We start from the raw sequence: 911,924 nt of genomic DNA, 5'->3' as shown, positions 1-911,924 counted from the left end.
CGGCCAGGCGGCCGGTCAAGGTCGCGCTGCAGCGCGCGCTGATGATCAACAACACCACCCACCGTCCGGCCACGATCCAGCGCATCCGCATCGGCGCCACGCGCGAAGGCCGCATCAACGCGATCGCCCACGAAAGCTGGTCGGGCGACCTGCCGGGCGGCCAGCCGGAAACCGCGGTCCAGCAAACCCGCCTGCTGTACGCGGGCGGCAACCGCCTGACCCGCCTGCAACTGGCCACGCTCGACCTGCCCGAGGGGAATGCGATGCGCGCGCCGGGCGAGGCGCCGGGCCTGATGGCGCTCGAGGTAGCGATGGACGAGATGGCCGAGAAGCTCAGGATGGACCCGGTCACCTTCCGCATCGTCAACGACACCACGGTCGACCCCGAAAAAGCCGGCCGCAAGTTCTCGCAGCGCCGCTACGTGCAGTGCCTGCGCCAGGGCGCCGAACGCTTCGGTTGGGACAAGCGCAAGGCCCAGCCAGGCCAGGTGCGCGAGGGCCAGTGGCTGGTTGGCATGGGCATGGCCTCGGCCTTCCGCAACAATATGAACATGAAGTCCGCCGCGCGCGTGCGCCTGGAGAGCGACGGCAAGGTGACGGTCGAAACCGACATGACCGACATCGGCACCGGCAGCTACACCATCATCGCCCAGACCGCGGCCGAGATGCTGGGACTGCCGGTCGAGCGCGTCAACGTGCGCCTGGGCGACTCGGACTATCCGGTGTCGGCCGGTTCGGGCGGCCAGTGGGGCGCCAACAGTTCCACCGCCGGCGTCTACGCGGCCTGCGTCAAGCTGCGCGAGCAGATCGCGCAGAAGGCGGGGCTGGATGCGGCCAAGGCCGAATTTCTCGATGGCGCGGTGCGCGTCGGCACGCGCTCGGTACCGCTGACCGAGGTGGCCAGGGGCGGCGCCATCGTGGCCGAGGACACGATGGAATACGGCGACCTGGAAAAGAAGATGCAGCAGTCGACCTTCGGCGCCCACTTCGTCGAAGTCGCGGTGGACGTCGCCACGGCAGAGGTGCGCGTGCGGCGCATGCTGTCGGTGTGCGCGGCGGGCCGCATCCTCAACCCGAAATCGGCGCGCAGCCAGGTGATCGGCGCGATGACGATGGGCGTGGGCGGCGCGCTGATGGAGCACCTGGCGGTCGACAAGCGCCACGGCTTCTTCGTCAACCACGACCTGGCCGGCTACGAGGTGCCGGTGCACGCCGACATCCCGCACCAGGAGGTGATCTTCATCGACGAGACCGACCCTGCTACGTCGCCGATGAAGGCCAAGGGCGTCGGTGAACTGGGCCTGTGCGGCGTCGGCGCGGCGGTGGCGAACGCGATCTACAACGCCACCGGCGTGCGCGTGCGCGACTATCCGGTCACGCTCGACAAGATGCTGGCGAAGATGCCGGCGCTGGCGTAACCACGGGCGCCGTCCGCTTCACTCCTTGAAGCGGATGGCGTCGATCACCAGCATCAGCGCGCGCGAGGAATGGCGGCGGCTGGGGTAGAAGGCGTGCAGGGGTTCGAAGGGGAAGCACCAGTCTTCCATCACGCTGACCAGCCGCCCGGCCTGCAGATGCGGGCCGACCAGGCTCTCGGGCAGGAAGGCCAGTCCGACGCCGTGCAATGCGGCGTCCAGCATGTGGTAGACGTTGGTAAACACCGACTGCCCGCGCACGCGCGCCTCCAGCGGCTGGCCTTCGTGCGCCAGCTCCCACGCATACAGCCCGCCGCTGCTGGGCAGGCGCAGGGTGATGCAGTTGTGCTTCATGAGCTCCTGCAGCGAGGTCGGCCTTGGCCGCCGCGCGAAATAGGCGGGTGCGCCGACGATCCGCATCGGCACCTCGTTCGTCAGGCGCACGCCGATCATGTCCTTCTCGAGCTGGTCGCCATGGCGCACGCCGATGTCGTAGCGCTCGGCGGCGATGTCGATCAGGCGGTAGTCGGAGCTGATCTCGACGTGCAGGTCGGGGTATTGCGGCAGCAGCGGCGCGATGCGCGGCCACAGGATCGTGTCGATCACGTGGTCGATCGCGGTGATGCGGATGGTGCCGGCCGGCTTGTCGCCCAGGTCGCTGACGGCCGTGATCTCGGCTTCGATCTCTTCCAGCCGCGGGCCCACGTTCTGCATCAGGCGCTCGCCGGCCTCGGTCGGCGAGACGCTGCGGGTGGTGCGCGTGAGCAGGCGCACGCCCAGGCGCGCTTCCAGCGAACGCACGATGTGGCTGAGCGCCGACTGGGTCATGCCGAGTTTCGCCGCAGCGCGCGTGAAGCTGCGCTCGCGGGCGACGGCGAGAAAGACGAGGATATCGTTGATGTTGTCACGGGCCATTGATTGATGATACAGGAACATCAAACAGGCCGTGCATCAATGATTATTTTTCATGGATTCGTACTTTTGAGCCAGTCGCGGCCCTTTGCGTCCAGCGCCGCGTCGATGACGTCCTGCGGCAGGCTGTAGACCGTGGCCCAGGTGGCGCGGCCGTCGGCGGCATTGGACGGGAAGCTCGTGGTCTCGATCGGCCAGTGGTACTTGCGTTTGAGGGCGCGGACGATGGCGGCCAGGGTCACGCGGCCGCGCAGCGGCTCGGCGCCGGCCTGGTCGGCGCCCGACAGCAGGACGGCCAGCACGGCGCCGCGTGCGGTGCGTGGGCCTGGGAAGATGGGAGTTTTGCGCGGCATGCGCGGATTCTACCCGGCGGCGGCGAATTTCGCGCCGCGCACGTGCGTTTCGCGCTGCGGCGGCGGCGCTTCGTCGCATGATGGCGCGCCCCGGGCGGCGGGCCGACATACTGGCGTCACTTCCAACCACCTGCCGGAGCCCGCCATGCCGATCCAGATCCTGAGCCACACACCTGTCTACGTCTGGGCCATCCTCGCCTTCCTCGTCTGGCGCGGCGTCTCCGAACTGCGCGAGCGCGAGATCGCCATGCCCCGCATGTTCGTGCTGCCGCTGGTGATGCTCATCCTGTCCCTGCACGATATCGCGCGCAAGTTCGGCTTGGACGCGACCGCGCTGTCGGCATGGATGACGGCGTTCGCGGCGGCGGCGCTGCTGGCCTGGCGCTTCGGCCGCGTGCGCGTCTCGGCCGGCAGCGCACCTGGCCGGGTGCGCGTGGCCGGTAGCGTGATGCCACTGGTGCTGATGCTGTCGATCTTCGCGGTCAAGTACGCGACCTCGGTACTGCTGGCCGTGCGTCCGGACCTGGCGGGCCAGGTGGCTGCAAGTGTCTGCGCCATGTTCGGCGTCTTCAATGGCTACTTCCTGGGCCGCCTGCTGCGCGACGTGGGGTCCGACGCTCGCGGCCTGCTTCAATCGTAGCGCGGCAGGTTCCTGGCGCAGCCTTCCAGCTCGTCGCGCGTCAGGAACACGCTCGGGCTCCCCTGGGCGTAGCTGCCCACTTCATATGGGTCCCAATGGAATTCGATGCCGGCGGGCGTCGGGATGAATTTCGGTTCCTTGAACAGGTGCAGCGCGCCTTGCTCGGCCCACGACAGGCCTTGCGCGGCCAGCTTGCCGACGAGCGTGGCGGAGACCTTCTCGCGGCAAGCCGTACCGGCGTCGACGAAACCCGTGAAGCGGGTATGCACGGCCTTGCCTCCGCCAAGCGCATAGTGGCGCATCGAAGAGCGGTAGTTGCCGTGGGCGGCGCCGAAACCGTATGTCCAGGTGCTGGCGTCGAGCGACAGCTGGCCCTTCGAATGCCAGCGCACCAGGATCTCGTTCATGCATTCGAGGTCGGCGTCGCAGCGGCCGGCCATCTCGCGCACCCAGGCGTCCAGCGCCTCGTCCCCGAACACCGGGAACAGCGCCGAAAACACGAATGGCTTGTCCGATCCCTCGACCTGCGCTTCCGGCGACGGCCGGGTGAGGGCGACCGCGCGGTACGTCACGATGCGCTTCAAGGAGAACGACCGGGCTTGCGTGTCCTCAGCCTGGCGCCAGCTGCCCTTGCCGCCGCGCCGGTCGGCGTCGAGATTGACCGCGAACCGCTCCGGCCCCTGGGCCCCGGAGTCGAGCAGGGGCGCCAGTTCCAGTGCGCCCGGCGGCGCCTCCAGCACCGACAGGGTACGGGCCTTGCCGGTGTAGTCGCGCGGAAACCAGTAGGCGCTGTCCATGATCTTCGCCGCCTCGCCCGGCAGTCCATCAGGCGCCGGGTAGGCCAGCGCCACCTGGAACGGTGTGCCGTCCGGGAGGCGGCCCTCGTACAAGCCGCCGGCCTCCCAGTCGATCCGCTCGGGCGCCTGCAGCAGGTCGCCATGGTCTTGCGCCGTGGCGGGGCAGGCGAGCGCCAGCAGCGCGGGGACGAGGCAGGCGGCCGCTCTCAACTTAGAGCCTATCCCGGTAGTGGGAGTCGCTCCTGAGGCGCCTGGCAGGCGTGTGCTGCGTTGCTCGTCGTTGCATGGCTCGCCATGCGGCCTCCTCGCGCCTTGCCCACACCAGCCATGCATCCTCATGAGCTTCCCCCACCTACCGGTATAGGCTCTAGTCGAAGGCCCAGGAATACAGCACGTCGAGCGCGCTATTGGTCCCGGTCTGGAACTGCAGCGCGATGCGCGGCGTGAGCTTGTAGCGCAGGCGCACGAGACTCGAGGCGGTGCTGGTGCCCTGCTCGAAGCTCAGGTAGGCGCGCGACGAGATGCGCTTGCCGACCGTGACCACGGTGCTTTCCAAGCCCGACGAATCGCCGCCGCCGGCGCCCTGCTTGAGTCCCAGTTCATCCACGCCCAGCGAGTTGGCGATCTTGGACTGGATGCCGCCGGTGCCGCCGCTGCCGCCCAGGAGTGCGCTGGCGGCGGCCGTCAGCACGCCTTTCTGGTCGCCGCTGGCCGCTTCCATGCTGTGGCCCAGCACCAGCCAGGACAGCTTGTCGCTGTCCGACACGTTCGGCGTCGACACCAGGCGCGCCGTGGGCGACTGCGCGGTGCCGCGCACCTGCACGCCGGCTTCGACGTTGGTTTCCGACAGCTGTTCGCCTTCCGGGCGCTTCCTCACCGCCAGGATGTCGAGCGATGGATTGTCGTAGGGGCCGCTGAAGGTCAGCACCGCGCGCTCGATCGACAGGTTCTGGCCATAGGCGGCGTAGGTGCCGTTCACCGCACGAATCGTTCCGTTGATGCGCGGCTGGCCGGCGCCCGTCATGCGCACCCGCGCATTGCCGGCCAGGTAGGCGTCGATGCCCATGGCGCGCACGTGGAAATCGTCGCCCAGGTCGGCCGCGAGGTCGACCGTGAGCGGTACTTCCTTTTCCCTGGCGGTCGGCGTCTTTTTCTCGGCGCCACGGCCCAGCACGATGACGTCGTCCGAGATCGTCGGCCTGCCTTGCGGCGCGAACTCGATCAGCGCGCGGTCGGCGCGGAACTTACCCTCCAGCGCGAAGCGGCTGGCGTCGCGCACCAGCGAAGCCTGGCCGCTGAGGATCAGGGTGCGGTCCGGACGGGATAGGGCTTCAAGCTTCTGCATGTTCAGACGCAGGTCCATTGTCGGGGCGCCGTCGGCGAAGCGCACGAAGCCGCTGGCGGCGGCGCTGCCCTGACGGCCCTGGAAGGTCAGGCGTCCCACCCGCAACTGGTCGCCGCCGAGCTGGGCGCGCAACTCGCCGTTCTGCAGGCGCACGCCCTGTTCGGCCCAGCGCACGGCCAGCTTGTCGCCATCGAGGTTGCCGTTCAGGATGGGGGAGCCGATGGTGCCGCCGCCCGTCATGGCCAGGCGCAGCGCGCCATCGAGTTCCAGTCCCGGCTGGCCGGCCAGCGACGCCAGCCAGGCGATCGACGGGATGTCGGCGTTGGCCGTCATGCGCAGCGGGCTGTCGCGCTCGAGGCGGCCGTTCAGCATCTGGGCATTGGCCTCCAGCCTGGCGACGCCGGTGCGGGCGCCGTCGAAATCGAGGTTCACGCGCAGGCCGCTGCCGACCACTTCGGCCGACGCTTCCAGCTTGCGCAGGCCGAGCGGCACCGGCGTGTCGCCGCCGACGATGGCGTCGCCGGCCTCCCTGAACACGCGGACGTTGCCGGCCAGCGAAGGCGCCGCGCCGTTCGCCTGCGGCGCGCGCATGTCCACCGACCAGGCCGCGCCCAGGGTCAGGTCGCCGCGCGCGTTGTCGGCCAGGGCCGGCGAGAACTGCGCGAGATAGGTGAGCGGCACCTTGTCGGCGTGGCCGCGGCTGCTCCAGCGCGGGCCATCCTTGGTGAGCGTGTCAACCGTGATGCTGCCGTTCGGCAGGGCGATCACGGCGCCGTTGAAGGCGATGCGTTCCGGGCTGGCCAGGCCTTTCATGCCGGAACCGGGCGCACCGGCGATCGTCACCGGCACCGGGTTCTGCAGGCGCATGGCGTAGCGGCCGCGGTTCTGCAGCGCGGCCAGCGTGCCGCTCCAGGTATCGCGGTTGAAGCCGCCGCGGATTTCGGCATTCGCATCGAAGCTTTCCGCAAGGGCGGACAGCTTGACGACGTGCGCGCCGCGCGTGCCCTCGGTTTGCAGGCGCACCGACGCCACGCGCGTCTCGCCGCTGGCGTAGTCGAGCACCTCCACGTTGCTGACCAGCGGATCGGCCGCGCCGCGGCCGGAACCCAGGTTGGCGCTGGCGCGCAGCGAGCGCACATTGTGCGTGCCCAGGGCCTTGAGATTCTGGCCCTCGATCGTGGCGGTCAGCGAGGGCGTGTCCATGGTGCCGGACAGCACGCCCGAGCCGCGCAGCGCGCCGCCGAACTCGGGGCCCAGCGCTGCCAGCTGCGGCGCGTCGATCTTCCAGTTGAGCGCATCGCGCGCGAGGCCGAAGGCGCCGCTGGCGGCGATGACGTTCGGGCCGATGCGCAGGTCGACGTCGGCGTTGGACACGTGGCGGCGGTCGGCCGTCAGGCGCGCATGGCCGCGCAGCGGCGAATTGGCCAGGGTCGAATCGTCGGTCAGCTTGAAGTCGAGCGCGCCGCGCCAGTCGGCGCCGGCGCGGCCGCTGCCGCTGAAGGTCGAATTGATATTGCCGGCCAGCGGAGAGCCGAAGGCCGCGGGGTTGAAGCGCTGGGTGCTGCCGCTGGCCTTGACTTCCACGGCGCGCGCGTTTTCCGGCCCGGCGAGCCAGGCTTCGCCGCTGGCGCGCAGCACGCCGCTGCCGTTCTTGCGCTGGGCCGCGACCCAGCCCAGGTCTCGCGCGTTGACCTCGAAGGTGGTGCGCGGCGCCTGCATGGTGCCGCTGACGACGCCGTTGGCGGTGAGCGCGCCATACAGGTCGCTGCGCACCGCCGCCAGCTGGCGGCCATCCAGGCGCCAGTCGAGGCGGTCGCCGGCGCCGCCGAAGGCGCCCTTCAGATCGACCTTGTTCTGGCCCAGCGCCAGGGTGGCGTCGATGCCGCTGATGCGCTTCGCGTCCGCGCTCAGCTTGCCGCTGCCGGACAGCGCCTGGTTCATCAGGCGGCTCTGGCGCACGGCGAAGTCGGCGTCGACCTTCCACTCGGGGCTCAAGGCGCCGGCGGCATTGATCGTGGCGTTGATGTCGGCCACCGGCAGGTCGCCGAAGGCCGACGGGTCGAAGCGGTTTGCGCTGGCGGTGGCCTTGAAGGCCTTGTCGCCCTCGAGATTCATGCTGCCGCTGGCGGTGACGCTGCCGCGGCCCGCGTTCAGGCGCGCTTCGTTCAGCGTCGCCACATTGTTTTCCAGCGTGGCCAGGGCCGACAGGCGCAGGCCGGCGTCCGCCAGGTTCGCTTCCAGGGTCTGGCGCGTGGCTTCGTTGGTCACGGCGATCGAACCCTTGATCGCGGTCGGCTTCATCGCCGAGTGCACCTCGCGCAGATTGAAGCGCTCGGTCTGCAGCGCGAAGCGCGCGGTGCCGATGCCTTCCTCGTCCTTCTCGCGCTGGAGGCCTCCGGTGCCGGTGAACTTGCCGGCGGCGCCGAAGTCCAGCAGCACGTCGGAGATCCGCACCGCATCCAGGCTGCCGCCCAGCTGGCCGCGCGCGGCGCGCAGCGGCAGGCGTTGCTGGTCGATCGTCCCTTCCGGCCCGGTATTGACGATGTCGACGCTGCCGCTGATATTGCGGTTGGCGTCCAGCTTGCCGGCCACGGCCAGGGTCAGGTCGGCGGTCGGCAGGGCGGGGTTGAAGAAGCCCGGATCGAGGTTGCGCCCATTGATGCGCAGCGCGCGCAGCGGAATCTCGGCATAGGGCGAGATGGTGAAATGGGCGTCGCCGATGGCGCGCCCGGCCTGGCCGGTGGCGTCGATCTGGGTCGCGTTCTCGATGTCGCCGCTCACCTTCAGTTGCAGCTGGGCGGCGCGCGCGCCGGCGCTGGCCTTCGATTGCGTGAGGCTGCCCGAGGCGTCGATCTTGAACGGACGCTGGGCGCCGAGCGTGGCGTTGGCCGCCACCTGGCCCCAGGGCGTGCTGGCCGCGGCATCCTGCACCACCCAGCTGCGCTTGTCGCCCTTGGCGCGCACGCGGATATTGTCGATCGTCGTTTCGGCGCCGGCGATGTTCACCATCGTCAGGCGGTTCAGCCGTGCGTCGTCGGCTTCGATCCGGAACGGGGGAGCGAGGCTCGTTGGCAGCACCGAGGGTTCGTCGGTTTCCTTCAGCGTCTGCATGCGCACGCTGGCGGCCCACAGCTTGTCGACCAGGATGCCGCCCGACAGGATCTGCGATGGCGACCAGTCGACGTCGATCTTGACCGCCGTGACGATCTGTTCGTCGGTGCGCCACACGAGTCGCTCGATGTGCATGGCGCCGTAGATCGAGCCGGTAACGCCGGTGACGGTGAGCTTGCCGCCGGTGGCGTCGGCGACGCGCTGGACGATCATTTGCAGGGTGGTCTCGCGGCCGAGGTACCACAGCGCGCCGCCGACGATGACGCCGGTGGCGACGACGCCGATCGCCACGCGGCGCGGCCAGCGGCGGGTTTTATGCGCCTGAGGCTGGTCGGGCGCTGGCGCCGCGTCGCTTACAGGCTTATCTTCAGGGGTATCCATCAGAAAGTGAATCCAAGTGAGAAGTGCAGGCGCGCCTTGCGCACCGCGTGGCCATAGGCCAGGTCGACATTGATCGGGCCGACCGGGCTGCGCCAGCGCGCGCCGACGCCGTAGCCCGACTTGGGATTGAGGTCGCCGAACTTGTCGGCGGCGTTGCCGACGTCATAGAACACGGCTACGCCCCAGGGCGGCTTGAACCAGTACTGGTATTCGGCGCTGGCGGTGGCGAGATAACGCCCGCCGACGGTGGCGCCGTTTTCCTGCACGCCGAGTTCCTGGTAGCCGTAGCCGCGCACCGACTGGTCGCCGCCGGCGCGGAACAGGAAGGTGCTCGGCACGCCCAGCTTCTCTTTCGAGGCCACGGCGCCGGTCTCGCCGCGCAGGATCAGGGAACCGGCGGCGCCGACCGGCTTGTAATAGATGCCGCGCAGGTACAGGCGCAGGAATTTTTCGTCGGTCAGGATCGGCAGCACGGCGCCGCCGAACTGGGCGTTCCACACATAGCCGGTGGTCGGCTGGATGAGACTATCCAGCTTGCGCCGGGTGATGCTGTAGGTGAGCGGCAGGCTCTTGGTGCGGGTCGCTTCCAGGCCCTCGACTTCGCGTTTCTCGGTCAGCACTTCGAGGGTCAGGCTGCGCTCGAGCAGCGGAGAACCCCAGGTGCGGCGCGCGGCCACGCTGGCCAGGGTGGTGATCTCGCCGCGCAGGTCCTCGCGCTCGATGCCGGCGCTGACGCTGTCGTTGTAACCCTTGGCCGTGGTCGGCCAGAAGAATTCGCCCTTCGCGGTCTGGCGCTTCTGTTCGTAGATCAGGTCGCTCTTGAAGCGCTTGCCGAACACGTTCAGGTCGTCGTAGCCCAGCGAGGCGCGCGCGCCCGTGTCGGTCGAGAAGCCGACGCCGGCCTCCACGAACTTCTGCTTGTTTTCGGTCACCCGTATCACGACCGGCAGGGTCGTGGGGCCGGTGGGACGCTCCGGCGTCGCCGGGTTGGCGTCGTCGTCGTCATCGTCCTTGATGTCGGCGATCTCGGCATTGAGCACGGCGCGCATGTCGGTGCTGACCTCGACGCTGCTGAAGTAGCCGGTGTCCTGCACCCGCGACTGCAGGGCCTGCAGGGCGGCTTCGCTGTACTCGTCGCCCGGATTGATCTTGTTGAGGTTGGTGATGACTTCGCGCGGATAGCGCTTGAGGCCGCGGATGCGCAGCTCGCCGAAGCGCATCTCGGGGCCGGAGTCGATCACCACCCGCAGCAGGGCGCGGCGCGTGTCGGGATCGACCGTGGCGCTGGTCTCGACCAGGCGCGCGCGCGGGAAGCGCGTCTGGGCGACGTCGCGCAGCAGGCCGCGCTTGGCCCCTTCCCAGTCGCCCTGGCGGAACTGGCTGCCGACCGGCAGAGTCCAGCGGTTGCGCAGGGCATTGGCGTCGAACGGCGCGCCGCCTTCTTCGAACGGAACAAAGCCCTGCAGCACCAGGTCGACGTCGCCCACCAGCACCGGCTGGCCGGGGTCGACGATGACGCGCGCCACCGGCCGCGCGCCGCTGGTATCCAGGCCGGCCGAGACCTTGGGCGAGTAATAGCCCTCGGTGGCGATCAGGGTGCGCGCCTGCTCGGGCGCTTCCTTGACCAGGCGCTGCAACTGTTCGAGGTCGACCCGCGCATTGCCGCGCCAGCGCATCAGTTCGAGGTTATCTTCGAGCAATTCTTCGAGCGCGCGCGGGGCGTCAATGCGCACCGTGTAGTCGACCCCTTTTGCGTCTTGCGCATGGACGGCGGTGGCAAACAGCAATGCGCCCAATCCCATCAGCGCATCGCGCACGGGCTGGGGCAGGGGACGCAGGCGGGCAATCGATCGAGGTGACAACATGGTGCTCCACTGAGAAAACTCGTTGGCATCTTAACTGATTGGCAAAGTCGATGCCGCCACGGAACGTTGTACGTGCGCCTCGGACCGCCTCGCACACGGTGCCGGCAATCTGTGACAGAATGCCCCGCTTACGATCACAGTTCTTGCTTTTCACACCATGACCACTCCATCTTCCGACACCGCGCTCGTCCTGTTCAGCGGCGGCCAAGACTCCACCACCTGCCTCGCCTGGGCGCTGCAGCGCTATGCGCGGGTCGAGACGATCGGTTTCGATTATGGCCAGCGCCACGCGATCGAACTGGAGGTGCGCCCAAGCCTGCTGTCGAAGCTTCGCGCGCTCAATCCCGATTGGGATGCGCGCCTGGGCGAAGACCACATGATCGACCTGTCCCTGATCGCGAAGATCTCTGACACGGCTTTGACCAGCAATGTTGCGATCGCCATGCAGGAAAACGGCTTGCCGAATACTTTCGTGCCTGGACGCAACCTGATGTTCATGACGGTGGCGGCCACGGTGGCCTACCGCCGCGGCCTGAACGTGCTGGTGGGCGGCATGTGCGAGACCGACTTCTCGGGCTATCCGGACTGCCGCGACGACACCATGAAGGCGCTGCAGGTAGCGCTCAACCTGGGCATGGCGACGCGCCTGAAGGTCGAGACCCCGCTGATGTGGATCGACAAGGCGCAGACCTGGGAACTGGCGCAGCAGGAGGGTGGCGACGCGCTGGTGGACCTGATCCGCTTCGACACCCACACCTGCTACCTGGGCGAACGCGGCGACGCGCATCCCTGGGGCCACGGCTGCGGCGCCTGCCCGGCCTGCGCCCTGCGCGCGCGCGGCTACGAGCAGTACGTGGCGCGCAAGCAGGCGTAAAAAAGGCCGGGGAGACCCCCGGCCAACAGAGGAAATCGTGACGGTGTTCAGGCGCTGGCGGTCTTGTCGAGATTGACCTTGCGCGAGCGGCTCATGAAGTACCAGACGATGGCCACCGGGATCACCAGCGGCAGCAGCAGCGGCGAGATGGCCAGCGCCACGACGATGGCGCCGATGCCCAGCGAGCCCAGCAGCATCACACCGACGCCGGCGAACACCACCGCCAGCAGCACGCCCACCATGATGGTGATGAACAGCGCCAGCAAGGCGCCGCCGCCCGCGAACAGGGTGGCCAGCATCCAGCCCAGCGGGCCGTCGATCTCGTCGCCGTCGAAGTGCACCGTCATGTCATTGCCCCAGCTGTTGAACAGCAGCGCGGCGAACAGGAACAGGATGATGTAGGGGGCGTATTTTTTCATGGTGGTCCTCGCAGTTGGGGTAGTAGTCGGGTGAACGTTTTGTTCTTGCATGTTCGAACTGTATGCCTCCATGCGCGGCGCGGCCACCGGCGTGCGACAGGCGGCACGTTTTGCGGGACGAAACGTGCATAGGCGGGGCCGGACAGGGCTATAGGCAATTTTTTTGCTTGTAATGGCTGCTCGGTTTCCTATACTGATCCTCTCTGTCACAGGGGGATCCTATGCACGCTGTCATTCATGGAATCCGGAACCGCCTGGCCGTCGTCATTGGCAGTCCCAAAGATCCGCCATCGGCGCCGCCCGCGATACCGCCGATCATCATCAACCCGCATCATCCGGCCGGCCGGCATATGCCGGCGCCAAACGGCGACCCGCGGCCGATTCCCGTGGGCCCGCCGATCGTGCCGCCGCCAGGCCCCGATTGGCGCTGTCCGCGCATCGTCGACGACTGCCCGGCCTGATATTGTCGAGTCACTCGCAAAAAGCCCGTACTGCCTGCGCGTACGGGCTTTTTCATGGGTCTGGTTTCCTCTATGATCGTGGTTTTGGCGCAAGCGATACAGAAGGAAGCAGATGAACGACCAGACCCACGATCACGACGAAGAAGAGCAGGACACCGGTCCGGTGCAGGAACCCCGCCTGTGGCAGGGCAATGGCTGGACCGCGCGCGTGATCAAGAACGACGACGACGAAGGCTGGGCGGTGGCCATGTACAAGGACGGCGAGCCGGAACCGGCGCTGGTCGGTCCGTGGACCATGGGCCGCGACAAGAAGAACCCGAAGCCGCTCGACGTGAATGCCTTCAATACGCTGATCAAGACCGCGTCCGAGGTGATCCGCCGCCACGAGCAGCACATGCACGCGATCCTGCACAAGAACCTGTTCGTGTCGACCGGCGAGGGCGAGCTGAAAGTAACGCTCGACATCGTGCCGGACGACGACGACCCGTATGCCGTGCTGGCCGCGACGGACGAGATGGGCGAACAGGTGGCGAAGGTGCGGGTGGCCCCGACCTTCAAGCTGACCCAGGCCTCGGCCCTGGCCTGGATCGAGAACGATTTCCGCGCCCCGCGCTGAAACATCACAGATAAACCACATTCACTCGCCGTAGGACTGCTGCGGTGGGTGGCAAGCTGCTACTATTTCCTCTACGCATTTTCTGATTACGTGGGGGAAGCATGGAACGTCTTGACCGGCTGGAAGCGGTCCAGTCGATGCTGCTCGAGATCGGGCAATTATCGACCAGCTGCAGCGACATCACCGCATTCATCGAGGCCGTGCACCGGGCGCTGGGCCGCATCATGTATGCGGCTAATTTCTACGTTGCGCTGGCCGACCGCGAAGACGGTACGGTGCGCTTCCCCTATTTCGTCGACGAGGCCGACGGTACCCGCGATCCCAACGAACGGATCACCCTGGCCTCGCCCGAGCAGTCGCCGACCGCCTGGGTGCTGCTCAACCGCCAGACGCTGGTGCTGACGGCGTCCGACTTCCACGAACGCCTGAAGAACAGCGGGCGCTGGGGCGATGGCAGCGTGCCGGAGCACTTCGTCGCCTGCCCGCTGCTGGACCAGAATCACCAGGCGCTGGGAGCGATCGTCATCCAGAGCTATTCTCCCGACGAGACCTATAGCGCGGAAGACCAGGCGCTGTTCGCCCTGATCGCCAATCACGTGTCGAACGCGCTGCAAGGCTTGCAGAGCGTGGAGCGGCTGGAGCGCGCGGTCTCGGCGCGCACCGCGGCTCTCGCGCACGAGGTGGCCGAGCGCGGCCGCGCCGAGAAGGTGCAGCACGCGCTGTACCAGATCGCCGACCTGTCGGCCCAGGCGCTCGACGCCGACGCCCTGAGCGCCAGCCTGCACGGGATCATCGGCGAGCTGATGGTGGCCGACAACTTCCTGATCGCGCTCTACCACCCGGATACGGAAGAGATCAGCATCCCGTATTTTGTCGACCAGAAGGACAGCACGCCGCCGCTGCAGCGATTCCCGTTCGGTAAGGCCATGTGTTCCTATGTCTTGTCGAGCAAGCAGGCGCAGTTGCACGACCTGGGGAGCTTCCGCCAGCTGGTGGCCAACGGCATCGTCGCCGAGCCTCTCGGCAGTACGGAAATCGCGAGCTGGATGGGGGCGCCGATGCTGGTCCACGAAAAGCCGTATGGCGTGCTCGTGGTGCAGAGCTACGACCCGGCGATCGTCTATAGCAAGGCCGACCTGGACTTGCTGGCCTTCATGGCCAGCCACGTGGCGGTGGCGATCGCACGCATGCAGGCCGACCGCAAGATCCGCAAGGCCAAGCAGGAACTCGAGCAGCAGAATGCGGCGCTGAACGACGCCCTGCACGCGCTGCAGGAAGCGCAGTCGGAACTGGTGCGCCAGGAGAAGCTGGCCTCGCTGGGACGGCTGGTGGCGGGCGTGGCGCACGAGATCAATACCCCGCTGGGCATTTGCGTGACCGCGACCAGCCATCTGGTGCAGGAACTCAAGCTCACGCGAGAGGAACTGGCGGCGGGCGAGATGACGGAAGAGAGCCTGGCCACCTTCTTCGACGTGGTCGACCAGTCGCTGCGCATCATGACCACCAATACCCAGCGCGCGGCGGCGCTCGTGCGCAGCTTCAAGCAGGTGGCGGTGGATCAGTCGTCGGGCGATATTCGCAGCTTCAATCTCGAGGCGTATCTGAAGGAAGTGTTGTTGTCATTGCAGCCGAAGCTGAAAGGGCGGCCGGTGAAGGTGGACGTCGATTGTCCGAAGGATCTGGTGCTGGACAGTTATCCGGGGGCGGTGTCGCAGATCGTGACCAATATGGTGGTCAACTCGCTGGTGCATGGATTCGAGCGCGATCAGCCGGGCAAGATCACGGTGCGGGCTGCGGTCGAAGGGGATGGCTGGGTGGTGCTCGATTATGCCGACGATGGGGCGGGGATGGACAAGGACACGCTCGACAAGCTGTTCGATCCGTTCTTTACGACCAAGCGCGGGACGGGGGGGAGCGGGTTGGGGGCGCATATCCTGTACAACCTCGTGACGGGGGCGCTGGGCGGCACGGTGCGGGTGGAGAGTGCGCCTGGCGAGGGGTTGCGGTATCACCTGCGGTTTCCGCAGTCGCTGCGTCCCGAAAAAGCTGCGGCGTGATGCTTTGCCCGCGATTTACGTCCACCGTTCCCGCGAAGGCGGGAACCCAAGAACGCCTAACAAAACCTGCTAGTTGCTCCGTAGGCAACGGCCGGGCACACTGAGCCGTGCCGACCGTCAGCAAGCGGCCAGAAGCAGACCTCGCTAACGAGCCGCAAAATATGGAAATACTCTCGACTTCACCAACTGGGCGCTTTGAGGTACGGGCCGACGTGTGAGAGGCTAGAAACTCACTCTGGGTGCGTAGCCCAAGCATTTGGGATACCGAGCGGAGTCTGCATATACTGTCGTTCGAAGAAGAATCTTGGTCAGTGGACATGAGCACTTGGCTTAGCGAGACAAAGGTTCTGCTGCTCCTTAGGAAGTTTCCCGGAAATCACCGACCAGAACAACTGAATGTGGAAATCGACTGCGTAGCCCGTACCGCAATGGTCTCTCCCGCAATGCCAATATCGCTTGTAGACCTTGAGTCTGTTCTTGACCATGCTCTCACTTGGATCTGACGAGGGATCGACCGCTCGCTCGATCAAAGGTCCGGTATGGGGCGTTAGCCGACGCTACAATAGGTCTTCAAACGGCCAGAAGCGGACGCTGGTTCCTTAGGCACATAATGAAAATTTCTCTGCACCACCATGTCAAATTTCGTAAGCGAAATTAGTTCGTGCAAATGGCTTTTCCTGAACAGCATTGGTGAGCCTGAAGAAAATTCTTTGCGCTTCGAAATATTGGAAGCCGCGACACTGCATGATCCTGAGGCCGAAGCACGTCCACTTAACGAATCCCTAGAGCGCGGTCTACCTCTGGGGAGCCCAATCAGGCATGTTGCTGGTTGCAGGATTTTCACGGTGGAGTGGCCAAATTATGTAGCCTACTCAGTACGAAACGAAAGCTATGTGACCACGGATGAGTATGAGATTTTTGAGGGACGTAACTTCGTCAGGTACAAGAAATCGCGTTACTTGGATTTTGTCGAGCAGGCCACGTTTGCGAGTGACAGTTACCCTGGTCCAATGACTCATTGGGGCATTTTTTGTTTGAATCACATCGTTGATGTGGTGTCCTGTAGCGAGCCTACTTGGCAAGTTTCTGTCGCCAAGTAAGTGGCCTGAAGTGTCCGCTTCGGGTCGATAGCATACGTACTCAGGCTCAGTCAAGGCACTAACATGGCGTCCGTGTTTGTAGACGGACTGATGCCATGGCCCGCAAACTCCTTCCCGAAGACCCGTAGTCTCTTATAGCAGCTCATCGTTCGACCTATCGCCCATCGTCGAAATGCGGACGCCCGCGCATCGATGATCGCGCGGCCCTGACTGAAATCCTGTTTGTTCTCAAGACTGGAATACCGTGAGTACCTGCCGCGCGAACTCGACTGCGGCAGTGGCCTGACATGCTGGCGTCGCCTTCACGAATGGATGCTGGCCGGCGGTTCGCAGCGTATCCACGAATCGATTCTTCGACGGCTTCGACAGCACGACCAGATCATGCGGGATCGAGCTTGCGTTGACGTTCGAAGCGTACCGGCACCTGCCAGGCGCGAGCACATAGGTCGAAACCCAACCGATCGCGGCAAACTCGGCTGCAAACACCATGTGCTGGTGGATGAACGTGGGCATCCCCTCGTAGCCCAGATCTCGGGTGCAGGTACACGACTCGCGTTTCCTCATCCCGTTGGTAGAGTCAATCCCAGCAGTTGAGGTTCTGGCAGGCCGTGCTCGCAAAGGTCCAGGTAAGCTGCATGCCGATCGAGCGTACGCTTCGAGAGCCCATCGGGCTTGGCTGCGCAGTCGGAGCATCGCAGCTCGTATCGCGCGCTACGGCGTGGAGTCACGCGAAAGGCTTGGTTGGTGGCGTTGGGTGGTCGAGCGAACCTTGGGTTGGCTACACCGCTTCCGCAGATTGCGCATCCGGGATGAGCGGCGAGTAGAAGTGCACCAAGCGTTCCTGTCGCTTGCCTGTTCGCTCATCTGTTGGCGGTATGTCGAACGGTTTTATCAGGCGCTGTAAGTCGCTTGAATAGCCACAACGGCGATATCTGTCCGCAACTTACTTGGGTTCCCGCCAAGGCGCCCGGCGAGGGCGGGAACGACAAGGGCGTGCGTGGGTCAGCCTAGTCCGGCCACTTCTCATTGATCGCCAGCGCCTTATCCATATTCTTGATCAGCAGATCGACATACTTCGGATCCAGATGGTGCCCCGCCACCTCGCGCAGGTGCTCGGTCACTTTCGCCGGCGGCCAAGCGTCCTTGTAGCAGCGCTTGTGGCTCAGCGCATCGAACACGTCGGCCACCGCCACGATGCGCGCATACGGGTGGATGTCCTCGCCGCGCAGCCCCTGCGGATAGCCGCTGCCGTCGAACTTCTCGTGGTGCTGGTGGGCAATCACCGCCGCCGCCTTCAGGATCGGGCGTTGCGAGCCGTCCAGGATCTGCAGCCCGATGGTCGGGTGCTGCTTCATGATTTCCCACTCTTCTTCGGTCAGTCGGCCCGGCTTGAGCAGCACCGCGTCGGGCGTCGCGATCTTGCCCACGTCGTGCATGGGCGCGGCGTGCATCAGGACCGCCGTCTCGTCTTCCGGCATGCCCGAGGCTTGCGCCAGCATGTGGCAGACCTGGGACATGCGGCGCACGTGGTTGCCGGCCTCGTGCGAGCGCGATTCGACCACGTCGCCCAGGCGTAGGATCAGCTCGGCCTGGGTATCGGTGATTTCCTGATTGAGAAGGATGTTGTCGAAGGCGATCGCCACGCCCGAGCAGAACACTTCCAGCAGCTGGGCGTCGATGTCCGAGATTTCGTCCACGCCCTTAAGCACCAGGAGCGAAGCCTTGCCGCTATTGTTCGGGAAGTAGCCGACATAGGTGTCGCCATGCAGGCGCGAGATGCGGTTGTGGCGCGCGTCGTCGAGCTGGCTGAGTAATTCCGGGCCGATCTCTTCCTCGCCCATGTCGCCGATCTGGGCCAGCACCTCGTACTGGCTGGTGCCGGTGATCACGCTGGCCGCCTTCAGGCGCAGCAGCATGCTCTGTTCCAGGCGCAGCAGGGCCACCACCTGCTGCAGCAGGCCGTTGGCGAAGTCCTTCAGGTTGCGTTGCTGGAAGATGTGGGCGGAGGCGGCGATCACCCGTTCCAGGCCTTCGCGGTAGGTCTGCTGCACGCGGCGCGCTTCCTCGACCTTCATGATGTCGCGGTAGGCGCGCAGGGCGGCGAACGTGGTGGTGAACAGCTTAGTGCGGTCGAGCTCGGTCTTTTCCTTGTAGTCGTTGATGTCGTAGTCGACGATCACGCGTTCCTCGGGCGCCTGGCCCGGCTGGCCGGTGCGCAGCACGATGCGGGTAAATTGATTGTCGAGCTCCTGGCGCATCCAGCGCGCCACTTCGAGGCCGCTGTCCTCACGCTCCATCACCACGTCCAGGAAGACCAGCGCGATGTCCTGTTCGCGCGCCAGCACTTCCTTCGCCTCGGCGCCGCTGTAGGCATGCACGAAGGAGAGCGCGCGGCCGTCGAGGCGGAAGCGGGACAGGGTCAGCTTGGTGATGTCATGGATGTCGGGTTCGTCATCGACCAGCAATACTTTCCAGGGTGCGAGCTTGGGCGCAGCGGAAGACAGGAAGGACATAGACGAATCCGATATCGTTGGAGAAGTTGTCTGGACATGCAATTTCTGAACGAAAACGTAGCCCAGAGTCAAGTCGATTGTAGTACGACATATGACCCTTAACAACAGGCAATATTGAAATTGTGCTGTGACAATGTCACAGCTGGTCTCCCCAAGGAGGGAGGGTGTTGCGGGCAGAAGACAGCAAGCTTCAGGAATAAAGTTTTTGACAACGCTCGCAATAAAAGGCGCGTCGTCGCGTGTTGCCGAGATTGGCTTTTTTGAACGGAATGTCGCAGCGGGGGCAGATTTTCTTCGCATGGGCCAGCCAGTGCTGCTTGAGCACGAACGCTTTTTTCCAGCCGAGGAAATCGAAGCTGTACTGGCGCGCCTCGTCGACGAGGGCGCGCAGCTTGGGCGCCGGTAGCGCGCCCATGGTCGATAGCGGATGGACGCGGATGCGAAACAGCACCTCGTTCTTGATGATGTTGCCGACGCCCGAAAAAATGTCCTGGTCGAGCAGGGCGTCGCAGGCGAGCAGCCCGGGCTGCGCGCGCAGCTTCTTGCGCGCCCGTTTCGGATCCCAGCTGTCCGACATGACGTCGGCGCTGAAATCATAGGCCTCGAAGGTCGCGCGGTCGATCTCGCGGATTGCGCAGGCGTAGAAATGCATTTCGCCGCCGTCTTGCGTTTCGATCGACAGTCTCGGCTCCTTGTCGCGCCGCTCGTCGATGCGGTAGGTGCCGAACAGTAAAAAATGGATGCGCAGAACGAGTTCCGGCAGCTCGATCAGGAAATGCTTGCCCCAGGTGTGCAGGCCGATGATGCGCTGGCCCACCAGCCGCTTCGGGTCGACGGCGCGGACGTTGCCGCCGGCGCGCACGATATCCTGGCCCACGAAGCGGGCCGATTGTTCTTTCAGGATGACGAGCGATGGACCTTCTGGCATGGCATTCTCCCTTGTGCCATTCTCAGCCGTCACCATCTATTGGTCATGTGCGGGGCCTAACATTTGGATACAAAGTACGACGATTCGAGACGAGCACGGCTGCACGAAGCGGCGTATATTTCAATGGCATACGTAAGAAAAAGTAATCCGAGGAGCTAGCGATGAAATCATTACTGATGAAAACAGCCTTCGCGGGCCTGTGCGCGCTGACAGCCAGCGCCGCCTCGGCCGGCGTCACCGTGAATTACATTGAATCCGACAAGTTTGCGGACCTGCCTTTCGCGCCATGGGAGCGCGAGCAGGTGCTCAAGGATTTGAGCGACTATTTCACCAAGCTGGGCGCCCAGCTGCCGGAAGGCCAGGAACTGACGATCGACGTCACCGACATCGACCTGGCGGGCCGCGAATACCCGAATTTCCGCGGCGGCCGCGAGCTGCGCATCCTGAAAGGCATGGCGGACTGGCCGATCATCAATTTGCGTTATTCGCTGACCCAGAACGGGCAGGTGCTCAAGGGCGGCGATGCGCGACTGGCCGACATGAATTATATGCAGCGCATCAACCGCATGTCGGACAGCGACAGCCTGCGCGCAGAGAAGCGCATGATCGATGATTGGTTCAACGAGACCATCCTGGCCAAGAAACGGGGTAGTTGAACGTTCGCATCCAATGGGTGCGATGGCGCATCCCACGTTTCGTCGGCGCCCGCAGGGCGCCGTTTTACGCTAGTCGTCCTTCCCCACCGTCCTGGTACTGCTCACCTTGAGCGGATCGCGCACCGTATAGTCCGATGGAACGCTGAACAGCGCCGCGGGCGGCTCGCCGCGCTTGAGCTTGTCGAGCCGGTACACCACCTCGCCGCTGCGCGGATCGCTGCGCTTGTGGTACACCGTCACCTGCAGCTCGGGCGAGTACCAGGTCTCGCTGCTGACCTCGATCGGCGCGCGGTTGCCGATCTCGCCGGCCGGGATCGTGTAGCTGCGCTGGTTGCCTTCGGCGCGCACGCCCGAGAAATCGCGCCCGCCCAGTTCGCGCGTGACCGCCTTGGCCGACCACTTGCCGTCGTTGACGGCGCCGATGATCATCGGCGCGATCTGGGCCGACATCGCCCGCGCCGCCGGCATGGCCATGGGCGCCGGCTGGGCGACGCGCACGCGCACCTCGGTCGCGTCGACGCCGCGCTGGACGTCCTTGACGATGATGTGCGTCCCCTCCTGCAGCTTGCCTTCCCGGCGTAATTGATCGATGCGCTCGCGCGCCTGGTCGGCCGCGCGCCGTTGCTGGTCGGCGAGGTGCCGCGCGCCTTCCGCCTGGGCGCGGGCCTGGGACGCGGCGATCCGGGCCTGCGTCGCCGCGGCGCGCGCCGCATCCGCTTCTGCCCGGGCGAGCTCGGACTTCATGTCCAGGCGCGTGGCGCTCTTGCGGCCCGGGTTCAGGATCCAGCGCGCGCCTTCGACCGGGTCGCTGATGGTGATGGTGCGCAGCTCGCCGTCCTCGCCGTGCACCTCGGTGCGGGTGCGGCCGGCGCCGTCGCGATACTGCATCGAGCGCGAGGTATTGACGATCTGGTTGCCGTCCGCCAGCCGCTGCATGCTCTCCGAGACCGCTTCGGCGCTGTAGGGCGCGTTCTTGACGATGCCGGAACTCGAGATCCTGAGCATGGACGCGGTCAGGGTGGTGGTATCGCCGGCGCGCTGCGCGGCCTGCTGGCCGGGCGGCAGGGTCACCGTGCCCTGGCGGATCACGATGCGGCGTTCGCCGTCGCTGCCCTGGTCGATCGTATAGTCCTCGGCCAGGGCCGGAGCAAAGGCGCTTGCCAGCAGGGTGGCGATCAGGATGTTCGTGGTATTCATACAGTCCTCACAGTCAATCGTGTCAGTTGACGGCGCTCAGGCGCACCGCCAGGGGATGGCCGTCCTGCGCCACCAGCATTTCGGCGCGTACCGTCTCGCCCGCGGTTTGCGGATTGAGCGGCATGCCCAGCGGCGCCAGCGCGCTCTGCGGCAGCTCGGCCTCGACCACCCGGGTATAGGGTTCGCTTTCGATCCGTTCCAGCGATTCGAGGGCGATGAAGGCGGCGCCGTCGTCGACGCCGATCACCGGCGGGCCGACCGTGATCGCCTGGTGCGGCGCCAGCGCCAGCAACAGCGCTGTGACGAACCCCGCGCCGCACAGCGAGGCGAGGGCGCCGGCTGTGCCCCATTGAGGCAGCGACAGCTTGCGGTACCAGCGCTGCTTCTTCGGGAACTGGCGGGCGAAGGCCTGCATCAACTCCTTTTCCACGCAGCGTGGGGCGTCGTGTCCGGCCAGCTCGCCGCGCAGCGCGGCGAAGCCGGTGGCGAGTAACGGGTCGGGATTGTCGTGTTGGTCGTTCATCATTCTTCCTTCCAGCGTCTTTGGCTTGTCGCCCGTCCTATGCGAGGCGCGCACCGTTCGACGGTGCGCCCTGCAGCCCATGCAAGCGCTTGGCCAGCGCCGCCCGGCCACGCGCCAGGCGCGAGCGCACGGTGCCGATGTCGACCTGGCAGACGGTGGCGATTTCCTGGTACGACAGGTCGTGCAGCTCGTACAGGATCACCGGATCGCGGTAGTGCGGCGGCAGCAGCGACAGCGCGCGCCGCACCTCTTCCGCCGTTTCGTTGCCGAGCAGCCGTGCCAGCGGGCCGGCGGCGTCGCTGACCGCGTCCAGGTCCGGGTCGCCGTCATCGTCCAACGGTTCGGGCAACTGCGGATGGCGTTGGCGCGCTTCGTCCAGCTTGAGCGCCAGGTTGCGCGCCACGCCGAACAGGAAGTGCTGCAACTGGCCGCGCAGCGGGTCGTAGCCGAGCCGTCCCGTCAGCAGGCCCATGAAGGCTTCCTGCACGATGTCGGCCGCCGCATCGCCCGAACCGCAGCGCAGCAGCGCGTAGCGGTACAAGGGCCCCTGGTGCCGCCGGTACAGCGCCGTGAATGCCTCGGCTTGTCCGGCGTGAACCTGGCGCAGCAGTTCAGTGTCAAGTTGTTCTGTCGTCAAGGTCATGGCAGTCTTCTTTTCTTGTATTCCGCCGGGAGCCCAAAAAAGTTCCAACTATTTTTAGAAAACAAAACGCCCCGTGCCGGAAACCGGGACGGGGCGTGCTCATGAGGCTAGGCCGACTCAGTCGATCCAGTTCACGCGTTCGAACTTGTTGCGGAAGTCCTCCGGCATGTAGCAAACCTGGCTGGTCTTGTAGTTATAAAAAACGAAGCCGGATTTGGCCATGGCGATGAGGGTCTTGTCGCGCGGGCGGGTGATGCGGAAGATCAGGTCGCCGCCGTATTTATTGAAATCCATGACGCCGACTTCGAACAGCAACTGGTCGCGTCCATACGCTTCGGCGCGGTAGGTCGCGGCCAGGTCGGTGACGATGATGCCGTTGCCGTCGCGCTCGGTCTCGGCGACACCAAATTCGAACAGGAAGCGCGCCCTGGCCTCGGAGATCATCGCGATCATCGATTCATTGCCCAGGTGGTTGGCGGCGTTGATGTCCGTGACCCTTACCGTCAGCTGCGTCGAATAGTAAAACTGGTCTTCGGGGAGATTGAGTTGTAGGCGTGCCATCTCTTTATTCTAAACTCATTGTGTGGCGCCGCGTCCAATTTTATGGATGGCTCCGCCACTCGTGAGTAAGTACAGCTCGCCTTCGGCGTCCCGGCCGAAAGACACGATGCCGCCGATGTCGGCGATCTCCCAGTCGCGCTGTTCGACGACGCTGTTGCCCGCACCAGCGCCGGTGACGAGGAAACTCTTCAGGTAGCCGCCGCAGAAATCGGAATAGAAATAGCGGCCGGCCAGCTCGGGCAGGGCGCGCCCGCGGTACACGAAGCCGCCGGTGATCGAGCAGCCGTTGACGTCGTTCGCGCCGTGGTCGTATTCGAACACGGGCAGGGTCAGCCCGGTGCGGTCGCAGGTCTCGGCGCCATAACACAGAGTGCCTTCCAGGACGTTCCAGCCATAATCCAGGCCGGCCTGGCCCGTACCGGCGATATTGATTTCTTCGCGCCGCTCCTGGCCGACGTCGGTCAGGTAGAGCTGGCTGGCATCGAAGCTGAAGCGCCACGGGTTGCGCAGGCCGGAAGCCCAGATCTCGGGGCGGCGCCCGGCCGCGTCGCGATACGGATTGCCGGCCGGGATCGCATAGGGCTGGGCCGTGGTGGCGCTTGTCACGTCGATGCGCAGCAGCTTGCCGAGCAGGCTGGCCAGGTTGCGCGCATTGCCTTGCGGGTCGCCGGCGCCGCCGCCGTCGCCGGTGCCCAGGTACAGGTAGCCATCGGGGCCGAAGGCGAGCTGGCCGCCGAAATGGTTGAGGTAAGTCGGATGCGGAATGCGCAGGATGACCAGGCCGGACGTCGGATTGGCGGCGGTCGCCGTGGCGCCGGCACTGAAGCGCTCGACCACGATATTGCGTTGCAAGTCGGTGTAGTAGACGTAGAAATAACCGTTGCGCTCGAACTGCGGATCGAAGGCGAGAGACAGCAGGCCGCCTTCGCCGTCGGTGGACACGCGCGCGCCGATGTCGAGGTAGGGCGGGTCGCGCGTGTTGCCGTTGTCGACGATGCGCACCCGGCCCGGCCGCTCGGTGACGAACAGGCGGCGGTCGCCGGGCGGGGCGGTCAGCCAGGTGGGGCTGTCGAGCCCGGCGACCACCTGGGTTGCGACGAGCGTCAGCGGGCCGCCGCCATAAGTTACCGTAACGCTCGCGGTGGCGCCGGCGCTGACGATCGCCGCTTGCGAGGCCGGCGCCGGCTGATAGGTGACGCCGCCGCTCGTGACCGGCGAGGCCGACACGTTGTAGCTGCCGGGCGCCAGGCTGGCGAGAGTTTGCGACTGGGCCAGGTCTTGCAGATAGTTGTTGGGACCGGTGATGCGCAGGGCGGGGTTGACGCCGGCCGGCAGGCCGCCGGCGCTGACGGCCAGCGATCCGGTGCTGGCCGGTGGCGCGACCGCTCCGGTGACGCCCGGGCTGACGCCACCGCCGCCGCAGGCGAGCAGGGCCATGCCAACCAGCATGGCGCCGAACAGCAACAGCAGGTACCGCAGATGCTCGATGCGCATGGCTGCCTCCGTGACGGTAGGATCGCTTGCGTTATTGTGCCAGCGAATACCGACGCTGCCGTGGCGCGGCGGCTACAAGATGGCTAGTCCCTGATTTCTGGCTCGACCAGTTTCGCCAGTTGCTCGAGCGACTCTTGCCAGCCCAGATAGCAAAGTTCGGTCGGGATCTGCGATGGAATGCCTTCCTGCTTGATATGCACTTCGACCCCGCAGAACACTTCGCGCATCACGACCGTGGTCTGCATCTGGCCGGGCAGTTGCGGATCGTCGAACTCGGCCGTGTAGCGCACGCGCTTGCCGGGCTCCAGCTCCAGGTATTCGCCGCCGAAGAACTCGTTGCGGCCGGTCGTGAGGTTGGTGAAGGACATCCGGTAGCGGCCGCCGACCCGGCCACCCATCTCGTGGACGGTGCCGAAGAAGCCATGCGGCGGCAACCATTTCGCATAGGCGCCCGGGGTGGTGAAGGCGCGGTACAGGCGGTCTGGGGTCGATTTGAAAACGCGGTGCAGCGCGACGGTATTGGTGGACATGATTGATCTCCCTATGTGGCAGTAACAGAGGACACTCCTCTGCATACTACGACGAAGCAACCGTCCCGGATTCGACACCCGCGCCAGCATGTTGATGCGCCAGACCAAAAATGGAGGGGAGCAGCGCAAACCGCGCCATTCCCAACCATTGCCCCTGCCTAATAGATGGGCAGATTCAAGTCGATGCGATGACTTCTTCGCTTCGACGCCCGGCGTGGCCGAACGCGCCAGGACAGCCCGGGTGATCTGCGGCAGGTGGTCCAGCAGTCAGGCAGCCATCGCCTTTTCCTGTTGATGAATCCGCCGCACCGGCGGTTCACCGTGTCGACGGCGCGCGCGTGCGCGTCTTGCTGACCACGCCGGCAGGGTCGATCAGCACGACGAACTCGCTGAACCGCCCACCACCGGCGGGCGACTGGTAGACCCAGGCCTCGTAGCCGCTGTCGAAGCGCACGCTTTTCGTCGGGCCGAAGGCGGCCAGCAGTTCGGCCTTCGTGGTGCGTCCCGCCACCACCGCTGCCGACAGCCGCTCGGCCGCGACGACGGAACCCGGTGGCGCCGCTTGCGTCGCGCAGCCCGCCAGCAATGCCGCACACAGGAGCAGACGCAGCTTCATGGCGCTACCTCCGCAGGCGCATCGACCATGTATTCGAACTTGACCAGCGTATCGTCGGGCCAGCTTGTATCCCATAGCGGCACATAATACGTGCGGTCGAGCAGCGCCTGGCAATCGCAGAACGGCAGCATGTCGGGCGTCTGTTCGCCGCCGGCGTACAGCATATTGAAGGGCAATGTTTCGACCCGCTCGCCTGCGCGCAGCGTGACCGCGAAGATCGGCCGTTCGGCAAAGAACAGGTAATTGCCGTCGGGGCTGGTGCACACGCCTTCGGGCGTGTTCAGCGCATCCGAGATCCAGCCGAACAGCGGCGAGCTGTTCGAGACCAGGCCGGCTTCCTTGCCGACCCGGCACTCCAGGCGCAGGTCGCCCAGGCGCCGTGTGCCGTCAGGCAAGCCGGGAGTCTCGATCCGCGCCCGCCAGGTCATGCTGGCGGTCTTTCGGCTGGCGAGCACCGCGGCGTCTTCCTGCAGGGCCTGGGCGTGACGTGGCAGGACGAAAAAATTGTTCTCGTCGATGTCGACCGGCACCGACACGGTGTCGCCGGCAATGCGCAACGTGATGCCGCGCATGTCCGTCGACGGCAGGCGCGGCAGCAGCTGGAAGCGCAGGATGGCGTTGGGCGCGAAGGCGCGTTCGCGTTCGAAGCGCTCCATGCCGCGGATCATCTTGCGATAGGACTTGTCGACCGGGTCACGGGTGGACTTGACGGTGACGGTGTTCTGGCCGGCGGCCGAGGCCGGCATGCAGAAGGAAGCGGCCATGAGCACGGCGCCCATGGCAAGCGAGGAAGCAACGCGGACGAGCCGCCGCGTCATGGCCTTACCAATACCGGACGCGGCCGGTGTCCATGTGGACGAACTGCGAGCTGGCGTAATAGCCGACGCCGCCGCCCTTGAGCGACATCGCCGCCTTCTGCAGGGTGCGCAGGTCGGTGCCCGGCAGGCGGATGTCGATCGCCTTGCCGTCCATGTGCAGGCTGCGCTTGGCGACGCCGCCGCTGCCGTGGCTGCGCAGGAAGGCGTTCGACTCCGGCGCGCGGTAGCCCGAGATGATGTGCAGTTCCTTGCTGTTGTCGAGCTTGCCATTGAGCTGGCCGAGCAGCAGCAGCAGTTGCGGATCGATGTCCGCGATCTTGTTGCTGCGGTGGTCGCGCAGCACTTTATTGATGTCTTTCAGGGCATCGGGGACGAACTCGCCTTCGGCCCAGAACGTGCTCTTCAACTTCTCGCCGGTGTGCGTGTTGTAGAAACGCAGGCAGCATTCGCCGGACAGGATACTGCTGTCAGGTGATGTATTCTTGGCAAGGGTTGGAAGGGCGAGGGAGGAAGATGCGAGGAGGAGAGAGCTCTTGAGGAAGGAGCGTCGTTGAATCATGAAGGAAGTCCTTACGCTGGTTCGCTGAACCGTCAATGATACGCCGATTGCGTCGATCGTGCAGATAAAATGATGGAAAATGCGGCGAATCGGCTACGATGTCAAGTGTTCAATGTTTTTTGAGAGGGGATGTTATGCCGAGTATTGTCAGTAAAATCTTGAGCAAAAAACTGGTTCTGGCCGCCGCGCTGGCAACGGCCGGCGCTGCCGCCGTGGCGCAAGAAGTGACGCCGGTCGACAAGCCGCCGCTCGCCAAGGGCTGGAAGCTGGAAACGGTCGCCACCGGCGCGCCGCAGCCCTGGGGCATGGCCTGGCTGCCGGATGGCCGCATGCTGGTCACCGGCAAGCAGGGTACGCTGCATGTGTTGAACGGCAAGAGCTTCCAAGAAATTCCTCTCGACGATTTGCCGAAGCTGTACGCCAGCGGCCAGGGCGGCCTGCTCGACATCGCGGTCCATCCGGCCGACAAGACCAACCCTCGCATCTACATGACGATGTCGAGCGGCACCGACGACGAGAACCGGACCGTGCTGGTGCAGGGCGTGTTCGACGGCAAGCGCGTGACCGGCATCAAGCAACTGTTCGCGGTCAACCTTGGCAAGAGCGGCGGCCAGCACTTCGGCTCGCGCATCCTGTTTCTGCCCGATAACACCCTCCTGATGAGCATTGGCGACGGCGGCAATACGCCTCAGCGCATCGGCAATATGCTGGCGCGCGACCATGCCCAGAGCCTGGCTTCGCACACGGGCAAGATCCTGCACCTGACCGACGCCGGCCAGCCGGTCGGCAAGGGGGCATTCGCCGGCAAGGACAATGCCCGCCCCGAGATCTACAGCGTTGGCCACCGCAACGTGCAGGGCCTGGCGCGCGATCCGAAGAGCGGCCGCGTCTACGCCAACGAGCACGGCTCGCGCGGCGGCGACGAGATCAACGTGATCGAGGCCGGCAACAACTACGGCTGGCCGCTGCAAAGCTATACGCTCGACTACGGCACGCGCGAACCGATCGGCATGAAGGTGGTGCCGGGCACGGTACAGCCGATCGTCGTGTGGACGCCGTCGCCGGCGCCGTCGGGCCTGGCCTTCTATACGGGCAAAGCCTTCCCACAATGGCAGGGCAGCCTGTTCAGCGGCAGCCTGGCCGGCCAGGACGTGCGCCGCGTGCAGCTCGACGCCCAGGGCAAGGTGACGGCCCAGGAACTGCTGCCGGTCGGCAAGCGCGTGCGCGACGTGCGCCAGGGGCCGGACGGCGAGCTGTACGTACTGACCGATGAAGCCAAGGGCAGCCTGCTGCGAATCGTGCCGCGCTGAGGTCCCCACACGATGCGCGCTGCATGATGTTGCGTCAAGCTTGCGTATGCATCATGTTTTCGTTTGTTGACAGCGTGAAACCTGCCTAGAATGAATGTTTGCAAGGCGCGTCCCTGAGGCGCGCCTTGTGCGTTTGGTTCCCGTCCCGACCCTTTCAGGAGGAGCAGCATGGCAGTTTCCGTTCGTCGCACCATCGGCCTGGCCGCAGCGCTGGCGCTCGCGTTTGGCACGTCTTCCCTCCAGGCCGCGCCAGGCAAGCCGGCCGCCGTGCCGGACATCCCGATTCCGGACATCAAGTACACCAAGTTCACGCTCAAGAACGGGCTGACGGTGCTGGTCCACGAAGACCGCAAGACGCCGGTGGTGGCGATCAATACCTGGTACCACGTCGGCTCCAAGAACGAGAAAGTGGGCAAGACCGGTTTCGCCCACCTGTTCGAACACCTGATGTTCAGCGGCAGCGACAACTTCAACCACACCTACCTGAACGCGATGGAGCGCATCGGCGCGACCGACCTCAACGGCACGACGAACCAGGACCGCACCAATTACTTCCAGAACGTGCCGACCTCGATGCTCGACTATGCGCTGTTCGCCGAGAGCGACCGCATGGGCCACCTGCTGGGCACGGTCGACCAGAAGAAGCTCGACATCCAGCGCGGCGTGGTGCAGAACGAGAAACGCCAGTATGAGAACCAGCCCTATGGCATCGCCTGGGAACTCCTGACCACCAATACCTACCCGGCCGGCCACCCGTATTCCTGGACCGTGATTGGCAGGATGGAAGACCTCGACGCGGCCTCGATGACCGACGTGCAGGACTGGTTCAAGCAGAACTACGGCCCGAACAACACGGTGCTGGTGCTGTCGGGCGATATCTCGCCGGAAGAAGCGCGCGAGAAGGTCGAGCGCTTCTACGGCGCGATCCCGCCCGGCCCGCCGCTGGCCAAGCATGACGCCTGGATCGCCAAGCGCAGCGGCACCCACCGTACGGTGGCGCAGGACCGCGTGCCGCAGTCGCGCATCTACCGCACCTGGAACGTGCCGGGCGCGCACACGCAAGAGGAGGCGCTGCTCGACCTGGCCGCGCGCGTGCTGGGCGGCGGCAAGACTTCGCGCCTGTATAAACGCCTGGTGTACCAGGATCAATTGGCCACCAGTGCGACCGCAAGCGACAGCTCGTCCGAGATCGGCGGCCAGTTCAGCATGACCCTGACCGCGCGTCCGGGCGGCGACGTGGCGAAGATGGAGAAGATCGCCGACGAAGAATTGCGCGCGTTGATGAAGAGCGGCCCCACGGAGGCGGAACTGCGCCTGGCCAAGACCGCGACCCTGGCCCAGTACACGCGCATGATCGAGCGCGTCGGCGGCTTCGGCGGCAAGAGCGACCTGCTGGCTTCGTGCGAGACCTATACCGGCAATCCGGACTGCTACAAAGTCTACCTGCAGCGCATCAAGGACGCCACGCCGGCCATGGTGAAGAAGGCGATGAACGACTGGCTCAGCGACGGCGACTTCGTGCTGCAGATCGACCCGTTCCCGACCGGCCTGGCCGCCACGCAAACCGGCCTGGACCGCAGCAAGGCGCCGGACACCGGCAAGGCGATGTCGCTCAAGCTGCCGCCGATGCAGCGCATGACCTTGTCGAACGGCCTGAAGGTGGTGCTGGCCGAGCGCCATGAAGCGCCGATCGTCAACCTGCAGATGCTGGTCGACAGCGGCTACGCGTCCGATAGCGCCGACATGCCGGGCGTGGCCAGCCTGGCCCTGCGCATGCTCGAAGAAGGCACGAGCAGCCGCAAGTCGCTGCAGATCGGCGAAGAGCTGGAAAGCCTGGGCGCGAGCTTCGGCGCCGGCACCAACCTCGACGGCGCCTTCGTCTCCATGAACGCGCTCAAGGCCACCTTGCCGCAGGCACTGAACCTGTATGCGGACCTGGTGCTCAACCCCGCCTTCCCGCAGAACGAGTTCGCGCGCCTGCAGCAGGACCGCCTGGCCGCGATCGCGCGCGAGAAGTCGGATCCGCAATCGATCGCGATGCGCCTCGCGCCGGCGCTGCTGTACGGACAGGACCACGTGTACGCGAAGCCGGGCACCGGCACCGGCACCGAGGACGCCGTCAAGCGCATGACCCGCGCCGACCTGGTGCGCTACCACGCCACCTGGTTCAAGCCGAACAACGCCACACTGCTGGTGGTGGGCGATACCACGCTGGCCGAGATCAAGCCGATGCTCGAGAAGGCCTTCGCTGGTTGGCGTGCGGGCGAGGTGCCCAGGAAGGTGATTGCCGAAGTGGCGCCGCGCGCCGCGCCCGTGGTCTACCTGGTCGACCGTCCCGGCGCGCTGCAGAGCGTGATCCTGGGCGGGCAGCTGGCGCCGCCGCGCAACAGCCCCGAGGCGCTGCCGCTCGAGATCGTCAACGACGTGTTCGGCGGTACCTTCAGCTCGCGCATCAACATGAACCTGCGCGAGGACAAGCACTGGTCGTACGGCGTGCGCAGCCAGGTGTCGCCGGCGATCGGCCAGCGCCAGTTCGTGAGCATCTCGCCGGTACAGACCGACAAGACCGGCGACGCGCTGAAGGAACTGGTGGGCGAGTACCGCAACATCGCCGGCGCCAGGCCGATCGCGAACGAGGAACTCAAGTTCGCGCAGGACAATAAAACCCTGCGCCTGCCGGGCAGCTTCGAAACCGCGGGCCAGCTCGCCGGCGCCTACTCCACGATCCTGCAGTACGGTCTGCCCGAGGACTACTTCAACACCTATACCGAAAAGGCGCTGGCGCTGACGCCGCAGCAGGCCAATGCCCTGGCCGCGCGCAGCTTCGTGGCCGACCGGCTGGTGTGGGTGGTGGTGGGCGACATGGCCAAGGTCGAGAAGGACATCCGCGCCCTGAACCTGGGCGAGGTGCGCCGCATCGACGTGGACGGCAAGCCCTTGCCTTAAGCGTCGTCATCGAAGCATGCCCGGCCTGTGCGCCGGGCATGCCGGGTTTCGGGGACACTATGGGCAGGAGGAATGCTCATGGACCAACAACTCATCCTGGACCCGGCGCATACCGCGCTGGTCCTGATCGATCTTCAGAACAGCAACGTCAAGCACGAGCTCGCGCCGCACAGTGCGGAAAACGTGGTCGGCAACTGCGTGCTGCTGGCGCAGGAGATGCGCGAACGCGGCGGCCTGGTCATCTACGTGCACGTGCTGCTGAACGAATTGCCGCAAGTGCCGGCCGACGCTCCGCTGCGTCCGCAGGGCGCACCGGCGGCGCCGCCGGATGCGTCGTGGCTGGCGCCGGAAGCCGGCGTCGAGGCGCAAGACCTCGTCATCGTCAAGCGCCAGTGGGGCGCCTTCTATGGCACCGAACTCGAGCAGCAGCTGCGGCGGCGCGGCATCGACACGCTGGTCATGGGCGGCATCGCCACCAATTTCGGCGTCGAATCGACGGCGCGCGCGGCCTACGATTTCGGCTTCAAGCTGGTGTTTGCCGAGGATGCGATGAGCAGTTTCGATGCGGACGCCCACCTTTTCGCGTGCGACAACATCTTCCCGAAAATGGGACGGGTGCGCTCGACGCGCACGCTGATCGACGTGTTGCAGGCAGGGACCGGCGCCGCGTGACGCCGGCCGATGGGATCAACCCGCGCGCTGGATGTCCGCCGTGATCTCGTAGGCGCGCAGGCGCGCCGCGTGGTCGTAGATCTGCGAGGTGATCATCAGCTCGTCGGGCTTGGTCTTCTCGATGAAGGCGCGCAGCTGGTGGGCCACCGTCACGCGCGAGCCGATTGCCGAGCACGACAGCACGCTGTCGAGCATCATGCGTTCCGGCAGGTCGAGCGCTTCCAGGTAGCCGCTCACCGGCGGCTTGAGCTTGGACGGGCGGCCGGTGCGCAGGTTCACGAAGGCTTGCTGCATCGACGTCGCCAGGAAGTGCGCCTCTTCGTCGGTGTCCGCGGCGAACACATTAAAGCCCAGCATGATGTAGGGCTTGTCGAGCTGTTCCGACGGGCGGAAGTTGCTGCGGTACATATCGATCGCCTGCATCATCATCTGCGGCGCGAAGTGCGAGGCGAAGGCATACGGCAGGCCGAGGTGGGCCGCCAGCTGGGCGCCGAACAGGCTGGAGCCGAGGATCCACACCGGCACGTTCAGGCCAGCGCCGGGCACGGCCTGCACCGGGCGGCGGGTGGAGCCGGCGAAATAATCCATCAGCTCCACGACGTCTTGCGGGAATTCGTCGGCATCCGACGCCAGGTTGCGGCGCAGGGCGCGCGCCGTGGTGTGGTCCGAGCCGGGCGCGCGGCCCAGGCCGAGGTCGATCCGGCCCGGATGCAGCGCCTCGAGCGTGCCGAATTGTTCGGCGATCACCAGCGGCGAATGGTTCGGCAGCATGATGCCGCCGGCGCCCACGCGGATGCGCGAGGTGCCGGCCGCCACGTGGCCGATCAGCACCGCGGTGGCGGCGCTGGCGATGCCCGGCATGCCGTGGTGTTCGGCCAGCCAGAAGCGGTTGTAACCCCAGCGCTCGCCATGTTGTGCGAGGTCGAGCGAGCGCTGGAACGAGGTGGCCGCATCGCTGCCTTCAGCGATCGGCGAGAGGTCGAGTATCGAGAAAGGAATCATGGATTCATGATACGCCGATGCGAAAAATCGCGTGCGCGGCCACCCAAAAACGCCGGGTCCGCCGCTTGGGTTAGTATTTCTCCATGATGCCAAAACACTTTTTTCGCCTGCGTTCCGCCACCTTCGCTGCCGTTATGCTGCTCGTCGGCTGTGTCCACCAGCCGATTGCCATGACCGCCGCCCCCCAATTCAATCCTGAACCCGTGGCCGCGGTCGACCACGCCGTCGAGGCCGCGATTGCCGACCGCAGGCTGCCTGGCGCGGTGTACCACCTCGAACGCGGCGGCGCCATTTATGAACGCGGCTACGGCCGGCTCAGCTATGACGAGGACGCTGCCGCCGTTGCACGGGACACCGTGTTCGACGTCGCCTCGCTGAGCAAGGTGCTGGTGACGGCGCCTGCCGTGCTGATGCTGGCAGAGGAGGGCAAGATCGACCTCGAGGCGCCCCTCGTCCGGTATTTCGCGGAATGCGGCGGTGACGGCAAGGAAGCGATCACGATCCGGCACCTGCTGACGCATGTGTCGGGCCTGAAATCGGGCCTGCCGGCGAAACCGGCGTGGCAGGGCCAGACGGCGGCGTTGTCACTGGCCTGCGGGCAATCGGTGACCCATCCGCCGGGCAGTTTCTTCCGCTACTCGGACATCAATTACATCCTGCTGGGCCTGCTGGTCGAGCGCACGGCGGGCATGCCGCTCGACCGCTTCGCCCAGGAGCGCATCTTCGCTCCGCTGGGCATGCGCCATACCGGCTACCGCCCCCTGGAACGCATGCCGGCGGCGGTGATCGCGCCGACCCAGCGCGGGGCCAGCGAGGCGGCGCAGTTGCCGACGGCCCACGGCGACCTGGCGCCGGGTGCGCCGCTACAGGGCGTGGTGCACGATCCGACCGTGCGCCGCATGGGTGGCGTGGCTGGTTCGGCCGGCGTGTTCTCGACCGTGGGCGACGTCGCCCGCTTCGGTCGCATGCTGCTGGGCAATGGAAAACTGGACGGCGTGCGGATACTGAAGCCGGAAAGCGTGCGCCTGCTGACGACGGTGCAATCTCCGTCCGGCATCGTCGCGTTGCGGGGCATGGGCATGGACATCGACTCGCCGTATGCCAAGCGTCCACGCGGCGATAGGTATCCGATCGGCAGCTATGGCCATACCGGGTTCACCGGCTGCATCCTGTGGGTCGATCCGCAGTCGCAAAGCTTTTATGTCTTCCTGTCGAACCGGGTCTATCCGGACGACCGCAGCGTGGTGCTGCCCCTGTATGCACAGCTCGGCACGCTCTCGGCGCAGGCGGCATTGGAAGCTCAGCAATAAATGAAAGATGGGCGCAAGATCGATGAAATTAAAAGACGATGATGTATTTCCGGGTGGCTACCGTGCGCTCCCATCCGTAGCATGCCCGTAAGCTGGACTCCTCACCCGACGCGACACGCCAACCCTGGCATGGGCGCCGGGCACTGCCCCCGACATATAGTCGTTATTGAGGAGAACATTATGAAAATGAATACGCTACTCAAAGGAATGCTCGGCGCTTCGGTCGCCGCCGCCATGTTCGGCGCCACTGCGGTCCATGCCCAGACCAGCACCACCGGCACCACCACCGGCACCTCGACGACCGGCCAAGTCGGCACCGTCCAGACCGACCCCATGCGTGACCGTACCGGCACCATGAGCGACCAGACCAGCGGCAGCTCGTCGACCAGCGCGACCGGCAGCATGCAGAGCACCGATCCGCAAACCCAGCGTGAACGCGATCGCCGCAGCAAAACCGGGACCAGCAGCGGCACCTCGGGCATGACGGGTACTACCGGGACCACGGGTACGACTGGTACGACTGGCGCCACGGGTACGACCGGCACCACCGGCACGACCAGCGGTTCGAGCGGTTCGATGGGCACTGGTTCGAGCGGTTCGATGGGCACCGGCACCAGCGGTTCTACCGGCACCATGGATGACACCGGCCGTACCGGCACCTCGACCGGCACCACCGGTACGACCGGCGCCACCGGTACGACCGGCGCCACTGGCGCCACTGGCACCACCGGCACCACCGGCCGCGGCTACTGATCCAGCCCTGGCGCTTCATGCAGTAACGGCGGCGTCCCCGGCCGCCATCCCGAACACCGGCTCGCGCCGGTGTTCGCGTTTACGCGTCCGACCTGCCAAGGCATGCCGCGCCGCGCGCCGCCGCGCAGCCAGTCGCCGTAGCGAAGCGGGCAGCACGATGTGGCGTGGTTGCCGCATCACTGGGGATTTCTAATGGTGGGCGTACGCATCGCGTCTTTTATGGCTTAGTATCCACTCTTATTGCATACCAGAATTAAAATGAAGCCGCTCGCCGCGCCGTCGGAAACCTTGATGCCAAGCGCCATGAAACTCTCCGAACTGATCGGGGCGCTGAGCTACGCGCTCGACATCACCGAGGGCCAGCCGGCGGGACATTGCGTGCGTTGTTGCTGGATTGGCATGCACGTCGGCCGCGCCGCCGGCCTCTCCGAACAACAGTTGTGGGAGCTGTACTACGCGCTGCTGCTGAAGGATCTCGGCTGCAGCAGCAACGCGGCCCGCATCTGCGAGCTGTATCTCACCGACGACCTGGACTTCAAGCGCGATTTCAAGACCGTGGGCGACAGCCTGCCGCAGGTGCTGGGCTTCGTGCTCAAGCACACGGGGCTGAAGGCCGGGCTGGCGGAACGCTTTCGCAGCGTGATGACGATCCTGCGTGACGGGCCCGAGATCGCGCAGGGCCTGATCGCCACGCGTTGCCAGCGCGGCGCCGACATCGCGCGCCTGCTGCGCTTTCCCGAAGGCGTGGCGCAAGGCATCTATTCGCTCGACGAACATTTCAACGGCAAGGGCAAGCCGGCCCAGCTCGCTGGCGAAGCCATCCCGGTCATTGCGCGCATCGCCCTGCTGGCCCAGGTGATCGACGTGTTCCATACCGCCGGCGGGCGCACGGCGGCGCTGCGCGAAGCCGGCGCGCGGGCCGGCACCTGGTTCGATCCGGACCTGGTGGCCGCATTCGAAGCCTGTGCGCAAGACGATGCGTTCTGGCAAATCCTGGCCAGCCCCGGGATCGACCGCGCCATCCAGGCACTGGAGCCGGCCGGCCACGAGGTTGTGCTCGACGAGGACTACCTGGACGATATCGCCGCCGCCTTCGGCCAGGTGGTCGATGCCAAGAGTCCTTATACCAGCGGCCACAGCACCAGGGTGGCGCTGTACACCGACTTGATCGGGGAAGCGCTCGGGCTGTCGCCGCAGCGCCGCCGCTGGCTCAAGCGCGGTGCACTGCTGCACGACGTCGGCAAGCTCGGCGTCAGCAACAGCGTGCTCGACAAGGCGGGTTCGCTCGACCGCACCGAGTGGGACGCGGTGCGCCAACATGCCGAATTCACCGAGACCATCCTCGGCCGCATCGCGGCGTTCTCCGAGCTGGCCGCGATCGCCGGCGCCCACCATGAGCGGCTCGATGGCGGCGGCTATCCGCGCGGCCTGGCGGCCGATGAGATTCGTCTGGAAACCCGCATCATCACCACCGCGGACATCTTCGACGCCATCACCGCCGAGCGTCCCTATCGCGGCGCCATCCCGATTCCCCAGGCGCTGGAGATGATGGAAAAGACGGTCGGGACCGCGCTCGACCCGGCCTGCTTCGACGCGCTCAAGCGCGCCATGGCCAAGGCGCCGTTTTCCCCGGCCTGATCTTCCTTCGCGCCATATTTCCTTCGTGCTTGCCCGCCTGCCTGGCCGGGCAGGCAGGGGTGTGCGCGCCTCCAGCTTGCCACGTGCAGATGTCATCCCGATGAAAAATTGCAGATTGGATAGCAAGATTTGACAAACATGGCGTCCACGATGCCTCCAGAATGCGATGCATAAACAGAGACGCCCGAACGTCCGGGAACATCGCGACCGCAAGGGTGTGTAGAACGACCAACCTGGTTTTGGAGAGGCACATGAACGATTTTGTGGCACGGCAGTATCAGCGCACCGCGATCGCGGCGGCGGTGGCGGGGGTGGCGATGTCGATGGGACAGGCGCAGGCGCAAGAGGCGCCCATCGCCGGACCGCAGACGGTGGTGGTGACCGGCGTGCGCGCCGCCCTCGAGCAGTCGCTGCGCCAGAAGCGCAACGCCGACGCCGTGGTCGAGGTCGTGACCGCCGAGGACATCGGCAAGATGCCCGACAAAAACGTGGCCGACGCCATCCAGCGCCTGCCGGGCGTGAACACGCAATCGTCCGCCGGCGGCGAGGGCGGCTTCGGCGAGAACGACCGCGTCAGCCTGCGCGGCACCAGCCCCAGCCTGCAGCAGACGCTGTTCAACGGCCACGCGATCAGCACCGGCGACTGGTTCGTGCTGAACCAGATCGGCGGCAACGTCGGCCGCTCCAGCAGTTTCTCGCTGCTGCCATCCGAGCTGGTGGGCTCGATCGTGGTCCAGAAAAGCCCCACCGCCGACCTGGTCGAAGGCGGTGTCTCGGGCGCCATCAACGTCATCACGCGCCGTCCGCTCGACTTCAAGCAGCAGCTGACGGTCGAGGGTTCGGTGCAGGCCAACTACAACGACCTGTCGGGCAAGACCGAGCCGCACCTGTCGGGCCTGGTGAGCTGGAAGAACGCCAGCAATACCGCCGGCATCCTGATCCAGGGCTTCTCCGAAAAAGCCAGCGTGCGCCGCGACGGCCAGGAAATCCTGGGCTATACCCCGATCAGCGCGACCAGCGCCGCCGCCATCGCCAACCCCGCGCTGGCTGGCGTCGTGGTGCCGACCTTCATCGGCGCCGCCCTGTTCGAGCAGACCAAGAAACGCGAAGGCGGCGCCTTCGACATCGAGGTGCGTCCGAACCGCGACCTCACCCTGGACCTGAACGGCTTCTATTCGAAACTGGAAGCGCCGCACCAGAACACCAACTCGCTGGCGGCGCCGGCCAACTCGATCAACAGCCTGGGCCTCATCCCGATCAATCCGGTGGTGCGCAACGGCACCCTGGTGGGGGCCGAATTCACCCGCAATGCGGGCGAGGTCGACAATATCTACCGTCCGGATGCGGGCGGCGAATCGTGGTATCTCGACTTCAACGGCAAATGGCGCGTCAGCGAGCGCTTCAGCCTGTCGGGCAAGGTCGGCAAGACCCACGGGGTGGGCTGGGACCGCGACGACGTCTACTACCAGAACAACGTCGATGGCGGCATGGCCTACGCCCTGAACGGGCTGTCGCCGGCTTCGGTCAGCTACCCTGGCGGCAACACCGCCGTGCCCGGCTCGACCGCCTGGGCCGGCGGCGGCGAATCGCAGTCGGTGGACAAGGAAGAATACGCCCAGCTCGACGGCGAGCTGCGCCTGGACAATCCGACCTTCCAGTCGCTGCGCTTCGGCGCGCGCTGGACCGACCACCAGCGCACCGCCGAGCATCCGCTCGAAACACGTCCCGGCCCGGTGGGCTTCACCAATCCGCAGCCGGCCTGGAGCGGGCAGATGTACCCGAGCGACTTCGGCAGCGATATCGGCGGCTACAGCGGCATCCCTCACTTCAAGTATGACGGCGCGGCGCTCGGCGCCTGGGGCGCGATCCCCGGCAATCGCCTGCTCGACTACGTGCTGCGCCATAACTGGATGAACGAATTCGAGGTGGCCGAGAAGACGACGGCGCTGTACGGCATGGTCGACTTCGGCGGCGATGGCTGGAGCGGCAATATCGGCCTGCGCGCGATCGAGACGCGCCAGCGCACGATCGTCAACCTGCCGGGCGGTCCGACGCCGATCCTTGGGTCGGCCTTCGGTCCCTACACCCCGACCACCTTCGAGCGCACCTACCGCGATTACCTGCCGAGCGCCAACCTGAAGTACAACGTGTCGCCCGACCTGACCCTGCGCACCGCGCTGGCCAAGACCATCGCGCGGCCCGACTACAGCGCGCTGGGCGGCTCGGTCTCGCTCAACGACGACGCGCTCAGCGGCAGCGGCGGCAACGTGAATCTCGATCCGGTGCGCTCGACCAATTTCGACATCGGCGCCGAGTGGTACTACGCGCCGAAGGCGCTGCTGTCGGCCGGCCTGTTCTACATGGACCTGCGCTCGATCGTGGCCCAGGGCACGGCCACCGGCAGCTATTACAACAACAAGCGCGAAACCTTCACCGACTACCTGATCACGTCGCCCTACAACACCAGCGGCCGCAACCGCGGCGTGGAGCTGAGCTGGCAGCAGCCGTTCCTGGACAACTTCGGCATGCTGGTCAACTACACCTATGCCGACGGTGAACTCGACGATGGCGGCGAGCTGCTCAACTCGTCGAAGAACACCTATAACGTGACCGGCTACTTCGAGAACGAACGCTTCTCGGCGCGCCTGGCCTACAACTGGCGCTCGAAGTACAAGGCGGGGGTGGACCGCGGCGCCAGCCAGCACGTGGACGACATGCCGTCGCTGGCGGCCTCGGTCAACGTCAAGCTGACGGACAAGCTGACGCTGACCTTCGATGCGCTGAACCTCACCAACGAGACCATCAAGATGTACGCCGAAAACGAGGACCGGCCGCGCGCCTTCTACTCGAACGGCCGCACCTTCTACCTCGGCCTGCGCGGCAAGCTGTAAGTCACCAAGGGGAGGCGCCGCATGCGCCTCCCCAACCTGGAATACATCCCATGACGTACCGACCAGACGGCGGCCCGGCGATCGCGATCGCCTGGGAATGCCTCTCCAACTTCACGCGCGACGACGCGTTCACCGCGCGTCTCACGCTGCGCAACGACGGTCCCGAGGCGATTGCGCCCGGCTGGACCCTGTGCTTCAACACCTGCCGCAAGATCCTGCCCGAGACCGTCAGCGCCGGCTTCCAGGCCGCGCACCTGAACGGAGATCTGTTCAGCCTGCGCATGCCGTGCGGCGACGCCTGGCTGCCGGGACAAACGCACACGATCGTCTACGAATCGCTGCACTGGGCGATCAGCATCACCGATGCGCCTTTGGGCTTCTATCTGCTGGATGCGGCGGGGAGGGCGTTCGACCTGGGCGACCCGGAGATCGCGCCTTTCGTTCTGCCCGAGCAGCGCCACCGCATGCGCGGCGACCTGCTGCCGACGGCCGATGCCAAGTGGCGGCATGCGCAGAATGCGCGCCTGTCGCTGTTGAGCGAGGACCAGGTCGGCCGCATCACGCCGCGTCCGCGCATGGCGTGCTTCGATGCGCGCAGCTGTGTGCTCCAACGCTCGACCCCTATCCACAGCGGCGCCGACCTCGACAACGAGTCGGCATTCCTGCGCGCGCTCCTGGCCACGCTGCCCGAGGCAGGAGGCGGCGCGCGCGTCCTGCTGGAGACCGATCCCGCCATGGCGCCCGAAGCCTACGACCTGGAGATCGCGCCGGAGCGCGTGCTGGTGCGTGGCGCCGACGCGCACGGCGTGTTCAACGGGCTGCAAAGCCTGGCCCAGCTCCTGGCGCAAGACGGCACGCTGCCATGCGGGAAGGTCCTGGATGCGCCGCGCTTCGCCTACCGCGGCATGATGCTCGACGTGGCGCGCCACTTTTCCAGCGTCGACACGGTGCTGCGCCTGCTCGACTGCATGGCGAGCTATAAACTCAATCGCTTCCACTTCCACCTGACCGACGACGAGGGCTGGCGCCTGGCGATCGCCGCGCTGCCCGAGCTGACCGAGGTCGGCGCCCGGCGCGGCGTTCCCGCGCCGGGCGAACCGCCCTGCCTGCCGCCGTCGTTCGGGTCCGGCGCCGACACGCATTCGTCCGCCGGCAGCGGCTTCTATACCGCCGACGAATTCGTGGCCATCCTGCGCCACGCGCAGCGCCTGCACATCGAGGTGATCCCCGAATTCAATATGCCGGGCCACGCGCGCGCGGCGGTCGAGGCGATGCGGGTGCGCCATGCGTGCCTGATCGCGGCGGGCGATGTCGCCGGCGCCGAAGAATACCTGCTCAGCGATCCGGTCGACGCATCAAGCTACGAGTCGGTGCAGCTCTGGCACGACAACGTGATGTGCATCGCGCTGCCCTCGGTCGACCGCTTCATCGACACCGTGGTCGCCGAAGTCGCAACGCTGTACCGGCAAGCCGGCGCGCCCTTGCGCGTGCTGCACACCGGCGGCGACGAGGTGCCGGTCGGCGCCTGGCTCGGCTCACCGGCCTGCCAGGCGCGCATGCGCGAACACGGCTGGCTGGAAGCGCGCCAGTTGCGCGACGACTTCCAGGCGCGCTGCCGCGCGATCCTGGCGCGCCACGGCATCGCCTTCAGCGGCTGGGAAGAGACCGCGCTGGCCTCGAACGGCGCTGGGCAGGCAGAAGACGTCTATGTCTGGAACAACGGCTGGGGGTCGGGCCAGGAAGACTGCGCCAACCGCCTGGCCAATGCCGGCCATGTGGTGGTGCTGTCCAGCGCCGCCAGCCTGTACTTCGATTTCGCCTACGCCAAGCATCCGCAGGAACCGGGCTATTACTGGGCCGGCTTCGTCGATACGCGCGAGCCGTTCGGCATGGTTCCCCTCGATGCGCCGCTGCTGCCTCAGCATGACGCAATGGGCCGTGCGCCCGCGCCGGAACGGTTGGCGGCCCTGGCGCCGCTCGACCCGGCCGGCCGCGGGCGCATCAAGGGCTTGCAGGGGCAGCTGTGGGGAGAAAATGCGCGTTCGCGCGAGCGGGTCGAGTACCTGGCGCTGCCGCGCCTGATCGGCCTGGCCGAGCGGGCCTGGAGCGCGGATCCGGGCTGGAAGCATCCCGATGAACTGGCCGCCGACTGGAACGAGTTCGCCAACCGTCTCGGCCAGCGCGAGCTGCCGCGCCTGGACCGCCAGCCTCAGCCCTGGGCCTACCGCCTGCCGCCGCCCGGCGCGGTGGTCAAGGAGGGGCGGCTGCATGCGAATATCGCCCTGCCGGGCCTGGCCGTGCATTACACTCTGGATGGCAGCGATCCCGGCGCCCACAGCCCGCGCTACACGGCGCAGGTAGCGCTGGCCGGCACCCGCATCGTGAAGCTGGCCAGCGTCGACACCCGTGGACGCGCCAGCCGCATCGTCACCCTGAACCTGGAATTGCCATGACCGCGATGAACGACGCTCCTGTCGCCAAGATCGAACGCCGCCATCCGCTGTCCTGGGTACCGACCCTGTACCTGGCCCAGGGCCTGCCGTTCTATGCGGTGGCGCTGGTGGCGGGCCAGATGCTCAAGAGCATGGGCGTGCCGAACGACCAGATCGCGCGCTGGACCGGTTTATTGGGCCTGGCCTGGGCCTTCAAGGCGCTGTGGAGTCCGTTCATGGAGCTCGCCCCCAGCCGGCGCCTGGCGGTGGTCGCCTGCCAGCTGATCGGCGGCGCCTGCCTGGCGCTGGTGGCGCTGGCGCTGCAGCTGCCGATGTGGTTTGTCCTGTCCATCGCACTGCTGGCGATCGTCTCGCTGGCCTCCAGCACCCACGACATCGTGGCCGACGGCATCTATATCGCCAGCCTCGATGCGCGCGAGCAGGCCGCGTATGCCGGCTGGCAGGGCGCCTTCTTCAATGCGGCCAAGTTCATCTCGCTCGGTGGACTGCTGATCCTGGCCGGGGCGCTGGAACAGCGCTTCGGCATCGAGGCCGCCTGGACCACGGTGTTCCTGTTGCTGGGCGGGCTGATGGCGCTGCTTGGGCTGTACCACGTGCGCGCGCTGCCGGCCACGCCGAAGGTGGGGGGCGCGGCGCGGAATCTCGGCGCCATCAGGGATACGCTGGTAGACGTGATCAAGACCTTCTTCGCCAAGCCGGGGATTCTGGCGGCGATCCTCTTCATCATCCTGTTCCGCGCCGGCGAAGGGCAGATCCAGTCGATCGGCCCGCTGTTCCTGCGCGATGCGCGCGAGGTCGGCGGCCTCGGGCTCACCACCGCCGAAGTGGGCTGGGCCTACGGCACGGTCGGCACCGCCGCCTTCCTGGTGGGCAGCATCGCCGGCGGCTATTTCACGGCCTGGCTGAGCCTCAAGCGCGCGCTGCCGATCCTGATCCTGGCGATGAACCTGCCCAACGCCGCCTTCTGGTACCTGAGCCATGCCCAGCCCGAATCGATGGCGCTGATCGTCGGCCTGCTGGGCATCGAGATGTTCGGCTACGGCTTCGGCTTTGTCGGCGTGATCCTGTTCATCATGCAGGTGGTGGCCAGCGGCCGCTACCAGGCGGCCCACTACGCGCTGGGCACCGGCTTCATGCAGCTGGGCTTCGTGCTGTTCCGCACGATCAGCGGCGACATCCAGCAGGCGCTGGGTTACCGCGACTTCTTCCTGTGGGTGCTGCTGGCCAGCGTGCCGGTGCTGGTGCTGAGCCGCTTCATGCGGATCGCGCCGGAATAGGTTCTAACGCTTCTTGACCGGCAGGGCCAGCCAGCCGCGCCAGCGCCCGGCGCCGTCGCGTTCGACCTTCTGGATGTGCGGGCGGGTGGCGTCCAGCCGCCATACGGCCTGGCGCTCGAGCCAGTCCTCGTACATCGCCCGAAAGCGCGGCCATTCGCCATCGAAGTCGAGGCAGGCGTAGCTACCGGCCGGCAGCACCCGCATTCCAAGCGCCGGGTCGTCGTCCGGCGCATGGGCGGCGAAGCCGAAGTCGTAACAGTATTCGCGCTCGCCCGTGAATCCGGGATCCTCGTCGAATACCCCATACCAGGACGCGCCGCTCGCCAGGCTGGAGCGTTCGCGTTCGCAGATGAAGGCGTTGCACGCCAGCGACAGCGCGGCGCCCGACTGGCCGAAGAAGCGCTGGTAGCGCAGCTTGATGCCGGGGAGGCTGCGCACCGTGACGCGGGCGGCGACGCTGCCGGGTTCGGGCGGGCAGTAGGGCGCCTGCAGCGCCGCCAGGTTGTCCGGTTCAGCCACGAAGAAACTGACGTCGCTCTCGCGCCCCACCTGGGCGTCCATGTAGGCGCGCCAGCCGCCTTCGCGCCATTCCTTGGCCGACATCGCGAACTGCTGGCGGAAGGCCTTGGCAAAGGCCGCGTTGGACGGAAAGCCGCAATCCTGGGCGATGCGCCCGACCGGCACGTCCGGCTCGTGGCGCAACAGGTGGGCGGCGCGGCGCAGGCGGCGCTTGCGCTGGTACTCCACCGCCGAAAAGCCGGTGAGTTCGCGGAAGATGCGGTCGAAGTGGTAGCTCGAATAGCTGGCCGAGGCGGCCAGGCTGCCCAGGGCCAGCGGGTCGCCGACCGAATCGAGCATCAGGTCCATTACCTCGTACAGGCGCGAGTCACGCGCGGCCGCCCGACCGGCGAGCGGCGAATCCACGCGCGCGCGTGGCGTGGGAGATGCGGTGGAAAGAGCGGGAGCGGGCATCGCATGACGTCATTACAAGACCGGATCAATTATGCGGCCAAACCGTCCTTCATGGCGAACTGTGTGTACTCATGACAACAGTCTGAGCTCGCGCAAGGGTACATGCGTTTTCATATAAAAAGTATAAGATTCGTGGGGACGCGAGAAGTCCTGCAGCGACGTACATGTGATTAAATCACTTACAATGATAAATTATTTAAAACATAAGACTCCGACGCAGGTTGGTGTCCATGGGAGAAAACATGCAGACAGCACTTTCGGCGGGTTTTATCCTTGCCATCGTTTTATGGGGCGTGATCGCTCCTGACAGCATGGGGGCGGTGTTCGACACCGTCCTCGCATCCGTGACCCGCAACTTCGGCTGGTTCTACCTCTGGGTGGTGCTGGGCCTGGTGGCATTCGCCCTATTCATGGCCTTCAGCCGCTACGGCAACCTCAAGCTGGGCGACGAGGACGACGAGCCCGAGTTCTCGATCGGCAGCTGGTTCTCGATGCTGTTCGCCGCCGGCATGGGCATCGGCCTGGTGTTCTTCGGCGTGGCCGAGCCGATCTCGCACTACATCGACGCGCCGCCGGGCACCGTGTCCGCCACGCCGGAAGCGGCGGGGGTGGCGATGCGCTACACCTTCTTCCACTGGGGCATCCACCCGTGGGCCGTCTACAGCGCGGTGGCGCTGGCGATCGCCTTCTTCCAGTACCGGCGCGGCGGCGACGCCCTGGTCAGCACCGCGACCGGAGCCCTGCCGTGGCCGATCGTCAAGCGCCTGGGCGGCCTGTTCAACGGGCTGGCGGTGGTGGCCACCGCCTTCGGCGTGGCCGCATCGCTCGGTCTTGGCGCCATGCAGATCAACAGCGGCATGAACACCGTGTTCGGCCTCGTCATCAGCGAGTACGCGCAGATCGGCATCATCCTGGTCGCCACCGCCCTGTTCCTGACGTCGGCGGTCACTGGCGTGACGCGCGGCGTCAAGATCCTGTCCAACATCAACATGACCGTGGCGGGCCTGCTGGCCCTGGTGGTGTTCCTGGTCGGCCCGACGGTGGCGATCATCGACACCTTCACCAGCACCCTGGGCAGCTACGTGACCGAATTCGTGCGCATGAGCCTGCGCGCTACGCCGTTCCGCGACAGCAACTGGGTCGGCAGCTGGACCATCTTCTACTGGGCCTGGTGGATCTCGTGGTCGCCGTTCGTTGGCCTGTTCATCGCGCGCGTCTCGCGTGGCCGCACGATCCGCGAGTTCATCATCGGCACCATGCTGGCGCCGACCCTGGCCGCCTTCCTGTGGTTCTCGATCTTCGGCGGCACCGCGCTGCACATGGAGATCTGGCAGCAGATCCCGATCTCGAACGCGGTGCGCGCCGACACCTCGACCGCGCTGTTCGCCATGTTCGACGCGCTGCCGCTGGGCTTGATCATGTCGGCCGTGGCCACGGTGCTGGTGCTGGTGTTCTTCGTCACCTCGGGCGACTCGGCGGTGCTGGTGCTGGGCATGATGAGCAGCGGCGGCAATCCGAACCCGTCCACGAAGACCAAGCTGCTGTGGGGCGGCCTGATCGCCGGCATGGCGATCAGCCTGCTGCTGGCGGGCGGCCTGAAGGCGCTGCAGACGGCCACCATCGTGTTCGCGGTGCCGTTCTCGCTGGTGATCATCCTGATGCTGGTCTCGCTCTACCGCGCCGTGTGCGAGGACTGGACGGCGCACGAGAAGCGCGAGCGCGAATTGCGCCGGCGCATGCGCCAGATGGTCGAAAAATAAGGGAAGGAAAGCGCGCCCCTGGACGGGGCGCGCGACAGTCTTACGTGGCCAGCGCGCGTAGCAGCAAGCCAGTGATGTAGGCGCAGTAGGTGCCCAGCGCGTAGCCCAGCACCGCCAGCAGCACCCCGACCGGGGCCAGCGCCGGGTGGAAGGCGCTGGCGATCACCGGCGCCGAGGCGGCGCCGCCGATATTGGCCTGCGAGCCGACCGCCATGAAGAACAGCGGCGCCCGGATCAGCTTGGCCACCAGCAGCATCAGGCCGCCGTGCACCGCGATCCAGATCAGGCCCAGCAGGAACAGCCATGGGCGGTCGAGCAGGGCGTTCAGGTCCATGTGCATGCCGATGGTCGCCACCAGGATGTACAGCATGGCCGAGCCGATGGTCGAGGCGCCGGCGCCTTCCAGCTTGCGCGCCCGCGTAAAGCTCAGCAGCAGGCCGAAGGTGGTGGCATACACCACGAGCCAGAAGAAGCTCGAGGTCAGGCTGTAGTCCTGCAGGCGCCATTCGGCCGGCAGGCTCGCGATCCAGGCGACGGTGGGGCCGGTCAGCGCATGCGACAGGCCGGTCGCGCCCAGGCCCACGGCCAGCACCACCATCACGTCGGTCAGCGTTGGGATGCGCGCGTGCTCGGCCTGGTAATGCTCGATCTTTTCCTTGAGCGCGTTGATGGCCGAGAGGTCGGCGCCGGTCCAGCGGTCGAAGGCCTGGGCGCGGCTGGCCAGGAACAGCAGCACGGCCATCCAGACGTTGGCGACCAGCACGTCGACCGCCACGAACTGGCCGAACTGGGTGGCTTCGACCTCGAACACTTCCTTCATCGCGGCCTGGTTGGCGCCGCCGCCGATCCAGGAACCGGCCACCGTGGTCATGCCGCGCCAGGTCTCGCCGCTCACGGTCTCGGGATGGATGAAGCCCATTGCCGTGAAGGACACGATCGCGCCAAGCATCACGCCAACGGTGCCGGTCAGAAACATGATGACGGCCTTGGGGCCGAGCCGCAGCACGGCGCCGAAGTCGATCGCCACGCACAGCAGGATCAGCGCGGTCGGCAGCAGGTAGTCGCGCGCCATCGGGTACAGGCCCGAGGCATTGCCGTCGATGATGCCGGCGGTGTTGAGCAGCGCCGGGATCAGGTAGCACAGCAGCAGGGCCGGCACGTAGGTATAGAACTTGTGCCAGAAACCGGATTTGCGCGACGCGCTCCAGAAGACGGCGCCGAGGATGACGGCCAGCATGCCGAGGACGACGGCATCGTTGGTGACCAGCGGGGTAGCATTCTGCATTCGTGGGTCCAGGTGAAGGAGGAAGATGGCCGTCCCGTCTCGACGGGGGCCGGACGGCGCATTCTACATTTTTTGCCTTAAGAATCATGTCTTTACGGAATTAAAATATCTTGCCCGTTCGGCGGCCTGTCGCCGGTTTGTCCCGCTGGCGTCGCGTGCGGGTTTCGGATGTATGGTGAAATGCCGCTTCATCCAGTCACTTCGGAGGTGGGGCATGACGCAGGCATTCAAGGCGGGCGACAAGGTGCAATGGAAGTCGTCGCAAGGCACGGTCACGGGCAAGGTCAAGAAAAAGCTGACCGCGCCGACCGACATCAAGAGTCATCACGTGGCGGCATCGAAGGACAACCCCGAATACCTCGTGGAAAGCGACAAGACCGGCGCCGAGGCGGCGCACAAGCCGGGATCGCTGAAGAAGGCTTAAGATACGCTTCATCTCCGCGCGGCATGCTCGGCGGCGAGCTGTTTACGCCATACTGGCGTTTCCTCGTTGCCGAAAATCTCGCATGCGCATCCTGTTGGTCGAAGACGATATCTCCCTTGGCGAAACCATCCAGGCCTGGCTGCGCCTGGACCAGCACGCGGTGGACTGGGTCCAGCGCGGCGATTCCGCCGACACCGCCCTCAAGACCCACCGTTACGACTGCATGCTGCTCGACCGCGGCTTGCCGGGACTGTCCGGCGACGACCTGCTGGCCCGGTTGCGCAAGGCCGGCAACGGCGTGCCGGTCATCCTGATCACCGCCTTCAATGCGCTGGCCGACCGGGTCGAGGGGCTGGACCTGGGCGCCGACGACTACCTGGTCAAGCCCTTCGAGCTCGAAGAGATGTCGGCCCGCATCCGCGCCGCGGTGCGGCGTGGCGCCAACCAGGTCAGCAACGCGCTGCGCCACGCCGATATCGCCCTGAATCTCGACACCAAGGTGGCGACCCTGGCCGGCCAGCCGGTCGCGCTGACTGCGCGCGAATACAATGTGCTGTATGCGCTGCTGCTGCGGAAGAATTCCATCGTCACCCGCGCCCAGATCGAGGAAGCCCTGTACGGCTGGGGCGACGAGGTGGAAAGCAATGCGATCGAGGTCTACATCCACAACCTGCGCAAGAAGCTCGGCGGCGACAGCATCGTCACCGTGCGCGGCCTGGGCTACCGGTTGAAGAACGATGGCGAGTAAGGCCATCGGCCCGCAGGCGCCGTGGTCGCTGCGACGGCGCCTGCTGGCCGTCATCGTCGCCGCCAGCACCGTGCTATGGCTCGCGAGCCTGGGCATCGTCACCGTGATCGCCTGGCAGGAAACCAATGAGGTGTTCGACGACGCGCTGGAAGAGTCGGGCTACATGATCATGGCGGCGACGACCGACTGGAACGAGCGCGGCCTGCTGCCGCAGGGCGGCGCCGACGGCGAGCATGGCCGCAAGGTCGACATGCAGTACCAGATCGTGGTCGATGGACGCGTGATCCAGCGCACCGGCGATGCGCCGCTGCGGCCCTTCGTCTCCAACTTCGACGACGACCACGGCTTCGCCGAGGCGCAGGCGAACGGCGAACGCTGGCGGGTGTTCGTGGTGCGCGACGAGGAGCGCAACTTCGAGGTGCAGGTCGGCCAGCAGGTGGATAAACGGTATGACATCCTGGAAGAACTGGCCGATTCGCTGTGGCTTCCGGTGCTGGGCTTTTTGCTGCTGCTGGCGCTGGTGTGCTGGGTCCTGACCGGGCGCGTCCTCAAACCCTTGCGCCGCACCGCCGCCAGCATCGCCGCCAAGACGCCCGACGACCTGGCCCAGGTGCCGACCGCCGGCCAGGCGCGCGAGGTGCTGCCGATCGTCCAGGCCTTGAATGGCGTGCTGGGACGGCTGGACGCGGCCTTGCAGGCCGAGCGCCGCTTCACCGCCGACGCCGCCCACGAGCTGCGCACGCCGCTGGCGGGCCTGCACATGCACGTGCAGCTGCTGCAGCGCCAGCATCCCGCGCTGGCGGCGCCATTCCAGAAGCTGCGCCAGGACATCGCGCGCCTGACGGCGCTGGTCGACAGCCTGCTCGCGCTGGCGCGCCTGGATCCGCTGGCGCGCGAACAGCTGGTGCGCCAGCCGGTGGCGTTGGCGCCGCTGTTCGACCGCCTGGCCGCCATGCATGCGCAGGAGGTGGCCGCGCGTGGCATCCTGCTGTCGCTGCGCTGCGAGGTGCACGAGGTGCAGGCCGATCCGCAGATGCTCGAGATCGTGCTGCGCAACCTGGTCGATAACGCGCTGCGCTACTGCCCCGACGGTAGCCGGATCGAGATCGCGGCAGTGCTGCACGCGGGCCATGCGCGCATCGCGGTGCGCGACGACGGCCCTGGCGTCGATGGGGAGAGCCGCCAGCGCCTGACCGAGCGGTTCTTCCGCGTGCTGGGGCAGGGACAGCAGGGCAGCGGCCTCGGGCTGTCGATCGTCCAGCGTATCGCCGACCTGCATGGCATCGCGCTGGCGTTCGGTCCCGGGATCGATGGCCGGGGCCTGGGAGTGTCGCTGGATCTGCCCCCCCTGAAAACTCCTTAAGATCGGTTTAATGTCCGGCCGTTGTAATGCGCCTGTGCCTGCTGCTACAGCGCAGGCGAGGACAACCAACCCGAATAAAGGACCGATCATGAAACGTATTTTCCACCTCTCCTGCATCGCCGCGCTGCTCGCCGCTTCGGGTACTGCCGCCGCGCAGAATATCGCCGATGCGCCGCCCGGCGCGGCCACCGACGTCAAGCCGGTCTCGGGCTACTCCGGCCCGTCCGGCGCCCCGCTGATGACGGCGAAAGACTTGCTGGCCAAGGGCAAGGACGACCAGTACGTGCGCCTGAAAGGCAAGCTCACCAGCCACAAGGGCGACGAGGACTACGAGTTCACCGACGCCAGCGGCAAGATCACGGTCGAGATCGATTCCGACCGCTTCCCGCAGGGCGTGAAGGTCGACCACAACACCACGGTCGAGCTGGCCGGCGAGTTCGACAAGGAGATGTTCGGCGAATCGAAGCTGGACGTCGAGCAGATCAAGGTCGTGAGCAATTAAGAAGCGCGGCATGGGCGATAATGGCGTTTTGACCGCCATGTCACGCCGCCCATGCACTACGACCACGCCGACCTGAAACACGGCTTCGATGCCGGCACCCTGCAGCGCGGGCAAGACTACGCGCGCAAAGGCATGGTGCGGGCGGCGCGCCGCGACGGCGACCGGCTTGTCGGCGAAGTCAGCGGCAGTGGCAACGAGCTGTACCGCCAGACCATCCGTTTCCGCGCCGAGCGGGGCGGCATCGGCTTCCAGGGCAGTTGCAGCTGTCCCATGAGCTATAACTGCAAGCATGTGGTTGCCGTGCTGCTGGCGGACCTGGATGCGGTGGCGGCTGCCAGGTCGCCGCAAGCGGTTGCCGCGCTGTCCGAGCGCTGGTTGCAGCAGCTGGCGAGCTTGCCGGCCACCGTGGACGCATCTTCCGGCGGCGCCTCTGATTCGGACCTGGCCTGGGTGCTGGCGCCCGACCCGGCCACGGGCGCCCCGCGCCTGCACGTGCGCCTCGCGCGCCGGCGCAGGAACGGCGATATTGCCACCACCCTCCCGATCAACGATATTCATGCAATGATCGGCTCCCCGGCATTGCCTGGCGAAGAGGAATGCCTGCGGCTGTTCGTGGCATTGAAGGCGGGCCGGGTGGTCGCCAGCGGCGCCGCACCATCGGGGCCGATCGGCGCGCAGCTGCTTGGGCGCTTGTGTAGCGCGGGAAGGCTGCTGTTTGGCTGGTCGGACGACGACATGCGGCGGGGAAAGGTCCATCTCATGCGGCCCGGGCCGCGGCGCCAGGCGAGCCTGTGCTGGCGATCCGCCGGACAAACCGGCGATGCCGTGACACTGGGCTGGCAGTTCGACGATGCCGGCGCGCCAGATGCGGTGCTGCCGACCGACCCGCCGTACTATCTCGAGAATGACATGCTCGGCGAGCTGGCCTTGCCGCCATCGCTCGCGGCATTGCCTCCGGCCTTGCTGGTGAGCGTGGCGGCCGAGTCGCCCGCGCTGAACCCCGAGCAGCGCGCCGGCATGGCATTGCGCCTCGCCGATCTCGGCCTGGACCGTTTCGTGCCGCTGCCACAGGCAATCGAGACGCGGCGCCGCAGCGACATCGTCCCCACCCCCTGCCTGCGCCTCGACAGCGTTTATACCGACTGGGGCCGGGAGCTGATCTGGCATGACTACGCGATTCCTCGCTTCGAGTACGATGGCCACAGCACGGACGGTGTGCACGAGCCGGTCCTGCGCACGGTGGAGGATGGGGTCGTCCAGCTCATCGAGCGCGATGTCGCCGCCGAAGCGGCGGCCGCCGCCGTGCTGGCCGATCTCGGCTTCCGCGCGCCGCCTGCTGACTCCCCGCTCGGAGACCTGCCCGATGCCCTGCAACTGAACGACGAGGCTGCCTGGGTCGCCTTCGCGCGTCGTGATCTCCCACGCCTGCGTGCGTCCGGATGGGAGATCGATGTCGATGGTAACTACCGCTACGATCTGGCCGAGGTCGACGACTGGTACGCCGAACTGGATGAGGAAGGCGAGGGCGGCAACGGCTGGTTTTCGCTCGAGCTGGGCATTGTCGTTGGCGGCGAGCGCCATGCACTCCTGCCCCTGCTGGTGCAGATGGTGCGCGCCGCGCCCGGCAATTTTGCCGCGCCGGCCCTGGCCGCGCGCGGCGACGAAGAACACCTGCTGGTCGAGTTGACGAATTTCGAGCGCGTCGCCTTGCCGTGGGGCCGCGTCAAGCCGATCCTGGCCACCTTGGGCGAGTTGTATTTCCACGAGCGCCTGGGCAATGGGGTGCGCCTGCCGGCCATGGACGCCGCGCGCCTCGCCGAACTGGAGCGCGCCGCGCGGCTGCGCTGGATCGGCGGCGAGCGCCTGCGCGAACTGGGCCGCAAGCTCGACAGCTTCGGCGGCATCCAGGCCGTCGCGCCCCCGGCGGGCTTGCAGGCCGCCTTGCGTCCCTACCAGCTGGGCGGCCTGGCCTGGCTGCAGTTCCTGCGTGAATACGGCTTCGGCGGCATCCTGGCCGACGACATGGGGCTGGGTAAAACCATCCAGACCCTGGCCCACGTCCTGCTCGAGAAAGAAGCCGGCCGCCTCGATGCGCCGGCCCTGGTCGTGGCGCCGACCAGCCTGATGCCGAACTGGCAGGCCGAGGCCGCGCGCTTCGCGCCCGGCCTGCGGGTGCTGCTCCTGCACGGCAAGGAGCGCGCCGCGCAGTTCGACGCCATCGGCGAGCACGACCTGGTGCTGACCACCTATGCCTTGCTGGGCCGCGACGAGGACGCGCTGCGCCGGCACCGCTACCACCTGCTGATCCTGGACGAAGCGCAGTACATCAAGAACAGCCGCACCAAGGCGGCGCAGACCGCGCGCCTGCTCGATGCCCGCCATCGCCTGTGCCTGACCGGCACGCCGGTGCAGAACCACCTTGGCGAACTGTGGTCGCAGTTCAACTTCCTGATGCCGGGCCTGCTGGGCGACGAGAAATCCTTCAGGGCCCATTACCGCAAGCCCATCGAGCAGGGCGGCGACGTGCAGCGCAAGGATTTCCTGGCGCGCCGCGTCAAACCCTTCATGCTGCGCCGGACCAAGGACAAGGTGGCGACCGAGCTTCCTCCCAAGACCGAGATCGTGCTGCCGGTCGAGCTGGGCAGTGCGCAGCGCGACCTGTACGAGACGGTGCGGGTGGCGATGGACCGCAAGGTGCGCGCCGAGATCGACCGCAAGGGCCTGGCGCGCAGCCACATCGTGATCCTCGAGGCGCTGCTCAAGCTGCGCCAGGTGTGCTGCGATCCGCGCCTGGTCGAACCAATGAGCGCGACCGGCTCGGCCAAGCTCGATACGCTGATGGACCTGCTCGATACCTTGAGCAGCGAAGGCCGCAAGGTGCTGGTGTTCTCGCAGTTCACCAGCATGCTGGCCCTGGTCGGCGCGGCACTGCGCGAGCGCGGCGCCGATTTCGTCGAACTCACCGGCAGCACGCTCGACCGCGCCGCTCCGGTCGCCGCCTTCCAGCAGGGGCAGGTCGGGGTGTTCCTGATCAGCCTGAAGGCCGGCGGGGTGGGGCTGAACCTGACGGCGGCCGACACCGTCATTCATTACGACCCTTGGTGGAACCCGGCCACCGAAAACCAGGCCACCGACCGCGCCTGGCGCATCGGCCAGCAGCAGCCGGTCTTCGTCTACAAGCTGATCGCGCGCGGCACGCTGGAAGAGAAAATCCAGGAACTGCAGCGGCGCAAGGGCGAGCTGGCGGATGCGGTGCTGAGCAATGAGGGAGAGACGGAACTTGCGCCGGGTCTGCAGGCGGACGACCTGCGCGCCATCTTCTCGCTCGATGCTAGTCCTGCACCACGCTGACGCGCGCGAAGCGCAGGTTCTCGAACACCTTGATGCGCCCCGTCAGCGGCCACCAGTCGTACAGGAAGATCTGGGCCGGCCGCCACATCGCCACCCAGCCGATGATGGTCAGGCTTTCGCGCGCGATCCTGGCGAAGTGGCCGCTGGAAAAGGTCTCGATGGCTGCCGCCAGCAACAGGCAGCTGACGACGAAGGCCACGCCGATCGCCAGGCTGATGCGGCCCTGGCGCAGCAGTTGCTTCAGCTCGCCGCGCACCAGTTCCACCTTGTAGCCATAGTAGTTGTGGATCGCATCCGCGACCATGTCGCCGGCCTGTCCCACCGGCGGCAACTGCGCGACGTGGATATTCAGGTGCAGCAGGCTGGCCGGCGGCAGCGACAGCGCCCAATTCTCGATATAGGCCTCGCAGGCATGGTCGAGGTCCTTGTTCAGGAAGGGCGCCGGGTCGAGCGAGTTGAACAGCTGCTGCAGCTCGCGCACGCGCAGGTCCAGCGTATGGGTTGGTTGTTCACTGATGTGCATGCGGCAAGCGTACCGCAGGGCTTCATGACCGGCAACCGCAGCCGCTCATCGGCTGACACGCTGCGGCAAGCGCTCCGTCAGCCAGTCGATGAACACGCGCAGGCGCCGCGTCAGGTGGCGGTTCTGCGGATACACGACATGCAAGGGAAAGCCGTCCGGGCGCCAGTCGGCGAGAGTCTCGACCAGCGATCCTTCCCGCAGGTGCTTGCTGCGCAATACGCAGTCGACGCGAGCCGCCAGGGCCTGTTCGACCACCTCGCCGCGCGAGTGCCGATGGGACGCCCGGGCGAGCCGGAAGACATCAGCAAGGCCGTGACCTTCCTGGCATCAAACGTCGCCAGCCGCATCAACCGCATCGAGCTGTTCGCTGATGGCGGCATGGTCCAGGTCTGAGGCGCCATGCAAAAGGCCCGCCACCGGGGCGGGCCTTTCATCCAGTGCGGCGCTGTCTACGCCGACTTGTCCTGGTGCGCGTCCAGCTGGGCGCGCAACTCCTGGCCGTTCGAGTGCGTGTAGTCCTTGTTGACTTCACGCTTGATCAGCGATTTGAGTTGCGGGTCGATGGTCGAACGGAGCACGCCCAGGAACTCGGGCGACGCCGACACCACCAGCTGCTGGAAGCGGCCGGCCTGGTGTGCCTGCCGCAGGTAGTTCGACACATCCTTGGCAAATTTCTGCGTCTCGTGCTCGGTCGGCGTGACGGCCGGCTGGTAATCGCTGCCCGGCGCGCCTGCCGCAGCCGCGTGTTCGAAGCCGCCGCCTTGCCCGCCACCGATACTGTGGCCGCTATTCTGTGCGGCGCGCGGGCTCATCTTGTCAGTGACGATGTCCATCTCGCGCTGTTGCGCGGACGGATTGACCATGTCTTCGACCTCCTTCAAGGATGCCGCGTTATCGGCGTCGGAAAAGATGCGTGCACGGCCGGCATTGGCTGCGATCGTCCAGGTTGTTGGCATAGTACCCCCTGTAAAAATGGTGTGATGGCAATCGCCTGCGGCATCGTCCCGATAATGTTGAGCCAGGACTTCTGCATGGCGACAAGTGATGATTCAGTATAGCCCTGCGTGGAAATACCCGGCGCACCGCCTTCTCTGGCGTGCGCATCTTGCGTTATCGAAACAAGCGTGAGGTCAATTTCCTTGGATGTGCAGTACCTAACTGACCATGCTGCTCGTGCCCGGCATCATGAATCCATCGACAACAAGCATCTGAGAGGAGTTCATCATGGGTAAGTATTTCATTGGCTGGCTGCTGGGTATTCCTGCTGTCGTGCTCGTCATTCTGTATTTCATCTTCGGCTGACACATGCCGGTCGCGCAAAACGAAACGCCACCGTCCAGGTGGCGTTTTCTTTTGCGGCCCGATTTCCCGCGTCAGGGCAGGGCCGGTTCCAGGACTTTTTCAGAGGCCAGCTGTTCCGCAGCAATGCCCTGCAGGGCGGCCGCGCTACGCGCGTCGATGCCGATCTCGCGTGCGATCGCGTCGCCCGCGCCGAGCGAGCGCGGATCGCGTCCGGTCACGCTGCCGAAGATGGTCAGCGCCTCCAGATAATAGCCGTGCGCGCTGCCGTGATAGGCGTCGTCCGCCCATAGATTCACCTGGCCGGCCGGTATGGCGCGATAGGGATTGGCGGCCGCCACGCCGCTGGCGAAGGCGCGATTCCATGCTTCGCCAACCGGGATCACGCCGCTGATGAAGCGCGATGCCGCATGGGCCGCGTCATGGCCGCGGCGAACGTCCAGCGCCATCTGCCCGATCGGCTTGCCGTACCAGGCGCCGTTCGCCAGCCAGGTCTGGTCGGCGCGCGACCAGGTCGCATTCAGGCGTACGTCGACCTGCGGATTCTGCTGATGGAATGCCCGGGCCAGCAGGCCGCTGTAATGGATCAGTTTTGCGGGATCGCCGGGCGCGTCCTGGTCCAGCGTGCTGTACCCTTGCAGCAGCACGATATCCCACGGCTTCACGATGACGCCGTGGCGGTGCTTGTAATGAAAATCGAGGCCGGCGCCGCCTTTCGTCTCCAGGCTCACCGCGTAGTCCAGTCCCGCCTGCTCCGTCATCGCCTTGAACAGCGCCGGTACGCCGCCGATCTTCGTGCCGTTGAGGTCGGTTACCGTGTGCGGGCGAAAGCCGTTCACCGGCGGCGCACCGGCGCCGTAGGTGAAGCTGTTGCCGACGAAGAGGATGGTGGTGGCGCAGGCCAGCGGCGAAAGACTCATTGCGGAGATGGCGAGGAGCAGGGCGCCGGTGCGGCGCACGGTAGGGGAAACGGACATCGTGATCCTGTCTTGCATATTGGAGATGGCAGTGTGCAAGGAATATCAGCGAGGAAGCAAGCAGGATTTTTGCAAGGTCTACCGTGTTACTCTTGCTATTCGTTTAATAACAACCGGAATCCAATGAAAGCCATGCTCCCCGTCATTGCGGCCGCCACCCTGATCGCCGGCTGCGCCTCCACCCCGGTCCCGGGCGACTCGCGCGATCAGTTCATGGCCACCTTGCAGGGCATGTGCGGCCAGCGCTTCGAAGGTGCGCAATCGTATGCGGTCGACCCGAACAACGAGTTCGCCGGCAAGAAGATCTCGACCCGGGTCGATTGCAGCCCGACCCTGATCCGCATGCCGGTGCAGGTCGGGGAGGACCGTTCGCGCACCTGGATCTTCACCCGGCCGCAGGCCGGGCTGGAGCTGCGCCACGATCACCGCCACGCGGACGGCACGCCGGACAAGGTCACGATGTACGGCGGCATGGCGAAGGAGGGCGGCACGGCGCGTTCCCAGGCCTTCCTGGCCGACAAGTACACCGCCGACCTCGTGCCGGGCGCGGAAACGAATGTCTGGGCCGTCACCCTCAGCGAGGATGGCAAGACTTTGACCTATCGCCTGGAGCGCCACGCCAGGCCGCGCGCTGAATTCGTCCTGCACCGCATACCTGGATGACAGACAGGGATAAACTTCCAGGGTGCCAGTGTCGCCCGGAACCACCGGTTGATCCAGCCATATGTTGCGGTGCGCAACGTTGCGACGTGAAAATTTGCAAATAGCTATACTCAAATGGTCGGCGACGTCGTCCCATCTTGAAGGAGCTTCATGCGGTTCAGATCGGTACAACTATCCATGCGCTTCATCGTCCCGCTGGCCCTGGTGCTGGCGCTGTTCGGTTATTTCGCGATTCCATGGATGGAAAATCTCACCGTACGCTGGTTCGTACGGGACCTCGATACGCGTTCTCAACTGGTATCGAGCACGTTGCAACAGCCGCTGCTCAACTACCTCGAGGACAATGATGCCCCGCGCATCAACGACGCGTTCAGCCGTGCGATCCAGGACGAGCGCCTGTATGCGCTCGCCTTCTGCGATCCCGGCGGAACCCTGCGCTACAAGACCGACACTTACCCGGAGTCCCTTGGCTGCCGCCAGGGCGCGGGCGGCGAGGACGCCAATCCCGTGGTGCGCCTGCCGCAGGGGCCGGTGCACGTCTCGAGCCGCGAACTGACCCAGGACGGCGCCACCGCCGGCCGCCTGATCCTGGTGCAGGACATGAGCTTCATCGAGCGGCGCAGCGAAGACACCAAAAAATACATCCTCGCCCTGTTCGTCGTGCTGGCCGGCGCCATCTCCCTGATCACGGTGCTGATCGCGCACCTGAGCTGGCACGGCTGGCTCAACGGCGTGCGCGAGATGCTGCGCGGCGAACTGTCGCCCCGGCGCCCGGGGCCCATGCCGCCGGAGATCGCGCCCCTGGCCAGCGAACTGCGCGCACTGCTCAACGAATACAACCGCGACCTGCAGGGCAGCGGCGTCGAATCCCAGACCTGGGGCGCGGACACGCTCAAGACCTTGCTGAACCAGGACCTGGCGGGCGACGAGATCCTGGTGGTATCGAACCGCGAACCCTACATCCACGTCAACACGCCGAATGGGGTCAAGGTGCAGCGCCCGGCCAGCGGCCTGGTGACGGCGGTGGAAGCCGTGATGCGCGCCTGCTCCGGCACCTGGATCGCGCACGGCGCCGGCTCGGCCGACCGCGACACGGTCGACGCCAACGACCATGTGCGCGTGCCGCCCGAAGACCCGAGCTACACGCTGCGCCGGGTCTGGCTGTCGAAGGAAGAAGAGCAGGGCTATTACTACGGTTTCGCCAACGAGGGCCTGTGGCCGCTATGCCATATCGCCCACGTGCGGCCGGTGTTCCGCTCGACCGACTGGGCCGAATACGTCCGGGTCAACCAGCGCTTCGCCGACGCCGTGATCGCGGAAGCGCGTTCCGACAACCCGGTGGTGCTGGTGCAGGATTACCACTTCGCCCTGCTGCCGCGCATGGTGCGCGCGGTGCTGCCGAAGGCCACCATCATCACCTTCTGGCACATCCCCTGGCCGAATCCGGAATCGTTCGGTATCTGCCCGTGGCGCGAGGAGATCCTCGACGGCATGCTTGGGAGCACGATCCTCGGCTTCCACACGCCGTTCCACCGCAAGAACTTCCTCGACACCGTGGACCGCTACCTTGAGACCCGCATCGAGAACGAGGCTTCGACCGTCAGCTACGGCAACGAGCTGACCCAGGTGAAACCATACCCGATCTCGATCGCCTGGCCGCAGCCGGCCCCGGACGAGTGCGACGTCGCGGCCTGCCGCGCCGAGATCCGCCAGGCGCTGTCACTGCCGGCCGACCAGCTGCTGGGCATTGGCGTCGACCGTCTCGACTACACCAAGGGCATCGTCGAGCGCTTCCAGGCGGTCGAGCGCATGCTCGAGCTGCATCCGGACATGGTCGGCAAGTTCACCTTCGTGCAGATCGCGGCGCCGACCCGGTCCTCGCTCGACGAATACCAGAACTTCGAAGCAAGGGTGCGGGCCCTGGCCCAGCGCATCAACCAGCGCTTTTCCAGCGGCAGCTACCTGCCCATCATCCTCAAGACCGAACACCATGAACAGGCACAATTGCGCACTTATTTCCGCGCGTCCGAGGTGTGCAGCGTGACCAGCCTGCACGATGGCATGAACCTGGTGGCCAAGGAATTCATCGCCTCACGCGACGACGAGCAGGGCGTGCTGATCCTGAGCCAGTTCACCGGCGCCGCACGCGAGCTGCACGAGGCGCTGATCGTCAATCCGTATCACATCGAAGAGGGCGCCGAAGCGCTGTACCGTGCACTGCGCATGCCGCAGGACGAGCAGCGCGAACGCATGCGCACCATGCGCGTGCGGGTGCGCGACTTCAACGTTTACCGCTGGGCCGGCCGCATGCTGCAGGACGCGGCCCGCCTGCGCCAGCGCGAGCGCGTGCGCTCCAGGATCAATTCGCTGAGCCAGAACCGGGTACGAAAGGGGGACGCATGAGCATGACGATCGAGACCAACGAACAGGCAGCGCTGGACCTGCTGGCCGCGCCCGATTGCGCGCTGTTCCTCGATTTCGACGGCACGCTGGTGGACATCGCGCCGCGGCCCGACCAGGTGGTCGTGACGCCCGAGCTGCTGGCCTCGCTGGCGGCGCTGCAAGCGCGGCTGGACGGCCGGCTGGCCATCGTCTCGGGCCGCCCCGTGGCCGAGCTCGACCGGCTGCTGGCGCCCCTGGTCCTGCCGGCCGCGGGCGTGCACGGCATGGAGCGGCGCGGTGTCGACGGGGTACTGCGCCAGTTGCCGGCGCCGGACTTCACGGCGGTGCGCACGCAGGCGCACGCGCTGGCGGCGCGCCACCCCGGCCTGTGGGTCGAGGAAAAGCACGGCGCATTGGCGCTGCATTATCGCCAGGCGCCGGAACTGCAGGCGCTGTGCGTCGAGACCATGGCGGATGCGGTGCGCAGCAGCCCGGGCCTGCTGCTCATGGAAGGCAAGATGATCGTCGAGATCAAGGCCGCCGGCGTCAGCAAGGGCACGGCGGTACGCGACTTCCTGGCCGAGGCGCCATTCGCCGGCTCGCCTGCGCTGTTCATCGGCGACGACACCACCGATGAAGCCGGCTTCGATCACGTCCAGCGCGTCGGCGGCATCGGCCTCAAGGTCGGGCCAGGACCGACCGTGGCCAGCTGCCGCATCGCCACGAGCCAGGCCGTGCGCGAGGCGCTGGCGCACGCGGCCGCCATGCCAACCATTGGAAAGGACTCAGCATGAACGAAGTTAACCAACAGTCGGGTTCGACCGCAGTGAACGACGCACCGGGCTCCCTCGATTGCGGCGTGGTCGGCAATTGCGCCTTCAGCGCCATGATCGACCGCATGGGCCGCGTGGTGTGGTCCTGCCTGCCGCGCTTCGACGGCGATCCGGTGTTCAACGCCCTGCTCGACCCGAGCGAGAACGGCAGCCTGTGGAACATCGAGCTCGAGGACGTCGTGCGCAGCGAGCAAGCCTATGAGCCGAACACGGCGGTGCTGCGCACGCGCCTGTACGACGGGGCCGGCAACGGCATCGAGATCACCGATTTCGCGCCGCGCTTCATGAGCCGCGACCGCATGTTCCGTCCGCTGATGCTGATCCGGCGCGTGAAGCCCCTCGGCGCCGGCGTGCGCGTGCGCATCAAGCTGCGGCCGCGTTTCGAGTATGGCGCGAAACAGCCCGAGATTACCCAGGGCAGCCACCACATCCGCTATGTGGGCCCGAGCCAGACGCTGCGCCTGAACACCGACGCCTCGCTCAGCTACGTGCTGTCCGAATCGTTCTTCCTGCTCGACCGGCCGATGAATTTCATGCTGGGACCGGACGAGACCCTGGCCGACGGCATCAGGGACACCGCCCACCGCTTCGAGAAAGAGACGATCGGCTACTGGCGCACCTGGACGCGCCGCCTGGCGGTGCCGCTCGAATGGCAGGACGTCGTGATCCGCGCCGCGATCACCTTGAAACTGTCGCTGTTCGAGGACACCGGCGCCATCATCGCCGCCATGACCACCAGCATCCCGGAAGCCCCGGGCAGCGAACGCAACTGGGATTACCGCTTCTGCTGGCTGCGCGACGCCTTCTTCGTGATCCGGGCCCTGAACAGCCTGTCCGAGGTCGGCACCATGGAAGACTACCTGCGCTGGCTGGGCAATGTGGTGGCGCGCGCCAAGGGCGGGCACATCCAGCCGCTGTACGGCATCGGTCTCGAGGAGCAGCTGCCCGAATCGATCGTCGAGCACCTGCCCGGCTACCGCAACCACCGTCCGGTACGCGTCGGCAACCAGGCGCAAGAGCACTTCCAGCACGATGTGTATGGCAATATCGTGCTCGGCGCAGCCCAGGCCTTCTTCGACCAGCGCCTGTTCCGCCGTGCCGGCCACCCCGAATTCCGCCTGTTGGAAGCGGTGGGCGAGCAAGCCTTCCGCGTGTGGGCAGAGCCGGACGCCGGCATGTGGGAGCTGCGCACCCGGGCCCGCGTGCATACGTCGTCGGTACTGATGAACTGGGCGGCCTGCGATCGCCTGGCCAAGATCGCCGACGTGCTGGAGCTGCCGGACCGCGCCGCTTTCTGGGCCGAGCGCGCCGAACTGATCCGCAACCGCCTGCTGGCGGAAGCCTGGAGCGAGGAGCGCCAGGCCTTCGCCGAAAGCCTGGGCGGACGCGACCTGGACGCCAGCGTGCTGCTGATGGCCGAGATCAATTTCATCGACCCGAAAGATCCGCGCTTCGTCGCCACCGTCGACGCGCTGGAAAAATCGCTGTGCGACGGCCCTTACATGCGCCGCTACGAAGCGCCAGACGATTTCGGCGTGCCCGAGACCGCCTTCAACATCTGCACCTTCTGGCGCATCGACGCGCTGGCGCGGATCGGGCGGACGAAGGAAGCGCGCGAGGTGTTCGAGGCCATGCTGGCGGCGCGCAACCACCTGGGGCTGCTGTCCGAAGACACGCACCCGGTTACCGGTGAGATGTGGGGCAACTTCCCGCAGACCTATTCGATGGTTGGCCTGATCAATTGCGCCATGCGCCTGTCGAAATCGTGGAATAGTGTCGTCTAGCGGTTCATGGTCAAGTTGCCAATAACGCAGCCGCTATAAAGTTGCGTTATTGGCCACGAAAATCGCTTATTTTATTTCTCATGGATGCGGTAGTATCGCAGGTGTCTTTACGCCTGGAAGCCGCATCCGGTGGGGCTCGAAGGGATTGTTGGGCTTTCCGATAGGAACGCACGATTGAAATTCGCATCAGATTGCTTGATGTATAATTTCCTGGTCAAAAAATTATCCATCAGGAAACATAACGCCGGTGACATCCACTCGGAATGCGCACTGGCGTTTGCCGCCACCGATCGTCTCACGACAGCAATCAATTAGATGACTATTAAAGTTCTCACCGTTTTCGGGACGCGACCGGAAGCAATCAAAATGGCTTCCGTGGTGCGCGTACTGTCCGAGTCGCCCGACGTCGACGTCAAGGTCTGCGTGACCGCGCAGCACCGGCAAATGCTGGACCAGGTGTTGAGCCTGTTTTCGCTCACGCCCGATTTCGACCTGAACCTGATGACCCCGGGCCAGGATCTCTCCGATATCACCTCGAAGGTGCTCACGGGCATGCGCGGCGTGCTGCGCGAGTGGCGTCCGGATGTCGTTTTTGTTCACGGCGATACTACCACGACTTTTGCGACCAGCCTCGCCGCGTATTACGAGCGGATACCGGTCGGCCATGTGGAAGCGGGTCTGCGTACCGGAAACATCTACTCGCCATGGCCGGAAGAAGTCAATCGCTGCCTGACCGGCGTGATCGCCAGCCTGCATTTCGCCCCGACCGAGCACGCCCGGCAGAATCTGCTGAACGAAGGCGTGCCGGCGGCGAATATCTGCGTCACGGGCAATACCGTGGTGGACGCCTTGCTGGACGTGGTCAAGCGTCTTGAAACCGACACCCAGCTAAAGCGCGAGATGGAAGCCCAGTTCGACTTCCTCGACAGCAAGAAGAAGCTGATCCTGGTGACCGGTCACCGGCGCGAGAATTTCGGGGGCGGCTTCGAGAACATCTGCCGCGCCCTGGATGAAGTCAGCCGCATGCCGGACGTCGAGGTGCTGTATCCGGTGCACCTGAATCCGAACGTGCAGGAACCGGTGCAACGTATCCTGAAGGGCAATCCGAACGTGCACCTGATCGATCCGGTCAGCTACCTGCCATTCGTCTACCTGATGAACCGCGCGGCGATCCTGCTGACCGATTCCGGCGGCATCCAGGAAGAAGCGCCATCGCTCGGTAAACCAGTGCTCGTCATGCGCGACACCACCGAGCGGCCCGAAGCCGTCGCCGCCGGCACCGTGCGCCTGGTCGGCACCGGCATCGATTCCATCGTCGGCGGCATCCGCACGCTGCTGCAAGACCCGGCCGAATACGAACGCATGAGTTCGGCCACCAATCCCTACGGCGACGGCACCGCCGCGACCCGCATCCTCAACTTTTTAAGAGAAAAACATGAGCAGCACCTTTGATACTATCTCGATGATCGGTCTGGGCTACATTGGTCTCCCAACCGCTGCAATGTTTGCATCCCGCAAGAAGAACGTCATCGGCGTCGATATCAACCAGGATGCGGTCGACACCATCAACAGCGGCCAGACCCACATCGTCGAACCCGACCTGGACATGATCGTCGCCGCGGCCGTCAACCAGGGCTACCTGAAGGCGTCCACCACGGTGCAGCCGGCCGACGCCTTCCTGATCGCCGTGCCGACGCCGTTCCGCGGCGACCACGAACCCGACGTCAGCTACGTCGAAGCGGCGGCGCGCTCGATCGCGCCGGTGCTGAAAAAAGGCGACCTGGTCATCCTCGAATCGACCTCGCCGGTGGGCACCACCGAAAGCCTGGCCAAGTGGCTGGCCGAAGAGCGCCCTGACCTGAAAATTCCGCTGGGCCCGGACGACGAAGCCGACATCAATCTGGCCTACTGCCCGAGCGCGTGTTGCCGGGCAAGGTGATCCACGAGCTGGTGTCGAACGACCGCATCATCGGCGGCATCACCAAGGCCTGCTCCGAGCGCGCCATCGCGCTGTACCAGACCTTCGTGCAGGGCGAGTGCATCGAGACCAACTCGCGCACGGCCGAGATGTGCAAGCTTACCGAGAATTCCTTCCGCGACGTGAACATCGCGTTCGCCAACGAACTGTCCGTCATCTGCGGCAAGCTCGGCATCGACGTGTGGGAACTGATCGCGCTGGCCAACCGCCATCCGCGCGTGAACGTGCTGCGTCCGGGGCCGGGCGTGGGCGGCCACTGCATCGCGGTCGACCCGTGGTTCATCGTGCACAGCGCGCCGGAACAGTCGAAGCTGATCAGGGCGGCGCGCGAAGTCAACGACTACAAGCCGCACTGGGTGCTGGACAAGGTGCGCGAAGAAGTCGAGAAATACCTGGCCGCGAACCCGGAGCGCAAGGAATCGGACGTCACGATCGCCTGCTTCGGCCTGGCCTTCAAACCGGACATCGACGACCTGCGCGAAAGCCCGGCGCTCGACATCGCCGCCGAGATCGCGAAGACGCACAACAGCCGCGTGATCGTGGTCGAACCGAACATCTCGGCCCTGCCGGCCAGCCTCGACAAAGGCGAGCTGCGCACACCGCAGGATGCACTGGCGCGTTCGCAGATCGTCGTCATGCTGGTCAATCACAAGCCGTTCCTGTCGCTCAAGGAATCGCTGTTCGCCGACAAGGTGATCATCGACACCTGCGGCTACCTCAGCGCCACCGGCCGCTAACGCTCGTCAAAGGATTCCGTCATGCGTGTTCTCCACGTCCTGGATCATTCGATTCCGCTGCACAGCGGCTACACCTTCCGCACCCGATCGATCCTGCGCGAACAGCGCGCGCTGGGCTGGGAGACCTTCCACGTGACGGGCTCCAAGCAGAACTCGGGCGATATGCGCGAGGAAACGGTGGACGGCCTGCATTTCTACCGCACCCCGGTCGTCGCCAGCGCATTGGCCAGGCTGCCGGTGCTGAACCAGAAGCAGGTGATCGACGGCCTGGTGCGCCGCCTGTCCGAGATCATTCCGCAGATCAAGCCGGACGTGCTGCATGCCCACTCGCCGTCGCTCAATGCGATCGCGGCGCTCAGGGCCGGCAAGAAGTTCGGCATTCCCGTCGTGTATGAAGTACGCGCCTTCTGGGAGGACGCCGCAGTCGACCACGGCACGTCGACCGAGGGCGGCCTGCGCTACCGCCTGACCCGCGCGCTGGAAACCCATGCGCTCAAGCAGGCCGATGCCGTCACCACCATCTGCGAAGGCCTGCGCCGCGACATCGTGGCGCGCGGCATCCCGGCCGACAAGATCACGGTGATCCCGAACGCCGTCGACATCGACAAGTTCGCCGTCGGCGGCGTGGCCGACCAGGACCTCAAGACCAGGCTCGGCCTGCAAGGCGCGCGCCTGATCGGCTTCATCGGCTCGTTCTATGCCTACGAGGGCCTGGACATCCTGCTGCGCGCGGTGCCGGCCTTGACCGCCGAGCGGCCCGACCTGCGCGTGCTGCTGGTCGGCGGCGGCCCCGAGGATGCGCGCCTGCGCCAGCTGGCCAAGGACCTGGACATCGTCGACAAGGTGGTGTTCACGGGCCGCGTGCCGCACGAGCAGGTGCAGATGTATTACGACCTGCTGGACGTGCTGGTCTATCCGCGCCTGTCGATGCGCCTAACCGACCTGGTCACGCCGCTCAAGCCGCTCGAGGCGATGGCCCAGGGCCGGGTGCTGGCGGCGTCCGACGTGGGCGGCCACAAGGAGCTGATCGTCGACGGCAAGACCGGCGTGCTGTTCAAGGCCGACGATCCGCAGGCGCTGGCCGTCAAGGTCGGCGCCCTGATCGACGCCCAGGCCGACTGGCCGGCGCTGCGCGCGGCCGGCCGCCAGTTCGTGGAGAGCGAGCGCAACTGGAAAGCCAGCGTGGGCCGCTACAAGAGCATCTACGGCCGCCTGACCGGAGCCGCGGCCTGATGAAGATCCTGACGTTCAGCACGCTGTTCCCCAACAGCGAAAAGCCGGGCCACGGCATCTTTGTGGAAACCCGGCTGCGTCACCTGGTCGCCAGCGGCCAGGTCGAGGCGCGCGTGGTGGCGCCTGCGCCGTGGTTCCCCTCGCAGAATCCGCGCTTCGGCCAGTATGCGCGCCAGGCCAGGGTGCCGCGCCGCGAAGTACGCCACGGCATCCAGGTCGAGCATCCGCCCTACCTGGTGGTGCCGAAGATCGGCATGAACGTGGCGCCGGCGCTGCTGTTCCAGTCGGCCAAGGGCACGATCGCGCGCATGATCGACGAAGGCTACGATTTCGACCTGATCGATGCCCATTATTTTTATCCGGACGGCGTGGCGGCGGCCATGCTGGCGCGCTACTTCAACAAGCCCTTCGTGATCACGGCGCGCGGTTCGGACATCACGCTGTTCCCGAAATTCCCGCTGCCGCGCAAGATGATCCACTGGGCCGCCAGCCGCGCCGACGGCATCATCACGGTCGCCAATGCGCTGCGCGACGAGGTGATCAAGCTGGGCATCGATCCGGCGCGCGTCGTTTCTCTGCGCAATGGCGTCGACCTGCAGCTGTTCCGCCCGCCGGAGCGGCGCGAAGAAACACCGTTCACCCTGATCACGGTCGGCCACCTGGTGCCGGTCAAGGCCCAGGAATTGAGCATCGGCGCCTTGCCCATGTTGCCGGGCGTGCGCCTGGTGATCGCCGGCGAAGGCCCGAACCGGGGCATGCTCGAGCATCTCGTGCGCGAGCTGAAACTGGAAGACCGCGTCACCTTCCTGGGCGCCGTCTCGCAGCAGGAGTTGCGCGTCCAGTACGGCAAGGCCGATGCGATGGTGCTGTCGTCCAGCCGCGAAGGCTGGGCCAATGTGCTGCTCGAATCGATGGCCTGCGGCACCCCCGTGGTGGCCAGCCGCGTGTATGGCACGCCCGAAGTGGTGGCGGCGCCGGAGGCGGGTGTGCTGATGAACGAGCGTACCTCCGAGGGCGTGGCCGAAGGCGTCAAGCGCCTGCGCGCCAACTACCCCGACCGCGCCGCCGTGCGCCGTTATGCCGAAGGCTTCAGCTGGGACGACACCACCGCCGGCCAGCTGCGCCTGTTCCGCTCCATCCTCAAGCAGGGCGAATCGCTGGCCCTGGCGTAATCGTGCACCCCGCCGTCATGGGCGGGTCATATTTCGCGATTACATTCGCCTGCATACCGTGACCCGGGAGGGCGTGTGCATGAGGCAGGGCGATTTTCAACAAGGCATTGCTGGGAAAAAAATCCTCTTGCTCAGCGTGCCCGCCGGCGCCGGCCATACCCGGGTCGCCGAGGCCATCCGTTCTCGCGCAGTCGCCGACTACGGCGACGTCAAGGTGATCCACCTGGACGCGATGGCCTTCGCCGCGCCGCGCCTGCGCAAGGTCTATACCGACTTCTATCTGCTCCTGATCGGCCGCATGCCGGGGCTGTGGCGCCACGTGTACCGGCTGACCGACGAGGCCAATCCGAATGGCTGGTTCAACCGCCTGCGGCGCTGGGTCGAGCGGCGCGATTGCCGCCTGCTGGCCGACGAGATCGCCGCGCTGGCGCCGGACGCCATCGTTTGCACGCACTTCCAGCCGGCCGAGATCGTGTCGCAGCACATCGCGGCCGGCAAGCTGGCCTGTCCGGTCTGGGTGCAGGTGACCGACTTCGACCTGCACCGCATGTGGCTCCATCCGCACGTCGCCGGCTACTTCGCCGCCAACGACGAGGTGGCGTTCCGCATGCGCGAGCAGGGTGTCCCGGCGCATGCGGTCCACGTGGCCGGCATTCCGACCATGCCGGCGTTTTCGACGCGGCTCGAGCGTGAAGAGTGCGCCCGCGAGCTCGGCCTTGATCCCGCGCTGACGACCTTGTTGCTAATGGGCGGCGGCGCCGGGCTGGGCGGCTTGAGCCGGGTGGCGGAAAAACTCCTGAGCATCCCCGGCGACTTCCAGCTGATCGCCCTGGCCGGCAGGAACGCCGCCGAGCTGGCGGCCCTGCAGCGCCTGGCGGTGCGCTATCCGGGCCGGCTGGCGCCGCAAGGTTTCACCGACCGGGTCGAGCGCCTGATGGCCTGCGCCGACCTGGTGGTGACCAAGCCGGGCGGCGCCACCAGCGCCGAATGCCTGGCGATGGGGCTGCCGATGATCGTGAATGCGCCGATCCCGGGGCAGGAAGAACACAACGCGAACTACCTGCTCGAGCAGGGGCGGCGCTCAAGGCTTCCGACCTGTCCACCCTCGAATACCGGGTGCGCCACCTGCTGGCGCATCCCGAACAGCTGCAGGCCATGGCCGCCCGTGCGCGGGCGCTGGGCCGGCCGCACGCCGCCATGCAGGTGCTGGAAACCGTGCTGGGGCAGTCGGCACCGCAGCGCGAACCGCAGTGTGAGCCGCAGTGTAAACCGCAGTGTAATCGTCTATGTGAAGAGGCTTATGGTTGAATTGTCGGATGGAGGCAGGGTCGTATCGATGGTGGGTGCGGTACTGGTGGCGGCCTACCTGTTCGCGCGGGTGGAGGTGGAAATCGAAGGCGAGGCCGGGTGGGCGGCGAACCTGCCGACCTGGCGCATCGAGCAGCATCCGCTGCTGGACATCTTCATGGGCGGGCGCGCGCTGACCGGCTACCACCTGTGGATGTTCGCCTTCATCGGCCTGATCTTCCACTTCCCGCTGTTCTTCATGGGGCAGTGGTCGTGGCAGCTCGAAGCGAGCGTGGCGGCCTCGATCATGCTGTTCTGGATCGTCGAGGACTACCTGTGGTTCGTCATCAATCCGGCCTTCGGCTGGCGCCGCTTCAAGCAGGAACTCGTGCCCTGGCATAAGCACTGGGCCTTCGGCGCGCCGGTCGACTATTGGATATTCGGCGCCATCAGCCTGCTGCTGTTCTGGTACGGCGCCTGAGCCAGCACGCCCAGGTCGAGCGCGTGCCGGATCCGGCAGCACAGCTCGGCCGAGCTGCGCGAGATCAGCTCGTGCGGGATCTCGAATTTGGTTGTCAGCCGGTCGTGGCATTCGAAGCCGTAGGAGACCATGAACGGGTGCATGCCGGTGCTGACCGCCGCCATGAAGTCCTTGTGCTCGTCGCCGCAGATGAAGGCCCGCGCCGGGTTGACGCCGAACTGTTCGCGCGTGGCGCGAAACTGCGCGGTCTTGGTGTCCTTGAGGGGATGTGGACCAGGAAGTCGAGTTCGGCGATGTCGATGTCGTGGCGCAGGAACAGCTGGCGCAGGGTTTCCAGCGGTTCGATCGTGACGTTGCGCGTGACGATGCCGACCGTGATGTCGGGCGCGGCGATCAGCTCGCGGATCAGGTCGGCGATGCCGTCGTAGAGCCGGGCTTCCTGCCGGTAGATGCCGGTGAGGGTGTCGATCAGCTGGGCGCGGCTGTTCTTGCGCAGGTTCTTGCGGATGATCGACGGGAATTCCTTCAGCCCGCCCATGTACTTGAGCAGCTTGTGCCGCTTCTGGAACCGGGTCTCGTCGCCGATCACCAGGCCGTGGTGGGCGAATGCCGCTTCGATGGCGGAGAAGGCATCGATGGTGGTGCCGTCCGCATCGAGGATCAAGAGCTTCTTGTCGCTTTTGTACATGATGTCCGCGCACCCGGGTAGCGTTGGCCGGTCCGGCGTGAACACATGCCGGAGCTCACTTTTGGCCATCATCCGCCTGCGTCATGACAGGCGTGTGACAAAACGGCGGATGTCCGCCGTTTGCGATGCGCGACGTGCGGATGCAGGCTTGCATGAGGTTTTCAGGATACAGCCTCATGCAAGCCTGCTCGCGGCTAGGCTTTGGCGGCCGGCTTCAGGCGGAAGCTCACGCCCATGCGATTGAAGGCGTTCATGGCGGCGATGGCGATCGTCAGGTCGACCAGGTCCCTGGAATCGAACGCTTTCGAGGCCGCTGCATAGGCTTCGTCGGAGGCATGGGTTTCGCTGACCCGGGTGACTTCCTCGGCCCAGGCCAGCGCCGCCCGCTCCTGGTCCGAGAACAGGTAGGCCGCTTCGTGCCAGACCGGGACCAGCACCAGCTTGTCGACCGACATGCCTTCCTTGATCAGGTCGCGCGAGTGCAGGTCGATGCAGTGCGCGCAGCCGTTGATCTGCGAGACGCGCAGGAAGACGAGGTGGATCAGTTGGGAAGGAAGATTGGTGTTCTTCGTGACGTAGTGATGGACGCCGCCCAGGGCTTTGGCGCCTTCGGGCGAGGCCTGGAACCAGTTTTCGCGATTCATATGTCTTGTTTCCTCAGGTTGAACGAGTCGATGCCGGCGAACGGGCCGGCTGCCTGGTAGACGAGCGAGCTGGCGGTCGTGTGACATCGCGGGCAAAAAATCAATCGGCCGAGGCGTATCTTCTTGAACCGGTACACTGTCTTGTATCGATGACAATTGCCAGGGCCAGGATGCGCTATATGGATTTCAGTTCATGGCAAGGCGCGATGACGACAATCATCGGGCTTGCCGTCTTTACCTTGCTGGGCGTGGGCATCCGCATCCTCATGATGCAGACCATCCAGCAGCGGCGCGAGCGCATGAACCGCCAGATCAACGAGCGCCTGAAAACCCTGATCGCCGCTTATCGCACCCTGGGCGGCTCGTTCACCGGGCAGCTGACGGTCGATCCGACGCATTTGCGCGACCTGCGCGAGCGAACCCAGTCGGGCGACGAGGGTCTGGGCGAAGGAATGGCGAGCTCGGACCGCTCGCGCCGCATCCGCGACGCGGTCGAAGCCGCGCTGGCGGACATCTTGCTGCTCGGCACTGAAGCGCATTGCCGGCTGGCGGCGCAGGCGGCGGCCGACCTGGCGGCGGGGCGGCCCATTCATACCGCGGAGCTGGTCGTCAGCCTGCGCACTTTCATCCGCGCGGCGCTCGATCTCGATCCGATGCCGGGCGAGGTGATGATTCCATTACAGGGGCCGACGCGCACGCAGGGCGGCGGCGGTCGTGCGAAAGGCGAGGGCGGCGGCGGTGGAAACCGGGGCGGCGCCGGCATGGACGGCGGCGGCGGGGGCATGCCCATCCCGTCAGGGCTTGGGCACAAGGACGCCTCTTAGAGCAAGGGCAACGGCGTCACCGTCACCTGGACGTCGAGCTCCTGCTTGCCGCCCCGAGCACGATGCCGCGCAGCGGGGTCACGTCGCTGAAGTCGCGCCCCCAGCCCAGCGTGATGTGTTCATGCTGCACCAGGCAGCGGTTGGTCGGATCGAAGTCGACCCAGCCCAATGCCGGGCAGAACACCGACACCCAGGCGTGCGAAGCGTCGGCGCCGACCAGGCGCGGCTTGCCTGCGGGCGGGTGGGTCAGGATGTAGCCGCTCACGTAGCGCGCCGGCAGGCCGATGCTGCGCAGGCAGCCGATCATCAGCTGGGCGAAGTCCTGGCACACGCCGCGCCGGCCGCGCAGCACCTGGTCGAGCGGGGTCGAGATATCGGTCGCCTTGGCATCGAATTCGAAGTCGTCGAAGATCCTGTACGTCAGGTCCAGCGCCGCATCGAGCTGCGGCCGGCCCGGGGTGTAGCTGGCGCGGGCATAGGCTTCGAGCTCGGGGAAGCTGGCGACGTGCGGCGAGGCGTACAGATAGCGGCAGGCTTCCAGGGTGGCGGCGCTTTTCTCCTTGCCCATCATGTCGCGCACGCATTCCCACGGCAGGGTCCCGGCGATCTGGGCCAGCGTGTGGCGCGCGCGCAGCGAGACCGTCGATTCGGCGTGCACCAGCAGGCTGTCATGCGGCACGGTCAGCGCCACGTGGCGGGTCAGGTTGCCAAAGTAGTCGACACCGTCCCTGCCGTCGTTGACGACCGGATCGAGCCAGATCAGGTGCGACTCGGTCTGCTGGCAGGGGAAGGAGCGCGGTGTCAGGTGCAGGTATTGCTGCGACAGGGTGACCGGGCTGCTGTAGGTGTAGCGCGTTTCGTGCACCACGCGATAGCGCGCGCAGGCTGCGGCGCCTGCCGGTGGATTGGTGATGGACTGCGCGAACATGGACTGCGCGATCATGTGCTGCGGTTCCTTTGGCGGCCGTTGTCGGTATAGCTGAAAAATTGCACGCTGATCTGCTCGGACAGGGCCGCACTGGTGCGCCCGATCCGGTCCAGCAGGCCGCCGAGCAAGGGATTGCCCTGCTTCAGGTCGGTGTCCGGGGCGAGCGCGAGCAGTTCCTTTTTCAAGGGCGCCAGCATATGCGTGCCGCAGGGACCATGGGTTTGCTCGATCTTGCCCAGCGTGCCCAGGATGCCGTTGAGCTGGAAGACGATCGAGCGCGGATTGGTCTCGTCGAGCAGCAGCAGGTCGAGCACCGGCAGCCATTCGGGCTGGGCCCGGTAGCGGGCCCGGTAGGTGATGATACTGTCGGAGAGTTCCAGCAGCCATTCGAGGTTGCCGCCCCCGTTCATGGCGAGCGCGCGCTGCAGCACCACGCTCTGGAATTGCAGGCGCTCCAGGCGGCGTCCGATCGACATGAAACGCCAGCCGAGATCGCGCGTCATGCCATCGAAGGCGAAGCCGGCCAGCGTCATCAGCGCGGCGGCGGCATCGTCGAGGATCGTCATGACCCCGACTGCGACGGCCGCGCGCCGGTGGCGGCGGGCTGCACCATCCGGTTCAGTGCCCGCCAGTTGTCGACCGAGAAGCGTTCGTGCAGCTGCCCGGCAAGCCGGTGCAACTGCTGCTGCTGCCGCGCCAGGCCAGGGACCGCGGGCGAGACGACCGCCGTCAGCAGGGCCGACTCGATCTCGGCATCGGTAAAGATGGGGCCGGTCTGACTCGCGCCTGGCGTGGCCGGTCTTTTCCCTTCGTCGAGCAAGCCGAACCAGATGCACAAGGCCTCGACGGTCGGCCATTCCGCGCCGCGCTGGTCGAAACGGACGTTGAACAGGAAGTCGAGCGCGACCCGCAGCAGGCGGCAGATATTGTCGGTGCGTTCCGCATGGCGTCCGAACCACAGCAGGTTTTCCGCCACACGGCTCGACAGGTTGGTGTCTTCGCGCACCAGGTCGCGGCCCGAGATGCTGCGCTGCTGCAGGCGGTGCACTTCGGCCCTGGCGCGCGCCTGGACCCAGGTGTCCTTGCTGGCCCCGCCCATCTGCATCGTCAGCACCCGCGCATCGGGCCCGGTGGCCACCCGGGTCAGGCCGCCCGGCATCACCACATAGCCGTTCGGCGTGGCGCAGGCAAACACCCGCAGGCCGATGGCGCGCGCCTGCAGGCCGGGGGCCGCGCCGTCCTTCCACACCGGCGCCTGCGACAGCCGCACCAGTTCCTGGGCGATGTAATGACTGGGATTGGCGCGCAGCCGGGCGATGAAGGCCGCGCGCGCGGCGCCGTCCAGGTCCTGGCCGAACACGGCCGCCTGGGGCAGTTGCGAGAAACTGGGCTTGATCACCAGCCGGTCGAGCCTGGCGATCACGGTTTCCAGCGCCGCCTCTTCGCCGCACCACCAGGTGGCCACCGACGGCATCTTGAGGGGCTCGCCCAGCAGGCGCTTGGACAGCGCCGGCAAGTAGCCGAGCAGCGCGCCCGATTCGAGCAGGCTCGAGCCGAGGCTGTTGGCGACCAGCACGTTGCCGCGCATGGCGGCCTGGGTCAGGCCGGCCACGCCCAGCAATGAGCTTTGCAGTTCGAGCGGGTCGCACGATTCGTCGTCGACCCGGCGCATGATCACGTGCACCCGGTGCAGGCCGGCCAGGGTCTTCAGGTAGACCACGCCGTCGCGTACCGTCAGGTCGCCGCCTTCGACGAGCGGCAGGCCGAGATAGCGGGCCAGGTAGGCCTGCTCGTAGTAGCTGGCGGTGCGCGGGCCCGGCGTCAGGAGCACGATCAGCGGCGCTTCGCCCTCGCGCAGCGCCGCCGGCGCGTCGCCGCCGGCGGCGCACAGGCGGCCCCAGTGCGCCAGGCTCTCGTGCATGGTGCGGAAGAACCGGGACAGGGGCTGCACCTTGAGCTCGCGCAGCAGGTCGGGGAAGGTGGGGGCGATGATGGCGCGGTTTTCGAGCGCATAGCCGGCGCCGAACGGCGCCTGGGTGCGGTCGGCCACGACCCACCAGCGGCCGTCGGGGGCGCGCGCCAGGTCGACCGCGTAGAAGTGCAGGGCGACGTCGTCGTGATGGCGCATCCCGTGGCAGGGCCGCAGGAAGCCGGCATGGCCATGGATCAGCGCAGGCGGCAGCAGGCCTTCGCTCAGCATCTCCTCCTTGCCGTAGACGTCGCCCAGGATCTTGTTGAGCAGGGTGGCGCGCTGGATCACGGCCGCCTCGATGCCGCTCCATTCCTCGTGCGGCAGGATCAGCGGCAGCACGTTCAGGTCCCACTGCCGTTGCTGGCCATGGGCGTCGGCGGCCACGTTGTAGCTCACGCCGTTTTCGCGCACCTGGCGCTGCACCATCTCCTGGCGCTGGCGCATCATGGCGGGCGCCTCGTGCGCCAGGTTGTCCAGCAGCGCACGCCAGTGCGCGCGCGGCGCCTTGGCCGCGTCGAGCATTTCGTCGAAACTGTCCGGCGCGGCCAGGTAATGGGCAAGTAGTTGATTCGGCATCGAAGCTGCTGATTACGGGTGGTACAAAGACGCTAGGTTAGCTTGCCTGCCAGCGTAAATCCAGTGTCATGGGGAAGCCAGGATTGCGTGGCTCCTGGCGCACCGTCATCGGGCCCGGGGTATGGCCATGCGGCCAGAAGCGCGCGAAACGGCGCGCCTCGGCGGCATTGGCATTGACCGGCGCCCCCGTTTCGTTGCGCCCGCCCGGATGCACCACGTGGTAGGTGCAGCCGCCGATCGCGCGCCCGCTCCAGGTGTCGACCAGGTCGAACACGAGCGGCGCCTGGACCCGGATGCTCGGATGCAGGGCCGACCACGGACTCCAGGCGCGAAAACGCACGCCGGCCACATATTCTCCCGGCACGCCGGTCGGGTGCAGCGGCAGCATGCGGCCGTTGCAGGCCACCACGTGGCGGCCATCGGTCAGTCCGCGCACCAGCAACTGCATGCGTTCGACCGACGAATCGACGTAGCGCGCGGTGCCGCCGGCCGCGACTTCCTCGCCCAGCACGTTCCACGGCTCGATCGCCTGGCGCAGCTCCATCTCGACACCCTCGTAGACGACGGCGCCGAAGCGCGGGAAGCGGAATTCGACGAACGGCTCGAACCAGTGGTCTTCGAAGGCATAGCCGGCCGCGCGCAGGTCGCGCGCGACGTCGCGGATATCCTGGGCGACGAAATGCGGCAGCATCCAGCGGTCGTGCAGCGCGGTGCCCCAGTGCACCAGCCGGGCCTGGCAGGGCTCGCGCCAGAAGCGCGCCACCAGGGCCCGCAGCAGCAGCATTTGCAGCAGGCTCATGCGCTCGTGCGGCGGCATCTCGAAGGCGCGCAATTCCACCAGGCCCAGGCGGCCGGTGGGGCCGTCCGGCGAATACAGCTTGTCGATCGAAAATTCGGCGCGGTGCGTATTGCCGGTCAGGTCGACCAGCAGGTTGCGCAGCAGGCGGTCGACCATCCACGGCTTGTCGCCCGGCTGCAGCGTCGGCAGGACCTTGTCCATTTGCTGGAAGGCGATCGCCAGCTCGTACAGGTTGTCGTCGCGCGCCTCGTCCACGCGCGGCGCCTGGCTGGTCGGTCCGATGAAGGTGCCCGAAAACAGGTAAGAGAGCGCCGGGTGGATCTGCCAGTAGGTGACCAGGCTCTTGAGCAGGTCGGGACGGCGCAGCATCGGGCTGTCCTCGGCGCTGGCGCCGCCCAGCGTGGCGTGGTTGCCGCCGCCGGTGCCGGTGTGGCGGCCGTCGTGCATGAATTTCTCGGTGCCCAGGCGCGTGAGGCGCGCTTCCTGGTACAGGGTCGTCACATTGTGCACCAGCTCGTTCCACGAGGCGGCCGGATGGATATTGACTTCGATGACGCCAGGGTCTGGCGTGACGCTGAGCAGCTTGATGCGCGGGTCGCGCGGCGGCGCATAGCCTTCGATCCGCAGCTTCATCCCGAGCCTGGCGGCGGTGGCCTCGACCGCGCCGGCCAGCGCCAGGTAATCCTCGAGGCGCTGTTGCGGCGGCATGAAGACGTGCAGGCGGCCGGCGCGCACTTCGAGGCACAGCGCGGTGTGGATTACCTCGCGTGCGTCCGGCGCGGCCGGCTCGAAGGGAGCGGCAGGCTGGCCGGCACCACGGTCCGGCGCCGGCTGCACGGCATGGTGCGTGGCCACCAGGGCGCCGCGCGGGGCGAACGGGTCGACCTCGAAGCCGGGATCGCGCTCCCGCGGCGGCACCCATGGCAGCGTGGCCAGCGGCAGGCGCAGGCCGATCAGGGAGTCGCCCTCGAGCAGGTACAGGTGTTCGCGCCGCACCGGCCAGGCGGAGGTGCGCCAGCCGGCGCCGGGCGCGGCCTGCAGCGGCAGCACATGGCCGGCCACCTGGCCCAGGCCGCGTTCGAGCAGGCGCGCCAGCCGGCGCCGTTCCTCCGGCGCGTCGAGGTCTGCCCGCAGGGGATCGACGTTGGGCGGCAGCGCCTGCTCGCGCCGGGCCTGCAGCAGCACGTCTTCATAGGCGGGGATGGCGCTGCCGGCGGGCAGGCCGAGCGCATCGACCAGCGCGGCGGCGAAGCGGGCGGCGTGTTCGGGCCATAGCCGTCGTCGACGTGTTCTTCCGAGAACAGCCCGGGGTCGCGCCACAGCGGCTCGCCGTCGACGCGCCAGAAGATGTTCAGCGCCCAGCGCGGCAGCGGTTCGCCCGGATACCATTTGCCCTGGCCGTAGTGCAGCAGGCCGCCGGGTGCGAAATGATTCTTGAGCCGCTGCGCCAGCGTGCCGGCCAGCGCGCGTTTCCGGTCGCCGTGCGCCTGGGTATTCCACTCCGGCGCGTCCATGTCGTCGATCGAGACGAAGGTGGGCTCTCCGCCCTGGGTCAGGCGCACGTCCTGGGCCAGCAGGTCGGCGTCGACCTGCCGGCCCAGGCGGTCGATGGCCTGCCAGTCGGCGTCCGAATACGGCTTGGTCACGCGCGGGTCTTCATGGATGCGGGTGATCGTCATCTCGTGGACGAAGGTGAACTCGGCCTTGTCGCTGAAGCCCGTCACCGGCGCCGCCGACGAGGGCAGGGCCGTGCAGGCGAGCGGGATATGGCCTTCGCCGGCCAGCATGCCCGATGTCGGATCGAGCCCGATCCAGCCGGCGCCGGGGATGTACACCTCGGTCCACGCGTGCAGGTCGGTGAAGTCCTCGACAGGGCCGCTCGGACCGTCGAGCGCCTCCTGGTCGGCGCGCAGCTGGATCAGGTAGCCGGAGACGAAACGCGCCGCCAGCCCCATCGTGCGCAGGATCTGCACCAGCAGCCAGCCGCTGTCGCGGCAGGAGCCGGAGCGCTTTTCCAGCGTGTCTTCCGGCGTCTGCACGCCCGGTTCCATGCGCAGCAGATAGGCGATGTCGCGCTGCAGGCGTTGGTTGATCGCCACCAGGAAGTCGGTGGTATTCATCGGCTGCGCCAGCAGCTCGCGCCGGGCCGCCGCCACCCATGCCAGCAGCAGCGGACCGGCCGGCTCGGGCTGTGCATAGGCGCTCAGCTCCCCCTGCAACTGCTCCGGATAGGCAAAGGGAAAATGCTCCGCATATTGCTCGATGAAGAAATCGAAGGGATTGATGACGGTCATGTCGGCGACCAGGTCGACCGTGAACGCGAGCGTATCCGTTTTTTCCGGGAACACGAAACGGCCGATGTAATTCCCGTACGGATCTTGTTGCCAGTTGATGAAATGCTCTTGCGGCAAGACTGACAGCGAATACGACAGGATCGGCGTGCGCGCATGCGGCGCCGGTCGCAGGCGCACCTCATGCGGCGAGAGGGCGACTTGCCGGTCATAGCGGTAGCTTGTCTTGTGGTGCAGCGCGATCCGGATAGCCATGCGGGAATGCCTTTATAGGGGTGGTCACGAACGATACCAGCACATCGACATATATCTGTTTCAACTGTGCACAAGCATGATTCATACCCGCAATATAATTCTCTCGTGCGGCGCCGCCGAGCTGGCACGTTTCTTGATTGCACCTATGCCACTGGAGGATCCGATGCCGAACTTTTACGATGAAATGTATTCCGCTGCGGCAACAGCAAGGCCTCATTACGACGCGTTCGCGCGCTGGCTTGCGCTGCAGTCGCCGCAACTGATCGCGCAAAAGCGGGCCGAAGCCGAGCTGACCTTCCAGCGGGTAGGAATCACCTTCGCCGTCTACGGCGACAACGCCGGCAAGGAGCGGCTGATCCCATTCGACATCATCCCGCGCGTGATCGACGCCGCGGAATGGGCCAGGCTGCAGGCCGGCCTGGTGCAGCGGGTGACCGCGCTGAACCGCTTCCTGCACGATGTTTATCACGACCAGGATATCCTGAAGGCGGGCATCATCCCGCCCGAACAGATCCTGAACAATGCGCAATACCGGCCCGCCATGCAGGGCGTCAAGGTACCCTCGAATATCTATGCCCATATCGCCGGGGTCGACATCGTGCGCGCGGGCGAGGGCGAGTTCTACGTCCTGGAAGACAATCTGCGGGTGCCTTCCGGCGTGTCCTACATGCTGGAAAACCGCAAGATGATGATGCGGCTGTTCCCTGCGCTGTTCGCGAGCAACCGCGTGGCGCCGGTCGAGCATTATCCCGACCTGCTGCTCGACAACCTGCGCACCGTGGCGCCGGACGGGCCGCTCGACCCGACCGTGGTCGTGCTCACGCCCGGCATGCACAACTCGGCCTATTTCGAACACGCCTTCCTGGCCCAGCAGATGGGGGTGGCGCTGGTGCAGGGGCAAGACCTGTACGTCAGCGACGACACCGTCTATATGCGCACCACGCGCGGGCCGAAGCAGGTCGACGTCATCTATCGCCGCATCGACGACGACTACCTCGATCCACGCGCCTTCCGCCCCGAGTCCACCCTGGGCGTGCCGGGCCTGCTCGACGCGGTGCGAGCCGGGCGGGTCGGCCTGGCCAATGCCATCGGCACCGGGGTGGCCGACGACAAGTCGATCTATCCCTATGTGCCGGACATGATCGAATTCTACCTGGGCGAGAAGCCGATCCTGAACAACGTGCCGACCTACCAGTGCAGGAAGAAAGAAGATCTCGCGTACACCCTGTCCCGGCTGCCCGAGCTGGTGGTGAAGGAGGTGCACGGCGCCGGCGGCTACGGCATGCTGGTCGGGCCGGCCTCGACCCACGCCGAGATCGAGGCCTTCCGGGAGCGCCTGGTGGCGAACCCGGACGGCTATATCGCCCAGCCCACGCTGGCCTTGTCGGCTTGCCCGACCTATGTCGAATCGGGCATCGCGCCGCGCCACATCGACCTGCGTCCCTTCGTCCTGTCGGGCAAGACCGTCTCGATGGTGCCGGGCGGCCTGACCCGGGTGGCGCTGCAGGAAGGTTCGCTGGTGGTCAATTCGTCGCAGGGCGGCGGCACCAAGGACACCTGGATTTTGGAGAACTAGCATGTTGAGCCGCACCGCAGACCATTTGTTCTGGATGGCCCGCTACACCGAGCGGGCCGAAAACACGGCCCGCATGCTCGATGTCCGGGTCCAGTATTCGCTGATGCCGCAGTCGGCGCAGGCCGAGCAGCAGGGCTGGCGCAGCATGCTGGGCGTGTCCGAGCTGGAGGCGCAGTTCGAGGCCAAGTACCCCGCGCTCACGCAAACGAACGTGATCGACTTCATGGTCCGCGATCCGGACAACCCGTCATCGATCACCAGCTGCCTGCGCGCGTCACGCGAGAACGCGCGCGCCGTGCGCGGCTCCCTGACCACCGAGGTATGGGAAACCGAGAACACGACCTGGCTGATGCTGCAGCAGCATCTCAACAAGCGCACTTTCGAGCACGATCCCGCCCAGTTCCTGGAATGGGTCAAGTACCGCTCGCACCTGTCGCGCGGCGTCACGCTCGGCACCATGCTCCAGGACGAGGCGTTCAACTTCATCCGCCTCGGCACCTTCCTGGAACGGGCCGACAACACGGCGCGCATCCTCGACGTCAAGTTCAGGTTCGGGGCCCATGACGCGGTCCAGGCCGGGACCCAGGCGGAGTTCTACCAGCTTGCGGCGCTGCTGCGCTCGGTGTCCGCCTTCGAGACCTACCGCAAGGTCTACCGGGACGCCATCACCTCGAAGCGGGTGGCCGAACTATTGATCCTGCAAGAGAAAATGCCGCGCTCGCTGGTGGCGTGCATCGGCGCGGTGGTGGACAACCTGAAGGACGTGCGTAACGCGCATTCGCAAGACACCGAGCGCCTGGCCATGGAACTGTACGCCATGCTGCAGTCGGCCCCGATCGGCGACATTCTCGAAGAAGGCTTGCACGCCTTCCTGACCCGCTTCCTGGCGTCGGTCGACGCGCTGGGCAATGGCATCAGCCGCGATTTCCTGATCCCGATCGAGCCGGCGCCTTCCGAACAGCGACAGACGCTCTCCCAGACGCAGACCCTGGGCGGGATGACGCAGACCCAGACGGCATGACGGGGCGCACCGGCGTGGCGCGCGCCGCACCGTTTTGAGGAAAGCGGCGGCGCGGGCTTCATGACGGTGCGTCGGCTCAGGCGCCCGGCGTGGCAGGCGCCGGCGTCGCGGCCGGCCTGACTGGCGCCTTCGCTTGCTTGATCTGGGCGCGCACGACCCGGTGCACGAAGTGCAGCTTTTCCAGTACCGGTGGGCTGAGCGTGAACGGATAGGAGTCCGGCATCCCGATGCTGCGATTCAGGCTGTTGAGCACATAAGTCAGCGCGAACCAGTCGCTCAGGGTATCGTCGAACGCGTCCGTCCTGGTCGGCAAGGTGATGCCGTCGAGCGCAGGCTCGTCGGCCTTGCGCGGCTTGAGCTGCAGGCCGCAGGCGTGCGCCGTTTCCAGCGTATCGATCATGTGGAGGTAGTGGGCCCAGGTCTCGGCCCAGTCTTCCCACGGATGCGAGCTGGCATAGCTGCTCACGAAACGCTCCGCCCAGTCTTGCACCGGCCCGTTCTCATAGTGACGCTTCAGGCTCTCGCCGTAATCCTGGCGCTCGTCGCCGAACAGGGCGCGGTACTCGTCGATCCACGGGCTGCCGGCCACCAGGCGGTCGAAATAGTAATGGCCGCTTTCGTGGCGAAAATGACCCAGCAGCGTGCGATAGCGCTCGTGCATCTGCTCGCGCGTGCGTTCGCGCTCGGCCGGATCGGCTTCGGCAATGTTCAGGGTGATCACGCCGTTGGCATGGCCGGTCATCACGCACTGGTCAGTCATGCCGTCTTCCAGGAACTGGAATGCGAGGCCGGTCTCCGGCTCGGCTTCCTTCGACGCCGGGGTCAGGTTCAGCGTCGCCAGCGAAAACAGCAGGCGGCGCTTGGCCGCTTCGAGTCGCGCCCACAGGATGCGGTTTTTCTCGGACGTCAGCGCCGGGATGACCACGGTCAGCTGGCACGAGGCGCACAAATCGTGCGGGTCATCCGCAGGCAGCATCCAGTTGCAGACATCGTGCTGAACATAATTGCTGCATTGTTTGTAGACCTTGCCGGCGTCGGTGCGGTTCAGGCTGCGCCACAGGCCGTCCTCGGTCTGCTCGAAGCTGTTGACGCTGCGCGTGGCCGGCTGGTAGCCGAGCGTGCTGTTGCAGTTGAAGCAGAGGGTGTTTTCAAAAAATATCTGTTGTGAGCACTTGTCGCAGTGAAAGGTTTTCATGGCAGAAAGAAGAGTGGGCTGACGGTCGTATTCGGTATGAATAATCTAACAGCAAAACCGAATCCGGCAGGCACGTGTCGGACGACGCCGTATATCGCGGTCATACCGTCCGACGCGCTTGCGTGATTCGCGCGCGTCGACGTGAGTCTACGAAATGGAAGTAACGTGGAGGAATAGGGCTGGAGAATCGAGAACATTTGGCGGCGGTCGAGACTGTTGTTCCAGCACAAACGGCGGCGCAACTGCGAACTGCGACATACCGTGCGCCTTGCGTGCAGCGCATGATTGAGCGCGCTCCCCAACGCCGACCATGGCGACGGGCCCGACGTTCCACTTTTAACGGAGACATGCATGCGTATCGCTCGAAGAAACGATGTGTCGACCGGCAGCCCGATATCGGGGCTGTCCCGCCTGGTCTTGCTGGTGGCCGCGATGTGGACATCCGCCGCGACGCTTGCGCAGCCGGCGTCTGGCGAAGCGGATGGAAAACACGGCGCGCAGCGCACCAGCTACCGTGTGATCAATCTCGGCCCCGGCACGATCGCGACCTACCCCGACATCAACGCCGCCGGCCAGGTGGCTTTCTCGATGGTGAACGGTGGACGCACGACGGGTTTCTTCTTCGATGGAGCAACTGCAAAAGACATCGGCTCGCTGGGCGGCGGCATCACGTATGCGAACGACCTGAACGAGGCCGGCCAGATCGCCGGCACGTCGGTCAACGAACGGGGCGTCGAGAACGCCTTCGTCTGGAGCGCGGGTGGCGGCATGCTCGACATCCGCGCCGAGCCGGGGCGGGGCCGTTCGTATGGCTGGGCCATCAACAACCGCGGCGTCGTCACCGGCTCGTTCGGCGACCCGGCGCGTCCGTTCCGCTGGAGCCATGCGGGCGGGGTGGAAGACCTGGGCGTCACGCCGGCCTTCCAGCAACCTTCCGGCCGCGTCCTCAATGACGCCGGCCTGATCGCCGGCGTGACCACGATCGACGACGAATTCACGCGCGTGTTCGCCTGGACGCGCGCGAGCGGCCTGGTCGACATCGACACGCTGGGCAGCGTCGAGTCGTCGCCCGTGGCCGTCGGCGCCGGGGGCGAGGTGGCGGGCAACCGTCTGGCCTCCTGGGACGATGGCGGCGATCGTCCCTTCCTGTGGACGCGCGCCACCGGCATGGTCGACCTCGGGATCGGCCCCGGCACCGCGGCCTGGGTCAATGCGATGACGCCAGGCCTGCACATCGCGGGCGGCATCGGTTTTGCCGACGGACGCCAGCGCGCGATGTCGTGGACGCGGCGCGGCGGGATGCGCGAACTCGGCACCTTGGGAGGGAGGACCTCGGTCGCGCGCGGCGTCAATGCCAAGGGGCAGATCGTCGGCTTTGCCGAGGACACGGCCGGCGCCATGCGCGCCTTTGTCTGGAGCGCCGGAGGCGGCATGCTGGACCTGAACCGGCTGCTGCGCCGCGCGCCGCCGACGCTGGTGCTCGAACATGCGATGGCGATCAACGAGCGGGGCGAGATCGTGGCCAGCTCGAATGCCGGACTGGTATTACTCAGGCCGGATCAGGGACGCCATGGTGAACGCAAAAGCGGACACACGGTCGGCCCGATCGTCGCGCCACGCACGATCGGGGTCGGCGCGCCGCTGCAGGCGTCGGTGTCCTTCGTGCATGGCGACCGGGTCGGCACGCGCGGTGTGGATTGGTCGTGGGGAGATGGCAGCGGCGGGGCGGCGCGCCGGATCGACGAGCGCGGCGGCGTCGGTACTGCTCGCGCCAGCCACGGTTTCTCGGCGCCGGGGAACTATACGGTGACGGCCACGGTGGTCGGCCGGGATGGCCGTCGCACCGTGGTCAGCCAGGAGGTGGAAGTGACTGCGCCGTAGGCGGGAGTCAGCCCTTCTTCTGGGCCGCGATCCAGCGGTCGGTCGCCGCCTCGAGCACGTCGAGCGGCACCGCGCCGTGCGACAGCACCTCGTTATGGAAGGCGCGCAGGTCGAAGTCCTTGCCCAGGGTCTTCTCGGCGCGCGTACGCAGTTCGCGCAGCTTCAGTTCGCCGATCTTGTAGCTGAGTGCCTGGCCCGGAATCGCGATATAGCGTTCCACCTCCTGCACCGCCGTCACCTCGTTCTGCGGCACGTTGTCCATGAAGTAGGCGATCGCCTGCTCACGCGTCCAGCCTTTCGCGTGGATGCCGGTATCGACCACCAGGCGCACGCCGCGCCAGATCTCGGCGGTCAGGCGGCCCACCCACTGCCATGGATCGTCGTACATGCCGATCTCCTGGCCCAGCATTTCGCTGTACAGGCCCCAGCCTTCCGAGAAGGCGGTGCTGCCGCCGAAGCGGCGGAAGGCCGGCAGGCCGGTCGTTTCCTGCGCCAGGCTGCGCTCGAAGTGGTGGCCGGGAATGGCTTCGTGCAGGAAGAAGGCGGTGGTCGTGAAGTTGGTGCGGGTCTCGGGCTTGTAGGCGTTGAAGTAGAACACGCCGGGACGCTTGCCGTCGACCGAGCCGCGCTGGTAGGAGGCCGGGGCCGCGCTCACTTCGCGGAAGGCTTCCACCGGACGGATCTCGAACGGCGCCTTCGGCACGCGCGCGAACAGCTGGTCGACCTTGGCCTCGACGCGCGGACGCATCGCCTCGTAGGCCGCCTGGATGTCTTCGCGCGACTTGAAGCGCAGCTCGGGCGCGGTGTTGAGGTGAGCGAAGAATTCCTTCAGCGTGCCCTTGAAGCCGACCTTGGTCTTGGCTTCCTCGAACTGCGCGCGGATGCGCGCGACTTCGCTCAGGCCGATCTCGTGGATCTGTTCCGGCGTGAGGTCGGTCGTGGTCGAACGGCGCGCCAGGAAGGCATACCACTCCTTGCCGCCGGGAAGAGCGCCGATGCCGGCCGTGTCGCGGCCCGCCGGCAGGTAAGTATCGCGCATGAAGGCCAGCAGCTTGCGGTTGGCCGGCGCCAGCTGTTCGCGCACCATCTTGCCGTAGGCCTCAGTCAGGCGCGCCTTGTCGGCAGCGCTGAAGGATTCCGGGAATTTCCTGGTCGGCCCCATATAGGTGCTGGTGTCGAGATTGTCGCTGCCGACGTTCTCGAGCTGCGGCAGCACGCGCTGGATCAGCGCCTTCGGCATCACGATGCCCTGCTTGATGCCGGTGCGCATATTGGCGATGCTGTCGTCGACAGCCGGCGCGTAGCCGGCGGCGCGCTTGAGCCAGTTCTCGTAGTCCTGCACGGTCTGGAATGGCTGCGTCGAGGCCCCGGAACCCAGTTGGGCCATCAGCAGATGCAGGCCGGAGAACTGATCGACCGGCACCAGGTCGGACGGGAAGCGCAGGCCGTCCAGGTCTTGCTGCAGGCGGTAGCGCAGCAGGTCATAGCTGATGCGGTCTTCCGACTGCAGCGGCGCCGGATCGAACTTGTCGCTGCTGGCGAGGTATTTTTCGGCCAGCGCGCGGGTCTGCTTGCGGCTCTCGGCCGACGAGGTCGGACCGAAGCGGTCGTTGTAGCGATGGTCGCCATTGAAGGTGGCGGCGATCGGGTTTTCGCGCAGGTAGTCTTCCCAGTAGTCGCTATATAACTGGTTCATCTTTTCCGGCGTGGCCGGCGTCTTGACTTGGGCGACGGCGGGGAGGGCGGCGAACAGCGCGGTGCACAGCACGGTGCGCAGCGCAGTGCGCAGGGTAGGGGGGAGCGAGCGGGTCATGTCTTCTCTGGGTGGTCAGGGCAATGCAAGAATAGCATGATGGCCCAGGTGCAATACAACAGGGAGATGGCTCGCCGCAGAAACCCTTGCAGCCCGATTGTCCGGTGGTAAGCTATTGATGTTGTCATACCAACCCAGAGGGATTCCATGAAACCGCTGTTCTCCTCCGAAGACGAAGCGAAGGCCGCATCGACGACCCCCGTGACGCCTGCCGCCGGTCTGCCGCCCCTGCTGGATCCGGCCCTGACGCCGGACGCGCTGCCGGCGTTGCGGCCAGAGGCGGGAGCAAAGCCGGCGATCCCCGTCGATCTCACCGGCATCGACGACAAGGCCATCGAGACCCTGGGCAGCGCGGCCGGGCCGGGTGTGGCGAAGGTGTCGGCCAAGCTGCTGGGCACCGTGCGCGCCTCGGACGCCGACGTGTTCGGCACGCAGCTGAACGAACTGATCGCCACCTCGAAGGGACTGGATCCGGCCAAGCTCAAATCGGGCGGCCTGCTGTCGCGCGTGTCGAACATGTTCGGCTCGGTCAAGGAAAAGATGCTGTCGCAATACCAGGTGGTCGAATCGCGCATGGACACCCTGGTGTCCGAGATGACGCGCCATGCGAACGTGCACCGGGCGCGCATCCACGATTTCGACGAGATGTACAAGGGGCTCGAGGTCTACTATCAGGGCCTGGACGCCGACGTGAAGAAGGGCGAAGCCTGGGCCGACCGGCTGCGCCAGGCGGTCGCCCAGCAAGCCGCGGCGGCCAATGCCTTCGAGGCGCAGCAGGCGACCGAACTGCGGCGCCGTCTCGAGCGTCTCGAAAAACGCATCGACGACCTGCGCCGCGCGATGCTGATGGCCACGCAGATGGTGCCGCAGATCCGCCTGTCGCAAGACAATGCGCGCGCCTTGACGGACACCTTCACGGACATCGTCAATGTGTCGATCCCGGCCTGGCGCAATGTGTTCTCGCTCTACCTGCTGCAGCTGGAAGCCAAGCAGAGCGCGGCGGTCGCCAATGCCGCCTACGACGCCACCGACGCGGCCTTCCGCGCCCAGGCCGATATGCTGCTGGAAAATACCGAGACGGTCGCGCGCGCCAAGCAGCGCTCGATCGTCAGTCTTGAAACCGCGCAGCACGTGCAGACGCAGCTGGTGACCGCGTTCGACAAGCTCGAGCAGATCTCGAACGAAGGCCAGCAGCGCCGCCGCGACGAGCTGCCGAAACTGCAGGCGCTGGAACAGGAGCTGATCGCCAGGTTCTCGCCAGGCGCGGCGTAATTTCAACTCACACTACAAGGAAAGCTCATGTCGACGACGCTCCAGACTGGCCACCGCATCAACCTCGAAAAATCCGCACCGGGTTTGAAGCGCGTGCGGATCGGCCTCGGATGGAAGGTCAATGCGGCCGAGGGCCATGCCTTCGATCTCGACTCGTCGGTGTTCCTGTGCCGGAAGGACGCGGACGACCATCCGGTCATGATCAGCAACGCCCACTTCGTCTACTACAACCACACGACCTCGCCCGATGGCGCGGTGGTGCACTCGGGCGACAACCGCACCGGCGACAAGGATGGCGACGATGAGGTGATCACCGTCGACCTGGCCAAGGTCGACGCGGCGGTGATGGAAATGCCGATCGTGGTCACCATCCACGAGGCCGAGGCGCGCAAGCAGAACTTCGGCGCCGTCTCCGGCGCCTATGTGAAGGTGTACAACGACGAGACCGGCGAGACCATCGCGGAATACAACCTGAACGAAGACTATTCGGACAAGACCGCGCTGCAATTCGGTTCGCTGTACCGCAGGGATGGCGAGTGGCGTTTCCAGGCCGTTGGCGCGGGGTTCAAGCTGAACCTGGCGACGTTCATTCGCAAGCTCGGCGGTACAGTCTGAGCAGCGGGTCCGAGCACTGCCACACGCATCTTTATCAGGCGCTGAAGGCTGGCGCCGACAGGTAGACCGATGACACACCAGACGCCCAAGGCTTTCGACTTCGGCGACGAGCACGAGGCCGAGGCTGCGCCCGAACGCAATGGTTTGCCCAGGGCGCTGTCTTTCGACGACCCGCCACAGGCGCCGGCGTCCACCGCCGCGACGAGGAAAACCGTGGCCAGGCCGCTGTTCGACAGCGAGGATCATCCGGCGGTGCGCGATGCGCTCGCCACCGTCCACGCCGAGTATCCGAATGTGTTCGCGCATTCCGAGCAGCGCCTGGCCATCCTGTTTCGCCGCATTCTGCCGGTGAGGCTGGCGCTGGTGACCGAATGGGCCGAAGCGCCGCTGACGGAGCAGGCGGCGCTGCTCCAGCCCATTACCGAACTCGTACTCGAATTTGCGCAGATGGGCGTGCCGGCGCTGTTGGAAGCCGCGCTCGAGACCACCAAGGGTCCGCCAGGCATGTTCGGCCGGCTCTTTCGTCGGCCGACGTCGCCGGCCGAGTATCGTCCGGCGTTGACGTCGTCCCGCACGCAGCTCATGCAGCTGATGGCCGACAGCGAGATCGCCGTGCGCAATCTGGAAGCGTCGGCGAAGGGGCTGGGCCTGCACCTGCTCGTGCTGGCCGTCGTCTCGACACTCGTCGAGGATGCGCCGGACGCCGCCTTGCGCGATGCGCTCGTGCAGCGCCGCACCTTGATCCAGCAGGCGGTGCGCCAGGCCGAGCTGTCGGTGCTGCAAATGCAGCAGGTGCGACAGCAGGCGGCGGATTTGATCGGGCAGGTGTCGTCGTTCTTGACTGTGACCTTGCCTGCGGTGGAAATGGCACAGGCGCAGGGCGGGGCGCGATAGGCTTCAGGCGCCCTGAAACAGGTGCGGCTGTTAGAATTTGCCCTGGCCTCAGGACCCATTTTCAGGAGTACACAAATCCTACGTTTCCTCATTACTGCGGCAATCGGCAGGCCGAAGCTGACGGCCGCCGTTGCGCTATTCATGTTGGCCGTCCTGGCCGGTACGATGACCTACACCGGTTTTCTCGTGATCGGGGTGGTGGCCGATGTTCTCGGCACGGGCCGAATGGCGGCGGGACTGCTGCTCGGCGTTCTTTTCGCCAGATTTCCCTGGATAAAGGAGGGCAGGTTGCGCATTGTCGGCCTCTTGCCCAAACCTGTCCGTCGACCGCTCATCGTGAGCTTACTTGCACTGAGCCTGTTCACCTTCGTGGCGCGAGGCGACTACGTGCCCGCACTGTTTGCAGGTGTCGCGACGGCTTTTGTCCTCGCTTACCCATGGCTGCGGCGAACGATTGTCGATCGCATGTCTTCGTCTGTTTTCAGATTCGCCGGCCAAAACCGCTCCGAGACCGCCGACGACACGGTCATCGAAGGTGAGTTCAGGGAACGAAAAGAATGAGCCCGATTGTTTCAGGCCAAATGGGGAGGTCGCGTCGTAATCCTTCCTCAGGACGTTTGCTCATCAAGAAGCTTTTCGAGAGCCCGGCTTCTGCGTACTATGTGGCTTGATGTGTCTTGGAGATAACAGCTTGCAGGCGATGCCCAGTATTGACGGGCGTGCTGCTACGCGTATCGACCATTTCAAAGTCCCCTTTAAGCAAAGGCTACGATGACTGCACAAGCAACTGGCGCCAAACCGCGTGGATTGAACCGTGTCCTGAACTGGATCGAAGTGGCAGGCAACAAGCTGCCCGATCCGGCCATCCTTTTCGCACTGCTGCTGGCCGTGGTCTGGGCCACGTCCTGGGCCATGTCCAGCCTGGTCTTCAACGACATCGACCCGCGCACCGGCGCGCCGATCGAGATCAGGAATCTGCTGGCCCCGGCCGCCCTGACGGATTTCATGGCGAAGATGGTCAATACCTTCGTCACCTTCCCGCCGCTTGGCGTGGTGCTGGTGGCGATGCTGGGGCTGGGCGTGGCGGAATACACGGGGTTCATCAACGCCGGGCTGCGCAAGATCCTGGCGGTGACGCCGAAGTTCCTGCTGACGCCGGTGCTGATCGGCGTAGGCATCCTGAGCCACGTGGCCGTCGATGCCGGCTATGTGCTGGTCATTCCGCTGGGCGCCGTCATTTTCTACGCCGCCGGGCGCCATCCGCTGGCGGGCATCGCGGCAGCCTTCGCCGGCGTATCGGGCGGCTTTTCCGCGACCTTCTTCGTTCCCTCCAGCCTCGATCCGCTGCTGGCCGGCCTGACCCAGGTCGCCGCGCGGCTGTCGTCCGACCCGGCCGCCGCATCGATCGTGATCAATCCGCTCAATAACTACTATTTCACGACGGCCTCGACCTTTCTCGTGATCCTGGTCGGCTGGTTCCTGACCGACAAGGTGATCGAGCCGCGGCTGAACAAGAGTTCGCCGGTCGACGGCGATCCTGCCGGCCTGCCCACGATGGACGCCCTGCAGCCGAACGAGATCAAGGGCCTGCGCTGGGCCGGCATCGCGATGGTCGCCAGCCTGGCCCTGTTGCTGCTTTCGCTGATGCCGGAAGGTTCGGCCTGGCGCTCGCCGAGTACGGGCGAGCTGACGCACTCTTCGGCGCCGCTGATGCAGTCGATCGTCGCGCTGATCTTCATCTTCTTCCTGATTCCCGGCGTGGTCTACGGCTATGTCGCCGGCACCGCGAAGAACCACCGCGACATCGTCAAGGGCATGAGCCATGCCATGAGCGGCATGGGTTACTACGTGGTCATGGCATTCTTCTGCGCGCAGTTCATCTTCGCGTTCGGGCAATCCAACCTCGGCGCCCTGATCGCCCTCAAGGGGGCATTGTGGCTCCGGGAGATGGCGTTCCCGCTCGGAATCACGCTGGCGGGCATCGTGCTGCTGTCCGCCATGGTCAACCTGTTCATCGGTTCGGCCTCGGCCAAGTGGGCCCTGATCGCGGCAGTCATGGTGCCGATGCTGATGGAACTCGGGGTGTCGCCGGACATGACTCAGGCGGCCTACCGGGTGGGCGACTCCTCCACCAATATCATCACGCCCCTGCTGCCTTACTTCCCCTTGATCATCGTCTTTTGCCGGAAATACGTGCAATCGACCGGCATCGGCACCCTGATCGCGCTGATGTTGCCGTATTCGCTCAGCCTGCTCGTCATCTGGACCGCGTTCCTGCTCGGATTCTGGGCGCTGGAAATGCCGCTCGGGATCGGCTCGTCGTACACCTATCCGGCCGAGCGTTGAAAACGCTTGTTCAATGACCAGGTACTTCCCCGGGGCCCGATGGCCCAGGGGAGAAGCCGGTCCACGCGGCACGGGGAAGGCGTTCCGGCTACGCCAGCAGCTTGAGCAGGGCCTTTGCGCTTTCCTCCGACGAGGCAGGATTTTGTCCGGTGATCAGGCGGCCATCGGTGAGTACATGGGACTGCCAGTCTGCGCCTTTCGAATACAGGCCGCCGTGTTGCTTGAGCATGTCCTCGACCAGGAAGGGCACCACCGCCGTGAGACCGACTGCCTCTTCCTCGGTGTTGGCAAATCCGGTCACTTGCTTGCCCTTGACGAGCGGACTCCGGTCCGCGGCCTTCACATGGCGCAGCACGCCCGGTGCGTGGCATACGACGGCGACCGGCTTGCCGGCAGCGGCCATCGCTTCGATCAGGGCGATCGAGGCCTTGTCTTCGGCCAGGTCCCATAGCGGACCATGTCCGCCGGGATAGAATACGGCGTCGAAATCGGCGGCGCTCACTTCGGCCAGCTTGCCGGTATTGGCAAGCACGGCCTGGGCAGCGTCGTCCGCCTTGAACCGGCGCGTGGCGTCGGTCTGCGCATCCTCTTCGTCGCTCTTGGGGTCGAGGGGCGGCTGCCCGCCCAGCGGCGAGACCACCGTGACGTCGGCGCCGGCATCCTTCAGCGCGTAATACGGCGCAGCGAATTCCTCGAGCCAGAAACCGGTTTTCTTTCCGGTATCGCCGAGTCGGTCGTGCGAGGTCACTACCATCAAAACGTTCATGTGCTTTCTCCTGTCGTGTGTTAGTCGGGCGCGACGCGCACCATGAGCTTGCCGAAATTCTTCCCCTCGAGCAGGCCGATGAAGGCTTGAGGCGCATTCTCGAGGCCATCGACGACGTCCTCGCGGAACTTGATCTTGCCTTCGTCGAGCCATCGGCTCATCTGCGCAAAAAACTCGCCATAGCGCGCGCCGTAATCGTCAAAAATAATAAAGCCTTGCATCCTGATGCGCTTGGTCAGGATCGTGCGTGCCAGCAGGCCAAGCCGGTCCGGGCCCGGCGGCAGCGTGGTGGCGTTGTAGTCGGCGATCAAGCCGCAGACCGGCACGCGCGCCTTGGTATTCAGCAAGGGCAGGACGGCGTCGAACACGGCGCCGCCGACGTTCTCGAAATAGACGTCGATGCCGGAAGAGCAGGCCGCGGCCAGCTGCTGCGCGAAATCCGGCGCGCGGTGGTCGACGCAGGCGTCGAAGCCGAGTTCGTCGACCACATAGCGGCATTTGTCGGCGCCGCCAGCGATACCGACCGCGCGCGCGCCCTGGAGCCTGGCGATCTGTCCGACCAGCGAGCCGACCGCGCCGCTGGCCGCCGCGACCACGACGGTCTCGCCCGCCCGCGGCTGGCCGATGTCCAGCAGGCCCATGTAGGCGGTGAAGCCCGGCATGCCGAGCACCCCGAGTGCGCGCGAGGCCAGTTGCGCGTCATCGCCAAGCTTGTTCAAGCCGGCGCCGTCGGACAGTGCGTAGTCCTGCCAACCGCTGTAGCACAGCACCAGCTGGCCAGGCTGGAAGTCGGGATGGCGCGAGGCTTGCACGCGCGATACCGTGCCGCCCACCATGACGGCGCCGACCGCGACCGGCTCGGCGTACGATTTGGCGTCGCTGATGCGCCCGCGCATATAGGGGTCGAGGGACAGCATGAGCGTGCGCAGCAGCACCTGCCCTTCTTGCGGAACGGGGACCGGCGACTCGTCCAGGCGGAAGGTGTCGGCGTCGGGCGCCCCCTGGGGACGCTGTTGCAGCACGATGCTGCGGTTGACATTGGCGCTTTGCGGCATGGTGGTCTTCTTTCGCTCAAAAAGCGTTGAGAGTAATCGCGCGGCGGCTGCGCCAGGGTCATTGGCCAGCGCGCCGGGCGAGCCTGTCATATTGGAGCAAGTTCGCGCGTTGTCTGTCGCGCCGTATGACAGAAACGCGTGCGGCGTTCGAGGCCGGCGCCCTGGTCCCGGGCCGCGCACGATTAAAGATGAGCAAGCGCGTCAAAAGTATTATCATTCCAACTACAATATCCATCTGGCGTATTGGATCAAGCGACCGGACCGTCTGCGCCGCGGACGGCGGGCTGACGATCGGACACCGGGAGCAGGACATGGGGGGGCGGGTTCTTTTGTCTGGCGCCATGGCCGTGCTGTTGGCGCTTGCCGACGCGGCGCGCGCCGATACCGGCGTCGACTACGCCGACGCGCTGCGCCTGGCGCGATCCAGCGCCGGGACGGTGAATGGGGCCAGGCTCGATTTACAGGCGAAGCAATTGCAAGCCGAAGCGCTGCGCCGCATCGACGGGCCGGACGTGCGCCTGTCGGGCTTCATGGGACGGGTCTCGACCACGCTCAGCGTCGACACCGGCGCCATCGCCCAGCTGGCCAATCCGGTGCTCGACTCCCTGCCGCCCCTGCCGGCGCTGAACCTGCCGGACATCCCCCCGGCCATCAGCGTCGATCGTGTGTTCGACGTTCGTTCACTCGGGCTGAGCTCGGTCTGGCCCCTCTATACGGGCGGGCGTCTCGACGCGGTCAAGCAGATCGCCGCGGGACGGGCAGACGAAGCCGGCGCAAGCGTCAAGTCGGCGCAGGACGCGCTCGCGACCCAGCTGGCGGAACGCTATTTCGCGGTGCAGCTGGCCAGGGAGGCCAGTCGATTGCGGCGCGATGCGGCAGACGTGGCCAGGGAGCACCAGCGAATGGCGCGCAGGATGGAGGATAGCGGACTGATCGCCAAGGTCGAGCGCCTGAAAGCCGATGTTGCCGTCGACAATGCGCTGAGAGAAGCGGCCAAGGCGGACAGCGATCTGGAGATCGCGCAGCTCGCGCTGCGCCGCCTGCTCGACACGCCCGAGGCCGTGATGCCGACCACACCGTTGTTCGTCCACGAGCAAACGCCCGGCTCGCTCGCCTCGTTCATCGACGCGGCCATGGCCTTGAACGCTTCCTGGAAACAAATCGCCAGTAAGAAAAAACAGGCCGACGGGGCGCTGCAACTGCAAGGCCGCGCATTCAGCCCCAGCGTCATCGGCATCGCCAACTACAACCTCAATCGCGGCAGCTCGAGCCGCGCCAACTGGCTGGTCGGCGTGTCGGTGAGCGTGCCGCTGGTCGAACGCATCGACCGCGCGAAAATGATTTCCGCCGCCAGGATCGAACAACAGCGTGTCGACACCGCTGCCGAGCAAGCCGGACGCGATATCCCGACCCTGGCGGAAAGCCAGTGGCGATCCATGGAGGACGCGCGGCTGCGTTATCTGTCGATGGCGTCCGCGATCGCGTTGGCGGAGGAAACGCTGCGCCTGGCGCAGGTGGCTTTTCGCCATGGCCAGGCCACCTCGGCCGACGTGGCCGACGCCTCGCTCAATCACACCAAATCCGCGCTCGAGCGCGCACAGGCGGCATACGACTACGTGATCGCGCTGGCGAAGCTGCTCGGCACCGCTGGCGAGCCGGACCGCCTGGTCGTGCTGTCCCGGACGGCAACGCACACCGTCGATTTCAAGAAGGAATGATCATCATGGCAAACGCTCGCGCCCGGCGCCTGGCCATCATCGCCGCCGCCGTCGTCCTCGCTCTGCTGGGGTGGGGCGTCTATCAGGCCTTCAAGCCGGTGCGTGATCCCGTCCAGGGCCAGATAGAAGCGCAGGAAACCAATGTGTCGTCGAAGGTTCCGGGGCGGGTAAGCCGGGTCCACGTCCAGCTCGGCCAGACCGTCGCACGTGGCGACCTGCTGTTCGAGCTGGATAGCCCGGAAGTGCGGGCCAAGGTGGCGCAGGCCGAGGCCGCGCGCGATGCCGCCCGCGCGGCCAGCCTGAAGGTGCAAGCCGGCGCCCGACCACAGGAAATCGTCGCCGCGCGCGCCAACTGGGAGCGCGCGGAAGCCGGCGCCAGGCTCGCGGAACTGACGTACCAGCGTATCGCGGCGATGGTTGCAGAAGGAGTGCTTGCGCGCCAGAAACGCGACGACGCCGAGGCACAGGCGCGTTCGGCCACCGAGCTGGCAACGGCCGCCAGGGCCCAGTACGACATGGCGCGCCAGGGCGCCCGTCCGGAAGACAAGCTCGCCGCTGAAGCGCAAGTGCGCCAGGTGACCGGCGTGCTGGCCGAGACCGGCGCGGCGCTCGACGAAACGCGCATCATGGCGCCAACGCAGGGTGAAGTGACGAAGCTCGCGATCCAGGCCGGCGAGCTTGCGCCGCAGGGCTTTCCTGTCCTCACCCTGGTCGATCTCGCCGACGTCTGGGCCGTGGTGGCCGTGCGCGAAGACGAATTCAAGCCGTTTGCGCAGGGCTCGCTGCATCAGGCCGCCATTCCCGCGCTCAAGGTCAAGGCGCAGTTCAAGGTCAGTGCCGTATCCGCGTTGCCGGCGTTCGCCACCTGGCGCGCTGCGCGGCCGGGCGGCACCGACCTGCGAACGTTCGAAATCAGGCTCAGGCCGACCGCGCCGGTGCCGGGACTGCGCCCGGGCATGACGGTGGTGTTCGATCGCTGAGTATCGCCAATGACGCGCGCCGGCCAAGCCATCCAGTCATCCTTGCTGCGCGAATGGCGACGCCTGCGCGCCGATCCTTGGGACATGGCGATGCTGACGTCGATTCCGCTGACGCTTTATCTGCTGACATGGTGGATCTTTTCTGCCGGCGTGGCCCGCGACCTGCCGCTCGTGGTGCACGACCGCGACCAGTCGGCAATGTCGCGCGGCCTGATTCGCATGCTCGACGCGGCGCCCGGTTTGCGGGTGGCGCGGGCAGTGGACAGCGAAGCCGAAGCCTTGGTGATGATCCGCGCGCGTACGGCATATGGCATCGTGTCGATCCCCTCCGGCTTGCAGGAATCGGTGCGCGCCGGGAGAGGGGACAAGGTGCAGTGGGCCTACAATGCCCAGTTCGCGGCGCACGCCGGCACCATGACGCGCGACGTTCGCGCGGTGGTGGCGACACTGTCGGCCGGCATCGAGCAGCAGGGCCGCGTCGGTCGTGGCGCCGCCCCGGGCCAGGCCATGGAGCAGGTCGATCCGGTGCGCATCCGTGCGTCGACGCTGTTCAATGAACAGGGCAGCTACATTCCATCGCTGGCAATCCCCGTGGCATTCAGTCTGCTGCATATTTTCGTGACGCTCGCGGCGGTGACGGCGCTGGGCCGTGAGTTTCGCGCTTCCTCGGTGGCCGACTGGCTGGCCACCGCGGGCGGTCGGCTGGGACCGGCCCTGCTCGGCAAGATGCTGATTCCGTTCGCGGCGTTCGTCGTGCATGCGCTGCTGCTGTTCGTCCTGTTCGGCGCGGTGCTGGACTGGCCGGTGCTCGGGAGCGCGGCGGCAATCCTGTCCGGCACGGTCCTGTTCGTTACGGCCTATCTCGCGATGGCGGCCTTCCTGGTCGCTTTCACCTCGTCGCTGCGCGCAGCTTTGTCGGCCTGCGCGTTCGTGACGGCGCCCGCATTCGCATTCGCAGGCCAGGGATTTCCACTCCTGGCAATGCCCGTCAGCGCACGGGTCTGGGCCGATGCCCTGCCGCTGACGCATTACCTGAAGTTGCTGAACAATACATGGATGGCGGGGGCGCCGTTGCATGCCGGCCTCGGCACGCTCGCGATACTGCTGGCATTCACGCTCCTGCTGGGCGCCGCCGCGCACCTGCGCCTGGCCCGGCGCGTCACCCAGCCAGCCAGCTGGGGCAAGTCATGAACGCGCTCGGCGCGGCGTCGCGCGCTTTCCTGTTGACGTGGCAATCGATCTTCCGCGACAAGGCCGCGCTGCTGCTGTTCTTTATCTCCGGCATCCTGTATTCCTTTTTTTATCCGCTTCCCTACAGTACGGAAACAGTGCGCCGGGTGCCGGTCGTGATCGTCGACCAGGATCATTCAGCGCTGTCGCGCCAGCTGATCCGCTATGCCGGGGCGCACCCTTCCATCCTGGTGGCGGGCGTCACTTCGCGGCCGGACGAGGCGCAGGCACTGATCTGGGAGGGGCAGGCAGCTGGCGTGATGCGCATTCCCGCCGACTTCAGCCGCAAGTTATTGGCAGGTCTGCAGCCCGAAATCGAAGTCGGCGGCAATGGCGCCTATCCGCTGCTGAACAAGGCGGTGCTCAATGGTCTGGCGGAGGTTGCCGCCACTGCTTCGGCCGGCATCGAATCGAAACGCTTGGGCGTCGCGGTACCGTTTCCGCTACAGGCGGAGGCCTCGCGCCAGCCGTTGAGCGTCGAAGCAGTTCCCTTGTTTAACGTACGCGAGGGTTATGGCTCGTACGTGGTGCCGGGCGTCGTGGTGCTGATCATGCAGCAGACCTTCCTGCTCGGCATTGGGCTGCTGTTCGGCAGCTGGTCGAGCGGGAAATCCTTTCCCTACCCGCAGGACGTGGCGTCCTACTTCGGCGCGCTGACCGCATTTGCGCTGGTCGTCGCCCTCAACGCGATGTACTTCTTCGGCTTCGTCTTCTGGTGGCAGGATTATCCAAGGGGCGGCAACCTGGCAGGCAGCGCCTTGTTGACCTTGTTGTTCGCCTACAGCGTCGCGGCGATGGGGATGTTGATCGGGATGTTCTTTCGCACGCGCGAGCGCAGCATGCAGCTGCTGGTCGCCACCTCGTTACCGATCATGTTTCTCTCGTGCCTGACCTGGCCCGCCAGCGCCTTGCCATCACCGCTGCAGCTCCTGGCATGGCTGTTGCCATCGACCGCGGCCATCCAGGGATTCGTCGCCACCAACCAGATGGGCGCGTCGCTGGGCGAGGTACGCGCCGAGTTCGCCGGGCTGCTTGGCCTGGCGACCGTTTTCGTCGCTTTAGGCTTGCGCAAATGGACGCGCTTCGTTCCGCCGCGTTAGGATTCGTTCGTTGGCTGTTGCGTTTCTGTCGGCGTGCAGATGCGGCGGCAGCGCTCCGAGCAATACTTGACCTGTTCCCAGTCACGCTTCCATTTTTTGCGCCAGGTAAAAGGAAGTGAGCAGTGCGCGCAAATCTTGGACGGAAGATCGGATTTTTTACGCATTTTCATGGCAGTGATTGTACAGCCGTGAAGCGCGCGACACGTCAGGCCTGGGCGCCATCATCGTGAGATGGGCCCTGGACGCGCATTAGCGGCACCAGCCGATTGGCCGGTTGGCGCTCCGCGCATCGACGATCAGGCGGCAGCGCGGGAGTGCGCCAGGTGCCACGCGACTCCGGTGATGTGCCCGATGTGCCCGCGCTGCCAGAGTGGTTCTGGAAAGGGCCGACGAAGATGGACTGATTGCACCAGGCGATACGAAATCGCATCGGGGGGAGTCGCGCCCCGACGTTGGCCGGCTGCGCGCCTTCGGATGTCAGAAGCAAGAACGCCCACTTGCATGAGTGGGCGTTTAGCGGGCGGTATTCTTGGTGGCCCGGGGCGGAATCGAACCACCGACACAAGGATTTTCAATCCTCTGCTCTACCAACTGAGCTACCAGGCCAAGAGGCCGCAATTATAGCAGCGTTTGCGGCGGATAAACAATCCCGCGCCTGCCTCACCCTTTGGACGAAATCCGCTGCGCGTGATCCCGCTCCAGCGCCAGGCGCGACTCGCGCCGGCCCTTGGCTTCCTCGAAGCGGCGCAATTCATCCGGCGTCGACGGTTCCAGCGGCGGAATCGCCGCCGGCTTCTTGTCGTCGCCCACGGCCACCATGGTGAAGAAGCAGCTGTTCACATGGCGCACCACCTTGCTGCGGATGTCCTCGGCGATCACCTTGATGCCGATTTCCATCGAGCTGCGGCCCGTATAGTTCACTGCGGCCAGGAAGGTGACCAGCTCGCCCACATGGATCGGCTGGCGGAAAGTCACCTGGTCGACGCTCATCGTCACCACATAGCGGCCGGCGTAGCGGCTGGCGCAGGCGTAGGCGACCTGGTCGAGCAGCTTCAGGATGGTGCCGCCGTGTACGTTGCCGGAAAAATTGGCCGTGTCGGGCGTCATCAGCACCGTCATGCTGAGCTGGTGGGAGGGCAGGTTCATGGTCGTGTCATTACAAAAGGTATTCGGTGCTTGATGTTGCCTTAGAAACTGCTGCGCGGCAAGTTCGACCATTGGCGGAGTCCGTTTTTGAACCCGTCAAAGCACGCATATCGACATGCCAATACAATCGTAGGCATCGAATCAAGAATCGTATAGGCTCGGCAAATGAACAGCGAATTTCCCCATCACGGTGGATCGGTGCAGTGGCACCTCGGTCCCGTCATCGATGCATTGCGCACCTCGCGCGAATCCACCCACAATATCCGGCACCAGGGCAGGGTGCGCGAGCTGCCTTCACGCGATGTCGTGCGCCAGATCGTGGACGGCGTTTCCGCCGCTCTCTTCCCCACGCATTATGGCCGCCCCGACCTGAACGACGAAAGCATCGACTACTTCGTCGCCGATACGCTCAACGTGGCGCTCGACCGCTTGGCCGAGCAGGTGCGGCGCGCGCTGCGCTTTTCTCCCGAGTTCTCTTCGGAGCATGACCAGACCGCGGACGCCGTGCTGACCGAGCGCGCCCGCGCCATCACGCGCGATTTCGCGGCCAGCCTGCCCGCCGTCCGCGCGCTGCTGGTGTCCGACGTGCAGGCCGCACTGGCCGGCGACCCGGCCGCCACCTCGGTGGCCGAGATCATGCTGTGCTATCCCGGCACCATCGCCATCCTCTACCACCGCATCGCGCATTGCCTGACTCGCCTCGGCGTGCCGTTCCTGGCGCGGGTGGCGGCCGACATCGGCCACTCGCTGACCGGCATCGACATCCACCCCGGCGCGCAGATCGGCGGCAGCTTCTTCATCGACCACGGCACCGGCGTCGTCATCGGCGAAACCGCGATCCTGGGCGAGCGCGTGCGCCTGTACCAGGCCGTCACGCTCGGCGCCAAGCGCTTCCCGGTCGACGAGAGCGGCGCTCTGGTCAAAGGCACGCCGCGCCATCCGATCGTCGAGGACGACGTCGTCATCTATGCCGGCGCCACCATCCTGGGCCGCATCACGATCGGCGCCGGTTCGACCATCGGCGGCAACGTCTGGCTGACCCAGAGCGTTCCGCCGGGCAGCAATGTGTCGCAGGCGCAGATGCGTAATACCTGAATCGCCGGACCGCCGCATCGCCGGACCGCCGGATCGCCGGATCGCTGGATCGCCGGACCGCCGGACCGCCGGATCGCCTGCGCCGCTCACGCCCTTCATCGGGACCACTCCGTCGCCATCACGCTTTGCTATCATGGCGTGATGACTATCCTGCTGGTTCCCGGCTATATGCTTGATGCGACGCTGTGGGACGGCATGCGCGACCGGCTGGCCCCCTTCGGCCCGCTGGCGCATGCCGACCTGCGTCACGATTCCACCCTCGAGGACCTGGCGCGCCGCGCATTGGCCGAGGCGCCGCCGTCCTTCATCCTGATCGGCTTCTCGATGGGCGGCTACGTCGCGCGCGAGATGGTGCGCCAGGCGCCCGGGCGCGTGCGCGCGCTGGTGTTGATCGCCACGTCCACCCGGCCCGATTCCGACGCCGTCCGCCAGGGCAAGCGCACGGTGGCGCGGGCGGCGCCGTCGGTCTCGTTCGCGGGGCTGAGCCGTACCGCGATCGCCGGTTCGCTGCATCCGCGCGAGGTGGACAACGAGGCGCTGATCGAGCGCGTGCGCATGATGGGTGTGCGGCTGGGTGGCGTGGCCTTCCGCAACCAGTCGATGGTCGAGCGGCCGGGCGACCTGCACCTGCTGGGCGAGATCCGTTGTCCGACCCTGGTGGTCGCGGCCGGGCATGACCGCCTGCGCAGCCTGGAGGAAGCGCAGGAGCTGCATGCAGGGATCGCAGGGGCGCAGTTCGCGCTGGTCGAGGACAGCGGGCACATGATTCCGCTCGAAGCGCCGCAAGCATTGTGCGACGTGATCGTGCCGTGGTTGGCGCAATTGCGGGACAGCTGAATCAGGCCGGCGTGAACCTCGCGCACCAGCCGTCCAGGCCGCGGATCGCTTCTTCCTTGAGCTTGGCCTCGATCTCGATATACGGCGCGGAGAGGTAGGACGAGGGCATCGTCGCGATCAGGTCGGAATGCTGGCGGTCGTTGAAGCCTTCGCGGCCGTTCGAGATGTGCACCAGCTGGTGGGCCGGGTCGGGCCAGGTGGCGCGCGCCCTGGCCACCATCTCGGCCACGCTCGGATGCTCGTAGCTGTCCAGCTTTTCGTGGACGATGTGGTGGTGGGCGTCGAACACCATCGGCACGCCGGCGCGCACGCAGACGGCGTGGATCTCGTCGGCGCTGTAGGCATATTCGTCATTCTCCAGGCCGATGCGGCAGCGGATCGCATCCGGCAGGTCGGCAATGCGCGCGACCAGCTTGTCTTCGCGGTCGGCCTTGCCGCCGTGGATTTCCAGCAGCGCCCAGGGCGAACGCGGCTGGTCCAGCAAATCCATGATGTCGGCGTGCATCTGCAAGATCTTGACGCTGTTGGCCACCACGTCGTCCGAGTCCGAACTGAGCACCACGAACTGGTCGGGATGCATCACCAGGCGGATGCCGCGCTCGATCGCGCGCCGGCCAGAGCGGCCCAGGGTGTCCTTGAACTGCTGCAGGACGTCCAGCCCGAACGGCGTATCGGAAAACGGGAAGATCGACGAGGGCATGCGGTAGAGCGCGATGCCTTCGCGCTCGCAGTAACGCAGCGCATTGTCCAGGGTCTGGATATTGTCGCGATAAATGTCTTCCAGTAAGCGGCGCTGGCCATCTTCCGAATGCTCGAGCAGGCGCTTGCGCGTGAGCGCGCGGTAGCGCACGTCCTTCGAGACAGTGATGCAGACGAGGCCGAGTCGTGGTTGCGGGGCGGACTGGGTCATGTGTTCTGGGCCGGCGCAGCAAGACGCGGACGGGGAGGTTGATATTGAGAAGCAGTCTATCCGAAGCAGCTTCCAGGGGCGGCGCGGCGCGGCCCGCAATCCGGGTCGAAGGCGGGGCAGGCATGGCGCTCGCCCTGCGGCGACGGTGCTTGTCTCTGGCTAACGCGGCGCGCCGAACACCTGGGTCCAGTAGATGACGCCGGCCTGCCGCTCCGGCGTGACGCCATAGGCGGCGCCCATCTCGGTGTAATTGCGGTTCATGATGTTGGCGCAATGTCCGGGGCTATCGAGCCAGCCTTCGACGGCTTCGCGCGGCGAGCGCTGGCCGAAGGCAATGTTTTCGCCCACCCGACGCCAGGCATAGCCGGCGCGCAGGGCGCGGTCGGCGGCCTGGCTGCCATCCTTGCCGCGGTGGCTGAAGTAGCGCCCCGTGGCCATGTCGCGGCTATGGGCCAGTGCGGCGTCGCCCAGTGCGGGGTTCCAGCTCAGGGGCGGCGCTGCCGGGAACGCCTGCTTGCCGCAGGAGCGGGCGCTGGCGCGCGCGGCATTGACTTCATCCAGGATCGTGCGGCCTGCCTCGCGCCAGTCGGGATAGGTGACCGAGGGCAGCGGCGGCGCCGGACGCGCCAGCACCACGGTCCAGGTCGCGCCCTCGCGGTAGCTGCCGATCGCAGAGAAACGATCGCTCAGCAATACCTTGCAGTATTTCTGCGCTAGCACGTTCATGGCGGCCTGGGCATCCTCGGGACCGGTGACGTAGACCGCCTGTGCCTGCTCGGCAGCGTAGCCGGCGCGTTCCAGCGCGGATTCGATGAAGGTGCCGGCGCCGATGCGCAGTTGGGCCAGTGCCGGTTGTGGATCGAGCGCGGCGGCCGGCGCGGCGGGACGGCCGTCGCAGGCGCCAGGATTGGCGCGGTAGGCATTGACCAGTGTTGCCAACGAATCGCTGCCGCTGGCCTGGGTGGGCAGGGCATGCGCGGCAGGCAGCGCCAGCAGGGTGGCCGCCACCGTCAGCAGCGCCTGGTGCAGGGCAGGGGATTGTGGACCTGGCATCGAACTCTTCAAGGACGGCACGCCGGCAGGCGCAGCCGGCGCACGATATGGCTGGTACGTAAGATTTAGAAAGCAAGCGCGCCAGTGACGTCGGCGCGGTTTGCTGTGCTGATGCGGAAGATGGGGACGGCTACCAGGATTTCCAGATGCATTGCCGCCTTGAGCTGGTGCGGCGGCATTGACCGTGGCAAGCGGCGCGGCATCGGTTGCCGCGCTTTGTCCGGTTACTGTGCAGGTTGTTGCAATTGCGTGTGCGGCGTGCGCTCCAGCCTGGACACATCCAGTCCCTGTGCCGTCAGGCGCGTGAGCAGTGCATCGTATGCGGCCGGTTCGACCTGGGGCGTGCGCGACAGGATCCACAGGTACTCGCGCTTGGGTTCGCTGACCGCGGACAACTGGTATTTGTCGTCGAGGTCGATGACCCAGTAATCCCCCCACACCATCGGGATAAAGGACAGGATCGCCGGCGCGAAACGCACCTTGAGCTTGGGTGAGGTAGCGCCGCCGAGCTGGCGCGCCACGCCGTCGGCAACGTCAAACTTGCCCTCGGCGGTGCGGCAGCGATTGACGACTTGCACCCGTCCATCCTCGCCCAGGTTGTAGGTGGCGGTAGTGTCACCGACACATTTTTTCTGGAAATCGTTGGGGAGTTTTGCGATCTCGTACCAGACGCCCATATAGCGCGGCACCACGAGCGATTCGATCGGCTGCAACGGTCGGGCGCTATCCGCTGCCAGCGCCGGAACGGCGCACAGGGCGGACAGGACCAGGACGGCGCACGACGCGAAGAACGAAGGCTTGGCGTTCATTGGAACCTCTTGTAAATATTCGGGCTCCTAGCATAAGTGACAATGGGATTGCTGTGTCGCATGATTTGCATGCTGGCCGCATAAGAACGGCAAGCCCTGAGCAAGTTACCACCACGGCGCGCAAGCGGGTACATCCAACGTCTAGAGCGCGGACAGTGCCGGCCCATCCGGCTTGCCAAGCCAGGTGGTCGCGAACTGCTTTTGCACGGCCGCGAGCGCGGCTTCGTCACCACGCTTGCGGTACACCTCCATCAAGCCGCGCAATGCCCAGCCATTGCTTGGCGTACGCGCCAGCGAATCGCGGAATACTTTTTCGGCCGCGTCCGGCTGTCCGCTGCGCAGGAGCGCCACGCCGAGCGACTGGCGCACCGGGTAGTACCAGTAGGGCGGCTCCATATAGGGCAGCGCGTCCTGCACCGCGATCGCCTGGCGGTAGGCGTTGACTGCACGCGGCAAGTCGCCCCGCGCATCGGCGATCCGGGCCTGGGCCACCGAGCGGGCGGTCTGGACGATCTCGCGGCCGGGGATATTCCAGTCGTTCACCGGCTTGAAGTCGCCGTTCTTCTCGATCTTGCCGAGCGCGGCGACTTGTCGTGCGGCCGCATCGAAGTCGCCCTTGCGCGCATGGCCGACGGCGCGTGCGTAATGCCACATCGCCTGCACGAGCACGAATCGGGGGCCCGGGTCGGGCAGCGCGAGCAGGGTGTCCGCATCGCTGAACTGGACGTGGGCGAAGTAGGGCGCGGACTTGACCGGCTGCAGCGCGCCGATGGCGGTCAGGAGGTCGGGCGTGATCACCTTGTCGAGCTTGCCTGCGGCCTCGAGCGCCGTGCGACCGTCGCCACCCATCAGGGCCGACACCATCACGAAGTGGATATTGTGCGGGTAATAGGCGCCCCGGTAGACGGGATCGCTGGCCGCGTCGGCAAAGTAGCGTTCGTCGGTGGCGACCGCCATGACGTTCGAGCGCAGCGCTTCGCGGTACATGCCCAGCCGGTAATAGATGTGCGAGGGCATGTGCACGATGTGGCCGGCGCCCGGGATCTGGCTTGCCAGCACGCGCGCGGCGGGCAGGGCTTTCTCGGGCCGGGTCGAGGCTTCCATCGTGTGGATGTAGTAGTGGGCGGCCCCGGCATGGGTCGGGTTGCGCGCCAATACTTTTTCCAGTGTGGCGACCAGCTCGGCCGTGCGGTTCCTGGGCCGGGCGCCGCCTGCCTCCCAATAATTCCAGGGCGACAGGTCCATCAGCGATTCGGCGAACAGCACCTGGATGGTGTCGTGGGTGGGAAAGTCGCGCGCGGCCTCGGCCATGGCATCGGCATAGGCCTTGTCGAGCGCGGCGCGGTCGGCGCCGGGGGCAAGGCTGTAGCGGCGCGCCACGGCGCGGATCACGGCCTGCTCTTCGGGCCGCGTGCGCGGCGCCAGGCGGCTCGCCTCGGCCGCGGCCGCCACCGCCGGTGCGACGGCCTCGGGGAACATCGGGGCGTTGATGTTCGGGCCCAGCACCAGCGCTTCGCCCCAGTAGCACATCGCGCAGTTGGGGTCGGCGTCTTGCGCGGCGCGGAAGGCGCGCGCCGCCTCGGCATGGTTGAAGGCGAAGGTCAGGCGGATGCCCTGGTCGAAATAGGCCTGGGCGCGCTTGCTGGCGGTGGTGATCGGCACGTGCAGCTTGCCCAGGTTGTCGTACAGGGGCGGCGGCGCGGCCTTGCCCGGCTTGCCGGCGGGATTGGCGCCCGGCGTGGCCGGCGCCCGCCGGCCGGGCGTGAAGGGGCGTGTCTCGGTCTGGGCCTGCACCAGATGGGCCAGCAGGGGCGGCGCGGCGGGGCGCGCCGGCGCGCAGGTGGCGCCGGCGGCCCCGGCGAACAGCGGGTCGAAACCGGCATTGCCCGTGCCGCGCCCGGACCAGAGCGATGGCATGGCGGCGAGCGCCACTGCGCCGATCACGGCGATGGCAAGGATGATGGCTGCGGCGGCAATGCTACGCGGAACAAGGCGCGGTTTCATGATGGGCTCCTCCCGGACGGCGCCGTGTCTGCGGTGCCTGCCTTGTCCTTGGAGTCCCATTGGCCAGCCGATTTCCCCCTTCCGGATTGAGGAGGCACAAGCCGTAGCGTCGAACCATGGGTGGCGCGGCCAGTCATATCGACAACCTGCCTGTTCAAGGAGACGGATCATGACCCAGCCAGCCCAACCCTCGCCGTCGCCCCAGGCGGGTCCCGCCACTGCCGTTCCCGACCTGGCCGCGATCAAGCAGCGCCAGCAGGCCACCTGGGCCAGCGGCGACTTCGCCGTCGTCGGCGTCACCCTGCAGATCGTCGGCGAACTGCTGGCCGAGGCCGTTGACGTGCGCGCTGGCGAGCGCGTGCTTGACGTCGCCGCCGGCAACGGCAACGCCACGCTGGCCGCGGCGCGCCGCTTCGCCCGCGTCACGTCCACCGACTACGTGCCGGCGCTGCTCGAGAAGGGGCGGGCGCGCGCCGCCGCCGAGGGCCTGGCGGTCGACTTCCGCGTAGCGGACGCCGAGGCGCTGCCGTTCCCGGACGCCAGCTTCGACGTGGCGCTGTCCACCTTCGGCGTGATGTTCGCGCCCGACCAGGCGCGCGCCGCCGCCGAGATGCGGCGCGTGGTGCGGCCCGGCGGACGCATCGGCATGGCGAACTGGACGGCCGATGGCTTCATCGGCCAGCTGTTCAAGGTGGTCGGCAAGCACGTCCCGCCGCCGACCGGGCTGGCGTCGCCGCTACTGTGGGGAAACGAAGACCATCTGCGGCAGCTGTTCGGCGCCGATGCGCTCCAGGCGCGCATCACGCGCAGGATGTTCAACTTCCGCTACGCTTCGCCCACGCACTGGGTGCACGTGTTCCGCGATTACTACGGACCGCTCAACCGGGCCTTCTCCGCCCTTGCGCCATCTGCCGCCGATGCGCTCGAACAAGACCTGCTGGCCCTGATCGACCGCTTCAACACGGCCGGGCCGGATTCGATGGTGGCGCCGGCCGAATACCTCGAGATCGTGCTGACCCGCGAGGCGGAGGGCGCGCTGCACTAGGCGCCGGGCGTGCTTATACCTTGCGCACGAATTCCGTCTTGAGGCTCATGGCGCCGAAGCCGTCGATCTTGCAGTCGATGTCGTGGTCGGCATCGACCAGGCGGATATTCTTGACCTTGGTGCCTTGCTTGATCACGCCGCCCGAACCCTTTGGTTTCAGGTCCTTGATCACGGTGACGGTGTCGCCATCCTGGAGGATATTGCCTGAAGCATCTTTGTAGACCCGCACGCTGTCGGCCGCCGCGGTAGCCGCCTGGACCGGCCACTCATGGGCGCAGTCCGGGCAGACGTATTGGCCGCTGCCGTCTTCATAGGTATAGGCGGATTGGCATTGGGGGCAGGGAGGAAGGGTGTGCATGTAAACCTTGAAATATCAACGCTGGCCCAGGAGGGCTGCAATAGGGAGGGTAGTGATCGGGCGCCGCATCGCCGACACGGATGCGCGTCATCGGAAAGAAGTTGCATCATCAGGATGGCTCGGATCTTCAGACAGGCGCCGACTACCATCAGTCAGTGCGTATGATACCAGAAGGAAACATGCCGACTGCCGCCGTGGCGCGTTCAGCCGCCAGCGTCGCGGCCCCGGCATGCCGGTCCGGCACGATCATCTCCACCTCAGCTACCACGCATCTGCCGCAGCCACGCACCGGGCGACAGTCCGACCGCTCCCTTGAAGCGCCGGGTGAAATGGCTCTGGTCGGCAAACCCCGCGCTCACCGCGACCGTCGCCAGCGACATGCCGCTCAATAAGAGCTGGCGTGCATTAGCCAGCCGAACCGCGTTCAGGTAGACATGGGGTGGCACGCCGAACTGCCGTTCGAACGCACGGCTCAGGTAGACACGCGACACGCCGGCTTCGCGCGCGAGTTCGGCAATCGAGATATCGTTTCCCGCATGGGCGCGAATATAGTCGCGCACCCGGTTCAGCCGGGCCAGGCCGGCAAGCGCAGGCGCCCGCGCCGCCGCCGGGGTCTCGCCGAAGCGCAGGAGCAAGCCCATGAAGGCCTTGAGCAGTAGCGACTCCGCGCGCAGCGCTTCCTGCGCTTGTCCGGTTGCCTCTATGGCGTTGTGCAATTGTCTCGCTGCTTCCGGCGCGTGCACGACGGCATCGCGAAAATAGCTGGCAGATGGAACACCTGCCGCCCGCTCGCGCAGCACCGTCATCACGGCGGGATCGACATACAGCATGCTGTAGTCGTAGCTGTCGGTCTTGCCGCGCAAGCCATCATGCGCCTGGTCCGGGTTCAGGAAGATCACGTTGCCCGGCGCGCTGACCTGCCTGCTGCCCTGGCAATTGAAAGTCTGGACGCCGCGATAGGTCAGGCCGATCCCGAATTCAGGATGGCTGTGCCGCTCGAAAGTGTAGTCGGTGAAATGGGCTCGCATCAGTGTCACGCCCTGCACACCGGTGGGGCGGTAGCGCACCCAGTCGGTCTTCGATGCCGGTTCCGGTCCGGCTTGGTCGTGGTTCTCTGTGTCCATCGTCTGTCTGCAAGAAATGCCAGGAGTGAAACGAAAGGCGGCGCGCGACGGCGGTTGCCCTGGCGTCGCGTCAGCCGCAACGCATGATGGCAGGCTTTTTCACAGCATGCTTGTACAGCTGTAAACACGCCGACCGGAGGGCGGGCGAGGTTACATCCATCCAAGACCTGCTCGCCGGCCCCGCGCACACTGGGCGCTTTCCACTCTCCGGCAAAACCATGTACATCCATCGCGCACGCACTGCGGACATACCGAAAATCAAGGACTTGTATGAGGAAGCGATCGCCTTCCAGCGCAGTCGGGGACTGCCCTACTGGAATGCGCTGGACCTGACGGTGGTCGAGGCCGACATCGCCGCGGGAGCCCAATATCTGCTGTCGGTCGATATGCATGCCGTCGGCATCTTCAGTTTCTGTCCGCCATCGCCCATGGACGAGGATCTGTGGCAGGGTCTGCTGCCGCATGCGGCGCGTTATATCAACCGCATCATCGTCGGGCGTCTCTGGCAGGGGAGGTCTTTGTTCGGGCTGATGCTGGCCTGGAGCGAACGCGAGACGCTGCGCCTGGGATTCGACCGGCTGCGCCTGGATACCTGGGCGGATAACCAGCGCTTGGGCGACTACTATTCCCGCTTCGGCTTCGTCCACATGGGCGAGCGCACGGCGTCGAGCGGTCCGGAGCTGTCGCCACAGTACCGCGGCGTGCGCCTGGCGATCATGGAGAAACTGCTGGCGCCGCCGAGGAACGCCGATCCGCGGGCGATATGATCGCAGGTGCAGAAACAAAAAAAACGCCAACCGGTGAGGGTTGGCGCTTTTTCGATATTCTTGGTGGCCCGGGGCGGAATCGAACCACCGACACAAGGATTTTCAATCCTCTGCTCTACCAACTGAGCTACCAGGCCAAGAGAGGCATGATTATAGCCAGCGATTTTCAGTTGCGCAAGTGCTCTTGAATGCTTTGTTTGTGCCGGGCGGCATGTCGACCCTGGCTCAGCCTTCAATCCATGATGTCGCCGGCAAGGTGTGGGGTAGCATATCGCTATAATGAGCACCATGACCACGCCCACGACCTCCACCACCCGGACCGATGTTTGCATCGTCGGCAATGGCGCCATCGCCAAGACCACCGCCCTCGGCTTTGCCCAGGCCGGGCATAGCGTGACCCTGCTGGCGCCGCCCGCGCGTCCCGCGGCCGAGGCGCCATCGTCATCCTCGGCCGCGGAACGTCCCTGGGACGTGCGTGTCTACGCGCTCAACCATACGGCCCACGACCTGCTGGCCTCGCTCAAGGTCTGGGGCGCACTCGACCTGGCGCGCGTCGCCGCGGTCGATGCGATGGACGTGCATGGCGACGGCGAGGGGGGCGGCAACCTCGGTTTCGACGCCTTCGGCGCCCGGGTCGGCACCCTGGCCTGGATCGTCGAAGACCATAACCTGAACGGGGCGCTGGATGCCGCGCTCAAGTTTGCCCACAACGTGCAGCGGGTCGAGGGCCGGGCCTGCGAGCTCACCTGCAGCGACGAGGGCGCCGCGCTGCGCCTGGAAGACGGCCGCCGCCTCGAATGCGCGCTGCTGGTCGGGGCCGACGGCCGCGAATCCTGGGTCCGCGGGCAGTGCGACATCGGCGTCGACTACCGCATGTACCACCAGCGCGCCATCGTCACCAACTTCGCCTGCGAGAAGCCGCACCATGGCGTGGCCCACCAGTGGTTCACCTGCGCCGACGGCATCGTCGCCCTGCTGCCGCTGCCGGGCAACCGCGTCTCGCTGGTGTGGTCGGCGCCCGAGACCCTGGCCGACACCCTGATGGACGAGTCGCTGGGCGAACTGGCGATCCGGCTCGGCGAATACGCCGACGACAAGCTGGGCGCCCTGCGCCCCCTGCAGCCCGAGGCCGTGGCGGCGGTGCCGCTGGCGCTGGTCAAGCCGCATGCGATCGTGGCGCCGCGCGTGGCGCTGGTGGGAGACGCCGCCCACGCCGTGCACCCGCTGGCCGGGCATGGCATGAACCTGGGCTTCGGCGACGTGGTCGACCTGCTCGCCGCCGTGCGCGAGCGCGAGGAGCGGCGCGCGATCGGCGACGAACGGGTGCTGGCGCGCTATGCCCGCAAGCGCAAGGAAGACGTGGTCATGATGCAGCTGGCCACCGATGGCCTGGAGCGCCTGTTCGGGGCGAATCTGGAGCCGGTACGCGTCATGCGCAATCTTGGACTCAACTTGCTTGATAAAATGCCTGCTTTGAAGCGGCGCCTGATGGCGCATGCGATGGGCAAGTCATCAATCTGAGGAACCAAGCATGATCAAAATGAAGCTCGCCGTCCTGCTGGCGACGGCGCTGCTCGCATCGTGCGTCGATGCGCAGAACACGGTCGAGGCAAACATCAAGAAGGCGCTCGAACCGCACCTGGGCGGCGCCAAGATCGAGTCGGTCAAGGAAACGCCATACGGAGGCCTGTACGAAGTGCGGGTCGCGGGCGACATCCTGTACACCGACAAGAAGGGCGAGTTCCTCGTGATCGGCCAGGTGTATGACGTCAAGAGTTCGCGCAACCTGACGCGCGAACGCATCGACGACATCAACAAGATCAAGTTCAGCGACCTGCCGCTCGAGATGGCGCTCAAGCAGGTCAAGGGCAACGGCAAGCGCGTGATCGCGGTGTTCGAGGACCCGAACTGCGGCTACTGCAAGCGCCTGCGCCAGACGACGCTCAACGAGATCGACAACGTCACCATCTATACCTTCATGTACAACATCCTGTCCCAGGATTCGTTCACGAAGTCGAAGAACATCTGGTGCGCGCCGAACCGCAACAAGGCCTGGGATGACTGGATGATCAACGGCAAGGTGCCGCCGGCGGCGCCGGCCGCCTGCGAATCGCCGAACGACAAGGTGCTGGCGCTTGGCCAGAAGCTGCGCATTACCGGCACGCCGGCCATCTTCTTCAGCGACGGCACCCGCATCCCGGGCGCGATCGACCTGAAGTCGCTGGAAGCCAAGCTCGATTCGCTGGAAGCGAAGCCGGCAAAATAAGCCAGCCGCCGGTCATGGTTGTCGTCCAGGAGCGTTCATGCTGACCTTGAACATCAACGGAAGAGACCTGCAAGTCGACGCCGATCCCGCCACGCCCGTGCTGTGGGCGCTGCGCGACAACCTCAACCTCACCGGCACCAAGTTCGGCTGCGGCGCGGCCCTGTGCGGCGCCTGCACCGTGCACCTGGACGGCGCCCCGATCCGCGCCTGCGTCACCCCGATCGCGGCGGTCGCGGGCCAGGCGATCACGACCATCGAGGCGATGCAGGACGACCCGGTCGGCAAGGCGGTCCAGGATGCCTGGGTGCGCCACGACGTGCCGCAGTGCGGCTACTGCCAGAGCGGCCAGGTGATGAGCGCCGTCGCGCTGCTGCGCGCCAACCGGCGCCCGCTGGATGCCGACATCGACAACGCCATGAGCGGCAATCTGTGCCGCTGCGGCACCTATCAGCGGATCCGCGCGGCCATCAAGGATGCCGCCGCGGCATTGGAGGCATGACGCCATGGCGCTGACCGGCATCCTGCTGGCCGCGGGGCGGGGCCGCCGCTTCGACCCGGCCGGCATCCACAACAAGCTGTTGCAGCGCCTGCCCGGCGGCGAACTGGTGGTCGCCGCCAGCGCGCGCACGCTGCTGGCGGTGTTCGCGCGCGTGGTGGCCGTGGTGCCGCCAGATGACGGCGGGGTGGGCGACGTGCTGCGCCAGCTCGGCTGCGAAGTGACGGTGTGCCCGGACGCCGACGGCGGCATGGGCCTGTCGCTGGCGCACGCGATCCGTCATTCCCTGAATGGCCAACTTGACGGCCAGGGCTGGCTGGTGGCGCTGGGCGACATGCCCTTCGTTGCCCCATCCACCCTGCATGCGCTGGACGCTGCGATCGGGGAGGGCGCAGCCATCGCCGCGCCCCTGTTCGAGGGCCGGCGCGGCAATCCGGTCGCCTTCGGCGCCCGGCGCCGCGACGACCTGCTGGCGCTGGACGGCGACCAGGGCGCGCGGCGCCTGCTTGCCAGCAGCCCGGTGACCACGATCGACGTGCTGGACACCGGCATCCTGCGCGACATCGATTCCCCTTCCGACCTGCCGGGCTAGGCGTTTTGCTTCGCCCGATGGATTACACTATGTCCATTCGGCGCGTCCCGAGAGACCATTCAAGAAGATCATGAAAAAGCCATCGCAGAAAAAGCAGAACGCTATCCACTACACCATCGTTCCCAAGGACCTGGCCGGTCACCTGTTCAACGTCACCGTCACGGTGGCCAATCCCGATCCCGACGGCCAGGCGTTCGCGCTGCCGGCCTGGATCCCGGGCAGCTACATGATCCGCGAGTTCGCGCGCAATATCGTGCGCATCCGCGCCGAGAGCGGCGGCAATGCGGTCGTCCTCACCAAGCTCGATAAGCATTCGTGGCGCGCCGCCCCTTGCGCCGGTCCCCTGACCCTGCACTACGAGGTGTATGCCTGGGACCTGTCGGTGCGCGCCGCCCACCTCGACCAGACCCACGGTTTCTTCAACGGCACCAGCGTGTTCCTGCGCGTCGTGGGGCAGGAGTCGCTCGTCCACCAGGTCGACATCCAGCGCCCCGCCGACCCGGCCGCCAAAACCTGGCGCGTGGCCACCGCGATGCCAGAGGCGGGCGCGAAGCGCTACGGCTTCGGCATCTACGCCTGCGCCAACTACGACGAACTGATCGACCATCCGGTCGAGATGGGCGACTTCGAGCTGGCGACCTTCAAGGCCCATGGCATCCCGCACGACATCGTGATCACCGGCCGCGTGCCCAACCTCGACATGGCGCGCCTGCAGGCCGACCTGAAAGCGATCTGCGAGACCCAGATCGCCTTCTTCGAGCCGAAGACGAAGCGCGCGCCGCTCGAGCGCTACGTGTTCATGACCATGGCCGTGGGCGATGGCTATGGCGGCCTCGAACACCGCGCCTCGACCGCCCTGATCTGCGCGCGCGCCGATCTTCCGAGCCTGGCCACGCCGAAGGCGGCCGAGCCAGGCGAAGGCTATCTGCGCTTCCTGGGCCTGTGCAGCCACGAGTATTTCCACACCTGGAACGTCAAGCGCATCAAGCCGGCCGCCTTTGCCCCCTACGACCTGCAGGCCGAAAACTACACGCCGCTCCTGTGGCTGTTCGAAGGCTTCACCAGCTATTACGACGACCTGATGCTGGTGCGCGCCGGGATCATCGGCGAATCCACCTATTTCAAGCTGCAGGCCAAGACGGTCGGCGGCGTGCTGCGCGGCAGCGGGCGCCTCAAGCAGAGCGTGGCCGATTCGAGCTTCGATGCCTGGAGCAAGTACTACAGACAGGACGAGAACTCGCCGAACGCGATCATCAGCTACTACACCAAGGGTTCGCTGATCGCGCTGGCCTTCGACCTGACCATCCGCGCCAGGACCGGTGGCGCGAAATCGCTGGACGACATCATGCTGGCGTTGTGGGAGCGCTACGGACGCGACTTCTACAACGGCGCCGGCCGCGGCGTGACGGAACAGGAAGTCGAAGCGCTGTTCGACGAAGTCAGCGGACTCAAACTCAAGAACATGTTCGAGCGCTATGTGCGCGGCCTCGATGACCTGCCACTGGCCAAGCTGTACGCGCCGCTGGGCGTGAAGCTGGTCGACGAGCGCAAGGGCGGCAAGGCCTCGCTGGATGCCGGCATCGGCCGCGACCCGCTGGGCGCCAAGCTCACCCAGGTGCACGAGGGCGGCGCCGCCCACCAGGCCGGCCTGTCGGCGCTGGACGTCGTGATCGCGATCGACGGCCTGCGCGTGAACGGCAATCCGCCGAACGTCGATGCGCTGCTGGCGCGCTACCGCGTCGGCGACCGCGTCACCGTGCACGCCTTCCGCCGCGACGAGCTGATGGCCTTCGACGTCACCCTGCAGGGCGACCGCGTGCCGGGCATCAGCCTGACGCAGGCCGTGGCCGGGCGCAAGTCGGCGGCGATCAAGCGGCCGAGCGCGGTGTAATCGGCAAGCATTCCCATAACGACAAGCATACCCATGACACTGACCCGTATCGCCGCAGCCATCGCCGTTTCCACCTCGCTGGCACTGTCCGCAAGCGTCGCCCAGGCCCAGCAGGCCGCTCCACTCAAGAACGACGTCGTCGCCAAGGTCGACGCCATGTACCCGTGGCTCGACGCGGTCTATAAAGACCTGCACGCCCATCCCGAGATCGCCTTCCAGGAAGTGCGCACCGCCGGCAAGCTGGCGGCCGAAATGCGCAAGCTCGGCTTCACCGTCACCGAGAAGGTCGGCAAGACCGGCATCGTCGCGGTGCTCAAGAATGGCGCCGGCCCGACGGTCCTGGTGCGCACCGACATGGACGGCCTGCCGATGGAAGAGCGCACCGGCCTGCCGTACGCCAGCCGCGCCCGCGCCACCAGCGATGGTCGCGACACCTTCGTGATGCACAGCTGCGGCCACGACATTCACATGACCAGCTGGCTCGCCACCGCGCGCACCCTGGTCGAACTGAAATCGCAGTGGAAGGGCACCCTGGTCTTCATCGGCCAGCCGGCAGAGGAAATCGTGGCCGGCGCCAAGGCCATGCTGGACGACGGCCTGTTCAAGCGCTTCCCGAAACCGGACTACGCTTTCGCCCTGCATTCGTGGCCGCTGGCCCACGGCACCGTGGGCTTCAACGACGGCCCGGTATCGTCCAACTCGGACTGGCTCGAGATCACGTTCAAAGGCCGTGGCGGCCATGGCTCGGCGCCTGATAAAACCATCGACCCGGTGGCGATCGCGGCGCGCTTCGTGGTCGACGTCCAGACCGTGGTCAGCCGCGAGAAGGATCCCAAGGAATTCGGCGTGGTGACGGTCGGTTCGATCCAGGGCGGCACGGTCGGCAACATCATCCCCGACAGCGTACAGGTGCGCGGCACCATCCGTTCGTACAGCCCACAAGTGCGCGCCAAGCTGCTCGAAGGCGTGCGCCGCGTGGCCGAGGGTTCGGCCGCGATGGCCGGCGCGCCGAAGCCGGACATGCTGATCGGCGGCGGCGGCCAGGCCATCGTCAACAGCACCGAGCTGGTGAACAAGACCGAGGTGGTGTTCAAGGAGGCCTTCGGCGCCGACAAGGCCAAGCGCATGCCGGCCATGACCGCCAGCGAAGACTTCTCGCTGTACGCCAATGAAGGCGTGCCGTCGATGTTCTTCTTCACCGGCGTCTACGATCCGAAGGTGGTGGCGGAAGCGGAACGCGAGGACGGCAAGCCGATCGCCTTCAACCACTCGCCGTTCTATGCGCCGGTGCCGGAACCGTCGATCAAGACCGGCGCCCAGGCGATGACCCTGGCCGTGCTGAACGTGCTCGGTAAATAATCAGCCAGGCCAGTTGAAAACGGCCGGTCGCTTGCGCGCCGGCCGTTTTTATTTCTGGTTCAAGACTTGAGGCAGTCGGCGCAGCGGCCGTACAGGGTCAGCTCGTGGCTTTCGACGCTGAAGCCTTTCGGCGCCATGTGCTCGATGTCGCCGGGGCAGGCGTGCACGTCGAACACGCGCTGGCAGACGGTGCACTGGAAATGGTGGTGGTGATGTTCGGCGGCGCTGGTCGATTCGTAGCGCGCGCCTTCGCCCGGCAGGGTGACAATCTTGAGCGCGCCGTCGTCCACCAGCGACTTCAGGTTGCGATAGACGGTCGCCATGCCCAGCTGGCTGACCTGGCGGCTGGCTTCGTCCAGGATCTCCTGCGGCGAAAGCGGGCGCTGCGCATGCTCGATCGCATGCAGGATGGCGGATTTTTGACGTGTATTGCGTTGCATGGGGCCAAGGATACCTCAAAGCGTGCGACAGGACCAAAAAGGGTTGAATGCTTAATGATAATGCCTTATCATTTCAATGTTAATGATAACGGATTATCGTTATCGCAAGTCTTTGTCTCGCTGTTCAATCTTTCTCGAGGAATCACCATGTCCGACTTTTCCTGCAAGCGCACACCGCTGACCCTGGCGCTGATGCTGGCCTTCGGCGCGCCCATGGCCGTCCATGCCCAGACGACGAGCCGTGCGGCTTCGGATCCGGACAGCGTGCCGACCGTGGTCGTCTCCGCCAGCGCCCTGGGCGTGGTGGACGACGACATGATCACCCCGGTGACCTCGCTGGGCGGCAGTGAACTGGTGCGCGCCCGCGAATCGACCCTGGGCGAAACCCTGGCCCACCAGCCCGGCATCACTTCGAGCCACTTCGGCGCCGGCGCCAGCCGTCCGGTGATCCGCGGCATGGACGGCCCGCGCGTGAAGATCCTGTCCGATGGCGCCGAGATCCAGGACGCTTCGACCATCAGCCCCGATCACGCCGTCGCTTTCGAGCCGGTCCTGGCCGAGCGCATCGAAGTGCTGCGCGGCCCGTCGGCCCTGGCCTATGGCGGCGGCGCGGTGGGCGGCGTGGTCAACATCCTCGACCGCAAGATTCCGACCGCGATGCCCGAGAAGGGCCTGGAAGGCAGCGCGGAAGTACGCGCCAATTCCGCGGCGCGCGAAAAGACCGGCGCCTTCGAATTCACCACGGCCGCCGGCAGCAACCTGGCCCTGCACCTGGAAGGCGTCAAGCGCGATGCGGACGACTACCGCGTCGGCAAGGACTGGAGCGAAGGCCGCCACGTCCTGGGAAGCTACAAGGAAACCGAGACCGGCACCGTCGGCCTGTCGTGGATCGGCAAGAACGGCTATATCGGCGCCGCCTTCACCAAGGAGCGCACCGAATACGGCATCCCGGGTCACGGCCACGAGTTCGAGAGCTGCCACCCGCATGGCTCGCACCTGCACTGCGGCGGCCACGAAGAGGAAGAGGGCCATGACCATGACGAGCACGGCGAGGAAGGCCACGATCACGATCATGAGCACGAGCACGATCACGAGCACGGCGTGCCAGTGGTGAAGCTCGACAGCGAACGCTGGGACATCCGCGGCGAATACCGCAATCCGGTGGCCGGCATCGAGCGCGTACGCATGCGCGCCTCGTTCACCGATTACGTCCACGACGAGCTGGAAGAGAACGTCGTCTCGACCTCGTTCCGCAACAAGGGCCACGACGCCCGCCTGGAGGCGGTGCACGCGCCGCTGGCCGGCTGGCGCGGCGTGTTCGGCCTGCAGACCACGCGCCGCGACTTCTCGGCGATCGGAGAGGAAGCCTATGTGCCGGCGACCCTCACCAAGAAGCACGCCGCCTTCCTGACCGAGGAATACAAGCTCGATAACTGGCGCTTCGAGGCCGGCCTGCGCCACGAATGGCAGGACATCGAGGTTGATGCCCCGGGCCTGGTTGATACCGATGCGCGCGGCACTTCGGCCTCGGTCGGCGCCGTGTGGAAGTTCGCCCCGCAATACTCGCTGCGCGCCTCGCTGTCGCGCAGCCACCGCCTGCCGACCGCCGAAGAACTGTACGCCGACGGCGTGCACCTGGCCACCGCCACCTATGAAGTCGGCAACCAGAACCTGGACAAGGAAACCTCGAACAACGTCGATCTCACCCTGCGCAAGTTCGAAGGCGACACCACCTTCTCGGTCAGCGCCTTCCACAACCGCGTCGACAACTACATCTACGCGCACACGCTGGACAATCACGAAGGCTTCCAGCTGGTGGAATACGCCCAGCGCGACGCCACCTTCACCGGCCTGGAAGGAGAAATTCGCCAGAAGCTGACCCCAACGATCAGCGCGACCGTGTTCGGCGACTACGTGCGCGCCCGTTTCGACGAGGGCCAGGGCAGCCGCAACCTGCCGCGCATCCCGGCCGCGCGCCTCGGCGTCAAGCTGGACGGCGATTGGAATCAGTGGCACGGCATGGTCGAGTTCTACCGCGTGGGCAAGCAGGACAAGCTGGCCGAGTACGAGACCGAGACCGCCGGCTACAATATGCTCAACGTCGGCGCCCATTACTCGACCCGCATTGGCGGGGTGCCGACCCAGTTCTATGCGCGCCTGAACAACCTGACCGACGAACTGGCCTACAGCCACACCTCGTTCATCAAGAACGCAGCGCCGCTCACCGGGCGTAATCTGACGGCGGGCATTCGCGTCATTTTCTAAGTTTCGTTAGCCGTAGAATCGTCGTCCCCGCCTGCGCGGGGACGACGTGTTTGTTGCGGTGGATAGAACGGCGCAGGTGGTGCGCATGCAAGATGGCACCGCGCGCAATTGCTGCGCTGCGTTGAATCCTTAACGATAATCGGTTATCATTAGATTTCGCTTATGGTGCATCATTGCCACCACGGCGCATTCGACGACCAGGGATTCCCATGACTGACTTCACCGGCAAGCGCACGCCGCTCGCATTGGCATGCATGCTGGCGCTTGGCGCTCCGTTGACCGCCCACGCGCAATCGACCACCGCCCCGGCGACCGTCGTCGTGTCCGCCAGCGGGCTCGGCGTGGCCAGCGACGACATGGTCACGCCGGTGACGTCGATCGGCGGCAATGAGCTGGTGCGTACCCGCCAGTCGACCCTGGGCGAAACCCTGTCGAGCATGCCGGGCATTACCTCGAGCCACTTTGGCGCCGGCGCCAGCCGTCCGATCATCCGCGGCATGGATGGCCCGCGAGTGAAGATCCTGTCCGACGGTTCCGAGATCCAGGATGCGTCCACCATCAGCCCCGACCACGCCGTCGCCTTCGAGCCTGTCCTGGCCGAGCGCATCGAAGTGCTGCGCGGCCCGTCGGCACTGGCCTATGGCGGCGGCGCGGTCGGCGGCGTGGTGAACATCATCGACCGCAAGGTGCCGACCGCGATGCCCGCGAACGGCCTGGAAGGCAGCGCGGAAGTGCGCGCCAATTCGGCGGCGCGCGAAAAGACCGGCGCCTTCGAGTTGACCACGGCCGCGGGCGGCAACGTCGCCCTGCACGTGGAAGGCGTCAAGCGCGATGCCGACGACTACCGCGTCGGGAAGGACTGGGAAGGCGGCCGCCGCGTCCCGGGCAGCTACAAGGAAACCGAGACCGGCACCGTCGGCCTGTCCTGGGTCGGCAAGGACGGCTACCTGGGCGCGGCCTTCACCAAGGAGCGCGGCAAGTACGGCTTGCCCGGCCACGGCTTCGAGAACGAGGCGGGCGAGATCGAGGCGCCGGTCGTGGACCTGGACAGCGAACGCTGGGACGTACGCGGCGAAGTCCGCAATCCGGCGGCCGGCATCGAGCGCGTGCGCCTGCGCGCCTCGTTCACCGACTACATCCACGACGAGGTCGAGGGCAGCGCGGTCGCCACCACCTTCAAGAACAAGGGCCACGACGGCCGCCTGGAATTCGTGCATGCGCCGCTTGCGGGCTGGCACGGCGTGTTCGGCCTGCAGACCACCCGCCGCGATTTCTCGGCCATCGGCGCCGAGGCCTATGTACCGCCGACCCTGACCAAGAAGCATGCGGCCTTCCTGACCGAGGAATACAAGCTGGGCCATGTGCGCTTCGAGGCCGCCGTGCGCCACGAATGGCAGGATGTCGAAGCCGAGGTGGACAAGCCCGACAGCCACACGCGCGGCACCTCGCTGTCGGTCGGCGCGGTGTGGAAGGTTGCGCCGGAATATTCGCTGGGCACCTCGCTGTCGCACACGCACCGCCTGCCGACCGCCGAGGAATTGTTCGCGGACGGTCCGCACCTGGCCACCAACACCTATGAGATCGGCAACCCGAACCTGGTCAAGGAAACGTCGAACAACCTCGACCTGACCCTGCGCAAGTTCGCCGGCCGTACTACCTTTTCGCTCAGCGCCTTCCACAACCGCATCGGCGACTACATCTATTCGCAGACGCGCGGTGAGTTCGAGGGCCTGCAGCTGATCAATTATGCCCAACGCGACGCCACCTTCACCGGCCTGGAAGGCGAGGTTGCGCATAACCTGTCGTCGGTGTGGAAGACGACCCTGTTTGGCGACTACGTGCGTGCGCGCTTCGACGAAGGCCCGGGCAGCCGAGATATCCCGCGCACGCCGGCGCACCGCATCGGCGTCAAGCTCGAAGGCGACTGGGGCGCCTGGAATGGCCTGGCCGAACTGGTCCGCGTGGGCAAGCAGGACAGGATCGCCGATTTCGAGACCAGAACGCCCGGCTACACTACGCTGAACCTCAGCACGCACTATTCGACCCGCATCGGCGACTTGCCGGCGCAGCTGTACCTGCGCCTGAACAATGTGACCAATCGCCTGGCCTACAGCCACACCTCGTTCATCAAGGACTATGCACCGCTGACTGGCCGTAACCTGACGGCCGGCTTGCGCGTGCTGTTCTGACCGGACCCAATCCACCGGCGCCGCGGACGCTTCTCGCGGCGCCGGATCTAAAGAAAGGAACAGGGTTCATGAAATCCCTGATCAAATACGGCGATGTCGCCGGCATGGCGGCATCGATCCTGTGCCTGCTGCATTGCATGGCGATGCCGCTGGTGATCCTGGCGTTTCCGATGCTCGGGCTGGCCCACGTGCACGACACCTTCCACGACACGCTGATCGCGGCGATCACCTTGCCGGTCTTGCTGGCGCTGGTGCCCGGCTACCTGAAGCATCGCGACAAGACCACCTTGCTGGTCGGCTGCGCCGGCCTGGCGATCTTCTTGGGCGCCGTGTTCGTCGTCAGCCCGCTGTTCGGCGAAGTGGCCGAAGCGGTATGCGCCGTCATCAGCGGCTTCATGCTGCTGTATGCGCACCTGCGCAACCGCCGTCATTGCAAGCGTTGCGGCGCTCGCGCGCAGGACGCCGCCCATCCCGCGCCGGCATCCTGCCACCCTCACTGATTCAAGCTACAAGCCTGCGCGCTGCGGCCCCGCCAGCGTGCGCAGCTGGAAGCGGTAACGCTCGCCAAACAGGAAGGTCTCGGAGAACGTCATCAGGCTGGCATGTTCCGGCCCCAGGCCATCGGGTGGGGGCAGCGGACCGCTGCGGCGCAGCGACGCCAGCGCGACTTCGGAAGCGCCCTGGTCGCGCGAGCGCTGCACCTGGACGTCGGCGAGCTGGCCCGCTCGGTCGACCGTGATGTTCAGCACCACCACCGCCGGCAGCATGGGCGGCAACTCTCCCTCGAACACTCTTTCTGGATTGCGCTGCATGACGTGGCGCGCGACGTCGGCCTTGTAGGCGTCGAGCGTGCGCATTGGGGGAAGGGCGGGAATGGGTGTCAGCGGAATGGTCGCCGCCAGGGCCGGAGGCGCGGGCGCCGGTTCCCGGGTCGCCGTGCCGCATGCGGCCAGGGCCGCGAGCACGACCAGTGAGAAAAAGACGAAGATGCTGCGATGAGCGTTCTTCATGGCGGATGCAGGACTGTCGCAGGTCGCGCCGGTATTGGCGTACCTGTTCGACCCATCCGTGCATCCGGAGTTCCTCTACTGTTTCTTTACTTCAGGCGAACAGGCGCTGCAGTTCGCGGCCAGGGTTTTCCGCGCGCATGAAGGCTTCGCCGACCAGGAAGGCGTGGACATCGGCCTCGCGCATGCGCTGCACGTCGCCGGTGCCGAGGATGCCCGATTCGGTCACCACCAGGCGGTCCTTCGGGATGCGCGGCAGCAGGCCGAGCGTGGTGTCCAGGGTGACGTCGAAGGTACGCAGGTTGCGGTTGTTGATGCCCAGCAGCGGCGTCTTGAGCTTGAGCGCGGCATCGAGTTCCTCGCCGTCGTGCACTTCGACCAGTACGTCCATGCCGAGGTCCATGGCGCAGGCTTCCAGTTCCGCCATCAGGCCGTGGTCGAGCGCCGCCACGATCAACAGGATCGCATCGGCGCCCATCGCGCGCGCTTCATACACTTGATACGGGTCGACCATGAAATCCTTGCGCAGCACCGGCAGCGCACAGGCGGCGCGGGCCTGCTTCAGGTAGTCGGTCTGGCCCTGGAAGAACTGGATGTCGGTCAGCACCGACAGGCAGGCCGCGCCGTGTTCGGCATAGCTTTGCGCGATCGCGGCCGGCTGGAAGTCGGGACGCAGCACGCCTTTCGACGGCGAGGCTTTCTTGACTTCGGCGATCACGCCGGCCTGGCCCTCGGCGATTTTCGCGCGCAGGCCGGCCTCGAAACCGCGCAGGGCGGCGCGCGCTTCGTGGTCGCTTTCGACTTCGCTGCGCAGGCTGTACAGGTCGCGGTGCTTGCGCGCCGCGGCCACTTCATCGGCCTTGACGGCCAGGATCTTGTTGAGGATGTCGGACATCGATGCTCTCGCAATACGTTTAATTGACGGCGCCGAGCTGGCGCGTGACCTGGACGAACTGCTCCAGCTTGGCGATGGCGGCGCCGGAGGCGATCGCTTCGCGCGCCTTCCGCAGGCCGGCTTCGATCGAATCGGTCACGCCGGCCGCGTACAGCGCGGTGCCGGCATTCAGGGCCACGATGTCGTGCGCCGGACCCGGCTCGCCGCGCAACGCTTCCAGCACGCGCGCCTTCGACTCGTCGGCATTGCTCACCTTGAGGTTGCGGCTCGAGATCATCGACAGGCCGAAGTCTTCCGGATGGATCTCGTACTCGCGGATCTCGCCGTTTACCAGCTCACCGACCAGGGTGCCGGCACCGAGCGAGACTTCGTCCATATTGTCGCGGCCCCACACCACCACCGCATGCTCGGCGCCGAGGCGCTGCAGCACGCGCACCTGGATGCCGACCAGGTCGGGGTGGAACACGCCCATCAGGATGTTGGGCGCGCCGGCCGGATTGGTCAGCGGCCCGAGGATGTTGAAGATGCTGCGCACGCCCAGCTCGCGCCGCACCGGCGCCACGTGCTTCATCGCCGCGTGGTGATTGGGCGCGAACATGAAGCCGATGCCGGTCTGGGCGATCGACTGGGCGATCTGCTCGGGCTTCAGGTCGATGTGGGCGCCGAAGGCTTCGATCACGTCGGCGCTGCCGGACGAGGACGAGACGCTGCGCCCGCCATGCTTGGCCACGCGCGCGCCGGCGGCGGCGGCCACGAACATCGAGGCGCTCGAGATATTGAAAGTGTTGGCGCCGTCGCCGCCGGTGCCGACGATGTCGAGCAGGTGGGTGGTGTCGGCCATCGGCACCTTGGTCGAGAACTCGCGCATCACCTGGGCGGCGGCGGTGATCTCGCCGATGGTTTCCTTCTTGACGCGCAGGCCCATGGTCAGGGCCGCGACCATGGTCGGCGACATCTCGCACGCCATGATCTGGCGGAACAGATGCAGCATCTCGTCGTGGAAGATCTCGCGGTGTTCGATGCAGCGCAACAGCGCTTCTTGTGGGGTGATCGGCATGATGGTTCCAGTCGTTTAGGCGTAATAAGGGCACGGCGCCGCGAAAGTGGCGCTCACGCATGGACGCATCAGCGCGTCAGGAAGTTCTTGAACAGGGCGTGGCCGTGCTCGGACAGGATCGATTCGGGGTGGAACTGCACGCCTTCGATGTCGTAGTCCTTGTGGCGCACGCCCATGATCTCGCCGTCGTCGGTCCATGCCGTCACTTCGAGGCAGGACGGCAGCGAGGAGCGTTCGATGGCGAGTGAGTGGTAGCGGATGACAGTGAAAGGGCTGGGCAGGTCGGTGAACACGCCTTCGCCAATGTGGGCGATGCTCGAGGTCTTGCCGTGCATGACCTGCTTGGCGCGGATCACCTTGCCGCCAAACGCTTCGCCGATCGCCTGGTGGCCCAGGCACACGCCCAGGATCGGCAGCTTGCCCTTGAATTCGCGCAGGATGTCGAGCGAGATGCCGGCATCCTTCGGCGCCTTCGGGCCCGGCGAGATGCAGATGCGGTCGGGCCTCAATGCGGCGATCTGTTCGATGGTGATCTCGTCGTTGCGCACGGTGCGCACGTCTTCGCCCAGTTCGCCGAAGTACTGCACGATGTTGTAGGTGAACGAGTCGTAGTTGTCGATCATTAGCAGCATGTCAGAACTCCCCATCCAGGCCATCTTGCACTTGCTCGGCCGCGCGCAGCACGGCGCGCGCTTTCTTTTCAGTCTCTTGCCATTCCATCTCGGGGATCGAATCGGCCACGATGCCGGCCGCGGCCTGCACATACAGGTTGCCATCCTTGATCACGCCGGTGCGGATCGCGATGGCGACGTCCATCTCGCCGCCGAAGCTCAGGTAGCCGCAGGCGCCGCCGTAGATGCCGCGCTTCACGGGCTCGAGTTCGTCGATGACTTCCATCGCCCGCACCTTCGGCGCGCCCGTGAGCGTGCCGGCCGGGAAGGTCGCGCGCAGCACGTCGAGGTTCGACATGCCGTCTTTCAGCTTGCCCTCGACGTTGGAAACGATGTGCTGCACGTGCGAGTATTTTTCGATGACCATGCGGTCGGTGACTTTTACCGAGCCGGTGTCGGCGATGCGCCCGATGTCGTTGCGCGCCAGGTCGATCAGCATCACGTGCTCGGCGACTTCCTTCGGATCGTTCAGCAGCTCTTCGGCCAGCGCCGCATCCTGCTCGGGCGTCGCGCCGCGGCCGCGCGTGCCGGCGATCGGACGCAGCGTGACCTTGCGGCCGCCTTCCGGCGAGAGCTCGTTGCGCACCAGGATCTCGGGCGAGGCGCCGACGATCTGCATGTCGCCGAAGTTGTAGTAGTACATATACGGCGACGGGTTCAGCGAGCGCAGCGAGCGGTACAGCGACAGCGGCGAATCGACGTAGGGCTTGCGGATGCGCTGGCCGATCTGCACCTGCATCAGGTCGCCGGCCATCACGTATTCGTGGGCTTTCGCGACGGCCTTCAGGTAGTCTTCCTTGCCGAAGTCGCGCACTTCGGTGGTCCGCACCGAGCTCGAGGTGACCGGCGCGTCGACGCTCCGGCGCAGCATCATGCGCAAGTCTTTCAGGCGCTGGCGGCCGCGCGAATAACTTTCTGGCTGGCCCGGGTCGGCGTACACGATCAGGTACAGCTTGCCCGACAGGTTGTCGATCACGGCCAGTTCTTCGGTCACCATCAGCTGGATGTCCGGCAGGCCGAGTTCGTCGCGTGGGCAGGTATCGAGCAGCTTGCGCTCGATGTGGCGCACGGTGTCGTAGCCGAAGTAGCCGGCCAGGCCGCCGCAGAAGCGCGGCAGGCCGGGACGCAGGGCCACCTTGAAGCGCGCCTGGAATTGCTCGATGAAGTCGAGCGGGTTGCCCTCGTGCGTCTCGATCACTTCGCCGTTCTTGACGATCTCGGTGAGATTGCCGGTGGTGCGCAGCAGCGTGTGGGCCGGCAGGCCGATGAAGGAATAGCGGCCGAAGCGCTCGCCGCCCACCACCGACTCCAGCAGGAAGGTGTTCTTGCCGGTGTGCTGGGACTGGGCCAGCTTGAGGTAGAGCGTGAGCGGGGTTTCGAGGTCGGCGAAAGCTTCCGCGATCAACGGGATGCGGTTGTAGCCCTGGTTGGCCAGCGACTTGAATTCGAGTTCGGTCATGTTTTCTCCGTGCCGCCGTGTGGAAGGAGGGCGGTGGTGTGCTTCAAAAAACCTGCCGGGTTGGTATCGTGGACACTATCGCGGATACAAGCGCCGGCAGCAATCGGTACGGCTTAGTCAGCCCAGGATTGCCAGCGTCGCCAAAGCCAGGCCTCAAGGGCGCCGGTTTGGTTGACGGTGTGTTTTTTGGTGAAAAACATGTATAGATAAGTAGGTGTCTGATTAGAGAGCCGCCGAATTATGGGCGCCGATGAGGCGCGCCGCATCCAGTAGCGAATCAACTATACCATCGGATTGAATTTCTTGTACAGGGCGTCCGTGGTTATAACCATAGGGGACGGTCAACACGAAGCAGCCCGCGCCACGGGCGCTTTCGGCATCGTTGGACGAGTCGCCGATCGCCACGACCTGGCTCGGCGGCAGGTCGAGCGCGGCGCAGGCGCCAAGCATCGGCATGGCGTCGGGTTTCTTCTTCGCGAACGAGTCGCCGCCGAACACCCGCTCGAAGTAGGGCGCCAGGCCTTTCTGCTCGAGCAGGGGCAGGGTGAAGGCAACAGGCTTGTTGGTCACGCATACCAGGCGCAGGCCGAGGTCGCGCATGGCCTGCAGGCCCTCGAGCACACCGTCGAACAGCGTGCTGCGCTCGCCGTTGATGGCGAGGTAATGACGCTGGTAGCCGGCGATCGCTTCTTCATACGCGGCTTCCACGCGCGCCGCATCCCAGTCGAGCAGGAGCGCATCGCGCACCAGCTTCTCGGAACCCTTGCCGACCAGCGGCTTGATGGTGGCCTGGGTGATGGGGCCCAGGCCCAGCTCTTGGCGCATGCCGTTCAGGGCCGCCTCGAAATCGGGCACCGTGTCGAGCATGGTGCCATCGAGGTCGACGATGGCGGCCCGGATGGCTGCTGCGCCGGGCCGCATTACTTGCCCACCGTCGACACGGTTGTCAACTCAGCGCGCATGGCGTCGATCACGGCCTTGTAGTCCGGCTTGCCGAAGATGGCGGAGCCGGCGACGAAGGTGTCGGCGCCGGCGGCAGCGGCGGCGGCGATGTTCTCGGCCTTGATGCCGCCATCGACCTCCAGCATGATGTCGCGGCCCGACTCGTCGATCATGCGGCGCGCGATGGCGATCTTCTTGAGCGCTTCAGGGATGAAGGACTGGCCGCCGAAGCCCGGGTTGACCGACATGATCAGGATCATGTCGATCTTGTCCATCACGTGTTCCAGGTAGTGCATCGGCGTGGCCGGGTTGAACACCAGGCCGGCCTTGCAGCCATGGTCGCGGATCAGTTGCAGGGTGCGGTCGATGTGTTCCGACGCCTCGGGGTGGAAGGTGATGATGTTGGCGCCGGCCTTGGCGAAATCGGGGATGATGCGGTCCACCGGCTTGACCATCAGGTGCACGTCGATCGGCACGTCCACGTGGGGCGGATCGCCTGGCACACCAGCGGGCCGATGGTCAGGTTCGGGACGTAGTGGTTGTCCATCACGTCGAAGTGGATGATGTCGGCGCCGGCGGCGACGACGTTGCGCACTTCTTCGCCCAGGCGGGCGAAATCGGCGGACAGGATGCTGGGAGCGATGCGGTAGGTGGTCATGGGACGATGGGGCGGGTTTGAACAAGAAGCCGCTATTCTACGCCGGTCAAGCGCCGGGTTGGCGTCTTGCGGCCCGTTCTTCCCGCTTGCAGCGCCGGGATCGGGCCGCAGGCGGTATCATTGTTGTTGTTTGCGCCACACGGCGCGCCGGCCGCCGCTCGACGCGCAGCGGCCTTGTTAATGATCATCCAAGGAAACCCGATGCCCGCCTACGATTTCACTGTCACCGTCAGAACGCAATACCTGCCGGAGCAGTCCGACCCTGACCGGAGCCAGTTCGTGTTCAGCTACGCCATCACGATCAAGAACACCGGCAGCATTGCGGCCCAGCTCATCTCACGCCATTGGGTGATCCTTGATGCCAACAACCAGATGCAGGAAGTTCGCGGGCTGGGCGTGGTCGGCCACCAGCCGCTGCTGCAGCCGGGCGAACAGTTCGAGTACACCAGCGGCACCCAGCTCGGCACCGCCCAGGGCTCGATGCGCGGCGAATACTTCTGCGTGGCCGAGGATGGCCACCGCTTCGAGACCCCGATCCCCGAATTCGTGCTGTCGCCACCGCGTTCGCTGCACTGATCAGGGTCGGGTGTCGTCGCGTTCGTCGACCCTGCGGTCGACGTCCTTGCGGTCGACGTCCTTGCGGTCGACGTCCTTGCGGCCGGCGAACATGGTCCACCAGACGATAAATACGAGCAGGAACAGCGCCACGCCGGCTTCCACCATCAGGATCCACATTTTCGTCTCCATGCCTTTTATGTATACGACACGCCGCAGTGTACCTGCCCTGATCGCCCTCGTCTGCCTGCTGAGCGCCTGCTCGACCACGCCGCAGCCGGAGCAGCCGCCCGTCACGATGCCGCCGCCGGTGGGGCCGGTAGTAGTGCCGCCGACGCCGCCTGCCGAACAGCCGGCGCCGGCGCCCGAGCCGCCTCCACCGACGCCGCCCCTGACGCCGGTGGGTTTCGCGGCGCTGCCTGGCTGGCAGCAGGACGACGTGCGCCAGGCATGGCCGGCTTTCCAGCAGTCGTGCAGCGTGCTTGCCACGCGCGCGGCCGAATGGAAGACGCCATGCGCGGCGGCGCGCTCGGTCGACGCCGCCGATGCGGCGGCGGTGCGCCGCTTCTTCGAGACGTATTTCGTGCCCAACCAGGTGCGCAATGCCGACGGCACCGACACCGGCATGATCACCGGCTACTACGAAGCGATGCTGTACGGCTCGCGCAAGCGCGGTGGCGCTTACCAGACCCCGCTGTACCGGGTGCCGGACGACCTGATCACGGTCGACCTCGGCGGCATTTACCCCGATTTGCAGAACCGGCGACTGCGCGGGCGGCTGTCCGGCAAGACGCTGGTGCCTTATTACAGCCGCGCCGAGATCGACCGCGCGCCACTGAAGGGCAGGGAACTGCTGTGGGTGAACGATCCGGTGGAGGCCTTCTTCCTCGAGGTGCAGGGCTCGGGCCGCGTGCAGCTCGATGGCGGCGAAACGGTGCGCGTCGGCTATGCCGACCAGAATGGCCATCCATACAAGGCGATCGGGCGCTGGTTCGTGGAGCAGGGCATATTGAGCCCCGACCAGGTGTCGGCCCAGTCGATCCGCGCCTGGCTGGCGGCCAATCCGGCGCGCCGCCAGGAAGTGCTGAACGTAAACGCCAGTTATATCTTCTTCACCGAGCAGAAGGTGACGGATCCGAACGCCGGCCCGCGCGGCGCGCTGAACGTGCCGCTCACGCCGGGCCGCTCGATCGCGATCGACCGCAGCATCCTGCCGCTGGGCGCACCGGTCTGGCTGTCGACCACCATGCCCAGGGATGGCGCGCCGCTGCAGCGCCTGGTGATGGGGCAGGATGTCGGCGGCGCCATCCGCGGCGCGGTGCGGGCCGATTTCTTCTTCGGCTTCGGGCCCGAGGCAACCGAGAATGCAGGGCTGATGAAGCAGCAGGGCTCATTGTGGGTGCTGCTGCCCAGGACCGCGGCGCCGGACACGGCCCGCTAGACGTGCGTCCGGCGGATCATCTGCAGCGTATCTACCCTGACTCGACAACCCGCTCGACTTGACGTGCGCGTAAAGCGCTAGAATCGTGGAGTCGTGATTAACCAAATAAGGGTGTGAAATGGAATATGCTGACCTGTTGATCGAGAACCACGGCAAGGTCGCCGTGGTCCGCCTGAACCGTCCGAAGGCGATGAATGCGCTGAACGACAATATGATGAACGAGCTGGGCGAGGCCTTGCGCAAGTTCGACAAGGATCCGGCGATCAATGTGATCGTGCTGACGGGCAGCGAGAAGGCCTTCGCGGCGGGCGCCGACATCGCCGCCATGGCCAATTACGATTACCAGGAAACCTACGGCAATAACTATATCGGCCGTAACTGGGAGCACATCCTCGACATTCGCAAGCCGGTTATCGGCGTGGTGTCGGGCTATTGCCTGGGTGGCGGCTGCGAACTGGCGATGATGTGCGATTTCCTGATCGCCGCCGACAGCGCCAAATTCGGCCAGCCAGAGATCAAGGTCGGCGTCACCCCGGGCGCCGGCGGCACCCAGCGTCTGCCGCGCGCGATTTCCAAGTCGAAGGCGATGGACATGCTGCTCACCACGCGCATGATCGACGCGCTTGAAGCCGAGCGCACCGGTCTGGTGTCGCGCGTGTATCCGGCGGCCGAGGTGATGGAAGAGGCGATCAAGATCGCCCAGGGCATTGCCGAGATGCCGGTGTCGGTGGCGATGCAGATCAAGGATTGCGTCAACCAGGCCTACGAGACGACCCTGAGCCAGGGCGTGGCCTATGAGCGCCGTTATTTCCACGCCGGTTTCGGCACGCCTGCCCAGAAAGAAGGCATGTCGGCCTTCCTTGAAAAGCGCAAGCCGGACTTCGAAGGGCTGTAGTCGATGCGCGCGCGCAGGGTGTGGCTGGCATTGCCGGGGGCGCTGCTGGCGCTGTCCCTGGCGCTGACGAGTTGCTCGGCGCTGCCGCCGCTGGAGGGCAGAGTGGCGAGCAAGGCGTTCGCCCAGACCGACGATACCCGGCTTGGCAGGGCGCTCATGCCCCTGACGATGGCCCACCCCGGCCTGGCCGGCATCCACGCCCTCGCGGACGGGCGCGACGCCTTTATCGCGCGCGCCGTGCTGGCGCAGGCTGCCGACCGCAGCCTGGACGTCCAGTACTATATCTGGCGCGACGACACCACCGGCCGGTTGATGTTCGACGCGCTCAAGAGCGCGGCCGGGCGCGGGGTACGTGTCCGGCTTCTGCTCGACGACAACAACACTGCTGGACTCGACGGTGCGCTGGCTGCGCTCGACGCGCATCCGATGATCGAGGTGCGTCTGTTCAATCCGAACGGCATTCGGTCGATGCGGATGGCCGGCATGGTTGCCGATTTCATGCGCCTGAACCGGCGCATGCACAATAAATCGTTCACCGCGGATAACCAGGTCACGATCATTGGTGGGCGCAATGTGGGCGACGAGTATTTCGGCGCGGAGGGCGAAATCTTGTTTGCCGATCTCGACGTCATTGCCGCAGGTCCGGTCGTGCGCGCCGTGTCGGACGATTTCGACTTGTACTGGAACAGCCCGTCGGCCTACCCGCTAGCCCTGCTGGTCCCGAACGCCGTCGCGGCGCCGGCCGTGAAACCCGGTGCCGAGGCGCAAGCCTATATAGAAGCGGTCAAGCGTTCCGCCTTCCTCGAGCAATTGGTGGAGGGGCGCCTGCCGCTGGAGTGGGCGCGCACCAGGTTCGTCAGCGACGATCCGGCCAAGGTCATGGGGACGGCGGCGCCGGAAGCGAACATCGCTTTCAAACTGAGGGATATCCTGGGAGAGCCGCAGCGCAGCCTGGATCTCGTTTCGCCGTATTTCGTTCCCGGCAAGGAGGGAACCGCCGCTTTCGTCGACCTGGCCCAAAAAGGCGTCCGGACCAGGATATTGACCAATTCGCTGGAAGCGACCGACGTCTCGGCGGTGCACGCGGGCTATGCCAAATGGCGCAAGCCGCTGCTGGAGTCGGGCGTGACACTGCATGAACTGCGCAGGGAAGCGACCGACGAGCCTGCGCGCGAAAAACGCGGCAGCGGCAGCGGGATCGGCAGTTCGGACGCGAGTCTGCATGCCAAGACCTTCGGGGTGGACGGCAATCGTGTCTTCGTCGGCTCGTTCAACTTCGACCAACGCTCCATTCACCTGAATACCGAAATGGGGATGGTGATCGACAGCCCGGCCCTGGCCACGCGCCTGACCGAGACGCTGGACCGGGCCCTGCCGACACGCGCCTACGAAGTGAAGCTCGATGATCGTGGTTCGGTGATCTGGCTGGAACGGCGTGGCGATCAGGTGATCCGGCACGATAAAGAGCCCGGCACGGGCTGGTTCAAGCGGGCTGCCGTAAAGGCATTGTCCTGGCTGCCGATCGACTGGCTGTTGTAGCCGCCACACTTTCATTCGCGCCCTCTTGCGGACTCGGCAGTTGGTTTGCTATAGTTCGCCTCCGCTTCGGCACTGACCGAAAAACGCAAGCCAAATCAAACGGTTAGCGCAAATGAAGTCAACAGTGAAAACTGCGACGAAGCGAAACGAAGGGGTTGACGAGGTTTTAGGAATACAGCATAATCTCTCTCCTCTGCTGCTGACGAACAAAACGATTCGCAAATGCAGCAAGGCAGTACCGAATTCTGATCTTTAAAAATTAACAGTCGATAAGTGTGGGCGTTTGATGAAGGTGCCAGCTGACTTGTTCAGCTGATTACTTAAATTATCAAATGTTCACAAAAAGTATTAACGTTGCTTCAGCAATGAAGTGACGGTCAGTATTTTGAGTGAGCGACCTCGCTAGCAATAGCGAGTGACTCGAAAGAGTCAACAAACAGAGATTGAACTGAAGAGTTTGATCCTGGCTCAGATTGAACGCTGGCGGCATGCTTTACACATGCAAGTCGAACGGTAACAGGGAGCTTGCTCCGCTGACGAGTGGCGAACGGGTGAGTAATATATCGGAACGTACCCAGAAGTGGGGGATAACGTAGCGAAAGTTACGCTAATACCGCATACGATCCACGGATGAAAGTAGGGGACCTTCGGGCCTTATGCTTTTGGAGCGGCCGATATCTGATTAGCTAGTTGGTAGGGTAAAGGCCTACCAAGGCGACGATCAGTAGCTGGTCTGAGAGGACGACCAGCCACACTGGAACTGAGACACGGTCCAGACTCCTACGGGAGGCAGCAGTGGGGAATTTTGGACAATGGGCGCAAGCCTGATCCAGCAATGCCGCGTGAGTGAAGAAGGCCTTCGGGTTGTAAAGCTCTTTTGTCAGGGAAGAAACGGTAGAGGCTAATATCCTTTGCTAATGACGGTACCTGAAGAATAAGCACCGGCTAACTACGTGCCAGCAGCCGCGGTAATACGTAGGGTGCAAGCGTTAATCGGAATTACTGGGCGTAAAGCGTGCGCAGGCGGTTTTGTAAGTCTGACGTGAAATCCCCGGGCTCAACCTGGGAATTGCGTTGGAGACTGCAAGGCTAGAATCTGGCAGAGGGGGGTAGAATTCCACGTGTAGCAGTGAAATGCGTAGAGATGTGGAGGAACACCGATGGCGAAGGCAGCCCCCTGGGTCAAGATTGACGCTCATGCACGAAAGCGTGGGGAGCAAACAGGATTAGATACCCTGGTAGTCCACGCCCTAAACGATGTCTACTAGTTGTCGGGTTTTAATTAACTTGGTAACGCAGCTAACGCGTGAAGTAGACCGCCTGGGGAGTACGGTCGCAAGATTAAAACTCAAAGGAATTGACGGGGACCCGCACAAGCGGTGGATGATGTGGATTAATTCGATGCAACGCGAAAAACCTTACCTACCCTTGACATGTACGGAATGCCGAAGAGATTTGGCAGTGCTCGAAAGAGAACCGTAACACAGGTGCTGCATGGCTGTCGTCAGCTCGTGTCGTGAGATGTTGGGTTAAGTCCCGCAACGAGCGCAACCCTTGTCATTAGTTGCTACATTCAGTTGAGCACTCTAATGAGACTGCCGGTGACAAACCGGAGGAAGGTGGGGATGACGTCAAGTCCTCATGGCCCTTATGGGTAGGGCTTCACACGTCATACAATGGTACATACAGAGGGCCGCCAACCCGCGAGGGGGAGCTAATCCCAGAAAGTGTATCGTAGTCCGGATCGTAGTCTGCAACTCGACTACGTGAAGTTGGAATCGCTAGTAATCGCGGATCAGCATGCCGCGGTGAATACGTTCCCGGGTCTTGTACACACCGCCCGTCACACCATGGGAGCGGGTTTTACCAGAAGTAGGTAGCTTAACCGCAAGGAGGGCGCTTACCACGGTAGGATTCGTGACTGGGGTGAAGTCGTAACAAGGTAGCCGTATCGGAAGGTGCGGCTGGATCACCTCCTTTCTAGAGTAGCACCGGCAGCGAAAGCTGCATCATCAAGCGTCCACGCTTATCGACTGTTGAACAAGTAAAGAACAGTTTTATCGGGGCTGTAGCTCAGCTGGTTAGAGCACCGTGTTGATAACGCGGGGGTCGTTGGTTCGAGTCCAACCAGCCCTACCAAGTTTCAGCATGACCTCAAATGGGGGATTAGCTCAGCTGGGAGAGCACCTGCTTTGCAAGCAGGGGGTCGTCGGTTCGATCCCGTCATCCTCCACCAAAAAAGTTCAAACGTAAGTCGTCAGTAAATGACTGATGAGATTTAGGTTTGATCTTTTCGAGATCACTGTTTTTTCGTTCTTTAACAATCTGGAAGAAGTAAAGTTTTTTTAAGCGTGTGCGAAAGCACACACTTAGGGTAGTAGTAATTTGTATCAAGCAAACATAGTTGTACTCTTGATCTATGACGATCTCTGTAACTCATGCAGAGGCCAACGTTATAGGGACAAGTGAATAAGTGCACATGGTGGATGCCTTGGCGATTACAGGCGATGAAGGACGTAGTAGCTTGCGATAAGCTGCGGGGAGCTAGCAAACGAGCTTTGATCCGCAGATTTCCGAATGGGGAAACCCGGCCTTTTAGGTCATTGCATGCTGAATACATAGGCATGCAAAGCGAACGCGGCGAACTGAAACATCTAAGTAGCTGCAGGAAAAGAAATCAACCGAGATTCCCAAAGTAGTGGCGAGCGAAATGGGATGAGCCTGTATGTGATAGTCGGACTGATAGTGGAAGCCTCTGGAAAGCGGCGCCATAGTGGGTGATAGCCCCGTACACGAAATCAGATCGGTGGTACTAAGCATACGACAAGTAGGGCGGGACACGAGAAATCCTGTCTGAACATGGGGGGACCATCCTCCAAGGCTAAATACTCGTAATCGACCGATAGTGAACCAGTACCGTGAGGGAAAGGCGAAAAGAACCCCGGGAGGGGAGTGAAATAGATCCTGAAACCGTGTGCATACAAACAGTCGGAGCCTCTTCGTGGGGTGACGGCGTACCTTTTGTATAATGGGTCAGCGACTTACATTCAGTGGCGAGGTTAACCGAATAGGGGAGCCGTAGAGAAATCGAGTCCGAACAGGGCGACAGTCGCTGGGTGTAGACCCGAAACCAAGTGATCTACCCATGGCCAGGATGAAGGTGCGGTAACACGCCCTGGAGGTCCGAACCCACTAATGTTGAAAAATTAGGGGATGAGCTGTGGGTAGGGGTGAAAGGCTAAACAAACTTGGAAATAGCTGGTTCTCTCCGAAAACTATTTAGGTAGTGCCTCAAGTATCACCATCGGGGGTAGAGCACTGTTATGGCTAGGGGGTCATTGCGACTTACCAAACCATTGCAAACTCCGAATACCGATGAGTGCGAGCTTGGGAGACAGACATCGGGTGCTAACGTCCGGTGTCAAGAGGGAAACAACCCAGACCGCCAGCTAAGGTCCCAAAGATTGGCTAAGTGGAAAACGAAGTGGGAAGGCTAAAACAGTCAGGATGTTGGCTTAGAAGCAGCCACCATTTAAAGAAAGCGTAATAGCTCACTGATCGAGTCGTCCTGCGCGGAAGATGTAACGGGGCTAAGCCAGTCACCGAAGCTGCGGATATTTTTCTCTTTGCTTGCATCGAGATCAATATGGTAGGAGAGCGTTCTGTAAGCCTGCGAAGGTGTCTTGTAAAGGATGCTGGAGGTATCAGAAGTGCGAATGCTGACATGAGTAGCGATAATGCGGGTGAAAAGCCCGCACGCCGTAAGCCCAAGGTTTCCTGTTCAACGTTCATCGGAGCAGGGTGAGTCGGCCCCTAAGGCGAGGCAGAGATGCGTAGCTGATGGGAAGCAGGTTAATATTCCTGCACCGTCGTATGATGCGATGGGGGGACGGATCGCGGAAGGTTGTCTGACTGTTGGAATAGTCAGTTTTTGACTCATAGAAGGTGCTTAGGCAAATCCGGGCACGTAATTCAAGGGGTCGAGACGAGTCGCCATGTGCGACGAAGCAATCGGAAGTGGTTCCAAGAAAAGCCTCTAAGCTTCAGTCATACGAGACCGTACCGCAAACCGACACAGGTGGGCGAGATGAGTATTCTAAGGCGCTTGAGAGAACTCGGGAGAAGGAACTCGGCAAATTGGTACCGTAACTTCGGGATAAGGTACGCCCTAGTAGCTTGATTGGTTTACTCCATGAGGGCCAAAGGGTTGCAATAAAATGGTGGCTGCGACTGTTTAATAAAAACACAGCACTCTGCAAACACGAAAGTGGACGTATAGGGTGTGACGCCTGCCCGGTGCTGGAAGATTAAATGATGGGGTGCAAGCTCTTGATTGAAGTCCCAGTAAACGGCGGCCGTAACTATAACGGTCCTAAGGTAGCGAAATTCCTTGTCGGGTAAGTTCCGACCTGCACGAATGGCGTAACGATGGCCACACTGTCTCCTCCCGAGACTCAGCGAAGTTGAAATGTTTGTGATGATGCAATCTACCCGCGGCTAGACGGAAAGACCCCATGAACCTTTACTGTAGCTTTGCATTGGACTTTGAATCAATCTGTGTAGGATAGGTGGGAGGCTTTGAAGCGGGGACGCCAGTTCTCGTGGAGCCATCCTTGAAATACCACCCTGGTTCATTTGAGGTTCTAACCTTGGTCCGTTATCCGGATCGGGGACAGTGCATGGTAGGCAGTTTGACTGGGGCGGTCTCCTCCTAAAGTGTAACGGAGGAGTTCGAAGGTACGCTAGGTACGGTCGGACATCGTGCTAATAGTGCAATGGCATAAGCGTGCTTAACTGCGAGACCGACAAGTCGAGCAGGTACGAAAGTAGGACATAGTGATCCGGTGGTTCTGTATGGAAGGGCCATCGCTCAACGGATAAAAGGTACTCTGGGGATAACAGGCTGATTCCTCCCAAGAGTTCATATCGACGGGGGAGTTTGGCACCTCGATGTCGGCTCATCACATCCTGGGGCTGTAGCCGGTCCCAAGGGTATGGCTGTTCGCCATTTAAAGTGGTACGTGAGCTGGGTTTAAAACGTCGTGAGACAGTTTGGTCCCTATCTGCCGTGGGCGTTGGAAATTTGAAGGGGGCTGCTCCTAGTACGAGAGGACCGGAGTGGACGAACCTCTGGTGTACCGGTTGTCACGCCAGTGGCATTGCCGGGTAGCTAAGTTCGGAAGAGATAACCGCTGAAAGCATCTAAGCGGGAAACTTGCCTTGAGATGAGATTTCCCGGAGCCTTGAGCTCCTTGAAGGGTCGTTCGAGACCAGGACGTTGATAGGCTGGGTGTGGAAGTGCAGTAATGCATTAAGCTAACCAGTACTAATTGCCCGTACGGCTTGTCCCTATAACCTTGGTAGTCCAAGGTCGAGTACAACTGCTCGATACAAAGCTACAACCCAACAATACTTCTTCCAGATTCAGAGCAGGCGCGAATTGTCGCGACTGCTCGTACAAGTCATGCCTGATGACCATAGCAAGTCGGTCCCACCCCTTCCCATCCCGAACAGGACCGTGAAACGACTTTGCGCCGATGATAGTGCTGCAACCAGTGTGAAAGTAGGTTATCGTCAGGCTAGTTATATGAAAAACCCCACCGAGTGATCTCGGTGGGGTTTTTTGCTTTTGGGATGAAGAATCACACTCCGTTGTTTAAGCCCCAAATTTCGCTGCCATAACAGCTCATTGCGCATAAAAAACTATGCTTTCCGTCTGGAATCAATCGTGCGCGGCAGATAGTTTTCTATAATTCTTTGTTACCTGATTAATTGTTCTTGTCGGCATGACAAGCCGGCAGGGGCTTCTTTTGCCTCATCATTTTAAAAAGAATTTTATGCGATCACTTTCGGCACTTAGCACGCGGGTCAAGCTCGGTCTCGGGTTTGGCCTTGTTGGGATCTTGATCATTGTCCTGGCCATTTTTGCGTGGCGTGAATTAGGAAATGTTGGCAATGAACTTACCGCGCAGAACACGATGCGTACAAACCAGCTCGAGCGTTTATACGAGCTGCGCGAATCGCTCGCCCAGACTGGCCTTGCCGCACGCAATGCCTACATCTTCCCGGACGCCACTGACGCTATGCGTGAACTCGACCTCCTGGACAAACATAAAGCCAGGTATCTTGAAGAATTACACGCCTTGGAACCACTGTTTGTAGGAAATGCCGACTTTGCGAAGATGCGCGATGGACTGCGGCAGATGGCGCAAGAGCTGAACCGCCCGCGGCGTTATCGCGCTGCCGGGGAAATGGCCGAGTACGGTACCTTCCTGGTCAACGAATGCAGCCCACTGCGTCGCCAAAACGTACTCGATATCGATCGGGTCATCACCGCGGTGCAGCAACATGTCGCAGACGGTTCGGCCCAGGCGCAGGAATCCATCGCTTCGGCAAAAACCACGATCATCGCGGTCACGCTCGCCGCGGTCGTCCTGAGCGTGCTGGTCGGTAGCGCGATCACGGCACATCTGTTGCGCCAGCTGGGCGGCGAGCCGATTGAAGTCAACCGTATCGCGTCGGCTATCGCTTCGGGGGACCTGACCGTTGACGTCGCCGTCCGTCCCGACGACGACGCCAGCGTCATGCATGCCATCCGTGAAATGCAGACCAGCTTGCAAAACATTGTGGCTCAGGTCCGCGGCGGTACGGACATGATCGCGACCGCTTCCAGCGAGATCAGCGCCGGCAACGACGATCTGTCGATGCGAACTGAAGAGCAGGCAAATTCGCTAGGCCGTACCGCGGATTCGATGAAAGAGCTCACCGCTGTCGTCGAACAGAATACCGCCTACGCCCGCCATGCCAACACGCTTGCCGCATCGGCCAGTGTTGTCGCGAGCAAGGGAGGGACCGTCGTTTCGGCCGTGGTCAACACCATGCAGGATATCAATGCATCGGCACGCCAGATCAAGGACATCATCAGTGTGATCGACGCAATCGCTTTCCAGACCAATATCCTGGCATTGAATGCCGCTGTCGAAGCGGCGCGTGCTGGCGAGCAAGGGCGTGGGTTTGCCGTGGTGGCAAGCGAAGTACGTAATCTGGCGCAGCGTTCGGCCACTGCTGCCAAGGAGATCTCGGCACTGATCGGCGAATCCGTTGCCAAGGTGGATGCGGGTTCCAAGCTGGTGGAGCAGGCTGGCGCCACCATGGACGATATCGTGACCAGTGTGAAGGAAGTCACCGGCATCATCGCTGAGATCACTGCCGCAAGCGAAGCCCAGCATGCCGGCATCCAGCAAGTGAACCATGCGGTCGGACAAATGGATGAGGCAACGCAGCAGAATGCTGCGCTGGTCGAACAGGCCGCCGCCTCCGCCGCGGCGCTCAAGGAGCAGGCCGCGAAACTGCTGCGCACCGTGCGCGTGTTCCGCATCGGCACCGAGGGCAACCAGTTGCGGATCGCGGGCTGACCTGTTGATCCAACAGGCGCCGCTCAGGCGGCGCTGTCGTTCAGGCTCTTGCGCAGGTCCACCAACTGGTCGCGCAAGGCCGACGCTTCGTCGACCGAGCACTGGGTCGCACACAATACCGCCGGCATCACGCTGGCGGCTTCCTTCCTCAAAGCATTGCCCTCTTCGGTCAGGCTGATGATCACCTGGCGTTCGTCGCTGCGCGCGCGATTACGCTGTACCAATCCCTGGGCTTCCATACGCTTGAGCAAGGGGGTCAAGGTCGCGGAATCCAGGAACAGGCGCTCGCCGATGTCGGATACGGTCAGCTGATCTTGTTCCCACAAAACCATCATCACGAGATATTGCGGGTAGGTGAGCCCAAGCTTGGGCAGCAAGCCGCGGTAGACCCGCATCATTGCCAGTGAGGTCGAGTACAGGGCGAAGCACAGTTGCTCGTCGAGCATGGGCGTCGCAGGGGAGGTGGGAATCTTGGGGTTCATGCTTCCAATATAGGTCGCGCACTAGATAATTGCAAGCGATTATCTGAAAAAATGGGCGCCGTGCCGATGCATCAATGATGCCGTATGTGTGGGCGCACACATATCGCCATCTCTGCAATACGTTGCATTGTCGGATCCTCGCCTGAATGACAGTATCAGGCAAGAGGATGCGAGGAACCGTCTACCTCTGGATTCGCCCGGACTTCTATGATGAGTGACATTGTACTGAATGGAGCACCCATGAAATCGATCGACAGTATTTATATCAAGGGACAATTCGTCACCCCGCATGGCACCGAGCGATTCACCCTGATTGACCCTGTCACCGAGCAGGAAGCGGCGCAAGTCACCCTGGCCGATGAGGTCGACGCGGAAAACGCGATCGCCGCGGCAACAGCCACTTATCACGAGCTTGCTGGGTCGTCGCGCGAACAGCGCATGGGCTGGCTCGCCCGCCTGCATGAGGTAGTGGCCGCCGCCGAAGAGGAATTGATTGCGATGATGATCGAGGAATATGGCGGGCCGCACGGTATCTCCGTCGCCACCTCCAAGCGGGCTGCAGCCTCGTTCGACCAGGCGCGCACGCTGCTGGCTGATTACCCGTTCGAACGCCAGGTCGCCAGCGCACGGGTGCGTATGGAGCCGCTCGGTGTCGTTGGCCTGATCACGCCCTGGAATGCGAACTACGGCATGATCTGCAGCAAACTCGCGATGGCGATCGCCGCCGGCAGTACGGCCGTGATCAAGCCGAGCGAACTGAGCGCGCGCCAGACTGAAGTGCTGACCCGCGTCCTACACCGGGCTGAAGTGCCGGCCGGCCTGTTCAACGTCCTGACCGGACGTGGCGACGTCGTCGGCGCCGCCTTCGTGCGCCACCCGGGTATCGCAAAGATCTCGTTCACCGGTTCCACCGCGGTCGGCAAGTCGATCGCGCGCGGCTCCGCCGACACGCTCAAGCGCGTCACGTTGGAACTGGGCGGCAAGTCGCCCACGATCCTGCTCGACGATGCCGACTTCGACAAGGCGATGCCTTTCATTGCGGCGGCCGCAACCATGAACAGCGGCCAGGCCTGCCTGGCGGGCACGCGCCTACTGGTGCCGCGCGCACGATTGGCGGAAGTCGAGCAGGCCATTGTTGCTGCATTCCTGGCGTTGAAAGTGGGCGATCCGCGCGATCCGTCGACCCGGATCGGACCGATGGTCAGTTCCACCCAGTATCAACGGGTGCAAGCTTATATCCGCAAGGGAATCGAGGAGGGCGCCACCTTGCTGTTGGGCGGCACGGGCTTGCCCGATGGCCTGGAGCGCGGCTATTTCGTGCGGCCTACGGTTTTCAGTAATGTCCGCAACGACATGACCATCGCAAAGGAAGAGATCTTCGGACCGGTGCTGTCCGTGATTGCCTATGACGATGAGGAAGACGCCATCGCGATCGCCAACGACACGATCTATGGCTTGCATGCCTATGTGTTCTCCGGAGACTTGGCGCGTGCGAACCGTGTTGCGCGTCGCATCGAGGCGGGCCGGGTCTTCATCAATGGCCTGTACGATGAGCCGATGGCGCCGTTCGGTGGGTTCAAGCAGTCGGGGCTGGGGCGTGAATTCGGCATCTTCGGTCTGGAGGAATATCTCGAGCCAAAGACCCTGCTCGGCTATGAGCAGTCGCTCTGAGCGCGCGCTGCTTGGGCAGTTGCTGGAGACGGTCATCCGCCGCTTCGCCGGGGCGGACGACATCGATGACCTGTCGACGGCGCTGCCCTGGCTGGGGCTGATCCGGCGCCGGGGACCGACGGCGATCGGTCGCGGGATGCTGGAACCGTCGATGTGCCTGATGCTGCAGGGCGAGAAGCAGATGCTGGTCGGTGAGCGCGTACTGCGCTACGGCGCAGGCTGCTACGTGCAGGCGGGCATGACGATTCCCGTCTCTGGCCAGGTCTTGCGTGCCAGCGAAGCGGAACCGTATTACGGCATCCGGGTCGATCTCGATCCCAAAGAGCTTGCCTCCTTCCTGCTCGAAATGCAGGTCCCGATGCCGTCCCAGCGGAATGACCCGCCGCTCGTCAGCGTCGAGATCGCGGGCGCAGCCTTGCTGGAAGCGTTCGAGCGCTTGTTGAGGCTCCTCGACCGGCCGACGGATCTGCCCGTGCTCGCGCGTTTGCTCAAGCAGGAAATCATGTATCACCTGGTGACTGGGCCGGGCGGGCCCACGCTGACCCAGGGATTGATGGGAAGCCACCGTGAGTTTGCCGTGAACAAGGCGATCAGCTGGATCCGCGAGCATTACGACGCACCCTTGAAAATCGCGGAGCTGGCCGAGGCCGTGCACTTGAGTCCGTCGGTTCTTCATCGCCGCTTCAAGGCGGCGACGATCATGAGTCCGCTCCAATACCAGAAGCAGATAAGGCTGTTGGAGGCGCGCAAGCTCTTGATGAGCGGCGGCGTCGAGGCCGCCAATGTCGCCTTCCAGGTGGGGTATGAAAGTCCATCGCAGTTCAGCCGCGAGTACCGCCGCCTGTTCGGCGCGTCGCCGCTGCAGGACGCGGAACAACTGCGCGGCGTGGCGCCGTCGCCATGATTTCTCGCTGCAGAACAATATTATTGCTGAGCACTTGCGCAACCGGGTAGGGCTTTGCTATAGTTCGCGTCCGCTTCGGCGCCGACCGAAAAATGTTAACGTAATCAAGTGGTTACGGTGGCAAGGTCGACAGAGAAATCTGAGACGAAGCGAAATGAGGGGTTGACGAAAAACGAAAAACACTTCATACTCTCTTTCCTCTGCTGCTGACGAACAAAACGATTCGAAGCGACAGCAGATGAAGCAGTAACCGAATTCTGATCTTTAAAAATTAACAGTCGATAAGTGTGGGCGTTTGATGAAGGTGCCAGCTGACTTGTTCAGCTGATTACTTAAATTATCAAATGTTCACAAAAAGTATTAACGTTGTCTCAGCAATGGGATGACGGTCAGTATTTTGAGTGAGCGACTCCGCAGCAATGCGGATGACTCGAAAGAGTCAACAAACAGAGATTGAACTGAAGAGTTTGATCCTGGCTCAGATTGAACGCTGGCGGCATGCTTTACACATGCAAGTCGAACGGTAACAGGGAGCTTGCTCCGCTGACGAGTGGCGAACGGGTGAGTAATATATCGGAACGTACCCAGAAGTGGGGGATAACGTAGCGAAAGTTACGCTAATACCGCATACGATCCACGGATGAAAGTAGGGGACCTTCGGGCCTTATGCTTTTGGAGCGGCCGATATCTGATTAGCTAGTTGGTAGGGTAAAGGCCTACCAAGGCGACGATCAGTAGCTGGTCTGAGAGGACGACCAGCCACACTGGAACTGAGACACGGTCCAGACTCCTACGGGAGGCAGCAGTGGGGAATTTTGGACAATGGGCGCAAGCCTGATCCAGCAATGCCGCGTGAGTGAAGAAGGCCTTCGGGTTGTAAAGCTCTTTTGTCAGGGAAGAAACGGTAGAGGCTAATATCCTTTGCTAATGACGGTACCTGAAGAATAAGCACCGGCTAACTACGTGCCAGCAGCCGCGGTAATACGTAGGGTGCAAGCGTTAATCGGAATTACTGGGCGTAAAGCGTGCGCAGGCGGTTTTGTAAGTCTGACGTGAAATCCCCGGGCTCAACCTGGGAATTGCGTTGGAGACTGCAAGGCTAGAATCTGGCAGAGGGGGGTAGAATTCCACGTGTAGCAGTGAAATGCGTAGAGATGTGGAGGAACACCGATGGCGAAGGCAGCCCCCTGGGTCAAGATTGACGCTCATGCACGAAAGCGTGGGGAGCAAACAGGATTAGATACCCTGGTAGTCCACGCCCTAAACGATGTCTACTAGTTGTCGGGTTTTAATTAACTTGGTAACGCAGCTAACGCGTGAAGTAGACCGCCTGGGGAGTACGGTCGCAAGATTAAAACTCAAAGGAATTGACGGGGACCCGCACAAGCGGTGGATGATGTGGATTAATTCGATGCAACGCGAAAAACCTTACCTACCCTTGACATGTACGGAATGCCGAAGAGATTTGGCAGTGCTCGAAAGAGAACCGTAACACAGGTGCTGCATGGCTGTCGTCAGCTCGTGTCGTGAGATGTTGGGTTAAGTCCCGCAACGAGCGCAACCCTTGTCATTAGTTGCTACATTCAGTTGAGCACTCTAATGAGACTGCCGGTGACAAACCGGAGGAAGGTGGGGATGACGTCAAGTCCTCATGGCCCTTATGGGTAGGGCTTCACACGTCATACAATGGTACATACAGAGGGCCGCCAACCCGCGAGGGGGAGCTAATCCCAGAAAGTGTATCGTAGTCCGGATCGTAGTCTGCAACTCGACTACGTGAAGTTGGAATCGCTAGTAATCGCGGATCAGCATGCCGCGGTGAATACGTTCCCGGGTCTTGTACACACCGCCCGTCACACCATGGGAGCGGGTTTTACCAGAAGTAGGTAGCTTAACCGCAAGGAGGGCGCTTACCACGGTAGGATTCGTGACTGGGGTGAAGTCGTAACAAGGTAGCCGTATCGGAAGGTGCGGCTGGATCACCTCCTTTCTAGAGTAGCACCGGCAGCGAAAGCTGCATCATCAAGCGTCCACGCTTATCGACTGTTGAACAAGTAAAGAACAGTTTTATCGGGGCTGTAGCTCAGCTGGTTAGAGCACCGTGTTGATAACGCGGGGGTCGTTGGTTCGAGTCCAACCAGCCCTACCAAGTTTCAGCATGACCTCAAATGGGGGATTAGCTCAGCTGGGAGAGCACCTGCTTTGCAAGCAGGGGGTCGTCGGTTCGATCCCGTCATCCTCCACCAAAAAAGTTCAAACGTAAGTCGTCAGTAAATGACTGATGAGATTTAGGTTTGATCTTTTCGAGATCACTGTTTTTTCGTTCTTTAACAATCTGGAAGAAGTAAAGTTTTTTTAAGCGTGTGCGAAAGCACACACTTAGGGTAGTAGTAATTTGTATCAAGCAAACATAGTTGTACTCTTGATCTATGACGATCTCTGTAACTCATGCAGAGGCCAACGTTATAGGGACAAGTGAATAAGTGCACATGGTGGATGCCTTGGCGATTACAGGCGATGAAGGACGTAGTAGCTTGCGATAAGCTGCGGGGAGCTAGCAAACGAGCTTTGATCCGCAGATTTCCGAATGGGGAAACCCGGCCTTTTAGGTCATTGCATGCTGAATACATAGGCATGCAAAGCGAACGCGGCGAACTGAAACATCTAAGTAGCTGCAGGAAAAGAAATCAACCGAGATTCCCAAAGTAGTGGCGAGCGAAATGGGATGAGCCTGTATGTGATAGTCGGACTGATAGTGGAAGCCTCTGGAAAGCGGCGCCATAGTGGGTGATAGCCCCGTACACGAAATCAGATCGGTGGTACTAAGCATACGACAAGTAGGGCGGGACACGAGAAATCCTGTCTGAACATGGGGGGACCATCCTCCAAGGCTAAATACTCGTAATCGACCGATAGTGAACCAGTACCGTGAGGGAAAGGCGAAAAGAACCCCGGGAGGGGAGTGAAATAGATCCTGAAACCGTGTGCATACAAACAGTCGGAGCCTCTTCGTGGGGTGACGGCGTACCTTTTGTATAATGGGTCAGCGACTTACATTCAGTGGCGAGGTTAACCGAATAGGGGAGCCGTAGAGAAATCGAGTCCGAACAGGGCGACAGTCGCTGGGTGTAGACCCGAAACCAAGTGATCTACCCATGGCCAGGATGAAGGTGCGGTAACACGCCCTGGAGGTCCGAACCCACTAATGTTGAAAAATTAGGGGATGAGCTGTGGGTAGGGGTGAAAGGCTAAACAAACTTGGAAATAGCTGGTTCTCTCCGAAAACTATTTAGGTAGTGCCTCAAGTATCACCATCGGGGGTAGAGCACTGTTATGGCTAGGGGGTCATTGCGACTTACCAAACCATTGCAAACTCCGAATACCGATGAGTGCGAGCTTGGGAGACAGACATCGGGTGCTAACGTCCGGTGTCAAGAGGGAAACAACCCAGACCGCCAGCTAAGGTCCCAAAGATTGGCTAAGTGGAAAACGAAGTGGGAAGGCTAAAACAGTCAGGATGTTGGCTTAGAAGCAGCCACCATTTAAAGAAAGCGTAATAGCTCACTGATCGAGTCGTCCTGCGCGGAAGATGTAACGGGGCTAAGCCAGTCACCGAAGCTGCGGATATCCGTAAGGATATGGTAGGAGAGCGTTCTGTAAGCCTGCGAAGGTGTCTTGTAAAGGATGCTGGAGGTATCAGAAGTGCGAATGCTGACATGAGTAGCGATAATGCGGGTGAAAAGCCCGCACGCCGTAAGCCCAAGGTTTCCTGTTCAACGTTCATCGGAGCAGGGTGAGTCGGCCCCTAAGGCGAGGCAGAGATGCGTAGCTGATGGGAAGCAGGTTAATATTCCTGCACCGTCGTATGATGCGATGGGGGGACGGATCGCGGAAGGTTGTCTGACTGTTGGAATAGTCAGTTTTTGACTCATAGAAGGTGCTTAGGCAAATCCGGGCACGTAATTCAAGGGGTCGAGACGAGTTGCCATGTGCGACGAAGCAATCGGAAGTGGTTCCAAGAAAAGCCTCTAAGCTTCAGTCATACGAGACCGTACCGCAAACCGACACAGGTGGGCGAGATGAGTATTCTAAGGCGCTTGAGAGAACTCGGGAGAAGGAACTCGGCAAATTGGTACCGTAACTTCGGGATAAGGTACGCCCTAGTAGCTTGATTGGTTTACTCCATGAGGGCCAAAGGGTTGCAATAAAATGGTGGCTGCGACTGTTTAATAAAAACACAGCACTCTGCAAACACGAAAGTGGACGTATAGGGTGTGACGCCTGCCCGGTGCTGGAAGATTAAATGATGGGGTGCAAGCTCTTGATTGAAGTCCCAGTAAACGGCGGCCGTAACTATAACGGTCCTAAGGTAGCGAAATTCCTTGTCGGGTAAGTTCCGACCTGCACGAATGGCGTAACGATGGCCACACTGTCTCCTCCCGAGACTCAGCGAAGTTGAAATGTTTGTGATGATGCAATCTACCCGCGGCTAGACGGAAAGACCCCATGAACCTTTACTGTAGCTTTGCATTGGACTTTGAATCAATCTGTGTAGGATAGGTGGGAGGCTTTGAAGCGGGGACGCCAGTTCTCGTGGAGCCATCCTTGAAATACCACCCTGGTTCATTTGAGGTTCTAACCTTGGTCCGTTATCCGGATCGGGGACAGTGCATGGTAGGCAGTTTGACTGGGGCGGTCTCCTCCTAAAGTGTAACGGAGGAGTTCGAAGGTACGCTAGGTACGGTCGGACATCGTGCTAATAGTGCAATGGCATAAGCGTGCTTAACTGCGAGACCGACAAGTCGAGCAGGTACGAAAGTAGGACATAGTGATCCGGTGGTTCTGTATGGAAGGGCCATCGCTCAACGGATAAAAGGTACTCTGGGGATAACAGGCTGATTCCTCCCAAGAGTTCATATCGACGGGGGAGTTTGGCACCTCGATGTCGGCTCATCACATCCTGGGGCTGTAGCCGGTCCCAAGGGTATGGCTGTTCGCCATTTAAAGTGGTACGTGAGCTGGGTTTAAAACGTCGTGAGACAGTTTGGTCCCTATCTGCCGTGGGCGTTGGAAATTTGAAGGGGGCTGCTCCTAGTACGAGAGGACCGGAGTGGACGAACCTCTGGTGTACCGGTTGTCACGCCAGTGGCATTGCCGGGTAGCTAAGTTCGGAAGAGATAACCGCTGAAAGCATCTAAGCGGGAAACTTGCCTTGAGATGAGATTTCCCGGAGCCTTGAGCTCCTTGAAGGGTCGTTCGAGACCAGGACGTTGATAGGCTGGGTGTGGAAGTGCAGTAATGCATTAAGCTAACCAGTACTAATTGCCCGTACGGCTTGTCCCTATAACCTTGGTAGTCCGAGGTTGGAGTACAACTGCTCGATACAAAGCTACAACCCAACAATACTTCTTCCAGATTCAGAGCAGGCGCGAACTGTCGCGACTGCTCGTACAAGTCATGCCTGATGACCATAGCAAGTCGGTCCCACCCCTTCCCATCCCGAACAGGACCGTGAAACGACTTTGCGCCGATGATAGTGCTGCAACCAGTGTGAAAGTAGGTTATCGTCAGGCTAGTTATAGAGAAAAAGCCCGCTCAGTTGAACTGAGCGGGCTTTTTTGCTTTCAGTTTCCTAGGTCGATCAGTTTCTCCAGCAACCCTTCCACTGAATTAGCAATCCGCTCCAGACTCGCATCACGCAGTTGCGCCGTGTCGACGACATGCTCGGTACGCGAACCAGCCCATTGTAGCAGCGCGCTGCAAGCTTCCGGATGATCGAAGAGTCCGTGCAGATAGGTCCCCAGGATTTGGCCATCCCAAGATACGGCGCCTTCATTCCTGCCTTCGATGATAAAGGCTGGCAGCTCCAGGCCCGCACCATGCGACACACCCATATGAATCTCATATCCACTGACTCGCTGGGCGGCTTGGTGCGAAGCAAACGCACACACGCCCTCCACCCTGGTCAGCCTCTTTTCGCGCGTCAGCTCGGTCTCGATATCCAGCATGCCTAGGCCCGACGATACCCCGGGCGCCCCTTCGACCCCATGCGGATCATTCACCGTCCTCCCAAGCATCTGGAACCCGCCACACACGCCGATCACCTTGCCGCCATAGCGCAAATGACGCGCAATCTGCGCACGCCAGCCCTCCGCTTCCAGCCAGGCCAGGTCGCCGCGCGTGTTCTTGCTCCCTGGAAGAACGATCAGATCCGCGCCAGGAATCGTCTCTCCCTGCCGCACGAAGCGCAGGTCGACGTCCGGATGCGCGCGCAGCGCATCGAAATCCGTGTGATTGCTCATGCGCGGCAGGCTGGGAACGACGACGCGAAATGCGCCCTTGTTCGTCTGCGTCGCCTGCACCGCATCCTCGGCATCGAGGAACAGCCCGTGCAGATAGGGCAGCACCGCCAGCACCGGCTTGCCGGTCTGGCTTTCGAGCCATTCCAGGCCCGGCTCGAGCAGCTTGATGTCGCCGCGGAAGCGGTTGATGACGAAGCCGATGACACGATCGCGTTCCGACTGCGACAAGCAGGAGAGTGTGCCTACCAGGTGCGCGAACACGCCGCCGCGATCGATGTCGGCCACCAGGATCACCGGGCAATCGACCGCCTCGGCAAACCCCATGTTCGCGATGTCGCGATCGCGCAGGTTGATCTCGGCCGGGCTGCCGGCGCCTTCGACGATCACCGTCTCGTACTGGGCCAGCAGCCGTGCATGCGACTCAAGTACCGCACCCATCGCCACCGGCTTGTACTGATGATAGTCGCGCGCATTCATGTCGGCCCGCACCTGGCCATGGATGATGACCTGGGCGCCGACGTCGCTCGAGGGCTTGAGCAGCACCGGGTTCATGTCGGTGTGCGGCTCGATGCCGGCGGCGATCGCCTGCAGCGCCTGCGCGCGGCCGATCTCGCCGCCATCGCGCGTCACCGCGCTGTTGAGCGCCATGTTCTGCGGCTTGAATGGCGCGACCCGGACGCCGCGCCGCTTGAGCAGGCGGCACAGCGCCGCGACCACCGTGCTCTTGCCGGCGTCTGACGTCGTGCCCTGCACCATCAGGGTCCGGTAGGGAAAGCCGCTCATTTCGAACGACGCTGGCGCGCCTGCTCGAGCACCTCGCACAGCGCGGCCGTGCCCTGGACCATGCGCGGCCCCGCGCGATTGAGCAGGTGGCCGTCCAGCGTGAACAGATTATTGCTGCGCACCGCGGCCAGTGTGCCATACGGCTTCCAGAGCTCGACACCACCATAGTTCTTTTCGGCGGTGGCGATGATCGCTTCCGGATTGGCCTGCAATACGCTCTCGATCGAGACGATCGGCGCCGTCACTGTCAGTTTGTCGAAGATGTTCTCGCCGCCGCACAGCTTCATCGCATCGGTGAGGATGTGCTTTCCGCTGAGCGTATACAGCGGACGGTCCCACACCTGGTAGAAGGTGCGCACAGGAGAACGGTTCGCATACTTCGTGCGCAGCCCGGCCAGCTGCTCGCGCAACTGTGTCGCGGTCGCCTTGGCCGCCGCATCGGTGCCCAGCAACTGGCCCAGACGCAGCACGGCGTCGGGAATGCCGTCCAGGGTTTGCGGGTCGCTCTGGAATACCGGGATGCCCAGCCGGCGCACCATCTCGATCTGCCGCTCCGAACTGTTGTGGCGCCAGGCCACGATCAGGTCGGGCTTCAGCGAGATCAGGAGCTCCATGTCGATCTCGCGATTCGAGCCGATGCGCGGGATGCGCCTGGCCGCTTCGGGATAGTCGCTGTAGTTCACCGCGCCGACGATCTGGCCGCCGCCGCCGGCCGCGAACAGCAGCTCGGTGACGCTGGGCGCCATCGACACCACCCGCAGCGCCGGCTTGGCGACGGTGACCGCCAATCCCGCATCGTCCTTGACCGTGATCGCGGCATGGGCCTGGGCCTGGGCCGCCAGGCCAGCGGCGGCCAGGCCGGCCAGCAGCATCGTTTTCTTCATTGCTTGCTCCATTCTTGAAGTGCTTGTTCGAGGCGCCGCCATTCATTCTCGCTGGCGGGCAGGCCGACCCGGATGCCGCGCGCCGCATCGCGGAACAGCCGGCACCAGATGCCGCGCGCGGCCATGTGTTCATGAAAGGCTTCGGGTCGCGCCTCGGGCCACCAGCGAAACAGCGGCGTGCCGCTGCTCGCGATGTCGTGCTCCCGCAGCAGGCGCTCCATTCGTGCACCGGCCTGCGCCAGGCGCTCTTGCGTATCCTGCTGCCAGCCCGTGTCGGCCAGCGCCTGCAGCGCGATTTCCTGCGCGGGACCGCTGACGGCCCACGGCCCGAGCAGGTCGGCCAGGTCCGCCAGCACGCGCTCGTGCGCCGCGACGAATCCCAGCCGCAGTCCCGCCAACCCGAAGAACTTGCCGATCGAGCGCAGCACGATCAATCCCGGCCGCGCTGCGTGCGGCGTCACGCTCAGCGCGGGCGCCGTATCGCCGAAGGCTTCGTCGACCACCAGCCAGCCATCGCGCGCATGCAGCCGCGCCGCCCAGTCGAGCAGGAGTTCGGGTTCAATGGTCTCGCCGGTCGGATTGTTGGGATTGACGACAACGACGACATCGCTGGTGTCGACCGCCGCGTCCAGTTCCGCATAAGACACCAGCCGCCGCGCGTGGCCGTGCAGGTTCCAGTGATATGCGTGTTCCGCATACGACGGCGCCGACACCGCGACGCGCGAAGGTGGACGCAGGCGCGGCAGCGCCTGGATCGCCGCCTGCGTGCCGGCCACCGGCAGCAGTTGCGGCGCGCCGTAATAGGCGCAGGCTGCCGCAAGGAATGCAGGATCTGGCTCCGGCAGGCGTTGCCAGGCCGCGCTCGACGGCGCCGGCGCCGGATAGCCATGCGGGTTGATACCGGTCGACAGGTCGACCCAGTCGTCGCGGCCATAGTGACGCGCCGCGTCGCGCAGATTGCCGCCGTGTTCAAGCATATGACGCTCCGACAGCCATCAGGCAGACCACCCCGGCCCACAACAATGTCGTGCGCAGCACCAACCGCCAGGCGCGCAGGATGTCGCTCGCGCAGGCCGCAGGCCCAAGACCCAGTGGCGGCCGCTGTTCGACTTCGCCATCGTAGACGGCGGCGCCACCCAGCGACACGCCCAGGGCGCCGGCGCCGCTGGCCATCACCGGCCCGGCGTTCGGGCTGCTCCAGGCCGGGGCCTGGGTGCGCCAGCATTGCCAGGCGCGCGCGCGGCCGCTGCCCGCCAGCAGTACGTACGACAGCGCGGTCAGGCGCGCCGGTACATAGTTCAATGCATCGTCGATGCGCGCCGCGCAGCGGCCGAACAGGTTGAAGCGTTCGCTGCGATATCCCCACATCGCATCGAGCGTGTTCGCCAGGCGGAACAGCACCGCGCCCGGCCCGCCCAGCAGGATGAACCAGAACAGCGTGCCGAACACGGCGTCGTTGCCGTTCTCGAGCAGCGATTCGGCGCTGGCCTTGGCCAGGTCGGATTCGTCGGCGTGCGCCGTGTCGCGGCTGACGATGCGCGCCGTGAGCGCACGCGCCTGCGCCAGGTCGCCGGCGCACAGCGCCGAATGGATCGGCAGCGTATGGTCGCGCAAGCTGCGCAGGCCGATACAGACATAGAGCAGCACCGCATGCAGCCACAGGCCGGCGAGGTCGGTCAGCGCCAGGAACAGCAGGCTCAGTGGCAGGACGGCAAGCGTCCATGCCAGGCATCCGCGCACCAGGCGCGACTGCCCACGATTGAGACTGCGTTCGACCAAGTTGACCAGCTTGCCGAAGCCGACCAGCGGATGCCAGCGCCGGGTCTCGCCCAGCAGCAGGTCGAGCGCGATGCCGACGACGAGCAACATCGCGATGGTGGAGAGCGACAGGCCAGTCAGCACTGGGGACCTTTCAGGACAAGCGGCAGGCCGGCCGCCACCAGCACGGCGCGATCGGCGCGCGCCGCCACCGCCTGGTTCAGGCGGCCGGCTTCATCGGCGAAGCTGCGCGAGATCGCGCCCCAGGGCACGATGCCCATGCCGACTTCGTTCGACACCAGGATCAGGTCGCCGGGCAGCCCCTCGTTCAGCTGGTCGAGCAGCGCCGTGCGCTCATGGTGGAAGCATGCCGGCAAATCGACCGCGCCCACCTCGGGATAGTCGCGGCCGTCGCAGAACATCAGGTTGCTGAGCCAGAGCGTCAGGCAGTCGACCATCACCAGGCGCTGCGGCGCGCACCAGTCGCATAGCGCCTGCGCCAGCGCCAGTTCTTCTTCGACCGTTCGCCACTCGGCCGGGCGCCGCTCGCGGTGATGGGCGATGCGCGCGGCCATCTCGCCGTCGCCGGCGCGCGAGGTGGCGATATAGACGACCTCCTTGCCCGATTCGCGCGCGATGCGTTCGGCGTAGGCGCTCTTGCCCGAGCGCGCCCCGCCAAAGACCAGGGTCACGCTCACGGCTGCGCTCCGAACAGGACCGCCACCGCGCGCGGATTGGACGGGAAGTAGCCGTGGAAGTAGGACGCGAACAGCGAGCCGACCCGGTAGGCGGCTTCGCCTCGCGTGCCGGTCCTTTGCTTCACTGTGTAGTCCTGTGGCGTCACCGGAGAATCCAGCAATGAATAGTGGAAGGTATGGCCGCGGATATCGCCCTGCGGCGTCGGCATCGCATGCATGCCCAGTCCCCCCAGGCGCTTCTGCATCCTGACTTCGCCGGCGAGCAGCCCGGCCATCTCGAAGCGGCGCCCTTCGCCGTCGGTCAAACCATCGGCAAGCGCCATCATGCCGCCGCATTCGGCGACGATCGGCACGCCACGCGCGTGCACATCACGGATCGAGTCGCGCCAGCGCCGGGCGGCCTGCAGCTGGGCGCCGTGCAGCTCGGGATAACCGCCCGGCAGATACACTGCGTCGGCGTCCTCCGGCACCGCCTCGTCGGACAGCGGCGCGAAATACCTGATGTGCGCACCGAGCTGCTCGAGCAGGTCGATATTCGCCGGGTAGACGAAGACGAATGCCGGATCGCGTGCGATGGCGATCGTGCGTCCCGCCAGTAATGGCGCCACCGGCGCCGGTACGGTAGAACCAGGACTCATGACAGGCAGCGCATCCCACGCCGCCTCATCGAAATCGATGCTGTCGGCCAGCGCATCCAGGATGCGGTCCAGCTCCTCGACCTCGCCCGGCACGACCAGGCCCAGGTGACGCTCGGGCAGCGGCTCGTCCTGGCGCGCCAGGGTGCCGATCAGCGGGATGTCGCGCAGCGATTCCTTCACCATCGCCGCATGGCCGCTGCTGGCGACGCGGTTGGCGATCACGCCGGCCATCTCGACGGGGCCGTAGTCGCGCAGGCCCTGCGCCACCGCGCCGGCAGTCTGCGCCATCGCCGAGGCGTCCAGCACCGCCAGCACCGGAATCCCGAACTCGCGCGACAGGTCCGCCGCCGAGGGAGATCCGTCGTACAGGCCCATCACGCCCTCGACCAGGATCGCGTCCGCCTCATGCGCGGCAGCGGTCAGGCGCTGGCGGCAGGCATCGACGCCCACCATCCACAGGTCGAGGTTGTGGACCGGCGCGCCGCAGGCGCGTTCGAGCAGCATCGGGTCGATGAAATCGGGGCCGCACTTGAACACCCGCACGCGCTTGCCCATGCGGACCAGCCGCCGCGCCAGCGCGGCCGTTACCGTCGTCTTGCCCTGGCCGGACGACATCGCGGCCACCAGGACGATGCGGGCGCCCGTCACCATTCGGTCCCCGCCTGGGCCGCGATGCCGGCCTTGAACGCGTGCTTGACCACGTTCATCTCGGTGACGGTATCGGCCACCGCGATCAGTTCCGGCGGCGCGCCGCGGCCGGTGATCACCACGTGCTGCATCACCGGCCGGTCGAGCAGGTCGGCGATCACGGTGTGCACGTCGAGGTATTTGTATTTCAGGGCGATGTTCAGTTCATCCAGCACCACCATGCCGATCGCGGGATCGGACAGGAACTGCCGGGCCAGCACCCAGGCCTCCTCGGCCTTGGCGATGTCGCGCTCGCGGTTCTGCGTTTCCCAGGTATAGCCTTCGCCCATCGCATGGAAGCTCACTTCGTCGGGGAAGCGGCGCAGGAAGGTTTCTTCGCCGGTCGACAGGGCGCCCTTGATGAACTGGACCACGCCCACCTTCATGCCGTGGCCGAGCGCGCGCGCCACCATCCCGAAGGCGCTCGAGCTCTTGCCCTTGCCGTTGCCGGTATTGACGATGACGATGCCGATTTCCTTGTCGGCCGAGGCGATTTTTGCGTCGATGACCGCCTTTTTGCGCTCCATGCGGGCGCGGTGGCGTTCGTTCAGGGCGGCGGTCTGTTCTGGAGTCATGTCGGTCATGCGGGGCCCTCCTTGGGGATGAAGATGCGGCGGCCTTCGTGTTCGATCATGTCGATCGGATGGCCGAGGTAGTCGCCCAGCAGCGCCGGGCGCATGATCTGGTCGTTGGCGCCGGCCGTCCAGCGGCCGTCGCCCATCAGTAGCAGCGCGTGGGTAGAAATGCGACTGGCCAGGTTGAGGTCGTGGCCGATCATGACCACGGTCCGGCCCTGCTCGCGGCACAGGCGGGCCAGCAGGCCCATCACGCTCACCTGGTGCGCCAGGTCGAGCGCATTGGCCGGCTCGTCGAGCAGCAGCAGCGGCGTCTGCTGCGCCAGCAGGGCGGCGATCGCCACGCGCTGGCGCTCGCCGCCGGACAGGGTGCGCACGTCGCGCGCGGCCAGGTCGTCCACTTCCATCGACGCCAGGGCCATCAGAGCAGCCTGATGGTCGTCGCTGCCCTCCCAGTAGCGGTTGGCGTGGTAAGGGTGGCGCGCCGACAGCACGCTTTCCAGCACGGTATAGGCAAACGCGTCGTGGCGCGACTGGGCCAGGAAGGCGCGCTCGCGCGCCAGTTCGGTCAGCGGCCAGGCCGCCATGGCGCGGCCGTTGACGTGTACCGATCCGCCGTTCGGCTGCTGCAGCCCGGCCAGCGTGCGCAGCAAGGTGCTCTTGCCGGCGCCGTTGCGGCCGATGATGCTCCAGCATTCGCCGGCGCGCGCGGTCCAGTCGAGGTCCCGCACCAGGGTGCGCTGGCCGATGGACAGCAGCAGGTCGTGGGTGGAGATCGAGTTCATTTGCGCAGGCGGTGCAACTGGTAGAGGAAGACCGGCGCGCCGATCATCGCCGTGATGGCGCCGACCGGCAGCTGCTGCGGCGCGATGATGGTGCGTGCCAGCGTATCGCACAGCACCAGGAAGGCGCCGCCTGCCAGCACCACGGCCGGGATCAGCACCCGGTGGTCGGGCCCGAAGGCGAAGCGGCAGGCATGCGGCACGATCAGCCCGACGAAGCCGATCGAGCCGGCGCTGGTGACCGCGCTCGCGGTGAGCAGGGCCGAGACGAAGAACAGGCCTTTGCGCAGCGCGCCGACGCGCACGCCCAGCGTCACCGCATTCTCTGCGTGCAGCGCGACCATGTTCATGGCGCGCGCATTGCGCATGGCGAACAGCAGGCAGCCGGCCAGCACCAGCCAGGGCGCCAGGCGCAGCGGCGCGCCGGCCAGGTCGCCGATCAGCCAGAAGATCATGCTGCGCAAGCGCCCCTCGGGCGCGATCGACAGCATCAGCGTGACCACCGAGCCGCACAGGGCCGAGACGATCACGCCGGTCAGCAACAGCATCGAGGCACCGCCCTCGGCCGCCTGGCCACTGCGAAGGTCGCGCCGGGCCAGCAGATACAGCAGCATGGCGACGCCGATGGCGCCGGCCAGCGCGGCGGCATCAACCATCAGTGTCGAGGCCATCAGCAGCAGCGCCAGCAGGGCGCCGACCGAGGCGCCGGACGAGACGCCCAGCACATACGGATCGGCCAGGGGATTGCGCAGCAGCGCCTGCATCATGAGGCCGGCCAGGGCCAGCGCGCCGCCGGTCGCGAACGCCACCAGCGCGCGGCTGGCGCGCAGCTCGAGCAGGGAAGCGGAGAGCGAATCGGGCTGGCCGCTCGCGAGCTGGCGCAGGGCGTCGGGAATCTCGTCGAGCGGCACCCGGATCGAACCGGTCATGCCCGCGAACAGCAGGGTGGCAATGGAAAACGCCAGCATGGCGCCAACGATGAGCGTGGCGCGCTGATGTAGCGGCGGGACGGATGCTTGCATGCTGGCCCTGTCGATTGATCGGTTGCCCGCGGCCTGGTTGCCGCGGGCAGGGGGTTATAGCTTAATGGATGCCGTAGCGCAGGGCAGCAAACCAGGTGCGGCCGCTGGTGCCGTAGTTACGCGCGATCTCGTACTGCTTGTCGGCGACGTTGTCCAGTCGCATCAGCAGCGACCAGTCGGGCGTGAACTGCCAGGTCGTGTACAGGTTGAGCAGCCCGTAGCCGCCGAGGCGACGGTTGTTGGCGGCGTCGTCGAAGCGCTCGCCCGATACCGTCAGCTCGGCGCCGGCCTTGAGCGTGCCCATCGTGTAGTCGGCGCCGAAGCTGGCGTGCTTCTTCGCACGGCGCTGCAGCTGCTTGCCGGTGGTCTCGTCGCGCGGATCCTGCCAGTCGAGGCTGGCGCGCAGGTCGACGCCCATCAGGCGGGTGCTGCCGGCCAGCGAGAAGCCTTCGAGCAGGCCTTCGTTGACGTTGTAGGCGCAGCTGCGGTTGATGCCGTCCGGGCACGGGGTGCTCGACACGATCATGTCGGTCAGGCGGTTGTGGAAGTAGGTCGCATCCAGCTGGTAGCCGTTGCCGTCGTAGCGCAGGCCCACTTCGCGGTTGCGGCCTTTCTCGGGCTTGTTGGTTTCCAGGCCGTAGCCGGGGAAGTACAGCTCGTTGAAGGTCGGGGCGCGGAAACTCGTGCCGACGCTGGCGGTGGCGCGCAGGCCGTTGCCGAAGTCGTAGCCATAGCCGGCGGCGCCAGTGTTCTTGCTGCCGTAGACCGAGCGGTCGTGGCGCGCGCTGACGTCGATCAGGTGCTGGCCGCGCTTGGCCGAGTAGGCGGCCGCATACGAATTGGTGATGCGCGAGCGGCGCATCGACGGCACTTCTTCCTTGCGGTGCGTGTACAGCAGTTGCAGCGTGTCGCGGCCGATGGCGATGTCGTTCTGCCAGCTGAACTCGTCCTGCTGGGTGTCGATCTGGCTGGCGCCGGACGGCGTCGCGTTGGTGAAGTTGCCCGACTTGTCCTCCGAGCGCGCGTACTGCAGCGTGCTGTGCCAGTTTGGCAGGATCTGGTTGCGCATGAAGACCGCGGCGGTATTCAGGTCGTTGTCGCTGTGGACGTCGTAGTTGGCGGTGCCGCTGTCGTACTGGCTGAACAGGCGGCTGACCAGGAACTGGGCGCCGATCTCGTGGCCTGGCGCGAGCGCCATCGTCACGCGGCCGTTGGCGTTGCGGCGGCGGTAGCCGTCTTCGTCAGGATTGTAGCCCGAGGCGCCCGGGCGGGTGGACGAGAAGCCGTCCGAATCCTCGTAGCCGGCGCCGAACGCATAGCTGACGGCGTTCGGGCCGCCGCTGCTGCCGTAGATGCCGGCGTCCGCCTGGCGGGTGGCGTTGCTGCCCACGCCGAGCGAACCGGTGACGACCGGGGCGCCTTCGCCCTCGCGGGTGAAGATCTGGATCACGCCGGCGATGGCGTCGGCGCCATACAGGGTGCTGAGCGGACCGTAGACGATCTCGATGCGGTCGATGGCGCCCAGCGGGATGGCGTTCCAGCTGGCCGTGCCGGTGGTCGCCGAACCGAAGCGCACGCCGTCGACCAGGACCACGGACTGGTTGGCGTTGGCGCCGCGAATGAAGACACTGGTAGTGGTGCCGGCCGCGCCGTTGCGCGAGATCTCGATGCCGCGCTGGCGGCGCAGGATGTCGGCCACCGAGCCGGCGCCCGAGCGCGCGATTTCCCCGGCATCGATGACGGTGGTGTCGGCGATGACGTCGGCGGCGCGCTGGGCGGTGCGGGTAGCGGTGACGACGACGGTGTCGGCTGCCGGAATGGCGTCCGGCGAAGGAGCAGGTGAAGGTGCGTCAGCGAAAGCGGCGGACGAGATGACGGCGAGGGCGAGCGAGACCGCGGCGGCTTGCCGGGTTACTGGAAAATTCATGAACTGTTTCTTATAAAGGACAACCAGCCGACGTCCCCGTAGGCCAGATTGAACGGCATCGCACGAGGCGACGCCACCTTTTGGCCGGTATCCGGGCTGACAAGTATGGCCGTCCGACCTTCCCATGCATGCGCACAGTGGTATGAGGGGACGGTTTGCCGCATGGCTCGGGGAGAGCATGCGGCACTTGCTTACCGTTGCGGGGGCAGCACACGTTGGCCCTTGAATAGAGCTTCGTGTTTCCCGTTTAACTGCGACTGCGAACGCAGGCGCGAGCACCAAAACGCCCTCATTATAAGGTGTCGTCGGAGGTGTTGTCAGGTTTCCAGCATCATCACTTCACCGTAGTCGATCCGGTGTGGCGCCTGGGCGGCGCGCAGCGCGGCCTCGACCAGGGTGCCGCCGAGGTGCAACGAATGCAGCAGTCGCATGGTGCCGGCGTGGCAGATGATCAGGGCCTGCGCATGTCCTTCGCGTCGCATGTCGGCATCGAAACCGGCCACGCGCGCAGCCACGTCCATCACGCTTTCGCCGCCGCCGGGATGGTAGTGCAGCAGGTCGGCGCTCCAGTCGTCGATCTCGCTGCGGGGGATGTCGTCCCAGCTGCGCATTTCCCAGGCGCCGAAGTCCATCTCGGCCAGGCGCACGTCGAAGGCTGGCGCTGGCGAGAGCCGCTGCGCCAGGACGGCGCTGCGGGCGAGTGGACTGGCGTAGACCGGCATCGCGCCGGGCAGTCCCTGGTTCGCCAATGCTGTCAGCACCCGTTCGACGTCGGCTTCGCTCGCCGTGAGGTCGCTGCGGCCGTAGCAGTGCCCGGCCGGCACCTCGGGCCGTGGATGGCGCACCAGGTAAATACGCATCAGGCCAGCGCGCCGCGGCCGAGCGTGGCGAGTACCGCGATATAGATGGCTACCTCGGCCAGCTGCTGCACGGCGCCGAGGCAGTCGCCCGTATAGCCGCCGAGCCGGCGCGTGAACTTGCGCGCCAGCCAGCGCGTGGCCAGCATGGCCGCCAGCACCGAGGCGACGATTGCGGCCAGGTCGAGCAAGCCGAAGGCCAGCAGGACAAGCGCGGGCAGCATCACGGTGAGCGTGGCGATGCCGAATTCCCGGTCGCTCATGCGTACCGCCAGCGGCTTGGCCTTGCCCTCGGCGCGGGCGTATTCCATCTGCCAGATCAGGGACGTGGCGGCCAGTCGCGAGAGCGGGTGGGCCAGCAGCAGGGCGGCGATGGCGCTGGCCGGCGGCAGGCTGGCAACTGCGGCCAGCTTCGCGCCGAGCATGCACACGATGCCGATCGCGCCGTAGGCGCCGACGCGCGAATCCTTCATGATCTCGAGCGCGCGTTCCTTGGTCATGCCGCCGCCCAGGCCATCGCAGGTATCGGCGAAGCCGTCTTCATGGAATGCGCCGGTAACGTAGATCGTCGCGGCGGTGGACAGCACGGCCGCCACCGCCGCCGGCAACCACTGCGCGGCCACTAGATAGACCGCCGCACCGATGGCGCCCACCACCACGCCCACCAGCGGGAAGTAGCGCGACGCGTGGTTCAGCCAGGCCGGTTCGAAGCCCACCCAGCGCGGAATCGGCAGCCGCGTGAAGAATTGCAGCGCGATGAAGAACAGGCGCAGCTGGTGCGTCATGCCGAGCGTTCGCTGACTTGCGCCGAGGCGAAGGTGGCCATCTCGTTCAGGAAGTTGGCGCTGGCGTGCAGCAGGGGTAGGGCGAGCGCGCTGCCGGTGCCTTCGCCCAGGCGCAGGCCGAGGTCGAGCAGCGGGCGGGCGCCGAGCTCCTCGAGCAGCAGGGCGTGGCCATGCTCACCCGAGCAGTGCGAGAACACGCAGTAGTCGAGGATGTCCGGCTGCAGGCGCGCCGCCACCAGCAGCGCGCTGCTGACGATGAAGCCGTCGATCAGCAGCACCTTGCGCAGCTCGGCCGCCTTGAGCATGGCGCCGGTCATCATCGCGATCTCGAAGCCGCCGAAGGTGGCCAGCACCTCGAGCGGCTGGACGGCGTGGGCGTGAAGGGCCACGCTCGCCGCAACGACGTCGGCCTTGTGGCGGACGCCGTCCGGCGTGAGGCCGGTGCCGGCGCCGACGCAGCGCGCCAGCGGCCGCCCTGTCAGCTTGTGCATGAGGGCCGCGGCGGAGGTCGTGTTACCAATGCCCATCTCGCCGAAGCCGACCACGGTGCCGGGCAGGTCGCGCACCAGCGCCATGCCGTGTTCGAGCGCCGTTGCGCACTCTTGCGCCGTCATGGCGGGTTCGAGCGCGAAGTTGCGGGTGCCGTTGGCGACCTTGCGATGCACGAGGCCCGCGCGGTCACCGAAATCGTGGTTCACGCCGGCGTCGACCACGTGCAGCGCGCAGCCATTCTGGCGCGCGAACACATTGATGGCGGCGCCGTTGCCCAGGAAGTTCTCGACCATTTGCCAGGTGACGTCTTGGGGGAAGGCGGAGATGCCTTCGGCCACGACGCCGTGGTCGGCGGCGAATACCAGGATCGCGGGCTGGGCGATGGTGATCCTGGTTGAGCGTTGTATCAGGCCCAGCTGGCCGGCAAGCGATTCCAGTCGCCCCAGGCTTCCGAGCGGCTTGGTCTTGTTATTGATGGCGTCCGCCAGGGACTGGGAGAGGGCGGCGTCGGCGATAGGGGCGATCTTAGGAATCATATAGGGGTCTGTAAGAGAAGGTCGCTGAATGCGGCGGCTAAGATATCACAATCGTAAACCTTGCAAGCCGGCCTTCGGCTTGCTATAGTCTCGCTCCTCGACGCAGACGCCACCTCACGGTAGCGAAAGCGAAGAGAAAAAAGGGGTTGACGAAAAATGAGAAACACTTCATACTCTCGCCTCTCTGCTGCTGACGAACACAACGCTTCGAAGCAAAATGCAGAAAGCAGCACCGAATTCTGATCTTTAAAAATTAACAGTCGATAAGTGTGGGCGTTTGATGAGGGTGCCAAGAGCTTCGGTTCTTGATTACTTAAATTATCAAATGTTCACAAAAAGTATTAACGTTGCTTCAGCAATGAAGTAACGGTCAGTATTTTGAGTGAGCGACCTCGCTAGCAATAGCGAGTGACTCGAAAGAGTCAACAAACAGAGATTGAACTGAAGAGTTTGATCCTGGCTCAGATTGAACGCTGGCGGCATGCTTTACACATGCAAGTCGAACGGTAACAGGGAGCTTGCTCCGCTGACGAGTGGCGAACGGGTGAGTAATATATCGGAACGTACCCAGAAGTGGGGGATAACGTAGCGAAAGTTACGCTAATACCGCATACGATCCACGGATGAAAGTAGGGGACCTTCGGGCCTTATGCTTTTGGAGCGGCCGATATCTGATTAGCTAGTTGGTAGGGTAAAGGCCTACCAAGGCGACGATCAGTAGCTGGTCTGAGAGGACGACCAGCCACACTGGAACTGAGACACGGTCCAGACTCCTACGGGAGGCAGCAGTGGGGAATTTTGGACAATGGGCGCAAGCCTGATCCAGCAATGCCGCGTGAGTGAAGAAGGCCTTCGGGTTGTAAAGCTCTTTTGTCAGGGAAGAAACGGTAGAGGCTAATATCCTTTGCTAATGACGGTACCTGAAGAATAAGCACCGGCTAACTACGTGCCAGCAGCCGCGGTAATACGTAGGGTGCAAGCGTTAATCGGAATTACTGGGCGTAAAGCGTGCGCAGGCGGTTTTGTAAGTCTGACGTGAAATCCCCGGGCTCAACCTGGGAATTGCGTTGGAGACTGCAAGGCTAGAATCTGGCAGAGGGGGGTAGAATTCCACGTGTAGCAGTGAAATGCGTAGAGATGTGGAGGAACACCGATGGCGAAGGCAGCCCCCTGGGTCAAGATTGACGCTCATGCACGAAAGCGTGGGGAGCAAACAGGATTAGATACCCTGGTAGTCCACGCCCTAAACGATGTCTACTAGTTGTCGGGTTTTAATTAACTTGGTAACGCAGCTAACGCGTGAAGTAGACCGCCTGGGGAGTACGGTCGCAAGATTAAAACTCAAAGGAATTGACGGGGACCCGCACAAGCGGTGGATGATGTGGATTAATTCGATGCAACGCGAAAAACCTTACCTACCCTTGACATGTACGGAAGACCGAAGAGATTTGGTTGTGCTCGAAAGAGAACCGTAACACAGGTGCTGCATGGCTGTCGTCAGCTCGTGTCGTGAGATGTTGGGTTAAGTCCCGCAACGAGCGCAACCCTTGTCATTAGTTGCTACATTCAGTTGAGCACTCTAATGAGACTGCCGGTGACAAACCGGAGGAAGGTGGGGATGACGTCAAGTCCTCATGGCCCTTATGGGTAGGGCTTCACACGTCATACAATGGTACATACAGAGGGCCGCCAACCCGCGAGGGGGAGCTAATCCCAGAAAGTGTATCGTAGTCCGGATCGTAGTCTGCAACTCGACTACGTGAAGTTGGAATCGCTAGTAATCGCGGATCAGCATGCCGCGGTGAATACGTTCCCGGGTCTTGTACACACCGCCCGTCACACCATGGGAGCGGGTTTTACCAGAAGTAGGTAGCTTAACCGCAAGGAGGGCGCTTACCACGGTAGGATTCGTGACTGGGGTGAAGTCGTAACAAGGTAGCCGTATCGGAAGGTGCGGCTGGATCACCTCCTTTCTAGAGTAGCACCGGCGGCGAAAGCTGCATCATCAAGCGTCCACGCTTATCGACTGTTGAACAAGTAAAGAACAGTTTTATCGGGGCTGTAGCTCAGCTGGTTAGAGCACCGTGTTGATAACGCGGGGGTCGTTGGTTCGAGTCCAACCAGCCCTACCACGTTTCTCGGGGGATTAGCTCAGCTGGGAGAGCACCTGCTTTGCAAGCAGGGGGTCGTCGGTTCGATCCCGTCATCCTCCACCATTGACCTGGTTTGAAAGTTCAAACGTAAGCTCAGTAGCTTAGGTTTGATCTTTTAGCGATCACTGTTTTTTCGTTCTTTAACAATCTGGAAGAAGTAAAGTTTTTTTAAGCGTGTGCGAAAGCACACACTTAGGGTAGTAGTAATTTGTATCAAGCAAACATAGTTGTACTCTTGAATCCTGTGACGATCTCTGTAACTCATGCAGAGGCCAACGTTATAGGGACAAGTGAATAAGTGCACATGGTGGATGCCTTGGCGATTACAGGCGATGAAGGACGTAGTAGCTTGCGATAAGCTGCGGGGAGCTAGCAAACGAGCTTTGATCCGCAGATTTCCGAATGGGGAAACCCGGCCTTTTAGGTCATTGCATACTGAATACATAGGTATGCAAAGCGAACGCGGCGAACTGAAACATCTAAGTAGCTGCAGGAAAAGAAATCAACCGAGATTCCCAAAGTAGTGGCGAGCGAAATGGGATGAGCCTGTATGTGATAGTCGGACTGATAGTGGAAGCCTCTGGAAAGTGGCGCCATAGTGGGTGATAGCCCCGTACACGAAATCAGACCGGTGGTACTAAGCATACGACAAGTAGGGCGGGACACGAGAAATCCTGTCTGAACATGGGGGGACCATCCTCCAAGGCTAAATACTCGTAATCGACCGATAGTGAACCAGTACCGTGAGGGAAAGGCGAAAAGAACCCCGGGAGGGGAGTGAAATAGATCCTGAAACCGTGTGCATACAAACAGTCGGAGCCTCTTCGTGGGGTGACGGCGTACCTTTTGTATAATGGGTCAGCGACTTACATTCAGTGGCGAGGTTAACCGGATAGGGGAGCCGTAGAGAAATCGAGTCCGAACAGGGCGACAGTCGCTGGGTGTAGACCCGAAACCAAGTGATCTACCCATGGCCAGGATGAAGGTGCGGTAACACGCCCTGGAGGTCCGAACCCACTAATGTTGAAAAATTAGGGGATGAGCTGTGGGTAGGGGTGAAAGGCTAAACAAACTTGGAAATAGCTGGTTCTCTCCGAAAACTATTTAGGTAGTGCCTCAAGTATCACCATCGGGGGTAGAGCACTGTTATGGCTAGGGGGTCATTGCGACTTACCAAACCATTGCAAACTCCGAATACCGATGAGTGCGAGCTTGGGAGACAGACATCGGGTGCTAACGTCCGGTGTCAAGAGGGAAACAACCCAGACCGCCAGCTAAGGTCCCAAAGATTGGCTAAGTGGAAAACGAAGTGGGAAGGCTAAAACAGTCAGGATGTTGGCTTAGAAGCAGCCACCATTTAAAGAAAGCGTAATAGCTCACTGATCGAGTCGTCCTGCGCGGAAGATGTAACGGGGCTAAGCCAGTCACCGAAGCTGCGGATATCCGTAAGGATATGGTAGGAGAGCGTTCTGTAAGCCTGCGAAGGTGTCTTGTAAAGGATGCTGGAGGTATCAGAAGTGCGAATGCTGACATGAGTAGCGATAATGCGGGTGAAAAGCCCGCACGCCGTAAGCCCAAGGTTTCCTGTTCAACGTTCATCGGAGCAGGGTGAGTCGGCCCCTAAGGCGAGGCAGAGATGCGTAGCTGATGGGAAGCAGGTTAATATTCCTGCACCGTCGTATGATGCGATGGGGGGACGGATCGCGGAAGGTTGTCTGACTGTTGGAATAGTCAGTTTTTGACTCATAGAAGGTGCTTAGGCAAATCCGGGCACGTAATTCAAGGGGTCGAGACGAGTTGCCATGTGCGACGAAGCAATCGGAAGTGGTTCCAAGAAAAGCCTCTAAGCTTCAGTCATACGAGACCGTACCGCAAACCGACACAGGTGGGCGAGATGAGTATTCTAAGGCGCTTGAGAGAACTCGGGAGAAGGAACTCGGCAAATTGGTACCGTAACTTCGGGATAAGGTACGCCCTAGTAGCTTGATTGGTTTACTCCATGAGGGCCAAAGGGTTGCAATAAAATGGTGGCTGCGACTGTTTAATAAAAACACAGCACTCTGCAAACACGAAAGTGGACGTATAGGGTGTGACGCCTGCCCGGTGCTGGAAGATTAAATGATGGGGTGCAAGCTCTTGATTGAAGTCCCAGTAAACGGCGGCCGTAACTATAACGGTCCTAAGGTAGCGAAATTCCTTGTCGGGTAAGTTCCGACCTGCACGAATGGCGTAACGATGGCCACACTGTCTCCTCCCGAGACTCAGCGAAGTTGAAATGTTTGTGATGATGCAATCTACCCGCGGCTAGACGGAAAGACCCCATGAACCTTTACTGTAGCTTTGCATTGGACTTTGAATCAATCTGTGTAGGATAGGTGGGAGGCTTTGAAGCGGGGACGCCAGTTCTCGTGGAGCCATCCTTGAAATACCACCCTGGTTCATTTGAGGTTCTAACCTTGGTCCGTTATCCGGATCGGGGACAGTGCATGGTAGGCAGTTTGACTGGGGCGGTCTCCTCCTAAAGTGTAACGGAGGAGTTCGAAGGTACGCTAGGTACGGTCGGACATCGTGCTAATAGTGCAATGGCATAAGCGTGCTTAACTGCGAGACCGACAAGTCGAGCAGGTACGAAAGTAGGACATAGTGATCCGGTGGTTCTGTATGGAAGGGCCATCGCTCAACGGATAAAAGGTACTCTGGGGATAACAGGCTGATTCCTCCCAAGAGTTCATATCGACGGGGGAGTTTGGCACCTCGATGTCGGCTCATCACATCCTGGGGCTGTAGCCGGTCCCAAGGGTATGGCTGTTCGCCATTTAAAGTGGTACGTGAGCTGGGTTTAAAACGTCGTGAGACAGTTTGGTCCCTATCTGCCGTGGGCGTTGGAAATTTGAAGGGGGCTGCTCCTAGTACGAGAGGACCGGAGTGGACGAACCTCTGGTGTACCGGTTGTCACGCCAGTGGCATTGCCGGGTAGCTAAGTTCGGAAGAGATAACCGCTGAAAGCATCTAAGCGGGAAACTTGCCTTGAGATGAGATTTCCCGGAGCCTTGAGCTCCTTGAAGGGTCGTTCGAGACCAGGACGTTGATAGGCTGGGTGTGGAAGTGCAGTAATGCATTAAGCTAACCAGTACTAATTGCCCGTACGGCTTGTCCCTATAACCTTGGTAGTCCGAGGTTGGAGTACAACTGCTCGATACAAAGCTACAACCCAACAATACTTCTTCCAGATTCAGAGCAGGCGCGAACTGTCGCGACTGCTCGTACAAGTCATGCCTGATGACCATAGCAAGTCGGTCCCACCCCTTCCCATCCCGAACAGGACCGTGAAACGACTTTGCGCCGATGATAGTGCTGCAACCAGTGTGAAAGTAGGTTATCGTCAGGCTAGTTATATAGAAAAACCCCGCTCAGAAATGCTCTGAGCGGGGTTTTTTGCATTCTGGCTTGCAGTCCAGATCGCGCTTTCGCCAATCTGTCGGGCCAATACGCGGTTCATCGCTTACCCGACAAGACAGATCGGGTGTCGTGAAAGAATGGAGCTATCCAAACTCGAGCGATTCCAATCCCATGTCCCCACAATCGAAATCCGCTCGCAACAACGTCCTTTCTATCTTCTTTCTACTAGGCTGCCTGTCGACGTCGGGATGGGTATCTGCCGCACCCGCCGCAGCCAGCATCGACACGATCGCGGGCCGACAGATCGAATCGCTGACCATCAAGAACCCGGATGCGCACGTCAGCATCGTCTTCGAAAACGGCTTGCGGGCAACAGTGAGTGGATGGGACAAGGTCATCGAGTCGCTGGCACCGGATGCGTCGATCTTCGCCTATAACCGCCCTGGCTACGGAAACAGCCAGGAAACCGGAACGGCGCGCGATGGCGGAACGATCGTCGAGGAACTCAGGCAAACCCTGAAGCAAAAAGGCCTGGCGCCTCCATACATCCTCGTCGGTCACTCGCTCGGTGGCTTGTACATGCAGCTGTTCGCCAAGCGCTATCCCCAGGAAGTCAGCGGCCTCGTGCTGGTCGATCCACTCCAGCCCGGTGTCGTCAAGAAATCCGATGAATTCCCATTCTGGACTCGCGGTGCCAAGCAGCTGTTCTTCTCGAGCACCGTCAACAAGGAAATCGACGCCATTCACCAGACCAGCGAGCAGGTGCTGTCGCTGGACCCCATCGACGACAAGCCGATCGTCATACTCATCAACAAGCCGAAGGGCGCCACCGCGGTCGGCGTGGATTTCGGCGCCTTCAACAAAGACCAGAAGACCAGGGCGTCCGTGAACGGCATGTATCCGAAAGCGAAAAGGATCATCCTCGATTCCGATCACCAGGTGCAGCGCCAGAACCCCGCCGAAGTGGTGGGCGCGATCAGGGACATCATCGCGAAACAGACCCCAGGCATATAAGGCAGCAAGATAGTTGCATCCAGGGCGTAGGGCGAATCCCACAGCCCACCGAAACGTTCTCTGATACTTCCCCCGTCCTTGCACGCGCATTATCGAAGTTCTTGTTCAGCAAAGCGGAGGATCGCGATGAAGTCGAAAGAGAAGGTCAAGGGCGGAGACAACCGTGCACGCGGTAGCGCAAAACCAAAAACCTTGATGGTTGCCGAGGGCAGCCTGCAGTCCCGGGCGCCCGGTTACGTGATGCCGGGTGGGCTCGACACGCCGTTCCCGAAAGGGAACACGGGATCCATGCAATCGGATTCGACCGGACGCGGCCAACGCGCCGGTGCCGGTTCGCAGACCGGCGGATGGAGCGCCCGGCAGCAGGCCCAGCGCATGCAGGCGCGCGGCGAGCAGGACCGCCTCGGCGAGTCGCGGCAATCCGGTGGCGGCATGGAGCAAAACCAATTGTCTTCGGTTTCCGACAGCAAACGCAAAGGCTGACACATCAGGACCTTGAACGTCCACGAACACCACCGACCCGGGCCTTGCCCGGGTTTTTTGTTATCGCCTTCAAGGACATGGTGCGCCAGGCCACTGCCAACCCACGCGAATCTGGTGCACAATGCCTCTTACGACATTGTCATTTCATCCATAGGAGAAGCATGAACGAACAGGTCGCACGCAACGTCGTGCTGGTGCGCTCGATCGAGTATGCCGATGTTGCGCACACGGTCCTGAGCGACGACGACCGCATGTACGCCACCCGCAGCGCGCGCGAGCTCGCTGCCTGGCAGGCGGCCGACAGCCATATGGCGGTCAACCAGCATCACTTCCTGCAGCAGCGCGCGGAACAGATCCTCAAGCGCCTCGGCGAACGCACGCCGGCCTTCGGCGCCTTTGCCCGGCGCGCTCCCGGCATGGGCGGCATCTGGATCGCGTTGCCATTCCTCGCCTTCGTGCTCGGCGCCGCGCTCGACCGCATCGCCGACCCGCACCGCATCGACCTTCTGTCGGCGCCGCTGCTGGCGATCGTCGGCTGGAACCTGCTCGTCTATCTCGGCCTGCTGGTCTGGGCCATCGTGCCCGCCGCGCGCCGGCGCAAGAGCGGCACGCCGTTGCTGCGCCGCCTGAGCGTCGGCAAGGCGGTCGCGCCGCGCAAGCTGCCCACCGCACTGGCTGAAGGCGTCGCCCACTACCTGGCCGATTGGGCCGTGCTGAGCGAGCCGCTCACGCGCGCGCGCCTGGCCCGCACCTTCCACCTGGCGGCGGCCGGCTTCGCGCTCGGCGCCGTCGCCTCGCTGTATGCGCGCGGCCTGCTCACCGAATACGTCACCGGATGGGAGAGCACCTTCCTCGATGCGCAGCAGGTGCACACGCTGCTGTCATGGCTGTTCACGCCGGCGCTGACCGTATTCCCATTCCTGCAGGGATTCACGCTGGCCGAGATCGAGCAGCTGCGCTTCGGCGGCGCCGCCGGCTTGCCGGTAGGGGATCGCTGGGTCCACCTGTACGGCGCGACCTTGCTGCTGCTGGTGATCCTGCCGCGCCTGGTGCTGGCACTGGTCGCGGGCATGCGTGCGCGCTACCTGAAGCGCAACTTCCCGATCGATCTCGACCAGCCTTATTACCGCAAGCTCGCCGACACCATCGGCGCCGGCAGCCCGGCCGTGTTGCGCGTGATCCCCTACAGCTACACGCTCGACGAACCGCGTGACCGTGGCCTGTGGGCGATCGCCGCCGCGGCCCTGGGCGGCCAGACGCGGGTGCAGTTGCTGCCGCCGGTCGGCTATGGCGTCGAACTCAAGGACGCCTTGCGCGACACGACCCTGAAGGAGGCCGGCATCACCGTGACCACGGTGCTGTTCAGCCTTGCCGCCACGCCCGAGCAGGAAAACCACGGCGCGCTGCTCGACTATCTGGTCAAGCGGGTGCCGCGCGGCGTGGCCGTGCTGCTCGACGAGTCGCCGCTGCTCGAGCGCATCGGCGAACAGGTGGGCAGCGAGCGCGTCGCCGAACGCCACGCCCTGTGGCGCCAGTTCTGCAGCTTCCACGGCACATCGGCCCATGTGGTCAATCTGCTCCAGCCCGACAAGCACCCGCTTGAACTGGGCGCGGGCCTCGCTTTGCCGGAGCTGCGATGATCACGCCCGCAAAAATCCAGTTCGCGCTGGTCTCGCACACCAATAACGGCAAGACCACGCTGGCGCGCACCCTGGTCGGGATGGACGTCGGCGAGATCCGCGACGCCGCCCACGTGACCCAGATCTCGGAGGGCTATCCGCTCCTGAGCACCGAAGAGGGCGACTCGCTCGTGCTGTGGGATACGCCGGGCTTCGGCGACTCGGTGCGCCTGCACAAGCGTCTCGCGCTGGCCGGCAATCCGATCGGCTGGTTCCTGCGCGAGGTATTCGACCGCTACCGCGACCGCCCGTTCTGGCTCAGCCAGCAGGCGCTGCGCGCGGCCAGGGAAGAGGCGGACGTCGTGCTCTATCTGGTCAACTCGTCTGAATCGCCACAGGATGCCGGCTACTTGCCGTCCGAGATGAAGATCCTCGAGTGGCTCGGCAAGCCCGTGGTCGTGCTGCTCAACCAGGTCGGCCCACCGCGTCCGGCACACGAGGAACAGGCCGAACCCAAGCGCTGGAAGCAGCACCTCGCGCAGTATCAGGTGGTGAAGGAAGTGCTGCCGCTGGACGCCTTCGCCCGCTGCTGGGTGCATGAGCACGTGTTCTATGAATCGGTGGCGGGCCTGATCGAAGAAGAGAAGCGCCCCGCCTATGCGCGCCTGCTGGCCGCGTGGGCCGAGCGTAACCGCGTGCGCTATGCGAGCGCGCTGAACATGAGCGCCGAGCAGATCGCGGCGGCGGCGCGCGACAGCGAACCGCTGGGCGAAGAACGCACCGGCATGCTGCGCACCGCATTGAAAGCGGTCGGCATCGGCAAGGACGAGCAGCGGCGCCAGGATCTCGCGATGGCCGCGCTGGTGCAGCGCCTGAACGACGGCATCAACCATGCGACCGCACGCATGCTGTCGCTGTACCGCATCGATCCCGGACAAGCGGTGAACGTGAACGCACGCGTGCGCGAGAACTTCGCGGTGCGCGCGCCGGTGGACAAGGCGCAGGCCGGGCTGCTCGGCGCGGTGGTGTCAGGCGCGGCCACCGGTTTGTCGGCCGATGCGATGGCGGGCGGCCTGACCCTGGGCGCCGGCGCGCTGATCGGCGCGATCGCCGGCGGCATCACGGCGGCCGGCGCGGCCTGGGGTTTCAACCAGGGCACGGACCGCAACCAGGCCAACGTCAAGTTCGCCAATCCTTTCCTGCAGACGCTGCTGACGGGCGCCGTGCTGCGCTACCTGGCGGTGGCGCACTTCGGACGAGGACGAGGCAATTATGTGGAGAGCGAGGCGCCGCCGTTCTGGCAGGCCGAGGCCGAGCAGGCGCTGAACGGCGTCGGCATCCATGGCGATCGCCTGTGGCAGGCGGTGCGCGAAGCGCCGGACCTGGGCGCCGCCACCAGGCTGGTCGAGGCGGTACTGGTGCCGGCGGTGACGGCGACGCTCGAGCGCCTGTATCCCGACGTCGCGTTCCCGGGCGCGCCGGCGCAGGCAGCGCCGGCGGCGCCGACATTGGACAAGGACGCAATTACTGGAACTGGTACTGCGCGCTGACGCCCAGGATCCAGTTGCGGCCGGGGGCCGCTTCGTAATAGCGCCGGTTGGTGTCGCCCACGATGACGGAGCCGACGTAGTCGCGGTCGAACAGGTTGTTCAGGCGCGCGAACTGGCGCAGTTTCCAACCGCCCAGCTGCTGGCTCGCCTGCACGCGGGCGTTGACGATCGCATAGCCAGGCGCCGGCGTGGCGCTATTGGTGTCTTCCGCGTACACGCGGCTGTTGGCGACGGTTTCGAGCGCCGCGCCGTAGCGGCCAGCCGCTTCCTTCCAGCCGAATTCACCGTAGAAGCTGGTCTTCGGCAGGCCGGGCAGGCGGCTGCCTGTCGGCACCGCGCCAAAGGCCTCGTCGTACACCGCGTGCAGCATGCTCAGGGCCAGGCGTGCATTCCAGCCGGCGCCGAGTTCGGCGTCCACCGACAGCTCGCCGCCCTGGCGCAGGGTGGCGCTGGCGTTGCGGTAGCTGGTGCGTCCGCCGGACGAGGCGTCGACGACCAGCTCGTCCTTCGTCTTCACCTGGAACACCGCGGCGTTGACGCGCACGCCGCTGGCGACCATGGCTTTCACGCCCGCTTCCAGGTGCGTGCCGATGGCCGGTTCGAGCGCGAAGTTGAAGCCGCCGCCGGTGCCCGAATAAAACGATTCGTTCATGGTCGGCGTCTCGAAGCCGCGCGCCGCGCTGGCATACACGTTCAGGGTCGGCGAGACTTTATACAGCACGCCCACCAGCGGCGTCGTGTGGCGGAAGTCGGTGCCGCCACTGTCGTCGCCGTTGGACAGATAGCGGTCCTTGACGTCGAAGTCCACGCGGCTATGGCGCACGCCGCCGCTCAGCACCCAGCGGTCGCGCTCCCATTCCAGCTGCACGTAAGGGTCGACGCTGGTCACTTCGTTCTGTTCGTCGCGGCGCAGGTTGCCCTTCACGCCGAAGGTATTGCCGACGAAGTTCTCGAAGCCCTGCCGCGCGTCCTTCGAACGCGCCAGTTCCAGGCCGGCCGTGGCGCGCATCGTGCCGCCGGCGACCTGGCGCACCGCGCGCCAGTTGGCGTCGATGCCGTAGAAGTCGCGGTCGAAGTCGATCACGCCGCCCGAGTGGCTGCTCGGCGCCTGGAAGCCGCGCGAGAACGACTGGTACTGGATGACGCGGCGGTTGCCGCCGTAGGCGGTCACCTGCAGGCGGTCGGCGCCAAACGTCTGTTCATAGGTCGCGCCGAACTGCTGGTGGTCGATGCTCTTGCGCGTGTCGTAGCGATCGGCCAGCGTGCGCTGGGGCGTCTGCGTATCGGTGGTGTCGATCTCGCCCGCGCGCGGGTCGCGCTGATAGGTGGCCCAGGTGACGCCGAGCGGATCTTGCGTGTCGTCCTGCCGCAGGCCGCTGGCGGTCAGCACCAGGCGGCTGGTCGACGAGGGTTCGACGACCAGCTTGGCGTAGGCCTGCTTGCGCGTTGCGGCGCTGTGGTCGCGGTAGCCGTCGGTCTCGAAGCGCGAGGCATCGAGCAGGTAGCCGATGCCGCCGCTGCGGCCGGAGGCATTGGTGTCGAACTTGCGCTGGCCATAGCTGCCGCCGGTGAAGCTGGCTTCGACCGTGGGCGTATCGGTCGGTTCGCGTGTAAAGAGCTGGACCACGCCGCCGGAGTGGTTGCCATACAAGGCGGACATCGGGCCGCGCAATACTTCGATGCGCTCGGCGAGATCCAGGTTGAAGGTCGCGGCCTGGCCCTGGCCATCGGGCATGGTGGCCGGGATGCCGTCCGCCACCAGGCGCACGCCGCGCACGCCGAAGGCGGAGCGGGTGCCGAAGCCGCGCGACGAGATCTGCAAGTCTTGCGCATAGTTCTCGCGATTGCGCACCACGATGCCCGGTACGGCGACCAGGGCTTCGGACGCGTTGACGCGTAGCTGGGTGTCGCCGATCTGCGCCGCGTCGACCACGTCGACCGCGGCCGGCAGGTCGAAGCTCGTGTGCTCGGCGCGGGTGCCGCTGACCACGACCACGTTCATCGGGTCGCGAATCTCTTCGGCGAGGACCGCCAGGGGCCAGCAGGCGCAGACGGCGGCGATCGCCGTACGGCGCAAGACGGTGGGCTTCATTATTTCTCCATGAGTGCGTAGCAAGCGCGAGACGGTAGGGGTCTTGCCAATCAGCCAAGGAATATACCTTGCGAGGGCGTATTACGTGCGCACGCAAACACTTCAGCAAACTGAGGGCTGACTGAAATGCCTGAAAACATGTTTCCAGCGGGTCTTGCGGAACCCCTTCAAGGTTTGCTATAGTTCGCCTCCGCTTCGGCATGGCCGAAAAATGTTAACGTAATCAAGTGGTTACGGTAGCAATATCGGCAGAGAAATCTGAGACGAAGCGAAATGAGGGGTTGACGGAAAACGAAAAACACTTCATACTCTCTTTCCTCTGCTGCTGACGAACACAACGATTCGAAGCAAACAGCAGAGATGCAGTACCGAATAAAGTTCTTTAAAAATTAACAGTCGATAAGTGTGGGCGTTTGATGAAGGTGCCAAGAACTTCGGTTCTTGATTACTTAAATTATCAAATGTTCACAAAAAGTATTAACGTTGTCTCAGCAATGGGATGACGGTCAGTATTTTGAGTGAGCGACTCCGCAGCAATGCGGATGACTCGAAAGAGTCAACAAACAGAGATTGAACTGAAGAGTTTGATCCTGGCTCAGATTGAACGCTGGCGGCATGCTTTACACATGCAAGTCGAACGGTAACAGGGAGCTTGCTCCGCTGACGAGTGGCGAACGGGTGAGTAATATATCGGAACGTACCCAGAAGTGGGGGATAACGTAGCGAAAGTTACGCTAATACCGCATACGATCCACGGATGAAAGTAGGGGACCTTCGGGCCTTATGCTTTTGGAGCGGCCGATATCTGATTAGCTAGTTGGTAGGGTAAAGGCCTACCAAGGCGACGATCAGTAGCTGGTCTGAGAGGACGACCAGCCACACTGGAACTGAGACACGGTCCAGACTCCTACGGGAGGCAGCAGTGGGGAATTTTGGACAATGGGCGCAAGCCTGATCCAGCAATGCCGCGTGAGTGAAGAAGGCCTTCGGGTTGTAAAGCTCTTTTGTCAGGGAAGAAACGGTAGAGGCTAATATCCTTTGCTAATGACGGTACCTGAAGAATAAGCACCGGCTAACTACGTGCCAGCAGCCGCGGTAATACGTAGGGTGCAAGCGTTAATCGGAATTACTGGGCGTAAAGCGTGCGCAGGCGGTTTTGTAAGTCTGACGTGAAATCCCCGGGCTCAACCTGGGAATTGCGTTGGAGACTGCAAGGCTAGAATCTGGCAGAGGGGGGGTAGAATTCCACGTGTAGCAGTGAAATGCGTAGAGATGTGGAGGAACACCGATGGCGAAGGCAGCCCCCTGGGTCAAGATTGACGCTCATGCACGAAAGCGTGGGGAGCAAACAGGATTAGATACCCTGGTAGTCCACGCCCTAAACGATGTCTACTAGTTGTCGGGTTTTAATTAACTTGGTAACGCAGCTAACGCGTGAAGTAGACCGCCTGGGGAGTACGGTCGCAAGATTAAAACTCAAAGGAATTGACGGGGACCCGCACAAGCGGTGGATGATGTGGATTAATTCGATGCAACGCGAAAAACCTTACCTACCCTTGACATGTACGGAATGCCGAAGAGATTTGGCAGTGCTCGAAAGAGAACCGTAACACAGGTGCTGCATGGCTGTCGTCAGCTCGTGTCGTGAGATGTTGGGTTAAGTCCCGCAACGAGCGCAACCCTTGTCATTAGTTGCTACATTCAGTTGAGCACTCTAATGAGACTGCCGGTGACAAACCGGAGGAAGGTGGGGATGACGTCAAGTCCTCATGGCCCTTATGGGTAGGGCTTCACACGTCATACAATGGTACATACAGAGGGCCGCCAACCCGCGAGGGGGAGCTAATCCCAGAAAGTGTATCGTAGTCCGGATCGTAGTCTGCAACTCGACTACGTGAAGTTGGAATCGCTAGTAATCGCGGATCAGCATGCCGCGGTGAATACGTTCCCGGGTCTTGTACACACCGCCCGTCACACCATGGGAGCGGGTTTTACCAGAAGTAGGTAGCTTAACCGCAAGGAGGGCGCTTACCACGGTAGGATTCGTGACTGGGGTGAAGTCGTAACAAGGTAGCCGTATCGGAAGGTGCGGCTGGATCACCTCCTTTCTAGAGTAGCACCGGCAGCGAAAGCTGCATCATCAAGCGTCCACGCTTATCGACTGTTGAACAAGTAAAGAACAGTTTTATCGGGGCTGTAGCTCAGCTGGTTAGAGCACCGTGTTGATAACGCGGGGGTCGTTGGTTCGAGTCCAACCAGCCCTACCAAGTTTCAGCATGACCTCAAATGGGGGATTAGCTCAGCTGGGAGAGCACCTGCTTTGCAAGCAGGGGGTCGTCGGTTCGATCCCGTCATCCTCCACCAAAAAAGTTCAAACGTAAGTCGTCAGTAAATGACTGATGAGATTTAGGTTTGATCTTTTCGAGATCACTGTTTTTTCGTTCTTTAACAATCTGGAAGAAGTAAAGTTTTTTTAAGCGTGTGCGAAAGCACACACTTAGGGTAGTAGTAATTTGTATCAAGCAAACATAGTTGTACTCTTGATCTATGACGATCTCTGTAACTCATGCAGAGGCCAACGTTATAGGGACAAGTGAATAAGTGCACATGGTGGATGCCTTGGCGATTACAGGCGATGAAGGACGTAGTAGCTTGCGATAAGCTGCGGGGAGCTAGCAAACGAGCTTTGATCCGCAGATTTCCGAATGGGGAAACCCGGCCTTTTAGGTCATTGCATGCTGAATACATAGGCATGCAAAGCGAACGCGGCGAACTGAAACATCTAAGTAGCTGCAGGAAAAGAAATCAACCGAGATTCCCAAAGTAGTGGCGAGCGAAATGGGATGAGCCTGTATGTGATAGTCGGACTGATAGTGGAAGCCTCTGGAAAGCGGCGCCATAGTGGGTGATAGCCCCGTACACGAAATCAGATCGGTGGTACTAAGCATACGACAAGTAGGGCGGGACACGAGAAATCCTGTCTGAACATGGGGGGACCATCCTCCAAGGCTAAATACTCGTAATCGACCGATAGTGAACCAGTACCGTGAGGGAAAGGCGAAAAGAACCCCGGGAGGGGAGTGAAATAGATCCTGAAACCGTGTGCATACAAACAGTCGGAGCCTCTTCGTGGGGTGACGGCGTACCTTTTGTATAATGGGTCAGCGACTTACATTCAGTGGCGAGGTTAACCGAATAGGGGAGCCGTAGAGAAATCGAGTCCGAACAGGGCGACAGTCGCTGGGTGTAGACCCGAAACCAAGTGATCTACCCATGGCCAGGATGAAGGTGCGGTAACACGCCCTGGAGGTCCGAACCCACTAATGTTGAAAAATTAGGGGATGAGCTGTGGGTAGGGGTGAAAGGCTAAACAAACTTGGAAATAGCTGGTTCTCTCCGAAAACTATTTAGGTAGTGCCTCAAGTATCACCATCGGGGGTAGAGCACTGTTATGGCTAGGGGGTCATTGCGACTTACCAAACCATTGCAAACTCCGAATACCGATGAGTGCGAGCTTGGGAGACAGACATCGGGTGCTAACGTCCGGTGTCAAGAGGGAAACAACCCAGACCGCCAGCTAAGGTCCCAAAGATTGGCTAAGTGGAAAACGAAGTGGGAAGGCTAAAACAGTCAGGATGTTGGCTTAGAAGCAGCCACCATTTAAAGAAAGCGTAATAGCTCACTGATCGAGTCGTCCTGCGCGGAAGATGTAACGGGGCTAAGCCAGTCACCGAAGCTGCGGATATCCGTAAGGATATGGTAGGAGAGCGTTCTGTAAGCCTGCGAAGGTGTCTTGTAAAGGATGCTGGAGGTATCAGAAGTGCGAATGCTGACATGAGTAGCGATAATGCGGGTGAAAAGCCCGCACGCCGTAAGCCCAAGGTTTCCTGTTCAACGTTCATCGGAGCAGGGTGAGTCGGCCCCTAAGGCGAGGCAGAGATGCGTAGCTGATGGGAAGCAGGTTAATATTCCTGCACCGTCGTATGATGCGATGGGGGGACGGATCGCGGAAGGTTGTCTGACTGTTGGAATAGTCAGTTTTTGACTCATAGAAGGTGCTTAGGCAAATCCGGGCACGTAATTCAAGGGGTCGAGACGAGTTGCCATGTGCGACGAAGCAATCGGAAGTGGTTCCAAGAAAAGCCTCTAAGCTTCAGTCATACGAGACCGTACCGCAAACCGACACAGGTGGGCGAGATGAGTATTCTAAGGCGCTTGAGAGAACTCGGGAGAAGGAACTCGGCAAATTGGTACCGTAACTTCGGGATAAGGTACGCCCTAGTAGCTTGATTGGTTTACTCCATGAGGGCCAAAGGGTTGCAATAAAATGGTGGCTGCGACTGTTTAATAAAAACACAGCACTCTGCAAACACGAAAGTGGACGTATAGGGTGTGACGCCTGCCCGGTGCTGGAAGATTAAATGATGGGGTGCAAGCTCTTGATTGAAGTCCCAGTAAACGGCGGCCGTAACTATAACGGTCCTAAGGTAGCGAAATTCCTTGTCGGGTAAGTTCCGACCTGCACGAATGGCGTAACGATGGCCACACTGTCTCCTCCCGAGACTCAGCGAAGTTGAAATGTTTGTGATGATGCAATCTACCCGCGGCTAGACGGAAAGACCCCATGAACCTTTACTGTAGCTTTGCATTGGACTTTGAATCAATCTGTGTAGGATAGGTGGGAGGCTTTGAAGCGGGGACGCCAGTTCTCGTGGAGCCATCCTTGAAATACCACCCTGGTTCATTTGAGGTTCTAACCTTGGTCCGTTATCCGGATCGGGGACAGTGCATGGTAGGCAGTTTGACTGGGGCGGTCTCCTCCTAAAGTGTAACGGAGGAGTTCGAAGGTACGCTAGGTACGGTCGGACATCGTGCTAATAGTGCAATGGCATAAGCGTGCTTAACTGCGAGACCGACAAGTCGAGCAGGTACGAAAGTAGGACATAGTGATCCGGTGGTTCTGTATGGAAGGGCCATCGCTCAACGGATAAAAGGTACTCTGGGGATAACAGGCTGATTCCTCCCAAGAGTTCATATCGACGGGGGAGTTTGGCACCTCGATGTCGGCTCATCACATCCTGGGGCTGTAGCCGGTCCCAAGGGTATGGCTGTTCGCCATTTAAAGTGGTACGTGAGCTGGGTTTAAAACGTCGTGAGACAGTTTGGTCCCTATCTGCCGTGGGCGTTGGAAATTTGAAGGGGGCTGCTCCTAGTACGAGAGGACCGGAGTGGACGAACCTCTGGTGTACCGGTTGTCACGCCAGTGGCATTGCCGGGTAGCTAAGTTCGGAAGAGATAACCGCTGAAAGCATCTAAGCGGGAAACTTGCCTTGAGATGAGATTTCCCGGAGCCTTGAGCTCCTTGAAGGGTCGTTCGAGACCAGGACGTTGATAGGCTGGGTGTGGAAGTGCAGTAATGCATTAAGCTAACCAGTACTAATTGCCCGTACGGCTTGTCCCTATAACCTTGGTAGTCCAAGGTCGAGTACAACTGCTCGATACAAAGCTACAACCCAACAATACTTCTTCCAGATTCAGAGCAGGCGCGAATTGTCGCGACTGCTCGTACAAGTCATGCCTGATGACCATAGCAAGTCGGTCCCACCCCTTCCCATCCCGAACAGGACCGTGAAACGACTTTGCGCCGATGATAGTGCTGCAACCAGTGTGAAAGTAGGTTATCGTCAGGCTAGTTATATGAAAAACCCCGCTCAGAAATGTTCTGAGCGGGGTTTTTTGCTTTCTGTCGCGGAAAAACGTCGTGAATCCACGGAGATGGATTACTCATAGGATAGCTGGGCGCGCGGATGACAGAGCCATCCACGCTATGGCGCGATCAGGTATCGGATCGGCCTCGGCCAGCCTCAGACCGCGAGAATGTCAAACACCCCACAAGATATCGGTCTTGTTATCCCGCGCCGAGCGCATCATTTCCAGCAGCGGATACATCCGTGCCGAGAAGGTGACCACCTCGATCGGTTGATGTTCGTGGTCATCTTCATCGCGATGGTGCGCGTGGACATCTTGCGCCACCTGCTCGGTCACCTGGTGCTTGCGGCTCTCTTCGATCTCGGCCTCAAGGCGCGGGATCACTTGTTCTGCTTCTGCCGCGGTGATGACACCGCGTTCCGGTTCCTTGTGCAACAGGTCGAGGATGCGCTTGGCATGCTCCTGGTACATCAAGACCTCTGGGTAGGATCTGCATTTAAAAGTAATCAACATGGCTATCTCTTGGTTTTGTTAGTGTCTGAACGATAGCACGACTGACGCAAGCTCACAGTGCGCGCGCTCGCACAACTCAGGCATGTTTTGCCCTCAGGATCCAGGCGACCCCAAGCACGACGACAGCCAGCGCACCGCTCCCCATCACTGCCAGCATGCTCGCATCCGACAAAGGCGTGCGCGTCGCCCCGGCCAGGAACCAGCCCAGCGCTCCCCAGGCCAGGTTGTTCAATAGCTCGAGCATATTCATCACGAACCCACCCTTGCCGCGGCCCTTGAAATTGCTGCGCACCCCAGGCCGGCCGCACCAGAACACGATCAACCCGGCGCCCAGCACGGCGCCGCACACCACGAAACAGACGATCAGCCCCGCAGCCGGCGTACGAACGGTCAGCCACAGCAGCGGGGCCGCCACCAGTGCGAGCACCGGCATGACGGCGGCCGCCAGTTTGGCGCGCCGGACCGTGCGCATCGACGCGGGCGAGACCAGCAGCAGGTCCGGCGCATCCTCGGCGGACAGCGCGATCCAGGCCAGCGCGCCGGTCAGCGAGCCGCACAGCAGCGTCAGCCCGGCGCCCAGCGCCTGCACCTGCACGTCGGTGCGCTGAAAAATGAGGAAGAACAGCGGCAGCAGGAACAGCAGCTGCAGCAGCACCTGCGACAGCAGATGCGGATCGCGCACGATCAGGCGCCACTCTTTGACGACGACGGTATGGAACAGGCTGCGGCCGAAGTGGTGACGCTGGAGCGTGGTGGGCGCCGTTCCCGCACGCGTCTCGGACGCCGCCAGTTGCAGGCCATGCGTAAAGAAACGATGCGTAAGCCGCGCCGTCAGCACGAATACCACGGTAGCCAGCGCCGCCAGCAGCAGTATCGGCAGCGGTTCACCCAGCATGGCGCGTGCCGGCAGCAGCAACAGGTGATCTTCCACGCCGTCCTGGCGCAACAGGCTGTCCAGCATCCCGCGCACGCGGCCCTGGACATCCCTGGACGACAGCGCATGCAGCTGGGATACGATGACGAACAGGGCTCCGGCCAGCGCCCCGATCACCTGGGCCACCACGCGGGTGCGGCGCGCACCGAGCACCCGCACCAGGCCGAGCGTGAGCAGCATCGCAAGGCAGCTGCACAGCACCGCGACCGAGACCACGCCCGGATAGATGCCGAGCCAGCGCCACTGCCCCTGCAGCAGGCCGGCATGGGCGAACGGCGCCAGGAAGAACAGGTACACGGCGGCGGTGCTGGCCGCCACGCCGGCCAGGCGCACGGTAAAAATGCTGTGCGAGGGCAGGGGCGACGACAGCAGCAGATCGAGGTCGCTGCGCTCGAACAGCACCAGCACGCTCGACTTGATCGCCGACGACAGCATGAAGGCCGCGCCGCCCGCCAGCACGGCCGAGATGGCGAACAGGATGCGCGGATCGTCGCCCTGGCTGCCGGCCAGGGCGCGCACGGTCACCCATGCCAGCAGGTGCAGGGCGGCCCAGCCGACCAGCGCCAGGCCGATCGCCGCATTGGCGGGCCGCCGCTTGCCGGCGCCTTCCTTGCCGCCCGAGGCATTGAACCAGGCCAGCCGCAGCTCGTGCCGCAGCAGCCAGCCGACGCTGCCCGGCGCCGCCCTCATGGCGCGGCCGTCAGCTGCAGGAATACGTCTTCCAGGCTGCCGCCCTGGGTGCGGACACGCAGCTCGTCCAGCGTGCCCTCGGCGATCAGGCGGCCCTGGCGGATGATCCCGATGCGCTGCGCCAGCCGCTCCGCCACTTCGAGGATGTGCGTGGTCAGGATCACCGTGCCGCCCTTGGCGACGTGGGCCAGGAGCAGGTCCTTCACCTGGCGCGCCGCGACCGCGTCCAGGCCGGTCAGCGGTTCGTCGAGGATCAACAGCTCCGGTTCGTGGATCAGGGCTCCGGCCAGGGCCAGCTTCTGCTTCATCCCGCGCGAGAATCCTTCAGTCAGCTCGTGCGCATGCCGGCTCAGGTCGAGCCAGTCGAGCAGCTCGCGTGCGCGCGCCTCGGCTTCCCTGGCGCGCACGCCCCATAGCCCGGCCACGAATTCCAGGTACTCGAAGGGCTTGAGCTTCCCGTACAACATCGGCTCGTCCGGCAGGTAGGCCATCCTGGCCTTGGCCGCCGCCGGTGCGCCGGCCAGGTCGATGCCGAGAACCTCGATGCTGCCGGCGTCCGGCGCCAGCAGGCCGGTCACCAGCCTCAGCGTGGTGGTCTTGCCGGCGCCGTTGGGGCCGAGCAGGGCATAGAACTCGCCGCGCCGCACCACCAGGTCGAGTCCATCGACGGCGGGACGGTCGAAATCCTTGCGCAGGCCGGCCAGGCGCAAGGCGGCAGGATGGGCGTCCATGGCTGGCCTCACTGGGCTGAAAACGACGACAGGAACTGCTCGACCTGCTCCGTCGGCGCGGCATCGGCGGGGCCGAGCACGATGACCTGGTAGAAGCGCTCGCCGCGCGCCTCGAAGCGGCCATGCAGGCGCATCGGCTTGCCGTTGGCGGCGCCCGTCGCCTCCACGCGCAAGCCTTCCTGCGGCGCCGGCGCCGCATCCTCGCCGGCGCCGATATTGCGCAGCAGGGCCTGGCGCATCGCCGGAAGTGCAGCGCGGGCGTGTGCGGCATCGGGCGCCGTGGCGGCGCCGACGGCGAAGGTGGCGCCGTCGACTTCGGCCGCCGTCATGGTCATCTCCACCCGCAAGCCGTCGAGGTCCACCGCGCGCGTAAAGGTGGCAGGCTTGGCCGGGAACAGGATCTTGTAGCGGCCTTCCTGGCTCGCGTGTTCGCGCCAGTTATAGGTGGGATTGCAGCCGGCCAGCAGGCTTGCCGCCAGCAGGGCCGGGACGAGGATGCGCAAGCGCATTCGGAGAGGATTGGTTGGTCGCATGGCACGATAGTAGCAGCAGCGCCTCCCTCCTTTGCCGTTTTTTGGGGAGAGGCGGGAGCGGTATTCTTTGGACCTGGCGGCATGGCCGGATGTCCTGAATCGGGGGATTTACGTCCGCTCCCGAGGGGAAACTTCTGAGACCATTCGCCGAACAAACCAAGTCCAGGGGAATGGCCATCCGCGCCCAGCTCGAGAGCGGCATCAACTTCGGCATCTCGGCCGCTTTGTGGGGCAAGGCGACGGTGGCGGAAGGACTCATCCAGCAGTCGAACTTCCACGACGTGCGGGTCATGCGCATCAACGAGGCGCCCGCCGCCGAGAGCCATATCGTGGCCAGCCGCGGAGCGCCGGGCGGGCCGGTCTGCATCGAAAGATGGAGGACGTCGGGCCGCCCGGCGCGTCTTGGCGTATTATTTTCTCTGTCGCGCATTCTAGGATCATCATGAAACGCAGAATCGGATTCCTGCTGTCGCCCGGCTTCCAGGCGCTCGACCTGATGGCCACCACCGTATTCGAGATCGCCAACGGTCTCGACGGGGGGCCGTTCTATGACATGACCATGCTGTCGGAGCACGGCGGCGTGCTCGCCAGCTCGTCCGGCGTCGGCGTGTTCACCGAAGCCTTCGACCGGCGCGACTACGACACCCTGATCGTGGCAGGCATCATGACCCCGGTCGGCTTCAGGTCGAGCGCGCCCTTCCTGAACTTCCTGCGCGAAGCCAGCGCGGCCTCGCGCCGCACCGCCAGCATCTGCACCGGCGCCTTCATCCTGGCCGAGGCCGGGCTGATCGACGGCCGCCGCGCGACCACCCACTGGGCGCTGGCGCGCGACCTGCAGCGCGCCTGTCCAAAGTCGCGCATCGAGGAAGACCGCATCTACATCAACGACGGCCGCGTGTGGACCTCGGCCGGCATGACCGCCTGCATCGACCTGTGCCTGGCGATGGTGGAGGAAGACCTGGGCAAGGACGCGTCGAAGCACATCGCGCGCCACATGGTGGTCTACCACCGCCGCAGCGGCGGCCAGTCGCAATTCTCGGCCCTGCTCGAGCTGGAGCCGAAATCGGACCGCATCCAGCAGGCGCTCACCTATGCCAAGAGCCACCTGCGGCGGCCGCTGTCGGTCGACGAGCTGGCCGAGGCGGCCAACCTGAGCACGCGCCAGTTCAGCCGCACCTTCCGCCTTGAGACCGGGCAATCGCCGGCGCGCGCGATCGAAGTGCTGCGGGTCGAGGCGGCGCGCGCCATGATCGAGACCAGCAACCACTCAATCGACGTGGTCGCGCGCGAGACCGGCTTCGCCGACCCCGAGCGCATGCGGCGCGCCTTCCTGCGCGCCTTCGGCCAGCCGCCGCAGGCGATCAAGCGCGCGGCGCGCGAGCAGGCGCTGGCCTAGCGGTCTACCCGGCCGGCACGGGCAGTACGCGGGCTTCGCGCTGGGCGCCATGCTTGGCGGCCTGGCCGTGACGCGCTGGTCGGCCGGACAGGTGGGCTGGGTTGGCAGCGGCTTCGAGGTGCTCGCCGTGATGCTGACGTTGGCCGCCGGCGGCCGCGCCGCCGCGCCCAAGTGACTTCAGTCGTCGCGCAGCGCGCGCCGATACCCGATCGCCTCGGCCACGTGCTTCGACCTCACCTCATCCACGTCCGCCAGGTCGGCGATCGTGCGCGCCACCTTGAGCACGCGGTGGTAGGCCCGCGCCGACCAGTGCAGGTGCCGGGCCGCGTCGTGCAGCAGCCGGCGCCCGGCCTCATCGGGCGCGCAATGGCGATCGATCTCGCCCGGCCCCAGCCCGCTGTTGGTCCGTCCCTGGCGCGCGAGCTGGCGCGCATGGGCTTGCGCCACGCGTTGCGCGATGCTCGCACTCGATTCGCCATCGGCCTGCGCGCCCATGCCTTCCAGCGCCATGGCCATCACCGGCAGCTGGATGTCGATGCGGTCGAGCAGAGGCCCCGATATGCGCCCCTGGTAGCGCAGCACGGCGTCCGGCGTGCAGCGGCACTTGCCGCTGGCATGGCCCAGCCAGCCACAGGGGCAGGGATTCATCGCCGCGATCAGCTGGAAGCGCGCCGGGAAGTCGGCCTGGTGGGCCGCGCGCGAGATCGTGATCGATCCCGATTCCAGCGGTTCGCGCAGCACTTCCAGTACGCGCCGCTCGAACTCGGGCAGCTCGTCGAGGAACAGCACCCCATGATGGGCCAGCGACACCTCGCCCGGCCGCGGCAGGTTGCCGCCGCCGACCAGGGCCACGCCGGACGTCGTGTGATGCGGACTGCGAAACGGCCGCTGGCGCCAGCGTTCGGGCGCGAAGCCGCCGGCCAGCGACTGTACGGCGGCCGATTCGAGCGCCTCGGCTTCGCTCATCGGCGGCAGCAGGCCGGGCAGGCGCGCCGCCAGCATGCTCTTGCCGGCGCCTGGCGGGCCGACCAGCAGGACGGAGTGCGCTCCGGCCGCCGCCACCTCGAGCGCGCGCTTGGCGTGCTGCTGGCCCTTGACCTCGGCGAAGTCGGGATAGGAAGGCAGCCGCGCCATGCCGGGGCCATGATGGCGCGCCAGCTTCGGCGCGTCGGGCGCGTTGGCGAAGTGGGCGCAGACCTCGAGCAAGGTGCGCGCCGGAAGGATTGCGGCCGCCTCGACCAGCGCCGCTTCGTCGGCGTTGGCCAGCGGCAGGATGAAGGCGCGCATGTCATCATCACCGTCACGCGCCATCGCGAACGCCATCGCCAGCGCGCCGCGCACCGGGCGTAATTCACCCGACAGCGACAGTTCGCCGGCGAATTCGTAGCGGTGCAGCGCATCGTGGCGGATCTGGCGCGAGGCGGCAAGGATGCCCAGCGCGATGGGCAGGTCGAAACGGCCGGACTCTTTCGGCAGGTCGGCCGGCGCCAGGTTGATCGTGATGCGGCGCGCCGGGAGGTCGAAGCCGGAATTCTGCAGCGCGGCGCGTACACGGTCCTTGGCTTCGCGCACCTCGGTATCGGGCAGGCCGACGATCGCGATGCCAGGCAGGCCGTTGGCAAGGTGGACTTCGACATTGACTGCGGGCGCTTCCATGCCGGCCAGGGCGCGGCTTCTCAGGACGGCCAGGCTCATCGATTTTCCTTTTCTCGTGCTCCGGGACGCTTTATCGTAAAGCGTTCGGCACGCGAGCTGTTGAGAGCGAACATGGCGCGGCGCCGCCGCCGGGGGCGAGCACCGCGCATGGCGCCTGGGTCAGCGCGCGTCGACCAGCACGGCGCGCGCGCGCGATGGGGCCGTGGCGCCCTCCATCACCAGGATGCCCCGGCCCGCCGGCGTATCCGTGCCCTCGGACATGCCATAGGCCTTGACGGGGCCGATGACGGCGCCGCCCGCCGCGCCGTTCGCATCGGTCATGAAGTTGGCGGCAGGTTTGTCCATCCCGGCAAGATAGACGCTGTACCCCGTCGTTGGCTTGAGCTTGAACAGCGACACTTCCAGCGAGTCGACGATCCCGAGGTTGCGGACCACGGCAAAGCCACGGCCGCTGCCTTGCATCGCCTGCAGCGACACGTTGACGGGATCGTCGTTGAGTCGCGGCGAGAGGTTGGGAGCCGAGTTCGGCAGGCCGACCCCGGCGAGGTAGACCAGGGCCTGGGGCGCCTGGCCGCCGGCCATGCGGGCGATCACCTTGTTGCTTGCCGTATCGATGACATCGACCCCGTCGCCGTTTTCCAGCCCCACGTACAGCCGGCTGGAGTCGGTGGACGTCCAGATGCCGTGTGGCAGGGCGCCGGTCGGTATGGTGGCGAGCAGCTTCGCCTGGCGCCCGGTACTGAACACCTTGACGGCGTTCTCGCCGCCGACCGTCACGTAGGCCAGCACGTCGCGGCCGACGGTCGCGAAGGCGAGGTGATTGGTGATGAAGCCGGTGTCGACCGTTCCCGTCACCTCGAGCGTGCGGGTATCGATACGGGTGACCTTGCCGACGTCCTTGTGCGTCATCCAGATTTCCCGGTGGTCGGGCGTGAACTGCAGGAACGGCGAGAACGGGCTGGCCACCGGGATGCGCTTCACGACCCGGCGCGACTTGACGTCGATCACGTCGACTTGCGGCGTGAAGCTCGAGACCACGAACGCCAGCTTGCCATCCGGATGAAACTGCACCATGCCCGGCCCGGGCGCGGTCTGGATGCGTCCGGTCTCCCTGAAGGTTCCGGGGTCGATGACCGATATATAGTCTTCGCCGCGCACCACTACCCAGGCTTCCTTGCCGTCGGCAGTAAAGAAGCCTTCATGGGGCGAGCGGCCGAGATAGGTCTTGCCCTTGACCTGGTTGGTCGCGGTGTCGATGAAGATGGCGGAGTTGGAGCCGTTGGAGACGACCAGCAGTGTCTTGTGGTCCGGCGAGAAACCCAGCCCATGTACGTTGATTTCGCCCTTGTACAAAGGCGAAAGGACATCGGGCCGGCGATTGCCGAGGCGTATCTGGCCGAGCAGGCGGTTGCTCGAAGGATCGAACACCGAGACCGTGTTGGTGTTCTGGTCCGCGGTATAGACGCGGTCCGTCGCTGCAGGCGCGGCATGGCACGCCGCGGCCGCGCTCATGGCGATCGCGGTCGCGGCGAGAAAATGGCATCGAATCATGGTTGTCCTTCCTTGTTCTGGTTGTGCAGCAGCCAGGCGCGCATCAGGTTGATCTCGTTCTGCTGCTCCGCGATGATCCCGAGCGCCAGGTTGCGCAAGGCCGGGTCGTGCGTGTGCAGGAGGACTGCCTTGGCCATGTCGACGGCGCCCTGGTGATGGGGAATCATCATCGTGATGAAGTCGTGCTCCGCCCGGCCATTCATCGGCGCCCGGCGCATGCCATCGTCCATCACCGCCATCGCATCTGCCATCAGCTGGTCGAAAGACCGGGTGCCGGCCGCCTGGAAGGCCGGTGCGCCGGCGGTGGCCGGTACGCCATGGCCATGGTGCGCGTCCTGGGCGGCGACGTTCGTGCAGCTGGCTGCAAGCAAGATTGCAAGGGTGCGCATCGTGTTCAGCCCTGGTAGATGGGGTTGGGAAGAACCCAGATGCGCACCTTCCCGACGGCCGTGCCTGCGGGGGCGATCGTCTCGAGATCGAGCACGGCTTCCCGGGTGCGGGTGTTGAAGTTCCAACCGATGCGTTGATCGTCCAGCACGAAATGCACGGTCTCGCCGTCATATACGTTGATGTTACGGGTATCGGCTTTTACCTTGACGAGGCGGCCGGGTGATTCAGGGGTCGCAGGGCTGCCGTAGTCCGACGCCGATGGCGCGGCGGCGCAGACCTGGGCGGCAAAACCGAGGGAAACAAGCAGGGCGATGGTTTTCATGGCGGTTCCTTTTCGTGGTGGGCAGCTTGCAGCTGCGATGGAAACCAGCTTAATGGCCTGGTCCTGACACCGGCATGACGCCATCATTACAATTAAGTAATCCACGACCCGGCGAAGAGCGCGCACAATATCGCCAAGGAGAACAGTTCGGATGCGCATACTGATTGTGGAAGACGAGCCCAAGACCGGGGACTACCTGCACAAGGGGCTGCAGGAGTCCGGCTTCACGGTCGACGTGGCGCGCAACGGCGTGGACGGCCTCAACCTGGCGCTCGAGCTCGATTACGAGCTGGTCGTCCTCGACGTGATGCTGCCGCGAATGGATGGCTGGACCGTGCTGCGTCGCCTGCGCGAGCGCAAGGATATCCCCGTCCTGTTCCTGACCGCCCGCGACGATGTTCCCGACCGTGTCCACGGACTCGAACTTGGCGCCGACGACTATCTCGTCAAGCCGTTCGACTTCACCGAGCTGCTCGCGCGGATACGCACCCTGCTGCGGCGCGGCCCGGTGCGTGAGGCGACATTCATCCGGCTGGCCGACCTGGAGATCGACGTGGTGCGCCATCGCGTCGCGCGCGCCGGCCAGCGCATCGACCTCACGCCCAAGGAATTCGCGCTGCTGCATCTGCTGGCCAGGCGACAGGGCGAGGTCATGTCGCGCTCCCAGATCGCGTCCCAGGTGTGGGACATGAATTTCGACTCCGACACCAATGTCGTCGACGTCGCGATCCGCCGCTTGCGCGCCAAGATCGACGACATGTGGCCGGACAAGCTGGTGCATACCGTGCGTGGCATGGGGTATGTCATGGAGCTGCGCGCGTGAGGCGGCAACGGCTATCGATCGCGCTGCGTCTGGCATTGCTGTTTTCCGCGATCGCCGTCATCATCCTGGTCGTGATCGGGGCCTACTTGTACCGCACCCTGGCTACCCAGATGCTGCTGCGCGACGACACCGACCTGCTGAACAAGGCCGCGGTGCTGCGGCACCTGCTCTCGGGCGAGCCATCGGCGGCCACGCTGCGGGCGGCGCCGGGAAGGGTGCTGAGCACGGTGTACGGCGAAGGCGTTTCCTTGCGTATCGAGGATGCGCGGGGCCGCCCGCTGGCGTACAGCGGGCATTCGCCGCACGCACGCGGAACGCCGCCGGCGGTTCCGCTCGGGCAGGCGCCGCGCGTGATGGACATCCGCGAACTGACGACCGCCACGGGACGGGCGCGCAGCCTCACGCTGATGGCGGCCACCGCCGATGGCGCGCCGCTGCGGGTGTCGATCGCGCGCGAGCGCTCCGAGCGTCTGCTGGTGCTCAGGCGCTACGCGGGCGATCTGGTCGGCGCGCTGGTGGCCGGGGCCGCGATCATGACCCTGTTCGCATTCGCCATCGTGCGCCACGGACTGCGTCCGCTCCAGCAGGTCACGGCGCAAACCGACGAGATCAGTGCGCATCGCCTGAACCAGCGCCTGCCGGTCGACACCGTGCCGGTCGAGTTGCAGGGCCTGAGCATCGCCTTCAATGCGATGCTCGACCGTATCGAAGAGGGCATGCAGCGCCTCGCCGTGTTCGGCGCGGATCTCGCGCACGATATGCGCACCCCCGTCAACACGCTGATGGTGGAAACCCAGGTCGCCCTGTCGCGCTCGAGATCGGCCGAGGAATACCAGGCGCTGATGGCGTCGAACCTCGAAGAGTACGAGCGCCTCGCCCGCATGATCGAAAACACGCTGTTCCTGGCGCGCGCCGAAAATGCCCAGCTGAAGCTGGAGCAGCGCAGCCTGGATACCCGTGCCGAGCTGTCGCGGATACGTGACTATTTCGAGGGACTGGCCGACGAGTCGGGTGTGGCGCTGACGCTGGACGCGCGCGGCGCGACGACCGCGGTGCGGGCCGAGCCGATCCTGTTCCAGCGTGCCGTCGGCAATCTGCTGTCCAATGCGATCGCTCACACCGCCAGGGGCGGCGCCGTGAGCATCCTGGCAACGTCGCAGGACACCTGCACCGTGATTTCGGTCAGCAATACGGGGGCGGGCATCCCTGCCGACCAGATCGACAGGATATTCGACCGCTACTATCGCGGCGACCAGGCGCGCTCGGTGGAAGGCGCGTCCGCCGGCCTGGGCCTGGCGATCGTGCGTGCGATCATGCTGTTGCATGATGGAAAAGCGGTTGTTGACTGTACCCAGGCGGGATGGACGACTTTCACCCTGCACTTCCCCAACACGCCCGTGCAACACACATGAGGGATGGTTTGCCCGCATGGTCGCCACGGCCATGACGGCGCCGTCTCCCGGTCCGGTGCATTCGCCGTCACGCGCATGTCCATGGAATCGTCGTCCATTCCCGTATTTCGACAGCTTGTCACAAAATCCTGACATTGCATTTCATTAACGTTACATTATCCGGAAGGGATTACCTGCCACATCAACCGCCTCCTGGAGTGACCGCCGATGTTATCGATCAAGCAGCTCAACAAGACCTATGCCAATGGCGTCAAAGCCATCAACGATGTCAGCCTCGAGATCCCGAACGGCATGTTCGGCCTGCTCGGGCCGAATGGCGCCGGCAAGTCCTCCTTGATGCGCACCATCGCCACCTTGCAGGATCCCGACAGCGGGAGCATCCACTTCCACGGCCTCGACGTCCTGGCCGATAAAGAGGGGCTGCGCCGCCAGCTAGGCTATCTGCCGCAGGACTTCGGCGTCTATCCGAAGGTCAGCGCCGAAAAGCTGCTGAACCACTTCGCCGTCCTGAAAGGCCTGACCGCGAAGGGCGAGCGCAAGGAGATCGTCGAAGCCCTGCTGCACCAGACCAATCTGTGGGAGGCGAGGAAGCGCGGCCTGGGCACCTATTCGGGCGGCATGCGCCAGCGCTTCGGCATCGCCCAGGCGCTGCTCGGCGCACCGCGCCTGGTGATCGTCGACGAGCCGACCGCCGGCCTCGATCCCGACGAGCGCAATCGCTTCCTGAACCTGCTGGCCAAGATCGGCGAGGAGGTGGTGGTCATCCTGTCGACCCACATCGTCGAGGACGTGACCGACCTGTGCCCGCGCATGGCCATGATCGCCAAAGGCACGGTGCTGCTGCAGGGCGAGCCCCAGGCCGCGATCGACACCCTGAAAAGCCGCGTGTGGCGCCGCACCGTCAGCCAGGAAGCCCTGCCCGAATACCAGCAACGCTTCAACGTGCTGTCCACCCGCCTGGTGGCGGGCCGGCCGCAGATCAACGTGTATGCCGAGTCGCAGCCGGACGATGGTTTCGTCAGCGTCGAGCCGGACCTGGAAGACGTCTACTTCCTGCAGATCCGCAATGCCGGCCGCGCGGCCGGCCAGGCTGCGCCGGTGACGGCGTGAGGAGGGCGGCATGCTGAAAGAATTCTTCAAGTTCGAGCTGGACTTCCAGCTGCGCCAGCCCCTGCTGTGGGTATGCGCGCTGGTCTTCGGCGCGCTGGCCTTCGGCGCCACCACCAGCGACGCGATCCAGGTCGGCGGCAGCATCGGCAACGTCAACCGCAATGCGCCGGTCGTAGTCGCACAACTGCTGGGCTTCTTCAGCCTGATGTCGATGTTCGTCGTCACCATCTTCATCGCCGGCGGGGTGCTGCGCGACGGCGAGATCGGCATTTCCGACATGCTGTTTGCCACGCCGATGAAAAAGCACGACTACCTGGTCGGCCGCTTTGCCGCCGGCCTGGTGGCGTGCCTCCTCATCTTCGCCATGATCGTGCTCGGTTCGATGCTCGGTCCCATGATGCCCTGGATCGACGCCCAGCGCGTCGGCCCGTTCCCCGGCGCGGCCTACCTGTGGGCGCTGGGCGTGCTGGTCGTGCCCAATCTGTTCTTCATCGGCGCCCTGCTGATGCTGCTGGCCGCCACCACCCGTTCGATCATGATGGTGTACGTCGGCGTGATGGCTTTCTTCGTGCTCTGGATCGTCGCAGGCAGCTTCACCTCGGACATCGACAACGAGTGGATCGCCGTGCTGGCCGATCCCTTCGGCATGCGCGCGCTCGCCCGCGCCACGCGCTACTTCTCGAGCGCCGAATCGAATGCCGGCCTGCCTGATATTGGCGGCTACATGCTGGCCAACCGCCTGCTGTGGAGCGCCGTCGCCCTGGTGCTGGTCGGCCTGACCCTGGCCCTGTTCAAGCCGCAGCGCGCCGGGACCGGCAAGCGCCTGTTCGGCAAGGCCAAGGCGCAGGCCCTGCCTTCCGTCGTGCAGGTAGCGGTCGCCCTCCCGCGCGTCGCGCCACGCTTCACCCGCGCCACGCGCTGGGCCCAGTGCTGGCACATCTTCGCCTTCGATGCCATCGCGGTGTTCAAGAGCGTGCCCTTTCTCGTCCTGCTGCTGTTCGGCGTGCTGAACATGGTAGGCAGCTCGAGCCAGCTCGACGCGCTGTTCGGCACCGACGTCTACCCGCGCACGCACCTGATGATCGAGCTGCTGAACGGGTCGTTCAACTTCCTCCTGATTATCATCCTGACCTTCTATGCGGGCGAGCTGATCTTCAAGGAACGCCAGGCCAGGATCGCCGACGTGAGCGACGCCATGCCGATGCCAGACTGGGCGCCGCTGGTTGCCAAGAGCCTGGCGCTGGTGGGCGTGGTGCTGGTCTTCCTGTTCGCCGGGATCCTGACCGCGATCGCCATCCAGCTGTTCCGGGGCGGGGCTCCGGTGGAATTCGGGGTGTACGTCAAGGGCGTGTTCATGGCCGGCCTGCCGTTCGTGCTGATGGCGCTGATCGCCATCGTGCTGCAGGTCGTGACCAACAACAAATTTCTTGGCTACCTGCTGGTGATCGTCCTCCTGATCGCGCAGATCGTCCTGTCCGTGATGCACCTCGATCACAACCTGTACAACATCGCGCTGCTGCCGGACACGCCGTATTCGGACATGAACGGCTTCGGCCATTTCGTCACCGGCTGGGCCTGGTTCGCGCTGTACTGGACGCTGTTCTGCCTGGCGGCGCTGATCGTGGCCCAGGCCTTCTGGGTGCGCGGCCTGTCGGTCGAGTGGCGTGCGCGCGTGCGCCAGGCGGGCCGCCGCCTGAAAGGCGGCGCGGGCGTGACGCTGGCGCTGTGCACGATCGCCTTCGCCCTGGTCGGCGGCTGGATCTTCCACAACACCGTGACCCTGGGCCGCTATGAAGCGAAGAACGTGAGCATGGACAAGCAGGCCCGGTACGAGAAGAACTACCGCCAGTACAAGGACCTGCCGCATCCGAAGATCATCGACGTGCGCGCCGCGGTCGACATCTATCCCGAGCAGCGCCGCGTGACGGTCAAGGGCAGCTACGTCCTGGAGAACAAGACCGACCAGCCGCTCGATACCCTGCGCCTGCAGTTCAACCCCGACGTCGTCACCACCCTGGGCAAGCTGCCGCCGCACCAGGTGGTGCTGGACGATGCGGAATCGGGCTTCAGGATCCTGAAGCTGGCCGAACCACTGGCGCCGGGCGCGCGCCTGCCGCTCCACTTCACGGTCGATGCGCATCGGCAGGGTTTCTCGAACTCGGGTGAGGCCGACACCTTCAACCTGAACGGCACCTTCTTCAACAACCACGAGTTCTTCCCGATGCTCGGCTACCAGTCCGACTACGAGCTGAAGGACCGCAACGAGCGCCGCAAACGCGGGCTGGGCGAGCCGCAGCGCATGCCCAAGCTCGAGGACGAGGCCGCGCGCGCCGATTCCCTGTTCGGGGGCGGCGCGGACTGGATCGGCTTCGAGACCACGGTGTCGACCAGCGGCGACCAGATCGCGCTGGCGCCGGGCTACCTGCAAAGGTCGTGGAAGGAGAACGGCCGCAACTACTATCACTACAAGATGGACCAGAAGATGATGCCGTTCTTCGCCTACCTGTCGGCGCGCTGGCAAGTGAAGAAGGGCGAGTGGAACGGCATCCCGATCGAGATCTACCACGACGCCAAGCACGGCTACAACGTGGACCGGATGATCGAGGCCACCCGCAAGTCGCTGGACTACTTCACGACCGAGTTCACGCCTTACCAGCACAAGCAGGTGCGCATCCTGGAGTTCCCCAACTACCAGACCTTCGCCCAGTCGTTCGCCAATACCATCCCGTTCTCGGAGTCGATCGGCTTCATCGCCGACCTGCGCGACAAGGAAGACATCGACTACGTGTTTTACGTGACGGCCCACGAGATGGCGCACCAGTGGTGGGGCCACCAGGTCACGGCTGCCAACGTGCAGGGTTCGAGCATGCTGATCGAATCGCTGTCGCAGTACTCGGCGCTGATGGTGATGGAAAAGGAGTACGGACGCCACCAGATGCGCCGCTTCCTGCGCTATGAACTGGATCGCTACCTGCGTTCGCGCGGCGGTGAGGTGATCGAAGAGCTGCCGCTCATGCGCGTGGAAAACCAGGACTACATCCACTACCGCAAGGGCAGCCTGATCTTCTACCGCCTGCGCGACGAGATCGGCGAACAGGCGTTGAACCGCGCGCTCAAGCGCTTCCTCGAAGACAAGGGTTATCAAGAGTCGCCGTTCACCACCTCGAAGGAGCTGCTCGACTATATCCGCGCGGAGGCGCCCGCCGACAAGCACGCCCTGATCTCGGACATGTTCGAAAAAATCGTGTTCTACGATAACCGCGTGATGGAAGCGTCAGCGAAGAAGCGCCCGGACGGCCAGTGGGACGTGACGATGAAGCTGCACCTGGCCAAGATGGAAGCCGACGGCAAGGGCAAGGAAACCGCGCGCGCCTACGACGAGCCGGTGGAGATCGGCGTGTTCGCCCGCGCCAAGGGAGCCAGGGAAGCCGACGAAAAAGCGCTGCTGCTGGAAAAGCGGGTGCTGTCCGGCGACAATCCGGTGGTGACGGTCACGGTGAAGGAGCAGCCGTTCGAGGTGGGCGTCGATCCCTACAACAAGATGATCGACCGCGTGTCGCGCGACAACCGCAAGGAGGTCAGCGTCGAATGACGCCGGGCGCCCAGGCCACCGCAGCGGCCTGGGCGCTGATTGACTCACTCACTCACCCACTCATTCATTCAGTCACGTTTGACTTTATAGCGCGCGAAGTGCTTCCACGTTCCATCCGGCTGGCCGGATTCGAGCGAGAACTGCCAGGACCCGGCGGCCGGATCGTAGCGCCAGGTATTGCGGAACGGTCCGGTCGCGTAGGGTATGACGAACTGGATGGTATCGCCGTCGATCTGCCCCGTCCCGTGCGGGATCGAGTACTTTGGTCCGAAGCTGTCCATCCAGTGCGCGATGACGGTCTTGCTGGCGGCATCGTAGCCGATATAGACGACGGCCTCGTACTGGGCCGGCACCTGCACATCCTTCATCCGCAGCGCGGTGAACGTGCCTTGCAGCGCGGGTTCCGCCGTCATCCGGTAGGTCACCGGCTTGCCGCGCACGTCGCCGGACATGCGCCAGTCGCCATCGAGCTGGCGCAACAGCGGAACGGGCGAAGCGGCGGCGCTGGCTGCTGGCGCCTGTGCCCAGGCCAGTGCAGGAAGGCCAAGCGCCGCGCAAACGGCGGCGCGCGTGAAGAGGTGCAGAGGTGTCGTCATGATGGGCGCGGTGGTGGGAACGGCATCCAGTATAAACAGCAGTGACGCGCCAGAGTTCGTCGGCCAGCCAGGACGATGTCCGGACCCCGATTTTATCCGTACCGCATGCACCGTTCGATTGGCGGGGACGTCGCATGAAAGCGGCGATGGCGGCATACTGGCGCTTGTTCATCTCCATTCCTCTGCCTCACGATGAAACGCTTCACGGCCATCCTGTTGATCATCGCACCGCTGTTCGCGCATGCCGAACCGGCCCCCGCCGCGCGCCAGGAAATCGCCCACCTGATCGGCTACCTGACCGCATCGGGCTGCAGCTTCCAGCGCAATGGCAACTGGCACGACGCCGCGCAAGCGGCAAAACACCTCCAGCGCAAATACGACTATCTGCTCAAGCGCGACCTGGTCGCTTCAAGCGAGGATTTCATCGCGCGCGCCGCCAGCGAAAGCAGCCTCAGCGGCAAGCCCTACCAGGTTCGCTGCGGCGGCAATGCGCCGGTCGCCAGCGCCGCCTGGCTCGGGGCCGCGCTGGCGAAGTACCGCGCTGCGCGTCCATCCCGCTGAGTTGCGCGTCCGGTGAATTCGTCCCGACCGCCACGCTTGCCATGCAGGCTATCTTCGCTATCCCCGCTGCATTGACGCATGGACGCCTTTCGTGTAAGGATTTGTTCTATATTAAATAACAAAAAATACTTGAGCGCGCAAGCGGGACCGGCCGCCACGGAAAGGGCCGGATCCCGACGAGAGGGAATGCAATGCTGGCTAAGAGCTTGGCACGTTGGGTGCCGGTGTTGCTATTGGGGGTGTGCGGTGGCGCCGCACAGGCTGTCCACACCGACCCGATTGCACTGCTGGTGCACCAGAAGCGCTATGCAGAGGCGAGCAGTGCGATCAAGGCCAGGCTGGCGCGCGATGACACCGACGCGACGGCACTGGCGGCGTCGGTCGACCTGAGCATCGCCCGGGGCGAGACGGACGACTTGCCTCGGGCGCGTATTGATGCCGAACGCTGCGTCGAGGCCAATCCGGACAGCAGCGTCTGCGCCGAAGCGCTGGGGAACGTCATGCTGGCGCAGTCGCGCGCCGGCGGCCTGGTCGCGTTCGTGCGCAATGCGCATGCGACGCGCGACACCCTGGAGCGCGCGATCCGCTTCGATCCGATGAATTACCGCGCCCGCGTGACGCTGATGGTCTTTTATCTCGATGCGCCATTCTTCCTGGGAGGCAGCGAGGTGCGCGCGCGCGAACTGGCCACCGAAACGTGGCGCCTCGACCCCGACCTGACCCGCCTGATGCGCGCCATGTGCGCATTCGACGAGGGAAAGCTGGACGAGGCCGAGCAACACATCCTGGCGGCCGACCCGACGCGCTATGAGCTGGTGCAGGGCAGCCAGCGCGAGCTGCTGCTGACCCTGGCCAGCGCCCACCTCGACGCCGGCCGCTATGCGCAGAGCGGCCGGCTGTTCGAGGAACTGAGCCGCCGCCTGCCGTCCAGCGAGCATGGGCCCTACGGACTGGCGCAGGTGGCGCGCGCCCAGGGACGGCTGGCCGAAGCGGCGCTGCAGCTGGAGAGGGCGGCGGCGATCGCCCCCAGGCCCTATGTCTACAAGACGCTGGGCGAAGTCTACGAAGCGCGCCACGACCGGCCGCGCGCGATCGCGGCCTACCGGGCGGCGCTGGCGGGCGTCCCACCGCTCGCGCGGCGCGAGCGGAAGCAGGTGACGGCGCACCTGGCGCAGCTGAAGCGGCGCTGATGCCTACCCGGCAGACCGCATTTCACCCGGCGATCAGCGGATTCTTGGTGACCGCCACCGCCAGGATGTAGGCGAAGCAGGCCAGCGCGCCGACGAAGGCCAGGGCGCGCACCTGGCGCGTGCGGCCGCGCCTGAGCGCCACCGTGCCCAGGCCGATGTAGACGACCAGCGCCACCAGCTTGGCGGTCAGCCACGGCGCCTGGCCCGGGTACTGGCTGCTCCATACCGCCAGGCCGATGGCGCTGCCCAGCAGCAGCGTGTCGATCACGTGCGGCGCGATCCTGACCCAGCGCCGCTGCAGGTGGCGCGATTCGGCCAGCATCCACAGGCCGCGGACAAGAAACAGCGCGCCGCTCAGGACGGCGAAGGTCATGTGGACGTGCTTGAGGGCGTAGTAACTCATCATGAGGCCGGGACTGGTTGCGACCCCGGCAGTATGCCTGAGCCGGCCCCGCGAACGCCTCTTTTCAAAGGCCCGGTCAGCCGCACTCGCCGACGTAGTGGCACGACTCGCAGCGCGAGCAGCCATCGACCTTGCGCAGCGCCAGCGCGCCGCATTCCGGACATTTGGCGCCGTTCAGGACGGGCAGTGGCTCGGGCGGCGTCTCGGCCTGCAAGCGCGGCCCCAGCTCTGGCATGGCGTCGTGCATGCGCCGTTCGAAGCTGCGCGCGAGCGCCTCCACCGGCACCTGGTTGCCCTGCTCGTCGAGGAAGCCGCGCCGGATCAGCATGCGCTGCAGCATGAAGGCGATCGCCGCGACTTCGGAGTCGTGGTACACCGGCACCTGCACGCCATCGTCGCGCACGATATGGCCACAGCGTACCGGGCCTTTTTCCCACACCACCTCGCGCATGTCGGCCAGCGCCCGCGCGATCGGGCCGCCGGCGCGCGCCACCATCGACAGCAGCCGCATCGAGGCCGTGATCCACTGGTGGCCGCCGGTGCGCTGGTTGGCCGGCATGAAGAATTCAAAGGGACGCTCGACCGTCACCCGGCGGCCTTCCCATGCTCCTTCGGCGCGCAGGAAGCTCACCGTCAGGTAGGCGGTCTTGCGGCCTTCCTGGGTCGAGTACTCGATCTTCGAGGTCACCGATTCCAGCTCGCCCAGCGGGCGATGCTCGAAGCGCTTGCGCAGCGGGTCGTCGTCCGATGGGGGCTGCGTTGCAGCTGGCGCGACTGATAAAACACTCCCCAGCACCGCGTTCGGGCGATAGGTCGCCAGTCCCTTCAGGCCGCCGCGCCAGGCTTCCAGGTACAGGTCGCGGAAATCCTCGTAGGGATAATCCTCGGGCACGTTGACGGTCTTCGAGATCGCGGTGTCGATGAAGGGCTGGACCGCCTCCACCATGCGCAGGTGGTCCAGCGCGCGCATCTCGAGCGCGCTGACGAAGCTCGGGGCAAGGGGGCGTCGCCATGCAGCTGGCGGTACCGGCGCCAGGCGTGGTCGCATACCTCGTAGCTGCGCGTGCCGCCGTCCGCCGTGCGCTTCCTGCGCCGGTAGGTCCAGGAATAGGGCGGCTCGATGCCGTTCGAGGCATTGTCGGCGAAGGCCAGCGAGATGGTGCCGGTCGGCGCGATCGACAGCAGGTGCGAGTTGCGGATGCCGTGGGCGCGGATGCCGTCGAGGAGGGCTTGCGGCAGGCGTGCGACGAATTGTCCGCGCAGGTATTTGTCGGCGTCGAACAGCGGAAAGGCGCCTTTTTCACGCGCCAGTTCGATCGAGGCCGCGTAGGCCGCGTCGCGCAGTTCGGTCGCAATGCGCGCCGCCATGGCCCGGCCTTCGTCGGCGTCGTAGCGCAGGCCCAGCATCGCCAGCGCGCTGCCCAGGCCCAGGAAGCCCAGCCCGATGCGGCGCTTGGCGCGCGCCTCTTCGGCCTGCTGCGGCAGCGGCCATCGGGTGGCGTCGAGCACCAGGTCGAGCATGCGCACCGCGGTGGCGGCTACCTCGCGCAGGCGTTCGAGGTCCAGCCGCGCCTCCGGCGTGAACGGCGCATCGACGAAGGCGGTGAGATTGAGCGAGCCGAGATCGCAGCAGCCATACGCCGGCAGCGGCTGCTCGCCGCAGGGATTGGTGGCGCGCAGCTCTTCGGCGTACCAGAGGTTGTTCTCGGCATTCATGCGGTCGATGAACAGCACGCCCGGCTCGGCATGGTCGTAGGTCGAGACCATGATGCGTTCCCAGAGCTCGCGCGCGCGCAGGCTGCGGTAGACCCACAGGCCGTCGTCCCTGCGGTGGCCGCCGGCGGCCACGTCCTCGTCGCCCGGCTCGGCCGGGTGCACCAGCGCGAACGCCTCGTCCGCCTCGACGGCGCGCATGAAGGCGTCGGTCACGCCGACCGAGATATTGAAATTGGTGAGACGGCCCGTGTCCTTGGCCGCGATGAAGCGTTCGATGTCGGGATGGTCGATCCGCAGCACGCCCATCTGGGCGCCGCGCCGCGCGCCGGCCGATTCCACCGTGCGGCAGGAGGCGTCGAATACTTCCATGTACGACACCGGACCGGAAGCGCGCGAGGCGGTGCCGGCCACCTTGCTGCCCAGCGGGCGGATCGCGGAAAAGTCGTAGCCGACCCCGCCGCCGCGGCGCATGGTCTCGGCGGCTTCGCTGAGCGCGGTATAGATGCCGGGCAGGCCGTCGCTGGTGCCGGAGATCGCGTCGCCGACCGGCTGGACGAAACAGTTGATGAGGGTGGCCGAGAGGCCAAGGCCGGCGGCGGACGCGATCCGGCCGGCGGGAACGAAGCCCTGCTGCTGGGCCTCCAGGAAACGGCGCTCCCATTCGGCGCGTTGCGGTTCGAGGGCGGCCAGGGCGCGTGCGATGCGCCGCTGCACGTCCCCGATCGTGCGTTCGTCGCCGCGCGCGTATTTTTCGCGCAGCACGTCGAGCGACACTTCCTGCGCGGGCAGGGTGCCGGTCCGTGATTCTGGTGCATTCATGCCGGTTGCCCTATCCATGAATGCACCCGCCGTCAGGGTTTGTTGATCGGCGTATCGCCCGATTTGTCGAGACTCGGCGGCAGCACGATGGTCGGATCTTCGGGCTGGGCCGGGAATGGGGCCGTGGCCGACGGCGCCGCGCCCGCTGGCGGGGGGCCGATGCCGACGAGGTGGACGATGCGCCGGACCCCAGGCGGGCTTCGAGTTCGATCACGCGCAGCTCAAGCGCTTCCAGCTTGGCGCGGGTCTTGGCCAGCACCTGGGCCTGGATGTCGAATTCCTCGCGCGTAACCAGGTCGAGCTTGGCGAAGCCCGAGGTCATCGCCGCCTTGACGTTGCGCTCGATGTCCTTGGCCGGGCCACTTTCCAGTGCCTGGTTGATCTTGCCCTGCAAATCGCTGAAGAAGTTGCTGTTGTTCATGTCCCTATCCCTTTCTGCCGAGGTTGTATGCACCACGGCGGTGCAAACGAGCCTGATTTGGTGCGTCACGCAACACGGCGGACGCCGTTCGCGCTCGATTGTATTGAAGCAAATCGTAAGTGGGGCGTGTTTACAAAAAAAACAAGGCTATTTTCACTGTTTTTATGAGCTGGCACACATCCTGCTAAACGAAGAAGGAGATAACGCACCAATAAAGGAATTCCAAACGCAGTAACTGTCCAAGGGGGTTTGTCATGAAGTGCAATGCAAAAATCAACGCGATCAGTCTGGCGATTCTGGCTTTTACCAGTTTCCCGGCCATGGCACAGGAACAACCCGCTGAACATCAGGTGAGCTACAACGTGGCCCTCACCAGCGACTACCGTTACCGCGGCCTGTCGCAAACCGATTCCGACCCCGCCCTGTCCGGCGGCGTCGACTACGTACATGGCCCAACAGGCTTCTACGTAGGCACCTGGCTCTCCACTATCAAGTGGACGAAGGACCTGGGTGGCGACGGCAATCTTGAATGGGATGTGTATGCCGGCAAGCGTGGCCAGTTGACCGATGAGGTCAGCTACGACGTCGGCGGCCTGTATTACTGGTATCCAGATAACAGCCTGGATCCGAACGCAAATACTTTTGAAATTTACGGCAAGCTCGGCTTCGGCCCTGCGTATATCAAGTATTCGCACTCGACGACCAATCTGTTCGGCACCGCCGACAGCAAGCGCAGCGGTTATCTGGACGTGGGCGCCGACATCGACGTCAGCAACGGCTTCCTGCTGAACCTGCAGATCGGCCGCCAGCGCGTGAAGAACAACAGCCCGGCGTCCTACACGCACTACAAGATCGGCGTGACAAAGGACTTTGGGGTCGCCACCGTGGCCCTGGCCTGGCACAAGGCGAATACCGACGCCTACCTGAGTCCGGAAGGCAAGAACCTGGGCAAGTCAGCCGCCGTGCTGTCCGTGTCAAAAACTTTTTGATAGCAAAAGAGGCAATACCATGAAAATGATTACCGCCATCATCAAGCCCTTCAAGCTCGACGAAGTGCGTGAAGCGCTGTCGGAAATCAACGTGCAAGGCATGACGGTGACCGAAGTGAAGGGTTTCGGTCGCCAGAAGGGTCACACCGAGCTGTACCGTGGCGCCGAGTACGTTGTCGATTTCCTGCCCAAGATCAAGATCGAAGCCGCCGTCGACGATGCCATCGTCGACCAGGTGATCGATGCGATCCAGGGCGCCGCCCGCACCGGCAAGATCGGTGACGGCAAGATCTTCGTGGCCGACCTGACCCAGGTCATCCGTATCCGTACCGGCGAGACCGGCAACGACGCACTGTAAGAAGGAACGTGTTCATGAAGCATATAACGACAAAAATCCTGACCGCCATGCTGGGCCTGGGCCTGGCCCTCCCGGCCATGGCGGCGCCGTCCATCAACAAGGGGGATACCGCCTGGATGTTCGTTGCCACCCTGCTGGTCATCATGATGGTGATCCCGGGCCTGGCGCTGTTCTACGGCGGCATGGTGCGCGCCAAGAACATGTTGTCGGTCCTGATGCAGGTCATGATGGTGTTTTCGCTGATCATCGTGCTGTGGTGCCTGTACGGTTACTCACTCGCCTTTACCTCCGGTAACGCCTTCATCGGCGGCTTCGACCGCGCCTTCCTGCAAGGCATCTGGGACCCGGTCGCCGGCACCTTCTCGATGGGCGCCACCTTCACCAAGGAGGTGATGATCCCCGAGTTCATCTTCGTCGCCTTCCAGGGCACCTTCGCCGCCATCACCTGCGCGCTGATCGTCGGCTCGTTCGCCGAGCGCGCGCGCTTCGCGGCGGTGCTGGCCTTCGTGGTGATCTGGTTCACCTTCGCCTACCTGCCGATGGCGCACATGGTCTGGTTCTGGGCCGGTCCTGACGCGATCACCGATGCCGCCTCGCTGGCCACCGTCAGCGCCGGCGCCGGCTACCTGTGGCAGCAGGGCGCGCTCGACTTCGCGGGCGGCACCGTGGTGCACATCAATTCCGCGGTCGCCGGCCTGGTTGGCGCCTACGTGATCGGCAAGCGTGTCGGCTACGGCAAGGAATCGATGGCCCCGCACTCGCTGCCGATGACCATGGTCGGCGCCTCGCTGCTGTGGGTCGGCTGGTTCGGCTTCAACGCCGGTTCGGCGCTCGAAGCGGGCGACATCGCGGCGCTGGCCTTCATCAACACCCTGCTGGCAACCGCCGCCGCCACCGTGTCGTGGGCGGCCGGCGAGTGGCTCTTCAAGCGCAAGCCATCGATGCTGGGCGCCGCCTCGGGCGCCATCTCGGGCCTGGTGGCGATCACCCCGGGCGCCGGTTTCGTCGGTCCGATGGGCGCCTTGGTCATGGGCCTGCTGGCTGGTATCATCTGCCTGTGGGGCGTGACCGGCCTGAAGCGCATGCTGCGCGCCGACGATTCGCTCGACGTGTTCGGCGTGCACGGCGTGGGCGGCATCCTGGGGGCGCTGCTGACCGGCGTGTTCGCGGCGCCGTCGCTGGGCGGCCAGGGCGTGTGGGACTACACCACCAATGCCATGGCCACCGGCTACTCGATCGGCAGCCAGGTGCTGGTGCAGGCGCACGGCGTGGTCGTGACCGTCGTCTGGTCGGGCATCGTCGCCTTCATCGCCTTCAAGCTGGTCGACATCGTGATCGGCCTGCGCGTGCCTGAAGACGAAGAGCGCGAAGGCCTGGACATCACCAGCCACGGCGAATCGGCGTACCGTTACTGATATAGCCGAGCAGCACTAGCACGTTAGCAGCAAGCACGTCGTCCCCGCGCAGGCGGGGACCCAAGTTGCCAGCATGGCGGCTACGTTATAACGTAGTGCCAGTGCAAATAACCTTGGGTCCCCGCCTTCGCGGGGAGTCTTTTTGGCAGTGGCAAAAAAGACGTTTTTGCTTCTTTGGTAACACCTCTTTAAAAAGGCCAGGTGCACCCCATATGACAGATCCAACTTAACAAATAACAAACGGCGCAAGAAGTCGCGCATAACAGGGAAGTCCACATACATGGTTCCGCACCTCGCCACCGCCCAGACCGGTCCTCTGCTCGACCTGGAAAAGAAAATCCTCGAAGCCACCCCCGCCATCGAGCGCTGGTTCCGGCTCGAGTGGCAGGAGCATACGCCGCCGTTCTATTGCTCGGTCGACCTGCGCAATGCGGGTTACAAGCTGGCGCCGGTCGACACCAACCTGTTCCCGGGCGGCTTCAACAACCTGCCGACCGAAATGCTGCCGCTGACGGTGCAGGCCGCCATGGCCGCGATCGACAAGTATTGCCCGGACGCGCGCAATCTGATCCTGGTGCCCGAGACGCATACGCGCAACCCGATGTACCTGCAGAACGTGGCGCGCCTGATGCAGATCTTCCGCCAGACCGGCCTGCACGTGCGCCTGGGATCGTTCTCGCCGGAGGTCACCGAACCGACGCCGTTGGCGCTGCCTGACGGCAATATGTTGGTGGTCGAGCCGCTGGTGCGCTCGGCGAACGGGCGCCGCGTCGGCCTGGCCGATTTCGACCCCTGCACCATCCTGCTCAACAACGATCTGTCGGCCGGAATCCCGGCCATCCTCGAGAACGTGCACGAGCAGTCGCTGCTGCCGCCGCTGCACGCCGGCTGGGCGCTGCGCCGCAAGAGCAACCACCTGAAGGCGTTCGACGAGGTGGCCAAGAAGTTCGGCAAGCTGATCGACATCGATCCGTGGCTGGTCAATCCGCTGCACAGCAAGTGCGGCGAAGTCGACCTGCGCGAGAACGTCGGCACCGAGGAGCTGGCCGACAACGTCTCGGCGCTGTTCTCGAAGATCAAGAAGAAATACAAGGAATACGGCATGAAGGAGCGCAAGCCCTTCGTGATCCTGAAGCCCGACGCCGGCACCTATGGCATGGGCGTGATGACGATCAAGGATGCGAGCGAAGTGCGCGACCTGACCCCGGCCCAGCGCGCGCGCATGTCGGTGATCAAGGATGGCGTGGCGGTGACCGACCTGATCATCCAGGAAGGCGTGCCGACCTTCGAATCGATCGACGACGCCGTGGCCGAGCCGGTGGTGTTCATGATCGACCGCTACGTGGTGGGCGGCTTCTACCGTGTACACGCCGAGCGCGGCATCGACCAGAACCTGAATTCGCCGGGCTCGCAATACGTGCCGCTGGCCTTCGCCCAGCAGCATGCGGTGCCGGACCTGAAGGCCAAGCCGGGCACGGCGGCGCCAAACCGCTTCTATGTGTATGGCGTGGTGGCGCGGCTGGGCATGCTGGCGGCGTCGCTGGAGATGGAACGCACGGATCCGAATCCGGAAGTCTATTGATCGTGACGGGGAGGGCGGCGGCTGCCGTCCTTGCCGGCCAGCCCTTATTCCTCCTTGCGCACCACATACATGAAGTGAGAGCGCAGCGCCGGCGCCAGCGCCGTCAGCAATTCGGACACCATATACGGCGCCGCGGCCAGCAGGCGGTGGATCGGCGGCGCCAGCACCAGGCTGCGATAGCGCTGCCCGCCCCCCGGCCACCATTCCTGCAGCTCGCCCCGGGTGACCTTGCGCACGTTGCGGTTGCGCGGGTTGTCGTAGCGAAAATCGAACACCAGGCACCAGCCTCCCGGGCGCAACGCGCGCCACATCTGGGCGGCCAGCTCGCGCCGCAGGGCCGGATCGAGCACCGAGGAAAATACCGTCAGCGCCGTGACCAGGTCGTAGCTCGCCTGCGACACCGCGTCCAGCGTGCCCAGGTGCCAGCGCACGCCGTGCGCCGTACATCGGCGCGCATGGTCGAGCCGGTCTTTTTGCAATTCGGTGCCGGTGAGATTGGCCGGGGAGGCGCCCCAGTCGATCATCTGGCGCAGGAAGCCGCCGGTGCCGCAGCCGACGTCCAGTATCTGCACGCGCGACAGATCCGGGCCGACCGTGCAGGACAGCAGGTCGGCAAAGCCGCGTGAACGCGCCGCCACCTGCTGCAGGATCTCGGGCCGGTGCCAGGCATAGCGCGCCAGCGCCGTGCCGCCATGCCAGTTGCGGTAGACGTCTTCAATGCGCTCCTGCTCGGCCTGTTGGCTTGGTTGGGTATCCATGCCTTCATGTTCTCGCGCAATCGGTTTGACACGATTGAGCTGCCTCAGTCGCGTTGCGTGATACCTGACAAATTGCTGCAGCGTATTTCTGGGGGTGAGCGGATGAGGGGTCGGTCCGCGAGTTTCCACGATTCGGGCTAAAATCAGGCATTACTTCGAATGGACGCCCCATGAAAATCGCCTTTCTCGCCGACCCTCTGTCCGGATTCAAGATCTACAAGGATTCGACCTTCGCCATGATGCGCGAGGCGGCGCGGCGCGGCCATGCCATCTACCACTTCGAGCAGCGCGACATGGTGCTCGAAGAAGGCGTCGTCAGCGCGCGTGTGGCGCAGATCCACCTTACCGGCGACGCCGACGCATGGTACCGTCTTGACCCGGCCGTCGACGTGAACCTTGGCGAATTCGACGCCATCCTCGAGCGCAAGGATCCGCCGTTCGACATGGAATATGTGTACGGCACTTATCTGCTGGAACTGGCCGAGCGCCAGGGCGCGTGTGTGATCAACAGCCCGCGCGCGATCCGCGATCACAACGAGAAGATGGCCATCGGCCAATTCAGCGAACACACCTCGCCGACCCTGGTCACGTCCGACGCGGCGCGCCTGCGCGCCTTCCACGCGAAGCACACCGACGTCATCTTCAAGCCGCTGGACGGCATGGGCGGCGCCGGCATCTTCCGCGTGAAAAGCGATGCCCTGAACCTGGGGGCGATCATCGAGACCCTCACCGACAACGGCCGCAACACCATCATGGCCCAGAAGTTCATTCCGGCCATCGAAAAGGGCGACAAGCGGGTGCTGGTCATCGGCGGCAAGCCGGTGCCCTTCGTGCTGGCGCGCATCCCGCAAGGCGGCGAAGTGCGCGGCAACCTGGCTGCCGGCGGCCTGGGCGTGGCCCAGCCGATCAGCCCGCGCGAGCGCGAGATCGCCGAGGCCCTGGGCCCGGTGCTGGCCGAGCGCGGCCTGTTGCTGGTAGGATTAGATGTGATCGGCGACTTCCTCACCGAAGTCAATGTGACCAGCCCGACCTGTTTCCAGGAAATCCAGGACCAGACCGGCTTCGACGTGGCCGCGATGTTCATCGACGCGGTCGAACAAAAGGTGAACAAATAACATCATGGTAGGCATCCTGCTCCTGACCCACGCGCCGCTGGGCCAGGCATTCATCGCGGCAGTGGCGCACGTATTCCGCGGCCCGACCGAGCGCTTCGAGGCGATCGACGTGGCCGCCGACCAGGATATCGGCGAGGTCAACGGTCTCGCGCGGGAGGCGATCGCGCGCCTCGACGAAGGCGACGGTGTGCTGGTGATCACCGACGTCAAGGGCGGCACGCCGTCCAACTGCTGCAACTCGCTGGCCGACGCCGGCCATGTGGAAGTCATCGCCGGCATCAGCCTGCCGATGCTGCTGCGGGCGATCACGTATCGGCGCGACACGCTCGACGTCGTGGTCGAGATGGCGCTGGCGGGCGCCCAGAACGGCGCGGTGCGGGTGGATAACCGGATTCGGGTGGGGTAGGAATAACCATAGCGGTGCGCGCGCCGAGGGGCGCGATTCGACAAGTACAACGATAAAGCGAATATGATTCAACAAGAACTCGAGATCATCAACAAGCTGGGCCTGCATGCCCGCGCATCCGCCAAATTCACGCAGCTGGCCGCCAAGTACCAGAGCGACGTCTGGCTCACCCGTAACGGCCGCCGCATCAACGCCAAGTCGATCATGGGCGTCATGATGCTGGCCGCCGGCAAGGGCGCCAAGGTGACCCTGGAAGCCGACGGCAAGGACGAGGAAGCCGCGGTCGCGGCCCTGTCCGCCCTGGTCAACGACAAGTTCGGCGAAGGCGAGTAATGCCGCGTGAAGCGGCATCTCGTTCAGGAGACGTCAGCATGGCCTCCTTCCTTCTCCATGGCATACCGGTCTCGCGCGGGATCGCGATCGGCCGCGCCCATCTGCTCACCCCGGCGGCGCTCGACGTCAAGCACTACCTGGTCGCCGACGACCAGGTGGAAAACGAAGTGCGCCGCCTGCAGGACGCGATCGCCGCCGTGCACCGCAACCTGCAGGAACTGTGGACCGACCTGCCCAAGGACGCCCCCACCGAGCTGGGCGCCTTCATCGACGTCCACGCCCTGATCCTGTCCGATCCGATGGTGTCGGAGGCGCCGCTCGACATCATCCGTGCGCGCCACTACAACGCCGAATGGGCGCTGGTGACCCAGATCGACGACCTGTCGGCCCAGTTCGACGAGATCGAAGACGAATACCTGCGCGAGCGCAAGCACGACATCCAGCAGGTGGCCGAACGGGTATTGAAAGTCCTGACCGGCACCGCGCTGAACGTGCCGCCGATCGTGGTCGACGAAGACCAGCCACCGCCGCAGATGATCGTGGTGGCCCACGACATCTCGCCGGCCGACATGCTGGCCTTCCGCGACCGCGACGGCGGACCGCGCTCCTTCATCGGCTTCGTCACCGATGTCGGCGGCCAGAACTCGCACACCGCGATCGTCGCGCGCAGCCTCGACATCCCGGCCGTGGTGGGCATGGACCAGGCCTCGCGCCTGGTCGAGCAGGACGACTGGGTGATCGTCGACGGCGACGCCGGCGTGGTGATCTGCAATCCGAGCCAGCTGGTGCTGGAGCAGTACCGCGAGCGCCAGGCGGCGCTGGCCAAAGCGAGGAAGCGCCTGCTCAAGCTCAAGAAGACCCCGGCCGTTACCCAGGACGGCACCGCCATCACGCTGCTGGCCAATATCGAGCTGCCCGACGATTGCCCGGCCGCGCTCGAGGCGGGCGCCAGCGGCGTCGGCCTGTTCCGCTCAGAATTCCTGTTCATGGGCCGCGGCGCCCAGGCCCTCAGGATTCCCGGCGAAGACGAGCAGTTCGAGCAGTACCGCAAGGCGGTGCTGGCGATGAAGGGCCGCCCGGTGACGATCCGCACGCTCGACGTCGGCGCCGACAAGCCGCTCGACCAGACCGACCAGACCGCGCTCAATCCGGCCTTGGGCCTGCGCGCGATCCGCTACTGCCTGGCCGAGCCGCAGATGTTCCTGACCCAGTTGCGGGCCATCCTGAGAGCGTCGGCTTTCGGCAAGGTGAGGATCCTGATCCCGATGCTGGCCCATGCCTTCGAGATCGACCAGACCCTGAACATGATCGAGCAGGCCAAGGCCCAGCTGCGCGCCGAGAACATCAAGTTCGACGAGGGCATCGAGGTCGGCGCGATGATCGAGATCCCGGCCGCCGCGCTGGCGCTGCCGCTGTTCGTGCGGCGCATGGATTTCCTGTCGATCGGCACCAACGACCTCATTCAGTATCTGCTGGCCATCGACCGGGTCGATTACGAGGTGGCGCACCTGTATAATCCGCTGCACCCGGCCGTATTGCAGCTGATCGCCTCGACCATCGCCACCGGCCACAAGGCCGGCCTGGACGTGGCGGTGTGCGGCGAGATGGCGGGCGACGTCAAGCTCACCCGCCTGTTGCTGGGCATGGGCTTGCGCGAATTCTCGATGCATCCGGCGCAGCTGCTGGCGGTGAAACAAGAAATCTTGAACACCGACCTGGGCGCGGTCACCACCCGTACCCGGCGCATCCTGCGCGCGATGGAGCCGGGCGAGATCGCCAGCGCGGTCGAGCAGCTGCAAGCCCTCTGACGTTGTGGCGACGGCCCGGCCCCGGCCGTCGCAAGCACCACCAGCGCACTACCCAACACTTTTGAATACCTCCATGGGATCTCTTGGAATAGTCACACCGCAGGCGATGCATTTCGCCGAGCCCTTGCTGTTGCAAAGCGGCGCCCAGCTCGGCGACTACACGCTGATGTATGAAACCTATGGCACGCTCAACGCCGACAAGTCGAACGCGGTGCTGATCTGCCACGCGCTGAACGCTTCGCACCACGTGGCCGGCCACTACGCCACGCCGAAGAGCGCAGGCTGGTGGGACAATATGGTGGGGCCGGGCAAGCCGGTCGACACCGACCGCTTCTTCGTCATCGGCATCAACAACCTCGGCTCCTGCTTCGGCTCGACCGGCCCGATGCACGTCAATCCCGCCACCGGCAAGCCGTATGGCGCCGCCTTCCCCCTGGTGACGGTGGAAGACTGGGTGGCGGCCCAGGCACGCCTGGCCGACCGCCTCGGCATCGAGCAGTTCGCGGCCGTGATGGGCGGCTCGCTGGGCGGCATGCAGGCCCTGTCGTGGAGCATCATGTTCCCCGAGCGCCTGCGCCACTGCATCGTGATCGCCTCGACACCCAAGCTGTCGGCCCAGAACATCGCCTTCAACGACGTCGCGCGCCAGGCGATCCTGACCGACCCGGACTACCGCGGCGGCGACTTCTACGAACATGACGTGGTGCCGAAGAACGGCCTCAAGGTGGCGCGCATGATCGGCCACATCACCTACCTGTCGAACGACGACATGGCGGAAAAATTCGGGCGCAAGCTGCGCAACGCGGCCGAGACCAACGACTACAACTTCGACTTCGGCATCGACTTCGAGATCGAGTCGTATCTGCGCTACCAGGGCGACAAGTTTTCGGAATACTTCGACGCCAACACCTATCTCTTGATTACCAAGGCGCTCGACTACTTCGACCCGGCGCGCGAGCATGGCGGCGACCTGACGAAGGCGCTGGCCGGAACCAGGGCCCAGTTCCTGGTCGCCTCGTTCACCACCGACTGGCGCTTCTCGCCCGAGCGCAGCCGCGAGATCGTCGAAGCGTTGATATCCAACCGGCGTCGCGTGAGCTATGCCGAGATCGACGCGCCGCACGGCCACGACGCCTTCCTGCTCGAAGACGCGCGCTATATGAACGTGGTGCGCGCCTATTACAACCGCATTGCGCAGGAGGTCGCATGAACTTCGACGACCTGAATACCTTGCGGCCCGACCTGGCCTTCATCGCCCACTGGGTGGGCGAGGGCGCGCACGTGCTGGACGTCGGCTGCGGCGACGGCGCCATGCTGCGCTACCTGGAGTCGGGCAAGCGCTGCAGCGGCTACGGCATCGAGATCGCCGACGACAAGGTGCTGGAAAGCACCGCGCGCGGCGTCAACGTGATCCAGCACGACATGGAGAAAGGATTGGGGCTGTTCGGCGACAATACCTTCGACACCGTGCTGTGCCTGAATTCGCTGCAGATGATGCAGCACGTCGAGGCGCTGCTGCGCGACATCGTACGGGTGGGCAGCGAGGCGATCGTCTCCTTCCCCAACTTCGCGCACTGGCCGCACCGCCTGGCGCTGCTCAAGGGCCGCATGCCGATGTCGCGTTCGCTGCCCTATAAATGGTATGACACGCCCAATGTGCGGTATGCCACGATCTACGATTTCCAGGAACTGGCGGTGTCGTGCGGCCTCGAAGTGCTGGAATGCGTGGCGCTGGCCGATGGCGAGGTGATCAAGTTCTTGCCGAACCTGCGCGGCAGCCTGGCGGTGTTCCGTCTACGCAAGAAAGCGGCGCCAGCACTGTAATGACGCTTATGTGCGTTCGCGGCTTGAGCGGGCGCGGCAAATGGGCCATGATCCTCGGCAATCCTGCGCGGGCATGTTGCCCATTTTGAATAATTTCTAAGAGGATAGCGCTGCTAACAACAGCCTGTCGGTGACGAGATGATAAAACTGAAACGCCTTGCACTTTGCCTCACCTTGATGAGCGCCACCAGCCTTGGCCTTGCCCAGGACAATAGCCCAGTGGTCCAGGACGGCATCGCGGTCAAGCCGCTGTCGCGCATGCGCGTGCTGGCGCCGGAAGAACAGGTCAACGAGGCCGCACGCCAGCAGTACACCGAAATGGTGGGCGAGGCCAAGCAGAAAGGCGTACTGGCGTCGGAGGGCGACCCCCAGCTCAAGCGCCTGCGCGTGATCGCCCAGCGCATCATCCCGCAGACCACGCGCTGGAATCCGGCCGCGAGCAAGTGGGAATGGCAGGTCAACCTGTTCAAGTCCGACCAGGTGAACGCCTTCTGCATGCCGGGCGGCCGGATCGGCTTCTACACCGGCATCATCGATCAGCTGAACCTGACCGACGACGAAGTGGCGGCCGTGATGGGCCACGAGATCGCGCACGCGCTGCGTGAACACGGGCGCGAGCGCCTGGCCAAGACCAATGTCACCGCGCTCGGCGCCCGCGTCGGCGGCGCGCTGCTGTCGGGGATCTTCGGCGTCGACCCCAACCTGACGGGCACCGCCGCCAACTATGCCGGCCAGTTCCTGGTATTGAAATTCTCGCGCGACGAAGAGCGCGAGGCCGATCTGGTGGGCCTGGACATCTCGTCGCGCGCCGGCTACGACCCGCGCGCCGGCATCGCGCTGTGGCGCAAGATGGCGGCGCTGAACCAGAGCGCGCCGCTCGAGATATTCTCGACCCACCCGGGCGGCGAGACCCGCATCAAGGACATGGAAGCGCACATGAACGTGCTGCTGCCGCTGTATGCGCGCGCCAAGAATACCAGCGTCGCCAGGCTGCCGGCCTACCAGAGCACCGCGCTGAAGTGATGGCTCGATGGGTCGTGTAGTCGTCAAGGGCCGGCAGGCCGAAGCCAACGCTTACGTGCCGCTGCCGATCCGCGACGGCGTCTCGCCCAGCTACCTGTGGCTGACCGAGACCCGCGCCGGGGGCATGCTGCGTTTTCTGTGCGAGCGCTTCCCGGACGTGAGTCGCGAGGCGTGGGCCGCGCGGCTGGCGCGCGGCGAGATCGTCGACGCCACGGGAGCTGCATTGGCCGCCGACAGCCACGTGCGCCAGGGCATGCGCATCTGGTATTACCGCGAGCTGGAACAGGCCGAGACGCCGATCCCGTTCCACGAAAAAGTGCTGTTCCAGGACGCGCACATCCTGGTGGCCGACAAGCCGCACTTCCTGCCGACCATCCCGACCGGGCGCTTTCTGAAAGAGACGCTGCTGGTGCGCCTGAAGCGCGCCCAGGATCTGCCCCACCTGGTGCCGATCCACCGGCTCGACCGCGAGACGGCGGGCGTGGTGATCTTCTCGCACAATCCCGCATCGCGCGGGGCGTATCAATCGATGTTCCAGAAGCGGGTGGTGAACAAGACCTACGAGGCGCTGGCGCCGGCGATGCCGGGACGAGAGTTTCCCTTCACCTACCGCAGCCGCATGCAGGATGCGGAGCAGTTCTTCGTCAGCGAAGAAGTGGAGGGCGAGCCGAATTCGGAGACGCTGATCGAAGTGATCGAGCAGCGAGGGATGCTCGCGCGTTATCGCCTGCATCCGCACACGGGCCGCAAGCACCAGCTGCGGCTGCACCTGTCGCGGCTCGGCGCGCCGATCGTGAACGACACTTTTTATCCGGTGGCGCTGCTGTGCACGGGCGACGATTTTCGATCGCCGCTGCAGCTGCTGGCGCGCTCGATCGCCTTCGACGATCCGCTCACCGGCCAGCGGCGCAGCTTCAGCAGCGAATTCAGCCTGGATTGGCCTTGAATCAGCGCTCGTAGTCGATGATCAAGGGAGCGTGGTCGGAGAACTTGACGTCCTTGTAGACCGAGACCGTCCTGGCGCATTTGGCGATGCCCGGGGTGGCGACGTGGTAGTCGATGCGCCAGCCCACGTTCTTGGCATAGGCCTGGCCGCGGTTGCTCCACCAGGTGTACTGCTCGGGGCGCGGGTCCAGCCCGCGGTGCACGTCGACCAGGCCCAGTTCGTCGAAGATGCGCGTCATCCAGGCGCGCTCCTCGGGCAGGAAGCCGGAGTTCTTCAGGTTGCCTTTCCAGTTCTTGAGGTCGATCTCCTTGTGGGCGATGTTCCAGTCGCCGCAGATCACGATTTCGCGGCCCTCGGCCTGCAGTTCCTGCAGATGCGGCAGGAATACTTCCATGAAGCGGAACTTGGCCAGCTGGCGCTCGGGCGACGAAGAGCCCGACGGCGCATACAGCGAGATCACGGTCAGGTCGCCGAAGTCGCAGCGGGTGTAGCGGCCTTCGGCATCGAATTCGACGCAGCCGAAGCCGATGCGGTGCTTGTCCGGGGCGGTGCGGCTGTAGATGCCGGTGCCCGAATAGCCCTTTTTCTCGGCATAGTGGAAGTGGCCGTGGTAGTCGTGCGGGCGCAGGAAATCCTCGGTCATGTCGGCTTCCTGGGCCTTGAGCTCCTGGACGCAGATGTAGTCGGCATCTTGCGTGGCGAGCCACTCGAAGAAGCCCTTCTTGTGGGCGGAACGGATACCGTTCAGGTTCGCGGAGATAATTCTTGGCATGGTGATGTGAAACTGGTCATGGACGGGCCGGGTTCAATAGACTCCCGGCAACAATCGGCACAGTGTAGCGTGTTTTTGACCCGTTCGTGAGGCTGGCCAGCGCGGGGGGCGACGGCCGGGCGGCCGATGACCGGTAGTCGCCTGCACGCCGCCAAGGGATTAAAATAGCCGCTTTCGACATTCAGGGAGAGAGTACATGAGCGATCTGCGCCAGCAATTCATCGGGTTTTCGGTCGAGGCCGAGGTATTGAAGTTCGGCCAGTTCACGACCAAGGCCGGCCGCCTGTCGCCGTACTTCTTCAACGCCGGCCTGTTCCACGACGGCGCCACGCTGGGCAAGCTCGCCCAGTTCTACGCCCAGACCCTGCTCGATTCGGGCGTCGAATTCGACATGCTGTTCGGCCCGGCCTACAAGGGCATCACCCTGGCCAGCGCCACGGCCGTGGCCCTGGCCGCGAAGGGCCGCGACACCTCGTTCGCCTACAACCGCAAGGAAGCGAAGGACCATGGCGAGGGCGGCACCATCGTCGGCGCGAAGCTGCAGGGTAAAGTGGTGATCATCGACGACGTGATCTCGGCCGGCACCTCGGTGCGCGAATCGGTGACGATGATCCGCGCCGCCGGCGCCGAACCGGCCGCGGTCCTGATTGCGCTGGACCGCATGGAGCGTTCGGGCAAGGACGACGCCCTGTCCGAGCTGTCCGCAGTCCAGGAAGTGTCGCGCGAATTCAACATCCCGGTGATCTCGATCGCCAACCTGAGCGACCTGTTCACCTACCTCGACACCCACACCCAGGACGCGCGCCTGTCCCAGCACAAAGACGCCGTCGCCGCCTACCGCACCCGCTACGGCATCTAAAACAATAACCCATCAATTAGGGTCAGAGTAGATTTATTGGGCAATTCCTCAAAGTTGTCAAACAATTCGACTCCGACCCTAATTTAGATTTGCAGAAAGTCGTGCAAATTAATTAGGGTCAGAGTAGATTTATTGGACAATTCCTCAAAGTTGTCAAACAATTCGACGTTGACCCTGTTTAATTAGTTGTTCTGCGGACTCGATTCAATTGCCATCTGAAATAAGAGGTGAAAGTGTCGTGAGTGCTTGAGGATTACGCCTGGCAATTGCTGACTCGAGGGAATCCTGAGCCGTCTTAATAATGAGGGTCAGTGTAGAATTATTGAGCAATTTCTCGCATAAGCTCATTAAGTGGGGACAGGGTGCCCGACCTGAATAATTTCTTGGGTATGAAAGCCATGAGGGTCAGCGTCGAATTGCCGGCAATCTTAAGAAATTGCTCAGTAATTCTACTCTGACCCTCATTGTCGATGGGCTGAAAGGGATTTAGCCGGCGAGTTTTTGCTTCAGCAGTTCGGTGACCTGGGCTGGATTGGCCTTGCCTTTCGAGGCTTTCATCGTCTGGCCGATCAGGGCGTTGATGGCTGCTTCCTTGCCGGCGCGATATTGTTCAACCGACTTGGCGTTGGCCGCCAGGACTTCGTCGACGATCGCTTCCAGCGCACCCGTGTCCGAGATCTGCTTCAGGCCCTTCTGCTCGATCACGGTGTCGGCCAGGTTCTCGTCGTCCGACCCGGCTTCCCACATCGCGGCGAAGACTTCCTTGCCGGCCTTGTTCGAGATCGTGCCGTCGGCGATGCGCTTGAGCAGCAGCGCCAGTTGGGCGGCGCTTACCGGCGAGTCGGCCAGGTCGACACCTTCACGGTTCAGGGTCGACGAGACGTCGCCCATCATCCAGTTGGCGGCGGCCTTGGCGTTTTCCTTACCGGCCTTCGCCACCACGGCTTCGTAGTAGTTCGCCATCGCCTTCGACGAAGTCAACACCAGGGCGTCGTACTCCGGCAGGCCGTATTCTCCCGTGAAGCGCGCGCGCAGGGCGCCCGGCAGTTCGGGCATCTCGGCCTTCACGCGGTCGATCCAGTCCTGGCCGATCACCAAAGGCGGCAGGTCCGGGTCGGGGAAGTAGCGATAATCCTGGGCGTCTTCCTTGGTGCGCATCGAGCGCGTCTCCTTGCGGTCAGGGTCCCACAGGCGCGTCGCCTGAATCACCTTGCCGCCGTCCTCGATCAGCTCGATCTGGCGCCGCACCTCGTAGTGGATCGCTTCTTCCATGAAGCGGAACGAGTTCAGGTTCTTGATCTCGCAGCGGGTGCCGAATTCCTTCTGGCCGACCGGGCGCACCGAGACGTTGACGTCGCAGCGAAACGAACCCTCCTGCATATTGCCGTCACAGACGCCCAGCCACATCACCAGCGAGTGCAGGGCCTTGGCATACGCGACGGCCTCGTTCGCGCTGCGCATCTCGGGCTCGGACACGATCTCGAGCAGCGGCGTGCCGGCGCGATTCAGGTCGATGCCGCTCATGCCGGCATAGTCTTCGTGCAGCGATTTGCCCGCATCCTCTTCGAGGTGGGCGCGGGTCAGGTTGACGGTCTTCGTCTCCAGCTTGCCGTCTTTTTCATAGGCGAAGCTGATGGTGCCGCCCTGGACCACCGGATCTTCGAACTGGCTGATCTGGTAACCCTTCGGCAGGTCGGGATAAAAGTAGTTCTTGCGCGCGAAAACCGACTGCGGCGCGATTTTTGCGCCGACCGCCAGGCCGAAACGGATCGCGCGCTCGACCGCGCCGCGGTTCAGCACCGGCAGCACGCCCGGCAGCGCCAGGTCGACCGGGCTGGCCTGCGTGTTCGGCTCGGCGCCGAAGCGGATCGAGCTGCCGCTGAAGATTTTCGATTGGGTCGTGAGCTGGACGTGGTTCTCAAGACCGATGACGACTTCCCATTGCATAGTGTTCTCTCTTTGTTCAGTAGCGTCGGGGATTACACGCCTACGGGCGTACGCTTGTGCCAGTCGGTCGCCTGCTGGTACTGGTGCGCGATGTTCAGCAGCTTCGCCTCGGCGAAGTAGTTGCCGATGATTTGCAGGCCCACCGGGCGCTTGCCGTTCGCTTCACCGCCATCCTTGCCGGAGCCGAAACCGCAGGGGATCGACATGCCGGGAAGGCCGGCCAGGCTGGTCGACAGCGTGAAGATGTCGGCAAGGTAGTTCGCCACCGGGTCATTGGTCTTCGAACCCAGGTCCCAGGCCACCGTCGGCGCCACCGGTCCCATGATCACGTCGCACTTGTCGGCGAACGCCGCCTGGAAGTCGTCGGCGATCAGGCGCCGGATCTTTTGCGCCTGCACGTAATAGGCGTCGTAGTAGCCGTGGCACAGCACATAGGTGCCGACCATGATGCGGCGCTTCACCTCGCTGCCGAAGCCTTCGGCGCGGGTTTTGCGGTACATGTCCTGCAAATCCTTGTACTCCGCCGCGCGGTGGCCGTAGCGCACGCCGTCGAAGCGCGACAGGTTCGACGAGGCTTCCGCCGGCGCGATGATGTAGTAGGTCGGGATCGACAGCGCCGTTTTCGGCAGCGAAACATCGACCAATACAGCGCCCAGCGCCACGAATTGATCGAGCGCCGCGCGCACCGCGCTTTCGACGTCGCTAGCCAGGCCTTCGCCGAAGTATTCCGATGGCACGCCGATGCGCAGGCCGTCCAAAGGCTTGTTCAGGTCGCGCGTATAGTCTTCGCGCACATTGCCTTGCTCGACAGTGAGGCTGGTCGAATCGCGCTCGTCGAAGCCGATCATTTCGTTGAGCAGCAGCGCGCAATCCTCGGCGGTCTGGGCGATCGGGCCGCCCTGGTCCAGCGACGAGGCGAAGGCGATCATGCCGAAGCGCGACACGCGGCCATAGGTCGGCTTGATGCCGGTGACGCCGCAGAAGGCGGCCGGCTGGCGGATCGAGCCGCCGGTGTCGGTCGCGGTGGCGGCCGGGGCCAGGCGCGCGGCGATCGCCGCGGCCGAGCCGCCCGACGAACCGCCCGGCACGGCGTTCGCGTCCCACGGGTTCTTCACCGCGCCATAGGCCGAGTTCTCGTTGGCCGAACCCATCGCGAATTCGTCCAGGTTGACCTTGCCCAGGGTGACCATGCCGGCCGCCTTGAAGCGGTCGACGACGGTCGCGTCGAACGGGCTGACGTAACCGTCCAGCATCTTCGAGCCGGCCGTGGTGCGCCAGCCGCGGGTGACGAAGATGTCCTTGTGCGCGATCGGCACGCCGGTCAGCGGGCCGGCCGTGCCCTGCGCCAGGCGTTCGTCGGCGGCCGCGGCCTGGGCCAGCGTCAGCTCGTGGTCAACGTGCAGGAAGGCGTTGTGCCCGCTCGCGTCGATGCGGCCGAGGTAGTGGCGCGCCAGCTCGGTCGCGGACACCTGTTTCGAGTGCAGGAGCGTGGACAGCTCCTTGATGGTCTTGTTATGCATGTGCGTGTCGATTCTTTAGCGATTTTCTGAGGCAGACTTACTCGATGACCTTCGGCACCAGGTACAGGCCATCCTGCGCCTTCGGCGCCGGCGCCTGGTAGTCGTCGCGGCGATTCTCTTCGGTGACCACGTCGTCGCGCAGGCGCAACGGCAGGGCCAGGATCGCCGACAGCGGCTGGGCCAGCGGCGCCACGCCGGTGGTGTCGACCGCCTGCATCTGCTCGGCCAGCGCGAAGATGCCGTTCAACTCGGCCAGCGCGGTCTCGGCATGGGCGTCGTCCATGTCGAGCTGGGCCAGGTTGGCGATGCGTTTTACGTCGGAAAGGGTCAGGGACATGGCTATATGGCACGCCATCAGCGCGCAAAAAGTGATTCGGCGAATAATGAATGTTAGCAAGTTGTCAGCGAACGGCTTCTTAAAGGCGATAAAACCCTGCAAACACCGTCCAAATCGCTTGCAATTCGGTGGGCAAAACCACCTGTATTCAGCATGTAAACGACAAATTATAAGGTAGAATGGCGGGCTAATGCGTTGTCGTGCCGAAAGCCCGGCGCCCGCGCATGCGAAGTCCGCGGTGCCCAAGCTTGGCAGGTGCGGCACAGAATCCCCGATCAATGTTTAGGCGCACATTGATGCGCATCAGGACACCCATGTTTGGTTTTTTACGCAGCTACTTCTCGAATGACCTGGCGATCGACCTTGGCACCGCCAACACGCTGATCTACGTCCGCGGCCTGGGCATCGTCCTGGACGAGCCGTCGGTGGTCGCGATCCGCCAGGAAGGTGGCCCGAACGGCAAGAAGACCATCCAGGCAGTCGGCAAGGAAGCCAAGCAGATGCTCGGCAAGGTTCCCGGCAATATCGAAGCGATCCGCCCGATGAAGGATGGCGTGATCGCCGACTTCACCGTCACCGAGCAGATGCTCAAGCAGTTCATCCGCATGGTGCACGACTCGAAATTCTTCCGTCCGTCGCCGCGCATCATCATCTGCGTGCCCTGCGGCTCGACCCAGGTCGAGCGCCGCGCGATCCGCGAATCGGCGCTCGGCGCCGGTGCCTCGCAGGTGTACCTGATCGAAGAGCCGATGGCGGCCGCGATCGGCGCCGGCCTGCCGGTCTCGGAAGCGACCGGCTCGATGGTGGTCGACATCGGCGGCGGCACCACCGAAGTGGGCATCATCTCGCTGGGCGGCATGGTCTACAAGGGCTCGGTGCGCGTGGGCGGCGACAAGTTCGACGAAGCCATCGTCAACTACATCCGCCGCAACTACGGCATGCTGATCGGCGAACAGACCGCCGAAGCGATCAAGAAGGCGATCGGCTCGGCGTTCCCGGGTTCCGAAGTCAAGGAAATGGAAGTCAAGGGCCGCAACCTGTCGGAAGGCATCCCGCGCTCGTTCACCATTTCGAGCAACGAGATCCTGGAAGCCCTCACCGATCCGCTGAACCAGATCGTGTCGGCCGTGAAGAACGCGCTGGAGCAGGCGCCGCCGGAACTGGGCGCCGACATCGCCGAGAAGGGCATGATGCTGACCGGTGGCGGCGCGCTGCTGCGCGACCTGGACCGCCTCTTGATGGAAGAAACCGGCCTGCCGGTGCTGGCCGCCGAAGATCCACTCACCTGCGTGGTGCGCGGCTCGGGCATGGCCCTCGAGCGCATGGACAAGCTTGGTTCGATCTTCTCGTACGAATAAGACGCACGTGATCGACCGGGGCGGGCAGGGCGTGCGGTCACAAGCTGCGCGCATCTGCCCGCCTTGGTATTGATCGCCCGCGTTACCACCAACGGACGTCATGGAATACAGTCCTCCGCCGCTGTTCAAACAAGGCGCCCCAGCACGAGTCAAGGCGACGGTCTGCGCACTGATCGCCATCGTATTGCTGTTCGTCGACGCCCGCATGGGATTGCTGTCCGGCGTGCGCCAGGTGGCGGCCACCGTGCTCTATCCGATGCAGATGGCGGCCCTGATGCCGCGCGAGGCGCTGGCCAATATGGGCGATTATTTCTCGTCGCTGTCGACCTTGCAGAAGGAAGTGCAGGCGCTCAAGCACCAGGAGCTGGCGCGCGCCCAGTTGCTGCAGCAGGCCCAGTTCCAGATGGCCGAGAACGCGCACCTGCGGCGCCTGATGGAAGGCAAGCAGCAGTTGCCGGTGCAGTCGCAGATGGCCGAGATCCTGTACGACGCGCGCGACCCGTCCACCCGCCGCATCGTGATCAACCGCGGTTCGCGCGACGACGTGTCGCTCGGGCTGCCGGTGATCGACCACGCCGGCGTGGTCGGCCAGGTCACCCGCGTGTTTCCGTTCACCTCCGAAGTCACGCTGCTGACCGACAAGGACCAGGCCATTCCGGTGCAGGTGCTGCGCAGTGGTTTGCGCAGCATCGTCTATGGCCGCGGCAATACCGGCCTGCTCGACCTGCGCTTCGTGGCCCAGGACGCCGACATCCAGGTCGGCGACGTGCTGGTGACCTCGGGCCTGGACGGAATGTACCCGGCCGGCCTGGCGGTGGCGCGCGTGACCCAGGTCGAGAAGGCGGCCGGCTCGTTCGGCCGCGTGGTCGGCCAGCCGCTGGCCGGCATCGACCGCAATCGCCAGGTGCTGGTGATCATGTCGCACAACCCCTTGCCGCCGCGCCCGGCGCCCGAGGCGCCGTACAGCGGCAGCCGGCGCAATATGCCGAAGATGCCGGCGGTGCCGACGCCGCCGCTGCCTGCCGCGCCGCTGCCGGCGGCCGGCGCGCCCGCCGCCGCCAACGGCGCGCCTACGCCGACGCCAGCCAACCAGCCTGCGGCGACGCCGCCCGCGGCCCAGCCCACGCCACGTCCGGCGGCGCCGGCCGCCACGCCACCTGCAACGACCGCGACCGCGCCCACGCCGGCCGCCCGAACGGAGTAAGCCGCCATGCCCGGTCGCCGTCCGCATTACATCCTGCTGCCCGTCAGCCCGCTGTTCATCGCCTTCAGCCTGGTGTGCGCCTTCATGCTCAACCTGATGCCCTGGGGGCGCTGGGTCGGGGCGCCCGACTTCGTCGCGCTGGTGCTGGTGTTCTGGGGCATCCACCAGCCGCGCAAGGTCGGCATCGGCGTCGCCTTCTGCATGGGCCTGTTGATGGACGTGCACGACGCCAGCCTGCTGGGCGAGAACGCGCTCGCCTACACCGTGCTGTCCTACCTGGCCATCATGATCCACCGCCGCGTGCTATGGTTCCCGCTGCTGACCCAGGCCATGCATGTGTTCCCGCTGCTGCTGCTGGCCCAGGCCATCCAGCTGGTCGTGCACATGGTGGTGTCAGGCCGCTTCCCCGGCCTGCTGCCGTTCGTCGAGAGCGTGGTGGCGGTGGCCCTGTGGCCGGTGATCACCTGGCTGCTGCTGGCGCCCCAGCGGCGCGCCGTCGACCGCGACCATACCCGCCCGATCTGACCGGGCGTTTCCACCAGGTTTATCCAGAATGACCGAGTTCAAGGACAGCGACCGCGAGATCCACCAGTTCCGGATGCGCCTCACGGCGCTGGTGGCGCTCGTCTTCATCTGCTTCGGCCTGCTGGTCGCGCGCGTGGTCTGGCTGCAGGTGCTGCACCACGACCAGTACGCGGCGCAGGCCGAGGACAACCGCATCGCGCTGGTGCCGATCGTGCCCAACCGGGGCCTGATCGTGGACCGCAACGGCGTGGTCCTGGCGCGCAACTATTCCGCCTATACGCTCGAGATCACGCCGTCCAAGCTGCAGGCCGACCTGGAATCGGTGATCGACGAACTGGCCAAGCTGGTCGAGATCGATGCGCGCGACCGGCGCCGCTTCAAGCGCCTGCGCGAAGAGTCGCGCAGCTTTGCCAGCGTGCCGCTGCGCACCCGCCTGACCGACGACGAGGTGGCGCGCTTCACCGCCCAGCGCTTCCGCTTTCCCGGGGTCGAGGTGCAGGCGCGCCTGTTCCGCCAGTATCCGATGGGCGAGGTGGCCTCGCACGTGATCGGCTACATCGGCCGGATCAACGCCAAGGAAGCCGCCGCGATCGAGGAGGGCGACGACGCCGCCAACTACAACGGCACCGACCATATCGGCAAGGAAGGCGTCGAGAAGCGCTACGAGCGCCAGCTGCACGGCGTGACTGGTTACGAGCAGGTCGAGCGCTCGGCCGGCGGCCGCGCGATCCGCACGCTCAAGCGCACGCCGCCGGTCCCGGGCAGCAACCTGATCCTGTCGATCGACATCGAGCTGCAGAAGATCGCCGAGGAAGCCTTCGGCGACCAGCGCGGCGCGCTGGTGGCGATCGAACCGTCGACCGGCGACGTGCTGGCCTATGTCTCGCGGCCCGGCTTCGATCCGAACCTGTTCGTCGACGGCATCGACTACCAGAGCTGGAACGAGTTGAACACCTCGCTCGACCGGCCGCTGATGAACCGTCCGCTGTCGGGCACCTATCCGCCCGGTTCGACCTTCAAGCCCTTCATGTCGCTGGCGGCGCTCGAGCTGGGCTACCGCCGTCCGCACGACGCGATCCGCGACCCCGGCTTCTTCATGCTGGGCGGGCACCGCTTCAATGACGACAAGCCGGGCGGTCATGGCATCGTCAATATGTACCACTCGATCGCTCACTCCTGCGACACCTATTACTACCAGCTGGGCAACGAGATGGGGATCGACAACATCTCGAAGTTCATGCGCGAGTTCGGCTTCGGCCAGCCGACCGGGATCGACCTCGATCATGAGAAAGTCGGCGTGCTGCCGTCGAAGGAATGGAAGGCAGAACGCTTCAAGCGCAACCGCGCGGCCCAGAAATGGGTGGGCGGCGACACCATCTCGATCTCGATCGGCCAGGGCTTCAACCACTACACGATGCTGCAGCTGGCGCATGCGACCGCGATCCTGGCCAATGACGGCGTGGTGATGAAGCCGCACCTGGTCAAGATGGTGGAAGATGGCGTGACCCGCGAGCGCACCCTGACCGTGCCCAAGGAAACCCGGCGCCTGTCCATGAAGCAGGAGCACCTCGATTTCATCAAGGATGCGATGGCCGGCGTGATGCGCGAAGGCACCGGGCAACGCGCCTTCTCCACCGCCACGTATACCTCGGCCGGCAAGACCGGCACCGCGCAGGTGATCGGCCTGCGCGGCAAGAAGTACGATGCCAACGCGATCGACGAACGCCATCGCGACAATGCGCTGTTCACCGCCTTCGCGCCAGTCGAGCAGCCGCGCATCGCGCTGGCGATGATCGTCGAGAATGCCGGTTTCGGCGGCGTCGTGGCGGCGCCGATCGCGCGCAAGGTGCTCGACTACGCGATCCTCGGCAAGCGTCCGGCGCCGCCGCCGGAACCGGCGTCGGGATCACAGCGCGGCGCCCGTCCCGTCACCGTCAGGAAGGCGGCGCCTGCTCCTGCCCCTGCTTCTGCGCCGGCCCCGGTCGCCGTTGCCGCGTCTTCCGCCGCGGCCCCCGTTACCGCAACCAGGACCGAATAAGCCATGGCCCATATTCCAGAACGGCGCTCGCTGCGCCGCCGCCTGCGCCCCTACTTCATGGTGTTCGACCTGCCGCTGACCCTGATTTTGGCCATGCTGGTGACGATCAGCATGGTCACCATGATGTCGGCCGGCGCCGACTTCCCGGACCGGGTCGAGCACCAGATCCGCAACTTCCTGCTGTCCTTCGCGGTGATGTGGATTGCCGCGAACATCGCCCCGCAGACCCTGATGCGGCTCGCGGTGCCGGTCTACGCGGTCGGCGTGGCCTTGCTGGTCGCGGTCGCGATGTTCGGCCTGATCAAGAAGGGCGCGCAGCGCTGGCTGCACATCGGCGTCATCGACATCCAGCCTTCCGAGATCATGAAGATCGGCCTGCCGCTGATGCTGGCCTGGTACTTCCAGACCCGGGCCCAGGTCGCCGGCTGGAGGCATTACCTCGTGGCCGCCGTGATCCTGATGATCCCGGTCGCCCTCATCATGGAGCAGCCCGACCTCGGCACCTCGCTGCTGGTGGCGTCGTCGGGCCTGTACGTGATCTTCCTGGCCGGCCTGTCGTGGAAGGCGATCGTGGCGGTGGCGGTGAGCCTGCTGGCCTTCCTGCCGATCGGCTGGTCGATGATGCACGACTACCAGCGCCAGCGGGTGATGACCCTGATCGATCCGACCTCCGACCCGCTGGGCAAGGGCTTCCACATCATCCAGTCGATCATCGCGATCGGTTCGGGTGGCGTGTCCGGCAAGGGCTATATGCAGGGCACCCAGGGCTACCTGGAGTTCGTGCCGGAACGCACCACCGACTTCGTGTTCTCGGTCTATTCCGAAGAATTCGGCCTGATCGGCAACCTGTTCCTGCTGTTCGTCTACCTCCTCCTGATCGGACGCGGCCTGATGATCGCGGCCAATGCCCCGAATACTTTCGGGCGCCTGCTGGCCGGTTCGATCGCGATGATTTTCTTCACCTATGCCTTCGTCAATATGGGCATGGTCTCAGGGATATTGCCCGTCGTGGGGGTGCCGCTGCCCTTCATGAGTTATGGCGGCACGGCCTTCATCACGCTCGGCCTTGGCGCCGGCATATTGATGAGTATCCAAAGACATCGTAAACTCGTGCAGACCTAAACCCTCATAAAGGACAGCCAATGGGCGTTCGTACAAGCTTCCTGGCGGTCATACCGGTTGCCATTCTCGTATCGGCCTGCAGCAGCACTGGGGAACACAAGCGCCTCAATCCTTTCCCCTGGCCACATAAACCGACCGCCAAGCATGGCAAGGCGCCCCAGCTGCCGCCCGCCAAGTCGGGCCGCGGCGGCTACTACAAGGACGACGGCCCGGGCGACGACATCCCCGACGGCCTGCTCGACGTGCCGGACGCCGTGGTCAAGGCCGAGCCCTTCAACAAGTGGACCAGCCGTCCCTACACGGTGCTGGGCAAGACCTATACACCGCTGGGGAATGACCAGCCGTACAGCGCGCGTGGCGTCAGCACCTGGTATGGCGTGAAGTTCCACGGCCAGCGCACGGCGTCCGGCGAACTGTACGATATGTACAAGATGACGGCCGCGCATCCGACCCTGCCGATTCCATCCTACGTGCGCGTCACCAGCCTCGATACCGGCAATTCGGTGGTGGTGCGCATCAACGATCGCGGTCCCTTCCATTCCAGCCGCATCATCGACGTGTCGTATACGGCGGCGCTCAAGCTCGGGCTGCTGGGTAAAGGTAGCCACGAAGTCGAGATCGAGCGCCTGTTCCCGGGCGATCCGATCGTCCCGCCGGCGCAGGTCGCGGCCGCGCGCCGCGAAGTCGCATCGATCGCGCAGTCGGCGCCGCCCGAGATCGAGGCGCTGATGCTCGAAGATCGCATCCATTCCGACAGCGCGGCGCTGGTGAATCAGGTCGAGCCCGAGTCGGCGCCGGCGCCGGCGCCGGCGCCGGCGAGCGCCGGCCGCTATTTCATCCAGTTCGGGGCCTATGGCAGGGCCGGCACCGCCGAGGCGATGGGCGAAAAGATTACCAATGCCGGCGTCGAGCTGGGCAAGCTCGAAGTGGTCAAGGTGGGTTCGCTGAACCGCCTGTACGGCGGCCCCTACGCCAGCCGCGCCGAAGCGATGGAGGCGATGCGCGCGCTGCCGGCCAGCCTCGGCTTCAAGCCGATCGTGGTCCAGCGCTGATCGGCCCACCGGTCGAACGCGGGCGCCGGTGCAGCGCCCATGAAAAATGGCCGGCGAACCGGCCATTTCTTCGAGCGGAAAGAAACCGCTTATGCCTGTGCGGCGCTGCGGCGGCGGCGCAGGAAGCCGATGGCGGCCAGGCCGGCGCCTGCGAGCAGCACGCTCGACGGCTCAGGGACTTCGGCCGGGATCTCGATCTGCGTGTAGTCGAGCGAGACCTTGCTGCCGGTCAGCATCAGGTCGCCGCCGATCGCGAGGTTCAGCGACAGTGCGCCATGTTCGAGCATCTGCTGGATGAGCGACTTTTCGGTGATCGTGCCGGTCAGCTCGAAGCCGCCCTTGTAGTCGTTCTTGATCAGGACATCGGTATTGGTAACGACCGATTTGTAGTAAGTGCACTTCTGCTTGTGTTTCTGGTTCCTGCACTCCGCCCCGTCGTAGTGGAGGGAGGAGTACGAACCGGTCGTTTCCTGCGTCGTGTGCAGCGTCGTCGCGCCGCTGCCGAGCACCAGATCGCCGAACGTCAGCGTAGCGCGCTCCTGCTCGGACGTCTTGGTGGTCGTATTGGTCACGCCGACTTCGCGGTACATCCAGTTGGTCCACGGGTGCGGCTGGTAATTGCCATAGGTGGTCGTGGTCCTGGTCGATTTGCTCCAGGTATCCGTACCATCGTCCAGGAAGGTGAAGGAGAACGAGAGGCTGTTGACCTCATAGTTTCCGGTCAGGTTGGACAGTCCGCCGTAGACGGGATTGTAGCTACCGGTCGACAGCTTTCCAGGGCTAAACGTGCTGTCCATTTCCAGGACCGCGGCAGAGGCCGAGGTCGAGATTGCGCAAGCAACAGCCAGCAGTGCAGTACCAAACATCTTTTTCATGATTTCCCCAAGATAATTTATATGTTACCAGAACAACTTATTTTGAATATATGCAACTACCGTGCCAGCGTGCTAAGCCGTTGTTTTGATTAACTTGAGCTTTATTGCGTATAACTTGATGTAAAGATTTTCGACACCCGCGGAGGCTCTACGGCGCCGCAGCGCAACGTCAGCTGGAAGACGTGCGGCTAGGCGATACCTTGTGGCTGACCCATGGCGTGGCGGGCGCCCACTCGGTACTCGGGAAACAGTGGTTCGACGAGTGTGCGTGGGACCGCGCGTCGCCGGTCGAGCGGCGCCCGCTGGGCCAGCGGTTTGTTCCCGCCACCGGACAGCAGGCGCGCGCTCGCGTCGTTGGCCAACCGGTTCCGCAGCCAGGGCGCGCCCTCGGCGCAGGCCGTCGCCGCCCTGCAATGGGTGCGGGACGAGATCCGCTATGTCCGCGTCGCGATCGGCGAGAACTCGCACTGCTACCAGCGTGCGGCGGCGCGCGGCGTTTTCGATGCCGCTTATGCACGCCCAGCGCGATCCGGGTGATATGTAAGAAAATGGGGAGGGGCTGACCAAGGACATGAAGCAGGCCGTAGCCTGGTATCGCAAGCCGGCCCAGGGCATGGCGCAAGCCGTGCGCTGGATGACGGCGGCGGCTGACGGCGATGAGTTCCTTGGTACTTCGCGGCTCGGGGTCATGTATTTCAAGGGCGACGGCGTGCCGCGTGACCATGACCGGTCAACCGGCCGCCAAATATTGGCTTGGCCTGATCCACGAGGGCGGGCTGGGCCGCGCAAGCGATGATGCGAAGGCACGCGCGCTGTACGCGCTGGCGCCGGACCCTGTCGAAGCCAATGTCCGTCTTCCCGTCATGCAGGCCGAGGGCGAGGGCGGCCTGCGCGACATGGCGTATTTCAGGGACCTGCTGGAAAAATGGACGCGCGAGGGCGAGATCGAATGGCTGGAACAGCTGGCAAGCGCTTTCGATGATGCCACGCTGGCGCAACTGGTGCGTGCACGCCTGCGCCAGTTGGGTAACGGGGGCTAACGGCAATCGCCCAGTGTCGCGCCTGGATAATTGCTGGCGAAACTGGCCAGCCGCGTACGCAGCGCTGGCTCGATCGTGCGGTACTGGAACGCCGTACGCGTACCCTGCGGACCGCGCGGCAACACCTGCACGCCGCGCACGCCCTGGCGCTGTAATTGGGCCACCAGCTTCTGGGCCGCGCTGTCGGTCTTGAACACGCCCAGCGAGATGGCCCAGCGCAGCGGCGAGTCGCCCTGCATGATGTAAAAATTCTCGACACCGCTTTCCTTGAGCTCGGCCGCGCGGCGCTGGGCGCCTTCGCGGCCCCCGTTCGGCGGCAGGTAAACAAGGCGGCTGGTCACTTCCTGGAAGGGGACCTCGACCCGCGACTGGCGCGCCGCGAGGCCCAGGCTTGCCACCCGCGCTTCGAAACGGCGTGCATCCGCCGCGCTGAAAGGTCCGGTCTGGACGCAGGCGACCAGGTTGGCCGCGACGGTTACCGGCGCCGTGGGCGCAGGCGCAGGCGCAGGCGGGGCGGCCTCCGGCGGCGCGGCCTCTCCGGCTTCTTCCTGCTCGGCTTTGTCGAGCGCGCGCTTGGCCTCGACCGCCGTCAGCTGCGTGATGCGTTCGGGCGCCAGCTGGTTCTTCAGCCGCGCCGGCTCGCGCTCGCCGGCCCCTGGCTGGCCGAGGACGCCCTGGCCATAGGCCAGCAGCGCCGCGTTCGCGGCCAGCAGCGCCCAGAATAGGAATTTCAGCAAGCCGTTTCCCCTTTCGTCGATGCGGCCGCGGCCTGCAGGCCGACCAGCACGATATTATCGGCCACCTGGTGCGCGACCTTGAGCGCCGGCGCGATATATGGCGCGGCGCCACCCGAGACGATGCAGGCCGACGCGCGGTGTCCGGCCACGGCGCGTTCGATCGCGCCGGCCTGGGCCGACAGCACGCCGGAGAGAATCGCGTCATGCGTGTTGTCGCCGAACAGCGCGGGCAGGGCGCCCGGCGCCACCTGCGGCAGCTGCGCCGTATTGCTGGCCAGGCTGGACGCCATCAGCGCCAGCCCGGGCAGGATCATGCCGCCTACGAACAAGCCATCCGCCGTGACCGCGTCGACCGTGGTGGCGGTGCCGCAAGTGGCGACGATCAGGTCCTGGCCGGGCGCCAGCGCGCGGGCGCCGATGGCGGCGGCGAAGCGGTCGCAGCCCAGCCGGCCCGGCTCGCGGTAGCCGTTGCGCAGGCCGGCGCGCTCACAAGTTGAGGCGAACCATTCGACCTCGACCCCGGACGGCAGCAGGTGCGCGATGCGCGCGGCCAGCTGCGGACCGGCCACGTTCGACACCAGCGCGCGGGTGGCGCCGGCGGCCGCCCATTCGGCCGCCGCCTCGCCGAGCTGCGCATGCAGGACGGCGCCGTGGGAGCGCCACTGACCGGGAGTGGCGGCGGCATCGGCCAGCGCCCACTTGACGCGGGTATTGCCCGCGTCGATCAGCAGCATCATGTCTTCACCCGCAGCGAGACGTCGCCGGCCATCACCGTGATCCGGCCCTCCGCCGTGTCGAGCAGCAGGCGGCCGCTGTCGTCGACGCCGGCCGCGCGGCCCTCGTGGCGCACCACGCCGTTATCCAGCAAGACCACGGTCTCTCCCTGCCAGGCGTGGCGCAGGTTCCAGCGCGCGGCGAAGGCCGCGAAGCCGCGCGCGGAAAACTCCGTCAGCGCCGCGGCCAGGCCGTCGAGCAGGGCCGCCATCAGGACGTCGCGCTTCATGCGCGCCAGCCAGGGCACGCCGGCGGCGCTGCGCCCCAGCTGCGCTTCCATCTCGTCCGGCATCAGGAGGTTCAGGCCGATGCCGATCACGGTCCAGGTGCCGCCGCCGGGCGCGGACTGGGTCTCGACAAGGATGCCGGCCAGCTTGTCGCCATCCTTGAGCAGGTCGTTCGGCCATTTCAGCTGGACTTGCTGGCCCAGCGCGCCGAGCGTCTCGGCCAGCGCCACGCCGATCGCCAGCGGCAGGCCGGTAAGAAGCTGCGGACCGCCGTCGAATTTCCAGGCCAGCGAAAAGGTCAGCGACCCTGCGGGCGAAGAGAGCCAGCTGCGGCCGGCGCGGCCGCGGCCGGCGGTCTGGTGTTCGGCGACCAGCAGCAGCGGCGCGGACAGTTGCGCGACGCGCGCCAGCAGGTCGGCATTGGTGGAGCCGGTCTGCGCCACGACGTCGACCGCCACGCCGGCCTTCGACAGCGCGCGGATGCCATCGGCGTTCATGCTTCCCCCTGGCGCTGCTTGGTCGGCGCGCGCGCGAACAGGCGGTCGAACACGAAGTTGGGCAGCAGGCGCAGCAGCTTGGCGACAGCGCCCATCTGCCACGGCAACACGCGGTAGCTGTCGCCGCGCGCGATCACGGCGGCGGCTTGCGCCGCGAAGCGGTCGGCGGGCATCAGGAAGGGCATCGGAAAACGGTTCTTGCTGGTCATGGGGGTGTCGATATAACCGGGGGCGATCGTCACCACCCGGATGTTGGTCGCGCGCAGCTCGAGCCGCAGCGCTTCGCAGTAGCTGTGCACGGCAGCCTTGCTGGCGCAGTAGGCGCCGGCGCCGCGCATGCCGCGCACGCCCGCCACGCTGCCGATGCCCACCAGGCGGGAGGGCGTCGCCTGCTGCCGCATGGCGGGGATGAACGGGGCGAAGGTGGCGACCGTGGCGTTCACATTCGTGGCGAACACCGCGTCGAACACGGCCAGGTCGGCCGCGCGGTCGGTGAGCGTGCCGTGCGAGATGCCGGCGCTGGCGACGACGACGTCGGCGCCGCCGTTGGCGGCGATGAAGTCATGCGCGGCGGCGGACAAGGCGTCGCGGTCGAGCACGTCGACCGCGTAGATGTGATGCCTTTCGGGGGAGGGCAGCGAGGCGGCCAGCGCGACCAGGTGGTCGCGCCGCCGCGCCAGCAGGCCGAGCGTGGCGCCGCGCGCGGCGTATTCGCGCGCCAGGGCGGCGCCGATGCCGCTTGAGGCGCCGGTGATGAAGACGCGCTCCGTCCGCGTCATCGTGGGGTCAGCGCTGGTTGCGCACGATGGCGACGTCGATGCCGCTGTCGAGCAGCTTGGCGCGCGCCTTGTTGACGGCTTCGACTTGCGTGTAAGGGCCCACGCGCACCCGGTGCAGCACGCCGCTGTCGGTGCTGCGGTCGCTGATCGCGGCCTCGAAGCCGAGCAGGGCCAGCTTGGCGCGGGTGTTCTCGGCATCCGACATCTCGCGGAAGGCGCCGGCCTGCAGGTAATAGATGTAGCCGTCGGTCACGGCCGCGGCGCCGGAGGCGGGAGCGGCGGTGTTGACCGGACCCGGCGGCGGTGGCGGCGTGCTTGGGCGCGGCTCCTGCATGCCGGCGATGGCGGCGCCCAGCGGGTCGGAATCGGGTTGCTGCTGCGGCGCCTTCGGCACGCTCGCCGGCGCGCTCGGCTGGCTTGGCGCCTGCGGCACCGGCACCGGCGCCCGGTTGCCGTACATCGGCTTGTTGGGGTCGGACGCCTGGCTCGGCTCGAGGTCGGCCGGGCGGCCCAACTTGTTGGAGCGGTCGGTGAACGGCGAGGCGCCCTTGGTGATCACGAGCGCGACCGCCACCGCGATACCCAGCCCGATGATCAGGCCGATGATGATGCCGGTCAGGGTGCTGCCGCGTTGGTAGCGTTGGCTGAGCTTCGATACGGTACGGATGACGGTCATGACGCTTTCTGGTGACGATACGTTGGGCTTCGGTTCCGGTACTGCCTGCGCTTTAGGGCACTTCGAAAAACCTGCTGCGCGTTGCAGTTTCGGTCTGCGGTGCTCACCGTACGGCCGTACGGTTGCGCTTCTCGACCGAAACTGCTGCCGCTCGCGACGGTTTTTCGAGGCGCCCTTCACATCTTGTCCGGCGCCGAGACGCCGATCAGGGCCAGGCCGTTGCGCAGCACCTGGCGGGTGGCGGCGGCCAGCGCCAGGCGGGCCAGCTTGAGCGACTCGTCGTCGTCGAGCAGCCACTTGTGCGCGAAGTAGTAGCTGTGCAGCTCGCCGGCCAGTTCGCGCAGGTAGAACGCGACCTGGTGCGGGCCGAGTTCTGCCTGGGCGCGCTGCAGCATCTCGGGGTAGGCCGCCAGCTTGGCCAGCAGCTGCGACTCGTGCGATTCGGTCAGCGGCGACAGGTCGACCCTGGCCAGGCTGGCGACGTCGCCGCCCCAGTTGGCCAGCGCCGAGCAGATGCGCGCGTGGGCGTACTGGACGTAGTAGACCGGATTCTCGTCGTTGGTCGCGAGGGCGACGTCAACGTCGAACACGAACTCGGTGTCGGCCTTGCGCGAAATCAGGAAGAAACGCACCGCGTCGCGGCCGCGCGTGACGTCGCCATTGCCCGACCATTCGATCAGGTCGCGCACGGTGACGTAGGAGCCGGCGCGCTTGGAGATCTTGACCTCTTCGCCGTTCTTCATCACGGTGACCATCTTGTGCAGCACGTAGTCGGGATAGCCCTGCGGGATGCCGATGTTCACCGCCTGCAGGCCGGCGCGCACGCGCGCGATGGTGCCGTGGTGGTCGCTGCCCTGGATGTTGATCGCCTGGTCGAAGCCGCGGCGGAATTTCTGGATGTGATAGGCGACGTCGGGCACGAAATAGGTATAGGTGCCGTCGGACTTGCGCATCACGCGGTCCTTGTCGTCGCCGTAGTCGGTGGTCTTGAGCCACAGGGCGCCGCCGTCTTCATAGGTCTTGCCGGCATCCACCAGGGCCTGCACCGCCGCCTCGACCTTGCCGTCGGCGTACAGCGACGATTCGAGATAATAATTGTCGAACTTGACGCCAAACGCCTGCAGGTCCTGGTCCTGCTCGTTGCGCAGGTAGGTGACGGCGAAGCGGCGGATCGATTCGATGTCGTTCACGTCGCCGCTGGCGGTGGCCGGTGCGCCGTCGCTGGCCGACACGGTCTTCCTGGCCAGGAAGTCGGCCGCGATATCGGCGATGTAGTCGCCGTTATAGGCCGACTCAGGCCATTCGGCGTCGCCCGGCTTGAAGCCGCGCGCGCGCGCCTGCACCGAGGTGGCCAGGGTGGCGATCTGCACGCCGGCGTCGTTGTAGTAGAACTCGCGGGTCACTTCGATGCCCTGCGATTCGAACAGCGACGACAGCGCATCGCCCAGCGCGGCCTGGCGGCCGTGGCCGACGTGCAGCGGACCGGTCGGGTTGGCCGAGACGAATTCGATGATCGCATGGTGGCCGCTGGCTTCGCTGGCGCGGCCGAACGCTTCACCCTGCTCGAGCACATTGCGCACCACCGACTGCTTGGCGGCGGCGGCCACGCGCAGGTTGATGAAGCCGGGGCCGGCAATATCAAGCGATTCGATCAGGCCCTGCGCGCCCGGTTCGGCCTGCAGCGCGGCGACCAGGCGGGTGGCCAGTTCACGCGGATTGGTCTTGAGCGGCTTGGCCAGCTGCATGGCGATATTGCAGGCGATGTCGCCGTGCGAGGGATCGCGCGGGCGCTCCAGCACCACATTGGGGGCCAGGTCGGTGCCGGCGACGATCGGGGCGAGGGCTGCCTGGAACAGGGCAACGATTTGTTGTTTTTGTTGGGCGAGCATGGGAATGGTCGGAAATAAGGTGCTACTAATATGGACGGCGCCCGAAAAGCAGGCAAACAGCGCACATTATACTAGTTTGACGCCACGCTTTGGCTGGCCACGGCGTTCGCGATTGGCGGTTCAACAACCATATTAAGCGTCGCCAAAGGCATAACCGTTACAATAAGAGCCCATTTTCGCAACATTTTATTCGCCATGACTGACAAGCGTCCAACGCTCACCCTGAAACCCAAGGCCAGGCCCGCCGCCGACCGGCGCGCCCGTGGCGCGGTCGGCCGCAATCCGGGGCAGGGCGGCCAGGGCGCCGCGGGTCGTGGCAGCGGCAAACCAGGACCGGCGGCATCTGGCCAGCCGCGTCCGGCCAACCCCGACAGCCGTCCGGTCGGCAAGCCGCCGCGGGTGCAGGGCGGCGACTTCCCGGGCCAGTCGCGCCCGGCGCGCGAGGAACCCCGGCTGCGCCAGAGCCACGAAGTGAAAGTCGCGCCACAGCGCGACTACCGTCCCGACCTCAAGTCCGATTCGCTGGCCCTGGCGCTGCTGGGCGCCGCCAGCGCCGTGGCGCGCGTGCGCGGCGGCAGTGCGCTGCCGCAGGCCCTGGCTGTCGTCTTCGCCGCCTACGACGCCACCCCGCAGGCGCGCGGCGCGATCCAGGACATCGCCTACCGCACCATGCGCCAGCTGGGGCGCAGCGAGACCCTGCTGGGCCTGATGACGAGCAAGGCGCCCGAGCCGCCGATGCTGGGCGGCCTGCTGTGCGCGGCCCTGAGCCTGCTCGATCCGCCCGAGGGCCAGGCCGCCCCCTATGAAGCCTTCACCGTGGTCGACCAGGCCGTCAGCGCGGCCGCCGCCCATCCCGATTTCGCCCATGCCAAGGCCATGGTCAATGCCGTGCTGCGGCGCTTCCTGCGCGAGCGCGAAGCGCTGGTCGCGCAGGCCCTGCGCGAGCCGCTGGCGCGTTTCAATTATCCGCAGTGGTGGATCGACACCATGCGCGCGGCCTATCCGCGCGACTGGGAAGCCGTGCTCGAGGCCGGCAACGTCCATCCGCCGCTGACCTTGCGCGTCAACCGCCGCAAGCTTGACGTCGCCGCCTATCTGCGCACCCTGCACGACGCCGGCCTGCAGGCCGAACAGGTGGGGCCGGATGCGGTGCGCCTGGCCCAGGCCATCAACGTGGCCCAGATCCCGGGCTTCGCCGATGGCGTGGTGTCGGTGCAGGACGCCGGCGCCCAGCTGGCCGCGCCGCTGCTCGACCTGAAGGACGGCATGCGCGTGCTGGACGCCTGCGCCGCCCCCGGCGGCAAGAGCGGCCACATCCTCGAGACGGCCGACGTGCAGCTGACTTCGGTCGACGCCGACCCGGCGCGCCTGGCGCGCGTGGGCGACAACCTGGGCCGCCTGGGCCTGGACGCGACCCTGCTGGCGGCCGACGCCGGCAGCCGCGATTGGTGGGATGGCCGTCAATACGATCGTATCCTGGCCGACGTGCCGTGCACCGCCTCGGGCATCGTGCGCCGCCACCCGGATATCCGCTGGCTGCGCCGCAAGTCGGATACATCCCAACTTGCAACACTTTCTTCCAAAATACTCGACAATCTTTGGCAGATGTTGCTGCCCGATGGTAAATTGCTGTTCGTGACATGTTCGCTCTGGCCCCAGGAATCGGAGGCGCAGGCAGCCGCTTTCGCGGCTCGCCACGACGCAGTCCGCCTCGATGCGCCGGGCCAACTCCTGCCGCTCGGCGGCGCCGGACAGGATCATGACGGTTTGTTCTACGCCCTGTTCCAGAAGAAAGCGGCGTAAGTTCTTTTACACTACGCGCATTTTTTAAGGCCCCGGCTCACCCGTGACGTTACGACTTTTACGCCTCCTCGCCTGCCAGCTGCTGCTGGCGCTTGCGTGCGTTGGTGCGTGGGTACCGGCGCAGGCGGCCGACGGGATCGAGATCAGCCGCGCCGCGATCGAAGCGAGCGACGACGGCTACCGGCTCAACACGGTCTACGATTTCGAGCTCAATAGCGGCCTGCGGGATGCGCTCCAGCACGGCGTGCAGCTGCATTTCACCACCGAGATCGAGCTGGTGCGGCCGCGCTGGTGGTGGCGCGACGAGCGGGCGGTGTCCGCCAAGCGCACCATCCGCATTTCCTATGACGTGCTGACGCGCCAGTATTACGTGACGGTGGTCGGCTCCTTCCAGGAGCGCTTCCAGACCTTCGAGGATGCGATGTTCATGGTGCGCCGGCCGACCCGCTGGCTGATCGCGCCCAAGGGCAAGCTCAAGCCGGGCGAAGAGTATGAAGTCTCGCTGCGCATGTACATGGACCGCGAATACCTGCAAAAACCCCTGCAGGTCAACGCCTTCAACGACTCCGACTGGCGCCTGACGTCCAGCCGGAAGACCTTTGTCTATCGTGCAGAGTAGACCGGTCAACCAGGTCTTGCGCTACGCCCTCGTCGTGGGCGCAGCCGTGGTGTCCATCCTGCTGTTCCTGCTCGCCTCGGCCTCGGCCAATTCGGAATTCCTCGGCCGCTACTACGCCTGGCTGATCGGCCTGAACGGCACGGTGGCCTTCCTGCTGCTGATCTTCGTCGCGGTCGCCCTCGGCCGCCTGTATTCGCGCTACAAGGCCGGCAAGTTCGGCTCGCGCCTGATGGCGAGACTGGTGCTGCTGTTCGCCGGCATCGGCATCCTGCCCGGTCTGGTGATCTTCATCGTGTCGGTGCAGTTCGTCTCGCATTCGATCGATTCCTGGTTCGACGTCAAGATCGAGTCCGCGATCGAGTCGGGCCTGAACCTGGGCCGCGCCGCGCTCGACGAATCGCTGGCCGAACTGGGCGCGACCGCGCAGACCGCCGCCGCGACCCTGGCCGGGCAGGGCGACATGAGCGCGCAGCCGGTGCTGGCGCGCCTGCTGGCCGACACCACCGGCCTGCAGAGCGCGATGCTGGTCGACGAGAAGGGCGCGGTGCTGGCCGCGGCGCTGGAAGACCGTGGCGCCAACCTCGCGGCCGACGTACCCAACGAACGCATGCTGAAGAGCGCGGCCATGCCGGGCGGGTATGCGCTGGCCGAGGGCGGCGTCGACCGCGACCTGAGCGAGGAGGGGCTCGATGGCGTCTCGAGCGCGCTCGACGCCGTCACCGGCCTGCGCCTGCGCGTGGTGCTGGCCGTGCCCGAGCCGCCCGGCGCGCCGCAGCGCTACCTGCAGCTGCTGCAGTCGGTGCCGGTCAACCTGGCCTCGAACGCCGAGGTGCTGCGCTCGGCCTACAGCGAATACCGGCTGCGCCTGGAGGCGCGCACCGGCCTGCGCAAGATGTATATCGGGATGCTGTCGCTGACCCTGCTGCTGGCGATCTTCGGCGCCGTCGGCAGCGCCTTCCTCATCGCCAGCAACCTGGCGCAGCCGCTCCTGGTGCTGGCCGAGGGCACGCAGGCGGTGGCCGAAGGCGACCTGTCGCCCAGGCCGATCGTCCAGACGAAGGACGAACTGGGCACGCTGACGCAATCGTTCAATGCCATGACCGGCCAGCTGTTCGAGGCCAGGAGCGCGGTCGAACGCAACCGCGCCGCGCTGCAAAGCGCCAAGGCCCACCTGGAGTCGGTGCTGGCCAATATGTCGGCCGGTGTGATCGTGCTCGACGCCGAGGGACTGGTGGTGAACTCGAACGATGCCGCCTACCGCATCCTGCAGGTGGAACCCGGCGCGATGGCCGGACCGCTGGCCCGGATCCCCGGCCTGGAACACTTCTCGAACTGCATCACGCGCGCCTTCTCGGCCCAGAGCGCGCACTCGGCGGCCGAGCGGCGCAAGCGCGCCCACTGGCAGCAGCAGATCGAGATCCCGCGCCGCGGCACCGGCGAAGAACACGACCACGACCTGGTGCTGCTGGCGCGCGGCTCGCGCCTGCCGGTGGGCGCCGACAGCGGCTTCATCGTCGTGTTCGACGATATCTCGGACGTGATCACGGCCCAGCGCTCGGTGGCCTGGGGCGAGGTGGCGCGGCGCCTGGCGCACGAGATCAAGAACCCGCTCACGCCGATCCAGCTGGCGGCCGAGCGCATGCAGATGAAGCTCGAGGACAGCCTGCCGCCGAAAGAGGCCGAGCTGCTCAAGCGCGGCACCACCACCATCGTCAACCAGGTCGACGCCATGAAGCGCATGGTCGACGACTTCCGCGACTATGCGCGCACGCCGCCGGCGATGCTCGAGCCGCTCGACCTGAATGGCCTGATCGAGGAAATCCTGAACCTCTACCTGGCCGAGGACGGCCACGACGTGATCCATGCCAGCCTGGCGCCGAACCTGCCGCGCGTGATGGGCGACGCCACCCAGCTGCGCCAGGTGATCCACAACCTGGTGCAGAACGCCCAGGATGCGCTGGTCGACCGCGGCCCGGACGCGCCTTCGCCGCGCGTGGACGTGAGCACCGAGGCGATCCACTACACCGGCGCCGACGGACTCGCGGGCACCGCGGTGCGCCTGGCGATCGTCGACAACGGCCCCGGTTTCGCGCCGCGCATCCTGGCGCGCGCCTTCGAACCGTATGTCACCACCAAGGCCCGCGGCACCGGCCTCGGCCTGCCCATGGTCAAGAAAATCGTGGACGAGCACGGGGGGCGGATCGACGTCGGCAACCGTACAGATGGAGCTGGCGCGGCAGTCTCCATTTTGCTGCTAAAGTTATCTCAAAACTCGGCCCCATCAGCAAACTTGGCTTAAGTGCAAAAAAACTTATAAAATTGCACACGTGACGGGTAGAAGATCAGGAAGGTAGAAACGATGGCGAACATACTCGTAGTTGACGATGAAATGGGCATCCGGGAACTCCTGTCGGAGATTCTCGGTGACGAAGGCCATGCCATCACCCTGGCCGAGAACGCGCAGCAGGCGCGCGAGGCGCGTGCGGCCGCGACGCCAGACCTGGTGTTGCTCGACATCTGGATGCCGGATACCGACGGCGTGACGCTGCTCAAGGAATGGCAGCGCGACGGCATGTTGACCATGCCGGTCATCATGATGTCGGGCCATGCGACCATCGACACGGCGGTCGAGGCGACCCGCATCGGCGCTCTGAATTTCCTCGAAAAGCCGATTGCCCTGCAAAAGCTGCTCAAGGCGGTCCAGCAGGGCCTGACGCGCGCGCAAGAGGTGGCGCGCGCACCGATGGCGCCACCGCGTCCGATCGCGCCGAGCGCGCCGCCGGTGACGAGCGACGCCGCCATCGCCGCCCCCAGCGCGCCGATGTTCGCGCCGCCGGGCGTGCAGCCCGGCCCCGGCGTCGGCATGACCAACGGTTCACGCATGGTCCATGCCGTGTCGCAGGGCGAGGGCACCGGCTATACGCTGTCGTTCGACCTGCCGCTGCGCGAGGCGCGCGACGCCTTCGAGCGCATGTACTTCGAGCACCACCTGGGCCGCGAAGGCGGCAGCATGACGCGCGTGGCCGAGAAGACCGGCCTTGAGCGCACCCACCTGTACCGCAAGCTCAAGCAGCTCGGCGTCGAACCGGGCAAGCTCGCCAAGAAAGGGGGCTGATGGCCCGCGCGGCCACCTTCCTCGTCGTTGGGGCCAGCGCCGCCGCACGCGAACAGGCGATCGCGGCGCTGCTTGCCAATCCTTCCGCTGTCGTTTCCTCTGCTGCTCCCGGCCCCGGCGACACCGCGTCTCCAGAGTTCAGCGCCGTCATCCTCGAAGGCCTGGGCGTGGCCGCCACGCCGCTGGAAACGGGACCCGGCCTGCAGGTGGTGCGCATCGCGCCGGGTTGCTTGTGCTGCGACGGCAATCTCGTTTTGCGTGTAACATTGAATCGCCTGCTGCGCCAACGCCCGGGACGCCTGTTCCTCGGCCTGGCGAGCAGCGAACACCTTGATCAGTTGCGATCGTGGCTTGCAGCGCCGCCATACGATCAGCTGTTGGCACTGAACCCCACCGTCCACGCCTGACGGCACTTGACGGACTTGAAATCGGTTCGGACAGCCCCACCTCTGAAGCGAAGTGAACAGCCTGCCGTACGCCGCCATGCGGCAGGGTTGCACTAATTTCTGATCGAAGGAGTCATCATGAACATGATCTATAACAGCGAACAGTACAGCGTCGTCGAGTTCGGCGTCGACCGTGAACTCGAAGCGCTGCGATTTGGCGGCTTCGAGATCGTCGACAAGGCCGGCCGTCGCGAGGCCTTCATCGGCGGCCGCCTCGCGCAATCGTTCCGGCGCGACGTCAACAACCTGATTGCCAGCGAACCCACCATGGAAGAAATCGACGACTTCCTGGGCTCGTATGACACCCTGATGAGCCAGCCAGTCGTTCTTCATTGAGCGCCTGCCTTGAACCGTCGTACCGGTCTGCTGCGCTGAAGTCCCCGAGCGCCATTGCCACCAGCGGGCGATGGCGCTTCTTTTATCCGGCGTGGTAAGCTGCGCCCATGTGCCAGCTCCTCGGAATGAACTGCAATGTCCCTACCGACATTGTCTTCTCTTTTACCGGCTTCGCCCACCGCGGCGGCCGCACCGACACCCACCATGACGGCTGGGGAATCGCTTTCTTCGAAGGCAGCGGCGTACGCCATTTCGTCGATCACCAGGCCGCCATCGCCTCGCCGATCGCCGAACTGATCAAGCGTTATCCGATCAAATCGACCAACGTCATCGCCCACATCCGCAAGGCCACCGTCGGCCACGTGGCGCTGGAAAACTGCCATCCCTTCGTGCGCGAGCTGTGGGGCCGCTACTGGGTGTTCGCCCATAACGGCGACCTCAAGGATTTCGCGCCGGTGCTCGACGGGCCCTATCGTCCGGTCGGCACCACCGACAGCGAACTGGCTTTCTGCTATCTGCTGCAAAGCATGCGCCGCGAATTCGGCGACACGGCGCCCAGCCGCGAGGCCTTGCGCGGCCTGCTCGAACGCGTCATTCCCGGCATCGCCGCGCACGGCACCTTCAACATGATGCTGTCCGACGGCACCGCGCTGTTCACCCATTGTTCGACCAAGCTGTGCTACGTGGTGCGCAAGTATCCGTTCGTGACGGCCTGCCTGTCCGACGAAGACCTGTCGGTCGATTTTTCGCAGGTGACCACGCCCGACGACCGGGTCGCGATCATCGTCACCGAACCGCTGACCACGAACGAGGAGTGGACCCATTTCGCCCCCGGAGAACTGAAGGTGTTCGTCGATGGACTGCCGGGGTAGCGCAACCTGGCCCCCCGCCTCCGCAGGGGGGGCGTGTTTGTGGGGCGATTATTTCGATGTGTCGCGAATAAGGTTTCTTTAATAAATTAGTGCCAAGAAGACACATGTCGAAGCAGATGGGGTAAAGTAGTCCGATCGACGCGAGAATGAGAACGAGATGACCGATACCGCCAGCCTCGACGAGGCCTCCCAGCCGCTCCGCATGCGCCATTTCTACCTCGCGCGCCAGCCGGTGCTGGACCGCAACCAGGCGCTGTTCGGCTATGAACTGCTGTTCCGCGGCAGCGCCCAGGGTCCGGCCCATTTCGATTCGGGCCTGTCGGCCAGCGCCAGCGTCATCCACCATGCATCCCAGCTCGGCCTGCCGCGCGCGATCGGCGACGCCAACGCCTTCATCAACGTCGACAAGAACGTCCTGATGAGCGATATGTTCGCCTTCCTGCCGCGCGAGCGCACGGTGCTGGAGATCGTCGCTTCGGTCGAGCCGGACGACGCCGTCATCGAACGCATGCGGACCCTGGGCGCGCATGGCTTCCGCTTCGCGGCCGAGGCGGCGGCCCACGGTCCGGCGCTGTCGCGCCTGCTGCCGGTGATCGACTTCGTCAAGATGGACTTGCGCGCGCTGCCGGTCGTGACCCTGCTGTCGCTGGCGCCGCGCCTGCGCACCACGGGCAAGCGCCTGGTGGCCGAAAAAGTCGAGAACCACGGCGAATACCGCACCTGCCTGGACATCGGCTTCGACTACTTCCAGGGCTATTATTTCGCCAAGCCGTCGGTGCTCTCGAGCCGCAAGCTGTCGCCGTCGCAGACGACGGTGCTCGACCTGGTGAACCTGGTGGCGTCCGATGCCGACAATGCCGAGATCGAAGGCGTGGTCAAGCGCGAGGTGACGATCGGCCTGAACCTGCTGCGCCTGGTGAACACGCCGGCGGTGGGGGCCGGCCGGCGCATCGAATCGATCAGCCAGGCCTTGAGCCTGCTGGGCCGGCGCCAGCTGCAGCGCTGGCTGCAGATCCTGCTGTACGCCGAGCCGGACGTGCGCGGCCACAGCCAGAGCCCGCTCCTGCAGCTGGCCACCACGCGCGCGCGCCTGATGGAGCTGCTGGCCCAGCGCCTGCGACCCGGCCAGAAGAACGTCGCCGACGTCGCCTTCACGGTCGGCATGATGTCGCTGATGGACACGCTGTTCTGCATCCCGATGATGGACATCGTGGAGCAGATCCCCGTGATCGACGAAGTGCGCGCCGCGCTCCTGCAGCGCAGCGGTTTCTTTGGCGAGCTGCTGAAGCTGGCCGAATCGATCGAGCGCATGGACGACGAGGGCGACGATATGCTGGCGGGGCTCAAGAGCCTGTCGATGGACGGCGACGACCTGGCCGAGCTCGAGGTGTCGGCGTTCGAGTGGAGCGACAAGGTGGTGCGCTACGCGATCTGATCGCCGCGCTGAGCGAAATAAAAACGCCGCGAATCTCGCGGCGTTTTGTTTTACAGATTCGGCGCCAGGTGGCGTTCCAGCTCCGCCTTGTCCATTCCGCGCCGCTGCGCCATGTCCTCGACCTGGTCGTTGCCGATCTTCCCGACCACGAAATACTTCGATGCCGGGTGCGCGAAGTAGAAGCCAGACACCGCCGCGCCCGGATACATCGCGAACGATTCGGTCAGCTCCATGCCGACTTCCTCGGCCTGCAGCGTGCGGAACATATCGGCCTTGACCGTGTGCTCGGGGCAGGCCGGATAGCCCGGCGCCGGGCGGATGCCCTGGTACTCCTCTGCGATCAGCGCCTCGTTCGACAGGTCTTCGTTCGCCACGTAGCCCCACAGGTCGGTGCGCACGCGCTCGTGCAGGTACTCGGCGAAGGCTTCGGCCAGGCGGTCGGCCAGCGACTTGAGCATGATCGACGAGTAGTCGTCATGCGCCGCCTCGAAGCGCTGCTCGTGCTTCTCGATGCCGAGGCCCGCGGTCACGGCGAACATGCCGATATAGTCCGGGATGCCGCTGTCCTTCGGCGCGATGAAGTCGGCCAGGCACTGGTTGGGGCGCTGCACGCCATCGACGACCGGCCGGACGCCCTGCTGGCGCAGGCCATAGTAAGTGAAGGCCACCTGCTCGCGCGATTCGTCGGTGTACACCTCGATGTCGTCGTCGTTCACCGTGTTGGCCGGCAGCAGGGCGATCGCGCCGTTGGCGGTGAGCCAGCGGCCTTCGATGATCTTCTTGAGCATGGCCTGGCCTTCGGCGTACACCCTGGTGGCGGCCTCGCCCACTACCTCGTCGCTGAGGATGGCGGGGAAGGGGCCGGCCAGGTCCCAGGTCTGGAAGAACGGGCCCCAGTCGATGTAGCGCGCGATCAGTCCGAGGTCGACATTTTTAAAGACGCGGCGCCCGATGAACTTCGGCTTGACCGGGTTGAATGCCAGCTGCGCCTTGTTGGCGCGCGCCTGCTCGAGCGTCACCATCGGCAGCGCCTTCTTGCCGGCGTGCTGGATGCGGATGCGTTCGTAGTCCTGGGCCAGTTCGATGATGTAGGCGTCGCGCGTGTCGTCGGTGACGAGCGCCTGGCCGACCGAGACCGAGCGCGAGGCGTCCGGCACGTAGACCACCGGGCCGTCGTAGTGCGGCGCGATCTTGACCGCGGTGTGGGCGCGGCTGGTGGTGGCGCCGCCGATCAAGAGCGGCACCTGGCGTTCGCGGAACCACGGGTCGCGCTGCATCTCGCGCGCGACGTGGGCCATCTCTTCGAGCGACGGCGTGATCAGGCCCGACAGGCCGACCATGTCGGCGTTCTCTTCCTTGGCCTTGGCCAGGATGTCGGCGCAAGGGACCATCACGCCCATGTTCACGATCTCGAAGTTATTGCACTGCAGGACCACCGAAACGATGTTCTTGCCGATGTCGTGCACGTCGCCCTTGACGGTGGCGATCACCATCTTGCCCTTCGGCTTGGCGACGATGCCGGTACGCGCTTCTTCCGCCGCCTTTTCTTCTTCGATGAACGGCACCAGGTGCGCCACGGCCTGCTTCATCACGCGCGCCGACTTGACCACCTGCGGCAGGAACATCTTGCCCTGGCCGAACAGGTCGCCGACGATGTTCATGCCGTCCATCAGCGGGCCTTCGATCACGTGGATCGGGCGGCCGTTGGCCGCCAGTACCTGCTGGCGCATCTCTTCGGTGTCCTCGACGATCCACTGGGTGATGCCGTGCACCAGCGCGTGCGCCAGGCGCTTCTCGACCGGGGCGTTCCTCCACTCGAGGTTCTGTTCCTGTCTGGCGCCTCCGGCCTTGAGCGTGCCGGCGAATTCGATCATGCGCTCGGTCGCGTCCTTGCGGCGATTGAGCACCACGTCTTCCACGCGTTCGCGCAGCTCGGGATCGAGGTCGTCGTAGACGCCGACCATGCCGGCGTTGACGATGCCCATGGTCAGGCCGGCCTTGATCGCGTGGTACAGGAACACGGTGTGGATCGCCTCGCGCGCCGGGTCGTTGCCGCGGAAGCTGAACGAGACGTTCGACACGCCGCCCGAGATCTTCGCGTGCGGCAGGTTGTCGCGGATCCAGGCGCACGCCTCGATGAAGTCGTTGGCGTAGTTGTCGTGCTCTTCGATGCCGGTGGCGATGGCGAAGATGTTCGGGTCGAAGATGATGTCTTCGGGCGGGAAGCCCACCTGTTCGGTCAGCACCTTGTAGGCGCGCTCGCAGATCTCGATCTTGCGCGCGAAGGTGTCGGCCTGGCCCTGTTCGTCGAACGCCATCACGATCACGGCGGCGCCGTAGCGGCGGCACAGGCGCGCCTGGCGGATGAATTCCTCCAGGCCTTCCTTCATCGAGATCGAGTTGACGATGGCCTTGCCCTGCACGCATTTCAGGCCCGCCTCGATCACCGACCACTTGGACGAGTCGATCATCACCGGCACGCGCGAGATGTCGGGTTCCGACGCGATCAGGTTCAGGAAGCGCGTCATGGCCGCCTGCGAGTCGAGCATCGCCTCGTCCATATTGATGTCGATGACCTGGGCGCCATTTTCGACCTGCTGGCGCGCCACCGACAGCGCCTCGTCGAACTGCTCGTTCAGGATCATGCGGGCAAATGCCTTCGAGCCGGTGACGTTGGTACGCTCGCCGACGTTCACGAACAGCGACGATTCGTCGATGGTGAAGGGCTCGAGGCCCGACAGGCGCATCGCGACCGGCACGTCGGGCACCTGGCGCACAGGACGGGACTCGAGCATCCGCGCGATCGCCGCGATATGCTCGGGCGTGGTGCCGCAGCAGCCGCCGGCGATGTTGATGAAGCCGGCGTCGGCGAATTCGCGCAGCAGGGCCGACGTATCGGCCGGCAGCTCGTCGAAGCCGGTGTCGCTCATCGGGTTGGGCAGGCCGGCGTTCGGGTAGATGCACACGAAGGTATCGGCGATTTGCGACAGCTCTTGCGCATAGGGGCGCATCAGCGCCGCGCCGAGCGCGCAATTGAGGCCGATCGTCAGCGGCTTGGCATGGCGTACCGAATTCCAGAAGGCGGGCACGGTCTGGCCCGACAGGATGCGGCCCGAGGCATCGGTGACGGTGCCCGAGATCATCAGGGGCAGGCGCGGCGTTTCGGGATGCTCGTCAAAATACTGGTCGATCGCGAACAGCGCCGCCTTGCAGTTCAGGGTGTCGAAGATGGTCTCGACCAGCAGCAGGTCGGCGCCGCCGTCGACCAGGCCGCGCACCTGCTCATGGTAGGAGGCGACCAGCTGGTCGAAGGTGATGTTGCGCGCCGCCGGGTCGTTGACGTCGGGCGAGATCGAGGCGGTCTTCGGGGTCGGTCCCAGGGCGCCGGCGACGAAGCGCGGCTTGTCCGGCGTGGAGTATTTGTCGCAGGCGGCGCGCGCGAGCTTCGCCGCCTCGACGTTCATCTCATAGGCCAGGTGCGCCATGTGGTAATCCTCCTGCGCCACGCCGGTGGCGCCGAAGGTATTGGTCTCGAGCAGGTCGGCGCCGGCGGCGAGATAGCGTTCGTGGATCTCCTGGATCACCTGCGGCTGGGTGAGGGTCAGCAGCTCGTTATTCCCTTTTACGAACAGCTCGCGCTGGCCGCTTCCCTCGGGCGCCGCGAAGTTCGCGAAACGCTCGCCGCGGTAGGCCGCTTCATCGAGCTTGTACTGCTGGATGATGGTGCCCATTGCGCCATCCAGGATCATGATGCGGCGCGCGAGGATCTCGCGCAGCTGGGTTTCGATCGGGGAGATGGCGGGCGTAACGGCGTTCATGATGGTGGTTTTCCAGGCTGCGGCTTGACAGGCCGATTGACATTGGGCGGTCTACGATTATACGTCATGCGGCCTGTTTGGCCCGGCGGCAGGGGCGTGTATGTATCGTTATGTATTCAAACCGCCATGCGTTACATGGCGTTACATTTGTTGGGGTGCCTGCAATCTTTACGATACATGGCGAGACGACAATCAAGGTCCGCCTCCGCGAGTGGCGCACGTATAGATGGGATAACCGCATGAACAAAGAATACCAACCGGATTGGGATCAAGCCATGGACCGCAACCCGGAGCCAGCAATGTCGTCGAAGCCACAAGTCGCCAGCAATGGTGTGAAACAGATCGTCACGATCCGCCTGGATGTGGATATGCTTGAATGGTTCAAGGGTGCAGGTCCCGGCTACCAGACCCGTATCAACCAGGTCCTGCGTGAACACATGGATGCCCAGCGTACGTCGCAGGCGGAATAAAGAGGCTGCGGCGTCTTCGTGACGCCGTTCTTCGTTAGCGCTGATACGTTGTCCCCGCCAAGACGCCCGGCGAGGGCGGGGACGGTTCTTGAAAACGGTTTCTGGGGGCGGCCGGCGCTAACCGAATGTCAACCCCGCCAGCGAAAACCCTTTCAGGAATTCCGCCGCCTTGAGGCGCTTGCCGCCAGGCTTCTGCAATTCGCTCAGGCGCAGCGCGCCTTCGCCGCAGGCGACCACGATGCCGCCGGCGTCGGCCTGCAGGACCGCGCCCGGTGCGCCGCTACCGTCAACCGCTTCGGCCGACCAGAACTTCACCGCCACGCCATCGATCACGCCGTTGGCGCCGGGGAAGGGATTGAAGGCCCGCACCTTGCGCGCCAACACTTCGGCCGGCAAGCTGAAATCGAGCTTCGCTTCTTCCTTGCCGATCTTGGCCGCGTAGGTCACCCCTTCGTCCGGCTGCGCCACGGCCTGCAGGCCGCCGGCCTCCATCTTGCGCAGCGCGTCGACGATCATGCGTCCGCCCAGCGCCGCCAGCTTGTCGTGCAGGCTGCCGGTGGTGTCGGATGCTTCGATCGGCAAGCGCTCCATGGTCAGCATCGGTCCCGTATCGAGACCTTCTTCCATCTCCATGATGGTTACGCCGGTGTCAAGGTCGCCCGATTCGATCGCGCGGTGGATCGGCGCGGCGCCGCGCCAGCGCGGCAGCAGCGAACCGTGGATATTGATGCAGGGGCGAATGTCGAGCGTGCTGCGCGGCAGGATCAGGCCATAGGCCGCGACCACCATCACGTCGTAGTCGATCGACTGCAATTGTTCGTGCGCGGCGCGGGCTTGCGCGGCGCGCTCCGGGTCCTTGGCATCCATGCGCAGCGACAGCGGCTGCGCCACCGGCATGCCATGCGCCAGCGCGTACTGCTTGACCGCGGAGGCCTGCAGCTGCATGCCGCGCCCGGCGGGGCGGTCGGGTTGGGTCAGGACCAGTGGGATCTCGAAGCCGGCCTCGTGCAGGGCACGCAGGGCGACGGCGGCGAACTCAGGCGTGCCGGCGAAGACGACCTTCATCGCGGTCAACGGCGACCGGCGCGCTGGGCGGCGTCGCGCTGCATGCCGCGCTCTTCCTTCTGCAGCTTGGCCTTGATGCGGTTGCGCTTGAGCGGCGACAGGTATTCGACGAAGACCTTGCCCATCAGGTGGTCCATCTCGTGCTGGATGCACACGGCCAGCAGGCCGTCGGCCTCGACCTCGAACGGCTTGCCGTCGACGTCGAATGCGCTCACCTTGATCCGGGCCGGGCGCTCGACGCCGTCGTAGACGCCGGGCACCGACAGGCAGCCTTCGTCATAGACCTGCTTTTCTTCGCTGGCCCAGGTGATGTCGGGGTTGATGAAGACCATCAGCTTTTCTTGCGCTTCGGTCACGTCGATGGTGACCACGCGTTCGTGCACGTCCACCTGGGTGGCGGCCAGGCCGACGCCGGGCGCGTCGTACATGGTTTCCGCCATGTCGGCCACCAGCTTGCGCAGGCGCTCGGTACCGAATTCGGTGACCGGCTTGGCGACCTTGTGCAGGCGCGGGTCGGGATAGCGGAGGATGTCGAGAAGTGCCATATCGGATCGAATGTCGGTGGAGTTGTCTAGGTTGAACGGGTACTTGGCTGGCAGGCAAGACAGGACGCAAACCCGCCACACGCCCTGGCGCGCAGACCTCGGTTTGCTTGCTAGTTCAGGGATTTGTGTGCAGAATTTGATTCTATACAGCAACCCTTCCGTGAGCGGGGAGCGGTACGTCGTGCTATCTCTGGCTGCGGCCGGGCCAGATGACGGCGCGGCCTGTTCAGCATCATGACCTGCATTGGATGCAGCTGCAATCTGGCGGCATCATTTAATCTTACGCCGCATTAAACGGACGTCTTCAATGAAAAATTTTAGCACAGTCGTGGCCCGTGCTGCTGCCGTGGCGTTACTTGCATGCGCCGCCGGCGCCTCGGCCCAGACCCTGGTGCCCGCCACGACTGCGACTGCCGCCTGCAGCTTCCGCCCGGACGCACCCGACAAGCACGTCGTGGTCAAGGGCGATACCCTATGGGATATTTCTGGCGCCTTCTTGCGCAACCCATGGTGCTGGCCCCAGGTCTGGGGCATGAACCGTGACGAAATCCGCAACCCGCACTGGATCTATCCGGGCCAGACCATCTGGTTCGACCGCGCGCGGGGCCGCCTGAGCCTGCAGCAGCCCGGCAGCGGCCTGGACGCCGGCGACGGCCGCGATGCTCCTCCGCTGACCCGGCTGTCGCCGCAGGTGCGCAGCGAAGGCCTGGCGCGCGACGCCGTGCCGGCAATTCCCGCCGGCGCCATCGAACCCTATCTGACCCAGCCGCTGGTGGTCGAGGCCGGCGAGCTGGCGGGCGCGCCGCGCATCGCCGCCTCGCAGGAAGGCCGTGTCTACCTGGGAGAGGGCGACCGTGTCTACGTGCACGGCGACATCGGGGGCGAGCGCGTGTTCCAGGTGTTCCGTCCGGGCACCGCGCTGCGCGACCCGCAGACCGGCCAGGTGCTGGCGCACGAAGCCGCCTTCCTGGGCACCGTCAAGCTGCTCAAGCCGGCCGCGCCCGGCGTCGACGTGCACACCTTTCAGGTGACCCATACCCTGCAAGAGATGGGCGTGGGCGACCTGCTGGTGCCGGCGCCGCCGACGCCGGTGCGCAACTACGTGCCGCATGCGCCGCTGCAACCCCTCGACGGCCGCATCATGTCGATCTACGCGGGCGTGACCTACGCCGGACAGAGCCAGGTCGTCACTGTCAATCGGGGCGCGGTTGACGGACTCGATGTCGGCGCCGTGCTGCAGCTCTATCATCTTGGGAAGACTGTGGCCGATCCAGCGAGCCGGGGTTTCCTCGGCCTGGGCCGGCAGCAGTTGAAGCTGCCCGACGAGCAATACGGCAACCTGTTCATCTTCCGCGTGTTCAAGAACGTCTCGTACGGCTTGGTCATGCAGGTGACGGCGCCGGTGCAGGTGGGCGACGTCGCCAAATCACCCGAGTAACCAATACCGTGCAAGCCACGGAAACCCATCTCATTGCCGAGCGCACCACCACGATCGCCAACTGGCTGCGCCTGGAGCAGGCGGACGGGGTGGGTTGCCGCAGCGCGCATGCGCTGTTGTCGGCCTTCGGCTCGCCCGGCGCCATCTTCAGGGCGGGGCCGGCCGCGCTGGCGGCCCACGTGTCGGCCAGCCAGGCACGCGCCTTGTGCGCGCCAATCACGCCCGCCCTGGCGGCCCTGGTCGAGGCCACCCTGGCCTGGCTGGCGCAACCCGGTCACCACCTGCTCACCTTCGGCGATCCCCGCTACCCGGCCTCATTGGCCGAGATCCCCGATCCGCCGCTGCTGCTGTACGCCGCCGGCCGCATCGAGATGCTGGCGCGGCCCCTGGTCGCCGTGGTCGGCAGCCGCAACGCCAGCGTGCAGGGCAAGCTCGACGCCGAATCCTTCGCCGCGGCCCTGTCCGGCGCCGGCCTGTGCGTGGTCTCGGGGCTGGCGCTGGGCATCGACACTGCCGCCCACGAAGGCGCGCTGCGCGGGCCGGGCGCCACCATCGCCGTGGTCGGCACCGGCCTCGACCGCGTCTATCCGGCGCGCAACCGGCAGCTCGCCCACCGCATCGCCAAACACGGTTGCCTGCTCAGCGAATACGCGCTGGGCACGCCGCCGCTGGCCGCCAATTTCCCGCGCCGCAACCGCGTGATCAGCGGCCTGGCGGCCGGCGTGCTGGTGATCGAGGCCGCCGCACAGTCCGGCTCGCTGATCACGGCCCAGATGGCGGCGGAGCAGGGCAGGGAAGTGTTCGCCTTGCCCGGCTCCATTCACTCCGCGCTGGCCAAGGGGTGTCATCGCCTGATCCGCGACGGCGCGCAGCTGGTCGAGACGGTGGACGAGGTGTTGCTGGCGATGCAGGTGTCGCCGCTGGCGGCCATCCCACAAGAATGCAACCAGAAGCCGGATGCGGGGCCCGGCGACACGACGGAAGAAGACGCCGAACTATTGGCCGCGCTGGGCCACGAACCGGTGGCGCTCGACGATTTGCTGGCGCGTCTTGGGGCCGATGCGGGCGAGCTCGGCGGACGACTGCTGGGCCTGGAGCTGGCCGGTCTGGTGGCGCAACTGCCGGGTGGAAGGGTGCAGCGCATCTGGCCTTAGTGCTACGTCAAACCAGGCCATTCGGATGGACATTTGATAGATTGACTGTGCTTCTGCTAACGCAGTTTGCGAATTGTACGTTCTTGTTTTTAATCGTTTTTGGTAAGCTGGCTGATCGAACAAGGCTTTGATACAACGTTTTTTCCACGAGGCAGCACGGCAGGCGCGCTCTACTTGTGCCGCACGAAGTTTAGCTGCTACAGTAGCGTCACTATGTTCGACATCCTGGTCTATCTCTACGAGACGTACTACCGTCCCGACGCCTGCCCCGAGCCGGCAGCCCTGGCTCGCAAGCTGTCCGCCGTCGGCTTCGACGACATCGAAATCTCGGAAGCGCTGGACTGGCTGACCGGGCTGACTGATGCGCCCTTGCCCGACACGATCGACGCCTCCACCGGCACGCGTTACTACGTGGACGAGGAATACATCGAGCTGGGCAGCGCCGCGATCGGCTTCATCGCCTTCCTCGAAAGCGCCAGGGTGCTCGGCCCGATCCAGCGCGAGATCGTCATCGAGCGGGCGCTGGCCTGCGACGAGTCTCCCATCGCCTTGAGCAAGCTCAAGATCATCGTGCTGATGGTGCTCTGGAGCCAGGGCAAGGAGCCGGACGCGCTGATGTTCGACGACTTGTTCAGCGACGACGACGAGCAGGAACCGCGTCTGCTGCACTGAATTACGTATCACACCGCAACATCCATCGAACGGGGCTGACGCCCCGTTTTGCTTTTCTTGTGCCCCATTTCTGGGCAGCGAAGAGGCGGCGTGCGGTGCGCATCGCACCGTCCTGTAGCGCAAGGTGTACTTGCAGGGAGCGCGATAACGCGCTTATCATTGGCCGCTTCATCTTGACAGTTACCAATCAGACACTATGGCCGGAATTTCACCGGCCCGGCTGCGAGCATGTATGATGCGCAAGCCCACACTATATAGATAGCACGACGAGAATCACTATGACCAAATCCCTCATCATCGCCGAGAAACCGTCGGTCGCGAACGATATCGCGAAGACGCTGGGCGGCTTCACCAAGCACGATGAGTACTTCGAGTCCGACGACTACGTCCTCTCGTCCGCCGTCGGCCACCTGCTCGAGATCGCGGTGCCCGAAGAACACGACGTCAAGCGCGGCAAGTGGAGCTTTACCCACCTGCCGATGATCCCGCCTTATTTCGCGCTGAACCCGATCGCCAAGACCGAATCGCGTCTCAAGGTGCTCAATAAGCTGATCAAGCGCAAGGACGTCACCACCCTGATCAACGCATGTGACGCGGGCCGCGAAGGAGAACTCATCTTCCGCCTGATCGCCCAGAACGCGAAAGCCAAGCAGCCGGTCAAGCGCCTGTGGTTGCAGTCGATGACGGCCAACGCGATCCGCGAAGGCTTCAACAACCTGCGCAGCGACGAAGAAATGCTGCCGCTGGCCGACGCCGCGCGCTGCCGCTCCGAAGCCGACTGGTTGATCGGCATCAACGGTACCCGCGCCATGACCGCCTTCAACTCGAAAGAGGGTGGCTTCTACCTGACGACGGTGGGCCGGGTGCAGACGCCGACCCTGTCGATCGTGGTCGAGCGCGAAGAGAAGATCAAGAAGTTCGTGCCGCGCGATTACTGGGAAGTGCGCGCCGAGTTCGTGTGCGCCGCCGGCGTCTACGAAGGGCGCTGGCTCGACCAGAAATTCAAGAAGGACGAGAACGATCCCGAGAAGCGCGCCGAGCGCCTGTGGAGCCGCGCCGCCGCCGATTCGATCGCGGCCGCCTGCCGCGGCAAGCAGGGCAATGTCACGGAGGAGAGCAAGCCGACCACCTCGATGGCGCCGGGCCTGTTCGACCTGACGTCGCTGCAGCGCGAGGCCAACGGCCGCTTCGGCTTCTCGGCCAAGAACACGCTGGGCCTGGCCCAGGCGCTGTACGAAAAGCACAAGGTGCTGACCTACCCGCGTACCGATTCGCGCCACCTGCCGGAAGACTATATCGGCACTGTGAAGTCGACCCTGGAAGCGCTGGCCGAGACCAATAACTACAACGCGTTCGCCAAGCAGATTTCCAAGAACGGCTGGGTCAAGCCGAACAAGCGCATCTTCGACAACGCCAAGATCTCGGACCACTTCGCCATCATCCCGACCGGCGTGGTGCCCAAGAACCTGAGCGAACCGGAACAGAAGCTGTACGACCTGGTCACGCGCCGCTTCCTGGCCGTGTTCTTCCCGGCCGCCGAGTTCCTGGTCACGACCCGCTATACCGAAGTCTCGGGCCACCAGTTCAAGACCGAAGGCAAGGTCATGACCAACCCCGGCTGGATGGCCGTGTATGGCAAGGACCTGGGCGACGACAAGGACGGCGCCAATCTGGTGCCGGTGGCCAAGGGCGAGAAGGTCCTGACCGACAAGGTCACGGCCAACGGACTGGTCACCAAGCCGCCGGCGCGCTACAACGAAGCGACCTTGCTGTCGGCAATGGAAGGCGCGGGCAAGCTGGTCGACTCCGACGAGCTGCGCGATGCGATGGCCGGCAAGGGCCTGGGCACGCCGGCGACGCGCGCGGCCATCATCGAGGGCTTGCTGACCGAGAAATACCTGCTGCGCGAGGGGCGCGAGCTGATGCCGACCGCGAAAGCGTTCCAGCTGATGACCTTGCTGCGCGGCCTGGGCGTGAACGAACTCACGGCGCCCGAGCTGACCGGCGAATGGGAATTCAAGCTGTCGCAAATGGAGAAGGGCAAGATCTCGCGCGAAGAATTCATGCGTGAAATCCAGCAGATGACCCAGATCATCGTCAAGCGCGCCAAGGAATACGACAACGACACGATTCCCGGCGAGTACGCGACCCTGGTCAACCCCTGCCCGAACTGCGGCGGCGTGGTCAAGGAAAACTACCGCCGTTTCGCCTGCACCAAGTGCGACTTCTCGATGAGCAAGACGCCGGGCAGCCGCCAGTTCGAGATCGAGGAAGTCGAGGAACTGCTGAAGAACCGCACCATCGGTCCGCTGCAGGGCTTCCGCTCGAAGATGGGGCGCCCGTTCGCCGCCATCCTGCGTATCGTGCGCGATGAAGAGATCAAGAACTTCAAGCTCGAGTTCGACTTTGGCCAGGACGAGGAAGGCGAAGAGGGCGAAGGCGTCGATTTCAGCGGCCAGACCCCGGTCGGCCCTTGCCCGAAGTGCAACGGCGGTGTGTACGAAATGCCGCTCGCCTATGTTTGCGAGCACAGCGTGGCCAAGCCGAAGACTTGCGACTTCCGCAGCGGACGCATCATCCTGCAACAGGAAATCGTGCCGGAACAGATGGCCAAGCTGCTCAACGACGGCAAGACCGACTTGCTGCCGGGCTTCGTGTCCCAGCGTACCCGTCGTGCATTCAAGGCCTTCCTGGTGCGCGGCAAGGACAACAAGATCAGCTTCGAGTTCGAGGAGCGCAAGGCCAAGCCGGGCGCCGCCGCCAAGGGCAAGGCAGCCGATGCCGAGGCCGCGACGGGCGCCGATGGCGCCGATGGCGCGGCAGCGCCGGTGAAGGCGGCGCGCAAGACGGCTGCAAAAACGGCCGCCAAGCCGGCGGCGAAGAAGGCCGTGGCCAAGAAGGCGCCAGCCAAGAAGGCGACCGCGGTCGCCGCGAAGAAGTAAGCGGATCGGTGGCGGGCCTGGCCCGCCTCGTCCGGACGTAAAAAAACCGCGGCTCGCCGCGGTTTTTTCATTCCAGCATCAGCTATGCGCGATGCTTATTCTTGCCATTCCTTCAGCGCGAGGATTGCCGCCTCGCCATTGCGGATCGCTTTCACGCGCCGCACCACTTCGTTGCGCCACGCTTCATCGGCGTCCTGGTCGGGGCCGTCGATATCCTGTAGCAGCAGTTGCATGACTTCCTGTTTCTCGGCCGGGCTCAGCAGCTTGAGTCGATCGGCGATTTCCGCGACGGCAGTAGACATGGCGCTCTCTCCTATAATTTTGATTCGATCATAGCGCGAGAATTATTGATTGTCGACTGGCAGCATATTGTCATTCGGTTTGCGATCGATCAATTTGTTGTCAGGATCGATGCCGGCGCGGCCCGGTACGCCATCGACCACCAGGGTCAGTTGCTGCGCGGCCTGGGTCACCAGCCGCCGTTCGCGCACCAGAGGGTTGCCATTGCGATCATCCACGCCGAATTCGATGTAGTCGTTCAGCGGCATCGGCTGTTCCTCGCCCCCGTCCGTCATCTTCAGCTTGCCGGCGTGGGCATCGATCGTGACCTCGACCTTGCCGTCCGGGCGCCGGCGTGCGACGGCGCCGGCGGCGCGGTTCTCGTAGAACACGATCGACTCGAACAGGTCGTCGATCAGGTAGGCCTTGTCCTTCGGCGTCACCGCGCGCAAGCCATCGACCAGGCTGGAGGCGGTAGGATAGGGCGCGCCGCGATAGGCGTACTGCCGCAGCAGGCCGCGCAGCACGCCATCGACCACGTCCGCGCCCAGCATGTCCTGCAACAGGTACAGCGCCAGGCCGCCCTTGCGCTGGTGGATGTAGCGCTGGTTCTCGTTGTGCGCCAGCGGCAGTTCCTTTTCCTGTTCCTGGGCGCGGCCCACCAGGTAGGCTTCCTGCTCATAACGCAGGAAGCGCCGCATCTTGTCCGCACCGTAGGTGCGCTTCATGACCATCAGCGCCGTGTACTCGGCCAGGCTCTCGGTCAGCACGGTGGCGCCACGCGTGTCGGCGCCGACCAGTTGCTGGCCCCACCACTGGCGCGCGGTCTCGCGGGCGCTGACGTAGAACGGGTAGTCGAGGTCCTTGGGCGAGCCGGGATCGACACGCGCGATGAAGGCGGCGCTTTCCGACAAGGGAATCAGGCCCGGGAAGGCTTGCGTGGCGCGGACGGTGCGCGGGAATTCGGCGATGCGCAGCTCGCGCAGCGGATAGCGGCCGAAATGGCGGGCGCCGTAGTCCAGGCCGGCCTGGGCGCCGCGGATCAGGCGCTCGACGTTGACGTCGTGCCCCGGCTGGTAATAGACGTCGATCGTCACGTCCTGCCAACGGTCGTGGCGCACCTCGTAGCGTGCCGACTGGAAGGCATAGGCGTTCAGCATCGGGCGGTCCATCTTGTAGCGGAAGTGGCGCCGTCCGCCTTCGTTCCATTCTCGCACCAGGGTGCCGGGCGCGATCGCTACCTGGTCCGCGCTCGTGCTGACGGTGGCGTCGAAGCCGATCCAGTCCGCGTCCACGCCGATGCGGTGCCTGGCGCGGCCGGCCGGGTCGTCGCGCGCCGGCATGGGCGCGCGCGCGGCCAGGCCGTGGCGGCGCCGGTCGCGTGCGTCGCTCAGTTCGACCGAGGGTTGATAGCCGATGCGCGGCATGACTTCGTTGGTGAAGAAGGTGCCGTTGGCAGCCACCGGGGTGTCGCTGCCCAGCCCCAGCGGGCCGCGTGGAGCGTAGTCGAGCTCGAAATCGAAGTCCAGTCGCGCGCCCGGCGCCAGCGGGGTGGCCAGGCGATAGTGGTAGAAACCGTGGTCCGGGTCGAGCGCGACCGTTGTCGCCGGCTGGCCGAAGCTCGGCGTCAGGCGCGCGCCGCGCTGCTGGTACAGCACCAGGTCGCGGATCGGCGCGCCGCTGCGGTTCTCGAGCTGGTAGCTGCCCTTGACGTGCAGGGCGCGTTGCTCCGGATGGATGGCGGCATCGAGCCTGACGTCGACGATACGCGGCTGCGGCAGCCGGGCGAAGCCGTGGTAGCGCTTCTCGTATTCGGCGCGCAGCAGCTCGCTGCGCCAGGGCGTCAGGTAGCCGCCGCTCGAGAGTTCCCAGGCCAGGAAGCCGCCGACGCCCGCAAACACGGCCAGCCCGACGCCGAAGCAGGTCAGCACCTTTGGCGTCAGGTTGCGGCGCGCCAGGCGCAGGCGCTCGCGCCAGGCGTCGTCGACGCCGCGCGGCCACAGCGCGCGCGCCAGCGCCAGCAGCATCAGCGCCGCGCCGCTCCAGTACAGCAGGTACAGGCGGTCGCGCAACAGGTGGTGGCCGAAGCCGCTCATCGGCGAATACGTCATGTCGGGAGGGACTCCGTACAGCAGCAGCGGATGGTTCTGGCCGGCGCCGCTCAGCAGGATCTCGGCCACGACCCAGGCGACCATCAGGAAGTTGGCCCAGTATTTCTGGTTGACGACGACTTGCGCCACGATCGCCAGCACCGCGACCAGCGCGTAGCTGGGCAGCAGCATGGTGAACAGCGCATGCAGGTACAGTCCCGGCTCGAGCTGGAAGTAGCCCTTGAACAGCTGGATCAGCATGCCGGTGACCATGGCCAGCAGCAGCAGCAACGCCTGCAGGCCGACCAGGGCCAGGGTCTTGCCGGCCAGCGGCAGCCAGCTCGGCACCGGCAGCGCGTCGAACATCTGGGCCACGCGCGCCTCGCGTTCGCGCCAGACCAGTTCACCGGCGTAGTAGATCGTGGTGGTCAGCACGAACAGGCCGAACACCGCGCGGATCAGCTCCAGCACCATATACGTCGCCGGATAGGTGGCGGTGCCGTAGATGGCGTCGAGGTCGATCCCGCCGGCGATCAGGGCCAGCACGCCGGCGGTGGCCAGCGCCGCGAAGTAGACGTTGCGCGTGATCTCGCGCAGCTCGCCGCGCGCCGACTTGAGCAGCAACAGCGCCAGGCTGCGCGCCGCGAAATCGGGTTGCGCGGTGGTGTCGCGCGCGGCTTGCGACAAGTCGATCGGCAGGTCGGACTGGGCCTGGCCGCGGCCGCGCGCGCGCGCCTGCGCGTCGACCTCGCCGATGAAGTGGAAGCGCCAGTAGCCGAGCAGCAGCGCCAGCAGCGCGAAGCCGCACCACAGCAGGCGGTTGACCAGGTAGACGTCCTGCAGGTCGATCGGATTGAGGTTGCGCTCGGCCAGCGGCCAGTACTCGGTCAGCAGGAACAGGGCGGTGGTGCCGAACGGGTCGATCAGGGCGGCCAGGGTCTTGAAGTCGAGGTCGCGCGCCAGCGACGGCGCGACGGTATAGCCGATGGTCATGACCACGGCGGCCACGTAGACCGGCAGCATGCGCCGGGTCAGCGCGGCGAGCACGAAAAAGATCGCGCCGAAGATGAACAGGTTGGGCAGCAGCGTGAACAGGTAGGGCTTGATCCACGCCGAAGGCGTCGATCCGCCCAGGCGGTCGGGCGCGATGCCGGGAATGAAGGTGCCGAGCCACAGCCCGACCAGGATGCCGGAAAAGATCACCGCCAGGGTCGCGAACGCGCCGAGGAAGCGGCCGAACACGTAGTCGGCCTTGCTGAGCGGCGCGCTGAAGAAGAAGTGGTGCATCTCGTGCTCGAAGTCCTGCTGCACCGCGCGCCCCATCAGCGCCGCGGTGACCACCGTGCCCAGGCTGCCCAGCAGCGCCGCCGCGATCGCGATCTGGCGCGGCGCGTCGATCAGGGTCCGGCTGCCGAAGGTGACGATCAGGTCGCGGAACGCGCCGCCCGAGGCGGCCATCCAGGTCATGGCGAGCGCCACGAAGACGGCAAAATAGACCCAGGTCGAGAGCCGCCGCAGGCGCTGGCCCGCTTCGAAGCGGGCGATGACGAACAGGGCGCGCACGGTCAGCAGTTCCCCGCGGCCGGGTTGTGGCGGCCGGCGATGGTGGCGAAATACACGTCTTCCAGGCTGGCGCGCGCCGGCTCGAAGCCGTCGCCCGGGTCGTCCTCGGAATACACATGGATCAGGGTGCGGCCGCTGAGCAGGCGGGTCGAGATCACGCTGTAGCGCGCTTGGTAAGCCGGCAGATCGGCCTTGGTGACGAAACGGGCCCAGATGAAGTCCTCGATCCCGTAGATCAGGTCTTGCGGCTCGCCGCACAGCAGCACCTGGCCCTTGTTGATGATCGCCATATTGGCGCACAGGTCGGCCACGTCGGACACGATGTGGGTCGACAGCAGCACGGTGCGCTCTTCGCCGATGTCGGACAGCAGGTTGTGGAAGCGCACCCGCTCCTGCGGATCGAGGCCGGCGGTGGGTTCGTCGACGATGATCAGGCGCGGGTCGCCCAGCAGGGCCTGGGCGATGCCGAAGCGCTGGCGCATGCCGCCCGAGAAGGTGCCCAGGCGCTGGTCGCGCACTTCCCACAGATTCGTCTGCTGCAACAGGCCATCGACCACCTCGCGCCGGCGCGCCTTGTGCGACAGGCCTTTGAGCTGGGCGAAGTGGTCCAGAAGTTCGTAAGCGGTCACTTTCGGATAGACGCCGAAATCCTGCGGCAGGTAGCCCAGCATGCGGCGTACCGCGTCCTTTTCGTCGAGCACGTCGATATCGTCCAGGAATACCGAACCGGAATCGCATTCCTGCAGGGTCGCCAGGATCCGCATCAGGGTCGACTTGCCCGCGCCGTTGGGGCCGAGCAGCCCGAACATCCCGGCCGGGATATTGAGCGTGACACGGTCCAGCGCGACCACGCCATTGGCGTAGGTCTTGGACAAATTGCGGATTTTCAGTTGCATGACGACTCCTGGCTGCAGCCCTGCGCGTCTTTACGCAGGGTCAAACACTTTTTCACACTGGCATTGTATTCAATCGGCACCGCTGCGGCGGACCCGGTGCGACACACGGTCCAAACAGGCACCCAGACCGCATTATCCGGTGACAGAACGCATGATGGTTTTCTGTTGATAAATTTCTTGCAATGGAGGGCGGGCATGCGGCGCAAGCCGGGTCAAAGCGTGGATAATGGACGCATGGACTCCATCACCCAAGAAAAGCTCTTGATCCTGATGCGCGAAGCGCGCAGCCGGGCCGAATCCACCGACTGGTTCCGCGTCGCGCTGGGCCTAGTCTACCTGGCCGGCCTGATGACCAAGGAGGCGATCGACTTCAAGACGGTCGACCGCGAGTTCAACCGCTTCATCTACCATACGCTGGGCAAGGGCCACACCATCACCAGCGTACTGCAGTTCATGAGCGGCGCGAAGGTGATGCCGACGGTGGAGTCGGCGCGCTTCCTGGACGCCTTCAAGCGCCATTGCCCGGGCGTGCCGCTGGTGTCGGTGCCGTTCCTGCTGGAGCTGAACCTGGGCGTGGCCAAGAACATTTCGGGACTGGAGCCGGAAGGTCCGCTGGCGGCCTGGATCGCGCGCAAGAAACATGAACAGGGTGAAGAACAAGCGGCGCCGAAGGCAGAGGCGGGCTCTGGGCCGCATGCCGAAGGCATATAATGGGCGCTTCAGCGACCAGAACATCGAGCACACCATGATTGCGAACCGTTTCATCAGCCCCCTGGACCAACTGATCGTCGGCGTCGACAAGGCCTTGCGCGTCGTCGGCGGCGTGGCGGCGATGTCGCGCCCGAACCCGGGCGCGCACGCCATCGACGGCGAATTGAGCGACGCCGAGCGCCGCCATAGCGCGGGCCTGATGCGGGTGAACCACGTGGGCGAGGTCTGCGCGCAGGCGCTCTACGATTCGCAGGCCAACTTCGCCCATACGCAAGAGGTGCGGACGCAGTTCGAGCACGCCGCGCGCGAGGAAGAAGACCATCTGGCCTGGTGCGCGCAGCGCCTGACCGAGCTCGGATCGCAACCGAGCGTATTGAATCCCCTGTGGTATGCGGGCGCCTACGTGATGGGCAGCGTGGCGGCCCGGATCGGCGATCCGGTGAGCCTGGGCTTCGTGGTCGAGACCGAGCGCCAGGTCGAGGCGCACCTGAACAGCCACCTCGAGCTGCTGCCGGCGCAGGACGCCAAGTCGCGCGCCATCGTCGACCAGATGCGCATCGACGAGATCGCGCACGCCGATGCGGCGCAGGCCGCGGGCGCGGCCTCGCTGCCCGTGCCGGTCAAGATGGCGATGCGGGCGATGGCGAAGGTGATGACCACCACTGCTTACCGGATCTGATCCGCCGCTATACGACACGCAACTTGTCAACGTCATTCCCGCCTTCGCGGGAGTGAGGTGCAGACGCCAACGATGTCGGTTGCGCCGACAATCGCGCGAGCCGTATCAGACCTCGACGATCTCGAACGAATGCGTGATCTCGGCCGTCTTGGCCAGCATGATCGACGCCGAGCAGTATTTTTCGTGCGACAGCTTGACCGCACGTTCCACCGCCGCCGGCTTGAGCGCGTGGCCGGTCACCGTGAAGTGGAAGTTGATCTTGGTGAACACCTTGGGGTCGGTGTCGGCGCGTTCGGCCTGCAGCGTCACGTCGCAGCCGCGCACGTCCTCGCGGCTGCGCTTGAGGATCAGGACCACGTCGTAGGCGGTGCAGCCGCCGGTGCCCACCAGGACCATCTCCATCGGGCGCGGCGCCAGGTTATGGCCGCCGCCGTCCGGCGCGCCGTCCATGGTCACCATGTGGCCGCTGCCGGTCTCGGCCCGGAAACTCATGCCCGACGGGCCGTTCCAGCTGACTTTCACTTCCATGCGATTCTCCGTGTTGCTGATGCGTCGATAAGGGAGTCGATTGTACGGCAGCCGCCGCCCTTGCGTGCAAGGCGGCCGCCGTTTCCCATACGCCCCGCATCAGACACCCCGCATCAGACACCCCGCATCAGACCCCCAACACGTACTTCTCGCTCTTCATGCGCCAGCTGGCGAAGGCGACGATCAGGAGCGCCGGGACCAGCGAACAGAGGAAGGTCAGCGCGAACGGCGCGAAGCCGATGTCGCCGCTCTTGGCCAATTCCTTGATCAGGGTCTGGTTCGACAGCATCGGCATCAGGTACATCCACTGCGCCGTCTTGAGTTCCATGAACGAGACCACGAAGCCGGGCAGCAGCGGCAGGATCATCACCAGGCTGACCGTGGTCTGGGCTTCCTTGAACGTCCTGGCGTTCATCGCCATGGCGACGTACAGGGCCGAGGACAATAGCGCCAGCGGCATCGTCGCCAGGCAGACCAGCAGCAGCTCGCCCCAGCCGAGATTCCACGACATGCCGATTTCTTCCAGCGGCAGCCAGCGCAGGATCGCGTGGCCCAGCATCAGCACCACGGTCACGCCCAGCAGGGCCAGCACGCTGGAGGCAAGCCACTTGCCGCCCACCAGCTCCCAGCTGTGCGCCGGTTGCGCCATCAGCACTTCCAGCGAGCGCCGTTCGCGTTCGCCGGCGGTGCTGTCGACTGCCGACGACATGTTCAGGAGGAAGGCCGGGAAGAACAGGAAGCCGATCAAGCCGCCGATGACCATGGCCGAGCGCGAGGCATTGGTGCCGGTGTCGTAGCGTTGCAGCTGGATCGGCGCCAGCGTGGCCGGCGACACGCCGTGCGCCAGCAGGCGCGCGCTGGCGATGTTGCTGCCGTAGGCCTGCAGGATCTCTTCGAGCTCGCGCCGCTGCTGGCCGCTCTCGGCCGACGAGTCGAACCACAGCTCGATGCGCGCCGGGCGCATCGACTGGTAGTTGTCGACGAAGTCGTCCGACAGGCGCAGCACGGCCGCGATCTTCTTGCCATGCAGGAGCTCGCCGATCGCTTCCTCGCTCATGGGCCCGGATTCGTTGATCGTCACGCTGCGCTCGCGCAGCTGGGCGATCAGGGTCGGGGCCTTGGCCCCGCCGATCACGGTCAGGTGGATGCCTTCGCGTTCGGTGCGGGTGCTCTTGTCGATCAATTGGTGCAGCGTGACGCCGAGGATCGCCGGATAGAACAGCACCGCCAGCAGCAGGAAGCCGAAGGTGCGCCGGTCGCGCAGCGTCTCGCGCAGCTCTTTCAGGAATACGACCTTGAGTTTGGACTTCATGCGATACCTTCCTCGGTGCCCACCAGGCTGACGAACGCGTCTTCCAGGTCGGCGATGCCGGTGCGCCGGCACAGTTCTTGTGGCGAGCCCTGGGCCACGGTATGGCCCTTGGCGATGACGATCACGTCCTCGCACAGGTGGATCACTTCCTGCATCACGTGGGTGGCCATGATCACGCAGCAGCCATCCTCGCGCAGTGCGTTCAGCGCGGTGCGCAGCGCGCGCGTGCTCATCACGTCCAGGCCGCGGCTCGGCTCGTCGAGCAGCAGGTGACGCGGGCGGTGCAGCAGGGTGCGCGCCAGCGCCACCTTGATGCGCTGGCCCTGCGAGAAGCCCTTGGTCTGGCGCTCGAGGATGTCGTCCATCCCGAGCAGGTCCGACACCTCGGCGACGCGGGTGCGCAGCGCGGCGCCGTCCATGCCGTTCAATTCGCCGAAGTAGTTCAGGTATTCGCGCGTGGTGAGGCGCTCGTACAGCCCGAACTGGTCGGTCAGGAAGCCGATATTGCGGCGCACCGCCATCGGATCCTTCTCGGGGTCGATGCCGCCGATCGAGATGGCGCCGTGGTCGCGCCTGAGCAGCCCGACCAGGGTGCGCAGCAGGGTGGTCTTGCCGGCCCCATTGGGACCCAGCAGCGCGGTGATCTGGCCGTCGCGCGCGGTGAAGGAAACGCCGCCCAGCGCCTGGACGGCGCCGAACTGCTTGCGTACATCGTGGACTTCGATCATGGAGTTTCCGACATTCAGGGTTGCGGCCCGGCACTGCCGAGCTGGAAGGTGGGGGCCGGCACCTCGGCCATGCAGGCGGCGTCGAGCTTGTCCTGCGGCCGGTCGAGGAAGGCGCGCAGCAGGCGTGGCGCGCAGCCGAGCTGCGACACGCCGTGGCCGGCATTGGCCACTACGACGTGCTGGGCCCGGGCCATCGACTTCGCGGCCGCCGCGGCGCGGTGCGGCGGCGTGACCGGATCGAGGGCGCCCGACAGCAGCAGGGCCGGCGCCTCGATGCGCGATGGCGCGACGTACGGCACTGCGGGCACCTTGACGTCCTGGCACAGTGTCGGGATCATCTCGGCCAGCGGGCGCGCCAGCACGGCGGCGTCGGATTTCATCAGCTCGGGCGTGAAGCGCGGCACGTCTTCGGCGCACACCACGGCGAAGTGCAGCAGCATCGACATGCTGGCGTCGTTGCCGAAGTCGCCGGCCAGGTTCTGGCGCGCGACGAAAGGCTCCCAGCGCCCGCGGCTGGCGCTGTGGATCAGGAAGGGCAGGCGGCGCGCATCGGCCGGCGCATACAGGACGTTGTGCACGGTGCCGAGGAAGCGCTGCGAACTCATGGTGAATTCGGTCGGCTCGGCGGTGCGCGGATTCGGCAGCGACAGGTGAACGTCGCCCGCCTCGACTTTCGCGACCAGTGCATCGAATTCGGCGCGGAGGTTCGGGTAGGCCTTGTTGCAGGCAGCGTCTTTGGCGCAGGCGGCGAACAGGCCGTCGAGGGCGGCCTGGCCGTCCCGCCCGCCGGCCGGGATCACCTGGTCGGGCGCGGCCACGCCGTCCAGCACCAGGCTGCGCACGCTGTCCGGATAGGCGCGCGCGTAGGCCTGGCCCAGGCGGGTGCCGTAGGAGCCGCCCCACAGGTTCACCTGGCGGTAGCCCAGCGCGCGCCGCACCTGCTCCAGGTCGCGCGCCGCCGCCGCCGTGGTGTAGGCGGCCAGCGGCTGCCTGTTGTTGGCGATGCAGGCGCGCAGTTCGGCCATCAGCTCGTCGTCCGTCATGCGCTCGTGTTCCGGCTTGCTCTCGCAATCGAGCTTGCCGGAGCGGCCTGTGCCGCGCTGGTCGATGAAGACGATGTCGCGGGTGGCGCGCACCCGGTCGAAGGCGAGCTTGAGCAGGGGCAGCACGTCGCTGCCGGCCTGGCCGGGGCCGCCGGCCAGCACGAACAGCGGGTCGCTGCGCGTGCCCTGGCGATAAGCCGGAGCGACCGTCACGTGCAGTTTCAGCGGCGCGCCTTGCGGCTTGGCATAATCGAGCGGGACATCGACGCTGACGCAGCGCAGCGCTTCGACCACGCCGGGCAGGTGGCAGCTGCGTTCGCTCATCGATGGCGCCGGCATGCCGGCGGCGGGCTGGGCGCCGGCAAGGCTCGTCGCCGCCAGGAGTGGCAGGAATAATATGGCGCGCAGAATCTTGAATCTCTTCACAGCATCTCCTCAGGTTGCAACGATGATAAGTTCGTGCTGTTTCCCCGGTCAACCGATTGTTTCAACGATGCATCAAGGCATGCATCTTGGGTAGTGGTCTTGAGGCAAGCGCGCGGGATGCGCTCGTCCGCCGTGGATGGGGATTGACGGCATGGAGGTAATAGGGGTATGATTGCCGGCTTTCCGTTTGCTCAGGAAAGACAATAAGGACGAGTCCGCTGAAGGTTTGTGCGGAACCACCATTTGAGCAATTTTTTCTTTTGGATTAAACATGAAAACTTTTTCCGCTAAGGGCCACGAAGTCCAGCGCGACTGGTTTGTCATCGACGCGACGGACCTGGTCCTCGGACGTGTTGCCAGCGAAGTGGCACTCCGACTGCGCGGCAAGCACAAGCCAGAGTTCACCCCGCACGTCGACACCGGCGACTTCATCGTCGTGATCAACGCCGGCAAACTGCGCGTGACCGGCACCAAGGCCACCGCAAAAACGTACTACCGTCACTCGGGCTACCCGGGCGGTATCTACGAAACCAACTTCCTGAAAATGCAGCAGCGTTTCCCAGGTCGCGCACTCGAGAAGGCTGTCAAGGGCATGCTGCCCAAGGGCCCACTCGGCTACGCCATGATCAAGAAGCTGAAAGTGTATGCGGAAGGTACCCACCCGCACGCTGCTCAGCAACCACAAGCACTGACCCTCTAAGGAACTGACATGATCGGTAACTACAACTACGGCACCGGCCGTCGCAAGAGTGCAGTCGCTCGCGTGTTCATCAAAGCTGGCACCGGCCAGATCATCGTGAACGGTAAACCGGCATCGGAATACTTCTCGCGTGAAACCGGCCTGATGGTGATCCGTCAGCCGCTGGAACTGACCGGCAACGTCGAGCGTTTCGACATCAAGGTCAACGTGCACGGCGGTGGCGAATCGGGCCAGGCTGGCGCCGTCCGTCACGGCATCACCCGCGCACTGATCGACTACGACGCAGGCCTCAAGGGCGACCTGGCACGTGCCGGTTTCGTCACCCGTGACGCCCGTGAAGTCGAGCGTAAGAAAGTTGGTCTGCGCAAAGCACGTCGCGCAAAGCAATTCTCGAAGCGTTAATCGTCTTCCTCGGTGCCTTCGGGCACTGGTTCAGAAAAGCCGTCCGCCGCAAGGTTGGGCGGCTTTTTTGCATGAGCCTGTCTCGGGACAGGTACAACCCCGGAATTCGCAGGCTGTTAAAATGCAGCCTCGTCCTGATAGGGGCTTTCTCACCATTATTGAAGGAAAAGACATGATTAAAGTTGGCATCGTCGGCGGAACCGGATACACGGGCGTGGAATTGCTGCGGCTGTTGGCCGTTCATCCGGATGTGCAACTGACCGCGATCACCTCGCGCAAGGAAGACGGCTTGCCGGTGGCCGATATGTTCCCTTCGCTGCGCGGTCGCGTCGACATCGCCTTCTCGAGCCCGGACAAGGCCGACCTGAAGGGGTGTGACGTGGTGTTCTTCGCCACCCCGCACGGCGTGGCGATGGCCCAGGCGCCCGAGCTGCTGGCGGCCGGCGTCAAGGTGATCGACCTGGCTGCGGACTTCCGCATCAAGGACCGCGCCGTCTTCGAAAAATGGTACAAGATCGAGCACACCGCACCCGAGCTGCTGGATGAAGCCGTCTATGGCCTGCCGGAACTGAACCGCGACGACATCAAGGGCGCACGCCTGATCGCCAACCCTGGCTGCTACCCGACCACGATGCAGCTGGGCTTCTATCCGCTGCTGAAAGCCGGCCTGATCGATGCCGGCAGCCTGATCGCCGACTGCAAGTCGGGCGTTTCCGGCGCTGGCCGCAAGGCCGAGATCGGCACGCTGTTCTCGGAGTCGAGCGACAACTTCAAGGCTTACGGTGTCCACGGCCATCGCCACACCCCGGAAACCTCGGCCCAGCTGGCGCGCTATACCGACCAGAAGGTCGGCCTGATCTTTACCCCGCACCTGGTGCCGATGATCCGCGGCATGCACGCGACCCTGTACGCGCGCCTGACGCAAGAAATCGACAATGCCGCCCTGCAGGCGCTGTTCGAAGAACAATATAAGGACAGCGAATTCGTCGACGTCATGCCGTTCGGCTCGCATCCAGAGACGCGCTCGACCCGCGGCTCGAACATGCTGCGCCTGGCGCTGCACCGTCCGGAAGGGACGGACACCGTCGTGATCCTGGTGGTGCAGGACAACCTGGTCAAGGGCGCTTCGGGCCAGGCCGTGCAGTGCATGAACCTGATGTTCGGCCTGGAAGAGTCGAAGGGCCTGCAGCACATCGCGCTGTTGCCATAATCTAAGGTGGTTGCGGTCGCGCTCGCTGCGCGACCCGACGCAGATCAAAGCAAGCACCTTTGAGCCGGGTAAATTGACTGTTGGACACGTCCCACGGTCACTACCTCAGAGGTGAGTCATGTTTGGTCGACAAGTGAAAAGCGAGATAGACAGCCTGGTCGGGATCTCGGCCCGCATCGAGGGTGACCTGTGTTTCACCGGCGGGCTGCGCATCGACGGGGAAGTCCATGGCAATGTGGTGGCGGTGGACGGCGCCGACAGCATGCTGATCGTGTCGGAGCACGCGCGCATCGAAGGCGAGGTGCGCTGCGCCAGCCTGGTGGTCAATGGTTACATCGCCGGGGCTGTTTATTCGTCGGAACTCCTTGAATTGCAGCCGAAAGGCCGCATCAATGGGGATGTGCATTACCGTTTGCTCGAGATGCATGGCGGGGCGTTGGTAACAGGTAAATTAACGCACCAACCCGCCAGCGAGCCGGTGTTTCATCTAGCCGACGCCATGGAAGGGTCGGCAGCATGACTTCCGCCAACCGTCTATAATGGACGGTGTTTGATTTATTCAGGAGTGTTCCCATGACCGCAGTCGCCGAAGTAGTAGATTTCGACACGATTCCCGTACCAATCAACTTCACCGACAGCGCGGCTCAGAAAGTTGCTCAGCTGATCGAAGAAGAAGGCAACCCCGACCTCAAGCTGCGCGTCTTCGTGCAGGGCGGTGGCTGCTCGGGCTTCCAATATGGTTTCACCTTCGACGAGATCGTCAATGAAGACGATACGACGATGGAAAAGGCAGGCGTCCAGCTGCTGATCGACTCGATGAGCTACCAGTACCTGGTCGGCGCCGAGATCGACTACAAGGACGACCTCGAAGGCGCCCAGTTCGTGATCAAGAACCCGAACGCCACCTCGACCTGCGGCTGCGGTTCGTCGTTCTCGGCGTAATCGTTGCCCGCCCATCCAGGCCACGGTCTGGAGCATCGACGGCCCGCTTGTGCGGGCCGTTTGTATTAGAGTCTATCCCGGTAGGTGGGAGTCGCTCCTAGCGCGCCTGGCAAGCGTGCGCTGCGTTGCTCGTCGTTGCATGGCTAGCCATGCGGCCTCCTCGCGCCTTGCTCGCGCCCGCCATGCATCACCATGAGCTTCCCCCCACCTACCGGGATAGACTCTTGGCATCCGCAGTCGGCCCGCGGTGGTAGCATGACGCCTTTTTGAGACAGAGGTAGCCATGACCGTATTCGCCATGCCCGTATTCGACGCCACCGTCATCTATGAGGGCAAGGAATTGGTCAAGGGGCAGGGAGCCGCCAAAGGCTGGGCCGAGAAGCTGGCCCGGGAAATCGAGACGACCGTCACGGTGGAAAAAATCGGCACCGGCTGGGCGCTGTGCGGCACGGTCGATGGCGTGCCGTGCCAGTGGGGCATCCTCGGCCAGCGGCTCAAGCGCTTCGACTGACGCCGCAAGATATCAATTCAACATCAAGGTAAGCAATGAACAAGAACGAACTCGCGAAATTCGACGCGAAAAAGCTGATGAACAAGATGGGCCCCAAGGGCGCCGCCATCGGCAAGCCCGGGGATGCTCCGGCTGCGGACCGCCGCGAACAACGCGAGCGCGAGCGCGCGCTGGGTCTGGTGCCGTTCGCGGTCAAGCTCAATGGCGACCTGGTCAAGCAGTTGCAGGCGCAGAGCAAGGAGCAGGGCGTCGACCTGAACGAGCTGGTGACGCAGCTGCTGCAAAAAGGCCTGGCCGCCTGAGCATCAGGCCGGGTACAGCGCCCCCAGGATGCGCGGACCGCGCGCGCCGGTGACCGCCGGCAGGTTGCCCGGTTCGCGGTTCGCGAAACGCCAGCCCAGCCAGGCAAAGGCGAGCGCCTCGACCCGGTTCGGCGCCACGCCCAGCTCCGCCGTCGACGCCACGTTCACTCCGCCGAGTTCGGCGCCGATGGCGCGCAGCAGGGCGCCGTTGTAGGCGCCCCCGCCGCAGACATAGACCGCGTCCGGCGTCACGCCTTCATCGCGGATCGCGCGCGCGATCGTCACCGCCGTCAATTGCACCAGGGTCGCCTGCACGTCGGCCGGCGCGAGCTTGCCGAAGGACGAAAGCTTGGCGTCGAGCCATGGCGCGTGAAACAGGTCGCGTCCCGTGCTCTTGGGCGCGGGCTGGCGGAAATACGGTTCATCGAGCAGGGCGTCCAGCAGCGGCTGGTGGGCAGTGCCGGTCGCACCCCAGGCCCCATCCTCGTCATAGGCGCGGCCCTGGTGGCGCGCGATCCACAGGTCGAGCAAGACATTGCCTGGGCCGGTATCGAAACCGGTCACGCGTCCGTCGCCGTGCAGCACGCTGATATTGCCGATGCCGCCGATGTTCACCACGACGCGCGCCGTGCCCGGCTTGCCGAAGGCGGCCTCGTGGAAGGCCGGCACCAGCGGCGCGCCCTGGCCGCCCGCGGCGACGTCACGGCTGCGGAAGTCGGCGATCACGTTGATGCCGATCAGTTCGGCCAGCAGGGCCGGGTTATTGGTCTGGCGCGTAAAACCCAGCTCGGGGCGGTGGCGGATGGTCTGGCCGTGGACGGCGACCGCCGTCACCGGCGCCGGGCAGGATGGCAGCAGTGAGCGCACGCAATCGGCATAGGCCAGGGCCAGGCCGTTGGCGGCCAGCGCTTCGCGTTCGAGTTCGTTGTGGCTGGCGGCCTGCAGCGCCATCAGTTCCTCGCGCAATTGCGCGGGGAAGGGCGTGAAGGCAGCCGACAGGGTCTGGATGGCGCCGTTGGAGAAATCGGCCAGCACGCCGTCGACGCCGTCGAGGCTGGTGCCGGACATCAGGCCGATGAAAAGGGAATGTGTCGCGCTCATGGTGTTATAAGTTTTTGTTGGCGTACAAAACAAAACGCCCTCCGGCATCGCGATGCAGCGGAGGGCGTTTCAAGTTTCAGTGCTGGCTTAGCGGGCTGCCATCGACGAGCCGCTTGGCGCCATCAGCGAGAAGCGGTGGTTCATCTCGGCGGCCGCCATGCGGAAGCGAGCCAGTTCGGCCTGGTTCAGCGGTTGCTGGGCCAGTGACTTGAACTTGTTCGGATCCTTGGCCACGCCTGCGACGCGGAATTCATAGTGCAGGTGCGGGCCGGTCGACCAGCCGGTCGAGCCGACGTAGCCGATCACCTGGCCCTGGCTGATCTTGGCGCCCTTGCGCATGCCTGGAGCGATGCGGCTCATGTGGGCATAGGCGGTGCTGTAGTTCGACCAGTGCTTCAGGACGACCATATTGCCGTAGCCATTGCCGTTGCCCGCGAAATCGACGGTGGCGTCGGCCACGGCGCGGATCGGGGTGCCGGTGGCGGCGGCAAAGTCGACGCCTTTATGCGCCTTGAACTTGCCCGAGATCGGGTGCACCCGCATCGAGAAGCCCGACGAGACGCGCGAGTATTGCAGCGGCGACTTGAGGAAGGCTTTCTTGAGCGACTTGCCGTCCAGCGAATAGTAACCGCCCTGCTTGGAGACTGGATCTTCGTACCAGACCGACTGGTAGCTGGTGCCGCGGTTGACGAATTCGCCGGCCAGGATGCGGCCGGTCTTGATCAGTTCGCCGTCGAGCCAGAAGGTCTCGTACACCACATTGAAACGGTCGCCACGCTTGACGTCGCTGCGGAAGTCGATATTGGTCGAGAACATCTCGATGATCTGGCCAACGACCGAATCCGGGATGCTGCCGCCGTCGACGTTGGCGTCGGTGGCCGCGTACAGCGAGCTGACGATCTCGCGCGAACGCATTTCGACGCGGCGTTCGAGCTTGGCCGGCGCCTCGAGGGCGACGAACTCCTCGCCCTTGCGCTCGACGCTGATCGTGCGGGCTTCGCCGCTCTTGCCGTCGGTGACGGTGGCGCGCATCGACAGCAGCAGGCCGTTCTCGTCGGTCTCGGCCTGGATGCGCTTGCCGGTCTGGAGCGACAGCAGGCGCTTGGCGAGCTTGTCGGAGCGAACGAATTTTTGCGCTTGCGCGTCCTCGATGCCGAGGCGGGTGAAGAGCGAGCCGAGCGAATCGCCGCGGCGGATGCGTTCTTCGTGGATGAATTGCTGCTCGTTCTGCTGGAGCGCGGCGATCTGGTCGGCCAGGTTCGGCAGTTCCAGGTCTTGCGCAACGGAAGTAACGGGCAGGTCGGAGGGATCGGGAGCGATCGGTGCAACGCCTACGGCGCCAAAGGCGCACACGCTCAGGAAGACGGCGCCGGCGCTCAGGACGCGGGCTTTACGGGTCTTCGGCAGCAGCGCTAGCAGGCTTTTACCAGTGATTTTCTGTATAGGGTTCATGCAATCAGTTAAAATTTGCGGCTGAACTTTCAAGGGCCATGAATTGTCATTTCCGAAAAGTTTTCTTTGGGAAATGAAAACAGGATCGTGAATTATACCAAAAGAAGTGGTCCTACAACCGTTTTAGCTAATTTCCTACACGAATTATATGACCTCAACTGCAGCTGGTGCTAGCAATCCGGCAACTTCCATTAATGCTTTGCCACTGACTGACAAGGTCCTGGAGTCCCTGGCGATCGCCAAGCGCGGCGCCGACGAACTGCTGGTCGAGAGCGATTTTGCGCAAAAACTGGCGCGCTCGGAACAGACCGGCAAGCCGCTGCGCATCAAGCTGGGCCTGGACCCTACGGCGCCCGACTTGCATCTCGGCCACACCGTCGTACTGAACAAGTTGCGGCAATTGCAAGACCTGGGTCACCAGGTGATCTTCCTGATCGGCGACTTCACTTCCATGATTGGCGACCCGTCGGGCCGCAACGCGACCCGTCCGCCGCTGACCCGCGAGCAGGTCGAGGAAAACGCGATGACGTATTTCCGCCAGGCGTCGCTGGTACTGGACGCCAGCCGCACGGAAATCCGCTACAACTCCGAATGGTGCGATCCTTTGGGTGCGCGCGGCATGATCCAGCTCGCCTCGCGCTATACCGTGGCACGCATGATGGAGCGCGACGATTTTACCAAGCGCTACAAGAGTGGGACTCCGATCGCCGTGCATGAGTTCCTGTATCCGCTGATGCAGGGCTACGATTCGGTGGCTTTGCAGTCTGATCTTGAGCTGGGTGGAACGGACCAGAAATTCAACTTGCTGGTTGGCCGCGAGCTGCAGAAGGACTACGGCCAGGAGCCGCAGTGCATCCTAACCATGCCGCTGCTGGAAGGCCTGGACGGTGTCGAGAAAATGTCCAAGTCCAAGAACAACTATATCGGCATCACCGAGGCCCCGAACAGCATGTTCGGCAAGCTGATGAGCATCTCGGACGAGATGATGTGGAAGTATTTCAACTTGCTGTCCTTCCGCTCGCTGGACGACATCGCCCAATTGAAGGCGACGATCGATGGCGGCGCCAATCCGCGCGATGCGAAAGTGGCGCTGGGTAAAGAGATCGTCACGCGCTTCCACTCGGCCGCGGCGGCCGACGAGGCGCTGGCCGACTTCGTCAACCGCGCCAAGGGCGGCATTCCGGACGATGTGCCCGAAGTGTCGCTGTCCGGCGCGCCACTGGGCCTGCCGCAACTGTTGAAGGCCGCCGGCCTGTGCGCGTCGACCTCGGAAGCCATGCGCATGGTCGACCAGGGCGGCGTGCGCATCGACGGCGCCGTGGTCAGCGACAAGGGGCTGCAAGTGGCCGCCGGTACCGTCGTGGTGCAAGTCGGCAAGCGCAAGTTCGCCCGCGTCACCCTGGCGGCCGGGACGCCGGAACGATGATCGGCCTGCTGCAACGCGTGAGCGAAGCGGCGGTGCGCGTCGACGGCCAGACCGTCGGCGCCATCGGCCCCGGCCTGATGGTGCTGGTGTGCGCCGAAAAGGGCGACACCGAACGCGAGGCCGACCTGCTTTTAACCAAGTTGCTGGGTTACCGCGTGTTTTCCGACGAGGCCGGCAAGATGAACCGCAGCGTGACGGATACCAGCGGCGGCCTGCTGCTGGTGCCGCAGTTCACCCTGGCGGCCGATACCAAATCGGGCACGCGTCCCTCGTTCTCGCCGGCCGCCGCGCCGGAAGACGGACGGCGCCTGTTCGAGCATGTCGTGCGCCAGGCGCGGGAGCGCCATGGCATTGTCGAGACCGGCGTATTTGGTGCCGACATGAAAGTGTCGCTCATCAACGATGGCCCGGTCACATTCTGGCTGCGTATTGATCCCGTCGGGGCGGCGCGCTGAAACCCGCGCCTGGCGCCAAGGTCAAATCTAGTAGCCAGGGAGGTCACATGCGAATCTGGAGCGACTCATTCACCGACGGGGCCGACATCCCCGCCGCCTGCGCGTTCGCGGTCAGCGATCCCGACGTCCACGTCAAGCTGTCAAGCAACCGCAATCCCCATATCGCCTGGGACGACGTGCCGGCCGGCACGCAGTCGCTGGTGCTGATCTGCCACGATCCCGACGTGCCGTCCGAAGGCGGCGACGTCAACAAGGAAGGCCGCACCGTGCCGGCGGCCTTGCCGCGCGTCGATTTCTTCCATTGGACGCTGGCCGACATCCCGGTCTGCCTCAAGTCGCTGGCCGAAGGCATGTTTTCCGACATGGTCACGCCGCATGGCAAGCCCGGTCCCGAAGTCGCCTTCACCATCAAGAATGGCACCGAACACGCGCTGCGCCACGGCGTCAACGACTATACCGGCTGGTTCGCGGGCGACCCCGACATGGCGGGGGAGTTCTACGGCTATGACGGCCCGTGCCCACCGTGGAACGACGAGCGCGTGCACCATTATGTGTTCACGCTGTATGCGCTCGACATCCCGCGCCTGCCGCTGGAGGGGCGCTTCACGGGCGCCGCGGCGCGCATGGCGATCCAGGGGCATATCCTCGACGAGGCGCGCATCTTCGGCACGTATTCGCTCAATCCCCAGGTCGCAGCCGACCTCTCAAGATAATCGATCATCTGATTTTTTCACCGCCCCGAGGTTCGGGTGCAAGGACCTCATGACATTGAACGACGCGCCTGCGGGCACGACCACGATCCTCCTGATCCGCCACGGCGAAACCGCCTGGAATGCCGAGCGCCGGCTGCAGGGCTATCTCGATATCGCGCTCAACGCCGAAGGCGAGCGCCAGGCCGCGGCACTCGGCGCGGCGCTGGCTGGCGAGCAGATAGACCTGGTCATTTCCAGCGACCTGGCGCGCGCCCGGCAGACGGCCGAGGCGATCCTGCGCGCCCGCGGCGCATCCGACGCCAGCCGTGTCCAACTCGATCCCCAGTTGCGCGAACGCTGCTACGGTGGCTTCGAAGGCTTGCTGTACAGCGAGATCGCAACCCGCTTTCCGCTCGAATTCGCCGCCTGGCAGGCGCGCAACGTCGATGCGGTCCTACCTTCAGGCAAGAACCAGGGCGAGACCTTCCGCAGTTTCTTCGAACGGGCCACCAAGGCGATCCTGGGGCATGCGGCGCGCCATCCCGGGCAGACCCTGGCGCTGGTGGCGCACGGCGGCGTGCTCGAGTGCGCCTATCGGGCCGCCCTCGGCCTGCCGCTGGAAACACCGCGCGACTTCAAGGTACACAATGCCAGCATCAACCGTTTCGTGGTCGAGCAGGGCGTGCTGAAGCTGGTCAGCTGGGGTGAAATCGCGCACCTGCGCCAGGTGGCGCTGGACGACTTGCCCTGACAGCCATGCACGTGGAACAGGCGCGACAACGCCTGTTTCGTTGGCCTGCCAATAACGCACGCGCAACAATCGAAATAATTTTGCTGATAATTTGAGCAGCGCTTGGGGTAAAATAGCAGGTTCCCAACAAACTTCTGAGTTTTTCTGCTGTGCAAATCGGTCCATATCACCTGCGTAATAACGTCTTTGTCGCCCCCATGGCAGGAGTGACGGACCGTCCGTTCCGGCAGCTATGCAAGCAGCTGGGCGCGGGCTATGCGGTGTCCGAGATGGCGGCGTCGAACCCGCGCCTGTGGGCCAGCGAGAAGACGTCGCGCCGCATCGACCACGCGGGCGAGATGGAGCCGAAGGCGGTGCAGATCGCGGGCGCCGATCCTAAAGACCTCGCCGATTGCGCGAAGTTCAACGTCGAGCGCGGCGCCCAGATCATCGACATCAATATGGGATGCCCGGTCAAGAAGGTGTGCAATAGCTGGTGCGGTTCGGCCCTGCTGCAGCACGAAGACCTGGTCGAGCGCATCCTGCACGCCGTGGTCGAGGCGGTCGACGTGCCGGTCACCCTGAAGTTCCGCACCGGCTGGGATCGCCAAAACAAGAACGCGCTGCGCATCGCGCGCCTGGCCGAGCAGGCCGGCATCCAGATGCTGACCCTGCATGGCCGCACCCGCGCCGACGGCTACAAGGGCGAGGCCGAGTACGACACCATCCGCGCCGTGAAGCAGGCGGTGAGCATCCCGCTGGTGGCCAATGGCGACATCACGACGCCCGAGAAGGCGAAGTTCGTGCTCGACCATACCGGCGCCGATGCGGTGATGATCGGCCGCGCAGCCCAGGGCCGTCCCTGGATCTGCCGCGAGATCGACCACTACCTGCGCACCGGCGAACACCTGCCGGCGCCGCTGGTGGATGAGGTGCGCGAGCTGATGAACGAGCACCTGCCGGCCCATTACGCCTTCTATGGCGAATACGTCGGCGTGCGCACCGCGCGCAAGCACATCGGCTGGTATGTGCAAGACCTGCCGGGCGGCGAGGAATTCCGGCAGCGCATGAACTTGCTGGAATCGACGGCCGAGCAACTGGCGGCGGTCGATGACTTTTTCAAATCGCAGCACCGGCATGGCGAGCGGTTACAATACCGCCCCTCGCATCCGGATGTCGATGCGATCGCGGCATAAGCACCAGCAACAAGCACCACACCACAAGAAGAACACGGGGACGCGCTGTGCGTGAGCGCAGCAATCATTAAACCAGGATGAAGCAGCAGAAGACATGAGCAAAGAAAGTATCCAGGAAGTCGTCCAGAAGAGTCTTGAAGACTATTTCAACGATCTGGGCGAACAAAAGCCGACCAACATCTACGACATGATGGTGTTGACCGTCGAAAAGCCCGTCCTCGAAGTGGTCATGTCGCGCGCCGACGGCAACCAGTCGCATGCCGCGCAGATGCTGGGCATTAACCGGAACACTTTGCGCAAGAAACTGCAGGAGCACGGGCTGCTCTGAGCGTGACCCACGTGGCCGCGCACCGGGCGCGCGGCCATGACCGGATCCCCGATCCGCCTGCCCGCCGCCAGGAATTCTCAACCACAGGCCACACCATGATCAAACAAGCTCTCATTTCCGTATCCGACAAGACCGGCGTGCTCGATTTCGCGCGCGCGCTCTCGGCGCTCGGCGTCAACATCCTGTCTACCGGCGGCACCGCCAAGCTGCTGCAGGATAACGGCGTGCCGGTGACCGAAGTCGCCGACTACACCGGTTTCCCGGAAATGCTGGATGGCCGCGTCAAGACCCTGCACCCGAAAGTGCACGGCGGCATCCTGGCGCGCCGCGATTTCCCCGAGCACGTCGCCAAGCTGGAAGAGCACGGCATTCCGCAGATCGACATGGTCGTGGTCAACCTGTATCCGTTCCAGCAGACCGTCGCGAAAGAAGAGTGCTCGCTGGAAGACGCGATCGAGAACATCGACATCGGCGGCCCGACCATGCTGCGTTCGGCGGCCAAGAACCACCGCGACGTGGTCGTGATCGTCGACCCGCTGGACTACGGCGTGGTGCTGGCCGAGATGAAAGGCCAGGGCGAAGCCACCGGCCCGGTCAGCTATGAAACCAAGTTCCGCCTGGCCAAGAAAGTGTTCGCGCACACCGCGCAATACGACGGTGCGATCACCAATTACCTGACCAGCCTCGGCGAAGACCGCGCGCACGCGACCCGCTCGAGCTTCCCGCAGACCCTGAACATGGGCTTTGAAAAAGTCCAGGACATGCGCTACGGCGAGAACCCGCACCAGGGCGCCGCCTTCTATCGCGACCTGATGACCGTCGACGGCGCGCTGGCCAACTACACCCAGCTGCAGGGCAAGGAACTGTCGTACAACAATATCGCCGACGCCGATGCGGCCTGGGAATGCGTCAAGTCGCTGGGCGGCATGCAACAGCCGGCCGGCTGCGTGATCGTCAAGCACGCCAACCCGTGCGGCGTGGCGATCGGCTTGGACGCCCTGGACGCTTATTCGCGCGCGCTGCAGACCGATCCGACCTCGGCCTTCGGCGGCATCATCGCCTTCAACGTCGAAGTCGACGGCAAGGCGGCCGAAGCCCTGTCGAAGCTGTTCGTCGAAGTGTTGATCGCACCATCGTTCACCGCCGAGGCGCGCCAGATCATGGCGGCCAAGCAGAACGTGCGCCTGCTGGAAATCGCCCTGGGCGCCGGCCAGAACGCGTATGACGTCAAGCGCGTCGGCGGCGGCCTGCTGGTGCAGTCGCCGGACGCCAAGAACGTCGGCCTGGGCGACCTGCGCGTGGTCACCAGGAAGCAGCCGACCCAGCAGCAGCTGCAAGACATGATGTTCGCTTGGCGCGTGGCCAAGTTCGTGAAATCGAACGCGATCGTGTTCTGCGCCAACGGCATGACCCTGGGCGTCGGCGCCGGCCAGATGAGCCGCATCGACTCGGCCCGCATCGCTTCGATCAAGGCGCAGAATGCCGGCCTGTCGCTCACCGGTTCGGCCGTGGCGTCGGATGCCTTCTTCCCGTTCCGCGACGGCCTGGACGTGGTGGTCGATGCGGGCGCGACCTGCGTGATCCATCCGGGCGGCTCGATGCGCGACCAGGAAGTGATCGACGCGGCCGACGAGCGCGGCGTGGTGATGCTGTACACCGGTACCCGTCACTTCCGTCACTGATCCGGCGGCACCATCGGGCCGGCGGAATTTGCCGGTCCGATGCGATCAAAGCGTGGTGAACTGTGTTTTTACACAGTATTTTTCCCACGAACACCCCCAGCCGGGGTAACATTCCATCATGATTATTCTCGGCATCGACCCGGGCCTGCGCACGACGGGGTTCGGCGTCATTGAAAAACACGGCGCCAGGCTGCGCTACATCGCCTCGGGCACCATCAAGACCGGGCTGGAGGGCGCTTTGCCGCCGCGGCTCAAGGTCATCCTGCACGGCGTCAGCGAAATCATCGCCACCTACCGCCCGGCCTGTTCCGCCATCGAAAAAGTCTTCGTCAACGTAAACCCGCAATCGACATTGCTGCTGGGCCAGGCGCGCGGCGCGGCGATCACGGCCCTGGTCAGCGCCGATCTCGACGTGGCCGAATATACGGCGGTGCAAGTGAAGCAGGCCGTGGTCGGCACCGGCAAGGCGGCCAAGCCGCAGGTGCAGGACATGGTTGCGCGCCTGCTCAAGCTGCCGGGCCTGCCGGGCACCGATGCCGCCGACGCCCTGGGCGTCGCCATCTGCCATGCCCACAGCATCGACACCTTGTCGCTACTGGGCACGCTGTCGCCCGATATGCAGGCGCTGCGCATGAAGAACAGCCGTCTCGTCTCTTAATTAGGAACCTTACCGATGATCGGTCGCCTCTCTGGAATCCTGCTCGAAAAAGCGCCGCCGCACGTGCTGGTCGATTGCAATGGCGTCGGCTACGAAGTCGACGTGCCGATGAGCACCTTTTATAACTTGCCGCATACCGGCGAAAAAGTCGTCCTGTTTACCCACCTGGTGGTGCGCGAGGATGCGCACCTGCTGTTCGGCTTCGGCTCGGCATCCGAACGCGCGCTGTTTCGCCAGCTGATCAAGATCACCGGCATCGGCGCGCGCATGGCGCTGGCGATCCTGTCCGGCATGTCGGTGGCCGAGCTGTCGCAGGCCGTCACCCTGCAGGAAACCGGCCGCCTGGTGAAGGTGCCGGGCATCGGCAAGAAGACGGCCGAACGCCTGCTGCTGGAACTGAAAGGCAAGCTTGGCGCCGACATCGGCATGGTCGCCGGCGCGGCCCGTGACGACGCGCAGGTGGACGTGCTCAACGCGCTGGCCGCGCTGGGGTATTCTGACAAGGAAGCGCTCCTCGCGATCAAGAACATGCCGGCCGGCGCGAGCGTCTCGGACGGCATCAAGTTCGCGCTGAAGGCGCTGTCCAAAGGCTAATCCAGAAAACACCCCATGAGCATCCAGACCGACAGTTTTAATGGCAACTTCGCCGAACACCGCGTGATCGACGCCGCGCCGGCCTCGCCCAACGAAGAGGCGATCGAACGCGCCTTGCGTCCAAAGCAGCTGGACGAATACGTCGGCCAGGAAAAGATCCGCGACCAGCTCGAGATCTTCATCAGCGCCGCGCGCAAGCGGCGCGAGGCGCTCGATCACACCCTGCTGTTCGGTCCGCCGGGCCTGGGCAAGACCACGCTGGCCCACATCATCGCGCGCGAGATGGGCGTCAACCTGCGCCAGACCTCGGGCCCGGTGCTCGAGCGTCCCGGCGACCTGGCGGCGCTGCTCACCAACCTCGAGCCCAACGACGTGCTGTTCATCGACGAGATCCACCGCCTGTCGCCGGTGGTCGAAGAGATCCTGTATCCGGCGCTCGAGGACTACCAGATCGACATCATGATCGGCGAGGGCCCGGCCGCGCGCTCGGTCAAGCTCGACCTGCAGCCGTTCACCCTGGTCGGCGCCACCACCCGCGCCGGCATGCTGACCAATCCGCTGCGCGACCGCTTCGGCATCGTGGCGCGCCTTGAGTTCTACAACGTCGAGGAGCTGACCAAGATCGTGGCGCGCAGCGCCGCATTGCTGGAAGCGCCGATCGACGAGGACGGCGCGCGCGAAGTGGCCAAGCGCGCGCGCGGCACGCCGCGTATCGCCAACCGCCTGCTGCGCCGCGTGCGCGACTACGCCGAGGTGAAGGGCAATGGCGAGATCACGCGCGAGATGGCCGATCGCGCGCTCAAGATGCTCGACGTCGACACCGTCGGCTTCGACGTGATGGACCGCAAGCTGCTGGAGGCGGTGCTGTTCAAGTTCGCCGGCGGCCCGGTCGGCATCGGCAACCTGGCGGCGGCGATCGGCGAGGCGGCCGACACCATCGAGGACGTGCTCGAACCGTATCTGATCCAGCAGGGCTATCTGCAGCGCACCCCGCGCGGACGCATCGCCACGCCGCTGGCCTACCAGCACTTCGGCGTCACCGCGCCGCGCATCAGCCCGACGGGCGATTTGTGGGACAGCTTGCCGCCGGCGTGAGCGGCGACGCGCGTCAGGAACCTGGCGCGGAAGGGCGGCGCCGCAACGCGAACAGCGCCATGGCGGGTGCGCTGCGATACACGACCGTCAGGCACAGCAGCACGCTCAAGGCGATGACGGCGCCGGCCAGCCACAGCACATCGGCCGAACCGCCGCGCCACAGCAGCGCGGCGCTGGCCAGCGTCGGCACGCCCAGCAGCACCGCCGCCAGCGCGCGCAGCAGCGTCGAGCGGCGCAGGCGCTGGCCGGCCATCCCGACCAGGAAAAAGCCGCTTGCCGCCAGCACCACGCAGGCCAGCGTCGCCCCGGCCCGGCCGGCATCCGGGGGCATGCCGCCGACACGGATCAGGATCGCCGGTGCGATCAGCACCAGCACGCCGGCCACCAGACTGGCGAGTCGAAGCAAGATCATGGCAAATCCTTGTAGGGTGAAGAGACAGCAAAGGCCGGATTCATGGATAGCCATACGAAAAACGTCCTGCCGGTCCGGCAGTGAAACCAAGATAGCACACAGGAAAAGAAACTTGTTGTAACTATTTCTTCGTGCGAGACGGTTTCGTCATGTCCGCCGGGCTTGATCCCATGCTGTGGCCTGGGTCAATGCCCAGTCGATCGGGGGCGGCGGCTTGCCTGGATGGCCGCTCATGAAGGCTGCGTATAGCGGCGTTCGCGCTGGCCGCCGCGGCGCGCCGGGATCCACTGGATCGGCTTGTGAGCGCGCCGCGAAGGCGTCTTGGGCACGATCGGCTGCTGCGGCACATGGGTGAGCGGATAGATGAAGCTGAGGTACAGCAGGATGGTCAGCATCAGCAGGAAGGTGCACAGGAAGACCATCAGCATATTGCTTGCATGCCAGATCACAATGCCACTGGCGCCGAAGGGCATCATCAGGAGCAGTGCGGCGAACGAGCGCAGCATGGGATCGCGGTTCATGCGGTGGCCGGCCATCGCCACCAGGAAGAAGCCGCCCGAGCCGAGCGCCACGCCGACCAGCACGATATACGGCTCGATCCAGTCCGGAATGCCGTGCGCGGTCGAGGCCAGCAGGGCGGCCGGCAACAGGATGCCGAACACGCCGCCAGCCAGGCTGAGAAGGCGAATCACGCGCATGGCCCGTCCGCGGAAGACGGGGCGTGCGGCACGCGCTACGGAAGTCGGTTTCATTGCGCCAATGGTCGAAGGTGGGCTGGAAGTAACGTCCGGCAACACGTCGCGGTTGACGCGCCGTTGACTTGATCCTGGCGACAGCATAGCCGACATTGCCCGGCGCGTGAACCAGGCGTGCGCTAGTGGCCGACGCTCTTCGAAAACAGGTTGATGACCAGCACGCCGGCAACGATCAGGGCCAGGCCGGCGATGGCCGCCAGGTCCAGGCTTTGCCGGAAATACAACCAGCTGACCAGGGAGATGAGCACGATGCCGACACCGGACCAGATCGCATAGGCGATGCCGGTGGGCAGCACGCGCAGGCTGAAGGTAAGCAGGTAGAACGACAGGGCGTAGCAGCCGACCGTGACCAGGCTCGGAATGGGACGGGTAAAACTGTCGGAGGCCTTGAGGGCGGTGGTGCCGATCACTTCGGCGACGATGGCGAAGCCAAGGAAGAGATAGGCTTGATTCAGGGTCATCAGGAAGAAAAACGGCCCGTCGCCGGGCCGCGGTAAGGTTTATTGGTCGCGCTGCCAGGTCTGGGTGCGGCCGAACATCGGGGCGCCGACATAGCCGCGCACTTCGAGCTTGCTGCCGTTGTCGGCCAGGCTGGCCTTGCTCTTGTAGGTCTTGCCGTTGGACGGATCGAGGATCTGGCCGCCGGTGTATTCGTTGCCTTCCTTCTTGAGGCCCGAGAGGATCGTCATGCCGATGATCGGCTGGTCCTTGCGCGCGTCGCTGCACTTGACGCACTTGGGATTCTGGTCCTGGTCCGCCGGGCGGAACAGTTTCTCGATCTTGCCGGTCAGGACGCCGCCTTCCTCGGTGATGCGCACCAGCGCCTTCGGCTTGCCGGTCTCGTCATCGATGGTTTTCCAGGTGCCGACCGGCGAGGCGTTCTGCGCGATGGCGGCGGTGGGCAGGGCGAGCATGGCGGCGGCGATCAGGCTGGCGTGCATCAGGTGGCGCATGGTAGGTCTCCAGTATTGTTGTTGGTACGGCAGAGTGTAGCAAAGTCGCCTGGAGACAGGACGGCCTGAAATCAGAGGATTCCCTCCAACCTACGGCGCGTTGCGCACGTCTTCCGGCGTGACCTGGTGGCGCCGCTCGGCCGGGCGGGTGAGCACGCGCATCGTCACTTCCAGCGGTACGCCGAGCTCGGCGAGCTGGCGCGCGGCGCTGGTGCGCTGGTCGGGGGACGCCTCGTGAATCACGGCGTCGATGCGCAGGGAGGTCTTGTAGTCGCTTCGTCGGTCCATGGGCAGATCGTATCATGTATTTATTAGATGCCATTTCTCATGAAACCACGGTCGATTGCGAGGCCAATCTATTTTTTTTCGATGCAAATTTCCCTCTAATTAATGTATCTTGTGGCATCTTTACCAAAGGTAAATCTTCAACCTCTGCCACGCGACAAGGACTTTGCATGAACGATCTGGTAACCGCCATCAATGGCATCATCTGGAGCCCCGCGCTGATCGCGCTGTGCCTAGGCGTGGGGCTGTATTTCTCGCTTCGGTCACGATTCCTGCAGGTACGGCACGTGCGGGAGATGACCCGCCTGATGCTTGAAGGTAAAAGCTCGGAGCAGGGCGTGTCCTCCTTCCAGGCACTGACGATGACGCTCGCCGGCCGGGTCGGCACCGGCAACATCGCCGGCGTGGCCACCGCCATCACCTTCGGCGGCCCCGGCGCGGTGTTCTGGATGTGGGCGGTAGCTTTCCTGGGCGCCAGCTCGGCCTTCGTCGAGTCGACGCTGGGCCAGGTCTACAAGGAGCAGATCGGCAAGCAGTACCGCGGCGGTCCCGCCTTCTATATCGAAAAAGGCCTGGGCATCAAATGGTATGCCTGGACCTTCGCGATCGCGACGGTATTCGCCACCGGCCTGCTGCTGCCCGGCGTACAGGCCAACTCGATCGCCGAGGGCCTGAAGACGGCCGTCGGCATCGATCCGAACGTCACCGCCGCTGTCCTGGCCATCGCGCTGGCCTTCATCATCTTCGGCGGCGTCAAGCGCATCGCGACCTTCGCCGAACTGGTGGTGCCTTTCATGGCGCTGGGCTATATCGTGGTGGCCTGCGTCATCGTGTTCCTGCACATCGAACAGTTGCCGGCGGTAATCTCGCTGATCGTCAGCTCTGCCTTCGGCCTTGACGCCGGCTTTGGCGCCATCATCGGCATGGCCATCATGTGGGGCGTCAAGCGTGGCGTGTACTCGAACGAGGCAGGCCAGGGCACCGGCCCGCACGCCTCGTCCGCCGCCGAAGTCAGCCACCCGGCCAAGCAGGGCTTGGTGCAGGGCTTCTCGGTCTACATCGACACCCTGTTCGTGTGCTCGGCCACCGCCTTCATGCTCCTGATTACCGGCCAGTACAACGTCGAGGCGCCGGACGGCACCCAGATGTTCGTCGGCGTGCAGGGCGTGGCGGCCGGCCCCGGCTACGTGCAGACCGCGCTCGAGAACGTGATGCCGGGCTTTGGCGCGCTGTTCGTGGCGATCGCGCTGCTGTTCTTCGCCTTCACCACGATCGTCGCCTACTACTACATCGCCGAGACCAACATCGCCTACATGGACCGCCACGCGCGCCATCCGTGGCTCAATTTCGCGCTCAAGATCGCGATCGTGGCCGCCACCGTCTACGGCGCGGTCAAGACCGCCGACGTCGCCTGGGCGCTGGGCGACATGGGCGTCGGGCTGATGGCCTGGCTGAACATCGTGGCGATCATCCTGCTGCGCAACGTCGCCTTCAAGTGCCTGCGCGACTACGAAGCGCAGAAGAAGGCAGGCAAGGATCCGGTCTTCGATCCGGTGGCGCTCGGCATCAAGAACGCCGACTACTGGGAGCAGCGCAACGCCGCGTCGCGCGCGCAGCCCGCCAGCGCGCCCCTCGACACGCCGGTCAAGTAAGGCGCTATTCGCGCAGCGCCTGCGCCGGCCGCAGGCGCATCGCCGCCAGCGCGTGGCGCAGGGTAGCCGCCAACGTCACCCCGCAGGCCAGCAGCAGGCCCAGCGCGAGCGTCCAGCCGCCGATCGGCGCCCGGGTGGCGAAGCCGCCCAGGTACTGCTGGATCGCCAGCCAGGCCAGCGGCAGGCCAAGCAGGGCGCCGGCGCCGACCAGGAGACCGGTCTCGCGCGCCACCAGGCGGCCGATCGCGCCGCTGCTGGCGCCATACAGCTTGCGCAGCACGATCTCCTTTTCGCGCCGCTGCACGCTGTACGCGGCCAGCACATAAATGCCGAAGGCCGCGATGGCGCCGGCGATCGCGCTCGACGCGCCCAGCAGGCGGGCCAGGCGCAGGTCGTCGGCATAGAACATGTCCGAGGTCAGCTGCTGCATGCGCACCACGCCCAGGGTCTCGTTCGGGAAGTGGCGCGGCCACAGCGCCTCGATCTCGCGCGCCACCGCCTCGGGTCGGGCGCGCGCCCGCACCGTGAACACGCGGGTGTTCTCGCGCAGGTAGTAGGCGGCCGGCGGCTGGTGGTCGCGCGCCGAGCGGTGCCGCAAGTCGGGCGCGACGCCGACGATGCGCTGCGGCGCCAGTTCTCCATCGGTGCGCAGCAGGGGCGTGCCGACCGCGTCCTCGGGACTGGCGTAGCCGAGCAGGCGCGCCGCGCTGCGGTTGATCACCACGCGGTCGATCTGCTTCGGCCCGTCCAGCCTGGGGTCGAACAGCCGGCCCGCCACCGCGCGCACGCCCAGCACCTCGAAGAATTCCGGGCTGAGCACGTACAGGCTAAGGTCGGCGGCTTGACCGCCTTCGCGCCGCATGCTGATGATGTTGTGGCCGACGCTGAACGGCATCTGCGACGTGGCGACGCCGGCCACGTCCGGCAGGCGCGCGATCTCGTCGCGCAGCGCGCGCGTGCGGGCGTCGCGCATGTCGTTGTTGGCGCCGAACAGCAGCAGCGGCGCCGGATCGAAGCCGGGATCGATGGTGCTCGCATGGCGCGTCTGCCAGGCCACCGCCAGCGTGATGGCGGTGAGGCTCATGGCAGTGGCGATCTGCAACACCGTCAGCAGGCGTCGCAGCGACAGGCCGTGCGCGCTTTCGCTGCCGTTGCGGCCCGCCAGCGCCGCTCCCGGGCGCACCTTGAGGGCCGACCAGGCCGGCCAGGCGCCGGCCACCAGGCCGAGCAGCAATCCGAGCGCCAGCGTGGCCAGCACGGCGCCGGGCGTGAACATGGCGTCGAATTCGCGCTGCACCAGGTCGGCAAACGCCGGCAGCAGCAGCCAGGCCAGCAGCAGGCCGGCCAGGGTCGCCACCATGCAGACCAGCACCGACTCGGCCAGGAACTGGCGCGCCACCGCCGGCGCCGAGGCACCCAGCACCTTGCGCATCGCGATCTCGCGCTGGCGCGCCAGGGTGCGCACCGTGGCCAGGTTGACGTAGTTGGTGGCGGCCAGCAGCAGGATCAGCAGCGCCACCACGCCCAGGCCGAGCATGCCCTGGCGGTTGCCGTGCACGGCCATCGCACCATCCAGCTCGGGGTCGAGGTAGGCCTCGGGCAGGGGCGCGAGGCGGTAGTCGATCAGGTCGCGCCCGTCCAGGGCCGCGACTTGCTCGGCGTATTCGCGCTGCACCAACGGCGACTGGCGCAGGCCGCGCCGCACGTTCTCGAGCACCGCTTCGGGATCGGCGCCCGGCAGCAGCTTGATGTAGACGCTCCCTCCGACGAAGCCCCATGAACGCCGCATGTCGCGCCGCAGGCTGTCGGCCATGACGGGGCCATCGAGTCCGGACAGCGCTTCGTAGGGCATGGTGGTGGCCGCCGGCTGGTCGGCCAGCACCGCCGCCACGGTGTAGCTCGCGCCATCGCCCTGCATGGTGGCGCCGACCACGTCCTCCCGCCCGAACAGGGTCACGGCGGTCTTGCGCGTCAGCGCCAGCGCGCCGGGGCGGGTGAGGGCGGCCTGCAGGTCGCCGGCCAGCACCTCGGGCGCGAAGATCTGCACGAAGGCGGGATCGACCAGGGTCACGCCGAAGGCGCGCACCTGGTTGTCGACGCGCACGTCGAGTCCGCGCGCCAGGAAGGCGGTGGCCAGCAGCGGCTGGCCGCTGGCCAGGGCCGCGTCGCGCGCCGGCAGGCTGGCCATGGCCGTCCACTTGCGCCCCATCAGGTCGATGTTCCAGCGCTCCAGCAACAGGTGCACGCGCTCGGCCTGCGGCACGTGGCGGTCGTAGGAGAAGGCATGGCGCACCAGCCCCAGCAGCAGGAAGCAGGCGGCGATGCCGACCGCCAGCCCCAGGATCACGACCGCGGAATACGTGTGGTCCTTGGCCAGCAAGCGCCAGCCGATACGAAAGTCGCGCAACAGCATGTTCGCTCTCCTCACGCGGCCTGCAGCGCATCGACCACGATGCGCCCGTCCAGCAGGCGCACGGTGCGCGAGGCCTGGGCCGCGTGCGCGGGCGAGTGGGTGACCATCACCACGGTCGTGCCTTCGGCATTGATGGTGCGCAGCAGGCGCATTACCTCGTCGCCGTGGGCGGAATCGAGATTGCCGGTAGGCTCGTCGGCCAGCAGGACGGCCGGCCCGGCCACCAGGGCGCGCGCGATCGCCACCCGCTGTTGCTGGCCGCCCGAGAGCTGCGACGGCCGGTGCTTGCTGCGATGCGCCACGCCCAGGCGTTCGAGCATGGCCTGCACGCGGCGGCGCCGTTCGCTCCCCGACACGCCGGTGTACTCGAGCGCCAGTTCGACGTTCTCGAACACGCTCAGTTCCTCGATCAGGTTGAAGCTCTGGAAGATGAAGCCGACCATGCCGCGCCGCAGGCCGTTCAGGCGCGCCTCGCTCCAGCCAGTGACGTCGTGGCCGTCGAACAGGAAGCTGCCGGAACTGGGCACGTCGAGCAGGCCAAGAACCCCCAGCAGGGTCGACTTGCCGCAGCCGGAAGGCCCGGTGATGGCGACGTATTCGCCGGCGCCGATCTCGAGGTCGATGCGGTCGAGGGCGCGGGTCTGGACTTCGCCCGCCGTGTGGATCTTGCTGACGTTTGACAGCTTGAGCATGGTGGATTCCTGTGTGATGTGTGAATGTTACTCGGTCAGGCGCAGCCGCTCGGCCTTTCCGAAGCCGGCATAGCCGGACACGACGACCTGGTCGCCCGGCGCCAGGCCGGACAGCACTTCCACCTGTGTCGTGCTGCGCCGGCCTAGTTCGATGTCGCGCTTTTCGGCATGGCTGCCGTCTTCCGTCACGACGAAGGCCCAGGCGCCGCCGCCGTCGTTGGCGAAAGCGCCGTTTGGCAGCAGCAGGGCGCGCGCGCTCTGGCCGAGGGTGAGTTGCACGTCCATCCCCTGGCCGGGACTGATTACCGCCGGCTGGGCATCCGTGAATACCAGTTCGGCGTTGAAGCGGCCTTCCTTGATCTGCGGGTAGACGGTGCTGACCCGCAGCGCGTAAGTCTTGCTGTCCTGGGTGATGCGGCCTCCACGGCCGGGCGTGACGCGGCTCAGGTAGAACTCGTCGACCTGGGCGCTGAGCTTGAAACGGTTCGGGTCGTCAATGCGACCGATGGCCTGGTCCTGGCGCACGGCCTGGCCGACCAGCAGGCGAAAGTCGGTCAGCACGCCGTCGCTTGGCGCGCGCACCGCCAGCGCATCGACCGTCGCGGCCACCAGCTCCAGGCCCGAGGCCAGGCCGCGTATGGCCTGGTCCATCTGGTTCAGGGCGCGCTCGCGCACCTCCTGCTCGAGTCGCATGCCGCGGCTTTCCTCGTCGAGCGCGCGCCGCGCCTGCGCCAGCTTGTCGCCCGATTCTTCCAGCGCCACGGCGGAGATGAAGCCATCCCGCGCCAGCCGGGCGTTGCGGGCGTGCTGCTTCCCGACTTGCCTGAATGCGAATTCGAGATCGTCCAGGCGGCGCCGGTGGTCGGTCCGCACCGCCTCTTGCGCCACCTGCAGGTTGGCCAGGTTCGAGATCTGCTGCGCGTGTTCGGCCTGGCGCGCCAGCAGTTCCAGGTTGCGCTGCGGGTTCGACAGGCGAAACAGCAGGTCGCCTTTCCTGACCACCTGGCCGTCGCGGGCGAACACTTCCTCGACGCGTCCCGATTCGACCGCATCGAGCATGATCGAATTGAGCGGCTCGGCCAGCGCGCGCACCACGATCTCGTCGCGGAACACGCCGGCTTCGACGCTGGCGATGCGCACGTCGCGCAGCTCGACTTCCAGGCCGCGCGGCAGCATCTTCCACAGCAGCGCGCCGGCAGCGGCGACGGCGGCAAAGGCCAGCGCAAGTCGCGCGGCGCGCCGGCCGCGCCGTCGCGGCAACGTCACGTCCATGGCGGCGCCGGTGACGGCGGTTGGTGGTATCTGGTCCATGCCGGAACTCTTTGCAAGCGGCGTGCCAGGCGGTTTTCGGGCTTGTGGACGGTTTTTTGGTCCTTACGTGTCCGATTCCGGACAGGTCGGGTGTGCGGAGTCGGTCAGGTGTCCGGAGGATGCCGCACGACGCAGTTTTGCGCTGCTAGAATGCCTGCTCGCCCGACCATCCCGATCTCCATGTCCCAATCCTCCGCGCGCATCCTGATCCTCGACGACGACCCCGACGTCGCCTGCGCCGCGCAGATGCTGCTCCGGCGGCGCCATGGCGAGGTGGCCACGCTGGACGATCCCGCGCGCCTCGACGCTTTCCTGGCGGCCGGCGTGCCCGACGTGGTCCTGCTCGACCTGAATTTCACGCCGGGCCGCATCGACGGCGCCGAGGGACTGGCGCTGCTCGACCGCTTGCGCGCCATGGCCTCGGCGCCGGCCGTGATCGTGCTGACCGCCTACGCCGACGTGCCGCTGGCGGTGGAGGCGCTCAAGCGCGGTGCCGGCGACTTCATCACCAAGCCTTGGGACAATGCTCGCCTGCTGGCAGCGGTCGATGCCGCGCTGGCGCGCCGCGGTGCGAGGGGCACGAGCGTCGATGCCGCCCTGATGGGCGACTCGCCGGCCATGCAGGGCGTCAAGGCGATGATCGCCAGCGTGGCGCCGACCATGGCCAACGTGATGGTGCTGGGCGAGAACGGCGTGGGCAAGGAACTGGTGGCGAGCGCCATCCACGCGGCCTCCAGCCGCGCGCATGCCGCCTTCCTGGCGGTCGACATGGGCGCATTGCCCGAAGCGACCTTCGAGAGCGAGATGTTCGGCCACCGGCGCGGCGCCTTCACAGACGCCAGGTCCGACCGCGCCGGGCGCTTCCAGGCCGCTCAGGGCGGCACGCTGTTCCTCGACGAGGTCGGCAATATGCCGCTGGGTGCCCAGGCCAAGTTGCTGACGGCGCTGGAGCGGCGCCAGGTGACGCCGGTCGGCGCCGACCGCGCCGAGCCGGTCGACGTGCGCATCGTCAGCGCCACCAACCTGGATGAAACAAGGCTGTTCGATGCCTCGGTGTTCCGCACCGACCTGCTGTTTCGCCTGAACACGATCGTGATCCGCGTGCCGCCGCTGCGCGAGCGGCGGGGCGATATCCCGGCCCTGCTGCATCACTACCTGTCATTGTATGAAAGCCAGTACGGCCGGCCGGTGCGTGAACTGGCGCCGGGTGCGCTCGATCGCCTGTGCGCCTGGGATTGGCCGGGCAATGTCCGCGCACTGCGCCATGCCTGCGAACGCGCCGTCATTCTCGGTAATCGTCCCGAGTACCATGTCGAGGACTTCGGCCTGGTGGCGCCGCCGGCAGCCATGCCGGCGACGACAGGAGAAGAATTCAAGCTCGGCGCACTGGAACGCGACACCATCGCCGCCGCCATGGAGCAGGCCAAGGGGAACGTCAGCCTGGCCGCGCGCCTGCTGGGCCTGAGCCGCGCGGCCCTGTACCGCAAGCTGGGCAAGCATGGGATCTAGGGCCGGCATCTGGCTGGCATTGGCCGGCATGCTGGCGCTGGCGTTCGGCGCCGGTATGCTGCACGAGTCGCCGCGCCTGCAGGTGACGTGCGCGCTGGCGGCTTTGCCGCTGCTGGCGCTGCTGTGGTGGTGCGTGGAGCGGCTGGCCCGGGCGCGCCAGGCGCCAATCGTCGTGCCGGACGCCGGCATCGAGCAGCGCGCGCTGCTCGATAACGCGCTGGCCTTCGAGGCGCGGCTCGAACATGCGCCGATCGCCTTGTTCTCCATCGACGCCGCCGACGGCGTGGCGCCGTTCAATGCCAGCGCGCGCAAGCTGGTCGCGCCGGGCCGCGCGCTCGACACCGGCGCGCTGTATCGGCAGCTAGTCGCACAGGCGGGGCAGCGGCGGCTGATCGAATTCGACACCGAGCGCGGCGTCGAGCGTGCGTTGGTCGCGGTGTCGATGCTGACGCTGCAGGGGGCGCCGCAGCGCCTCGTCGCGCTGATGCCGGTCGAGAGCGAGCTCGAAGCAGAAGCCCTGAAATCCTGGCGCCAGCTGGTGCACGTGCTGACCCACGAGATCATGAATTCGCTGACGCCGGTCGCCTCGCTGTCACGCACCGCACGCGACCTGCTGGACGAATTCGAGGCGAGCCAGCCGCCGGACGTCGGCGCAGACCTGAAGACGGCGCTGGAGGCGATCAACCGCCGCGCCGACAGCCTGGTCGATTTCGTCGCCAGTTACCGCAGCCTGTCGAACGTGCCTCCCGCGCGGCCCGAGCGCGTGGTGCTGGCCGACCTGTTCGAGCGTGTCGATGCGCTGGTGGGGCCATGCTGGCGCGCGCGCGGCGGGGAGGTGAGGTGCGCGGTCGAACCGGCTTCGCTGGAGTTGATGGTGGATCCAGGCCAGCTGGAGCAGGCGCTGATCAACCTGCTCAAGAATGCCTTTGAGGCCACGCAGCCCGGCGGCCGGGCCCGGGTCGACGCGCGCCTGGTGCGCGGCAGCCGGCTGCGTATCGAGGTCGTCGACGACGGCATGGGCATTCCGGACGCCTCGGTGCCGCACGTCTTCACGCCGTTCTACACGAAGAAGAAGCAGGGCGGGGGCATCGGGCTGGCGATGGTGCGCCACCTGGTCCATGAAAACGGCGGCACGGTGCGCTATGCCAGGTCGGTGGGCAAGGGCGCCCGGTTCGTGATCAGCTTCTAGTCGACCGCGAAATACGACAGGAACATCGACACCGCGGCGTCGATGACCCGCTCCTGTTCCGCCGGCGCGAGGGGCGCGGCGCCCATCGCGATTTGCGGCCAGAAGGCGAAGGTCTTGATCTGGCCCTGCAGCAGGGTCGCCGCGAACGAGGGATCACCGGGTTTCAGCTTGCCGTCGGCCTGCGCCGCGCGGATCCAGGCCGTCACGCCTTCCTCGCGCTCGCCGAGGCGCGCGATGATCGGCAGGGCGCGCTCCGGCGCGTGGATCGCCTCGCCGATCGCCACCCGCGCCAGGGCGATGAACGCGGGATCGGCCAGGCTTTGCATCTTGAGCGTCATCAACTCGACGAGCTGCTCGCGCAGGCCGCGCTCGCTCCGGTAGCCGAGCTCGAGCTGGCCGGCGCTGCTCTCGAACATCTGCATCAGTGTTTCACCGAACAGCTCTTCCTTGCTGCCGAAATGGTTGTACACGGTGCGCTTGGACACCCCGGCGAGCGCGGCGATGTCGTCCATGCTGGCGGTCTCGTAACCGTGGACGCGAAACTGCTCGGCAGCGGCGGCCAGGATGGCGCTGCGTTTTCGGTCGGTCAGGCGGGTCGGCGTGTGCATGCGCGAATTCTACACTCAGTAGTTTACTTCCTCAAATTTCGATACTACACTGTGTAGTGTACTTCACGACTATTCATCCCTACCATGCGCCTACTGTTCGGCACTATCCTACTTGGAGCACTCGCTATCATGGCTGTCTGCACCTCCTTCGCCAGCACCACTACCGCCCCCGTTTCGCCGCAATTCCACGACGGGAAATACCGCAACCCGGTCGAGATGCACAAGATGAGTTTTGGCGAAATGGCCAAGCTCTGGTGGGTTGTCATGTTCGACAAGCCCAAGGGCACGATTCCCGAGCAGGCGGTGCCGGTCCGCGCGCTGAGCCAGGCCACGCTGCTGGCGGCGCCCGACCATACGCTGTACCGTCTCGGCCACTCGACCATGCTGATCAAGCTTGGCGGCGAGTTCTATCTCACCGATCCGGTGTTTTCCGAACGCGCCTCGCCCGTGCAATGGGCCGGCCCGGCGCGCTTCCATGCGCCGCCGATCTCGATCGACGAACTGCCGCCGATCAAGGCCGTGATCCTGTCGCACGACCACTACGACCACCTCGACTACGCCGCCATCAAGGCGCTGGCCGCCAAGACCACGCTGTTCCTGACGCCGCTGGGCGTGGGCGACCGCCTGGTCGGCTGGGGCGTGGACCAGGCCAAGGTGCGCCAGTTCGACTGGTGGCAGGGCTTGGAGCTGGGCGGCGTGCGCTTCACCGCGACCCCGGCCCAGCACTTTTCGGGCCGTACCCCGACCGATGCGAACACGACCCTGTGGGCCTCGTGGGTGATCCAGCACGACGAGCTGCGCCTGTTCTTCAGCGGCGACACCGGCTACTTCAAGGGCTTCAAGGAGATCGGCGCCAGGTTCGGCCCGTTCGACGTGGCGCTGCTGGAAACCGGCGCCTACGACAAGCGCTGGCCCGACGTCCACATGCAGCCCGAGGAAACCATGCAGGCCTTCCACGACCTGAACGCCGGTTGGCTGTTCCCGGTGCATAACGGCACCTTCGACCTGGGCCTGCATCGCTGGCAGGATCCGTTCGACCGCATCGCGCAGCTGGCCGACGACAAGGGCGTCAAGCTGACCACGCCGGAGATGGGCGAGGCGCTGGACTTGAAACAGCCGCATGCCGGCGGGCGCTGGTGGCAGAACATGAAATAAAAAAACGCGGCCGAGGCCGCGTTTTTTGTCTGGACGTGCGCCGGATCAGGCGGCCGGCAGCTTCGCCAGCTGCTCCTGCATCTTGGCCAAGGTGGCCGAGAAGTTCGCCACGCGTTCCTTCTCCTGCGCCACCACGGCGGCCGGCGCGCGGGCGACGAAACTCTCGTTCGACAGCTTGCCTTCGGCCTTGGCGATCTCGCCGGAAACGCGCGCGATTTCCTTCGACAGGCGCTCGCGCTCGGCCGCGACGTCGATCTCGACCTTCAGCATCAGCTTGGTGGTGCCGACGATCGACACCGCGGCCGGCGATTCCGGCAGCGCGTCGACGATCTGCACCTCGGCGAGTTTGCCCAGCAGCTGGATGTAGGGCGCGAACACCGCCATCTTCGCGCGGTCTTCCTCGTTGGCCGGCTCGACGATCAGCGGCACGCGCACCGACGGCGACAGCGACATCTCGCCGCGCAGGTTGCGGGTGGCGTCGGTCAGCGCCTTGAACTGCTCCATCCACGCTTCGGCTTCCTCGTCCACCAGCGACGTATCTGCCAGCGGGTAGGGCTGCAGCATGATGGTCTCGCCCGTTTTGCCGGCCAGCGGTGCGATGCTCTGCCACAGCGCTTCGGTCACGAACGGGATGATCGGATGCGCCAGGCGCAGGATCACTTCCAGCACGCGCAGCAGCGTGTGGCGGGTGGCGCGCTGCTGCGCTTCCGTGCCCTGCTGGACGCGCACCTTGGCCACTTCCAGGTACCAGTCGCAGTATTCGTCCCACACGAATTTATAGATGCTGCTGGCGATATTGTCGAAGCGGTAGTCGGCGAAGCCTTTCGCCACGTCCAGTTCGACGCGGTTCATCAGCGAGATGATCCAGCGGTCGGCCGGCGACAGGTCTTCGGCAGCCGGTGCGCCGCAGTCCTTGCCTTCGGTGTTCATCATCACGAAGCGGGTCGCGTTCCACAGCTTGTTGCAGAAGTTGCGATAACCCTCGGCGCGGCCCAGGTCGAAGTTGATGTTGCGGCCCAGCGAAGCGTAGCTCGCCATGGTGAAGCGCACGGCGTCGGTGCCGAAGGCCGGAATCCCTTCCGGGAATTCCTTGCGGGTCGCCTTGGCGATCTTTTCCGCGGCGCGCGGGTCCATCAGACCCGTGGTGCGCTTGGCCACCAGGCTATCGAGATCTATCCCATCGATCAGGTCGATCGGGTCGAGCGTATTGCCCTTCGACTTCGACATCTTCTGGCCCTGCGAGTCGCGCACCAGGCCGTGCACGTACACGGTCTCGAACGGCACCTTGCCGGTGAAGTGGGCGGTCATCATGACCATGCGCGCCACCCAGAAGAAGATGATGTCGAAGCCGGTGACCAGCACCGACGATGGCAGGAACATCTTCATGTCCGGCGTTTCTTCCGGCCAGCCCATGGTCGAGAAGGGCACCAGGGCCGACGAGAACCAGGTATCGAGCACGTCGTCGTCACGGCGCAGCGCGCCGGTGATGCCTTGCGCGGCCGCCTTGGCCTGGGCTTCTTCTTCATTGCGGGCGACGACGATGGAGCCGTCCTCGGCGAACCAGGCCGGGATGCGGTGTCCCCACCACAGCTGGCGCGAGATGCACCAGTCCTGGATATTGCCCAGCCACTGGTTGTAGGTGGTGCTCCAGTTCTCGGGCACGAACTTGATCTCGCCGCTGGCGACTTTTTCCAGCGCCACTTCGGTGATCGACTTGCCCGGATTGAACGTGCCTTCCGGCGCCGGCTTGGTCATGGCGACGAACCACTGGTCGGTCAGCATCGGCTCGATCACGACATTGGTGCGGTCGCCACGCGGAACCATCAGCTTGTGCGGCTTGATCTGTTCCATCAGGCCGAGCGCCTCCAGGTCGGCGACGATCTGCTTGCGCGCCGCGAAACGGTCGAGGCCACGATATTGCTCCGGCGCGTTCTCGTTGATCTTCGCATCCAGCGTGAAGATATTGATTGGCTCCAGGCCGGCGCGCTGGCCGACGGCGTAATCGTTGAAATCGTGGGCCGGCGTGATCTTGACGCAGCCGGTGCCGAATTCCTTGTCGACGTAGCTGTCGGCGATGATCGGGATTTCGCGCCCCGTCAACGGCAGCTTGATCGTCTTTCCATGCAAATGCGTATAACGCTCATCGGTCGGATCGACCGCGACCGCGACGTCGCCCAGCATGGTTTCGGGACGGGTGGTGGCGACCGTCAGGTGGCCGCTGCCGTCGCTAAGGGGGTACTGGATGTACCACATCGAGCCGTCTTCTTCCTGCGAATCGACTTCGAGGTCGGAGACCGCCGTGCCCAGCACCGGATCCCAGTTGACCAGGCGCTTGCCGCGGTAGATCAGGCCCTGCTCGTACAGGCGCACGAAGACTTCGACCACCGACTTCGAGCGGGTCTCGTCCATCGTGAAATATTCGCGCTGCCAGTCGGCCGAGGCGCCCAGGCGGCGCATCTGGCCGGTGATGGTGTTGCCCGACTTTTCCTTCCACTCCCAGACTTTTTCCAGGAACGCGTCGCGGCCGAGGTCGTGGCGCGAGATCTTCTGGGCGTCGAGCTGGCGCTCGACCACGATCTGGGTCGCGATGCCGGCGTGGTCGGTGCCCGGGACCCAGGCGGTGTTGTAGCCGCGCATGCGGTAGTAGCGGGTCAGGCCGTCCATGATGGTCTGGTTGAACGCGTGGCCCATGTGCAGGGTGCCGGTCACGTTCGGCGGCGGCAGCTGGATACTGAACGACGGCTTGCCCTCGTCCATGGTGGCGGTGAAGTAACCGCGTTTTTCCCACTCGGCGCGCCAGAACTGTTCAATATCGGCTGGCTCGAAAGACTTGGCTAATTCCATGATGTGGTTGGAGTGATATTTTCGAAAACAACCATTATAAATTACAAGCGCGTATAATTTACTGCGCTGGACCGGGGAAACTCGGTCCGGCAAACGCTAGGGGTCCTGCGCGCCATATCAGTGGAGCGTGGGTGAGAAATACCCTCCGAACCTGATCTGGATAATGCCAGCGAAGGGAAGCAGCCGAATCGATGGGAGCGTGCGCACATCCGCGTCCGCCTCGCACCCCGGCACCTCCTTTGCTGGCTCCGCAAGCAAGGGAGCCACATGAACGCACCTCTGAAATCATCCCGGGTATTCGATGCCGCCACCGCCACGGTGGACCACGCGGCCATCAATCCGCTACCCAATTCGCGCAAGGTCTATATCGAAGGCAGCCGGCCCGACATCCGCGTGCCGATGCGCGAAATCAGCCAGTCGCCCACGCCGGACAGCTTCGGCGGCGAGCCGAATCCGCCGCTGTTCGTCTACGACACCTCCGGCCCGTACACCGAGCCGGGCACGGCGATCGACATCCGCAGCGGCCTGGCGCCGATGCGCCAGGCATGGATCGCCGAACGCGGCGACACCGGGCAGCTGGACGGCCCGACCTCGCGCTACGGCCAGGCGCGGCTGAACGATCCGCAGCTCGCCGCGCTGCGCTTCAACCTGCAGCGGGCGCCGCGCCGCGCCCATGGCGGGCGCAACGTCACCCAGATGCACTACGCGCGCGCCGGGATCATCACGCCCGAGATGGAATTCATCGCCCTGCGCGAAAACATGCAGCGCAAGGAGTACATCGCCTCGCTGGAATCCTCCGGCCCGATGGGCCAGCGGGTGGCGGCGCTGCTGGGCCGCCAGCATCCGGGCCAGTCCTTCGGCGCCAGCATCCCGTTTGAAATCACCCCCGAATTCGTGCGCTCGGAAGTGGCGCGCGGCCGCGCCGTCATCCCCGCCAACATCAACCACCCGGAACTGGAGCCGATGATCATCGGCCGTAACTTCCTGGTGAAGGTCAACGCCAATATCGGCAACTCGGCCGTCACCTCGTCGATCGGCGAGGAAGTGGAAAAGATGACCTGGGCCATCCGCTGGGGCGCCGACACGGTGATGGACCTGTCGACCGGCAAGCACATCCATGAGACGCGCGAATGGATCCTGCGTAACAGCCCGGTGCCGATCGGCACGGTGCCGATCTACCAGGCGCTGGAAAAGGTCAACGGTAAGGCCGAAGACCTGAGCTGGGAGATCTTCCGCGACACCCTGATCGAACAGGCCGAGCAGGGCGTCGACTATTTCACCATCCACGCCGGCGTGCTGCTGCGGTATGTGCCGATGACGGCGAACCGCCTGACGGGCATCGTCTCGCGCGGCGGCTCGATCATGGCCAAGTGGTGCCTGGCCCATCACCGCGAATCCTTCCTGTACACGCACTTCGAGGACATCTGCGACATCATGAAGGCCTACGACGTCTCGTTCAGCCTGGGCGACGGCCTGCGTCCCGGCTCGATCTACGACGCCAACGACGAAGCCCAGCTGGCCGAGCTGAAGACCCTGGGCGAGCTGACCCAGATCGCCTGGAAGCACGACGTGCAGACCATCATCGAGGGCCCCGGCCACGTGCCGCTGCACCTGATCAAGGAAAACATGGACCTGCAGCTGGAGCAGTGCCACGAGGCGCCGTTCTACACGCTGGGACCGCTCACCACCGACATCGCGCCGGGCTACGACCACATCACCTCGGGCATCGGCGCCGCCAATATCGGCTGGTACGGCACCGCCATGCTGTGCTACGTGACGCCCAAGGAGCACCTGGGCCTGCCCGACAAGAACGACGTCAAGGACGGCATCATCACCTACAAGATCGCCGCGCACGCGGCCGACCTGGCCAAGGGCCATCCGGGCGCCCAGCTGCGCGACAACGCCCTGTCGAAGGCGCGCTTCGAGTTCCGCTGGGAAGACCAGTTCAACCTGGGGCTCGACCCCGACAAGGCGCGCGAATTCCACGACGAGACCCTGCCGAAGGATTCGGCCAAGGTCGCGCACTTCTGCTCGATGTGCGGCCCGCATTTCTGCTCGATGAAGATCACCCAGGAGGTGCGCGAATATGCCGCCGCCAGGGGCGTGCAGGGAGAGACCGCGCTGGCCCACGGCATGCAGGAAAAGGCGATCGAGTTCGTCAGGAACGGCGCCCAGCTGTACCGGGAGGTGTGAATGACGCCAATCGAAGTCAACGGGGCGCCGTGCACGGTGCCGCAGGGGCAAACCCTGTTCGGCCTGCTCGAACAGCTGGGCCTGAGCGGACAGGGGATGGCGCTGGCGGTCAACCGCGAGGTGGTGCCGCGCCAGCAGTGGCTGCACCGGCGCCTGCAGGAGCAGGACCGGGTCGATATCGTGCGCGCCATCGGTGGCGGCTGACAGGAGACGAGACATGAATGCATTGAACGACATCAAACAGGACGTGCTGACCATCGCCGGCCGGTCTTATCAATCGCGCCTGCTGGTCGGCAGCGGCAAGTACCGCGACCTGGAGCAGACCCGCGAAGCCACGCTGGCGGCCGGCGCCGAGATCATCACGGTGGCGATCCGCCGCGTGAACATCGGCCAGGACCCGAACGCGCCGAGCCTGCTGGACGTGCTGCCGCCGAGCGAGTTCACCATCCTGCCGAATACGGCCGGGTGCTATACCGCCAAGGACTCGATCTACACCTTGCAGATGGCGCGCGAGCTGCTGGGCGGGCACAAGCTGGTCAAGCTCGAGGTGCTGGGCGACCAGAAGACGCTGTTCCCGCACATGCCCGAGACCCTGGTCGCGGCCGAGGCGCTGGTGAAGGACGGCTTCGACGTCATGGTCTACTGCAGCGACGACCCGATCCAGGCCCGCATCCTGCAGGAGATCGGCTGCGTGGCCGTGATGCCGCTGGCGTCCCTGATCGGATCGGGCATGGGCATCCTCAATCCGTGGAACCTGTCCCTGATCATCGAGCAGGCCACGGTGCCGGTGCTGGTCGACGCCGGCGTCGGCACGGCGTCGGACGCCGCGATCGCGATGGAGCTGGGCTGCGACGGCGTGTTGATGAACACCGCGATCGCCGCCGCGGGCGATCCGGTGCGTATGGCGCGCGCCATGAAGCATGCGGTAATGGCCGGGCGCGATGCCTATCTTGCCGGCCGCATGCCGAAGCGCTTCGCAGCCTCGCCCTCGTCGCCCGTTGAAGGAAAGATCACGGGATGACGCCCTGCGTGCTGGTGTTCGCCGGGCTCGATCCCGGCGGCGGCGCCGGCCTTGCCGCCGACATCCTGGCGATCGCGGCGCAGGGCGCACACCCGCTGCCGGTGGCCACCGCCCTGACGGCGCAGGACAATAACCGCGTCCATGCGGCGAGCCCGGTGGATGCCGAATGGGTCGCGCGCCAGGCGGCGCCGCTGCTGGCGGCCTTCGAGATCGGGGCGGTCAAGCTCGGCATTCCCGGCAACGCCGCCAACGCGGCGGCGATCGCGGACGTCATCCGGACCTTGCGTGCGCGCCGGCCCGCCTTGCCGGTGGTGCTCGATCCGGTGCTGGCCAGCGGCCATGGCGATGCGCTGGGGCAGGGCGACGCCATCAGGGCGCTGCGCGAACTGCTGGCGCTGGCGACGATCGTGCTGCCCAACCTGCCCGAACACCAGGCGCTGGGCGAAGTCCACGGCGCGCAGGTGCTGGTGACCGGCGGCCATGCTGCGGGCGACATGGTCGTCAACCGCTGGCTGGTCGACGGCGTCGAGGCGCGCGCCTGGCACTGGCCGCGCCTGCCGCACGGCTACCACGGCAGCGGCTGCACGCTGGCCGCGGCGCTGGCGGCGCGGCTGGCGCTGGGCGAGCGCATGGAAGCAGCGCTGGGCGCCGCCCAGGCCTATACCCACCACACGCTGGCGCAGTCGTACGCGCTGGCGCCAGGGCAGCGCATCCCGCGCCGCCTGCTTCAATTGACAACCAGCTGACAACCTGAAAGGAGTCCGCCATGCGCGGCTTGTACCTCGTTACCCCGAACTGGGACGATACGGAAAAACTGATCCTTGCTACCGACGCCGCCCTTGGCGCCGGCGCGGCGCTGGTCCAGTACCGTCACAAGGAAGCCGGTCCCGACCTGCGCCGCGAGCAGGCAACGGCACTGCTCGCGCTGTGCCGCCGCCATGGCCGGCCGCTGGTCATCAACGATCACGTCGACCTGTGCCAGGCGATCGACGCCGACGGCGTGCACCTGGGCCATACCGACGCCGGCATCCGTGAGGCGCGCGCGCTGCTGGGCCAGGACAAGATCGTCGGCGCCTCGTGCTACGGCGAGCTGGCCCTGGCGCGCACGGCGGTCGACGCAGGCGCCAGCTACGTCGCCTTCGGCGGCTTCTATCCGTCGCCGGTCAAGAAATACACCTTCGTCACGCCGCCGGAGATGCTGGACCAGGCGCGCGCCGAATTTTCGGTGCCGATCGTCGTCATCGGCGGCATGACCCCAAGCAATGCGGCGCCGCTGGTGTCGCGCGGGATCGACCTGGTTGCCGCCATCACGAGCGTCTATGGTTCGCGCGATCCGGCCGAGGCGGCGCGCGCATTCGGCGCGCTGTTTCCACCCGCCTGAACCTACAATGGGCGCATCGTGATCACCGTCGTCCATCCATGCGCCCATTGCTGCTGTTCGCCCACACCCGCCGCCACCCGTCCGCCATCCTGCTGCTGGTCCAGCTGGTCGGCATGCTGGCCTATCCCTTCATCGAGGGCACACCGGCCGGCCAGGTGGTCTTCAATGTGTTCGGCATCGTGGTGCTGGCCTTCACGATTCGCATGGTGCGGCGCACGCCGGGCGAGGTGCGGGTCAGCTGGGCGCTGGCGGTGCCGATCATCGCGCTGCTGCTGGCGCAGATCCTGTTCGGGATGCGCGATCTGCTGGCCTGGTCGTCGGGACTCGAGGCGCTGTTCTATTTCTATGCGGCGGGCAGCCTGATCGCCTACATGATGGACGACGAGCTGGCCACCACCGACGAGCTGTTCGCGGCCGGCGCCACGTTCACCCTGATCGCATGGGGCTTCACCCACCTGTACGTGCTGCTCCAGGAAGTCCATCCCGGCACCTTTGCCGCCGCCATCAATGCGGCCGCGCCGCGCACCTGGACCGAACTGAACTACCTGAGCTTCGCGCTGCTGTCGAGCACCGGCATCGGCGACGTGATTCCGCTGACCGTGCACGCGCGGGCGCTGGCCAGCGTCGAGATGCTGATCGGGCTGATGTACCTGGCGGTGGTGGTGGCGCGGCTGATCGCGTTCACCACGCGTAACCGGATAGCGGTCGGGCGGGCGCGCAAGCGTGGCATGGAGGATTGGGAGAAGGACTAGTTGGCTGGCACCACGAAGGCGCGCAGCTCGGCCATCTTGCCGTCGCGGAAGCGCCAGACGTCGCTGTAGGCGTTCTGCACCGTATGGCCTTGCTCGTCCTTCGATGCGATCTCGCCGATGGCGACCACGAGATCGCCTTCCGCGACCAGCTCGCGCACGGTGAACCTGGGCGGCTCGGCATAGCCATCCACCATCCAGGCCCGCACCGCCTCCTTGCCGCGCAGGGTCTCGCCGCCAACCGTCGACCAGACGAGGTCGTCGGTGCAGCACGCCAGGAATCCTTCGTTGTCGCCGCGGGTCACCGCGGCATTCGCCTTCAGCAAAACATCCTTGTTCGATGAGGACATGGCCATCTCCGTGGTTAAAGATAAAAATGTACCGATTGTCGGCAATTCGCGGCGCTCGGCAGTGGGCCGATTCCTCCCTGCTAGAATTGTTTTCCGAAAGTAACCGAGAGTCTTCCATGACGCATGCAGCTGCCGCATTCTCGATCAGACCGTTCAAGGCCGAGGAATGGCCGGCCTACCGCGCAATCCGCCTGCGCGCCCTGGCCGACGCCCCGGACGCCTTCGGCAGCACCCTCGCCGCTGAGGAAGCGCTGGCGCCCGAGACCTGGGCCGCACGCCTGGCGCGCTCGACCACGTCAGGCATCGACCGCGCGCTGGCCGCCGAGATGAACGGCGCGCTGGTCGGCCTGGCCTGGGCCAAGGAGAACGGCGACGACGCAACCATCGTCAACCTGTTCCAGATGTGGGTGGCGCCCGAGGCGCGCGGGCTGGGCGTGGCCGGTGCGCTGCTCGACGAGGCGCTGCGCTGGGCCAGGGAGCGCGGCGCGCAGGCGATGCAACTGGGCGTGACCTGCACCAATGCCGACGCGCTACGCCTCTACGAGCGCGCCGGTTTCGTCGAGGCCGGCGTGCGCGAGCCCTTGCGGCCGGGCTCGGACCTGATGGAGCAGCGAATGCGGCTCACGCTCGCACCGCCTGCGCCGTGATCCGCGGTCCGGCCACATTCCATGAATCTGACATTGTGTCTTTCTTGACTAGCGCGTTCACAATCTTGCGTGCTATATTTTTCATGCTCCAGCACGTCAGCGGCGCTGACCTCCATGTATAGACAGGAAAAAGCATGAACCCACAACCACCAGCGCGCCGCCTGGTACTGATCGTCGACGACGATGCGCTGCTGCGCGAATACCTGGCCGAGGTGCTGCAGCACGCCGGCCACGACACCCTCGGCGCCGGCACCGCGGCCGAGGCCCTGCGCACGATCGAGGAACGCGGGGACGGAATCGCCCTGGTCCTGCTCGACATCGAGATGCCCGGCATGTCCGGCCTGGCGCTGGCGCGCCTGCTGCGCGAAGAGACCACCATCCCCTTCATGTTCCTGTCCGCCAGCGACGATGCGGAGACGGCGCGCGCCGCCGCCGACGCCGGCGCGGTCGGCTACCTTGTCAAGCCGGTCGATGGCGCGCAGCTGCTGCCGGCCTTCGAGGCGGCGCTGGCGCGCGGCGACGATATCCGGCGCCTGCGCCGCAGCGAGGAAAGCCTGACCTCGGCGCTGGCCGCCGGACGCGAGACCAGCATCGCGGTCGGCGTGCTGATGGTGCGCTTCCACATCGACCGCCACCAGGCTTTCGACGTCCTGCGCGACGAGGCGCGCTCGCAGCGGCGCAAGATGGGTGAGGTGGCCGAGGAGGTCCTCGCCGCCGAGGAGAAGCTGGGCGGCCTGCATGGGGCGATCGGCGAACGATTGCGCGGGCGGGGCCGGACGTGATCGAGCAAGCTTGTTATCATGTCACCTTTGCGGCGCGCTCATGGACGCGCGGTTTTTCTTCAAGCAACAGGAATACGACATGAAAACGAAGGCAGCAATCGCATGGAAGGCGGGCCATCCGCTCACGATCGAAGAGGTCGAACTCGAAGGTCCGAAGGCCGGCGAGGTGCTGGTCGAGGTCAAGGCCACCGGCATCTGCCACACCGACTACTACACGCTGTCGGGCGCCGACCCCGAAGGCATCTTCCCGGCCATCCTGGGCCATGAAGGCGCCGGCGTGGTGGTCGACGTCGGTCCCGGCGTGACCAGCCTGCGCCGCGACGATCACGTGATCCCGCTGTACACGCCGGAATGCCGCCAGTGCAAGTTCTGCCTGTCGCAAAAGACCAATCTGTGCCAGGCGATCCGCTCGACCCAGGGCCGCGGCCTGATGCCCGATGCGACGTCCCGTTTTTCGCTGGACGGCCAGCCGATCTATCACTATATGGGTACCTCGACCTTCTCGAACTACATCGTGGTTCCCGAGATCGCCCTGGCCAAGGTGCGCAATGACGCGCCGTTCGACAAGATCTGCTACATCGGTTGCGGCGTCACCACCGGCATCGGCGCCGTGATCTTCACCGCCAAGGTCGAAGCGGGCGCCAACGTGGTCGTGTTCGGCCTGGGCGGCATCGGCCTGAACGTGATCCAGGCGGCCAGGATGGTGGGCGCCGACAAGATCATCGGCGTCGACCTGAACCCGGAACGCGAAGCCATGGCGCGCAAGTTCGGCATGACCCATTTCATCAATCCGACCAAGGTCGAGAACGTGGTCGACAGCATCATCGGGCTGACCGACGGCGGCGCCGACTACAGCTTCGAGTGCGTGGGCAACGTCAACACCATGCGCCAGGCGCTGGAGTGCTGCCACAAGGGTTGGGGCCAGTCGATCATCATCGGCGTGGCGGCGGCCGGCCAGGAGATTTCCACCCGTCCGTTCCAGCTGGTGACCGGCCGCGAATGGAAGGGTTCGGCCTTCGGCGGCGCCCGCGGCCGCACCGACGTGCCGAAGATCGTCGACTGGTACATGGAAAACAAAATCAATATCGACGACCTGATCACCCACCACCTGCCGCTGGACCGCATCAACGAAGGCTTCGATTTGATGAAGTCGGGCGAGTCGATCCGCTCGGTCGTGGTGTACTAAGTCATCCCGGCGGACCGCCCGGTCCGCCGCATAGGCATGCTTTCAGCGCGGCCTTCGGGCCGCGTTGTTTTTCCGGCGGCGTTTTAGCCGACTGTTCCGCGATTTCGACCGTCTGTCGCAGCGCTCTGGGCGACGCATGCGGGATTGTCTACAGTGTTTCCATCGCCGGCTGCGTCCGGCCCATCACTGGAGACCGACCCATGTCACGCACCGCATCGTCCCACTGGAAACTGGCGCTTCCGCTTCTCGGCCTGGCCATCATGGCCGCTTTCGCCGTTCCGACCCAGGCCGCGGCCGACGGCAAGGCGGGCGTGGTGCGCGTGGCGGCCGCGGACGAGCCGTATGCCCTGGTGCGCGACACTTCCGGCAGCTTCGACATCAGCGGCAGCAGCGACGACTGGGACGATGTGCGCGCCGCCCAGCGCGCCATCAATGGCGAATTCATCTGGTTCCGCGAAGGCGGGCGCAGCTACGTGATCCAGGATCCGGAGACCCTCAAACGGGCGCGCGCCGCCTGGGCGCCGCTCGACCGGCTGGGCGAGCTGATGAAGGTCCACGGCAAGGACATGGAAAAGCACGGCAAGAAGATGGAAGCGCTGGGCCGCGACATGGAGCGCGCGGCGGCCAGGCCCGCCAACATGCCGAGCGAGCGCGACATGCGCGAAGTCGACGACGGCATGCAGGCGCTGAGCAAGCATATGGACCTGCTGAGCCGGCAGATGGCCGCGGCGCGCGACGATGCCGAACGCCGGATCATCCAGCAGAAAATGGCCGAGACCGGCAAGCGCATGTCCGACGCCGGCGAGCGTATCGGCGACGCCTACAACGGCCCGCAGGCGCGCCAGCAGCGCGCTTCGATGGAAGACATCGGCCGCCAGATGGAAATCGCCAACCAGCCGATGGAAAAGCTGGGCAAGCGCATGGGCGAACTGGGCAAGGAAATGGAGCGCGAGAGCAAGGCTGCCGACAAGACGGTGCGCGCCCTGATCAAGGATGCGCGCACGAAGGGGCTGGCCAAGCCCGTCCCGACGGCGAGCTGAACGCGCGGTTAATCCGGAACCGGCAGCATCGATCCCGTCTCGCGGTAGCGCACGTGCCACGAATACGCCTTCTCCAGCACGTGCGGCGTGTGGCCGCCGCGCCCGTTCGCTTCCTCGACGTAGTCGCGCAGGATCTGCCGGTACGGTTCGACCACGCAGTGATCGATGATGCGCTGGGCGCGTTCGCGCGGGGCCAGGCCGCGCAGGTCGGCCAGGCCGACTTCGGTCACCACGATGTCGACGTCATGCTCGGTGTGGTCGACGTGCGAGACCATCGGCACGATGCTCGAGATCTTGCCGCCCTTGGCGGTCGACTTGGTCGCGAACACCGATAGATAGGCGTTGCGCGCGAAGTCGCCCGAGCCGCCGATGCCGTTCATCATGTGGGTGCCGCCCACATGGGTCGAGTTGATGTTGCCGTAGATGTCGAACTCGAGCGCCGTGTTGATGGCGATGAGCCCCAGGCGGCGGATGACTTCCGGATGGTTGCTCACCTCCTGCGGACGCAGGACCAGGCGGTCCCTGTACTTTTCCAGCTCGGCGAACACCTGCCGCCCTTTGTGGTCCGACAGGGTGATCGACGAACCCGAGGCGAAATCGAGCTTGCCGGCGTCGAACAGGTCGAAGGTCGAATCCTGCAGCACCTCGGAGTACATGGTCAGGCCCTTGAACGGACCGTCGATCAGGCCGGCCAGCACGGCGTTGGCGATGGTGCCGATGCCGGCCTGGATCGGCATCAGCCGCTCGGTCAGGCGACCGGCGGCGATTTCGGCGTTGAAGAAATCGGTCAGGTGGCCGGCGATGGCGGCGGTGTCGTCGTCAGGCGGCTGGATGGTGGAAGCGCTGTCGTGCTTCTCGGTCATGACGATGGCCACGATCTTCTCGGGCGGGATGGCGATCGCGGTGGCGCCGATGCGGTCGCTGACGTTCATGAGCGGCATCGGCTCGCGCTGCGGGCGGTGTTTTGGGATGAAGATGTCGTGCAGGCCTTCGAGCGCCGGCGACTGGGAGAGGTTGATCTCGACGATCACCTTGTCGGCCAGGATTGCGAAGCTGGCGCTGTTGCCGACCGAGGTGGTCGGGATGATGGCGCCCGTCTCAGTGATCGCGATCGCCTCGATGATGGCGACGTCCACCGGCGCGAGCTGCCGCGTGCGCAGCAGTTCGACGGTCTCGGACAGGTGCTGGTCGGTGAACATGACCTCGCCGCGGTTGATCGCGGCGCGCAAGGTGGGATCGGTCTGGAACGGCATGCGGCGCGCCAGCGCGCCGGCCTGGGTCAGCGCCGCGTCGGTCTCGCCGCCCAGCGAGGCGCCGGTGATCAGGGTGATCGCCAGCGGCGCGCTGCGCGCGCGTTCGGCCAGCGCCAGCGGCACCGCCTTGGCGTCGCCGGCGCGGGTGAAGCCGCTGGTGCCGACGGTCATGCCGTCCTGGATCCATTCGGCGGCGCGTTCAGCGCTGGTGATGCGCTCGCGCAGCTGCGGCAGGCGGACGCGGTCGTGGGCAAGGTGGTGATCGTGATGCATGACTTCTCCTCAGGTTCGGACTTGGTGTGGCTTTGCTTTTCTTTATGCGGTATCAGGTGAGGCAGTAGTCGACCGGCTGCAGCGGCGGCGGCACGTGTTCGTCGCGCAGCGCATTGCGCAGGTCGATCTCGATGGCGCGGCACATGGCGTCCAGCGGCAGGTCGTTGGGTTCGATGCCGAACGGCTCTTCGAGCTCGTCGCCCAGCGCGTCCAGCCCGAAGAAGGTGTAGGCCACGATGGCGACCACGAATGGCGTCATGAAGCCGATCGAGTCGACCAGGCCGAAGGGCAGCAGGAAGCAGTAGATGTAGGCGGTGCGGTGCAGCAGCAGCGTGTACGAAAAGGGGATGGGCGTGTTCTTGATGCGCTCGCAGGATGCGGCGGCGGCGGTCAGGCTTGAGAGGGTGTTGTCGATATTGGCCGCCAGGCAGCCTTCGATGCGTCCCTCCTTGATGCAGCGCTGCAGGTCGGCGCCCATGTGGCGCATCAGGCTGTCCGGCTTGTTGTGGGCGCGCGCCATGTCGTCGTATTCGTCCGGCAGCAGGAAGGTGGCGAGGTAGGGCGAGCCGGGCTGGTCGCGCAGGTGGTCGCGCAGCGCGTGGACGAAGGCAATCGCGCGGTAGATGAGCCGAACCCGTGTATCCTGCAAGCCATTACTTACAAGTGCAGGCCGTGGATCGTCGATCAGGCTGGTCGTCTGGCGCGCCAGGTTACGGCAGCGCAGCACCAGTTCGCCCCACAGCTTGCGGCCTTCCCAGAAGCGGTCATAGGCCGAGTTGTTGCGAAAGCCAAGGAAGATCGCGATCGGCAGCCCGATCAGCGTGAACGGGATCGTGGTGAGGGTGATCTTGAGGTCCCACAGGTCGCCGTGCGACCAGGTGACCAGGGTGGCCACCGCAATATTGACCAGCAGGGTGGGCAGGATGCGGGGCAGGACCGAACCGCGCAACAGGAGGAACAGCTTGAGCCCGGAAGGGCGCTCTCGGATAATCACGGTACCGACCGCATTCGCAAAAAATAGACGGAGTCAAGGAAACTCACTAATATATTCGCAGTTAATCACTAATATCTTAGTAGGTCAAGTGCTTGTTCTCACGCTATCTTTTTGATGTAGACCATTTAATAACTCGGAGCACGCATTGGCCCGCCGTATCACTCACCGCAACCTGCCCCAGCTTTTCCTGAAAGCGCGCGAATCGTTGATGTCGCATTTTCGTCCCATCCTCAACCACTTCGGCGTGACCGAACAGCAATGGCGGATTCTGCGCGTGCTGGACGAGCACGAACAGCTGGAGCCGCGCGAGATGTGCGACCTGTGCCAGATCCTGAGTCCGAGCATGACCGGCGTGCTGTCGCGCATGGAAGAACTGGGTCTGGTCGAGCGCCAGCGCGTGGCGGCCGACCAGCGCCGCATCTGGGTGCGGCTGGCGCCGAAGGGGGACAAGCTGATCGACGAGATCGCGCCGCTGATCGAGCAGCAGTACGCATTGATCGAGGCGGCGTATGGCAGCGGGGTGGTCGACGACCTGTCGCGGGCGCTGGAGGGGTTCATTGCGGCGCAGGCGACGCCGGTGCAGAGGGTGGAGTTGCCGGCGACGACGAAGGCGGTCAATAGCCGTCGGCCGTGATGAGGCAGGGGCGGCGGCCAGGCCGCCGCCCCTGCCTCATTGGTCGATCAATGCTGCTCGATCTTCCCGCGCCAGCCACCGGTCTCGCTGCCGCGTTTTTCCAGCAATTCCTTGAAGTTGGACAGGTTCGAGCGCGCTTCCATGCGCACCGCGCCCAGGGCGTCGCCCAGGGTTTCCAGCGGGCCTTCCGGCTCGTAGTCCATCTGCAGCGCAATGCGGGTGACGGTGTCCGAGATCTTGTGGAAGGTGACCACGCCGCCGTTCTTGACGCCGGTGACGCTGCGCCAGGCGATGCGGTTGTCCGGGATTTGCTCGGTGATCTCGGCATCCCATTCCTTGTCTTCGCCGGCCACGTTGGCCTTCCAGTGCAGGTGCTTGTCGTCCAGCTGGCGAATCTCCTTCACGCTCTTCATGAATTGCGGGAAGTCTTCGAACTGGGTGAACTGATTGTAGGCGGTACGGACAGGCACGTTGACTTCGATCGTTTCGACGATCGACGAGCTGGCGCCAAAGCCACGGTTCTGCTTGAGTTTCTTCGACAGCATTGCGCCGCCGACGGCCAGTGCGGCCACGGTAACTACACGACCCAACATAGTGTTCTCCTTAGGTTTCGCCCTGGCGCGTCGCGCCGGGGCTCGAATGAATGCACATGCGAACGGGGCTCGCGACCTTGTCGCGAATCTGTCATTAAAATAAGCGAAAAGACAAGGGAGGGGCGCGCGGCTGGCATGTCGCTTCAAAGAAGTTGCGCGATGTTAATGTGGTTTCCTGTGTGAAATCGACGATGTTGCATCGAGGAGAGAATCGGATGAGCTTGCAAGGTGGATGCTTCTGCGGGGCGGTGCGCTATGAGGCGCGCGGCGAACCTTTCAACAGCACGCTGTGCCACTGCACGGATTGCCGCAAGGCTTCCGGCGCCCCGGCCTTCGCCTGGTTCAGCGTCAGGATAACGAGCCTGCACTGGACCGCCAGCGCACCGCAACGCTTCCGCTCCAGCGAATATGCGCTGCGCAGTTTCTGTCCTTCCTGCGGCACCACGCTCACCTGGCACGACGAGCGCTGGCCCGACGAGATCGACCTCGCCACCGCCAGCCTGGACGACCCGGAACAGGTGCCGCCGGCCGACCACACCTACGTGCGCAGCCGGCTGGGCTGGCTGAAATTGCAGGACGGCTTGCCGCAGTACCAGAAAACGCGGTCGGAAGGCTGATTTCATGCGGACCGCATTGTCATCCGTGCAGGAAGGTGCGAGCATGGAATCATCGTGACTTCCCGGAAAGTACCCGCCATGAGCGTCCCATCGTCCAACCGCAAGCGCCGCCAGCTTTGCCTCGCCCTGCCTGTTGCCGCATTCGCAGGAATGGTCAGCTCCGCCGCGCAAGCGCGTCCCTGGCCGCCGGCCGGGATCGGTCACACCAATCACCATACGGGATTCGAGGTGGCGCTCAAGCTGGACATGTTCGGCGAGGTCAGCAAGCCGGTCGTGGTCGCGCAGAATGCCGAGCGCATCAAGCTGAGCGGCGTGCATGGCGAAACGCCATGGAACCTGGAATTCACCATCGTTCGTGTGGGCCACGACGACAACCTGCGTGTACTGGCCAGGCTGACCAGTGGCGACGATGTCCTGGCCGCACCGATACGCACTGCCGTGGTCGGCCAGCGCGTCGTGGTGCGCGCCGACGACGAGTTCAATGTGGCCATGCTGATCAGGCGGGTTTGACCGAGCGGCGTCGGGATGAGGCCGATGCAATGAAACTGGATGGGCATACAGTAAATCGCGGCGGTATAATGGCCGGATGCAGACCCTTCTTCACAACCTTAATCCCGAACAATTGGCCGCCGTCACTCTGCCATCGCAGAGCGCGCTGATCCTTGCTGGCGCCGGTTCCGGCAAGACGCGCGTGCTGACCACGCGCATCGCCTGGCTGATCCAGACCAACCAGGTGTCGCCCGCCGGCATCATGGCGGTGACGTTCACGAACAAGGCGGCGAAGGAGATGCTGACCCGTCTGTCGGCGATGTTGCCAATCAATACACGCGGCATGTGGATCGGCACCTTCCACGGCCTGTGCAACCGCCTGCTGCGCACGCACTACCGCGACGCCGCGCTGCCGCAGACTTTCCAGATCCTCGACTCGCAAGACCAGCTGTCGCTCATCAAGCGCATGCTCAAGGCGCACAACGTCGACGACGAGAAGTACCCGGCCAAGAACCTGATGTACTTCATCAACAATGCCAAGGACCAGGGCCTGCGCGCCTCGCAAGTCGAGGCCTACGATCCGATCGAGCGCCGCATGGTCGAGTTGTACGAGTTGTACGATCAACAGTGCCAGCGCGAGGGCGTGGTCGATTTCGCCGAGCTGCTGCTGCGTTCTTACGAGCTGCTGGCGCGCAATGGCCCGCTGCGCCATCACTACCAGATGCGTTTCCGCCACATCCTGGTCGATGAGTTCCAGGATACCAATGATCTGCAATACAACTTGCTGAAATTGCTGGCGGGGCAGGGAGAGACCGGCGGCGGCGCCATCTTCGCCGTGGGCGACGACGACCAGAGCATCTATGCCTTCCGCGGCGCCAACGTCGGTAATATGTCGGCCTTCGAGCGCGACTATCAGGTGAAAAACCTGATCAAGCTGGAGCAGAACTACCGCTCGCATGGTCACATCCTCGACAGCGCCAACTACCTGATCGCCAACAACACCAAGCGCCTGGGCAAGAACCTGCGCACGGATGCGGGCCAGGGCGAGCCGGTGCGCGTGTACGAGGCCTCGTCCGACCTCGAAGAAGCGCAGTGGATCATCGAAGAGGCGAAAAGCCTCATGAACGAGGGCATGCCGCGCAACGAGATCGCGATCCTGTACCGCAGCAATGCGCAAAGCCGCGTGATCGAGCACGCGCTGTTCGCGGCCGGCCTGCCTTACACCGTGTATGGCGGCCTGCGTTACTTCCAGCGCGCCGAGGTCAAGCACGCCATCGCCTACCTGCAGCTGATGGACAATCCGCACAACGATTCGGCTTTCCTGCGCGTGGTGAACTTCCCCACCCGCGGCATCGGCGCGCGCTCGATCGAGCAACTGCAGATGGCGGCCGACAGCCATGGCATTTCGCTGTACGCCGCCGTGCCCTACATGACCGGCAAGGCCGGCACGTCGCTGGGCGCGTTCGTGAAACTGATCGAAGGCGCGCGTTTCGAGACCCAGCAATTGCCGCTGCCCGAGCTGGTGCGCGTGGTGCTCGAGCGCAGCACCTTGCTCACGCATTACGCCAACGAGAAGGAAGGGGCGGACCGCATCGAGAACCTGGAGCAGATGGTCAACGCGGCCACCCAGTTCGTGCAAGAAGAAGGCTTCGGCATCGGCGCGCCCGCTCACCTCGGCCCGCCATCCCAGGCCCAGGCCGGCGAGGCGGTGGTGTACCAGGACGGCATCGAGGTCATCGACGGCGGCGCGCCGCTGCCGACCGTGATGTCGCCCTTGTCCGCCTTCCTGTCGCATGCCTCGCTCGAGGCGGGCGACGCCCAGGCCCAGGCCGGGCAAGAGGCCTTGCAGCTGATGACGGTGCACTCGGCCAAGGGCCTCGAATTCGATGCGGTATTCATCACCGGCCTCGAAGAAGGCCTGTTCCCGCACGAGAGCAGCGCGCGCGAGGCAGAAGGCGTGGACGAAGAACGGCGCCTGATGTACGTGGCGATCACGCGCGCGCGCCGCCGACTGTACATGAGCTTTACCCAGCAGCGCATGCTGCACGGCCAGACGCGCTTCAACATGAAGTCGCGCTTCTTCGACGAGCTGCCGGAAGAAGCGCTCAAGTGGCTGTCGCCGCGCGTGCAGACCGCCTGGTTCGGCGGGCGCAAGCAGACGACGGCCTGGGACGACGCCAAGTTCCGCGACGGCGGCAGCGACAACAAGATCGCGCAGCAGATCACGCAAAAGTCGAAGTCGGATAACGGCCGCGGCACCGGCTGGCGCGTGGGCGAGTCGGTCTCGCACGCCAAGTTCGGCGAAGGCGTGATCGTCAATATCGAAGGCGGCGCCGGCGCGGCGCGGGCCCAGATCAATTTCGGCTCGGCCGGGATGAAGGTGCTGGACCTGTCGATCGCGAAGCTCGAGAAGATCGGCCGCTGAACCACGCGGGTTGGCGGCATAGGCGCCAACCCCGCATCAATCCATCATTTCTCGAGGCTGACCTTGTCGGCCGGCGCCGCCTCGGGCTTGCCGAAAATCTCCCGATACCCCGCATACATCGCGCACTGCAGCAGCAGGATGAACAGGAAGATCACCCACATGATCACCACCCGCGCGAGATTGTTCCCGCCCAGCAGCATGGCGATCACCATGCACACCGCGAAGAAGATCGCGAACCAGGCCAGCAGCAGCACCAGGAACACGCCGGCGCTGCGTTTCACGGCAAAGAAGCTGTAGAACACGGCCTTGAACGGCGGCATCTTTTGCCAGTAGGTGAGCGGGGCGGCGAAGCACAGCGAGATCAGCGCCGCGACGTCGACCGCGAAGATCAGGAACATCGCCATCACGTCCGATCCGGCCAGCACGGCCGGGGTGCCGGTCGTGCCCTGGGCCCGGACCTGCTCCCAGAACGTCGCATCGACGGCGAAACGCGTGATCAGCGCCAGCACCAGCGACACGCCCAGATAGACCACGCCGACCTTGCACAACTCGCGGAATACCGGCTTGCGGAATCCCGTCAGCAGCACCGCGGGCGTGACGCGCTGGCCGCTCTCGATCATCGAGCAACCCATCATGAAGGCCATCGAGAACGAGGGAATCAGCACGACCGCCACCATCGGCCCCAGCAGCGGCACGGCGCTGATCAGGATGCTGATGAGGATGTTGGCGAACAGCAGCGTGGTGAGGGCCGCGGGTTGTTGACGGAACAGGCTGGCGCCGCGTTTGAGCCAGATCCAGCCGGTGATAGCAGGCAAATTGTTCATTTAGGGCAAATTCGGCGCCGGGCAAGCGATGCGCTCGCGCAGGATGCGTTCGAAATGGGTCGGATCGTGCGGCGTCAACAGCTCGGCCGCACGGGGAAGATGCAGATCATACAGGCGCGACAGCCAGAAGCGAAGCGCGCCGGCGCGCAGCATCGGCTGCCAGGCGGCCCGTTCGTCGTCGGTGAATGGCCGCACCTCGTGGTAGGCGTCCAGCAGCGCACGCACCCGGGGTGCGTCAAGAACGCCAGTTGCCAGGTCGACGCACCAGTCGTTGACGGTCACGGCGATGTCGTACAGCCAGGTGTCGACGCCGGCAAAATAGAAGTCGAAGCAGCCGCTCAGGCGCTCGCCCTCGAACATCACGTTATTACGGAACAGGTCGGCGTGCACCGGCCCGCGCGCCAGCCGCGCATAGGTGGCGCCGGCGGCGAATTCGCTCTGGTAGACCACTTCGCTGCGCAGCAGCGCGGCTTCGGCTTCACTCAAGTAGGGTAGGACGACCGGCGCGGTTTCCACCCACCAGTCCAGGCCACGCAGATTGGGCTGATGCAGGGCGAAATCCTGGGCCGCCAGGTGCATGCGCGCCAGCATGCGGCCCACTTCGGCGCAGTGCACCGGTTGCGGGTCGAGCTGGGAACTGCCCTGCAGGCGGCTGACGATGATCGCCGGCTTGCCGTGCAATGGCACCACAAGTTCGCCGTCCGTGTTCGGCACCGGCGCCGGCACCGGAATGCCGCGCTCGGCCAGGTGGGCCATCAGCTTGACATAGAAGGGGAGCTGGTCGAAGCGCAGGTTCTCGAAGATCGTCAGCACATACTGGCCAGACCGTGGACCATGCGCGGTATTCAAGAAAAAATTGCTGTTATCAATGCCGGAGGAAATGCCTTCGAGCCCGACGGCCTGGCCGAGCGGGTACTGCTTAATCCACTGGTGAAGGTCATCCAGCGAGACCGCGGTAAATACTGCCATGTGCTAACAAAAGAGAAGGTGAGAATCCGCCGCCGCGACACGGGCGCCGCGGCTGACGGGATCATTGTTTGGTGGTCGGCTCCAGCGCGGGCGGCGGCGGCACGTCGGCGCGGGCGGGCACGCCCGGACGCGCGGGTGCCGGCGCGACCGGCTGATCGGCTGTGTCCTGCTTCTTGGGATTGCCAAAGTCGAATTCCATCACCGTCCATTGTGGGGCACGGATGTTGTTGGCAGTGGCATCGCCGGGTTGGGCGTTACCTGGTGCAACGTTAGGCTTCATGGTGTAGCGGCTCGGGCCGCTTTCTACCTCGACCTGGGTGACCGTGCCGTCGTTGCTGCGGCGCTCGGTGATCTTGGTGCGCTGGCGCGGCGGAATCGTGGTCGCCGGCGTGTCGCTGCCCGGCTCGATGCGTTCGAGCTGGGGCGGCGCATCGCTGGGGCGCTGCTGGTTCTGCGGTGGGGTCGGCGTCGATTGCGTCGGGGGCAACGCCGACTGCTGGGCCGCTACCGAGCCGGCGAGCAGGCAAAGCGTCAGGAGGGCAAAGCGGGGAGTCGAGCGCAGCATGATGGTCACCTAATGTCGTTTAGTCCATTGTAGCAAAGGGCGCCGCTTCCCTGTGAAAAGTGTGCCAAAACCCCTTGTTTGCAGCCGGGAAATGGCATCAAGGCACAGACGCGGCTGGCCATGCGGATTCTGCGATAATGAGGGTTACCCTGGCGCCACCGACGGCGCTGCCTGCCGAATGCTGAATTACACCCCCTATGGACAATACCCTGCTGCTCGTTGACGGTTCCAGTTATCTTTATCGCGCCTACCACGCGCTGCCCGACCTGCGCAGCCCGGACGGCTTCCCGACCGGCGCCATGCACGGCATGGTCAATATGTTGCGCCGCCTGCGCGCCGACTTCCCGGCCGCCTACATCGCCTGCGTGTTCGACGCCAAGGGCAAGACCTTCCGCGACGACCTGTATCCGGAATACAAGGCCACGCGCGCCTCGATGCCGGAAGACCTGGGCAAGCAGATCGAACCGATCCACGAAGTGGTACGCTACATGGGCTGGCCGATCCTGATGGTCGATGGGGTCGAAGCCGATGACGTGATCGGCACCCTGGCGGTGCAGGCGACGGCGCGCGGCATGAAGACCGTGGTCTCGACCGGCGACAAGGACCTGGCTCAATTGGTCAACGACAAGGTCATGCTGATCAATACCATGACCAACGAGCGCATGGACGAAGCGGGCGTGCTGGCCAAGTTCGGCGTGCCGCCAAACCGCATCATCGACTACCTGACCCTGGTCGGCGACACCGTCGACAACGTGCCGGGCGTGGCCAAGTGCGGCCCCAAGACGGCCGTCAAATGGCTGACCCTGCACGGCTCGCTCGATGGCGTGATCGAGAACGCGGCCAGCATCGGGGGCGCCGTCGGCGCCAACCTGCAGGCGGCGCTGGAGTGGCTGCCGAAGGGGCGCGAACTGATCACCGTCAAGACCGACTGCGACCTGGTCAAGCACGTGATTTCGTTCGAGGAAACGCTGGTCGGCCGTCCGGAAGACGCCGAGGCGTTGCGCGACTTTTTCCAGCGTTATGGTTTCAAGACCATGCTGCGCGACCTGGGCGGCGCCAAGGCGACCGATGGCAGCGTGCGTCCGGCCGCCGGCAGCGCGCCGGGCGGCGGGCCGCTCAATTCGCCGGAAGGCGCGGCGACCCTGGCCGGCATGCCGGTCATCAAGGGCGAGTACGAAACCATCCTCACCGACGAGCAGCTGGATAAATGGCTGGCGCTGGTCGACGCTGCGGAGCTGACCTCGGTGGACACCGAAACCACCTCGCTCGACCCGATGACGGCCGAGATGGTCGGCATCTCGTTGTCGGTCGAGGTGGGCAAGGGCGCCTACATCCCCGTAGCGCACCGCTACGCCGGCGCGCCGGACCAGCTGTCGCGCGAGCACGTGCTGGAAAAGATGCGCGGCTGGCTGGAAAATCCGGCCAAGCCGAAGGTGGGCCAGAACCTCAAGTACGATATGCACATCTTCGCCAACCATGGCGTGACCCTGAAAGGCATCGCGCACGACACGCTGCTGCAATCGTACGTGTTCGAGTCGCACAAGCCGCACGATATGGACACGATGGCGATGCGCCACCTGGGCTACACCACGATTCCCTACGTGGACGTGTGCGGCAAGGGCGCCAAGCAGATCTGCTTCGACCAGGTCGAGCTGGCGCGCGCCACCGAGTATGCCGGCGAGGATTCGGACATCACCCTGCGCCTGCATCAGAGCATGCTGCCGGAAGTGCAGAAGGACAAGGGTCTCGCCTATATCTACCGCGAGATCGAGATGCCGACCATGGAAGTGCTGCACAAGATCGAGCGCAACGGCGTGCTGATCGACAGCGCGCTGCTCGATGTGCAGTCGGGCGAACTGGGCAAGCGCATGATGGAGCTGGAACAGCAGGCCTATGAGGCGGCGGGCGGCCCGTTCAACCTGGGTTCGCCGAAACAGATCGGCGAGATCTTCTTCGGCAAGCTCGGCCTGCCGGTGATCAAGAAGACCGCCACCGGCGCGCCGTCGACCGACGAAGAGGTGCTGCAGAAGCTGGCCGAGGATTATCCGCTGCCGAAGATCCTGCTCGAGCACCGCGGCATGTCCAAGCTCAAGTCGACCTATACCGACAAGCTGCCGAAGATGGTCAACCCGAACACTGGCCGCGTGCACACGAATTACGCGCAGGCGGTGGCGATTACCGGCCGCCTGTCGTCGAACGAGCCGAACCTGCAGAACATCCCGGTGCGTAATGCCGAAGGCCGCCGCATCCGCGAAGCCTTCATCGCCGCCCCCGGCCACGTGATCGTCTCGGCCGACTATTCGCAGATCGAGCTGCGCATCATGGCCCACATCTCGGGCGACGCGGCGATGCTCAAGGCTTTCGCCGACGGCGAGGACATCCACCGCGCCACCGCCGCCGAGATCTTCGGCATCCCGCCGGCCGACGTGCAAAGTGAGCAGCGCCGCTACGCCAAGGTGATCAACTTCGGCCTGATCTATGGCATGAGCGCTTTCGGCCTGGCCGGCAACCTGGGCATCGAACGCGCCGCGGCCGCCAACTATATCGAGCGCTATTTCGCGCGCTTCTCGGGCGTGAAGCAGTATATGGACAACACGCGCCTGGAAGCGAAGGCGCGCGGCTACGTCGAGACCGTGTTCGGCCGCCGCCTGTGGCTGCCCGAGATCAATTCGCCGAACGGCCCGCGCCGCGCCGGCGCCGAACGCGCGGCGATCAATGCGCCGATGCAGGGCACGGCGGCCGACCTGATCAAAATGGCGATGATCGCGGTGCAAAACTGGATTGAAAGCGATGGGCTGGGCACGCGCATGATCATGCAGGTGCATGATGAACTGGTGCTCGAAGTGCCGGAAGGCGAGCTGGAACTGGTGCGGGTCAAGCTGCCGGAGCTGATGGCGGGCGTGGCCAAGTTGAATGTGCCGCTGTTGGCCGAGACTGGCGTGGGCAAGAACTGGGAAGAAGCGCACTAAGCGGTGATGGGAAGGGTGGACCGGGACGCGCAGTCGGCTATGCCGTCCACGCGTCCCGCCCACCCTACTGTCGTGTTACCCGAACGGCGTCGCGTGCCAAGTTCGCCTTCAATCCAGGGCAGCGGCTACGATTCTTTCGATATCGGACTGCGCCGCCTCGCAATTCGCCAACTGGATGACCGACATGCGGCGCGCCGGAATCCTCATGATCAACGTGTCGAACCCCCACAGGCCGCCGCTGTGGAACACGATGTCATGTCCTGCGTGCTGGATCACTTCCAGCCCGAAGCGGTAACTGGGCGCCGATCCATTCAGTAGCGGCGATGGCTGCAGCATGGCGTGCAGCAGGCTCGATGGATCGTCCCACTGGCGATGCCACTCCCTCTCCCAGCGCAGCAGGCTGGGGATGCTGGCGTAGACGCCGCCATCGCCGACGGTGTTGGTATTGCCCAGGTGTTGCCTGACACCGAAAGGACGCGTGACATCCGCCACGCAGCTGAATACCCGATGCTCGATGATGCTGAAGCGGTCTTCGTCGAACGCAATGCCTTGCATGCCGAGCGGATCGAACCGCTTCTCTCTTGCGTAGCGGCCGAGCGACATGCCGCCCAGGCGTTCGACCAGGGCGGCGAGCAGGATCTAGTTGCTGTTGCTGTAGCGGTAGCTAGTCGAGGTGGGAAAGACGACCGTGTCGAGGCGCGCGATCAGTGCCAGGATCATCCGGTTGTTGAAATAGTCCGCCTCGTGCCGCGACAGCTGGCATTCGAGGAACTGGAAATAGTCCGGTATACCGCTGCCGTGATTGAGCAGGCTGCGCAGCGGGAAAGGCTGTTCGAACTTCGCCAGCTCCGGCAGGTGAGCGCAGACGTCGTCATCGAGCCCGATGACGCCTGCGCGCACCAGCGACATCACGCAGGCGGCGGTGAACTGCTTGAACTCCGAGGCCAGGTAATAGGCCGATTCGGCCGACAAGGGCACTTTCAGTGCGAGCGACGCCATGCCGTGGTGAAGCTCGAACACGCTTTCCCCTTCCAGCAGCAGCGCAGCGCTGAAGCCGGGGCCGTCTGTGGGCAGGGGCGATTGCAGTTGCTTCAAATGGTCGGCTAAGCTGTGCATGTCGATCCTGATCGGTTTTGATGGACTGTGAGTCTATGGCCGTGCCGGCGCCAAGCCCGGTAAAAGTTTTTGTAAAAAATATGCGTATTTATATAAGTGATTATATAATTGCCTCGACGGTTCATTTCGATTAACCACTGGAGCCAATATGCGCAGCGCCACGATAAAAGCCATCTCGACACCGTCGGAAGCTCCCGACCGCGCCGGACTAAGCCGTTTCGCCTTCGTACGCACCTTGCTGGCGTCGCTCGCCGTATGCGTCCCGGTCGCACTGGTGTTGGTACCGGCTGCCCAGATCGCCGACAAGAGTCTGCGCATGCACTGGCCGCCGCTGCTGGCGGCGCTGCTGGGGCTGTCTGGCTACTTCCTCTACGTGCGGCGGATCGAGCGCCGTTTCCCTGCCGAACTGGCCGGCGCCGGGTGGCCGCGCGAGGCGCTGGCCGGCGCTCTGATCGGTACCTTGCTGTTCCTGGCCGCGCTTGGACTGGCGGCAGCGATCGGCGACTATCATTTCCTGGGTACCGGGGGCTGGGACCGGCTGGCCAAGACCGTGACCGAGATGATCTTCGTCGCCACGATTGAGGAAGTGCTGTTCCGTGGGGTGCTGTTCCGGATACCGGAGCGGTCCCTTGGCACTTGGTGGGCAATGCTGTTGTCAGCGGTTTTTTTCGCACTGGCCCATGTTCCGAACCATGACGTCACCGTACTGGCGGTGATCAATACCGCGCTGGCCGGTGTGCTGTTCACTGCCGCCTACCTGGCGACGCGTCGCCTGTGGTTGCCGATCGGGATGCATTTCGCCTGGAATCTGATCCCGGCCGGCATTCTGTCGCTGCCGAACTCGGGCAATCCAGGGCGCGGCTTGCTACAGGGCGAACTGAGCGGCCCGCAGTGGATCACGGGCGGCGCCTACGGCATCGAGGGATCGGTCATCACCCTGGTCTTGTTTGGCGTGGCGAGCCTGTGGCTGCTGCGGCGCGCGATGCGCGCCGGCCATCTGGTGGCGCGTCCAGGCGCCGTGAAAGCGCCAGCATGAAGCGCGGGCTGGGCACACAGTTGCGCCACCTTCTCGAACTGCTCGATGGCGCGGTTGAGCAGTCATACCTCGATGCGGGGCTGGATTACCGGCCGCGCTTCACGCCGGTGATGCGCGCGCTGATCGAGCGCGAGCCGATGACGATTGGCGAGATCGCCGCCAGCGCCGGGATCACCCAGCCGGCAGCCACCCAGACCGTGGGCCTGATGGTCAAGCAGGGTTTGCTCAGTGCCTGCGTGGGTGAGCACGATGGCCGCCAGAAAATGGTCCGGTTGTCCGACGCCGGCCGCGCCATGGCGCCGCGCATCCGGCACTGCTGGCAAGCGACGGCGGCCGCGGCGGATAGCCTCGATGCGCAACTACCTTACTCCCTGTCGCAGGCGCTGGACGACGCCATCTCCGCCCTCGAACAACGTTCATTCGGCGAGCGCATCCGTGCCGCCGAAGGTGGGCCTGACGATCAGGCATGAACCGGCCGCTGCCGGCGCAGAAGATGGCGCGCAGCGTGGCCGATGCGGTGCGCGGTTCTGCGTCGCGCCATATCCGGCGGGCACCGCGCCGAGCGTGATGCGCGGCAAAATGGTTTCGCGGTCGGCCTGGCCCCAGCCGAATACCAGCTCGTGGCGGCGCCCGAGCAGCGTGAATTTACCGTCGATGTTCAACTCGAGCACGTCCATGGTCTCGTCGGCCGGGAAGCGGCCGTATGCAACGGTACGTTGTCGCCATTGGCCTTGAGCGAGCTGCCTGCACAAATGCTCATCCGTGCGGCGCGTGCAAGCCCCATCAGCGATGCTAAACTGGCAAGCCTGTCCAACACTGTTCAGAAAGGGATGTCCATGAAAGATCTCGTCAACGATGCCCACAGCCTGCTGGGCGCCAGCGCCTATGACGACGGCGTGAAGCGGCGCGACTTCTTGAAGGCGGCGGTCGGCACCGGTTTCGCCGCGGCCGCGCTGCCGGTGGTCGCGCAAACCCAGATCCAGACCGATGCCGAAGGCCTCGACGCGGCCGACAGCATCCTCGTCATCGAGGGCCAGGATGTGCCCGTTTACCGCGCCCAGCCGCGCGGCAAGACCAACGTCCCGGTGATTCTGGTGGTGTCCGAGATCTTCGGCGTGCATGAACACATCAAGGACGTGGCGCGTCGCTTCGCCAAACAGGGTTATATGGCGATCGCGCCCGACCTGTTCGTGCGCCAGGGCGATGCGACCAAGGCGCCCAATACCGCAGAACTGATCAAGAACATCGTTTCGAAGACGCCGGACGCGCAGGTCATGTCCGACCTCGACACCGTGGTGGCCTGGGCCAAGCAGCGCGGCGGCGACACCACCAAGCTGGGGATCACCGGTTTCTGCTGGGGCGGCCGCATCACCTGGCTGTATGCGGCGCACAACCTCGACGTCAAGGCCGGCGTGGCCTGGTATGGCCGGCTGGTGGGCGAGGCGACGCCGATGACCCCGAAGCACCCGATCGACGTCGCCCAGAACCTCAAGGTGCCGGTGCTGGGCCTGTACGGCGGCAAGGACAACGGCATCCCGCTCGATACGGTCAAGCGCATGCAGGCCGCCCTCGACAAGGGCAACAGCCGCTCGACGATCCACGTGTATCCGGACGCCGACCACGCCTTCCACGCCGACTACCGCCCGAACTACAACGAGGCCGACGCCAAGGACGGCTGGAACCGCGCGCTGGCCTGGTTCCGCAAGCACGGCGTGGCCTGACGCCTGTCGCTTTGGACGGGCTCTTGGACGACCGCGGGCCGGGAGCGGTACAATGTCCGGTTTGCGGATCGTCGCAAGAACAGAACAAGAGGCTTTCAAATCGACCCGCTTTTCGACCCGACCCTGAGTTCCATCCTGCTGGCGACCGTGATCGCCGGCGTCGTCAGCATTTCCGGGGCTGCGCTTTTCTCGTTCGCCCTGCTGTCGAAAGTGGTCGAAAAGATGGTCAGCCTGTCGGTCGGCATCATGCTGGCGACGTCGCTGCTGCACGCGCTGCCCGAAGCCTTCGAATCGGGCGCCGACATCAAGAGCCTGTTCGCCACCCTGCTGGCGGGCCTGCTGGCCTTCTTCTTGCTGGAAAAGGTGGCGTTGCTGCGCCATTCGCACCTCCACGAGGGTGACGGACACCACCACGCCCACGGCCATGACGCGCGCGAAGCCGGCAAGTCGGGCTGGATGATCCTGCTCGGCGACGGCATGCACAACTTCACCGACGGCATCCTGATCGCGGCGGCCTTCCTGGCCGACCCGGAAGTGGGCATCGTGACCGCGCTGGCCATCGTCGCCCACGAGATCCCGCAGGAGATCGGCGACTTCATCGTCCTGCTCAACGCCGGCTTCTCGCGCCTGCGCGCCTATGTGTTCAACCTGCTGTGCAGCCTGCTGGCGGTGGCGGGCGGCCTGCTGGGCTACTTCACGCTGGACCAGGCCAGCGGCCTGATTCCCTACGTGCTGGTGTTCGCGTCGTCGGGCTTCATCTATATCGCGGTGAGCGACCTGATGCCGCAGATGCAGCGCCGGGCGACGCTGAAGGAGACGGTGCCGCAGGTGTTCCTGATCGGGCTGGGCGTGGCGATCGTGGTGGCGCTGCACGCGTTCTAAGCCAAAAGAAAAGGGCTTCGTGACGAAGCCCTTTGTTTTCAATCCGCGCCTTTCGCGACCGGCCGCGCCGGATCGCCTACCCACTCGCTCCACGAGCCCGGATACAGGCTGGCGCCCGGCATGCCCGCCACTTCCAGCGCCAGCAGGTTGTGGCAGGCGGTCACGCCCGAACCGCACTGCATGATGGCGCGCTCTGGATCGTCGACCAGGGCGCCGAACTCCGCGCGCAGCTGACCAGCATCCTTGAAGCGGCCATCGGCCTGCAGGTTGTCCTTGAAGAAGCGGTTCTTCGCGCCCGGGATGTGGCCACCCACCGGGTCGATGGTTTCGTTTTCGCCGCGGAAGCGGTCGGCCGCGCGGGCGTCGATCACGATGCGCTGGCCGCTCTCCAGGTTGTCCATCACCTCGCGCACCGTCACCGTGGGCACGAAAGGCGCGCGCACGGTCAGGCTGCCGCCCGGTCTGGTGGGCGTCTCGGTCGACAGGGGCTGGCCCAGCGCCTGCCAGGCCGCCATGCCGCCATCGAGCACCGCGACCGCCTCGTGACCCAGCCAGCGCAGCAGCCACCACAGGCGCGCCGCGAACATGCCGCCGTGGGCGTCGTAGGCGACCACTTGCGTGTCGTCGTCGATGCCGAATTCGCGCAGGGCTTGCGCCAGCGCTTCCTTCCCCGGTAGGGGATGGCGGCCGAGGAACACGCCGTCAGGCCCGCGCTTGGCGCCCGACAGCACGGTCTCGATGTCGGCGAACGCCGCGTTCGGCAGGTGGCCGGCGGCATAGCCGTCACGGCCGGCGGCGAGGTTCACCAGGTCGTGGCGGCAGTCCACCACGACCCACTTCGGGTCGTCGATATGGGCGGCCAGCTGGCTGGCCGAAATCAGGGTCTTGAACATGGCGTTAAGTCTCCTTCTACGATTCGCTGACCACGGGGTCCTGGTCCTTGACGACGGCGCCGCGCGCCGTCTTGCGGGTATTGTAGAACGTCGCGGCCAGTCCCGAGAGCAGGATCACGCCGATGCCCAGCCACACATGCCAGTCGAAGGCGTCGCCCCACAGGATCAGGCCCCACAGGGTGGAGAAGACGATGCCGGTGTACTGCAGGTTGGCCACCACCAGCACCTTGCCCACGCGGTAGGCGCGGGTCATGCACATCTGGGCGATCAGGGCGGCGCCGCCGATCCCCAGCAGCAGCAGGGCGCCGTACATCGTATGCGCATGGAATAGCGCGCCCTGAGGCCCGTCGCCGGCCACGGTGGCGGCCAGGCCGACCAGGGTCGTGGTCAGCGAGAAGTAGAACACCACGCGGTACTCGGGCTCGCCCAGCTGGCCGAGCTTACGCACCTGCATATAGGCCATCGCCGAGATCATCGACGAGCACACGCCGGCCAGGCCGCCCAGCCACTGCTCGCTCTCGACCGCCGGCTGCAGCACCATGGTCACGCCGAAGAAGCTGGAGGCGATCGCCACCACCAGCGGCCATTCGGCATGCTTGGTCCTGGTCCACCAGCCCATGGCGAACATCCCGGCCGCGATCCAGATCGGGGCCATGTAGTTGAGCGTCATCGCGGTGGCCAGCGGCAGGCGGCCGATCGCGAAGAACCACAGCCACAGCGAGGTCACGCCAACCAGGCTGCGCCACAGGTGGGCCTTGCCAAAATCCGTTTTAAAAGTGCCGCCCTGGCGGCGCACCATGAGCAGCAGGATGACGCTGCCGATCAGGCCCCGGTACATCAGGAGTTCTGACGTGGAATAGAACTCGGAAGCCAGCTTCACGCCCGCGCCCATGGCGGCGAACGCGAAGCTGGCGTACAACATCCAGAGGGAAGCCATCGGATTTCCAGTGAAAGACCGTGCGGCGAGGAGACCGCGCGGTCCGTGGCGCCAGGGTGCGGCGCCGGTTTGACGATGTGAGAGTTACAAGGCGATCCTGCTGCGATACCACTCATGGAAGTGCTGCATGCCGTCTTCCATCGGCGACTGGTAGGGACCGACCTCGTTGACGCCACGCGCCAGCAGGATCTTGCGGCCGGCGTCCATGCGCAGGCCGATCTCGTCGTCCTCGACCGCCGTCTCCATGTAGGCGGCGCGCTCGGCCTCGACGAATTCGCGCTCGAACAGCACGATCTCTTCGGGGTAGTAGAACTCGACCACGTTGCGGGTCTTCTGCGGGCCGTCCGGCCACAGGGTCGACACCACCAGCACGTTCGGGTACCACTCGACCATGATGTTCGGGTACAGCGTCAGCCAGATCGCGCCGTACTTGGGCGGCTGGCCGTTGTTGAACTTCAGCACCTGCTCCTGCCAGCGTTTATAGGCCGGCGAGCCGGCCTTCTGCAGCGCGCGGTTCACGCCCACGGTCTGGACGCTGTAGTCGCTGCCGAACTCCCATTTCAGGTCGTCGCACGAGACGAAGTTGCCCAGGCCCGGGTGGAACGGTTCGACGTGGTAATCCTCCAGGTAGACCTCGATGAAGGTCTTCCAGTTGTAGTCGCACTCGTGGATCTCGACGTGGTCGAACATATAGCCCGAGAAGTCGAGGTCCTTCGTCACCGACAGCTTGCCGAGCTTGTCCATCACGTTGTAGCCGTTTTGTTCGAACAGCAGGCCGTTCCAGTTCTGCAGCGGCGTCTTCGACAGGTTCAGGCACGGGGTGTCCGCGAAATGCGGTGCGCCGATCAATTCGCCCTTCAGGTCATAGGTCCAGCGGTGCAGCGGGCACACGATGTTCTTCGCATTGCCGCGGCCATTGAACATCAGCGCCTGGCGGTGGCGGCAGACGTTGGAAAGCACTTCGATGCCGCCGGCGTTACGCACCAGCATGCGGCCTTCGTGTTCCGAGGCGAGCGTTGCGAAGTCCCCGGTCTCCGGCACCATCAATTCATGGCCGATGTAGCGCGGGCCATTGTGGAACAGTTGCTGCATCTCGCGCTTGAGGAGCGCGTCGTCAAAATAAACATTTACCGGAAGCTGTGCGTTCGAGCGCGCCAGCTTGGCGTGGGTAGCCAGATCGGACATCCCAACCCCCTTTAAGGTAGCTTCCAAAGAAGAGAAAGAATCCAAAGACCAGTATTTAAGTAGAGGAATACGGTATTTCGGACAGAACCGGAGATTATACTGCGTAACAGGCTCTACCGTCTTGGGCCGGCGCGAGTTTGTGGTGCGCGGCGCTTGATGTGTTGCCGATGAGGCATGGTTTTCATATGGGGAAGAAGGGCGAGTGGGGGCGTCGGCCGGATTGTTGACGCACTTGCTAGTTGTGAATGCTGCAATGTGCGCCCCCCGTGGGGTGGGATTGATCTAAAATACGCGATTGGACTGACCCATGGCGCACAACTCGGCGCCTTCACGATAGCGACTTATGGCAAAGAATATGACAGCGGACAGCGCGCCGGCAACGCCGGCGCCTCCGCAATCCTTCGAGCAGGCGATGGCCGAACTGGCCCAGCTCGTGACACAGATGGAATCCGGGGCCTTGCCGCTGGAAGCCTCGGTCGCGGCCTATGCGCGCGGCTCCGAACTGGTCAAGTACTGCGCGGCCCAGCTCGAAAAAGTCGAGTCCCAGGTCAAGATGCTCGAAGGCGACATGCTCAAGCCATTCAGCGACGACGAGGCAACGCAATGACGGTCCAGGACTTCAGCGCCTGGACCCGCGATGTCCAGGCCACGGTGGAAGAGGCGCTCGACGCCTTCCTGCCCCCAAGCGACCGCGTGCCGCACAAGCTGCACGAGGCGATGCGCTACACGACGCTCGGCGGCGGCAAGCGCGTGCGCCCGCTGCTGGCGTATGCCGCCGGCGCGCTGTTCGACGCCGCCCCGCAGGCAGTAGCCCGGGTCGCGAGCGCGGTCGAGATGATCCATGTGTATTCGCTGGTGCACGACGACATGCCGTGCATGGACGACGACGCCCTGCGCCGCGGCAAGCCGACGGTGCACGTGGCCTATGACGAAGCGACCGCGCTGCTGGTCGGCGACACCCTGCAGGCGCAAGCCTTCGAGGTGGTGGCCGGCCTTGATGCCGCGGCGGTGCCCCCGGCGCGCCAGCTGACGATGGTGCGCCTGCTGGCGCAGGCGGCCGGCTCGAACGGCATGTGCGGCGGCCAGGCGATCGACCTCGATAGCGTCGGCCTGTCGCTCACCCGCGAACAGCTCGAGCGCATGCACCAGCTCAAGACCGGCGCCATGCTGCGCGTGTCGGTGCTGCTCGGCGCGCTCGCCGGCCGCGACCTGGAGCCGCGCGAACTCGAAGCGCTGGATGCCTATTCCGCCGCGGTGGGACTGGCGTTCCAGGTGGTCGATGACGTGCTCGACGCCACCGCCGATTCGGCCACGCTGGGCAAGACCGCCGGCAAGGACGCGGCCGACAACAAACCGACCTATGTGTCGATCCTCGGGCTGGAGCCATCGCGCGCGCTGGCCGAGCAACTGCGGCGTGACGCGCACGAAGCGCTGGCGCCATTTGGAGACAAAGCACAGCGTCTGCGCGAACTGGCAGACCTGATCGTGCAGCGGAAGGCCTAAATGAACCTGCTAGAAAAAATCAACGACCCATCCGACCTGCGCAAGCTGCCGCGCACCCAGCTCACCCCGCTGGCGCACGAGCTGCGCCAGTTCCTGCTCGAGTCGGTGTCGAAAACCGGCGGCCACCTGTCGTCCAACCTGGGCACGGTGGAGCTGACGATCGCACTGCACTACGTATACGACACGCCGCGCGACCGCATCGTGTGGGACGTCGGCCACCAGACCTATTCGCACAAGATCCTCACCGGCCGCCGCGGCCGCATGCCCACCTTGCGCCAGCTGAACGGCCTGTCGGGCTTCCCCAAGCGCGACGAGAGCGAGTACGACACCTTCGGCACCGCCCACTCGTCGACCTCGATCTCGGCGGCGCTGGGCATGGCCACCGCGGCGAAGATCAAGGGCGAGGACCGTCATGCGATCGCCGTCATCGGCGACGGCTCCATGACCGCCGGAATGGCGTTCGAGGCGCTCAACAACGCGGGTGTGGAAGAAGACGTCAACCTGCTGGTCATCCTGAACGACAACGACATGTCGATCTCGCCGCCGGTCGGCGCGCTGAACCGCTACCTGGCGCGCCTGCTGTCGGGCCAGTTCTACGCCGCCGCCAAGAACGTGGGCAAGAGCGTGCTGCCGGCGCCGGTGCTGGATCTGGCGCGCAAGCTGGAAGAGCATGCCAAGGGCATGGTGGTCCCGGCCACGATGTTCGAGGAATTCGGCTTCAATTACATCGGCCCGATCGACGGCCACGACCTCGATTCCCTGATCCCGACGCTGGAAAACATCAAGAAGCTCAAGGGCCCGCAATTCCTGCACGTGGTGACCAAGAAGGGCCAGGGCTACAAGCTGGCCGAGGCCGAGCCTATCCTGTACCACGGCACCGGCAAGTTCAACCACCTCGAGGGCATCAAGCCGTCCACCGCGCCGGGCAAGATCACCTACACCGAGGTATTCGGCAACTGGCTGTGCGACATGGCGGCCGCGGACAAGCGCCTGGTCGGCATCACGCCCGCGATGCGCGAAGGCTCGGGCATGGTGCGCTTCCACCAGGAGTACCCGCAGCGCTACTTCGACGTCGGCATCGCCGAGCAGCACTCGGTGACCTTCGCGGCCGGCATGGCCACCGAAGGCGTCAAGCCCGTCGTGGCGATCTATTCTACTTTTCTCCAGCGCGCCTACGACCAGCTGATCCACGACGTGGCGCTGCAGAACCTGGACGTGACCTTCGCGCTGGACCGCGCGGGCCTGGTCGGCGCCGACGGCGCCACCCACGCCGGCAACTACGACCTGGCCTACCTGCGCTGCATCCCGAACATGGTGGTGATGGCCGCCTCGGATGAAAACGAGTGCCGCCAGATGCTGACCACCGCCTACCACTATCCCGGCCCGGCCGCGGTGCGCTACCCGCGCGGCGCCGGCGTCGGCGCTCCATTGGTGGAGGCCCTGACCTCGATCGAGATCGGCAAGGGCGAGGTGCGCCGCACCGGCAAGGGCGTCGCGATCCTGGCCTTCGGCTCGATGGTGGCGCCAAGCCTGAAGGCGGGCGACGAACTCGATGCGACCGTGGCGAACATGCGCTTCGTGAAGCCGCTCGACATCGAACTGGTCAAGCGCCTGGCGCAGGAACATGACTTTTTGGTGACGGTGGAAGAGGGCTGCATCATGGGCGGCGCCGGCGCCGCCGTGATGGAAGCGCTGGCCGCGGCCGGCATCGCCAAGCCGGTGCTGAACCTGGGCCTGCCCGACAACTTCATCGACCAGGGCGATCCGCAAGCGCTGCTGGCGTCGGTCGGCCTGGATGCCAAGGGCATCGCGGCATCGATCCGCGCGCGCCTGGGGGCGCAGGGCGAGCCGCGGCTGGTGGTGAACAACGGCTGATCGCCTCCGGACGCACCATGAACAAAGCCCCGCTTTCGCGAGAAAGCGGGGCTTTTTGCTTCGTCAGGCTGCCTGTTTGAACAGTGGGTCGGGCCGCCGTCGTGGCATCACGTCGTTGTCACGCCGGCTGACCGAACAAGGCCTCGGCGCGCTGGTACAGGATCCAGGAAGTAGCGATGTACTTGTCGCCGCTCCGGGCCACGTTGCCGCGGTGGGTATGGGTGAAGCCGGCCGGCGCGATCACCAGCCGCCCCTTTTTTGGCGCGATCTTGCGGCCCTGGTACAGGAACTCGGTCTCGCCGCCATCTTCCACGTCGTTGAGGTAGAACATCCACAGCAGCACCCGGTGCAGCGAATCGCAACTGGCGTTCTGCGGATAGATCTCGGAATGCCAGTGGTGGTAGCCGCCGCTGGCCTGCCGGTACTTTTGCAGGTTGATGGTGCCGGGCCGGTACAGCACGCGCACCAGGTCTTCGATGTACGGACGGCCTACTTCCTCGAAGTTGTCCATCGATAGCACCGTCGGCGCGCCGGTGGCCGGATGCGCCAGCGTCGGCGACAGGGACCCCATCAGCAGCATGCGGTAGCGGTCGACGTACTGCACCAGGTGACGCGTCATCGATTCGAGCAGCAGCTGGGTGACGTCGTCCCATTCGCGGTGCAGGTTGATGGTGATGTCGTAGCTGTCCTTCTTGGCGACGTCGACGCCGTTGCCGGTGCGCCCGCGTACGACCTTGTCGCTGGCCTCGAAGCGCGCCAGCAGCGCGTCGCATTGCTGCGCACTGAGCGCGTCGTCATAGACGCCGATGAAGTCGTCCATCACCTTGTCATCCATGGATCAGCCCCGCTTGCGTTCGTGCTGCCACAGCACGTCGCTGCCGCCGGCATGGCGGTTCAGCACGCGCGCCAGCACGAACATCAGGTCGGACAGGCGGTTGACGTACTGGCGCGGGTGGGCGTGGATCTGCTCTGCCTTCGACAGGGCCACGATGGCGCGTTCGGCGCGCCGGCACACGGTACGGCAGACGTGGGCGGTGGAGGCCGCGCGCGAGCCGGCCGGCAGGATGAATTCCTTCAGGACCGGCAGGTCGGCGTTGTATTTCTCGAGCAGGCCGTCCAGGCGCGCCACGTGCTCTTCCTTGATCATCTGGTAGCCGGGGATGCACAGCTCGCCGCCCAGGTCGAACAGGTCGTGCTGGATCGAGACCAGCTCTTCGCGCAATGGCGTCGGCATGTCTTCGCACAGCAGCAGGCCGACGAAGGAATTGAGTTCGTCGACTTCGCCCAGCGCGTGGATGCGCGCGCTGTCCTTGCCGGTGCGGCTGCCGTCGCCCAGGCCGGTGCTGCCGTCGTCGCCGGTGCGGGTCGCGATTTTCGAGAGGCGGTTGCCCATGATGTTGCCTTATGCGTTGGTGTGAAAAAACGATGGGATGAGCATACGACAAAACGTGGCGAATGTGCATGCTTGTGCTTACAATCGAAGCATGCCCGATCATGCCATCCATTCCGACCCGGCGGCGCGGCGCGCTCAGGTGGCGGCTGCCCTGCGCGCGCGCCTGCCCGCCTCCTGCGTCCTGTCCGACCCAGAAGACACCCGGCCCTACGAATGCGACGGCCTGGCCGCCTACCGCCAGCTGCCGCTGGTCGTTACCTTGCCGACCGACGAGGCGCAGGTGCTCGCCATCCTCGACATCTGCCGCGAATTGCAGGTGCCGATCGTGCCGCGCGGCGCCGGCACGGGCCTGTCGGGCGGCGCGCTGCCGATCCGCGACGGCGTCGTGCTGTCCACCGCGCGCATGAGCCAGATCAGGCGCGTCGACCCGCTGGCGCGCACCGCCGTCGTCCAGCCGGGCGTGCGCAACCTGGCGATCTCCGAAGCCGCTGCGCCGTTCGGCCTGTACTACGCCCCCGATCCTTCGTCGCAAATCGCCTGCACCATCGGCGGCAACGTGGCCGAGAACGCGGGCGGCGTGCACTGCCTCAAATACGGCCTGACGGTGCACAATGTGCTGCGGGTGCGGGTGGCCACCATCGAGGGCGACGTGGTCGAACTGGGCGGCGCGGCGCTCGATGCGCCGGGGCTCGACCTGCTGGCCGTGTTCATCGGTTCCGAAGGCATGCTCGGCATCGTCACCGAGGTGACGGTGAAGCTGGTGCCCAAGCCGGCGCTGGCCCAGGTGATCATGGCCTCGTTCACCGACGTGGTCACGGCCGGCAATGCGGTGGCCGACGTGATCGCGGCCGGCATCATCCCGGCGGGCCTCGAGATGATGGACCGCACCTCGGTGCGCATGGTCGAGCCCTTCGTGCGGGCCGGCTACGACCTCGACGCCGCCGCCATCCTGCTGTGCGAGGCCGACGGCACGGCGCTCGAGGTGGCCGAGGAGATCGCGCGCATGAGCGCGGTGCTCGAGCGCGCCGGCGCGACCGCCATTGCCGTGTCGCAGAGCGAGGCGGAGCGGGTGCGCTTCTGGTCCGGCCGCAAGAACGCCTTTCCGGCCGCGGGCCGCATCTCGCCCGACTATTACTGCATGGATGGCACCATCCCGCGCAAGCAGCTGGCGCGGGTGCTGGCCGGCATCGCCGCGATGGAACAGACCTACGGCCTGCGCTGCTCCAACGTGTTCCACGCCGGCGACGGCAATATGCATCCGCTGATCCTGTTCGACGCCAGCGCGCCCGGCGAATTCGAGCGCGCCGAAGCCTTCGGCGCCGCGATCCTGGCGCTGTGCGTCGACGTGGGCGGCACCATCACCGGCGAGCACGGCGTGGGCAAGGAAAAGATCGATTCGATGTGCGTGCAGTTCAGCCGCAAGGAACTCGACGCTTTCTTCGCGGTCAAGCATGCCTTCGACCCGTTCGCGCTGCTCAATCCGGACAAGGCGATCCCGACCCCGCACCGCTGCGCCGAATTCGGCAAGCTGCACGTGCACCACGGCGAGGTCCCGTTCCCGGACCTGCCGCGTTTTTGAACGAGAGCCGATATGGGAACGATCGAACGATTCCAGGAGCGGGTGCTGACCGCGGCTCGTGAGCGTGAACCGCTGTGCATCCGCGGCGGCGGCAGCAAGGACTGGTATGGCGGCTCGCCGCGCGGCACAGTGCTCGACACCCGCGATTACGCCGGCATCGTCGACTACGAGCCGACCGAGCTCGTGATCACCGCGCGCTGCGGCACGCCGCTGGCCGAGATCGAGGCGCTGCTCGCCCGCCACAACCAGATGCTGGCCTTCGAGCCGCCGCATTTCGGCGCCAATGCCACCGTGGGCGGCACGGTCGCGGCGGGCCTGTGCGGCCCACGGCGCGCCAGCAGCGGCGCCACGCGCGACTTCGTGCTCGGCGCCAGGCTGCTGGACGGGAAGGGCGACGTGCTGTCCTTCGGCGGCAAGGTGATGAAGAATGTGGCCGGCTACGACGTCTCGCGCATGCTGGCCGGTTCGATGGGCACGCTCGGCCTGCTGCTGGAAGTGTCCTTGAAGGTGCTGCCGCGGCCCTTCGCCGAAGCCACGCTGCGCTTCGAGATGGGCGAGATCGACGCCATCCGACGCCTGAACGAATGGGGCGGCCAGCCCTTGCCGCTGTCGGGCAGCGCCTGGTGCGGCGGCCAGCTGGCGCTGCGCCTGTCCGGCGCCGAGGCGGCGGTCGACGCCGCGATGCGGCTGCTGGGCGGCGAAGCGGTGCCGCATCCGGATGCGGCTGCGTTCTGGGCCGACGTACGCGAACAGCGGCATGCCTTCTTCTCGGGGGGCGAACCCCTGTGGCGGCTGTCGGTGCCGTCGACAACCGGCGCGCTGGTGCTCGGCGGCGACCAGCTGATCGAGTGGGGCGGCGCCCAGCGCTGGCTGCGCGCCGGGGGCGACGCCGCGACGGCCCGGGCGATCCGGCGCACGGTGGAGGCGTGCGGCGGCCACGCGACCCTGTTCCGGGGCGGCGACAAGGCTAGCGTCGTGTTCCAGCCGCTGGCGCCTGCGCTGGCGCGCATCCATGCGCGCATGAAGGATGCCTTCGATCCCGCCCACATCTTCAACCCGGGCCGACTATATCCCGAAAGCGCCTGACCCATGCAAACCCTACTGGCCGACTTCATCAAGGGCACGCGCGAAGGCGCGGAAGCCGAAGCGATCCTGCGCGCCTGCGTGCACTGCGGCTTCTGCACCGCCACCTGTCCGACCTATCAACTGCTGGGCGACGAACTCGATGGCCCGCGCGGCCGCATCTACCTGATCAAGCAGGTGCTCGAGGGCTCGCAACCGACCCGCAAGACCCAGCTGCACCTGGACCGCTGCCTCACCTGCCGCAATTGCGAAACCACCTGTCCGTCCGGCGTCAAGTATGGGCGCCTGGTCGACATCGGCCGCAAGCTGGTCGACGAGCGCGTGCCGCGCCCGTTGAAGGAAAGGATCACGCGCACCACGCTCAAGGAATGCCTGCCGCGCGCCGGCGTCTTCAGGCCGGCCTTCAGGGCGGGGCAGGCGCTGCGGCCGCTGTTGCCTGCAGGGCTGCAGGACAAGCTGCAGCCGGCGCGCGCCGCCGGCCGCTGGCCGACCCGGACCCACGCGCGCAAGATGCTGCTGCTGGACGGCTGCGTGCAGCCGGCGATGGCGCCGAACATCAACGCGGCCACGGCGCGCGTGCTCGATTCTCTCGGCGTGCAGCTGCTCGTGGCGCCGAAGGCCGGCTGCTGCGGCGCGCTGCGCTACCACATGAACGACCAGGAAGGCGGCCTGGACGACATGCGCCGCAACGTCGACGCCTGGTGGCCCTACGTGGAGCACGGGCAGGTCGAGGCGATCGTGATGACCGCCTCCGGCTGCGGCGTCACGGTCAAGGAATACGGCCACCTGCTGGCGCACGATCCGGCCTACGCCGACAAGGCCCGCCGCATCAGCGAGATCACACGCGACCTGTCCGAGATCCTGCCGCAGTTCGAGGAGCAGATCAGGGCGCGGGCGCGGGGGAAGAACGCGCCGCGCGTCGCCTATCACCCGCCGTGCACCTTGCAGCATGGCCAGCAAATCCGCGGCAAGGTCGAAAGCGTGCTGCACGCGGCCGGCGTGGACGTGGTGCTATGCGCCGACAACCACCTGTGCTGCGGCTCGGCCGGCGCCTATTCGGTGCTGCAGCCAGAGATCGCGCAGGCGCTGCGCGACCGCAAGCTGGCCAGCCTGGATGCGACCGGCGCCGATCAGATCGTGTCGGCGAACATCGGCTGCCTGACCCACCTGCAGTCGGGCACGGACAAGCCGGTGACGCACTGGATCGAACTACTCGAGCGGGCAGTGCGCTGATTACCCGCGCGGGCGTAACATCGATTTCCCGGCCGTGTTAGGATCGCGCCGAACCCGGCGAGCGGCGGGAATCCAGTGGCAACCAACAGGAACGATCTTGAGCTTTACCTTTCAACTCGTGCGTGATGACGAGGGCGGCCCGGCCGCCGTGGTCTTCGAAGACAGCAGCAGCCCCGGCCTCGTCCCGGTCTGGGAAGCCGCCGGCGTCTACGACGCGCTGTACAACAGCGACGGCCGCATGGCGCGCGACGTGTCGCGCGCCATCGCCTACGGCCTCGACCAGTTGAACGAGAACGCCGCGCTGGGCGGCCTGCTGCCGCCCGGCGTCTCGATGACCGAGGCGATCCGCTTCCTCGACAACGTCAGCCGTGGCTGCACCATCCACGGCGTCGCGCGCATACAGACGCGCTGACGACGAATCCGTGCGCTTGTCACAAGCGGTTACGACGGCGGTATGGTGTTCAAGTGCAAGGGCTTGTACCATGTGAGCGTTTTGCTCGACAACGAAAGCCTCTTATGACCTTGCCAATCTTTTCACGTTCCCTGTGCTGCGGCCTGCTCGCGATCGCCTGCGCCATCCCGGCCCACGCCGAAAGCTTCGCCTCCTCGGCCTCCAGCGCCGGCTCGGCATCGTCGGCCAGCATCTCGGATTCGATCAGCGATTCCAGCACCAGCTCGAGCGGCGACAACAAGGTGGCGGCGGGCGACTACCGTGTAATCGACATCGCGCAGGCGCCGAACAAGCCCGACACCACCCGCCTGACCCTGCGCGCCGAAGCCGGCCAGGCCCGCACCTTCTTCCTCGACGTGCCCAACCGCGCCATGGCCCAGCGCCAGGTCAATGCCGGCGACGTGGTGCGCGTGAACGAGCGCGTCTACGGCTACGAATTCGCCCACGCCGACACCCAGCGTCCATTCTTCCTGGCGCTGCAGGACGACTGGCAGCGCGACCTGGCGTCGCGCAAAGTCGTCATCTGATGCGGCAGCTGCGCAGGACGATCGCCGCGTTGGCGCTCGGCCTGTGCGCCACCTTCAGCGGCGCGGCCTGGGCCGGCCTGCCGACCTTCTGCGAGCGCGAGAACGACATCACCGCGCTCGAGCAGGACCGCGTGCTGCGCTTTGCCGGCGTGGTCCGGCAAGAGCTGGAACGCTCGGGCGGCAGGGTCGCCCTGATCTCCCGCGCCGGCGTGGACCTGAGCCGCTTCGGCCTGCTGTATTCCCACGCCGGCGTCGCCCTGCGCGACGACGCGGACGGCGCCTGGGTCGTGCGCCAGCTGTACTACGCCTGCGAGGATGCGCGTCCGCACCTGTTCGACCAGGGCATCTCCGGCTTCGCGCTCGGGGCCGACGCGCCATCCAGCGGCCATGTGTCGCTGCTGTTCTTGCCAGCCGACGACGGCGCCCGGCTCGAAGGCGCCGCGCGCGACAAGCGGCTGGCGCTGGCCCTGCTGGCCGGGAAATACAGCGCCAACGCCTATGCCTTCGGCACCGATTACCAGAACTGCAACCAGTGGGTGGCCGAGCTGCTGGCGGGCGCCTGGGGCGGAATATCGGGACACGGCGCAGGGCAGGGAGGGCAAGTGCGCGAACGGGCGCAGGACTGGCTGCGCGCCCAGGGCTACGTCGCCGGGCCGGTCAGGGTGCCGGGTCACTTGCTGATGTTCGCCGGGCAGTTCGTGCCGCTGGTGCACGTGAACGACCATCCGGTCGACGACCTGCACGCGCTCGCGCTGCAGGTGAGCGTGCCGGCCTCGATCGAAGCCTTCGTGCGCCAGCGCGCGCCGCAGGCGCAGCGCGTGGAGATCTGCCACGACGAGGGCCGCATCGTCGTGCGGCGCGGCTGGGAGCCGCTTGGCGCGGCGTGCGAGCCCGGGCTTGACGACGAAGTGATGATGCTCACGCCGTGAGCGCGCAAGTCGACAAGGAGAGAGGATGGAACGTCATTCCAGACGCCCGCCCGCGCCGGGCAAGCGCATTGCGCTGCTGGCCTGCATGCTTGCGTGGCATGCGGCGGTCGCTGCGTCCGACGTCCTGCCGGTCCATCTGACGGGCACCTGGGGCACGGCCGCATCGCTGCATGAAGGCGATGCCGGGCAGTCGCAGCTGCATCTCGACGCCGATGGCTACGGCGTCATGGCCGGCTCCACGCCACGTCCCACACGTATCGACGGCAAGGATCACGAAGGGCCGCAGGTGCGCGCGGTCATCGGTTTTCCGCTGCGTGCGACGCTGGACGGCACGACACTGACGGCCCGCGTGGTCGCACTCGATCCGAAGGATGCGGAAAAGGCCCGGCGCATCGAGATCACCTGCCGTCATGAAGCGACAAGCCCGACCCTGACCTGCAGGGGGCCGGGGCGCGAGCCCGTGGTCATGCGGCGATTCAGCGAGACGGTACCGGCGGAGGTCGCCCGAACGCTCGAGCAGGTGCGCTCGGTGGCGCGCTAAGAAAGGCGCTCCTGGACGTCAGGCCAGCAGCTTCTCGATATCGCCCTTCAGCTCTTCCGGCTTGGTGGCCGGCGCATAGCGCTTGACCACCGCGCCGTCCCGGTCGACCAGGAACTTGGTGAAGTTCCACTTGATGGCCTCGGTGCCCAGCACGCCCGGCTTTTCGCCCTTGAGGAAACCGAACAGCGGGTGGGCGTCGTCGCCGTTGACGTCGATCTTGGCGAACATCGGGAAGGTGACGCCATAGTTCTTTTCGCAGAAGGCGCCGATCTCGGCCTCGCTGCCCGGTTCCTGGCGGCCGAACTGGTTGCATGGGAAGCCGAGCACCACCAGGCCCTGGTCCGCATAGCGGCGCTGCAGCTCTTCCAGGCCCTGGTATTGCGGGGTGAAGCCGCAGGCGCTGGCGGTATTGACGATCAGGAGCGCCTTGCCGCGATAGCGTGCCAGGTCGACCGGCTGGCCGTCGAGGGCGGTGGCGTTGAAATCGTAGGCGGTCATGGCGTTCTCCTCGTGGTTGATTCGCCAAGTTTACGCGAAGGCGGCACGACGCGCACGCGTATTGACGCGACGTCGAGGCATGCATCATCGCGCTGACATTTATTTCGTCTTAGCATTTCTTAACGAATTTTGGGCGCATCGCGTGCGACAATTACGCTCGTTCAATTGTCCAGCATCCCGGGTTGTCATGCCACGTCATCGTTCTTCCGTTTTCCTGCTCGCGCCGATCGTGGCGGGCACGCTGCTCGCTCCTGCCCGCGCCCAGCAGCCGCCCGCGGCCCCCACGCCGGTCGCCACGGCGCCCGCGACGCCAGCGCCGGAAGCTCCCCCGGTGCAGGCCGAAGTCCCGGTCGAATCGACGGTCTCGGTCAGCGCGGTGCGCTCGTCGAACCGCATCGACCGCCAGGCCTACGACGTCAAGAGCGATGCGGCCGCCACCAACGACACCATCGCCGACACCTTGAACAAGGTGCCGTCGGTCGCCGTCGACCCGGACGGCAACGTGACCCTGCGCGGGCGCAGCAATGTGCAGATCCTTATCGACGGCAAGCCATCCGCCATGATGCAGGGCGAGAACCGCGCCGCGGCCCTGGGCGCGCTGCCGGCCGCCGACCTCGAGTCGGTGGAGGTGATCAACAATCCCGGCGCGCAGTTCGGCAACGAAGGCGGCGGCGGGCCGATCATCAACCTGGTGATGCGGCGCGAGCGCACGGCGGGCAGCTTCGGCGTGGTCAACGCCAACAAGGGCACGGAGGGCCGCTTCAATGCCTCCACCTTTGGCAGCTATACGGGCGGACGCCTGAGCGTGCAGGGCGCGCTGTTCGGCCGCCGCGACAGCCGCGGCTCGACCGGCGAGACGACGCGCGACCGCATCGACCCGGCCACCGGCGCCGTGGCCAGCAGCGTGCAGAGCTCCTACAGCGAGAACGACACCGAGTCGGCCGGCTTCAACGGCTCGCTCAGCTACAACCTGGGCGAGAAGGACGTGGTGTCGGTCAAGGCAGGCTTCAACGCCACCCAGCAGGACGGCCTTTCGTCCGAGCGCTACCGCGGCACCGACGCGTCCGGGGCGGTCGAGAGCGATTACCGGCGCTCGACCGTGCGCGACACCAGCAACCGCAGCGCCAACCTGAGCGTGAGCCTCGACCACAAGGGAGAGATGCCGGGCGAGATCTTCAAGACCGACCTGCGCCTGTCGGGCACCCGTGGCAAGGGCGACACCCGCTTCACCAGCGACTACACGGTGCGTCCGATTAATTCGTCCGATCCACTGACCCGCCAGGAAAACCTGAACGAGACCCGCATCATCGATTTCACCGGCGACTACGAGCGTCCGGGCGAGGCGGGCGTGCTCAAGCTGGGCTACAAGGTGGCGCGCAACAGCAGCGTGATCGATACCCGCTTCCTCAACATCGATCCGGGCACGCTGTTCGAAAGCGTCAACGCATCCCGCACCAACCGCTTCGAGCTGGTCGACACCACGCTGGCGCTGTACGGTACCTGGCAGATGCGCCTGGGGGAGAAGTGGGGCGTGCTGGGCGGCCTGCGCACCGAGTACACCGATCTCGACATGGACCAGGTCACGACCGGGATCCAGGCCGGCAACCACTACCTGGAAGCGATCCCCAGCGCCTTCCTCACCTATGACCTGTCGGATCGTACCGCGCTGCGCCTGAGCTATGCGCACCGCATCCGCCGTCCCGGCGCGTCGGACCTGAATCCCTTCGTGATCTACCTCGACGAAACGAACGTCTCGTCGGGCAATCCCGCGCTGATGCCGACCGAATCCGACTCGCTCGAACTGGGCGTCGAGACCAGGCTTGGCAACGTCGAGACCAATGTGCGCCTGTATGCGCGCCGCGACACCGACCTGATCTCGGAGCGCCGCTACTTCATCTCGGACACCGTGCTCCTGACCACGCGCGAGAACGCGGGCACCAGCCGCTCGAGCGGCCTGGAATTCACCTTCAGCGGACGCGCCACGCCCAAGCTGACGATCAATGCCAGCGGCAATATCGGCTATTCGGAGCAGTCGGTGCTCGGCAACGTGGACGACGACAAGCGCAGCGCGACCTCGATCGCCGGCCGCGCGCGCTTCAACTACCAGTTCAACCCGGCCAACAGCCTGCAGCTCGTGCTCAATGCCCAGGGCAAGACGCTGTTCGGCGAGGGCTATCGCCAGCCGACCCGCACCGCGGACCTGAATTACCGGCACAACCTGAGCCAGGCCCTGAGCCTGGTCGTCAACGTCAACGACGTGTTCGACTCGCAGAAGTCGGAGTCGATCACCGAGACCGACCGCCTGCGCGAATACAGCATCCGCCGCCAGGACGGGCGTCTGGTCTACGTCGGCCTGTCGTACCGTTTCGGCACCTTCGGCGCAGGTCGCGGGCCGCGCGGAGCGGGCGGGCCGGGCTTCGGTCCGCCGGGCGGCGGCATGGGGCCGCGCTAAACATCGCCCGTCAATACAGGCTCCTTGCCGGGCGAATAATTGCGGCAAGGCGGTTCGCGGGCGGCGAGCTGTGACAGAATACCGGGACCTTTTCACTTCGCTCCCCGATTCGATGCTCCGACCAACGCTCATCGCGCTTTCCCTCTCGTCGCTGTTCTCAGTGCCCGCCGTCGCCCAGGTCGGCCCGCCATCCGACCCGCCGCCGGTCAGCGTCGACACCATGCAGAAGGTCGAGGTCAAGGCCGATGCCAACAGCTACGATCCGCGCCACGACGACACCGCCAGCCGCATCGTGGTCTCGACCGAAGAGATCAAGCGCTATGGCGACACCTCGGTGCTTGACGTTTTCAAGCGCCTGCCCGGCATCACCGTCGGCGGTGGCGGCGGCCGTGGGGCGGGCGAGATCCGCATGCGCGGCCTGGGCAGCGGCTACACGCAGATCCTGATCAACGGCGAGCGCGCGCCGGCCGGCTTCGACATCGACCAGCTGTCGCCCGACGTCATCGAACGGATCGAGATCCTGCGCGCGGCCAGCGCAGAATTTTCCACCCAGTCGATCGCCGGCACCATCAACATCGTGCTCAAGCGGGTAGTGCGCAAGGCGCAGCGCGAACTGCGGGTTGGCTATGGCAAGAGCGAGGACGCCAGCAACCCGAGCGCGAGCCTGAACATGTCGGACCGTCTCGATGGGCTGTCGTACTCGCTCGGCGCCAGCGTCTGGCGCTACAACTTCGACCGCCCGCAGCCGTTCGAGGAGACCCGGACCGATCCGGAGGGCCGCCTGACGCAACTGCGCCGCACCGAGCAGATCGACAGCGGCAGCCCGCAAGGCTTCAACCTCACGCCGCGACTGAACTGGACGCTCGAGAACGGCGACACGGTCAGCTGGCAGACGATGGCTTCCTATAATCGCAACGACTATCACGGCGACGCCGTGACCACGACCGAGCTTGGCCCGGCGCCCATGTACGACGTGCGCGACATGAATAGCGGCGGCAGTTTCGTCATGCTGCGTTCCGATGTGAACTGGGTGCACAACCTGGAAGAGGGCGCGAAACTCGACCTCAAGCTGGGCGTGAACGGCACGCGCAATCGCGGCGACTGGCGCGAGTTCGATTACCGGCTGGAAGAGCTGGCGCGCGATTCGACCGTCTTGAGCGCGACCGATGAACGCGGCCTGACCTCGGTCGGCAAGTACACGACGCCGTGGAGGAAGGACCACGCGCTGGCAATGGGCTGGGATGCCGGCTATACGCGGCGCGAAGATGCACGCGACGAGAGCGAGGTATTCCCGCTGTTCGAGCGCGAGCAGGTAACGAACGAAAATTACGATGCCACCATCAAGCGCCTGGCGCTGTACATCCAGGACGAGTGGAACGTGAGCAAGCAGTGGTCGATGTATGCCGGCTTGCGCTGGGAAGGACTGGAGACGACCAGCGAGGGCAATACTTTTGAAACCAGCACCAACCGCGCCAGCGTGTTCTCGCCGCTGGCCCAGACCCTGTACAAGATCCCGGACAGCCGCGACCAGGTGCGCCTGGCGCTGACCCGCACCTTCAAGGCGCCGTCCGCGAGCAACCTGATCCCGCGCCGCTTCACGACGCCCAACAACAGCCAGACCGATCCCGACTACCGCGGCAATCCCGACCTGCAGCCGGAACTGGCGACCGGGATCGACGCCGCCTACGAGCACTGGTGGGCCGACAAGGCGCTGCTGAGCGCCAGCGTGTCGGTGCGCCGCATCGAGGACTACACGCGCCAGGGCCTGATCCTGGAAGACGGCCGCTGGATCCAGACCCCGGTCAACGACGGCGACGCGCTCACGCGCAGCCTGGAACTGGAAGCGAAGTTCCCGCTGTCGGCGGTGCTGGCCGACGTGCCCGAGATCGACCTGCGCGCGAGCGTGTCGCGCAACTGGTCCGAGGTGGACGCGGTGCCGGGGCCGGACAACCGCCTGGACCAGCAGGTGCCGCTGTCGGCGACGCTCGGCATCGACTACAAGACCCGCGACGGCAAGCTGAGTACCGGCGCCAGCTTCGCGTTCAAGGACGGCGGCCCGGTGCGGGTCAATGTGGAGCAGTCGCGCTACCAGAGCGTGCGGCGCGACCTGGATGTGTATGCGCTGTGGAAGTTCAACCCGAAGTACCAGCTGCGGCTGGCGGCGTCGAACCTGCTGCGCCAGGATGGGGTATCGGATTCGCGCTATACCGATGAATTCGGAACGCTGCGCAGGACCAGCTTCAGTGAGGGGCAGACCATGGCGCGGGTGACGCTGGAGTCGCGGTTCTAAGCTGGCCGATCACTCGTAACATCATTCTTTCGTTGGCCCCAAAACATCGTTCCCGCGAAGGCGGGAACGACGCGCGTGTGATGATGGTAGAGGGGGCGATCGTGGTATGCCGACCGTCAGATCAACCCCAGCTTCTCCGTCCCACTCAAAAAATCCCGATTCTTCGCGTGCTTGCTATTGAGCTTGATGTTCAAGCGCAGGTCATTCACCGAGTCCGCATTGCGCAGCGCATCCTCATACGTGATCTTGTCCGCCTCATACAGGTCGAACAAGGCCTGATCGAAAGTCTGCATCCCCAGCTCGCGCGACTTCTTCATGATCTCCTTGATCTCGTGCACCTCGCCCTTGAAGATCAGGTCCGAGATCAAGGGAGAGTTCAGCAGGATCTCGATCGCCACCACGCGCCCCTTGGCCTCCTTCTTCGGAATCAGGCGCTGCGAGATCAGTCCCTTGAGGTTCAGCGACAAGTCCATCAGCAATTGCTGCCTGCGCTCTTCGGGGAAGAAGTTGATGATGCGGTCCAGCGCCTGGTTGGCGCTGTTGGCGTGCAGGGTGGCCAGGCACAGGTGGCCGGTTTCTGCGAAGGCGATCGCGTGCTCCATCGTCTCGCGGTCGCGGATTTCGCCGATCTGGATCACGTCGGGCGCCTGGCGCAGCGAATTCTTCAGCGCCGCCTCGAAGCTGTCGGTGTCGACGCCCACTTCGCGCTGCGTGACCACGCAGTTGCGGTGCGGGTGGACGAATTCGACCGGATCCTCGACCGTGATGATGTGGCCATAACTGTTCTCGTTGCGGTAGCCGACCATCGCCGCCAGCGTGGTCGATTTGCCCGAGCCGGTAGCGCCGACCATGATCACCAGGCCGCGCTTGGTCATCACGACGTCCTTGAGCGTGTCGGGCAGGTCGAGGTCTTCGAATTTCGGGATCGCGGTGGTGATCACGCGCAGCACCATGCCCACGCAACCCATCTGCATGAAGGCCGAGACACGGAAGCGTCCCAGGTCGCCCGGCGTGATCGCGAAGTTCGCTTCGCGCGTGAGCTCGAAGCCGGCCGCCTGCTTGTCGTTCATGATCGCGCGCGCCAGGTCGGCCGTGTGGCCGGCGGTAAGCGGCTGGTTTGAAACCGGCGTCATGCGGCCGTCGATCTTGATCGCCGGCGGGAAGCCCGCCGTGATGAACAGGTCCGAACCGCCCTTGCTGACCATCAGGCGCAGCAGGTCGAACATGAACTTGGATGCCTGGTCGCGTTCCATGATGCGTCCTTAGCCGAGGAAGTTTTCCGGGATCTTGGCCGCGGCGCGCGCGGCGCCGGTCGAGATCACGTTGCGGCGCACCAGCTCCGTCAGGTTCTGGTCCAGCGTCTGCATGCCGGCATTGCTGCCGGTCTGGATGGCCGAATACATCTGGGCGATCTTGGCCTCGCGGATCAGGTTGCGGATCGCCGGGGTGCCGATCATGATCTCGTGCGCGGCCACGCGGCCCGAGCCGTCCTTGGTCTTGAGCAGCGTCTGCGAGATCACGGCCTGCAGCGATTCGGACAGCATCGCGCGCACCATCTCCTTCTCTTCGGCCGGGAACACGTCGACGATACGGTCGATGGTCTTGGCGGCCGACGAGGTGTGCAGGGTGCCGAACACCAGGTGGCCGGTCTCGGCCGCCGACAGCGCCAGGCGGATGGTTTCCAGGTCGCGCAGTTCGCCGACCAGGATCGCATCCGGATCTTCGCGCAGCGCCGAACGCAGCGCGTTGTTGAACGATAGCGTGTGCGGGCCCACTTCGCGCTGGTTGATCAGGCACTTCTTGGACTCGTGGACGAATTCGATCGGGTCTTCGATAGTGAGGATGTGGCCGTACTCGTTCTCGTTCAGGTGGTTCACCATCGCCGCCAGCGTGGTCGATTTACCGGAGCCGGTCGGGCCGGTCACCAGCACCAGGCCGCGCGGCTTCATGGCCAGGTCGGCAAAGATCCTGGGCGCGTTCAGTTCTTCCAGGGTCAGGATCTTGGAGGGAATCGTGCGCAGCACGGCCGACGCGCCGCGTTCCTGGTTGAAGGCGTTGACGCGGAAGCGCGCGAGGCCAGGGATCGCGAACGAAAAGTCGCACTCGAGCACTTCTTCGTACTGCTTGCGCTGGCCGTCGTTCATGATGTCATAGATCATGCCGTGCACGTCCTTGTGCTCGAGCGGCGGCAGGTTAATGCGGCGCACGTCGCCATGCACGCGGATCATCGGCGGCAGGCCGGCCGACAGGTGCAGGTCCGACGCCTTGTTCTTGACCGAGAAGGCGAGTAATTCCGAAATGTCCATTTATAATCCCTGTGGATAGTGTCCCGAATTGAAAATTCGTTGAATTAATGCAGCGAGAATCGGCCCGATACTGCGTCGCAAATGCGCGCAAGGCCACCGGCCTTGCTGTGCTTTGCTCCTTGCCTCGAACCGATTTCGCCACATTAATTGTTCAACGAACTTCCAATTCAGGACACCAGAGGTGCGCCTTTGTCATCGTCGCTGCGCGAAAAATATTTCCTATAGAAAATCATTATGTCCACAATCGCCGCCAACTTGCAAGCTGTCGAAGCGACAATCGGGGAGGCTGTCCAGGCTGCCGGACGCGCCCGGGGCGAGGTGCAATTGCTCGCTGTTTCCAAGACGTTTCCTGCGCAAGCCGTGCTGGATGCGATGGCGGCCGGACAACGTGCGTTCGGCGAAAATTATCTGCAAGAAGCGCTCGACAAGATCGCGAACGTCGCGCAGGCGCAACCCGATGCGCCGGTCGAATGGCATTTCATCGGCCCCATCCAGAGCAACAAGACACGCCCGATCGCGTCCCATTTTCATTGGGTGCACACGGTCGAGCGCCTCAAGATCGCCCAGCGCCTGTCCGAACAGCGTCCGCCCGAACTCGGCCCCTTGAATATCTGCCTGCAGGTGAACATCAGCGGCGAGGCCAGCAAGAGCGGTGCGACCGAGGCCGAGTTGCCCGAACTGGCGCGCGCGGTGGCGCAGCTGCCTAACCTGCGCCTGCGCGGCCTGATGGCCATTCCCGAACGCGCGACCGAACCCGGGCAGCAGCGCGCCGCCTTTGCCCGCCTGCGCATGCTGCATGACGCGCTGCGCGCCGACGGCCTCGCGCTCGATACGCTGTCGATGGGCATGTCGGGCGACATGGCGGCGGCGATCGCGGAAGGCGCGACCATCGTGCGCATCGGCAGCGCCATCTTCGGCGCACGCAATTACGATTAACAGGAAAAACACATGAAGATCACGTTCATCGGCGGCGGCAATATGGCCGCGGCGCTCATTTCGGGCATCGTCCGGCAGGCGGGTTCGGGCGCGAACATCCACGTCGTCGACCGCAACCCGGAAGCGCTGGAGCGCCTGTCGCAGCAGTACGGCGTGGGCACCGCGACGGCGATCGACGAACAGGTCGGGGAGAGCGAAGTGGTGGTGCTCGCGGTCAAGCCGCAGCAGATGCGCGAGGTCGCGGCCGAACTGGCGCCGCTATTGAAACGGCAGCTGGTGCTGTCGATCGCCGCCGGCATCCGCAGCAGCGATTTGTCGCGCTGGCTCGGCGGCTACGACGCGCTCGTGCGCACGATGCCGAACACGCCGGCGCTGATCGGCATGGGCGTGACCGGCCTGGCGGCGCAGCCGGGCGTGAGCGAGGCCCAGCGCGCGCAGGCCGATACGGTGATGCGCGCGGTCGGCAAGACCGTGTGGCTGGATGACGAGGCGCAGATCGATCCGGTGACGGCGGTGTCGGGCAGCGGTCCGGCCTATGTGTTCTTCTTCCTGGAAGCGATGCAGGAGGCGGCGTTGCAAATGGGCTTGAACGCGCAGCAGGGCAGGGAGCTGGCGCTGGCGACCTTTACCGGCGCGGCGCAGCTGGCGGCGCAGTCGGATGAGCCGGTCGAGGTGCTGCGTCAGCGCGTGACCTCGAAGGGCGGCACCACGCATGCGGCGATTACCAGCATGGAGGCGGCGGGAGTGAAACAAGCCATCGTCGCGGCGATGCAGGCGGCGGCCGCGCGCGGCAGGGAGCTCGGCGAGGAACTGGGCAGGGACTGAGCGCCACGGATGCGGCGCCCAGGCGAATGCCTAGTGGACTTCGAACTTCCGCCAGCCCAGCACCGGCAAGACCTTCTGCGCCAGCTTGTAGGCGGACAGGGCGCCGGTCGCCACGCCGACGACCCACTTCGGCTTGGTGACCAGGAAGCCCAGCCCCAGGCCGGCAGCGGCCAGCAGAGAGGTCTTGTGCTGGGCCACGAAGGCGGGGGCGCCGCCCATGTCGGCCGGATGGCGCAGCAGCGCCACGTCATGCGCCATCATCGCGCGCTGTTCGGCGCACTGGGCGGCCAGCAGGCGGCGGCGCGCCGCCAGGGTGTCATTGCTGCTCATCGATCGGCTCTCCTTTGACGGCTTGCGCATCCTTGCGCAGTTCGGCCAGCGTGGCGGCCATGAGCGGCGGACGGGTGACCAGGTCGCCGCGCACCTTGAAGAAGGCCAGTAGGCCGAGCAGCGCAAACAGGCCCGTCATGACGCCGATCGCCAGCAGGCGATGGGTATCCCAGAACAGCACCAGCACGAACAGGATCGCCAGCAACACCGCGACCACCGCGAAAAAGGCGGCCGCGACGCCCCAGGCCAGATAGCCGATCAGCCGGTGCGTCTCTTCCTGCAGCTCGAGGGCTGCCAGTTCGAGCCTGGTCCGCACCATGGCGAGCAGGTTGGATCCTATCCTTCCGACGGTCGCGGAGATTGTCATCGTCGTCCTTAGTCTTATTTACGCGCGATCAGCATGCCGATCACGACGCCGACGGCGGCGCCCAGGCCGACCGACTTCCATGGATTGTCCTTGACGTACTCGTCGGTGGCCTTGGCGGCGACCTTGGTGCGCTCGACCACGGTCTCTTCGGCGTGGATCAGGCTGGTCTTGGCGGATGCCAGGGTCTGCTCGAACTTGACCTTGGCGGCCTTCAGTTCCTCGCCGGTCAGCTGGCCGCCGTTGCGCAGCCAGGATTCGGCGTCGTGGATCACGGTCTTCAGGTCGTTGACCAGTTGGTCGCGGGTGCCGGTCTGGGTCGGGATTTTTTCGATCATGGTGGGCCTCTATGTGTTGTGGGGTGAATGCCTTTTGGACAATATTAACCTAATGCATAGTCGAGCGCGACACCAATGAACAGTGCGGCCCCCAGCCAGTTGTTGTGGCGGAACGCCTTGAAGCACTTCATGCGGTCCCGATCGCGGATCAGGGTGTAGTGGTAGAGCGCGATGCAGCCCGCCACCGCCACCCCGCCCACGAACCACCAGCGCAGGCCCAGCGACCAGCCGCACAGCAGCAGGATCGCCAGCGAGGCGCCATAGCACAGCATGATCGCGGCCACGTCGAAGCGCCCGAAGGTGATGGCCGAGGTGCGCATGCCGAGCTTGAGGTCGTCGTCGCGGTCGACCATGGCGTAGGCGGTGTCGTAGGCCACGGCCCAGAACACATTGGCCACCAGCAGCCACCAGGCCACGGCCGGCACCCCGTCCTGCACGGCGGCGAAGGCCATCGGGATGCCGAAGCCGAAGGCGATGCCGAGATAGGCCTGGGGAATCGCGAAGAAGCGCTTGAAATAGGGATAGGTGCCGGCCACGATCACCGCCACCACCGACAGCTGCTTGGTCAGCGCGTTCAGCGGCAGGATCAGGAGGAACGACACGATGGCCAGCACCGCCGCCACCATCACCGCTTCCTTGCCGCTGATCTTGCCGCTGGTGAGCGGGCGGTCGACGGTGCGCTTGACGTGGCGGTCGAAGTCGCGGTCGGCGTAGTCGTTGATGGCGCAGCCGGCGGAGCGCATCAGTGCCGTGCCGATGACGAAGATCGCCAGCACCTGCAGGTCCGGCACGCCGCCGGACGCCATCCACAGCGCCCACAGGGTAGGCCACAGCAGGAGAAGAATGCCGATCGGCTTGTCGGCCCGGACCAGGCGGAAATAGAGCGCCAGCTTGTTCATGGTGAATCGCGTCTTGACGGGCAAGAACTGTTGAGCGGAAGACAGCGATTCTAGCCGGTTTATCCGTGTGCGCCCAATCCGGCCCGTCCATGTGGGCGCCATCTCCCATGCATGACAACGGCGTGTATTTCTCAGATGGCGAATACATGATTGTTGTCTTTTTGTCGTCATCGAGTTGACATTTTTGTTTGTTTTAATGCATCAGTCCTACCGGGGGTGGTAGGGACGGAACGGACCTGATGCACGGGCGCCGCCAACGACACCAGACGCCGGACCACCGGCTCGATTCCTATTCTTTGGAGCATCTCGATGAACGAACACGATATGTCGCCTTCGCGGCGCAACCTGCTCAAGGGCATGGCCGGCGCCTCCGCGCTGCCTTTCGTCGGCGCCTTCGCCGCGCTGCACGCCCGCGAAGCGCTGGCGGCCAATGGCGCGACCGCCCTGGTCGACAGCCCCTACGGCCCGATCGCCCCGGTCAACGACCTGAGTACCGGACTGCCGCTGCTGCAATTGCCGCCGGGTTTCAGCTACAAGAGCTATGGCTGGCGCGGCGACACCATGAGCGACGGCCGTCCCTGCCCGGGCGGCCACGACGGCATGGGCGTGATCGTCACGCGCAAGGTCGGCCGCGTCACCGAGCAGGTGTTGGTGCGCAATCATGAAATCAGCGGCAGCGCCGCTGTCAATTTCATCAATGCCTATGGCCTGTATGACACCGGTAACGTCAGCGGCAGTTCGAGCAACCGTTCCTGCGGCGGCACGACCAACCTGGTGTTCCGCGACGGCGACTGGGTCAGCATGACCCCGAGCCTGGGCGGCACACAACAGAACTGCGCCGGCGGCATCACGCCCTGGGGCACCTGGCTGACCTGCGAAGAGATCGGTTCGGACACGGTCAGCGCCGGCGGCAAGAAGCACGGCTACGTGTTCGAGGTGACGGCCGACCCGCAGCAGGTGAGCGGCCAGCCGATCGTCAATATGGGCCGCTTCGCGCACGAAGCCGCCGCCGTCGACCCGACCAACTCCAACGTCTACCTGACCGAGGATTCGTCGGGCAAGTCGGGCTTCTACCGCTACGTCCCCGACGTCAAGACCGGCGCGCCCGGCTCGCTGGCCATGGGCGGCGTGCTCGAGATGGCCAAGGTCAAGGGCCGCAACAACGTCAACCTGGCGGTGGCCTCGGTCGACGACACCTATGAGCTGGAATGGGTGCCGATCGCCAATCCGGACGCCAACCGCGGCAATGGCGTGGGGCTGAACGGCGAGACGATCAACAGCGCCGCCGGCCCCTTCGTGCAGGGCTGGATGAAAGGCGCGCTGCGCATGAACCGCGGCGAAGGCATCTGGTATGCCCAGGGCAAAATGTACGTGATGGACACCTCGGGCGGCCACGTCAACCGCGGCGCGATCTGGGAACTCGATCTGGCGCGCCAGACCCTCAAGTGTATCTATTCGAGCCCGAGCCAGCTGGTGGGCAATATGGGCGACAACCTGACGGTCAGCCCGCGCAACGCGATCCTGATCTGCGAAGACGCGTCGAGCGCCATCACCGACCATTTCGGCTACGGCCAGCGCCTGATGGGCCTGACGGGCGCCGGCGACGCCTACATCTTCGCCAAGAACAATATCAACCTGACGGCTGAACAATTGCAGGGCGCTGGCAAGCTGACCTCGCTGGCCGGCGATCGTCGCGGCAACGAATTCGCGGGCGCCTGCTTCGACCCCACTGGCCGCTACCTGTTCGTGAACATCCAGACCCCTGGCGTGACCTTCGCGATCTCGGGCCCGTGGGCCAAGGGCCCGCTGTAACCGTCACCTTCAATCACAAGGAACCCGAACATGACCATGAACAAACTCGTCGCCGCCACCGCCGTTGCCCTCAGCGCGCTGACCTTTTCGCACTCCGCCAGCGCCGTCGTCCTGACGAGCAGCAGCGGCGCCAATATCGTGACCAACTACAGCGAAGCCGGCGTCGTGTCCTTCGACCTCGACCTGGTCGACTTCAGCACCACCACGTTGAACTTCGTGCTGGAAGAAGCCGACCTGGCCGGCCCGCTCAGCTTCAACGCCATCATCCGCAACCTGGTGGGCCTGTCGATGTACCAGTTCAACTTCGGCCTGCAGGGGATCGGCTACGCAACGGCGGGCAGCGTGTCCTCGTTCTCCGGCGCCGCGGCCAGCTACTCGGGTAACTACGCCGTCATCAAGTTCGCCAATGGCGAGACGGCCGACACCCTGTTCGGCAACCCGACCATGCTCGACGGCCGCAGCGACTGGCTGCTCGACACCAGCGGCCTGTCGGCGGGCGACACCTTCTCGATCGTGGCGCAGGTGCCGGAACCGTCGACCGTGGCGATGATGCTGCCGCTGCTGGCGGGCCTGCTGCTGGCACGCCGCCGCAAACGCGATTGAACTGTCAGGCAAGGCGTTTGACATGCCTGTCACTTGGTGACATAGTAAACGTCACTAAGTGACAGGCATGGAGCATCATGGGAGTGCAGGACGAAGCGAAGCTGGCGGTATCGCGCCATGCGGCAAGGCTGTTCGTGGAACGGGGCGTGGCCGCCACCAGCGGCGACGACATCGCCGCCGCGGTCGGCCTGTCGAAGCGCACGGTCTGGCGCTACTTTCGCAACAAGGAAAGCTGCGTCGAGCCGCTGTTCGATGCAACCTCGCTGCGCTTCATCGCCATGCTGCGCGACTGGCCGCGCACTGCAGCGATCGAGTCCTGGCTGCAGGACTGCCTGGGGCGTGAGCGCGCCCCCGCCGACCTGGCCGACGACGTGCTGGCCGTACGCCTGCTGGCCATGCTGCCGGACGAGCCGGACCTGCGCGCTTCCTGGCTGATGGCGACCCAGCGCGCCGAGGACGCGCTGGCCGGGATCGTCGCCGACCGCCTGGAGCGTTCGCCCAGGGACCTCGAGGTGCGGCTGTGCGCCGCGACCGTCATGGCCGCCATCCGCGTGGTCGACGAAAACATCAGCATCGCCGCCGTGAAGCACCGGCAAACCTTCACCAACCAGGACGTGATCGACCGCCTGGCGCATGCCATCCGCGTGGCCAGCACCCTGCCGATCTGCGATCCCGTCCTTGCCTGACAAGGAGAACCGCCATGCACCCAACCGCCTATCCCGCCACCCGCCGCACCGATACCGTCGACGTCCTGCACGGACAGCGGATCGACGACCCTTACCGCTGGCTGGAAGGCGATGCGCGCAGCGACGGCGAGGTCGCGGCCTGGATCGCGGCGCAGAACGCCTTGACGAACGCCTGCCTGGCCGAGCTGCCGGGCCGCGCGGTCTTTCGCGCGCGGCTCGAGGCGTTGCAGAATCACGAGAAATTCACGGTCCCGCGCGAGCGGGGCGGGCGTTATTTCTACACCCGCAATCCCGGCCTCGAGAACCAGGCGACCCTGCTCGTGCGCGAGGGCGTCGACGGCTTGGTGCGCGTGCTGATCGACCCCAATACCTGGTCCGAACACGGCACGCGAGCGCTGGCCGAATGGGCGCCATCGAGAGACGGCGCGCTGCTCGCCTACGCCGTGCAGGAAGACGGCGCCGACTGGCGCACCATCAAGGTCATGGAGGTCGCCACCGGAAAAATCCTCGACGATGCATTGGCCTGGGCCCGCTTCACGACCATTGCATGGATGCCCGATGGCGCGGGCTTTTTCTACACGCGCTATCCCGAAGCGACGGCGGGCGACGCCGCCCTGGCCAACCACGCGGTCTATTTCCATGCGCTGGGCACGCCGCAGTCGAGCGACCGGCTGCTGTATGCGACACCTGAGCGGCCCGAGCTGCTGCACTTCGTCGAGGTGACCGACAGCGGACGCCATGCGGTGATCACGTCCACGCCCGGCACCCAGACCAACAACCTGGTCGTCATCGACCTGCACGACGAACGCTGGCAGCCGCGCACCGTGGTCAAAGGCTTCGACGCCGAATGGTCGCCGGTGGGCGACGCCGGTAATACCTTGTACCTGCTGACCAGCGAGCGCGCCGAACGGCGCCGCATCGCGACCCTCGATCTGGCCGACCCCGGCGCCCTGCCGCAAGACCTGATTGCGCAGGACAGCGCGGTGCTGGGCGACGCGCGCCTGGTTGGCGGCCGCCTGATCGGGACGTACCTGGTCGACGTGAAAACCCAGCTGCGGCGCTTCACGCTCGAGGGCCGGCCGGATGGCGTGGTGCCGCTGCCCGGCATCGGCAGCGCGGGCGGCTTCCAGGGCCATCCCGATGACAACGAAGCCTTCTTCGTGTTCACCAGTTTCAATGCGCCGACGACGATCTACGGCTACGACGTGGCCGCGAACACGGCAAGCGTGTGGGCGGCGCCGACGGTCGACGCCGATCTGAAGAACATCGTGGTCGAGCAGCGCTTCCATGCGGGGCGCGACGGCGCCCGGGTGCCGATGTTCCTCATCCGGCGCAGCGACGTCGCGGGGCCGGCGCCGACCCTGCTGCACGGTTACGGCGCTTTCGGCATCAGCATGATCTCGTACTACGAGCCGAGCCTGCTGGCCTGGATCGAGCAGGGAGGGATCGTGGCGATCGCCAATATCCGCGGCGGCGGAGAATACGGCAAGGCCTGGCACGAGGCGGCCCGTCTCGACCGAAAGCAGACCAGCTACGACGATCTTCTGGCCGCCGCGGAGTACCTGCACACCCAGCGCATCGTGACGCCGGACGGCCTGGCCGTGCATGGCGAATCCGGCGGCGGCCTGCTGGTGGGCGCGGTCGTCAACCAGAGACCGGAGCTGTTCGCGGCCGCCTTGCCCGGCGTCGGCGTGATGGACATGCTGCGCTTCCACCGTTTTACGGGCGGACGCCTGTGGATGGGCGAGTTCGGTGATCCCGCCAACGAGGCGCAGTTCCGCAACCTGCTGGCCTATTCGCCCTACCACAACGTGGCGGCCGGCAAACCCTATCCGGCCATCCTCGCCACGACGGCCGATACCGACGACCGTGTCGTCCCTGCTCATACCTTCAAGTACGTCGCGGCGCTCCAGCACATCGATGCCGGGCCGCGCCCGCACCTGGTGCGCATCGAGACGCAGGCTGGCCATGGCGCCGGCAAGCCGACCGCCAAGGCCATCGCCGAGATGGCCGACAAATGGGCGTTCGCCGCGCATTGGACGGGATTGCAAGTGAAATGAGCGTAGAAGCCCGGCAATAGTGTGGGGGCGGGCGCGGCCGGATGCTAGACTTTGCTGGCGGACATCAGTGTCCGTTTGCATTTTCTGGATATACATTTTGTACCGCATCGGCCAGATGCCCAGTCAAAGGAGTCGACTTGCTTATGCGTTTTCATTTCCGTTTCTTGCTGCTGCTCCTGATCGCCCTGGCGGCGCCCCTGTCACCGACCGCCTTCGCCGCCGGCCAGGCGGAGGAAGCGGCGCCCGCCGAGGAAGTCATTCCCGATCCGCTCAAGCGCGAGACGCCGCGCTCGATGGTGTCGGGCCTGATTTCCGCCCTGGCCGAGCCCGATTACGATCGCGCTGCCCAGTACCTCGACATGCCGGCCGGGAGCAACCGCCAGCGCACCAACGCCATCACCCAGGCGCGTAATTTCCATTCGCTGCTGGACAACGGCGGATCGCTGTCGCCGTTCGTCGCGTTGTCGAACGAGGCCATCGGCAAGATCGACGACGAGCTGGCGGCCGAGCAGGAAAACGTCGGCGTCCTGACCATCCAGGACAAGAAGGTGCCGATCCTGCTGACCCGCGGCCAGGACGGCGACCACCAGGTGTGGCGCGTGTCGCGCGAGACGATCGACCAGGTCGCGCAGGCGGCGCGCAAGGAGCCGGTGGCGCAGGAGCCGGACAAGAATGAATTCACCATTGCCGGCGCGCCGCTGAAGGACTGGGCGATGCTGATCGGGCTCGGTGTCCTGATCTTCGGCGGCCTGTGGACGGTGGCGGCCCTGATCGTCGCCGCCATGCGCAAGCTGGTGCCCGACGCCGGCGCCAACGGCCTCGTGCGATTCATGGAGGCGGCGCTTCCGCCGGCCAGCTTATTGATCGCGGTCGGACTGTTCTACAGCTGGGCCGAACGGCTGCCGGTGTCGATCGTTGCGCGCACGACCCTGCTGCGCTATACCGGCATCGTTTCGGTCATCGCCCTGGTGTGGTTCGGCCTGCGGCTGATCGACGCGGTCGCCGAGCTGGCCACCGCGCGCATGCAGCGCAGCCAGCGGCGCCAGGTGGTGGCCGTCATCACGCTGGCGCGCCGCGCCGCCAAGATCCTGCTGCTGGCGTTCTCGGGCGTCGCCATCCTCGGCACCTTCGGCATCGACGTCACGACCGGTATCGCGGCGCTGGGTATCGGCGGTATCGCGCTGGCGCTGGGCGCCCAGAAGACGGTGGAGAACCTGGTCGGCAGCGTCACCGTGATCGCCGACAAGCCGCTGCAGGTGGGCGACTTCGTCAAGGTGGGCGACGTGGTCGGCACCGTGGAAGACGTGGGCATCCGCTCGACCCGCATCCGCACCGGCGAGCGCACCATCGTCACGATCCCCAACGGCGACCTGTCGGCGCGCCAGATCGAGAACTTCGCGGCGCGCGACCGCTTCCTGTTCAACCCGACCATCGCGGTGCCGCTCGGCACCCCGTCGGCCAGGCTGAAGGAGGCGATCACCATCGTCCAGCAGGTGCTGACGGAAGAGAAGAACATGGCCGAGGGCCATCGCGCGCGGCTGGGCAGCATCAACGATCGCGCCTTCAACATCGATGTCTGGTCGTACATCAACGTGAGCGAGTTCGACACCCAGGTCATCATCCGCGAGACGCTGCTGCTGAAGATCCACGAGCGGCTGGAAGCGGCCGGCATCCCCTTCGCCTTCCCGACCCAGAAGATCGTGTTGTCGCGCGAGCAGACAGGCGCCCGAAACCAGCCGGGTGGTCCTGGCGAGGAAGGAGAGGATGCAGGCCTGGTGACGCTGGATAAGACTATGCCGCCGCCTCGAGCGTGACCATTTGCACGCCCGGCAGGTGGCATTCGCTCACCGCGCGCACCACCGCGTCGATCGCGGCGCGGCGGGTGAAGCTCTTGCGCCAGGCGATCACCACGCGGCGCGACGGCGCCGGCGGCAGGAAGGGCACGTAGGTGAGCAGGCCGTTCGGATCGTGCAGGTCGGCCACCGAGGCGCGCGGCAACACGGTCAGGCCGATGCCGCTGGCGACCATGTGGCGGATCGTCTCGAGCGACGAGCCTTCGAAGGTGCGTTGCATGCCGTTGCCGGGCGCCGAGAAGCGCGCCATTTCCGGGCACACTTCGAGCACCTGGTCGCGGAAGCAGTGGCCGGCGCCCAGCAGCAGCATGGTCTCGTTTTTGAGGTCTTCGGCCGAGATTTCCTTGCGGCCCGCCCACGGATGGCTCTTCGGCATGGCCACGATGAAGGGTTCGTCGTACAGCGGCTGCACCGACATGCCATGGTCGGGCAGCGGCAGCGCCATGATGGCGGCATCCAGCTCGCCCTGGCGCAGCAGCTCCAGCAGCTTGTGCGTGTAATTCTCTTGCAGCACCAGCGGCATCTGCGGCACGGTGTCGATCAGGTTCTTCACGAGCGGCGGCAGCAGGTAGGGGCCGATGGTATAGATCACGCCCAGGCGCAGCGGGCCGGCCAGCGGATCCTTGTTCTGCTTGGCCAGCTCCTTGATGGCGGCGGTCTGTTCCAGCACGCGCTCGGCCTGGGCCACGATCTGGGCGCCCAGCGGCGTCACGGAGACTTCGGAGCCGCCGCGTTCGAACAGGGTCACGCCCAGCTCGTCCTCGAGCTTCTTGATGGCGACGGACAGGGTGGGCTGGGCCACGAAACAGGCTTCGGCGGCATGGCCGAAGTGTTTGGCGCGCGCGACGGCGACAATGTATTTCAGCTCGGTCAGTGTCATGTTTTATGTGTTTCGGGTAGCGCACCCTGGCCGGCGCCGGGACGGCGGACCGGGGCGGTACACCCGTTTTAGCCATGAAATATTAGTTTAACGAGAATCATAGTCGATATAATTGCCCGGCGACCTACACCACTGCAATTTTTGAAAGGCCCGCATGTCCTCGACATTCGGCCCGGCGGAAGCCCAGGCCTATATCCACAAGCTCCTCACGGTGATGCACCACCAGGGCGGCTCCGACCTCTTCATCTCGGCTGACTTTCCTCCAAGCATTAAACACCAGGGGGCGATGAAGGCGCTCAGCCAGCAGCGCCTGACGGGCGAAGTCACGCGCGCACTGGCGCTGTCGATCATGAACGAGCGCCAGCGCGCCGAGTTCGAGGCCGAGATGGAGTGCAATTTCGCGATTTCTCTGCCGGGCGTCTGCCGCTTCCGCGTCAACGTCTACGTGCAGCAGCAGAGCGTGGGCATGGTGGTGCGCACGATCGCTTCCGAGATCCCCAATTTCGAAAAGCTCGACCTGCCCGAAGTGCTCAAGGACGTGGTGATGACCAAGCGCGGCCTGGTGCTGGTCGTGGGCGGCACCGGTTCCGGCAAGTCGACCACGCTGGCGGCGATGATCGACTACCGCAACAGCAACTCGGCCGGCCACATCATCACGGTGGAAGACCCGGTGGAGTACGTCCACAAGAACAAGCAATGTCTGGTGACGCACCGCGAAGTGGGTGTCGACACCCTGTCGTGGCATCACGCGCTCAAGAACACGCTGCGCCAGGCGCCGGACGTGATCCTGATCGGCGAGATCCGCGACACCGAGACCATGGAACATGCGATCGCCTTCGCCGAGACCGGCCACCTGTGCCTGGGCACGCTGCACGCCAATAACGCCAACCAGACGATGGACCGCATCATCAACTTCTTCCCGGAGGAGCGGCGCAATCAGCTGTTGATGGACTTGTCGTCGAACCTGCGCGCCATCGTCTCGCAACGCTTGGTGCGTACCGAGGATGGAAAAGGACGCAAGGCGGCCATCGAAATCCTGCTGAACACGCCGACCATCGGCGAGATGATCCTCAAAGGGAACTTCCAGAACATCAAGGAGATCATGCACAAGTCGCGCGAACTGGGCATGTGCACCTTCGACCAGGCCTTGTTCGAGCTGTACAACAAGGGCTTGATCGGCTACGACGAGGCGATCCGCAATGCCGACTCGGCCAATGGCCTGCGCCTGCAGGTCAAGCTGTCGGGCGAGCGGGAGCCGGGCGCCGCTGCCGCGCGGCCGGCCGAGCTGTCGATGGCGATCGAGGAAGAACCCGACGAAGACTCGCCGAAACACTGACATTCGCTTTATTTTTTTGCCTTATGCCTTCATTCGAAAACAAGATATGCACGCGCGCCGAGCTGGCTGCGCGTATCGCCGCATTGCCGAAACCGGTCGTGCTGACCAACGGCGTGTTCGACATCCTGCACCGCGGCCACGTGACCTATCTGGCGCAGGCGCGCGAACTGGGAGGTTCGCTGGTGGTGGCGGCGAACACCGATGCCTCGGTCAAGCGCCTGGGCAAGGGCGACGACCGCCCTCACAACACCCTGGCCGACCGCATGGCGGTGCTGGCGGCGCTGGAATCGGTCAGTCTGGTGGTCGAATTCGACGAGGACACGGCCCTGGAGGTGGTGCAGGAAGGCCGGCCTGACATCTACGCCAAGGGCGGCGACTACGTGATGCACCAGATCCCCGAAGGCAAGGCCGTGCTGGCCTATGGCGGCCGGGCGGTGGCGATCGACTTCGAGCACGACCGCTCGACCACCAAGCTGGTCGCGCGGATCCGCGGCTGACTGATTCTTCAGCCTGCCGTGGCGGGTGTGCGGTCGTATTGCACCACGCCGCCCGCCGACTGCGTGAACACCAGGTCGCAAGCTGCGAAGACTTCCGCGCTCACGCCATCGTGGACCGAGTCGTAGAGCCATGCGGCCATCGCGGCGTTCGTCGCCTGCATCTCGATTTCCTGGCCCGGTTTGCCCGCTTGCAGCGCATCGACGAGTTCCTGGACAAAGAAGGGGATGGCGCCCGCGGTCCATTCGGCGCCACGTTCGCGCGCCTCGGCTGCGCGCGGTTGCGCCATCGCCATCAGCGTGCCGGCATCGACCTGGGTTTCCATGGCCAGGGTGGGTTCGGAGTGGTCATCGGTCGTGAAGACACGTATCAGCATGGTATCGGCTTTCGTTTCATTGGCTGGATCAACCCCTATGGTACGCGTCCCACAGCTTGTAGCGGAACCTGTACGCCGGGTCGACCCTGCGCTTGAGCGCGAAGAAGCGCTCGGCCTCGGGATAGGCGGCGTGGAATTGCGCCACGGTCGCGTGGATCTGGTAGGGCAGGTAGTAGGAGCCACCCAGCGCCGTCGCGGCGTCGACCAGCGCGCGGGTCCAGGCGCGCACCGCGTTCCGCTCGCGCGGCGCGGTGTACTGGCGGTAGTACAGCACGAAGGCGAACACGTCGCTGCGGGCCCAGGCCAGCAGGGTGCCGGGATCCTTGCGCGCATGGCGGATCGAAACGTTGATGACGTTCACACGGTGCTGGCGCAGGATGGCGCGCAGCCGCCCGGCGAAGCGCTCCAGCGCAGCGACCGGCACGAAATACTCCTGCAGCGCATAGGTCGTCCCGGCGCCGGCCAGCGGCGCGAGCGAATGGATGTCGAGGCCGGCCTGGTGGTTGCGCCACTCGACCGCGTCGGTCGAATAGAGCAGCGGCTCGAGGATGCGCCGGCGCAGCTCCTTGCCCCAGGGCGAAGCCGAGATCACTTCCTGCAGCCGGCGTTCGACGCGGTAGTCGCCGCCCGTGGCGGTGAGGCGGTTGGGCAGCGTCACCGCGCGGAGGGTGCGCGAATAGGTCACCGCGCGCACCAGCGTGTAGTCGTCGGGATACAAGGTCGCGTTGTGCATCACCGCGTCTGGATCGGCGCCGATGCGCGCTGCGAAGAAGCGGCGGTAGCTCGACAGCGACATGACTTGCGAACGTCGCTCGAGTGGGGCATTGTCGGCCAGGCGCAAGGTCGCTTCCACGATCACGCCGATGCCGCCATAGCCGCCGATCGTGCCGTAAAAGAGGTCGCTGTTGCGGGTGGGGCTGGCGGTGACCAGCGCGCCGTCGGCCAGCACCAGCCGGATCGCCTCCACGCTCGAGACCAGCGGCCCTTGCCCGACGTAGCGGCCGTGGGCATTGACGCCGAGCGAGCCGCCCACGGTGAAATCGGCATACGACTGCATCACCTGCAGCGCCAGGTCGTGCGGGTCGATGACGGCCTGGATGCGGCGCCAGGTGATGCCCGGCTGGACCGTGATGCGGCGCTCGGCGGGCACGAAGCGTACTACCTGGTCGAAGCCGCGCATGTCGAGATGCAGCGAGCGGTCGGCGGCGATCTGGCCGCCCATGCTGTAGCGGGCGCCGCCGATCGAGACCGGGCCGGCGTGGGCGCGCAGCGCGGCCACGATCTCGTCCACCGTGCGCGGAACCAGGATGCGCTCGACGGTCACCGGGTTCAGCTGCGTCGCGTCGTTCACCACCGGCTGGCGGGCCAGGGCGGGCAGGCCGAACGCGGCGAGGGCGAGCGCCAGGCGGCGGCGGGTGGGCAGCGGCGATCCGGGCAAGCGACGATCTCCAGGGCAGGCAATGGATGAGCAAAGGATCAGCAAAGGATGAGAAAACTACGCATCGGCGACGCCGGTGTCAACGGCTGGGGTCCTTATAATGAGCGCTGCATAAATCCACCAAGGAATACCGCGATGACGTTGTCCTTCCATTCACCGATCACGCCGGACCTGGTCCATGGCGCCGTCGAACTCGAGCGCACGGAAGCGGGCCTGCTGCCGCACCGCCTGCCGGCCTGGGCGCGCGCCCAGTGCCACGATCCGCAACTGGCGATGGTGGAGGCGCAGCCTTCCGGCGTGCGCCTGGCGCTGCGCACGGCGGCGACGGTCGTGGAACTGGTCGTGTTGCCGACCAAGCGCCGCTACGGCGCCATGGCGCCGCGCCCGGACGGCCTCTATGACCTCGTCGTCGACGGCCATCTGGCGCAGCAGGCCAGCGCGCCCGGCGGCAAGATCATGGACATTGACATGCTGTCCGGCGCGGCGACGATGCGGCCGGGCGAACCGCAGCGGCTGCGCTTTGCCGGCCTGCCGCCGGGCGACAAGACCGTCGAGATCTGGCTGCCGCATGACGAGACGACCGAGCTGGTGGCGCTGGATGCCGATGCGCCGCTCGCTCCGATTCTGGCGCCGGGCAAGCGCCGCTGGCTGCACCATGGCAGTTCCATCAGCCAGGGATCGAACGCGACCAACCCGACCGGCATCTGGCCGGCCGTGGCAGCGCGGCTGGCCGGCGTCGACCTCTTCAACCTGGGCCTGGGGGCAGCGCATTGCTGGATCCGTTCACGGCGCGTACGATCCGCGATTTGCCGGCCGACGTGATCAGCCTCAAGCTGGGGATCAACCTCGTCAACACGGATGCGATGCGGCTGCGCGCCTTCGGGCCGGCCGTGCACGGTTTTCTCGATACGATCAGGGAAGGGCATCCGACGACGCCGCTGCTCGTGGTCTCGCCAACCTGGTGCCCGATCCATGAAACCACGCCAGGCCCGACCATGTTCGATGGCAAGGCGCTGGAAAAGGGGAAGTTGCTGTTCCGGGCGATGGGCAACGACGCCGAGCGCCGGCAGGGCAAGCTGACCCTTGGCGTGATCCGCGAGCAGTTGCAGAAGATCGTCCAGCAGCGGGCGCCGGCCGATGCGCATATCCATTACCTCGACGGCAGGGAGCTCTACGGCCCGGAGGACAATGCGCGGTATCCTCTACCCGACGAGCTGCATCCCGAGGCGGAGGCGCATCGCCTGATCGGCGAACGCTTTTGCGCGCTGGCGTTTGGTGCCGGCGCCTTTGGCGAAGGCGTGGCTTGAGTTCGGATCGATCCTTCGTCGGACGATGACCTTCCTGAAAACAATGACCCTTTGACCTGAGACACGCCATGACTCCTGACACCAATTCGGACCATCTGATCTCTCTGCTGTCGCTCATGCCGCATCCGGAAGGCGGTCACTTCAAGGAGACCTACCGAAGTCGACACCGCGTGAACAGGGAGGGAGACGGAGCCAGCCGTTCTGCCTCGACTGCGATTTATTACCTGCTGCGCGCAAGGGAGAGGTCAACCTGGCATCGGATTCGGTCGGACGAGATGTGGCATTTCTATGATGGGGTGCCAGTTCGGATCCACGTCCTGGAGCCGGATGGGGAGCTCAGCGTGCTCAGGCTGGGCAACCCATTGCGGCATGAGGGCGCGCAGTTCCAGGCGCTGGTCCCTGCCGGGCGCTGGTTCGCTGCAGAATGCGAGGAGTCCGAGGGCCACAGCCTGGTCGGTTGTACGGTAGCCCCTGGCTTCGAGTTCGAAGAATTCGAGATCGGGGATGAGCGCTTCCTCAAGAAGGACTGGCCCCGGCATTCGGCATTGATCGCACGTTTGGCGTAATGATCCGGTTGCGAAGGGGCGCCTGGGGCGAACGCCGTCGCGCCAAGAATGGCTGACACCGGGCCAAATGCGCTTGCCGTGGTGCTTTTCAGCGCCTGTGCGCGCGTCCGGCATGCCAGCACCACCGATGATGTCTCTGGCGTCAGGGCCGTTCGGCTAATCGACGGCGCTGGCGGCCGGGACCAGCGCAGCGACGATCAGGGACTCGAGATCGGCCGCCGCCAGCCGTTCGCTCACGCGTCCGCGCACCATCGCGGCCGACAGCGCCTCGGCCGCGCCGATGATGCCGATGCAGCGCCTGCGCAGTGGCGCACTCGCCAGTGGTGACACGGGCGCGAGTGCGTCGTGGAAGAAGTCGACGTAGCCGTCGATGATGCGCTCATGGCACGCGTGCATCGCGGCGTCGCCCTGCATCGCCGCGCCGATCGCGTGCCACTCGGGTCCCAGCGCCGCATGGCAGCTCATGTACGCGGCCGCCAACATGCGCGCGATGGTCGGCAGGTTCGCGGGCGTATCGGTCAATTCGGCCGCCACCGCAGCGAGCCGGCGTTCGTTGATTTCCTGGTACAGCGCGGTCAACAAACCCGAGCGGGTCTCAAAATGGCTGTAGGCGATCGGCTTGCTCACGCCGGCTTCTTTTGCCAGTGCACCGAGCGTGAGGGCATCGGTGCCGTGTTCGCGCACGATGGCATACGCGGTGTCCAGCAATTGGGCCCTGCGATCGGCCCGGGGTAATTTGTTCGTCAATGCTCGTCCTTACGCGTGGCGCACACGATTCGCCTGTGGATTCATATTACCTATGGTAACCTACTAAACGTAATATGAATCACACAGGCGGCACGTGCTGGTCTTGTCAGCCACATTGTGACAGAAAGCGCCGTCACCGATCGACACCCACCAGGAGGTTCCTTGCATGATTCCGATCTCGATTTCGTTCCCCACTCCGGCCGCGCACTCTCTGCAGGACCCACACGCCGACGCAGGTGCGCCGCTACTGGCGGGCAGGCGCAACGTGCTGCGCGCCGCATCGCTTGCAGGTCTCGGCCTGATCGCGCCTGGCGCGGTGGCTGCGTCGGCGACGGGGGCCTTGCCGGTGCGCCAGAGCCTGATTCAAATTGACGGTGAACCGTTCCGCGTCATCGAACAGGGCGCCGGCCCCGCGGTGCTGTTCTGTCACGGCTTTCCCGATACCGCCGACACCTGGCGCAGCCAGATGCGGGCGGTCGCCGCCGCAGGTTACCGGGCGGTGGCGCTCGACATGCGCGGCTTCGGCCAGAGCTTCGCGCCGCGCGACCCCGCTCTGTACACATCGATGTACACGGTGGGCGACCTGGTGGGCGTGCTCGACGCCCTCAAGATCGACACGGCGGTCGTCGTCGGCCACGACTGGGGCGCGGACCACGCCCAGCGCGCTGCGCTGATGCGGCCCGACCGCTTCCGCGCGCTGGTCAGCATCAGCATTCCGTTCGCGCCGCGTGGTGAGACGAGCCTGTACCAGGATCTTCGCAAGCGCGGACTGGGCGATCGCTACTATGCGCTGGAGTGGATCAAGCCTGGCGCCGAAGCGCTGTTCGCGCCGCCCGCGCAGTCGATCCCTTCCATCCTGTACTGGCCCTCCGCCAGCCCGCCGGCGGATCAGCGCTGGGACCCGATCGACCCACGTCGCAGCCTGTTGCGTCCTGCGCCAGCCAAGTTGCCGGCGTGGGCCGACCCCGCCTATGTGCGGCACACCATCGCGGCCTTCGAAAAAACGGGATTTCGCGGTGGTCTGAACCATTACCGGGCCACCCAGGGCTCGTTCGACCTGCTCTCCGCGTTCAAGGGCGCCGTCATCCGGCAGCCATCCCTCTACATCTGGGGCGCGGAAGACGGCCTGTGCCAGTTCTTCCACAAGACGACGCCCACGTTGGCCGAACTGCGGCGCGGACAACCGGGCCTCGTCGGCCAGGTGCGGCTCGAGGGTGTGGGCCACTGGGTCCAGCACGAGGCGGCCGACCGTCTGAATGCCGAATTGCTCAAGTTTCTCGGCGCGCTGGGGGCGCCATGAATATCTGCACCGCGATTCGCAGCGGCAGCATCGATTCGGTGCGCGTGCTGGTCGGCCGGGGCGCCGATGTGAGCCGGCGCGGGCCCGACGGTTTCACACCGCTGATGATCGCGGCCGGCCTGGGCCAGTCGCAGATCGTCGAACTTCTGCTCACGGCAGGCGCCGATGTCCACACGCTCGATCCGCGCATGGGCGCCACGGCCCTGCACAAGGCGGCGCAGTCGGGCAATCCCGATGTGGCGGCGCTGCTGCTGGCGCACGGTGCGTTCATCGATCTGCAGTCGCCCAGCATCGGTCACACGGCGCTGATGGATGCGGTCCTGCACAAGCACGCGGGAGTCGTTGGCCTGTTGCTCGATTGCGGCGCACGCACGACGCCGCGCGGTCATGCCGGCCGGAATGCGCTCGAACTGGCGCGCGAGGATGGCCTCGACACGATCGCCGGCTTGATCGAGGCACGCGAAGCGCGCGATGCGGCGCGGACCCGCGACCAGGCGTTGATGACAGCAGTCACGCAGGGCGACCTCGCAGCCGTGGAGCGCCTGATCGCCCTGGGGCATCCGCTGGACCAACGCGCGCCCGCCATCGGCGGTCCTGACGAGGATTGCACGCCGCTCGGCATGGCCGCGCGCATGGGCCACGCGCAGATCGCCCGCAGGCTGCTCGATGCAGGCGCCGACGCGCGAGTGACCTGCGGTCCGATGAAGGCCACGGTCGTGCATGAAGCGGCGTACTTCGGGCACGCCGATGTGGTGCGCGTCCTGACAAGGCCATGCGCCGGAGGTCATGTGGCCGCGATCGACGCGCAGGGTGACTACAATGGCCTGAGCGCCTTGCACGACGCGGTCTGGCATGGCCATGCCGATGCGGCGCGTGCACTGGTCGAGGCCGGGGCGAGGCGCGATCTTGTCTCGCATGCGGGCTTGACGCCACATGCGCTGGCGCTTCTGTATGGCTACCATGCGATCGCGGACCTGCTTGCGGCAGACGGGCCGTACGACTCATCGCATGGATAGCCGCCGTATCTGGCGACGGCCCTGTTCCATGGCACTAACCCGAAGCCAACACTAAGCCCCGCCCTGGTAACCGTTCTGCCGCCAGGCCTCGTACACCACGATCGCCACCGTGTTCGACAGGTTCAGGCTGCGGTTATCGGGCCGCATCGGCAGCCGGATGCGCCGCCCAGGCGGGAAGGTCTCGCGAAACGCCGGCGCCAGGCCGCGCGACTCCGGCCCGAACACGAACACGTCGCCCGGCCGGACCAGCGGAAAACCGAGCGGTTCGATCAGGTGCAGCTGGGCGCCGGCCGATGCGCATATCCACTACCTCGACGGCAGGGAGCTCTACGGCTCGCAGGACAATGCGCGGTATCCTCTACCCGACGAGCTGCATCCCGAGGCGGAGGCGCACCGCCTGATCGGCGAACGCTTTTGCGCGCGGGCGTTTCGTGCCGGCGCCTTTCGCGAAGGCGTGGCCTGAGTTCGGATCGATCCTTTGTCGGACGATGACCTTCCTGAAAACAATGACGCTTTGACCTGAGACAGGCCATGACTCCTGACACCAATCCGGACCATCTGATCTCTCTGCTGTCGCTCATGCCGCATCCGGAAGGCGGTCACTTCAAGGAGACATACCGAAGTCGACACCGCGTGAACAGGGAGGGGGACGGAGCCTGCCGTTCTGACTCGACTGCGATTTATTACCTGCTGCCCGCCTGGCGTGACGATGAAATTGCGCAGCACGCTCGCACATTCAGCTCGTGCTGCTGAACGACTGCTTGGCCAAGGCCGTGAAGGCGATCGACGCGGCAGAGCGATATACGTCGCGACGATACAGTAACGTTGCAGTGCGCGGCTGCGGTTCGGGCGTAATGGCTATGTTGCGAAGATCAGCATGCTGTAGACCGATGGCTTGAGGTAGTATCGTGATCATGTCGCTGCGGCGCACTACCTCGATCAAGGCGCTGATCGTATTCGTTTCCATCGCAATGTACGGAGCAATGCCGAGCGAGCGAAGATAATCGTCGATGTGGCGACGCGTCGCAAAATCAAGGCTGAGCACTCCCAGTCGTTCGGTCGCTAACATCTCTGGGGTAATCGGTCGCGTACGCGCAGCGAACTTGTGCTGCGTACCGACGACTACATGCAGACGTTCAAACAGCAAGGGCTCGCATTCGATGTCGTCAGCGGGACGCGAGACCGCAAATGCAATGCCCAGGTCGACCTCATCGGCAGCCACGGCGGCTGCAATGGTATCGAGGGACATCTCTTTCAAGCGGACCATGATCCCTGGATAACGGGCGTGAAACGCCGCCAGTAATGGACCGACCAGATAGGCAGTAAAAGTTGGCGTGGTTGCCAGACGCAGCTCGCCGCGCACCAGGTCCTGCACATCGTGAATTGCACGCCGACCTGTTTCCAGCTCGCGCAAAGCGCGTTCCGCGTACTGAATATAGACCCTGCCGGCATCGGTGACCTTCACCGTTCGCCCACCACGGTCGAGCAACGCAACCCCAAGCATGTCCTCGAGCTGGATGATCTGCTGCGATAGCGTGGGCTGCGAGACGTGAAGAGACTCAGCGGCACGCGTGAAATTGCCGTGTTCAGCCACGGCCAACAGATAACGGATCAGGCGAAGTTGCACGGCACTTTGTTACTGGTTTCTCCTATGACGGCTATTTTAGACCACTCGTGGCCGTGGGATACCCGAAACATCCGCAGGCGGCGCATTCATGCACCACGCTCACAGCTGGGCAACATCACATAACTATTGGTTCTGCCTATGGCAATCATTCGAAACAGGTCTTGGACGCAATAGTAGAAACGCCCGAAGATGTACTCACACCGACACCAGGGAGTGAGATCAAATGAAACGGTTTATTCAAGGCGCAATCAAGTTCCAGGCAGATGTCTTCCCTGGTATGTCCAGCCTGTTCAAGCAACTGGCTACGAGCCAGAGCCCAGGTACGCTCTTCATTACCTGCTCGGACAGCCGCGTGGTGCCCGAGTTGCTGACCCAGCAGCAACCAGGCGACGTCTTCGTCATCCGCAACGCCGGCAACATCGTGCCTTCCTACACTTCCGAGCCGGGCGGCGTTACCGCCACTGTGGAATACGCCGTCGGTGTGCTGGGCGTGACCGACATCGTGGTCTGCGGCCACAGCGATTGTGGCGCCATGACCGCCATCGCCAAATGCACATGCCTGGATCACCTGCCTGCCGTGGCCGGCTGGCTGCGCCACGCCGATGCGGCGAAGGCCGTCAACGAAGCGCGCACCCACATCACGCCAGAGGCGAAAGTGAGCGCCATGGTGTACGCCAACGTCGTGGCGCAGCTGACGAACATCCGTACCCATCCTACGGTCGCCCTGGCCCTCGAACAGGGCAAGGTCGCCCTGCATGGCTGGGTGTACGACATCGAGACCGGCGATATCAATGCCCTCGACGGCGCGAAAAATGAATTCGTCAACCTGGCCCGTCATCCCGGCACGGTGGCCTATCAATCCACACGGCAGCTCAAGGCCGCCTGACCGCATTACCTACTGACCTGAAAGGACTTCATTATGCTGCAATCGAACGTGACCCAAGACACCCGGGTTGACCTGACTTCCCGCGTGCTCGCCGCCAAGGCCATCAAGGACCTGAGTTTTGCCCAGTTGGCCGAGGGCACCGGCCACCGCGTGGCCTATGTCACGGCGGCGCTGCTGGGGCAGCATGCACTGTCGAAAGAAGCCGCGGAGCTGGTGGCCGACCGCCTCGGTCTGGACGCCGCCGACGCCAGGCAGCTGCAGGCCGTGCCGCTGCGTGGCAGCATCCCGGGCGGTGTGCCGACCGATCCGACCATCTACCGCTTCTACGAGATGGTGCAGATCTACGGCACCACATTGAAGGCCCTGGTCCACGAGCAGTTCGGCGACGGCATTATCAGCGCCATCAACTTCAAGCTCGACATCCAGAAGGTCGCGGATCCGGACGGCGGCGAGCGCGCCGTGATCACGCTGGACGGCAAATTCCTGCCGAACAAGCCGTACTGATACTTCACGAAGGCGCTGCGATGAACACGACTGAACAAGCCTCTGCACAGACCTGGTTCGATCAGCTGATGAAGGTGCAGCGCCTGGGCTTCCAGCGCACAGCAGAAGGCTGGCTGGTGACGCTAGATGGCTTCCTGATGTCTCATGGAGAAACGCAGGAAGTCGCCATCGGCTGGGCTTACGTGATGAGCCATAAATCTGCGTACGAATAAGAAAGCAGCACCGCTTACCAATCTTTGCATACCAATCAAGGAGTAATACCATGTCTATCCGTCCTCCACTGCCACCATTCACCCGTGAAACCGCCATCGAAAAAGTCCGGCTCGCCGAAAACGGCTGGAATACCCGCGATCCGGAAAAAGTCGCGCTCGCTTATACCGAAGACAGCTGGTGGCGTAATCGCGCCGAGTTCGCCCAGGGTCGCGAAGCCATCGTCGCTCTGCTGCAACGCAAGTGGAGCCGCGAGCTGGATTACCGCCTGGTGAAGGAGTTGTGGGCCTTTGACGGCGCGCGCATTGCGGTGCGTTTTGCGTACGAGTATCGTGACGATTCCGGCCAGTGGCATCGTGCCTACGGCAATGAAAACTGGGAGTTCGATGAGAATGGCTTGATGCATCACCGTCACGCCTGCATCAACGAGCATCCGATCGACGCTGACGAACGTAAGCTGCTGTGGGACGCCAGCGGCCCCCGTCCGGCCGATCATCCAGGACTGAGCAGTCTCGGTTTCTGAGGCAGCTGAAAGGCTGGAGTAATCGAAGAGTGGGAAGCTGTGATACCGATGCTGGCGCAAGTATGTCGAGCCTATGATGCCGAGCGAGCTTGGCTCGTATCGGCGAAGGCGTCAAGCCAGGCAAGGGCAGCATCTACCACTCTTCCGCTATAACCCCAGATGGCAAGGCGGAAGCAACGACCATGACCAACAAGCCCACTGTGCCGGTGATGCCGGACAAAAAACCTGCCAGCGCCGAGCCGCCGCTCGCAGGCCAGGACCACGACGACAGCGCGCTCGACGAAGCGCTAAGGGAGACCTTCCCGTCCAGCGATCCGATTGCCATCAGCATCGAACCGCCCCCGAACGAGTCGAACTGCACCCGAACCTAAGCCCCGCCCTGGTAACCGTTCTGCCGCCAGGCCTCGTATACCACGATCGCCACCGTGTTCGACAGGTTCAGGCTGCGGTTGTCGGGGCGCATCGGCAGCCGGATGCGCTGGCCAGGCGGGAAGGTCTCGCGAAACGCCGGCGCCAGGCCGCGCGACTCCGGCCCGAACACGAACACGTCGCCCGGCCGGAAACTGGCCTCGGCGAACGGCGACGAACCATGCGTGGTGAGCGCGAACATTCTCGACTGGTCCGGCTTGACCTCCTCGAGGAAGGCGTCCCAATCCTTGTGCACCTTCATATCGGCGTACTCGTGGTAATCCAGACCGGCGCGGCGCATCTTGGCGTCGTCCAGCGGAAAACCGAGCGGTTCGATCAGGTGCAGCTGGGCGCCGGCGTTGGCGCACAGGCGGATCACATTGCCGGTATTCGGCGGGATTTCTGGTTCGACCAGGACGACGTGAAACAAGGTACTTCTCCTCAGTGATGTCGGTGATCTCGGTGATCTCAGTGATAGTTCATGCATGCGGCGGCGTGCGCGCGAACACGAAGTTCGTGACGCGCGCGGCGCCAGCCCGTTTCAGGACGGTCGCGACTTCGTCGAGCGTATGTCCGCTCGACATGACGTCGTCGACCACGCCCACATGGCGTCCGCGCACGTCGCACGCGGCGTCCACGCCGAACGCCCCGCGCACATTCTTCTTGCGCTCTCCCGGCGCCGCATTCGATTGCGCCTGTGTTTCCCGCACCCGCTGCAAGAGCCGTGGCGCTAGCGCCACGCGCAGGGCGCGGGCCAGCGGCCGCGCCACCTCGAGCGCCTGGTTGTAGCCGCGCTCGACCAGGCGGGCGGGGCCCAATGGCACGGGACACAGCACATCCGGCAACGCCAGGCACGCCTGTGCGACGGCATCGTGCAGCACCCGCGCCATCCACGGCGCCAGCGCCAGCTGGGCGCCGAATTTCAGCTGCATCACCAGGCTGTCGAGCGGCGCCGCGTAATCGCAGGCGGCCACGGTGGCGTCGAAGGCGGGCCGGTCCGCCAGGCAGGCGCCGCATTGCCGGCCGAGATCAAGCGCGCCGACCGGATTGGCGCAGCACGGGCAGCGCGTCACGGGCAGGACGTAGGCCTGCTCGCAAGCCGCGCACACGGCGTGACCCGAGTAGCCTGCGCACAAGGCGCAGGCCGATGGCAGCATGGCGCCCAGCAGGCGGCCGGGCAGTGCGCGAAGGTCCAGCATCGGCTCGACTTCCCACAACCGGTTAAACTGCCAACATTATCTCATCTCGACTTGCATCCCATGGCTTCTCCTCAATCCTCGTCCAGGCTGAGCGCCCCGATCGACCTGTCCCGCGTGCGCGCGCTGTTCGCGCGTCCCGAGCGCATCGCGCCATCGGACTTCCTGCGCCGCGAGATCGCCGAACGCATGCACGAGCGCCTGGGCCTCGTGAAACTCGTTCCGAAGCAGGTGCTGGACGCGGGGTGCGGCGCCGGCGCCGACCTGGTCCTGTTGCAGAAAACCTATCCGGCCGCCCAGATCCTGGGTCTCGACGGAGCAGGTGCCATGGCGCGGGCGGCCAGGGGGCCGGTAGCCCAGGTCGGCGCGCTGAACCAGTTGCTGACCCGCCTGATGCCGGCCAAGGCCGGTGTCGACGTGCTGTGCGGCGACTATGGCAACCTGCCGTTCGGGGCGAACTCGCTCGACCTGCTGTGGTCGAACCTGGCGCTGCACTGGCACCCGCTGCCCGACCGCGTGTTCGCCGAATGGCGCCGTGTGCTGCGGGTGGAAGGGCTGCTGATGTTTTCCTGCTTCGGCCCGGACACCTTCACCGAGCTGCGCACCGCCTTCGCCGCGCTCGACGCCTACCCGCACACCTTGCCCTTCGTCGACATGCACGACTTCGGCGACCAGCTGGTCGCAGCCGGTTTCTCGACGCCCGTGATGGACATGGAACGCATCACCGTCACCTACGACACGCCGCAGGCCCTGTTGGCGGACGTGCGGGCGCTGGGCGGCAATCCGCTCGAATCGCGCCGCCGTGGCCTGATCGGCCGCGCGGCCTGGCAGCGCATGCTCGACGCCCTCGAGGCGCAGCGCCGCCCGGACGGCAAGCTTGCCCTGACATTCGAAGTCATCTATGGGCACGCCTTCCGCCCGGCGCCGCGCACCACCACCTCCGGGGAATCGATCGTGCGCTTCCAGCCGCGCAAGCCCTGATATTCCGCTTGCATGGCATAGTTGCTAACAAGGCCGATTTTCCTTGAATAAAAATTAGTGCTTTAGATATAATCAATTGCTATTTTTTTCGTCCGGCCAATAGAATCGCTTAAAAAAGCGGCAGATTCGGACGAAAAGTAGAAAAAAGAATTGCAGCAGTCGTAGAGTCGCCCGGTCCTGGCAGCAACGTATTGCCAGGTGGGCGAGATGGTTTCCCACCATTCCGCAGCGCAATTTCGCGGGACGACCCGGCAAGCCCTCTGCGATCAGTAGGAGCGGGCACGGTTCGTTCACGAAATTGCTGGGCCCGTTTAAAAATATTCTTATTTTTAGGGTGGTTGGGGACATACATGACATATGCAACGCGACTTCAGGCCGTGCTCTACGGCCTTGCCGTACTCGCAGCAGGCAGCGCCACGCCAGCCTTGGCGCAGCAGCAACAGCCGATCACGGGCCGGCCTCTCGAGCACCAGCTCAATATGCAGGCCCCCGTCACACAAGTTGGCGCCGACATCTATTCCCTGCACAACTGGATGATGATCGTTTGCCTGGTGATCTTCGTCGGCGTGTTCGGCGTCATGTTCTATTCGGTGTTCAAGCACCGTAAATCCCTGGGCCACAAGCCCGCGACCTTCCACGAATCCACCGCCGTCGAGATCGCCTGGACCGTGGTGCCGTTTCTGATCGTCATCGGCATGGCGCTGCCCGCGACCAAGACCGTTGTCGCCCTGAAGGACACCTCGAACGCCGATCTGACCATCAAGGCCACCGGCATGCAGTGGAAGTGGGGCTACGATTACCTGAAAGGCGAGGGCGAAGGCATCTCCTTCCTCTCGAACCTGGCCACCCCGCGCTCCCAGATCGGCGAGCCGGGCGTCAAGCCCACCGAGGCGCGCACCGACAACTACCTGCTCGAAGTCGACAACGAGATGGTGGTCCCGGTGAACAAGAAAATCCGCATGGTGTTCACCGCCAACGACGTGATCCACGCCTGGACGATTCCGGCGTTCGCGATCAAGCAGGACGCCATCCCCGGATTCGTGCGCGACGGCTGGTTCCGCGCCGAGAAGACCGGCGTCTACCGCGGCAACTGCGTCGAGCTGTGCGGCAAGGACCACGCCTTCATGCCGATCGTCGTGCGCGTGGTGACCGACGCCGAGTACACCGCCTGGGTCGAGGGCAAGAAGAAGGAAATGGCGGCCCTGGCCGACGATCCGACCAAGACCTGGACCATCGACGAGTTGAAAACCCGCGGCGAGCAGGTCTACGCCGCCAACTGCGTGGCCTGCCACCAGGCCAACGGCAAGGGCGTGCCGGCCGCCTTCGCGGCGCTGGACGGTTCGCCGAACGTGCTGGGCGACAAGAAGCACCAGATCGACATCCTGCTCAACGGTCAGAAGTCCGGCAAATTCCCGACCGAGATGCCGGCCTGGAAACAGTTGTCCGATACCGAGATCGCCGCGGTGATCACCTATACCCGCAACACCTGGTCGAACAAGGCTGCGGAAAATATCGTTCAACCGGCCGAAGTCCTGGCCGCACGCAAATAATGCAGGGGTAACGACATGAGCACCACGACGATCGACCACGACCACGCGCACGGCCACGACCACGCCCACGACGAACACCACGAGCATCCACACGGCTGGCGCCGCTGGCTGTTCGCCACCAACCACAAGGACATCGGCACCCTTTATCTATGGTTCTCGTTCGTCATGCTGCTCTCGGGCGGCGTGCTGGCGCTGATGATCCGCGCCGAACTGTTCCAGCCCGGCCTGCAATTCGTGCGTCCCGAATTCTTCAACCAGCTCACCACCATGCACGGCCTGGTGATGGTGTTCGGCGCGATCATGCCGGCCTTCGTCGGCTTCGCCAACTGGATGCTGCCGCTGCAGGTGGGCGCCTCGGACATGGCGTTCGCGCGCATGAACAACTTCTCGTTCTGGCTGCTGCCGCCGGCCGCGCTGCTGCTGGCCGGTTCCTTCCTGGTGCCGGGCGGCGCCACCGCCGCCGGCTGGACCCTGTATGCCCCGCTGTCGACCCAGATGGGCGTCGGCATGGACATGGCGATCTTTGCCATGCACATCATGGGCGCCTCGTCGATCATGGGCTCCATTAACATCATCGTCACCATCCTGAACATGCGCGCACCGGGCATGACCCTGATGAAGATGCCGATGTTCTGCTGGACCTGGCTGATCACCGCCTACCTGCTCATCGCCGTGATGCCGGTGCTCGCAGGCGCCATCACGATGACGCTGACCGACCGCCACTTCGGCACCTCGTTCTTCAACGCGGCCGGCGGCGGCGACCCGGTGATGTACCAGCACATCTTCTGGTTCTTCGGCCACCCCGAGGTCTACATCATGATCCTGCCGGCCTTCGGCATCGTTTCGCAGATCATTCCGGCCTTTGCGCGCAAGCCCCTGTTCGGCTATGCCTCGATGGTGTACGCCACCGCCTCGATCGCCATCCTGTCGTTCGTCGTCTGGGCTCACCACATGTTCACCACCGGCATGCCGGTGACCTCGCAGCTGTTCTTCATGTACGCCACCATGCTGATCTCGGTGCCGACCGGCGTGAAGGTGTTCAACTGGGTCGCCACCATGTGGAAGGGCTCGATGACCTTCGAGACCCCGATGCTGTTCGCGGTCGGCTTCATCTTCGTGTTCACGATGGGCGGCTTCACCGGCCTGATCCTGGCCGTGACCCCGATCGACATCCAGGTGCACGACACCTATTACGTGGTGGCCCACTTCCACTACGTGCTGGTGGCCGGTTCGCTGTTCGCGCTGTTCGCCGGCTTCTACTACTGGGCGCCGAAATGGACCGGCCATATGTATCCTGAAGGCCGCGGCAAGATCCACTTCTGGCTGTCGCTCATCACGTTCAACATCACCTTCTTCCCGATGCACTTCCTGGGACTGGCCGGCATGCCGCGCCGCTATGCCGATTATGCGGTGCAGTTCACCGATTTCAATATGATCGTGTCGATCGGCGCCTTCGGCTTCGGTTTCAGCCAGGTGTACTTCCTGTTCGCGGTGGTGCTGCCGACCATCCGCGGCGGCGCCAAGGCGCCCGCGAAACCGTGGGAAGGCGCCGAGGGCCTGGAGTGGACCGTGCCGAGCCCGGCGCCCTTCCACACCTTCGAGCATCCGCCGCTGGTGAAATGATGAGCCCGCGCAAGCCCAATAATCTGCGGACCGCCCTGTGGGTGGGCGGCCTGGCGCTGTTCTTCTTCGCCAGCGTGTTCGTCAAGTTCACCTTGCTGAGCTGAGGCCGGCCATGAGCAGCAAGTTGCTACGCTTGAATCGCACGATGCTCGGCAAGCTGGTGGTGGTGGCGATCGGGATGTTCGGCTTCGGCTACGCGCTGATACCGGTGTACCGCCAGGTCTGCGAGGTGCTCGGCATCAACGTGCTGACCCAGAAGGGCGAGTTCGTGGCGGCGCCGACCAACACCCAGGTGGATACATCGCGCACGATCACGATCGAGCTGGACGGCAATTCGCAGGGGCCATGGCGCTTCCGCCCGACCACGCGCAGCATCGACGTGCACCCGGGCGAGCTGGCCACCGTGATGTACGAGGTGGTCAATACCCAGGGCAGGGCGGTCAAGGCCCAGGCGATCCCGAGCTATGCGCCGCAATCGGCCACGCCGCACTTCATGAAGGTGGAGTGCTTCTGCTTCCAGGAGCAGACGCTGGCGGCGAACGAGGCGCGCCAGATGCCGGTGGTGTTCTTCATCGATCCCAAATTGCCGCGCGAAGTGAAGAACATCACGCTGTCGTACACCTTCTTCGAGATCGGCGGCGCGTTCAAGGCGGCGGCAGCGCCGCCTGGATCGGCGAAGAATGGATAAGCCACACCAGCGCAAGGCGAATTTTCTCGCCACCATGAAGGCCGTGTTCTGGTCCTTCTTCGGCGTGCGCAAGAGCAGGGATTACGAGAGCGATGCCGCCAACCTGAACCCGGTGCACGTGATCATCGCCGGGCTGATCGGGGTAGCGATCTTCATCGGACTGATCATGCTGGCGGTGCGGTTCGCAGTGTCGGCAACATAGACGCAACAATCATAGAATCACAGAGGAGATAGACATGAGTTCGTCACCAGTGACTTCCCCAGGCGCCGCGCCTTACTACTACGTCCCCGGCCCATCGCGCTGGCCGCTGCTGGCCGGCCTCTCGATGCTGGTGACGATGACCGGCGCGTCCGGCTGGGTCAACAGCATGTCGTGGGCGCCGGCCGTGTGCCTGGCCGGCATCGCCGCCATGCTGGTGGTGCTGTACTTCTGGTTCGGCGACGCGATCCGCGAATCCGAATCGGGCCTGTACGGCAAGCGCATCGACCTGTCCTACCGCTGGTCGATGAGCTGGTTCATTTTTTCGGAGGTGATGTTCTTCGGCGCCTTCTTCGGCGCGCTGTTCTATGCGCGCGTGATCTCGATGCCCTGGCTGGCCGACCTCGACCACCAGATCCTGTGGCCCGACTTCTCGGCGCAGTGGGGCAATACCGGTCCGGCCAATATCGTCGACGGCTTCCGCACCATGGGACCGTTCCCGATCCCGACCATCAATACCGCGCTGCTGCTGACCTCGGGCGTGACGCTGACCATCGCCCACCACGCGCTGCGCGCCGGCCATCGCGCCAGGACCGCGTTCTGGCTGGCCGCCACCATCCTGCTGGGCGCGGTGTTCATGGGCTTCCAGGTCTACGAATACATGCACGCCTACCGGGACCTGAACCTGAAGCTGACCTCGGGCATCTACGGCTCGACCTTCTTCATGCTGACCGGCTTCCACGGCTTCCACGTGACGATGGGGGCGATCATGCTGGCGGTGATCCTGTACCGCGTGATGAAAGGGCATTTCACGGCCGATAACCACTTCGGCTTCGAAGGCGCCGCGTGGTACTGGCACTTCGTCGACGTGGTGTGGCTGGGGCTGTACGTGGTCGTGTATTGGTTGTAAGGTTCAGCGCAAGCCGGTCGGTGCGATCCACCCCAGCTGGTGCGCCGCCAGCAAGCAAAGAAACAGCACGATCGACAAACCGACCCGCAGCGCCAGCGCATTGACGGTGCGGTTGCTGCGCCCCTTGTCGCGCATCAGGAAGAACAGGGCCGACCCAAGGCTGGCCAGGATCAGGACGAAGGCGATGGCGACGAAGATTTTCATGGTGGACCTGCGAAAGGTTGAGGCTTCATTGTAATGCGGTTCGGCTTCCGTTTTCGCCCCGTGGCCTTCGCCGCGGCCCTGGTCGTGGCCATCATTGGCATTCTGCTCGGCAACTGGCAACAGGGCCGGGCCGCCCATAAAACCGAACTGCAGGCGCGCCAGCTGGCGCGCGCCGCCGAACCTCCGCTCGACCTTACCCCTTCTGCACAGCCCGGCCCGGAAGATGAATTCCGCAGCGTGCGCCTGCAGGGAGAATTCGTCACCGGCTGGCCGGTCTTCCTCGCCAATCGGCCGATGGGAAGCCAGTCCGGGTTTTATCTCGCAATGCCGTTTAAAATAGCGGGTTCGGACATGCACGTGCTGGTGCTGCGTGGGTGGCTGCCGCGGCCCGCCGGGGCCGAATATGGCAAGCTGCCCGCGTTCGCCACGCCCGCCGGCCCGCTCCTGCTCAAGGGCAGGATCGTCGCGGGCGCCGGCAAGGTGATGGAGCTGGGCGAGGGGCCGCCGCTGGCGCCCGGGGCCATGGTCCAGAACCTGACCCCCGAGGCGCTCGCCGCGGCCAGTGGGCTGAAGATGCAGCCTTTCCTGGTGCAGCAGACCCGGGCCGCCGGCCGGCGCGATGCGCTCGCCCGCGACTGGCCTGCGCCCGATGCGGGCATCGACAAACACCGCGGCTACGCCTTCCAGTGGTATGCACTGGCGGCGCTGGCCCTACTTTTTTATGTGATAACGGGATTCCGACGTGGCTCAAGAACAACTCGCTGACCCCCAAGCCCCCGAGACGGCGCGCCGCCGCGGCCGCATGAAACTGCTGTTGGTACTGCTGGTCTGCGCGCTGCCGATCATCGTGTCCTACATCACGTTCTATATCGTCAAGCCGGATGGCCGCACCAATTACGGCACCATCCTCGACGCGCGTACCTTGCCGATTCCCGAGATGGCCACCACCACGCTCGACGGCAAGCCACGCACCCTGGCCGACCTGAAGGGCAAGTGGGTGATGCTGCGCGTCGGCGGCGGCGCCTGCGACGAGGAATGCCAGCGCCAGCTGTACGCGATGCGCCAGTGGCGCACCATGCAGGGCAAGAACATGGACCGCATGGAGCGCGTCTGGCTGATCACCGATAACGAGCCGCTCGATACCGTGCTGATGCGCGAGTACGACGGCATGGAATTGCTGCGCGCGCCCGCCGCAACGGTGGCGCAATGGCTGCCGGTCGAGTCCGGCCAGAAGATGGGCGACCACATCTACCTGATCGACCCGCTCGGCAACCTCATGATGCGCTTCCCTTATCAGCCGGAACCGGGCCGCGTCTACAAGGACATCGCCAAGCTGCTCAAAGCCTCGTCCATCGGCTGAGCCTTCAAGGTTGCGCTTTACAGTCACAGTTAAAGAAACACATGGACCTGTCTTCACTGCTTCACCTGCTCCTGATGGGCCTGCTCGTCGCCAGCCTGCCGCTGGCGATCGTCTGGATGTCGGCCGACCCCAATAAATACCGCAAGCTGGTGTGGGTGATGGTCTTTCTCACCTTCGACCTGATCGTGTTCGGCGGCTTCACCCGCCTGACCGACTCGGGCCTCGGTTGCCCGGACTGGCCGGGCTGCTACGGCGAAGCCAATCCCTTCCTGGCCCATGAACACATCGCCGCCGCCGAAGCGGCGATGCCGACCGGCCCGGTGACCGTCGCCAAGGCGTGGATCGAGATGATCCACCGCTACCTGGCGATGGGCATCGGCGCGCTGATCCTGGCGCTGCTGTTCACGTCGGTCAAGCAATGGCGCCGCACCCATAACGAGGTGTTCAAGCCGGGCATGCCGCTGGCGCTGCTGGCCTCGGTGTTGGTGCAGGGCGCCTTCGGCGCCTGGACCGTCACGCTCAAGCTGCAGCCGGTGATCGTCACCATCCACCTGTTGCTGGGCATGATGCTGCTGGCGATGCTGGTCTGGATGGGCTGCCGCGAAGACTATCTGCTGAAACCGCCGCCGCTGGCGCGTGGGGAAAACCTGGTGCGCCGCCTGCGCGGCTTGCGGCGCCTGGCGCTGCTGGCGGCGGTGGTGCTGGTCACCCAGATCGCGCTCGGCGGGTGGGTGAGTACCAACTACGCCACCATGGCTTGCGACACCTTCCCGCTGTGCCAGGGCGCGCTGGTGCCGGACCTCGACTTCGAGCACGGCTTCCACCTGTGGCGCGAGCTGGGCATGACCAGGGAAGGCCACTATTTACCGTTCTCGGCCCTGGTGGCGATCCACTGGGTGCACCGGGCGTTCGCGCTGGCGGTGGTGCTGGTGCTGGGCCTGGCGGCCTGGCGCGCCTGGCGTCTGCCGGAAGTCGGCACGACCGCGCGCCGCCTGCTGCTGGTGATGGTCGTGCAGCTGTTCACCGGCATCGCCACCGTGTATTTCGACTTCCCGCTGGCGATCGCCGTCATGCATAACGCCGGGGCCGCCCTGCTTGTCATTCTGGTGACCATGTTAAACTACCGGGTGAAGTTCCAACTCGACGCGGCCCGCGCCACTCCGGCGCCCGAATTTGCCGATCCATTGCTGCGCCAGCAAGCACCCTAAATGACGACCCAGACCGCCATCCACAAGCCTCCGAGCCGGTTCTCGCAATACTGGACCCTGACCAAGCCGCGCGTGACGCAGCTGGCGGTGTTCTGCGCCGTGATCGGGATGTTCCTCGCCACCGACGGCTTCCCGCGGTGGCAGACGCTGGTTGCCGGTACCGTTGGCATCTGGCTGCTGGCGGCGGCCGCCTTCGCGGTGAACTGCCTGGTCGAGGCCGAGGTCGACGCGCGCATGGCGCGCACCGCGCGCCGCGCCACCGCCTCGGGCGAGCTGAGCCAGTCGCAGACGATCACCTTCTCGCTGCTGCTGGGCGGCCTGGGCATGGTCATCCTGTACGCCTTCGTCAATCCGCTGACCATGTGGCTGACCTTCGTCACCTTCGTCGGCTATGCCTTCATCTATACCTTATTGCTCAAGCCGAACACCTCGCAGAACATCGTGATCGGCGGCCTGTCGGGGGCGATGCCGCCGGCGCTGGGCTGGGCCGCGGTGGCCAATGAGGTGCCGATGGAAGCCTGGCTGCTGGTCCTGATCATCTTCATGTGGACCCCGCCGCATTTCTGGGTGCTGGCCATGGTCCGCCGCGACGACTACGCCCGTTCGGGCCTGCCGATGCTGCCGATCACCCACGGCATGAAATTCACCGGCCTGCAGGTATGGCTGTACACGATCGGCCTGGCCGCGACCACCTTGCTGCCGTTCGCGGTCGGCATGAGCGGCCTGATCTACCTGGCGGCCGCGGTGCCGCTCAACGCCATCTTCCTGCGCCACGCATGGCGCGTGCACCGTAACTACAGCGACATGGCGGCGCGCAAGACCTTTACCTGGTCGATCGTCTACCTGTCGCTGCTGTTCGCGGCATTGTTGGTCGACCATTACTTCAAGTTCTGACATAGCGGGTCAAAAAATGAAGAAACTCCTGGGCGTATTGGGATTCACGGCCGTCGCGTTGCTGGCAAGCGGTTGCGACAAACTGGGCGCGAAGCTGGGAAGTGCGCCACCGGCCTTCCATAACACCGACGTCACGGGCGTCGACTACGCCAGGGGTTTCGCGCTCACCGACCATACCGGCAAGCCGCGCACCCTGGAGGATTTCAAGGGCAAGGTGGTGGTGATCTTCTTCGGCTACACCCAGTGCCCCGACGTCTGCCCGACCACGATGGCCGAGATGGCCACCGTGATGAAGGAACTGGGCCCCGCGAGCGACGACGTGCAGGTGCTGTTCATCACCGTCGACCCCGAGCGCGACACCCAGGAGCTGCTGTCGCACTACGTGCCGGCCTTCGACAAGCGCTTCATCGGCCTGGTCGGCGACGCCGCCGCGACGGCCAGGGTGGCCAAGGAATTCAAGGTGTTCTACGCCAAGGTGCCGGGGGCCGACCCGGGCAGCTACACGGTGGACCACACGGCCGGCAGCTTCGTGTTCGACAAGCAGGGCCGCCTGCGCCTGTTCGTGCGCCACGGCCAGGGCCCCGCGCTGATCGCCCACGACCTGCGCCAACTGCTATGATGATGTAAACATCATTCATTCAGGACGGCATGCAAGCGCGACCCGGAAGAAACTACACCCGCATCGCCATCGTCATCCTGCTGACGCTGGGCTGCCTCTACGTCCTGCGTCCCTTCCTGCCGGCCATCCTGTTCGCCGCCGCGGTCGCCATCTCGACCTGGCCCCTGTACCTGCGCCTGCTGCGCGAGCTGCGCGGGCAGCGTACCGTCGCGGCGCTGACGATGACGCTCACCCTGACCCTGCTGTTCATCATCCCGCTGTCGATGGTGGCCTACAACCTGGCCGACGACGTGGCGCGCGGCTTTGGCGAAGTGCGGCAGCTGATCGAGCACCGCGAGCTGGCGCCGCCCGCCTGGCTGGCCGACATTCCCCTGGTCGGCCCCACGCTGGTCGACTACCTGCACGAGCTGATCGCCAGCCGCGAGCAGATGCTGTCCCTGGCCCAGCGCATGCTGGAACCGGCGCGCCACTGGCTGGTGGCGGGCGGCATCATGCTCGGCACCGGCGTCGTGCAGATGAGCCTGGCGGCCTTCGTCAGCTTCTTCCTGTACCGCGACGGGAATGCGCTGCTGGCTGTGATCGCGGTGACGATGCGCAAGGTGATGGGCGAGGGCGCCGAGTCGATCCAGCACACGGTCAGCCAGACCGTGCGCGGCGTGATGTACGGCCTGCTGGGCACCGCGCTGGCCCAGGCGCTGGTGGCGGCGGTCGGGTTTGCGATTGCCGGCGTGCCGGCGGTGCCGCTGTTGTCGGTGCTGGTGTTCCTGACGTCCCTGATCCCGCTCGGTCCGCCGCTGGTGTGGGGCGGCGCCACCGTGTGGCTGTTCGCCCATGGCGAGACCGGCTGGGCGATCTTCATGGCGATCTGGGGCACGGTCCTGATCAGCGGCGTCGACAACGTCGTGCGGCCAATGCTGATCAGCCGCGGCAGCAGCCTGCCGTTCCTGCTGACCCTGCTCGGGGTGCTGGGCGGCGTGATCGCCTTCGGCTTCGTCGGCATGTTCATCGGGCCGGTGCTGCTGGCGGTCGGCTACTCGCTGATGAGCGAATGGACCGGGACCGAGGATCCCATCGTCAAGCATGACGAGGACGTCGCTCAGGGCTAGCAGCTCAGCAGCTGCCCAGCTTCCATACCAGCTTGTCCCTGCCTTTTTCCAGCAGCTGCACCTCGACGCCGTCCTTGACCGAGCGCGTGATCGTCACCGTGCGCCCGAAGTAGCCATATTCCGTCTTGCGCGCGTCCTTGCTCTCGGTCTGCTTGACCTCGGCGCGGTCGATCTGCAGCCGCAGGTTCTGCAGGATCTGTGCGTCGGTCCAGCGCGCCGACAGGGCGACGTGGCGGGTGCGGTCATCGCCGTTGGCGTCGGGATAGCGCCGTTCGCAGGCGGCCGCCGTGTCCAGGTGCATCGACGCGGCCAGGCACAGCAGGCCGGCCGCCAGCCGGGCCGGCACTGAAAACGGGAAGGTCATGGTTCGTGTTCGAGGTGGATGTGTGCTTATCGTAGCAGCAGGCGCAGCTGCTCGAAATCGATCGGTTTGGTCAGATGATGGTCGAATCCCGCGTCCAGCGCCAGCGTCCGGTCCTTGTCCTGGCCCCAGCCGGTGGCGGCGATCAGTGTCGTGGAAAGGCCGCTGGGCAGGGCGCGCAGGCGCCGTGCGAGCTCGTAACCGTTGTAGTCGGGCAGGCCGATGTCGAGCAGAGCGACGTCGGGCGTGAATTCGGCCGCCAGTTCCAGCGCCGCGGTCGCAGTGTGGGCCATGCGTGTCTCGCAGCCGAACAGTTCCAGCGCCAGCGACATGGTCTCGGCGGTATCGAAATTGTCGTCCACCACCAGCACCCGCTTGGGCGAGACCAGCGCGGCCGGCACCTTCGTTTCTTCTTGCTCCGCGCAGCCGGCCACCAGCGGCAGGCGCAGCGTAAACACGCTGCCCAGGCCGGTCCCGGCGCTGTCGACCCGGATCTCGCCGCCATGCAGGTCGACGATGCCGCGCGCCAGCGCCAGCCCGATGCCCAGCCCGCCTCTCGCACGATCGAGGGCCGGTTCGAGCTGGGCGAACATGCTGAAGACCGCGCCCAGCGCGTCGGACGGGATGCCGATGCCGTTGTCGCGCACGCGCAGTTCGGCGTGGCCGTCCGCGCAAGTGAGCTCGACTTCGATCAGGCCACCGTCAGGGGTGTACTTGGCGGCATTGGTCAGCAGGTTGATGACGACTTGCGCCAGGCGCGTGGCGTCGCCGTCGACCACCAGCGGCGCATCGTCGACCGACAGCCGCAACGTGTGGCGCGCCGCCGCCATGGCCGGCGCCATGTCCTGGGCCGCGCCGCGCACCAGCGGCGTCAGGTCGACCGGCGCGCGCCGCAGCTGCATCCGGTTCTGGGTGATGCGCGAAACGTCCATCAGGTCGTCCACCAGCCGCGTCAGATGACGCAACTGGCGATCGAAGGCCTGCAGCAGCCGCTCGTCACCAATGTTTCCATACTTGAGCTTGAAGACGTCGACCGCGCTGCGCATCGGCGCCAGCGGGTTGCGCAGCTCGTGCGACAGGGTGGCCAGGAACTCGTCCTTGCGGTGGTCGGCCGCGGTCAGCTGCAGGTTCAGCGCCTTCAGCTGCAGGTCGGCCGCGCGCTGCGCCTCGAGCGCTTCCTCGGCCACCTTGCGCGCGCCGAGCAGGGCGTGCTCATAGGCGTGGCGCCCGCTCGACCTGAACACGGCCCAGTGGTCCAGGTGGCCGCCATCGGGCCCGGATCGGCGCACGATGTTGAGCAGCACCGGCAGGTGCCGGCCGTCGGTGGAGATCAGGTCGACCTGGACCTCGTTCACTGCGCCCTCGCGCTCCAGCAGCGGCACGCAGCGGGTATGGTGGAACAGGCGGGCGCCGACCGACAGCAGGTCGCAAAAGCGCAGCTTGCTGACCAGCGCATCGTCCTGCATGCCGAGCCAGGCGTGGATAGTCGCGTTGGCGCGCACGATCATGCCGTCGGCATCGGTCGCCAGCAGAGCGCACGCGGCCTGCTCGTAAAAGGAGTCGACAGCGGGCAGGGCGGCGTTCATCAAAGGCTAGCGCAAGGTCTGCGCAAGAAAGACGTCGATCGCGCGTGTACTGGCGGTCGGCGCGCTCATGTGAGGGCAGTGGCCGACGTTGTCGATCACGGCCAGGCTGCTGTTGGGCAGGTTCCGGTGCAGCCATTCGCCGACCGTGCGCGGTGCGATCAGGTCGTCGCTGCACTGCAGGACCAGGGCCGGGACCGTCGACCTGGCCACGTCCGGCCGGTGGTCGGACAGGAAGGTGACGCAGGCGAAGTGGCGCGCGATCTCGGGATCGTTGCGGCAGAAGCTGTTGGTCAGTTCCTCGCGCAGGTCGGGACGGTTGGGAGCGCCCATGATGGCCGGGGCCAGGCTCTGCGTCCAGCCCAGGTAGTTCGCTTCCATGGTGTCGAGCAGCTCGCCGATGTCTTCGCGGCTGAAGCCGCCGACATAGTCGCCATCGTTGATGTAGCAGGGCGATGGGCCGATCATCGCCTGGGCCGCGAAGCGCCCGGGCGCCGCGATGGTGGCCAGCATGCCGATCATGGCGCTGACCGAGTGGCCGACCACCACGACCGGCCCGGTGGCGAACTCCTCGACGATCTCGAGCAGGTCGTCGGCATGGCCGTGCAGCGAGGCATACCGCGCGCGGTCGTAGGCCGCCAGGTCGGAGCCGCCGCAGCCCGTCAGGTGATAGGTGATGACGCGGAAGCGGTCCTGGTAGGCGGGCGCGAGAAAGCGCCACATGGTCTGGTCGCAACCGAAACCGTGGACAAACACCATCGTGGCCGCGCCCTGGCCGGTCACGTGGACATTGTTGCGAGTCTTGACGGACATTTATGCCTTCTCATTGGTATACGGCAGACCATGAACTGAAAATAACATTTTTCAGCTACAAAGTCAGCAAAAGCGGTCATGCAATGAGGCTATAAACACATCAATCGCGTTCGTCGTGCTCATTTGCGCGGGTCAGTTGTGGTATGACTTTGACCAGCAAGATGCGCGGCCCATTCATCTTTTTCACCACGACGTCGAACTGCGGGAATTCGATGCGCTGGCCCTGCTTCGGGATATCGCCCAGTTTTTCCATCAGCAGGCCGCCGACCGATTCCACGTCTTCCAGCCCCATCTGCTCGTTGTCGATGTCGATGCCGAGCAGGCGCTCGAGCGAGAAGATCGGCAGGCTGGCCTTGCCGATATAGGTGCCGTCCGTCTGTTTGAGCCAGTCGTTTTCGTTCATCCGGAACTCGTCGCGGATCTCGCCCACCATCGCTCCCAGCAGATTGTCCAGGGTGACGAAACCGACCGGGCGCTTGCCCTTCTCTCCGATCAGGGCGAAGTGCGGCGCGCCGCCGCGGAAGCGCCGGAAGATGTCCTGGGCCGGGGTGCGCGCCGAGATCGACTCGACCGGGCGCAGGAACTGCGTCAGGTCGGTGACCGGGCGGCCCGCCTGCAGGGCGAAATACAGGTCCTTCAGGTGGATGATGCCCAGCACCTCTTCGCCTTCCTCGTCGAAATACGGGTAGCGCGAAAAGCGGTTGCGGCGCACGGTTTCCAGGTTCTCTTCCAGCGAGCGGCTGGCGTACAGGGCGCTGACCTCGTTGATCGGCCGCATCAGCTCGGAGATCTGCAGCGTGCTGAAGTCGAGCGACTGGGCCAGGATGTTGCGGTCGTCCTGGGTGATCTTCTCGCCCGGCGTGGTGGTGTTGGTATTGGTGCGCAGGATGAGCTTGAGCTCGTCGAGCGAGTAATGGGTGTCGTGGCCGCCGGCGCCGGCCAGGCCGGCCATGCGCAGCACCGTGTTGGCGCTGGCGTTGAGGACGTAGATCGCCGGGTACATCGCCCAGTAGAAGCCGTACAGCGGCATGGCGCACCACAGGGCCACCGATTCCGGCAGCCGGATCGCCAGCGACTTGGGCGCCAGTTCGCCGACCACGATGTGCAGGAAGGAGATCACCGAGAAGGCGACGACGAACGATACGCCGTGGATCAGTTCTTCGGAGGTGACGCCAACGAAGGCGAACACCGGCTCGAGCAGGCTGGCGAAGGCCGGTTCGCCGACCCAGCCCAGGCCCAGCGAGGCCAGGGTGATGCCGAGCTGGCACGCCGACAGGTAGGCGTCGAGCTGGCCGTGGACCTTGGCCAGGATGCGTCCGCGCAGGCCCGTGGTCTTGGCGATCGCGCGCACGCGGGTCTTGCGCAGCGTGACGATACTGAATTCGGCCGCCACGAAGAAGCCGTTCAGCGCCACCAGGAAGAAAGCGAGAACGACGAATAGGATGTTTTCCATACCGGTTTTGTATTAACGAAAGGCAAAGCCAAGGGGCATTGTACAACCTGGCCCGTCTCTACTCCGCGCTGAGGGATTCCTTGTGCACGGCGGCCAGGATGGCCTCGACCGCCGGATGCTTGATCTTGCGTTCGTTCGAGATCGCATAGAAGTGCTCGCGCACCTCGGGCACCCGGCCCACCAGCTCGGCCCCGAGCTGGATCTTGATGTCGGCCACCGGCGCCGCCGGGGTGAAGAACAGGCCGAGCCCGCGCCGGCCGAAGGTGTTGAGCAGGGCGTTGTCCTCGAACTCCCCGACCACGTCGGGCCGGATCGCGTGGCGCTCGAACCAGTCGTCGATCTTGCCGCGCAGGGCATTGTTGCGGGTCGGGAGCAGGATCGGAGCGCCATGCAGCGAGGCCGGGAAATCCTTGCGGTAGGTTTTGGCCAGGGCCGGGGCGCCGACCACGTACATCTCGTTCTCGGACAGCAGGTGGCTGAACACGCGCAGGGTGGTCCCGGTCGGCACCGCGCGGTCGGTCAGCACCACGTCCAGCTTGTGCAGGGCCAGATCGCCCAGCAGGGCTTCGTACTCGTCTTCATGGCAGACCAGGCGCACCGGCGTGGCGAGCTGGGTCGTCACCTCGAGCAGGCGGTAGGCGGTGAACTTGGGCAGCGAATCCGAGATGCCCACCGCAAGCCGGATGCGGGCGCTGTCCGAAGCGTCCAGTGCTTCCTGCATCTGCTCTCCCAGCAGGAAGATCTGATCGGCATAGGACAGCGCCAGGCGTCCGGCCTCGGTCAGGTTCAGGCGCCGGCCCTGCTGGTTAAACAATGCCTTGCCGAAAGCCTGCTCGAGCAGGGTAAGCTGTGTGCTGACAGTCTGGATCGCCAGGCCAAGGCGCTCGGCGGCGCGCGTGATGCTGCCTTCCTTGGCAACCACCCAGAAGTAATACAGGTGACGAAAATTGGGTGGCGCGTGGTTCATGGCTTCTGTTTTTTGGAAGTAATGTTTCGATTATCTTCGCTTTTTCAATAAATTGCCAAGCGCTACAATGAAAGCCGCCGACACCGTTGGCTTACAACTTATAAGAGGGAAAAACTTATGAAGTACTTTACCTGGTCATTCATCGTGACCGCAGTCTGCCTGGCGCTCTCGGCCTGGTGGGGCTTCGAGCATGGCGGCATGAGCGCCGCGTTCACCGCGCTGGGCGTGGCGGCCATCCTCGCGGTGATGGAAGTCTCGCTGTCCTTCGACAACGCGGTGGTCAACGCCTCGGTGCTCAAGGGCTGGGACGAGTTCTGGATCAAGCTGTTCCTGGGCGTCGGCATCATCATCGCCGTGTTCGGCATGCGCCTGGTGTTCCCGCTGGTGATCGTGGCCGTGGCCGCGGACCTGGGCGCCATGGAAGTGTGGAACCTGGCGCTGACCGATCCGAAGGCGTTCTCGACCCACCTGACCAACCACCACGCCGAAGTGGCGGCCTTCGGCGGCATGTTCCTGCTGCTGGTGTTCCTGAACTTCATGCTGGACCACGAGAAGGAAACCCACTGGCTGGGCAACTTCGAAGCCAAGATCGGCTCGCTGGGCAAGGTGTCCTCGATCGCCGTGATGATTGCAATCGCCGCGCTGCTGTTCAGCATGACCTATGTTGACGAAGCGCAGAAGATGGTCGTCCTGATCGCAGGTATGTGGGGCATCCTGGTCTATGTCGGTGTCGACATGCTCAGCAGCATGCTGGAAAAGAGCGAGTCCGAAGCCGGCGCCGTCGGCGACGCGGTCAAGAAGGGCGGTATCGGCGGCTTCCTGTACCTCGAAGTACTGGATGCCTCGTTCTCGTTCGACGGCGTGATCGGCGCCTTCGCGATCACCAGCGACGTCGTGATCATCATGCTGGGCCTGGCGATCGGCGCGATGTTCGTGCGTTCGATGACCGTCTTCCTGGTGCGCAAGGGCACGCTGGACGAATACGTCTACCTGGAGCATGGCGCGCACTACGCGATCGGCATCCTGGCCGTGATCATGCTGGCGAGCATGAAGTGGCACGTGCCCGAGCTGATCACCGGCGGCGTCGGCGTGGCCTTCATCCTGGCTTCGCTGTGGAGTTCGCTGCAGTACAAGAAGAAGCACGCGGCGCTGGAAGGCGGCGCGTAACGAAGTAACAGAATCCGCGGCGAGCGGCTGAACACCAGCTCGCTGCGTTTGCAACCCGGTGTTCATTAACTAGGAGAGTCTCATCATGGCAATCAGTCTGCAAAAAGGCGGCAACGTCAATCTGTCGAAAGAAGCTCCAGGCCTGACCTCGCTGAAAGTCGGCCTCGGCTGGGACATTCGCGCCACCGACGGCGCAGCCTTCGACCTCGACGGCGCCGTGTTCCTGCTCAATTCGTCCGGCAAGGTGCGGTCGGACAGCGACTTCATCTTCTACAACAACCTGAAATCGGCCGACGGCTCGATCGTCCACTCGGGCGACAACACCACCGGCGCCGGCGAAGGCGACGACGAATTCGTCACCATCGACCTGAGCAAGGTGCCGGCCGACGTCGACAAGGTCGTGCTGGGCGTGACCATCCACGACGCCGAAGCGCGCCGCCAGAACTTCGGCATGGTCGGCAAGGCCTTCATCCGCTGCGTCAACAACGCCAACAACCAGGAAGTCGCGCGCTACGACCTGTCCGAAGACAGCTCGACCGAAGCGGCGATGATCTTCGGCGAGGTGTACCGCAACGGCGCCGACTGGAAGTTCCGCGCGATCGGCCAGGGCTTCAACGGCGGCCTGGGCCCACTCGCCCGCAACTACGGCGTGAACGTTTAAGGTAATGTAGTGGCGGTCGATAACGACCGCCTCATGAAAGGGAGCCAAATGCCAGTATTTACCGTGACCGGGGACGTCGATCCCTTCCTGCACGTGTCGATGAAACAGGGCGAGACCATCTATTGCGAATCCGACGCGATGGTGATGATGGAATCGACCCTCGATCTCAAGGGCAAGATGAAGGGTGGCCTCGGCAGCGCGCTGATGCGCACCTTCGCCAACGGCGAGTCGTTCTTCCAGCAGCACATCGAAGCGACCCGCGGCGAGGGCGATTGCCTGCTGTCGCCGACCCTGCCGGGCGCGATGCAGGTGGTCGACGTCGGTCCGAACAACTACATCATCAGCGATGGCGCCTTTGTCGCGGCCACGTCCGGCGTGGACCTGCGGGTGCGCACGCAAAGCCTGGGCAACGCCCTGTTCGCGCAGAGCGGCGGCTTCTTCGTCACCGAGACGGGCGGCCAGGGCCAGGTGGTGGTGTCGGGCTTCGGTTCCATGTCGGTGCTCGACGTGGAACCGGGCAAGGACGCGATCATCGACAACTCGCACGTGGTGTGCTGGGACAGCACCCTGCGCTACGAGATCTCGATCACGACCGGCACCAGCGGCGGCTTCCTGGGTAACCTGATCAACAGCCAGACCAGCGGCGAGGGCATGGTCCTGCGCTTCTCCGGTCGTGGCAAGGTCTATGTCTGTTCGCGCAACCGCACCGCATTCAAGGCCTGGATGCAGGCGCCTGCGAAATAAGGAGGAAAGATATGTCAGTCAATCTGCAAAAGGGACAGAAGATCTCCCTGGACAAGGAAGGCGGTGGTGGTCTCTCCCGCGTGACCATGGGTCTGGGCTGGGACGCGATCAAGTCGAAAGGCTTCTTCGGCTTCGGCGGCGGCAAGTCCGAAGCCGTCGACCTCGACGCCTCGGTAGTGATGTTCGACGAATCGAACCGTCCGATGGACGTGGTCTGGTTCCGCCAGCTCAAGAGCCGCGACGGCAGCATCGTCCACACGGGCGACAACCGCACCGGCGCGGGCGATGGCGACGACGAGCAGATCACGGTCGACCTGAGCGCCGTGCCGGCGGGCGTCAAGGCGCTGGTATTCACGGTGAACAGCTTCACCGGCCAGAATTTCTCGACCGTCGAGAACGCCTACTGTCGCCTGATCAACGCCGCTAATCAGCAAGAGGTGGCGCGCTTCAACCTGTCGGTGACCGGTTCGCACTCGGCCCAGATCATGGCCAAGCTGTACCGCCACAACGGCGAGTGGAAGATGCATGCGATCGGAGAAAATGGCAATGGCCGTACTTTCGACGATCTGATGCCGCAGATTACGGTGCATCTGTAAACCGCATCGTCGACTGAACAAAGACCGGAGCCGAGGCTCCGGTTTTTTTCGTCCCTGTGTCTTGTTGACGGCAGTACGCACCCATGGTGCATGAAATTTCCGTCCAGGTTGACACGATCGTCATCGCGTATTGGTGTATTCACCGATTGATACACGAATACGCGATGACAAGCCGCACTCCCCAACCGTTCTCGATCGCCCCAGGATCGGCTGGGGCCGGCTGGCGCCGGGCGATGCGCTGCCATCGGTGCGCGAGACCGCGTTGCAGCTCGCGGTCAATCCGATGACCGTCGCGAAAGCCTACGGACTGCTCGAGCTGGAGGGCGTGCTCGAGCGTCGGCGTGGTGTGGGCATGGTGGTCGCGGATCGCCCACGCAGTGTGGGCGACGCCGGCGCGCGCCTGGCGCTGCGGCGGCCGGCCCTGGAGCGCGCCGCGCGCAAGGCGCGAGGCGCGAGCTCGACCCCGACGCCATCCTTGGCCTGTTCACGAAAATCCTGAATGAACCAGCATGACATCATCCCCGATCCTGATGCGCTGCGTCCCCAAGCGCTTTGACAGCAAGCCCGTCCTTGATGGCCTCGACTGGGAAGTCGGGCCGGGCCAGGTGATCGGCCTGCCGGGGCGCAACGGCGCCGGCAAGTCGACTTTGATCGAATGCCTGCTGGGCCTGCGCGAAATCGACGGTGGCAGTGTCCGGTTGTTCGGTGAGCCGCTCGACGCGCCGGCGATGCCCGCCCAAGCGCCGCGATGCAACCGCATGCTGGCGCGTGGGCTGTTACGCCAGGGCTTGACGATCTGGGCTCTCGTCAGCGCCACCGCCGTCCTGATGGCGCTGGTCGCCGGCGCGCGCGGCAATGCGCTGGCGGCGTCTGCCTGCATGTGCTGCATGACCGTGCCGGCCATGGCACTGGCGTTGCGCGACCATGCACGCGCGCTCTCGTGGAGCGCTGTTTTCTACTGGTTGTTCGCGGTCGGCCTGAGCCTTATTGGTCCACTGGCGGGAGCCATTCTGTTCATGGCGTTCGGCCTGCCGTTCTGGGCATCGGCGACCCTTGCCTCGATCGTCGTGGCCGGCTTGCTGGTGTACCGGCGCCTGCGTCTGATGGAAGGCGCGCCGTTTGCTTTTCCGGCAGGAAGGATGGACTAAGGGATGCTCGTCCGGTCCGACGGCGCGTATTCGGGAGGGCTATCCTGGCATTGCCGTTTTTCCGATTGCTTCCGGATTTTCGTTGGTGTCGGCCACTGTCCTGATGGCGCGAACTACCGCTCCATGCTCCTGGCCCGATTGGATTTCGCGGCGGAATGGCTGGATTGACGGGGCAAGTCAGGTTGCCCGATGTGATCTGTTCATTAACCAAGTTGCCGAGAAAGATAGATCAGTCGTTCTTTTTGTTGCTGAGCAACAACCTATATCCTGCAATTTTGATACCGAAGTTGGGTTTTTGCTGAAAAATTGCCTTACTGGAGCTAAGGTTTCGTTGTTGTGCTTTCTTACGAAAAAAACCTCCATCCTCAGGGCAACCATGCTTTTCAAACTGACACTGCGACTCCGGCTGATCGCCACGATGGCCATGCTCGGCTTCCTCATCACCGCCGTCGGCGTGCTCGGCATCTACGGCATGCGTGAAGACCATGCCGCGCTCGAGCAGGTGTATTCGAACCAGCTGGCGTCGAGCATCGCGATCAATAATTCCAAGAACTTTCTGAACCGCGCCCGCTTTGGCCTGGACCGCGCCGTGTTTCATCCGGACGCGGCCGACGTCGGCAAGATCCTGAGCCGCGCCAAGGGCTTCATCGACGACTCGAACAAGGAGTGGCAGCGCTACCTGGCCCTGCCGCGCGACGCCGACGAAGCGGAACTGGCCAAGAACCTTGAAGCCGAACGCAACCGCTACATCAACGACGGCATGCTGGCGCTGGCCACCGCAGTCGAGCAGATGAACGTCGAGCGCATCGAAGCGCTGTCGATGACGGAAATGACGGCCTTGTACGGCACCTTCGACAAGGCATCGGTCGCGCTGGACGATTACCAGCTGAGCGCCGCCAAAGAGGGTTACGACCAGAGCGGCCGCCTGTTCGACATGCTGCTGTGGGTGTCGAGCGCCAGCGTGGTGCTGGGCGTGCTGCTGGCGGCGGTGTCGTCCTGGCTGCTGCTGCGCGCCATCATGCGGCCGCTCGACCACGCGCTCGGCCACTTCGACGCGATGGCGCATGGCGACCTGTCCACCCGCGTCGAGGTCGACCGTGACGACGAAATGGGCGCACTGCTCAAGGGCCTGGCCACCATGCAGCAGCAGCTCGCTACCACCGTGCGCAGCGTGCGCGACAGCAGCATGTCGATCGCCAGCGCCAGCAGCGAGATCGCGGCCGGCAATATGAATCTGTCGGCGCGGACCGAGCAGCAGGCCAGCGGCCTGGAAGAAACCGCTTCCTCGCTCGAGGAACTGACCACCACCGTCCAGCACAATGCCGACAACGTGCGCCAGGCCAATAACGTGGCGCGCTCGGCGTCCGAAGTCGCGGTGCGCGGCGGCCGGCTGGTGTCGGAAGTGGTGCAGACCATGGGCGCGATCGACGCCTCGTCCAAGCGCATCGTCGACATCATCTCGACCATCGACGGCATCGCCTTCCAGACCAATATCCTGGCGCTGAACGCGGCCGTCGAAGCGGCCCGCGCGGGTGAGCAGGGCCGCGGTTTCGCGGTCGTGGCCGGCGAAGTGCGCAACCTGGCGCAGCGCTCGGCGGCGGCGGCCAAGGAAATCAAGGAACTGATCAACACCTCCGTCAGCAACGTCGAGGCGGGCACCGCCCTGGTCGACAGCGCCGGCACCACCATGGACGAGATCGTGACCAGCGTCACCCGCGTCAGCGACATCATGGCCGAGATCCTGGCCGCCGGCGAAGAGCAGACCGCCGGCATCCAGCAGATCAATGAAGCGGTGAGCCATATGGACCAGGCGACCCAGCAGAACGCCGCCCTGGTCGAGGAAGCGGCGGCCGCCACCGGCGCGCTGCAGGACCAGGCGCATGCGCTGCAGCAGATGGTGAGCGTGTTCAAGGTGGATGCACAGGCAGCGCCTAGGGCGCAGGCCCCGGTGCGCTCGCGGGCCGGCCACGAACGCATGGCCCTGGCAGCTTGAGCAACCCCGGCGTTCCCGGCGGGCGAGGGCGGGAACGACGTCCCTGCCTTGCGTATAAATAGGCCGGACGCGATTGCGCCTTCGCGGGGCCGACGTGCTTGAGCTGACGATACGATCATCAGCTCAGCTCAGCCCGACGCCGCCACCGTCCCCCAACCGGTCCCTGCAGCCTTGCCACTGTAGTCGGGCGCGCGGCAAACATCGCGCCGTTGTCGCAGCGCGGCGGCGGTACGGAACATGCAATAATGCCGCATGAATGCGCGCAACCACGTCCTGGGACCCCATCAGGCAAATAATCGATTCCATGGGTAGTCCTGCAGTGTTTCCCGCTTCCGGCGCCGCGATGGCGGCAGCAATCCGCGGCCACGGCTGGACCGCCTCGCCGCTGGGCCCGATCGCTTCCTGGCCCGCCACGCTGCGCACCAGCGTCAATATCGTGCTCGACTCGGCCTTTCCGAGCTTTATCGTCTGGGGACCGGAGCAGATCCTGCTCTACAACGACGCCTACGCCGAGATCCTGTGCAACAAGCACCCGGCCGCGCTGGGGCAGCCGTTCCAGGCCGTCTGGCACGAGATCTGGGACGTGCTCGGGCCGCTGGTCGAACGCACCCTGGTGGACGGCGAATCGCACAAGATGAACGACATCGCGCTCGTCATGCAGCGCAAGGGCTATGCCGAGCATGCCTGGTTCACCTATTCCTACGGTCCCGTGCGCGACGACGCCGGCCGCATCCACGGCCTGCTGTGCACCTGCATCGAAACCACCGAGACGGTGCTGAGCCAGCGGCGCCAGGCGGCCGACGAAGCCGTGTTGCGGGAGCACGAATCGGCGTCGCGCGTCGATGCCGAGCGGGTCCAGTTGGCGCTGGAGGCCGGCGCCATCATCGGCACCTGGTTCTGGCACCTGCCGACCGACCGCTTCACCGTCGACGAAGCCTTTGCGCGCGCCTTCGGCCTCGACCCCGCCATCGGGCGCACCGGCCTGTCCCTGTCCCAGATCGTGGCCACGGTGCACCCGGACGACCAAGCCGGCCTGGCCCAGGCCATCAACTCGGTGATCGCGCGCGGCGGCCATTACGCCCACCAGTACCGGGTGCGGCGCGCCGACGGCAATTATTACTGGATCGAAGCCAACGGCCGGGTCGACCTGGCGCCGGATGGCACCGGGCTGCGCTTCCCCGGCGTGCTGATCGACGTCGAGGGCAGGCGCGCGGTCGAGGCCGAGCGCGACCTGGCCATCCTCAAGCTGCGGGCATTGAACGAGGAGCTGGAGCAAAAGGTCGTGGCCCAGGCGCGGGCGCGCGGACGAACCTGGCAGCTCAGCCCCGACGTCCTGGGCGTGCTCAATGCCGACGGCTTCATGGAGACCTCGAACCCGGCCTGGCAGGCCACGCTGGGCTGGACCGAGGAAGAGGTCGCGGGCACGCCTTTCCTCGACTTCATCCATCCGGACGACCGCGACGGCACCGAGGACATCTGGCGCAATGCGCTGGAGCACGGCACCCCCGCCTTGCGCTTCGAGAACCGCTACCGGCACCGGGGCGGGGGCTGGCGCTGGCTGTCGTGGGCGGCGGTGCCGGACGACGGCAAGGTGTACTGCGCGGCGCGCGACATCAGCGTCGAGCGCGAACGCCAGGCCGAGCTGGAGCGTGCGCACGAACAGCTGCGTCATTCGCAAAAGATGGAGGCGGTCGGCCAGCTCACCGGCGGGCTGGCGCACGACTTCAACAACCTGCTGGCCGGCATCTCGGGCAGCCTGGACCTGGTCAAGCTGCGCCTCAGGCAGGGTCGCGTGGACGAGATCGAGCGCTACGTCGCGGTGGCGCAAGGCGCGACCAGGCGGGCCGCCGCGCTCACCCACCGGCTGCTGGCGTTCTCGCGGCGCCAGACGCTGGCGCCGCGCGCCATCTGCGTCAACACGATGGTCGACGGCCTGCTGGACATGATCCGGCGCACGGTGGGCCCCGGCGTGCGGGTGGAGCCGGACTACAGCGGCGAGCCGTGGACGGCGCTGGTCGACCAGTCGCAGCTCGAGAATGCGCTGCTGAACCTGTGCATCAATGCGCGCGACGCGATGCCGGAAGGCGGCCGCATCGCGATCGCCACCACCAACCGCGTGCTCGACGCCGACGCCGCGCGCGGCCATGAGCTGCCGCCAGGCGACTATCTCGTGCTGTCGGTTGCCGACAGCGGCACCGGCATGGCCCCGGACGTGCTGGCCAAGGCCTTCGAACCCTTCTTCACTACCAAGCCGCTGGGCCAGGGCACGGGACTGGGCCTGTCGATGATCTACGGCTTCGCCAAGCAATCGGGCGGGCAGGTGGCGATCGATTCGCAGCTGGGCCAGGGCACCACGGTCAGCATCTTCCTGCCGCGCCACCGCGGTGAGGCCGATGAGCGCGATGCGGCGCCGGCCGCCGACGCCGCGCCGCCGGCCGGCCGGGGCGAGACGATCCTGTTGGTGGACGACGAGCCGAGCGTGCGCATGCTGGTGGTCGACGTGCTCGAGGAGCTGGGCTACACGGTGCTCCAGGCCGAGGATGGCGCCGGCGGCCTGGCGCTGCTGCAATCGGACGCGCGCATCGACCTCGTGATCTCGGACGTCGGCCTGCCGGGCATGATGAATGGACGCCAGATGGCGGATGCGGCGCGCATCAAGCGTCCCCTGCTGAAGGTCTTGTTCATCACCGGCTACGCCGAAACCGCCTTGCTCGACCACGGGCAGCTCGCGCCCGGCATGTCGGTGCTGACCAAGCCGTTCTCGATCGACGCGATGGCGCAGCGGGTGCGCGAACTGGTCGCGCGCTAGAATCGGCCTGGAATCGGACCGGAAGCGGCTCAGGCGCCGGGCCAGTTCGACAGCGCCTGCTCCACCACCGCATCGAGCATCTCGCGCTCGAAGCCGGCCTTGGCCTGGATGGCCATGCCGTGCAGCAGCGCCATCACATAGGCCGCCAGGGCGGCGGGACGGGCCGAGGCAGGCAGGTCGCCTTCGGCCTGTGCCCGTTCGAAGCGTTCGCGCAGTTGTGCTTCTCCGAGCGCGCGGAAACCGATCAGGGCCTGGCGCACCGGCTCCGACTCGTCCGCGCCGGCTACCGCGCCGTTGATGCCGAGGCAACCGGTGCGGTCGGGATAGCGCGTATTCAGCTCCACCGAGCTGTACAAGATGTGGGCGGCCACTTCGCGCGAGGTCGGCTTGGCCAGCCCTTCGGGGATGTGGGTCATGAAGCGTTCGTGGTAGCGCTCCAGCACGCGCTTGAACAGCGCTTCCTTGTTGCCGAAGGCCGAGTACAGCGCCGGCCGCTCGACGCCGGCCGCCTCGGTCAGGTCGGCATACGAGGCGCCCTCGTAGCCCTTGCGCCAGAACACGCACAGCGCGGCATCCAGCACCTTGTCGGCGTCGTATTCGCGATGGCGACCCATCAGCATACCTCCGCTTTTTCAATAACGGTCATTACAAAAAATGCTTGACAGTCCATTCGCGAATTATATACTCATCGTTATCGTAACGGTCGTTACGAAATAAACGCTGATCTGGAGAGACTGTATGTCGAATGGTTTGAAAGGCAAGGTTGCGCTGGTGACCGGGGGCTCGCGCGGGCTGGGTGCGGCGATCGCCGAGGCGCTCGCCGCGGAGGGCGCCGACGTGGCGATCACCTATGTGGCCTCGAGCGCCAAGGCCGAGGCGGTGGTGCAAAAACTGAAGGCGAAGGGTGTGCGCGCGCTGGCCATCCGGAGCGACCAGGCCGACCTGGCGGCGGCCAGGCCGCTGGTCGACGCGGTGGTGGCGCATTTCGGCCGCCTCGACATCCTCGTCAATAATGCGGCGGTCGTGGCCAAGGGCCAGCAGGTCGACAATCCCGCGCTCGACACCGCCAAACTGGACCATCAATGGCAGGTCAACGTCATGGGAACGATCGCGACCACGCGCGCGGCGGCGCCGGCCCTGTCCGATGGCGGCCGGATCATCTTCATCGGCTCGCTCAACGGCACGCTGGCCCTGATCCCGGGCGTGGCCGACTACGCCGGCACCAAGGCCGCCCTGATCGGCTATGCCAAGGGCGTGGCGCGCGATCTGGGTCCGCGCAACATCACCGTCAACGTGGTCCAGCCCGGCGCCATGCCGACCGACATGATGGTCGAGGCCCTGGGCAGCACGACGGCGCCCGACGCCTTCCTCGACATGCACCCGATCCGCCGCATCGCGACGCTCGAGGAGGTGGCGGCGCTGGTCAACTTCCTGGCCGGCCAGAACGGCGGCTACATCACCGGCGGCGTCATCGACGTGGCGGGCGGGCTCGGCATCTGACATTCGACAGGAAAAGACATGAGCACACGATTCGGAGCACAAACGACGCCGATGAGGCAGTGGCCGGGGGCGACCTGAAGGGCAAGCGTTTCCTGGTCACCGGCGCGGCGTCGGGCATCGGACTGGAGACGGCGCGTGCGCTGCAGAGCGTGCGCGCCACGGCAGTCATGCCGGGCAACAGCATGACCGACTTGGCGCGCCACCTGGCGCCCGAACTGCTGCGAGGCTTGTTCGAGACCGCCGGCAAGGCGCAGCGACGCCGGCCTGCCGCCGGTCAACGATCTGCCGGACCCGTTCGCCGATGGCGTGCGTTCGTATGCGCTCGGCCTCGACTGGGCCGGCGCACTGCGGGCCAGGAGCGAGGAGTGGCTCGCCGCCGCGGTGCAAGCTAGTGCCCGCGGCGCTGGACCAGCGCCGTGCCGACGCCGTGGCGCTTGCCCTCGCTGACGGCGGTGACGGTGCCGTCCGGATTGAACACCAGGGCGTTGGCCGCGCCGATTTCCTCGGCCGGGCTTTCCCAGCGCTGGCCGAAACCCTCCAGGGCGCGCGCCTGCGCACTGCCCGCGAAACCCGGCTCGACCGACGTTTCTGCCGCATTGCGCTGGCTGATGCGCGGCGCATCGAGCGCCTGGTCCATCGGCATGCCGAAGTCGACGTGGTTGACGATGGTCTGCAGCACGGTGGTGATGATGGTCGAGCCGCCGGGGCTGCCGATGCTGAAGGCCGGCTTGCCGTCCTTGAGCGCGATGGTGGGCGCCATGCTCGAGCGCGGGCGCTTGCCGGCTTCGGGCACGTTCGGGTGCGGGCCGGTGGCGTCGAAATCGAAGTCGGTGAGTTCGTTATTGAGCAGGAAGCCGTAGCCCGGCACGACGATTCCGCTGCCGCCCCAGGATTCGATGGTGAAGGTGTACGCCACCACGTTGCCGTCCTTGTCCGACACCGTCAGGTGGGTGGTATGCGCGCTCTCGGGCGCCAGCTTGATGGCGGCGGCCGGCTGGGTGCGCAGGGGAATGCTCGGGTCGTCCTGGTAGCGGTAGGGGTCGCCCGCCGCCACCGCGCCTGGCGCGGATTTTCGCGGATCGATCAGCGCGCGGCGCTCGGCCGCATATTTTTTCGAGAGCAGTCCGGCGAGCGGCGCATCGACGTATTCCGGATCGGCCAGGTAGGCGTTGCGGTCGGCGAATGCCAGGCGGCTGGCTTCGATATAGAGATGCTCGGCCCGCGCGCGCGGCAGCGATGCCAGGTCATAGCCTTCGAGGATGTTGAGCGCATGCGCCACCGTCGGGCCGCCGCTGCTGGGCAGGGGCATGCCATGGAGCTCGTAGCCACGATAGCTGCTGCGCAGGGCGGGACGGATGCGCGCCTCGTAGTTGGCGAGATCCGCCATCGTCATCGCGCCTGGTCGTACGGCATACCCTTTCGCGACCGGCGGCCGGTTGACGCTGTCGACGATGGCGCGCGCGATCGGCCCTTCATAGAACGCTTTCACGCCGCCTTGCGCGATCTCGCGGTAGGCGCGCGCCATGCCGGGATTGCGCAGCAGCGTGCCGGCGGGGAGGGCCTTGCCCTTGTGCAGATACAGCTCGCGCGTCGGCGCGAACTGAAGGAATTTCTTTTCGTTCTGTCCCACCAGCTGGCTGAAGTTGGCGTTGATGCGGAAACCCTTGTCGGCCACCGCGATCGCCGGCGCCAGCACCTGGGAAAAGCGCATGCTGCCGTAGCGCTCGAGCGCCTCGTGCCAGCCGCGCACGGTGCCCGGCACGCCGACCGCCGCGCCGCTGGCCACCGCGGTCTCGACGTCGAGCGGCTTGCCGTCGTGCTGGAACAGTTGCGGGCCCACGCTGCCAGGGGCCGTTTCGCGGTGGTCGATGGTGATCACGCGCTTGTCCCTGGCCAGATAAATCACCATGAAGCCGCCGCCGCCGATGCCGCAGCTGAAGGGATCGGTGACGCCCAGCGTGGCGGCCGCGGCCACTGCGGCGTCGACCGCATTGCCGCCTGCGTTCAGGATGGCCAGCGCCGACTGCGAGGCATGCAGGCTGATCGTGGCGACGGCGCCGCCGGTGCCGGTCGCGACCGGCGCAGCCGCGACGCCATGGAGTGAAACAGCAAGGACCAGGCCGCACGCCAGTGCGGTCGGCGGCAGTCGTCCAGGTGCCATCAGGTGCCGTACATATTGAAGACCACCGGATACGACGCCGGTTTTTCTTGCGCCATGCCGCGCGGCGGCGGCACGAACGAGGGATCGAGTTCGATGCGCGCGCCGCGCAGCCCGGGCGAGGTAAAGCCGGGTTTGCCCTGCACCAGCCAGAAGCCCTGCGCCATATTGTTGGTGCGCAGGGTGAAGCGGTAGGCCAGCTGGCCGGCCCACATGCAGCGCGCATTGTCGGGGCAGCGGCTGTCGTCGGCGCCCTCGTAGGTGAGGGTCAGGCGCGCATCCCTTGGCACCGGCGGCAGGGTCAGGGTCTGGCGCTCGCTCAGCGTGTACTGGGCGTCGGGCAGGTGGTCGGGCGTGGCGCAGGCCGACAGCAGGCCGGCGGCGGCGATGGAGAGGACGCAGGGCAGGGTGCGCATCGGTGTCATCCAGGGTTTGACGGGAAACCCATGATAGCAAAACCGCAAGCAGTCGGTCGCGTGACAGCGAAAAGACAAGGAATGGTCAAGTCATAAACAGGTCATATTCGGCAGCTATTCTTTTTCCTGTAGTCCAAAACATACCCCTTAACCAGAGTTAGGAATAACAATGTTCAAGAAGATCCTCGCCGGCGCTGCCGCCACGCTCGTGATGACGACCTCGTTCGCCGCCGACATTACCGGCGCGGGCGCTACGTTCCCGTACCCGATCTACGCCAAGTGGGCTGAGAGCTACAAGGCCGCCACCGGCACCGGCCTGAACTACCAGTCGGTCGGCTCGGGCGCCGGCATCAAGCAGATCAAGGCGAAGACCGTGGACTTCGGCGCGTCGGACATGCCGCTGAAAGCGGAAGAGCTGGACAAGGAAGGCCTGATGCAGTTCCCGGCCATCATGGGCGGCGTGGTCGCCGTGGTCAACGTCGACGGCGTGACCCCAGGCCAGCTGAAGATGACCGGTCCGCTGCTGGCCGACATCTACATGGGCAAGATCACCAAGTGGAACGCTCCGGAGATCGCCGCTGTCAACCCAGGCGTGAAACTGCCGGCCGCCGACATCACCGTCGTGCACCGCGCCGACAGCTCGGGCACCTCGTTCCTGTTCACCGACTTCCTGGCCAAGACCAGCCCGGCATGGAAAGAGTCGATCGGCTCGGGCACCACCGTGAAGTGGGCCGTTGGCGTGGGCGGCAAGGGCAACGAAGGCGTTGCCGCCAACGTGCAGCGCATCAAAGGCGCGATCGGCTACGTCGAGTGGGCCTACGCCAAGAAGAACAAGCTGTCGCACACCCAGCTGCGCAACAAGGAAGGCGTCGACCTGCAACCGTCGGACGACGTGTTCAAGGCCGCTGCCGCCAGCGCGGAATGGACCAAGGCCCCAGGCTTCGGCGTGGTGCTGACCGACGGCGCCGGCAAGCAGAGCTGGCCGATCACCGGCGTGTCGTACATCCTGATGCACAAGACCCAGGCCGACGCCAAGAAAGGCCAGGAAGTCGTGAAATTCTTCGACTGGTCGTTCAAGAACGGTGCCCCGGCAGCCGCCGAACTGGACTACGTGCCGATGCCGGCCAGCGTCGTCAAGCAGGTGCAGGACGCCTGGAAAGCCAACCTGAAGGACGCTTCGGGCAAGGCCATCATGTAATACGCCTCCGTGGCGACCAATCCGGCAGCCAGGCTGCCGGATTTTCGTTGGTGCGCTCGCATCGCCGGGCGCACCGATGCAGTTCCTCTCTTTTTGGGCATCCCATGACAACGGCGAACACGATCGTCCTGGTGATCGACGACAAGCCGGCCATTGCCGAGCTGCTCAAGTTCTCGCTGCACGAGGACGAGTGGGTCTGGCATGACGTGCCGAGCCTGGCGCAAGCCTGGGACTTCATCGGGCGCGAGCGCCCGGAACTGTTGCTGCAGGAATCGATGCTGCGCAACGAAGGCGGCATGCGCCTGCTGGCGCGCCTGCGCGGCGACCGCCGCCTGCGCGAGCAGCCGGTGATCCTGCTGGCGGCGCAATGCGCGGAAGGCGAGCGTCCCGCCAGCCTCCCGGCGCCCGTCCCCCATCCCGAATTCATTCCCCAGGCCCCGGCCGACCAGGTGCGCGAACTGTCGCCCGAATCGCGTCTGTTGCGCTCGGGCCGCCTGGTGCTCGATCCGCTCAGCTGCAGCGTACGGGTCGGCAACCACAAGGTCGAGGTCAGGCACGCCGAATACCGGCTGCTGCGCTTCCTGCTATGCCATCCAGGCCAGGTGTTTACCCGTACCCAGCTGCTGGAGCAGCTGTGGGAAGCCCACGCGTCGCTCGACCAGCGCACGGTGGACGTGCACGTGCTGCGCCTGCGCAAGGCGCTGGGGCGGGCCAAGTCGCTGATCAAGACCGTGCGCGGCGCTGGCTACATGCTGTCGCCCACCTGAGGGGCGCCGGGGCCCGCTGTAGCGGGCTTCAGAAAAATTTCGCATGTCACAACGCTGACATGTTTGCTATCTAGACTTGCGGCAACTAGTCCTGATCGTCCGCAATGAGCAAACACCCCGGCCTCGCCCCCTACCTGGCGCCCTATCTGGATCCGGCGCGCAGCAACCGTTTCCTGGTCCTGCTGTGGCCGCTGCTGGCCGTGCTGGTGTGCTGCGCGCTGTGGGCGGCGACCCTGCTGCGGGTCGAGGCCGAGCAGGAGCGCGTGGCCAGCCAGGCGCGCAAGGAGGTGGCGGCCTACGCCGAAGCCTACGAGCAGTACATCACGCGCTCGGTGGCGCAGATGGACCAGATCACGATGCAGCTGAAGTTCAGCTGGGAGAATTCGCGCCAGCCTGGCCTGCTCGACGAGATGCGGCGCGACGGCATGTTCACCGACAGCGCCTTCCACCTGGTGGCGGTGCTCGACCGCGCCGGCACCGTGCGCTCCAGCACGCGCGCCGGCCTGATCGGCGCCGACCTGGCCTCGGGCGCTTATTTCAACCATCACCGCGACAACAACTCGACCGCCCTGCGGGTCGGCACCGCGCCGACGCAGTTCGGCAGCGCCGACGACGTGGTGCTGTTCACGCGCCGCCTGGAAACACGCGAGGAGGAATTCGACGGCGTGGTGCTGATGGCGATCGACGCCCGCTACTTCACGTCCTTCGTCAGCCCGGCCACCATCGGCGCCGGCGGCATCGTGGCGCTGGCCGGCAGCGAAGGGCGGTTGCGGGTCGAGCAGCGCAGCAATGGCGCATCGTTCACGGATGCGGTCGCGCTGCCGCGCCGCGGCGCCGCCTGGTCGGGCGAGCAGGGCGTGCGCCTGGTCGAGGGCGAGGGCGGCTTCGCCGACGGGCAGTCGCGCGTGCTGGGCTGGCGCCAGTCGCCCGTCTATCCACTGGTGGCCCTGGTCGGCCTGCCGCAGCACGATGCGCTGGCGGCCAGCAACGGCTACTGGATCGAGAGCCGCGACCGCGCGATCGTCGCCACCCTGTGCCTGCTGCTGCTGGGCGCGGTGGGCGCGGTGCTGGCACGCCGCGCGGTGGCGCGCGCCAGGGAACAGGACGAAGTGCGGCGCGCCTACCGCACCGCCACCGAGAGCGGCAACGACGGCTTCTACATGGCCTCGGCGGTGCGCGCACGCGACGGGCAGATCATGGATTTCCGCATCGTCGACTGCAACGAGCGCGGCGCCTTCTTCTACGGCGTGACGCGCGACGAGCTGGTCGGAAAAAGCCTGACCGGGATCGACAGCGGCCTGTTCGGCGAAGACCTGCTGGACACCTACCGCAAGGCCATGGACAGCGGCTTTCATGAAGACGACCGCAGGATGCCGAGCGATAACCGTCTGAACATCAGCTGGGGCCGCCGGCGCCTCGTAAGGGTCGGCAATGGCCTGGCGGTGACCCTGCAGGACATCAGCGAGCGCAAGGCCCACGAGGACCAGCTCGAGCGCCTGGCCAATGAAGATTCGCTGACCGGCCTGGCCACCCGCCACGCCTTCCTGGAACGCATGCCGGCCATGCTGGTCCAGGCCCAGGAAGCAAACACCAGCGCCGCGCTGCTGTTCATCGACCTCGATGAATTCAAGTATGTGAACGACACCCACGGCCACGCCACCGGCGACCAGCTGCTGAAGGCCGCCGCCGGCCGCCTGCTGTCGCTGCTGCGTCCGAGCGACGGGGTGGCGCGCTTCGGCGGCGACGAATTCGTGGTCCTGCTATCGCCCTGCGACGGCGAGCGCCAGGCCGCCTCGGTGGCCTCGCGCATCGTGGAAGCCTTCGGGGTGCCGTTCCTGATCGGCGACGAGCTGCACGCCGTGGGTTCCTCGATCGGCATCAGCATGTACCCGCGCGACGGGCTGGATGCCGAGACCCTGGTCAAGCACAGCGACATCGCCATGTACGTCGGCAAGAACGAAGGCAAGGGGCAATACCGCTTCTTCGATCCGTCCCTGTCGTCGACCCTCAATTCGCGGGCGCGCCTGAAGCAGAACATGCTCGAAGCGTTGGAGGCCGACCAGTTCGTGCTGCACTACCAGCCGCGCGTGGATGCGCGCAGCGGAGAATTGCTGAGCATGGAAGCGCTGGTGCGCTGGCGGCATCCGACCCTGGGCATGGTGGCGCCGGGCGAATTCATCCCGCTGGCCGAAGCCACCGGGCTGATCGTGCGCATCGGTGAGACCGTGATCGACAAGGCCTGCGCGCAGCTGGCCGCCTGGCGTGAGGCCGGCGCGGCGCTGGTGCCGGTATCGATCAACGTCTCGCCCAAGCAGTTCCTGCGCGGCGGCGTGCAGCGCCAGCTGAGCGCGGCGTTGGTGAAGCACCGGGTGCCGGCCAGCCTGATCGAGGTCGAGATCACCGAGTCGGCGATGATGGGCGACCAGGACGACATCCTGGCCGAACTGGCGGCCCTGCGCGCGCTTGGCGTGAAACTGCATGTGGACGATTTCGGCACCGGCTACTCGTCGCTGTCGCAGCTGCAGCGCTTGAAGATGGACGTGCTGAAGGTCGACCGCGCGTTCACCACCGAGCTGGCCAATTCGAAGGAGGGCAAGGTGTTCTTCCAGGCCATCGTGTCGATGGCGCATGCGCTGGGCATGTCGGTGGTGGCCGAGGGTGTCGAGACCGAGGAGCAGCTGGCGATATTGCGCCACCTCGATTGCAACGAGGTGCAGGGTTACTACATCGCGCGTCCGGTGCCGGCCGAGGAGATGGCGGCGATGATGGAACGGCGTTATCTGCTCGATGCCGCGGTGGCGTAGCGCGCCGTTTACTAAAGCACCTAAACTGCGCCGCTTTTCGGCCTGTCGGCGCGATGCCGCAGGCGGATTATGGTTAACTTGTTACGGTATCCACTTTCGCTAACCTGGACCATGAAGATCGTCTTGTCACTTGTCACCGCGCTCGCCATCCTGTCCGGCATCACGAGCAACGCCGCTGCCGCGCCGATGAACGTCGCCAGCTTCAACCTGCGCTACAACAATCCCCAGGATGGCCCCAATGCCTGGCCGGCGCGCAAGGAGCTGGTCAAGGCGCTGATCCGCCATCATGCATTCGACATCGTCGGCACGCAGGAGGGACTCGCCGGCCAGGTCGCGGATCTGGCGCAGATGGAAGAATTCGACCACGTCGGCGTCGGCCGCGACGATGGCAGGCAGGCCGGCGAGCATTCGGCCATCTTCTATCGCAAGGGCCGCTTCGCGCTGCTGGACAAGGGCGACTTCTGGCTCAGCGAAACGCCGGACCGCCCATCGCTGGGCTGGGACGCCACCTGCTGCAACCGCATCGTGTCATGGGCGAAGCTGCGCGAGCGCGACAATGGCCGCGTGTTCTACGTCTTTTCGGCGCACTTCGACCACGAGGGCGTCGTCGCCCGCCGTGCATCAAGCGACCTGCTGCTGCGCAAGATCGCGGAAATCAGCCGCGGCGAACCGGCCATCTGTGTGGGCGACTTCAATTCGACGCCCGAGACGCCCCAGATGCAGGCGATGGCGAAAGCCATGCGCGACGCTTTCCAGGTAAGCCGGACGCCGCCATACGGCCCGGTCGGCACCTACCACGGCTTTCGCTTCGACGCGCCCATGCGGGACCGCATCGACTACGTCTATGTCGACCGGCATTTCGACGTGCTTGGCTATGCGGCCCTGAGCGATTCGCTCCACGGACGCTTCCCGTCGGACCACCATCCGGTGGTCGCGCGCGTCGAATTCCGGTAAGGCGGTCAGTCGAGATCGGCCGCGGCGTGCCGCTCGTGTACCTGGTCCTGCTCGGGGCCGAACGAGCGGTTGACCTTGCGTCCGCGGATGACGGCCGGCCGTGCGGCGATCTCGTCGGCCCAGCGTTTCACGTGCCTGTATTCGTGCACCGACAGGAATTGCGCGGCCTCATACAGCTGGCCCAGCACCAGGCCGCCATACCATGGCCAGATCGCCATGTCGGCGATCGTGTATTCCTCGCCCGCGACGAAGCGCTTGTCCGCCAGGTGGCGGTCGAGCACGTCGAGCTGGCGTTTGGTCTCCATCGCATAACGGTCGATCGGGTACTGCAGCTTTTCCGGCGCATAAGCATAGAAGTGGCCGAAACCGCCGCCCACGAAGGGAGCCGAACCCATCTGCCAGAACAGCCAGTTCATGGTTTCGGTGCGCGCCACGCCGTCCTTCGGCAGGAAGGCGCCGAATTTTTCCGCCAGGTAGACCAGGATCGCGCCGGATTCGAACACGCGCACCGGTGCGGCGCCACTGCGGTCGACCAGGGCAGGGATCTTCGAATTGGGATTGGCCCCGACGAAACCGCTCGAGAACTGCATGCCTTCGTTGATCTTGATGAGCCAGGCATCGTACTCGGCTCCGGTGTGGCCGGCGGCCAGCAATTCTTCCAGCAGGATCGTCACCTTCACGCCATTCGGCGTGGCCAGCGAATACAGCTGCAGCGGATGCTTGCCGACCGGGAGTTCCTTGTCGTGGGTCGGGCCCGCGACCGGGCGGTTGATGCTGGCGAAGGCGCCGCCCGACGAGGCGGGCGGGGTCCAGACTGTCGGTGGGACGTAGGATGCTTGGTCGGCCATGGGTTCTCCTTTGACTTGCGGTGACAAAGGATCATTCTAGCCAAAGGCGGGCAAACGCGTCCGCGCCGCCCTTGAAGTACACCGGGTGGACTGGCCAGGAGCAGGTTGAGCCGGATGCCGGTGCATCAGAAAAGGAAAAACCCGCCGAAGCGGGTTTTTTTGGAGCAGCGCGAGGACCGGCTTACACGAACGCCGCCAGCGCGCCTTTCATCTTCTTGAGCGCGGCCGATTCGATCTGGCGGATGCGCTCGGCCGATACGCTGAACTCTTCGGCCAGCGTATGCAGCGTGGCGCCCGAGCCGTCGTCGTTGGCCAGCCAGCGCGCCTCGATGATGCGGCGCGAACGCGGATCGAGCTTGCCCAGCGCCGTTTCCAGGCCCTCGGACTGCAGGCGGGTGACCTGCTCGGCCTCGAGCACCTTGGTCGGCTCCTGCTGGTCCGACGACAGGTAGGCGATCGGCGAGAACTTGTCGTCTTCGTCGTCGGTCGGCGATTCCAGTGCGATGTCGCGGCCCGACAGACGGGTTTCCATCTCGATCACTTCTTCGCGCTTGACGCCCAGCAGCTTGGCAAGGTCGTCGACCTGGCCCGGCGACATCGCGTCCAGGCCGGTCTTGTTGCTGCGCAGGTTGAAGAACAGCTTGCGCTGGGCCTTGGTCGTGGCAACCTTTACCAAGCGCCAGTTCTTGAGAATGTATTCATGCATCTCGGCCTTGATCCAGTGCATGGCGTACGACACCAGGCGCACGCCCTGGTTCGGGTCGAAGCGCTTGACTGCCTTCATCAGGCCGATATTGCCTTCCTGGATCAGGTCAGCGTGCGGCAGGCCATAGCCCAGATAGCCGCGCGCGATCGATACCACCAGGCGCAGGTGCGACAGCACCAGCTTTTGCGCCGCGTCGAGATCGTGGTCGTCGCGCAGCCGCTTTGCCAGCGATACCTCTTCTTCGTGCGTGAGCATCGGCAGGCGGTTGACGGCCGAGATATAGGCGTCGATATTGCCCAGATTGCCGGTGAAACCCAGTCCCAGAGCACGACTGCCGGTCGGAACCAATGCGGATTGTGCGGACATATTCATTTCCCTCGTAGTAATCTTGCTGCATCCTCACTGTGCCATAACTTATTGCCTTGCGGCACGTCTGTTGCGGCTTGTTACCTGGATGCGTGACTTGAATTTCGATTGCCTTGGACCATATATTAGCACTCCCCCGAGGTGAGTGCTAGAAGTGGTCCCGGCGCTTAAGATTGTTCAAAGTATTGCTCTTGGGAATCAAATTGCCGACGGTTCCACTGTAGAGCAGGCATTGCGTGCCCAGTTGATCCGGCTCAAAAGTGAGCAGAGAAAGACTGGAATATCGTTAGACACAGCTTACGGGCGGCGTGGCTCGTATTCTGTTGGATGGCGCACGTAGCTACCGCGCAGCGTGTAGGACATTTGCGCGTGGAAGCGTAGGGGGTGGCAGCTAGGCCGTAGGATTCATTGCGATAGCAGGCGACGTGGTGTTTCCAGTAATGAGCAGGCAGCCGCAGGGAGGGCCGCCTCGCCCTGTCAGCAGAGATGGTGATGCTTATTGCGTTTTCAATACCATCTCGACTATTTTTTTCACTGCAACTCTGTAGGAGCGCCGTTCAACGCTGGCGTGCAAGGTGACGCCGCACCGACAGGAGGGCGCCGACCAGCCCCAGCCCGGCACTGACCGCCAGCAGGCCGGCGATTTCCAGTCCCCCCAGCGCTGTCAGCTGGAAATTCGAACCGTACAGCCGCGCGAATTCCCCGATCGCGCCGTTCAGCGGGCGCAGGGCCAGGGTTACCGCGCCCAGTGCCACCGCGCCGGCGCACAGGCCGAGCAGGGCGCCGGTGTAGAAGAACGGGCGGTGGATGAAATCGTTGGTCGCGCCCAGCAGTTGCGACACGGAGATTTCTTCTTTCTGGGTCAGCACCTGCAGGCGGATCGTATTGAACACGACCGCGATCACGACGATGCCCAGGGTAGCCGCCAGCAGCAGCAGCGCCAGGCGCAGGATGGCCAGCATCGCGGCCAGGCGCTTTACCCAGGCCGAATCGACCTGCACCGTCTCCACGCCCGGCAGTTCGCCCAGGCGCTCGGTGATCAGGTCCACCTGGCCGGCGGCGCCGGCGCTGGCGAAGCCTTCCAGCTTCATCACATAGCTGTCAGGCAAGGGGTTGTCGCCCAGGGTGTCCAGCACGTCGCCCAGGCCGCTGCGTTCCTTGAGCGCAGCAAGCGCCTGCTCGCGCGGCACGAAGGCGATTTCGGCCCCTTGCCCACCCTGCGGCGCGACGATCTGGCGGATCCGCGGCGCCAGCGCTTCGGCATCGGCGCGGCTGGCGTCGTCGCGCATGAACAGGCTGATTTCGGGATCGACCGACAACTGCTCGGACAGCGGACGCACATTGTCGAGCAGGGTGATGCCCGCGAACGGCAGGGTCAGCGCAAGCGCGACCACCAGTACGTTGAACAGGAAGCTGCCGGGCGACTTGCGCACCGTCGACAGCGCGGCCCCGAGGGCGAAGCGGTGCTGGCGCAGCCACGGGCTCATGCCGCACCTCCGACCAGCTGGCCCTGCTCGAGGCGGATCACCCGCGCGGCGCTGTCCAGCACCTGTTCGTCGTGGGTGGAGATGACGCAGGTGACGCCGGCGGCGTGGAAGGCGCGCAGCGCGTCCAGCACCTTGTCGGCCGCCACGCGGTCGAGATTGGCGGTCGGTTCGTCGGCCAGGATGATCTGCGGCCGGTTGACGATCGCGCGCGCGACCGCCACCCGCTGCTGTTCGCCTCCCGACAGTTCGAGCGGCATCGCCCTGGCGCGGTCGAGCAGGCCCACCCGGTCGAGCGCGGCGCGGGCGCGCTGCGCGGCGTCCGCGGTGCGGGCACCCGTCACCAGCAGGGGCAGCATGGTGTTGGCCAGGATGTTGCGGTCGTTGAGCAGGCGCTGCTGCTGGAAAATGATGCCGATGTTCCGGCGCAGGAAGGGAATCCCGGCCGGCTTGATGCGGCCGATGTCCTGGCCGTTGACGATCACCTTGCCGCTGCTGGGACGCTCGACCGCCGCCACCATCTTCATGAGGGTCGACTTGCCGGCGCCCGACGGGCCGGCCAGGTAGACCAGCTCGCCCTTGGCGATGTCGAGCGAGACGTCGTGCAGCGCATACGCGCCGCGCGCATCGCCGTGGGTGTACTGTTTGGATACCGACTGGAATGCGATCATGGGTCCCCGTTCCGTCAGCCGAGCAGCGCTTCGACGAATTCTTCGGCGTTGAACGGCTGCAGGTCTTCCAGCTTCTCGCCGACGCCGATGAAGTAGACGGGGATCGGACGGGTACGCGCGATCGCCGCCAGCACGCCGCCCTTGGCGGTGCCGTCCAGCTTGGTCACGACGAGGCCGGTCAGCTGCAGGGCGTCGTCGAAGGCCTTCACCTGGGCCAGCGCGTTCTGGCCGGTATTGCCGTCGATGACGAGCAGGGTCTCGTGCGGCGCGCCGTCCATGCCCTTGCCGATCACGCGCTTGATCTTCTTGAGCTCTTCCATCAGGTGCAGCTGGGTCGGCAGGCGGCCGGCGGTGTCGACCATCACGACGTCGGTGCCGCGCGCCTTGCCCGACTGTACCGCGTCGAAGGCGACGGCGGCCGGATCGCCCGACTGCTGCGAGATCACGGTGACGTTGTTGCGCTGGCCCCAGACCATCAATTGCTCGCGCGCGGCGGCGCGGAAGGTGTCGCCGGCGGCCAGCAGCACCGACTGGTCGAAGCTTTGCATATGCTTGGCCAGCTTGCCGATGGTGGTGGTCTTGCCGGCGCCGTTGACGCCCGAGATCATCATCACCAGCGGTTCGTGGCGGCCCAGTTCCAGCGGCTTCTGCAGGGGCAGCAGCAGGTCGATCATCAGCTCCTTGAGCGCGGCCTTGACGGCGGCGGCGTCTAGCAGCTTGTCTTCCTTGACCTTGCGCCGCAGCTCGCCCAGCAGGTGCTCGGTGGCGTCCATGCCGGCGTCCGACATCAGCAGCGCCGCCTCGAGTTCCTCGTACAGGTCTTCGTCGATGCGGGCGCCGACGAACAGCAGGGACAGGTTGCTCGAGGTCTTGGACAGGCCGGCCTTCAGGCGCGCCATCCACGAGGTCTTCTTCTCAAGCTCGGTGGTCGGGCGTTCGGCGGTTTCGGGGAACAGGTTGGCGCCTTCGTGCAGGACGCTGGGGACGGCGGCGTCGGCGATGACCGGGGCGGGCGCCGGTGCAGGGACGGGCGCCGGGGCAGGCGTCGCGGCCGGCATGACCGGTTCCGGCGCCGGCGTTTCGGGCGCTTTTTTTCTCTTGAAGAAGCTAAACATAGTGTCTGGTGGCGGGACTGCGTGCGGACGCCGGCATGGCCGGCGACGAAAAAACTAGCGAATATTTTACCAGAGCAGCAATACGCAACCCGATTGCACACAAGCGTTCAGCTGCCGGCCCTCGCGCTTTCCGCCTGCTTGCGGATCGTCTCCAGCGTGGCATTCGGCGTGATCAGGTTGCCGTCGTAGCGCAGCTCGATCACGGCCGGCAGTTTCTTTTGCTCGGCGTGGTCGAGCGCGCGGCGCAGGGCCGGCGCGAAATCGGCGGTCCGGTCGACGACTTCCCCATGGCCGCCGTAGGCGCGGGCGAGGGCGGCGAAGTCCGGATTGTGCAGGCCGGTGCCCGACACGCGGCCCGGGTAGCTGCGCTCCTGGTGCATGCGGATGGTGCCGAACATATTGTTGTTGAAGACCAGGATCACGACGCCGGCGCCGTACTGGACGGCGGTGGCCAGTTCCTGGCCCGTCATCATGAATTCGCCGTCGCCGGCGAAGGTGACCACGGCGCGCTCCGGCCACACGATCTTGGCGGCCACGCCGGCCGGCACGGAGTATCCCATCGCGCCATTGGTCGGCGCCAGCTGGGTGCGCATGCCGCCGTAGCGATAGAAGCGGTGGGCCCACGAGGCGTAGTTGCCGGCGCCGTTGGTGATGATGGCGTCGTGCGGGAGCTGGTCCATCAAGTCCTGCACCACCTGCCACAGGTCGAGCGGCACGCCTTCCTTGAGCAGCGCCGGCTGCGCCTGCCAGGCGGCCAGTTCCGCCTTGGCCCCGGCCACGCTGTCTTGCCAGGCGGTGGCGTCGACCGGCGCCATCGCGGCCAGCATGGCGCAGGCTTGCGGCATGCCGCTGGCGATCATCAGTTCGGCCTGGTAGACGCTGCCCAGCTCTTCCGGGTCCGGGTGGATGTGGACCAGGCGCTGGCGCGGCACCGGCGAGTCGAGCAGCGTGTAGCCGCCGGTCGTCATCTCGCCCAGGCGCGGGCCGATGGCGATCACCAGGTCGGCCTCTTTGACGCGCGCCGCCAGTTTGGGGTTGATGCCGATGCCGACGTCGCCGACGTAGTTCGGATGCGCGTTGTCGAGCAGGTCCTGGAAGCGGAAGGTGCAGCCCACCGGCAAGCGGTTGGCTTCGGCGAAGCGGGCCAGGTCGGCGCAGGCCTGCGCGTTCCAGGTGCCGCCGCCCAGCAGCACGATCGGCCGTTGGGCTTCCTGCAGCATGGCGCGCAGGCGGGCGATCTGTTCGCCCATCGGTGCGCCGTGCGACGGCTGGTAGGGGCGGGTGTCAAGCACTTCCGCCGTCGAGACCAGCATGTCTTCCGGCAGCGCCAGCACCACCGGACCGGGGCGGCCGCTGGTGGCCACCTGGAACGCGCGCGCCATGTATTCGGGAATGCGGTCGGCGCGATCGATCTGGGCCACCCATTTCGCCATCTGGCCATACATGCGACGGTAGTCGATTTCCTGGAAGGCCTCGCGGTCGACGAAGTCGTTGCCGACCTGGCCGATGAACAGGATCATCGGCGTGGAGTCCTGGAATGCGGTGTGCACCCCGATCGAGGCATTGGTGGCGCCGGGGCCGCGGGTGACGAAGCAGATGCCGGGCTTGCCCGTCATCTTGCCGTAGGCCTCGGCCATGAATGCCGCGCCCCCTTCCTGGCGGTTGATCACGAAGCGGATGTTCGAGTCGTGCAGCGCATCGAGCACGTCCAGGTAGCTTTCTCCGGGCACACCGAAGGCGGTGTCGACGCCGTGGACGTGGAGCGCATCGACCAGGAGCTGGCCGCCGGTGCGGGAAGGGTGCGGGGAAGTGGAGGGCATGGGGTGTGTCATCCTTGTCAAAGAGGCTTTCCGGGCATTCTAGGTGAGCTGCCCGGGAACGGCTTTTGAAATGGCGACATCAAATTACAGAAACGGCAAGGCCATGGCAGCGCGACGCCCGGTGCGATCACGCATCGGGTACAATACCGCCCGTGAAGCAGGCCAGACAGTCGCTGGTCCACGCCGCAAGGTCGTGGACGGGAGGAAGGTCCGGACTCCACAGAGCGGGGTGACGGTTAACGGCCGTCCGCTGAAAGCCGTCTGGCGCAAGCCAGCGGTATAAGGCGAGGAATAGGGCCACAGAGACGAGCGTATTCAGTTACGGTGAAACGCGGTAACCTCCACCTGGAGCAATTCCAAATAGGCACGCGTTGATGTTGCTCGCGGAGCGTGCGGGTAGGAAGCTTGAGCGCTGGAGTAATCCAGCGCCTAGAGGAATGGCTGTCCATGCGCCGCCGCAAGGTGGCGCTATACAGAATCCGGCCTATCGGCCTGCTTTACTTATAATTCCCGAGGCGCGTGATCCACGACGCCTTGTCGACGGTCGTCCCGGACCGCTGTGCCCTGGCGTGCCGCGCCGGTCGCCGCGCAGAGACCGGAGACGCCATTGACCCACTACATCCTCGCCCTCGACCAGGGCACGACCAGCTCGCGCGCCATCCTGTTCGACCGCGCCGGCCTGCCGGTGTCCAGCTGCCAGCGAGAGTACCCCCAATATTTTCCCCAGCCCGGCTGGGTCGAGCACGACCCGCTCGACATCTGGCACAGCCAGCTCGCCTGCGCGCGCGAAGCGCTGGCGCAAGGCGGCGTCCAGGCCGCCCAGGTCGCCGCGATCGGCATCGCCAACCAGCGCGAGACCACGCTCGTGTGGGACCGCGCCACCGGCGAACCGGTGGCCAGGGCCATCGTGTGGCAGGACCGGCGCACCGCCGGCGTGTGCGACCGTTTGCGCGAAGCGGGCAAGGCCGCCTTCATCCAGGAACGCTCCGGCCCCGAGCTCGACGCCTATTTCGCCGCCACCAAATTGCAATGGCTTCTCGACCACGTCCCCGGCGCGCGCAGCCGGGCCGACAAGGGCGAGCTGGCCTTCGGCACCGTCGATAGCTGGCTGGTGTATCGCCTGTGCGGCCGCCACGTCACCGACACCAGCAATGCCGCGCGCACGATGCTGTTCAACATCCATACGCTGGCCTGGGACGACGACTTGCTGGCGCTGTTCGACATCCCGCGCGCGCTGCTGCCCGAGGTCGTGCCCAGCGCCGGCGCCGTCGGACTGGCGGCCGAGGAGTGGTTCGGCCATCCGATCCCGATCGCCGGCATCGCCGGCGACCAGCAGGCCGCCACCTTCGGGCAGGCCTGCCACCGCAAGGGACTGGTCAAGAATACCTACGGCACCGGCTGCTTCATGCTGATGCATGCCGGCGACAGTCCACCCATCTCGCGCAACCGCCTGCTGGCGACGGTCGGCTGGACGGTAGGGGGCCGCACCGATTACCTGCTCGAGGGCAGCGTGTTCATGGGCGGCGCCACCGTGCAATGGCTGCGCGACGGCCTGGGCATCATCCGCCACTCGCATGAAGTGGAGGCCCTCGCCACCAGCGTGCCTGACAGTGGCGGCGTGATGCTGGTGCCGGCCTTCACCGGTCTCGGCGCGCCGCACTGGGACCCGTATGCGCGCGGCGCCATTCTCGGCATGACGCGCGGCACGAGCGCCGCCCATGTCGCGCGCGCCGCGGTCGAGGCCATCGCCTACCAGAGCGCCGAGCTGCTGGCGGCGATGCAGAAGGACGCCGCCTGCGCCGTCACCGAACTGCGCGCCGACGGCGGCGCCGCCCGCAACGACCTGCTGATGCAGTTCCAGGCCGACCTGCTCGGCGTCGAGGTGGTGCGCCCGCGCGTCACCGAGACCACGGCCCTGGGCGCCGCCTACCTGGCCGGCCTGGCTTGCGGCTACTGGGAATCGCTGGAGGCGATCGAGGCGCAATGGCGGGTCGAACGCCGCTACGAACCGACGATGGACGCCGGCCGCCGCGCGGATCTGCTGGCGCGCTGGGGGCGGGCGGTCGCACACGCGCGTTCCTGGGCCGCGCCAGAATGAGGTGGTTTGTCGCAATTTCACGACATTGTTGCGTAAAACCAGCAAAATTGAAATAGTCAGCAAAATTGATGAAAAGCATTTGATTCCACACGGAAACGAGGTATCATATTTTCCGAGTTGAGCAATTTCGTGTGCGTCATGGTGATCGCGCCCTCAACGACTGGAGAATGGAAAATGATGTCGACCTCGAACCGTAACCGCTCAGTGACCCGTGTCATGGCTGCTGTCCTGGCTGCCGTCATGCCTTTCACTAGCGTGCATGCCGCCAGCCCGGCCACCGCCAAATTCGACGTGACGATGAGCGTCGTTGCCGACTGCACCGTCACCGCGACCAGCCTCGATTTCGGTCAGACCGGCCTGATCACCACGGCAAGGAACGGTCAATCGAACTTGACTGTGACATGCACCAACACTACACCTTACAATGTGGGCCTGGATGCCGGCACCGGCGCCGGCTCGAGCGGCACGACGCGTTACCTGTCGGGCAGCAGCGGCGCCAACACCGACACCGTGAAGTTCAACCTGTACCGTGCGCCGGGCGCGGGCCTGTGGGGCAATACCCAGGGCACCGACACGCTCGCCGGAACTGGAAACGGCGACAAGCAGACCCTCACCGTGTATGGCGAGATCCCGGTGCAGAACGCGCCGACGCCGGACAACTACAAATCGTCGATCACGGCATCCGTGTATTTCTAAACTGGAGTGTGCATGCGGAGTCTTCGCTGCGCCGCAATCGCTGCGGCCCGCTTTACAGCCTTGTCCATGGTCCTGGCGGCCGGCCCGCTGGCGCACGGCGCCAACCTGCAGATTTCGCCGGTCTCGATCAGTTTCCAGCCGGGCCAGAACGCGGCCGGCATCCAGCTCCAGAACAATGGCGATACGCCCCTGTACGGCCAGGTGAGGGTGTACGCATGGGACCAGCGTAACGGCGTCGACGACCTGACCCCGACCACCCAGCTGGTGGCCAGCCCGCCGGTGATCGAAGTCGCCCCCAACAGCACCCAGACCATCCGCCTGGTGCGCCGCCCCGGCGCGCAAGGGGTGGCCGCCACGGGCGCCGCCGAACAAACCTACCGCATCCTCATCGACGAACTCCCGCGTGGCGACAGCCAGCAGGGCAACGTCGCCATCCGCCTCCAGTATTCGGTGCCGGCCTTCGTGCTGCCGGCCGACGGCCAGGCCGCGCCCAGGCTCGAATGGAGCACCTTCCAGCGCGGCGGCGCCTGGCACCTGCGGGCCTTCAACGCCGGCACCCTGCACGCCCAGATCGGCGCCACCAGCGTGCGCATCGGCGCGCGCGACGTCGAGCTCTCCAAGGGCCTGCTGGGTTATGCGCTGCCGGGCCGCGCCCGCGAGTGGGCGTTGCCGCCCGACGTCGCGGCCGCCATGCCGGCATCCCTGGCGATCCAGGCCACGGTGAATACCCGGCCCCAGTCCGCCAGCGCCGCCGTCGCCAGGGACTGAGTTCCCGTGCAGCCACTGACCGGCCGCCGGCCATGGCGGGCGCTGCGCTCGTCGTGCCTGCTGGTCCTGAGCCTGACGCCGATCGCCGCCGCGACGGCGCAAGTGGCCGGGGTGGCCCAGGCCGCGTCCGCATCCGCAGTGGCCGACCAAGCGGTCGAACTCTTCCTCGACACCAGCATCGACGGCCAGCCGACCGGCCAGATCGTGTCCGTCATCCAGATCGGCGCCACCTTGCGCATGACGGTCGAGACCCTGCGCGAACTGGGCCTGGACCCGGCCCGCTTCGGCGTGGCCGCGCGCAGCGATTTTTCGCTGGACGAGGTGAGCGGCATGCGCTGGGCCTACGACACCGCGAAGCAGGCATTGTCCCTGACCCTGACCGACGCCCTGCGCGAGCAGCGTGTGCTGAGCGCGCGCACGGTGCGCCAGGCCGGACCGGCCCAGGCCAGCCGCGGCATGCTGCTCAACTACAACCTGTTCGGCCAGACCAGCTCGCGCTCGATGGCCGGCACCCTCGACCTGCGCTATTTCGACCGCCATGGAACGCTGAACAGCACCGGCGCAGCCATCCTGCGTGGGCCGGGGCAGGGCTACACCCGCTACGACACCAGCTGGGTGCGCTCGTCGCAGGACAATCTCTCGACCTGGCAGGTGGGGGACACCGTCGCCCCGGCGCTGAGCTGGACACGCGCCATGCGCCTGGGCGGCGTCGAATGGCGCCGCAATTTCGAACTGCGGCCCGACCTCGTGACCTATCCGGTGGCCTCGGTCGCAGGTTCCGCCGTGGTGCCCAGCAGCGTCGACCTGTACGTGAACGGGGTGCGCCAGTTCAGCGCCGCCGTGCCCACCGGCCCTTTCGTGGTCGACCAGGTGACGGGCCTGAACGGCGCCGGCCAGGCCACCGTCGTCACCCGCGACGCCCTCGGACGCGAAGTGGCCACCACCTTGCCGCTGTACGTCGATACCCGCCTGCTGGCGCGCGGGCTGAGCGATTTCGCGGTCTCGGTTGGCGCGCTGCGGCGCGACTACGGCCTGCATTCCTTCCGCTACGGCAGCGCGTCGGCGCTCGCATCCTGGCGCCACGGATGGAGCGACACCATGACGCTTGAGGGGCATGCCGAGGCCGGCAGCGGCCTGGTGCTGGCCGGCGCCGGGGTGTTGAAACGCATCCCGGGCGCGGGCGTGTTCAGCGCCGCGCTGGCCGCGAGCGGCGGCCGCCATCGCGGCGGCCAGGCCAGCCTCGGCTATCAATACGTGTCGCCGCGCTTCGCCTTCGACGTGCAGTCGGTGCGCGCCAGCCGCAACTACGGCGACCTGGGCGTGCTCGAAGGCGTGCCGGTATCGCGTGCGCTCGATCGCGCGACGCTGAGCACCTCGTACCGCGGCAATGGCTTGAGCGTCAGCCTGATCGGGTTGCGCCTGCCGTCCGGGAACGGCCTGGGGCTGGCGCCCGACCCGCTCGGCCCCGGCGCCGGCGGCGGCGCCCCGGTCGGCCCGGTCGAAGAGACGCCGGGCGTCACGCGCAACCTGTCGCTGGCCTGGTCGCGCAGCGTCGGGCGGCGCGGCAACCTGAGCGTCAGCGCCTTCCAGGACCTGAAGCGGCGCGCCGACCGCGGCATCACCTTCGCCTTCAGCATGGCCTTCGATTCGCGCCTCTCGTTCAACAGCAACGCCGGTCGCCAGCGCGGCGACACGGCGGCCACGGTGTCGCTGGGCCGGGCGCCGGACTTCGAGGGCGGCCTGGGCTGGGCGCTGCAGTCCGGCATGGCCGGCGCCCAGCGCTACCACCAGGCGCAGGTCCAGTACCTCGGCTCCCACGGCCGCGCCGCCATCGCCACGCAACACGTGAATGGCGTCAGCAATACCAGCATGGACTTCAGCGGCGCGCTGGTGGCCATGGATGGCGCGCTGGTCGCCGCGCGCCAAGTCGGCAACGGTTTCGCGCTGGTCTCGGCCGGCGCGCCGGACCTGCCGGTATTGCAGGACAACCGCGTGATCGGCCGCACCGACAGCAAGGGCCGCCTCTTGGTGCCGGACCTGCAGCCGTATGCCGCCAACCGGATCGCGATCGATCCATCGTCGCTGCCGCCCGACACCCGCATCGCCGGCAGCAGCCAGGACGTGGTGCCGCGCGAGTATGCCGGCGTGGTGGCGCGCTTCGAGATCGAGCGCTATGCGGCGGCGACGCTGATGGTGCTCAGGCCCGACGGCCGGCCGCCGGAAGCCGGCACTCCCGCACGGCTCGAAGGTGCTGCAACCGGCGCGGTCGTCGGTTACGATGGCGTGCTGTTCGTGGAAGGCCTGCGCGCCCGGAACCGGGTGACGGTCGGGACCGGCGCGGATGCCTGCGAGGTGCGCTTCGACTACAAACCGGTGGATGGCGAGCTGCCGACCATCGGACCGCTGGCATGCCAGCCCGTGCAAGGAAAACGACCATGATGAAGATGACGACGATGAATGTCCGGCTGCTGCGGGCGTTGCTTGCGGCGGCGCTGCTGTGGCTGCTGGCCATTCCCGGCGCGCGCGCCGACAACTGCACCGTCACCATGACCGACGTCGACTTCGGTGTGGTCAGTCCGATCGCCAACACCGATTACACGGCGCGCGGCACCCTGAACGTGACCTGCTACTGGACCCTGCTGCTGGGCCAGTCGCCGCTGCTGCTGCCGGCCGCCAATGTCTGCGTCAACCTGGGCCCGGGCAGCGGCGGCGGCACCGGCGATCCGCGCTACATGACCAGCGGTGCGCGGCGCCTCGGCTTCAACCTGTATGCCGATCCTTCCTATTCGGCGGCATCGCTGTGGGGCAGCAATACCAGCACCATCGGCGCCAAGCCGATCACCGGCACCATGGTCGGCCTGCTGTCGCTGGGCGGGGTGACCCAGAGCGTCACGATTTATGGACGCATCCCCGCGTCCAGCCTGTCCGGAGTCGGTACCTCGGGCAATACCGACACCTTGTATACGGCCGGTTTCGCCGGCCACGGCACGCTGCAGTATTCGTTCGGGGCCGGCAAGTCGTGCACCGCCGGCGCCACCGAATCCTTCGCCTTCCAGGCGCGCGCCACCGTGACCAACAACTGCCTGATCAGCGCCAGCAACCTGACGTTCGGCGCGGGCAGCCCCTTGAGCGAGCGGCGCGCCAGCGCGCCGCTGAGCGTGACCTGCACCGCCAACAGCAGCTACCAGATTTCGATGAACGGCGGCCTGTCCGGCAATCCGGCGGCGCGCACCATGAAGAACAGCCTGACCGGCGAAACCGTGGGCTACCGGATCTCGTCGACGCCGGACGGCGCGATCTGGGGCGACGGCACCGGCGGCACCGTGATGTACACCGGCACCGGGAACGGCGCGACGCAGAACGTCATGATGCACGGCCTGGTGCCGCGCCAGCGCGCGCCGACGCCGGGCAATTACCGCGATACGATCACGGTGCAGCTGACGTTTTGATGCGATGGAAAACTCCCCGCGAGGCGGGGAGCAGAGGCGATCAGCGCAGCGGATCGGAAGGCACCGAGTGCAGCCAGCGCGCGTGCACGCAGCGCGCCGCATAGTCGAGCGCATAACCGAGCAGGCCGATCAGGATGATGGCGGCCGTCAGTTCCGAATACGCCAGGCGGTCGCGCGTGTCGAGGATGAAGTAACCGAGGCCGGCGGACACGCCCAGCATCTCGGCCGGCACCAGCACGATCCAGATGATGCCGATCGCGAGGCGCACGCCGGTCAGGATTTGCGCCGTGATCCCCGGCAGCACCAGGCGCCAGATCACTTCCCATCTGGTGGCCGACAGCGAGCGCGCCAGCAGCATCCAGTTCGGGTCGAGCTGGGCCACGCCGGCGGCGGTGCTGAGCATCAGCGGCCACACGGCGGCGAAGGCCAGCAGGAAGTAGACTGGCGCATCGCCGACGCCCAGCACCATCACCGCCAGCGGCATCCACGACAGCGGCGAGACCATGCGCAGCAGCTGGAACAGCGGCGTGCTGGCCTGGCTGAAGGCTTTCGACATGCCCACCAGGATCCCGAGCGGCACGCCGAACAGGATCGCGAAGCCCAGGCCCACGGCCACGCGCTTGAGGCTGGTGGCCACGTGCACCCAGATGTCCGGCCCCAGCACCATCACGCGCAAGGCCTCGAAGGTCTCCATCGGCGCGAACATCGCCGCGATCGGCGTGCTCTCTTCGAGTCCCTTGGCGCCCCAGGCCCACAGCAGCAGCGCGATCGCAAAGCCGGCGACCGGCCACAAGAAACGTCCCAGCATGATCAGACCGCGATCGTCTCGGTGCGCAGCAGGTTGGCCGGCAATCCGAACTTGGCGGGGCCGCCCACGGCCTGGATCGACTTGCGCACGAAGCGGTCGTCGACCAGGTCTTTCGCGACGAACTTCGGATCGAGCTTGGCCAGGAAGCCGGTGTCGCCCTCGACCCTGGTCTGGCCGATGGCGCGCACCAGCTCCTCGGTGTACGAGGCGAACGGGAACGGCTGGAAGTCGATGCGGCGCTGCTGCCAGGCCGGATGGGCCACGATGCCGCGCTTTTCGTAGTCCGAGTAATCGGTGGTGGCCAGCACCTTGGTCAGCGCCTGCAGATTGTGCGGGGTGTACTTGTTGGGGCCGGTCGCGGCCAGCAGCTTGGCCGTTTCGACCTGGTTCGAACGCGACCACAGCTGGGCGTTGACGATGGCATTGGTCACGCGCTGCGACCATTCCGGCTTGTCGTTCAGGTCGCGCTCGGCCAGGAAGGTCACGCAGCAGGCATGGTTCTTCCAGACGTCGCCCGAGAAGCGCAGCACCTTGCCGATCTTCGCATTCTCGGCCACCGCATTGAACGGCTCGGCCACGATGTAGCCGGCGATCGACTTGGTCGCCAGCGCCGATACCATTTCGGACGGCGCCAGCACGATCAGGTTGACCTCGTTGGGCTTGAGCGCGGCGCCGCGTGCGCGGGTGACCACGCTCAGCTTGTTGGCGGTCAGGATCTTCTGCAGCAGGATATTGTGGATCGAGTACCAGAACGGGATCGCGATCGTCTTGCCGCCCAGCTCGAGCACCGAGTTGATCTCGTTCTGCACCGTGAGGGCGGAACCGTTGATGTGGTTCCAGGCCACCACCTTGGCCGGGAATTTCGAACCGTAGCGCACCCACAGGGTCGCCGGCGACAGCATGTGGATCACGTTGACCTGGCCGGCCACGAAAGCCTCGATGATCTGGGCCCAGCTGCGGAACAGGCGCGGCGTCTCGACCTTCAGGCCCTGCTGCTCGAACAGCTTGCGGCCATGCGCCACCAGCAACGGCGCGGCGTCGGTGATCGGCAGGTAGCCGATTCTCACCGGCTGGTCGTCACCCCTGAAATTCTGCGCCATCGCGTCGCCCGCGAACAGCAGCGGCGACGCGGCCGCGGCGCCGGTCAGCGCCGACATGCGCAGGAAGTCGCGCCGGGTCATGCCGCAATCGCAGTCGGAAGAAGCGCAGATGTGGATCGGGTCGTTCATGGGTTTTCCTTGTTGTTCGTATTCGTGGTTCTGGAAGCGGCGTTCAGGCGCCTTCGCGCAGGGCCTTGATGATGTCCAGGCGCAGCCCGACCACGCCCTCGGCGTGCTCGTGGCGCGGCCGCGGCAGGTCGACCCTCCATTCGCGCACGAGTTTGCCTGGCTGGCCCGGCTGGCCGGCCATCAGCAGGATGCGGTCGGCGACCAGGATCGCTTCGTCGATGTCATGGGTCACCAGCAGCGCCGCCGTATGCCAGCGGTGCACCAGGTCGACCAGCAGGGTCTGCATCTCGGCGCGCGTGATCGCGTCCAGCGCCGAGAACGGCTCGTCGGCGAACAATAGCTCGGGCTGGCGGGCGAGAGCGCGCGCCAGCGCCACGCGCTGCGCCTGGCCACCGGACAGCTGGGCCGGATAGGCATGCGCGCGCGCCGCCAGGCCGACCGCCTCGATGGCCTCGACCACCCGCTGCTTGCGGGCGTCGCGGGCGATCGCCGGCTGGCGCGCGAAGTCCAGGCCGAAGCCGACATTGCCTTCGACGTTCAGCCACGGCAGCAGGCTCGGTTGCTGGAAAACCAGCGCCGCGCGCGGGTGTGGTTCGAGCAGCGGCTCGCCCAGGAAGCTGACCTGGCCGGCCTGGGCCGGGCTGAGGCCGGCCAGGCCGCGCAGCAGGGTCGACTTGCCGCAGCCGCTGCCGCCCAGCAGGCAGACGATCTCGCGCCTGTCGATGGTGAGGGAGATGTCGTCGACCACGGTCTTGCCGCCGTAGCCGATGCGCAGGCTGGACGCCGACAGCGCGGTCGCGCCTCGTTCGATCGCCTGCGCCGTCATGCCGCGGCGTGCTTCGCGAGTTCGACCTGCAGCTGGGTCAGGCTCGGGGTGACGATCGGGATGAAGGCCGATTCGCGCCAGCGGCGCGCGAAGCTGCGGTCGCGGTCGACCAGGTAGGCGCGGCCGCCGCTGGCCTGCAGCTCGAGCATGACGGCTTGCTGGACGCTTTCGGCCAGCGCGATGCGCAGGCGGAACATCGGGGCCGCGGCGGTCTTGAAGCGGCCATCGTGCACGCCATCCTTCAGCTGCGTCACCAGGTCTTCGAGCGCCAGCTGCTGGGCCGCGATGCGTTCGAGCAGCGGGCCGCGCATGGCGGTCGACAGCGCATGCGCCGCGCGCAGGCTGGCGCGCGCCAGGCCGATCGACAGGCCGCACTGCAGGCCCAGGAAGGACGGACGCACGCCCGGCAGCCAGGCGCGCGCGTTCGGATGCAGCACTTCGCCTTCGCCGATCTGCACGCCCTCGATCCTGACGGCGGCGGTATTGCTGCCGCGCAGGGCCATCAGTTCGAGGTCGGGGCTGCGCGTGACGCCGGCGCTGTCGCTGATGAAGGCGACCACCGCGGGCGGCAGGTCGCCGGCCGAATTGACGGCGGCGGCGGCGATGAAGCCTTGCTTGCGCAGGTTGGTGATCCAGGCCAGCGAACCGTCGAGCTGCCAGCCGGCGTCGTTCGGGGTGGCCGTGATCTGCAGCGACTCGATCCCGGACAGGAATTTCATCGCGTTCGACAGGCCGGTGGCGCCGGCGAATTCGCCGCGCACGAGCGGCCCGAGCCAGCGCGCGCGCATGGCCTCGTTCGGGCTTTGCAGCAGGTATTCGATGAAGGTGCGCTGGCCCCAGAACACGAAGGCGGCGGTGACCGAATGCTCGGCCACGGCCGCGATGGCGTCGATCGCATCGATCGTGGCGCCGCCGCTGCCGCCCAGTTCCTGCGGCACGCCGACGGCGAACAGGCCGGCGCCGGCCAGGCGCGGCACGACCTCGGACGCCAGCGCGGGCGTGCTGTCGAGCTGGTCGGCGTTAGCCTGCAGCCACTCGGCCAGGGCCGGCGGCAGCGTCGTTTGTTCGCCGTTCGACATCAGATGGCTCCGCTGGCGTAGGGTTGCAGCTGCGGGTTGATCGCGCTGCCGGCCAGGGTGTTGGCGAAGTTGCACAGGGTGGCCAGGCTGATGCCCAGCACGACTTCCAGCGCCTGCTGGTCGTTGTAGCCGGCGGCCTTGAAGGCGGCCAGGGCGTCGTCGCTCACGCCGCCGCGGGTGGCGATGACGGCTTCCGAGAACCGGCGCACGGCGTCGAGCCTGGCGTCGCCGGTGTCCTGGCCTTGCTGCATGGCGCGGACGGTCTCGACCGGCAGCTGAGCCTTCTTGAGGGCGATGGCGGTGTGGCCGGCGATGCAGAAGTCGCAGCCGTGGATGCGGGCCGCGGTGATCTGCACGACTTCGCGTTCCGGCAGGGGGAGGCTGGTCTCGGCATTGATGCCCGACACCGTCATATAGGTCTGCAGCGCCTGCGGCGAATTGGCCAGCACGCCGATCAGGTTCGGCAGGAAGCCGTTGTTGGCGACGGCCTTGTCCACGAAGGGACGGCTGCCTTCAGGGGCGGTTTCTTGGGTATGCAGGGTCAGGCGGGACATGGCGGCTCTCTCTATTGAAGCGTTGGGTTCGTCATTTTAGCGGCGAATGAAAAACACGTTCGGACACAGCCGTCCTTGTTTTCTGCTCGATCGTCCGAATCGGCCCACTCGCAGGCGTCTTGACGTGGACGTGCCGGCCGCGCCGGAAGGTGCCCGGATGCTCGCCCATCACCTTGTGGAAGGCGCGCGAAAAGGCGGCATACGAGTTGTAGCCGACGTGGCCGGCGGTGCGCTCGACCGTCTCGCCGCCGTGCAGGCGCTGGGCCGCGATCTTCATGCGCAGCAGCAGCAGGAACTGCGCCGGCGCCTGGCCGCTGGCCTCGCTGAAGTGCTTGTAGAAGCTCGAGCGCGACATATGGGCGGCGCGCGCCATGTTCCCGGTCGACCAGTCCTGGCCGGGCTCCTGCATCATGCGGTCGAGCAGGGGCGAGAACTCGGGGCGGCTGGCCACGGCCAAGAGGCCGGTGGCGATGTCCTGCTGGCGCGCCACGTGGCGGATGACATAGAAGAACATCAGCTCGGCCAGGCGCGCCACCAGCGGCGACGGAGCATCGGGGTCGCGCGGTGGCTCCAGCAGGATCAGTTCGAACAGCGCATTCAGGGCCTGCAGCGACGGGTCGTCGGCGCGCAGCACCAGGCTGTCCGGGAAGGAGTCGGCGATCAGCGTACTGAGCGCGCTGCGAAAGTGGAAGAAGCCGCAGGCCAGGGCGGTGGCGTCGGGCGCGGCCTGGCCGAGCTGCTGCATCGGCAGGCCGGGACGGGCGCTGGCCGGGTCGGGGTCGGGACTGAGGAAGTGCGGCGTGTCGCGCAGCATGAACACGCCGTCGCGCGCGCGCAAATGGACCGGCGCGCGGCCCTCGGCGTGCAGATAGCACGCGCCATGCAGCACCAGGTGGAAGCTGCCCAGGCCACGGCCGGCGGTGGACGCCTGCCAGCGGCCGCAGTACTGGCCGAGGTGGAACACGGTCGCTTCCAGCTGCACGCTGTCGATCAGCCAGTGCACCAGGCGGTCGGCATTGTCCGCGCTTGCCTGGGCGTCGGGAGGTTGGGCGGAATGATTCACTCGGCCATTATCGACGGCGCCTGCCGGGGCGCCTACGAAGAAATGCTGATATGCAAATAAGGAAAACGTCTTAGAAGCAGGCGCTGTACCCGTTGGATATGGATGAGTGTTGAACTGCTGAGCTGACCCGCGGTCCAACCCCGGTCGTCATCGATCGGGAGCGCGCAATGAAAGCGCCGGAGTTTGCGAAGCTGTTCACCCGGTTGCCGCTGCTGAACCAGCCGCGGCGCCAGCAGGTGCTCGCCGCCCTGCATCCGGCAGCCGGGCTCGACCGAGTGATCGCCCTCCGCGCAAACGCGGTGGCAGGGCCGCCCTGCGCGGCAGCTCACGTCACCTCGACTGCATCCTGGCAGCGCGCGACCGCAGCGGACAGACCATCGATGCCGTCACCGGCCGCGGCGCCTTGACGGTGACCCAACTGATCAAACACTTGCTGCCGAAACCCGATTCGCAAGCGCTGCTGGTCACCGACGCCAACGCCGCCTGTCGCGCCTTCGCTGCATATCGCATTCAAGGTCATCAACAGATAACGATGACAGCGCCTAGAAGTAGACGGTGACGCGGCGTGCGTCCACGTCGGTGCTGCGCTGGGAAGGTGCGGCGCTGGCATCGAGCAGGTAGGGCGTGGCCGGGCTGGCGCAGGCGACGTCCACCGAGCGGGCGACGCTGACCGAGCAGGTGGCGACGATCTCGAAGCGCGCCTCGAAGCTGGCCGACACGACGCGCGCGTCCGCCACGGCCGGCAGGGCCAGGGTGGCGGCGGCCAGGCTGGCCGAGAGGAGACGGGATGCGCGCAACATGATGGTCGAAGCCGAAGATTGCCGGGTAAATATACGATGAACCCATCATAACGGCTTTGTCGGCGGCTTGCGCGCGGCTGCGCCGGCGCCGGCGCGACCGGTATCGACCTTGTGATTTTGCTTTTGCGGGATTGTTCGACAGATCGGCGCTGCCGGAAGAAGCCGGTGGCGCGGACACGCGCTTTTCGTTGTTGTACGATTACGATACTGTCCGGATTTACGGAATTGGCGCGAGAATTAGAGAAGTGTCTCTAAGAGAAATATTTGTTTCTTAAGTACAACAATTTAGCCCAGCAGTCCGTGGACCGCATCGAGCAGTTCCAGCGGGCTGAATGGTTTGACGACGTAGAGGTCGGCGCCGGCCGCCATGCCGGCCGCGATATCGCTTTGCTGGCCGCAGGCCGACAGCAGGATGACCTTGGTCGCCGCATGGCGCGGATCGCGCCGCAGTTCGGCGCACACGTCGAGGCCGCTTGGGCCGGGGCCGAGCCAGATGTCGAGCACGACCAGGTCGGGATGATCGTCGGCAAGCCGGGCGAGGGCCTGCTCGGCATTGGCGGCTTCGACGATGCGTCCCAGCGATTGCAGGGTGAGCGAGATCAGCAGGCGCAGTTCATCCTGGTCATCGACGACGAGGATCGTCCTGGTCATGGCGTCGTCCGCGACGCGCATGGCGGCAGGCCTGCTTGCTGTGATGGGAATGCGGACATGACAGCTCCCTGATGGGCCGGACGCGCGTTGCGCCGGTGGGTAAGCATAGCAGCTTACGCGCGCACCAGGCCGTTCTCGACGGCGCCGCGCAGTTCGCCGAAAGGCACCGGCTTGGGGAAGACCGGAATGTCGGTGGGCAGGCCCATGGCCTTGATCGTCGCACGGTCCAGGCCGCTGACGACGATCATGTTCATGCCGGCCGTGCCGCTGTCTTCGCGCAGGGTGCGGATCATGCGGAAACCGTCCATCCCCGGCATGTTCAAGTCGCTCACCAGGAGGTCGGGGCGTTGTTCGCCGATGCGGATCAGGGCTTCGAAGCCGTTGTTTGCCTTGACCACCTCGAGGTCCAGGCCCCAGCCCGCCATCTCGAGTTCGTACAGGCGCAGCATCAGGGGATCGTCGTCCACCACCAGCACCCGCGGCTTGCCCGGTGCCGGCGCGCTGGCTTGCGCAGGGGGCGCGCCGATGGCGATGCGGCGGCCGTCGACCAGGCGGTTCACCGACTCCACCGTGATGCGGCGATGGCCGCCGGCAGTGCGCCAGGCCTGCAGCGTGCCGTTCTCCACCCACAGCTGCACCGTGCGGTGCGAGACGCCCAGACTGGCCGCGGCCTCCTTGGTCGAGCAATAGTCCGCGGCATTGTAAGCGGATGCCGGCTGCAGGTCTGTTGGGGTGTTCATATTTTCCGATATTACGTTTTTAGTTTCCTAAAGTCAAAATAGATAACTGAGGGTAGTGCGTGGTGCGCCACAGTTGTAAGCATCTTGCATAAGCAAGTGGCGCGCCGCGGTGGGGCGTCCCGCCAGCGCTTCTGCTGACACAGGCGGGCATGAACTGAACCGCGCTGGGTTCATCGAAGGGGCTGGATGCCTGTACAGTAGTCTGGTAGACACAATAGTTGTTTCTTTACGTCAATATTTTGCGTCCGATTGACGTTGCTCAAACGTAAACATCGTCTGTACAACTCATGGCTTTCTTTCACTCCTACAGCTAAGTCCCTAATTTTAAGGAACATTTTGTTGGGCCGGGTGCCGCGCACCTGCGCCTAAGTCCTTGGTTTCATTGGAAAAAGTCGATTTCGTCAATCGTGAATTCGCTTGACCGTCAACATTGCTTCCACTAAAGTGGGAAACGGTGTGAAAAAGTGTCGATTTGTGGGAGGGTTGTGGGGTAATTCCTTCGGCTCCCGGCGTCCGGCAAACAACGACAAACAACTCTCCAAAGCTAGGTAAATACGTGTTCCAGGGCGCGTCCGCGATCAATCTCGATGCAAAAGGCCGAATGTCGATTCCGGCCAAGCACCGTGACGCCCTTACGCTTCAGTGCGAGGGCCGCATGACCCTGACCAAACACCCCCATGGCTGCCTCCTGTTCTTCCCGCGCCCGGTATGGGAACAGCACCGCCAGCAAATTGCTGCCTGGCCCATGTCGGCCCGTGCGTGGCAGCGCATTTTCCTCGGCAACGCCGTCGATGTCGAGCTCGACAGCGCCGGCCGCGTGCTGATCTCGCCCGAACTGCGCGCCGCGGTCGGGCTCGAGAAGGAAGTGATGATGCTCGGCATGGGCACCCACTTCGAAATCTGGAATGCCGCCAAGCTGGCCGAGGACGAGGCCGAGGCCGTCGCCGGTGGCATGCCCGATGTTCTTTCCAATTTCTCTTTCTGAGGCGCCGATGACGGATTCCTTGACGGTGCCTATGTACCAGCATCGAACGGTGCTGCTTGACGAAGCGGTCGATGCGCTCAACCTCGGGGGCGCACGCGCTGACGGTATCTATATAGATGGCACTTTCGGACGGGGCGGCCACAGCCGCCTGTTGTTGTCGCGCCTGGGCCCGCAAGGCCGCCTGATCGCGTTCGACAAAGATCCGCAAGCGATTGCCACTGCAGAACAGATCGACGATCCACGCTTCACGATCGTCCACGACAGCTTTGCAACGATGCACGACGCGCTGGCCGCGCGCGGCATCCCCCGGGTCGACGGCATCCTGCTCGACCTGGGTATCTCGTCGCCCCAGGTGGACGACGCCAGCCGCGGCTTCAGCTTCCGCAACGATGGCCCGCTCGACATGCGCATGGACACCACGCGCGGCATGTCGGCTGCCGAGTGGATTGCGACCGCGGAGCAACTTCAATTGGAAAAGGTGATACGCGATTATGGAGAAGAGCGGTATGCTTTTCAGATTGCAAAGGCGATTGTTGCTCGCCGCGCAGTCGAACCGATTTCAGGCACACGACAGCTTGCCGCAATCGTGGCAAGCGCGGTCAAGGGCCGCGAAAAAGGCAAGGATCCGGCAACCAGGACCTTTCAGGCTATCCGGATTTTCATCAATAAGGAGCTTGAGGACCTCGAGGCAGGACTGACGGCGGCCTACCGCATGCTGGCGCCGGGCGCGCGCATGTCCGTGATTTCCTTCCATTCGCTGGAAGATCGCATGGTCAAGCAGTTCCTCGCCTCCAAGGCCAAGGTCGAACAACCCGACCGCCGCCTGCCGATCCGCGCCGTCGACCTGCCGCAGCCCGAGATGCGGCTGATCGACAAGATCAAGCCGAGCGAATCCGAGGTGCAGGAGAACCCGCGCGCCCGCTCGGCGGTGCTGCGCGTGGCCGAACGCCTGGGGACGGCTGCATGAGCGTCAAGCTGAACGTCCTGCTCACCGCCCTGCTGGTGGGGTGCGCGCTATCGGTCGTCAACGCCCGCTACCAGGCGCGCCACCTGCTCATCGAGCTCGAGCGCCTGCAGCAGCACGCGCGCCAGCTCGACGTCGACTGGGACCAGCTCCAGCTCGACCAGTCGCGCCTGGCCAAGAACGAGCGCATCGAGCAGATCGCGCGTTCTCAGCTGGACATGGCGCCCCTGAGCCCGGCCCGAACCCAATACCTGACGGAGGGCGCCCCATGACGCGCGGCGCCGTTCGTAATAGTAACGCGCGGGTCGCCGCGTCCAAGGGCGTGGCTTTCTCGAAGAGCCCGGTCCTGGCGGTGCGCCTGCCCGACTGGCGTTCGCGCCTCGTGCTGTTCGTCCTGTTCGCGGCCTTCGCCGCGCTGGCCGTGCGCGCGGTCTGGCTCCAGGGCGTGTCGAACCAGTTCCTGCAAAAGCAGGGCAAGAGCCGCTACGAGCGCACGCTCGAGTTGCCGGCCACGCGCGGCCGCATCCTCGACCGCAACGGCGCCGTGCTGGCCACCTCGCTGCCGGTGCGCGCGATCTGGGGCATCCCCGAAGACGTGCTGCAGGCGCCGCCGGAAAAGCTGCACGCGCTGGCGAACCTGCTCGAGATGCCGGAAGCCGAGCTGCGCAAGAAGCTCGATTCCGACCGTACCTTTGTCTACCTGAAGCGCCAGGTCGAGATGCCGATCGTCGACCAGATCCTGGCGCTCAAGATCGACGGCATCGACACGCGCAAGGAATACAAGCGCTTCTATCCGCAGGGCGAAGTGATGACCCACGTGGTGGGCTTCACCAACGTCGAGGACAAGGGCCAGGAAGGGATGGAGCTGCAGCACCAGAAGACCCTGATGGGCGTGCCGGGCAGCCGCCGCGTGATCAAGGACCGCCTCGGCCACATCGCCGAAGACCTGGGCATGTTCCGCGAGCCGCACCAGGGCCGCGACCTGACCCTGTCGGTCGACAGCAAGCTGCAATACATCGCTTTCACCAGCATCAAGAACGCGGTCGAGAAGTTCAATGCCAAGGCCGGCGCCGCGGTGGTGCTGGACGTTCAAACGGGGGAAGTCCTTGCTCTGGCCAACTACCCGACCTATAACCCGAACGACCGCTCCAAGCTGACCGGCGAGCAGCTGCGCAACCGCGTCATCACCGACACCTTCGAGCCGGGTTCGACGATCAAGCCGCTCACCGTGGCGCTCGGCCTGGAGACCGGCCGCATCACGCCCGACACCGTGTTCGACAACAATCCGGGCTACATGATGGTGACCGGCCGCCGCATCCGCGACTTCCATAACTATGGCGTGCAGACCGTCAGCGGCATCATCCAGAAATCGTCGAACCTCGGCGTGGTCAAGATCGCCCAGATGATCCCGCAGCAGGAAATGTGGGAGCTGTACACCAAGGTCGGCTACGGCCAGGCGCCGCGCTTCGGCTTTCCCGGCGCCGCCGCCGGCCGCGTGCGTCCCTACAAGACCTGGAAGCCGGTGGAATACGCCAACATGGCCTTCGGCCACGGCCTGTCGGTGTCGCTGCTGCAGATGGCGCGCTCCTACATGATCTTCGCCCGCAACGGCGACATCATCCCGCTGTCGTTCGTGAAGGTGGACGAGCAGCCGGTGGGTCAGCAGGTGATCTCGGCCAAGACCGCGGCCCAGGTGCGCACCATGCTCGAATCGGTGGTGGGTCCGGGCGGCACCGCCTCGCGCGCCCAGGTCGCCGGCTACCGCATCGGCGGCAAGACCGGCACCGCCGAGAAGATCGTCAACGGCCGCTACTCGCGCACCAACAATATCGGTTACTTCGCCGGCATCGGGCCGATGTCCAAGCCGCGCTTCATCATCGCGGTGATGGTCGACGATCCGAGCGGTCCCCTGCGCACCGGCGGCTTCGTCGCCGCGCCGACCGCGGCCGACCTGTTTGCCAATGCGCTGCGGGCCGCCAACGTGCCGCCCGATTCATCGATCACGGACATCATCATTCCGGAAGTTCCTCTAGAGGAGAGCATGTGATGGCCCCGAGCCTGCACGACACCATCGAATGGATTCGCGCCGCCGCCCCAGGCGGCCGTCTCGTTTCCGACTCGCGCCGCGTCAAGCCCGGCGACGTGTTCTTCGCCTATCCGGGCGAGGCCGCTGACGGTCGTCGCTACATCGAAGCCGCCATCGAAGCCGGCGCCGCCGCCGTGGTGCACGAAGCCGAAGGTTTCACCTGGGACGCCGCATTCACCGTGCCGCACCTGGCCGTGGGCGACCTGAAAAGGAACGCCGGCCCGATCGCGCACGCGGTGCTGGACTATCCGGACCGCGCCATGTTCACCGTGGCCGTCACAGGCACCAACGGCAAGACCTCGTGCGCGCTGTGGACCGCGCAAACCCTGGCGCGCCTGGGCGAAGCGGCCGCCATGATCGGCACGCTGGGCGTGGGCCTGATCAAGGGCAAGTCTTCCAGCGAGCCGCAATTCGACGTCACCGGCTACACCACGCCGGACGCGGTGCTGCTGGCCCAGAAGCTGGCCGAGCTGAAGAAAGCGGGCGCCAGCGCGCTCGCCATCGAAGCCTCGTCGATCGGGCTGGTGCAGGAGCGCACGGCCGGCATGCACGTCGACGTCGCGATCTTCACCAACCTAACGCGCGACCACCTCGACTTCCACGGCGACATGGAAAGCTACGAGGCGGCCAAGATCAAGCTGTTCGAGTGGGATGGCCTGAAGCAGGCCGTGGTCAACCTCGACGATCCGGCCGGACAGCGGCTGGTGGCGCACTTGCGCACGAAGTTCCCTGACCTGGCCGTCACCGGCTACACGATCGCCGCCGCCGAGGCGCCCGATGGCGTGGCCGTGCTGCGCGCCGGCGGCATGCGCAGCAAGAACGCCGGCACCGAATTCCAGGTCGAGACGCCGCAGGGCAACGCGACCGTGCGCACCCAGCTGGTGGGCAACTACAACGTCAGCAATACGCTGGCGGTGCTGGGCGCGCTGCTGGCGAAAGGCGTGGTTCTCAAGGCGGCGGTCGATGCGATCGAGACCCTGGTCCCGGCGCCGGGCCGCATGCAGCAGATGGGCGGCTCGGATGCGCCGATGGTCGTGATCGATTATGCGCACACGCCGGACGCGCTGGAAAAAACCCTCGACGCCCTGCGCCAGGTGGCGACGGATCGCGGTGGCCAACTGTGGTGCGTGTTCGGCTGCGGCGGCGACCGCGATCCGGGCAAGCGCCCGCAGATGGGCCGCATCGCGCAAGGCGCCGACCAGGTGCTGGTCACGAGCGACAACCCGCGCAGCGAGGAACCGGCAAGCATCATCGCCCAGATCGTGGCCGGCATGGACACGTCGCAGGCTGCGCGCGTGCAGACGGTCGAAGACCGCGCGGCCGCCATCCTGCTGGCCGTCAAGCAGGCCGCCAAGCAGGACGTGATCCTGCTGGCAGGGAAGGGCCATGAGCCCTATCAGGAAATCAAGGGTCGCAAGATGCCGTTCTCGGATGCGGACCACGCCTCGCTGGCATTGACGGCGCGGCTCACCATGTTGAGGACGCATTGATGCGAGGATCGTTGCAACAACTGGTCGAGGCGATTCCGGGTGCGCGCCTGGTCGGCACGGACGCGTCCTTCGAGGGCATATCGCTTGATTCCCGCAAGGTGGAAGCGGGCGCGCTGTTCGTCGCGTTGGTCGGCGAGACCTTCGACGCCCATGATTTCCTGGACCAGGTCGTTGCGCGCAATGTCGCCGCGGTCGTCGTGTCGCGCCTGCCGGAAGGCTGGACCCTGCCGGCGATCATCGTGCCGGACACGCTGGTGGCGCTGGGCCGCATCGCCCACGCCTGGCGTGCGCAGTTCCAGATTCCCGTGATCGGCGTCACCGGCAGCAATGGCAAGACGACGGTCAAGGAAATGATCGCGGCCATCCTGGCGGCCGCCGTCGGCGAAGATGCGCGGCTGGCGACCCAGGGCAACCTGAACAACGAGATCGGCGTGCCGTTGACCCTGTTCCGTCTCGACGCTTCTCACCGCGCCGCGGTGGTGGAGCTGGGCATGAACCATCCGGGCGAGATCGGCCGGCTGAGCGCGATCGCGACGCCGACCGTCGGCCTGGTGAACAACGCCCAGCGCGAGCACCAGGAATTCATGCACACCGTGGAAGCGGTGGCGCGCGAGAACGGCGCGGTGCTGCAGGCGCTGTCGAACGACGGCGTGGCGGTGTTCCCGGGCGACGATACCTACACCGACCTGTGGCGCGGCCTGGCCGCCTGCGAGGTCATCACCTTCGGCCTGTCGGACGCCTGCGATGTGCGCGCCAGCTACACCAGCAATGGTTTCGGCAGCGACCTGCAGGTGACGGCGCGCGGTGCGCAATTTAGCATCAAGCTGGCAGCCGCCGGCGAACACAATGTACGCAACGCGTTGGCGGCGATCGCCTGCGCGCTCGGCGCCGGCATCGACCAGGCCGCCATCGTGCGCGGCCTGGAGAGCTTCGCACCGGTCGGCGGCCGCTTGCAGCGCAAGACCGCTGCAAACGGCGCGACCGTCATCGACGACACCTATAACGCGAACCCCGATTCGATGCGGGCCGCGATCGACGTGCTGGCTGCCTGCCCGGCGCCGCGCATCCTGGTGGTGGGCGATATGGGCGAAGTCGGCGCGCAAGGAAAAGAGTTTCACGAAGAAATCGGTGCTTACGCAGCTACGCGTGGCATCGAGACCGTGCTCGCGACGGGCGAGCTGGCGCGCCACCTGGTCGTGTCGGGAGCGCGGCATTACGAGCAGTTCGACGAATTATTGGCAGCACTGGATGAAAAACTGGGCGGCAATACCAATTCGACTGTGCTGGTGAAGGGCTCGCGCTTCATGAAGATGGAGCGCGTAGTCCAGCACCTGACCGGATCAACCACCATTGGCAAGGGCGCCCACTAATATGCTTCTCTGGCTCGCACAATACTTCCAGGACTATATCGGTCCTCTGCGCGTGTTCAACTACATCACGTTCCGCGCGGTGTTCGCCACCATCACCGCCATCACGATCGGCCTGGTCGCCGGCCCTGTCGTCATCCGCAAGCTGACCGAACTGAAGGTCGGCCAGGCGGTGCGCACCTATGGTCCGCAAAGCCACCTGACCAAGCACGGCACCCCGACCATGGGCGGCGTGCTGGTGCTGATCGCGATCGGCATCTCGACCCTGCTGTGGTGCGACCTGTCGAACCGCCTGATCTGGCCGGTGCTGGTGGTGACCTTCGGCTTCGGCGCCGTGGGCTGGGTCGACGACTACCGCAAGGTCGTCTATAAAGACCCGGAAGGCATGCGCTCGGGCGAGAAATACTTCTGGATGTCGCTGGTCGGCATCACGTCGGCGCTGTACCTGGCGTTCGCGCTGTCGGCCGCTTCGCCATGGGAAGCGATGGGGCTGTTCTATGCATGGGTGCAGTCGGGCTTCTCGATGGACCTACCGCCCAAGGCCGACCTGATCGTCCCGTTCTTCAAGAGCATCAGCTACCCGCTGGGCGTGTGGGGCTTCATCGCCTTGACGTATTGCGTGATCGTCGGCTCGTCCAACGCCGTGAACTTCACCGACGGCCTCGATGGCCTGGCCATCATGCCGACCGTGATGGTGGGCGGCGCCCTGGGCCTGTTCGCCTACCTGACCGGCAGCGTGACGTTCTCCAAATACCTGCTGATCCCGTACATCCCGGGCGCGGGCGAACTGTTGATCTTCTGCGGCGCGATGGCCGGCGCAGGCCTGGCCTTCCTGTGGTTTAACGCGCACCCGGCCCAGATGTTCATGGGCGACGTCGGCGCGCTGGCGCTGGGCGGCGCGCTCGGCACCATCGCCGTCATCGTGCGCCAGGAAATCGTGCTGTTCATCATGGGCGGCATCTTCGTGGCCGAGACCCTGTCGGTGATCATCCAGGTCAGCTATTTCAAATATACGAAGAAACGCTACGGCACCGGACGCCGCGTCTTCCTGATGGCGCCGCTGCACCACCATTTCGAACAAAAGGGCTGGAAGGAGACCAAGGTCGTGGTCCGCTTCTGGATCGTGACCATGGTGCTGATCCTGGTCGGCCTCTCGACGCTGAAACTGCGCTGATGAACTACGACGGCAAACACGCATTGGTACTGGGCCTGGGCGAATCCGGGCTGGCGATGGCGCAATGGCTGGCGCGGGCCGGCGCACGCGTGCGCGTGGCCGATACACGCGATGCACCCCAGCGCCTGGCGGCGCTGCGCGCGGCCGTGCCTGACGCCGAATTCGTCGCGGGCGACGCAGTTCAAGGCGTATTCAATGCCGCGCTGCTCGACGGCGTCGACTTCGTCGCCGTCAGCCCGGGCCTGGCGCCCAATCGCGAGCTGGCCGAGATCGTGCCCGCCGCCGCCGAGCGCCGCATTCCGGTGTGGGGCGAGATCGAGCTGTTCGCCCAGGCGCTGGCGCACCTGCGCGAGACGAGCGGCTACACGCCCAAGGTCATCGCGATCACCGGCACCAACGGCAAGACCACGGTGACCAGCCTGACCGGCCTGCTGTGCCGCCGCGCGGGCCTTGCCACGCGCGTGGCCGGCAACATCAGCCCGGCCGCGCTGGACGTGCTGCGTGAAACGATCGATGCGAATGACTTGCCGCAGGCCTGGGTGCTGGAACTGTCCAGCTTCCAGCTGCACACCACCTTCAGCCTGCAGGCCGACGCCGCCACGGTGCTGAACCTGAGCCAGGACCACCTGGACTGGCACGGCAGCATGGACGCCTATGCGGCGGACAAGGCACGCATCTTCGGCGCCGGCACCGTCCGCGTGCTCAACCGCGACGATGCGCGCGTGATGCGCATGACGGCGGTCGATACCCCTGCTTATACCTTCGGCACCGATGAACCGCTCGAGGCCGACAGCTTCGGCCTGCTCGAAGAGCGCGGCGTGCTGTGGCTGGCCAATGCCGTGCCGGGCGAAGAGATCGAGAAGAAACGCAAGAAAGGTGAAGTGCCCGAGCCGGTCGACGCCATCGTCAACCGCCTGATGCCGGCCGACGCCCTGAAAATCCGTGGCCTGCACAATGCCTCGAACGCGCTGGCGGCGCTGGCCCTGTGCCGCGCCTGCGGCCTGCCGCTGGCGCCGCTGCTGCATGGCCTGCGCGAATACGCGGGCGAGCCGCATCGCGTTGAACTGGTCGCCACCATCGACGGCGTCGACTACTACGACGACAGCAAGGGCACCAATGTGGGCGCCACCGTGGCCGCCTTGACCGGCCTGGGCAAGGCTTTCACCGGCGCGGACCAGCAGATCCTGCTCATCGCCGGCGGCGACGGCAAGGGCCAGGACTTCGCTCCACTGGCGCAGCCGGTCGCGGATCATGTGCGCGCCGTGCTGCTGATCGGCCGCGACGCACCAGGCGTGCGGGCCGCCATCGAGCCGACCGGCGTGCCGGCCTTCGACCTGGACGACTTGCCGCAGGCGGTGCGCCGCGCCGCCGGCCTGGCGCGCGCCGGCGATGCCGTGCTGCTGTCGCCGGCCTGCGCCAGCCTCGACATGTTCACCAATTACGCGCACCGCGCGCAGGTGTTCGTCGACACGGTGCGCGAGATCGCACTGGACAAGGGACAGGAGATCTGATGGCCTTCCAGATTCCGTTCAAGTTCTCCGGCCTTGCCTCCGACGCCACCGTCGACGGCCGCAGCAAGCCGTCGAAGATGATGGACTACGACCAGCCGCTGGTCTGGGTCACCCTGCTCCTGATGCTGCTCGGGATGGTGATGGTGTATTCGGCCTCGATCGCGCTGCCCGACTCGCCCAAGTTCCGCTACTTGGAAGACCGCAACGAATACTTCCTGTACCGCCAGGCGATGTACATCATCGTCTCGATGGTCGCGGCCGCGGTGGTGTTCCGGATCCCGATCGCGGTGTGGCAGAAGTACGCGCCGATGCTGTTCATCGGCACCCTGGTCATGCTGGTGCTGGTGCTGATCCCGGGCCTGGGCGTGTCGGTCAACGGCGCGCGGCGCTGGCTGTCGCTGAAAGTGATGAACCTGCAGCCGTCCGAGATCATGAAGATCGCGGTGGTGCTGTACGCGGCCGACTTCACGGTGCGCAAGCAGGAATACATGCACAAGCTCACGAAAGGCTTCTTGCCGATGATGGTCGCGATCGGCCTGGTCGGCGCCTTGCTGCTGCTCGAGCCCGACCTCGGCGCCTTCGGCGTGATCGTCTGCATCGCCATGGGCATCCTGTTCCTGGGCGGGATCAATATCGTCTGGTTCGGCGGCATCGGCGCGCTGCTGGTGCTGATCTTCAGCACGATCATCGCGCTGTCGCCATTCCGCCGCGCGCGCATGTTCGCCTACCTCGACCCATGGGAAGAGGGCAATGCGCTGGACAAGGCATATCAGTTGACGCACTCCCTGATCGCCTTCGGACGCGGCGAATTCTTCGGCGTGGGCCTGGGCGCCTCGGTCGAGAAGCTGCACTACCTGCCGGAAGCGCACACCGACTTCATCATGGCCGTGATCGGCGAAGAGCTGGGCCTGGTCGGCGTGCTGGTGGTGGTGGCCATGTTCTACTGGCTGGTCAAGCGCGCCTTCGACATCGGCCGCCAGGCGATCGCCCTGGACCAGACCTTCGCCGGCCTGGCCGCGAAGGGCATCGGCATCTGGATCGGCGTGCAGACCTTCATCAATATGGGCGTGAACCTGGGCCTGTTGCCGACCAAGGGCCTGACCTTGCCCCTGATGAGCTTTGGCGGCTCGGGCGTCATGTTCAACTGCATCGGCCTGGCGATCCTGCTGCGGATCGACTACGAAAACCGGGTGCGCATGCGCGGAGGCCGCACATGAAGATCAGCAACACCAAGCGTTTGATGATCATGGCTGCAGGAACGGGCGGCCACATCTTCCCCGGCATCGCGATCGCGCAGACCATGCGCGCGCGCGGCTGGGAAGTGAGCTGGCTGGGCACGGCCCACGGCATGGAAACGGAGCTGGTGCCCAAGGCCGGCATCCCGATGGACACCATCGACTTCGCCGGCCTGCGCGGCAAGGGCCTGGGCCACACCGTCAAGGGCGCCTTCAAGATGGCGGCCAGTTTCATCACCTGCCGCCGCCATCTCGGCAACCGTCGTCCCGACGTGGTGCTGGGCATGGGCGGCTACGTCACGGTTCCGGGCGGATTGATGGCGCGTGCGCGCGGCATCCCGCTGGCGCTGGTGAACGCCGACGCCGCGCTGCTGTTGTCGAACAAGACGCTGGCGCCGGTCGCGCAGCGTGTGCTGTTCGGCTTCCCGGCGGACTTCGGCAAGGCGGCCGGCAAGGCGGTGGTCACCGGCAACCCGGTGCGCCAGCAAATCCTCGACCTGCCCGTGCCGGGCGAACGCTTCGCCGGCCGCAGCGGTCCGCTGCGCGTGCTGGTCGTGGGCGGCAGCCTGGGCGCGAAAGTCCTGAACGACAGCGTGCCGGCGGCCCTGGCCCTGATCGACCCGGCCCTGCGCCCGATCGTGACCCACCAGTCGGGCAAGAAGAATATCGATGCGCTGCGCGCGTCTTATTTGCAGGCAGGTGTCAACGCAAACGTGGTCGACTTCATTGATGACATGGCCGCCGCTTACGCGAACGCCGACCTGGTGATCTGCCGCGCCGGCGCGATCACGGTGTCGGAACTGACGGCGGCCGGCGTGGCCAGCGTGCTGGTGCCGTTCGTCGCCAGCACCACCAGCCACCAGCGCGACAACGCGGAGTGGATGGACAAGCAGGGCGCGGCGGTGCACCTGGCGCAGGGGATACTGGATCCGCAGCGGCTGGCGAGCCTGCTGCAAGACACGACGCGCGAACGTTGCCTGGCGATGGCGCAGGCGGCGCGTGGCGTGGGCAAGCGCGACGCCAACGAGGCGATCGCGCGCGAACTGGAACAATTGGCAGAAGCGGGCAGGGCATAGGGCATGAAACACAAGATCAAGAACATACACTTCGTGGGCATCGGCGGCAGCGGCATGAGCGGCATCGCCGAGGTGCTGCACAATCTCGGCTATAAAGTGTCCGGCTCGGACCTCGGCAGCAATGCCGCCACCCAGCGCCTGGCCGGCCTGGGCGTCACCGTCCACCTCGGCCACCAGGCCGAGAACGTCAGTGGCGCCGACGTGGTCGTCACCTCGACCGCCGTCAACGAAGCCAACCCGGAAGTGGTCGCCGCCCGCGCCAACAAGACGCCGATCGTGCCGCGCGCGATCATGCTGGGCGAGTTGATGCGCCTGAAGCGCGGCATCGCGATCGCCGGCACCCATGGCAAGACCACCACCACCAGCCTGGTGGCGTCGGTGCTGGCCGCCGGCGGCCTGGACCCGACTTTCGTGATCGGCGGACGCCTGACGGCGGCCGGCGCCAACGCGGCCCTGGGCAGCGGCGAATACATCGTGGCCGAAGCCGACGAGTCGGATGCCTCGTTCCTGAACCTGTCGCCGATGATCGAAGTCATCACGAACATCGACGCCGACCACATGGACACCTACGAGCACGACTTCGAGAAACTGAAGGCCGCGTTCGTGAACTTCACCCACCGCATGCCGTTCTACGGCCGCGCGATGCTGTGCATCGACGACCAGCACGTGCGCTCGATCCTGCCGCAGGTGACCAAGCCGGTTACCACCTACGGCTTCTGCGAGGAAGCCGAAGTGCGCGCGCTGGACGCCTATGCCGAAGGCACGCAGATGCACTTCACGGTGCGCCAGGAAGGTTATCCGGACACGAAATTCGTGCTGAACCAGCCCGGCATGCACAATGTATTGAACGCCTGCTCGGCGATCGCGATCGCGCGCGAGATCGGCATCGAGGACGCCGCCACCGCGCGCGGCCTGCTGGAATTCCGCGGCGTCGGCCGCCGCTTCACTCGCTATGGCGAAGTGCCGCTGGCGGCCGGCGGCAGCTTCACCCTGGTCGACGATTTCGGTCACCACCCGGTCGAGACCGAGGTCACGCTGGCCGCCGCGCGCGCCGCCTACCCGGGCCGGCGCCTGGTGCTGGCCTTCCAGCCGCACCGCTACAGCCGCACGCGCGACCTGTTCGAAGACTTCGTCAAAGTGCTGGTCACGCCCGACGTGCTGCTGCTGGCCGAGGTCTATCCGGCCGGCGAGGCGCCGATCGTGGCCGCCGACGGCCGCGCGCTGGCGCGCGCGCTGCGTACCTCGGGCAAGCTCGAGCCGATTTTCGTGGAAGCGATCGCCGATATGCCGGCCGCCATCCTCAATGTGGCGCGCGACGGCGACGTCGTGCTGACCATGGGCGCCGGCTCGATCAGCGGCGTGCCGAACCAACTGACCAATGCAAAAGGCTAACATCGTGACCACCACTCCTACCCTTGATGCAGTTGCTTTCGGCAAGGTCGGCGTGCTGTTCGGCGGACGTTCCGCCGAGCGCGAGATCTCGCTCATTTCCGGCAACGGCGTGCTGCAGGCCCTGAAAAGCCGCGGTATCGACGCCCATGCCTTCGACCCGGGCACGCAAAGCCTGGCCGAACTGGCCGCGCAAGCATTCGACCGCGTGTTCATCGCGCTGCACGGCCGCTACGGCGAAGACGGCAGCCTGCAGGGCGCCCTCGAACTGCTCGGCATTCCCTACACCGGCAGCGGCGTGATGGCGTCCAGCGTCGGCATGGACAAGATCACCACCAAGAAGATCTGGCTGCAAGAGAATGTGCCGACCCCGCGCTACGTGACGATCGGGCTCGATACCGACCTGGATGCGGTGGTGGCCGAACTGGGCCTGCCGCTGATCGTCAAGCCGCCGCTCGAAGGCTCGAGCATCGGCATCACCAAGGTCACGCAAGCCGGCCAGCTGAAGGAAGCGGTCGCGCTGGTGACCAGCATGGACGAGTCGGTGCTGGCCGAGGAATTCGTCACCGGCCGCGAGTTCACCGTCGCCGTGCTGGGACATGGCGCAGCGGCCCGTGCGCTGCCGATCGTCGAGATCGTGGCCCCGGAAGGCAAGTACGACTACCAGAACAAGTACTTCACCGACGACACCCAGTACCACTGCCCGGCGCCGCTCCCGGAGCAGCTGACCCACGAGATCCAGCGCCATGCGGTGAACGCCTACCGCGCCCTGGGCTGCGAAGGCTGGGGCCGGGTCGACGTGCTGGTGCGCGAGAGCGATATGCGCCCCTTCCTGCTGGAGGTGAATACCTCGCCCGGCATGACGACCCATTCGCTGGTGCCGATGGCGGCGCGCGCGGTCGGCATCGACTATGAAGACCTGTGCATCGAGATCCTGCGTTCGGCGCGGCTCAAGATGGGCCGGAAGGCCAAAGGATAACGCGCGATGTGGCATGACGTCCGGGCCCTCAACGCGACCGCCAGTTTCCTGACGGCGGTGACGGTGCTCGCCGCCCTGATCTCGGGCGTGTGGTGGCTGTCGCAGCGCCCGATGTTCTCGCTCGGGTCGGTGACGGTGGAGAGCATGTACGGGATCGAGCTGAAGCACGTGAACGAACTCACCGTCCGCAACGGCGTGCTCGGCAAGATCCGCGGCAACTTCTTCACCGCCGACCTGGAACAGGTGCGCGCGACCTTCGAGACCGTGCCCTGGGTGCGCCGCGCCACCGTGCGCCGCGAGTGGCCCAATGCGCTGGTGGTCGAGGTCGAGGAACACGAGGCCCTCGGCACCTGGGGCGAGGACGGCCGCCTGCTGTCGGTGAAGGGCGACGTCTTCACCGCCAACGTGGCCGAGACCGAGGATGAACAGGCGCTGCCGGCTTTCGACGGTCCGGTCGGCAGCGAGAAGGAAGTGCTGGCCCGCTTCAACGAATTGCGCACGGCATTCGCGCAGGTGGAGCTGGTGCCGCAGGAGCTGTCGCTGTCCAACCGGTATGCCTGGACCGTGAAGCTGGACAACGGCATGAGCGTCGCACTGGGACGCGAGCAGGACCGCAACACGCTACGAAAACGCGTGCAGCGCCTGGTCGGCGTCTATCCGCAGCTGGTGGCCCGGCTGCAGGAGGGCCGTATCGACACCATCGATATGCGCTATCCGAACGGACTGGCCCTGTCGTCGGCGGCACTGACCGTGCCGCTCGATGCGACCAAGCCGGTCAAGGCGGCGAAGAAGCCAAAAGAATCAACAAAACCCGCAACACCCAATAAAACAACCAAGCAAATCTGAGCAGGCGAACAGCAATGACAAAAGACGCGAAAAACCTGATCGTCGGCCTCGACATCGGCACCTCCAAGGTGGTGGCCGTGGTCGCCGAGGTGATGTCCGACGGACGCCACGAGGTGATCGGGCTGGGTCAGCACGAGTCGAAAGGATTGAAGAAGGGCGTGGTCGTCAACATCGAGGCCACGGTCGAATCGATCCAGCGCGCGCTCGAAGAGGCCGAGCTGATGGCGGACTGCAAGATCCGCAACGTCTACGCTGGCATCGCCGGCAGCCATATCCGCTCGTTCAACTCGAGCGGGATGGTGGCGATCAAGGACAAGGAAGTGACGGCCACCGACGTGGCGCGCGTGATCGAAACCGCCAAGGCGGTCAACATCCCGACCGACCAGCAACTGCTGCACACGGTGCCGCAGGAATTCATCGTCGACAACCAGGAAGACGTGCGCGAGCCGATCGGCATGAGCGGCATCCGACTGGAAGTACGGGTGCACATCGTCACCGGTGCGGTGTCCGCGGTACAAAATATTGTAAAGTGCGTGCGCCGTTGCGGGCTCGAGGTCTCGGACCTGATCCTGCAGCCGATGGCCTCCGCCGACGCGGTGCTGACCGTCGACGAAAAAGAACTGGGCGTGGTCCTGATCGACATCGGCGGCGGCACCACCGACATCGCGGTGTTTTCGGACGGCGCGATTCGCCATACGGCGGTCATCCCGATCGCCGGCGACCAGATCACCAGTGACATCGCAATGGCCTTGCGCACGCCGACCGGCGAGGCGGAGGACATCAAGATCCGCTACGGCGTGGCCAAGCAGGTATTGGCCGACCCGGGCGAGACACTCGAAGTGCCAGGTCTCGGCGACCGCGGCCCACGCGCATTGTCGCGCCAGGCCCTCGCAGCCGTGATCGAGCCTCGGGTGGAAGAACTGTTCGCCATGGTCCACCAGGCCGTGCGCGAATCCGGCTACGAAGGCGTGCTGTCCTCGGGCATCGTGCTGACGGGCGGCAGCTCGATCATGCCGGGCATGATCGAGATGGCGGAAGACATCTTCCTCAAGCCCGCGCGCCTCGGCACGCCGGACTACCGCGGCCAGCTGGCCGACGTGGTGCGCAGCCCGCGCTATGCGACGGTGCTCGGTCTGTTGCTCGAAGCGAAGAAGCAGTACCTGCGCGGACACATCGTCACGCGCCAGGACGGGTCGGTGAAGGCAGTCTGGCAACGAATGAAGGAATGGATCGCCGGGAACTTCTGATTCATGCGCAAATAAAGCACTTGGTAACAATTTAGGTAGCGAAAATTCATCACGGGTTACAGGTTTTTACATACAATCGCAGTTACCGGTTTGAGGCAGCGAACCAGCAACGCCAAGGCCTCTTCCCTGGAACCGCATTCTGAGAATAGGGAGTTCATCATGGAGTTCGATATGGTCGATAACGCAGCACTGGGAACCGTGATCAAGGTCGTAGGCGTCGGTGGCGCCGGCGGCAACGCGGTTCAGCACATGATCAATAAAGGTGTGTCCGGTGTCGAGTTCATCGCCGCAAACACGGACGCGCAGGCCCTGGCGGTTTCCAGCGCCAACAACATCATCCAGATCGGCGATTCCGGCCTGGGCGCGGGGATGCGTCCGGAAGTCGGCCGCCAGCTGGCCGAGCAGTCGCGCTCGCGCATCGAGGATGCCCTGCGCGGCGCCCACATGGTCTTCATCGCCGCCGGCATGGGCGGCGGCACCGGCACCGGCGCCGCGCCGATCGTGGCCGAAGTGGCCAAGACCATGGGCGCCCTGACCGTGGCCGTGGTCTCCAAACCGTTCTCGTACGAAGGCCAGAAGTGCATGGACGTGGCCGAGGAAGGCCTCGAAGAACTGACCAAGCACGTCGACTCCCTGATCGTCATCCTGAATGAAAAACTGGAAGACATCTACGAAGACGAATCGATGCTTGACTGGATGAAGCACGCCGACGACGTGCTCAACAACGCGGTGGCCGGCATCGCCGAGATCATCAACGTGCCGGGCCACATCAACGTCGACTTCAACGACGTCAAGACCATCATGGGCGAGCAGGGCAAGGCCATGATGGGCACCGCGACCGCCGCCGGCGTCGACCGCGCGCGCATCGCCGCCGAACAGGCAGTCGCTTCGCCGCTGCTGGACGGCATCGACCTGTCGGGCGCCAAGGGCGTGCTGGTCAACGTGACCGCCAGCCGTGGCCTGAAGGGTAAGGAGATCAAGGAAGTCATGGCCGCCGTGCGCGCCTTCGCGGCGCCTGACGCTTCGATCGCACAAGGCATCGCCTACGACGACGCGATGGGCGACGAGATCCGCGTGACCGTGGTCGCGACGGGCCTGGGCAAGAACAAGAAGTCGATCCAGCTGGTGCAGCCGCAGCAGCAGCTGCGCACCGGCACCTACGATGCGCCGGTGATGCAGGGCGCCGCGGCAGTTGCCGGCGGCCTGACCGCGGGCAAGGCCAGCGCCGACGCCCTGGGCGGCATGAAGCAGCCGGCCGTGTGGCGCCGCGAGCAGGCATCGGAACAGGTGCAGGCGATGCAGCGCAACGGCGTCGAGACCTACGACATTCCGGCGTTCCTGCGCAAGCAGGCCGATTGAACCCGGCTCCGTCGTTGCAATGAAGAGGCCAGCGCGAGCTGGCCTTTTTGTTTTGACCTCCGCAGCCAGCACGCCCGATCCGGATCGGCGATAATGGCAGGATTCACAAAACATCAACAGGAGAACAGCATGACCATCCAGATCGGCGACCGCCTGCCGGAAGGCACCCTCGCGGAATTCATCGAGACCGAAACCGCGGGCTGCAGCCTGGGCCCGAACACCTTCCAGGTGGCCGACCTCGTCAAAGGCAAGAAGATCGTGATCTTCGGCCTGCCGGGCGCGTTCACGCCAGGCTGCTCGGTGCAGCACGTGCCGGGCTTCGTCAAGCACGCCGACGAGATCCGCGCCAAGGGCGTCGACGAGATCTGGTGCATCTCGGTCAACGACGCCTTCGTGATGGGCGCCTGGGGCCGCGACCAGAAAGCCACCGGCATCGTGCGCATGATGGCCGACGGTTACGCCACCTTCACCAAGGCCCTTGGCCTGGACAACGACTTCTCGGCCCACGGCATGGGCACGCGCTCGAAGCGCTACTCGATGCTGGTCGAGGATGGCGTGGTCAAGACCCTGGACATCGACGCCAAGGGCGTCGACGCCTCGAGCGCCGAATCGATGCTGAAGAAACTCGGCTGATCCTGCGCCAGGCAGGCCAACGGCAAACGGCGCTGCGGCGCCGTTTTCGTTCTCAATCACTCATCAGGAAGCAAGTCGTGAAGCGCTCATCCGGAAACCTGTACAGCATCTACGCGATGCTGCTCGCCGTCTTCATGTTCGCCCTGATGGACACGGCGATGAAGCTGCTGGCGGCGCGCTACCCGGCGCTGCAGGTGGCGGCGCTGCGCGCCATCTGCTCGCTGCCGCTGATCGCCGCCTACGTGGCCTGGCGCGGCGCGTTCGCGGGCATCTTCCGGGTGCGCTGGCCGATGCACGTCCTGCGCGGCGTGCTCGGGATCCTGATGCTGGCCCTGTTCGCCTTCGGCCTCAAGAGCCTGTCGCTGGCCGAGGCCTATTCGATCTTCTTCATCGCGCCGGCCCTGATCACGGCGCTGTCGGTGTTCATGCTCAAGGAGCAGGTCGACCTGGCGCGCTGGCTGGCGATCGCGGTGGGCCTGGGCGGCGTGCTGGTGGTGCTGCGCCCGAGTGGCGCCGGTTTTTTCACGGTCGGCGGCCTGGCGGTGCTGGGCGCGGCAAGCTGCTACGCGGTGTCGGCGATCACGGTGCGGGTGCTGGCGCGCAGCGACCGTAGCGAGCATACGGTGTTCTGGCTGATCGTCATGATCGCCGTCGGCGCCGGCCTGCTGGCGGCGCCGGGCTGGGTCCCGATTCCCGCCAGCGAGATTCCGCTGCTGTGCGGCCTGGCGGTGTCGGGTTTCATCGGCCAGCTGGCGATCACCGAGGCGTTTTCGCGCGGCGAGGCCTCGAGCGTGGCGCCGTTCGAGTATTCGGCCTTGGCCTGGGGCGTGGGCCTGGACTGGCTGCTGTGGCGCGCGCTGCCCGACGGCTGGACCATGGTGGGCGCGGCCATCATCATCGGCAGCGGCCTGTATCTGATCCGCCACGAAAAAGACCACGCCGAAGCCGAGCATCCATGATGTGTCGCCCGCGCGCCACCGCGCCCGGGCCAATCGGGGGAGGCGGCAGCAAGCGTGTAAACGCTGGGCTATAATCGGCCCATGCTGAAACAACGAACCATCAAGGAACTGGTCCGCACCACGGGTGTCGGCCTGCACTCCGGGCGCAAGGTCGAACTGACCCTGCGCCCGGCCGCGCCCGACACCGGCATCGTGTTCCGCCGCGTCGACATGGACCCGATCGTGGCCATCCCGAGCTCGGCCCACGTGGTGGGCGACACCCGCATGGCCTCGGTGCTGATCAAGGACGACGCCCGCGTCTCGACCGTCGAGCACGTGATGTCGGCCTGCGCCGGCTTGGGGCTGGACAACCTGTTCATCGACGTCACGGCCGAGGAAATCCCGATCATGGACGGTTCGGCATCGTCCTTCGTGTTCCTGCTGCAGCAGGCCGGCGTCGAAGAGCAGGCGCCGCTGCGCAAGTTCATCCGCGTGCTCAAGGACGTCGAAGTGCGCCAGGGCAGCGGCGCCAACGAGAAATGGGCGCGCCTGTCGCCCCATAATGGCTACAAGCTCGATTTCTTCATCGAATTCAACCATCCGGCGGTGGACGGCACCATGCAGCGCGCCAGCGTCGATTTCGGCGACATCACCTATGTGCGCGACGTGGCGCGCGCCCGCACCTTCGGTTTCATGCAGGACGTCGAAAGCCTGCGCGGCATGGGCCTGGCGCGCGGCGGCTCGTTCGAGAACGCGATCGTGATGGACGAATACCGCATCCTGAACACCGACGGCCTGCGCTACGAGGACGAGTTCGTGCGCCACAAGATCCTGGACGCGATCGGCGACCTGTACCTGGTCGGCCATCCGCTGCTGGCCAGCTATACCGCGCACAAATCGGGCCACGCGCTCAACAACGACCTGCTGCGCGCGCTGCTGTCTCAGCCGGATTCGTATGAAATCGTCACCTTCGACGACCTGGGCACGGCGCCGCCGTCCTATGTGCGGCAGATGACGCGGGAGTGGGCGCAGAGCTGAGCCTGCGACCCTGCACGGATGACGACGATGGCTGCGGGTCCCGTAAAGGACCGCAGCCGTTGTTTTTATTTCCTCTTCGCCGCCAGCGCCCTGAGCGCCGCGACCAGGTCGCGGTTCTGCTGCGTTTCCGGCAGCGATTCCGCCAGTTCCTCGAAGGCCTGCACCGCGCGCGGCGGCAGTTCGAGCGTGCGCATCTCGGGCCGGTCGGGCAGGGCGCGCGTCACCTGCAGCTTGATCCGCGTCGATTCCACCTGCCAGCCCTTCTGCAGCAGGGTCGCTTGCAGCTTCGGCAGCAGCTGCTTGAGGCGGGCCGCCAGCGCCGAGCTGGGCACGGCCAGGGTCAGCACGCCCTCCTGGAACGACAGCACGTCGCAGTGATGAAAGATCGCCGGCAGCGCCGCCGCGCAGTCGGCCTGCAGGCGCGCCATGCGGCTCGCGGCCGGCATCAGGCTGGCCATGCGGTCGTTGGCGCGCAGGAAGTCGGTGGCGGCGTGCGAGGTTTGCCGGGTGCTGGTCCCGAAAATATGGAAAGGACGCTTGGAAGGAGATTGCTGCATGCTTGGAACATACCACAGCGCCCGCGCTTTGGGCGGAACGGGTGGCGGATCTGCCGCCTTGGCAGCGCCATCGAGCCAGTTTGATAACGTTTCTGGCTCGGCAGGACTTGTTATCCTACCTACGATCCCCAAGTGTGGCCGGATCGCATGATAAAATCGGTGGTTATTTGCCTAACTCTGTCGACGGTGCTTATCGCTTTGATATCATCTTGGCTTCTTTTTGCGGCGTATTTTTCTAGAACACAGCATGTCATTCCTGACCCAGATTTTCGGCAGCCGTAACTCGCGTCTGCTCAAGCAGTACCAAAAGACCGTGCGTCAGATCAACGCGCTCGAGCCACAAATGGAGCAGCTTTCGGATGCCGAGCTGCAAGCCAAGACGCCTGAATTCAAGGATCGCCTGGCCAAGGGCCAGACCCTGGACGACATCCTGCCAGAGGCCTTCGCCGTCTGCCGCGAAGCGGCCAAGCGCGTCCTCAAGATGCGCCACTTCGACGTGCAGCTGATCGGCGGCATGGTCCTGCACCAGGGCAAGATCGCCGAGATGGGCACCGGTGAGGGTAAAACCCTGATGGCGACCCTGCCGGTCTACCTGAACGGCCTGTCGGGCAAGGGCGTGCACGTCATTACCGTCAACGATTACCTGGCCCAGCGCGATGCGGACCAGATGGGCCAGCTGTACGGCTGGCTGGGCCTGTCCACCGGCGTCAACCTGTCGCAGCTCGACCACGACAGCAAGCAGAAGGCCTACGGTTCCGACATCACCTACGGCACCAACAACGAATTCGGCTTCGACTACCTGCGCGACAATATGGTCTACGACGCGCGCGAACGCGTCCAGCGCAGCCTGAACTTCTCGGTGGTCGACGAGGTCGACTCGATTCTGATCGATGAGGCGCGCACCCCGCTGATCATTTCGGGCCAGGCCGAGAACCACACCGACCTGTACCACCGCCTGAACGAAGTGCCGCCAAAGCTGGTCCAGCAGATCGGCGAGGAAACCCCGGACGGCAAGGGCAAGATCGAAGTCCCGGGCGACTACCTGAAGGACGAGAAAGCGCATACCGTGCTGCTGACCGAATCGGGTCACGAGCACGCCGAAGCGATCCTGACCGAGATGGGCCTGCTGCCCGAAGGCGCGTCGCTGTACGACGCCGCCAACATCACCCTGATCCATCACCTGTATGCGGCGCTGCGCGCCCACGTCCTGTACCACAAGGACCAGCACTACGTGGTGCAGAACAACGAAGTCGTGATCGTCGACGAATTCACCGGCCGCCTGATGACGGGCCGCCGCTGGTCGGACGGCCTGCACCAGGCGGTCGAGGCGAAAGAGGGCGTGCGCATCCAGAACGAGAACCAGACCCTGGCCTCGATCACCTTCCAGAACTACTTCCGCATGTACGCCAAGCTGGCGGGCATGACCGGCACCGCCGACACCGAAGCCTTCGAATTCCAGGACATCTACAGCCTGGAAACCGTGGTCGTGCCGCCGAACCGCCCGTCGCAGCGCAAGGACCGCCAGGACCAGGTCTACAAGACGTCCGAAGAAAAGTACAACGCGATGTTGAACGACATCCGCGACTGCTACGAGCGCGGCCAGCCGGTACTGGTCGGCACCACCTCGATCGAGAATTCCGAACTGCTGTCCGGGATCCTCACCAAGGCCAAGCTGCAGCACAACGTCCTGAACGCGAAGCAGCACGCCCGCGAAGCCGAGATCATCGCCCAGGCCGGCCGTCCGAAGATGATCACCATCGCCACCAATATGGCTGGCCGCGGTACCGACATCGTCCTGGGCGGCAACGTCAACAAGCAGATCCAGATCATCGAAGCCGACGCCAGCCTGTCGGCGGAGCAGAAGGCCGCCAAGGCGCAGCAGCTGCGCGACGAATGGCAGTCGCTGCACGACCACGTGGTCAATGCCGGCGGCCTGCACATCATCGGCACCGAGCGCCACGAATCGCGCCGGGTCGACAACCAGCTGCGCGGCCGTTCGGGCCGCCAGGGCGATCCGGGTTCCTCGCGCTTCTACCTGTGCCTGGACGACGCGCTGCTGCGCATCTTCGCCGGCGACCGCGTGCGCGCCATCATGGACCGCCTCAAGATGCCGGAAGGCGAACCGATCGAGGCGGGCATCGTGTCGCGCTCGATCGAGTCGGCCCAGCGCAAGGTCGAGGCCCGCAACTTCGACATCCGCAAGCAGCTGCTCGAGTACGACGACGTCGCCAACGACCAGCGCAAGGTGATCTACACCCAGCGTAACGAACTGCTGGAGTCGGCCGACATCAGCGAGATGATCAACTCGCTGCGCGTGGGCGTGTTCACCGACCTTGTGCGCGACTACGTGCCGGCCGAATCGGTCGAGGAACAGTGGGACGTCAAGGGCCTGGAAACGGCGCTCTCGTCCGAGTGGAGCCTGGACGTGCCGCTGCAGCAGATGCTGCAGGACGAGCCGAACCTGAACGACGACGACATCCTCGAGCGCGTGCTGGCCGCGGCCGATGCATCCTACGGCGCCAAGGTCGGCGTGGTGGGCAAGGAATCGTTCGGCGGCTTCGAGCGCAACGTCATGCTGCAGAGCGTGGACACCCACTGGCGCGAACACCTCGCGGCGCTGGACCACCTGCGCCAGGGCATCCACCTGCGCGGCTACGCGCAGAAGAACCCGAAGCAGGAATACAAGCGCGAAGCCTTCCAGCTGTTCAGCAGTATGCTGGACCTGATCAAGAACGAAGTGATCCGCACCGTGATGACCGTGCGTATCCAGTCGCGCGAAGAAGTCGAGGCGGCCGAGGCGGCGATGGCGGCCCAGGCCGCACAGCTGGAGAACGTCAACTACCAGCACGCCGACTTCAACCCGTCGGCCGCGCCGGAAGAGCTGCTCAATCCGAACCCGAACCGCAGCGGCGAGGGCGAGGCCGTGTCGGCCGAAGACCACAGCAGCTATATGGGCGTGAAGGTCGGCCGCAACGATCCATGCCCTTGCGGCAGCGGCAAGAAATTCAAGCAGTGCCACGGCAAGCTGGCGTGAGCGAGCAAACCGCAGCATGAACAACGGCCGGGGCGACCCGGCCGTTCTGCTTCCTGGATGGCGTGATCCGACGCATGGCGACGGCGGAATTTTCGGTTATGGGCTGTCCCAGTAATCGGCGTGACGCCGCCGCAAGCGCTCGAGGTCGGGCCCGAACGTGAGTGCCTGCACGCTGCGCGCGAGCGCCAGGTCGGCATGTCGGCGCGCCAGGATGCGCATTTGCGGGTCGCCGCAGGCCCCCAGTTCTCCCAGTACGCGTTGCAGCCGCTCGGCCACTTCGAGCGTGCCGGCGCCGTCGCGCGCGATGGCGGGCAGGACATCGTCGAACATCTCTTCCAGCGACAGGGCCGGCGCTTCGATCCGGTCGCATTCGATCTCATCGGGCTCGACCGGGCTGGACCATTGGACAAACAGGCGTTGCAGGGAGCCAAGCACCCCGATACCGGTGCCGGGATCGTTGATCCCTGTCGATAGCGCGCGTCCGCCGATCTCGGCCAGCACGACCAGTCCGAAACGGGGATCGTCGTCGAAGTGACGGTGCGGACCGATCATGAAGGCCTTGAGCAATTCCTGCCGGTCGATCGGTTCAGCGGAAGGTGCGTCCGCACGCAGGTAGCCGAGGGCGCGCGACGGCGTGATCAGCGCCCCCGGCAGCACTGCCAGGGTGATGCGCCACCCGCCCTGGGTGGCCAGGCGCTGTAACGCGGCCATGTCGATGCGCTGCAGGTAGCCGCTTTCAGTGGCGCGAAACGCCTGGCCGCACGGCGGTCCGTCGGCGGCCATGCCGCCCAGATGCGGATGCCGCCGGCGCCGCTGTATGGACTGGCGGGTGGCTTCTTCGACGGTGGCCATCACGGCCCCGAGGCGCCCGAGGCGGGCAATGCTGTCGACCCATCGTACGAACACCAGCACCACCGTGGCCAGCACCAGCAGCGTCAGCACGAACAGGGTGAAGCGGCCGGCCTTGCCGAAATAATCGTTGGTCGACGCGCTCAGCGCCACGATGCTGAAAATGAAGGCGCCGATAAAGATCGACAGCGCGTTCTGCGACACGTCGTCCGCCACCACGAGCGGAAACGCGCGGGCGGTGGCCGATTGTCCGGTCGACACATAGGCCGCGACCATCGAAGCGACTGCGAAGGTCGCCACCCCGAGCATGCTGGAAGCGATGATCTTGAGCAGGTCGATGACCGAGCCCTGGGCGATTTCCGGCACTTTCCAATCGAACGGCATGGTGTCGACGACGTGCGCCAGCAGCACGCCCAGCACGGACAGCAAGCAGGCCAGCAGCGGCTTGACCCATAGCCTCTCGCGCAGGCGGGCGAGGAAAAATTGTAATTGACTCGGCATGGATCCTGGATGGTGGATATGGGCGCCCGCAACATGCCTCACCCGACATCGCAAGCCTAGCGTGCGGGGGAGGACGAGTCGGTTCGATGACAAACACTGGCGCCGCGGGCGTCACCGCCACCCCCGGGATTCCACCATCTCCTTGTATCGCGCCCAATCCCACCCCGCACCCGGATCGGTATGCGTCTGCCCGGCGTGATTGACATGCCCCTTCACGTTGTAGTCGGCATCCGGCAGCACCGCGTTCCATCCCCGGCTGCCGTCATACACGCGCGGCGCGATGCCGCGCGCCGCCAGGATGGCCCGCGCCAGCGCACTCGAGGCCAGCAGCATCGGCTCCGAATACCAGGCCTCCGGCTGCTCGACGAAGCCTTCGTGCTCGATCCCGACCGTATGGCCGTTGGCGCTGCCCGCATGCCAGGCCTTGTCGCTTTCCCTCACCATCTGCGTGATCTGCCCATCCGACGAGCGCACCAGGTAGTGGGCGCTCACGCCGGCGCTGCAGTTGCGGAACCAGGAGATGGCACCCGCATACGAACCCTGGGTCGTGTGCACGGTCACGTGGCTGACCGCCAGCGTGCGGACCGAATAATTGCAGCTGGCCGCCGGCAGCCATAGCGCGTCCGGATGGTCGGCCAAGGTCAGCACCCGCGCCGACAGGACGTCGAGCCGCGCCTGGCCATAGATGCGCGCCAGGTCGACCGGATGCCGGGTCACAGCGAAATCCGGGCCCTGGCGTCCTTCGCGGATCGCCTTGTAGATGTCATAGGTATGGATCTGCGCGATGTCGCGTCCGGCGATGCCGGACAGGCGCGCCAGCGCGGCTTCCCAGGCTTCCAGCGGCGACTGGCGGGTCAGTCCCGAACCATACAGCGCGAGCAGGGCGGCCGCGCCGCGGATATTGCCGGGCGTATCGAGCGCCAGCCGGCGCGACGGCATGCCGAGCAGGGCCGCGGCCAGGCGCAGCGAGCGGCCGAAATGGGGATCGTCGCGCAATCCCATGATGCCGTGGGACAGCGGCATGCCATGGTGCGATCCGAACTGCGGCGACTCCGGACGCCAGCGCGTTTCGGCCCAGGCGAGCGCCTCGAGGAGCGCGCGCGGCACGTCGAATTCGCGCGCGGCGGCGTCGAACATCTGGTGGTGGCGCAGGGCGGTGGGATTCAGTTCGGTCGGCATCGCGGTCTTTCCTGTCAGTGCCCGCCCATGTTTTTCCTAAAGGCATACGCGCGGGTTGATGTGTAGCAGAAACCTCGCAGCATGGCCAGGTCGCTGGCGTTACAATAACGAATTCGACAATTTTTCCAACGAGATCACCATGGCCGTCAATTCCCCCCTGCCAGTCGCCGCCGACCTGAAGCCCGTCAACGGTGTCGAGATCGGCTTTGCCGAAGCCGGCATCAAGAAGCCGAACCGCAAGGACATCCTGATCATGAAGCTGGCCGAAGGCGCGACCGTCTCCGGCGTGTTCACCCTGAACCGCTTCTGCGCCGCGCCGGTGCAGGTGAGCAAGGCCAACCTGGCGGCCGTCAAGAACGGCGGCGCGCCGATCCGCGCGCTGGTGGTCAACACCGGTAACGCCAATGCCGGCACCGGCGAGCAGGGCCTGGCCAACGCCAACGCCACCTGCGCCGAAGTGGCCAGGTTACTGGGCATCGAGGCCGGCCAGGTGCTGCCGTTCTCGACCGGCGTGATCCTGGAACAGCTGCCGATGCCCAAGCTGCTGGCCGGCCTGCCTGCCGCCGCCACGAGCCTGAAGGCGGACAACTGGTTCAACGCCGCCGAGGCGATCATGACCACCGATACCCAGCCGAAGGCTGCCTCGCGCACCGTCACCATCGGCGGCCACCAGGTCACGATGACCGGCATCAGCAAGGGCGCCGGCATGATCAAGCCGAATATGGCGACCATGCTCGGCTACCTGGCGATCGACGCCAGGGTCGCCCAGCCGGTGCTGGACGAACTGGTCAAGCACGCGGCCGACCACTCGTTCAACGCCATCACCATCGACGGCGACACCTCGACCAACGATTCCTTCATCGTGATCGCGACCGGTACCGGCGGCTTGAACGTCGACAGCGCCAGCGGCCTTGAGTACGAAGCATTGAAGGATGCCGTGACCGACATCTCGCGCAACCTGGCGCAGCAGATCATCCGCGACGGCGAAGGCGCGACCAAGTTCATGACCATCACGGTCGACGAAGGCCGCGACGTGGCGGAGTGCCGCAAGATCGCCTATGCGATCGCCCACTCGCCGCTGGTCAAGACCGCCTTCTTCGCGTCCGACCCGAACCTGGGCCGCATCCTGGCCGCGGTCGGCTACGCCGGCGTCGACGACCTCGACGTGACCAGGCTTGACCTCTACCTGGACGACGTCTGGGTGGCCAAGGCGGGCGGCCGCAATCCGGACTACAAGGAGGAAGACGGCCAGCGTGTGATGAAGCAGTCCGAGATCACGGTGCGCGTCAAGCTGGCCCGCGGCGACGCCACGGCGACCGTCTGGACCTGCGACCTGTCGCACGACTACGTCTCGATCAACGCCGACTACCGTTCCTGATCGATGACGCCGCTCGATCAGTTTCTGCGCCGGGCGGAGGGCTTGCTCGAGCGCCTGGAAGCGGTGCTGCCGCCGGCCACCGCGCGCGAGCCGGACTGGAAGCGCAGTTTCGCCTTCCGCTGGCGCCGGCGCCCGGCCGGCGCCTTACAGGGAAGCAGCAACTACCTGCAGCCGGTGCTGCACGCCTCCAGCATCAAGCTCGAAGACCTGCACCACGTCGCGGCCCAGAAGCGCCAGATCGAGCAGAACACGCGCCAGTTCGTGGCGCGCCGCCCGGCCAACAACGTGCTGCTCACCGGCGCGCGCGGCACCGGCAAGTCTTCCCTGATCAAGGCCTGCCTCAACGCCTTCGCCGACCAGGGCCTGCGCCTGATCGAGGTCGACAAGGCGGATCTTGCCGACCTGCCCGACATCATCGACCTGGTCGCCGGCCGGCCGGAGCGCTTCGTGGTCTTTTGCGACGACCTGTCGTTCGAAGAAGGCGAGGCCGGCTACAAGGCGCTGAAGGTGGCGCTCGACGGCAGCATCACGGCGCAGTCGGACAATGTGCTGATCTACGCCACCTCGAACCGGCGCCACCTGATGCCCGAGAAAATGTCGGACAACGCCAGCTACCGCCACGGCGAGGATGGCGACCTGCACCCCGGTGAGACGGTCGAAGAGAAGATCTCGCTGTCCGAGCGGTTCGGCCTGTGGCTGTCGTTCTACCCGTTCCGCCAGGACGACTACCTGGACATCGTCGGCCACTGGTTGACGGACTTCGGCTGCACGCCACGACAGATCGAGGACGCGCGGCCGGAAGCCCTGCAATGGGCCCTGCAGCGCGGCTCGCGCTCGGGCCGCGTGGCCTGGCAATTCGCGAAGGACTATGCCGGCAAGCTGCCGGATCAAGCATCGAATGACTCAAGCAAGCAATAAAGCGCCGGTCGACGTCGCCGTCGGCATCCTGATGCGGCCCGACGGCGACGTCCTGCTCGGCCAGCGTCCGGACGGCAAGCCGTATGCCGGCTACTGGGAATTCCCGGGCGGGAAAGTCGAGGCCGGCGAAGACATCTTCGCCGCGCTGCAACGCGAGTTCATGGAAGAGCTCGGGGTGGAGGTGGTGAGCGGCGAGGCCTGGTGCTGCGTCGAGCACGTGTACGAGCACGCCCATGTGCGCCTGTATTTCTACATCTGCCGCGAGTGGCTGGGGGAGCCGCAAAGCCTGGAAGGCCAGGCCTTCGCCTGGCAGGGCGCCTTGGGCGTGAGCCCGCTGCTGCCGGCCACCATCCCGCTGCTCGAGTGGCTCGACCGGGTCCGCTATCCGGACCGTCTATCTTAAGGAGCACGTGTGAAGGTCATCATCCTCGGCAGTGGCGTCATCGGAACCGCATCGGCGTATTTCCTGGCCAAGGCCGGGCATGACGTCACCGTGATCGAGCGCCAGCCCGGCGCGGGGATGGAGACCAGTTTCGGCAATGCCGGCGAGATCTCGCCTGGCTATGCGACGCCCTGGGCCGGCCCCGGCGTGCCGATGAAGGCGATCCGGTGGCTGGCGATGCGGCACAGCCCCCTGGTGATCCGGCCGCGGATGGATCCGCAGCAGTGGCGCTGGATCCTGCAGATGCTGGCCAACTGCAATACCCGCAGCTATCAGGTCAACAAGGGCCGCATGGTGCGCCTGGCCGAGTACAGCCGTGACGTGCTGGTCCAGCTGCGGCGTGACACGGGCATCGCCTACGACGAGCGCAGCAAGGGCACCCTGCAGCTGTTCCGCACCCAGAAGCAGCTCGATGGCGCGCACACCGACACCGAGGTGCTGGAGCGTTCCGGCGTGCCATACGAACTGCTCGACCGGCAAGGCTGCACGCGGTACGAACCGGCGCTGGCGCGCGTGCCCGGCAACTACGTGGGCGGCCTGCTGCTGCCGAACGACGAGACCGGCGACTGCTTCAAGTTCACCCAGGCGCTGGCCGAACTGGCCAAGGGCCTGGGCGTCAAGTTCCGGCACGAGGTCAGGATCGAGCGCCTGAACGTCGAGGGCGACCGCGTGACCGGCGTCGTCACGAACAAGGGCGAACTGAAATCCGAGGCCTTCGTGCTGGCGCTGGGCAGCTACTCTCCGCTGATGCTCAGGCAGATCGGGATCCACATCCCGGTCTATCCGGTGAAGGGCTATTCGATCACGGTGCCGATCACCGACGCGTCGGGCGCGCCCGAATCGACCGTGATGGACGAGACCTACAAGGTGGCGATCACGCGCCTTGGCGACCGCATCCGCGTCGGCGGCACGGCGGAGCTGTGCGGCTACGACCTGCGCCTGCACCAGGCGCGGCGCGACACGCTCGAGCATTCGGTGACGAACCTGTTCCCCGACGGCGGCGACGTGCGCCAGGCCTCGTTCTGGTGCGGCCTGCGGCCGATGACGCCGGACGGCACGCCGGTGATCGGGCCGACGCCGTATCGCAACCTGTTCCTGAACACGGGGCATGGCACGCTGGGCTGGACCATGTCGTGCGGCTCGGGCCGGGTGCTGGCCGATATCCTGTCGGGGCGCCAGCCCGAGATCGGGCTGGAAGGGCTGTTCATGGACCGCTATGGGCGGCGCAACAAGCCGGTGGCGTTGCCGGCGGGGATTGCCGTCTAGCGTTCGGTCGGCGGTTCGTCGAGCGGGTCGCTCGGCGCGCTGCCCGGAATCGTGTACTTCTCTTCGGCCCAGGCGCCCAGGTCGATCATCTTGCAACGCTCGGAACAGAACGGGCGAAACTTGTTCGCTTCGATCCATTCGACTTGTTTGCCGCAGGTGGGGCAGGCGACTACGGTCATCGGTACTACCAATCAGGAATCAGAAATTGCAGAGGGTCAGGTCGAACGGCACGTCTTCTTCCAGCGGTTTCGGCTTGCAATCGCCGTCCTGGGTGGTGAAGCGTACCCACAGCATGTACTTGTTGGCCGAGATCTCGGGGATCGCACCCGTCGACTCGTCCAGGGTCAAGCGCAGCATCTGGTAGATTTTACCCTGTAACATCTGTTGATAGCTGCCCGCCGAGGCGAACATCTTGACCGGCGCGCCAGAATTGCGCAGCAGGCGCAGCACCAGGGCCAGCGCGTCGAGCAGCGGGGCGAGCGGCCCGAACCAGCCCATGATGTCGGCATGGCGCTGCCCGGCCGGGCGTTTTTGCCAGGCGTAGTAGGAGGGCAGGTCGAATTCGCAGGCGCCGCCGGGGATGATGGTGCGGCCGCGGATGCTCATCAGCCACTCGTTGTCGCGCACGTTCTGGCCGGTCTTGCCCTGGCTGGTCACCAGCGCGCTGCTGGCCGTGTCGAGTTCGGCCAGGACGGCGTCGAGCGTGTCGGCCGCGACCGCGGGATTGCTGCGGTAGGCCAGCAGCGACTGCTTCTGCCGTTCGAGTTCCTGCAGCAGGTCCGATTTCAGGTCGGCGCGGCCGGCCACTTCCAGCATGTCGAAGATCGTCGCGAGGGCGACATGGTGCTGCATCGGGTGTTCCTGCTGCACGAAGAACTTGAACTTCTCGTACAGGTCCTCCAGCCGCAACAACGTGCGAATCCTCTCGTTGAAAGGGTATTCGTAGACGATCAAAATGACATTCCTCTGAATGTAGGCTGGAAAGCAACTTGGTGATTCTGAACCATACGAAGCAAAATTACAAACACTGCATCATACTTGTTACATACTCAATGACAGATACCGCTCGTGCAAGCGTGTTACCTGGGGTAACAGGGCCTCCAGGCCGTCGTCGTTGTCGATCACGTCGTCGGCCGCCGCCAGGCGCTGGGCCCGCGTGACCTGGGTCGCCATGATGGCGCGCACCTGGTCGGCGGACAGGCCGCTACGCTGCATGACACGCGCGACCTGGGTGTCTTCCGAGCAGTCCACGGCCAGCACGCGCGACACCCGCCCGGCCCACGTTCCCGATTCGATCAGCAGCGGCACCGCGAAGATCACGTAGGGACCGGTGGCGATCGCCGCCGCGGCTGCGGTGGCGTCGCGGATGCGCGGATGCAGGATCGCTTCCAGCCGGCCGCGCGCCCCGGCATCCGTAAACACCAGGCTGCGCATGCGCGTGCGGTCCAGGGCGCCATCCGGCGTGGCGAAGTCGGGCCCGAATTCGGCCAGGATGGCCGGCATCGCCGCGCCGTGCGGGGCAGTCAGGGAATGGGCGATGGCGTCGGTGTCGACGATCGTCGCGCCCAGGCCGGCAAACAGCTCGGCCACGGTGCTCTTGCCGCAGCCGATGCCGCCGGTGAGACCGACCGAGAACGCCGCGCCGCGCGCCGTGTTCATGCGCCGCCCAGCATGCCGGCGCCGAGACGGCCCAGCTGCTCGCCATACAGCATGGCGATCAGGCCGGCCGCCGCCAGGTAGGGGCCGAAGGGGATCGGCTTGTCGCGGCCGCGTTTGGCGAACACGATCAGGCTGATGCCCACCAGCGCTCCCACCACCGACGACAGCAGGATGATGGTCGGCAGGGCGGTCCATCCCAGCCAGGCGCCGAGCGCCGCCAGCAGCTTGAAGTCGCCATATCCCATGCCTTCCTTGCCGGTGGCGAGCTTGAACAGCCAATACACGGCCCACAGTACCAGGTAGCCGGCAGCGGCGCCGATCACGGCGTCCTGCAGCGGCACGAAGGTGGCGTTGATGTTCATCAGCAGGCCGGCCCACAGCAGCGGATAGGTCAGGTCGTCCGGCAGCAGCTGGGTATCGAAGTCGATGAAAGTCATCGCGATCAACAGCCAGGCGAACAGCAGGCTGCTCATGCCGGCCGCGCCGCTGCCGAAGGTCCACACCAAGAGGCCCGAGACGACGGCCGTCAACAGTTCGATCGCCGGATAGCGCGCCGAGATCCGCGTCTTGCACTTGCGGCACTTGCCGCCGAGGGCGAGCCAGCTGACGACCGGGATGTTCTCGATGGCCGTGATCCGGTGGCCGCAGCAGGGGCAGGCCGAGCGCGGCACCATCAGGTTGAAACGGTCGGTATGCGGCGGCTCCTTGCCGCTTTCCTGCGCCACGTAGTTGTCGGACTCGCGCTGCATCATCTTCGGGATGCGGTAGATGACCACGTTCAGGAAGCTGCCGACCAGGAGGCCCAGCAGCGCGGCCACGAGGGTGGGGCCCAGCAGGGCGGGGGGCGCAAACAACAACGATTCCAGGGGCATGTCGATCCGGTCCGAGACGAAAAGGCGGCGCCGTCCGGGTACCGACGGCCTGCCGCAGAGTAATTCCTTACATCAAGCTCATTGTAGGGGTTTTCCCCGCATTTGGCGAAGGCCCTGGCCTGGCGCTGTCCTGCGGCAAAAACCACGCATTTTCGAACCGTATCGAAAGACTTCGAAAGTTATTTGATATTTCGAATTCCTTCCATTACTATTTGGTCAGAACGAAGAAACCTGAAGGAGACGTGCCAATGCGCAGTAGATTCGAAAAGGGACTCCGCCGGACCTTGATCGCCACCGCCGTGAACGCCGCGCTCTGCGGCCTGGCGCTGGCCCAGGTCCAGTCCGGCAACGCCGCGGAGACCGGCGACAGCAACACCAGCACACCGGCCGTCGCCGCCGAGCCCTCGCAAGCTTCGGTCGTGGTCGTCACCGGCGCCCGCGCCGCCCTGGCGCGCGCGCTCGACCTGAAACGCAATGCCGACGTGATCCAGGACTCGATCTCGGCCACTGAGCTGGGCCGCTTCCCCGACGATAACGTGGCCGACTCGCTGACCCACATCGCCGGCATCTCGGTCTCGCGCACCCGCGGCGGCGAAGGCCAGTACATCAATGTGCGTGGTCTCGGCTCGGGCTACAACATCGTCACCCTGAACCGCCGCATCCTGGCCACCGACGGCGACGGCCGCGACTTCGCCTTCGACGTGCTGCCGTCCGAGATGATCAGCGGCGCCGACGTGATGAAATCGGCCAGCGCCGCGCAGATGGAAGGCAGCATCGGCGGCTCGGTCAACCTGCGCTCGGCCCGTCCCTTCGACAATCCCGGCTACCACGCCTCGGCCCGCATCGAGGGCGACCGCAACGACCTGTCGCGCAAGAACGGCGTCAAGCTCTCGGGCGTCGTCAGCAATACCTTCAATGACAACAAGATGGGGTTCATCCTCGGCGCCGTGCTGTCCGACCGCGAGGTGCGCACCGATTCGCTGGGCTACCAGACCTTCAACGCCGACTCGCCGGGCAGCTTCGACGTCGACGGCAACGGCACCCTGGGCCCGGACGAGCGGAACCTGCTCGGCTCCTGCTGCATCTCCTTCGGCTCGATCTTCGAGAAGAAAAAGCGTGCGGCGCTCACCGGCGCCTTCGAATGGAAGGTCACGCCGGACTTTCGCATGACCTTCGACGCGCTCGCCACGCGCCTCGATTCGCCGCAAGTCGGCTACCAGCAATCGTATTACGTCGAACACGCGGCCGACCGCTGGTCCGACGTGGTCGCCAAGGATGGCCTGATCACCAGCATGACGATCAAGGATCTGATCCCCGAGATGTCGAACGTGACCACCGACCGCGTGGTCGACACCATGCAGTTCGGCTGGAAGGGCGAGTGGAAGGTCAACCGCGACCTGCGCCTGGTCGGCGACGTCTACCGCTCGACCTCGAAGCGCGATTCGGGCGGCAAGGACAACTTCGTGGTGGCCGGCATCGCCGGCGCCAACACCGGCTACTACCGGGCCAACAATAATGCCTTCCCCGACATCCGCGTGCAGCTCGAGGATGGCCGCGACCTGGCGACTGAATTGAATGCCGGGCGCCTGGGCGACAAGGATTTCGGCGTCCACTTCGCCGGCCTGACCGGGGTTGACATCAAGGACACCGTCGACGGCGGCTCGCTCGAAGGGCGCCTGAGCCTGGACGGCAAGTGGAATGTCGATGCCTTCGAGTTCGGCGTGTCGGGCACCTCGCGCGAAAAGACCCGTACCTCGATCGGCAACGAAAAGAGCGGCGGCGCCTGCCAGTACTGCGGCATGTACTCGACCACCTTCGCCAACCTCGGCGCCAACGTGCTGCGGCCGATGACCCTGCCGAACTACATGCGCGGGGCCGGCGGCAGCTTCCCGACGGGCTTCGTGGCCTTCGACGTGCCAGCCTATTTCAAGGCGCTGGAGTCGCTCAACGGCCAGCCCGTGATCGGCGAAGACGGCCAGCCGACCGGCGACGTGTACGACACCGGCAAGTCGCAGCCGGTGTTCGTGCCGACCGACTCCTATGACGTGCGCGAGCGCACCGCCACCCTGTTCGGGCAGTTCGAGCTGTCGGGCGAGCGCTGGAACGGCAATCTCGGCGTGCGGGTGGTGCATACCAAAACGCGATCGCGCAGCGCGATCGACGAAATCGTCGCCATCGATGACAAGACCCCCGACATCCCGACCAGCAGCCCGGTCGTGACCTACAGCCCTGCCACCCCGGTCGAGGACGAGGGTTCCTATACCAAGGTGCTGCCGTCGGCGAACTTCAGCTACTGGTGGCAGCCCGACCTGGTGCTGCGCGCCGCGGTGGCCAAGGTGATGGCGCGGCCGTCGCTGGACAAGCTGGCCCCGACCCGTACCGACAACACGCTCGACCGCAGCTACATCCTGAGCATCGTCGGCGACTCCGGCCTGAAGCCCACCGAGGCGACCCAGCAAGACCTGTCGCTGGAATGGTATTACGCGCCGAAGTCGGCGCTCAACGCCGCGCTGTTCGCGAAGCAGATCAAGAACTTCGTCACTTACCAGACCGACGAGCGGGTCGACATCGGCGTGCCGGGCTACCTGTACACCGTGATCCACCCGGTCAATGGCGACAAGGCGCGCGTGCGCGGCATGGAACTGGGCGTGCAGCACCTGTGGGACAACGGCTTCGGCATCGCCGCCAAGTTCGCCAAGACCTGGACCCGCGCCTATTCCGGCGGACAATACGTGGGCCAACTGGAGGGCGTGGCGCCGACCGCGTCGTCGCTCGGCTTCCTGTACGAAAAGGGCAAGCTCAATGCCGCGCTGACCTTCGACTACACCGGCAAGTACACGCAGGCCACCAACGCCATCGCCGGCCTGCCGAACAAGGTCGACGCCATCACCTGGGTCACCGCCTCGGCCTCGTATGACGTGAACGAGAACGTGAGCCTGTTCGTCGAAGGCAAGAACCTGGGCGACGAGGTGATGCGCTCGAACCTGGGCCGCAGCGACGCGATCTACGGCTTCGAAGCCTGGGGCCGTACCTACGCCGCCGGCATGAGTGTGAGGTTCTGATGAATACCATGACGACGACGAAAAACCACTGGCTGGGCTACGCGCTGGCCACCACCCTGCTGTGGGGCGTATGGGGCGCCTTCGCCGGGCGTCCGGTGCAGAACGGCTTCCCCGAGACCCTGGTGTATGCGGTGTGGGCGCTGACCATGATTCCGCCGGCGCTGTTCGCGCTGGCGCGCATCGACTGGCGCGTGCGGCGCGACGGCCCGGCTGTTCGCCATGGCCTGGCGATCGGCCTGCTGGGCGCGGGCGGACAGATGATCCTGTTCCACGCGGTCAAGGAAGGACCCACTTACCTGATCTTCCCCCTGATCTCGCTGTCGCCGGTGATCACGATCGCCCTGTCGTATGCCTTCCTGCGCGAACGCACCGGCGCCATGGGCGTGACCGGCATCGTGCTGGCGCTGTGCGCGCTGCCGCTGTTCGACTACGCGCCGGAGCAGGGCGGCGTGGCCTATGGCTGGTGGTTCGTGCTGGCGCTGGGCGTGCTGGTGGCCTGGGGCCTGCAGGCCTACTTCATCAAGCGCGCCAACGCCATCATGGATGCCGAGAGCATCTTCTTCTACATGACCCTCAGCGCACTCGCTTTCATTCCGGTGGCGCTGGCGATGACCGACTTCTCGCAGCCGATCAACTACGGCCTGGATGGCCCGTGGCTGGCCGCGATCACGCAGGTGCTCAATGCGGTCGGCGCGCTGACCCTGGTGTATGCCTTCCGGCATGGCAAGGCGCTGGTGGTGTCTCCCCTGGTCAATGCCGGCGCGCCGCTCTTGACCACCATCATCTCGGTGGCGATGGCGGCGACCCTGCCGAACGGTTTCAAGCTGGCCGGCATCGGCCTCTCGCTGGCGGCGGCGCTGTTCCTGGCGCTGCAGCCCGACGAGCCCAACGCCGCCTGAAGCCCCTCTTTCTGGAGTCAACGACAATGCAAGTGCTTCTCGACCTCGTCCAACGCCATCACGCGGGCCAGCCCGTCGGCATCCATTCAGTGTGTTCGGCGCACCCGCTGGTGATCGAGGCCGCCTTCGAGGCCGGCCTCGAATCCAACGGCCCGGTGCTGGTCGAGGCCACCTCGAACCAGGTCAACCAGGATGGCGGCTATACCGGCATGACGCCGGCCGCCTTCCGCGAATTCGTGTTCGGCATCGCCGGCAAGGTGGGCTTTCTGCGCGAGCGCATCCTGCTCGGTGGCGACCACCTGGGCCCGAACTGCTGGCAGGGCGAGCCTGCCGCCAGCGCGATGGCCAAGTCCGAGGTGCTGATCGACCAATATGTGGCTGCGGGTTTCCGCAAGATCCACCTCGATTGCTCGATGTCGTGCGCGGGCGATCCGGTGCCGCTGCCGGACGAAGTCGTGGCCGAACGCGCCGCACGCCTGGCCGTGGTGGCCGAGCGCGCCTGGCAGCGCGCGGGCGGCGAGGCGCCGGTGTATATCGTCGGCACCGAGGTGCCGGTGCCGGGAGGCGCCCACGAAGACCTGGCGGAGCTGGCCGTGACCACGCCGGAGGCGGCGGCGCTGACCATTGCCGCGCATCGTACTGCATTCAACGCGGCCGGCCTCGAGTCCACGTGGCCGCGCGTGATCGGCCTGGTGGTGCAGCCGGGCGTAGAATTCGACCACCACAAGGTGATCGACTACCGCCCGCAAAAGGCGCAGGCGCTGAGCCGCTTCATCGAGGGCGAGCCGACCATGGTGTTCGAGGCCCACTCGACCGACTACCAGGTACCCGGCCTGCTGCAGGCGCTGGTGCGCGACCACTTCGCCATCCTGAAGGTCGGCCCCGGCCTGACGTTCGCGCTGCGCGAGACCTTGTGGGCGCTGGCCGACATCGAGGCGGAGATGGGCATGCAAGGAGAGCGCGGCTTCAAGGAAGTCGTGCTGGACGTGATGCGCGCCGAGCCGGACTACTGGCGCAAGTACTACCACGACGCCGGCAAGCTGCTGTTCGACCAGCAGTACAGCCTCTCCGACCGGATCCGCTACTACTGGCCGCATCCGCGCATCCAGGCCGCGCAGGCGGCGCTGGTCGCGAACCTGGAGCGCCAGCCGGCGCCGCTCACTTTGCTGAGCCAGTACCTGCCATTCCATTACGAAGCGGTGCGCGAGGGCCGGGTGAGCAACACGCCGCTCGCGTTATTGAAAGAAGGGGTAGCCCGCGTGCTGCGCCAGTACATGCGCGCCTGCCAGCCGGGCGCCGAACCTAGGGAGCAGTAAACATGCAAGCAGTACAGGATGCCGTGCAAGGCGGCAGTGAGTTGTTTGGACAGGATGTGGCCCGCCTCGATGCGCTGGGCGGCGGCGTGACGGCGCGCGAGATCGCGCAGCAGCCGGGCGTGTGGCCGCAGATCGATGCGCTGGTGGCCGTGCAGCGCGCGCAGATCGACGCCTTCCTGGCGCCCTTGCTGGCGCGTCCGGAACTGCGCATCGTGATGGCCGGCGCCGGCACCTCGGCCTTCATCGGCGAATGCCTGGCTCCGGGTCTGCTGCGCCAGGGCCGGCGCGCCGAAGCGGTGCCGACCACCGACCTGGTGTCGGGCCCGGACCGCTATTTCCAGCGCGGCGCGCCGACCCTGGTGGTGTCGTTCGGCCGTTCCGGCAGCAGCCCGGAAAGCGTTGCGGCGGTGCAGCTGGCCGACCAGCTGGTGGACGACGTCTACCACCTGGTGATCACCTGCAACGAAGAGGGCCAGCTGTACCGCATGACCCAGGACCGCGCCAATGCGCTGGCGATCCTGCTGCCCGACGCCACCCACGACCGCGGCTTCGCGATGACGACCAGCTTCACCTCGATGCTGCTGGCCGCGGCGCTGGCGTTCCGCGTGCTGTCGCCCGGCGTCGCCGCCCGCGTGGCGTCGGCGGCGACGCAGGTGGGCGAGCGCGCCCTGCCGCTCCTGGCACAGCTGGTGGCGCAGGACTTCAAGCGCGTGGTCTACCTCGGCAGCAACGAGCTGCGCGGCCTGGCGCGCGAAGCCGCGCTGAAACTGCTGGAGCTGACCGACGGCCAGGTGGTGGCGATCCACGATTCGCCGCTGGGCTTCCGCCACGGCCCCAAGACCATCGTCGACGACCGCACCCTGGTGGTGGTGCTGCTGTCGAACGATCCGCAGGCGCGCCGCTACGATCTCGACCTGCTGCGCGAGCTGCGCGGCGACCGCCGCGCCGGCCGCGTGCTGGCCCTGAGCGCGCGCCACGACGGCATGGCCGGCGAGGACGACTTCGTGTTCTCCGGCGCGGACGATGCGCACGACCTGGAGCTGGCGCTTCCCTTTATCGTATTCTGCCAGGGCTTCGCCTTCCTGCGCTCGCTGTCGCTGGGCGTGCGCCCGGATACGCCGAGCATGTCCGGCACCGTCAACCGGGTGGTGCGCGGCGTGACCATCTATCCCTTCGCTTCTCCCGTCGATAACGAGGCCGCCCATGTTCCTCGGCGTTGACGGCGGCGGCACCAAGACGGCGTTCGCACTGATCGACGCGCACGGCAGCGTGCTGGCGCGCCATGAAGAAGGCAGCACCTACCACGTCGACCACGGCATGCCCGCCGTGGCGGCGACCCTGCAGCGCGGCGTGCATGCGCTGCTGTCCACGGCAGGCGTCGATGGCGGCGCGGTCACCTACGCCTTCTTCGGCCTGCCGGCCTATGGCGAGGACCGCGCGGCCCAGCGCGAGCTCGATGCGGCGGCCGGCGCCATCCTGGGGCCCGCACGCACGCGGTGCGGCAACGACATGGTGTGCAGCTGGGCCGGCTCGCTGGCCTGCATGGACGGCATCAGCGTGATCGCCGGCACCGGCTCGATGGCCTATGGCGAAGTCGCCGGCCGCCAGGCGCGCGCCGGGGGCTGGGGAGAACTGTTCAGCGACGAGGGTTCGGCCCACTGGATCGCGCGCGCCGGCCTGACCCTGTTCTCGCGCATGAGCGACGGCCGCGCGCCGAAGGGAGCCCTGTACGGCCTGATGCGCGAGCGGCTGGCGCTGGAGGACGATCTCGACCTGTGCGCCGTGGTGTACGGCGAGCTTGGCGGCGACCGCAGCCGCATCGCCCAGCTGGCGCGGCTGGTGTCCGAGGCGGTGGCCCTGGGCGACGAACAGGCGCGCGCCATCTTCGTCGATGCCGCGCGCGAACTGGCGGCGATGGTCGACGCGGTGCGCGACCGGCTCGAGGTCGATTCCGACCTGGCGCTGCCCGTGTCGTACACGGGCGGGCTGTTCGGCGACGGCAGCTTGCTGCGCGCGCCGTTCGAGCAGGCGCTGGCCGCCTGCGCCAGGCCCTACCGCCTGCAGGCGCCGCGGCTGGCGCCGGTGCTCGGCGCCGCCCTGTACGCCGCCCGCAGCGCCAGGCAGCCATTGAGCGAGGCCGCGCTGGACCGCCTCGCCGCCACCATTCGATAGCCGACAGACGTAAGACAGGAGAACGACATGCGCAACCGCCTTCTTTGCACCATCCTCCTCGCCGCAATGGCAGCGCCGATCGGCGCGCTGGCCGCCGACAGCTACACCATGCAGGATTACGAGAGCGTGCCCAAGATCGACGCCCACCTGCACTTGCACGGCCTCGAGCAGGGCCCGTTCCTGGCGCTGGCGCGCAAGGCCAATTTCCGCGCGCTGACGATCAACGTCGATTATCCGGTGTTCCCGGCGCTGGAGCAGCAGCAGCGCGTGGCGAGCAAGCTGCACCACGAGCATCCGGCCACGGTCGGCTGGATCGCCAGCTTCAGCGCCGACAACCTGTTGCAGCCGGCCTGGATCCCGGCGACGCTGCACCGGCTGGATGCGGCGCTGGAGGATGGCGCGGTGGGCGTCAAGGTATGGAAGAACATCGGCATGTCGGAGCGCGATGCGCAGGGCAAGCTGGTGATGGTCGACGACGAGCGCATCAAGCCGCTGTTCGACGCGTTTCAAGAGCGCGACGTGCTGCTGGTCGGACACCAGGGCGAGCCGCACAACTGCTGGCTGCCGCTCGAGAAGATGACGACCAAGAACGACCGCGAATACTTCAGGAACCACCCGCAATACCACATGTACAAGCAGCCGAAGATGCCGAGCTACGAAGACCAGATGGGCGCGCGCGACCGCCTGCTGGCCAGCCATCCGCGCCTGCGCTTCGTCGGCGTGCACATGGCCTCGCTGGAGTGGAACGTGGACGAGCTGGCGCGCTTCCTGGACCGCAATCCGACGGCCAATGTGGACATCGCGGCGCGCATCGGCCAGATCCAGTACCAGTCGCAGCGCGACCGCGAGCGGGTGCGGCAGTTCTTCATCACCTATCAGGACCGCCTGATGTACGGCTCCGACCTGGCCCAGTCGGCCCAGCAGACCCAGGCCGACTTCGTGTCCGACCTGGACGGCGTATGGCGGCGCGACTGGCGCTACTTCAATACCGACGACGAGCTCACCACGCCGGACCTCGACGGCGTGGTGCGCGGCCTCGCGCTGCCGAAGGCGGTGGCCGACAAGCTGTTCCGCCTGAACGCGGAACGCGTGTTCGCCGGCGCCTGGAAAGCATGAGCATGCGGGCTACATACCGGGCTTCCTACGTAAGTGAGAAGGGGATCAAAAAATAGTCTGAACTTTCGTTTCTCGCATTCTCATCCTGTATCATCAATCCGTTAATGAAGCACCGATGACGTATATAACGGAGCCGCGGCGGCGAACCGCGCGGGATGGATGAAAATGAAGCAGGCAAAAAAAACAGAAGCGAAAGTTTCGAACGGTAACGAAGGCAAGCCCCCGGAAGCGACGCCCGACCAGGATCTGCTGGTGGCGGAGCGGCGCCGCAAGATCCGCGAAATGGTGGCCGAGCGCGGTCGGGTGACGGTGGCCGAGCTGTCGGAGATGTTCGGCATCTCGCTGGTGACGGTGCGCGCCGACCTGAACGTGCTGGCCGAGATCGGCGCGGTGGTGCGCACCCGAGGCGGGGCCCTGGCCCAGCGCGCCGACGAGGACTTGCCGATCGGCGTCAAGCAGTCGCTGCACCGCGCCGAGAAGGTCCGCATCGCGGAAGAGGCGGTCAAGCTGATCGGGGAAGGGCAGACCATCGTGCTCGACTCGGGCACGACGACCGCCGAAATCGCCAAGCAGATCCGCGGCCTGAAGCTGCAGTCGGTGAACGTGATCACCAATGCGCTGAACATCGCCGTGCTGCTGGCCGGCGCGCCGCACGTGACCCTGATCATGCTCGGCGGCGTACTGCGTCCCAGCTCGTATTCGCTGGGCGGCCCGCAGGCCGAGCAGGGGCTGGAAGGCCTGCATGCCGACATCCTGTTCCTGGGCTTCGACGGCCTGGATCCGGAGATCGGCGTGATGACGCCGCACCTGCTCGAAGCGCGCCTGAATTCGCGCATGCTGGGCATCGCGCGCCGCGTGGTGGCGGTGGGCGACTCGTCGAAGATCGGACGGCGCAGTCTGTCCATGATCGCGACGATCGAACAGATCGACCAGATCATCACCGATGCCGGGGTGCCGGCGGAGATGGTCGAGGCGCTGCGCTCGCGCGGCGCGCAAGTGGTGCTGGTGTAGGGCGGCTCGGCCGGCCGGCGCCGGCTGTGTAGTCCTACCAAGCAAGGAGACAAGATGACCGAAGTGCATAGCGAGCGTCGCCGCACCCTGTTGCAGTGGCTGGCCGGATCGGCCGTGGCGACCGGCATGGGCGCCGGCGCCGGCGTGGCGGTGGCCGCACCTCAGGGCAAAGAAGCGGGTAAAAACGTGGCGCGCATCGGCGACGCCGCCCTGGGACTCGAATTCGACGGCCAGATGAAGAGCCGCCTGCTGGCGCGCAAGGGCGGGGCGACGGTCGCGGTCACGGGCTTTCACGCCAGCGAACGGCTGCGCGTGACGGGCGGGCGCTGGATCGACAGCTTCGCGCTCGGCGCGCAGGCGGTCGACCGCGTCGATGGGCCGCACGGCGCGGGCGTGCGCCATCGCCTGACGGGCGTGTCGAAGGAGGGCGTCGAAAAGACCGTGCTGGTCACCTTCTACGAACGCCATCCGGGCATGGCCGTGCTGCGGGTGAGCTACCGTAACAATGGCCAGACCGCGCTGCCGGTCGAGGCCTGGTCGAACAGCGGCTACACGCTGCTGCCGGCCAGGCGCGCCCCCGGCCGCGGCTTCTGGACCTTCTCCGGTTCGTCGCACGCGGACCGGCGCGACTGGGTGCAGCCGCTCAAGGACGGCTTCGAGCAGCGCAACTTCATGGGCATGAACTCGTCCGACTACGGCGGCGGCACGCCGGTGGCCGACGTCTGGCAGCCCGAGCACGGCATCGCCGTGGGCCATCTCGACACCGTGCCGCGCCTGGTGGCGCTGCCGGTGCAGCAGGTGAAAGCCGGCGCCGCGCTGGCGATCGAGTTCGAACAAGCCGTGGTGCTGCAACCGGGCCAGGAGCTGACGACCCTGGACACCTTCGGCACCGTCCACACGGGCGACTACTTCGCGGCCCTGGACCGCTACCGCCTGGTGATGGCCGAGCGTGGCCTGGCGGCGCCGCAGGCGGGCGAGGAATCGTACGAGCCGATCTGGTGCGCCTGGGGCTATGAGCGCGACTTCACGATCCCCCTGATGACCGGCACCCTGGCCAAGGCCAAGGAACTGGGCCTGGAATGGGCGGTGCTGGACGATGGCTGGCAAACCAACGAAGGCGACTGGAAGATCGACCGCAAGAAGTTCGCGCGCGGCGAAGAGGACATGAAGAAGCTGGTGGACGACATCCGCGGCGCCGGCCTGAAGGCGCGGCTGTGGCTGGCGCCGCTGGCGGCCGATCCGGGCACCGACCTGCTGCACCAGCACACCGACCAGCTGCTGCTGGACGAGAACGGCGCGCCGCAATTCGTCACCTGGTGGAACGCCCTGACCCTGTGCCCGGCCTATGAACCGGTGATCGAACAGACCCGCGCGCTGGTGCGCAAGATCATCGGCGAGTGGGGCTACGAGGGCCTGAAGCTCGACGGCCAGCACCTGAACGGCGTGGCGCCATGCCACAACCCGGCGCACAATCACGCGCGTCCGGAAGAGTCCTTCGAAAAGCTGCAGGACTTCTGGAAGATGGTGTACGACACCGCGCGCGAGATCAATCCGAAGGCGGTGGTCGAGTTCTGCCCCTGCGGCACCTCGTATGCCTTCCATACGCTGCCTTATACGAACCAGGCGCCGTCGTCCGACCCGCTGTCCTCGTGGCAGGTGCGGCACAAGGGCAAGACCCTGAAGGCCCTGATGGGGCCGACCGCGGCCTACGCCGGCGACCACGTCGAGCTCAGCGACGGCGGCGACGATTTCGCCTCGTCGGTGGGTATCGGCGCGGTGGTCTCGACCAAGTTCACCTGGCCCGAAGACCCGAAGCCGAAGGATAGCTACCTGCTCACGGCGGTCAAGGAAGCGAAGTGGCGCAAGTGGATCGGCATCTACAAGGACAAGATGCTGCCCAAGGGCCAGTATCGCGGGGAACTCTATGACATCGGCTTCGACAAGCCGGAAACCCATGCGGTCGAAAAGGATGGGAGGTTGTACTTCGCCTTCTATGCGAAGGAGTGGTCGGGCCAGGTCGAACTGCGCGGCTTGAAGGAAGGCCGCTACCGCGTGCGCGATTACGTCGAAGACCGTGACCTGGGTGAAGTGAGCGCGGCCAGCAACAAGCTCAAGATCGGGTTTGAGCAGGCGCTCTTGCTCGAGGCAATTCCGGTCTGATCCTGCCTGGATGGCATCGCAGCACGATTGCGGTGCCTCATGGATGGCGCATGGCAGGGGACTAGGCTGACGCCGAGCCTACCTCCGCCATGCCGCCATGCCAAGCCCGACCCTCACTTTCCTGAACCATGCCGGCTTCCTGCTGCGCACCGACCATGCGCTGCTGCTGGCCGACCCCTGGCTGGACGGCACGGTGCTGAACGATGCCTGGAGCCTGCTCGATCGTTCCACCAATACCACAAAGCTGATCGCCGAGCTGAATGCAAGCGGCTTGCCGGTGTTTGTCTGGTGTTCGCGCGCCCAGCCCGACCGCCTGTCGGCGCCTTTCCTGCGCCGCTTTCGCGCCGAGTTCCGCGGCATCGCCACCTTCCTGTACCGTCAAGGCCGCGACTGGCGCCTGCACGCCGAACTGCGGCGCAACCGCTTCGCCATGGCCGAGTGCGCCGAGGGGCAGCCGCGCACTTTGGCGCGCGACCTGCGCCTGACGGCGTTTGCCAACGGCGAGGGCGACTCCTGGTGCCTGGTCCGCTGCGGCCGGCGCACGCTGCTGCACCTGGGCGAGCGCGCGCTCGCCGCCCCCGCCGCCTGCCACGCCGCCGCCGGGCGCCTGCGCAAGTCCAATGTGCGTGTCGATGTGTTGTTGACGGGCTTCGCGGACATGGCCTGGTGCGGCAATCCCGACGACTTCGCCCGGCGCGAAGCGGCGGCCGAGCAGGGCATCGAGAGGCTTGCCCTGCAGGCCGAGACCTTCAAGCCGCGGCTGATCGTGCCGGTCGCATCCTTTGCCCGCTTCAGCCGGGTCGACAATGCCTGGCTCAACCACGGCCGCCGCACACCGCTGGGCGTGCTGGAGGCGCCGCGGCTGGAGGCGCAGCGCGGCATCATCCGCTTCCTGCAGCCGGGCGCGCGCGTCGACCTCGAATTCGACAGCCCGGCCAGCCTCGCGGCCCGGCACGAGCAGGCGCTGGCGCACTGGATGCGCTGCTGGCGCGACCGGCCCGAGCCGCTGCAGCGTCCGGCGCCGGCGACGGTGGCGGAGTTGAAAGAGGCTTTTCTCAGGTATCGCGAGCGGGCGGGGGAGCGCTTGCACGGCTTGCCGCGGCTGCTCGAACGCTTGCGCCTGCTGCGGCCGCTGGTGCTCGCGCTGCCCGATCTGCGCCAGACACTCGAGTTGTCTTATCTGCGCGGCCTGCGCCTGCTGGCGCGCGATGCGCAGGCCGACGTGGCGATGTGTTCGGGGACGGCGCTGTATCTGCTGCGGGCGGAGGATGGGTTCGATACGACGTATGCGGGAGCGTGTTTCTGGGTCATGCGGGGGAGTGGGTTGTCGGCGTTCGGGCGGTTCTTCCTGCCACAGCGGATGGGACGGCGCGGGCTGGATCGGCAGCGGCCGTGGGCGTCCGGCAGCATGCTGCTGCGCGCGATGCTGGTGTGGGCGGCCCGAGGCATTCGAACTACATTGAGATAAACCGTCGATGCCATCAAAACGTCGGGACCTTCGCGTTACCGGCCACGAACATCGTCATGGCCCCGCCCCGATCTGCGCTTACACCACCGAGCCCAGCTTGAAGATCGGCAAATACATCGCGACCACCAGCCCGCCAATCAACACCCCAAGAATGACCATGATGAGCGGCTCCATCAGCGACGACAGCGCCGCCACCGCCTCATCGACCTCATCCTCGAAGAAATCCGCCACCTTGCCCAGCATCGCATCGAGCGACCCCGACTCTTCGCCGATCTGCACCATCTGGATCACAAGGTTCGGGAACACGTCCGCATTCTGCATCGAGGCGGTCAGGCTGGTGCCGGTGCTCACCTCGTTCTGGATCTTGCGCGTGGCTTCCAGGTAGACCGCATTGCCCGACGCCCCGCCGACCGAGTCGAGCGCTTCCACCAGCGGCACGCCGGCCGCGAACATGGTCGACAGGGTGCGCGTCCAGCGCGCGATGGTGGCCTTGCGGATCACGCTGCCGAAGATCGGCAGGCGCAGCAGCAGGCGGTCCATCACCTGCTGCATCCTGAGCGAGCGGCGCCAGGCCTGGAAGAACAGGTACAGCCCGGCGAACAGCGAGCCGAAGATGATGTACCACCACTCCACCACGAAGTCCGAGATCGCCATCACCACCACGGTCGGGGTCGGCAGGTCGGCGCCAAAGCTCGAGAACACCTGCTTGAACGCCGGCACCACCCAGATCATGATCACGGCGGTGACGATCAGGGCCACCGCCAGGATCGCGATCGGATAGGTCAGGGCCGACTTGATCTTGCCCTTGAGCGCCAGCGTCTTTTCCTTGTAGATCGCCAGGCGCGTCAGCAGGTCTTCCAGGATGCCGGCCTGTTCGCCGGCGCCGACCAGGTTGCAGAACAGCGGATCGAAGTACAGCGGGAACTTGCGGAAGGCGCGGTTCAGGCTGGTGCCGGTCTCGACGTCGTTGCGCAGGTCCTGGATCAGCTTGGCCATCGACGGGTTGCTGTGGCCCTTGCCGACGATGTCGAACGATTGCAGCAGCGGCACGCCGGCCTTCATCATGGTCGCGAGCTGGCGCGTGAACATGGTCAGGTCCTTGTCGGTGATTTTCTTGCCGCTGCGGTAGACCTTCTTCTTGACCTTGGTCACCATGATGCCCTGGCGGCGCAGGGTCACGTTGACGATCGCTTCTCCGCCGGCGCGCACTTCGCCGCGCACGACGCGGCCGGTCTTGTCCTTGCCTTCCCAGGCGTAAACGTTCTCCTTGACCTGCACGCCACGGCTCTTGGGTTGGGGGGATGTTGCCATTGTTCGTGTTCCTGTCCGGTCTTATTCGTTGGTGCAGCCAAGCACTTCTTCCAGGCTGGTCAGCCCCTGTTTCACTTTCAGCAGGCCCGAGCGGCGCAAGGAGTTGACGCCTTCCTTCTCGGCCTGTGCCGCGATCTCCATGGAATTGCCGTTGGCCAGGATCAGCGCCTCGATACTGGGGGAGATCGGCATGATCTGGTAGATGCCGACGCGCCCCTTGTAGCCCGAACCCAGGCAGCGGTCGCAGCCGATCGGGCCATAGGGCCGCCAGTCGCCGTCCAGGTCGCTGTCGCGGTAGCCGGCGGCCAGCAGGGCCTCGCGGCTGATCTCGAGCGGCTGCTTGCAGCCGCACAGGCGGCGCGCCAGGCGCTGGGCCGTGATCAGGATCACCGACGAGGCGATATTGAAGGGCGCCACGCCCATGTTCATCAGGCGCGTCAGGGTCGACGGCGCATCGTTGGTGTGCAGGGTCGAGAACACCATGTGGCCGGTCTGGGCGGCCTTGATCGCGATGTCGGCCGTTTCCAGGTCGCGGATCTCGCCCACCATGATGATGTCGGGATCCTGGCGCAGGAAGGATTTCAGCGCCACCGGGAAGGTCAGGCCGGCCTTTTCGTTGACGTTGACCTGGTTCACGCCCGGCAGGTTGATCTCGGCAGGGTCTTCCGCGGTCGAAATATTGATCCCTGGCTTGTTCAGCAGATTCAGGCAGCTGTACAGCGACACCGTCTTGCCCGAACCGGTCGGGCCCGTCACCAGCACCATGCCGTAGGGACGGGTGATCGCGTCCAGCAGCAGCGCCTTCTGGTCCGGGTCGTAGCCGAGCGCGTCGATGCCCATTTGCGCCTGGGTCGCGTCCAGGATACGCATCACCGTTTTTTCGCCGAACAGCGTGGGCAGGGTGCTGACACGGAAATCGATGGTGCGCGTGGCCGACAGGATCAGCCGCATGCGGCCGTCCTGCGGCACGCGCTTTTCGGCGATGTCCAGCCGCGCCAGCACCTTGATGCGCGAGACCAGTTTTTCGCGGATCGAGAGCGGCGGCATCGCATGGTCGCGCAGCACGCCGTCGACCCGCAGGCGGATCCGGTAATACTTTTCGTAGGGCTCGAAGTGGATGTCCGACGCGCCCATCTGTACCGCGTCCATCAGGATCTTGTTCAGGAAGCGCACGATGGGCGCGTCCTCGACGTCGCTGGCGGCTTCCGGGTTCGTGGCCGACTGCTGGTCTTCCTCGGCGAATTCGATCTCGGCGTCGTCGCCGGCCAGCTCGCTCAGATCCTGTTCGGCGCCCTTGGCGATCGCGGCCAGCAGGGTCAGCAGCGCATCGTGCGGCACGATCACCGGCTCGACCGTCGCCTCGCTCTGGAACTTGATCTGGTCCAGGGCCTGGGTATTGGTCGGGTCGGACAGCGCGACCGACAGCTTGTTGCCGCGCTTGGCCAGCGCGATCACGCGCTGGGCCTGCATCAGCCTGGCGTCGATGGCGCTGGTGGGCAGGAATTCCGGCGCGAAGGCCGACAGGTCGAGCAGCGGATAGCCGAAGGTCTCGGCGCAGAAGGCGGCCAGCGCGCGCGGCTCGATCGCGCCGCTGGCGAGCACGGCGTCGATGAAGGCGGTCTTCTCCTGGACCGCCTTCTTGTGCAGCATGTCCGCCTGCGCGGCGCTCAGGCGATTGGCCTGTACCAGCGCGCGCGCCAGGCCCGACAGTTGCGTACCGGTGGTCGTGTTGGGGAGGACTGCTGCCATATGCGCCGTGTGTGGGAACCTCAAGGGAAGCGACAAGGGCGCCGGGCGGGCCGGCGGATCATCGGATCATGCCTACAGGCACTAAATTTGTAAAGGATTTGGTGCTGCTCAGATGCGTCCATACCACGTGGACGAATTGGCATTCCGGGCAGGATCGCCCGGAATGGATGGGACGGTATTGCGGTGCTTCGAGTGCGGTGCGTTAAGCGCGATGAAACAGTCTTGGCAAAGCTTTCACGGTCGTGGTCGGTTCGGAAACCTGCAGCCGGAACACCGCCAGCGCCTCGGTCAGCTGTCCGGTCTGGCCCGTCAGCGATTCCGCCGCCGCCGATGCCTCCTCGACCAGGGCCGCATTCTGCTGGGTCATCTCGTCGATGCTGCCGATCGCGCGGCCGATGTCCTCGATGCCCGCATGCTGGCGCGCGCCGGCGTCGGCGATCTCGCGCATGATGAGCTGCACCTTGCGCACCGAGTCGACGATCTGTTCCATCGTGGCCCCGGCTTCGCCCACCAGCGCGCTGCCGGCCCCGACCTTCGCGACCGAGTCGCCGATCAATTCCTTGATTTCCTTCGCCGCCGCCGCCGAGCGCTGGGCCAGATTGCGCACTTCGCTCGCCACGACCGCGAAGCCGCGGCCCTGCTCGCCGGCCCTGGCCGCTTCCACCGCCGCGTTCAGGGCCAGGATATTGGTCTGGAAGGCGATGCCGTCGATGGTTGCGATGATGTCGACGATCTTCTTTGACGAAGCATCGATGTCGCCCATCGTCGCCACCACATTGCCCACGACCTCGCCGCCGCGGGTGGCGATGCTGGTGGCGCTGGCCACCAGCGCGTTGGCCTGGCCGGCGCTGGCGGCATTCTCCCGTACCGCGCCGGTCAGCGCTTCCATCGCGCGCGTGGTGCGGTCCAGGTTGGCGGCCTGCGATTCAGTGCGCTGCGCGAGGTCGGCATTGCCGCTCGCGATCTCGGTGCTGGCGCTGGCGATCGTGTCGGCCGAGTTCTTGATGCCTGCCACCAGCGTCGCCAGGCGCAGGCGCATTTCGTTCAGCGCGACCAGCAGGCTGTCGTTGTCGCCGGACTCGATCCGGATGTCCATCGACAGGTCGCCGGCGGCCACCGCCTGCGCGATCTCGCGCGCATAGGCAGGCTCGCCGCCCAGCTGGCGCCAGATGGTGCGCACCACGAACCACGAGGTGATCGCCAGCGCGGACAGCACCGCCAGGGCGCTGGCGACCATCGCCACCAGCGTGTTGCGGACACTAGCCTGGCTGGCGGCAATGCCGGCCGCGAACTGGCGCTGGGCGCCATCGACGGTCTTGGCCAGGTCGGCGTTCAGGGACGCCAGCGCCGCCTGCATCTTGCCGACCGTCGCTTGCGGGTCGCCTTGCTCCATCTCGAGCATGATGCGGGCCGACGACAGGGCGGGCGCATAATAGGCGTCGAATTCTTGTTTGAGGCGTGCGCCGGTGACCGCATGGCCGGGGATCTGGCCGAGCTTGTCGAGGTCGGCGCGCACCTTGGCCGCCTGCGCGCCGACCTGCTCGATGCGCGCCTTGTCGCCTTCGGTGACGGCATCGGTCAGCCCTTCGGTGACGGCGGCGATGTCGAGGGTGACTGCCTTGACGGCATCCATCAGTGGATAGTCGACCGTCCCCGTGGTGGTGATCGATGCCAGCGCGCCATTCGCGATCGTCACGCTGGCGCCGGCCCCGAGGCCGAAGATGATGGCGGAATCGACGGGCAGTGCCCAGATCCTGCGCTTGATGCTCATGTTGTCTCCGGATATGCGAGACCCGCCGGACGGCGCTTGCCGCGGCGGGTCGACCGGGCAGCCGCGGCGATGCCGGCTGCCTGTATTGGCTTTACTGCGCGGTGTGGACGACCTTGACCGTCGCGTCGACCGCGCCCTTGTCGATATAGCCGATCGCTTTCGGGTTGGCGGCGACCGCGGCCTTGACGGCGGCGCTGTCGGCGACTTCCTTCGGCATCGTGGCCTTGCCGGTGAACACCAGCTTGGACCACAGGGCCTTGGCCTGGGCCGCATCCTTGTCAGCCACTTTCTTGTAGAAGTCCGCGCGGATCGGCGCGCCGTCCGGCTGGTCGATCGGCGTCATGGCCGTCGATTTGCCGAGGAAAAACTGGGCGACTTGTTCCTTGGTCATGGTGCTCTCGGCCGCCTTGGGGTTGACGACCACGACCACCTGGGCCAGTGCCGGGACGGCGGTGAAGCTTGCTGCCGCGCATGCGGCGAGTATCCATTTATTCATGCTCGCTCCCTCAGAACACGAAATCGAGGGCCACCGCGCCCACGGTCACGGGACCGGAGAAGCCCGGCTGTGCGTTGATGAACAGGCCGTTTCCGCGTGGCTTGATGCGGTCGACCTGTACCTTCAGCGCCACCGAGCTGGCGACATCCCAGCGCACGCCGATGGTGTCGGTGGTCTGCTCGCCCTGGCCCACGCCCGATACCGCGATGCGGCGCACGGCGCCGCCCAGCTGCTGGAGCGTCGGGGTGCAGGCCGCGGGATAGCCGGCCGGGCAGGCCGCAGGCACGGTGTTGTTAATGGCGCCGTCGATCTTCAGTTCAGACCGCGTGTAGTACGGCAGGAATTTGCCGATGCGGTAGCCGCCCATCACGTACCACGAGGTGGTGTCGTTGATATAGGTCTCGGTCTTGCGCTTGGCGAACTCGGTCTGCAGCACGAAGTTGTTCCAGTCGGCGGTCAGGCCGATCGAATTGAAGGTGCCCTTGGCGTCCTTGGCTTCGATCTGGCCGGCCAGGTCGGTCAACTGAGGCAGGCGATAGCCGGCGCCGGCGGCGCGCAGCGAACCGACCAGGGTGTTGAGCGAGGCCAGGTCGTCCACCGTGATCTTGGTGCGGGCGTGGCCGACGCGCAGGGTGAATGGGCCGTTCTCGGCCACGATGTTCAGCGCCAGGATGTCCTTGCCGCGCACGTGGAAATTGCCGACCGGCGACTTGATCTGGCCGGCTGCCAGTTGCGAGGTGATGCTGGTGTTGCCGTAGTCGTGGCGCCAGGTGATGTCGGCGCCGTCCACGCTGTTGAACGGCACTTGCGAGTACACCTCGGATGGCGGACGCAGCATGGTGTTGGCATAGCCGACGTTGCGGTAGTCCGAGATCATGAAGATCGGCAGGCCGACGCGGCCGACGCGCACGCTCAGCTCGTCCGAGATGCGGAACTTTGCGAACGCCCAGCTCAGTTCGGCGCCATAGTGTTCCTCGGCGTCCTGGCGCACCAGGCCCTGAGCGGTCAGGGACAGCCAGTTGTTGACGGTGTAATCGGCCTGCAGGCCGAGGTTGGAATCGACGCCGGTGCGGAAGTTGTCGGCGGCGCCGCTGGCCTGGTTCGGGCGGGCGAACTGTGCACGGTCATCGTCCGACCAGGTGAGGGCGGCGGTGCCGAAGCCGCTGATCTTGACGGCGTTTTCCTGCGCCTGGGCCATCGCAGGGACGACCAGGGGGAGCGCCAGCAGGCTGGCGAGAATCTTGTTGTTCATGACGGAGGGTGTGACTGAATCTGTTACGTGAGCTGCTAGGAAAGAGACGCTTGCACGGGCAGCAGGCATGAGCGCTGGAAATTATTCTATCCACACGGGAATTTTCACAGCAACAAATTTATGACAATTGGAGACAATTCGAGATGTAAAGACATGTTTTGTGGCTTAATGGACACATTGCGTTGTCATCATCAGTTCCACCAATGGCAAGTCGGCCCCGCGGCTGGCAATCTGGCCTGCACGGCTTGGTGGATGATGCCGGCGCCAACCGCCTCGTCGGCGGTATAGATGCGGGCCTGGCCGGTCAGGTGCGGCCGGATGTCGGTTTCGTGGCCTGCCTCGCGGGTGGCCTCGCGGAAAATGCTGGCATAGCGTTCGGCATCGAAATCCAGGCACTCGCGCCACTCCGACACGCGCGCATGGTCGGCCGCCACCAGGTTGCCGAAACCCCAGTGCAGCGGGTGGATCAGGAAGCGCGTGCCGGGGCAGGCATAGCGCTTCTGGCCGGCCAAAAAGATCACCACGCCGACCGATTCGACGCTGCCGATATTGTGGGTGGTGAGCGGGATCGGCAAGGACTTCAGGAAGAAATAGAGCGCGAAGCCGGCCGTCATATTGCCGCCCTCGGTCGAGATGTGCAGCGCGATCTCGGTCGCGCCTTTTTGCAGCGCTTCCAGGCAGCAGTTGCGCACCGTACAGGCGGAATTGTGGTTGATCGGGCCAATGAAATGAACGATGTGCAATGCCATGGTGCTCGCACTCCAGCGCAATGTATTACGGACATTCAAGCATAGCGATTATCCTCAGCGCGGCGCGTCCTCTTCGATCGGCGCGGGTTCGCCCACGCACTTGAATGGCGTGTGGCGAGGAGCGATGTCAATTCGCCTGCCATCGATCTCGAGATCGGCCACCGCCGGCGCGACTGCCCGCAGCTTGCCGGCGCGCATGGCATCGAGCAGCGGCGCGCAGTCGGCGAGGCCGTGCGGCAGGGCGCCGGCGAATTCCCATGCGCCGTCATCTCCCTGGCGCAGGACGGCATTGCCGTGGTTGGCGGCGCCAAGCAGGATGACTTCCGGCCGGGCATCGCCGCCGAGGTCGATCACGAAAACGTCGCAGATGGCGCCCTGGCGCTGCAGGCAATAAGGCAGGTACAGGTGTTGTTTGAACTTCCCCCAATCGAACCCGGCGAAACCGGCGGGCAGCGGCGTACCCGCCGGCCAGACGCGCAGGTTGTCCGCCACCTTCAGGTCAGGGACGGGTGCGCCGGGTTCCCGCGACTGGCGCAGGCGTGCCAGCTCCGTCCGCAGCCAGCCGGCGTCGTCTCCTTTGGCACCCTGTTCCAGCTGCGCGATCGCTTCGCGGCCATAGCGCGCGCCATGGTGGTACAGGTAGGCGACGTCCAGTTGCGACAGCTTGATCTGGCCGGACGCCAGGCGCGCCATCTGGCTGTTGACCGCGATGCGGGCCGGATCGAGGACGGGCGACAGCAGCAGCGCCAGCACCGCCAGCACCACGAAGGCGGCGGCGATATTGACGCCAGCCAGGGTGCGCAGCCAGCCGCGGCGCAGCGCCGCGGCCGCATAGCCGCCGGCATAGCAGGCCGCGACCAGCAGGCTGGCGGCGGCGATGACGCGGTCGGCCGACCAGCCGTGGTCGGCGACACGCAGCGCGAGGGCGTAGGCGGCGAGCAGGGTCAGCGGCACCAGCAGCAGGCAGGCGATGCGCGCGGCGACGGCCAGCACGCGCGCCGGCGGACTGGCGCCGTCCTGGTAGGCCGCATTGATCAATATGACGAAGGCGGCCGCCGCGCCGAGCAGGATGCCGCCGGCGCTGCGGGTGGCCCACAGCGGATCGAGGCCGGTGAACGGCAGGCTGGCCAGGAAGCCTCCCACCAGCAGCGTGAGCACCGGCAGAATCCAGGACAGCAGCACGTGCAGCAGGTTGCGGATGCCGCGCACGATGGCGGGCTTGACGTCGGTCAGGTGCATCGCCACCGAAAACGCGAAGGCGGTGACTGGAATGAAGAACCAGGGCTTGCCGATGGCCCAGCTCAGGAAATTCAGCTTGACCAGGTCGAACAGCGCGGCGCCCAGTTGCAGTACTGCCCAGGTGGCGCCCACGAACACGAGGCAGAACAGGATCTGCAGGTTGAGCTTCCAGGCGACCTCGAAGTAGCTGGCGTAGGCCGCGATACGGCGCCCCTCGCGGCTGGCCGCCAGCACCAGCGCATGGGCGATGAAGAAGCCGACCGCCAGGCAGAAAACGAGCATGCCGGACGGCCTGCCGCCCTCCCACTCAGTCACGCCGAGCCGGCGCCACATATCGTAGGCGGCCAGCAGGGCGATGACGGCGGCCGCCGACACGGCCCACGACGTCAGCTGGCGGCGCGACAGGTGGCCCAGGCCGCTGATCAGGATCACCGGCAGCAGCAGGCCGAGCATGACGAGCGGCCCGAACAGCTGCGGGACGGTGGCGGGCCAGGACTTGTCCTGCACCGCCATGTACATCAGGTAGAGCAGCAGGCCCTGGGCCAGGCCGTTGCCGATGCGCGTGGGGCCGAGCCAGGCCGGGACGAGGTCGTCGTCGCCGGACGAAGGGGAAAAAGAAGCGGTGGGCGCGGGCTGCTGCATGGCGTCAATCCTTGATCGTGGTCTCGATAGGTATCTTACTTCCGATCAATGTCGAATGACGCCCGCAAGTCTGCTAGCTGCCGCGGTAGGTCGAATACGACCACGGCGTCATCACCAGCGGCACGTGGTAGTTCTGGGTGGGGTCGGCGATGCCGAAGCCGAGTGTGATGCGGTCCAGGAATCGCGGCGAGGGAAGGTCGACGCCGCGCGCCGCGTAGTAGTCGCCGGCGTGGAATACCAGTTCGTACTGGCCGGCCCGCAGTGCGGCCCCTTCCAGCAGGGGCGCATCGCAGCGGCCGTCGGCGTTCGTCAGCGCATTGTCGAGCAGCGTGCGGCCGTCGGCGCCGATCGCGTACAGCTCGACCCGGATGCCGGCGCCGGGGCAGCCGTGGGCGGTGTCGAGTACGTGGGTGGTGAGTTTTCCCATCGTGGTCCTTGTCAGCAGGTGTGGACGCCCATCATAACGCCAGTACGGACAGATATAAGCGCCAGCCGGTTCTGGATATCACCCGCGCGATTTCGTGATGCGGCGACCCGCTTCATACTCACGAAATATTGCATCTTTAGGCTGTCGGCTTGCCAACTTCCGCACCAGCAGGCCGGAACGCGGCAGCTCTCTCATCCAACCTGAAGAACGCAATGAAGATCAAACGACATCAGATCGCCAGCGCCGCCGCGCTGTGCGTGACCCATGCACTGGTTGGCGTGCATGCCCAGAACACTTCCACCGCAGCGGCGCCGCTGCTGGCCGCCGCCGAACCGCAGGCCGTCATCGTCACCGGCACCCGCGCCAGCAACCGCACCCAGTTCGACACCCTGGCGCCGGTCGACGTCTTCAGCCGCGAAGAGATCGCGGCCGTCGAATCAAGCGACCTGAACGACGTGCTGGCGCAGCTGGTGCCGTCCTATGTGGTGCAGCGCCTGCCGATGGCCGACGGCCAGGTCTTCGTGCGGCCCGCCACCCTGCGCGGGCTGTCGCCGGACCAGACCCTGGTGCTGGTCAACGGCAAGCGCTTCCACCGCAGCGCCTTCCTCGGCGCGCGCGGCTCGCAGGCGGCCGACATGGCGCAGATCCCGACCAGCGCCATCAAGCGCATCGAGGTGCTGCGCGACGGCGCCTCGGCCCAGTATGGTTCCGATGCGATCGCCGGCGTCATCAACATCATCCTCGACGACACGGCCGGCGGAGACATCAACGCCCAGCATGCGCAATACGGCGAAAACGACGGCAAGACGAATACCGTGCGCGCCAAATACGGCTTCGCGTTCGGCGAATCCGGCCGGATCAACCTGTTCGCCGAAGCGGCGGACGCCGACCCCACCTCGCGCACCCGCCAGCGCCAGGATGCGATCGCCTTCCAGGCGGCCCACCCCGAGCTGAAGGTGCCGAACCCGGTGCAGCGCTGGGGCCAGCCGGAACTGGAAAGCCAGCGCATCGGCTACAACGCCAGCGTGGCATTGAAAGGCGAGCTCGAAGCCTACAGCTATGGCCTGTTCGGTCGCAGCGAAGGCGTCTCCGACTTCAACTGGCGCAATCCCGACACCAGCGGGAGTGTGTACAACAAAACCGCAGCATTCCCCGGCTGGGACGTGCGCAGCATCTACCCGACCGGCTTCAGCCCTCAGTACAGCAACGAGCAGGACGACCTGCAGGTGCTGGCCGGCGTGCGCGGCCGCTTCACCGAGGCGCTGGCATGGGACCTGAGCGCATCGTATGGCCGCAACCGCATCGACTACGGCCTGCACAACTCGATCAACGCCTCGCTCGGTCCAAACAGCCCGACCGCCTTCGACCTGGGCCGCCTGACCCAGGAAGAAAAGCTGGTCAACGCCAACTTCAATTACGAATGGGACGTGGCCGCGCTGGCGCGGCCGGTCAACGTCGGCTTCGGCCTCGAGTACCGCAACGAACGCTATGGCGTGCGCGCGGGCGAGGCGGCCTCGTATGCGGTCGGCCCCGGCGCCGCCTACGGGCTCGACCCGAGCGCCAACGGCGCCCCGGGCTTTTCCGAGCGCCAGGCCGGCCGCTGGGACCAGGACAGCTACGCGGCCTACGTCGACGTCGAAGTGCCGCTCAGCCAGCGCTTCTCGGTCGGCGCCGCGCTGCGCTACGAGGACTTCTCGGAATTCGGCGACAGCGTCAACGGCAAGCTGTCGGCGCGCTACGAGTTCACCCCCGACGTCGCGGTGCGCGGCTCCTTCTCGACGGGCTTCCGCGCCCCCACCCCCGGCCAATTGAATACCAGCAGTACCAGCCAGGGCCTCGACACCCGCACCCTGCTGGTGTTCACCAGTGGCCGCCTGTCGACGAGCGATCCGATCGCCGTGGCGCTCGGCGCCAGGCCCCTCACGCCCGAGGAATCGGACAACCTGTCGCTGGGTCTGACCTGGAAGGGCGCCATGGGCCTGTCGGGATCGGTCGACCTGTACCAGATCAAGCTGCGCGACCGCTTCAGCACATCAAGCTCGTTCCCGGTGCCGGCCGGGATGGCCAATCCGCTGCGCTACACCTCGGTCAACTACTTCACCAACGACTTCGATACCACCACCCAGGGCATCGACATCGTCGCCAACCACCTGAGCCGCGTCGCCGACGGCCGGCTGAACCTGACCCTGGCCTACAACTACAACAAGACGCAGGTCGACGACGGCAGCACCGCGGTCGCCTCCAACCTGACCCAGCGCACGATTTTCGAAGACCGCCTGCCGCGCCAGAAGGCCACCGTCAGCGCGGCGTACGAGCGCGGCGCCTGGAGTGCGCTGGGACGGATGCGCCACTACGGCGCCTGGACCGACAGCACCGGCAATGCGACCGGCGACATCTTCCAGCGCTTCGGCGCGATGCGCTTCTTCGACGCGGCGCTGAGCTACAAGCTCACGCCGAAACAGACCCTGCGCTTCGGCGTCGACAATGTGTTCGACAAGTATCCCGATGAAGCGGTATTCCAGGCCAGCCGCGGCCTGATCTACTCGCGCAATGCGCCGTACGACACCGATGGGCGCAATCTGTATGTCGACTATACGGTGAAGTTTTGAGCCGGCCCGACCCGCAGCGGCGGGCCTGGCTGCGGGCCGGCCTGGCGGTGCCGCTGGCGCCGGCAAGCGCGCTGGCGGCCGCGGCGCCGGCGCTGCCCGAGTTGCCCGAGCTGGCGCCGCCCGCGCTGACATCGGCCGAGCTGGCGCGCGACAACGCCTATTGGGGCCGGGTGGCCGCGTACTACGACGTCACCGACGACGTGGCGATGCTCGACAACGGTTACTGGGGTTCGATGGCGCGTCCCGTGGTCGCGGCCTACGGGCGTCACGTGGCCGAGGTCAATCACGGCAACGCCTTCTACGGCCGTCTGCGCTTTCCGCCCGAGTACGAGGCGGCGCGCGCCGCGGTCGCCCGTGCGCTGGGCGTGGAGCGCGACGAGATCGTGCTGACGCGCGGCGCTACCGAGGCGTTGCAGGCGCTGATCGGCGGCTACAACCGGCTGCGCCCGGGTGACACCGTCCTGTGCGCCGACATCGACTACGACAATATGATCACGACCATGGGCTGGCTCAAGGAGCGGCGCGGCGTCGAGGTGGTCAAGATTGCGGCGCCGGACGCCGCTACGGCGACCGTCCAGTCGCTGATCGACTGCTATGCGCAGGCGATGGAGCGCCATCCGAAGCTCAGGATGATGCTGCTCACCCACGTCAATCACCGCAACGGCATGGTCATGCCGGTGGCCGAGATCACGCGCATGGCGCGAGCGCGCGGCATCGGCGTCATCGTCGACACGGCCCACGGCTTCGGCCAGCTCGACATGCGCATCCCCGACCTCGGCTGCGACTACGCCGGCATCAACCTGCATAAATGGATCGGCGCGCCGGTGGGCGTGGGCGCGATCTACATCCGGCGCGGCAGGGTGGCCGACATCGATCCGTACATGGGCGAGAAGGACGGCGGCGACATCCGCACCCGGGTGCATACCGGCACCGTCAACTTCGCCGCCTACCTGGCCTTGCCGCTGGCGCTGGAACTCCACGCGCGGATCGGCGTGGCCAACAAGCAGGCGCGCCTGCACCACCTGCGCAACCGCTGGGTGGAGGCCGCGCGGGGGATCGCCGGCATCGAGGTGCTGGCCTCACCCGACCAGCGCCTGACCAGCGCGATCGCCTCGTTCCGCCTGCGCGGCAAGACCTCGGTGGCCGACAATGTCGCGCTGTCCAGGCGCCTGCTGCAGGAGCACGGCGTATTCGCCGTCATGCGCGACGGGTTGGCGTCGGGCGCCTGCGTGCGGGTGACGCCGGCGATCTTCACGCAAGAGGCGCAGGTCGATCGCCTGGTGTCGGCCTTGCGTGCCTGAGACCTATATCGGCGTCAAGAGCCCGCGTATGCGTCCGGTCATATACTGTTGTGGTCGTTGCAATATATGATCGGACGTATTCTTCCTTGTCGAGGGACGCCATGGCAGCTTCCTATCCGCGCGACCTGGCCGGCTACGGCCGCAATCCGCCGCATGCGCGCTGGCCCGGCGGCGCGCGCATCGCCCTGCAGTTCGTCCTGAACTACGAAGAGGGCGCCGAGAACTGCGTGCTGCACGGCGACCCGGCCTCCGAAACCTTCCTGTCCGAGATCGTCGGCGCCAGCGCCTTCCCGGCGCGCCACATGAGCATGGAGTCGCTCTACGAGTATGGCTCGCGCGCCGGCCTGTGGCGCCTGCTGCGGCTGTTCGAGGAGCGCCGGCTGCCCCTGACCGTGTTCGGTGTGGCGCAGGCGCTCGCGCGTCATCCCGAGGCCGTCGCCGCGTTTCGCGCACTGGGGCACGAGATCGCCTGCCACGGACTGCGCTGGATTTCCTACCAAAACGTCGACGAGGCGACCGAGCGCACCCACATGCAGGAAGCCGTCGAGATCATGCGTTCCCTGCTGGGTGCCGCGCCGCAGGGCTGGTACACGGGACGCGACTCGCCCAATACGCGCCGGCTGGTGGTCGAGCATGGCGGCTTTACCTATGACGCCGATCACTACGGCGACGACCTGCCGTTCTGGCAGCGGGTCGAGGCGCGCGATGCCGACGGTTTCATCCGCAGCACGCCGCACCTGGTGGTGCCGTACACGCTCGACACCAACGACATGCGCTTCGCCACGGCCCAGGGCTTCAATTCCGGCGCCCAGTTCTTCGACTACCTGAAGGACGCCTTCGACGTGCTCTACACCGAAGGCGACCCCGCCGGCCTGGACCGGCCCAAGATGCTGTCGGTCGGCCTGCATTGCCGCCTGGCGGGGCGGCCCGGGCGGACGGCGGCGCTGGCGCGCTTCCTCGACTACGTGATGCGGCATGACCGCGTCTGGGTGACACGCCGCATCGATATCGCCAATCACTGGAAAACGGTGCATCCTTATGTGGAATGAAGTATGACCGCGCGCCCGAGATATGCGAGTTACGTGATAATCAATATCAGAATGTGATGATATTGAGGCGGCTGCTGGATGGTAGCCTTCCGCCCTTGGCGAACAGTAAAGTGTCAATCCGAGACAGGCATGTCAGAACCGATCCGATTCCTCTTCCGTGGCGAAGTGCGCGAACTGCGCGATGCGCCGCCGACGCATACCATCCTGCAACACCTGCGGGAGGACTTGCGCTGCACGGGCACCAAGGAAGGCTGCGCCGAAGGCGACTGCGGCGCCTGCACCGTGGTGGTCGGTTCGCTGGAAGACGGGGAGGTGACCCTCAAGGCGGTCAACGCCTGCATCCAGTTCACCCCGACACTGGACGGCAAGGCCTTGTTCACGGTCGAAGACCTGGCCCAGGCCGACGGCGCGCTGCATCCGGTGCAGCAGGCGCTGGTCGAGTGCCACGGTTCACAATGCGGCTTCTGCACGCCGGGCTTTGCCATGTCGCTGTGGGGCATGTACCTCAAGCAGGAGGGCCGCGCGCCCGCGCGTCGTGACATCGATGATGCGCTGTCCGGCAATCTGTGCCGCTGCACCGGCTACCGTCCCATCATCGACGCCGCGCGCCGGATGGTTGAACTCCCGCCGGTCGCCTTCGACAAGGCCGCCCTGGCCGAGCGCCTGCGCGGCCTGCAGCGCAGCCAGGGTTTCAGCTACACGGCCCATGGCCAGCGTTTCCACGTACCGCGCACGCTGGACGAGCTGGTCGCCTTGCGCGCCGCGCATCCGACGGCCGTGCTGCTGGCCGGTTCGACCGACGTCGGCCTGTGGGTTACCAAGCAGCTGCGCGCATTGGACGACGTCATCTACCTGGGCCAGGTCGAGGCGCTCAAGATCGTGAGCGAGGATGCCGGCATGCTGGAGATCGGCGCCGGCGTGTCGCTGCAGGATGCCTACGCGGCGCTGTGCGAGCGCTATCCGGCCGAACTGTCCGAACTGTGGCAGCGCTTCGCTTCGCTCCCGATCCGCAACGCCGGTACCCTGGGCGGCAACGTCGCCAACGGTTCGCCGATCGGCGATTCGATGCCCTGGCTGATCGCGCTGGGCAGCCAGGTGGTCTTGCGCAGCAGCGAGGGCGCCCGCGTGCTGGCGCTGGAAGATTTTTATCTGGGCTATCAGCAGAAAGACCTGCGCGCGGGCGAGTTCGTGCAAGCCGTGCGCGTGCCGTTGCCGGCCGACGGGCTGCGCTTCCGGACCTATAAACTCGCCAAGCGTTTCGACCAGGACATCTCGGCGGTGTGCGCCGCCTTCGCCGTGACGCTCGACCAAGGCACCATCCTCGATGCGCGCATCGCCTTCGGCGGCATGGCGGCCACGCCGAAGCGCGCGCAAGAAACCGAAGCCGTGCTGCGCGGCCAGGCCTGGAGCGAAGCCACGCTGAGCGCGGCCATGGCGGCGCTCGCGCGCGACTACGCGCCGCTGAGCGACGCGCGCGCCTCGAGCAGCTACCGGATGCGCACCGCGCAGAACCTGCTTCGCCGGTTCTGGCTGGAGACGCGGCCGGAGAATCCGCTGCCGGCCAGCGCCGTCAACGCCTTTGCGCGCCTGTGAGGGATCGATCATGAACGATGCAGGCTTGAACCGCGTGGACGCCTGGGCCGAAGTCGGCCGCGCCCGCAAGCACGAATCCGCCGAGCTGCACGTGCGCGGCCAGGCCACCTATACCGACGACATCGCCGAACTCGCCGGCACCCTGCACGCGGCCCTCGGCCTGTCGGCGCGCGCGCATGCGCGCGTCAAGGGAATCGACCTGGCCCCGGTCCGCGCCAGCCGCGGCGTGGTCGCGGTGCTGACGGCGCGCGACATCCCCGGCCTGAACGATTGCGGACCGATCGTCCACGACGACCCGATCCTGGCCGATGGCCTGGTCCAGTACGTGGGCCAGCCGATCTTCATCGTCGTCGCCGACAGCCATGACAATGCGCGCCGCGCGGCGCGCCTGGCCGTGGTCGACTACGACGACCTGCCGGCCATCCTGACGCCGCAGGCGGCGCGCGCCGCGGCATCGTACGTGCTGCCGCCGATGCGCCTGGCGCGCGGCGATGCGGCGCAGGCGTTCGCGCGCGCGCCGCACGTCGTCAAGGGCGAGCTGCACGTGGGCGGCCAGGAACAGTTCTACCTCGAAGGACAGGTCGCCTACGCGATCCCCGGCGAAGACCGCGGCATGCACGTGTACTGCTCGACCCAGCACCCGAGCGAGATGCAGCACGTGGTGGCGCATGCGCTGGGCCTGCACTCGCATCACGTGACGGTCGAGTGCCGCCGCATGGGCGGCGGCTTCGGCGGCAAGGAATCGCAGTCGGCGCTGTGGGCGGCGGCGGCGTCGATCGCGGCCGTGCGCACGGGGCGCCCGGTCAAGCTGCGCGCCGACCGTGACGACGACATGCTGGTCACGGGCAAGCGCCACTGCTTCCACTACGAGTACGAGGTCGGCTACGACGACGAGGGCCGCATCCTGGCGGCGAAGGTCGACATGGTCAGCCGCGCCGGCTATTCGGCCGACCTCTCGGGCCCCGTCGCCACGCGCGCGGTCTGCCACTTCGACAACGCCTATTACCTGTCCGACGTCGAGATCCGCGCCGCCTGCGGCAAGACCAATACCCAGTCGAACACCGCTTTTCGCGGCTTCGGCGGACCGCAGGGCGCGATCGCCATTGAGTACGTGATCGACGAGATCGCGCGCAAGCTCGGGCGCGATGCGCTCGACGTGCGGCGCCTGAACCTGTATGGCAAGACGGAGCGCAACGTCACGCCCTTCGGCCAGGAGATCGTCGACAACGTGCTCCCCGAGCTGCTGGCCGAGCTCGAAGCCGACAGCGATTACCGCGCCCGGCGCGCCGCCATCCTTGAGTACAACCGCGCCAGCCCGGTGCTCAGGAAGGGCCTGGCGCTCACGCCGCTCAAGTTCGGCATCGCCTTCAACGTCACCCACCTGAACCAGGCCGGCGCGCTGGTGCACGTGTATGTCGACGGCTCCATCCTGGTCAACCATGGCGGTACCGAGATGGGGCAGGGCATCAACACCAAGGTGATGCAGGTGGTGGCGCACGAGCTGGGCGTGGAACTCGCACGCGTGCGCGCCACCGCCACCAATACGTCCAAGGTGGCCAACACCTCGGCCACGGCGGCGTCCACCGGCGCGGACCTGAACGGCAAGGCGGCCCAGGATGCGGCGCGAAAGATCCGCGCGCGCCTGGCCGATTTCGCGGCGGCGCAATACGGTGGCCTTGCAAGCGAAGTGCGCTTCGCCGCCGGGACCGTGTTCGTCGCCGGCCTCACCCTGCCGTTCGGGGAACTGGTGGCGAAAGCCTACCTGGCGCGGGTGCAGCTGTGGTCCGACGGCTTCTATGCGACACCCGGCCTGCATTGGGACGCGAAGACGATGACCGGCCGGCCGTTCTCCTACTTCGCCTATGGCGCGGCGGTGTCCGAAGTCGTGGTCGACACGCTCACCGGCGAATGGAAACTGCTGCGCGTGGACGCGCTGTACGACGCCGGCCGCTCGCTCAATCCGTCGATCGACATCGGCCAGGTCGAAGGCGCCTTCATCCAGGGCATGGGCTGGCTGACGACGGAAGAGCTGTGGTGGAACCCGGCCGGCAAATTGATGACGCATGCGCCGTCCACCTACAAGATCCCGGCCGTCTCGGATTGTCCCGAAGACTTGCGCGTGCGCCTGTTCGACAACGCCAACGTCGAGGACAGCATCCACCGCTCGAAGGCGGTCGGCGAGCCGCCGCTGCTGCTGCCGTTCTCGGTCTTCTTCGCGATCCGCGACGCCATCTCGAGCGTGGGCGATCACAAGATCAATCCGCCTTTGAGCGCACCGGCGACGTCGGAAGAGATCCTGAAAGCGGTCGAATTCGTCGAGGCAGCGCGCGGATGACGAACGACTGGCTTCAGCCACGGGCATGCACTGCCGCCGTGCTGGTCACGGTCGCGGCCGTGAAAGGCTCCGTGCCGCGTGAACCGGGGGCGAAGATGCTGGTGCGGGCCGGGGATTTCGCCGGCACCATCGGTGGCGGCCACCTCGAGCATCGCGCCCTCGACATCGCCCGAACCATGCTGCAACTGGGCGAAGCGCGCCGTTTCGAGCGCTTCCCACTTGGCCCGAGCCTGGGCCAGTGCTGCGGCGGCGTGGCCTGGCTCGCATTCGAGCGCATGGAAGCCGAACAGGTGGACATCCTGCGCACGCGCCGCCAGCAGGACACGTGGCGCCTGGTCGCCCTCGACGGCGCCGGCGAATGGACGCTGCTCGACGAAGCGGGCCGTCACCTCGCCGGCGCGGTCACGACGCCAGCCCTTGCAGCGCAAGGCGGTACGCGGGTGGTGGAAGACGAGGGCGGCCGCCGCTGGCTGCTCGACGCCATCCCCGCACCGCGCGACCATTTGATGCTGTTCGGCGCCGGCCACGTCGGCGCCGCCATCGTGCGTGCGCTGGCGCCCTTGCCCTGCCGCGTCACCTGGGTCGACGAGCGAGACGACCTGTTCCCGTCCGACGTCCCCGCCAATGTGACGGTGGAAGCGACCGACATCCCGGAAGCGCTGGTTGAAAAAGCCGCCCCCGGCTCCAGCTTCCTGGTCATGACCCATAGCCACGCGCTCGACCTGCGCCTGTGCCACGCGATTCTGTCCCGCTCACGCGGCGATTCCTGCACGGAATGGTTCGGCCTGATAGGATCGAGTACCAAACGCAGCCAGTTCGAGGCGCGCCTGCGCGAACGCGGCATCGATGCCGCGCGCATCGACGATATGGTGTGCCCGGTCGGCATGCCCGGCATCGCCGGCAAGGCCCCGGCCGTGATCGCCGCCTCCGTCGCGGCTCAGCTGCTGTCCGTGTGGGAAGCCGCCCGCCACCCTGAAGAACAACCGGAACTCTCGTAATGTCCACCGCATCACCCAATCTGCAAGCCTACCGTGCGAGCTTGCTGCACTTTCGCGCCGACCCGGCTTTCGACGACCAGGCCGCGCTGTGGCATGAGGACGGCCTGCTGGTCGTCGAGGATGGCCGCATCAAGGCCGCCGGCGACTACGCCGCGCTGGCGCCGACCTTGCCACCCGGCCTGGAGCAGGTCGACTACCGCGGCAAGGTGATCGCCCCCGGCTTCATCGACACCCACCTGCATTACCCGCAGACCGACATGATCGCCTCGCCGTCGCCCGGCCTGCTGCCATGGCTGGAGACCTACACATTCCCGAGCGAGCGCCGCTTCGAGGACCCGGCGCATGCGCGCGCCACTGCCGAATTCTTCCTGGACGAGCTGCTGCGCTGCGGCACCACCACCGCCGTGGTGTACTGCACCGTGCACCCGCAATCGGTCGATGCCTTCTTCGAGGCCAGCGAGGCGCGCAAGCTGCGCATGGTGGCCGGCAAGGTGCTGATGGACCGCAACTGCCCGGACTTCCTGCGCGACCTCGAGGGCGACCTGGGCCAGAGCGAAGACCTGATCAATAAATGGCACAAGCGCGGACGGTCGCTGTATGCGATCACGCCGCGCTTCGCCCCGACCTCGACCGACGTCCAGCTGCGCCTGACCGGCGAGCTGGCGGCGCGCCATCCGGACACCTTCATCCAGACACACGTCTCGGAAAACAAGGACGAGTGCACCTGGGTGAACGAGTTGTTTCCGCAGGCGCGCAGCTATCTCGACGTGTACGAACGCTTTGGTTTGATGCGTCCGCGCGCGCTGTTCGGCCACTGCATCTGGCTCGACGACGAAGACTTCGCGCGCATGGCGGCCACCGGGTCGGCGGCCGCCGTGTGCCCGACCTCGAACCTGTTCCTGGGCAGCGGCCTGTTCGACTTCGAACGCGCCGACAGCGCGCGGGCGCTGCTGTCGCTGGGCACCGACGTCGGCGCCGGCACCTCGTTTTCGATGCTGCAGACCATGAACGAAGCCTACAAGGTGGCGCGCCTGAAAGGCAGTTACCTGCCGGCGCTGCGCATGTTCTACCTCGCCACCCTGGGCGCGGCGCGCAGCATGCGCCTGGAAGACACGATCGGCAGCTTCCAGCCCGGCCTGGAAGCCGACTTCGTGGTGCTCGACCGCGAGGCGACGCCGCTGCTGGCGCGCAGGACGGGTCACTGCGACTCGCTGGAGGAACTGCTGTTCGCGCTGGCGCTGCTGGGAGACGACCGCACGATCGCCGCGACGTACTCGGGCGGACGCAAGGTGCACCAACGTTGATTTGGCAATATTGCCAATGGTGAACGAAGCAGTTAGAGTGGCGCGATTCAATATTCACCCAGAAAGCACATCATGCACAAGCTATTCCCCGGCGGCGCGCTGCTGGCGCTGGCCGTGGCCAGCGCCCCGGCCTGGGCCAAGGAGCCCGCCGCCAACGCCAATGAAGCGGCCACCGCCCGCCACTACGCGAGCCTGATCGCGGGCGAGCAGCCGAAGCTGTCCGAGCTGACGATGTTCTTCACGCAGATGCCGAAGGGCGGCGATCTGCACCACCATTATTCGGGTTCGGTGTATGCCGAGACCTATACCGAATTCGTCGACAAGCAGGGCTTCTGCATCAACACGCAGACCTGGCGCATCGAGACCGACAAGGCCGTGGTGGCGCGTGAACTCGCGCGGCCGGCCGCCCAGCGCACTTGCAAGTCGGGCGCCGAGGTGCGGGCCGACGAAGATACCTGGCGCGAAGTGGCCAAGCGCTGGTCGAACAAGGATTTCTACAACCACACCAATCTGCAGCCGGCGCCCGACCAGCGCTTCTTCCAGACCTTCGGCTACTTCGGCCCGGTGGCCAACGACAACCTGCGTGAAGGCCTGCAAGAGATCAAGCAACGCGCGATCGCGGAAAACGTGGGTTACATCGAAACGATGTTCCTGCTGTCGCCCTTCATCGCGAACCCGGACTTCGATAGCCAGGCCTGGTCCAATGTGAACGACGACAAGGCGCTCGACAGCGCCTTGCGCGCGAAACTGGCTGCACTCGACAAGGATGCCGCTTTCAATGAATCGATCGACGACTTCGTCCGGCAGATCCATGCCGCCTCCGAAGGCATCGACGACGAGCACTTCACCATGCGCTACCAGAACTACACGCTGCGCCTGTTGAATCCGTCGCAGGTGTTCTCGGCGATGGTGTCGAGCTTCAAGGCGGCAGCCAAGGGCGGACGCATCGTCGGCCTGAACATCGTGGGCCAGGAAAGCACCCACGTCTCGATGCGCGACTACCTTCTCCACATGAAGATGTTCCGTTTCCTGAAGTCGGTCTACCCGAACGTGAAGGTGGCGATGCATGCGGGCGAACTGGCGCTGGGCGACGTGCCGCCGGAAGGCCTGAAGTTCCACATCGACCAGGCGCTGGCGGTGGCGGGCGCCGACCGCATCGGCCACGGCCTGGACCTGGCGCACGAGGCGAATGCCCCGGGCATCATGAAGACCATGCGCGAAAAGGACATCCCGGTCGAGATCAACCTGACCTCGAATGCCTTCATCAGCGGCGTGTCGACCACGAACCACCCGCTCAATCTGTACCGCAAATATGGCGTGCCCTACGTGATCTCGACCGACGATGCCGGCGTGACCCGCCACACGCTGTCGCATGAGTACGTGCAGTTCGCCAGCCAGTTCAAGCCGAGCTATGCGGAAGTGAAGAAGGCTTCCTACAACAGCATCCGCTATGCCTTCCTGCCCGTGGCGGAAAAGCAACGACTGACCCGCCAGCTGGACCAACGTTACACGGAATTCGAAGCGAAGATCGCGGCGCTGGACGCCGCGGCCATCCGCGCCAAATAAAGTGTGACATCCGCGGTCCGGCGCCTGCCGGACCGCCTGCGTGTCACATTTCTCCGGTAACTTTTTGGTGATAAGTTAATGCAAAATTAACTTATGTCGCCTTCTCGCTACAAAAATCTTCGTTCCCCGCGCACTTCCACGGAATTTTTATCAAAAAGATTCCGCGGGAGAATGCCGCACATATAATCCCGCCTTGTCACATTTCGGTCGGAAGCACGCCGATTATGTCGTGTACAGACAACACTTGCCCGGTGATTTATACGCAAAAGCTCTAAATAGCCAAGCCAAAACGAATTTGTCGGCTTGTTCAAAGCTCATGCATATTGGCGGAATTCCGCTGTATGACATCACTTCACCGCGTCACGTTGTTGAAACATTGTAACGATACAATCGCAGCCGCTTGCCGGCTGAAGCGCTGCCGCACCAAGCAAAAAATTCAAGCAGTAAATCGTAGGGGAGGGCGTCCGCCCGGGCGTCCAACAATAAATTGAAGTTCTTTTTGGGGTAATCAATGATCACTCAACAACAGATCCGGCTCACCAAATTGGCGCTGGCTTTGTCGGTTGCACTGGCGGCGTCGCCGTCGTTTGCACAGAACACCACGTCCGCCATCGGTGGCCGTATCTCGAACGCTGCCGGCGCACCAGCTGCCGGCGCACAAGTGCAGATCCTGCACGTCGAGTCGGGTTCTGTCAGCAATGTCGTCACTGACGCGGAAGGCCGCTACACCGCGCGCGGCCTGCGCGTGGGTGGTCCTTACACCATTACCATCACCAAGGATGGCGTCACCCAGACGCGCAACGACGTCTACGTCGAGCTGGCGCAGACCGCGACCGTCGACGCGACCGTCGGCATCCAGACCGTGACCGTGGCCGGCTCGGCTGTTCGCTCGGAGATTTTCTCGAGCAACAACATGGGTTCGGGCACTTCGATCAGCAACACCGAACTGCAAACCCAGGCATCGATCCAGCGTAACCTGCAAGATTACGCCCGTGCCGACCCGCGCGTGTCGCAGACCGACAAGGACCGCGGCGAACTGTCCGTGGCCGGCCAGAACTCGCGCTACAACTCGATGACCATCGACGGCGTCGCGATCAACGACACCTTCGGCCTGGAAGCGAACGGCAGCCCGACCGCACGCCAGCCGATCTCGATCGAGGCGATCCAGTCGGTGCAGGTCAACGTCGCCAACTACGACGTCACCCAGAAGGGCTACACCGGCGCCAACATCAACGCCGTGACCAAGTCGGGTACCAACACCTACAAGGGCGGCGTGTACTACGTGTTCCGCAACGACACGATGGCGGGCGATCGTTACAACCCGATCACCGACGTCTACAGCGATCCTCCGAAGTCGAAGGAAACCACCAAGGGTATCTGGGCTTCCGGTCCCCTGATCCAGGACAAGCTGTTCATCTTCGCCCTGGCCGAAAACTTCGAGAGCTCGCGTTCGAGCCCGGACTTCGGACCGATCGGCAGCGGGGCCGGCACTACCGTCGCCATCACCCCGGCGGCCATCTCCCAGGCACAGAGCATTGCCCAAAGCGTCTACGGCGTTGACATCGGCAGCCCGACCGTTCCTAGCGGCTCGATGCTGACCTCGAAGGAGCGCATGGTGAAGTTCGACTGGAACATCACCGACGAACACCGCGCCAACCTGCGCTATGCAAAGACCACCCAGGGCGAGCCGTTCTACCCGGGCTTCTCGGCCACCGGCGTCGGCCTCTCGTCGAGCTTCTACAACCAGGGCAAGGAAATCGAGACCGTCGTCGGCCAGATCTTCTCGGACTGGACCCCGACCTTCTCGACCGAGTTCAAGTTTTCGACCCGCGACTACGATTCGGTCCCGACCAACGCGACCCGTACCCCATCGATCGGCCTGCAATTCTCCGGCGCGCTGCCTGCCGGCGCACCGGCCGGCCTGTCGACCGCCAACCGCTTCCTGAACTTCGGTACCGAATTCAGCCGCCACAACAACGTCCTGCGCAACAAGACCAAGGACATGTATGCCGGCGCCAACTGGATCGTGGGCGACCATGAGCTGAAGTTCGGCGTCGACCAGACCAAGAACGAAGTCTATAACGCGTTCCTGCAAGGTATCAACGGTTCGTATACCTTCGCCTGCCTGGATTCGACCGACCCGAACTTCTACTCGTTCGGCGCGCTGACCTGCTCCGGCGCCTCGGCCGACCGCATCCAGCAAGCCGTGCTCGAGAACTTCCAGCGCGGCCGTCCGCTGAGCTTCAGCCAGCAGCGCGCGCTGCCGGGTGCTACGCTCAACGACGCGATCGCCATGTTCGAAACCAAGAACACCGGCCTGTTCCTGCAAGACACCTGGGCAGTCAACGACCAGCTGACCCTGACCTACGGCGTGCGTTACGACCGTAACGATGTCGGCGGCGTCCCGTTGTATAACGCTGCTGCCGCCGCACCGATGGTTGCCGGCAACCCGGCCACCGGCGCCCGCCAGAGCGGCGGCTTCGGTCTGGACAACCGCCAGACCATCGACGGCACCGACCTGGTCCAGCCACGCCTGGGCTTCAACTACCGCTTCGACAAGTCGGAGCGTCCGACCCAGCTGCGCGGCGGCGTCGGCCTGTTCCAGGGCGCGGCAGCGACCGTCTGGATGTCGAACCCGTTCTCGGGCACCGGCGTGGCAACCGCCACCATCAGCTGCTCGGGCACCGGCGCGACCCGCTGCCCGACCACGGGCGGCCTGGCCAGCCTGGATCCGGACGCCCAGCCGGCGATTTCCGGCGCGATTCCGGCTGCTGACGTGAACTTCCTGGATCCGAACTTCCGCCAGCCGTCGATCTGGAAAGCCAACCTGGCGTTCGATACCGAATTGCCATGGTATGGCATCGTGTTCGGCGCCGAAGCGCTGTACACCAAGAACAAGAACGGCATCTACTACGAGCACCTGAACCTGGGCGCGTCGACCCGTACCGGCTCGGACGGTCGTGAGCTGTACTGGAACGCGGCCGGCTTGAACCGGAATAGCTGGGGCGTGTCGAACAACACCGCCAACGTGATCACCAGCGCTGGCGCACAGACGCGCTCGCTGAACAACCGCAGCTTCGGCAACGTGCTGGTGGCGCGCGATACTGACAAGGGCGATGCAAAAGTCCTGACCGCCTCGCTGTCGCGTCCGATGACCAAGGGCATCGGCTGGTCGGTGGCTTACACCTACACCGACGCGACCGAAGTCTCGCCGCTGACCTCGTCGGTGGCCAACTCGAACTGGCGCGGTCGTTCGGTGTTCAACCCGAACGAAGAAGTCGCTGCAGCGTCGAGCTACGCCATCAAGAACCGCGTCAATGCGCTGGTCAACTTCCAGAAGAAGTTCTTCTCGAACTACAACACCCGCCTGGGTATCTTCTACGAAGGTCGTGAAGGACGTCCATACAGCTGGACCATCAACAATGACCTGAATGGTGATGGCGAGTCGGGCAATGACCTGATGTACATCCCGACCGCATTCGGTTCCGGTGAAGTCGTGTTCTACGGCGATACCGCAACCAACCGCTCGAACGAGCAGCGCTTCTGGGACGTCGTCAACGCCAACAAGGGCCTGCACAGCGCGGCTGGTGGTGTCGTGAAGCGTAACAACAGTACCGCTGAGTGGGTCAATACCTTCGACGTGCGTATCAGCCAGGAAATCCCTGGCCTGTTCAAGCGCAACAAGGCGACCTTCACCCTGGACTTCATGAACTTCGGCAACCTGCTGAACAAGAAATGGGGTCGTACCGAAGAGATCAGCTTCCAGTCGTCGGGCGGCATGGCACGTAGCTTCGTGGACTACGCAGGTCTGGATGCACAAGGTCGTTACATCTACGTCGTGCGCAACGACGTCGAGCGTCAAGACCTGAAGCAAGCCAAGGGCGAGTCGCAGTGGGCGATCCAGGCGACCCTCAAGTACGAATTCTAAGCAGCCCGCATTCGTAGCATGAGCTAGTCAAGAACGGCCGGTGGAAACACCGGCCGTTTTTCTTTAAAAAATGCGCAGCCCAGCAATCGTAAGGATTTCCTGCACACAAGGCGCATGGGATAATGTTGGCTGTCGAGTTTGCTCGAACTCCGTTTTTCCGGACCCGCCGTTCGCGCCGGTCCGCATCCAGTAAAGGTGTTTCCATGATCGTTACGCGCCGCGCATGCGCCAGTCTTTCCACCCTCACCATGGCGCTGCTGCTGGCCGGCTGCGTCAGCGCGCCCCAGGGCCCGGTGACCCTCAATCTCATATCGCTGAACGACTTCCACGGCAACCTCGAACCGAGCCGTTACGTCCTCAAGCATGCGGATGGCAAGGAAGAAGTCATGCGCGCCGGCGGCGCCGAAGCGGTGGCGGCGGCCCTGCAGGCCTGGCGCAAGGAAGACAAGGATTTGCTCCTGGTCTCGACCGGCGACATCGTCGGCGCCAGCCCGGCGCTGTCGTCGCTGTGGGCCGACGAGCCGACCATCGAAGTGATGAATATGCTGAACCTGCGCGCCAGCGCGGTGGGCAACCATGAATTCGACGGCGGCCGCAAGGAATTGCTGCGCCAGCAGAACGGCGGCTGCGATTCGCCGCATCCCACCAAAGCGTGCAAGTTCACCCCGGACTTCGGCGGCGCCAAGTTCACCTACCTCGGCGCCAACGTGATCGACTCGGCCACCGGCAAGCCGGTCATCCCGGGCTTCCGGATCGAGGACGTCAAGGGCATCAAGGTGGGCCTGGTCGGCGTGGTGCTGAAGGACACGCCGAACATGGTGGTGGCTTCCGGCGTGGCCGGTCTGCAGTTCGGCGACGAAGCCGAGGCGATCAACCGCGCGCTGCCGGCCATGCGCGCCGCCGGTGCGCAAGTCATCGTGGCGCTGGTGCACCAGGGCGGCCGCACGGTGGAGTCGCCGCTGCAGGCCGGCTGCTCGCAGCTCAAGGGCGACATCGTCGACGTGGTCCAAAAGATCGACCCGTCGGTCAAGCTGGTGCTGACCGGCCACTCGCACCAGGGCTACCTGTGCGACGTCGATGGCCGCACCGTGACCCAGGCCGACACCGCCGGCCACCTGCTCACCCGCGTGTCGATGCAGGTCGAGCCGAAGACCGGTGCGGTCAGCAACCTGGTCGTGAAGAACGTCGTGATGAAGCCGGGCGAGTATCCGGCGGATCCGAAGATGACGGCCTTCGTGGCGCAGGTGAAGGAGCGCAGCAAGGAAGCGTTGAACCGCCCGATCGCCAGGGTGGCCGGCGCGCCCGTGCTGCGCAAGACCAATGACGCCGGCGAGTCGGTGCTGGGCAATATGATCGCCGATGCGGCGCTCGATTCGGTCCGTGACCTGGGCGCGCAACTGGCCTTCATGAACAATGGCGGCATCCGCCGCGACCTCGAGGCCGGCCCGGACGGCACGGTCGCCTTCGGCCAGGCTCAGGTGGTACTCCCGTTCGGCAACACGACGGTCGTGATGGACCTGACCGGCGCCCAGATCCGCGCGCTGCTGGAACGCCAGTGGGCCGACGGCGTCGATTCGAATTCGTCGGTGCTGCAGGTTTCCGAAGGCTTCAGCTATGCCTGGGACCCGAAGCGTCCGGCGGGCAGCCGCCTGGTGCCGGGCAGCCTGAAGCTGAACGGCAAACAGATGCAGGACGGCGCCACCTACCGCATCGCCACCAATAACTTCCTGGCCGAAGGCAGCGACGGTTATCCGGAGTTCGGCAAGGGCACGGCGCGCGTCGACACCGGCCTGCGCGACCTGGACGGCTTCATCGCTTACCTGAAGAAGATCGAGGGGCGGGGCGCGATGGCGCCGGCTGCACCCCGCATCCAGAAGATCAGGTAATCCCGCAGCACTGTATTGAACAAGGAATCACCATGAAAAAACTCGCATGCGCGCTGGCGCTGACCGGCGTCTTCGCATCGGTGGCCGCGCCCGACGCCGCCGCCTGGGGCCGCGACGGCCACCGCGCCATCGGCGCCATCGCCGACCGGCTGCTCAAGGGCAGCAACGCGCAGAAGGAGATCGCACAGCTCTTGCAGCCGGGCGAATCGCTCGCGTCGGTGGCCAACTGGGCCGACTGCGTGAAGGGCACCTTCTGCGGCCCGCAAACGCCCGAGATGGTCGAGTACGTGGCCGGCAACCCGCGCCACAGCGAATACCACTATACCAATGTGCCGTTCCAGCTGGACCACTACCATGAACACGGCGTGGGCACGAGCGAGGTCGACATCGTGCAGACGCTGGAGCAGTGCATCGCCGTCCTGCAAGGCAAGACCGACCCGGCGCTGAACCCGCACAAGTTCACCAAGCGCCAGGCCCTGATCCTGCTGGCCCACTTCGCCGGCGACATCCACCAGCCGCTGCACGTGGGTTCGGCCTTCGTTTCCAGGGACGGCAAGTTCGTGGTGCCGAAAGACCGCGCCGAGATCGACGAGACCCTGGTCTTCGATTCGCGCGGCGGCAATAATCTGCTGCTGGATAACGAGCGCCTGGCTGTCCTGACCGCCGGCGTGATCCCTCCGGGGGAGCCAATCGTCGTCAAGGAAGGCGTGCCGGCGGCGCTGACCAAGCCGTTCCACTCCTACTGGGACAGCACCACGGTCGACTATGCCTTCCGCCGCATCAAGACCCGCACGCCGGAGCAGTTCGCCGACGTGGCGGTCGCCAGCCAACCGCAGCTGAAGAAAGCGCAGGGCGACGTGTCGACCTGGCCGGTGCAGTGGGTCGAGGATGGCCTGGTGTCGGCCAAGCTGGCGTACAAGGACGTGGCGCCGGGCAAGCTGACCCCGCAGACCAGCAAGAAGGGCGAGACCTATTACACCTTCGCGCTGGAAGTGCCGCAGAACTATCCGGTGCCGAGCTCGGAGATCGCCAAGACCCAGCTGATCAAGGGTGGCTACAACCTGGCGGCGATGTTGCAGGCGATCTGGCCGTAACGTTCTTCCTTGCGCCGTGCCGGCCCCCGGTCGCGTGCAGCGCATGTTTTCCGTGGCCTCGGATAGAATCGCGTCAATCCCCGACACCGATTCCGAGGCCACATGCATTCCACCATCAAAGCCGCTATCGCGGCCGCATGCCTGATTCCCTCCCTCCACGCCAGTGCGCAGTCGCCTGAACCGGCCAGCTTGCCGCTCTGGGAATTCGGCGTGGGCGCCTTCGGCCTCACCGCGCCGGCCTATCCCGGCGCCGACGACCGCAACAACCGCGTCCTGCCGCTGCCCTACCTGCTGTACCGCGGCGAAGTGCTGCGCGCCGACCAGTCGGGCATCGGGGCGCGCCTGTTCCGTTCCGACCGGCTCGAGTTCGACGTCGGCCTGGCGGGCGCCTTGCCGTCCGATTCGGACGACGTCGACATCCGCGCCGGCATGCCCGACCTGGGCGCCCTGTTCGAGTTCGGCCCTAGGCTGAAGATCCGGTTGGCCGATATCGACCGCACTAGCCGCCTGCGCGCCGAACTGCCGCTGCGCGCCGTGATCGAGGCCAGGGGAGGGCTGCGGCGCCAGGGCTGGACCTTCGAGCCCAAGCTGGCCTATGAGACGCGCGGCGAGCGCGGGCTGTGGAGCGTCGAGGGGAATGTCTCGGTCGTGTTCGGCGACAAGCGCATCAACCGTTACTTCTACGAAGTGCAGCCGCAGTATGCCAATGCGTCGCGCGCGGCCTATGGCGCCGATGCGGGCCTGATGCTCACCCGCGTCGGCCTGTTCGCCACGCGCCAACTGAATCCTGACCTGCGCCTGTTCGGCTTCGTGCGCTTCGAGTCGTATGCCGGCAGCGCCAACCGCGACAGCCCGCTGCACCTCAAGGACACCGGCACGTCGGCCGGCATCGGCTTCGCCTGGACCCTGGCGCGCTCCAGCCGCCGCGCGGCGGCTTACGAGCCGGTCGATCCCGTCACACCATAAAAAACGCCGGGACATGCCCGGCGTGAAGAGGAGACAACCAGTGCGCGTCAGGCCGCCTGACGCATCTCCAGCGCCGGACGACCGGCGCTCTTGAGGGATGGACGGCCTGCCGCGGCCTGCGGCTCGAAGCGGAAGGTCGACACCAACTGCGCCAGCAACTGCGCCTGTTCGCGCATCGAGGTCGAGGCGGCCGCCGCTTCTTCGACCAGCGCCGCGTTCTGCTGCGTCACCTGGTCCATCTGGGCGATCGCCTGGTTCACCTGCTCGATGCCGGCCGACTGCTCCTGGCTGGCCATGGCGATGCCCGACATGATCGCGGTGACGCGGCCGATGCTGTCCACGATTTCCTGCATGGTGCTTCCGGCGTCCGACACCAGGCGGCTGCCTTCCTCGACCTTGGCGCTCGAGTCGCCGATCAGGGTCTTGATTTCCTTGGCCGCCGCCGCCGAGCGCTGGGCCAGGTTGCGCACCTCGCTCGCCACGACCGCGAAGCCGCGGCCCTGTTCGCCGGCGCGCGCCGCTTCCACCGCCGCATTCAGCGCCAGGATATTGGTCTGGAAGGCGATGCCGTCGATGACGCCGATGATGTCCGAGATCTTCTTGGACGAATCGGTGATCGCGTCCATGGTCTGCACCACGCGGCCGACGGTCTCGCCGCCGCGGCCGGCCACTTGCGAAGCGGTCTGCGCCAGCGCATTGGCTTCGCGCGCATTGTCGGCGTTCTGCTTCACGGTCGAGGTCAGTTCTTCCATCGACGAGGCGGTTTCTTCCAGCGCGCCGGCCTGCTGCTCGGTGCGCGACGACAGTTCGAGGTTGCCGGCCGAGATCTGGTCGGCCGCTTCGACGATGGTCTCGGTGCCGCTGCGCACCTGGCCGACGATGCCCACCAGGTTGTCGTTCATGTCCTTCAGGGCGCCCATCAGCACGCCAGTCTCGTTGCTGCCCTGGGCGACGATGCGGCTGCTCAGGTCGCCAAGGGCGACGGTCTGGGCGACCATCACGGCTTCTTCCAGCGGCGCGGTGATGCGGCGGCCAATCCACCAGGCGAAGGCGGCGCCGGCCACCAGGGCGATCGCGGCCAGGGACAGCTGCAGGTTCAGGCTGGTCTTGAAGCCATCGTCGATCGACTGCGCATCGGCTTCGACCACCGTCTGCTGGTATTGCACGATCGCGCGCAGGCTTTCGACATAAGCCTTCACGCGCGGCAGCATGTCGGTGGCCAGGAACTGGCGCACCGCCTCGTCGTCGCCTGCCGCTTTTTTCGCCAGCACGCTCTTGCGCGCAGCGCGGTAGCCTTCGCGCTGCTCGTCGACCTTGCCGAACAAGGCCATCGCCGCGGCGTCGTCCTTCAGGCTGTCGATCAGGCCCTTGTGCAGGACGTCGGAGCGCTTCGACGACGAGGCGATATCGTCGAGGAAGTACTTCTCGTCCTCGGAATTGGTCATCTTGATGGCGGCAATCGTGCGCGCGGCATTCGTTTCGATGATGGCCTGCCACTCCTGCAGCATGGCCAGGCGTTCCATGCTCTGGGTGGTCAGCTTGTCGGTCAGGTTTTCCGCCTTCTTGGTCTGGATCAGGCCGATGCCGACCAGGAGCAGCATGGCGGCCAGCAGAGTGGCGAAGCCACCGAACAGAAGGCTGCGCAGCTTGATGTTATCGATTGCCATAAATGTCCTATAGAAAAATTTGGACGGCAACGATCGCGATCTTTTCGTTGCCGTACGGAAAGTCGCTATTTTCTCAGACTACGCGGCTATTGAGGATGAAGATTGCATTTTGTATGCCAAATTCATTGATATGTGTGGCATCGTGGTGACGATCACTTGTCATCACAACAAGTGATAGCTGATTCCAGGAATGAGGCGAGTGGAGGGCGGAAGGAAAAACGACCTGCCCGCGAACGCGGGCAGGTGTGGGGATGGTTCAGCGCGACTTGACGAAGGGCTTGCCCAGCGCCTTCGGCGCCACCGACTTGGCCATCAGGCCGGCCAGCACGACCACGGTGACGATGTACGGGATCATCTGGATCAGCGAACCCGGGATGCGGCCCACGACCGGCAGGTCGACGCCTTCGATCTGGATCTGCACCGCGGCGAAGAAACCGAACATCATGCAGCCGAGCACCGTGTGCAGCGGACGCCAGTTGCCGAACACCAGGGCGGTCAGCGCCAGGTAGCCGGCACCGGCCGACATATCGCGCAGGAAGAAGCCGCTCTGGACGATCGACAGGTAGGCGCCCGAGAACGAGCACAGTACGCCGGCGATGATCATCGCCATGTAGCGCGTGCGCTGGACCGGGATGCCGGCGGCGTCGGCCGCGTGCGGGTTCTCTCCGCAGGCGCGCAGGCGCAGGCCGAAGCGGCTGTGGAACAGCACCCAGTGCACGATCGGCAGCAGGGCGAAGGCGAAGTACACCAGCGGCGAGTGGCCGCCGATCAGGCGCGTCCAGACCCAGCCCAGGCCGGGGATGTCGGCCACCAGTTCCGAACCGGGCAGCACCACGGTCGACAGGCGCGCCTCGCCCAGGTCCGGCGTGCGGCCGCCCTGCTGGAAGAAGTACTGGGCCACCACGAACGTCAGGCCGCTCATCGCGATATTGATGGCGATGCCCGCCACCAGCTGGTTGCCCTTCTGCGTGATCGAGACGAAGGCCTGGACCAGGGCCAGCGCGACCGATGCGAGGATCCCGGCCGCGATGCCGATCCACGGGTCCTGGTAGGTGTAGGCGACGCCGGCCGAGACGAAGGCCGAGGCCAGGATCTTGCCCTCGAGGCCGATGTCGACCACGCCGCTGCGCTCGGCGAACAGGCCGGCCATGGCCGCGAAGATCAGCACCGGCGCGTTGCGGATGGTCGAGACGACGATGCTGGCGAACTGGAAGTCTTCCATGGCTTATCCCTTGCGTGCGCTGTTGCCGCGCGTTGCGTTGATCAGTTTCAGCACTGCCGGCGCATACATGTTTTCCATGGCGCCGCAGAACAGGATGATCAGGCCCTGGATGAAAATGAAGGTCTCTTGCGGGATGTTCGGCTTTTCCAGCGACAGGTCGAAGCCGCCCTGGATCAGCGCGCCGAACAGCACCGACGACAGCAGGATGCCGACCGGATGCTGGCGGCCCATCAGCGCGATCGCGATGCCGATGAAGCCGGCGCCGGCCGGGAAGTTCAGGCTCAGGTAGTGGGTCGAACCGAGGATCGAGTTCACCGCCGCCAGGCCCGCCAGGGCGCCCGAGATCAGCATCGCGACGATGATGGTGCGGCTGATGCGCACGCCGGCGTAGTGGGCGGCGTGGGCGTTCAGGCCGGTCGCCTGCAGTTTATAACCCCAGCTCGAGCGCGACACCGCCACCCAGTAGACCACCAGTGCGATCAGGGCCAGGATGAAGGCGAGGTTGAGCGGCGTGTTTTCGCCGAAGAACGGCAGCCAGGTCGACAGCTGCGGGATCGCCGCGGCGTCCGAGAACACGCGGCTGGCCGGGTTCTGGTCGCCCTCGGGGATCATGTACTTGACGATGATGAAGTTCATCAGGCCGGCGGCGATGAAGTTGAACATGATCGTCGTGACCACCACGTGGCTGCCGCGCCTGGCCTGCAGATAGCCCGGCAGGAAGGCCCAGGCCGCGCCGAACAGGGCGCTGGCGACGATCGCCAGCGGGATCAGGAGCCAGGCGGAGAGACTCGCGTCGAACGCCAGCATGGCCAGGGTCAGGCCCAGGCCGCCCAGGTACATCTGGCCTTCGGCGCCGATGTTGAACAGGCCCGCCTTCATCGCGATCGACACGGCCAGGCCGGTGAACACGAACGTGGAGGCATAGAACAGCGTATAGCTCAGGCCTTCCGGATTGATGACGGCGCTGTTGACGAGGATCTGCAGCGATTCCACCGGGCTCTCGCCCAGCAGATGGATGACCAGCGCGGCGACCAGCAGCGCGGACAGCAGGTTCAGGACCGGCAGGACGAAGCCTGATGCCCAGCGTGGGAGTTCAGTGGTTTTCATGATTTGTGCATCCCGCCCATCAAGAGGCCGATGCGGGTGGTGTCGAATTCGTCAATATGGAGTTCGCCGGTGACGCGGCCGCCCGACATCACGACGATGCGGTCGGCCAGGGCGCGCACTTCTTCCAGCTCGGTCGACACCAGCAGGATGGCCACGCCTTCGTCGCGCAGGCGCAGCAGCTGGGTGTGGATGCTTTCGATGGTGCCGATGTCGACGCCGCGGGTCGGCTGGCCGACCAGCATCAGCTTTGGCGCGGCCGACACTTCGCGCGCGATCACGACCTTCTGCTGGTTGCCGCCCGAGAGCAGGCCGATGCGCACATTCGGGTCTTTCGGACGCACGTCGAACTGCTCGAGCAAACCGGCGCAGCGCTGGGCGATGGCGTCGAAGTCGAACAGGCCGCGCTTCGTGACGCGGTCCTGGTAGCCGAACACGGTGTTCTGCATGACCGAGAAATCCTTGATCACGCCATCGCGCAGGCGGTCTTCGGGCACGTGGCCGATGCCGAGGTCGCGGAAGGTGGCGGGCAGGCCGTCGGCGTTCGAGCGGCCGGCGAAGGGCAGCGGCGCGCCTTCCATCGTCACCTTGCCGGACGTGGGCAGGCGCATGCCGGACAGGATTTCCATCAGCTCGCTCTGGCCATTTCCCGAGACGCCGGCGATGGCGACGATCTCGCCGGCGCGCACGTTCAGGGCAATGTCGGCCAGCAGCTGGACGCCGTTGGCGTCCTTCAGTTGCAGGCCCTCGACCTGCAGCACCGGCGCGCCGGGCGCGTGCGGTTTGCGCGGCAGGTTGCCCTCGATCGGGCGGCCCACCATCATGTTCGCCAGCTGCTCCTTCGAGGTGTCGCAGGTGGCGACGGCGCCGGCCACGCGGCCCGCGCGCATCACGGTCACCTGGTCGGTGATCTCCATGATCTCGCCCAGCTTGTGGGTGATCAGGATGATGGTCTTGCCCTGTTCCTTGAACAGCCGCAGGATGTCGAACAGCGAGGCGATTTCTTGCGTGGTGAGCACGGCGGTCGGCTCGTCCAGGATCAGGATCTCGGCGCTGCGGTAGATCTGCTTGAGGATCTCGACGCGCTGCTGGGCCCCGACCGACAGGGTCGAGATGACCGCCAGCGGATCGACGTCGAGGTGGTAGCGGGCGCAGATCTCGCGCAGCTTGGCCTCGGTCTCAAGCCGCTTCTTCGACAGCTTGAAGCCGCCCTCGGCGCCGAGCATCACGTTGTCGAGCACGGTCATGTTCTCGACCAGCATGAAGTGCTGGTGGACCATGCCGATGCCCAGGTCGATCGCTTCCTGGCTGGAGCGGATCTTCTGCTCGGCGCCATTGATGACGAGCTGCCCACTGTCGGCGTGATAGTAGCCGTACAGGATGCTCATCAGGGTGGATTTGCCCGCGCCATTTTCGCCGATCACGCCATGGATCGAGCCCTTGGCAATCGAGAAGCTGACGTCGGCGTTCGCCTGCACCGGCCCGAAGGCCTTGCTGATATTGCGAAATTCTACGGCTGGCTGCATTGCGATCTGTCGTAAATATGAAGTGTCTTTATCATTCAAAAGCGCGCCGGGCCGGTTTTAGCCGGCGCGGCGCGCTTCGAATGGAGATAGGTAAATCAGACCGGGCAGCTGCTGCCTGCGCGGTAATCGATGACCTTGATCTTGCCGTTGATGATGTCCTGGCGCACGGCGTTGACGCGCTTTTCGATCTCCGGCGTGACGACCTTGCGGTTGTCCTTGTCCAGCACCCAGTCCACGCCGCCTTCCTTCAGGCCCTTGTAGTGCACGCCCGCTTTCCAGCTGCCGTTCTTGACCGCCATGAAGGAGTCGTACACGGCCACGTCGACGCGCTTGACCATCGAGGTCAGCATCGTGCCCGGGTGCATGTAGTTCTGGTTCGAATCGACGCCGATCGCCAGCTTGCCGCGTTCCTTGGCCGCCTGCAGCGTGCCCATGCCGCTGCCGCCGGCCACCGCGAACACGACGTCGACGCCGCGCGCGAATTGCGCGCGCGCCAGCTCGCCGCCCTTGGCCGGGTCGTTCCAGGCGGCGGCGGTGGTGCCGACCATGTTCTGGACGATCTCGATCTTCGGCGCCTGGGCCTTGGCGCCCTGGCCGTAGCCGCAGGCGAAGGCGCGGATCAGCGGGATGTCCATGCCGCCAACGAAGCCGAGCTTCTGGGACTTGGAGGCCATCGCGGCGGCCACGCCGACCAGGTAGGAGCCTTCCTGTTCCTTGAACATCACCGATTCGATGTTCGGGCCTTGCGCCACGCTGTCGATCAGCACGAAGCGCACGTTCGGGAATTCACGGGCGACCTTTTGCACGGCCTGGGTTTGCGAGAAACCGATGGCGGCGATCATGTCGACCTTCTTGCGCGCCAGGCCGCGCATCACCTGCTCGGCCTGGGTATCGCTATTGGCCTGGACTTCGAACACCTTGACGCCGGTCTCTTTGGTGAAGCGCTGCAGGCCTTCGAAAGCCGACTGGTTGAACGATTTGTCGAATTTGCCGCCCGCATCGTAGACCATGCCGAGCTTCGGCTGCGCGATCGGGCCTGCGGCCGGCGCTGCCAATGCACTGCCGGCGACGCACAGCGCCGCGATGGTCATGCTGAGTTGCTTAAATTTCATCAATGGGCTCCTGGAGTAGCGATATTGTACCCGCGGCATGGTGGCCGATGGTAAAGGCTGCGCAATTGCGACCTCGAGCGGCATGGCGGCACGTCGCGCTGTGCGATTGTGTCAGTCCGGCGATCCGCAGGAAGTTACGGTTTGTATCTGGCGACTATTTTCTCAGCAGAAGGGCACACGTGTAGCACGGCCACAACAGGCTGGGAGCGTCGATCTGGCTGAAGTGAGCAAAACACGAGCGAACTCACGCCATCCCAGCGCAAGCTGTCAAATATGCATCAACCTGCAAGTTGATGACAAATACGATTTTACTTGCCAATTTATTCGTTGGAAATATAACTGCTGACAACTTTCAGCAATTATTTTGCGGCGAGGGCGAAATCGGCGGGGGTCGGGACCGCTTCGGCGGGTGGTTCCGCGCTGGCGACCGCGTCGGCGACGGCCGCCGCGGCGGCCGGCGTCACGGGCTGGCTGAACTGGCGGGTGAGGAAGCCGGCGATCATGTCCTGCGTCGCTTCGAGGTAGGGGATGTTCATGTGGTCGGAGTCGGGCACGACGTCGTCCGCCACCAGCTGGCCCAGCTTGGCCACCAGCAGGTCGGTGTGCGTGTGCGGCACCACGTCGTCGCTGGCCGCGCGCAGCACATAGGTGGGCGCCTTGAGCGAGGGCGCGTACTTGATCGACTCGAAGCGGTGCTGCAGCATGTACTCGATGGGCATCACGCGGAAGCGCCGCTTGGCGATCGCCAGGATCGAATCGTAGGGCGTGATCAGGACCACGGATTGCGCGGGACGTTCCTTGGCCACCTGCACCGCGACGCCGGAGCCCAGGCTGCGGCCGACCACGGCGATGCGATGGGGATCGACCTGGCCGCGTGTGGCGAGCCAGTCGTACAGCAGGCAGCCGTCTTCGATCATGTGGATCTCGGCCGGCACGCCCTGCGACTCGCCATAGCCGCGGTAGTTCATCGCCAGCACGGTCATGTTGGGGAACAGCTTGCCGGCATCGCGCACGACCCAGGACACTTCTTCGGAACGACCGCCGAAATACAGCACCGCAGGGCGCGGGCCGGGAATGGTCGGGGTCATCAGCCAGCCAGAGAGGCGGGTGCCGTCGTTGGCGCGCAAGACCACCGGACGGGTGCGGTGGCCGCTGCTGCGCGGGCTTTTGACTTCGCGCTCGAGCGTCGGATTGAAAACCAGGCGGCGCTGGTTGGCGGCGACGGCCGCCGTCAGCCCCAGCCACAGCATGCTGGCAAAGCCCGTGATCCCCGCCGCCATTTTCTTCGACATATCCATGACTGACAGTCTACGCCAGCCGCTGAGTTTTGTTCTGTGTGATGCCTCTCACTGTTGGGCAGCCCATGCGAAACGGGTTAAAAAGTTGTTTTAAACCAACATCGAGCGCTGCCGTTGTGCTGGTGTTCCGATCACGTGATTGCGGTTACGATGTGGATCCACCTTCATCCACCCCCTCCTGGAGACGCCGTGCATTACCTGCTCACCTATGACCTCGCCCCCGACTACCTCGAACGCCGCGGCGAGTTCCGCGATGAACACCTCAAATTGGCATGGGACGCGCAGGAACGCGGTGAGCTGGTCCTGGCCGGCGCGCTGACCGAGCCGGCCGATCATGCGGTGCTGGTTTTCGATTGCGGGACGCCCGAACCGGTCCAGCTGTTCGCGGCCATGGACCCTTACGTCACGAACGGCCTGGTGCGCGCCTTCCACGTGCGCCAGTGGAATACGGTCGTCGGCGACCTGGCCAGTAATCCGGTACGGCCTGCCTGAAGGCTTGCCCAAGTTCTTGCCGGATTAACACACCACATGGAGTAACATTCCTCGCTTGTCGAATATTGCCGGGGAATCCATGCAATCTGCTGTCAATCTGTGGCCACTGCTCGGCGTGGTCGTCGTCGTTGCCGGCTTCCTGCTGCGCGCCAATCCGGTGCTGGTCGCCGTCGCCGCCTGCGGCGTGACCGGTGTCGCGGCCGCCATGCCCGTCATGGTCCTGCTCGAGTCGCTCGGCACCGCCTTCGTCAAGACGCGCAACCTGCCATTGATCCTGCTGCTGCCGTTGGCCGCGATCGGTCTGCTGGAGCGCTTCGGCCTGCGCGAGCAGGCGCAATCCGTGATCGCGAAGGTGCGCTCGGCCACCGCCGGTCGCCTGTTGATCGTCTACCTGTTCGCGCGCGAGAGCACCGCCGCGATGGGGCTGACCAGCCTGGGCGGCCATCCGACGATGGTGCGGCCGCTGGTCGCGCCGATGGCCGAGGCGGCCGCGGAAAGCCGGCATGGCACCTTGCCCCAACGCGTGCGCCACCGTATCCGCGCCATGTCGGCCGCCACCGACAATATCGGCCTGTTCTTCGGCGAAGACATCTTCGTGGCCTTCGGCGCCATCGTCCTGATGCACACGATCCTGCAGGCCGAGGGCATCGAGGTCAATCCGCTGCATATCGCGCTGTGGGGCATCCCGACCGCGATCACCGCCTTCGTGATCCATGCCTGGAACCTGCGCCGGCTCGATGCCGAGATCAGGCGCGAGATCCAGCGTGAAGTGACGGCGGCGAAGGAGGCGGCATGACGCTCACCATCGATCACTTCTATATCCTGGTCGGGCTGCTGCTCTCGAGCGTGGCCATCATGAACCTGGTGGACCGCAGCAATCCGCGCCGTGTCACCACCGCGCTGTTCTGGGGACTGTATGCCTTGCTGTACCTGGCCGGCGAGCGCATGCCGCCGGCGGCGGTCGGCGCCCTGATGATCGGCATGGCCTTGCTGGCCGGCTTTGGCGGCGTCCGGGCCGGCGCGCCGAAGGCGCTGGGGCCGGAGGAGCGCCGCGCGCCTGGGCAACCGCATCTTCATCCCGGCGCTGTTGCTGCCGCTGGTGACCGTGATCGGCGCCACCGTGGTCAAGGACGTCCAGTTTCAGGGGCTGCCGCTGCTCGACCCGGCCCACCTGACCCTGGTCAGCATGGGTTGCGGCGCCGTCGTGGCCCTGGTCGCCGCGTGCTGGCTGACGCGCGCCACGCCGCTGCAGGGCGTGCGCGAGGCGCGGCGCCTGGTCGACGCGATGAGCTGGGCGGTGGTGCTGCCGCACATCCTGGCGGTGCTGGGACTGCTGTTCTCGGAAGCCGGCGTCGGCAAGGCGGTGGCGCACCTGGCGACCACCTATATCGGCCTGGATTCGGCATTCGTCGCGGTGGCGGTGTACTGTATCGGCATGGCGCTGTTCACCATCGTGATGGGCAACGGCTTCGCCGCCTTCCCGGTGATGGCGGGCGGCGTCGGCATCCCGGTGCTGATCGGCGTCTATGGCGCCAATCCGGCCGTGATGGCGGCGATCGGCATGTTCAGCGCCTATTGCGGTACCCTGATGACGCCGATGGCGGCCAACTTCAACATCGTGCCGGCGGCGCTGCTCGACCTGCCCGACAAGAACGCGGTGATCCGCGCCCAGATACCGAGCGCGCTGCCGATCCTGATAGCGAATATCTTCCTGCTGTATTTTTTGATGAACCTGTGAGGCCGCGATGTTCAAGACCGTACTGCTTACCGGCTTCGAGCCGTTCAATGGCGCCAGCATCAACCCCGCCTGGGAAGCGGTGCGCGCGCTCGAGGGCTGGCGCGGCGAACATTTCCGGGTCGAGGTGCGCCAGCTGCCCTGCGTGTTCGGGCAGGCGATCGAAGACCTGGTGGCGATGGTCGACGAGCTGCATCCGGACGTGGTGATCGCCGTCGGCCAGGCCGGCGGCCGGCCCGATATCTCGGTCGAGCGCGTGGCGATCAACGTCGACGATGCGTCGATCCTCGACAATGGCGGCCAGCAGCCGGTGGACGCGCCCATCGCGGCGGACGGTCCCGCCGCCTACTTCTCGACCTTGCCGATCAAGGCCATCGTGCGCGCCCTGCGCGAACGGGGGCTGGTGGCCGGCGTGTCGCAGACCGCCGGCACCTTCGTGTGCAACCACGTGTTCTATGGGTTGATGCACCATGCGGCAGGGCAGCCGCAGCCGATCAAGGCCGGCTTCATCCACGTGCCTTTCCTGCCGGAGCAGGCCGCGGCGCGGACAGACGCGCCGCCGTCGATGGCGCTGGACGACATCATTGCCGGCATCAAGCTGGCGGTGGAGGTCACCGTGAGCGTCGACGCCGACGTGCGCGAAACGGGCGGCGCCACGCACTGATCCAGCCTCCGCCGGCCAATATGCTCGAGTCGCCCGCACTGACCGCGCCCGCCGTATTGACGGCCTGGCTGCCCGTAACGGTCTTCGTCCGGCCGCCGCCGAGCACCTGACGACAGTCGTGCTGTGGGTACGAGAAATCCGACAAGCGAACAGTCTTCCCGCTGGCACTATTGTCGAGCACTCGGCGAATAAAATGAGTTCACCGTGTGCTCAGGCGAGGGATAATGTCGTTTCAGAAAATACACCCATCAAGAAGGCGAAGCGAAGGCTGTTACTGCGGGCGATGCAGCGCCGCCAGCGGCCGGCGAAAGCATGTGCACAGCAAGACCTGCACCGGTCATCCTCCCGGGGCGGGAAGCGCCGAGCTGGAGGTGGCCTGCCGGCGCATCCGTCGCGAGCAGGCCGGCTGATGCAGCCGGCCGACAGTCGGAATATCAAGGACGTGGCTGGGCGAGCAGGAACAGCAGCGGGATGTCCAGCCTGGCCGACCAGGCCTTCTCGCTGTGATCGGTGCCCGGGAAGACCCGCTCCATGTAATTCGCATCGGTATAGCCACGTTCACGGATGACGTCACCGCCAAACTCGAAGCTCGGGCCATACAGCGCATCCAGTGTCTCGGTGCCGCGGTCCAGATACAGGCGGTGTCCGGCTGGATCCGGCAGGTGCGCGCTCAGGTAGGCGAAGGTGGCCATCGGGATCGCGGCATTGCGCTCGAAGGTCCCGATCCAGTGTACCGACAGCCCGGCCGCACCGCCGAACACCTGCGGATACTCGCTCATGGCATAGACCGACAGGACGGCGCCCCGGCTCGAGCCCATGATGAACGTCGATTCCCGCTCGGGCCGGGTGGCATAGCGGCTGTCGATCATCGGCTTGAGCTCGTCCACGAGATAGCGCAGATAGTCGTCCGACCGCGCCCCTTGTTTCATATGGCTTTCGAGCGTGGACTTGTGCTTCCCCGGAGCCAGGCGCTCCAGCACTTTCCGTGGAAAGTATTCTGCGTCCCGGAACTCGCCCCGGTTCCAGATGGCGACGACGATCGTCGGCGGGATCCGGCCGCTGCGCGCGAGGCGGTCGAGCGCCACGTCGACGCGCCAGGATTGCCGGTTCATGGTGATCGTGGGGTCGAACAGCATCTGGCCATCATGCATGTACAGCACCTGGAAACGCTGGCCCTGGCCGACACGCTCGGCATAATCGGCGGGCAGCCACACGTCCACCGGTCGCTGTTCGATATGGCGCGACGGCAGGTCGATGCGCTCGAGCCGGCCAGTCGAAGGCTTGGGCTGCTGGCCTTGGGCGCGCGCAGCCGGCAGCGTCAGAACAGTGAATAAGCAGGCAATCGTGGCGAAGAGGCAGAAATGACGGGGCAGCATGCTCGAAGGCGTTTCAAGAGGAAGACCGGCGATGTTATCAGCAGCGCAAGCGCGGAGCGCTCCTGAGCGATTCACCGGCTTACGCTGGAAAATGTATCAACGCAACTTGATATGGCTGACCGCCTTCTCGTCACGCAGCACGAAGGCAGCATCCTCGAAACTCGGCGGCCCGAAGCGGCCGCGCGCATCGCGGCTGAAGGCATACCGCTCCTTCGGGATGCCCAGCACGTTGCGATCGAGTTTTCTATTGTCGTTCTCGTCCTGGAACGACAGCACGGCCCAGGTGCCGGGCGGCAGGTCGTCGACGGTGACCACGGTTTCGCCCACGCGCGCCGCGGCCGAGGCCGAATAGGGGCAATCCTTCAGAAAGGTCGCCTTGTCGCAGATCGCGACCCGCACCGTGCCCTTGGCAATGGTGACGCCCTGGACCCTCACCTCGATCGACGCGGCAGAGGCAAGGCCGGCGGCGCCCACGCCCGACGCCAGCAGAAGGGAAAGACCCAGGGTGCGGAAGATCGACTGCATGAAAACTCCATATGGTTAGGTTGTGAATCGTGATTGACCGCTTTTGACCGGTCCGGGCAGTCCGCGCAACCGTGCGCACGGCCGCCATGGTAGGCTGTTGGCATCCCGTAAACTTGCTCTTGCAGCCCTCAATATGCTTTTCAACGCGCTCATCGTCCTTGCCACCATCGCGTTCATGGAAGTGTTTTCCATCGTCGCGCACAAGTACGTGATGCACGGCTTCGGGTGGGGCTGGCACCGCTCCCACCACGAGCCGCGCACCGGCTGGTTCGAAAAGAACGACCTGTACGCCGTGGTGTTCGCCGCGATCGCCATCGCCCTGATCTGGTTCGGCACGCGCGGTTACCATCCGCTCGAATGGATCGGCGCCGGCATGACCGCCTACGGCGCCTTGTACTTCATCGCCCACGATGGCCTGGTGCACCAGCGCTGGCCGTTCCGCTACGTCCCCAGGAGCGGCTACCTCAAGCGCCTGTACCAGGCCCACCGCATGCACCATGCGGTCGAGGGCAAGGAGGGCGCCGTGTCCTTCGGTTTCCTGTACGCGCCGCCGGTCGCCCGCCTCAAGCGCCAGTTGCAAGCGCAGCAGGGCCAGGTCCGTCGCCCGCGCGGCCAGGACGCAGCCACAGATCGCGCCGCCGCGGCTGCGCCGACGCTACCCGGGCAGGGCTGAGGCGCGAGGCCAGCGCCTGGGCTCCGCCCAGGGCCAGCAGGCGCAGCTTGGCCGCCTTCGAGGTGCCCACCCGTTCGTCCCAGGCGCGCGGCCCACGCCGTTTCACTTCGATCCCGATCTGCCGATACACATTGCGCGCGGTGGCGATCGCCCAGGCCGAGCGCAGAGGCAGGGCGGCGAGGCCCAGCGTGGCCGATTCATAATACGGCTCGGCATGGTCGACCAGGCGCGCCGCGACGCTCGCCAGCGCCGCGCGGTGGCGCGGCAGGGCCACGTGGTCGGGCGGGATGCCGGCCTCCAGCAGCCATTCGGACGGCACGTAGCAGCGGCCGATCTTCGCATCGTCGATGATGTCGCGCGCGATATTCGTCAGCTGGAAGGCCAGGCCCAGGTCGCAGGCGCGGTCCAGCACCAGCTCGTCGCGGGCGCCCATGATCGAGGCCATCATCAGGCCGACCACGCCGGCCACGTGGTAGCAGTAGCGCATGGTGTCGTCGATGGTGCGGTAGCGCGCCTCGTTGACGTCCATCGCGAAGCCGGCCAGGTGGTCGAAGGCGTAGCGCGGGGCGATCGCATGGCCCAGCGCCACTTCCTGGAAGGCGGCAAAGGCCGGATCGCGCATCTGCTCGCCGGAATAGGCGCGCCGGGTGTCGTCGTACAGGCGATCGAGCTCGAAACTGGCGCCGTAGGCGCTCGGCGTGGCTGCGGCGAAGCCCAGTTCCTGGCCGTCGACCACGTCGTCGCAATGGCGGCACCAGGCGTACAGCATCAGCACGCTGCGCCGGGTGGCGGGCGGGAACAGCCTGGCAGCCGCCGCGAAGCTCTTGGACCCGACCTCGATGGTCTGGGTCGCGTGTTCCATCAGCTTGGTGCCGGCGTACGCGTTCATGAATGCACCCCTGCATGCACGCCCTCCAGCATCAGGCCGGCGGTCGCCTTGGCCGAGCCGATCACGCCCGGCACGCCGGCGCCGGGATGGGTGCCGGCGCCGACCAGGTACAGGTTGGGCAGCTCGGGGTCGCGGTTGTGCGGACGGAACCAGGCGCTCTGGGTCAGGATCGGCTCCAGCGAGAAGGCCGACCCCAGGTGGGCATTGAGCTGGTCGCGGAAGTCGTGCGGCGTGAAGATGCGGCTGGTTACCAGCTGGCTGCGCAGGCCCGGCATGTAGCGCCGTTCGAGGTAGTCGAAGATGCGGTCGCGGTAGCGCGGGCCTTCGGTCTCCCAGTCGATCGGCGCATTGCCCAGGTGCGGCACCGGCGCCAGCACGTAGTGGCTGCCGCAGCCGGGCGGCGCCAGCGAGGGATCGGTGACGCAGGGCGCGTGCAGGTAGAGCGAGAAATCGTCGGCCAGCGTCTTGCCGTTGAAGATGTCCTTGATCAGCTCGCGGTAGCGCGGGCCGAAGCACACCGTGTGGTGCTGCAGCTGCTCGTGGTGTTTATCCAGGCCGAAGTACAGCACGAACAGCGAATTGCTGAAGCGTTTCTTCTTGAGCGCCTCGCCGTTGCTGCTGCCGCGCCCGTGGTTTTTCAGCAGGTCGCAATAAGTGTGGACCACGTCGGCATTCGACGCCACCGCATCGGCCGTGAACCAGCGGCCGTCTTCCAGCCGCACGCCGCTGACGAGATTGCCGGTGGTCTCGATGCGCGCCACCGATGCGTTCAGTTCCAGCTTGCCGCCCATGTCCTCGAACAGCCGCACCAGGCCTTTCACCAGGGCGCCGGTGCCGCCGCGCGGGAACCAGACGCCCCAGCGCCGTTCCAGCGCGTGAATGAGGGTGTAGATCGACGAGGTGGCGAAGGGGTTGCCGCCCACCAGCAGCGAGTGGAAGGAGAAGGCCTGGCGCAGCTGCTCGTCCTTGACGAAGCGCGACACCATGCCGTACACGCTCTTCCACGCCTCCAGCCGCGCCAGTTGCGGGCCGGCCTGGATCATGTCGCGGAAGGAGAGAAACGGTACGGCGCCCAGCTTCAGGTAGCCTTCGTCGAACACCGCCTTCGAATACGCCAGGAAGCGCCGGTAGCCGGCGACATCCGCCGGGTTGCGCGCATGGATCTGGCGGTCCAGCGCATCCTGGTCGTTGGCGTAGTCGAAGTGGCTGCCGTCTTCCCAGCACAGGCGGTAGAAGGGCGCGACCGGCAGCATCTCGACGTAGTCGCCCATCTTCTTGCCGCACAGGGTGAACAGCTCCTCGATCGCCGACGGATCGGTGATCACGGTGGGGCCGGCGTCGAACACGAAGCCCTGGTCTTCATAGACGTAAGCGCGGCCGCCCGGCTTGTCGCGCTTTTCGAGCAGGGTCGTTTGCATGCCGGCGGCCTGCAGGCGGATGGCCAGCGCCAGGCCGCCGAATCCGGCGCCGATCACGACGGCGCGCTTTGGTTCGAGTCTCGGCTTGAAATTCATCTGGTTCATTCTGCGATCCTGATCTGATAGGGGTGGGTCTTGCGTACCGCGTCAAAGGCTTCCATGACGGGTACCGGCGGCTTGCCGGTCAACAGGCGCGCCTTGTCGACCAGGGTCGGACGACCGGCGTAGAAGCGAGCGATCAAGGGCGCGGGCAGGCGATAGAACCGCTGCATCACGCGCCAGCGGTGGTCGGGGCTGCCGGCCAGGAACAGCATGCGGTTGAGCATGCGGAAGAAGCGTTGTTCGTCCCAGGCTTGCCGCGCCTGTGCGCGGATGGCGGCGAACAGCCTGGGGGCCGACAGCTCGGGCAGGGCGGCAATGCGCTCGGCCAGGCGCACCGCGTGCGGCAGCGAGTAGCCGGTGGTCGGATGGAACAGGCCGGCGCGCAGGCCGACGCTGGGCTGACCGTGAAGCTCGTCCCAGAAGCGGTCGAAGTCGCCGGCCAGCACGATCGGCAGCGAGCCTTGCTCTTCGCGCAGCATGTCGCGCACGCGCCAGCCGCGCGCGTCCACGTAGGCGGCGATGTTGGCGCGCAGGCGCTCCGGATACCAGGCGGCGCTGTCGACGTAATGGGTGTCCTCGACCAGCACGCGGTCGGGCCCGAAGGGCAGCAGGTAGACGAAGCGGTAGCCGCCCTGCTGGGCCACGCTGGCGTCCATGATCACCGGCGCGGTCAGGCCGTGGGCGGCGTCGAGCCGCAGTTCCTGGCCGAGGAAGGTCTGGTAGCCGAGCGCGAGGTGGCTGCTGGCGCGCATGCCGCGGCCGTCGATGACGGCGCGCGCGCGCAGGGTTTCGCCATCGGCCAGCCGCACGCTGGTGGGGGTCACATCGTCGATCCAGACGCCGGTGCGCAGCGAAGCGCCGAGGGCCGGCTCGACGACGTGGGCCAGGTCGAGCGCGGCGATGCTGGCGTAGCCGCCCGCCAAAGTGCGGGCCAGGTCGGGAAACACCACGTCGTAGCGCGGCCAGCGGTGCGTGACCAGCGGCGCGATCCAGCGCAGCTGCGCGGCGTCGAGATCGCTGTCGTGGAACGACCAGGTATGGTTGCCGCCCAGGCGCTTGCCCTGTTCGAGCACCAGGATGCGCAGCTCGGGACGCTCGCTGCGCAGGCGCCACGCGATCAGGCTGTTGGCCAGGCCGCCGCCGGCCAGGATCAGGTCGTAGGCGACCGTGCTGTGCGCATTGCGATGTTCATCCATGGCTGGCCAGGCCTCGGGTCGCGGGTTGAAGGCCGAGCGCGGCCTCGATGACGTCGGCCGCGCGTGGCGCGCCGCCGGCCTGGCGGATCTGGTCGGCCAGCGGCGCCATGCGCTGCCGGAAGCCCGGCTCGTCCAGCAGGCGGCGCAGCTTGCCCGAGAGCTCGCCGACGCTGGCGAAGCGCGGCGAGGCGCGCAGGCCGACGCCGGCATATTCGACACGGGCGGCGGCGCCCGGATGGTCGAAGGCGATCGGCAGCGCCAGGATCGGCGTACTGGTGGCGATGGCTTCCATCACGGTGTTGGCGCCGGCATGCGAGATGACGGCGTCGGCACGCGCCAGCACGGCAAGCTGGGGCACGAAGGCGTGCACACGGGTGTCGCCGATGCGTTCGAGCGCGCGCACCTGGGCGTCATCCAGGCCGCCGCAATGGGCGACCAGCAGTTGCGCGTCCTGGCGCGCGCAGGCTTGCGCGATGCGCTTGAACAGGCCGAAGCGCTGGCTGACCAGGGTGCCGAGCGAGGCGTAGACGAAGGGGCGCGTGCTCGATGCGGGCGGCAGCAGCGCGGCCAGTTCGGCAGGCGACTGCGCCGGCGTTTGCGCTGGCGCCGCGGCTGGGCTGTGCAGCGGGCCGACGTGATGAAAATGCGGCGGCAACGAGCGCCGAGGGAAATCGAAGCCCGGCACGATCTGGCCGACCTGGGCGAGCGGCGACAGGCATTCGTGCAGTTTGGCGCGCGGGCTCAATCCGAGCTGCCGGGCTGCGGCGGAGATCGCGCGCTCGTGCGGGCGCATCATCCAGTCGTAGACCATGGTGCTGCCTTCGACGATCTTGAAGGCGCGCTCGCTGTCTTCATACATGAACGGCATGACGGGCAGCGGGATGCCCGGCTCGCGGTTGACCGGCAGCGCGCAGGCGACCGAGACGAAGGGCATGCCGATGCCCTCGGCCACCAGGCCGCCGGCCGCTTCCATCTGGTCGGCGACAATAAAATCGGCCTGCAGCCGGCGCAGCGCGTACGGCAGTTCGCGGCACAGCATCGTGGTGCTGGCCGCCATGTCGAGGATCACGCGGCGCAGGCCCAGCGGCGAGCCGGGATGCGCCACCCTGGCGAGCATTGCGGGCAGGGAGCCTGCCGGATGGGTATCGCTGCCGATCGCGTGGAAGCCGATCCGTGCATCCTTGACATAGTCGATGGCGTCGGGACGATGCACGAAGGTCACCCGGTGCCCGCGCGCGATGAGTTCGAGCGCCAGCTTCGACAAGGTATTGAAATGGCTGTAGAGCGCCGGAGCCACGACCGCGAAATGCGCCATGCGGAACCGCGCCGGTCAGGTGAGAGGCAGTTCGGCCAGCTGGGCGTTCGGACGCGCGTCGCGGGCCTTGGCCGGCTCGGGCGCGAAACGCTTGGCCTTGGCCTCCTTGGCGAACAGTTGCGCCACGAACTGGCGCGTACGGCCCTTGGCGCCGACGGCGGCGACCAGGCAGCGGTCGGCCTCCAGCAGGCACGCAGCGAGGCGGCGCAAGGCTTCGTCCCGGCCCAGCGTGTTGATCAGGGTTGCCTTGCCAACGTCCTTGTCCGTGTCCTTGCCGGTCACGGCGCTGTCCTTGCCGTCCAGGAAGTCGTCCTTGATCTGGAAGGCCTGACCGGCCGCGAGCGCGAAGGCGCGCAGTTGCTGGGCGACATCGTCGCCGGCATGACAGATGATGGACGCCATGTCGACCGCCACGCCCAGCAGCAGGCCGGTCTTGAGTTCATTGGTGGTGGCGATGGCTTCCGGTGAGCGGGCGCCGCCGTGCAGGTCTTCGAACTGGCCGCGCACCAGGCCCTGTTCGCCCACGGTTTGCGCCAAGGTCGCGACCAGGCGCGCGCGCGTGGCCGGCTGGATGTCCTGGGCCTGCGACAACACGCCGAAGGCGCGGCTCAGCAAGGCGACCGAGGCAAGGATGGCCACGTCTTCGCCGAACTGGATGTGGATGGCAGGTTTGCCACGCCGCAGGCTGGCGTCATCCATGCATGGAAGGTCGTCGAGGATTAGCGACGCGGCGTGCACCAGTTCGACCGCGCAGGCAACGTCGATCAACGCCTTCGATGCGCAACCGAGGTCGCGTGCGACCAGCATCAGCAGCAGGGGGCGCATGCGCTTGCCGGCGCTGAGCGCGGAGGCGCGCATGGCGTTGGTCAACTGGTCGAGCGGACCACTGACGGCCAGCAACTCGTCGATGCGGCGATCGATGGCGAACCGCATTTCGGCCATCTCGTCGACCGGTGCGCGATCGAACTGTTCCAGGCGGAGCCCGTCGTAGCGCGGTGTTGCTGTCTTCATGCGAGCCCCCTGGGAAAGTTATTGAACTTGATAACCATCATACCGGAGGAGATATTAAAAGATCGTCAATCACGCTCAATCGTGCGGCGGATTTTTGCCTGAAAACGATGCAATAAGATGCGATAGAGAAATTGTTTGCGGGACAAATGCGGTTCGGCTCGTCCGACTCCGTCAGACAGGACCCAGGTTCGCGGTTCAGGCAGGCTGTTCTTCGGGGAACAGGATCTTCAGGAAGGCGCGCACCACCGGCGCGTCGTCCTGCGCGGGATAGCTGATGTACAGGTTGGCCGATGGCGCGTGGGCGTGGATCGGCAGGAAGCGCACGCCCGGCCAGCCGATGCGGCTGGTGGTGTCCGGCATCAGGGCCACGCCCAGGCCGGCGCCGACCATGGCCAGCAGGGTCTGCGGCTCGGCCGCTTCCTGGAAGATGGTCGGCTGGAAGCCGGCGTTGACGCAGCACTGGATCAGGTAGCGCGGCTCGGCCGACTGGTCCAGGTGCAGGGTCAGCATGGGCTCGCCCGCGATCTCGGGCAGGTCGATGAAATCGCGTTCGGCCAGCGGATGGCGGGCATTGACCGCCACGCAGAACTGCTCCCTGAAACAGAGTTCCTGGCGCAGGTTGGCCTGCTTGAGCACGTCCTGTTCGATGCGCGGTTCGCGCCAGAAGCCGACATCGATCTGCTTGCTGCGCAGCGCTTCCCACTGGTCGTTCGGACCCAGCTCGTGGATGGTCCAGGTCACGCGCGGAAACTGGCTCTGGAACTGCTCCAGCAGCCCGGGGATCGGGCCCCACATCGCCGAGCCGACGATGCCGACCCGCAGCCGCCCGACTTCGCCGCGGTCGATCTGGCGGATCGTGTCGATGGTCATGCGCATCTTGCCCAGCAGCTCGGCCGCCTCGACCATCAGCGCGCGCCCGGCCACGGTCAGCTCGAAGCTGCGCGTGGTGCGGGTGAACAGCTTCACCCCCAGTTCGCTCTCGAGCTTCATGATCTGCTGCGACAGCGGCGGCTGCGAGATGTGCAGGCGCTCGGCGGCGCGGCTGAAGCTCTTTTCCTCGGCCACCGCCAGGAAGTACTTGAGCTGTTTGAGGTCGATCGACATGGCGGTCCGCGCTTTTTCGTTGCCGTCAGGCGGCCTTGTGCTGCAGCGCCACGGCCAGGCGCGCGCCGACCAGGGCGTTGTGCTTGACCAGCGCGATATTGGTGGCCAGGCTTCGGCCCCCGTCAGCTCCTTGATGCGGGCCAGCAGGAAGGGCGTGACCCGCTTGCCGGTCACGGCCTGCTGCTGCGCCTCTTGCAGCGCCTGGTGGATGATGGCGTCGATCTCGTCCGGCGCCAGCGCCGCGTCAGGAGGCACCGGGTTGCTGACCACCACCCCGCCTTTCAGGCCGAGCTGCCACTTGGTGCGGATGAAGGCGGCTTGGCTCTCGGGCGTGTCGAGCTGGAAGTCGGCCTTGAAGCCGCTGTCGCGCGTGAAGAAGGCGGGAAAGCCTGGCTGGCCGACGGCCAGCACCGGCACGCCGTGGGTCTCGAGGTATTCGAGCGTCAGGCCGATGTCGAGGATCGACTTCACGCCGGCGCACACCACGGCCACGCTGGTCTGCGCGAGTTCCTGCAGGTCGGCCGAGATGTCGAAGCTGGTTTCGGCGCCGCGGTGCACGCCGCCGATGCCGCCGGTGACGAAGACCTCGATGCCGGCCAGTTCGGCGCAGATCATGGTGGCGGCGACGGTGGTCGCGCCCAGGTGGCCCTGGGCCAGCACATAGGGCAGGTCGCGGCGGCTGACCTTGATGGCGTCGGGCGAGGAACCCAGCGTTTCGAGCTGGTCGTCAAGCAGGCCGACGCAGATCTTGCCGCCAATGATGGCGATGGTGGCCGGCACGGCGCCGGCGTCGCGGATGACCTGCTCGACTTCGCGCGCGGTGCGCACGTTCTGCGGGTAGGGCATGCCGTGCGAGATGATGGTCGATTCGAGGGCGACGATCGGCTTGCCGGCGGTGCGGGCGGCCGCCACTTCGGGCGAAAACAGGAGGAAGGAATGCATGGTCGAATCTCTATTCAGTCGGTGACGATGTCCTGGACCGGGGCGTCGAACAGCCCCGGCGCCAGTTGCGGGCAGACGGTCTGCGCGCAGGCGATGGTCATGGCGGCGAGGGTCTGGCCGCGGCGGCAGGCCAGCTCCAGGTCCAGTTCGGGCTGGCCGCTGTACAGGCTCCAGCAGACGGCGGCGGCGAAGGCGTCGCCGGCGCCGGTGACGTCGATCATGTCGGCCGCGTCGACGGCCTGGCCTTCGAGCAGCCCGATGCCGGTGGCGGTCGTGAACACGACGCCCAGCGAGCCGCGCGTGACGATCACGTCCTGGACGCCATCGCGCCGCAATTCGGCGCAGGCCGCGGCGATGTCGGCATCGGTCGCCAGCGGCCGGCCGACGCGCGCCGCCAGCTCGCCCAGGTTCAGGATCAGCAGGCGCAGGCCGGTGAGGTCGCGCGGCAGGCGGTCGATCTTCGGTTCCGAGACGGCGACGATTACCATCGGCACGCCGTCGCGCCGGCTGCCTTCCAGCAGGGTGGCGACGGCCTCGCGCGGCAGGTTCAGGTCGGCGACGATCAGGGAGGCGCCGGCGCGCTGCTGTTCGCGGGTCGCCAGGAAATCGGGCGTGAGCGACTCGTTGATCTCCATGTCGGCCAGGGCCACGCGCATGTCGCCGTCCTCGTCGAGCACCGCGGTGTAGGTGCCGCTGGCGGCGCCGTCCACGCGCAGCGCGCCGCGCGTATCGATGCCGGTTTCGTCGGCGTAGGAGAGCAGGGCGCGGCCGGACGAATCGCCGCCGACCGCCGTGACCAGCGCCGTGGGGACGCCCAGGCGCGCCAGGTTCTCGGCGATGTTGCGCGCGACGCCGCCGAAGGATTCGGTCTGGCGCGCGGGGTTCGAGGTGTTCAGGGCCAGCCTGCCGAGCGTGCGCAACTTGCGGTCGAGGTTGGCCGCGCCGACGCACAGGATCGGCCGGTGGTCGGGCAGCACATAGGCGCGGCCGAGGATGCGGCGCTCGCGCACCAGGGTGGCGATGTAGTTGGCGACCGCGGAGCGTGACAGGCCGAGATGGCCTGCCAGGTCTTGCTGCGAGATGAAGGGATTGGAACGGATCAGCTCGTATAACTGTTCTTTTTTCGGCATCGCGTTCATGTGCGCCGCCAGGCGCATGAGACAATTGTTTTATTATGCTAGACAATTGTTTGAGGCATGTCAACGAATCTTTCTTTCAGTGTAAGCATGCTCCGTGGCACGTCACACAATTTATCTTTAAAAAATATAAATCGAGAAGAAAAAGTGTATTTGCCATACATATCGCCAATCATGCATAGTTATAATATCTAGTTGTCCAAATGCGCTGCACTCGCGCGCGCTGGACATCTGCCTCTCTCATCCGCGATCCCACATCACCCGTTTTTATCAAGGAATATCATGTCCAGCAATACCCCATTCGAAGCCGCCGACATCATTCGCGCCCGCAAGCCGGGTTTCGCACCGCGTGTGGCGCTGATCCTCGGTTCCGGACTGGGCGTGCTGGCGGAACAACTGGTCGACGCGGTGTCGATCAGCTATGCCGACCTGCCGGGCTTTCCGATCTCCACCGTGCACGGCCACGCCGGCGAACTGGTGCTGGGCCTTCTCGCCGGCGTGCCGGTCGCGTGCATGAAGGGCCGCGGCCACTTCTATGAAGGCTATGGCCCGGGCGTGATGACCTCGGCCATCCGCACCCTCAAGGAAATCGGCTGCGAGCTGCTGTTCGTCACCAATGCGGCAGGTTCGCTGCGCGTCGAAGCCGACGCCGGCAGCCTGGTCGCGATCACCGACCACATCAATTTCCTGCCGGGCAGCCCGATGGCCGGCCCGAACGACGAGCGCTTCGGCCCGCGCTTCTTCAGCATGTCAAACGCGTATGACGCGGAAATCCGCGAGCAGGTCAAGGCCGTGGCCGCGGAGAAGGGCATCGTCCTGCACGAAGGCGTGTACCTGGCCGCAGCCGGCCCGCATTTCGAGACCGTCGCCGAAATCCGCGCCTTCAAAACGCTGGGCGCCGACGTGGTGGGCATGTCGCTGATCCCGGAAGTGATCGCCGCGCGCCACTGTGGCCTGAAGGTCGCCGCCGTCTCGGCGATCACCAACCTGGCCGAGGGCCTGTCGCCGTTCGCGCTGTCGCACGAGCAGACGCTGAAATACGCGGCGGTTGCGGCCAAGGACATGGTCACCCTGATCCACGCTTACATTGAACGCCTGGGCTCGACCCCGCGCACCGACGCATAAATCATTTGAATAGGAAGAGCGAAGACCATGTCACGCGCATTCATCCTCCTGCTTGATTCCTTCGGCCTCGGCGCACTGCCGGACGCCGATCAATACGGCGACACTGGCGCCAACACCTTCGGCCACATCGCCGAGTGGGCTGCCAAAGAGGGCAAGCCGATGTCGCTGCCGAACCTCGAGAAACTGGGCCTGGCCGCTGCCGCGCACAAGGCGAGCGGCGAATGGGCGCCCGGCTTCGACCTGCGCGACGGTTTCACCGGCGCCTGGGGCGTCGCCCGCGAACAGTCGACCGGCAAGGACACGCAGAGCGGCCACTGGGAAATCGCCGGCGTGCCGGTGCTGTTCGACTGGGGTTACTTCCCCAAGACCGTGCCGTCGTTCCCGAAAGAGCTGACCGACAAGCTGCAGCAATTGACCGGCGTGCCGGGCTGGCTGGGCAACTGCCACGCCTCGGGCACCACCGTCATCAACGAACTGGGCGACGAGCACGTCGCCACCGGCAAGCCGATCCTGTACACCTCGGCCGACTCGGTGCTGCAGATCGCGGCGCACGAAGAACACTTCGGCCTCGAGCGCCTGTATCAGGTGTGCGAAGCGGCCTATGAGCTGGTCAAGCCCTACAATATCGGCCGCGTCATCGCGCGTCCTTTCGTGGGCGCCAACGGCGACTACAAGCGCACGTCGAACCGCCACGACTACGCCGTGCCGCCGATCGCGCCGACCCTGCTCGACCACGTCAAGGACGCGGGCGGCGAGATGATCGCCCTCGGCAAGATCAGCGACATCTTCGCGGCGCAAGGTGTGACGCGCCTGGTCAAGGGGCCGGACAATATGGCCTTGTTCGACCGCCTGCTGGAAGTGGCCGATGAGGCGGGCGACAAGTCGCTCACTTTTGTGAACTTCGTCGACTTCGATATGCACTTCGGCCACCGTCGCGACGTCGCCGGCTATGCGAACGCGCTGCATGAGCTGGATGCGCGCCTGCCGGAATTCATGGCCAAGCTGAAGGATGGCGACCTGGTCGTGATCACCGCCGACCACGGTTGCGACCCGACCGCGCCCGGCTCGGACCACACCCGCGAGCACATCCCGATGATCTTCTTCGGCCCGAACGTCAAGGCGCAGGAACTGCCGACCGCCGACACCTTCTCGAGCATCGGCGCCACCCTGGCCAAACACCTCGGCGTCAAACCACTTTCGAACGGAACCGCACTGCTATGACCCAGCCCCTGGATTTCAAACGTAATGCCGGCATGGCGCTGGACCTGGGCCTGGTCAATGGCGTCAAGGTCAACCGCAATGCGGCCGACCGCCGCGCCGCCAGCCTGGCGAACCGCCGCACGGTCAAGAAGGAATACCAGGCCGCCTGGCTGGTGCGCGCCATCGAGTGCATCGACCTGACCACCCTCGGCGGCGACGACACCCCGGGCCGCGTCGAGCGCCTGTGCATGAAGGCGATGCGCCCGCTGCGCGCCGACCTGATGCAAGCCCTGGGCCTCGAGACCTTGAGCACCGGCGCGGTTTGCGTGTACCACGAGATGATCGCCCCGGCCGTCAGGGTGCTGAACGGCCGCCTGCCGATCGCCGCCGTGTCGACCGCGTTCCCGGCCGGCCTGTCGAGCATGGAAACCAAGGTGCGCGAGATCGCGCTGTCGGTGGCCGCGGGCGCGACCGAGATCGATATCGTGATCACCCGCCAGCACGTGTTGACCGGTAACTGGCAAGCGCTGTACGACGAGATGGTGGCCTACCGCCAGGCTTGCGGCGAAGCGCACGTCAAGGCCATCCTGGCCACCGGCGACCTGATCACCCTGGAAAACGTGGCCAAGGCATCGATGGTGTGCATGATGGCCGGCGCCGACTTCATCAAGACCTCGACCGGCAAGGAGGGCGTCAACGCCACCATCCCGGTATCGCTGGTGATGGTGCGCGCGATCCGCGACTACCACGAACTGACCGGCTTCCAGGTCGGCTACAAGCCTGCCGGCGGCGTGTCGAGCGCCAAGGCGGCGCTGCAATACCTGACCGTGATGAAGGAAGAACTGGGCAACGACTGGCTGCAGCCGCACCTGTTCCGCATCGGCGCTTCCAGCCTGCTGACCGACATCGAGCGCCAGCTGGAGCACTATGTGACCGGGAACTACTCGGCCGCCCATCGCCACGCGCAACCTTAATTCCGGACTTCGTCATGCCAACAATCAAAGAGATTCTTAACACCATGGATTACGGTCCCGCACCAGAGAGTACCAAGGAAGCGCTCGCGTGGCTGGACCAGCATGGCCGCCGTTTCGGGCTGTTCATCGACAACGCCTGGAGCGAGGCCGCCGAGACCTTCGCCACCAACAACCCGGCCGACGGCAGCGAGCTGGCGCAGGTGACGCAAGCGACGCAAGACGACGTCGAACGCGCCGTCGCCGCCGCGCGCCGCGCCCAGCCGGGCTGGGTGGCCCTTGGCGGCCATGGCCGCGCAAAAATCATGTACGCGCTGTCGCGCCTTCTGCAAAAGCACGCGCGCCTGTTCGCGGTGCTCGAGACGCTCGACAACGGCAAGACCATCCGCGAAACCCGCGATGCCGACCTGCCGCTGGCCGCGCGCCACTTCTACCATCACGCGGGCTGGGCCCAGCTGCAGTCGGAAGAATTCGCCGACTATCGCGCCGTCGGCGTGGTGGGCCAGATCGTGCCGTGGAACTTCCCGCTCCTGATGCTGGCGTGGAAGATCGCGCCGGCGCTGGCCGCCGGTAATACCGTCGTGTTCAAGCCGGCCGAGTACACGCCGCTGACCGCGCTGCTGTTCGCCGAGCTCTGCCAGCGCGCGGGCGTGCCGGCCGGCGTCGTCAACATCGTGACCGGCGACGGCCGCGTGGGCGAAGCCATCGTGAATCACCCCGGCATCGACAAGATCGCCTTCACCGGCTCGACCGAAGTCGGTCGCCTGATCCGCAAGGCGACCGCCGGCAGCGGCAAGAAGCTGTCGCTGGAGTTGGGCGGCAAATCCCCCTTCATCGTGTTCGACGACGCCGACCTCGATGCGGCGGTCGAAGGCCTGGTCGATTCGATCTGGTTCAACCAGGGCCAGGTCTGCTGCGCCGGTTCGCGCCTGCTGGTGCAGGAATCGGTATACGAACGCTTCATCGGCAAGGTCAAGGCGCGCATGCAGAACCTGCGCGTCGGTTCGCCGCTGGATAAATCGAACGACATCGGCGCGCTGGTCGACCCGGTGCAGCAGCAGCGCATCCACGGCCTGGTCGAATCGGCGCGCGCCGAAGGGTGCGAGGTGTGGCAGCCGAGCGTCGAGCTGGCGACCACCGGTTCGTGGTATCTGCCGACCCTGATCACGGGCGCGTCGACGTCGGCCGCCGTGGCCCAGGCCGAGATCTTCGGCCCGGTGCTGGTGGCGATGAGCTTCCGCACCCCGCTTGAAGCGGTTCAATTGGCGAACAACACCGTGTACGGCCTGGCGGCCTGCGTGTGGAGCGAGTCGATCAGCCTGGCGCTGGACGTGGTCCCGCAGATCAAGGCCGGCGTGGTGTGGATCAACACCGCGAACCAGTTCGATGCGGCCTGCGGCTTTGGCGGCTACAAGGAATCGGGCTACGGCCGCGAAGGCGGCAAGGAGGGGATGTATGAATACCTGACGCCGCTGGCGGAAGATGCGCGTCCAGCGGCGCCGCTCGTGGCCGAGAAGGCCAAGGCCAAACCGGCGCAGGAAGACAGCCCGTTCGCGGTCGACCGCACCGCCAAGCTGTACATCGGCGGCAAGCAGGCCCGCCCTGACGGCGCCTACAGCCGCGCCATCCATGGCGCCAACGGCGACTTCCTGGCGGATGTCGGCGAAGGCAGCCGCAAGGACATCCGCAACGCCGTCGAGGCGGCGCACAAGGCCGCCGGCTGGACCAGGGCGACCGCGCACAACCGCGCGCAGGTGCTGTACTACATCGCCGAGAACCTGGCGATCCGCGCCGACGAATTCGCCCAGCGCATCGCGCAGCAGACCGGGTCGAAGGATGCGGCGCGCGAAGTGGCCGCCTCGATCGAGCGCCTGTTCTATTGGGCGGCGTGGGCCGACAAATACGACGGCGCGGCGCACCAGCCGCCGATGCACGGCATCACCGTGGCGCTGAACGAACCGGTCGGCGTGATCGGCATCGTCTGCCCGAACGAGAATCCGCTGCTGGGCTTCATCTCGCTGGTGGCGCCGGCGCTGGCCCTGGGCAACCGCGTGGTGGCGGTGCCGTCGGAGCAGCATCCGTTATCGAGCATCGACCTGTACCAGGTGCTGGATACCTCGGACCTGCCGGGCGGCGCGCTGAACATCGTCACTGGCTCGGCCGACGAGCTGGCGCGCACGCTGGCGACCCATGGCGACATCGATGCGGTGTGGCGCCATGACGGGTCACAGGAAGGCTGCGCGGAAGTGGAGCGCCTGTCGGCGGAATCGCTCAAGCGCACCTGGACCGGCGGCGCCAGGGGCCGCGACTGGTTCGATCCGAAGCAGGCCTGCGGCCGCACTGTGCTGCAGCATGCAAGCCAGGTCAAGAATGTCTGGATTCCGTACGGCGTGTAATCGTCCCGGAACCTCGAACCCCGTCATTCCCGCGCAGGCGGGAATCCAGGTAAGCCAGCATATCGCGAACAGACTTGGATTCCCGCCTCCGCGGGAATGACGTTTTCAAGCTATTAGTGAGAACGGACACAATCATGTTCCTCCCCCAAGAAATCGTCCGCAAGAAGCGCGACGGTGGAGTCCTCTCCGCCGAAGAGATCCAGTTCTTCGTGCGCGGCATCCCTGATGGCAGCGTCACCGAAGGCCAGATCGCGGCGTTCGCGATGGCGGTCTACTTCAACGACATGACGATGGACGAGCGCGTCGCCTTTACGCTGGCGATGCGCGATTCGGGCCAGGTCATGGAATGGAAATCCCTGGACCTGCCCGGTCCGGTGGTCGACAAGCACTCGACCGGCGGTGTCGGCGACGTGGTGTCGCTGATGCTGGGACCAATGATCGCGGCCTGCGGCGGCTTCGTGCCGATGATCTCGGGCCGCGGCCTGGGCCACACCGGCGGCACGCTCGACAAGTTCGATTCGATCCCGGGCTACAGCACGGTGCCGGAACCGGAGAAGTTCCGCCAGGTGGTGCAGGACGTGGGCGTGGCCATCATCGGCCAGACCGCCCAGCTGGCGCCGGCCGACAAGCGTTTCTACAGCATCCGCGACACCACGGCGACCGTGGAATCGGTGGCCATGATCACCGGCTCGATCCTGTCCAAGAAGCTGTCGGCGGGCCTGGACGCGCTGGTGATGGACGTCAAGGTCGGCAGCGGCGCCTTCATGCCGACGCCGGCGAAATCGCTGGAGCTGGCCGAATCGATCGTCAACGTCGGCAACGGCGCCGGCACCCGCACCTCGGCCATCCTCACCGGCATGAACGAATCGCTGTGCCACGCCGCCGGCAATGCCGTCGAAGTGCGCGTCGCGATCGACTACCTGACAGGCAAGTCGCGTCCCGCGCGCCTGCACGAGGTGACGATGGCGCTGTGCGCCGAGATGCTCGTCATTTCCGGCCTGGCGTCGAGCGAGCAGGAAGCGCGCGCCCGGCTGCAGGCGGCCCTCGATTCGGGCGAAGCCGCCGAGCGTTTCGCGCGCATGGTGACCGCCCTGGGCGGCCCGGCCGACCTGATGGACAAGCCCGACGCATACCTGGAAACGGCGCCGGTCATCGTGCCCGTGCCTGCGCCGCAGGCCGGCTATGCGAGCGCGGTCGATACCCGCGAACTGGGCCTGGCCGTGGTGGCGCTGGGCGGTGGCCGCGTGCGTCCGCAGGATGCGATCGACTTCGCGGTCGGCCTGACCGGGCTGGTGGAACTGGGCGACACGATCGCCGTCGGCCAGCCGCTGGCGATGGTGCATGCGCGTTCGCAAGAAGCCGCCGAACAGGCCATTCGCCAGGTGCAGGCCGCCTACCACGTCGCTATCGACAAGCCGGCCGTCGAGCCGATGATCCACCGCACCGTTCGTCCCTGAGCCACACATGAAATACGCGAAACTGATCGATGAAGCGCGCGCAGCGCGCGAGCTGGCCTATGCCCCTTACTCGAAGTTCAAGGTGGGCGCCGCGCTGGAATGCAAGGATGGCCGCATCTTCCGCGGCTGTAATGTGGAGAATGCGTCCTATGGCCTGTGCAACTGCGCCGAGCGCACCGCCCTGTTCAGCGCCATCGCCAGCGGTTACCGGCCGGGCGATTTCGCGGCCCTGGCCGTGATCGGCCAGACCGACGGTCCGATCGCGCCCTGCGGCGCCTGCCGCCAGGTGATCCTGGAGCTGGGTGGCAACGAGCTGCCGGTGGTGCTGACCAACCTGAGCGGCGACGTGTTCGAGACCACCGCGGCGGCGCAGCTGCCGAATGCCTTTGGCGGCCGTGACCTGGGAAATTGAACAGGCCTTGTGATCCCGCATTCGGGCACCACTGTGATGACATCCTTACATGACCAACCTTGATTCGGAGGAAACCATGAAGAACGTCATCGTGCTGTTGAGTGGTGTCATTATCGCGGCAAGCGCCGCGGCCCAGGCCGACAAGACCGGTGCGAGCACTACCCAGGCCGAAAGGAAGGGAACCGTCGACCGGCAACTGCCCGCCAACACCGGGCGCGACAAGCAGGCGAACCCGGCGGCCGAGGGCCCGGAAAGCGCGAATGTCGTCGATCCCGGTTTCCAGGGCGGCAGCAAGCAAGAGACGACCGCATCCGGTCTTGGGCAGTCGAAAAACAAGGACGAGCGGTCACCGGACAAGACCCGTGCGGACGTGCAGGACATCGAAAACAAGACGAAGCAGTAAGCGTTCGTCCAGTCGGCCTCCGATTGGAACGTCATCGGGGCCGTTTCTGATTACCACATCAGGTCGTCAGGAATCTTGTAATCCGCGTACGGATCGTCTTCTTCCACCTCCTGCGCCTTCTTCTTGATCTGGACCACGATCGAGGCATCGCGCTGGGCGATCTTTTCGCCGATCACGCGCGGCACCAGCTCGAAGCTGCCATGCATGTGGACGATCACCAGGCGTCCCGCCACCAGGTGCTCCACGATCTGCGCCGTCACGTGGATGCGTTCGATCTTGGTGCCGAAGGTAAAATTATAGGGCACGTCGCCCTTGCCCTTCGACTGCTTGTTCTGCTGCACCAGCTGGGCGATCTGGGCCAGGATGGCTTTCTGGGCGGCATCGGCGTCGCGCTGGGCGTTCAGCTCGCGCGCGCGCTCGGCGTTCTTGCGCTGCATCTCGAGCGCCGCTTCACGCGACTGGTTGACCTTTTCCACGCCGGTGCGCAACACTTCCTTGTGTTGCTTGCTCTTGTCCTGGTTGACCTGCTTGACCTTCTTCTTGTCGACCAGGCCGGCTTTCAATAACTGCTCTTGCAGCGAGACCATGTTGTGCTTCCTTGAAATGATGAATGCCGCTCGCGGCGCCAGCCGACAGCATAGCAACAAGCGGGGCGGAAAGCGATCAGGGCATGTCGCATGGGACGATGAGGTCGCCATTGGACAACTTGAATTCCGATGACTTATCCACAACATGGTGGAATACGTCCATCAGACAGGAGCTCGACAATGAACCCATCCGACGAAAAGATGTTGCAGGATTTTTTGGGCCAGCTGGTGCAGGCCCGTGGCGTGGCCAAGGATCCGGAGGCCGATGCGCTGATCGCGCGCGCCGTGGCCCAGCAGCCGGACGCCGCCTACCTGCTGGTGCAGCGCGCCTTGCTGGTGGAGCAGGCGCTGGGCAATGCCAAGGCGCGCATCGCCGAACTGGAGAACCAGGGCGGCAAGGGCGGCGGGGGCTTCCTCGACGCCAATCAATGGGGCAACTCCGCGCAAGGCCAGCCATCGAATCCGGTCCCGGGCATCCAGCAGGGGGCATACCAGCAAAACGGACCGACCGGCTCCGCACCGCAGGCCCAGACGGCGAAAAGCGGCGGCTTCCTGGGCGGCGCCGGCGGCGGTCTGCTGGGCACGGTGGCAGCCACGGCGGCCGGTGTGGCGGCGGGCAGCTTCCTGTTCCACGGCATCGGCAACCTGCTGGGCAATGACGGGCAGGGCGCCTCGAACCACTTGTTGGCGGACAATGCGGCCGACGGTGGCGCCGCCGAGGCGGCAGGGGGCGGGGCGCTGGCGGACCAGGCCGGCATCGGCGCGATCGACGAGCCGGGCGGCGACAGCCTGGCCGACAACAACAACGACGACAGCCTGGGCGGCTTCTTCGACGGCGACGGTTCCGACGAAGGATTATTCGGCTAAGCGCCTGCCAGCATGACCCCTGCCGCCGCCGACAGGATCACGACGATCCATGGCGGCGCTTTCCAGACCACCAGCAGCAGGAAGCCGGCCAGCGCGATGCCGGCGTCGCGCACGTCGAACACGGCGCCCGTCCACACCGGATCGGCCAGCGCGGCGGCGAGGATGCCGACCACGGCGGCGTTTGCGCCCATCATCGCGTGGCGCGCGGCGGCATGACGGCGCAGGCGGTCCCAGAACGGCAGCGTCCCGTAGACGAGCAACAGGCCGGGCAAGAACAGCGCCAGCAGGGCGATCGCGGCGCCAGCAAGCGCGCTCGCCGTCATGCTTGCCTGGGCGCCGAGGAAAGCCGCAAACGCGAACAGCGGTCCGGGCAGCGCCTGGGCGAGACCATAACCGGCCAGGAAGGTCTCATTCGGGATCGAGCCGCTGGCCACCGTCTCGGCCTGCAGCAGCGGCAGCACGACGTGGCCGCCGCCAAAGACCAGGGCGCCGGAGCGGTAGAAGGCATCGAACAGCGCCAGCGGGCGATATGCCGTCAGGGCGGCCAATAGCGCAAGCCCGAGCAGCAGGACGGCGAACAGCACGAGCGCCGCGCTGCCGGCACGGCGGCCAATCGGTACGGACAGCTCCGCACCGGGCTGCGCGACAGGACCCCGGCACAGCCAGTAGCCGGCGCCGGCGCCCGCGGCGATGGCGGCCAGTTGCCCGGCCGGCCCGCTGGCCAGGATCACGATTGCAATGGCGGCGAGCGCGATCGCGATGCGCCTGCGGTCCGGCGTGAGGGTGCGCGCCATGCCCCACACCGCCTGCGCCACCACGGCCACCGCCACCAGCTTGAGGCCGTGCACGACACCGTTCGCCGCCGCTCCGGAAAGGCCCGCCGCGCCCAGCGCGAACGCGAACATCAGCAGCGCCGAAGGCAGCGTGAAGCCGACCCAGGCCGCGAGGCCACCAGGCAGTCCGCCGCCGCGCAGGACGCCGAGCGCAAAGCCGACCTGGCTCGACGCCGGCCCGGGCAGGAACTGGCACAGCGCCACCAGGTCGCCATAGCGCGCATCGTCGAGCCACTGGCGGCGCAGGACGAACTCGTTGCGAAAGTAGCCCAGATGGGCGATCGGGCCGCCGAACGAGGTCAGGCCGAGTTTCAGGAAGATCCAGAAGATGGACCATGCAGAGGAGGGCGGGGCGGCGGGGCGTTGAATCATGGGCGGATCGTGTGCAGGAACGGCCCAGCATAGCAGCAAACGATGTCGCATCCATGACGCGGCGAGAGTAAGATGGCGGCCATCATGCCTATCGCTCCCTATCTCGACGCCCTCCCGCAACTCGCCGGCGGCGTCTATCTCCACGCATCGGCCCAGGTCATCGGCAACGTGCGCATCGGCGCCGATTCCTCGGTCTGGTGCAACGCCGTGCTGCGCGGCGACGTCAACGACATCGTCATCGGCCGCTGCACCAATATCCAGGACCTGACGATGGGCCACGTCGCCCACCGCACACCCCACAAGCCGCAGGGCTCGCCCCTGGTCATCGGCGACTACGTCACGGTCGGCCATTCGGTCATCCTGCACGGCTGCCGCATCGGCAACGACTGCCTGGTCGGCATGGGCAGCATCGTGATGGACGACGCCGTGATCGAAGACCTGGTGATGCTCGGCGCCGGCAGCCTGGTCACGCCGGGCAAGCGGCTGGAAAGCGGATTCCTGTACATGGGCCGGCCGGCCGAGAAGGTGCGTCCGCTGACGGACGCCGAGAAGAGCTGGCTGCGCTACTCGGCCGAGCACTACGTGCGGGTCAAGGACAATTACCAGAATACGCCGGCGCAGCCCTGACGCGCTTTACATCTGCTGGAACAGCGCGCCGTGGTTGCGGCTCACTTCCAGTTCTTCCGGGTAGCCGCGCAGGCTGAGCATCTGGCGCCCGCGCAGGTCGCGCCGCACCTCCGCGATCGCATCCACGCGCACCAGGGTCGAGCGGTGGATGCGCCAGAACTCGTCCGGGTCCAGCTCTTCTTCCAGTTCCTTCAGCGTCTTGCGGATCAGGTGCTGGGCGGTGGCGGTCTGCACCCGCGTGTACTTGTCGTCCGACTGGAAGAACAGCACTTCGCGCGTGCTCACCATGCGCAGGCTGTTGCCGGACTGGGCCTGGATCCAGCGCAGATACGCCGGCTTGGCGGCGGCGGCCCCGTTCTGGACCAGAAGCTGCTCACTCAATTGCGCCAGCTGCGCCAGCCGGGCCAGTTGCGCGCCGATGTCCTGCGGCGTGTGCTCCAGCCGGCGGCGCAGGCGCGCCACCGTCGTTTCCAGCCGCGCCAGGGTGACGGGCTTGAGGAGGTAGTCGATGGCGCCCTGCTCGAAGGCCTCGACCGCATACTGGTCGTAGGCGGTGGCGAACACGATGTGGCAGCGCTCGTACATCTGGCGCGCGGCATCGATGCCGCCCATGCCCGGCATGCGAATGTCGAGGAAGGCGATGTCGGGCTTGTGCTCGAGCGCCAGCGCCACCGCTTCGGCGCCGTTGGCCGCTTCGGCCACGATGCGCAGCTCCGGCCACGCCTCGTGCAGGCGCGCGCGCAGCTGGTCGCGCATGGGCGCTTCGTCGTCGGCGATCAGGGCCGTCGGGTGCGGGTGGGCCATCAGCCGTCTTCCGTCATGCGATAGGGCAGGCGGATCGACACGCAGGCGCCGCCGCCCGGCAGGGCTTCGATCACGAGTTCGGCATCCTTGCCATACAACAGCGCCAGCCGCTCGCGGATGTTGGCCAGGCCGACGCCGCTGCCGGCATGCAGGTTGAAGCCGACGCCGTCGTCGCACACGTCGACGCACAGGGTGGCGCCTTCGACCCGCGCGCGCACCGTGATCGTGCCGCCCGCGACCTTCGGCTCCAGGCCATGCTTGATCGCGTTCTCGATCAGGGTCTGCAGCATCATCGGCGGGAACGGCGAGCTGCCGAGGAAGTCGGGCACCTCGAAGCGCACCGCCAGCCTTTCCTTCATGCGCGCCTGCATGATGGACAGGTAGGCGCGCGACAGTTCGACCTGCTTGCCCAATGTGCCGCCCGCGCCCCTGGTATTGCGCATCTGCGGCAGCGAGGCGCGCAGGTATTCGATCAGGTGGCCGTGCACGCGCGCCGCTTCCCTGGGGTCGGTCTCGATCAGCTGGCCGATCAGGGCCAGCGTGTTGAACAGGAAGTGCGGTTCGACCTGGGCCTGGAGCGTGGCCATCTGCGCCTCGGTCAGGCGCCGCTCGAGATTGGCGACGTCGGCCTTGGTCGAGGCGTCGCGCGCCAGCAGCTCGGCGCGGCGCTTGCCGCCGGCCAGCACCTTGACCCCGAACGAGATCAGGATGAACCAGATCGCCGGCTCCGTCAGCTTGACGAACATGCCGGTCACGAACACCAGGAACCAGACCAGATAGAGCTGGCGCCACTCGATCAGGGCGAGCCAGTCGAAGAAGCGCCACCACAGCACGCCCGCCTCGCGGAAAGCGTCGCGGACGAAGTCGAGTGCGCGGTTGATCTGGGTGGCGGCCATGGTATTTACTCTTGCGTGTAATGCTCGATGCGGCGCGGCTCGCGGCCGAAGATGGCGATGGCGAGGAATTTCAGCAGCAGCAGGCCGACGAACAGCGCCAGCACGATCGGCACGATGGTGATCAGCGCCGCCAGCACGATCGCGATCACCAGCAACACCGGCCACGGCATGCGGCGCAGCGAACGGGCGCTGGACTTCGCCAGGCGCCAGGTTGTGCGGCCAGCAACTTCCATATTGCGCAGGATCGATTGGAAGCGACTGGTGGGCGTATGAATGGTTTTCATGCGTGCAAGTCCTTTCTAACAATGATGACCCTACTGTAGGGATGCACCCATGTTACGCCAAGAGCGATCCGATAAACGGTGCGAATCCGGGGACGGGCGGTCGTGAGGGCGGATGAACGGGGACGCTGTCGACCCCGTCCTCGCTGGTAAATACGCGCTATTGCCCGATCAGCTTGAGCGCCTCTTGCCGCATCACGTCCAGCATGCCGGCCTCGGGCGTGCGCGCGCAGGCCGCCACCGTGGCGTTCAGGACCGGTTCCAGGGCCGGGAAGGATTGGCGCGCCGAGCCTTCGCGGTGCATGCTGTAGATCAGCGTGCCGATGCTTTCATAGGTCACCGGCAACTCGCGCAGGCTGCGTTCCGGGAAGGTGGCGGCCTGCCAGGCGGCATCGACGTTGAAATCGGCGCAGCTCTTGGTGGCGATGGTGGTGCCGTGGTCTTTCTTGAACTTGAAGATCACCAGGCCGCTGCGGTGCTCGCCAGTAGCAGGGATGTCCAGCCGCCTGGCCATGGCCAGCGCCAGCGCATCGAGTTCGGCCGAGCGCGAGGAGTCGCGCACCGAAACGACCCCTTTGCGGCCCTTGTCGTCGAGGGCCAGTTCGACCGTCACATTGCCCTGCACGCCGCGCCGCGCGAGCGCCGCCGGATAGCCGGCATCGGTCGCGAAGATGGTGATCTCGCGCCAGGTCGGCAGCGTGGCCTGGGCCGCGGCCGATTGCGGCGCCATGGCCAGCAGGGACAGCGCCAGGCTCGAACCTGCCGCCAGGGCCTTCATCGTGCGATTCCGTCTTGCCATCAAGGGGCCGTCCTGTCGTTCCAGTAGTCGCGCAGCAGGCCGTAGAAGACGGTGTCGGCGTACTCTCCGTGCACCAGCCAGCGCTGCGGCATGAAGCCTTCCTTGCGAAAGCCCAGTTTTTCCAGCACGCGGCCGGAGGCGACGTTGCGCGGGTCGATGTCGGCCTCGACCCGGTTCAGGCCGACCTCGCGGAAGCCATGGTCCAGCGCGGCCGATACCGCTTCGAAGGCGTAGCCATGGCCCCAGTGCGCGCTGCCGAGCGCGTAGCCGAGTTCGCAGCGCCTGTTCTGGTTGAAGAAGTGGTGCAGGGCCACGGTGCCGATCAGCTCGCGGTTCGATGCCAGTTCGATCGCGAAGCGCAGCTCGGTCTCGTCGCGGTAGGCTTCCAGCGCGCGGGCGATGGCGGCTTCGGCGAAGGAGATGTCGGTCCACGGTTCGGCGCTCCAGTAGCGCACCACGGCCGGGTCGGAAAAGATGGTGTGCAGGGCCGGCGCATCGCTCGCGGCCAGCGGGCGCAGCACCAGGCGTTCGGTGGTCAGGACAGGGGTGATATAAGTCGACATGGTTTGCATTGCCAGTGTGATCAGCGCTAGCATACCACTGCCGTGACGCCTGCAGGCAGGGCGACGACCCATGGCTTTTCCTGGGGCTAACACGATGCGTGTCGCATGTTTTTGCGCTCGCGCATGCCGCCAACCGCGTGCCTGTTGCAAGTCTCGCCATTCTTGTTCAAACTTCATTGCTTCAGAGCGCCATTGAACGGGGAGCGCATCATGTATGAGTCCAGGCCTTCCGCGATGTCATCTTTCTGGATGCCATTCACCAATAACCGCGACTTCAAGCGCGATCCGCGCCTGCTGGTCTCCGCCAAAGGCATGTATTACCGCGACGTCGATGGCCGCCAGGTGCTCGACGGCGCCGCCGGCCTGTGGTGCGTGCCCTGCGGCCACGGCCAGCCGAAGATCGCCGAAGCCATCGCCGCGATGGCCGGCCAGCTCGACTACGCACCCACTTTCCAGATGGGCCACCCGGCCGCCTTCGAACTGGCCGAACGCCTGATGGCGTTCAGCGGCCACCGCTTCGGCCACGTGTTCTATACGGGGTCGGGATCGGAAGCGGTCGACACCGCGCTCAAGATCGCGCTGGCCTACCACCGCGCGCGCGGGGAGGGTGGACGCACGCGCCTGATCGGCCGCGAGCGCGGCTACCATGGCGTGGGCTTCGGCGGCATCTCGGTCGGCGGCATCGGCGCCAACCGCAAGCACTTCGGGCCCCTGCTGCCGGGCGTCGACCACCTGCGCCACACGCATGACCTGGAGCGCAACGCCTATGCACGCGGCGAACCCGAACACGGCGTCGAACTGGCCGAAGACCTCGAACGCATGGTGGCGCTGCACGACCCGTCGACCATCGCGGCCGTGATCGTGGAGCCGGTATCCGGCTCGACCGGCGTACTGATTCCTCCCAAGGGTTATCTCAAGCGCCTGCGCGAGATCTGCGACCGCCACGGCATCCTGTTGATCTTTGACGAGGTCATCACCGGCTTCGGACGCCTGGGCACGCCCTTCGCCAGCGACTGGTTCGGCGTCGAGCCCGACCTGATGGCCACGGCCAAGGGCATCACCAATGGCGCGGTGCCGATGGGCGCGGTGTTCAGCAAGTCCTTCATCCACGACGCCTTCATGGAGGGGCCGGCCGGGATCGAGCTGTTTCACGGCTATACCTATTCCGGTCACCCGCTGGCCTGCGCCGCCGCGCTGGCCACGCTGGACGTGTTCCGCGAACAGGCGGTGCTGGACAACGCGGCGCGCATGCAGCCGTATTTCGAGGAGGCGCTGCAATCGCTGCGCGGCCTGCCGCACGTGATCGACCTGCGCTCGATCGGCATCATCGCCGCCATCGAGCTGGCGCCGATCCCGGGCCAGCCCGGCGCGCGCGGCTATGCGGCGCTCAAGCAGGCCTTCGCCGAGGGCCTCCTCATCCGCATTACGGGCGACATCATCGCGCTGTCGCCGCCGCTGGTACTGGAAAAACAACACGTCGACGAATTGTTCGGCAAGCTGGCCAGGGTCCTGACGCAACTGGCTTGAGCGCATGGACTGACAACACAGAGGGCGCGCCACGCCCCGCCTGAGAAGAAAGAGAGACCGATGACCGCCACCACCGACGTCCTGGACCTGTCCGCATCCAAAGCATCTTCCCTCGCCGGCGAACCGGCGCCGCCGACCGGCAAGCAGGTGGCCGTGGTCGGCGCCGGCATGGCCGGCATGGCTTGCGCCATCCGGCTGGCGCTGCTCGGCAATGGCGTCGTGCTATACGAAGCGCGCTCGCGCGAGCGCATGAGTGAGACTGCGCCGGCGTGCGCATCCGAACAGGCGCTGTTCGAGCGCCTGCAGGCCCAGGGCCGCATCCGTTGCGAATATAAGCGCAAGCTGGGCGTCGACCTCGAGCTGGCCGACCTGCACCTGTGGCATGACGCGATCTTCCTGGGCGTCGGCCTGGCGTCCAGCCGCGTGCTGGCGCTGTCCGGCAGCGATCCGGCCGGCCTGGTCGACGCCGGCCGCCGGCTGGCCGCCGTGTATGCGCTGGACGACCTGCTGGCGCTGCCGGTGCCGCAGCGCGCGATCGTGATCGGCGCCAGCCGCGGCGCGGTCGGCATGGCGGCGCGCCTCAAGCAATTGGGCGCCCAGGACGTCACGCTGGCGCTGCGCCACGCCCTGACGCCCGACGGCCGCGAAGAAGAAGTCGCGCGCGCCTGCTTCGTGCGGGTGCGCGGCTGGGTCGCGCCGCTCGAGGTGCTGCGCGACGAACGCGGTGCGGTCGGGGCGGTGCGCTTCGAGCAGACCCGCCTGCTGGGCGACCGCATGGTCGACACCGGCGGCTTCACCGAGATCGCCGCCCACGCCGTGTTCAAGGCAGTGGGCCGCGCGCCCGGGGCCGAATACGACCCGCTGGTGCGCCAGCAGTCGCGCGAGGGCGACCGGATCGAGGTCGACGGGTGCTTCCGCACCGCGCTGCCGGGCATCTATGCCGGCGGCGACTGCGTGGCGGCGCACCTGGAGCGGATGCAGGCCCGCCGCCATGGCCTGCAGGCGGCGCAGGCGATCCATGCCGACCTGCAGGCCTGAGGTTTTCGCGTCGTATTGACGTTTGCGTTACACTCGCGCGCATCGATTCCACAGTTTGACTTCGCATGCGCGCCGTGACTCATCCGACCTATACCGACAACGACCTCTGGAACGACGACCTCGCTCCAACCACCGCAGCCCAGCGCACCTGGCGCTGGTACCACTTCGCCGCCCTGTGGGTGGGCATGGTGATGTGCATCCCCGCCTACACGCTGTCGGCCAGCCTGGTGGAGGCCGGCATGTCGGGCTGGCAGGCGGTGCTGACCGTGTTCCTGGCGAACGCCATCGTGCTGGTGCCGATGCTGCTGATCGGCCATGCCGGGGCCAAGTACGGCATTCCCTACGCGGTGCTGGCGCGCACCTCGTTCGGTACTGGCGGCGCCAGGCTGCCGGCGCTGATGCGCGCCATCGTCGCCTGCGGCTGGTACGGCATCCAGACCTGGTTCGGCGGCAGCATGATCTATACCCTGCTGGGCGTGATGAACGGCGCCCCGATCGGTGGCGAAGCGCTCGGCTGGCTCGGCATCAACCTGGCGCAGCTGGCCTGTTTCCTCGCGTTCTGGGCGATCCAGCTGTACTTCGTGGTGCACGGCATGGAGTCGATCCGCCAGCTCGAGACCTGGACCGCTCCCCTGAAAATCGCGATCTGCTTCGTGCTGCTGTGGTGGGTGCACAGGCAGGTCGGCGGGGAGGGTTTCGGTCCGCTGCTCGAGCAGCGTTCGCAATTCGTGCCCGGTGGGGCCAAAGAGGGGCAGTTCTGGTCCACCTTCTGGCCGTCGCTGACCGCCATGATCGGCTTCTGGGCGACCCTCGCGCTGAACATCCCCGACTTCACCCGCTTCGCCAGGTCGCAGCGCGACCAGGTGATCGGCCAGACCGTCGGCCTGCCGCTGCCCATGGGCCTGCTGGCTGCGCTGGCGGTGATCGTCACCTCGGCCACCGTGGTCCTGTACGGCAAGGCGCTGTGGGACCCGGTCGACCTGGCCAGCCGCATGACCGGCATCGCGTTGCTGGTCGCCCTGATCGTGCTGCTGGTCGATACGGTCAGCGTGAACCTCGCGGCCAACCTGGTCGGCCCTGCCTACGATTTCTCGGCGCTGGCGCCGCGCCGCATCAGCTATCGCACCGGCGGCTACATCACGGCCGGGCTGGCGCTGCTCATGATGCCCTGGAAGATCCTGGAGTCGACCCAGAACTACATCATGACCTGGCTGGTCGGCTACTCGGCCTTGCTGGGACCGATCGCCGGCGTGCTGGTGGTCGACTACTACCTGGTGCGCAAGACCACGCTCGACGTCGACCAGCTGTATCGCCACGATGGCATCTACGGCTATGGCAATGGCTGGAACAAGGCGGCGCTGGTGGCCTTCGCGCTGGGCGTGCTGCCCAATATCCCCGGCTTCCTGAACGCGGCCTTCCCGGCCAGCTTCCCCGACGTCGGCGACGCCTTCAAGACGATCTATACCTATGCGTGGTTCGTCGGCGTCGCGATCGCCGCCGTGGTCTACGGCCTCATGATGAAAGGGATGGAAGGGCGGGGCGCGCGATGACGGTGCGCTTGCGCCCTGGACAATTCCATGGCCGGGGCACGACGTCCACCTGCACTGAGAAGCTACTCACGACGCCGATCCTGCCGGCGCTGCCGCCGGAGTAAAGGCGCGCAGAAAGTCGAGCATCACCATGCCGGCGATTTCGGCGTCGTCGGCGCTCATGGTCTCGAGCGGATTGTGGCTGATGCCGCCGTTGCCGCAGCGGACGAACAGCATCGCGACCTCGCTCAGCCGGGCCATGCGCATCGCGTCGTGACCGGCGCCGGAAGGTAATGCAAAGAACGGCAGGCCGGCGCGTTCGACCGCGGACGCCAGCTGGTTCATCAGCCGCGGCGCGCAGGGCGCGGCGTCGATCTCGAGCAGCTTGTGCAGTTTTTCCTGGATGCCGCGCCGCGCGCAGATTTGCCTGACTCCGGCCAGGATGTCGTCCACGGCCGCCAGGCGAGTCTCGTCGTCCGCGGCGCGGATGTCGAGCGACAGGCGGCAGGCGCCGGGCACCACGTTGACCGAGCCGGCCGGCACCTCCAGCTGGCCGACCGTGCCGACCAGTGAAGCCGGGCCGCTGCAGCGGCTTTCCACCAGCAGCACGATTTCAGCGGCGGCGGCGGCGGCGTCGCGCCGCATGCCCATCGGCGTGGTGCCGGCATGGCTGGCCACGCCCTTCAGTTCGACCAGGTAGCGCGAGCTGCCCGCGATCGCGCTCACCACGCCCAGCGGAAGGCCGCGCCCGAGCAGCACCGGTCCCTGCTCGATATGCACCTCGACGAAGCCGAGCACCATGGCGGGATCGCGCGCGATGGCGGGGATGGCGGCCGGATCGTGGCCGGCGGCCGCCAGCGCGTCGCGCAGCGCAATGCCGTCGGCGTCGCGCGCATCGAGCAGGGCCAGGTCGAAGCCGCCGGCCACGGCGCTGCTGCCGAGGAAGGTGCTGCGATAGCGCACGCCTTCTTCTTCGGCGAAGGCGATCACTTCGAGGTCGTAGCGCAGGCGCTCGCCGCGTGCATGCAGCCGGCCAACCAGCGCGATGGGCAGCAGGATGCCGAGCCGGCCGTCGTACTTGCCGCCGTTGCGCACCGTGTCGTAGTGCGAGCCGGTGATCAAGGTCCTGGCGCCGGGCCGGGTTGCGGCGTAGCGGCCGACCACGTTGCCGACGGCGTCGACCCGGACCGTCATGCCGGCGTCGCGCATCCACCCGGCGATGGTGTCGGCGGTGCGCTGGTGGGCCGGCGTCATGTAGGCGCAGGTCAGGCCGGCGTCGCTGTCGCTGATGGCGCCGAGGGTCTCGCACCAGTCCATCACGGTGACCCCGATGGAGGGCTCGACACCAAGCAGGGCATTGAGACGGATCTCGGCGATGCGGTGCACCTGGCGCAGCGCTTCGCGCAGCTCGTCGCCGGGGGCGTTGTCGAGGCGGCGCACGAAGGTGTCGATGATGGCTTGCCGCGCCAGGCCGCGTCCCGTCGGGCCTTTCACGGCCAGGATGAAGGGAAAGCCGAAACGCTCGTTGTATTGCGCATTGAGCGCGTGCAGCCGAACGTATTCGTCGGGTGTGCAGCGATCCAGGCCTGAGCTGGCCTGTTCGCCGGTCGATTCACGCGTCAACTCGCCGGCGATGGCGGCCTTGCCGGCCAGCTCCGGGTGGGCGCGCAGAAGCGACAGCTGCTCCGCATCGCTCGCGCCGTCGACCGCCGCCTGCAAGGCCAGCTTGAGCGCCGCCAGTGTAGAGAAGGGACGGGCCGCGGCGGCGCGCGCCGCGATCCAGGGCGAATGTTCGTAGATGCCATGCAGCGCCTTGGCGAAAGCGTCGGCGTCGAGTTCGTTCAGCTCCCGGATCGTCGGCATGTCTATTCCTTTATCAAGGCCTTTGCCGCGCTGCTCACCTGGTCGCGCAGCCATTTGTGTTCGGTCGACTGGTGCACGCGCTGGTGCCACAGCTGGTAGAAGCGCATCGGCGGAAACTTGAGCGGCACCGTGAAGCTTTTCAGCGGCAGCGTCTTCTCGAAGGCGCGGATGAACTGGCGGCCGGTCGTCAGCACCAGGTCGCTCTGGGTCAGCATATACGGAATCACGCCGAAATAGGGCGACTCGACCGCCACCCTGCGCTGCAGGCCATGGCGCTCCAGCCAGGCGTCGATCACGCCGTGGTAGCCTGGCAGCATCTGGGTCGGGGCCACATGGGGCAGGTCGAGGTAGTCCTCGAGCGTCATCGCGTCCGGCGCCGTGCGCCTGGCGTACGGGCTGTCGGCGCGCATGGTGCAGATGATCGGGTCCTCGAACAGCTTGGACATGTGCAGGTGGGCGGGCGGCTCGTCCCAGTTGGCGATCACCAGGTCCATCTCGCCGTCGGACAGCATGCGCAGGTAGTCCAGGCCGGGGCCGAGGGCGTGGATGACGACCTTGCTGCCGGGCGAGCCGCGCCGCAGCAGCGCCACCACGTTCGGCAGGAAGCGCGCGTCGAGATAGTCGGGGGCGGCGATGTGGAAGGTGCGCGTCGCCTGCTCGGGCACGAACGGCGCCTTGCGCACGAACAGGCTCTCGGCTTCGTCGAGGATGCGCTTGGCAGGCTTGAGCAGGCTCTCGCCGTGCTGGGTCGGCACCATGCCGCGCGCGCCGCGCACCAGCAGCGGGTCGCCGGTCAGCTCGCGGAGTTTACGGAGCGAAGCCGAGATCGAGGGCTGCGGCTGGTTCAGCTTGAGCGCCACCCGCGAGACGTTCTTCTCCACCAGCAGCAGGTAGAGGATGCGGATCAGGTGCAGGTCGAGGTTGCGGGGCAGGCTGGACATCGCAAAGGCGAAACGTATATCAAGGTGGATATGTTGAATATACGCTAAATTTCATGTCGCAGAAATTGGAATCGGCGTATCTTCGATCCATCTCAGCCGCACCACGTTCACGAGGGAAGCCCATGTTCGAGACCGGATACCTGGCGCCATATGCTTTGGAGTGGTTCAACCTGCTGCTGCGCTGGCTGCACATCATTACCGGTATCGCCTGGATCGGCGCTTCCTTCTATTTCGTCTGGCTCGACAACACCATCAAGCCGCCGGCGCCCGGATCAAGCCTGGAGCGCAAGGGCGTGTCCGGCGAACTATGGGCGGTGCATGGCGGCGGCTTCTACAACCCGCAAAAATACCTGGTGGCGCCCGCCGAGCTGCCGCCGGAGCTGCACTGGTTCAAGTGGGAAGCCTATTCCACCTGGCTCTCGGGCTTCGCGCTGCTGGTGGTGGTCTACTACCTGAACGCCAGGGCGATGATGGTCGACCGCAGCGTGGCCGACCTCACGAGCTGGCAGGCGGTCGGCATCGGCATCGGCAGCCTGGTGGCGGGCTGGGTCGTGTACGACCTGCTGTGCCGTTCGAAGCTGGTGCAGCACCAGCTGGCGTTCGGCGCCACCATCTGGCTGCTGCTGGTCGGCAGCAGCTGGGTGCTCACCCACCTCCTCAGCGGACGCGCCGCCTACCTGCACGTGGGCGCGATGATCGGCACCATCATGGTGGCCAACGTGGCGATGCTGATCATTCCCGGCCAGCGCAAGATGGTAGGCGCCATGCTGGCGGGCGAGAAGCCCGATCCGAGCCACGGCATCAAGGCCAAGCAGCGCAGTGTGCACAACAATTATTTCACCCTGCCGGTGCTGTTCATCATGATCAGCAACCACTATGCGATGACCTACAACCACCCGCATGCCTGGGCCGTGCTGGGCGCGATCATGCTGGCAGGGGTGCTGATCCGCCACTTCTTCAACCTGCGCCACAAGGGCCGCATCGAGTGGCGGTATCCGGCCGCGGGCGTGGCGCTGCTGCTGGCATTGGCGGTCGTGCTGGCCCCAGGGCCGCGCGCCAGTGCCGATCCGGCAGTGGCGGCCGGCGTGGATGCCGCCGCGCGCTTCGCCACGGTGCGCACGATCATGGAGCAGCGCTGCGTGTCCTGCCACGCGCAGCAGCCGACGCAAGCCGGCTTCGCGGCGGCGCCGGGCGGGGTGATACTCGACACGCCGGAGCTGGTGAGCCAGCATGCGGCCCGCATCTACCAGCAGACGGTGCAACTGAAAGCCATGCCGCTGGCCAATCTCACCCATATGACCGATGCCGAACGCGCCCAGGTGGGGGCCTGGTTCGAAGCCGGCGCCGGCACAGGAAAAGCGCCATGAACAATCCCTTGCACCAGCGTCTTACCGACTGGATCGACGCGCACTTCGACGAGCAGGTCGCCTTCTTGCAGGAGGTGGTGCGGATCCCGACCGATACGCCGCCGGGGAACAACGCGCCGCATGCCGAGGCGGTGGCGGACATGCTTGAACGTGCCGGCTGGCCGGTCGAGCGTCATGCGGTGCCGGCGCAGGACGTGCGGGACCACGGCCTGGAGAGCATCACCAACCTGATCGTGCGCCGCCGGTATGGAGGGGACGGCCCCACGCTGGCGCTGAATGCCCACGGCGACGTGGTGCCGCCCGGTGAGGGCTGGACCAAACCGCCCTACGGCGCCGTGATCGAGGACGGCTACCTGTATGGGCGCGCGGCGGCAGTCTCGAAAAGCGACTTCGCCACCTATGTGTTCGCGACCCGCGCGCTGGAGGCGCTGGGCCTACCGTTATCGGGCGCGGTCGAGCTGCACTTCACCTACGACGAGGAAGTCGGCGGCCTGCTGGGGCCGGGCTGGCTGCTGAACCAGGGCCTGACGCGACCCGACTACGTGATCGCGGCCGGCTTCGGCTACGGCATCGTCACCGCCCACAACGCGTGCCTGCAGCTGGAAGTAACCGTGCACGGCAGGGCGGGCCATGGCGCGATGCCCGAGACCGCGGTCGACGCCCTGCAGGCCGCCACGAAAGTGCTGAGCGCGATCTATGGCGAGCTGCCGGCGTTGAAGAAGATCCGCAGCGCCGTGGCAGGCATCGGCTCGCCGACCATGATCGTCGGCCGCATCGATGGCGGGACCAATACCAATGTGGTGCCGGGGAGGGTGGTGTTAAGGATGGACCGGCGCATGATCCCCGAAGAAGATCCGGCGGCGGTGGAGGCGCAGGTGCGCGCTCTGGTCGGGGAAGCGGTGCGCGGCTTGCCCGGCATCCGCCTCGAGATCCGGCGCCTGCTGCTGTCGCAGGCGCTGCGGCCCTTGCCGGGCGTGGCGCCGCTGGTGGAGAGTTTGCAGCGCCATGGCCGCACCATCATGGGCGAGGAGATTCCCGCGCATGGCACGCCGCTGTATGCCGATGCGCGGCTGTACGGCGAACATGGCATCCCGGCCGTGCTGTATGGCGCCGGGCCGCGCACGGTGGAGGAGTCGAACGCCAAGAAGGCGGACGAGCGGTTGCTGCTGGAAGACTTGCGCAAGGCGACCAAGGTGGTGGCGCTGACCCTGCTCGATTTTCTCGGTCCGCGGTCCTGAAATACCGCCACCCCCGATTCAATCGTCGGCTTGAAAACGTCGTTCCCGCGGAGGCGGGAACCTCAGTGTTCAGCGTTGCCACTTCGCTTGACTATGTGGCGCGCTAAATGACTTGGGTTCCCGCCTGCGCGGGAACGACGTGTCAGCGGTGCGGATTACTTCTGCTTGAGCGACCGCTCGAACAGCTCATGAATCCGGCGATACTGGTCATACCACGCCTCCGGCTGCACATAGCCGTGACGCTCCAGCGGATAGCTCGCCATTTCCCACTTGTCCTTCTTCATCTCGATCAGACGCTGCGCCATGCGCACCGAGTCCTGGTAGAACACGTTATCGTCGATCATGCCGTGCGAGATCAAGAGGTGGCCCTTCAGGTTCTGCGCGTATTCGATCGGCGACGACTTCTTGTACGCCTCCGGATCGATGTCCGGGGTGTTCAGGATGTTGGCGGTGTACTCGTGGTTGTAGGTGGTCCAGTCGGTCACCGGGCGCAGCGCGGCGCCGGCCTTGAAGGTGTCCGGTGCGCGCATCAGGGCCATGAAGGTCATGAAGCCGCCGTAGCTGCCGCCATAGATGCCGACGTTGGCGGCGTCGCCCTGGTGCTGGTTCACCATGTACTTGACGCCGTCGATGTAGTCTTCCAGTTCCGGATGGCCCATCTGGCGATAGATCGCGGTGCGCCACTTGCTGCCGTAGCCTTTCGAGGCGCGGTAGTCCATGTCCAGCACCACGTAGCCGTTCTGCACCAGCAGGTTGTGGAACATCTGCTCGCGGAAGTAGTTCGGATAACGCTTGCTGACGTTCTGCAGGTAGCCGGCGCCGTGCACGAACATCACGACCGGATACTTCCTGCCCGGCTCGAGCTGGGCCGGACGATACAGCTTTGCCCACACCGGATCGCCGCCGGCGCTGGAAGGCACGGCCACGTACTGCGGCTGGATCCACTCGCGCGCCTTGAATTCCGGCGTACGGGTGTCGGTCAGCTTGCTCGCTTCGCCGCCCGAGACTGGCACGGTCGCGATCTGGATCGGGGTGTAGCTGGACGACCAGTGCACCAGCAGCTTCTTCTCGTCCGGCGACAGGGCGAACTTCTCGACGCCATCGAGCCTGGTCACTTCGCGGACCTCGGTTGCACCATTCGCGCCATTCGCTTTCACGGCGCAGACTTCGTAGTCGCCCGGCGTCTCGCGGTTGCACAGCATGTAGGCGGTGCTGCCGTCATAGGTCCAGCGCACGTCGCTGGCTTCCCACTTGCCGGTGGTGAGGGCGCGCGGCGCGGCGGCGCTGGCGCTGTCCTTGGTGTACAGGTGCGAGTAGCCGCTTTCCTCCGACAGGTACCACAGCGTGCGGTTGTCCGGCAGCCAGCCGAATTCGGCGTTGTCGTAGTTGACCCAGGCGCCGTCGCTCAGGCGGTGCAGGGGCTTCAGTTTCGCGGCGCCCAGGTCGACGCTGGCGATCCAGCGGTCCTTGTTGTCGACTGCGCGCAGCATGACGGCGACGTTGGCGCCGTTGGCGCTCCAGTCGATCGCGTTGCGCCCGCCCGAGACGACCACCGGGCGGTTGCCCTTCAGCGGATCTTTTTTAGCGGCGGCGCGCAGCTCGGCCAGCGGATCGACATTGACGCCCGGGAGCGCGTCGAAGGCGATGTCCTGCACCTTGTTGGTGCGCAGGTCGACCAGCTTCAGTGCATGCGGCACCGGCATGTTGCGGCCGACGCGGGTGCGCACGTCTTCGGTCTCCTCGTAGCCCGACTCGTTCACGTAGCGCGGCATCTTGCCGGCGCGGCCCTTGTCGGCGCCCTTGGCGGCGGTGACCACCAGCAGCCAGCGGCCGTCGGGCGACAGCGAACTGCCTTCGATGGTGACCTTGTCGCCCAGGTAGACCGGGTTCGGCGCCATCGAGGCGTCGGCGCGGCGCAGTTCGTCGGTGCGCGCGCGCAGGGCGTCGCGGTCATCCTTCTGGCGCTTGAGGTGCTCGATCAGGCGCAGCTCGGTCGAACGGTAGGGATCGTCCTCGGGCGCGTTCGGGTCCTTGGCGGCGCGCGGCAGGGCGGCCGGGCCGGTGACACGGCTGGCACGGTCCCACACATACCAGTCGTTGCCGACGCGGTACTGGACCGCGCGCTCGTCCGCCGTGTACTGGGCGGCGGTGATGCGGCTGGCGCCGCGGGTGACCTGGACCAGCTGGCCCGACTTGAGGTCGCGCTCGAACAGGTCGTTGTTGCGCAGGACCAGCATGCGGCTGTTGTTGCGGTTGTAGACGACGTCGGCGCTGTCGATCTTCGGCAGATCGGCGTCCTTGACCAGCTGGGCCTTGCCCGCCGCGACCTGGAACACGTCACGCACCGGCGAGCCGGTGCGTTTCTGCTTGTAGTACACCTGCTTGCCGTCCCAGCTGAACCAGGCGTCTTCCACCGGGGTGCCGATCCAGTCTGGATGGCTCATCGCCTGGTCGAGGGTGATTGGAGTGGAAGCCGCCGCCGGCAGCGCGATCAGTGCGGCGAAGGAGGCCGCAAACAGGGTAAGTGCAGGTGTTCGCATGGTGGGTCTGATGAGTGAAGAAATGGCGTACTTGCCAGCAATGCTTGCCAGAAATGCGCATGCATTCTAGCGCAGGCATTCATCAGGACCGCGAGATGTGACAGGTTTTTTTTGCTGTAAAGACAAGCGCCGGCGGTACGTAAGTATGGCCGGCGCCCGATGCGGAGCGGATATCGCGGCAGTGACGCACCGCAATGCGTCCCTGTATTACATGGCCTTGAACGGACCTTTTGGCGGACGCGGCAGGAACATCGCGACGCGGGCTGCCACGGCGACGACGGCCAGGGCGATGGTGACGTATTCGAGCGGGTGCATGATCAACCCCGCACTGCCGGAGCGTAGCCGCCGTGGGCGACGTACAGATCTTGCGAGAAGCTGCGGATGGCCGAGATGGCTGCCGCGAAGAAGCTGGTGCGTTGGATGGCTGCAGTCATGATTGTTCCCCTGAGATAAATACTTCGATGTTGCGTTGCAGTATAGGGGCGTCCTCATCATAAACAAACTTTAGATTTGTGATTCCCGCGATTCATTCTGTGAATGATTATTAAGTTGCTCTCATGCAAGACATTCGATATGCGAATATCTCGGGCAAGGCGTTCCGCATAAGAAGGGCATGGGCCATTGGCGATGCTCGCGCCTGGTGCGAATCTTGCATATCGTAAGCATATGAAATCGCGAGACAGTGCTTCACCACATCTGCGGATCGTCGTCGTGCTTTCCGCAACAGCGCCCGGCACCGATCCGGACGCCGCCCAGGCCGCGCAGACGCGGCGCAGCACGGCGCTGCGCATCGGCCTGCTCGAATCGGGCTACGACCTGATCGCATCGCTGCCGGCCGACGTCTTCCTGCCCGAGCGCATCGCCCAGCTGCAGCCCGACCTGATCATCGCCGACAGCGAGTCCGACGCACGCGACGTGCTCGAGCACATCGTGATCGCCACCCGCGACGCGCGGCGTCCGATCGTCCTGTTCACCGAGGACGATGCGCCGGCCAGCATGGACGCGGCGATGGACGCCGGCGTCTCGGCCTATATCGTGGCCGGCCTGCAGGCCGAGCGCGTCAAGCCGGTGCTGGATGTGGCGCTGGCGCGCTTCCGGCGCGAGCAGAAGCTGCTCGATGAGCTGAGCGACACGCGCCAGAAGCTGGCGGAGCGCAAGACCGTCGACCGCGCCAAGGGCCTGCTCATGAACCGCTACAGCCTGACCGAAGAGCAGGCCTACCAGCGCCTGCGCACCCTGGCGATGAACAAGAACCTGAAGCTGGCGGAAGTCGCGCAGCGCCTGATCGACGTGGAAGACCTGCTCGGCTAGGCCACGCTTCACTACAGACAAGGACAAGGAGACGTATGACATTGGCAGGCAGAGGCGCCTGGATCGCCGGCACCGACCGGCCCGAGATCGAGACCGTCCGCATCGGCTTCATGCCGCTGGCCGATTGCGCGCCGCTGGTGATGGCGTCGGTGCTCGGCTTCGACGAACGGTACGGGGTGCGCTTCGCGCTCACACGCGAACTGTCCTGGACCGCGATGCGCGACCGCCTGATCGGCCAGCAGCTCGATGCGGCCCATGCGCTGTACGGGATGGTCTACGGCATCCAGAACGGCATCGGCACCCAGCAGTGCGATATGGCGGTGTTGATGAACCTGCACCAGAACGGCCAGAACATCACGCTGTCGCGCGCGCTCGCCAACGCCGCCCTCGATCCGGGCCTGCTCAAGCGCGAGATCGACGCGAAAGGGCGCAAGCTCACCCTGGCCCATACCTTCCCGACCGGGAACCACGCGATGTTCCTGTATTACTGGCTGGCCGCGCATGGCGTCGACCCGCTGGTGGATTGCCAGGCGGTGACGGTGCCCCCAGGGCAGATGGCGGCCAGCCTGGCCGCCGGCCATATGGATGGCTTTTGCGCCGGCGAGCCGTGGGGTCAGCGCGCGCAGCGCGACGGCGCCGGGGTGCAAGCCGCGTCCAGCGAACAGGTATGGCCGAACCATCCGGGCAAGGCGCTCGGCACGCGCGCCGGCTTCGCGGCCAGCCACCCGAATACCTGCCGCGCCATGATCGCCGCGCTGCTGGAGGCGGCGCGCTGGCTCGATGCCTCGCGCACCAACCGCGAAGCCGCGGCCGAGGTGCTGGCCAGTCCCGCCTACGTCAACGCCAGCCGCGAGACGCTGCAGTTCTGCCTGGCCGGCAGCCATATCGACGAGCATCGGGAAGGCGCCTGGCGCGGCCACAACGGCCTGCGCTTCCATGCCGACGGCGAGGTCAACTTCCCCTGGCTGTCGGATGGCATGTGGTTCATGACCCAGCACCGGCGCTGGGGCCTGCTGCGCGAAGCCCCTCCTTATCTGGCGCTGGCGGCCCAGGTCAACCGCATCGACCTGTACCGCGAGGCGGCCGAACGCACCGGCACGATGCTGCCCGCTACCCCGATGCGCAGCTCGACCCTGCTCGACGGCCGGGTATGGGACGGCAGCGATCCGCATGCCTGGGCCGGCGCACCATCCGGATCTTGAACGCGGTGCATGCGGGTGCATCATCGTGGGGAGCGATGCACCGCAATGCAGCATCCGAACGCATTTCATCAGCGTCCGCTCCCTGAAGCACCGGTGGCACGCCTCTTGCTCATACCTCTGACAGGATCAATGGCGATTCTCTTCACGATTTTCACTTAGCGCCGGCCCAACGCGGGGACGGCAACAGGACAACGGCGTCCGCAGCTACTGCCCATGGCAGCCAGCGCGGACGCCTTTTCGTTTTTAAAGGAAGAACAATGGCCAGCAAAGCGGACAGCATCAAGCTCTTTTCCTTCCAGGGGGCGCCGATGCGCGCCTTCCACCTCACCTGGGTCGCCTTCTTCGTCTGCTTCTTCGCCTGGTTCGCCTGCGCGCCGCTGATGCCGGTCATCAAGGGCGAATTCGGACTCTCGATGGAGCAGATCGCCAACATCAATATTGCGGCGGTTGCGATCACCATCTTCGTGCGTCTGCTGGTCGGTCCGCTGTGCGACCGCTACGGCCCGCGCAAGACGTACACGGGCTTGCTCCTGCTGGGCGCGATTCCCGTGCTGGGCGTGGCGCTGGCGCAGAGCTACGAGGCCTTCCTGCTGGCGCGCCTGGGCATCGGCGCGGTCGGCGCCAGCTTCGTCATCACCCAGTACCACACCTCCGTCATGTTCGGACCGAAGGTGGTCGGCACCGCCAACGCGGCGGCGGCGGGCTGGGGCAATGCCGGCGGCGGCGCGGCGCAGGCGGTGATGCCGCTGATGCTCACCGCCATCGTGATGCTGGGCGTGAGCCAGTCGCTGAGCTGGCGCCTGGCGCTGGTGGTGCCGGGCGTGATGATGATCGTGATGGCCTTCTTCTACTGGCGCTATACGCAGGACTGCCCGGCCGGCAATTACGACGACCTGCGCAAGACCGGCCGCATGCCTGATGCCGGCGGCAAGGGCGGATGGGCGAGCTTCGTCGCCGGTTGCCGCAACCACCGCGCCTGGCTGCTGTTCGTCACCTATGGCGCCTGTTTCGGCATCGAGATCTTCATCCATAACATCGCCGCCGTGTATTACGTCGAGCACTTCGACCTGTCGCTGGCCCAGGCCGGCATGGCGGCGGGCAGCTTCGGCCTGCTGGCGCTGTTCGCCCGCGCGCTGGGCGGCTGGCTGTCGGACAAGGCGGCGCTGTCGGGTGACCTGAACCGCCGCGTGACCGTGCTGTTCGTGCTGATGATCGGCGAAGGACTCGGCTTGCTGTGGTTCGCCCAGGCCGAGGGCGTCGTGTTCGCCGTGGTCGCGATGCTGGTGTTCGGCCTGTTCACCCACATGGCCTGCGGCGCCACCTATGCGCTGGTGCCGTTCATCGCGCCGAAGGCGCTGGGCGGCGTGGCCGGCATCGTCGGCGCCGGCGGCAACGTCGGCGCGGTGGCGGCCGGCTTCCTGATGAAGGGTACGGGCGACATCAAGCAGACGCTCACCATCCTCGGCGGCCTGGTGCTGGTCGCCAGCGTCTGCGCCATCGCAGCCCGATTCACCGCGACGGGCGCCGACACGGCGCCGGCAGCCGCAGCAGCTTGATCAGGGAGCAGCAAATGCATATCGTCGTCATCGGCCACGGCATGGTGGGCCACAAATTCCTCGAAACCCTGGCCGCCAGCGGGCGGCAAGACTTGCGCATCACGGTGCTGGGCGAAGAACCGCGGCCGGCTTACGACCGCGTGCACCTGTCCGAATTCTTCGCCGGGAAGCGTGCGGACGACCTGTCGCTGGTCGCGCCGGGCTTCTTCGAGCGTGAAGACATGGTGCTGCGCCTGAATGCGAAAGTAGTCGGGATCGACCGGGCGGCGCAGAAGGTGACGCTGGCCGACGGTACCTCCGTCGCCTATGATCGCCTGGTGCTGGCGACCGGTTCCTATCCCTTCGTGCCGCCGGTGCCCGGCGCCGACCGCAAGGACTGCTTCGTCTATCGCACCATCGAAGACCTGGAAGCAATGCAAGAGGCGGGAACGCGTTCCAAGTCCGGGGTCGTGATCGGCGGCGGCCTGCTGGGCCTCGAATGCGCCAAGGCGCTGCGCGACCTGGGCCTGAACGCCCACGTGGTCGAATTCGCGCCGCGCCTGATGGCGGTGCAGGTCGACGATCCCGGCGCGCGCGTGCTGCGCACCCGCATCGAGGAGCTGGGCGTCGGCGTCCACACGGGCAAGAACACGCTGGCCATCGTCGATGGCGACGACACCAACCACCGCATGCAGTTCGCGGACGGTACGCACCTGGACACCGACATGATCGTGTTCTCGGCCGGCATCCGCCCGCGCGACGAGCTGGCGCGCGCGTCCGGGCTCGGGATCGGCCCGCGCGGCGGCATCGTCATCGACGACCGCTGCCAGACCTCGGACCCGCACGTCTACGCCATCGGCGAATGCGCATGTTGGCGTGGCCAGCTGTTCGGCCTGGTCGCGCCGGGCTACGACATGGCGCGCACCGCGGCGCGGCATCTGCTGGGAACGGAATGCGGTTTCGTCGGCGCCGACATGAGCACCAAGCTGAAACTGATGGGCGTGGACGTGGCCAGCATCGGCGACGCCCACGGCGCCACGCCGGGCAGCCGCAGCTATCAATTCCTCGATGAACGGCGCCAGACTTACCGCAAGATCGTCGTGTCGAGCTGCGGCAAATACCTGCTGGGCGGGGTGCTGGTGGGCGAGGCGTCAGCCTATGGCGCGCTGCTGCAGACGATGCTGAACAGGATCGAACTGCCGGAGGCGCCGGAATACCTGATCCTGCCGGAGAGCGGCGGGGCGCGTCCGGCGATCGGCGTCGACAAGCTGCCGGCCACGGCCCAGGTCTGCTCGTGCAACGACGTCAGCAAGGGCGCCCTGTGCGAGGCGGTGGCCGGCGGCGCCACCACCATCGGCGCCCTCAAGAGCTGCACCTCGGCCGGCACCGCCTGCGGCGGCTGCGTGCCATTGGTGACGCAGGTGCTCAACGCCGAGCTGAAGAAACTGGGCGTGGCCGTCAACAACCACCTGTGCGAACACTTCCCGTACTCGCGCCAGGAGCTGTACCACCTGGTGCGCGTGGAAGGCATCAAGGACTTCGGCGAGCTGCTGGCGCGCCACGGCAAGGGCCTCGGTTGCGACGTCTGCAAGCCGACCGCCGCGAATATCCTGGCCTCGGTGTGGAACGATTTCGTCTTGACCCCGAAGCACGCCAGCCTGCAGGATTCGAACGACTACTTCCTCGGCAACATCCAGAAGGACGGGACGTATTCCGTCGTGCCGCGCATGCCGGGCGGCGAAGTCACGGCCGATGGCCTGATCGCGGTGGGGATGGTGGCCAAGAAGTATGGCCTGTACACCAAGATCACCGGCGGCCAGCGGGTCGACCTGTTCGGCGCCCGCGTCGACCAGCTGCCCGCGATCTGGGAAGAGCTGATCGCGGCCGGCTTCGAGTCGGGCCACGCCTACGGCAAGTCGCTGCGCACGGTGAAATCCTGCGTCGGCTCGACCTGGTGCCGCTACGGCGTCGGCGACAGCGTCGGCTTCGCCATCGCGCTGGAGAACCGCTATAAAGGCTTGCGCGCGCCGCACAAGATCAAGTTCGGCGTCTCGGGCTGCACCCGCGAATGCGCCGAGGCCCAGGGCAAGGACGTCGGCCTGATCGCCACCGACAAGGGCTGGAACCTGTATGTGTGCGGTAATGGCGGCATGAAGCCGCGCCACGCAGAGCTGATCGCCTCGAACCTGTCCGAAGAAGAGGTGGTGCGCCTGACCGACCGTTTCCTGATGTTCTACGTGCGCACCGCCGAGCGCCTGCAGCGCACCAGCACCTGGCGCGAGAACCTGGAAGGCGGCCTCGATTACCTGAAGGCGGTGGTGGTCGACGACAGCCTCGGCATCGCACAGGAACTGGAAGCGCAGATGCAGCACGTGGTCGACACCTATGCCTGCGAATGGAAGGAAGCCGTGACCGATCCGGCCGTGCGCCGCCGCTTCCGCCACTTCGTCAACAGCACGCAGGTCGACGAGAACGTCGTGTTCGTGCCAGAGCGCGGCCAGGTCCGTCCGGCCACCTTCGACGAACGCCGCCGCGTCATCCCCATCGCCACCGCCGCATAAAGGAGAGCATCATGCACCGTGATCTTCAACTCGAACACTGGACCGCCGTCTGCAACCTGGACGAGATCGTGCCCGATACCGGCGTGTGCGCCTTGCTGAACGGCCGCCAGGTGGCGGTATTCCGCGTCGGCGGCGATGCGCCGAGGGTGTTCGCCATCGATAACTACGATCCGAACTCGCAGGCCGCCGTGCTGTCGCGTGGGCTGGTGGGCAGCATCGGCGAGCGCATCGTGGTCGCTTCGCCGATCTACAAGCAGCATTTCGACCTGCGGAGCGGCGAGTGCCTGGAGGCGCCGGCGCAATCGGTCGCCAGCTATCCGGCGCGGATCGACGGCGGACAGGTGTGGGTCGCCGCATGAGGTCTTCTCTTGTCGTGGTCGGCAACGGCATGGCCGGCATGCGCACCGTCGAGGAGCTGCTGGCGCTGGCACCCGAGCTGTACGACATCACCGTGTTCGGCGCCGAGCCGCGCGTCAACTACAACCGCATCATGCTGTCGCCGGTCCTGGCGGGCGAGAAGACGGCGGACGAGATCGTGCTGCATCCGCGCAGCTGGTACGAGGAGCACGGCATCACCCTGCATGCGGGCGACCCCGTTGTGGCGATCGACCGCAAGCGGCGCATCGTGCGCGCGCAGTCGGGCAGGGAGGTTGCCTACGACCGCCTGCTGCTGGCGACCGGCTCGCAACCGTTCATCGTGCCGGTGCCGGGCGCCGAGCTGCCAGGCGTGGTGGGCTTTCGCGACCTGGACGACGTCGACACCATGCTGCAGGCGGCGCGCGACGGCAAGCACGCGGTCGTGATCGGCGGCGGCCTGCTGGGACTGGAAGCGGCCAACGGCCTGCTGCGCCGCGGCATGGACGTCACCGTGGTCCATCTCACCCATAGCCTGTTGAACCAGCAGCTCGACGTCGACGCCTCGTTGCTGCTCAAGATCGCGCTGGAGGGCCGCGGCCTGCGCATCCTGCTCGGTGCCGAGACCGAGGCCATTCTCGGCAATGGCAGAGTGGAGGGCGTGCGCTTCAAGGATGGCACAGAGGCGCCGGCCGACCTGGTGGTGATGGCGGCCGGCGTGCGTCCGAATGTGGCGCTGGCGCGCGCCGCGGGCCTGCACGTCGAGCGCGCCATCGTGGTCGACGACACCTTGCAGAGCTACGATCCGCGCGTGTACGCGGTGGGCGAATGCGTCCAGCACCGCAAGGCGACCTTCGGCCTGGTGGCGCCGATCTGGGACCAGGCGCGCGTGTGCGCCGCCCACCTGGCCGGCCTGGGTCATCGCCGCTACGTGCAGCAGGCCACCGCCACCAAGCTGAAAGTCACCGGCATCGATTTGTACTCTGCCGGCGACATCGTCGGCGGACCGGGCACGCAAGATCTGGTGCTGCGCGACCGCCGCGCCGGCATCTATAAACGCCTGGTGCTCGAGGGGAACCGCATCACGGGCGCCGTACTGTATGGCGACGTGCTCGACGGTCCCTGGTATTTCGACCTGATCCAGCGCGGGGCCGACGTGTCGGCGCTGCGCGATCGATTGTTGTTCGGGCCTGCAATGTGTGAAGCGCAGGCCGCGTAGAAGAGAGTCACTTATGTCGCACATGCCGATCCCGCTGCAAGAAGTCCGCACCACCTGTCCTTATTGCGGCGTCGGCTGCGGCGTGAAAGCCACGCCGCTGGGCGATGGTGGCGCGCTGATCGAGGGCGACGCCGATCATGTGGCCAGCCGCGGCCGCCTGTGCGTCAAGGGCTCGGCCCTGGGCGAGACGCTGGGCCTCGATGGCCGCCTGCTGACGCCAGCCATCAGGCGCGACGGCGCGATGGCGCGCGCGAGCTGGGACGAGGCGCTGGACACCGTCGCCGACGGCTTCAGGCGCATCGTCGCCGAGCACGGGCCGGATGCGGTGGCGCTGTACGTCTCGGGCCAGATCCTCACCGAGGATTACTACGTCGCCAACAAGTTCATGAAGGGCTACGTCGGCAGCGCCAATATCGACACCAACTCGCGCCTGTGCATGTCGTCCGCGGTGGCCGGCCACAAGCGCGCCTTCGGTGAAGACGTGGTGCCGGGCTGCTACGAGGATGTCGAGCTGGCCGACGCGATCGTGCTGGTCGGCTCGAACGCCGCCTGGTGCCATCCGACGCTGTTCCAGCGCATCGTCAAGGCGAAGGAAGCGCGTCCCGCATTGCAGATCGTCGTGCTCGACCCGCGCCGCACGGCCACCTGCGAACTGGCCGACCTGCACCTGCCGCTCAAGCCGGGCAGCGACGTGCGGCTGTTCAACGGCCTGCTGGCCTATCTGGCGCGAGAGGGCGCGGTCGACCATGACTTCGTTGCGGCGCACACCCATGGGCTGGAGGCGGCGCTGGAAGTCGCCACGGTGGATGACGAGGTGGATGACGTGGCGCGCGACTGCGGCGTCGATCCGGCCCAGCTGCGCGCTTTCTATGAACTGTTCGCCCGCACCGAAAAAGTGGTGACGGCGTTCTCGATGGGCGTGAACCAGTCCTCGAGCGGCACCGATAAAGTCAACAGCATCATCAACTGCCACCTGCTCACCGGCCGCATCGGCCGTCCCGGCATGGGCCCGTTCTCGCTGACCGGGCAGCCGAACGCAATGGGCGGACGCGAAGTGGGCGGCCTGGCGAACATGCTCGCCGCCCATCTCGACCTGGACAATGCCGGCCATCGCGAGGCGGTGCGCGGCTTCTGGGACGCACCGCGCATCGCCGACAAGCCGGGCCTGAAGGCGGTCGACCTGTTCCGCGCGGTGGAGGCGGGCAAGGTCAAGGCGGTATGGATCATGGCCACCAATCCGGTGGTCAGCATGCCGGATGCCGACCAGGTGAGGCGCGCGCTGGCTGCCTGCGAACTGGTGGTGGTGTCGGACGTGGTGGCCAACACCGACGTCGGACAATATGCGCACGTGCTGCTGCCGGCGCTGGCCTGGGGCGAGAAGGATGGCACGGTGACCAATTCCGAGCGCTGCATCTCGCGCCAGCGCGCCTTCCTGCCGGCCCCGGGCGAGGCGCGCGCCGACTGGCAGGCGCTGTGCGAGGTGGCCAAACGCATGGGCTTTGCCGGCTTCGACTACGACGGCGCGCACGCGATCTTCGACGAGCACGCACGGCTGTCGACCTGGAAGAACGATGACGAAGGCCATCGCCGCGCCTTCCGCCTCGATCCGCTGGTCGGCATGGACCTCGCGGCCTACGATGCGCTGCAGCCGGTGCAATGGCCGCTGAACGCCTCGGCCGAGGGCACAGCACGGCTGTTCGGCGACGGCCGTTTCTCTCACCCCGACGGCAAGGCGCGTTTCGTCGCGACCACGCCGCGCGCGCCTGTGCATGCGCCGGGCGGCGAGTTCCCGCTGGCGCTCAACACCGGCCGTCTGCGCGACCAATGGCACACGATGACCCGCACCGGCAAGTCGCCGCGCCTGGCCGGCCATGCGGCGGAACCGTTCGTCGACCTGCATCCGCACGACGCGCTGCTGGCCGGCGTGCGAGAAGGAGAACTCGCCCGCGTCAGCTCGCGGTGGGGCGCGATGGTGGCGCGCGTGGCGCATGGCGGCGGCATCGCGCGCGGCGCGGTGTTCGTGCCGATCCACTGGAATGGGCAAACCGCGTCCGACGCGCGCGTCGGCGCGCTGGTCAATCCCGAAGTCGATCCGGTGTCGGGCGAACCCGAGTTCAAGCACACGCCGGTGCGGGTGGAGCCGTTCGGCGTGGCCTGGTATGGCTTCATCCTGAGCCGCATGGAACTGAACCTGGAGCGGGTGGCGCACTGGACGCGCGTGCGCGGCAGCGGCTTCCTGCGCTATGAGCTGGGCGGCCGCGAGCCGGTGTCGCCCGCGATGGCGCGCGCGCTGCTCGGTGCGGATGAAGACGCGGACTGGATCGAATACGAAGACAAGTCGGAAGGCATGCTGCGGGCGGCGCTCGTGGTCGATGGCCGCCTGGAAGCCTGCCTGTTCGTGTCGCGCCGGCCCGACCTGCCGGCGCGCGCCTGGCTCGGTGAACTGTTCGCGCAAACCGGGCTGAGCGCACGCGAACGCGCGACCTTGCTGGCCGGCCGCGCGCCGACGCCGGGGCCGGACCCCGGGCCGACCGTCTGCTCCTGCTTCGGCGTCGGCCGCAACACGATCTGCGCGGCCATCGCGAAGCAGGACCTGAAGACATCGGCCGAGGTGACCGCCTGCCTGCGGGCCGGCGGTAATTGCGGATCGTGCCTGCCCGAGATCAGGTCGCTGTTGCAGGAGGTGCGCTCAGCCGTGGCATGACGGGATCACGACGCTCCGTCGCGGCACTCCGGATGCAGGCCACGCGAGCGCACCACCGGCGCCTCGTTGCCGAATAGCGGCAGCTCGATGTATGGCCGCTCGGTGGCCGACACCGCCAGCACATAGGCCTGGCGCTCGAGCCGGTGCTGCAGCACGACCTGCGCCACGTAGGCCGGGGCCAGCACGCGCTGGGCCTTGCGCTTGCCCAGGTCGAGATAGCCGAAGCGCATCGTGGCCGACTGCACGACGTCGCCCGGCGGCCGGTCCTTGGACTTGCCCAGCACGCTGGCCAGGCGCTCGGCCAGCTGGCGCGCCGCCAGTTCGGCCTCGAGGACGGGCGCGCTGTCGAGCACCTCGGCATCGCTGTGCCGGATGTTCAGCGCGAGCGCGTCGACCGTGCCGTCGCCGGCCAGGCGCAGCGCCACCGAGGCGGCCCCCAGCACCGGGATTTCTCCCACCGCATGGCGCCAGGCGCCGGTGGCGCGCACCAGCAGCGTGTCCGAGAGCTTCTGGTCGCGGTCGCTGCCGCGCGCCTTGGTCTGCCACAGGCGCTCGAAGGCGAGGCTGCCGCGCTCGCCGACCCAGGCGCCGATGTCGATGCGCTGCGCGGCCTGTTCCAGCTGGCGCACCAGCGCCGGCGTTTCTTCCGGCCGCTGCCAGGGCGCCTGGAACGGCGCCAGGCCGGACACGTAGCGCAGCGCGCTGGATGCGTGGTAGACCACGGCGCGCGCGCCATCGGCCAGGTACACCACGCTGCGCTCGCCGCGGTCGGCCAGGTTGGCGCGGTCGTGGCGGCAGATGTCGGCCTCGTGCAGCGCGGTCAGGAAGCGGTTCATGCTGGCGCGCGCATCGTCGCGGGTGAGCGGGGTGAGCGCGATCACGTCGGCGCGGCCGGGCACGGCATGCGCGCCGGTCTTCATCAGCTTATCGATCAGGGTTTGCTTATTCATTGTTCAGCCCTCCGTCCACTTCCACAACAGACATGCCTGCTGCGCCGGCGCCAGGTCGGAACTCACGCTGCCGTGGCCCCACAGGTGGTCGCGGTTCAGGGCGGACAGATCCCAGCGGATGGCGCCGCCGTTCCAGGTGGCGGCGTCGCCCACGCAGACGGTGACCGGATGGTTGTCGACCCACCAGTCGGACACGCCGTCGTGCCAGGCGCCCGAGACGGTGTCGCCGTCGACCAGGTTGTCGGCCACGTCCTCGCCGCATTCGTCGGTGGTGATGCCGTCGACCATATCGCCCCAGGCGCCGCAATAGATGTGCAGGCGCGCGAAGATGTTCCACAAGCCGGTGACGGCGTCCAGGTTGACCGTGTGGCAGGAGTAGGCCATCACCCATTCGCTGTTCCAGTCCTCGCCCAGCTGCCACCCGTCGGACCAGGTGCGCCATTCGCCATGCGCGATGTCGTACAGCATGCGCGCCCGCCCGTCGGCCTCGGAATTGCCGTGCGTTTCGATCCAGAACAGGTCGACGTCGTCGACCCAGTTGCGGTCGCTGCCGCCCTGGTCGACGTCGCGGAGATCGGTTTCCCAGACGTCGGTATTGGCCCAGTAGAAGGCGCGCGTGTGGCCGGTCGAGCGCAGCGCGCTGTCGAATCCATTGCTTCTGTTAAAGGTGTACGTCAGGTCTCCCGCCGTGCTCACGCCGGCGGCGCGCGCATGGTTGAAATACCGGATTGCTTCGACTCCGAACCTCGCCATGAGATTCTCCTTTCGTGTCAGGAAGCCATGCGCCACACCCTGATGGGTACGGCGGGGGGCTCGGGATACAGTAGTCGGAGCGAACGCGGCGGCTCTGGCGAAGATCAGGCTTCGGCAGGGTTGGCGTTCCAGCCGGACAGAAGCGCCGCGCGGGCTTGCGCGGCGTCGACTCTCAGGGGGCCGGTGGCGGGGTCTTCTGCGGCCTGGTCGTGACCAGGCTGGCGATGACGGAGATGACCAGGATGGCGCCGACGGCGCCGAGCGCAATACCGGTGGGAATCTTGTAGATGTCGAGCAACAGCATCTTGATACCGATAAAGATCAGGATCGCCGCCAGGCCGTATTTGAGCAGGTGGAAGCGGTCGGCCATGTCGGCCAGCAGGAAGTACATGGCGCGCAGGCCCAGGATGGCGAACACGTTCGACGTAAACACGATGAAGGGGTCATTGGTGACGGCGAAGATGGCCGGGATCGAGTCGACCGCGAAGATGAGGTCGGTGATCTCGACCATGATCAGCACAATGAACATCGGCGTGGCATGGCGCAGTCCGTTCCGCATCACGAAGAAGCGCTCGCCATGGTAGTCGTCGGTGATGCGCATATGGCCGCGCAGCCACTTCAGCACCTTGTTGTCGGCCAGGTCGGGTTGGCTGCCGGCCGACATCAGCATCTGGATGCCGGTATACAGCAGGAACAGGCCGAATACGTACAGGATCCAGTGAAACCGGGCCAGCAGCAGGGCCCCCAGGAAGATCAGGATCGCGCGCATCACGATGGCGCCGAGCACGCCATACATCAGCACGCGCTTCTGGTATTGGGGCGGCACGCTGAAGAAGCTGAACAGGGTGATCCAGACGAACACGTTGTCGACCGCGAGGGATTTTTCGATCAGGTAGCCCGTGAGATATTCGAGCGCCTTGTCGCGCGCGACGACGGGCCCGGCGATACCCTCCACGTACCAGTAGAACCAGCCGCCGAAGGCGAGGGCGACCGTGATCCACACGAGCGACCACAGGGCCGCCTCCCGGGTGCCTACCTTGTGGTCGCCGGCGGTCTTGAGGCCGAAGAAGTCGATCGCCAGCATGACGACCACGAGGGCGGAAAAAGAGAGATACAGAGTGGGGGTACCGGCCGATTCGAGCATGATTTCTCCAAAGGCAAGGTAGACCGGATGGTTCCGGGACTGGCAGCGTTGGTATTAGATCATGCCTCCCAGGCGAATGTCACGTGCATCACAGCTTGCCTGCGTGCAGACCGGCGCAGGGACGCGCAGCGCGCGGTGGCGCCCGCCGGGATGGCGCCCGGCGGGCGATCGCGTGCCTAGCGCAAGGTGCGGGCGAAGAACTCGTCGGTGCGGCTGTTGGCCAGGGTCGCATCGTCGTGATCGTAGTGGCTGCCGCCGGGACGGGCGAAGGCGTGCTGGCGGCCGGGGTACACATGCACTTCGGCATCGGCCTTGCCTTCCAGCGCGGCCTTGATCTTTTCCTGCGCTTCCGGCCCGATGTATTCGTCGGCCCCGGCCAGGTGGTAGAGCAGGGGAGCGCCGATGTGCTTGGCTTCGTGCAGGTACTGGTCGGTGCCGCCGCCGTAATAGGCCGCGAAGGCGTCGCCATCGGTGCGGGCCGCGGCCAGGTAGGTCATCAGGCCGCCCAGGCAATAGCCGGTGACGCCGACCTTGCCGGTGCTGCCTTCCATCGTGCGCGCGGCGCTGATGGTGGCGGCGATGTCCTGCACGCCGTGGTCGAAGTCATAGGCCTGGTACATCGAGAAGGCCTTGGCGACGTCGGCTTCGTTCGCCTCCGACAGCTGGATGCCCGGGTCGGTGCGCCAGAACAGGTCGGGGGCGACGGCGATATAGCCCTTGGCGGCGTAGTTGTCCGCGATGCTGCGGATGCCGCCGTTCACGCCGAAGATTTCCTGGAGCACGACGATGACAGGGTAGGTGCCCACGACATTGGGACGCGCGACGTAGCAGTCGAAGCCGCGGTCGGCGGTGGTGACGGTGAGGGTTTCGGACATGGGATTCCTCTTGGTTGAAAGGTGGATGCCAGCCGGTGGGATGCATGCGACCGGCCGTTGCGAGACATATCATAAGGCCGATGGCGGGATCGGAACAGGTTCGCGTTCTTGACACCGCACCACGCTCCTCGCACAATGGGTTCTGTATACAGAATACTGTATATGAATCCCATGGGTCCCCGCATCGGCATGCCTTTGCCGGAACCAAAAAAACCAGGAGACGACAATGAAAACGATGCAGACGAGGCGCCGATGCCTGGCCGCGGCATTGCTGGCGGCCACCGGCGCGCCGGCGCCGGCCCAGGATGCGGTGACCGTGTACGGGGTGGTCGATGTGGCCATGGTCCAGGAAGCCGGAGGCAGCGCCGGAAAGCTCACCAAGCTCAGCAGCGGGGTCGGCGCCGGCTCGCGCATCGGCATCCGTGGATCGGAAGATCTTGGCGGCGGCACGTCGGCCATCTTCCTGATGGAGAGCGGCTTCCAGGCCGATACCGGCGCCATGGGCCAGGGCGGCCTGCTGTTCGGGCGCCAGATCTACGTTGGTCTGCAGGGCCGGCTCGGCACGGTGACGGTCGGCCGCCAGTACACGCCGCACTACATGACGACGGTGATGGCCGATCCCTTCGGTTCCGGCTACGTGGGCGACTCGAAGAACATGCTGGCGGTGACCGGCAACTCCTTCAGCCGCATGGACAACACGGTCAAGTACGTGTCGCCGACGCGGCACGGCGTGGTCCTCGAACTGGTCGCCGCCGCCGGCGAAACCGCCGCCGACCGCGAAAGCGGGCGCCAGCTGGGCATGGCGCTCGACTATACGTCCGGTCCGCTGCGCCTGCGCTTCGGCTACCACGACCGCAACAACGACACCGCCGCCTTGCGCAATACGGAGAACGCCAGGAACGCCATCGTGGCCGCGGTCTACGACTTCGGCATCCTGAAGGCCCACGCCAGCTATGGCCGCAACCGTGGCCTGAACAGCTCGGTGTGGCGCAACAATGACAATCCCTATGGCTACGCCGACGCGCCGCTCGCATCGACCGACAGCAAGGATGCGCTGCTCGGGCTGACGGTGCCGTTCGGCCAGCATGCGCTGATGGCGTCGTGGATCCACAAGGACGACCGCGGCGCGCGCAACCAGGACGCCAGCCAGTTCGCGCTCGGCTACCGCTACGCGCTGTCGAAGCGCACCGAGCTGCACGCGGCGTGGTCGCGCATCGACAACCGCAACGGCGCCAGCTATACGGTCGGCAGCGCCATCGAATCCGGCACGGGCGACCGGGCCACCAGCGTCGGCATCCGCCACAGCTTCTGACAGGCGAGCAAAAAAGGCCCCGCTGCGTCGCCGCAGCGGGGCCTTTCGATCGTGCCTGCGCCAGTCTACTTCTTGCGCGACACCAGGTGCGCCGGGATCGTGAACACCAGCAGTCCGCCGATCACCAGGCAGGCCGCGATCACCAGCAGGCCGTTGCCGGTGCTGTCGGTCGCCGTCTTCACGTAACCCAGCATCGACGGCGCGATCAGGCCCGAGAAGCTGCCGACCGAGTTGGCGAAGGCGATCCCGGTGGCGGCCGCCGCGCCAGTGAGGATCGTCGGCGGCAGGGTCCAGAACTGGCAGATCGTGGTCATGATCCCCATCGTCGCCAGCGTCAGGCCCATCAGGGCGATCGTCGTGTTGCCGGCGTACAGCACGCTCCACACCAGGCCGATGGCGCCGGCGAAGCCGGCCAGGGCCAGGTGCCAGCGCCGCTCGCCATGGCGGTCCGAGCTGCGTCCGGTCATCACCATCGCGACGGTCGCCGCCGCGTACGGGATGGTGGTCAGCAGGCCGATGTGCCAGGGGTCGACCACGCCGCTGTCCTTGACGATCGACGGCAGCCAGAAGCTGATCGCGTACAGGCCCATGGTGAAGAACAGGTAGATCATGGCCAGCAGCCAGACGCGCGGATTGGTCAGGCCGTCGCGCAGCTTGTGCAGGTGCTTGCCCTGGGCGTCCTGGGCCAGATTGTGTTCAAGCAGCGCCTTCTCGCGGGCATCGAGCCACTTGGCGTCCTTGATGCGGTCGTCCAGGAAGAAGAAGGCGACCACCCCCAGCAGCACGGTCGGGATCGCCTCCAGCAGGAACAGCCACTGCCAGTTGGACAGGCTGCCCACGCCCACCATCGAGGCCATGATGAAGCCCGACAGCGGTCCGCCGATCACGCCCGACATCGGGATGCCGGTCATGAACAGCGCCGTCACCTTGCCGCGGCGCGAGGACGGGAACCAGTAGGTGAGGTACAGCAGCACGGCCGGGAAGAAGCCGGCTTCGGCCATCCCGAGCAGGAAGCGCAGCACTTAGAACTGGGTTGGCGTGTTGACGAACATGGTGCAGGCCGAGATGATCCCCCAGGTGACCATGATGCGGGTGATCCAGAAGCGCGCGCCGACCTTCAGCATCACGATATTGCTGGGCACCTCGAACAGCACATAGCCGACGAAGAACACGCCGGCCCCGAGGCCGTAGACCGCCTCGCTGAAACCGAGGTCGTTCATCATCGACAGCTTGGCGAAGCCGACGTTCACCCGGTCGAGATAGGCGAACACATAGCAGAGGAACAGGAAGGGAAGCAGCCGCCACATCACCTTGGCATAGACGGCGCCTTCTTCGTCACGGGTAGCCGCGACCCCCGCCGCGGAAGTAGAACTCAACATTGTCTTGTCTCCTGCTGTTGTATGAAATACGCGCCAGGGCACCGTCATGTGCCTTCGGGTTGTCCCGGCGCGGCGTGCAACAATGGTGAAAACGATTCCTCTTCAGTCGAACATATCAGGTTGGGTGCGCTTCAACTGGTCCCAGATTGGCTGGAAGTGCAGCCAGCCGATGTAGTCGCTGCCGACGTGCTCGCGGCTGTAGCGCGAGCGGTCCGGCGGCACCATGACCGGCGCGATCCCGGTCGCCTCGACCAGCAACTGCTGCTGGCAGCAGCGTTCCAGCGCGATGAACCAGAACGCGGCCGACTCGATGCTGTGGCGGCTGGCGGTGAGCAGGCCATGGTTCTGGTGGATCGCGGCCTTGACGTCCTTGAACCAGTCGCATACCGCCAGGCCCGCCTTTTCTTCCACCGCCACCTGGCCGGCCTCGTCGCGGATCACGATGTGGTCCTCGAAGAAGGCGGCGGCGTCCTGGCTGATCGGGTCGAGCGGGCGGCCCAGCGCCGCGAAGGCGGTGCCGTACACGGTGTGGGCGTGGCACATGGCCATGATATCGGGATGCGCTTCGTGCACCGCCGCGTGCAGCACGAAGCCGGCGCGGTTGATCGCGTAGTCGCCCTCGACCACGGTGCCCTTGTGGTCGGCCAGGATCAGGTTCGAGATCCTGACCTGGTCGAAGTGCACGCACATCGGGTTGGTCCAGTACAGTTCCGGAAATTCGGGGTCGCGCACCGTCAGGTGACCGGCGAAGCCATAGTCGAACTTGTGCTGGGCGAAGGCGCGGCAGGCCGCGACCAGGCGCTCCTTGCGGTGCTGGCGCTCGTCGGCGACGTTGTCGAATACGGGGATCTCCGGATAAATCAGTCCGCTCTGCTTGGGCTGGTAGATCGAGATCGGGGCCGCCTGGGCGGTCGTGGGTTTCACTTTGTCCAGCATGCTGTCTCCTTCGGTAGGGTAATGCGCAAGGCCTGCCGCCGCCATGCGGGCGCTGCGGCGTGGCCGTCGGATGGAATGGAATCAGAGGTCGAGCACGAGCACCGGGCTGGTGGCGCGCGAAACGCACGCCGTCAGCCACTGCTCCTGCTCGTCGGCGCCGAGGATGTAGTCGCGGTGGTCGACCGAGCCTTCCAGGTAGCGGATCCTGCAGGTGCCGCACAGGCCGGCCTGGCAGGAGGTCTCGACCCGCACGCCGGCCTGTTCGAGGGCCTCGGCGATGCTGCGTTCGGGCGGCACCTCGATTTCGGCGCCGGTGCTGGCGATCCTGAGCAGGAAGGCGCCGGCCGTCGCCGGCGCGCAGGCGTCGGCCGCCGGCTCCGGTGCCTTGAAGTGCTCGAAGTGGACGGCGCCGGCCGGCCAGTGGCGGCTGGCGTCGGCGCAGGCCTGCATGAAGCCGGCCGGGCCGCAGTAGAACAGGTGGGTGTCGTCGCCCGGGTCCTTCAGCAGGGCCGCGATGTCCAGGCCCTCGCCAGGCTTGCCGTGGTCGAAATGGAACTGCACGCTGCCATGCTCCCAGTGCGCGTCGAACTGTTCGCCGAAGGCCACGCAGTCGCGGTTGCGCGCGCAGTAGTGCAGCTCGAAGGGAATGCCCTGGGCTTCCAGTGCGTGCGCCATCGACTTGACCGGCGTGACGCCGATGCCGCCGGCCAGCAGGATGACCTTGCGGGCGCCCGGCGCCAGGCCGAAGTTGTTGCGCGGCGCGCCGACGCTGGCGATGTCCTGCACCTTCAGCATATCGTGCAGGGCTTTCGAGCCGCCGCGGCCCTTCTCGTCGCGCAGCACCGCGATCACGTAGCGGTGCCGTTCGCACGGCGCATTGCACAGCGAGTACTGGCGCGTCATCCCGTTCGGCAGGTGGATGTCGATGTGAGCGCCGGCCTCGAACGGCGGCAGGTCTTCGCCCTGCGGGTGCACCAGCTCGTATGAGTTGATGCCCCGGCCTTCGAAGCGGATCTGGCGCACCAGCAGCGACAGGCGGGTGTCGGGCGGGGTGTCGGCCGGATTGATGTGGGTCTGTGTCATTTCCATGCTTGTCTCCTGAGCGGCCCGGACGCATCCCGGGCCCATGGTGCCCGCCCGCCTTACTTGCGGGTCGAGCCTTCCAGTTCGTCGAAGCGCTGGCGCACGAAGGCGGCGCGTTCGTCGCCCTTGAGTTTTTCGCTCTCGGTGATGATGGCCACGATCTGGCGCGTCACGTGGCGGCGTTGCGCCACTTCTTCCTCGACCGTCGCCCCTTCCTTCACCTCCAGCACATTGCCCGAGCAGTAGCTGTTGGGCATGCCGCCCGACTCGCGCAGCCACTCGGCGAACTGCTGCGGACCGGCGGCCGGATTGCTGCCGCGGACGGCATCGCGCAGGAGCTTGCGGAACATGAACACGCCGGCGTCGAACTTGGTCGGATTCTCGAGGGCGTGCACGGCGATCGGACGCTGGCTGATGATGGCCTCATAGTCGCCCGGCGCGTACTGGCATTCCTTGTAGTTCGCGCGCGCGCGGTGGTCCGATGGAATCGGCGGCAGGTCTTCCAGCTTGTACTTGCCGAAGCGTTCGGGGCGGCGCATGGCCACCTGGCCTTCGAGGAAGTCGATGGTTTCGTAGCCGACCATCTCCTTGTTGCCGACGCCGCGGGTATCGATCCCGGGACCCATCACGCGCCAGCCGATCATCTTGGCATTGGTGTCGTCGACCGGCACGGTCCAGCGCACGATGTGGAAGCGCGAGAACAGCTTCTTGTTCGAGCCGTCTTCGGAGGTGTAGGCGTGCAGGCTCAGGTTGGGCAGCACCTGGTGCTGGACCCGCACGAACAGCTTGTCGCCGTTGACGCGGCGCGCGCCGGCGCAGGCCAGGCCGCGCCCGCCGTGCACCGGAATGAACTGCATGTCCGGCGCTACTTCCATCGAGGCCGCGCCGACCTCGTCGAAGGTCGTGCCCTGGTACTGGCCCTTGACGACGTTCTTGGCCGCGTGCAGGGCGGTCGGGTGGAAGTTGTCGGCCGCGTTGTCCTGCACCTGCAGCCAGTTACAGTGCTGGAAGTTCGAATACGGAACCAGTTCGTCGCCCTCGGCCACGGTGAAGTCGCCCTCCCACTCGGGGAAGGGCGGCTCTTCCTCCGGCGGCCCCATATAGGCGAACACCAGGCCATGGCGCTCGAAGGCTTTATAGGCGCCCTGCTTGATCGAGCATGCGTACTTCTCGGCCTCCTTCTCCTCGCCCTTGGGGAAGGGCACGTGCAGGCAGGTGCCGTCGATGTCGAACACCATGCCGTGGTAGCAGCACATGATGCCTTTCTCCTGGATCGCGCCGTATTCGAGCGAGGCGCCGCGGTGCACGCAGTGGGCGTGCAGCAGGCCGATCCGGCCCGAGCCGTCGCGGAAGGCGACCAGTTCTTCGCCCAGGATCTTGAGGAAGTGCGGGGTGTCGGTGAGCTCCAGCGACATGCAGACCGGATGCCAGAAACGGCGCATGTATTCGCCCATCGGGGTGCCGGGGCCGACCTCGGTCAGTTCAGGGTCGTGGCCCGGCACCTTGCTGGTGTGGTAGCCGCCGAACGGGATCAGCTTCTTGACGGTTGGCTGGGCGCCGGCTTCGGCGACTTTGTCTCGGGTATTCATGGGTGGGTCTCCTCCGGGTTCACGGGTGCAGGGTATTCAGTACTCTGTATACAAAATGCGATGGCAAAATTTTTTGGACGATCAGTTATCGCTTCAGTCCGGCGCGGGCGCACCGGTACGAGATCACCAGCCTGATCGTATGGAGCCTTCATGGGTTTTATCCATGACTCTGTGTGTTCCGTGTTCTGTATACAGAATCCATTCTTGCGGATTCAAAGTCAAGCGTTTTGATGCCGCGTGGGCGCATATTTTGCTGACGCGGCGCAGCAATTGACTTCATTCCGTTTGCACGTATACTGAATACAAAGGTGCCGACATGCTAAGTAAACTTACCAAGATTCAAGCTCGTCCCGACCTGGTCGACGAGGTCTACCAGAACCTGCTGGACGCGATCAGCGCCGGGACGCTGCCGCCCGGCTCCCGCATCACGCAAGAAGAGATCGCGGAACAGATGAACGTGTCGCGTTCGCCGGTGCTGCAGGCGCTGCGCCTGCTCAAGAAGGATGGGCTGATCCAGGATGCGCCCGGGCGCGGCGTGCTCATCGCCGGCATGGATCCGCAGTGGATCGGCAACCTGTACCAGGTTCGGGGCGCCCTCGATGCGCTGGCGGCGCGGCTGGCGGCGGCGCAGAAGATCGACCTCGGCCCCGGAATCATCGCCGCCGGCCGGCGCGCGGCCAGGAGCGGCGACGTCAAGGTCATGATCGATGCGGATATCGCTTTCCATACCGCGATCTACCGCGCTTCCGGCAATCCGCTGATCTTCGAGACCACCCAGCTGCACTGGGTCCACCTGCGCCGCGTGATGGGCGCGGCGCTGCAGTCGGCCGGGCAGCGCGAGTCGATCTGGGACGAACACGAAGGCATTGCTCGTGCGATCGCCGCTGGCCAGGTGGAACTGGCTGGTCAGCTGTCCGAGCAGCATGCCGAATTCGCGCGCCGCAATCTGCTCGAGCGTCTGGGGGAAGTGCTGAACGCGCCGCAGGCCGCCGGCGGCAATCGCGCCGGGGGGCGCGCGCGCTGAACGTGCGCGCGATCGCGCTGTCGGCAAGCGAGGCGCAAAAAGCCGGACCGGCGCACCGTACCTGGCTTTTCCAGTCCTGTGGATGGGGCGAGACTAAGCCATCCGCACCAGGATCCGTGTTCCTGACGTCATCGCTCGGGCTGCCTGGACCGCCCGTTTTCCTCGCTCGACTGCGTGGAGGAGATTTGCGATGATCCCACCATGTGCATGCCCGTGTCCCCGGTGATGACCTCGGCGCGCCGGTTTTCCATGCGCCCGATCCGGCTGGCGTTGCTCGATGCCGGATTCTCTTGGCCGAGAGACCGGACCGCGATGCGGCTGGAAGCAATCCCGCGCTGGAGCAGGGAGTCACGTACCGCCTCAGCCCGTCTCAAGGCCAGGGCCTGGTTGTAACGGGGGCTGCCGACATTGTCGGTATGCCCTTCGATCACGATCTCGCGCTCGGGATTGCTTTTCAATGTGGCGGCCAATTCGTCGAGCGCGCGCTTGGCGCTGGCCGGGATTGTCGCTTTACCGGGGGCGAAACCGATCAGGTCCTTGCGCGCCAGCTCCGCGATGACGCTCGGTTGGCTGCGTCGCTGTGTCATTGCAACCGACAACGTCTGGTTGAGTTCTGCCGCTGCGACCCTCACGGTATTTTCCGCAGCACGCTCGTTGGCAAATTCTTGCGCCGTAGCCGCGCGCTGCTGTGCAAGACAAGCGAAATGCTGCGTGGCCGTCAGGTCGTGCTTGTCGTTCCACGCCGTCTTCGCCTTTTGCAGTGAAGCGGTTGCGCGTTCGAGTTCGCTGGGAGCGTAGTTGACCACGCGGGGATCGGCTGACGCCTGGTCGATGGCCTGCCCGGCATTGTCGATTGCAGCACGTGCGGCAGCCACCTCGGATGACGGCGGGGAGGTCGCGCACCCCGTTGCGATGATACCGGCCAGCTTGTCGGCCGCGGCGCCGAAGTCCGCAGGAGCGTTTTCCTGTGCACCCGCCATCTGCGCCTGATCGACCGCCTCCCGGCTGGTGGCAAGCTGGTGGTTCAACTCCTGGCTGGAACACGCGGACAGGGCAAGCAGACAGCATCCCGCCACCGCGCGTGACGGATGATGAAATAGGTGAGCGAGGATCATGGGGCGCCTCCCGGGAAACCTGGGTTTGCGAATTTCATCCTAAGGGAGAGATATTCATCGTTCAATCAGACCAAAGGACAATCGTCCAGAGTTCTCGGGCTTGAGCTTGCCGTACTTAGCCATGGAGCTACATCGGAGGAGAACGCCAGCGGAAATGGCTTACAGAAGGCGCCCCCTGTTCTTGACGCCGCGTCGCGGAAAAATGGGACGGTGCTCGGCAAGAAACTTCGGGGTCGGGCATCATGGCGCATTATTCACTCACATAGAAGGGAATGTTGCATGTCCGACCTCCTGCAAACATTGCAATGGCGTTATGCCACCAAAAAAATGGATCCCACTAAAAAGGTGGCCAAAGAGAAGCTCGACCGCATTCTTGAAGCGGTGCGCCTGACGGCCAGTTCCAGTGGGTTGCAACAGTACGAGCTGTTTGTGGTGAAGAACGAGGCTTTGCGCGAACAGATCAGGGCGCATGCCTGGAACCAGGCCCAGGTGACGGAGGCTTCGCATCTGCTCGTGTTTGCCGCTTGGGATAACTATACGGCTGAGCGCATCAACGCGATGTTCGATCTGGTGAACGCCGAGCGCGGCTTCAGGAACGAAGGTTGGGAAGCCTACCGCCAGCAGTTGCTGTCGACGTATCCGCAACGCGACGCCCAGACCAATTTCGAGCACGCCGCGCGCCAGGCTTATATTGGCCTCGGCAGTGCGCTGATCGCCGCGGCCGAGGAGAAAGTGGACGCCACGCCGATGGAAGGGTTCGATCCTGCCAAGGTCGACGAGATCCTGAAGCTGCGTGAGCGGGGACTGCGTTCGGTGATCCTCCTGCCTATCGGCTACCGTGCGGATGAAGGAGACTGGCTGGTCGACCTGAAAAAGGTGCGTCGCCCGTTCTCGGAGTTCGTCACCGAGCTGGCGTAGGTAAGCTGACGTCCTGGCCAACACGCCAGGCATGGGAAATGAAAAAAGCCAGACCGGCAACGCCAGGTCTGGCTTTTTGAATTCTGTGGTCGGGGTGAGAGGATTCGAACCTCCGGCCTCTACGTCCCGAACGTAGCGCTCTACCGGGCTAAGCTACACCCCGACGGTTCGGGGTGTCTTTACAGGTCACCCCGGGAAGGCATTACTATAAAATTACTCAATGGTTCCTGTCAACAGCGAAACGGCTGAGCTGGAGCAGGCTGTCCTTGAAGACGCTGTCGGGCAAATCCGCGATCGCGTTCGACGCGCGGCGGGCCGCTTCTTCGGCCTGGGTGCGGGTGTAATCCAGCGCTCCGCTCGAGGTCACCGCCGCCAGCACCGCATCGAATTGCTGCTCGTCGCCTTGCTCGATGCAATTGCGCACCATCTCGCGCTGCTCCGGCGTGCCATGTTCCATCAGCCAGATCAGCGGCAGGGTAGGCTTGCCCTCGCGCAGGTCGTCGCCCAGGTTCTTGCCGATCTCGGCGGCGTCGCCCGCGTAGTCGAGCACGTCGTCGATCAGCTGGAAGGCGGTGCCCAGCGAGCGGCCATACTCTCCGGCCGCGGCGATCTGCGCGTCGTTGGCGCCCGCCACCAGTGCGCCGAGCTCGGCCGCCGCTTCGAACAGCTTGGCGGTCTTGGAGCGGATCACCAGCAGATAGGCCGCTTCCGTCACGTCCGGGTCGTGCATGTTCAGCAGCTGCAGCACTTCGCCTTCGGCGATCACGTTCGTCGCGTCGGACAGGATCTGCATCACGCGCATATTGTTCAGGCCAACCATCATCTGGAACGAGCGCGAGTACAGGAAGTCGCCCACCAGCACCGAGGCGGCATTGCCGAACAGGGCGTTGGCGGTCTGGCGGCCGCGGCGCATCGAGGATTCGTCGACCACGTCGTCGTGCAGCAGGGTCGCGGTGTGGATGAACTCGACCACGGCGGCCAGTTCATGGTGGGACGTGCCGCGGTAGCCGTAGGCATTGGCCAGCAACAGCACCAGCACTGGACGGATGCGCTTGCCGCCCGCGCTGATGATGTACTCGGCGATCTGGTTCACCAGGGTGACGTCGGAATGCAGCCGCTGGCGGATCACCGTGTTGACGGCCTCCATGTCTGGAGCGATCGACTGGACGATGGAGTTCTGTTGGGCGTGTTGAGTGGCGGCTGACAAGGCTGACCTGCGAAACGTGGGTTAACTATAAGAGTGCCGCGATTATACGGTATGCAAGGGGTATCCGTCCTGCCAGCAGGGTAGAGCTCGCCCTTGGGAGGACCTCGGGCGACTGTGCGCCGTTGGCAGGCTGCCACGTACGGAAGAGATCGTCAGTCGCTTTTGACGCATCACGGCGATTTATGTATAATCCCCTGTTCCCCGGCTTACGAACAGTCCAGCGCGCTTGCGCGGGGCGCTGTTGCTGGCGGATTCTTTTAACATTTGATGAGGTTTCAAATCATGTACGCGGTCATAAAAACCGGTGGCAAGCAATACAAAGTTGTCGCTGGTGAAAAACTTAAAGTAGAACAGATACCGGCTGACATTGGTTCCGAACTCACGATCGATCAGGTCCTCGCCGTTGGCGCGGGCGACAGCATCAAGTTTGGTGCTCCGCTGGTCGAAGGTGCAACGGTGCTGGTGAAAGTGGTTTCGCATGGTCGTCACGACAAGGTCCGTATCTTCAAGATGCGCCGTCGTAAGCACTACCAGAAGCGTCAGGGCCATCGCCAGAACTTCACCGAAATCCAGATCGTTTCGATCAACGGCTAATCGCCGTCCGGTTCCCAGCATTAGTCATCAAGGAGTAATACAATGGCACACAAAAAAGGCGGCGGTACTACCCGCAACGGCCGTGACTCAGAAAGCAAACGCCTTGGCGTGAAAGTCTACGGCGGCCAGGCAATCAACGCCGGCGGCATCATCATCCGTCAACGCGGCACCCCAGTGCGCGCTGGCGCCAACGTCGGCACCGGCAAGGATCACACCCTGTTCGCGCTGGTCGACGGTACCGTCAAGTTCGTCAAGCAAGGCGTGGGCTCGAAGCAGTTCGTGACCGTCGTTGCCAACGAAGCAGTCGCAGCGTAATCACGCATCTGCGCCGCATCAGCGGCGCTTCTTTGCAAGGCGCAAGCCTTCCATCGAAAGGCTCTGCCCACGGTAGGGCCTTTTTAGTTTTTTAGCGGTCACAATCATGAAGTTTATTGACGAAGCAAGAATTGAAGTCATCGCTGGCGACGGCGGCAACGGGTGCGCCTCGTTCCGTCGCGAGAAGTTCCGCCCATTCGGCGGTCCGGACGGCGGCGACGGCGGCAAGGGCAGCTCGATCTATGTGGTTGCCGACCGCAATGTGAATACCCTGGTCGACTTCCGTTACTCGAAAGTCCATACCGGCAAGAATGGCGAACCGGGCCGCGGCTCTGATTGCTATGGCAAGGGCGCCGAAGACATTACCATCCGCATGCCGGTTGGCACGCTGATCATCGACGACAACAATGGCGAGATCATCGCCGACCTGACCGAGCACGGCCAGACCGAATTGCTGGCCAAGGGCGGCGAGGGCGGCTGGGGCAATATCCACTTTAAAACTTCGACCAACCGCGCGCCGCGCCAGAAGACCGAAGGTAAAGATGGCGAGCGTCGCACCCTGCGCCTCGAGCTGAAGGTGCTGGCCGACGTGGGCCTCCTGGGCATGCCGAATGCCGGCAAGTCCACCTTCATCACGGCCGTGTCGAACGCCAAGCCGAAGATCGCCGACTACCCGTTCACCACCCTGCACCCGAACCTGGGCGTGGTGCGCGTGTCGCACGAAAAGAGCTTCGTGATCGCCGACATTCCGGGCCTGATCGAAGGCGCCTCCGAAGGCGCCGGCCTGGGCCACCAGTTTCTGCGCCACCTGGCCCGTACCGGCCTGCTGCTGCACATCGTCGACCTGTCGTCGTTCGACGAGAAGGTCGATCCGGTCAAGGAAGCCAAGGCCCTGATCAAGGAACTCGAAAAATACGACGAAGAGCTGCTCAACAAGCCGCGCTGGCTGGTGCTGAACAAGCTGGACGTGCTCGACGACGCCGAGCGCAAGAAGCGCGTCAAGGACGTCATCAAGCGCCTGGCCTGGAAGGGCCCCGTGTTCGAGATATCGGCCCTGAACCGCGAAGGCTGCCAGGACCTGATCAATGCGATCTACCTGCACCTCGAAGAAAAGCGCCATTCCGAGCAGCGCGCCGAAGAAACCTCGATGACCGAGGAAGCGCGTGGCATCTCGTCGATCGATCCTGACGATCCACGCTTCAAGATCATCGAAGACTGAACTTGAGCGCGAGCGTTCCACAGACGGCTACCTGGTCGCGCGCCTGGCTGCGCGGCCAGCTGCTGCAATTGGTCGCCACCGCAAGTTCACTGGCCGCGCTCGCGGCCATGCTCGATCCCGACCGCATCGCGGCCGCGATGGGCCTGTTTCTCGTCGGCGTGAACGGCTACAGCCAGTTCTACGCCATCTACGTCGGCATCCGCCTCGCTACCGCGGGGTTGGCGCTGTTGGCGGCCAGGCAGGGCGACCAGCCCATCCTAGGCGACCTTACTGCCCTGTTCCTCCTGGCCCAGCCGGCCGGCCGCCTCGTCGCGGCATTCGCGATCGGCTTGCCCACGGGGGTATTATTCGTCGTCTGCGCGGTTGAACTGCTGGCAGGACTTTCCCTGCTCGCGTTGCGACCGCGGGGGAAGATCCTGTCGCCATGAACTCAGCACTCCAACAAGCCTCCCGCATCATCGTCAAGGTCGGCTCCTCCCTCGTCACCGACGAGGGGAGGGGTCTCGACCATACCGCCATCGCCCGCTGGGCCAGCCAGATCGCCGCGCTGCGCGCGCTCGGCAAGGACGTCGTCCTGGTCAGCTCGGGCGCCATCGCCGAGGGCATGCTGCGCCTCGGTTTCGGCAAGCGTCCGACCGACATCCATGAATTGCAGGCCTGCGCCGCCTGCGGCCAGATGGGTCTGGCCCAGATCTACGAATCGAGCTTCAGCGCCCACGGCGTCAAGACCGCGCAGGTGCTGCTGACCCACGCCGACCTGGCCGACCGCGAACGCTACCTCAATGCGCGCTCGACGCTGACCACCTTGCTGCGCCTGAACGTGGTCCCGATCATCAACGAGAACGACACCGTCGTCACCGACGAGATCAAGTTCGGCGACAACGATACGCTCGGCGCCCTGGTCGCCAACCTGATCGAGGCCGACGCGCTGGTCATCCTGACCGACCAGCCCGGTCTGTACTCGGCCGACCCGCGCAAGGATCCGAACGCCCGGCTGATCGAGCAGGCCCAGGCCGGCGACGTGGCCCTGGAGGCGATGGCCGGCGGCGCCGGCAGCAGCATCGGCCGCGGCGGCATGCTGACCAAGGTGCTGGCCGCCAAGCGCGCGGCGCGCTCCGGCGCCCATACCGTGATCGCCTGGGGCCGCGAGCCGGACGTGCTCACGCGCCTGGCCGGCGGCGAATCGATCGGCACGCAATTGCTGGCCGCCACCGGCCGCCTGACGGCGCGCCGCCAGTGGATGGTCGACCACCTGCACACCACGGGCGAAGTCGTGATCGACGCCGGCGCCGCGGCCAAGCTGACCAAGGAGGGCAAGTCGCTGCTGCCGATCGGCGTACTGGCCGTCAACGGCGAATTCGGCCGTGGCCAGGTGATCACCTGCGTCGACGAAGCCGGCAAGCCGCTCGCGCGCGGGCTGACCAACTACGCCAGCAGCGAGGTGCGGCGCATCATGCGCCACTCCTCGACCGAGATCGAGCGCATCCTGGGGTTCGTCGAAGGTCCGGAGCTGGTTCATCGCGATAATATGGTGCTTCTGTAATCAGTAAGCGCTTGCTTACTTCGGCGATGTGTTGCGCCGACAGGACATAAAGACTGTTTCGCATCGCTTTCCGCCTGGAATGCAAAGTTGGCGGTGGTAAACCACGCACCAGCCTATACACTGTGCATGTCCGGTCACCCGGGCCTTCCATGTTTCCGGGCGTCGCCGGCGTTACCGCCGCGCGGCGCCCACGCATCCGAGGATCACCCCATGAAACTAAGCCGCAAACTCCCGCTGGGTTTTGCCGCCGTCACCCTGCTCGTCGCCTGCGCCGGTTTCTCCGGCATGAGCCAGATGAACCGTTCCGTCGACACTTACCGCCAGGCCGTCGCCATGCAGGGGCAGTCGACGCAAGTCGAGGCCATGCTGGCCCACTTCCGCAAGCAGCTGCAGGAGTGGAAGAACACGCTCCTGCGCGGCAAGGACGACGGAGAACGCGCCAAGTACTGGGCCGCGTTCCAGCAGAACGAAACCGAGGTCGCGGCCCAGGTTGCGGCCCTGCTGGCGAGCCTTCCGGAGGGGGAGGTGCGGGCGCTGGTGGCGCAGTTTGGCGCCGCGCACGCGCAGATGGGTCTCGATTACCGGCGCGGTTACCAGGACTTCGTCGCCGCCGGTTTCGATCCGGCCGCCGGCGACGTGGCGGTCAAGGGCAAGGACCGGGCGCCGGCCGAACTGCTGGCGCAGGCGACAGAAAAGATATCCGCGCTCAGCGCCACCAGCGTGCGCCAGGCCGACGCGGTCGGGGCGCGCGCGACGACGCTCAGCTACAGCCTGATGCTGCTCGGCGCGCTGGCGGCGGTGGCCGCCGGCGTGCTGGTGTCGCGTTCGATCACCCGGCCGCTCGACGCGGCGGTGGAGGCTGCACGCAGCGTGGCAGCCGGCGACCTGCGCACCGCGATCACGGTCAGGAGCGACGACGAGACCGGCCAGCTGCTGCTGGCCCTGAAGGAGATGTCGGCCAGCCTGCAGCGCATCGTGCTGCAGGTGCGCGGCGGTGCGGAGACCATCGCCGTGGCGTCGCACGAGATCGCGCAGGGCAACCTGGACCTCTCCGCGCGCACCGAGCGCCAGGCCGGCGCGCTCGAGGAAACCGCGTCGTCGATGGAAGAACTGACCTCGACCGTGCGCCAGAACGCCGACAACGCGCGCCAGGCCAGCCAGCTCGCGGTGTCGGCCTGCGACGTGGCGGTCAAGGGCGGCGCGGTGGTCGAGCAGGTGGTGGGCACCATGGCGTCGATCAGCACCTCGTCGCGCCGGATCACCGACATCATCGGGGTCATCGACGGCATTGCCTTCCAGACCAATATCCTGGCGCTCAACGCCGCGGTCGAGGCGGCGCGCGCGGGCGAGCAGGGCCGTGGCTTCGCGGTCGTCGCCGGCGAGGTGCGGACCCTGGCCCAGCGTTCGGCTGTCGCGGCGAAGGAGATCAAGGCGCTGATCGCCGAATCGGCCGCCTGTGTCGACGACGGCAACCGCCTGGTCGGCGAGGCCGGGGCGACGATGGGCGACATCGTCGCCAGCGTGCGTCAGGTGATGGACATCATCGGCGAGATCAGCGCCGCCAGCAGCGAACAGAGCCAGGGCATCGCCCAGGTCAACGATGCGGTGACCGAGATGGACAGCGCGACCCAGCAGAATGCGGCCCTGGTCGAAGAAGCCGCCGCCGCGGCGCAGTCGCTGCGCGACCAGACCGTTGCCCTGACCCAGGTGGTGAGCGTGTTCAAGGTCGAAGAGCAGCCGGGCGCGACACGGGCGCTGCCCGGACGGCGCGGCGCGCTGGCACTTAACGATGGCGCGCAAGCGGCGTAAGATGCACACGCGCCCGTGTTGCCTGGATTGGCGAGGCAAGCGGGCGGCGCCGTTCATCGATCGATCGCCAATGACGTCAACTTCCCCGCTCGCCGTGGGTCAGGCCCCACTGGATGCCTGTAGCGCCAGGGATCTCGACGCCCTGATGGCCACCGGATCTAAGTCGCCGCGTTGGCCGCGGCCACCGCTGGATCGAGCACGCCGGCCGGCGCCGGCGTCTTGTCCCTGAACTCGCACAGGTCGGCGATCAGGCAGTTCCAGCACTTGGGCTTGCGCGCCACGCAGGTGTAGCGGCCGTGCAGGATCAGCCAGTGGTGGGCGTCGTGCAAGAAGTCCTTGGGCACGAATTTCAGCAGCTTCTGTTCGACGATGTCGACGTTCTTGCCGGGCGCAATCTTCGTCCGGTTCGCCACGCGGAAGATGTGGGTGTCGACCGCCATGGTCGGCTCGCCGAAGGCCGTATTGAGCACCACGTTGGCGGTCTTGCGGCCGACGCCGGGCAGCGATTCCAGCGCTTCACGCACGGGCGGCACTTCGCCGCCGTACTGCTCGACCAGGATCCGGCAGGTCGCCATCACGTTCTTCGCCTTGGTGTTGTACAGGCCGATGGTCGAGATATAGGTCTTGAGCTCGTCGATGCCGAGGTCGAGGATCGCCTGCGGCGTGTTCGCCACCGGGAACAGGCGGCGCATGGCCTTGTTGACGCCGACGTCGGTCGACTGGGCCGACAGCAGCACCGCGATCAGCAGTTCGAACGGCGTCGTGAACTCGAGTTCGGTGGTCGGTGTCGGATTGGCGGCGCGAAAGCGGGTGAAGATTTCCAGGCGTTTGGCGGGATTCATCTGGGTCAGTTCTTGTCCTGGTTGCCGGCCGCCTTCAGGCGGGCGCGTTCCATGGCGGCGGCGATGATGGCGCGCTTGCGCTCCTTCTCCGCCAGTTCTTCCGGGGTGTTCGTCACTTCGGCGGTGACCGCGCGCATTTTTTCCACGGCCTTGGCGGCCAGGCGCGCATCGTTCTCTTCGCGCTCGCGGCGCAGGCGCGCGGCGCGCAAGTCGTGGCGCTCGCGCGCGGCGTCGGCGTCCTGCTGGGTCCAGGCGTCCCAGCCGGTGCGCTCGCCGGTGACGGGGATCATCGCGATGCAGTCGACCGGACACGGCGCGACGCACAGGTCGCAGCCGGTGCACAGGCTAGGCAGGATGGTGTGCATCTGCTTGGCCGCGCCCAGGATCGCATCGACCGGGCAGGCCTGGATGCACAGCGTACAGCCGATACACAGCGACTCGTCGATGAAGGCGACCGGACGCGCCCGCTCGACGCCGTTGGCCGGATTGATCGGGATGACCTTGCGTCCGGTCGCGGCGGCCAGGCGGCGCACGCCTTCCATGCCGCCCGGCGGGCACTGGTTGATCTCGGCCTCGCCGCGCGCCATCGCCTCGGCATACGGGCGGCAGGCGGGATAGCCGCACTTGGTGCACTGGGTCTGCGGCAGCAGGTCTTCGAGCTGGTCGGCGAGGGGTCTGGTCACGGAGGGAAGCTGCCTGAATCTGGTCAAGCCGACATTATCCGCCAAAACCGGGCTCGATGCGACCAGCCCGGCCGATGGCGGCCCCGGCTGTGCTCATCCATTCGACTACGTGGGAAAGCTAACAGACGACTTGTCACAATCCTGCTGTACTGTCGGCTCACGCTGGATCACCGGGGATGGGACATGAACGAGTTGATTGGGCCGCTGCTGTTCGCCGCCATCTTTTCGGCAGGAGATGGTTTGCAGCGGGACCGGGCGGACACCGAAGCGCACGCGCGACCCGTGCAGGTCGCGCAGCTGAATCCGGGGCGCTATCGCAGCGTGGAGGCGGATGGCGAGGTGCGGCGCGGCGAGCGCCTGCCGGCGCGCTACCAGGCGCACCAGCACGTGGTCGAGGACTGGCGGGCATTGCGCCTGTCGAAGCCGCCGCGTGGGCACCAGTGGGTCGATGCCGGCGAGAGTTACGCGCTGGTGGCGATCGCCACCGGGCGCGTGGCGCAGGTGGTGACGGGACGCTGATCCCGGATCGACGAAAAAAAGCCGTGGCATGCCACGGCTTTTGTTTTTTCCGGCGCCGGCCTACCGGTTGGCACGGATGAACTCGGTAATCTTCGGGCACACGATTTCGCGCCAGCGGCGGCCCGAGAAGATGCCGTAGTGGCCGGCTTTCTCGACCACGAAGTCATGCTTCTTGTCCTTCGGGATGCCGGTGCACAGGGTCAGCGCGGCGCTGGTCTGGCCCAGGCCCGAGATGTCGTCCAGCTCGCCTTCGACGGTGAGCAGGGCGACCGACTCGATGTCTTGCGGACGCACCAGCTGGCCGCCGACTTTCCAGGTGCCCTTCGGCAGGCTGTAGTCCTGGAACACGGTCTTGATGGTATCGAGATAGTACTCGGCCGGCATGTCGAGCACGGCGTTGTACTCGTCGTAGAACTTGCGGTGCGCCTCGGCCGAGTCGTCGTCGCCGCGCACCAGGTGCTGGTAGAACTCGCGGTGGCTCTGGGCGTGGCGGCCCGGATTCATCGCGATGAAGCCCGCGTGCTGCAGGAAGCCCGGATAGACCTTGCGGCCAAAGCCCGGGTAATTGCCCGGCACCGCATAGATCACGGTGTTCTCGAACCACGAGTACGGCTTTTCGATGGCCAGGTCGTTGACCGCGGTCGGCGACTTGCGCGGGTCGATCGGGCCGCCCATCATGGTCATCGTCTTCGGCAGCTTGGGATCCTTGTCGCTCGCCATCAGGGCGATCGCGGCCAGCACCGGCACCGTCGGCTGGCACACCGAGATCACGTGCACGTCCGGGCCCAGGTGGCGGATGAAGTCCTGGACGTAGAAGACGTAATCGTCCAGGTGGAATGGGCCGTCGGACAGCGGCACCATGCGGGCGTCGGTCCAGTCGGTGATGTAGACATCGTGCTCGACCAGCAGGGCTTTCACGGTGTCGCGCAGCAGCGTCGCGTGGTGGCCGGACAAGGGCGCCACGACCAGCACCGTCGGCTGATCGAGGGCGGCAAAGGCGGCGTCGCCCATGTCTTTCTTGAAGTGCAGCAGCTTGCAGAACGGCTTGTCGACGACGATGCGCTCGACAATGCCGACCTCTTCACCATTGATGGTGGTGGTCTTGAGGCCGAAGGCCGGTTTTTCGTATTCCTTGCCGAGACGGTACATCAGCTCGTAACCGGCGGCGATACGTTGGGAAAATGGGGTGTGCGCGAATGGCGACACGGGATTGGAGAAGAGTTTCGAAGACGCATCGGCCCACTGCATCAGCGGGGTCAGGAAGGAGCGTTGCATCTCGTGCAGTTGATAAAGCATAAAGTAATCCTTCGTATTGACACTGCGCTGATATCGCCCGCGCATAAGCTTCATCCGATTATAGGGGATTTGCATTGGCGGGTGGAAACAAGGGCCGCCGCTATCTCCTATGCATGGAGCACTTGTAGCATATTTACCCGGACCCGCTCCGTTGGTCGCCCCACATAAAGCAAAACGCCCCGCAGGGCGGGGCGCTTCAGGGGACTGTGTCGCCGCCAAGTTACTGAACGTTGGTTGAACGTGGTAACCGTGGCGGCAAGGCCTGCTTCAATCGAACACCGGGGTTTCGACGCCCAGGATCTTGTGCAGCTTCGGCGAGGTCGTCGTGTACTGCATGTGGATCTTCTTGTCCGGGAAGATGTACGGCGCGGCGCCGAAGGCGGCCAGCGCGGCTTCGTGGAAGCCCGACAGGATCAGCTTCTTCTTGCCCGGATAGGTGTTGATGTCACCCACGGCGAAGATGCCCGGGACGTTGGTCTCGAACTTCTCGGTGTCCATCACTTTCAGTTGCTTGCGTTCGATGTCCAGGCCCCATTCGGCGATCGGGCCCAGCTTCGGCGACAGGCCGAAGAACACCAGCAGCATGTCCAGCGGCACGCGGCGGGTGACGCCATCGGCGCCGGTGACCTTCACTTCGGTCAGCTGGCCGTCTTTTTCGTCGAAACCGGTCACCTGGCCGGTGATCAGCTGCATCTCGTACTCGTCGCACAGGGCTTTCATCTTGGCGACCGAGGCGGGGGCGGCGCGGAAGTCTTCGCGGCGGTGCACCAGCACGACCGATTCGGCCTTGCCGACGAAGTTCAGGGCCCAGTCCAGCGCGGAGTCGCCGCCGCCGCAGATGACGATGTTCTTGCCTTCGAAGCGTGCCGGATCCTTGACGCGGTAGAACAGCTGTTCGCCTTCGTACTTGTCGATGCCGTCGACCTTGATCGTGCGCGCCTGGAACGAACCGACGCCGGCTGCGATGAAGATGGTCTTGGTGATGAAGCGGGTGCCGGTCGAGGTCTCGACGTTGAAGCGCTGGTCTTCGCGGCGCTGGACGGTCGTGACTTCCTGGCCCAGGTGGAAGGTCGGCTCGAACGGCTCGATCTGCTTGAGCAGGTTGTCGGTCAGTTCCTGGCCGGTGCACACCGGGACGGCAGGGATGTCATAGATCGGCTTGTCCGGATACAGTTCCACGCACTGGCCGCCGACGGCCGGCAGCGAATCGATGACGTGGGCCTTGATTTCGAGCAGGCCGAGTTCGAACACCTGGAACAGGCCGACCGGGCCTGCGCCGATGATCACGGCATCCGCTTCGATGGCGCCGGCGAAGGAACTGTTGGGAGCGATGCTGCCCGCTTCGTGGGTGGCACTGATAGTCATGCGCTTACTTCCTGTGATTTTTGATTGGTGAGGCGATGGCAGCCAGCACTGCCATGCAGAACGACCCCGGGCCGGCGCCGGACGGGCGGCGCAGCGGCGGTATCAGCGGGCCAGTTGGTCGAGTTTGTCCTTGACGTCTTTCCACTCTTCCGCGTCTGGCAGGGCCGGCTTCGTCTTGGTGATCGAAGGCCAGAAGCGCGCGAGATCGGCGTTCAGCTTGATGAACTGCTGTTGGTCGCCAGGCACGTCTTCTTCCGCGTAGATCGCATTCACCGGGCACTCTGCGACGCAGACGGCGCAGTCGATGCACTCGTCAGGATCGATGGCGAGGAAATTCGGGCCTTCCCGGAAACAATCTACCGGGCATACATCGACGCAGTCGGTGTAACGACAACGGATGCACGATTCGGTGACAACGTGGGTCATAACAGTCCTATCAGTTGGTGGGATGTCGCGTCGCCGGGCGCAAGAACATGGACATGAACAGGCCGGCCGGACAGAGCAAAGCACTGTATTTTAGGGCAATTCGGCTTTTCTCACAAATTCGCCTATATACACAATCCACATAAGCAAATGAAGGAGAAATCCGCACGACCGTGCGGTTTTGGGGTGTCAAGGCGCCGTGCGCCGGCCGCTGACCGGGATGTGGAAGCTCCCGGTAGGCGAGCGTCGCGACCGATCGGGGCTGGCAAACCCGGTTCAGCCGGCCTGCCGCAAATAATCGAGCAGGTGTTGCCACTGGCCGTCGCTGCCGTCCTCGCGCAGGAACACGGTGTGGCAGCGCGGGCCGTCCTCGACCGTGATTTCCCAGCGCGGCATGTCGGCGCCGACCGCGCAGGCGGGTTCGGCGCCGAAGAAGTCGAGGCGGCGCAGCAGCGTCTCGAGGGCCGGCCCGTCGGCCAGGCGGGCGGTATCCAGTTCGTAGGATTCGGCCAGTCCGGCGAAGCCGCCGCAGGCGCGGGCGCTGATCTTCATGCGAGCATCGTTGGGTCGGCAGGCTGGGCGGCGGCCGGCAGCCCCGGCAGCTCTGGCCCGTGGCGGCCATGGTCGGCGCACCAGCGCGCCAGCAGGCGCGCTTCTCCGGCCAGCACGCGCTCGGCGCAATCGTATTCGGCCAGCTGCATGGTGCCGCAGCAGGAACGCCTGTCTTGGCGCGCACCGGGCGCGTCGCACACCCGCGCCGCCAGGGGCAGGCCGGGAACGAAGGCAGCGACCGCGTCGGGGGTGCCGCCATGCCCGGCCTCGACCACTTCGCGCCGGCTGAACTGGAGGCGGATGGCGTCGGCATAGGCGGGCGGCTTGCCGTCGCTCGTCACGGCCTGGAGCATGGCGTTGACCACGTCGGCATAGGTGGCGGCGGCGTCGGGCGCGGCGATCAGGGCGCGCAGCAGCACCCCGCTCAGGTAGCCGGCGACCCGGTGCAGGACGGCGGCGCAGTCCTCGCGCCCGGGATCGCGTTCATGGGCGAACAGGTCGGCCAGCACGTCGTAGACGGCGCCGGTGAACACCTGCGAGATGGCGTGCACCTGGGTGCCGGCCTCGCTCAGCTTGAGGTCGTTGTCGGCGTTGCGCAGGCCGGTGCTGTTGCCGAGCGCCAGCCCGAACTGCTCGGCGATGTCGGTCAGGAAGGATTTGTCGTGCAGGTTGGCCTTGGTCTGGGCGATCACGGATTCGCACTGGTCGAGCTGGGACAGGGCCAGGAAGATCGCGGTGAGGTCGCCGAAGGCTTCGTGCAGGCCGCCGGTCTGGGGCGGGGCGTCGGCCTGTAGCCAGAGCGGCTTGATGCCGTCGAGCACCGCGTGGGCGGTTTCGTGCGAGACGATGTCGAACGAGCGGCAGGTGAAGACCCGCTCGGTGGCGCCGTTGGGGATGAAGTCGCCGAACTTGAGGCAGGCCTGGCTGCGGCTGTAGAAGGCGTTCATGACGTTCGGCAGGCCGTGCGGGAAGACCAGCAGCGGCCGCGTGTCGGCGCTGTTGTTCCATTGCCAGGGCAGCGGCATCGCGCCGCCGGCGGCGGCCAGCGCGCGCTGGTACATGGTGAGCGTCTGGCGCACCACGACGAAGGTGTGGACGGCGTCGAACTGCGGCGTGTCGGGCTGGGTGACGAAGTCGCCGAAGGCGTTCGGCTCCACCGCGGCGATGCCCGGCTCGCCCGGGGCGATGCGGGCGTCGCGCGGGCCGGTCAGCACCACGCCGGGCAGGAAGGCCTTGCGGGTGCCGATCTCGCTGACCGAAGGATCCTGCTTCCACATGAGGACGCGGGCGCCGAAGGCGTGCGGCGCCGGTTCGGTGGTCGATGGCGCGGCCGCATCGGGGACATCGGGTTCTTCGAGCAGGCGCGCGGCGCGGTGCTGCTGGCGGTAGGGCGCGCTCGGGGTGGGGACGAAGCGCACCGCGGGCTGCGCGGCCTGCGGCGCCTCGGGGACGCCCTGCAACAGGAGGTTCGGCTGCACGACGGGGGTTTCCATATCGACTCCTCGCGTAATGACGGGCTTGCGCCCTTATCCTCGCGCTCCCTGCCGGGCACGCTTTGATACTCATCAATCGAGTTCACGCGAGCCGGTCTGTTGTAGCGAGCTCTGGCATAGCCCGCCCGCAACTGGCATCATGGCGGATTGTTTGCAATCGATTCAGGAAGGATCAGTCAGATGGCGGAAATCAGCATCGTCCAGCAGCACAGCCTGAGCCCGGACGCGGCGCGTTCGGCAGCCGAGCAGGTGGCGCAGCGTATCGCGGCCGAATACGGGCTGGAATGCAAGTGGGACGGCGATGTGCTGCGCTTCGAGCGCAGTGGGGTGGAGGGCATGTTGACCCTGGAAGACCAGCGCGCCGCGATGCGCATCCGCCTGGGCTTCTTCATGGGCGCCTTCGCGCCGGCCATCGAGGCCAAGGTGGCGGAAAAGATGCGCAAGACCTTCGCCGCCGCGGCGTAGGCGCCGTTCCGGCCCGTTGGGTGGACGGCGAAGCCGTCCACGCCACGACGTGCTGCGCGGGCGATCAGCCCTTCAGCTCTTCGATCAGGTCGACATACTGCTGCTGGGCTTCCTCTTGCGAGGTGCCCTGGAGGCCGGCCCAGGCGTCGTACTTGGCGCGCGCCACGAAGTCGGTCATGCCCGGGCGCTCGCCCGTCACGTCGCCGCTCGAGCCCTGCTTGAACAGCGCGTAAATCTTCAGCAAGGTCATGTTGTCGGGACGCTCCGACAGGTTCTTCGAATCGGCCTGGGCCTGGTTGAACTGTTCCTGCAAGCTCATGGAAACTCCTGTGATGGTTGGTTGCGGTATTGTCGCTTGGACAATGCGGCAGGAATCTTAGCGCAGGAGACAGGCGGGCAAGGGAAATCCGGCCGCATTTTAGAAGAGATGTTCAAATGCCGCCCCGAGGACGGCCGGGCCATGCGCCATCGCAGGACGGCGCATGGCAATCCTGATCAGACGGCCAGCAGGTCGACGTCGAAGATCAGGGTGGCGTTCGGCGGGATCACGCCGCCGGCGCCGCGTGCGCCGTAGCCCAGGCTGGCCGGGATGGTCAGGCGGCGCGAACCGCCGACCTTCATGCCCTGCACGCCTTCGTCCCAGCCGCGGATCACGTGGCCGGCGCCGAGCGCGAACTCGAACGGGTCGTTGCGGTCCTTGCTCGAATCGAACTTGGCGCCCAGGCTGCCGTCGTCGTTGCGCAGCCAGCCGGTGTAGTGCACGGTGACGTGCTGGCCGGCCTTGGCCGCGGCGCCTTCGCCGGTGACGAGGTCTTCGTATTGCAGGCCGGATTCGGTGGTGATGGTGGACATGGTCTTCCTTGTTGTTCAGATTGAACGACGATTGTAGTCGATGGGTCCATCGGATGTCATCCCGTAGAATGACGGCATCGAACTGCCATCGGGAGACGCCATGCCGCAAAGGAAAATACCGTGAACGGTGTACTGACCGCCTGCCGGCGCGCCTTGCGCGCGCAGTTCAGCGGCCGGATGCTGCTGCTGTCGCTGGCGCCGCTGCTGCTGGCGCTCGTCCTGTGGGGCGTGGCGCTGTGGCTGGGCCTGCAGCCGATGCTGGACTGGCTGCACGGCATGTTCGCCGACTACGGCGGTTTCGAGACCAGCGGCAGCATGCTGGAAATGGTCGGCCTGGGCATGCTCAAGGTGATGGTGGTGCCGCTGCTGGCGATCGTGCTGCTGCTGCCGCTCATGATCGGTTCGGCCCTGCTGTTCGTGGGCGTGGCGGCGATGCCGGCCATCGAAACCCATGTGGGCAAGCGCCAGTTTCCCGGGCTCGCGAAAAAGGAGGGCGGTTCCTTCTTCGGCAGCGTGGCGATCAACCTGGGCAGCACCGCCGTGTTCGCCCTGCTGTGGCTGTTCACCCTGCCGCTGTACGCGGTGCCGCCGCTGGCCTGGCTGGTGCAGGCCAGCCTGTGGGCCTGGGTGACGTCGCGCGTGATGAGCTACGACGCGCTGGCCGCCCACGCCAGCCAGGCCGAGCGCCTGGCCCTGATGCGGCGTCGCCGGCCGGCCCTGCTCGCCATCGGCTTCACCACCGGCCTGGCCGGCGCGCTGCCGGGCATCGTGTGGATGGGCGGCGCCGTGCTGTCGATCGTGCTGTTCCCGATCCTGGCCCTGGTATCGCTGTGGCTGTACGTCATGATTTTCCTGTTCGCCGGGCTCTGGTTCCAGTATTACTGCCTGCAAGCACTGGAAGAGCTGCGCGCGGAACAGGCGACACAGCCCGCATGATTCGCATCTCGACTTGGATCAAGCCAGGGCTGTGCACCGACGGCATTTCCAGCGCGTTAAATATTGGTGGTTAAAACTAGGGATGACGTTGCCTGAATTGCACTGGGCAATATCACTCAGCCAAGACCCCGTTGTTTTTTTGCGAAAAAATTCCAGGCGCAGCAAATTTGTTAAATGGCGCCTCGCCTGCGCGGTATTGATGTGGTGGAATATTGCCTACGTTCGGTGCGACATGGAGTGGGATTGCACCACCAGCGTGCGAACTAACTGACACCACGACCACTCGAACGGACCAGCAGCAATGCGGATGGCGAGCAGGTTGGCGGGGATTGCAAGCGTTTTGATTCAGACCGGTTAAGCCATCATGGAAAGTATTCGCCGTCTCGGACGGCAAAGTAATGTGTCCGGCAAACGTGCTGCCGACGAGCGCAGCGAGCCGAGCTTCGGCGACGCCGCTGCGTCCACCGCAGCGGCGCCGGCCACCGCCGCGCCGGCCGCCGCGGCGAGTGCCCCTGCGCTCGCGGCCGGCGGCAACGACGTCCCCCTGTACGAAGCCTTCCCGCACCTGGCGGGCAATGGCGGCATCCCCGGCGGCCCGTCGGGAGGGCCCGGCGACGACGAGCCGGCGCCGCGCAAGCGGCGCTGGAAGCTGTGGCTGTGGCTCGGCCTGCTGCTGCTGGCCGCCGTGCTGGCGGCCTGGGCAGCGCTGGAGTCGCGCACTTCGCGCCTGCAAGCGAAAATCTTCGCCGACATGGCCAGCGAGCTCACTTATCGCATGGAAAACGGTCCCAGCAATGCGATCCGTTTCCCTGCCGCCAGTCCGTATGACACCCGGCTCGGCTATGCCGGCCTGCCGCGCTACCTCGAGCGCCTGAAGACGCGCGACTACGCGATCGCCGCCCAGGCGCGCATCTCGCCGCAGATGGTCAAGATGGCCGACATGGGCCTGTACGCGACCTACCACGAAAAGACCAAGGTCGGCCTCGAGATCCTCGATTGCCGTTCGCAGCCGATCTTCACCTCGCGCTTCCCCGAGCGCTTCTACGACAAGTTCGACGCCGCGCCGCCGCTGCTGGTGCAGAGCCTGCTGTTCATCGAGAACCGCGAACTGCTCGACGCCAGCCATCCGCGCCGCAACCCGGCGGTCGAATGGGACCGCTTCTCGAAGGCCGTGTTCGACAAGACGCTGTCCAGCGTCGGCCTGGGCGGCGGCGGCCGCGTGGCCGGCGGCAGCACGCTGGCGACCCAGATCGAGAAATACCGGCATTCGCCCGAGGGCCGCACCAGCTCGACCACCGACAAGATCATCCAGATGGCCTCGGCCACCCTGCGCGCCTACCAGGACGGCGAAGACACCACCGGTTCGCGCCGCCAGATCGTGCTCGACTACCTGAACACGGTGCCGTTGTCGGCCAAGTCCGGCTATGGCGAAGTGAACGGCATCGGCGACGGCCTGTGGGTCTGGTATGGCCGCGACTTCGACAAGGTCAACGGGATGCTGAAGGGCCCGATGACCAGCCCCGACGCGGTGCTGGCCTACAAGGAGGCGCTGTCCCTAATGATCGCCCAGCGCCGCCCGGCCTATTACCTGGGCGCCGGCGAACCCGACCTGGAGATCCTGACCGACAGCCACCTGCGCGTGCTGGCCCAGGCCGGCGTGATCTCGCCCCAGCTGCGCGACGCCGCGCTGGCCGTCAAGTTGCAGCCGGCGCTGCACAGCGGCGTGGCGCCGCCGCCGGCCGACGCCTTCGTGTCGCGCAAGGCGGCCAATGCGGTGCGCAACCACCTCGGCTACCTGATCGGCGATTCGCGCCTGTACAACGTCGACCGTCTCGACCTGTCGGTGGTCTCGACCCTGGACAGCAATGCCCAGCAGGCGGTGACGGCGGCCCTGCGCCAGCTGTCGGACGCCGAGCACGCCAAGGCGGCCGGCCTCACCGGCAAGGGCCTGCTCGGCAACGGCGACCCGGCCCAGGTGGTGTACAGCTTCACGCTGATGGAGCGGGGCGAGCACGTCAATTACCTGCGGGTCCAGACCGACAACTACGACCAGCCGCTCGACATCAACGAGGGCGCGAAGCTCGACCTCGGTTCGACCGCCAAGCTGCGCACGCTGGTGACCTATCTCGACATTGTTGATCAGCTGCACAAGCGCTTCGAGCCGCTGGACAAGATCGGCCTGCACGGCGTCGAGGTCGATCCGAAGGACCGCATGTCGCAATGGGCGCTGGAATACTTCCAGACCCTGCCGGAAGGCGCCGACCGCGGCCTGAAACCCATGCTCGACGCCGCCATGGCGCGCCGCTACTCGGCCAGCCCGGGCGAACGCTTCATGACCGGCGGCGGCCTGCATACCTTCGGCAACTTCAGCAAGCTCGACGACAGCAAGATCATGGACGTGCACCAGGCCCTGCGCCAGTCCACGAACCTGGTGTTCGTGCGCATGATGCGCGACGTGGTGCGCTACTACATGTTCCAGCTGCCGGGTTCCTCGGCCCAGCTGCTGGCCGACGCCAACGATCCGCGCCGCGCCGCCTACCTGGCGCGCTTCGCCGACAACGAAGGCAAGGACTTCCTGGCCAAGTTCTGGAACAAGTACAAGGGCAAGACCCCGCTTGAAGTCGAGGCGCTGCTGTTCTCGGGCGTGCGTCCGCTGGCCTCGAAGCTGGCCGCGGCCCACCGCACGGTGGCGCCGAACGCCACGCTCGACCAGTTCGGCGCCTTCATCAACGCCACCCTGCCCTCGAGCAACGAGGTCGATCCGGAACGCATCCCCAAGATGTACGAGATGTACGATCCGCGCAATATGTCGCTGGCCGACCGCGGCTATGTGGCCTCGGTGCACCCGCTCGAACTGTGGCTGGTGAGCTACCTGCGCACCCATCCCAAGGCCAGCTGGTCCGAGGTGACGGCCGCCAGCGTCAAGGAGCGCCAGGAAGTCTACCAGTGGCTGTTCAAGACCAGCCGCAAGAACGCCCAGGACAAGCGCATCGCCGGCCTGCTCGAGGTCGAGGCCTTCCTCAAGATCCACGCCCAGTGGAAGAAGATGGGCTACCCCTTCGATTCGCTGGTGCCGTCGTTCGCGACCACCCTGGGCGCCTCGGCCGACCGGCCGGCCTCGCTGGCCGAGCTGATGGGCATCATCGTCAACGGCGGCGTGCGCAAACCCATCGAACGCATCGATTCGCTGCACTTCGCCAAGGACACGCCATACGAGACCCTGGTCAAGCGCAACAAGGGCGGCGGCAAGGAGCAGGTGCTGGCGCCGGAAGTCGCGCGCACCGTGGCCGACGCCATCCAGGGCGTGGTCTCGGACGGCACCGCCAAGCGCGTCAAGACCGCCTTCGTCCAGGCCGACGGCAGCGTGATCGCGCTGGGCGGCAAGACCGGCACCGGCGACCAGCGCTTCGACGTGTATGCGCGCGGCGGCCGCCTGATCGAATCGCGCTACGTGAACCGTTCGGCGACGTTTGTCTTCAATATCGGCGAACGCTTCTACGGCAGCATGACGGCCTATGTGCACGGCCCGCAGTCGGAACACTATGACTTCACGAGCGCGCTGCCGGTGCAGCTGCTGGTGACGCTGGCGCCGAGCCTGATGCCGATGATCGAGCCGGCGCCGCCGGCGCCGGCCACGGGTGCGGCGCCGGCGGCGGCCCAGCGCCAGTGCGTGCGTTGAAGCCGGCGGGAGAGGGCGGCGGCGCGTCGGGCAAGGGCTTGCGCGCGCGGCTGCAGAATTTTTCCATCGTCTCGCTGCGGGACCTGGTCGTGGCCTCCGGCCCCACCATCCTGATGGTGGCGGCGGCCCTGCTGCTGGCCTACTGGTGGGTCGATCCGGCGCCGCCGCGCACCCTGCGCCTGGCCACCGGCCAGGAGAATTCCGCCTACGAGAGCTTCGGCAAGCAGTACGCCAGCCAGCTCGCGCGGGACGACATCAAGGTGACCTTGCAGCCGACCCTCGGCTCGCGCGATAACCTGCAGCGCCTGCTGGCGGGAGAGGCCGACGTCGCCTTCGTGCAGAGCGGCTCGACCGACGGCGATACCATGAACGCCGACGATGGCGACGCCGCCCAACGCCAGGAACTGGTGTCGCTGGGCAGCCTGTTCACCGAGCCGGTCTGGCTGTTCCTGCGCGAAGAGGCCAGGGTCACGAAGCTGACCGACCTGCGCGGCAAGCGCATCAACCTGGGGCCGGAGGGCACCGGCGTGCCGCGCCTGCTGCGCCAGGTGCTCGACGCCAACGGCATCGCGCCGCCGGAATTGCAGATCGGCGACCTGGCCAACACGCCGGCCACGGTGGAGCTGCTGGCCGGCCGCATCGACGGCCTGGTGTTTGCCTCGGCGCCGGAAGCGCCGCTGATCCAGATGCTGCTGCAGACGCCCGGCGTCAAGCTGTTCGACTTCGCCCAGGCCGAGGCCTATACGCGGCGCCTGCCGTTCCTGACCCACGTGGTGCTGCCGCGCGGGATCGTCGACCTGGGCCGTAATATCCCGGCCCAGGACTACCACCTGATCGCGCCGACCGCGACCCTGGTGGCGCGCGAGGAAATCCATCCGGCCCTGGTGGGCCTCCTGGTCAAGGCCGCGACCAGCATCCACGGCGGCGCCGGCTGGTTCCAGCAGCAGGGCCAGTTCCCGTCGCCGAAGTACACCGAGATCCCGGTGGCGCCGGAAGCGGCGCGCTATTACCGCGACGGGCCGCCCTTCATGCAGCGCTATATGAGCTTCTGGCTGGCCAACCTGGCCGAGCGCCTGTGGGTCGTGGTGGTGGCGCTGACGGCCTTACTGATCCCCTTGTCGAAGATCGTGCCGCCGATCTACGTGTGGCGCGTGCGCTCGCGCGTCTACCGCTGGTATGGCGAGCTGCGCGCGATCGAGCAGGCGCTGGAAGACGCCGGGCTGGAGCCGGTCGACACGGTGCGGAAGGACTTGCTGCGGCGCCTGGACGGGCTCGAGGACCGGGTCAACCACATCTCGGTGCCGCTGGCCTATGCCGACGAACTGTATCGCCTGCGCAGCCACATCCACCTGGTGCGCGAGCGTATCCGCGGCGTGCAGGAAGAGGAGCCGGCAGCGTCGCCCCTGGCAAAGTAATTGTCGGCTCCGGATTGCGATTACACTGGCGCCCCCAGTGTTTTTACTCGAAGGAAGTCATGATTCGCCGTCCGCTGTCCGCTCTCGTCCTCGGTCTCCTGCTTCATTTCCCGGATGCCGTCTCTACACCGGCCTTTGCCGCCGGCATGCAGGCAGCGCCCGATGGCGCTCCCGCCAGGCGCTCCGTGCGCGAAGCCTATACCAAGTACGAATACCGGATCCCGATGCGCGACGGTACCCGCCTGTTCACCGCGGTCTACGTGCCGAAGGACAGCTCGCGCGCCTACCCATTCCTGATGCAGCGTACCCCGTACAGCGCGGGCGTACGCGCCGAAGGAGCGCTGCGCTACGGCGTGGACTGGATGCCGGAATCGCTCGGGCCTTCGCGCGAATTCGAGGAGGCCGGCTACATCTTCGTGGTCCAGGACGTGCGCGGCCGTCACATGTCCGAGGGCGCGTGGCAGGAAATGACGCCGCACGCCAAGCCGGCGCTGGGCAAGGGGGAGGGCGTCGAGGCCCGGGACATGCACGATACCGTTGCCTGGCTGCTCAAGAACGTCCCGAACAACAACGGCAAGGTCGGCATCTGGGGCATCAGCTATCCCGGCTTCTACGCCGCCGCCAGCGTGATCGATTCACATCCGGCGATCAAGGCCGCTTCGCCGCAGGCGCCGATCGCCGACCTGTACATGGGCGACGATTCCTACCATGGCGGCGCGTTCAAGCTGGCCGCCAACTTCGACTTCTACTCGTCCTTCGTCGCGGCGCCGAATCCATCGCCCAAGTCGGCCTCGGGCGGCGGCTTCGATTACGACGAGGCCGACGGCTACGATTTCTTCCTGAAGCGCCTGACGCTGGGCGCGATCGCGGGCACGATGAGCGAGCGCCAGCGCGAGCTGTTCATGCCGAACATCGAGCACGATACCTATGACGAGTTCTGGCAGTCGCGCGCCATCGGCCCGCACATGAAGAACGTCAGGGCGGCGATGCTGACCGTGGGCGGCTGGTTCGATGCCGAGGATTTCCAGGGTCCGTTCACCGTTCACGATGCCGTCAAGCGCCACAATCCGGCCGCGGTGAACAAGCTGGTGGTGGGACCATGGGTGCACGGCGGCTGGATGCGCGGCGACGGCGCGCGGCTCGGCCACGTGCGCTTCGACGCCAATACGAGCGACTACTTCCGGCGCAATATCCAGTTCCCGTTCTTCGAGCAGCACCTGAAAGGCATCAAGCCGGCCACGGAGCTGGCGCCGGTCACCATGTTCGAGACGGGCACCAATGTCTGGCGCAGCTACGACGCCTGGCCGCCGAAGCCGGCCCGGGCGCGCACCCTGTACTTCAACGCCAACGGCAGCCTGACCTGGCAGCAGCCGGCCGGCGGCGGTATGGGCTATGACGAGTACGTGGCCGATCCGAAGCGTCCAGTGCCCTACATCGGCTACCCCGCGCAGGGCGTGCCGCGCGAGTACATGGTGTCCGACCAGCGCTTCGCCGCGACCCGTCCCGACGTGCTGGTGTACCAGAGCGAGGTGCTGGAAGAAGACGTCACGGTTGCCGGCCCCGTGCTGCCGAAGCTGTTCGTCTCGACCACCGGCACTGACGCCGACTGGGTGGTGAAGCTGATCGACGTCTATCCGGCCGACTATCCGACGCCGGCGGCGCCGCGCGCGGGCAGCGACGTCGCCCCGCCGGCCCTGAAGCTGGGCGGCTACCAGCAGCTGGTGCGCGGCAATCCGCTGCGCGGCAAGTTCCGCAACAGCTACCAGACGCCGGAGCCCTTCGTGCCCGGCAAGGTGGAAGCGATCAGCTACGAGCTGGGGTCGGTGAACCACACCTTCCGCCGCGGCCACCGCATCATGGTGCAGGTGCAGAGCTCGTGGTTCCCGCTGATCGACCTGAATCCGCAGACCTTCATGCGCATTCCCGATGCGAAGCCGGAAGACTTCAGGAAGGCGACCCAGCGCGTGTATCGCGCGCCGGGCACGGCCTCGGGACTCCAGCTGATGGTGATGCCTGAGGTGATGCCTGAGGTGATGTCTAAGGTGATCCCTAACTGAGCCGTTCGTTGCGGCGGCGCGGGACGCCGCGCTCGTACCACGCCGGCGCGCCGGGAACGAGTGCGGCGCGCACCTCGCGCCGGAGGGTGGTGGCGGGAATCGCGTCGGCCGCGAGCTGGCGCAGGCGGTGCACGTCGGCGTGCCGGCCGCGCGCCGCCAGCACGTCCAGAATGGCGTTCACGTCCTGCACATAGTTGTGGATCTCGGCCGGGATGCTGGGCGCGAATGTCAGACCTGACCCCGGTTTTGCGGTTTTGGTTTTACGGGGCCGCCAACGCCGGGTTACTGTGGGGTCACGGGTTACTTTGGGGTCAGGTCTGACAATCGGACACGGGCTCTGCAGTCCTTAACCGAAGCGTGATTGTCTCGAGCCTTTCGAGCTGTAATGATCTGCTTAAGGCTGAGAACGTGTCCGAATGTCAGACCTGACCCCGGTTTTGCGGTTTCGGTTTTACGGGGCCGCCGGGGCCGACCCTACGCGTTGCGACGGCGCGGGACGCCGCGCTCGTACCACGCCGGCGCGCCGGGAACGAGTGCGGCGCGCACCTCGCGCCGGAGGGTGGTGGCGGGAATCGCGTCGGCCGCGAGCTGGCGCAGGCGGTGCACGTCGGCGTGCCGGCCGCGCGCCGCCAGCACGTCCAGGATGGCGTTCACGTCCTGCACATAGTTGTGGATCTCGGCCGGGATGCTGGGCGCACTGGTGAAACGCTTGCGGCGCTCGCGGAAGGCGTCCATCAGGTAGTCGGCATGCTGGCGGATGTTCTCTTCCGGGTTCGGCATCAGGCGTTCGGCCAGCGCGGCGTCGCCGGCGGCGATCACCTGCGGCAGCACGACCCGGATGCAGGAGGCGGCCAGCGCCGGCGCCACCTTTTCCAACTGCAGGAACAAGTCACGCGTGCGCGCCGGCTGGTCGCGCGCATGGTCGATCGAGACCACGTCGAGCAGGTGGTCGCGGTTGCCCTGGCCGGCCAGCAGCAGGGCGGTACCGCGTTCGCGCACCGCCTCGAGCGCCGCGTCCGCCGGCGGATGGGCTTCGGCCAGCACGGCCCAGTCGGCGAGCGCATACGAACGGCGCACACCGGCCAGCGACGGATCCTCTTCCAGCGCATGCTCGTGGAACCAGGTCAGCTCTTGCAGCGCTGCGTCGTACTGCCCCTGGTCGGCCAGTTCGCGCGCCGCCACCAGGCGTTCCATGGGATTGCTTGCCCCTTCTGCCACCTGCGCGCTCATGCACCCACCCACGGCAATCCCGCCTTGCACCAGCCGCCGACGGTCTTGCGATGGCCTTCGCCATCCTTGTCGCCCTCGAAGCCCTCGAGGATGTCGAAGGCATTCGCATAACCGAGTTCGGTCGCCACGCGGGCGCTGTGGCGCGAGCGCACGCCCGAGCGGCACAGGAACAGCAGGATTTCATCCGGGCTGGCGACTTTTTCGAGCTGGGCGCCGAAGTCCGGGTTCGGCACGCCGCCCGGATAGGTGGCCCACTGCACCGCGGCATGCTGGGCGTCGGGGATGGCGACCCGGCCCACCCAGTCGCGTTCGGCATTGGTGCGCACATCCACCAGCTTGACCTTCGGGCTGCTCTTGAGCAGCTCGAACGCCTCCTGCGGCGTCACCGCACCGGCATAGGGCTGGCCTGCGCCGCGCTGGCGCGCAGCCGCTAGAATATTTTCTGTCGTCATGATGTTCGTTCCGTTTTTGGGCATTCGCTGGTGCTGCACCACCGTGGATCAGTGTATCCTGCTCTGAAATGGTGCATCGTGATGCAAGTGCACTTGATTGGTGCATTCGAGCTGCGCTGACAATCTTTCGACAAGACTGTCGATCGACGCGATTTTATGGGTAAACTGGCCCGTCCCCCAAGAACGATTTGCGCATGCCCTCATGCGAACAAGTTGGCACGTGGCATATCACCAAGTTGGCATGCTTCGTGCTTCAACATGATGCAAGTTGTCGGTTCTCATGACCCGACTTCCTTTTTTCAATTAGGAGATTCCGAATGGCAAAGTCCGCCGCAGATGTAATGCAACTGGTCAAGGACAACGAAGTCAAATTCGTTGATTTACGCTTCGCCGATACCCGCGGCAAGGAACAGCACGTCACGGTCCCGGTGTCGCACTTCGACCTGGACAAATTCGAATCCGGCCACGCCTTCGACGGTTCGTCGATCGCCGGCTGGAAAGGTATTGAAGCCTCGGACATGCTCCTGATGCCGGACCCGAGCACCGCCAACCTCGACCCGTTCATGGAAGAGACCACGCTGTTCATGCAGTGCGACGTCATCGAACCGTCGGACGGCAAGGGCTACGACCGCGACCCGCGCTCGATCGCCAAGCGCGCCGAAGCCTACCTGAAATCGTCGGGCATCGGCGACACCGCCTACTTCGGCCCGGAACCTGAATTCTTCATTTTCGACTCGGTCCGCTGGAAGATCGACATGTCGGGCTGCTTCGTCAAGATCGACTCGGAAGAAGCGTCGTGGTCGACCGACAAGGAATTCGAAGGCGGCAACAGCGGCCACCGCCCGACCGTCAAGGGCGGCTACTTCCCGGTCCCGCCGGTCGATTCGTTCCAGGACATGCGCTCGGAAATGTCGCTGATCCTCGAATCGATGGGCATCCCGGTCGAGGTGCACCACCACGAAGTGGCCGGCGCCGGCCAGAATGAGCTGGGCACCAAGTTCTCGACCCTGGTCGAGCGCGCCGACTGGACCCAGAACCTGAAATACGTGATCTGGAACGTGGCCCACAGCTACGGCAAGACCGCGACCTTCATGCCGAAGCCGATCAACGGCGACAACGGCTCGGGCATGCACGTGCACCAGTCGATCTGGAAAGACGGCAAGAACCTGTTCGCAGGCGACGGCTATGCCGGCCTGTCGGAAACCGCGCTGTTCTACATCGGCGGCATCATCAAGCACGCCCGCGCGCTGAACGCGATCACCAACCCGGGCACCAACTCGTACAAGCGCCTGGTGCCGGGCTACGAAGCCCCGGTCAAGCTGGCCTACTCGGCCCGCAACCGTTCGGCCTCGATCCGCATCCCGCACGTGGCGAACCCGAAAGGCCGCCGCATCGAGACCCGCTTCCCTGATCCGCTGGCCAACGTCTACCTGTGCTTCGCCGCGCTGCTGATGGCGGGCCTGGACGGCATCCAGAACAAGATCCACCCGGGCGAAGCCGCGACCAAGGACCTGTACCACCTGCCGCCTGAAGAAGACAAGCTGATCCCGACCGTGTGCGCCTCGCTCGAAGAAGCGCTGGAAGCCCTGGACAAGGACCGCGAGTTCCTGACCCGCGGCGGCGTGTTCAGCGACAGCATGATCGATGCCTACATCGAGCTGAAGATGAACGAAGTGCAGCGCCTGCGCATGACCCCGCACCCAGCCGAATTCGACATGTACTACTCGTCGTAATCAGTTGGCAAGATGTTGTGCCTACGCATCGCCAAGCTCCACGGCGATGCCATGAAACGCGGGGAAAGCGATGGCTTTCCCCGCGTTTTTTGTTGCTTCGGGTATAGTCGGGCGCGACTACAATGCATCTTTTCGCCGATGCCAGCTACCGAGTGATAGGAATGACAAACATCGTTTTTCACGGCGCCGTGGCCATGTTCGCCCTGCTGTTGTGCGCCTCGGCCCAGGCCCAGATCTACCGCTGTATGGACGCCAACGGCCGCCCGCTGTACACCGACACCAAGGTCGGCAAGTGCCAGCTGATCGATACCGGCTACAGTTCGCCGCCGGCCGCCTCCGCGCCCATCCCGGCCCCGCGTTCGTCCGGCGGATCGGGTTCGGCAAGCGCGCCCGCCCCGGCCGCCGCCAGCACCCCGTCCAGCTTCCCGCGCGTGGACAATGTGGTGCAGCGCGCGCGCGACGACGAGCGGCGCGAGATCCTGGGCGACGAGCTGCGCATCGAGGAACGCAAGCTGGCCGACCTCAGGAAGGAATTCAATAACGGCGAGCCCGAGCGCCAGGGCAACGAACGCAACTACGCCAAGTACCAGGAGCGGGTGGCCTCGATGCGCGACGAGATCAGCCGTACCGAACGCAATATCGAGGCGCTGCGGCGCGAGATCGGCAATATCAGATGACCCTGCCACCGATGAACGAGACGCCCGCTTTCGACGCGGCCGATCCGGCGCGCTACGCCGGCCTCGACCTGCTGGCCTCGGCCGTGCTGCTGACCGGCGCCGACGGCGAAGTGCTGTATGCGAACGCCGCCGCCGAGAACCTGATGGAGCTGTCGCTCAAGTCGCTGCAGCGCCATCGCCTGCCCGAACTGTTCCAGAACGGCGCCGAGCTGGCCGCCCTGATCGGCCAGGCGCTGGCCCACCAGTACGCCGACCTGCGCCAGGACCTGACCCTGCAGCGCAACAACCGCGAGCCGCTGCACGTGAACAGCATCGTCAGCGCGCTGGGCGACGGCACCTTGCTGATCGAGCTGCGCGAGAACGTGCAGCAGCTGAAGCTCGACCGCGAGGAGCGCATCCTCGACCAGAGCCAGGCCAACAAGGAACTCATCCGCAACCTGGCGCACGAGATCAAGAACCCGCTGGGCGGCATCCGCGGCGCGGCCCAGTTGCTGGAACTCGAACTGCCGCCGCACCACCTGCTCGAGCTGCAGGAATACACGCAGGTGATCATCAAGGAAGCCGACCGCCTGCAGACCCTGGTCGACCGCCTGCTGGCGCCACACCGCAAACCCCACATCGTGGGCGACGTCAATATCCATGAAGTGTGCGAGCGGGTGCGCAGCCTGATCCTGGCCGAATTCCCGCAAGGGTTGACGATCAAGCGCGACTACGACGCCTCGATTCCGGAATTTCGCGGCGATTTCGAGCAGCTGATCCAGGTGGTGCTGAACATTGCCCACAACGCCGCCCAGGCCCTGTCCAGCCGCATGGCCCAGGGCGATGCCGAGATTGTCCTGCGCACCCGCGTGGCGCGCCAGGTCACCCTGGCCAAGGTCCGTTACGGGCTGGCATTAGACTTGCATATCATCGACAATGGACCGGGCATCGCGCCCGATATCCGCGACCGCATTTTCTATCCGCTCGTATCCGGGCGCGACGGCGGGAGCGGCCTCGGGCTGACGCTGGCGCAAACCTTCGTGCAGCAGCACCTGGGGGTGATCGAGTGCGAAAGCCGGCCTGGACTGACGGATTTCCGTATCCTGCTGCCCCTGCCATAAGCGCGGGCGGCAGGGCGCCGACCAGTCCTTTATTGAATCCATGTTGCGGGAAGCACGAATACATGAAACCAATCTGGATTGTCGACGACGACGCATCGATACGCTGGGTGCTCGAAAAAGCCCTGGCGCGCGAGAGCCTGGAGACCCGCAGCTTCGCCAACGCGCGCGAGGCCCTGACCGCCTTTGAAACCGATACCCCGCAGGTGCTGGTATCGGACATCCGCATGCCGGGCGAATCCGGCATCGACCTGCTGCAGGCCGTCAAGGCCCGCCATCCCGGCCTGCCGGTCATCATCATCACCGCCTTCTCGGACCTCGATTCGGCGGTCTCCTCGTTCCAGGGCGGCGCCTTCGACTACCTGGCCAAGCCCTTCGACATCGACAAGGCGGTGGCGCTGATCCGGCGCGCGCTGGAGGAAAGCCTGCGCGAAGCCAGCGTCGAGGCGCTGCCGGCCGAGACACCCGAGATCCTGGGCCATGCGCCGGCGATGCAGGAAGTCTTTCGCGCCATCGGCCGCCTGTCGCAATCGAATGTGACCGTGTTGATCACGGGCGAGTCGGGGACCGGCAAGGAGCTGGTGGCGCGCGCGCTGCACAAGCACAGCCCGCGCGCGGCGCAGCCCTTCATCGCCCTGAACACCGCCGCGATCCCGAAGGACTTGCTGGAATCCGAACTGTTCGGCCACGAGCGCGGCGCCTTCACCGGCGCCCAGGCCATGCGGCGCGGCCGCTTCGAGCAGGCCGAGGACGGCACCTTGTTCCTCGACGAGATCGGGGACATGCCATTTGACCTGCAGACGCGCCTCTTGCGCGTGCTGTCCGACGGCCACTTCTACCGCGTCGGCGGCCACCAGCCGGTGAAGGCCAATGTGCGCGTGATCGCCGCCACCCACCAGAACCTCGAGCAGCGCGTGCGCGACGGGCTGTTCCGCGAAGACTTGTATCACCGCCTGAACGTGATCCGCCTGCGCCTGCCAAGCTTGCGCGAGCGCAGCGACGACATCCCGATCCTCACGCGCCACTTCCTGGTGCAGAGCGCACACCAATTGGGCGTCGAACCGAAGCGCATGAGCGAGCAGGCGATGCGCTTCCTGTCCGGCCTCGAGTTGCCGGGCAATGTGCGCCAGCTGGAAAACCTGTGCAACTGGATCACCGTGATGGCGCCCGGCCAGACGGTCGAGATCAAGGACCTGCCGCGCGACCTGACCCAGGGCCAGGCCGGCGCACAGGCCAGTCCGGTGCCGCTGGCCGATGGCGTGGTGGGGGCGGGCGCAGGCGGACCGGCGCTGGGCGGCATCGGCGCGGGTGGGTATGTGATGCAGGTCGCGGCGCAGGCGCCGCAATCGCCCGACGGCTGGATCGACCTGCTCGAACTGCAGGCCGCCGGGATGCTCAGCGCGGGGCAGATGGACGTGATGGACATCCTTGGCCGCCAGTTCGAATCGGCCCTGATCAGGACGGCCCTCAAGCATACGCACGGACGCAAGAACGACGCGGCGATGCGGCTCGGGATCGGGCGCAACACCATCACGCGCAAGATCGTGGAACTGGGGATCGACGGCGCGCGCGAAGAATAGCGTCGCAGTGAAGTCTGATGGTGAAAAGTGCGGCGGGTGGTGTAAGCTCCTGCATCGCCCGCTCTACCTTTTCACCCCATGCTGATCAACTGCGTCGCCTACCAGGAAGGCAAGAAACTCTCCGATATCCCGGTCGAGGATATCAGCGAATACCTGAAACAGGACGACACCTTCGTCTGGGTCGCCCTGCGCGACCCGGCCCCCGCCGACATCTCCGTGATGCAGGAAGAATTCGGCCTGCACGAACTGGCGGTGGAAGACGCGCTGCGCGGCCACCAGCGGCCCAAGCTCGAGGAGTACGGCGACTCGCTGTTCGTCGTGGTCCAGATCGTGGAGCTGGCCGGGGACGAACTGAACGTCGGCCAGCTGGCCGTGTTCGCCGGCGAGAACTACGTGCTGTCGGTGCGGCGCGACGCCAACCAGGGTTTCCTGGGCGTGCGCGCGCGCGCCGAGCGCGAGCCGCATCAACTCAAAAAGGGCGCCGGCTTCGTGCTGTACGCCCTGGTCGACGCCGTGGTGGACCGCTACTTCCCGGTGGTCGACATGCTCGAATCCGAGCTTGAATCGATCGAGGACCACATCTTCGGCATGCAGGGCAAGCAGCGCGCCAACGTCGAGCGCCTGTATGAACTCAAGCGCAAGGCGCAGCTACTCCGCCACGCCGTGGTGCCGCTGATGGACGCCGTCGGCCGCCTGTACGGCGGTCGGGTGCCGGGCGTGGTGCTCGAGACCCAGGATTACTTCCGCGACGTGCACGACCACCTGTACCGCATCGCCGGCCGCCTGGACGCGGTGCGCGACACGATCAACACCGCGATCCAGGTGACCCTGTCGATGGTGGCGATCGAGGAGAACGAAGTCAGCAAGAAGCTGGCCTCGTACGCCGCGATCTTCGCGGTGTTCACGGCGTTTGCCGGGGTGTGGGGCATGAACTTCGAGTTCATGCCGGAGCTGAAGTGGAAGTGGGGTTATCCGCTGGCGCTTCTCACCATGGTGGGCGTGTGCGCCTACCTGTACCGCCGGTTCAGGAAGGCCGGCTGGTTGTGATCAGCGCCGGCCGGCGGTCGCCGCGGCGCCGGCGCAGGCCAGCGTCACCAGGGCGATCGCCAGCCATTGCAAGGTCGTGAGCCGTTCGCCCAGCAGCAGGAAGCCCGCCAGCGCCGCCACCGCGGGACCGGCGCTGACCAGGATCCCGAACACGCGCCGCGGCAGACGCTTGAGGGCCTTCATCTCGAGCGTGTAGGGCAGGGCCGACGACAGCAGCGCCACCGCCAGGCCGCCGCCCAGCACCGCGGGCGAGAGCAGGTCGCCGCCGGCATGGGTCACGCCGAACGGCACCACGAACACGCAGGCCGCCAGCAGTCCCCAGGACACGGCCTGGCCGCCGTCCAGGGTCGACACCCGCTTGCCGAACACGATGTACATCCCCCAGCAGAACGCCGCCGCCAGCGCATAGGCCACGCCGGCCGGGTCGAGCGCGGCCGCAGTCGTGGCGGATGCGTCAGGCACCGGCAGCAGCAACCACAATCCCGCGCCGGCGAGGATCACCCACAGGAAGTCGCGCGCATGGCGCGAGGACAGGATCACCACCGCCAGCGGCCCGGTGACTTCGATCGCGACCGCGATCCCGAGCGGGATGCGTTCGAACGCGCGGTAGATGAACAGGTTCATCGCCCCCAGCATCACGCCGTAGATGACGAGATTGGGCAGGTCGGCGCGGCGCAGCGGAAAGCGCCATGGCCGCACAATGGCCAGCAGGATCAGGGCCGACAGTCCGACCCGCAGCGCCACCACGCCGGCGCTGCCGACCGCCGGGAACAGGCCCTTGGCCCATGCGGCGCCGGCATTGACCGACACCAGCGAACCCAGGATGGCCAGCGCGGGCGCGGCGACGCCCTGGGCGCCGGTGGCGGCGTGGCCGCGCATCTGTCCACTCACCTGGCCGCCATCGCTGTGGCCACCGCCTCGGCCACGCGGATGCCGTCCACCGCGGCCGACATGATGCCGCCGGCGTAGCCGGCGCCTTCGCCGGCCGGGAACAGGCCGCGCGTGTTCAGGCTTTGCAGGTCGTCGTTATTGCGCTTGATGCGGATCGGCGACGAGGTGCGGGTCTCGACGCCGGTGAGCACCGCGTCTTCCTTGTAGTAGCCCTTGATCTGCTTGTCGAAGGCGACGAAGGCTTCGCGCATCGCCACGATCGCATAATCAGGCAGCGAGGTCGCCAGATCGGTCAGGTGGACGGCCGGACGGAACGAGGGGACCACCGAACCGAATTCGGTCGACGGCCTGCCTTTGACGAAGTCGCCCATCAGCTGGCCTGGCGCGTCGTAGGTGCCGCCGCCCAGCACGAAGGCGCGCGATTCGAGCTCGCGCTGGAAGTCGATCCCGGCCAGCGGGTGGCCGGGATAGTCGTCGGGCGTGATGCCGACCACGATCGCGCTGTTGGCGTTGCGCTCGGCGCGCGAATACTGGCTCATGCCGTTGGTGACGACGCGGCCTTCCTCGCTCGATGCGGCAACCACGGTGCCGCCCGGGCACATGCAGAAGCTGTAGACCGAGCGCCCATTGGATGCGTGGTGCACGATCTTGTAGTCGGCCGCGCCGAGCAGCTTGTTGCCGGCGTTGGGGCCGAAGCGGCAGACGTCGATCAGCGACTGCGGGTGCTCGACCCGGAAGCCGATCGAGAACGGCTTGGCTTCGATGTACACGCCGCGGTCGTACAGCATCTGGAAGGTGTCGCGCGCGCTGTGGCCGATCGCCATCGTCAGGTGGCGGGTAGGGATCTCTTCGCCGCTGGCGAGGCGCACGCCGACCACCTGGCGCACGCCGCCGCTTTCCTCGATCAGCACGTCGTCGACGCGCGTCTCGAAACGGATCTCGCCGCCGAGGCGGATGATCTCGGCCCGCATCTGCTCGACCATCTTGACCAGGCGGAAGGTGCCGATGTGCGGCTTGCTGACGTACATGATCTCTTCCGGTGCGCCGAAGCGCACGAACTCGGTCAGCACCTTGCGGCCGTGGTGCAGCGGATCCTTGATCTGGCTGTACAGCTTGCCGTCCGAGAAGGTGCCGGCGCCGCCTTCGCCGAACTGCACGTTCGACTCGGTATTGAGCTTGCGCTTGCGCCAGAAGCCGAAGGTGTCGACGGTGCGCTCGCGCACGATCTTGCCGCGCTCGAGGATGATCGGGTTCAGGCCCATCTGCGCCAGGACCAGCGCCACGAACAGGCCGCAGGGGCCGGTGCCGACCACGACCGGACGCGGGGTGCCAGGGGCCGGCTTGCCCACCTGAACGAACTTGTAGTCGACGTCGGGCGAGGGCATCACGTGCTGGTCGTTCTTGAGGCGCGCCAGCACCGCCGCCTCGTTGCGCACCTCGGCATCGATCGAATAGATCAGCACGATGGCGGCCTTTTTGCGCGCATCGTAGCTGCGCTTGTAGACGCTGAAGTCGACCAGGTCGGCGCCAGATACGCCCAGGCGGGCCAGGATGGCCTCGCGCAGGGCGGGTTCAGGGTGGTTCAGGGGGAGTTTGAGTTCGTTAATACGCAGCATGGAGGGGTGGTTGCTGGTGAGGCAACAAAAAGGAAGCGGACAAAGCGCTATTTTACTTGGCGTCACCGGGGCCGTGTGCGGAAAGCGCCTGGCGCCGGCCGGACTGGTTGCGCACTGCCTGTGACCCATTGATTTGCCAAGACTGTCGGTGATCTTTTCATGTAAGCGCTGGTTTTCTTCTCTATGCTTTATTCGTAGAACAAATATCCTTAAGCTCCAAACGGCAGTGCTCATGCAAGTGAAATTAGGGAAATGTGACATTTCACCAAATGTTATTTGCACAAGAAGTAAGCAAGCATCATGTAAATACGACACTTGTCTGGCAAAGCATGATTTTTGACAGAAAATTGCGTATAGCCTCATGTGTGGTGCATGGAAGTCCAAAATTGTGCAGTGCCGCACCAAACTGGACGAATTTTATTTGTGCGCCGCTGTGGCCCATGGGAGAGTGTTGTTTATATGCATACTGCCGAAGTGTTACATTGACACGAGAACTTGGCCCATGTTCTGATGAATCCAGACAACGAAACGGCGTCATCAGCTAAATGAATATGCCGTCAGCTGTCGCGGGGAGAGAAAAGTCATCTACGCGTGACTTGTACCCACAACTAAAAACCAGAACCGGCCACTTCATGAGAGCGGCCGACAAGAGGACAGGAAATCGCATGTTGAAAAAAACCGTATTGGTCCACGCACTGAGCATCGCCTTCGGCGGCGCCGCGCTGGGCCTGGCTGTGATGTCGCCGGCAATGGCGCAGTCGAATGCTTCCGGTAGCGTGTTCGGCACCGTCACCCCTGGCAGCAATGTCCAGATCCTGATCGAAAACCCGGACATCGGCATCCGCCGTACCCTGACCCCGGACGCGCAGGGCCGCTTCGTGGCCAGCTCGCTGCCGAGCGGCGTGTACCGCGTGACGCAGGTGCGCGACGGCGCCAATGTGGCGACGGTCGACGTCGAAACCGGCATCGGCCGCAACGGCGAGGCGATCTTCGCCGCTGCCCCGGCCGCTGGCGGCGGCGCCGTCGTGCAGGTGACCGGCCGCCGCGCCACCATCGACACCAGCAGCGCCGGCAGCAGCGCCACCTTCAACGCACGCGAACTGGCCTCGCTGCCGATCGGCCGCAACGTCGAATCGATCATCCAGCTGGCCCCGAACACCACCACGGCCGACACCCGCTTCGCCGGCGGCGCCTCGTTCGGCGGCGGCGCGGCCTCCGAGAACTCGTACTACATCAACGGCTTCCCTGTCACCAATCCGCTGACCGGCCTGGGCGCGGCCCAGCTGCCATTCGGCGCGATCGCCGAGGCGCAGGTGCTTACCGGCGGCTTCGGCGCCGAGTTCGGCCGCTCGATCGGCGGCGTGGTCAACATCGTCACCAAGAGCGGCACCAATACCTGGGAAGCGGGCGGCCTGGTGACCTGGGAACCGAAATCGCTGCGCGCGACGCCATACGACATCTACTATGGCCGCACCGGCACCCCGAACAACGCCGCGACCGACGGCACGCTGCGCCTGGCGCGCGCCGAAAACACCGTCGACCGCAAGGTGTACGGCGCCTACGTCGGCGGCCCGATCATCAAGGACAAGCTGTTCTTCTTCGCCGCGGCTGAAAAGCACGATACCGAAGAAGGCCTGGTCAATGGCTTCCGCGTCGCCACCAATAACGGCGCCGTCGGCTGGCGCGACCGCGACACCAAGGTCGAGCGCTACATGGCCAAGCTCGACTGGAATATCACCGACAACCACCGCATCGAATTCACCACGATGGGCGACACGCCCGAGGTGACCCGGGCCGACAGCGGCTTCGACTACGCGACCCGCACCCGCACCGGCGTCGTCTCCTCGACCCAGCGCCTGGTCAACGTCGACAACAACGGCGCCAAGCTCAACACCCTGCGCTATGTCGGCAACCTGACCGACGACCTGACCGTCACCGCGCTGTATGGCCGTGCGAAGTCGTCGCACGAGAACTACTTCACCGGCTACAACCCGGACCTGTTCCAGATCTCGTCGACGGTCGACGCGCGCGCGCCGGGCCTGAGCTATGCGAATCCGCAAAACATCAGCGGCAACATCCTGGCCCCGGGTTCGGAAGACATCGTCGACTCGGGTCGCTTCGACGTCGAATGGCGCCTCGGCCAGCACACGCTGCGCGGCGGCTTCGACCAGACCAAGGTCGAGTCGGTCGCGGCGGGCGACTTCCTTGCCGGCGGCGGCCGCTGGACCTATTACCGCGCGACCAATCCGACCGCGCCGATCGAAGGCCCGAGCGGCGTGCTGATCCCGTCGCCGGCCAGCACTGGCGGCGCGCTGGCCAGCCAGGGTTACTATGTGACCCGCGACCAGTTCTCGACCGTCACCAATTCGTTCGGCGAACAAAGCGCCTGGTACCTCGAGGACCGCTTCCAGGCGACCCCGAACCTGCTGCTGACCCTGGGCGTGCGCAGCGAGTCGTTCAAGAATCAGAACGACTCCAAGACCACTTTCCTGGAGATGAAGAACCAGATCCAGCCGCGCCTGGCCGCGGTGTGGGACGTCAACGGCGACGCCAGCCTGAAGGTGTACGGCACCCTGGGCCGCTACTCGGTCCCGATCCCGACCCACATCTCGGTGCGCGGCGCCGGCCGTTCGACCTTCACCAACCAGTATTTCACCTATACAGGCACCGACGCCAACGGCGCGCCGACCGGCCTGGTGCAGCTGAGCGAGCCGCTGTCGAACAACAACGAGTATGGCCAGGACAAGGTCGTCGAGACCCTGGCCGCGCGCGACATGGATCCGCAATACCAGGACGAGCTCACCCTCGGCTTCGAGAAGGCCTTCTCGCCGTCGCTGAACTTCGGCGCCAAGGGTATCTACCGCAAGATGCGCTCGACCATCGACGACTTCTGCGACGTGCGTCCGTTCGAGCGCTTCGCCGAGGCCAACGGCATCGCGATCACCAACCCGCTGTGGGGAAACACCTGCCAGACCTTCAACCCGGGTGAAGACAACGAGTTCCTGGTCGACTTCTCGGGCGACTCGTCGCGCCTGACCCCAGTGAACCTGACCGCGGCCGACCAGGGCTTCGACAAGCCGAAGCGTACCTACAAGTCGATCGAGACCTTCCTCGAGCATCCGTTCCGCAACGGCTGGTACGCCAAGGCCAGCTATACCTGGTCGAGCAACAAGGGCAATACCGAAGGCCAGGTGCGTTCGGACAACGGCCAGGCCGACGTCGCCGTCACCTCGTCGTGGGACTATCCGGAGCTGATGGAAGGCGCGTACGGCTACCTGCCGAACCACCGCAAGCACCAGCTCAAGGCATTCGGTTTCTATGAAGTCACCCCGGAAGTCGTCGTCGGCGCCAACGTGCTGATCGCATCGGGCCGTCCGCGCAGCTGCATCGGCAGCGCCGCCAATCCGGGCGACTCGCCGAACTACGCGAACCAGACCTTCTACTGCGGCGGCCTGACCCGTTCGCAGAACGTGCTGACCCCGCGCGGCACGGTGGGCAACCTGCCGTGGGAACACCGCTACGACCTGAACGTGGCCTACAAGCCCAACTTCGTCAAGGGCCTGCAGTTCCGCGTCGACGTGTTCAACGTGTTCAACAGCCAGGTCGTGCGCAACGTGACCGAGGCCTACAACAATGGCGCCAACGTCAGCGGCCTGTACCAGACCCCGCTGTCGCTGACCTCGCCACGTTATGCACGCTTCTCGCTGATGTACGATCGCAAGTTCTGATCCTGAGCGGCGGCCGCAAGGCCGTTGCCAATCAGCAGGCCGCTCCCCGGAGCGGCCTTTTTCATGCGCGCCGCCACGATGCGCACTCTCGGCATCCCCGATCTCTGTGGCGCTGTATTCGTGAGATGTGGATGAGCATTGAACTGCTGTGCTGACCCGCGGTCCAATCCCGGTCGTCGACCGGGAGGGCACAATGGGCAAGTGGCTCGATTATCTCGGCACGATGCTCGATTCCCGCACGGTCCGTGCTGCGGCCAAGCGCGTCGGCGTACATCCCAGCACCACGTTTCGCTGGCGCCATCGTTTTCTTGACCGGGTCAAGCACGACCGGCCCGGACGCCTGGCCGGCATCGTCGAGGCCGACGAGATGTTCCTGCTCGAGTCGCAAAAGGGTTCACGCAAGCTCGATCGCCCGCCGCGCAAGCGCGGCGGCAAGGCCGCCCTGCGCGGTATCTCGCATCACCTCGACTGCATCCTGGTGGCGCGCGACCGCAGCGGACACACCATCGACGCCGTCACCGGCCGCGGCGCCTTGAAGGTGGCCCAGCTGGTCAGGCACCTGCTGCCGAAACTCGATCCCCAGGCGCTGCTGGTCACCGACGCCAACACCGCCTATTCCGCCTTCGCACTTGCCCATGGCATTGCGCACCAGGCCGTCAACCTCGGTGCCGGGGAACGGGTCCGCGACGGCATCGAAGGCGCCATCCATGTTCACAACGTGAACGCATATCACCGGCGTTTCAAGGAGTGGCTGGTGCGCTTCCATGGCGTGGCCTCGCGCCGTCTCCCCAATTACCTGGGCTGGCATTGGGCACTCGATGGCGGGAGAGTCAATTCCGTCGAGCAATTGCTGCGTATTGGATTCGGGTCATCAACAGCTAATGGGTACAGCGCCATCTCTGTAGCCCTGCCTAGCGCTGGATTAACACGCCACGCGCTTGTTCTTGCACTTGCAAACCATCCGGCGCTGACGGAAGGCGCCTGCCGAACCGCATCGTGCGGCGCGGCGGCGTTGGCGACCCGCGTTCGGGCAGGCGGATGGCAAAGCTGTCGGCGACGCTGCCGCGCAAGGCGCCGATCTCGCTGTCCTGCTATCGCAAGTGCTGATCGAAGGGAGCGAAACCGCCGGCATTCTCCGGCGCCTGTCCGATGGCTCCACTTTGGCTGCCGGGGTATTTTCTTTGACGGAGGAAATTACTTTTATCCAAATGTTTTATATTTCGTCGAAATTAATCAGGTCATTCATTCCCGTCGTCTCTTTTGTACAACTGCCCGATGAGTCAGCTACATTTTTCATACATCTGCACGCCATGCATACAGCGCGCATAACAGTATTGGATGATCGGCTGTATATGCATATCAATTCAATTAGCTCACCATGGAATGAAACTGTCGTAAATACAATGACTTAGCCCTGTCGCAGGCCGGATTTTCCCGGATTTCTGGGGATAGTCGAAGCTGGGTCGCAGCGCAAGGGCGCGGTCAGGGCCGTGCGCCAGGCCATTCCGTTTCACGATTTAACAATCTGCATATTTCTTTTGCTTGTTGACGATTTTTGTTTCGATATGGTTTTATGGAATGAATCATAGATCGTTTGATTCACGGATCGGCGTCTAATGAGAGTGATCGTCCCGACGACATATCTGCATATGGAACTTGGTGAAAAGCGTCCTTATGCAGATGGCCATGTTTCAGGGATGCTTTTCGAGCACGGAGCCGGCCGCTGCGCTCGCATAAAACTATCTAAAAGAACAGCAAGGAGAAACACAATGTTGAAATTGAAGTCGATGCCGTGCGCCATTGCTTGCGTGATCGCCAGCGGCGCCCTGGCTGGCGCCGCCCCGGCGCTCGCCCAGGACCCGGCCGCCGCACCGCAACGCGTCGTCGTGACCGGTTCGCTGATCAGCCGCACCAATACCGAGACCCCGACGCCGATCCAGGTGCTGACCGCGGCCGACATCCAGAAGAGCGGCAAGACTTCGGTTGCCGAACTGCTGACCGACCTGGCGGCCAACGGCGCCGGCACCCTGGGCACCGGCTTCGCCGGCGCCTTCGCCAACGGCGCCTCGGGCATTTCGCTGCGCGGCCTGACCGTCGGCGCCACCCTGGTGCTGATCGACGGCCACCGCATGGCCCCGTATCCGCTGTCGGACGACGCCCAGCGCTCGTTCGTCGACGTGTCGGCGATCCCGTTCGACGCCATCGAAAGCATCGAGGTGCTCAAGAGCGGCGCCTCCTCGCTGTATGGCTCCGATGCTATCGCGGGCGTGATCAACATCAAGCTCAAGAAGAACCTGAACGGCACCCGCCTGTCGGCCGAAGTGGGCGACACCCAGCACGGCGGCGGCAAGACCAAGCGCGCCTCGGTCAGCACCGGCATCGGCGACCTCGGCGCCGACGGCTACAACGCCTTCATCACTGCCGAATACCGCAAGCAGGACCCGATCTATGTGGCCGACCGCGAGCAGTTCGGCTACGCGAACCGCGACTGGCGCGCACGCGGCGGCAACAACCTGACCCTGGGTGTGCCGACCAATATCAACAGCTTCCTGACGGCTTCCAGCAGCCCCTTCCTGTACAACCCGAGCAATCCCAACAATCCGGCCGGCGTGACCAATGTCAACAATCCGGCCAACTACGTGTTTTTGGATCCGAACTGTAACTTCACCAAATACCGCGCCGGCGGCTGCTCGGTGCGCGACACGAGTTCGTTCATCCAGCCGGAAACCGAGAACGTCAATCTGCTGGTCGGCATGACCAAAAAGCTGAGCGAAGACTGGGAAGTGCAGTTCAAGGGTTCGCTGTTCCGTCGCGAAAGCACCAACAACCGCGCCGCCACCCCGCAGGCCTTCAATCCGACCGTCTTCAACGGTACCACCACCCTGGTCAATGGAGTGCTGACCCCGCGCGTGGGCGCAGTGCCGAACACCACCTTCGCACCCGGCGCGCAAGTCGGCGCCAACGTCATCAACCCGTTCGGCCAGAACGCGCGCCTGTACGGCTTCATCCCGGACGTCGGCCCCAACCTGACCACCAATAACGAGTCGACCGCAACCCGCTTCTCGGCCGACCTGATCGGTACCGCCTACGGCTGGGACGTGAACGCCTCGATCGGCGCGACCAGGGTCAAGAATGACCTCAACTACAGCGGCTACGTCAACCGCAGCGCCCTGTACACCGCGCTGCGCAACGGCACCTTCAATGTGCTTGGTGGTAATTCGCCGGACGTGATGAACGTCATTTCGCCGAAGTTCAGCAACAAGATCGAATCGACCCTGAACTACGCCGATGTGGTCGCCTCGCGTGAACTGCTGTCGAACTTCGGCGCCGGTCCATTGGCGTTTGCCGCCGGCCTGCACTGGCACAAGCGCGAGCAGGACGCGCCGCCGTCGAGCCTGACGGCCAATGGTTCGGTCGCCAATACCTCGGCCTTCACCATCGGCGAAGAAACCAACAAGGCGGCCTTCGCCGAGTTGCAGGCAACCCCGATCAAGAACGTCGAAGTCGGCGTCGCCGGCCGCTACGACCACTACGACACCTACGGCCGCTCGTTCACGCCGTCGGCCAACTTCAAGTGGACGCCGAGCCAGCAGATCGGCCTGCGCGGCACCTTCGCGCGCGGCTTCCGCGCCCCGGCCCCGGCCGAGGTGGGCAATGCGGGTTCGTTCTTCACCTTCAATGCCATCAGCGATCCGATCCTCTGCGCCAACGGCAGCCAGACCACGGCCGGCAACGTGCCGTCGGCCTGCTCGTTCAGCCCGCCATACGTCCAGACCACCAATCCCGACCTGCAGCCCGAGAAGTCGAAGTCGTACACCTTCGGCGTCATCCTCGAGCCGATGCGCGGCCTGAACATGACCCTGGATTACTACAAGATCCAGATCAAGAACCTGATCGTGACCCAGGCCGGCAACGACCCGAGCTTCACCCCGACCTGGGTGCGCGGCCCGGCGGCGCCGATCGACATCGCTACCGGCGTGGGCACTGGCGTGGCGGTGGGCACGCCAGCCGCCGGCCCGATCCTGTACGGCCTGTCGCCGTACATCAATGCCGGCAGCACCGAGACCCACGGCATCGAGGCGGACATCCGCTACCGCTGGCGCCTGGGCGACATGGGCTCCATCACGGCCAACCTGAGCGCGGCCCATACCTTCGGTTACGAGACCGAAGTGGCAGGCGAGCGTTACCAGCTGGCCGGCACCCAGGGCCCATCGTCGGTCGGCGGCGCCACCGGCAACCCGAAAGACCGCGCCCAGTTCACCCTCGGCTATGCCCGCGGCCCGCTGGACGTGACCGCCACCGTGAACTACACGAGCGGCTTCTCGACCTTCGACCCGGCCCTGGGCGAGACCGATTGCGCTTCGACCGGCACCAACGTCGGCGGCCGTGCTTACTTCCAGGGCCTGGTCCAGCCTGCGTGGTACTGCGATGTGTCTTCGTTCACCTCGACCAACCTGAACGTGAGCTACAAGGTGACCGAGAACCTGACCATCCGCGGTTCGATCCTGAACCTGTTCGACAAGGAAGCGCCGTATGACGTCGCCACCTACGGCAACGCGGGCGTGCAGACTTCGTACAACGCCTCGCTGCACCAGCCTGGCGCGGTCGGTCGCTTCTTCAGCCTGGGCGCGAACTACACCTTCTAAGCTGTTTGACGTTCAGTAAAAAGCCCGCTGGCAGCGATGCCAGCGGGCTTTTTTCGTTCCACGCGGTGCCTTGTATATAAAGCGAGCTAAATCCCGCCCCAGGCCCCGGCCAGCACCGCCAGCGCGGCCAGCCCGGCGGTCTCGGTGCGCAGCACGCGCGGCCCCATCGACAGCGACAGGGCGCCGGCGGCGACGGCTGCGGCTTCTTCCTGCGGGGTGAGGCCGCCCTCGGGGCCGATCAGGAAGGTGACGGCCTGCGGCGCATTGGCGCGCGCCCAGCCGGCCAGCGACTCGGTCGCGCGCGGACTGAGCAGGATGCGCACACCCTCGGACGGCGTCGCCAGCCACGGTTGTACGTCGGCCAGCGGAAGGAGCCGCGCCAGCCGGTTGCGGCCGCACTGCTCGGAGGCGGCCACGATCACCCCCTGCCAATGGGCTTGCCGTTTCTCGGCCCGTTCGCCGGACAGGCGCACCACGCTGCGCTGCGCCGCCAGCGGCTGGATCGCCGTCACGCCCAGCTCGACCGCCTTTTCCACGATCCAGTCCATCTTCGAGCCTTCCGGCAGGCCCTGGGCCAGGGTCACGGGGTAGGGCGCCTCGGCGTCGGCGTCCTCGAAGGCGTCGACCGTCGCCGTGGCGCGGCGCTTGCCGGTTTCCAGCAGGGTGGCGCGGTACTGTCCGCCTTCGCCGTTGAACAGGGTGAGCGCCGCGCCCGGCTGCAGGCGCACCACGTGCAGGTGGTGGGCGACCGCTTCCGGCAGGTCGATGGTGAGGCCGGCGGCGAGCGGCTGGGGCAGTAAAAACGGGGCATTCGGTGGAGGCGCAGCGCGCTCTTGCGTTAAGGGAATAAACCTGCATTTTAAATCGGCAGCACCCCGGTCTGGTAGAATAACGGGCTACGGCCTCGCGGGCCATCGCTTTCCAATCCCTGATCCACGATCTCCATGAAATCTACGCAAACCACCACCCTGATGGCCAACGCGATCCGCGCGCTGGCGATGGACGCCGTCCAGAAAGCCAACTCGGGCCACCCGGGCATGCCGATGGGCATGGCCGAGATTGCCGTCGCGCTGTGGGACAAGCACTACCGCCACAATCCGGCCAATCCGGGCTGGAGTAACCGCGACCGCTTCCTGCTTTCGAACGGCCACGGCTCGATGCTGCACTATGCGCTGCTGCACCTGGCGGGCTACGACCTGACGATGGATGACCTGCGCGACTTCCGCCAGATGCACTCGAAGACCCCGGGCCACCCGGAAGTCGGCATCACCCCGGGCGTGGAGACCACCACCGGTCCGCTGGGCCAGGGTATCGCCAACTCGGTCGGCATGGCGCTGGCCGAATGGCTGCTGGGTAACGAATTCAACCGTCCAGGCTACGACGTGGTGGATCACTACACCTATGCCTTCCTGGGCGACGGCTGCCTGATGGAAGGCATCTCGCACGAAGTGGCGTCGCTGGCCGGCACCCTGCGCCTGAACAAGCTGATCTGGCTGTACGACGACAACGGCATCTCGATCGACGGCCGTGTGGAAGGCTGGTTCACGGATGACACCCAAGAACGGTTCAAAGCCTATGGCTGGAACGTGATCCCGAAGGTCGACGGCCACAGCGTCGCCGACATCGATGCGGCCATCGAGAAGGCCAAGCAATCGGATCGTCCGACCCTGATCTGCTGCAAGACCATCATCGGCAAGGGCGCCCCGAACCTGGAAGGCGGCGACAAGGTCCACGGCGCGCCGCTGGGCGACGCCGAGATCGCGGCCGTGCGCAAGCACCTGATCTGGGATCCGGTCCCGTTCGACATCCCGTCCGAACTGTATGAAGCGTGGGACGCCAGGGAGCGCGGCGCGCAGGCCGAGGGTGAATGGAACACCATGTTCGCGGCCTACCGCGGCGCCCATCCTGAGCTGGCCGCCGAATTCGAGCGCCGCATGAAGGGCGAGCTGCCGGGCAACTTCCAGCAGACGCTGGACGCGGCGATCGCCGCCTGCGTGGACAAGGCTGAGACCATCGCCACCCGCAAGGCCTCGCAGAACGCGATCCAGGCCCTGGCCCCGGTGCTGCCTGAATTCCTGGGCGGCTCGGCCGACCTGACCGGCTCGAATCTGACCAACTGGAAGGAATCGGTGCCTGTGCGTTCGGGCATCGCCGGCAACCACATCAACTACGGCGTGCGCGAATTCGGCATGTCGGCGATCCAGAACGGCGTGGCCCTGCACGGCGGCTTCATCCCGTTCGGCGCGACCTTCCTGACCTTCTCGGACTACAGCCGCAATGCCCTGCGCATGGCGTCGCTGATGAAGATCCGTTCGATCTCGGTGTTCACCCACGATTCGATCGGCCTGGGCGAAGACGGCCCGACCCACCAGTCGATCGAGCATGTCTCGTCGCTGCGCCTGATCCCGGGCCTGGACAACTGGCGTCCATGCGACACCGTCGAGTCGGCGGTGGCATGGGGCGCGGCGGTGCAGCGCAAGGATGGCCCGTCGACCCTGATCTTCTCGCGCCAGAACCTGCCGTTCATGGCGCGTGAAGCGGCGCAAGTGAGCGACATCGCCAAGGGCGGTTACGTGCTGCGCGACAGCGCCGACGCCAAAGTGATTCTCATCGCCACCGGTTCCGAAGTCGAGCTGGCAGTGAAAGCGTTCGACGCGCTGGCGGGTGAGGGCATCGCCGCGCGCGTGGTCTCGATGCCGTCGACCGACGTGTTCGACCGCCAGGAGGCGAGCTACAAGGCGAGTGTCCTTACCAAAGGCATTCCTCGTGTCGCCATCGAAGCCGGCGTGACCGCGTTCTGGTACAAGTACGTGGGCCTGGAAGGCGCCGTGGTCGGCATCGACACCTTCGGCGAATCGGCGCCGGCGCCGGTGCTGTTCAAGCACTTCGGCTTCACCGTCGAGAACGTCGTCGCGAAAGCGAAAGAAGTTATCGCAGCATAAGGTTTTGCTGCATGCGGGCCGTCCGGGCGGGCGGCCCGTTTTACTATGTTCGTTACGAAAAAAGTTTTTTTCTAATCAGGAGCACAGCATGACGATCAAAGTTGCAATCAATGGTTATGGCCGCATCGGCCGCAACGTCCTGCGCGCCTTCTATGAAGGCGGCAAGAAACAAGACATCCAGATCGTGGCGATCAACGACCTCGGCAACGCCGAATCGAACGCCCACCTGACCCGCTACGACACCGCCCACGGCAAGTTCCCGGGCACCGTCACGGTCGAAGGCGACAACATGATCGTCAACGGCGACAAGATACGCGTGTTCGCGCAGCGCAATCCAGCCGAGATCCCATGGGGCGAGCTGGGCGTGGACGTCGTCCTCGAGTGCACCGGCTTCTTCACCACCAAAGAGAAGGCCTCGGCCCACCTGAAGGGCGGCGCCAAGAAGGTCATCATCTCGGCCCCGGGCGGCAAGGACGTCGACGCGACCGTCGTGTTCGGCGTGAACCAGGACGTGCTGAAGTCGACCGACACCGTGATTTCGAACGCTTCGTGCACCACCAACTGCCTGGCCCCGCTGGTCAAGCCGCTGCATGACGCCATTGGCCTGGAAACCGGCCTGATGACCACCGTGCACGCCTACACCAACGACCAGGTGCTGACCGACGTGATGCACGAAGACCTGCGCCGCGCCCGTTCGGCCACTCAGTCGATGATCCCGACCAAGACCGGCGCCGCCGCCGCGGTCGGCCTGGTGCTGCCGGAACTGAACGGCAAGCTGGACGGCTTCGCGATCCGCGTGCCGACCATCAACGTGTCGATCGTCGACCTGTCGTTCATCGCCAAGCGCGACACCACGGTCGAAGAGATCAACGAGATCATGAAGAAGGCCGCGGCCGAAGGCCCGCTGAAGGATATCCTGACCTACAACACCGATCCGCTGGTCTCGGTCGACTTCAACCACAACCCGGCATCGTCGAACTTCGACGCCACGCTCACCAAGGTCTCGGGCCGCCTGGTGAAAGTGACCTCGTGGTACGACAACGAGTGGGGCTTCTCGAACCGCATGCTCGACACCACCGTCGCATTGATGAACGCCAAGTAATCCGTTCCACCTCCGAGCCCTGGACGCCGTACTGGCCTCCAGGGCTTTTTTACGTCGGTATGACGTGAAAATCCGTGGACAAGCCGGCTGATGCCGGTTTTTTGTTTCGTGGAAATAATGGCTTTCCATGCAATATGGACGCGCTTCTGCCGAACAAACATTATTTTGGTTGCGATTCCACAACGAAATGTTTCGTAAATGTCATACGTATTGCAAATAAAATGCTGCACTGCATCTATTCGTTTTGCCGCCAGATTGCGCGAAGTTGGTAGGAAATTGCGCGAAGTAAATACAAAAATCTCTCCAAAGGCATAGCAATGCAAAGTTACATTTCGATTAAATTGCGTTACATAAACTTAGCTCACTTGCATAATCAAGACGCGTCGTGGCGCCGGGCAGGGGAGACACATCCTGGGTGTTGCGAGCGCGTCTTATCACCGTAAATAGTAGAAAGATGCCAATGATGTTGAAAGAAAAGATGGGTGCCCGCGCAGTGCGGCTCGCCTTCGGCCTCGTAGCCGGCCTCGCAGTTACCCAAGCAGTTGCCCAGGACGCGCCGATCCAGCGCGTCGAAGTGACCGGTTCCGCGATCAAGCGGATCAACGTCGAAGGCGCGCTGCCGATCCAGACCCTGAGCCAGGAAGCGATCGCCAAGACCGGCGCCACGAGCGTTGCGGAACTGATCCAGACCCTGCCAGCGATGCAGGGCTTCACCATCGGCGCCATCGCCGCCGGCACCAACTCGGGCGGCCGCGTGTCGGCCTCGATCCACGACATCGGCGAATCCTATACCCTGGTGCTGCTGAACGGCCGCCGCCTGGCGCCGCAAGGTTCGGGCAGCTCGGTCAACCTGCAGGCGATCCCGATGAGCGCCGTCGAGCGCGTCGAGATCCTGACCGACGGCGCCTCGGCGCTGTACGGCTCGGACGCCATCGCCGGCGTCGTCAACTTCGTGTTGAAGAAGAACCAGCAGGGCGGCGACATCGAAGCCAACTACAGTCAGCCGACCGCCGGCAAGGACGGCGGTTCGCGCTACGTGGCGGCCACCTACGGTTTCGGCGATCTGGACACCGACGGCTGGAACGTGCTGGTCAGCTACCGCCGCGACGAGCAGGACCAGATCCTGTCGACCAAGCGCGACTTCGCCAACACCGCCTTCCGCACCTTCTCGCGCGACGGCACCAACTACGTCTACGACAACACCAGCACCGCCTCGGCGCCGGCCAACGTCACCGTGGCGTTCCGCAATCCGGCCGGCGTGCCCGCGCTGCCATCGGTCGGCTTCTCGCCCTACCTGCTGGCCAACGGTAATTGCCCGACCCTGAACGTGGTCAGCATCAACAACAACGGCACCACCGCCCGCAACTGCACCTTCGACTACATCCAGACCGTCGAGATGGTCCCGGAAAACAAGCGTGACAGCTTCTTCGTCAAGGGCACCAAGAAGCTCGGCGACAACTGGGAAGCGTTCACCGACATCGCCTACTCGCGCTTCGACCTGACCGCGCGCATCGCGCCGAACACCGCGCCGTTCTCGATCGCCGCCGGCTCGCCGCAGTTCAACCAGTACGTCGCGCCTTACCTGAACGCCACCCAACTCGGTCGCGTCAACACCGTCTCGGGCAACTACCGCGCCTATGACTGGGGCACCCGCGACAGCCAGACCATCACCGAATCGAAGCACGCGGTGGTCGGCGTCGACGGCGAAGTCGGCGGCTGGACCGTGAACAGCGCGCTGACCTGGTCGGAGAACTCGATCGACGAGCGCTACGTCGGCGGCTACATGAAGAACGCCGAATTCCGTTCGATGCTGGCCAACAACGCCTTCAACCCGTTCGCCCCGATCGGCGAGCAGAGCGATGCTACCCGCCAGCTGATCGCCAACTCGATCTTCCATGGTTCGATCCGTGAAGCGTCGACCACCCTGAAGGCCTTCGACGTGCGCGGTTCGCACGAACTGTTCGCGCTCCCGGGCGGCGTGTCGCAGCTCGCGATCGGCGCCGACTACCGCGAGTACAGCTACGAGCAGACGCCGTCGGCCGACGCCGTCAACGGCGTGATCTACAACTTCAACGCCCCGGCCGCGTACGACATGAAGCGCGACAACGTCGGCGCATTCGCCGAAGTGCTGGCGCCAGTCACCAAGGAGCTGGAACTGACCGCCGCCCTGCGCTACGACAGCATCTCGGCGATCGACGATTCGCTGCAGAAGCGCAAGTTCGGGGAAGACCAGTCGAAGACCACGTACAAGGTCTCGTTCCGCTACCAGCCGATGCAGCAGCTGCTGTTCCGCGGCTCGTACGGTACCGGTTTCAAGGCCCCGGCGATGACCGACATCGCGTCGCCGACCGTCAACGCCGGCTTCACCGCGTCGTCGTGGGGCTGCCCGATCCAGGATCCGACCCTGTGCCGCCCGGGCACCACCCAGTACAACGTGCTGTCGGCCGGTAACGAAAACCTGCGTCCGGAAACCTCGAAGCAGTTCACGGTCGGCATGCGTTTCGAACCGTCGTCGCGCTTCTCGGCAGGTCTGGACCTGTGGGACGTGAAGATCAAGGATGCGGTGAGCTCGGTCAGCGAGCAGCAGGCCTGGGCCGACCCGGCCACCTTCCGCGAACTGTTCAAGACCTATACCGAACCATCGACCGGCAACACCTACTGGGCCTTCCTGCGCTCGTCGGTGAACATCGGCCAGACCCACAATCGCGGTATCGACTGGGACATGACCACCCGCCAGCGCCTCGGCTTCGGCACCTGGACCACGACCCTGAACGGCACCTACATGCTGAAGTCGGACTATACCCGTCCGGGCACCAGCGACCAGTGGACCAACAGCATGAACTACTTCGGCATCAACAATGCCGTCACGTTCCGCCACATCGTCCGCCTGTCGACCTCGCTCGACACCGGCAAACTGTCGAACTCGCTGATCGTCAACTACCGCAACGGCTACACCGACGCGGCGGCGACCGTGCGTAACCTGGACACCGGCGTCAACGTGACCGGCTTCCGCCTCGAAGTGCCGTCGTTCACCACCTTCGACTGGCAAGGCCGCTATGCGTTCACCGATGCCTTCACGCTGCGCGCCGGCATGAAGAACATCTTCGATCGCAAGCCGCCACTGTCGCTGCGTGCATCGTCGGGCCACCAGGTCGGCTTCGACCCGCGCTACGCCGATCCACTGGGCCGTCAGCTGTACGTCACCGGCAACTACAAGTTCTAAGTTGCCAGGATTCCTGCCCACGGTGCGCCGTGGGCAGGACAAAAAAAAGCCGGGTTCCGCGAGGAACCCGGTTTTTTCACTTACTGGGTCGGATCAGGCGTCCGGCCACGGCGTCAGGATTTCGAAGCCGTTCTTCGTCACCACGATCATGTGTTCCCACTGGGCCGACAGCGAACCGTCGCGCGTCATCACGGTCCATCCGTCGTCGAGCTGGATCACGTCCTCTTCTCCCATATTGATCATGGGCTCGACCGTGAAGGTCATGCCTTCCTTCAGCAACAGGCCGGTGTTCGGGCGGCCGTAGTGCAGCACCTGCGGCTCTTCGTGGTAGACGCGGCCGATGCCGTGGCCGCAGTAGTCGCGCACCACCGAATAGCCGGCGCCTTCGGCCAGCTTCTGGATCGCGTGGCCGACGTCGCCCAGGCGCGCGCCCGGACGCACGGCGCGGATCCCGGCCATCATCGCCTCGTACGTCGTGTCGACCAGCTTCTTCGCGTCGGGACGCGGGGTGCCGGCGAAGTACATGCGGCTGGTGTCGCCGTGCCAGCCGTCCTTGATCACGGTGACGTCGATGTTCACGATGTCGCCGTCCTTCAGCACGTCCTTCTCGCTCGGAATGCCGTGGCAGACCACGCCGTTGATCGAGGTGCACAGGGTCTTGGGAAAGCCGTGGTAGCCGACATTGGCCGGGGTAGCCTTCTGCACCTTGCGGATGTAGTCGTGGCAGCGGCGGTCGAGTTCCTCGGTGGAGACGCCGGGCACGACGTATTCCTTGATCATTTCCAGCACTTCGGCGGCCAGGCGGCCGGCGACGCGCATCTTGGCGATGTCTTTATCGTTCTTGAGTTTGATGGTCATACAGTGGGGGATGGGGCGGCGCGTGGCGCGGGCAAACCGCCATGATACCGCGTCGGCGGCGGCAGGGCGGGGCGCCCAAGAAAAAATGCCCGGCCGGCAAGGCCGGACGGGCATTCGCTGAACCGCTCAGGACAGGGTCTTGCGACCCCGTTCCATTAGAAGTTCTGGGTGTAGCGGACGTAGAAGAAGCGGTCCAGCGACAGGTCGGCATCGACCTTCGATGCGTCAGCCGCCGATTCGTACACGACGCGAGGCTTCTTGTCGAAGACGTTGTTCACGCCGACCAGGAAGCGGCCGTCCCACGAGGTCTTGTAGCCAACGCTCAGGTCATGGATGGTGACCGAGCCCAGCTTGTTCGCGCCGGTGCCGTAGGAGTAGCTCTTGTAGTCAGGCATGTTGCACTCGATGCCCTCGTCGACGTCCCAGCAGCTGTCCTTGACCGGGCTGTAGTAACGGAAGCCCCAGGTGGCGCTCCAGTCGCCCAGCGACCAGTCGATCGAGGTGTTCGACTTCACGCGGTTGTAGAAGTACAGGCCAGCGTAGTTGTTCCACTCGCTGCCGGCGCCGTCACGGGTGCGGAACTTGTCGACGTACGAGGTTTCGTTACGGAAGCCGAACTGGCCGTAGGCGGTGCGTGGCAGGCGGTACGAGATCGCCAGGTCCAGGCCTTCGGTTTCCATTTCGCCCAGGTTGGCGTTGCCGCGCGACAGACGGTTGATCTGGCCGGTCACTGCATCACGACCGATCACGCCGCAGTAGTTCGCATTGCCACGGATGTAGCATTCTTCGGCGACGTAGTCGGCGCCGATGGCGGTGATGCGGTTCTCGATCGAGATGTTGTACCAGTCCAGGCCAACGCTCAGGCCAGGCACGAACGATGGGCTGTAGACGAAGCCGACGGTCTTGGTGGTTGCGGTTTCAGGCTGCAGGAATTCGTTGCCCGCGCCCGAGTTGAACGCCACCAGCGACTGGGTGCCGCCCGAGCTCGTGATCGGGGTGCCTGCCTGCATCAGCTGACGGTAGGTCGGGCTGGTGCCGGCGGCGACGCAACGTGCCTGGACAGCAGGATCGCGCGCTGCTTCGCCGAAGCGGGTGTCGCATGGATCCAGGAAGGTATCGAACGACTGCGAACCGCCGCCCGAGATGTCGTCCAGGGTCGGAGCGCGGAAGCCCTCAGCCCAGGTACCGCGGACCAGCACGTCTTTGACCGGCTTGTACATGAAGCTGAACTTGCTGTTGTTGGTCACGCCGAAGTTGCTGTAATCCGAGTGACGGGTCGCCACGTTGAAGCTCAGCAGTTCTGCGAACGGCTGGTTCTTCAGCACTGGCACGTTCAGCTCGGCGTACGCTTCGCGCACGGTGTAGCGGCCGTAGGTCGGCTGGCCCGACAGGTTGGTCGAATAGCCCGACTGCGAGAACTGGTCAGGAACGTCCGAGCCCTTGACTTCGCGGTGCTCCACGCCGACCGCCAGGCCGACGGCGCCGGCTGGCAGCTGGAACAGTTCGCCGGCCAGGTCGGCGGTGGCGCTGTTGATGGTCGAACCGTAGGTCTTGGTGCCGTTGGTGTTGACGTAGGCCAGGGCTTCCGGGGTCGAGGCCGATGGGCCGCCCAGGATGTCCCATGGGGTGCAGCTGCCCAGGGCGATCGGATTGGCCGGGGTGCCGCACTGCACGACGCCGGAGGCGTTCATGAACGATGGGCCCAGGGCGTTCTTCAGGTTCAGCAGGTTGATGTTGCCGCTGTCGGTTGCGGTGCCCGAGACCTTGTTGTGGTTGTAGCCGACGCTCCAGTTCCACGCCAGGTCCTTGACGGTGAATTCACCTTCGAGGGTCGCGTCGATGTGCAGGGTACGGTTTTCGTTCTCGGTCAGGCGCGGCAGCTCGATGGTGCGGCGCTGGAAGAACAGGTCCTGGCCCATGCCGGCGCCGGCGACTTGATTGCCGTACGGATTGTAGTAGCTGTCCTTGTCGATGTAGACCGGATAGTTGGCCTGCGAGGTCGACTGCAGCGGATAGCCGGCGATCTGGCGCAGCGCTTCACGTTGCGAGTACATCGCGGTGGTCTTCAGGCGCATGTCCTTCGGCAGGGCGACTTCGCCCTTGACGAACAGCGTGTCGAGCTTGTTCGGCGACAGCAGGTGCATGTCCTGGCTCGAGTTGTACTTGTCCTCGTTCAGGCCGGTGTACGCGTGGTAGTTGTTCGGGTCGCGCGAGTTGGCGCCGACGCCGTTGCCGGTCCAGTCGCCGGTGTGGTTCAGGTATTTGTTGAAGCCACCAGCTGCGGCGCTGGTCAGCGAGCCGCCATTGGCCGGATTCACCGGGGTGATGCGGCCCCATGGGCCGGCGCCGAAGCCGTCATATGGGTGCGCAGGACCGTAGGAGGTCGAGGTCTGTGCGCGGGTGCCCGGCCACACGACGCCTTGTTCGGTGTGCGACAGGCCGAACATCAGCGATGCCTTGTCGTCGCCCGCGCCGTAGGTCAGCGAGAAGTCCTTGGCCTTGCCGTCGTTCTTTTCGTTCTGGCCGGTGTACAGGGACAGCTGGCCGCCCTGCATGTTCTTCTTCAGGATGATGTTGATCACGCCTGCGATCGCGTCCGAACCGTAGATCGACGAAGCGCCATCCTTCAGGATTTCCATGCGCTCGATCATGGCCGACGGGATGGTCGACAGGTCGGTGTAGCCGGCAACGGTCTGGGTCCAGCGCTTGCCGTCCACCAGGACCAGCAGGCGGTTCGCGCCCAGGTTGCGCAGGCTGACGTACTGGCCGCCAGCTTCGGTGTTCGAGGTCAGCGAGCCCGAACGGCTGAAGTCAGGAGCACCAGCAGACGACAGGTTGTTCAGGACGTCGCCAACGGTGACCAGACCGGATTTGGCGATCTGTTCCGCGTTCATGATCTGGATTGGCTGTGCGGTTTCCAGATCGACTTGGCGGATACGCGAACCGGTCACTTCGACGCGTTGCAGAGGCGCCGAAGCTTCCTGTGCGATCGCTGCGGTCATGCCGAGGGTCATGCCGCCGAGGCAGATCGCACGCACCGAGCGGGACAAGAGTGTTTCCATCATGTTGCAAAACTCCTAGGGGTGAAGACGCGGCGGCACCATGGGGAAGGGCACTGCCACCGAAAAATGTCGCGAAGCGACTCGCTGAAAATCGCCAATGGATTGGTGAATCGACTTTTCAAGGCAGCAATAAAAACATTCGCAGTGCATGACTGTCAACGCTAAAACGTCTGCATGACGAATGTGTTGCAGAAATGTGTATTTATGGATGATGAATTTGACAAGTAATTGACTGCGAGGTCAATAAATGATCTAAATTTGGAAACGCGAAAAAAAACCCGCCCGGCTTGCGCCGGGCGGGTTTTTTGAGCAATTAAATTGCTTAGAAGGCTTGGTTGTAGCGGACGTAGAAGAAGCGGTCGATTGGCAGTTCCGGGCTCACCGCCGACGACGACGAGTTGCCGCCGGTCGACGACGCAGCGCTGTAGTTGATCTCAGGCTTTTTGTCGAACAGATTGTTCGCGCCGACCAGGATCTTCGCGTTCCACGGCAGGGCATAGCCCACCGACAGGTCGGCGTACCACATTTCGCCGTGACGGTTGTAGCCTGTACCCCAGCTGGTCTTGGCGGTCGGATCCGAGCAGTAGACTGCCGGGTTGGCGGTCCAGCAGCGGTTCTTCTGGCTGCTGTAGAAGCGGCCGGTGAAGGTCGCGTTCCAGTTGCCCAGGCTCCAGTCGATCGAGGTGTTCGACTTTACGCGGAAGATGTCGTACTCGCCGGCGTATTCCACCCATTCCGAATCCAGCGTCGACTGTTCCTTGAACGAATCGGTGTAGGTGGTCTCGCTGCGAATGCCGAACTGGCCCCAGGCGGTGCGTGGCAGGCGATAGTTAATCGCCACGTCGACACCCTCGGTCTCGGTCTTGCCGCGGTTGGTGTTACCAATCTGCAGGTCAACCACTTGGCCGGTCGCGTCACGCTTGATCAGCGAGCAGAAGTTCTGCACGTTGTTCACGTAGCACTCTTCCAGGGTGTCGGTGGCCGACACGCCCGAGATGCGGTTCTCGATGCGGATATTGAACCAGTCCACCGAGACCGACAGGCCTGGCACGCTCGATGGGCTGATGACCAGGCCCAAGGTGCGGGTCTTGGCCGATTCCGGTTGCAGGAAGGCATTGCCGGCGCCGGTGGTGAACGGGAATGGCGTTTGGGCGCCGGTTGCGCTCACGTTGCCGCCGGTCTGGTTCTTCTGGCGGAAGCCGGCTGGTACGCCGGCGGCTGCGCAGCGCGCTGCGACGGTTGGATTGTTGGCCGCCTCGCCGAACGCGCTGTCGCACACGTCCAGGTAGCTGGCGAAGGTCTGCGAGCCGCCACCGAACGTGTCGCCCAGGGTTGGGGCGCGGAAGCCTTCGGCATAGGTGCCGCGCGCCAGCACGTCGCGCACCGGTTTCCACATGAAGCTGGCCTTGCTGTTGGTGGTCGAGCCGAAGTTCGAGTAGTCCGAATAGCGGGTCGCCAGATTCAGACTCAGCAGTTCGGCGGCGGGCAGGCCTTTCAGCAGCGGGATGTTGGCTTCGAGATAGGCTTCGCGCACGGTATAGCGACCGTAGGTGGCGTTACCCGCCAGGCTCGAGGAGTAGCCTGATTGCTCGAACTGGCCCGGGATGTCGTCGCCGCGCACTTCGCGGTGTTCGATACCGGCCGCGACGCCGACGGCGCCGGCCGGCAGGGTGAACAGTTCGCCGGTGATGTCGGCGGTGGCGCTATTGACGACCGAGCTGTAGGTTGCCTGCGAGGTCGACATCACGTAGTCCAGCGCATCCTGGGTCGAGGCCGATGGGCCGCCGAGAATGTTAAACGGCGTGCATTCAGCCAGGCCGATCGGCGCGTTCGGGGTGCCGCACTGGACCACGCCGGAGGCGTTCATGAACGACGGGCCGAGGGCGCGCTTCAGGTTGACCAGGTTCAGGTCACCGTATCCCTGGACCAGGCCCTCGACCTTGCTGTGGTTGTAGCCGACGCTCCAGTTCCATGGCAGGCTGCGCAGTTCGAATTCGCCTTCCAATGTGGCGTCGATGTGCAGGGTGCGGCTGCTGTTGTCGGTCACGCGTGGCACGTCGATGGTGCGGCGGTAGAAGAACAGGTCCTGGCCATTGCCAGCGCCGGCGACCTGGTTGCCGTACGGGTTGTAGTAGCTGTTCTTGTCGACGTAGACCGGGAATTTCGCCTGCGAGGTCGAGCTCAGGGGATAGCCGGCGACCGTGCGCGACGACTTGCGGTCGGCATACATTGCGGTAGTCTTGAAGTTCATGTCCCATGGCAGCGCGACTTCGCCCTTGACGAACAGCGAGGTCAGCTTGCTCGGGGTCAGGAAGTGCATCTGGCTGGTCGAGTTGAACAGGTCGTCAGGTGCGTTGGTGAACGTGTGATAGTTGTTCGGGTTGCGCGAATCGGCGCCGACGCCATCGCCCAGCGGGCCGCCAGTGTGGTTCAGGACGCGGTCGAAGCCGGTCGGGCCGCCGGCCGCATTCACCTGGCGGATGCGGCCCCACGGGCCGGTGCCCAGCGCCGAGTTCGGGCGATCGGGACCGTTCGAGGTCGCGGTAATGTCGCGCGTCTTGGCCCAGACTTCGCCTTGTTCGGTATAGGTCACGCCGAACAGCAGGGAGGCCTTGTCATCGCCGGCGCCATAGGCCAGCGAGTAATCCTTGGTCTTGCCGTCGTTCTTTTCGTTCTGGCCATGGTAGATGCTGGCCTGGCCGCCCTGCATGGTTTTCTTCAGGATGATGTTCACCACGCCCGAGACCGCGTCCGAACCGTAAATCGACGAGGCACCATCCTTGAGGATCTCGACGCGCTCGATCAGCGCCGAAGGGACGGTCGACATGTCGGTGTAGCCGTTGACGGACTGGCTCCAGCGCTTGCCGTCGACCAGCACCAGCAGGCGCTGGGCGCCGAGGTTGCGCATGTCGAGGAACTGGCCACCCTGGTCGCGGCCTGCGCCCAGGGCCGTGCCCTTGCTGAATGCCGGTACGCCGGCCGAGGACAGGCTGTTGATGATGTCACCGACGGTGACCAGGCCGCTCTTCTGAATCTGTTCCTGGTTCATCACCTGGACCGGCTGCGCGGTTTCCAGGTCGACCTGGCGAATGCGGGAACCGGTCACTTCGACGCGCTGCAGTGCTTCCTGCGCGATGGCGCTCATTGCCGGCAGCGCGAGCGCGACGGCCAATGCGATCTTGGTACGTTGTTGCATGTGCTCTCCATCCTGCGTTCCACCCGGGGGGGAACAGTCTTTATGATTAATAAGTGCAACCCGTGCGCATGCGGAAACCCGTGGGTAACGGGCTGTTCCGTAGTGCATACACATCTGTATGGAACCATTCCGTATTGATCAATGTCAACGCGCCATCAGGCATTTTTAGTGGCAAAAACAACAGTTATCAAAAAGAAAGTAAATGACCAAAAAGTCAGGAATTTCAATGACTTAGTCATGGTGCATATGGGGTGTATGGCTGAGTAGTTTTGGTGCGATGAGCGCGCATGCGCACCGGGGTGGTGCGCACACGAGCAATGGGAGGAAGAGGAAGGAGAGAGGTGATTCAGGCGCCGAAACAGGCGTGCCACAGGCGCTGCACGCTGTCCGGATGATGGCCGACCAGGCCGGGGTCGACCCGGGTCTTGTCCTGGCCCTGCAGCCGCACGCTGTGCTGGAGCTTCCTCATGGCGCGATAGGCGCCGGCGACCTCGGCCGCCAGGCCGGCATCGATCAGGCCCAGCTCGCCGCAGATGCGCAGCAGGGCGATATTGCCGGCGTTGGCGGTCAGCTGCGGGTAGCGCGCGGCGTGGCGCAGCACCAGGTATTGCACGATGAACTCGATGTCGATCATGCCGCCCGCATCGTGCTTGAGGTCGAACAGTTCGCTGCGGTTGACGTTGGCGTCGCGCATGCGCTGGCGCATCTTGACCACGTCTTCCTTGAGCCGGTCCTCTTGCGCGGCGCGGTCCTTGCGCAGCACCTGCTCGCGGATCGCCTCGAAGCGCGCGCCGATGGCGGGTTCGCCCGCGCAGAAGCGGGCGCGCGTCAATGCCTGGTGTTCCCACAGCCAGGCGGAATCGTTCTGGTAGCGCTCGAAGGCGGCCACCGACGAGACCAGCATGCCGCTGGCGCCGTCCGGCCGCAGCGCGATGTCGACGTCGAACAGGATGCCGGCCGCGGTATGGGCCGTCATCCAGGTGATGAAGCGCTGTGCCAGGCGCGCATACAGGGGCGGTGCGTCCTGGTCCTCGTCGTCGTACAGGAAGATCACGTCGAGATCCGACACATAGCCCAGCTCCTTGCCGCCCAGCTTGCCGTAGGCGATGACGGCGAAGCGGGGTTCTTCGCGATGGCGGCCGTTGACCGTGCGCCAGGCGTGCTTGACCACGGCGCCGACGATCATGTCCGCCAGCGCCGACAGGTGGTCGGCCAGGCGCTCGACCGACAGCTCGCCGGCCAGGTCCAGGGCGAGCAGGCGGAACAGCTGCGCATGGTGGGCTTCGCGCAGGATGTCGAGCTGGCGCTCGGTATCGCCCGCCGCCTCCAGCAGATGCTCGTCGAGCAGCGCCGCCAGCTGCCCGAGGTCGCCGGCGCCGGCATTGCGGTCGTCCAGCAGTTCGTCGAGCAGGATCGGGTGCTGGGTGAGGAAGGTGGCGGCCCAGCCGCTGGCGTTGATCATCCGGATCACGCGCTCGAGCGTGTGCGGGTATTCGGTCAGCAGCGACAGGTAGGCCGAGCGGCGCGCGATCGCCTCGAACAGGTCGAGCAGGCGGCCCAGGGTGGCGGCGTGGCTGCCGATCCCGGCCTCATCCACCACGGTGGCCACCAGCGGCAGGGAGGCTTCCACCAGCGCTTGAAGCCTTGTTCGGCTGGCGTCGGGCATGTTCGACAGGCGCGGACCCTGCAGCGTGGCGGCCAGGCGGCTGGCGGCGGTGCGGGCGTCGTCGAAGCCGAGCGCGGCCAGGCGGGCGGCGAGCGCCTCCACATTGTCCAGTTCGTCGGCCAGGGCGGGGGCGTCCGGCTTGTCGTCGGGTTTTTCCTTGTCGGCGAAGATGGCGTCGAACTGCTGGGCCACATAGCGGCGCTGCGCGTCGAGCCGGTCCAGCAGGGTGGCTTCGTCTTCAAAACCCATCATGCGCGCCACCGCCAGCCGGTCGTCCGGGTTGGCCGGCAGGGTGTGGGTCTGGGCGTCTTCCAGGTATTGCACGCGGTGCTCGAGATTGCGCAGGAACACATAGGCCTGCAGCAAGCGTTGGACCGTCTCTTGCGGCAGCAGCTCGCGCTCGGCCAGCAGGAGCAGGGTCTTGCGGGTGGAGCGTTCGCGCAAGGCCGGATCGCGCCCGCCCCGGATCAGCTGGAACACCTGGGCCAGGAACTCGATCTCGCGGATGCCGCCGCGCCCCAGCTTGACGTTGTGGCTGCGCTCGGGATGCAGGCGCTCCTGGCGCTTCACCTCGGCGCGGATCTGGGCGTGCATATTGCGGATCGCGTCGATCACGCCGAAGTCGAGGTAGCGCCGGAACACGAAGGGACGCACGATGGCGTCGAGCGCGGCGATGTCCTCGGACGCGCCGGTGACGGCGCGCGCCTTGACCCAGGCATAGCGCTCCCATTCGCGGCCCTGGACGATCAGGTATTCCTCGACCATGCCCAGGCTGGCCGCCAGCGGACCGGACTTGCCGTTGGGACGCAGCGCCATGTCGACCCGGAACGTGAAGCCGTCCTCGATCACCTCGGACAGGGCCGCGTTCAGGCGCCGCCCGAGGCGCACGAAGAACTCATGGTTCGACAACTGCCGTTGGCCGGGGCCGGCCGCGGTCTCGCCTTCTTCCGGATAGACGAAGATCAGGTCGATGTCCGACGAGACGTTGAGTTCGCCGCCGCCCTGCTTGCCCATGGCCAGCACCATCAGGTGCTGGGGGCGCCCGGATTCCTCGCCCATCGGCATGCCGTGGCTGGCCACCAGCTCGTCGGTGAGGGCGGCGACATGGGTCTGGATCGCGAAGTCGGCGAAGGCCGTCATGGCCGTGACCACCTCGTCGAGGTCGGCCTGGCCGCCCAGGTCGCGCGCCACGATGGTGGAGACCAGCAGGTTGCGCACGCGGCGCATGGCCCGTTCCAGTGGCAACTTGTTACCCAGCTCGCGTTCCAATAGCGCGCGGAAATCGGCGCCGCCCAGCGATAATGATGACAGTTCGGCCAATTGGGCGGCGCGTTCGGGAGCGGCGTCGAGCCAACGCTGGACGAAGCGGGAAGCGCAGGCGGGGGAAGCTGGGGTCATCGTCAATCCTGGTAAATGCCGCGGGTCGGTGTCGCCCGGCAGGGGGGCGTTTTTAAGGTCCGGCTCATGTGCGATGCGGTAGAATGGCCCGCTCATCGGACACAATACGCTGCCTGGGTCAGCACCGATGGTAAGGTAGACGCCGCAACTGTTGCAAGCGACCTGTTTTATTCAAGAGTTAACTTTACGGCGAGCCTTTGTTATTAGCACCTTGATGCACAACCCGGATCCGCAGGCGCCCGCTGCGGCATCGCCGCTCGCCGTGCGCTGGCGGCGGCTGCGTTCGGCCTACCGCATGGCCAACCTGGCGTCGCACCACGTGCTTGGCTTTACCATCAAGCTCGTGCTGCTGGTGTATTTCGCGCTCGCCGTGCTGTTCCTGGTGCTGCGCTACGCCATCCTCCCAAACATCGACCTGTACAAGAGCGACATCGAGCGCATGGCCGGCAATGCCCTCGGCAGCCGGGTCACGATTGCGCGCCTGGCCGCTTCGTGGCACGGCCTGCGGCCGGCGCTTTCGCTGGCCGAGGTGCGCCTGCACGACCGCGACGGGCGCCAGGTGCTGGCGCTGCCGCAGGTCGATGCGACCCTGGGCTGGTGGAGCGTGGCCGCTTTCGAGCCGCGCTTCGCCTCGCTCGAGATCAAGGGGCCGCAGCTGGCGGTGCGGCGCGGCCTGGATGGCGTGATCGACGTCGCCGGCATCCGGCTCGACCCCAACAAGACCGGCGGCGGTGGCGCCGACTGGCTGCTGCGCCAGCGCGAGATCGTGATTCGCGACGGCCGGGTCGACTGGACCGATGAATTGCGCGGCACGCCGCCGCTGGCGCTGGAAGGCGTGACCCTGGCCTTGCTCAATCGCTGGGGCACCCACCACTTCGCGCTGCAGGCCACGCCGCCGCGCGCGCTGGGCAGCCCGATCGACGTGCGCGCCCAGTTCCGCCACCGCTTCGGCGAACGGCCGTCGGACGTGCTGCGCTGGAAGGGCGAGCTGTACGCAGACCTGCGCGACGTCGACCTCGGCGCCTGGAGGCGCTTCGTCGATTATCCGATCCAGCTCGAGCGGGGGCGCGGTTCGCTGCGCGCCTGGCTCGGCTTCGACCAGGCGCGCCTGGCCGGCTTCACCGCCGACCTGGCCCTGGCCGGGGTCAATGCGCGCCTCGGCAAGGACATCGCGCCGCTGCGGTTGGCGCGCGTCAGCGGCCGCCTGTCGGCGCGCGAGGAATTGCTGCCGAACGGGGCCGACGGCAAGCCGACCTTCGGCGCCCACGGCCACACGATCCGCCTCGATCATTTCGCGGTGGTGGTGGAGGGCGGCCGCGCGCTGCCGCCGGCCACGCTCGAACAAACCTGGCGTCCCGCGAAGAACGGCCAACCCGAACGTGGCGCGCTGCGCGCGCGCGGGCTCGACATCGGCGCGCTGGCGGCGCTGGCCCAGTACCTGCCGGTCACGCCGGTGCAGCGCCAGCTGCTGGCCGACTATGCGCCGCGCGGCATGCTGCAGGACGTCAGCGCCGAATGGGATGGGCGCTACCCGAACGTGAGCGGCTGGCGCATCCGCGGCGACGTCGCCGACCTGGCCCTGAATGCGGTCGCCGCGCGCCCGGCCCGGGCCGCCCAGGGCGGCGTCCCGGCGCTGCCGGCGCGGCCCGCCACGCCCGGCTTCGAGCACCTGAGCGGCCACATCGACGCGAACGAACGTGGCGGCAGCGTGGCGCTGGACTCGCAGGGACTGGCGCTGTTCATGCCGGCCTGGTTCGCCGAGCCGCGCATGCCGTTCGACCGGCTGGCGCTTAAGGCCAGCTGGGAGTTCGATCCGGGGCAGCAATTGGAAGTCGAAGTCGACGACCTGACGTTCCGCCAGGGCGGGTTCAGCGGCGAGATCTCGGGGCGCCACGTGCTGCCGCTGGCGCCCGGCCACGGTCCTGGAACCGCCGACTTCAGCGGCAGCCTGGACGGCTTCGCGATCGACCAGATCGGACGCTTCCTGCCGCTCGCCACCCCGCACAGCCTGCACGACTGGCTGGTCGGCGCCCTGCAGGGCGGGCGCCTGCGCGACGCCAGCCTGCGCCTGCGCGGTGACCTGGCGCACTTCCCGTTCAAGGCCGCCAACGCCGCCGAGCGCGCGCGCGGCGAATTCAATGTGAGCGGCCGGCTGGAAGGGGCGCGCCTCGAATACGCTCCCGGCCACCGCCATCCGGACGGCACGCCGCTGTGGCCGCTGGCCGAGGCGATCGACGGCAGCATCGCATTCGACCGGGCGCGCATGGAGATCCATGGCAAGACCCTGCGCACCCTGGGCGTGGCGCTGTCCAACGTCAAGGCGGTGATCCCCGATCTCGGCGCCCACGAGAACATGATGCTCGAGATCGACGGCCAGGGCGCCGGGCCGCTGCAGGAATTCCTGCGCTATGTGTCGGTGACGCCGGTGCTGGACTGGATCGACCACTTCACCGAAGACACGCGCGGCAGCGGCAATGCGAAGCTGGGCCTGAAATTGCGCATGCCGCTGTCGCACCTGCATGACACCAAGGTCCAGGGCAGCCTGCAACTGCAGAACAACGACGTCAGCCTGTTCCCCGAACTGCCGACCTTGCAAAGCGCCCAGGGCCGGATCGATTTCCACGATCACGGCTTCGGCCTGGAGGCGATCCGCGCGAACTTCCTGGGCGAGCCGGTCTCGGTGGCCGGCGGCACCCAGCGCGACGGCAGCACCCGGGTGCTGCTCGACGGCGTGCTGTCGGCCGAGGGCATGCGCCGCACGGCGCCGGCGCCGGCGCTGGGACGCCTGGCCGAGCGCCTGTCGGGCAGCACCCATTACACCGGCACGATCGTGGTGCGCGAAGGCCGGCGCACGATCGCCATCGACTCCAGCCTGTCGGGCCTGGGCGTCGAATTGCCGCACCCGCTGAACAAGGCCGCGGACGCCAGCCTGCCGCTCAGCTTCGTGCTGGAAGGTGCGCCCACCATGGCCGGCCTGGGGCGCGACGAGATCCGCGTCGGCGTCGGCCCGAACCTGGCGGCGCGCTACCTGCGCGAGAAGCAGGGCAAGGGCCCCTGGCGGGTGACCCAGGGCGGCATCGGCGTCAACGTGCCGGCGCCGCTGCCGGACGAAGGCATGATGGTCCACGTCGACTCGCAAGCGCTCAATATCGACCACTGGCTGGCGGCCGGGCGCGCCATCGCCGGCGCCGGGGCGGATGCGGATGCCGGCGCCGCCTTGCCGGCGCCGGGCGCGATGGCGGGACCGGCGCCGGCTGCCGGAGGCGGCGCCGACTTCACCCAGTACATCCTGCCGACCGTGCTGGCCGGACGCATCAGCGAACTGACCATCGGCGAGCGGCGCGTGGCCGACGTGGTGGTCGGCGCCACCCACACGCGCGATACCTGGCAGGCGAACCTGCATTCGCGCCAGGCCAGCGGCTACCTCACCTGGACCGAGACGCGTAGCGGCCTGGGCAAGGTCACGGCGCGCCTGGCCTCGCTCACGATTCCCGAATCGGCCGAGGCCGAGGTCAAGGACTTGCTGGAGTCGAACCGGGGCGCCAGCGCCACCATCCCCTCGCTCGACATCGTGGCCGACCAGTTCGAGCTGTTCGACAAGCGCCTCGGCCGGCTGGAACTGCGCGCCAGCAATGTACGCGCGCTGGCGGGCCGCGAGTGGCGCATCGACCGCGTCCTGCTCGCCAATCCGGATGGCCAGTTGAAAGCGAACGGACGCTGGCTGACCAAGGATGGCAAGAGCAATACCAGCCTGAATTTCGCGCTCCACCTGGACGACGCCGGCAAGCTGCTCGACCGCCTGGGCTTTCCCGGCACGATCGGGCGCGGCAACGGCACCCTGAGCGGCGATATCTCCTGGGCCGGCCTGCCGTATGCGATGGACATCCCGAGCCTGTCGGGCCAGATCGAGATGAACGTGGAATCGGGCCAGTTCCTCAAGCAGGATCCGGGCGCCGCCAAGCTGCTGGGCGTGCTCAGCCTGCAAGCGCTGCCGCGCCTGCTCAAGCTCGATTTCCACGACGTGTTCTCGGAAGGCCTGGCGTTCGACGGCATCAGCGCCAATGCCATGATCCAGCGCGGGGTGGTGCGCACCGACAATCTTAAAATGCATGGGGTGGCGGCCACCGTCCTGATGGACGGCAGCGCCGACATCGCCAACGAATCGACCAACCTGCGCGTGGTGGTGATCCCTGAATTCAACCTGGGCACCGGACCGCTGGTGTATGGCCTGGCGGTCAACCCGGTGATCGGCCTGGGGGCTATCTGGCCCAGCTGTTCCTGCGCGCGCCGGTGATGAAGGCGCTGACCTATGAAATGCAGGTGACGGGGCCGTGGAAGGCGCCGGTCATCACGAAGATCGATAACCCGGCGGCGGCCGCCACTGCACCAGCCACTGAGCCAGCCAAGAAGGAGTGATATGACGACCGTAGCCGCGATCCAGATGGTTTCCACCCCCGAGGTCGGCGAAAACCTGGCCACCGTGCGCCGCCTGGTGGCCGAGGCCGCCGGCCGGGGCGCCACCCTGGTGGCCTTGCCGGAATACTGGCCGATCATGGGCATGGGCGATGCCGACAAGGTCGCGCATGCGGAACGGCCGGGCAGCGGCCCGATCCAGGAATGCATGGCCGAACTGGCGCGCGAACACGGGATCTGGCTGGTCGGCGGCACCTTGCCGATGGTCTCGCCAGAAGCCGGCAAGGTGCTCAACACCACGCTGGTGTACGACCCGCAGGGCCGGTCGATGAGCCGCTACGACAAGATCCACCTGTTCGGCTTCAACAAGGGGACCGAGTCGTATGACGAAGCGCGCACCATCGTGCCGGGCGAGACGGTGGGCGTGTTCGATGCGCCGTTCGGCCGGGTCGGCCTGTCGGTGTGCTACGACCTGCGGTTCCCCGAGTTGTACCGCGCGATGGGCGACTGTGTCCTGAATATCGTGCCGGCCGCCTTCACTCACACCACCGGCCGCGCGCACTGGGAAGTGCTGCTGCGCGCCCGCGCGATCGAGAACCAGTGCTATGTGCTGGCCGCGGCCCAGGGCGGGACGCACGTCAACGGCCGCCGCACCTATGGACACAGCATGCTGGTCGACCCCTGGGGCGAAGTCAAGGCGGTGCTGCCGGAGGGCGAGGGCGTGATCAGCGGCGAGCTCGATCCGGCCTACCTGGCCGGGGTGCGCGAGAGCTTGCCGGCATTGCGTCACCGCAAGATGTAAGGACTGCATGGACGCGTCCAGCATGCGTCCAGTGTGAAAGAACTGGATATGGCACAATGACCTATCCCAGAAAATACCGAACGCAACCATGACTCCATTCGAACCGAACCTTTCCTCCATCGCCGTCGCCCGCGACGTGCTGTTGACGCCATTCGGCCTCGACGAGGGCAAGCTGCTGCGCGCGCTGGGGACGATGTTTACGCACAAGGTCGACTACGCCGACCTGTACTTCCAGTTCACCAAGAGCGAAGGCTGGAGCCTGGAAGAAGGCATCGTCAAGACCGGCAGCTTCTCGATCGACCAGGGCGTCGGCGTGCGTGCCATCTCGGGCGACAAGACGGCGTTTTCGTATTCCGACGAGATTTCCGAGCGCGCCTTGCTGGACGCCGCCACCGCCACGCGCACCATCGCGCGCGCCGGCGCCGGCCGCATCAAGGTGGCCGGCAGCGCGCTGCCGACCGGCGGCCGTTCACTGTACCTGCCCAACGATCCGCTGGCTTCGCTCGACGCGACCGCGAAAGTGAAGCTGCTCGAGCGCGTGGAAAAAATGGCGCGCGCAAAAGATCCGCGCGTGGTGCAGGTGATGGCGGGCCTGGCCGGCGAATACGACGTGGTGCTGGTGGTGCGCAGCGACGGCGTGCTGGCGGCCGACATCCGTCCGCTGGTGCGCGTGTCGGTGACCGTGATCGCCGAGCAGAACGGCCGGCGCGAAGTCGGCTCCTCGGGCGGCGGCGGCCGTTTCGACTATGGATACTTCGACGATGAGGTGCTCGACCGCTACGCCACCGAGGCGGTCAAGTCGGCCTGCGTCAACCTGGAGGCGCGTCCGGCCCCCGCCGGTCCGATGACCATCGTGCTGGGACCGGGCTGGCCCGGCGTGCTGCTGCACGAGGCGGTCGGCCACGGCCTGGAAGGCGACTTCAACCGCAAGGGCTCGTCCTCGTATGCCGGCATGATCGGCCAGCGCGTGGCGGCCAAGGGCGTGACCGTGGTCGACGACGGCACCCTGCAGGACCGCCGCGGTTCGCTGAACATCGACGACGAAGGCAACCCGACCCAGTGCACCACGCTGATCGAGGACGGCATCCTGAAGGGCTATATCCAGGACACGATGAATGCGCGCCTGATGAAGATGCCGGTCACCGGCAATGCGCGCCGCGAATCGTTCGCCCACCTGCCGATGCCGCGCATGACCAATACCTATATGCGCGCTGGCGACAAGGACCCGCAAGAAATCCTGGCTTCCGTCAAGAACGGCCTGTACGCGGTGAACTTCGGCGGCGGCCAGGTCGACATCACCAACGGCAAGTTCGTGTTCTCGGCCAGCGAGGCCTATATGATCGAGGACGGCAAGATCACCTATCCGGTGAAGGGCGCGACCCTGATCGGCAATGGTCCGGACGTGATGAACCGCATCTCGATGATCGGCAACGACATGCGCCTGGATTCGGGCGTCGGCGTGTGCGGCAAGGAAGGCCAGAGCGTGCCGGTGGGCGTCGGCCAGCCGACCCTGCGCATCGATGGGGTGACGGTGGGCGGTACGGCCTGATCCGCTTTTCCTGTCGTAGACACGAACGCCCGGCCTTGCGCCGGGCGTTTTTATTGGCGCGGCCAGCGCCAAACATTATTCTCATAAAGTTGCTCAAAATAATTCGTTTGTACTGACTGGCCGGCTTGTTAGAGTTCGTTCCCCAATAAAAACAAGCCCATGATGAAACAAACTTATCTACTGGCCGCCGCCATTGGCGCGCCGCTGCTCGCCCACGCCCAGGCGGCGTCGACCTCCGCCGACACGCCAGTCGCCGCTGCCAGCACCAGTGCCGCGCCCGCGTCGGTTCTCGTCACCGGCTCGCGCATCGCCCGGGCGCAGCTGGATGGTCCGTCGGCCGTCACCGTCATCACCGGCGACGACATCACGCGCCAGGGTTACAAGAACGTGTTCGACGCCCTGAACAACCAGGTGCAGAACAGCGGCTTCGTGCAGGGCGCCGACTTCGGCAATACCTTCACGCCGTCCGCCAACACCATCAGCCTGCGCGGCCTGGGGCCGAATCACACGCTGGTGCTCCTCAACGGCCGGCGACTGGCCGATTTCCCGATCGCCTACGAGGGCACGGTCAACTTCACCAACCTTGCCAATATCCCTTCGTCCATCGTCGAGCGCATCGAGATCCTGTCGGGCGGCGCCTCGGCCATCTACGGCTCCGACGCGATCGCCGGCGTGGTGAACATCATCCTCAAGAAGAAGGCCGAAGGCTTCGACGTCAACGTCAAGCTGGGCGGCACCAGCCGCGGCGGCGGCGCCGAGCGGCGCGTGCAGTTCACCGGCGGCAGGCAGTTCGATCGCCTGAGCACCGTGTTCGCACTCGAGTTCTCGGAACGCAATCCGATCGGCGCCTACCAGCGCGACTTCATGTCCGAACGCTCGGGCCTGCCTACCAATATGCTGTCGCGCCGCGACGCCACCGTGGGCCGCTACATCGATCCGGGCGCGACCTGCGGGCAATTAGGCGACCTGTTCGGCGGCAGCGTCGTCAACTACGCATCGCGTACCGGCAACTATTGCGCCAGCAACAAGGTCAGCCCGACCTACTGGTCGGTGCAGACCCGGAACCAGAGCAAGAATGCGTTCGGCAGCGCCACCTATGAACTCGACGACAGCACGACGCTGTTCGCCGACGTCCTGCTAGGCCACAACGACACCGTCAACAATACGCGCGGCCCATCGTGGACCTCGAATTCGCTGAACAACGGCTACTTCCTGAACCGGAACACGGGCCATTACGAAGCCTGGACCCGTTATATGTCCCCGGAAGAGATGGGCGGCCTGTCGCGCTACAACCGCTTCTGGGAAGACGGCGCCGTTGCCGCCTCGCTGGGCGCACGCGGCATCGTGCCCGGGACCAGCTGGAAGTGGGAAGCCGGCTACAGCGCATCCTGGTATGAGAGCAAGGGCAAGACCCCGCGCGCACTGTCGAACATCGACAGCTTCTTCCTCGGGCCGCGATTGGGAACGGACGCGAGCGGCGTCGCCATCTATGCGCCGGACCAGGCGCGGCTGGCGACCCGCGTGAACCCGGACGAATTCGGGACCATCACCGGCTATGCCGAAAGCGACGACGAATCCTGGACCCATACGGTATCGGCCAGCGCCAATGGCGAATTGCTGCAGCTGCCGGCCGGCCCGCTGCAACTGGCGGTGGTGGCCGAGGCCGGCCGCCAGGGCTTTACCAATGCGCCCGACGAGCGCATCAACGCGGGCTACTTCAACCTGGCGCCGAACACCGCGGTCACGGCCGGCACCCGCAACCGCTATGCGCTCGGCACCGAGGTCAGCATCCCCTTGCACAAAATCCTTACCGCGACCCTGGCCGGCCGTTACGACCGTTATGAATTCGCCGAGCGCGACAGCGGCAAGTTCACCTACGCCGGCGGCCTGGAATTGCGGCCGACGCGCGCATTGCTGGTGCGCGCCAACTACGCCACCAGCTTCCGCGCGCCGGACATGAATTACATCTACAAGGCGCGCGGCACCGGCTATTACTCGTCGACCACCGACCACTACCGCTGCGGCGTGACCGGCCAGCCGCTGGCGAACTGCGAATTCGCCAGCTACTCGCCCGGCGCCGACTACGTGCAGTACGGCAGCGCCGACCTCAAGCCGGAGCAGGGCAAGTCGTATGGCGCCGGCATCGTCTGGTCGCCGAGCACGAGCTTCGATGCCTCCATCGACTACTGGGACATCAAGATCGACGACCTGGTGACCAATCTGTCGGCCGACCAACTGCTGCGCGACGAAGCGGCCTGCCGCCTGGGCTCGCTGGACATCGGTTCTTCGCTGTGCGTGGACACGATCTCGCGCATCACGCGCTACGCAACCGATTCGCCGGTGCGTCCGGGCGAGATCCGCGAGATCCGCGTCAACCCGATCAATGCGGCGCAGGAATCGAGCAGCGGCATCGACGTCAGCGCCCGCTATGCGCTGCGCACCGCGGCCTGGGGCACGTTCACCTTGCGCGGCAATTACTCGAAGACCTTGACCCGCCGCTCGAAACAGTTTGCCGGCGACACGGTGCGCGACGAACTCAATTCGCTCACCAGCTCGGATTGGCCGGACAAGCTGGCGGCCAGCCTGAACTGGAACGGCGGCGCCTGGTCGTCGACCGTGTTCGCGACCCGCTACGGCAAGATCCCGAACTCGGCCCAGACCGACTACCTGACGCCGACCACGCTGGTCAATGCGAGCGTCGTGTATCGCGTGAACGACCGCCTGACCCTGTCGGCCATCGTCAACAACGTGTTCGATCGCATCAAGCACGACACGACCGGCGGCTGGCCCAATTATGCGGTGGGCAGCTACAGCCCGGCGGGGCGGACCGGGTGGGTCGAGTTGAATTATCACTTCGGCGGTTGAGGGCTGTTCCGTCGATATGGGGTGGACTGGTCGATTGACGTGGGTTGGACGCGTGGACGGGAAACCCGGCCACCCTACGTGATATGCGCATAGGGTGGTGGCCTCCACCGTCCACGCGTTCGACCGCCGCCAGCTCAGAACGCGTATCGCGCCCCCAGCGTGAAGAAGCGGCCGATCGCGCCGTAGTAGTCGAGCGGGTTGTACGATACCGCGCCATAGGTCAGCGGATCGAGCGGCGCCTGCTTGTCGAACACGTTCTGGATCGAGCCGTAGATTTCCCAGCGCGGCTGCGGCTTCCAGCGCAGTACCAGGTCGACCGTGGTGAACGAGGCCAGTTCGCAGTCGCTCGGCGCGTCGTCGCCGTTGGCGAACCGGCTGGCGCAGCCTTCCGGATCGTCCTTGAAGAAGGTGTTGTCGATCGGCCCCCGGTAGTTGAGGTTGGCTGACACGCGCCAGTTGGCGCGCTCCCAGGTCGCGCGCAGGTTGGCCTTGTGGTCCGGTGTGCCCATGCAGTTGCTGACGTCGCAGTTACCATGGGTGCCAGCGTAGTCGCGCGTGGTGCCGTCCCTCTCGGTGCGCTCCCATTTGTCCAGGTAGGTGTACTTGGCGTCGAAGGTCAGTGTGCCCCAGTTGTTGGGCAGCCCGAAGCCCTGGCGCGCGTCCAGGTCGATGCCGCGCACCTCGGTCTCGGCCGAGTTCACGTAGCGCGCCAGCACCGCCGTGATCGCGCCGGGGTCGCCCGGGATCGTCGGCACCGCCGTGCTCGGGTCGCGCGCCACGTCGCCGGCGGCGATCGCGGCGTCGATCTGTTGCTGGTTGATCTCGTTCTTGCGCTTGATGTTCCAGAAGTCGAGCGAGAAACTGGTGCGCGGCAGCGGGTCCCAGATCGCGCCGATATTCCAGCTCTTCGAGCGCTCCGGGCTCAGGTCCTGGTTGGGCGAAGTGATGACCGACACCGATGCGGGGCTGCAGGCGGTCTGCACGCCCAGCGCGCAGCGGGCAGGATCGGTGGCGTTGGCGAAGGCCGCCAGGCCGCCAACGCCGTTTTCGGCCGGGCTGGGCGCGCGGAAGCCCTTGGCCCAGGTGGCGCGCAGCGCCAGCTCGCGCCGCGGGTTCCACTTGACGCCGACCTTCGGGGTCCAGGCATCCCCTACGTCGGTGAAGTGGTCGTAGCGCATGGCGCCGGTAAGTTCGAGCCCCGGCAGCACCGGCGCCAGCACTTCGCCATAAATGCCGAGCACGTTGCGTTGACCGTCATAGGCCGAATAGCCCAGGCCGATGATGTTGCCGCGCTCGGTGCCGGCGGTCGGATCCAGCCGCGCCGATTCGTGGCGGAACTCGGCGCCCAGCGCCACGCCCACGGCGCCGCCGGCCAGCTTGCCGATCTCGCGCGTGGCCTTGAAGTCGACCTGGGCGATCTCGGTCTCGGCGTCGTTCGCGATGGTCGGCGACAGGGCGGCGTAGACGGCCGGAGAATTGAGGCCCGCGCTTTCGGCGATGCGCCAGTAGGTGCCGGCCGGCAGGGCGCGGTAGCCGGGATTGGCTTGGGCCGCGGCCACGTTCTCCGGCGTCGGATCGAGCAGGGCGAAGGTGGCGTCGCGCAGCAGGTAGCCGCGGCGCTCGTTGTCGACCTTGCTGCGCGAATAGAGCAGCGAGGTATCCCAGTCCCAGGCGCCGCTGGTGCCGCGCGCGCCGAACAGCGCGCGGATGAAGGTCGAGGAGATGTCGGATTGGCGCGGGCCGACGTCGAAGGGCAGGTAGCGCAGCCGCGCGGCGCGGCCGAAATAGGGGTTGTCGGGGTGCTCGGCGCCGAGCTGGATGCCGGCGTTGCTGACCGGGCCGCCGGGATAGCCGACGCTGGCCGCGATCGGGTTCGGCGTGCTGCTCGACTGGGCCAGGCTGTTGTACAGATTGAGTTCGGCGTAGGCCTCGGTGTTGCCCTGCAGCTTGAGTGTGCCGCGGCTGTACAGCGACAGGTATTCGCTGTCGGGCTGGATCTGGTTGTACAGGAAGGCCGAGTCGACCAGGCAGCCGCCGCCCGGATCGCCTTGCGGATGGCTGGTGAAATTGCCGCAGGCGGCGCCCGGGAAGGTGCGCGTGAAGCCGGGCCCGGCCAGGTTGCCGCGGTTGTAGTATTCCAGCGTGTCGGGATTGCGCACATTGCCGTTGATGGCGTTGCCCGACTGGTTGTTGCCGGTGATGGCGCCGGTGCCGCCGAAGCCTTCCTGGGCCGAATAGCCATAGGGCCGCAGGTCGATCTTGCCGATGTAGTCGCGGTTGCCGCGGTCGCGGTACCAGATCTCTTGCGTGTTCTTGTACTCGACGTTGAACAGCACGTTGTAGCGGTCGGTGTCGAGGTTGCCGAAGCCCCAGGCCAGGGCCAGGTTGTGCTGCTGGCCGTCGCCGGCCTCGCCGCTGCCGTACAGTGCGCGCGCGCTGGTGCCCTGGAAGTTGCGGCGCAGGATGATGTTGACCACGCCGGCGATCGCGTCCGAGCCATAGATGGCCGAGGCGCCATCCTTGAGGATCTCGATGCGCTCGACGGCGTCGGTCGGGATCACGTTGAGGTCGGCGAAGACCTTCTGGCCGTCGTCGGCCAGGCCGTAGGGCGCCATGCGGCGGCCGTTGAGCAGCACCAGGGTCGAGGCCGTCCCCAGGCCGCGCAGCGAGATACCGGAGGCGCCGGCCGCGAAGCCGCTGCCAAAGCTCATCGGCACCGAGCCCTGGTTGTCGACCGCCAGGGTCTGCAGCAGCTCGGCCACCGTGGTCTTGCCCGAGCGCTCGATGTCGTTGCGGTTGACGGTGAGCACGCTGGACGCGGTCTCGGCCTGGGCGCGGCGGATGTTCGAGCCGGTGATCTCGACCCGGGCCACGGGAGCGGCCTCCTGGGCGACGGCAGGGTGGGGAAGGGCCAGCAGCACGGGGCCGGCGAGCGCCAGGCCGGCGGCGCCGCCGCCCGCGAACAGGCGGCGCACGGAACGGGAAAGCAGGGTTTCAGTCATGGTCCGACACTCCAGTGGATGGGAAGATTCGGATGCCGCGCGGGTGGAGGGCTTGATCCTTATCGCAGATCAATTCCCCTGGCACTTGGTCGTGTCTACAATCAACACGCGCGGCAGCCGGGCTTGAATCGACTGTTGCATCGGTAGCCATGTCTGGAATGAGATAGCGCAAGATGCGCGTAAGGTGGCGCCCACGCGCACCCAGGGATGTCAGATTGCTGCAACCGATTGTTGTCTGTACAAGCGTGTAACGCGCGACAAAAGGCTTGCCAACTTTCATGCCTTGTTGTTATAGTCAATTCGACCAAACCCGGACGACACCATGCGCCACGCTTTCTTTACCCGCTTTTTTTACTTTAGCCATTCCAGCCCCTGGCGGTGGAATAGCGGCGGGTACGCGCAGTAAAACGTCCCGGCAGCATCCAGACAAACCGCCAGCGATGGCGGTTTTTTTATTTCCAGTCCTGAACAAGACCAGCACAGAACAGCACGAAAGGGAGTCCCAGCATGCCCCGCACCGACGATTTACGCATCCGTGAGATGAAGGAACTGACGCCGCCCTCGCACCTGATCCGCGAGTTCCCGGTGACCCCGCAGGCCGAGCAGACAGCAAGCGGCGCGCGGGTCGACCTGCACCGCATCCTGCACGGCCAGGACGACCGCCTGATGGTGGTGATCGGACCATGCTCGATCCACGACCCGAAGGCGGCGCTCGAGTACGCGCGCAGACTGGTCGTCGAGCGCGAGCGCTTCAAGGGCGAACTCGAGATCGTGATGCGGGTCTATTTTGAGAAGCCGCGCACCACGGTCGGCTGGAAGGGCCTGATCAACGACCCCTACATGGACAACAGCTTCCGCATCAACGACGGCCTGCGCATGGCGCGCGAGCTGCTGCGCGACATCAACGAGATGGGCCTGCCGGCCGGCACCGAATTCCTCGACGTGATCAGCCCGCAATACATCGCCGACCTGGTCAGCTGGGGCGCGATCGGCGCCCGTACCACCGAGTCGCAGGTGCACCGCGAGCTGGCTTCCGGCCTGTCCTGTCCCGTCGGTTTCAAGAACGGCACCGACGGCAATATCAAGATCGCGACCGAGGCGATCAAGGCGGCGTCGCAGCCGCACCACTTCCTGTCGGTGACCAAGGGCGGCCATTCGGCCATCGTGTCGACCTCGGGCAACGAGGATTGCCACATCATCCTGCGCGGCGGCAAGATGCCGAACTATGATGCCGCCAGCGTCGAGGAGGCCTGCAAGCAGATTGCCGCGCTGGGCCTGGCCAGCCGCCTGATGATCGACGCCTCGCATGCCAACAGTTCCAAGAAGCCCGAGAACCAGGTGCCGGTGTGCGCCGACATCGCGGCCCAGATCGCGGGCGGCGACGACCGCATCGTCGGCGTGATGATCGAATCGCACCTGGTGGCCGGACGGCAGGACCTGGTGCCGGGCAAGGAACTGACCTATGGCCAGTCGGTGACCGATGGCTGCATCGACTGGGAGACCAGCGTCGGCGTGCTGGAAGGACTGGCGGCGGCGGTGCGCCAGCGCCGCCTGCGACAAGACTAAGAACTTTGGGAAAATAAAAAACGGCGCACCGAGGTGCGCCGTTTTTGTTCCAGCTCAGCCGATCAGAACTTGGCGGTCAGGTTCAGGAACACGTGACGGCCCATCGAATCGTACACCTGTGGGTAGGTGTTGCCGTTACCGAAGACTTCAGCCACCACGCCCGACACTGGAGGATCCTTGTCCAGCGCGTTGTTCATGCCGCCGCGCAGCGAGAACATCTGGTTGATCTGCCAACCGGCGGTCAGGTCCAGGTAGTTGCGGTCGCCCAGGCGTGCGTCGGCTGCCTGGAAGCTGCCGCTCAGCAGAGGCTGGTCGCTGCTCGAGTCGAGGTCGGTGCCCTTGACGTAGCGCCAGGTCGCGCCCAGCTCCACGCCGCGCCATGGGGTGCCCCACACCGCACGCACCTTGTGACGCCATTTCGGCAGCGGCACGCCGCAGGTGGTGCCGTGCAGGCCGGCGCAGTCGTACTCGCCCGAACCCGGGAAGTCTTCCTGCTTGAACTCCTTCAGGTAGGTGCCCATCAGCGACAGGTTCAGGCTGCCCCATGCGCCGAGCTTGGTGTTCCAGTTGGCGCCCAGGTCGACGCCCTTGGTCGAGCTCATGCCCAGGTTCTGGTTGGTGGCGACGATGTTGGCGCTTTCCAGGGCCCACAGGCTGCCCAGGCGGTCACGCGTGATCAGGCTGCAGAACTGCGGGTCGCCGGTCTCCAGGCACTGGGTCAGGGTGGTCGAGGCCGGCAGGCCGCCGATCGTGCCCTTGACCTTCATGTCGAAGGCGTCGATGGTCAGCGAGGTGTTGCGGGTCGGGGTCAGGACCAGGCCCAGGGTGTACGAATCCGACTCTTCCGGTTCCAGGTTGGTGTTGCCACCGATGATCTGGTTGTACTGCTGGGCCGGAGAATTGAGGATGTTGCCGTACTGGGCAGCGGTCACGCCGGTGCGTGCGCACTGTGCCAGGGTCGCGGATGGCGTGGCGCCGGCGCAAGGATCGACGTCCATGCCGAACAGGGCCAGGCCGGCCGGGGTGTACAGCTCGACCACGTTGGCGGCGCGGGCCGCGCGCTGGTAGCTGAAGCGGAACTTGGCTTCCTTCACCGGCGCCCACTCGAGGCCGAAACCGTAGGAGTCGGTGTCCTGGCCGGTCGAGTAATCCGATTTGCGGTAGCTGCCGGTCAGCGTCAGCTGGTCGGCGAACGGCACGTTCTGCAGGATCGGGATGCGGGTCTCGGCGAAGTAGTCGCGCACGCTGAACTGGCCGCTCACGTTCTTGGTCGGACCGCCCTGGCCGGCCAGGTCGCCGGATTCGAACGCCACGTCCGAGTTCAGTTCGAGCTTCTCGGTACGGTGTTCCCAGCCGAACGCCACGCCCACGCCTTCGCTGCTGGTCGGCAGCTTGATGCCGTACTCGCCCAGGTCGGACGACAGGTTGATGCCCTGCACGGTCTGCGAGGTATGGCCCTTCTGGAAGCCCGGGGTCTGCAGGTAGGTCAGGGCTTCCGGAGTGACGCCGCCCAGTTTCCAGATATTGTACGGGACGCAGTTCGGGTCGACGCCGTTGAGGGTGCTGGCGCAGACCGGCTGGCCGTTGGCGCCCGGGACCACGTTCAGTGCGCGCGCGCTGCGCGAGACCGAGAAGTCGTTGAAATAGGTTTCCGAGTACAGCACCTTGCCGACCTGGGCGAAGGCGTCGTACTGCCAGTTGCCGATGTCGCCCTTGACGCCGACCACGCCGCGGTAGGAGGTGTGGCGCAGGTCGTCGCGGCGGCCGCCGCCTTCGACGTTACGGCGCAGGATGACGACGTCGGCGGTGTCGCCGGGACCGGTCATGCCCAGCGCGCTGCGCCAGGCGTCGGACAGCAGCGGGTTTTCCCAACGGATCGCGTTGGCGCCGGAAGCGTCCAGGCCGAACAGGCCCGACGGCGCGATCTGGGCCACGGTGCTGTCGTCGTGGAAGCTGGCCTCGGCGTACAGGCGCGCCTTGTCGTTGATGTCGTAGTGGGTGAACGAGCTGAAGGTATAGCGTTCCGACGGACGGCGGAAGTAGTTCAGCGGGCCGAAGTTGTAGGCATCCTGGGCGGCCACGTAGTTGCGCACATTGCCGTTGGCGTCGGCCACGGTTTTCAGGCCGGTGGCGGTGATGAACTGGCCCGGGAAGCTGGTGCCGGAGCCGCCGCAATTGAACACGTCGCCACGGCTGGCGCCGCCCAGCGAGCAGGCGGTGAAGTCGCGCTCGGACTGCAGCAGCGCGTCTTCCTTCTTGTAGCCGAAGAACACCACGGCGTTGCCCTTGCCGTCGGCGAAGTTGCCGCCCATGGTCAGGCTGATGTCCTTGACCTTGCCGTCGGCGCCCTTGTCGCCCGGCAGCGCGAAGTTGCGGCGGCGGGCGGCGTCGGCCACCGGGCCGCCGTTCTGGTCGTGGTTGTAGAACTGGTAGTTGGCGTCGATCTGGACGCCCTGGAAGCGGTCGTCCATGATGAAGTTGACCACGCCGGCCACGGCGTCCGAGCCGTAGATGGCGCCGGCACCACCGGTCAGCACTTCGACGCGTTTGATCAGGCCCACCGGGATCTGGTTCAGGTCGGCCGCGGTGTTGCGCGGGCTGCCGGCCGGCAGGCGACGGCCGTTGACCAGCACCAGGGTGCGGTCGGCGCCGAAGTTACGCAGGTTGACGGTCGCGGTGCCGGACGAGCCGTTCGAGACCGAACCGCCCTGGTCGGCGAAGACCTGGGGCAGGTTGTTCAGCAGGTTCTCGACCGAACGGACACCTTCCATCTTGATGTCCTTGGCGTTGACCACGGTCACCGGGCTGACGCTTTCCAGGTTCGCGGTCGCGATGCGCGAGCCGGTCACTTCCACCCGTTGCAGCGATTCGGCGGCAGGCGCCGTTTCCTGGGCGTGGGCCGCGGTGCAGGCGACGGCAAGGCCGCCGGCGCAGATCAGCCGCACCGATCGAGATAACACAGTTTCAACCATCATAGTCAGTCTTCCCCGTAAGACCTGGCAGCGGGTTGCGCCGGCCAGTAAAGTCAGTGAATCGCCGTGTGATATGGACACGACATGTTTTTACTACTTAGCAATAAAAACATTGACCAATAGATACTGTCAATTGGTAAGGTATGCACGGAGAAAAATACAACTACGCGATAACTTGTCTTTACAATTTGAATTATTGATGCTAGTCACGCAAAAGTCACAAAACTCGAAACGCGATAGATAGTGCGAGAAATATAGTTTGAAATGGAATTTGATTCGTTCAAACTATATTTAAATGGCATGAAATTGCTGAAAACGCGAAGGTCCGCTTCGGCGCTGAGGGCAAGGTTCTTATACGAATTATTGATACCATTGTCATTACGTTGCAATAACCTGCGACTATCGGAGCATAAGATTGCGCGTCTGTCGGCGCGTGCGGATATGCGCTATCGTGTCATTTTTTGCCACCGTGAATTTGGCTCGGTGGCGAACCTGAGGGCGGCTCATTCGCCCAATCCGCAAAATCGGGAGAACGATGTTCGCTTATGTCCTGCGCCGGCTGTGGCAGATGCTGCCGACGATGGGTGGTGTGGTGCTGCTGGTATTTTTCTTGTTTAACTGGGTCGGCGGCGATCCGGCCTATCTCCTGGCCGGCAAGATGGCCGACGCCGGCGCGATCGAGAACATCCGGCGCCAGCTCGGCACCGACCAGCCGTATTCCGTGCAGCTGTGGATCTTCGTCAAGCAGATCCTGACCTTCGACTTCGGCAATGCCTGGAGCACGGGCGAGCCGGTGTCCCACATCATCGCCAGCCGCCTGGGGCCGTCGCTCACGGTCCTGATTCCGCTCACGGTGCTGGAAACCGTGTTCGGCATCGCGCTGGCGCTGGCGATCGCCTTCGTGCGCGGCTCGCTGACCGACCGCGCCGTCATGGTCGCCTGCACGGTCGGGATGTCGATCTCGATCCTGGTCTACATCATCGTGTTCCAGTACGTGTTTGCCTACCAGCTGGGGCTGTTTCCTGTCCAGGGCTGGGGCAATAGCCTGGGCGAGAACCTGCTGCGCTATGCGCTGCTGCCGATCATCATCGGCCTGGCGGTGTCGATCGCGCCGACCCTGCGCCTGTACCGCAGCTTCGTGCTCGACGAGGCAGGGCAGGACTATGTGCGCACCGCGCGCGCCAAGGGCTTGTCGGAGCGCCGCATCGTCTGGGTCCACGTGCTGCGCAATGCCGCGATCCCGATCATCACCCACGTGATGGCCAACCTTCCGGCGCTGCTGATCGGCGCCTTCCTGCTCGAACGCTTCTTCGGCATTCCCGGCATCGGCCGCGAAGTGATCCTGGCCGTCGAACGCAGCGACTTCCCGGTGATCAAGGCGATCACGGTCTACGTGGCCGCCGCGACCATGGTGTTCAACCTGCTGGCCGACCTGCTGTACCAGGCGGTCGATCCCCGCGTGCAGCTCAAGTAATCATGACGACCCTGCTCACGAACACGAATATGCATGCGCGTTCGCCCGGCTTGTGGGCGCTCGCATGGCGGCGCCTGCGCGCCGACCGCGTCGGGATGGCGGCGCTGGCCGTCGTTGCCGGCTTCCTGCTGCTGGTGCTGTTGTCCGCCACGGGCATGCTGGCCAGCGATTGGGAAGACGAGGTGGCGGTCAACTATGCGCCGCCCACCTTCGTCGGGGCCGACGCCACGGCGCGCGCGCTGGCGCAGGCCCAGCTGCCGCGCGCAACGCCGCCGAACGCCTTCGATCCGCTGGCAGCCGAGCTGGCCGAGCTCGAGGCGCAGGTGGCGCAGACCCATCCGCCAGTGGAAAAGCGCACTACCTTGCCGTTCGGCGCCGACAAATGGGGCCATGACATCGTCAAGAAAACCATCAAGGGCGGCGAGACCTCGATCGTGGTGGGCCTGGTGGCGGCCCTGCTGGCGGTGACGCTCGGCACCCTGTTCGGCGCCGTCTCGGGCTTCTATGGCGGCTGGGTCGACGACCTGTTCAACTGGTTCTACAGCATCTTCACGGCGATCCCGGCGATCCTCATGATCCTGACCGTGGCCGCCGTGCTCCAGCAAAAAGGCGTCGCCACCATCGTGCTGATCCTCGGCCTGACCGGCTGGACCGGGCCCTATCGGCTGATGCGCGCCGAATACATCAAGCATGGCGCGCGCGAATACGTGATGGCGGCGGATGCCATCGGCGCTTCGGCCTGGCAGCGCATGTTCGGCCACATCCTGCCCAACGTCTCGCACGTGGCGCTTGTGCAGATGTCGATCCTGGTGGTGGGTTTCATCAAGGCCGAGGTGATCCTGTCGTTCCTGGGCTTTGGCGTGCCGGTCGGCACCGTTTCCTGGGGTAGCATGCTCAACGAGGCGCAGAATGAACTGATCCTCGGCAAGTGGTGGCAGCTGGCGGCCGCCGCCGGCGCGATGGCGCTGCTGGTGACGAGCTTCTCGCTGTTCGCAGATGCCCTGCGCGACGCGCTGGACCCCAAGATCAAATGACCCTCACTATGACCCAGGAACCGTTGCTGCAAGTGCGAGACCTGCGCATTGCCTTTCGCACCGACAGGAACAACACCTTCGAGGCGCTCAAGGGCATCTCGTTCGACGTGCCGGCGACCGGCACGGTGGCGCTGGTGGGCGAGTCCGGCAGCGGCAAGTCGGTCAGCTCGCTGGCCGTGATGGGCCTGCTGCCGGCGCAGACCACCATCATCGATCCCGGTTCCAGCATCCGCTTCGCCGGCCGCGAACTGCTCGGCCTGCCCTTGCGCGAACAGCGCACGCTGTGCGGCAAGGACATCGCGATGATCTTCCAGGAGCCGATGTCCTCGCTCAACCCGGTGTTCACGGTCGGTTTCCAGATCGGCGAAGTCCTGCGCCTGCACATGGGCATGACCAAGCGCGCGGCGCGCGCGCGCACCCTGGAATTGCTGCACGAAGTCGGCATCCCCGATCCGCAGCAGAAGATCGACGCCTATCCGAGCCAGATGTCGGGCGGCCAGCAGCAGCGGGTGATGATCGCGATGGCGATCGCCTGCGAGCCGCGCCTCCTGATCGCCGACGAGCCGACCACGGCGCTGGACGTGACGATCCAGAAGCAGATCATGGACCTGATCGCGCGCCTGCAGCGCGAGCGCCGCATGGCGGTGCTGTTCATCACCCACGACCTGGGCCTGGTGGGCGAGATCGCCGACCGCGTGATCGTGATGCGCCACGGCGAGGTGCGCGAGGAGGGCGCGGCCAGCCAGGTGTTCGGGGCGCCGGCCGACGCGTATACGAAGGCCTTGCTGCATTGCCGGCCGTCGCTCGACGCAAGGCCGCTGCGCCTGCCGGTGATCGACGATGTCCTGAGCGGTCGCATCGAGCCCGGCCAGGCGCCGGCGCAGCGCGTGCGCGGCACGGCGCCGGACGACGAGCCGGTGCTGGTGGTCAATAACCTGGCCAAGAGCTTCTGGCTGCGCGACGGCCTGTTCGGCAAGCGCGAATTCAAGGCGGTCAAGGACGTCTCCTTCACCCTGGGCCGCGGCAAGACCCTGGGCGTGGTGGGCGAGTCGGGGTCGGGCAAGACCACGGTGGGCCTGACCCTGCTGCGCCTGCACCGCGCGAGCGGTGGCTCGGCGCTGTTCGAGGGGCGCGACCTGCTGGCCATGTCCGACCGCGAATACCAGGCCTATAAACGCCGGATCCAGATCATCTTCCAGAATCCGTATGCCTCGCTCAATCCGCGTTTCACGGTGGGCCAGATCTTGCTGGAACCGATGCGCATCCACGGCATCGGCGCCAACGAGATGGAGCGCGCGGCGCTGGCGCGCCAGTTGCTGGGGCGGGTGGGCCTGCCGGACGCCGCCTATGGCCGCTATCCGCACGAGTTCTCGGGCGGCCAGCGCCAGCGCATCGCGATCGCGCGCTGCCTGACCATGCGGCCCGAGATCCTGGTGTGCGACGAATCGGTGTCGGCGCTCGACGTCTCGGTGCAGGCCCAGGTGCTGAACCTGCTGCAAGACCTGCAGGATGAATATGGCATGAGCTATATCTTCATCTCGCACGACCTGTCGGTGGTCAAGTACATCTCGGACCAGGTGATGGTGATGCACCACGGCAGCGTGGTCGAGATGGCGGATTCCGACGCGTTGTATCGCGACCCCCAGCATCCCTATACCCGCTCGCTGCTGGCGGCGATTCCACGAGGTGTCTTGTAAAAATGACGCATCCATCCCTGGCGTTGCGCTTACGCCAAAGGGAATAGGGGGTGTTCCTGTATCAACCACACAATTGCGCTAATATACAAAGATGCCCCAGCTAGCCGAACTCCTCCAAGTCTATGGCGTGCTGATCGTGTTCGGCATCGTCCTCGTCGAACAGTTCGGCCTGCCCATACCCGCCTATCCGGTCCTGATCGTGGCCGGCGCGCTCTCGGTTACCGCCGACGTGAGCTGGCACCTGGTATGGATGGCGGCCATCGTGGCCTGCCTGATCTGCGACGCCTTCTGGTTCCGCGCCGGCCGCTTTTACGGCAAGCGCATCCTGCGGCTGCTGTGCAAGATATCCCTGTCGCCCGATTCCTGCGTCAACCAGACCGAGGACCGCTTCCGCAAGTTCGGCGTCAAGTCGCTGCTGGTGTCCAAGTTCATCCCCGGATTCAATACCATCGCGGCGCCGCTGTCGGGCGCGATGGGCGTCAACCCGCGCCTGTTCCTGCTGTACGCGATGAGCGGCGCGGCGCTCTGGAGCGGCACCGGCATCCTGCTCGGCGTCTGGTTCCACGACAGCGTCGACGGCGTGCTCGACACGCTCTCGACCATGGGCAGCACGGCGCTGACCATCGTGGCCGGCCTGCTGGCCCTGTTCATCGCCTTCAAGTATGCCGAGCGGCGCCGCCACCGCTCGCGCAGCGCGATCGAACGCATCGACATCGACGAGGTGCTGGCCCTGATCGACGCCGGCCACGATCCGGTGATCGTCGATGCGCGCAGCCTGAGCGCGCAACAGATGGAAGCCGCGATTCCGGGCGCCGTGATCTTCAAGGCCTGCCAGCCCGAACACCTGATGGCATCGCTCGACCGCGACCGCCACATCGTCGTCTATTGCAGCTGTCCGGACGACGTCACCGCCGCCGAAGTGGCGCGCCAGTTCATGGCCAACGGTTTCCACCGCGCCCGGCCGCTCAAGGGCGGGCTCGACGCCTGGAACGCCCAGCGCGGCAACGATCCCGGGCTCGATCCGGCGACCTGCTGAGCGGCATGCCGGCCGGCCGGCGGCACGATTCTCTCTACCTCGTTAAAAGTAGTTCTACTACGCCTGCATGGATGGGTGATGAGATGCATGCATCCGTTTTGTTGTGGGGTGTGTACCTAAACTACAGAAAACACTTGTCGTCAGGGCAAAGAATTTAGTAAGCTTGGGCGTCTCTTCTATGTGTACCACCATGACTGCCTCCCCGTTCAGCCCGTCCACCGACCACCTCCACCGCGGCGGCGCCCGCCTGCTTGCCGACATCGGCGGCACCAACTGCCGTTTCGTGCTGGAGCTGGGGCCGGGCCGGCTCGAGGCGGTCGAGGTGCTGCCTTGCGCCGACCATGCCACCCTCGGCGAGGCCATGCGCGCCTACCTGGGCAGCCCTGCGGTCAAGGCCTTCTGCGCGGCGCCGATCCGCCACGCCGCGATCGCCATCGCCAACCCGGTGAACGGTGACTATGTGCGCATGACCAATCATCACTGGGAATTTTCCACTGAAGCCTTGCGGCAGGAATGCGGTTTCGAGATCCTGCTGGTGGTCAACGATTTCTCGGCATTGGCGCGTTCTCTGCCGCACCTGGGCGAGCAAAAACGCCAGGTGGGCGGTGGCGCGCCGCAGCCGGATGCGGCGTTGGGCCTGCTGGGCGCCGGCACCGGCCTCGGCGTGTCCGGCCTGGTGCCTTGCGGCGACAGCTGGACCGCGCTGCGCAGCGAGGGCGGCCACGTCAGCTTCGCCCCCGTCAATGAGCAGGAAATCGCGATCCTGCAGTATGCCTGGCGTGAATTCGAACACGTCTCGTTCGAGCGCTTCCTGTCCGGCGCCGGCGTCGAGCTCATCTACCGTGCGCTGGCCGACCGCGCCGGCCGCCCCGGCGAGCGCCTCGGCGCGGCCGAGATCTCGCGCCGCGCGCTCGCCGGCGAATGCGCGCTGTGCGACGACGTCCTGGAAGCCTTCTGCGGCATGCTCGGCACCGTGGCCGGCAACCTGGCCGTCACCCTCGGCGCCCAGGGCGGCGTGTACATCGGCGGCGGCATCGTGCCGCGCCTCGGCGAGCGCTTCGACCGCTCCTCGTTCCGCCGCCGCTTCGAGCAGAAGGGGCGTTTCGCCGGCTACCTGGCCGACGTGCCGACCTATGTGATCACTGCCGACTACCCCGCATTCCTTGGCGTGTCGGCGATTTTGTCGGAAAAACTGTCCGACTGACGCAAATTGGCGCGCATCGCAGTGCCGCCCCCTTGTCCGCTGCGGGGTTTTATCGGTTACAATGGCCGCCAGTTGGAAGAAACGACGTCGTCCACTCGCGTGCCGCACAGGCCGCTCCCCGGCGACGCCCCGATCGCGGGCGTGCCTAAGAGATAGAGTTCCGCCGAGTTCCACGTTTCGCAATGAAGATCAACCAGCGGCCCGTCGCGCAGGCGGGTTGCCCCTGGCGGGTTCCTTGCCCGCCATGTAATAGCTCCGGCACTGAGCGCGCCGGGCCCACGGATTCCGGTTTCAGGCAGCAGAGCGCAGGCAGGCCCGGCGCATGGCACGCAGGCATGCGCGCCGCTCGCATCGGTGCTGTCCCGACCCCGATTGGCCGAATTGTTTGATTGACGACATCGCGATATGAATACTGACGAGGCCAAGAGAGTCCTCGAAACCGCCTTGCTATGCGCCCGCGAGCCGATGTCGATCCACGGCATGAAGAAGCTCTTCGCCGAGGTCGACGCGCAAGGACGGCAGGTTGGCGCCGGCGTCGGCGCCGATACGATCAAGATCTTGCTGGAAGAACTGCGCCAGGACTGGGATGGGCGCGGCATCGAGATCGTCAGCCTGGCGTCGGGCTGGCGGTTCCAGAGCCGTCCCGAGATGAAGCCCTACCTCGACCGCCTGTCGCCCGAAAAGCCGCCCAAGTACTCGCGAGCGACGCTGGAAACGCTGGCGATCATCGCCTACCGCCAGCCGGTCACGCGCGGCGACATCGAAGAGATCCGTGGCGTCGCGGTCAATTCGCAGACCATCAAGATGCTGGAAGACCGCGGCTGGATCGACGTCGTCGGCCACCGCGAAGTGGTGGGGCGGCCGGCGCTGCTGGGCACCACACGCCAGTTCCTGGATGACCTGGGCCTAGCGGCGCTGTCCCAGTTGCCGCCGCTGCAGCCGCTGGCCGAAGGCCCGGACAGCCGCAGCCTGGAAGCCCTCGAGGCGGCATTGAATGACAATTTTGACAAGGTGGATGCTTCCGCATCTGCCGACGAACCAGATTTAGCTACTTCACCCGTTGAAGTTCCGATCCGCGACACGCTTGATGACGGGATTGCCGAGGCGGGTCAGCACAATAAAGACACGAACGATGAACCCAACTGAACAAAACGAGACCAAGCCTGTGGACGCAGGCGAGCCAGCAGCAGCCAAGCCGAAGCGTACGCGCAAGGCGGCTGCCGTTGCCGACACCGCGCCGGTCGAGGCCGTCGTGGCCGACGCGCCGGCCAAGCCGAAGCGCACCCGCAAGGCGGCCGTCGCCGCCGAGCCGGTGGCCGCCGAGCCGGCCGCGCCTGCGCCAGCCCTTGACGCGCCTGCGCCCAAGGCCCGCAAGCCGCGCGCCACCAAGGCCGCGAAAGAAGAGTCGGCCGCAGCGCCGGCCGCCGAGGCGCCGGCCGCGGTCGAAGCCGCTCCAGCCCAGGAGGCGCGCAAGCCGCGCGGCCCGCGCCAGATGCGCGAAAAGCGCGCCGAACGCGAAGCCTTGCAGCAGGCCGCCGCGCCGGCTGTCGCCGAGCAAGCCGCTCCGGCGCCCGAGGTCGCGCCGGAAGGCGCCCAGGAGGGCAAGCAAGAGGGCAAGCAAGAGGGCAAGCAAGAAGCGCGCGGCCGCGGCCAGCACAAGCAGGGCAAGCGCGGCCAGCAGAGCGGCCGTCCGACCGAAGGCGGGCGTCCGACCGAAGGCGGACGTCCGGCCAAGCAGATCGGCCGCGGCGGCAAGCAGCAGCCGCAGGGCAGGGGCGGCAAGCAGCAGCCGGGCAACGAAGCCGACAATGTGTTCTCCTTCGTGACGTCGAGCGACTTCGACGCCAACGACGGCGCGCGCGGCAACGCGTCGGCGAAACCGGTGCGCCGCGACCTGACCGCCGACGACGATGCGCCGAAGCTGCACAAGGTGCTGGCCGAGGCCGGCCTGGGTTCGCGCCGCGACATGGAAGAGCTGATCGTCGCCGGCCGCGTCTCGGTCAATGGCGAGCCGGCCCATATCGGCCAGCGCATCCTGCCGACCGACGCGGTCCGCATCAATGGCAAGCTGATCCAGCGCCGCGTGAGCAGCAAGCCGCCGCGCGTGCTGGTCTATCACAAGCCGGCCGGCGAGATCGTCAGCCATGACGATCCGGAAGGCCGTCCATCGGTGTTCGACCGCCTGCCGACGATGAAGGCCGGCAAGTGGCTGGCTGTGGGCCGTCTCGACTTCAATACCGAAGGCCTGCTGCTGTTTACGACCTCGGGTGACCTGGCCAACCGGCTGATGCACCCGCGTTACAACATCGACCGCGAATACGCGGTGCGCACCCTGGGTGAGCTCGAAGAAGGCATGCGCCAGAAGCTGCTGTCCGGCGTGGAGCTGGACGACGGCAAGGCCGCGTTCTCGAAGATCCAGAACGGCGGCGGCGAAGGCATCAACCGCTGGTACCGCGTGGTGATCGGCGAGGGCCGCAACCGCGAGGTGCGCCGCATGTTCGAGGCGGTCGGCCTGACCGTTTCGCGCCTGATCCGTACCCGCTACGGCGCCATGACCCTGCCGACCGGCCTCAAGCGCGGCCGCTGGGAGGAGCTGGAAGAAAACGACGTGCGCGCCCTGATGACGGCCTTCGGCGTCGAGAAGAAGGGCGCTGCCCCCGAAAAGCACGTTAAGGGCGGCCACAAGGGCAAGGGCCCGCGTCCCGAGGGCATGCGTGCCGACGGTAACCGTGGCGCCGAGCGCAACAACGATCGCAGCGACGGCAATCGCATCGACCGCGCCGACGCCAACCGCAATGTCGATCCCTTCGGTCCGCCGGTGGCGCGGGTTGGCAGCACCCGTGGCCAGGGCATCCTCAACGGTCCAGTGCCGAGCGGCAAGCCGGTCGGCGGTCGCCAGGGCGGCTTCGGTGGCCAGGGCGGCGGCAAGGGCCGTGGCGCCAGTGCGGGCGGCGGCAAAGGCGCTGGCAACAGCAGCCGTCCGCGCCAGCCGGATCCGCTGCAGACCACCTTCGGCTTCGCCGGCACCGGTGGTGGCGGGCGTCGCGGCGGGCAGGGGCCGCGCGGCTCGGAACACGGCCTGCCACGCCGCGGTCGTCGCGGCTGAGCATGATTTTCGACCGGTCTGGGCAAGCGCGCAGGCCGGACGTCCGCCCGCGGAAAGGCGTAAAATATCTCTTAGCCCATAGCAACCTGCCAACTGTTGTTTAAAATCTCATTTGTGGTATGGAGATTGCGAGAGAAGCGGAAAAGCAGTATAATTTGCAGCCTAATCGAAGTCCTTCCCGAACGTTGTATCCGCGAGCGGTAATGCGCGTGAAACTGGTGCAAGTGCTTTCATCTGGTTGGGTTGTAGGTACAAAAAGATGGGCAGATGCCCATTTTTTTTTTGGTAAATCGTTTTAAAGCCCTGGAGAAGTGCCGTGCAGCAGTTTGACTTAATCGCCACGACAGTCAGTGGACTCGGCTATGACCTCGTCGATGTGGAGCGGGGCGAGCGCGGGATCCTGCGTGTATACATCGATTTCCCGGCTGCCGACGCGGACGAAAAGGGCCCGATCACGGTCGAGGATTGCGCCAAGGTGAGCCACCAGCTGTCGCACGTGCTGACCGTGGAAAACGTCGATTACGAACGATTGGAAATTTCGTCGCCGGGCCTCGATCGCCCGGTGCGGACCCTCGCCGATTTCGCGCGCTTCGCCGGCCATGAGTGCACGGTCAAGCTGCGCGTCGCGGTGCCGGGCAGTGCAAACCGGAAAACTTATACCGGCATCCTGCGCGGCGTCGAGAACGACAAGGTCGGTTTGGAATTTGACAGTAAAGATGGCCCGGCGTTGATGGAGTTTACGCTGGCCGAATTGGACAAGGCCCGTTTGGTGCCACAGGTGGATTTTAGGAGTCGCAAAGCATGAGTCGCGAAATTTTATTGCTGGTGGATGCGCTTGCGCGCGAAAAGAACGTCGACAAGGAAGTCGTTTTCGGTGCGCTCGAGTTCGCGCTGGCACAGGCCACGAAGAAGCGCTATGAAGGCGAAGTCGACATTCGCGTGTCGATCGATCGCGACACCGGCGAATTCGAGACTTTCCGCCGCTGGCACGTGGTGCCGGATGAAGCGGGCCTGCAGCTGCCTGACCAGGAAATCCTGCATTTCGAAGCCAAGGAGCAGATCCCTGACATCGAAGTCGACGAGTACATCGAAGAGCCGATCGAATCGGTCGAGTTCGGCCGTCGTTTTGCCCAGGACACCAAGCAGGTCGTGCTGCAGCGCGTGCGCGATGCCGAGCGCGAGCAGATCCTGCAAGACTTCCTGGAGCGCGGCGATTCGCTGGTGACGGGCACCATCAAGCGCATGGAACGCGGCGATGCGATCGTCGAGTCGGGCAAGATCGAGGCGCGCCTGCCGCGCGACCAGATGATCCCGAAAGAAAACCTGCGCATCGGCGACCGCGTGCGCGCCTTCATCCTGCGCGTGGACCGCAATATGCGCGGCCCGCAGGTGATTCTGTCGCGCACTGCGCCAGACTTCATCATGAAGCTGTTCGAGCTGGAAGTGCCAGAGATCGAGCAGGGCCTGCTGCAGATCAAATCGGCGGCCCGTGACGCCGGCGTGCGCGCCAAGATCGCCGTGTTCACGGCCGACAAGCGCATCGACCCGATCGGCACCTGCGTCGGCATGCGCGGTTCGCGCGTGCAGGCCGTGACCGGCGAGCTGGGCGGCGAGCGCGTGGACATCGTGCTGTGGTCGGACGATCCGGCCCAGTTCGTGATCGGCGCCCTGGCTCCCGCGAACGTTTCGTCGATCATGGTTGACGAAGAAAAGCACGCGATGGACGTGGTGGTGGACGAAGAAAACCTGGCCATCGCGATCGGCCGTTCGGGCCAGAACGTGCGACTGGCGTCCGAGCTGACCGGCTGGAAGATCAACATCATGACCGCCGAGGAATCGGCGAACAAGGTGGCGCAAGAAACGGCCGCGATCCGCGCGCTGTTCATGGAAAAACTGGACGTCGACCAGGAAGTGGCCGATATCCTGGTTGAAGAAGGCTTCTCGAGCCTGGAAGAAATCGCATACGTGCCAATTTCCGAGATGCTGGAAATTGAATCGTTCGATGAGGACACCGTCAACGAACTGCGCACCCGCGCCCGTGACGCGCTGGTGACCGAGGCGATCGCTTCCGAGGAAGGTCTCGAAGGCATGGAAGAAGCTCTGGTCAATCTGGAAGGCATGGACCGTACCGTTGCCGGCAAGCTTGGCCTGGCTGGCATCAAGACGGTCGAAGCATTCGCGGCGTTGGCCTATGACGAATTCGGCGCCATCCTGGCGTTGTCGTCGGACCGCGCCCGCGACCTGATCAAGAGTGAATTTAATGATGTGACCGACGACGAGATGAAACTGGTCGACAGCAAGTACGACGACCGGGCGAAAGCACTGCAGGCGAAAGCCTGGAGCCTGGTAGAAACGGCCAAAGCTTGAGCATTTCTTTATCATCTGTCGCGACACGTAGAAAAGAGGACTGAATGGCGAGTAACAACGTAGCCCAATTTGCCACCGAGCTGAAGATGCCTGCAGACCTGCTGCTGACCCAGCTGCGTTCGGCCGGCGTCGAGAAAAGCTCGACGTCAGATCCCTTGTCGAAAGATGATAAGGACAAGCTGCTGAACCATCTGCGCCGTACCCACGGCGCCGCCGATACCGGCGAGAAGAAGAAGATCACGGTGACGCGCAAGGAAACCAGCGAAATCAAGCAAGCTGATTCGTCGGGCAAATCGCGCACCATCCAGGTCGAAGTCCGCAAGAAGCGCACCTTCGTGCAGCGCGACGACCTGGTCACGACCAAGGCGCCGGAAGAGCCGGTGATCGACGCCGCCGAACAGGCGCGCCGCGAGGAAGAATCGCGCCGCCAGTCCGAGCTGATCGCCCGTCAGGAGGCCGACCTGCGCGAGAAGCAGGAACGCCTGGCCAAGCTGGAAGCCGAAGAAAAGGCGCAAGCCAAGGCGGCTGAAGAGCAGGCCAAGCGCGAAGCCGAAGAACAGGCCAAGCGCGACGCCGCCGAGAAGGCCGCCGCCGCCGCTGCCGCCAAGGAAGCTGCCGCTGCCGGCAAGGATGCCGCCGGCGCCGACGAGGCCGCCAAGAAGGCCGCCGACGACGCCAAGGCCGCCAAGGAAGCCGCCGCCAGGGAAGCCGCCGAACGCGCTGCCGCCACCGAGCGCGCACGCAAGGCCGTGGCCGACGAAGTGGCGCAGATCAAGCTCATGATGAGCCAGCCACGCCGCGTGATCAAGGCGCCGGAACCGGCGCCGAAGCCAGCGGCGCCGGCCGCTGCCGCCGGTACGCTGCACAAGCCTGCGGACAAGAAGCCGGGCGAAGTCAAGAAGGACGACGCCAAGAAGCCGGGCGACAAGAAGTCGATCAAGTCGGCCAATGTGTCGTCGACCTGGTCGGACGACGCCAAGAAGCGTGGCGGCCAGGGTCTCAAGACCCGTGGCGCACCCGCAGGCGGCCGTGACGGCTGGCGCAGCGGTGGCCGTGGCGGCCGCCGCGGTCATGGCGACGATCGTGAATCGAACTTCCAGGCGCCGACCGAGGCGATCGTGCGCGAAGTGCACGTGCCGGAAACCATCACCGTGGCCGAACTGGCGCACAAGATGTCGGTCAAGGCGTCCGAGGTCATCAAGCAACTGATGAAGCTGGGCCAGATGTGCACGATCAACCAGGTGCTGGACCAGGAGACCGCGATGATCCTGGTGGAAGAGATGGGCCACAAGGCCTTCGCTGCCGCCGAGGACGATCCGGAAGCGATCCTGGCCGACCAGGGCGAGCACACCGAGTTCGAATCGAGCTCGCGCGCACCGGTGGTTACCGTCATGGGTCACGTCGACCATGGTAAAACCTCGCTGCTGGACTACATCCGTCGTGCCAAAGTCGCTTCGGGCGAAGCCGGCGGCATTACCCAGCATATCGGTGCTTACCACGTGGACACCCCGCGCGGCATGATCACCTTCCTGGATACCCCGGGTCACGAAGCGTTCACCGCGATGCGTGCCCGTGGCGCCAAGGCGACCGACATCGTCATCCTGGTGGTGGCTGCGGACGACGGCGTGATGCCGCAAACCAAAGAGGCAATTGCTCACGCAAAAGCCGCCGGCGTGCCGCTGGTCGTTGCGATCAACAAGATCGACAAGCAGGGCGCCAACGCCGACCGCGTGACGCAGGAGCTGGTTGCCGAAGGCGTGGTGCCGGAAGAATACGGTGGCGATTCGCCATTCGTGCCAGTGTCGGCCAAGGTCGGCACCGGTATCGACGATCTGCTGGAGCAGGTGCTGCTGCAGGCCGAAGTGCTGGAACTGAAGGCGCCGACCGAATCGCTGGCCCGTGGCCTGGTGGTCGAAGCCCGTCTGGACAAGGGCCGTGGCCCGGTCGCGACGATCCTGGTGCAGTCGGGTACCCTGAAGCGCGGCGACGTCGTGCTGGCGGGTTCCTCGTTCGGCCGCGTCCGCGCCATGCTGGACGAGAACGGCAAGACGATCGCCTCGGCTGGTCCGTCGATTCCCGTGGAGATCCAGGGCCTGACCGAAGTGCCGAGCGCCGGTGAAGAAGTGATGGTCATGGCTGACGAGCGCAAGGCGCGTGAAATCGCCCTGTTCCGTCAAGGCAAGTTCCGTGACGTGAAGCTGGCCAAGCAGCAAGCCGCGAAGCTGGAAAACATGTTCGAGCAGATGGCCGAGGGCGAGGTGAAAAACCTGCCGCTGATCGTCAAGACCGACGTGCAGGGTTCGCAGGAAGCGCTGGTCGGCTCGCTGCAGAAGCTGTCGACTTCGGAAGTGCGCGTGCAGGTCGTCCATGCGGCGGTCGGCGGCATCACCGAGTCGGACGTCAACCTGGCGACCGCGTCGAAGGCAGTCATCATCGGCTTCAACGCCCGTGCGGACGCCCAGGCGCGCAAGCTGGCCGAGGCGAACGGCGTCGACATCCGTTACTACAGCATCATTTACGATGCGATCGACGAGATCAAGACCGCACTGTCGGGCATGCTGGCGCCGGAGAAGCGCGAGACCGTCACCGGCCAGGTCGAGATTCGCCAGGTCATCCTGGTGTCGAAGGTCGGCGCGATCGCGGGCTGCCTGGTCACCGATGGCGTGGTCAAGCGTACCTCCTCGGTCCGCCTGCTGCGCAACAACATCGTGATCTGGACCGGCGAGATCGATTCGCTGAAACGCTTCAAGGACGACGCGAAGGAAGTGCGCGCCGGTCTCGAGTGCGGTCTGTCGCTGAAGGGCAACAATGAAATCCAGGTCGGCGACGTCCTGGAGGTGTTCGAAGTCACCGAAGTGGCGCGGTCGCTGTAAGCCACGCCGTTGGCGTACCATGGGGCCAGGACGCTTCGCGGCAATGCCGCGGAGGGCCTGGCCCTTTTTTCCATCAGGCCCCGACCCGAACCCGGAACAGAAGTTCACAAAAGAACAAGCAAGACATTATGGCTAAACACAGTAAAAGCATCCCACAGCGCGGCTTGCGCGTGGCCGACCAGATCCAGAAGGACCTGTCGGAACTCATCGCCTTCGAACTGAAGGACCCGCGCGTCGGCATGGTCACCATCAGCGAAGTCCAGCTGACGCCTGACTACGCCCACGCCAAAATCTATTTCACCCTGCTCAAAGACAGCGCGGAAGAAGTGCGCCAGACCCTGGAAGGCTTGAACAAGGCCTCCGGCTACCTGCGTAATATGCTGGGCAAGCGTCTGCACATCCATACGCTGCCGTCGCTGCACTTCCTCCACGACACCTCGACCGTGCGCGGCCTGGCGATGTCGGCCCTGATCGACCAGGCCAACGCCACGCGCGCCAAGGACGACCCGGAGTCGAATCCCGAGTCGAATCCCGGCATGCAGCCAGCCGATCCGGCGGAGAAAGAGTGAACGGACGTCCCGCGAAAAAACCGCGCGATCTGGTCGATGGCGTGCTGTTGCTCGACAAGCCGGTCGGCCTGTCGTCGAACGACGCCCTCATCAAGGCCAAGCGTGTCCTGAACGCGAAGAAAGCCGGCCACACCGGCACGCTCGACCCGTTCGCCACCGGCCTGCTGCCGCTGTGCTTCGGCGAAGCGACCAAATTCTCGCAAGACCTGCTCGAGGCCGACAAGACCTATGAGGCCACGGTTCACCTGGGCATCATGACGAATACGGGCGACACCGAGGGCGAGGCCATCGAGACCCTGCCGGTCGACGTCACCCTGGAGCAGATCGAGGCGGCGCTGGCGCGTTTCCGCGGTCCGATCCAGCAGGTGCCGCCGATGTATTCGGCGCTCAAGCGCGACGGCAAGGCCCTGTATGAATATGCGCGCGAGGGCATCACGCTCGAGCGCGAGGCGCGGCCGGTCACCATCCACGCGCTGTCGATGATCGACTACCAGGCGCCATTCCTGAAGATCCGCGTCACCTGCAGCAAGGGCACTTATGTGCGTGTGCTGGGCGAGGACATCGGCGCCGCGCTCGGCTGTGGGGCGCACCTGAACGCGCTGCGCCGGATCGAGGTCGGCGCGCTGGACGTCACGGGCATGATCACGCTGGACGCGATGCTGGCGCACCCGGATCCGCGCTCGCTGCTGCGGCCGGTCGATGCGCTGTTGTCGACCTTCCCGTCGATCGAACTGGACGCCGAACTGGCAAGGCGCTTCCTGCAAGGCCAGCGCCTGGCGCTCGGCAAGGAAGACGTCGCCGTACCGGAACGGCCGGGCAGGGTGCGCATCTACCACGACGGCCGCCTGCTCGGCACCGGCCAGCTGGGCGAGTACGCGATCCTGGCGCCGGAGCGCCTGATCTCGACCGCGCCGGCCGCCTGATCTTTTTCTGGCGAGCATGTCACGCGGCTGTCACGGACGGCGGCTAATCTTCCACCACGCTGCCGCCGTGACAAGCTGTTGAAATTCCGTTGAAAAATCCTGCCTTTCGGCGGCGAGATTCGGACGGGACGGCTTCCCATGCTATACTAGTCGGTTTCCGAAATCAGCAGTATCGGACTTGAAGTTCCAGTACACGCAGTTCCAGTACATTTCGTACACCACGCTACTTCTCAAAAATCATGTCAAACACCAAACGCGCGATTCGTAATATCGCAATCATTGCCCACGTTGACCACGGCAAGACCACGCTCGTCGACCAGCTGCTGCGCCAGTCCGGCACCTTCCGTGAAAACCAGGCCGTGGACACCCGCGTCATGGACTCGAATGATCTCGAGAAAGAGCGCGGCATTACCATTCTGTCGAAGAACTGCGCCGTCGAATACGAAGGCACGCACATCAACATCGTCGACACCCCGGGCCACGCCGACTTCGGCGGCGAAGTGGAACGCGTGCTGTCGATGGTCGACTCGGTGCTGCTGCTGGTCGATGCGCAGGAAGGCCCGATGCCACAGACCCGCTTCGTGACCCGCAAGGCGCTGGCGCTTGGTCTGAAGCCGATCGTCGTCGTCAACAAGATCGACCGTCCGGGCGCGCGCGCCGACTGGGCCATCAACCAGACCTTCGAACTGTTCGACAAGCTGGGCGCGACCGACGAGCAGCTGGACTTCCCGATCGTCTACGCCTCGGGCCTGAACGGCTACGCCGGCATGGACGAAAGCGTGCGCGGCGGCGACATGAAGCCGCTGTTCGACGCCATCCTGAAATACGTGCCAGTGCGTGACGACAACCCGGACGGCCCGCTGCAGATGCAGATCACCTCGCTGGACTACTCGTCCTACGTCGGCAAGATCGGCATCGGCCGCGTCAACCGCGGCACCGTCAAGACCGGCCAGGACGTGCTGATCCTGAACGGCCCTGATTCGACCCCGATCAAGGGCCGCATCAACCAGGTGCTGAACTTCAAGGGCCTGGAGCGCGTGCTGGTCGATTCGGCGGTTGCCGGCGATATCTGCCTGATCAACGGCATCGAAGAAATCGGCATCGGTTCGACCGTGTGCGCGGTCGACACCCCGGAAGCGCTGCCGATGCTGACCGTCGACGAGCCAACCCTGACCATGAACTTCATGGTCAACAACTCGCCGCTGGCCGGCCGCGAAGGCAAGTTCGTCACCAGCCGCCAACTGCGCGAGCGTCTCGAGCGCGAACTGAAGGCCAACGTGGCGCTGCGCGTGGCGCCGACCGACGACGACACCACGTTCGAAGTGTCGGGCCGCGGCGAGCTGCACCTGACCATCCTGCTGGAAAACATGCGCAGGGAAGGTTTTGAGCTCGCGGTTTCGCGTCCACGTGTTGTTTACAAGATGGTCGACGGCGTGCGCCAGGAGCCATACGAGAACCTGACCGTCGACGTCGAAGAAGCCAACCAGGGCGGCGTGATGGAAGAACTGGGCCGCCGCCGTGGCGACCTGCAGAACATGGAATCCGACGGTAAAGGTCGTGTGCGTCTGGAATACCTGATCCCGGCCCGTGGCCTGATCGGCTTCCAGGGCGAGTTCATGACCCTGACCCGCGGCACCGGCCTGATGAGCCACGTGTTCCACGAGTACGCAGCGGTCGACAATAGCAAGGGCGACCTGGCTGGCCGTCGCAACGGTGTGCTGATCTCGCAGGATGACGGCGCCGCCGTCGCCTACGCGATCTGGAAACTGCAGGACCGCGGCCGCATGTTCGTCGAGCACAACACCCCGGTGTACGAAGGCATGATCATCGGCATCCACTCGCGCGACAACGACCTGGTCGTCAACCCGATCAAGGGCAAGCAGTTGACCAACGTGCGTTCGTCGGGCACCGACGAAGCGGTGCGCCTGGTGCCGCCGATCCAGATGTCGCTGGAATACGCCGTCGAGTTCATCGAGGACGACGAGCTGGTCGAGATCACCCCGAAATCGATCCGTCTGCGCAAGCGCTTCCTGAAAGAGCACGAGCGCAAGAAGGCCAGCCGCGAAGGCGCGTAATACTGGTTTGCAAGGGCAGCTCCGCTGGCCCTTGATGTAGAAAGCCCGGTGATATTTCACCGGGCTTTTTTTTATTCCAATCGCGGCAGGCGGCTGATCGCGTTGTGACGTGTTCATGATGAATCATTTTGAATCTCACCAAAAATATCCATGATGTGACAACTGCCTTTGCGAATATTGCATTGTTAAGACAATATGTGATTATTCAAATTATTAATTACTCTAGCCTTGCGGCAATAATAGGGCGTCATTAAAATGCAAATACCTATTTCCTGAATCTGAATGGTTACCATGAAAAGCAATATTGCCACTGCCATTGTGTTGGGCCGATGAAAACGAAGACGCTTCAACACATCGTCGTCGCCGCGGCGGCACTCTCCGCCACCGGTTGCGCCACTGTCCCCAACCAGCAAGGCGGATTCCGGGGCGCTGTCCAGGACACATTCAACAACCCTGATCCCTGTTCCAATAATGCGCGGAATACCGGCATGCTCATCGGCGGCATTGCGGGCACGCTGCTTGGCGCCAAGCTCGGCAACAAGGATAAAGGCGCGATGCTGGCCGGGGCATTATTTGGCGGGGCCGTCGGGGGGCTGATCGGCGCCGATATCGATGACCGCCGTTGTGCAATGGCCAAGGTCGCGCAGGAATATCAGCTACAGATGCAATTCGCGGGCATTAAACACGATGGCGCGGTAATTTCGGATAGTGAATTGCTGCGTGCCAATAATGCTGGCGATATCAAGAGAAGCTTGATCGGCAATATCGTATCGATGCAAGACGAATCGGCCAACGGTGGCCATTTTCAGAGCAATTCGGCGCTCTTGACCGAGCGCGCCGAACGTTATTTTTCGGCCATCGCCGACATCTACAACCTCAACAAGGGTGCACAGGCGGCAGGCACCCCTGCGGAGAAGGAACGCCTGCGCCAGGCCGGCAACAACCGCAAGCTACTGCTGGTGGGGCATACCGACGACACCGGCTCCTCTGCGCTGAACGCCGCCTTGTCCGAGCAGCGCGCGCGCGCGGTCGCCGAATACCTCGAGCGGCGCGGCATCCCGCGCGAACAGATGTATTACCAGGGCGCTGGCGAAGTCTATCCAGTGGCGGACAACCGCGCCGAGGGCGGTCGCCTGCAGAACCGGCGTGTCGAGATCGTCGAACTGGCCGACGACGCCAGCATGGGCAAGTACCTCGACGCGCGCCGTCCGAACTACCAGTTCTATCGTACCGCGCCTGCCGCTGCGTCAGCCTCCGCAGTGGCCGCGCACACGCCAGCGCAGCGCTCGTCGGAGCAAGCACCGCGCGAGCGTGCGGCGAAGCGCGCACCGCAAACAGAAGCCAATCCAGGCGTGAAACCCGGCGCGGAACGTGCGGTGGCGGCTGCCCGCACCATGTCGAAAGACGCGCCGCGAGCCGCCCAGCGCGCGCTTGCGTCGACGGCGCCTGCGCTGACGCCAGAAGTGACGGCGCAAGCGCGGCGCGCGCCGTCCAGGTCCACGCCGGCGCCGAAGGCGACCACGGCGGAACTCGATTTTGGCGGCGTGCCTCTGACGCAGCGGGTGTCCGCGGCCCCTGCCGGTCTAGGCAAACTTGAGCGCGAGCGTTCACTTTTCTCGCTCATCAGCAGCGCCTACGCCGACGACGATATGGCGGTGTTGTCCGATTGCTCGCAAGACCGACCGCGCAGCGCCGGTGGCGTCAAGGCGCTCAAGGATGGTGCGACCTACCGGGCCAACGAACACGTGCCTGGTCTGTACGGCAAGACCTGGACCGAGCGCGTCAACGGCCACCAGATCGTGATCAACAAGGTCGCCGTCCTGGCCAGCGAGGCGACCCTGGCCCAGGTGCCCGAGTTCAAGGTGTACGCCAACTACGACCCGGCCAAGAATCGCAATCCGACACCCAGTGTAGCGATCCGTCCCGCGGTGAATACGTATCTCGGCGAAAAAGGCATCCTGTACCGCATCTTCGCCGAAGGTGCCGGCGGCGTGCAGTGCGTGGATATCGTGTACAGCCGCGGCGCCAACAAATCGGCGAGCGGCGGCAACATTGTCTACGCGCGCAATAGCCAGCTTTACGTTTCGCCGTTTAAACCTGTCATCGCCAACTGAGAACGACCATGCTTTCTGAATTTCTTCACACCTATCCCTTGCTCCTCTGGACCCTGCTATACACGGCGGCCGCCGCGATCGTCCTGTCGCTGATGTGGGACCGCCTGAAATGGTGGTGGCTCAATACCTGGTATGCCTTCCCGGTCATCGGCAAGCTGGCGCGCCTGTCGAAGGACCTGCACCAGTCCAACGACGGCAGCGGCTGGTTCAAGTCCGAGCGCACGCTGTGCCAGGACTACAAGGCCTTCATCCAGGTGCAGTCCGAATACGACTTCGAGCAGCGGATGACCTATCTGCAGAAGGCGGGGGACAATGGCCGCAGCACGACGCCGCTGGCGATCTGGGTCCTGGTTATCGGTTTCGTCTTCGTCGAAGCCCAGGGTTTCAGCTACGTCCTGGCCGGGTACACCGTGCCGGGCGCGAGCGAAACCACGCAGCAGTACGCATCCATCGGCATCGCCTTCATCATTTCAGCGCTGTGTGTGTTCGCGACCCACTTTGCCGGCCATGAACTGTACCGTTCGCTGAAGATCCGACGCGCCCGCAAGGACTGGATCGAAGAAGGCAAGACGCATGCGCTGCATTCCGGGTCGATGGCCTTGTCCAAGCCACAGCACGGCGATGATGGCCAGCCCGAATACACCCAGGTCTGCAACCGGGTCGGCAAGCACGCGAGCTTCGTCGTGAGCTGGGTCACGCTGGCCTTTGTCGTGGCCATCGCGGTGGGGGCGACCTATGTGCGGGTTCAGAGTGCCAACAAACTGATGGACGATTCGGTACGCATGCAAAAAAGCGAACTGATCGACCAGCGCAGCGCGACTGGAGGCGGCCTCGACATGGGGCAGCCGATGCTGATTCCCGAAGCCGACATGCAATCCGACCTGGCGGCCGACGGCAAGGCGGTCGATGAAGCCGCACAGTACGACCTGCATGGCTACTGGGTCACGTTCGCGATCCTGGCGGTGTTGTTCGTGGCCTTGCAGGCCCTCGGCGTACTGTTCGGTTACCGCTGGGGTTTCGCCGGCGAAAACAGCAAGGAAGCATTTAAATCGTTGGGCAAAGGCAAATTCCAGACCTATGGCGACGTGCGCACAGCCGCCCAGCAATTCATTGACAAGGCCCAGAACCAGCTCGAGAACCTCCAGCAGCGCATGATCCAGCGTCATGCCGAGGAAGGTAGCGGAAAGGCGATCAACCCGAACCGGAACTTCCTCGATTTCCTGGATGGCGCTGATCACCAGCAGTCCGAGTACCGCAATCGCCAACGCCGGGCCATGCAAGCGGAGCAGGAGCGCGTACGCGACGACGCAGAGCGCGCACAGCGAGCCAGTACGGCCCGGGCCGATGCCGCCGTGCCGGCGGCGCCGGCCTCGCCGGTGGCGTCGCCTGCACCGTTGGCTTCGTCGGCACTGGCGCAATCGCCTTCGGCGGATCAACTGCTGCGCGCACGTACGGCCGAGGTCGAGGCAGCGATCCGCGAACTCGACCGGCTGGTCGGCGATGCGGAACAGCGCGCTACGTACTTGACGTCGCTGCCCGATGCGCTTATCGAGGAAGTGACGGCTGCGCTCAGGGAGCGCAAGGAGTCGCAGCAGGCCGCCAGGAAGCAGCGCCTGTCCCAGATCGAGGACCTGCTGTGATCAAGAATGCCGCTCCACTGGCGCTCGCGCTCGCGCTGGCCGCACCATACTGCGTTGCCGTCGAAAACGTTGTCCCCACGTGTTACCAGGGCAAGCTGGGCGCCCGCCCGGCGCCTGCCGCCACCGAACTGTTCGTCCTGATCGACCAGACCACGGTGTTCGACGCCAATCTGCAGCAACAAGTGGCCAACAGCGTGCGCCCGTTCATGACGGCCGACAACGCGTTTTCGGTGACGATCTTCTCGGCGTTCTCTCAGGGCCGTTACGCCCGGGTGCTTACATCGGGCACCATCGAGCCGGCAATCGCGCACGGGCAGCGTGACGACATCTCCAAGCCGCTGCTGAACAGGTTCGACGCCTGCACGAAGCGCCAGCCCCAGCAGGCAACACAGGCCGTCGGCGCCGCCTTGCGCACCGCCTTCAACGACGCCAGCGCCGAGCTGGCCCGGTCCGACGTGCTGGCATCGTTCAAGGCTATCTCGACCCGGATCAAGAACTCGACCGCGCAACGCAAGGTCGTCGTGATCGCATCGGACATGCTGGAGAATTCTTCGGTGACCGCCTTCTACGGCAGTGGCGGCAATTCGGTCAGGCTGATCGATCCGGCGAAAGAACTCAAGACTGTCGACGACAATGGCTTGCTGGGAGATTTCGGCGGCGCCGAGATCTATGTCATCGGCGCCGGGCTGCTCAGTGGAGGGACGGCCAAGACCAGCAAGTACCGCGATCCCAAGACGATGCGCGCTTTGACCGGTTTCTGGGGCGACTATTTCGAGAAGTCGAACGCCAGGGTGGTCGAAATCGGCCAACCGGCCTTGCTCAATCCGGTTTCCGCGCGGCGTTGAGCGGGTATTGGCGCGCCCGCGGCGGCGGGCAACTATCGCTGGCCTTACCTGCGCCGTATCAGGCCATGTAATCGAACAGCGACATCGGCCGCCCCGCGCCGCCGCCGAACAGCAGCCCGTTGCCGCTGCCGGCCAGCTGGTATTGCTGGGCCATCAGCGTGGCCTGGCGCGTCACGGTGTCGATCACCTTGTCGCGCTGGTCGAGCAGGCGCTCGCGCTCGCGCATCACGCTGGCCGCCTCGACGCCCAGGCTGCCGCTCACGCCGATCTGCCTGTCGACCTGGGCGACCAGGCGGTCGGCCAGGCCACCCTTGTCGCTGAACACCTTGCTGGCGCGTGCCGGATCGGCGGCGACGGCCGCCTTGAGCTTGTCCTCGTCCAGCACCAGCGCGCCATCCTTTTGCGTGATGCCGAAACCGGCCAGGTCGCGCAGGCTGCTGCCGTTGACGATGTTGCCGATCTGGGCCTTCATGCGCAACAGCGTGGTGTCGGAACGGTCGTCGCCCGTTTCCAGCTTGCCCAGCTGGGTGTTCAGGTCATTGAAGGCCTTGACGAAATCCTTAACGTTGCCGGCGATCGCGGCGGGATTGCTGCTTACCTCGACCTCGCTCTTGCCGGTCTCCTTGAGGGTCAGGTTCAGGCCGGGGATGGCCTCGGTGACCGAGTTGGTGGTGGAGGTGACGGTCTTGCCGTCGACCACCAGACGCGCATCCCGGGCCTCGGCCACCTGCTGCATGCCGCCTTCCTTGCCCGGTTGATAGGCGAGCAGCCCTCCCAGTACCGGGTCGCCGGCGACGCTGATGCGCATGCCGTTGGCGGCGCCCGTCTCGCCGGTCAGGCTAAGCGAGTAGCCGTTGCCATCCTTGGCGACCCCGGCATCCAGGCCGGCTTCGCGCATGGCCCTGGCGATGCCTTCGAGGCTGGTGTCGCCCGCATCGATGCGCACCGTGGTCTTTTTGACATTGGCGCCGGATCCGGTTTCGATCGTGATCGTGCTGGCGCCGCCACTGCCCAGCGCCGCATCCTTGTCGGCCACCGCCTTCGTTTGCAGTTTCTGGCCCTGGGCCAGCTGCTGGACGTCCACCGCATACTTGCCGGGCGTGGCGGACGCGGCGCTCAGCCTGGCCGACAGGGCGCTGCCCGTGGCGCTGGCGAGCATGTCGAGCTTGCCGCCGGTGAGGCCGGCCGCGACCGAACGGAAGCCGTCCAGCGCCAGCGCCATCTTGCCGATGGATGACAGGCGGGCATCGTCGCGCTTGACCTGGGCGTCGAGGACTTTCAGCCCGGGGTTCTGGGCCAGCAGCGACTGCGTCAGGTTGGTGCGGATGTCGCCGTATTGCCGGGCGGCGCTCTGGGACGCGAGTCCGGTGGTGGAAGTTGTCAGCATGGCTCGATAATCCTGGTAGGGAATGCCGTGCAACCGGTGGTTGCCACCCTTGCTTTATCGCATGAAAGCGCGATCGTGAACAGTCATCGATTGTATCGGTGGCCGGAACGGTCAACGTCCGGCCACCGGGGCCGTCTCAGCGCAGGCCGAGCAGGGCGGTCACCCGTTCGCGGCTGACGCCGACCAGGGCCGAGGTGATGGCCAGCAGCGAATCGTAGTCGTGGCTGGCGGCGGTGGCGGTGAAGTCCTGGGCGATCATCGCCAGTTCGGTGCTCGGGATCGCCGGCTGGGCGTTGCGCGCCATGGCGGTGCTGAGCGCCACCGAGGCCGCATCCTGGGAGCGGCGCACCCGGGCCAGCGCCTGCACCACTTCGCGCAGGCTCTGGCGCAGGGCGTCGGGGTTGCCCAAGTCCCAGTTTTTCGGATCGAGGGCGGCGGGCAGCGGCATCGTGTCGACCCGGCCGCGACCGGTCACCGCGATCGCGTCCTTGATGCCGGTGAAGGTCGATTCGCGCGTGGTGAACACCAGCTCGCCTTCCTGGTCCAGCCCGGCGCGCACCTTGACCGGGGCCAGGGTGCGGTCGAGGCGCTGGGCGATTTCCTGGGGCGTCATGCCCGGCTCGATCGTGGCCGCCAACTGCGGGCCGCCGGCGCTGCCGACCGAGAAGCCCATGCTCTGGGCGCCGCCGCTGCGCAGCGTGGCGATGTCGAGGCCCTGGATGCGGAAACGCTGCTGGGCGCCGGCCACGGCGTCGAAGTCGAGCGCGGCGTCCAGGCCGTCGCCAGCCTGCTGGCGGCGGTTTTCGAGCGCCGCCGTGAGCTGGCGCACCCGCGCTTCGAGGTCGCGCGAGGCGGCCGCGCCCCGGCTCGACAGCCGCGTGCTCAGGTCGGCCTTGAGCGCCTCGAGCTGGCTGGCCATGCGGGCCAGGTAGTCGAGCGCCTGCTGGGCGCGCGCGACCTCGCTCTGCAGGTTCTGGTTCATGCCGACGCGGCGGCGCAGCGGGCTCGAGGTCGGCGGAGTGCGGGTGATGGCGCGGCTGTCGGCGTCGAGCGGTGGCACGGCGTGGGCCTTCCCGGTGGCCGGGGTGCTCTGGGCGCCGGTGTTGCCGCTGACGACCGCGCTGTTAGCGGTGGCGCTAGAAGCGGTCGGGCTGGCGGCGGCTGGTCTGGAGAGTGCTTCCATGGCCGTCAGATCGCATTGAACAGCGACAGGTTGCCGATCTTGGCGTAGGCCTTGTAGGTCGCCTGCAGCGCGGCCGAATAACCGTTGAGCTCAGTGGCGGCGACGCCGACGTCGAGCGCGCCGATGTCGGTGATCGCGATCTTGTTCGACAGGCTGATGTTGGTGTGGTTGTCGTTCAGGGTCTTGATGATGTTCTGGCGTCCGCCCAGGTCGGCGATCTTGCTCGAGATCAGGGCTTGCGCGGTGTCGAAACCGTCCAGATTGGCCGTCAGCACGGCGCGTATGGCCGGATCGTTGGGTGTGGCGCCCGGCTGCGACATGACGTCGATGGTGGCGTCGATCTGGTTCAGCAGTTTCTCGAGTTCAGCCAGGTTCTCGTTGGCGGGCTGGGTCAGGCCATTGCCGACCACGACGTTCTGCGTATTGGTATTGCCCGCGAAGCTGTAGCGCGAACCGATAGCCAGGGTGTCGTCGTAGACCATCGGCGCGGTCTTGGTCAGGGTGCCGGCGAACAGGTAGTTGCCTTCCTCGTCGATCGTGTTGGCGGTATGGAACAGGCTGTCGCGCAGCGATTTCAGCGGCGCGATCATGGCCTTCAGGTCGTCCGGGGTATTGGCGCCGTCGAGGGCCCAGACCAGCTGGTCGCGGCCCGGGATCATCTCGTTGACCATATTGCTCAGGTAGCCTTCCGACTTGGTCAGGCGCAGCTGGAGCGAGGCGATATTGCTGCGGTACTGGCCGACCGTAGATTCCTCGCGCGCCAGGCGCGACAGGCGCACGCTGTCGACCGGGTCGTCCGAGGGCAGCAGGATGCGCTTCTGGGTATCCAGCTGGCGCATGATGTAGCTGAGCCGGTCCTGGTTGTTCTGGAGCGACTGGTTCATCGTCGATTGGTACTGGGCGGTGGCGATACGCATCATGTTCTCCTTACTGCATCATGGCCAGGGTGGCGTCGAACAGCGAATTGGCGATCGAGATCACCTGCATATTGGCCTGGTACATGCGCTGGAATTCCACCAGCTTGACCGCTTCCTCGTCTTCGTTGACGCCGCTGGTCGACTGCCAGTCGTTGATCGACTGCACGCGCACCGTCTCGGCGGTCTTCAGGGCGGCCTTGTTGATCTTGCTGTCCACGGCCAGCTTGCCCAGCATCTGGGTGTCGGCATCGCTCAGCAGTACGCTGCCGATATTGGGCAGGTTGATCGACGCGGACTTGAGCGCGGCCAGCTTTTGCAGATTGCCGGTGTCGCCCGGCGTGCCATCGCTCGAGAACGCCAGGTCTTCGGCCTTGAAGCCGGCAACCGTCTTGATCATGTTCGAGCCATTGCCTGGGGTATAGACAAATAGCGGGACGCCGTTCGGCACCGCACCCGGCGCATTGTAGCCTGCTGTCAGCTGGTCGTTGACGCGGGTGACGACCTCTTGCGCCAGGGCGTCGACGTCCTCCTGCAGCGGCAGCAGGGTATTGATCTCGAATTGGGTCAGCCCGCCGAGCTGGCCGCCCATCTTGCTGGCGTCGAGCGTGAAGGTCGAGTTGGCGAAGGTGATCGAGAACGCCTGCGGCGAATCGGCCGTCGCGGCCGCCTTGAGGGTGCCGTGCATGCTGCCGATCACGAGCGCCTGGCCGCTCTTGAGCGAGACGTCGCGGCTGCCGTCGCCATTGTCCGACACTTCCAGCGCCATCTTGGACGACAGGTCGTCGATGGCCTGGTCGCGCGCGTCGATCAGGCTCGAGGCCGATACGCCGCCGGCCTGGGTCTCGATGATCTGCTGGTTCAGCCGGGCGATGGTGGCGATATCGACGTTGGCCGCGTCGACCAGGGCGCTGCGCTGCTGGCGCACCGAGGTCAGCTGGGTGCTGAAGACGTTGTTCAGGCCGTTGAACCGCTCGGCCATCAGGCCGGCCGCGGTCAGCACCTGCTGGCGCAGCGGCGTCGAGCCCGGGTCGCCCGCCACCGCGTTGATCGCCTTGAAGAAGTCGTCGATGCCGGCCGACAGGCTGGCCGAGGCGTCGCCCATCACGCTTTCGAGCTGGGTCAGGTAGTGCTGCGACTGCGAGTACGCGCCCTGGTCGGAATTGGCGCGCCACATGGCCTGGGTCTTGTAGTTGTCCGAGAAGCGCAGCAGCGAGGTCACCTGCACGCCATTGCCGGCCGAGCGGCCGCTGGCATCCGGACCGACCGCCATCAAGAGCGCCGACTGGCGGGTATAGCCCTTGGTCTGCAGGTTGGCGATGTTGTGGCTGCTGGCCGACAGGGCGATCTGGGCGGCGAGGGCGCCCGAGAGGGCATTATTGATGATCGTCATGGTGCGAATTTGTCCTCGAGACAGGTTAACCTGTAAAGGCGACCGATTATTGCTGTCTATTAAGCTTCTTGTATAAATCGGATCGCGCCCGGGATCCGATCCGTTTCCGGTATTGCTAACGCTTGCCGTTACCGGCGCCCGGTACCAGCTGGCGCAGGATGGCGTCGGCGATGCCGAAGGCGCGCTGGCCGGCCATGTTCCCGGCCACCAGGTCGTCGGCCATGTCCTGCATGTCCTGGTTGACGCGGTTGTTGAACACGCTGTCCTCGCTCGCCATTTCGCGGGTCGAGGCGCGCATCGTGCGCAGCATGTGGCTGATGAAGAAGCGTTCGAACTCGACCGCGGCCTGCGTCGCTTTCGCCACGTAGGCGGGGTCCGGCTGGTCGGCGGCGGGAGCGACCGGCGCCTCGTTGGCGGTCTTGAGCGCGTCGTTGCGCAGGTCGTCGATGCGCATCAGATCACCACCAGTTCGCCTTCGATCGCGCCGGCCTGGTCGAGGGCCTGCAGGATCGCCATGATGTCGTCGGGCGAGGCGCCCAGGCTGTTCACGGTATCGATGATGGTCTGCAGGCGCGCGCCCGGCGGCCAGCGGAACATCTGGCCCGAACCCTGGTCGACCGACAGCTTCGATTCCGGCGTCACCGCGGTCTGGCCGCGCGCGAACGGGCCCGGCTGGCTGACGTTCGAGCTTTCCGAAATGATCACCTTGAGCGAGCCGTGGGTCACGGCGGCCGCCTTCACGCGCAGGCCGTCGGCGATGACGACGGTGCCGGTGCGCGAGTTGAACACGACCTTCGGCACCTCGATGCCGGCTTCCACGCTGATGGCGTTCAGGCTGGCCACGAAGGCCACGCGCTCGGTCGGGTTCTCGGGGGCGATGACTTCGACGCTGGTGCCGTCCAGGGTGGTGGCGATCGGGCCGTAGCGCTTGTTGATCGCGTTGACCACGTTGGTGGCGGTCTCGAAATGCGGCTGGCGCAGGCGCAGCATCACTTGCGGGCGGGTCGCGAAATCGGTCGCGATCTCGCGCTCGATCATGGCGCCGTTCGGCACCCGGCCGGCGGTCGGGGTGTTGACGGTGACCGAGGAGCCGCTGCGGCCGGTGGCGCTCAGGCCGCCGACCACCACATTGCCCTGGGCCAGGGCGTAGATCTCGTTGTCGGCCGCGCGCAACTGCGTGAGCAGCAGGGTGCCGCCGCGCAGGCTCTTGGCGTCGCCCAGCGAGGAGACGGTGACGTCGATGCTCTGGCCGCGGCGGTAGCCGGGCGGGAAGGTGGCCGAGACCATGACGGCCGCCACGTTCTTGTTCTTGGCGTCCTCGCCTTCCGGCAGGCGCACGCCGAACTGCTTGAGCATGTTGATGACCGACTGGCTGGCGAACTTGACCTGGGTCGAGTCGCCCGAGCCGTTCAGGCCCACCACCAGGCCGTAGCCGACCAGCGGGTTTTCGCGCACGCCTTCGACGCTGACCAGGTTGCGCAAGGCTTGCGCCGCCGTGGCGGGCAGGGCGGCGCCGACCAGCAGGGCGGCGAAGAAGATGGGCGCAATCCGGCGCAGGTTCATGATGGAATCCTCAGAACGGCATCAATGGGCTGTTGAAGAAGCGCGTCAGCCAGCCAGGCTGGTTGGCGTCGGCCAGCGCGCCGCGCGCCGAGTAGGCGATGCGGGCATTGGCCACGCGCAGCGAGGACACGCGGTTGTCGGCGTCGACGTCGGCCGCGCGCACGAAGCCCTTCAGGCGCACGAATTCCTCGCCCTGGTTCAGCATCAGGTTCTTTTCGCCGGCCACGCGCAGCAGGCCGTTGGGCAGCACTTCCTGCACGATCACGGTCAGCGAGCCGGACAGCGCATTCTGCTGGGTACTGGTGGCGTCGCCCTGGAAATCGCGGTCGGCCGTGATGTCGACCGCCGCCTTGTCGTAGACCTTGCCGAGCGCGGCGAGCGGGGAAATGCCGATCGAAGAGCCCTTCGAGATGCTGGTGCCGGCGCGCTTGCTGGCCTGGGTCGTCTCTTGCAGGATCACGGTGACGGCGTCGCCCACGCGGTAGGCGCGGCTGTCCGAGGTCAGCGAGACGGTGTCGGCGGTGAATACGCCGCCCGAGACGCCGCCGCGCGCCATGCGCTGCAGCGGCATGTGGTCGTCATCGTCGTCGCGCATGGCGACCTGGGCCGGCGTGGCGCAGCCGGCCAGCAGGACGATGCCGAGTAGGGCGGCCAGCGCTTTCATCAGCGCGCCGCCTGCGACAGGTATTGCAGCATATTGTCGGCCGCCGACAGCACCTTGGTGTTCATCTCGTAGGTGCGCTGGGCCGCGATCATGTCGACCATCTCTTCGACCACCTGCACGTTCGAGCCTTCCAGCGCGCCCTGCTTCAGGGTGCCGAAGGCGGCGTCGCCCGGACGGCCTTCGTTCGGCGCGCCGCTGGCGGCGGTTTCCTGGAACAGGTTGTCGCCTAGGGCCAGGAGGCCGGTCGGGTTGATGAAGGCGGTCAGGTTGATCTGGCCGATTTCCTGCGGCGCCGGCTGGTTCGGGAAGGTCACCGAGACCACGCCGTTCTCGCCGATGGTGACGCCGCTGGCATTCTGCGGGATCGTGATCTGCGGCACGATGGCCAGGCCCTGGGCATTGGTCAGCGTGCCGTTCGGGTCGACCTTCAGCTGGCCGGCGCGGGTATAGGCCGGTTCGCCGCTAGGACGCAGCACCTGCAGGAAGCCCGCGCCCGAGATGGCGACGTCGAGCGGCTGGCTGGTGGTCTGCAGGCTGCCGTTGGTGAAGGCCTTCTGGGTGCCGACCACGCGCACGCCGTTGCCGAGCTGGACGCCGCCGTTGACGGTGTTGTCGGCGTTCTGGGCGCCCGGCTGGGCGTCGACCTGGTAGAACAGGTCTTCGAACACGACGCGGTCGCGCTTGAAGCCGACGGTGTTGACGTTGGCCAGATTGTTGGCGATGGCCTGCAGCTTGGCATCCTGTGCCTGCACGCCGGTCTTGCTGATCCACATTGCTGGATTCATGCTTGCTCCCTATTGAGTGTGCCGATGCTTACGCACCGAGGAGCCGGTTGCCCGACTCGTTCATGCTGTCGCTGGCCTTGAACATCTTCATCTGCAGCTCGAAGCTGCGGTTCAGGCTCATCACGGCAACCATTTCTTCCACCGCCGAGACATTGCTGCCCTCGAGAGCGCGGCCGCGCACGGTGACGTTCGCATCAAGCGCCAGTGGCTGGCCATCGCGTGTGACGATCAGGCCGGCCTCGTTCTTGGTCAGCTGGGCGCCGTCGGCGCTGACAAGGCGCAGGCGGTCGATGATCTGGGTCACGGTGCCGCCTTCCGGCATCACCGAGATGGTGCCGTCATTGGCGATGTCGACCGCGGTATGCGGCGGCAGCACGATGGCGCCGCCTTCGCCCAGCAGCGGCCGACCGTTGACCGACAGCGCGCCGTTGGCGTCGATGTCGATCGCGCCGGCGCGGGTGTAGGCCTCGGCTTCGCCGAACTCCACCGCCAGGTAGCCATTGCCGTTGACGGCGACGTCGAGCGAACGGCCGGTGTCGCGCACGGCGCCGCTGCGTACCGACACGGCGTCGGCCTGGTTGCGCGACAGGTGCACGTCGTCGAAGCCGTAGCCGCCCAGCGCCTGCACCGAGGCCAGCTCGATATTGGCGCGGAAGCCCGGGGTGTCGGCGTTGGCCAGGTTGTTGGCGCGCACCTGCTGCGCGCGCAGGGTGCGTTCGGCGCCGCTGACGGCAGTGAAGATGAACTTGTCCATGCTTTAACCGCTTACAGCGCCTGCATCAGCGACTGCATCATCTGGTTCTCGGCGGTGATCACCTTCGAGTTGGCCTGGTAGTTGCGCTGCGAGGTCATCAGGCCGACCAGTTCCGAGGTGATGTCCACGTTCGAGCCTTCCAGCGAACCCTTGGACAGCTTGCCGCCCAGGCCGACGCCCGGAGTGGTATACAGCGGCGCGCCCGAGTTGGCGTTGGCGACCCAGGTGGTGTCGCTGGTCGGGGCCAGGCTGCCTTCGTCCGGGAAGGTGGCGATCGCCACGGTGCCGACGATCTGCTGCTGCTCGTTGCTGTACTTGGCGACGATCGAGCCATTCTCGGACAGTTCCACGCCGACGAAGGTGCCCGAGGCGTAGCCGTTGGGACGGTTGCCGGTGGTGGTCGCTTCGCCGGCGAATTTGGTGGTGCCCGTGTAATCGAAGCTGAACGTCAGCGGATTTGCGCCCGGCGGCGTGAACGTCAGAGCCGGGGTCGGGCCCGTGCCCGAGGCCGCTTGCAGTTGGCCATTCGCCTCGAAATTCAGCGGGTGGGTCTGGGCAGCGGTCGGGGCTGCGCCATTGATGCTGTAGCGAACCGTGACGGTGTCGTCATCGGTCTTGAGGAAGTATTGCGATACGGTGTGCTGGGTGCCGAGCGAATCATAGACCACCGATTGCTTCACCATATTGTAGGTGCTTGCATTGGTCATGTCGAAGGCTGCGGCAGGCTTGACGTCCCAGTCGTTCGACATATTGCCGGTGTAGGTCGCCCGGGTGGTCGCCACTGCCGGAATCTGGCCGGTCGGGATCTCGATATCGCCCAAGGTGCCCAGCACGCCGTTCACCGTCGGGCCATAGCCCTGCACGCGCTTGCCGGTGGCGTCCACCAGGTAGCCGTCGGCGTTGGTGTTGAAGATGCCGACCCGCGAATACGAGACCACGCCCTGGGCGTCGCGGCTGGTGAAGAAACCGCGGCCGAGGATGGCGGCGTCGAGGCCGCGGCCGGTGGTCTGCAGGCTGCCGTTCTGGCCGATGTTCTGGGTCAGCGAACCCACCTGCACGCCGTTGGCCATGTCGCCCGCATACACCGACGCGAAGTTGGCGCGGCTGCTCTTGAAGCCGTAGGTGCCGGCGTTGGCGATATTGTTCGACAGGGTGTTCAGCTGCTCGTTGATGGCCTGGATGCCCGACAGGGCGATATTGAAGCTCATGGGGGAATCCTTTAGTTGGTGAACGCCAGGTCGGCGGAAGTGTTCTTGCCATTGAAACCCGTGATCCAGCCCGGCTCGACTTCACCGATGCCGGCCACCTGCATCAGGATGCCGCCGGTCGAATCGAGGCGCACGCTATTCAGCCGGCCGTTGATCTCGATCGCCGGCTTGGTGCCGTCCGACGATTCGGCGGCGATGCTGTACTTGCCTGCCGGGAGGCCGAGCTTGGACGGGTCGAGCGTGAATGCCTGGCCGCCGATGCCGTGCGGCGGCAGTTCGATCTTCGTCTGCTTGCCGGCCACGTCGGTCAGGATCACATGGGTGAGGGTGCTGGCGCCTTCCAGGCGCACGCTGCCGGTGATCGGACCGTCGCCCAGTTCGACGCGCGAGGTCTCGACCGAGACCTGGCTGCCGACCTGACCGCCCATCGCCAGCACTTGCAGGCTCTGCAGCATGGTGGCGCTGGCGGCGGTGGTTTGCGTCATGTTTTCCAGCGCCTCGGTCTGCGACAGCTGCGACAGCTGGTTGACGAAGGTGGCCGGGTCGGATGGCGCCAGCGGGTCCTGGTTGCGGATCTGCGCCACCAGCAGCTTGGTGAACATGTCCTTGTTCTCGCTCATCGGCACGCCGGCCGGGCTGGTGCTGGTGCTGCTGTAATTGCTGCTGAAGCCGAAATTATTGGTGGTGGTAACCATGATCAGCTTTCTCCCATCCGGATCAGGGACTGCTGCATCGACTTGATGCGGCCCATGACCTCGACATTGGTTTCGAAGGCGCGCGAGGCGGCCATCATGTCGGCCATCTCGGCCACTTCATTGACGTTGGCGTAGTACACCATGCCGTCGGCGTCGGCCAGCGGATTGTCCGGCTCGTGCATGCGGCGCAGCGGCTCGCTCGACTGCACCACGTCCAGCACCTTGACCTTGGCCACGCCTTCGCCGTCGAGCATCGCGGCGAACACCGGCTTGCGCGCGCGGTAGGCCTCGGCTTCGGTGGTGGCCGCGGCATTGGCGTTGGCCAGGTTACTGGCGATCGTGTTCAGGCGCACGGTCTGGGCCGCCATGGCCGAGCCGGCGATCAGGGAAATGTCTTTGAAACTCATTCAGCGCTCCTTATTGGCCGGTGATGGCTTTGTTGAGGCCGCGCAGCTTCATATTGATGAAGGTCAGGCTGGTCTGGAAATCGGAGGCGTTCTGCGAAAAGGCGGCCTGCTCGATGCCGATCTCGACGGTATTGCCGTCGGCGCTCGGGTGGTAGGGGACGCGGAACAAGGGGCCATCTTCCGACAAGGTCGGCGCGCCATCGTCGGCGTCCATCCGGGCCTGCATCACGGCGGCGAAATCGAGGTCGCGTGCCGTATAGCCAGGCGTGCTCTCGTTGGCGATGTTCGCTGCCAGCACGCGGGTGCGTTCGGCGCGCAACTGGAGCGCATCGGCGCTGACGCCGAGAGCTTCCTTGAAATTAATCGACATGGAGATTCTCCAGTGAACTGCTGTGAGTTTGGTTAGAATGGGCCTTTCCGCCTGACCCGTATTGTCCAATGATTGCTTTCCTTAAGGCAACTCTAAGTATTGTAACCTGTCTGTTGTGCACCACAGCAGGGGCGGCACAAACTCTTTCCGTAGAAATAGAACAAGCGGCGCGCGAGCAGCTCGAGAAGGGCGCCGACGCCATCGGGCTGGGCGATCCCCAGTTCGACCTGACGGTGTCGAGCAGCCGTCCGCCGCCGGCCTGCAAGGGGCCGGTCATGGTCGAGGCGATCGACACGCGCCAGCCGGCGCGCATGCGCTTCGTGGCGCGCTGCCCGGACGGCAAGGGCTGGCGCCACGATTTCGTGGTGCGGGCCCGCATCTCGGCCCTGGTGGCGGTGACAGCGGCGCCGGTGGCGGCCAACCGCGAACTCTCCGAGGCCGACGTCACGCTCGAGCGGCGCGACATCAGCCAGGTGCGCGATCCGATCGGCATGCTCGACGAAGCCGTCGGCCAGTCCAGCCGGCGCAGCCTGCGCGCGGGCGAGGTCCTGCGCGCCAGCCAGCTGGTGGCGCCGATCGTGGTGAAACGCGGCGAGACGGTGGTCATGACGGCGCGCCAGGACGGCATCGAGGTCAGCATGGCGGGCGAGGCGCTCGACGCCGGCGCGCGCGGCGCGGTGGTGCGGGTCAAGAACAGCGCCAGCGGCCAGGTGGTGCGCATGCGGGTACTGGGCGCCGGCGCCGTGCAGCCGATCGACATGCCGCTGGGCGAATGAGACTTCACTCCTTCGATCCCTGCAGAGCGCCCGCGATGCGGGCCAGCTTGGCGGCGTAGCCGGGGTCGGTGGCATAACCGCCGCGCGCCAGGCCCTGGGCGAAGGCCTGGGCATCGCTGCCGGTATTCAGGGCGCCGCGGTAGCGCGGATTGTCCATCAATACCCGGGTGTAATCCTGGAAGGCGCTGGCCGCGTTCGGGTAGGCGCGGAAGCGTTCGCGCGTCTTGAGCGCGGCGCCGTTCACATATTCCGTGGTGCTCGAGTCGCCGGTCGCGCCGTTCCAGCCGGCGCCGGCCTTGATCCCGAACAGGTTGTGGCTGCTGGCGCCGTCGGCGGTGCGCAGCGGCCGCTGGCCCCAGCCCGATTCCAGCGCGGCGTGGGCCTGCACCAGTTCCGGCGCCACGCCCAGGCGCTCGGCGGCCTGGCGCGCCCATGGCGCGATGCTGTCCAGGAAAGCCTGCTGCTCAGGCGTGTTGGCGGCCGCGCCGCCGCTGGCCGTGGCCGCGTCCACCCGGTCTTCTTCACCCATGATCAGGCCGCTGGCGCGGAGGCGCAGCAGGGCGCCTTCCGCGGAGAGGCTGCTGGCCGCGCCGCTGTCGGCGCCGGCATCGCCATGCTGGATGTAGGCGGTCACTTCGCCCTGCAGCTCGCTGAACAGCCGGCCGAAGCTGGCGTCGCCGCCGCCGAGGCCGGCGGTAGGGCGGGTGGCGCTGGTGGCCGCGGTCGGCGCCGTCGACGCGATCGACATATCAGCGTGGCGCATAGATCTCGTCCTCGCCATGCAGCACGCGCTGCATCACGGAATACTGCTCGGCCAGCAGGCGGCCGTTGCGCGTGGTCGCTTCCTTGCAGGCGACCACGATGGCTTCCAGCTCCGCCCAGGCGGCGTCGAAGCTCGCGCGCGCGCCGTCGGCCAGGCTGGCGCTGTATTGCGCCATCGAGGCGTCCGGGCCGAGCAGGGCGCGCACCAGCTGCACGCGCTGCTGGCGGCGCGCTTCCATTGCCTCGAGCAGCGGCGCCAGGTCGTCGGCCAGCGCGGTCAGTTCGGCGCTGCGGTGGCGTACCGCGGCCTCGAACTGCTGTTCCAGCAGCGTGTGGATGGCGGCCGCTTCGGCCAGGTCCTTCCGGACGCCTTCGAGCAGCAGCGTGTTGGCCTGCTGGCGGGTGAGGGTGGCCATCTTCAGCGCCCTCCGTGGAATTTCTGGATCAGGCCGGCCAGGCGGCCCGGATCGAAGGGCAGCTCGCCGCGCGCCAGCGCGTCGCGCAGCTCGGCCACGCGGGCGGCGTCGAAATCGGGCATCGCGCGCATCGCTTCGGCGGCCGGCTTCAGCACTTCGGATTGCAGGGCGGCGGCCGGCGCGGCCGGCGCCTCGGCCTGCACCGGCACCGACACGGTCTGGGCGCCGATGGTGACGGTGGATACGGACGAGCCGGTGATTTTCATGCGGTTACCTCGGGATTTCGGTTGGATCGTCATGGCGAAGTCGGCAGTTGGCCGCGCAGTTGTTCCAGGTCCGCGGCGCCCGGCATGGTGACCGACGCGCCGCTGCCCAGCGCCGTGCCGTGGCTGCCGGGCGCGCCGAACATGTTCGCCACCGCGCGCGACTGGGCGCTGGTCAGGATCAGGAGTTCGATGCGGCGGTTCATGCCGTCGAGCGGGGCTTCCGGGTGCAGCGGGCCGCGGTCGGCCATGCCGACCACCTGCAGCACGGTACTGCTGTGCATGCCGCCGGCGAGCAGCTGGGCGCGCGCGGACAGCGCGCGGTCGGTCGACAAGGCCCAGTTCGAGTAGCCGCCCTTGTCGCCGCCGGCGTAGCGGCTCGAATCGGTATGGCCGATGACCAGCATCTGGTTGCGCATCTGGGCGAACAGCGGCCCCATCTTCTGCAGCAGGCGCGCGAAGCGGCCGGTGGGCAGTGCGCTGCCGCGCATGAACATGCCCTGTTTATCGGTATCGTGCAGCATCACGCGCAGGCCGTAGGGCGTGACCACGGTGGAGAGGTTCGAGGCCAGGCCGGCGCTCTCCGACAGCTCGGTCAGGGCCTTCGACAGGGCGGCCAGGTCGGCCGGGGTCTCGTAGGCGGTGCGCGGCGCGCTCGGGCTGCCCGGGTTGCTGGTGCCGGCATTGCCGGTGCGCGGGACTTCGAAACGCTCGATCAGGCTGCCGCTCGGCTCGGTGGCGATGGCCGGTTTCTGGCCCTGGCCCTCGAGCATGCCGGAGTCCGTTGCGTCGCGCACGATCGCCTTTAGGTTCTGCTGCTCGCGCGCGGCGATCAGCCACAGCACCAGGAACAGCGCCATCAGGGCCAGGCAGAAGTCGGCGAACGCGACTTTCCAGGCCCCGCCGTGCTCGTCGTGCTGGTGCTTGCCGCCGCCGCGCTTGACGATGGTCGATTCGTGCTTGTCGTTCGGTTTCGACACGTCTTACCCCGTCATGCGGTCGCTGCCGCGGCGCCGCTTGTTCTGCGATTCGTCTTCGCCGCCCATGGCGTTGATCCACTGTTCGAGCTGGGCGAAGCTGGGCTTGGTGTTCAGCTGGATCAGGCGCCGGCCGGCGTCGATCGCCAGCAGCGCCGGCTTGCCGGCGACGTGGGTGCACAGCACCACCTTGACGGTCTCCATGGTCGAGGCGTCCGAATTGACGGTCTGCTTCATCAGGTTGGCCAGCGGCTCGAGCACGCCGTAGCAGAAGAAGATGCCGATGAAGGTGCCGACCATGGCCGCGCCGACCTTCTCGGCGATCTCGCCCGAATCGGCGCCGCCCGAGACCGAGAACATGGCCATCACGATGCCCAGCACCGCGGCCAGGATGCCGAAGCCCGGCATCGCCTCGGCGATTTTTTGCAGTGATTTGGAGGGCTGGGTCAGCTCTTCGTGGATGGCTTCCAGTTCCTGCTCCAGCACCCCCTCCAGCTCGTGGGCGTTGATCTTGCCCATGGCCATCAGGCGGAAATTGTCGACGATGAAGGCCAGCAGCTTCGGCTCGTCCAGGATCAGCGGATAGCGCTGGAACAGCGGGCTTTCGGCGGGCGCCTCGACGTGGGCGTCGAGGGCCTTCAGGCCGCCGGCGGCGGTCTGCAGCAGTTCGTACATCAGGAGCAGCAGCTGGCGCTGGAATTCGGAGTCGTGCTTCTTGCGCGCCGCGACCTTCTTGAGCTGGTGGCCCATCTCGGACAGCACGTGCCTGGGGTTGCCCAGCACCAGGGCGCCGAAGGCGGCGCCGCCGATGATCAGGATCTCGACCGGATGGAAGATCGCGGAGAAGGTGCCTCCCATGATCGTGAAACCGCCGAAGACGGCGCCGAGCACGATGGCGATACCGAGTAGTTGCTGCATGACGTAAGCCTTTCTGGCGTTTTCTGTTGTTCGGTTCAGTCGCGCTGGAGCGCGGCCTTCATCTTGGCCAGCGCACTTTTGTTGAGCTGGCAGACGCGGGCATCGGACAGGTCGAGGACGGCGGCGATTTCCTTGTAGCTCAGTTCGAACTCGTAGATCATCTGGATCACGCGCTGCTCCTTTTCGTTGAGGGTGGTCAGCACCTGTTCCAGGCTGCGCCGCACCATGAACTGTTCTTCCGGGCCGGGGGTGTGATGGGCTTCGGCGACCGCTTCCTGCAATACTTCATCGAAGCTCAGCATTTCCTCGGCGCTGTCGTCGAGCAGATACTGTTGATACTCTTCCGCGGACAGGCCCAGGGCCGCGGCCGCTTCCTTCTCGTTCGGCTCGCGCCCCAGGCTGCGGGTCAGCGCGCGCAGGGCATCGCGCTGGCGATGGCTTTCCTGGCGCACCGCGCGCGGACGCCAGTCCTGGCGCCGCAGCTCGTCGAGGATGGCGCCGCGCACGCGCAGCGCCGCATAGCTCGAAAAACCGGTGTCGGGCTGGCCGTAGCGGCGCAGCGCTTCGAGCAGGCCCATCAGGCCGATCTGTTCCATGTCCTCGCGCCCGAGCGCGCCCGAGACCTGGCTGCCGAGCTGGCGCGCGATGCGCTTGACCAGCGGCGCGTAGGCCAGCAGGTGGCGCCCTTCCTCCTGCGCGCTCATGCCGGCGCTGGTCGCCGCATCGCCGTAGTCGGCGGCGGCAACGTCGAGGTAGTCGCTCATATAGGCCACGTGGTCACCAGGCGGGTTCGCGTCACTCGATGATCAGCTTGCCGACCATGACTTCGGAAAACGGCTTCACGTGGTTTTCCTTTTCGTAGTTGGCGTCGAATACCTTGTTCAGCTCGGACGCGTACTGGTCGACCGACATGCTCGAGGCTTCGGCCAGGGTGCGCGCCGACAGCGCCGACACGGCGATGCTGCGCAGCAGCGGCAGTTGCTCCTTGGTTTCCTTTTCCTCGGCCGGGGTGGTGGCCAGCACCAGGTCGACCGACAGGTAGTGCGCGGCCTGCTCGTTCGGCGCGCGGCGCAGCATGACGATCACCTTGTCCAGGGTGACGTACTTGGTCAGCTTCTTCTCCGGGGCCGGCTTGGCGGCGACGGCGCCGGCGGCGGGGGCTGGATTCATGTACCACATGGCGCCGCCGGCGGCGGCCGCCGCCGCTACTGCGACGCCGGCGAATGCGATGATCAGTTTTGCTTTCATGGTCTAGTCGCGGTCATTCATCGAAAACAGGGAACCGGCGTCGCCGGCATCGTTCAGGGCCAGGCCGGGCGTGCGCTGGCGCTGTTGCTGCTCTTCCTGGCGGCCGCGGCCCCCGGCGTCGGCGCCCGGCTGGCTGGACGGCTGGTTGCCGGCCTGGGCGGTGCCTTGGGCGCGCGGGGTCTCGCTCACACTGACCGAGACGTTGCTGTACTGGCGTCCGGCCAGGTCGCTGCGCAGGTTGTCGCTGACCGTGTTCAGCTGGCGCAGCACTTCGGTATTGGTGGCGGCGATGTGCACCTCGAGGTTGCCGCCGCTGTGGCGCACCGAGATGTCGATCCGGCCCAGCATCGGCGGCTCGAGGCGGATCGTGGCTTGTTCGGCGCCACGGCCGAGCTGGACCTGGAGCCGCTCGCCCAGCGCTTCCTGCAGGGTCTGGCGCCAGGCGGTCGGCGGACCGGCCAGGACCACGCTGCCGGCGCCGCGCGCGGCGGCCGGCTGGCTCGGGGCGGTCACGCCGGCGGCGGCGGTGGTCGGGGTGCTGTCGGCGCCGTCGCGCGCTGTGTCGGCGGCCAGCGCGGCGGCCGGCGCGCTCGATGCGGCCGGGACCGCTGCCGGTGCCGGTGCCGGCGGCAAGGATTGGGCGGCGGCGTCGGTGCGTGGCGCGGCCGGCGCGGTTGCCGCCAGCGGCACGACCGGGGTTTCCGGCGCGGCGCGGGTCGCGACCGCGGGCTGGGCCTCGGATGCTGCGAGCGCGTCGGTGACGGCGGCCACGGCGGCAGCGGGGGCCGCCGTGACCGTTGCGGCGCCGTCGTTGGCGGCCGGCTTGGCGCCCGGCATCGCCATCATCATGGCCGGCAGCGCGGCCGGCGCGACTTGCGGCGTCATCGCGGCCAGCGCGGCGTCGATCGCCACGGCCTGCTCGGCGACGAGGACGTCGTCGTCCCGCTCGGACGCGCTGTCGTCGGGCGTGGCCTCGGGCGCGGCGGCGTCGCCTGGTGCGGTCGCGTCCAGCGCCGGCAGGGCGCCGTCGACCGCGATCCAGTGCTGGAACGGCAGCACCTGGGCGGCCGGCTGCGGCAGGGCCGCGGCGGCGCCCGGCGCCAGCGCGGTCAACGGCGCCGCCGCGTCTGCGGGCGCCGGGGCCGCGTCGAGCGGGGCGCCGTTGGCGGCGGCCCTGGCGGCGGTATTGCCGGCGGCGTTCATGGCATTCATCGCGCTATTCATGGAAAAATTCATTGTGTGATGCTGCCCGGTTCGAGTTCGCCCGCGAGGGCATAGGCCATGCGGCCTTCCTGGTTGTCGTGCAAATCGTCCAGCAGTTCCTGCAGGCCGGCGGCGGCCTCGGCGCTGGCCTGGGCCGCTCCATCGTGGGCGGCGCGCAGGCCGGCCAGGGCCGCGCGTTCGCGCGCGCTCCAGCCGCCGTGCGCGGCCAGCGCCTCGAGCTGGGGGACGAGCTCGCGCGCGGCGCGCTCGAGCAGGTCCCAGTCGCCGCGCGTGCCGGCGTCGCGCAGGCGCGCGGCCAGGCGCTCGATGGCGGGCGTCCTATCCATTGCGTTCCTGCACGCCTTTCCAGCCCTGGCGGATGGTGGTGAGGATCTGCACCACTTCGTCGATCATCACCGGATCGAGCTTGATGCTGGCCCCGTGCAGGCGGATGGCGCAGAACTCGTAGATGTTCGCCAGGTTGGCGACGGTCTCGCCGCCGCTCTCGAAGTCGAGGGAGCTCGACAGGCCGTTGATGATCTCGACGCACTTGTCGATGCTCTTGCCCTTGGCTTCGTAGCGGCGCGCGACGATGTGGGCGCGTGCGCGCGCCAGTTCGTCGAGCAGGCCGTCGGTGAGCAGCAGCACCAGCTCGACCGGCGAGGCGCGCGAGGTTTGCGCGTCCAGGTTGACGGCGTGGTAGCTGCCGTAGGCTTCCTGATAGGACATATTGGGGCTTTCTTCAGTCCTTGTCGTTGCCGAACAGGGCATCGAACAAGGTCACGTTATGGTTCATCTGGTTCTGCATGGTCTGCAGCTGCGTGAACTGTTTCAGGTAGCGGTCGTAGGCGGCCTTGTGCTGATCGTCGAGCTTGGCCTGGCGGTCGGCCAGCCTGGTCTGCAGGGTGCTGGTCTGTTCGCGGCGCAGCTTGATCTGGCCGTCGACGCCGTTGCTCCAGGTCTTCACATACTTGTCGAGGGCGCCCGCGATGCCGCCCGACGATGCCACGGCGGTCGAGCCGATCACCGCGTCGAGGCCGGCCGGATTGCGCGCCAGCTGGGCGAGCAGGCGGTCCTCGTCCAGTTCCAGGGTGCCGCTGCGGGTGGCGACGATGCCGTAGTTGGCCAGCGACTCGCCGCCGTCCGGACGCAGCAGGGCGGTCAGGCGGTCGTTCAGCGCGCGCACCCCGCCATCGTGGGCGAAGGCGCCGCCGGCGACTTCATTGGCCTTGTCGCCGGGCTTGGTCAGCGTCTTGAGCACGTTCCTGAGCTTGTTGAAGGCTTCGATGAAGGCCTTGACGTTGTCGGTGGTGGTCTTGTCGTCCTGGCCGACGGTCAGGGTGAACGGGCTGGCGCCGCTGGCCTGGACCTTGGTGAAGGTCATCTTGACGCCGTCGATGGCGGTGAAGGTATTGCTGGCCTGGACGATCGCGGTGCCGTCCTCGGAACCGACGCGGATCTCGGCGTCCTGGGCCAGCGACAGCACGCGGCGCCGGTCCGGGTCGGCGTTGGCGGCGGCCAGGCTCGAAGCGCCCGTGACCAGGCTGGTGTCGAGCGTGATCGCGGTATTGGCGCCGGTGTCCTTCGAGGTCAGGACCAGCTCGGCGGTGCCGCCGGTGTTGATCACGGACGCGGTGATCTTGCCGTCGTTGCCGGCGGCGGCATTGATCGCCGCGGCCAGTTCGCGCGTGCTCAGGGTGCCGTTGCCGTCGGCATCGGCGGTCGCCATATTCACTTCGAAGGCGGCAGCGCCGCCCATGTTCACGGTCAGCTTGCCGCCGACGCCGGCATTGTCGGTCAGGCCGGAGTACGACACCTGGCTGACGGCCGCCAGCTGCTTGACGAAGAAGGCATAGGTGCCAGGGGCGGCGGTGCTGGACGCGGTGGCGCTGCCCAGCGTGGCATCGCTGAAGGTCGCCGACTGCGCATACATGGTCTTGTTCAGGCCGGTGAGCGAGGCCAGGCTGGTCTGGAATGCGGACAGCGCCGAGTTCAGATCGGTCAGGGCCTTCTCGGTGGCGGTCGCCGCCTTGGTCTGGTTGTTCAGGATTTGCTGGCGCGATGCGATGTACTTGTCGGCGAGGTCGTTCGCGGTCGGAATCGGATCGTAGGTTGGGGCGCTGATTGCTGTTGCCATGAATTGCTCCTAGGTTTATTCGTATGCTTGGCTCAAGCCGCGGCCTGGCCGCCCGTTTTTCCGGCCATCCATGCCTGGGTGGCGATATCGTCCTCGCGCTTTCGGGTGGCGCGTTCCTTGTCCGCCGCGTGCGCATCCTGCTCGCGCACCAGCACCTTGCCCAGCAGTTCGCGCCGGACCCAGGCATCCTTCAGGCGGCCCTGGGCCACCGCCATATTCGCTTCGTGCAGCGACAGGTCGGTGCGGTGGCTGTCGGCCAGGGCCAGCACGCCCTGCTTGTAGGCGCCGCAGTTCAGGGCCAGCGCCGGCGACAGCAGCGGTGGGGTGCCGCCGGCGCCGCTGGCGCCGCGCGCATTGCCGGAGGCGCCGCTGCCTTCGGCCAGCGCCGTCAGCCGCTCCAGGTTGTTCTGGTAGCGCAGCCGGGTCGCTTCCTGGCTGGCCAGGTCGGCCTGCAGGCGGTCGACCTGGGTCGAACGCAGTTGCACCAGGGTGCCGATGCTGCGGATCGTGTGTTCTCGCTTCATTCCATCATCGCTTTCAGGGCATCGACACAGCCATCCATGGGAGCTTCCTCGCGGGTGCCCTGGCACAGGAAGGCTTCGATCTGCGGCTGCAGCTGCACCGCGCGGTCGGTCTCGGGATCGGCGCCCGGCACGTAGGCGCCGAGCGGGATCAGGTCGCGCACGCGCGCATGGCGCGCCATCGCGGCCTTCAGCTTGCGCGCGGCCAGCGCGTGTTCCTGCGGCACCACCTGCGCCATGCAGCGCGAGATCGACTGGGCGACGTCGATCGCCGGATAGTGGCCGCGCTCGGCCAGCTCGCGCGTGAGCACGATATGGCCGTCGAGGATCGCGCGCGCCGAGTCGACCACCGGGTCCTGCTGGTCGTCGCCCTCGGCCAGCACCGTATAGATGGCGCTCATGCTGCCTCGCGGGTGTTCCCCATTCCCGGCCGATTCGACCAGCTGCGGCATGTTCGAGAACACCGACGGTGGGTAGCCGCGCGTGGCCGGCGGCTCGCCCAGCGACAGCGCCACTTCGCGCAGCGCCATCGCGTAGCGGGTCAGCGAATCGCACAGCAGCAGCACGTTCTGGCCACGGTCGCGGAAATGGGCCGCGATCGCGTGGCACATCTCGGTCGCCATCACCCGCATCAGGGGGCTTTCGTCGGCCGGCGCCACCACCAGCACCGCGCGTTTCAGGCCGTCGGGGCCGAGCGAACGCTCGACGAATTCGCGCACTTCGCGGTTTCGTTCGCCGATCAGGCCGACCACGATCACGTCGGCCACGGTCTGGCGCGTGATCAGGCCCAGCAGCACCGACTTGCCGACCCCGGAACCGGCCATCAGGCCGACGCGCTGGCCCTTGCCGATGGTGAGCATGGCGTTGATGGCGCGCACGCCGACGTCGAGCGGTTCCTCGACCGGCGCCTTCTTCAGGGGATTGACGCGCGGCGGGGTGGTCGACAATGGCTGGTCGCCGCCGAGGCGGCCCAGGCCGTCGATCGGCTCGCCCAGGCCGTTGACCATGCGTCCCAGCCACGAAGGCCCGATCATCAGGTCGCTCTTGTCCGGCGTGGGCAGCACGCGCGCGCCGGTGGCCAGGCCGGTCGCCTTCTTGAACGGCATCAGGTAGGACACCTTGTCGCGAAAGCCCACCACCTGCGCGTCGAGCCACTCGCCGTCGACTTTCTCGATGCGGCAGCGCTGTCCCGTGTGCAGGCGGCAGCCGCTCGACTCCAGCAGCAGCCCCTGGGCGCCGACCAGGCGCCCGGTCGGCGTCGCCACCGGCACTGCGCCGATGTCGACGGCGCGCAAGGAATCGGCCAGGGCCATCATGGCGTCGGCTCTTCCGTCATGAGCTGGTCGTGAACCTGCTCCATCACCGCCTTCAGGCGGCCCTGGCAGCCGGCGTCGACTTCATTGTCGCCGGAGCGCACGCGGCACTCGCCCGGCTCCAGGGCCGGGTCGGGCAGCAGGGTCCAGGCGCGGGCGCGCTTGGGATCGAGTTCCTGCACCCGGCGCAGTTCCTCGGGGTTCATGAACACTTCGACTTCGTCGCGCGACGGCGGCATCACCGCCAGCGCTTCTTCGACCAGGGCCAGCAACTGGACCGGCTGCAGCGCCAGCTCGGCGCGGATCACCTGGCGCGCGATCTTGCCGACCAGTTCGACCACTTCGTTGCGCTGGGCCGCGCGCAGGTCGGCCTTCAGCTGTCCCAGGCTTTCCAGGATGGCGTCGACCGGGCGCGCCAGCTCGTCGAAACGGGCCAGCGCGCTGGCGCGGCCTTCTTCCATTCCGCGCTCGCGGCCCTCGGCCTCGCCGCGCGGGTAGCCTTCGGCGCGGCCCTGGTCGAGGCCGGCCTCGTAGCCTTCGCGCTGTCCCTGGCGGTAGCCGTCGGCCAGCGCGCTCTGCCATTCCTCGGTCGAGCCGACGCCGTCCGAACCGGCCGGACGCGCCTTGCTGACCTGGTGCAGCGGCGGGAAGTGAAAGGACCTGAACGGCTTCATTCGGCGGTCGCCTCGGCAAACAGCTGGATGTCGATTTCGCCGGCGTCGGCCAGTTCCTTGACGGTGGCCATGATCTCGCGGCGGGTCTGCTCGATGCGCGACATCGGGACCGGGCCCGAACGGCGCATCAGGTCTTCGAAGCTCTGGGCCTGGCGGCGTGGCATGGCGGCCAGGATGGCGTCGCGCAGCGGCGCCTCGGCGCCCTTGAGCGCGATCGCCCACTGTTCCAGCGGCACGTCGTCGAGCAGGCGGGTGATGACCTGTTCGGTCTGGCGCGACAGGATGAAGAAGTCGTACATCGACATCTCGATCTGCGACACCACCTCGGGATCGTGGGCCCGCAGCAGCTCGACCATGCCGGCGCGGTTGTCCTGCAGGCGGTTGAGGATGTCGGCGACCTGGCGCACGCCCTCGACGCTGGCGCTCTGCGTATCGAGCGCGGCCAGGCAGCGATTGACCAGCTCTTCGAGTTCGTGCAGCACGTCGCGGTCGATCTCGTCGAGGCGCGCCATGTTCAGCAAGACCAGTTCACGACCCTCGACCGGCAGCGCTTCCAGGATCTGGGACGCCAGCGCCGGCGGAAGGAAGGCCAGGAACACGGCCTGCATCTGCACGTGCTCGCTCGAGACGAATTCGGCCAGCCAGCGCGGCGAGGCATACTGCAGGCGCGCCATCATCGGGCGGATCGCGTCGCCATAGATCGTGTTGAGCACGCTGTTGGCGATGTCGCTGCCCAGCGCCAGGTCGAGCGAGCGCTTGAGGTAGCTGCGCGAGGCGCCGTGCAGGCCGCTCTGCTGGCGGTAGTCGTCGAAGAAGGATTGGAGCGCCGATTTGACGGCGTCGACCTTGATGCCGCTCATGCGCGACATCACCTGGGTGAGCTCCATCAATTCGTCGCGCTCGAGGCAGCGCAGCACGGCGGCCGCCTGCTCTTCGCCGATCGACAGCAGCACGATCGCGGCCTGTTCGACCGAGGTCAGGGCGACGGCGTCGTCGTCCTCGAAATTATTCTGGTCGGCCATGTTTTTTCTGTACCCATTGTTTGACGACTTCGGCAACGCGCTCGGGCTCCTTGCCGGCCAGGACTTTCAAATGATCGACCATGACGTCGACCGCCGAACCGCTCGGCGGCAGGTCGTAGTTTTCCAGCAGCGGCACCACGGCGCCGGGGCGGGCGGCCGTGGCCGCGCCGTCCGGCGCGCCGAGGGCCGCCCTGCCTTCCGGCGCCGTGGCGGACGCGTCGGCGGCAGCCGCAGCGCCGCTGCCCGGCAGGGCCGGAGCGGCCGGCACGAGCGGCGGCTGTTGCGGCGCCAGGCGCGTGGTGACGGCGCGCAGCAGCGGGCGGGCCAGCAGGAAATAGGCGAGCAGGGCGCCCAGCGCCCACAGGGCGTAGGTGGTCATGTCGACCACGTTGTCGCGTTCCTGCCACCATTCCTGGGCGCTAGGTGCGGCCGGGAATTTCAGGCTCGACACGGCCAGCACGTCGCCGCGCGCGGCGTCGATGCCCAGGCCACCGGCCAGGATGGTCTTGATATTGGCCAGCTCGGCCGGGGTCCAGGCCTGGCCGTTGGCGGCGCTGGCATTGTTCAGCACCACCGCCACCGACAACTTCTTCAGGCGGCCGCGCTCACGCTTGATCTGGGTGATCGCGCGGTCGTAGGCGTACTGGCGGGTGGTGGCGTTCTTGCGGGCGCTGCCGTCGTCGTTGTTCTCTCGCGGCGCATCGCCTTCGGCATCCGGGGTGGCAGGCGCCGGCGGACGGTTCGACAGCGTGCCCGGCACGCCCAGCGCCATGCGGTTCTTCTCCATCTCCTCGCGCATCGCTTCGCTGGTGACCTTCGGCGCTTCGCCGTATTTTTCCTGCGTTTCCTCGATGCGGTCGTTGTCGACCGCGGCGGTGACGCTCAGCTTGTAGTTGTCGACGCCGAGGATCGGCGCCAGCAGGTCGTTGACGTTGGCGCGCACCTCGTCGGTATAACGCCTGGAGGCGGCGTCGCCCTGGGTCGCGCCTTCGAAGCCGTCGGCCAGGTCGACCCGCGCCGACAGCAGGTTGCCGGCCTGGTCGACCAGCGACACGCGCTGCGGCTTGAGGCCGGCCACGCTGCCCGAGACCAGGTTGACGACGGCGGCCACCTGTTCGTTCGACAGCGCCCGGCCCGGCTTGACGGTGACCATCACCGAGGCCGAGTTGCCGTCGGTATTGGCGGTGACGAAGGAGCTGGTCTTGGCGATCGCCAGGTGAACGCGCGCCGAAGCGATGGCGTCCATGGTCAGGATGCTTTGCGCCAGCTCGCCTTCCAGGCCGCGCCGGAAGCGCACGTCCTGCACGAATTGCGACACCCCCAGCGGGTCGGAGCGGTCCATCAGTTCCAGGCCGGCCGGCAGCTGGGCGGTAACGCCCTTGGCGGCCAGCAGCATGCGCACCTTGCCCAGGGCGGACGCCGGCACCATCACCTGGCCGCTCTCGGGGTGGACGCGATAGGGAATCTGCTCGGCTTCGAGCACCGTCATCATGTCGGCGGCGACGACTTTTTCGCGCGCGCCGAACACCGGCTTGTAGCTGGACTGGTCCTGCCACAGGTACATCATGATGGCGGCGGTGAGCGCCACGGCCAGGCCGAGCATCAGCGGCAGGTTGTTGCGTAGCAGCGGTGGCAGCGAGGGCAGGGCCAGCTTGCCGCCGACGGCGGACTTGAGGGAGGAGATCACAAGATGTCGCTTTTCGAATGGTTCAGACCGGGAGCTTGATCAGTTCGTCGACCGCCGTCATGACCTTGTTGCGAACCTGCATCAGCATCGAGAACGACAGGCTGGCCTGCTGGCTCGCCAGCATGGCGCCGACCAGGTCGTCGCTTTTGCCGGATTCGACCGCGGCCACGCGGGCGCCGGCGGCCTGGTCCTGGGCGTTGACGTTGTCCATGGCCTGCTTCATGACCTGGGTGAACGAGAAACCTGCGTCGGCCCGGACTCCATGGGCGCCCAGTTCTGCGAAGGAATTGGCGGCGGGGGCGATCGCCAGGCGGTTCGCGTCGTTGGTCAGTTGCGCCAGGTCGGCCCGGATCAGGCCGGCAAGTTCAGTTGCCATCGTGGTTCCCATTTAAAACGTTGTTGTTTGAGAGCGACAAAAATTTAACGTTTTCGTCTTTTTACAACGGCTCTTAGTCAGAAAAACTTGAAAGCCGATCAACGAACGAACGTTTGTTTTTGCCGTCTGACTTCCGTCAAGCTACTGTTTTTGCCGTTGTCCCCAGAGGGAGGCGGGTCAGTTGTTGCGGTGCGACAGCACGATATTACCGTACGGCAAGTTGGAAATCAAAGAAGAATGTCAAAGTCTCGGCGGGTCAGTTCCCTGTATAATTGTTGCTGTGGGGAATGAAAAACTTACATCGAAACGTAATTTTCAGTCAACAAACATGTCGATTAATCAACCAGACCGTGCGCGCGATTTCCAGGTGCTCGACCCCTGCCTGCTGGGACGTCCTGTACACCTGCTGCCGTCCTTTGCGGCGCGCCTGGCCGAGGCGCTGGCCGCGGCGATGGTCTCGCCCGGAGGCCGTCGCTACTGGGGCGCCTTCCGCCTCGAGAGCCTCGCATTCGAGCGCGCTCCCGACGACCGCAGCCTGCGCTGGCTGGGCGTGAACGGTCCATATGGCCTGGCCGCGGTCGCGTTCGAGCGCGGTCTGTTGCTGGGCTTGCTCGAGGGCCGTTATGCGCGCCGCACCCAGGGCCCGAACGCTGCGCCGCAGCGTGACCCGGGCCTCGAGCGCGTGACCGCGACCGAGGAGCGGCTGGGCGCGACGCTGGCCCAGCAAGTAGCGGCGCTGCTAGACGAGAAGGTGGCCGAAGGACTGCTGGCGGCCGGTGCTGCTGTGGCAGCCGCGCCACAGCAGGCGAAGGCCGGGGCCTCGATCGTGCCGGCGGGCGCCCCCGGCAAGGCCGGCTGGGTGATCCGCGCCGTGCTGCGCGCCCAGTATGGACGGCGCGATACCGACGACCCCAGCCTGGCGGCGCCGGAAGGACAGCTGTGGATCAGCCCCGACCATGGCCTGATGGCCCACGTCCTGCAGGGCCTGATGGCCGAGCGCAATGGCATGCGCGGCACCGTGCGCATGGCGCGCGAGCCGCTGGCCACACACCTGCAGGTGAAGCTGGAAGGCCGCCTGGTGAGCAAGGAAGTGACCCTGGCCACGCTGTTCGGCCTGCAGGTCGGCGACGTGATCCCGGTCTCGGTCGGCCGCGCCGACGTGCTGCTCGACGATTCCCGCCTGTTCACGGCCGCGGTGGCCGAACACAAGGGCAAGCTGTGTTTAACCTCATTTGAAGACGCCGAATAATGGACATGAACCTCAACGAGCAACTGGCTGGCGACGTGATCATCGACGATCTGGACGCCGCCGAGCAGCCGACCTCCACGGCCGGCCGCGCTGGCGCACGCCAGCTGCCGCAGATGATGCGGCGCATCCCGGTGACCCTGACCCTCGAGGTTGGGTCGGCCCGGGTCTCGCTGCAGGAGCTGATGGAGATCCAGCCGTCGTCGGTGCTGCCGCTCGATTCGCTGGCCGGCGAGCCGCTGGTGATCAAGGTCAACGGCACCCCGATCGGGCGCGCCGAGGTGGTGGTCGCGGGCGAGCAGTACGGCTTGAAGGTGATCGACCTGGACGGCCTGAACCTGGACATGCTCGCGCCATGACGCGCGGCGCGCGCGCGGCCGCTGGCGCGCTGCTGCTGTACGGCCTGCTGGCCTCGGCGCCGGCGCTGGCCCAGAACCAGGACCTGCTGGCCGGGGTGATCCCCGGCGCCGACGCCACCAGCTCGGGAATGACCGTCAAGTCGCAGATCCTGGTCATCATGACCCTGCTCGGGCTGCTGCCCGTGATGATCATGATGATGACCTGCTTCACCCGCTTCGTCATCGTGCTGTCGCTGCTGCGCCAGGCCCTTGGCCTGCAGCAGGGCCTGCCGACCCGGATCATCACCGGCATCGCCCTGATCCTGACCATCCTGGTGATGCGTCCGGTCGGCGAGCAGGTCTGGAAAGAAGCCTTCCTTCCCTATGACCAGGACCGGATCGGCCTGGAGCAGGCGCTGCGCATCGCCGAAGGGCCGATCTCGCGCTTCATGCTGGCCCAGACCAGCAAGGCCTCGCTCAGCCAGGTCGCGCGCCTGGCGGGCGAGCCGCTGCACGCCCAGCCGCAGGCGCACAGCTTCCCGGTCAAGCTGGCCGCCTTCGTGCTGTCCGAGCTGAAGACCGCGTTCCAGATCGGGGCCATGCTGTTTATCCCGTTCCTGATCATCGACCTGGTGGTGGCCTCGGTGCTGATGGCGATGGGCATGATGATGCTGTCGCCGCTGGTGATCTCGCTGCCGTTCAAGCTGCTGCTGTTCGTGCTGGTCGACGGCTGGACGCTCACCGTCAGCACCCTGGTCGGCAGCATCCACGGCTATTAGCGAATCCGGGAGAGACGAGACATGAGTCCCGATATCGCCGTCGACCTGGTGGTCGAGGCTCTGCAGATCGTGATGCTGCTGGTGATGGTGCTGGTCATCCCGGGCCTGATCATGGGCCTGGTGGTGGCGCTGTTCCAGGCCGCGACCCAGATCAACGAGCAGACCCTGAGCTTCCTGCCGCGCCTGCTGGTGACCTTGCTGGCGGTGATCCTGGCCGGCCACTGGATGACCTCCAAGTTGATGGATTACTGCGTGTCGGTGTTCCAGCGCGCCGCGACCCTGGTGGGTTGAATGGGCATCGAGCTGTTCGGCTTCCTCCTGCCGCTGATCGGCGCCCTGTGGTGGCCGTTCTGCCGCATCATGGCGATGATGGTCACCGCCCCGGTGATGGGCGACGGCGCGATCCCGATGCCGGTGCGCGCGCTGCTGGCGCTGGTGCTGTCGTTCCTGATGCTGCCCCTGACCACTCGCGCGGGCGGCGCCATGCCCGACCCGTTCTCGCTGGCCGGCGTGGTCGCGATGTTCGAGCAGGCCGTGATCGGCGGCGTGCTGGGCCTGGCCCTGCAGTTCGCGATGGCGGCGGTCACCATGCTCGGCTTCCTGGCCTCGAGCCAGATCGGCTTTTCGATGGCCCAGATGAACGATCCCGTCAACGGCCAGGTCTCGGACGTGATCTCGGGCCTGATGTCGCTGGTGGCGATGCTGGTGTTCTTCGCCATCGACGGCCACCTGGTGCTGGTGGCGGTGCTGGGCCAGAGCTTCCACGCCTGGCCGGTCGGTTCCGGCGTCCAGCCGATGCTGCTCGAGGCGGTGGCGTTCAACGTCGGCTGGGTGTTCTCGGCCGCGATGCTGCTGGCGCTGCCGATCGTGTTTTCCACCATCGTGGTGCAGATGGGCTTCGGTTTCCTGAACCGTGTCGCGCCCAGCCTGAACCTGTTCTCGCTGGGTTTCGCGCTGGTGACGATCTTCGGCCTCCTGATGCTGGTGCAGCTGGTGCGCTTCATCCCTGAACACTACGTCGCGATGACCAACCAGGTGCTCGAGATGATCACCGAGCAGATGAGGATGGCCCGTGGCGGATAACAGCAGCGGCGACAAGACCGAAAAGCCCTCGGCCCAGAAGCTCAGGAAGGCGCGCCAGGAAGGGCAGGTGGTGCGCTCGCGCGACCTGGCGACCGCGGTCGGCATCCTGATCAGCCTCAAGCTGTTCTCGCTGATGGCGCCGACCTACCTGGAAGACATGCGCCACCTGTTCCGGCTGGTGTTCGCGCCGCTGGGCGCCGAGGGCGCCATGGAGAACGCCCTGTCGACCGTGTTCGGCGCCGCCGTGGCGCTGCTGGTGCAGATGGTGCTGCCGCTGCTGGCGGTGCCGTTCGCGATCATCGCCGCCGGCGCGATACCGGGCGGCTTCATCGTCAGCGGCAAGAACCTGCAGCCGAAGTTCAGCCGCTTCAGCCCCATCACCAACCTGGGCAACCTGTTCAGCCAGAAGCACTGGGTCGGCTTCCTGACCTCGCTCGCCAAGGCCGTGATGCTGGGCGTGGTGCTGTGGATGGTCTCGCGCGCCAGCATGAAGGCCTACGTCGAGCTGCAGCGCATGCCGCTGGTCGACGCCCTGACGACGGGCGCCGGCCTGGCCTTCGACGCGCTGATGGCGCTGGTGGCGGTGTTCGTGGTGTTCGCGGTGATCGACGTGCCGGTGCAGCACTACCTGTTCATGCGCAACCAGCGCATGAGCAAGCAGGACATCAAGGATGAACACAAGAGCAACGAAGGCCGGCCCGAGGTGAAGCAGCGCATCCGCCAGCTGCAGCAGCAGCTGGCGCGGCGCAGCGTGCGCAGCACGGTCCCGACCGCCGACGTGGTGATCGTCAACCCCGAGCACTATGCGGTGGCGCTGAAGTACGATGCCGGGCGCGCCGAGGCGCCGTTCGTGGTGGCCAAGGGCGTCGACGAGATGGCGCTCTACATCCGCCAGGTGGCGAGGGAGAACAATGTCGAGACCCTCACCCTGCCGCCGCTGGCGCGCGCCATCTACAACACCAGCCAGGTCCAGCAGCAGATCCCGGCACAGCTGTACCAGGCGGTGTCGCAGGTGCTGAACTACGTCCTGCAATTGAATGCGTTCCGTACGGGCCGGCGCCAGGCGCCCCCGCGGTTCCCCAACGAGGTGGACGTTCCACCTCACCTGAGCGAGGCAAGAGCATGAACTTTACGAATACCCTCAACGCCTTCGTCGGCGAGCTGCGACGGCACAAGTTCGCGGCCCCGGTGTTCCTGATCGCGTTGCTGGGCATGATCATGCTGCCGCTGCCGCCGGTGTTGCTGGACGTGCTGTTCACCTTCAATATCGTGCTGTCGCTGATCGTGATCCTGGTCGCGGTGACGGCCAAGCGGCCGCTCGACTTCTCGGTGTTCCCGACCGTGATCCTGGGCGCCACCCTGATGCGCCTGGCGCTCAGCGTCGCGTCCACGCGCGTGGTGCTGCTGCACGGCCACGAAGGCACGCACGCCGCCGGCCAGGTGATCGAAGCCTTCGGCAACGTCGTCATCGGCGGCAACTTCGTGGTCGGCCTGGTGATCTTCATCATCCTGATGATCGTGAACTTCATCGTCGTGACCAAGGGCGCGGAGCGGATCTCGGAAGTCTCGGCGCGCTTCACGCTCGATGCGCTGCCGGGCAAGCAGATGGCGATCGACGCCGACCTGAACGCCGGCCTGATCAACCAGGAGCAGGCCACCACCCGGCGCAAGGACGTCGCCGCCGAAGCCGACTTCTATGGCGCGATGGACGGCGCCTCGAAATTCGTGCGCGGCGACGCCATCGCCTCGATCCTGATCCTGATCATCAACCTGGTGGGCGGCGTCGCGATCGGCGCCCTGATGTACGACCTGGCCCTGGGCGACGCCTTCCGCGTCTATGCGCTCCTGACCATCGGCGATGGCCTGGTGGCCCAGATCCCGGCGCTGATGCTGTCGGCCGCGGCCGCGATCCTGGTCACCCGCATCGGCGAATCGGGCGACCTCGAGCAGCAGGTCGGCAACCAGGTGCTGGCCCAGCCGGGCGTGCTGTACTCGGCGGCCGGCGTGATGCTGCTGATGGCGGTGGTGCCGGGCATGCCGTGGCTGTTCTTCGCGCTGGCGGCGGCGGTGCTGGCCTTCGCCGGCTGGAAGGTCGGCCAGCGGGTGCTGGCGCCCGACAACGCCGGGGTGGCCAGGATCGAGGCCGCGCTGCGCGAAGAGCGCGTGGTCGACCTCGACTGGCAGGCCTTGCCGGTGGTGCAGCCGGTGACGGTGGCGGTGGGCTACAAGCTGGTCGGCATGCTCGACCGCGCCCAGGGGGAGCCGCTCAACAAGCGCGTCAAGGGCGTGCGCCAGAGCCTGTCGGAGCAGATGGGCATGCTGCTGCCGGCGATCGCGGTGCGCGACGACCTGGCGCTGCGCCCGACCCAGTATGCGATCAGCCTGTCCGGCACGGTGGTGGCCGAGGCCGAGGTGATGCCCGACCACCTGCTGGCGATCCCGTCGCCGAACGTGTACGGCGAACTCGATGGCATCCCCGGCATCGAGCCGGCCTACGGCATGGCCATCACCTGGATCGAGCCGGACCAGAAAGCGCACGCGCTGGGCCTGGGCTACCAGGTGGTCGAGGTGCCGAGCGCGATCGCGACCCACGTCTCGAAGGTGGTGCGCGAATACCTGCACGAGCTGTTCCGCCACGAGGACGTGCCTGCGATCCTGGAGCGTCTGACCGCGCTCTCGCCCAAGCTGGCGGCGGCGCTGGACAAGGCGCTGACCCATACGCAGCTGCTGCGCGTGTTCCGCGTGCTGCTGGCCGAAGGCGTGTCGCTCAAGGACATCGTGGTGATCGCCACCACCCTGCTCGACAGCTCGGAGACGACCAAGGATCCGATCCTGCTGGCGGCCGAGGTGCGCTGCGCGCTGCGGCGCCAGATCGTCTCGACCCTGTTCGGCAAGAAGAAGGACATGCCGGCGTTTAACCTGTCGGCCGAGCTGGAAAACATGCTGCTCGGTTCCCTGAACCAGGCGCGCCAGGCCGGCGGCGGCAAGGTGGTGCTGGATAACTACCCGATCGACCCGCAACTGCTGTCCCAGCTGCAGATCAATATGCCGGTGGCGCGCGAGCAGATGAAGCAGCAGCACACGCCGCCGCTGCTGCTGGTGCTGCCGCAGGTGCGCCCGCTGCTGGCGCGCTATGCGCGCCTGTTCGCGCCGGGCCTGCATGTGCTGTCGTATAACGAGATTCCCGAGAACCGCGACGTGTCGATCGTCGGGACCGTCGGTTAAACCTCTGCGCGCGGCTCCGGCGCCGGCTGCGCCGGCAGCAGCAGCGCCAGTTCGGCCACCGTCCGGAACACTGCCGGCGTGAGCGCCTGCGCCGCCGCTTCGGCGTTGGCGATCATGGCGTGGCTGGCCCCGGCCGGCAGGCGGTCGCGGTACTGCCAGCGCAGCACCTTCACCCCGGCCTTGTCCAGTACCGTTTCGAGTTCCGGCTGCAGCCAGCGCAGGCGCGTCAGCGCGCGCGCATCGGGCGCGCAGATCTCGATCGACACCCCTTGCGGCAGCGGCTCGACCTGGATCACCACCACCGAGCCGTCGGCCAGCTGCAGCTCGAGGCGCAGCGCGGCGCGCGGGCGGCGCCGGCGGCCGGGCGGCTGGTCGGCGTCCTCGGCCACGACTTCCAGGTGCTGGGCCGGGCTGCCATGGGCATGCACGGTGAAGCGCCACGCGTCCTGGTGCGCGGCCAGCAGCTCCGGCTGGCGCATCACCTGGCCTTGCTGGGCCGCCATCAACTGCGCCGGCGACAGCTGGCCGGCGCTGGCCGCCAGCGCGCGGCTGGTCAGCTGGCTGCCGTGGTTGCGCACCTGTGCGCGCCAGGCGCGCGCCAGGCCGGCCGCATCCTGATCCGGGTAGGCCAGCTGGCGCGCCATCAAGACCTGGTCGGGACGCATCGCCGCGCCGTCGGCGCCGGCGTCAAGCGCGGCCTGCGGCGGGGCGCCGGCCGCGTTGGCCAGCGGCTGCGAGAACGGCAGCGCCGGCGTGCCGGCGCCGCCGGCCAGCAGGGCGGCAGCGGCGGCGGGCGCCACCGCGCCGACCTGCAGCGGCGTCGTGGGCGGAGGAAGAAGCGGAGGAAAAGTGATGCTGGCCATGGTGAATCCCGGTCAGGAATGAAAAAAGGCCAACCGCAGGGCTGGCCTTTGTAGCTTAACCCGGAGTGAGGTCCGGGTGTCAGGCCATTACTGCAGCAGCGACATGACCATCGACGACTGGCTGTTGGCTTGCTTCAGCATCGCGGTCGAGGCTTGCAGCAGCATCTGGTTCGAGGTCATGTTGGCGCTTTCGCTGGCGAAGTCGACGTCCATGATCTGGCCGGTTGCAGCCTTGGTGTTGGTGCTGATGTTGGCCAGGTTGTTGTACACGTGTTCCAGACGGTTGGCGGCAGCGCCCAGGCCCGAACGGACTTTGTTGACCGATGCCAGTGCGTCTTCCAGCGAACCGATGGTGGCGTTGGCGGCCGAGGTCAGTTCGGTGCCGGTGGTGGCGGCGCTGTAGTTGGCGCTGACGGCCGACACGTCCGATGCCAGGGTGCTCATGTCGCCCGACAGGTCGATTTCCATGGTTTCGCTCGACGATGCGCCGATCTGGAAGGTCATCGAACCGTCGACGGTGCCGCCGACCAGCAGGGTCTTGCCGCCGAAGGTGGTGTTCTTCAGGACGTTGGCCAGTTCCAGGCCCAGTGCGTCGTATTCCGACTGCATGGCGGTCTTGTCGTCGTCGGTCGACGATGCGTCGGCCGCCTGGGTTGCCAGGTCTTTCATGCGGATCAGCATGTTCGAGACTTCGTCCAGCGCGCCTTCGGCGGTCTGCAGCATCGAGGTCGAGTTTGCGGTGTTGCGCATTGCAACGGTCATGCCCGAGGTCTGGGCTTTCAGGCGCGAAGCGATCTGCAGGCCGGCGGCGTCGTCCATTGCCGAGTTGATGCGGTAGCCGGTCGACAGGCGGGTCTGCGAGGTCGACAGGTTTTGTTGGGTCTTCGAGATCGAATTCTGTGCCGACAGGGCGGCGACGTTGGTATGCAGGCTCAGCATGTTTAAAACTCCTGGTGTGGGGGTGACTGGGTCAATCGAGCGTTCTACTCGATCTCATCAGTACAAGGCGACCGTCCTGCCAGCGGCATTAAGTGCCGCATGGAAATATTTTTATTTTCTTTGTCGATGTCCGTCGGCACCCGTGACAGGGGGCGCCGCGGCGCCCCTGTTTCCTTGCAAATCAAGCAGTTAGCTGTTCAGGCTCGGCGCCCGTCGGCGCTGCCGACGACGGTCCGGATCACCTGCGCCACGGTCGCGATGCGCTCGGCGTCCATCGTTTCGCCGGTCGGCAGCACCATGACGCTGGCCGCGACCCGCTCGGTGGCCGGCAGCACCAGGCCGGCGTGCGGGAACAGCGAGCGGTAGGGTTCCATGCGATGGCAGCCGGGCCAGAAGTAGCGCCGCGCCATGATGTGCTCGGCGCGCAGGGCGTCGACGATGGCGTCGCGCGTGGCCGCGCACTCCGGGGCGACTTCGGCGATCACGTACTGGTAGTTGTTGCGCTCGTCCGGGTCGTACTCGATCAGCTTCACGCCCGGGATGCCGGCCAGCGCCGCGCGGTAGGCGTCGTAATTGGCGCGGTTGGCGCCGATCACGCGGTCGATCGCGTCCAGGTTGACCAGGCCCATGGCGGCGGCGATCTCGATCATCTTGCCGTTGGTGCCCGGATGGCTGACTTGGTCCAGGCCCGAGAAACCGAAGTTGCGCATCAGGCGCATGCGGCTGGCCAGTTCGTCGTCGTTGGTGACGACCGCGCCGCCCTCGAAGCTGTTGAAGAACTTGGTGGCGTGGAAGCTGAGCACCTCGCAGTCGCCGAAGTTGCCGATCATGCGGCCGCCATGGCTGCACGAGAAGGCGTGGGCCGAGTCGTACAGCAGCTTCAGGCCATATTCGTCGGCCAGCGCCTGCAGCGCCTCGACCGGCGCGGCGCGGCCCCACAGGTGCACGCCGATGATGCCGGTGGTGCGCGGCGTGATCATGCTGCGCACCGCCTCCGGGTCGAGCGTGTGGGTGGCCGGATCGATGTCGGCGAACACCGGCGTGATGCCCTGCCATTGCAGCGCATGGGCGGTGGCCACGAAGGTGTACGAGGGCACGATGACTTCGCCCTCCATGCCGGTGGCGCGGATCGCGATCTCGAGCGCGATGGTGCCGTTGCACATCGCCACGCAGTGGCGCACCCCGAGGTGGGCCGCCACGCGCGCCTCGAATTCCTGCAGCAGCGGGCCGTCGTTGCTGAGCCAGCGGCGCTCGAAGATCTGGTCCACGTAGGCCAGGAAGGCCTCTTTGTCGCCGATGTTGGGGCGCCCGACATGCAGCAGCTCGTCGAAGGCCGGGGCGGCGCCGTTGATCGCCAGGTCGGCGCTGGTGCGGATCGGCTTCATGCGCCAGCCTCCTCGGTCGCTGCCTGCTCGCCGTTGCCCAGGTCGGACAGGCGCACCCGCAAGGGGCTCGGTGCCTCGCCGTCGCACCAGCGCAGCCACATGCGGCGCAGCGCGGCTTCGATGCCGGCCGCGGCCACGCCGGGATAGCCGACCACCGAGTTGGTGAAGCGCTCGCGCATGCTGCCTCGCAGCGCCGACAGGGTGCCGGTGTTCTCGCGCAAGAAGTTCCCCAGCGCGACGAAGCTGGTGTCGTCGTTGGCCAGGAAGGACGACAGCCCGAGGTGGGCCAGGTAGCACACCGCCGAGTGGCTCGGGTTGGTCGGGCCGACCGTGACCAGGGTCGGGATGCCCATCCACAGCGCGTAGCAGATGGTGGTCGATCCGGAATACGGGAATGGGCTGAGGCAGACGTCAACCTCGTGGTGCTGGGCCATGTATTCGTAGGTCGGCACGCGCGGACGCACGAGGATGCGCTCGCGCGCGATGCCTTCTTCGGCGAACCAGGCCAGCAGGCCCTTTTCGCTGCCGCCGGACTGGCCGCCCAGCAGCAGCTTCGAATCGGGCACGCCGCGCAGCAGGCTGGCCCACAGCGCGACCGTCGGACGACTGATCTTGCTGGCGCGGTGGAAGCTGCCGAAAGTGATGTAGCCGTTGGCGAGCGCCGGCAGCGGATTGACGTCCGGCGCCGCGTTCGGCGGCAGGAACGGCGCGCTCAGCGGCAGGCGCACGATCTGCTCGGTGAACTGGTCGTCGTAGCGTCCCTCGGGCAGGTGGAACTGGTCGCTGATGTAGTAATCCATGGCCTGCAGGCCGGTGCTGCCGGCGTAGCCGATCCAGCTGCACTGGATCGGCGCCGGCTTGCACGCGAACAGCGGCAGGCGGTTGGACGCCGAGTGGCCGGACAGGTCGACCAGGATGTCGATCGCGTCGGCGCGGATCATCGCCTCGGCGCGCTCGTCGCTCTCGCCCGCGATCGAGCGCCAGTTCGGCATATAGGTGCGCAGGCGCCCGGTCACCGCGTCTTCTTCCGTGCTGTTGCTGTAGACGTAGAACTCGAGCTGGTCGCTGTGGCGCAGCATGCCGAAGATCGGCTCGACGAAGCGGGTGACGGCGTGGTGGCGCAAGTCGGCCGAGACGAAGCCGATCCGCACCTTGCGCGCCGGATTGCGCTCGTTCGGGTGCGGCTGCCAGCGCGCGCGCAGCGGGGCTTCCCACATGTCGCCGAAGGCGAAGTGCTCGCGCCGCAGTTCCTCGCCGTCGAGGGTGGCGTGGCTGAGAATGAACAGCAGGGTGCTGTGGGCGGTGGCCGAGGGCGACAGCGCCATATTGCGGCGTACCAGGCGCAGCGCATCTTCCCAGCGTCCGGCCTCGAAGTAATGGTGGGTCAGCGAGAACAGCGTGGCGATGCGGTCGGGATCGAGTTCGAGGCTGCGCTCGAAGAAGGGACGCGCATCAAGGGCCCGGCTCATCTGCTGCAGGGTGACGCCGACTTCGCACCAGTGCGCGGCATTGCCGGGTTCCAGCTCGAGCGCGCGGCGCAGGCTGGCTTCGGCGGCGTCGTGGCGCCTGAGGTCGCGCAGGCACAGGCCCTGGCGCGACAGCGCCTGGGCGTTGTCGGGATCGAGTTCGAGCGCGCGCGCGAAGCTGCACAGCGCGTCGTCGAAGCGGCGCGCGCGGTGCTCGGCCTGGCCGCGGTCGATCCAGGCGCCGAGGTGATCGGGCGCCAGTTCGGTGACCTGGCGGAAGAGGTCGGCGGCGGCCGCGAAGTCGGACGCCACGTGGCGCGCCTGGGCCAGCGCCAGCAGGGATTCGACGTCCTGCGGGGCCAGGTCGACCGCGCGCTGGGCGCTGTCGACCGCGCTGGCGAGCTGGCCGGACAGGCGCAGCGCCTCGCTCAGGCCGCGTTCCAGCACGACGTCGTTCGGCTGTTTCGCCAGGGCGCGGCGGTAGCTGTCCGCGGCCCCCTGGAAGTCGCCCAGCTCGAACTGCGCCGCCGCCATCACGCCGTGCAGGGCGAACAGCTTGGGATCGAGCGCCAGCGCGCGTTTCTGGACCGGCACCGCTTCGGCGTAGTGCCCGTGCTTTTGCAGCGCCATGCCGAGCAGGGCGTGGGCCTGGGCGTTGCGCGGGCTGGCGCGCACGGCGCGCCGGCGCTGCTCGATTTCCTGGGCCGGACTGGAGAAGGTGGGTTTGTTCATGGGGGACTCTATCGTTGTGCCGGGCCGGCTTCGCACAGCAGGAAGATGCTGGAGCACAGGTCCGGGTATTGCTGGCCGAGGGCGTAGCAGCCGTCCAGGTAGGCCGGCGAAATGATGTCGGTCTGCAGCAGGCGGTCCCACTGGAAGTTGGCCAGGGCCTTGAAGAAGATGCCGGAGCGGTGGCGCACCGCCAGGCCGGCGGCGACGGCGTCGCGCTCGAGCGTGTCGAGGCTGTAGGTGATGCGGTGGCCGTGTTCGGCCTCGGCCGGCGTGACGGCGGCGTTGTGGGAGATCAGGCCCATCTTGACCGCGATCTGGCGCGACGGCGCATTGGCGTTGGGGCAGACCAGGAACAGGCGGCCGCCCGGCGCCAGCCATTCGTCGTTGATCCGGCGCAGCAGGCCGACCGGATCGTCCAGGTGTTCCAGCACATGGGTCAGGACGATATTGTCGTAGCGGCGCGGCAGCGTCACGTCCTCGAAACGGGCGTGCACCAGGTTCGCGCGCGCGCCGACCACGGCGCGCGCTTCGGCCAGCGCCTCGCTAGAGGCCTCGACGCAGGTGACGTCGTCGAAGTGATCGAGCAGGCGGCGCGTCAGCGCGCCCTGGAAGCAGCCCAGTTCCAGCAGGCTGCCGGGCCGGAAGAACGGCGCGAAGCTGCGGATGAAATAGGGGTGCATGACGTCGAAATCGAAGCCGTAGGCGTAGCGGTGGCCGAGGGCGTCCTTGGCCTCGGCGTTGTAGTCGCGGGAGTCGTTCATTGTGGATGCTCCGAAGTGAATGCCAGTTCCATGCGTAGCTCGGGGCCGGATGCGACGGCCGGCATGAAGCCATGCTTGCGGTACAGCGCCAGCGCCGCTGCGTTGGCGTCGTGGACGGCCAGGGCCGCGCCGCGCATGCCGGCCGCCCGGGCGCGCGCCAGCGCCTCGCCCAGCAGGCGGCCGGCGATGCCGCGCCGGGTGTGGGCGGGGGCGACGCTGACATTGGAAACGTAGGCGATGCCGGTGTCGTGGTTATTGCAATAGATCGCGACCAGCCCGGCCAGGGCGTCGCCGTCCCAGGCCTCGACCAGGGTCGCTTGCGCGGCCAGCTTGGCGGCGTAGGCGTCGATGTCCACGCGCGCCGACAGCGGCGGCACGAAGCCGGCGTCGCACGCGCGCAGCAGCCGCGCGACCTGTTCGGCGCTGGCGCTCATCGTTCCAGCAGCGCCAGGCCGAAGCCATGGCGTCCGAACTCATTGCCGTTGTAGAGCAGGCAGATGCGGTCGTCGACCTTGAACACATGCGGGTAGCACTGCATGTCGCCGTCCCAGGCGCCGGGCTCGACGGCGAGCGGGATCTGGTCGTCGTCGCGGGTCCAGTTCCGCAGGTCGTCGCTCCAGGCATGGCCGATGCGGTAGCCGCGGCCGGCATTGGTGCGGAAATCGGACGATTGCCGGTAGCAGAAGAACATGTGGTGGCGCCCGTCGATCTCGGTCACCGTGGGCAGGGCCTGGCTTTCGTCCGAGCCAAGGCGGTCGGCCACGATCTGGCGCGCTTCTTCCTTGGTCCAGTGCACGCCGTCGCCGGAGGTCGCGTGGCCGATCTTGTAGGTGCGGTCGGGCGCGGCGTCGGGAGCATAACGCTTCCAGCCGGTGCCGAAGATGTACCACATGTGGAACACGCCGTCGATCACTTGCACGAAGCCGTCGCCCACCAGGCAGGGCTCGTGCAGCGACTGGGCCAGCACCGGTCCGGCGCCTTCGCGGGCGAAGGTGCGCCCGCCATCGGTGCTGACGGCCAGGCCGATCGCGGTGTCGACCGAGACCGACACGCGGCGGTTCCAGCCGGTGGTGTAGGCCAGCACCCGGTCGCCATGGCGGACCGGATTGATGGGGAAGATCCCGTGTTCGTCGAAGGCGCCCAGTTCGCCCAAGGGCAGCACCGTATGGTCGGCCACGCGCAGGATGCGCTCGAGACTGCGGTCCATGTCGACATACGCGACATGGCTCAGGAACTTGCCGCTGGCGTCGCGCGCGCGGGTCGAGAAATAGATGCGCACGTGGTCGTCGCACACCAGCGCCTGCGGCGACTGGGCGAACAGCTCGCAGCCGTTGGGCAGCGCATGCTGCGACGGGTCGAAGATCTTGCCGGTTTTGCGCCACTTCATCGCATCACTCCAGTTCGCCGTCGAGCACGGCCAGGCCGAAGCCGTAGCGGCCGACGCCGTTGCCGAGGTAGGCCATATAGGTGCGGCCATCGAGCTCGAACACGTGGGGATAGCTGACCATTTCGTCGTCCCAGCCGTTGTCCGAAACTTCCAGGCCGGCCTTGTCGTCGTCGCGCGTCCAGTGCAGCAGGTCGGTGCTGGACGCATAGCCGATGCGGTAGCCGAACTCCTTGCCCCGGTAATTGCTGCTGTAACGGTAGCAGAAGAACATATGGTATTTGCCGTTCGCGTGGATCACGTCCGGGCTGGCCTGGGCTTCGTCCGGCTCGACCCGGCTCTCGACCAGGTCGCGGTTGGCGGGCAGCCAGTGCAGGCCGTCGCCCGACGTGGCCATGCGGATCTTGTAGACCGGTTCGGCGCGGCCGTCGACCAGCTTCCACTTGCGTCCGGCGATGTAGAACAGCTGCCAGCCGCCGTCGAAGCGGCGGATCTTGGGGCCGCTCAGCACAAAGGGTTCATGCTGGGTATAGGACAGCACCGGACCGCGGCCGGCCTTGCTGAAGGTGGCGCCGCCGTCGCTGCTGGTGGCCATGCCGATGGCGACGTTGAAGGGAACGGATTCGCAGCGGGTCCAGCCGGCGTAGTAGGCGCGCACCAGGTCGCCGTCGCGCACGACCGACACCGGATAGGTGCCGAACTCGTCGAATTCACCGAGACCGCCGAGCGGCAGGATCGGTTGCTCGGCCACGCGCAGCACGCGGGTGAGGTCGCGCCGGTCGAGATCCACCCAGGCCGAATAACTGACGTACTGGCCGTTGGCGTCCGGACCGGGGCGGCACGAGAAGTACACCCGCACGTAATCGTCGAACACCAGGGTCGCCGGGGCCTGGGCGAACTCGCGCAGCCAGTCACGGCCGGGCACTTCCTGCGGGGTGAAGACCTTCCCCAGTTTCTTCCAAGTGAACATATCAGAGCAGTTCATAGTGGCCGCGCACCCAGGCGCGCACCGTTTCAAGCGGGTTGAACATCAGGACGTCCACGATCGACAGCCAGGGGATGAAGGGCGCGCCGGATTGCGGGTAGGCCAGCGGCCGCGCGCGCAGGAAATGCAGGTCGATGCCGCGCGCGGCAAACGCCGCGTGCGCATACAGTTCAGTGCCGCCGATCGGATTGAGGTAGCTGCGCGCACCCAGTGCCTGGCACAGCGCCAGCACCTTGTCCTGGGCCGCCAGGCCGTGGTCGATGGCCACGCCGGACGAGACGCGGATCGGGGTGTCGATCGCCAGGTGGGCGCAGCATTGCAGCAGGGCGTGGTGCAGGAAGCGGAACAGGTTCGTCTCGGGACAGGCGGCGATCGCCTCCAGCAGCGGCAGGGTCGCGGCATACTGCGGCGCGTGGCGGTAGCCGCCCTTGAGCTGGGCCAGCCAGCGGTGGGGACCGGGGGACAGTTCGCGTTCGACCACGTCGAGGTGGTCGGAGGCACTCTTCAATGGCAACGAGAACATGACGTCTGTGCCATTGCTCAGCATGCGGTTGCGATTGATCCAGCCCTTCTTGGTGTACTTGATATTGTCGTAGACGACAAACTCATCGGCGGCGGCGATCAGCTGGAAGTAACCGATATAGGGCAGGAAGTAAGGTTGCATGATTGCCACAACAGGCTGCGCCAGGCCCGCCCGATCGGCGCCCGGCAGCGATCCGTCCGCGCTTCCGGACGCGCCGGAAGAGGGCGGGGCATGCTGGTCTGTCATAGGGAAATCTTGGGTAGCCACCCGCTGATTGTAACGTCTGGATGCTCGCCGCCATATACCTCCAGAGCAAAATATTTCCCGTTGGCAAAATCATATTGGTGCAAATCAGAGGGTTCGAAGCCGTTCGCCACGTCGGTTTTACCTGGGCGTCGACTTGACCTCAAGTGAGCTTGAGGAATTATAAATGTCCTGTCGCCGCTTGCCGGCTCTCTCCCCTCAAGGACACCGCACATGAACACACTCTACGACACCCCGCGCCTCGCCCGGCCCGAATTCCAGACCGAACATGGCGCCATCGAAGCCGACGCCGTCATCGTCGGCGCCGGCCCGGTTGGCCTGTTCCAGGTCTTCGAACTCGGCCTGCTCGACATCCGGGCCCACGTGATCGATTCGCTGGGCGCCGTGGGCGGTCAGTGCATGGAGCTGTATCCGGACAAGCCGATCTACGACATTCCGGCCGCGCCCGTGCTCACCGGACGCGAACTGACCGACAACCTGATGCGGCAGATCGCGCCGTTCGAACCAGTCTTCCACCTGGGCCAGGAAGTGACGACCCTGCAGCGGCGCGCCGACCGCCGCTTCGACCTTGAGACCTCGCGCGGCACGCGCTTCATCGCGAAGACGGTCATCATCGCGGCCGGCGTGGGCGCCTTCCAGCCGCGCAAGCTGAAGGTGGCCGGCATCGACCGCTTCGAGGGCAGCCAGCTGTTCTACCGGGTCAAGCACCCGGAGCGCTTCCATGGCCGGCAGCTGGTGATCTGCGGAGGAGGCGATTCGGCGCTGGATTGGGCGCTGGACTTCGTGGGCAAGGCCGAATCGGTGGTGCTGGTGCACCGCAGCGAGAGCTTTCGCGCCGCCCCGGCCTCGATCGCGAAGATGAAGGCGCTGTGCGAAGCGCAGGAGATGCAGTTCATCGCGGGGCAGGTCACGGGTTTCGACGTCCAGGGCGGCCGGCTGTCCGAAGTGAAGGTGGCGGGCGCCGACGGCGTGACCCGGCGCGTGCCGGTCGACGTCCTGATGGCGTTCTTCGGCCTGCTGCCGATGCTGGGACCGATCGTCGACTGGGGGCTGGACATGGAGATGCGACAGTTGCGGGTGCGCGATACCGCGACCTTCGAGACCAGCGAGCCGGGCGTCTTCGCCGTCGGCGACATCAATACCTATCCTGGCAAGAAAAAGCTGATCCTGTCGGGCTTCCACGAGGCGGCGCTGGCGGCCTTCGGCGCCGCGGCCCATGTTTTCCCCGACAAGAAAGTGCATATGTTGTATACGACGACGTCGCCGAAGATCCACAAATTGCTGGGCGTGGAGACCCCGGTGTTCGACTGAGCAAAAAAAGTGTGTGTTGGCGCATCCGGTTCGGCCGTGGCGCCGTATATCCGACATGGACGCGCAGTGGGCGACGCGTGATGGCGTGCTGGAACATCCGTCGCCTCGGTCGCCTCGGTCGATTGACCGATACCGCGACGGTTCGGCCATCCCTATACTGGCTTCACTTACCCAACAACACCCGAAGGAGAACATCATGACCGTCAAACGCCACCTGCGCACCCTGGCCATCGCCGCCGCCCTCGCCACCATCGGCGCCAACGTCCACGCCGCCGACGCCACGGCCAGCGCCAAACCCTCCGTCGTGATCGTGCACGGCGCCTTCGCCGACGGCTCGGACTGGGCCAAGGTCATCCCGCTGCTGCAGGCCAAGGGCGTGAAGGTCACCGCGGTCCAGAACCCGCTGACCTCGCTGGCCGACGACGTCGCCGCCGCCAGGCGCGCGATCGAGAACCAGGCGGGCAAGGTGGTGCTGGTCGGCCACTCCTGGGGCGGCACCGTGATCACCGAAGCCGGCCAGCACGACAAGGTGGGCAGCCTGGTGTACGTGGCGGCGTTTGCGCCGGACGCCGGCAAGTCGACCGCGGAAACCGGCGAGGGTTATCCGGCCGCCCCCGGCAGCAAGCGTTTCGTTGCCGACAAGGAAGGCTTCCTGAGCCTGCCGGAAGCGGCGATGCGCGAAGACTTCGCCCAGGACGTGCCGGCCGCGCAAGCCGCCGTGATGACCGCGACCCAGGGCCCGATCCAGGCCAAGGCCTTCAGCGACAAGGTGACCAACGCCGCCTGGAAGGGCAAGCCGTCGTGGTTCATCGTCAGCGCCCGTGACCGCATGATCGATCCTGGCCTGCAGCGCGTGATGGCCAAGAGGATGGGCGCCAAGGTCACCGAACTGCCGGCCAGCCATGTGCCGCAACAGTCGCGTCCAGCCGATGTCGCCAAGGTGATCCTGGACGCAGTGGCGGCCACCGGCGCCAACTGAGAGAGCAGGCCGCTAGCCGAACGAGACGTCCAGCAGGCCTTCGCCGGCCAGCCGCGACGCCTCGTCGACCAGGGCCCGCATCTTGGACTGGTGCTGGCTGCGCATCGGGAAGTAAAGGTAGAGGCCGGACGTGGCCGGCACGTGGGGAGCGAGCACCCGCACCAAGCGCCCATGGCGCAGGTCGTCGGCGATCTCGATGTCCGGCAGGCGGGCGATGCCCAGCCCCTTGCGCGCCAGTTCGGCGATCATGCCGGTGTCGTTGGCGCACAGGGCGGCATCGAGATCGAGCTGGTAGTCGGCCTCGCCCTCGTGGTCACGGAAATTCCACGGCGGCAGGACGCCGGAGGTCGTGAAGCGGTAGCGGATGGTGCGGTGCTGCAGCAGTTCGCGCGGGTGACTTGGCACGCCATGCCGCTCGAAGTAGGCGGGCGAGGCGACGATCGACCAGGACAGCGGTCGGCTGAGGCGGATGGCCACCATGTCCTGGGCGATCGCCTGGCCGAGGCGGATGCCGGCATCGTAGCCCGCGGCCACCAGGTCGACCAGGCCGTCGTCGAGCGACAGGTCGAAGCTGATGTCGGGGTGGCTGGCGCGCATGCGCGGCACCAGCACCCCCGCCACCAGGCGTCCGAGGGCGCGCGGGGCGGTCATGCGGATGCGGCCAGTGGGACGGCGCTGGAATTGTTCCAGTTCCGAAAAGGCGTCCTCGATCTGGCTCACCGCCGGTTTCAATACGGCGAGCAGGCTGGCGCCCGCGTCGGTGAGGGACACACTGCGGGTGGTGCGGGTAAACAGCGGCACCCCGTGCTTCGCTTCCAGCGCGCGCACGCCCTTGCTGACCGCCGTGGGGCTGACGTTGAGGCGCCTGGCGGCCAGCGTGAAGCTGCGGTGTTCGGCGACGGCGAGAAAGAGGCGGATCAGTTCGAAAGAACTCATGACGCTGGTGATTCCTTTGATTATGAACTTAAGGTTTATTGAGCATATCGTTTTTGGATCTTTTTCACCATAGTGGTGGACTCTACACTGGAAGTACTTACTTTCAAGGAGAAACCAACATGATCAATCTGCCTTCCGCCATTTCGACGTATGTCGAGGCCAGCAACGCGCAGGATGCCCAGCGCGTGGCCGCCGTCTTCCTGCCCGACGCCACCGTGCACGACGAGGGCCGCCAGCATCGCGGCCGTGCGGAGATCGCCGCCTGGGCCGGGGACAGCGCGCGCCGGTACGCCGCCACCATGGTCCCCCTTGGCCTCGACCGCGTCGACGGCAAGGATGATGCCTATGCCTTGCGCGCCGAAGTGAGCGGCAACTTCCCCGGCAGCCCGATCGCGCTCGCCTTCCATTTCGCACTGCAGTCCGACAGCATCGCTTCCCTGGAGGTCAAGCCATGAGCAACGCCATCAACAACTACGCCTTCGAAGGCAAGCGGGCGCTGGTCACCGGCGGCACCAAGGGCATGGGCGAGGCCATCGTGCGTACGCTGGCCGCGCGCGGCGCCACCGTGATCGCCCCGGCGCGCAAGCTGCCGGAGGATCCGGTGGCGTCGGTGCGCTACGTGGAGGCCGACCTGGCCAGCGTCGACGGCGTGCGCCGCCTGGTGGACACCGTCCAGGGCGAGTTCGGTCATCTCGACCTGTTGGTCAATAACGTCGGCGGATCGTCGGCGCCGGGTGGGGGCGCGCTGGCCCTGACCGATGCCATGTGGGACGAGGCGCTCCAGCTCAACCTGATGAGCGCGGTGCGGGTCGACCGCGCCTTCCTGCCGGCGATGGTGGCGCGGGGCGTCGGCGCCATCGTGCACATCACCTCGATCCAGCGCCGCCTGCCCCTGTATGAATCGACCGTCGCCTACGCCGCGGCGAAGGCCGCCCTGGCTAGCTACAGCAAGTCGCTGGCCAATGAATTCGGGCCGCGCGGCATCCGCGTCAACGCCGTCGCCCCCGGCTTCATCGAAACCACCGCCGCCCATGCGTTGCTCGAGCGCCTGGCGGAGCACGGCGGCGGCGGCGTCGAGGCCGCCCGCGAACGGGTGATGGCGTCGCTCGGCGGCATCCCGATCGGACGCCCCGGCAAACCCGAGGAAGTCGCCGAGCTGGTCGCCTTTTTATTGTCGCCGCTGGCGGCCTCGGTCCACGGCGCCGAGTTCGTCATCGACGGCGGCACCATACCCACCGTATGACGTCATGATCATATGACGTCAACCTGATGAAAACGTTTGCAGGAGGCGCGAGGGCCTCCTGCGGACTTCCTGAAAGATCAACGCCATGAACAAGCCACTATTTCTTTCGCGCGTCGCGCCGTCCTTGCGCGGCGCCGACCTGCCGCTGCTGCTCTCGCTGAACGTGTTGCTCGAGGAGTGCAACGTCACGCGCGCCGCGGCGCGCCTGCACGTGAGCCAGCCGGCGCTGTCGGCCCAGCTGTCGCGCCTGCGGCAGCTGTTCAACGATCCGCTGCTGGTGCCGGCCGAGAGCGGGCGCGGCCTGGCGCCGTCGCCGTTCGCGCTCAAGCTGCACCGCCGGCTGCAGCCCGCGCTGGCGGGACTGAACGCGGCGGTGCGCTTCGACACCGACGACTTCGATCCCGGGAGCGCGGCGCGCACCTTCAATATCGTCGCCAACAACACGGGCGCCGCCGTGATCCTGCCGGGGCTGGCGCAGCGCATGCAGGCGGTGGGCAACAAGAACCTGCGCCTGACCCTGGCCGCGCCGGACGAGAGCGACCTGGCGAGCAAGCTCGAAAAAGGCGACGTGGACCTGTGCTTCAGCACGGCCTGCCTGCTGCCGTCGGGCCTCCTGAGCCGCGAGTTGATGACGACGCCCTACGTGATGGTGCAGCGCAAGGGTCATCCGCGCGGCAAGGTCCCGGTGCCCCTGGGCGAATACTGCAAGCTGGATCACGTGAATGTGGCGCGCGACAGCAACCTGCACGGATTCATGGACGAACAGCTATACCGGTTGGGCCATTCGCGCCACACGATGATGGCGGTGCGTGACTTCAGCGCGGTCGCGGCGATCGTCGGACAGAGCGACCTGGTGTGCACCGTGCCGGCCTTCATCGCACCCTATAACGACTTCTCCGTCGATGTGGTCGACCTGGCGTTTCCCTTCCTGACCTATACGCTGTGCATGGCGTGGCATCCGAGCAGCGACGGCGATCCGGGATTGCTGTGGCTCCGTACCCAGATGCAGGAAGTCATGGAAGGCAGCCCGCGAGTGTGGGACCAGCGGGGCGCCTGACCTTCGCGCCAAGCCGCTCCTTGACCGGCGGCGCCTTGACGCCACGCCGGCGCTTCTCCGTACGCAGATGGACCATTGCGCGCCGGCGCGTCCCCGACACCATGATCTGCTGGACGTCCCCCGGTTCTTCCAGGCAGACGCGCAGCCGCTCCAGGCCGCGCCGCAACCAGCTTTTCGCCGTGCCCAGCGGCACGCCGAGATGGCGCGCGATCTCGGCATGCGTCAATTCCTGCCCGAAGGCCAGTGCGATGCTCTGGCGCTGGGCCGGCTCCAGCCGCGCCATCGCCTGCTCGAGGCGCATGCGCGCCACCGCATCGTAGACCTGGGCGCCGGGGTCGGGATCGGGGCCATCGCACTGTTCGATGTCGGCCAGCAGCGCCGGATCTTCTTCCGACATCAGCGAGGCAATGCCGTTGCGGTTGCTGCGCAGGATGCTGAAGGCGCGGTTCCTGACGATCGCGATCAGCCAGGTCATCGGGCTGGCCTGGCCGGGCCGGAAGGATTTCGCGTGCAGCCAGATGCTGAGGTAGGCATCTTGCAGCACGTCTTCCGCCAGGCTTGGCAGCCGCAGCAGGCGCAGGGCCGTGTGGTACAGGTAGTCGTGGGTCAGGGCGTGCAATTCCCGGAATGCCGTGTGGTCCCCGGTTGCCGCGGCGGTGATCAGGCCCGCCAGGTGACTGTGTCGATCGTGTGTCAGGTTCATGGACTGGATCGTGCAGGAAACCAAAAGTCACCGCCAATCGTATCTCCTTATGCCAAGCTATCGTGTTTAGTTATTTGATAGGGAAAACCTAATAAAAGCACAAGTGTCGTTACGAATTGTCAATACAAATTGCTTTCCGTACGAGGGTGGGAATACACGGCGATTCGCGCATCCAGGTGCGCGATTCCGGCGTAGCTAGACGCAATCGCCAACCGATCCTTTATCCAAGTACGCACATGCTCAACCACACACCGGAAAACCAGCGCCTGGTCAACTTGCTCGCACGCGTCGCGCTGCGCGACCAGCAGGCTTTCAAGGAACTCTACGACCTGACCAGCGCCCACCTGTACGGTGTCGCGCTGCGCTACCTGCGCACCGCGTCCACCGCCGAGGACATCCTTCAGGAAGCGTATATCAACGTCTGGCAGCAGGCGGGAACCTACGCGGCCACGCTGTCAGCCCCGATGACCTGGCTGATCAGCGTGGTGCGCAACAAGTCGCTCGACCACCTGCGCAAGTTCAAGCGCGAGATGGAAAGCACCGTGCAGTCCATCGATGCTGTCGATGCGGGCGCCGAAGGGCAGGTCGACGCGATCGCCGACCACGCCGACCCGCACGAGCTGTTCAGCGCCGCCACCGAGGCGATGGTCCTGAAGCGCTGCGTGGCGCAGCTGGACGCGCCGCAGCGCCAGTCGCTGGCACTCGCGTTCTATGACGGCCTGTCGCATTCCGAACTGGCCGAGCACCTGCGGGTGCCACTGGGGACGGCCAAGGCCTGGGTGCGGCGCGGACTCGAGCGGCTCAGGAAATGCATCGAAGCGCAGCGTCAGCCCGCGACCGGGAGGGCGTCGTGAACTACGAACGGCCCGAACTGCTGGACAAGCTGGCCGGCGCCTATGTGCTGGGGACGATGGGCGCGGGCGCACGGCGCCGTTTCACACGCCTGCAGGCCCGGTCGATCGCGGTCCAGCGCGCGGTGGCCGACTGGAACAACCGCCTGGCGCCGCTGTACGGCAACATCCCGGCCGTGGCGCCGCCGCCAGCGCTGTGGACGCGGATCTCGGGGCGCATCCAGCGCGACGGCGATGCGCAGCCGGCGCGGCAAATCCTGGACCGGCTGAGGAAATGGTTCAAGCCGGTGGTCGGCTTCGCCCTCGGCGCGGCGGTGGCCACCGCCTTCGTCTCGCATAACGCGCACCTGTTCGGCATGCACCATATGTCGGCGGCGCTGCCTGCCAGCTATGTCGGCATCCTGCAGGACGAGGGCGGCAAGAGCCGGCTGACCGTGGGCTCGCACCGGCATGGCGAGACGATGACCATCAGGCTGCTGGCGCCGCTCGCAATCCCGCCGGGGCGGGTGGCGCGCCTGTGGGCGCTGCCGGCGCATGGCGCGCCGGTGCCGATCGCGAACGTCGTCGTCGGCGCGAAAGCGCCGCTTCCACTCGGCGCGCCGGCCGAGGAGGTGTTTGCCGGAATATCCCGGCTGGCGCTGAGCTTCGAGGAAGACCCTGCGGCGCCGCGGCCCACCGGCCCTTATGTATTGAGCGGCCCATGCGTCAGGTTCTGGTGAACGCGCGCCTGGCGATGCAGGCCTGCGGCATGAGCGAGGCCGGCGAGGTGCGCACGCGTAACGAAGACCGTTTCGTGGTCGACGATGCCCTCGGCCTGGTCGCTGTGGCCGACGGCATGGGCGGCCACATGTCGGGCGAGGTCGCCAGCAGCGGCGCGCTGGCGGCGCTGGCCGCCAGCCTTGCCGACGGCCACGCGCGCTTGCAGAAGATGGGAGAGGAGGGCGACCCCGACGCCACCGACCTCGACCTGCGCTGGAACGGCACCGTGCGCCTGCGGCGCGCGGTCGATCGCGCCAATGCGCTGCTGTACGAACAAAACCGCGCCCGCGGCCAAGCCGACGGCGACGGCATGGGCAGTACCCTGACCGGCCTGCAGTTCCTGCCGGCGCTGGGCGCCGTGCTCTCGTTCCACGTCGGCGACAGCCGCTTGTACCGCTATCGGGATGGCGGTCTGGTCCAGCTGACGCGCGACCAGACCGCCTACCAGCTGGCGCTGGAATCGGGCACGCCCGGCGAGCTGCCGCCACGTAACCTGCTGCTGCAGGCCATCGGCCCGGCGCCCGTCGTCGCGCCCGACTTCGATTACCACGAGGTGCGCGCCGGCGACCTGCTGCTGCTGTGCAGCGATGGCCTGCATGGCTGGGTGCCGCATGCAGAGATCGCGGCGCTGCTGCGCCGCGAAGACGATCCGGGCGCGGCCTGCGCCGGCCTGCTCGACTTGAGCCGGCGCCACGCCAGCCGCGACAACGTCACGGTGCTGCTGGCGCGCTTCGAGGCGACCGGCGCGCACGACGAAGCAAAAAATATCGCGGCGCACGCGTCCAGTCGATCCGGCCCCGCGTAAGTCTTCCTGTACGACGAGCGCGGAAATCGTGATGACGGTTCCCGCCTCGTTCCAATCAATGGAAGCGCCATGAACGACCTGCTATCGACCTCCATCGCGGACCTCGCCGCGCCACTCGACGACTCGCTGCCCTGCGGCGAGAACCTGGAATACGACCCGCAATTCCTGGCGCTCGAAGCGGCGCTGAACGGCAAGCCCGAAGTCCAGTACGGCAGCACGATCACGCCGGCCACGGGCCCGGACTGGAAAACGGTGCGCGCGCTGGCGCTCGAGCTGATGGGGCGTACGCGCGACCTGCGCGTGGCCGTCGGTCTGACTCGCGCGCTGCTTGGGCAGGAAGGCGCGCCAGGCCTCGCCGCGGGACTGTCGCTGCTGGCGGCGCTGCTGTCCACGCAATGGGAGCAGCTGCATCCGCAGCTCGACCCCGACGACGATAACGACCCGACCTTGCGCCTGAATACATTGGCGGCGTTGGTGGAGGCGGGCGGCATGCTGCGCCAGTTGCGCGACATGCCGCTGGTCGAGGTGCGCGCCATCGGCGCCTTCGGCCTGCGCGAGATCGACGCCGGCGAGCAGGACGAAACTGGCGACCCATCCAGGGCTGCCCCGGCGACGATTCTGGCCGCGTTCGGGGCGGCGTCGCAGGACGACCTTGGAACGACGTGCGCTGCCCTCGATGCCGCCGGCGCCAGCGTGGCGGAGATCGAAGCGACGCTGGCCCGCCACCTGGGCGCCGGCATGGGCATCGACCTCACGCCGCTCGCCAGCCTGTTGCAGCGCGCGGCGGGCCAGGTGCGCCCGCACCTGGCCGCAACGGCCGGCACGTCGCTGGAAGCCGCGGAGAGGGATGGCGCCGCGCCGGCCGCCCTGGCCACCGCGCGCGCCGATGGCGAGATCGCGGGCCGCGCCGACGTGGTGCGGCTGCTGGAGCGCATCTGCGCCTGGTATGCGCGCGCGGAACCGTCCAGTCCCGTGCCGCTGCTGCTGCAGCGGGCCAGGGGCCTGGTCGAGATGAATTTCACCGAATTGATGGAGGAGCTCGCCCCCGATGGATTGAACCAGCTGGCGCAGATCAGCGGTATCCGGGGCGATTCATGAACACGTACCACATTTAACGGAGTCTTATCGTGGCTAAAGAAAGCAGTCAGAAGTTCATCGCGCGCAACCGTGCGCCGCGGGTGCAGATCGAGTACGACGTCGAAGTCTATGGCGCCGAGAAAAAGGTGCAGCTGCCCTTCGTGATGGGTGTGTTCTCCGACCTGTCGGGCACGCCGGCCGAAGCGTTGCCGCCGGTGGCCGAGCGCAAATTCCTGGAGATCGACGTCGACAACTTCGACGACCGCCTCAAGTCGATGAAGCCGCGCGTGGTGACGACGGTGCCCAACACCCTCACCGGTGAGGGCAATCTGGCGATCGAGATGACCTTCGAGAGCCTGGACGATTTCACGCCCGGCGCGATCGCGCGCAAGGTCGATTCGCTGCGCACCATGCTGGAAGCGCGCAGCCAGCTGGTCAACCTGATGACCTATATGGACGGCAAGACCGGCGCCGAAGAGTTGATGGCGAAGCTGATGGGCGATCCGGCCCTGATGCAGGCGCTGACCGCCGCACCCAGGCCGGAAGACGCCGCCGGCCAATCGCAAAAAGGATAAACGATGGCCAATGCAAACCAAGAACTTAGTCAGCCCGTGAATCAGCCCGTGAATCAGCCCGTAAATCAGCCCGCGCCCGAGGGTACGCTCGCCGCGAACGACTTCGCGAGCCTGCTGCAGCAGGAATTCAAGCCGCGCACCGACAAGGCGCGCGATGCGGTCGAGAACGCCGTGCGCACCCTGGCCCAGCAGGCCTTGCAGGACGCCACGGTGGTCGGCGGCGACGTGCTGGTCACGATCGAGGGACTGATCGCCGGAATCGACCGCAAGCTGACCGAACAGATCAACCACATCCTGCACGACAGTCAATTCCAGGCGGTGGAAAGCGCCTGGCGCGGCCTGCACCACCTGGTCAGCAATACCGAGACCGACGAGATGCTCAAGATCCGCGTGATGAACATCTCGAAGACCGAGCTGCACAAGACGCTGCGCAAGTACAAGGGCGTGGCTTGGGACCAGAGCCCGGTGTTCAAGAAACTGTACGAGGAAGAATACGGCCAGTTCGGCGGCGAGCCGTATGGCGCCTTCGTGGCCGACTACTATTTCGGCAACAGCGCGCCCGACGTCGAGCTGCTCACTCAGATGGCGCAGGTGTCGGCCGCCGCCCATGCGCCGCTGATCAGTGCGGCCGATCCGGGCGTGATGCTGATGGACTCGTGGCAGGAGCTGGCCAATCCGCGCGATCTCACCAAACTGTTCCAGACGCCGGAACACGCCGCCTGGCGCTCGTTCCGCGAATCCGAGGATTCGCGCTACGTCGGCCTGGCGATGCCGCGCTTCCTGGCACGCGCGCCTTACGGCGCCAGGACCAATCCGGTCGAGGAGTTCGACTTCGAGGAGACCACCAATGCGCCGGGCGCGCGCGACTTCACCTGGGCCAACGCGGCCTACGCGATGGCGGTGAACATCAACCGCTCGTTCAAGCACTACGGCTGGTGCTCGCGGATCCGCGGCATCGAATCGGGCGGCGCGGTCGAGAACCTGCCGGTGTACACCTTCCCGACCGACGACGGCGGGGTCGACATGACTTGCCCGACCGAGATCGCGATCAGCGACCGGCGCGAGGCCGAGCTGGCCAAGAACGGCTTCATGCCGCTCGTGCACAAGAAGAACAGCGACCTGGCCGCCTTCATCGGCGCGCAGTCGATGCACAAGCCGGCCGAGTACGACGACCCGGACGCCACCGCCAACGCCAACCTCGCCGCGCGCCTGCCTTACCTGTTCGCGACCTGCCGCTTCGCCCACTACCTCAAGTGCATCGTGCGCGACAAGATTGGCTCGTTCAAGGAGCGCGACGACATGGAGCGCTGGCTGACGCGCTGGATCATGCAGTACGTGGACGGCGATCCGGCCAGCTCGAGCGAGACGACCAAGGCCAAGAAACCGCTGGCCGCGGCCGAGGTGATGCTGCAGGAAGTCGAGGGCAACCCGGGCTACTACAACGCCCAGTTCTTCCTGCGCCCGCATTACCAGCTCGAAGGCCTGACCGTGTCGCTGCGCCTGGTCTCCAAGCTGCCGTCGTCCGTCGGCTGATTTTTCTTGACTGATTTTGTTGATTCAAATGCGCGGACCGGAAGTCCGCGCCTATCCAGGCAATACAAACCCGCCAGGGCCAGGCGCCCCGGCATTACAGGAGAAGCGACATGGCTGTAGATATGTTCATGAATTTGGACCCGATCAAGGGCGAAACGATCGACGATGAGCGCAAAGCGAAAGGCGATATGGACGTGCTGGCCTGGAGCTGGGGCATGACCCAGTCGGGCACCACCCATATGGGCGGCGGCGGCGGCGGCGGCAAGGCCAGTTTCCAGGACCTGTCGTTTACCAAGTACATCGACAGCGCCACCAATGCGCTCATGAAAACGCTGGCCACGGGCGAGCATATCCCCAAAGCCGTGCTGACGGTGCGCAAGGCCGGCAAGGGCCAGCAGACCTATCTGACCATTACGATGACACAGGTGCTGGTAACCTCGATCTCCACCGGCGGCAGCGGCGGCGAGGACCGCCTGACCGAGAACGTCACGCTCAACTTCGCCAAGGTCGAAGTCGCCTACACCCCGCAGGATGACAAGGGCACGGTGGCCGGCGACAAGACCTTCACCTACAACATCGCGGGCAATAAAGCCGAAGGCTGATCCGCCATGGCCGAACTGGCGCCGCGCGAGCGGCTGCAACCGTCGCTGCTGGACCGCCTGACCGACCACGAGCCGGACCAGGCGGTGGAGACGCGCGAACGCCGCGTGCTGTCCGAGCGCGGCCTGCGCGCGGGCGTCCTGCGCGACCTGGCCTGGCTGCTCAACACCACCAACCTGGAGGCGGGCGGCGCCATGCCGCGCCTGCCGCACCTGGCCGGCTCGGTGCTCAACTATGGCTTGCCGGACATCGCCGGCGTGTCGCAGGCTGGTATGAGCACGGCCGACCTCGAGCGCGCGATCCGCCAGGCTATCTGGGACTTCGAGCCGCGCCTGATCCGCGCTTCGGTGTCGGTCAAGGCCGTGGCCGCGCCGGAGGCGATCAGCAAGATCACGTTCGAGATCGAAGCCGATCTGTGGGCCCAGCCGTATCCGGAACACCTGTACCTCAAGACCGAGCTCGATCTGGACCTGCGCCAGCTCACCCTGCTCGACCGTGGTGCGCTGCGACCATGAGCAATCCACGCCTGCTGCGCTACTACAGCCAGGAACTGCAGCACCTGCGCGAGATGGGCGGCGAGTTTGCGGCCCAGTATCCGAAGATCGCCGGTCGCCTGGGCCTGGAGGGTTTCGAGTGCGCCGATCCCTACGTCGAGCGCCTGCTTGAAGGTTTTGCCTTCATGGCGGCGCGGGTGCAGATGAAGATCGACGCCGAGTACCCGCGCTTTACCCAGCACCTGTCGGAGCTGGTCTACCCGCACTTCCTGGCGCCGACGCCGTCGATGGCGATCGTGCAGTTGCAGCCCGACCCGGCTGACCCGGCGCTCGATGCGGGCTTTCACCTGCCGCGCGGCGCGGCCATGCGCAGCGTGCTGGGCAAGGACGACGCCACCGCCTGCGAATACCGCAGCGCGCATCCGGTCACGCTGTGGCCGATCGAGCTGGTCGAGGCGCGCCTGTTTCCCCTTGCCGGCGCCCTCGAAGGCGTCGAGGCGCGCCTGCCGCCGAATGTGCGCGCCGGCCTGCGCCTGCGCCTGCGCACCACCAACGACGCTCCATTCAGCGCGCTCGGCCTGGATCGCCTGGCGCTGCACCTGCGCGGCGGCGACGACCTGCCGGGCCGGATCTATGAAAAGCTGCTGGGCGCGGCCGAGGGTGTGCTGGTGATGCCGGGCAGCCGCCGGGGCGGCCACCTGCGGCTGCCGAAGACGGCGTTGCAGCCGCGCGGCTTCGACGAAGGCGATGCGCTGCTGCCCAGCGGCCAGCGCAACTTCCAGGGCTATCGGCTGCTGCAGGAGTATTTTGCGTTCGCCCAGCGCTTCCTGTTCGTCGAACTTTCCGGCCTGTCCCCGGCCATTGCGGCCTGCGCCGAAGCGGAACTCGAGATCGTCGTGCTGCTCGCGCACGGCGACACGCGCCTGGAGCAGGTGCTCGACGCCAGCCATGTCGCGTTGAACTGCACCCCGGTCGTGAACCTGTTCCAGCGCCGCGCCGACCGCATCGACCTGACGCAGGAACGCGCTGAATACCATGTGCTGCCCGATCGCACCCGCCCGCTCGACTTCGAGGTGCACCAGGTCGAGCGCGTGACGGGCCATGGCAGCGGCGCGCAGGCCGAGCAGGAGTTCCGGCCGCTGTATAGCGCGCATGACCTCGGCGCACATGGGGCGGGCGGCGCGGGCCAAGCCTATTTTCAGGTCCGACGCGAGCCGCGCGTGCTGTCGCCGGGCCAGCGCCAGCGCGGGCCGCGCTCGTCCTACGTCGGCAGCGAGACCTATATTTCCCTGGTCGACGCGCGTGAGGCACCGTACCGCCACGACCTGCGCCAGCTCGGCCTGACCCTGTGGTGCACCAATCGCGACCTGCCGCTGTCGATGCCGCTGGGTGTGGGCAAGACCGACTTCATCCTGGAGCAGGGCGGTCCGGTGCGGGCGGTGCGGGTGCTGGGCGGGCCGAGCCAGCCGTTTCCCTCGTTCGCGGAAGGCGGCGCGGCCTGGCGCCTGATCAACCAGCTGTCGCTCAACTACCTGTCGCTGGTCGACACCGACCCGGAACAGGGTGCGGGCGCGCTGCGTGAGCTGCTGGCCCTGTACTGCCATCCGCTCGACCTGGGCAGCCTGCGCCAGGTCGAGGGCGTGCGCTCGGTGGCGGCGCGCAGGGTGACCCGGCGCTTGCCCGGATCCGGACCGATCGCGTTTGGCCGCGGCCTGGAGATCACGGTCACCATGGACGACGCCGCGTTCGAGGGCGCGGGCGCCTTCGTGCTGGGTGCGGTGCTGAGCCATTTCTTTGCCCAGTACGTGTCCATCAATGCCTTCACCGAGACCGTGGTGCGCACCCATGGGCGCGGTGAAATCATGCGCTGGCCGGCGCGGGGAGGCGCATGCGCGATCCTGTAGAGACGCAACGACGTATCGAGCGGCGCGGGGCCGGCATGGACTTCTACCAGGCCTTGCGCCTGCTGGAGAACGCCCACCCGGACCAGCCGCGCATTGGGGCCTCGCTGCGGCCACGTGACGACGCCGTGCGCTTCGGCCAGGATCCGTCGCTCGGCTTCGAGCCAGGCGCGCTGGCTGGCGTGACGCCGGCCGGGGAAGGGCGCAATGCCGGCACGCGCCCGCGCCTGACGGTGAACTTCACGGGCCTGCTCGGCGCCAACGGACCGCTGCCGCTGCACATCACAGAATATGCCCGCGAGCGCATGCGCAACCACGGCGACCCCACCCTGGTCGCGTTCCTGGACGTGTTCCACCACCGGATGGTGTCGCTGTTCTACCGCGCCCGCGCCAGCGCCGATCCGGCAATCAGCCTGGACCGGCCAGACGGCGACCGTTTCGGCGACTACGTCGGCAGCCTGTTCGGCATCGGCACGCCGGCGCTGCGCGAGCGCGACGACATCGGCGACTTCGCCAAGCTGCACTTCGCCGGCCTGATGGCCAATGGGCGCCGCCCGGCCTCGGGGCTGGTGGCAATCCTGCGGGCCTACTTCGGGGCGCCGGTCGAACTCGAGCAATTCGTCGGCCACTGGATGCCGATCCCGTCCGAGGTCCAGAGTCGCATGGGCGCGCGCGAGCGCGGCAACCGCCTCGGCGCGTCCACGGTGCTCGGCACCCGGGTCTGGGACCGCCAGCACAAGTTCCGCCTGGTGATCGGGCCGCTCGATTACGCCGGCTACCAGCGCATGCTGCCGGGCGGCGCCAGCCTGCGCCGCCTGGTCGACTGGGTACACAGCTATGCCGGCCTGGCGCTCGACTGGGACCTGCGCCTGGTGCTCAGGCGTGAAGAAGTACCGCGGCTTGCGCTGGGCGGCAGGCAGCTCGGCTGGAGCACCTGGCTCGCCAGCGGCCCGGCCGAGCGCGACGCCCGCCAGCTATTGATCAATCCGGCCCACGCGGGCTGACCTTGCGAAAGAAACGAATATGGCCGAAATCAGCCGTGTCGCGCTGTTTGGAAAACTCAATGCCCTGTGCTACCGCGCGATCGAAGGCAGCACGGTGTTCTGCAAACTGCGCGCCAATCCCTACGTCGAGATGGTGCACTGGCTGCACCAGATCCTGCAGTTGCAGGATTCCGACGTGCACCGCCTGGTGCGCCACTATGAACTCGATGCCGCCGTGCTGGCGCGCGACCTGACGGCCGCGCTCGACCGCCTGCCGCGCGGCGCGACGTCGGTCACCGACCTGTCGTCGCAGCTGGAAGAGACCGTCGAGCGGGCCTGGGTGTATGCCACCCTGATGTTCGGCGAATCCCAGGTGCGCAGCGGCCACCTGCTGTTCGGCATGCTCAAGACCGCGAACCTGCGCAACGCGCTATACGCGGTCAGCCGCCAGTTCGAACGCATCAAGGCCGACGACCTGTCCGAGCGCTTCGCGTCGCTGTTGAAGGAGTCGCCCGAAGCGAATCTGGGCGCCAGCGACGGCTTCGAGGCATCCGGCGCCCCGGGCGAAGCATCGGGCGCGCTCGCCCCGGCCCAGATGGGCAGGCAGGAAGCGCTCAAGAAATTCACGACCGACCTGACCGAGCAGGCCAGGAGCGGCACGATGGACCCGATCGTCGGGCGCGACGACGAGATCCGGCAGATGGTCGACATCCTGATGCGGCGCCGCCAGAACAATCCGATCATGATCGGCGAGGCGGGCGTGGGCAAGACCGCGGTGGTCGAGGGCTTCGCCCAGCGCATCGCGCGCGGCGACGTGCCGCCGAGCCTGACGGAGGTGCGCCTGCTGGCGCTGGACGTCGGCCTGTTGCAGGCTGGCGCCAGCATGAAGGGCGAATTCGAGCAGCGCCTGCGGTCGGTGATCGACGACGTTCAGGCCAGCGAGAAGCCGGTGATCCTGTTCATCGACGAGACCCATACCCTGGTCGGCGCCGGCGGCGCGGCCGGCACCGGCGACGCCGCCAACCTGCTAAAACCCGCGCTGGCGCGCGGCACCCTGCGCACCATCGGCGCCACCACGTTCGCCGAATACAAGAAGCACATCGAGAAAGACCCGGCGCTGACTCGCCGCTTCCAGAGCATCCAGGTCGATGAGCCGGACGAGGAACGGGCGATCCGCATGATGCGCGGCGTGGCCTCGACCATGGAACAGCACCACCGGGTGCAGATCCTGGACGAGGCATTGGAGGCGGCGGTGAAGCTGTCGCATCGCTACATCCCGGCGCGCCAGCTGCCCGACAAGGCCGTGAGCCTGCTCGACACCGCCTGCGCGCGCGTGGCGGTGAGCCTGCACGCCACCCCGGCCGAAGTCGACGACAGCCGCAAGCGCATCGAGGCGCTGGAGGTCGAGATGGGCATCATCCGGCGCGAAGGCGCGATCGGCTTCGAGGTCGGCGCGCGTGCCCGCGAGGCCGAGGTCGCGCTGGGCCAGGAGCACGAGCGGCTGGCTGCGCTCGAGCGGCGCTGGGCCGGGGAACGCGAACTGGTCGACGAGCTGCTGGCGCTGCGCGCCCGGCTGCGCGATGGCGCCTTGCCGGTCGACGGCAATGTCGTGGCGCAGGACGAAGAGCGGCGCAGCCTGTTGAAAGAGCGGCTGAGCGTGGTGCAGGCGCAGTTGGCCGAACTCCAGGGCGAGACGCCGCTCATCCTGCCGACGGTCGACTACCAGGCAGTGGCGGCGGTGGTCGGCGACTGGACCGGCATCCCGGTCGGCCGCATGGCGCGCAACGAGATGGAGACGATCCTGAACATCGGCACCATCCTGGCCCGGCGCGTGATCGGCCAGGACCATGCGATGGAGATGATCGCGCGCCGCATCCAGACCGCGCGCGCGGGCCTGGACAACCCGAACAAGCCGGTGGGCGTGTTCCTGCTGGCCGGCACCTCGGGCGTGGGCAAGACCGAGACCGCGCTGGCGCTGGCCGAAGCGCTGTATGGAGGCGAGCAGAACCTCATCACGATCAATATGAGCGAGTTCCAGGAAGCGCACACGGTATCGACCCTGAAAGGCGCGCCGCCGGGTTATGTCGGCTACGGCGAAGGCGGGGTGCTGACCGAGGCTGTGCGCCGCCGTCCCTATTCGGTGGTGCTGCTCGACGAAGTGGAGAAAGCGCATCCCGACGTGCACGAGATGTTCTTCCAGGTGTTCGACAAGGGTTATATGGAAGATGGGGAAGGGCGGTTCATCGACTTCAAGAACACGCTCATCATCCTGACCACCAATACCGGCACCGAATTGATCTCGCGCCTGTGCAGCACGCCGGAGCAAGTGCCGGATCCCGACAGCATGGCTGGCGCCCTGCGCAAGCCGCTGCTGGAGGTGTTTCCGCCGGCGCTGCTGGGGCGGCTGGTGACGATTCCGTATTACCCGCTGACTGATGCGATGCTGGGGAGATCGTGCGGCTGCAACTGGAGCGTATCAAGGGGCGGATCGAGGCCCGCTACAGGATTCCGTTCGCATATGGCGACGATGTGGTCGAGCTGGTGGTGTCGCGCTGTACCGAGAGCGAGTCCGGTGGACGCATGATCGACGCGATCCTGACCAATACGATGCTGCCGGATATGTCGAGTGTATTCCTCTCGTCGATGATCCAGGACTGTACGATCGGCGGTGTGCGCATCGATGTCTGCAACGGCGAGTTCTCGTATGTCGTCGATGGCGGTGCGCGTCCCCGGCTTGCAGTGAATCAGCCGCAAGCGTCGAACGATGGCCCGGCGGCTTCAATCAGTGAGTAAAACATGAATATACCTACCGTCGCGCAATTCGATTCGCTGACTGGACGAAGTGGAGTCGGGCGCATCTTCAAGACAAAGTCGGATTTTCAAGAAATCAAGGGTGCACTTCGGGCAGTACAGAATGCAGCGCATGACCTGCCCGCAAAGCTCGACGCAGTAAGACGCCTGAGACGCGGATGCATCTCCTGGTTGACCGCGAATGCTCGCCGGGAACGTGCCAGTCAGGCGACAATCCTCTCTGTTCTCGATAGCACAAAGCCAGTGTTCGTCCAGATTACCAATGACTTGTTCAGGAACGAGCAATCGTCTTCTGGCGACGCAGTCGCGACTATTCCTGTGCCGCTGTTGGCGTTTGGACGAGAACTACTGCAACGCCATGGCGCTGGCGCACGCGACGTACCCAGGGTCGGCAACAGCCTCGATAGCCACTATGCACGCGAAATGCAGGCCAGGCATTGGGGGCCGACGATTGCCGGGACGGCGGAGCTACGGTACCAGGTCTACCGTGCCCACGGCGGATTGCTCAGCATCGGCGCGTTCGTGGACCGTGTCTTCCTGATCAATATGGAAGATGACCCGACCGGGATGTATCTTGGCGGCGGCAACAGTGCGAATGTCGATGCGTTAAGGCATGGCGTGACGTATTGCGATGAAACGCAACGGGAATCGTATGCCCTGACGATCCAGAACGGTCGGATCCATGACGCCAGCGGCAATCTGTTCGACACCAGCAGTCGCGAGACGGCTTTTTCCGGACACGGGTGGGCGATCTTTGTGCTCGGTTTCGACAATCGCCTGTATGCCAATTCCCATATCGTGAACATGTTTCATCATTCCAGCTTCTTCGCCGGAGGCCCCGTGCAATGCGGTGGCGAACTGTGTTGCATTGCTGGGAGGCTGCGCTACATCACCAGCAAGACCGGGCATTACAAAAGTGGAAGAAACGAGTTCTACCGTGTGCTCAGCTTCCTGGAATATCAAGGCGTGGTGCTGAACAACGCGCTCGCCGCTGCGGATATCAGGGCCAACCAGAAATATTTCCGGGCGTCGGCCATTTACCATGCGCACGGCAAGGAGCCGGGCGATGCCACCCCGGTCCTGACAACGAGCCCGCCCAAGCTGACGGCCCCCGGCGTGCCGCATTGGCCGACGGTGATGGGCCCATGAGGCCTGGCGGAATCGATCGTCGATGCGCAGGCCGCTGCGTCCAATTCACTAACAGGAACTCACACGATGGCACGCTTGAATATCGGGGGCGCAGAGCTCCGTTTTTCCATGGACGAGTTCGATCGCCTGGCGCGCGATGCGGGCGCGGTATTCGGTAATCGCGTCTTCACCAGCGAGCTGCAGCCCTTGCGCGACGTGGTCGCCGGCACTGCGGTGCGGCCGCGCGAGGTGATCCAGTCGATCGCGCGCATCTCGCCCGAAAAGCGCCAGAAGTACCGGAAAGTGATCGACTATATTGCCTTCCACTATCCGGACCTCATACCGGGCGGCGATATCGAGGCGGTGCTCGATCCGGCGGCTGACTTCGGTACTACGTTCGCACAGGAGTATGCGCAAATGCTGCCTGGCGATTTCATGGATCTGCTTTATGGCGCCGCCCTGGCGCGCGGAGGGGCGCCATATGTCGGGCAGGGCGCACGCATCTGCGACGATCTCAATAACACCGCGAAGATCGGTAATGGCGCGGCGTTTGGCCGGCAGTGGAACGGCAGAGGTGTCCTGGGAACGACCGCGGCGCGGGCGGAGACAGTCATCCAGGACAGCATCGCCAATCCCGGTGTGCTCGCGCCCCACCGCCCGCCGATCCTTCAGGGCACCCGACAGGCGCATGTCACGAGCTTGATGGCATCGCGACTGAATCCTGTGACCGCGCTCGAGATGGACACGGCAAGACTGAGGAAGGACAGGCAGGTATCGGCGGATCGGGTCCAGCGAATGAACGAGATAGACAATCCGAGGGACAGGCGTATCGAACAGCATCTATGGGCGCATGCGCGCATGGTCAAGAGCGTGCGCCGGGCGTGCAAGGGTGGCATCGCCATGGTGGCGTCTTTGTCTGGATATACAGCAGTCAATGCCAAGGTCCATTTTGTGCTCGATCGCCTCGGGGATCTTGGGAGGGTGGCGATGAAGCAACCGCTCGCCGGCGACAGCGAGTTCCTCGCGATCACGACATCGGAGCTGGTGTTTTGTCACCGCTATTGGAAAAGTACGGAGTTCCCCCTTTCAAACGTCGTCAAGTTTTACGTCAATGGCCGGCGAGTCACCGCACCCTGGGACGGCGACTGGCGCATGAATGACTACAGGGGAGATCCAGTCGTCTCGAACCAGGAAGCCTGGCGGCGCTACGAACTGGCGCGCGGCATGCGTAGCGTGCCCAAGTCCTTTCCCCGATTCTGAGATGCGGGCACCCAGATCGTGCTTCAGGCACAGCATCGGCACGCGCCGATGGCCAATACAAGGAGTTTTGGATTGGGATATCGATACATAGGCCGGGCCTTGGCGACGATCAGTCGTCTATCGTGCGAAACGGCAGACTGGGCTGCGTGCCGGCTCACCGTCATGCGCGAGCCGGAGATCTTTGCGCTCAATCTGCGTCTCGACTATGGGCTGTTGGCGTTCAGCATGCGCAAGGTGGAGACGTATGGCGGAGGCGCCCAGCGACCCGAGATTGCCGACTGGCGCCGCGCGGTCGAGTTGTTGCAAAGACTGAGCGGGGCAAATGCGAGCGCGAGCTTCGATGAGCAGGCGTGCCGGGAATTCGTCATGACGTTCAACGCACCCGCACAACCCTCAAGAGGGGTCTTTCTCCGGCCAAGCTTCTGGGCTTTCGCATCCTCGAACGAGCGCGCATGGACCATGGCGGCCTGGCGCGAAGCCATGGAAGCCATGCGTTGCGGGCTGCGTACAGCGATGATCGCGCAGCAGCGCGCGGGGGCATCGCGTACGCTCGTCGAGCGGTGGTTCGGGGCCGGCCAGGCCGGTATCGTGGCGGAGCGCTTGCGTACGATACTGACCAACGCCAATTCTACCCTCGTTGGCATCTGTTACGAGGGAATCGGCGCTGGTGCTGCCGGTGCCTGGACAACCCGCCTTCGTGAGTTTGCAGGCGATCAGATGGCGAGCGAAGTCCGTATGTCGGCGGAATGGGGGTGGTCGGCTCCGCAGGGAGCTACGCACCAGTCGATCGGCTTCGGCGCCATGTTCTTCAATGAGAATACGCGCAAGTGCATGGTGCGTGTGCATGATGCGTCGGTGAGCAGGATGGACGTCACGCGCGGTGGCGCAGTCGTTCATGAGTTGTCGCACCGTCTTGGAAAAACGCTCGACGTCATGCTTCCCGATACCGTCTACCAGCATTCGGGGAAGGCGCTGCCGAAAAAGGAGAAAGAACGCAAGGTCGGGTACGGCACCCTGGCCTGTGCGACGCTCGGTCAGGTGGAGCCGACGCTGGCGACGAAGAATGCCGACAACTATCGCCTGTTCTGCGAGGAAGCCGTCTATACAAAGCCGGCCAGCTAATGCGGTTGCGCCGTCCTTGCGCGGTGCAGGAATTGTCCAGGGTTCGGTGCATCCATCGCGTGCCGAACCGCGTATTTGTCGAGATCGCGCTTGAGTTGCGCGAGCCAGAAAACTTGTCCGCACCACGAAGCGAAGAATCTCGACACCCAGCCGCAACCCATGTCCATCCTGCCCACCCAAACCCAACGCGAGGTCTCCGTCAAGACCGTCCTCGGCGCCGACGTCCTCCTGTTCAAGCGTATGCACTGCAGCGAAGCGCTGGGCCGGCTGTCGGAGTTTCGGATCGAGCTCGCCTCGGAGCGCGGCGACATCCGCATCGCCGACGTCCTCGGCACCGACCTGACGGTCAGCGTCGACCTGGCCGAAGGGGGGCAGCGCCACTTCCACGGCATCGTCACCCAGTTCTCCTACCAGGGCTGGCGCGACGACAAGCCGTCCTACCAGGCGGTCGTGCATCCGGCCCTGTGGCTGCTCACGCGCGCCACCAATTGCCGCATCTTCCAGGACAAGAGTGCGCTCGAGATCGTCAAGGCGGTGGTGGCCGAGTACGGCGGGCTGGTCTCGCTGAAAGACGGGCTGCTGTCATCCACACCGGCGCCTCGCACCTACTGCGTGCAGTACCGGGAAAGCGACTTCAATTTCGTCTGCCGCCTGCTGGAAGAAGAAGGCATCTACTTCTACTTCGCGCACCGGGACGGCGCGCATACACTGGTGCTGGCCGACGGCTATGGCGCGCACCAGACGGTGGGCGGCTACGAAACCATCCTGTTTCGTGACGAAGAGGAGGGGCGCGATCCGCTCAAGGAGACCGTGACCCGCTTCGCTCCCGGCGGCGAGATCCAGCCCAGCGTCGTCACGCTCAACGACTTCGATTTCGAAAAAGCCTCGGCCAGCACCAGCGGCGCCCTGCTGGCCAAGGCGAATATTCCGGCTCCGTTCGACCAGCGGCGCTACGAGCACTACGACTATCCGGGGCGCTATGTGGCCGCCGGCGTCGGCAACGCTTTTGCACGCGCGCGCATCGAGGCCCTGCACGGCCAGGGCGAATGCATCGAGGCCACTGGCAATGCGCGTGGCCTGACGGTTGGCGCGCTGTTCACGCTGGCCGAGCATCCACGCAGCGACCAGAACCGGGCCTTCCTGATCACGGGCGCACAAACCGAAATCACCGGCAACGACTACCGCACCGATGGGGCGAACGAGGGCTTGGATTTCCGCACCGTGTTCGAGGCGATCGGCAAGGAGCACGCCTACCGCGCCCCGGCCGGCGCCAAGAAGCCGGTGGTGCAGGGGCCGCAGACCGCCATGGTGGTGGGCAAAAGCGGCGAAGAGATCTGGACCGACCAGTATGGCCGCATCAAGGTGCAATTCCACTGGGACCGCGACGGCAGGTCGGACGAGACCAGCTCGTGCTGGGTGCGCGTGCAGCAGGGCTGGGCCGGCAAGGGCTGGGGCATGATGTTCGTGCCGCGCGTCGGCATGGAAGTCGTGGTCAGCTTCCTCGAGGGCGACCCCGACCGGCCGCTGGTGACGGGCTGCGTCTACAACGGCGACGCCATGCCGCCGCACGCGCTGCCGGCAAAACAGACCAGGTCGACCATCAAGTCGAACAGCTCGAAGGGCGGCGCTAACTTCAATGAACTGCGCTTCGACGACAAGAAGGGTGCCGAGCAGTTCTATATGCACGCGGCGCGCGACCTGGAGCAACGCATCAAGGGCGACGCCCTGGCCTGGGTCGGCGGCGACCACCACACCAGGGTAGGCAAGGACAGCATCGAGCAGGTCGACGGCGACCGCCATTACAAGATCGGCGGCGACCGCCGTGAAGAAACCGGCGGCTCGGCGACTCAGGAGGCTGCCCTGAACATGGTGGTCGAGGGCGGCATGAAGTCGGCGCTGTACGCCGGTCAGACCGTGCACATCAAGGCCGGCATGAACGTCGTCATCGAAGCCGGCGCCAACATCACGCTGAAGGCCGGCGCCGCCTTTCTCAGCGTGGGTCCGGCGGTGATCGTCGGCTCGACCATGCCGCTGCCGATGCCGTCGGCATCCACCGCAGTGAATGCGGCGGTGCTGGCCGCCACCATCCGGCCAGGGGCACCGCCGGTCGCACCGCGCGAAGCCGACGACGGCAAGAGCTGAGCATCGCTTCCTCGGGAGGACGGCGCGACCTGCGTCCAACACTCGGTTCCTCGCGTAAGTCTCTTGCACCCGGCCCTGAACCCAAGGAAATGACATGAAACTGCGACTGCATGTGCTGAGCTACCGCGACCAGCCGCCGCCCGAGCCGATCCAGGCCGAGTTCGGCGCCGAGGGCGGCATGGTCGGTCGCGCGCCCGGCAACCAGCTGGTGCTGGAAGACCCGGACAAGTACGTGTCGCGCAGCCACGCCAGCGTGACCCTGCGTGACGGCCGGTATTACCTGACCGATGCGGGGAGCAACCCGAGCATCGTTAACGACCGTCCGCTGGGCGCCGGCTCCGAGGTCGCGCTGGACGACGGCGACCGCATCGTGGTCGGCGACTATGTGCTGCAGGCGGTGCTGGAAGGTGCGGTCGCGGACGACGCCACGATGATGGCGCCCGCACCCATCGCCGCGTCCATTCCAGTTTCTACTCCCGCTTCTATTCCCGTTTCTGCGCCGGCGTGGCCCTCGGCGCCGTTCGATCCCGGGCCGCCAGACAGCCTGGCCGGCGCCCGCATCCTCGATGGCGCCGCCGCTGCGGTCGGCGACGATCCGCTGGGCCTGGGGCTGTCCGGCATCGCAGGGAAGGCCGCGCATGGCGCCAGGCCCGCCGCCGAACATGACCACGTGCCGCCGGAGCGGCAGGCGTTCGCGCCGCCGCCGGTGTTCGCCGCCATCCCGGCCGACTACGATCCGCTGGCGGACCTGCAGGGGGCCGCGCCACCGCCGCCGCTGCCGCCGACACCCGTTCCGCCACCCGCGGCCATCGAGCCACCGCCCGCTACAGCGCCGGCCGCCGAGAGCGCGGTGCTGCAAGCCCTGCTCGACGGCCTGGGCCTGCCCCAGCTGCGCACCAGCCACGCGCCGGAAGATCTGGCGCGGCTGGCCGGCGAACTGCTGCGCGGCCTCACCGCCGGCACGATGGACGTGCTGGTGGCGCGCGCGCTGACTAAGCGCGAAAGCCATATCGACATGACGATGATCGCCCCGCGCGCCAACAATCCGCTCAAGTTCTTCCCCGATGCCGGCAGCGCGCTGGGCCAGATGCTGGGCGCCGGGATGCCCGGCTACCTGGCGCCGCAGGCGGCGGTGCAGGGCGCCTTCGACGACCTCAAGGCGCATGAACTGGCCGTGATCGCCGGCATGCGCGCGGCGCTCGGCGCCGTGGTGCAGCGTTTCGACCCGGCGCGCATTGAGGGACGCCTGAGCGAGCCGGAACGCTTCGACCGGCTGCTGCCGGCCGGCCGCAAGGCGCGCATGTGGGACCGCCTGGTCGAGCTGTACGGCGAGCTGGCGCGCGACGCCGACGAAGACTTGCAGCGCCTGTTCGGCGAAAAATTCTCCAGCGCCTATGCGCAGCAGGTCGAGCGCCTGCGCGCCGGGCAACCGTCTTCAACCCCTGATTCCTCAGAAACTCCATGACGTGGCAAAGTAAAGTAGTCTGGTCCGAGGGGATGCTGCTGCAGCCCCAGCACCTCCAGCAGCACGACCGTTACCTGGCGACCCAGCTCGAGGCGCGCGTCGGCGCGCTGCGGCCCTATGCCTGGGGCGTGTCGCGGCTCGAGATCGACCAGCAGCAGCTGGCTTTGGGCAAGCTGGCCTTGCAGGCCTTCAGCGCCGTGCTGCCCGACGGCACGCCGATCGGTGCGCCGAGCGAGGACGAGTTGCCGCTGCCGATCGACATCCCGCCCGATGCGCGCGACGTCACGGTGGTGCTTGCGCTGCCCGTGCGGCGCCATGGCATGCCCGAAGTCGACGATCGCCCCGGACTGGACAACTTCGCCCGCCATGGGAGCCGCGAATACGAAGCCTGGGATAGCAATGGCCTGGACAGCAGCGCGCTCATGACCGTCGGCAAACTGCGCCTGCGCCTGGCGCTGGCGAGCGAGGTGGCCGACGCCTGGGTCACGCTGGGCGTGGCGCGCGTCATCGAAAGGCGCGCCGACAATTGGGTCGTGCTCGATCCGGCCTATTGTCCGCCGGCGCTCGACGTGCGCGCGGCGCCGGCCTTGAAAGGCTTCCTCGACGAGCTGCTTGGCCTGCTGCACCAGCGCGGCGAGGCCCTGGCCGCGCGCCTGGCCCAGCCGGCCGGCGCCGGCGCCGCCGATATCGCCGACTTCCTGCTGCTGCAGCTGCTTAACCGCAGCCAGCCGCTGGTGGCCCACCTGGCCGGCATGAGCGGCCTGCACCCGGAAGCGCTGTACCGCGAACTGGTGCGCCTGGCCGGCGAGCTGGCCACCTTCACCCGCGCCGACAAGCGGCCAAGCCCGTATCCGGTCTACCGCCACGATGCGCTCGACGCCAGCTTCGCGCCTCTGATGCTCGAGCTGCGCCGCTCGCTGTCGGCGGTGATGGATCCGCATGCGGTGCCGATCCCGCTCGAAGAGCGCCAGTTCGGCATCCGGGTGGCGGTGCTGCCCGACCGCGCGCTGCTGCACTCGGCCACTTTTGTCCTCGCGGTGCAGGCGCAGCTGGCGCCGGAGGCGGTGCGCGCGGGCTTCCCGCCGCAGGTCAAGATCGGTTCGGTGGAGACGATCCGCGACCTGGTCAACCTGCAACTGCCCGGCATCGCGCTGCGTCCGCTGCCGGTGGCGCCGCGCCAGCTGCCCTACCTGGCCGGCCATACCTACTTCGAACTCGACCGCGGCAGCGACTACTGGCAGCAGTTGTCCAATTCCGCCGGCTTCGCCATGCATATTGCAGGCAGCTTCCCGGGATTGCAGATGCAGTTCTGGGCGATCCGTCTCCAGGCTTCCTGACATGAACCCACACGAATCCCACGACGCCGGGCAGGACCCGGACCGCACCCTGCTGGTCCCGCGACCGGGCCAGCGGCCGCCGCAGCCGGCGGCCATACCCGCACCGGCATCGACTTACACCTCCGCTCCCGTCGCTCCGGCAAGCCGGCCGCTTCCACCGGCGCCGCCCGGCGTCGGCCTGAACCCGCTGGCGCGCGCCGCCGCGCCGCTGCTGGAACTCGTGGTGCCGCTGCGCACGCTCGCCACCGCGCCCGACCTGGCAACGCTTCGCGCTCAGTTGACCGATGCCGTACGCCGTTTCGAAAGCGATGCCCGCGACGCCCGCATCGACGCCGAGACCATCGCCGCCGCGCGCTATGCACTGTGCACCCTGGTCGACGAGACCATCTCCAGCACGCCCTGGGGCGGCGGGGTGTGGGGCCGGCGCAGCCTGCTGGTGGAGTTCCACAACGAGGCCTGGGGCGGCGAGAAATTCTTCCTGGTCCTGCAGCGCCTGAGCGCCGATCCGCGGCGCCACCTGGACGTGCTGGAACTGATGTACCTGTGCCTGGCGCTGGGCCTGGAGGGGCGCTACCGGGTGCTGGAGCGCGGCCACGAGCAGCTTGTCCTGCTGCGCGAGCGCCTGCTGGCTCTGATAGGCCAGCAGCGCGGCCAGCGCGAGCACGACCTGTCGCCGCACTGGCGCGGACACGGCCGGGCGCAGCCGCGCATGCTGATCTGGCCGCCGTGGGTGATGGCGGTGTGCGCCGGCGTGGTCCTGCTGCTGCTCCAGCTCACCTATGGCGCGCTGCTCAACCGCGCTTCCGATCCGGTCTACGCCCGGATGGCGGCGCTGCGCGCGGCGCCGCCGGCGCGCGTGGTGGCCGCGCCCGTGCCAGCGGCTGGCCCGACGCCGCTGGCGGCCGCGCTGGCGCTGGAAATCGACGCCGGGCAGGTAGCGGTGAGCGGCAATGCCGAGCGCGCCGTGCTGACCCTGCGCGGCGACGGCGGTTTCGCCTCCGGCAGCGACGAAGTATCGAAGCGCCTGCTGCCGGTGCTGGAGCGCATCGGCGACGTGCTGCGCACCCAGCCGGGCAGGGTGGTGGTGATCGGCCATACCGACGACACCCGGCCCTCGCTGTCGGCGCGGCTGCCGTCCAATTTCGACCTGTCTAAGGCGCGCGCGCGCACCGTCGCGGCGCTGCTGGCGCAACGCGCCGGTGGCGCCGAGCGCTTCGCCAGCGAAGGCCGCGCCGACACCGAGCCAGTGGCGCCCAACGATAGCCCCGCCAACCGCGCGCGCAACCGGCGCGTCGACATCGTGGTCATGGCGCCGACGGCATCCACTTCACCGCGCCAGCCGGCCGGCCTTGATTGAGAGATCCATGAACCGTTTCATCCCCCACTGGCTGCGCAAGCCGTGGATACCCACCTTGCTTGCACTGGCCCTGCTGGTCGTCCTGATTTGGTTCTGGGCGCCGCTGTTTGACGCCGGCGCCAGCCTGCGCTGGATGCTGATCGCGCTCTTGATGATGCTGGCGGCGGCCTGGTTCGCCGCGCGCCTGTGGCTGGCGCGGCGCCGTCACCGCGCGCTGATGGATGGCATGGCGCCGGCAACGCCGGCTGCCGCCGAATCCGATCCGGCAGCGGCCGACGTGGCCGCGCTCGGCCAGCGCATGCGCGCCGCACTGGCCGTGCTGCGCACCGCGAATCCCGGCTGGCGCATGCGCGGCCGCTACCTGTACGAGCTGCCCTGGTATGTGTTCGTCGGCGCGCCAGGCAGCGGCAAGACCACGGCGCTGACCCGTTCCGGGCTCGAGTTCCCGCTGGCCGAGACCCTCGGCCCGGACGCCATCGGCGGCATCGGCGGCACCCGCCACTGCGACTGGTGGTTCACCGACGAAGCGGTGCTGCTCGACACCGCCGGGCGCTACACGACCCAGGACAGCCAGCTCGAGGTCGACCGCGCGGCCTGGAGCGGCTTTCTGGGCCTGCTGCGCAAGCACCGGCCGCGGCGTCCGATCAACGGCGTCATCGTGACCATCAGCGTGGACGACCTGCTGCTGCAGCCGCGCGCCGCGCGCGAAGCCCAGGCGCGCGCGGTGCGCGCCCGCATCCAGGAACTGCAGGAGCGCCTGGGACTGGCCTTTCCGGTGTACGTCATCGTTACCAAGAGCGACCTGCTGGCCGGCTTCACCGAATTCTTCGAGCCGCTCGGGCGCGAGGAGCGGGCCCAGGTCTGGGGCATGACGTTCTCGCTGGCCGACAGCGGCGCGCCGGCCCGGGCCCTGGCGGCCTTCCCTGAAGAATTCCGGGCGCTGGAAACCCAGCTGCAGCTGCGCATGCTGGAACGCATGCAGCAGGAGCGCGACCTCGGACGGCGCGCCCTGATCCATGGCTTCCCGCGCCAGTTCGCGGCGCTGGAAGAAGCGCTGGCCAACTTCCTGCAGGCGGTGTTCTCGGCCAACCGCTTCGAGCAGCCGGCGCTGCTGCGCGGCGTCTACTTCACCAGCGGCACGCAGGAAGGAACCCCGATCGACCGGGTGATGTCGTCGCTGGCGGCATCGTTCGGCCTGCGGGACCGCGCGCTGCCGCCCAGGCCGGAGAGCGGGCGCAGCTACTTCCTGACCCGCCTGATGCGCGACGTGATCTTCCGTGAGGCGGGGCTGGCGGGCCTGAACCCGCGCGCTGAGCGCCGGCGCCGCTTGCTGCAATGGGGCGTCCTGGCCGGCGGCGCGGCGCTGGCGCTGCTCCTGGCCGTGGCCCTGAGCGTCAGCTACCTGCGCAACGCGCGCCTGGTCGAGGAATCGGATGCGGCGGTCGCCGTGCTGGCGCGCCAGGCCGCGGCCGCGCCGCTCGACGGCGACGAGTTGAGCGTGCTGCCGCTGCTGGCGTCGGCGCGCACGCTGCCCGCCGGCTATGCCCAGCGCGAGCGCGACGTGGCGCTGCTCGAGCGCATGGGCCTGTACCAGGGCGAAAAGCTGGGCGACGGCGCGCAGGCCGCCTATCGGCGCCTGCTGCGCGCGACCCTCGAGACGCGCATCGTGGCGCGCATGGAAAACGTGCTGCGCCGGGGCGACGCGGGCGGGCAGGACCTGCTGTACGACACCCTGCGGGTCTACCTGATGCTGGGCCAGCGCCAGCACTTCGACCCGGCCGCGGTCCAGGCCTGGGTCGAATCCGAGTGGGAGCGCGGCCTGGCGGGGGCCGGTGCGACGGAGCGCGCGCAGCTGGCGGCGCACCTGGAGGCGCTGCTGGAGCAGGACGACGCTCCGGAGCCGGTACAGCTGGACGCGGCGCTGGTGGCGCAGGCGCGCCAGGCGCTGGCCGGCATGTCGCTGTCCGAGCGCATCTATGGCGTGGCGAAGCGCCAGGTCGCGCAGGAGGCGCTGCCCGAGTTCAGCGTCAGCCGCGCGCTCGGGCGCGATGCCTCGGGCGTGCTGGCGCGCGCGAGTGGCGAGCCGTTGGGACGCGGCGTGAACGGCTTGTACAGCGTGGCCGGCTACCGCCGCTTCGCCCAACTGAGCTGGCTGGCGGTGGCCGACATCGCGCGCGACGACTGGGTGCTGGCGCGGCGCGAAGCCAATAACGGCCCGGAGGGCGTGGCGGCGGCGCGCGAGGCGGTGCTGCAGCTGTACTTCGCCGACTACATCCGCGCCTGGGATACCTTCCTGGGCGATCTGCGGCTGGCGCCGCTGGCCAGTCTCGACGACGCGGCGCGGGTCAGCAATGCGCTGGGCGGCGCCGATTCGGCCTTGCGCGTGCTGCTGACCGGCGCCGCGCGCGAGACGGCGCTGGCCGCGGTCAAGGCCGACGGCTTGCCGCCCGGCGTCGGCAAGCGGGTGCAGGACAGGTTCGGCCGGGCGCGGCGCCAGCTGGAGGCGGTGTTCGGCGCCCAGCCGACGCTGCAGTCACCGCCGCAGTCGCCGCAACAGCACCCTGTCGACAGCCACTTCGCGGCGCTGCACCGGCTCGTCAAGGGCCCGGCGCCGACCCAGCTCGAGCAGATGCTGGCCCTGGTCAGGGATGCCGCGCTGTACTTCGATGCCGCCGAGGGCGCGCGCCGCAGCGGCGCGCCGGCGCCGGCGCAGGACGCCCTGGTGCGGCTCAAGCGCGCCGGGGAGGGGCAGTCGGCGCCGCTGCCGGCCATGTTCAAGGGCGTCCACGACGCCGGCGCCAGCCTGGCCCAGGGCGGCGAGCGCGCGCGCCTGAACGCCCTGTGGAACGCCGGCCCGGCGCAGTTCTGCCGCGACGCCATCGCCGGACGCTATCCGGTCGACCGCGCCAGCGGGGTTGACGCCACCGCCGACGATTTCGGCAAGTTCTTCGCGCCCGGCGGCCTGATGGACGATTTCTTCACGCGCCACCTGGCCGGCTTCGTCGACATGGGCGGCGCGCGCTGGCGCTGGCGCGCGGCGGGCAGCCTCGCCGGCGCCTCGCAGGCGGCGCTCGATGCTTTCCAGCGCGGCGCGCGCCTGCGCGACATGTTCTTTGCCGGCGGCGCGCGCCAGCCCACCTTGCGCTTCACGCTGCGCCCGCTGGCGTCCGACGCCGTCCTGGCCGGGGCCAGGCTCGAGATCGACGGCCAGGAAGTGGCCGCCAGCGGCCAGGCGGCGGTGTCCCTGCTGCTCCCCAGCGGCAAGGGCGATGGCCAGGTGCGGCTGTCGGCGCCGGGAGTCAAGGCCGAGCTGCGCGGCGACGGTCCCTGGGCCTGGCTGCGCACCGTCGACCGCGGCGTGCTCGAGCCGCTGCAGCCCGAGCGCTACCGCCTCGGCCTGAGCCTGGACGGCCGCAAGGCGAGCTGGGAGCTGACCGCGGGCAGCGTGATCAATCCATTCCGGCGCGAGGTCACCGGCTTTGCCTGTCCGGCTGCGCTTTGACCCAATCCATGAATGGCAAGCTGGCCGCGCCAGGCCTGTTCGGCAAGCTGGCCAGCCATGGCGACTTCGTCCAGCGCCGCCTGGCGCCGGATTTCGTGGCGGCCTGGGACACCTGGCTGCAGCAGGGGATACGCGAAGGCCGCCTGCGCCTTGGCGCGGCTTGGCGCGAGCGCTACCTGCACGCGCCGCTGTGGCGCTTCGTGCTGGCCCCTGGCGTGTGCGGCCAGGCCGGGATGGCCGGCGTGCTGCTGCCGAGCCTCGACCGGGTCGGGCGCCATTTTCCGCTAACCCTGGCCGCGCCGCACGACCACGCGGCGTCCTGCCTGCTCGACCTGGCGACGACAGGCATGGACTGGTTCGACCGGCTGGCCGACCTGGCCGTGTGCGCGATGTGGGGCGACCTGGCGGTGGACGAACTCGAGCCGGCGCTGGTGCGCCTGGGCGGGCTGCCGCGCCGGACGTCAGGGACTGCATCGGCGTTTCCCGAAGCCCGTGAATGCCGGGCCCTGTTCTGGACCGAGGGCGAACCTGGCGTGGAGCCGCTTCTGCTGCTGCACCATGCCTTGCCCGATGCGTCGACCCTGGGCGCGATGCTCGCGCAGGCGTGCGACTGATTCAGGGCGTGTCGGCCAGCGCGCGCGCCGCACCGAGGAAACGCGCGCGCGCGGCGGGCGCCTCGATCTGCTCCGCCACCAGGTCGACCAGCGCCGTGCGATCGGCGGCCCGGGACAGCGCGCGCTTGACGACGATGGCGGCGATCGGCCCGATTTCCATTGCCAGCAGGCGCACGAGCACGGCGCCGAAGGCGGGGTCCAGGGGCGGCGCCGCCGCATCGTCGGCTTCCGGCGCTTGCCCGAGCGCCGCCAGACTGGCGGCGAAATCGGCGCGCGCAGTGGGCGAGGGGATCTGCTCCAGCAGCCGCTCTCCCAGGGTGGCGAAATCCGGCGCGTCGGCCGCGATCCGGCGCAGCAGGAGCCGCGCGACGGGACCGATCTGCGCGGTCAGCAAGGCTTCCAGTTGCGGCAGCACGGCCAGCTTCCAGGCCGTGAGCTCGGCCGTCAGGCCATGCCGGGATGGCTCGGCGGCGCTCGCCGGCAGTGCCGGGGGCGCGGACAGCAGCACGGTGGCGTCGGCATCCGGGCCGGCCGCGGCGGCAGCCGCTTCCAGTGCCTGCAGGAAGGCGGCGGCATCGGCGAAGCGCGCCTCGGGCGTCTTGGCCAGCGCGCGCATGACCACCGCGTCGAGCGCGGCCGGCAGCAGGGGATTGACGCGTGAAGGCGGCGCCGGACTATGGGTCAGCACCTGCTGCATCACGGCCGCGGTGGTGCCGGAAAACGGACGCTGGCCGGTCAGCAGCTGGTACAGCACCACGCCGGCCGAGAACAGGTCGCTGCGGCTGTCGATGGCTTCGCCGCGGAACTGTTCGGGCGACATATAGCTGGGCGTGCCGAGCATGGCGCCGGTCTGGGTCAGCGTGGACGACTCGATGCGGGCGATGCCGAAGTCGCCGACCTTGATGCGGCCGTTGCGCGTGACCAGCAGGTTGGCGGGCTTGATGTCGCGATGGACCACGCCATGGGCATGCGAGTAATCGAGCGCGGCCAGCAGGTCGCGCATCCAGGCCAGCACCTGGGGCAGGGCGCAGGCTTGCTGGTTGCTCAGTTCCGATAGTGGGCGACCATCGACGAATTCCATCGCGATCCAGGCCAGGTCGTTCGCTTCGCCGTATTCGTGCACCGCCACGATGTTGGGATGCATCAGCCGGCCGGCGGCCTGGGCCTCGGTGCGAAATCGCCGCAGCAGTTCCTCCGCCCCGTCCGCATCGCCCGGGCGGTGCTGGACGGTCTTGAGCGCGAGCGTGCGCTCGATCAGCGGATCGAAGGCGCGGTAGACCACGCCCATCGCGCCCCGGCCGAGGATGGCGTCGAGGCGGTACTTGCCGATCTGGCGCGGCAACGCATCGACTTCACTCATGGATTTCAATCATCGACTTCACTCATCGACCTCACTCACGGACTTCACTCATCGAGCATTTTCATCGCGCTGTTCAAGCTGGTGCGCATGCGGTCGAAGGAGCGCGCCAGGCCGGCAAGTTCGTCGCCGCCCCGGGTGTCGATGTCGGCGGCGTCGGCGCGCCCCAGGCTGACGTCGTCGGCGACGCGCGACAGGTGGCCGATGCGGCGCGTGACGAACAGGTGCACCATCGCATTGAGCGCGACGAACAGGAAGCCGAAGATCCCGAGCAGCGACAGCATATAGGTCTGCAGCAGCGTGCGCGCGCGCGCCAGCGGCACCTCCATCGGCACCGACACCACGTGGGCGCCGACGGTCTCGCCCAGCTTCCAGCCGAAACCGCGCTCGCTGCCGTAGATGTCGCGCATGGTGGCCGGCGCGTCCTCGGGCTTGCCGTGGCAGGCCAGGCAGGCCGCGTCGCGGATGCGGATCGGCCGTGCGACATACAGCGCCGGCCCGGCGGCCGCCACGTGCTGGCCCACTAGCTCGGCGGTCTGGGGCTCGGCGCGCAAGCGGTCGACCAGCGGCTTTTCGAATTCGTCGGCGCGGTTGCGCGGATTGGTCGGGTTGAGCGTGGCCTGCTTGTAGCTGTAGTTGGGATAGGCCTTGAGCAGCTGGTTCAGGTGCTCGATGGCGGCGAAGGTCGGCACCGCCTCGGGCAGGAACTCGAACTTGAGGCGGTTTTCCAGCAGCGGCGTGACATGGGCGCTGGTGTACTTGCCGGCCGCGTCGGAGGCCTGCATCAGCAGGCGCGCATGCTGCAAGGTCTCTTCGCGGGCATTCTCGACCAGCATCGCATTGGTGACGACGCCGGCGGCGCAGAAGCCGAATACGGACACGGCCAGGAAGACCAGGTTGAACTTGGCGGCGAGCGAACGGATTTTCATGGTCAGAACAGGTGGTTTTGCGGCGTATTGGCGCGATTGCTGGCACGGATGCCGACGGCGCGCTGGCGGCGCAGCGCGTCGCGCCACTCCGGCTGGTCGGCGAGCAGGTCCTCGACCTCGTTGCGGAACACGGCGTCCTCGAGACGCGCGGCGAACTGCATGGCCAGGCGACGGCGCAGTGCCGGGCCGGCATCGCGCCAGGCGGCGACATCAAAGGCGGAGATTTCGCGCTGCGGCCGCGGTTCGGCCGCGCGCGCCCGCGCCGCGACCCCGATCAGGGGATCGAGGAAGGCGCGCGGCAGCTGCTGCACGAACAGGCGCGGCGCACGCGGAATGACCGTGAGCGGGCGGGTGGACGGCCGCGCAGCATATTGTTCGCGGCCCACCGCGACGGCGCGCATGCCACTTGGTCCGCCCGGGCCATTATCGGTGACGGATACGGCGCCGCTCTCGACGAACAACTCCGCGCCCTCGGGCGCCAGGCGCAGGATGCCGCTGGCGCCGGCGGCCGGCAGCGAGAGCAGGCCAGCGTCGAGCGCCAGGCGCCCGCCCGCCGGGGCGCCGGTGGCGAACTTGCCCCATCCACGCAGCAGGCTGGCTGCGGGCGCCGCGCCGGCGTCGCTGACGAGCACGCTGCTGGCCGGGCCGAGCGCGAGGCGGGCGCCGTTGGACCATTCGATCTGGACCGTGCCGGCATTCGATTCGACGATGTCGCCCGCCTGCAGTCGCACGCCGGCCGGCGCATGGTAGACGGTGGTCTTGCGGATCAGGCGCGATGGCTGTTCGGCATGCGAGACGAGGGCGTTTTGGGCCAGGGCGGGCGCGGCGGCGAACAGCTGCGCCAGCGCACACACGAGCAGGGCGAGGCCCCACCGCGGCCTGCGCGACGGGCCGCGGAATGGGTGAAATGAGTGCATGGGCGTGAGTCGGGTAGTGGGATCCTACGCCGACTTACGCGCCCCAGGCCTTTCCGGATGCAGTCATCCAGTGTCGTGAATTGAAATCTCGAACCGATTTCGCCACATTCATTGTTCAACCAACTTCCAACTCAGGACATTAGCGCTGGCGTGCGCGTCCGCGACGCGCGATCTCGGCCGACGCCTGTTCCGCCAGCCGGGTCAGGATCTGCGCCTGGACCGGGTCGAGCGTGCGCGCCTGGGTATCGATCACGCACAGGGAGCCGAGCGCGAAACCCTGCTCGTCGACGATCGGCGCGCCGGCGTAATAGCGAAAATGCGGGGCGCCGGCGACAGCCGGGTTGTCGGCGAAGCGCGGGTCGCGGTCGAGGTTGGACAACTCGCAGACGCCGGCGCCCATCAGCGTGTAGTTGCAGAACGCCCAGCTGCGCGGCGTCTCGGGCAGGTCCATGCCGACCCTGGCCTTGAACCATTGGCGGTCTTCGCTGAGCACCGTGATCAGGGCCACCGGCGCGGCCAGGCTCAGGGCGGCGATCCGCGCGATATTGTCCAGCGCCGCCTCCGGCGCGCTGTCGAGGATGGCGGCGCGGTGGACCGCCAGCAGCCGCCGGCCTTCGTCGGCGCCGACCGGGAACGGGGCGTCCAGCAGGGTCGGCGGCAAGGGCCGCAGCGCCAGCGGCGCCATGGCCGTGTGCCGCACCAGCTCGCGCGTGAGCTGCCCGGGCGCGCCGTCGAGCAGCAGGTGCTTGTAGGGCAGCGCCGGGCCGACGATGGAGGCGACGGTGCCGGCCGACAGGCGGGTGGCGATCACGATCTGCATTCGGTTCAGGGCCGGCAGCGCATGCAGGGTGGCCAGGAATTCCGAGGCCAGGTCGGCGGGGCGGTCCACCTGGACCGCGAACACGTCGGGCACGTTCGCCCCCAGCGCGACGGCGGCGGCCACCGGACTGTCGGTGCAGGTGACCTCGGCCACGTCCAGCGCCGCCAGGGCGCGCTCCCAGCCGGCATGGTCGCGGCCGGGGGCCAGCACCAGCACCCGGCGGCTGCCGGGGCGCGCCTCGTCATTGGCAGCCAGCGCCGCGAGCACGTCGGACTCGAACATGCGGCGATGCCCCCCGGGCGTCTTCCAGGAGGGAATCACGCCGCTCTCGATCCAGAGCTGCGCGGTGCGCGACGAGACGCCGAGGATCTTGGCCGCCTGCGGCGTCGTCAGGATCGGACTGGAGCTTGGTGTTTTCATCGCCGTAACTATATCGGATGCGGGGGCGACGCGTGGCGCGGCCAGTGGGTTCGCCATCAGGAAGCGTCCGGTTTCGCCTCGCTCAACAGCTTGTCGAGCAGCGGCAGGCGCGCCCTGACACCCGGGAATCGCATCGGTTCGTAGTGCGCGAGCAGCGCGCCGTCGGCATCGCGCACGGTGAGCCGGATCTTGTGGCCGTAGTGGTGGGCGACCACATGCCAGGCCGTCAGCTCGGCCAGGTCTTCGGCCGGCGCGGCGGTGGCGTAGAGGCTGACGAAGGGCGAGTTCGCGAGCGCGTCGTAGGTGGTGCGCGCGCGCCCGGCCGGGATCAGGCCGGCGCCGCGGAACCTGGATGCGGCGACGGGGGATGTGGCCAGGTGCGGCGCCAGCTTGACGCCGTCGTTCCCGGAGGCTTGCCAGATGCCGCTGCCGAACGCATTGCCGGGCTTGTCGGTGAGCTGGCGCGACATGTCGAGGATGTGGGTTGCCTCGTGCAGCAGCAGATAGGTGAGAGCGTCGGCACCATCGGCCTCGAAGCTCACCGACTGGCCCGAGCCGTCGGCCTCGAACAGGCGGCGCTCCTTGGTGGTGAGGAATTCGGCCAGCGACTCGCGCAGCGCGCCGGCGCGTACGGTGATGTCGAACTGCATGCTGTCGCCGACCTTCGAGGTCAGCGCCGTGCCTTGCCCCGGCACGCCCTCGACGAAGCCAAGGTGGCGCAGATTGGTTTGCAGCACGCGCCGGTGGAGCGCCGGCAGCCTGGCCAGCGCCGCTTCCACCTGCGCCAGCTCCGCCGCCGTCAGCACGTAGGGCCGGACCGAACGCATCCCGGCCGCCTCGAAGTGGCCGATGATGTCCGGGCCAGGTGTCGCGATCCGGCTCGCCAGCGCGGCCGCGGGCGATGCGCCGTGCGCCGCCGGGAGCATGCCCCCGGCGATCGCCAGGGCGGCGACGATGGACCTTATCACGAAGCGTGTTCGCATGTTCTGCCTCTCTTTCCGCTGTGTTTTCTCTTTGGACTTCCAATCTTACCTACGCCTTGAACGGGCTTGTTGGATGCGGGCTGCGTCCAGTCGCGGCCGATGCGCGTAATTCGTGGCACCGCCGGCACCGACGCCGGAGGCTACTACAGAAGGAAACCTGCAACATGATGAAACCAGGCAGCCACGCGACCCTGTTCGCCTCGATGATCGTCGCCATCGCCCTGTCGTGCGCCGCTCCCCTTAGCGGAGCAGCCGCGGTATTCCCGATCGATCCGGATGAAGTCTCGCCATCGCCGCAGGACGAGCGCGCCGCGATCGTCGTCAAGAACGAGACCGCCGGCATGCATGCGGCGCTGCGGGCCGAAGAGCGGCGCAAGCAGGCTTCGGCAAGCATCAAGCCCGATCTTGCGCAAGCCCCGGCCGGCGCGGACGTGGCGGCCGGCCGTGGCGGCGTATGCCAGATCCCTTCCAGCAATGGAGCAGGCGACGTTTGCCATGCGCCTTCCAGCGAGGCGGTCGGCTCTGCCGGGACGCCCTATCTTCATCCCGGCTACGGCACCAGGATGGGACCAAGGGTCTACATGCTGCCGCTCGACGAGTCGCAGCAGCGCGACTTCTGAATCGTCTGGCGCACTGCCGGCCATCAGGAAAATCGATGGCCAGCCATCACGACTTTGAATCGATAGAATCGTCAGAATCGATATAATCGGAAAGATGCATCGGATGTGAACGGTGCCAACCCACCGCGCCGTGAACGCCAATCCGGGCCAGGGCGCCATCTCAGAAAAGTGAATCCCATCATGAACAATACGACTACCAGTGAAAGCGCCTTCGCCGAATCGGTCCAGCGCAACCAGCTCGCGCAGCGCGAGGCCTCGAGGACGACTTACGACTTCATCGTGTGCGGCGCCGGCTCCGCAGGCTCGGTGGTGGCGGCCCGGCTGGCCGAGAACCTGGATGTGAAAGTGCTGCTGCTCGAAGCGGGCGGCAGCGACGAAGTGCCCAGCGTGATCGAGCCGGCCCAATGGCCGCTGAACCTGGGCACGGAGCGCGACTGGGCCTTCATGGCCGAACCGAACCCGTACCTGAACGGCCGCGCGATCCCCATGAACATGGGCAAGGTGCTGGGCGGCGGCTCCAGCATCAACGTGATGGTATGGGCGCGCGGCCACCGCGCCGACTGGAACTACTTCGCCGCCGAAGCGGGCGACGATGCGTGGAACTACGAGTCGGCGCTGGCCATCTATCGCCGCATCGAGAACTGGCATGGCGCGGCCGACCCGGGCCGCCGCGGGCAGGGCGGTCCGATGCATGTCGCCCCGGCGCGCGATCCGAAGCCGACCGCGACCCTGATGCTGGAAGCCGCCCGCGCGATCGGCGTGCCGACCTTCGACAGCCCCAACGGCGCGATGATGGAGGCCGACGGCGGCGCCGCGATCAACGACCTGATCGTCCGCGACGGCAAGCGGCAGTCGGTATTCCGTTCCTATACCTATCCGCGCATGGCCCAGCCGAACCTGACGGTGCTCACCAATGCGCAGGTGGCCAGGCTGCTGTTCGACGGCGACAAGGTGGTCGGCGTCGACGTCGTGCTGGATGGCCAGCCGCGCCAGTTCCGCGCCGAGCGCGAGGTGGTGCTGTCGCTGGGCGCCGTCAACACGCCCAAGGTGCTGATGCAATCGGGCCTCGGTCCCGCGAGCGAACTGGCGCGCCATGGCATCGCCGTGCGCCAGCACCTGCCGGGCGTCGGCCAGAACCACCAGGACCACGTGTCCTTCGGCTGCATCTGGGAATACAGCGAGCCGCAGGAAGTCGGCAACGGCGGATCGGAAGCGACGCTGTACTGGAAGAGCGATCCTTCGCTGGACGCGCCGGACATGCTGCACTGCCAGGTCGAGTTCCCGGTGCCGAGCGCGGAGAACGCGGCGCGCGGCGTGCCGGAGCACGGCTGGACCATGTTCGCCGGCCTGGCCCACCCCAAGAGCCGCGGCCAGCTGCTGCTGTCCGGCCCCAACGTGAACGATGCGATGATCATCCGCGCCAATACGCTGTCGGACCCGGACGACCTGGAAGCGGCCAAGGCCAGCGTGCGCATGTGCCGTGAGCTGGGCAACGCCTCTGCCTTCAAGCGCATCGTCAAGCGTGAATCCATGCCGGGCACCCTGGGCGACGACGAGCTGGAGCGCTTCCTGCGCAACGGCGCCGTCACCTACTGGCATCAGTCGTGCACCGCCAAGATGGGCCGCGACGAGATGTCGGTGGTGAACAGCAAGCTGGAAGTGTATGGCGTGCAGAACCTGCGCATCGCCGACGCGTCGATCATGCCGCGCATCACCACCGGCAACACAATGGCGCCGTGCGTCGTGATCGGGGAGCGTGCGTCCGAGATGATCAAGGCCAAGTACCGTATCTGATGCGCGGCTTGCCCGCACCGGGGCGATGGCGCCGGTGCGCCGGGAAATCGTCCGCCGGCTCAACCATGCGACAGGACATCGGTCTACTCGATATGATTTGATTAATACAATCACTTTCAAGGACAATCCGATGTCGACTGTCGTTACAGCGAACCCGGCATACCGCAGCGCGCCGGGCACGCTTCATACCATCCTGCTGGCGGGCAGCGTCTCGCTCTTCCTCGGCGCATTGCTGAGCGATTACGCCTACTACAATACCTACCAGATCCAGTGGAGCAATTTTGCGTCCTGGCTGATCGCCGGCGCCGAGTTGTTCAGCGGACTGGCGCTGGTGTTTGCGCTGGTTAACCTGATCCGGGCGCCGCACAAGAAGGGCCATGTGCTGACGTATTTCCTGCTGCTCCTGGCCACCTGGGCGCTGGGGCTGTTCAATGCCTTCCAACACGCCAAGGATGCCTGGGCTGTCATGCCGGCCGGCCTGGTACTGTCCGCAATCGTCTTCGTCCTGGCCTGCCTGGCGGCCTGGGTCGGCCTCAATCCACGCGTCGGAGGTGCGCCATGAAGCGATCGAACACACTGGTCGTGCTGGGCGTGAGCCTGCTCCTGGCTGCATGCACCGAAGGCGAGGGCGCCAAGACGCTGTCGCACGGCGCCGATCCGCAGCTGCCGGCTCCACAACGCGGCATCCTGCCGAGCATGAAGATCGCCGAACCGTCGCCCTGGGGCGACCAGAAGCCGACCGTGCCGGAAGGCTTCAGCGTCACGGCCATCGCGACCGACCTGCAAATCCCGCGCCAGACGCTGGTCTTGCCGAATGGCGACATCCTGGTGGCCGAAGGCCGCGGCGGCAATGCGGCCAAGCTCAAGCCGAAAGACGTGATCGCCGGCTACATCAAGGCGAAGGGCAATACCAAGGTCAAGAGCGGCAACCGCCTGACCTTACTGCGCGACGCCGACGGCGACGGCCAGTACGAGCTCAAGACCGTGTTCGCGGCGGACCTGAACGCGCCTTACGGCCTGGCGTTTGCCAACAACAAGATCTACGTCGCCAACCAGGACGAGCTGGTGAGCTTCGACTACCAGGAAGGCCAGACCAAGGCGGCCGGCGCGCCGACCACGATCACCAAGCTGCCTTCCGCGATCAACCACCACTGGACCAAGGCGATGACCGTCAGCCCCGATGGGCGCTATCTCTATGTCGGCATCGGCTCGAACAGCAATATCACCGAGCGCGGCATGGAGGCCGAGGTCGACCGCGCGATGGTGTGGCAGATCGACGCCACGGCCGGCACCTATAAACCGTATGCGACGGGGCTGCGCAATCCGACGGCGCTGGCGATCCATCCTGAAACCGGCCAGCTGTGGTCGGTGGTCAACGAGCGCGACGAGCTGGGACCGGACCTGGTGCCGGATTACCTGACCTCGGTGCGCGAAGGCGGCTTCTATGGCTGGCCTTACGCCTACTGGGGCCCGAACGCCGACCCGCGCGTCAAGCCGGGCAACCCGGAAAAGGTCAAGGCCACCATCAAGCCCGACTACAGCCTCGGCTCGCACGTCGCCGCGCTCGGCCTGCATTTCTCGTCGCCGGTGATGGGAGACAAGTTCGCCAACGGCGCCTTTGTCGGCGAGCATGGCAGCTGGAACCGCAATCCGCCGGTGGGCTACAAGGTGATCTTCGTACCGTTCGCCAATGGCCGTCCGGCCGGTGAGCCGATCGATTTCGTCACCGGCTTCCGTACCGAGGAAGGCAAGACGCGCGGCCGGCCGGTAGGCGTGACCGTCGATCCGAAGGGAGCCCTGATCGTGGCGGACGACCTGGCCAATACCGTGTGGCGGGTGAGCCGCAACCGTTGATGCGGCGGTAGGCGACAAAAGAACGGCGGCTTGCTCCAGCAATGCCGCCGTTCTCTTTATGTGCGCCCGCGCGCTGCAGTCGTCAGTATGAGCGCAGGGAGCGCGGCTTGACCGCCGTGCGTGCGGGCGCGCCGCGCAGGAACTTGAGCAGGCCATCGAAATAGCAGCCGGCGTCGTCGTACATGGCCATGTGGCTGCCGTTTTCGCAGTACAGGAATTGTCCCTGCGGCAGGCGTTGCGCCATCTTCTTCATATGGGCCGGGTCCATGGTGTCGTAGCGTGCGCCGACGACCAGTGTGGGCACGTCGATCCGTTCGAGGTCGTCGAAGCGGTCCCAGTTCGCGAGCAGGCCCGAGATGCCCAGCTCGCTCGGTCCCTGCATCGGCTTGTAGATTTTCTGGTTCAGATGCCCGAAGCTGCGCAGCACCGGTTCGGGTAACTCCGCGAGCGGCCTGCGCAGGATGTGACGCTCGTAGAAATGCGGGATCAGGAGTTCCATATAGCGTGGATCGTCGGTCTTGCCCTCGGCCTCGAGCTTGCGCACCTCGGCCAGCACGGCCGGGTCGATCTGCGGCGCGAGCACGTTTTGCGCGTAGGCGTTGTAGGCCGGGGCGCTGGCCATCATGTTCGAGATCACCAGGCCTTTCAGCTTGCCGGGGTGGGCGAGGGCATATTCGATGGCCAGGATGCCGCCCCAGGAATGCCCCAGCAGGTAGAAATTGTCCTTGTCCAGGCCGAGCGCCTTGCGCACCTGCTCCACTTCGTCGGTAAAGCGCTCGACGGTGTTCAGCGACGGGTCGTCGGGCTGGTCGCTGAACCATGACCCCAGTTGGTCGTAGTAGTAATACTCGATCGACGCGCCAGGGAAGTGGTCGTCGAAGGTTTTGAAGTATTCGTGCGTCGACCCGGGACCGCCGTGGAGCAGCAGCACCTTGACGGTCGGGTTGTCGCCCATGCGGCGGGTCCAGACCTTGAAATCGCCTTTGGGCGTGTGGATCGGGATCATGCGCACGCCGGGGAGGGCCTGCTTGGCGAGCTGCTGTTCTTGCCGGGATGGTTCGGCGGCGCTGGCGCTGGCCAGGCCCAGGCCTGCGAGGAGGCAGGCGATCAGGATGTTTTTCATGTCAGGGGTCGGTGAAGATGCCGGGGAGGCATGGCCGGGGACGGCGGTGTTGTTTCCAGTCAGGCATGGTGAGGCATGCGGGGAGGGAAGTGAAATCGCATCTTCGTATGGCTAGGCATGGCGTTTTTCGATACGCCATGCGGGCGGTTCCTGCATCCGGACGGAGTCCGCGTCCGAATGTCAGACCTGACGTGCTCCACGCCTGGTCGATGTCGGCGTGCGTGGTCGTGGCGCTCGAATAGAATGTGCTTCTTCGCCAAGCTTGCCTGCATTACAGAATGCGGCGCGGGCCGGTTTCGCTTATCATTACTGGTTCCCGACAGTATCCGTCGCCCCGGTTGGCGGCGACCAGACCCTCCAGCATGAGCCTCACCTCGACCATTCCGGGCGCCGCCGCCCCTGTACTGCCATCGCGCCGCCTCTCGGTCGCCCCCATGATGGACTGGACCGAGGAATTCAATTCCCCATAGTGCGTGTGTTGAGTTTGGAGTAATTTTGGAGTAGTGGGAAAATGCTTGGGGTCGCATTAGGTGCAACTCAAGCGCGGGCTAGCCAAACGCCGAACAGCGGGAAGTATCGAGCGCCTAATAAAGTCGCTTGCTTGTTTGAACGTGAGTAGTGCCGTACACTGACCCATCTCGACCGTCTGCTTTCGGCCAGAAGCCGCCGTTCGCCTCTATGGTCTAAAGCGTGTTGTGAGCTTTCATCATCGCGATAGCAGTACAGCTAGAGTGCAGTGATATCCCGTAAGGAGATGGCTCGTTCGGCGCTGGTATGGGAGTGGGGTCTATACACGTACAAGCTTGGCTCTCAACCGGGATACCAATAACGCGCTAGGCCTGCCGGCTTTTGAAGAATAGGAAGTGACTCTATGAAGCTAAGCAAAGCTTGGTGGGAGCATCTGGCCCCGAAGTCGATGATTGGACGGCGGCGCGAGGTTGAGCAGTTGCTCGAAGACTTCATACGGGGCTCCGCCTACGGGTTGGAATGGGCGCGGGTGGCTGCGAATCCCCACGGTGTTTTTAGGCTCACGCCAGGCCAAGTAATACCCGTGGTGCGCCTGATATTCATGAGTGACCGTCAGGGGTTCATCGCTCCGTTCAAGAAGCTCATGGATGGGCATAGAACTGTGGACCGCGAGCCAGAGTACGGACTCGGCGCCTTGCGCGAAGGCGAGTTAGCTGTCCAACCTACGATTTCAGTGGAAGTTGTTACTGACCCCGTGTATTTGGCTGCGGCCATGCGGGGAGCCACGCAGATTGACGAAAGCACGGTCAGGAGCCCTAGCCTTGTATTTTCGGTGCCCGCAGTTTTCTTACTATCGCCCAAGCACTACCCCGAACGCGCATACGTCCTCTACCAGCACATCTTCGGCAATGGTGCATCGTACCCTGACGATGGGTACTTTTATGTTGGGGTGTCCACCCGAAGCTGGCAAAAGCGCTGGTCCGAGCACCGTCGCGCGATCGGAACGGGCAGTCCATTGCTTTTCCATCGTCGATTTCGAGAGGAGCAAGAGGGTGGGCGTCTTACGTACGTGCACCACAAGGTGATGGCTATTACCGACGATCTGGAGCAGCTCTACGAGGGGGAAGAGTTTCTCGTAGAAGGCCATTGGGATGATGAACGCCGGCTAAATATGGTACCAGGCGGAAAGAGCGGGCTACGTTACCTACGTGAAAACGGATTGATTTCGAAAGGCGCGGTTCCTCTGCCCGATGACCGCGACAAGATTCTGCAAAAGTGGCTGAATGACCATCCACGCTTGGGCTTACCGGCGCCATGGGTCGCCGAAAAGTGGAAGGACAACGACTGGGCAATAGCGCAGATTTGTGGCCGCGACGGGCGCTTGTCTGTCGTTCAAGTCAAGGCAATACGTGAGCTCGCCAACTACCACACCCCCGATGAGATCTACGTCCGCATCGGGGCGAAAGACGTGGATCAAGTGAAACGAGTCCTGGATGGAAAAACCTACACGCGAATAGCCTGATCTCCCGAGTGCTGTACCAAGCCATTATAGTTCGCGCCGGATTAAGGAACTGCGAGCTTAGGCCGGTGCGAGGCTGGTGAGCGGCTGCTTTGGGTCGAAAGCGGACCTGACCGCGCGTCTCCAACTCGTCAATTCGTTAAGCTGTTGTAAGGGCGCTATGCTCAGTGCATGAACGATCTCTTCACGGGTAGTCCCTCTAGGATATTAGAGTATTATTTCTCTATTACAACTATTAGGGATTTTGAAATGGGATCGTATGTCAATCGCAATCTGGACGTCGATGAGAAGGTCGTCTATGAGGCGCAGGTGTCTTGGGTATCGCAATGGTTACTGTTCCTTCTCGGGCTGCTCACCATCGGCCTCATGGGCCTGGGCCTAGTCTTTATCGCGGTCGCTGTGATTAATGTCCTGACTACCGAGCTGGTCATCACCAATAAGAGGGTAGTTGCCAAATTCGGCCTGATCAGTCGCAAGACTGTCGAACTGAAGAACAGCAAGGTAGAGAGCGTGCAGGTCGACCAGTCGATCGTCGGACGTATGCTGAACTTCGGCAGCATCGTTGTGTCGGGCGCTGGTGGCCCGCAGGCCCCGATCCCGAATATTTCGGATCCGTTGACCTTCCGTTCGAAGCTGAACGAGATGACCGAGGAGCGCGAGCGCGCTGCTGCGTAAGGGATGGGTGCCGTTCTGCGGCTGCTGCTGAAAGCCACCTGCGGGGTGGCTTTTTCATTTGCGGTGAAGCGTTGGCCCGTGTGGCCTAGCGTTTGCGGATGAGGCGGTCGTGAAGGATCCGTTCTAGCGCATCCCCGAGCGTCATGTCCTTGAACTGGATGAACTTGTACAGGGCCTGTTGTACTTCGCGTGAAACCGCAATGCGCGGCAGTAGGGCTTTGCCCTCAGCCTCAAGCTTGGCCACGCGGCGAGCCTGCCGATCGGCCGCACTCATGGCCTTGCCGGTCGGAGGTCGACCACGCTTTGGTGAGCTTTGTGCCGGCTGCGTGTCTTCGTCGTTGGTCCATTCCATGTTGATCTCGCTCAGGAATTACCGTGAGAACTCACGTATTTGCAGCGGGCTTCTTTCCAGCCTCGCGGAGTTCGTCGACGTATGCCGCTACATCGCGGATGTCGGCGTGCAGCGGGTCGCCCGACATCGGGATAGGGAAGGTCTGGGCCGACCGGTGGTTGTACGCGGTCTTCAACGACATGCCGATCGCCTGGCAGACCTCCTTGAGGGTCAGGCGTGGCTTGTTGTAGATCGACAGGAGCATGAATTCGGTTTGCATGTGAGGCTCGGTAACTTGATTAAGCAAAATTCTTGAATGGGCAGGTACCCTTGTGCGGCTGGCCAGCTCGCTCGCCGCTGGCCGCGCAGCGCGGTTCGCATCGATGCGAGCACGTGCAGCGACGGCCCTGGCTGCAGTCGTGGGTGCAGGTGTCTTGCGGCAGGGCTTGGGTGATCCTGTTGAGGCCCGCCTGCAGCGGTTGCAGCAATGTCGTGAAAATCGCGATGGACATAAGCTATCCCTCCATGATCTGAATTTCGGAGCTGTCGAAGCCTCCGACCTTGCCGGCCAGGTAGACGGTCATCGAGATGCGCCCGCCGTCGCGGTTAGCCGTCAAGCAGCTGATGAACTGCTTCAGCCCTTCATGCACCACTGGGCGAGCACAGTGCATGGACTTGAGCAGTAACAGGTGATGCCTGTACGCGGTTGGGTCGTTCGGCTCGTCCTGGGTGCCTGGTACAGGGCCCGTCATGGTTTCTCCCCCTGGCTGATCGAGCTGTCAGGCCAGTGCTGGAAAATGACTAGACCGTCTTCGCTGCGCGCGGTGGCCCCTATGGTCTTCGTCAACACCCTGCCGGCAGGGCCTGCAGGGTGTTCGGTCACTGGTCGGGCGATCTGATCGAACTTCGCGCGATCGCCGACGATCACATACACCACGCTGCCGCCGGCCACCGGGCCTACGTAGTCGCTCGCCAGCAGGCTCATGCGGTCCTCCCATCGTCGAAGAATATGCCAGCTGGTGGAGGGGTGCGCTCGTTAAACTCGCCCATGTCGAGGCCGTGCATCAGGTAGTCACGAAACGCGTCGACGCCGCCCTCGGCGATCTCGTGCACCACAGCCTGGTAGAAGGCGCGCTGCTGCCGGGGCGGCACTTCGATGACCGTGAACCGGCGGTTGCCGATGTCGGCCGGCAGGAAGTCAGGGGTGCTGGTGACATAGATGAAATTCAGCCGGTTCGACACCATGCGCGAAGTTTGTCCCTTGCGCTCGATGACGAACGATTGGGCCGTCATCGCAGCCTTCATCTTTGCGATATGCGATCGGGCGAAACCACCGTCGACCACGGCCAGGCTCGCACCTTCCATCCATCCATTGAACGTGCTATGCAAGTCGCGTGGCCGGATTTTTGCGGCACTATCGCCGTAGATCTCGGCGACGACGAAATTCATGAACAGCGATTTGCCCGAGCCTTCGCTGCCATTGAAGACCAAGGCGGTAGACATCCTGGCGCCAGGGTTTCGCAGCGGGTACGCCAGCCAGCGGAGGATCCATAGCTGCAGCTCGTCGTGCATGTCGCACAGGTGGGCCAGCAGCGTCATGATGTTGCCGCAGTGCGCTGGCCGTGCGGCGATCGCCGGCGCCGCTGCCGGCGTGATCATCGCCTTGAGGGCTTCGCAAGCTGCATTGACGGCTGCAATGGGCGCTGCCAAGTTGCGGGCGGCTGCATCGCTGAAGTTGATAAGGGCAGTGTTCAGGGTGTTTTTCATAGCGTGCTTTCAGTGTTTTGCTGGGATAGTGCGAGCGATGGTCGGCCAGTCGTTACGCTGTTTTAGCCAAGGAGCGAAGCCCTCGGCGAGCTCGGCCAATGCACTCGCGTTCTCGTCCAGGTCGGCCACGATTGCCGCGTGGCGGTTTGGATATCGACGGGCGCGGCCGGGGTCGCTCCAGAACTCAAGGCTCTCGACCAGGGTCTTGCGGTCATTAAGCAGGGCCCTGGCGATCGCGCTCACGCTTTGTTCGCTCAACGTCATTGCATTACCTGCGCCTGGAGAGGTGCTGCGGGAGCAGGCGACACCTGCAGGCTATCGAGGGTCTTGCCGGCGTCGATCCAGTCGCGGACCCACTTCGGCGCACGGCCACGGCCGGTCCAAGTTTGCGTGAGATCCGGATGCCGATAGCGCACCTCGGTCGATGCAGCGCGGGCCTTTGAATCGGCTTCTGCTGCAGGCGCCGTCGCGCTCTTGTCGTGTTTCGCTACCTCTGGCAGAACCGCCTGTGCGGGCGTCGCGGCCTTGCCCTTGCTCGCGGCCCTTGCCTTCTTCGCCGCCTTCTCGTCAGCCAGCTGCTTGGCTTCCTTGTTCAGTGCCGACTTCATGGCCTCGGCATCGATGCCGAGACGCTCTGCAGCGGCAAGCATGAGCGTCGGACGGTCCGCTTTGCTGTATGAGTAGGTGCTGACTTCCAGTTCGCGGATGAGGGTCATGTCGCGGATCAGCTGACGTGCCGCTTCAGGTGTCATCTGGCGGATTGCGTCGCAAATTCTGTTCGTTCCGGTGACATACTTTCCGTCCCAAGTGCCCGATTCGAATTCTTTGCCGGTCCAGCCGTAGAGCTTCCGGATGAAGCCGTCTTCGGAGTTGGGGGAGTTCCGGAACAGGAGGGCGGCCACCTCCTGCTCATTGATCGGGGTATCCTCGATTCGGCCGGCGTCGCGGATGGATACAAACAGTTCGCGGCGGTAGCGCTTCTCGAGCGCGGCCGCCTGCTCCTTCTGCTTCTCCTGGGCCTTTTGCTTCGCGGCTGCCGATGCCTCGGTCTTGCCGCTGCCGGCAACTTGCGTCACCAGGTCTTCCAGCTCGTCGGTCTTGGCAATGGTGATGAGCTTGCCTGGCTCGAACGGGCTCTCCAGCAGCACGCCCTTTGGGGTCTGTTTGCCGAGGATCTTGCGGTAGCTCGTCGAGCCGCTGCCCGAGACATAGAACTCGCGATCGACGTCGGAATAGCCGTCCTTGAGATTGCCGTATGAGTTCGGCATGATCTTCTTGGCTGCCTCGCCGCTGATGACGGAATGGCCGCGGTCCTCAGCCTTCTGCTTCGCCTTCTTCGAGTGCGCAGCAGTCTTCTCGGCGAAACAGTCAGGATCGGTGCAGAGGTTAGCGTGGTTTTCGCTCTCGAAGGCTTCCTCCTGGTTGCCGCTGCGCTTTGGGCATTCGACGCACGAACCGATATCCGCCAGCAGCGCAGCATCTTTGACCGCAAAGACTGCATTTTTCAGGTCCAACATGAAGCGCCGGCGGAGCAGATCACGTTGCGATCGATATGACATCGGGTTGCCCTGCCAGTCGGTTTGGCTGACTTCCATCGCGGCCTTCACCTGGAGCGAGGGATTTGGAATGCGCGCAATCAGCAGCGCGGTCGCTGCGCTGAATTTGTCTTCAAGGAACTGCTCGCGCACGCTCGTAGTCAGCGCGCACAGCTTGAGGCGGCCATAGACATAGGACCGGCTTCTACTGACTCTGTAGGCCAGCTGGTCGACGTCGTAGTTCCGCTCGAGCATAAGACGCTCGTACCCTTCCGCCTCCTCGAGCGGATGAGGATCGTCGCGCTGCAGGTTCTCGAGGATTTGTAATTCGAGGGCCTCGACATCGGTAAGCGTGCGAAGTAGCGCGGGAATAATCGAAAGCCCGGCAATGATTGACGCGCGGAAGCGGCGCTCGCCGGCGACGATCTCATACTTCTGTGGCTCATCCGGCGTCGGCTCAACAGGGCGTAACAGAATCGGCTGCGCGACGCCTTTAGCCTTGATGCTCGCGGCCAACTCATTGAGCTTGACCAAGTCGAAACGCTTCCTGTTCGTTTTCGAGATACGGATGTCAATCAGGTTAAAGTGGCCAAACTCTCCAGCGTTTGTCACTAGCTCGTCGACGACGATCGCCTGGTCGCCCACTGCTGGCAGTTGCGGAGCTGCTAAAAGGGTCAGGGCGGTAGGGGTCATGCATGCTCCAGTCTGGAAAGTTGGGGTTTGTTAGCGGCGCCGTTCCCGACCGCCGTCGGCATATAAAAAGCGACATCGAACTCGACGTGTCGGACGCGGATGTGCACGACCCATGCAGTGAGGCCCTGCCGGGCTTTCGGCTGATGCTGAGGTTTGATCGGCGCGGAAACTTCGTAGCCACGGGTTCGCATGAGCTGGAGAACGCTGGGCAGGTGCAGATGCATGCCGTCTTCCGACACTTCGGCCGGAGTGCAGACGTGTGCACTGCAGAAGCGATTCAGGGCATTGCGGTCGCGTGCATGATGTAAGGCCTGGCTGAGGTTGCCGGTGCCGACGCGAGCTTTGCCTTTCGGCGGACGTGCTGTTGTTGCAGCGCTCATGCCCGTACCACCGAGATCGGATGTGGCTGTTCAAATCGGCTTGCAGCCTCAAGCCACGCTTCGTAGCTCGAGGACGAGACTACGAAGTAGGTGAGCCGGCCGGCTTTGGTGGCTACGGTGACGCGAAACGGAATCATGTTGCCCTCGGTGGTTGACACTACGAGCGCAACTATAGCAATTTGCTTTTAGACGAGCAAGAGCAATTTGCTTTTATTTGGATGGGTGGCCAGAAGGAAAGGTATCTCCGCTTAGTAACGGACGAAAAAAAACCCGCGCAAGGCGGGTCTTCGAGCGGCTGCGTGAGTGCGTAATACCGGTGTTTGTTAATCGTCGTCCTGAGGAAGGTCTAGCCGCACCCCGTAGTCACCGTGGTCGCCAGCGCCGCGATCCCAACCGCCTCTAATAACGGCAGCGCATTTGAACCGTTCATGCTGACTCAGCTGCCCATAGCGGACGATACGACGGAAAGCGCGGGCTGACTCGCGGGGAAGGTGCCCGACCTGATGTCCGTCGATCCATACCTGGACCGCAAACTTGTCGTAAGGATTATCGTCCTGCAGGACCAATTCCGCGTAGGTCTCGATGTTGACGCCATCCTCGCGCCGCGGGCCGCAAATTCGAATGAGACTATCGCGATAGAAACTCTCTCCCGCTACGTTAATGCGGTAATACCCAGGACCGCTAATTTTAGGTACTTCATCCCTCATGCGTGGCTGTTGCTCCTACTGCTTTCTTAACTTTTTCCGATGTTCGGTAACTACGCCTATGACCGACAACAGCTCAGTATCGCTACGAAGCGTTGGATAGTCGTCGTTGAGCGGTACAAGCTCGAAGATTTCATTTCCTGCCGCATCAATACCGCGCGGGCGGTATTTTTTGAAGGTGGCCTGCGCACTGCCGTTACGAGCGACTACGAAGTCTCCAGGGTTCGGAGCCATATCCGGGTCGACAATGATGCGATCGCCTGGCCGGAAGTCGGGCAGCATTGAAAGGCCTTCGACGTCAAGTGCGAACGCCCATGCCGACAGATCTTGATCCGTGTACTCATAGGCGTAGCCGGCGCCGGGCGGATACGGGCTCTCCATATCCCTAAGCGCGCCAGCTTGAACTGATGAAATCACGGGTACTGGTCGCAGACCAACTGCCGCAGGAACGACATTCTCATCGAACTGTGCAGCGACGTTACGATGCGGTCTATCCATCCAGCCAACTTCCTTACCGCAGCCTTCTTCCAGCTTGCGCGCCAGCTTGTCGCCAATTCCGCGTGCGTTACCTGTAGACGATTTAGCACCGTTCAAGATCTGACTGAGATACATGGGGGCGGTTTGTGCCCGCTGCGCGACAGCATCTGCTGTCTTGAACTCAGCGACCAATGACCTGAGGTTCTCGAGGCGTAATTCTTTTACGGTTGTCATGTATCAATTTAAAAGCAAAACGCTTATGTATGGAATGCGCAAATTGCTATTGCACGATCAAAAGCAAATTGCTATAGTCTGTGCCATGAAACTACTCGACTACGTCAAAACCCGGGCCACCCAGCGCGAGCTCGCGACGAAGCTCGGCATCACGCCAGTGTTGATCAATCAATGGGCGAATGCTAAGCGTCCTATTCCTCCGGAGCGTTGTGTTGCGATCGAACGCGCAACTGAGGGGGAGGTCACGCGGCCTGAGCTTCGTCCCGATGACTGGGAACTGATATGGCCGGAGCTAGCCCTTACGCAACCCGCTCGAACAGCGGGCGCCGGCCAGGCTGACGATGAGTCTTTCGCAGATATTTCGCTGCTCACCATTACCTGCCCTGAAGAGCAGTCGGCTTAACAAATTCAACTAGCGTCAGCACTACGTTGCAGTTGAGTCACGTCTATAAAGTTTCCATACGGAAATAAAATCGCAGGATAAGTATCCATATTGCAAGAATAGGTTGACGCGTAGGTCGCGGCAACCACAGTGAAAGAGAGGCAGTTGTGAACCTGAGGCAATCTTACCTGTCCATGATCAAGGCATTTCCCGGTGGCTGGGATGCTATGGCGGGCGCGTTAGGCATGAGCCGTGACGCGCTCGAGAACCGCGTGTATGAGCGCAAGGGGCAAGGCGTCACGGTCGAAACCGCGCTGCAGATCCAGGCGTTCTCGCAGACCACCCACTTTGCCGAGGCGATCGCAACCGCGAGCGGCGGCACCTTCCTCAAGCTGCCTGACGATCTCGACGAAGGTAACGAGCTGCTGATGTCCAAGTTCCAGACGCTCTATGCGCGACTGGGAGAGTTTTCCAAGGACTTTACCGCGGCGACGGCGGACGACCTGATCGACCGTCGTGAGCAGGCCATCCTCGAGCACGACGCCGCCGAGCTGCACAAGGTCGTCGCCGAACTCCTCGCGCTTACGTTGCGCATCTATGCACCGCAGGGCGGGAGGGAGGCGGAATGACACTGCATCGTCTGCCGCGCGCAGGAAGCCGCGCACATTCGGTCTTGCTTCACCTAGTGCGGTGTGGCGGGACGTCGACGCCGACAGCGCTGCTTCGCGCAGTAGTTTATCCGCGTGCGCGCGCGGAGTTCGACGTGGCCGTCATCGGACTGCTCGAGCGCCAGGGCCTCGTGGTCAGGACCAACGAGACGGTACTGCTGACGGTCTGGGGCCGCCAGCTTGTAGAGCCAGAGCCGGCGCCAGTAGCCGAGGTCGCGGTAGTGACGCCCGGCCGCTACGCGCCGCCGATGCGGCCGCTGTCCCTCAAGAATCGCCCACGCCTGGTGTCGATGCGGCCAGGTTCGCTCGCATATCGCGACATCCCCTCGCGCATGGCGAATGAACTCGTCGATCACGTAGAGAAGGCGACTACGTGACCGGTCAAGATTTTATTGCTGTTGGGCGCGCAGCGCTCAACCAAATTGAAACTCTCCTCGCCGAATGGTTCCCGAACGGCGTGCGGGAAGGCCACGAATTCTGCATTGGATCGCGCGACGGTGAGGCTGGCCAGTCGCTGCGCATTCGTCTCACCGGCGACAAGGCCGGGGTCTGGTCTGACTTCTCCGACGGCGAAGCCGGCGGCGATCTGATCTCGCTCTACGCCTTCGTCAACAGCCTCTCTCCTGGCCGCGCCTGCGCGGCCCTGGCCGAGCGCCTTGGTATTCCGCTGACCCCGCGCGATAAGCCGAGTGGTAACGGAAGCGCACCGATTGTCTTGAAGCCGAAACAGCCCCCTAATCGCACGCCTGCGCAAGCCGGCAAAGGGGTAGAAGCACCTGCCGAAAAAAAATCGCGGACGCCATGGGAGCCGATGCTGCCGGTCCCGCAGGACGCTGGACCGCCACCGAAAGCCCACGTGGTCCGTGGCCGACCCGAAGCATCCTGGGAATACCGCGACGTCGATGGCCAACTGCTCGGCGTGATCTACCGGTTCCTGCGTTCTGACGGGGGCAAGGAAGTGCTGCCCTGCGTTTATGCGCGCAACGCGGACTCCGGACGGAAGGAATGGCGGTGGATGGCCTTCCCTGAGCCGAGGCCGCTCTATCTGCGTGGGCCACACCGGCCCGAACTGCCGGTGCTGGTCCTCGAGGGCGAGAAGTGCGTCGATAAGGCTGTTGGGCTGCAGGCCGTACATGAGAACTTCGAGGTGCTGACGTGGTCCGGCGGCGGCAAGGCTGTCAAAAAATCTGATTGGTCCGCGATCCGCGGCCGCAACGTGATCCTGTGGGCTGACGCCGACGCCAAGGTCTACAAGGAAGGCCACGAATACGCCGGCCAGATCATGCCTGAATGTGAGCAGCCGGGCATGGTCGCCATGGTCCAGGTCGCGGCGATCCTGCAGGCGCAGGACTGCAGCGTGTTCTTCATCGATATTCCTGCACCTGGCGATGTGGCCGATGGGTGGGATATTGCCGACCTGATCGATGGCGGCGCCACCGAGGAGCAGGTCGTCGCCTGGCTCACTAGGCTGCGAGCCGATCAGGCGGCCGAGGACGACGACGAGCTGGTGCAGGAGCCGTCTGCTGACGATGTGCCAGCATGGGTAGCCGAGCAACTCGACGCGGCGCCGGCAGGTGCTTCCACCCCACTGCCGGCTGGCGCGGGCGTGTCGAAGAAGCAGCTTCGCCAGATGCTGATCCAGACGGCGAACGGCGGCGTGAAGGGGTGCCGTGAGAACGTCTACATGGTGATGGAGAACGACCCGCGCCTGATCGGCCTGGTCGGCCTGGACATGTTCTCCGGCCTACAGATGAAGCGCCGCCCGACACCATGGCCAAGCGAGCCAGGCGAATGGACCGAGTCCGACGATTTCCGCCTGGGCATGTACATGGCCGAGCATCACAGCCTCGTCCTGGCGTCGATCGGCGACATCGAGCGCGGTGTCGCTCAGGCAGCACGCGAACATTCCTTCAATCCGGTCGTGGATTACTTCGACCGCTGCGCATCCATGTGGGACGGGCAGGCGCGGGTAGCGACGGCCTTCACCACGTATTGGGGCGCAGCCGACTCGGAGTACCTGCGGCTGGTGGCCACGATGTTCTTCATCGGGATCGTGGTCCGCGGCTACCGGCCGGGGGTAAAGAACGACCACGCGCCAGTGTTCGAAGGCGGCCAGGGCCGTGGTAAATCGACCGCGCTCAAGGTGCTGGGCGGCGACTGGTTTGCCGACACGCCTTTCCGGATGGGCGAGAAGGACGGCTACTTGTCGATCCAGGGGGTGCTGCTGTATGAGGTCGCCGAGCTCGAGCAGTTCAACCGTTCCGAGGTCACAGCCATCAAGGCCTTCATGTCCAGCACCGTCGACCGCTTCCGCGAGCCATACGGCCGCCGCATGAAGAACATGCCGCGCCGATGCGCTTTCGCCGCGACGACGAACGAAGACGCCTATTTCAAGGACTCAACCGGGAACCGGCGCTTCTGGCCGGTCGAGACGGGGCGCCTCGATATTGAAGCGCTGATCGCGGATCGCGACCAGCTATTCGGCGAAGCGATTGCGCTGATGAATGCCGGCGTCCAGTGGTGGCCGACATACGAGCAGCAGCAGCGCCTGATCAGTCCGATGCAGGAAAGCCGCGAGATCCCGGATCCATGGCATGGACGCGTGTACGAATATCTGGAAGGGATGGACACCGAAGGCAAGCCGACGATGGTTGGCAAGGTCACGCGCATCACCGCGCGCGAGCTGCTGACCAGGGCGCTGCACTTCGAGTTGTCGAAGATGGGGCCAGCGCGGGCAGAGACGATGCGTATCGGCGCGATCATGCGCAAGCTGGGATGGAGCAAGGAGCGGAGTACGGAAGGCGCACGCGAGTATTTTTACGAGCGGCCGAAGGCAGCTTCTGCAGGGGGCGAGGTGGGAAATGGCCTGCCAAATTAAACACGCAGCCGTGATCATGACGGCGACTCACCAGGGATCGCGGGCGCATCGTGCGCAAGCGGAAAAGGTGCTGTCGTCGCTGCTCAAGGTAGCGATTCTCGCCCAAGGACGGACAGCCGTCCAACCTCGCTTTTTTGAGGTTAGACGGCTGAAACCCGCATGGATAGTGGGTTTCCCAACCTCCCAACCTCGCCAACCGACACGCGCCCCCGCGCACACCCGCGTATACGTGCGCGACGGGTCGATGTGGCTCTTGCCCCTTCTGGCAGAACTTAGAAAGAGGTTAGGTAGGTTGGGAGGTTGGCAAACACAGCATCCATGCGGGTTCCAGCCGTCCAACCTTTTCGCCAACCCTTCAGCGGTTGGACGGATCGAAAGCAGGGCGAGCAGTGGATACAGGCAGTCCGGATGCAGGGATGGCCGATGTTGAAGGACAGGTGGGGAGCAACCCGGCAAGGGCCGGCCATGGCAGTGACGATGAATGTGAGAACAGCAAAGGGGCAGGATATGGAAGGGGTGCAGATGCAACACGAGGCGAACGAATGGATCGAAGTAGCCGCGGCTGCGGATGGGGTGGGCGAGATGGTCTTAAGCAGCCGCGGTGTAGGCGGCGCGGATGTCGAGCGGGACAGCCCGTTTCGGAAGGTGATGAAGACCTGGGCGCGCTGGATGACGCTGGCTGATCAGCAGCACTCGAATGGGTGGGCAAACCCGCAGGACGTGAAAGAATTCATGGCATGCGGTTCGGCGGTCGAGATCATGATCGACAACCTGCCGCGCATCCAGTGGTGGGCGGTGCGCAAGGCGTTCGGAATCGCCACGGTGTGGCGGTTCCCCGAGCACTCCTACGAGCAGGCTTTGGAGGAGGCCGAGCGCACGCTGTCCAGGGCAATGCAACGGAATATTGCCACGAGACGATATTTCCATTAGGATACGCGTCCTAGATGTCGATATTGCGTCTAACACACGAGCAAAGCCCGCCCCGAAAGGTCGCGGGCTTTTTTGTTTTCAGCACGACAGCGCCGTCACCTGGCAAACCGTCGGAGCCCATGATAGTGGCTCCAATCCCGAACCTCAAGCGAACGCTGGACGCCGAATCGGCGCAGGTTGTGGATGACGCTCGCCATCGACCGCTGCGTCTTGTGCAGACGTCTACACGAAGGAAGAACGATGGCAGTCGACGTGCGCGATGCGATCAGGCAGCTCACCACCGGAACCCTGGTGGAGGAAAAGCAGGTGAAGTTCGCCACGCGTGTAGCTCTGACCCGGACGGCTAAGAGAGTCGAGGCCGCAGAGCAGCATGAAATGCGGGACAGCTTCGACCGGCCCACGCCGTTCACGATGTCGGGCCTTTTCGTGCGGCCGGCGACAGCATCGAACCTGACCGCCGAGGTCAAGCTCAAGGACTTCGCCAGCAAGAGCAGCACGCCGGCAGCGAAATACCTGGAGGCGCAGATCAAAGGTGGCACTCGCGGACAGAAGCGCTTCGAGCGCGCGCTGGAGTCGATCGGCGCGCTGCCGCCTGGCTATCGTGTCGTCCCCGGCGAAGGTGCAGAGCTGGACGCCTACGGCAACATGAACCGCGGCCAGATCGTCCAGATTCTCGCGTACCTCAGGGCGTTCCCGGAAGCTGGGTATAAGGCGAACATGAGCGACAAGCGGCGGGAGGCGCTGCAGCGCGGGAGCAGGACGCGCCAGGGCGTTTCCTACTTCGTTGGGCGCCCAGGTGATCGCCTTCCGCTCGGGGTCTACCAGCGCGTCCACTTCGCACGAGGCACGGCAATCAGGGCGGTGATGATCTTCGTGCGCAACGTCGTCTACCAGAAGACATTCGACTTCGACTACGTGGCCACGTCGACGATCGAACAGCACTTCGCCGGCGAGTTCAGCCGCGCGCTGGCCGAGGCGCGGGCGACGCAGCGCTGACCTTTTGCGATTTCCAAGGTACTCCCGGGAGGGGGCCCTTCAAGGGTAATTCGAACCCCGAGTTTTCTCTAGTCACAGACCCGTCCTAAGGGGGTTGTATTGTCCACCATTGATCTAACCATGCCGATGACACAGGCAGCATTCGGTGCGCTCGTCGGTGTCAGCCAGCAGGCCATCGGCAACCTGGTCGGCAGAGGCGTCCTCGACAAGGGGATGGACGCCGAGCAGCTACTGCTTGCGTACTGCTCGCACCTGCGCGAACAGGCGGCCGGCCGCGCCGCCAATGGCGAGCTGGACCTGGCGACCGAGCGCGCAGGCCTGGCAAAGGCGCAGCGCGAAAAGATCGAGATGCAGAACGCGGTCACGCGCGGCGAGCTGGCGCCCGTCGCACTGATCGAGGAAGTGCTGTCCAAGGCCGGCGGCCGCATCGCCGGCATCCTGGAGGCGATCCCTGGTGCCGTGAAGCGCCGGGTGCCCAGCTTGTCGGGCGACGAGATCAAGAACATCGCGGGCGAGATCGCGCGCGTGCGCAACGTGGTCGCCGTCATGTCGCTGGAGGATCTGCGCGAGCCTGACGAAGAAGAGGACGACGCCGAGGGCGAGGAGCTCGCGCCATGAGCAGCATGCACGAGGTGCTGAACTGGCAGTCGCCCGAGCTGGCCAGGACCGTGGCGCGCGGCTTGGGCACGTTCGGCGTGCCGCCGCCAATGACGCTCGAGGAGTGGGCTGCAGAGCACTTTTACCTGTCGGCCGAATCGTCGTACGTCGAGCAGGCCTGGCGGCCGTGGCCATTCCAGCGCGGGATCCTGGCGTGCATCAGCAACGACGACATCCGCGCGATCGACTTCAAGAAGTCGGCCCGGGTCGGCTACACCAAGATGCTGCTGGCGGCCGTCGGCTACTTCGCCGAGCACAAGCGGCGCAACCAGGCACTCTGGCAGCCGACCGATGGCGACAGCGACGAGTTCGTCAAGACCGAGCTCGACACGATGCTGCGCGACGTGAAGGTCATGCGCAAGGCGATGCCGGCGCACGTCTCCAGGCACAAGGACAACACCCTCGCGCAGAAGAAGTTCCTGGGCTGCCTTCTGCACACGCGCGGCGGGACGGCCGCGCGTGCGTACCGCCGGATCTCGGTCGACGTCGCGTTGCTGGACGAACTGGATGCGTTCGACCGCGACGTCGAGAAGGAAGGCTCGCCTGACGTGCTGGCGGCCAAGCGCGTGGAAGGCGCGACCTTCCCCAAGATGATCACTGGCTCGACGCCGAAGCTGCAGGGCTTCTCGCTCATCGACGATCGCTACCAGGCGGCGGACGTGCGCCTCAAGTACGCGATCCCCTGTCCGGAGTGCGGCGAGTTCCACGCGCTGACATGGGGCAAGAAGGATGAGCAGCACGGCTTAAAGTGGGTGAACGGCGATCCGGAAACGGTGCGTCACCTGTGTCCGCACTGCCACTGCCTGGTCACCCAGGCGCAGTTCCTGGCCGTGGCCGACCAGGGCCGCTGGCAGAACGACGACGGCAGCATCACGGTGGACGCCGCCGGCGTGTTCCGCAACGCGGCCGGCGATGAGATCCCGGCGCTCGAGCATATCGCCTTCCACGTCTGGACCGCATACAGCCCGCTGGTGACCTGGTCGCGGCTAGTCGAGGAATTCCTGGAGGCCTACGAGGCGGCGCAGGGCGGCGACATCACCAAGCTCAAGACGTTCACCAACACGACCTTGGGCGAGGTCTGGGCGCTGGAGCAGGAGAAGAGCGATGCGGACCAGCTGAAGGAGCGCGCCGAGCCCTACAAGCTCGGCACCGTGCCGATGGGGTGCGTGCGGCTGCTGGCCGGCTGCGACACCCAGGACAACCGGATCGAGGTCACGGTGCGCGGATATGGCCGCGGTTGCGAGACCTGGAAGATCGACCACCGCATCTTGTATGGCAACCCGAGCGAGGATCAGGTGTGGCAGGACGTCGCCGAGTACCTGTTCGAGACCGAGTTCGCACATGCGAGCGGTCAGCAGCTGCGCATCTACGCGGCCGCGATCGACACCGGTGGCCACCACACCCAGGCGGTGTACGCGTTCGTGCACGCGCAGAGTGCGCTGGGCCGGAAGGTGTTTGCCGTGAAGGGGCGCTCGGGTCGGGAGAAGCACATCAAGGATGGCGTCTCGAAGGTCGACATCGACTGGCGCGGCAAGACAAAGAAGCGCGGCCTGTTTCTGTGGCAGGTCGGCACCAACCTGGCCAAGGACCTGATCTACGGCCGACTGCAGATCACGAAGCCGGGGGCCGGCTACATGCACTTTTCAAAGGAGTCGACGGATGAATACTTTGCGCAGATGGCAGGCGAAGCACGAGTGGAGCGGGCTACCGCCGGCGGAAAGGAATCGCGCTGGACGGCGCTGCGCAAGCGAGTGGAAGCGTGGGACTGCACGGTCTACGCGGTCTGGCTCGAAACGCACCTGGAGCTGGCCAAGAAGCCGGCCAAGTGGTGGGACGCCCTCGAGGCCGAAGTCCAGCCAGCGATCGGGGACCTCTTCAGCCAGTCGGCTGCAGCGGCGCCCGAGCCGGTAAAGCCGGTGCCGCCGGCATCGAAACCGAAACCGCCAGCACCGGCCACGCCGCCGGCGCCGGTAAAGAACAGGAACGCGGGCAACCGATTCGCGTCTGATGATTGGTCCAGTAGGGGATTTGGATAATGCAAAACGAAAACGACATTGTTGGCGCCTTTGTCAACCTGGTCGGTGCCACGCTCGGCCTGTCGGTGTTCCCGCCGGAGAAGCAGCAGCTGATCGACAGCATGCTCCGGATGCAGTGGGGCGGCCAGGAGGTCTATGTCAAGAAGAGCAACGTGGACCCCGAAGCCAGGGCCGTGGAGATCCGGGCGAAATACAACGGTCGCAACAGGAAGGAGCTGATGGCGGAATACAACATCAGCCGGACCCAGTTCTACTTGGTCATCAAGGGCGACTGATGTGCATTGAGCTGCTCCGATGGTGCGCTCATCCAGTCCCATTTCTCCCTAGAAATGGGACTGCGCCGTAGGTAGTGTTGGGCGCTCAGATCAAGGAGCGTCCAATGACTACCGCAGCAACCATGGTGGCCGAGTACACAAAGGCCGAGCTGGCCGTCCTGGCCGGCAAGACCATCACCTTCCAGGGCCGTTCGATGTCTATGGAAAATCTTCAGGAGATCCGCGCGGGCCGCCGCGAGTGGGAAGCACGTGCCGCCCAGCAAGCCCGTATGGCCAGCTGCCGGCCATCGATCGGCGGCATGTCGTTCTCCGTCGCCAGCTTCGGGGACCGCTAACGATGAAGGTCGACCCGAAAGTCCAGCTCAACTTCTTCGATCGGGCGGTCGCATTCTTCGCCCCGGGCGCGGGCGTGCGCCGCCTGGCCGCGCGCAACGTGCTGAGCCAGTACGAGGCGGCTAAGCCGTCGCGTCTGCGCAAGGGGCGCAAGGCCAACGGTTCGCCGAACGCCGGCTCGCAGATGGGGGCGGTGGGTCTGCGAGGCCTGGCCCGCCACCTCGAGGCGAACCACGATATCGCGCGGGGTGCACTGCGCACCCTGGTGAACAACGTTGTGGGCTCGAACGGCATCGGCATCGAGCCGCAGCCGCGGCGCCGCGATGGGTCCATCCACGTCGAGTATGCCGCCGCCTTGAGGAAGGCATACCGCGACTGGGCGCAGACGCCGGAAGTCACGCAGCGGCACCACTGGAGCAAGGTCCAGCGCATGGTAGCCAAGACCTGGCTGCGCGACGGCGAATGCTTTACGCAGCGCCTCACCGGCGCTGTACCGTTGCTCGACCATGGCAGCCGGGTGCCGTACTCGCTCGAGCTGATCGAGCCCGATCTCATCCCGTTCGACTACGACGACCAAGCGCGTAGGATCCGCCAGGGCATCGAGAGCAACACCTGGGGCAAGCCGACCGGCTACTGGGCCTACAAGGAATTCCCCGGCGGCGACAGCTGGACGAAAGGCAGCTACGAGCTCAAGCGTATTGAGGCTGGCCGCATGCACCATATCGCGTCGCTCGACCGTATCGGCCAGATGCGTGGCGTGTCCGAATTCGCCAGCGTCATCGGCCGCCTCGAAGATATCAAGGACTACGAAGAGTCCGAGCGCATCGCCGCCAAGGTGGCAGCGTCCCTGACCGCATACGTCAAGAAGGGCTCGCCCGAGCACTATCCCGACACCGGCGACGGCGCCGCGGGCCAGGCCCGCGAGCTGCACTTTTCGCCGGGCATGATCATCGACAACCTGGGCGTGGGCGAGGAGATCGGCATGATCGACTCCAACCGTCCAAACCCAAACCTGGTCACGTTCCGGCAGGGGCAGTTGCGCGCCGTCGCTGCCGGTCTGGGCGGCAGCTACTCGAGCATCGCGCGCGACTACAGCGGCACCTATTCCTCCCAGCGGCAGGAGCTCGTGGAGCAGTGGATCCACTACGCGGTGCTGTGCGACGAATTCGTCGGCCAGTTCGTGCAGCCGACCTGGAACGACTTCGTGCTGGCCGCACGGCTGTCGGGTGTGGTGCCGATGCCGGCAGACGTGGAGCCTCAGACAGCCGACGACGCGCTCTTCGTTGGCCAGTCGATGCCCTGGATCGATCCGCTGAAGGAGGCAACGGCCTGGCATTCACTTGTCCTGGACGGCTTCGCCAGCGAGGTCGAAGTCATGCGCAAGCGCGGCGCGAACCCGCGAGACGTCATTGAGCAGGTCAAGGCCCATCGCGACGAGTGTGCAGAGAAGGGGCTGGTGTTCGCTTCTAACTTTGCCAACACAGGCAAGGCTGCCCCGCCAGCGCCGCCGCCCGAGGACGCGGACAAGGACGCGTAGAGCGCTGCGCCGACGAGCCATCACCAGGTGGCCTTTTACTTTGTGCCCATCAAAAACTGTCCCATTTCTCCCTAGAAATGGGACTCCATCGCAAACAAACTGACGACTTCATAACGAAGCATTCGACAGGGAATACGGACGATGCCCATAGCAAACCAGAACCAGCCGCCGAAGTGGTACACCATCCGCGCCCGCGCAAGCGCCGCGGGTGCAGTGCAGGCTTCCTCGGCGGAGATCCTCATTTACGGCGACATCGGCGAGAGCTGGTACGGCGACACGATCGCGGCGGCTGCCTTCGTGCGCGAAGTGATGGCCCTCGACGTCGAGCAGCTCACCGTGCGCATTAACAGCTACGGCGGCTCGGTGACCGACGGCATCGCAATCCACAACGCGCTCAAGCGTCATAAGGCGACCGTGACGACCGTCGTGGATGGCATTGCCGCATCCATCGCCAGTCTGATCGCCATGGCCGGCGATACCGTCGAGATGGCGGAGAACGCCCAGATCATGATCCACGCGCCGTGGGGCTGGAACTCGGGCAACAGCGCGGCCATGCGCGACTACGCCGACATGCTCGACAGCTGGGCCGACGCGATGTCGACCACCTATGCATCGAAGACCGGCGGCGACAAGGCCGAGATGCTGGCCCTGCTCACCGACGGCAAGGACCACTGGTACACCGCCGAGCAGGCCCTGGCCGCCAAGTTCGTCGACGTCGTGGTCGCTGGTCTGCCGGTCGCCGCCAGCGCGCAACTGAAGGATTCCATCAAGGCGCGGTATGCATCGTTCCCGCAGCCGAATACCCCCGCGGCATCTACCGCGCCTCAACCACAATCGAAGGAGAGCAACACCATGCCAGGCACCACCAACCCGGCGGGCACCGACCCGGCCCTGGATCCAGCAAAAGCTGCAGCACAAGCCGCACTGGCGGCCGACAAAACCCGCCGTGCCGGCATCGCCGCTGCATTCGCATCGTTCGCCAGCCTCGAAGGCGTGACTGCCCTGCAGACGGCCTGCGCTGACGATCACGACTGCACCGTCGAGCAGGCGAACACCAAGCTGCTGGCCCACCTGGGCAAGGGCGCGACGCCGGTCGCCGGCAACTACATCGTCACTCTGGAAGACGAGCGCGATAAATTCCGCGCCGGCGCCCAAGCTTCGATCCTGGCGCGCGGCAACCTGGACAAGGACGACAAGGCGAATAACTATCGCGGCTTTTCGCTGATGGACCTGGCGCGCGAATGCCTGGCCCACGCCGGCGTCAGCGCGCGCGGCATGGGCAAGATGGACGTGGTCGCGGCCGCATTCACGCAGACCGGTTCGGACTTCCCGCTGTTGCTGGCCAATGTCGCCGACAAGGCCATGATGAAGGGCTACGAAGAAGCGGAAGAAACGTTCCAGCTGTGGACCTCGGTCGGCACCATGGGCGACTTCAAGCCGGGCAAGCGTGTCGACCTGAACACCTTCCCCTCGCTGGACAGGATCCAGGACGGCGGCGAGTACCGCTATGCCGAGGTCGGCGAGCGTGGTGAAACCGTCCAGCTGGCGACCTACGGCAAGATGTTCTCGCTGACCCGCCAGACCATCATCAACGACGACCTGGACGCATTCACCAAGATCCCGCGTCGCATGGGTCGCGCCGCGATCCGCACGATCGGTGACCTGGTGTACGCGATCCTGATGGACAACCCGCTGATGGCCGATGGCAAGGAGCTGTTCCACGAAGACCACGCCAACATCCTGGCCGCAGCAGGCATCAACACGGCCTCTGTCAATGCCATGCGCGCCCGGATGCGTACGCAAACCGATGGCACTGCGCGCGCGCTGAATATCCGTCTGGCCAAGCTGCTGGTGCCGGTGGCCCTGGAAGGCACCGCGCTGGTGGTCAAGGACAGCGAATACGAAGTCGGCGCGGGCGCCAAGAACAACACCGTACCGAACTCGGCACGCGGCACCTTCGAAGTCATCAGCGATGCTCGCCTGGACGCTGATCCTTCCACCTGGTACGGCGCCGCTGACCAGAACGTCCATGACACGGTCGAAGTGCAATACCTCGACGGCAACCAGGCGCCGACTCTGGAGCAGCAGGATGGCTGGACCCGCGACGGCGTCGAGTTCAAGGTGCGCATGGATGCCGGCGTCAAGGCCCTGGACTTCCGCACACTGGCCGTCAATCAGGGCGAATAACCCTGACCTTCCACTGCAGCGCCGCTTGAGCGGCGCTCACTGACTTCAAGAGGAGCCAGCAATGGCAAAGAATTACGTGCAAGAGGGCGACGTGCTCGACTACACCACCGGCACCGACCCAGTCGCGTCCGGCCTGATGGTGACGATGGGCAAGCGTGTCGGCATCGCCCTGGGTGATATCCCGGCCCATAGCACCGGCTCGGTGGCTGTTACCGGCGTCTGGAACGTCGCCAAGGTGCCTACCGAGGTTGTCGCCCAAGGCGATGAACTGTACTGGGACTCCGGCGACTTCCGCTTGACCAAGACCGCCGACGCTGCACATGAACTCGCCGGCTACGCGGCGGCGCCGGCAGGCAATGGCGATGCCACTGTCCGCATCAAGATCAACGCGTGATGTTCGATCAGCTCGAAGCCCGCCTGAACCGGCTCGCGATGGACCGCCTGTCGAATGCCATTGCGCGGATCCCCGGCGTCGAGGGTGACATCCCCGTCATCTTCGACGCCGAGTACAGGAACGGCATGGTCGGTATGGGCATGGGCGCGGCGGCGCCGCAAATGGTCATCGCCAACGACCGGGTGCCGGCCGACTTCGACGAGATACGCATCACCGTCAACGGCGCGGCATGGAAGGTGGCCGACTGCCAGGCCGACAGCTATCTGCCGACTGGCCTGAGCCTGGTCCTCCTGGAGAAGGCATGACGACCCAGCATATGGAGATTGTGAAGGCGATCGCACAGCGCCTGCAGGACGATCCGGCGATCGTGGTCGACCGCGTCTACGTCAACCGTCGACGCTCGCTGAGCAACGACAAGAGCCGGGCCATCGTGGTCCGTCTCGGTCGCTCGCTGTCGCAGGAAGTGAAGCAACTGGGCGGCCGCACGGCGTGGGACACGCTGATCGAGATCGAGTGCTATGGCAGGGATGGCGCCGACGACGTGCCGGGCACGATCGCCGACCAGCTACTCGAGAGCGTCTTCGACAACCTCGATGCCGGCTCGGGCCTCGGCTACGGCGTGATGGACATCAGCCCTCTGCCAGGCGACACCCTGGCTTGGGACTTCGAGGAGCTGGACAACAGCGTGGCGTGCGTCAGCGCGCGCTTCGTAGTGAAACACCAAACCAACGGGAGAACCCTGAAGTTATGAAATACCTGAAAACCGCCGGCGCGAGTACGCCGGATCTGGTCAACGCTGACGAAGTGCAGACGTCTGCACTGGTGCCCGCGCCGCAGCAAGACCCTGCGGTGGGCGGCAGCTACGTCCGAAATGTTGGTACCGGCGAGCTCGTCAAGATCGAACCGGTCCGTGAACCGAAAGAACAGGAGTAACACATGGCTGTGGAAACCCAGCGCTTGATTCGCAAGACGGCGATCCTCGCGAAGCTCGAAGAGGAGTATGGCGTCGACTCGATCCCTGAAGGTGCGGCCAACGCGCTCGTGATCAGCAACGTGTCGATTAATGCTCTGAACGCCGAATGGATCAAGCGCGACATCATTCGCGAATACCTGGGCGCGTCCGAAGAGCTGCCAGGCGCGTCGTACGTCGAATGCGGATTCGACATCGAGCTGGTCGGCGCCGGTACGGCGGGCAAGGCCCCGGCATGGGGACCGCTCATGCGCTCGATCGGCTTTGCCGAGATCATCACCGCTGGCGTGCGTGTCGACTACGTCCCGATCTCCGGCGGCTTCGAGTCGTCGTCGATCTATTATTTCGACGACGGCGTGCTGCACAAGCTCCTGGGTGTGCGCGGCACCGCGTCGTTGAACCTGACTGTCGGCGAGAAGCCAGTGATCAGCTTCAAGTTGATCGGTGTCGATGGCGGCATCGCTGCGCTGAATAATCCGTCCACGACCCTGACCGCCTGGCGCGTGCCGCAGATCGTCACCGACGACAACTCGGGAAACATCACGATTGGCGCCACCCACGGCATCGCCACCGCGCCAGCCTTCGTTGGCGGCGTCGAATATCCGAGCCAGGGCCTGACCATCGACCTGGGCGTCACGGCGACCTTCCAGAAGATCCTGGGCGGGAAGTCAGTGGCCATCACCGACCGTGAAGTCACCGGCGCCGTCAAGCTCAAACAGACTGCCGCGCAGGAAGTGTCGTTCATGGGCAAGGTCAAAGCCGCCACGAAGGAAACGCTCGGCCTGATCCACGGCACTGTCCCGAACGACAAAGTTGCCGTGTTCCTGCCGGCGGCCCAGTTTAAGGAGCCGACCAAGGAAGAGCTGAATGGCGAGCGCCTGATCGGCTACAACGTGCGCGCCACGCCCGTCGCCGGCAACGACGAGATCCGCATCATCACCAGCTTTGCATAACCACGCGGGCCGCCTGGCCCGCATCGACACAGGAAAAATCATGAGCAAGCGCTTTACCACCGTTATCAGCCCAACCGTCCTCGTCACCGTCAGGGGCGCCACCAAGGATGGCAAGGGCCAGCCCGTGCCGTTCAAGTTCACATTGACCTGTTCGCGTCTGCAGGCGGACGACCTCAAACAGCGCATCAGCAGCGGCGAATTCGACATGAAGGACGTGCTGCGCGAAGTCACCACCGACTGGAGTGGTCAGCGCCTGGTCGTCGACGAGGAGGCCAGCCAGCCGGCCGAATTCTGCCCCGAGGCATTCGATGCGCTGCTGAACATCCCTGGCATGGCCCTGGTGTGCTTCAACGCCTTCGCCAAGGAGACGAGCGCCGAAGCAAAAAACTAGCGCAGGTCGCGCGCTACGCGGCCCTGGGCTGGATCGTCGACGAAGACCAGGAGGAGCTGGACGACGAGGCTGTCAGCGAGGCCGCGGCGGCATTCGGCTTGGCGCCGGTCTATGAGCGGCAACGGGCCGAACCTCTCTACCTTTGGCCTGAATGTGTCAAGGCCTGGAACTTCTTCCAGGCCGTGTCGACCCAGTGGGTCGTCGGGCCAGGCGGCGCGGTTGGTCTGAATTACCAGAGCGTCCTCGTGGTGCGCGATGCGTGGAAGATCAGGCGCAAGGAATGGCCCAAGTTGTTTTCGGAAGTGCAAGCGATGGAGCGCGCGACCTTGTCAGGATGGAGTGAACGAAAGAAGTGAGCGAATCTCGAGTAATCATCACAGCCGTTGCCGATCGCGCAATTTCCGAGTTCCGTCGGTTCCGCGAGCAAGCAACCGACGCCTTGGAGACGGTCTCGCAAGCTGGTGGCGTCATCGGCGGCGTGCTTGGCGCGGTAGGGGCTTCGCTGTCGATCGCGGCTTTCACCGGCTGGATCAAGGGTGCGATCGACGCTACTGACGCGGCGAGCGACCTGTCACAACGGATCGGCGTTGCGGTGGAAGACCTGGCCGGCCTCGAGCTGGCCTTCCAGATGGGGGGCATGGAAGCGAGCGCCCTCGAAGGGGCGATGACGAAGCTGTCCAAGCAGATCGTCGACAACGGTGACGCGTTCGCAAAGCTCGGCATCAGCTCGAAGAACCTGGACGGTTCGTTCAAGAGTAACAAAGATATGCTGTACGAGCTGGCGGATGAGTTCGCCGGCATGGAGGAGGGCGTCCAGAAGGTGGCCCTCGCCCAGGAGGTGTTCGGCAAGTCAGGGGCCGCCATGCTCCCGCTGCTCAACGGCGGTTCCGAGGGCTTGCGCGAGATGGATGCGATGGCGCGCCAGCTCGGCCTGTCGCTGAGCGAAGAAGCGGTCGAGCAAGCCGGATCCTTCAACGATACCTTGGACCTGCTGATGCTCGGAACTCAGGGTGTGGCTCGGGGCGTGGCGGCAGAACTGCTGCCGACGCTGAGCACCCTTGCTGGCCAATTCCTCAAGACCGCCACGCAGGGCGACACCCTCAGGAACACCGCCCAGTTCCTTGCCTCCGGACTCAAGCTACTCTACACCGTCGGCGTCGGTATCGTCGAGGTATTCTCGACGGTCGGCAAGACCCTTGGTGCGGGGGCTGCCCAGCTGGTCGCGTTTATTCAGGGCGATTTCAAAATGGCAGCGGAGATCGGCCGCCAGTGGCAAGCCGACATCGGCAAGAGCTGGTCGGACACGGCAAGCTCGATTGCGGCCGCCTGGGGCGCCAGCGGTGACGCCTCTGTGGAAGAGATGGCCGCTATCGTGCGCCATGGAACCGTGCTCGGCAAGAGCGCGGCCGAGATCGCGGCCGAAACCAAGAAACTGAACCAGGAGCAGCAGGCGCAAGCCAAACTGCTGGCCGAGCTGTCTGGCCTGAGTGGAACCTTTTCCCAGGAATGGGAGGCGCTCAGCAAGGCGTATGCGAACGGCACTATCTCGGTCGATCAGCTGACGAAGGCACAGGCCGATTTGCTTGCCAAACAGCCGGCAATCAAAGCTGCAAACGATGCGGCTGCGAAGGCTGCTGCAGATGAGAAAAAGCTGCTGGACGAGGCCACTGCCGCGGTTGACCGTGATATCGATGGAATCGTCAAGCAGACCGACGCCCTGGAACTGAAGATCCGCACCTACGGCATGCTGCCGGAGGCGATCACTGATGTCCAGATTGCCGAGCTCGAGGCAGCGAAGCAGTCGCTCGCCTTGTCCGATGCTGGCGTTGCCGACATCCAGCGCAGGATCGATGCATTGAAAGGCCTGCGCAATGCCCAGGCCGCTGCAACCGTCCACGATGCCGAGATAGAGGCGGTCAAGAAGCTGGCGGATGAAGGCAAGCGTATGGCCGAGACGATCGAGTCGTCCCTGACCGATGCACTGCTGCGCGGCTTCGAGAATGGCAAAGGGTTTGCCGAGAACCTGGTCGACACGCTGAAGAACATGTTCAACACCCTGGTGCTTCGTCCAGTGATCCAGGGTGTGCTACAGCCCGTGTCGGGAACGTTGAACGGACTCGGGCAAAGTGTGCTTAACCAGTTCGGTCTCGGTGCTGCGCCAGGTGCGGCCGGCGCCGGTAGTGGCGGTATTGGGAGCACCATCAGCTCGGTCAAAGGGATCTACGATGCGATGCAGGGCGGCTTCGCCGCCCTGGGGGACACCGTGGCTGGCTTTGCCCAAAACATCATGAGCTCGATGGGCTACACGCCCTTGGCATCGCAAGGTCTGGCAACTGCAGGTGGCCAGGCGCTCACGCCAGTCGCCCAGGGCCTCGGCACGGCGGCGGGGATTGCTGGCGGTGTCGTCGGTGGCGTAATGGGAGGCCGTGCGATCTCGAATGGCTTCTCGGCGCTTGGTGGTTCTGGCAACTCGACTGTGAACGCTGGCGCAGCGATTGGCGCCGCTGTCGGCACGATTGTTGGCCCACTGGGGACGGCCCTCGGCTCCCTGGTCGGTGGCCTGCTCGGCGGGGCCGTAAATCGCATGTTCGGCCATAAGCCAAAGGAAGTCGTGGGCAGCAATCTCGCCGGCACTCTGGGTGAGAGCGGCTTCGACGGCAAGGTGATCCAGGAATGGAAGCAGAAGGGCGGTTGGTTCCGCAGCGATAAATCCGGTTTCGATCGCGTGGACGTGGCACCAGAAATGGACCAGGCGTTGTCCGATGCCTACGGCGTCATGAAGGTTACTACTCGTGCATTCGCCGAGGCGCTCGGGGCAGACGCGACCAGCATCGCCAGTCGTACCGACGCCCTCAATATCGCGATTGGCAAGACCGACGCCGAAACCCAGGCGAACATCACCGCTTACTTCGAGGGGCTGGCCAATACCATGGCCACCGACCTGATTCCGGAGCTGGTGAATTTTCAGCTGAAAGGGGAGGCGGCGTCGGCCACGCTGCAGCGTCTTGCCACGAACTATGCCGTGGTGGATGACGCGCTGACCGGTATTGGTATGGCATTCGGTCAAGTTGGTATTGCGTCCCTGGGAGCGCGTGAGCGTCTCCTCGAGGCTGCTGGGGGACTCGACTCATTTTCGGCAAACACCGCTTACTTCCATCAGAACTTCCTGACGCAAGGGGAGCGAAACGCGCCGGTGTTAAAACTGGTGACCGAGCAGCTTGCAGCCCTTGGTTATGTTGACGTCGACACCCGCGAGGAGTTCAAGAATATTGTCTTGGGTCTCGACCTCGCGACGGAGGCGGGAGCAAAGCAATTCTCAGCGCTGATGAACCTGCAGGCCGGTTTTGCGCAGCTATATCCGACAACCGAGTCGCTGACTGCGGCGATCAGGGAGCAAGAAGCGGCGGCGGCGCGCACGGCGGAGGAGCAGCGGCGAGCGGCTGAGGAAACGAGGCAGGCCGCGTTGAGCGTGGCGGCTGGGCTTCTTGCTGGCGTTGATGGTGCTTACGATGTGCTGCAGCAGGTAACGGCACGGCAGATCGCGGCCCTGCAGGAAGACATCGAGATCCGCAGCGCGTCTGTCGCCAAGCTGAAAAGCCTGACCAGCGCGCTGCGCAGTGCATTTGACGGCATGCAAACCGCCGAGCAGCAAGAGGCGAGTCGAGTCAATGCGCGAAGCGAACTGGCTGCTGTGCTGGCACTTGCCCGTGCAGGTGGGACGTTGCCGGATCCGGACGCGCTGCAGCGCACGTTGGCGAATTTGGGGCGCGGCCCTTCCATGGATTCGTTCAGCAGCTACCTCGATTACCAGCGTGAGGTGTTTTCGACTCAAGTAGATCTCGATGCCTTGGCCGACCTCTCTGATGCTGCATTGTCTGTCGAAGAGCGAAGCCTTAAGGCGCTCGAGGAGCAGGTCAGACGATACGAGAGCATGCTGCAACACGAGCAGGAGCAGATTGCCGAATTGAAGGGGCTGCGCACGATCGGCCTGTCGATCGCGGATGCGCTAAAAGCACTGCACGGAGCGATGCTGGCGGCGCAGCAGAACCCGGTGGTCTCGGCTGGCGCCGCCATCAACAACGCGTACCAGACGCACCTCGGCCGGGCGCCGGATGCTGCGGGGTTGGAGTGGTGGAAGAACGCTGCCGCCGGTGGCACGCCTGTTTCGCAGATCGTCGACGGCATCGCCAACTCTACCGAGGCGGACCTCAATCGCCTGTACGAGAGCGTCCTGGGGCGTGCCCCCGATGCAGAAGGACTTGCGTTCTGGATGAAGGCCTACGGACCGAACATGGACGCCGCAGAGAAGGCGGATTTCCTGAATGTCGCTAAGGGCACTGACGAATACAAGAAGCGAAACACTGTCCCCGGCTTCGCGGCCGGCGGCATGCATACCGGCGGCCTGCGGCTTGTGGGTGAGAACGGTCCTGAGCTCGAAGTAACTGGGCCAGCAAGGATCTGGAGCAATCAGCAGACTGCGGACATGCTGGGAGGCACCCGTTCCGATAACAACGACGGTGCTGCGCTCGCAGCCGAGATCCGTGCGCTTCGCGAGGAAGTCCGGCAGTTGCGAGAAGCGAACAGTGCGGAGAATCGTGCGATCGCGAAGAGCGCTCAGGCCACGGCCGAGCACCTGGATGCAGCAATTTATGGCGATACGCCTCTCGCAATGAAAGTGGTTTCCGATGATCGTTCTTGACCCAGTGACCTTCGGCGACGTGACCTGCACGCGGGCGGCGCCGGCGTCGTACTTCGATCGCAACGGCGCCCAGCAGACCGCTGCGCCGAACACGCTGCGGGTGACGTACGACCAAGCCGATCTCGGCAAGGCGCCATATGCGCTGCTTGATGCCGGTGAGGTCATCGGTAGCGGTGCCGGCCTTGTGTATTCCAACGTGCCGATCCCTGAATCGGTCTATAGCGCGACCAGCACTTATGCGAAAGACGCGCTGGTATACGACCCGGCGTCCCACAGCGTGTTCCAGTCGCTTATCGCCAACAACATCGGCAAGGCGATGACCGACACCTCGGCCTGGACGCCTCGCGGCGTGACGAACCGATGGAAGATGCTTGACGAATACAACAACACACAGACGGAGATGCCCGATGAAATACTGATCGTTCTCGCGCCTGAGACGATCAGCCAGGGCCTCTACCTGGGCAACGTGTTCGCTGATGAAGTCCGTATCAGCGTGGTCGATCCGACAGAGGGAATCGTGTACAGCGAGACCACTGAACTGGTGCAGTCCACGTCGGGGAGCTCGTTCTTTAACTGGTGCTTCAAGCGCATCAAGCGGAAGGACTACTTCGGCACATTGCAATTGCCAGTCTACGCCAAAGCGCTAGTCACGATCTCGATCAGGAAAATCGGCGGAATAGCCAAGTGCGGCATGTGCGCCCTCGGGCCTGTCGACGAGTTCGGCCCGACGCTTCTTGGGATGGGACTCGAGGGCAAGGACTACTCGAGCACGACCTTCAACATGGACGGTACCAGCAAAACCACGTTGAGGCCGTACGCAAAGCGTATGACGTTGGACGTGGTGGTGGATAACCATCAGATCGATTACTTGAATGCGTGGCTGTTCGAGCGCCGGCAGAAGATGCTGGTCTTCTTTGGGGGCGGGAGCTTCGGCAGCACGATCATCGCCGGTCGATACGGCAGCTTCAAGATCGTCATCCAGTATCAAATTCAATCACTTATGAGTTTCACAATTGAAGGAGCTGTTTAATGGCAGGGATAACTACGTTCCTGGATGAGTCAAAAATGCCTGCTCGTAACCAAGAGCAGAAGCTGTTCGACGACTTGGTCGCATATGTCTTCCAGAACTTCCCGAAGTGGGGGCGAGAAGTCAATGAAACCCTGGCAGCATTCAATGCAGCGCTGGCCGGCGGCGCGTATGCATTGCCCTACACCTTCGACACGGCAACAGCGGACGCCGACCCGGGCGCCGGCAAGCTGCGGCTGTCCAGTGCCGCGCAAAATGCTTCGACCGTGATGCGGCTTGACCTGACAGCAGGTGGCCAGGATTACACGACGCTGATCGATACATTCGACGCGTCGACCAGCCTGGTAAAAGGCACGATTCGCCTGACGAAGCAAGGCGACATGAGTAAATGGATGACGTTCGACGTCTCTGCGCGCACGGCTCCGGCCGGTTACCGCAACCTGGCCGTGGTGTGCACGGGAAGTAGCTCGACCAGCCCGTTTGTGAGCGGCGATTCGTTGTTGCTGTTTTTCCAGCGCACAGGCGATCGGGGCCAGATCGGGGCAAGGAGCGTCGATCCGCTTGCCGCTGCAACGATTACGTCGCAGTTAGTGGCGATCGATTATCCGAACATTTTCAACCCAATCTACGACAAGTACTCGATTGAGTTGAACGGGGTGTCCAAGTCCAGCTCGGGCACCACACCAGTTCTCCAGCTGGTGACGGCAGGTGGGGTAGTTACCTCTGGCTATTCCGGCGGGGTGCTCACAGGGAATGGCACAACCGCGTCTGGACTCGCCCTCGCATCGTCTTCAGTCCTTACTGGAACGGCTGAGATCCGGAACGCAAACGGCGTCCTGAAGAGTCTTGAATTTCGTGGGTTTGGCGACACCCGATTTCAGTTCGCGATGGGGGCCGGCATTTCGATGCCAGAACCCGCTCGAGGGTTTCGCATCATCCCCGGCAATAGTGATGTTTTTACCGCCGGCACTATCCGTGTTTTCGGTCACAGGAATGATTAAATGACGAAGCAGATTATGGTAGACGGCATTGTGCGCGATGCCACCCCCGCAGAGCTTGCCGAGATCAACGTCAGCGTCGACGACATGAAGACGGCCAAGAACCAAGAAATCAACGCCTGGCGCGCCGACGCAAATATGTCCACGTTCCCGCACGCCGGGAAGCAGTTCGCGTGCGATGCGCTGTCTCGCTCGGATATCGATGGCGTTGCTAATCACGTCGGTCTCTTTAGTGAGTTCCCGACGGGATTCCCCGGCGGCTGGAAGGCACTCGACAACTCGATGCTTGATCTGGCCACCGTCGACGCCTTCCGCGCTCTGTACGCTGCGATGACCGCCCAGGGCACCAGGAACTTCAATCACTCGCAGGAATTGAAGGCGCAGTTGGCCGCCGCGAGTACGCCGGAAGAAATAGCTGCAATCCGATGGGAGGTATCGCGGCCTGTCGAGGAGGCGAACTGAGATGGCGGCTGGCGTTGTTACGGTAAGGTTCACCACCAAGTGGCCATGGAACCCGGCGAGCCTGGTGATAGCGCGCTGCTCCGGCTCCCGCTTCTTCAGTCACGTGGTCGCGATCGCGGGCGGCCGCGCCTACGAGGCATCGATGACCGACGGCTGCAGGGCGACGACAGTCGATGAGGTGATGAAGGGGGTAGTCCAGTACCAGGACATGACCGTATGGGTACCTGACCTCGAGAAGGCGATCGCCTTCGGCGAGGAGCAGGACGGCCGCGGCTACGACTTCGGGGGCGCCCTGGGCATTCCCTTCATGGCGTCGGACGATTGGAACGACACGTCGACCTGGTGGTGCAGCGAGCTGGTGTTCGCGCTGCTGATGGCCGGCGGCACGATCCTCCTTGATCCGGCGGAGGCGCACCGGGTCACGCCGAACGACCTGTTCCAGTGCTTCCACCCGAAGCTGCAGCGCGTCGACCTCCGCGGCAGCAAAGCATGAAATAGTCCCATTTCTCCCTAGAAATGGGACCGCTAGAGCGAGAGACTGTGCGCACCCGGTAATCCTAAGTGCGCATGAATTGGACAGCATGCCGGGCGACTTCTAACCACGAAAGAACCCCAATGAGTGAACCAATTTCCGGCGCGGCCGCCGGCGCAGCAAGCATGAAAATCATCGGCGGCCTGGTCGGCATGGGCATCGGCGCCGGGCTTGCGTCCTTCGTCGTGATGGCCATGACGCCGCCCGGCAGCAAGAAGGAGTGGCGCGTGGCGTTGGCGTGCACCGTCGTCGGCTCGATCGCCGGTGGCGCCGCGCTCATCAAGTACCTCGGTATCGAACACTGGTCGGATGACCTGCTGGGCCAGATTGCCCAGGGCGGCTTCATGTTCACGTGCGGCTTGCCGGCTTGGGTCATTGTTCGCGCGCTGTTCAAGTTCATCGAGAAGCGCCGCGATGCCGATCTGGCTGATCTGGTCAAGGACGTGCGGGAGATCATCTGATGCCGCCTACCGCCTTCATTGCGTTGCTACTGCCGGCCGCCCAACGTGTCCACCGAGAGCATGGCATCCCGGCCTCGTTCACCATCGCCCAAGCTGCGCTCGAATCCGGTTGGGGTTCGCGCGCGCCTGGCAACAACTTGTTCGGCATCAAGGCCAACCGCTCCTGGAAAGGCAAGACCGTCGACGTACCGACCCATGAATACGTGGACGGCAAGCGCGTCGACCTGGTCGCCAAGTTCCGCGCATACGCCAACTTTGATGAGTGCATCGCCGATCGCGCGCGCTTCTTCAAGGTGAACCCGCGCTATGCGGCCTGCTTCGATGAGAGCACTGGCGAAGGTTGGGCTCGTGCCGCAGCTGCAGCCGGCTACGCGACAGATCCGAATTACGCGAAGATTCTCATTGCGGTCATGAATGGCCGGAGTCTCCAGCGATTCGACAGCCAGGAAGCAGCAGCATGATCGTTGAGCAATTGAAGGTCGCTGCCGTTGGAGCGGCCTTGCTTGGCGCGGTATCGATCGCGGCCCTGTCTGGCTACCACTTCGGCGCCGACGATGTCCGGCTCGAATGGGAGCGCGACAAGACGGAACGTGCGGACGCGGCCATGCACGACGTGCGGATCGCGGTGGCCCATAACGAAGCCGAGCGACAACGGGACATCGTGTCTACCAGGGCCACCCTGGCCACCTACCAGAGGAATCTGAATGAAGCTGAAAAGCGTATCGCTGCTGAGCGTGCTGCTGCCGATCGTCTGCGGCTGCGCATCGCAGTCCCTGCCCGCGAGTGTGCCGCTGCCGGCGGCGCCGAAGCCCCAGGTCCCGTCATCGCTCATGACGCCAGAGCGACCGAATACATCGAGCTACCAAAGCCGACTGAGCGGCATCTTCGAGACCTCGTCCGAGACGCAGACCTCGAGACCGAACGTCTCCGAGAAAAAATAAGCGCGCTGCAGGACTGGGCTCTAAGGCATGGCTTCTACGAAGTAGGGGCCATCGCCCCGTAGTAAAGACAGAGCGCCGGCGCCGGTTGCGTCAACAACCGATGTCGGCCTCGATCCACTGTTCTCGCCAGTGAACCAAGCAAGGCTCTGCCACCTTCCGGAAGGCGGCGCGAGTTTAGCACAATCGCAACTGTAAGGTTTACTAATGGCAACACCCATCATTCCATGGATCGGCGGTAAGCGACGCCTGGCCGACCACATCATCCCTCAGTTCCCGGCGCACGAGTGCTACGTCGAAGTCTTCGCCGGCGGCGCCGCGCTCTACTTCATGCGGCCGCCGGCGAAGGTTGAAGTCATCAACGACATCAACGGCGAGCTGGTCAGGTTGTACCGCGTCGTGCAGCATCACCTGGAGGAGTTCGTAAGGCACTTCAAGTGGGCGCTGGCCAGTCGTGAGGTCTTTAAGTGGCATCAGGAGACGCCACCAGACACGCTCACGGACATCCAGCGCGCCGTGAGGTTCTTCTACCTGCAGCATCATGCGTTCGGCGGCAAGGTGCAAGGACAGACCTGGGGCACGGCGACGACCACGCCGCCGATCAACCTGCTGCGGATCGAAGAGAACTTGTCTGCTGCCCACCTGCGGCTGTCGGGCGCCTACATCGAGAACATGGACTGGCACAGGCTGATGGAGCGATATGATCGCGCCCATACGCTGTTCTACCTCGATCCGCCATATTGGGAGACCGAAGGGTACGGTGTCGACTTTGGACTTAAGGAATACGAGAAGATGGCGGCCCTGATGAAGCGCCTGAAGGGGAAGGCGATCGTGAGCCTGAACGATCATCCCGAGATCCGCCGTGTGTTCGCTGACTTTCAGATGGATACGGTCCCGGTCAGCTATACGGTTGGTGGTGGTAAGGGCGTCGAGCGCGCAGAAGTGATCATCTATAGTTGGGACCGCACAACAGAGCCGGCTGGACTGTTCTAACGAAGGGGTAGTGCAGACGTCTGCACTCACGTTCGCGCCACAGGCGGTCAGTTTTGGTTCCGCTCAACAGTGCTACACTCCGGCGCATGTATGGAAAGGTGAAACGGTTGAGAGAGAGCGGAAAGCGAATGTCCGATCGAGCGATCGGCGCGACGCCTTACGTTGAAGGTGAAGTGCGGGTTTACACGCTGGGGAGCTCGGTCTTGGCCAGCGTGTCCGATCCGCATAGTCAGGTGAGCGACCCTTTGATTCCCGACCTGTATGATGCCCGTCTTACGTCGATGCATGGCCAGCGCATGCTGTTCAAAGGTGAGGAGCGGCCGCAAGGCGACAACGGGCCAGCATACGTTCAGGAGTGGTCGGTTCAGCTTAGTGTGTAGTCGGTCCCTAGCATGAATGTATGAGTCAACTTTAACCCGTACGCCTGTTAAGTACCGGAAGGGCTCTCCACGCGCCATTGACGTAAGCCGTCAAGAAAGGGAAGGTACTCTGAGAGCACATCGGCGTCAGTTGAGTCCAGTTCTTCATCGGCCAGCCCGTACAGGACGCGTAAATCGACAATAGCTTTCGCTAAGAAGACCACGGCTGGTGTGATCGCCATAGTCATGTTTCTGTAGCCCTCGTCGGACGCCGGTATGTGCCGGTCGAGATGGTGGATAGCAAAACTTGCTGTGTGAACATGTTGGGATGTCATCATTTTCGAAAGCCGGTAGTACTCGAAATCGATGTTTGATGATCTGCAAATCTCCTCGTGACTTATGTGGTACGCAGGCAGCTCCTTCAGGAGCTTCTTCTGTTGAGGAAGGTCTAGGGTTTTGAAAAACGAACATGCCATTAGCTCTTCTCTAGCGTCCTCAAGCCACTTGGAGCACATCGAAGTTTTCACCTCGTCGACTGGGACGAGCTTCATCATTTGCAACCTGCGTTCACAATCGTGTGCCCTCCAGAGTTTGATCCGAAATGTCTGTTCTTCTTCTGAGACTTTATGAAGTGAGATATAAGCCAATGCTTCAAATGCCTCGATCATGCAGCGTGCGAGTGCCGAGGCAGAACTAAGATCCCATGCTTTTCCAGCTTTGGATGGCCCATCTGGTAGCAGATTCAGAAGGCTTACCCCGTGGGTAAGAAACTTGAAGTACACCGCTTGCGAATATTGAAGTGCGAGTTCGTGATTCGCGGGTTCCGGTATCGCTTGGTAAAGCCTGAGGCTATGGCGAAGAAGAGTTTGCAGGTCTTTAACCCGTGCGATATAGATTTCGCGCTCCGTGACCTCCTCTGAGTTGCGTACGGTGCTCGACACTGTTTGATTCTCCCCATTTTCGTGTGCAATAAGAACTACCGGTGTAAATCTTTCGCCTTGATTTGTGTGTACCGGGCTAGCATCTTCCAGTCGCGGTGGCCCGACACCAGCGCAACTTCTTGGATCTGATACCCCTGCTCAAACAGTCGAGAAACGCCCTCATGGCGTAAGTCGTGGAAATGCAAGTCTTCAATACCAAGCGCCTTCGTCGCCCTGGGAAAAACTGTGCTGACGGTAGCGGCTTTGACAGGAAAGATGCGGCATTCCGATGACGGGTTTATCGGTCGCGGTTGCCGCTTTACAATCTCAAAGGCGTCTCCAAGCAATGGTACTTCCTGATCATTCCCCTTTTTTTGCCGAGGATGTTTGCGGTCTCGAATAATGATGGTGCGATCGGCTTCGTTCAGGTCGACCCAGCGGAGCATAGTGATCTCCTCGATGCGCATTGCAGATGCGATCGCGAAATGCACTAGGTCCCGCATGGGTAATGTCGACCGCCTGTCGAAGTGCTCGCACAGGGCCACTATCTCGTCCGGAGTAGGGCGGCGCCGGCGTTCTTCCGATCTAGTGGAGATTTTCAAGTGCGCCATGTTGGCCCGCGCGGCCTGCACTGCCTCGAGTGTGACCGGGAGCTTCCACAGCTCCTTAGCCGTCTTGAGCACTCCGGCCAGATAGGTCAGATCAATGCTGATGGTAACGCCGCCGGCGCCGCCCTTACGGCGCTCCCGTACAAACTTTGTTAGGTACTCATCCGTAAGCTCGTCTAGCGTCTTGTCGCCATGTTTGTTCTTCCACATCTTTAGAACTGCCCCCTTGTTCTTCCCGAACGGGTGCTCGGCGCCGATCTCCTCCTCATACCTTTCGATCGCGGTTTTTAGGGTAATATTCGCCAGCCCTCGCGCATCCTTGAAGCGCTTGGCGTCCATCTCCGCCTCGATCCCTCTTGCCCACGCAACTGCTTGCGCTTTGGTCGGGAAGGTCCCCGATATCGACTTATGACCCGTCCGACGGATGTGTGCCCGCCATGAATCGCCGCGTTTTGAGATTGCCGCCATGGAGTAATTTTGGAGTAGTGAGTTCGAGAAACTGCGGCATTTTGCGGGAAGTTCCGGGAAATAGCAAACCAGCCGCGTAGAGTGAAAAGTAGATGAAATAATGGCTTTTGGAAAGCGAAAACTTAGTGTAGCCCCCATGATGGACTGGACCGACCGCCACTGCCGCGTCTTCCACCGCCAGATCACCCACCACACGTGGCTGTACACCGAGATGGTCACCACCGGCGCCCTGGTCTACGGCGACGTCGAGCGCCACCTGCGCTACGACGACGTCGAGCATCCGGTCGCCCTGCAGCTGGGCGGGAGCGATCCGGCCGACCTGGCCAAAAGCGCGAAGCTGGGCGAGCAATGGGGCTATGACGAGATCAATCTCAACTGCGGCTGCCCGTCCGAGCGGGTACAGAAGGGTGCGTTCGGCGCCTGCCTGATGAACGAGCCGCAGCTGGTGGCCGATTGCGTGAAGGCGATGCGCGACGCGGTCTCGATTGACGTGACGGTAAAACACCGCATCGGCATCGATTACGACGAGGAATACGGCTTCGTGCGCGATTTCGTCGGCACCATTGCCGACGCCGGTTGCAAGACCTTCATCGTGCACGCCCGCAATGCCGTCCTGAAAGGGCTGTCGCCGAAGGAAAACCGCGAGATCCCGCCGCTGCGCTATGCGGTTGCTTACCAGCTCAAGCGGGAATTCCCTGACCTCGAGATCCTGATCAACGGCGGCATCAAGAGCGACGACGAGATCGCACTGCACCTGGAACACGTCGACGGCGTGATGCTGGGCCGCGAGGCCTATCACAATCCCTGGACCATGGCCGACTGGGATCGCCGCTTCTATGGCGACGAGGCTGGCCGCCCGCGCTCGCGGGTCGAGGTGCTGGAAGCGATGATCCCGTATATCGAGGAGCAGCTGCGCCTGTACGGCCCGCTGGGCCTGAAGCTCAACAGCATCACGCGCCACATGCTGGGCCTGATGCAGGGCTTGCCGGGTGCTCGTTCTTTCCGCCAAACCCTGTCCGATTCGAAGAAGCTGGCACTGGGCGATCCGCGCCTGCTGCTCGAGGCCGCCGCCAGGATGCCGGCCGCGGCCTGAAGCAAGCTATCAGTGGTAACTAAAAGGCGTGCCGAGGCACGCCTTTTTTCATTTCTTGTCGACAAATCGAGACATTTGGTTATCGAAATAACCATACAAGTTTCAAAATTGCTTGCTGTGTGGAAATAGTCGTTCCATAATGCAGTCCTGTTCCAATGTTGCAGTGTATCAATCCTGTTGTTGTGCCGAAACAATTCGGTCGAGCAAGAGATTTTCTGACTAGCGACATGAAATCTTGATTTATCCTGTCGGAAACACTCGAAATCGTGCAGAAACACCGATTTCAGATGCGCTTCGCACGGCGCTAGTCTCTCCGAGCGAGTTTCGATCAATAAAGTTACAGGGAAAACACGAATGAATTTGAACAACATGAAGGTCGGTACCCGTCTGGCCCTCGGTTTCGCACTGATCCTGGTGCTGCTGGTAGCGGTTGCTGTAGTGGGTATCCTGCGCATGGCGCAGATCCAGGATCGCCTTGATCACGTGGTCAGCGTGAGCAATGTGTCGACCGGCCTCGTGATCGAGATGCGCAACAACGTCAACGATCGCCTGCAGTCGCTGCGCGTCCTGACCCTGATGGCCGACCCTGCCGACATGGAACCGGAGATCGCCAAGTTCAAGGAACAGACCGCCCAATACAACGAAACCCAGCGCAAACTGACCGCGCTGTTCGCATCGAACGGCAACGACCAGGAAAAGGCGCTGCTGGGCCAGATCAAGGAACACGAAGCCGCCGCCATGCCGGCGATCGCCCGCGCCACCGAACTCTATCTGGCAGCCAACGCCATGGACGCCACCCGCGTCATGGTGCGCGAAGTACGTCCGGTGCAGCGCAAGTGGACCGACGCCCTGAACGCGCTGGCCGCCCAGGAAGAAAAACAGAACGCCCAGACCAAGGCCGATGCCGAAGCGGCGTTCGACAATGCCCGTAACTTCATGCTGGTCCTGCTGGCCCTGGCCGTGGTGCTGGGCGTGGCGGCCGCCGTCGTGATCACCCGCAGCCTGCTCAAGCAGCTCGGCGGCGAGCCTGGCTACACCGCCAAGATCGCCGGCAGCATCGCCCACGGCGATCTGTCGATCGCCATCGACACCAAGGAATCGGACCGCGGCAGCCTGCTGGTCGAAATGAAGGAAATGCGTAACAGCCTGGTGGACATCGTGTCCCAGGTGCGCCGCGGCACCGAAACCATCGGCACCGCCTCGCGTGAAATCGCCGCCGGCAATATCGACCTGTCCTCGCGTACCGAACTGCAGGCCAGCTCGCTGGAAAAGACCGCATCGGCGATGGAACAACTGACCTCGACCGTCAAGCAGAACGCCGACAATGCCCGTGAAGCCAATGCCTTGGCGGCAGCGGCGTCGGACGTGGCCCGCAAGGGCGGCGACGTGGTGTCGCAAGTGGTCGGCACCATGGGTGAGATCAACGGCTCGGCCAGCAAGATCGCCGACATCATCGGCGTGATCGACGGCATTGCCTTCCAGACCAACATCCTGGCGTTGAACGCCGCGGTCGAAGCGGCCCGTGCCGGCGAACAGGGCCGTGGCTTCGCGGTCGTGGCATCCGAAGTGCGTAACCTGGCCCAGCGTTCGGCTGCGGCGGCGAAAGAGATCAAGACCCTAATCGACGATTCGGTATCGAAGGTCGAGCGCGGCAGCAAACTGGTCGGCCAGGCCGGCGTGACGATGGATGAAGTGGTTACCAGCGTCAAGCGCGTGACCGACATCATGAGCGAGATCGCCAACGCCAGCGCCGAACAGAGCGCCGGCATCGCCCAGGTCAACACCTCGATCATCGAGATGGATGGCATGACCCAGCAAAACGCCGCGCTGGTGGAAGAAGCCGCAGCGGCCGCCCAGAGCCTGCAGGACCAGGCCGGCGAACTGGCCCGTGTGGTCAGCATCTTCAAGCTGGATGAGGGTGAACAGTTCCAATTCGAGGCGCAGGCGCCAGTCGCGACCACCACCGCGGTGGTGGTCCGTCCGGCCGCGAAGCGTCCAGTACCGCCGGCGCCGAAAAAGCCGGCCGCCGCCAGCGCCGCGGTGAATCCGGAAGAGGCGGAAGTCGCGCCCAAGCCGAAAAAGGCAGCTGCCGCCGTCGGCAACGACGAGTGGGAAGAATTCTAAGCACTCTTTCACTAAGCAGTCATGCGCCGGCCAGTCGGGCGGCGCGCAGCACGCATCACGACATTTAACTCTTAAAAACCTTATTTGGGGAAATCATGAAAAACCTGTCTGCCAAGCTGTTCGTCGCACTGACCCTCACCGCTGCCGCCAGCGCCAGCTTCGCCGCCGAAACCGCGGCGTCGTTCGATCCGAAGAAGTGCACCATCGAATATCCAAAGTCGTCGCTGATGAACGAAGAGCAGGGCACGACCTCGGCATCGTTCCTGGTCAATGCGGACGGCACCGTGGCGGAATCGAAGATCGACAAGTCGAGCGGCTTCAAGAACCTGGACCGCGCTCTGGTCAAGGGCCTGACCTCGTGCAAGTTCAAGCCGGGCACCAAGGATGGCGCACCGGCCCAGACCTGGACCAAGGTCGACTACGCCTTCAAGCTCGACTAATACCTTCCCCTTTGCACAGCCGGCTTCCATAGCCGGCTGTGTTTTTGCAGCGCCCGCTTTTCTTCCTCCCTCCGCAATTATCCACTCGCTGTTACAAGTTTGTAGCGGCATGTATCGGCTGTAAAGACTTCCTTCATTTCATCTTTTTGGCGCCCCGTCTGGCTATAGTGGTCTCACACCAACCGAAACGGAGAGCACCATGAAAACCATTCTCGCCACTGCCGCCGCCATCCTGATCGGTAGCGCAGCATTCGCCCCAGTGCAGGCCCAGGCCGCCCATCCGCGTGCCGAAGTGATCGTGATCAAGAAGGCGCCGCCGGCGCCCCGCCGCGAAGCCGTACCGGCCGCGCGCCGCGGCTTTGAGTGGGTGTCGGGTTACTGGGACTGGAACGGCCGCCGCCACAACTGGGTCGCCGGTCACTGGGAGAAAGTGCGTCCTGGCTATGCCTACCAGCGGGCGCAATGGCGCCAGGACCGCAATGGCTGGTATCTCGACCGCGGCGGCTGGCACCAGTCGCGCCAGGTGGCGGCCTACCGCGACCGCGATCGTGACGGCGTCCCCAACCGCCACGATGCCCGCCCCAACAACCCTTACCGCCATTGATCGTGGCGGGCCACCGGCTCAGGGTGCGGCGAGATCGCCGCCGCACACCTGGTTGCGGCCCGACTGCTTGGCTTGATAGAGCAGGGCGTCGGCCCGCTCCACCAGCACGGTGGCGCTGTCCGCCGCCGCCGCGGCACTGCTGGTGTACACGCCGGCGCTGATCGTCACGATGCCGGCGCCATTGCCCACGTGCGGGATCGCAAGCGCCATCACCGCCTGGCGGATGCGCTCGGCCACCATCCTGGCGCCGGCCGGATCGGTATCCGGCAGCAAGGCCACGAATTCTTCCCCACCATAGCGCGCGGCCAGGTCGGCCGGCCGCACCAGGCTGTCGTTCAGGGCGTGCGCCACCTGGCGCAGGCAGGCATCGCCAGCCACGTGGCCATAGGTGTCGTTGTAGCGCTTGAAGAAATCGACGTCCAACATCAGCAGCGACAGCGGTGCGCCGCTCCGGCTTGCGCGCGCGAACTCCACGTCCAGGGCTTCCTCGAAGCGGCGCCGGTTGGCGATGCCGGTCAGGCCGTCGTGGTCGGCCAGGACCGTGAGCGCGCGGTTATGTTCCTGCAGCAGTTCGCGCGCCTGCACCAGCTCGTGCTCGAGGTGGTCGCGAATCACGATCTGGCGCACCAGGCGCCGGCCGAAATACAGCAGGAATGCAATGGCGACCAGGGTGATCAGGGCCTGGCCGAGCATCGACTTCAGCCATTTTTCCAGGATCTCGTGCTTGCTCTGCGCGGTGGCGACGATCAGCGGATAGGTTTCCAGGTGGCGGTAGCTGTACAGCCTTTCGATGCCGTCGATCTTCGAGCGCAGCATGGCGGTGCCGGCCGGTCCCAGGCTGCGGTACATCTGGTGGACCGGGCCGTTGCTGATATCGGTTCCCACCAGCTTTTCGTTGTGCGGCAGGCGGTAGATCAGGGTGCCGTCGTCCAGGGTCAGCATGATCACGCCATTGCTGCCCACGTCGAAGGTCTTGTACAGGGTGGAGAAGTAATCGATGCGGATCGTGCCAAGTGCGATGCCGCCGAAGGTGCCGTCCGGATTATTGAGGCGGCGCGAGACGGGCAGCACCCACTCGCCGCTGGAGCGGCTGCGTACCGGCTTGCCCACGTGGACGAAGCGGTCGGGATTCCTCACGTGGTACTGGAAGTATTCGCGGTCGTCGACCGTGTACAACGGAAGGCGGTCCTGCGAGGTCATCAGCCAGTGGCCGTCGGCGCCGAACACGAACAGGCCGTGCAGCTCTTCAACCTCGGTCACCATATTCTTGAGATGCAATTGCAGGCGCGGGCGCCCCGTGCCCTTCATGCCATCGGTCTCGACCCGCTCGACCACGCCGGCCAGTACCGTGTCCACCACCCGCACCGCGCTCTCGGCCTGCGCCGCCAGCGCATGCGACATATTGGTGGTGGCGACGCCCACCTCCGCCAGACGCTCCTTGCGCGCGCGCCAACCGTCTGAAACCTGTATGGTCAGCAACAACAGGCACAGGGCGGCCACGAACAGCACGGCATTGCGCACTGCAGGACGTTTTTCGGCGGTCAGGCGAGATATTTCGGGAGCGGTACTCTTATCTGGCATACATCGGGGAGCCGCCGTTGAACGACGACTGGCTTGCGACATCGAAATAGCGGGGAAAATTTCTTTTTGGAAAACTCACCAATTGTCGCACATCACGTCTTATCCAGCGGTTAAGCTGGGGATTTTTACATCTGTGTCCTGGGATGGGCGCCAAATGTGAAGCTGGGTTCAGGCTACGCGCAGTCCGAGTTCGCTGACCAGTTCCGCGGCCTGGCGCGGCGTGATCCAGGCGCCCTGGAACAGTTTGATATCGGCCAGCGTGATGCCGCCCAGGTCGGCTTCGCGCAAGTCGGCGTTGTCGAAGCGCGCCTGTTTGAGGTTGGCGCCGCGCAGGCTGCCGCCCTCGAACACGGCGTCGCGAAAGTCGCAGGCGGCCAGGTCGGCGTCGCCGAAGTCCAGCTGGATGAGCTTGGCCTTGCGGAAGGACATGCGGCGCAGGTCGGCGCCGACCAGCAGGCAATCCTCGAACTCCAGGCCAAGGTGGGCCGCTTCCTCGAAGCTGGCGCCGGTCAGCTTGCAGCCCTTGACGGTGAGCGAGGCCAGGTGGGCGCGGCGCCAGCTGCTGTTGTTCAGGTCGCAGCCCTGGAAGCGGGCGTCGGTCAGGTCGGCCGCTTCGAAATCGGCTTGCCGGCCGCGGCAGCGTTGCCAGGTGGTCTGGCCCAGCTTGGCGGCGTAGAACGAGGTCTCGGCGATGCTGCAGCTGGTAAAGGTGCAGTTGCGCAGGTCGAGGCGCGACAGGTCGGCGCCGTCGAGGTTGCAATCCTGGAAGACGAGTGGGGCGTGGGGTAATGCCGCTTCGACATCCGCGCGAGTGAGGGTTTGTCCTGTGATCTGCATGCGGGTCCTTCGGAAAACAAAAAAGGCCACATGCCGGAGCAGGTGACCTTTTTCATGAATTCGGTGGGGTGGCTGATGGGACTCGAACCCACGACAACAGGAATCACAATCCAGCAGCGGCCCATGGATTTCCGCAATTATATCAAAGCGTTACGCTTTTGGTGTTACAACGGCGACTCGACTTTTTGCGGATTTCTCCCCTATGAGGGAAATGGGGCGTTGTAAAAAATCTTACTCGGTCGCGCTCGCTTTTCGCACCTTTCGCCGGTCGTAATGACGGTGCGTCGTCGACGGGTTTGCGTGGGCCGCGAAGTCGTAGGCGTCGGCCTCCCGCTTCGACAGCTTCGTCGTGATCGCGGCCGGCCTGATGTCCAACTGGGCGAAGTATTCGGGGTGCTGCGTCAGCGTCTTCTCGGTCACATCAGGGTCCAGCGTCTTCACGTAGGTCAGCATCGCCTCGCCCCAGGATGAGGTCAGACCGCCCTTTGTATAACACTTACCGCCCGCTGCGGGAAACATATAGACCGACTCCTTCGGCTTGACCCGCTCATCCTTCTTCATTCTGTTGACCCAGTAGTAGTAGGTCGACTCCTTCATGCCGGCGGCGGCAGCTGCAGCTTTCGCAGTCTCGCCCCGGGCTATCGATATCGCGATCTGCGCCAGGGCTTGGCTCGCTTCCTGGGGAATCGATGGCATATGCTGCTGCGCCTGCTCCACGCGCTTGACCACCATGCGCAGCCGCGGTGACCACTCTCGCAGCTTCAGCGTCTCAGCCTCACCCCGTTTCCGTTTCGCGCCCACCGCGGTCACACCTTCTTTGCCACAGGCAGTCTTCAGCATAGGCCGGACCTCTGCTGTCCGGAAGCCGGTCAGGTAGGTGAAAAGGGCCATGCACCCCATCAGGCGGGCCACGCGGTTTTCCTGGCGCTGGGTCCAAAAGTAGAAGCGCACGATCTGTGACCTCGACACTGTGCGTACGTCCTTCTCGAGCACATCGGTATCCATGTCCACAAATGGATTCAATTCCATCACCCCCCATCGGATCGCCTTCTTGCAAATCGTCGAGAAGGTGTAGAGCTCCTTCCAGGCTTTCGCCGGCGCGCCGGCCGAAGCGCGCGCCTCCACGTACTGGTATCCGTGGATCGTCCTGAGCGAGCGCGGCGCCATCTGGCCGAAGAACTTCGTCAGGTTGGCGTAGATGCCATTCCGGACCGCAATGCCTTCCTTCGACTGGTCGCGGTAGTGCTTCGGATCCTCTTCCGTCTTGAACCGGTCAATAAGCTCGCCCAGCGAGCCGGCTATGATCCGGCCCTGCTGGATATCGATCGCGCGGCGCTTGGCCACGATGTCGGCTTCGCGGATTGCCTGCTTGTCGCCGACCGCCGCCGTGGCCAGAGTTTCGTTCTTCCCGTCCGGGTATTGGTAATACCAAGACACTTTCTTTACGCCGGTTCTTTTATAGAGCCGGTCGATCCCTGTGCGCTCTTTAAGAGAAGGCCTGGAGGTTCGGTTCGTCCGCATATTTTTGTCGTTTTGGCTCATCGGTAATGCCCATCATACGGTCATGGTAGGCGCGCGCAACTTTCGGCAGCCCGGTCGAGCCCACCTCAAATCGCCACTTCCTCGCGCGCAGCCATGCTGCCATCCTCGTCCGCTGGTTCGGTTTGCAGTCGACCAACTCGGCCAACTCATCCGCGCTCAAGTATCCGCTTGCGCTCATACATCCTCCGCTCATCCTTTTTTTGCTACTGCCGCGCTCAGCCCGGCATAGCACTTGCTGTGAAACGCGCGCTTCGCCAGAAGCCCGCCGCCCGGCGCCTTGGCGCGCACATACCGCTCGCCGGTCTGGATCGACAGGCCGCAGAATGCGCACTGGTGCTGGCGGCGCGCCTCGTGCGTGATGTTGCTCAGGTCGACCATTAGCTCGCCGCCTTCTTTTCGGTCGGCGCTGCCACGACCTTGCAGAACTGCGCCGACCAGCCGTAGGCGCGACCGTTCATCTCGACGTCCAGCGCACCATTTCTCTCCGCATGGGTGATAACGGCGTCGTCGTACCTGCCGAGGCCGATCTCCTGCCGAACGGTTGCGCCCACGACGTAGCCAAGCGCGCGCCAGTCCTGCACGACCTGCGGCTTTTCTACCGCCCCACGCCGCGCCCGATCCGCCGCCACCGCATCACGCTGGCCCTGGCGGTACTGCTCGGCGGTGAATAGCGGTTCAGGCTGACCAATAGGCGGCAGTAGACGGAAAGGAATGGCATCATGGCAAGTGAAGAGTTCCTCGCCCACCGCCCAGGCTGCTGGCGCCGGCAGCCCTTCGTCGTCCACCTCAGCAGGGCGAGAAGCAAGGGCGGCGCGGAGATCGGCGATTTCGGCTTTCATGGCGAGCGACGCCTCTTGCAGCGACGGCATCATCCCGGTATCCCCGCATCGCTCCTGCCACGTCTTCACCTCGGGCGCGGTGCTGGGCGATGGCGGGGTGGCGCGGCGGTTCCAGTCTGCATCCGTGGCAGCAGTAGCGCCGCACTCGTCGCATCCCGGGCCTTCAGCCGTCAAGCTTTCCCATGCGTCGCGGGAGACTTCGGCGCTACCGCAGAACGGACACGGCAGCAGGTCATGGGAGGGGTTAGCCATGGTCGGCCTCCTGCTCAGGTTTCGTGCCGCGCCAGGCATGCCACGCATCGACGTCGATAAGAGGGATCGACACGTGGTCGTCGCCGAACTCAAACGTCGACTGATACTTGGCGCCTGGGAAGCTGAAGCGCACCAGCGCCTTGCCGCCGTCGTTCTTGTGTTCCTTGGCTTCGAGCCGGCGGTACACGTGGACGTGCTTGATGGTGCAGCCCGGGAACTTCGCCTCGAACAGCTCGATCAGGTCGACCTCGGCGCGCTGGCGGGTGCGGCGATCCAGCCATTCCCTCTGGGAGCAGCGCTCGCTGCAGTACACGTGCTGCCCTTCGGCGATGTGGCCTTCATGATCGTCATAGACCTGAGTGCCGCAGTGCATGCACTCGAACCACCAGCCGGCTGCCAGCATCGCGCTTACCGGCACAGGCCCTGGAGCGTGCTGGTCGAGCACCGGCATACGGCGGCAGGACTCGATGTCTTCCCAGTCGCAGCCGATCTCGTTGGCGCCATGGCGGCGCGCGGTGGCGCTGTTGGTGGCGAACTGGATCGACCAGCCCTCGTCGCCGTCGTGGACCTGGTAGGCTTTCAGCGGCTTCATGCTCCATCTCCCTGGCCGCCGTCGAGCTGGGCGGCGCGATTTTCGTACTCGCGCCGGAACGTCTTGAAGGTGTCGAGCGACATGACGTGGTGATAGCCCGAACCCGCATAGGCTTCCTCATCGGTTTGGCCCGGCAGCCCCGGCGCTTCCGGTGTGCCGGGGGCGCTAGGGGCGGCAGCAATAGCAGCTTCGAGCTTCTTCAGGATGCTGTTGACCGACGTATAATCGTTGCGGCTTACCGGATACTTTGTGTCCACGATCTCCTGGATTGCGGACACGGGAATCACGGCCAGCGCGCCAGGTGCTGCGGCTTGCTGGGCGCGCAGATCGGCCCACCCGTCGACATCGGCTTTCAGCCCAAGCTTCCACGCCTGATCGAGTGCGGCAAGGCTGGGCTGTGCGCCTTGGGACTGAGCGGCTTCCAGTTCCTCGATCCGCGCATCTGCTTGTGCGATCCGAGACTTCGCCTGTTCGAGCGCCAATTTCAGCAGGCCGGTGTCTTGGGACTGAGCGGTGAGGGCTGCGCGTGCTTTCTCCAGTTCCGAACGCAGATATTCGACAGCGGCTTCGTGGCCTGCTGCATACGTGGCCATGCGACGCTTCAATTCGGCTTCGAGTGCGCCGCTCTCTGCATGCTGGGCGGCTGGGGCGATACGGGCGTCGATGTGGGCAATGAGTGCCGCCTTGGCTGCGCTTGCGTCGCCGATGAATAGCGCCTGTACGGTATGCAGTAAATCGCGGAATTCGGGAGTGTCGATGGTGTCGGCTTGCGGCGCTTCGCCCTCTGGCTGGGCGCGGCGAGCCAATTCGATCAGGGCCAGCACGGCGGCAGGGTTGGCGGCGGCGATGAAGGCGCGGTCGCTCTCTCCACAGCAGATGTCGGCGTAGCCACGATGGGAGTAGGCGTGCAGGACTCCACCGTCGATTCCGTCGTCGGCACTCAGGCGAAGGATGCTGTTGCTGGTCCACCAGGACCACGGTCCAGGCGTTGCCGCGCGCGCCAGCGCTTCCAGGCGGTCCAGGTCCGTCAGTTCAGTTGGATTGCTCATTTCGATTCCTTTGCTGGCGATGGGGGAAGTGGCATCCAGTGGGTGACGCTCGCATCTGGGCGGCCGCCGGTGCGGAACATGCCCTTCTCAGCGTCGTAATAGCCGAGGCGGATGCCCCAGCCCGCGCCGTCACGACACTCGAAATCAGTCATGGCGCAATGCCCGCTCAGAAAGCACAGCACCTCTTCGCTGTCCTGCCCTTGCTCGCCCGGAAAGCGTTCGTCCACGCTGATCCACCCCGGCACCGCTACCTGACCGGCCGTAGAACCAGTAGCCAACTCGGCGGCAGCGTGGCGCGCGTCGCGGTGGCCGCACTTGTATGCGACATGCTCAGTGCTGTGGCGAACTGGATCGTAGGGCGATGTCTCCCGCAGGCGAATGATCGCGTCGTGCAGGTCGGCCGCCGCTACCTGACCGGCTTGTGCCGCGACCGGGGCCGCACCTTCGATCGCAACTGGCTCGCCGGCCATGTTGAAGCGGAGCAGACCGGCGAGATCCACGTCTGGTGCCGGGGGTGCGCCGGCCTCAACCAGCTCGACGACTTGCACGCGCTCGTGGTGTTCGCCGGCGTGAGGGAAGGTGCTGCCGAGCGGACCGACGACACCGTGGTTCGCGCTGGTGAGCAGGATCGCCCAGGTGCGCCGCGCGGTGGCCGGTGGCGTGGCGCTGGGAGTGGCGCCGGTGGCGCGGGTGATTACTTGGTTCATCAGTTCTGTCCTCGATGTGTGCGTCGCTCGGCCGGCGGCGCCAGTTTGTTTTTGAGCTTGTCGCGCTGGGCCTCGGCCAGCGACAACGCGGCTTCGAACCGGGCGATCTCGGCACGCGCGGCGCTCAGCTCGTCGTACAGGTGGCGCGCCAGCCGCTCGGGGCACTGGAAGGTCACGCGCAGGGCTTCGAAGCTCACGACTCGACCGCCTCGAGCGCGCGGTAGACCTCGCGCATTTCCTCTTCGTGTTCTACGCGCTGGATATCGCCGATGATCAGCAGCAGGGCGAAGACGGCGACCAGGGCCAGGGCGATGCGGCGGATCACAGCGGCCACCCGTTCAAGATGGCTGCAGTGCACAGGACGACTACGGCCAAGACCGCGATCGTGAAGCGGCTGGCGGCGGCGAGATCGTGCTCGCTGTACGGGCGCTTCATGGCATGCCTCCCAGGGCGGCGAGCGCGGCGCGCAGCTTCGCTTTTGCGGCCTCCGCCTCGAAGCGGGAGCGGTCCAGCGCCGCCAGCGCCGTGAGCACCACGACCGATGGTGCGCGCACCAGGTCCTCGATCGAATCTTTGTACAGCGCGCGCAGCTCGAAGCGCTCCGGCGCGGCCTGGACATAGGCCAGCAGCTCCTCGGTCTTGATGTCGGCCCAGAGGCGGTGACGCTCGTCGGCGCGCGGGCGGTACTGGTAGACGACGGTCGAAGGCGGCAGCGGCGATCCATCCTCGCCCCAGTCGAGCGAATGGCCGGGCAGGAACAGGTCGTCGACGCGGCGCCGCAGCGCGCCGGGTGCTGGTGCTGGTGCTGGCAGGCTGGTGCTGGTCATTTCTTGGCCTCGTCTGGCTGGGTGATGGGGGCCTTGCTGTCGATCGCTTTCAGGTCGCTGTAGTAGCGCGACGAGCCGCGGTTGGCGCGATAGTTGCGGATCGCATCCAGGTCGGCCTGGGTCATGCCCTGGCTGTCGGCACTCGGCGCGCGGTAGATGCGGCGTTTTTTCTGGGGCATGCTCAATCTCCTGATGGTGGCGCGCGGCCGGTTACTGTTCGACCACCAGCGTCACGCCCAGGGCGCCGGCCTCGTAGGCGGCGTCAATCAGCGCATCGCGGTTGCCGATCGCGGTGTAGGTCGTGGTGCTGGTGGCGGTGCGGGTGGTGATGCGGAAGCACATGGCGGTCACTCCTTGCTTTTCGCCCGGGCGCTGGGCTTGCGGCGCGAAGTCGCGCGGGTGGGGTTGAGCGCGGCAGCTTCGTCGCGCTGCTCGGTCAGCAGCTGGATCGCGGCGCGGGTGATGGCGGCCATCGTGGCGGCGGCGACTTCGGGGTGCGCTCCGTAGAACTCGGTCACCGCGCGCCGGCTGCTGCCGTAGCTGACCGACACGCTGCATTCCTCGTGGTCGTGCTTGACGTTCAGGCCGCGGCGGATCGCCAGCTCGCCGGCGTCGCGCAGGTTGCGGCGGTACTTTGGCAAGTCGACGCCGCGAAGGCCGCCGTAGCCGCTGCTAGCCGCCATCCCGGGCTGCCGGGCGTGAACTGGCACGTCGAACCACACGGTGGTCGGCCTTATACCGCGCAGCTTCTTGTCGAGCAGGCCGAGCTTGATCTCGTCGTCGATCGCCTGCTTCAGGTATTCGGTGTCGTACTGCTGGGTCATGCCGGCACCTCGCTGGATTCGGCTGCTGTCGCGTGCCGTGCCGTCGCATGCGCTTGCGCCAGTCGCTCAATGCGCTCGAGCACATCGTTCGGGTCCAGCCCGAGAGTGAACGATAGGGTGATGATCAGCGCGAAGAAGCGGTCGTCGCCTTCGTCACGCGCTGCGAGCACGGTGGCGGCCATCTGGCCCAGCTGCTCGGTGGTGTACTTGCCCATGCTTTTCTCCAGTTCATCCGGGGCCCTGCTGGGCTCGGTTGCGATGGAGTCATATTAGTCCGACTAATTTATGATGTCAACAGTCGGACTGATAATTACGAGAAAATAGTCGCGCTGGCGCTGCCGGCAGGCCGGCCCGAGCTACGGGCAAAAAAATACCCGCGCTGGGCGGGTATGGAGGCGGGAAAAGCAAGGGCCCCAACAAGTGGGGCCCGAATGTCGTTGCACAGGATTGCAATCTCCAAGTGCAAAGGCCTCCGAAGAGGACTTCAGCCTGATGCTTGCGCAGCGCAGGAACGACACCATCATAGCGTTTAAACGCTACAAGGTCAATCGTGCAGGCCCAGAGCGAAGGCTACTGCCTGTCGAATTTCTAGCAACTTTTCAGGGGCAACGGGCACCTGATAGTACATGCGACTACCATCCGAGATCTTGCCGAAGCACGGTAGTGAGAGGCGGTCAAATGAGACCTGGTAGATCATGTCGCACTTGGCCCAGCATATCGCTCGATCATACGGCTCCGGTAGAGCCGGTTCAATCTGCAATCGCACATGAAACTTCTCCACTGGCCTAGGGGCAGTCGTGCTTAACGGAACAATGGTGCATAGGCGCGGACTATGCTTCCTCTTCGGCGAAATGACCACGACAGGCCTGCGCTTCGTCATCTCGGGGTCGTTAAAGCCCTTGAAATCACAAATCAGAATCGAACCCTGCTCAGGGAAGAATTTAAGAGCCATAAATTATTTGCTGGGGATCGTAAGCCCCGCGGCATCCAGGCGTGCCGTAGCGCCTTATTGATTGGCCGGCCTTACCGCCGTCGCCCGCGCCTGCTCGCAGACTGCGGGGATTTTTTCCTTCGGCACGCCCTTGGCGGCCAACACGCGCTCCATCCTAGCGCTCTGGCCCATGCACTGGTCAAAATCAGCCTGCGCGTCCGGATAGGGCTTCGGCCCGCGCCTCCCAAGGTTCTCCATGTTTTTCTCGAAACTGCTGACGGCGGATGCGCTTGCCTTGCATGCTTCCAGGGCTAGCTCCTCGACCGACATGTCCTTCATCTCTTGATAATCGAGCGCGACACAGGGGCTCGCGAAAGTCGCGCTAGAGATCGCTGATAATGCAGCTGCGGCGATAAACTTTTTCATCGGTCCTCCATGAGATAGCGTTCATTTTCTCTGATTTAAAAGGGTAGCTCGTCGTCATCGGGGAGGTTCAGGTCGCGCCAGGCCAAGTCGGGCGAAGCCAGCACATCAGCCGGGGCCTCGAGGCCGCGCACACGGATGCCGCTATCAGCCTCCCAGTCCGGCGTGATGATCGCCACGTTGATGCCCGGGAATCGCTGGGCGATCTTCTGCTCGAGGCGCTCTATGTCTGGCCCATCAAATTCAGCCGGATCCAGCTCGACAACGATCAGCGGGCCGAGCCATTCGGCAATCGCGAATCGCCTCATTGCTTCATCCGCCCCGAGACTACTCGGCCAGGCTGGTACACCACCTTGCCGATAATATCGGACGCCGGCGTGCGGTAGGGTACCGGCTGAAAATTCGGATTGAACGAGCGCATGTACCACTGGTGGCGCTCGAAGACCAACTGCTTGACGGCTGGCTTGCCGTCGCAATTCACTGCGTAGACCTCGCCCGAGACCAGGCGCCGATCGGCCACGTTGATGACGATGGTGTCGCCGTCGGCGAAGACGGGGAGCATGCTCAGGCCGCGCACCTTGATGGCCAGGAGGCACTGAGGTGCCCACTCTTCGGTCTCGACCGCTTCCCGAGGGATCTGAATCAGCCCGCCATCCTCGAATTCTCGATCAGCCTCAAACCCGGGCACGCCGGCCTCGACGCGAATGTTCACGGCCTGGACGGAAATAAGGCCGCTCGGGTCCGGCTCATCCAGGGATACCGGCGTCGCCTTCCGGACCATCGCGGCAGGGTCCACCGGCTCTGCCGGGCCGGTGTACTTCTCGATCTGGGCCGCCAGCAGCGGGCTGAAGTCGGCGACGGACTTCCCGATGAGGTTCGCGAACTTGGTCGCGGCGTCGATGTTCAGCGGGATCCGCCCGTTGAGGTACTGGCTGAGTGCACTCTGGTTAAAGCCGAGCTGGTCGCTCAGCGCCTCTTGGGACGAGGGGAGCCCAGCTTCGCGCTGGGCTTTCTGCCAGGTGGCGAACAATTGCTTCAGGCGAGCTGCGTCTTCGAGCTGCTCTTTTGTGAGGGGTAAGGCTGGCATACGCGCGAGGATATAAGTAAAACTAATATTCGACAATTAGTCAGACTGTTGACATTGATGATTAGTCGGACTAATATTCAAGCATGAACTCGATCAAATCCCTCCGGGCGCGCCTCGGCGTCACCCAAGAAGCACTGGCCGCCGGCATCGGCGTTACTCAAGGCAACGTGTCGAACTACGAGCGGGGGCAACAGGTGCCGCCAGACGTCGCCCGAAGGTTGATCACCTACGCCCATGGACTGGGCTTCGGCGTCACCTTCGACGACATCTACGGGCCGCTGCCCGAACTGCCGCGCCGACGACAGGCCGATAAGTCGAAGTGATTTTCGAAGTTTCCATCACTGCATTGTCGCGCCATAAACATTTCCACGCATCATTTGTTCTCAGGAACCGCACATGAACTACAAGGACGCCTTCCACCGTACCGTGCACGAAGCCCCAGGCGGCTGCGAGGCCCTGGCCGTGCGCATGGGTTACACCGCCGGCCTGCTGCGCAACAAGGCCAACCCGAACTCGACGACGAACGTCCTGACGATGGACGACGCCTCGCGGGTGATGGAGCTGACCGGCTGCCACGACGTTCTGCACGCCCTGGCGCGCCAGCACGGCTTCGTGTGCACGAAGATCGACGAGCAGCCGGCCAGCGACATGGCGGTGCTGGAATCGGTCACGGATATCTGGCAGAGCCTGGGCCAGGTCGGCACGCAGGTGCACACCGCGCTGGCCGACGGCCGCATCGACCGCCACGAGGTCGAGAGCATCGAGAAGGCGATCTTCGTTTCGATTCGCCCGATGATGGAGCTGCTGGCCCGCCTGAATGGGATGGCTCAGTGATGTCGCGCCGCTTCCAACCCCAAATGCGCGCCGCGATCCTGGTGGCGCTCGAAGCTGGCTACCAGCGCACCGATGAGATCAGCGCCGTCACCGGCTTCTCCACGAAGGACGTCAGCACGCGCCTCTGCTACATGCGCGGCCTTGGCCTGGTCAATGCCGTGCGCGCGCCGTCGGCACACGGCGGCACCGCCTGCATCTGGCGCCTGGGCCCGTCCGACCTCGACGAGACGTACTCGCAGGCCGATGAGCGCCAGGTCGTGATCAGCAGCAAGTACCCGACCCTGGGCCTGCGCGACCCGCTGGTGGCTGCACTGTTCGGCGCGCCGGCCGCAACCTTGATGGTGACTGCATGAGGCACTGCGTCGCCATCCAAGACTGGCTCGGCCACCACGGCGAGCCGCTGCATCCCGAGAGCATGCAGTTCACCACCAGGCCGGCCAAGAGCTGCCGCGGTTGCCTGTTCGCTGGCCAGCACGCATCGATCTGCGATCGCGCCTGCCAGGTCGCCCAGCGCGCGGAACTGGAGCACTGCGAGCGCGGCGTGATCTACGTCGCCAAGCCGGTCGACACCCGCCAGCTGCCGCTGGTAGAGAAAGGCCACTGAAATGGCACGTGCACGCAACATCAAGCCCGGCTTCTTCACCAACGACGAGTTGGTCGAGCTGCCGTTCGCCACCCGGCTGCTGTTCATCGGCTTGTGGACCATCGCAGATCGCGAAGGCCGCGTGGTTGATCGTCCGAAGAAGATCAAGATGGAAATCTTCCCGGCCGACGACGTCGACTGCGAGCAGGCGCTGGGCCAGCTGGCCGACAGCGGCTTCATCACGCGCTACCAGGCGGACGGCATCAAGGTGATCGAGATCGCCAACTTCGCCAAGCACCAAGCACCTCATTCCACGGAGAAGGACAGTGCTCTGCCTGACGCGGAGGGCTTTTACACCGTGAATGAGCGCAGCAAGAACGGTGGGATAACAGGCAAATCTACCAAGGCAAAGGCGGTAGAAACGAAGGCTAACGTTAAGCCACCGTTAGATAACGTTATCCCACCGTCTGATAACGCCCTGATTCCTGATTCCCCCATCCTGAATCCTGATACCCCCACCACCACCGACGCGAGCGCGCCGGCGGAGGGCGGCGGCGGTCCTGCCGATCCGGACGACTTCCGGCCGCCAGGTGCAGCGCCACTGCCGCCGCGCCAGGACCTGCCAGAGCCGGTCGCCCCGGCGGTTGCCATCGCCGTTGCACTGCGCCCCCTTGGCGTCACCGCCACCTCGATGAACCCGATCGTCATCGGCTGGGCTGATCGCGGGGTTTCGATCGAGTTGCTGGTCGAGGCGGTGCGCATGGCCCGGGAGCACAAGGGCGACGAGAGCATCCCGCCGCAGTACCTGGCGCCGATCGTCGAGCGCCTGCTGAACCCGGCCGAGCGCCGCACCGCGGCCCGCCCGCCGGCCGTCAACGAAAAATTCAACTTCTCGCACCTGGACCGCTCCGGCGACCAGCGCGCGATGGAGGAGAGCATGCAACGCCACGGCGCCACGGTGCCGGGCCCTGACGAGGAGATCGAATTTTGCAGACCGAACTGAACCACGTTGGCGGCGCCCTGGGGCGCTTCAGCGCCCACGTCGAAATGGCCAGCGGCATGTGCGAAGTGCATGGCACGGCCGAGGTGCTGGTGCGCAAGGGCTCGGCCTGGCACTGCCCGAAATGCCTGGAGGCGAAGATGGCCGCCGAGACGGACCTGCTGTGGGTGACCGCGCGCCGCGCAGACCTGCTGGCGGCGGCAACGATCCCGGCGAAGTACATCGAGCAGCGCTTCATCGCTACGACCGACCCGCAGCGCGCGGTGCGGCGCCAGGCCAAGCTGTTCAGCGACTTCATCCTGAAGAACCGGGCGTGGGCGGCGCTGATCCTCGTCGGCCCGACCGGCACCGGCAAGACGCTGCTGGCGTGCGAGCTGGCCCAGGCCCTGATGCACTCGGCTGCCCGCTCGGTCCGCTACATCACGGCCAAGGGAATGATCAGCGAGATCCAGGCGAACTACGGCCGCGAGGGCAAGAGCGAAGAGGCCGACATCGCGCGCTTCGCCAGCTACGACGTGCTGGTGCTCGACGAGATCGACGCCATTCCGGTCAAGGACAACGCCTCGCTGCTGCTGACCGAGATCGTCAACCGCCGCTACAACGAGAACAAACCGGTCATCGCGATCAGCAACCAGCCCTTCGACCACCTGGCGCGCCACGTCGGCGAGCGCGTGCACAGCCGCCTGCACGAGAACTCGTTCAGCTGCGCGCTGAACTGGGGCGATGCGCGGCGCGTGCGCCAGCCGGTGGGAGCAGCTGCATGATGCCATCGATCATCAGCGGTGAGCTGCCGCAAAAAGTCACCGCGCCGGCGCTGCGCTACCACGGCGCCAAGTTCCGTCTGGCCAGTGGGTGATGCAGTTCTTCCCGGAACATACCTGCTATGTCGAACCGTTCGGCGGCGCGGCCGGCGTGCTGCTCCAGAAGGGCCGCGTCTATGCCGAGGTCTACAACGACCTCGACGGCGCCGTCGTCAACTTCTTCCGCGTGCTGCGCGACCCAGCGCTGCGGATCCAGCTGCTCGAGCTACTGGTGCTGACCCCGTACAGCCGGGCCGACTTCGAGGAGGCATGGGAGCCGACCGATGAGCCGCTCGAAATGGCGCGCCGCCTGTGCATCCGTGCGCAGATGGGCTTCGGATCCGCTGGCGCGACGAAGGGTCACACCGGGTTCCGCATCGACACGAAGCGCGAGTACGGCACGGCGCAGCACCTGTGGGCCACGTACCCGCACGCCGTCGCAGCAGCTGGACAGCGCATGACCGGCGTCCTGGTCGAGAACCGTCCGGCGATCGAGGTCATGAAGGCCCACGACGCACCGTCGACGTTGCACTTTGTGGATCCGCCGTACATGCACGGCACCCGCGTGATGACGGGCAGCCGCCGCACCTACAAGCACGAGCTTTCGGACTTCGACCACTGCGAGCTGCTCGACACGCTGCTCGAGCTAGACGGCTTCGTTGTCCTGTCCGGCTACAGATCGGACTTGTACGCCTCGAGGTTGGCCGGCTGGACCGTGCACTCGACCAGCGCGCGCATCAGCGCAGGCCGCGGCACCGCACTGCGCGAGGAGGTCATTTGGATCAACCCGGCGTGCGCCGCTGCGCTCGAGCTAGAAGCTTCGCAGCTGAGGATGTTCGCATGACGCGCGAACACGACCCCTGCGCCATGTGCGAGCGCTTCACCGTACCCACCGACGGCGCGCCGGTCGGCCAATGCACCGCCTGGGGCGAGCCGAAGCCCTGGAACGGCCAGATCGGCGTCCTGTTCAAGGAAGCGAAGGACCGGGCGCCGAGGGCGCGGTATGTGGCGATGCAGCAGGAGAAAGCACAAGCATGACTATCTACTACAACGAAATCGACCCCTACGCCGCACAGTGGCTGGAGAACTTAATGTGGGCTGGCCACATCGCTCCCGGCGTGGTCGACACCAGGAGCATAGAGGATGTACACCCCGCCGACCTCAAGGATTTCACCCAGTGCCACTTCTTCGCCGGCATCGGCGTGTGGTCCCTGGCACTTCGCCGCGCCGGCTGGCCAGACGACCGACCTGTTTGGACTGGTTCCTGTCCCTGCCAACCTTTCAGCGCGGCAGGCCAAGGAGCTGGGTTTGCTGACGAGCGGCACCTCTGACCAGCTTTTGGGCACCTCATCGCGCAGTGCAAGCCTCCAGTCGTCCTTGGAGAGCAGGTTGCGAGCAAAGACGTCGATGTATGGATCGACCTTGTACACGCTGACCTGGAAGCCATGGGTTACGCCTTCGGGAGTGTCCCGTTCCCGTCTGCGGGCATCGGTGCGCCGCACATCCGCGACAGGAACTATTGGGTGGCCAACGCCCAGCTGCAGCAACGACCGCGCCGGCAACGAGCAGTCGGCGCTGAGCATGACACGTGCGGACGGCAGCAAGGTACAGCAGCGCCTGCAGGACTTCGCGATGTTGGCGGGCTGGGGAACGCCGCTGGCGCAGCAGGCGAACGGAACGCCCGAAGCATTCCTGGAGCGCAAGCGAAAGTCCATCGCCAGTGGCGCGCAGATGGGTGTGTCGATGTCCGATTTGAACATGCAGGCTCAGGCCTTCTGCGGGTGGGCGACGCCGAACGCGACGGACTGCGAATCGGCGGGCGGCAAGCAGCAGACGTCGCTGACCAACCAGGCGACGGGGCGGTACATACCGCTGCCACATGCGACTCCGGCCCGACTAACGGCTTCTGGCGCGATGCTGACTGGCTCGGATGCCGGGATGGAAAGTGGCGGCCAGTTGAACCCGGCACATTCCCGCTGGCTCATGGGGCTGCCGCCCGAGTGGGACGCCTGCGCGCCTACGGCAACGCGATCAACGCCGAAGCGGCGCGCGTCTTCATCGAAGCCGTGATGGAGGCCGCATGATCCGCACCTCTCCCATCGCCCGCACTGGCACCCTCAAGCAGGGCAAGCCGCTTTCGCGCAAGACGCCGATGGCGCGCGGCACCGGCTTCAAGACGCCGGCCGACGGCGCCGGCCTGCTTCGCGTCGCCGCGGTGCAGCTCAAGACCCGCAAGCCGATGAAGAAGTCCCGCGCCAAGTCGACGCCGGCCCGGCGCGCCGCGCGCGGCCGCGACTGCACGCTGATGCTCCCGGGCGTCTGCAACCGCGACCCGGCCACCACGGTGCTGTGCCACTCGAACCGCCTGGCCGACGGCAAGGGCATGGCCCTGAAGGCACCCGATAGCGCCGCGTGCTTCGGCTGCAGCGACTGCCACGACGTTCTGGACGGCCGCCGGCCGCTGCCGGGCTGGATCTCGCGCCAGCAGCTCGACGCCGCGTTCGACCGCGCCCGCGCCATCACCCAGGAACAACTGAAGCAGGAAGGAATCACCGCATGATCGTCGCGTTCAACATTCCCGGCCAGCCGGTCGCCAAGGGCCGCCCGAAGTTCGCCCGCCGTGGCGCGCACGTGGTCGCGTACACGCCGCAGAAGACCGCCAGCTACGAGAACCTGGTCAAGATGGCTGCCACCCAGGCCATGGCCGGCATTGAGCCGACCGCGGGCCCGGTGGCGCTGTCCCTGACGCTGGACCTGCAGATTCCCGCCAGCTGGTCGAAGAAGCGCCGTGCGCTGGCCGTCGCCGGCGGGATCGCGGCCACGAAGAAGCCCGATGCCGACAACGTGCTGAAGGGGATCAAGGACGGCTGCAACGGCATCATCTGGCGCGACGACGCCCAGGTGGTGCGCATCATGATCGAGAAGCGCTACTCGGAGACGCCCGGCGCCCTGATCGAGGTGATGGCGATGAGCGGGGAGGCGGCTTGATGGGCAATTTCACCTTCGAGACGCCCAAGGCTCAGGCCCGGCTGGCGCGGATTGTTGGCGAGCTGGCTGCGCGCCCGATGGCGATCGCCGACTTGAAGCGCCTGCTCGGCGTTACCGCGCCGGCGGTGCGGCGCTACCTGGCGCATTTGCGGACCGCGCCGCGCCGGGTGTTCATCAAGCAGTGGCAGCCCACCGGCGGGCTGCCCGCGCCGGTCTTCGCTGCCGGCAGCCGGCGGGACGCGCCGAAGCCAGTCACGAAGACCCGGCAGGAGCGCAACAGACAGGACTGGCTGCGCATCAAGGCCGACCCGGATCGATACGACAGGGTGCGCGCCGCCGCGCGCGTGCACTACCGCATCCACCGCCTGCGCGGCCGCCCGCAGCCCTGGTTCGCCGCGCTGCTCAACATCCGCCATGATGAACGGAGAACCTCGCCATGATCCATACCTCGCCTCCTCAATTGCCCCCGACTGCCGCTGAAAGGCGCGGGGCGAAGCTGCAAGCCGCGATCCTGGCTGCGCTTGCAGTCTCCTCTCGGACGACGCGCGCGCTGTACACGGCGCTCGACCTGCCGCGCGCCGAGGTCTATCGCATGCTCAAGCAGATGCAGGAAGCCGGCGCCGTCCAGAACCGAACCGACCGCCGTACGGGCGAGGACGGCCAGATCATCGGCGCTACCTGGGTGCTGACAGGCCAGCCGCTGCCGCCGCGCTCAGACAAGAGGCGCAAGTCGCGCGCCAAGCCGCCGGCGCCGCCGAAGCCCTTCACCGTGCCGCCGCGCGACCCGCTGCTGTGGGCGATGTTCGGAGGGCGGCCATGATGACTTGGCACCTGCTGATGAAGCTCCTACTCGGTGCTGCGCTGGGCATCCTGCTGGCCGTGCACGGCATCTGGCCTGATCATCCGGTGTTCTGGATTGCGACGCTGGGCATGATCGTAGCGGGCATGATTGGGTACGACGAAGGCTGGCGTGACGCGCGCTAGCAACAGCACAGCAGCTCGGTCGACAATTCCGAAAATCATTAAATTCAGCCCGGAAATTTCTTGGTGGCATATGGTACGCTGGCTCGGTCGTCCTCCACAGAAAGTTAAATCATGGGTTTCGTTGACCGCTACATCCACGCATTGAGCGCATCGAGCCTCCAGGACGATGCCCGTCACAGCCAGGCCGAACCGCTGCTCGCGGCGGCACTGGCCTCCGTCACGCCGGGCGACCTGGGCGCGCTGCTGCACCGGGCGAAGTACGCCGGCACCGCAACCCAGGACATGGCCAAGGCCCTCGCGATGCGCACACGCGTCGAGAAGGAACTGACCGAGGCGATCCGCAAGAAGGACACGAGCCGCGAGGCCGAATGCCGCCAGGCGCTGCAGGGCGATGCGACCGCGCTCGAAAGCGGCGTGGCCCACGTGGCGCAGCTGCTCCGCGTCTGGACGGCCGAGGTCACGAAGCGCGGCCGCGCGCGCCGGTGGGTTCCGGAGAATACCGCCTGGGATGCGGCGGCGGCTATCAAGCTGTACCGCACCGTGGCCGAGCATTCGCTGGCGCACTGGCTCAATGGCCTGTGCGAGACGTGCGGCGGCTCGGGTGTGCTGGAGTCGCGTGCATGCAAGTGCTGCAAGGGAAGCGGCAAGGCCGAGCTGGCCATGGCGGCCGGGTTCGTGCGCGAGCACGTGCTCAACATGGTGAGCGAGCTGCACAGCATCGCCGACAGCCACGCCGCGCGCGCGGCGGTGAAGATGCGAACGCCACAGCCCGCTTGATTTATTGCTGAGCACTGTGTATACGCACAGCAATTTGAGGTAAACTGCAGGCCTACACTCTCCCGGCCTCGTAATGTGCGCATGGCGCCACCGATAACCGGGACTTGCGACAGCACCCATCCATTGAGTGCTTTCGCTCGCCTGTACCGGCCCGCTCACCAGCGGGTTTTTACGTTTACCGCCTACCTGGCAGATAGCCTTGGGGCTGGTCGCCTGACTCCCGACAACGAGTCACCACGCCATGGCAGCCGAACGTGCGGCAGCGCCCTGGGCTGGGCCTAAATGCCAGCATACCGGCCAGAGGATGGCTGCCATGGTGTGGTGAAATGAGAACGCGGGCGAATCCCGTTGAATCCTCCTTAGGCGTCGCCGGGTGCAGCACCGGCCACCACAACCTGTCTCCTCGATCAGCTCCAACGCTGGTCTTTCGCCGCCCCTCGCAGCAATGCGCCGGGCGGCTTTTCTTTTTCTGAGGTCAGCCATGCGCATCAGCGTTGAAGACGAACTGGCCTGGCTGCGCTACACGGTGCAGCGCCACCGCGACCAGGTCCCAGAAGGGATTGGTGGCGCATGAGCATGGCCAAGACCCACTACCGCCACCTGATCGTGCGCGCCGTCACCGGCAACCGCCCGGCGATGGTCTGGCGCGTGATCGACGGCACTGCCTTGGATCGCATCTGCGAGCGCCTGGTCGAGGCCGAGCGCGCCGCCGAGATCCTGCAGGCGAAGGGCTACGGCAAGCCGGGCCTGCTGCTGCACGAGGTCGCGGCCCTGGTGCCGCAATTCAGTCCGGGAATTGCGGCTCTGGCGGACCTAGAATAGAGGCATCGTCAGCTCTATATATATGTGGAATGATCGACACGCCTACAACAGCAGTTCGAGTATGCACAAAGTGCAAGATAGAGAAGCCAGCAACAGCTGAGTTCTTCCACGCGAAGAAGAAGAATTCTGATGGTCGACGCGAGGTCTGCCGAGTTTGCCGGGCGAAAGATCATGCTGATCATCGCGACGAACGCCTGCCCAAGCGGCGAGCACATTACCAAGCAAACAAAGAGCGGCTGTGCGCAGATGTTCGCGCCTACTACGCGCAGAATGCGGACGTTCAACGGAAGCTCGCGCGAGAGCGCCATCACAAGAATCATGAAGTCCGGCTTCAGAAGATGCGCGAGTACCAGGCTGCCAATGCACCGGCGCTGAACGAACGCAGGAGGCCCAAAGCCAGGGCGGCGTTCCACGCACGTTACGGCACTGACCTGGAGTTCACCCTTAAGCATCGCGTTCGCGCCTTGCTTCGAGTGACCCTGCAGAAGGGGCGTAGCGGTCGCCGAATGGCTGAGTTGCTCGGGTACACGGCCGATGATCTACGCTCGCACCTGGAGCGGCAGTTCACCAAGGGGATGTGCTGGAAGCGCTTCATGACTGGTGAGATTCACATAGACCACATCATCCCGGTTGCATCATTCGGCGCCATCGAGATTGATTCTGACGCGTTTCGGCAATGCTGGGCGCTATCGAACCTCCGCCCTGCTTGGGCTAAAGACAACATCACCAAGAAGGACAAGGTGTTGACGCTGCTGTAAAGAAGGATGCGATGCCGCCACGCCCTAAGACAATATGTAGGAAAGTCGGGTGCGGGGCGCTGATTGATGCGCCAGGCTACTGCGCCCGACACGCCAAGCAGGCGACGGGTTGGAACCGCTCGAACCAGGGCAAGACAAGCACCGAGCGCGGATACGACTATGCGTGGCAGCAGCGGCGCAAGCGAATCCTGAGCCGCGATGCGGGCCTGTGCCAGATCAAGGGGCCGAAATGCACCTTCGTTGCGCGTGAGGTCGATCACATCGTGAACAAGGCGGCTGCCCGCGCGCGGGGGTGGTCTGACGAGCAGATTGAGGCCGACGAGAACCTGCAGGCGGTCTGCCCCTGCTGCCACGCGGCCAAGACGAGGGCCGAAGGGGGTACCCCCGCCCTAAAGTCTGGGGCCCTTTGACTCTAGACCGACCTGTTCGTCTTATTTTTGTATCCCCAATTCAGACTTTTGACCGGAGACGCCATGCCGAAGCCTCGAACCCCATCGGCGGTGCTCGAGGCCCGGGGCGCGTTCGCCCACAACCCGGACCGCAAGCGCGAGGACTTCCAGTCAGGCGAGTTCGACAAGTCGGCGCCCGAGTACTTTTCCCCTGGCCAGAAGGCGGTGTGGGACGAGATCGTTGCGCTGCTGCCGCCGAGCGTGCTGCAGGCGACGGACCGGATGGCCGTCGAGTTGACCGCGCGCCTCATCGCCCGGTTCCGGTCGCAGGATGACGCCGACGTCTCGATGGCCCAAGTAGCGCAGATCCGCACGGCTCTCGCATCACTCGGCATGACGCCGGCGGATCGTTCGCGCGTCGCAGCAGTCAAGGCTCCAGCAGTCAATCCATTCTTGGCGCTGGTGCAGAAGAAGGCCTGATATGTCCGCCGACCATGTCGGCATCGCTCTGGAATACGCGCAGGGGGTCGTAAAGAAAAAGATCGTGGCTTGCAAATGGGTCCGCCTGGCGTGCAAGCGTCACCTCGACGACCTCAAGGCAGCCAAAAAGCGCGGTGCCAAGTATTACTTTGACGACGACGCGGCGAATCGGGTGTGCCAGTTCTTGTCGCTCATGCCTCACACGAAGGGGAAGTGGGCGCAGAAGCGGGAGCTGATCGTCCTCCAGCCGTGGCAGTGCTTTGCGTTCTGCGCGTTGTTCGGATGGAAACGCAAGAAGGACGGCCGCCGCCGCTTCCGCAAAGCGTACTTCGCCGTCCCCCGGAAGAACGGCAAGTCCATCATCGGCTCGGGCATCGGCTTGTATATGTTCTCGGCCGACGGTGAGTTCGGCGCCGAGGTGTACGCCGGCGCTGGCACCGAGAAGCAGGCATGGGAAGTATTCCGGCCGGCGAAGCAGATGCTCGAGCGCACGCCCGAGCTGCGCGACGCCCTGGGGGCCGAGGTCTGGGCCAAGGCGCTGGTCAACCCTGGTGACGGCTCGCGCTTCGAACCAGTGATCGGCAAGCCTGGTGACGGCTCAAGCCCGTCATGCGCGATCGTGGACGAATACCACGAACACGACACCAGCGACCTGGTCGACACCATGGAAACCGGCATGGGCTCGCGCGAGCAGCCCCTCATGCTGATGATCACGACGGCCGGGTTCAACATCGCCGGCCCATGCTTCGATCAGGAATCGGAGGCAAAGAAGGTGCTGGAGGGCGTCCTCGACAACGAGGAGCTGTTCGCGCTGATCTACACAATCGACGACAAGGACCGCTGGGACGATCCGAAGGCGCTGTACAAGGCGAACCCCAACATGGGGATCTCGGTCGACGAGGACTTCCTCCTGAGCCAGCAGCGGCAGGCGGTGCAGAGTGCTTCGAAACAGACTCGATTCAAAACGAAGCATCTGAACGTGTGGTGCTCGGCCAAGTCGGCCTGGCTGAACATCCTCGACTGGAACAAGTGCGCGGACTACAAGCTGCGGCCCGAGCAATTCAAGGGCGAGCGGTGCTACGTGATCCTGGACTTGGCCAGCCGGTCAGACGTCTGCGTGATTATGCTGATGTTCGTCAAGGAGATCGACGGCAAGCAGCACTTTTTCCTGTTCGGCCACTACTACCTGCCCGAGCACGCGATCGAGAACGACCCGAAAAACTCTGGCGCTTATCGCAAGTGGGTCATCGAGGGATCGCTTCAGCAGCATGAGGGCGCCGAGATCGACTTCGACCTGATCGAGGAAGACACCTTGGCGCTGATCGGCGAGTACGGGCCTGAAGAGGTGGTGTTCGATCCATTCCGCGCCGCCCAGCTCGAGCAGCGCCTGACGAAGCGCGGCATCACCGCGGTTGAGGTCGGGCAAACGGTCAAGAACCTGTCGCTGCCGATGAAGGAATTCGAGAGCGCTGTGAAGGCCGGCCGGGTGCACCACGATGGCAATCCGGTTTTGACCTGGATGGCATCAAACGTCGTGGCCAAGCTCGACGCGAAGGACAACATCTACCCGCGCAAGGAAAAGCCGGAGCAGAAAATCGACGGCATCGTCGCAACAATCATGGGCATGAACCGGGCGATCAGCGGCGAGTTCGCTGCCGAATCCGCATACGAAGAGCGCGGAATTCTGATGTTCTAAGGAGCCCTATGGGATTTTTCGATTGGTTTTCTCGCCAGCCAGCAGAGGCTGGCGACAATTCCGCCCAGGCGAGCGAGGAGCCCGCGGTGCCGCCATGGTCGATGACCCCGACGCACGCGGCAATGACCAGCGCTGACCTGATGGACTTCATGCGCGGCGGCGAAACGGCGAGTGGCGAATATGTCACGACCTCGAAAGCGCTGGAGAACATGGCTCTGCTGCGGTGCGTGAGCCTGATCTCCGAATCGATCGGCATGCTGCCGCTGAACCTGACAATTCGCGGCGAGGAAAAGGCGTATGCCGTCGACCACCCGCTGTATCGAGTGCTCAAGCGTCGGCCCAACGAATTCCAGGGGCCGTACAAGTTCAAGAGCACGATGCAGTTGCGCGCGCTCATCCACGGAAATGCTTACGCCAGGGTGATCTGGCGAGGCAATACCGTGGTGCGGCTTATACCGCTGGACTCGCGCAAGGTCACGCCGAAGATGAACGACGACTTCACCGTTCGTTACGAGGTGCAGCGGCCGGACGGCAGCGTGGTGACGCTTGCCGCCCGCGACATCTTCCACCTGGCTGACTTGGCGCCGGACGAACACGGTCTAATCGGCCTTTCCCGTGTCGACAAGGCCAGGGAGTCGATCGGCCTTTCGCTGCAGGCACAGAAGGCCGCCGCCCGTATTTTCAAGAATGGCGTCATGGCCGGGGGCGCGCTGTCGTACCCGAACAAGCTGAATACGCAGCAGATCGAGAACATTCAAAACAGCCTTCAGGCCCGCTACGCCGGCGCCGACCAGGCTCATAAATGGATGATCCTCGAGGACGGCATTAAGGCCGAGAAGTGGGCGAACACGGCGAACGACTCGCAGCTGCAAGAAGGGCGCAACCACCAAATCGAGGAAATCGCCCGGGCGTTCGGCGTGCCCCGGCCGCTCCTGATGATGGACGACACGTCCTGGGGTAGCGGCATCGAGCAGCTCGGCATCTTCTTCGTGCAGTACGGGCTACAGCACTGGTTCGACATCTGGGAAGACGAGGTGGCGCTCAAGTTGTTGACCGAGAAGGAGAGTGATCTTTATGCCGCCAAGTTCAACGAGCACGCGCTGCTGCGCGGCACGCTCAAGGACCAGGCTGACTTCTTCGCCAAGGCCCTGGGCTCGGGCGGTAGCAAGCCGTTCATGAAGCAAAACGAGGTCCGCGACAGGCTGGACCTGCCGAAATCGGACGATCCCGCGGCCGACTCGCTCGAAAGCACTCTCACAAGGAACGCGAATGTCCCTCCTGCAACTACCTGAAATCTGGGCGGACGCCCGCATGGCATCGGCGAATTTCGACCTGCGCCAGGATGCGCTCGAGGCTTGGGAGCCTGGCGTGCGCGCCGCGGCCGGCGACCAGCCCGAAACCATCAGCATGTACGGGCCAATCGGCCAGACCTGGGACGGCGAGGGCGTCACCTCCCGACGGATCGGCGCCGCGTTGCGTAGCATTGGCAACAAGGACGTGGAGGTGAACCTGAATTCGCCAGGCGGCGACTTCTTCGAAGGCGTCGCGATCTACAACCTGCTACGCGGCCACTCGGCCAAGGTCACGGTCAACGTGATGGGCATCGCGGCGTCGGCCGCGTCGGTCATCGCGATGGCCGGCGACGAGGTCAAGATGGGTGACGGTTCGCATCTGATGATCCACAACGCATCGGTCGTCGCCGCGGGGAACCGGCACGACATGCTCGAGGCCGCCGCCTACCTCGAACCGTTCGACAATGCCATGCGCGACATGTACGCGGCTCGAACCGGGATCAAGCCTGCCGAGATCGAGGCCATGATGGACAAAGAAACGTTCATTGGCGCCGACGATGCGATCGCCAAGGGCTTCGCCACCGGCAAGCTCGATCGCGCCGCGGTCACCAAGGACACCAAGGCCGCCCAGCAGATGAAGGTGCTGGCCACCGTCGAGTCCTCGCTCGCGAAATCCGGCCTGAGCCGGTCGGCGCGCCGCGAAACGCTCAACGCGCTTTTCAACGGCAAGCCGGGCGCTGCCGCTGGACCTGATGCCACGCCGGGCGCTGGCAACGACACCGAAGTTGAAGCCTCGCTTCAATCCCTACTGAATACCATGCAAGGATGAAATTATGAAAACCAATCGTGTCATGCTGGCGAAAGCCGCAGCGCTGGCAGTCGCAGCAAAACCAGCCCCTCGCGGCATCGTCAGTGGCGTGCGCGCCGATGCCGGCGATATCACCAAGGTCGTCCAACAGCTTCAGCAGGCGTTCGCCTCGTTCAAGGACGAGCACACCCGCCAGCTGACCGACCTGAAGGCCGACATCAACGACCCGCTGCAGGCCAGCAAGGTCGAGAAAATCAACGACGAGATCGCCAACCTGCAGGCTGCGATCGACGCCAACACCACTAAGATGGCCGCCATGGAAATGAGCGGTGCCGGTGGCGCGCGGCCGCTCAAGGACAAGGAATACAGCGAATCGTTCCAGGCGCACATGCGCCGCGGCGACGTGCAGGCAGCCCTCAGTAAGGGCGCGGCGGAAGACGGCGGCTATACCTCGCCTGTCGAGTGGGACCGTACCATCACCGACAAGCTGCTGATCGTCTCGCCAATGCGCGCGCTGTGCACCGTCCAGAAGGTCGGCGGCAGCGGCTACAAGAAGCTGGTCAATCTGCGCGGCACCACCTCGGGCTGGGTCGGCGAGACCGATGCTCGCCCGGAAACCAACACCCCGAAGCTGGCCGAACAAGGCTACAGCTGGGGCGAGATTTACGCCAACCCATCGGCCACCCAGCAAATGCTCGACGACGGCGAGATCAACCTGGAAGCCTGGCTCGCCGGCGAAGTCGACGTCGAATTCGCCTACCAGGAAGGCAAGGCGTTCGTTTCCGGCGACGGCTCCAAGAAGCCACGCGGCCTGCTGACCTACGCCGCCGGCGGCACCGCCCTGCACCCCCTGGGCGGTATCGAGATCATCGCTTCCGGCGCCGCCGGAGCGATCACCGGAGACGCGATCCTGGACCTGGTGTACGCGCTCCCCGAGACCTTCACCGGCAACGCCAAGTTCGCGATGAACCGCAACACCATGCTGCGCATCCGCAAACTGAAGGACTCGGACGGCAACTACCTGTGGCAGCCATCGCTGCAGGCCGGTCAGCCGTCGACCCTGGCCGGTTACGCGATCGCGGACATTCCGGACATGCCGGGCGTGGCCGCGAACTCGCTGGCGGTGGCCTTCGGCGACTTCAAGCGTGCCTACAAGATTCTGGACCGCGTCGGCGTGCGCGTGCTGCGCGACCCGTACACCAACAAGCCGTTCGTGTCGTTCTACACGACCAAGCGCGTCGGCGGCGGCCTCGACAATCCCGAGTGCATGAAGTTCATGCGCATCGCCGCCGCGTAACTGCGGCATGACCGAAATGGCCCGGCTGATGCTGGGCCATTTTCATTTGGAGAGCGACATGCAATTCACCAAGCCATTCCAAGGCGTGCCGGCCGGCGAGATATACCCCGTGCAGTACGAGCCGGGCGACGAATGCCCGCCTGAGCTGGAGTCGGCCGCCACCGAGCTCGGCGCCTTCGACGATCCCGAAGAAGGCGGCGCCGGTGCAGGGGCGCCGAAGCGCGGCCGCGCCGCAAAGTAAACCCACCAGGGCAGACCGTCATGACCCACCTGCATATGACCCCTGAAGTCTCGACCATCCGCGTGTACGACGCGCCGGGCGGCTACGAGGCGCGCCGCCCGTACGTGGGAATTATGACGGTCAGCCACCTCTCGGACACGGTCGTGTACCTACACGGCGCCGTCGGCAAGATCGACCGCGCCACCCACCGGGCGGCCCTGGCCATGCTCCGCGAGCGCGGAGTGACCACGGTGCAATACGAGCGCCGCGGACGAATGAAATACCTTGAGCTGAGCGATACCCTTCCAGCGGCATAGCCGCTCACAGAGCGACTGATGACCGTAAAATTTCAGCGCGGCGCTACGCCGCAGTATCTCAGCACGCCGGATGGCCCGAATAACACCTTCCCGGCCGAGGCGTGGTCACTATGTTTTGTCCTGTGCCTGGGCGGCACGTATGCCGGCGCCGAGAACGAGGTGCTGTTCTCGACCGGCGGGCTGCAGGCGGGAGCGTTCAGCGTTTCCTACTTGGGCCCCGGTCACTCGACCCCGAATTCGATCGGCATCCAGGTCAACTCGGCATCCGGCCTGTTCAGCGCGCCGGCCAATTCGCTGTCCGGCGCCTCGAAGTGGCTGATCTCGATCAGCCGCGGTTCGACTGGTGGGATGAGCATCCGTACGAGTCCGATCCGCAGCACGGCGCCGGCCGACGGTACCGGAGTGCCCACCTATACGCTGTCGGGCGTGAACCTGACTAGCATCCAAGACGGCCCAGGCGCGACCGTCATCGGCGGCCGGAGCGACTTGGCCGATGCCAAGTTCGCAGACCAAGCGCTGGGCCGGATCTTCCGCGTGCGGGGCAGCATTCTGTCGACGCACGAGGTCGCGCGCCTGGCCTACGGTGAAACGGTCTATGACCTCGGCCGCACGCCAGATTTCTACTACCCGCTGGTGACTGCCAGCGATTTGAACGACTTGGGTCCGCAGGCCGCGCACCTGACCGCATACGGTTCGGTCACGACCGGCACCGATCCTGGCTTCGGCAATGTGCCGGCGCAGGCTGCCGCTCCTACATTCAGCTCGGCCCCGGCGGTCATCGGCACACCGTCGGTAGGCGTCGCCACCAGCTACACGCCCGGTACCGTGTCCGGTTCCCCGGCACCAACCATCACCCGGCAATGGCTGCTCGACGGCGTCGCAATTTCTGGCGCGACAGGCGCAACCTACACGCCGGTTACTGGCGATAGCGGTAAGAGCCTGGCAGTGCGCGAGACGGCGACGAATGGGAGCGGCACCGAGACGTCGACGAGCGCCGGTGTGGCGGTCACCGCGCCGCCGGCGTTCAGCGACAGTTTCGCGGCCATGACAGCGCGTCGTATTTACCAGCGCATCGGCACCACTGCCAAAGTGCGTATGAGCGGTGAGTACAACGTCGCTCCGGCCACGATCGAGGCGCAGCTCGTCGCATCCGCCGACGGCACCACCGTGCTGCAGGCTTGGACCCCGCTCGTCGACGTCACCATCGGCGCGAACGCCTGGTCGGGCAACCTTGTGGCGAACCAGGGCGGCGGCTATCGCGCGCAAGTGCGGTTCAAGAACTCCGCCGGCGCCGTCATCTACACGTCGGCGCTGGACACGAACTCGTGGGGCGTGGGCGAACTGATTGTCGGCGCCGGATCGTCGACGATTCACGGCTGGTGGACGAGCGGAACCTATCCAGGGACCGCATATATCGCCACCTACCGCACGACCGACGGCTACACCTGGAAGTCGTTCCCATCGGCGTCCAACGGAATCGCGAAGAAGATCGCCAACGACCTGGCGCTGCGCCTTGGCGTCCCGGTCGGCATGATCGGCACCGGCGAATCCGGGACCATGCTCAAGACCTGGACCGAGGCAGGCAATGCGTATTTCGCGAAACTGACCTCGGCCATCAACGCGCAGGGCGGCAAGATCGGTGCGCTCATGGTTTCCATGGGCTCCAACGACGCCGCCAACAACGTGGTCGTCAGCCGGGCAGCGCACGCCGCCATGCTGCGAAAGTTCATCGCGGACGTGCGCGCGCTGACCGGCCAGCCTGACCTCAAGGTGCTGATCAGCGGGTTCAATCGACGCCTGGACACGAGCGACACGCAGGCGAACTATGTGCGCCTGGCCGAGCTGGACGTCGGAAACGATGCGAACGTTTATCACTTCCCGACCGTCGACATGGCGCTGGGCGGGGACGGCATCCACCTGGTTAGCTACGACGCGAGCGGCGACCGGGTGGTCGCAATCTTCAATCCGGTGCTGGCTGGAGATTCGGCGTACCGCCGCGGCCCGGCGATCACGTCGATCACCGCCTCGGGTGACAAGTTCCGCGTCGCGCTGCGGCACGGCAACGGCACTGACTTTTTGCCGGCCAGCGGCAATAGCGGCTTCGTGGCTGTCGATGACACGGGACCGCTGACCATCCTGTCCGTCGCACGGGTGAACGCCACGGCACTCGACGTGGCCGTGGAGCGCGCCATTGGCAGCAATCCGCGGCTGTCGTACATGAGCGGGGCCAACCCCGACGTCTCCGCATTCACGTTCGACAACGGCGTGGTTGCGCTGCCGATGGACGTTGACATTGGCCGCGCTGTAGCCGTCGGCGCTCCGGCCGAAGACACTACAGCCCCGGTCCTGGCAGGATCGGTCGCCGTCACAGCGATCACCACCACCGGGGCATCGTTGTCCTGGCCGGCGGCGAGCGATGATGTTGGTGTGGCCGGCTACGAGTACAGCAACAACGGCGGCGCCAGCTATACGAATGTCGGCGTCGCGCGCACCGTCACTCTGTCAGGGCTGGTGGCGAGCACCAGCTACTCTGTGCGCGTGCGCGCTTACGACGCAGCAGGCAACCGGTCGGCACCGCTAGCGCGCAGTTTCACTACCGAAGCGGAGGCGCCGCCTGGCCAGGCCGACTTCGACGCCGCGAAGGTGGCGCCGGCGCGCAAGGTTGTCTTCCCTGGCGGCACGCGGGTGGTTGTCTTCGGCGGTCCCGTGGTGGCCTACCCGAGTGGGCCGTATCAGCAGGATGGGCGCTGGACGATCGACAAGCATCCTCTGGACGAGTTCTACTGCGTAGCCGACATCTCGTTCGACCTCGCCGAGAGCCAGACGACTGCGGCGTCGGTTGTCGCGGTCGCCGGCGGCGTGCAGGTGCTCGAGCAGCCTGTCTTGCAGGGCGCACTCATCGCGGTGAAGGTGGGCGGCCTGGACGAGCTGTCGGACGCGGCCAACTTCTGCACCTTGCGCGTCACGCTCGCGAACGGCGAGCAGATCGACAGGACCATCTGGTTCGCCAAGCTGCAGGGCGTCTGGACGGTGTCAAAGGATCCGGACGACAAACGCTACTTCGTGGCCGACGTCGGGAACATCCTGGCGGACAGCGGCACGCAGATCGCCTCGGCCCTGCCGGCAATTCCTGCCGGCGTCACGGTTCTCGAGCAGCCGGTCGCCCAGGGCGCGCTGATCATGGTGAAGCTGGGCGGCATGGATGTCTCGGCCGACCCGCTCAACCACTGCACGTTGCCGTTCCTCTGTGCGAACGGCGAGAAGTTTTTCCGGACCATTCATTTCAACAGGGTGGATAACTGATGATCGACGCATCGAAACTGCCGCGCGTGCCGAACGAGGTCCTGCAGAAGCAACAGCAGAACGCCGTCGAGTACGCGCGGGCGCCGCAAGCATCTGGCGCGCCAGCCGGGTCCGGCCGGCCGCCAGCAACACAGGAAACGACCCGATGAGCCTGAAACTGATCACCCCGCCGGCGGCGCTGGCGGTGTCGCTCGATGCTGCGCGCACGTCGGCCCGGGTGGACGGAGAGGAGCACGACGCCGAGCTGCGCCAGGTCGTCGAGGCGTACACCCGCGAGGCAGAGCACGAAACCGGCCGCGCGTTCGTTGAGCAGACCTACCGGCTGACGCTCGACGCCTTTCCGGCGGCGATCCGGCTGGACAAGCCGCCGATCCTGTCGGTGGTGCACGTCAAGTTCTACGATCAGGCCGGAGCCCAGCTCACGCTCGACCCGCAGGACTACCTGGTCGACGCCGAAAGCGAGCCGGGCTATATCGTGCCGGCGCCGGGCCGCGGCTGGCCGGCAACCCAGACGCGCGTAAACGCGGTCGAGGTGGTCTACACCTGCGGCTACGGCGCCGACGACACGCTGGTGCCGGCGAATGCCAAGCGCTACATCTTGGGTAAGGTTTCCGAGCACTTCGCGCCGGCCGGCACGCCCAAGAACGAATTCCTGGGCAAGCTGCTCGATGAGCTGCGGGTGTTCGCATGATGAACGACCGCATCACCCTGCAGCGGCGCGAGGCCGGCGAGGACAGGATCGGCCAGCCGACACAGACCTGGGTCGATCTGGCAGCGGTCTGGGCCCACGTGAAGTTCCAGACCGGCGCCGAGGCGATTCGGGCCAACGCCGAGACCTCGGTCGTAAAGGCTTCCATCCGGATCCGGGCGCGCCAGGACGTCGACGCCGGCATGCGCGCCAAGTTCAAGACCTGGCTCTTCGAGATCAAGGCGCCGCCGCTGCCAGACGATCGCGACCCGCGGTTCATGTTCCTCGTGTGCGAGGCGGTCAAGTGATCCGGGTCGACCTGGATTCGCTCATCCAGCGGAACGAGCAGGATGCCGAGGCGATCGAGCGAGCGGCGCGCCCCGCCGCCCAGGCCGCCGCCGAGGTGCTGTACCTCGAGGCGCGCCGCAACGCGATGGCGATCCGCAAGTCAGGCAACCTGGCCAATAGCATCTATCAAGCCTTTTCGGAAGAGAATAGCAGCCCCGGCAAGGCGGTGTACCACGTCAGCTGGAACTGGAGGAAGGCGCCGCACGGCTACCTCATCGAGTTTGGCCACATGCAGCGCTACGTTTCCTACGTCGGCAGCGACGGCAACTGGTACACGGCAATTCGCCCGAGCATGCGCGACAAGCCGCGGCCGAAGCGCCGGGCGCCACAGGCGGAGAAGGATGCTTATTACGTGCTGCTGGATGAGCCGCGCCAGGTGCCGGCCAATCCTTTCATGCGCCGCGTCGCGGTGAAAGAGCAGGCGGCCCTTGAGGCGGCTGTCGCTGAAATTCTGAGGGCCCTCGAATGATCCTTGAGCAAAAGCTGGTCGCGCTGATCCGCATGGTGTGCCCGCGCGTGTCGCCCGACTTCGCGCCCACCAACACCGCACGGCCGTACGTGACCTACCAGCAGGTCGGCGGCCAGGCCCTGAGCTTCGTGGACAACACGGTGCCGAGCATAGAAAACGCCGAGATTCAGGTGAACGTCTGGGCCGACTCGCGCCTTGAGGCCAAGGGCCTGATGAAGCTGATCGAGGAGGTGCTGATCGTGGCCACGTCGATCCAGGCACGCCCACAGAGCGCGTGTGTGTCGGACTTCGACGCCGACATGGCCGTCTACGGCAGCCGTCAAGACTTCAGCATCTGGGCCGACCGGTAGTCGCCCGAACCCAATCCAAGCCGCCGCGCGCAAGCCAGGCGGCTTTTTTCATGCCCGGAAACGGGCTTTTTACTGAAAGGCCCATAAATGGCACTCTCGCTTCCGACCGGCACCGCTTACGCGATCGCCACCGCCTACGCCGCCGCAATCGCCGTCTCGGCCGCCACCAACGCGACCGAAACCGTTCTGACCACCGCGACGAATACCTTCGCCATCGGCGATTACCTGGAATACACCGGCGGCTGGAGCCGCATGACCAACCGAGTGTTCCGCGCCAAGGCCGTGACCTCGACTTCGGTCACGCTCGAAGGCATGGACACCAGCGAAGTCAACCTGTTCCCGACCGGCCTGGGCGCCGGCACGCTGCGCAAGATCACGACCTGGGTTCCGATCCAGCAGGTGCTGACGGCCGAAATCTCGGGTGGCGATCCGAAGTACGTCTCGGTCAGCCTGCTCGACAACGAGAACGACATCAACCTGCCCGACGGCTACAACGCGCAGAGCCTGGCGATGACGATCGCCGACGACCCTTCGCTGCCGCACCACTCGGCGCTGAAGAAGACGGCCGACTCGCGCAAGATCGCCGCCGTCCGCGCCGACCTGCCGAGCGGCAGCAAGATCTTGTACTCGGGCTATGTCAGCTTCGACGAGACCCCGACGATGACCAAGGGCCAGGTGATGGCCGTGCGCGCCGGCTGCGCGATGCAGGGCCGCCCGGTGCGCTACGCATCGTAATCGTTTTGCCAGCCTGCTCCAGCAGGCTTTTCCCAGCCGCGGGGTCGCCCCTCGCGGTTTTTTTATTCTCCCCTGAAAGACAAAAATCATGGCAAAAGCACATAAGATCGTTCTCGGCAAACGTCCGGAATCGTTCGAAAAAGAGATCACCTTCCAGATGCTCGACGGTTCGACCGGCTGTATGAAGGTCGAATACCTGTACCGCACCCGCAAGGAGTACGCGGAATTCGCGGATGCCCTCCAGGCGGCTGTCACGGCACGCGCGGAGAAGGAATCGGCACGGTACAAGGCAGCTGCCGACGCCGGCGAGCCATTGCCGGACTTCCGCCAAGCCGACCTGGTTGCGCACCAGGTGAGCGTGAACGTCGACTCGATCATGAAGTCGGTCAAGGGGTGGAACCTCGATATCCCGTTCGATCGCGAAGCAGTCGAGCAGCTGGTCGACGAACTGCCGGCCGCCGTGGCCGCGATCATCAGCTCGTACCGCGAAGCCATCACTGAAGGCCGCTTGGGAAACTCGTAATCGCTGCGGAGGCCATGTACACCTCAGCCCCATCGGCCGAGGAAATGGCTGCCGCTGGATTAGCAGCAGAGGATTACGCTGGCGAGGTCGTCGAAATATGGCCTGAAAATTTACTGGCTTACGACGTATTCGCCGCCCTGGGCACCCAGTGGCGTGTCGGGATGGGCGGTGCGACTGGGTTGGACTATGCGGCCGTGCCGGTGGTGCTTAGGCTAAAGGGGGTTCTGCGAGCCGAGTGGACACAGCTGTTCGAGGACTTGCGAGTAATGGAGTCCGCTGCCCTGCAGACGATGAGACCGGCATAAAGGGTATGCCGATTTGGAAGACCCTTTGGCAAAGGGGTAAGCCGAGTTGGCTTACCCTTTCGAGCGCAGAAGATTTACCGCCTTTATCAGCAAGGCCTCTACTTCGTCATCTGTGGGCTGCACGTCGGCGCCGAAGCTGCGCTCGAGGCGATCGACCACTTCTGCATTCAACGAGCGGCCAGCCTTGTGCGCCGCCTCCTCGAGTCTTTCTTTCAACTCAGGCTGCATGCGTAGCCCGAATGGGGTGATGTGCCCCGTAGCTGGGCGAGTTTTTACTGGCTTAGTCATAACTTCACAGTGTAGTGAAAAAGAGCTTGACCAGATAGCTACACCATGTCACTATGACTTCACCATGTAGCTATTAGAGGAGTTGAGATGAGCGGTGTTATTGCACCATTTGGACTGCGGTTGCCTCCTGAGCTGAAGCAATGGCTGAGCGAGAAGGCTCAGATTAATCGCCGAAGCATGAACAGCGAGCTGCTTCACCGTCTAGAGGAAAGTCGGGCGGCAGAAAATCTCGCAAAAAATCCATCGAACTAAAGAAAAAGCCCCGAAAGAGCTTGGCGGCAGATCGGGGCTTTAATTCCACACGAAAGGAATCGAAATGAATGCTACAGCACTCACTACCAAGACGCAACATTCGCTGGCCTTCGGCGCGCATGAAGTAAAGACGATTTCCCGCGAGGGGCAGCTCTGGATGAGCGCGGCGGAAGTCGGTCGCGCCTTGGAGTATGCAAGCCCGGATGCCGCAATCGCTAAGGTCTACGCAGCACACGCGGACGAGTTCACATCGGCGATGACCAAGATTATTAAAGTGATGACCGCTGGCGGCAAGCAAGCGGTGCGGTTCTTCAGCCTGCGCGGCGCCCACCTTCTGGGTATGTTCGCTCGCACTCCGAAGGCGAAATCCTTCCGTGCCTGGGTGCTCGATATCCTCGATCGTGAGCTCGTCGCGCTGAAGGAAGCCGCGCGCGCCAGCGGGGAGATTAGCTACAACACGCGCTTAGCGCTTCAGGGAATCTGCACTGAGGTCTATTTCATGGCCAGCTGGTGGAAAAAATTCGGCCCGGGAATTGAGCTGATCAACCAGCATGCCTACAACCTTATCTACGAGCGGTTCTTGTTTGCGCCTGTCCGCGCCGATGACTTGGTTAAGGAATTTGACCTGCGTTCTTCCAGGGAAGCGGCTCGCACAGAGCAGTGGGATTACTTGGTGCGCGAGAGCCGCAAGGAAGCGAAGTGGGCGGGCCGTCACACGGAGTGCATGCAATGAAGATGCCGACTGCAGAGCGAGTTCGAGAGCTTTTTGATTACGACCCTGATACGGGGATCTTCATTCGCAAGATAACCATCTTCAACGGCAAGAAGGCCGGTACGCGCGCGGATGTAATGAGGCGTGACGGTCGGTTGGCTGGGTACACCAGGATTTGCGTTGATTGTGGCAGATATTTGGCCCATAGGATTGCTTGGCTTTACATGACGGGTAGCTGGCCTTCGGATCATATTGATCACATAAACGGCGACCCATCCGATAATCGTTTCTGCAATTTGCGTGATGTTCCGAGCTTGCTAAATCAGCAGAACCAGCGCAAGCCAAGGCCGGGAACTTGCAGTGGCTATCTCGGCGTCTCGCGGTATGTGGGGAAGCGAGGGGTGCGTTGGTATGCAAATATCACAGCCGAAAAAAAATCCTACTTCTTGGGTTCGTTCGACACTCCGGAAGCTGCGCATGAGGCGTATGTCTCCGCAAAGCGAAGGCTCCACAGGGGGTGCACAATCTGATGATGTAATATTGCCTCCTCATAATAGGAGGCAATATGGATTTCGGTGCGCTAGTCTTTGTGCTGCTCATGGGCGTGGTCGCCCTGTTTATCTACTTCTGGCCGACGCTGCGCGCGCGCGATGTTCGGCACCCGGCATTTACTTCGATCTTTCTGATCAATTTACTGCTGGGCTGGCTGTTTATCCCATGGGTTTTAGTCCTTGCGTGGGCGTACCGGCACAAGAAGGTGGTCGAGCCGCCAACGAAGAAATGCCCGGAATGCGCTGAAATCGTGCTGCTTGAAGCGACACGATGTAAGCACTGTCAAGCAGTAATGAATTAAATCGAAGCCCGCTCAGCGGGCTTTTTTTATTGGGGTAGCAATGGCGACTGAAGAGCGGCGGATTCAATTTGTTACCGAGGTCGACAACACCGGCGCCCGCGCGGGCTTCGATGACCTGAGCCAGCAGGCCGGCCAGATGGCCAACTCGGTCGCGGCCTCGGGCCAGCGCGCCGAGCGCGCGGTAAACGACATTGGCAACGGCGCGGGCGCGTCCTCGGCAAAGGTCGAAGCCGCGCAGCGCAACCTCATCGGCTCGATCCAGCGCACGACCGCGCAAATGGAGGCTGGCTCGCGCTCAAGCGCGAAATACTTCGAGACCCTGGCGCAGCAGCGCGGCGTCGATCCGCAGGTGCTCGAGCCTTACCTGGCTCAGCTGCGCGCAGTCGAGCTGGCGCAGCAGCGTGCTCGCACGGCCGCGACGGGCGGTGCTGCTGGCTTCGACGATCTGGGCGTCAGCGCTGGACAAACCTCGAACGCGCTGCGCCAGCTTCCCGCACAAATTACCGACGTAGTCACTTCGCTCCAGGGTGGCATGGACCCGATGACGGTCCTGATCCAGCAGGGCGGCCAGGTCGTCGACTCGTTTGGCGGGATCCAGCAGGCCTTCCAGGGCGTCGGCCAATACATTATGAGGCTGGTTACACCCTTGACGCTTTTGGCCGCCGCGACTGCCGGCCTGGCAGTAGCTTTTAAGTCGGGCTCGGGAGAGGTCGATGACTACGCGCGGGCAATCGCAGAATCGGGGAATGCTGTTGGCACCACCAGTGACCAGATGGCCGAGGCGGCGCGCCGGGTGGCAGAAGTGTCTGGGTCGCAAAAAGACGCTGGCGCCGCCTTAATTGCACTCGTCGGCGCCAGCCAGGTTTCAGGCGAGAATATGCAGCGCTTCGCTTCTGTCGCTGTCGAGGGCCAGCGAGTTCTAGGTCGTAGCATCGCGGACACCGTGGCGGAATTCGATGCCTTGGGCGGGACTCCCCTCCAGACATTGATCAGTCTGAACGACAAGTACCACCACATTAACGCTGAAATCTTCGAGCAGGTGAAGGCGCTCCAGGATGTCGGAAGGGCGGCGGATGCTGCGTCGGTCGCTCAACTTGCTCACGCTGAGGGAATCGATCGACAAAACAAGCGCGTTCTCGACACCTTGTCCGACTGGGAGCGCGGGTGGCTTCGGATTAAAAAGGCCGCCTCTGACTACATGGATATGGTTCCAGGAGTTGGGCGCGCGCCGACTGACTTCGAGAAGATAAATTCGCTCCTAGATACCCGAGAGCGGATCGAGACAAACATCGCCGACGCAATGGCGCGCGGAGACAGGTTTGGCGAGCGCCGGCAGCGCGAAGCTCTTGCGCGCACCGAGGCTGAGATTAAGGCTGTTCGGGAGAGCAGCGATGCAAAAAAAGCGGCGGCAAAGGCCGAGGCTGATGCTGCGCAAATCACCGAGGCACGGAACAAGTGGTTGGCCGATAGTGACAAGTATCTGACTAAAGCGGCTCGGCTCGAGCGTGACCTCGCAAAGGCTCGGAATGAGGGCGCCGCCGCTTTTCCGGGGGATGACCCAGAGCAGAGCGCGCAGCGTGAAAAGGTAATCGCAGACCGAATCAAGGCGATCCGGCAGTCGTACCTCCAGGGCGACTGGGACGCAGCCGCCAAAAAGCGCGAGGATGCAATGCGCGCCGAAGCCGCGGCACTGGCCGAGATTTCGGGCCTGACCACCACGTTCGCGGCCGACTGGAAGATGCTCAGTGACCTGTATGCAAAGGGCGCGATTTCGCTGGAGGATCTGACGAAGCAGCAGGCTAATCTGCTGGCGAACCAGCCAGGCATCAAGGCGGCAGCCGAGCAAGAAATCGCGGATCGGAAAATCCTGATCGAGTCGGCCGAGCAACTTGCCAAGGCGATGGACGCCACCGCCGCAGCGCGCAACAAGGCTGTCGGCGACCTCGCGGCACAGCGTGCCGAGAACGAGCAGATTGGCATGGGCGCCTTGGCGCTCGCCGAATTCAACGCGGCCCAGATCGAGGACCTGGCGCTGCGCGCCGAGCGTAAGATCATGGCCGCCGATGGTATCGACATCAGCGGAAAGATGGCGCAGGATCTGCGAGAGGAGGCGGCAGCGCTTCGTGCGCGCGCGCAGGCCGTTCGGGAGGGGGCTGTTGAAGAGGCGGCCTATGAATCGAACAAGCGGGCACTGGACGAGCTGAACCGCTCCCTTGACCCGGGCCGCGCTGAGACGTTTGGCGAAGCCTTGCGCGAAGCGTTCGGCACTGCCGGCGATTCGATCTCTCGCCTGACTTCATCCTTGGATTCCTTCGGCCGTAAGCAGGCAAAAATCGCCGAGGATCGCGCGGCTGCTGAGAAGCTTCGAGGCACGAAGGACTTCGACGAGATCAAGTACCAGAAGACGATCGCCGAGCTGAACGAGCGGGACACGAAGAATCGCCTCGCTGGCTATGGCGCCATGACCGGCGCCGCTGCTGGCTTCTTCGACGAGCAAAGCCGCGGCTACAAGGCCCTGCAGACCGCATCGCAGGTGTTCCACGCGGCCGAACTGGCGATGACGCTGGCAGAGCTGGTGCCAAAGGGTATCGCTGCCGTGCTGAACCAAGGCACCGGCGACCCGTACTCCGCATTCGGCCGCATGGCTGCCATGGCGGCCATCGTGGCCGGCCTGGGCGTTGCCATCGGTGGCGTGTCGGGCGGTGGTGGCGTGCCTCTGTCGCAGCAGCGGCAGGAGAAGCAGGGTACCGGCTCGGTGCTGGGCTCGGACGCCAAGTCGGAATCCATCAGCCGCGCGCTTGACGCCATCGAAGGCGCCACGCTGCAGGGCCTGGGCATCAGCAACGGCATGCTGACCTCGCTGCGCAACATCGAGGCCGGCATTGGGCAGTTCGCCTCGCTGCTGGTGCGCACCACCGGCGTGACCGGCGACTTCGGCAAGGACATGGGCAAGAACGTGTTCGACTCGAAAGCGATCGGGATCGGCGGCGCGGCCGGCGGAGCGGTGCTGGGCGCGATGGGCGGCGCTTATGTTGGTATGGGTGCCAGCCAGATCGGGCTCATGCTGGGTGGCCCGGTCGGCATGGCCCTCGGCGCGGCGCTGGGCGCGATCATCGGCAAGACCTTCGTGGGCAAGGCGCTGACCAGCGTCTTCGGCGGCAAGACCACCGTCGAAGATACCGGTTTTGCGGTCGACCGCGCGAACTTCTCGACGATCGCGGCTGGTGGCCTGAGCGCCATGCAGTACGCCGACATCAAGAAGGATGGTGGCTGGTTCGGCAAGGACAAGAACAGCACCGCGCTCGAGGGCCTGGGCCTGGAGGGCAACCGCCAGATCGCCAGCGTCCTGCTGTCGCTGTACGACACCGTGCTGGAAGCCGGCACGATGCTCGACATCGGCGCCGACGGGTTCGCCGCGCAGCTCAACAGCTTCGTGGTGGACATCGGCAAGGTCAGCCTGAAAGGATTGTCTGACGACGAGATCCAGAAGGAACTGTCGGCGGTGTTCTCGAAGGTCGGCGACGACCTGGCCAAGTTCGGCGTGGGTGGTCTGGAGCAGTTCCAGCAGGTGGGCGAGGGCTACCTCGAGACCCTGACCAGAGTGGCCACCAACTACCAGGCGGTGGCGGTGGTTACCGATTCGCTGGGGATGACGTTCAGCTCGCTGGGCCTGGCCTCGGTCGGTGCGCGCGAGCGGCTGATCGGCCTGGTCGGCGGGCTGGACGAATTTACCTCGAGCGCCGACCAGTTCCTGTCCGACTTCTATTCGGACAAGGAGCGCGCCGACGCGCTGCGCGGCCGGATCACTCCGACGCTGGACCAGTTCGGGATCAAGACCGGCGCCGACGACTCGCTGCAGCAGTTCCGCAGCGTGGTCACCGGCCTGGACCTGACGACCGAGGCCGGCGCCCGCGCCTACGCCACGCTGATGCAGATCGCCCCGGCGTTCAAGCAGATCGCCGACGTCGATGCCAAGATCTTCGAGGAGCGGGCCGACCTGCAAAAGGAATTGGACCAGCTCACGCTGTCCGAGACCCAGCTGCTGGCCCAGCAGCGCGCCGCGCTCGACGAGAGCAACCGCGCGCTGTTCGACCAGATCCAGGCGATCAAATCGAAGACCGCGGCCGAGGAGGCTGCAACTGCGGCAATCGAAAGGGCAAAGGCCGATGCGACGTCCCTGTTGGGCGGCGTGGACAGCGCTTTCTCGGTGCTGCAGCGGGTTGCCGGCCGCCAGAAGGAAGCGCTCCAGGAGGATATCCAGGCGCGCACCGAGGCGGTCAACAAGCTGCGCAGCCTGACGGATGCCGCGCGCAACTCGCTCAACGGGATGCGCACGCCGGAGCAGCAGCAGGCGAGCCAGGCGCAGGCCCGTGCGGAGATCGGTGCAGCGCTGGCCATCGCCCGCGCCGGCGGCGGCCTGGGCGACGTCGAGAAGCTGCAGCGCGCAATCGCCAACTTGGGCAACGGGCCGGCCACGGAAGCCTACGCCAGCTATCAGGACTACCAGCGCGACCTGTTCCAAACCCAGGGCGAGCTGGCCGAACTGGGCAAGCTGACCGACAGCGCGTTGACGGTGGAGGAGCGTGCCCTGAACGCCGCGCAGGACCAGGTCAAGCAGTTGGACCTGATGCTGGCGCGCGAGCAGGAGCAGATCGACGTCCTGAAGGGTATCAGCACGACGGGACTTTCGATCGTGGACGCGCTGCGGGCGCTGCAGGGCGCGCTGGCAGCTGCCAACGCCAACCCAGTCGTGGCCGCCAGCTCCGCCATCAACAATGCCTACCAGCAGTACCTGGGCCGCGCGCCAGATGCCGAAGGGTTCGAATGGTGGAAAAACGCTGCCGCCAGCGGCGCGCCAATCAGCCAGATCGTCGACGGTATTGCTGGCTCGACCGAAGCCGAGCTCAATCGCCTCTATAAGGACGTGCTCGGGCGGGCGCCGGATGCCGAGGGTCTCGCATTCTGGAAGAGCGCCTACGGGTCGACCATGAGCGAGGCAGAGAAGGCGGATTGGCTGAAGGCGGCTCAGAAGGATGCTCTCGGCAAGCTGCCAGGGTTCGCGATCGGCACCAACTTCGTCAAGTCCGACATGCCGGCAATGATCCACCAGGGCGAACGCATCATGCCCGCGGCCGACAACCGCGAGTTGATGCGCCGCCTGGCCAACCCGGAAAGCAATTCGGAGGCGCTGGCCGCCGAGGTGGCGCGCCTGTCGGCCGTGCTCGAGGCGCAGCAGCGTGAAAACGTGGAGCTGCGCGAAGCGTTGCGCGATGGGTTGCTGGCGATCGCCACGCACACCAGCAACACCGCGAGCCACCTGGACGACGTGGTGAACGGTCGCAAGCCGATCGCCACTGAGCCCGCCCAGCCTGTACCAGCATAAGGAGCCCGATGGATATCATCGAACCCGTCACCCTGGGTGATGTTAGCTGCACGCGCGCCACGTCGGCGCCGTACTACGACCGGAATGGCGTGCAGCAGATGGCGCCGCCGAACACTCTCCGGGTCACCTACGATCCGGCCGATCTGAGCAAGGCTCCATACGCCTTGCTCGATGCGGGCGAGGTAATCGGCGCCGGCGCGGGCCTGGTCTATTCGAACGTGCCGATCGCCGAGCAGACCTACAGCTCGGCGGCGACGTACGCGAAAGATGCACTGGTCTACGACCCGGCAAGCCACAACGTCTACCAGTCGCTGATCGCCAGCAATACTGGCAAGGCGCTGACGGACACGAGCGCCTGGACGCCCCGCGGCGCGGTCAACCGCTGGGCAATGCTGGACCAATACAACAACACCCAGACCTCCCATCCGGAGGAGATCATCATCGTTGTTTCGCCCCAGGTGATCAGCCAGGGCTTTTACATCGGCAACGTCGATGCGGCCGAGGTACGTGTGTCGGTGGTCGACCTCAGTAAGGGCCTGGTCTACCGTGAAGAGCAGTCGCTGAAGGTCTCGACGTCCGGCTCGAGCTTCTTCAACTGGTGCTTCAAGCGGATCCGCCGTAAGACCTGGGCGGTCAGCTTGAAGTTGCCTCCGTATGCACGGGCGCTGGTCACGATCGCCATCCGGAAGCCCGGCGGCGTGCCGAAGTGTGGCATGTGTGCGATCGGTCCGACCGCGGATCTCGGCAAGACGCTGATGACCCTGGGTGCCGAGATCAAGGACTTCTCTGATACCTCGTTCAATTTCGATGGCACCAGCAAGACCCAGTACCGTAACTGGGCGAAGCGCATCACCGCCGACGTAATGGTCGATGCCTCGCAGGTCGATGCAGTGTACGAGCTGATGGCGGATTACCGACAGAAGCCGATTGTCTGGGTCGGGTCGCAGAATTACGGCTTGGCGATCGCCTACGGGCGATATTCGAGCCTCAAGCCTGTGGTGAAAGGTAAAACACGTTGGGACATGTCCCTGCAAATTGAAGGAACCGTATGACGATCTCCGTATTGCTCGATCCGGCCCAGATGCCGGACCAGTCCCAAGACCAGCTGGACTTCGACAATAAGATGTCGGGCTTCATGCGGGATCTGCCGATCCTGGCCAACCAGATCAACGAGACCGAAGCGGGCATGAACCTGCTCCAGGCCGGCGGCGCCTATGCCATCCGGTACGTCTTTGACACGGCGACGGCAGACGCCGATCCCGGTGCCGGCAAGCTGCGCCTGTCGAGCGCCACCCAGAACACCTCGACGACCATGCGCCTGGACCTGACGGCCGGTGGCCAGGACTACACGACGCTGCTCGACACTTTCGATTCCTCAACTAGTGCGATTAAAGGCTCGATCCGCCTCGTCAAGCAGGGCGACATGAGCAGGTGGATGACGTTCGACGTCACCGCGCGCGCGGCTCCGACCGGCTACCGCAACCTGACTGTCGTGTGCACCGACAGCAGCTCGGCAAACCCGTTCGTCAACGGCGACGGCGTGCTGCTGTTCTTCCAGCGCACCGGAGACAAGGGGGAGGCTGGTTCTGGCGCGGTCACGCTCCTGGGGGCGACGTTCGTTTCATCTGCAGTGGCGAACATTGACTTCCTGAACATCTTTAATTCGACCCACGATCGTTACACGATTGAGATACAGGGGCTTCGCACTGAAACCGCAAACCAGACTTTATGCATGCGACTTGCAATCGGCGGGGTGGCCGCCGCAGATTCCTACCGAACTATGGCTGCTCACGGGCAGGCGGTCGCGGGATCTGGCGCTCAGCTGGAGCTCGCCGGGCTCACAAGCAATTTGCCGGCGCAAGCATGCAGTGCAACGATTGAGGTGCGAAACGCAAATGCATCAACGCTGAAGAGTGTGGGCTTCCGCGGCGTGACGTTCAGCATTCCCAACAATGGAATGATTGCAAACATGCAGGAAGGCGGCTACGCCGGAACTAGCCCTGTTTCGGGATTCCGCCTATTCCTTCTGAGCGGAGGCAATTTCTTGGCTGGAGCCACCATCCGTATCTATGGACACAGGAACACGCAATGACTCGACAGGTAAATGTAGACGGCGTCACCCGCGACGCCACCCCCGAGGAGCTGGCCGAGATCGAGGCGCGCGCGAGCGAGCCAGCTCCGCCGCAGCCGCGCCACCTCACGGTTCTCGCGTTCCGGAACCGATTCACGCGGGCCGAGAAAATCCGCATCGAGCTGGCCGCAATCGACGACCCTGCCGCCAGCGCTGAAAGCCGCGCGCGCGCTGCGACTGTGCGCGTCGGCCAGGCTGATCTGGCGGCAGCGACCTATGTCGACGTCGACCGCGCCGACACCCGCGAGGACGTCCAGGCGTTCGAGGCGATGGACCTGCTCGACGCGCCAGGCCGCGCGCTGGCAATCCTCGACGACCCGATCCAGGCGCATGAGCGCTACACCGGCTGATCACCTCCTGAAAGGAATCCGATGACCCTCAAGGCAGCTTTCTACCGCGGCACGCGCCCGGGCCTGGCCGGCATCTACAACCGCTTGGTGCGGTGGTGGACCCGATCGCCGTATTCGCACGTCGAGCTGGTGCTGTACGAAAGCGTGCTGCACGGCCGCTCGCTCGCGGCTTCGGCGTCCAATATGGACGGCGGCGTGCGCACCAAGGTGATCGACTTCGACCCGGCGCGCTGGGACTTCATCGAGCTGCCCGACGCCCTGGCCGAACGTGCGTGGCAGTGGTTTCGCGAGCACGACGGCGCGCCGTACGACCTGGTAGGCAACCTGCAATTCGTGCTGGCGCCGATCCCGCACAGCCAGCGCCGCTGGTTCTGCTCCGAGGCGGTGGCCGCCGCGCTCGGCATCCCGGACCCCTGGCGATACTCGCCCGGCACGCTGGCCAGCGCGCTCACCCTCATGCAACAGCCCGCTCCGGCGGGTTTTTTTACGCCCATCGAAAGGCAACAATGAGCAAAATTTCCGCGCCCGAGCTGGGCAGCTACGCCGGCGCCGGCACCGCAATCGGTGCATCCATGACGCTGACGGAGGTGGGCGTCATCGTCGGTATTGCTACGGCGCTGCTGACGTTCATCCTCAATTTCCTGTACATGCGTCGGAAGGACGCGCGCGAGCAGCGCCTGGCCGACCTCGAGCAGCGCGAACGCGAGGTGCGCCTGGCGCAGCTGCAGGCCCAGGCGTGCGAGGTGACGTCGTGATGCGCCGGGCCGGCCTGGCCGGTATCGTCGGCGCCGTCGCCGCCGGCGCGCTGCTCGTCCTGACGCCGCGGTTCGAGGACACCAAGCTCACGACCTACCGTGACCTGGGCGGCGTGCTGACCTACTGCACCGGCGCCACCGAGAATGCACAGTGGGGCAAGACCTACACGCCGGAGCAGTGCCGGGCGCAGCTCGACCGCGACCTGGAGCGGCACGCGGCCGGGATCGCGCGCTGCGTGCCGCTGGACCGCCTGACCGATAGCCAGAAGGTGGCCTTCGTCGACGCGGCCTACAACATCGGCGTGAGCGCCTTCTGTGGCTCGAGCATGGCGCGCCGGGCGAACGCGGGCGACATGGCCGGCGCGTGCGACGCTCTGCTGATGTGGAACAAGGTGGCCGGCCGGGAGGTGCGCGGGCTGACGCTGCGGCGCCAGGCCGAGCGCGACATCTGCCTGCGGGGGCTGCCGTGATCCCCGGCCCGTACCGCGCGCTGGCGGCCAGCATCCTGGTGCCGGTCGGTCTGCTGCTGGCCGGCGCCGCCGGCTGGGTCGCCAACGGCTGGCGGCACGGCGCCGAGATCGCGGAGCTGCGCCGCGCGCACGCCGAGTTCCAGGCCGGCCTGTCCGAGCAGGCCCTGGCCGACGTCCAGGCTGACGCTGCGACGATCCGCGCGGCCGCGACCGAGTTCGCCGCCATCCAATCCACCCTGGCGCCGCACATGACGGCGCTCACCAAGGAGCTGCGCAATGCGAAGCCTCTGCCTCCTGATTGCCGCCCTGATCCTGTCCGGGTGCGCAACCTCGACGCCGCAATCGACGCCGCCAACACAAGCATCCCTCGATAGCGCGCTGGCGGCGCCGTGCCCAGCAGTGGCGCGCCCGGCCGCCGACGATTTCGACGCCTGGCAGGCCTGGGCTATCGAGCTGTTGCGCCAGTACGCGGAATGTGCGGCGCGGCACGCGAAGACGGTTCAGGCCTGGCCGAAGTAGGGCGGCGCCGCAGCCAGGGCTTGAGCAGCACGCGCACGGCCAGCTCGAGCGCGACGCCCTGGGCGCGCAGCCCGGCTGCGGCCGCATGTGCGCCGTGTGTCGCGGCGAGGTTGATGGCCAGGTCGAGCTGGGCAGCGGTAGCGCGGTCGGTTCGAGTATGCATCGCGATAGGGTAGCCGACTGGCCGGTGCCCGCCGCGAGCGGTATCAATCTGGCATGGTGCTATACTGTATAAACGTACAGTATTTCAGCGAGTCAACTATGTCCACGCCAGCCGCCATCATCAACCCCGAAGACCTGCACCCGTCCCTATGGCGTGCTTCGCAGCTGGCGCGCAACCACACTCGCTGCGTCAGCACCGGCCACCCGGCGCTCGACAACCAGCTGCCGGGCGGCGGCTGGCCAACTGGATCGATGACGGACCTGCACACGCAGCAGCCAGGGATCGGCGAGCTGCGACTGCTGGCGCCCGCGCTATCCAAGGTGGCGAAGCGGCAGATCGCCTTCCTGCAGCCACCGCACCCGCCCCAGGCGCTGGCCCTGGCCGCCATGGACATCCCGCCCGAGTCGGCGCTGTGGCTGCGCGCCGACCGCACGGCTGATGCTCTGTGGGCCGCCGAGCAGGTGCTGCGCAGCGGGAGCTGCGGCGCGCTGCTGTTCTGGCAGCACCAGATTCGGGCCGAGAGCCAGCGCCGCCTGACGCTGGCGGCCCAAGAGGGCGAGACGCTGTTCTTCATGATCCGGCTGCTCGCCTCGGCGCAAGACGCTTCGCCGGCGCCGCTGCGACTGGCGCTACGCCCGCGCGCCGGCGGGCTGGAGGTTGGATTCGTGAAAAGGCGAGGGCCGCAGCGCGACGAGCCGCTATTCCTGCCGATGCAGATCAACCCTGCGCACCGTCTTCAGCCGCAACGCCAGGTGTTGCCGCTGCACCAGGTTGCAGAGCCGGTCATGGTCGAATAAGCCGAACGGGGACGGGTTTATCGCCCGCCTCGCGGCGTCGGCTAAGACGCAAAAAAAGCCACCTCGAGGGTGGCTTCTTCGTTCCGGCCGTTGGAAAATTCCGAATTACGTTGGAAATTTCACTATCCGAAAAATCTAGATTCTGATAACTGCTTGAATCTAAATGAATACTTGGGGTGGCTGATGGGACTCGAACCCACGACAACAGGAATCACAATCCTGGACTCTACCAACTGAGCTACAGCCACCACTGACTTTCTTTTCTGTCTCTGCATTGCCGAGACAGAACGAGATTATAAGGGCTTCATCCCGAACTGGCAAATTTAAATGTGCACTCCGGATGCCGGGGCCGGCGGCCAGCCCATTGGCAGGGGCAGCGCCACCTCGTGGACCGGCGGACCGATGCCCAGCAGGCTGCGAAACGCCGCCGTCAGGGCGGTGGCGCTGGCGCTGGTATAGCCGGTCAGGCCGGCGGGGATGGCGCCCGGTGCGCGCAGCAGGCCCGCGCCGGCCAGCAGCCGTGCGAGCTGGCGCGCCACGGCGTCGCCGGTATCGACCAGAGCCACGTCCGGCCGGCCGGCATCCTTCAGCAGGCGCTCGATCGAGGCGCGCACCAGCGGGTAGTGGGTGCAGCCCAGCACCAGGGTGTCTGCGCCCTGGGTAAGCAGCGGCATGATGAAGCGTTCCAGCATCGCGCTGGTGGCGGTGGAATCGAGTTCGCCGAACTCGATCTGGTCGGCCAGGCCGACGCAGGGCTGCAACAGGAACTCGGCGCCCGAATCGAGGTGGATCTGGTCGCGCAGTTGCAGGAACTTGGCGCCGCGCAGCGTGCGTTCGGTGGCCAGCACGCCCACCTTGCCGCTGCGGGTAAGGCTGGCCGCGGGCTTCAGGCCCGGCTCGACGCCGACGATGGGCATGCCGGGGTGACGTTCGCGCAGCTCGCGCACGGCAGCCACGGTGGCGGTGTTGCAGGCGACGACGAGGGCTTTCGCGCCCTGCGCCAATAGAAAATCGCCGATCGCCAGCACGCGTTCGACGACGATGTGTTCGGGTTTGTCGCCGTAGGGCGCGAAGCCGGTGTCGGCCAGGTAGAGCAGGTGTTCGTGCGGCAGCTGCGCCTGGATGTGGCGCAGCACCGACAGGCCGCCGACGCCCGAGTCGAAGATGCCAACCGGAGCGTCGGGGGAGGTCATGATGATCGTGAAATCAGGCGACGGTGACCGGCACGCCTTTCAGCGATTCGATCCTGGCCGACCATTCTTTCGGGCCGGTGTTGTGGACCGAGGTGCCGGTCGAATCGACGGCGACGGTGACCGGCATGTCGGTCACGTCGAATTCGTAGATCGCTTCCATGCCCAGGTCCTCGAAGCCGACGACTTTCGCGGACTTGATCGCCTTCGAGACCAGGTAGGCCGAGCCGCCGACCGCCATCAGGTAAGCCGACTTGTGCTTCTGGATCGATTCGATCGCCGCCGGGCCGCGCTCGGCCTTGCCGATCATCGAGATCAGGCCGGTCTTCTCCAGCATCATGTCGGTGAACTTGTCCATGCGGGTGGCGGTCGTCGGACCGGCCGGGCCGACCACTTCGTCGCCGACCGGATCGACCGGGCCGACGTAGTAGATCACGCGGTTGGTGAAGTCCACCGGCAGCGACTCGCCCTTGGCCAGCATGTCCTGGATGCGCTTGTGCGCGGCGTCGCGGCCGGTCAGCATCTTGCCGTTCAGGAGCAGGGTCTGGCCCGGCTTCCACGACGCGACTTCTTCCTTCGTCAGCGTGTTGAGGTCGACGCGCTTCGATTTCTCGGTGTCCGGCGTCCAGTTCACGTCGGGCCAGGTCGACAGCGCCGGCGGTTCGATATAGGCCGGGCCGGAGCCGTCCAGCACGAAGTGGGCGTGGCGGGTGGCGGCGCAGTTCGGGATCATCGCCACCGGCTTCGAGGCCGCGTGGGTCGGGTACATATTGATCTTCACGTCCAGCACGGTGGTCAGGCCGCCCAGGCCCTGGGCGCCGATGCCCAGCGCGTTGATCTTGTCGCACAGCTCGATGCGCAGCTCTTCGAGCTTGTTTTGCGGGCCGCGCTGGCGCAGCTCGTACATGTCGATGTCTTCCATCAGCGATTCTTTCGCCATCAGCATCGCCTTCTCGGCGGTGCCGCCGATGCCGATGCCGAGCATGCCCGGGGGGCACCAGCCGGCGCCCATCAGCGGCACGGTCTTGAGCACCCAGTCGACCAGCGAGTCGGATGGGTTGAGCATGACGAACTTGGTCTTGTTTTCCGAGCCGCCGCCCTTGGCCGCCAGCTTGACGTCGACGGTATCGCCTTCGACCAGTTCCATGTGGACCACGGCCGGGGTGTTGTCCTTGGTGTTCTTGCGCTCGAAGTGAGGGTCGGCCACGATCGAGGCGCGCAGCTTGTTGTCGGCGAAGTTGTACGCGCGGCGCACGCCTTCGTTGACGGCGTCGGTCACCGAGCCGGTGAAGCCTTCGAAACGCACGCCCATGCCCACCTTGAGGAACACGTTGACGATGCCGGTGTCCTGGCAGATCGGACGCTTGCCTTCGGCGCACATGCGCGAATTGGTCAGGATCTGGGCGATCGCGTCCTTCGCGGCCGGGCTTCGCTCGGTCTCGTAGGCGCGTGCCAGGTGCTGGATATAGTCGGCCGGATGGTAGTAGCTGATGTACTGCAGCGCGGCCGCGACGGATTCGATCAGGTCTTCCTGGGTGATGACGGTTGCCATGGTGGGAAATCTCTCGTGATGGAGTGTCGGAGTATCGTTATCGTTGTGTGTTACTGCTGGTGCTTCAGTGCTTCTCGTGATGCGTCATGGTGGTGATGCGGTCGGTCCACGAGATCGCCAGCGCCGAGAACAGGAAGGCGATGTGGATCAGGGTCTGCCACATCAGCGTCTGCTCGGTGTAGTTGGCGGCGTTGATGAAGGTCTTGAGCAGGTGGATCGACGAGATGCCGATGATCGCCATCGCCAGCTTGGTCTTGAGCACCGAAGCGTTCACGTGCGACAGCCATTCCGGCTGGTCCGGGTGATCCTGCAGGTGCATGCGCGAGACAAAGGTCTCGTAGCCGCCGACGATCACCATGATCAACAGGTTCGAAATCATGACCACGTCGATCAGGCCGAGCACGACCAGCATGATGACGGTTTCGGTCAGGCGGGTCGGACGGCTGCCGGACAGGCCGACGGCGTCGATGATGTGGTTCAGCGAATCGACGTTGCCCATGGCGGCGCCGATCAGGTCGACCAGTTCGACCCAGAAGTGGAATACATAGACGCACTGCGCCAGGATCAGGCCGAGGTAGAGCGGCAGCTGCAGCCAGCGGCTGGCGAAGATCAGGTTGTTCAGTGGGGACAGCTTGCGGACTTGCTTGCTCGGTTCTAGGGCGGACATTGGGATGAAACTCCAGGGGGACGCGAAAAAAATTCAGCTCGGCATTTTACACCGGCGCCGTGCGATGAGGTGCGGAGCGCGCCGGCATCGGGCGCTCCTTGCACGCTTTGCAACGGCTGGCGTTAGAATAAGACGAACAGGAAGCGGGCGAGCGCAGTCAATACCGATCCGCCTCAGGGGTTTCCATGTAAGGGCTCAGTAAGCGAGCCCCCCTATGGTATCTGGCATAACCTACTACATTAATATGGAGACTAGTATGGCCGAGAACGAGACCACCCAAGAGCAAACCCAGGGCCTGCAGGAGCACCGCGTGTTCCAGCCGCCTCAGGCGTTTGCCGACAAGGCCGCCATCAATGGCATGGCCGCCTACGAAAAACTCTGCGCCGAAGCCGCCAGCGACTATGAGGGCTTCTGGGCCCGCCTGGCGCGCGAGAACCTCGACTGGCACAAGCCGTTCACCTCCATCCTCGACGAATCGAATGCGCCGTTCTACAAATGGTTCGCCGACGGCCAGCTGAACGCCTCGTACAACTGCCTCGACCGCAACCTGGAAAACGGCAACGCCGACAAGACCGCCATCATCTTCGAGGCGGACGACGGCACGTCTACGCGCGTCACCTACCGCGAGCTGCACGAACGCGTGTGCAAGTTCGCCAACGCGCTCAAGTCGCGCGGCATCAAGAAGGGCGACCGCGTCGTCATCTACATGTCGATGTCGATCGAAGGCGTGACCGCGATGCAGGCCTGCGCCCGCATCGGCGCCACCCACTCGGTGGTGTTCGGCGGCTTCTCCGCCAAATCGCTCCAGGAGCGCATCATCGACGCCGGCGCGGTGGCCGTCATCACGGCCGACGAGCAACAGCGCGGCGGCAAGGCGCTGCCGCTCAAGGCCATCGTCGACGAGGCACTGGGCCTGGGCGGCTGCGACACCGTCAAGGACGTGATCGTCTACAAGCGCACTGGCGGCAACATCAATTTCAAGGAAGGCCGCGACATCTGGCTGCACGAGCTGGTGCAGGACCAGTCGGCCGAGTGCGCGCCTGAATGGGTCGATGCGGAACATCCGCTGTTCATCCTCTACACGTCCGGCTCGACCGGCACCCCGAAAGGCGTGCAGCACTCGACTGGCGGCTACCTGCTGTGGGCCGCGCTGACGATGAAGTGGACCTTCGACCTCAAGCCCGAAGACGTCTACTGGTGCACCGCCGACATCGGCTGGATCACCGGCCACACCTATATCGCCTACGGCCCGCTGGCAGTCGGCGGCACGCAAGTCGTGTTCGAAGGCGTGCCCACCTTCCCGAACGCCGGCCGCTTCTGGCAGACCGTCGAAAAGCACAAGGTCAGCATCTTCTACACGGCGCCGACCGCGATCCGCTCGCTGATCAAGGCGTCGGACCTGGACGAGAAGGTGCATCCGAAGAACTACGACCTGTCCAGCCTGCGCCTGCTCGGCTCGGTCGGCGAGCCGATCAATCCGGAAGCCTGGATGTGGTACTACCGCAATGTGGGCCAGGAGCGCTGCCCGATCGTCGACACCTTCTGGCAGACCGAGACCGGCGGCCACATGATCACCCCGCTGCCGGGTGCGACGCCGATGGTGCCGGGTTCGTGCACCTTGCCGCTGCCGGGCATCATGGCCGCGATTGTCGATGAAGCCGGCGCCGACGTGCCGAACGGGCAGGGCGGCATCCTGGTCGTCAAGCGTCCGTGGCCGTCGATGATCCGCACGATCTGGAACAACCCGGACCGCTTCCGCACCAGCTACTTCCCAGAAGAACTGGGCGGCAAATACTATCTGGCCGGCGACGGCGCGATCCGCAACAAGGACACGGCCAACTTCACCATCACCGGCCGCATCGACGACGTGCTGAACGTCTCGGGTCACCGCATGGGCACGATGGAGATCGAATCGGCGCTGGTGGCCAATCCGATCGTGGCCGAAGCGGCGGTGGTGGGCAAGCCGGACGAGACCACGGGCGAATCGATCTGCGCCTTCGTCGTGCTCAAGCAGGCGCGTCCGACCGGCGAGGAAGCGAAAAAACTGGCCAACGAGCTGCGCGCCTGGGTGGGCAAGGAGATCGGTCCGATCGCCAAGCCGAAAGAGATCCGTTTTGGCGACAACTTGCCGAAGACCCGCTCCGGCAAGATCATGCGCCGCCTGCTGCGCGTGCTGGCCAAGGGCGAGAACATCACGCAAGACGTGTCGACGCTCGAGAATCCGGCCATTCTCGAGCAGTTGAAGGAATCGGCTTGAGCTACAATCACTGAGCAACCTGCCTGCGTTGGCCCACAAGGCTGACGCAAGGCTTGCCCGCCTACTCGGGAGAGAGGCGGGCATTTTTTTTGTGCTGTTGGCCGGGAGGCCCAGGGTGGATGGCTCCTGATCTGGTCCACTGGGCCAGATCATCCTACTTGTTCGGCACCGTCCGGCATCAGCTTGCGCGCCCGCCAGCGTTGTCGGCCTTGTACTGCTGGGAATACTTGCTATAATAGGCGGCTTCGTGGGGTTCCCACGTCGACCCATCAGGAGAGATGGATGAGTGGTTTAAGTCGCACGCCTGGAAAGCGTGTATAGGTTCATAGCCTATCGGGGGTTCGAATCCCCCTCTCTCCGCCAAGCATTCATAAGGGCCGCTTTCGAGCGGCCCTTCGCATTTGCGCTATAGATTTGATGTGCGCTATTCAAATCGATGCTATCTTGCTTGTTCAATATCTTTTGACCAAGCGATATGGATTTTGTGGAATGGATGAAATCGGCAGGGCTCTCCGAGAAATCTTCTAATAGCTACCAAGGCGCGATCAAAGGACGTTTGACCACCTGGGCTCGCACTCACGGACTCACGACCAAGCCGATTGCAGAGATCCCTGATCTGTCGGAGTTCGTTGCCCTTTCTGAGCAGCTAAGGAAGACCCCTGAGTTCCTTGATCGGAATGAGACCGGTAACGGGATGTACGCTGCTGCGCTCAGCAACTATCAAAAATACCTGGAGGCTATTGGCTCGCTTCGTAAAGAGAAGCAGGCTGAGTATGGACCGCACCGAAAGCAGGTAACAAAAATCGAGTCCGCGTTAAGTGAGCCGTTTAATCCGAAAAATCAGGAGGACGCACGCGCACGAGTGTTGCGAGAAATCGTACAGCGACGAGGGCAGCAGAAGTTCAGAAAGACCCTGATTGCCGCCTATGGTGGGCACTGTGCGATCACTGGCTGTGCCGTTACACCTCTACTCGAGGCCGCACACATTACGCCATACCTGGGACCGGAAACGAACTCCGTGACGAACGGGCTGCTGCTGCGCGCTGACATTCACACTCTGTGGGACTTGGGGCTGATTGCAGTGGATCCGAAGACCCGAACAGTTTGGGTGAGCCCCGAAATCAAAGATCCGACATACCGAGTCCTAACCGGAGCTCCCCTAATGCTACCGCTGGATTTGGCTCAATGGCCGTCAGGCGCAGCGCTGGCACAACAATGGGACCTCGCGCACAGCAAACTCGCCGAGGTTAGTTGAACCGCCCCGGCTTTCGTGGAGGCCGGTTAGTGTGAGTCAGGCTGGGATAGCCTGACTGCTCAACTGCTTGTAATAGTTTGCCTCAGCTTCCGCCGGCGGTATATAGCCGAGCGGTTCCAGCAGGCGGTGGTGGTTGAACCAGGATACCCATTCCAGCGTAGCCAGCTCGACGGCTTCACGTGTTTTCCAGGGAGCGCGGCGGTGGAATCAGTTCAGCCTTGTAGAGCCCGTTGATGGTCTCGGCCAGGTCGTTATCGTAACTGCCACCCTTGTTGCCCACAGAGGCCTCAATACCAGCTTCTGCCAGACGTTCGCTGTAGTTGATCAATCGGCCCCGGGCGCTGGTCGCTGTCGCGCTCCTGCTGGCGTACCCAGCGACGCAGCGTCTCTGGCGTGCAGCCGATCTTGGCCGCGATCGACGTAATGGCCGCCCATTGCGATTCGTACTCGCTGGCAGCCTCGCTGACCATGCGCACAGCGCGCTCAATAACTTCCGGAAAATACTTAGGTTGCCTCTTCATAGCTCCATTTTCTCAAAGAACGGAGCCTCTACAAAATCCGGGGCGGGTTACTACGCAGGGATTTGACGACCTCCGGAAGGCGCCGGCAGACCCGGTCCGTCTTCGCGTGGTCGACCACCTGCAACCGCTCCGCCCAGGCATTTTAGGCGTCGGGGAGGTTGGCGCCGAGGCGGAACGTTTTCTTGCAGTCCCCACTGCCTCCTGGCCGGGTGGAACCTGGTAGCAGGCTGACCGATACGCCAGTGACGCCCTGACACCGGAGCAGGCGTGGCCGCGGTAAATTTGAGTGACGGCCGCCGGCCGCGTACTGCCTGGTCCCAGTCAGCGGATTCGAATAGGTATGGCTGGCTACCGGGTATTGATCCAGTCCCATGCGCGCAGGTATGCCTCGCGCATGGCTACCACGATGCTCGAACATGCCGAGGCCTGGTCAGCGATCTCGACGAAGATCGGGTCTGGTCCATCCCAACGCGAGGTCGGAGCGTGGATGGAAAAGAAACCAATGTGTCCTTTAGTTTGCGCTAGCGCCGTATGCACCAGTATCTTGTACTCGCTGGGTAAGTTGCCGTCCATGTGGCATGTTGGATTGTCAGTTGGAAATATAGCTTATCAGAAACACGACATCCTCGTTGCTCCACGCGTGCGCGCCTATGCCGACCGCGACGTTCCTGACGATGTCGAAAAATCGTTGTCGAAAATTTGGCAGATCTCTTCGACTGAAAAGGCTTCATCGGTTGATGATCGAAGCGCTGCCGTTCATCTTTCCGCCAAGACTGCGAAAAGAACGCCATCCGTGATTGGCCTTGTGTTTTACGTCGGCGAGGATGTTGCGCCCAAGGAATTGTTAACGACTGACTTTAAGAATTGTCAATTTGTATTTGAACAGCCTTGCGCATGTTAATGTAGAAAGCATAAGCCAACCTTTCCAAACATACTTCATCCTTGCGCTGCTCGACTGAGCCATATGAGCCGCAAGCGCCCACACAGACATGAGTCTATTCCCGAGAAAGTCGCGCCTCACGATCGGTGATAATTCATTTGCCGCCCCCCACCTGCCGTTCACTGCTGCGAACCAGTCGACGAAATTGCTGCTCGTGGACGACGAGCCACGCATGCTCGCGTCGCTGCGCGAGTTGCTCAGCCAGCGCCATGTCGACATCGACACGGCAAGCTCCGGCGCCGGCGCACTGGCCTGCCTGTCCGACACCCGCTATGACCTGGTCTTGCTGGACCTCAGCCTGGAAGACATGGATGGCCACCATGTCATGGACTTCATCAATCACCATTGCATCGAAACCGACGTCATCGTCATCAGCGGGAACGTTCAGATCGAGGCCGCGATCGGCGCGATGCGGCGCGGCGCGCATGACTTCTTGCGCAAGCCATTCAGCCAGCAGGATCTGTTCCAGACCATCGACCATGTCCTGACCCAGCGCCGGCTCAGGCAAGCCAACCGCGACATCGCCTACCAGCTCGAGCTGTCCGAGCGCACCTACCGCTACCTTGTCGATACCTCGCCGGATCTCATCTACATGGTCGAGCCCGAGGGGCGATTCACTTTCGTGAACGACCGGGCCTGCCAGATGCTGGGCTACGATCGCCGCGAACTGATCGGCCAGCATTATTCCGTGCTCGTGCACCAGGAAGACTTCGCCCGGGCGCGCTACGCATTCAACGAGCGAAGATCCGGCGACCGGGCATCGCGCGACGTTGAACTGCGCATGACCTGCCGGTCCAATCCGACCCGGTCGGAAGACCTCGACAAGGCATCGATCACCGTGTCGCTCAACGCGGTCGGCATGCACCTGGACCATGCGGACCGGGGTGGATCAAAATACATCGGCACGTATGGGATCGCCCGCGATATCACGGCGCGCAAGCAAGCCGAAGCCATCATCCTTCACCATGCCTATCACGACGTCCTGACCGATCTGCCGAACCGCCTGTTGTTCAGGGACCGCCTCGGACAGGCGATCATCCAGTCCAGGCGCAACCAGACCGAGCTGGCGGCAATGTTCATCGATCTCGATCGGTTCAAGCTGGTCAACGACACGCTGGGTCACGCCAAGGGAGATGCGTTGTTGCGGCAGGTGACGGCGCGCCTGAAAGGCTGCCTGCGCAAGGGCGACACGCTTGCGCGCCAGGGTGGAGACGAATTCACCGTGGTCCTTCCCGAACTGCACGCCCGTGACGACGCGCGCGTGGTCGCCGACAAATTCCTGGAATGCCTGAATCTGCCATTCGACCTCGGTGGGAACGAGGTGACGATCTCGGCCTCGATCGGGATCGCGGTATTTCCCCACGACGGCGACACGATCGATGAGTTGATGCGCCGCGCGGATGTCGCCATGTACCACATCAAGGGGCAGGGAAAGAACGGCCATGCGTTTTATGACGGTACGATGGAGCAGGGCGCCTGATCAGCACTCGTCCGGGAACCATGCTACCAGGTCGGTGTCGGGATGCGGGCCGACGCGCCTGGCCGCAGCGCGCACCGTACGGGAATCGAGCACGGTGTGCAGATGATCGAGCCACTTGCTTTTGTGATCCTCTCACCGGAACGCCGATGAGGGCGATCGAGCGATAGAGCCCAGCTGGCGGATGGCCGGCGGTGACTTGTTGTTTTTTTGCAGCCATACAATGCGTCCAGAGAGGTGTGCAATTCGTCTCCATTCACAGCGTTGCATGCGCTCCTGCCAGGCGGATGTCACCTTTTCCCACGCTGGGAGACCCCGATGATCGCGTCAGGCGCCTGTATTGCCAAGCTTTTCTGGCAGAACATTATCGACTAACAATCCATTGCTAAAGAGAAATTGTAAAAACATTACCTTAAGGCAAATATCATTGCGAATTCAATATTGAATATCATCAATCGTGAATCTGATAAAATACTTTCAGTGCAATAATTATTGATAATCATCAATTTTGGCAGCGCCCAGCATATCGGCCCCGCAGGCTTCCGTGTTCCCCGCCAGCCACCGTCCGGCCCAGAAAACGCCGGCGCTTACTCACCGTCACCTATCATTTTCCGGAGTCCGCGCATGCGCATCAAACCCTTCCTGCTGACCTTGTTGGCTGCCTCGGCGCTGAGCACTAATGTTGCCCATGCGAACCTGATCAAGAATGGCAACTTCGAAGAGACCACCAACGGCGGCAACAAGCAGCTTGCCGGCGGCACGTCCACGACGCGCGCCGACCGAACTACCCTGACGCACTGGGAGAGCGGTTATGGCAGGGATGGACGCTACAACTTCGTCCTGAATGGCGATATCGCCAACACCGACAAGTCCGCGATCTGGTTGAAAGACAAGTACCGCACGACTGGCCTGAGCAATGGCTACTCGGCCTCCCCAACCGGCGGCAATTTCTTCGCGTCGGACTGGATGTATTTCCCTGGCCCGCTCAAGCAACAGGTCAACGGCCTGACGATCGGCGACAGCTATACGCTGACCTTCGATTTCGCGCTGGCCCAGCAGGTCATCGAGCGTGGCCCGAACAACAACAATTATTGGGAAGTCGATTTCGGCGGCGCCAAGCAGAATTCCGATTTGCTGAGCATCGTGGACAGCGGCTTCAGCGGCTGGAAGACCGCCACCATGACCTTCACGGCAACCAGCGCCAGCCAATGGCTGAGCTTCCTGGTCCACGGCAGCGGCGCCGGCGCGCCGCCGTTCATGCTGCTGGATAACGTCGCCCTGAACGCCGAAGTGCCGGAGCCGGCAACCCTGGGCATGCTGCTGGGCGGCCTCGGCCTGATCGGTTTCACGGCGCGCCGCCGCAGCCGTAGCGGCGGCCAGGCCTGATACGCCAATCCACCGGCTGCAGTCCACTGCAGCCGGATGCCGCCGGCCCGGCGGCAAGCTCCACGTCGCGACACCGCTCCCACCATCGCCGCATCCGCCATGAACGTCACCTTCGCCGAATTCGCCATGACCGCCTTGCGGCTGGGCATCTGGATCGTGCTGCTGACGGCGCTGTTCGTGCCGCTCGAACGCTGGTTCGGCGTGCGCCACGAGCAGCCCAATCCCGAGCTGCGCCACAACCTGGCCTACTACTTCATCAGCAGCCTGGTGCCGGTCGTGGTGCTCACGGTGCCGATGGCGTTGCTGGCCTCCGCCGCCCATTACCTGGTGCCGGCCGCGCTCAAGACGGCCGTGGCCGAGCTGCCGCAGGCGCTGCGCATCGGCCTGGCCTTCGTGATCGCCGAAACGGGCTTTTATTGGGGGCACCGCCTCAGTCATGAGATTCCCTGGCTGTGGCGCTTTCATGCGCTGCATCACAGCACCGAGCGCATGCACTTCCTGGCCAATACCCGCAGCCATCCGGTCGACATGGTGATCACCCGGCTGTTCGGCCTGGTGCCCCTGTACGTGATCGGCCTGGCCAGCCCGGGCATGGCCGGCAGCGGCACGCCGGCGCTCTTGATCGCGCTCGGCATCGTGTGGGGCTTCTTCATCCACGCCAACCTGCGCTGGCGCTTCGGGCCGCTGGAATGGTTGGTGACGACGCCGGCCTTCCACCACTGGCACCACAGCCGCCACGAGCACATCAACCGCAACTACGCGTCCACCTTGCCATTCCTGGACCGCGTGTTCGGCAGCCACTACCTGCCGAAGAGTTGGCCGGCCGAGGTCGGGACCGACACGCCATGCCCGCCCACGTTGAAAGGCCAGCTGCTCGAGCCGATGCTGCCGGCGCGCAAGGCGGAGCCGGTCGCGGATTGAACGCTACGCCGGCCGCCGGGCTGCGCGCTCTGCGGCCAGCTTGACCAGCAGCGCCAGGGTGGCCGCCACCCCCGCCACTGCCACGACGCCGAAGATCCCCCCGATCCCGAAGCGCAGCCGCGCCAGCTCCGCTACCAGGAACGAGCCCGCGATCCCGCCCAGTCGTCCGATGCCCATCATCCAGGCCACGCCGGTGGCGCGGCCGCGGGTGGGGTAGAAGGCCGCCGCCAGCGCCGGCAGCAAGGCCTGCGCGGTGTTCATCGCCAGTCCGGCCCCGAGCACCACCGCCATCAGCAGCGCCAGGTCGTGGGCGCTCTGGCCGATGGCGAAGATGGTGGCCGCCGTCAGCGCGAAGCAGGCCGCGATCACGGCGTTGGCGTCGTAGCGGTCCATCAGCCAGCCGGCCAGCACCGCGCCTACGCCGCCCAGCGGGAACAGGGCCGAGACCAGGGTCGCGTCCTGGGCCGACAGGCCGGCGTCGCGCAGCAGCAGCGGCATCCAGTTGATCAGCGCGTAGAAGATCACCAGTCCCATGAAATAGGTCAGCCACAGCATCAGGGTGCCGACCAGGTAGGGCCGCGACAGGATCAGCTTCACGCCGCCGCCGGCTTCGGTGTTGGGCGCGGCCTCGCGCGTCACGAAGGCGCGGGCAGCGTCGGCGCTGGGCGAGATGTGGCGCAGGATGGCGCGGATGCGTTCGTGGCCGGCGCCGCGCGCCACCAGGAAGCGCACCGATTCCGGCAACAACAGGATGATCAACAGGCCCGCCAGCAGCGGCGCCACGCCGCCCAGCAGCAGCACGCTGCGCCAGCCCCACAGCGGGATCATCCAGGCCGCGAGAAAGCCACCCAGGGCGGCGCCGAGGGGGAAGCCGCAGAACATCGCATTGGTGAGCAGGGCGCGCTTGCGGTCGGGGCAGAATTCGCTCATCAGGGTCACCGCATTCGGCATCGCCGCTCCCAGACCCAGGCCGGTGACGAAGCGCAGGATGGCCAGTTCGGTCAGGCCGGTGGCGAACGAAGACCAGGCGCAGGCGGCGCCGAACAGCAGCACCGACGACGCCAGCACCAGCTTGCGGCCGACCCGGTCCGACAGCGGCCCGGCCGCCATGGCGCCGCCGGCCAGGCCGAACAGGGCGGCGCTGAGCACCGGCGCCAGGGCGGGGCGCGTCACGCCCCAGTCCTGCACCAGCGATGGGGCGATGAAGCCGATCGCCGCGGTGTCGAAGCCGTCCAGCAGCACGATCAGGAAGCACAGGCCGAAGATCAGCCATTGGTAAGACGAGAATCGGTGTTCGTTCAGGAAGTCCTGGACGTTGACGGCGCCGTCGGCGCGGTCCTGCTGCTGCATGGTGGGTCTCCGTTATTGTTATCTTGATCGCCTGCGTGCCGGCAGGCCGGACTCTACACCGAATCGGCCGCCAAGGCGACGATTCCCCGCGGTGCGCTAGACTGTCCGCATTCCACCCGCAGCACTTGCCGTGAAAGGACGCCGCCATGGAACACCACCCGGATAATCCGGACAAGCCGCCAGGCCCGCTAGCGGGCGTGACCGTCCTCGATCTGACCACGATGCTGGCCGGTCCCTATGCGACCCTGCTGCTGGCGGGACTGGGCGCGCGGGTCATCAAGATCGAGAACCCGAACAGTCCCGATCCGGCGCGCGGCAACGCGCTGTTCATGGGGCGCGACGGCGTCAAGGCCGCACCAGGGCACGACGACGACCTGTCGCTTGCAATCCTCGACCGCGGCCGCAACAAGGAAGCCGTCACCCTCGACCTGAAGCATCCCGATGCGCGCGCCGTCTTCATGGACCTGGTGCGCCGCGCCGACGTGCTGGTGGAGAACTTCAGCCCTGGCGTGACCGAGCGCCTGGGCATCGATTACGCGCGCTGCCGCGCAGTGAATCCGAAGATCGTCTACACCTCGATCAGCGGCTTCGGCCCGGATGCCGATCCGCGGCTGGGCAAGGCGGTGGACATCGTCATCCAGGCGATGAGCGGCCTGATGATGGCGTCCGGCGCCGAAGGCGAAGCGCCGGTGCGGGTCGGCATTCCCATCGGCGACCAGGCCGCGCCGCTGTTCGCCACCATCGGCACGCTGGCCGCCGTCCTGCAGGCGCGGGCGACAGGGCAGGGCCAGCGGGTCGACGTCTCGCTGCTGGGGACCATGGGCGCGCTGGTGGCGGCCGAGCCGTTCGAGATGGAGCGCAAGATGGGGCATGCCACCCGCTCCGGGAATGTGCTGGCGCGCCTGGCGCCTTCCGGCGTGTTCCCGACGGCCGACGGCCATATCGCGATCAGCGCGCCGAAGGATGCCTTCGCCGCCGGGCTGTTTCGCGCCATGGGCCGTCCGGAACTGATCCATGACGCGCGCTTTTGCAGCCGCGCGGCGCGGGTGAGTAACCACGCCATCCTGCACGAGATGGTGGGCGCGTGGACCCGCACCCTGGACACCGGGGCTGTCGGCGCGCTGCTGGCCAGTTGCGGCGTGCCCAACGGCCCGGTGCGCGATCCGGCCGATGCGATGCGCGATCCCGGCCTGCTGGCGCGCGGCGAGACCGCCAGGCTCGAACACCCGGTGTATGGGGCGGTGGACGACGTCGTGGCCGGCGGCCTGCCGATCCGCATGTCGGATGCGTTCACGGGCTTCGACAAGCCGGCAGTCGCCCTCGGCGCCAGCAATGGCGACGTCTATGGCGGCCTGCTCGGCTACGACCACGAGAAACTGGGGTGGCTCGCGCGCGAGGGGTGATTTGAAGCCGGCGGCATGGCGCTGCTGATGCGCTGCCAGTTCTGCCCTGATGCCGGCACGATGGCGTACAATGCCCCTTCCTTCACTACAAAACTCTCCAATGGAATGGCTACTTGACCCGAATATATGGGTCGGCTTGCTCACCCTCGTCGTGCTCGAGATCGTCCTGGGCATCGACAACCTGATCTTCATCGCCATCCTGGCGGACAAACTTCCCCCGCATCAGCGCGACAAGGCACGACTCCTCGGCCTGTCCCTCGCCATGATCATGCGCCTGGGCCTGCTCACGATGATCTCGTGGCTGGTCACGCTCACCACACCCCTGTTCTCCCTCGGCAGCCTGGCGTTCTCGGGGCGCGACCTGATCCTGCTGATCGGCGGTATCTTCCTGCTTGCCAAGGCGACCATCGAGCTGCACGAACGGGTCGAAGGCAAATCGCACGTCCAGAGCGGCAAGCGCGAATACGCGAGCTTCGCCGCCGTGGTGGCGCAGATCATCGTGCTCGACGCCGTGTTCTCGCTCGACGCCGTGATCACCGCGGTCGGCATGGTCGAACACCTGGGCGTCATGATGGCCGCCGTGATCATCTCGATGGGCGTCATGCTGTTCGCGTCGAAGCCGCTGACGCGCTTCGTCAATGCCCATCCGACCGTCGTCGTGCTGTGCCTGTCCTTCCTGCTGATGATCGGCCTGTCCCTGATCGCCGAAGGCCTGGGCTTTCATATTCCGAAGGGCTACCTGTACGCCGCGATCGGCTTCTCGGTGGTGATCGAGTTCTTCAACCAGCTGGCGCGCCGCAACTTCATCAAGCAAGAGGCGCACATCCCGCTGCGCGACCGCACCGCCGACGCCGTGCTGCGCCTGCTGGGCAGCAAGCGCGGCGCCGACCATCACGACGAGCCGGAAGCCGAGGCGCAAGCCGCCGAGGAACCGGCGTTCGAGGCCGAGGAGCGCAATATGGTCAGCGGCGTGTTGAGCCTGTCGCAGCGCTCGGTGCGCTCGATCATGACCAACCGCTCGGAAATCTCGTGGATCAATATCGAGGATGACGCCGAGACCATCCGCGCCCAGCTGCTGGCCACGCCGCACGGCTTCTTCCCGGTGTGCCGCGGCCAGCTCGACGAAGTGATCGGGGTGGCGCGCGCCAAGGACCTGATCGCCGACCTGACCCAGTCGGGCGCGATCGACGCGGCTCATATCCGCACGCCGATCATCATGCCCGACGCCAGCGGCGTGCTGAAGGTGATGGACCGCCTCAAGCGCTCGCACGGCCAGCTGGTGATCATCGCCGACGAATACGGCACCCTGCAGGGCCTGGTGACGCCGATCGACATCCTGGAAGCGATCGCCGGCGAGTTCCCCGACGAGGACGAGCAGCCGGTGGTGCAGGCCCTCGGCCCGGGCCGCTGGCGCGTCGACGGCACCGCCGACCTGCACTACCTGGAGCAGGTGCTCGAGGTGGACGCCCTGGTGGGCGACACCGACGACTACACCTCGCTGGCCGGCCTGATGCTGGAACGCTTTGGCACCCTGCCGAAGGTGGGCGACGCGGTCGAGATCGAAGGCTTGCGGTTCGAGGTGGCGCAGGTGCTGGAGCGCCGCATCGCGACCGTGATCGTGAGCCGGGTCGACGTTGGGTACGATCAGCCGCTGGACAAGAGCTGAGCGAACGGTAATATCGAAGGGTGGACGGATGTTCCGTCCATGCGTTCAACCTGACTGGAGGCCGACATGAAACAGCTGGAACGCGGCGAGCGCCTGCCCCTGGCGCAATCGGCTCCCGACGGCGTCCTGCAGGCCGGCCTGTCGGCGCAGGGCCTGGCGCTGGACTTCGCCTGCTTCGCGCTCGACGCCGGCGGCAAGCTGGCCGACGAGCGCTACATGACCTTCTTCAACCAGCCGGCGACGCCCTGCGGCGGCGTGGCGCAAGCCAGGGTCGGCCCTGATGCCGCGGGTTTCAGCTTCCGGCTCGCCAGCCTGCCGGCCTGGATCGAACGGCTCAGCATCGTGGCCAGCACCGACGGCGGCGCGCCCCTGTCGCAACTGCAGGCGGGCAGCCTGCGCCTCGTCGGCCCACAGGGCGAATTCGCGCGCTTCGACTTCGGCGGCAGCGACTTCGTCGGCGAGAAGGCGGGCATGCTGGGCGAACTGTATCGCAAGGATGGCGGCTGGCGTTTCATGGCCGTCGGCCAGGGCTTCAACGGCGGGCTGGACGCGCTGGTGCGACATTTCGGCGGCGCGGTCGCGGATGCGCCACCGTCGCCAACGCCGCCACCGGCCACGCCGCGCGCCGCCGCGGTCGACCTGGAAAAGCGCGTCGCGCAATCCGCGCCGCAGCTGGTCAGCCTGGTCAAGTCGGCGACGGTGTCGCTCGAAAAGGCCGGCCTGGCGCAGCACCGGGCAAAGGCCTGCCTGGTGCTGGACATCTCGGGGTCGATGAGCGCCCTGTACCGCAAGGGCCTGGTGCAGCAGTTCGCCGAGCGCATCCTGGCGCTGGGCTGCCGCTTCGACGACGACGGCGAGATCGACGTCTTCCTGTTCGGCCGCAACGTGCACCGCGGCGCCCCGATGGGCCTCTCGAACTGGTCCAACTACATCGAGCGCATCATCGACAAGCATCCGCTCGAGGGCGATACCCGCTACGGCGCCGCCCTCGAGGCGGTGCGCCGGCATTACTTCCCGGATGGCGGGGGCGGCGAGCGCAAGGCGCCGGTCAAGGCCGAGGTGCCGGTGTACGTGATGTTCGTGACCGATGGCTCGACCTCGGACAAGCCGCTGACCGAGCGCCAGCTGCGCTGGGCCAGCCGCGAACCGATCTTCTGGCAGTTCATGGGCATCGGCAAGGGCCGCAAGTCGAAAGCCAGGGCCCTGGCCAACTTCGCCGACTCGGATTTTCCGTTCCTGGAAAAGCTGGACGAACTCGATGGCCGCCTGATCGACAACGCCGACTTCTTCTCGGTCGCTTCGCCCGACGAGCATTCCGACGGCGCGCTCTACGATCTCCTGATGAACGAATACCCGCAATGGGTAAGGGAGGCGCGCCAGCGCGGCCTGATCGTTTGACGGTCGAAGCGAAGAAGGGCAAATACGGGGTAAATACCGCTCTTCTCATCGCTTTGAACCCATCCGGCAACCGTTATTCTCTCTGCAATATCAGGGCGTTCAAGACCTGATCAATACAACAACAGGGAGAGTGCCGTGTTCGAAGGATTCATCCAGCTCAGTCCCATGGGCGTCGCGCTGACCATGGCGGGGTCGTACATCATGACCGTCTTCGCCAGCGAGCTGTATCTGCACCGCTCGCGCAGCCACCGCGCCGTGACCTTCCATCCGCTCCTGTGCCAGCTGTTCCGCATGTGGATCTGGCTGACCACCTACGGCGTCACCGCCAAGACCTGGGTCGCGGTGCACCGCAAGCACCACGCCAAGTGCGATACCGAGGAAGATCCGCACAGCCCGCGCATCCACGGCCTGTGGACCATCCTGGGCAAGGGCACCCTCCTGTACCGCAAGGCGGCGCGCGACGCCGACCTGGTGAAAGCCTATGGCATCGGCATCAAGGAAGACTGGATGGACGAGCACCTGTATACCCGGCACCGCTTCCGTGGCGCGCTGTTCTTCCTGGCGGTCGAATTGCTGGTGTTCGGCCCGGCGCACGGTGTCCTGATCTGGCTGTTCCAGCTGTCGATCCTGCCGTTCTGGGCATCGGGCTTCATCAACGGCATCTTCCACGTGGTCGGCTACCGCAATTTCGAGACCAAGGAAGATTCGCGCAACTTCTTCCCGATCGGGATCGTCTTCGGCGGCGCCGAGCTGCACAACAACCACCACGCCAACCCGGCGTCGGCCAAGTTGTCGATGAAGTGGTGGGAATTCGACTCGGGCTACCTGGTGCTGCGCGTGCTGGCCTTCCTGCGCCTGGCGAAGATCAACCACGTCGACCGCCTGCCGGCCTGCGACGCGCCGCGCATGCGGCGCCACGCGGCGGGCGCCGCCGGCCAGTAAGCCTGGCCAGTAAGCCTGGCCGGTCAGCTCCCCGCGAGTGGCGCCGCGATCGTTGCGGGGCGCGCCTCGCGTAGTTTCCGTCCCAGTCGGCGCCAGCCGATCACCACCCCCGTCACGCTGAGCAGGGTCCCGCCCAGGCTCAGCGCGATCAGCACCAGGTCCCACAACGGACGCCGCTCGAGCAGCGGCAGCCAATCCCAGGAATGCAGCATCGCGAACAGCCAGCGGCTGGTGCGCTTGCCGCTGTCCAGGCGGCCCAGCACCGCGCCGGTGCGCGGGTCGAGGTGGACCCAGGTGGCATGCGGATCGTCGAACACGATGCGCAGGATCGGCAGCGGTTTCGCGCCACCGCCCGTCATCGTGTGCGCATCGCGCGCATAGTAATAGAGGTCGTAGTCGCGCAACTGCTCGACCCGCGTCACCGGCGCCGGCAGCAGGCGGGATGCGGCGCCGCGCAGCGCTTGCGCATCGAGGACGACCGGATGCCCGTCACGGTTGTCGATCACCCTGGGCGCACCGGCAGCCGCCTGGGCCAGCACCCGGTTCTCTCCCATCACCCGCGTCCAGCGCAGCTCGCGCACATTGCCGTTCGACGCCGCTAGCAGCGCCTGCGGCGCGGCGTCGGCGTCGGTCAGCACCAGCGGTCCCCCCTGCAGCGCCTCCATGCGCAGCGGCGGCGCGCCGGTGTCGAAGATGCGCCATGGGTTCATCGACATCAGGCCGCTGAAGATCCAGGTGATCGTCACCAGCGCGAACAGCAGGCCGGTGACGTGGTGCCAGCGCATCATGGCTTGCGGATAGGGCGTGCGCGCGCCGCTGCGGTAGGGCTTGCGGAAGCGCCAGCGCATGATGCCGACCGCCGTTCCGGTGAGCGCCATCGCGATGCCCAGGATGGACAGCCAGTTGACGATGTCGGTCCAGTAAGGCTCGAAGGCATTGCCGCGGAAGGGATACAGCCAGTGGATCCAGGCGCCCGCATAGTTCCACAGCCGCTCGCTGCGGGTCGCGTCTCGCACCACCTCGCCGCTGCGGCCCGAGATGTAGAGCAGGGTGCGTTCGGCGTCGCCCAGTTCCACCTTGTGCAGCGGACGATGCGGATCGAGCGCGCGCGAGTGGGTGAACGCATCTTCGTCGATCGTGCCCAGGTAGTCGCATTTCACGCCCGGGGCTGCCATCGAAGCCGCGAAGGCGGCGGCGCTGGTCATGGCATGCGCCTCGTCCACCGCCCGCAGGCGCTGTCCGCTCACCGCATCGATCACGACCGCGCCGCTGCCCCTGGGCGGGCTCTTGTGGCCAGCCGGGACATCGCCGCGCGCGGGCGTCGCGACATAGACCGGCCGCCCGCCGCTGGACGCGGCCAGGCGCAGCTCGTCCAGCGGTCCGGCCACGCCGGCCGCCGCCAGCGCCCGGGCCGGTGCCAGCAGGCGCGCGTCCGCCTGCAATCGTGGCAGGTGGGCCAGGCGCTCTTCCTCGGTCAGCTTGGGATAGCCGACGTACATCATGACGATGCCCGAGACGAACCACATCGCGAACAGCAGGCAGATGCCGATGCCCAGCCAGCGATGGACCAGGAACAGCCAGCGTTTCAATCGCGCTCCCATCGTGTCCTCCCGTCAGAAGGCCATGCGCAGCGACACGTCGGCCGTGCGCGGCGCGCCGAGATAGGCCATCGTGCCGGTGACGTTGGCCGCATACAGCCGGTCGGTGAGGTTGCGCACGCGCGCGTCCAGCGCCAGCCTGCGGTCGATGCGCCAGGAGAGGCCCAGGTCGACGAAGGTATAGGATGGCCAGTACAGGGTATTGGCGGCATCGGCAACCACCTTGCCGACCCGGCGCGCGCCGAGGTGGGCCTGCACGGAAGGGGTGACGGCATACGAGAACCAGACATTGGCCACCGTCTTCGGCGTATTGGTCGGCGTTTTGCCAGCCAGCGATACACCGCCCTGGTTGTAGTGCTCGTACTGGGCATCGGCATGGGTGAAGTTGCCCTGCACGGCCAGGCGTTTCGTCGGCTGCAGGCCCAGCGCCAGCTCGACGCCCTGCGACGATTGCTCGCCGACCAGGATCGTCAGGTTGCTGTTGACCGGGTCCTGGGTCGCGATGTTCTTGCGCGTGATGTGGTACGCGGCCAGGGTCGCCGAGCCCTTGCCCTGCCAGAAATCGAGCTTGGCGCCCACCTCCGCCTGGCGGCCGGTGGTCAGTTCGCTGTTGTTCTTCACGTCGGCGAACGAGGCGGTCGACAGCACCCCCGACGGTGGGTCGGCGGCCGTCGCATACTGGGCGTAGAGGTTCATGCCGGGCGTGACGTCCCACACCAGGCCCAGGCGTCCGGTGGTCGGGTTGTAGCTGCGCGAGAAGCTGGCCGGCGTGGCGGGAGTGACCTCGCGCCGGTTGACCAGGTCGAGTTCGATGCGCTCGTGGCGCAGCGCGGTGACCAGGTTCAGGGTCGGCAGCAGCGCGGTGCGGTTCTCGAGGTACAGCGCCGTGGTCCTGACCTCGTTGTCGCGGTCGGGGCGATAGACCGGCGTCATGCCCGGCACGTCGAAGAAGCGCTCGGTGACGACATCGTAGGGATCGACGCTGCTCACCGTGGCCGCTTGGCTGTTCGGATAGCGGGTCTGGCGGTTGATGCTGAAGTCCAGCCCCAACGCCCAGTCGCTGCGGCGCTGTCCGATGCGGCCGCGGTAGACGCCGTCGATGCGGTCGCCCACAAGGGTCTGGTCGTGGCGCTGGAGCAGGGCGGCCGAGCGGATGACCTGCGTGTTCGATGGATTGAAGCGGTAGTTCTCGACGTTGCGGTAGTCGCGCAGCGCGTCGTAGACATAGAAGGTATTGGTCAGCTGCAGGGCGTCGCTGACCTTCCAGGCGCCGATCGAGCGCAGCCACTGCACGCGCTGGTCGTAGACGCCATCGCTGCTGTTGTAGTTCTTGAAGCGGGTGGCCTCGTCGACGCGCAGTTCGCCTTTGATCGGATTGAGCAGCGGCGTGCCCCAATACGGCCGGTCGACGTCTTCCTGCTGGAATTCATAGGCCAGCGTATGCGTGAAGCCGCGTCCCAAGTCGGAACGCAGCGAGGCCGCCAGCTGGGTCGCGCGGCGGTCGACGCCGTCGACCCAGCTGCCGCTGTCGCGGTGATTGACGTCGATGCGCGCGTAGTGGCCGTCGCCAACCCGGCGGTTCAGGCCGACCGAGGCTTCCATCAGCTCGTCGGCGCCCAGGCGCAGACGGCCTTCGGCGAACTCGCGCGTTTCGGCCAGCTTGGTGAGATAGTTGATCGAGCCGCCGACGGCGCCGGAACCGAACAGGAAGCTCGACGGTCCGCCAATGGCCTCGACGCGGTCGACGATCCAGCTGTCGACCGGCCGCGCGGCGATCGAATACTGCACGTTGATGCCGTTGAACAGCTGGCTGACCGAGCCGCTGCCGAAGCCGCGGTAGCTGACGCCGATATTGCCGGGAGCATCGTGAGCGGTGACGCCGGGGATGGCGCGCAGGATCTCCTGCGTGTCCTGGGCGCCGCGCACCTCGATCAGGGAGCGGTCGACCACGGTGACGCTGGCCGGCGTCTCGCGCGGGCTCAGCCCAAGGCGGCTGCCGGTGTCGCTCGGGGTGTCGAGCCTGAGCAGGCCGTTGGCGCGTGGCGCGTCGGCCGTGACTTCGACGGTGGGTATATGTTGGAACTGGTCCTCGGCCTGGGCCTGCCAGGCGGCCATGGCGCAGCCGATGGCGAGCGCCAGCCGCTGCGGCTGGACGTGTAAACGTGTCTTCATTGCGTATCCTGTTCGCGCAAGGCCGCATCCTCGCGGCGTCGCGCATGGTCTGCCCGCGGCGCATGGAATGCGTCGCGGGTCATGGGGAGGGGCGAATCAGGAAAGCGAAGACGGCGGCCCGCGCGACTGCGTCGGCGTCCAGGCGTGCAGCGGGCGCGGCGCGCGGTAGAACAGGGGAGGGTAGGGATCGCGTTCGCGGTCGAGGGCCAGCACGGGGACGCTCTGCAGCGGCGGAGCCAGTTGCGGGAGCTGGTGCGAGCAGCACAGCTCGCAGTGCGACATGTCCGGCACCGCCGGCGTTTCGCTCTGCGCGGTGTCGTCGATCACCATCATGTGGCGGGTGCCGCTGGCGCTGCAGATCTCGGCCATCCAGGCTGCCGCCGGTTGCTGGGTGGCCTGGGCCACGGCCTGGGAAATCGCAGGCATGAACAGGCCGAACAGGAACGCCAGGAGGACGGTCCAGCCATACAGCGTTCGGGTTGTTCGGAGCCTGTGCATGTGAAAATTATAGTCCTGCTGGTGCGGCGGCGCGCGTGGGTGGGCAATTTGTCCTGCTGGGCCAATCCTGCTACCATTGCCCGTCATTTCCCAAGGAGCGCGTGTAATACCTCATCGATGCCATGTTATTTCGGTCTTCCCAGCCAGGCTGTGGAAGTGTCCAGGCATCCTTGGAGTCTTGCACATGACGCACACCATTCTAGCGCTCGACGGCGTTTCCCTGTATCTGCCCGACGGCAGAGCCTTGTTTTCAAACCTCCATCACCAGTTCGACCTGCGCCGCACCGGCCTGGTGGGACGCAATGGCGTGGGCAAGTCGATGCTGGCGCGCCTGCTGGCCGGCGAGCTGGCGCCCACCACCGGCCTTTGCCTGCGCAGCGGGCGCGTGTCCTATCTGTCGCAACAGGCGGGAAGCGGCGGGGCGGATTCGGTGGCCGGGCTGGCCGGCATCGGGGCGATCACCGCCGCCCTGGCGCGCATCGAGGCCGGCAGCGTCGATCCACGCGATTTCGATGCGGTGGGCGAGCACTGGGACATCGCCGCCCGCCTGCGCCAGGCCTGCCAGGCGCATGGCCTGCCGCAGGTCGACCTCGACACGCCGGTGGCCGCGCTCAGCGGCGGCGATGCGATGCGGGTGGCGCTGATCGGCGCCACCCTGTTCGATCCGGATTTCCTGATCCTCGACGAGCCGAGCAACCACCTCGATGCGGCCAGCCGCCAGGCCTTGCTGCGCCAGCTGCAGGCCTGGCCGAAAGGTCTCCTGGTGATCAGCCACGACCGCGAACTGCTCAATGCCATGGAGCGCATCGTCGAGCTCTCAGGCGACGGCCTGCGCAGCTATGGTGGAAATTACGCGTTCTACGAGGACGCGCGCCGCCAGGAGCAGGAGGCGGCGCAGGGCGCGCTCGATCACGCGCGCCGGGAACTCAGCCGCATTGATGTGGCGCGGCGCGCGCAGCGCGAACGCCAGGACCGGCGCCAGGCGCGCGGCAACCGCGATGCGAAGGAAGCCAACCAGGCCGCCATCCTGCTTGGCCGCGGCAAGGACCGTAGCGAAGTCAGCGCCGGGCGCTTGCGCCAGCAGCACGATGCCGCCCGCACCGGACAGGTCGAACGCATGCGCGGTGCCGCGCAGCGGGTCGTGGGCGACGCCGCGGTGCGCATCCACGCTGCCGGCGTCGAAGGCGCGGCTGGGCGCCGTGTTGCGCAGCTCGAGGCGGTGATCCTGCCCTGGCTCGCGCCGCCTTTGGCCCGTGTCGACGTGATCCTGACGGGCCGCCAGCGGGTGGGCCTGGTCGGCCCGAACGGCAGCGGCAAGTCGACCTTGCTCAAGGTGCTGGCGGGTCGGCTCGATCCCGTCGCGGGCGAGCGCAGCCTGCCGGCGCACATCGCTTACCTGGACCAGCAGCTCGGCAGCCTCGATCCGAGGCGATCGACCCTTGACCAGCTGCTGGACGTGAACCGCAGCGCCGGGCAGGACATGCTGCGCACCTGGCTGGTCCAGCTGGGCCTGGACGCGCGCACCATCGCCCAACCGGCCGGCCTGCTGAGCGGCGGCGAGCGCCTGAAGGCGGCCCTGGCCTGCGCGCTGTATGCCGACACGCCGCCGGCGCTGCTGTTGCTGGATGAGCCGAGCAACCACCTCGACCTGGCGTCGCTGGCGGCGCTGGAGGCGATGCTGGGCGGCTACCGCGGCGCGCTGGTGGTGGTGTCGCACGACAGCGTGTTCCTGGAGCGCATCGGGCTGACCCACCGCCTGGCGGCGCTCGACACCGGCTGGCGACTGCAGGAATGCTGAATCGGCCGCGATTGCTATAATCGTGGGCTGGCCCACCACCTGAAGAACACCATGTTGCGCACCCTTGTGATTTCCCCGAACTGGATCGGCGACGCCGTGATGGCCCAGCCGCTGCTGCGCCGGCTCAAGGAGCTCGTGCCGGGGCGGCCGATCGACGTGCTGGCCCCGACCTGGGTGGCGCCGGTGTGGCGCGCGATGGCGGAAGTCGACACCGTGATCGAGTCGCCGTTCAAGCACGGTGCGCTGCAGTGGAAAGAGCGCAAGGCCTTCGCGAAGATGCTCAGGGCGCGCGGCTATGCCGATTCCTATGTGCTCCCGAACACCCTGAAGTTCGCGCTCATCCCGTGGCTGGCCGGGATCCCCAGGCGGGTCGGCTACAAGGGCGAGATGCGCTATGGGCTGGTCAACGTGATGCACCACGACGACAAGGCGGCGCCGCGCCCGATGGCCCAGTTCTACCAGGCGCTGGCCGACGCCCCGGTGCGTCGCTTGCCGCGGCCGGAACGCTTGCCGGAACCGGTCATGAAGGTCGCCGCGGGCGAAGCCGAGGCCGCGATCGCGCGCCTCCAGTTGCCGGCGGGCGTGCATGTCGCCTTCGCGCCGGGCGCCGAATTCGGTCCGGCCAAGCGCTGGCCATCGACCTATTTCGCCGAGCTGGCCCGGACCATCCTGGCCAATCGCCCGGATGCGCAAATCCTGCTGCTCGGCTCTCCCAAGGACCGCGCGGTGTGCGACGAGATCACGGCCATCGTGCCGCAGGCGCACAACCTGGCCGGCTCGACGTCGCTGTCCGAGGCGATCGCGCTGATCTCGCGCGCCGCCGCGGTGGTCACCAACGATTCGGGGCTGATGCACATCGGCGCCGCCCTGGGGCGGCCGGTGGTGGCGATCTATGGCCCCACCGACCCGCGCCACACGCCGCCGCTGTCGCAACTGGCGCAGATCCTGTGGCTGCACATCGAATGCTCGCCGTGCCAGCAGCGCGAATGCCCGCTGGGGCACCAGAACTGCATGAAGCAGATTCTGCCGGCCGACGTGTGGCAGCCCTTGCAACCCATGCTTGCCGGCGCCTGAGGGCGCGGGCCAATTTGAAGAGGACCTTATCATGATTCTGGTTACCGGCGCAGCAGGCTTCATCGGCGCGAACCTCGTGCACGCGCTGTCGCAGCGCGAGCCGTTCAGCGTCTTCGCCGTCGACAATATGTCGCGTCCCGAGAAGTTCCACAACATCGTCGACGCCGAGATCGCCGACTATGCCGATAAAGAAGACTTTCTGGTGCGCCTGAAGGCGGGCGAATTCGACAACAAGTTCACCGCCGTGCTGCACCAGGGCGCCTGCTCCAACACGATGGAGACCGACGGCCGCTACATGATGAAGAACAACTACGACTACACGGTCGCCCTGTTCGAATTCTGCCAGCGCCAGGGCATTCCCTTCATCTATGCCTCGTCGGCCGCCGTCTACGGCGCCGGCACCGTGTTCCGCGAAGAGCGCCCGCTGGAACGTCCGCTCAACGTCTATGGCTACTCGAAATTCCTGTTCGACCAGTACCTGCGCCGCTACTGGCAGGCCAAGGGCCAGGACGCCGGCAGCCAGGTGGTCGGCCTGCGCTATTTCAACGTCTACGGTCCGCTCGAAGGCCACAAGGGCACGATGGCATCGGTGCCGTTCCACCAGTACCACCAGTTCTTCAAGGACGGCAAGGTCAGGCTGTTCGGCGCCAACGAGGGTTATGAGGCCGGCGCCCAGATGCGCGACTTCATCTACGTCGAAGACGTGGTCAAGGTCAACCTGTTCTTCCTCGATAATCCGGACAAGCGCGGCATCTTCAACCTCGGCACCGGCCGCGCCCAGCCGTTCAATGACCTGGCGGTGGCCACCGTCAACGCCCTCGCCAATGAAGGCAAGCCGGCGCTGTCGCTGCAGCAGATCATCGACGGCGGCCTGCTCGAGTACCTGCCGTTCCCGGATAAATTGAAGGGCAAGTACCAGAGCTTCACCCAGGCCGACATCTCGGCGCTGCGCGCGGCCGGCTACGACGCACCGTTCACCGACGTGGCGACCGGGGTCGCGAAGTACATGGACTGGCTGCGCGCCCAGCCGGCGCGCTGAATTTTATACCGCGTTTACACCCTCCGCCGGCCTTTATACCCGGTTTTTACGGCTGAATCGCTAACCTGCTCGTGTTCCATGCGCTGTCCTCGCGACGCCGCATGGCTTCAACCACAACCACGAGCAGGAACACATGAAAGCATCGATTCACGCGCTGGCCGCCACCCTGGTGTTCGCCGGCACCGCCCACGCCCAGGTCACCGACACCCTCGAGGCCGCACCGGCGCCGGCGGCATCTTCTTCCATCGCCTGGAACGTCGCCGTCACCTCCGACTACCGCTACCGCGCCATCTCGCAGACGCGCCTGCGTCCGGCGCTGCAAGGCGGCGTCGACTACGTCCACGCGGACGGCTGGTATGCCGGCGCCTGGGCCTCGACCATCAAGTGGGTCGAGGACGCCGGCGGCGACGGCGAAGTGGAAATCGACGTCTACGGCGGCAAGCGCGGCGAACTGGCTGCCGGCGTGTCGTACGACCTTGGCGTGCTGCGCTATTTTTATCCCGACAATGGTTTGGGCCAGCTGCCTGGCTGGGTCAACGCCCACACCACCGAAGTCTACGCCCAGCTGGGCTATGGCCCGGCCTACCTCAAGTACTCGCATTCGACCACCAACCTGTTCGGCTTCGTCGACAGCGAGAACAGCGGCTACCTTGACGTTGGCGCCAATCTCGACGTCGGCAACGGCTTCACCCTGCAGCTGCATGCCGGCCGCCAGGAAGTGAAGAACAACCCGGCGTCCGACTACACCGACTGGAAGGTCGGCGTGAGCCGCTCGTTCGCGCTGGCCACGGTGAGCCTCGCCTATCTCGGCACCAATGCCGAGAAGTCAGCCTATACCTCTCCGGTCAACGGCAAGTTCACCGGCCGCGACGCCCTGCAGCTGACCGTCAGCCGCACCTTCTGACGCCTGCGTTTACATCGCGTTTACACGGCGCCGCCGTCTTTTTATCCCGTTTTTAGGGCGGCGCCGTTACGCTCGACCATACAACAACAACGCTGAAAGCGAACGTCCATGGATCTCATCTATATCGGCGCGCTCCTCATCTTCGTCCGCCTGACCTGCCTGCTGGTGGCCGGTTGCGCACAAGCGGGAGGCAAGCCATGAATCTCTCCTACGTGATCGGCGGCCTGGCCGCTTGCGCGCTGCTGGTCTACCTGCTGGTGGCCCTGTTCAAGCCGGAGGAATTCTGATGACCGCCGAATTCATCATGCTCCTCGCCGCCTTCCTGCTGGCGCTGCTCCTGCTCGCCTGGCCGCTGGGGCGCTTCATCGCGCGCGTCGCCGCCGATGGCCCAGTGCCCGGCCTCGGCTGGGCCGCCGGCATCGAGCGCGCGCTGTACCGCCTCGCCGGCCCGGCCGCCTCGGCCGCCCAAAACTGGAAAGCCTACGCGCTGGCGCTGATCGCCTTCAACACCGTCGGCGCGCTGTTCGTCTACGCGCTGCAGCGCCTCCAGGCCTGGCTGCCGCTCAACCCCGAAGGCATGGCCAACGTCAGCCCGGACTCGAGCTTGAACACCGCCATCAGCTTCGTCGCCAACACCAACTGGCAGGGCTATAGCGGCGAGCAGACCATGAGCATCCTGACCCAGATGCTGGGCCTGGCCGGCCAGAACTTCTTCTCGGCCGCCACCGGCATGGCCGTCGTGTTCGCGCTGATCCGCGGCTTCGCTGCGAGATCAAGCGCTTCGATCGGCAACTTCTGGGTCGACCTGACCCGTTCGACCCTGTACGTGCTGCTGCCGCTGTCGGTGATCCTGGCCGTGTTCCTGGCCGGGCAGGGCGTGGTGCAGAGCCTGTCGGCGCATGCCGAGGCGCGCCTGCTGGAGCCCGTTACCTACACCATGCCGGCCACGGACGGCGGCGCGCAGGTCGAGACACGCGTTGAGACCCAGGTCATCCCGATGGGCCCCGTCGCTTCGCAGGAAGCGATCAAGCTGCTGGGCACGAACGGCGGCGGCTACTTCAACGCCAACTCCGCGCACCCGTTCGAAAACCCGAATGCGCTGACCAACTTCGCACAGATGATCGCCATCCTCCTGATCCCGACCGCCTTGTGCTTCGCCTTCGGCCACATGGTCGGCGACATCCGCCAGGGCTGGGCGGTGCTGGGAACGATGACGCTGCTGTTCGTCATCGCGGCGGTGGCCGCCTTCGCCGCCGAGCAGCAGGCCAATCCGCTCCTGACCCCGCTGGGCGTCGACCAGGCGGCCAGCAGCCTGCAGGCGGGCGGCAATATGGAAGGCAAGGAAACCCGCTTCGGCATCGCCGCCTCGAGCCTGTTCGCGGTCATCACCACCGCCGCGTCGTGCGGCGCGGTCAACGCCATGCACGATTCCTTCATGCCGCTGGGCGGCATGGTGCCGATGGTGCTGATGCAGTTCGGCGAGGTGATCTTCGGCGGCGTCGGCTCGGGCCTGTACGGCATGCTGGTGTTCGCGATCCTGGCGGTGTTCATCGCCGGCCTGATGATCGGCCGCACGCCGGAGTACCTGGGCAAGAAGATCCAGGCCTACGAGATGAAGATGGCCGCGCTGGTCATCCTGGTCACGCCCTGCCTGGTCCTGCTGGGCACCGCATTGGCGGTGACAGCGGCATCGGGGGCCGCCGGCGTGGCCAATCCGGGCGCCCATGGCTTCTCCGAGATCCTGTATGCGCTCACGTCCGCCGCCAACAACAATGGCAGCGCGTTCGCCGGCCTGTCCGCCAACACGCCCTTCTATAACACGCTGCTGGGCGTGGCGATGTGGTTCGGCCGCTTCGCGGTGATCGTGCCGGTGCTGGCGATCGCCGGCTCGCTGGCCGGACGCCAGCGCCTGCCCGCCACTCCCGGCACCTTGCCTACCCATGGCCCCATGTTCGTCGGCATGCTGGCCGCCGTCGTCGTGCTGGTCGGTGTCCTCAACTACGTCCCGGCCCTGGCGCTGGGCCCGGTGGTCGAACACCTTCAGCTGTTTGGAGAATGATATGGAACAGATATCCCAAAACCCCGTCCAGGCGCCACGCGGCTCCTTGAGCCTGTTCGATTCCACGCTGGTCTGGCCGGCGATGATCGATTCGGTGCGCAAACTGCATCCGCGCACCCAGCTGCGCAGCCCCGTGATGTTCGTGGTCTACATCGGCAGTATCATCACGACCCTGCTCTGGTTCCAGGCGCTGGCCGGGCAGGGCAATGGGCAGGAGCAGGCGCCAGCCGGCTTCATCCTGGCCACCGCCGTCTGGCTGTGGTTCACGGTGCTGTTCGCGAACTTCGCCGAGGCGCTGGCCGAGGGGCGCAGCAAGGCGCAAGCCGCCTCGCTGCGCAGCCTGCGCCAGACCGTGACCGCCAAGCAGCTGTCCACCCCGAAGCACGGATCGCCCTGGCAGGCCTGCGCCTCCAGCGACCTGCGCAAGGGGATGTTCTTCCTGGTCGAGGCGGGCGACACGATCCCCGTGGACGGCGAAGTGGTCGATGGCGTGGCTTCGGTCGACGAGAGCGCGATCACCGGCGAATCGGCGCCCGTGATCCGCGAATCGGGCGGCGACTTCTGCGCCGTCACCGGCGGCACCCGCGTGCTGTCCGACTGGCTGGTGGTGCGCGTCTCGGCCAACCCGGGCGAGACTTTCCTCGACCGCATGATCGGCATGGTCGAAGGCGCGGCGCGCAAGAAGACGCCGAACGAGATCGCCCTGACGATCCTGCTGGTGGCCCTGACCATCGTGTTCCTGGTGGTGACCGTGACCCTGCTGCCGTTCTCGATCTTCGCGGTGAACGCCCAGGGCAGCGGCCAGGCGGTGACCATCACCGCGCTGGTGGCGCTGCTGGTGTGCCTGATCCCGACCACCATCGGCGGCCTGCTGTCGGCGATCGGCGTGGCCGGCATGAGCCGCATGTTGCAGGCCAACGTGATCGCGACCTCGGGCCGCGCGGTGGAAGCGGCCGGCGACGTCGACGTGCTCCTGCTCGACAAGACCGGCACCATCACCTTCGGCAACCGCCAGGCCGCCGCCTTCCTGCCGGCGCCGGGCGTGAGCGAGGAAGAACTGGCCGACGTGGCGCAACTGGCCTCGCTGGCGGACGAGACGCCGGAAGGCCGCAGCATCGTGGTGCTGGCCAAGAACCGCTTCAATATCCGCGAGCGCGCGATGGAAGCCATGGGCGCCGTGTTCGTGCCGTTCACGGCGCAGACCCGCATGAGCGGCGTCGATCTGGGGGAGCGTCACATTCGCAAGGGCGCCGCCTCGGCCATTCGTCGGCATATCGAGTCCATGGGCGCCGCCTGGCCGGGCGACGTCGAGCGCAGCGTCGACGAAGCCTCGCGCCGCGGCAGCACGCCGCTGGTGGTGGCCGACGGGACGCGCGTGATGGGCGTGGTCGAACTCAAGGACGTGGTCAAGGGCGGCATCCGCGAGCGCTTCGCCGAGCTGCGCCGCATGGGCGTCAAGACCGTGATGGTCACCGGCGATAATAAACTGACTGCAGCCGCGATTGCGGCCGAGGCGGGCGTCGACGACTTCATCGCCGAAGCCACGCCGGAAGAAAAACTGGCCCTGATCCGGCGCTACCAGGCCGAAGGCAAGCTGGTGGCGATGACCGGCGACGGCACCAACGACGCGCCGGCGCTGGCCCAGGCCGACGTCGCGGTGGCGATGAACTCGGGCACCCAGGCGGCGAAGGAGGCCGGCAATATGGTCGACCTGGATTCGAACCCGACCAAGCTGCTCGAGATCGTCGAGATCGGCAAGCAGATGCTGATGACGCGCGGCGCACTGACCACCTTCTCGATCTCGAACGACATCGCCAAGTATTTCGCGATCGTGCCGGCCATGTTCGTGGCCACCTATCCGAGCCTGGACGCGCTCAACGTCATGGACCTGGCCAGCCCGGCGTCCGCGATCATGTCGGCCGTGATCTTCAACGCCCTGATCATCGTGTTCCTGATTCCGCTGGCGCTGCGCGGCGTGCGCTACCGCGCGATCGGCGCGGCCGCGCTGCTGCGCCGGAACATGCTGGTGTACGGCCTGGGCGGCCTGCTGCTGCCGTTCGCCGGCATCAAGCTGATCGACCTGGCGCTCGCCGCCTTCAACCTGACGTAAGGAGTTGTCATGCAATCGATTCTTCGCCCCGCGCTGGTGCTGTTCGCGGCGCTTACCCTGGCCTGCGGCGTGCTGTATCCGCTCCTGGTCACCGGCGTGGCCCGGGCCGCGTTTCCGGCCCAGGCCAATGGCACCCTGGTCGAGATGGACGGCCAGGTGGTCGGCTCGCGCCTGATCGGCCAGTCGTTCAGCTCTCCCGGCTATTTCTGGGGCCGCCCCTCGGCCACCGCGCCGATGGCCAATAACGGTGGCGGCTCGGGCGGCTCGAACCAGGGGCCGCTCAATCCTGCCCTGCAGGAAGCCGTCAAGGGCCGCATCGCTGCGCTGCGCGCGCTCGATCCGGGCAACACGGCGCCGGTGCCGGTCGACCTGGTCACCAGCTCGGCCAGCGGCCTCGATCCCGAGATCAGCGTGGCCGCCGCGCGCTACCAGGCGGCGCGGGTGGCGCGTGCGCGCCAGCTGCCGGTGGAGCGGGTCGGGGCCCTGGTCGAAAAGCACAGCGAGCGGCCTTTCCTGGGCCTGTTGGGAGAGGCGCGCGTCAATGTGCTGGCCCTGAACATGGCCTTGGACGCCGAAAGCGGGCATACTCGCTGAACCATGCCGCACGACCAACAGCGACCCGATCCCGATGCCTTGCTCGCCCAGATGCGCGAGGACGAGCGGCGTGCCGCGCGCGGCCGCCTGCGCATCTATTTCGGCGCCTCGGCCGGCGTCGGCAAGACCTACGCCATGCTCCAGGAAGCGCGCAAGTTGCAGGCAGAAGGAAAAGCGCCGCTGGTCGGCGTGATCGAGACCCACGGCCGTGCGGAGACGGCGCGCCTGCTCGACGGCCTCGAGCTGCTGCCGCGGCGCCGCATCGACCACCGCGGCCGGCAGCTCGACGAGTTCGACCTCGACGCCGCGCTCGAACGCACGCCCGGCATCATCCTGGTCGACGAGCTGGCGCATTCCAACGCGCCCGGCTCGCGCCATCCCAAGCGCTGGCAGGACGTCGAGGAACTGCTGGACGCCGGCATCGACGTGCTCACCACGGTCAACGTCCAGCACCTCGAGAGCCTGAACGACGTGGTCGGTGGCATCGCCGGCATCCGCGTGATCGAGACGGTGCCGGACCGGGTGTTCGACGCTGCCCATGAGGTGATCATGGTCGACCTGCCGGCCGACGCGCTGCTGGCGCGCCTGAAGGAGGGCAAGGTCTATCAGCCGCAGCAGGCCGAGCGCGCGGCGGGCAATTTTTTCAGGAAGGGCAACCTGATCGCGCTGCGCGAGCTGGCGCTGCGCCGCACCGCCGACCGGGTCGAGGGCGACGTGCGCGCCTGGCGCGAGCAGCAGTCGATCGATGCCATCTGGAAGACCGGCGCCGGCTTGCTGGTGTGCGTCGGGCCGGGACCGCTTGCCGAGCATGTGGTCAGGAGCGGTGCGCGCATGGCGTCCCAGCTCGGCGCCGGTTGGCATGCGGTGTACGTCGAGACGCCGCGCCTGGCCCGGCTGCCGGACGCCGTGCGCGAGCGCGTCATGGACACGCTCGCGCTGGCGGACAGCCTGGGCGCCGCCACCGCCGTGCTGTCGGGAGACGACGTCGCCGCCGTCACGCTCGACTACGCGCGCGACCACAACCTGTCGCGCATCGCGCTGGGCCGTTCACGTTCACGCTGGCCCTGGCGCCGCCGCACCGCGCGCCGCCTGGCGCGCCAGGCGCCCGGCGTCGACCTGGTCGAGATCGGCCAGCCGGCGGTGGCGCCTCCGCCGGCCGCAGCCACGGGGCGTGCACCGTCGGAGCGGCAGCCGCTGTCCTCGCACGCCTGGGCCGGTGGCGCCAGCCTGCTGGCGGCGTTGCTTGCAGCGCCCCTGAGCGTCCGTTTCGATCTGGTCAACATCGCCATGCTGTTCCTGCTGGTGGTGCTGCTGGTGGCGATGCGCTTCGGCCGCGCGCCGTCGGTGACCGCGACCTGTGTCGGCGTGGCCTGCTTCGATTTCTTCTACGTGCCGCCGCGCTTCACCTTCGCGGTGTCGGATTTCCAGTACGTGGTCACGTTCGGCGTGATGCTCGCGGTCGGGCTGATCACCGGGCACCTGACGGCCGGCCTGCGCTTCCAGGCGCGCGCCGCCGGCGAGCGCGAACGGCGGGTGCGCGCGCTGTACGAGTTCGCGCGCGAACTGTCCGGCGTGCTGGCGGCCTCGCAGGTGTTCGAATCGAGCCGCGCCGTGATCCACAACGCCTTCGGCGCCCACGCCACCCTGCTGGTGCCGGATGCAGAAGGGCGGCTCGGCATGCCGCCGGCGGACGATGGCGGTCCCGCCGCGCCGCTGCCACCCGACGTCGATCCGGGCGTGGCGCAATGGGCCTTCGACCATGCGCAGCCGGCGGGCCTGGGCACCGACACCCTGCCGGCCAGCGCCTCGTTCTACCTGCCGCTGGTGGCGCCGATGCGCACCCGCGGCGTGCTGGCGATCGCGCCGGAAGGCGGGCGCTGGGTGCTGGCGCCCGAGCAGCGCCGCCAGCTCGACGCGCTGGCGGCGCTGGCCGCGATCGCGCTCGAGCGCGTGCACTACGTCGAGGTGGCCCAGGCGGCGCTGGTGAGCATGGCATCCGAACGCCTGCGCAATTCGCTGCTGGCGGCGCTGTCGCACGACCTGCGCACGCCGCTCACGGCGCTGGTCGGGCTGTCGGAGTCGCTGCTGCGCGGCGAGGCATTGCCGGAGGCGCCGCGCGCCCTTGCGCAGTCGCTGCACGACGAGGCGGTGCGCATGGGTACCCTGGTCGCCAACCTGCTCGACATGGCGCGCATCGAGAGCGGCGAAGTGCACCTCAATCTGGAATGGCAGGCGCTGGAAGAAGTCGTCGGCAGCGCGCTGCGCGCCTGCGGCGCGGCCTTGCGCAATCATGCGGTCACGGTGCGCCTGCAGCAGGATCTGCCGCTCGTGCGCTTCGATGCGGTGCTGATCGAGCGCGTGCTGTGCAACCTGGTCGAGAATGCCGCAAAATACACGCCAAGCGGCTCCCGCATCGAGATCGCGGCAAGCCGGCGCGGCGCCTGGATCGACGTCACCGTCTGCGACGACGGTCCGGGCCTGCGCCCGGGCAGCGAAGAAGCGATCTTCGAGAAGTTCACGCGCGGCGAACGCGAATCAGCCTTGCCGGGTGTGGGGCTGGGCCTGGCGATCTGCCGCGCGATCGTGGAGGCGCATGGCGGCGCGATCCGGGCCTGCGATTCGCCGCTGGGCGGCGCCGGTTTCGTGTTCTCGCTGCCGGCCGGCACGCCGCCTGCCTTTGACATGCTTTCGATGGAAAGAGACAATGACTGATGCCCCCTGCGCCTTGCTGGTCGAGGACGAACCGCACATCCGCCGCTTCGTGCGCGCCGCCCTCGAGCAAGAAGGCTGGCAGGTGCACGAGTCGGTGAGCATGGGGCGGGGCCTGATCGACGCCGGCACGCGCCGGCCCGACCTGGTGGTGCTGGACCTCGGCCTGCCCGATGGCGACGGCATCGACTTCATCCAGGACGTGCGCAAGTGGTCGACGGTGCCCATCATCGTTCTGTCGGCGCGGGTGGCAGAGGGCGAAAAGATCCGCGCGCTCGACGCCGGCGCCGACGACTATCTGACCAAGCCCTTCGGCACCGGCGAACTGCTGGCGCGCGTGCGCGCCACCTTGCGCCGCCAGCGCCAGGGCGGCGCCGGCGGCGACGGCGCAATCCATTTCGGCGACGTGACCGTCGACCCGCAGGCGCGCGCGGTCACCCGCAACGGAGAACATGTGCACCTGACGCCGACCGAGTACCGCCTGCTGTCGGTGCTGGCCGCCAATGCGGGCCGAGTGATGACCAATCCCCAACTGCTGCGCGCCGTATGGGGACCGGGGCATGCGGAAAGCGGCCACTACCTGCGCATCTATATGGGCCACCTGCGCCACAAGCTCGAAGCCGATCCGACCCAGCCGCGCCACCTGCTGACCGAAACCGGCGTCGGCTACCGGCTGTGGCTGGGGCAGTGAGCGCATGAAGCCTGCCCGGCGCTTCCTCCAAGCGTCATTGCAGGTGACCGACAGGATGGAGCGCTATTGGTTTAAGATGGTCTTTTTCACCACACCGTCACGGAACATCGATGCGTCTTCATCCCCTTGCCCTGGCCGCCAGCGCCGTCGTCCTCACCCTGTCACAGGCAGCGTATGCCCAGCAGCCGTCCGCCATCTCCGAAACCGCGCTGCGCGCGCACCTGTCGTTCCTGGCCGATGACCTGCTCGAAGGCCGCGGCACCGGCCAGCGCGGCGGCGACCTGACCGTGCGCTATCTCGAGACCCAGGCCGCCCTGATCGGGCTGAAGCAGATTCCCGGTGGCGGCTATCGCCAGAAGGTCGAGATCGAGGGCAGCAAGCTGGTCGAGGGGAGCGCCACCTTCACTGCCGGCGGCAAGACCATCAGGCCGGAACTCGGCAAGGGCATCGTGATGGGCACCAGGAGCGGCAAGGAGAACGTGGCCTTCGACGCGCCGCTGGTCTTCGTCGGCTATGGCGCCGCCGCGCCAGAGGAGAAATGGGACGACTACAAGGGCCTGGACGCCAAGGGCAAGATCCTGGTCATGATGGTCGACGATCCACAGCCCACCGCGGAAGAACCGAACCGCTTCGCCGGCAAGGCCTACACCTGGTACGGCCGCTGGATCTATAAATTCGAGGAAGCCGCGCGCCGCGGCGCCGCCGGCGTGCTCCTGATCCATACCACGCGGTCGGCCTCCTACCCGTGGAGCGTGCCGGCCAACGGCTTCGGCAACGAGCGCTTCAGCCTCAAGGGCAACGGCAATCAGATGGAAGGCTGGCTGCACGAAGACACCGCGCGCGAACTGTTCGCCGCCGGCGGCCACGACCTCGACGGGCTGCGCGCCCAGGCCGAGCGGCGCGATTTCCGCCCGGTCGACCTCAAGGTGGCTGCCAAGGTCGCGCTGCGCTCGACCATCCGCCCGGTGGAACAGTTCAACGTGGTCGGCATCGTGCCCGGCAGCGACCCGAAGCTGAAGGAACAGGCCGTGGTCTACTCCTCGCACTGGGATCACATGGGCATCGCCGAAGCGAAACCCGGCGACGACCCGAAGGCCGACCGCATCTACAACGGCGCGATCGACAACGCCTCGGGCACTGCCGCGTTGCTGGCGATGGCGGCCGAAGCCGTCAAGAAGCCGGCCAGGCGCACCCAGATCTTCCTGTGGCCGGCGGCCGAAGAGCAGGGCTTGCTGGGCGCCGCCGCCTATGTCGCCAAGCCGGTGTGGCCGCTGGCGCAGACCGCCGCCGACCTGAACCTGGACAGCCTGAACTTCGTGGGCCGCACCAGGGACATCGGCGTGGCCGGCGCCGAGCGCAGCTCGCTGTACGAAACCTCGCGGCAGGTGGCGAAATCGATGGGCCTCAAGATCGCGCCGGCCGTTCCCGACCTGTCGGGCGCCTACTTCCGCGCCGACCACTTCGCCTTCGCGAAGGCTGGCGTCCCGGCCTTCAACGTCGGTTCGGCCGTGTTCTCGGGCGACGGCCACTTCGAGTTCGAGCAGCACCAGCACGAGTCGAGCGCCAACATCAAGGGCTTCAAGGAACACTACCACCAGGTCAGCGACGAATACCGTTCGGAATGGGATCTGTCGGGCATGGTGCAGCAGGCCCAGTTCACGCTCAACCTCGGCTACGCCGTCGCCAACGCGCCGACCATGCCGACCTGGAAGAAGGGCGAAGCCTTCGGCAGCGTCAAGCGCTGATCTTGGCCGCCGCCAGGATCCGTTCCAGCTCGCCCATGTCGACCGGCTTCACCAGGTGATGGTCGAAGCCGGCGTTGCGGCTGGCCTCGCGGTCCTGGGCCTGGCCGTAGCCGGTGACAGCCACCAGCAGCGCCCCTGAGGTGGCCGGCAGCGCGCGCAGGCGGCGCGCCAGTTCGTGGCCGTCCATGCCGGGCAGGCCGATGTCGAGCAGGCAGGCGTCGGGCGCGAACGCCTCGGCGCGCGCCAGCGCCGCGAACGGGTCGTGCTCGACCGCGACTTCGTGGCCGGCGGCGCCGACGTACATCGCCAGCACCTGGGCCGCGTCGACGTTGTCGTCCACCACCATCACCTTCAGGGCGGGCGCCGACGTCGCCGTCGCCGCGTCGAACCCGGCGCCGGGCGCCCCCGTCCTGCGCTCGGCGCAGCGCGGCAGTGTCACCGTGAAGGTGCTGCCCTGGCCCTGGCCGGGACTCTGCACCGCCACGCTGCCGCTGTGCAGCTGGACCAGGCTGCGCACCAGCGCCAGCCCGATGCCCAGGCCGCCCTGGGTGCGGTCCGGCGTGCGCTCGCCCTGCACGAACATCTCGAAAGCGCGTTCCAGCTCGTCCGGCAGCATGCCGATGCCGTTGTCGGCCACCACGATGCGCACGGTCTTCTCGTCGAGTTCGAGCGCGACTTTCAGCTCGCCTGCCGCCTGCGTGAACTTGACCGCGTTGTGCAGCAGGTTGCCGACCACCTGCACCAGGCGCTTGCGGTCGCCCATCACCCAGGCCGGCGCCGGCAGCAGTTCCGTCTGCAGATGGTGGCGCTTCTGGCGCAGCGGTTCGCCCACCTGTTCCAGCGCTTCCCGCACCACTTCGTTGATGTCGATGCGGTCCTTGGACAGGGCCACCAGGCCGCGCGTCACGCGCGACACGTCCAGCAGGTCGTCGACCAGGCCCGCCATGTGACGCGCCTGGCGCGCGATGATGCCGCTGATCTGGCGCGTGCGCGCCGGATCGAGATTGTCCTGGCCCAGCAACTGGGCGCCGGAGGCGATCGGCGCCAGCGGGTTTCTCAGCTCGTGCGCCAGCATGGCCAGGAATTCGTTCTTGCGGCGGTCGGCCTCGCGCAATCCTTCCTCGGCGTTGACGCGGTCGGTGACGTCCTGGATGGTGCCGCGCACCGCCGTCACGCGGCCCTCGGCGTCGTGCACCGCTTCGCAGTGCATGTCGATCCAGATGCGGTGGCCTTCGCCGTGCAGCACCTGCAGCTGCAGGCGGCCGGTGCCGCCGTCGCGCGCCAGTTCGCGCAGCAGGGCGTCAACCTTTTCCCACGACTCCTCGGTCAGCAGGGTGCCGCGCTGCTGCGCATGGGGCAATAGCTCGCGCCCGTAGATATAAGGCACCGATTCGGAAGTCTCGACCGCGCCGGTAGCCAGCGTGAGGTGCCAGGTGCCGAAGCGCGCCATGCGATGCGCGTCGCGCAGCTCGGCTTCCTTGACCGCCAGCGCCTGGGCGCGCTGGCCCAGCAGGCGCGATGCGGCGCCGATCGCCTCGGCCACTTCGGCGGTCTCCCTGACGTAGGTCTGGTTGAAGCGCGGCGGATCTTCTCCCTTGCCCAGGGCCACCGCCGGCGCGGTGAGGCCCTGGACCGAACTGGCCAGCCGGCCGCCGATCTGCCAGGCCAGCCACAGGCCGATCGCGAACAGCAGGGTGACGCCGGTCAGGAGCGCCGCCAGCGGCTCGAACAGGGTCTGGTTCAGGTTCGCGCGCGGCACGCCGATCGCCACGTGCCAGCCGGTGGTGCGCGAGCGCGAATAGAAGGTCAGGAGGGTCGTGCCTTCCTGCGAAACCGAGGGCACGATCCCTTCGCGCGCATTTTGAAGGGCGCGGTACAGCGGATCGGTGACGCGCTTGCCGACGAACAGCTCGGGGCTGAGGTTGCGCGCGAAGATGATGCCGGCGGCGTCGATCACCGAGGCGCGCGCGCCGTCCGCCACCGCCTTCGGCGACAGCATGTCGTCGAAGTAGCCGGGCCGCACCCCGACGCTCAGCACGTAAGCGACGCGGCCGTCGACCAGCACCGGGACGTCGAGGCTGACCGTGGGACGCTTGAGCACCGCGCTGGTGAACACGTTCGAGACCGAGGGCTTGCCGCTGGCGAATACGGATTCCAGCTGCCGGGTGGGTTCGATCGGGAGGTTGGCACCGTAAGGGCGGCTGGTGTTGAAGATCTGCTGTCCGCTGCGGTCGCGCAGGACGGCGCTCATATCGCGGCCGGCCAGAAGCATGGCTTCGCGCGCCTGGCGGTGCGCGTGCGCGAAATCGGCGCTCTGCAGCGCGTCGAAGGTGGAGAGCGTCTGGGCGATCGCCTGCGCCTGCAGCAGCTTGCTGTCCACCGTGTGCACCAGCGCGCGCACCGTCTGCATGGTGTTGCGTTCGTACTGGGCGCGGCTCTTGCGGTATTGGTCGATAAACAATAGCGACGCGCCTACCATGCCCGGCAACAAGGTCGCCAGGACGAGCCAGAGCAGGTAGGCCCGCAGCGGCCTGCGGGTCATCGTGGAGGAGGCGCCAGTCACATTGCTTTCCGGAATGTTCGAACCGGCGATTCTACGCGCAATCGTCCCGGCGCACACCCGCGGCACGGCGGCGTGTGGCAAACGCCACGCTGGACGGGACGGTTGCGCGGACGCCGCGGATCAGGAACGGACCCGGGTAAACAGCGTCTTGTAATAGATCGCCGTCGCGTGCCAGCGCCCGTTCGGGGTGCAGGCGTACTCGGGCAGCTCGCCGACCCGCTGGTAGCCGTTCTTGCGGTACAGCTGCTCGGCCTCGGACCCGGCCGCCGTATCGAGGAACAGCAGGCCGCGGCGCAGCACCAGCGCCTCGATTTCGAGCGCCTGCATCAGGGCGGTGCCGATGCCCCGGCGGCGCTCGGTGCAATGCACCAGCACCTTCTGCACCTCGGCGCGGTTGGCGCCGTTGGCTTTCATGCACAGATCGAGCTGGGCGCTGCCGACGATCGCGCCGCCGCGCTCGGCCACCAGCAGCACGCGCCGTCCCGCGCCGACCTCGTCCGTCACTCCCTGCCAGTAGGCGTCCAGCAGTTCCTGGTCGAGTCCGTTGAGAAAGCCCAGCGAATGGCCATCGGCGACGGCGTCGAGCAGCAGCGTGGCCAGCTGCGGCCTGAATTCGGCGATGGCGCGTGGTGCGAGTCGGCGGATGATCATAGAGGGCTCCTGGTTGGGTGGAGGGCGCCGGCACGGCGGACTGTTATTTCCTAAGCATAATGTGTGCCAATGATCGTCGGCCGACATGGACATGCGGGTCAAACCCGTTGCACTGGCGCCATACTTTACTCGAAAAACCAGAAAAATTTACATTTCTTGACAGTTGTCCATCGACAGCGAGAAGTGCCGCTTGTACTGTATTTCCTGTTGGAAATTCAAACAATCCGGTCAAGCTGGAAAAGGGGAACACGATGGAAGCAAACGATGAAAACCAGGTGCTGTCTTTCCGCCTCGGAAAGGAAGAGTATGCAATCAGCATCCTTAAAGTGCAGGAGATCCGCGGCTACGAAACGCCGACCCGCCTGGCCAGCGCGCCCGACTATCTGAAGGGCATCATCAACCTGCGCGGCGCCATCGTTCCGATCGTCGACATGCGCCTGAAGTTCGGCATCGGCGAGGCGGCGTATGACGCCTTCACCGTGGTGATCATCCTGAACATCGAGCATCACGTGATCGGCATGGTGGTCGACAGCGTTTCGGACGTGGTGACCTTGAGCCCGGACCAGGTCCGGCCCGCCCCCGAGATGCAGGCCACGCTGGACGGCAACTGCCTGCTCGGCCTGGGCACCGTGGACGAGCGGATGCTGATCCTGCTCGATATCGACAAACTGATGCAGTCCGACGAGCTCGGACTGGTGGCCGCGCTGCCACGCGCTGCCTGAGAGAGAAACCACCATGAAACTCGCAAACCTGAATATCGGAAAACGGCTCGCCCTGGGCTATGGCGTGATCTGCGCCATGCTGGTGCTGATGATCGTGATGAGTAACGCGATGCTGGGCCGGATCAATGCCGGCACCAATGAGATCGTCAACGGACGGATGCCGCGCATCGAGCTGACCAACAGGGTGCAGGCCGAGGTCAACGACATCGCGATCGCGCTGCGCAATATGCTGCTGAGCAGCGACGCGGCAGACCATGCGCGCCAGGTCGATGCCATCATGACGTCGCGTAAGGCGATCGACGATATCCTGGTCCAGATGAAGGATGCGCTGGCCAACCCGAAAGCGGTCGCGCTGCTCGAACAGATGAGCAAGGAAGCCGCGCTGTACAAGACGGGCCAGGATGCGATGATCAAGCACATCGCCGCCGGCGAGACGGAGGCGGCGCACGCAATGCTGTCGGAAGAGCTGCGTCCCCTGTTGCGGCGACTCAAGCAGGCGACCGGCGAACAGATCGCGCTGCAGAACGAGATCGCCAGCCAGGCGGCGCTCGAGGCCGCAGCCACCTATCGCAGCACCAGCATGCTGATGTGGGGCCTGGGCGGCGGCGCCCTGGGGCTGGCGGCACTGGTGGCATGGCGGATCACCCGTTCCATCACACAGCCCCTGGGCCGTGCGCTGGAAGTGGCCAACACCGTTGCCGCCGGCGACCTCACCAGCCGCATCGAGGTCACCAGCCGCGACGAGACCGGCCAGCTGCTGCAGGCCCTCAAGACCATGAACGAGAGCCTGGCGCGCACCGTCGGCACCGTGCGCGTGGGGACCGACACCATCGCGGTGGCGGCCGGCCAGGTGGCGGTCGGCAGCCAGGACCTGTCGAGCCGCACCGAGCAGCAGGCCTCGGCGCTGGAAGAAGCGGCATCCTCGATGGAAGAGCTGACCTCGACCGTGCGCCAGAACGCCGACAATGCGCGCCAGGCCAATGTGCTGGCCGACGCCGCATCGAACGTGGCGGCCCGCGGCGGCGCCGTGATCGCGCAGGTGGTGGGCACCATGGACGCGATCAATGCATCCTCGAGCAAGATCAACGACATCATCGGGGTCATCGACGGCATCGCCTTCCAGACCAATATCCTGGCGCTGAATGCGGCGGTGGAAGCGGCGCGCGCCGGCGAGCAGGGCCGCGGCTTCGCCGTGGTGGCGAGCGAGGTGCGCAACCTTGCCCAGCGCTCGGCGGCGGCGGCCAAGGAGATCAAGGGTCTCATCGGCGACTCGAGCGGCAAGGTGGCCGACGGCAGCCGGCTGGTGGCCGAAGCCGGCGCCACGATGGTGGAGATCGTCGACAGCGTGCGCCGGGTGACCGACATCATGAGCGAGATCAGCTCGGCCAGCCTGGAGCAGACCGAGGGCATCGAGCAGATCAACGTGGCGGTGGCGCAGATGGACGAGGGCACCCAGCAGAACGCGGCCCTGGTCGAGGAAGCGGCGGCAGCGGCGGCGGCGCTGCGCGAGCAGTCGACCCGGCTGGCGCAGGCGGTGGCGGTGTTCCGGATCGATGGCGAGCAGATGCTGGCGGCATCGACCGCTTCGGTGGATGTGGCGCCGGCGCGGGTGGCGCCGCCGGTGCGTCCGGTGCTGGCGGCGAACAAGCCCAGGCCGGTCGTGCGCCCGGCTGCGGCGCGATCGACAGCGATGGCGAACGCGGGCGATTGGGAAGAATTCTGAACCGCCGGGCGTGACCATCGAGGCAGGCCGCGGCCTGCCTTTTTTTCGACCGTGGATGTCGATCCACGAAGAATTCGCTATCCTTCCAGGTGCCGACTTTTGCAGCTATCACCTGAATTTGTTTGCGCCGGAGCTTGCTGCGGAGAAGGCGTTGTGAGAAAACCGAACGACCAAACAAGAACGGCAAGCCGCAAGGCTTGCCGTTCTTGTTTGCATCTTTCTTTGCAACCCGCGCCGGGTGGCGAGCACCCGGCTTGATGCGGTGTCGCTTAGAACGAGTGACGCACGCCGATGTTGTAGACCTGTGGGTCCGAACCGAAGGCGGTTGCAGGCATGGCGATCGGGCTGCCCGAGCCGGCCAGCGAGAACACGCCGGTGCTGTTGTTGCGCAGCTTGGCGTACGAAGCGTACACGTTGGTGCGCTTCGACAGGGTGTAGGTGTAGGCCAGGGTGATTGCCTTGCCTTCGGCATCGCCGATTTCCTGCTCTTGCTGCTGGTAGTTCAGGTAGACGCGGTTGGCGCCGAAGCCGTACGACACACCGGCGTTCATCTGCTCGTACTTGTTGTTGATGCCGCCAGCCAGTTCCGGATCCGAAGCCAGGTAGCCGCCGCGGACTTCGAAGTCGCCGAACTTGTAGCCCAGGCCGACGCCGTATTCCTTGCTGTCGCCCGATGGCAGGTCTTCCTTGTTCTGGTAGGCGGCGCCGACGTAGAAGCCTGCGTTCGCGTATTCCAGCGACACGCCGGTGATGTCGCCGGTGTCTTGCGTCGCGGTCTCGTTACGCTCGCCTGCGCCGTAGGCTGCGCGCAGGGTGAAGCCGTTCAGGGCGTTGCTCTGGTAGTTGACCGAGTTGTCCAGGCGGCGGGTCAGGCGGTTAGCGCTGAATGCAACCAGGTTCGAGCCGTAGAAGCCCTGGCCCAGGGTGTCCGAAGCGCTGGCGACGGCAGCGATCGGGCCGTATTCACGGCCGACGGTCACGGTACCGAAGGCGCCTTGCAGGCCGACCACGGCGCGGCGGTCGAACAGACGCGAGTTGGTCGCGCCGGTGTCGGCGGCAACAGCGGCTTCGATGTTGAACAGTGCTTTCAGGCCATTGCCCAGGTCTTCAGTACCGCGGAAGCCGAGACGGCTTGCCGACTGGGTGCCCGACGACACGACGGTACGGCTGCTTTCGCCTGGCGCATCGGTGTTTTCGACGCCGATCGAGGCGTCGATCATGCCGTACATGGTGACGCTGGTTTGTGCTTGGGCGACCAGCGGCAGTGCCGACACGAGGGCGATGGCAAGAATTTTGTGCTTCATGGATGTCTCTCCAGTGTTTGTTTGTGAAATAGCCTATTCATGATGACATGCCAGACGGACATTTGTCATCGGTCCGCGCCCAATCGGAACGGGGTCGAAACCCCCAATTGACAAGCGCGGATCGTCCTTGTGTGACAGCGTTTTCATAGGAGAACCCTGTATCGGCGGGGTTTCCGGGGAAGGTGCAAAGGGGAGGGCGATACTTACAATTTGTTGCCTAAAGTTAACTTATTGCGTTGCAATAACGCCACATATTCGCTCTTGACCCCTGCTGCAGTGCGCAATAACGGTGCGACTACACGTGTTCCGGGATACGGGAAGACGCAGCCGGGGATCCCTGTCAGGACACGGCGCCCGGCTATTGCCGAACACAAACTGGCGGTTCACCTATTTGTCATTGCACTATGCATATGCGTTTTTTTGCACCGCAGTAGTGCATCGCCGTCGGTCAGGCTGGCGCCATGTCGCCGCTGGGGCTTGACAGCAGTCTCGATACCTAAATTGGTATCGAAGCGCCAGAAAAATTGATTGGAACGTTCTCGATGCGCCGCCTACCATCATTATCGGGCAGCACATAGATACAGCCGGATACCGGCATATAGCGACGGAAGGGAGAGATGCTGGAAGGGGAGTGGGAATTCATGGGCCAGGTGGATACCGCCTCCGCACCGCGCCGATGAAGACGCGATGGCAGATCGAGGGCAAGCCGGTCCTGCCCGGCAAGCCTGAACACGGCTGCGAGACGGTCGGCTTGCGCGTCGACGAGCGACCATCGGTGTTGCGCCGCAAGGGCAGGATCTTCATCAGCTACTCGGCCAGCGCCACCGACCACAATCACGCGATGGACCTGCTGTGGGCCGTCGCGCATGCCGGCCTTCCCGGCCCAGGATCGTGGACCAAGTCGGCGCAGCCCGTTCTGCGCACGTGCTACGATCACGGCGTCGATGCCCCGGGCCACGACAGCTTCACCCATGCCGAAGGCGACGACACCGTCATGCTGGTCTTTTCGGACCGCCACACCTTCGTGAAGCCGTCGCGCCGGGACGAACAGGGCATGCCGGTGTCCGGCCGTCCTTCCACTTATTGATGTGTCGATTGAGGATTCGAACAACGTGCAAACCGGTATCACGCAAGCGCCATTCGGCCAGCTGCCCGACGGCAGGGCCATCACCCAGTTCACGCTGACCAATGCCAACGGCATGGTGGCGAAGATCATCGACTATGGCGGCGTCATCACCGAGCTGCATGCGCCCGACCGCGACGGCAACTTCGCCGACGTGGTACTGGGTTTCGGTTCGCTTGAGCCCTACAGGACGGACAGCCCGTATATTGGCGCGCTGATCGGCCGCTACGGCAACCGCATCCGGCATGGACGCTTCACGCTCGACGGACATGAAGTGAAACTGCCGGTCAATAACGGCAGCAACCACCTGCATGGCGGGCCGGATGGCTTCGACCGCGTCAAATGGGAGGCCACGGTCATCGGTGCCAGCCTGCGCCTGCAGTATCGCAGCGTCGATGGCGAGATGGGCTATCCAGGCAACCTCGATGCGACCGTCACCTACACGCTCAACGACGATAACGAGCTGGTCGTGTCCTTCCACGCCGTCACCGACAAGGCGACGCCCGTCAACCTGACCCAGCACAGCTATTTCAACCTGGCCGGCGACGGCGACATCCTCGGCCACGTCCTGAGCATCGAGGCCGACACTTTCGTGGCCATCGATGCCGAATCGATCCCGACCGGCGAACTGACGCCGGTGACGGGCACGCCATTCGACTTCCGCACGCCGCGTCCGATCGGCGAGCGTATCGGCCAGGCGGACAAGCAGCTGCGCCATGGCGGCGGCTACGACCATAACTTCGTGCTCAACAAGCCGCGGGACAAGGCCTTGAGCCGGGCGGCGCGCGCGTACGATCCGGGCTCGGGGCGCGTGCTGGAATTGTGGACCGAGGAGCCGGGCGTCCAGTTCTACAGCGGTAACTTCCTCGACGGCTCGCTCGCTGGCAAGGGCAGGACCTACCAGTACCGCAGCGGCTTTTGCCTGGAGCCGCAGCACTTCCCGGATTCGCCGAACCAGCCGCAATTCCCGAACGCGATCCTGCGTCCGGGGCAGGTGTACCAGACCGAGTCGCGCTTCCGTTTCCTGGTGGAGCCGGGCGCATGATGGACGCGCTGCTGGACGCCGGGCACGAGCTCGGCGAATGCGTGCTGTGGTGCGAACGCACGGGCCGGCTGCTGTGGACCGACATCCCGGCCGCCACCCTGTGGTCGCATTCGCCGTGCAGCGGGCGCACCGTCTCCTGGCGCATGCCGGAGCGCCTGTGCAGCTTCGCGCTCACAGGCAGCGATGACCGCCTGCTGCTGGGGCTTGCGTCCGGCCTGGCCTTCTTTACTTTCTCGACCGGCAAGGTCACGCGCATCGTCGACGTCGAAGCGGATAATCCGTCGACCCGCCTGAACGACGGTCGCTGCGACCGCCAGGGACGCTTCGTGTTCGGCATGTTCAACCAGGACGAGAATCCGAAACGCGCGGTGGGCGGCTTCTATCGCCTCAACCTCGACCTGTCGCTCGAGTCGCTGCCGCTGCCCCATGCAGCGATCGCCAACAGCATCTGCTTCAGCCCCGACGGCCGCCGCATGTATTTCGCCGACTCGCAAGAGAAGGCCATCCTGTACGCCGACTACAACCCCTGCAGCGCCGAAGTCGGGCGGGTGCATACCTTCGTGGCGGCGGATGCCGCGCCGGGCGAACCGGATGGCTCCACGGTCGATGCCGAGGGCTATCTGTGGAGCACGCGCTGGGGCGCGGGGCAGGTGATGCGCTTCGCACCGAGCGGCAGGCTCGATCGGGTGATCCCGCTGGCCGCGCCGCAGCCGAGCTGCCCGGCGTTCGGCGGGCCGGATCTATCGACCTTGTTCGTCACTAGCGCCCACGTGGGCATGACGGCGTCCGACCGGGAGGCGGCGCCGCTGTCGGGCGCGCTATTCCACCAGCCGATGGACGTGCGCGGCCTGCCCGAAGCACGCTTTCTCCACCGCTGACCCGCACGTTGGGCGGCCGGCGCCGCCCCATTTCCTGCCGATCCAAGGCGTATGTCGATACTAAAAACGGTATCGATGTCGCCAAAAATGTGATTGGAAAGTTATCTGGCTGGTCTTTACCATGGCTCTCAGTCATCAAAGAGACATGGGCCCGGGCTCGACGCCTCGCCCAGCCAAGAACAGACAGGAGAACTGCATGTCCGGGGAACAGAAAAAGACGCCGTTGCGCTCGGCGGCGTGGTTCGGCACGCAAGACAAGAACGGTTTCATGTACCGCAGCTGGATGAAGAACCAGGGCATTCCCGACCACGAATTCCAGGGTAAACCGATCATCGGCATCTGCAATACCTGGTCCGAACTCACTCCCTGCAACGCCCATTTCCGCAAGCTGGCCGAACACGTCAAGCGCGGCATCCTGGAAGCCGGCGGCTTCCCGGTCGAATTCCCCGTGTTCTCGAACGGCGAATCGAACCTGCGTCCGACCGCCATGCTGACCCGTAACCTGGCGTCGATGGACGTCGAGGAGTCCATCCGCGGCAATCCGATGGACGCCGTGGTGCTGCTGGTCGGCTGCGACAAGACCACGCCGGCCCTGCTGATGGGGGCGGCCAGCGTCGACCTGCCCACCATCGTCGTCACCGGCGGCCCGATGCTCAACGGTAAACTGAACGGCAAGGACATCGGTTCCGGCACCGCCGTCTGGCAGCTGCACGAGCAGGCCAAGGCCGGCGCCATCACGATGCACGAATTCCTGTCGGCCGAAGCGGGGCACTCGCGTTCGGCCGGCACCTGCAACACCATGGGCACGGCATCCACGATGGCCTGCATGGCCGAGGCGCTGGGCACCTCGCTGCCGCACAACGCGGCGATCCCCGCCGTCGATGCGCGGCGCTACGTGCTGGCCCATATGTCGGGCATCCGCATCGTCGAGATGGTGCACGAAGACCTGCGCATCTCCAGGATCCTCAAGCGCGAGAACTTCGAGAATGCGATCCGCGTGAATGCGGCGATCGGCGGTTCGACCAATGCCGTGATCCACCTGAAGGCGATCGCCGGCCGCGTCGGCGTGCCGCTCGAACTCGAGGACTGGACCCGCATCGGCAAGGGCACCCCGACCGTGGTGGACCTGCTGCCGTCGGGCCGCTACCTGATGGAAGAGTTCTATTACGCCGGCGGCCTGCCGGCGGTGATCCGGCGCCTGGGCGAGGGCGGCCTGATTCCGAACCGGGACGCATTGACCGTCAACGGCAAGTCGCTGTGGGAAAACTGCTTTGACGCGCCGATCTACAACGACGAGGTGGTGCGCCAGCTGGACAATCCGCTGATCGCGGACGGCGGCATCTGCATCCTGCGCGGAAACCTGGCGCCGCGCGGCGCGGTGCTCAAACCGTCGGCGGCGTCGCCGCACCTGATGCGGCACCGCGGCCGCGCGGTGGTGTTCGAGGACTTCGACCACTACAAGGCGCGGATCCTCGATCCCGACCTGGACGTGGACGAGAACTGCGTGCTGTTGATGAAGAACTGCGGGCCGAAGGGCTATCCGGGCATGGCTGAAGTGGGCAATATGGGCCTGCCGCCCAAGCTGCTGGCCAAGGGCATCACCGACATGGTGCGCATCTCGGACGCGCGCATGAGCGGCACCGCCTACGGCACCGTGGTGCTGCACGTGGCGCCGGAAGCGATGGCCGGCGGCCCGCTGGGCATCGTGCAGGACGGCGACATGATCCAGCTCGACTGCCATGCCGGCCTGCTCAATGTGGAACTGAGCGATGAACAGATCCGCGCGCGGCTGGCGGATCGGGCCGGGAAAGCCGCGCCCGTGCAGCATGGCGGTTACCAGCGGCTGTACCTGGACCACGTGATGCAGGCCGATGAGGGGTGCGACTTCGACTTTCTGGTGGGCTGTCGCGGGTCGGCGGTGCCGAAGCATTCCCACTGAGTCGATGGGAACCATAAAACAGAGGAGGCCCGAACCATGCTGCTCGTCCAATTTCTGAACGAATCGAATGAACGCCGCGTCGGCATCCTGAACGACGCCACCATCCGCGTCCTCGACGGTTACGCCACCACGCTGGAACTGGCGCGCGCCGCGATCGCGCAAGGCAAGGGGCTGGCCGCACTCGCCGATGCGGCGGCCGGCGCCGGCCGCGTCGACTACGACGACCTCGCCCGGGCCGGTCGCATCCTGCCCCCGGTCGACCATCCCGACCCTGCCCATTGCTACGTCACCGGCACCGGCCTGACCCACCTGGGCAGCGCCGACACGCGCGACAGCATGCACAAGAAGATCGGCGGCGACATCGAGGCCCTGAGCGACAGCATGAAGATGTTCCGCCTGGGCGTCGAAGGCGGCAAGCCGGCGCCGGGCACGCCCGGTGTGCAGCCGGAATGGTTCTACAAGGGCGACGGCTCGATCGTGCGTGGCAGCGGCCAGGACCTCGACATGCCGGCCTTCTCGCTCGACGGCGGCGAGGAGCCGGAGATCGCCGGCCTGTACCTGATCGGCGACGCCGGCCAGCCCTACCGCCTGGGCTATGCGATCGGCAACGAGTTCTCGGACCACGTCACCGAACGCCAGAACTACCTCTACCTGGCGCATTCCAAGCTGCGCAACTGCGGTGTCGGCCCCGCGCTGCTGGTCGGCGAGCTGCCGGCCCACGTGGAGGGCGTGTCGCGCGTCATCGGCCTGGACGGCCAGGTGCGCTGGGAGAAGGCCTTCGTCAGCGGCGAGCAGAATATGTCGCACACGCTGGAAAACCTCGAATACCACCATTTCAAATATGGCCTGTTCAAGCGCGCCGGCGACGTGCACGTGCATTTTTTCGGTACAGCGACCCTGAGCTTTGCCGATGGCGTCCAGGTCAAGGCAGGCGAGATCTTCGAGGTCGAAGCGCCGGCCTTTGGCCCGGCCCTGCGCAATCGCCTGGCCGTGCATGACGCCCCGTATGTGAAGGTCAGGCGCTTATGATGCCGTAGGCAGGTCTGCAGATGCGAGGCCCGCAGAGGCCTCGGCAGAATGGGTAAAGATGGAGACAAGCATGGAACAAATGGGGAACTACCCCAGCCTGCGGGACAAGCGGGTATTCGTGACGGGAGGCGGCACCGGCATCGGCGAAGCGATCGTTCAGGCCTTCGTGGAGCAGGGTGCGGTGGTCGCCTTCGTCGACATCGCGCGTCAGGCCAGCGAGGCCCTGTGCGCGCGGCTGGCGGATGCGGGGACGCATGCGCCGGTCTACCGCCATTGCGACATCACCGACATCCCGGCGCTGCAGCGCACGATGGCGGAACTGGCCGCGCAGCTGGGCGACTTCGACGTCCTCGTCAACAATGCCGCGAACGACCAGCGCCACGACATCCAGGACGTCTCGCTCGACTACTGGAACGAGCGCATCGCCATCAACCAGCGTCCGATGTTCTTCACCTGCCAGGCGGTCCTGCCGGGAATGAGGAAGAAGGGCGGCGGCGCCATCATCAATTTCAGCTCGATGTCGTGGCATGCAAAGGGCGCCGGATATCCGGTCTACGCCACCACCAAGGCGGCCGTGATCGGCCTCACGCGCAGCCTGGCGCGCGACCTGGGACCGTTCGGAGTGCGCGTCAATACGGTCACGCCGGGTTGGGTGATGACCCAGCGCCAGGTGGATCTGTGGGTCGACGCCGCGGCGGAAGTCGAGATCAGGAAGGCGCAGTGCCTGCCGGGCAAGCTGATGCCTGACGACGTCGCGCGCATGGTGCTGTTCCTCGGCGCCGACGACAGCAGGATGTGCACGGCGCAGGATTTTGTCGTGGATGCCGGCTGGACCTGACCAATTCGCACGTCCGCACGATTCATTCACGCCGTAGTTGTCTGTCCCTTACCGTCGTTGCTGCTCGCGTGGCGACGAGGACCATTGGAGACCGTCATGACCGCATTCCGCCTCACCGCATTGCTCGTCGTTGGAACACTCTGCGCGCAAGCGCATGCCGCACCGCTCACCAGCCCTGACCGGCACATCGCGGTCGACGTCAACGTGTCGCCGGCGGGCGCGCTGACCTATGCCGTCACCCGCGACGGCAATCCCGTCATCCTGCCGTCAAGCCTGGGCATCGCCGTGCAAGGCGCCGACCTGACTCAGGGCTTGACGCTGGCCGCCAGCTCCCCGGTCAAGCCGATCGAAGACCGCTACGAACTGGCCACCGCCAAGAAGCGCCACATCACCTACCGCGCCAACGAACAGACCCATACCGTGCGCAACGCCCAGGGCCAGGCGATGGACGTGACCTTCCGCGTCTCGAACGACGGCGTCGCCTTCCGCTACCGCGTCGCCGGCAAGAACCTCAAGTTCGTACGCGAAACCACGGGCTTCGCCTTCGACAAGTCCACGAAAGCCTGGCTGCAGCCGATGGCGGTCGCCCAGACCGGCTGGTCGAACACGAATCCCTCCTACGAAGAACACTACCAGCGCGAGATCCCGGTCGGCACCCCGTCCACGCTCGGCGCCGGCTGGGTCTTCCCGGCGCTGCTGCGCAGCGGCGACACCTGGGTCGCGCTCACGGAGGCGAACCTGGACGGCAGCTTCCACGCCTCGCGCCTGCACACCGATTCGCGCGGCGGCGTCTACCGCCTCGACGTCCCGGCCCCGCCGGAGGTGTTCACGAACGGCGCGCTGCTGGCCGAGTCGACGGGCGACCTGCTCACGCCGTGGCGCATCGTCGCACTGGGCAGCCTGCGCACGCTGGTCGAATCGACGCTCGGGACCGATCTCGCGGCGCCTGCGATCGCCTTCGACAAGGCCAAGGTCCAGCCCGGCCACGCATCCTGGAGCTGGGCGCTGCTCAAGGACGACGGCACCTGTATCGACACCCAGAAGCGCTTCGTGGACTACGCCGCCGACATGGGGTGGGATTACACGCTGGTCGATGCCGACTGGGACCGCAAGATCGGCTTTGGGCGCATGCGCGAGCTGGTCGCCTATGCCGCCGCGAAGAAGATCGGCATCCTGGTCTGGTACAACTCGTCCGGCGCCTGGAACAAGACGCCATATACTCCGAAAGGGGCGCTGCTCACCGCCGCAGCGCGTGCGCGCGAGTTCGCGCGCCTGCGCGACATGGGCGTCAAGGGCGTCAAGGTCGACTTCTTCGCCGGCGACGGCAAGTCGATGATCGCCTATTACGTCGACATGCTGCAGGACGCGGCCGATGCCGGCCTGCTGGTGAACTTCCACGGCGCCACCTTGCCGCGCGGCTGGTCGCGCACCTTCCCGAACCTGATGACGGTGGAGGCGGTGAAGGGCTTCGAGTTCACCACCTTCGACCAAAAGGACCAGGATGCGATGCCGCCGCACGCGGCCATGCTGCCGTTTTCCCGCAACCTGTTCGACCCGATGGACTACACGCCGCTGGTATTCGGCGACATCCCCAGGATCAGACGCGTCACCCGCAACGGCTTCGAGCTGGCCGAGGCGGTGCTGTTCCTGTCCGGAATCCAGCACTTCGCCGAGCGGCCCGAAGGCATGGCCGGCGTTCCCGATTACGTGAAGAACCTGCTGCGCGACCTGCCGCGCAGCTGGGACGACGTGCGTTTCATCGACGGCTACCCGGGCCGCCATGCGGTCATCGCGAGAAAAAGCGGCGACAGCTGGTATGTGGCCGGATTCAATGCCGACAATGAAGAGCGCAGTGTCGACCTCGACCTCTCGTTTATCGCGGGACGCAGTGGAACCTTGACCACCGACGGCGATGGCGAGCGCGCGTTCGTCCAGACCCCGATCAAGGCCGGCAAGACCAGCATCGGCATCAAACCACGCGGCGGCTTCGTCGCGGTATTCAAATAAGACTTACTAAAACCAGGAGACGACAGTGAAAGCACTCAAACCCATCATCCTCGCATGCAGTCTTGCCGCCTTGCCGGCGCTGGCCTTCGCCCAGGTGAGCGTGTCGATCGACACCACCAAGCCGGGTCCGGTCATCAACAAGAACGTGTACGGCCAGTTCGCCGAACACCTCGGCACCGGCATCTACGAGGGCTTGTGGGTGGGGCCGGATTCGAGGATTCCGAATACCCGCGGCTGGCGCAACGACGTGGTGGGAGCGCTGAAGGAACTGAAGGTGCCGCTGGTGCGCTGGCCGGGCGGCTGCTTCGCCGACGAGTATCACTGGCGTGACGGCATCGGCGCGCGCAACAAGCGCCCGGTCAAGGTAAATACCCACTGGGGCGGCGTGGCCGAGGACAACGCGGTCGGCACCCATGAGTTCTTCGACCTGGTCGAGCTGCTTGGCACCGAAGCCTACGTCAACGGCAATCTCGGTTCCGGCACCCCGCAGGAGATGGCCGAATGGCTCGAGTACATGACATCAAGCACCAAGTCGTCGCTGGCCGAACTGCGGCGCAAGAACGGCCGCAAGGAGCCCTATAAAGTCGCCTATTTCGGCATCGGCAACGAGGCCTGGGGCTGTGGCGGCAACATGAAACCGGAGTATTACGCCCACCTGTACAACCATTACGCGACCTTCCTGAAGACGCCGCCGGGCGCGCGGCCGAAGATCGTCGCCAGCGGCGGCCATGGCAACGATACCCAGTGGACCGACGTCCTGAGCCGCGAGGCCGCGCGCGGCACCGATGGCATCAGCTTCCATTACTACACCTTGCCGACGGGTGTGTGGGAGAAGAAGGGCGCAGCGACGGCCTTCCCTGAGTCGGAATGGTTCTCGACGATGCAACAGACGCTGCGCATGGATCAGTACATCAGGCAGAATGTCGCCGTCCTCGACAAGAACGATCCGCAGAAGAAGATCGGCTTCTACGTCGACGAATGGGGCACCTGGTACGACGTGGAGCCGGGCACCAATCCGGGCTTCCTGTTCCAGCGAAACACGATCCGCGACGCGGTCGTGGCCGCGCTCAACTTCAACATCTTCCATGAGTACGCCGAGCGGGTGCGCATGACGAATATCGCGCAGATGGTCAACGTGCTGCAGGCGATGATCATCACCGACAAGGACAAGATGCTGCTGACGCCAACCTACCACGCCTACAAGATGTACATCCCGTTCCAGGATGCGACCAGGCTGCCGGTGGCCGTGGACAACGACGTGGCCTATTCGAGCGATGGCAAGGCGGTGCCGGGCATCAGTGCCACGGCGGCGCGCGGCAAGGATGGCAAGGTCTACGTCGCCCTCGTCAACACGCACCCGACCCGCGCCAGCGACGTGGCGCTGAATGTGGCCGGCCTGGACGTGGGCAGCGTGACGGGCCAGATACTGACCGCGGAGAAGATGGACGCCCACAACACCTTCGAGCAGCCGCAGGCGGTCAAGCCGGCGCCGTTCAGTGCGAAGGCGGCCGATGGCAAGCTGACGATCAAGGTGCCGGCCAAGGCCGTGATGGTCTTCGCCGTCCAGGCGTGAAGTAAGGGCCGCGCGCGCGATCGCGGCTCGAGCGATGGCGGTATCTGCTGCACTGGCCGCGCTGACCGGTGCGGCGCATGCCGCATGGGCCGGTCGTGCTGGCGGCGCATACGCGCATGCCCGGTGACGACAAGCTGTGTTACCTGGCCGATGACTCGCGCACGGGCCAGATCGCCTCGGGGCCGACCTGCCCGTTGGCGCCGGCGCCGGCGCCGATGTTCGTCAGCGACTCGACCGGTTTCAACGCCCGCTTCAAGCCGGTGGCCGGCAAGCCGCCGACGTTCACGGCGCCCGGGCTGGTGCCGTGGATTATCCGATTCGCGCGTCGATGCGGCAGGCCGCCCGGGGCAAGCTGAGCGTGCGTTTCGTCGCCAGGCCGGGTTCGGTGACTGGCCGGGTGGCTGGATTACGTTTGCTGCGCCAAGGCCGCTACAGAATCCGCACCCAGTTGCCTTTGTAGAGGATCGGCCCCGTCGGCCCGTCCGGATTCGGCGAGCCTCCGCGCGGCTCCAGCGACACGGCAAGCAGCGCCACATCGTCGCCGATCGCGGTACGGCTCAAACCGAGTTCGATCACGCCGCGGTCGGACAGCACGCCGATCGAACGCGGATTGCCTTGCTTCGGCACGGCCCACAGCTGGAGGCTGCGATCGGCGGCGACTGGGGCGGGCTCGACCAGACGCACGGTCAGGATCTCGCGGCGTGCGTCGCCCGTCAGCAGCAGCGCGGTGCGGGCCTTGTCGTCCTGGAGCGTGGCGAGATAATCGACCTGTGGACGGTCCAGCAGCGACGAACTGATCACGCCCACCAGAAGCAGTGCGCAGCCCATCGAGGCCAGTCCAAGCGTGCGCCAGAAGACCAGCGATTCGCTGCGCCAGAATTGCCAGGTGGCGTGACGGCGCTGCAATCCGAGCCGTCGTTCGATGGACAGCCAGACCCGCTCGGGAGCAAGTTGCGGGGGCGAGAACTCGGCCATCGGCGCCAGGCGTTCTTCCCATTCGTTCACCAGGCGGCGCAACGCCGGGTCCTCGCGCAGATGGGTCTCGAAGCGCCGCCGCGCGCCTCCCTTGAGCGTACCCAGCACGTATTCGGCGGCCAGTTTGTCGGACAGGACGGGATGGTCGCGCAGCTTCATGGCCGTTCGCCTTTCGCCATGCAGGTCTTGAGACGTTCGAGGCTGCGCCGGATCCAGGTCTTGACGGTGCCGATGGGTATGGCCATCTGCTGCGCCACCTCGCTGTGCGACAGGTCATGGAAGAATGCCAGCCCCACGACTTGCCGGTGGGCGCCCCCGAGCGTCGACATGCAATGGGCCAGCGCCTTGGCTTCGCGGCTGATGAGCAAGGCATCGACAGGCGTTGCTTGCGGATCGTGCAGTGCGGCCATGACGCACTCGTCGAACACCGGGCCATCGATGCCGGCGTCGTGCGCATGTCTGCGCAGCAGGTTGAGCGCCTTGTTGCGCACGATGGTGGTCATCCACGTCATGGGTGCGGCCAGCTGTGCCTGATAACTGGCCGCGCCATGCCAGATCGCGACAAATCCATCCTGCACGGCTTCCTCTGCCAACTCCCGTTTACCCAATATGCGCAACGCGTAGCCAAACAGTCTTGGCGATGTGGCGTCGTAGAGCAGGCGGAAAGCCCGCCCATCTTGCCGCGCCGCTGCCTGTAGCCAGCCCCTCAGCTGTTCGGGATCGATCGGGTTGGAGTCTGGCACCTGGCACCTTGAAGTTAGCGCATTGGACGGAGAGCTGCTCGTTTCGACAATATCACGCGATATCGCCCAGCACGCGCACGCGAGAGACCATGCGCGTCCTCAAATAGTTGAAACCGAACGCAGCCTTCGCGAGTACAAGCTGTATGCGTTGTGTCGCCGGTTTCAAGCAGATTTCCTGATTGAAATTTTCGAGCACGCGCTGGCCCGGTTTCTTGACGTTATTCCAACAGGAGAACTACCATGACAGACACGAATGTGACCTTGGCACTACTCGAATCACGCAAGCAAAAGCTCGAACAACGGCGTTCCTTCTTCAAGAATGTCGGCGGCATCAGCGTCGGCATGGTGGGCGGTACTTTCCTGAGCGCCTGCGGCGGCTCGGTCAAGGACGCCATCGCGCAGGCTGCGACGCCGACCGATGTCGACATCCTCAATTTCGCGCTCAATCTCGAGTATCTGGAAGCGCAGTTCTATTCTTATGCGGCGCTTGGCATCGGCCTTCCGGCCAATCTGCTGAACGGTGCCGGGACGCAAGGCGCGGTGACCGGTGGCCGCCAGGTCCAGTTCAAGGATCCGCTGGTGGCCCAGTATGCGAAGGAAATCGCGCAGGACGAGATCGCCCACGTCGCCTTCCTGCGCGGCGCGCTTGGCGCTGCGGCGGTGGCCCAGCCGGCGCTGGACATTGGCGGCACCGATCCGAATGGCGCATTCTCGAGCGCGGCCCGGGCCGCCGGTCTGGTTGGCCCGGGCGTCGCCTTCGACCCGTATGCCAGCGACGAAAACTTCCTGCTCGGCGCCTTCATCTTCGAAGACGTCGGCGTGACCGCCTACAAGGGCGCGTCGCCACTCATCCAGAACAAGACCTTCCTCGAGGCGGCGGCCGGCATCCTGGCGGCCGAAGCCTATCATGCGGGCCTGGTCCGCACGGTGCTGTACTCGAAGGGATTGAGCACGCCATCGCTGCGCACTGCGGCCGGCGCGATCTCGGATGCGCGCGACAGCCTCGACGGGACGAGCGATGTGGACCAGGGAATCGTCCACGCTTCGGACGCGACGGTGTCGAACATCGTACCGCTGGATAAGGACGGCATCGCCTTCAGCCGCACGCCAGGCGATGTGCTCAATATCGTTTACCTGACCAGGGAGTCGGTGACCATGGGCGGGTTCTTCCCGCGCGGGGCGAATGGGGTGTTGAATATGAGCTCCGCATATTCCTGAGCCGCGATCGAACGACGTGCCCCGCCGGTCCGGGGGCAGGTCGTGATAGATATTCAAATATATATCGCAACGCTCAAAAAATTGATTGGATCAGTATCTCACTTTGTCCTAGGATTGCAGAACAACAATACCGGAGACAAAGTGATGAGCCTCACCCGCAGGAATTTCCTGGGCGTCGCAGTTGCCGCGCCTGTGGCCGCAACCGTTGTGCCGCTGAACGCGGCCTTCGCCGCCAAGCCCCTCACCATTGGCTTCTCGCAAGTCGGCGCCGAAAGCGAATGGCGCACCGCCAACACCGCCTCGATCAAGGACGCCGCCAACAAGGCCGGCATCAACCTCAAGTTCGCCGACGCCCAGCAGCGCCAGGAAAACCAGGTCAAGGCGATCCGCTCCTTCATCGCGCAGCGCGTCGACGTCATCGCCTTCTCCCCGGTCGTGGAATCCGGCTGGGATACCGTGCTGCGCGAAGCCAGGCGCGCCAATATCCCCGTCATCCTGACCGACCGCGGCGTCAAGGTCAGCGACGAGTCGCTGTACGTCACCTTCCTCGGTTCCGATTTCGTGGAAGAGGGCCGCCGCGCCGCGCGCTGGCTGGTCGAACACGCGAAGAAGCACCCGACCCGCGCCTATAACATCGTCGAGCTGCAGGGCACCGTGGGTTCGGCGCCGGCTATCGACCGCAAGGCCGGCTTCGCGGAAGTCATGAAAACCGAGCCGCGCCTGAAGATCATCCGCTCCCAGACCGGCGACTTCACCCGCGCCAAGGGCAAGGAGGTGATGGAAGCCTTCCTCAAGTCCGAGGGCAAGAACATCACCGTGCTGTACGCGCACAACGACGACATGGCGATCGGCGCCATCCAGGCGATCGAGGAAGCCGGCCTCAAGCCGGGCAAGGACATCCTGGTCGTGTCGATCGACGGCGTGCGCGGTGCGTTCGAGGCCATGTTGCAGGGCAAGCTGAACGTGACCGTCGAATGCAATCCGCTGCTCGGCCCGCAGCTGATGGAAGCGGCCAGGGCGGTCAAGGCCGGCAAGCCGGTCTTGAAGCGCGTCGTGGTGCAAGAAGGTGTCTTCCCGGCCGAAGTCGCAGCCAAGGAATTCCCGAACCGTAAATATTGAGGCGGCCATGCCCGCCTCGACCACGGCGCTGCCGGTGCTCGACGTCACCGGCATCCACAAACAGTTCCCGGGCGTGAAAGCGCTGTCGGATGCGGGCCTGCGCCTGTATCCGGGCGAAGTCCATACCTTGATGGGCCAGAACGGGGCCGGCAAGTCCACCCTGATCAAGGTGCTGACGGGCGTCTACCAGCCGGAACGCGGCAGCATCGTGCTCGATGGCGAGCGGATCGAACCGCGTTCGACCCAGCACGCCCAGGAACTCGGCATCAGCACGGTCTACCAGGAAGTGAACCTGTGCCCGAACCTGTCGGTCGCCGAGAACATCTTCATCGGCCGCTATCCGCGCCGCTTCGGCATGATCGACTGGCGCCGCATGCGTCGCCTGTCGCAGGAGCTCCTGACTCGCCTGCAGGTGAACGTCGACGTCGGCCGGCCGCTGGCCAGCTATCCTCTGGCGATCCAGCAGATGGTGGCCATCGCCCGTGCGCTGAACATCTCGGCCAATGTGCTGATCCTCGACGAACCCACGTCCAGCCTCGACGAGGCCGAGGTGCAGCTGCTGTTCTCGGTGTTGAGCAACCTGCGCGAGCAGGGCATGGCGATCCTGTTCGTCACCCACTTCCTCGAACAGACCTACGCGATTTCGGACCGCATCACGGTGATGCGCAATGGCGAGCGCGAAGGCGAATACCTGTGCAGCGAGCTGTCGCGCCTGGCCCTGGTGAACAAGATGATCGGGGTGGCCGCCGACACCCAGGAACAGCCGCAGACCGGCATCGAAGAAGGCCACCAGGCCGGCCCGGCCCTCCTGCAAGCAAGAGAACTCGCGCGCCGTGGCGTGCTGGCGCCGCTCGACCTGAGCATCAGGCAGGGCGAGTTGCTGGGCCTTGCCGGCCTGCTGGGTTCCGGCCGCACCGAGACCGCGCGCCTGCTGTTCGGCGCCGACCGGGCGGACGATGGCGCGATCGAGATCGGCGGCCGTGCGACCATCTTCGCTACTCCGCGCGACGCGATCCGCGAGGGCATCGGCTTCTGCTCCGAAGACCGCAAGCACGAGGGCGCGATCCTGGACCTGTCGGTACGCGAAAACCTGATCCTGGCGCTGCAGGCGCGCCAGGGATTGCTGCGTGCGATTCCGCTGCGGCGCCAGCAGGAGCTGGCGGATCACTACGTCAGGCAACTGGGGATCAAGACGGCGTCCATCGAAACGCCGATCGGCACGCTCTCGGGCGGCAACCAGCAAAAAGTGCTGCTGGCGCGCTGGCTGGCCACCGAACCGAAGCTGATGATCCTCGACGAACCCACCCGCGGCATCGACGTGCGCGCAAAGCAGGAAATCATGGATTACGTCACCACGCTGTGCCGCAAGGGCATGGCCATCCTGTTCATCTCGTCCGAACTGCCCGAGGTGCTGCGCGTGTCCGACCGCATCGTCGTCATGCGCGACCGCAAGGCCTGCGGCGAGTACCGCCGCGGCGAGCTGGACGACAGCTCGGTGCTGCACGTGATCGCAGGGGAGGGCTGTCAATGATCGTCAAGGAGCAAGCACCCGTGGCGCAGGCCACGCCGGCTGCGAAACCAATCGCTCCCATGCCCGCCTCGCTGCTCGCCCGCGCGACAGGGCATCACCTGTTCCGCCCCCTGGCCGCGCTGGCCGCGCTGCTGCTGATCGATTTTCTTCTCATCCCCGGCTTTTTCCGCCTGGAGATCAAGGACGGCCACCTGTACGGCTCCCTGGTCGACATCGTCAATCGCGCCGCTCCCTTGACGCTGGCGGCGATCGGCATGACCCTGGTGATCGCCACGCGCGGCATCGACATCTCGGTCGGCGCCGTGGTGGCGCTGTCCGGCACCGTGGCGTCGATGCTGATTGGCGGGACGATGGTGGTCCAGGACGGCGTGCCGGTCTACGTGGCCGAGACGCCGATGCTGCTGGCGATGGCCGCCGCCCTCGGCGCCGCGCTGCTGTGCGGCCTGTGGAACGGCCTGCTCGTCGCCGGCCTGGGCCTGCAGCCCATCGTCGCGACCCTGATCCTGATGGTGGCGGGGCGCGGCCTGGCCCAGCTGCTGACCGACGGCCAGATCGTCACCGTCTATTATCAACCGTTCTTTTTCCTCGGCAGCGGCTATTTGTTCGGGTTGCCGTTCGCGCTGTTCGTGGTGGTGGCGGTGTTCGGCGTCACCGCGCTGCTGCTGCGCCATACCGCGCTCGGGTTGTTCATCCAGGCGGTCGGCATCAATCCGGTCGCCGCACGCCTGGCCGGCATCCGCACTGCGGCCCTGATCGTGTTCGTCTACGTGTTCGCCGCCGCCTGCGCCGGCATGGCGGGCCTATTGATCAGCTCCAACGTCAAGAGCGCGGACGCCAACAACGCCGGCCTGATGCTGGAACTCGACGCCATCCTGGCCGTGACCCTGGGCGGCACCTCGCTCGCCGGCGGCAAGTTCAGCCTGGCCGGTTCCATCATCGGTGCGCTGATCATCCAGACGCTCACCTACACCATCTATTCGCTGGGCGTGCCGCCCGAGGTCAATATGGTCGTCAAGTCGGTCGTCGTATTTTTGGTCTGTATCTCGCAGTCGGACGGGTTCAGGCGCCTGTGGAAGCGGAGGGCGGCATGAACGCGGTCGTCGCGCAGGCACGCAAGCTGTCGAGCGCGCCTTCCTTTACCTCGCTGGTCACGGTGGTCCTGCTGGCCGCGATGCTGCTGGTCGGCGGCGCCCTGTACGAAGGTTTTCTGTCGCTTCAGGTGATGCTCAACCTCCTGATCGACAACGCCTTCCTGCTGGTGATCGCGATCGGCATGGGGTTCGTGATCCTGTCGGGCGGGATCGACCTGTCGGTCGGCGCCGTGCTGGCGCTGTCGACGATGATCGCGGCCTGGCTGCTGCAGGTGGCGCATTGGCCGCCGCTGGCGGTGATTGCCACCGTGCTGGCGCTGGGTTTCGTGTTCGGCGGCGGCATGGGCGCCGTCATCCATTATTTCCGCCTGCAGCCTTTCATCGTCACCCTGGCCGGGATGTTCCTGGCGCGCGGCCTGTGCTACCTGATCAGCATCGAGTCGATCACGATCGAGGATCCGCTGTTCGTGGCGATGTCGCAGACGCAAATCCCGTTCTTCGGCGGCTTTCTTTCTCCCGGCGCACTGATCGCGCTCGCCATGCTGACCTTCGCGGTCTTGCTAGCCCACTACAGCGGCTTCGGACGCGCCGTGTATGCGGTCGGCGGCAACGAGCAGTCGGCCGCGATGATGGGCCTGTCGGTCGGCCGCACCAAGATCCTGGTGTATGCCTTCAGCGGCTTCTGCGCCTCGCTGGCGGGCCTGTTGTTCGCCTTCTACATGTTGTCCGGCTACGGCCTGCATGCGCAGGGCACGGAGCTCGATGCGATCGCCGCCGTGGTCATCGGCGGCACCTTGCTCACCGGCGGCTATGGCTACATCCTCGGCGCGCTGTCCGGCGTGCTGGTGCTGGGCACGATCCAGACCCTGATCGCCTTCGACGGCACGCTCAGCTCATGGTGGACCAGGATCGTGATCGGCGGCCTGCTGTTCGTGTTCTGTGTGGTGCAGCGGGTGATGGCGTTCAGATCACCGTGAGACGCCGGGCTGATATGATTTCTCGATGGATACGACAAACCCCAACTGGTTCCTGAAAGCGCGCCTCAAGACGCGCCAGCTGCTGCTCCTGATCGCCCTGGACGATTACCGCAACATCCACCGCGCGGCCGAGGAGCTGCACATGACGCAGCCGGCGGCGTCCAAGCAGGTCAAGGACCTGGAAGAGATGCTCGACGTGCGCCTGTTCGAGCGCCTGCCGCGCGGGATGGAGCCGACCATCTACGGCGAGACCATGATCCGCCACGCGCGCATGGCGCTCACCAGCCTGGCGCTGGCGCACGACGACATCGTCGCGCTCAAGGCCGGGCAGGCGGGGCAGGTCGAGGTGGGCGTGATCATGGCGCCGGCGATGGCGCTGCTGCCGCGCGCGATCGCGCGCATCAAGGAGCAGGCGCCGCTGCTGCGCATCGGCGTGCAGCTCGAATCCAGCAACCTCCTGCTCGACAAGCTCAAGCACGGCACCCTCGATTTCATGATCGGCCGCATCCTGGACAAGGAGGATTCGACGGGCCTGATCTACGAGGAGCTGAGCGAGGAGCCGGCCTGCGCCGTCGTCCGGCCCGGCCATCCGCTGC

At 65.5% G+C, this 911,924-nt stretch carries 813 protein-coding genes, 13 tRNA genes, 12 rRNA genes, 1 other RNA gene, 16 pseudogenes and 2 riboswitches (2 of these 857 cut by a window edge); of the genes and pseudogenes, 518 read left to right on the top strand and 337 right to left on the bottom strand.

The window, feature by feature from the left end; translation table 11 throughout:
- Positions 1 to 1,418, top strand: the 3' portion of a protein-coding gene (gene paoC / locus DIR46_RS11000) for an aldehyde oxidoreductase molybdenum-binding subunit PaoC (protein WP_109345264.1). The gene continues 781 nt to the left of window position 1, outside the view; 1,418 of the gene's 2,199 nt are visible here — the last part of the coding sequence; its start codon lies beyond the left edge, outside the window; it ends in the stop codon at positions 1,416 to 1,418.
- Positions 1,419 to 1,436: 18 nt separating this feature from the next.
- Here paoC and DIR46_RS10995 read toward each other — a convergent pair whose 3' ends face one another.
- Positions 1,437 to 2,330: a LysR family transcriptional regulator gene (locus DIR46_RS10995; protein WP_109347991.1), complete on the bottom strand. Its 894-nt coding sequence runs from the start codon at positions 2,328 to 2,330 to the stop codon at positions 1,437 to 1,439.
- A gap of 50 nt (positions 2,331 to 2,380) precedes the next feature.
- Positions 2,381 to 2,680 (bottom strand): hypothetical protein, encoded by a 300-nt coding sequence (locus DIR46_RS10990; protein WP_109345263.1) that lies wholly within the window; start codon positions 2,678 to 2,680, stop codon positions 2,381 to 2,383.
- 145 nt (positions 2,681 to 2,825) lie between these two features.
- Between DIR46_RS10990 and DIR46_RS10985 the strand changes: the two genes are divergently transcribed.
- Complete coding sequence (locus DIR46_RS10985) at positions 2,826 to 3,320, top strand: DUF6622 family protein (RefSeq protein WP_162819493.1); 495 nt, start codon at positions 2,826 to 2,828, stop codon at positions 3,318 to 3,320.
- Here DIR46_RS10985 and DIR46_RS10980 read toward each other — a convergent pair.
- The 3 genes from DIR46_RS10980 to DIR46_RS10970 all read right to left on the bottom strand — a co-directional run bounded on the left by DIR46_RS10980 (position 3,311) and on the right by DIR46_RS10970 (position 10,819).
- On the bottom strand, positions 3,311 to 4,327 hold the full coding sequence (locus tag DIR46_RS10980; protein ID WP_109345261.1) for an RsiV family protein: 1,017 nt from the start codon (positions 4,325 to 4,327) through the stop codon (positions 3,311 to 3,313). The two genes, DIR46_RS10985 and DIR46_RS10980, sit on opposite strands and share 10 nt — an antisense overlap.
- Before the next feature lie 157 nt (positions 4,328 to 4,484).
- Positions 4,485 to 8,954 (bottom strand): translocation/assembly module TamB domain-containing protein, encoded by a 4,470-nt coding sequence (locus DIR46_RS10975; RefSeq protein WP_109345260.1) that lies wholly within the window; start codon positions 8,952 to 8,954, stop codon positions 4,485 to 4,487.
- On the bottom strand, positions 8,954 to 10,819 hold the full coding sequence (locus tag DIR46_RS10970; RefSeq protein ID WP_109345259.1) for an autotransporter assembly complex protein TamA: 1,866 nt from the start codon (positions 10,817 to 10,819) through the stop codon (positions 8,954 to 8,956). The genes DIR46_RS10975 and DIR46_RS10970 overlap by 1 nt, the downstream gene beginning before the upstream one ends.
- Before the next feature lie 157 nt (positions 10,820 to 10,976).
- Between DIR46_RS10970 and queC the strand changes: the two genes are divergently transcribed.
- Complete coding sequence (queC, locus tag DIR46_RS10965) at positions 10,977 to 11,693, top strand: 7-cyano-7-deazaguanine synthase QueC (RefSeq protein ID WP_109345258.1); 717 nt, start codon at positions 10,977 to 10,979, stop codon at positions 11,691 to 11,693.
- Between the two features lie 47 nt (positions 11,694 to 11,740).
- Here queC and DIR46_RS10960 read toward each other — a convergent pair whose 3' ends face one another.
- Entirely contained in the window at positions 11,741 to 12,112 is a 372-nt protein-coding gene (locus DIR46_RS10960) for a hypothetical protein (RefSeq protein ID WP_109345257.1), read from the bottom strand.
- Positions 12,113 to 12,685: 573 nt separating this feature from the next.
- Between DIR46_RS10960 and DIR46_RS10950 the strand changes: the two genes are divergently transcribed.
- The 4 genes and pseudogenes from DIR46_RS10950 to DIR46_RS10940 all read left to right on the top strand — a co-directional run bounded on the left by DIR46_RS10950 (position 12,686) and on the right by DIR46_RS10940 (position 17,250).
- Entirely contained in the window at positions 12,686 to 13,189 is a 504-nt protein-coding gene (locus DIR46_RS10950; protein WP_109345255.1) for a hypothetical protein, read from the top strand.
- A gap of 101 nt (positions 13,190 to 13,290) precedes the next feature.
- Positions 13,291 to 15,246 (top strand): GAF domain-containing sensor histidine kinase, encoded by a 1,956-nt coding sequence (locus tag DIR46_RS10945; RefSeq protein ID WP_109345254.1) that lies wholly within the window; start codon positions 13,291 to 13,293, stop codon positions 15,244 to 15,246.
- 632 nt (positions 15,247 to 15,878) lie between these two features.
- Positions 15,879 to 16,346, top strand: coding sequence for a hypothetical protein (locus DIR46_RS26565; RefSeq protein WP_162819492.1), 468 nt, complete (start codon positions 15,879 to 15,881; stop codon positions 16,344 to 16,346).
- A gap of 134 nt (positions 16,347 to 16,480) precedes the next feature.
- Positions 16,481 to 17,250 (top strand): annotated as a pseudogene (locus tag DIR46_RS10940) (IS5 family transposase).
- Between the two features lie 103 nt (positions 17,251 to 17,353).
- Here the strand turns inward: DIR46_RS10940 and DIR46_RS10935 are convergent.
- Both DIR46_RS10935 and DIR46_RS10930 read right to left on the bottom strand, forming a co-directional pair.
- Complete coding sequence (locus tag DIR46_RS10935) at positions 17,354 to 18,859, bottom strand: DUF3369 domain-containing protein (protein ID WP_109345253.1); 1,506 nt, start codon at positions 18,857 to 18,859, stop codon at positions 17,354 to 17,356.
- Between the two features lie 190 nt (positions 18,860 to 19,049).
- A complete protein-coding gene (locus DIR46_RS10930) occupies positions 19,050 to 19,787 on the bottom strand; it encodes a DNA-formamidopyrimidine glycosylase family protein (protein WP_109345252.1) in 738 nt (245 codons plus the stop codon).
- A 161-nt stretch (positions 19,788 to 19,948) separates the two neighbouring features.
- On the opposite strand from DIR46_RS10930, the gene DIR46_RS10925 reads away from it, so the two are divergent.
- Positions 19,949 to 20,443, top strand: coding sequence for a DUF3016 domain-containing protein (locus DIR46_RS10925; protein WP_109345251.1), 495 nt, complete (start codon positions 19,949 to 19,951; stop codon positions 20,441 to 20,443).
- A 69-nt stretch (positions 20,444 to 20,512) separates the two neighbouring features.
- Here the strand turns inward: DIR46_RS10925 and DIR46_RS10920 are convergent, their stop codons facing one another.
- From DIR46_RS10920 to mepK, 9 genes are all read right to left on the bottom strand, one after another.
- Complete coding sequence (locus tag DIR46_RS10920) at positions 20,513 to 21,640, bottom strand: hypothetical protein (protein ID WP_109345250.1); 1,128 nt, start codon at positions 21,638 to 21,640, stop codon at positions 20,513 to 20,515.
- 22 nt (positions 21,641 to 21,662) lie between these two features.
- On the bottom strand, positions 21,663 to 22,166 hold the full coding sequence (locus DIR46_RS10915; RefSeq protein ID WP_229446572.1) for a hypothetical protein: 504 nt from the start codon (positions 22,164 to 22,166) through the stop codon (positions 21,663 to 21,665).
- A 34-nt stretch (positions 22,167 to 22,200) separates the two neighbouring features.
- A complete protein-coding gene (locus tag DIR46_RS10910) occupies positions 22,201 to 22,806 on the bottom strand; it encodes an RNA polymerase sigma factor (RefSeq protein WP_109345248.1) in 606 nt (201 codons plus the stop codon).
- A 117-nt stretch (positions 22,807 to 22,923) separates the two neighbouring features.
- Positions 22,924 to 23,367, bottom strand: a complete 444-nt coding sequence (locus DIR46_RS10905) for a thioesterase family protein (RefSeq protein WP_109345247.1) — start codon at positions 23,365 to 23,367, stop codon at positions 22,924 to 22,926.
- Positions 23,368 to 23,382: 15 nt separating this feature from the next.
- Positions 23,383 to 24,861 (bottom strand): PQQ-dependent sugar dehydrogenase, encoded by a 1,479-nt coding sequence (locus DIR46_RS10900; protein ID WP_109345246.1) that lies wholly within the window; start codon positions 24,859 to 24,861, stop codon positions 23,383 to 23,385.
- Positions 24,862 to 24,944: 83 nt separating this feature from the next.
- A complete protein-coding gene (locus tag DIR46_RS10895; protein WP_109345245.1) occupies positions 24,945 to 25,391 on the bottom strand; it encodes an SRPBCC family protein in 447 nt (148 codons plus the stop codon).
- Positions 25,392 to 25,707: 316 nt separating this feature from the next.
- Complete coding sequence (locus DIR46_RS10890) at positions 25,708 to 26,007, bottom strand: hypothetical protein (protein ID WP_109345244.1); 300 nt, start codon at positions 26,005 to 26,007, stop codon at positions 25,708 to 25,710.
- Positions 26,004 to 26,825 (bottom strand): hypothetical protein, encoded by an 822-nt coding sequence (locus DIR46_RS10885; RefSeq protein WP_229446571.1) that lies wholly within the window; start codon positions 26,823 to 26,825, stop codon positions 26,004 to 26,006. The genes DIR46_RS10890 and DIR46_RS10885 overlap by 4 nt, the downstream gene beginning before the upstream one ends.
- Positions 26,826 to 26,829: 4 nt before the next feature.
- Positions 26,830 to 27,384, bottom strand: a complete 555-nt coding sequence (gene mepK / locus DIR46_RS10880) for a peptidoglycan L,D-endopeptidase MepK (protein ID WP_109345242.1) — start codon at positions 27,382 to 27,384, stop codon at positions 26,830 to 26,832.
- A gap of 158 nt (positions 27,385 to 27,542) precedes the next feature.
- Between mepK and DIR46_RS10875 the strand changes: the two genes are divergently transcribed.
- The 3 genes from DIR46_RS10875 to DIR46_RS10865 all read left to right on the top strand — a co-directional run bounded on the left by DIR46_RS10875 (position 27,543) and on the right by DIR46_RS10865 (position 32,312).
- On the top strand, positions 27,543 to 28,694 hold the full coding sequence (locus tag DIR46_RS10875) for a PQQ-dependent sugar dehydrogenase (RefSeq protein ID WP_229446570.1): 1,152 nt from the start codon (positions 27,543 to 27,545) through the stop codon (positions 28,692 to 28,694).
- A 168-nt stretch (positions 28,695 to 28,862) separates the two neighbouring features.
- Positions 28,863 to 31,640: a M16 family metallopeptidase gene (locus DIR46_RS10870; RefSeq protein ID WP_109345240.1), complete on the top strand. Its 2,778-nt coding sequence runs from the start codon at positions 28,863 to 28,865 to the stop codon at positions 31,638 to 31,640.
- A 78-nt stretch (positions 31,641 to 31,718) separates the two neighbouring features.
- Complete coding sequence (locus DIR46_RS10865; protein WP_109345239.1) at positions 31,719 to 32,312, top strand: isochorismatase family protein; 594 nt, start codon at positions 31,719 to 31,721, stop codon at positions 32,310 to 32,312.
- Positions 32,313 to 32,327: 15 nt separating this feature from the next.
- On the opposite strand, the gene DIR46_RS10860 is transcribed toward DIR46_RS10865, so the two are convergent.
- Entirely contained in the window at positions 32,328 to 33,314 is a 987-nt protein-coding gene (locus DIR46_RS10860; RefSeq protein ID WP_109345238.1) for an LLM class flavin-dependent oxidoreductase, read from the bottom strand.
- Between the two features lie 170 nt (positions 33,315 to 33,484).
- Here DIR46_RS10860 and DIR46_RS10855 point away from each other — a divergent pair, with 170 nt between their 5' ends.
- The 6 genes from DIR46_RS10855 (at position 33,485) to DIR46_RS10830 (ending at position 43,636) form a co-directional block, all read left to right on the top strand.
- Positions 33,485 to 34,624, top strand: coding sequence for a serine hydrolase domain-containing protein (locus DIR46_RS10855; protein ID WP_229446569.1), 1,140 nt, complete (start codon positions 33,485 to 33,487; stop codon positions 34,622 to 34,624).
- A 186-nt stretch (positions 34,625 to 34,810) separates the two neighbouring features.
- Positions 34,811 to 35,377 carry a hypothetical protein gene (locus DIR46_RS10850; protein WP_229446568.1) on the top strand — a complete coding sequence of 189 codons (567 nt, stop codon included), beginning with the start codon at positions 34,811 to 34,813 and terminating at the stop codon, positions 35,375 to 35,377.
- A gap of 258 nt (positions 35,378 to 35,635) precedes the next feature.
- A complete protein-coding gene (locus DIR46_RS10845; protein ID WP_109345235.1) occupies positions 35,636 to 37,015 on the top strand; it encodes an HD-GYP domain-containing protein in 1,380 nt (459 codons plus the stop codon).
- Between the two features lie 251 nt (positions 37,016 to 37,266).
- Positions 37,267 to 39,906: a TonB-dependent receptor gene (locus DIR46_RS10840; RefSeq protein ID WP_109345234.1), complete on the top strand. Its 2,640-nt coding sequence runs from the start codon at positions 37,267 to 37,269 to the stop codon at positions 39,904 to 39,906.
- 50 nt (positions 39,907 to 39,956) lie between these two features.
- A complete protein-coding gene (locus DIR46_RS10835) occupies positions 39,957 to 42,359 on the top strand; it encodes a family 20 glycosylhydrolase (protein WP_109345233.1) in 2,403 nt (800 codons plus the stop codon).
- Positions 42,356 to 43,636, top strand: a complete 1,281-nt coding sequence (locus tag DIR46_RS10830; RefSeq protein WP_109345232.1) for an MFS transporter — start codon at positions 42,356 to 42,358, stop codon at positions 43,634 to 43,636. Before DIR46_RS10835 ends, DIR46_RS10830 begins: the two co-directional genes overlap by 4 nt.
- A gap of 3 nt (positions 43,637 to 43,639) precedes the next feature.
- On the opposite strand, the gene DIR46_RS10825 is transcribed toward DIR46_RS10830, so the two are convergent.
- Positions 43,640 to 44,560, bottom strand: a complete 921-nt coding sequence (locus DIR46_RS10825; protein ID WP_229446567.1) for an AraC family transcriptional regulator — start codon at positions 44,558 to 44,560, stop codon at positions 43,640 to 43,642.
- A gap of 290 nt (positions 44,561 to 44,850) precedes the next feature.
- Between DIR46_RS10825 and DIR46_RS10820 the strand changes: the two genes are divergently transcribed.
- On the top strand, positions 44,851 to 46,368 hold the full coding sequence (locus DIR46_RS10820) for a BCCT family transporter (RefSeq protein WP_109347990.1): 1,518 nt from the start codon (positions 44,851 to 44,853) through the stop codon (positions 46,366 to 46,368).
- Positions 46,369 to 46,408: 40 nt separating this feature from the next.
- Here DIR46_RS10820 and DIR46_RS10815 read toward each other — a convergent pair whose 3' ends face one another.
- Positions 46,409 to 47,653 carry a DUF819 family protein gene (locus tag DIR46_RS10815; protein WP_109345230.1) on the bottom strand — a complete coding sequence of 415 codons (1,245 nt, stop codon included), beginning with the start codon at positions 47,651 to 47,653 and terminating at the stop codon, positions 46,409 to 46,411.
- Between the two features lie 214 nt (positions 47,654 to 47,867).
- Here DIR46_RS10815 and DIR46_RS10810 point away from each other — a divergent pair, with 214 nt between their 5' ends.
- The 5 genes from DIR46_RS10810 (at position 47,868) to DIR46_RS10790 (ending at position 54,041) form a co-directional block, all read left to right on the top strand.
- On the top strand, positions 47,868 to 48,077 hold the full coding sequence (locus tag DIR46_RS10810) for a hypervirulence associated TUDOR domain-containing protein (protein ID WP_109345229.1): 210 nt from the start codon (positions 47,868 to 47,870) through the stop codon (positions 48,075 to 48,077).
- Positions 48,078 to 48,159: 82 nt separating this feature from the next.
- A complete protein-coding gene (locus tag DIR46_RS10805; RefSeq protein WP_109345228.1) occupies positions 48,160 to 48,825 on the top strand; it encodes a response regulator in 666 nt (221 codons plus the stop codon).
- Positions 48,815 to 50,188, top strand: a complete 1,374-nt coding sequence (locus tag DIR46_RS10800) for an ATP-binding protein (RefSeq protein WP_109345227.1) — start codon at positions 48,815 to 48,817, stop codon at positions 50,186 to 50,188. The genes DIR46_RS10805 and DIR46_RS10800 overlap by 11 nt, the downstream gene beginning before the upstream one ends.
- Before the next feature lie 88 nt (positions 50,189 to 50,276).
- The gene (locus DIR46_RS10795; protein ID WP_109345226.1) at positions 50,277 to 50,690 is read left to right on the top strand and encodes a YgiW/YdeI family stress tolerance OB fold protein; all 414 of its coding nucleotides are present in this window, start codon (positions 50,277 to 50,279) and stop codon (positions 50,688 to 50,690) included.
- Between the two features lie 51 nt (positions 50,691 to 50,741).
- Positions 50,742 to 54,041 (top strand): DEAD/DEAH box helicase, encoded by a 3,300-nt coding sequence (locus tag DIR46_RS10790; RefSeq protein WP_109345225.1) that lies wholly within the window; start codon positions 50,742 to 50,744, stop codon positions 54,039 to 54,041.
- Here DIR46_RS10790 and DIR46_RS10785 read toward each other — a convergent pair.
- Both DIR46_RS10785 and DIR46_RS10780 read right to left on the bottom strand, forming a co-directional pair.
- Positions 54,022 to 54,564 (bottom strand): hypothetical protein, encoded by a 543-nt coding sequence (locus tag DIR46_RS10785; RefSeq protein ID WP_109345224.1) that lies wholly within the window; start codon positions 54,562 to 54,564, stop codon positions 54,022 to 54,024. The genes DIR46_RS10790 and DIR46_RS10785 overlap by 20 nt on opposite strands.
- Before the next feature lie 45 nt (positions 54,565 to 54,609).
- The gene (locus tag DIR46_RS10780) at positions 54,610 to 54,780 is read right to left on the bottom strand and encodes a LysR substrate-binding domain-containing protein (protein ID WP_370659965.1); all 171 of its coding nucleotides are present in this window, start codon (positions 54,778 to 54,780) and stop codon (positions 54,610 to 54,612) included.
- On the opposite strand from DIR46_RS10780, the gene DIR46_RS10775 reads away from it, so the two are divergent.
- Positions 54,703 to 54,957, top strand: coding sequence for an SDR family oxidoreductase (locus tag DIR46_RS10775; protein WP_370659964.1), 255 nt, complete (start codon positions 54,703 to 54,705; stop codon positions 54,955 to 54,957). The two genes, DIR46_RS10780 and DIR46_RS10775, sit on opposite strands and share 78 nt — an antisense overlap.
- 56 nt (positions 54,958 to 55,013) lie before the next feature.
- On the opposite strand, the gene DIR46_RS10770 is transcribed toward DIR46_RS10775, so the two are convergent.
- Complete coding sequence (locus tag DIR46_RS10770) at positions 55,014 to 55,520, bottom strand: host attachment protein (RefSeq protein WP_109345222.1); 507 nt, start codon at positions 55,518 to 55,520, stop codon at positions 55,014 to 55,016.
- Between the two features lie 417 nt (positions 55,521 to 55,937).
- Positions 55,938 to 56,840, bottom strand: a complete 903-nt coding sequence (locus DIR46_RS10765) for a PEP-CTERM sorting domain-containing protein (RefSeq protein ID WP_109345221.1) — start codon at positions 56,838 to 56,840, stop codon at positions 55,938 to 55,940.
- Positions 56,841 to 56,963: 123 nt separating this feature from the next.
- On the opposite strand from DIR46_RS10765, the gene DIR46_RS10760 reads away from it, so the two are divergent.
- From DIR46_RS10760 to DIR46_RS28050, 10 genes and pseudogenes are all read left to right on the top strand, one after another.
- Positions 56,964 to 57,503 (top strand): putative periplasmic lipoprotein, encoded by a 540-nt coding sequence (locus DIR46_RS10760; RefSeq protein ID WP_162819491.1) that lies wholly within the window; start codon positions 56,964 to 56,966, stop codon positions 57,501 to 57,503.
- Positions 57,504 to 57,653: 150 nt separating this feature from the next.
- The gene (locus DIR46_RS10755) at positions 57,654 to 59,906 is read left to right on the top strand and encodes an alpha,alpha-trehalose-phosphate synthase (UDP-forming) (protein WP_109345219.1); all 2,253 of its coding nucleotides are present in this window, start codon (positions 57,654 to 57,656) and stop codon (positions 59,904 to 59,906) included.
- Positions 59,903 to 60,679, top strand: coding sequence for a trehalose-phosphatase (gene otsB / locus DIR46_RS10750; protein ID WP_109345218.1), 777 nt, complete (start codon positions 59,903 to 59,905; stop codon positions 60,677 to 60,679). Before DIR46_RS10755 ends, otsB begins: the two co-directional genes overlap by 4 nt.
- Positions 60,676 to 62,502: a glycoside hydrolase family 15 protein gene (locus DIR46_RS10745; RefSeq protein WP_109345217.1), complete on the top strand. Its 1,827-nt coding sequence runs from the start codon at positions 60,676 to 60,678 to the stop codon at positions 62,500 to 62,502. Before otsB ends, DIR46_RS10745 begins: the two co-directional genes overlap by 4 nt.
- 315 nt (positions 62,503 to 62,817) lie before the next feature.
- Positions 62,818 to 63,954: a non-hydrolyzing UDP-N-acetylglucosamine 2-epimerase gene (wecB, locus tag DIR46_RS10740; protein ID WP_205289109.1), complete on the top strand. Its 1,137-nt coding sequence runs from the start codon at positions 62,818 to 62,820 to the stop codon at positions 63,952 to 63,954.
- Positions 63,938 to 65,217: pseudogene (wecC, locus tag DIR46_RS10735) on the top strand (UDP-N-acetyl-D-mannosamine dehydrogenase). Before wecB ends, wecC begins: the two are co-directional and overlap by 17 nt.
- Positions 65,218 to 65,238: 21 nt before the next feature.
- Positions 65,239 to 66,450, top strand: a complete 1,212-nt coding sequence (locus DIR46_RS10730) for a TIGR04063 family PEP-CTERM/XrtA system glycosyltransferase (RefSeq protein ID WP_109345216.1) — start codon at positions 65,239 to 65,241, stop codon at positions 66,448 to 66,450.
- Positions 66,450 to 67,622, top strand: coding sequence for a glycosyltransferase family 4 protein (locus DIR46_RS10725; RefSeq protein WP_109345215.1), 1,173 nt, complete (start codon positions 66,450 to 66,452; stop codon positions 67,620 to 67,622). Before DIR46_RS10730 ends, DIR46_RS10725 begins: the two co-directional genes overlap by 1 nt.
- 79 nt (positions 67,623 to 67,701) lie before the next feature.
- Positions 67,702 to 68,930, top strand: a pseudogene (locus tag DIR46_RS10720) (MGDG synthase family glycosyltransferase).
- Positions 68,923 to 69,390, top strand: a complete 468-nt coding sequence (locus tag DIR46_RS28050) for a hypothetical protein (RefSeq protein ID WP_109345214.1) — start codon at positions 68,923 to 68,925, stop codon at positions 69,388 to 69,390. Before DIR46_RS10720 ends, DIR46_RS28050 begins: the two are co-directional and overlap by 8 nt.
- A 94-nt stretch (positions 69,391 to 69,484) precedes the next feature.
- Here DIR46_RS28050 and DIR46_RS10710 read toward each other — a convergent pair whose 3' ends face one another.
- The gene (locus DIR46_RS10710) at positions 69,485 to 70,078 is read right to left on the bottom strand and encodes an HAD family hydrolase (protein WP_229446566.1); all 594 of its coding nucleotides are present in this window, start codon (positions 70,076 to 70,078) and stop codon (positions 69,485 to 69,487) included.
- 194 nt (positions 70,079 to 70,272) lie between these two features.
- Positions 70,273 to 70,722 carry a carboxymuconolactone decarboxylase family protein gene (locus DIR46_RS10705; protein ID WP_109345213.1) on the bottom strand — a complete coding sequence of 150 codons (450 nt, stop codon included), beginning with the start codon at positions 70,720 to 70,722 and terminating at the stop codon, positions 70,273 to 70,275.
- Positions 70,723 to 70,892: 170 nt separating this feature from the next.
- On the opposite strand from DIR46_RS10705, the gene DIR46_RS10700 reads away from it, so the two are divergent.
- Complete coding sequence (locus tag DIR46_RS10700; protein WP_109345212.1) at positions 70,893 to 71,546, top strand: hypothetical protein; 654 nt, start codon at positions 70,893 to 70,895, stop codon at positions 71,544 to 71,546.
- Between the two features lie 22 nt (positions 71,547 to 71,568).
- Here DIR46_RS10700 and DIR46_RS10695 read toward each other — a convergent pair whose 3' ends face one another.
- The 4 genes and pseudogenes from DIR46_RS10695 to DIR46_RS10685 all read right to left on the bottom strand — a co-directional run bounded on the left by DIR46_RS10695 (position 71,569) and on the right by DIR46_RS10685 (position 78,367).
- Positions 71,569 to 72,489 carry a transglutaminase family protein gene (locus DIR46_RS10695; protein WP_229446565.1) on the bottom strand — a complete coding sequence of 307 codons (921 nt, stop codon included), beginning with the start codon at positions 72,487 to 72,489 and terminating at the stop codon, positions 71,569 to 71,571.
- Positions 72,486 to 73,040: an alpha-E domain-containing protein gene (locus DIR46_RS27625; RefSeq protein WP_282433188.1), complete on the bottom strand. Its 555-nt coding sequence runs from the start codon at positions 73,038 to 73,040 to the stop codon at positions 72,486 to 72,488. Before DIR46_RS27625 ends, DIR46_RS10695 begins: the two co-directional genes overlap by 4 nt.
- Positions 73,037 to 75,022: a circularly permuted type 2 ATP-grasp protein gene (locus tag DIR46_RS10690; protein WP_282433187.1), complete on the bottom strand. Its 1,986-nt coding sequence runs from the start codon at positions 75,020 to 75,022 to the stop codon at positions 73,037 to 73,039. Before DIR46_RS10690 ends, DIR46_RS27625 begins: the two co-directional genes overlap by 4 nt.
- Positions 75,023 to 75,059: 37 nt before the next feature.
- Positions 75,060 to 78,367 (bottom strand): annotated as a pseudogene (locus DIR46_RS10685) (transglutaminase family protein).
- Between the two features lie 163 nt (positions 78,368 to 78,530).
- On the opposite strand from DIR46_RS10685, the gene DIR46_RS10680 reads away from it, so the two are divergent.
- Both DIR46_RS10680 and DIR46_RS10675 read left to right on the top strand, forming a co-directional pair.
- Positions 78,531 to 79,943: a circularly permuted type 2 ATP-grasp protein gene (locus tag DIR46_RS10680; RefSeq protein ID WP_109347988.1), complete on the top strand. Its 1,413-nt coding sequence runs from the start codon at positions 78,531 to 78,533 to the stop codon at positions 79,941 to 79,943.
- A 1-nt stretch (position 79,944) separates the two neighbouring features.
- Positions 79,945 to 80,964 (top strand): alpha-E domain-containing protein, encoded by a 1,020-nt coding sequence (locus DIR46_RS10675; RefSeq protein ID WP_109345211.1) that lies wholly within the window; start codon positions 79,945 to 79,947, stop codon positions 80,962 to 80,964.
- Positions 80,965 to 81,040: 76 nt separating this feature from the next.
- Here the strand turns inward: DIR46_RS10675 and DIR46_RS10670 are convergent, their stop codons facing one another.
- Positions 81,041 to 82,159 carry a zinc-binding metallopeptidase family protein gene (locus DIR46_RS10670; RefSeq protein WP_109345210.1) on the bottom strand — a complete coding sequence of 373 codons (1,119 nt, stop codon included), beginning with the start codon at positions 82,157 to 82,159 and terminating at the stop codon, positions 81,041 to 81,043.
- A gap of 351 nt (positions 82,160 to 82,510) precedes the next feature.
- Between DIR46_RS10670 and DIR46_RS10665 the strand changes: the two genes are divergently transcribed.
- Positions 82,511 to 84,040: a PKD domain-containing protein gene (locus DIR46_RS10665; protein WP_109345209.1), complete on the top strand. Its 1,530-nt coding sequence runs from the start codon at positions 82,511 to 82,513 to the stop codon at positions 84,038 to 84,040.
- Positions 84,041 to 84,047: 7 nt separating this feature from the next.
- On the opposite strand, the gene DIR46_RS10660 is transcribed toward DIR46_RS10665, so the two are convergent.
- The gene (locus DIR46_RS10660) at positions 84,048 to 85,853 is read right to left on the bottom strand and encodes a DUF885 domain-containing protein (protein WP_109345208.1); all 1,806 of its coding nucleotides are present in this window, start codon (positions 85,851 to 85,853) and stop codon (positions 84,048 to 84,050) included.
- A 147-nt stretch (positions 85,854 to 86,000) separates the two neighbouring features.
- Between DIR46_RS10660 and DIR46_RS10655 the strand changes: the two genes are divergently transcribed.
- The 5 genes from DIR46_RS10655 to DIR46_RS10635 all read left to right on the top strand — a co-directional run bounded on the left by DIR46_RS10655 (position 86,001) and on the right by DIR46_RS10635 (position 90,980).
- Complete coding sequence (locus DIR46_RS10655; RefSeq protein WP_109345207.1) at positions 86,001 to 87,125, top strand: toxic anion resistance protein; 1,125 nt, start codon at positions 86,001 to 86,003, stop codon at positions 87,123 to 87,125.
- 27 nt (positions 87,126 to 87,152) lie between these two features.
- The gene (locus DIR46_RS10650; RefSeq protein WP_109345206.1) at positions 87,153 to 87,740 is read left to right on the top strand and encodes a TerD family protein; all 588 of its coding nucleotides are present in this window, start codon (positions 87,153 to 87,155) and stop codon (positions 87,738 to 87,740) included.
- A gap of 69 nt (positions 87,741 to 87,809) precedes the next feature.
- Positions 87,810 to 88,634, top strand: a complete 825-nt coding sequence (locus tag DIR46_RS10645) for a hypothetical protein (RefSeq protein ID WP_109345205.1) — start codon at positions 87,810 to 87,812, stop codon at positions 88,632 to 88,634.
- 141 nt (positions 88,635 to 88,775) lie between these two features.
- Positions 88,776 to 89,195 carry a hypothetical protein gene (locus DIR46_RS10640; protein ID WP_162819490.1) on the top strand — a complete coding sequence of 140 codons (420 nt, stop codon included), beginning with the start codon at positions 88,776 to 88,778 and terminating at the stop codon, positions 89,193 to 89,195.
- Between the two features lie 210 nt (positions 89,196 to 89,405).
- Positions 89,406 to 90,980, top strand: a complete 1,575-nt coding sequence (locus tag DIR46_RS10635; protein ID WP_109345203.1) for an AbgT family transporter — start codon at positions 89,406 to 89,408, stop codon at positions 90,978 to 90,980.
- An 88-nt stretch (positions 90,981 to 91,068) separates the two neighbouring features.
- On the opposite strand, the gene DIR46_RS10630 is transcribed toward DIR46_RS10635, so the two are convergent.
- Together DIR46_RS10630 and curA are read right to left on the bottom strand one after the other, a co-directional pair.
- On the bottom strand, positions 91,069 to 91,746 hold the full coding sequence (locus tag DIR46_RS10630; protein WP_109345202.1) for a type 1 glutamine amidotransferase domain-containing protein: 678 nt from the start codon (positions 91,744 to 91,746) through the stop codon (positions 91,069 to 91,071).
- Between the two features lie 20 nt (positions 91,747 to 91,766).
- Positions 91,767 to 92,801, bottom strand: a complete 1,035-nt coding sequence (gene curA, locus DIR46_RS10625; protein ID WP_109345201.1) for an NADPH-dependent curcumin/dihydrocurcumin reductase — start codon at positions 92,799 to 92,801, stop codon at positions 91,767 to 91,769.
- Positions 92,802 to 92,989: 188 nt separating this feature from the next.
- On the opposite strand from curA, the gene DIR46_RS10620 reads away from it, so the two are divergent.
- Genes DIR46_RS10620 through DIR46_RS10605 form a run of 4 tightly spaced genes read left to right on the top strand, consistent with a single transcriptional unit; the run spans position 92,990 to position 97,829 of the window.
- Positions 92,990 to 94,519, top strand: a complete 1,530-nt coding sequence (locus tag DIR46_RS10620) for a TolC family protein (protein WP_162819489.1) — start codon at positions 92,990 to 92,992, stop codon at positions 94,517 to 94,519.
- A 5-nt stretch (positions 94,520 to 94,524) separates the two neighbouring features.
- Positions 94,525 to 95,499 carry an HlyD family secretion protein gene (locus tag DIR46_RS10615; protein ID WP_109347987.1) on the top strand — a complete coding sequence of 325 codons (975 nt, stop codon included), beginning with the start codon at positions 94,525 to 94,527 and terminating at the stop codon, positions 95,497 to 95,499.
- A 9-nt stretch (positions 95,500 to 95,508) separates the two neighbouring features.
- Positions 95,509 to 96,690 carry an ABC transporter permease gene (locus tag DIR46_RS10610; RefSeq protein WP_109345199.1) on the top strand — a complete coding sequence of 394 codons (1,182 nt, stop codon included), beginning with the start codon at positions 95,509 to 95,511 and terminating at the stop codon, positions 96,688 to 96,690.
- The gene (locus DIR46_RS10605; protein WP_109345198.1) at positions 96,687 to 97,829 is read left to right on the top strand and encodes an ABC transporter permease; all 1,143 of its coding nucleotides are present in this window, start codon (positions 96,687 to 96,689) and stop codon (positions 97,827 to 97,829) included. Before DIR46_RS10610 ends, DIR46_RS10605 begins: the two co-directional genes overlap by 4 nt.
- Here DIR46_RS10605 and DIR46_RS10600 read toward each other — a convergent pair.
- From DIR46_RS10600 to DIR46_RS10590, 3 genes are all read right to left on the bottom strand, one after another.
- Positions 97,826 to 97,993: a DUF2256 domain-containing protein gene (locus DIR46_RS10600; RefSeq protein WP_370659971.1), complete on the bottom strand. Its 168-nt coding sequence runs from the start codon at positions 97,991 to 97,993 to the stop codon at positions 97,826 to 97,828. The genes DIR46_RS10605 and DIR46_RS10600 overlap by 4 nt on opposite strands.
- A gap of 366 nt (positions 97,994 to 98,359) precedes the next feature.
- Positions 98,360 to 98,435 (bottom strand) — tRNA-Phe (locus DIR46_RS10595).
- Between the two features lie 54 nt (positions 98,436 to 98,489).
- A complete protein-coding gene (locus DIR46_RS10590; RefSeq protein ID WP_005671532.1) occupies positions 98,490 to 98,975 on the bottom strand; it encodes an acyl-CoA thioesterase in 486 nt (161 codons plus the stop codon).
- A 165-nt stretch (positions 98,976 to 99,140) separates the two neighbouring features.
- On the opposite strand from DIR46_RS10590, the gene epsC reads away from it, so the two are divergent.
- The gene (gene epsC / locus DIR46_RS10585; protein WP_109345196.1) at positions 99,141 to 100,070 is read left to right on the top strand and encodes a serine O-acetyltransferase EpsC; all 930 of its coding nucleotides are present in this window, start codon (positions 99,141 to 99,143) and stop codon (positions 100,068 to 100,070) included.
- Between the two features lie 141 nt (positions 100,071 to 100,211).
- A complete protein-coding gene (locus DIR46_RS10580) occupies positions 100,212 to 100,907 on the top strand; it encodes an alpha/beta fold hydrolase (RefSeq protein ID WP_162819488.1) in 696 nt (231 codons plus the stop codon).
- Between the two features lies 1 nt (position 100,908).
- Here DIR46_RS10580 and uvsE read toward each other — a convergent pair whose 3' ends face one another.
- From uvsE to DIR46_RS10560, 4 genes are all read right to left on the bottom strand, one after another.
- Positions 100,909 to 101,817: a UV DNA damage repair endonuclease UvsE gene (gene uvsE, locus DIR46_RS10575; RefSeq protein ID WP_109345195.1), complete on the bottom strand. Its 909-nt coding sequence runs from the start codon at positions 101,815 to 101,817 to the stop codon at positions 100,909 to 100,911.
- Between the two features lie 159 nt (positions 101,818 to 101,976).
- Positions 101,977 to 102,870, bottom strand: coding sequence for a CAP domain-containing protein (locus DIR46_RS10570; RefSeq protein ID WP_109345194.1), 894 nt, complete (start codon positions 102,868 to 102,870; stop codon positions 101,977 to 101,979).
- Positions 102,871 to 103,094: 224 nt separating this feature from the next.
- Positions 103,095 to 103,679 carry a lipocalin family protein gene (locus DIR46_RS10565; RefSeq protein ID WP_109345193.1) on the bottom strand — a complete coding sequence of 195 codons (585 nt, stop codon included), beginning with the start codon at positions 103,677 to 103,679 and terminating at the stop codon, positions 103,095 to 103,097.
- 141 nt (positions 103,680 to 103,820) lie between these two features.
- Positions 103,821 to 105,683, bottom strand: a complete 1,863-nt coding sequence (locus tag DIR46_RS10560) for a tetratricopeptide repeat protein (protein ID WP_109345192.1) — start codon at positions 105,681 to 105,683, stop codon at positions 103,821 to 103,823.
- 169 nt (positions 105,684 to 105,852) lie between these two features.
- On the opposite strand from DIR46_RS10560, the gene DIR46_RS10555 reads away from it, so the two are divergent.
- Positions 105,853 to 106,728: a class I SAM-dependent methyltransferase gene (locus tag DIR46_RS10555; RefSeq protein WP_109345191.1), complete on the top strand. Its 876-nt coding sequence runs from the start codon at positions 105,853 to 105,855 to the stop codon at positions 106,726 to 106,728.
- Between the two features lie 13 nt (positions 106,729 to 106,741).
- Here the strand turns inward: DIR46_RS10555 and DIR46_RS10550 are convergent, their stop codons facing one another.
- Entirely contained in the window at positions 106,742 to 107,086 is a 345-nt protein-coding gene (locus DIR46_RS10550; protein WP_109345190.1) for a zinc ribbon domain-containing protein YjdM, read from the bottom strand.
- 257 nt (positions 107,087 to 107,343) lie between these two features.
- Positions 107,344 to 108,210 carry an AraC family transcriptional regulator gene (locus DIR46_RS10545; protein WP_109345189.1) on the bottom strand — a complete coding sequence of 289 codons (867 nt, stop codon included), beginning with the start codon at positions 108,208 to 108,210 and terminating at the stop codon, positions 107,344 to 107,346.
- Positions 108,211 to 108,428: 218 nt separating this feature from the next.
- Between DIR46_RS10545 and DIR46_RS10540 the strand changes: the two genes are divergently transcribed.
- The gene (locus tag DIR46_RS10540; protein ID WP_109345188.1) at positions 108,429 to 108,977 is read left to right on the top strand and encodes a GNAT family N-acetyltransferase; all 549 of its coding nucleotides are present in this window, start codon (positions 108,429 to 108,431) and stop codon (positions 108,975 to 108,977) included.
- A gap of 61 nt (positions 108,978 to 109,038) precedes the next feature.
- Here the strand turns inward: DIR46_RS10540 and DIR46_RS10535 are convergent.
- Positions 109,039 to 109,114 (bottom strand) — tRNA-Phe (locus DIR46_RS10535).
- A 151-nt stretch (positions 109,115 to 109,265) separates the two neighbouring features.
- Between DIR46_RS10535 and DIR46_RS10530 the strand changes: the two genes are divergently transcribed.
- From DIR46_RS10530 to DIR46_RS10505, 6 genes are all read left to right on the top strand, one after another.
- Complete coding sequence (locus tag DIR46_RS10530; RefSeq protein WP_109345187.1) at positions 109,266 to 110,498, top strand: FAD-dependent monooxygenase; 1,233 nt, start codon at positions 109,266 to 109,268, stop codon at positions 110,496 to 110,498.
- Positions 110,499 to 110,508: 10 nt separating this feature from the next.
- Complete coding sequence (locus DIR46_RS10525) at positions 110,509 to 111,243, top strand: DsbC family protein (protein ID WP_109345186.1); 735 nt, start codon at positions 110,509 to 110,511, stop codon at positions 111,241 to 111,243.
- Positions 111,244 to 111,280: 37 nt separating this feature from the next.
- Positions 111,281 to 111,742, top strand: coding sequence for a (2Fe-2S)-binding protein (locus DIR46_RS10520; RefSeq protein WP_109345185.1), 462 nt, complete (start codon positions 111,281 to 111,283; stop codon positions 111,740 to 111,742).
- Between the two features lie 4 nt (positions 111,743 to 111,746).
- Positions 111,747 to 112,331: a nucleotidyltransferase family protein gene (locus tag DIR46_RS10515; protein ID WP_109345184.1), complete on the top strand. Its 585-nt coding sequence runs from the start codon at positions 111,747 to 111,749 to the stop codon at positions 112,329 to 112,331.
- Positions 112,332 to 112,401: 70 nt separating this feature from the next.
- Positions 112,402 to 114,222, top strand: a complete 1,821-nt coding sequence (locus tag DIR46_RS10510) for a M61 family metallopeptidase (RefSeq protein WP_109345183.1) — start codon at positions 112,402 to 112,404, stop codon at positions 114,220 to 114,222.
- Positions 114,223 to 114,255: 33 nt separating this feature from the next.
- Positions 114,256 to 115,581 (top strand): amidohydrolase, encoded by a 1,326-nt coding sequence (locus DIR46_RS10505; protein WP_109345182.1) that lies wholly within the window; start codon positions 114,256 to 114,258, stop codon positions 115,579 to 115,581.
- Between the two features lie 59 nt (positions 115,582 to 115,640).
- Here DIR46_RS10505 and DIR46_RS10500 read toward each other — a convergent pair whose 3' ends face one another.
- Positions 115,641 to 116,021, bottom strand: a complete 381-nt coding sequence (locus DIR46_RS10500; protein WP_109345181.1) for a Fur family transcriptional regulator — start codon at positions 116,019 to 116,021, stop codon at positions 115,641 to 115,643.
- 147 nt (positions 116,022 to 116,168) lie between these two features.
- On the opposite strand from DIR46_RS10500, the gene DIR46_RS10495 reads away from it, so the two are divergent.
- The 3 genes from DIR46_RS10495 to DIR46_RS10485 all read left to right on the top strand — a co-directional run bounded on the left by DIR46_RS10495 (position 116,169) and on the right by DIR46_RS10485 (position 120,975).
- Positions 116,169 to 118,286, top strand: coding sequence for a TonB-dependent receptor domain-containing protein (locus tag DIR46_RS10495; protein ID WP_109345180.1), 2,118 nt, complete (start codon positions 116,169 to 116,171; stop codon positions 118,284 to 118,286).
- A 209-nt stretch (positions 118,287 to 118,495) separates the two neighbouring features.
- Entirely contained in the window at positions 118,496 to 120,475 is a 1,980-nt protein-coding gene (locus DIR46_RS10490) for a TonB-dependent receptor (RefSeq protein ID WP_109345179.1), read from the top strand.
- Between the two features lie 68 nt (positions 120,476 to 120,543).
- On the top strand, positions 120,544 to 120,975 hold the full coding sequence (locus DIR46_RS10485) for a MerC domain-containing protein (protein ID WP_109345178.1): 432 nt from the start codon (positions 120,544 to 120,546) through the stop codon (positions 120,973 to 120,975).
- A gap of 6 nt (positions 120,976 to 120,981) precedes the next feature.
- On the opposite strand, the gene DIR46_RS10480 is transcribed toward DIR46_RS10485, so the two are convergent.
- The 7 genes and pseudogenes from DIR46_RS10480 to rpe form a co-directional block, all read right to left on the bottom strand.
- Positions 120,982 to 121,485, bottom strand: coding sequence for a TonB C-terminal domain-containing protein (locus tag DIR46_RS10480; protein WP_109345177.1), 504 nt, complete (start codon positions 121,483 to 121,485; stop codon positions 120,982 to 120,984).
- 91 nt (positions 121,486 to 121,576) lie between these two features.
- Positions 121,577 to 122,377, bottom strand: coding sequence for an indole-3-glycerol phosphate synthase TrpC (trpC, locus tag DIR46_RS10475; protein ID WP_109345176.1), 801 nt, complete (start codon positions 122,375 to 122,377; stop codon positions 121,577 to 121,579).
- A 19-nt stretch (positions 122,378 to 122,396) separates the two neighbouring features.
- Positions 122,397 to 123,434 (bottom strand): anthranilate phosphoribosyltransferase, encoded by a 1,038-nt coding sequence (gene trpD / locus DIR46_RS10470; protein WP_109345175.1) that lies wholly within the window; start codon positions 123,432 to 123,434, stop codon positions 122,397 to 122,399.
- Positions 123,435 to 123,502: 68 nt separating this feature from the next.
- A complete protein-coding gene (locus tag DIR46_RS10465) occupies positions 123,503 to 124,066 on the bottom strand; it encodes an anthranilate synthase component II (RefSeq protein ID WP_109345174.1) in 564 nt (187 codons plus the stop codon).
- A gap of 1 nt (position 124,067) precedes the next feature.
- Positions 124,068 to 125,564, bottom strand: coding sequence for an anthranilate synthase component I (gene trpE / locus DIR46_RS10460; RefSeq protein WP_109345173.1), 1,497 nt, complete (start codon positions 125,562 to 125,564; stop codon positions 124,068 to 124,070).
- Between the two features lie 222 nt (positions 125,565 to 125,786).
- Positions 125,787 to 126,485: a phosphoglycolate phosphatase gene (gene gph / locus DIR46_RS10455; RefSeq protein ID WP_109345172.1), complete on the bottom strand. Its 699-nt coding sequence runs from the start codon at positions 126,483 to 126,485 to the stop codon at positions 125,787 to 125,789.
- Positions 126,485 to 127,164, bottom strand: a pseudogene (rpe, locus tag DIR46_RS10450) (ribulose-phosphate 3-epimerase). Before rpe ends, gph begins: the two are co-directional and overlap by 1 nt.
- Before the next feature lie 201 nt (positions 127,165 to 127,365).
- Between rpe and apaG the strand changes: the two are divergent.
- Positions 127,366 to 127,740 carry a Co2+/Mg2+ efflux facilitator ApaG/CorD gene (gene apaG / locus DIR46_RS10445; RefSeq protein ID WP_109345171.1) on the top strand — a complete coding sequence of 125 codons (375 nt, stop codon included), beginning with the start codon at positions 127,366 to 127,368 and terminating at the stop codon, positions 127,738 to 127,740.
- Here the strand turns inward: apaG and DIR46_RS26935 are convergent, their stop codons facing one another.
- Positions 127,741 to 127,899, bottom strand: a complete 159-nt coding sequence (locus tag DIR46_RS26935; RefSeq protein WP_205289107.1) for a hypothetical protein — start codon at positions 127,897 to 127,899, stop codon at positions 127,741 to 127,743.
- 19 nt (positions 127,900 to 127,918) lie between these two features.
- On the opposite strand from DIR46_RS26935, the gene mltA reads away from it, so the two are divergent.
- The 9 genes from mltA to DIR46_RS10400 all read left to right on the top strand — a co-directional run bounded on the left by mltA (position 127,919) and on the right by DIR46_RS10400 (position 139,009).
- A complete protein-coding gene (gene mltA, locus DIR46_RS10440) occupies positions 127,919 to 129,160 on the top strand; it encodes a murein transglycosylase A (protein ID WP_109345170.1) in 1,242 nt (413 codons plus the stop codon).
- Positions 129,161 to 129,278: 118 nt separating this feature from the next.
- Complete coding sequence (locus DIR46_RS10435; RefSeq protein ID WP_109345169.1) at positions 129,279 to 130,055, top strand: enoyl-CoA hydratase; 777 nt, start codon at positions 129,279 to 129,281, stop codon at positions 130,053 to 130,055.
- Between the two features lie 3 nt (positions 130,056 to 130,058).
- Positions 130,059 to 131,594, top strand: a complete 1,536-nt coding sequence (locus tag DIR46_RS10430; protein ID WP_109345168.1) for a phospholipase D family protein — start codon at positions 130,059 to 130,061, stop codon at positions 131,592 to 131,594.
- Between the two features lie 445 nt (positions 131,595 to 132,039).
- Positions 132,040 to 133,574, top strand: a 16S ribosomal RNA gene (locus DIR46_RS10425).
- A gap of 82 nt (positions 133,575 to 133,656) precedes the next feature.
- A tRNA-Ile gene (locus DIR46_RS10420) sits at positions 133,657 to 133,733 on the top strand.
- A 21-nt stretch (positions 133,734 to 133,754) separates the two neighbouring features.
- Positions 133,755 to 133,830: transfer RNA gene (locus DIR46_RS10415), tRNA-Ala, on the top strand.
- Positions 133,831 to 134,053: 223 nt separating this feature from the next.
- A 23S ribosomal RNA gene (locus DIR46_RS10410) occupies positions 134,054 to 136,945 on the top strand.
- A 116-nt stretch (positions 136,946 to 137,061) separates the two neighbouring features.
- A 5S ribosomal RNA gene (gene rrf, locus DIR46_RS10405) occupies positions 137,062 to 137,174 on the top strand.
- The 16S, 23S and 5S rRNA genes sit together here with 2 tRNA genes alongside, the layout of an rRNA operon.
- 257 nt (positions 137,175 to 137,431) lie before the next feature.
- A complete protein-coding gene (locus DIR46_RS10400; protein WP_109345167.1) occupies positions 137,432 to 139,009 on the top strand; it encodes a methyl-accepting chemotaxis protein in 1,578 nt (525 codons plus the stop codon).
- Between the two features lie 23 nt (positions 139,010 to 139,032).
- Here the strand turns inward: DIR46_RS10400 and DIR46_RS10395 are convergent, their stop codons facing one another.
- Entirely contained in the window at positions 139,033 to 139,491 is a 459-nt protein-coding gene (locus tag DIR46_RS10395) for a MarR family winged helix-turn-helix transcriptional regulator (RefSeq protein ID WP_109345166.1), read from the bottom strand.
- Between the two features lie 240 nt (positions 139,492 to 139,731).
- Here DIR46_RS10395 and DIR46_RS10390 point away from each other — a divergent pair, with 240 nt between their 5' ends.
- The 7 genes from DIR46_RS10390 to rrf (DIR46_RS10360) all read left to right on the top strand — a co-directional run bounded on the left by DIR46_RS10390 (position 139,732) and on the right by rrf (DIR46_RS10360) (position 147,639).
- Positions 139,732 to 141,162, top strand: coding sequence for an aldehyde dehydrogenase family protein (locus DIR46_RS10390; protein ID WP_109345165.1), 1,431 nt, complete (start codon positions 139,732 to 139,734; stop codon positions 141,160 to 141,162).
- Positions 141,146 to 142,066, top strand: a complete 921-nt coding sequence (locus DIR46_RS10385; RefSeq protein ID WP_109345164.1) for an AraC family transcriptional regulator — start codon at positions 141,146 to 141,148, stop codon at positions 142,064 to 142,066. Before DIR46_RS10390 ends, DIR46_RS10385 begins: the two co-directional genes overlap by 17 nt.
- A 455-nt stretch (positions 142,067 to 142,521) precedes the next feature.
- Positions 142,522 to 144,056: ribosomal RNA gene (locus DIR46_RS10380) — 16S ribosomal RNA — on the top strand.
- 82 nt (positions 144,057 to 144,138) lie between these two features.
- A tRNA-Ile gene (locus tag DIR46_RS10375) sits at positions 144,139 to 144,215 on the top strand.
- Positions 144,216 to 144,236: 21 nt separating this feature from the next.
- Positions 144,237 to 144,312: transfer RNA gene (locus DIR46_RS10370), tRNA-Ala, on the top strand.
- A 223-nt stretch (positions 144,313 to 144,535) separates the two neighbouring features.
- A 23S ribosomal RNA gene (locus tag DIR46_RS10365) occupies positions 144,536 to 147,409 on the top strand.
- 117 nt (positions 147,410 to 147,526) lie between these two features.
- A 5S ribosomal RNA gene (gene rrf / locus DIR46_RS10360) occupies positions 147,527 to 147,639 on the top strand.
- Positions 147,640 to 147,690: 51 nt separating this feature from the next.
- On the opposite strand, the gene DIR46_RS10355 is transcribed toward rrf (DIR46_RS10360), so the two are convergent.
- The 13 genes from DIR46_RS10355 to cobT form a co-directional block, all read right to left on the bottom strand.
- Positions 147,691 to 149,151, bottom strand: a complete 1,461-nt coding sequence (locus tag DIR46_RS10355; RefSeq protein ID WP_109345163.1) for a cobyric acid synthase — start codon at positions 149,149 to 149,151, stop codon at positions 147,691 to 147,693.
- Positions 149,148 to 150,035: a cobalamin-binding protein gene (locus DIR46_RS10350; RefSeq protein ID WP_109345162.1), complete on the bottom strand. Its 888-nt coding sequence runs from the start codon at positions 150,033 to 150,035 to the stop codon at positions 149,148 to 149,150. Before DIR46_RS10350 ends, DIR46_RS10355 begins: the two co-directional genes overlap by 4 nt.
- Positions 150,032 to 151,012 (bottom strand): threonine-phosphate decarboxylase CobD, encoded by a 981-nt coding sequence (gene cobD / locus DIR46_RS10345; RefSeq protein WP_109345161.1) that lies wholly within the window; start codon positions 151,010 to 151,012, stop codon positions 150,032 to 150,034. The genes DIR46_RS10350 and cobD overlap by 4 nt, the downstream gene beginning before the upstream one ends.
- On the bottom strand, positions 151,005 to 151,937 hold the full coding sequence (cbiB, locus tag DIR46_RS10340) for an adenosylcobinamide-phosphate synthase CbiB (RefSeq protein WP_109345160.1): 933 nt from the start codon (positions 151,935 to 151,937) through the stop codon (positions 151,005 to 151,007). The genes cobD and cbiB overlap by 8 nt, the downstream gene beginning before the upstream one ends.
- A complete protein-coding gene (gene cobU, locus DIR46_RS10335; protein ID WP_109345159.1) occupies positions 151,931 to 152,491 on the bottom strand; it encodes a bifunctional adenosylcobinamide kinase/adenosylcobinamide-phosphate guanylyltransferase in 561 nt (186 codons plus the stop codon). Before cobU ends, cbiB begins: the two co-directional genes overlap by 7 nt.
- Positions 152,488 to 153,780, bottom strand: a complete 1,293-nt coding sequence (locus DIR46_RS10330; RefSeq protein ID WP_109345158.1) for a cobyrinic acid a,c-diamide synthase CobB — start codon at positions 153,778 to 153,780, stop codon at positions 152,488 to 152,490. The genes cobU and DIR46_RS10330 overlap by 4 nt, the downstream gene beginning before the upstream one ends.
- Entirely contained in the window at positions 153,774 to 154,400 is a 627-nt protein-coding gene (gene cobO, locus DIR46_RS10325) for a cob(I)yrinic acid a,c-diamide adenosyltransferase (RefSeq protein WP_109345157.1), read from the bottom strand. The genes DIR46_RS10330 and cobO overlap by 7 nt, the downstream gene beginning before the upstream one ends.
- Entirely contained in the window at positions 154,397 to 155,176 is a 780-nt protein-coding gene (locus tag DIR46_RS10320) for an ABC transporter ATP-binding protein (protein WP_109345156.1), read from the bottom strand. The genes cobO and DIR46_RS10320 overlap by 4 nt, the downstream gene beginning before the upstream one ends.
- Positions 155,173 to 156,195: a FecCD family ABC transporter permease gene (locus DIR46_RS10315; protein ID WP_109345155.1), complete on the bottom strand. Its 1,023-nt coding sequence runs from the start codon at positions 156,193 to 156,195 to the stop codon at positions 155,173 to 155,175. Before DIR46_RS10315 ends, DIR46_RS10320 begins: the two co-directional genes overlap by 4 nt.
- 61 nt (positions 156,196 to 156,256) lie before the next feature.
- Positions 156,257 to 158,122, bottom strand: a complete 1,866-nt coding sequence (locus DIR46_RS10310) for a TonB-dependent receptor domain-containing protein (RefSeq protein ID WP_109345154.1) — start codon at positions 158,120 to 158,122, stop codon at positions 156,257 to 156,259.
- A gap of 65 nt (positions 158,123 to 158,187) precedes the next feature.
- A riboswitch (cobalamin riboswitch) is annotated at positions 158,188 to 158,420 on the bottom strand.
- A gap of 19 nt (positions 158,421 to 158,439) precedes the next feature.
- Positions 158,440 to 158,982 carry a histidine phosphatase family protein gene (locus DIR46_RS10305; RefSeq protein WP_109345153.1) on the bottom strand — a complete coding sequence of 181 codons (543 nt, stop codon included), beginning with the start codon at positions 158,980 to 158,982 and terminating at the stop codon, positions 158,440 to 158,442.
- The gene (locus tag DIR46_RS10300; RefSeq protein WP_109345152.1) at positions 158,982 to 159,764 is read right to left on the bottom strand and encodes an adenosylcobinamide-GDP ribazoletransferase; all 783 of its coding nucleotides are present in this window, start codon (positions 159,762 to 159,764) and stop codon (positions 158,982 to 158,984) included. Before DIR46_RS10300 ends, DIR46_RS10305 begins: the two co-directional genes overlap by 1 nt.
- Positions 159,761 to 160,792: a nicotinate-nucleotide--dimethylbenzimidazole phosphoribosyltransferase gene (gene cobT, locus DIR46_RS10295; protein ID WP_109345151.1), complete on the bottom strand. Its 1,032-nt coding sequence runs from the start codon at positions 160,790 to 160,792 to the stop codon at positions 159,761 to 159,763. Before cobT ends, DIR46_RS10300 begins: the two co-directional genes overlap by 4 nt.
- A 438-nt stretch (positions 160,793 to 161,230) precedes the next feature.
- Between cobT and DIR46_RS10290 the strand changes: the two genes are divergently transcribed.
- The 9 genes from DIR46_RS10290 to DIR46_RS10250 all read left to right on the top strand — a co-directional run bounded on the left by DIR46_RS10290 (position 161,231) and on the right by DIR46_RS10250 (position 171,010).
- A 16S ribosomal RNA gene (locus DIR46_RS10290) occupies positions 161,231 to 162,765 on the top strand.
- An 82-nt stretch (positions 162,766 to 162,847) separates the two neighbouring features.
- A tRNA-Ile gene (locus DIR46_RS10285) sits at positions 162,848 to 162,924 on the top strand.
- An 8-nt stretch (positions 162,925 to 162,932) separates the two neighbouring features.
- Positions 162,933 to 163,008, top strand: a tRNA-Ala gene (locus DIR46_RS10280).
- A 221-nt stretch (positions 163,009 to 163,229) separates the two neighbouring features.
- Positions 163,230 to 166,103 (top strand): 23S ribosomal RNA (locus DIR46_RS10275).
- Between the two features lie 117 nt (positions 166,104 to 166,220).
- Positions 166,221 to 166,333 (top strand): 5S ribosomal RNA (gene rrf / locus DIR46_RS10270).
- 182 nt (positions 166,334 to 166,515) lie between these two features.
- The gene (locus DIR46_RS10265) at positions 166,516 to 167,358 is read left to right on the top strand and encodes an alpha/beta fold hydrolase (RefSeq protein ID WP_109345150.1); all 843 of its coding nucleotides are present in this window, start codon (positions 166,516 to 166,518) and stop codon (positions 167,356 to 167,358) included.
- A gap of 126 nt (positions 167,359 to 167,484) precedes the next feature.
- Entirely contained in the window at positions 167,485 to 167,841 is a 357-nt protein-coding gene (locus tag DIR46_RS10260) for a hypothetical protein (RefSeq protein ID WP_229446564.1), read from the top strand.
- A 161-nt stretch (positions 167,842 to 168,002) separates the two neighbouring features.
- On the top strand, positions 168,003 to 169,481 hold the full coding sequence (locus DIR46_RS10255; RefSeq protein WP_109345149.1) for a DUF2868 domain-containing protein: 1,479 nt from the start codon (positions 168,003 to 168,005) through the stop codon (positions 169,479 to 169,481).
- Positions 169,478 to 171,010, top strand: a complete 1,533-nt coding sequence (locus tag DIR46_RS10250; protein ID WP_109345148.1) for a DUF3482 domain-containing protein — start codon at positions 169,478 to 169,480, stop codon at positions 171,008 to 171,010. The genes DIR46_RS10255 and DIR46_RS10250 overlap by 4 nt, the downstream gene beginning before the upstream one ends.
- Here the strand turns inward: DIR46_RS10250 and DIR46_RS10245 are convergent.
- The gene (locus DIR46_RS10245) at positions 170,985 to 173,102 is read right to left on the bottom strand and encodes a TonB-dependent receptor family protein (protein WP_109345147.1); all 2,118 of its coding nucleotides are present in this window, start codon (positions 173,100 to 173,102) and stop codon (positions 170,985 to 170,987) included. The genes DIR46_RS10250 and DIR46_RS10245 overlap by 26 nt on opposite strands.
- A gap of 572 nt (positions 173,103 to 173,674) precedes the next feature.
- Between DIR46_RS10245 and DIR46_RS10240 the strand changes: the two genes are divergently transcribed.
- The 5 genes from DIR46_RS10240 (at position 173,675) to rrf (DIR46_RS10220) (ending at position 178,792) form a co-directional block, all read left to right on the top strand.
- A 16S ribosomal RNA gene (locus DIR46_RS10240) occupies positions 173,675 to 175,210 on the top strand.
- 82 nt (positions 175,211 to 175,292) lie between these two features.
- Positions 175,293 to 175,369 (top strand) — tRNA-Ile (locus tag DIR46_RS10235).
- A 21-nt stretch (positions 175,370 to 175,390) separates the two neighbouring features.
- A tRNA-Ala gene (locus tag DIR46_RS10230) sits at positions 175,391 to 175,466 on the top strand.
- 223 nt (positions 175,467 to 175,689) lie between these two features.
- Positions 175,690 to 178,563, top strand: a 23S ribosomal RNA gene (locus DIR46_RS10225).
- A 116-nt stretch (positions 178,564 to 178,679) separates the two neighbouring features.
- Positions 178,680 to 178,792: ribosomal RNA gene (rrf, locus tag DIR46_RS10220) — 5S ribosomal RNA — on the top strand.
- Between the two features lie 190 nt (positions 178,793 to 178,982).
- Here the strand turns inward: rrf (DIR46_RS10220) and DIR46_RS10215 are convergent.
- The 4 genes from DIR46_RS10215 to DIR46_RS10200 all read right to left on the bottom strand — a co-directional run bounded on the left by DIR46_RS10215 (position 178,983) and on the right by DIR46_RS10200 (position 182,188).
- Positions 178,983 to 179,324 carry a DUF1840 domain-containing protein gene (locus DIR46_RS10215; protein WP_109345146.1) on the bottom strand — a complete coding sequence of 114 codons (342 nt, stop codon included), beginning with the start codon at positions 179,322 to 179,324 and terminating at the stop codon, positions 178,983 to 178,985.
- 76 nt (positions 179,325 to 179,400) lie between these two features.
- Positions 179,401 to 180,948: a hypothetical protein gene (locus DIR46_RS10210; protein WP_109345145.1), complete on the bottom strand. Its 1,548-nt coding sequence runs from the start codon at positions 180,946 to 180,948 to the stop codon at positions 179,401 to 179,403.
- On the bottom strand, positions 180,945 to 181,679 hold the full coding sequence (locus DIR46_RS10205) for an ABC transporter ATP-binding protein (protein WP_109345144.1): 735 nt from the start codon (positions 181,677 to 181,679) through the stop codon (positions 180,945 to 180,947). Before DIR46_RS10205 ends, DIR46_RS10210 begins: the two co-directional genes overlap by 4 nt.
- Positions 181,680 to 181,687: 8 nt before the next feature.
- Positions 181,688 to 182,188: a hypothetical protein gene (locus tag DIR46_RS10200; RefSeq protein ID WP_205289106.1), complete on the bottom strand. Its 501-nt coding sequence runs from the start codon at positions 182,186 to 182,188 to the stop codon at positions 181,688 to 181,690.
- A gap of 194 nt (positions 182,189 to 182,382) precedes the next feature.
- Between DIR46_RS10200 and DIR46_RS10195 the strand changes: the two genes are divergently transcribed.
- From DIR46_RS10195 to DIR46_RS27620, 3 genes are read left to right on the top strand one after another with little or no spacing between them, the layout of a single operon-like run.
- Positions 182,383 to 182,658 carry a hypothetical protein gene (locus DIR46_RS10195; protein ID WP_109345143.1) on the top strand — a complete coding sequence of 92 codons (276 nt, stop codon included), beginning with the start codon at positions 182,383 to 182,385 and terminating at the stop codon, positions 182,656 to 182,658.
- Positions 182,655 to 183,608 carry a GlxA family transcriptional regulator gene (locus DIR46_RS10190; RefSeq protein WP_109345142.1) on the top strand — a complete coding sequence of 318 codons (954 nt, stop codon included), beginning with the start codon at positions 182,655 to 182,657 and terminating at the stop codon, positions 183,606 to 183,608. The genes DIR46_RS10195 and DIR46_RS10190 overlap by 4 nt, the downstream gene beginning before the upstream one ends.
- A 49-nt stretch (positions 183,609 to 183,657) precedes the next feature.
- Positions 183,658 to 183,783, top strand: coding sequence for a hypothetical protein (locus tag DIR46_RS27620; protein WP_282433186.1), 126 nt, complete (start codon positions 183,658 to 183,660; stop codon positions 183,781 to 183,783).
- A gap of 2 nt (positions 183,784 to 183,785) precedes the next feature.
- Here the strand turns inward: DIR46_RS27620 and DIR46_RS10185 are convergent, their stop codons facing one another.
- The 4 genes from DIR46_RS10185 to DIR46_RS10170 form a co-directional block, all read right to left on the bottom strand.
- Positions 183,786 to 185,303 carry a YifB family Mg chelatase-like AAA ATPase gene (locus DIR46_RS10185; protein ID WP_109345141.1) on the bottom strand — a complete coding sequence of 506 codons (1,518 nt, stop codon included), beginning with the start codon at positions 185,301 to 185,303 and terminating at the stop codon, positions 183,786 to 183,788.
- A gap of 120 nt (positions 185,304 to 185,423) precedes the next feature.
- Positions 185,424 to 186,815 (bottom strand): YncE family protein, encoded by a 1,392-nt coding sequence (locus DIR46_RS10180; RefSeq protein WP_370659963.1) that lies wholly within the window; start codon positions 186,813 to 186,815, stop codon positions 185,424 to 185,426.
- The gene (locus tag DIR46_RS10175; RefSeq protein ID WP_109345140.1) at positions 186,812 to 187,204 is read right to left on the bottom strand and encodes a DUF305 domain-containing protein; all 393 of its coding nucleotides are present in this window, start codon (positions 187,202 to 187,204) and stop codon (positions 186,812 to 186,814) included. The genes DIR46_RS10180 and DIR46_RS10175 overlap by 4 nt, the downstream gene beginning before the upstream one ends.
- A 5-nt stretch (positions 187,205 to 187,209) precedes the next feature.
- Positions 187,210 to 187,527: a CzcE family metal-binding protein gene (locus tag DIR46_RS10170; RefSeq protein ID WP_162819487.1), complete on the bottom strand. Its 318-nt coding sequence runs from the start codon at positions 187,525 to 187,527 to the stop codon at positions 187,210 to 187,212.
- Between the two features lie 151 nt (positions 187,528 to 187,678).
- On the opposite strand from DIR46_RS10170, the gene DIR46_RS10165 reads away from it, so the two are divergent.
- The 4 genes from DIR46_RS10165 to DIR46_RS10150 all read left to right on the top strand — a co-directional run bounded on the left by DIR46_RS10165 (position 187,679) and on the right by DIR46_RS10150 (position 194,464).
- Complete coding sequence (locus DIR46_RS10165; protein ID WP_109345139.1) at positions 187,679 to 188,350, top strand: heavy metal response regulator transcription factor; 672 nt, start codon at positions 187,679 to 187,681, stop codon at positions 188,348 to 188,350.
- Positions 188,347 to 189,762, top strand: coding sequence for a heavy metal sensor histidine kinase (locus DIR46_RS10160; protein WP_162819486.1), 1,416 nt, complete (start codon positions 188,347 to 188,349; stop codon positions 189,760 to 189,762). Before DIR46_RS10165 ends, DIR46_RS10160 begins: the two co-directional genes overlap by 4 nt.
- Before the next feature lie 207 nt (positions 189,763 to 189,969).
- Positions 189,970 to 190,872 carry an ABC transporter ATP-binding protein gene (locus DIR46_RS10155; protein WP_109345137.1) on the top strand — a complete coding sequence of 301 codons (903 nt, stop codon included), beginning with the start codon at positions 189,970 to 189,972 and terminating at the stop codon, positions 190,870 to 190,872.
- A gap of 10 nt (positions 190,873 to 190,882) precedes the next feature.
- A complete protein-coding gene (locus DIR46_RS10150; RefSeq protein WP_109345136.1) occupies positions 190,883 to 194,464 on the top strand; it encodes an ABC transporter permease/M1 family aminopeptidase in 3,582 nt (1,193 codons plus the stop codon).
- Positions 194,465 to 194,532: 68 nt separating this feature from the next.
- On the opposite strand, the gene DIR46_RS10145 is transcribed toward DIR46_RS10150, so the two are convergent.
- Positions 194,533 to 195,060: a DUF1579 family protein gene (locus DIR46_RS10145; RefSeq protein WP_162819485.1), complete on the bottom strand. Its 528-nt coding sequence runs from the start codon at positions 195,058 to 195,060 to the stop codon at positions 194,533 to 194,535.
- Positions 195,061 to 195,252: 192 nt separating this feature from the next.
- Here DIR46_RS10145 and DIR46_RS10140 point away from each other — a divergent pair, with 192 nt between their 5' ends.
- Together DIR46_RS10140 and DIR46_RS10135 are read left to right on the top strand one after the other, a co-directional pair.
- Positions 195,253 to 195,621, top strand: a complete 369-nt coding sequence (locus tag DIR46_RS10140; RefSeq protein WP_109345134.1) for a YfeK family protein — start codon at positions 195,253 to 195,255, stop codon at positions 195,619 to 195,621.
- Positions 195,622 to 195,812: 191 nt separating this feature from the next.
- A complete protein-coding gene (locus DIR46_RS10135; RefSeq protein ID WP_109345133.1) occupies positions 195,813 to 196,811 on the top strand; it encodes a tetratricopeptide repeat protein in 999 nt (332 codons plus the stop codon).
- Positions 196,812 to 196,833: 22 nt separating this feature from the next.
- On the opposite strand, the gene DIR46_RS10130 is transcribed toward DIR46_RS10135, so the two are convergent.
- From DIR46_RS10130 to DIR46_RS27245, 3 genes and pseudogenes are all read right to left on the bottom strand, one after another.
- Positions 196,834 to 197,217: a SirB2 family protein gene (locus tag DIR46_RS10130; protein WP_307719134.1), complete on the bottom strand. Its 384-nt coding sequence runs from the start codon at positions 197,215 to 197,217 to the stop codon at positions 196,834 to 196,836.
- Positions 197,218 to 197,290: 73 nt separating this feature from the next.
- A pseudogene (locus DIR46_RS10125) lies at positions 197,291 to 199,749 on the bottom strand (adenosylcobalamin-dependent ribonucleoside-diphosphate reductase).
- A 190-nt stretch (positions 199,750 to 199,939) separates the two neighbouring features.
- Positions 199,940 to 200,170: pseudogene (locus tag DIR46_RS27245) on the bottom strand (accessory factor UbiK family protein); the annotation flags it as partial.
- A gap of 254 nt (positions 200,171 to 200,424) precedes the next feature.
- On the opposite strand from DIR46_RS27245, the gene DIR46_RS10115 reads away from it, so the two are divergent.
- The 4 genes from DIR46_RS10115 to gshA all read left to right on the top strand — a co-directional run bounded on the left by DIR46_RS10115 (position 200,425) and on the right by gshA (position 204,514).
- Positions 200,425 to 201,159, top strand: a complete 735-nt coding sequence (locus tag DIR46_RS10115) for a TorF family putative porin (RefSeq protein WP_109345131.1) — start codon at positions 200,425 to 200,427, stop codon at positions 201,157 to 201,159.
- A 19-nt stretch (positions 201,160 to 201,178) separates the two neighbouring features.
- Positions 201,179 to 201,517: a P-II family nitrogen regulator gene (gene glnK, locus DIR46_RS10110; RefSeq protein ID WP_109345130.1), complete on the top strand. Its 339-nt coding sequence runs from the start codon at positions 201,179 to 201,181 to the stop codon at positions 201,515 to 201,517.
- Between the two features lie 14 nt (positions 201,518 to 201,531).
- Positions 201,532 to 202,932, top strand: a complete 1,401-nt coding sequence (gene amt / locus DIR46_RS10105) for an ammonium transporter (RefSeq protein ID WP_109345129.1) — start codon at positions 201,532 to 201,534, stop codon at positions 202,930 to 202,932.
- Between the two features lie 280 nt (positions 202,933 to 203,212).
- A complete protein-coding gene (gene gshA / locus DIR46_RS10100) occupies positions 203,213 to 204,514 on the top strand; it encodes a glutamate--cysteine ligase (RefSeq protein WP_109345128.1) in 1,302 nt (433 codons plus the stop codon).
- A 44-nt stretch (positions 204,515 to 204,558) separates the two neighbouring features.
- Here gshA and DIR46_RS10095 read toward each other — a convergent pair whose 3' ends face one another.
- Entirely contained in the window at positions 204,559 to 205,272 is a 714-nt protein-coding gene (locus DIR46_RS10095; RefSeq protein WP_109345127.1) for a class I SAM-dependent methyltransferase, read from the bottom strand.
- Between the two features lie 170 nt (positions 205,273 to 205,442).
- Here DIR46_RS10095 and gshB point away from each other — a divergent pair, with 170 nt between their 5' ends.
- The 8 genes from gshB to DIR46_RS10055 all read left to right on the top strand — a co-directional run bounded on the left by gshB (position 205,443) and on the right by DIR46_RS10055 (position 212,727).
- Positions 205,443 to 206,387 carry a glutathione synthase gene (gshB, locus tag DIR46_RS10090; protein WP_109345126.1) on the top strand — a complete coding sequence of 315 codons (945 nt, stop codon included), beginning with the start codon at positions 205,443 to 205,445 and terminating at the stop codon, positions 206,385 to 206,387.
- 4 nt (positions 206,388 to 206,391) lie between these two features.
- Positions 206,392 to 206,793 carry a PTS sugar transporter subunit IIA gene (locus tag DIR46_RS10085; RefSeq protein WP_005667799.1) on the top strand — a complete coding sequence of 134 codons (402 nt, stop codon included), beginning with the start codon at positions 206,392 to 206,394 and terminating at the stop codon, positions 206,791 to 206,793.
- A gap of 63 nt (positions 206,794 to 206,856) precedes the next feature.
- A complete protein-coding gene (locus tag DIR46_RS10080) occupies positions 206,857 to 207,126 on the top strand; it encodes an HPr family phosphocarrier protein (protein ID WP_005667800.1) in 270 nt (89 codons plus the stop codon).
- A 38-nt stretch (positions 207,127 to 207,164) separates the two neighbouring features.
- Positions 207,165 to 208,934 carry a phosphoenolpyruvate--protein phosphotransferase gene (gene ptsP / locus DIR46_RS10075; RefSeq protein WP_109345125.1) on the top strand — a complete coding sequence of 590 codons (1,770 nt, stop codon included), beginning with the start codon at positions 207,165 to 207,167 and terminating at the stop codon, positions 208,932 to 208,934.
- 73 nt (positions 208,935 to 209,007) lie between these two features.
- The gene (metX, locus tag DIR46_RS10070; RefSeq protein ID WP_109345124.1) at positions 209,008 to 210,144 is read left to right on the top strand and encodes a homoserine O-succinyltransferase MetX; all 1,137 of its coding nucleotides are present in this window, start codon (positions 209,008 to 209,010) and stop codon (positions 210,142 to 210,144) included.
- Complete coding sequence (metW, locus tag DIR46_RS10065; protein ID WP_109345123.1) at positions 210,141 to 210,758, top strand: methionine biosynthesis protein MetW; 618 nt, start codon at positions 210,141 to 210,143, stop codon at positions 210,756 to 210,758. The genes metX and metW overlap by 4 nt, the downstream gene beginning before the upstream one ends.
- A gap of 177 nt (positions 210,759 to 210,935) precedes the next feature.
- On the top strand, positions 210,936 to 211,781 hold the full coding sequence (locus DIR46_RS10060) for a M48 family metallopeptidase (RefSeq protein ID WP_229446563.1): 846 nt from the start codon (positions 210,936 to 210,938) through the stop codon (positions 211,779 to 211,781).
- Between the two features lie 7 nt (positions 211,782 to 211,788).
- The gene (locus tag DIR46_RS10055; protein ID WP_109345121.1) at positions 211,789 to 212,727 is read left to right on the top strand and encodes a pseudouridine synthase; all 939 of its coding nucleotides are present in this window, start codon (positions 211,789 to 211,791) and stop codon (positions 212,725 to 212,727) included.
- A 1-nt stretch (position 212,728) separates the two neighbouring features.
- Here DIR46_RS10055 and DIR46_RS10050 read toward each other — a convergent pair whose 3' ends face one another.
- Complete coding sequence (locus tag DIR46_RS10050; RefSeq protein WP_109345120.1) at positions 212,729 to 213,499, bottom strand: exodeoxyribonuclease III; 771 nt, start codon at positions 213,497 to 213,499, stop codon at positions 212,729 to 212,731.
- Between the two features lie 196 nt (positions 213,500 to 213,695).
- Between DIR46_RS10050 and pyrE the strand changes: the two genes are divergently transcribed.
- Positions 213,696 to 214,358 carry an orotate phosphoribosyltransferase gene (gene pyrE / locus DIR46_RS10045; protein WP_109345119.1) on the top strand — a complete coding sequence of 221 codons (663 nt, stop codon included), beginning with the start codon at positions 213,696 to 213,698 and terminating at the stop codon, positions 214,356 to 214,358.
- A 486-nt stretch (positions 214,359 to 214,844) separates the two neighbouring features.
- Here pyrE and gatB read toward each other — a convergent pair whose 3' ends face one another.
- The 3 genes from gatB to gatC are packed head-to-tail and all read right to left on the bottom strand — an operon-like array spanning position 214,845 to position 218,162.
- Positions 214,845 to 216,305, bottom strand: a complete 1,461-nt coding sequence (gene gatB, locus DIR46_RS10040; RefSeq protein WP_109345118.1) for an Asp-tRNA(Asn)/Glu-tRNA(Gln) amidotransferase subunit GatB — start codon at positions 216,303 to 216,305, stop codon at positions 214,845 to 214,847.
- Positions 216,306 to 216,337: 32 nt separating this feature from the next.
- Complete coding sequence (gene gatA, locus DIR46_RS10035) at positions 216,338 to 217,825, bottom strand: Asp-tRNA(Asn)/Glu-tRNA(Gln) amidotransferase subunit GatA (protein WP_109345117.1); 1,488 nt, start codon at positions 217,823 to 217,825, stop codon at positions 216,338 to 216,340.
- Between the two features lie 37 nt (positions 217,826 to 217,862).
- The gene (gene gatC, locus DIR46_RS10030) at positions 217,863 to 218,162 is read right to left on the bottom strand and encodes an Asp-tRNA(Asn)/Glu-tRNA(Gln) amidotransferase subunit GatC (RefSeq protein ID WP_109345116.1); all 300 of its coding nucleotides are present in this window, start codon (positions 218,160 to 218,162) and stop codon (positions 217,863 to 217,865) included.
- 314 nt (positions 218,163 to 218,476) lie between these two features.
- Here gatC and DIR46_RS10025 point away from each other — a divergent pair, with 314 nt between their 5' ends.
- The 6 genes from DIR46_RS10025 to DIR46_RS10000 all read left to right on the top strand — a co-directional run bounded on the left by DIR46_RS10025 (position 218,477) and on the right by DIR46_RS10000 (position 225,461).
- On the top strand, positions 218,477 to 219,520 hold the full coding sequence (locus tag DIR46_RS10025; protein ID WP_005667820.1) for a rod shape-determining protein: 1,044 nt from the start codon (positions 218,477 to 218,479) through the stop codon (positions 219,518 to 219,520).
- A 100-nt stretch (positions 219,521 to 219,620) separates the two neighbouring features.
- Positions 219,621 to 220,724 carry a rod shape-determining protein MreC gene (gene mreC, locus DIR46_RS10020; protein ID WP_109345115.1) on the top strand — a complete coding sequence of 368 codons (1,104 nt, stop codon included), beginning with the start codon at positions 219,621 to 219,623 and terminating at the stop codon, positions 220,722 to 220,724.
- Between the two features lie 6 nt (positions 220,725 to 220,730).
- Entirely contained in the window at positions 220,731 to 221,249 is a 519-nt protein-coding gene (gene mreD, locus DIR46_RS10015) for a rod shape-determining protein MreD (protein WP_109345114.1), read from the top strand.
- 28 nt (positions 221,250 to 221,277) lie between these two features.
- On the top strand, positions 221,278 to 223,287 hold the full coding sequence (gene mrdA, locus DIR46_RS10010) for a penicillin-binding protein 2 (protein WP_109345113.1): 2,010 nt from the start codon (positions 221,278 to 221,280) through the stop codon (positions 223,285 to 223,287).
- A gap of 3 nt (positions 223,288 to 223,290) precedes the next feature.
- The gene (gene rodA / locus DIR46_RS10005) at positions 223,291 to 224,409 is read left to right on the top strand and encodes a rod shape-determining protein RodA (RefSeq protein WP_109345112.1); all 1,119 of its coding nucleotides are present in this window, start codon (positions 223,291 to 223,293) and stop codon (positions 224,407 to 224,409) included.
- Positions 224,410 to 224,429: 20 nt separating this feature from the next.
- Positions 224,430 to 225,461: a septal ring lytic transglycosylase RlpA family protein gene (locus tag DIR46_RS10000; protein ID WP_109345111.1), complete on the top strand. Its 1,032-nt coding sequence runs from the start codon at positions 224,430 to 224,432 to the stop codon at positions 225,459 to 225,461.
- Between the two features lie 89 nt (positions 225,462 to 225,550).
- Here the strand turns inward: DIR46_RS10000 and DIR46_RS09995 are convergent, their stop codons facing one another.
- Positions 225,551 to 226,336, bottom strand: coding sequence for a PEP-CTERM sorting domain-containing protein (locus tag DIR46_RS09995; RefSeq protein WP_109345110.1), 786 nt, complete (start codon positions 226,334 to 226,336; stop codon positions 225,551 to 225,553).
- A 315-nt stretch (positions 226,337 to 226,651) separates the two neighbouring features.
- Here DIR46_RS09995 and DIR46_RS09990 point away from each other — a divergent pair, with 315 nt between their 5' ends.
- The 4 genes and pseudogenes from DIR46_RS09990 (at position 226,652) to DIR46_RS26560 (ending at position 227,376) form a co-directional block, all read left to right on the top strand.
- Positions 226,652 to 226,873, top strand: coding sequence for a hypothetical protein (locus DIR46_RS09990; RefSeq protein ID WP_162819484.1), 222 nt, complete (start codon positions 226,652 to 226,654; stop codon positions 226,871 to 226,873).
- A gap of 7 nt (positions 226,874 to 226,880) precedes the next feature.
- A pseudogene (locus DIR46_RS27935) lies at positions 226,881 to 226,937 on the top strand (hypothetical protein); the annotation flags it as partial.
- Between the two features lie 12 nt (positions 226,938 to 226,949).
- Complete coding sequence (locus DIR46_RS27930) at positions 226,950 to 227,132, top strand: hypothetical protein (protein ID WP_370659970.1); 183 nt, start codon at positions 226,950 to 226,952, stop codon at positions 227,130 to 227,132.
- Entirely contained in the window at positions 227,059 to 227,376 is a 318-nt protein-coding gene (locus DIR46_RS26560; RefSeq protein WP_162819483.1) for a hypothetical protein, read from the top strand. The genes DIR46_RS27930 and DIR46_RS26560 overlap by 74 nt, the downstream gene beginning before the upstream one ends.
- Here DIR46_RS26560 and DIR46_RS09980 read toward each other — a convergent pair.
- From DIR46_RS09980 to argS, 6 genes are all read right to left on the bottom strand, one after another.
- Positions 227,373 to 228,113 (bottom strand): SPOR domain-containing protein, encoded by a 741-nt coding sequence (locus DIR46_RS09980; protein ID WP_109345107.1) that lies wholly within the window; start codon positions 228,111 to 228,113, stop codon positions 227,373 to 227,375. The two genes, DIR46_RS26560 and DIR46_RS09980, sit on opposite strands and share 4 nt — an antisense overlap.
- Positions 228,107 to 228,850: a type III pantothenate kinase gene (locus DIR46_RS09975; protein WP_109345106.1), complete on the bottom strand. Its 744-nt coding sequence runs from the start codon at positions 228,848 to 228,850 to the stop codon at positions 228,107 to 228,109. Before DIR46_RS09975 ends, DIR46_RS09980 begins: the two co-directional genes overlap by 7 nt.
- Positions 228,847 to 229,611 carry a biotin--[acetyl-CoA-carboxylase] ligase gene (locus DIR46_RS09970; RefSeq protein WP_109345105.1) on the bottom strand — a complete coding sequence of 255 codons (765 nt, stop codon included), beginning with the start codon at positions 229,609 to 229,611 and terminating at the stop codon, positions 228,847 to 228,849. The genes DIR46_RS09975 and DIR46_RS09970 overlap by 4 nt, the downstream gene beginning before the upstream one ends.
- Positions 229,608 to 230,390, bottom strand: coding sequence for an SDR family oxidoreductase (locus DIR46_RS09965; RefSeq protein ID WP_109345104.1), 783 nt, complete (start codon positions 230,388 to 230,390; stop codon positions 229,608 to 229,610). Before DIR46_RS09965 ends, DIR46_RS09970 begins: the two co-directional genes overlap by 4 nt.
- Positions 230,391 to 230,397: 7 nt before the next feature.
- Complete coding sequence (locus DIR46_RS09960) at positions 230,398 to 231,066, bottom strand: SPOR domain-containing protein (protein WP_109345103.1); 669 nt, start codon at positions 231,064 to 231,066, stop codon at positions 230,398 to 230,400.
- A gap of 176 nt (positions 231,067 to 231,242) precedes the next feature.
- A complete protein-coding gene (gene argS, locus DIR46_RS09955) occupies positions 231,243 to 232,955 on the bottom strand; it encodes an arginine--tRNA ligase (RefSeq protein WP_109345102.1) in 1,713 nt (570 codons plus the stop codon).
- A gap of 195 nt (positions 232,956 to 233,150) precedes the next feature.
- On the opposite strand from argS, the gene rsmB reads away from it, so the two are divergent.
- The 8 genes from rsmB (at position 233,151) to DIR46_RS09915 (ending at position 241,581) form a co-directional block, all read left to right on the top strand.
- Entirely contained in the window at positions 233,151 to 234,758 is a 1,608-nt protein-coding gene (gene rsmB / locus DIR46_RS09950) for a 16S rRNA (cytosine(967)-C(5))-methyltransferase RsmB (protein WP_229446562.1), read from the top strand.
- Positions 234,759 to 234,801: 43 nt separating this feature from the next.
- A complete protein-coding gene (locus DIR46_RS09945) occupies positions 234,802 to 235,377 on the top strand; it encodes a DUF4390 domain-containing protein (protein ID WP_109345101.1) in 576 nt (191 codons plus the stop codon).
- Positions 235,367 to 237,676 (top strand): sensor histidine kinase, encoded by a 2,310-nt coding sequence (locus tag DIR46_RS09940; protein WP_109345100.1) that lies wholly within the window; start codon positions 235,367 to 235,369, stop codon positions 237,674 to 237,676. The genes DIR46_RS09945 and DIR46_RS09940 overlap by 11 nt, the downstream gene beginning before the upstream one ends.
- Before the next feature lie 60 nt (positions 237,677 to 237,736).
- Positions 237,737 to 238,492: a response regulator gene (locus tag DIR46_RS09935; RefSeq protein WP_109345099.1), complete on the top strand. Its 756-nt coding sequence runs from the start codon at positions 237,737 to 237,739 to the stop codon at positions 238,490 to 238,492.
- On the top strand, positions 238,492 to 238,899 hold the full coding sequence (locus DIR46_RS09930) for a P-loop NTPase family protein (protein ID WP_205289105.1): 408 nt from the start codon (positions 238,492 to 238,494) through the stop codon (positions 238,897 to 238,899). The genes DIR46_RS09935 and DIR46_RS09930 overlap by 1 nt, the downstream gene beginning before the upstream one ends.
- Before the next feature lie 117 nt (positions 238,900 to 239,016).
- On the top strand, positions 239,017 to 239,274 hold the full coding sequence (locus tag DIR46_RS09925; protein ID WP_005667861.1) for a BTH_I0359 family protein: 258 nt from the start codon (positions 239,017 to 239,019) through the stop codon (positions 239,272 to 239,274).
- 107 nt (positions 239,275 to 239,381) lie between these two features.
- The gene (locus DIR46_RS09920) at positions 239,382 to 240,146 is read left to right on the top strand and encodes a class II glutamine amidotransferase (protein WP_109345097.1); all 765 of its coding nucleotides are present in this window, start codon (positions 239,382 to 239,384) and stop codon (positions 240,144 to 240,146) included.
- Positions 240,147 to 240,303: 157 nt separating this feature from the next.
- Entirely contained in the window at positions 240,304 to 241,581 is a 1,278-nt protein-coding gene (locus DIR46_RS09915; RefSeq protein WP_109345096.1) for an EAL and HDOD domain-containing protein, read from the top strand.
- Positions 241,582 to 241,631: 50 nt separating this feature from the next.
- On the opposite strand, the gene metH is transcribed toward DIR46_RS09915, so the two are convergent.
- Entirely contained in the window at positions 241,632 to 245,399 is a 3,768-nt protein-coding gene (metH, locus tag DIR46_RS09910; protein WP_205289104.1) for a methionine synthase, read from the bottom strand.
- Positions 245,400 to 245,638: 239 nt separating this feature from the next.
- On the opposite strand from metH, the gene DIR46_RS09905 reads away from it, so the two are divergent.
- Complete coding sequence (locus DIR46_RS09905; RefSeq protein ID WP_229415017.1) at positions 245,639 to 245,869, top strand: BrnA antitoxin family protein; 231 nt, start codon at positions 245,639 to 245,641, stop codon at positions 245,867 to 245,869.
- 117 nt (positions 245,870 to 245,986) lie between these two features.
- Here the strand turns inward: DIR46_RS09905 and fmt are convergent, their stop codons facing one another.
- Both fmt and def read right to left on the bottom strand, forming a co-directional pair.
- Complete coding sequence (fmt, locus tag DIR46_RS09900; RefSeq protein WP_109347979.1) at positions 245,987 to 246,934, bottom strand: methionyl-tRNA formyltransferase; 948 nt, start codon at positions 246,932 to 246,934, stop codon at positions 245,987 to 245,989.
- Between the two features lie 5 nt (positions 246,935 to 246,939).
- On the bottom strand, positions 246,940 to 247,479 hold the full coding sequence (gene def / locus DIR46_RS09895; RefSeq protein WP_109345094.1) for a peptide deformylase: 540 nt from the start codon (positions 247,477 to 247,479) through the stop codon (positions 246,940 to 246,942).
- Positions 247,480 to 247,786: 307 nt separating this feature from the next.
- On the opposite strand from def, the gene DIR46_RS09890 reads away from it, so the two are divergent.
- The 4 genes from DIR46_RS09890 to DIR46_RS09875 all read left to right on the top strand — a co-directional run bounded on the left by DIR46_RS09890 (position 247,787) and on the right by DIR46_RS09875 (position 253,685).
- Positions 247,787 to 248,917 (top strand): LysM peptidoglycan-binding domain-containing protein, encoded by a 1,131-nt coding sequence (locus tag DIR46_RS09890; RefSeq protein WP_109345093.1) that lies wholly within the window; start codon positions 247,787 to 247,789, stop codon positions 248,915 to 248,917.
- Between the two features lie 8 nt (positions 248,918 to 248,925).
- On the top strand, positions 248,926 to 250,071 hold the full coding sequence (gene dprA / locus DIR46_RS09885) for a DNA-processing protein DprA (protein ID WP_109345092.1): 1,146 nt from the start codon (positions 248,926 to 248,928) through the stop codon (positions 250,069 to 250,071).
- Positions 250,072 to 250,284: 213 nt separating this feature from the next.
- The gene (locus DIR46_RS09880; protein ID WP_109345091.1) at positions 250,285 to 250,743 is read left to right on the top strand and encodes a Smg family protein; all 459 of its coding nucleotides are present in this window, start codon (positions 250,285 to 250,287) and stop codon (positions 250,741 to 250,743) included.
- 278 nt (positions 250,744 to 251,021) lie between these two features.
- Entirely contained in the window at positions 251,022 to 253,685 is a 2,664-nt protein-coding gene (locus DIR46_RS09875; protein ID WP_109345090.1) for a DNA topoisomerase III, read from the top strand.
- 95 nt (positions 253,686 to 253,780) lie between these two features.
- Here the strand turns inward: DIR46_RS09875 and DIR46_RS09870 are convergent, their stop codons facing one another.
- Genes DIR46_RS09870 through DIR46_RS09860 form a run of 3 tightly spaced genes read right to left on the bottom strand, consistent with a single transcriptional unit; the run spans position 253,781 to position 258,513 of the window.
- Positions 253,781 to 253,987, bottom strand: a complete 207-nt coding sequence (locus DIR46_RS09870; RefSeq protein WP_109345089.1) for an addiction module protein — start codon at positions 253,985 to 253,987, stop codon at positions 253,781 to 253,783.
- Positions 253,988 to 254,029: 42 nt separating this feature from the next.
- Positions 254,030 to 257,617, bottom strand: coding sequence for a hypothetical protein (locus tag DIR46_RS09865; RefSeq protein WP_109345088.1), 3,588 nt, complete (start codon positions 257,615 to 257,617; stop codon positions 254,030 to 254,032).
- 2 nt (positions 257,618 to 257,619) lie between these two features.
- Positions 257,620 to 258,513 (bottom strand): ABC transporter ATP-binding protein, encoded by an 894-nt coding sequence (locus tag DIR46_RS09860; RefSeq protein WP_109345087.1) that lies wholly within the window; start codon positions 258,511 to 258,513, stop codon positions 257,620 to 257,622.
- Between the two features lie 234 nt (positions 258,514 to 258,747).
- On the opposite strand from DIR46_RS09860, the gene DIR46_RS09855 reads away from it, so the two are divergent.
- Positions 258,748 to 259,224 (top strand): hypothetical protein, encoded by a 477-nt coding sequence (locus DIR46_RS09855; RefSeq protein WP_109347978.1) that lies wholly within the window; start codon positions 258,748 to 258,750, stop codon positions 259,222 to 259,224.
- A gap of 34 nt (positions 259,225 to 259,258) precedes the next feature.
- Positions 259,259 to 259,903 carry a 2-polyprenyl-3-methyl-6-methoxy-1,4-benzoquinone monooxygenase gene (gene coq7 / locus DIR46_RS09850; protein ID WP_109347977.1) on the top strand — a complete coding sequence of 215 codons (645 nt, stop codon included), beginning with the start codon at positions 259,259 to 259,261 and terminating at the stop codon, positions 259,901 to 259,903.
- Positions 259,904 to 260,008: 105 nt separating this feature from the next.
- On the opposite strand, the gene DIR46_RS09845 is transcribed toward coq7, so the two are convergent.
- The 4 genes from DIR46_RS09845 to DIR46_RS09830 form a co-directional block, all read right to left on the bottom strand.
- Positions 260,009 to 260,431, bottom strand: a complete 423-nt coding sequence (locus tag DIR46_RS09845; RefSeq protein ID WP_109345086.1) for an OsmC family protein — start codon at positions 260,429 to 260,431, stop codon at positions 260,009 to 260,011.
- A gap of 127 nt (positions 260,432 to 260,558) precedes the next feature.
- Positions 260,559 to 261,743, bottom strand: a complete 1,185-nt coding sequence (locus tag DIR46_RS09840; protein ID WP_109345085.1) for an ABC transporter permease — start codon at positions 261,741 to 261,743, stop codon at positions 260,559 to 260,561.
- Positions 261,740 to 262,471: an ABC transporter ATP-binding protein gene (locus DIR46_RS09835; RefSeq protein ID WP_109345084.1), complete on the bottom strand. Its 732-nt coding sequence runs from the start codon at positions 262,469 to 262,471 to the stop codon at positions 261,740 to 261,742. Before DIR46_RS09835 ends, DIR46_RS09840 begins: the two co-directional genes overlap by 4 nt.
- Before the next feature lie 14 nt (positions 262,472 to 262,485).
- Positions 262,486 to 263,940 carry an alpha/beta fold hydrolase gene (locus DIR46_RS09830; protein WP_109345083.1) on the bottom strand — a complete coding sequence of 485 codons (1,455 nt, stop codon included), beginning with the start codon at positions 263,938 to 263,940 and terminating at the stop codon, positions 262,486 to 262,488.
- Positions 263,941 to 264,211: 271 nt separating this feature from the next.
- Between DIR46_RS09830 and rplM the strand changes: the two genes are divergently transcribed.
- The 7 genes from rplM (at position 264,212) to DIR46_RS09795 (ending at position 268,007) form a co-directional block, all read left to right on the top strand.
- Positions 264,212 to 264,640 carry a 50S ribosomal protein L13 gene (rplM, locus tag DIR46_RS09825; RefSeq protein ID WP_005667902.1) on the top strand — a complete coding sequence of 143 codons (429 nt, stop codon included), beginning with the start codon at positions 264,212 to 264,214 and terminating at the stop codon, positions 264,638 to 264,640.
- Positions 264,641 to 264,649: 9 nt separating this feature from the next.
- A complete protein-coding gene (gene rpsI, locus DIR46_RS09820; protein ID WP_005667904.1) occupies positions 264,650 to 265,042 on the top strand; it encodes a 30S ribosomal protein S9 in 393 nt (130 codons plus the stop codon).
- Between the two features lie 172 nt (positions 265,043 to 265,214).
- Positions 265,215 to 266,252 carry an N-acetyl-gamma-glutamyl-phosphate reductase gene (gene argC, locus DIR46_RS09815; RefSeq protein WP_109345082.1) on the top strand — a complete coding sequence of 346 codons (1,038 nt, stop codon included), beginning with the start codon at positions 265,215 to 265,217 and terminating at the stop codon, positions 266,250 to 266,252.
- A gap of 118 nt (positions 266,253 to 266,370) precedes the next feature.
- Entirely contained in the window at positions 266,371 to 266,772 is a 402-nt protein-coding gene (locus DIR46_RS09810; protein WP_109345081.1) for a bactofilin family protein, read from the top strand.
- Positions 266,773 to 266,825: 53 nt separating this feature from the next.
- Positions 266,826 to 267,194 (top strand): iron-sulfur cluster insertion protein ErpA, encoded by a 369-nt coding sequence (gene erpA, locus DIR46_RS09805; protein WP_109345080.1) that lies wholly within the window; start codon positions 266,826 to 266,828, stop codon positions 267,192 to 267,194.
- A gap of 283 nt (positions 267,195 to 267,477) precedes the next feature.
- Entirely contained in the window at positions 267,478 to 267,705 is a 228-nt protein-coding gene (locus tag DIR46_RS09800; protein WP_109345079.1) for a hypothetical protein, read from the top strand.
- Positions 267,706 to 267,740: 35 nt separating this feature from the next.
- A complete protein-coding gene (locus DIR46_RS09795) occupies positions 267,741 to 268,007 on the top strand; it encodes a hypothetical protein (RefSeq protein WP_109345078.1) in 267 nt (88 codons plus the stop codon).
- Positions 268,008 to 268,010: 3 nt separating this feature from the next.
- On the opposite strand, the gene DIR46_RS09790 is transcribed toward DIR46_RS09795, so the two are convergent.
- Together DIR46_RS09790 and DIR46_RS09785 are read right to left on the bottom strand one after the other, a co-directional pair.
- A complete protein-coding gene (locus DIR46_RS09790) occupies positions 268,011 to 269,108 on the bottom strand; it encodes an anhydro-N-acetylmuramic acid kinase (protein WP_109345077.1) in 1,098 nt (365 codons plus the stop codon).
- Between the two features lie 87 nt (positions 269,109 to 269,195).
- Positions 269,196 to 270,560, bottom strand: coding sequence for a M23 family metallopeptidase (locus DIR46_RS09785; RefSeq protein ID WP_109345076.1), 1,365 nt, complete (start codon positions 270,558 to 270,560; stop codon positions 269,196 to 269,198).
- Positions 270,561 to 270,708: 148 nt separating this feature from the next.
- Here DIR46_RS09785 and tyrS point away from each other — a divergent pair, with 148 nt between their 5' ends.
- The 10 genes from tyrS (at position 270,709) to ruvB (ending at position 279,416) form a co-directional block, all read left to right on the top strand.
- On the top strand, positions 270,709 to 271,986 hold the full coding sequence (tyrS, locus tag DIR46_RS09780) for a tyrosine--tRNA ligase (protein ID WP_109345075.1): 1,278 nt from the start codon (positions 270,709 to 270,711) through the stop codon (positions 271,984 to 271,986).
- Entirely contained in the window at positions 271,983 to 272,441 is a 459-nt protein-coding gene (dtd, locus tag DIR46_RS09775) for a D-aminoacyl-tRNA deacylase (RefSeq protein WP_109345074.1), read from the top strand. The genes tyrS and dtd overlap by 4 nt, the downstream gene beginning before the upstream one ends.
- 47 nt (positions 272,442 to 272,488) lie before the next feature.
- Complete coding sequence (locus DIR46_RS09770; protein ID WP_109345073.1) at positions 272,489 to 273,154, top strand: YbhB/YbcL family Raf kinase inhibitor-like protein; 666 nt, start codon at positions 272,489 to 272,491, stop codon at positions 273,152 to 273,154.
- Positions 273,155 to 273,203: 49 nt separating this feature from the next.
- The gene (locus DIR46_RS09765) at positions 273,204 to 273,884 is read left to right on the top strand and encodes a histidine phosphatase family protein (RefSeq protein ID WP_109345072.1); all 681 of its coding nucleotides are present in this window, start codon (positions 273,204 to 273,206) and stop codon (positions 273,882 to 273,884) included.
- Positions 273,885 to 274,033: 149 nt separating this feature from the next.
- Positions 274,034 to 275,059, top strand: a complete 1,026-nt coding sequence (dusB, locus tag DIR46_RS09760) for a tRNA dihydrouridine synthase DusB (protein WP_109345071.1) — start codon at positions 274,034 to 274,036, stop codon at positions 275,057 to 275,059.
- Positions 275,060 to 275,153: 94 nt separating this feature from the next.
- On the top strand, positions 275,154 to 275,387 hold the full coding sequence (locus DIR46_RS09755; RefSeq protein ID WP_005667930.1) for a helix-turn-helix domain-containing protein: 234 nt from the start codon (positions 275,154 to 275,156) through the stop codon (positions 275,385 to 275,387).
- A 95-nt stretch (positions 275,388 to 275,482) separates the two neighbouring features.
- The gene (purH, locus tag DIR46_RS09750) at positions 275,483 to 277,069 is read left to right on the top strand and encodes a bifunctional phosphoribosylaminoimidazolecarboxamide formyltransferase/IMP cyclohydrolase (RefSeq protein WP_109345070.1); all 1,587 of its coding nucleotides are present in this window, start codon (positions 275,483 to 275,485) and stop codon (positions 277,067 to 277,069) included.
- 118 nt (positions 277,070 to 277,187) lie between these two features.
- On the top strand, positions 277,188 to 277,727 hold the full coding sequence (gene ruvC / locus DIR46_RS09745) for a crossover junction endodeoxyribonuclease RuvC (protein ID WP_109345069.1): 540 nt from the start codon (positions 277,188 to 277,190) through the stop codon (positions 277,725 to 277,727).
- 15 nt (positions 277,728 to 277,742) lie between these two features.
- Positions 277,743 to 278,321: a Holliday junction branch migration protein RuvA gene (gene ruvA / locus DIR46_RS09740; RefSeq protein WP_109345068.1), complete on the top strand. Its 579-nt coding sequence runs from the start codon at positions 277,743 to 277,745 to the stop codon at positions 278,319 to 278,321.
- Positions 278,322 to 278,336: 15 nt separating this feature from the next.
- Complete coding sequence (gene ruvB, locus DIR46_RS09735; RefSeq protein ID WP_109345067.1) at positions 278,337 to 279,416, top strand: Holliday junction branch migration DNA helicase RuvB; 1,080 nt, start codon at positions 278,337 to 278,339, stop codon at positions 279,414 to 279,416.
- Between the two features lie 13 nt (positions 279,417 to 279,429).
- Here ruvB and DIR46_RS09730 read toward each other — a convergent pair whose 3' ends face one another.
- The 5 genes from DIR46_RS09730 to DIR46_RS09710 all read right to left on the bottom strand — a co-directional run bounded on the left by DIR46_RS09730 (position 279,430) and on the right by DIR46_RS09710 (position 281,824).
- The gene (locus DIR46_RS09730) at positions 279,430 to 279,828 is read right to left on the bottom strand and encodes a hypothetical protein (RefSeq protein WP_109345066.1); all 399 of its coding nucleotides are present in this window, start codon (positions 279,826 to 279,828) and stop codon (positions 279,430 to 279,432) included.
- Positions 279,829 to 280,058: 230 nt separating this feature from the next.
- The gene (locus tag DIR46_RS09725; protein ID WP_109345065.1) at positions 280,059 to 280,526 is read right to left on the bottom strand and encodes a hypothetical protein; all 468 of its coding nucleotides are present in this window, start codon (positions 280,524 to 280,526) and stop codon (positions 280,059 to 280,061) included.
- A 176-nt stretch (positions 280,527 to 280,702) separates the two neighbouring features.
- Positions 280,703 to 281,044 (bottom strand): SMR family transporter, encoded by a 342-nt coding sequence (locus tag DIR46_RS09720; protein WP_109345064.1) that lies wholly within the window; start codon positions 281,042 to 281,044, stop codon positions 280,703 to 280,705.
- 39 nt (positions 281,045 to 281,083) lie between these two features.
- Complete coding sequence (locus DIR46_RS09715; RefSeq protein ID WP_109345063.1) at positions 281,084 to 281,536, bottom strand: DUF2147 domain-containing protein; 453 nt, start codon at positions 281,534 to 281,536, stop codon at positions 281,084 to 281,086.
- Positions 281,537 to 281,626: 90 nt separating this feature from the next.
- Entirely contained in the window at positions 281,627 to 281,824 is a 198-nt protein-coding gene (locus DIR46_RS09710; RefSeq protein WP_109345062.1) for a hypothetical protein, read from the bottom strand.
- 167 nt (positions 281,825 to 281,991) lie between these two features.
- Between DIR46_RS09710 and DIR46_RS09705 the strand changes: the two genes are divergently transcribed.
- On the top strand, positions 281,992 to 283,473 hold the full coding sequence (locus DIR46_RS09705; RefSeq protein ID WP_109345061.1) for an alanine/glycine:cation symporter family protein: 1,482 nt from the start codon (positions 281,992 to 281,994) through the stop codon (positions 283,471 to 283,473).
- A 4-nt stretch (positions 283,474 to 283,477) separates the two neighbouring features.
- Here DIR46_RS09705 and DIR46_RS09700 read toward each other — a convergent pair whose 3' ends face one another.
- Genes DIR46_RS09700 through DIR46_RS09690 form a run of 3 tightly spaced genes read right to left on the bottom strand, consistent with a single transcriptional unit; the run spans position 283,478 to position 287,889 of the window.
- Complete coding sequence (locus DIR46_RS09700; RefSeq protein ID WP_109345060.1) at positions 283,478 to 285,886, bottom strand: ABC transporter permease; 2,409 nt, start codon at positions 285,884 to 285,886, stop codon at positions 283,478 to 283,480.
- A gap of 11 nt (positions 285,887 to 285,897) precedes the next feature.
- On the bottom strand, positions 285,898 to 286,578 hold the full coding sequence (locus DIR46_RS09695) for an ABC transporter ATP-binding protein (RefSeq protein WP_109345059.1): 681 nt from the start codon (positions 286,576 to 286,578) through the stop codon (positions 285,898 to 285,900).
- 27 nt (positions 286,579 to 286,605) lie between these two features.
- Entirely contained in the window at positions 286,606 to 287,889 is a 1,284-nt protein-coding gene (locus DIR46_RS09690) for an efflux RND transporter periplasmic adaptor subunit (protein ID WP_109345058.1), read from the bottom strand.
- Between the two features lie 180 nt (positions 287,890 to 288,069).
- Here DIR46_RS09690 and DIR46_RS09685 point away from each other — a divergent pair, with 180 nt between their 5' ends.
- Both DIR46_RS09685 and DIR46_RS09680 read left to right on the top strand, forming a co-directional pair.
- Complete coding sequence (locus DIR46_RS09685; RefSeq protein WP_109345057.1) at positions 288,070 to 289,398, top strand: sigma-54-dependent transcriptional regulator; 1,329 nt, start codon at positions 288,070 to 288,072, stop codon at positions 289,396 to 289,398.
- Positions 289,388 to 290,587, top strand: a complete 1,200-nt coding sequence (locus DIR46_RS09680; RefSeq protein WP_109345056.1) for a sensor histidine kinase — start codon at positions 289,388 to 289,390, stop codon at positions 290,585 to 290,587. The genes DIR46_RS09685 and DIR46_RS09680 overlap by 11 nt, the downstream gene beginning before the upstream one ends.
- On the opposite strand, the gene DIR46_RS09675 is transcribed toward DIR46_RS09680, so the two are convergent.
- The gene (locus DIR46_RS09675; RefSeq protein ID WP_109345055.1) at positions 290,584 to 291,195 is read right to left on the bottom strand and encodes a TetR/AcrR family transcriptional regulator; all 612 of its coding nucleotides are present in this window, start codon (positions 291,193 to 291,195) and stop codon (positions 290,584 to 290,586) included. The two genes, DIR46_RS09680 and DIR46_RS09675, sit on opposite strands and share 4 nt — an antisense overlap.
- A 129-nt stretch (positions 291,196 to 291,324) precedes the next feature.
- Here DIR46_RS09675 and DIR46_RS09670 point away from each other — a divergent pair, with 129 nt between their 5' ends.
- Positions 291,325 to 292,350: an MBL fold metallo-hydrolase gene (locus DIR46_RS09670; protein WP_205289103.1), complete on the top strand. Its 1,026-nt coding sequence runs from the start codon at positions 291,325 to 291,327 to the stop codon at positions 292,348 to 292,350.
- Between the two features lie 45 nt (positions 292,351 to 292,395).
- Here the strand turns inward: DIR46_RS09670 and DIR46_RS09665 are convergent, their stop codons facing one another.
- Positions 292,396 to 295,194 (bottom strand): valine--tRNA ligase, encoded by a 2,799-nt coding sequence (locus DIR46_RS09665; protein ID WP_109345053.1) that lies wholly within the window; start codon positions 295,192 to 295,194, stop codon positions 292,396 to 292,398.
- Positions 295,195 to 295,282: 88 nt separating this feature from the next.
- Positions 295,283 to 295,389: riboswitch (TPP riboswitch) on the top strand.
- Between the two features lie 72 nt (positions 295,390 to 295,461).
- Here DIR46_RS09665 and thiC point away from each other — a divergent pair.
- Genes thiC through DIR46_RS09635 form a run of 6 tightly spaced genes read left to right on the top strand, consistent with a single transcriptional unit; the run spans position 295,462 to position 300,541 of the window.
- Positions 295,462 to 297,387, top strand: coding sequence for a phosphomethylpyrimidine synthase ThiC (gene thiC / locus DIR46_RS09660; protein ID WP_109345052.1), 1,926 nt, complete (start codon positions 295,462 to 295,464; stop codon positions 297,385 to 297,387).
- Positions 297,388 to 297,591, top strand: a complete 204-nt coding sequence (gene thiS / locus DIR46_RS09655; protein WP_109345051.1) for a sulfur carrier protein ThiS — start codon at positions 297,388 to 297,390, stop codon at positions 297,589 to 297,591.
- 13 nt (positions 297,592 to 297,604) lie between these two features.
- A complete protein-coding gene (locus DIR46_RS09650; RefSeq protein WP_109345050.1) occupies positions 297,605 to 298,408 on the top strand; it encodes a thiazole synthase in 804 nt (267 codons plus the stop codon).
- Positions 298,405 to 299,154, top strand: coding sequence for a bifunctional hydroxymethylpyrimidine kinase/phosphomethylpyrimidine kinase (locus DIR46_RS09645; protein WP_109345049.1), 750 nt, complete (start codon positions 298,405 to 298,407; stop codon positions 299,152 to 299,154). The genes DIR46_RS09650 and DIR46_RS09645 overlap by 4 nt, the downstream gene beginning before the upstream one ends.
- A gap of 20 nt (positions 299,155 to 299,174) precedes the next feature.
- On the top strand, positions 299,175 to 299,789 hold the full coding sequence (gene thiE / locus DIR46_RS09640) for a thiamine phosphate synthase (protein WP_109345048.1): 615 nt from the start codon (positions 299,175 to 299,177) through the stop codon (positions 299,787 to 299,789).
- A 38-nt stretch (positions 299,790 to 299,827) separates the two neighbouring features.
- Positions 299,828 to 300,541, top strand: a complete 714-nt coding sequence (locus tag DIR46_RS09635) for an ion channel (protein WP_109345047.1) — start codon at positions 299,828 to 299,830, stop codon at positions 300,539 to 300,541.
- Here the strand turns inward: DIR46_RS09635 and DIR46_RS09630 are convergent.
- The gene (locus DIR46_RS09630; protein WP_109347976.1) at positions 300,538 to 300,888 is read right to left on the bottom strand and encodes a nuclear transport factor 2 family protein; all 351 of its coding nucleotides are present in this window, start codon (positions 300,886 to 300,888) and stop codon (positions 300,538 to 300,540) included. The genes DIR46_RS09635 and DIR46_RS09630 overlap by 4 nt on opposite strands.
- A gap of 116 nt (positions 300,889 to 301,004) precedes the next feature.
- On the opposite strand from DIR46_RS09630, the gene DIR46_RS09625 reads away from it, so the two are divergent.
- The 4 genes from DIR46_RS09625 (at position 301,005) to DIR46_RS09610 (ending at position 304,543) form a co-directional block, all read left to right on the top strand.
- Positions 301,005 to 301,535 (top strand): GNAT family N-acetyltransferase, encoded by a 531-nt coding sequence (locus DIR46_RS09625; protein WP_109345046.1) that lies wholly within the window; start codon positions 301,005 to 301,007, stop codon positions 301,533 to 301,535.
- 134 nt (positions 301,536 to 301,669) lie between these two features.
- Positions 301,670 to 302,317: an ANTAR domain-containing response regulator gene (locus DIR46_RS09620; protein ID WP_109345045.1), complete on the top strand. Its 648-nt coding sequence runs from the start codon at positions 301,670 to 301,672 to the stop codon at positions 302,315 to 302,317.
- A gap of 79 nt (positions 302,318 to 302,396) precedes the next feature.
- Entirely contained in the window at positions 302,397 to 303,503 is a 1,107-nt protein-coding gene (locus DIR46_RS09615; protein ID WP_109347975.1) for an S-(hydroxymethyl)glutathione dehydrogenase/class III alcohol dehydrogenase, read from the top strand.
- Between the two features lie 200 nt (positions 303,504 to 303,703).
- Positions 303,704 to 304,543, top strand: a complete 840-nt coding sequence (locus DIR46_RS09610; RefSeq protein WP_109345044.1) for a hypothetical protein — start codon at positions 303,704 to 303,706, stop codon at positions 304,541 to 304,543.
- Between the two features lie 8 nt (positions 304,544 to 304,551).
- Here the strand turns inward: DIR46_RS09610 and scpC are convergent, their stop codons facing one another.
- Positions 304,552 to 306,069, bottom strand: coding sequence for a succinyl-CoA:acetate CoA-transferase ScpC (scpC, locus tag DIR46_RS09605; protein ID WP_109345043.1), 1,518 nt, complete (start codon positions 306,067 to 306,069; stop codon positions 304,552 to 304,554).
- Positions 306,070 to 306,121: 52 nt separating this feature from the next.
- Entirely contained in the window at positions 306,122 to 307,063 is a 942-nt protein-coding gene (locus DIR46_RS09600) for a bestrophin family protein (RefSeq protein WP_109345042.1), read from the bottom strand.
- A 145-nt stretch (positions 307,064 to 307,208) separates the two neighbouring features.
- Between DIR46_RS09600 and hpaR the strand changes: the two genes are divergently transcribed.
- Positions 307,209 to 307,697, top strand: a complete 489-nt coding sequence (gene hpaR, locus DIR46_RS09595; protein WP_109345041.1) for a homoprotocatechuate degradation operon regulator HpaR — start codon at positions 307,209 to 307,211, stop codon at positions 307,695 to 307,697.
- 47 nt (positions 307,698 to 307,744) lie between these two features.
- Here the strand turns inward: hpaR and DIR46_RS09590 are convergent, their stop codons facing one another.
- Complete coding sequence (locus DIR46_RS09590) at positions 307,745 to 308,290, bottom strand: SRPBCC family protein (RefSeq protein WP_205289102.1); 546 nt, start codon at positions 308,288 to 308,290, stop codon at positions 307,745 to 307,747.
- A gap of 215 nt (positions 308,291 to 308,505) precedes the next feature.
- On the opposite strand from DIR46_RS09590, the gene DIR46_RS09585 reads away from it, so the two are divergent.
- The 3 genes from DIR46_RS09585 to DIR46_RS09575 all read left to right on the top strand — a co-directional run bounded on the left by DIR46_RS09585 (position 308,506) and on the right by DIR46_RS09575 (position 311,821).
- Positions 308,506 to 308,907, top strand: coding sequence for a GFA family protein (locus DIR46_RS09585; protein ID WP_109345040.1), 402 nt, complete (start codon positions 308,506 to 308,508; stop codon positions 308,905 to 308,907).
- 78 nt (positions 308,908 to 308,985) lie between these two features.
- Positions 308,986 to 309,417, top strand: a complete 432-nt coding sequence (locus tag DIR46_RS09580) for a hypothetical protein (protein ID WP_109345039.1) — start codon at positions 308,986 to 308,988, stop codon at positions 309,415 to 309,417.
- A gap of 76 nt (positions 309,418 to 309,493) precedes the next feature.
- Positions 309,494 to 311,821, top strand: coding sequence for a UvrD-helicase domain-containing protein (locus DIR46_RS09575; protein WP_109345038.1), 2,328 nt, complete (start codon positions 309,494 to 309,496; stop codon positions 311,819 to 311,821).
- A 44-nt stretch (positions 311,822 to 311,865) separates the two neighbouring features.
- Here DIR46_RS09575 and DIR46_RS09570 read toward each other — a convergent pair whose 3' ends face one another.
- From DIR46_RS09570 to DIR46_RS09560, 3 genes are all read right to left on the bottom strand, one after another.
- The gene (locus DIR46_RS09570; RefSeq protein ID WP_109345037.1) at positions 311,866 to 312,645 is read right to left on the bottom strand and encodes a BPSS1780 family membrane protein; all 780 of its coding nucleotides are present in this window, start codon (positions 312,643 to 312,645) and stop codon (positions 311,866 to 311,868) included.
- Positions 312,646 to 313,614 (bottom strand): homoserine kinase, encoded by a 969-nt coding sequence (locus DIR46_RS09565; protein ID WP_109345036.1) that lies wholly within the window; start codon positions 313,612 to 313,614, stop codon positions 312,646 to 312,648.
- A gap of 61 nt (positions 313,615 to 313,675) precedes the next feature.
- Positions 313,676 to 314,179: a dihydrolipoyllysine-residue succinyltransferase component of 2-oxoglutarate dehydrogenase complex gene (locus DIR46_RS09560; protein WP_109347973.1), complete on the bottom strand. Its 504-nt coding sequence runs from the start codon at positions 314,177 to 314,179 to the stop codon at positions 313,676 to 313,678.
- 197 nt (positions 314,180 to 314,376) lie between these two features.
- On the opposite strand from DIR46_RS09560, the gene polA reads away from it, so the two are divergent.
- A complete protein-coding gene (gene polA / locus DIR46_RS09555; RefSeq protein ID WP_109345035.1) occupies positions 314,377 to 317,148 on the top strand; it encodes a DNA polymerase I in 2,772 nt (923 codons plus the stop codon).
- Positions 317,149 to 317,256: 108 nt separating this feature from the next.
- On the opposite strand, the pseudogene DIR46_RS09550 reads toward polA, so the two are convergent.
- Positions 317,257 to 318,264, bottom strand: a pseudogene (locus DIR46_RS09550) (serine hydrolase domain-containing protein).
- 148 nt (positions 318,265 to 318,412) lie between these two features.
- On the opposite strand from DIR46_RS09550, the gene DIR46_RS09545 reads away from it, so the two are divergent.
- Complete coding sequence (locus DIR46_RS09545; protein ID WP_109345034.1) at positions 318,413 to 319,300, top strand: CPBP family intramembrane glutamic endopeptidase; 888 nt, start codon at positions 318,413 to 318,415, stop codon at positions 319,298 to 319,300.
- Entirely contained in the window at positions 319,297 to 319,770 is a 474-nt protein-coding gene (locus DIR46_RS09540) for a MarR family winged helix-turn-helix transcriptional regulator (protein ID WP_109345033.1), read from the top strand. The genes DIR46_RS09545 and DIR46_RS09540 overlap by 4 nt, the downstream gene beginning before the upstream one ends.
- On the opposite strand, the gene DIR46_RS09535 is transcribed toward DIR46_RS09540, so the two are convergent.
- Positions 319,717 to 319,977, bottom strand: coding sequence for a hypothetical protein (locus tag DIR46_RS09535; protein ID WP_109345032.1), 261 nt, complete (start codon positions 319,975 to 319,977; stop codon positions 319,717 to 319,719). The two genes, DIR46_RS09540 and DIR46_RS09535, sit on opposite strands and share 54 nt — an antisense overlap.
- 159 nt (positions 319,978 to 320,136) lie before the next feature.
- Here DIR46_RS09535 and DIR46_RS09530 point away from each other — a divergent pair, with 159 nt between their 5' ends.
- The gene (locus DIR46_RS09530; RefSeq protein WP_109345031.1) at positions 320,137 to 321,021 is read left to right on the top strand and encodes a dienelactone hydrolase family protein; all 885 of its coding nucleotides are present in this window, start codon (positions 320,137 to 320,139) and stop codon (positions 321,019 to 321,021) included.
- Between the two features lie 147 nt (positions 321,022 to 321,168).
- The gene (locus tag DIR46_RS09525; RefSeq protein WP_109345030.1) at positions 321,169 to 321,903 is read left to right on the top strand and encodes a ZIP family metal transporter; all 735 of its coding nucleotides are present in this window, start codon (positions 321,169 to 321,171) and stop codon (positions 321,901 to 321,903) included.
- Between the two features lie 38 nt (positions 321,904 to 321,941).
- Here the strand turns inward: DIR46_RS09525 and DIR46_RS09520 are convergent, their stop codons facing one another.
- The 3 genes from DIR46_RS09520 to DIR46_RS09510 all read right to left on the bottom strand — a co-directional run bounded on the left by DIR46_RS09520 (position 321,942) and on the right by DIR46_RS09510 (position 324,918).
- On the bottom strand, positions 321,942 to 322,796 hold the full coding sequence (locus DIR46_RS09520; RefSeq protein ID WP_109345029.1) for a sulfurtransferase: 855 nt from the start codon (positions 322,794 to 322,796) through the stop codon (positions 321,942 to 321,944).
- A 16-nt stretch (positions 322,797 to 322,812) separates the two neighbouring features.
- Positions 322,813 to 323,733, bottom strand: a complete 921-nt coding sequence (locus DIR46_RS09515; protein ID WP_109345028.1) for a DMT family transporter — start codon at positions 323,731 to 323,733, stop codon at positions 322,813 to 322,815.
- A gap of 84 nt (positions 323,734 to 323,817) precedes the next feature.
- Positions 323,818 to 324,918, bottom strand: coding sequence for an aromatic ring-hydroxylating oxygenase subunit alpha (locus DIR46_RS09510; protein WP_109345027.1), 1,101 nt, complete (start codon positions 324,916 to 324,918; stop codon positions 323,818 to 323,820).
- 355 nt (positions 324,919 to 325,273) lie between these two features.
- On the opposite strand from DIR46_RS09510, the gene DIR46_RS09505 reads away from it, so the two are divergent.
- Genes DIR46_RS09505 through dxs form a run of 3 tightly spaced genes read left to right on the top strand, consistent with a single transcriptional unit; the run spans position 325,274 to position 328,296 of the window.
- Positions 325,274 to 325,525 carry an exodeoxyribonuclease VII small subunit gene (locus DIR46_RS09505; protein ID WP_109345026.1) on the top strand — a complete coding sequence of 84 codons (252 nt, stop codon included), beginning with the start codon at positions 325,274 to 325,276 and terminating at the stop codon, positions 325,523 to 325,525.
- Positions 325,522 to 326,421, top strand: coding sequence for a polyprenyl synthetase family protein (locus DIR46_RS09500; protein WP_109345025.1), 900 nt, complete (start codon positions 325,522 to 325,524; stop codon positions 326,419 to 326,421). The genes DIR46_RS09505 and DIR46_RS09500 overlap by 4 nt, the downstream gene beginning before the upstream one ends.
- Positions 326,422 to 328,296, top strand: coding sequence for a 1-deoxy-D-xylulose-5-phosphate synthase (dxs, locus tag DIR46_RS09495; protein WP_109345024.1), 1,875 nt, complete (start codon positions 326,422 to 326,424; stop codon positions 328,294 to 328,296).
- 118 nt (positions 328,297 to 328,414) lie between these two features.
- Here the strand turns inward: dxs and DIR46_RS09490 are convergent, their stop codons facing one another.
- Both DIR46_RS09490 and DIR46_RS09485 read right to left on the bottom strand, forming a co-directional pair.
- Complete coding sequence (locus DIR46_RS09490) at positions 328,415 to 329,131, bottom strand: 2OG-Fe(II) oxygenase (protein ID WP_229446560.1); 717 nt, start codon at positions 329,129 to 329,131, stop codon at positions 328,415 to 328,417.
- A 3-nt stretch (positions 329,132 to 329,134) separates the two neighbouring features.
- On the bottom strand, positions 329,135 to 329,689 hold the full coding sequence (locus tag DIR46_RS09485; RefSeq protein WP_109345023.1) for a cob(I)yrinic acid a,c-diamide adenosyltransferase: 555 nt from the start codon (positions 329,687 to 329,689) through the stop codon (positions 329,135 to 329,137).
- Between the two features lie 91 nt (positions 329,690 to 329,780).
- On the opposite strand from DIR46_RS09485, the gene DIR46_RS09480 reads away from it, so the two are divergent.
- The 7 genes from DIR46_RS09480 to DIR46_RS09450 all read left to right on the top strand — a co-directional run bounded on the left by DIR46_RS09480 (position 329,781) and on the right by DIR46_RS09450 (position 336,032).
- Positions 329,781 to 331,268: an FAD-linked oxidase C-terminal domain-containing protein gene (locus DIR46_RS09480; RefSeq protein WP_109345022.1), complete on the top strand. Its 1,488-nt coding sequence runs from the start codon at positions 329,781 to 329,783 to the stop codon at positions 331,266 to 331,268.
- A gap of 12 nt (positions 331,269 to 331,280) precedes the next feature.
- Entirely contained in the window at positions 331,281 to 332,354 is a 1,074-nt protein-coding gene (gene glcE, locus DIR46_RS09475; RefSeq protein WP_109345021.1) for a glycolate oxidase subunit GlcE, read from the top strand.
- Positions 332,355 to 332,357: 3 nt separating this feature from the next.
- Entirely contained in the window at positions 332,358 to 333,584 is a 1,227-nt protein-coding gene (glcF, locus tag DIR46_RS09470; protein WP_109345020.1) for a glycolate oxidase subunit GlcF, read from the top strand.
- A 97-nt stretch (positions 333,585 to 333,681) separates the two neighbouring features.
- Positions 333,682 to 333,996, top strand: coding sequence for a hypothetical protein (locus DIR46_RS09465; protein WP_109345019.1), 315 nt, complete (start codon positions 333,682 to 333,684; stop codon positions 333,994 to 333,996).
- A 104-nt stretch (positions 333,997 to 334,100) separates the two neighbouring features.
- Positions 334,101 to 334,562, top strand: a complete 462-nt coding sequence (locus DIR46_RS09460; protein WP_205289101.1) for a hypothetical protein — start codon at positions 334,101 to 334,103, stop codon at positions 334,560 to 334,562.
- The gene (locus DIR46_RS09455; protein WP_109345018.1) at positions 334,562 to 335,491 is read left to right on the top strand and encodes a DUF2145 domain-containing protein; all 930 of its coding nucleotides are present in this window, start codon (positions 334,562 to 334,564) and stop codon (positions 335,489 to 335,491) included. The genes DIR46_RS09460 and DIR46_RS09455 overlap by 1 nt, the downstream gene beginning before the upstream one ends.
- 25 nt (positions 335,492 to 335,516) lie before the next feature.
- Positions 335,517 to 336,032 (top strand): hypothetical protein, encoded by a 516-nt coding sequence (locus tag DIR46_RS09450; protein ID WP_109345017.1) that lies wholly within the window; start codon positions 335,517 to 335,519, stop codon positions 336,030 to 336,032.
- A gap of 18 nt (positions 336,033 to 336,050) precedes the next feature.
- Here DIR46_RS09450 and DIR46_RS09445 read toward each other — a convergent pair whose 3' ends face one another.
- Positions 336,051 to 336,530 carry a glutathione peroxidase gene (locus tag DIR46_RS09445; RefSeq protein ID WP_109345016.1) on the bottom strand — a complete coding sequence of 160 codons (480 nt, stop codon included), beginning with the start codon at positions 336,528 to 336,530 and terminating at the stop codon, positions 336,051 to 336,053.
- Positions 336,531 to 336,717: 187 nt separating this feature from the next.
- Here DIR46_RS09445 and DIR46_RS09440 point away from each other — a divergent pair, with 187 nt between their 5' ends.
- Together DIR46_RS09440 and DIR46_RS09435 are read left to right on the top strand one after the other, a co-directional pair.
- Complete coding sequence (locus DIR46_RS09440) at positions 336,718 to 338,982, top strand: TonB-dependent receptor domain-containing protein (RefSeq protein ID WP_109345015.1); 2,265 nt, start codon at positions 336,718 to 336,720, stop codon at positions 338,980 to 338,982.
- 112 nt (positions 338,983 to 339,094) lie between these two features.
- Positions 339,095 to 341,272, top strand: a complete 2,178-nt coding sequence (locus DIR46_RS09435) for a TonB-dependent receptor plug domain-containing protein (RefSeq protein WP_109345014.1) — start codon at positions 339,095 to 339,097, stop codon at positions 341,270 to 341,272.
- 116 nt (positions 341,273 to 341,388) lie between these two features.
- Here the strand turns inward: DIR46_RS09435 and DIR46_RS09430 are convergent, their stop codons facing one another.
- The gene (locus DIR46_RS09430) at positions 341,389 to 342,525 is read right to left on the bottom strand and encodes a PilT/PilU family type 4a pilus ATPase (RefSeq protein WP_109345013.1); all 1,137 of its coding nucleotides are present in this window, start codon (positions 342,523 to 342,525) and stop codon (positions 341,389 to 341,391) included.
- A gap of 9 nt (positions 342,526 to 342,534) precedes the next feature.
- Positions 342,535 to 343,578: a type IV pilus twitching motility protein PilT gene (locus DIR46_RS09425; protein WP_109345012.1), complete on the bottom strand. Its 1,044-nt coding sequence runs from the start codon at positions 343,576 to 343,578 to the stop codon at positions 342,535 to 342,537.
- Between the two features lie 234 nt (positions 343,579 to 343,812).
- Between DIR46_RS09425 and DIR46_RS09420 the strand changes: the two genes are divergently transcribed.
- Together DIR46_RS09420 and proC are read left to right on the top strand one after the other, a co-directional pair.
- Positions 343,813 to 344,514, top strand: coding sequence for a YggS family pyridoxal phosphate-dependent enzyme (locus tag DIR46_RS09420; RefSeq protein ID WP_109345011.1), 702 nt, complete (start codon positions 343,813 to 343,815; stop codon positions 344,512 to 344,514).
- Positions 344,515 to 344,526: 12 nt separating this feature from the next.
- Positions 344,527 to 345,339 carry a pyrroline-5-carboxylate reductase gene (proC, locus tag DIR46_RS09415; protein WP_109345010.1) on the top strand — a complete coding sequence of 271 codons (813 nt, stop codon included), beginning with the start codon at positions 344,527 to 344,529 and terminating at the stop codon, positions 345,337 to 345,339.
- 30 nt (positions 345,340 to 345,369) lie between these two features.
- Here the strand turns inward: proC and DIR46_RS09410 are convergent, their stop codons facing one another.
- From DIR46_RS09410 to ubiA, 4 genes are read right to left on the bottom strand one after another with little or no spacing between them, the layout of a single operon-like run.
- Complete coding sequence (locus DIR46_RS09410) at positions 345,370 to 345,669, bottom strand: hypothetical protein (protein ID WP_109345009.1); 300 nt, start codon at positions 345,667 to 345,669, stop codon at positions 345,370 to 345,372.
- On the bottom strand, positions 345,656 to 346,036 hold the full coding sequence (locus DIR46_RS09405) for a phage holin family protein (protein ID WP_109345008.1): 381 nt from the start codon (positions 346,034 to 346,036) through the stop codon (positions 345,656 to 345,658). The genes DIR46_RS09410 and DIR46_RS09405 overlap by 14 nt, the downstream gene beginning before the upstream one ends.
- Before the next feature lie 14 nt (positions 346,037 to 346,050).
- A complete protein-coding gene (locus tag DIR46_RS09400) occupies positions 346,051 to 346,371 on the bottom strand; it encodes an ElaB/YgaM/YqjD family protein (protein WP_109345007.1) in 321 nt (106 codons plus the stop codon).
- Between the two features lie 44 nt (positions 346,372 to 346,415).
- The gene (gene ubiA / locus DIR46_RS09395; protein WP_109345006.1) at positions 346,416 to 347,270 is read right to left on the bottom strand and encodes a 4-hydroxybenzoate octaprenyltransferase; all 855 of its coding nucleotides are present in this window, start codon (positions 347,268 to 347,270) and stop codon (positions 346,416 to 346,418) included.
- Between the two features lie 309 nt (positions 347,271 to 347,579).
- On the opposite strand from ubiA, the gene DIR46_RS09390 reads away from it, so the two are divergent.
- The 5 genes from DIR46_RS09390 to DIR46_RS09370 all read left to right on the top strand — a co-directional run bounded on the left by DIR46_RS09390 (position 347,580) and on the right by DIR46_RS09370 (position 354,245).
- Complete coding sequence (locus tag DIR46_RS09390) at positions 347,580 to 349,082, top strand: PhoX family protein (protein ID WP_109345005.1); 1,503 nt, start codon at positions 347,580 to 347,582, stop codon at positions 349,080 to 349,082.
- A gap of 36 nt (positions 349,083 to 349,118) precedes the next feature.
- On the top strand, positions 349,119 to 349,685 hold the full coding sequence (locus tag DIR46_RS09385; protein ID WP_229446559.1) for a PEP-CTERM sorting domain-containing protein: 567 nt from the start codon (positions 349,119 to 349,121) through the stop codon (positions 349,683 to 349,685).
- A gap of 77 nt (positions 349,686 to 349,762) precedes the next feature.
- Positions 349,763 to 350,371 (top strand): TetR/AcrR family transcriptional regulator, encoded by a 609-nt coding sequence (locus DIR46_RS27745; RefSeq protein WP_109345003.1) that lies wholly within the window; start codon positions 349,763 to 349,765, stop codon positions 350,369 to 350,371.
- A gap of 14 nt (positions 350,372 to 350,385) precedes the next feature.
- Positions 350,386 to 352,431, top strand: a complete 2,046-nt coding sequence (locus DIR46_RS09375; protein WP_109345002.1) for a prolyl oligopeptidase family serine peptidase — start codon at positions 350,386 to 350,388, stop codon at positions 352,429 to 352,431.
- A 143-nt stretch (positions 352,432 to 352,574) separates the two neighbouring features.
- Complete coding sequence (locus DIR46_RS09370; RefSeq protein WP_109345001.1) at positions 352,575 to 354,245, top strand: mechanosensitive ion channel family protein; 1,671 nt, start codon at positions 352,575 to 352,577, stop codon at positions 354,243 to 354,245.
- Here the strand turns inward: DIR46_RS09370 and DIR46_RS09365 are convergent.
- On the bottom strand, positions 354,223 to 355,164 hold the full coding sequence (locus DIR46_RS09365; RefSeq protein ID WP_109345000.1) for a hydrogen peroxide-inducible genes activator: 942 nt from the start codon (positions 355,162 to 355,164) through the stop codon (positions 354,223 to 354,225). The two genes, DIR46_RS09370 and DIR46_RS09365, sit on opposite strands and share 23 nt — an antisense overlap.
- Positions 355,165 to 355,318: 154 nt before the next feature.
- On the opposite strand from DIR46_RS09365, the gene DIR46_RS09360 reads away from it, so the two are divergent.
- Entirely contained in the window at positions 355,319 to 356,500 is a 1,182-nt protein-coding gene (locus DIR46_RS09360) for a PilT/PilU family type 4a pilus ATPase (protein ID WP_109344999.1), read from the top strand.
- Positions 356,501 to 356,523: 23 nt separating this feature from the next.
- Complete coding sequence (locus DIR46_RS09355) at positions 356,524 to 356,997, top strand: adenylyltransferase/cytidyltransferase family protein (protein WP_109344998.1); 474 nt, start codon at positions 356,524 to 356,526, stop codon at positions 356,995 to 356,997.
- Between the two features lie 8 nt (positions 356,998 to 357,005).
- Here the strand turns inward: DIR46_RS09355 and DIR46_RS09350 are convergent, their stop codons facing one another.
- Both DIR46_RS09350 and DIR46_RS09345 read right to left on the bottom strand, forming a co-directional pair.
- A complete protein-coding gene (locus tag DIR46_RS09350) occupies positions 357,006 to 357,371 on the bottom strand; it encodes a hypothetical protein (protein WP_109344997.1) in 366 nt (121 codons plus the stop codon).
- A 28-nt stretch (positions 357,372 to 357,399) separates the two neighbouring features.
- Positions 357,400 to 358,809 (bottom strand): FAD-binding oxidoreductase, encoded by a 1,410-nt coding sequence (locus DIR46_RS09345; protein WP_229446558.1) that lies wholly within the window; start codon positions 358,807 to 358,809, stop codon positions 357,400 to 357,402.
- Between the two features lie 135 nt (positions 358,810 to 358,944).
- On the opposite strand from DIR46_RS09345, the gene DIR46_RS27230 reads away from it, so the two are divergent.
- The 3 genes from DIR46_RS27230 (at position 358,945) to DIR46_RS09335 (ending at position 360,682) form a co-directional block, all read left to right on the top strand.
- Positions 358,945 to 359,631 carry an SGNH/GDSL hydrolase family protein gene (locus DIR46_RS27230; RefSeq protein ID WP_229446557.1) on the top strand — a complete coding sequence of 229 codons (687 nt, stop codon included), beginning with the start codon at positions 358,945 to 358,947 and terminating at the stop codon, positions 359,629 to 359,631.
- On the top strand, positions 359,616 to 360,116 hold the full coding sequence (locus DIR46_RS27225) for an SGNH/GDSL hydrolase family protein (protein ID WP_229446556.1): 501 nt from the start codon (positions 359,616 to 359,618) through the stop codon (positions 360,114 to 360,116). The genes DIR46_RS27230 and DIR46_RS27225 overlap by 16 nt, the downstream gene beginning before the upstream one ends.
- Positions 360,117 to 360,184: 68 nt before the next feature.
- Positions 360,185 to 360,682 (top strand): cupin domain-containing protein, encoded by a 498-nt coding sequence (locus DIR46_RS09335; RefSeq protein WP_109344996.1) that lies wholly within the window; start codon positions 360,185 to 360,187, stop codon positions 360,680 to 360,682.
- Between the two features lie 156 nt (positions 360,683 to 360,838).
- On the opposite strand, the gene DIR46_RS09330 is transcribed toward DIR46_RS09335, so the two are convergent.
- A complete protein-coding gene (locus tag DIR46_RS09330) occupies positions 360,839 to 361,429 on the bottom strand; it encodes a TetR/AcrR family transcriptional regulator (RefSeq protein WP_109344995.1) in 591 nt (196 codons plus the stop codon).
- A gap of 166 nt (positions 361,430 to 361,595) precedes the next feature.
- Between DIR46_RS09330 and DIR46_RS09325 the strand changes: the two genes are divergently transcribed.
- The gene (locus DIR46_RS09325) at positions 361,596 to 362,729 is read left to right on the top strand and encodes an alpha/beta fold hydrolase (protein ID WP_205289100.1); all 1,134 of its coding nucleotides are present in this window, start codon (positions 361,596 to 361,598) and stop codon (positions 362,727 to 362,729) included.
- Positions 362,726 to 363,745 (top strand): ankyrin repeat domain-containing protein, encoded by a 1,020-nt coding sequence (locus DIR46_RS09320; RefSeq protein ID WP_109344994.1) that lies wholly within the window; start codon positions 362,726 to 362,728, stop codon positions 363,743 to 363,745. The genes DIR46_RS09325 and DIR46_RS09320 overlap by 4 nt, the downstream gene beginning before the upstream one ends.
- 51 nt (positions 363,746 to 363,796) lie before the next feature.
- Here DIR46_RS09320 and DIR46_RS09315 read toward each other — a convergent pair whose 3' ends face one another.
- Positions 363,797 to 364,048, bottom strand: coding sequence for a tRNA (cytidine(34)-2'-O)-methyltransferase (locus DIR46_RS09315; RefSeq protein ID WP_109344993.1), 252 nt, complete (start codon positions 364,046 to 364,048; stop codon positions 363,797 to 363,799).
- A gap of 228 nt (positions 364,049 to 364,276) precedes the next feature.
- On the opposite strand from DIR46_RS09315, the gene DIR46_RS09305 reads away from it, so the two are divergent.
- Positions 364,277 to 364,498, top strand: a complete 222-nt coding sequence (locus DIR46_RS09305) for a cupin domain-containing protein (protein ID WP_370659962.1) — start codon at positions 364,277 to 364,279, stop codon at positions 364,496 to 364,498.
- Here DIR46_RS09305 and cynR read toward each other — a convergent pair.
- Positions 364,482 to 365,372 carry a transcriptional regulator CynR gene (gene cynR / locus DIR46_RS09300; RefSeq protein ID WP_109344992.1) on the bottom strand — a complete coding sequence of 297 codons (891 nt, stop codon included), beginning with the start codon at positions 365,370 to 365,372 and terminating at the stop codon, positions 364,482 to 364,484. The two genes, DIR46_RS09305 and cynR, sit on opposite strands and share 17 nt — an antisense overlap.
- Positions 365,373 to 365,595: 223 nt before the next feature.
- Between cynR and DIR46_RS09295 the strand changes: the two genes are divergently transcribed.
- The 5 genes from DIR46_RS09295 to DIR46_RS09275 all read left to right on the top strand — a co-directional run bounded on the left by DIR46_RS09295 (position 365,596) and on the right by DIR46_RS09275 (position 367,866).
- The gene (locus tag DIR46_RS09295; protein WP_109344991.1) at positions 365,596 to 366,258 is read left to right on the top strand and encodes a carbonic anhydrase; all 663 of its coding nucleotides are present in this window, start codon (positions 365,596 to 365,598) and stop codon (positions 366,256 to 366,258) included.
- A 33-nt stretch (positions 366,259 to 366,291) separates the two neighbouring features.
- Complete coding sequence (gene cynS, locus DIR46_RS09290) at positions 366,292 to 366,762, top strand: cyanase (protein ID WP_109344990.1); 471 nt, start codon at positions 366,292 to 366,294, stop codon at positions 366,760 to 366,762.
- A 20-nt stretch (positions 366,763 to 366,782) separates the two neighbouring features.
- A complete protein-coding gene (locus DIR46_RS09285) occupies positions 366,783 to 366,974 on the top strand; it encodes a hypothetical protein (protein WP_109344989.1) in 192 nt (63 codons plus the stop codon).
- Positions 366,975 to 367,024: 50 nt separating this feature from the next.
- Positions 367,025 to 367,495, top strand: coding sequence for a nuclear transport factor 2 family protein (locus tag DIR46_RS09280; RefSeq protein ID WP_109344988.1), 471 nt, complete (start codon positions 367,025 to 367,027; stop codon positions 367,493 to 367,495).
- 182 nt (positions 367,496 to 367,677) lie between these two features.
- Positions 367,678 to 367,866 (top strand): hypothetical protein, encoded by a 189-nt coding sequence (locus DIR46_RS09275; RefSeq protein ID WP_109344987.1) that lies wholly within the window; start codon positions 367,678 to 367,680, stop codon positions 367,864 to 367,866.
- Here DIR46_RS09275 and trmL read toward each other — a convergent pair.
- Together trmL and DIR46_RS09265 are read right to left on the bottom strand one after the other, a co-directional pair.
- Entirely contained in the window at positions 367,863 to 368,333 is a 471-nt protein-coding gene (trmL, locus tag DIR46_RS09270; protein ID WP_109344986.1) for a tRNA (uridine(34)/cytosine(34)/5-carboxymethylaminomethyluridine(34)-2'-O)-methyltransferase TrmL, read from the bottom strand. The two genes, DIR46_RS09275 and trmL, sit on opposite strands and share 4 nt — an antisense overlap.
- A 49-nt stretch (positions 368,334 to 368,382) precedes the next feature.
- Entirely contained in the window at positions 368,383 to 369,102 is a 720-nt protein-coding gene (locus tag DIR46_RS09265; protein WP_109347968.1) for a ComF family protein, read from the bottom strand.
- A gap of 60 nt (positions 369,103 to 369,162) precedes the next feature.
- Here DIR46_RS09265 and DIR46_RS09260 point away from each other — a divergent pair, with 60 nt between their 5' ends.
- From DIR46_RS09260 to DIR46_RS09235, 6 genes are all read left to right on the top strand, one after another.
- A complete protein-coding gene (locus DIR46_RS09260) occupies positions 369,163 to 370,080 on the top strand; it encodes a methyltransferase domain-containing protein (RefSeq protein ID WP_109344985.1) in 918 nt (305 codons plus the stop codon).
- Between the two features lie 350 nt (positions 370,081 to 370,430).
- Positions 370,431 to 371,630 (top strand): cytochrome c oxidase subunit II, encoded by a 1,200-nt coding sequence (gene coxB, locus DIR46_RS09255; protein ID WP_109344984.1) that lies wholly within the window; start codon positions 370,431 to 370,433, stop codon positions 371,628 to 371,630.
- A 15-nt stretch (positions 371,631 to 371,645) separates the two neighbouring features.
- A complete protein-coding gene (gene ctaD, locus DIR46_RS09250; protein WP_109344983.1) occupies positions 371,646 to 373,253 on the top strand; it encodes a cytochrome c oxidase subunit I in 1,608 nt (535 codons plus the stop codon).
- 112 nt (positions 373,254 to 373,365) lie between these two features.
- Positions 373,366 to 373,941, top strand: a complete 576-nt coding sequence (locus tag DIR46_RS09245; RefSeq protein WP_109344982.1) for a cytochrome c oxidase assembly protein — start codon at positions 373,366 to 373,368, stop codon at positions 373,939 to 373,941.
- A complete protein-coding gene (locus DIR46_RS09240; protein ID WP_109344981.1) occupies positions 373,934 to 374,143 on the top strand; it encodes a DUF2970 domain-containing protein in 210 nt (69 codons plus the stop codon). Before DIR46_RS09245 ends, DIR46_RS09240 begins: the two co-directional genes overlap by 8 nt.
- 34 nt (positions 374,144 to 374,177) lie before the next feature.
- Entirely contained in the window at positions 374,178 to 375,050 is an 873-nt protein-coding gene (locus tag DIR46_RS09235) for a cytochrome c oxidase subunit 3 (protein WP_109344980.1), read from the top strand.
- Positions 375,051 to 375,053: 3 nt separating this feature from the next.
- Here the strand turns inward: DIR46_RS09235 and DIR46_RS09230 are convergent, their stop codons facing one another.
- Positions 375,054 to 375,254 carry a twin transmembrane helix small protein gene (locus DIR46_RS09230; RefSeq protein ID WP_005668124.1) on the bottom strand — a complete coding sequence of 67 codons (201 nt, stop codon included), beginning with the start codon at positions 375,252 to 375,254 and terminating at the stop codon, positions 375,054 to 375,056.
- Positions 375,255 to 375,287: 33 nt separating this feature from the next.
- Between DIR46_RS09230 and DIR46_RS09225 the strand changes: the two genes are divergently transcribed.
- From DIR46_RS09225 to DIR46_RS09200, 6 genes are read left to right on the top strand one after another with little or no spacing between them, the layout of a single operon-like run.
- The gene (locus tag DIR46_RS09225; RefSeq protein ID WP_109344979.1) at positions 375,288 to 376,019 is read left to right on the top strand and encodes an SURF1 family protein; all 732 of its coding nucleotides are present in this window, start codon (positions 375,288 to 375,290) and stop codon (positions 376,017 to 376,019) included.
- Positions 375,997 to 376,614, top strand: a complete 618-nt coding sequence (locus DIR46_RS09220) for an SCO family protein (RefSeq protein ID WP_502560881.1) — start codon at positions 375,997 to 375,999, stop codon at positions 376,612 to 376,614. Before DIR46_RS09225 ends, DIR46_RS09220 begins: the two co-directional genes overlap by 23 nt.
- A gap of 41 nt (positions 376,615 to 376,655) precedes the next feature.
- Positions 376,656 to 377,822, top strand: coding sequence for a COX15/CtaA family protein (locus tag DIR46_RS09215; RefSeq protein WP_109344977.1), 1,167 nt, complete (start codon positions 376,656 to 376,658; stop codon positions 377,820 to 377,822).
- On the top strand, positions 377,823 to 378,716 hold the full coding sequence (gene cyoE / locus DIR46_RS09210) for a heme o synthase (protein WP_109344976.1): 894 nt from the start codon (positions 377,823 to 377,825) through the stop codon (positions 378,714 to 378,716). It begins immediately after the preceding gene.
- Between the two features lie 16 nt (positions 378,717 to 378,732).
- Positions 378,733 to 379,335, top strand: coding sequence for an SCO family protein (locus DIR46_RS09205; RefSeq protein ID WP_109344975.1), 603 nt, complete (start codon positions 378,733 to 378,735; stop codon positions 379,333 to 379,335).
- A gap of 29 nt (positions 379,336 to 379,364) precedes the next feature.
- A complete protein-coding gene (locus tag DIR46_RS09200; protein ID WP_109344974.1) occupies positions 379,365 to 380,441 on the top strand; it encodes an AI-2E family transporter in 1,077 nt (358 codons plus the stop codon).
- 4 nt (positions 380,442 to 380,445) lie between these two features.
- Here the strand turns inward: DIR46_RS09200 and DIR46_RS09195 are convergent, their stop codons facing one another.
- From DIR46_RS09195 to nhaR, 5 genes are all read right to left on the bottom strand, one after another.
- Positions 380,446 to 380,805, bottom strand: coding sequence for a hypothetical protein (locus tag DIR46_RS09195; protein ID WP_109344973.1), 360 nt, complete (start codon positions 380,803 to 380,805; stop codon positions 380,446 to 380,448).
- A 26-nt stretch (positions 380,806 to 380,831) separates the two neighbouring features.
- Positions 380,832 to 382,388 (bottom strand): hybrid sensor histidine kinase/response regulator, encoded by a 1,557-nt coding sequence (locus DIR46_RS09190; protein ID WP_109344972.1) that lies wholly within the window; start codon positions 382,386 to 382,388, stop codon positions 380,832 to 380,834.
- Positions 382,389 to 382,394: 6 nt separating this feature from the next.
- Positions 382,395 to 383,198, bottom strand: a complete 804-nt coding sequence (locus DIR46_RS09185; protein ID WP_109344971.1) for an alpha/beta fold hydrolase — start codon at positions 383,196 to 383,198, stop codon at positions 382,395 to 382,397.
- A gap of 100 nt (positions 383,199 to 383,298) precedes the next feature.
- Positions 383,299 to 384,651, bottom strand: a complete 1,353-nt coding sequence (locus tag DIR46_RS09180) for a hemolysin family protein (RefSeq protein WP_109344970.1) — start codon at positions 384,649 to 384,651, stop codon at positions 383,299 to 383,301.
- A gap of 58 nt (positions 384,652 to 384,709) precedes the next feature.
- Positions 384,710 to 385,618: a transcriptional activator NhaR gene (gene nhaR, locus DIR46_RS09175; RefSeq protein WP_109344969.1), complete on the bottom strand. Its 909-nt coding sequence runs from the start codon at positions 385,616 to 385,618 to the stop codon at positions 384,710 to 384,712.
- Between the two features lie 117 nt (positions 385,619 to 385,735).
- Here nhaR and DIR46_RS09170 point away from each other — a divergent pair, with 117 nt between their 5' ends.
- The 8 genes from DIR46_RS09170 to DIR46_RS09135 all read left to right on the top strand — a co-directional run bounded on the left by DIR46_RS09170 (position 385,736) and on the right by DIR46_RS09135 (position 394,736).
- Positions 385,736 to 386,785 carry a DUF475 domain-containing protein gene (locus DIR46_RS09170; RefSeq protein ID WP_109344968.1) on the top strand — a complete coding sequence of 350 codons (1,050 nt, stop codon included), beginning with the start codon at positions 385,736 to 385,738 and terminating at the stop codon, positions 386,783 to 386,785.
- Between the two features lie 85 nt (positions 386,786 to 386,870).
- Positions 386,871 to 387,446 (top strand): TerD family protein, encoded by a 576-nt coding sequence (locus tag DIR46_RS09165; RefSeq protein ID WP_109344967.1) that lies wholly within the window; start codon positions 386,871 to 386,873, stop codon positions 387,444 to 387,446.
- Between the two features lie 48 nt (positions 387,447 to 387,494).
- On the top strand, positions 387,495 to 388,190 hold the full coding sequence (locus DIR46_RS09160) for a TIGR00266 family protein (RefSeq protein ID WP_109344966.1): 696 nt from the start codon (positions 387,495 to 387,497) through the stop codon (positions 388,188 to 388,190).
- Positions 388,191 to 388,201: 11 nt separating this feature from the next.
- Positions 388,202 to 388,786: a TerD family protein gene (locus tag DIR46_RS09155; protein WP_109344965.1), complete on the top strand. Its 585-nt coding sequence runs from the start codon at positions 388,202 to 388,204 to the stop codon at positions 388,784 to 388,786.
- A gap of 133 nt (positions 388,787 to 388,919) precedes the next feature.
- Positions 388,920 to 389,285: a GntR family transcriptional regulator gene (locus DIR46_RS09150; protein ID WP_229446555.1), complete on the top strand. Its 366-nt coding sequence runs from the start codon at positions 388,920 to 388,922 to the stop codon at positions 389,283 to 389,285.
- Between the two features lie 10 nt (positions 389,286 to 389,295).
- Entirely contained in the window at positions 389,296 to 389,934 is a 639-nt protein-coding gene (locus DIR46_RS27220) for an ATP-binding cassette domain-containing protein (protein ID WP_229446554.1), read from the top strand.
- A 376-nt stretch (positions 389,935 to 390,310) separates the two neighbouring features.
- The gene (locus tag DIR46_RS09140) at positions 390,311 to 391,927 is read left to right on the top strand and encodes a methyl-accepting chemotaxis protein (protein ID WP_109344963.1); all 1,617 of its coding nucleotides are present in this window, start codon (positions 390,311 to 390,313) and stop codon (positions 391,925 to 391,927) included.
- A gap of 304 nt (positions 391,928 to 392,231) precedes the next feature.
- Positions 392,232 to 394,736, top strand: coding sequence for a PAS domain-containing hybrid sensor histidine kinase/response regulator family protein (locus DIR46_RS09135; RefSeq protein ID WP_229446553.1), 2,505 nt, complete (start codon positions 392,232 to 392,234; stop codon positions 394,734 to 394,736).
- A 29-nt stretch (positions 394,737 to 394,765) separates the two neighbouring features.
- On the opposite strand, the gene DIR46_RS09130 is transcribed toward DIR46_RS09135, so the two are convergent.
- Complete coding sequence (locus tag DIR46_RS09130; protein ID WP_109347967.1) at positions 394,766 to 395,350, bottom strand: TetR/AcrR family transcriptional regulator; 585 nt, start codon at positions 395,348 to 395,350, stop codon at positions 394,766 to 394,768.
- A gap of 124 nt (positions 395,351 to 395,474) precedes the next feature.
- On the opposite strand from DIR46_RS09130, the gene DIR46_RS09125 reads away from it, so the two are divergent.
- Positions 395,475 to 396,236 carry an SDR family NAD(P)-dependent oxidoreductase gene (locus DIR46_RS09125; RefSeq protein ID WP_109344961.1) on the top strand — a complete coding sequence of 254 codons (762 nt, stop codon included), beginning with the start codon at positions 395,475 to 395,477 and terminating at the stop codon, positions 396,234 to 396,236.
- 388 nt (positions 396,237 to 396,624) lie between these two features.
- On the opposite strand, the gene ggt is transcribed toward DIR46_RS09125, so the two are convergent.
- Together ggt and DIR46_RS09115 are read right to left on the bottom strand one after the other, a co-directional pair.
- Positions 396,625 to 398,397, bottom strand: a complete 1,773-nt coding sequence (gene ggt / locus DIR46_RS09120) for a gamma-glutamyltransferase (protein ID WP_109344960.1) — start codon at positions 398,395 to 398,397, stop codon at positions 396,625 to 396,627.
- On the bottom strand, positions 398,397 to 398,810 hold the full coding sequence (locus DIR46_RS09115; protein WP_109344959.1) for a hypothetical protein: 414 nt from the start codon (positions 398,808 to 398,810) through the stop codon (positions 398,397 to 398,399). The genes ggt and DIR46_RS09115 overlap by 1 nt, the downstream gene beginning before the upstream one ends.
- A gap of 169 nt (positions 398,811 to 398,979) precedes the next feature.
- On the opposite strand from DIR46_RS09115, the gene pstS reads away from it, so the two are divergent.
- The 4 genes from pstS to DIR46_RS09095 all read left to right on the top strand — a co-directional run bounded on the left by pstS (position 398,980) and on the right by DIR46_RS09095 (position 404,533).
- Entirely contained in the window at positions 398,980 to 400,008 is a 1,029-nt protein-coding gene (pstS, locus tag DIR46_RS09110) for a phosphate ABC transporter substrate-binding protein PstS (protein WP_109344958.1), read from the top strand.
- A gap of 104 nt (positions 400,009 to 400,112) precedes the next feature.
- A complete protein-coding gene (locus DIR46_RS09105; protein ID WP_109344957.1) occupies positions 400,113 to 400,775 on the top strand; it encodes a winged helix-turn-helix transcriptional regulator in 663 nt (220 codons plus the stop codon).
- Positions 400,776 to 400,879: 104 nt separating this feature from the next.
- On the top strand, positions 400,880 to 403,579 hold the full coding sequence (locus DIR46_RS09100; protein WP_109344956.1) for a bifunctional diguanylate cyclase/phosphodiesterase: 2,700 nt from the start codon (positions 400,880 to 400,882) through the stop codon (positions 403,577 to 403,579).
- Between the two features lie 123 nt (positions 403,580 to 403,702).
- A complete protein-coding gene (locus DIR46_RS09095; RefSeq protein WP_229446552.1) occupies positions 403,703 to 404,533 on the top strand; it encodes an endonuclease/exonuclease/phosphatase family protein in 831 nt (276 codons plus the stop codon).
- Positions 404,534 to 404,538: 5 nt separating this feature from the next.
- Here the strand turns inward: DIR46_RS09095 and yghU are convergent, their stop codons facing one another.
- The 6 genes from yghU to DIR46_RS09065 all read right to left on the bottom strand — a co-directional run bounded on the left by yghU (position 404,539) and on the right by DIR46_RS09065 (position 411,543).
- A complete protein-coding gene (gene yghU, locus DIR46_RS09090) occupies positions 404,539 to 405,381 on the bottom strand; it encodes a glutathione-dependent disulfide-bond oxidoreductase (protein ID WP_109344954.1) in 843 nt (280 codons plus the stop codon).
- Between the two features lie 181 nt (positions 405,382 to 405,562).
- Complete coding sequence (rpoH, locus tag DIR46_RS09085; protein ID WP_109347966.1) at positions 405,563 to 406,453, bottom strand: RNA polymerase sigma factor RpoH; 891 nt, start codon at positions 406,451 to 406,453, stop codon at positions 405,563 to 405,565.
- 557 nt (positions 406,454 to 407,010) lie between these two features.
- On the bottom strand, positions 407,011 to 407,940 hold the full coding sequence (ftsX, locus tag DIR46_RS09080; protein WP_109344953.1) for a permease-like cell division protein FtsX: 930 nt from the start codon (positions 407,938 to 407,940) through the stop codon (positions 407,011 to 407,013).
- Positions 407,937 to 408,608 (bottom strand): cell division ATP-binding protein FtsE, encoded by a 672-nt coding sequence (locus DIR46_RS09075; protein ID WP_109344952.1) that lies wholly within the window; start codon positions 408,606 to 408,608, stop codon positions 407,937 to 407,939. The genes ftsX and DIR46_RS09075 overlap by 4 nt, the downstream gene beginning before the upstream one ends.
- Before the next feature lie 14 nt (positions 408,609 to 408,622).
- Positions 408,623 to 409,723 (bottom strand): signal recognition particle-docking protein FtsY, encoded by a 1,101-nt coding sequence (gene ftsY / locus DIR46_RS09070; RefSeq protein WP_109344951.1) that lies wholly within the window; start codon positions 409,721 to 409,723, stop codon positions 408,623 to 408,625.
- 107 nt (positions 409,724 to 409,830) lie between these two features.
- The gene (locus DIR46_RS09065; RefSeq protein WP_109344950.1) at positions 409,831 to 411,543 is read right to left on the bottom strand and encodes a thiamine pyrophosphate-binding protein; all 1,713 of its coding nucleotides are present in this window, start codon (positions 411,541 to 411,543) and stop codon (positions 409,831 to 409,833) included.
- 154 nt (positions 411,544 to 411,697) lie between these two features.
- Here DIR46_RS09065 and rnpB point away from each other — a divergent pair.
- From rnpB to DIR46_RS09035, 6 genes are all read left to right on the top strand, one after another.
- Positions 411,698 to 412,046, top strand: an RNA gene (gene rnpB, locus DIR46_RS09060) — RNase P RNA component class A.
- A 104-nt stretch (positions 412,047 to 412,150) separates the two neighbouring features.
- The gene (glpK, locus tag DIR46_RS09055) at positions 412,151 to 413,641 is read left to right on the top strand and encodes a glycerol kinase GlpK (protein ID WP_109344949.1); all 1,491 of its coding nucleotides are present in this window, start codon (positions 412,151 to 412,153) and stop codon (positions 413,639 to 413,641) included.
- A gap of 174 nt (positions 413,642 to 413,815) precedes the next feature.
- Positions 413,816 to 414,337: a Csu type fimbrial protein gene (locus DIR46_RS09050; protein ID WP_109344948.1), complete on the top strand. Its 522-nt coding sequence runs from the start codon at positions 413,816 to 413,818 to the stop codon at positions 414,335 to 414,337.
- A gap of 12 nt (positions 414,338 to 414,349) precedes the next feature.
- A complete protein-coding gene (locus DIR46_RS09045) occupies positions 414,350 to 415,105 on the top strand; it encodes a fimbrial biogenesis chaperone (RefSeq protein ID WP_229446550.1) in 756 nt (251 codons plus the stop codon).
- A 6-nt stretch (positions 415,106 to 415,111) separates the two neighbouring features.
- A complete protein-coding gene (locus DIR46_RS09040) occupies positions 415,112 to 417,544 on the top strand; it encodes a fimbria/pilus outer membrane usher protein (protein WP_109344946.1) in 2,433 nt (810 codons plus the stop codon).
- On the top strand, positions 417,541 to 418,554 hold the full coding sequence (locus tag DIR46_RS09035) for a Csu type fimbrial protein (protein WP_162819482.1): 1,014 nt from the start codon (positions 417,541 to 417,543) through the stop codon (positions 418,552 to 418,554). Before DIR46_RS09040 ends, DIR46_RS09035 begins: the two co-directional genes overlap by 4 nt.
- A 40-nt stretch (positions 418,555 to 418,594) precedes the next feature.
- On the opposite strand, the gene DIR46_RS09030 is transcribed toward DIR46_RS09035, so the two are convergent.
- From DIR46_RS09030 to DIR46_RS09005, 6 genes are read right to left on the bottom strand one after another with little or no spacing between them, the layout of a single operon-like run.
- On the bottom strand, positions 418,595 to 419,362 hold the full coding sequence (locus tag DIR46_RS09030) for an ABC transporter permease (RefSeq protein ID WP_205289099.1): 768 nt from the start codon (positions 419,360 to 419,362) through the stop codon (positions 418,595 to 418,597).
- Positions 419,363 to 419,364: 2 nt separating this feature from the next.
- Entirely contained in the window at positions 419,365 to 420,591 is a 1,227-nt protein-coding gene (locus DIR46_RS09025; protein ID WP_109344944.1) for an ABC transporter substrate-binding protein, read from the bottom strand.
- A 43-nt stretch (positions 420,592 to 420,634) separates the two neighbouring features.
- Positions 420,635 to 421,417 (bottom strand): ABC transporter ATP-binding protein, encoded by a 783-nt coding sequence (locus tag DIR46_RS09020; RefSeq protein ID WP_109344943.1) that lies wholly within the window; start codon positions 421,415 to 421,417, stop codon positions 420,635 to 420,637.
- Complete coding sequence (locus tag DIR46_RS09015; RefSeq protein ID WP_109344942.1) at positions 421,414 to 422,496, bottom strand: acyl-CoA dehydrogenase family protein; 1,083 nt, start codon at positions 422,494 to 422,496, stop codon at positions 421,414 to 421,416. Before DIR46_RS09015 ends, DIR46_RS09020 begins: the two co-directional genes overlap by 4 nt.
- Complete coding sequence (locus DIR46_RS09010) at positions 422,496 to 423,050, bottom strand: carboxymuconolactone decarboxylase family protein (RefSeq protein ID WP_109344941.1); 555 nt, start codon at positions 423,048 to 423,050, stop codon at positions 422,496 to 422,498. The genes DIR46_RS09015 and DIR46_RS09010 overlap by 1 nt, the downstream gene beginning before the upstream one ends.
- Before the next feature lie 31 nt (positions 423,051 to 423,081).
- On the bottom strand, positions 423,082 to 424,113 hold the full coding sequence (locus DIR46_RS09005) for an AraC family transcriptional regulator (protein WP_109344940.1): 1,032 nt from the start codon (positions 424,111 to 424,113) through the stop codon (positions 423,082 to 423,084).
- A 265-nt stretch (positions 424,114 to 424,378) separates the two neighbouring features.
- Here DIR46_RS09005 and DIR46_RS28045 point away from each other — a divergent pair.
- Positions 424,379 to 424,654, top strand: a pseudogene (locus tag DIR46_RS28045) (IS1595 family transposase); the annotation flags it as partial.
- A 1-nt stretch (position 424,655) separates the two neighbouring features.
- On the opposite strand, the gene DIR46_RS08995 reads toward DIR46_RS28045, so the two are convergent.
- The 3 genes from DIR46_RS08995 to DIR46_RS08985 all read right to left on the bottom strand — a co-directional run bounded on the left by DIR46_RS08995 (position 424,656) and on the right by DIR46_RS08985 (position 426,304).
- Positions 424,656 to 424,913 carry a hypothetical protein gene (locus tag DIR46_RS08995; protein ID WP_109344939.1) on the bottom strand — a complete coding sequence of 86 codons (258 nt, stop codon included), beginning with the start codon at positions 424,911 to 424,913 and terminating at the stop codon, positions 424,656 to 424,658.
- Positions 424,914 to 425,198: 285 nt separating this feature from the next.
- Positions 425,199 to 425,585 carry a response regulator transcription factor gene (locus DIR46_RS08990; RefSeq protein WP_229446549.1) on the bottom strand — a complete coding sequence of 129 codons (387 nt, stop codon included), beginning with the start codon at positions 425,583 to 425,585 and terminating at the stop codon, positions 425,199 to 425,201.
- A 92-nt stretch (positions 425,586 to 425,677) separates the two neighbouring features.
- Positions 425,678 to 426,304, bottom strand: coding sequence for a response regulator (locus DIR46_RS08985; RefSeq protein ID WP_109344938.1), 627 nt, complete (start codon positions 426,302 to 426,304; stop codon positions 425,678 to 425,680).
- 556 nt (positions 426,305 to 426,860) lie between these two features.
- On the opposite strand from DIR46_RS08985, the gene mraZ reads away from it, so the two are divergent.
- The 18 genes from mraZ (at position 426,861) to lpxC (ending at position 446,621) form a co-directional block, all read left to right on the top strand.
- Positions 426,861 to 427,289, top strand: a complete 429-nt coding sequence (gene mraZ / locus DIR46_RS08980) for a division/cell wall cluster transcriptional repressor MraZ (protein WP_109344937.1) — start codon at positions 426,861 to 426,863, stop codon at positions 427,287 to 427,289.
- Complete coding sequence (gene rsmH, locus DIR46_RS08975; RefSeq protein WP_205289154.1) at positions 427,276 to 428,256, top strand: 16S rRNA (cytosine(1402)-N(4))-methyltransferase RsmH; 981 nt, start codon at positions 427,276 to 427,278, stop codon at positions 428,254 to 428,256. The genes mraZ and rsmH overlap by 14 nt, the downstream gene beginning before the upstream one ends.
- Positions 428,253 to 428,525, top strand: coding sequence for a cell division protein FtsL (gene ftsL / locus DIR46_RS08970; protein WP_109344935.1), 273 nt, complete (start codon positions 428,253 to 428,255; stop codon positions 428,523 to 428,525). Before rsmH ends, ftsL begins: the two co-directional genes overlap by 4 nt.
- Positions 428,522 to 430,300, top strand: a complete 1,779-nt coding sequence (locus tag DIR46_RS08965; RefSeq protein ID WP_109344934.1) for a peptidoglycan D,D-transpeptidase FtsI family protein — start codon at positions 428,522 to 428,524, stop codon at positions 430,298 to 430,300. Before ftsL ends, DIR46_RS08965 begins: the two co-directional genes overlap by 4 nt.
- Positions 430,300 to 431,829 (top strand): UDP-N-acetylmuramoyl-L-alanyl-D-glutamate--2,6-diaminopimelate ligase, encoded by a 1,530-nt coding sequence (locus DIR46_RS08960; RefSeq protein WP_109344933.1) that lies wholly within the window; start codon positions 430,300 to 430,302, stop codon positions 431,827 to 431,829. The genes DIR46_RS08965 and DIR46_RS08960 overlap by 1 nt, the downstream gene beginning before the upstream one ends.
- Positions 431,829 to 433,199 (top strand): UDP-N-acetylmuramoyl-tripeptide--D-alanyl-D-alanine ligase, encoded by a 1,371-nt coding sequence (locus DIR46_RS08955; protein WP_109344932.1) that lies wholly within the window; start codon positions 431,829 to 431,831, stop codon positions 433,197 to 433,199. The genes DIR46_RS08960 and DIR46_RS08955 overlap by 1 nt, the downstream gene beginning before the upstream one ends.
- A gap of 1 nt (position 433,200) precedes the next feature.
- Positions 433,201 to 434,370 carry a phospho-N-acetylmuramoyl-pentapeptide-transferase gene (mraY, locus tag DIR46_RS08950; RefSeq protein WP_109344931.1) on the top strand — a complete coding sequence of 390 codons (1,170 nt, stop codon included), beginning with the start codon at positions 433,201 to 433,203 and terminating at the stop codon, positions 434,368 to 434,370.
- A complete protein-coding gene (gene murD, locus DIR46_RS08945) occupies positions 434,370 to 435,881 on the top strand; it encodes a UDP-N-acetylmuramoyl-L-alanine--D-glutamate ligase (protein ID WP_109344930.1) in 1,512 nt (503 codons plus the stop codon). Before mraY ends, murD begins: the two co-directional genes overlap by 1 nt.
- A complete protein-coding gene (gene ftsW / locus DIR46_RS08940) occupies positions 435,881 to 437,098 on the top strand; it encodes a putative lipid II flippase FtsW (protein WP_109344929.1) in 1,218 nt (405 codons plus the stop codon). Before murD ends, ftsW begins: the two co-directional genes overlap by 1 nt.
- A complete protein-coding gene (gene murG / locus DIR46_RS08935; RefSeq protein WP_109344928.1) occupies positions 437,095 to 438,192 on the top strand; it encodes an undecaprenyldiphospho-muramoylpentapeptide beta-N-acetylglucosaminyltransferase in 1,098 nt (365 codons plus the stop codon). Before ftsW ends, murG begins: the two co-directional genes overlap by 4 nt.
- A 3-nt stretch (positions 438,193 to 438,195) precedes the next feature.
- Complete coding sequence (gene murC, locus DIR46_RS08930) at positions 438,196 to 439,584, top strand: UDP-N-acetylmuramate--L-alanine ligase (protein ID WP_109344927.1); 1,389 nt, start codon at positions 438,196 to 438,198, stop codon at positions 439,582 to 439,584.
- A gap of 4 nt (positions 439,585 to 439,588) precedes the next feature.
- Positions 439,589 to 440,560 (top strand): D-alanine--D-alanine ligase, encoded by a 972-nt coding sequence (locus DIR46_RS08925; RefSeq protein WP_229446548.1) that lies wholly within the window; start codon positions 439,589 to 439,591, stop codon positions 440,558 to 440,560.
- 6 nt (positions 440,561 to 440,566) lie between these two features.
- Complete coding sequence (locus DIR46_RS08920) at positions 440,567 to 441,406, top strand: cell division protein FtsQ/DivIB (RefSeq protein ID WP_109344925.1); 840 nt, start codon at positions 440,567 to 440,569, stop codon at positions 441,404 to 441,406.
- 14 nt (positions 441,407 to 441,420) lie between these two features.
- Entirely contained in the window at positions 441,421 to 442,653 is a 1,233-nt protein-coding gene (gene ftsA, locus DIR46_RS08915; RefSeq protein ID WP_005668243.1) for a cell division protein FtsA, read from the top strand.
- Positions 442,654 to 442,812: 159 nt separating this feature from the next.
- Positions 442,813 to 444,012, top strand: coding sequence for a cell division protein FtsZ (gene ftsZ / locus DIR46_RS08910; RefSeq protein WP_005668244.1), 1,200 nt, complete (start codon positions 442,813 to 442,815; stop codon positions 444,010 to 444,012).
- A gap of 129 nt (positions 444,013 to 444,141) precedes the next feature.
- Positions 444,142 to 444,645, top strand: a complete 504-nt coding sequence (locus DIR46_RS08905; protein ID WP_109344924.1) for a peroxiredoxin — start codon at positions 444,142 to 444,144, stop codon at positions 444,643 to 444,645.
- A 116-nt stretch (positions 444,646 to 444,761) separates the two neighbouring features.
- Positions 444,762 to 445,604: a DMT family transporter gene (locus tag DIR46_RS08900; RefSeq protein ID WP_109347963.1), complete on the top strand. Its 843-nt coding sequence runs from the start codon at positions 444,762 to 444,764 to the stop codon at positions 445,602 to 445,604.
- 81 nt (positions 445,605 to 445,685) lie between these two features.
- On the top strand, positions 445,686 to 446,621 hold the full coding sequence (gene lpxC, locus DIR46_RS08895) for a UDP-3-O-acyl-N-acetylglucosamine deacetylase (protein WP_109344923.1): 936 nt from the start codon (positions 445,686 to 445,688) through the stop codon (positions 446,619 to 446,621).
- Positions 446,622 to 446,686: 65 nt separating this feature from the next.
- On the opposite strand, the gene DIR46_RS08890 is transcribed toward lpxC, so the two are convergent.
- Positions 446,687 to 447,178: a DciA family protein gene (locus tag DIR46_RS08890; RefSeq protein WP_109344922.1), complete on the bottom strand. Its 492-nt coding sequence runs from the start codon at positions 447,176 to 447,178 to the stop codon at positions 446,687 to 446,689.
- A gap of 247 nt (positions 447,179 to 447,425) precedes the next feature.
- Here DIR46_RS08890 and secA point away from each other — a divergent pair, with 247 nt between their 5' ends.
- The gene (gene secA / locus DIR46_RS08885) at positions 447,426 to 450,212 is read left to right on the top strand and encodes a preprotein translocase subunit SecA (RefSeq protein WP_109344921.1); all 2,787 of its coding nucleotides are present in this window, start codon (positions 447,426 to 447,428) and stop codon (positions 450,210 to 450,212) included.
- A 96-nt stretch (positions 450,213 to 450,308) separates the two neighbouring features.
- Here the strand turns inward: secA and DIR46_RS08880 are convergent, their stop codons facing one another.
- Entirely contained in the window at positions 450,309 to 451,562 is a 1,254-nt protein-coding gene (locus DIR46_RS08880) for a DUF2254 domain-containing protein (protein ID WP_109344920.1), read from the bottom strand.
- 111 nt (positions 451,563 to 451,673) lie between these two features.
- Positions 451,674 to 452,741: an N-acetylmuramoyl-L-alanine amidase gene (locus DIR46_RS08875; RefSeq protein ID WP_109344919.1), complete on the bottom strand. Its 1,068-nt coding sequence runs from the start codon at positions 452,739 to 452,741 to the stop codon at positions 451,674 to 451,676.
- Between the two features lie 139 nt (positions 452,742 to 452,880).
- Here DIR46_RS08875 and argJ point away from each other — a divergent pair, with 139 nt between their 5' ends.
- Genes argJ through DIR46_RS08855 form a run of 4 tightly spaced genes read left to right on the top strand, consistent with a single transcriptional unit; the run spans position 452,881 to position 456,745 of the window.
- Positions 452,881 to 454,119 (top strand): bifunctional glutamate N-acetyltransferase/amino-acid acetyltransferase ArgJ, encoded by a 1,239-nt coding sequence (gene argJ / locus DIR46_RS08870; protein ID WP_109344918.1) that lies wholly within the window; start codon positions 452,881 to 452,883, stop codon positions 454,117 to 454,119.
- A 3-nt stretch (positions 454,120 to 454,122) separates the two neighbouring features.
- A complete protein-coding gene (locus tag DIR46_RS08865; RefSeq protein WP_109344917.1) occupies positions 454,123 to 455,037 on the top strand; it encodes an ATP-binding protein in 915 nt (304 codons plus the stop codon).
- The gene (locus DIR46_RS08860) at positions 455,018 to 455,440 is read left to right on the top strand and encodes an NUDIX domain-containing protein (RefSeq protein WP_109344916.1); all 423 of its coding nucleotides are present in this window, start codon (positions 455,018 to 455,020) and stop codon (positions 455,438 to 455,440) included. Before DIR46_RS08865 ends, DIR46_RS08860 begins: the two co-directional genes overlap by 20 nt.
- 9 nt (positions 455,441 to 455,449) lie before the next feature.
- Positions 455,450 to 456,745 carry a D-amino acid dehydrogenase gene (locus tag DIR46_RS08855; protein ID WP_109344915.1) on the top strand — a complete coding sequence of 432 codons (1,296 nt, stop codon included), beginning with the start codon at positions 455,450 to 455,452 and terminating at the stop codon, positions 456,743 to 456,745.
- Here the strand turns inward: DIR46_RS08855 and yacG are convergent.
- From yacG to DIR46_RS08835, 4 genes are all read right to left on the bottom strand, one after another.
- Entirely contained in the window at positions 456,742 to 456,924 is a 183-nt protein-coding gene (gene yacG, locus DIR46_RS08850; RefSeq protein ID WP_109344914.1) for a DNA gyrase inhibitor YacG, read from the bottom strand. The genes DIR46_RS08855 and yacG overlap by 4 nt on opposite strands.
- A 19-nt stretch (positions 456,925 to 456,943) precedes the next feature.
- Positions 456,944 to 457,699, bottom strand: a complete 756-nt coding sequence (gene zapD, locus DIR46_RS08845) for a cell division protein ZapD (RefSeq protein WP_109344913.1) — start codon at positions 457,697 to 457,699, stop codon at positions 456,944 to 456,946.
- Between the two features lie 87 nt (positions 457,700 to 457,786).
- Positions 457,787 to 458,404, bottom strand: coding sequence for a dephospho-CoA kinase (gene coaE, locus DIR46_RS08840; protein ID WP_109344912.1), 618 nt, complete (start codon positions 458,402 to 458,404; stop codon positions 457,787 to 457,789).
- A complete protein-coding gene (locus DIR46_RS08835) occupies positions 458,401 to 459,276 on the bottom strand; it encodes a prepilin peptidase (protein WP_109344911.1) in 876 nt (291 codons plus the stop codon). The genes coaE and DIR46_RS08835 overlap by 4 nt, the downstream gene beginning before the upstream one ends.
- 248 nt (positions 459,277 to 459,524) lie before the next feature.
- Between DIR46_RS08835 and DIR46_RS08830 the strand changes: the two genes are divergently transcribed.
- The 9 genes from DIR46_RS08830 (at position 459,525) to DIR46_RS08790 (ending at position 472,480) form a co-directional block, all read left to right on the top strand.
- Positions 459,525 to 462,338, top strand: coding sequence for a TonB-dependent receptor (locus tag DIR46_RS08830; RefSeq protein ID WP_109344910.1), 2,814 nt, complete (start codon positions 459,525 to 459,527; stop codon positions 462,336 to 462,338).
- An 8-nt stretch (positions 462,339 to 462,346) separates the two neighbouring features.
- The gene (locus tag DIR46_RS08825) at positions 462,347 to 463,237 is read left to right on the top strand and encodes an EamA family transporter (protein ID WP_205289098.1); all 891 of its coding nucleotides are present in this window, start codon (positions 462,347 to 462,349) and stop codon (positions 463,235 to 463,237) included.
- Positions 463,238 to 463,263: 26 nt separating this feature from the next.
- Positions 463,264 to 464,553 carry a D-tagatose-bisphosphate aldolase, class II, non-catalytic subunit gene (locus DIR46_RS08820; RefSeq protein WP_109344908.1) on the top strand — a complete coding sequence of 430 codons (1,290 nt, stop codon included), beginning with the start codon at positions 463,264 to 463,266 and terminating at the stop codon, positions 464,551 to 464,553.
- Between the two features lie 2 nt (positions 464,554 to 464,555).
- Positions 464,556 to 465,773: an SIS domain-containing protein gene (locus DIR46_RS08815; RefSeq protein ID WP_109344907.1), complete on the top strand. Its 1,218-nt coding sequence runs from the start codon at positions 464,556 to 464,558 to the stop codon at positions 465,771 to 465,773.
- A complete protein-coding gene (locus tag DIR46_RS08810; protein ID WP_109344906.1) occupies positions 465,757 to 466,725 on the top strand; it encodes an N-acetylglucosamine kinase in 969 nt (322 codons plus the stop codon). Before DIR46_RS08815 ends, DIR46_RS08810 begins: the two co-directional genes overlap by 17 nt.
- Before the next feature lie 27 nt (positions 466,726 to 466,752).
- Entirely contained in the window at positions 466,753 to 467,841 is a 1,089-nt protein-coding gene (locus DIR46_RS08805) for an amidohydrolase family protein (protein ID WP_109344905.1), read from the top strand.
- A 165-nt stretch (positions 467,842 to 468,006) separates the two neighbouring features.
- Positions 468,007 to 468,852 (top strand): DeoR/GlpR family DNA-binding transcription regulator, encoded by an 846-nt coding sequence (locus DIR46_RS08800; protein WP_109344904.1) that lies wholly within the window; start codon positions 468,007 to 468,009, stop codon positions 468,850 to 468,852.
- A 54-nt stretch (positions 468,853 to 468,906) separates the two neighbouring features.
- Positions 468,907 to 471,012 (top strand): glycoside hydrolase family 36 protein, encoded by a 2,106-nt coding sequence (locus DIR46_RS08795; protein ID WP_109344903.1) that lies wholly within the window; start codon positions 468,907 to 468,909, stop codon positions 471,010 to 471,012.
- 97 nt (positions 471,013 to 471,109) lie between these two features.
- Positions 471,110 to 472,480, top strand: a complete 1,371-nt coding sequence (locus tag DIR46_RS08790) for a hypothetical protein (protein WP_109344902.1) — start codon at positions 471,110 to 471,112, stop codon at positions 472,478 to 472,480.
- Between the two features lie 78 nt (positions 472,481 to 472,558).
- Here DIR46_RS08790 and DIR46_RS08785 read toward each other — a convergent pair whose 3' ends face one another.
- From DIR46_RS08785 to uraH, 8 genes are all read right to left on the bottom strand, one after another.
- Positions 472,559 to 473,791, bottom strand: a complete 1,233-nt coding sequence (locus DIR46_RS08785; RefSeq protein ID WP_109344901.1) for a type II secretion system F family protein — start codon at positions 473,789 to 473,791, stop codon at positions 472,559 to 472,561.
- Positions 473,792 to 473,812: 21 nt separating this feature from the next.
- Positions 473,813 to 475,540, bottom strand: coding sequence for a type IV-A pilus assembly ATPase PilB (pilB, locus tag DIR46_RS08780; RefSeq protein WP_109344900.1), 1,728 nt, complete (start codon positions 475,538 to 475,540; stop codon positions 473,813 to 473,815).
- Positions 475,541 to 475,742: 202 nt separating this feature from the next.
- Positions 475,743 to 477,311 carry a methyl-accepting chemotaxis protein gene (locus DIR46_RS08775; protein WP_109344899.1) on the bottom strand — a complete coding sequence of 523 codons (1,569 nt, stop codon included), beginning with the start codon at positions 477,309 to 477,311 and terminating at the stop codon, positions 475,743 to 475,745.
- A 91-nt stretch (positions 477,312 to 477,402) separates the two neighbouring features.
- Complete coding sequence (locus DIR46_RS08770) at positions 477,403 to 477,807, bottom strand: hypothetical protein (protein WP_109344898.1); 405 nt, start codon at positions 477,805 to 477,807, stop codon at positions 477,403 to 477,405.
- A gap of 10 nt (positions 477,808 to 477,817) precedes the next feature.
- Complete coding sequence (locus DIR46_RS08765) at positions 477,818 to 479,059, bottom strand: hypothetical protein (RefSeq protein ID WP_109344897.1); 1,242 nt, start codon at positions 479,057 to 479,059, stop codon at positions 477,818 to 477,820.
- A 191-nt stretch (positions 479,060 to 479,250) separates the two neighbouring features.
- Positions 479,251 to 479,808 (bottom strand): ClpP family protease, encoded by a 558-nt coding sequence (locus DIR46_RS08760; protein ID WP_109344896.1) that lies wholly within the window; start codon positions 479,806 to 479,808, stop codon positions 479,251 to 479,253.
- 54 nt (positions 479,809 to 479,862) lie between these two features.
- On the bottom strand, positions 479,863 to 481,689 hold the full coding sequence (locus DIR46_RS08755; protein ID WP_109344895.1) for a DUF4153 domain-containing protein: 1,827 nt from the start codon (positions 481,687 to 481,689) through the stop codon (positions 479,863 to 479,865).
- 73 nt (positions 481,690 to 481,762) lie between these two features.
- On the bottom strand, positions 481,763 to 482,116 hold the full coding sequence (gene uraH, locus DIR46_RS08750) for a hydroxyisourate hydrolase (protein ID WP_109344894.1): 354 nt from the start codon (positions 482,114 to 482,116) through the stop codon (positions 481,763 to 481,765).
- 212 nt (positions 482,117 to 482,328) lie between these two features.
- Here uraH and DIR46_RS08745 point away from each other — a divergent pair, with 212 nt between their 5' ends.
- From DIR46_RS08745 to DIR46_RS08690, 12 genes are all read left to right on the top strand, one after another.
- A complete protein-coding gene (locus DIR46_RS08745; RefSeq protein ID WP_109344893.1) occupies positions 482,329 to 484,725 on the top strand; it encodes a TonB-dependent receptor plug domain-containing protein in 2,397 nt (798 codons plus the stop codon).
- Positions 484,722 to 486,026 carry an aminotransferase class V-fold PLP-dependent enzyme gene (locus tag DIR46_RS08740; protein WP_109344892.1) on the top strand — a complete coding sequence of 435 codons (1,305 nt, stop codon included), beginning with the start codon at positions 484,722 to 484,724 and terminating at the stop codon, positions 486,024 to 486,026. Before DIR46_RS08745 ends, DIR46_RS08740 begins: the two co-directional genes overlap by 4 nt.
- A 101-nt stretch (positions 486,027 to 486,127) precedes the next feature.
- The gene (gene puuE, locus DIR46_RS08735) at positions 486,128 to 487,075 is read left to right on the top strand and encodes an allantoinase PuuE (protein ID WP_109344891.1); all 948 of its coding nucleotides are present in this window, start codon (positions 486,128 to 486,130) and stop codon (positions 487,073 to 487,075) included.
- Positions 487,076 to 487,204: 129 nt separating this feature from the next.
- Positions 487,205 to 488,668, top strand: a complete 1,464-nt coding sequence (gene xdhA, locus DIR46_RS08730) for a xanthine dehydrogenase small subunit (RefSeq protein WP_205289097.1) — start codon at positions 487,205 to 487,207, stop codon at positions 488,666 to 488,668.
- Between the two features lie 10 nt (positions 488,669 to 488,678).
- Positions 488,679 to 491,003 (top strand): xanthine dehydrogenase molybdopterin binding subunit, encoded by a 2,325-nt coding sequence (gene xdhB, locus DIR46_RS08725; RefSeq protein ID WP_109344889.1) that lies wholly within the window; start codon positions 488,679 to 488,681, stop codon positions 491,001 to 491,003.
- On the top strand, positions 491,000 to 492,001 hold the full coding sequence (gene xdhC / locus DIR46_RS08720) for a xanthine dehydrogenase accessory protein XdhC (protein WP_109344888.1): 1,002 nt from the start codon (positions 491,000 to 491,002) through the stop codon (positions 491,999 to 492,001). Before xdhB ends, xdhC begins: the two co-directional genes overlap by 4 nt.
- Positions 492,001 to 493,305, top strand: a complete 1,305-nt coding sequence (guaD, locus tag DIR46_RS08715; RefSeq protein WP_109344887.1) for a guanine deaminase — start codon at positions 492,001 to 492,003, stop codon at positions 493,303 to 493,305. Before xdhC ends, guaD begins: the two co-directional genes overlap by 1 nt.
- A 72-nt stretch (positions 493,306 to 493,377) precedes the next feature.
- Entirely contained in the window at positions 493,378 to 494,871 is a 1,494-nt protein-coding gene (locus DIR46_RS08710) for an adenosine deaminase family protein (protein WP_109344886.1), read from the top strand.
- Between the two features lie 511 nt (positions 494,872 to 495,382).
- Positions 495,383 to 498,799 (top strand): TonB-dependent receptor, encoded by a 3,417-nt coding sequence (locus DIR46_RS08705; protein WP_109344885.1) that lies wholly within the window; start codon positions 495,383 to 495,385, stop codon positions 498,797 to 498,799.
- Positions 498,800 to 499,002: 203 nt separating this feature from the next.
- Entirely contained in the window at positions 499,003 to 500,685 is a 1,683-nt protein-coding gene (locus DIR46_RS08700; RefSeq protein ID WP_109344884.1) for a bifunctional metallophosphatase/5'-nucleotidase, read from the top strand.
- A gap of 32 nt (positions 500,686 to 500,717) precedes the next feature.
- Positions 500,718 to 501,779, top strand: coding sequence for a S1/P1 nuclease (locus DIR46_RS08695; protein WP_109344883.1), 1,062 nt, complete (start codon positions 500,718 to 500,720; stop codon positions 501,777 to 501,779).
- Positions 501,780 to 501,881: 102 nt separating this feature from the next.
- Positions 501,882 to 502,745: a MipA/OmpV family protein gene (locus DIR46_RS08690; RefSeq protein ID WP_109344882.1), complete on the top strand. Its 864-nt coding sequence runs from the start codon at positions 501,882 to 501,884 to the stop codon at positions 502,743 to 502,745.
- 47 nt (positions 502,746 to 502,792) lie between these two features.
- Here the strand turns inward: DIR46_RS08690 and DIR46_RS27615 are convergent, their stop codons facing one another.
- The 6 genes from DIR46_RS27615 to DIR46_RS08660 all read right to left on the bottom strand — a co-directional run bounded on the left by DIR46_RS27615 (position 502,793) and on the right by DIR46_RS08660 (position 510,674).
- Positions 502,793 to 504,412 carry a methyl-accepting chemotaxis protein gene (locus tag DIR46_RS27615; protein WP_109344881.1) on the bottom strand — a complete coding sequence of 540 codons (1,620 nt, stop codon included), beginning with the start codon at positions 504,410 to 504,412 and terminating at the stop codon, positions 502,793 to 502,795.
- 256 nt (positions 504,413 to 504,668) lie between these two features.
- Positions 504,669 to 505,634: an ABC transporter permease gene (locus DIR46_RS08680; RefSeq protein ID WP_109344880.1), complete on the bottom strand. Its 966-nt coding sequence runs from the start codon at positions 505,632 to 505,634 to the stop codon at positions 504,669 to 504,671.
- Between the two features lie 3 nt (positions 505,635 to 505,637).
- On the bottom strand, positions 505,638 to 506,741 hold the full coding sequence (locus tag DIR46_RS08675; protein ID WP_109344879.1) for an ABC transporter permease: 1,104 nt from the start codon (positions 506,739 to 506,741) through the stop codon (positions 505,638 to 505,640).
- Entirely contained in the window at positions 506,738 to 508,264 is a 1,527-nt protein-coding gene (locus tag DIR46_RS08670; RefSeq protein ID WP_109344878.1) for an ABC transporter ATP-binding protein, read from the bottom strand. The genes DIR46_RS08675 and DIR46_RS08670 overlap by 4 nt, the downstream gene beginning before the upstream one ends.
- A gap of 95 nt (positions 508,265 to 508,359) precedes the next feature.
- Positions 508,360 to 509,376: a BMP family lipoprotein gene (locus tag DIR46_RS08665; RefSeq protein ID WP_109344877.1), complete on the bottom strand. Its 1,017-nt coding sequence runs from the start codon at positions 509,374 to 509,376 to the stop codon at positions 508,360 to 508,362.
- Positions 509,377 to 509,735: 359 nt separating this feature from the next.
- On the bottom strand, positions 509,736 to 510,674 hold the full coding sequence (locus DIR46_RS08660) for an alpha/beta hydrolase (RefSeq protein ID WP_109344876.1): 939 nt from the start codon (positions 510,672 to 510,674) through the stop codon (positions 509,736 to 509,738).
- Between the two features lie 189 nt (positions 510,675 to 510,863).
- On the opposite strand from DIR46_RS08660, the gene DIR46_RS08655 reads away from it, so the two are divergent.
- The 4 genes and pseudogenes from DIR46_RS08655 to pcp all read left to right on the top strand — a co-directional run bounded on the left by DIR46_RS08655 (position 510,864) and on the right by pcp (position 513,565).
- Positions 510,864 to 511,166, top strand: a complete 303-nt coding sequence (locus tag DIR46_RS08655) for a YciI-like protein (RefSeq protein ID WP_109344875.1) — start codon at positions 510,864 to 510,866, stop codon at positions 511,164 to 511,166.
- A 79-nt stretch (positions 511,167 to 511,245) separates the two neighbouring features.
- Complete coding sequence (locus tag DIR46_RS08650; protein ID WP_109344874.1) at positions 511,246 to 511,962, top strand: DUF969 domain-containing protein; 717 nt, start codon at positions 511,246 to 511,248, stop codon at positions 511,960 to 511,962.
- Positions 511,959 to 512,904, top strand: a pseudogene (locus tag DIR46_RS08645) (DUF979 domain-containing protein). The gene DIR46_RS08650 and the pseudogene DIR46_RS08645 overlap by 4 nt, the downstream one beginning before the upstream one ends.
- Before the next feature lie 7 nt (positions 512,905 to 512,911).
- Positions 512,912 to 513,565 (top strand): pyroglutamyl-peptidase I, encoded by a 654-nt coding sequence (gene pcp, locus DIR46_RS08640; RefSeq protein ID WP_109344873.1) that lies wholly within the window; start codon positions 512,912 to 512,914, stop codon positions 513,563 to 513,565.
- 434 nt (positions 513,566 to 513,999) lie between these two features.
- On the opposite strand, the gene DIR46_RS08635 is transcribed toward pcp, so the two are convergent.
- A complete protein-coding gene (locus DIR46_RS08635; protein WP_109344872.1) occupies positions 514,000 to 514,941 on the bottom strand; it encodes an alpha/beta hydrolase in 942 nt (313 codons plus the stop codon).
- A gap of 96 nt (positions 514,942 to 515,037) precedes the next feature.
- The gene (locus DIR46_RS08630) at positions 515,038 to 515,466 is read right to left on the bottom strand and encodes a DUF2141 domain-containing protein (protein ID WP_109344871.1); all 429 of its coding nucleotides are present in this window, start codon (positions 515,464 to 515,466) and stop codon (positions 515,038 to 515,040) included.
- A gap of 133 nt (positions 515,467 to 515,599) precedes the next feature.
- On the opposite strand from DIR46_RS08630, the gene DIR46_RS08625 reads away from it, so the two are divergent.
- On the top strand, positions 515,600 to 516,139 hold the full coding sequence (locus tag DIR46_RS08625) for a sterol desaturase family protein (RefSeq protein WP_109344870.1): 540 nt from the start codon (positions 515,600 to 515,602) through the stop codon (positions 516,137 to 516,139).
- Here DIR46_RS08625 and crtB read toward each other — a convergent pair.
- The 8 genes and pseudogenes from crtB to DIR46_RS08585 form a co-directional block, all read right to left on the bottom strand.
- Positions 516,030 to 517,028: a 15-cis-phytoene synthase CrtB gene (crtB, locus tag DIR46_RS08620; protein WP_109344869.1), complete on the bottom strand. Its 999-nt coding sequence runs from the start codon at positions 517,026 to 517,028 to the stop codon at positions 516,030 to 516,032. The two genes, DIR46_RS08625 and crtB, sit on opposite strands and share 110 nt — an antisense overlap.
- Positions 517,025 to 518,551 (bottom strand): phytoene desaturase, encoded by a 1,527-nt coding sequence (locus tag DIR46_RS08615; RefSeq protein WP_109344868.1) that lies wholly within the window; start codon positions 518,549 to 518,551, stop codon positions 517,025 to 517,027. The genes crtB and DIR46_RS08615 overlap by 4 nt, the downstream gene beginning before the upstream one ends.
- Positions 518,548 to 519,744: a lycopene beta-cyclase CrtY gene (crtY, locus tag DIR46_RS08610; protein ID WP_109344867.1), complete on the bottom strand. Its 1,197-nt coding sequence runs from the start codon at positions 519,742 to 519,744 to the stop codon at positions 518,548 to 518,550. The genes DIR46_RS08615 and crtY overlap by 4 nt, the downstream gene beginning before the upstream one ends.
- Complete coding sequence (locus DIR46_RS08605; protein WP_109344866.1) at positions 519,737 to 521,059, bottom strand: glycosyltransferase; 1,323 nt, start codon at positions 521,057 to 521,059, stop codon at positions 519,737 to 519,739. Before DIR46_RS08605 ends, crtY begins: the two co-directional genes overlap by 8 nt.
- Before the next feature lie 15 nt (positions 521,060 to 521,074).
- Positions 521,075 to 522,070 carry a polyprenyl synthetase family protein gene (locus DIR46_RS08600; RefSeq protein WP_109344865.1) on the bottom strand — a complete coding sequence of 332 codons (996 nt, stop codon included), beginning with the start codon at positions 522,068 to 522,070 and terminating at the stop codon, positions 521,075 to 521,077.
- 195 nt (positions 522,071 to 522,265) lie between these two features.
- Positions 522,266 to 523,174 carry a LysR family transcriptional regulator gene (locus DIR46_RS08595; RefSeq protein WP_109344864.1) on the bottom strand — a complete coding sequence of 303 codons (909 nt, stop codon included), beginning with the start codon at positions 523,172 to 523,174 and terminating at the stop codon, positions 522,266 to 522,268.
- Positions 523,175 to 523,199: 25 nt separating this feature from the next.
- A pseudogene (locus DIR46_RS08590) lies at positions 523,200 to 524,116 on the bottom strand (pseudouridine-5'-phosphate glycosidase).
- A gap of 14 nt (positions 524,117 to 524,130) precedes the next feature.
- Positions 524,131 to 525,255 carry a carbohydrate kinase gene (locus DIR46_RS08585; RefSeq protein ID WP_229446547.1) on the bottom strand — a complete coding sequence of 375 codons (1,125 nt, stop codon included), beginning with the start codon at positions 525,253 to 525,255 and terminating at the stop codon, positions 524,131 to 524,133.
- Positions 525,256 to 525,534: 279 nt separating this feature from the next.
- On the opposite strand from DIR46_RS08585, the gene xapA reads away from it, so the two are divergent.
- The 7 genes from xapA to DIR46_RS08550 all read left to right on the top strand — a co-directional run bounded on the left by xapA (position 525,535) and on the right by DIR46_RS08550 (position 533,216).
- Complete coding sequence (xapA, locus tag DIR46_RS08580) at positions 525,535 to 526,377, top strand: xanthosine phosphorylase (RefSeq protein WP_109344863.1); 843 nt, start codon at positions 525,535 to 525,537, stop codon at positions 526,375 to 526,377.
- Between the two features lie 27 nt (positions 526,378 to 526,404).
- Complete coding sequence (locus DIR46_RS08575; RefSeq protein ID WP_109344862.1) at positions 526,405 to 527,598, top strand: phosphopentomutase; 1,194 nt, start codon at positions 526,405 to 526,407, stop codon at positions 527,596 to 527,598.
- Positions 527,595 to 528,551, top strand: a complete 957-nt coding sequence (gene deoC / locus DIR46_RS08570) for a deoxyribose-phosphate aldolase (protein WP_109344861.1) — start codon at positions 527,595 to 527,597, stop codon at positions 528,549 to 528,551. Before DIR46_RS08575 ends, deoC begins: the two co-directional genes overlap by 4 nt.
- A gap of 14 nt (positions 528,552 to 528,565) precedes the next feature.
- Positions 528,566 to 530,944 carry an aldehyde dehydrogenase family protein gene (locus tag DIR46_RS08565; RefSeq protein ID WP_370659960.1) on the top strand — a complete coding sequence of 793 codons (2,379 nt, stop codon included), beginning with the start codon at positions 528,566 to 528,568 and terminating at the stop codon, positions 530,942 to 530,944.
- Between the two features lie 134 nt (positions 530,945 to 531,078).
- Entirely contained in the window at positions 531,079 to 532,401 is a 1,323-nt protein-coding gene (gene deoA, locus DIR46_RS08560; protein ID WP_109344859.1) for a thymidine phosphorylase, read from the top strand.
- Positions 532,402 to 532,408: 7 nt separating this feature from the next.
- Entirely contained in the window at positions 532,409 to 532,813 is a 405-nt protein-coding gene (locus DIR46_RS08555) for a cytidine deaminase (protein WP_109344858.1), read from the top strand.
- A 49-nt stretch (positions 532,814 to 532,862) separates the two neighbouring features.
- Positions 532,863 to 533,216 carry a hypothetical protein gene (locus tag DIR46_RS08550; RefSeq protein WP_109344857.1) on the top strand — a complete coding sequence of 118 codons (354 nt, stop codon included), beginning with the start codon at positions 532,863 to 532,865 and terminating at the stop codon, positions 533,214 to 533,216.
- 50 nt (positions 533,217 to 533,266) lie between these two features.
- Here the strand turns inward: DIR46_RS08550 and DIR46_RS08545 are convergent, their stop codons facing one another.
- On the bottom strand, positions 533,267 to 533,803 hold the full coding sequence (locus DIR46_RS08545; protein WP_109344856.1) for a DUF2058 domain-containing protein: 537 nt from the start codon (positions 533,801 to 533,803) through the stop codon (positions 533,267 to 533,269).
- 180 nt (positions 533,804 to 533,983) lie between these two features.
- Between DIR46_RS08545 and DIR46_RS08540 the strand changes: the two genes are divergently transcribed.
- Positions 533,984 to 534,670: a DUF2076 domain-containing protein gene (locus DIR46_RS08540; protein ID WP_162819481.1), complete on the top strand. Its 687-nt coding sequence runs from the start codon at positions 533,984 to 533,986 to the stop codon at positions 534,668 to 534,670.
- Here DIR46_RS08540 and chrA read toward each other — a convergent pair.
- The gene (chrA, locus tag DIR46_RS08535) at positions 534,667 to 535,875 is read right to left on the bottom strand and encodes a chromate efflux transporter (RefSeq protein WP_109344854.1); all 1,209 of its coding nucleotides are present in this window, start codon (positions 535,873 to 535,875) and stop codon (positions 534,667 to 534,669) included. The genes DIR46_RS08540 and chrA overlap by 4 nt on opposite strands.
- Before the next feature lie 84 nt (positions 535,876 to 535,959).
- Here chrA and DIR46_RS08530 point away from each other — a divergent pair, with 84 nt between their 5' ends.
- On the top strand, positions 535,960 to 536,502 hold the full coding sequence (locus DIR46_RS08530) for a gamma carbonic anhydrase family protein (protein WP_109347961.1): 543 nt from the start codon (positions 535,960 to 535,962) through the stop codon (positions 536,500 to 536,502).
- A 6-nt stretch (positions 536,503 to 536,508) separates the two neighbouring features.
- Here DIR46_RS08530 and DIR46_RS08525 read toward each other — a convergent pair whose 3' ends face one another.
- The 5 genes from DIR46_RS08525 to DIR46_RS08505 all read right to left on the bottom strand — a co-directional run bounded on the left by DIR46_RS08525 (position 536,509) and on the right by DIR46_RS08505 (position 539,845).
- Positions 536,509 to 537,306, bottom strand: coding sequence for a LytR/AlgR family response regulator transcription factor (locus tag DIR46_RS08525; protein WP_109344853.1), 798 nt, complete (start codon positions 537,304 to 537,306; stop codon positions 536,509 to 536,511).
- The gene (locus DIR46_RS08520) at positions 537,306 to 538,202 is read right to left on the bottom strand and encodes a sensor histidine kinase (RefSeq protein WP_109344852.1); all 897 of its coding nucleotides are present in this window, start codon (positions 538,200 to 538,202) and stop codon (positions 537,306 to 537,308) included. Before DIR46_RS08520 ends, DIR46_RS08525 begins: the two co-directional genes overlap by 1 nt.
- Before the next feature lie 5 nt (positions 538,203 to 538,207).
- Entirely contained in the window at positions 538,208 to 538,486 is a 279-nt protein-coding gene (locus tag DIR46_RS08515; RefSeq protein ID WP_109344851.1) for a hypothetical protein, read from the bottom strand.
- A 157-nt stretch (positions 538,487 to 538,643) separates the two neighbouring features.
- On the bottom strand, positions 538,644 to 539,282 hold the full coding sequence (locus DIR46_RS08510) for a TonB family protein (RefSeq protein ID WP_109344850.1): 639 nt from the start codon (positions 539,280 to 539,282) through the stop codon (positions 538,644 to 538,646).
- On the bottom strand, positions 539,282 to 539,845 hold the full coding sequence (locus DIR46_RS08505) for a GNAT family N-acetyltransferase (RefSeq protein ID WP_109344849.1): 564 nt from the start codon (positions 539,843 to 539,845) through the stop codon (positions 539,282 to 539,284). The genes DIR46_RS08510 and DIR46_RS08505 overlap by 1 nt, the downstream gene beginning before the upstream one ends.
- A gap of 210 nt (positions 539,846 to 540,055) precedes the next feature.
- Between DIR46_RS08505 and aptA the strand changes: the two genes are divergently transcribed.
- The 3 genes from aptA (at position 540,056) to DIR46_RS08490 (ending at position 543,960) form a co-directional block, all read left to right on the top strand.
- Complete coding sequence (gene aptA / locus DIR46_RS08500) at positions 540,056 to 541,372, top strand: omega-aminotransferase AptA (protein WP_109344848.1); 1,317 nt, start codon at positions 540,056 to 540,058, stop codon at positions 541,370 to 541,372.
- A 60-nt stretch (positions 541,373 to 541,432) separates the two neighbouring features.
- The gene (locus tag DIR46_RS08495; protein WP_109344847.1) at positions 541,433 to 542,410 is read left to right on the top strand and encodes an FAD-dependent oxidoreductase; all 978 of its coding nucleotides are present in this window, start codon (positions 541,433 to 541,435) and stop codon (positions 542,408 to 542,410) included.
- A 65-nt stretch (positions 542,411 to 542,475) separates the two neighbouring features.
- Complete coding sequence (locus tag DIR46_RS08490; protein ID WP_109344846.1) at positions 542,476 to 543,960, top strand: NCS1 family nucleobase:cation symporter-1; 1,485 nt, start codon at positions 542,476 to 542,478, stop codon at positions 543,958 to 543,960.
- Positions 543,961 to 544,026: 66 nt separating this feature from the next.
- Here the strand turns inward: DIR46_RS08490 and DIR46_RS08485 are convergent, their stop codons facing one another.
- Positions 544,027 to 545,802 (bottom strand): allantoate amidohydrolase, encoded by a 1,776-nt coding sequence (locus DIR46_RS08485; RefSeq protein ID WP_109344845.1) that lies wholly within the window; start codon positions 545,800 to 545,802, stop codon positions 544,027 to 544,029.
- 2 nt (positions 545,803 to 545,804) lie between these two features.
- Complete coding sequence (locus tag DIR46_RS08480) at positions 545,805 to 546,743, bottom strand: LysR substrate-binding domain-containing protein (protein WP_109344844.1); 939 nt, start codon at positions 546,741 to 546,743, stop codon at positions 545,805 to 545,807.
- A 122-nt stretch (positions 546,744 to 546,865) separates the two neighbouring features.
- Between DIR46_RS08480 and DIR46_RS08475 the strand changes: the two genes are divergently transcribed.
- The gene (locus tag DIR46_RS08475) at positions 546,866 to 548,110 is read left to right on the top strand and encodes a urate hydroxylase PuuD (protein ID WP_109344843.1); all 1,245 of its coding nucleotides are present in this window, start codon (positions 546,866 to 546,868) and stop codon (positions 548,108 to 548,110) included.
- Positions 548,107 to 549,348, top strand: a complete 1,242-nt coding sequence (locus DIR46_RS08470) for a M20/M25/M40 family metallo-hydrolase (protein ID WP_109344842.1) — start codon at positions 548,107 to 548,109, stop codon at positions 549,346 to 549,348. Before DIR46_RS08475 ends, DIR46_RS08470 begins: the two co-directional genes overlap by 4 nt.
- A gap of 155 nt (positions 549,349 to 549,503) precedes the next feature.
- On the opposite strand, the gene DIR46_RS08465 is transcribed toward DIR46_RS08470, so the two are convergent.
- Positions 549,504 to 551,888 carry a S9 family peptidase gene (locus DIR46_RS08465; protein ID WP_109344841.1) on the bottom strand — a complete coding sequence of 795 codons (2,385 nt, stop codon included), beginning with the start codon at positions 551,886 to 551,888 and terminating at the stop codon, positions 549,504 to 549,506.
- 666 nt (positions 551,889 to 552,554) lie between these two features.
- Here DIR46_RS08465 and DIR46_RS08460 point away from each other — a divergent pair.
- The 7 genes from DIR46_RS08460 (at position 552,555) to DIR46_RS08430 (ending at position 562,774) form a co-directional block, all read left to right on the top strand.
- Positions 552,555 to 553,199: an ANTAR domain-containing response regulator gene (locus tag DIR46_RS08460; protein WP_109344840.1), complete on the top strand. Its 645-nt coding sequence runs from the start codon at positions 552,555 to 552,557 to the stop codon at positions 553,197 to 553,199.
- Between the two features lie 35 nt (positions 553,200 to 553,234).
- Complete coding sequence (locus DIR46_RS08455; RefSeq protein WP_109344839.1) at positions 553,235 to 554,401, top strand: CmpA/NrtA family ABC transporter substrate-binding protein; 1,167 nt, start codon at positions 553,235 to 553,237, stop codon at positions 554,399 to 554,401.
- Between the two features lie 257 nt (positions 554,402 to 554,658).
- Complete coding sequence (locus tag DIR46_RS08450; protein ID WP_109344838.1) at positions 554,659 to 555,957, top strand: MFS transporter; 1,299 nt, start codon at positions 554,659 to 554,661, stop codon at positions 555,955 to 555,957.
- 14 nt (positions 555,958 to 555,971) lie between these two features.
- Positions 555,972 to 558,497: a nitrite reductase large subunit NirB gene (gene nirB / locus DIR46_RS08445; protein ID WP_109344837.1), complete on the top strand. Its 2,526-nt coding sequence runs from the start codon at positions 555,972 to 555,974 to the stop codon at positions 558,495 to 558,497.
- Between the two features lie 11 nt (positions 558,498 to 558,508).
- Positions 558,509 to 558,856, top strand: coding sequence for a nitrite reductase small subunit NirD (gene nirD / locus DIR46_RS08440; protein WP_109344836.1), 348 nt, complete (start codon positions 558,509 to 558,511; stop codon positions 558,854 to 558,856).
- Entirely contained in the window at positions 558,853 to 560,070 is a 1,218-nt protein-coding gene (locus DIR46_RS08435) for an NAD(P)/FAD-dependent oxidoreductase (protein WP_109344835.1), read from the top strand. Before nirD ends, DIR46_RS08435 begins: the two co-directional genes overlap by 4 nt.
- Positions 560,071 to 560,083: 13 nt before the next feature.
- Entirely contained in the window at positions 560,084 to 562,774 is a 2,691-nt protein-coding gene (locus tag DIR46_RS08430) for a nitrate reductase (RefSeq protein WP_109344834.1), read from the top strand.
- A 5-nt stretch (positions 562,775 to 562,779) separates the two neighbouring features.
- Here the strand turns inward: DIR46_RS08430 and DIR46_RS08425 are convergent, their stop codons facing one another.
- The 4 genes from DIR46_RS08425 to DIR46_RS08410 form a co-directional block, all read right to left on the bottom strand.
- A complete protein-coding gene (locus DIR46_RS08425; protein WP_109344833.1) occupies positions 562,780 to 563,724 on the bottom strand; it encodes a hypothetical protein in 945 nt (314 codons plus the stop codon).
- Positions 563,725 to 563,727: 3 nt separating this feature from the next.
- Positions 563,728 to 564,477, bottom strand: a complete 750-nt coding sequence (locus tag DIR46_RS08420) for a DUF6345 domain-containing protein (protein WP_109344832.1) — start codon at positions 564,475 to 564,477, stop codon at positions 563,728 to 563,730.
- A 172-nt stretch (positions 564,478 to 564,649) separates the two neighbouring features.
- Positions 564,650 to 565,621, bottom strand: coding sequence for a TerC family protein (locus tag DIR46_RS08415; protein ID WP_109344831.1), 972 nt, complete (start codon positions 565,619 to 565,621; stop codon positions 564,650 to 564,652).
- A 176-nt stretch (positions 565,622 to 565,797) separates the two neighbouring features.
- The gene (locus tag DIR46_RS08410) at positions 565,798 to 566,496 is read right to left on the bottom strand and encodes a dienelactone hydrolase family protein (protein ID WP_109344830.1); all 699 of its coding nucleotides are present in this window, start codon (positions 566,494 to 566,496) and stop codon (positions 565,798 to 565,800) included.
- A gap of 226 nt (positions 566,497 to 566,722) precedes the next feature.
- Here DIR46_RS08410 and DIR46_RS08405 point away from each other — a divergent pair, with 226 nt between their 5' ends.
- On the top strand, positions 566,723 to 567,808 hold the full coding sequence (locus DIR46_RS08405; protein WP_307719133.1) for a porin: 1,086 nt from the start codon (positions 566,723 to 566,725) through the stop codon (positions 567,806 to 567,808).
- A gap of 65 nt (positions 567,809 to 567,873) precedes the next feature.
- Here DIR46_RS08405 and DIR46_RS08400 read toward each other — a convergent pair.
- The 4 genes and pseudogenes from DIR46_RS08400 to DIR46_RS08385 form a co-directional block, all read right to left on the bottom strand.
- A pseudogene (locus DIR46_RS08400) lies at positions 567,874 to 569,187 on the bottom strand (MFS transporter).
- Positions 569,188 to 569,289: 102 nt separating this feature from the next.
- Entirely contained in the window at positions 569,290 to 570,123 is an 834-nt protein-coding gene (locus DIR46_RS08395; protein ID WP_109344829.1) for a class II aldolase/adducin family protein, read from the bottom strand.
- Positions 570,124 to 570,204: 81 nt separating this feature from the next.
- Positions 570,205 to 571,212 (bottom strand): PDR/VanB family oxidoreductase, encoded by a 1,008-nt coding sequence (locus DIR46_RS08390; protein WP_229446546.1) that lies wholly within the window; start codon positions 571,210 to 571,212, stop codon positions 570,205 to 570,207.
- Positions 571,213 to 571,265: 53 nt separating this feature from the next.
- Complete coding sequence (locus DIR46_RS08385; RefSeq protein ID WP_109344828.1) at positions 571,266 to 572,795, bottom strand: Rieske 2Fe-2S domain-containing protein; 1,530 nt, start codon at positions 572,793 to 572,795, stop codon at positions 571,266 to 571,268.
- A 316-nt stretch (positions 572,796 to 573,111) separates the two neighbouring features.
- Here DIR46_RS08385 and DIR46_RS08380 point away from each other — a divergent pair, with 316 nt between their 5' ends.
- Positions 573,112 to 573,819 carry a GntR family transcriptional regulator gene (locus tag DIR46_RS08380; RefSeq protein WP_109344827.1) on the top strand — a complete coding sequence of 236 codons (708 nt, stop codon included), beginning with the start codon at positions 573,112 to 573,114 and terminating at the stop codon, positions 573,817 to 573,819.
- Positions 573,820 to 573,947: 128 nt separating this feature from the next.
- Here DIR46_RS08380 and DIR46_RS08375 read toward each other — a convergent pair whose 3' ends face one another.
- A complete protein-coding gene (locus DIR46_RS08375) occupies positions 573,948 to 574,934 on the bottom strand; it encodes an OmpA family protein (protein WP_109344826.1) in 987 nt (328 codons plus the stop codon).
- A 279-nt stretch (positions 574,935 to 575,213) separates the two neighbouring features.
- Between DIR46_RS08375 and DIR46_RS08370 the strand changes: the two genes are divergently transcribed.
- Positions 575,214 to 575,852 (top strand): NAD(P)H-dependent oxidoreductase, encoded by a 639-nt coding sequence (locus tag DIR46_RS08370; protein ID WP_109344825.1) that lies wholly within the window; start codon positions 575,214 to 575,216, stop codon positions 575,850 to 575,852.
- Positions 575,853 to 575,938: 86 nt separating this feature from the next.
- On the opposite strand, the gene DIR46_RS08365 is transcribed toward DIR46_RS08370, so the two are convergent.
- Positions 575,939 to 576,015, bottom strand: a tRNA-Pro gene (locus tag DIR46_RS08365).
- 54 nt (positions 576,016 to 576,069) lie between these two features.
- Positions 576,070 to 577,059: an octaprenyl diphosphate synthase gene (ispB, locus tag DIR46_RS08360; RefSeq protein ID WP_109344824.1), complete on the bottom strand. Its 990-nt coding sequence runs from the start codon at positions 577,057 to 577,059 to the stop codon at positions 576,070 to 576,072.
- Positions 577,060 to 577,341: 282 nt separating this feature from the next.
- On the opposite strand from ispB, the gene rplU reads away from it, so the two are divergent.
- From rplU to DIR46_RS08330, 6 genes are all read left to right on the top strand, one after another.
- A complete protein-coding gene (gene rplU, locus DIR46_RS08355; RefSeq protein ID WP_005668436.1) occupies positions 577,342 to 577,653 on the top strand; it encodes a 50S ribosomal protein L21 in 312 nt (103 codons plus the stop codon).
- Positions 577,654 to 577,695: 42 nt separating this feature from the next.
- Entirely contained in the window at positions 577,696 to 577,968 is a 273-nt protein-coding gene (gene rpmA, locus DIR46_RS08350; protein WP_005668438.1) for a 50S ribosomal protein L27, read from the top strand.
- A 106-nt stretch (positions 577,969 to 578,074) separates the two neighbouring features.
- Complete coding sequence (gene cgtA / locus DIR46_RS08345) at positions 578,075 to 579,187, top strand: Obg family GTPase CgtA (RefSeq protein WP_005668439.1); 1,113 nt, start codon at positions 578,075 to 578,077, stop codon at positions 579,185 to 579,187.
- Positions 579,188 to 579,189: 2 nt separating this feature from the next.
- Positions 579,190 to 579,615: a hypothetical protein gene (locus DIR46_RS08340; RefSeq protein ID WP_109344823.1), complete on the top strand. Its 426-nt coding sequence runs from the start codon at positions 579,190 to 579,192 to the stop codon at positions 579,613 to 579,615.
- On the top strand, positions 579,612 to 580,730 hold the full coding sequence (gene proB / locus DIR46_RS08335; RefSeq protein ID WP_109344822.1) for a glutamate 5-kinase: 1,119 nt from the start codon (positions 579,612 to 579,614) through the stop codon (positions 580,728 to 580,730). Before DIR46_RS08340 ends, proB begins: the two co-directional genes overlap by 4 nt.
- A gap of 210 nt (positions 580,731 to 580,940) precedes the next feature.
- On the top strand, positions 580,941 to 582,539 hold the full coding sequence (locus DIR46_RS08330; RefSeq protein ID WP_229446545.1) for a methyl-accepting chemotaxis protein: 1,599 nt from the start codon (positions 580,941 to 580,943) through the stop codon (positions 582,537 to 582,539).
- Positions 582,540 to 582,697: 158 nt separating this feature from the next.
- Here the strand turns inward: DIR46_RS08330 and nth are convergent, their stop codons facing one another.
- Complete coding sequence (nth, locus tag DIR46_RS08320; RefSeq protein ID WP_109344821.1) at positions 582,698 to 583,381, bottom strand: endonuclease III; 684 nt, start codon at positions 583,379 to 583,381, stop codon at positions 582,698 to 582,700.
- Between the two features lie 5 nt (positions 583,382 to 583,386).
- Positions 583,387 to 584,064: an electron transport complex subunit RsxB gene (gene rsxB / locus DIR46_RS08315; RefSeq protein ID WP_109344820.1), complete on the bottom strand. Its 678-nt coding sequence runs from the start codon at positions 584,062 to 584,064 to the stop codon at positions 583,387 to 583,389.
- Between the two features lie 183 nt (positions 584,065 to 584,247).
- On the opposite strand from rsxB, the gene DIR46_RS08310 reads away from it, so the two are divergent.
- On the top strand, positions 584,248 to 584,583 hold the full coding sequence (locus DIR46_RS08310; RefSeq protein ID WP_109344819.1) for an RcnB family protein: 336 nt from the start codon (positions 584,248 to 584,250) through the stop codon (positions 584,581 to 584,583).
- Between the two features lie 60 nt (positions 584,584 to 584,643).
- On the opposite strand, the gene DIR46_RS08305 is transcribed toward DIR46_RS08310, so the two are convergent.
- The 5 genes from DIR46_RS08305 to DIR46_RS08285 all read right to left on the bottom strand — a co-directional run bounded on the left by DIR46_RS08305 (position 584,644) and on the right by DIR46_RS08285 (position 589,712).
- Entirely contained in the window at positions 584,644 to 585,879 is a 1,236-nt protein-coding gene (locus tag DIR46_RS08305; protein ID WP_109344818.1) for a polyhydroxyalkanoate depolymerase, read from the bottom strand.
- Between the two features lie 267 nt (positions 585,880 to 586,146).
- Positions 586,147 to 587,244, bottom strand: a complete 1,098-nt coding sequence (locus tag DIR46_RS08300; RefSeq protein WP_229446544.1) for an NAD(P)/FAD-dependent oxidoreductase — start codon at positions 587,242 to 587,244, stop codon at positions 586,147 to 586,149.
- A gap of 102 nt (positions 587,245 to 587,346) precedes the next feature.
- The gene (gene fdxA / locus DIR46_RS08295; protein ID WP_005668458.1) at positions 587,347 to 587,670 is read right to left on the bottom strand and encodes a ferredoxin FdxA; all 324 of its coding nucleotides are present in this window, start codon (positions 587,668 to 587,670) and stop codon (positions 587,347 to 587,349) included.
- Positions 587,671 to 587,943: 273 nt separating this feature from the next.
- Positions 587,944 to 588,219, bottom strand: coding sequence for a protealysin inhibitor emfourin (locus DIR46_RS08290; RefSeq protein WP_109344817.1), 276 nt, complete (start codon positions 588,217 to 588,219; stop codon positions 587,944 to 587,946).
- The gene (locus DIR46_RS08285; RefSeq protein ID WP_109344816.1) at positions 588,216 to 589,712 is read right to left on the bottom strand and encodes a gluzincin family metallopeptidase; all 1,497 of its coding nucleotides are present in this window, start codon (positions 589,710 to 589,712) and stop codon (positions 588,216 to 588,218) included. The genes DIR46_RS08290 and DIR46_RS08285 overlap by 4 nt, the downstream gene beginning before the upstream one ends.
- Positions 589,713 to 589,892: 180 nt before the next feature.
- On the opposite strand from DIR46_RS08285, the gene DIR46_RS08280 reads away from it, so the two are divergent.
- A complete protein-coding gene (locus tag DIR46_RS08280) occupies positions 589,893 to 590,177 on the top strand; it encodes a polyhydroxyalkanoic acid system family protein (protein ID WP_109344815.1) in 285 nt (94 codons plus the stop codon).
- 64 nt (positions 590,178 to 590,241) lie between these two features.
- Here the strand turns inward: DIR46_RS08280 and DIR46_RS08275 are convergent, their stop codons facing one another.
- Together DIR46_RS08275 and DIR46_RS08270 are read right to left on the bottom strand one after the other, a co-directional pair.
- Positions 590,242 to 590,496: an acyl-CoA-binding protein gene (locus DIR46_RS08275; protein WP_109344814.1), complete on the bottom strand. Its 255-nt coding sequence runs from the start codon at positions 590,494 to 590,496 to the stop codon at positions 590,242 to 590,244.
- A 176-nt stretch (positions 590,497 to 590,672) separates the two neighbouring features.
- A complete protein-coding gene (locus DIR46_RS08270) occupies positions 590,673 to 591,029 on the bottom strand; it encodes an FKBP-type peptidyl-prolyl cis-trans isomerase (protein WP_109344813.1) in 357 nt (118 codons plus the stop codon).
- Between the two features lie 120 nt (positions 591,030 to 591,149).
- On the opposite strand from DIR46_RS08270, the gene DIR46_RS08265 reads away from it, so the two are divergent.
- The 4 genes from DIR46_RS08265 to DIR46_RS08250 all read left to right on the top strand — a co-directional run bounded on the left by DIR46_RS08265 (position 591,150) and on the right by DIR46_RS08250 (position 599,116).
- Positions 591,150 to 591,965: an EI24 domain-containing protein gene (locus DIR46_RS08265; RefSeq protein ID WP_109344812.1), complete on the top strand. Its 816-nt coding sequence runs from the start codon at positions 591,150 to 591,152 to the stop codon at positions 591,963 to 591,965.
- Between the two features lie 364 nt (positions 591,966 to 592,329).
- Entirely contained in the window at positions 592,330 to 595,644 is a 3,315-nt protein-coding gene (locus DIR46_RS08260; protein WP_109344811.1) for a transglycosylase domain-containing protein, read from the top strand.
- Entirely contained in the window at positions 595,641 to 597,059 is a 1,419-nt protein-coding gene (locus tag DIR46_RS08255; RefSeq protein WP_229446624.1) for a TAXI family TRAP transporter solute-binding subunit, read from the top strand. The genes DIR46_RS08260 and DIR46_RS08255 overlap by 4 nt, the downstream gene beginning before the upstream one ends.
- 59 nt (positions 597,060 to 597,118) lie before the next feature.
- Complete coding sequence (locus DIR46_RS08250; protein WP_109344810.1) at positions 597,119 to 599,116, top strand: CocE/NonD family hydrolase; 1,998 nt, start codon at positions 597,119 to 597,121, stop codon at positions 599,114 to 599,116.
- Here the strand turns inward: DIR46_RS08250 and DIR46_RS08245 are convergent.
- The 3 genes from DIR46_RS08245 to DIR46_RS08235 form a co-directional block, all read right to left on the bottom strand.
- Entirely contained in the window at positions 599,109 to 599,297 is a 189-nt protein-coding gene (locus DIR46_RS08245; RefSeq protein ID WP_109344809.1) for a hypothetical protein, read from the bottom strand. The two genes, DIR46_RS08250 and DIR46_RS08245, sit on opposite strands and share 8 nt — an antisense overlap.
- Positions 599,298 to 599,590: 293 nt before the next feature.
- A complete protein-coding gene (locus DIR46_RS08240) occupies positions 599,591 to 600,346 on the bottom strand; it encodes a hypothetical protein (protein WP_162819480.1) in 756 nt (251 codons plus the stop codon).
- Complete coding sequence (locus DIR46_RS08235) at positions 600,343 to 600,798, bottom strand: rhodanese-like domain-containing protein (RefSeq protein WP_109347956.1); 456 nt, start codon at positions 600,796 to 600,798, stop codon at positions 600,343 to 600,345. Before DIR46_RS08235 ends, DIR46_RS08240 begins: the two co-directional genes overlap by 4 nt.
- A gap of 317 nt (positions 600,799 to 601,115) precedes the next feature.
- Here DIR46_RS08235 and glnA point away from each other — a divergent pair, with 317 nt between their 5' ends.
- The 5 genes from glnA (at position 601,116) to corA (ending at position 606,932) form a co-directional block, all read left to right on the top strand.
- Complete coding sequence (glnA, locus tag DIR46_RS08230; RefSeq protein WP_109344807.1) at positions 601,116 to 602,531, top strand: type I glutamate--ammonia ligase; 1,416 nt, start codon at positions 601,116 to 601,118, stop codon at positions 602,529 to 602,531.
- A 161-nt stretch (positions 602,532 to 602,692) separates the two neighbouring features.
- Positions 602,693 to 603,208: a DUF4124 domain-containing protein gene (locus DIR46_RS08225; RefSeq protein ID WP_109344806.1), complete on the top strand. Its 516-nt coding sequence runs from the start codon at positions 602,693 to 602,695 to the stop codon at positions 603,206 to 603,208.
- Between the two features lie 11 nt (positions 603,209 to 603,219).
- Positions 603,220 to 604,308, top strand: a complete 1,089-nt coding sequence (glnL, locus tag DIR46_RS08220) for a nitrogen regulation protein NR(II) (protein WP_109347955.1) — start codon at positions 603,220 to 603,222, stop codon at positions 604,306 to 604,308.
- A gap of 62 nt (positions 604,309 to 604,370) precedes the next feature.
- On the top strand, positions 604,371 to 605,885 hold the full coding sequence (gene ntrC, locus DIR46_RS08215) for a nitrogen regulation protein NR(I) (RefSeq protein ID WP_109344805.1): 1,515 nt from the start codon (positions 604,371 to 604,373) through the stop codon (positions 605,883 to 605,885).
- 78 nt (positions 605,886 to 605,963) lie between these two features.
- Positions 605,964 to 606,932, top strand: a complete 969-nt coding sequence (gene corA / locus DIR46_RS08210; RefSeq protein WP_109344804.1) for a magnesium/cobalt transporter CorA — start codon at positions 605,964 to 605,966, stop codon at positions 606,930 to 606,932.
- Here corA and DIR46_RS08205 read toward each other — a convergent pair whose 3' ends face one another.
- Positions 606,933 to 607,811 (bottom strand): EamA family transporter, encoded by an 879-nt coding sequence (locus tag DIR46_RS08205; protein ID WP_205289152.1) that lies wholly within the window; start codon positions 607,809 to 607,811, stop codon positions 606,933 to 606,935.
- 8 nt (positions 607,812 to 607,819) lie between these two features.
- A complete protein-coding gene (locus DIR46_RS08200) occupies positions 607,820 to 609,439 on the bottom strand; it encodes an NAD(P)/FAD-dependent oxidoreductase (protein ID WP_109344802.1) in 1,620 nt (539 codons plus the stop codon).
- A 665-nt stretch (positions 609,440 to 610,104) separates the two neighbouring features.
- On the opposite strand from DIR46_RS08200, the gene DIR46_RS08195 reads away from it, so the two are divergent.
- The 3 genes and pseudogenes from DIR46_RS08195 (at position 610,105) to DIR46_RS08185 (ending at position 617,813) form a co-directional block, all read left to right on the top strand.
- Complete coding sequence (locus DIR46_RS08195; RefSeq protein ID WP_109344801.1) at positions 610,105 to 613,167, top strand: TonB-dependent receptor; 3,063 nt, start codon at positions 610,105 to 610,107, stop codon at positions 613,165 to 613,167.
- A gap of 196 nt (positions 613,168 to 613,363) precedes the next feature.
- A pseudogene (locus tag DIR46_RS08190) lies at positions 613,364 to 614,035 on the top strand (IS1595 family transposase); the annotation flags it as partial.
- Positions 614,036 to 614,936: 901 nt separating this feature from the next.
- The gene (locus tag DIR46_RS08185) at positions 614,937 to 617,813 is read left to right on the top strand and encodes a TonB-dependent receptor (RefSeq protein WP_109344800.1); all 2,877 of its coding nucleotides are present in this window, start codon (positions 614,937 to 614,939) and stop codon (positions 617,811 to 617,813) included.
- Positions 617,814 to 617,899: 86 nt separating this feature from the next.
- Here DIR46_RS08185 and DIR46_RS08180 read toward each other — a convergent pair whose 3' ends face one another.
- On the bottom strand, positions 617,900 to 618,574 hold the full coding sequence (locus DIR46_RS08180) for a 16S rRNA (uracil(1498)-N(3))-methyltransferase (protein ID WP_370659969.1): 675 nt from the start codon (positions 618,572 to 618,574) through the stop codon (positions 617,900 to 617,902).
- A gap of 183 nt (positions 618,575 to 618,757) precedes the next feature.
- Between DIR46_RS08180 and tkt the strand changes: the two genes are divergently transcribed.
- The 3 genes from tkt to DIR46_RS08165 all read left to right on the top strand — a co-directional run bounded on the left by tkt (position 618,758) and on the right by DIR46_RS08165 (position 625,080).
- Positions 618,758 to 620,755, top strand: a complete 1,998-nt coding sequence (gene tkt / locus DIR46_RS08175; RefSeq protein WP_109344798.1) for a transketolase — start codon at positions 618,758 to 618,760, stop codon at positions 620,753 to 620,755.
- 88 nt (positions 620,756 to 620,843) lie between these two features.
- A complete protein-coding gene (gene gap, locus DIR46_RS08170) occupies positions 620,844 to 621,857 on the top strand; it encodes a type I glyceraldehyde-3-phosphate dehydrogenase (protein WP_109344797.1) in 1,014 nt (337 codons plus the stop codon).
- A 478-nt stretch (positions 621,858 to 622,335) separates the two neighbouring features.
- Positions 622,336 to 625,080, top strand: a complete 2,745-nt coding sequence (locus DIR46_RS08165) for a TonB-dependent receptor (protein WP_229446543.1) — start codon at positions 622,336 to 622,338, stop codon at positions 625,078 to 625,080.
- Positions 625,081 to 625,173: 93 nt separating this feature from the next.
- Here the strand turns inward: DIR46_RS08165 and map are convergent, their stop codons facing one another.
- From map to glnE, 4 genes are all read right to left on the bottom strand, one after another.
- Positions 625,174 to 625,938, bottom strand: coding sequence for a type I methionyl aminopeptidase (map, locus tag DIR46_RS08160; RefSeq protein ID WP_109344795.1), 765 nt, complete (start codon positions 625,936 to 625,938; stop codon positions 625,174 to 625,176).
- 155 nt (positions 625,939 to 626,093) lie between these two features.
- Positions 626,094 to 629,003, bottom strand: a complete 2,910-nt coding sequence (locus DIR46_RS08155; RefSeq protein ID WP_109344794.1) for a TonB-dependent receptor plug domain-containing protein — start codon at positions 629,001 to 629,003, stop codon at positions 626,094 to 626,096.
- 319 nt (positions 629,004 to 629,322) lie between these two features.
- Positions 629,323 to 632,196, bottom strand: coding sequence for a TonB-dependent receptor domain-containing protein (locus DIR46_RS08150; protein WP_109344793.1), 2,874 nt, complete (start codon positions 632,194 to 632,196; stop codon positions 629,323 to 629,325).
- Between the two features lie 346 nt (positions 632,197 to 632,542).
- Entirely contained in the window at positions 632,543 to 635,260 is a 2,718-nt protein-coding gene (glnE, locus tag DIR46_RS08145) for a bifunctional [glutamate--ammonia ligase]-adenylyl-L-tyrosine phosphorylase/[glutamate--ammonia-ligase] adenylyltransferase (protein ID WP_109344792.1), read from the bottom strand.
- A gap of 214 nt (positions 635,261 to 635,474) precedes the next feature.
- Here glnE and DIR46_RS08140 point away from each other — a divergent pair, with 214 nt between their 5' ends.
- The 5 genes from DIR46_RS08140 to DIR46_RS08125 all read left to right on the top strand — a co-directional run bounded on the left by DIR46_RS08140 (position 635,475) and on the right by DIR46_RS08125 (position 644,889).
- Positions 635,475 to 639,554 (top strand): YhdP family protein, encoded by a 4,080-nt coding sequence (locus tag DIR46_RS08140; protein WP_229446542.1) that lies wholly within the window; start codon positions 635,475 to 635,477, stop codon positions 639,552 to 639,554.
- Entirely contained in the window at positions 639,554 to 639,676 is a 123-nt protein-coding gene (locus DIR46_RS27610; RefSeq protein ID WP_282433182.1) for a hypothetical protein, read from the top strand. The genes DIR46_RS08140 and DIR46_RS27610 overlap by 1 nt, the downstream gene beginning before the upstream one ends.
- 1 nt (position 639,677) lies before the next feature.
- Positions 639,678 to 640,475: a carbon-nitrogen hydrolase family protein gene (locus DIR46_RS08135; protein WP_109344791.1), complete on the top strand. Its 798-nt coding sequence runs from the start codon at positions 639,678 to 639,680 to the stop codon at positions 640,473 to 640,475.
- 88 nt (positions 640,476 to 640,563) lie between these two features.
- A complete protein-coding gene (gene tldD, locus DIR46_RS08130; protein WP_005668528.1) occupies positions 640,564 to 642,024 on the top strand; it encodes a metalloprotease TldD in 1,461 nt (486 codons plus the stop codon).
- Between the two features lie 159 nt (positions 642,025 to 642,183).
- Positions 642,184 to 644,889: a TonB-dependent receptor plug domain-containing protein gene (locus DIR46_RS08125; RefSeq protein ID WP_229446541.1), complete on the top strand. Its 2,706-nt coding sequence runs from the start codon at positions 642,184 to 642,186 to the stop codon at positions 644,887 to 644,889.
- Positions 644,890 to 645,023: 134 nt separating this feature from the next.
- Here the strand turns inward: DIR46_RS08125 and DIR46_RS08120 are convergent, their stop codons facing one another.
- A complete protein-coding gene (locus DIR46_RS08120) occupies positions 645,024 to 647,891 on the bottom strand; it encodes a TonB-dependent receptor (protein WP_109344790.1) in 2,868 nt (955 codons plus the stop codon).
- A 507-nt stretch (positions 647,892 to 648,398) separates the two neighbouring features.
- On the opposite strand from DIR46_RS08120, the gene aroG reads away from it, so the two are divergent.
- On the top strand, positions 648,399 to 649,457 hold the full coding sequence (gene aroG, locus DIR46_RS08115; protein WP_109344789.1) for a 3-deoxy-7-phosphoheptulonate synthase AroG: 1,059 nt from the start codon (positions 648,399 to 648,401) through the stop codon (positions 649,455 to 649,457).
- A gap of 62 nt (positions 649,458 to 649,519) precedes the next feature.
- On the opposite strand, the gene DIR46_RS08110 is transcribed toward aroG, so the two are convergent.
- Positions 649,520 to 652,432: a TonB-dependent receptor plug domain-containing protein gene (locus DIR46_RS08110; protein ID WP_229446540.1), complete on the bottom strand. Its 2,913-nt coding sequence runs from the start codon at positions 652,430 to 652,432 to the stop codon at positions 649,520 to 649,522.
- 532 nt (positions 652,433 to 652,964) lie between these two features.
- Here DIR46_RS08110 and DIR46_RS08105 point away from each other — a divergent pair.
- The 16 genes from DIR46_RS08105 to DIR46_RS08030 all read left to right on the top strand — a co-directional run bounded on the left by DIR46_RS08105 (position 652,965) and on the right by DIR46_RS08030 (position 675,386).
- Positions 652,965 to 653,903, top strand: coding sequence for an ABC transporter permease (locus DIR46_RS08105; protein WP_109344788.1), 939 nt, complete (start codon positions 652,965 to 652,967; stop codon positions 653,901 to 653,903).
- 2 nt (positions 653,904 to 653,905) lie between these two features.
- Positions 653,906 to 654,937: an ABC transporter permease gene (locus tag DIR46_RS08100; RefSeq protein ID WP_229446539.1), complete on the top strand. Its 1,032-nt coding sequence runs from the start codon at positions 653,906 to 653,908 to the stop codon at positions 654,935 to 654,937.
- Entirely contained in the window at positions 654,934 to 656,634 is a 1,701-nt protein-coding gene (locus DIR46_RS08095) for an ABC transporter ATP-binding protein (RefSeq protein WP_229446538.1), read from the top strand. Before DIR46_RS08100 ends, DIR46_RS08095 begins: the two co-directional genes overlap by 4 nt.
- A 91-nt stretch (positions 656,635 to 656,725) precedes the next feature.
- Positions 656,726 to 657,670, top strand: a complete 945-nt coding sequence (locus DIR46_RS08090; protein ID WP_109344786.1) for a VTT domain-containing protein — start codon at positions 656,726 to 656,728, stop codon at positions 657,668 to 657,670.
- A gap of 190 nt (positions 657,671 to 657,860) precedes the next feature.
- Positions 657,861 to 658,874: a glucokinase gene (locus tag DIR46_RS08085; protein WP_229446537.1), complete on the top strand. Its 1,014-nt coding sequence runs from the start codon at positions 657,861 to 657,863 to the stop codon at positions 658,872 to 658,874.
- Positions 658,875 to 659,279: 405 nt separating this feature from the next.
- On the top strand, positions 659,280 to 660,020 hold the full coding sequence (gene scpB / locus DIR46_RS08080; protein ID WP_109344784.1) for an SMC-Scp complex subunit ScpB: 741 nt from the start codon (positions 659,280 to 659,282) through the stop codon (positions 660,018 to 660,020).
- A complete protein-coding gene (gene rluB, locus DIR46_RS08075; RefSeq protein ID WP_109344783.1) occupies positions 660,007 to 661,980 on the top strand; it encodes a 23S rRNA pseudouridine(2605) synthase RluB in 1,974 nt (657 codons plus the stop codon). Before scpB ends, rluB begins: the two co-directional genes overlap by 14 nt.
- A 316-nt stretch (positions 661,981 to 662,296) precedes the next feature.
- Complete coding sequence (rimP, locus tag DIR46_RS08070) at positions 662,297 to 662,785, top strand: ribosome maturation factor RimP (protein ID WP_005668553.1); 489 nt, start codon at positions 662,297 to 662,299, stop codon at positions 662,783 to 662,785.
- Positions 662,782 to 664,347 carry a transcription termination factor NusA gene (nusA, locus tag DIR46_RS08065; protein WP_109344782.1) on the top strand — a complete coding sequence of 522 codons (1,566 nt, stop codon included), beginning with the start codon at positions 662,782 to 662,784 and terminating at the stop codon, positions 664,345 to 664,347. The genes rimP and nusA overlap by 4 nt, the downstream gene beginning before the upstream one ends.
- A gap of 44 nt (positions 664,348 to 664,391) precedes the next feature.
- Entirely contained in the window at positions 664,392 to 667,220 is a 2,829-nt protein-coding gene (gene infB, locus DIR46_RS08060) for a translation initiation factor IF-2 (RefSeq protein WP_109344781.1), read from the top strand.
- A gap of 128 nt (positions 667,221 to 667,348) precedes the next feature.
- On the top strand, positions 667,349 to 667,789 hold the full coding sequence (gene rbfA / locus DIR46_RS08055; protein ID WP_109344780.1) for a 30S ribosome-binding factor RbfA: 441 nt from the start codon (positions 667,349 to 667,351) through the stop codon (positions 667,787 to 667,789).
- The gene (gene truB, locus DIR46_RS08050; RefSeq protein ID WP_109344779.1) at positions 667,786 to 668,712 is read left to right on the top strand and encodes a tRNA pseudouridine(55) synthase TruB; all 927 of its coding nucleotides are present in this window, start codon (positions 667,786 to 667,788) and stop codon (positions 668,710 to 668,712) included. The genes rbfA and truB overlap by 4 nt, the downstream gene beginning before the upstream one ends.
- 239 nt (positions 668,713 to 668,951) lie before the next feature.
- Positions 668,952 to 670,787: a translational GTPase TypA gene (gene typA / locus DIR46_RS08045; protein ID WP_071360163.1), complete on the top strand. Its 1,836-nt coding sequence runs from the start codon at positions 668,952 to 668,954 to the stop codon at positions 670,785 to 670,787.
- A 329-nt stretch (positions 670,788 to 671,116) separates the two neighbouring features.
- Positions 671,117 to 672,901, top strand: coding sequence for an OmpA family protein (locus tag DIR46_RS08040; protein WP_109344778.1), 1,785 nt, complete (start codon positions 671,117 to 671,119; stop codon positions 672,899 to 672,901).
- 8 nt (positions 672,902 to 672,909) lie between these two features.
- Positions 672,910 to 674,541 (top strand): hypothetical protein, encoded by a 1,632-nt coding sequence (locus tag DIR46_RS08035; protein ID WP_162819479.1) that lies wholly within the window; start codon positions 672,910 to 672,912, stop codon positions 674,539 to 674,541.
- Positions 674,538 to 675,386 (top strand): hypothetical protein, encoded by an 849-nt coding sequence (locus tag DIR46_RS08030; RefSeq protein WP_109344776.1) that lies wholly within the window; start codon positions 674,538 to 674,540, stop codon positions 675,384 to 675,386. Before DIR46_RS08035 ends, DIR46_RS08030 begins: the two co-directional genes overlap by 4 nt.
- Positions 675,387 to 675,444: 58 nt before the next feature.
- On the opposite strand, the gene fliD (DIR46_RS08025) is transcribed toward DIR46_RS08030, so the two are convergent.
- From fliD (DIR46_RS08025) to flgB, 13 genes are all read right to left on the bottom strand, one after another.
- Complete coding sequence (gene fliD, locus DIR46_RS08025) at positions 675,445 to 676,773, bottom strand: flagellar filament capping protein FliD (RefSeq protein WP_109344775.1); 1,329 nt, start codon at positions 676,771 to 676,773, stop codon at positions 675,445 to 675,447.
- A 136-nt stretch (positions 676,774 to 676,909) separates the two neighbouring features.
- Positions 676,910 to 677,956: a hypothetical protein gene (locus DIR46_RS08020; protein ID WP_109344774.1), complete on the bottom strand. Its 1,047-nt coding sequence runs from the start codon at positions 677,954 to 677,956 to the stop codon at positions 676,910 to 676,912.
- Between the two features lie 5 nt (positions 677,957 to 677,961).
- The gene (flgL, locus tag DIR46_RS08015) at positions 677,962 to 678,876 is read right to left on the bottom strand and encodes a flagellar hook-associated protein FlgL (RefSeq protein WP_307719132.1); all 915 of its coding nucleotides are present in this window, start codon (positions 678,874 to 678,876) and stop codon (positions 677,962 to 677,964) included.
- Between the two features lie 7 nt (positions 678,877 to 678,883).
- Entirely contained in the window at positions 678,884 to 680,263 is a 1,380-nt protein-coding gene (gene flgK, locus DIR46_RS08010; RefSeq protein ID WP_109344773.1) for a flagellar hook-associated protein FlgK, read from the bottom strand.
- Positions 680,264 to 680,378: 115 nt separating this feature from the next.
- Complete coding sequence (locus DIR46_RS08005) at positions 680,379 to 680,717, bottom strand: rod-binding protein (protein WP_109344772.1); 339 nt, start codon at positions 680,715 to 680,717, stop codon at positions 680,379 to 680,381.
- A complete protein-coding gene (locus DIR46_RS08000; protein ID WP_109344771.1) occupies positions 680,717 to 681,826 on the bottom strand; it encodes a flagellar basal body P-ring protein FlgI in 1,110 nt (369 codons plus the stop codon). The genes DIR46_RS08005 and DIR46_RS08000 overlap by 1 nt, the downstream gene beginning before the upstream one ends.
- Before the next feature lie 10 nt (positions 681,827 to 681,836).
- On the bottom strand, positions 681,837 to 682,490 hold the full coding sequence (flgH, locus tag DIR46_RS07995; RefSeq protein ID WP_109344770.1) for a flagellar basal body L-ring protein FlgH: 654 nt from the start codon (positions 682,488 to 682,490) through the stop codon (positions 681,837 to 681,839).
- Positions 682,490 to 683,275 carry a flagellar basal-body rod protein FlgG gene (gene flgG, locus DIR46_RS07990; RefSeq protein ID WP_205289096.1) on the bottom strand — a complete coding sequence of 262 codons (786 nt, stop codon included), beginning with the start codon at positions 683,273 to 683,275 and terminating at the stop codon, positions 682,490 to 682,492. Before flgG ends, flgH begins: the two co-directional genes overlap by 1 nt.
- A gap of 28 nt (positions 683,276 to 683,303) precedes the next feature.
- On the bottom strand, positions 683,304 to 684,029 hold the full coding sequence (locus DIR46_RS07985) for a flagellar basal body rod protein FlgF (protein ID WP_109344768.1): 726 nt from the start codon (positions 684,027 to 684,029) through the stop codon (positions 683,304 to 683,306).
- Between the two features lie 11 nt (positions 684,030 to 684,040).
- Positions 684,041 to 685,237, bottom strand: coding sequence for a flagellar hook protein FlgE (locus DIR46_RS07980; protein ID WP_109344767.1), 1,197 nt, complete (start codon positions 685,235 to 685,237; stop codon positions 684,041 to 684,043).
- Between the two features lie 11 nt (positions 685,238 to 685,248).
- On the bottom strand, positions 685,249 to 685,932 hold the full coding sequence (locus DIR46_RS07975) for a flagellar hook capping FlgD N-terminal domain-containing protein (protein ID WP_109344766.1): 684 nt from the start codon (positions 685,930 to 685,932) through the stop codon (positions 685,249 to 685,251).
- A 2-nt stretch (positions 685,933 to 685,934) separates the two neighbouring features.
- Positions 685,935 to 686,339: a flagellar basal body rod protein FlgC gene (gene flgC, locus DIR46_RS07970; protein WP_109344765.1), complete on the bottom strand. Its 405-nt coding sequence runs from the start codon at positions 686,337 to 686,339 to the stop codon at positions 685,935 to 685,937.
- A 10-nt stretch (positions 686,340 to 686,349) separates the two neighbouring features.
- A complete protein-coding gene (flgB, locus tag DIR46_RS07965; RefSeq protein WP_109344764.1) occupies positions 686,350 to 686,709 on the bottom strand; it encodes a flagellar basal body rod protein FlgB in 360 nt (119 codons plus the stop codon).
- Positions 686,710 to 686,822: 113 nt separating this feature from the next.
- On the opposite strand from flgB, the gene flgA reads away from it, so the two are divergent.
- Positions 686,823 to 687,485, top strand: coding sequence for a flagellar basal body P-ring formation chaperone FlgA (gene flgA / locus DIR46_RS07960; protein ID WP_229446536.1), 663 nt, complete (start codon positions 686,823 to 686,825; stop codon positions 687,483 to 687,485).
- 4 nt (positions 687,486 to 687,489) lie between these two features.
- Here the strand turns inward: flgA and DIR46_RS07955 are convergent, their stop codons facing one another.
- Genes DIR46_RS07955 through fliE form a run of 17 tightly spaced genes read right to left on the bottom strand, consistent with a single transcriptional unit; the run spans position 687,490 to position 701,002 of the window.
- The gene (locus DIR46_RS07955) at positions 687,490 to 688,248 is read right to left on the bottom strand and encodes a glucosaminidase domain-containing protein (protein WP_109344762.1); all 759 of its coding nucleotides are present in this window, start codon (positions 688,246 to 688,248) and stop codon (positions 687,490 to 687,492) included.
- Complete coding sequence (gene flgN, locus DIR46_RS07950) at positions 688,235 to 688,663, bottom strand: flagellar export chaperone FlgN (RefSeq protein ID WP_109344761.1); 429 nt, start codon at positions 688,661 to 688,663, stop codon at positions 688,235 to 688,237. The genes DIR46_RS07955 and flgN overlap by 14 nt, the downstream gene beginning before the upstream one ends.
- A gap of 2 nt (positions 688,664 to 688,665) precedes the next feature.
- Entirely contained in the window at positions 688,666 to 688,929 is a 264-nt protein-coding gene (flgM, locus tag DIR46_RS07945; protein ID WP_109344760.1) for a flagellar biosynthesis anti-sigma factor FlgM, read from the bottom strand.
- A gap of 29 nt (positions 688,930 to 688,958) precedes the next feature.
- On the bottom strand, positions 688,959 to 689,906 hold the full coding sequence (locus DIR46_RS07940; protein WP_109344759.1) for a flagellar motor protein MotB: 948 nt from the start codon (positions 689,904 to 689,906) through the stop codon (positions 688,959 to 688,961).
- Positions 689,907 to 689,909: 3 nt separating this feature from the next.
- Positions 689,910 to 690,821, bottom strand: a complete 912-nt coding sequence (gene motA / locus DIR46_RS07935; protein WP_109344758.1) for a flagellar motor stator protein MotA — start codon at positions 690,819 to 690,821, stop codon at positions 689,910 to 689,912.
- A gap of 35 nt (positions 690,822 to 690,856) precedes the next feature.
- The gene (locus DIR46_RS07930) at positions 690,857 to 691,585 is read right to left on the bottom strand and encodes a FliA/WhiG family RNA polymerase sigma factor (RefSeq protein WP_109344757.1); all 729 of its coding nucleotides are present in this window, start codon (positions 691,583 to 691,585) and stop codon (positions 690,857 to 690,859) included.
- Positions 691,586 to 691,616: 31 nt separating this feature from the next.
- Positions 691,617 to 692,069 (bottom strand): flagellar basal body-associated FliL family protein, encoded by a 453-nt coding sequence (locus tag DIR46_RS07925; RefSeq protein ID WP_109344756.1) that lies wholly within the window; start codon positions 692,067 to 692,069, stop codon positions 691,617 to 691,619.
- 3 nt (positions 692,070 to 692,072) lie between these two features.
- Entirely contained in the window at positions 692,073 to 693,293 is a 1,221-nt protein-coding gene (locus tag DIR46_RS07920; RefSeq protein WP_109344755.1) for a flagellar hook-length control protein FliK, read from the bottom strand.
- A gap of 8 nt (positions 693,294 to 693,301) precedes the next feature.
- Entirely contained in the window at positions 693,302 to 693,619 is a 318-nt protein-coding gene (locus DIR46_RS07915) for a hypothetical protein (RefSeq protein ID WP_109344754.1), read from the bottom strand.
- Positions 693,612 to 694,001: a flagellar export chaperone FliS gene (gene fliS / locus DIR46_RS07910; protein WP_109344753.1), complete on the bottom strand. Its 390-nt coding sequence runs from the start codon at positions 693,999 to 694,001 to the stop codon at positions 693,612 to 693,614. Before fliS ends, DIR46_RS07915 begins: the two co-directional genes overlap by 8 nt.
- Positions 694,002 to 694,014: 13 nt before the next feature.
- Positions 694,015 to 695,409: a flagellar filament capping protein FliD gene (gene fliD / locus DIR46_RS07905; protein WP_109344752.1), complete on the bottom strand. Its 1,395-nt coding sequence runs from the start codon at positions 695,407 to 695,409 to the stop codon at positions 694,015 to 694,017.
- A 32-nt stretch (positions 695,410 to 695,441) separates the two neighbouring features.
- Positions 695,442 to 695,933: a flagellar export protein FliJ gene (locus tag DIR46_RS07900; RefSeq protein WP_109344751.1), complete on the bottom strand. Its 492-nt coding sequence runs from the start codon at positions 695,931 to 695,933 to the stop codon at positions 695,442 to 695,444.
- On the bottom strand, positions 695,930 to 697,246 hold the full coding sequence (fliI, locus tag DIR46_RS07895; RefSeq protein WP_109344750.1) for a flagellar protein export ATPase FliI: 1,317 nt from the start codon (positions 697,244 to 697,246) through the stop codon (positions 695,930 to 695,932). The genes DIR46_RS07900 and fliI overlap by 4 nt, the downstream gene beginning before the upstream one ends.
- A complete protein-coding gene (gene fliH, locus DIR46_RS07890) occupies positions 697,243 to 697,917 on the bottom strand; it encodes a flagellar assembly protein FliH (protein ID WP_109344749.1) in 675 nt (224 codons plus the stop codon). The genes fliI and fliH overlap by 4 nt, the downstream gene beginning before the upstream one ends.
- Positions 697,914 to 698,939, bottom strand: coding sequence for a FliG C-terminal domain-containing protein (locus tag DIR46_RS07885; RefSeq protein WP_109344748.1), 1,026 nt, complete (start codon positions 698,937 to 698,939; stop codon positions 697,914 to 697,916). The genes fliH and DIR46_RS07885 overlap by 4 nt, the downstream gene beginning before the upstream one ends.
- Positions 698,923 to 700,626 carry a flagellar basal-body MS-ring/collar protein FliF gene (fliF, locus tag DIR46_RS07880; RefSeq protein ID WP_205289095.1) on the bottom strand — a complete coding sequence of 568 codons (1,704 nt, stop codon included), beginning with the start codon at positions 700,624 to 700,626 and terminating at the stop codon, positions 698,923 to 698,925. The genes DIR46_RS07885 and fliF overlap by 17 nt, the downstream gene beginning before the upstream one ends.
- Positions 700,627 to 700,648: 22 nt before the next feature.
- Positions 700,649 to 701,002 carry a flagellar hook-basal body complex protein FliE gene (gene fliE / locus DIR46_RS07875; protein WP_109344747.1) on the bottom strand — a complete coding sequence of 118 codons (354 nt, stop codon included), beginning with the start codon at positions 701,000 to 701,002 and terminating at the stop codon, positions 700,649 to 700,651.
- A 328-nt stretch (positions 701,003 to 701,330) separates the two neighbouring features.
- On the opposite strand from fliE, the gene DIR46_RS07870 reads away from it, so the two are divergent.
- Genes DIR46_RS07870 through DIR46_RS07840 form a run of 7 tightly spaced genes read left to right on the top strand, consistent with a single transcriptional unit; the run spans position 701,331 to position 707,673 of the window.
- Positions 701,331 to 702,251 (top strand): FliM/FliN family flagellar motor switch protein, encoded by a 921-nt coding sequence (locus DIR46_RS07870; RefSeq protein ID WP_109344746.1) that lies wholly within the window; start codon positions 701,331 to 701,333, stop codon positions 702,249 to 702,251.
- A gap of 5 nt (positions 702,252 to 702,256) precedes the next feature.
- Entirely contained in the window at positions 702,257 to 702,607 is a 351-nt protein-coding gene (locus DIR46_RS07865) for a FliM/FliN family flagellar motor switch protein (protein ID WP_109347949.1), read from the top strand.
- Positions 702,604 to 703,365 (top strand): flagellar type III secretion system pore protein FliP, encoded by a 762-nt coding sequence (fliP, locus tag DIR46_RS07860; RefSeq protein ID WP_109344745.1) that lies wholly within the window; start codon positions 702,604 to 702,606, stop codon positions 703,363 to 703,365. Before DIR46_RS07865 ends, fliP begins: the two co-directional genes overlap by 4 nt.
- 21 nt (positions 703,366 to 703,386) lie before the next feature.
- Positions 703,387 to 703,656: a flagellar biosynthesis protein FliQ gene (fliQ, locus tag DIR46_RS07855; protein ID WP_109344744.1), complete on the top strand. Its 270-nt coding sequence runs from the start codon at positions 703,387 to 703,389 to the stop codon at positions 703,654 to 703,656.
- A complete protein-coding gene (gene fliR, locus DIR46_RS07850; protein WP_109344743.1) occupies positions 703,657 to 704,448 on the top strand; it encodes a flagellar biosynthetic protein FliR in 792 nt (263 codons plus the stop codon).
- Entirely contained in the window at positions 704,438 to 705,574 is a 1,137-nt protein-coding gene (flhB, locus tag DIR46_RS07845) for a flagellar type III secretion system protein FlhB (protein WP_109344742.1), read from the top strand. The genes fliR and flhB overlap by 11 nt, the downstream gene beginning before the upstream one ends.
- A complete protein-coding gene (locus tag DIR46_RS07840) occupies positions 705,571 to 707,673 on the top strand; it encodes a flagellar biosynthesis protein FlhA (protein WP_109344741.1) in 2,103 nt (700 codons plus the stop codon). The genes flhB and DIR46_RS07840 overlap by 4 nt, the downstream gene beginning before the upstream one ends.
- Here the strand turns inward: DIR46_RS07840 and DIR46_RS07835 are convergent.
- The 9 genes from DIR46_RS07835 to DIR46_RS07795 form a co-directional block, all read right to left on the bottom strand.
- The gene (locus DIR46_RS07835; RefSeq protein ID WP_109344740.1) at positions 707,670 to 708,536 is read right to left on the bottom strand and encodes a hypothetical protein; all 867 of its coding nucleotides are present in this window, start codon (positions 708,534 to 708,536) and stop codon (positions 707,670 to 707,672) included. The genes DIR46_RS07840 and DIR46_RS07835 overlap by 4 nt on opposite strands.
- Positions 708,537 to 708,623: 87 nt before the next feature.
- On the bottom strand, positions 708,624 to 709,475 hold the full coding sequence (locus DIR46_RS07830; protein WP_109344739.1) for a flagellin N-terminal helical domain-containing protein: 852 nt from the start codon (positions 709,473 to 709,475) through the stop codon (positions 708,624 to 708,626).
- Positions 709,476 to 709,672: 197 nt separating this feature from the next.
- Entirely contained in the window at positions 709,673 to 710,860 is a 1,188-nt protein-coding gene (locus DIR46_RS07825; RefSeq protein ID WP_109344738.1) for a DegT/DnrJ/EryC1/StrS family aminotransferase, read from the bottom strand.
- Entirely contained in the window at positions 710,857 to 713,058 is a 2,202-nt protein-coding gene (locus DIR46_RS07820; RefSeq protein ID WP_109344737.1) for a tetratricopeptide repeat protein, read from the bottom strand. Before DIR46_RS07820 ends, DIR46_RS07825 begins: the two co-directional genes overlap by 4 nt.
- A gap of 8 nt (positions 713,059 to 713,066) precedes the next feature.
- A complete protein-coding gene (locus DIR46_RS07815; RefSeq protein WP_109344736.1) occupies positions 713,067 to 713,819 on the bottom strand; it encodes a class I SAM-dependent methyltransferase in 753 nt (250 codons plus the stop codon).
- Positions 713,816 to 714,253, bottom strand: a complete 438-nt coding sequence (locus DIR46_RS07810; protein WP_109344735.1) for a GNAT family N-acetyltransferase — start codon at positions 714,251 to 714,253, stop codon at positions 713,816 to 713,818. Before DIR46_RS07810 ends, DIR46_RS07815 begins: the two co-directional genes overlap by 4 nt.
- Positions 714,250 to 715,206: a glycoside hydrolase family protein gene (locus DIR46_RS07805; protein ID WP_109344734.1), complete on the bottom strand. Its 957-nt coding sequence runs from the start codon at positions 715,204 to 715,206 to the stop codon at positions 714,250 to 714,252. Before DIR46_RS07805 ends, DIR46_RS07810 begins: the two co-directional genes overlap by 4 nt.
- A 4-nt stretch (positions 715,207 to 715,210) precedes the next feature.
- A complete protein-coding gene (locus DIR46_RS07800; protein ID WP_109344733.1) occupies positions 715,211 to 716,173 on the bottom strand; it encodes an exo-alpha-sialidase in 963 nt (320 codons plus the stop codon).
- A 1-nt stretch (position 716,174) separates the two neighbouring features.
- On the bottom strand, positions 716,175 to 716,852 hold the full coding sequence (locus tag DIR46_RS07795) for a WbqC family protein (RefSeq protein WP_109344732.1): 678 nt from the start codon (positions 716,850 to 716,852) through the stop codon (positions 716,175 to 716,177).
- Positions 716,853 to 717,188: 336 nt separating this feature from the next.
- Here DIR46_RS07795 and DIR46_RS07790 point away from each other — a divergent pair, with 336 nt between their 5' ends.
- Complete coding sequence (locus DIR46_RS07790; RefSeq protein WP_109344731.1) at positions 717,189 to 718,286, top strand: NAD(P)/FAD-dependent oxidoreductase; 1,098 nt, start codon at positions 717,189 to 717,191, stop codon at positions 718,284 to 718,286.
- Positions 718,287 to 718,482: 196 nt separating this feature from the next.
- A complete protein-coding gene (locus DIR46_RS07785; protein WP_109344730.1) occupies positions 718,483 to 719,265 on the top strand; it encodes an alpha/beta fold hydrolase in 783 nt (260 codons plus the stop codon).
- Positions 719,266 to 719,277: 12 nt separating this feature from the next.
- On the opposite strand, the gene DIR46_RS07780 is transcribed toward DIR46_RS07785, so the two are convergent.
- A complete protein-coding gene (locus tag DIR46_RS07780) occupies positions 719,278 to 720,201 on the bottom strand; it encodes a LysR family transcriptional regulator (protein ID WP_109344729.1) in 924 nt (307 codons plus the stop codon).
- Positions 720,202 to 720,320: 119 nt separating this feature from the next.
- Between DIR46_RS07780 and DIR46_RS07775 the strand changes: the two genes are divergently transcribed.
- The 3 genes from DIR46_RS07775 (at position 720,321) to DIR46_RS07765 (ending at position 722,501) form a co-directional block, all read left to right on the top strand.
- Positions 720,321 to 720,656, top strand: a complete 336-nt coding sequence (locus tag DIR46_RS07775) for a nuclear transport factor 2 family protein (RefSeq protein ID WP_205289093.1) — start codon at positions 720,321 to 720,323, stop codon at positions 720,654 to 720,656.
- A complete protein-coding gene (locus DIR46_RS07770; RefSeq protein WP_109344728.1) occupies positions 720,653 to 721,444 on the top strand; it encodes an SDR family oxidoreductase in 792 nt (263 codons plus the stop codon). Before DIR46_RS07775 ends, DIR46_RS07770 begins: the two co-directional genes overlap by 4 nt.
- Positions 721,445 to 721,529: 85 nt before the next feature.
- Positions 721,530 to 722,501: a LysR family transcriptional regulator gene (locus DIR46_RS07765; RefSeq protein ID WP_109344727.1), complete on the top strand. Its 972-nt coding sequence runs from the start codon at positions 721,530 to 721,532 to the stop codon at positions 722,499 to 722,501.
- On the opposite strand, the gene DIR46_RS07760 is transcribed toward DIR46_RS07765, so the two are convergent.
- The gene (locus DIR46_RS07760) at positions 722,458 to 723,204 is read right to left on the bottom strand and encodes an RNA polymerase sigma factor (protein WP_109344726.1); all 747 of its coding nucleotides are present in this window, start codon (positions 723,202 to 723,204) and stop codon (positions 722,458 to 722,460) included. The two genes, DIR46_RS07765 and DIR46_RS07760, sit on opposite strands and share 44 nt — an antisense overlap.
- A gap of 236 nt (positions 723,205 to 723,440) precedes the next feature.
- On the opposite strand from DIR46_RS07760, the gene DIR46_RS07755 reads away from it, so the two are divergent.
- From DIR46_RS07755 to tagF, 20 genes and pseudogenes are all read left to right on the top strand, one after another.
- Positions 723,441 to 724,058 (top strand): sigma-70 family RNA polymerase sigma factor, encoded by a 618-nt coding sequence (locus DIR46_RS07755; RefSeq protein WP_109344725.1) that lies wholly within the window; start codon positions 723,441 to 723,443, stop codon positions 724,056 to 724,058.
- A complete protein-coding gene (locus DIR46_RS07750; RefSeq protein ID WP_162819478.1) occupies positions 724,055 to 724,774 on the top strand; it encodes an anti-sigma factor in 720 nt (239 codons plus the stop codon). The genes DIR46_RS07755 and DIR46_RS07750 overlap by 4 nt, the downstream gene beginning before the upstream one ends.
- Positions 724,756 to 725,619: a PP2C family protein-serine/threonine phosphatase gene (locus DIR46_RS07745; protein WP_109344723.1), complete on the top strand. Its 864-nt coding sequence runs from the start codon at positions 724,756 to 724,758 to the stop codon at positions 725,617 to 725,619. Before DIR46_RS07750 ends, DIR46_RS07745 begins: the two co-directional genes overlap by 19 nt.
- Before the next feature lie 69 nt (positions 725,620 to 725,688).
- Entirely contained in the window at positions 725,689 to 726,717 is a 1,029-nt protein-coding gene (tssA, locus tag DIR46_RS07740) for a type VI secretion system protein TssA (protein WP_109344722.1), read from the top strand.
- Between the two features lie 29 nt (positions 726,718 to 726,746).
- Entirely contained in the window at positions 726,747 to 727,271 is a 525-nt protein-coding gene (gene tssB, locus DIR46_RS07735; protein WP_109344721.1) for a type VI secretion system contractile sheath small subunit, read from the top strand.
- A 3-nt stretch (positions 727,272 to 727,274) separates the two neighbouring features.
- Positions 727,275 to 728,804 carry a type VI secretion system contractile sheath large subunit gene (tssC, locus tag DIR46_RS07730; protein ID WP_109344720.1) on the top strand — a complete coding sequence of 510 codons (1,530 nt, stop codon included), beginning with the start codon at positions 727,275 to 727,277 and terminating at the stop codon, positions 728,802 to 728,804.
- A gap of 110 nt (positions 728,805 to 728,914) precedes the next feature.
- Positions 728,915 to 729,406, top strand: a complete 492-nt coding sequence (locus DIR46_RS07725; protein WP_109344719.1) for an Hcp family type VI secretion system effector — start codon at positions 728,915 to 728,917, stop codon at positions 729,404 to 729,406.
- Positions 729,407 to 729,412: 6 nt separating this feature from the next.
- Positions 729,413 to 729,919, top strand: a complete 507-nt coding sequence (gene tssE / locus DIR46_RS07720; RefSeq protein WP_109344718.1) for a type VI secretion system baseplate subunit TssE — start codon at positions 729,413 to 729,415, stop codon at positions 729,917 to 729,919.
- Complete coding sequence (gene tssF / locus DIR46_RS07715; RefSeq protein WP_109344717.1) at positions 729,916 to 731,802, top strand: type VI secretion system baseplate subunit TssF; 1,887 nt, start codon at positions 729,916 to 729,918, stop codon at positions 731,800 to 731,802. The genes tssE and tssF overlap by 4 nt, the downstream gene beginning before the upstream one ends.
- The gene (tssG, locus tag DIR46_RS07710; protein WP_109344716.1) at positions 731,787 to 732,803 is read left to right on the top strand and encodes a type VI secretion system baseplate subunit TssG; all 1,017 of its coding nucleotides are present in this window, start codon (positions 731,787 to 731,789) and stop codon (positions 732,801 to 732,803) included. The genes tssF and tssG overlap by 16 nt, the downstream gene beginning before the upstream one ends.
- Positions 732,804 to 732,822: 19 nt before the next feature.
- Positions 732,823 to 735,575: pseudogene (gene tssH / locus DIR46_RS07705) on the top strand (type VI secretion system ATPase TssH).
- Positions 735,576 to 735,578: 3 nt separating this feature from the next.
- Positions 735,579 to 736,742, top strand: a complete 1,164-nt coding sequence (locus DIR46_RS26555) for an IQM protein middle domain-containing protein (RefSeq protein WP_162819477.1) — start codon at positions 735,579 to 735,581, stop codon at positions 736,740 to 736,742.
- A gap of 66 nt (positions 736,743 to 736,808) precedes the next feature.
- The gene (locus tag DIR46_RS07695) at positions 736,809 to 737,981 is read left to right on the top strand and encodes a hypothetical protein (RefSeq protein WP_109344714.1); all 1,173 of its coding nucleotides are present in this window, start codon (positions 736,809 to 736,811) and stop codon (positions 737,979 to 737,981) included.
- A 162-nt stretch (positions 737,982 to 738,143) separates the two neighbouring features.
- On the top strand, positions 738,144 to 739,103 hold the full coding sequence (locus tag DIR46_RS07690) for a M35 family metalloendopeptidase (protein ID WP_162819476.1): 960 nt from the start codon (positions 738,144 to 738,146) through the stop codon (positions 739,101 to 739,103).
- A 159-nt stretch (positions 739,104 to 739,262) separates the two neighbouring features.
- The gene (locus tag DIR46_RS07685) at positions 739,263 to 741,245 is read left to right on the top strand and encodes a type VI secretion system Vgr family protein (RefSeq protein ID WP_205289092.1); all 1,983 of its coding nucleotides are present in this window, start codon (positions 739,263 to 739,265) and stop codon (positions 741,243 to 741,245) included.
- 94 nt (positions 741,246 to 741,339) lie between these two features.
- The gene (gene tagH / locus DIR46_RS07680; RefSeq protein WP_109344712.1) at positions 741,340 to 742,710 is read left to right on the top strand and encodes a type VI secretion system-associated FHA domain protein TagH; all 1,371 of its coding nucleotides are present in this window, start codon (positions 741,340 to 741,342) and stop codon (positions 742,708 to 742,710) included.
- Positions 742,707 to 744,047, top strand: a complete 1,341-nt coding sequence (tssK, locus tag DIR46_RS07675; protein ID WP_109344711.1) for a type VI secretion system baseplate subunit TssK — start codon at positions 742,707 to 742,709, stop codon at positions 744,045 to 744,047. Before tagH ends, tssK begins: the two co-directional genes overlap by 4 nt.
- A 1-nt stretch (position 744,048) precedes the next feature.
- Complete coding sequence (icmH, locus tag DIR46_RS07670) at positions 744,049 to 745,404, top strand: type IVB secretion system protein IcmH/DotU (RefSeq protein ID WP_109344710.1); 1,356 nt, start codon at positions 744,049 to 744,051, stop codon at positions 745,402 to 745,404.
- Positions 745,405 to 745,411: 7 nt separating this feature from the next.
- Positions 745,412 to 748,906: a type VI secretion system membrane subunit TssM gene (tssM, locus tag DIR46_RS07665; protein WP_109344709.1), complete on the top strand. Its 3,495-nt coding sequence runs from the start codon at positions 745,412 to 745,414 to the stop codon at positions 748,904 to 748,906.
- A gap of 8 nt (positions 748,907 to 748,914) precedes the next feature.
- A complete protein-coding gene (gene tagF, locus DIR46_RS07660; RefSeq protein WP_109344708.1) occupies positions 748,915 to 749,520 on the top strand; it encodes a type VI secretion system-associated protein TagF in 606 nt (201 codons plus the stop codon).
- A gap of 1 nt (position 749,521) precedes the next feature.
- On the opposite strand, the gene DIR46_RS07655 is transcribed toward tagF, so the two are convergent.
- From DIR46_RS07655 to DIR46_RS07635, 5 genes are all read right to left on the bottom strand, one after another.
- Complete coding sequence (locus tag DIR46_RS07655; RefSeq protein ID WP_205289091.1) at positions 749,522 to 750,880, bottom strand: serine/threonine-protein kinase; 1,359 nt, start codon at positions 750,878 to 750,880, stop codon at positions 749,522 to 749,524.
- A gap of 44 nt (positions 750,881 to 750,924) precedes the next feature.
- Positions 750,925 to 751,806, bottom strand: a complete 882-nt coding sequence (locus DIR46_RS07650) for a Tll0287-like domain-containing protein (RefSeq protein ID WP_109344707.1) — start codon at positions 751,804 to 751,806, stop codon at positions 750,925 to 750,927.
- A gap of 2 nt (positions 751,807 to 751,808) precedes the next feature.
- Positions 751,809 to 752,723: a FecR family protein gene (locus DIR46_RS07645; protein WP_109344706.1), complete on the bottom strand. Its 915-nt coding sequence runs from the start codon at positions 752,721 to 752,723 to the stop codon at positions 751,809 to 751,811.
- Between the two features lie 139 nt (positions 752,724 to 752,862).
- A complete protein-coding gene (locus DIR46_RS07640; RefSeq protein ID WP_162819475.1) occupies positions 752,863 to 753,963 on the bottom strand; it encodes a GAF domain-containing protein in 1,101 nt (366 codons plus the stop codon).
- A 56-nt stretch (positions 753,964 to 754,019) separates the two neighbouring features.
- Entirely contained in the window at positions 754,020 to 754,946 is a 927-nt protein-coding gene (locus DIR46_RS07635; RefSeq protein ID WP_162819474.1) for a hypothetical protein, read from the bottom strand.
- 164 nt (positions 754,947 to 755,110) lie between these two features.
- On the opposite strand from DIR46_RS07635, the gene DIR46_RS07630 reads away from it, so the two are divergent.
- The 4 genes from DIR46_RS07630 to DIR46_RS07615 all read left to right on the top strand — a co-directional run bounded on the left by DIR46_RS07630 (position 755,111) and on the right by DIR46_RS07615 (position 759,214).
- Positions 755,111 to 755,566, top strand: coding sequence for a hypothetical protein (locus DIR46_RS07630; RefSeq protein ID WP_109344703.1), 456 nt, complete (start codon positions 755,111 to 755,113; stop codon positions 755,564 to 755,566).
- 180 nt (positions 755,567 to 755,746) lie between these two features.
- Entirely contained in the window at positions 755,747 to 757,360 is a 1,614-nt protein-coding gene (locus tag DIR46_RS07625) for a GMC family oxidoreductase (RefSeq protein WP_109344702.1), read from the top strand.
- Positions 757,361 to 757,490: 130 nt separating this feature from the next.
- On the top strand, positions 757,491 to 757,922 hold the full coding sequence (locus tag DIR46_RS07620; RefSeq protein WP_109344701.1) for a DUF2231 domain-containing protein: 432 nt from the start codon (positions 757,491 to 757,493) through the stop codon (positions 757,920 to 757,922).
- A complete protein-coding gene (locus DIR46_RS07615; RefSeq protein ID WP_109344700.1) occupies positions 757,919 to 759,214 on the top strand; it encodes a PQQ-dependent sugar dehydrogenase in 1,296 nt (431 codons plus the stop codon). The genes DIR46_RS07620 and DIR46_RS07615 overlap by 4 nt, the downstream gene beginning before the upstream one ends.
- Positions 759,215 to 759,296: 82 nt before the next feature.
- On the opposite strand, the gene DIR46_RS07610 is transcribed toward DIR46_RS07615, so the two are convergent.
- The gene (locus DIR46_RS07610; protein WP_109344699.1) at positions 759,297 to 760,337 is read right to left on the bottom strand and encodes a proline iminopeptidase-family hydrolase; all 1,041 of its coding nucleotides are present in this window, start codon (positions 760,335 to 760,337) and stop codon (positions 759,297 to 759,299) included.
- An 871-nt stretch (positions 760,338 to 761,208) separates the two neighbouring features.
- Between DIR46_RS07610 and DIR46_RS07605 the strand changes: the two genes are divergently transcribed.
- Together DIR46_RS07605 and DIR46_RS07600 are read left to right on the top strand one after the other, a co-directional pair.
- Positions 761,209 to 762,327, top strand: coding sequence for a hypothetical protein (locus DIR46_RS07605; protein WP_109344698.1), 1,119 nt, complete (start codon positions 761,209 to 761,211; stop codon positions 762,325 to 762,327).
- A gap of 168 nt (positions 762,328 to 762,495) precedes the next feature.
- The gene (locus DIR46_RS07600; protein ID WP_229446535.1) at positions 762,496 to 762,999 is read left to right on the top strand and encodes a PH domain-containing protein; all 504 of its coding nucleotides are present in this window, start codon (positions 762,496 to 762,498) and stop codon (positions 762,997 to 762,999) included.
- An 85-nt stretch (positions 763,000 to 763,084) separates the two neighbouring features.
- Here the strand turns inward: DIR46_RS07600 and DIR46_RS07595 are convergent, their stop codons facing one another.
- The 10 genes from DIR46_RS07595 to DIR46_RS07545 all read right to left on the bottom strand — a co-directional run bounded on the left by DIR46_RS07595 (position 763,085) and on the right by DIR46_RS07545 (position 769,120).
- On the bottom strand, positions 763,085 to 763,351 hold the full coding sequence (locus tag DIR46_RS07595; RefSeq protein ID WP_162819473.1) for a hypothetical protein: 267 nt from the start codon (positions 763,349 to 763,351) through the stop codon (positions 763,085 to 763,087).
- A gap of 31 nt (positions 763,352 to 763,382) precedes the next feature.
- On the bottom strand, positions 763,383 to 763,610 hold the full coding sequence (locus DIR46_RS07590) for a helix-turn-helix transcriptional regulator (protein WP_229446534.1): 228 nt from the start codon (positions 763,608 to 763,610) through the stop codon (positions 763,383 to 763,385).
- 235 nt (positions 763,611 to 763,845) lie between these two features.
- Complete coding sequence (locus DIR46_RS07580; RefSeq protein WP_109344694.1) at positions 763,846 to 764,082, bottom strand: hypothetical protein; 237 nt, start codon at positions 764,080 to 764,082, stop codon at positions 763,846 to 763,848.
- Entirely contained in the window at positions 764,079 to 764,315 is a 237-nt protein-coding gene (locus tag DIR46_RS07575) for a hypothetical protein (protein WP_109344693.1), read from the bottom strand. Before DIR46_RS07575 ends, DIR46_RS07580 begins: the two co-directional genes overlap by 4 nt.
- Positions 764,312 to 765,097, bottom strand: coding sequence for a primase-helicase family protein (locus tag DIR46_RS07570; RefSeq protein ID WP_109344692.1), 786 nt, complete (start codon positions 765,095 to 765,097; stop codon positions 764,312 to 764,314). Before DIR46_RS07570 ends, DIR46_RS07575 begins: the two co-directional genes overlap by 4 nt.
- Positions 765,098 to 765,106: 9 nt before the next feature.
- Entirely contained in the window at positions 765,107 to 765,361 is a 255-nt protein-coding gene (locus tag DIR46_RS07565; protein ID WP_109344691.1) for a hypothetical protein, read from the bottom strand.
- Positions 765,358 to 767,325 (bottom strand): ParB/RepB/Spo0J family partition protein, encoded by a 1,968-nt coding sequence (locus tag DIR46_RS07560; protein ID WP_109344690.1) that lies wholly within the window; start codon positions 767,323 to 767,325, stop codon positions 765,358 to 765,360. Before DIR46_RS07560 ends, DIR46_RS07565 begins: the two co-directional genes overlap by 4 nt.
- Positions 767,322 to 767,705 carry a hypothetical protein gene (locus DIR46_RS26550; RefSeq protein WP_162819472.1) on the bottom strand — a complete coding sequence of 128 codons (384 nt, stop codon included), beginning with the start codon at positions 767,703 to 767,705 and terminating at the stop codon, positions 767,322 to 767,324. Before DIR46_RS26550 ends, DIR46_RS07560 begins: the two co-directional genes overlap by 4 nt.
- Before the next feature lie 323 nt (positions 767,706 to 768,028).
- Positions 768,029 to 768,412 (bottom strand): HIRAN domain-containing protein, encoded by a 384-nt coding sequence (locus tag DIR46_RS07550; protein WP_109344688.1) that lies wholly within the window; start codon positions 768,410 to 768,412, stop codon positions 768,029 to 768,031.
- Positions 768,413 to 768,427: 15 nt separating this feature from the next.
- Positions 768,428 to 769,120 carry a LexA family protein gene (locus DIR46_RS07545; protein ID WP_229446533.1) on the bottom strand — a complete coding sequence of 231 codons (693 nt, stop codon included), beginning with the start codon at positions 769,118 to 769,120 and terminating at the stop codon, positions 768,428 to 768,430.
- Between DIR46_RS07545 and DIR46_RS07540 the strand changes: the two genes are divergently transcribed.
- The 29 genes from DIR46_RS07540 (at position 769,119) to DIR46_RS07405 (ending at position 795,197) form a co-directional block, all read left to right on the top strand.
- Positions 769,119 to 769,523, top strand: coding sequence for a transcriptional regulator (locus tag DIR46_RS07540; protein WP_229446532.1), 405 nt, complete (start codon positions 769,119 to 769,121; stop codon positions 769,521 to 769,523). The two genes, DIR46_RS07545 and DIR46_RS07540, sit on opposite strands and share 2 nt — an antisense overlap.
- 146 nt (positions 769,524 to 769,669) lie before the next feature.
- On the top strand, positions 769,670 to 770,131 hold the full coding sequence (locus DIR46_RS07535; protein ID WP_109344687.1) for a YmfL family putative regulatory protein: 462 nt from the start codon (positions 769,670 to 769,672) through the stop codon (positions 770,129 to 770,131).
- 134 nt (positions 770,132 to 770,265) lie between these two features.
- Positions 770,266 to 770,547 carry a hypothetical protein gene (locus tag DIR46_RS07530; RefSeq protein ID WP_162819471.1) on the top strand — a complete coding sequence of 94 codons (282 nt, stop codon included), beginning with the start codon at positions 770,266 to 770,268 and terminating at the stop codon, positions 770,545 to 770,547.
- Positions 770,544 to 773,048, top strand: a complete 2,505-nt coding sequence (locus tag DIR46_RS07525) for a VapE domain-containing protein (RefSeq protein WP_162819470.1) — start codon at positions 770,544 to 770,546, stop codon at positions 773,046 to 773,048. The genes DIR46_RS07530 and DIR46_RS07525 overlap by 4 nt, the downstream gene beginning before the upstream one ends.
- Before the next feature lie 465 nt (positions 773,049 to 773,513).
- Positions 773,514 to 773,978 (top strand): hypothetical protein, encoded by a 465-nt coding sequence (locus tag DIR46_RS07520; RefSeq protein ID WP_162819469.1) that lies wholly within the window; start codon positions 773,514 to 773,516, stop codon positions 773,976 to 773,978.
- Between the two features lie 240 nt (positions 773,979 to 774,218).
- Complete coding sequence (locus DIR46_RS07515; protein WP_109344683.1) at positions 774,219 to 774,974, top strand: hypothetical protein; 756 nt, start codon at positions 774,219 to 774,221, stop codon at positions 774,972 to 774,974.
- A 120-nt stretch (positions 774,975 to 775,094) separates the two neighbouring features.
- Positions 775,095 to 775,592, top strand: a complete 498-nt coding sequence (locus DIR46_RS07510; protein ID WP_205289090.1) for a terminase small subunit — start codon at positions 775,095 to 775,097, stop codon at positions 775,590 to 775,592.
- On the top strand, positions 775,589 to 777,667 hold the full coding sequence (locus DIR46_RS07505) for a phage terminase large subunit family protein (protein ID WP_229446531.1): 2,079 nt from the start codon (positions 775,589 to 775,591) through the stop codon (positions 777,665 to 777,667). The genes DIR46_RS07510 and DIR46_RS07505 overlap by 4 nt, the downstream gene beginning before the upstream one ends.
- On the top strand, positions 777,667 to 777,942 hold the full coding sequence (locus tag DIR46_RS07500; RefSeq protein ID WP_109344682.1) for a Mor transcription activator family protein: 276 nt from the start codon (positions 777,667 to 777,669) through the stop codon (positions 777,940 to 777,942). Before DIR46_RS07505 ends, DIR46_RS07500 begins: the two co-directional genes overlap by 1 nt.
- A 104-nt stretch (positions 777,943 to 778,046) precedes the next feature.
- Positions 778,047 to 778,277: a DUF6148 family protein gene (locus DIR46_RS07495; protein ID WP_109344681.1), complete on the top strand. Its 231-nt coding sequence runs from the start codon at positions 778,047 to 778,049 to the stop codon at positions 778,275 to 778,277.
- 2 nt (positions 778,278 to 778,279) lie between these two features.
- On the top strand, positions 778,280 to 779,812 hold the full coding sequence (locus DIR46_RS07490) for a phage portal protein (protein ID WP_109344680.1): 1,533 nt from the start codon (positions 778,280 to 778,282) through the stop codon (positions 779,810 to 779,812).
- A 141-nt stretch (positions 779,813 to 779,953) separates the two neighbouring features.
- Positions 779,954 to 781,999, top strand: coding sequence for a ClpP-like prohead protease/major capsid protein fusion protein (locus DIR46_RS07485; protein ID WP_109344679.1), 2,046 nt, complete (start codon positions 779,954 to 779,956; stop codon positions 781,997 to 781,999).
- Between the two features lie 61 nt (positions 782,000 to 782,060).
- Positions 782,061 to 782,393, top strand: a complete 333-nt coding sequence (locus DIR46_RS07480; RefSeq protein WP_109344678.1) for a DUF2190 family protein — start codon at positions 782,061 to 782,063, stop codon at positions 782,391 to 782,393.
- A complete protein-coding gene (locus tag DIR46_RS07475) occupies positions 782,393 to 782,698 on the top strand; it encodes a head-tail joining protein (RefSeq protein WP_109344677.1) in 306 nt (101 codons plus the stop codon). The genes DIR46_RS07480 and DIR46_RS07475 overlap by 1 nt, the downstream gene beginning before the upstream one ends.
- Complete coding sequence (locus DIR46_RS07470) at positions 782,695 to 783,144, top strand: hypothetical protein (protein WP_109344676.1); 450 nt, start codon at positions 782,695 to 782,697, stop codon at positions 783,142 to 783,144. Before DIR46_RS07475 ends, DIR46_RS07470 begins: the two co-directional genes overlap by 4 nt.
- A complete protein-coding gene (locus DIR46_RS07465) occupies positions 783,141 to 783,326 on the top strand; it encodes a hypothetical protein (RefSeq protein ID WP_109344675.1) in 186 nt (61 codons plus the stop codon). Before DIR46_RS07470 ends, DIR46_RS07465 begins: the two co-directional genes overlap by 4 nt.
- A 3-nt stretch (positions 783,327 to 783,329) precedes the next feature.
- Positions 783,330 to 784,316, top strand: coding sequence for a phage tail tube protein (locus tag DIR46_RS07460; protein WP_109344674.1), 987 nt, complete (start codon positions 783,330 to 783,332; stop codon positions 784,314 to 784,316).
- A 40-nt stretch (positions 784,317 to 784,356) separates the two neighbouring features.
- Positions 784,357 to 784,707, top strand: a complete 351-nt coding sequence (locus DIR46_RS26545; RefSeq protein WP_162819468.1) for a hypothetical protein — start codon at positions 784,357 to 784,359, stop codon at positions 784,705 to 784,707.
- Entirely contained in the window at positions 784,659 to 785,063 is a 405-nt protein-coding gene (locus DIR46_RS07455) for a DUF1799 domain-containing protein (protein WP_162819467.1), read from the top strand. The genes DIR46_RS26545 and DIR46_RS07455 overlap by 49 nt, the downstream gene beginning before the upstream one ends.
- Positions 785,060 to 789,406, top strand: coding sequence for a DUF4214 domain-containing protein (locus DIR46_RS07450; RefSeq protein WP_109344672.1), 4,347 nt, complete (start codon positions 785,060 to 785,062; stop codon positions 789,404 to 789,406). The genes DIR46_RS07455 and DIR46_RS07450 overlap by 4 nt, the downstream gene beginning before the upstream one ends.
- Complete coding sequence (locus tag DIR46_RS07445; RefSeq protein ID WP_109344671.1) at positions 789,393 to 790,436, top strand: hypothetical protein; 1,044 nt, start codon at positions 789,393 to 789,395, stop codon at positions 790,434 to 790,436. The genes DIR46_RS07450 and DIR46_RS07445 overlap by 14 nt, the downstream gene beginning before the upstream one ends.
- Before the next feature lie 35 nt (positions 790,437 to 790,471).
- Positions 790,472 to 791,434: a hypothetical protein gene (locus DIR46_RS07440; RefSeq protein WP_162819466.1), complete on the top strand. Its 963-nt coding sequence runs from the start codon at positions 790,472 to 790,474 to the stop codon at positions 791,432 to 791,434.
- Positions 791,435 to 791,893, top strand: coding sequence for a DUF4376 domain-containing protein (locus tag DIR46_RS07435; RefSeq protein ID WP_109344669.1), 459 nt, complete (start codon positions 791,435 to 791,437; stop codon positions 791,891 to 791,893).
- A 64-nt stretch (positions 791,894 to 791,957) separates the two neighbouring features.
- The gene (locus tag DIR46_RS07430; protein WP_162819465.1) at positions 791,958 to 792,386 is read left to right on the top strand and encodes a C40 family peptidase; all 429 of its coding nucleotides are present in this window, start codon (positions 791,958 to 791,960) and stop codon (positions 792,384 to 792,386) included.
- A gap of 164 nt (positions 792,387 to 792,550) precedes the next feature.
- Positions 792,551 to 792,886 carry a hypothetical protein gene (locus DIR46_RS07425; protein WP_229446530.1) on the top strand — a complete coding sequence of 112 codons (336 nt, stop codon included), beginning with the start codon at positions 792,551 to 792,553 and terminating at the stop codon, positions 792,884 to 792,886.
- On the top strand, positions 792,886 to 793,347 hold the full coding sequence (locus tag DIR46_RS07420) for a glycoside hydrolase family 73 protein (protein ID WP_109344666.1): 462 nt from the start codon (positions 792,886 to 792,888) through the stop codon (positions 793,345 to 793,347). The genes DIR46_RS07425 and DIR46_RS07420 overlap by 1 nt, the downstream gene beginning before the upstream one ends.
- Positions 793,344 to 793,889 (top strand): hypothetical protein, encoded by a 546-nt coding sequence (locus tag DIR46_RS07415; RefSeq protein WP_109344665.1) that lies wholly within the window; start codon positions 793,344 to 793,346, stop codon positions 793,887 to 793,889. The genes DIR46_RS07420 and DIR46_RS07415 overlap by 4 nt, the downstream gene beginning before the upstream one ends.
- Positions 793,890 to 794,031: 142 nt before the next feature.
- Positions 794,032 to 794,817 (top strand): DNA adenine methylase, encoded by a 786-nt coding sequence (locus DIR46_RS07410; protein WP_109344664.1) that lies wholly within the window; start codon positions 794,032 to 794,034, stop codon positions 794,815 to 794,817.
- Positions 794,818 to 794,945: 128 nt separating this feature from the next.
- Entirely contained in the window at positions 794,946 to 795,197 is a 252-nt protein-coding gene (locus DIR46_RS07405) for a hypothetical protein (protein WP_109344663.1), read from the top strand.
- A 47-nt stretch (positions 795,198 to 795,244) separates the two neighbouring features.
- Here DIR46_RS07405 and DIR46_RS26540 read toward each other — a convergent pair whose 3' ends face one another.
- A complete protein-coding gene (locus DIR46_RS26540) occupies positions 795,245 to 796,117 on the bottom strand; it encodes a DUF5677 domain-containing protein (protein WP_162819464.1) in 873 nt (290 codons plus the stop codon).
- Between the two features lie 35 nt (positions 796,118 to 796,152).
- A complete protein-coding gene (locus tag DIR46_RS07395) occupies positions 796,153 to 797,043 on the bottom strand; it encodes a site-specific integrase (RefSeq protein WP_229446529.1) in 891 nt (296 codons plus the stop codon).
- A 229-nt stretch (positions 797,044 to 797,272) separates the two neighbouring features.
- Between DIR46_RS07395 and dusA the strand changes: the two genes are divergently transcribed.
- The 4 genes from dusA (at position 797,273) to DIR46_RS07375 (ending at position 801,433) form a co-directional block, all read left to right on the top strand.
- Positions 797,273 to 798,265: a tRNA dihydrouridine(20/20a) synthase DusA gene (gene dusA, locus DIR46_RS07390; protein WP_109344660.1), complete on the top strand. Its 993-nt coding sequence runs from the start codon at positions 797,273 to 797,275 to the stop codon at positions 798,263 to 798,265.
- A gap of 354 nt (positions 798,266 to 798,619) precedes the next feature.
- Positions 798,620 to 800,389, top strand: a complete 1,770-nt coding sequence (locus DIR46_RS07385) for a methyl-accepting chemotaxis protein (RefSeq protein ID WP_109344659.1) — start codon at positions 798,620 to 798,622, stop codon at positions 800,387 to 800,389.
- Between the two features lie 95 nt (positions 800,390 to 800,484).
- The gene (locus tag DIR46_RS07380; protein ID WP_109344658.1) at positions 800,485 to 800,829 is read left to right on the top strand and encodes an energy transducer TonB; all 345 of its coding nucleotides are present in this window, start codon (positions 800,485 to 800,487) and stop codon (positions 800,827 to 800,829) included.
- A gap of 199 nt (positions 800,830 to 801,028) precedes the next feature.
- The gene (locus DIR46_RS07375) at positions 801,029 to 801,433 is read left to right on the top strand and encodes a YXWGXW repeat-containing protein (protein WP_109344657.1); all 405 of its coding nucleotides are present in this window, start codon (positions 801,029 to 801,031) and stop codon (positions 801,431 to 801,433) included.
- An 18-nt stretch (positions 801,434 to 801,451) separates the two neighbouring features.
- Here DIR46_RS07375 and DIR46_RS07370 read toward each other — a convergent pair whose 3' ends face one another.
- The 20 genes from DIR46_RS07370 to DIR46_RS07280 form a co-directional block, all read right to left on the bottom strand.
- Positions 801,452 to 803,014 carry a sensor domain-containing diguanylate cyclase gene (locus DIR46_RS07370; RefSeq protein ID WP_109344656.1) on the bottom strand — a complete coding sequence of 521 codons (1,563 nt, stop codon included), beginning with the start codon at positions 803,012 to 803,014 and terminating at the stop codon, positions 801,452 to 801,454.
- Between the two features lie 168 nt (positions 803,015 to 803,182).
- A complete protein-coding gene (locus DIR46_RS07365; RefSeq protein ID WP_109344655.1) occupies positions 803,183 to 803,851 on the bottom strand; it encodes a pentapeptide repeat-containing protein in 669 nt (222 codons plus the stop codon).
- A 231-nt stretch (positions 803,852 to 804,082) separates the two neighbouring features.
- A complete protein-coding gene (locus DIR46_RS07355; protein WP_162819463.1) occupies positions 804,083 to 805,393 on the bottom strand; it encodes a hypothetical protein in 1,311 nt (436 codons plus the stop codon).
- Entirely contained in the window at positions 805,338 to 805,571 is a 234-nt protein-coding gene (locus DIR46_RS27920) for a DUF4224 domain-containing protein (protein ID WP_162819462.1), read from the bottom strand. Before DIR46_RS27920 ends, DIR46_RS07355 begins: the two co-directional genes overlap by 56 nt.
- Positions 805,572 to 805,582: 11 nt before the next feature.
- The gene (locus tag DIR46_RS07345; protein WP_109344651.1) at positions 805,583 to 805,771 is read right to left on the bottom strand and encodes a hypothetical protein; all 189 of its coding nucleotides are present in this window, start codon (positions 805,769 to 805,771) and stop codon (positions 805,583 to 805,585) included.
- Positions 805,771 to 806,484, bottom strand: a complete 714-nt coding sequence (locus DIR46_RS07340) for a hypothetical protein (RefSeq protein ID WP_162819461.1) — start codon at positions 806,482 to 806,484, stop codon at positions 805,771 to 805,773. The genes DIR46_RS07345 and DIR46_RS07340 overlap by 1 nt, the downstream gene beginning before the upstream one ends.
- Complete coding sequence (locus DIR46_RS07335; RefSeq protein WP_109343773.1) at positions 806,477 to 807,076, bottom strand: hypothetical protein; 600 nt, start codon at positions 807,074 to 807,076, stop codon at positions 806,477 to 806,479. Before DIR46_RS07335 ends, DIR46_RS07340 begins: the two co-directional genes overlap by 8 nt.
- Positions 807,073 to 808,125, bottom strand: a complete 1,053-nt coding sequence (locus DIR46_RS07330; RefSeq protein WP_109344649.1) for a hypothetical protein — start codon at positions 808,123 to 808,125, stop codon at positions 807,073 to 807,075. The genes DIR46_RS07335 and DIR46_RS07330 overlap by 4 nt, the downstream gene beginning before the upstream one ends.
- A complete protein-coding gene (locus DIR46_RS07325; RefSeq protein WP_109344648.1) occupies positions 808,122 to 808,832 on the bottom strand; it encodes a DUF551 domain-containing protein in 711 nt (236 codons plus the stop codon). Before DIR46_RS07325 ends, DIR46_RS07330 begins: the two co-directional genes overlap by 4 nt.
- Complete coding sequence (locus DIR46_RS07320; protein ID WP_109344647.1) at positions 808,832 to 809,029, bottom strand: hypothetical protein; 198 nt, start codon at positions 809,027 to 809,029, stop codon at positions 808,832 to 808,834. The genes DIR46_RS07325 and DIR46_RS07320 overlap by 1 nt, the downstream gene beginning before the upstream one ends.
- Entirely contained in the window at positions 809,026 to 809,166 is a 141-nt protein-coding gene (locus DIR46_RS26535; protein WP_162819460.1) for a hypothetical protein, read from the bottom strand. The genes DIR46_RS07320 and DIR46_RS26535 overlap by 4 nt, the downstream gene beginning before the upstream one ends.
- A 97-nt stretch (positions 809,167 to 809,263) precedes the next feature.
- Positions 809,264 to 809,659 carry a hypothetical protein gene (locus tag DIR46_RS07315; RefSeq protein ID WP_109344646.1) on the bottom strand — a complete coding sequence of 132 codons (396 nt, stop codon included), beginning with the start codon at positions 809,657 to 809,659 and terminating at the stop codon, positions 809,264 to 809,266.
- Positions 809,656 to 809,838 (bottom strand): hypothetical protein, encoded by a 183-nt coding sequence (locus DIR46_RS07310; protein ID WP_109344645.1) that lies wholly within the window; start codon positions 809,836 to 809,838, stop codon positions 809,656 to 809,658. Before DIR46_RS07310 ends, DIR46_RS07315 begins: the two co-directional genes overlap by 4 nt.
- 31 nt (positions 809,839 to 809,869) lie before the next feature.
- On the bottom strand, positions 809,870 to 810,001 hold the full coding sequence (locus tag DIR46_RS27605) for a hypothetical protein (RefSeq protein ID WP_273035956.1): 132 nt from the start codon (positions 809,999 to 810,001) through the stop codon (positions 809,870 to 809,872).
- Positions 810,002 to 810,006: 5 nt separating this feature from the next.
- Positions 810,007 to 810,483, bottom strand: coding sequence for a hypothetical protein (locus tag DIR46_RS07305; protein ID WP_109344644.1), 477 nt, complete (start codon positions 810,481 to 810,483; stop codon positions 810,007 to 810,009).
- The gene (locus DIR46_RS07300; protein WP_109344643.1) at positions 810,480 to 810,698 is read right to left on the bottom strand and encodes a hypothetical protein; all 219 of its coding nucleotides are present in this window, start codon (positions 810,696 to 810,698) and stop codon (positions 810,480 to 810,482) included. The genes DIR46_RS07305 and DIR46_RS07300 overlap by 4 nt, the downstream gene beginning before the upstream one ends.
- A 329-nt stretch (positions 810,699 to 811,027) precedes the next feature.
- Positions 811,028 to 811,435, bottom strand: coding sequence for a type II toxin-antitoxin system PemK/MazF family toxin (locus tag DIR46_RS27915; RefSeq protein WP_109344642.1), 408 nt, complete (start codon positions 811,433 to 811,435; stop codon positions 811,028 to 811,030).
- A gap of 54 nt (positions 811,436 to 811,489) precedes the next feature.
- Positions 811,490 to 811,840 carry a hypothetical protein gene (locus DIR46_RS07290; protein WP_109344641.1) on the bottom strand — a complete coding sequence of 117 codons (351 nt, stop codon included), beginning with the start codon at positions 811,838 to 811,840 and terminating at the stop codon, positions 811,490 to 811,492.
- Between the two features lie 35 nt (positions 811,841 to 811,875).
- Positions 811,876 to 812,145: a hypothetical protein gene (locus DIR46_RS07285; protein ID WP_109344640.1), complete on the bottom strand. Its 270-nt coding sequence runs from the start codon at positions 812,143 to 812,145 to the stop codon at positions 811,876 to 811,878.
- Positions 812,142 to 812,960 (bottom strand): LexA family transcriptional regulator, encoded by an 819-nt coding sequence (locus DIR46_RS07280; protein ID WP_162819459.1) that lies wholly within the window; start codon positions 812,958 to 812,960, stop codon positions 812,142 to 812,144. The genes DIR46_RS07285 and DIR46_RS07280 overlap by 4 nt, the downstream gene beginning before the upstream one ends.
- 47 nt (positions 812,961 to 813,007) lie before the next feature.
- Between DIR46_RS07280 and DIR46_RS07275 the strand changes: the two genes are divergently transcribed.
- From DIR46_RS07275 to DIR46_RS07240, 8 genes are all read left to right on the top strand, one after another.
- The gene (locus tag DIR46_RS07275; protein ID WP_109344638.1) at positions 813,008 to 813,247 is read left to right on the top strand and encodes a helix-turn-helix transcriptional regulator; all 240 of its coding nucleotides are present in this window, start codon (positions 813,008 to 813,010) and stop codon (positions 813,245 to 813,247) included.
- Positions 813,248 to 813,320: 73 nt separating this feature from the next.
- Positions 813,321 to 813,758: a phage regulatory CII family protein gene (locus tag DIR46_RS07270; protein WP_109344637.1), complete on the top strand. Its 438-nt coding sequence runs from the start codon at positions 813,321 to 813,323 to the stop codon at positions 813,756 to 813,758.
- 23 nt (positions 813,759 to 813,781) lie between these two features.
- On the top strand, positions 813,782 to 814,111 hold the full coding sequence (locus tag DIR46_RS07265) for a hypothetical protein (RefSeq protein ID WP_162819458.1): 330 nt from the start codon (positions 813,782 to 813,784) through the stop codon (positions 814,109 to 814,111).
- Entirely contained in the window at positions 814,108 to 814,362 is a 255-nt protein-coding gene (locus DIR46_RS07260; protein WP_109344635.1) for a hypothetical protein, read from the top strand. Before DIR46_RS07265 ends, DIR46_RS07260 begins: the two co-directional genes overlap by 4 nt.
- 1 nt (position 814,363) lies before the next feature.
- Positions 814,364 to 815,344, top strand: a complete 981-nt coding sequence (locus DIR46_RS07255) for a hypothetical protein (RefSeq protein WP_109344634.1) — start codon at positions 814,364 to 814,366, stop codon at positions 815,342 to 815,344.
- Positions 815,329 to 816,105: an ATP-binding protein gene (locus tag DIR46_RS07250; protein WP_109344633.1), complete on the top strand. Its 777-nt coding sequence runs from the start codon at positions 815,329 to 815,331 to the stop codon at positions 816,103 to 816,105. Before DIR46_RS07255 ends, DIR46_RS07250 begins: the two co-directional genes overlap by 16 nt.
- Positions 816,106 to 816,196: 91 nt before the next feature.
- Entirely contained in the window at positions 816,197 to 816,985 is a 789-nt protein-coding gene (locus DIR46_RS07245) for a DNA adenine methylase (protein WP_229446621.1), read from the top strand.
- Complete coding sequence (locus tag DIR46_RS07240; protein WP_109344632.1) at positions 816,982 to 817,179, top strand: hypothetical protein; 198 nt, start codon at positions 816,982 to 816,984, stop codon at positions 817,177 to 817,179. Before DIR46_RS07245 ends, DIR46_RS07240 begins: the two co-directional genes overlap by 4 nt.
- 50 nt (positions 817,180 to 817,229) lie before the next feature.
- Here DIR46_RS07240 and DIR46_RS26530 read toward each other — a convergent pair whose 3' ends face one another.
- Entirely contained in the window at positions 817,230 to 817,724 is a 495-nt protein-coding gene (locus DIR46_RS26530) for a hypothetical protein (protein WP_162819457.1), read from the bottom strand.
- Here DIR46_RS26530 and DIR46_RS26525 point away from each other — a divergent pair.
- The 26 genes from DIR46_RS26525 to DIR46_RS07120 all read left to right on the top strand — a co-directional run bounded on the left by DIR46_RS26525 (position 817,723) and on the right by DIR46_RS07120 (position 835,690).
- Positions 817,723 to 818,211 carry a hypothetical protein gene (locus DIR46_RS26525; RefSeq protein WP_162819456.1) on the top strand — a complete coding sequence of 163 codons (489 nt, stop codon included), beginning with the start codon at positions 817,723 to 817,725 and terminating at the stop codon, positions 818,209 to 818,211. The genes DIR46_RS26530 and DIR46_RS26525 overlap by 2 nt on opposite strands.
- A gap of 10 nt (positions 818,212 to 818,221) precedes the next feature.
- On the top strand, positions 818,222 to 818,701 hold the full coding sequence (locus DIR46_RS07230; RefSeq protein WP_205289089.1) for a nuclease domain-containing protein: 480 nt from the start codon (positions 818,222 to 818,224) through the stop codon (positions 818,699 to 818,701).
- Positions 818,698 to 819,129: a RusA family crossover junction endodeoxyribonuclease gene (locus DIR46_RS07225; RefSeq protein WP_109344631.1), complete on the top strand. Its 432-nt coding sequence runs from the start codon at positions 818,698 to 818,700 to the stop codon at positions 819,127 to 819,129. The genes DIR46_RS07230 and DIR46_RS07225 overlap by 4 nt, the downstream gene beginning before the upstream one ends.
- Positions 819,129 to 819,569, top strand: coding sequence for a hypothetical protein (locus DIR46_RS07220; RefSeq protein WP_109344630.1), 441 nt, complete (start codon positions 819,129 to 819,131; stop codon positions 819,567 to 819,569). Before DIR46_RS07225 ends, DIR46_RS07220 begins: the two co-directional genes overlap by 1 nt.
- Entirely contained in the window at positions 819,566 to 819,949 is a 384-nt protein-coding gene (locus DIR46_RS07215) for a helix-turn-helix domain-containing protein (RefSeq protein ID WP_162819455.1), read from the top strand. The genes DIR46_RS07220 and DIR46_RS07215 overlap by 4 nt, the downstream gene beginning before the upstream one ends.
- Entirely contained in the window at positions 819,946 to 820,113 is a 168-nt protein-coding gene (locus DIR46_RS26520; RefSeq protein ID WP_162819454.1) for a hypothetical protein, read from the top strand. The genes DIR46_RS07215 and DIR46_RS26520 overlap by 4 nt, the downstream gene beginning before the upstream one ends.
- Before the next feature lie 111 nt (positions 820,114 to 820,224).
- Positions 820,225 to 820,890 carry a DnaJ-like cysteine-rich domain-containing protein gene (locus DIR46_RS07210; RefSeq protein ID WP_109344628.1) on the top strand — a complete coding sequence of 222 codons (666 nt, stop codon included), beginning with the start codon at positions 820,225 to 820,227 and terminating at the stop codon, positions 820,888 to 820,890.
- A gap of 576 nt (positions 820,891 to 821,466) precedes the next feature.
- Positions 821,467 to 821,712, top strand: a complete 246-nt coding sequence (locus tag DIR46_RS07205) for a hypothetical protein (protein WP_109344627.1) — start codon at positions 821,467 to 821,469, stop codon at positions 821,710 to 821,712.
- Between the two features lie 29 nt (positions 821,713 to 821,741).
- Positions 821,742 to 822,470 (top strand): hypothetical protein, encoded by a 729-nt coding sequence (locus tag DIR46_RS26515; protein WP_162819453.1) that lies wholly within the window; start codon positions 821,742 to 821,744, stop codon positions 822,468 to 822,470.
- An 11-nt stretch (positions 822,471 to 822,481) separates the two neighbouring features.
- Complete coding sequence (locus DIR46_RS07195; RefSeq protein ID WP_109344625.1) at positions 822,482 to 822,880, top strand: HNH endonuclease; 399 nt, start codon at positions 822,482 to 822,484, stop codon at positions 822,878 to 822,880.
- A gap of 63 nt (positions 822,881 to 822,943) precedes the next feature.
- On the top strand, positions 822,944 to 823,339 hold the full coding sequence (locus DIR46_RS07190) for a phage terminase small subunit (RefSeq protein ID WP_109344624.1): 396 nt from the start codon (positions 822,944 to 822,946) through the stop codon (positions 823,337 to 823,339).
- A 1-nt stretch (position 823,340) separates the two neighbouring features.
- Positions 823,341 to 825,035: a terminase large subunit gene (locus DIR46_RS07185; RefSeq protein ID WP_109344623.1), complete on the top strand. Its 1,695-nt coding sequence runs from the start codon at positions 823,341 to 823,343 to the stop codon at positions 825,033 to 825,035.
- Between the two features lie 8 nt (positions 825,036 to 825,043).
- Positions 825,044 to 826,327, top strand: a complete 1,284-nt coding sequence (locus tag DIR46_RS07180) for a phage portal protein (protein WP_109344622.1) — start codon at positions 825,044 to 825,046, stop codon at positions 826,325 to 826,327.
- Entirely contained in the window at positions 826,305 to 827,156 is an 852-nt protein-coding gene (locus tag DIR46_RS07175; RefSeq protein WP_109344621.1) for a head maturation protease, ClpP-related, read from the top strand. Before DIR46_RS07180 ends, DIR46_RS07175 begins: the two co-directional genes overlap by 23 nt.
- A gap of 4 nt (positions 827,157 to 827,160) precedes the next feature.
- Positions 827,161 to 828,432, top strand: a complete 1,272-nt coding sequence (locus DIR46_RS07170; protein ID WP_109344620.1) for a phage major capsid protein — start codon at positions 827,161 to 827,163, stop codon at positions 828,430 to 828,432.
- A gap of 58 nt (positions 828,433 to 828,490) precedes the next feature.
- Positions 828,491 to 828,673: a hypothetical protein gene (locus DIR46_RS07165; protein ID WP_109347939.1), complete on the top strand. Its 183-nt coding sequence runs from the start codon at positions 828,491 to 828,493 to the stop codon at positions 828,671 to 828,673.
- Positions 828,674 to 828,693: 20 nt separating this feature from the next.
- A complete protein-coding gene (locus DIR46_RS07160) occupies positions 828,694 to 828,969 on the top strand; it encodes a hypothetical protein (RefSeq protein WP_109344619.1) in 276 nt (91 codons plus the stop codon).
- A gap of 18 nt (positions 828,970 to 828,987) precedes the next feature.
- Positions 828,988 to 832,272: a sialate O-acetylesterase gene (locus DIR46_RS07155; RefSeq protein WP_109344618.1), complete on the top strand. Its 3,285-nt coding sequence runs from the start codon at positions 828,988 to 828,990 to the stop codon at positions 832,270 to 832,272.
- Positions 832,272 to 832,421 carry a hypothetical protein gene (locus DIR46_RS26510; RefSeq protein ID WP_162819452.1) on the top strand — a complete coding sequence of 50 codons (150 nt, stop codon included), beginning with the start codon at positions 832,272 to 832,274 and terminating at the stop codon, positions 832,419 to 832,421. Before DIR46_RS07155 ends, DIR46_RS26510 begins: the two co-directional genes overlap by 1 nt.
- Complete coding sequence (locus DIR46_RS07150) at positions 832,418 to 832,963, top strand: head-tail connector protein (RefSeq protein WP_162819451.1); 546 nt, start codon at positions 832,418 to 832,420, stop codon at positions 832,961 to 832,963. The genes DIR46_RS26510 and DIR46_RS07150 overlap by 4 nt, the downstream gene beginning before the upstream one ends.
- Complete coding sequence (locus DIR46_RS07145) at positions 832,960 to 833,268, top strand: phage head closure protein (protein WP_109344616.1); 309 nt, start codon at positions 832,960 to 832,962, stop codon at positions 833,266 to 833,268. Before DIR46_RS07150 ends, DIR46_RS07145 begins: the two co-directional genes overlap by 4 nt.
- A complete protein-coding gene (locus DIR46_RS07140; RefSeq protein WP_229446527.1) occupies positions 833,265 to 833,777 on the top strand; it encodes an HK97 gp10 family phage protein in 513 nt (170 codons plus the stop codon). The genes DIR46_RS07145 and DIR46_RS07140 overlap by 4 nt, the downstream gene beginning before the upstream one ends.
- Positions 833,774 to 834,127: a tail completion protein gp17 gene (gp17, locus tag DIR46_RS07135; protein ID WP_109344615.1), complete on the top strand. Its 354-nt coding sequence runs from the start codon at positions 833,774 to 833,776 to the stop codon at positions 834,125 to 834,127. Before DIR46_RS07140 ends, gp17 begins: the two co-directional genes overlap by 4 nt.
- Before the next feature lie 87 nt (positions 834,128 to 834,214).
- Positions 834,215 to 834,862, top strand: coding sequence for a phage tail protein (locus tag DIR46_RS07130; RefSeq protein WP_162819450.1), 648 nt, complete (start codon positions 834,215 to 834,217; stop codon positions 834,860 to 834,862).
- Positions 834,863 to 834,950: 88 nt separating this feature from the next.
- Positions 834,951 to 835,385 (top strand): phage tail assembly chaperone, encoded by a 435-nt coding sequence (locus tag DIR46_RS07125; protein ID WP_109344613.1) that lies wholly within the window; start codon positions 834,951 to 834,953, stop codon positions 835,383 to 835,385.
- Between the two features lie 14 nt (positions 835,386 to 835,399).
- On the top strand, positions 835,400 to 835,690 hold the full coding sequence (locus DIR46_RS07120; RefSeq protein WP_109344612.1) for a DUF1799 domain-containing protein: 291 nt from the start codon (positions 835,400 to 835,402) through the stop codon (positions 835,688 to 835,690).
- A 51-nt stretch (positions 835,691 to 835,741) separates the two neighbouring features.
- Here the strand turns inward: DIR46_RS07120 and DIR46_RS07115 are convergent, their stop codons facing one another.
- Complete coding sequence (locus DIR46_RS07115) at positions 835,742 to 835,918, bottom strand: Arc family DNA-binding protein (protein ID WP_370659959.1); 177 nt, start codon at positions 835,916 to 835,918, stop codon at positions 835,742 to 835,744.
- 147 nt (positions 835,919 to 836,065) lie between these two features.
- Between DIR46_RS07115 and DIR46_RS07110 the strand changes: the two genes are divergently transcribed.
- From DIR46_RS07110 to DIR46_RS07055, 12 genes are all read left to right on the top strand, one after another.
- A complete protein-coding gene (locus DIR46_RS07110) occupies positions 836,066 to 836,230 on the top strand; it encodes an Arc family DNA-binding protein (RefSeq protein ID WP_109344610.1) in 165 nt (54 codons plus the stop codon).
- A 64-nt stretch (positions 836,231 to 836,294) separates the two neighbouring features.
- Positions 836,295 to 836,963 carry a BRO-N domain-containing protein gene (locus DIR46_RS07105; RefSeq protein WP_109344609.1) on the top strand — a complete coding sequence of 223 codons (669 nt, stop codon included), beginning with the start codon at positions 836,295 to 836,297 and terminating at the stop codon, positions 836,961 to 836,963.
- Positions 836,960 to 837,472 carry an HNH endonuclease gene (locus DIR46_RS27910; protein WP_109344608.1) on the top strand — a complete coding sequence of 171 codons (513 nt, stop codon included), beginning with the start codon at positions 836,960 to 836,962 and terminating at the stop codon, positions 837,470 to 837,472. The genes DIR46_RS07105 and DIR46_RS27910 overlap by 4 nt, the downstream gene beginning before the upstream one ends.
- A 35-nt stretch (positions 837,473 to 837,507) precedes the next feature.
- Entirely contained in the window at positions 837,508 to 837,795 is a 288-nt protein-coding gene (locus DIR46_RS07095) for a superinfection immunity protein (RefSeq protein ID WP_205289087.1), read from the top strand.
- 40 nt (positions 837,796 to 837,835) lie between these two features.
- Entirely contained in the window at positions 837,836 to 843,178 is a 5,343-nt protein-coding gene (locus DIR46_RS07090; protein ID WP_109344607.1) for a phage tail length tape measure family protein, read from the top strand.
- Positions 843,179 to 843,186: 8 nt separating this feature from the next.
- Positions 843,187 to 844,230: a hypothetical protein gene (locus DIR46_RS07085; RefSeq protein ID WP_109344606.1), complete on the top strand. Its 1,044-nt coding sequence runs from the start codon at positions 843,187 to 843,189 to the stop codon at positions 844,228 to 844,230.
- On the top strand, positions 844,227 to 845,270 hold the full coding sequence (locus DIR46_RS07080; RefSeq protein ID WP_109344605.1) for a hypothetical protein: 1,044 nt from the start codon (positions 844,227 to 844,229) through the stop codon (positions 845,268 to 845,270). Before DIR46_RS07085 ends, DIR46_RS07080 begins: the two co-directional genes overlap by 4 nt.
- Positions 845,267 to 845,659, top strand: coding sequence for a hypothetical protein (locus DIR46_RS07075; RefSeq protein ID WP_109344604.1), 393 nt, complete (start codon positions 845,267 to 845,269; stop codon positions 845,657 to 845,659). The genes DIR46_RS07080 and DIR46_RS07075 overlap by 4 nt, the downstream gene beginning before the upstream one ends.
- 21 nt (positions 845,660 to 845,680) lie before the next feature.
- The gene (locus tag DIR46_RS07070; protein WP_109344603.1) at positions 845,681 to 846,169 is read left to right on the top strand and encodes a hypothetical protein; all 489 of its coding nucleotides are present in this window, start codon (positions 845,681 to 845,683) and stop codon (positions 846,167 to 846,169) included.
- Positions 846,166 to 846,414, top strand: coding sequence for a phage holin family protein (locus DIR46_RS07065; protein ID WP_229446526.1), 249 nt, complete (start codon positions 846,166 to 846,168; stop codon positions 846,412 to 846,414). Before DIR46_RS07070 ends, DIR46_RS07065 begins: the two co-directional genes overlap by 4 nt.
- Positions 846,414 to 846,884 (top strand): lysozyme, encoded by a 471-nt coding sequence (locus DIR46_RS07060; protein ID WP_109344602.1) that lies wholly within the window; start codon positions 846,414 to 846,416, stop codon positions 846,882 to 846,884. Before DIR46_RS07065 ends, DIR46_RS07060 begins: the two co-directional genes overlap by 1 nt.
- On the top strand, positions 846,881 to 847,258 hold the full coding sequence (locus DIR46_RS07055; RefSeq protein WP_229446525.1) for a hypothetical protein: 378 nt from the start codon (positions 846,881 to 846,883) through the stop codon (positions 847,256 to 847,258). The genes DIR46_RS07060 and DIR46_RS07055 overlap by 4 nt, the downstream gene beginning before the upstream one ends.
- Before the next feature lie 71 nt (positions 847,259 to 847,329).
- On the opposite strand, the gene DIR46_RS26505 is transcribed toward DIR46_RS07055, so the two are convergent.
- Complete coding sequence (locus DIR46_RS26505; RefSeq protein WP_162819448.1) at positions 847,330 to 847,566, bottom strand: hypothetical protein; 237 nt, start codon at positions 847,564 to 847,566, stop codon at positions 847,330 to 847,332.
- 98 nt (positions 847,567 to 847,664) lie between these two features.
- Here DIR46_RS26505 and imuA point away from each other — a divergent pair, with 98 nt between their 5' ends.
- Positions 847,665 to 848,363: a translesion DNA synthesis-associated protein ImuA gene (imuA, locus tag DIR46_RS07050; protein WP_109344600.1), complete on the top strand. Its 699-nt coding sequence runs from the start codon at positions 847,665 to 847,667 to the stop codon at positions 848,361 to 848,363.
- Between the two features lie 172 nt (positions 848,364 to 848,535).
- On the opposite strand, the gene DIR46_RS07045 is transcribed toward imuA, so the two are convergent.
- From DIR46_RS07045 to DIR46_RS07030, 4 genes are all read right to left on the bottom strand, one after another.
- A tRNA-His gene (locus DIR46_RS07045) sits at positions 848,536 to 848,611 on the bottom strand.
- 75 nt (positions 848,612 to 848,686) lie between these two features.
- Entirely contained in the window at positions 848,687 to 849,556 is an 870-nt protein-coding gene (murI, locus tag DIR46_RS07040) for a glutamate racemase (RefSeq protein ID WP_109344599.1), read from the bottom strand.
- 13 nt (positions 849,557 to 849,569) lie between these two features.
- On the bottom strand, positions 849,570 to 851,105 hold the full coding sequence (locus tag DIR46_RS07035) for a fumarate hydratase (protein ID WP_109344598.1): 1,536 nt from the start codon (positions 851,103 to 851,105) through the stop codon (positions 849,570 to 849,572).
- 64 nt (positions 851,106 to 851,169) lie between these two features.
- On the bottom strand, positions 851,170 to 851,772 hold the full coding sequence (locus DIR46_RS07030; RefSeq protein ID WP_109344597.1) for a TIGR00645 family protein: 603 nt from the start codon (positions 851,770 to 851,772) through the stop codon (positions 851,170 to 851,172).
- Between the two features lie 256 nt (positions 851,773 to 852,028).
- On the opposite strand from DIR46_RS07030, the gene acs reads away from it, so the two are divergent.
- From acs to DIR46_RS07015, 3 genes are all read left to right on the top strand, one after another.
- Complete coding sequence (gene acs, locus DIR46_RS07025; RefSeq protein WP_109344596.1) at positions 852,029 to 854,029, top strand: acetate--CoA ligase; 2,001 nt, start codon at positions 852,029 to 852,031, stop codon at positions 854,027 to 854,029.
- A gap of 272 nt (positions 854,030 to 854,301) precedes the next feature.
- Positions 854,302 to 854,392: transfer RNA gene (locus DIR46_RS07020), tRNA-Ser, on the top strand.
- A gap of 112 nt (positions 854,393 to 854,504) precedes the next feature.
- The gene (locus DIR46_RS07015; protein ID WP_229446524.1) at positions 854,505 to 855,284 is read left to right on the top strand and encodes an HNH endonuclease; all 780 of its coding nucleotides are present in this window, start codon (positions 854,505 to 854,507) and stop codon (positions 855,282 to 855,284) included.
- 36 nt (positions 855,285 to 855,320) lie between these two features.
- On the opposite strand, the pseudogene DIR46_RS27200 reads toward DIR46_RS07015, so the two are convergent.
- A pseudogene (locus DIR46_RS27200) lies at positions 855,321 to 855,609 on the bottom strand (integrase core domain-containing protein); the annotation flags it as partial.
- Positions 855,572 to 855,754, bottom strand: a complete 183-nt coding sequence (locus tag DIR46_RS27195) for a hypothetical protein (RefSeq protein WP_229446617.1) — start codon at positions 855,752 to 855,754, stop codon at positions 855,572 to 855,574. The gene DIR46_RS27195 and the pseudogene DIR46_RS27200, both read right to left, overlap by 38 nt.
- A gap of 538 nt (positions 855,755 to 856,292) precedes the next feature.
- On the opposite strand from DIR46_RS27195, the gene DIR46_RS26500 reads away from it, so the two are divergent.
- The 4 genes from DIR46_RS26500 to DIR46_RS06990 all read left to right on the top strand — a co-directional run bounded on the left by DIR46_RS26500 (position 856,293) and on the right by DIR46_RS06990 (position 860,529).
- Positions 856,293 to 856,706, top strand: coding sequence for a hypothetical protein (locus DIR46_RS26500; RefSeq protein WP_162819447.1), 414 nt, complete (start codon positions 856,293 to 856,295; stop codon positions 856,704 to 856,706).
- An 88-nt stretch (positions 856,707 to 856,794) separates the two neighbouring features.
- A complete protein-coding gene (locus tag DIR46_RS07000; protein WP_109344594.1) occupies positions 856,795 to 858,225 on the top strand; it encodes a diguanylate cyclase domain-containing protein in 1,431 nt (476 codons plus the stop codon).
- A gap of 621 nt (positions 858,226 to 858,846) precedes the next feature.
- Entirely contained in the window at positions 858,847 to 859,608 is a 762-nt protein-coding gene (locus DIR46_RS06995) for an FxDxF family PEP-CTERM protein (protein WP_109344593.1), read from the top strand.
- 99 nt (positions 859,609 to 859,707) lie between these two features.
- Positions 859,708 to 860,529, top strand: a complete 822-nt coding sequence (locus DIR46_RS06990) for a sterol desaturase family protein (RefSeq protein WP_109344592.1) — start codon at positions 859,708 to 859,710, stop codon at positions 860,527 to 860,529.
- 3 nt (positions 860,530 to 860,532) lie between these two features.
- On the opposite strand, the gene DIR46_RS06985 is transcribed toward DIR46_RS06990, so the two are convergent.
- Entirely contained in the window at positions 860,533 to 861,879 is a 1,347-nt protein-coding gene (locus DIR46_RS06985) for an MFS transporter (protein WP_109344591.1), read from the bottom strand.
- 146 nt (positions 861,880 to 862,025) lie between these two features.
- On the opposite strand from DIR46_RS06985, the gene DIR46_RS06980 reads away from it, so the two are divergent.
- The 4 genes from DIR46_RS06980 to DIR46_RS06965 all read left to right on the top strand — a co-directional run bounded on the left by DIR46_RS06980 (position 862,026) and on the right by DIR46_RS06965 (position 867,288).
- Positions 862,026 to 863,282: a CaiB/BaiF CoA transferase family protein gene (locus tag DIR46_RS06980; RefSeq protein WP_109344590.1), complete on the top strand. Its 1,257-nt coding sequence runs from the start codon at positions 862,026 to 862,028 to the stop codon at positions 863,280 to 863,282.
- A 100-nt stretch (positions 863,283 to 863,382) separates the two neighbouring features.
- The gene (locus DIR46_RS06975; protein WP_109344589.1) at positions 863,383 to 864,948 is read left to right on the top strand and encodes a TerC family protein; all 1,566 of its coding nucleotides are present in this window, start codon (positions 863,383 to 863,385) and stop codon (positions 864,946 to 864,948) included.
- Positions 864,949 to 865,014: 66 nt separating this feature from the next.
- Positions 865,015 to 866,346, top strand: coding sequence for a VWA domain-containing protein (locus tag DIR46_RS06970; protein WP_109344588.1), 1,332 nt, complete (start codon positions 865,015 to 865,017; stop codon positions 866,344 to 866,346).
- A 135-nt stretch (positions 866,347 to 866,481) separates the two neighbouring features.
- A complete protein-coding gene (locus DIR46_RS06965) occupies positions 866,482 to 867,288 on the top strand; it encodes a fatty acid desaturase (RefSeq protein WP_109344587.1) in 807 nt (268 codons plus the stop codon).
- 23 nt (positions 867,289 to 867,311) lie between these two features.
- On the opposite strand, the gene DIR46_RS06960 is transcribed toward DIR46_RS06965, so the two are convergent.
- The 3 genes from DIR46_RS06960 to DIR46_RS06950 all read right to left on the bottom strand — a co-directional run bounded on the left by DIR46_RS06960 (position 867,312) and on the right by DIR46_RS06950 (position 871,556).
- The gene (locus DIR46_RS06960; protein ID WP_109344586.1) at positions 867,312 to 868,889 is read right to left on the bottom strand and encodes a PepSY domain-containing protein; all 1,578 of its coding nucleotides are present in this window, start codon (positions 868,887 to 868,889) and stop codon (positions 867,312 to 867,314) included.
- A 12-nt stretch (positions 868,890 to 868,901) separates the two neighbouring features.
- The gene (locus DIR46_RS06955; protein ID WP_109344585.1) at positions 868,902 to 871,058 is read right to left on the bottom strand and encodes a TonB-dependent receptor; all 2,157 of its coding nucleotides are present in this window, start codon (positions 871,056 to 871,058) and stop codon (positions 868,902 to 868,904) included.
- 96 nt (positions 871,059 to 871,154) lie between these two features.
- Positions 871,155 to 871,556 (bottom strand): DUF2946 domain-containing protein, encoded by a 402-nt coding sequence (locus DIR46_RS06950; protein ID WP_205289086.1) that lies wholly within the window; start codon positions 871,554 to 871,556, stop codon positions 871,155 to 871,157.
- A 184-nt stretch (positions 871,557 to 871,740) separates the two neighbouring features.
- Between DIR46_RS06950 and DIR46_RS06945 the strand changes: the two genes are divergently transcribed.
- The 11 genes from DIR46_RS06945 to DIR46_RS06895 all read left to right on the top strand — a co-directional run bounded on the left by DIR46_RS06945 (position 871,741) and on the right by DIR46_RS06895 (position 886,279).
- Entirely contained in the window at positions 871,741 to 873,354 is a 1,614-nt protein-coding gene (locus DIR46_RS06945) for an ABC-F family ATP-binding cassette domain-containing protein (protein ID WP_109344583.1), read from the top strand.
- A gap of 51 nt (positions 873,355 to 873,405) precedes the next feature.
- Positions 873,406 to 874,428, top strand: coding sequence for a lipopolysaccharide heptosyltransferase II (waaF, locus tag DIR46_RS06940; protein ID WP_109344582.1), 1,023 nt, complete (start codon positions 873,406 to 873,408; stop codon positions 874,426 to 874,428).
- Between the two features lie 28 nt (positions 874,429 to 874,456).
- Positions 874,457 to 875,467, top strand: a complete 1,011-nt coding sequence (rfaD, locus tag DIR46_RS06935) for an ADP-glyceromanno-heptose 6-epimerase (RefSeq protein WP_109347935.1) — start codon at positions 874,457 to 874,459, stop codon at positions 875,465 to 875,467.
- Between the two features lie 133 nt (positions 875,468 to 875,600).
- Positions 875,601 to 876,371 (top strand): TorF family putative porin, encoded by a 771-nt coding sequence (locus DIR46_RS06930; RefSeq protein ID WP_109344581.1) that lies wholly within the window; start codon positions 875,601 to 875,603, stop codon positions 876,369 to 876,371.
- Between the two features lie 197 nt (positions 876,372 to 876,568).
- Entirely contained in the window at positions 876,569 to 876,658 is a 90-nt protein-coding gene (gene kdpF, locus DIR46_RS06925; protein ID WP_109344580.1) for a K(+)-transporting ATPase subunit F, read from the top strand.
- Complete coding sequence (kdpA, locus tag DIR46_RS06920) at positions 876,658 to 878,430, top strand: potassium-transporting ATPase subunit KdpA (protein ID WP_109344579.1); 1,773 nt, start codon at positions 876,658 to 876,660, stop codon at positions 878,428 to 878,430. The genes kdpF and kdpA overlap by 1 nt, the downstream gene beginning before the upstream one ends.
- A gap of 1 nt (position 878,431) precedes the next feature.
- Complete coding sequence (gene kdpB / locus DIR46_RS06915; protein WP_109344578.1) at positions 878,432 to 880,540, top strand: potassium-transporting ATPase subunit KdpB; 2,109 nt, start codon at positions 878,432 to 878,434, stop codon at positions 880,538 to 880,540.
- Positions 880,541 to 880,549: 9 nt separating this feature from the next.
- Complete coding sequence (kdpC, locus tag DIR46_RS06910) at positions 880,550 to 881,134, top strand: potassium-transporting ATPase subunit KdpC (protein WP_109344577.1); 585 nt, start codon at positions 880,550 to 880,552, stop codon at positions 881,132 to 881,134.
- A gap of 3 nt (positions 881,135 to 881,137) precedes the next feature.
- Entirely contained in the window at positions 881,138 to 883,846 is a 2,709-nt protein-coding gene (locus DIR46_RS06905) for a DUF4118 domain-containing protein (RefSeq protein WP_109344576.1), read from the top strand.
- A complete protein-coding gene (gene kdpE / locus DIR46_RS06900) occupies positions 883,839 to 884,534 on the top strand; it encodes a two-component system response regulator KdpE (protein WP_109344575.1) in 696 nt (231 codons plus the stop codon). Before DIR46_RS06905 ends, kdpE begins: the two co-directional genes overlap by 8 nt.
- Positions 884,535 to 884,644: 110 nt before the next feature.
- The gene (locus DIR46_RS06895) at positions 884,645 to 886,279 is read left to right on the top strand and encodes a M28 family peptidase (RefSeq protein WP_109344574.1); all 1,635 of its coding nucleotides are present in this window, start codon (positions 884,645 to 884,647) and stop codon (positions 886,277 to 886,279) included.
- On the opposite strand, the gene DIR46_RS06890 is transcribed toward DIR46_RS06895, so the two are convergent.
- Together DIR46_RS06890 and DIR46_RS06885 are read right to left on the bottom strand one after the other, a co-directional pair.
- Complete coding sequence (locus tag DIR46_RS06890) at positions 886,269 to 888,842, bottom strand: hybrid sensor histidine kinase/response regulator (protein ID WP_229446523.1); 2,574 nt, start codon at positions 888,840 to 888,842, stop codon at positions 886,269 to 886,271. The genes DIR46_RS06895 and DIR46_RS06890 overlap by 11 nt on opposite strands.
- A 120-nt stretch (positions 888,843 to 888,962) precedes the next feature.
- Positions 888,963 to 889,493, bottom strand: coding sequence for a GNAT family N-acetyltransferase (locus DIR46_RS06885; protein WP_109344572.1), 531 nt, complete (start codon positions 889,491 to 889,493; stop codon positions 888,963 to 888,965).
- 251 nt (positions 889,494 to 889,744) lie between these two features.
- On the opposite strand from DIR46_RS06885, the gene DIR46_RS06880 reads away from it, so the two are divergent.
- The gene (locus DIR46_RS06880; protein WP_109344571.1) at positions 889,745 to 890,215 is read left to right on the top strand and encodes a chemotaxis protein CheW; all 471 of its coding nucleotides are present in this window, start codon (positions 889,745 to 889,747) and stop codon (positions 890,213 to 890,215) included.
- 13 nt (positions 890,216 to 890,228) lie between these two features.
- Positions 890,229 to 891,938 carry a methyl-accepting chemotaxis protein gene (locus tag DIR46_RS06875; protein ID WP_109344570.1) on the top strand — a complete coding sequence of 570 codons (1,710 nt, stop codon included), beginning with the start codon at positions 890,229 to 890,231 and terminating at the stop codon, positions 891,936 to 891,938.
- A gap of 269 nt (positions 891,939 to 892,207) precedes the next feature.
- On the opposite strand, the gene DIR46_RS06870 is transcribed toward DIR46_RS06875, so the two are convergent.
- A complete protein-coding gene (locus DIR46_RS06870; protein WP_109344569.1) occupies positions 892,208 to 893,242 on the bottom strand; it encodes a porin in 1,035 nt (344 codons plus the stop codon).
- Positions 893,243 to 893,918: 676 nt separating this feature from the next.
- On the opposite strand from DIR46_RS06870, the gene DIR46_RS06865 reads away from it, so the two are divergent.
- The 9 genes from DIR46_RS06865 (at position 893,919) to DIR46_RS06825 (ending at position 904,030) form a co-directional block, all read left to right on the top strand.
- Positions 893,919 to 894,329 carry a family 43 glycosylhydrolase gene (locus DIR46_RS06865; RefSeq protein ID WP_109344568.1) on the top strand — a complete coding sequence of 137 codons (411 nt, stop codon included), beginning with the start codon at positions 893,919 to 893,921 and terminating at the stop codon, positions 894,327 to 894,329.
- A gap of 25 nt (positions 894,330 to 894,354) precedes the next feature.
- Positions 894,355 to 895,410 (top strand): aldose epimerase family protein, encoded by a 1,056-nt coding sequence (locus DIR46_RS06860; RefSeq protein ID WP_109347934.1) that lies wholly within the window; start codon positions 894,355 to 894,357, stop codon positions 895,408 to 895,410.
- Positions 895,407 to 896,288 (top strand): SMP-30/gluconolactonase/LRE family protein, encoded by an 882-nt coding sequence (locus DIR46_RS06855; protein WP_109344567.1) that lies wholly within the window; start codon positions 895,407 to 895,409, stop codon positions 896,286 to 896,288. Before DIR46_RS06860 ends, DIR46_RS06855 begins: the two co-directional genes overlap by 4 nt.
- Positions 896,289 to 896,484: 196 nt before the next feature.
- On the top strand, positions 896,485 to 898,227 hold the full coding sequence (locus tag DIR46_RS06850) for an IlvD/Edd family dehydratase (RefSeq protein ID WP_109344566.1): 1,743 nt from the start codon (positions 896,485 to 896,487) through the stop codon (positions 898,225 to 898,227).
- A 36-nt stretch (positions 898,228 to 898,263) separates the two neighbouring features.
- A complete protein-coding gene (gene araD1 / locus DIR46_RS06845) occupies positions 898,264 to 899,256 on the top strand; it encodes an AraD1 family protein (protein WP_109344565.1) in 993 nt (330 codons plus the stop codon).
- Between the two features lie 70 nt (positions 899,257 to 899,326).
- The gene (locus tag DIR46_RS06840; protein ID WP_109344564.1) at positions 899,327 to 900,094 is read left to right on the top strand and encodes an SDR family NAD(P)-dependent oxidoreductase; all 768 of its coding nucleotides are present in this window, start codon (positions 899,327 to 899,329) and stop codon (positions 900,092 to 900,094) included.
- A 96-nt stretch (positions 900,095 to 900,190) separates the two neighbouring features.
- Positions 900,191 to 902,101 (top strand): glycoside hydrolase family 97 protein, encoded by a 1,911-nt coding sequence (locus DIR46_RS06835; RefSeq protein ID WP_109344563.1) that lies wholly within the window; start codon positions 900,191 to 900,193, stop codon positions 902,099 to 902,101.
- 25 nt (positions 902,102 to 902,126) lie between these two features.
- Positions 902,127 to 903,674, top strand: a complete 1,548-nt coding sequence (locus tag DIR46_RS06830) for an alpha-N-arabinofuranosidase (RefSeq protein ID WP_109344562.1) — start codon at positions 902,127 to 902,129, stop codon at positions 903,672 to 903,674.
- 77 nt (positions 903,675 to 903,751) lie between these two features.
- Positions 903,752 to 904,030, top strand: coding sequence for a DUF4986 domain-containing protein (locus DIR46_RS06825; protein WP_229446522.1), 279 nt, complete (start codon positions 903,752 to 903,754; stop codon positions 904,028 to 904,030).
- A 73-nt stretch (positions 904,031 to 904,103) separates the two neighbouring features.
- On the opposite strand, the gene DIR46_RS06820 is transcribed toward DIR46_RS06825, so the two are convergent.
- Positions 904,104 to 904,808, bottom strand: a complete 705-nt coding sequence (locus DIR46_RS06820; RefSeq protein WP_109344561.1) for an anti-sigma factor — start codon at positions 904,806 to 904,808, stop codon at positions 904,104 to 904,106.
- Positions 904,805 to 905,392: an RNA polymerase sigma factor gene (locus DIR46_RS06815; protein ID WP_109344560.1), complete on the bottom strand. Its 588-nt coding sequence runs from the start codon at positions 905,390 to 905,392 to the stop codon at positions 904,805 to 904,807. The genes DIR46_RS06820 and DIR46_RS06815 overlap by 4 nt, the downstream gene beginning before the upstream one ends.
- 240 nt (positions 905,393 to 905,632) lie before the next feature.
- Here DIR46_RS06815 and DIR46_RS06810 point away from each other — a divergent pair, with 240 nt between their 5' ends.
- The 6 genes from DIR46_RS06810 to DIR46_RS06785 form a co-directional block, all read left to right on the top strand.
- The gene (locus DIR46_RS06810) at positions 905,633 to 906,610 is read left to right on the top strand and encodes a ferritin-like domain-containing protein (protein ID WP_109344559.1); all 978 of its coding nucleotides are present in this window, start codon (positions 905,633 to 905,635) and stop codon (positions 906,608 to 906,610) included.
- Positions 906,611 to 906,754: 144 nt separating this feature from the next.
- Entirely contained in the window at positions 906,755 to 907,729 is a 975-nt protein-coding gene (locus DIR46_RS06805; RefSeq protein ID WP_109347933.1) for an ABC transporter substrate-binding protein, read from the top strand.
- A 7-nt stretch (positions 907,730 to 907,736) separates the two neighbouring features.
- Positions 907,737 to 909,260 carry a sugar ABC transporter ATP-binding protein gene (locus DIR46_RS06800; RefSeq protein ID WP_109344558.1) on the top strand — a complete coding sequence of 508 codons (1,524 nt, stop codon included), beginning with the start codon at positions 907,737 to 907,739 and terminating at the stop codon, positions 909,258 to 909,260.
- Between the two features lie 59 nt (positions 909,261 to 909,319).
- Entirely contained in the window at positions 909,320 to 910,351 is a 1,032-nt protein-coding gene (locus DIR46_RS06795) for an ABC transporter permease (RefSeq protein ID WP_229446611.1), read from the top strand.
- On the top strand, positions 910,348 to 911,328 hold the full coding sequence (yjfF, locus tag DIR46_RS06790) for a galactofuranose ABC transporter, permease protein YjfF (protein WP_109347932.1): 981 nt from the start codon (positions 910,348 to 910,350) through the stop codon (positions 911,326 to 911,328). Before DIR46_RS06795 ends, yjfF begins: the two co-directional genes overlap by 4 nt.
- A gap of 25 nt (positions 911,329 to 911,353) precedes the next feature.
- Positions 911,354 to 911,924, top strand: the 5' portion of a protein-coding gene (locus DIR46_RS06785; RefSeq protein ID WP_109344556.1) for a LysR family transcriptional regulator. It continues 371 nt past the right edge of the window; only the first 571 of its 942 coding nucleotides appear in the window; its start codon is at positions 911,354 to 911,356; its stop codon lies beyond the right edge, outside the window.

It is taken from the genome of Massilia oculi (assembly GCF_003143515.1).
GTDB classification, from domain to species: Bacteria; Pseudomonadota; Gammaproteobacteria; order Burkholderiales; family Burkholderiaceae_D; genus Telluria; species Telluria oculi.
Note: the sequence above shows the minus strand (reverse complement) of the source record. Positions and strands in the feature narration are given on the sequence as shown.

Bases quoted from the DNA above. Each gene is read 5' to 3' on its own strand.
- DIR46_RS10995 (WP_109347991.1), bottom strand. From the start codon at position 2,330: ATGGCCCGTGACAACATCAACGATATCCTCGTCTTTCTCGCCGTCGCC.
- DIR46_RS10990 (WP_109345263.1), bottom strand. From the start codon at position 2,680: ATGCCGCGCAAAACTCCCATCTTCCCAGGCCCACGCACCGCACGCGGC.
- DIR46_RS10985 (WP_162819493.1), top strand. From the start codon at position 2,826: ATGCCGATCCAGATCCTGAGCCACACACCTGTCTACGTCTGGGCCATC.
- DIR46_RS10975 (WP_109345260.1), bottom strand. From the start codon at position 8,954: ATGGATACCCCTGAAGATAAGCCTGTAAGCGACGCGGCGCCAGCGCCC.
- DIR46_RS10970 (WP_109345259.1), bottom strand. From the start codon at position 10,819: ATGTTGTCACCTCGATCGATTGCCCGCCTGCGTCCCCTGCCCCAGCCC.
- queC (WP_109345258.1), top strand. From the start codon at position 10,977: ATGACCACTCCATCTTCCGACACCGCGCTCGTCCTGTTCAGCGGCGGC.
- DIR46_RS10960 (WP_109345257.1), bottom strand. From the start codon at position 12,112: ATGAAAAAATACGCCCCCTACATCATCCTGTTCCTGTTCGCCGCGCTG.
- DIR46_RS10950 (WP_109345255.1), top strand. From the start codon at position 12,686: ATGAACGACCAGACCCACGATCACGACGAAGAAGAGCAGGACACCGGT.
- DIR46_RS10945 (WP_109345254.1), top strand. From the start codon at position 13,291: ATGGAACGTCTTGACCGGCTGGAAGCGGTCCAGTCGATGCTGCTCGAG.
- DIR46_RS26565 (WP_162819492.1), top strand. From the start codon at position 15,879: ATGTCAAATTTCGTAAGCGAAATTAGTTCGTGCAAATGGCTTTTCCTG.
- DIR46_RS10935 (WP_109345253.1), bottom strand. From the start codon at position 18,859: ATGTCCTTCCTGTCTTCCGCTGCGCCCAAGCTCGCACCCTGGAAAGTA.
- DIR46_RS10930 (WP_109345252.1), bottom strand. From the start codon at position 19,787: ATGCCAGAAGGTCCATCGCTCGTCATCCTGAAAGAACAATCGGCCCGC.
- DIR46_RS10925 (WP_109345251.1), top strand. From the start codon at position 19,949: ATGAAATCATTACTGATGAAAACAGCCTTCGCGGGCCTGTGCGCGCTG.
- DIR46_RS10920 (WP_109345250.1), bottom strand. From the start codon at position 21,640: ATGAATACCACGAACATCCTGATCGCCACCCTGCTGGCAAGCGCCTTT.
- DIR46_RS10915 (WP_229446572.1), bottom strand. From the start codon at position 22,166: ATGATGAACGACCAACACGACAATCCCGACCCGTTACTCGCCACCGGC.
- DIR46_RS10910 (WP_109345248.1), bottom strand. From the start codon at position 22,806: ATGACCTTGACGACAGAACAACTTGACACTGAACTGCTGCGCCAGGTT.
- DIR46_RS10905 (WP_109345247.1), bottom strand. From the start codon at position 23,367: ATGGCACGCCTACAACTCAATCTCCCCGAAGACCAGTTTTACTATTCG.
- DIR46_RS10900 (WP_109345246.1), bottom strand. From the start codon at position 24,861: ATGCGCATCGAGCATCTGCGGTACCTGCTGTTGCTGTTCGGCGCCATG.
- DIR46_RS10895 (WP_109345245.1), bottom strand. From the start codon at position 25,391: ATGTCCACCAATACCGTCGCGCTGCACCGCGTTTTCAAATCGACCCCA.
- DIR46_RS10890 (WP_109345244.1), bottom strand. From the start codon at position 26,007: ATGAAGCTGCGTCTGCTCCTGTGTGCGGCATTGCTGGCGGGCTGCGCG.
- DIR46_RS10885 (WP_229446571.1), bottom strand. From the start codon at position 26,825: ATGACGCGGCGGCTCGTCCGCGTTGCTTCCTCGCTTGCCATGGGCGCC.
- mepK (WP_109345242.1), bottom strand. From the start codon at position 27,384: ATGATTCAACGACGCTCCTTCCTCAAGAGCTCTCTCCTCCTCGCATCT.
- DIR46_RS10870 (WP_109345240.1), top strand. From the start codon at position 28,863: ATGGCAGTTTCCGTTCGTCGCACCATCGGCCTGGCCGCAGCGCTGGCG.
- DIR46_RS10865 (WP_109345239.1), top strand. From the start codon at position 31,719: ATGGACCAACAACTCATCCTGGACCCGGCGCATACCGCGCTGGTCCTG.
- DIR46_RS10860 (WP_109345238.1), bottom strand. From the start codon at position 33,314: ATGATTCCTTTCTCGATACTCGACCTCTCGCCGATCGCTGAAGGCAGC.
- DIR46_RS10855 (WP_229446569.1), top strand. From the start codon at position 33,485: ATGACCGCCGCCCCCCAATTCAATCCTGAACCCGTGGCCGCGGTCGAC.
- DIR46_RS10850 (WP_229446568.1), top strand. From the start codon at position 34,811: ATGAATACGCTACTCAAAGGAATGCTCGGCGCTTCGGTCGCCGCCGCC.
- DIR46_RS10845 (WP_109345235.1), top strand. From the start codon at position 35,636: ATGAAGCCGCTCGCCGCGCCGTCGGAAACCTTGATGCCAAGCGCCATG.
- DIR46_RS10840 (WP_109345234.1), top strand. From the start codon at position 37,267: ATGAACGATTTTGTGGCACGGCAGTATCAGCGCACCGCGATCGCGGCG.
- DIR46_RS10835 (WP_109345233.1), top strand. From the start codon at position 39,957: ATGACGTACCGACCAGACGGCGGCCCGGCGATCGCGATCGCCTGGGAA.
- DIR46_RS10830 (WP_109345232.1), top strand. From the start codon at position 42,356: ATGACCGCGATGAACGACGCTCCTGTCGCCAAGATCGAACGCCGCCAT.
- DIR46_RS10820 (WP_109347990.1), top strand. From the start codon at position 44,851: ATGCAGACAGCACTTTCGGCGGGTTTTATCCTTGCCATCGTTTTATGG.
- DIR46_RS10815 (WP_109345230.1), bottom strand. From the start codon at position 47,653: ATGCAGAATGCTACCCCGCTGGTCACCAACGATGCCGTCGTCCTCGGC.
- DIR46_RS10810 (WP_109345229.1), top strand. From the start codon at position 47,868: ATGACGCAGGCATTCAAGGCGGGCGACAAGGTGCAATGGAAGTCGTCG.
- DIR46_RS10805 (WP_109345228.1), top strand. From the start codon at position 48,160: ATGCGCATCCTGTTGGTCGAAGACGATATCTCCCTTGGCGAAACCATC.
- DIR46_RS10800 (WP_109345227.1), top strand. From the start codon at position 48,815: ATGGCGAGTAAGGCCATCGGCCCGCAGGCGCCGTGGTCGCTGCGACGG.
- DIR46_RS10795 (WP_109345226.1), top strand. From the start codon at position 50,277: ATGAAACGTATTTTCCACCTCTCCTGCATCGCCGCGCTGCTCGCCGCT.
- DIR46_RS10790 (WP_109345225.1), top strand. From the start codon at position 50,742: ATGCACTACGACCACGCCGACCTGAAACACGGCTTCGATGCCGGCACC.
- DIR46_RS10785 (WP_109345224.1), bottom strand. From the start codon at position 54,564: ATGCACATCAGTGAACAACCAACCCATACGCTGGACCTGCGCGTGCGC.
- DIR46_RS10775 (WP_370659964.1), top strand. From the start codon at position 54,703: ATGCAAGGGAAAGCCGTCCGGGCGCCAGTCGGCGAGAGTCTCGACCAG.
- DIR46_RS10770 (WP_109345222.1), bottom strand. From the start codon at position 55,520: ATGCCAACAACCTGGACGATCGCAGCCAATGCCGGCCGTGCACGCATC.
- DIR46_RS10765 (WP_109345221.1), bottom strand. From the start codon at position 56,840: ATGTCCGTTTCCCCTACCGTGCGCCGCACCGGCGCCCTGCTCCTCGCC.
- DIR46_RS10760 (WP_162819491.1), top strand. From the start codon at position 56,964: ATGAAAGCCATGCTCCCCGTCATTGCGGCCGCCACCCTGATCGCCGGC.
- DIR46_RS10755 (WP_109345219.1), top strand. From the start codon at position 57,654: ATGCGGTTCAGATCGGTACAACTATCCATGCGCTTCATCGTCCCGCTG.
- otsB (WP_109345218.1), top strand. From the start codon at position 59,903: ATGAGCATGACGATCGAGACCAACGAACAGGCAGCGCTGGACCTGCTG.
- DIR46_RS10745 (WP_109345217.1), top strand. From the start codon at position 60,676: ATGAACGAAGTTAACCAACAGTCGGGTTCGACCGCAGTGAACGACGCA.
- wecB (WP_205289109.1), top strand. From the start codon at position 62,818: ATGACTATTAAAGTTCTCACCGTTTTCGGGACGCGACCGGAAGCAATC.
- DIR46_RS10730 (WP_109345216.1), top strand. From the start codon at position 65,239: ATGCGTGTTCTCCACGTCCTGGATCATTCGATTCCGCTGCACAGCGGC.
- DIR46_RS10725 (WP_109345215.1), top strand. From the start codon at position 66,450: ATGAAGATCCTGACGTTCAGCACGCTGTTCCCCAACAGCGAAAAGCCG.
- DIR46_RS28050 (WP_109345214.1), top strand. From the start codon at position 68,923: ATGGTTGAATTGTCGGATGGAGGCAGGGTCGTATCGATGGTGGGTGCG.
- DIR46_RS10710 (WP_229446566.1), bottom strand. From the start codon at position 70,078: ATGTACAAAAGCGACAAGAAGCTCTTGATCCTCGATGCGGACGGCACC.
- DIR46_RS10705 (WP_109345213.1), bottom strand. From the start codon at position 70,722: ATGAATCGCGAAAACTGGTTCCAGGCCTCGCCCGAAGGCGCCAAAGCC.
- DIR46_RS10700 (WP_109345212.1), top strand. From the start codon at position 70,893: ATGCGCTATATGGATTTCAGTTCATGGCAAGGCGCGATGACGACAATC.
- DIR46_RS10695 (WP_229446565.1), bottom strand. From the start codon at position 72,489: ATGATCGCGCAGTCCATGTTCGCGCAGTCCATCACCAATCCACCGGCA.
- DIR46_RS27625 (WP_282433188.1), bottom strand. From the start codon at position 73,040: ATGACGATCCTCGACGATGCCGCCGCCGCGCTGATGACGCTGGCCGGC.
- DIR46_RS10690 (WP_282433187.1), bottom strand. From the start codon at position 75,022: ATGCCGAATCAACTACTTGCCCATTACCTGGCCGCGCCGGACAGTTTC.
- DIR46_RS10680 (WP_109347988.1), top strand. From the start codon at position 78,531: ATGCCGAACTTTTACGATGAAATGTATTCCGCTGCGGCAACAGCAAGG.
- DIR46_RS10675 (WP_109345211.1), top strand. From the start codon at position 79,945: ATGTTGAGCCGCACCGCAGACCATTTGTTCTGGATGGCCCGCTACACC.
- DIR46_RS10670 (WP_109345210.1), bottom strand. From the start codon at position 82,159: ATGAAAACCTTTCACTGCGACAAGTGCTCACAACAGATATTTTTTGAA.
- DIR46_RS10665 (WP_109345209.1), top strand. From the start codon at position 82,511: ATGCGTATCGCTCGAAGAAACGATGTGTCGACCGGCAGCCCGATATCG.
- DIR46_RS10660 (WP_109345208.1), bottom strand. From the start codon at position 85,853: ATGACCCGCTCGCTCCCCCCTACCCTGCGCACTGCGCTGCGCACCGTG.
- DIR46_RS10655 (WP_109345207.1), top strand. From the start codon at position 86,001: ATGAAACCGCTGTTCTCCTCCGAAGACGAAGCGAAGGCCGCATCGACG.
- DIR46_RS10650 (WP_109345206.1), top strand. From the start codon at position 87,153: ATGTCGACGACGCTCCAGACTGGCCACCGCATCAACCTCGAAAAATCC.
- DIR46_RS10645 (WP_109345205.1), top strand. From the start codon at position 87,810: ATGACACACCAGACGCCCAAGGCTTTCGACTTCGGCGACGAGCACGAG.
- DIR46_RS10640 (WP_162819490.1), top strand. From the start codon at position 88,776: ATGTTGGCCGTCCTGGCCGGTACGATGACCTACACCGGTTTTCTCGTG.
- DIR46_RS10635 (WP_109345203.1), top strand. From the start codon at position 89,406: ATGACTGCACAAGCAACTGGCGCCAAACCGCGTGGATTGAACCGTGTC.
- DIR46_RS10630 (WP_109345202.1), bottom strand. From the start codon at position 91,746: ATGAACGTTTTGATGGTAGTGACCTCGCACGACCGACTCGGCGATACC.
- curA (WP_109345201.1), bottom strand. From the start codon at position 92,801: ATGCCGCAAAGCGCCAATGTCAACCGCAGCATCGTGCTGCAACAGCGT.
- DIR46_RS10620 (WP_162819489.1), top strand. From the start codon at position 92,990: ATGAGCAAGCGCGTCAAAAGTATTATCATTCCAACTACAATATCCATC.
- DIR46_RS10615 (WP_109347987.1), top strand. From the start codon at position 94,525: ATGGCAAACGCTCGCGCCCGGCGCCTGGCCATCATCGCCGCCGCCGTC.
- DIR46_RS10610 (WP_109345199.1), top strand. From the start codon at position 95,509: ATGACGCGCGCCGGCCAAGCCATCCAGTCATCCTTGCTGCGCGAATGG.
- DIR46_RS10605 (WP_109345198.1), top strand. From the start codon at position 96,687: ATGAACGCGCTCGGCGCGGCGTCGCGCGCTTTCCTGTTGACGTGGCAA.
- DIR46_RS10600 (WP_370659971.1), bottom strand. From the start codon at position 97,993: ATGCGTAAAAAATCCGATCTTCCGTCCAAGATTTGCGCGCACTGCTCA.
- DIR46_RS10590 (WP_005671532.1), bottom strand. From the start codon at position 98,975: ATGAACCTGCCCTCCCACCAGCTCAGCATGACGGTGCTGATGACGCCC.
- epsC (WP_109345196.1), top strand. From the start codon at position 99,141: ATGAACAGCGAATTTCCCCATCACGGTGGATCGGTGCAGTGGCACCTC.
- DIR46_RS10580 (WP_162819488.1), top strand. From the start codon at position 100,212: ATGACTATCCTGCTGGTTCCCGGCTATATGCTTGATGCGACGCTGTGG.
- uvsE (WP_109345195.1), bottom strand. From the start codon at position 101,817: ATGACCCAGTCCGCCCCGCAACCACGACTCGGCCTCGTCTGCATCACT.
- DIR46_RS10570 (WP_109345194.1), bottom strand. From the start codon at position 102,870: ATGCCAGGTCCACAATCCCCTGCCCTGCACCAGGCGCTGCTGACGGTG.
- DIR46_RS10565 (WP_109345193.1), bottom strand. From the start codon at position 103,679: ATGAACGCCAAGCCTTCGTTCTTCGCGTCGTGCGCCGTCCTGGTCCTG.
- DIR46_RS10560 (WP_109345192.1), bottom strand. From the start codon at position 105,683: ATGAAACCGCGCCTTGTTCCGCGTAGCATTGCCGCCGCAGCCATCATC.
- DIR46_RS10555 (WP_109345191.1), top strand. From the start codon at position 105,853: ATGACCCAGCCAGCCCAACCCTCGCCGTCGCCCCAGGCGGGTCCCGCC.
- DIR46_RS10550 (WP_109345190.1), bottom strand. From the start codon at position 107,086: ATGCACACCCTTCCTCCCTGCCCCCAATGCCAATCCGCCTATACCTAT.
- DIR46_RS10545 (WP_109345189.1), bottom strand. From the start codon at position 108,210: ATGGACACAGAGAACCACGACCAAGCCGGACCGGAACCGGCATCGAAG.
- DIR46_RS10540 (WP_109345188.1), top strand. From the start codon at position 108,429: ATGTACATCCATCGCGCACGCACTGCGGACATACCGAAAATCAAGGAC.
- DIR46_RS10530 (WP_109345187.1), top strand. From the start codon at position 109,266: ATGACCACGCCCACGACCTCCACCACCCGGACCGATGTTTGCATCGTC.
- DIR46_RS10525 (WP_109345186.1), top strand. From the start codon at position 110,509: ATGATCAAAATGAAGCTCGCCGTCCTGCTGGCGACGGCGCTGCTCGCA.
- DIR46_RS10520 (WP_109345185.1), top strand. From the start codon at position 111,281: ATGCTGACCTTGAACATCAACGGAAGAGACCTGCAAGTCGACGCCGAT.
- DIR46_RS10515 (WP_109345184.1), top strand. From the start codon at position 111,747: ATGGCGCTGACCGGCATCCTGCTGGCCGCGGGGCGGGGCCGCCGCTTC.
- DIR46_RS10510 (WP_109345183.1), top strand. From the start codon at position 112,402: ATGAAAAAGCCATCGCAGAAAAAGCAGAACGCTATCCACTACACCATC.
- DIR46_RS10505 (WP_109345182.1), top strand. From the start codon at position 114,256: ATGACACTGACCCGTATCGCCGCAGCCATCGCCGTTTCCACCTCGCTG.
- DIR46_RS10500 (WP_109345181.1), bottom strand. From the start codon at position 116,021: ATGCAACGCAATACACGTCAAAAATCCGCCATCCTGCATGCGATCGAG.
- DIR46_RS10495 (WP_109345180.1), top strand. From the start codon at position 116,169: ATGTCCGACTTTTCCTGCAAGCGCACACCGCTGACCCTGGCGCTGATG.
- DIR46_RS10490 (WP_109345179.1), top strand. From the start codon at position 118,496: ATGACTGACTTCACCGGCAAGCGCACGCCGCTCGCATTGGCATGCATG.
- DIR46_RS10485 (WP_109345178.1), top strand. From the start codon at position 120,544: ATGAAATCCCTGATCAAATACGGCGATGTCGCCGGCATGGCGGCATCG.
- DIR46_RS10480 (WP_109345177.1), bottom strand. From the start codon at position 121,485: ATGAAGAACGCTCATCGCAGCATCTTCGTCTTTTTCTCACTGGTCGTG.
- trpC (WP_109345176.1), bottom strand. From the start codon at position 122,377: ATGTCCGACATCCTCAACAAGATCCTGGCCGTCAAGGCCGATGAAGTG.
- trpD (WP_109345175.1), bottom strand. From the start codon at position 123,434: ATGCCGATCACCCCACAAGAAGCGCTGTTGCGCTGCATCGAACACCGC.
- DIR46_RS10465 (WP_109345174.1), bottom strand. From the start codon at position 124,066: ATGCTGCTAATGATCGACAACTACGACTCGTTCACCTACAACATCGTG.
- trpE (WP_109345173.1), bottom strand. From the start codon at position 125,564: ATGACCGAACTCGAATTCAAGTCGCTGGCCAACCAGGGCTACAACCGC.
- gph (WP_109345172.1), bottom strand. From the start codon at position 126,485: ATGCGGCCCGGCGCAGCAGCCATCCGGGCCGCCATCGTCGACCTCGAT.
- apaG (WP_109345171.1), top strand. From the start codon at position 127,366: ATGCCCGCCTACGATTTCACTGTCACCGTCAGAACGCAATACCTGCCG.
- DIR46_RS26935 (WP_205289107.1), bottom strand. From the start codon at position 127,899: ATGTGGATCCTGATGGTGGAAGCCGGCGTGGCGCTGTTCCTGCTCGTA.
- mltA (WP_109345170.1), top strand. From the start codon at position 127,919: ATGTATACGACACGCCGCAGTGTACCTGCCCTGATCGCCCTCGTCTGC.
- DIR46_RS10435 (WP_109345169.1), top strand. From the start codon at position 129,279: ATGGAATATGCTGACCTGTTGATCGAGAACCACGGCAAGGTCGCCGTG.
- DIR46_RS10430 (WP_109345168.1), top strand. From the start codon at position 130,059: ATGCGCGCGCGCAGGGTGTGGCTGGCATTGCCGGGGGCGCTGCTGGCG.
- DIR46_RS10400 (WP_109345167.1), top strand. From the start codon at position 137,432: ATGCGATCACTTTCGGCACTTAGCACGCGGGTCAAGCTCGGTCTCGGG.
- DIR46_RS10395 (WP_109345166.1), bottom strand. From the start codon at position 139,491: ATGAACCCCAAGATTCCCACCTCCCCTGCGACGCCCATGCTCGACGAG.
- DIR46_RS10390 (WP_109345165.1), top strand. From the start codon at position 139,732: ATGAAATCGATCGACAGTATTTATATCAAGGGACAATTCGTCACCCCG.
- DIR46_RS10385 (WP_109345164.1), top strand. From the start codon at position 141,146: ATGAGCAGTCGCTCTGAGCGCGCGCTGCTTGGGCAGTTGCTGGAGACG.
- DIR46_RS10355 (WP_109345163.1), bottom strand. From the start codon at position 149,151: ATGAGCGGCTTTCCCTACCGGACCCTGATGGTGCAGGGCACGACGTCA.
- DIR46_RS10350 (WP_109345162.1), bottom strand. From the start codon at position 150,035: ATGAAGAAAACGATGCTGCTGGCCGGCCTGGCCGCCGCTGGCCTGGCG.
- cobD (WP_109345161.1), bottom strand. From the start codon at position 151,012: ATGCTTGAACACGGCGGCAATCTGCGCGACGCGGCGCGTCACTATGGC.
- DIR46_RS10330 (WP_109345158.1), bottom strand. From the start codon at position 153,780: ATGGTGACGGGCGCCCGCATCGTCCTGGTGGCCGCGATGTCGTCCGGC.
- cobO (WP_109345157.1), bottom strand. From the start codon at position 154,400: ATGACCGACATGACTCCAGAACAGACCGCCGCCCTGAACGAACGCCAC.
- DIR46_RS10320 (WP_109345156.1), bottom strand. From the start codon at position 155,176: ATGAACTCGATCTCCACCCACGACCTGCTGCTGTCCATCGGCCAGCGC.
- DIR46_RS10315 (WP_109345155.1), bottom strand. From the start codon at position 156,195: ATGCAAGCATCCGTCCCGCCGCTACATCAGCGCGCCACGCTCATCGTT.
- DIR46_RS10310 (WP_109345154.1), bottom strand. From the start codon at position 158,122: ATGAATTTTCCAGTAACCCGGCAAGCCGCCGCGGTCTCGCTCGCCCTC.
- DIR46_RS10305 (WP_109345153.1), bottom strand. From the start codon at position 158,982: ATGCGTATTTACCTGGTGCGCCATCCACGGCCCGAGGTGCCGGCCGGG.
- DIR46_RS10300 (WP_109345152.1), bottom strand. From the start codon at position 159,764: ATGACGCACCAGCTGCGCCTGTTCTTCATCGCGCTGCAATTCTTCACG.
- cobT (WP_109345151.1), bottom strand. From the start codon at position 160,792: ATGATTCCTAAGATCGCCCCTATCGCCGACGCCGCCCTCTCCCAGTCC.
- DIR46_RS10265 (WP_109345150.1), top strand. From the start codon at position 166,516: ATGTCCCCACAATCGAAATCCGCTCGCAACAACGTCCTTTCTATCTTC.
- DIR46_RS10260 (WP_229446564.1), top strand. From the start codon at position 167,485: ATGAAGTCGAAAGAGAAGGTCAAGGGCGGAGACAACCGTGCACGCGGT.
- DIR46_RS10255 (WP_109345149.1), top strand. From the start codon at position 168,003: ATGAACGAACAGGTCGCACGCAACGTCGTGCTGGTGCGCTCGATCGAG.
- DIR46_RS10250 (WP_109345148.1), top strand. From the start codon at position 169,478: ATGATCACGCCCGCAAAAATCCAGTTCGCGCTGGTCTCGCACACCAAT.
- DIR46_RS10245 (WP_109345147.1), bottom strand. From the start codon at position 173,102: ATGAAGCCCACCGTCTTGCGCCGTACGGCGATCGCCGCCGTCTGCGCC.
- DIR46_RS10215 (WP_109345146.1), bottom strand. From the start codon at position 179,324: ATGTTGATTACTTTTAAATGCAGATCCTACCCAGAGGTCTTGATGTAC.
- DIR46_RS10210 (WP_109345145.1), bottom strand. From the start codon at position 180,948: ATGAGGGCGGCGCCGGGCAGCGTCGGCTGGCTGCTGCGGCACGAGCTG.
- DIR46_RS10205 (WP_109345144.1), bottom strand. From the start codon at position 181,679: ATGGACGCCCATCCTGCCGCCTTGCGCCTGGCCGGCCTGCGCAAGGAT.
- DIR46_RS10200 (WP_205289106.1), bottom strand. From the start codon at position 182,188: ATGCGCTTGCGCATCCTCGTCCCGGCCCTGCTGGCGGCAAGCCTGCTG.
- DIR46_RS10195 (WP_109345143.1), top strand. From the start codon at position 182,383: ATGGCCATCCGCGCCCAGCTCGAGAGCGGCATCAACTTCGGCATCTCG.
- DIR46_RS10190 (WP_109345142.1), top strand. From the start codon at position 182,655: ATGAAACGCAGAATCGGATTCCTGCTGTCGCCCGGCTTCCAGGCGCTC.
- DIR46_RS27620 (WP_282433186.1), top strand. From the start codon at position 183,658: ATGCTTGGCGGCCTGGCCGTGACGCGCTGGTCGGCCGGACAGGTGGGC.
- DIR46_RS10185 (WP_109345141.1), bottom strand. From the start codon at position 185,303: ATGAGCCTGGCCGTCCTGAGAAGCCGCGCCCTGGCCGGCATGGAAGCG.
- DIR46_RS10180 (WP_370659963.1), bottom strand. From the start codon at position 186,815: ATGATTCGATGCCATTTTCTCGCCGCGACCGCGATCGCCATGAGCGCG.
- DIR46_RS10175 (WP_109345140.1), bottom strand. From the start codon at position 187,204: ATGCGCACCCTTGCAATCTTGCTTGCAGCCAGCTGCACGAACGTCGCC.
- DIR46_RS10170 (WP_162819487.1), bottom strand. From the start codon at position 187,527: ATGAAAACCATCGCCCTGCTTGTTTCCCTCGGTTTTGCCGCCCAGGTC.
- DIR46_RS10165 (WP_109345139.1), top strand. From the start codon at position 187,679: ATGCGCATACTGATTGTGGAAGACGAGCCCAAGACCGGGGACTACCTG.
- DIR46_RS10155 (WP_109345137.1), top strand. From the start codon at position 189,970: ATGTTATCGATCAAGCAGCTCAACAAGACCTATGCCAATGGCGTCAAA.
- DIR46_RS10150 (WP_109345136.1), top strand. From the start codon at position 190,883: ATGCTGAAAGAATTCTTCAAGTTCGAGCTGGACTTCCAGCTGCGCCAG.
- DIR46_RS10145 (WP_162819485.1), bottom strand. From the start codon at position 195,060: ATGACGACACCTCTGCACCTCTTCACGCGCGCCGCCGTTTGCGCGGCG.
- DIR46_RS10140 (WP_109345134.1), top strand. From the start codon at position 195,253: ATGAAACGCTTCACGGCCATCCTGTTGATCATCGCACCGCTGTTCGCG.
- DIR46_RS10135 (WP_109345133.1), top strand. From the start codon at position 195,813: ATGCTGGCTAAGAGCTTGGCACGTTGGGTGCCGGTGTTGCTATTGGGG.
- DIR46_RS10130 (WP_307719134.1), bottom strand. From the start codon at position 197,217: ATGATGAGTTACTACGCCCTCAAGCACGTCCACATGACCTTCGCCGTC.
- DIR46_RS10115 (WP_109345131.1), top strand. From the start codon at position 200,425: ATGAAGTGCAATGCAAAAATCAACGCGATCAGTCTGGCGATTCTGGCT.
- glnK (WP_109345130.1), top strand. From the start codon at position 201,179: ATGAAAATGATTACCGCCATCATCAAGCCCTTCAAGCTCGACGAAGTG.
- amt (WP_109345129.1), top strand. From the start codon at position 201,532: ATGAAGCATATAACGACAAAAATCCTGACCGCCATGCTGGGCCTGGGC.
- gshA (WP_109345128.1), top strand. From the start codon at position 203,213: ATGGTTCCGCACCTCGCCACCGCCCAGACCGGTCCTCTGCTCGACCTG.
- DIR46_RS10095 (WP_109345127.1), bottom strand. From the start codon at position 205,272: ATGGATACCCAACCAAGCCAACAGGCCGAGCAGGAGCGCATTGAAGAC.
- gshB (WP_109345126.1), top strand. From the start codon at position 205,443: ATGAAAATCGCCTTTCTCGCCGACCCTCTGTCCGGATTCAAGATCTAC.
- DIR46_RS10085 (WP_005667799.1), top strand. From the start codon at position 206,392: ATGGTAGGCATCCTGCTCCTGACCCACGCGCCGCTGGGCCAGGCATTC.
- DIR46_RS10080 (WP_005667800.1), top strand. From the start codon at position 206,857: ATGATTCAACAAGAACTCGAGATCATCAACAAGCTGGGCCTGCATGCC.
- ptsP (WP_109345125.1), top strand. From the start codon at position 207,165: ATGGCCTCCTTCCTTCTCCATGGCATACCGGTCTCGCGCGGGATCGCG.
- metX (WP_109345124.1), top strand. From the start codon at position 209,008: ATGGGATCTCTTGGAATAGTCACACCGCAGGCGATGCATTTCGCCGAG.
- metW (WP_109345123.1), top strand. From the start codon at position 210,141: ATGAACTTCGACGACCTGAATACCTTGCGGCCCGACCTGGCCTTCATC.
- DIR46_RS10060 (WP_229446563.1), top strand. From the start codon at position 210,936: ATGAGCGCCACCAGCCTTGGCCTTGCCCAGGACAATAGCCCAGTGGTC.
- DIR46_RS10055 (WP_109345121.1), top strand. From the start codon at position 211,789: ATGGGTCGTGTAGTCGTCAAGGGCCGGCAGGCCGAAGCCAACGCTTAC.
- DIR46_RS10050 (WP_109345120.1), bottom strand. From the start codon at position 213,499: ATGCCAAGAATTATCTCCGCGAACCTGAACGGTATCCGTTCCGCCCAC.
- pyrE (WP_109345119.1), top strand. From the start codon at position 213,696: ATGAGCGATCTGCGCCAGCAATTCATCGGGTTTTCGGTCGAGGCCGAG.
- gatB (WP_109345118.1), bottom strand. From the start codon at position 216,305: ATGCAATGGGAAGTCGTCATCGGTCTTGAGAACCACGTCCAGCTCACG.
- gatA (WP_109345117.1), bottom strand. From the start codon at position 217,825: ATGCATAACAAGACCATCAAGGAGCTGTCCACGCTCCTGCACTCGAAA.
- gatC (WP_109345116.1), bottom strand. From the start codon at position 218,162: ATGTCCCTGACCCTTTCCGACGTAAAACGCATCGCCAACCTGGCCCAG.
- DIR46_RS10025 (WP_005667820.1), top strand. From the start codon at position 218,477: ATGTTTGGTTTTTTACGCAGCTACTTCTCGAATGACCTGGCGATCGAC.
- mreC (WP_109345115.1), top strand. From the start codon at position 219,621: ATGGAATACAGTCCTCCGCCGCTGTTCAAACAAGGCGCCCCAGCACGA.
- mreD (WP_109345114.1), top strand. From the start codon at position 220,731: ATGCCCGGTCGCCGTCCGCATTACATCCTGCTGCCCGTCAGCCCGCTG.
- mrdA (WP_109345113.1), top strand. From the start codon at position 221,278: ATGACCGAGTTCAAGGACAGCGACCGCGAGATCCACCAGTTCCGGATG.
- rodA (WP_109345112.1), top strand. From the start codon at position 223,291: ATGGCCCATATTCCAGAACGGCGCTCGCTGCGCCGCCGCCTGCGCCCC.
- DIR46_RS10000 (WP_109345111.1), top strand. From the start codon at position 224,430: ATGGGCGTTCGTACAAGCTTCCTGGCGGTCATACCGGTTGCCATTCTC.
- DIR46_RS09995 (WP_109345110.1), bottom strand. From the start codon at position 226,336: ATGAAAAAGATGTTTGGTACTGCACTGCTGGCTGTTGCTTGCGCAATC.
- DIR46_RS27930 (WP_370659970.1), top strand. From the start codon at position 226,950: ATGGCGCAAGCCGTGCGCTGGATGACGGCGGCGGCTGACGGCGATGAG.
- DIR46_RS26560 (WP_162819483.1), top strand. From the start codon at position 227,059: ATGACCGGTCAACCGGCCGCCAAATATTGGCTTGGCCTGATCCACGAG.
- DIR46_RS09975 (WP_109345106.1), bottom strand. From the start codon at position 228,850: ATGATGCTGCTGATCGACGCGGGCAATACCCGCGTCAAGTGGGCGCTG.
- DIR46_RS09970 (WP_109345105.1), bottom strand. From the start codon at position 229,611: ATGAACGCCGATGGCATCCGCGCGCTGTCGAAGGCCGGCGTGGCGGTC.
- DIR46_RS09965 (WP_109345104.1), bottom strand. From the start codon at position 230,390: ATGACGCGGACGGAGCGCGTCTTCATCACCGGCGCCTCAAGCGGCATC.
- DIR46_RS09960 (WP_109345103.1), bottom strand. From the start codon at position 231,066: ATGACCGTCATCCGTACCGTATCGAAGCTCAGCCAACGCTACCAACGC.
- argS (WP_109345102.1), bottom strand. From the start codon at position 232,955: ATGCTCGCCCAACAAAAACAACAAATCGTTGCCCTGTTCCAGGCAGCC.
- rsmB (WP_229446562.1), top strand. From the start codon at position 233,151: ATGACTGACAAGCGTCCAACGCTCACCCTGAAACCCAAGGCCAGGCCC.
- DIR46_RS09935 (WP_109345099.1), top strand. From the start codon at position 237,737: ATGGCGAACATACTCGTAGTTGACGATGAAATGGGCATCCGGGAACTC.
- DIR46_RS09930 (WP_205289105.1), top strand. From the start codon at position 238,492: ATGGCCCGCGCGGCCACCTTCCTCGTCGTTGGGGCCAGCGCCGCCGCA.
- DIR46_RS09925 (WP_005667861.1), top strand. From the start codon at position 239,017: ATGAACATGATCTATAACAGCGAACAGTACAGCGTCGTCGAGTTCGGC.
- DIR46_RS09920 (WP_109345097.1), top strand. From the start codon at position 239,382: ATGTGCCAGCTCCTCGGAATGAACTGCAATGTCCCTACCGACATTGTC.
- DIR46_RS09915 (WP_109345096.1), top strand. From the start codon at position 240,304: ATGACCGATACCGCCAGCCTCGACGAGGCCTCCCAGCCGCTCCGCATG.
- metH (WP_205289104.1), bottom strand. From the start codon at position 245,399: ATGAACGCCGTTACGCCCGCCATCTCCCCGATCGAAACCCAGCTGCGC.
- DIR46_RS09905 (WP_229415017.1), top strand. From the start codon at position 245,639: ATGAACAAAGAATACCAACCGGATTGGGATCAAGCCATGGACCGCAAC.
- fmt (WP_109347979.1), bottom strand. From the start codon at position 246,934: ATGAAGGTCGTCTTCGCCGGCACGCCTGAGTTCGCCGCCGTCGCCCTG.
- def (WP_109345094.1), bottom strand. From the start codon at position 247,479: ATGGCACTTCTCGACATCCTCCGCTATCCCGACCCGCGCCTGCACAAG.
- DIR46_RS09890 (WP_109345093.1), top strand. From the start codon at position 247,787: ATGAAAAATTTTAGCACAGTCGTGGCCCGTGCTGCTGCCGTGGCGTTA.
- DIR46_RS09880 (WP_109345091.1), top strand. From the start codon at position 250,285: ATGTTCGACATCCTGGTCTATCTCTACGAGACGTACTACCGTCCCGAC.
- DIR46_RS09875 (WP_109345090.1), top strand. From the start codon at position 251,022: ATGACCAAATCCCTCATCATCGCCGAGAAACCGTCGGTCGCGAACGAT.
- DIR46_RS09870 (WP_109345089.1), bottom strand. From the start codon at position 253,987: ATGTCTACTGCCGTCGCGGAAATCGCCGATCGACTCAAGCTGCTGAGC.
- DIR46_RS09860 (WP_109345087.1), bottom strand. From the start codon at position 258,513: ATGCAACTGAAAATCCGCAATTTGTCCAAGACCTACGCCAATGGCGTG.
- DIR46_RS09855 (WP_109347978.1), top strand. From the start codon at position 258,748: ATGGACTCCATCACCCAAGAAAAGCTCTTGATCCTGATGCGCGAAGCG.
- coq7 (WP_109347977.1), top strand. From the start codon at position 259,259: ATGATTGCGAACCGTTTCATCAGCCCCCTGGACCAACTGATCGTCGGC.
- DIR46_RS09845 (WP_109345086.1), bottom strand. From the start codon at position 260,431: ATGGAAGTGAAAGTCAGCTGGAACGGCCCGTCGGGCATGAGTTTCCGG.
- DIR46_RS09840 (WP_109345085.1), bottom strand. From the start codon at position 261,743: ATGAAGTCCAAACTCAAGGTCGTATTCCTGAAAGAGCTGCGCGAGACG.
- DIR46_RS09835 (WP_109345084.1), bottom strand. From the start codon at position 262,471: ATGATCGAAGTCCACGATGTACGCAAGCAGTTCGGCGCCGTCCAGGCG.
- rplM (WP_005667902.1), top strand. From the start codon at position 264,212: ATGAAAACTTTTTCCGCTAAGGGCCACGAAGTCCAGCGCGACTGGTTT.
- rpsI (WP_005667904.1), top strand. From the start codon at position 264,650: ATGATCGGTAACTACAACTACGGCACCGGCCGTCGCAAGAGTGCAGTC.
- argC (WP_109345082.1), top strand. From the start codon at position 265,215: ATGATTAAAGTTGGCATCGTCGGCGGAACCGGATACACGGGCGTGGAA.
- DIR46_RS09810 (WP_109345081.1), top strand. From the start codon at position 266,371: ATGTTTGGTCGACAAGTGAAAAGCGAGATAGACAGCCTGGTCGGGATC.
- erpA (WP_109345080.1), top strand. From the start codon at position 266,826: ATGACCGCAGTCGCCGAAGTAGTAGATTTCGACACGATTCCCGTACCA.
- DIR46_RS09800 (WP_109345079.1), top strand. From the start codon at position 267,478: ATGACCGTATTCGCCATGCCCGTATTCGACGCCACCGTCATCTATGAG.
- DIR46_RS09795 (WP_109345078.1), top strand. From the start codon at position 267,741: ATGAACAAGAACGAACTCGCGAAATTCGACGCGAAAAAGCTGATGAAC.
- DIR46_RS09790 (WP_109345077.1), bottom strand. From the start codon at position 269,108: ATGAGCGCGACACATTCCCTTTTCATCGGCCTGATGTCCGGCACCAGC.
- DIR46_RS09785 (WP_109345076.1), bottom strand. From the start codon at position 270,560: ATGAACCCTATACAGAAAATCACTGGTAAAAGCCTGCTAGCGCTGCTG.
- tyrS (WP_109345075.1), top strand. From the start codon at position 270,709: ATGACCTCAACTGCAGCTGGTGCTAGCAATCCGGCAACTTCCATTAAT.
- dtd (WP_109345074.1), top strand. From the start codon at position 271,983: ATGATCGGCCTGCTGCAACGCGTGAGCGAAGCGGCGGTGCGCGTCGAC.
- DIR46_RS09770 (WP_109345073.1), top strand. From the start codon at position 272,489: ATGCGAATCTGGAGCGACTCATTCACCGACGGGGCCGACATCCCCGCC.
- DIR46_RS09765 (WP_109345072.1), top strand. From the start codon at position 273,204: ATGACATTGAACGACGCGCCTGCGGGCACGACCACGATCCTCCTGATC.
- DIR46_RS09755 (WP_005667930.1), top strand. From the start codon at position 275,154: ATGAGCAAAGAAAGTATCCAGGAAGTCGTCCAGAAGAGTCTTGAAGAC.
- purH (WP_109345070.1), top strand. From the start codon at position 275,483: ATGATCAAACAAGCTCTCATTTCCGTATCCGACAAGACCGGCGTGCTC.
- ruvC (WP_109345069.1), top strand. From the start codon at position 277,188: ATGATTATTCTCGGCATCGACCCGGGCCTGCGCACGACGGGGTTCGGC.
- ruvA (WP_109345068.1), top strand. From the start codon at position 277,743: ATGATCGGTCGCCTCTCTGGAATCCTGCTCGAAAAAGCGCCGCCGCAC.
- ruvB (WP_109345067.1), top strand. From the start codon at position 278,337: ATGAGCATCCAGACCGACAGTTTTAATGGCAACTTCGCCGAACACCGC.
- DIR46_RS09730 (WP_109345066.1), bottom strand. From the start codon at position 279,828: ATGATCTTGCTTCGACTCGCCAGTCTGGTGGCCGGCGTGCTGGTGCTG.
- DIR46_RS09725 (WP_109345065.1), bottom strand. From the start codon at position 280,526: ATGCGCGTGATTCGCCTTCTCAGCCTGGCTGGCGGCGTGTTCGGCATC.
- DIR46_RS09720 (WP_109345064.1), bottom strand. From the start codon at position 281,044: ATGACCCTGAATCAAGCCTATCTCTTCCTTGGCTTCGCCATCGTCGCC.
- DIR46_RS09715 (WP_109345063.1), bottom strand. From the start codon at position 281,536: ATGCGCCACCTGATGCACGCCAGCCTGATCGCCGCCGCCATGCTCGCC.
- DIR46_RS09710 (WP_109345062.1), bottom strand. From the start codon at position 281,824: ATGGACCGACGAAGCGACTACAAGACCTCCCTGCGCATCGACGCCGTG.
- DIR46_RS09705 (WP_109345061.1), top strand. From the start codon at position 281,992: ATGAACGATCTGGTAACCGCCATCAATGGCATCATCTGGAGCCCCGCG.
- DIR46_RS09700 (WP_109345060.1), bottom strand. From the start codon at position 285,886: ATGCTGTTGCGCGACTTTCGTATCGGCTGGCGCTTGCTGGCCAAGGAC.
- DIR46_RS09695 (WP_109345059.1), bottom strand. From the start codon at position 286,578: ATGCTCAAGCTGTCAAACGTCAGCAAGATCCACACGGCGGGCGAAGTC.
- DIR46_RS09690 (WP_109345058.1), bottom strand. From the start codon at position 287,889: ATGGACCAGATACCACCAACCGCCGTCACCGGCGCCGCCATGGACGTG.
- DIR46_RS09685 (WP_109345057.1), top strand. From the start codon at position 288,070: ATGTCCCAATCCTCCGCGCGCATCCTGATCCTCGACGACGACCCCGAC.
- DIR46_RS09680 (WP_109345056.1), top strand. From the start codon at position 289,388: ATGGGATCTAGGGCCGGCATCTGGCTGGCATTGGCCGGCATGCTGGCG.
- DIR46_RS09675 (WP_109345055.1), bottom strand. From the start codon at position 291,195: ATGCACACGCCGACCCGCCTGACCGACCGAAAACGCAGCGCCATCCTG.
- DIR46_RS09670 (WP_205289103.1), top strand. From the start codon at position 291,325: ATGGCTGTCTGCACCTCCTTCGCCAGCACCACTACCGCCCCCGTTTCG.
- DIR46_RS09665 (WP_109345053.1), bottom strand. From the start codon at position 295,194: ATGGAATTAGCCAAGTCTTTCGAGCCAGCCGATATTGAACAGTTCTGG.
- thiC (WP_109345052.1), top strand. From the start codon at position 295,462: ATGAACGCACCTCTGAAATCATCCCGGGTATTCGATGCCGCCACCGCC.
- thiS (WP_109345051.1), top strand. From the start codon at position 297,388: ATGACGCCAATCGAAGTCAACGGGGCGCCGTGCACGGTGCCGCAGGGG.
- DIR46_RS09650 (WP_109345050.1), top strand. From the start codon at position 297,605: ATGAATGCATTGAACGACATCAAACAGGACGTGCTGACCATCGCCGGC.
- DIR46_RS09645 (WP_109345049.1), top strand. From the start codon at position 298,405: ATGACGCCCTGCGTGCTGGTGTTCGCCGGGCTCGATCCCGGCGGCGGC.
- thiE (WP_109345048.1), top strand. From the start codon at position 299,175: ATGCGCGGCTTGTACCTCGTTACCCCGAACTGGGACGATACGGAAAAA.
- DIR46_RS09635 (WP_109345047.1), top strand. From the start codon at position 299,828: ATGCGCCCATTGCTGCTGTTCGCCCACACCCGCCGCCACCCGTCCGCC.
- DIR46_RS09630 (WP_109347976.1), bottom strand. From the start codon at position 300,888: ATGTCCTCATCGAACAAGGATGTTTTGCTGAAGGCGAATGCCGCGGTG.
- DIR46_RS09625 (WP_109345046.1), top strand. From the start codon at position 301,005: ATGACGCATGCAGCTGCCGCATTCTCGATCAGACCGTTCAAGGCCGAG.
- DIR46_RS09620 (WP_109345045.1), top strand. From the start codon at position 301,670: ATGAACCCACAACCACCAGCGCGCCGCCTGGTACTGATCGTCGACGAC.
- DIR46_RS09615 (WP_109347975.1), top strand. From the start codon at position 302,397: ATGAAAACGAAGGCAGCAATCGCATGGAAGGCGGGCCATCCGCTCACG.
- DIR46_RS09610 (WP_109345044.1), top strand. From the start codon at position 303,704: ATGTCACGCACCGCATCGTCCCACTGGAAACTGGCGCTTCCGCTTCTC.
- scpC (WP_109345043.1), bottom strand. From the start codon at position 306,069: ATGCATCACGATCACCACCTTGCCCACGACCGCGTCCGCCTGCCGCAG.
- DIR46_RS09590 (WP_205289102.1), bottom strand. From the start codon at position 308,290: ATGTTGGGTCGTGTAGTTACCGTGGCCGCACTGGCCGTCGGCGGCGCA.
- DIR46_RS09585 (WP_109345040.1), top strand. From the start codon at position 308,506: ATGAGCTTGCAAGGTGGATGCTTCTGCGGGGCGGTGCGCTATGAGGCG.
- DIR46_RS09580 (WP_109345039.1), top strand. From the start codon at position 308,986: ATGAGCGTCCCATCGTCCAACCGCAAGCGCCGCCAGCTTTGCCTCGCC.
- DIR46_RS09575 (WP_109345038.1), top strand. From the start codon at position 309,494: ATGCAGACCCTTCTTCACAACCTTAATCCCGAACAATTGGCCGCCGTC.
- DIR46_RS09570 (WP_109345037.1), bottom strand. From the start codon at position 312,645: ATGAACAATTTGCCTGCTATCACCGGCTGGATCTGGCTCAAACGCGGC.
- DIR46_RS09565 (WP_109345036.1), bottom strand. From the start codon at position 313,614: ATGGCAGTATTTACCGCGGTCTCGCTGGATGACCTTCACCAGTGGATT.
- DIR46_RS09560 (WP_109347973.1), bottom strand. From the start codon at position 314,179: ATGCTGCGCTCGACTCCCCGCTTTGCCCTCCTGACGCTTTGCCTGCTC.
- polA (WP_109345035.1), top strand. From the start codon at position 314,377: ATGGACAATACCCTGCTGCTCGTTGACGGTTCCAGTTATCTTTATCGC.
- DIR46_RS09545 (WP_109345034.1), top strand. From the start codon at position 318,413: ATGCGCAGCGCCACGATAAAAGCCATCTCGACACCGTCGGAAGCTCCC.
- DIR46_RS09540 (WP_109345033.1), top strand. From the start codon at position 319,297: ATGAAGCGCGGGCTGGGCACACAGTTGCGCCACCTTCTCGAACTGCTC.
- DIR46_RS09535 (WP_109345032.1), bottom strand. From the start codon at position 319,977: ATGGACGTGCTCGAGTTGAACATCGACGGTAAATTCACGCTGCTCGGG.
- DIR46_RS09530 (WP_109345031.1), top strand. From the start codon at position 320,137: ATGAAAGATCTCGTCAACGATGCCCACAGCCTGCTGGGCGCCAGCGCC.
- DIR46_RS09520 (WP_109345029.1), bottom strand. From the start codon at position 322,796: ATGTTCAAGACCCTGATTTCGGCCAGCCAGCTGGCCGCCCATATCGAC.
- DIR46_RS09515 (WP_109345028.1), bottom strand. From the start codon at position 323,733: ATGGCTTCCCTCTGGATGTTGTACGCCAGCTTCGCGTTCGCCGCCATG.
- DIR46_RS09510 (WP_109345027.1), bottom strand. From the start codon at position 324,918: ATGTCCGATCTGGCTACCCACGCCAAGCTGGCGCGCTCGAACGCACAG.
- DIR46_RS09505 (WP_109345026.1), top strand. From the start codon at position 325,274: ATGACAGCGGACAGCGCGCCGGCAACGCCGGCGCCTCCGCAATCCTTC.
- DIR46_RS09500 (WP_109345025.1), top strand. From the start codon at position 325,522: ATGACGGTCCAGGACTTCAGCGCCTGGACCCGCGATGTCCAGGCCACG.
- dxs (WP_109345024.1), top strand. From the start codon at position 326,422: ATGAACCTGCTAGAAAAAATCAACGACCCATCCGACCTGCGCAAGCTG.
- DIR46_RS09490 (WP_229446560.1), bottom strand. From the start codon at position 329,131: ATGGATGACAAGGTGATGGACGACTTCATCGGCGTCTATGACGACGCG.
- DIR46_RS09485 (WP_109345023.1), bottom strand. From the start codon at position 329,689: ATGGGCAACCGCCTCTCGAAAATCGCGACCCGCACCGGCGACGACGGC.
- DIR46_RS09480 (WP_109345022.1), top strand. From the start codon at position 329,781: ATGCCCGATCATGCCATCCATTCCGACCCGGCGGCGCGGCGCGCTCAG.
- glcE (WP_109345021.1), top strand. From the start codon at position 331,281: ATGGGAACGATCGAACGATTCCAGGAGCGGGTGCTGACCGCGGCTCGT.
- glcF (WP_109345020.1), top strand. From the start codon at position 332,358: ATGCAAACCCTACTGGCCGACTTCATCAAGGGCACGCGCGAAGGCGCG.
- DIR46_RS09460 (WP_205289101.1), top strand. From the start codon at position 334,101: ATGACCTTGCCAATCTTTTCACGTTCCCTGTGCTGCGGCCTGCTCGCG.
- DIR46_RS09455 (WP_109345018.1), top strand. From the start codon at position 334,562: ATGCGGCAGCTGCGCAGGACGATCGCCGCGTTGGCGCTCGGCCTGTGC.
- DIR46_RS09450 (WP_109345017.1), top strand. From the start codon at position 335,517: ATGGAACGTCATTCCAGACGCCCGCCCGCGCCGGGCAAGCGCATTGCG.
- DIR46_RS09445 (WP_109345016.1), bottom strand. From the start codon at position 336,530: ATGACCGCCTACGATTTCAACGCCACCGCCCTCGACGGCCAGCCGGTC.
- DIR46_RS09440 (WP_109345015.1), top strand. From the start codon at position 336,718: ATGCCACGTCATCGTTCTTCCGTTTTCCTGCTCGCGCCGATCGTGGCG.
- DIR46_RS09435 (WP_109345014.1), top strand. From the start codon at position 339,095: ATGCTCCGACCAACGCTCATCGCGCTTTCCCTCTCGTCGCTGTTCTCA.
- DIR46_RS09430 (WP_109345013.1), bottom strand. From the start codon at position 342,525: ATGGAACGCGACCAGGCATCCAAGTTCATGTTCGACCTGCTGCGCCTG.
- DIR46_RS09425 (WP_109345012.1), bottom strand. From the start codon at position 343,578: ATGGACATTTCGGAATTACTCGCCTTCTCGGTCAAGAACAAGGCGTCG.
- DIR46_RS09420 (WP_109345011.1), top strand. From the start codon at position 343,813: ATGTCCACAATCGCCGCCAACTTGCAAGCTGTCGAAGCGACAATCGGG.
- proC (WP_109345010.1), top strand. From the start codon at position 344,527: ATGAAGATCACGTTCATCGGCGGCGGCAATATGGCCGCGGCGCTCATT.
- DIR46_RS09410 (WP_109345009.1), bottom strand. From the start codon at position 345,669: ATGAGCAGCAATGACACCCTGGCGGCGCGCCGCCGCCTGCTGGCCGCC.
- DIR46_RS09405 (WP_109345008.1), bottom strand. From the start codon at position 346,036: ATGACAATCTCCGCGACCGTCGGAAGGATAGGATCCAACCTGCTCGCC.
- DIR46_RS09400 (WP_109345007.1), bottom strand. From the start codon at position 346,371: ATGATCGAAAAAATCCCGACCCAGACCGGCACCCGCGACCAACTGGTC.
- ubiA (WP_109345006.1), bottom strand. From the start codon at position 347,270: ATGAACAAGCTGGCGCTCTATTTCCGCCTGGTCCGGGCCGACAAGCCG.
- DIR46_RS09390 (WP_109345005.1), top strand. From the start codon at position 347,580: ATGAACGAACACGATATGTCGCCTTCGCGGCGCAACCTGCTCAAGGGC.
- DIR46_RS09385 (WP_229446559.1), top strand. From the start codon at position 349,119: ATGAACAAACTCGTCGCCGCCACCGCCGTTGCCCTCAGCGCGCTGACC.
- DIR46_RS27745 (WP_109345003.1), top strand. From the start codon at position 349,763: ATGGGAGTGCAGGACGAAGCGAAGCTGGCGGTATCGCGCCATGCGGCA.
- DIR46_RS09375 (WP_109345002.1), top strand. From the start codon at position 350,386: ATGCACCCAACCGCCTATCCCGCCACCCGCCGCACCGATACCGTCGAC.
- DIR46_RS09370 (WP_109345001.1), top strand. From the start codon at position 352,575: ATGCGTTTTCATTTCCGTTTCTTGCTGCTGCTCCTGATCGCCCTGGCG.
- DIR46_RS09365 (WP_109345000.1), bottom strand. From the start codon at position 355,164: ATGACACTGACCGAGCTGAAATACATTGTCGCCGTCGCGCGCGCCAAA.
- DIR46_RS09360 (WP_109344999.1), top strand. From the start codon at position 355,319: ATGTCCTCGACATTCGGCCCGGCGGAAGCCCAGGCCTATATCCACAAG.
- DIR46_RS09355 (WP_109344998.1), top strand. From the start codon at position 356,524: ATGCCTTCATTCGAAAACAAGATATGCACGCGCGCCGAGCTGGCTGCG.
- DIR46_RS09350 (WP_109344997.1), bottom strand. From the start codon at position 357,371: ATGCTGATACGTGTCTTCACGACCGATGACCACTCCGAACCCACCCTG.
- DIR46_RS27230 (WP_229446557.1), top strand. From the start codon at position 358,945: ATGACGTTGTCCTTCCATTCACCGATCACGCCGGACCTGGTCCATGGC.
- DIR46_RS09335 (WP_109344996.1), top strand. From the start codon at position 360,185: ATGACTCCTGACACCAATTCGGACCATCTGATCTCTCTGCTGTCGCTC.
- DIR46_RS09325 (WP_205289100.1), top strand. From the start codon at position 361,596: ATGATTCCGATCTCGATTTCGTTCCCCACTCCGGCCGCGCACTCTCTG.
- DIR46_RS09320 (WP_109344994.1), top strand. From the start codon at position 362,726: ATGAATATCTGCACCGCGATTCGCAGCGGCAGCATCGATTCGGTGCGC.
- DIR46_RS09305 (WP_370659962.1), top strand. From the start codon at position 364,277: ATGACTCCTGACACCAATCCGGACCATCTGATCTCTCTGCTGTCGCTC.
- DIR46_RS09295 (WP_109344991.1), top strand. From the start codon at position 365,596: ATGAAACGGTTTATTCAAGGCGCAATCAAGTTCCAGGCAGATGTCTTC.
- cynS (WP_109344990.1), top strand. From the start codon at position 366,292: ATGCTGCAATCGAACGTGACCCAAGACACCCGGGTTGACCTGACTTCC.
- DIR46_RS09285 (WP_109344989.1), top strand. From the start codon at position 366,783: ATGAACACGACTGAACAAGCCTCTGCACAGACCTGGTTCGATCAGCTG.
- DIR46_RS09280 (WP_109344988.1), top strand. From the start codon at position 367,025: ATGTCTATCCGTCCTCCACTGCCACCATTCACCCGTGAAACCGCCATC.
- DIR46_RS09275 (WP_109344987.1), top strand. From the start codon at position 367,678: ATGACCAACAAGCCCACTGTGCCGGTGATGCCGGACAAAAAACCTGCC.
- DIR46_RS09265 (WP_109347968.1), bottom strand. From the start codon at position 369,102: ATGCTGGACCTTCGCGCACTGCCCGGCCGCCTGCTGGGCGCCATGCTG.
- DIR46_RS09260 (WP_109344985.1), top strand. From the start codon at position 369,163: ATGGCTTCTCCTCAATCCTCGTCCAGGCTGAGCGCCCCGATCGACCTG.
- coxB (WP_109344984.1), top strand. From the start codon at position 370,431: ATGACATATGCAACGCGACTTCAGGCCGTGCTCTACGGCCTTGCCGTA.
- ctaD (WP_109344983.1), top strand. From the start codon at position 371,646: ATGAGCACCACGACGATCGACCACGACCACGCGCACGGCCACGACCAC.
- DIR46_RS09245 (WP_109344982.1), top strand. From the start codon at position 373,366: ATGAGCAGCAAGTTGCTACGCTTGAATCGCACGATGCTCGGCAAGCTG.
- DIR46_RS09240 (WP_109344981.1), top strand. From the start codon at position 373,934: ATGGATAAGCCACACCAGCGCAAGGCGAATTTTCTCGCCACCATGAAG.
- DIR46_RS09235 (WP_109344980.1), top strand. From the start codon at position 374,178: ATGAGTTCGTCACCAGTGACTTCCCCAGGCGCCGCGCCTTACTACTAC.
- DIR46_RS09230 (WP_005668124.1), bottom strand. From the start codon at position 375,254: ATGAAAATCTTCGTCGCCATCGCCTTCGTCCTGATCCTGGCCAGCCTT.
- DIR46_RS09225 (WP_109344979.1), top strand. From the start codon at position 375,288: ATGCGGTTCGGCTTCCGTTTTCGCCCCGTGGCCTTCGCCGCGGCCCTG.
- DIR46_RS09215 (WP_109344977.1), top strand. From the start codon at position 376,656: ATGGACCTGTCTTCACTGCTTCACCTGCTCCTGATGGGCCTGCTCGTC.
- cyoE (WP_109344976.1), top strand. From the start codon at position 377,823: ATGACGACCCAGACCGCCATCCACAAGCCTCCGAGCCGGTTCTCGCAA.
- DIR46_RS09205 (WP_109344975.1), top strand. From the start codon at position 378,733: ATGAAGAAACTCCTGGGCGTATTGGGATTCACGGCCGTCGCGTTGCTG.
- DIR46_RS09200 (WP_109344974.1), top strand. From the start codon at position 379,365: ATGCAAGCGCGACCCGGAAGAAACTACACCCGCATCGCCATCGTCATC.
- DIR46_RS09195 (WP_109344973.1), bottom strand. From the start codon at position 380,805: ATGACCTTCCCGTTTTCAGTGCCGGCCCGGCTGGCGGCCGGCCTGCTG.
- DIR46_RS09190 (WP_109344972.1), bottom strand. From the start codon at position 382,388: ATGAACGCCGCCCTGCCCGCTGTCGACTCCTTTTACGAGCAGGCCGCG.
- DIR46_RS09185 (WP_109344971.1), bottom strand. From the start codon at position 383,198: ATGTCCGTCAAGACTCGCAACAATGTCCACGTGACCGGCCAGGGCGCG.
- DIR46_RS09180 (WP_109344970.1), bottom strand. From the start codon at position 384,651: ATGGAAAACATCCTATTCGTCGTTCTCGCTTTCTTCCTGGTGGCGCTG.
- nhaR (WP_109344969.1), bottom strand. From the start codon at position 385,618: ATGAACCACGCGCCACCCAATTTTCGTCACCTGTATTACTTCTGGGTG.
- DIR46_RS09170 (WP_109344968.1), top strand. From the start codon at position 385,736: ATGAAGTACTTTACCTGGTCATTCATCGTGACCGCAGTCTGCCTGGCG.
- DIR46_RS09165 (WP_109344967.1), top strand. From the start codon at position 386,871: ATGGCAATCAGTCTGCAAAAAGGCGGCAACGTCAATCTGTCGAAAGAA.
- DIR46_RS09160 (WP_109344966.1), top strand. From the start codon at position 387,495: ATGCCAGTATTTACCGTGACCGGGGACGTCGATCCCTTCCTGCACGTG.
- DIR46_RS09155 (WP_109344965.1), top strand. From the start codon at position 388,202: ATGTCAGTCAATCTGCAAAAGGGACAGAAGATCTCCCTGGACAAGGAA.
- DIR46_RS27220 (WP_229446554.1), top strand. From the start codon at position 389,296: ATGACATCATCCCCGATCCTGATGCGCTGCGTCCCCAAGCGCTTTGAC.
- DIR46_RS09140 (WP_109344963.1), top strand. From the start codon at position 390,311: ATGCTTTTCAAACTGACACTGCGACTCCGGCTGATCGCCACGATGGCC.
- DIR46_RS09135 (WP_229446553.1), top strand. From the start codon at position 392,232: ATGGGTAGTCCTGCAGTGTTTCCCGCTTCCGGCGCCGCGATGGCGGCA.
- DIR46_RS09130 (WP_109347967.1), bottom strand. From the start codon at position 395,350: ATGGGTCGCCATCGCGAATACGACGCCGACAAGGTGCTGGATGCCGCG.
- DIR46_RS09125 (WP_109344961.1), top strand. From the start codon at position 395,475: ATGTCGAATGGTTTGAAAGGCAAGGTTGCGCTGGTGACCGGGGGCTCG.
- ggt (WP_109344960.1), bottom strand. From the start codon at position 398,397: ATGGCACCTGGACGACTGCCGCCGACCGCACTGGCGTGCGGCCTGGTC.
- DIR46_RS09115 (WP_109344959.1), bottom strand. From the start codon at position 398,810: ATGCGCACCCTGCCCTGCGTCCTCTCCATCGCCGCCGCCGGCCTGCTG.
- pstS (WP_109344958.1), top strand. From the start codon at position 398,980: ATGTTCAAGAAGATCCTCGCCGGCGCTGCCGCCACGCTCGTGATGACG.
- DIR46_RS09105 (WP_109344957.1), top strand. From the start codon at position 400,113: ATGACAACGGCGAACACGATCGTCCTGGTGATCGACGACAAGCCGGCC.
- DIR46_RS09100 (WP_109344956.1), top strand. From the start codon at position 400,880: ATGAGCAAACACCCCGGCCTCGCCCCCTACCTGGCGCCCTATCTGGAT.
- yghU (WP_109344954.1), bottom strand. From the start codon at position 405,381: ATGGCCGACCAAGCATCCTACGTCCCACCGACAGTCTGGACCCCGCCC.
- rpoH (WP_109347966.1), bottom strand. From the start codon at position 406,453: ATGTCCGCACAATCCGCATTGGTTCCGACCGGCAGTCGTGCTCTGGGA.
- ftsX (WP_109344953.1), bottom strand. From the start codon at position 407,940: ATGAGCCCGTGGCTGCGCCAGCACCGCTTCGCCCTCGGGGCCGCGCTG.
- DIR46_RS09075 (WP_109344952.1), bottom strand. From the start codon at position 408,608: ATGATCGCATTCCAGTCGGTATCCAAACAGTACACCCACGGCGATGCG.
- ftsY (WP_109344951.1), bottom strand. From the start codon at position 409,723: ATGTTTAGCTTCTTCAAGAGAAAAAAAGCGCCCGAAACGCCGGCGCCG.
- DIR46_RS09065 (WP_109344950.1), bottom strand. From the start codon at position 411,543: ATGCCCTCCACTTCCCCGCACCCTTCCCGCACCGGCGGCCAGCTCCTG.
- DIR46_RS09050 (WP_109344948.1), top strand. From the start codon at position 413,816: ATGATGTCGACCTCGAACCGTAACCGCTCAGTGACCCGTGTCATGGCT.
- DIR46_RS09045 (WP_229446550.1), top strand. From the start codon at position 414,350: ATGCGGAGTCTTCGCTGCGCCGCAATCGCTGCGGCCCGCTTTACAGCC.
- DIR46_RS09035 (WP_162819482.1), top strand. From the start codon at position 417,541: ATGATGAAGATGACGACGATGAATGTCCGGCTGCTGCGGGCGTTGCTT.
- DIR46_RS09030 (WP_205289099.1), bottom strand. From the start codon at position 419,362: ATGCTGGGACGTTTCTTGTGGCCGGTCGCCGGCTTTGCGATCGCGCTG.
- DIR46_RS09025 (WP_109344944.1), bottom strand. From the start codon at position 420,591: ATGAACGACCCGATCCACATCTGCGCTTCTTCCGACTGCGATTGCGGC.
- DIR46_RS09020 (WP_109344943.1), bottom strand. From the start codon at position 421,417: ATGACGGCGCAGGCGATCGAACGAGGCGCGACCGCGCTGTCGGCGTCC.
- DIR46_RS09015 (WP_109344942.1), bottom strand. From the start codon at position 422,496: ATGTCGAACGGCGAACAAACGACGCTGCCGCCGGCCCTGGCCGAGTGG.
- DIR46_RS09010 (WP_109344941.1), bottom strand. From the start codon at position 423,050: ATGTCCCGCCTGACCCTGCATACCCAAGAAACCGCCCCTGAAGGCAGC.
- DIR46_RS08995 (WP_109344939.1), bottom strand. From the start codon at position 424,913: ATGTTGCGCGCATCCCGTCTCCTCTCGGCCAGCCTGGCCGCCGCCACC.
- DIR46_RS08990 (WP_229446549.1), bottom strand. From the start codon at position 425,585: ATGCGCGTCGCGGACGACGCCATGACCAGGACGATCCTCGTCGTCGAT.
- DIR46_RS08985 (WP_109344938.1), bottom strand. From the start codon at position 426,304: ATGAACACCCCAACAGACCTGCAGCCGGCATCCGCTTACAATGCCGCG.
- ftsL (WP_109344935.1), top strand. From the start codon at position 428,253: ATGAGCGTCAAGCTGAACGTCCTGCTCACCGCCCTGCTGGTGGGGTGC.
- DIR46_RS08965 (WP_109344934.1), top strand. From the start codon at position 428,522: ATGACGCGCGGCGCCGTTCGTAATAGTAACGCGCGGGTCGCCGCGTCC.
- DIR46_RS08960 (WP_109344933.1), top strand. From the start codon at position 430,300: ATGGCCCCGAGCCTGCACGACACCATCGAATGGATTCGCGCCGCCGCC.
- DIR46_RS08955 (WP_109344932.1), top strand. From the start codon at position 431,829: ATGCGAGGATCGTTGCAACAACTGGTCGAGGCGATTCCGGGTGCGCGC.
- mraY (WP_109344931.1), top strand. From the start codon at position 433,201: ATGCTTCTCTGGCTCGCACAATACTTCCAGGACTATATCGGTCCTCTG.
- murD (WP_109344930.1), top strand. From the start codon at position 434,370: ATGAACTACGACGGCAAACACGCATTGGTACTGGGCCTGGGCGAATCC.
- ftsW (WP_109344929.1), top strand. From the start codon at position 435,881: ATGGCCTTCCAGATTCCGTTCAAGTTCTCCGGCCTTGCCTCCGACGCC.
- murG (WP_109344928.1), top strand. From the start codon at position 437,095: ATGAAGATCAGCAACACCAAGCGTTTGATGATCATGGCTGCAGGAACG.
- murC (WP_109344927.1), top strand. From the start codon at position 438,196: ATGAAACACAAGATCAAGAACATACACTTCGTGGGCATCGGCGGCAGC.
- DIR46_RS08920 (WP_109344925.1), top strand. From the start codon at position 440,567: ATGTGGCATGACGTCCGGGCCCTCAACGCGACCGCCAGTTTCCTGACG.
- ftsA (WP_005668243.1), top strand. From the start codon at position 441,421: ATGACAAAAGACGCGAAAAACCTGATCGTCGGCCTCGACATCGGCACC.
- ftsZ (WP_005668244.1), top strand. From the start codon at position 442,813: ATGGAGTTCGATATGGTCGATAACGCAGCACTGGGAACCGTGATCAAG.
- DIR46_RS08905 (WP_109344924.1), top strand. From the start codon at position 444,142: ATGACCATCCAGATCGGCGACCGCCTGCCGGAAGGCACCCTCGCGGAA.
- DIR46_RS08900 (WP_109347963.1), top strand. From the start codon at position 444,762: ATGCTGCTCGCCGTCTTCATGTTCGCCCTGATGGACACGGCGATGAAG.
- lpxC (WP_109344923.1), top strand. From the start codon at position 445,686: ATGCTGAAACAACGAACCATCAAGGAACTGGTCCGCACCACGGGTGTC.
- DIR46_RS08890 (WP_109344922.1), bottom strand. From the start codon at position 447,178: ATGCAGCAATCTCCTTCCAAGCGTCCTTTCCATATTTTCGGGACCAGC.
- secA (WP_109344921.1), top strand. From the start codon at position 447,426: ATGTCATTCCTGACCCAGATTTTCGGCAGCCGTAACTCGCGTCTGCTC.
- DIR46_RS08880 (WP_109344920.1), bottom strand. From the start codon at position 451,562: ATGCCGAGTCAATTACAATTTTTCCTCGCCCGCCTGCGCGAGAGGCTA.
- DIR46_RS08875 (WP_109344919.1), bottom strand. From the start codon at position 452,741: ATGCCGACCGAACTGAATCCCACCGCCCTGCGCCACCACCAGATGTTC.
- argJ (WP_109344918.1), top strand. From the start codon at position 452,881: ATGGCCGTCAATTCCCCCCTGCCAGTCGCCGCCGACCTGAAGCCCGTC.
- DIR46_RS08865 (WP_109344917.1), top strand. From the start codon at position 454,123: ATGACGCCGCTCGATCAGTTTCTGCGCCGGGCGGAGGGCTTGCTCGAG.
- DIR46_RS08860 (WP_109344916.1), top strand. From the start codon at position 455,018: ATGACTCAAGCAAGCAATAAAGCGCCGGTCGACGTCGCCGTCGGCATC.
- yacG (WP_109344914.1), bottom strand. From the start codon at position 456,924: ATGACCGTAGTCGCCTGCCCCACCTGCGGCAAACAAGTCGAATGGATC.
- coaE (WP_109344912.1), bottom strand. From the start codon at position 458,404: ATGAACACGGCGCGCGGCGCGGCGTTCTCGGTCGGTCTCACCGGCGGC.
- DIR46_RS08835 (WP_109344911.1), bottom strand. From the start codon at position 459,276: ATGCCCCTGGAATCGTTGTTGTTTGCGCCCCCCGCCCTGCTGGGCCCC.
- DIR46_RS08830 (WP_109344910.1), top strand. From the start codon at position 459,525: ATGCGCAGTAGATTCGAAAAGGGACTCCGCCGGACCTTGATCGCCACC.
- DIR46_RS08825 (WP_205289098.1), top strand. From the start codon at position 462,347: ATGACGACGACGAAAAACCACTGGCTGGGCTACGCGCTGGCCACCACC.
- DIR46_RS08820 (WP_109344908.1), top strand. From the start codon at position 463,264: ATGCAAGTGCTTCTCGACCTCGTCCAACGCCATCACGCGGGCCAGCCC.
- DIR46_RS08815 (WP_109344907.1), top strand. From the start codon at position 464,556: ATGCAAGCAGTACAGGATGCCGTGCAAGGCGGCAGTGAGTTGTTTGGA.
- DIR46_RS08810 (WP_109344906.1), top strand. From the start codon at position 465,757: ATGTTCCTCGGCGTTGACGGCGGCGGCACCAAGACGGCGTTCGCACTG.
- DIR46_RS08805 (WP_109344905.1), top strand. From the start codon at position 466,753: ATGCGCAACCGCCTTCTTTGCACCATCCTCCTCGCCGCAATGGCAGCG.
- DIR46_RS08800 (WP_109344904.1), top strand. From the start codon at position 468,007: ATGAAGCAGGCAAAAAAAACAGAAGCGAAAGTTTCGAACGGTAACGAA.
- DIR46_RS08795 (WP_109344903.1), top strand. From the start codon at position 468,907: ATGACCGAAGTGCATAGCGAGCGTCGCCGCACCCTGTTGCAGTGGCTG.
- DIR46_RS08790 (WP_109344902.1), top strand. From the start codon at position 471,110: ATGCCAAGCCCGACCCTCACTTTCCTGAACCATGCCGGCTTCCTGCTG.
- DIR46_RS08785 (WP_109344901.1), bottom strand. From the start codon at position 473,791: ATGGCAACATCCCCCCAACCCAAGAGCCGTGGCGTGCAGGTCAAGGAG.
- pilB (WP_109344900.1), bottom strand. From the start codon at position 475,540: ATGGCAGCAGTCCTCCCCAACACGACCACCGGTACGCAACTGTCGGGC.
- DIR46_RS08775 (WP_109344899.1), bottom strand. From the start codon at position 477,311: ATGAGCATCAAGCGCAGGATCTGGGCACTGCCCGTCGATTCCGCCATC.
- DIR46_RS08770 (WP_109344898.1), bottom strand. From the start codon at position 477,807: ATGAATAAATGGATACTCGCCGCATGCGCGGCAGCAAGCTTCACCGCC.
- DIR46_RS08765 (WP_109344897.1), bottom strand. From the start codon at position 479,059: ATGAACAACAAGATTCTCGCCAGCCTGCTGGCGCTCCCCCTGGTCGTC.
- DIR46_RS08760 (WP_109344896.1), bottom strand. From the start codon at position 479,808: ATGGCATTGCACATCGTTCATTTCATTGGCCCGATCAACCACAATTCC.
- DIR46_RS08755 (WP_109344895.1), bottom strand. From the start codon at position 481,689: ATGCAGCAGCCCGCGCCCACCGCTTCTTTTTCCCCTTCGTCCGGCGAC.
- uraH (WP_109344894.1), bottom strand. From the start codon at position 482,116: ATGGGAAAACTCACCACCCACGTACTCGACACCGCCCACGGCTGCCCC.
- DIR46_RS08745 (WP_109344893.1), top strand. From the start codon at position 482,329: ATGAAGATCAAACGACATCAGATCGCCAGCGCCGCCGCGCTGTGCGTG.
- puuE (WP_109344891.1), top strand. From the start codon at position 486,128: ATGGCAGCTTCCTATCCGCGCGACCTGGCCGGCTACGGCCGCAATCCG.
- xdhA (WP_205289097.1), top strand. From the start codon at position 487,205: ATGTCAGAACCGATCCGATTCCTCTTCCGTGGCGAAGTGCGCGAACTG.
- xdhB (WP_109344889.1), top strand. From the start codon at position 488,679: ATGAACGATGCAGGCTTGAACCGCGTGGACGCCTGGGCCGAAGTCGGC.
- xdhC (WP_109344888.1), top strand. From the start codon at position 491,000: ATGACGAACGACTGGCTTCAGCCACGGGCATGCACTGCCGCCGTGCTG.
- guaD (WP_109344887.1), top strand. From the start codon at position 492,001: ATGTCCACCGCATCACCCAATCTGCAAGCCTACCGTGCGAGCTTGCTG.
- DIR46_RS08710 (WP_109344886.1), top strand. From the start codon at position 493,378: ATGCACAAGCTATTCCCCGGCGGCGCGCTGCTGGCGCTGGCCGTGGCC.
- DIR46_RS08705 (WP_109344885.1), top strand. From the start codon at position 495,383: ATGATCACTCAACAACAGATCCGGCTCACCAAATTGGCGCTGGCTTTG.
- DIR46_RS08700 (WP_109344884.1), top strand. From the start codon at position 499,003: ATGATCGTTACGCGCCGCGCATGCGCCAGTCTTTCCACCCTCACCATG.
- DIR46_RS08695 (WP_109344883.1), top strand. From the start codon at position 500,718: ATGAAAAAACTCGCATGCGCGCTGGCGCTGACCGGCGTCTTCGCATCG.
- DIR46_RS08690 (WP_109344882.1), top strand. From the start codon at position 501,882: ATGCATTCCACCATCAAAGCCGCTATCGCGGCCGCATGCCTGATTCCC.
- DIR46_RS27615 (WP_109344881.1), bottom strand. From the start codon at position 504,412: ATGGCAATCGATAACATCAAGCTGCGCAGCCTTCTGTTCGGTGGCTTC.
- DIR46_RS08680 (WP_109344880.1), bottom strand. From the start codon at position 505,634: ATGGAAGACTTCCAGTTCGCCAGCATCGTCGTCTCGACCATCCGCAAC.
- DIR46_RS08675 (WP_109344879.1), bottom strand. From the start codon at position 506,741: ATGAAAACCACTGAACTCCCACGCTGGGCATCAGGCTTCGTCCTGCCG.
- DIR46_RS08670 (WP_109344878.1), bottom strand. From the start codon at position 508,264: ATGCAGCCAGCCGTAGAATTTCGCAATATCAGCAAGGCCTTCGGGCCG.
- DIR46_RS08665 (WP_109344877.1), bottom strand. From the start codon at position 509,376: ATGAAATTTAAGCAACTCAGCATGACCATCGCGGCGCTGTGCGTCGCC.
- DIR46_RS08660 (WP_109344876.1), bottom strand. From the start codon at position 510,674: ATGGATATGTCGAAGAAAATGGCGGCGGGGATCACGGGCTTTGCCAGC.
- DIR46_RS08650 (WP_109344874.1), top strand. From the start codon at position 511,246: ATGCAATCTGCTGTCAATCTGTGGCCACTGCTCGGCGTGGTCGTCGTC.
- pcp (WP_109344873.1), top strand. From the start codon at position 512,912: ATGTTCAAGACCGTACTGCTTACCGGCTTCGAGCCGTTCAATGGCGCC.
- DIR46_RS08635 (WP_109344872.1), bottom strand. From the start codon at position 514,941: ATGCTGCCCCGTCATTTCTGCCTCTTCGCCACGATTGCCTGCTTATTC.
- DIR46_RS08630 (WP_109344871.1), bottom strand. From the start codon at position 515,466: ATGCAGTCGATCTTCCGCACCCTGGGTCTTTCCCTTCTGCTGGCGTCG.
- DIR46_RS08625 (WP_109344870.1), top strand. From the start codon at position 515,600: ATGCTTTTCAACGCGCTCATCGTCCTTGCCACCATCGCGTTCATGGAA.
- crtB (WP_109344869.1), bottom strand. From the start codon at position 517,028: ATGAACGCGTACGCCGGCACCAAGCTGATGGAACACGCGACCCAGACC.
- DIR46_RS08615 (WP_109344868.1), bottom strand. From the start codon at position 518,551: ATGAACCAGATGAATTTCAAGCCGAGACTCGAACCAAAGCGCGCCGTC.
- crtY (WP_109344867.1), bottom strand. From the start codon at position 519,744: ATGGATGAACATCGCAATGCGCACAGCACGGTCGCCTACGACCTGATC.
- DIR46_RS08605 (WP_109344866.1), bottom strand. From the start codon at position 521,059: ATGGCGCATTTCGCGGTCGTGGCTCCGGCGCTCTACAGCCATTTCAAT.
- DIR46_RS08600 (WP_109344865.1), bottom strand. From the start codon at position 522,070: ATGAAGACAGCAACACCGCGCTACGACGGGCTCCGCCTGGAACAGTTC.
- DIR46_RS08595 (WP_109344864.1), bottom strand. From the start codon at position 523,174: ATGTCGATCGACCTCAAACAGCTCAAGTACTTCCTGGCGGTGGCCGAG.
- DIR46_RS08585 (WP_229446547.1), bottom strand. From the start codon at position 525,255: ATGAACGCGATGCCGAAAAAAGAACAGTTATACGAGCTGATCCGTTCC.
- xapA (WP_109344863.1), top strand. From the start codon at position 525,535: ATGTCCAGCAATACCCCATTCGAAGCCGCCGACATCATTCGCGCCCGC.
- DIR46_RS08575 (WP_109344862.1), top strand. From the start codon at position 526,405: ATGTCACGCGCATTCATCCTCCTGCTTGATTCCTTCGGCCTCGGCGCA.
- deoC (WP_109344861.1), top strand. From the start codon at position 527,595: ATGACCCAGCCCCTGGATTTCAAACGTAATGCCGGCATGGCGCTGGAC.
- DIR46_RS08565 (WP_370659960.1), top strand. From the start codon at position 528,566: ATGCCAACAATCAAAGAGATTCTTAACACCATGGATTACGGTCCCGCA.
- deoA (WP_109344859.1), top strand. From the start codon at position 531,079: ATGTTCCTCCCCCAAGAAATCGTCCGCAAGAAGCGCGACGGTGGAGTC.
- DIR46_RS08555 (WP_109344858.1), top strand. From the start codon at position 532,409: ATGAAATACGCGAAACTGATCGATGAAGCGCGCGCAGCGCGCGAGCTG.
- DIR46_RS08550 (WP_109344857.1), top strand. From the start codon at position 532,863: ATGACCAACCTTGATTCGGAGGAAACCATGAAGAACGTCATCGTGCTG.
- DIR46_RS08545 (WP_109344856.1), bottom strand. From the start codon at position 533,803: ATGGTCTCGCTGCAAGAGCAGTTATTGAAAGCCGGCCTGGTCGACAAG.
- DIR46_RS08540 (WP_162819481.1), top strand. From the start codon at position 533,984: ATGAACCCATCCGACGAAAAGATGTTGCAGGATTTTTTGGGCCAGCTG.
- chrA (WP_109344854.1), bottom strand. From the start codon at position 535,875: ATGATTCAACGCCCCGCCGCCCCGCCCTCCTCTGCATGGTCCATCTTC.
- DIR46_RS08530 (WP_109347961.1), top strand. From the start codon at position 535,960: ATGCCTATCGCTCCCTATCTCGACGCCCTCCCGCAACTCGCCGGCGGC.
- DIR46_RS08525 (WP_109344853.1), bottom strand. From the start codon at position 537,306: ATGGCCCACCCGCACCCGACGGCCCTGATCGCCGACGACGAAGCGCCC.
- DIR46_RS08520 (WP_109344852.1), bottom strand. From the start codon at position 538,202: ATGGCCGCCACCCAGATCAACCGCGCACTCGACTTCGTCCGCGACGCT.
- DIR46_RS08515 (WP_109344851.1), bottom strand. From the start codon at position 538,486: ATGAAAACCATTCATACGCCCACCAGTCGCTTCCAATCGATCCTGCGC.
- DIR46_RS08510 (WP_109344850.1), bottom strand. From the start codon at position 539,282: ATGGCAAGACGGAATCGCACGATGAAGGCCCTGGCGGCAGGTTCGAGC.
- DIR46_RS08505 (WP_109344849.1), bottom strand. From the start codon at position 539,845: ATGTCGACTTATATCACCCCTGTCCTGACCACCGAACGCCTGGTGCTG.
- aptA (WP_109344848.1), top strand. From the start codon at position 540,056: ATGTATGAGTCCAGGCCTTCCGCGATGTCATCTTTCTGGATGCCATTC.
- DIR46_RS08495 (WP_109344847.1), top strand. From the start codon at position 541,433: ATGACCGCCACCACCGACGTCCTGGACCTGTCCGCATCCAAAGCATCT.
- DIR46_RS08490 (WP_109344846.1), top strand. From the start codon at position 542,476: ATGCGCGCCGTGACTCATCCGACCTATACCGACAACGACCTCTGGAAC.
- DIR46_RS08485 (WP_109344845.1), bottom strand. From the start codon at position 545,802: ATGCCGACGATCCGGGAGCTGAACGAACTCGACGCCGACGCTTTCGCC.
- DIR46_RS08480 (WP_109344844.1), bottom strand. From the start codon at position 546,743: ATGTCCAGCCTGCCCCGCAACCTCGACCTGCACCTGATCCGCATCCTC.
- DIR46_RS08475 (WP_109344843.1), top strand. From the start codon at position 546,866: ATGTTCGAGACCGGATACCTGGCGCCATATGCTTTGGAGTGGTTCAAC.
- DIR46_RS08470 (WP_109344842.1), top strand. From the start codon at position 548,107: ATGAACAATCCCTTGCACCAGCGTCTTACCGACTGGATCGACGCGCAC.
- DIR46_RS08465 (WP_109344841.1), bottom strand. From the start codon at position 551,888: ATGCGAACACCTGCACTTACCCTGTTTGCGGCCTCCTTCGCCGCACTG.
- DIR46_RS08460 (WP_109344840.1), top strand. From the start codon at position 552,555: ATGAAATCGCGAGACAGTGCTTCACCACATCTGCGGATCGTCGTCGTG.
- DIR46_RS08455 (WP_109344839.1), top strand. From the start codon at position 553,235: ATGACATTGGCAGGCAGAGGCGCCTGGATCGCCGGCACCGACCGGCCC.
- DIR46_RS08450 (WP_109344838.1), top strand. From the start codon at position 554,659: ATGGCCAGCAAAGCGGACAGCATCAAGCTCTTTTCCTTCCAGGGGGCG.
- nirB (WP_109344837.1), top strand. From the start codon at position 555,972: ATGCATATCGTCGTCATCGGCCACGGCATGGTGGGCCACAAATTCCTC.
- nirD (WP_109344836.1), top strand. From the start codon at position 558,509: ATGCACCGTGATCTTCAACTCGAACACTGGACCGCCGTCTGCAACCTG.
- DIR46_RS08435 (WP_109344835.1), top strand. From the start codon at position 558,853: ATGAGGTCTTCTCTTGTCGTGGTCGGCAACGGCATGGCCGGCATGCGC.
- DIR46_RS08430 (WP_109344834.1), top strand. From the start codon at position 560,084: ATGTCGCACATGCCGATCCCGCTGCAAGAAGTCCGCACCACCTGTCCT.
- DIR46_RS08425 (WP_109344833.1), bottom strand. From the start codon at position 563,724: ATGAATAAGCAAACCCTGATCGATAAGCTGATGAAGACCGGCGCGCAT.
- DIR46_RS08420 (WP_109344832.1), bottom strand. From the start codon at position 564,477: ATGGCGAGGTTCGGAGTCGAAGCAATCCGGTATTTCAACCATGCGCGC.
- DIR46_RS08415 (WP_109344831.1), bottom strand. From the start codon at position 565,621: ATGCTCGAATCGGCCGGTACCCCCACTCTGTATCTCTCTTTTTCCGCC.
- DIR46_RS08410 (WP_109344830.1), bottom strand. From the start codon at position 566,496: ATGTCCGAAACCCTCACCGTCACCACCGCCGACCGCGGCTTCGACTGC.
- DIR46_RS08405 (WP_307719133.1), top strand. From the start codon at position 566,723: ATGAAAACGATGCAGACGAGGCGCCGATGCCTGGCCGCGGCATTGCTG.
- DIR46_RS08395 (WP_109344829.1), bottom strand. From the start codon at position 570,123: ATGCTGGACAAAGTGAAACCCACGACCGCCCAGGCGGCCCCGATCTCG.
- DIR46_RS08390 (WP_229446546.1), bottom strand. From the start codon at position 571,212: ATGGAAATGACACAGACCCACATCAATCCGGCCGACACCCCGCCCGAC.
- DIR46_RS08385 (WP_109344828.1), bottom strand. From the start codon at position 572,795: ATGAATACCCGAGACAAAGTCGCCGAAGCCGGCGCCCAGCCAACCGTC.
- DIR46_RS08380 (WP_109344827.1), top strand. From the start codon at position 573,112: ATGCTAAGTAAACTTACCAAGATTCAAGCTCGTCCCGACCTGGTCGAC.
- DIR46_RS08375 (WP_109344826.1), bottom strand. From the start codon at position 574,934: ATGATCCTCGCTCACCTATTTCATCATCCGTCACGCGCGGTGGCGGGA.
- DIR46_RS08370 (WP_109344825.1), top strand. From the start codon at position 575,214: ATGTCCGACCTCCTGCAAACATTGCAATGGCGTTATGCCACCAAAAAA.
- rplU (WP_005668436.1), top strand. From the start codon at position 577,342: ATGTACGCGGTCATAAAAACCGGTGGCAAGCAATACAAAGTTGTCGCT.
- rpmA (WP_005668438.1), top strand. From the start codon at position 577,696: ATGGCACACAAAAAAGGCGGCGGTACTACCCGCAACGGCCGTGACTCA.
- cgtA (WP_005668439.1), top strand. From the start codon at position 578,075: ATGAAGTTTATTGACGAAGCAAGAATTGAAGTCATCGCTGGCGACGGC.
- proB (WP_109344822.1), top strand. From the start codon at position 579,612: ATGAACTCAGCACTCCAACAAGCCTCCCGCATCATCGTCAAGGTCGGC.
- DIR46_RS08330 (WP_229446545.1), top strand. From the start codon at position 580,941: ATGAAACTAAGCCGCAAACTCCCGCTGGGTTTTGCCGCCGTCACCCTG.
- nth (WP_109344821.1), bottom strand. From the start codon at position 583,381: ATGAATCCCGCCAAACGCCTGGAAATCTTCACCCGCTTTCGCGCCGCC.
- DIR46_RS08310 (WP_109344819.1), top strand. From the start codon at position 584,248: ATGAACGAGTTGATTGGGCCGCTGCTGTTCGCCGCCATCTTTTCGGCA.
- DIR46_RS08305 (WP_109344818.1), bottom strand. From the start codon at position 585,879: ATGCTTTATCAACTGCACGAGATGCAACGCTCCTTCCTGACCCCGCTG.
- DIR46_RS08300 (WP_229446544.1), bottom strand. From the start codon at position 587,244: ATGACTATCAGTGCCACCCACGAAGCGGGCAGCATCGCTCCCAACAGT.
- fdxA (WP_005668458.1), bottom strand. From the start codon at position 587,670: ATGACCCACGTTGTCACCGAATCGTGCATCCGTTGTCGTTACACCGAC.
- DIR46_RS08290 (WP_109344817.1), bottom strand. From the start codon at position 588,219: ATGAAGATCAGCGCCCGCGCCTGCGGCGGCTTCGCCGGACTGGCCGAA.
- DIR46_RS08285 (WP_109344816.1), bottom strand. From the start codon at position 589,712: ATGGAAACCCCCGTCGTGCAGCCGAACCTCCTGTTGCAGGGCGTCCCC.
- DIR46_RS08280 (WP_109344815.1), top strand. From the start codon at position 589,893: ATGGCGGAAATCAGCATCGTCCAGCAGCACAGCCTGAGCCCGGACGCG.
- DIR46_RS08275 (WP_109344814.1), bottom strand. From the start codon at position 590,496: ATGAGCTTGCAGGAACAGTTCAACCAGGCCCAGGCCGATTCGAAGAAC.
- DIR46_RS08270 (WP_109344813.1), bottom strand. From the start codon at position 591,029: ATGTCCACCATCACCACCGAATCCGGCCTGCAATACGAAGACCTCGTC.
- DIR46_RS08260 (WP_109344811.1), top strand. From the start codon at position 592,330: ATGGAAAGTATTCGCCGTCTCGGACGGCAAAGTAATGTGTCCGGCAAA.
- DIR46_RS08250 (WP_109344810.1), top strand. From the start codon at position 597,119: ATGATTCGCCGTCCGCTGTCCGCTCTCGTCCTCGGTCTCCTGCTTCAT.
- DIR46_RS08240 (WP_162819480.1), bottom strand. From the start codon at position 600,346: ATGAGCGCGCAGGTGGCAGAAGGGGCAAGCAATCCCATGGAACGCCTG.
- DIR46_RS08235 (WP_109347956.1), bottom strand. From the start codon at position 600,798: ATGACGACAGAAAATATTCTAGCGGCTGCGCGCCAGCGCGGCGCAGGC.
- glnA (WP_109344807.1), top strand. From the start codon at position 601,116: ATGGCAAAGTCCGCCGCAGATGTAATGCAACTGGTCAAGGACAACGAA.
- DIR46_RS08225 (WP_109344806.1), top strand. From the start codon at position 602,693: ATGACAAACATCGTTTTTCACGGCGCCGTGGCCATGTTCGCCCTGCTG.
- glnL (WP_109347955.1), top strand. From the start codon at position 603,220: ATGAACGAGACGCCCGCTTTCGACGCGGCCGATCCGGCGCGCTACGCC.
- ntrC (WP_109344805.1), top strand. From the start codon at position 604,371: ATGAAACCAATCTGGATTGTCGACGACGACGCATCGATACGCTGGGTG.
- corA (WP_109344804.1), top strand. From the start codon at position 605,964: ATGCTGATCAACTGCGTCGCCTACCAGGAAGGCAAGAAACTCTCCGAT.
- DIR46_RS08205 (WP_205289152.1), bottom strand. From the start codon at position 607,811: ATGCGCGGCCACGCCGCCACCGGCGCCCAGGGCGTCGCCGCGCCCGCG.
- DIR46_RS08200 (WP_109344802.1), bottom strand. From the start codon at position 609,439: ATGCTGCGTATTAACGAACTCAAACTCCCCCTGAACCACCCTGAACCC.
- DIR46_RS08195 (WP_109344801.1), top strand. From the start codon at position 610,105: ATGTTGAAAAAAACCGTATTGGTCCACGCACTGAGCATCGCCTTCGGC.
- DIR46_RS08185 (WP_109344800.1), top strand. From the start codon at position 614,937: ATGTTGAAATTGAAGTCGATGCCGTGCGCCATTGCTTGCGTGATCGCC.
- tkt (WP_109344798.1), top strand. From the start codon at position 618,758: ATGAAATCTACGCAAACCACCACCCTGATGGCCAACGCGATCCGCGCG.
- gap (WP_109344797.1), top strand. From the start codon at position 620,844: ATGACGATCAAAGTTGCAATCAATGGTTATGGCCGCATCGGCCGCAAC.
- DIR46_RS08165 (WP_229446543.1), top strand. From the start codon at position 622,336: ATGGGTGCCCGCGCAGTGCGGCTCGCCTTCGGCCTCGTAGCCGGCCTC.
- map (WP_109344795.1), bottom strand. From the start codon at position 625,938: ATGACCATCAAACTCAAGAACGATAAAGACATCGCCAAGATGCGCGTC.
- DIR46_RS08155 (WP_109344794.1), bottom strand. From the start codon at position 629,003: ATGATGGAAACACTCTTGTCCCGCTCGGTGCGTGCGATCTGCCTCGGC.
- DIR46_RS08150 (WP_109344793.1), bottom strand. From the start codon at position 632,196: ATGCAACAACGTACCAAGATCGCATTGGCCGTCGCGCTCGCGCTGCCG.
- glnE (WP_109344792.1), bottom strand. From the start codon at position 635,260: ATGACCCCAGCTTCCCCCGCCTGCGCTTCCCGCTTCGTCCAGCGTTGG.
- DIR46_RS08140 (WP_229446542.1), top strand. From the start codon at position 635,475: ATGCACAACCCGGATCCGCAGGCGCCCGCTGCGGCATCGCCGCTCGCC.
- DIR46_RS27610 (WP_282433182.1), top strand. From the start codon at position 639,554: ATGAAGGCGCTGACCTATGAAATGCAGGTGACGGGGCCGTGGAAGGCG.
- DIR46_RS08135 (WP_109344791.1), top strand. From the start codon at position 639,678: ATGACGACCGTAGCCGCGATCCAGATGGTTTCCACCCCCGAGGTCGGC.
- tldD (WP_005668528.1), top strand. From the start codon at position 640,564: ATGACTCCATTCGAACCGAACCTTTCCTCCATCGCCGTCGCCCGCGAC.
- DIR46_RS08125 (WP_229446541.1), top strand. From the start codon at position 642,184: ATGATGAAACAAACTTATCTACTGGCCGCCGCCATTGGCGCGCCGCTG.
- DIR46_RS08120 (WP_109344790.1), bottom strand. From the start codon at position 647,891: ATGACTGAAACCCTGCTTTCCCGTTCCGTGCGCCGCCTGTTCGCGGGC.
- aroG (WP_109344789.1), top strand. From the start codon at position 648,399: ATGCCCCGCACCGACGATTTACGCATCCGTGAGATGAAGGAACTGACG.
- DIR46_RS08110 (WP_229446540.1), bottom strand. From the start codon at position 652,432: ATGATGGTTGAAACTGTGTTATCTCGATCGGTGCGGCTGATCTGCGCC.
- DIR46_RS08105 (WP_109344788.1), top strand. From the start codon at position 652,965: ATGTTCGCTTATGTCCTGCGCCGGCTGTGGCAGATGCTGCCGACGATG.
- DIR46_RS08100 (WP_229446539.1), top strand. From the start codon at position 653,906: ATGACGACCCTGCTCACGAACACGAATATGCATGCGCGTTCGCCCGGC.
- DIR46_RS08095 (WP_229446538.1), top strand. From the start codon at position 654,934: ATGACCCTCACTATGACCCAGGAACCGTTGCTGCAAGTGCGAGACCTG.
- DIR46_RS08090 (WP_109344786.1), top strand. From the start codon at position 656,726: ATGCCCCAGCTAGCCGAACTCCTCCAAGTCTATGGCGTGCTGATCGTG.
- DIR46_RS08085 (WP_229446537.1), top strand. From the start codon at position 657,861: ATGACTGCCTCCCCGTTCAGCCCGTCCACCGACCACCTCCACCGCGGC.
- scpB (WP_109344784.1), top strand. From the start codon at position 659,280: ATGAATACTGACGAGGCCAAGAGAGTCCTCGAAACCGCCTTGCTATGC.
- rluB (WP_109344783.1), top strand. From the start codon at position 660,007: ATGAACCCAACTGAACAAAACGAGACCAAGCCTGTGGACGCAGGCGAG.
- nusA (WP_109344782.1), top strand. From the start codon at position 662,782: ATGAGTCGCGAAATTTTATTGCTGGTGGATGCGCTTGCGCGCGAAAAG.
- infB (WP_109344781.1), top strand. From the start codon at position 664,392: ATGGCGAGTAACAACGTAGCCCAATTTGCCACCGAGCTGAAGATGCCT.
- rbfA (WP_109344780.1), top strand. From the start codon at position 667,349: ATGGCTAAACACAGTAAAAGCATCCCACAGCGCGGCTTGCGCGTGGCC.
- typA (WP_071360163.1), top strand. From the start codon at position 668,952: ATGTCAAACACCAAACGCGCGATTCGTAATATCGCAATCATTGCCCAC.
- DIR46_RS08040 (WP_109344778.1), top strand. From the start codon at position 671,117: ATGAAAACGAAGACGCTTCAACACATCGTCGTCGCCGCGGCGGCACTC.
- DIR46_RS08035 (WP_162819479.1), top strand. From the start codon at position 672,910: ATGCTTTCTGAATTTCTTCACACCTATCCCTTGCTCCTCTGGACCCTG.
- fliD (WP_109344775.1), bottom strand. From the start codon at position 676,773: ATGCTGACAACTTCCACCACCGGACTCGCGTCCCAGAGCGCCGCCCGG.
- DIR46_RS08020 (WP_109344774.1), bottom strand. From the start codon at position 677,956: ATGGAAGCACTCTCCAGACCAGCCGCCGCCAGCCCGACCGCTTCTAGC.
- flgL (WP_307719132.1), bottom strand. From the start codon at position 678,876: ATGATGCGTATCGCCACCGCCCAGTACCAATCGACGATGAACCAGTCG.
- flgK (WP_109344773.1), bottom strand. From the start codon at position 680,263: ATGACGATCATCAATAATGCCCTCTCGGGCGCCCTCGCCGCCCAGATC.
- DIR46_RS08005 (WP_109344772.1), bottom strand. From the start codon at position 680,717: ATGCGCATCGACGACCTGCGCAACGACGCGCTCAAGACCGCCAACGAG.
- DIR46_RS08000 (WP_109344771.1), bottom strand. From the start codon at position 681,826: ATGAACCTGCGCCGGATTGCGCCCATCTTCTTCGCCGCCCTGCTGGTC.
- flgH (WP_109344770.1), bottom strand. From the start codon at position 682,490: ATGAAAGCGCTGGCCGCCCTACTCGGCATCGTCCTGCTGGCCGGCTGC.
- flgG (WP_205289096.1), bottom strand. From the start codon at position 683,275: ATGAATCCAGCAATGTGGATCAGCAAGACCGGCGTGCAGGCACAGGAT.
- DIR46_RS07985 (WP_109344768.1), bottom strand. From the start codon at position 684,029: ATGGACAAGTTCATCTTCACTGCCGTCAGCGGCGCCGAACGCACCCTG.
- DIR46_RS07980 (WP_109344767.1), bottom strand. From the start codon at position 685,237: ATGAGCTTCAATATCGCCCTGTCGGGCATCCAGGCCATCAACGAGCAG.
- DIR46_RS07975 (WP_109344766.1), bottom strand. From the start codon at position 685,932: ATGGTTACCACCACCAATAATTTCGGCTTCAGCAGCAATTACAGCAGC.
- flgC (WP_109344765.1), bottom strand. From the start codon at position 686,339: ATGAGTTTCAAAGACATTTCCCTGATCGCCGGCTCGGCCATGGCGGCC.
- flgB (WP_109344764.1), bottom strand. From the start codon at position 686,709: ATGTCGATTAATTTCAAGGAAGCTCTCGGCGTCAGCGCCGATGCGCTC.
- DIR46_RS07955 (WP_109344762.1), bottom strand. From the start codon at position 688,248: ATGCGCCACGCTGATATGTCGATCGCGTCGACGGCGCCGACCGCGGCC.
- flgN (WP_109344761.1), bottom strand. From the start codon at position 688,663: ATGGCCACCCTCACCCGCCAGCAGGCCAACACGCTGCTGCTCGAAGGC.
- flgM (WP_109344760.1), bottom strand. From the start codon at position 688,929: ATGAAAATCACCGGCTCGTCCGTATCCACCGTCACCATCGGCGCCCAG.
- motA (WP_109344758.1), bottom strand. From the start codon at position 690,821: ATGCAGCAACTACTCGGTATCGCCATCGTGCTCGGCGCCGTCTTCGGC.
- DIR46_RS07930 (WP_109344757.1), bottom strand. From the start codon at position 691,585: ATGAGCGACTACCTCGACGTTGCCGCCGCCGACTACGGCGATGCGGCG.
- DIR46_RS07925 (WP_109344756.1), bottom strand. From the start codon at position 692,069: ATGAAAGCAAAACTGATCATCGCATTCGCCGGCGTCGCAGTAGCGGCG.
- DIR46_RS07920 (WP_109344755.1), bottom strand. From the start codon at position 693,293: ATGAATAGCGCGATGAATGCCATGAACGCCGCCGGCAATACCGCCGCC.
- DIR46_RS07915 (WP_109344754.1), bottom strand. From the start codon at position 693,619: ATGGATAGGACGCCCGCCATCGAGCGCCTGGCCGCGCGCCTGCGCGAC.
- fliS (WP_109344753.1), bottom strand. From the start codon at position 694,001: ATGTCCTATCAGGAAGCCTACGGCAGCTACCACGCCGTCAACCTGGAC.
- fliD (WP_109344752.1), bottom strand. From the start codon at position 695,409: ATGGCAACAGCAATCAGCGCCCCAACCTACGATCCGATTCCGACCGCG.
- DIR46_RS07900 (WP_109344751.1), bottom strand. From the start codon at position 695,933: ATGAAGCGAGAACACACGATCCGCAGCATCGGCACCCTGGTGCAACTG.
- fliI (WP_109344750.1), bottom strand. From the start codon at position 697,246: ATGATGGCCCTGGCCGATTCCTTGCGCGCCGTCGACATCGGCGCAGTG.
- fliH (WP_109344749.1), bottom strand. From the start codon at position 697,917: ATGAAGCCGTTCAGGTCCTTTCACTTCCCGCCGCTGCACCAGGTCAGC.
- DIR46_RS07885 (WP_109344748.1), bottom strand. From the start codon at position 698,939: ATGGCCGACCAGAATAATTTCGAGGACGACGACGCCGTCGCCCTGACC.
- fliE (WP_109344747.1), bottom strand. From the start codon at position 701,002: ATGGCAACTGAACTTGCCGGCCTGATCCGGGCCGACCTGGCGCAACTG.
- DIR46_RS07870 (WP_109344746.1), top strand. From the start codon at position 701,331: ATGTCGATTAATCAACCAGACCGTGCGCGCGATTTCCAGGTGCTCGAC.
- DIR46_RS07865 (WP_109347949.1), top strand. From the start codon at position 702,257: ATGAACCTCAACGAGCAACTGGCTGGCGACGTGATCATCGACGATCTG.
- fliP (WP_109344745.1), top strand. From the start codon at position 702,604: ATGACGCGCGGCGCGCGCGCGGCCGCTGGCGCGCTGCTGCTGTACGGC.
- fliQ (WP_109344744.1), top strand. From the start codon at position 703,387: ATGAGTCCCGATATCGCCGTCGACCTGGTGGTCGAGGCTCTGCAGATC.
- fliR (WP_109344743.1), top strand. From the start codon at position 703,657: ATGGGCATCGAGCTGTTCGGCTTCCTCCTGCCGCTGATCGGCGCCCTG.
- DIR46_RS07840 (WP_109344741.1), top strand. From the start codon at position 705,571: ATGAACTTTACGAATACCCTCAACGCCTTCGTCGGCGAGCTGCGACGG.
- DIR46_RS07835 (WP_109344740.1), bottom strand. From the start codon at position 708,536: ATGGCCAGCATCACTTTTCCTCCGCTTCTTCCTCCGCCCACGACGCCG.
- DIR46_RS07830 (WP_109344739.1), bottom strand. From the start codon at position 709,475: ATGCTGAGCCTGCATACCAACGTCGCCGCCCTGTCGGCACAGAATTCG.
- DIR46_RS07825 (WP_109344738.1), bottom strand. From the start codon at position 710,860: ATGAAGCCGATCCGCACCAGCGCCGACCTGGCGATCAACGGCGCCGCC.
- DIR46_RS07820 (WP_109344737.1), bottom strand. From the start codon at position 713,058: ATGAACAAACCCACCTTCTCCAGTCCGGCCCAGGAAATCGAGCAGCGC.
- DIR46_RS07815 (WP_109344736.1), bottom strand. From the start codon at position 713,819: ATGAACGACTCCCGCGACTACAACGCCGAGGCCAAGGACGCCCTCGGC.
- DIR46_RS07810 (WP_109344735.1), bottom strand. From the start codon at position 714,253: ATGAGCGCCAGCGCCGAACAGGTCGCGCGGCTGCTGCGCGCGTGCGAC.
- DIR46_RS07805 (WP_109344734.1), bottom strand. From the start codon at position 715,206: ATGAAGTGGCGCAAAACCGGCAAGATCTTCGACCCGTCGCAGCATGCG.
- DIR46_RS07800 (WP_109344733.1), bottom strand. From the start codon at position 716,173: ATGTTCACTTGGAAGAAACTGGGGAAGGTCTTCACCCCGCAGGAAGTG.
- DIR46_RS07795 (WP_109344732.1), bottom strand. From the start codon at position 716,852: ATGCAACCTTACTTCCTGCCCTATATCGGTTACTTCCAGCTGATCGCC.
- DIR46_RS07790 (WP_109344731.1), top strand. From the start codon at position 717,189: ATGAACACACTCTACGACACCCCGCGCCTCGCCCGGCCCGAATTCCAG.
- DIR46_RS07785 (WP_109344730.1), top strand. From the start codon at position 718,483: ATGACCGTCAAACGCCACCTGCGCACCCTGGCCATCGCCGCCGCCCTC.
- DIR46_RS07780 (WP_109344729.1), bottom strand. From the start codon at position 720,201: ATGAGTTCTTTCGAACTGATCCGCCTCTTTCTCGCCGTCGCCGAACAC.
- DIR46_RS07775 (WP_205289093.1), top strand. From the start codon at position 720,321: ATGATCAATCTGCCTTCCGCCATTTCGACGTATGTCGAGGCCAGCAAC.
- DIR46_RS07770 (WP_109344728.1), top strand. From the start codon at position 720,653: ATGAGCAACGCCATCAACAACTACGCCTTCGAAGGCAAGCGGGCGCTG.
- DIR46_RS07765 (WP_109344727.1), top strand. From the start codon at position 721,530: ATGAACAAGCCACTATTTCTTTCGCGCGTCGCGCCGTCCTTGCGCGGC.
- DIR46_RS07760 (WP_109344726.1), bottom strand. From the start codon at position 723,204: ATGAACCTGACACACGATCGACACAGTCACCTGGCGGGCCTGATCACC.
- DIR46_RS07755 (WP_109344725.1), top strand. From the start codon at position 723,441: ATGCTCAACCACACACCGGAAAACCAGCGCCTGGTCAACTTGCTCGCA.
- DIR46_RS07745 (WP_109344723.1), top strand. From the start codon at position 724,756: ATGCGTCAGGTTCTGGTGAACGCGCGCCTGGCGATGCAGGCCTGCGGC.
- tssA (WP_109344722.1), top strand. From the start codon at position 725,689: ATGAACGACCTGCTATCGACCTCCATCGCGGACCTCGCCGCGCCACTC.
- tssC (WP_109344720.1), top strand. From the start codon at position 727,275: ATGGCCAATGCAAACCAAGAACTTAGTCAGCCCGTGAATCAGCCCGTG.
- DIR46_RS07725 (WP_109344719.1), top strand. From the start codon at position 728,915: ATGGCTGTAGATATGTTCATGAATTTGGACCCGATCAAGGGCGAAACG.
- tssE (WP_109344718.1), top strand. From the start codon at position 729,413: ATGGCCGAACTGGCGCCGCGCGAGCGGCTGCAACCGTCGCTGCTGGAC.
- tssF (WP_109344717.1), top strand. From the start codon at position 729,916: ATGAGCAATCCACGCCTGCTGCGCTACTACAGCCAGGAACTGCAGCAC.
- tssG (WP_109344716.1), top strand. From the start codon at position 731,787: ATGCGCGATCCTGTAGAGACGCAACGACGTATCGAGCGGCGCGGGGCC.
- DIR46_RS26555 (WP_162819477.1), top strand. From the start codon at position 735,579: ATGAATATACCTACCGTCGCGCAATTCGATTCGCTGACTGGACGAAGT.
- DIR46_RS07695 (WP_109344714.1), top strand. From the start codon at position 736,809: ATGGCACGCTTGAATATCGGGGGCGCAGAGCTCCGTTTTTCCATGGAC.
- DIR46_RS07690 (WP_162819476.1), top strand. From the start codon at position 738,144: ATGCGCGAGCCGGAGATCTTTGCGCTCAATCTGCGTCTCGACTATGGG.
- DIR46_RS07685 (WP_205289092.1), top strand. From the start codon at position 739,263: ATGTCCATCCTGCCCACCCAAACCCAACGCGAGGTCTCCGTCAAGACC.
- tagH (WP_109344712.1), top strand. From the start codon at position 741,340: ATGAAACTGCGACTGCATGTGCTGAGCTACCGCGACCAGCCGCCGCCC.
- tssK (WP_109344711.1), top strand. From the start codon at position 742,707: ATGACGTGGCAAAGTAAAGTAGTCTGGTCCGAGGGGATGCTGCTGCAG.
- icmH (WP_109344710.1), top strand. From the start codon at position 744,049: ATGAACCCACACGAATCCCACGACGCCGGGCAGGACCCGGACCGCACC.
- tssM (WP_109344709.1), top strand. From the start codon at position 745,412: ATGAACCGTTTCATCCCCCACTGGCTGCGCAAGCCGTGGATACCCACC.
- tagF (WP_109344708.1), top strand. From the start codon at position 748,915: ATGAATGGCAAGCTGGCCGCGCCAGGCCTGTTCGGCAAGCTGGCCAGC.
- DIR46_RS07655 (WP_205289091.1), bottom strand. From the start codon at position 750,880: ATGAGTGAAGTCGATGCGTTGCCGCGCCAGATCGGCAAGTACCGCCTC.
- DIR46_RS07650 (WP_109344707.1), bottom strand. From the start codon at position 751,806: ATGAAAATCCGTTCGCTCGCCGCCAAGTTCAACCTGGTCTTCCTGGCC.
- DIR46_RS07645 (WP_109344706.1), bottom strand. From the start codon at position 752,723: ATGCACTCATTTCACCCATTCCGCGGCCCGTCGCGCAGGCCGCGGTGG.
- DIR46_RS07640 (WP_162819475.1), bottom strand. From the start codon at position 753,963: ATGAAAACACCAAGCTCCAGTCCGATCCTGACGACGCCGCAGGCGGCC.
- DIR46_RS07635 (WP_162819474.1), bottom strand. From the start codon at position 754,946: ATGCGAACACGCTTCGTGATAAGGTCCATCGTCGCCGCCCTGGCGATC.
- DIR46_RS07630 (WP_109344703.1), top strand. From the start codon at position 755,111: ATGATGAAACCAGGCAGCCACGCGACCCTGTTCGCCTCGATGATCGTC.
- DIR46_RS07625 (WP_109344702.1), top strand. From the start codon at position 755,747: ATGAACAATACGACTACCAGTGAAAGCGCCTTCGCCGAATCGGTCCAG.
- DIR46_RS07620 (WP_109344701.1), top strand. From the start codon at position 757,491: ATGTCGACTGTCGTTACAGCGAACCCGGCATACCGCAGCGCGCCGGGC.
- DIR46_RS07615 (WP_109344700.1), top strand. From the start codon at position 757,919: ATGAAGCGATCGAACACACTGGTCGTGCTGGGCGTGAGCCTGCTCCTG.
- DIR46_RS07610 (WP_109344699.1), bottom strand. From the start codon at position 760,337: ATGAAAAACATCCTGATCGCCTGCCTCCTCGCAGGCCTGGGCCTGGCC.
- DIR46_RS07605 (WP_109344698.1), top strand. From the start codon at position 761,209: ATGAAGCTAAGCAAAGCTTGGTGGGAGCATCTGGCCCCGAAGTCGATG.
- DIR46_RS07600 (WP_229446535.1), top strand. From the start codon at position 762,496: ATGAACGATCTCTTCACGGGTAGTCCCTCTAGGATATTAGAGTATTAT.
- DIR46_RS07595 (WP_162819473.1), bottom strand. From the start codon at position 763,351: ATGGAATGGACCAACGACGAAGACACGCAGCCGGCACAAAGCTCACCA.
- DIR46_RS07590 (WP_229446534.1), bottom strand. From the start codon at position 763,610: ATGCAAACCGAATTCATGCTCCTGTCGATCTACAACAAGCCACGCCTG.
- DIR46_RS07580 (WP_109344694.1), bottom strand. From the start codon at position 764,082: ATGACGGGCCCTGTACCAGGCACCCAGGACGAGCCGAACGACCCAACC.
- DIR46_RS07575 (WP_109344693.1), bottom strand. From the start codon at position 764,315: ATGAGCCTGCTGGCGAGCGACTACGTAGGCCCGGTGGCCGGCGGCAGC.
- DIR46_RS07570 (WP_109344692.1), bottom strand. From the start codon at position 765,097: ATGAAAAACACCCTGAACACTGCCCTTATCAACTTCAGCGATGCAGCC.
- DIR46_RS07565 (WP_109344691.1), bottom strand. From the start codon at position 765,361: ATGACGTTGAGCGAACAAAGCGTGAGCGCGATCGCCAGGGCCCTGCTT.
- DIR46_RS07560 (WP_109344690.1), bottom strand. From the start codon at position 767,325: ATGACCCCTACCGCCCTGACCCTTTTAGCAGCTCCGCAACTGCCAGCA.
- DIR46_RS26550 (WP_162819472.1), bottom strand. From the start codon at position 767,705: ATGAGCGCTGCAACAACAGCACGTCCGCCGAAAGGCAAAGCTCGCGTC.
- DIR46_RS07550 (WP_109344688.1), bottom strand. From the start codon at position 768,412: ATGAGGGATGAAGTACCTAAAATTAGCGGTCCTGGGTATTACCGCATT.
- DIR46_RS07540 (WP_229446532.1), top strand. From the start codon at position 769,119: ATGTATCAATTTAAAAGCAAAACGCTTATGTATGGAATGCGCAAATTG.
- DIR46_RS07545 (WP_229446533.1), bottom strand. From the start codon at position 769,120: ATGACAACCGTAAAAGAATTACGCCTCGAGAACCTCAGGTCATTGGTC.
- DIR46_RS07520 (WP_162819469.1), top strand. From the start codon at position 773,514: ATGGCAGTGACGATGAATGTGAGAACAGCAAAGGGGCAGGATATGGAA.
- DIR46_RS07515 (WP_109344683.1), top strand. From the start codon at position 774,219: ATGGCAGTCGACGTGCGCGATGCGATCAGGCAGCTCACCACCGGAACC.
- DIR46_RS07510 (WP_205289090.1), top strand. From the start codon at position 775,095: ATGCCGATGACACAGGCAGCATTCGGTGCGCTCGTCGGTGTCAGCCAG.
- DIR46_RS07505 (WP_229446531.1), top strand. From the start codon at position 775,589: ATGAGCAGCATGCACGAGGTGCTGAACTGGCAGTCGCCCGAGCTGGCC.
- DIR46_RS07500 (WP_109344682.1), top strand. From the start codon at position 777,667: ATGCAAAACGAAAACGACATTGTTGGCGCCTTTGTCAACCTGGTCGGT.
- DIR46_RS07495 (WP_109344681.1), top strand. From the start codon at position 778,047: ATGACTACCGCAGCAACCATGGTGGCCGAGTACACAAAGGCCGAGCTG.
- DIR46_RS07490 (WP_109344680.1), top strand. From the start codon at position 778,280: ATGAAGGTCGACCCGAAAGTCCAGCTCAACTTCTTCGATCGGGCGGTC.
- DIR46_RS07485 (WP_109344679.1), top strand. From the start codon at position 779,954: ATGCCCATAGCAAACCAGAACCAGCCGCCGAAGTGGTACACCATCCGC.
- DIR46_RS07480 (WP_109344678.1), top strand. From the start codon at position 782,061: ATGGCAAAGAATTACGTGCAAGAGGGCGACGTGCTCGACTACACCACC.
- DIR46_RS07475 (WP_109344677.1), top strand. From the start codon at position 782,393: ATGTTCGATCAGCTCGAAGCCCGCCTGAACCGGCTCGCGATGGACCGC.
- DIR46_RS07470 (WP_109344676.1), top strand. From the start codon at position 782,695: ATGACGACCCAGCATATGGAGATTGTGAAGGCGATCGCACAGCGCCTG.
- DIR46_RS07465 (WP_109344675.1), top strand. From the start codon at position 783,141: ATGAAATACCTGAAAACCGCCGGCGCGAGTACGCCGGATCTGGTCAAC.
- DIR46_RS07460 (WP_109344674.1), top strand. From the start codon at position 783,330: ATGGCTGTGGAAACCCAGCGCTTGATTCGCAAGACGGCGATCCTCGCG.
- DIR46_RS26545 (WP_162819468.1), top strand. From the start codon at position 784,357: ATGAGCAAGCGCTTTACCACCGTTATCAGCCCAACCGTCCTCGTCACC.
- DIR46_RS07445 (WP_109344671.1), top strand. From the start codon at position 789,393: ATGATCGTTCTTGACCCAGTGACCTTCGGCGACGTGACCTGCACGCGG.
- DIR46_RS07440 (WP_162819466.1), top strand. From the start codon at position 790,472: ATGCCTGCTCGTAACCAAGAGCAGAAGCTGTTCGACGACTTGGTCGCA.
- DIR46_RS07435 (WP_109344669.1), top strand. From the start codon at position 791,435: ATGACGAAGCAGATTATGGTAGACGGCATTGTGCGCGATGCCACCCCC.
- DIR46_RS07425 (WP_229446530.1), top strand. From the start codon at position 792,551: ATGAAAATCATCGGCGGCCTGGTCGGCATGGGCATCGGCGCCGGGCTT.
- DIR46_RS07420 (WP_109344666.1), top strand. From the start codon at position 792,886: ATGCCGCCTACCGCCTTCATTGCGTTGCTACTGCCGGCCGCCCAACGT.
- DIR46_RS07415 (WP_109344665.1), top strand. From the start codon at position 793,344: ATGATCGTTGAGCAATTGAAGGTCGCTGCCGTTGGAGCGGCCTTGCTT.
- DIR46_RS07410 (WP_109344664.1), top strand. From the start codon at position 794,032: ATGGCAACACCCATCATTCCATGGATCGGCGGTAAGCGACGCCTGGCC.
- DIR46_RS07405 (WP_109344663.1), top strand. From the start codon at position 794,946: ATGTCCGATCGAGCGATCGGCGCGACGCCTTACGTTGAAGGTGAAGTG.
- DIR46_RS07395 (WP_229446529.1), bottom strand. From the start codon at position 797,043: ATGGACGCCAAGCGCTTCAAGGATGCGCGAGGGCTGGCGAATATTACC.
- dusA (WP_109344660.1), top strand. From the start codon at position 797,273: ATGGCTTTTGGAAAGCGAAAACTTAGTGTAGCCCCCATGATGGACTGG.
- DIR46_RS07385 (WP_109344659.1), top strand. From the start codon at position 798,620: ATGAATTTGAACAACATGAAGGTCGGTACCCGTCTGGCCCTCGGTTTC.
- DIR46_RS07380 (WP_109344658.1), top strand. From the start codon at position 800,485: ATGAAAAACCTGTCTGCCAAGCTGTTCGTCGCACTGACCCTCACCGCT.
- DIR46_RS07375 (WP_109344657.1), top strand. From the start codon at position 801,029: ATGAAAACCATTCTCGCCACTGCCGCCGCCATCCTGATCGGTAGCGCA.
- DIR46_RS07370 (WP_109344656.1), bottom strand. From the start codon at position 803,014: ATGCCAGATAAGAGTACCGCTCCCGAAATATCTCGCCTGACCGCCGAA.
- DIR46_RS07365 (WP_109344655.1), bottom strand. From the start codon at position 803,851: ATGCAGATCACAGGACAAACCCTCACTCGCGCGGATGTCGAAGCGGCA.
- DIR46_RS07355 (WP_162819463.1), bottom strand. From the start codon at position 805,393: ATGAGCCAAAACGACAAAAATATGCGGACGAACCGAACCTCCAGGCCT.
- DIR46_RS27920 (WP_162819462.1), bottom strand. From the start codon at position 805,571: ATGAGCGCAAGCGGATACTTGAGCGCGGATGAGTTGGCCGAGTTGGTC.
- DIR46_RS07345 (WP_109344651.1), bottom strand. From the start codon at position 805,771: ATGGTCGACCTGAGCAACATCACGCACGAGGCGCGCCGCCAGCACCAG.
- DIR46_RS07340 (WP_162819461.1), bottom strand. From the start codon at position 806,484: ATGGCTAACCCCTCCCATGACCTGCTGCCGTGTCCGTTCTGCGGTAGC.
- DIR46_RS07335 (WP_109343773.1), bottom strand. From the start codon at position 807,076: ATGAAGCCGCTGAAAGCCTACCAGGTCCACGACGGCGACGAGGGCTGG.
- DIR46_RS07330 (WP_109344649.1), bottom strand. From the start codon at position 808,125: ATGAGCAATCCAACTGAACTGACGGACCTGGACCGCCTGGAAGCGCTG.
- DIR46_RS07325 (WP_109344648.1), bottom strand. From the start codon at position 808,832: ATGAACCAAGTAATCACCCGCGCCACCGGCGCCACTCCCAGCGCCACG.
- DIR46_RS07315 (WP_109344646.1), bottom strand. From the start codon at position 809,659: ATGACCAGCACCAGCCTGCCAGCACCAGCACCAGCACCCGGCGCGCTG.
- DIR46_RS07310 (WP_109344645.1), bottom strand. From the start codon at position 809,838: ATGCCCCAGAAAAAACGCCGCATCTACCGCGCGCCGAGTGCCGACAGC.
- DIR46_RS27605 (WP_273035956.1), bottom strand. From the start codon at position 810,001: ATGTGCTTCCGCATCACCACCCGCACCGCCACCAGCACCACGACCTAC.
- DIR46_RS07305 (WP_109344644.1), bottom strand. From the start codon at position 810,483: ATGACCCAGCAGTACGACACCGAATACCTGAAGCAGGCGATCGACGAC.
- DIR46_RS07300 (WP_109344643.1), bottom strand. From the start codon at position 810,698: ATGGGCAAGTACACCACCGAGCAGCTGGGCCAGATGGCCGCCACCGTG.
- DIR46_RS27915 (WP_109344642.1), bottom strand. From the start codon at position 811,435: ATGGCTCTTAAATTCTTCCCTGAGCAGGGTTCGATTCTGATTTGTGAT.
- DIR46_RS07290 (WP_109344641.1), bottom strand. From the start codon at position 811,840: ATGAAAAAGTTTATCGCCGCAGCTGCATTATCAGCGATCTCTAGCGCG.
- DIR46_RS07285 (WP_109344640.1), bottom strand. From the start codon at position 812,145: ATGAGGCGATTCGCGATTGCCGAATGGCTCGGCCCGCTGATCGTTGTC.
- DIR46_RS07275 (WP_109344638.1), top strand. From the start codon at position 813,008: ATGAACTCGATCAAATCCCTCCGGGCGCGCCTCGGCGTCACCCAAGAA.
- DIR46_RS07270 (WP_109344637.1), top strand. From the start codon at position 813,321: ATGAACTACAAGGACGCCTTCCACCGTACCGTGCACGAAGCCCCAGGC.
- DIR46_RS07265 (WP_162819458.1), top strand. From the start codon at position 813,782: ATGCGCGCCGCGATCCTGGTGGCGCTCGAAGCTGGCTACCAGCGCACC.
- DIR46_RS07260 (WP_109344635.1), top strand. From the start codon at position 814,108: ATGAGGCACTGCGTCGCCATCCAAGACTGGCTCGGCCACCACGGCGAG.
- DIR46_RS07255 (WP_109344634.1), top strand. From the start codon at position 814,364: ATGGCACGTGCACGCAACATCAAGCCCGGCTTCTTCACCAACGACGAG.
- DIR46_RS07245 (WP_229446621.1), top strand. From the start codon at position 816,197: ATGCAGTTCTTCCCGGAACATACCTGCTATGTCGAACCGTTCGGCGGC.
- DIR46_RS07240 (WP_109344632.1), top strand. From the start codon at position 816,982: ATGACGCGCGAACACGACCCCTGCGCCATGTGCGAGCGCTTCACCGTA.
- DIR46_RS26525 (WP_162819456.1), top strand. From the start codon at position 817,723: ATGACACGTGCGGACGGCAGCAAGGTACAGCAGCGCCTGCAGGACTTC.
- DIR46_RS26530 (WP_162819457.1), bottom strand. From the start codon at position 817,724: ATGCTCAGCGCCGACTGCTCGTTGCCGGCGCGGTCGTTGCTGCAGCTG.
- DIR46_RS07230 (WP_205289089.1), top strand. From the start codon at position 818,222: ATGATCCGCACCTCTCCCATCGCCCGCACTGGCACCCTCAAGCAGGGC.
- DIR46_RS07225 (WP_109344631.1), top strand. From the start codon at position 818,698: ATGATCGTCGCGTTCAACATTCCCGGCCAGCCGGTCGCCAAGGGCCGC.
- DIR46_RS07220 (WP_109344630.1), top strand. From the start codon at position 819,129: ATGGGCAATTTCACCTTCGAGACGCCCAAGGCTCAGGCCCGGCTGGCG.
- DIR46_RS07215 (WP_162819455.1), top strand. From the start codon at position 819,566: ATGATCCATACCTCGCCTCCTCAATTGCCCCCGACTGCCGCTGAAAGG.
- DIR46_RS26520 (WP_162819454.1), top strand. From the start codon at position 819,946: ATGATGACTTGGCACCTGCTGATGAAGCTCCTACTCGGTGCTGCGCTG.
- DIR46_RS07210 (WP_109344628.1), top strand. From the start codon at position 820,225: ATGGGTTTCGTTGACCGCTACATCCACGCATTGAGCGCATCGAGCCTC.
- DIR46_RS07205 (WP_109344627.1), top strand. From the start codon at position 821,467: ATGGCCAAGACCCACTACCGCCACCTGATCGTGCGCGCCGTCACCGGC.
- DIR46_RS26515 (WP_162819453.1), top strand. From the start codon at position 821,742: ATGATCGACACGCCTACAACAGCAGTTCGAGTATGCACAAAGTGCAAG.
- DIR46_RS07195 (WP_109344625.1), top strand. From the start codon at position 822,482: ATGCCGCCACGCCCTAAGACAATATGTAGGAAAGTCGGGTGCGGGGCG.
- DIR46_RS07190 (WP_109344624.1), top strand. From the start codon at position 822,944: ATGCCGAAGCCTCGAACCCCATCGGCGGTGCTCGAGGCCCGGGGCGCG.
- DIR46_RS07185 (WP_109344623.1), top strand. From the start codon at position 823,341: ATGTCCGCCGACCATGTCGGCATCGCTCTGGAATACGCGCAGGGGGTC.
- DIR46_RS07180 (WP_109344622.1), top strand. From the start codon at position 825,044: ATGGGATTTTTCGATTGGTTTTCTCGCCAGCCAGCAGAGGCTGGCGAC.
- DIR46_RS07175 (WP_109344621.1), top strand. From the start codon at position 826,305: ATGTCCCTCCTGCAACTACCTGAAATCTGGGCGGACGCCCGCATGGCA.
- DIR46_RS07170 (WP_109344620.1), top strand. From the start codon at position 827,161: ATGAAAACCAATCGTGTCATGCTGGCGAAAGCCGCAGCGCTGGCAGTC.
- DIR46_RS07165 (WP_109347939.1), top strand. From the start codon at position 828,491: ATGCAATTCACCAAGCCATTCCAAGGCGTGCCGGCCGGCGAGATATAC.
- DIR46_RS07160 (WP_109344619.1), top strand. From the start codon at position 828,694: ATGACCCACCTGCATATGACCCCTGAAGTCTCGACCATCCGCGTGTAC.
- DIR46_RS07155 (WP_109344618.1), top strand. From the start codon at position 828,988: ATGACCGTAAAATTTCAGCGCGGCGCTACGCCGCAGTATCTCAGCACG.
- DIR46_RS26510 (WP_162819452.1), top strand. From the start codon at position 832,272: ATGATCGACGCATCGAAACTGCCGCGCGTGCCGAACGAGGTCCTGCAG.
- DIR46_RS07150 (WP_162819451.1), top strand. From the start codon at position 832,418: ATGAGCCTGAAACTGATCACCCCGCCGGCGGCGCTGGCGGTGTCGCTC.
- DIR46_RS07145 (WP_109344616.1), top strand. From the start codon at position 832,960: ATGATGAACGACCGCATCACCCTGCAGCGGCGCGAGGCCGGCGAGGAC.
- gp17 (WP_109344615.1), top strand. From the start codon at position 833,774: ATGATCCTTGAGCAAAAGCTGGTCGCGCTGATCCGCATGGTGTGCCCG.
- DIR46_RS07130 (WP_162819450.1), top strand. From the start codon at position 834,215: ATGGCACTCTCGCTTCCGACCGGCACCGCTTACGCGATCGCCACCGCC.
- DIR46_RS07125 (WP_109344613.1), top strand. From the start codon at position 834,951: ATGGCAAAAGCACATAAGATCGTTCTCGGCAAACGTCCGGAATCGTTC.
- DIR46_RS07120 (WP_109344612.1), top strand. From the start codon at position 835,400: ATGTACACCTCAGCCCCATCGGCCGAGGAAATGGCTGCCGCTGGATTA.
- DIR46_RS07115 (WP_370659959.1), bottom strand. From the start codon at position 835,918: ATGCAGCCTGAGTTGAAAGAAAGACTCGAGGAGGCGGCGCACAAGGCT.
- DIR46_RS07110 (WP_109344610.1), top strand. From the start codon at position 836,066: ATGAGCGGTGTTATTGCACCATTTGGACTGCGGTTGCCTCCTGAGCTG.
- DIR46_RS07105 (WP_109344609.1), top strand. From the start codon at position 836,295: ATGAATGCTACAGCACTCACTACCAAGACGCAACATTCGCTGGCCTTC.
- DIR46_RS27910 (WP_109344608.1), top strand. From the start codon at position 836,960: ATGAAGATGCCGACTGCAGAGCGAGTTCGAGAGCTTTTTGATTACGAC.
- DIR46_RS07095 (WP_205289087.1), top strand. From the start codon at position 837,508: ATGGATTTCGGTGCGCTAGTCTTTGTGCTGCTCATGGGCGTGGTCGCC.
- DIR46_RS07090 (WP_109344607.1), top strand. From the start codon at position 837,836: ATGGCGACTGAAGAGCGGCGGATTCAATTTGTTACCGAGGTCGACAAC.
- DIR46_RS07085 (WP_109344606.1), top strand. From the start codon at position 843,187: ATGGATATCATCGAACCCGTCACCCTGGGTGATGTTAGCTGCACGCGC.
- DIR46_RS07080 (WP_109344605.1), top strand. From the start codon at position 844,227: ATGACGATCTCCGTATTGCTCGATCCGGCCCAGATGCCGGACCAGTCC.
- DIR46_RS07075 (WP_109344604.1), top strand. From the start codon at position 845,267: ATGACTCGACAGGTAAATGTAGACGGCGTCACCCGCGACGCCACCCCC.
- DIR46_RS07070 (WP_109344603.1), top strand. From the start codon at position 845,681: ATGACCCTCAAGGCAGCTTTCTACCGCGGCACGCGCCCGGGCCTGGCC.
- DIR46_RS07065 (WP_229446526.1), top strand. From the start codon at position 846,166: ATGAGCAAAATTTCCGCGCCCGAGCTGGGCAGCTACGCCGGCGCCGGC.
- DIR46_RS07060 (WP_109344602.1), top strand. From the start codon at position 846,414: ATGCGCCGGGCCGGCCTGGCCGGTATCGTCGGCGCCGTCGCCGCCGGC.
- DIR46_RS26505 (WP_162819448.1), bottom strand. From the start codon at position 847,566: ATGCATACTCGAACCGACCGCGCTACCGCTGCCCAGCTCGACCTGGCC.
- imuA (WP_109344600.1), top strand. From the start codon at position 847,665: ATGTCCACGCCAGCCGCCATCATCAACCCCGAAGACCTGCACCCGTCC.
- murI (WP_109344599.1), bottom strand. From the start codon at position 849,556: ATGACCTCCCCCGACGCTCCGGTTGGCATCTTCGACTCGGGCGTCGGC.
- DIR46_RS07035 (WP_109344598.1), bottom strand. From the start codon at position 851,105: ATGGCAACCGTCATCACCCAGGAAGACCTGATCGAATCCGTCGCGGCC.
- DIR46_RS07030 (WP_109344597.1), bottom strand. From the start codon at position 851,772: ATGTCCGCCCTAGAACCGAGCAAGCAAGTCCGCAAGCTGTCCCCACTG.
- acs (WP_109344596.1), top strand. From the start codon at position 852,029: ATGGCCGAGAACGAGACCACCCAAGAGCAAACCCAGGGCCTGCAGGAG.
- DIR46_RS07015 (WP_229446524.1), top strand. From the start codon at position 854,505: ATGGATTTTGTGGAATGGATGAAATCGGCAGGGCTCTCCGAGAAATCT.
- DIR46_RS27195 (WP_229446617.1), bottom strand. From the start codon at position 855,754: ATGGTCAGCGAGGCTGCCAGCGAGTACGAATCGCAATGGGCGGCCATT.
- DIR46_RS26500 (WP_162819447.1), top strand. From the start codon at position 856,293: ATGGAAAAGAAACCAATGTGTCCTTTAGTTTGCGCTAGCGCCGTATGC.
- DIR46_RS07000 (WP_109344594.1), top strand. From the start codon at position 856,795: ATGAGTCTATTCCCGAGAAAGTCGCGCCTCACGATCGGTGATAATTCA.
- DIR46_RS06995 (WP_109344593.1), top strand. From the start codon at position 858,847: ATGCGCATCAAACCCTTCCTGCTGACCTTGTTGGCTGCCTCGGCGCTG.
- DIR46_RS06990 (WP_109344592.1), top strand. From the start codon at position 859,708: ATGAACGTCACCTTCGCCGAATTCGCCATGACCGCCTTGCGGCTGGGC.
- DIR46_RS06985 (WP_109344591.1), bottom strand. From the start codon at position 861,879: ATGCAGCAGCAGGACCGCGCCGACGGCGCCGTCAACGTCCAGGACTTC.
- DIR46_RS06980 (WP_109344590.1), top strand. From the start codon at position 862,026: ATGGAACACCACCCGGATAATCCGGACAAGCCGCCAGGCCCGCTAGCG.
- DIR46_RS06975 (WP_109344589.1), top strand. From the start codon at position 863,383: ATGGAATGGCTACTTGACCCGAATATATGGGTCGGCTTGCTCACCCTC.
- DIR46_RS06970 (WP_109344588.1), top strand. From the start codon at position 865,015: ATGAAACAGCTGGAACGCGGCGAGCGCCTGCCCCTGGCGCAATCGGCT.
- DIR46_RS06960 (WP_109344586.1), bottom strand. From the start codon at position 868,889: ATGGGAGCGCGATTGAAACGCTGGCTGTTCCTGGTCCATCGCTGGCTG.
- DIR46_RS06955 (WP_109344585.1), bottom strand. From the start codon at position 871,058: ATGAAGACACGTTTACACGTCCAGCCGCAGCGGCTGGCGCTCGCCATC.
- DIR46_RS06950 (WP_205289086.1), bottom strand. From the start codon at position 871,556: ATGCACAGGCTCCGAACAACCCGAACGCTGTATGGCTGGACCGTCCTC.
- DIR46_RS06945 (WP_109344583.1), top strand. From the start codon at position 871,741: ATGACGCACACCATTCTAGCGCTCGACGGCGTTTCCCTGTATCTGCCC.
- waaF (WP_109344582.1), top strand. From the start codon at position 873,406: ATGTTGCGCACCCTTGTGATTTCCCCGAACTGGATCGGCGACGCCGTG.
- DIR46_RS06930 (WP_109344581.1), top strand. From the start codon at position 875,601: ATGAAAGCATCGATTCACGCGCTGGCCGCCACCCTGGTGTTCGCCGGC.
- kdpF (WP_109344580.1), top strand. From the start codon at position 876,569: ATGAATCTCTCCTACGTGATCGGCGGCCTGGCCGCTTGCGCGCTGCTG.
- kdpA (WP_109344579.1), top strand. From the start codon at position 876,658: ATGACCGCCGAATTCATCATGCTCCTCGCCGCCTTCCTGCTGGCGCTG.
- kdpB (WP_109344578.1), top strand. From the start codon at position 878,432: ATGGAACAGATATCCCAAAACCCCGTCCAGGCGCCACGCGGCTCCTTG.
- kdpC (WP_109344577.1), top strand. From the start codon at position 880,550: ATGCAATCGATTCTTCGCCCCGCGCTGGTGCTGTTCGCGGCGCTTACC.
- DIR46_RS06905 (WP_109344576.1), top strand. From the start codon at position 881,138: ATGCCGCACGACCAACAGCGACCCGATCCCGATGCCTTGCTCGCCCAG.
- kdpE (WP_109344575.1), top strand. From the start codon at position 883,839: ATGACTGATGCCCCCTGCGCCTTGCTGGTCGAGGACGAACCGCACATC.
- DIR46_RS06895 (WP_109344574.1), top strand. From the start codon at position 884,645: ATGCGTCTTCATCCCCTTGCCCTGGCCGCCAGCGCCGTCGTCCTCACC.
- DIR46_RS06885 (WP_109344572.1), bottom strand. From the start codon at position 889,493: ATGATCATCCGCCGACTCGCACCACGCGCCATCGCCGAATTCAGGCCG.
- DIR46_RS06880 (WP_109344571.1), top strand. From the start codon at position 889,745: ATGGAAGCAAACGATGAAAACCAGGTGCTGTCTTTCCGCCTCGGAAAG.
- DIR46_RS06875 (WP_109344570.1), top strand. From the start codon at position 890,229: ATGAAACTCGCAAACCTGAATATCGGAAAACGGCTCGCCCTGGGCTAT.
- DIR46_RS06870 (WP_109344569.1), bottom strand. From the start codon at position 893,242: ATGAAGCACAAAATTCTTGCCATCGCCCTCGTGTCGGCACTGCCGCTG.
- DIR46_RS06865 (WP_109344568.1), top strand. From the start codon at position 893,919: ATGAAGACGCGATGGCAGATCGAGGGCAAGCCGGTCCTGCCCGGCAAG.
- DIR46_RS06855 (WP_109344567.1), top strand. From the start codon at position 895,407: ATGATGGACGCGCTGCTGGACGCCGGGCACGAGCTCGGCGAATGCGTG.
- DIR46_RS06850 (WP_109344566.1), top strand. From the start codon at position 896,485: ATGTCCGGGGAACAGAAAAAGACGCCGTTGCGCTCGGCGGCGTGGTTC.
- araD1 (WP_109344565.1), top strand. From the start codon at position 898,264: ATGCTGCTCGTCCAATTTCTGAACGAATCGAATGAACGCCGCGTCGGC.
- DIR46_RS06840 (WP_109344564.1), top strand. From the start codon at position 899,327: ATGGAACAAATGGGGAACTACCCCAGCCTGCGGGACAAGCGGGTATTC.
- DIR46_RS06835 (WP_109344563.1), top strand. From the start codon at position 900,191: ATGACCGCATTCCGCCTCACCGCATTGCTCGTCGTTGGAACACTCTGC.
- DIR46_RS06825 (WP_229446522.1), top strand. From the start codon at position 903,752: ATGCCGCATGGGCCGGTCGTGCTGGCGGCGCATACGCGCATGCCCGGT.
- DIR46_RS06820 (WP_109344561.1), bottom strand. From the start codon at position 904,808: ATGAAGCTGCGCGACCATCCCGTCCTGTCCGACAAACTGGCCGCCGAA.
- DIR46_RS06810 (WP_109344559.1), top strand. From the start codon at position 905,633: ATGACAGACACGAATGTGACCTTGGCACTACTCGAATCACGCAAGCAA.
- DIR46_RS06805 (WP_109347933.1), top strand. From the start codon at position 906,755: ATGAGCCTCACCCGCAGGAATTTCCTGGGCGTCGCAGTTGCCGCGCCT.
- DIR46_RS06800 (WP_109344558.1), top strand. From the start codon at position 907,737: ATGCCCGCCTCGACCACGGCGCTGCCGGTGCTCGACGTCACCGGCATC.
- DIR46_RS06795 (WP_229446611.1), top strand. From the start codon at position 909,320: ATGCCCGCCTCGCTGCTCGCCCGCGCGACAGGGCATCACCTGTTCCGC.
- yjfF (WP_109347932.1), top strand. From the start codon at position 910,348: ATGAACGCGGTCGTCGCGCAGGCACGCAAGCTGTCGAGCGCGCCTTCC.